The organism is Streptomyces sp. CA-294286 (assembly GCF_050947155.1).
Lineage (GTDB): Bacteria > Actinomycetota > Actinomycetes > Streptomycetales > Streptomycetaceae > Streptomyces.
Genome location: NZ_CP192005.1, coordinates 3596775 through 4519520 on the forward strand (window position 1 = coordinate 3596775; position 922746 = coordinate 4519520).

Genomic DNA, 922746 nt, shown 5'->3' on the forward strand with positions numbered 1-922746 from the left:
CCGCTCGGTCGCAGCACCCGGCCCGCGGCCCCCTCGGTCGCCGTCGGCTACGTGCTGCTGCCCCCTGGGCGGGGGACCTTCGTACCACCGGCCCTGCCCTGCCCGGTTCCCGGGACGGAGGTCGTCCTGCTGCGGGAACCCGGGGCGCAGTGCAAGGGGGTGGAGCACGTGGGGGACGGGGTGGCCAGCGTTCTCGTCCAGGCCGAGACCGCGGAGGCGGTCCGCAAGCTCCTCGCCGAAGCCATGGGGTGGTGGCACGACAACACCGTCTGGCGTTAGCGCCGGCCCGGCTCCCGCATCACGCACACATCAGTCTGCTTCAACCCTGACGACCGGAGAGGACAAGAAGCCTTGTCTGAACACGTCCTGATCGTCGGCCCCGGCCGCGACTTCCCCGCCCGCATCCGCAGCGCTCGGCCGGACACCCGGACGACGGTGATCTGCCAGCTGGACTACATAGGCAAGGTACGCGCGCCCGGCGAGAACGCCCGGGTCATCGGCGTGCGCAGCGATGCACCCGACCAGGAGTGGATCGACCTGGCCGCGGCGGTGCACGCGCTGCACCCCTTCACCCGGATCGGCACCTTCGGTGAACGCGACCAGGACCATTACGCCGTGATCGCCGAGGCCCTGGGCCTGTCCGCCCACAGCACGGACACGGTGTCCCTGGTCCACGACAAGGAAGCCATGCGGGTTCGTCTGCGCGAGGCGGGGGTGGACTCCACCCGCAGCGCCCGAGCCGCCGATGTCGCGGAGCTGCGTGCCTTCGTGGAGCAGTGCGGCCTGCCCTGTGTGGTGAAGCCGATCTCCAGCTCGGGCAGCGCCGGCGTCACCAAGGTGAGGCACGAGAGCGAGCTGGCCGACGCCTTCACGAGGGCCAGTGCCAGCTACCTCGGACTGACGAACGCGGGTGTCCTGGTCGAGGAGTTCCTCGACGGCCCGCAGTTCAGCGTCGAGGCGTTCTCGGAACTGGGCGAGCACCAGGTGGTGGCCGTCACCCGCAAGTTCTCGGATCCGCGGTCCTTCGTCGAACTCGGACACGTGTCTCCCGCAGCGGTCGCCGCCGACGTGTCCGAGCAGATCCACGGGTACGTGAGCGGTGTGCTCGACGCCCTGGGTGTGGAGTTCGGTCCCACCCACACGGAGATCGTCCTCGGCGACAGGGGGCCCCGGCTGATCGAGACGCATGTCCGCATGGGGGGAGACCGGATTCCGGACCTGGTCCTGGAGGCGACCGGCGTCGACGTCGACGACTGCGCGGCTCGCCAGACCCTGGGGGAGAAGGTCCTGCCGGACGTCCGCGCCGCGCTCGCCGAGGACCGCCCGGCCCGTAGCTCGGCCATCTGGTTCGCTTCGCTGGACGCCGCCGGAGTACTCGACGGCGTGTCCGGCCTCGACGAGGCCCGCGCACGCCCTGGCGTGACCGAGGTCGCCGTGCTGGCGCGCGAGGGCGCGGAGGTGGGCAGGCTGGAGACGTCGGAGTCACGCGTGGCCTACGCACGTGCGCTCGGCGAGACCGCCGACGAGGCGGTGACCGCGGCACGGGAGGCGGTGGAATCCCTTGTCTTCCGACTTCAGGTGCCCCATTGGCGTGGCGCGACGGTATGACCCCTCCGGCCCGCGGGCCCCGCATCCCCACCGAATCCGCCCGCGGGTGTACGCCGGCGCGGCGCGCACACCGGGGCGGGCGGGTCCGTCCGGACGGCTCGTGGTGACGGGAGTCACGGCACCGCGGCACCGGGCGGGAGCTACGGCAGGGGCCTGCGCTGCGCGGGTATGGGTGTCGTGGCGTGGTGCGTCGGGGGCTGCGGGGTCAGGGGTTTGGTGAAGCAGCGGCTCTCGTCGGTCGTGCGGTAGAGGCCGAAGCGGTCCGCCTGGGGAACCCGGGTGTAGCCGGAGGAGAGGTAGAGGGCGATGGCCTCGGGCTGTTCGGTACCGGTTTCCAGGACCATGCGGGTACGGCCGGCGGCGCGCGCGTCGGCTTCGAGGAGGGCCAGGATGCGGCGGGCGAGGGCCTTGCCGCGGGCCGCCGGGACGACGTACATGCGCTTGAGCTCGGCGTCGCCGTCGGCGTAGTTCTCCTCGCCCGCCTGCTGGGCGCGCCAGCCGCCGGTGGCCACCGGGAAGCCTTCGTCGTCGTACGCGATCAGGTACCGGCCGCGGGGCGGGGTGAACATCGCGGGGTCGAGCGGGGTCAGGTCGCTCTCTCCGTAGCGTTCGGCGTATTCGAGCTGCACCTGGTCGTTGAGTTCGACCGCGTCGGGATGGTCGTAGGCGATGGGGCGGATGTTCATGGGATGAGCGTACGAGTGGAGCTGGGGCGGTTCGCGAGTGGTGGGTCGGTAGGGTTTTCGGATGCTGACTGTGACTTCTGTGAACGTGAATGGCCTGCGGGCCGCCGCCAAGAAGGGCTTCGTGCCCTGGCTGGCGGGGTCCGACGCCGATGTGGTGTGCCTCCAGGAGGTGCGGGCGGAGGCCGAGCAGCTTCCGGAGGAGGTGCGGGCGCCGGAGGGCTGGCACGTGGTGCTCGCCCCGGCCGCTGCGAAGGGGCGGGCCGGGGTCGCGGTGTACTCGCGGCAGGAGCCGTCGCGGGTGCGCATCGGCTTCGGGAGCGAGGAGTTCGACGCGAGCGGGCGGTACGTGGAGGTCGACCTGCCGGGCGTGACGGTGGCGAGCCTGTACCTGCCCTCGGGTGAGGTCGGGACCGAGAAGCAGGACGAGAAGTACCGCTTCATGGACGAGTTCATGCTGTACCTGGTGGGGCTCAAGGAGCGGGCCGCCGCGGACGGGCGTGAGGTCGTGGTGTGCGGCGACTGGAACATCGCCCACCGGGAGGCCGACCTGAAGAACTGGAAGGCGAACCGGAAGTCGTCCGGGTTCCTCCCCGAGGAGCGGGAGTGGCTCGGGCGGGTGTTCGAGGAGGCGGGGTACGTGGACGTCGTACGGGCGCTGCATCCGGACGTCGAGGGGCCGTACTCGTGGTGGTCGTACCGGGGGCGGGCCTTCGACAACGACAGCGGGTGGCGCCTCGACTACCACGTGGCGACGAGCGGGCTGGCCGGGCGCGCGGTGAAGGGCTGGGTCGAGCGTGCGGCGACGCACGGGGAGCGGTGGAGCGATCACGCGCCGGTGACGGTGGTGTACGAGAGGTAGGCGGGGCACCGTCCGGGAGGCGCTCTGCGCATGGGGGCCCGGCCCGATGCTCTGCGCGTGGGGGCCCGGCGCGGCGCTCTGCGCATGGAGCCCAACCGGTGCTCCGCACCCGGGAGGCTTCGTCCGGGTGGCGTTTGTGCGCGGGGCCGTCGTGGAGGGGGCGCCGTCCGGGCGGGGCCGTCGGGTGCGCGGGGTCCGTCAGGGGGCGAGGTGGCGGTCCAGGGCCAGGGAGAGTTCCGCCGCCACGACGCTCTTGGCGAGCGGGCGCAGGCGCCGCGGGTCCGCGTCGTGCGTGGTGACGAGGTCGATGAAGACCTGGGCGAGGACGTCGGCGTGCTCGCGGACCCGGAGGCCGGCCGCCATCACCTCGGAGAGCGGTACGCCCTCCCGTACCAGCGCGGCCGACACGTCCAGCAGGCGGCGGCTGATGTGGACGACCTCGTCGCCGTCGACGGCGAGGTAGCCGAGGGCCATCGCGGACGCCAGGTTCTCCGGGGTGACCTCGCCCTCGAAGTAGTCGGCGAGCTGCTCGGGGGTCAGGCGGACCGGGACCTCCTCCGTCGGGGCCCCCGGGGTGCCGGGGGCGCCCGTGATGCCCGGGACGCCCGGGGTGCTGGGGGTCCCCGGGGCGGCGCCCAGGGAGAGGAGTTCGCCGACGTCGCGGCCGCTGTCGAAGGTGGCGGCCAGGTCCGCGATGCCGGTGAGCGTGTGGCCGCGTTCCAGCAGGGCGGCGATGGTGCGCAGGCGGGCGAGGTGGTGGTCGTTGTACCAGGCGATGCGGCCTTCGCGCCGTGGCGGGGGGATGAGCTTGCGTTCGCGGTAGAAGCGCACGGTGCGTACGGGTATGCCGGCCTCCTCGGCCAGTTCCTCCATGCGGTACTCGCGCGACGCGCGCTGCTCGGCCTGCCGGGGTCCGGATGCTTCTTCCACGCCCGGAAGCCTATGTCGTACCCCCGGTAACTTTCCCTCGCCGGACCCCTACCGATCAGTACGCCGCTGCTCTACGCTCCCCACCATGCCAGTGATTGCTGGCGCGATGGTGGATGTCGAGTGCGGGAGGCGTCGGGCATGGCCGAGTTCGAGCACGAGCATGTACGGGTGGCGGTGATCGGGTCCGGGTTCGGTGGTCTGGGCGCGGCCGTCCGGCTGCGCCGTGAGGGAATCACCGACTTCGTGGTCCTGGAACGCGCCGACGCGGTCGGCGGGACCTGGCGCGACAACAGCTACCCGGGGTGCGCGTGCGACGTGCCGTCGCATCTCTACTCCTTCTCCTTCGCGCCCAACCCCGAGTGGCCGCGCACCTTTTCGGGCCAGGAGCACATCCGGGCGTACTTGGAGCACGTGACGGACACCTTCGGTCTGCGCCCGCACATCCGGCTGGGCCACGAGGTGACGATGACGACGTGGGACGCCGAGAAGCTGTGGTGGAGGATCGAGACGGCGCACGGCAGGACGCTCGTCGCGGACGTCGTCGTCTCGGCGACCGGGCCGCTGTCCGACCCGAAGACGCCGAACGTCCCCGGCCTCGGCTCCTTCCCCGGCAAAATCTTCCACTCGGCGCGCTGGGACCACGACTACGACCTGACGGGCAAGCGCGTCGCGATGGTCGGAACGGGAGCCTCCGCCATCCAGGTCGTGCCGTCGATCCAGCCCCGCGTCGGCAGGCTGACGCTGTTCCAGCGGACGCCCCCGTGGGTGCTGCCGCGGGCGGACCGCGCGATCAGCGGAGCCGAACGCAGCCTGCACCGGCGGGTCCCGGCCACGGCCAAGGCGCGGCGCGCCCTGCTGTGGGGCATCCGCGAACTCCAGGTGCGGGCCTTCACCAAACGGCCCCGTGAACTCGGGTTCGTCGAGAACTTCGCCAAGGCCAACATGGCCAGGGCGATCAAGGACCCGGTGCTGCGGGCCAAGCTGACGCCCTCGTACCGGATCGGCTGCAAGCGCATCCTGCTGTCCAGCACGTACTACCCGGCACTGGCCGAGGACAACGTCGACGTCGTCGCCTCCGGACTCGGCGAGGTCCGCGGCTCCACCGTGGTCGCCGCCGACGGTACGCAGGCGGAGGTCGACGCGATCATCTTCGGTACGGGGTTCCACGTCACCGACCTGCCGATCGCCGACCGGGTGGTCGGCGCGGACGGCATCACTCTCGCCGAGGCGTGGAAGGACGGCATGCAGTCGCTGCGCGGCGCGAGCGCGGTCGGCTTCCCCAACTGGATGACGATCATCGGCCCGAACACCGGGCTGGGGAACTCCTCGATGATCCTCATGATCGAGGCGCAACTCAACTACATGGCCGACTACCTGCGGCAGTTGGACCTGCTCGGCGGCCGGGTCGCCCTGGCCGTGCGTCCCTCCGCCGTCGGCGCGTGGAACCGGCGTGTGCAGGAACGGATGAAGCGCACCGTGTGGAACACCGGCGGCTGCGACAGCTGGTACCTGGACGCCCACGGCCGCAACACCGTCGTGTGGCCCGGTACGACGTCGGAGTTCCGGCGGGCGACGAGGGCGGTGAACCTGGCGGAGTACGAGGTGGTCCGGGCGTCGGCCGCACCGGATGCCCCGGACGCGTCGGCGGGGACGACGGCTGCCGCCGGGTCCGGGACTGTCGCCGAGGGGGCCGTGGCATGAGCCGCACGGGCAGGCGTACGCACAAGGCCGCGGGCGAGGAGATACCGCGACCCGCGCGCGACGTCCGGGAGCTGACCGTCACCTCCGCCGACGGCGCGCGCCTGCACGTCGAGGTGTACGGGAACGAGGGCGCACCGACAGTGGTGCTGGCGCACGGATGGACGTGCTCCATCCGGTTCTGGGACGCCCAGATACGCGCACTGGTACCGGAGTTCAGGGTCGTCGCGTACGACCAGCGCGGCCACGGCCGTACCCCCGCCTCCGTCACCTGTTCCACGGACGCCCTCGCGGACGACCTCGAAGCGGTGCTCGCCGCGACGCTGGCCCCCGGTGAGCGGGCCGTGCTCGCCGGGCACTCGATGGGCGGCATGACCCTCATGGCGGCGGCCGACCGGCCCGGTGTCGCCGGGCGCACCGCGGCGGTTCTGCTGTGCAGCACGGGAAGTTCGCGGCTCGTCGCCGAGTCGCTGGTGCTGCCGCTGCGGGCCGGTGGCCTGCGGACGCGGCTGACGCGCGCCGTGCTGGGCGCGCGGGCGCCGCTCGGGCCGGTGACACCGGTTTCGAGGGCCGTGCTGAAGTACGCCACGATGGCGCGCGGCACGTCCCCGGACCGGGTCGCGCGCTGCGCGCGCATCGTGCACGCGTGCCCGACGGACGCGCGGGTGGCCTGGTCGCACGTACTCGCCGAACTCGAACTGGCCGCGAGCGTACGGAAGCTGGGCGTCCCCGTCGCCCTCGTCGCGGGCGCCGACGACCGGCTGACGCCGCCGGTGCACGCGCGGGAGATCGAGGCCGCGCTGCCGCACTCGCTCGGGCTGACGCTGCTCACCGGGGTGGGACACATGACGCCCGTGGAGGCGCCGGAGGTCGTCACGGCGAAGCTCCGTGAGCTGGTGCGTACGTATGTGCTCGCGGGTGCGGCAGGCGGCGCGGACGGGAGGGGCGAGGCAGGAGCGGCTACGGGTGCCGCCGCAGGTTCTGAAGGCCGGGTGGGACGAGTGGGAGAGGACATCGCGTGAGTCACAGCTACAGCCTGGAGGGTCGGGTCGCGGTCGTCACGGGCGGTGCGCGGGGAGTGGGCGAGCTCCTCGCCCGCAAGCTGTCGGCGCGGGGCGCCAACGTGGCGCTCGTCGGCCTGGAGCCGCAACTGCTGAAGGACGTCGCGGGCCGCCTGCACACCGAGAGCGACTGGTGGCACGCGGACGTCACCGACCACGAGGCCATGGTGCAGGTCGCCGCCGAGGTGAAGGAGCGCTTCGGGAAGGTCGACATCGTCGTCGCCAACGCGGGCGTGGCGTCCGGGGGCCCGTTCGTGGACTCCGACCCCGAGGCGTGGCGGCGGGTGATCGAGGTGAACCTGATCGGGGGCGCGGTGACGGCCCGGGCCTTTCTGCCGGTGCTGATGGAGAGCCGGGGGTACTTCCTCCAGATCGCGTCGCTGGCGGCCATCACGCCCGCCCCGATGATGAGCGCGTACTGCGCGTCGAAGTCCGGGGTGGAGGCGTTCGCGCACTGCCTGCGCGCGGAGGTCGGCCACCGGGGCGTGCGCGTCGGCGTCGGGTATCTGTCGTGGACCGACACGGACATGGTGCGGGGCGCGGACGAGGACGAGGTGATGCGGGAGCTGCGGCGGCGGCTGCCCTGGCCCGCCAACCGGACGTACCCGCTGGGGCCGGCCGTGGACCGGCTCGTCGCCGGGATCGAGCGGCGGTCGGCGCATGTGTACGCGCAGTGGTGGCTGCGGGGCATGCAGTCGGTGCGCGGGTACCTGCCGGGGGTCGTCGGGACGGTGGGGCAGCGGGAGATGCGCAGGTTCGGGCCGCGATTGGGCGCAGTGCGGAGGGGCTTGGTGGGGGCGGGGGGAGCGGCGGACGAGCGGAGAGGTGGGCGGGGGGTGTAGTCGCGGACGGAGGTATGGGATGGGGTGTGGGCGTACGGGGCTGACCGGGGCGTCAGCGGGGCGGGAGGGGCGGGGGTGCACCTCCGGTGGGGGCCGCCCCCTTGCCCGCCCTCCCCCACGCAGTCGGCTTCGCTCGTGCAGGGAGGTGCCCCGGCGCCCCCGGGGCCGGCGCGGAAGAGCTAGTGGCGGGGCGGGAGGGGCGGGCGGGACTTGGAGGGGACGGAGGTGTAGTCCGGAGGGGTTGCCGCCGGGTGGGAGGCGAGGAGGTCGAGGGCGACCTTCACCGCGTCGTCCAGTACCGCGTACCGTCCCTCCGCCCAGTCCAGCGGGGTGCGCAGCGCCTCGATGTCCGGGCTGACCCCGTGGTTCTCCACGGCCCACCCGTACTCGTCGAACCAGGCCGCGTTCATCGGCACCGTGATGACCGTGCCGTCGCCCAGTGCGTGGCGGCCGGTCATGCCGACGACGCCGCCCCAGGTCCGCTGTCCGACGACCGGCCCCAGCTTCAGCAGCCGGAACGCGGCGGTGATCATGTCGCCGTCGGAGGACGTCGCCTCGTCGGCGAGGGCGACCACCGGCCCCCGGGGCGCGTTCGAGGCGTACGAGACGGGCTCGGCGTTGCGGGTCAGGTCCCAGCCGAGGATCCGCCGCGTCAGCTTCTCGATCACCAGCTCGCTGATGTTCCCGCCGGCGTTGCCGCGTACGTCGACGATCAGCGCCGGGCGGGACATCTCCAGCCGCAGGTCGCGGTTGAACTGCGCCCAGCCGGAGCCGCCCATGTCGGGGATGTGCAGGTAGCCGCACGTGCCGCCGCTGATGGCCCGGACGACTTCCCGCCTCTTGGCCACCCAGTCCTGGTAGCGGAGGGGCCGTTCGTCGACGAGCGGGACGACCGCGACCCGGCGCGGCCGGGCCTCGCGGCCCTCCGCCGCCTCGGGCAGGAAGGTCAGTTCGACGGTCGTGCCGCCGGCCGCCGCGAGGAGCGGGTAGGGGCCCGTGACCGGGTCGACGGCCCGCCCGTCCACATGGGTGAGCACCGCCCCCACCCGGATGCCGGTGCCCGCGAGCGGGGAGCGCGCCTTGGAGTCCGAGGAGTCGCCGGGCAGGATGCGCGAGACGGTCCAGTTGCCGTCCTTGACGTAGAAGTTGGCGCCCAGGAGGCCCATCGCCCGCTGGTAGTGGGGCGGGCCCTCGTTGCGGCGCGCGGCCGACACGTAGGCGTGCGAGGTGCCGAGTTCGCCCAGGACCTCGCGCAGCAGGTCCGCGAACTCGTCCGGGGACGCGACCCGTTCGACCAGCGGCCGGTACTGCTCCAGCACGCCCGCCCAGTCGATGCCGCCCATCTCCGGTTCCCAGAAGTACGCCTGGACGATGCGGCCCGCCTCCGCGTACGCCTGCCGCCACTCCGCGGCGGGGTCCACGTCGTGCAGGATGCGGCGCATGTCGAGGTGGACGGTGGTGTCGCCGTCGCCCCGCTCGGTGGCCGGCACGGCGCGCAGCTCGCCGTCCTCGACGACGATCAGCCGCGTCCCGTCGCCGCTGATCGCGAACCACTCCAGGTCGGCGGCGAGTTCGGTCCTGCGGGCCTTCGCCAGGTCGAAGTGTTCGAGGGTGGGGCGGCCGGAGGTGTCGGCCGGGTTGGCGAAGGTCTCGCCCAGCGCGCCGGAGATCGGCCAGCGAAGCCAGACCAGGCCGCCGCCGCTGACGGCCGCCAGGGAGGAGTACTTGGAGGCCGCGACCGGGAAGGGCGACACCCGCGACGCGAGGCCCTCCACCTCCACGTGGACCGTGCCGTCGCCCTCGGCGGCCTGGTCCGCGTCCAGGCCGCCCGCCGCCGGACGCCCCTCGGGGGAGAGGGCGAACGGGGACGGGGTCGCCGAGGACAGCGGCACCAGATAGGGCCGGCAGCCCAGCGGGAACGACAGGTCGCCGGTGTGCACGTCGTACACGGGGTCGAAGCCCCGCCACGACAGGAACGCCAGATAGCGGCCGTCGCTCGTGAAGACGGGGTTCTCGTCCTCGAAGCGCCCGTTGGTGACGTCGATGACGAGGGAGTCGCTGATGCGGGCCATCCTGATCTGCCGCAGCGATCGGCCGATGCCCGGATGCGACCAGGTCAGCCACGCCCCGTCCGGGGAGAAGGCCAGGTCGCGGACGGGCCCGTTGACGGAGCGGACCAGTTCGCCGAGGGCCTCCTCGCCCTCCGTCACGGTCAGCAGCAGCAGCCGCCCGTCGTGCGAGGCGATGGCCAGCCGTCCGCCGTCCGGGTCGGCCACCATCTCGTGCACGCGGCCCAGTTGGCCGGTGGCGAGCCGGCGCGGCGCGCGGGTTCCGGTGGCGCGCGGCAGGTACGCGATCTCGACGGCGTCCTCGCCCTCGGCGTCCGTCACGAACGCCACCTGTCCGCTCGGTCCCAGCATCTCCGGCAGCCGCACCCGTACCCCCGGGGTGTCCGCGATCGTACGGGCCGGGCCGTCGCGGTGGGTCAGCCAGTACAGGCTGCCGCGCACCGAGACCGCGCTCGCCCGCCCGGTGGTGTCGACGGCGAGTCCGCCGATGTGCCCGGCCGCCTGGATCTGGTAGCCGCGCCGCCCGGTGCGCGGCCCGCCGAGCCGTACCTCCAGCTTGCGCGGCACCGCGTCCGGTGCGAGGTCGTCGACCAGCCACAGGTCGCCCGCGCACTGGTAGACCACCCGGGAGCCGTCCGAGGAGGCGTGCCGGGCGTAGAAGTCGTCGTGGTCGGTGTGCCGGCGCAGGTCGCTGCCGTCGGGCAGGCACGAGTACAGGTTGCCGATGCCCTCGTGGTCGGAGAGGAACGCGATCCGCCCGCCCACGAACATGGGGCTGTCCAGGTGCCCGTTCAGGTCGGGCAGCAGCCGGTCGCCGTGCAGCCACAGACGGCCGGTGGCGCCGCCCCGGTAGCGCTTCCACGCGGCCGGCTCGTGCGGCGGCTTGCCGTTGAGGAGCAGGGTGCGGGTGACGCCGTCGCAGCCGGGCAGCGAGTTGGTCGCGGCGATGTCGGAGACCGGCCCCCAGGGCAGCCGGCCGCCGGGACTGCCGTCGGTGGGCAGCGTGTAAGCCCAGGTGAAGTACGAGAACGGCTGGCCGTGCGAAGACACCGCGAGGATCTGCCCGTCCGGCGTCCAGCCGCACACCCGGGCGTCCGTCGATCCCCAGTACGACAGCCGGCGGGAGGGGCCGCCGTCCACGGGTGCGAGGTGGACCTCCGGGTCGAGGGTGCGCCAGGACGTGTACGCGAGGTGGGTCCCGTCCGGCGAGAAGCGCGGATGCCCGACCCGGGTGCGGTCCACGGTCAGCCGCCACGCCCGCCCGGGTGTCTGCCCGGCGGGGGCCAGGGGCGCGACCCAGACGTCGTCCTCGGCGACGAAGGCGAGGGTGTCGCCGTGCAGGTGCGGGAAGCGCAGATATCCGGAGTAGGCGCTGGTCGGAGTGGCCGCCGTGCCGGTGGCGGTGGGCTCGGCGTCGTCGTTCGTGGGCACGCGCATGCCCCCATGCTTTCCGCGCACCACACGCCCGGCAACTCGTACCACCGGATCTTCACGTGACGCGCCGGATGCGTCAGGTGACCGACGGTGCGTACGTGCGCCGCAGGAAGCGCACCAGCGGCGCGCAGTCCAGCTGTACGAGAGCCACCCCGTATCCCGCGTGCAGTTCCAGTACCGCCTGCACCCGGCCGCATGGCCAGATCCGCACGTCGCCCTGTTCCGCGGGGGAGCGCAGGCCCGCTTCGAGCAGGGCCCGGGGGAACGCCCACGCGTGCCGGCCCGGTTTCTGCCCCGGGCCCGGGTGCTGGAGGACGACCTCGACGGTGCGCGGGTCGGCGTCCGGGTCGTAGCGCAGGGCGACCGGGATGCGTGGGCTGATCGGGGCATCGGTGACCAGACGGCCGCACAGGTGGACTTCGAAGGCGGGTCGGACGGTGCCCGGCACTGAGGGTTCCTCGGCGGTGCGGGACATCGGCCCGCCTCCTTTCACAGCTTTTGCGCCCAATGTTCCTTATGCTCCCCCGTTCCCGGTGCGAATATGTGTGCGTTCCCCCGGTGCTACCCCTGCGGCGTCCCCTTCAGTGCCCCGTAGCACCATGGGGGTGTGCGGGGCGGCGCAGCACGCACGGGGTCGGGCGGCAGAGGGAGAGTGAAGCGGGCGTGGACGTCCAGGGCACGGTGACGGCCGGTTTCGAACCGGTGCGGGATGCCTTCGTACGCAACTTCCGGCACCGCGGCGACCGGGGCGCCGCCGTGGCGGTCTACCGGCACGGACGCAAGGTCGTCGACCTCTGGGGCGGCACCCGCGACGTCGAGAGCGGCGTCCCGTGGGCGCTCGACACCGCACAGGTCGTGCGCTCCGCCGGGAAGGGCGTGGCCGCCGCCGTCCCCCTCCTCCTCCACCAGCGCGGACAGATAGACCTCGACGCGCCCGTCGGCACCTACTGGCCCGAGTTCAAGGCGGCGGGCAAGGAACGCGTCCTGGTGCGCCACCTTCTCTCCCACCGGGCCGGAGTTCCCGTACTGGACCGCCCGTTGACGCCCGCCGAGGCCCGCGACGGCGAGTCGGGCGCACGCGCCGTCGCCGCCCAGGCCCCCGCCTGGAAACCCGGCACCGACCACGGATACCACGCCCAGACGTACAGCTTCCTCGTCGCCGAGCTGGTCCGCCGGGTCACCGGCCGCACCATCGGCCGCTGGGTCGCCGAGGAGATCGCCCGCCCGCTGGGCCTCGACTTCTGGATCGGACTGCCGCAGGAGGAGTCCCACCGGGTCGGCCGCATCGCGCCCGTCGAGGAGCCCGCGGCCGAGGGCGGCCTCAAGCTCCGCCCCAAGCGTGCCGTCAGCGACGCCTACGCCGACCCGGCCTCCCTCACCCGCCGCGCGTTCGGCGCCATCGACCCGCTGCCCGACGAGAACGACCCCGCCTACCGGGCCGCCGAACTCCCCGCATCCGGCGCCATCTCCACCGCCCGCGCACTGGCCCGCTGCTACGCCGCGATGATCGGCCCCGTCGACGACGGCCCCCGCCTCTTCGCCCCCGCCACGCTCACCCTCGCCCGTACCGAGGAGTCCTCGGGCCCCGACCGGGTCCTGGTCGTCAACACCCGCTTCGGCCTGGGCTTCATGCTGCACGGTTCGGCCTCGCCGCTGCTCGGCCCCGGCTCCTTCGGCCACCCCGGACGCGGCGGCTCCCTCGGCTTCGCCGACCCGGAGTCCGGGATCGCGCTCGGCTACGTGACCAACGGGCTGCGCCAGGGCGTCACGGCGGACCCGCGCGCGCTCGCCCTCATCCAGGGGGTCCGGGCGGCGCTGGGCTGAGGCGGGGGTCGGGGAACGGAGGCGGGGAACGGGGGCGGGCGGGGCAAAGGGCACGGAAAAATGTCCCGCTCACGCCTGTGAGCGGGACATTCTCCGGAAGGGGTACCCGGGCCGGGCGGCAGGATCAGAGCTTGAAGCCGTAATCCATGATCTTCTTCGCGTCCGCCGTCCGGTTGACCTCGTTGGTCGAGGCCAGCACCGCGCCGACGACCGTGCGCTTGCCGCGGGTGGCGGCGAACACCAGGCAGTACTTCGCCTGCTTGCCGGAACCGGTCTTCACGCCGATCGCACCCGAGTAGCTGCCGAGCAGCTTGTTGGTGTTGGTCCACGACATGTTGCGGTAGCCACCGTTCTTGGTGGTGACCCGCTGGGTCGTCGACCGCGTCTTCACGATCGCCTTGAAGTGGTTGTTCTTCATCGTCTGCGCGGCGAGCTTCGAGAGGTCGCGCGGGGTCGAGTAGTTGGACCCGTTGCTGATGCCGTCGAAGGAGTCGAAGCGGGTGTTCTTCATGCCCAGGCTCTTCGCGGTGGCGTTCATCTTCCCGATGAACGACTTCACGCGTGCCTCGCGCGTCTTCCCCGTGCCCACCTTGTCGGCGAGCGCGTACGCCGCGTCGCAGCCGGACGGCAGCATCAGCCCGTACAGCAGCTGACGGATGCTGACCTTGTCACCGACGATGAGCCGCGCTGAGGACGCGCCCTTGCTGACGATGTAGTCGCTGTACGCCTTCTGGATCGTGACCTTGGTGTCCAGGTTGAGCCCCTTGGTGGAGAGCACCACCTGAGCGGTCATGATCTTCGTGGTCGAGCCGGTCGAGAGCCGGGTGTCGGCGTATTTGCCGAAGTACGTACGGCCCGACGCCGCGTCCATCAGGAACCCGCCCTTGGCGACGATGGACGGAGCCTTGGGAGGCGCGGCGTGCGCGGCCGGAGCGACGACCGCTCCGGCGGTGACGACCGATCCGGCGGTGACCAGGGTTGCCGATATGCGGCAGACCGCCTGAATTCCAGTTTTCAACGTGGATGCTCCAAATGCCCTTTATATGCGGTCACATAAGGCGGCCGCCTGCACATGTGACGCTTGCGCGGGGCAAATGGATGCGCCATGCGGTGGAGTCTTTACCTATTCGCTACCTGAGGCCCCGCCCGGGGCGGCGGCCGGCCACGCGGGACGCGCGCCCGACCCACCGCGCCGGGGACCTGCCCGAGGGCCTACTTGAGCGAATCGACGAACGCGGTCCAGGCGGTCGCCGGGAAGAGGATCGCCGGACCGGTGGGGTTCTTGCTGTCACGGACGGGGAGGTGGGCGGCGCAGGCGTCGTCGTTCACTTCGAGGCAGTCGCCGCTTTCGCCGCCGCTGTACGTGGACTTGCGCCAGGCGTCGCTGACTTCGAGGCATTCACCGCTGTTGCCGCCGCTGTAGGAGGACTTGCGCCAGGCGGTCAGGAGCGAGGCGTCAGGGATGGTCTGCTTGGAGCGCTTCATGTTCGTAATCCTCTGCCACGGACCGCAGCATGGCCAGGGATTCCCGGTGTGACAGGGCGTCTCCCAGGGCGTGGTCGTAGGCCACTTGACACTGCCGGACCACGGAGGGAAGTTCCCATACGCGTCCCGACCGCAATCCCTCCGTGTAGGCGATGGGAGGAAGTTCGTCGAACCACATGAGCTTGACGTCGCCTTCCAGCAGGGAATGGGCGCCCACCGAGTACGGCAGCACGTGCACCCTGATCCGGCGGCTCTCGCCCAGGTCCGCGATGTGCCGGAGCTGGCGGCACATGATCCCCGGACCGCCGATGGGGCGCCGCAGCACCGACTCGTCCAGCATCGCCCAGAACAGCGGCGAGTCGAAGTCGTCGAAGATGCGGGCGCGGTCGAGCCGGGTGGCGAGGAGCTTGTCACGCTCCTCGTCGTTCTTCGGCGTGGACCCGGAGTTGAGCACCTCACGCGCGTACTCCTCGGTCTGGAGCAGCCCCGGTACCAGCTTCGGCGCGTACTCGCGGATGACCGTGGCCTGGCCCTCGAACTCCAGCGCCTCCTTGAAGTGTTCCGCCACCCGCTTGCCGTCCAGGGTCGGCAGGAACTCCTCGAAGAAGTTCCCCCCGAACACCTTGTCCAGCCGCCGGGCGTCGTCCACCGTCGGCCTGCGCCGCCCGGCTTCCATGTGGGCGATGTGGGTGCGCGAGATGATCGTCAGCTCGCTCAGCTCCTCCTGGGTGAGGCCCAGTTCCTCGCGTTTGAGCTTGAGCTGCTTGCCGTACTTCTCCCGGGAGATCGGGTTGTCCTCGATGGCCACGTAGATCAACTCCCTTACGCTCCGCGTTGTCACACGCAAACCACTACCGAGGGTAGCGAGAGTGACGTCACTGTGTGAGGTGTTCGGCACACACAGCGAGAGGTGAGCGCAATGGAAGTCCCGTTCCCGGAGGGTGAGTTCGTGGCCCACACCGAGACCGACATCTACGGTCCCGGCAAGGTGCTGGGTCTGGAGGGCACGTGGCGGCGGGTGCGGTTCACCCGGTTCGTGGCGAGCATCGACGCCCGCAACCTGCGTCCGGCGACCGACGAGGAGCGGGCCGAGGTCGTCGCCTGGCTGCGGGCGCGGCAGCAGCGGTACGGGGGAACGTGGTGACGGGCGGTACGCGGGCGCCGCGCGGACTCGGGCCCGTCCTCACCCTCCGGGTGTCCCGGGACGGGGGCCGCACGTGGGGGCCGCGCACCACGTACGAGCCCGACCGGAAGGCGGCCCCGCTCGAAGCGGGCGGCCGGTACCCGTTGTGCGCGTGCCCGCGTTGCGGTGGCGAACGAGGCGGGGACGGGTGCGGAGGTGGCGGCCGGGACACGCCCGCCGGGGGCCCGGCGAGCGGCTAGGCGGCAGCCCGGAGTCTCCGGACCTCCGGACCCTCGGAGTCTCCGGGGCCTCCGGGAGCGAGGGCGGAGTCGGGAGCGGCGTACGGGCCGGGGGTTACGGCATGGTCCGGCGGGCGTCGAGGCGGTGCAGGAGCTTGCCGTCGCCGCCGTACATGTCGAGGAGGTAGCCCTTGGGGGTCTTGAGCCCTTCCTTCTCCTCCAGGAAGTCGATGAGGGCGGGCTTGAGCTTCTCGAAGTGCTCGGCGTCGCTCTCGGTGTCCTTCGACCACACGACGACGCGCGGCACGCCCTCCGCCTCGCCCTTGCTGTCCACGCCCTGGATCGCCTCCTCGCCCCCGGCCGTGCGGAACCGTTCGGCGCGCTGCGCCGCTTCGAGGGGGACGGGACCGGCGGAGGTGCTGCCGGAGTAGTACGCGGGCGGTTCGTTCGTGCAGCCGGTCACCAGGAGGGCGGCGGAGAGGAACAGGACGGCGGCGGCGGAACGCAGAGTGCTCGGCATGCCGCTGAGCGTAGGAGGCGAGGCGGGCGAGTGCGGCGTGAATGCGAGGATCGGTGGTTGCGCGTACGCGATCACCACCGCCGACTGTTCTGCCGGCAGGACCAGCCGCTGACATCGAGCCGGATGCGCCGTGGAGCGCAGAACCGCCTGGGCGGGAAAGGCCGGGGCGGCGGTAGGTCGCAATGCGAAGGGTCCTTGGGTCAGCGGGCGTTGAGGACCTGGGCGACAATCGGGCCCGCGGCGTCGCCGCCATGACCGCCGGCGGGGACGGTGGCGGCTGCGGCGAGGTCGTCCGCGTACCCGGTGAACCAGCTGTTGGGGTTCTTCTGGCCGCCCAGTTCGGCGGAGCCGGTCTTGGCGCCCTTGTTCCCGCTCACGGAGAGCATGGACTTCCTGCCCGTACCGCTGGTGGCGGTCAGGTTCATCATCGAGCGGATGCCGGAGACGGTGGCGGGGGAGAGCGAGGCGGAGGGCTTCGCGAACTCCCGGTCGTCGAGTTCCCGCGCGACGATGTACGGCTGGCGGAAGGTGCCGGTGGTGGCGGTCGCGGTGATGGAGGCGACGTTGAGGGGGTTCATCTGGATCTGGCCCTGGCCGATGTACTGGAGGGCTTCCGTGCCGCCGGAGACGTCGGGGACGCTGCCGTCGCGGGTCAAGATGCCGGTCTGCCAGTTCGCGCCGATGCCGAAGACCGTGCGGGAGATCTTCGCGAGCCCACCGGGCTCGATCTTGGTCGAGTCGTCGATGAGCTTGATGAAGGCGGTGTTGCAGGACTGGGCGAAGCTCATGGAGAACGGCACGTTGCCCAGCTCGAAGCCGTTCAGGTTCTCGACGGTGCGGCCCTGCCACATGGCGGTCTTCGGGCAGTCGGTCGGCTTGGACGGGGACGCCAGGCCCTGCTCCATCAGCATGGCAGCGGTCACGATCTTCATCGTGGAGCCCGGAGCCGTACCCCCGCTCACCGCCGGGTTGAACTCGCCTCCCGCGCTGTGCGCGACGGCCCGGATCGCGCCGGACTGCCGGTTGAGCGCGACGACGGACCCGCCCTTGTAGCGGGCCACCGCCTTCTCGGCTGCCGCCTGGACGTTCGCGTCGAGGGTCGTGCGGAGCTTGCCGGGCTCGCCCTTGGAGAGGGTGAGGAGGGTCCGAGGAGCCTTGTCCGTGCTCGACTCGGGCTCGATGTAGAGCTCCACGCCCGGCTTGCCGTCGGTCTTCTCGCCGTACTTCTTGCGGAGCTCGTCCAGGACGGGGCCGAGCGAGGGGAACTTCTCCTTCGTCAGCTCCCGGCCGTTCCGGTCCACGGCCTCGATCGGCGGCGCGGAGGCGGTGCCCGTCTTGAGGGTCTCGCCCTTCTTCAGCTCCGGGTGGACGACCGTCGGCTGCCAGTCGACGAGCGGGTTGCCGGTGGTCTTGCCGCGGACGACCGTGAGGGACGAGGCGTAGGAGATCGGCGTCTGCTCGCCGTTCGCGGAGACCTTGCCGGTCAGGGTGAACGGCACCTTCGCGCCGGTCGGCGTCCCCTGGGTGATCTTCAGGCCCGAGATGTGGGCCTCGCCGAAGTACGAGGCGAGGGTGGAGGACGCGGTCGCCGCGTTGTTGGTGAGTCCGGCGGCGGCGTCGGTGTCGGCCTTGGACCAGGCGGCGAAGAAGGCGTCGGCGGTGCTCTTGACCTCGGCGGAGGTGGGAGGCCCGGTGGGTTTCTGGGGGGCGGCGCCCCCGGCCAGGTGCTTGTTGCCGCCCTTGCCGGGGCTGTCGTTCCCCGTGAGTCCGGTGTAGAGGTTGTACCCCCCGTACCCCACTCCGCCTGCCACGATGACGAACGCGCCGCCGACTATGGCGACCTTGGCTCCACTGCGCATCTCGCAGTCCCCTCCCCAGGAGTCGCCCGACGGTCGGTGCCGGGCAGATGTCGGAGAGTGACTTTACGGGGTGGCGGTGACAGGAGCGACCGACGTTACGGGACTGGTATGGACCTGCCGGGCGGCGGACCGGGCCCCGCGGCCGTCAGATCCAGGTGTCCAGCCACATCCGGTGCCGCCAGTCCGCGATAGGGAGGGTGGTGCCGGTGTAGAGGGGCCAGAAGTAGATGAAGTTCCACACGATCAACAGGACCAGGACGCCCGCGCCGATCGCGCCGACCGTCCGACGGCGCTCGTCGGAGCCCGGTGGGCCGAGCATGGCGCCGATCATCATGACCACCGCCAGGCACAGGAACGGGACGAAGACGACCGCGTAGAAGAAGAAGATCGTGCGCTCCTGGTACAGGAACCAGGGGAGCCAGCCCGCCACGACCCCGGCGAGGATCGCACCCGCCCGCCAGTCCCGGCGGAAGAACCAGCGCCACAGGACGTACAGCAGGGCGAAGGCAGCCGCCCACCACAGCAGCGGCGTCCCGAGCGCGAGCACCTCACGGGCGCACTTCTCGGCCTCCGTGGCGGGGCAGCCGTCGACCCCCGGCTTCGGGGATTCGTAGAAGTACGAGACGGGTCGGCCCAGCACGATCCACGACCACGGGTTGGACTGGTACGTGTGGCCCGAGACCAGCTGGATGTGGAACGAGTAGACCTCGCTCTCGTAGTGCCACAGGCTGCGCAGCCACTCCGGCACCCACGTCATGTCGAACTGGGGGAGGGAGATCGGGCCCAGGTGGTCGGGGGAGAGGCCCGCGCGGCCCTTCGCCCAGTCGCGGAAGTAGCCCTTGGAGGAGAGGATCCAGCCCGTCCACGACGCCAGGTAGGTGAGCAGGGCGACGGGCACGGTGGAGAGGAAGGCGGGCAGCACGTCGCGCTTGAGGACGGCGGCGTACGGGCGCCTGGCGCCGGCCGTGCGGCGGGCGGCGACGTCCCACAGGACGGTCAGCAGGCCGAAGACGACGAGCGTGTAGAGACCGCTCCACTTGGTGGCGAAGGCGAGTCCCAGACATAGACCGGCCGCCAGCCGCCAGGGGCGCAGACCCATCCGGAGGGTCGCGGCGAGGTGCGCGTCCGGGCGCAGGACGCCGTCCTCGTCGACGGGCAGCGCGTCCGCGAGCCTGCGGCGGCACCGGTCGCGGTCGACCAGCAGGCAGCCGAAGGCGGCCAGCACGAAGAACATCAGCACCTGGTCGAGCAGCGCCGTGCGGCTCATCACGAAGTGCAGGCCGTCGAAGGCCAGGAGCAGACCCGCCAGGCAGCCCAGGAACGTCGAGCGGAACAGACGGCGGCCGATCCGGCACAGGAGCAGCACCGACAGCACGCCGAGCAGCGCGACGGCGAACCGCCAGCCGAACGGTGTGAACCCGAAGAGCTGCTCGCCCCAGCCGATCAGCCACTTGCCGACCGGGGGGTGCACGACGTACCCGGGGTCGGTGGGAAGGGATACGGAACCGGGGTCGGCGAGAATCGACTTGTCGACGTCCTTGGGCCAGGCCCCCTCGTACCCCCGGTTGACGAGCGCCCACGCGTCCTTCGCGTAGTACGTCTCGTCGAATATCACCGCCCGGGGACTGCCCAGGTTCCAGAACCGCATGACGCCCGCGAGCAGCGTCACCAGGAGCGGCCCGCCCCACGGGGCGAGCCGGGCGAGCCGGTCCCCCAGGGCCGGGCCGACGCGCAGCAGTGACCAGAAGTACGGGCCCGGAGGGGGCGCGTACGGCGGTACGAGCCGCTCGCGCAGCGCGGTCCGCCGGGGCGGCACGTAGCCGAACCGGCGCAGCCGTCGCTGCCAGGTGGGCGGCTCCTCCTGGGGGGCCCGCCCGTGCGGGGCGTGGGGCGCGGTACTGGTCACCGCGCCATCGTAGGTAACGCGGCTGTGCGCGTCGCCCGTCCACCCTGGGAGGATGGGCCGTGTGACTGGATCGACTGCACCCGCATCTGCCCCCGCCGCCTCCGCCGGCGGTGTCCTCGTGCTCGCCGGGACGCCCATCGGGGACGTCGCGGACGCCCCGCCGAGGCTCGTCAAGGAGCTGGAGGCGGCCGAGGTGATCGCCGCCGAGGACACCCGGCGGCTGCGCCACCTCACCAAGGCGCTCGGCGTGTACACGACCGGGCGCGTCGTGTCGTACTTCGAGGGCAACGAGAGCGCGCGGACCCCGGAGCTGGTCGAGGCGCTGGAGAACGGCGCACGCGTGCTGCTGGTGACCGACGCGGGCATGCCGTCGGTGTCCGACCCGGGCTACCGGCTGGTCGCCGCCGCGGTGGAGAAGGACATCCGGGTGACGGCGGTGCCGGGCCCGTCCGCGGTGCTCACCGCTCTGGCGCTGTCCGGGCTGCCGGTCGACCGGTTCTGCTTCGAGGGGTTCCTGCCGCGCAAGGCGGGGGAGCGGCTGGGCAGACTGCGCGAGGTGGCGGACGAGCGGCGCACGCTCGTCTACTTCGAGGCGCCGCACCGGCTCGACGACACCCTCGCCGCGATGGCCGAGGTGTTCGGGGACGAGCGGCGGGCCGCGGTGTGCCGCGAACTGACCAAGACGTACGAAGAGGTCAGGCGCGGACCACTGAAGGAACTCGCCGAGTGGGCGGCGGAGGGCGTGCGCGGCGAGATCACCGTCGTCGTCGAGGGCGCCGCGGAGACCGGGCCGGCGGACCTGGACGCCGAGGAGCTGGTGCGCAGGGTGCAGGTGCGCGAGGAGGCGGGGGAGCGGCGCAAGGAGGCCATCGCCGCGGTCGCGGCCGAGGCGGGGCTGCCCAAGCGGGAGGTGTTCGACGCGGTCGTGGCGGCAAAGAACGCGGCACGGTCCCAGGCGTCGGGGTCGGGTACGGGCAAAGGGAAGCCGTGAAAGGTAAAGCCAACCCCGTGTGTGGGCCATCTTTCTGAGGGCCGCGTCAAATGCACCCCACGTTTCGACAGGTCTGTCGCGCTTCCGCCCGAAAAGGCGTCCACTGGAAGGTGAGCGGAAAGGAGCTGGCATGAGCGACATCGCACAGAGCGCGGCCGGCAGCATCACGGCGCGGCAGACCCCCTGGAGCAGCGGTACGCAGGCGCCGGTCGAGGAGGCGTACGCCTTCGCCTGCATGAAGTGCGGACACGGCTGGGAACAGGCGTACGCGATCGAGCACCACACGGACGGCTCCGGGCACCCCTTCGTCGTCTACCGGGCCGACGGGGAGCGCGTCCCCTCGCCGCTCTCCCGCCCCTCCTGCCTGAACTGCGGCGGCACGGTCGTGCGGATCATGCGCTCCGGGCAGGTGTCGACGATCCAGCAGGTCCAGGACCGCGACCGGCAGACGGCCGGCCCGGTGGCCGAGGACGCCGACGACCCCAAGCGCGAGCCGCACCACTGGCACCTGTCGGACCTCCTCCACCCCTTCCACCGGAAGTAGGGTGCCGCCGGACGCGGGGCCCCGGGCCGACGTGCGGCTTTCGTAGGATCGACCGCATGAGCCCGAGCCCCCGCCCCGACACCCCCCGATCCGGCAGTCCTCGTGTCGACAAGTCGACCGACAAGAGCAGCGCGCCTCCCCCGCCCGCTCCCCTGCGCGTGCCGGTCGCCGACTCGCACACCCACCTGGACATGCAGGGCGTCACGGTCGAGCAGGCGCTCGCCACGGCCGCCTCGGTCGGCGTGACCACCCTGGTGCAGGTGGGTTGCGACGTGAAGGGCTCCCGGTGGGCGGCCGAGACGGCCGCGGCGCACGAGAACATCCATGCGGCTGTCGCCCTGCACCCCAACGAGGCCCCCCGCATCGTCCACGGCGACCCCGACGGCTGGTCCCGGCAGGGCGCGCGCCCCGGCGGCGGGGACGCGGCCCTCGACGACGCGCTCGCCGAGATCGACCGGCTGGCGGGCCTGCCGTACGTCCGGGGCGTGGGCGAGACCGGCCTCGATCACTTCCGTACCGGCCCCGAGGGGAAGGCCGCGCAGGAGCGGTCGTTCCGCGCGCACATCGAGATCGCCAAGCGGCACGGCAAGGCCCTGGTCATCCACGACCGGGACGCGCACGCGGACGTGCTGCGCGTACTGGACGAGGAGGGCGCGCCCGAGAGGACCGTCTTCCACTGCTACTCGGGCGACGCCGAGATGGCACGGATCTGCGCGGCGAAGGGCTACTACCTGTCCTTCGCGGGGACCGTCACGTTCAAGAACGCCCAGCCGCTCCGCGACGCGCTCGCCGTCGCCCCGGCGGAACTCGTCCTCGTCGAGACGGACGCCCCGTTCCTCACCCCGGCGCCGTACCGCGGACGGCCCAACGCGCCGTATCTCATTCCGATCACGGTGCGGGCGATGGCGGAGGTGCGGGGCGTCGACGAGGACGCGATGGCGTCGGCGATCTCGGCGAACACGGCGCGCGCGTTCGGCTACTGAGCCTTTCGGCGGGCCGCTTCCGGACCGCACTCGCGTTCGTGGAACAACCCTCCGTAGTCGCGTCGCTTTGGAGAGTGACGATTGCTCCGCTAGTGTCCCGGGCCGCAGCAGTGGCAGCCCGGGTCCGTCCGGCTGTCCGTCGGGCGGACCGGGAGCGACGTGAGCAATACGCAGGGTGGTGCGCTGTCGTACGAGGCGCCGTACGGGGCGGCACCGCCGTACGGAGCGGCCTACGAGCCGTACGGCGACGCGCACCCGCGACCGCCGGTGCCCGGCGCGCGCCAGGACCAGGGCGAGGACCGGGGGCCGGACGGGGGGCCGGACGGGGGGCCGGGCCCGGAGCAGGGGCTGTACGAGCAGCCGTACGAGGCGGGGCCGCAGGAGGCGGGACGCCACGGACAGTACGGACAGTACGGACTGTACGGGCCACCCGCGCCGCACGAGACGCCTGTGCCGCACGATGGGGCCGCGCCGTACGAGCCGTCCGCGCCGCACGAGACGCCCGTGCCGTCCGCGCCGCACGGGCGCTACGTGCAGTACGGGAGCGCCGAGCCGTACGGGAGTGCCGAGCCGTACGGGAGTGCCGAGCCGTACGGGAGCGCGGAAGCGTACGGGGGTGCTGAGCGATACGGGAGTGCGGGGCCGTACACGAGTGCCGAGCCGAACGGGTCGGGCGAGCCGTACGGGAGTGACGGGCCGAACGGGAGTGCCGAGCCGTACGGGACGGGCGAGCCGTACGGGTCGGTGGGTGCGGACGCGTACCCGTACCCGTACGCGGGCGGGGCGGCCGACGCGGAGGCCGCCACCCGGGTCGACCCGCACGCGGTGCGCTACGCGGACCCGGAAGCGGGGATGCACCCGGGCCCTGGCGTATCCCGGCCCGGGAACGGGGACGCCCACGACCCGCCCTGGGGTTCCGCCCCCGAGCCCGCCCACGGCTGGGCCTACGACCCCGCCCGCGCCCCGGCCCACGCTTCCCCTCACGCCGCTCCCTACGACCCCGCCTACGATTCCGGCGCTCCCTTCGACGCCCACTCCGCCCTCGACTCCGCCTTCGGGCCGGCCCCCGGCGCCGAGCCGGAGACGGTTTCCTGGAGCGAGGAGGAGGCGGCCGACGGTGGTGGCCGGGCCGCATCGCGGCGTGCGGTCCGTCGCCGCAAGGGCGACACGCCCAGGGCCCCCGCTGGGGGCGAGAAGGGCGAACGGCCCGACACCCTGCGCAAGCTCGTACCGCAGGCCCTCGTCGTGGCGTTCCTCGCGGGCGGCACGTCGGCGTTCGTCGCCAACGACAAGACGATCGAACTCAGCGTCGACGGCACCCCCCGGATGCTGAACACCTTCGCGGACGACGTCACCGAACTCCTGGAGAAGGAGGGCGTCCACGTCGGCGAGCACGACCTGGTCGCCCCCGGCCCCGGCCAGACCCTCGCCAGCGGCGACGAGGTCGTCGTCCGCTACGGCCGCCCCGTCACCCTCACCCTCGACGGTGAACGCCGACGCATCTGGACCACGGCGCAGACCGTCGACGGGGCGCTGCGGCAACTGGGCGTGCGCGCGGAGGGGGCGTACCTGTCGGCGTCCCGGTCCGCGCCGATCTCCCGCAACGGTCTCGCCCTGGACGTCCGTACGGAACGGACGCTGACCCTCATGGCCGACGGGCGCGAACGCACCATCCGTACCAACGCGGCGACCGTCGAGGAAGCGGTCGAGGAGGCCGGCCTCTCCCTCGGCAACCAGGACACCACCTCCGTGCCGCTGGACAGCTTCCCCCGCGACGGCCAGACCGTCACCATCATGCGGATCACCGGGTCCCGGGTGGTCCGGGAGGAGCCGATCGACTTCGAGGTGGTCCGCAGGAAGGACCCGACGATCTTCAAGGGCACGGAGGAGGTCGAACGGTCCGGGGTCAAGGGCGCCCGGCGGGTGACGTACGCCCTGCGCACGGTCAACGGGGTCAAACAGAAGCCGAGGAAGCTCTCCGACGAGGTCGTACGGCGGCCGGTCGATCAGGTGATCAAGGTCGGTACGAAGCCCATGCCCACGGCGGTGGCGGGCGCGGACGACCTGAACTGGGCGGGCCTCGCCCAGTGCGAGTCCGGTGGGCGGCCGAACGCGACGGACCCGTCGGGGACGTACGGGGGGCTCTACCAGTTCGACAGGCAGACGTGGCAGTCGCTGGGCGGTCGAGGGGCGCCGCAGGAGGCGCCGGCTTCGGAGCAGACGTTTCGGGCGAAGAAGCTCTATGTGCAGCGGGGGGCCAGTCCTTGGCCGCACTGCGGGCGGCGGCTTTAGGGGCGGGGCGCGGCTGGGCTGGAACGGGGCTGGCCGGGACCGGGCCGGGGTGGGCCCCGGGTGCGCAGGGCAGGGCATGGCGGGCCGGGGCGTGCAGGGCAGGGCGGTGGCGCGGTGCGGCTGGTGGGGCTGCGCACGGCGGGGTGGGTTGGGCGTACGGCGGGGAGTGCACCCCGGTGGGGGCCGCCCCCTTGCCCGCCCTCCCCCGAGCACTCGGCTCCGCTCGTGCAGGGAGGTGCCCCCGCGCCGGCGGTCCAGGGGCCCACGGGGGCGCACGTCGGGCCGCGCTGCTGCCCGAAGGGGCTGTCGGGGGGTTGGGGGTGGGGGTGCGCTTTAGGGTGGGGTGGTGAGCACCCCTGAACCTGTCACCGCCCCCGAGCACTCCCTTCTCGGCCCCGCCGACATCCGCGAGCTGGCCGCCGCCCTCGGCGTGCGCCCCACCAAGCAGCGCGGGCAGAACTTCGTCATCGACGCCAACACCGTCCGCCGCATCGTGCGGACGGCCGAAGTGCGCCCGGACGACGTGGTCGTGGAGGTCGGCCCCGGCCTCGGCTCGCTGACGCTGGCGCTGCTCGACACCGCGGACCGCCTCGTCGCCGTCGAGATCGACGACGTACTGGCAGGGGCCCTGCCCGCCACGGTGCAGGCCCGGATGCCGCAGAAGGCCGACCGCTTCCACCTCGTGCACTCGGACGCGATGCTGGTCACCGAGCTTCCGGCGGAGCCGACCGCGCTGGTTGCGAACCTCCCGTACAACGTGGCGGTGCCGGTGCTGCTGCACATGCTGGAGCACTTCCCGACCATCGAGCGCACCCTCGTCATGGTCCAGGCCGAGGTCGCCGACCGGCTCGCCGCGAAGCCCGGCAACAAGGTCTACGGGGTGCCCTCCGTGAAGGCCAACTGGTACGCGGAGGTCAAGCGCGCCGGGTCCATCGGCCGCAACGTCTTCTGGCCCGCCCCGAACGTCGACTCCGGCCTCGTCTCCCTCGTACGCCGTGCGGAGCCGGTCGAGACGACCGCCACCCGCAGGGAAGTCTTCGCGGTCGTCGACGCGGCGTTCGCGCAGCGGCGCAAGACGCTGCGCGCGGCGCTCGCGGGCTGGGCGGGTTCGCCCGCCGCCGCCGAGGCCGCCCTCGTCGCCGCCGGGATCTCCCCGCAGGCACGCGGCGAGGCCCTGACGGTGGAGGAGTTCGCGCGGATCGCCGAGGCCAAGGGGGCCGGGGCGTGACGCGGCGGCCCGCGGTGACGGTGCGCGTCCCCGCCAAGGTCAACGTTCAGCTGGCGGTCGGCGCACCCCGGCCCGACGGCTTCCATCCGCTCGCCAACGTGTTCCTCGCCGTCGGCCTGTACGACGAGGTGACGGCGACCGAGGCGCCGGAACTCACCGTCACCTGCGAGGGGCCGGGCTCCGGCCACGTGCCGCTGGACCGCACCAACCTGGCGGCCCGCGCGGCGATCGCACTCGCCGCACTGCACGGCCTCGCGCCCGACGTGCACCTGCACATCGCCAAGGACATCCCCGTCGCGGGCGGCATGGCCGGCGGCAGCGCGGACGCCGCGGGCGCCCTGTTGGCCTGCGACGCGCTGTGGGGCACGAACACCCCCTACGACCAGCTCCTCGCGATCTGCGCCGAGCTGGGCAGCGACGTCCCCTTCAGCCTGGTCGGCGGTGCGGCGCTCGGGGTGGGGCGGGGCGAACAGCTCACCCCGCTGCCCGTCGGCGGCGAGTTCCACTGGGTCTTCGCGGTCGCGGACGGCGGGCTGTCGACACCGGCGGTGTACGGCGAGTTCGACCGTCTGACCGCCGGTGGGGCGGTCCCCGCGCCGGAGGCATCCGACGCGCTCCTGGCAGCGCTGCGTAGCGGAGACGCCACCGCCCTCGCGGCGGCGCTCGGCAACGACCTCCAGCCGGCCGCCCTCTCCCTGCGCCCCTCGCTCGCCGCCACGCTCGCTGCGGGCACCGCGGCCGGAGCGCTGGCGGCCCTGGTCTCCGGCTCGGGCCCCACGACGGCGTACCTGGTCAAGGACGCGGACGCGGCACAGCGGGTCGCGGAGGCACTGCTGGCGTCGGGGACCTGCGCGGCGGCACGGCCCGCCGTGTCACCGGCGGCCGGCGCGACGGTGCTCACCCGCTGAACCGGCCCGGCGACCGCCCTCCGTCGGGCCCCGGCGGCCCCGGACCTCAGTCCGTCAGCTTCGCCAGGAAGGCGAAGAGGTTGCCGCGGGTGCGGTCGATCTGCTCGTCGACGGTCAGGGACTCCTCGAACCGGCCGCCCGGTTCGGGGGTCTTCCTGCCGCGCACGTACAGCGAACAGGCCATGTCCGTGCACATGTAGATGCCGACGGAGTTGCCCTGCCTGCCGGCCAGGCCCGCCTTGGGGGCGGTCATCAAGGACACGCCGTTGCCGGGGTGCGTGGTCAGGCAGACGGCGCACATGCTGCGGTGCAGGAACCCGCGCTGCCGGGACGGGAAACGGAACGTCACGCCGAAGAGGCGCCCGTCGGCGGGGTCTTCGGTGACCAGGTAGCTCCGGTCGGGCGCGGACAGATCGCGCCAGCCCATGAAGTCCAGGTCCTCCCACGGGCGTTCGGCCAGGTCACGCGGCATCGGCAGACGCTGGGCCTCGCCCTTGGAACAGTTGATGAACGACTTCCGGATGTCGTTCTCGGTGGCTTGCTTCATGGGACGACCGTAGACACGGACGGTGAGCGCGGGCAAAGGGATAACCGTGCGTGATAGAGCGAGGACGTGCCGGGGGATCGGGGGACCGTGCGGGGGAGGGACGGCGCGGGCACACGGGGCGTGCGGACGGTGGGGGGCGCAGGGGGGACGTGCGGGGGGCGCGCGGCGGTGGTCGTGGGGATGCCCGCTCCCTATGACCCGCGCCGGGGCCCTCAGCGGCTGTCACCTCGCACGACCCCACCTCGCACGACCCCACCCCGCCCGTCCCCGGTGCCTCAGTGGTTGCCCGCCCTCCTGCGGCGTACGACGAAGGCGGTGCCGGCCGCGGCCACCGCGGCGAGCGCTCCGAGGGCCAGGGCGACCGAGCCGCTCGACGCGCCCTCGCCCTCGGCCTCCTCGGCGCCCGCCTTCACCGCGCCCGACGGGGTCTCGCTCATGCCCGGGTCGGTCGGCGCGACCGGGGGGACGACGCCGGGGGCGGTCGGCGTGGCCGTGCCCGTACCGGCGCTGGCGCTCGCACTAGCGGACGGGGAGCCGGTCGCCGAGGCCGACGCGTCGCCGGAGGGGGACCGACCGGCGTCCGGGCTCGCGGAACCGGCAGGGCTCTCGGAGGCCGAGGGGCTCGCGGAGGCGGCCGGGCTGTCGCCGGTGTCCGGCACGGCGGCTGCGGCGCCCAGGGCCTTGCCGTCCGGGCCGACCAGGCTCCACACCTTGCCGTCGGCGCTCTTGACGCCGTTGCCCTTGGTGTCGCCGGGCTTGGCGTCGTCCTTGAAGTAGTAGAGCGGCTTCTCTTCGAGGACGACCTGCTTCCTGCCGTCGCTGCCGGCGAGGTCGATCTGGTTGGTCTCGCCGGTGACGTCCGAGGACTTGGTCGGGTAGCCGGTGGCGGCGGGCCACGTCCGGGCGCAGTCGCCGGTGCAGTTCGACTTGTCCCTCTCGTCGCCGGCCCAGGTGTACAGGGCGTTGCCGTCCTTGTCGGCGAGGGCCTTGCCCTCGGAGGTGTCGATGACGGTCAGCTCACCGGGGTCGGTGGGGGTGTCGACGGCGAGCGCGGTGCCGCCGCCGAGCGTGACGAGGAGGGCGGCGGCGGTCGCGGCGGCGGATATCCGGGCTCGGGAAACAGCATGCATGGCGTCCTGCCTTCGGTCTGGGTCGGTACCGCGGGTACGGACCCAGCAGAACGCCGTGCCGAGTGCGCGGCCCGTGGGACACGGCCATCCGGGCGACCCCCACGCCCCGGTCGCCGGCCCCGGAACCCCCAAACCCCCGCCCGCGCTCAAGGCCCCCGCCCCAGGCCATACGCTGGTAGGGATTCCACCCCTTACCCCTGGAGCACGCATTCATGGCCGTCAACCTGGTCAATGTCGAGGCAGTCAGCAAGGTGTACGGCACCCGTGCCCTGCTCGACGGCGTCTCCCTCGGCGTCTCGGAGGGCGACCGGATCGGCGTCGTGGGCCGCAACGGCGACGGCAAGACCACCCTCATCCGGATGCTCGCCCAGCTGGAGGACGCCGACTCCGGCCGCGTCACGCACGTCGGCGGTCTGCGCCTGGGCGTCCTCACCCAGCACGACTCCCTCGACCCGTCCGCCACCGTCCGCCACGAGGTCATCGGTGACATGGCCGACCACGAGTGGGCGGGCAGCGCCAAGATCCGCGACGTGCTGACCGGCCTGTTCGGCGGGCTGGACCTGCCCGGCTTCGAGCAGGGCCTGGACACCGTCATCGGCCCGCTGTCGGGCGGTGAGCGCCGCCGCATCGCGCTCGCCAAGCTCCTCATCGCCGACCAGGACCTGATCGTCCTGGACGAGCCCACCAACCACCTGGACGTGGAGGGCATCAGCTGGCTGGCCCGCCACCTTCGGTCCCGCCGCTCCGCCCTCGTCTGCGTGACGCACGACCGGTGGTTCCTGGACCAGGTCTGCACCCGCATGTGGGACGTTCAGCGCGGCGCCGTCCACGAGTACGAGGGCGGCTACTCCGACTACGTCTTCGCGCGCGCCGAGCGGGAGCGGATCGCCGCCACCGAGGAGACCAAGCGGCAGAACCTCATGCGCAAGGAACTGGCCTGGCTGCGCCGGGGCGCCCCGGCCCGTACGTCCAAGCCGCGCTACCGCATCGAGGCCGCCAACGAGCTGATCGCGGACGTGCCCCCGCCGCGCGACACCAGCGAGCTCATGAAGTTCGCCAACGCCCGGCTCGGCAAGACCGTCTTCGACCTGGAGGACGTGACGATCCAGGCCGGTCCCAAGGTCCTCCTCAAGCACCTCACCTGGCAGCTCGGTCCCGGCGACCGCGTCGGCCTCGTCGGCGTCAACGGCGCGGGCAAGACGTCGCTGCTGCGGGCGCTCGCGGAGGCATCCCGTACGCAGGGAGACGTACAGCCCGTCGCCGGGAAGATCGTCGTCGGCAAGACCGTCCGGCTGGCGTACCTCTCGCAGGAGGTCGGCGAGCTGGACCCGAACCTGCGGGTGCTGGAGGCGGTGCAGAAGGTTCGCGACCGGGTCGACCTCGGCAAGGGCCGGGAGATGACCGCGGGCCAGTTGTGCGAACAGTTCGGGTTCACCAAGGAGAAGCAGTGGACGCCGGTCGGCGACCTGTCCGGCGGTGAGCGCCGACGGCTCCAGATCCTGCGGCTGCTGATGGACGAGCCGAACGTCCTGTTCCTCGACGAGCCCACCAACGACCTCGACATCGAGACGCTCACCCAGCTCGAAGACCTCCTCGACGGCTGGCCCGGCACCATGGTCGTCATCTCGCACGACCGGTTCTTCATCGAGCGGACCACCGACAAGGTCTTCGCCCTCCTCGGTGACGCGACCCTGCGCAACCTGCCGCGCGGGCTCGACGAGTACCTGGAGCGGCGGCAGAAGGTCATCGACGCCGCCGTGCCCGCGGCTCCGGCCGCAGCCGCGAAGACCGCCGGCGGGGCCTCCCCGGCCGCACCGGCGAAGTCGTCCGGGGACGCCCGTGCCGCGAAGAAGGAACTCCAGAAGATCGAGCGGCAGCTCACCAAGCTCTCCGACAAGGAGACCAGGCTGCACGCGCAGATCGCGGACAACGCCACCGACTTCGCGAAGGTCGCCGAGCTCGACGCCGAACTGCGCGGACTCGTGGGCGAGCGCGACGAGTTGGAGATGCGCTGGCTGGAACTGGCCGAGGACGCGTGAGCCCGTCCCGTAGGGACGCGGCGACGGCGGGCGTAGAGAACGCGTAGAGGGCTCATAACGAGCGCATCACGGGCCGGTCCTCCCTTGGGAACAGGGGCGGACCGGCCCCTTGTTCGAGGTGACTCCAGTGATAGAAAGAAGCCCCGCTCGACTGACGTAGATCTGCGGGATCCAAGCCCGATTCGCTCCTTTCCGGGGGGATGTGACCGCCCGGAATCGCGGGGGAGACCGACCGGGCAGCGGACCACCCGTGTGAAGAGGTAAGTGCTGATGTCTCAGCCGCCCAACCAGCCGCCGCAGGGGGGCTTCGGCGCCCCTCAGGACCCGCAGTCCCCCCAGGGCGGGGCTCCGCAGGGTCCGCCTCCGGGAGCTCCGCAGCCGCAGCCGACCCCACCGCAGACGCCCCCGGGGCCGCCCGCCGGCCCGCCGCCCGGCCCCCCGGCCGGCCCGCCTCCGGGCCCGCCGCCGGGTCAGCCCGGGTACGGGTATCCGCAGGGTCCGCCATCCGCCGCCGACAACCCGTACGCGCAGCCCACCCCGCCGCCCGGCGGCTACGGCTACCCGGGGCCGCCCGGCCAGCAGCAGCCCGCCTACGGCCAGCAGCAGCCCACGTACGGCCAGCAGCCGGGTTACGGCTACCCGGGCATGCCCCAGCCAGGCATGCCCGGCCAGCCGACGTACCCCGGCGCCCCCGGCCCCGGAGGGCCCGGCGGCAACGGCCCGCAGAAGAAGCAGAAGCTGATGCTGATCATCGGTGCGGCCGTCGCCGCACTGATCGTCGTCGCGGGCGGCATCTACCTCGTCTCGGACGGCGACGACAAGGAACCCGTCGCGCATCCCACCACCGCCGGCAAGCCGAGCGCCGCCCCCACGGTGGACGACGGCGACGGCAAGGGCCCCGGCGGCGACGCCCCGGGACGGGACGCAGGCACGGACTTCAACTCGGCCCGCCAGCCCGGCGACGCCAAGGTCCTGTGGAACCAGGCCAACACCGTCGACCTGCCCAGCGGCGGCGGCAAGGTGATGCCGATGTGGTTCGTCGGCGACACCGTCGTCCAGACGTACTACAAGACCATGACCGCGTACGGCGTCGCCGACGGCAAGAAGCGGTGGGAGATCCCGTTCCCGAACGAGGTCTGTGCCGCGCCGCGCCAGGTCGGCACCGGCGACAAGGTCGTCATCGGCATCAAGGACAACAACACCGAGAAGGGCCGCTGCGACCACCTCCAGATGGTCGACCTCAAGGCCGGCAAGGCCGGGTGGCGCAAGAAGATCGAGAAGCAGAACCTCTTCGACTTCGGCCTCGACGGACTCGTGGTCGCGGGTGACACCGTCGTGGCACAGCGCACCTTCTCCAGCGCCTACCGGATCAGCGACGGTTCGAAACTGTTCGGCGACGTCCGGGACGGCGCGTGCCGGATGGACGGCTTCGCCTCCCAGGGCACCCGGCTGATCGTCGTCGACCAGTGCGGCACCGAGCAGAACGCCCCCGAACAGCTTCGCGAGCTCGACCCCGTGACCGGCAAGGCCAAGTGGACCTGGAAGGTGTCCAAGGGCTGGTCCGTGAAGAAGGTCCTGTCCGTCGAGCCGCTGGCGCTGTACCTGGTGAAGGGCAAGGACGAAGGGGCCAGCATCGCCTTCTTCAAGCCGAACGGCACGTTCGCCGCGCAGCTGCCCAAGGGGGAGGAGATGCCGGAACTGCGGTGCGGCATGTTCTCCCTGAGCGGCGGCCTCCAGAGCTGTGAGGGCGTCACCGCCGACGCCGACACCCTGTACCTGCCGAGCCGGGCGAAGACCGACGCGGCCGCGGCACGCAGCAACGAGATCCGCGCCTACGACGCCACCACCGGCAAGCGCAAGTGGGCTTCGAAGGGCGAGGGCCGGACCCTGGTGCCGGTCAAGGCCGAGGGCGGATTCGTCTACGCGTACTCCGAGCCGTCGTACGACAAGGCCGGCGGTCTGGTGAAGGTTCCCGCCACCGGCGGCAGCCCGGCCCAGGTCCTGAAGCACCCGTCGTCGGTCTCGGCGGTCGAACGCGGCATGTTCTCCAAGCAGCTCGCGTACGAGGGCGGCCGTCTCTTCCTCGCACCCGACCGCATCTCGGGCCGGGACGACGAGAAGCCCCAGGCGCTCCTGGCCTTCGGCAACTGAGCTGCGGGGCGCGGCGGATGAGGGCCGCGCGACGGACGCACGGAAGCACGGGCGCGGGCGGCGGGCCGCGATGCGCTGCCTGCTGCCCGCGCCGTCGCAGCCCGCACCGCCGCGCCGTCGCCGCCCGCGCCTCCGCCGCCCCGCCCCGAGCCCCCGCGGTCCCGCCCCGCGCCCCTGATACTTCGCCCGGTTGATCCACGAAGCTCCCCGATCCAGAGGTAGACCCACGATGACGCAGCCACCGCACGAGCCCCCGAAGGACGAGGGCCAGCAGCCCCCGTCCCCGCTCGACAAGTCCCCGCAGCCTCCGCAGGGCGCTCCCGGGCTCCCCCCGCAGGCACCCCTGCCGCCCGCCCCCGGCTTCGGCGCGCCGCAGCCGCCCGCCGGCAGCTTCGGCGCCCCGACCCCGCCTCCCCCCGGCCAGCAGCCGGGCCAGCCGGGCCAGCCTCCGGCCCAGCCCGGTCAGCCCCCGGCCCAGCCGGGACAGCCCCCGGCCCAGCAGCCCGCGTACGGCTACCCCCAGACCCCCGGCACCCCGCCGCCGGCCCCCGGCCAGTCGCCGCAGACACCCCCGGCCGGTTACGGCTACCCCGGCCAGCAGCCCCCGCCCCCACAGCCCGGCTACGGCTTCCCGGCCCAGCCCGGGCAGCCCGGCCCCGGTCAGCCCGGTCAGCCCGGTCCGTACGGCGGTGGCTACCCGACCCAGCCGCCCGCCCCGCAGACCGTCGTCCAGGGCAGCGGCGTCAATGGCGGCAGCGGCGGCGGACTGACCACCCAGCTGAAGATCATCATCGCGGCGGTCGTCGCCGTCGTCCTGATCGTCGGCGCGGGCGTCGTCTACAAGGCGACCAGCAGCGACGACCCCAAGGACGTCGCGGGCAGCTCCTCCGGAGGCGGAGGCGGAGGCGGCGGCGAGGCCAAGGGCGGCGAAAAGGCCGGCCCCGCCGCACCGGACGGCGCGGGCAAGGAGCAGGCCCCCGGCAATGTCACCGGCAAGGTCAAGTTCCAGGTCCCGATGCCGGTCGTCAAGGAGATCACCGAGGTCAAGGGCTCCTGGGCCACCGAGAAGGTGTACGCCAAGGCCGGCGTCAAGAAGATCACCGGCTACGACCCGGAGAAGGGCACCGAGCTCTGGAACCTCCCGCTGACCGGCGAGGTCTGCGCCAGTTCCCGCCACCTGTCCAAGGACGGCAACAAGGCCGCCTTCCTCTTCGAGGGACCGATCGAGGCCGGCCGGAAGGTCGCCCAGTGCACGCAGGTCGGTCTGTTCGACCTGACCAGCGGCAAGCTGCTGTGGTCGCACGGCTTCAAGGACGGCGACAGGCCCGCCACCCTCACCGGTGTCACCGTGTCCGGTGACACCGTCGCGGTCGGCAGCTACTCCGGCGGCGGTGCACTGGACATCAACGGCAAGGAACTGTGGAGCCCCAAGCCGAGCAGCGACAACTGCAAGGACAAGGGCTACGGAGGCGGCCCCGCGCTGGTGGCGCTCCGTCAGTGCGGCGACTACAACAACCCGCAACTGCTGGTCGAGCGGCTTGAGCCGACCTCGGGCAAGCCGCTCTCCACCTACAAGCTGCCCGCCGGCGCCGAGACGGCCTCGATCCTCTCGACCGAGCCGCTGCTCGTCGGCGCCGAGGTCAACGACTCCGCCTCCGGCACCGCGGGCATCTCCGACCTGTTCTCGATCGACGGCGCGACGGGCAAGCTGATCGCGCAGATGCCGGTCGACGGCGAGAAGTTCGACCTGCACTGCCCGCGCACCGAGGTCGAGGGCTGCACCAAGGTCGCGGTGGGCAACGGCAAGGTCTACGTGCCGACCGTCCAGCGGCGGGGCAGCGCCGAGACGGGCCGTACGAACGAGATCGTGACCTGGGACCTGAAGACCGGCAAACCCACCTCGGAGCGCATCGAGGCGGGCGAGCGGTACTCGATGGTGCCGCTGCGGATGGACGGCGGGAACCTGATCGTCTACAAGTTCCCCCCGTACGACAAGGGCGGCCAGGTCGCCAGCATCGACGGCGGTTCGCTCAAGCAGACGGTGCTGCTGGAGAACCCGGCCGACCGGTCCGTACGCGACGCCGAATCCAGCCTCACCATCAATCTCGCCAACGCCTGGTTCGTCGGCGGACGGCTGTTCCTCTCGAACCACCTGGTGAGTGAGAGCAACACCAGCCAGAAGTACCTGGCAATGGTCTTCGGCCCCTGACCGAAGAGGGCAGACATCGAAGGGGCGCTTCCCGCGTGATCGCTGGAAGCGCCCCTTCGGCGGTGCCGCCGATGGTGGAGAAGTGCACTCCGTTGTCGCTCGGCGGGTGCAGGCGCGGGGAGTTGACGCACTGGCCGAACGTGTGGGTGGCAGTGCGGTGACCGTCGCCGTTTACGCGCGCTGCGAGCGAGTGCGAGGGAAAGCAACTTTGAGTGGCTTCTCACCGGTAAGGGGCGCGCGACGTCGAACGAGCGTGTAGCTTGCCGGGTCAGGAGGCCGGGGGGTCTGCTCACGGGGAATGCGGGGGGATGTTCCGATGGGCGTGCGGCTCATGGTGGTCGACGACCACCGATTGCTGGCCGAGGCACTCGCCTCGGCGCTCAAGCTGCGCGGGCACCGCGTGCTCGCCGCCGCCGCGCCCACCGCGGGCGCGGCCGAACTCGTGGTGAGCCGTGCCCCGGAGGTCTGCCTGTTCGGCACGGCGACGCCCGCGCTGCCGGGCACCTTCGACCCGATCGTACGGATCAAGCGCGAGCGCCCGCAGGTGGCCGTCGTCGTCCTCGGTCCCGTACCCAGCCCCCGCGGCATCGCCGCCGCCTTCGCGGCCGGTGCGGCCGGTTACGTACGGCACGACGAGCGCATAGAGGGCGTCGAGCGCGCCATGGTGAAGGCGCGGACGGGGGAGGCGGCGGTGGCGCCGCAGCTCCTCCAGGGCGCGTTCGCCGAACTCCTCAACCCGGCCGCCCAGCCCGACGACGAGGGCCAGCGGCTGTTGCAGATGCTCACCCCGCGCGAGGTCGAAGTCCTCGTCCGGGTCGCCGACGGCGAGGACACCCGGCTGATCGCCGCCGGCATGGGCATCGCCCCCAGCACCGCGCGCACCCACGTGCAGCGCGTCCTGATGAAGCTCGGCGTCGGCTCCCGGCTCGAAGCCGCCGCCCTCGCCGCGCGGACCGGCCTCCTCGACCGCGCCGCCCCGCCCTCGCACGACCAGTAACCGCGTCCGGCTCCTCACTGGACCAGTGTCCGCATCCGGCCCCTCCCGCGATCATTCACCGCGTCCGGGCCCTCTCCGGACCAGTGTCCGCGTCCGGCCCGGCCCGGCCCGGCCCTCACACGGTCGGCGACGGCGCCGAGCCGCAGCTCCGGAGAGATCCGGAAGCGCACCTGGCGGACGGCCCCTCGCGTCCGGCTCGCGCGCGCCCTGCCCGTTGACTGACGGTGTTGATCCATGGTTTCTTGTGTTTGATTCTGTTGACGCTTGTGCGCGCGAGGTGGCGGTAGTGAAGAAGACATCGACCCGGCTGGCCGACGGTCGTGAACTCCTCTACTACGACGCGGCCGACGACCGCGTCCGCGACGCCGACGACCTCCGCCCGCTCACCCCCGTCGCCACCGCGTCCGAGGTCCGCCACGACGTGCTCCTCGACGAGTACGTGGCCATCGCCTCGCACCGCCAGGACCGCACGTACCTGCCGCCCACCGACGCCTGCCCGCTCTGCCCGTCCCGGGAGGGCCATCGGAGCGAGATCCCGGCGGCGGACTACGACGTGGCGGTGTTCGAGAACCGCTTCCCGTCGCTCGCCGGGGAGTCCGGCCGCTGCGAGGTGGTCTGCTTCACCTCCGACCACCACTCCTCGTTCGCCGACCTCACCGAGGAACAGGCCGCCCTCGTCCTCGAAGCGTGGACGGACCGGACCGCGGAACTGTCCCAGCTTCCCTCCGTGGAACAGGTGTTCTGCTTCGAGAACCGCGGCGCGGAGATCGGCGTCACCCTCGGCCACCCGCACGGCCAGATCTACGGCTACCCCTACATCACCCCGCGCACGGCCCGCGTGCTCGACGCCGTGCGGGCACACGCCGAAGCGCACGGCGAGGGCGATGGCGAAGCGCGCGTCGCGGGACACACCCCCGCGCACGGCGAGGTGCCCGCGGACCCGCCCGCCGAAGCGAGCCCCGGGGCCCCCGCCGGCCGTGCGGCTGCGGCCAACCTCTTCGACCAGGTCGTCGCCCGCGAACGTGCCGACGGCTCCCGCATCGTCCTCGACACCGGCCACTGGGTCGCCTTCGTCCCGTACGCCGCCCACTGGCCGTACGAGGTGCACCTCTACCCGGCCCGTCGCATCCCCGACCTGCGCGAACTCGACGACGCGGCGCGCGCCGAGTTCCCGGCCGTCTACCTCGAACTGCTGCGCCGCTTCGACCGGATCTTCGGCCCAGGCCAGCCGCCCACCCCGTACATCGCGGCCTGGCACCAGGCGCCGGTCCGGCATCCCCTGCGGAGCGAATTCGCGCTGCATCTGGAGCTTTTCACCATTCGTCGGACATCGGGCAAGCTGAAGGTCCTCGCGGGCTCCGAGTCCGGCATGGGCGCGTTCATCAACGACGTGACGCCGGAGGCCGCGGCCACCCGATTGCGAGAGGTTGCGAGCGAGAAGTGAAATACCTGGTCACCGGCGGCGCGGGCTACATCGGCGGCGTCGTCGCGGCACACCTCCTCGAAGCCGGTCACCGGGTGACCGTCCTCGACGACCTCTCCACCGGCTTCCGCGAGGGCGTCCCGGCGGGCGCCGCCTTCGTCGAGGGGCGCATCCAGGACGCGAGCCGTCATCTGGATCCCTCCTACGACGGCGTCCTGCACTTCGCTGCGTTCTCCCAGGTCGGCGAGTCCGTCGCCGACCCGGAGAAGTACTGGCAGAACAACGTCGGCGGCACGATGGCCCTCCTCGCCGCGATGCGCGACGCCGGTGTGCGCCGTCTCGTCTTCTCGTCCACGGCCGCCACGTACGGCGAACCCGCCGCCAGCCTGCTGACCGAGGACGCCCCGACGGCGCCCACCAGTCCGTACGGGGCCTCCAAGCTCGCCGTCGACCACATGATCGGCGGCGAGTGCGCCGCGCACGGCCTGGCGGCGGTCTCGCTGCGCTACTTCAACGTGGCCGGCGCGTACGGCAGCCACGGCGAGCGGCACGACCCGGAGTCGCACCTCGTCCCGCTCGTCCTCCAGGTCGCCCAGGGCCGCCGCGAGGCGATCTCCCTGTACGGCGACGACTACCCGACCCCGGACGGCACCTGCGTCCGCGACTACATCCACGTCGCCGACCTCGCCGAGGCCCACCTGCTGGCCGCCGCCGCTGCGAAGCCCGGCGAGCACCTGATCTGCAACCTCGGCAACGGCAGGGGCTTCTCGGTACGGGAGGTCGTCGACGCCGTCCGCGAGGTCACCGGCCACCCCGTCCCCGAGGTCCTCGCCCCGCGCCGCCCCGGCGATCCGGCGGTCCTCGTCGCGTCCGCCGAGCGGGCCCGCACCGTCCTCGGCTGGAACCCGTCCCGTACGGACCTGGCCGCCATCATCGGCGACGCCTGGCGGTTCGCCCGGAGCATCAGCGGCACGAAGGAGTAGACAGCGATGGACCTGGGCCGACTCACCGCGGAATTCGAGGAGTTGTACGGGGTCGAGCCGGAGGGGATCTGGGCGGCCCCCGGCCGCGTCAACCTCATCGGCGAGTACACCGACTTCAACGACGGCTTCGTCATGCCGTTCGCCCTGCCGCACACGGTGCGGCTCGCGGCGGCCCGCCGCACCGACGGCGTACTGCGGCTGCACTCGGGCGACAACGACGAGGGCGTCACCGAGATCCGGGTGGACGACCTCAGGGCCCGGTCCGCGGACGGAGGCTGGTGGACCTACCTCGCGGGCGTCGTCTGGGCGCTGGGCGAGGCGGGCCACACCGAGGTGCACGGCGGCGCGGACGTGCACCTGCGCTCGGCCGTCCCCACCGGCGCCGGTCTGTCGTCCTCCGCCGCCCTGGAGGTCGCCCTCGGCCTCGCCCTCGTCGACCTCCACCGGCTCCCGCTCGACCGCACCGAGTTGGCGAGGACCTGCCAGTACGCGGAGAACCACTTCGTCGGCGTGCCCGTCGGCATCATGGACCAGACGGCCGCCGCCTGCTGCGAGGAGGGCCACGCCCTGCTCCTGGACACCCGCGACCAGTCCCGCCGCCAGATCCCCTTCGACCTTCCCGCCCGCGGCCTCTGCCTCCTCGTGGTGGACACCCGCGTCCAGCACGCCCTCGGCGACGGCGCGTACGCCGAGCGGCGGGCGGGCTGCGAGGAGGGGGCCCGCCTGCTCGGCGTCAGCCACCTGCGCGACGTACCGTACGAAGAACTGGACGCGTCCCTCGCCCGGCTGCCGGACGAGCGCCTGCGCCGGTACGTCCGCCACGTGGTGTGCGACAACCACCGCGTCCAGCAGGTGAGTGCCCTCCTCGACGGGGGCGACGTACGCGCCGTCGGCCCGCTGCTCCTCGAAGGGCACGCCTCGCTCCGCGACGACCTGCGGATCTCCTGCCCGGAGCTGGACCTGGTCGTCGAGACCGCGGCGCACGCCCCCGGCGCGTACGGCGCACGGATGACCGGCGGCGGTTTCGGCGGCTCGGCGATCGTCCTCGCGGACGTCGACGCGGTGGCGGAACTGACCCGGTCCGTCGAGGCCGCGTTCGAGGCCGCGGGTCACCGTGCCCCGCACGTCTTCCCTGCCGTTCCGTCGGCAGGGGCGCGTCAACTGGCCTGAGCTGCAAGGGATGTGACGGAGGGTCGGTCGTCGGAAGCGAACGGGAACCGCCCCTTCCCGCTCCCCTTCCGCCACAACGCGACACGGAAGGCACACACCGGTCCCCGAGCCCGAACAGTTCTGCAAATACCCTTCCGAAGACCGCCCCCATCCGTACTCTGAGGCGTGAGCACCGGTGGGGGCCGGTGCTGATCAGGGGGCGAGACAGCCGGATACGACGCCCGGGGCGGGGTAGTGATCTGCACACGGCGGCGGCCGTGCGCACGACGGAGCCGCCCGGCCCCGGGGGTCGTGTCCGCAGAGGTCCGCCCTCCGACCCATGGGGGTGTCAGAGACTGTGGTTCGTATCCGGGTCCTGGTGGTCGACGACCATCGAATCTTCGCGGAGTCGCTCGCCGCCGCGCTCGCGGCGGAACCGGACGTGGACGTCGCTGCCGCGGGCAGCGGCCCCGCCGCGCTGCGGTGTCTGGAACGGGCGGCGGCGGAGGGCCGCACCTTCGACGTGATGCTGATCGACGCCGACCTCGGCACGACGCCCGCCCCGGGCGGCGCCTCCGGCGGGATGCCGGGCACCGGCCTGCCGGCCCACGCGCGCATCCCCCAGCAGCCCGGCGCCCACTCCGCCCCCCCTCCGCACGCGGTGGCGGTCGCCGTCCCCGACCACGGGGCCGGGCAGGACGGCCCGGTCGACGGCATCTCGCTGGTCGTCGGCGTGCGCAGCGGGCATCCGACGGTCCGCGCGGTCGTCCTGGCGGAGAAGGACGACCCCCGGCGGGCCGCCCTCGCCCTCCAGGCCGGAGCCTCGGGCTGGGTCGCCAAGGACTGCTCCCTCCAGCGCCTCCTGGCCGTCATCCGGGGCGTACTGCGCGACGAGACCCACCTCCCGCCCGCCCTCCTTACCGGCGTGCTGCGCGAGCTGACGGCCGCCCGCAGACACCGCACGGAGAGCGAGCGCCTCGTGGAGTCCCTGACCCCGCGCGAACGCGAAGTGCTGCGCTGCATGGTCGCGGGCCTGGGTCGCAAGGCCGTCGCCGAACGCCTCTTCCTCTCCCCGCACACGGTCCGCACCCACATGCAGAACGTGCTGGGGAAGCTGGGCGTGCACTCCACGCTCGCGGCGGTCGCCCTCGCCCGCAGGGCGGGCGTCGGTCCCGCGGACCTATCCGCCGGCGCCGGGGATGTTGTCGAACGGGGCGGTCAGCTGGCGTAGCAGGGAGGCCAGCTCGCCCCGCTGCGTCCGCGACAGCTCGCCGAGGATCGCCCGCTCCTGCTCCAGCAGCCCGGCGAGCGCCTGGTCCGCACGGTCGCGCCCCTCGTCCGTCAGCCGCACCAGCACGCCCCGGCGGTCGCTGGGGTCGGGCAGCCGCTCGACGAGGCCCTTCTTCGCGAGCCGGTCGATCCGGTTCGTCATGGTCCCGGACGTGACGAGCGTCTGGGTGAGCAACTGCCCCGGCGAGAGCTGGTACGGCGATCCGGCCCGCCGCAGCGAGGTCAGGACGTCGAATTCCCAGGGCTCCAGGTGGTGTTCCGAGAACGCCAGGCGTCGCGCCCGGTCGAGATGGCGCGCCAGACGAGACACCCGACTGAGCACCTCAAGCGGCTCCACGTCGAGGTCGGGGCGCTCTCGGCGCCATGCTGCGACCAGTCGGTCGACCTCGTCCTCCATGTCGATCAGTGTAAAGGGTCTGTCGACGTGAAGTCTCTTCAAGTCAAGTCTCTTGACGTCGAGATACTTTCCGGGTGATTGTGCTTCCATGACGCACTCGCCCGCACCACGCTGGGACCCCGCCCAGTACCTCCGCCACGAGGACCACCGCACCCGCCCCTTCCGCGACCTCCTCGCCCGCGTCGACCCGCCCGCCGCGCCCGCCCGCATCGCCGACCTGGGCTGCGGCGCGGGCAACGCCACCGCCCTCCGCGCCGCCCGCTGGCCGCACGCCCGCATCACCGGCTACGACAACTCGCCCGAGATGCTCGCGAAGGCACGGAGCCACGCGACGGCCCGCCTCGACTTCGCCCACGCGGACGCCGCCACCTGGGCCCCCGCCCCCGGCACGCACGACCTCATCGTCTCCAGCGCACTCGCCGCGTTCACGGCCGCATACGCCGCCCTGCTCCGCCGCGCCTACTCGCCCACCCCGGACGGGACCGTCTTCCCGTTCCGCCGCGTCTTCGCCGTAGGAGTCCGCCGATGATCACCGCCCTCGACCACGTCCAGCTCGCCGCCCCTCCCGGCAGCGAACCCGTCCTGCGCGCGTACTACGTCACCGTGCTCGGCATGCGCGAGGTCCCCAAACCCCCGGCGCTCGCCGCCCGCGGCGGCTGTTGGTTCGAGGCCGCCGGCGTCCGGCTCCACCTGGGCATCGAGGAGAACTTCCACCCCGCGGCCAAGGCCCACCCGGGGATGCGGGTCACGGACATCGAGCGGTACGGGGCGCGGCTGGAAGGACTCGGCGCGAAAGTCGTCTGGGACGCCGACCTCCCGCACCACAGGAGGTTCTACTCGCAGGACCCGGTGGGCAACAGGCTGGAGTTCCTGGAGTCGGACGGGGAACAGATTGCAGTTCCTGAGCCGGCCGGGGAACAGGCTTGAGTTCGTGGAGCCGGACGGGGATCAGGCTTGAGTTTCTGGGGCTCCAATGCAGCCCGTGAAGCGCCGGGGCCCGTCGCCCCGCCCGACCACCGTCCGGCGGCGCGCCGGACGGCAGCGAGGACTCCTCACCCGTCCGTGTGACCGGCGACCGTTCCTCCCCCTCGTCGGCCCACCGCCCTTAACGTGCGGGTGTCGCTTGTGCCGCAGTGGCGCCCGCGCCCACACTGATGAAGGAGGTGCTGCACGATGACCGCACTCGCACACGAGGTGTCCCCGGCTGTGACCGACCACTCGGCGTCCGATCTGGACGAGGTCCTGTGGGAGGCGTGGAAGGCCATGGACCTTCCGGAGGGCTACCGGGCCGAGATCATCGAGGGGTCCATCGAGGTGTCACCTACTGGCCGCCGTCGTCACGGCATTCTGATCGGACGCGTACGGCGTGCGCTGGAAGCACACCTCACGGTTGCGGACCTCGGCGTGCACCACGACGTCAACGTCATCCACGAGCGCAAGTCCTGGATCCCCGACCTCTTCGTCGCGCCGCTCGACCTGGAGGAAATCCCGGACGAGGACGGCCTCGGGGTGGCGGCGCACGGCGTCCTGATGGTCGTCGAGGTGGTCTCTCCCGGCCGCCAGAACACCCAGCGCGACCGCGTCCGCAAGCGTCGCGAGTACGCCCGTGCCGGAATTCCCGTGTACGTCCTCGTGGACGACTTCGACAAGGACGGCGCGGTCGTCGTGCTGACCTCGCCCGACCCCCGCGAGGCCGCCTACACCGACGCGCACCGCGTCCCGTACGGCAAGGACGCCGTGCTCCCGGAAGGGACCGCGGCCGGCGGTCTCGTCATCGGGGACGCCATCACCGGCCCCTGAACCGGCGCCCCTCAGGGACACACGGGTACGGCGCACGCGACGGGCCGCCCCCGGCGCAGGTGCCGGAGGCGGCCCGTGTCCCTGACCGTGCTCGGGGATCAGTTCCTGCGGTGCCCTATCAGCCTCGGCTTCGCCTCCAGGTTCTCCAGGCCGTGCCAGGAGAGGTTCACCAGGTGGGCGGCCACTTCGGCCTTCTTCGGCTTGCGCACGTCCAGCCACCACTGGCCGGTCAGGGCCACCATGCCGACGAGGGCCTGGGCGTACAGCGGCGCCAGCTTCGGATCGAAGCCGCGGGCCTTGAACTCCAGGCCCAGGATGTCCTCGACCTGGGTGGCGATGTCGGAGATGAGCGAGGCGAAGGTGCCCGTCGACTGCGCGACCGGGGAGTCCCGGACCAGGATGCGGAAGCCGTCCGTGTACGTCTCGATGTAGTCGAGCAGTGCGAACGCGGCCTGCTCCAGCAGCTCACGCGGATGACCGGCGGTCAGCGCACTGGTGACCATGTCCAGCAGGGACCGCATCTCACGGTCGACGACCACCGCGTACAGGCCCTCCTTGCCGCCGAAGTGCTCGTAGACGACCGGCTTGGAGACACCCGCCTTCGCGGCGATCTCCTCGACCGACGTGCCCTCGAAGCCCTTCGCCGCGAAGAGCGTGCGGCCGATGTCCAGCAGCTGCTCACGGCGCTCCGCACCCGTCATCCGGACACGGCGGGCCCGCCGCGGCACGGTGCGTGGTGTGTCGCTGCTGGTGCTGCCGGTGCTGCTGCTGGTTCCGTCGGTGGCCACAGGCTCCATCATGCCGTTTCTGTCGACTCGGTCTTGCTCGGGGCGTCCTGGTCCCTGCGGCGCGACGCCAGACGTGAGGCCGTCGGCCAGCGGACGTCGTACGCCCAGCCTGCCTGCTCGAACCAGCGGATGAGCCGGGCCGACGAATCCACCTGGCCCTTCAGCACACCGTGTCGGGCACTCGTGGGATCCGCGTGGTGCAGGTTGTGCCAGGACTCACCACAGGAGAGGACCGCCAGCCACCACACGTTGCCCGACCGGTCACGCGACTTGAACGGGCGCTTGCCGACCGCGTGACAGATCGAGTTGATCGACCACGTGACGTGGTGCAGGAGCGCGACGCGCACCAGCGACCCCCAGAAGAACGCCGTGAACGCGCCCCACCAGGACATCGTGACCAGCCCGCCGACCAGCGGCGGAATCGCCAGGGACAGGATCGTCCAGTAGATGAAGTCACGGGAGATGCGGCGCAGCGCCGGGTCCCTGACGAGGTCCGGGGCGTACTTCTCCTGCGAGGTCTGCTCCTCGTCGAACATCCACCCGATGTGGGCCCACCACAGGCCCTTCATCAGGGACGGGAGGTCCTCGCCGAAACGCCACGGCGAGTGCGGGTCGCCCTCCGCGTCCGAGAACTTGTGGTGCTTGCGGTGGTCCGCCACCCAGCGGACCAACGGGCCCTCCACCGCCATCGACCCCATGATCGCCAACGCGATACGCAGCGGCCGCTTCGCCTTGAAGGAACCGTGGGTGAAGTACCGGTGGAAACCGATCGTGATGCCGTGGCAGCCCAGGTAGTACATGAAGACCATCAGACCCAGGTCCAGCCAGCTCACCCCCCAGCCCCAGGCCAACGGAATCGCCGCCAGCAGGGCCACGAAGGGGACGGTGATGAAGAGGAGGAGCGCGATCTGCTCGATGGAACGCTTCGACTCGCCGCCGCGCGTGGCCAGCGGCGTCGGACCGTCGCCCGGCGTCCCGGACGCCGGCGTGGTCTCTTTGCGTAGATCGGGGCTTGTGGTCATGAGATCCCCTGGGGGGTGAGGACTGCGAGGTGAGCCGCGGATACGGGTCACCAGGTACGGATTACCTGGCTACGGTTCCGTAACCTACGGCTTCGTAAGTATGACAGCGGTGAGGCCCGCTGTACGAGGCCGCCGAGTACCCGAATATGGGGGCACATATCCTGGGCCGAGTCGGACAGCGCGGTCCGAGTTCCTGCCTGACGCGTTTCCCCACTGCAAGGAGCCGCACCTGTGAGCAGTGCCGACCAGACGACCCCGCACAGCAGCCCCGAGCTGCGTGCCGACATCCGCCGCCTCGGCGACCTCCTCGGCGAGACCCTCGTACGCCAGGAGGGCCCCGAACTCCTGGAGCTCGTCGAACGGGTCCGGGCCCTCACCCGCACCGACGGCGAAGCGGCAGCAGAGCTGCTGGGCGACACGGACCTGGAGACCGCCGCACGCCTCGTGCGGGCCTTCTCCACCTACTTCCACCTGGCCAACGTGACGGAACAGGTGCACCGCGGGCGCGAGATGCGCGAACTGCGCGCAGCCGAGGGCGGGCTGCTGGCCCGCACCGCCGACCTGCTCAAGGACGCCGACCCCGAGCACCTCAAGCAGACCGTCAAGAACCTGAACGTCCGCCCCGTCTTCACGGCCCACCCCACCGAGGCCGCCCGGCGTTCCGTGCTCAACAAGCTGCGCCGCATCGCCGAACTCCTGGAGACCCCGGTCATCGCCTCCGACCGGCGCCGGCACGACCTGCGGCTCGCGGAGTCCATCGACCTCATCTGGCAGACCGACGAACTCCGCGTCGTACGGCCCGAGCCCGCCGACGAGGCCCGCAACGCCATCTACTACCTCGACGAGCTGCACGCGAACGCCGTCGGAGACGTACTGGAGGACCTCGCCGCCGAACTGGGACGGCTCGGCGTCGAGATCCCGCCCGGCACCCGCCCGCTCACCTTCGGCACCTGGATCGGCGGCGACCGGGACGGCAACCCCAACGTCACCCCCGCCGTCACCTGGGACGTCCTCATCCTCCAGCACGAGCACGGCATCACCGACGCCCTGGAGCTCATCGACCAGCTGCGCGGACAGCTCTCCAACTCCATCCGCTACGCCGGGGCCACCGACGAACTGCTGGAGTCCCTGCGGGCCGACCTGGAACGCCTCCCGGAGATCAGCCCCCGCTACAAGCGCCTCAACGCCGAGGAGCCCTACCGGCTCAAGGCCACCTGCATCCGGCAGAAGCTCGTCAACACCCGCGAACGCCTCGCCAGGGGCACCGCCCACAGGCCCGGCTGCGACTACCTGGGCACCAGCCAGCTCATCGAGGACCTGACCCTCATCCAGACCTCGCTGCGCGAGCACCGCGGCGGCCTCTTCGCCGACGGCCGGATGGACCGCACCATCCGCACCCTCGCCGCCTTCGGCCTCCAGCTCGCCACCATGGACGTCCGCGAACACGCCGACGCCCACCATCACGCGCTCGGCCAGCTCTTCGACCGGCTCGGCGAGGAGTCCTGGCGCTACGCGGACATGCCGCGCGAATACCGGCAGAAGCTCCTCGCCAAGGAACTCAGGTCCCGGCGCCCGCTCGCCCCGGTGCCCGCACCGCTGGACGCGGCCGGGGAGAAGACCCTCGGGGTGTTCCTCACCATCAGGGAAGCACTGGAGCGCTTCGGCCCGGAAGTCATCGAGTCGTACATCATCTCCATGTGCCAGGGCGCCGACGACGTCTTCGCCGCCGCCGTCCTCGCCCGCGAAGCGGGACTGCTCGACCTGCACGCCGGCTGGGCCAGGATCGGCATCGTCCCCCTGCTGGAGACGACCGACGAACTGCGGGCCGCCGACGTCATCCTCGACGAGATGCTCGCCGACCCCTCCTACCGCCGACTCGTCTCCCTGCGCGGCGACGTGCAGGAGGTCATGCTCGGCTACTCGGACTCCTCCAAGTTCGGCGGCATCACCACCTCCCAGTGGGAGATCCACCGCGCCCAGCGCCGCCTGCGCGACGTCGCCCACCGCTACGGCGTGCGCCTGCGCCTCTTCCACGGCCGCGGCGGCACCGTCGGCCGCGGCGGCGGCCCCTCGCACGACGCGATCCTCGCGCAGCCGTGGGGCACGCTGGAGGGCGAGATCAAGGTGACCGAACAGGGCGAGGTCATCTCCGACAAGTACCTGGTGCCGTCCCTGGCCAGGGAGAACCTCGAACTGACGGTCGCCGCCACCCTCCAGGCATCCGCCCTGCACACCGCGCCCCGCCAGTCCGACGAAGCGCTCGCCCGCTGGGACGCCGCCATGGACACCGTGTCGGGGGCCGCCCACACCGCGTACCGCAAGCTGGTCGAGGACCCGGACCTGCCGACGTACTTCCTCGCCTCGACCCCCGTCGACCAGCTCGCCGACCTGCACCTGGGCTCGCGACCCTCCCGCCGCCCCGGCTCGGGCGTCTCCCTCGACGGCCTGCGGGCCATCCCGTGGGTGTTCGGCTGGACCCAGTCCCGACAGATCGTGCCGGGCTGGTTCGGCGTCGGCTCCGGCCTCAAGGCGCTCCGCGAGGCGGGCCTGGAGAACGTCCTGGAGGAGATGCACGAGCACTGGCACTTCTTCCGCAACTTCCTCTCCAACGTGGAGATGACACTCGCGAAGACCGACCTGCGCATCGCACGTCACTATGTCGACACACTCGTACCCGACGAGCTGAAGCACGTCTTCGACGCCATCGAGGCCGAGCACGCGCTCACCGTCCAGGAGGTCCTCAGGATCACCGGCGGCACCGAACTGCTGGACACCAGCCCCGTCCTCCAGCAGACCTTCGCCATCCGCGACGCCTACCTGGACCCGATCTCCTACCTCCAGGTCGCCCTCCTCAAGCGCCAGCGCGACGCGGCCGCCGCGGGCGAGAAACCCGACCCGCTGCTGTCGCGGGCACTGCTGCTCACCGTCAACGGCGTGGCGGCCGGACTGCGCAACACCGGCTGACGGTGCAGACGGGACAGTAGACAAGTCGACACACGTCAGCGAGCACCGCGTGCCTGCGCACACGTGGGACGACAGACATGAGGGGCACCACCGGCAACCGCCGGCGGTGCCCCTCACCTGTGACCGGTCACCATCCCCGGTCACCCGTCGCCGGTTCGCCCGTCACCGTCACCGTGCCGGTCACCTTCACCGTCACCGCCGTCACCGTGTCGGTCACCCGTTACCGCCGTCACCCGTCACCCGTCACCGTCACCGTCACCGTGCCGGTCACCCGTCACCGCCGTCACCGTGTCGGTCACCGTCACCGGCTCACTCGTCACCGGTCTCCCGTCACCGCGCACCCGGAACGCTCACGAGTGGTACGTCGACTGCGCGCGCTCCAGGCCCTCGATCACCAGCGCCTCCACGGCGTCCGACGCCCGGTCCACGAAGTAGTCCAGCTCCTTCTTCTCCGCCGACGAGAAGTCCTTCAGCACGAAGTCCGCGACCTGCATCCGGCCCGGTGGACGCCCGATGCCGAAACGCACCCGGTGATAGTCCGGCCCCAGCGACTTCGTCATCGACTTCAACCCGTTGTGACCGTTGTCGCCGCCACCGCACTTCAGCCGCAGCGCGCCGAAGTCGATGTCCAGTTCGTCGTGGATCGCGACCACGTTCGCGGTCGGCACCTTGTAGAAGTCGCGCAACGCCGTCACCGGCCCGCCCGACAGGTTCATGTACGACAACGGCTTCGCCAGCACGACACGCCGGTTGTACGGACCGGGCGGACCGATCCGCCCCTCCAGCACCTGCGCACGCGCCTTGTGCGACTTGAACTTGCCGCCGATCCGCGAGGCCAGGAGGTCGGCGACCATCCACCCCACGTTGTGCCGGTTCGCCGCGTACTCCGGACCGGGATTGCCCAGCCCCACGACCAGCCAGGGGGCCGACGGGTCCGGGACGGCGGGAGGCGTCGTCATCTGCATGGCTCCTTCATACCTGCGTGCACCTACGAGTCCGTACACATGCGTCAGCCGCCGCCCCGTGCCCTGCGGCACGGAACGGCGGCTGACCGCGAAAAGCGTGAGCGACGAGGCACCGGGCCCCGCCCCCGCGAGGCACGAGGCCCCGCCGGCTACGAGGCTCAGGCCTCGGAACCCTCGGAGCCCTCGGCGTCCGTCGGCTCCTCGACCTGCGCGGAGACGACCTGGATGACGATGGCGTCGGGGTCGGTCACCAGCGTCGTGCCCTCGGGCAGCGTGATGTCCTTGGCGTGGATCGCGTCACCGGCGTCCAGACCCTGCACCGAGACGGTGACCGACTCGGGGATGTGGGTCGCCTCGGTCTCGACGGAGATCGTGTTGAGCACGTTCTCCAGCAGGTTGCCGCCCGGCGCCAGGTCGCCCTCGGAGAGCACGGAGACCTCGACGGTGACCTTCTCGCCCTTCTTCACCGCGAGGAGGTCGACGTGCGTGATGGTGCGCTTGATGGCGTCACGCTGGACGGCCTTGGGGATGACCAGCTCGCTGCGACCCTCGATGTCCAGGTTCAGCAGGGCGTTGCTGGTCTTGAGCGCCATCATCAGCTCGTGACCCGGCAGCGTGACGTGCACGGTGTCGGCGCCGTGACCGTAGATGACGGCCGGAACCTTGTTGGCGCGACGGGTCTGACGGGCAGCGCCCTTGCCGAACTCGGTACGGACCTCAGCGGTGAGCTTGACCTCAGCCATGACTGCACTCCTCGTGGGATGACGAAAACGGAAACGGTCACCCGGCCACACGAGCGGCCTGCTACGAAGAGCGCGTCGATAACGGAGAACCACCGACGTACCGGAACACCGGTCCGCGAGTCTCCCTCGCCGAGCAACCCGGGCAGTCTACCCGGCACACCACGAGCCGCCCAATTGGATCACCACAACCCCGGATCAGCGCCCCGAATCCTCAAGCCCCCACCCGCCCCGCACGCCACAGGGCCGCCACCCCACCGGGTGACGGCCCCGCACACGCCACGACCGCCGCCCGCCGGCCCTCGGGCCACGTACTACGGACGACCGTCGACTACTGCTCCTCGAAGAGGCTCGTCACCGAACCGTCCTCGAACACCTCGCGCAGCGCACGCGCGATCGTCGGCGCGATGGACAGCACCGTGATCTTGTCGAGCTCAAGCTCGCCCGGCGTCGGCAGCGTGTCCGTGAACACGAACTCGCTCACCTTGGAGTTCTTCAGGCGGTCGGCCGCCGGACCCGACAGGATGCCGTGCGTGGCCGTCACGATGACCTCCGCCGCACCGTTCTCGAACAGCGCGTCGGCGGCGGCGCAGATCGTGCCGCCCGTGTCGATCATGTCGTCCACCAGGACGCACACGCGGTCCTTCACGACACCGACGACCTCGTGGACGGTCACCTGATTGGCGACGTCCTTGTCACGACGCTTGTGCACGATCGCCAGCGGCGCGTCCAGACGGTCGCACCAGCGGTCGGCCACCCGCACCCGGCCCGCGTCCGGAGAGACGATCGTCAGCTTCGAACGGTCCACCTTCGCGCCCACGTAGTCCGCGAGGACCGGCAGTGCGAACAGGTGGTCGACCGGGCCGTCGAAGAAACCCTGGATCTGGTCGGTGTGCAGATCGACCGTGACGATGCGGTCGGCACCGGCCGTCTTCATCAGGTCGGCGATCAGACGCGCCGAGATCGGCTCGCGACCACGGTGCTTCTTGTCCTGACGGGCGTACCCGTAGGACGGAACGACCACGGTGATGCTGCGCGCGGAAGCCCGCTTCAGGGCGTCCAGCATGATCAGCTGCTCCATGATCCACTTGTTGATCGGAGCCGTGTGGCTCTGGATCAGGAAGCAGTCCGCGCCACGCGCCGACTCCTGGTAGCGGACGTAGATCTCACCATTGGCGAAGTCGAAGGCCTTCGTCGGCACCAGGCCGACACCCAGCTGGTGCGCGACCTCCTCGGCCAGCTCGGGGTGGGCGCGGCCGGAGAAGAGCATCATCTTCTTCTCGCCGGTCGTCTTGATCCCGGTCACAGCACTGTCTCCTCGGACGTGATTCATTGCCGCCGCACTCGCGCGCGTACGCCCCGCGAAGAACCGCGGATGAGTCACGCAGGACGAGCCAGCCGAATATTCGTGCACCTATCACGGTACGCCGAGAACGACGCACCCGTTTCCGGTCAGCTCTCGCCGTCGGACCCCCCTGCCTGCGAAGAGACCTCCGAGGACGCGGCCTGCGCCGCCTGCGCGGCAGCGCTGCCCGGACGCTTGCGAGCCACCCAGCCCTCGATATTCCGCTGCTGTCCACGGGCCACGGCCAGCGAACCGGCGGGCACATCCTTCGTGATGACGGACCCGGCCGCCGTGTAGGCGCCGTCCCCGACCGTGACGGGAGCCACAAACATGTTGTCCGAACCGGTACGGCAGTGGGAGCCGATCGTCGTGTGGTGCTTGGCCTCGCCGTCGTAGTTCACGAAGACGCTCGCCGCACCGATGTTGCTGTGGTCACCGATCGTCGCGTCACCCACGTACGACAGGTGCGGCACCTTCGTGCCCTCACCGATCTGCGCGTTCTTCGTCTCGACGTACGCACCGATCTTGGACTTCACACCGAGCTTCGTACCGGGACGCAGGTACGCGAACGGGCCCACGCTGGCCGCCGCGCCGATCTCCGCGGACACCGCCACCGTATTGTCGACACGCGCGCCGATCCCCACCGTGGTGTCCGTCAGCCGCGTGTTCGGACCGACCTCGGCATCCGCCGCGATGTGCGTCGCACCCAGCAGCTGGGTGCCGGGGTGCACGATCGCGTCCTGCCCGAAGGTCACCGTGCAGTCCACGAACGTCGACTGGGGGTCGATGACGCTGACGCCGCTGAGCATCGCGCGCTCCAGCAGACGGGCGTTGAGCAGCCGACGGGCCTCGGCGAGCTGCACACGGTTGTTGATGCCGAGGATCTCGCGGTGGTCGCCGGCCACCGACGCGCCGACCCGGTGGCCCGCCTCGCGCAGGATGCCGAGGACGTCGGTCAGGTACTCCTCGCCCTGGCTGTTGTCCGTACGCACCTTGCCCAGCGCGTCGGCGAGCAGCTCGCCGTCGAAGGCGAAGACACCGGAGTTGATCTCACGGATCGCCCGCTGGGCGTCGCTCGCGTCCTTGTGCTCGACGATCGCGGTCACCGCCTGCGTCCCGGCGTCCCGCACGATGCGCCCGTAGCCGGTCGAGTCCGGAACCTCGGCGGTCAGCACGGTGCAGGCGTTGCCGTCGGCACAGTGTGTGGCGGCCAGTGCCTTCAGCGTCTCGCCGGTCAGCAGCGGGGTGTCGCCGCAGACCACGACGACCGTCCCCGACGGGCTGCCGCCGAGGGCTTCGAGGCCCATCCGTACGGCATGACCCGTACCGAGCTGCCGCTCCTGCACGGCGGTGTGCGCTTCGGCGTCGATCTCGCCGAGGTGCGCGGAGACCTTCTCGCGGGCGTGACCCACGACGACGACCAGGTCGGCCGGGTCGAGTTCGCGGGCGGCGGTGACCACGTGGCCGACGAGCGAACGCCCGCTGATCTCGTGCAGGACCTTCGGGGTGGCCGACTTCATGCGGGTGCCCTCACCCGCTGCGAGGACGACGACGGCTGCCGGGCTATTGGCGCTCACGGTGGGGCCCTTCGGCTACTACGGGGGTGGACTTCCGCAGGATACCGGGGGGTTACGGGAGGGAAACGAGGGCGGGTCCCGACCGTGGAGGTCGGGACCCGCATAACGTGATAGCTCCCCCGTCAGGACTCGAACCCGAACAGATGGCACCAAAAGCCACAGTGCTGCCAATTACACCACGGGGGATCATTACTGACTAAAACGGACATCGCGTCAGCCTGCTGACGGCGACCCCAACACTATGCCGCATCACTGCCCTCGAATGCGACGATGTATCCGCGTAGGATTGTGGATATACGAAGGGGTGAGGTCTTGGGCAAAACGCTGATCGAAATCGATGAGGACGCACTGGCGGTGGCGCAGGACGCCTTCGGGACGAAGACCAAGAAGGAGACCGTCAACCGCGCTCTGCGCGAGGTCAGCGACCGGGTAAAGCGTCACGAGGCCCGCATGGCCGCGGAACGTGTAGCCGCCGAGGCGCTGAATCTCGCCGCGCTCACGGACAAGGCCGCATACCGTGCGAGCCACGGCGAAGCAGACGGCCAGGAGCACGTTGCGTGAAGTACCTGGTCGACACCTCCGCGGTGGCGCGCTTCCTGCAGCATGGCGCGGATGCCTGGGGGTGGGGGGAAGCACTGGACTCGGGTGTGGTCGGCATGTGCGAGGTCACCGAGATGGAGGTTCTCCGCTCCGCACGGTCAGCCGTTCACCACCGGCAGATGCAGGAGTACCTGAGCGGCTTCTATGCCTGGGCACCGATCCCGGAAAGCACCTTCCGGAGGGCCCGGCAGGTGCAGCAGATCCTCGTGGAACACGGCGAGCACCGCAGTGCCGGACCGGTCGACCTCCTTATCGCGGCGGTGGCCGAACTGTCCGGTCTCTCTCTGTTGCACTGCGACCGTTACTTCGAGGCGATCGCGCGGCACACCGGACAGCCCACGGTGATGCTGAGGGAGGGCTTCCGGCCGGGCGGCCGAGCTACTCCGCCCCCGGCTCCCTGACCGGCAGGACCGCCGAGACGCGGAAGCCGCCCGGGTCGGTGGGGCCGGCGACGAAGACTCCGCCGAGGGTCTGGACGCGTTCGCGCATGCCGACGAGTCCGTTGCCGCCGCTGGGGAGGCCGGCCTGGGCGGCGTCGGTGTCGGAAGGGCCGTTCTCGATCTGCATGGCGATCTCGGTGCCCTCGCGATGGGCGATGCGCACCCAGGTCTTCGCCCCGGGGGCGTGTTTGTGGACGTTGGTGAGGGCTTCCTGAATGACCCGGTAGGCGGTCTGTTCGACGAGGGCGCCGCAGGGGACGGGGTCGCCGTCGACGGAGAGGTCGACGGCCATTCCGGTGGCCCGGGACTGTTCGACGAGGGCGTCCACGTCGGCGAGGCAGGGGCCGTTCTCGGCGGCTTCGGCGGCGGCTGCCGCGGCGGCGCCGACGGCTGCCAGCGGGACGGGAGTGGTGGGGGGTGCGGCCGTGGTGGTTGCCGGGGCGCGCAGGACGCCCAGCATCTCGCGGAGTTCGGTGAGGGCCTGGCGGCCCATGTCGCCGACGAGGGCCGCGTTCCTGACGGCCTTCTGGGGGTCCTTGAGGGCCACGGCCTGGAGGGCTGCTGCGTGGACGACCATGAGGCTGACGCGGTGGGCGACCACGTCGTGCATCTCGCGGGCGATGCGGGTGCGTTCCTCCGTACGGGCCCACTCGGCGCGTTCCTCGGCGCGGTCGGCGAGGAGGGAGAGTTCGCGCTCCAGGGAGTCGGCGCGTTCGCGCAGGCTCTCCATGAGGCGGCGGCGGGCTCCTATGTACAGGCCGAGGAGGAGGGGCGGGGCGGACATGCCGAGGGCGAGTACGAAGGAGATGGTGAGGGTGTAGCCGGTGCCGGGGTCGAACTCGGCCTCGCCCTCCTGGCCGGCGAGGGAGCGCATCCGTACGAGGGAGACGATGAAGGTCCCGGTGAACGACATGGCCGCCAGGACGGCGATGATGCGGCGGGGGACCTCGGAGGCGGCCAGGGTGTAGAGCCCGACCAGGCCGAGCAGGAAGCCCATCTCGGCGGGGGTGACCGCGATGGACACCAGAACGACGGCGATCGGCCAGCGGCGCCGTACGAGCAGTGTGGAGCCCGCGAGCAGGCCCAGGAGGACGCCCAGCGCGAGAGGCGCCCTGGTCTCCTGGGCGAAGTCGATCCCCTCCAGCGCGCACTCGACGGCGGAGGCCGCCGCCAATCCTGCGTCCAGCACGACGCTGCGGCGTCGCTCCCACCACCAGATGCGCGGACTCGGACTGGTCAGGTCCGAGCCGCTCCGGTCTGCCCCCGTAACGGTCATACGGACCAGCCTACGGGCGGGGCGCGCCCTTTTTCCTGCGGGTTCTGCGACTTGCCGGTGGGTGCGGGACGGGTGCCGCCGGGGTGTCCGGTGGCTGCCGGGCGGATCTTCCCGTCGGGGCGGGCGGCGTGTGCGGGCCGGTGGGGGCGTGCGGCGCGGGGTAGTTCAGCCGGTGGTGAGGCGGTGCGGTTGGGCGCCGGTGACGAGGGTCGCGAGGGCCTGGCCGAGGGTGTGGCCGAGGAACCAGTCGCCGGTGTGGTCGAGGCTGTAGACGCGGCCTTCGGCGTCGACGGCGAGGGCGGCCTGCGCCTCGCCGCCGGGGTGGTTCTCCTGGCCGAGCGGGCACACCTCGGTGCCCAGGGCGCGGCCGAGGTCGGCGAACGTGCGGGCGAGGTGCAGGCCGTGCAGGGGGTCGAGGACCAGGGGGCTGGGGGCGAGCTGGCGGCCCGTGGCGGGCGGGTTGATGTGCAGGCCGCCGAATTCGGCCCAGGCTTCGACCGCCGCGGGGAAGACGCTGTGGCGGTGGCCTGCGGGGGAGACGTGGGCGCGGAGGGTGTCGGCCCAGTGCTCGGCCTGCCTTATGTCCCAGCGGCCCGGTTGCCAGCCTGCCTCGCGGAGTGCGGCGTCGACGGCGACGGGGAAGCGGGTGGTGCTGGTGTTGAGGTGGTGGGCCGGGTCGGCGGCGGGGGGTGTGGTGGAGCTGGGGGGCATGAGGTGCGGGTCAGCCCTTCTCGGCGGTGGGGTCGACCGGGCGTACGCCGAAGTGGGCGAGCAGCGGTGCGCAGGAGCGGCAGGGTGGTGCGTAGCTGCCGTGCAGGGGGTCGCCGTCCTCGCGGATGCGGCGGGCGGTGAGCTTGGAGTGCTTGAGGGAGCGGCGTGCTTCGTTCGCGGTGAGCGGCTTGCGCGCCGCGCGTTTGGAGCGTCCGGCCGCGGCGGCGGACAGGTGCCGGGAGAGCAGGATCGCTTCGGGGCAGCGGCCGGTGAAGCGGGTGCGCTGGCTGGTGCTGAGGGTGTCGAGGAAGTCCTGTACGAGGGGGTGCAGGGTGGGCGGCTGGTCGGCCCGGCCGGCCGTGCAGGTGAGGGTGTCCGCGCCGCGTACGGAGAGGGCGGCGGCGACGGCGGGCAGTATGCCGTCGCGGCGGTGGCGCAGGACGGGGGGCGGTGCTTCGGTGGTGGCGCTCCAGGTGAGCCGGGGATCGCCGGGAGCGCTTGAGGTGGCCGACGGGTTCTGCGCGTCGGCGGCGGCGGAGGTGTGGGAGGTGCTCTCCGGGGTGGAGGCGCCGAAAGTGGTGGGTGTGCCGAAGGGGGTGGGTGTGCCCGAGGTCCGGGGTGTGTCGGGTGTGCCGGATGCGTCCGGGGTGCCGGGAGCGTGGGGGCGGCCGGATGTGCCGGGTGCGCGGGATGTGTTCGGGTGGCCGGTGGTGCCGGATGCGCGGGATGCGTTCAAGGGGCCGGTGGTGCCGGAGGGGTCCGAGGCACCGTGTATGCCCGACGCGCTCGGTCGGCCGGGCGTGCCGGAGGTGCGGGCGGCGTCCGGGCGGACGGGTGCCACGGACGGGTCCGGAGTGCCGGAGGTGCCGGAGGTGCTCGACCGGCCCGGCGTGCCGGGTGTTCCGGGCGGCGCCGGTGGGGCGGAGGTGTGGGGCGGGGCCGCGGGGGCCGCCCAGGCGGGTGCCGGGGTACGGGAGGGCGAGGCACCGGCGGTCGGTCCGGTGGTCGTCGGCGTCGGTCCGGCTGTCGTTGCTGCTGGTGCTGTCCCCGTTGCTCCTGTCGTGCTGTTCGGCCCCGTTGTCCGCAACGTGTGCGGATTTCCTGTATGTGCAGCGCGCATGGTGGTGCGTTCCCTCCCTGCAATCCCCCGAGTTGCGGGGGACAGCCTGCCAAATGTGCCCTGTGCTGGGGAAGCTGGGGCACTGGTTCGGGCGCGTCACCCGTGCGGGGGTGGCCGCGAGGTGGTCGGCGGATGGTGTGCGGGCCGGGTCGTGGAGGGGGTGCTGGGCGGTGGGGGGCGGGGTGGGCGAGGGGGTGGGGGGAGAGGGCGGGGACGGGTGTGGGTGACCGCCCGTGGACCGGCGGTGGACCCCCCGTCACGGGCTGCGGCGGGGGTGTCTCGCAGGCTGTCCGGGGGCGGGACCGGCTGTTGCACCACCGCATAGGCTGTGGTGGATCCAGCCAGACGCAGCAGGGGGCAACCGCCATGACTTCAGGTCGGCTCGGGCAGCAAGCCGCGCCACCGAACGCGGCCTACGCCGGGCAGCTCGTGCGCTTTCCGGACCCGGTCCGGGCCGCCCGTCACCCCCAGGGTGTGCGGGTGGACGAGGACGGCTACCCGGACTTCACGCCCTACGCGCGTGCCGCCGCCGAGATCGCCGAACCCCCCGAAGGGTTCGGCGTGGACGAGCTGAGGCTGACCGATTACGTGTCGGCCAACGCCGCTCTGCACGCCGACGGCCACGCGCTGTGGGAGACGCTGGATCCGGTGGCGACCCCGCACGGCTGGACGTGGCACCACGTTCCGTACACCCGCCGCATGCAGCTGGTGCCGGTGGAGGTGAAGGCGCTGCTGCGCCACCACGGCGGGCTCGCGACGACGGCCGTCGACCAGGAGAAGCGCGGTACCCGCCCGCTCCAGGAGACCCGGCCGGTCCACTTCGGTCTGCCGAGGGGGGCGGTGGCGGTGTCGGAGTCCCAGGTGCTGGGCGTGGAGGAGGACCTGGGGTACCGGCTGCCCGGTGCGTACCGCTCCTTCCTGAAGGCGGCGGGCGGCTGCGCGCCGGTGGGCGCGGCGCTCGATCCGGAGCTGGGCCTGCTGGTGGACCAGCCGTTCTTCACGGTGCGCGACGAGGCCGGCCTCAACGACCTGGTCTACGTCAACAAGTGTCTGCGCGATCACCTCACGAAGGACTATCTCGGCGTCACGTTCGTGCAGGGCGGGATCCTTGCCGTGAAGGTGCGTGGGGAGGGCGTCGGGTCGGTGTGGTTCTGCGCGTACGACGACGCCCGCGACCAGGACGGCTGGTCGGTGCAGGAGCGGGTGGAGCGTCTGCTGCTGCCCTGCGGCGACGACTTCGACGAGTTCCTGCAACGGTTGGCGGGCAGTCCGCCGGAGTTGCAGACAGTGGCGGATCTGATGGTGGACGGCGGCTTCGCGCGCGCGGTCGCGGTCTCGGACGAGGGGTGAGAGTCCGATGGTGACTTTCGCGCAGGCGCAGGAACGCGGCGACGAGTGGGTCAACGGTGACGTGCCCGCCTATCAGCACCGGGAGGTGCGGGTACGGGAGTTCGACCTCGGGTTCGTGGTGTGGGCCGAGGACCGGGAGAACGGCCCGGTCTCCGACGGCGGCCGGCAGCGTCTGGTCGTCGCCCGCGACAGCGGTGAGGCCACGCTGTGGCCGGAGATGCCCGTGGGCGAGGTGATCCGCCGGTACGAGGAGGAGTACGGGACGCCCCCCGGCCCGGCCGAGCCGGCTCCGGCGCCGCCGCAGAGCGTCGACCTGCAACAGACGTCGTTCCTGTTGACGCCGCCCGAGTGGTTGCAGGAGGCGGCGGACAAGATCGGCATTCCCGACCGCAGGAGCGGAAGCACGTCGGGGGGTGCGTCGGCGTCCGGTTCCGGTTCGTCCTCCGCTTCGGGTTCCGTTCCGGTTGCCTCCGACGGCGGGGGCGGGAGTTCGGGCGCCGCCGGTTCCGCTTCCGTCGGTGCGCCGTGGCCGGCCGCCGGCGGGGACGCCCCCGACGCGCACGAGCCGACTGCCGCGGACGGCGTGCCGGCGACGGCCTCCGGCGTCGGCAGCGGTACGGACGGGGCCCCGGGCCCGGCCGGTACGCCGCCCGCGGGGGCGACCCCGTGGGCCGGTACCGACACCAACCCCGGTGACGCGGACGGCGTTCCGCTGCCCGCCACCGTGTTCGCGCCGCCGCTGGTGGGTGCGGACGACGACGACACGCCGCCGCCCGGCGTGGGGCCCGAGGCGAAGACCTCGCTCATCCAGGGCGGCAGTCGGCTGCCGCGGACCGCGGTGTCGCCGGCCCTGACGGACCCGTCGGTTCCGTCGGCATCGCAGCAGCCGCCGCAGCCGCTCCCGGGCTCGGGCCCGGTTCCGGGCACGGACGCCGGTACCGGCCCGGGGGCCGACGCGGACAGTGCGCCTGGTTCCGCTTCGGGTTCCGGCACGCCGCCGCCCGGGGCCCCGGGCGCGGCCCCGGGCGCGCCGGGGGCTGCCCGCCGACCCGGCCTGTCCGCGGGGGCGGAGGACATCGCCGACGCCGCGACCAGCAAGGCCACCCTGCCGCCCGGCGCCCGCCGGGGCGGTGGTGCGACGACTCCGCCGCCGCCCGGCGCTCCGGGCACGCCGGGCGCCAGGCCGGGTGCGACTCCGCAGCCATCGGCTCCATCGGCTCCGGGTGGTTACGTGCCGACGGCCATGGTTCCGCACCTCGGGGCCGAGGGCGGCCCGGGTGCGCCCCAGCCGCCGGGCCCGCCGGGTCCGCCGCGCGCGCCGGGCTCGACTCCGCCTCCGGGCGGAGGGGTCCACCACGCGGCGACCATGCTCGCCGACCCGAGCCACGGCGGTCAGAGCCTCCCCGGGGCTCCTCGGCCGCCCGGCCCGCCCGGTGCTCCCGGGGCGCCGGGCTCGACCCCGCCTCCGGGCGGGGGCGTCCACCACGCGGCGACGATGCTCGCAGGCCCGCCGCCGGGCGGACCCGGCGCGCCGCAGCCGCCGGGTCCGCCCGGCGCCGTACCCCCGCACCCGCACCAGGGGCCGCCGCCGCATGCCCAGCAGCCGCCGCGCATGCCGCCCCCGCACGCCCAGCAGCCCCCGCCGCACATGCCGCCGCCGCACGGGCGCCAGCCGCAGCCAGGCCCGCCGCCCGCGTACGGCTATCCGCAGCAGCCGCCGTCCGGGCTGCCCACGGTCGGCCCCGGCTACCAGGCCGTACTGCGCTACCGGGCGCAGGACGGCTCCGAGCAGCAGCTCATCCGACGCTCCGCGCCCGGCACTCCGCACCCCGAGTGGCAGATGCTGCACGAGCTGCGGGCGATGCAGGTGCCGCCGCAGCAGGTGCTGGAACTGCACACGGAGCTGGCGTCCTGCGAGCTGCCGGGCGGCTACTGTGCGCGCATGATCCGGGAGACCTGGCCGCAGGTACGGATCACGAGCGTCGCCCCGTACGGCACGGATCACGCGTCGCGTCAGCAGGGCATGCAGCACCTGCTCACCCACCAGGGCGAGCTGCACCAGGTCGCGGACGGTCCGGCGCGGCCCGCCCCGGTACGGGCGCCGCTGCCGCACCCGAGCCAGTTGCCGCAGCTGCCGCCGATTCCGCCCGACGGGGTCGCGCACGAGTTGGTCTCGGCGTTCGGGCCGCAGGCGGTCTTCCGGTTCGACCAGGGTGCGGTGTCGCGGCAGGGAGTGCCGGAGGCCGTGGCGGTGACGCTGATGTGGGCGGGGCTGCCGGTCGACTTCGGCCCGTTCTTCTGGGCGCAGGCGGTTCCGGGGCAGCCCGTGCCGACGCTGGCCGAGCTGGCGCAGCAGCGCGGGGTGCAGCCCGCGTCGGACGCGGGTTCGTACCTCGTCATGGGCTCGGACTTCGGGCGGGCGATCTGCGTGCAGTACGGGACGGCGAACATCGTGGCTGTGCCGGTCGAGGCGGGGCCCGGCGGGCAGCCCGTACCGCCGCAGTTCGTGAACACGGGTCTGCCGGAGTTCGTGCGGTGTCTGGCCCTGCTGGGGCGGATGTGGCGGCTGCGGTTCGGGCTCAACCCCGAGCAGGCGGGCCGCTGGACCGTCGACTTCCAGGCGCAGTTGGCGGCCCTCGACCCGGCGGCGCTGGCCTCGCCGGAGAGCTGGTGGTCGGTGTTGCTGGAACAGATGTGGGACGGGCTGCTGTAGCGACCTCTCGCCCGTTGCCGCGAGTGGAGGCCGGGGTGCTCGACCCGTCGACGGGACGAGACCCCGGCCTTTCCTCGTGGTTCCCCCGAGGGCTGGGTATGGGGTGGAGTGTCGCTTTGTGGACACTTGGAACCGATCCACCAGGATGTGCCGGAGTTCGGGCCGGACATCGCAGTACCGGATGTAAGGGGACACCACGGATGGATTCATCGACGTCACCCCACGGCTTCACCAAGGTGCGGGGCCGCGGCTACCGCCCGGAACAGGTGGACCACCGCATCGCCGGACTCTCCCGGGACCGCGACGCCGCCCGGGACCGGGCAGCCCGGCTGGCCGTCCTCCTCCAGCAGAGCGAGGCCGAGGCGGAGACGCTGCGCGAGAGGGTGGCGCGGCTGGCTCCGCAGACGTACGAGTCGCTGGGCGAGCGCGCGCGGTCGCTCCTCCTCCTCGCCCAGGAGGAGGCCCAGGAACTGCGGGAGGTCGCCGCGGAGGACGCGTCTTCCGTACGGGAGGAGGCCGAAGCGGCGGCGCGGGCGACGCGGGACGCGGCACGGGCGGCGGCGGACACGGTCCGCGCGGAGGCGGAGGAGGCCGCCGGACGACTGCTGGAGCTGGCCAGGGGCGAGGCCGACGAGCGGCGCACCGCGGCGCGGGCGGACGCCGAGATGTGGCGGGCGGAGGCCGAGGCGGCGCTGAAGGACACTCGTCGGCGCACCCACGGCATCCTCGCGGCACAGGAGAAGGAGCACGCCGAGCGGTGGGAAGCGGCGGAGCGGGAGCTGGCCGGGCACGAGGCGGAGAAGGACGAACGTTTCGCCGCGCTGACAGGGCGGGCGGAGGCACTGCTCGCCTCGGCGGAGCGGGCCCTGGTGAAGACGGCGGAGGAAGCGCGCCACGCCCAGGAGGACGCCGAGGCACGGGGCGCGGAGCTGATCGCGCAGGCCCGGGTCCGGGAGGAGAGGGTCGTCCGGGAGACGGAGCGGTTGCTGCGGGAGCACACGGAGGCGCGCGAGGAGATGCACGCGCACATGGCCCACGTACGGAACAGCCTGGCGACGCTGACCGGGCGGACTGCGGCGGAGGAGAGGGCGGGGGAGGCGGGGAAGGGGTAGGAGGCGCGGGGGAGGAGGAAGAGGAAGAGGGGTAGGGGGGCGCGGGGGCTCGTGCGATCGGTCTCGGATGTTGGGGCCGGGGCGACGGAGCACGGGGAGCGGGCGGTCCGGGGTTGGGGGCTCATGTGCTGGCTGCTGGGGGCGGGGCTGGGAGCGGATTTCGGAGCGCCGGGGCCAGGGGCGGGTCGTCCGGGCCGGGGTGTGGGCTCGGGAGCCGGGGGCGCTACCCGGAGCTGGGGTGCGTGTGCTGGGGGGCGGGGGGCGTCGCCCGGGGCCGGGGCGCGTGTGCTGGGGGCCGGGGGCGTTGCCCGGAGCTGAGGTGCGTGTGCTCAGGGGTGAGGAGCGCGGCCCGGAGGCCAAGGCGCACGTGCTGGGGGCGTCGCCCGGGGGGCCGGGGGCGAGCCGTCCGGGCCGGGATGGGTGTGCTCGGGGGGCCGGGGTACGTGTGTGCCGCGTCCCGCCGCGGTTACTGCTTCCGTGGCCGGGACGTCTCCGGATCCGCTCCCGGCCACGGCTCCTGCTCCGGTTCCGGGAGCAGGCCGGGTTCCGGGTCGAGCAGGACCGGGAACCTGCGGGGGGCCAGTACCACCAGGGCCACCAGCGCGAGCACCCCCGCCCCGGCAGCCCCCATGTAGACGTGGTCCACCGCCACGTCCACCGCCCGTCGCAGGTAGTCCGCCGCCGCCGCGGGCAGTGTCGACGCCGGGTCGGTCAGCGCGTGCGAGACCGAGTCGAGGTCGGCCGGAAGTCCGTCCCGCATCTCTTCCGGTGCCGCTGCCAGCCGCGACGCCAGCGTCGCGTTCGCCACCGCGCCGAACACCGCCGCCCCGACGCTCTGCCCCAACTGCCGGTAGAAGAGGATCGACGCCGTTGCCGTCCCGCGCTCCGACCAGCCCACCGTCGACTGCACCCCGACGATGAGCGGCAGTTGGAAGAGCCCGAGGGCGGCACCCAGCAGCAGCATGATCAGCGCCGGTTGCCACGCCTCCCCCGGGAAGGGGAGCAGCGGGAACGCCGCCAGGACCAGCACCGCGAAGGACATGCCCACGATCGCGGTCTGCCGGAAGCCGATCCGCCGGTAGACGTGCTGGCTCAGTGCCGCCGACAGGGGCCAGCTCAGCGTCATGACGGACAGCACGAACCCGGCGGCCGTCGGGTCCAGGCCCAGCACCGACTGGGCGTACGTCGGCAGGAAGACCATCGGGGCGACCATCAGCAGGCCGAGCGCGCCCAGCGCGACGTTGACCGCGGCGATCGTCCGGCGACGCCACACCCAGCCGGGAAGGATCGGCTCGGCGGCGCGCCGTTCGACCAGTACGACGACCACGACCAGTACGGCGCTCGCCGCGAACAGCGCCAGCGACGGGGCGGAGAGCCACGGCCAGACCACTCCGCCCTGCACCAGCGCCGTCAACAGCAGCCCGCCGCAGGCGAATACGGCGAGTGCACCGGCCCAGTCGACACGAGAACGAACGGAGGGCGCGGTGCGTTCCCGCGCCACCGACTCCCGTCCCGCCGCTTCCCCTGTCGTCGGCTCCCGTTCCGCCGCCCCTCGCAAGGCCGTCTCGTGCCCCGCCGCCCCTCGCGCGGACGCCTTCCGCCCGGCCTCTTTCGGGCCTGCTTCCTCCCGGCCCGGCGGGGGCACCCGTCCCGGCTCCCGCAGGTACTTCGCGATCAGCCACAGCGCCACCGCGCCCACCGGGAGATTGATCAGGAAGATCCACCGCCAGTCCGCGTATCCGGCGAGCACCCCGCCCACGGCCGGTCCCGCGACCGCGGACACCGCCCAGACCGTGGAAAGCCGTGCCTGGATCCTGGGGCGTTCCCTGAGCGGGTACAGGTCGGCGGCGACGGTCTGGACGGTGCCCTGGATGGCGCCGCCGCCCAGGCCCTGCACGATGCGGAAGGCGATGAGCGCGGGCATGCTCCAGGAGAGCGCGCAGAGCACGGAGCCGAGGAGGAAGAGGGCTATGCCGGTGATGAGGACCGGTTTGCGGCCGAAGGTGTCGGAGAGCTTTCCGTACACCGGCAGGGTGACGGTGACGGCCAGCAGATAGCCGGAGAAGAGCCAGGAGAAGACCGTGAACCCGCCGAGGTCGCCGACGATCTGCGGCACCGCGGTGGCGACGATGGTTCCGTCGAGCGCGGCGAGCGCCATGCCGAGCATGAGGGCCGCGACGACGGGTCCGCGGCGTATGTCCGCGCCTCCCGTGTCCGTGCCCCTTGCATCCTTCCCGTCCACCGAACTCCCTTCCCCCTGCACGTATGTGGCGCGCCCCAGCGTCTCATCCGCAGGTCGGGCGGGGGAGGGCGTGGACAGGGAGGAGAAGCCCCCACCCCGCGCTCCACCCAGGGGTTGAGGAACCCCTACCGATCCCCCTACTTAGGTGCAGTCATGGGTTGGTACCTCGGGGCGAGGTGCTGATGCGGCCGTTTCCTTAGCTTGGACTTACACAGCTTGGACTTACAGCCTGGACCGACGACGGGGTGCGTACAGCACCGCGCCGAACGAGGGGAATTGGCATGACTACGGCGATGGACGTGTCCCAGCACGGAGGCACACGTGGGCGAACGGCCGTCGCCGCCCGCGCGCGGCAGGTCGTCAAGGCGTACGGGGCGGGAGAGACGCGGGTCGTCGCGCTCGACCACGTCGACGTCGACATGGCCCGCGGCGAGTACACCGCGATCATGGGCCCCTCCGGGTCCGGCAAGTCGACGCTGATGCACTGCCTGGCCGGGCTGGACACGGTGACGTCGGGGCAGGTCTTCCTCGCCGACACCGAGCTGACCGGGCTCAAGGACAGGAAACTCACCCAACTCCGCCGGGACCGGGTCGGGTTCATCTTCCAGTCCTTCAACCTCCTCCCGACGCTCGACGCGATCGAGAACATCACGCTGCCCATGGACATAGCGGGACGCAAGCCGGACGCGGACTGGCTGCGGCGGATCGTGGAGACCGTCGGGCTCGCCGACCGGCTCCGCCACCGTCCGTCCGAACTGTCCGGCGGACAGCAGCAACGGGTGGCCGTGGCGCGGGCGCTGGCGTCCCAACCGGAGATCATCTTCGGTGACGAGCCGACCGGGAACCTGGACTCCCGTTCCGGCGCGGAGGTGCTGGACTTCCTGCGCCGCTCGGTCGACGAGCTCGGTCAGACGATCGTGATGGTCACGCACGACCCCGTCGCCGCCGCGTACGCGGACCGGGTGCTGTACCTGGCGGACGGGCGGATCGTGGACGAGATGCGCCGGCCCACCGCCGAACTGGTGCTGGACCGCATGAAGGCCTTCGACGGCCGGGGGCGCACGTCATGACCGTGTGGAAGACCTCGATGCGCAACTTCTTCGCGCACAAGGGACGCATGGCGCTCTCCGCCGTCGCCGTCCTCCTCTCGGTGGGCTTCGTCTGCGGGACCCTCGTGTTCACCGACACCATGAACACCACCTTCGACAAGCTCTTCGCCACCTCCTCCGCCGACGTCACGGTCACGCCGAAGAAGGAGAAGAACGACAACTCCGAGACGCACGCCGGACGCCCCGTCACCCTGCCCGCCTCCACGCTGCGCACGATCGCCGGCGCGGAGGGCGTGCAGGCCGCGGAGGGCACGGTCAGCAGCATGTCCGTGACCGTCGTCGACCGCGAGAACAAGAACATGGGCTCCGACACCGGCGCCCCCACCATCGCGAGCAACTGGTCCTCCGCCGACGCCCGGCTGATGGACATCACCTCCGGGCGAGCCCCGCGCGGGCCCACCGACGTCATGATCGACGCGGACACCGCCGACAAGCACGGGCTGAAGCTCGGCGACGAACTGCGGACGATAGCCGTCACCGGCGACTTCACCGCCAGGATCAGCGGCATCGCCACGTTCAAAACGACCAACCCGGGCGCCACCGTCGTCTTCTACGACGAGAAGACCGCACAGCAGAAGCTGCTCGGCGGCCCGGACCGCTACACCGGCGTCAACGTCACCGCCCGCGAGGGCGTCGGCGAGGAAGAGCTGAAGGCCGGCGTCGCGGCAGCGCTGGGCGCCGACTCGTACAAGATCCAGACCAAGGCGGAGGCGAGCGAGGAGAGCAAGAACGACATCGCGTCCATCCTCGACGTGATGAAGTACGCCATGCTCGGCTTCGCCGGGGTCGCCCTCCTCGTCGGCGTCTTCCTGATCATCAACACCTTCTCCATGCTGGTCGCCCAGCGCACCCGCGAGATCGGCCTGATGCGCGCCCTCGGCGCCAGCCGCAGGCAGGTCAACCGGTCCGTGCTGCTGGAAGCGGTCCTGCTCGGCGTCTTCGGTTCACTGCTCGGCATCGGAGCGGGGATCGGCCTCGCCGTCGGACTGATGCAGTTCATGAACGCGATCGGCATGAATCTCTCCACGGACGACCTGACCGTCACCTGGGTCACCCCGGTCGTCGGGTTCGTCCTCGGCGTCGTCGTCACCGTCGTCGCCGCCTACCTCCCGGCCCGCCGGGCCGGCACGGTCTCCCCGATGGCGGCCCTGCGCGACGCGGGTACCCCGGCCGACGGCAGGGCGGGCCGGATACGGGCCGGGATCGGCCTGACGCTCACCGCGCTCGGCGCCGCCGGACTGTTCGCGGCGGCGCAGGCGGAGAAGGCCGCCGAGGGCTCGCTCTTCCTCGCGGCGGGAGTCGTCCTCACCCTCATCGGGTTCGTCGCCGTCGGGCCGCTGCTCGTGTCCTTCGTGGTGAAGGGGCTCAGCGCGGTGGTGCTGCGGCTCTTCGGCCCGGTCGGACGGATGGCCGAACGCAATGCGCTGCGCAACCCCCGGCGTACCGGAGCGACCGGTTCCGCGCTGATGATCGGGCTCGCGCTGGTGGCCTGCCTGTCGGTCGCGGCGTCCTCGATGGTCGCCTCGGCCAACCAGGAACTGGACAAGTCGGTGGGCGCCGACTTCACCGTACGGTCCAACACCGGGATGCCCGTGCTGCCGCAGGCGCAGCAGGCACTCGCCGAGGCCGAGGGCATCGCCCGCCTCACCCACTACAAGCTGGTCACCGCCACGGTGACCGCCCCGGACGGCACCTCGGAACGCACGACCCTGTCCGCCACGGACCCCTCGTACATGCAGGACCTGCGCCGCGAGACGGTGGCCGGAAAGCTCGCCGACGCGTACGCGCCGGGCGCGATGTCCGTCGGCGACGAGTACGCCGAGAAGCGCAAGGTGAAGGTCGGCGACGAGCTGACCGTCGCGTTCCCCGGCGGGAAGAGCGCGAAGCTCAAGGTCGCGGCGATCACCTCGGACGACGTCAATGTCGACAAGGGGGCGATGTACCTCGACATCGCGACGGCCGCCGCGCACACCCCCGCGGAGCGGATGCCGCAGGACATGGCCGTCTTCGCGAAGGCGGCGGAGGGCCAGGCGGACCAGGCGTACGCCTCGCTGAAGGCGGCGGTCGCGAAGTACCCGCAGTACCGGGTGCTCAACTCCACCGACTACAAGAAGGACCTCAAGGCCCAAGTCGACCAACTGCTCAACATCATTTACGGGCTGCTGGGGCTGGCGATCATCGTCGCGGTCCTGGGCGTCGTCAACACCCTCGCCCTGTCCGTCGTCGAACGGACGCGCGAGATCGGGCTCATGCGGGCCATCGGTCTTTCGCGCCGCCAGCTGCGGCGGATGATCCGTCTGGAGTCGGTCGTCATCGCCCTCTTCGGCGCGCTGCTGGGCCTGGGGCTCGGGCTGGCCTGGGGGATGTCCGCCCAGAAGCTGCTCGCCCTGGAGGGCATCAACGTCCTGGAGATCCCGTGGACGACGATCGTCACGGTGTTCCTGGCCTCGGCGCTGGTCGGACTGCTGGCGGCACTGGTTCCGGCATTCCGCGCCGGACGGATGAACGTGCTGAACGCGATCGCGACGGAGTAGGACGGAACGGGCCGGGCGAAGAGGCCCGCACCCGAGAGGACTGCCCCTGGGGCGGCCCTCCGGAGGGCTGCCCCAGGAGGACGGCCTCCGGAAGGACGGTCCGAAGGAGGACGGCCCCCGGCAGGACGGCCCCGAGCAGAACGGCCCCAGGAGGACGGGCGTCCGGACCCAGCTGGGTCCGGACGCCCGTCCGTTCCCGGCTGCGGGCGTTTGGGAGCCGGGGAGGACGGGCGTCCGGCCGCTCGTGCTTAACGGGCATCCGTGCGGGACGGGCACCCGTGCGGGACGGGCGTCCGGTGCGTCGCGCGGAACGGGCGTCCATCCCGTCGCGCGGGGCCGGCGTCCGGCCGTTCCTGCGGTGCCGGGACGCCGGCCGCCCGTGGCGCGGGACCCCGCCGCTTTCGGCCAGGCCCGCCGCCGTTTCCCGCACGCGCGCGCCACCCGTCGTAGGCTGGGAGCCCCCGGCCCGTGCGACGTGTCGGGCGGCTCGCGTTGCCCACCCGCCGCACCGGCAGGTGTCCCCGCGCGGCCGGACCCCAGAGTTCTCAGCGTTCGGATGGATGCCCTTCATGAGTCTGCACGGCCTGCTGGATGCAGTGGTACGAGATTCGGCGCTCGCCGAAGCGGTGAAGGCCGCGGTCGACGGCAACCGCATGCACGTCGACCTCGTCGGCCCCTCCGCCGCCCGCCCCTTCGCCCTCGCCGCCCTGGCCCGCGACGCGGGCCGCCCGGTGCTGGCCGTCACCGCTACCGGCCGTGAGGCGGAGGAACTGGCCGCGACCCTGCGCACCCTCCTGCCGGAGGACTCCGTGGCGGAGTTCCCGGCCTGGGAGACGCTGCCGCACGAGCGGCTCTCGCCGCGTTCCGACACCGTCGGCCGTCGCCTGGCCGTACTGCGGCGTCTCGCGCACCCGCGCGACGACGACCCGTCGGCAGGCCCGGTGAGCGTGGTCGTGGCACCCGTGAGGTCGGTGCTCCAGCCGCAGGTCAAGGGGCTCGGCGACCTGGTTCCGGTGTCGATCAGGTCGGGGCAGAGCGCCGATCTGGGCGAGCTGACGGACGCGCTCGCGGCGGCCGCGTACGCCCGGGTCGAGCTGGTCGAGAAGCGCGGCGAGTTCGCCGTGCGCGGCGGCATCCTGGACGTCTTCCCGCCCACCGAGGAGCACCCGCTGCGCGTGGAGTTCTGGGGCGACGACGTCGAGGAGATCCGCTACTTCAAGGTCGCCGACCAGCGGTCCCTGGAGGTCGCCGAGCACGGTGTGTGGGCACCGCCCTGCCGTGAACTGCTGCTCACCGACGAGGTGCGGCAGAAGGCCGCCGTACTCGCCGAGGCCCACCCCGAGCTCGGGGAACTGCTGCACAAGATCGCCGAGGGGATCGCGGTGGAGGGCATGGAGTCCCTTGCCCCGGTCCTCGTCGACGACATGGAACTGCTGCTCGACGTCCTGCCCGAGGGGTCCATGACGGTGGTCTGCGACCCCGAACGGGTGCGTACCCGGGCCGCCGACCTCGTCGCGACCAGCCAGGAGTTCCTCCAGGCGTCGTGGGCGGCGAGCGCAGGCGGCGGGGTCGCGCCCATCGACGTCGGCGCGGCGTCCCTGTGGGGCATCGCCGACGTCCGTGACCACGCCCGCGACCTCGGCATGATGTGGTGGTCGGTGTCCCCGTTCGCCGCCGACGACGCCACACGCGAGGCGGACACCCTCCAGCTCGGCATGCACGCGCCGGAGCTGTACCGGGGCGACACCGCGAAGGCGCTCGCCGACAGCAAGGGCTGGCTGGCCGACGGCTGGCGCGTCGTGTACATCACCGAGGGCCACGGCCCGGCCGCCCGTACCGTCGAGGTCCTCTCCGGCGAAGGCATCGCGGCCCGCCTGGACGGCGACCTCGCCACCCTGTCGCCGAACGTCGTCCACGTCGCCTGCGGCGTCCTCGACCACGGCTTCGTCGACCCGGCGCTCCAGCTCGCCGTCCTCACCGAGACCGACCTGACCGGCCAGCGCACGGCCACCAAGGAACTCGGCCGGATGCCGGCCCGCCGCCGCAAGTCCGTCGACCCGCTCACCCTCCAGGTCGGCGACTTCATCGTGCACGAGCAGCACGGTGTGGGCCGCTACATCGAGATGGTGCAGCGCACCGTGCAGGGCGCGACCCGCGAGTACCTCCTCGTCGAGTACGCGCCCGCCAAGCGCGGCCAGCCGGGCGACCGCCTCTACATCCCCACCGACCAGCTGGAGCAGGTCACGAAGTACGTCGGCGGGGAGGCGCCGACGCTGCACCGGCTCGGCGGCGCGGACTGGACGAAGACGAAGGCGCGCGCCAAGAAGGCCGTCAAGGAGATCGCCGCCGACCTCATCAAGCTGTACTCGGCGCGGATGGCGGCCCCCGGCCACACCTTCGGCCCCGACACCCCCTGGCAGCGCGAGCTGGAGGACGCCTTCCCGTACGTGGAGACGCCCGACCAGCTGTCCACCATCGCCGAGGTGAAGGAGGACATGGAGAAGTCCGTCCCGATGGACCGGCTGGTGTGCGGCGACGTCGGTTACGGCAAGACGGAGATCGCGGTGCGGGCCGCCTTCAAGGCGGTCCAGGACGGCAAGCAGGTCGCCGTCCTGGTCCCCACCACGCTCCTCGTGCAGCAGCACTTCGGGACCTTCACCGAGCGGTACGCCCAGTTCCCCGTCAACGTACGGGCGCTGTCGCGCTTCCAGACCGAGTCCGAGTCGAAGGCGACCCTGGAGGGGCTGAAGGACGGCTCCGTCGACCTGGTCATCGGCACGCACCGGCTGTTCTCGCAGGAGACCAGGTTCAAGGACCTCGGGCTGGTGATCGTCGACGAGGAGCAGCGCTTCGGCGTCGAGCACAAGGAGCAGCTGAAGAAGCTCCGGGCGAATGTCGACGTACTGACAATGTCGGCGACACCCATCCCCCGTACGCTCGAAATGGCGGTCACCGGCATCCGTGAGATGTCGACCATCACCACCCCGCCGGAGGAGCGCCACCCGGTGCTCACCTTCGTCGGCCCGTACGAGGAGAGGCAGATCGGCGCGGCCATCCGCCGTGAGCTGCTGCGCGAGGGCCAGGTCTTCTACATCCACAACCGCGTCGAGTCCATCGACCGGGCGGCGGCCAAACTCCGCGAGATCGTCCCCGAGGCGCGCATCGCGACCGCGCACGGACAGATGTCGGAGACGGCCCTGGAACAGGTCGTCGTCGACTTCTGGGAGAAGAAGTTCGACGTCCTCGTGTCGACGACGATCGTCGAGTCCGGCATCGACATCTCCAACGCCAACACCCTCATCGTCGAGCGCGGCGACAACTTCGGCCTCTCCCAGCTCCACCAGCTGCGCGGCCGTGTCGGCCGCGGCCGCGACCGCGGTTACGCCTACTTCCTGTACCCGCCGGAGAAGCCCCTCACGGAGACCGCGCACGAGCGCCTGGCGACCATCGCCCAGCACACCGAGATGGGCGCGGGCATGTACGTGGCGATGAAGGACCTCGAAATCCGCGGTGCGGGCAACCTGCTGGGCGGGGAGCAGTCCGGGCACATCGCCGGCGTCGGCTTCGACTTGTACATCCGCATGGTCGGCGAGGCCGTCGCCGACTACCGGGCAGCCGTCGAAGGCGGCGAGGAGCAGCCGGAGGCACCCCTCGAAGTCAAGATCGAACTGCCGGTGGACGCCCACGTCCCGCACGACTACGCCCCCGGCGAGCGCCTGCGCCTCCAGGCGTACCGTGCCATCGCCTCCGCCAACACGGAGGCCGACATCGCGGCCGTACGGGAGGAACTCACCGACCGTTACGGAAAGCTCCCCGAGCCCGTCGAGAACCTGCTGCTGGTCGCCGGTCTGCGCATGCTGGCCCGTGCCTGCGGGGTCGGCGAGATCGTCCTCCAGGGCCCGAACATCCGTTTCGCCCCGGTCGAGCTCCGCGAGTCCCAGGAACTGCGCCTCAAGAGGCTCCACCCGCGCACGGTCATCAAGGGGACGGCCCGCCAGATTCTGGTGCCGCGCCCGAGTTCGGGCCAGATCGGCGGCAAGCCGGTGGTGGGCCGCGAACTGCTGTCGTGGACGGGTGAGTTCCTGACGACGATCCTGAGCTGACGCCGGGGGCCGTCGGCCGACCCCGGCGGCCCCGCGCCGACCCCCACCCCCCCCGCGCCGACCCCCACCGCCCCGCGCCGCTCCGGTGGCCCGGGGCGTGGCCGGAACCGCCGCCCGCACAACTCACCGCCCGCGAGGCCGGAACGATCGGCTTCGCGGGCGGGGGTTCAGGAGGCCCGGTCCCCCCGTACGGGAGTGCCTTACGCGCTCTGCCGGGCCCGGTCCACGAACCGACCCGCGAACCGATCCACAAACCGACCTGCGAACCGGTCCACGAACCGACCTGCGAACCGGTCCACGAACCGACCTGCGAACCGGTCCTCGAACCAGTCCTGGAACCGGTTCTTGCACCTGTCGGGGATCCCCACGGGCGGGCTCCTTCCGCAGAGGAGAACGGGACATCTCAGACCGTACGCCGGAGGGGCGGAATGTGCGCGCCGGATGCCGAGGGGTGGCGAAGGGACGGGTCCGGGCGTCTGCCCGGTATGGAGCGGACCACATTCCGGCGGCTTTTCGCGGGTCGCGATCGCCCGTTCGGGGAAGCCGTTCCTACGGTGGGAATTCCGGTTCTTCATTCAGTACTCAACACATGGCGGGACGGCTCCCCTTGACACCTCGTACAGCAGGACGCAAACGGAGGTCCCTGTGTGCGGCGGGACTCGGGGCCGTGCTGGTGCTCGGAGCCGCGGCATGCGGTACGGGCGGCGGCGGCACGACCGGCGGGCAGGGCGGTCCGGTCGGCAAGGGCGGCTCCGCCCTGGCCGCCGTGGACGAACTGACCGTCAAGGGCCGGGCCCCCAAGACGGGTTACGAGCGCAGCGCGTTCGGCCGCGCCTGGGCCGACACCGACGACAACGGCTGCGGGACCCGCGACGACATACTCAAGCGGGACCTCAAGAGGGTGAAGTTCACCAAGGGGCAGTGCAAGGTGGCCTCCGGGGTGCTGGAACCCGACCCGTACACCGGCGGACGCGTCGAGTACGCGCGTGGACGCAGCAAGGTCGACATCGACCACCTGGTGGCGCTGTCCGACGCCTGGCAGAAGGGCGCCCAGCAGTGGAAGCCCGGCAAACGCCTCGCCTTCGCCAACGACCCGCTGAACCTGCTGGCCGCGGAAGCCTCGGCCAACCGGCAGAAGGGCGACGCGGACACCGCCACCTGGCTGCCCGCGAACAAGTCCTACCGGTGCGCGTACGTGGCCTCGCAGGTGGCCGTGAAGAAGAAGTACGGGGTGTGGGTGACGGCCGCCGAGAAGACCGCCATGAAGGAGGTGCTGGGCGGCTGCCCCGAGCAGCGGCTGCCCACCGGGGGGAACCCCACGGAGGCGAAGACCGGCAGGTGAGCCGAGGCACGAGGGGCGAGGAGTTGGCCGGGTCCGTACAACCCTGAGGCCGTCGTGGGAGTCGCTGTATACGCTCGTCGTACGTCCCCCTCCAGCACGCCGCGTTCTTCGTGCCCTCGCCCCAGGAGCAGCCATGCCCGGCTCCGGCCACGCGCCGCCGCGCAGTCAGCCCAGCCCCGCCGTGCTGGTCACGCTGCGGGTGCTGTTCACCGTGTTCGCCCTGTGCAGCTGCGGGCTGCTGACCTGGGCCGCGCCGCTGCGGATCGCGATCCTGCGCAAGCGTGCCGCGGACTGGGTGGTCTTCTCGACCGTGCTGGTCCTCGGCTACACCCTGCTCGCCGTCATCGGGCTGTACGGGTCGCCGCCCTCGGACGATTCCGGGGCGTCGGCGGACTTCAACACCGTCGACACGGTGGGCGTACTGGCGCTCGGCGTCCTCTCCGTCGGGGTGGCGACGTACTTCCTGATCGCGGACATCACCCACTACCGGAGGCCGCGTCCCCACGGGTGGGGGCCCGTCTCCGCCGTACCGCAGCACCAGCCGTTCCCGCCGGCGCACCCCGAGCAGCCCGGCCCGTACGACCGCCCGACCGTCCCGGACGGCGCGCCGGGACCCGCGTACGGCTACCCGCCCGCCCGGCCGCAGCAGCCCGCACCGCAACCCCGCCCGCAATCGGCACCGCAGCCCGAACGGCCCCCTCGGCAACCGATGCCGTCCGCGCCCCGCATCGACCAGGTGCGTGCCGAGCTGGACGAGCTGAGCGAACTGCTGCGCAAGGAGCCCGGAGACCGGAACGGCCGGAACCGCGACGGCGCAGGCGGCCGCAACGGCGAGAGCGGCCGCAATGGCGAAGACCGCCGGAACGGTGAGGGCGGCCGGGCGTGGTGAACGGCCGTGTCGTCGCGAGCCGCTACGAGCTCTCCACCCTCATCGGCCAGGGCGGCATGGGCCAGGTCTGGACGGCCTACGACCAGCGCCTGGACCGCCGGGTCGCCGTCAAGCTGCTGCGCCCCGACCGGATGGCCGCCGCCTCCGAGGCCGAGGACATGCGCCGCCGCTTCGTGCGCGAGTGCCGCGTCACCGCCCAGGTCGACCACCCGGGACTGGTCACCGTGCACGACGCGGGCAGCGACACCGAGGACCTGTACCTCGTCATGCAGTACGTCGAGGGCGCCGACCTCGCCGACCATCACGCCGAGCAGGTCCCCTACCCGTGGCAGTGGGCCGTCTCCGTCGCCGCCCAGCTGTGCGCGGTGCTCTCCGCGGTGCACGCCGTGCCGATCGTGCACCGCGACCTCAAGCCCCGCAACGTCATGGTGAAACCGGACGGCACCGTCACCGTGCTCGACCTCGGCATCGCCTCCGTACTCGACACCGACACCACCCGCCTCACCCATACCGGCACACCCATCGGCACGCCCGCGTACATGGCGCCGGAACAGGCGATGGGCGGCGCGGTCGGCCCGTACACCGACCTCTACGCGCTGGGCGTCCTGCTGCACGAGCTCCTCACCGGGGACGTCCCGTTCGCCGGGAGCACCGCGCTGGGCATCCTGCACCGCCACCTCTACGAGCCGCCGCTGCCGGTGCGCCGGAACAGGCCGGAGATCCCCGGCGCACTCGAAGCGCTCGTTCTGCACCTGCTCGCCAAGGACCCGCAGTACCGGCCCGGCTCCGCCCAGGAGGTGTACGAGCGACTCGCCCCCCTGCTGCCGGTCCGCGGCCCGCACACCGCCCCGTACGCCGTGACGCCCGCGGGCGCGCTCGACCCGACCCGGCCCTTCCTGCGCCCGCACGCCCCGTGGCCCGACCGGGCGGCGGCCGTGCCCCCGCCCGTCCACGTACCGCCCGTGCCACCGACGCGGACACCGCCGCCGCCACCGTCGCGGCCCGACGTCGCCGGAGCCGTCGACGAGGTCAAACAGCTCCTCGGCGAGGGCCGCATCACCCAGGCCGTCGACATCCTCGGCAACATCCTCCCGGCCGCTGCGGCGGAACACGGCGAGCGCTCCCCGGTGGTGCGCATCCTGCGCAAGCAGTACGCGGCGACCCTCCTCGACGACGGCCAGTACCGGCGCGCCCTGCCCGAACTGCGCCGCCTCGCCGACGAACGCGCCGCCGAGAGCGGCCCGGCGGACCCGCAGGCCCTCCAGTTCCGGTACGACGCCGCCCAGTGCCTGGAACAGCTCGGTGAACCGGCGGCGGCACTCGCCGAGTACCGGGCGCTGTTGCCGTACTACGAGAACAGCTACGTCTCGGGCAACGACCCGGCGCGCTCCTTCGAACTGCGCCTGCGCGTCGCCCAGCTGCTGCTGGCGACGGGCGGCCACGGGGAGGCGGTCCGGCAGTTGCAGGGGCTGCTGTACGACGCGGAGCGCACGTACGGCGCGTACCACCCGCTGGTGGGCGAGGTGCGCAGGGCGCTGGAGCGGCAGCGGCAGCTGGGTGGCGGCCGGGGCTGAGGGCCGGGCGCGGGGGAACGTGCCCCGCCCTGGTCCGTCGCCCCGTGCTGTCGCCACCTCGCCACCTCGTCGCCTCGCAACCTCGCAGCCTGGACGCCTCGTCGTCCGGGCGTCCGGCCGTTCGCATGTCCCGCTGTCCCGCTGTCTCGATGTCCTGATGTCCTGATGTCAGAATGTCCTGGCGTCCGGTTGTCCTGACAAAGTTCCGGGCTGCCCGTCATCCCCGGTTCGCTCCCGCGTCGCCCGGGGGCCACGCCTGCATACGGCGGGCCGCATACCGTCCCGCCCATGCCCCTGCTGACCCGCCCCTTGCTGACCCTTCCCCTCGCCCGTCGTGCCCTGCGCCCGCTCGCGGCCCTCGTCGACCAGCGGGTCGACCAGCGCGTGCGCACGCAGGCCCGCGCGACCCACAGCGAGGTCGCCGCACTCCGTGCCGAACTCGACGTGCTGAAGAAGCAGAGCCATGCCGTCGGGATGCTGCTCGACCGCACCGGCCGGGGTGCTCACCGCATGCCGTCCGCGGGACAGATCACCGCACTGGTCGCGCAGGTGGCGGAGGTCAGCGGCAGCGCGCACGCGCGGCGGGCGGTGACCTCCGCCTTCCGGACCGTCGTCGCGCTCGAAGCGCTGGGCGTCGGACGTCTCGCGGGCGGCACGTCCAACGTCTGCGGAAAGCTCGCCACCATTCCGCTCATGGCCCCGCCGAACCGCGAAGTGCTCGAAATCGGAACCCTGTACGGACTGTTCGCGACCGCCCTGACCCGCATGATGCACCGCGAGGGGATCGAGCCCCGGCTGACCATCGTCGACCCCTTCGCCGGCTCGCAGCTCCAGCCCGACGCGACCCACGACCACGCCGACCCCACCGGCACGCCGGTGCGCGAGGACGTCGTGCGCGCCAACCTCGCCCTGGCCGGAACAGTGCTCGGCTCGGCCGAGTCCCCGACCGCGACCGCCCGTATCCACAAGGGCTTCTCCCAGGACCCGGAGATTCGTGCGTCCGTGTCCGACCGGCGTTACGGGGTGATCGTGGTGGACGGCGACCATTCCAGGGAGGGCGTGCTGGCCGATCTCCGGTGGGCCGAGGAGATCGTCGCGGACGGCGGAATCGTCGTGCTCGACGACTACGGCGACGCAGCCTGGCCCGGTGTCCGACAGGCGCTGGAAACACACCTGGGCGACGGCCGTTCGAAGCTTGTTCTCGAAGGAGTGGTGGCTACGTCCGCCTTTCTTCGTCATATGTGATGTACCTCACAGTGAAGCAACCGACTTCCGGGAATCACTGTCTCGATAGGCGACCAACAGCCTCTCCCGTACAGACCGGAAGTGACACCCATGCGCCTGTCGGTGGTGGTGCCCTGTTACAACGAAGAAATGGTGATCGAGTCCTTCGACGCGAAAACCCGAGCACTGCTCGATTCCCTGCCCGTCGACTATGAAATCTGCTACGTCGACGACGGCAGTTCCGACCGCACGCTCGACCTGCTGCGCGCCCTCGCGAAGAAGCACCCCGCCGGGCTGCGCTACACCTCCTTCAGCCGGAACTTCGGCAAGGAGGCCGCCATGCTGGCCGGCCTGCGCGAGGCCACGGGCGATGCCGTGGTGATCATGGACGCGGACCTCCAGCACCCGCCGGAGCTGATCGGCCGCATGCTGGAGCTGCACGCCGTCGGCCACGACCAGGTCATCGCCAGGCGCGACCGGAGCGGCGAGTCGCGCCTGCGCAAGGCCCTGGGCAAGACCTACTACCGCATGGTCAACCGCTGGGTGGACGTCGAGCTCGTCGACGGCGTCGGCGACTTCCGGCTGCTGTCACGACGGGCCGTCAACGCACTTCTGTCGATGCCCGAGCAGAACCGCTTCTCCAAGGGGCTGTTCTCCTGGATCGGCTTCGACACCATCACCTTCGCCTACACCAATGTGGCGCGGGAGGCCGGCGAGACGAAATGGCGTTTCGGCGCCCTCGTCAACTACGGCGTCGACGGTCTCATCTCGTTCAACAACCGGCCGCTGCGGGTCGCCATTCACCTCGGTCTCCTGCTGGCCGGACTGGCCACTCTCTACGTGGCGTGGACCGTCGTCAGCACCCTCGCTTTCGGCGTGCGCACGCCCGGATACGCGACCCTCCTGGCGGCGATCGTCGGAATGGGAGGCGCACAGATGGTGATGCTGGGGCTGGTGGGCGAATACATCGGCCGGATCTATTACGAGACGAAGCGCCGCCCGCACTTCCTGGTGAAGGAAACGAACGCGCCGGGCAGCGACTCCGCCCCGCCGATACGCACGCGGGCCGGAGCGACGGAAGCGGGCGCGGTGACGAGCACCGGGATGCCGCTGTCGGCGACGTGGAACAGGACTGTCGGTCAGTGAGTTCGCAGATCCATCAGGTGCTCCGGTTCGCGCTGGTGGGCGCGGTCAACACGGGCACGTTCTACGGTTTCTACCTGGCCCTGCACCAGTGGCTGCCGTACTACCCCGCCTACGTGGTGGCGTTCCTGCTCAGCATGGTGGGTTCGTTCTTCCTGAACACCTACTTCACCTACCGCACCCGCCCCACCTGGCGGAAGTTCCTGCTGTTCCCGCTCACCAACCTGACGAACTTCGTCGTCACCTCGGTGGGCGTTTTCGTGCTCGTCGAGTGGTGCGACATGGACGAGCGGATCGCTCCGCTGGTGGCGGCCGCGGCGGCGATCCCCGTGACGTTCCTGCTGTCGCGACGGATCCTGACCCGCGAGGACGCAATCGGGAGCGAGAACGCGACCGGGAGCGAGAACGTCCTCGGAAACGAGAACGGCCCCGTGGACGGGAACGGCCGCGGGACGACCCCCGGCACCCCGCTCTCCGGTGCCACCCGCACCGCTCCGGGCACCCCGGCCACGCCCCCGCGTGCGCGCGCGTGGCAGCAGCGCGCCGGACGCCTGCTCTCCGCGGAACGGCCGGTCGCCGCCCTCGCCGGAATCGTCGCCATGGCCGCGTACAGCCTGGGCCAGGCGCTGAACGGCGTGTATCCCTTCGGGCCGAAGTCGAGGGCGATCAACGACCTCGGCAACCAGTTCGTGCCGTACCACGCCCACCTGCGGGACCTGCTGCACGGCGACGCGCAGGGCGACCTGCTCTTCAACTGGAACAGCGGATACGGCGTCCCGTTCCTCCCCGACTTCTTCACCTACCTCACCAACCCCCTCTCGTTCCTCGTCGCGCTCTTCCCGCGCGACATGGTCGAGCTGCCCGTCTTCCTGGTCACCCTGCTCTGCCTCGGCCTCGCCGCCACCGCCATGACGGTCTTCCTGGCCAGGCTGCGCCCCGGCCCCGCCTGGCAGCGCGGACTGCTGGCCGTCGGGTACGCCCTGTGCGCCTGGGTGATCAGCGACGGCGCCCCCGACCCCATGTGGATGTGGGGCCCCATCGCGCTGCCGCTCGTCGGCATCGCCGCCGACTGGTGCCTGGACGGACGCCGCTGGGTCCTCGGCACCCTGCTCGTCGCACTGTGCTGGGCGGCGAACTTCTACACCGCGGCCATGGCCACTACCGGCGCCGCACTGGTACTGGTCGTACGGCTGCTGCTGCGGGACGACCTGTCCTGGCGCGCGCGCACGCGCGTACTGCTGCGGGCGGCCGGCATGGCCGCGACGTCACTGCTGCTGGTCGCGCCCGCGCTCACCGTCTCGTACCTCTCCAGCAAGGCGGCGCAGCCCGTCACGGCCCGCCCGTACAAGGGCCCGCCGGACCCGGCGCTCTACCTCGCCCAGCTCTTCCCCGGCGGCCGCACCTCCCTGGCGGCTCCGGGCATCTGCTTCGGGCTCCTGGGGCTGGTCCTGGTCGCCACGTACCTCTTCCAGAGGTCGGCGCCGGTGCGTGAGCGCGTGCTGTGGTGGGGGCTCGTCCTGGTGGTCGCGGTGTCCTTCGTGTTCGAGCCGGGCGTGCTGCTGTGGCACGCGTTCGCGCTGCCCAACGGCAGCCCGTACCGGGCGACCTTCGTCCTCAGCGGCATCCTCACGATGGTGGCGTGGCTGGCGCTCTCCCGCGTGCCCGGGCCGCGCGAACTCCTGCGCGGGGCCGCCGTGCTGGCCGCTGCGGTGCTGTTCACCGCCGGACAGAAGACGGTGGGCACTTCCACCCTGGTGCTGTCCCTCGGCGGCATCCCGGTGATGTGGGCGGGGCTGTGGCTGCTGCACCGGTACGGGCGGCCAGGACTTCCCGGTGCGCGCACGGCACGCGCGCTGGTCGCCGCCGGGCTCGGCTGTGCGGTGCTGCTGTCCTGCGCGTACACCGTCTTCTCGGTGACCGCCATCAAGGACCGCATCCCCTGGTACAAGCCCAAGCAGACCTACGACGCCGAGACGCTCAGTACGCGCGACGCACTGCGCGCAGGGGACGGCCTCCCCTGGCAGCGCAGCGATCCGGGGCCGCACGAGTACGCCAACAACGACCCGATGCTGCTCGGCGGACAGGGCGGCTCGTACTACAGCAGTCACCTGCCCGTGGAGACGGCGCGCACCCTCCAGGAGCTGGGCGCGGGCTGGTACATAGAGGGCCGTCACACCAAGAGCTTCGAAGAGCCGGTCGGCCTGGCGCTGATGGGCTCCACGACCTACGTGGCCGCCAATCCCGTGGGCACCCGCAACGCCGAGATCCGCCAGGCGGAAGCCGCGCCGGTGGTGACGGTGCGACCGCGGGGCGTGCGTCTGGACCCTCCAGGCACGGCGGCGGGCGCGGACACCGCCTTCGACCGGCTGAACAGTGCGATCGGCGCACCCGTGTACCAGGTGCCCGGACTGCGGGCGGCGAACGGGGAACGGCCGGATCCCGAGGGCTGGCCGGTCCGAAAGGGCCACCGCAGCGTCTTCGAGGTGCGGTGCACTCCCGGCAGCACGGCGTACGCGCACGCACCGTGGTTCGCGGGGCGGGTGGGCGTCTCGGGCGGTCCCGACCGGGTGTGGTTCGGCCGGGGCAGCACGATGACGGCGGCTCCGGTGCGCGAACTGGCACAGGTGCCGGGCAACGGCCGCCTCACGGTGTCCTTCGTCCCGACCAGGAACGGGCAGCGGATTCCGGTGCGCCCGGTGGGCTGCCTGGACAGCGGCAAGCTGGACAGTGCGATCTCCGCCCTGCGGGTCTCGGCCCCCACGCAGCTCACCATGTCCGGACATGAGATCCGCGCCACGCTGCGGGAGCGCACCGGAGGCACCGCGGTGGTGGCGGTGCCCGCCGTGAAGGGTTGGCAGTGCGCGGTGGACGGCGGGACGCCGCGCCCCGCGGGGGCCTTCCAGGGCCTGATCGCCGTCCCGCTGGGGGAGCGGGCGTCCCGCTTCGCCTGCACGTACACCCAGGCGGGCCTGGCGCCCGGACTGCTGGGCAGCGGAGCGGGACTGGCGGTGCTGGCGGGCGTCGCGGTGTGGTCCCGCACCCGGGGGCGCCGCGGCGGGCGCGGCACGACGCCCACCGGCACGGTGACCACCGACGCGACACCGGGAACGGAGGGCGGCGTACGTGCCGTCGCACGGGTGGGCTAACAACCACCACGCACCTGTTCACCGGGTGTACCGACAGCACTCACTCACGCACCCACGGGTGTACCGACAGCCGCCACGCACCTCTTCACCGGCTGTACCGACAGCACTCACTCACGCACCCACCGGGTGTACCGACAGCCGCCACGCACCTCTTCACCGGGTGTACCGACAGCAGCTACGCACGCACCGGGCGGGCTGACAGCCGCCGCTCACCTCTTCACCGGGTGGGTCGACAGCCGTCACTCGCCCTTCACGGGGGTGGGCTGGCAGCCGTCACTCACCCCTTCACCGGGGCGGGCTGGCAGCTGTCACTCACCCCTTCACCGGGCGGGCCGGACCACTTCGGCCCGCCCGGTGTCCGTGTAAGGCCGCCCGGTGCGCGCCGCGGGCACGGGAGCCGCTGAGCGCACTGAGGACGCGAGGGGCCCGGAGGGTGCCGGCGGGCCGTCCCCCGTCGAGGGCGCCGCCCCGTCCGGATCCGCGCCCTCCCGCCTGCGCCGCAGAGCGCCCATCACCGCGACCGTCGCCACGGCCGCCGACGCCCCGGCGCCCACCACGGCCCCCGCCCGCAGGCCCGGCGGGCGGAACGCGCAGCGGACCTCCCGCACCCCCGCTCCCACCGGCACCGCCACCAGCCCCAGGTACGCGCCCGCCGGCCGCAGCTCCCCGCCGTCCACCGCGCACCGCCACCCCGCGATCCGCGGAACCGCCAGCACCGCGGTCCCATCGGCCGCCCGGCCGCGCGCCCACCGCGCCCGTACCGTCCCGTCCCCCACCTCCACGGTGTCCGCCTCGGCCGCCCTCAGCTCCCGTACCGCCGCGGTCAACCGGTCCTCCCGCAGACACGCGACCTCCGCGCCCCGCGCCCCCGTGCCCCGCAGTTCGACGCGCACCGCGCCGTCCGCCGGGGCCGTCCCCACACCCTGCATCGGCGCGCGCACCCGCCCCTTCTTCGCCTCGAAGCGGACCGCGGGGCCGCCGGCCAGCCGCGCCGTGCCCTTCAGACCGGGCGCCCACACGTACACCGGCGCTCCCGGGGTGCACGCTCCCGAGGTCCCCCTCAGTCGCTCGTACACCTGAGCCCCCAGCAGCAGCTCCTGGTTGGCGAAGGCGGAGTGTCCGTACGCGACCGGGCCGTCGGCCGCCCGTATCCCCACCAGCGGTCCCGCCTGCCCGCGCACCACCTCGAACTCCGTGTCCCGCCCCTGCCGATATGTCGACCGCAGCCGGGCGCCCACCCCGAACACCGCGTCGGTCACCGGGTTGTCCAGGCTGTGCGGTGCGCGTCCGCTGCCGTTCCAGCCGTCGCCGAGCGCGGTCAGGGTCCGGGTCAGGACGTCGGAGGTCATGCTGCTGTAGTACGAGGCGCCTTGACCGCCGACCACCATCGCGTCGTTGTGCACGGTCTGCGTCCGCCCCGGGTCGGTCCGCCACCGCGGCCAGCCGCCGACGTCCGCGATCACCGCGCGTTGCACCGCCTGCCGTTCCCCGTACGGTGCGTGGTCGTCCTGCGTGGCCACCCGGCGCTTCGCCGCCCACGCCGTGGTCAGGGCGGACTGCCCGACCGTGCACCCGACCAGCAGGACAGCCGCCCCGGCCACGCACCAGCGCCGGGCCGCGGGACGCACCGGCCCCCGCGTCCCCAGCAGCACCAGCGCACCCGCCACGGCCACCAGCCCGGCCCCCCAGCCCAGCCACGCCCACCTTCCGAGGGACGCACTTCCCAGCCCGGCCAGCCCCAGCAGCACCACGCACCCCGCAGCGCCCGCCACCGTCCGCCGGCCCGGCGCCCCGCCGCTCACCGCCGCCCACGCCGCCATCACCAGCACCCCGGACAGCACGAACGTCTGCCGGTACGGGCTCCCGTTGGGTTCTGCGAACGCGTGCCACGCCAGGTGCGTCGGCCCCCACTGCATCGACACCAGCACCGCCACCACCAGCACGCACCACCCGGCCCGCACCCGCACCGCCACCCCGCGGTGGAAGGGCAGCGCGAGGGCCAGGACCAGGACCGCCGAACTCACGTACATGGCGGGCGAACTGAAGGCGTACGTCCCCGGGATCAGTCGCGCCAGCACTTCGCCCCACCCGGCCGGCCGGAACGTCAGGCCCATCCCGGGATACGCGTGCCGGGTCCCCGCGAACACCGTGAGCAGCACCGGCGCCGACAGCCCGATCCCGAGCGCCACCACCGCGCACGCCCGTACCGCCGTACGCAGCGGCCGCGGACCCCCCTCCATCAGCAACCGCGCCCCCAGCACCAGCCCGGCCCCGAGGGTCGCCATGTACGCCGTGTAGAAGTTCGCCGTCCACACGAGCGCCACCAGCAGCACCCCGCCGACGAACCACACGCGCAGCCCGCGCCCCGCACGCACCCACTCGCCCACCACGCACAGCAACGGGAACGCGATCAGTCCGTCCAGCCACATCGGGTTGTACGACGCCTCGATGACCGCCCACCCGCACAGCGCGTACGCGGAACCCAGCGTCCCGGCGAGCCACCAGCGCCCCTTCGGGCGCATCGTCATCAGCAGCCACGCCATCACCGCCGCCGCGACCACGATCCGCGCCACCGACACCACGTACACCGCGAGATCGATCCGCTCCCGCGGGAAGAACGCGACCAGCAGCGCGAACGGGCTCGACAGGTAGGTGCCCAGGTCCGGCAGGAAACTGGTTCCGTACCCGGTCTGCCAGTTGATCAGCCAGCCGCCGTCGGCACGGCCGTGCAGCAGGTCCCAGAGGTAGGTGTGGAAGGGGACGAACTGCGTTCCCAGGTCGTTCACGTTCCGGTTCATCGAGCCGAACGGCTGGCTTCCGGCCAGTGCCGATCCCAGACAGTGGGTGAATCCCGCCACGAGGGCGGCGAGCAGGGCAGAGGCCGCGACGGGGCGTTTTCCGGGAAGCCGAAGGAGCATGGGACCGAACCTAAACACGCGGGTGGCACTCCACCACCGTCCCGCGATTCCGTTAACCGGATCGCCCGCCGCCCGTCACTTTCCCCGGGAAAGAACGTCATCTCACCGCGTTGCCATGGCACATGCGCATCTCCCTCGTCGTGCCCTGTTTCCACGAGGCGGACACCGTCCGACGGTTCCACGACCGCGTCACACGGGAAATCGACCCCCTCGCGTCCACCGCCGCATTCGAATTCGTGTACGTCGACGACGGCAGCCGGGACGAAACCCTCACCCACATCCGCGAGCTGGCCGCCACCGACGCCCGCGTCCGCTACGTCTCCTTCAGCCGGAACTTCGGAAAGGAGGCGGCCATGCTGGCGGGCCTGCGGCACGCCACCGGCGACGCGGTGGTGCTCATGGACGCCGACCTCCAGCACCCGCCCGAACTCATCGGCCGCATGCTCTCCCTGCACGCCCAGGGCCACGACCAGGTCGTCGCCCGCCGCAACCGCACCGGCGACCGCCTCACCCGCACCCTCACCGCCCGCGCCTACTACCGGCTGGTCAACCGTCTCGTCGACGTCGAGCTCGTCGACGGGGTGGGCGATTTCCGGCTGCTTTCCCGTCGCGCGGTGGACGCCGTTCTCCGGCTCACCGAATACAACCGCTTCTCCAAGGGCCTCTTCGCCTGGATAGGTTTCTCCACCGCGACCTTCTCCTACGAAAACGAGGTCCGCGCACAGGGCCGCTCGAAATACACCTTCAAAAAACTCCTCAACTACGGCCTCGACGGCATCCTTTCCTTTAACGACAAGCCGCTGCGTGCCGCCCTCTACCTCGGAATCGCGCTGCTCACCGTCGCCGGCCTGTACAGCGCGTGGATCGTCGGCGACGCACTGGTCACCGGCGTGGACACCCCCGGCTACGTCACCCTGCTTGTCGCCGTCACCGCGCTCTCCGGGGTGCAGATGGTGATGCTCGGCGTCGTCGGCGAATACGTCGGCCGCATCTACTACGAGACGAAGCGCCGCCCGCACTTCCTGGTGAGCGAGACCGACGGCGCGCCCCGCACCGGCCCGCACTTCCCGGTGAACGAGACCGACGGCGAACCCCGCACCCGCCCGCGCCCGGACCCCGCCGCATCCCAACTCATGAACGACTCGTTGGTCGAACCAGTGGCCCGGACCACTCCGGCTGCCTAACATCAACAACCGCAAGGCTGTTGTGCAACGCCGCACGATCACCGCCACCCGGGAGGCACCCTTTGCACCGCCGTACGCGCACCCGCACCTCGCTCCTCCTCTCCGCCGGACTGCTCGCCGCAGCCCCTCTCCTCACCGCCTGCGGCGGCGAGGCGCACCCCGGCGCGGCGGCCCTCGTGGACGGCGACCGCATCGAGGTGTCCTCGCTCCAGGGCCAGGTCAGGGACGTACGGAACGCACAGGCGAAGTCGCCGCAGGGCGACCAGGCCATCAGCGGCACCGGACAGATGGGCCGCGCCAAGCTGCACAGCATGATCTTCGGCCGGGTCGTCGAGCGCGCCGCCGCGGACGCCGGGGTCACCGCCTCCCGCAAGGAGATCCAGCAGGCGCGCGACGCAGCCGTCGGACAGGCGCAGGGCGCGGACAAGCTGGAGGCGATGCTGCTCCAGCGCGGCATCGCGCCGGACCAGATCGAGCAGGCCGTCCGTCAGGAGATCCTGCTCAACAAAATCGCCGCCGCGAACGGCGCCAACCTCGCCGACCCGGCGGGTCAGCAGAAGGTCACCCAGATCCTCGCCGAGGCGTCGAAGTCCCTGAAGATCGACGTCAACCCGCGGTACGGCGACTGGGACGACGCGAAGATCGGCCTCGTCGAGCACCGCGCCCCCTGGATCAACCAGAAGACCAAGGACAGCGAGGCACAGGCCGCCGAGGACGCAGGCGCCCAGCCCGCCCCGGAACCGGCCCCGTGACCCGCACCCGGGCCCCTGACCCGGCCCGGTGATCCGACCCTGTAAGCCGGAATCCCACCCGTGGACGCGGAACCGGCCCCGGACCCATGAACGGACCCGGATCCAGCCGCGTGACGCGGAACCGGACCCGTAACCCGGAACCGGCCCGGTCACCCGGGACCGGCCACCGCCCGTACCGACCGTGCGACCGGATCGGACCGGACCGCGTCCCGGCCGCGGGGCCGGGCGGTTCGTGCGGTGCGACCGGGCGGCCCGGCCCGTCGTACCCCACGGGTAACGTCGAAGGGTGACCACAGAAACACCTGACGCACCCGACGCACCTGACGCCACCGACGCCCCTGGCGACGCACCGGACGCACCCGACACGGCGTCCGCCCCCGGCCGCATCGTCCTGCTCACCGCCAGCCACCGGGTCGCCCCCGGCCTGCTGTCCTGGCCCGCCTGGCAGACGCTGCGCGCCGCGGACCGGGTGCTGTGCGCCGACCCGGGGCACCCGCAGCTGCCGTACCTGGCGGAGGCGGGCGTCGACGTCGAGCAGCACGTCCCGGCGGCCGACGAACTGGTGGCGTTCTGCGCGGGCGGACGCACCGCCGTGGTCCTCCCGTCGGGCGAGGGCGACCAGCGCCTCACCGACGGCCTCGCCCGCCTCGCCGGGTCGAACAGGGTCCAGATGCCCGACCTGGAGCTCCTCCCCGGTTCGTACGACCTGCCCGGAGCCCGCCTCCTCGACCTGGTCCACGTCATGGACCGGATCCGCCGCGAGTGCCCGTGGTCCTCCCGGCAGACCCACGAGGGGCTCGCCAAGTACGGCATCGAGGAGGCGTACGAACTCGTCGAGGCCATCGAGGCGGGCGACCGCTCGGAACTGCGCGAGGAACTGGGCGACGTACTCCTCCAGGTCGTCTTCCACTCCCGCATCGCCCAGGAAGCGGCAGGGGAGGACGAGGACGGCTCGGACGCGCCCTTCTCGATCGACGACGTGGCCGCCACGCTCATCGACAAGCTCATCCACCGTCACCCGCACGTCTTCGGCGACGAGTCCGCCGAGACGCCCGAGGACGTCAAGGCCACCTGGCTGCGCACCAAGGCCGTCGAGAAGCAGCGCGCCTCGGTCACGGAGGGCATCCCGCTCGCGCAGCCCGCCCTGGCCCTCGCCGCCAAACTGGCCTCCCGGGCACGCGGTGCGGGCCTGGACGTCGCCCACCCGAGCGGCGACGACGGCGAAGGCGTCAGCGGCGGCGGCGAAACCGCCAGCGGCGCGACCACCGGCAGCGAGACCGCCAGCGGCGCGACCACCAGCGGCGCGACCACCAGCAGCGGGACCGGCAGCAGCGAAACCGGCAGCGCCGGGACCGCCAGCGGCGCGACCACCAGCAGCGGGACCGGCAGCGCCGGGAACCGCATCGGCTACGAGCTCCTCGCCCTCGCCGCCCGCGCCGAAGCCGAAGGCACCGATCCGGAAACCGCCCTCCGCGCCGCCGCCCGTACGTACCGCGACGCGATCCTGGCAGCCGAGAAGGCGCAGGCAGCCCCACGAACAACCCCGCAGACCCGAGCACAACCACAGACCCCGGCCTCGTACCAGCCCCGGACGAACACGCACCAGCCCGGACCGGACGCGCATCAGCCCTCCACCGACGCGCACCAGTCCCACACCGACGCACACCAGCCCTCCACGGACGCCCAGAAGTGACCGACACCGTCCACCAGACCCCGGCCCCCGCCCCCGGCGGATCCGACGTCCCCCGTGGCCCGCAGCCCCCGCTCTTCACCTGGGAGTTCGCCACCGACCCCTACCCCGCCTACGCGTGGCTGCGCGAGCACGCACCCGTGCATCGCACCGAACTGCCCAGCGGCGTCGAGGCATGGCTGGTCACCCGGTACGCGGACGCCCGCCAGGCCCTCGCCGACCAGCGGCTGAGCAAGAACCCGGCGAACCACGCCGGATCCGCGCACGCCAAGGGCAGGACCGGCATCCCCGGCGAGCGCAGCGCGGACCTGATGACGCACCTGCTGAACATCGACCCGCCGGACCACACCCGGCTGCGCCGACTCGTCGCGAAGGCGTTCACTCCGCGTACGGTCGCCGAATTCGAACCCCGTGTGCAGGAGTTGACGGACCGGCTCATCGACGCCTTCGAGGCCAACGGCTCCGCCGACCTCATCCACGAGTTCGCCTTCCCGCTCCCCATCTACGCGATCTGCGACCTGCTCGGCGTGCCGCGCGAGGACCAGGACGACTTCCGGGACTGGGCGGGCATGATGATCCGCCACGGCGGCGGACCGCGCGGTGGCGTCGCACGCTCCGTCAAGAAGATGCGGGCGTACCTCGCCGAGCTGATCCACCGCAAGCGCGAGGACCTCGGCGACGACCTGATCTCGAACCTGATCCGGGCCGGCGACCACGGCGAGCACCTCACCGAGAACGAGGCCGCCGCGATGGCCTTCATCCTTCTCTTCGCGGGTTTCGAGACCACCGTCAACCTCATCGGCAACGGCGTGTACGCCCTGCTGCGCAATCCCGACCAGCGCGCCCGTCTCCAGCAGGCCCTGGCCGACGGCGACCCGGACGGTCTCCTCGCCACCGCAGTGGAGGAACTCCTGCGCTACGACGGCCCGGTGGAGCTCGCCACCTGGCGGTACGCCACCGAGGCGCTCACCCTCGGCGGGCAGGACATCGCGGCGGGCGACCCCGTGCTCGTCGTGCTCGCGGCGGCCGACCGGGACCCCGAGAGGTTCCAGGATGCGGACAGTCTCGATCTCGGCCGTCGGGACAACCCGCACCTGGGCTACGGCCACGGCATCCACTACTGCCTCGGTGCGCCGCTCGCACGGCTCGAAGCCAGGACCGCGCTCGCCGCCCTCCTGACCCGCCTTCCTGACCTGCGACTCGCGGGAGATCCTGCTGATTTGCGGTGGCGCGGCGGTCTCATCATGCGCGGACTGCGCACGCTCCCCGTCGAGTTCGGGGACGCCCACAGGTGAAGGCGAAGTGACGGGACCTCAGCAATGTGACCTTTGCGTGATCTGCACTGCATCGACTTGTGACGGGTGTTCGAGTACGGCTACGTTCACGGGCGACTCGGCAGTTACGGACGGAAGCCGAGTCACCGTCAGCTGAAAGGCAACCGCATGCGTTCCGGGAACGGTAAACACCGCCGCCCGCGTCAGGCCCCCGCACTGTTCGTCGCAGCAGGGGTGACCGGGTCCGCCATCGCGATTCCGCTTCTGGGTGCGACGAGCGCCTCGGCGGCCGACGCGAACACCTGGGACCGGGTCGCCGAGTGCGAGAGCGGCGGCATGTGGAGTGCCGACCTGGGCAACGGGCACTACGGCGGGCTCCAGTTCTCGCAGGAGAAGTGGGCGCGGTACGGGGGCCTGGACTACGCCCCGCGCGCCGACCTCGCCAGCCGCGCGCAGCAGATCAAGGTCGCCGAGAAGGTGTTCGCGGCGGAGGGCCGGCAGGCGTGGCCCAGTTGCGCCGTCATATCCGGACTGGCCCCCGGCGGCGGCTCCGGCTCCGGTTCCGGTTCGGAGGGTTCCGGTGGTGTGGACGCCGCCGACCCCGGTACGGATGCCAGTGCGCCGCCCAAGGCTCCCGCGGGCTCCGTGAAGCGCGACGCGCCCGAGGGCGGCACGCAGAGCCCGGACCGCGAGGACCCGTCGGCCTCCGCGGACGCCGTCACCCCCACCGAGCCCACGCCGGGCACCAGCGTCACCCCCAGTACCGGCCCGAGCGCCGACGCCGGGCAGGGCACCCCGGGTGCCGGGACTCCCGCCCCGTCCGGCTCCGCCGACCCCTCTGCCTCCGCCGACCCGGGCCAGGACCCCGGGCAGGGTGCGAGCCGGGGCAAGCACCGCGGCGAGCCCGCCCCCGAGAACACGTCCCCCGAAACGGGCAGTTCGGTCGAACCGGGCATGGACTCGACGGCGGGCGCGAGCCTCGACCCCGCCGTCACGCCCGGCACCGACCCGACCGCCGCCGACCCGTCCGTCACCGACGGCCGCGAGTCCGGCCAACACGCCTCCCGCGGCGAGAAGGCCGAGCGGCCCGGAGGGGTGCCCGCGTCGGACACGCCGTACACGGTCCGCGCCGGCGACAACCTCTCGCACATCGCGGACGAGGCGAAGGTGCCCGGCGGCTGGCCCGCCCTCTACGAGGCGAACCGCTCGGCGGTCGGTGCCGACCCGGACCTCATCCGTCCTGGCCAGAACCTCGTGCTGGGAGACGCGGCGGGCACGGAGCAGGCGGGAGCCGGTCACTGAACGGCCGCGAAACGGACACAAAGCAGGGGTAGTTCAGTGCCTTATGTCCGGTTCTGCGCAAGTGAGACATGAGTCTCTTCGCTCCAACTGGTGTGTCCCGCCGGGGAGCTCCCGGCGCGTCCGCTCTGACCTGCGTAAACAACCGCGTCGGAAGGGCAAGTAGGGGTGAGATGTCCCCGATGTTCGCCTTTGAACATCGGGGACTCCTGTGTTTACGGTCGTCATCGCTCGCCACCGGTGAGCACCGGAGCCCGTCACGCCGAATCCTGCCGGCGGGCACCGGGAGCAGTCGTCGCGTAAGCGCCGTAGGCAGGAGCGGGGGACCCAAGGTAAGTGCCGGGCCCGGACGTTGAGAGACGTGACGGGAACGGCTCGGGGTGAAGCCGCCGAAACGGAACGCAGTTGCAGCACGCAGCGGCGGACCGGACCGGAGGCCGGGCGAACTCACAGCCCGAACCCGACAGCTCACCTCGAAGGCGTCGGTGAGGAGATATCCATGTCGCTTTTCAGCAAGGGCAAGCACCGCCGCCCGTCCAAGGCCACCCGTGTCGTCACCCTCGCCGGTGTCACCGGTGTCGCGGTCGCAGCCCCGCTGATGGGGGCCTCCACGGCCTCCGCCGCCTCCGTCGACACCTGGGACAAGGTCGCCCAGTGCGAGTCCGGCGGCAACTGGTCCATCAACACCGGCAACGGCTACTACGGCGGTCTGCAGTTCTCGCAGTCCTCCTGGGCGGCCGCGGGCGGCACCAAGTACGCCCCGCGCGCCGACCAGGCCTCCAAGGGCCAGCAGATCGCCACCGCCGAGCGGCTGCTCGACATGCAGGGTCCGGGTGCCTGGGCCTGCGCCGGCGCCGGCAATCTGACCAACGACGGTGTCGACCCGGGCGTCAGCACCGGTTCGGGCTTCTCGCAGAAGTCCGCCCCCAAGGCGCAGAAGCGCCAGGAGGCCCCGGCCGCTTCCCGCAGCGAGGCCCGCAAGGCCCCGAAGGCCGTCGAGCGGGTGGCCCCCAAGGCTGCCCCGAAGGCCGCCAAGCAGGCTGCCCCGAAGTCCGTCGCCCCGGTCAAGAAGGGTGACGGCGAGTACGAGGTGAAGGCCGGCGACACGCTCGGCAAGATCGCCCAGGCGCACCACGTCAAGGGCGGCTGGCAGCACCTCCTCGACCTGAATGAGGACGTCGTCACCGACGCCGACCTCATCTTCCCGGGTCAGCAGCTCCACCTGCGCTGACCCCCGTGCGGGGCGGCGGCCCACCCCCGCCGCCCCCGCACGCCGGGCCCCGGCCGGACGCGACGCCCCCCCCGTTCGCGCCCGGCCGGGGTTCTTCCGTTCCCCCGCCCCGTTCCGTACGCGCAGTGCGGGGCGCGCAGTGCGGGCGTACCGGTTCCCCGGGCGGCCGACGGCGGCGACCTTCGGCGCGGTCTTCGTCCCCTCTTGCAGGCATTCGGGCATTTTTCCGTCCCATCAGACAGTCGTACGGCCGAACGACGCCCCAGGTCCGGTTAGGCTCTTGTCGCAAGGCCGAAAGCGACCCTGCACTCAGCTTCCCCAGCGTCACACCCCATGAAGGAGATGCTCGTGCCGTCCATCGACGTCGTCGTAGCCCGGGAAATCCTGGACTCCCGAGGCAATCCCACGGTCGAGGTCGAGGTCGGCCTCGACGACGGCAGCACCGGCCGTGCTGCTGTTCCGTCCGGCGCCTCCACCGGTGCCTTCGAAGCCGTGGAGCTTCGTGACGGGGACCCCAACCGCTACCTCGGCAAGGGCGTCGAGAAGGCCGTCCTGGCCGTCATCGAGCAGATCGGCCCGGAGCTCGTCGGCTACGACGCGACCGAGCAGCGCCTGATCGACCAGGCGATGTTCGACCTCGACGCCACCGAGAACAAGGGCTCGCTGGGCGCCAACGCCATCCTCGGCGTCTCCCTCGCCGTCGCGCACGCCGCCTCCGAGGCCAGCGACCTGCCGCTGTTCCGCTACCTCGGCGGCCCGAACGCGCACCTGCTGCCCGTCCCGATGATGAACATCCTCAACGGTGGGTCGCACGCCGACTCCAACGTCGACATCCAGGAGTTCATGATCGCGCCGATCGGCGCCGAGTCCTTCTCCGAGGCGCTGCGCTGGGGCGCCGAGGTCTACCACACCCTCAAGAAGGTGCTGAAGACCAAGGGCCTGTCCACCGGTCTCGGCGACGAGGGCGGCTTCGCCCCGAACCTGGAGTCCAACCGCGCCGCGCTCGACCTCATCATCGAGGCCATCACGCAGGCCGGTTACGTTCCCGGCGAGCAGATCGCGCTCGCGCTCGACGTCGCCGCCTCCGAGTTCTACAAGGACGGCAAGTACGAGTTCGAGGGCGCGTCCCGCTCGGCCGCCGAGATGACCGACTACTACGAGGAGCTCGTCTCCGCGTACCCGCTGGTCTCCATCGAGGACCCGCTGTACGAGGACGACTGGGACGGCTGGAAGGTCATCACCGACAAGCTGGGCGCCAAGGTCCAGATCGTCGGCGACGACCTCTTCGTCACCAACCCCGAGCGCCTCGCCCGCGGCATCGAGGAGGGCTCCGCCAACGCCCTGCTCGTCAAGGTCAACCAGATCGGCTCGCTCACCGAGACGCTGGACGCCGTCGAGCTGGCCCAGCGCAACGGCTTCAAGTGCATGATGAGCCACCGCTCCGGCGAGACCGAGGACGTCACCATCGCCGACCTCGCCGTCGCCGTGAACTGCGGTCAGATCAAGACCGGCGCCCCGGCCCGCTCGGACCGCGTCGCCAAGTACAACCAGCTGCTGCGCATCGAGGAGATCCTCGACGACGCCGCGGTCTACGCCGGCCGCTCGGCGTTCCCGCGGTTCCGCGCGAACCAGTAGGTACCTCGCTCCGGCCCGCCGACCCCGGTCGGCACGCCAGTCGTCCCTACGTCCCCGGCCACGGTCCCGTACCGTGTCCGGGGACGTACGCGCGTAACGGGGAGGCGGGACAGGCACATGGCCGCGAAGGGCTCGAAGGGCAACCGCGACCGGTTCTCCACGACGACCAGGCTGCGGCTGCTCGGCGAGCAGACCGCGGCCCGCGTCTACCGCTCGCAGACCCGCCGCCAGGCCCGCCGCTCCCGCCTCACCGGGCGGGCGGCGCTGCTGGTCCTGGTGGTGTGCACGCTGGTGGTCGCCCTCGCGTACCCGATACGGCAGTACGTGTCGCAGCGCACCGAGATCGCCGACCAGGAGCACGCGAAGAACGAGGCCGAGCGCCGGGTGGAGCAACTCCGCGACGCCAAGGCGCGCCTCCAGGACGACGCGCACGTCGTGCGCCTCTCGCGCGAGCACCTGCACTACGTGAAGCCGGGCGAGACCGGCTTCACGATGTACGACCCGGAGGCGTCCGGCTCCTCGCCGCACCCCGACGGCGGCAAGAGCGCCGACCAGCCCTGGTACTCCCACGTCTGGCGCGGCGTCGACGAGGCCGACCGCAGGGAACCGTAGACCCCCCTACAGAGCACCCGTCACGACAGAAGGCACGCATGGACACACCGCCCCCGACCACGCCGCGCTCCGAGCCCACCGGGACGGACATCGAGGCGTTCAAGCTCCAGCTCGGCCGCCCGCCGCGCGGACTGCGCGCCATCGCGCACCGCTGCCCGTGCGGCAACCCGGACGTGGTCGAGACGGCCCCGCGCCTGGAGGACGGCACGCCGTTCCCGACGCTGTACTACATGACCTGCCCCCGGGCCACGGGCGCGATCGGCACCCTGGAGGGCTCCGGTCTGATGAAGGAGATGCAGGCCCGGCTGTCCACGGACGAGGCGCTGGCCGACCAGTACCGGGCGGCGCACGAGGACTACCTGGAGCGGCGCGACGCGATCGAGGAACTGGTGGGCTTCCCCAGCGCGGGCGGGATGCCCGACCGGGTGAAGTGCCTGCACGTGCTGGTGGGGCACTCGCTGGTCGCGGGGCCCGGGGTGAACCCGTTCGGCGACGAGGCGCTGGCGCTGCTGCCGCGGTGGTGGGCCAAGGGCCCCTGCGTCACCCCGTGCGCCGACCCGTCCGCGGAGAGCGCCCAGTGACCAGGGTCGCCGCCATCGACTGCGGTACGAACTCCATCCGCCTCCTCGTCGCGGACGCCGACCCCGCGACCGGCGAACTGGTCGACCTGGACCGGCGGATGACGATCGTCCGGCTCGGCCAGGGCGTGGACAGGACCGGCCGGCTCGCCCCCGAGGCCCTGGAGCGCACGTTCGCCGCGTGCCGCGAGTACGCGACGGTCATCGAGGCGCACGGGGCCGAGAAGGTCCGCTTCGTGGCCACCTCCGCCTCCAGGGACGCGGAGAACCGCGACGAGTTCGTCGCCGGCGTCCTGGACATCCTGGGCGTCGAGCCCGAGGTGGTCACCGGCGACCAGGAGGCTCAGCTCTCCTTCACCGGGGCCACCAACGAGCTCGCGCACGGGGCGGGGGACCACCTCGTCGTCGACATCGGCGGCGGCTCCACCGAACTCGTCGTCGGGGGCGATACGGTCCGCGCCGCCCGCTCCGTCGACATCGGCTGCGTACGCCTCACCGAACGCCACCGGCCGTCCGGTCCGGCCACGCCCGGGCAGGTTGCCGCGATCCGTGCCGACATCGAGGCGGCGCTGGACCTGGCGGAGGAGACCGTCCCGCTCCGCGAGGCGCACACGCTGGTCGGTCTCGCCGGGTCCGTGACGACGATCGCCGCCCTCGCGCTGGGCCTGCCGGAGTACGACTCCGCGGCCATCCACCACTCCCGGATCCCGTACGACGAGGTCCGCCGGGTCACCGAGTGGCTCGTCGCGGCCACCCACGACGAGAAGGCGGCCCTCCCCGCCATGCACCCGGGCCGGGTGGACGTCATCGTCTCCGGCGCGCTCATCCTGCTGGCGCTGATGGAGCGGGCCGAGGCCGCCGAAGTGGTGGTCTCGGAACACGACATCCTGGACGGGATCGCGTGTGCCCTCGCCGACGAGCTGGAGCGCGTGAAGAAGTCCCTCTGACCGGTTGACACCTCCGAACAGGAGCGCCTCGGCCGACTGGTCGGAGCGCCTCTGTTCAGAGGTTGGGGTAGACCCCGCGGCGGTCACCGACCTTGACAACCAGGACGACAAGCTCGCCGTCCAGCACTTGGTAGGCGATCCGGTAGCTGCCGACGCGGAGCCGGCAGAGCCCGGAGGGCCCGGTGAGTTTCGTGATGTCGGCGTCCTCGCGGTACGGATCGTTGCCGAGAGCGGTCAGTGCGGTGAGGATGCGCATCGCGGCGTGCCGGTCGAGCGCCCTGAATTGCCGCTGAGCGGCAGCGGTGAACCTGAACGCGTACTTCACGCCGCGCCTTCACCGTGCTCAGTGAACAGGTCTGCCAATACCTCGGCCATGGTCACCGTCGGGCCGCCTTCGGCCAGGACGGTCTCCGCATCGCGGGCGAGCAGTTCGTCGGCTGCCTCTTCCAGTGCGTGGAAGTCCGCGATGGGTACGAGTGCGGCCACAGGGGCCCCGTTCCGAGTGATTATCGTTGGATTGCCCTGCTCTGCCCGATTGATGTGGTCCGCAAGGTGCGCGCGGGCTTCGCGTACGGTCACAGCGCTCTCGTCCATGGATGAAGCGTACGCGCTTGTGTGTACACGTGGGGAGTTGATTCTGCGCCCCTGGTGGCGTGGTGTGCGGTACGTTCCGGCGGTGATGGCGGGCGGGATCGGCTGGAGCGTGCCTGGGCCGGGCCTGGCGGAACGCCGCGGCGGAGCAAGTTCGTGAAGTTCTTCACAAGGAAAAGGGGCCCGATGGGCCCCTTTTTCGCGCCCCGCTGCCCGACGGGTGCGCCACCACCCCCACGGGCGCTCATAACGGACGGTTCCTGACGGATGTCGGGCGTATGAAATGAGTAAGTGGTCCAGTGTTCGCCAAGGGCCATCGGGCCAGTTGGGAAGGGGTTTCCAACGTGTCCGCAAGCCCTGCGGTTCCCCGCCGGGAGCATGACCTGTGTCACGTGGGCGGCGGAGTGTAGCAGAAGGGTCCACAGACCTTGTGAAGGGGCTCACGAGGTACCCCCCGGGACGGGGTGGATACTCGATTGCATGAGCACCACGGAGCGTCCCAGGATCCTCGTAGTAGGCGGTGGGTACGTAGGCCTGTACGCGGCAAAGCGCATTCTCAAGAAGATGCGCTATGCGGAAGCGACCGTCACGGTCGTCGACCCCCGCTCGTACATGACCTACCAGCCCTTCCTGCCCGAAGCCGCCGCCGGCAACATCTCGCCGAGGCACGTCGTCGTACCACTGCGACGCGTCCTTCCCAAGGCCGAGGTGCTCACCGGTCGGGTCACCACCATCGATCAGGACCGCAAGGTCGCCACGATCTCCCCGCTCGTCGGTGAGGCCTACGAGCTGCCCTTCGACTACCTGATCGTCGCGCTCGGCGCGGTCTCCCGCACCTTCCCGATCCCCGGCCTCGCCGAACAGGGCATCGGCATGAAGGGCGTCGAGGAGGCCATCGGCCTGCGCAACCACGTCATCGAGCAGCTCGACAAGGCAGACTCCACGACCGACGAGGAGGTCCGCCGCAAGGCGCTCACCTTCGTCTTCGTCGGCGGTGGCTTCGCAGGCGCGGAGACCATCGGCGAGGTCGAGGACATGGCCCGCGACGCCGCCAAGCAGTACAGCAACGTCTCGCGCGACGACATGCGCTTCCTGCTCGTCGACGTCGCCGACAAGATCCTCCCCGAGGTGGGCCCCAAGCTCGGCGAGTACGGCCGCAAGCACCTGGAGAGCCGCGGCGTCGAGGTCTACCTCAAGACCGGCATGGACTCCTGCATCGACGGCCACGTCAAGCTGAACAACGGCGTCGAGGTCGACTCGAACACCATCGTGTGGACCGCCGGCGTCAAGCCCAACCCGGTGCTCTCCCGCTACGGCCTGCCGCTGGGCCCGCGCGGTCACGTCGACACCGCCGCCACCCTCCAGGTGCAGGGCACCGACTACATCTGGGCCGCGGGCGACAACGCCCAGGTCCCGGACCTGGTCGGCCGCAAGAACGGCAACCCCAACGCCTGGTGCCCGCCCAACGCCCAGCACGCGCTGCGCCAGGCCAAGGTCCTCGGCGACAACGTGGTCTCCGGCATGCGGGGCTTCCCGCAGAAGGAGTACAGCCACGCCAACAAGGGCGCCGTCGCGGGTCTCGGCCTGCACAAGGGCGTCGCGATGATCGTCATGGGCAAGATGAAGATCAAGCTCAAGGGCCGTCTCGCCTGGTACGCCCACCGCGGCTACCACGGCATGGCGATGCCGACGTTCAACCGCAAGATCCGCGTACTGGCCGACTGGACGCTGGGGATGTTCCTCAAGCGCGAGGTCGTCTCGCTGGGCGCCATCGAGTCCCCCCGCGAGGAGTTCTACGAGGCCGCCCGTCCCGCTCCGGCCCCGGCCGACGCGGTGAAGGTGCCGGCCGCGGCCGAGCCGAAGAAGACCGAGGCCAAGGCTTCCTGACGCCTCACCAGTAACGCGTGACGGCTGTTCCAGCCGGCGTCGTCCGAAGGGGCCGCCCGCCATCCGTGGTGCGGGCGGCCCCTTCGGCGTGCCCGCCGCGCAGCGCCCGCGGGCCGCGCCGTGCACGCTCCCGCCACGCGCTTCGTCGTGCGGAGCGGCGCGTGGGGATGCGGCGGCCCGCCTCCGGTGTTAATCCCAGTACGTAGCTCCACGTCGTACGTCACGGAGGTGTGCACCATGGCCGATGCCGCGCAGCGGCTGACCACTCTTGCCGAGGAACTCCTCTCCACCCCGCTCCCCGTCCGCGTCCGCGCCTGGGACGGCAGCGAAGCGGGACCGCCCGGCGCCCCCGTCCTCGTGATCCGCAGCCGCCGGGCCCTGCGACGGCTGCTCTGGAAGCCCGGTGAGCTGGGGCTCGCCCGCGCCTGGGTGGCCGGTGAGATCGACTTCGAAGGGGACCTGTACGAGGCCCTGGAGCTGCTCGCCGAGCTGATCTGGGAGCGCGAGGACGCCGGCCGGAACACCGTCCACCCGGTCCGTGACCCCAGGAAGCGGGCCGCCGCCCGGGGCCTGCTCAGGCTCGGCGGCCCGCTCCCGCCGCCGCCCCCGCCCCCCGAGGAACTGCGCCGCCACACCGGCCGACCGCACACCCGACGCCGGGACAAGGAGGCCATCAGCCACCACTACGACGTGGGCAACGACTTCTACGCCCTGGTCCTCGGCCCTTCCATGGTCTACTCCTGCGCCTACTTCTCCGACCCCACCGCCCCCCTCGAAGACGCCCAGCACGACAAGCTCGACCTGATCGCCCGCAAGCTCGCGCTCCGGCCCGGTCTGCGGCTGCTCGACGTGGGCTGCGGATGGGGCTCCCTGGCCCTGCACGCGGCCCGCGCGCACGGGGTCCAGGTCACCGGCATCACCCTCTCCACCGAACAGGCCGCCTTCGCCCGCGAGCGCGTCGCCGAGGCGGGCCTCGCCGACCGTGTCGAGATCCGCGTCCAGGACTACCGCGACGTGCTTCCCCAAGCTCTCGGCTCCGCTCGCGCAGGGGATGCCCCGTTCGGACCGTACGACGCGATCTCCTCCGTGGGGATGGCCGAGCACGTCGGGGCCGTCCAGTACGCCGAGTACGCGGCCGACCTGTACGCCCTGCTGAAGCCGGGCGGCCGACTGCTCAACCACCAGATCGCCCGCCGCCCCGTCCCCGACGAGGAGACGTACCGCGTCGACCCGTTCATCGACTCCTACGTCTTCCCCGACGGGGAACTCGCGCCGCTCGGCCGTACGGTCGGGCAGCTGGAGCAGGCGGGCTTCGAGGTGCGCGACGTCGAGTCGATCCGCGAGCACTACGCGCTGACGCTGCGTCACTGGGTGGCCAACCTGGAGAAGAACTGGGACGCGGCACTGCGCACGGTCACCCCGGGCCGGGCCCGTATCTGGCGGCTCTACATGGCGGCCTCGGCGCTCTCGTTCGAGCACAACACCCTCGGCGTCAACCAGGTGCTGGCCGTCAGGCCCGGCCCGTCCGGTGCGTCCGGAATGCCGCTCCGGACCCGTGCGTGGAACGCGAGGGATCAGTGACCGACTGAAGGGGGCGGGCCGACGCCCGGCGGTGTGACGATACGTTGAGGCTTTGCGGAGCTCCGTGCCCCGGCTCCTGCGGACCGGGCGCGGCGCTCCGTTCCGTACGCACACGCGAGAAGAGGGGACGGGCGTGCAGCGCAACACGTACAGGCGGGCCGGACGGATGGGAACGTGGGGAGCGGGGGTCGTCGCGCTCGCCCTCGTGGCACCGGTCACCGCCCACGCCGGGGTGCCGGGCCAGGCACAGGCAGCGGTGACGACGACGGCGACGTTCAACGACCCCTCGGGCGACAGCGCCGCCCAGAGCCGCATCCGCGACCACGTGAAGGGCCTGATCGAGGGCGCGCCGACGGGCTCCGCCATCAGTGCCGGGCTGTACTCGTTCACCGACACCCAGATCTCCGGCGCCCTCGCGGACGCCGAGCGACGAGGCGTCGACGTGCGGATCGTCATCGACAACGCGGCGACCGGCGCAGGCGGTCAGTACGCCGCGCTCAAGGCCGCCCTGGGCACGGATCAGTCCAAGGGCTCCTACGTGACGAACTGCGGCGTCAACCGGGGCTGCATCGGCAACCGCGTGCTGATGCCCTCCAAGCCCGACGACGGCTCGATCAACCACAACAAGTTCTGGCTGTTCTCCGAGACCGGCGGCAGCAAGAACGTCGTCGTGCAGTCCTCGGCCAACATGACCAGCACCCAGCGCACCGACTACTTCAACAACGCCGTCACGATCGTCGACGCCGGGCTCTACGGCGCCTACCGCGGCTACTTCGCCGACCTCGCCAAGCGCCAGGTGAACAACGACTACTACAGGACGCCGACGGCGGGCCCGTACAAGACGTACTTCTTCCCGCGCAAGGAAGCCGCCGGGAAGAAGTGGAACGGCGACGCCTCCACCGATACCGTCTCCCTCATCCTCGGCAACGTCGACTGCCGGGCCGGCACCGAGGTGCGCATGGCCGCCAACCTCTTCTCGCGCCGCGAGGTCGCCGCGAAGCTGGTGGCGATGAAGTCGGCGGGCTGCAAGGTGATCCTCGCCAACGACGGCGGCACGTCGATGAGTGACGACGTGTCCGGCATCGTCTCCGGGAAGATGACCGAGCGCGTCCAGTGCGCGGAGAACGTGGGCGACCGCAAGGTGGGCCTGCACTCCAAGTACGTGCTGGTCAACGGCACGTACGACGGGAAGGCCGGCCGCAAGCTGGTCTTCACGGGCAGCCACAACTACTCGTACTCGGCGCTGCGGGCCAACGACGAGACGCTGCTGAAGATCGACGACGTGGCGCTCTACGACCAGTTCAGGGCCAACCACGCGAAGATCATGACCTTCTGCAAGGGCTCCTGAACCGCGCGGGAGCAGCACCTGACCAGTCGCCGGACGCGGGCACGGGCCGGGGCCCCGCCTCCGCACGGGCCTCCGCCCGCCTCCGCACGGGCTCCCGAGCGGCCGTACGCAAGAGAAGCGGCCCCCACGACGTGTGTGCCACGTCGTGGGGGCCGCTTCCGTGTCCCCTGCTCCCGGGGCGGGCTACTCGGCCTTGATGGCGCTGAGCATGTTCAGCTTCGCCGCGCTGCGGGCCGGCCACATGGCGGCCAGGACTCCGACCACACCCGCCAGCAGCAGGAAGATGCCGATCCGGTCCCACGGGACGACCAGCGAGTAGCCGACGACCTGGTCCTTGACGGTCTGCCCGATGGCCCAGGCCAGGAACGTGCCGAGGACCACGCCGACCACCGCGCCGAAGACCGAGATCACCACGGCCTCCAGCCGGATCATGGTCTTGACCTTGCTGCGCGCCAGGCCGATCGCCCGCAGCATGCCGATCTCCTGCTGCCGCTCGAAGACGGACATCGCGAGGGTGTTCACGACGCCGAGGACCGCGATGATCAGGGCCATGGCCAGCAGGCCGTACATGATGTTGAGCATCTGGTTGACGATGCCGCCGAACTGGTTGCGGATGTCGTTGCTGTCCATCACGACGATCGCCGGGTTCTTGCCCAGGGAGTCGACGAGGGCCTGCTCGTTGGCCGCGGTCGGGCCGCCGTCCATGGCGACGTACGCCGAGTAGAACAGCGGTTCGGGGGTGTGGCGGCTCAGGACCTTGGTGTCGATCATGGCGCCGGAGACGAACTCGTTGCGGCCGTAGACGGCGCCGATGGTGAGCTTGGTCTTCGTACCGTCCTCGAAGGCCATGTCCAGGCTCTGGCCGACCCGGTAGCCCTTGCTCGCGGCGGCCTTCTCGTCGACGGCGATCTCACCGCGCGCCAGACCGCTCAGCGAGCCCTGGAGCACCTTGAGGTTCAGGACGCGCTCGACGTCGCCCGGGGTGACGCCGACGGCGTTCAGGTACGAGTCGTCGGCCCCCTCCAGGGACGCGAACTGCTGCGGGGAGGAGGCGGTGACGCCCTTCGCCCCGGCGAGCGCCTCGATGACGGACTTGTCCATCGAGGACTGGTTCGCCATGGTCACCATGTAGTCGGCCTTGACGACGTCCGTGGTCTGCTTGTCGATCGCCTGGCCCATGGTCACGCCGAGCACGGTCAGCCCGGTGACCAGGGTGAGGCCGATGGCCAGTGCGGAGGCGGTGGCGCCGGTACGACGCGGGTTGCGGACCGAGTTCAGCCCGGCCAGCTTGCCGGAGACCTTGAACACCCCGTCCAGCAGCGGACGGACCAGGGCGATCACCGGCCGCGACAGCAGCGGGATCAGGATGATGATGCCGATCAGGGCCAGGAACGCGCCGCCCCCGATGAGCATGCGGCCGGTCTCCTTGCCGAGGGCCGCGCCGCCGACGACGGTCGCCGCACCCGCGCCCGTGACGAGGGCCCCGATGACGTTCCGTACCACCAGGGACTTCACGGACGGGGTGGCGTGCACGCTGCTCATCGCGGCGACCGGCGGAATCTTGGCGGCCCGGCGGGCGGGCAGCCAGGCGGCGAACATCGTGATCAGCACGCCGACGGCCAGCGAGGCGAGGACCGGCGTCGCGCCGACGATCAGCGGACCGGACGGAAGCTGGGCCTCCATGGCGTCCATCAGCGGGCTCAGCCCCGCGGCCATGCCGAGACCCAGGACGAAGCCGATCACCGAGGCGATCAGGCCGACGATGCCGGCCTCGGCCAGGATCGACCGGGTGATCTGCTTGCGGGACGCACCCACCGCGCGCATCAGCGCGAGTTCCTTGGTGCGCTGGGCGACCAGCATGGTGAAGGTGTTGGAGATCAGGAAGACGCCGACGAAGAGGGCGATCCCGGCGAAGCCCAGCAGGATCTGGGTGAGCGCGCTCGTCGACTGCGCGAGGTTGCGCTCCTCGTCGGCGGTGAGCTGCTTGCCGGTCTGCACGGTGGCGTCCTTGGACACCAGCGGAACGATCGCCTCCTGCATGGCCTCCTGGTCGGCGCCGGGCTTGCCGGTCACGGTGGCCGACTGGAAGTAGCCGGGCTTCAGGAAGAGTTCCTGCGCGGTCCGGGTGTCGAACAGCACCAGGCTGCCGCCCGCGTTGACCTCACCCTGGTCGGAGGTGAAGACACCACTGAGGGTGTACTCCTTCACCGGCCGGTTGGTGGCGATGCGCACCGTGTCGCCGACCTTGTAGCCGCCCTTGTCGGCGGTGCCGCGGTCGAGGGCTATCTCTCCGGGGCCGGTCGGACCGTGGCCGCCGGTGAAGTCGTAGCGCCGGTCCTTCCCGTCCTTGCCGGGGAAGAAGTTGCCGCCCTTGGTGGACCAGCCCTGGCCGATGAGCTTGCCGTCGCGGTCGGCGGCGCCCGCGAAGCCGCCGACGACGCCGGTGGCGGTGTCCGCGCCGGGCACGGACGCGATCCGGTCGAGCTGCGCCTGGCTGAGGCCGGGCCGCTTCTCGGCGGCGTCGGAGGGGCTGCCGTAGTCGGTGACGCCGATGGCCACGTTGTCGAGCCCCTTGCTCGACTGCTGGCGGAAGGCGTTGTGGAGGGTGTCGCTGTAGATGAGGGTGCCGGAGACGAAGGCGACGCCGAGCATGACGGCGAGCACGGTCATCAGCAGCCTGGCCTTGTGCGCGAGCACATTGCGCAGGGCGGTGCGGAACATGGCGGTTACGTCCTGGGGGAGAGTGTGACGAGTACGGAACGGGGCACGGCGTGAGGGCTGCGGATCAGCTCGTACGGCCCTTGGTGTCGAAGTCCTTCATCCGGTCCAGGACGCCGTCCGCGGTGGGGTGCAGCATCTCGTCGACCGCCCGGCCGTCGGCCAGGAAGATCACGCGGTCCGCGTAGGAGGCGGCCGTCGGGTCGTGCGTCACCATCACGACGGTCTGGCCCAGCTCGCGTACGGAGTTGCGCAGGAAGCCCAGTACCTCGGCGCCCGAGCGCGAGTCCAGGTTTCCGGTCGGCTCGTCGCCGAACATGATCTCCGGACGGCTGGCCAGCGCACGGGCCACGGCCACGCGCTGCTGCTGACCGCCGGACAGCTCCGAGGGACGGTGCTTGAGGCGGCCGGACAGGCCGACCATCTCGATGACCTTGTCCAGCCATGCCTGGTCGGGCTTACGGCCGGCGATGTCCATCGGCAGCGTGATGTTCTCCAGCGCGTTCAGCGTCGGCAGCAGGTTGAACGCCTGGAAGATGAAACCGATCTTGTCCCGGCGCAGCTGGGTGAGCTGCTTGTCCTTCAGCGTCCCGAGCTCGGTGTCGCCGATGCGCACCGACCCGGAGGAGAACGAGTCCAGCCCGGCCACACAGTGCATCAGCGTCGACTTGCCGGAGCCCGACGGACCCATGATCGCCGTGAACTCGCCCTGCCGGAACTCCACCGACACCCGGTCCAGCGCGACGACCTGCGTCTCTCCGTGCCCGTAGACCTTGGACAGCTCGGTGGCGCGGGCGGCGACCGCGGTGGTGCGGTGCGTGGCGTGGGGGAACGTGGTCACGGTGGTGCTCCTGTCGAGACGCTTCGGGGGGACGCTTCCCATCCTCACGCCGCTTTTACGTGCGCGAATCAGTCCGCGTGCCCGTTCCGGGGGCCGACTCGGGTCTGACCCGGACCCACCGCGGTCCTCCTCAGGTATGACGGCGACCCTGAGGGCGTTCCCGGACGGCGGACCGCCCGCGACCCGGGCACAAGACGTCGAGTTTCCGTCAATCCCGTGCACGCTCCGACACCGGACGGTACGCCTGCGTACCCGCCCCGGCATGTGCCGATGACCTGGTCCGTGTACTGACGCTCCATCAAGCGCCCATAAAATAAGACAGCGTTGGATCGATCCCACGCTGTCCGGGCGACCTCTGCGGATAGGCTCTGAGCCATTGTCGCGGCCGCGCGGCCTGCCCGGATGGTGGAATGCAGACACGGCGAGCTTAAACCTCGCTGCCCCTCGGGGGCGTACCGGTTCGAGTCCGGTTCCGGGCACACTTCTGTCTAGGCATCCGACCTGCGGGACCCATGCCCTCGTGCGATCACAGTGCGTGAGCTTGGGTGCACCAGGGGTGTGCGAGAGGTCTAGCGTCCCTTCATGGCGTACATCCCAAAGGCGCAAGGACGCCAGGCCGAAACGTGGGCGAGATCGCCACCGACTGATCATCGGGTCCGGAGGCGTGGAGAAGGGTGGCATCCGTACGGCCGCTTCTCTAGGCTCCCCGTTATGACTGACTACGTGCAGGTGGCGACCGCCACGGCGACAAAGGATGAGGCCGTCGCCCTCGCTGGACCCGCAGTACAGAAGAAGCTCGCGGCTGGCGCACAGGTCATTGGCCCAGTGACGAGCGTGTTCTGGCACCTGGGCGAGTTCGGGACGGGTGAAGAGTGGCAGCTCCTCCTCAAGACAACGGCGGACCGGTATCCGGAGCTGGAGACGTACCTCCTCAAACACCATCCGTGGGACAACCCGGAGCTCTGCGCCGTGCCGATCGTGATGGCTGCTGACCGGTGCAAGACCTGGATTCGTGAGTCCGTCTCCTCGGACGACAAGTAATCCAGAAGTTCCTGCTGCTGCCCGGGGGTGCCTCCGTCCTAGGGCCTGTATTGAGTTGTGATCGGTTTGCCGGATCTGCCCTCGCGTCGAGGGCGGATCCGGTAGTCCGGTACGTATGACGCGTGTGCAACTGACGGACGACGAGTGGGGGTTCGTCGAGCCGTATCTGCCGGTCGGTGAGTACGGCCCGTATCCCGAGCGGCTGCGGCAGCAGTTCGAGGGTGTGATCTGGAAGTTCCGTACGGGAGCGCAGTGGCGGGAGGTGCCCGGCCGGTTCGGTGCCTGGTCCACCGTGCACAACAGGTTCAGGCAGTGGCGGGACGCCGGGGTTTTCGAGGCGCTGCTGGAAGGGGTGATAGCCGAGGCCGCCGGGCGGGGGCGGGTGGATATGTCGCTGGTGAGCGTGGACTCCACGACTGTCCGCGCCCATCACGACGCGGCCGGGATGCGCCTGGAGGAGGACGTGTTGGATGCTCTGGAGAAGGCTGCCGTCGAGGCGGAGACGGCCCGGCAAAAGGGGGCGGCGCGGCGGAACAAGACGGACAGGACGGCGTCGTTGACCCCGGCCGGGCCGAACGGCGGCGCGTCCGGCGACGGCGCAGGCTCCGCTTGAAAGCTGCCCTGCTCGGGCGCTCACGAGGCGGACAGACCAGCAAGATCCACCTTGCTGCCGACCGCAGGTGCCGTCCGCTCGCGTTCGTCCTGACCGCAGAGCAGGCCGCGGACAGCCCGCAGTTCATTCCCGTGCTCAAGAAGGTACGGGTCCGCGGGCCCGTCGGCCGTCCCCGGACCCGGCCCGGCGCGGTCGCCGGGGACAAGGCCTACTCGTCCCGCGGCAACCGCGCCTACCTGCGCAGACGCCGCATCAAGGCAGTCCTCCCCGAGAAGAGGGACCAGGCGGCCAACCGGAAGAACAAGGGCAGCGGGGGCGGTCGTCCGGTCACTCACGACGCCGACCTCTACAAAGAGCGGAACACCGTCGAGCGCCTGATCAACAAGCTGAAGGCCTGGCGAGGCATCGCCACCAGATACGACAAAACACCCGAGAGCTACCTCGCCGGCCCTCACCTACGCGCCTCAATGATCTGGATCAAAGACCTCACCCGCACCACTCATTGATCACGACCAAATACGCTGCCTAGTCGCTCCGCAGGTACACCTGCGGGCACGGTGGACGATGGTCATGGACGGACCGACAATCGTCGTGCATCCGCCCCAGGGTGTTCGCCAGGACGCCGGGTCACTGCGGCCGGGGCAATCCTTAGGATGGCCTACTCCAACAGCGATCTTGCGGAGCTGCTTCGTCTCGCCGGTACCGGTACCGGTACTGAGGATGCCGAGGACCTCGTCGCAGCCCGCCGGCCACCACCGACCCTAGCCGCTTCTCAGCTGCTCTGGCGGTCCAGCAGATCCTGCACCTCAGGCACCCGTGCGTAAGGACGGAACCGGTCGAGCAGCGGGTTGATGCGTTGCATGGGACGGATCGAGGCCACGCCGGTGGCGAGGTCGAGCGCGCGGCCGGTCGCCGCGGCGGCCTGCTCGATCTCACCGGCCGTGAGGTAGGCGTCTGCGAGCCACGACAGATAGAGGGACTTGTCCCGGGCGTGATCGTCGGAGTACCGGCTCAGAGCTGCCGTGAGTGCCGGGACGGCGCGCAGCGGGCGCCGGAGTTCGGTCCAGCATCGGCCGGTCATGATGCCCACCTCCGTGCGGTCGACCCAGGACGACCAATCAGGCTGCGGCTCACCATACTGGGCGTCGTCGAGGGATTCGCGGGCCGCGTCGAGTGCCTTCTCCGCCGCTGCTGCCTGCCCTCTCGCATGCACGGGGAGCAGCGAACAGCCCCGGCGAAGCGGGTCGCGAGGTCGGGAACATCCCCGCGTGCGCGGGGAGCAGAACACGCTCCGGTAGGAGGTTTCCCCCCGCATGGGAACATCCCCGCGTGCGCGGGGAGCAGAGCGACAGTCAGCCCGCCATCCGGCCGACGCAGGGAACATCCCCGCGTGCGCGGGGAGCAGGTGGAGTGACAGCTCCGGCCGGGGCCGTTTTGGGGAACATCCCCGCGTGCACGGGGAGCAGCCGCTCACGAACCAGGTGATGCGGGCCTACCCGGAAACATCCCCGCGTGCACGGGGAGCAGACGCCCGGGTGGACAGCCAGCCCCGCCCGGTCGGGAACATCCCCGCGTGCACGGGGAGCAGCGTGCAGGTTGGCGCGCATCTCGGCGGCGACGGGGAACATCCCCGCGTGCACGGGGAGCAGCCTTCCTGAGCTGCGGCTCTACGACTGAGGGCGGTAGTTCTCGACCACTTTCACCGAAACGAGCAAATCGGACATAAGGTCAGGAGTTTCTTCCGGGCACCGACTCCATGGGGCTGTGCGCATCGTACGTCGTGGCCCTCCGGCGTTACGTCGAACCAGTTGAACCGGCAGAGGCGGCGAGGCATCTTTCCGCGTATGTGCACATTGGGGCCATGCCTTCCTGTATTGCTCGACCAATGACTGGTGTTGAGGAGTCCCGCTCAGGGCTTTGGGGGCGGTTGTCGGGGCCGGCGCGGACTGTGTGGGCGAAGCACGATCGGGACAGCGACGGGTGGTTGCCGTTGTGGCGGCACATGGCCGACAGTGCGGCGGTCGGGGGGTTGCTGTGGGACGAGTGGTTGCCGACGAACGTGCGTGCCCTGGTGGCGAGTTCGCTTCCTGGTGGGGAGCCGGAGGCACGACGGTTGGTGGTGTGGCTGGCTGCGGTGCACGACATCGGGAAGGCGACACCGGCCTTCGCCTGTCAGGTGGATTCGCTGGCCGATGCCATGCGCGCACAGGGGCTGGAGATGCGTACGCAGCGCGCGTTCGGGCCGGAGCGCAAACTGGGGCCGCATGCGTTGGCCGGGCAATGGCTGCTGGGGGAGTGGCTGGAGGAACGACACGGGTGGACGGGGCGCCAGACCGGGCAGTTCACCGTGATCGTCGGGGGCCATCACGGGGTGCCGCCGGAGAACTTGCAGATCATGGATCTGGATGCACACCCGCAGTTGCTGAGGCCTCGCGGGGCGAGTCGCGCGGCGTGGCGTCGGGTGCAGGGGGAGCTCCTTGACGCGTGTGCCGAGGAGTACCGGGTCGGTGAACTGCTCGGCGCCTGGCGGGCGGTGAAACTTTCCCAACCGGTGCAGGTACTGCTCAGTGCGGTGGTGATTCTGGCGGACTGGATCGCGAGCAATCCTGACTTGTTTCCGTACTTTCCGCAGGAGAGTCCTCGCAGCAGCGAGGAACGGATCACCGCGGCTTGGCGTGGGTTGAACCTGACACCGCCCTGGCAGCCTGGAGAACCTGCGGGCAGCGCCCAGAAGTTGTTCGCCGCACGGTTTGTGCTGCCGCCGGGGGCGGAGGTCAGGCCGGTGCAAGAAGCAGCGGTGCGGCTGGCGCGGTCGATGCCCGCGCCGGGGTTGATGGTGATCGAGGCGCCGATGGGGGAGGGGAAGACCGAGGCCGCGCTGGCTGCGGCCGAGATCTTCGCCGCACGGGCCGGGGCGGGTGGGGTGTTCTTCGCACTGCCCACCATGGCCACCGGCAATGCGATGTTTCCGCGGTTGCTGGAGTGGCTGAACCGGTTGCCTGCCGAGCAAGGGGCGCGCCATTCGGTCCTGCTGGCGCATTCCAAAGCGGCGTTGAACGAGAAGTTCGCCGGGCTGGTGCGTGAGGGGCGTCAGCAGGTCGCCGCGGTGGAGGTCGACGCGGAGGTGCCGGATGAGCCGTCTGCGGTGCAAAGGCGGATGGCGCCGGCCGAGCTGATCGCACACGCGTGGCTGCATGGTCGGAAGAAGGCGATGCTGGCGTCGTTCGTCGCGGGGACGATCGACCAGTTGCTGTTCGCAGGGCTGAAGAGCCGGCATCTGGTGTTGCGGCACCTCGCGGTGGCCGGGAAGGTCGTGGTCGTCGACGAGGCGCACGCCTACGACACGTACATGAGTGTCTACCTCGACCGGGTGCTGTCGTGGTTGGGGGCGTACGGGGTGCCCGTCGTGGTGTTGTCCGCGACGCTGCCCGCCAGCCGTCGGCGGGAGCTTGCCGAGGCGTATGCGGGGGCAGTCCCGGGGAGTGCGGAATTCGAGGAGGTGGCACAGGCGGAGGGGTATCCACTGCTGACCGCGGTGGCGCCGGGGGCGGTGCCGGGCGTGGAGCGGCCGGAGGTTTCCGGGCGGGACGGCGAGGTGCGCTTGGAGCGGATCGAGGAGGATCTGGAGGCATTGGCGGACCGCTTGGAGCGGGAACTCGAAGGTGGCGGTTGCGTGCTGGTCGTGCGCAACACGGTCGGCCGGGTACGGGAAGCCGCCCAGGCGCTGCGCAAGCGCTTTGGGGACGAGCAGGTGACCGTCGCGCACTCGCGGTTCGTAGACGTGGACCGGATGGCGAAGGACGCGGGGCTGCTGAGCCGGTTCGGGCCGCCGGGCACGTCCGAACGCCCGGGGCGGCACATTGTCGTGGCCAGCCAGGTCGCCGAGCAGTCTCTCGATGTCGACTTCGACCTACTTGTCACCGACCTGTGTCCGGTCGACCTCCTGTTGCAGCGGATGGGGCGCCTGCACCGCCACCAACGCGGCGAGCAGCAGTCGGACCGGCCCCGGCAGCTGCGGACTGCTCGCTGCCTGGTCACCGGCGTGGATTGGCACAGCGGAGTCCCTGCCCCCGCCCGAGGATCGGTGGCGGTGTACGGCAGGTACTCGTTGCTGCGGGCGGCCGCCGTCCTGCTCCCTCATCTGGAGGGGGGACGCCCGGTGCGGCTGCCGCAAGACATCAGCCCCCTCGTGCAGGGCGCCTACGGCGAAGCGGCGGTCGGTCCCGCCGCGTGGGGCGAGGCGATGGCCGCGGCAGGCGAGCAGCACGTGCGTCACCGGGCACGGCAGGCGGAGAGCGCGGACACATTCCGTCTCGGCGAGGTGGGCCGGCCCGGCCGTTCCCTGGTCGGCTGGGTCGCAGCAGGCGCCGGGGACGCGGACGACTCCCGGGCGGGACGGGCGCAGGTGCGTGACAGCACCGAGAGCCTGGAGGTCATCGTCGTGCAGCGGAGGGCGGACGGCACGCTGGCGACCCTGCCGTGGCTGGAGGACGGCCGAGGCGGCCTGGAACTGCCGCAGGACAGAGTCCCTGCCCCGCGGGCGGCGCGAGCGGCAGCCGGGTGCGGGCTGCGGCTGCCGATCCAGTTCTCCGACCCGAAGGTGATGGACCGGGCGATCGCTGAACTGGAGGAACTTTACGTGCATGCCTGGCAGAGCAGGGACAGTCATTGGCTCGCCGGACAGCTGATCCTTGCGCTGGACGCCGATTGTCAGACCCGTCTGGCAGGCTTTCGTCTCCGCTACAGCAAGAGCGACGGGCTAGAGGTGACCAGTGACCGCACCGAGTGAAGTGCGCCCGGACAACGTGGTGTTGTCGTTCGACCTGACCGACCGCCCGTGGTTGCCGGTCCTGCGCCCCGACGGGACTCAGGAAGAACTCTCGTTGCGGGAGGTACTCGCCGAGGCCAACGAACTGCTCAGGTTGGTCGGCGACCTGCCGACCCAGGAGTTCGCGCTGTTACGGCTGCTGCTGGCGGTGTGCCACGACGCCCTCGACGGCCCCGCCGACAGCGAGGCATGGGGCGAGCTGTGGGCGGACCCCGCATGCTTCACGAAGGTCTCCGACTACCTCGACGCCCACCGGGAACGCTTCGACCTGCTGCACCCGCAGACACCGTTCTTCCAGGTAGCGGGGTTGCGTACGGCGAAGGACGAGGTGTCCTCGCTGAACCGGATCGTCGCCGACGTCCCGAACGGCGACCCCTTCTTCAGCTCCCGGACGCCCACCGTGGACCGACTGGATTTCGCGGAAGCCGCCCGCTGGCTCGTCCACGCGCACGCCTACGACACCTCGGGCATCAAGACCGGGGCAGTGGACGACCGGCGGGTCAAGGGCGGGAAGGTCTACCCGCAGGGCGTGGGCTGGGCCGGATCCCTCGGCGGGGTCTACGCCGAGGGGCGCACACTGCGCGAGACGCTGCTGCTGAACCTGGTCGCTGCCGACACTCCCGGGCTGCGCCTCGGCGACGACGACCGCCCGGCGTGGCGGCGCGCGCCCTGCGGGCCTGGAGCGGAGGGCGACCGACGCCCGTGCGGCGTACGGGACTTGTACACCTGGCAGTCGCGGCGCGTGCGACTGCACCACGACACCGACGGCGTGCACGGCGTCGTCCTGGGATACGGCGATCCGCTGCCTGCGCACAACATGCACACCCATGAGCCGATGACGGCTTGGCGGCGCAGCCCGGCCCAGGAGAAGAAGCACAAAGAGGCCGTCGTCTACCTGCCGCGTGAGCACGATCCCGCGCGGGCCGCCTGGCGCGGGCTTGAATCCCTCATCATCGGCCGGTCGGAGGGCACCCAGACGTCCGAGGCCGCCCGACATCTGCGGCCCGGTGTCTTCGAGTGGATCGCCCAGCTCGTCACCGGTGGGGAACTGCGGCGCGGATTCCTGATCCGGGCACATGTGGTCGGCGCGGCGTACGGCACCCAGCAGTCGGTGATCGACGAGGTCGTTGACGACCGGGTCGCCATGGCGGTGGTCCTGCTGCACCGCCAGGACCGTGAGTACGGGCAGCTGGCCGTCGACGCGGTCCACGAGGCCGACGAAGCCGTCAAGACCCTCGGCGATCTCGCCAGCGACCTGGCCCGGACCGTGGGCGCTGATCATGAAGGGCCCCGGGCGGCCGCCCGCGACCGTGGCTTCGTCGCCTTGGACGCCCCGTACCGCACGTGGTTGTCCCGTCTCGCGGAGGCCGAGGACCTGGACGCCGAGCGCCGACGCTGGCAGCGGGACGTGTATCGGATCGTCGCCGAGCTCGGTGATCAACTGCTCGCCGATACCGGTGACGATGCCTGGGAAGGCCGGATCGTGGCGGGCCCGAAGGGCGCGGAATGGCGTAACTCCGCCCATGCCGACAAGTGGTTCCGTCTTCGCCTCGACAAATGCCTCAGTAACCCCTTCCGCCGCACCCCGGCCATCGACGGTTCCGCAGATCCCCAGCCTGTCGCCGAAGGAGCCCGTATGTCCGCCCCGGCCGCTGTTTCCACTTTTGCTCGGCGGAGCGTCGCTGAGGCCGTCGCAGGTCTCATCCGGCCGTTGCAGAAGGGCTATCTGCGTGACGACGCCGTCAGTGTGGGGGCACGCGCACGCCTGAGTCGTGGCGCGGGCAGGACCTTCGGACAGGTCCCCGACCTGCTGGGGCTGGTCGACACCAGCACCTTGTACGAGACCCCGACGGCCGGCGGCCACACCCTGCGAGAGGCGGAACTGCCCGCAGCCGAGGACGCGGTGCACACCGCACTCACCCTGTGGGCGCTGCACCAGCAGTCCCGGGGCGGCGGGATGCATCGCCGGGACAGTTCCGGGGGCAGCCGGACAGGACTCGGCGCCGCCGTCCGCCGATTGATGAAGCCGGGTGAGATCGACGAGACCGTCCTCAAGCGTCTCGTACGCGCGGGCAGTGCGCCCGATCTTGAGTTCCTGTCAGTGCGGTTGCGGGAGATCGTGCTGCTGCTGCGGGAGAACGAGACGCCCCTCGATTACGGGCTTCTGGCCGGACAGCTCTTTCTGTGGCAGCAGCCCGGCGGACGGGGTGTCGTACGGCGGGAATGGGGCCGTTCCTTCCACTCGGCTCCCACGGAGCAGCACGCGAGCACCGAGCACGACACCCAGACTCCCTCCGCCGACAACGCCACCACCCTGACCGACAAGGACACCCCGTGAATCGCTACTTCCTCGACGTGCACGCGCTTCAGACCGTGCCGCCCAGCAACCTGAACCGCGACGACACCGGCGCACCGAAGTCGGCCGTCTACGGGGGAGTGCGCCGGGCCCGGGTTTCCAGCCAGGCGTGGAAACGTGCCATCCGCACCTATTTCGGCGAGGAACACCTCCTCGACCCGGACGAACTCGGCGTCCGCACCAAGAAGGTCGCCGAGATCCTGGCCGCCAGGATCTCCGAGCGCCGACCGTCCCTCCAGGATGCGGCGGTGCTTGAACTGGCGGCTGCGGTGATCGAGGGAGCCACTGGCTCCAAGGTCGAGGCCCCGAGGCGGAACGCTAAGGAGGAGTCAGGTGAGGAAGCAGCGCCTCGGTCGAAGTACCTGATGTTCCTCAGTGCCCGCCAGCTCGACGGCCTCGCCGACCTGGCGGTGGAAGGCGCGGACGACATCAGGGCCTACTTCCAAAACAAGAAGAACAAGGCTCGTGCCAAGGAGATCGCCGACACCCTCCACTCCGTCGACATCGCGCTCTTCGGCCGTATGGTCGCCGACTCCGCCGACATCAACGTGGACGCCGCCGTCCAGGTCGCCCATGCGATCAGCGTGCACCGGGTGGAGAACGAGTCCGACTACTACACCGCGGTGGACGACGAGAACACCGCCGCGGAGCCCGGCGCCGGAATGATCGGCAGTGTCGAGTTCAACTCCGCCACCCTCTACCGGTACGCAGCCGTTGGCATCCACCAGCTCGCTGACAACCTGGGCCAAGGACTGCAGGAGGACGAACCGCTCAGCACACCGGTCCGCCGCGCAGTGGAGGCTTTCGTCCAGAGCTTCGTGGAGTCCCTGCCCACCGGAAAGATCAACACCTTCGGCAATCACACCCTCCCCGACGCCGTCATCGTGAAACTCCGCACCACCCGGCCGATGAGTTACGCGGCGGCCTTCGAGGAGCCCGTCACCGGCGACCACCACGGCGGACACGTACGCGAGGCCGCCGAGCGCCTGTCCGTCTACGTCCCCGACATCGAGAGGACGTACGGCGACGAGGACACCACGCGCACCTGGGTGCTCAGTGTCGGACCCAATACCGCCGCGCTTGCCCCCCTCGGTGAGAAAGCGGACAAGTTGAGTGCACTGGTCGCCTCTGTCGGCCAGGCCGTCGCGGACCGCATGGACGGAGCGCCCACGCTGTCATGAGTGTGCTCACGCTGAGGCTGGCCGGCCCCCTCCAGTCCTGGGGGGCCGCCGCCCGCTTCGTCCGCCGTACGACCGAGTCGGCGCCGACCAAGAGCGGCGTCATCGGCATGCTCGCCGCTGCCCAAGGCATCGCACGCGGAGACGACGACGCCCTGGCACAACTGGCGGCGCTGCGTTTCGGCGTGCGCATCGATCAACCCGGCACACGGGTACGGGACTTCCAAACCGCCCACCACCAGGTCACCGACAAGGCCATGCCGCTGTCCGAACGGTTCTATCTCGCCGACGCCGTCTTCGTCGCCGCCCTCGAAGGCGACGCACACCTTCTCAACGGACTCTGCGAGGCGCTGCACGCCCCCGTCTACCCGCCATTCCTCGGCCGCCGCTCCTGCCCGCCCACAGGACAGCTCGTACTCGGCCTGCACGACGACACAAAGCTGACTCAGACGCTCTCCCACACGCCCTGGCAGGCATCGGACTGGTACCGGAAACGCCATCGCCGCCCCACCGTGCGACTGCCCCTGCTGCGGGAAGCCGAACCCGGAACCGTTGTGGGCGATCTCCTGCGTGACCAGCCCGTCAGCTTCGATGCAGCCCACCGCAAGCACACCCTGCGCACCGTCACCAGCACCACCGTGGAGGTCCCCACCTCTCGGGCTCCATCGGGATCGGACACCGCACCGGAGCGTTCCGCAGTGGCGCACGACCCGTTCGCCGCACTGTCCGACGCCGACGCCGACGCCGACGCCGACGCCGACGCCGACGCCGACGCCGACGCCGACGCCGACGCCGACGCCGAGCAGTCCCCGGCCAGTCCCGAGCCGTCGCACGACCCGTTCACCGCTCTGGAGGAGGGCACCTGATGTACCTGACCCGCTTCCGTATCAACACCGCACGCACCGGATCACGCCGGCTGCTCTCCTCGCCCCAACCCCTGCACGCGGCCGTCATGAGTGCCTTCCCCACCCTGCTTCCGACCGCTTCCGAACAGCCTCCGGGCGTCTCGGGGCCACGGGTCCTGTGGCGCCTGGACCAGAACGCCCGCGCCGAGGTGTTCCTGTACGTCGTCAGCCCCGAGCGGCCCGACCTCACCCACCTCGTGGAACAGGCCGGCTGGCCCTCACTCGCGGGCGACCCGTCCACACCGGGGTGGGAGACCCGTCCCTACACCCCGCTCCTGGAACGGCTCGCCAAAGGAGGGGCCTGGGCGTTCCGGCTCACCGCCAACCCGGTGCATTACGTCCGGAACAAAGACGGGGCACCGACCAAGCGCACCGCACACACCACCGCGGTCCACCAGAAGGGCTGGCTGCTCAAACAACAGGAACGAGCGGGCTTCCGCATCCTCGAAAAGCCCGACACCTCGCGGCTGCTGCCCGCCGGAACCACGTACCAGGGCCACCCCCACCACGGCGACCGGTACGAGTTGACCGTCCGCGATCAGCGCGATCTGTCCTTCGCCAAACCGCGTGAGGAACGCGGCAACAAGCGCACCGCCGTCACCCTGGTCACCGCCACCTTCGACGGTCGCCTCGAAGTCACCGACCCCGAACTCCTGCGTCACACCCTCACTAGCGGCCTCGGCAAGGCCAAGGCATACGGCTGCGGCCTGTTGACCCTCGCCCCGATCGCCCCCGCCCCGGCCCGGTGACGCCGTGACCACCGTCGGCCGGCGTACCGCGCTCACTCCACGCCATCACCGCAGAAGACGCGGACGGCACCACCCACATCCCCTCCGCCACCATCGGCACGCTCCTCCTCGGGCCAGGCACCCGGATCACCCACCAGGCCATGAGCGTGCTGGGCGAAACCGGCGCCGCAGTGATCTGGGTGGGCGAACACGGTGTCCGCTACTACGCGGCGGGCCGCGCGCTGACCCGCTCCTCCGCCCTCGCCGAGGCCCAGGCGACCCAGTGGGCCAACGCGCGCTCGCGCGTCGCGGTCGCACGCGCCATGTACAGGCTTCGCTTTCCCCACGAGGACCCGGCCGGCCTGACCCGCCGCGAACTCCTCGGCAGAGAAGGCCAACGCGTCAAAGACTGCTACCGCGCACAGTCCACCCGCACCGGAATTCCCTGGCGGGGACGCAAGTATGTTCCCGGCGACTTCGCCAGTGGAGACCCGGTCAACCAGGCCATCACCGCGGCCGCGCAGTGCATGTACGGCATCGCCCACGCCGTCGTGCTGTCCCTCGGCTGCAGCCCCTCCCTCGGCTTCGTCCACTCCGGCCACGAGCTGTCCTTCGTCCTGGATATCGCCGACCTTTACAAAACCGAGATCGGCATCCCCTTGGCCTTCGACATCGCCGCGGAAGGCGGAGACGACGTGGGCCCCCGCACGAGACGCGCCCTGCGGGATCGCATCAACGAGTGCTCCCTGCTCGACCGCTGCGTCGACGACATCAAATCCCTCCTCCTGCCCGAGGACGCCACCCCAGCCGGCCCCCACCCCACCCACAACTTCGACTCCGACACGGTCTCCCTCCAGAGCGATGGCGGCTGGGAGGTGGCCGCAGGCCGCAACTACGGTGACGGAGCGGACATCTGGTGACCGTCATCGTCCTGACCAGCTGCCCACCGGGCCTGCGTGGCTTCCTCACCCGCTGGATGCTGGAGATCTCCGCCGGAGTCTTCATCGGCAATCCCTCCGCACGAGTCCGCGACGCCCTGTGGGACGAAGTCCAGCAGTACGCGAACCAGGGGCGAGCTCTGCTCGCCCACACCACGAACAACGAACAGGGCTTCACCTTCCGCACCCACGACCACACCTGGCACCCCACCGACCACGAAGGCCTGACCCTGATCCGCCGCCCGAACCAGAACCGGGCTTCGTCGCCGACTGAACAGAACAGGAAGCCAGGCTGGAGCAAGGCATCGAAGCGTCGGCGGTTCGGAAAATAGCGAGGGGTATATGTCTTTGATGCCGGAGTCGGCAAAGATGGTTCGAAACCAGGCTCGGTCCCCATAAAACTCCAGCTCAGGAAGCCTGCTCCCCGCGCACGCGGGGATGGACCCGAGCAAGTCAAGATCACCGGATCACTGGAGATGCTGCTCCCCGCGCACGCGGGGATGGACCCCCTCGCGCACGCCGCGCGGGATGGCACGGGACCTGCTCCCCGCGCACGCGGGGATGGACCCCGGCCACCCTGAAGCGCATTCCGACCTACGTCCTGCTCCCCGCGCACGCGGGGATGGACCCGCGCCGAGCGGGGAGCCCGCATGATGGGGGCGCTGCTCCCCGCGCACGCGGGGATGGACCCATCCCCCTCCGTGTCCGGAAGGACGGAGCCTGCTGCTCCCCGCGCACGCGGGGATGGACCCGTGGACACGGCCTTGATCGGGTAGTCCTCGTTCTGCTCCCCGCGCACGCGGGGATGGACCCTACCTCGGCGACGTCCTGGAGTGGCTGGACCGCTGCTCCCCGCGCAGCACGCGGGGGCGGACCCGCGTCACCGCAGCGCCGGACCCCAGCACAGCACTGCTCCCCGCGCACGCGGGGATGGACCCCCGCAGCGCTCGACGTGCACCGAGTGCGGCGGCTGCTCCCCGCGCACGCGGGGATGGACCCGACGCAGGTGCCCGGCGGCCGAGAGGTACCGCCTGCTCCCCGCGCACGCGGGGATGGACCCCTCGCAGAGGCAACGGCCAAGTGGACGCGGACCTGCTCCCCGCGCACGCGGGGATGGACCCCGGGCGGCCGGCGGCGAGGCGGCGGCGCCGCGCCTGCTCCCCGCGCACGCGGGGATGGACCCAGGCACCAGATCAGCCGGTTGGGGCCGCGGAGCTGCTCCCCGCGCACGCGGGGATGGACCCTCAACCGGCAGCAGCGCCTCTTGGGCAGCGCGCTGCTCCCCGCGCACGCGGGGATGGACCCTCCCCGGACCCGGTCGAGCACCCCGCCCCCAGCTGCTCCCCGCGCACGCGGGGATGGACCCACCGGAGCTGACCGGGTAGAAACCGAGCCGCCCTGCTCCCTGCCGCACGGGGCTAGTCGCAAGACCGGGGGACGTATCGTCGCGACTAGATACGAGTTGCCCCGTAGTGGAGCGGCCGGGATGCATCCGCCCAGATCGCGGTGTTTCCGTGGGCCAGGCCATGGGGCAGCGCCTGTTCGAGTCGGCCGGCGACACCTCCGTCCGCCAGGGACGCCCCCCGGGAGGGTGGAACACTCCGGGTCCGTCGGGCGTTGTTCATGATCCGGGGGAAAGATCCTCCTCTGGTACAGGGGTGCTTTCTTTGCGACCCCATTACTCTTGACAGCAAGGTCGCACACGGTGGCCATGGAGGAGTGAGATGAGGAGCAGCAACCCGGTCTTCTCGCGACGGGGGTTCAGCCGCGACAACGGCTACGCGGGCTTCAACGCGCAGCAGCCGCAGGCCGGGGGCCCCGCCGTCGGGACCCAGGGCAACCCGTACGCCCAGGACGCGCAGAACCCGTACGCGACGAACCCGTACGCACAGCAGGACCAGTACGGTGCCCCGGTGGCGCCGCCGCGCGGCAGCGTGATGACGATGGACGACGTCGTCACCCGTACGGCCACCACGCTCGGCGTCGTGGTCGCGGGCGCGACCGTCGCCTGGGTGACCAACATGGGTCTGGGTCTGGCCATCGGCGCGGCGCTCGTCGCGATGGTGCTCGGCCTGATCCAGGCGTTCAAGAGCAAGCCGATGCCGCCGGTCATCCTGGCGTACGCCGGCTTCGAGGGCCTCTTCCTCGGCGCGATCAGCAACTACGTCAACCAGTGGGTGCCCGGCGCACCCATGCAGGCGGTGCTGGGCACGATGGCGGTCTTCGCCACCATGCTCGTGCTGTACAAGACCCGCATCGTGCGGGTCACCGCCCGCTTCACCCGCTTCGTGATGATCGCCGCGATCAGCTTCATGGTGCTCACCGCCGTGAACCTGTTGGTCATGGTGTTCGCCGGCGGTGACGGCCTCGGCTTCCGCAGCGGTGGCATGGGCATCCTGTTCGGCGTGGTGGGCGTGCTGCTCGGCTCGTTCTTCCTCGCCATGGACTTCAAGCAGGTCGAGGACGGCGTCGCCTACGGCGCTCCCCGCGAGGAGTCGTGGCTGGCGGCCTTCGGTCTCACCATGACCCTGGTGTGGATCTACCTGGAGATGCTGCGGCTCGTCGCGATCCTGAGCGGCGACGACTAGTCGACCAGCAGGCCCGTCGTACCGGAAGGGCCCGCAGACCGTTTCGACGGTCTGCGGGCCCTTCCGCGTGACGAGGGGCCGGGGGAGTAGGGGCGGGGTCCTTGTCGGAGGGGTGTGCCCGTTACAGCAGCTTGCGGGCGGCGCGCCTGAGGTCGTACTCGTGGATGATCGCCTTGGCGTGGCCGTGTGCGAGGTTGTGTTCGCTGCGGAGCCAGCTCACCTTTTCCTCGAAGCGGAAGAGGGAGGGGCCGTCGTCGACGGCGCGCAGCCAGTCGGACACTTCACGACCGGTGCAGTGAGGGATGCGGGAGAGCAGATTGCGGTGGGTCTCTTCGGAGAAGACTTGGGACATCGGCGCCTCCGGAGGCGTTGCGCGTGCTGGTCCTTCACGCCACCGTGCCTGAGCGTTCGCCCGTTGGCAACAGGCCCGGGGAGGCGCGTAGGGTCGCGACGTGCTTGATACGACACCCCTGTTGACCGCCCTGGAGCGGCTCACCGACCGGCTGCGGACCCTCCCCGAGAGCAGGCTGCGGCGCGGCGCCGCCGCCGAAGCGCTGGCCCTGGCCAGGGAATTCGCGCTGCGGGCGCAGCGGATCGAGTTCCCCGGGCGGCCGCCGGCCGAGCTGCGGGACGCGGGGATCTTCGCCGTCGCCGATCAACTGGCGGTCGCGGGGAGGGATTTGGCGCTGGTGATCGGAACGGCCCCGTCCGGTTCCCTGGACGAGGCCGTGGCGCTGGTGGAGGCGGTGGAGAAGAGGCTGTAGGGGATCCGGGGGCGTCCGGCTATTCCGGGGACGACGCGATGACGCGGTCCGCCAGGATGTAGACGCTCTCGTCGCCGCAGGAGAAGGTCAGCGCGTACGCGCCCGACAGGCTGGAGCCGCCCATCAGCACCGGGGGCCTCCCGTCGCGCAGCGCCTGTCCCAGCAGCTCCGCCGTCTCGCGGTGACCGGGGGTCATGCCCAGCGTCGTACCGTCGGTGAAGACGTACACGTCCAGGGTGCCCAGCGGGCCCGGACGGATGTCGGAGAGGATCACGCGCTCCGCGGCGAGTTCTTCCAGGCGGCGCATCGTGGGGTCGTGGTCGCCGGAGCCGTTCGCCGGACGCGGGACGAAGTCGGGGTGCGAGGGGTGGCGGCGGCGGGCGGCGGCCAGTTCGGCGGAGTCCTCCGGCAGTTCTTCCTCGTCGTCCTCGGCGGCGTCCTCCGCGTCGACCCGTTCCTGGGCGCGCTCCAGCAGCTTGTGGAACTCGCCGTCCTCGAAGGCCGTCGCGAAGTCGGCCGCCAGGAAGTCGTTCGTGCCCGGCAGGTAGTACGAGAGGTCCTCGGTGCCGGTGAGGCCGCCGAGCAGCGACGGGGCGTCCGCGGCGTCACGGGCCTCCTGTGCGGCCCAGAACGCCCGCGCCTCGGCCAGTTCCCGCTCCCGCTCCTCGGCCAGTGCCTCGGTCACCGCGGCCCGTATCTCGGCGGCCGGGGTGAGGGGGGACTCGCTGGTACGGGTCTGGTGGGGGAGTGCGGTGAGCGCGTCCCGGTCCCGCAGTTCGGCCGCACGGGCTTGGTCGGCCGCACGTTCGGCGCGCAGGGCGGCGACCTCCTGGCGGAGTCCGCGAACGGTGTGCAGGACGGCGCCGCCCACGACTGCGGTGGCAGTGGTGGCGAGCAGCAGGGCAACAGACATGGCGCTCACTGACGTACTCCTGAATTCGTTGCGATCCCCCGGGCGCTCCGTGCGGGTGCGCCCTGACGGCATCGGTCCCCCGACCGATCCCCCGGACTTCCTATCTCAGCTTTCCGTGTGCCTGTGCTCGCCGTCAGTGCATAACGTCACGAAACGGACAGGTCTTTGGTCCTGGCCGTTCGCTCCCGTACAGCTTTGACCTGCGGGAATCGGGTTCCCCGAGGAGACAGGTCACATCCTGGGGGAGATTGGGTCACGGCAGGGACGCGAGGCGGTTCACGGGGCGCGTGAGAGCGTGTGGTGCTCCGGTGCGCTCAGTCGATTGTGCGCTTCGCGGAAGCGGTGCGCGCGCTGATTCGGGGGATTCGTGAGCTGTTCCACACGGGGGCGCCCCCGGCTTGCGTACCGGAGGCGCCCCGTGGTCGTGCGGCTGTGGTGCGGGCGTACGGCTGTCGGGCGGCTGTCGTGCGGTTCTGGTGCCGGTGTCGTCCGCCGTACGGCTGTGGTGCGGTGTCGTCAGCTGAGGCGCTCGATGACCATGGCCATGCCCTGGCCGCCGCCGACGCACATGGTCTCCAGGCCGAACTGCTTGTCGTGGAACTGGAGGCTGTTGATGAGCGTGCCGGTGATGCGGGCGCCGGTCATGCCGAAGGGATGGCCGACCGCGATCGCGCCGCCGTTCACGTTGACCTTGTCCAGGTCCAGCCCCAGGTCCTGGTAGGACGGGATGACCTGGGCGGCGAACGCCTCGTTGATCTCGGCGAGGTCGATGTCGCCGACGGTCAGCCCGGCGCGCTTCAGCGCCTGCTTGCTGGCCTCGACCGGGCCGTAGCCCATGATCTCGGGGGACAGGCCCGAGACGCCGGTGGAGACGATGCGGGCGAGCGGGGTCAGGCCCAGCTCGGCGGCCTTCGTGTCGGACATGATCACGAGGGCGGCGGCGCCGTCGTTGAGCGGGCAGCAGTTGGCCGCGGTGACCCGGCCGTCGGGACGGAAGACGGGCTTCAGCCCTTGGACGCCCTCCAGGGTGACGCCGGCGCGCGGGCCGTCGTCCTTGCTGACGACCGTGCCGTCCGGGGTGGTGACCGGCGTGATCTCCCGCTCCCAGAAGCCGTTCTTGAGCGCTTCCTCGGCGAGGTTCTGCGAGCGGACGCCGAACTCGTCCATCTCCTGGCGCGAGACCCCCTTGAGGCGGGCCAGGTTCTCCGCGGTCTGCCCCATGGAGATGTACGCGTCGGGCACCAGGCCGTCCTCGCGGGGGTCGTGCCAGGTGGCGCCCTCCTGCTCGGCTACGGCCGCGGTACGGGCCTCCGCGTCGGCGAACAGCGGGTTGTGCGTGTCCGGGAGGGAGTCGGAGTTGCCCTTGGTGAAGCGGGACACCATTTCGACGCCGGCCGAGAGGAAGACGTCGCCCTCGCCCGCCTTGATGGCGTGCAGGGCCATCCGCGAGGTCTGGAGGGAGGAGGAGCAGTAGCGGGTGACCGTACAGCCGGGGAGGTGGTCCATCCCCATCTGCACGGCGACGACGCGGCCCAGGTTGTTGCCCTGCTCGCCGCCGGGAAGGCCGCAGCCGAGCATCAGGTCGTCGATGTCGCGCGGGTCCAGCTCGGGGACCTTGGCGAGGGCGGCCTGGATGATGGTCGCGGTGAGGTCGTCGGCGCGCAGGTCCTTGAGCGAGCCCTTGAAGGCGCGGCCGATGGGGGAGCGGGCGGTCGAGACGATGACGGCTTCGGGCATCGGGGCTCCTGTGGGTGCGGGGGCGAGTGAACTGGGCGGACGTATTTCGAAGTTACCGGTCCGTACCGGGTGGGGTCACCGGGTCGGCGGTGTGATGCGGGCCGCAATTCTAAGCGGGCGCTCAGGGAGGGGCGGGCCTCGGGCGTTCAGTGTCCTGCGGAGGACGGCTGGGCCGGGTCCGGGGCCGCCGGGATGCGGCGGCGCCTGCGGTGCTTGAGGAGGGCCCACGGGGCGCGTGCGCCCGTGACCTCGGTGCCCGCTTCCGCCGCCGCCTCCGCCGCGGCCCGCGCCACCGGCAGCATGCCCTCGTCGCGGGAGCCGTCCAACCGGTCGGATTCCGGCCACAGTCCCAGCGCCGCGCACAGGGTGGGGAGGACGGCCATGGCCGCCGTCGCGTACCCCTCGGCGGACGGGTGGTAGTTGTCCGGGCCGAACAGCTCCCTCGGGTTGGCCTCGAACTCCGGGCCGAGCAGGTCGCCGAGGGAGACGGTGCGTCCGCCCTGTTCGACCGCGCCGATCGTCTGCGCGGCGGCCAGCTGCCGCGAGACCCGGCGGGCCAGCCAGCGCAGCGGCTGGTAGACCGGCTCGATCGTGCCCAGGTCCGGGCAGGTCCCGACGACGACCTCCGCGCCCGCGGTGCGCAGCCTGCGGACCGCCGTGGCGAGGTGGCGCACCGACTGCGTGGGAGGCATCCGGTGCGTCACGTCGTTCGCGCCGATCATGATCACGCACACGTCCGGAGGGCTGAGCGGGTCCCGTACGAGCAGCGAGACCTGGCGGTCCAGGTCGTCGGACATGGCACCGGGCAGGGCCACGTTGCGCAGTTCCACCGGGCGCTCGGCGACCGCCGCGAGGCCGGAGGCGAGCAGTGCGCCCGGCGTGTGGCCCGCGCGCCGTACGCCCTGGCCCGCCGCCGTGGAGTCGCCGAGCACTCCCAGGCGCAGCGCCGGAAGGTCCGTGCGGCCCGCGAAGGCCGTCCCGTACAGGCCGTCGGCCGGTGGGGCGATCGGGGCGACCCCGCCGCCCACCGACCGTTTCGCCAGCTGCACCTCGGCGATCACCAGGCCCACGGCGGCGGCCCCGACGAGCCCGATGCCGCCGCCGCCGTACGCCGCGCCCGCGGCGATCCGTCGTGCCACCCTCGCCCTCGACACAGTCGCAGCCACCTCCTCGAAGAACCTTGCGCTGGAACATCCGTGCGGATGTCGGTCCGTACTACTGCTAACTGCCCGTTACCGGGTGTCGCTCAATCACGCCGAAAGGTGAATACCAGTGGTGGAAGGGCGGTCCGCACGGGCCTAGGCTGGGCCGCACCATCACGGAGACCCCGGAGAAGACGTGCGATTTCACGACTCGATGATCAGCCTCGTCGGCAACACCCCGCTGGTGAAGCTGAACAGAGTGACCGAAGGCATTCAGGCGACCGTTCTGGCGAAGGTCGAGTACTTCAACCCGGGCGGCTCCGTGAAGGACCGGATCGCCGTCCGCATGATCGAGGCCGCGGAGGAGAGCGGGGCGCTCAAGCCCGGCGGGACGATCGTCGAGCCGACGTCCGGCAACACCGGTGTCGGACTGGCGATCGTGGCCCAGCAGAAGGGCTACAAGTGCATCTTCGTCTGCCCCGACAAGGTGTCCCTCGACAAGATCAACGTGCTGCGGGCGTACGGCGCGGAGGTCGTCGTCTGCCCCACGGCCGTCGACCCCGAGCACCCCGACTCGTACTACAACGTCTCCGACCGGCTGGTCGAGGAGACGCCGGGCGCCTGGAAGCCCGACCAGTACAGCAACCCCAACAACCCGCGTTCGCACTACGAGACGACCGGGCCCGAGCTGTGGGAGCAGACGGACGGGAAGATCACCCACTTCGTCACGGGCGTCGGGACCGGCGGCACGATCTCCGGCACCGGCCGGTACCTCAAGGAGGTCAGCGGCGGGAAGGTCACGGTCGTCGGCGCCGACCCGGAGGGTTCGGTGTACTCCGGCGGCTCGGGGCGTCCGTACCTCGTCGAGGGCGTCGGTGAGGACTTCTGGCCGTCCGCGTACGACAAGAGCGTGACGGACGAGATCGTCGCGGTGTCCGACAAGGACTCGTTCCAGATGACCCGCCGGCTCGCCAAGGAGGAGGGGCTGCTCGTCGGCGGCTCCTGCGGAATGGCGGTCGTGGGCGCACTGCGGGTGGCGGAGCGGCTCGGTCCCGACGACGTCGTGGTCGTCCTGCTGCCGGACAGCGGGCGCGGCTACATGAGCAAGATCTTCAGCGACGAGTGGATGGCCTCGTACGGCTTCCTGGACGACGGTGAGCACCCTGCCCGGGTCGGCGACGTGCTCCAGTTCAAGGAGGGCGGGTCCATGCCGCACCTCGTGCACATGCACCCGGAGGAGACCGTCGGCGAGGCCATCGAGGTGCTGCGCGAGTACGGTGTCTCGCAGATGCCGATCGTGAAGCCGGGCGCGGGCCACCCGGACGTGATGGCCGCCGAGGTCATCGGCTCGGTCGTGGAGCGGGAGCTGCTGGACGCGCTCTTCGCCCAACGGGCTTCCCTGGGCGACGCGTTGGACAAGCACATGTCGGCTCCGCTGCCGCAGGTCGGCTCCGGCGAGCCGGTGGAGGACCTGATGGCGGTACTCGGCGGCAAGGGCGGCGCGGACGCGGCGATCGTGCTGGTCGAGGGCAAGCCGACGGGCGTGGTGAGCAGGCAGGACCTGCTGGCCTACCTGGCGCGTCCGGAGCAGTGAGCGGCCGTCCGTCCTCCGGGCCGAGCGTGATGGGGCCGGGAGGACGGACGAGGCGCGCCGGGACGGGGCCGGGTGGGATCCGCGGAGGGTGCCGTACGGTGCCGGGTCTGCGAGCCGCGGGTGCGTGGCGGGGTGGTGCGGGGTCCGTGATCCGCGGGTGCGTGGCGCGGCGGTGCCGGGTGCGCGTCCGCCGGGTGCGCGGCGGGGCGACGCCGGTTCTGAGATCTGCGCGGTGTGGTGCGGGCGGTGTCGAGTCCGTGGGGGCCGTGGCGGGGTGCGGTGCGGGGGTGCAGCTCGCGCGAGGCTGTGGCGCGGACTTCGCGTGAACGGTACGGGCAGGACATGCGCGCGCAGCACGCGCTTAACACGCCCCCCGCACAGTGGTGGTCATCGGCGTCACGGATCACCGGAGCGGCTCCCGGACCTCTGCGGACGCCATGGACACGCGAGCGCCCGGCCCTGACCCCGGGCGGCCGTGTCCAGCGCGGGGACCGTCGTCGTCCCGCCCCCGGGCAACCGGGGTGCGGCGGTCCCCGCGTCGAGCCTTTCCCGTGCGGTGTCCGCGGTGCGGTGTCCGCGTCCAGCCTTTCCCGTGCGGTGCCCGCGTCCAGCCTTTCCCGTGCGGTCCCCGCGTCCAGCCTTTCCCGTGCGGTCCCCGCGTCCAGCCTTTCCGGTGCGGTGTCCGCGGTACGGGCCGCCGGGGCGTCGACGGGCGGCGGTCAGCCCTCCCAGTCGGAGACCCTCTCCCGGCCGTGACCGCGCGCTTGCCACGGCCACCCGCGTGCCGCGTGCACCGTGTTGACGCCGAGGATGCCCGCCCACGCGACGAGGAGACCCGGCAGCCCGGCGTTCGCCACCCCGATCGCGGACAGCGGTATCGCCAGGATCAGCGAGATGATCGCGAAACCGAACCTCTCGCCGAACCCGCCGTCCCCCGACGAGGCCCGGACGGGACGGGAGGCGTCCCGTGCGACGGCCATCTGCTGTTCGGCCAGTTGCCGGCGCACCCGGCGGTCGACCGTGGAGTCGAGCCGTTGCTCGACCTTCTCCAGGAACGATTCGACCAGCGCCGATTCGTAGTCCGCCCCCAGCTCCCTGCGGGCGTCCACGGTGGCGTCCAGGTCCTTCTTGAGCTCGGGATCGCGAGCCCGGCTGGATGCTTCCATGCTTCGACGGTACGGAGCGCCGGCCGCCCCGGCATTGGGGCTAACCCCCGCTTTCCCCCTGCGGTCCGCCCCCGGGTTGGTCTGTATATGGTCATGCAGGGCTTCGGATGGATGAATAGCTCTGCGTGGTCCGGCCGATCCGCCTGGGGACGCGGCCCGGACCGTGCCCGGAGCGGGCCGTCCCACCGTCCGGATCGACGGCCCGGATGGTGCCCGGAGCGGTCCGTCGCACCGTCCGGATCGAGGGACCAGAAGGTGACCGAACCGGGTCCTCGCACCGACCGGATCGTGGGATGGGCCGGACCGCGCCACGGACCGGATGGTGGAATCGCCCGAGCGTGCAATCACCGAGACAGGAGACGACGGGATGAGCGACAGCAGCCCCGCCGCCAGGCTTCACCAGCTCTTCGAGGGGCGGCGGCTCACCCCCACCCAACGGCGCATCGCGCACAGCATGGTGCGCGGGGCCGCCGACGTGCCGTTCCTCTCCAGCGTGGAGCTGGCGGAACTGGCGGGGGTCAGCCAGCCGTCGGTGACCCGGTTCGCGGTCGCGCTCGGATTCGACGGGTACCCGGCACTGCGCAGGCACCTGCGGGAGGTCGCACCCGCGAGCGCCGCCGACGAGACGGCCGTCTCGTACAACGAGTACCAGCAGGCGGTGCTGGGGGAGATCGAGAACCTGCGGCACCTCGCCGAACTGCTGGCCGACCCGGCCCCCGTCGAGCAGGCGGGCCGGCTCCTCGCCGCGTCGGCGGTCCTGCCGGTGCTCGGGTTGCGCGCCGCGTCCTCGCAGGCGCGCGGCTTCGCGTACTTCGCGGCCAAGGTGCACCCGGACGTTCGGCTGCTGGACGAGGGCGGTTCGATGCTCGCGGACCGCATCGACACGGCCCGGCGGGCGGGTGCGGAGGTGCTCCTGTGCTTCGCCCTGCCGCGTCACCCGAAGGAAGTGGTCGACGCACTGGCCTACGCCCGGGAGCAGGGGCTGACCGTGGTGACGGTCGCGGACTCCGCGTTCGCGCCGGTGGCCGGGCACAGCGACCTGCTGATCCCGGCGGCGGTCGGCACCGGGCTGGCCTTCGACACGGCGTGTGCCCCGATGCTGCTGGGGCGCGTGCTGCTGGAGGCGATGTGCGACGGGCTGCCGCAGGCGCAGGCGCGGCTGGAGGAGTTCGACGCACGGGCGAGCGCGCGCGGCCTGTTCGTGGAGTGAACCGGGGGCGGGAACCGCGGGACGCCCGGGAGAGGGAGACGGAGGCGGGCGGGACGGCTCGGTGACAGGTCCGGCTCGGGGGCTGCTGCGGCGCTCGGGGTTCCGGCCGGTGCTCGGAGGCGCTCGGAGTGCTCGCAGGGTTCGGGCGACGGGTGTGGCATGCGGCGTGGGGCGACGGGTGGGGCGTAGGGCGACGGGTGGGGCGTGGGGCGTGGAGTACCGGGGCGCGCCCCACCCGCTGCCGTCTCAGACCTCCAGCTCGTTCTCGATCTTCCGGAGCTGGTGCCGCGCCATCGCCAGGTTCGCCCGGCCCTTGTCGAGCGCGACGTAGAGGAACAGACCGTTGGTGCCGCGCCCCCTGAGCAGCCGGATCATGTGGTACTGGCTGCCCAGGGTGATGAGGATGTCCTCGATGTCCTCGTTGAGGCCGAGGTGCTCCATCGTCCGGACCTTGGCGCGCACGACGTCGGTGTTGCCCGCGGCGGCGACCGTCAGGTCGAGTTCCTTGCTGCCGCCCGCGGTGCCCAGGGCCATGCCGCTGGTGTAGTCGACGAGGGCGACGCCGATGGTCCCCTCGATGCTGGTCATAACCTCTTTGAGAGCGGCTTCGGTGTTGGCCATGAGGTACGCACTTCCTTCGGTGTGATGTACGGGTGTGCCGTGAACGGTTGTGCCCTGAACGGCTGTGCCGTGAAGGGCTGTGGTGGATCAGTTGCCGGGTTCGGCGGGGTGGGTCGTGGGTCCGGTGGGTCCGGTACCGGGCGGGGGGTGCGTCCGGTTCGTACGGTCGACGAGTTCGCCGATGCGGGCGCCGGTCCGGCGCGCCTCCAGATGCAGCCGCCCCACGTTGACGCGGGGTTCCGCGAGCAGGGTGAGGACGGCCGAACCCCCGGCGGCGTACGTGGCGACGTAGCCCTCGGCGCCCCGTACGAGGAGTTCCCTGAAGGCGCCCTGGCCGGTGGCGTCGGCGAGCCGCACCGAGACGCCGAGTGCGGCGGCGGTGAGGGCCGCGACGCCCTCCGGTTCGACACCGGGCGCGGTGTCCCCGGCCAGGACGAGACCGTCGACGCTGGCGGCGACGGCTCCCGTCAGCGAGGGGAGCCGGGCCCGCAACCGCCGCAGCTCCTCCAGGACCTCCGGGTCGGGAGGTCTGGACTGCTGCATCGGCGGCCTCCTCTCCGTGCGCTTGTCGGCGGCCCGTACGGTCCGGGTGCGAAGGGCGCGTCTCACCGTGGGTGCCTCTCCGTTCTCGCGGTCGTGCGGGGCCTCTCGGCCCCCGCGGTCCTCACAGGGCCTCCAGTGCGTTGCGGAGTCTGCGCAGCAGGGCGACGTCCGGGTCCTGCGACACGTCCGCCACCCAGCGGGGTACGGCGACGGGGGTCGGCCCGGTCTCCTCGCGCGGCGTCGTCACCGCTCCGGCCGCCGCCAGCCGCCGGACGTCGATCAGCGTGTGGAAAGCGGGCCTGCCGAGCGCCCGCGCGATGTCCGGCGGGGTGCGCGTCCCGTCGGCGAGGTCGAGCACGTCCCGCTGGCGCCGGGTGACGGGCGCGGGAGCGTCCAGGCCCTCCCGTACGACGGGGGAGCTGTCGGTGTCCGGGTAGGGCCACAGCGTGTCCAGCAGTTCCCGCCGGCGCAGGCACTCGCGGGCCACCAGGCGGGCGGAGACCGGGCGCACCGGGCCCAGCCAGTGCGCGACGCCGTGCCGGAACCGGGTCGGGCCGCTGCCCGGGGCGAGCGCGAAGTACGCCGCGTCGAACAGGGCCCCCAGGTGCGCGAGTTCGAGCTCGCCGTCCGCGAGACGCCCGCTGTCGACGAGGAAGCGGCCGACCCTGCCGTACGGCCCCGCCCGGTCGAATGCCTCCTGCCAGCCCTCGCGGGGCAGGCGGTCGGCGAGGAGGACGTCGAGGCCGGGGGCGGCGGGGCTCTCGGCGTGCACGACCTGCCCGTCGAGGAGGTAGAGCGTGCCGTGGTCGCGCAGCAGGGCGCCGGTCGCGCGTTCCTCCGCGAGGCGGGCGAGCATCGGGGAGAGGGAGGGCGAGGCGTCCCCCAGGGTCGCTGTGCTCATCCCAGTACCAGCCGTTCGGCGAGGTCGGCGAGGCGCAGCCGGGCGAGGGCGAGGTTGCCCTGCTCGCGGTCGAGCCAGAGGTGGAGGAAGACGCTGCTGTCGAAGGAGGTCTCCACGTACCGCAGGAGGTGGTAGTCGGTGCGGGTGGTGATGATGACGTCCTCGACGGGCGGGCCCTTGTCCTGGCCGCCCGCGGGGGCGAACGTGCCGTGCTCCGCCGCCATCCGGGCCAGTTCGGCGGACTCGGCGGCCGCGGTCTCGCTGTCTGTGCCCGCCGCCTCGCCCGCCGTCCCCAGGGCGAGGCCGCTGGTCCAGTCGACGAGGGCCGCCCCGCGTGCTCCGGGCAACTGCATCGCTTCGACCAGGCACGCGTCGATTCCGGACACGCAGAACTCCCCTCCCCGGGTCCTCTCCGGGCTCGCTCGATGGGGCGAGATTACGCAACTGCCGTGCAGGAACAGTGAGTTCCGGCATATTCCATCGGAGGGACAGGTTCCGCACTAGTGTGTCGGCCCCGCGCGTCACGCCCGCCCGCCGCAGGGGCGTGCGGGGGCCTGTCGATCGTGGGGCTCCGCGCCGAGCGGGCGGCCCGCGGAGCCTCATGGGGGGCGGCGCGAAGTGCCGGTGCATGGCGAGGAAGGGGTGCCCGGGGCCCGCCGGGCCCGGGATTCCGCGCCGAGCGGGGGTCCGCGGAGCCTCATGGGGGGCGGCGCGAAGTGCCGGTGCATGGTGAAGAAGGGGTGCCCGGGGCTTGCCGAGCCCGGGGCTCCGCGCCGAGCGGGGGGCCCACGGAGTCCCACGGGGCGGCGCGAAGTGCCGGTGCCGCGCCGGGGGACTCGTCGGCGCGGGTGTTGACTAGACCTATTCAGGGGGCAAGGATGTGAATATCCACCTCATGCCCGCGATCAGGAGGCACCCATGTCAGGACCCCGACCCGTACGGGCCCCGCGCGGTACGGAGCTCAGCGCCCTGGGATGGCAGCAGGAAGCCGCCCTGCGCATGCTCCAGAACAACCTGGACCCCGAGGTCGCCGAGCACCCCGACAAGCTCGTCGTCTACGGCGGCACCGGCAAGGCGGCCCGGGACTGGCGCTCCTTCGACGCCATGGTGCGTACCCTGAAGACCCTCAAGCAGGACGAGACGATGCTCGTCCAGTCCGGCCGCCCGGTCGGCGTGATGCAGACCCACGAGTGGGCCCCGCGCGTCCTGATCGCCAACTCCAACCTGGTCGGCGACTGGGCGAACTGGGAGGAGTTCCGGCGCCTGGAACAGCTCGGCCTCACCATGTACGGGCAGATGACCGCCGGCTCGTGGATCTACATCGGCACCCAGGGCATCCTCCAGGGCACGTACGAGACCTTCGCCGCCGTCGCCGCCAAGCGCTTCGGCGGCACCCTCGCCGGGACCATCACCCTCACCGCCGGCCTCGGCGGCATGGGCGGCGCCCAGCCGCTCGCCGTGACGATGAACGAGGGCGTCGCGATCTGCGTCGACGTCGACCCGCGCGCCATCGAACGCCGCATCGAGCACAAGTACCTGGACGTACGGGCCGACTCCCTGGAGCACGCCCTCCAGCTCGCCGTCGAGGCCCGCGACGCCCGCCGCCCGCTCTCCATCGGCCTCCTCGGCAACGCCGCCGAGATCCTCCCGCGCATGCTGGCCGAAGGCGCGCCCGTCGACATCGTGACGGACCAGACCTCCGCCCACGACCCGCTCGCCTACCTTCCCGTCGGCGTCGACTTCGACGACATGGCGGCCCTCGCCGCCGAGAAGCCGGCCGACTTCACCCAGCGCGCCCGCGAGTCGATGGCCAGGCACGTCGAGGCGATGGTCGGCTTCATGGACGCCGGCGCCGAGGTCTTCGACTACGGCAACTCGATCCGCGGCGAGGCCCGACTCGCGGGCTACTCGCGCGCGTTCGACTTCCCCGGCTTCGTCCCGGCGTACATCCGCCCGCTGTTCTGCGAGGGCAGGGGCCCGTTCCGCTGGGCGGCGCTGTCCGGCGAGGCGTCCGACATCCACAAGACGGACCGCGAACTGCTGAAGCTCTTCCCGGAGAACGAATCGCTGCACCGCTGGATCAGAATGGCCGGCGAGCGCGTCCACTTCCAGGGGCTCCCGGCGCGCATCTGCTGGCTCGGCCAGGGCGAACGCGACAAGGCGGGCGAACTCTTCAACGACATGGTCGCCGACGGCACCCTCGCCGCGCCGCTCGCCATCGGCCGTGACCACCTCGACTGCGGCTCGGTGGCCTCCCCGTACCGCGAGACCGAAGCCATGCTCGACGGCTCCGACGCCATCGCCGACTGGCCGCTGCTGAACGCCATGGTGAACGTGGCCTCCGGCGCCTCGTGGGTGTCCCTCCACCACGGCGGCGGCGTCGGCATGGGCCGCTCGATCCACGCCGGCCAGGTGTCCGTCGCCGACGGCACGAAGCTCGCGGGCGAGAAGATCCGCCGCGTCCTGACCAACGACCCCGGCATGGGTGTCATCCGGCACGTCGACGCGGGCTACGACATCGCGGAGAAGACCGCCGAAGCCCAGGGCGTCCGCGTCCCGATGCGCGAGGGCGGCGACGCGTGAGCACGAACGCACACGGTACGGGCGGCGCGCCAGGCCCCGGCGGCGCGCGGGCGGCGGAACCCGCAGCCGCGGTCGTCGGCGGCGACGGTTTCCACACCATGTGGGCGGACCTCCTGCCCCTCGGCCGGGACAAGTCCTCGGGCGGCTACCGCCGTTACGCCTGGACCGCGGCCGACGCCGACTGCCGGGCCTGGTTCCGTGCGCAGGCCGAGGCACGCGGGCTCACCTACGAACTGGACCGCAACGGCAACCAGTGGGCCTGGCAGGGCGACCCGCTCGCCGGGGACGCCGTCGTCATCGGCTCCCACTTGGACTCCGTGCCCGACGGCGGGGCCTTCGACGGCCCCCTCGGGGTCGTCTCCTCCTTCGCGGCGCTCGACGAACTCCGCCGCAGGGGAGCGGAGTTCACGAGGCCCGTCGCCGTCACCAACTTCGGTGACGAGGAGGGCGCCCGGTTCGGACTGGCCTGCGTCGGGTCCCGGCTCGCCGCCGGACAGCTCACGCCGCAGAAGGCGTACGAACTGCGTGACGGCGACGGCATCACCCTCCCGCAGGCGATGGAGGCGGCCGGTCACGATCCGTCCACCCTCGGCCCCGACCCCGAACGCCTCGCCCGCATCGGCGCGTTCGTCGAACTGCACGTCGAACAGGGCCGGGCACTGGACCTCACGGGCAACCCGGTCGGCCTCGCCTCCGCGATCTGGCCGCACGGCCGCTGGCGCTACGACTTCCACGGCGAGGCCAACCACGCGGGCACCACTCGCCTCGCCGACCGCCGCGACCCCATGGTGACGTACGCGGAGACCGTCCTCGCCGCCCGCGCGCAGGCCGAGTTCACCGGCGCCCTCGCCACCTTCGGCAAGGTCTCCGTCGAGCCGAACGGCGTCAACGCCATCCCCTCCCTCGTCCGGGGCTGGCTCGACTCCCGCGCCGCCGACCAGGACACCCTCGACGAGGTCGTCGCGGGCATCGAGGCCGCCGCGCAGCAGGCCGCCGCGAGGGCCGGCATCGACCTCCGGATCGTCCGGGAGTCCTTCACCCCCGTCGTGGAGTTCGCCCACGCCCTGCGCGACGAACTCGCCCGCCTCCTGGGACCCGGCATCCCGGTGCTCGGCACCGGCGCCGGACACGACGCCGGAATCCTCTCCGCCTCCGTACCGACCGCCATGCTGTTCGTACGCAACCCCACCGGCGTCTCGCACTCCCCGGCGGAGTACGCAGCCGAGGACGACTGCGTCGCCGGGGTGCTCGCACTCGCCGACGTCACGGAAGGTCTCGCCTGCGCATGACGACCTATTGGCTGGAACACGCCTGGCTCGGCACCCACGTCGAACCGGGCGTGCTGGTCGACGTCCCCGACGACGGCCGCATCTCCTCCGTCCGTACGCAGGTCGCGGTGCCCCCGCCGGCCGCGACCGCCCTGCGCGGCCTCACCCTCCCCGGCCTCGCCAACGCCCACTCGCACGCCTTCCACCGGGCGCTGCGCTCCACCGTCCAGGTCGGCTCCGGCACCTTCTGGACCTGGCGCGAGGTCATGTACGGCGTCGCCTCCCGCCTCACGCCCGACTCGTACCACGCCCTCGCGCGCGCCGTGTACGCGGAGATGGCACTGGCCGGCATCACGTCCGTGGGCGAGTTCCACTACGTCCACCACGCACCGGACGGCACCCCGTACGCCGACCCCAACGCGATGGGCGACGCACTGGTCGCCGCCGCTTCGGACGCCGGAATCCGCCTCACCCTGCTGGACGCGGCGTACCTCTCCGCGGGCTTCGGCGAGCCCCCCACCGCCCACCAGCGCCGCTTCTCCGACGGCACGGCCCAGGCGTGGGCGGAGCGCGTCTCGGGGCTGCGGGACTCCGCGTACGTACGGCACGGAGCCGCCATCCACTCGGTGCGCGCCGTGCCCGCCGCCGAGCTGGCCACGGTCGCCCAGTGGGCGCGGGACCGCGAGGCCCCCCTGCACGTCCACCTCTCCGAGCAGACCGCCGAGAACGACGCCTGCCTGGCCGCCCACGGCTGCACCCCGACCCGGCTGCTCGCCGACCACGGCGTGCTGGGCCCGCGCACCACCGGCGTCCACAACACCCACCTCACGGACGCGGACATCAAGCTCCTCGGCTCGTCCGCCACCGGCACCTGCATGTGCCCCACCACCGAACGCGACCTCGCCGACGGCATCGGACCGGCCGTCCGGCTCCAGCGGGCGGGCTCGCCGCTCTCCCTCGGCAGCGACAGCCACGCCGTCATCGACCTCTTCGAAGAGGCCCGCGCGATGGAGCTGAACGAACGCCTCCGCTCCCGTACCCGGGGCCACTGGACGGCGGCGGCCCTCCTGCGCGCGGCCTCCGCCGACGGCCACGCGGCGCTGGGCTGGCCGGATGCGGGAGTGATCGAACCCGGCGCGCTCGCCGACCTCACGACCATCGCCCTGGACACCGTCCGCACGGCGGGGCCCGTCCCGATACTGGGCGCCGAGACGGCCGTCTTCGCCGCCACGGGCGCGGACGTCCGGCACACGATCGTCGGCGGACGCCAGGTGGTCCGGGACGGAATCCACACCACGGTTCCGGACACGGCCGCGGCACTGGCCTCCTCGATCAGGGCGCTGCACGGCTGATCCGCGGGCTGGCTCGGGGCGGCGAGGACTCCGTCCCACAGGTATCCCGCGGCCGAAGCGCGTCGGCGGTCCCGACTTCCCACTGCCCGTGCGGAGCGGGCGGTGCGGCGCGATCGCCTCGTCCTGCGGTCACCCGACCTCCCGCGGGTCGGGAACCGGTCCGTGGTCCGCGCCGTGATCCGTGGTGAGCGCCGCCGGCAGTTCGGGGTCGGAGTGGACTTGGGCCGTGTGCTGCCAGGCGGTGAGGAGCTTGGGTGCTCGTCATCACCCACACGAGGGGCGTGCAGGGACCGACGTACCCGGACGACTCGGGCGGATCAGGACCGGCGCGGTACGCGGCGGGGCGTGCCGTCGCTGTCGGCCGGGTGGTCGGCGAGGGCCAGGAGCCGGTGCGTCGCGACGCATCCGGGACAGGCGTGGACGTCGCCCCCGCCGCCGGACCCGCCGTGGATGAGTCCGACTTTCACCGGCTGCCCGGTCTCCTCCTTGCACCAGCCGCACTGCTGGCGAGGCATTACTGCGGCGCCCTCCACCTCCTGCCGTCCCAGTTCGATGAGTTCCCGCACGATGCGGGCGGTGGCGAGTACCGACGGTTCGTGCGCGCACGGGGGGATCACCCAGTGCGCGCCCGGCGGCCCGAGCCGGGAGGGGTGCGGGACGCCGAGGTGGGCGCCGCGCCCCAGGCAGGTGCCGAGCGCGCAGGCCCAGGTCTCGGTGCTCTGCGGCGGTACGAGTGCGTAGTACATGCCGTTGCCGGGGTCGAGGAGCATCGGACCGTCGACGGTCCCGTTGGCGCGCAGGGCGGCGCGGACCAGCACTTCCGGGATGCGGACGGCGTCGAAACGGCGGCCGAGAGGAAGGAGGGCGACCCCGCGCGCACCCCACTCGGTGTGTGCCTGGGAGGGGTCGTCGTGGGCGGCGGCGAGCCAGGCCGCGCTGGGTTCTGCGGTCCTCGGCCCGGCGGGGAAAACCGTCCGGTCCATTGCCTCGTGTGCCTCCACGAACCTCAACTCCCTTGTGCGTGCCACGGAGTGAGCGCTGATGTGCGGCGCCCGGCATGCACAGAGACTGGACCGGTGGACCGGTCCAGTCAAGAGAGGTTCAGGAATCCAACCCCATCGAGTAGTGCTCCTCGCGCTGCCAGAGGTCGGCGGGAGTGATGCCCTCCTCGCAGACGAGCGCCCGCCCCTTCGTATCGCGTGCCGTGTGGACCACCACTGCGGCAGCGGCAGGGTTCTCGACGCCCAGGAGTTCCGCCTCGTCGGCCGTGAGTAGGCGCACGGTCGTGACGTCGGTGCCCTGCTCCGGGGTGCGACCCGTCTGGCGTGCCACATAGCGGGTGGTGCCTTCCGCCAATGGCCCCTCCTCCTTCAGGCGTGGAGCCGCGTCCGCCACGTCCGACGGGAACCACGCCGTGACCAGGGTGAACGCGCCCCCGTCCGGAAGCATCACAAGTCGCCTGCGCCGCAACGCGACTTCGGAGTGCGCCAGGCCAAGTGCATCGGCGACCGGGCCGGGCGGAACCTGCCAGTCGGGCTTACCCAGCCGCCGGAAGGGCAGGCCGACCGCGATCCGCGAGGAGGACTGGCGGTTGCCCGCAGGCCGAGCGACAGGGGTTTCCGTCACCGTGAAACCCGAACCTGCGCGGGCAACGACGAGCCCGTCGTTGCGCAGTACGTCCATCGCCTTGACGACGGTCGCGCGCGACACGGACCACTGGTCGGCAAGGTCCCGCCCGGACGGCAGAAGCGCCCCCGGGCCGAACTCCCCGTCCGCGATCCGTGCCCGCAGAGCTTCCGCGATCTGCTCGTACTTCAGGGTTGCCATCTTTGTTCCCTCGCTCCCGCTCGCTGGAACCCCCGGACCGGTCCACCGGTCAATTTATGGCCAAGCCCTCTCGCCACCGCAGGCCGGGGCGGCACAATGCGCCCATGACGAATCCGGCAGTGGCTCCCGGCATCCTCGACTTCTACGCCGAGACCATCGACGAGAGCACCCGCCTGTCCGGCTCCGCCGACGGCAGGCTGGAGATGGTCCGGACGCAGGAGCTGCTCCGACGGCACCTGCCCGCCGCCCCGGCCGGTGTCCTCGACGTCGGCGGAGGCCCCGGCGCGCATGCGGCCTGGCTGGTGGCCGACGGGTATGCCGTGCATCTCGTCGACCCGGTACGCCGACATGTCGAGCAAGCCCGGAAAAGCGGCTGCACAGTGGAGTTGGGCGACGCCCGGAACTTGAGCGCCGGGGACGAGTCGTACGACGTCGTCCTCGTCATGGGCCCGCTGTACCACCTCGTCGACGCCGCCGACCGGCACCGCGCACTCACCGAGGCGTACCGCGTCGTACGCCCCGGCGGCCTGGTCGCGGCGGCGGGCATCAACCAGTACGCCTCCCTCTTCGAGCACACCGCGTACGCCCACCTCGACCGGGAGCCGATCCGCGCGAACATCGAGAAGATCCTCGCCACTCACGTCCACGACGGAAAGCGCGGCTTCACCGAGGCGTACTTCCACAGCCCGCAGCAGCTGGAACAGGAGATGCGCGAGGCCGGGTTGCACACCGTCACCGTGTACGGCGTCGAAGGCCCTGCCTGGTCCCTGCTCAAGGCCACCGAGCAGTACGCCGACGAGTCCGTCGCCGACTCGTCGCTCTTCGCCTCGGCCCTCACCGCCGCTCGCCTTGCCGAGCCGTACCCCGAACTGCTCGCCGCGTCCTCACATCTGTTGGCCGTGGGAACGAAGACCCCGGCCCGCGCTTGAGCTCCGAGCCCCGACCCCCGAGACCTCTTTACTAGGAATGGACGGTGGGACTCCTCCCCGCCACCCACCCCTTCGCGTGCGCGCGACGTGCGCGCAGCCTGCGCCAACTCGACACCGCCCAGCGTCAGATGACTTTTCGTGATCGTGTCGCGACCACGCGTGGCGAGCGTGTACCGTGCGTCACAACAGAACGACCCCCATGCGGTGGTGGAACACCGCACAGGGGTCTGACCACCAGATCATGACTTTCAAGGAGTCGATCCCATGGCTGTTGCGCAGCTTAGTCGCGCCCTCCACGCTCCCGCCCACCCGATGGCCAATCCCGGGTACGGGAAGAAGTCCGCGCCCGACCAACTGCCCCTCGACGGCGGCACCTTCGCACACCTGCCCAGGCGTGAAGCGGCCATCGCCCGGTACATCGACCTCCTTCCCGACGGGTCCGACATCAGCATCAAGACCCTCGCCCGGGAGATCGAGGGGTACGGGCAGGCGGCCGTCGCCTCCGCTCTGCGGTACCTCTCGGCCGCCGGGCACCTGCGTCGGTTCGGGGTGGACGTGCACGTCGAGAGGGAGGGGTACCGGCGGGTCACTCACACCCACTTCTCCCGGACCGCCCGCCCCGAGCACTGGTGGCGCGCCTTCCTCGCCGAGGACGTTCCCGAGAGCGGCAAGGACCAGCCCGAGCAGCCCGAGGAACCCGCGCGGCGCGGGTACCGGGCGCTGGCCCGGATCGCCCGTACCGAGCCGCAACTGCCCCTCTCCGCCGCGTCCTGCGAAGCCCTCGCCCCGCTCGCGGGGGAGTGGTTCGAGCGAGGGATGAGCGAGTCGCAGTTCGTGTGGACGCTGACGTTCGCGCTGCCCCGGCCCGTGCGCCACCCCTTCGGCTTCGTGCAGCAGCGGCTGATCAACGAGATGCCGCCCGAACTGCCGGGTCCCGTACAGGGGTTGGTGCACATGGAGTGCACCGGGTGCGGGGTGCCGGGGGTGCCCGAGGCGCTGCCCGGCGGGCTCTGCGGGCCGTGCCGCAGCGTGCCGTACGAGCCTGCGCACGACGGCCCGCCGGCCGAGGTCGTACGGGGCAGGGCGGCCCGCATCCGGCACGACCTGCGTGGGCGCGGGGACGGGCCTGCTGCGAGGATGCGGGGATGAGTGCCACGACGAACACCACCACCCTCATCAGCAACATCGGTAGCCTCGTCACCAACGATCCGTCCCAGGGGTCCGGCGGCCCCCTCGGCCTCGTCGAGGACGCCGCCGTCGTCATCGAGGGCGACCGCATCGCATGGGTGGGCGCCGCCGCCGACGCTCCGGCCGCCGACACCGTGCACGACGCACGGGGCCGTGCCGCGATCCCCGGCTTCGTCGACTCCCACTCCCACCTCGTCTTCGGCGGCGACCGCACGCAGGAGTTCAACGCCCGCATGTCCGGCCGCCCCTACGAGGCGGGCGGCATCCGTACCACCGTCGCCGCCACCCGCGCGGCGACCGACGAGGAACTCGCGGCCAACCTCGCCAAGTACCTGCGGGAGGCGCTGCACCAGGGCACCACGACCTTCGAGACCAAGTCCGGGTACGGCCTCACCGTCGACGACGAGGCCCGCGCGCTGCGCATCGCGAGCGCCCAGACCTCGGAGGTCACCTACCTCGGCGCGCACATCGTCTCCCCGGACCACGCGGACGACCCGGCCGGATACGTCGCCCTCGTGACCGGCGAGATGCTGGACGCCTGCGCCCCGTACGCGCGCTGGATCGACGTCTTCTGCGAGAAGGGGGCCTTCGACGGGGACCAGGCGCGGGCGATCCTGACGGCCGGGAAGGCGAAGGGGCTGCTGCCGCGCATCCACGCCAACCAGCTCTCGTACGGGCCGGGCGTCCAGCTCGCGGTGGAGCTCGACGCCGCCAGCGCCGACCACTGCACGCACCTCACCGACGCGGACGTGGACGCGCTCGCGCAGGGGAACACCGTCGCGACGCTGCTGCCGGGGGCCGAGTTCTCCACCCGCGCCCAGTGGCCCGACGCGCGGCGGCTGCTCGACGCCGGGGCCACCGTGGCGCTGTCGACGGACTGCAACCCGGGGTCCTCGTTCACGTCCTCGATGCCGTTCTGCATCGCGCTCGCCGTACGCGACATGGGGATGACCCCCGACGAGGCCCTGTGGTCCGCGACGGCGGGCGGCGCGCGGGCGCTGCGGCGTCAGGACGTGGGGCGGCTCGCGGTCGGGGCACGGGCCGACCTCGCGCTGCTGGACGCGCCCAGCCATGTGCACCTGGCCTACCGGCCGGGCGTTCCGCTGGTCTCGGAAGTCTGGCGCGAAGGGGTGCGTGCGGTGTGATCCGCTGGGTAGGCGGACCTCGTACAACGCAGTGAAGGACTGCCCCGGATACGGCCTGGGGCAGCCCTTCGCGTACGTGACTCCCTACGGAGGCGACGAGAATCGCTCCTCGCTCATCCTCCCCGTCACTCCTCGACGGTCAGCCCCTTGCGGAGCTTGACCAGCGTGCGCGAGAGGAGACGCGAGACGTGCATCTGCGAGATGCCGAGTTCGTCGCCGATCTCGGACTGCGTCATGTTCGCGACGAAGCGCAGCGAGAGGATCTGCCGGTCGCGGGTCGGGAGGGAAGCGATCAGGGGCTTGAGGGACTCGATGTACTCGATGCCCTCGATGCCGTTGTCCTCGTAGCCGATCCGGTCGGCCAGCGCGCCCTCGGAGTCGTCCTCCTCGGGCTGGGCGTCCAGCGAACTCGCCGTGTAGGCGTTGCTCGCGGCCATGCCCTCGACGACTTCTTCCTTGCTGATGCCCAGGCGCTCGGCGAGTTCCGCGACGGTCGGGGAGCGGTCCAGCTGCTGGGCCAGCTCGTCACCGGCCTTCGCCAGGTCCAGGCGCAGTTCCTGGAGGCGGCGCGGGACGCGCACCGACCACGACGTGTCGCGGAAGAAGCGCTTGACCTCGCCGATGATCGTCGGCATCGCGAAGGTGGGGAATTCCACACCGCGGCTGAGTTCGAAGCGGTCGATGGCCTTGATCAGGCCGATCGTGCCGACCTGGATGATGTCTTCCATCGGTTCGCTGCGGGTGCGGAAGCGGGAGGCCGCGAACTTCACCAGGGCGAGGTTCAGCTCGACCAGGGTGTTGCGGACGTAGGCGTGCTCGTGGGTTCCCTCTTCGAGGGATTCGAGGCGCTCGAAGAGCGTCTTCGACAGAGCCCTGGCGTCCACCGGTCCCACCTGGTCGTACGGCGGGATCTCGGGGAGGTCGGCGAGGCTCTCGGGGCGCTCGGTCGGCTCCGTCAGTACGACGGTCTCGGTCAGCAGGGCGGGCTCCGCGCCTGCCGTTCCGGTTTCGCTGTCGGTGAGCTCGGGCAGGGATGTCGACGACGCGTCCCGTCGGTGAGCGGTATGCGTTTCGTCGAGCCGGGGTGACATGGTCTCCTCCATCGTTCTCGGCATATGGCTGCCGATGCCGATACGTGTTCCTGCGGTGAAGCGGCGCCTCCAAAGCCGGTGGTGGGCGGGCGGTGGTCGGATCTGTCGTGTCTAGCCCTACCCGCTCGAAGTACGGACTCGCAAGTACCTTATGTCCGAATAAGACCAGTTCAGGGGGTTGTTCGGCTACCCGTGCGTGTGAAGAAGGCGTAGTCTTCTGCTGCTGTCGGGAGCATTACGCGCCGCCTTGATCCGCCCTTAGGGTGCAGACAGGCGGTGCCCGGTCCGACCGGGCGCAGTCAGCGAGCAGTACGAGTACGCAGAAGAACACGACGGCGAAATGGGACGGGCATGGACCGCGGGACGGTCGGCAGCGCGAACCGGGGCCGGCTTCAGGTCGAAGTGCGGACCGAAGGCCGGAACGAGATCGTGACTCCGGCAGGTGAGCTGGATCACCACACGGCCGAACTGTTGAGGGAACCCCTTGAGCAGGCACTCGACGACGGGCGGACACGCCTCGTGGTCGACTGCTCCCTGCTCGAATTCTGTGACTCCACCGGGCTGAACGTACTGCTCGGGGCGCGCCTGAAGGCGGAGGCCGCGGGCGGCGAGGTGCACCTCACGGGCATGCAGCCGGTGGTGGCCAGGGTCTTTGAGATCACCGGGGCGGAGGCGGTCTTCACCGTCCACGACTCGCTCGAATCCGCACTCCGCGACTGACCTCCCGCACCCTCCCCGTGCTCGCCCGTGTGGCGGACGTGGCGTGGTCCCTTCCGAATAGTGGGTGTTCTCACGGTTCGGTCGGGCAGGAGGACTCTCAGACCCTGCGAAAAGTTCCCACCAGAAGTCCTGCCCGTAACCCCACGCCAACGACGACTTGGTGAATCGGTGAGGTGAAGCGCTGATGAGCACCACCCGGCAGCATCCGCCGGGCGACCTCGGCCCCGAGCCGGACGGCATCGCCTCCGTCTCCGAGGCGTCCGCGGACGCGCCCGCGTCCGTCTCCGGCACGTCCGTGCCGGAGGGTTCCGCAGCCCTCTCGGACACGTCCGTGTCGGAGGTCTCCCTGAGCGGCGGCCCCACCTCCCGGAGGGAAGCCGGTGACCCCGGGGCGGAGGGCGCCGGCGCGGGGACGGCCGGGTTCGGCGTCGCCGCCGAGCCCGCCGCCCGCGTCGCCCGCGAGTCCGTCGAGCAGGTGCGCTCCCTCCCGCTGAACGGCGCGAGCGGCATCGTCCCGCTCGCCCGCGACTTCACGCGACAGGCGCTCTACGACTGGGGCTGGCTGCCCGCGTCCACCGCCGACCGCAAGGCCGCCGCCGAGGACGTGCTGCTGGTCGTCTCCGAACTGGTCACCAACGCGTGTCTGCACGCCGAGGGCCCCGACAGCCTGCGCGTCTCCAGCGACGGCAAGGTGCTGCGCCTCGAAGTCACCGACCGCAGCGCCGGCGAACCCTCGCCGCGCAGCCCGCACCAGGCGGGCCGCCCCGGCGGACACGGCATGTTCATCGTCCAGCGTCTCTGCCTGGACTGGGGCGTCGTCCGCACGCCGGAGGGCGTCGGGCCGACCAACGGAAAGACGGTCTGGGCGGAACTCGCCGCTCCGGCCCCCTGATCCGGACCCCGGAGAACCCGGGGACGCCGCCCGTACGGGGCGCACGCAGCCTGTGGGAGAGCACGTCGATACGGCGTGCTCTTTGTCTTCCCCTCGACAGGCCCCGGGCGTACCTTGAGCGCCAATCTGATGCGCCGTCAGCAATTCGGCCGCTCCGTCCGGTCCCGTTGCCCGGCGGTGCTCCGGCGCACGAGGGGATCACAAGGTGACCTACCACAAGCGCACCCGCGGCCGGTCGGCTCTCGCACTGGCCGCGGCGGTCGCGGGCTCGGCGGTGCTGCTCGCCGCCCCCGCCGCCCACGCCGACGTCGTCGACGTCGACTACCAGTGCAAGACCCCGATCGGCGACAAGGGCGCGGTCTCCCCGATCGACATCAGGGCCGTCAGGAACGGCGACGGTCACATCCTCACCATGACCTTCCGGAAGGGCGTGTCCTCCAGCCCCGTCGAACTCGGCAAGGGCGCCATGAAGCCGAGCGCCGTGATCGAGGTCGGCGGCGCGGACGACGGCACGGTCGCCGTCACGGGACCCGCCAACTCCGAGGCACTGCCCGCCAACACCCCCATCCGGATCGGCGACCTGTCCGGGACCTACACCCCGAAGAAGAGCGGCAAGGTCACCTTCACCGCATCGGTCCTCACCATTAAGGCCCTCGGCACCACGACCACCTGCACACCCTCCAACAACCCCAAGCCCTCCCTGGAGCTGACCATACGGGCAGCCGACGGCCCGGCGGCGGGAACCGGACGGACGGGCGACGGCGACGCCTCCGGCGGCACGTCGCAGGGCGGCCCCGCCGATACCGGCGAACTCCCCAGAACAGGCCCCCTCGACTCCGCCACCGCCCTGGCCACCCTCGGCGGCACCGCCCTCCTCACGGGCGCGGCCGGAGTGCTCTGGCTGACCAAGCGCCCCACGACGGCCGGGCGGCCCCGCGGGACCACCGGCTGACCCGGAACGCGACCTGGCGCACCGCGGGCCCCCGCGACCGGCCGCCGGGGCGGGCGCGGCGCTGTGGACCCGTACGACGGAGGAGGGCAGCCCATGAGGGACAGCCGGGTGCGCCGCAGCGCGGCGGCGCTGAGCGCCGTGCTGCTCCTGCTGCCGGCGGGAACACCGGCGGCAGCCGACGGGACGAAACCCGCCATCACCCTCTCCAGGGCCGAGGCGGGCCAGGGCGGGGAGATCACCGTCAGGGGCAGCGGCTGGCGGCCCGGCGCCCTCCTGACGCTGCTGATCTGCGGCGCGCCCGCGCCCGCCGCCCCGGCTCCCGGCGGCGCCGACTCCTGTGCCAACGGCGCGGGCCGCACCGTCACCACCGACGCCCGCGGCGCCTTCCATCGGCGGCTGCCGGTCACCGAGCCGCCGAAACCCTGCCCGTGCGTCGTGCACGTCGCCGCCGTCACCGGCCGCCCGGTCTCCGCGGCGGCCGCGTTCACGGTGGCCGGCCACCCGGCCCCGCCGCTGCCCGGGTCCGCCCCGAGCGCCGCGCGGCTCGCGGCCACCGGCCGTACGGTACGGCTCGACGGATCCAGCACGCTGCTGACCTGGTTCGGGGCACCGCAGACCCGCACGGTGGTCCTACGGGTCGGCAACGCCGGGACCGACCCCGTCACCGACCCCGTCTTCCGGGTCGGCACCTCCCACGGGATCCTCGCCCCCCAATGGGAGGAACGCCCGTGGCGCGGCACCCTCGCACCCGGCGAACAGACCGAGGTCGCCCTCGACGTGGCGCTCGCGGAAGGCGCGCACGGCGACTACCTGGTGTCGGTGAAGCACGGGGAGAAACTGCTGGCCGCCCAGGAGTGGGACGTGGGTCGGCCGTGGGGCGTGGTCCTGTTCTGGCTGCTGACGGCACTCGTCGTCCCCGCGGGGCTGTTCCGGGCCGGGATGGCCCTGGTGGACCGGGCACGGCCGGGCACCGCCGGGCCCCTCCCCGTACGCCGCGGGGGCGAGGCGGCCGGGGAGCGGCCGGGGGCTGCGGGGGAGGAGAACGGGGCTGCGGAGGTGCCGGTCACGGCCGCGGAGGAGGGGTCCGGTGGGGCGGGGGTGCCGGTCAGGACCGCGGAGGAGGGACCCGGGGCGGCGCGGGCGCCGACGAGAGGCGTGGGGGAGGCGTAGGAGGCGTTCGGGCACGACGGAGGGCCGCCGCACCGAAACCGGTGCGACGGCCCTCCGTACGAGCGCGGCGCGCGGTCAGCGCACCTCGCCCATGAGTCCGCGCACCTTGTTGCGCGACAGGTAGATCGCGACACCCGCGAGCGCGGCGGCGGCGGCCTCGAAGACGACGACGCCCGAGCTGTTGAGGTCGACCCCGGCGACGGCCAGCATGCCGGTCACGCTGTCACCCGCGGTGACGGCGAGGAAGAAGACACCCATCATCTGCGACGCGTACTTGGCCGGAGCCATCTTCGTGGTCAGCGACAGACCCACGGGCGACAGGCACAGCTCGGCGACGGTGTGCATCAGGAAGATCAGCACCAGCCACCACATGGTGACCTTCGTACCGCCGGTGGCCAGGCCCATCGGGATGAGGAACACGAAGAACGACGCGCCGGTGACACCGAGGGCGATGGCGAACTTCACGATCGTGCTGGGCTCGCGGTTGCGGCGGGCCAACGCCAGCCACATGGCCGCGAAGACCGGCGCGAGCAGCATCACGAAGCCCGGGTTCAGCGCCTGGAACAGGGTGTTCGGCATGTCCCAGCCGAAGAGGTTGCGCTCGGTCTTGGAGTCACCGAACAGGGACAGCGTCGACGCGCCCTGGTCGAAGATCATCCAGAAGATGGCCGCGGCGGCGAAGAAGTAGATGAACGCCGTCATCTTCGTCTGCTCTTCGTCCGACAGGTCCTTGTCCCGCTTGATCTTGACCAGTACCGCGACCGGGATCAGCAGACCGGCCAGGATGATCGGGACCAGCACCCAGTTCAGGGTCAGCCGGAAGACACCGGTGAAGTTCACCAGCAGGTAGAAGGCCGCGACCACCGCGACGCCCAGCAGCGCCTTGGTGACGACCGCGCGCTTCTCGTCCGACGACAGCGGGTTCGGCACCCGGCTGCTCTCCTGGCTGAGGTGGCGGGAGCCGAACAGGAACTGTGCCGCGCCGAGCGCCATGCCCAGAGCCGCCAGACCGAAGCCCAGGTGCCAGTTGACCTTCTCGCCCAGAATGCCGATGGCGAAGGGCGCGACGACGGCACCGAGGTTGATGCCCATGTAGAAGATCGTGAAGCCGCCGTCGCGACGGACGTCCTTGGGATCGGCGTACAGGTGGCCGACCATCGTGGAGATGTTGGCCTTCAGCAGACCCGAGCCGATCGCGACCAGGCCCAGACCGACGAAGAACATCACCTGTCCCGGCAGCGCCAGCGAGAGGTGGCCGGCGACGATCACGAAGCTCGCGATCATGACCGTCTTGCGGGCGCCCCAGACGCGGTCGCCGAACCAGCCACCCGGCATGGCCATGAGGTAGACCATGGCCACGTAGACGGAGTAGATGGCCGTGGCGGTCGCCGCGGTCATCGCGAGACCACCGCCCTGGCTGCCGGTCGCCGCGTCGGCGCCGCCGGACACCAGGTACATCACCAGCAGTGCGCGCATGCCGTAGTAGGAGAAGCGCTCCCACATCTCGGTCATGAACAGTGTGGCCAGGCCGCGGGGGTGGCCGAAGAAGGCCGTGTCCTCGCCGGCAGCGCCGGGAGAATCCTTCGTCAGGCTGGACGCCATGGTCGATCCTTGCTTGCTCGGGACGCGTCCGCGGGATGGCGGGGTACGCGCCCGGTGGGGGGCAGGCCGGCACCGGAGCGGAAAGGTCCCCGCCCCGGGATCCACGCCACGCTGCGCATCGTCGCGCGCGAGGCCCGGCCGTAGGTCATTCACTGCCGTCAGATCGGTGGACCCGATCAGCACACAAAAGGACCCTTGGCAGTCATTGCCGCCAAAGGCCCCCGATTAGTGCAACAAACGCGCTCGCCACCTTACGACACGACAGTGCGGCATATGGAAGGACTTGAGAGATGGATCACAGGTGACATTGGAACCAACTCAACATATTCAAAGGTCCCAACCGAGATCGAGTCAATGACTCGCAGGCGTCGGTCACTCACCCACGCTTCCTCCCGGCGCACCGGCCACGCCGACTAACATGCCCCCATGACCCGTGTACTGCTCGCCGAGGACGACGCGTCCATTTCGGAGCCATTGGCCCGCGCACTGCGTCGGGAGGGGTACGAGGTCGAGGTCCGCGAGGACGGACCCAGCGCCCTCGACGCCGGACTCCAGGGCGGCGTCGACCTCGTCGTGCTCGACCTCGGGCTGCCCGGCATGGACGGCCTGGAGGTCGCCCGGCGGCTGCGCGCCGACGGGCACACCGTGCCGGTCCTCGTCCTGACCGCCCGCGCCGACGAGGTGGACACCGTCGTCGGCCTCGACGCCGGCGCCGACGACTACGTCACCAAGCCCTTCCGCCTCGCCGAACTCCTCGCCCGGGTCCGGGCCCTGCTGCGGCGCGGCGCCGCGGAGCCCGCCCCGGCCCCCGCCACCCACGGCGTACGGATCGACGTCGAGTCGCACCGCGCGTGGATGGGCGACGAGGAACTCCAGCTCACCGCCAAGGAGTTCGACCTGCTGCGGGTCCTGGTACGGGACGCGGGCCGGGTCGTCACCCGCGACCAGCTGATGCGCGAGGTCTGGGACACCACCTGGTGGTCCTCCACCAAGACCCTCGACATGCACATCTCCTGGCTGCGCAAGAAGCTGGGCGACGACGCGGCGAACCCCCGCTACATCGCGACCGTCCGGGGCGTCGGCTTCCGCTTCGAGAAGAGCTGACGGCAGCGGCCCGCTCCGGTTCGGGGAGGGTCGACGGCAGTGAGCCGCTTCCGGTTCGGGGAGAGCTCACGGCAGCACCCTGCTCCGGTTCGAGGAGGGCTGGAAGCAGCACCCCGCTCCGTCAGGAGAAGGGCCGACGGCAGCGACCCGCTCCGGTTCGAGGAAAGCTGACGACAGCGGCCCACTCCGGTTCGAGGAGAGCTGACAGCAGCGACCCGCTCCGGAGCGGCCGTCCCGCACGGCGACCGTGCATCCTTGTCGCATGCGCCGCCGCCTGATCAACTCCACGCTCGCCGTGGTGCTCGTCGTCATCGCCGTCTTCGGGGTCTCCCTCGTCATCGTCGAGACCCGCACCATCAGCAACAGCGCCCAGGAGTCCGTCGACTCCGAAGCGCTGCGACTGGTCAGCGTCGTCGAAGGACGCCTCGGCGGCGACGGCAACGTCAGCCGTGGGGTGCTCGCCCAACAGATCGCGGGCAACCGGTACGCCCGCATCGACATCCCGGGCCGCGCCCCCATCGAGATCGGCGCCCGCCCCGGCGGCGGCGTCATCGAGGGCCGGTCGACCGGCGAGCACGGCGAGACGGTCACCGTCCAGGAGTCCCGCTCGACCGTCACCCGCGAGATCGGCCGCACCCTGCTGATCATCGGAGCGGTCGCACTGCTCGCCGTCGTCGCCGCCGTACTCCTGGCCGTACGGCAGGCCAACCGGCTCGCGTCCCCGCTCACCGACCTCGCCGAGACCGCCGAACGCCTCGGCTCCGGCGACCCCCGCCCGCGCCACCGCCGTTACGGGGTCCCCGAACTGGACCGGGTCGCCGACGTCCTCGACGCCTCCGCGGAACGCATCGCCCGGATGCTCACCGCGGAACGGCGGCTCGCCGCCGACGCCTCCCACCAGCTCCGCACCCCGCTGACCGCCCTGTCCATGCGGCTGGAGGAGATCACGCTCACCGACGACCTCGACACCGTCAAGGACGAAGCCACGATCGCCCTCACCCAGGTCGAACGGCTCACCGACGTCGTCGAGCGCCTCCTCACCAACTCCCGCGACCCGCGCACCGGCTCCGCCGTCTCCTTCGACCTCGACGAAGTGATCAAGCAGCAGATCGAGGAGTGGCGCCCCGCCTACCGCAGCGCCGGGCGGGCGATCGTACGGTCCGGGAAGAAGGAGCTGCGGGCCGTCGGCACGCCGGGCGCGGTCGCCCAGGTGCTCGCCGCGCTCATCGAGAACTCCCTCATGCACGGCGGCGGGACCGTCGCCCTGCGCTCCCGCGTCACCGGCAACCAGGCCGTCATCGAGGTCACCGACGAGGGACCGGGCGTCCCCGTCGACCTCGGCGCACGCATCTTCGAGCGGACCATCAGCGGTCGCAACTCCACCGGGATCGGCCTCGCCGTCGCCCGCGACCTCGCGGAGGCGGACGGCGGACGCCTCGAACTCCTCCAGCAGAAGCCCGCCGTCTTCGCCCTCTTCCTCAGCACCGTCGCCGCCGACAGCAGGCGGGAGCGGGAGGGCGGGAAGACGATCAGGTGAGCCGGGGCGCGTGAGCCGGGGCGCGTGAGCCGGGGTGCGCGGGTCCCCGCGACCGGACGCACCGTGGAGAGCCGACCGTCAGCCGTCAGCCGTCAGCCGTCAGCCGTCAGCCGTCAGCCGTCAGCCGTCAGCCGTCAGCGGTCGGAGGTCAGCGGTCGGAGGTCAGCGGTCGGAGGTCGGAGGTCGGAGGTCAGCGGTCGGAGGTGAGGTCATCGGTCGGAGGTCAGCCGACGCGCGAGGCGGCCGGGGCGGCCGGTTCCGCTTCCGGCTCGTCCGCCAGGGCCGCAGGCCCGTCCGCCAGGATCGTCTCGGCCTGACCCGCCGCCGTCGCGGGCAGCGTCCGGAACACCCACGTCCGGTACGACCAGAAACGGAACAGCGTCGCCACCCCGATGCCGAAGACCTTGAAGAAGTTGGACTGGAGCGGAGTGTTCCAGCCGAAACCGTACGTCGCCGCGTACAGCAGCCCGTTCTCCACGACCGCCCCGGCCACGCTGAACAGCAGGAACAGCGACAGCTCCCGGGCCCGCCCGCTCTTGTCGCGTTCCCGGTAGGTGAAGTAGCGGAAGCCGACGTAGTTGAAGAGCACCGCGATCACGGTGGCGACCAGACTGGCCCGCACCACCGGGAGGTCCGTGGTGTGCCGCAGCAGGTTGAACGCGGCCATGTTGACCAGCAGGCCGAGCCCGCCCACCGCACCGAACTTGGCCACCTCGCGCGCGAGCTGCTCCACACGGGTCCGCAACGCGGCTGTGCCGCCAGGCTCGCTCATGATGTCCGTCGACCCCGTTCGGTTGATGCCGTCAACCCCGCCATGCTAACCATCACTCCACCGGCGGCGTGCGGACCAGCGAACGGAGCGACCCCCCACGGGCCGCCTTGGTAGTTTCGTACGAAGGGCCGCGCGTCAGGTCTGGTGGGTGCCTACGGATACCCTGGTCGGGTGACGTTCCCGGTAGTCGGCATGGTCGGTGGCGGTCAGCTCGCCCGTATGACCCACGAGGCGGGCATCCCCCTCGGCATCAAGTTCAAGCTCCTCAGTGACACCCCCCAGGACTCGGCGGCCCAGGTGGTCAGCGACGTCGTCATCGGCGACTATCGCGACCTGGACACGCTGCGCGCCTTCGCGCGCGGCTGCGACGTGATCACCTTCGATCACGAACACGTGCCCACCGAACACCTGCGGGCCCTCGAAGCGGACGGCATCCCCGTCCGCCCCGGGCCCGACGCACTGGTGCACGCCCAGGACAAGGGGGTGATGCGCGCGAAACTCAGCGAGATCGGCGCACCCTGCCCCCGCCACCGGATCGTGTCCGATCCGGCGGACGTGACCGCGTTCGCGGACGAGGGCGACGGCTACCCCGTCATCCTCAAGACCGTCCGCGGCGGATACGACGGCAAGGGCGTGTGGTTCGTACGCTCCGAAGCCGACGCGCACGACCCGTTCCGCGCCGGGGTCCCGGTCCTCGCCGAGGAGAAGGTCGACTTCGTACGCGAACTCGCCGCCAACATCGTGCGCTCCCCGCACGGCCAGGCCGTCGCGTACCCCGTCGTCGAATCGCAGCAGGTCGACGGCGTGTGCGACACGGTGATCGCCCCGGCCCCCGGCCTCGCCGCCGACCTCTCCGGCGAGGCCCAGCAGCTCGCCATCCGCATCGCCGTCGAACTCGACGTGACCGGCCACCTCGCCGTCGAGCTCTTCGAGACCCGCGACGGCCGCCTGTTGGTCAACGAACTCGCCATGCGCCCGCACAACAGCGGCCACTGGACCCAGGACGGCGCGATCACCTCCCAGTTCGCCAACCACCTGCGCGCCGTCCTCGACCTTCCGCTGGGCGACCCGCGCCCGAGGTCGACGTGGACGGTCATGTGCAACGTCCTGGGCGGCGACTACCCCGACATGTACAAGCCGTACCTGCACGTCATGGCCCGCGACCCGCAGGCCGGGATCCACATGTACGGCAAGGACGTGAAGCCCGGCCGCAAGGTCGGCCACGTCAACACCTACGGCGACGACCTCGACGAGGTGCTCGACCGGGCCCGTCACGCCGCCGGCTACCTGCGAGGAACGATCACCGAATGACTGCTTCCGCACCCCTCGTCGGCATCGTCATGGGCTCCGACTCGGACTGGCCGGTCATGGAGGCCGCCGCCACCGCTCTCGCCGAGTTCGACGTCCCGTACGAGGTCGACGTCGTCTCCGCACACCGGATGCCGCACGAGATGATCGCGTACGGCGAGGAGGCGGCGGGCCGCGGCCTGAAGGCGATCATCGCGGGCGCGGGTGGCGCCGCCCACCTCCCGGGCATGCTCGCCTCCGTCACCCCGCTGCCCGTCATCGGCGTTCCCGTCCCGCTCAAGTACCTGGACGGCATGGACTCCCTGCTGTCCATCGTGCAGATGCCGGCGGGCGTCCCCGTTGCCACGGTCTCCGTCGCCGGGGCCCGCAACGCGGGCCTCCTCGCGGCCCGCATGCTCGCCGCCCACGACCCCGCACTGCTCACCCGCATGCGGGAGTTCCAGCAGGAGCTGAACGCCCAGGCCACCGAGAAGGGCAAGCGCCTGCGCACCAAGGCCATGAGCGACCCGGACTCCTTCGGCTTCGGCAAGTGACGGGAACCACGACCATGAACCACCTCTCCGCGGCCCGCGCCCACCTCGCCGACTTCCCCGTCGTCGACGGCCACAACGACCTCCCCTGGGCGCTGCGCGAACAGGTGCGCTACGACCTGGACCGCCTCGACATCGCCGCCGACCAGTCCGCCCACCTCCACACGGACCTGGCCCGGCTGAAGTCCGGCTGCGTGGGGGCCCAGTTCTGGTCGGTCTACGTCCGCACCGACCTCACCGGGGACTCCGCGGTCAGCGCGACCCTCGAACAGATCGACGTCGTCGACCAGCTCCTGGCCCGCCACCCCGACGACCTCGTCCGGGCCCTCACGGCGGACGACATGGAGGCGGCCCGCCGCGACGGCCGGATCGCCTCCCTGATGGGCGCCGAGGGCGGCCACTCCATCAACAACTCGCTCGCCACCCTGCGCGCCCTGCACACCCTCGGCGTGCGCTACCTGACGCTCACGCACAACGACAACACCCCCTGGGCGGACAGCGCCACCGACACCCCCGCCGCCGGCGGACTGACCGCCTTCGGCCGGGAAGTCGTACGCGAGATGAACCGCATCGGCATGCTCGTCGACCTCTCGCACGTCGCCGCCACCACCATGCGCGACGCCCTCGACACCTCCGAGGCGCCCGTCCTCTTCTCGCACTCCTCGTCCCGCGCGGTCTGCGACCACCCGCGCAACATCCCGGACGAGATCCTGGCCGCCCTGCCCGCCAACGGCGGCGTCGCGATGGCCACCTTCGTCCCCAAGTTCATCCTCCCGGAGGCGGTCGCCTGGACGGCCCGCGCCGACGAGAACATGCGCGCCCACGGCCTGCACCACCTCGACACCACCGCCGAGGGCATGAAGGTCCAGCGCGCCTTCGAAGCCGCGAACCCCCGCCCCGTGGCCACCGCCGCCACCGTCGCCGACCACCTCGACCACATGCGCGAGGTCGCCGGCGTCGACCACATCGGCATCGGCGGCGACTACGACGGCACGGCGTTCACCCCGTCCGGCCTTGAGGACGTCTCCGGCTACCCCAACCTGATCGCCGAACTCATCGGCCGCGGCTGGTCCTCCCAGGACCTCGCCAAGCTCACCTGGCACAACGCGGTCCGCGTCCTGCGCGACGCCGAATCCGTCGCCCGCGACCTCCAGCCCCGCCGCGCCCCGTCGAACGCGACGCTGGACCAACTGGACGGCTGAGCCGCCACGACGCACAGAACACCGCGCACAAAAGGGGACGCCCAGGCGGGGCGTCCCCTTTTGTGCGCGGTGTTCTGCTGGCGGTGTTCTGCTTGTCCGAGCAGGTTCTCGCTTACTTCGGCAGGTTCCGCGCCATCACGATGCGCTGGACCTGGTTCGTTCCTTCGTAAATTTGTGTGATTTTCGCGTCGCGCATCATCCGCTCCACCGGGTAGTCCCGCGTGTAGCCGTAGCCGCCCAGGAGCTGGATGGCGTCCAGGGTGATCTCCATGGCGGCGTCGGAGGCGTAGCACTTGGCCGCGGCGCCGAAGAAGGTCAGGTCGGCGTCGACGCGCTCGGACTTGGCGGCGGCGGCGTACGTGAGCTGGCGCGCGGCCTCCAGCTTCATGGCCATGTCCGCGAGCATGAACTGCACGCCCTGGAAGTCGCCGATCGGCTTGCCGAACTGCTTGCGCTCCTGGACGTAGCCCTTCGCGTAGTCCAGGGCGCCCTGGGCGATGCCGAGGGCCTGGGCGGCGATGGTGATGCGGGTGTGGTCGAGGGTCTTCATCGCGGTGGCGAAACCGGTGCCCTCGGCGCCGATCATGCGGTCGGCGGGGATGCGCACGTTGTCGAGGTAGACCTCGCGGGTCGGCGAGCCCTTGATGCCGAGCTTCTTCTCCGGAGCGCCGAAGGAGACGCCCTCGTCGGACTTCTCCACGACGAACGCGGAGATGCCCTTGGAGCGCTTCTCGGGGTCGGTGACGGCCATGACCGTGTAGTACTCGGACTCACCGGCGTTGGTGATCCAGCGCTTGACGCCGTTCAGGACCCAGAAGTCGCCGTCGCGGACGGCACGCGTCTTCATGCCGGCGGCGTCCGAACCCGCGTCCGGCTCGGAGAGGCAGTACGAGAACATCGCCTCGCCCTTGGCGAGCGGGGCGAGGTACTTCTTCTTGAGGTCCTCGGAGCCGGAGAGGATCACCGGGAGCGAGCCGAGCTTGTTGACCGCCGGGATGAGGGAGGAGGACGCGCAGACGCGGGCCACCTCCTCGATCACGATGACCGTCGCGAGCGCGTCCGCGCCCGCTCCGCCGAACGCCTCGGGGACGTGGACGGCCTGGAGGTCGGCCGCGACGAGGGCGTCCAGGGCCTCCCGCGGGAAGCGGGCGTTCTCGTCCACCTCGGCGGCGTACGGGGCGATCTTCGCCTCGGCGAGCGCGCGCACCGTGTCGCGGAGCATGTCGTGCTCTTCGGACGTCCGGTACAGATCGAAATCGGGCGAACCTGCCAAGGCTTCTCACTCCCAAGGATGCTGATGCGATGCGGGTGCGGCGATGCTAATTACCGTTAAGTAACCCTGATTTTAGAGGGTGCGGCCCGGCGGGGGATACGTGAGTTTGCCTACAGGGCCGCGTCTTCGCCGGAACATCCCCTTTCGGCCGCCGGATATGCTCGGGCGCGTTGTCCCGCCCGTACCGCTAGGAGCACCGCATGGCCCTGAAGATCACCGTGATCGGCACCGGATACCTCGGCGCCACCCACGCAGCGGCCATGGCGGAGCTGGGGTTCGAGGTGCTCGGTCTCGACGTCGTGCCCGAGAAGATCGAGATGCTGAGCGCCGGGCGCGTGCCGATGTACGAGCCGGGTCTGGAGGAACTGCTCCACAAGCACGTGGAGGGGCTGCCCGGGTCGACCGGGCGGCTGCGTTTCACCATGGACTGGGCGGAGGTCGGGCAGTTCGGCGACGTGCACTTCGTGTGTACGAACACCCCGCAGAAGCACGGCGAGTACGCGTGCGACATGAGCTACGTGAACAGCGCCTTCGCCTCCCTCGCCCCGCACCTGAGGAGCGACGCGCTGGTGGTCGGCAAGTCGACCGTCCCGGTCGGTTCCGCCGCCCGCCTCAAGGAGGTGCTCGCGAAGCAGGCCCCGGAGGGCGTCGAGCTGGCATGGAACCCGGAGTTCCTGCGCGAGGGCTTCGCCGTGCAGGACACCCTGCATCCGGACCGTCTGGTGGTCGGCGTGGAGAGCGAACGCGCGGAGAAGCTGCTGCGGGAGGTGTACGCGACGCCGGTCGCCGAGGGGTCCCCGTTCGTGGTGACCGACTTCCCGACGGCCGAGCTGGTGAAGACCGCCGCGAACTCGTTCCTGGCGACGAAGATCTCCTTCATCAACGCGATGGCCGAGGTGTGCGAGGCCGCCGACGGGGACGTGGCCAAGCTGGCCGAGGCGATCGGCTACGACGAGCGGATCGGCCCGAAGTACCTGCGGGCCGGCATCGGGTTCGGCGGGGGCTGCCTGCCCAAGGACATCCGGGCGTTCATGGCGCGGGCCGGTGAGCTGGGCGCCGACCAGGCGCTCACCTTCCTCCGGGAGGTCGACTCCATCAACATGCGCCGGCGCGGACACATGGTCGAGCTGGCCCGGGAGGCGCTGGGGGAGGGCGGCTTCCTCGGCTGCCGGGTCGCGGTCCTCGGCGCGACCTTCAAGCCGGACTCCGACGACGTCCGGGACTCGCCCGCGCTGAACGTCGCCGGGCAGATCCACCTCCAGGGCGGTCAGGTGACCGTCTACGACCCCAAGGGCATGGCCAACGCCCGCCGCGTCTTCCCGACGCTCGGCTACGCGGACTCCGCGGTGGACGCGGTGCGCGGCGCGGACGTGGTCCTGCACCTCACCGAGTGGCGCGAGTTCCGCGAGCTGGACCCGGCGGAGCTGGGCGAGGTCGCCGCGCGCCGGCTCATCCTGGACGGCCGCAACGCACTCGACTCGGCGAAGTGGCGCGAGGCGGGCTGGACGTACCGGGCGATGGGCAGGCCGAAGGCCTGAGCCGGGCGCGGGCCCGGGGTGCGCGCCCTGCCCGCCGCTTGCGGGACGGGTCCCGAGGGATCAGCCGTCCAAATCCTCGATCCGGGCCGTCGACGCGCGTCGCCGCTGCCGTGCCGTCTTGGAGGTGAGCTCAGCGTCGCGGAGCACCCGCTGGAGGTTGCCCCAGGTGAGGCGCGCCAGGTCGCTCTCCGGCCAGCCGCGTTCCAGGAGTTCGGCGACCAGCAGCGGGTACGCCGCCGTGTCCGGGAGGCCGGCGGGGTGCGGGGCGCCCGTGTCGTACATGCCGGAGAGGCCGACGCACGCGGGGCCCGCGACGGAACGGACGTGGTCCAGGTGGTCGGCCACGTCGTGCAGTTCGGGCCCGGTGCGGTCCGCGGCGAGGGGGACCATGCACAGGCCGCCGTTCTCGTGCAGCGCGCTCAGGACGTCGTCGGGGACGTTGGCGGGGTGGCCGTTCAGGGCGGCGGCACCGGTGTGCGTGAAGATCACCGGGGCCCGGGAGACGCTGAGGGCCGCGTGGGCGGTCGGTGCGGTGCTGCCGCTGAGGTCGGCGAGCATGCCGAGGCGGTTCATCTCCCGTACGACCTCCTCGCCGAACCGGGTCAGCCCGGTCGGCGGCGCCCAGTCCACGCCGGTCAGGGTCAGGCACCGCACGCCCAGTGAGTACAGGGTGCGCAGGGCGCCGAGCGAGTCGCCGATCGCGGTGGCGCGGGCGGGGCCGAGCAGTGAGGCGACGCGGCCGCAGGAGCGGGCGTCGGCGATCTCGCCCGAGTTGAGCGCGAGGCGCAGCCCCTCGGGGTAGGCGTCGGTGAGCGAACGGACGCGGTCGATCTGCTCCAAGGTGGTGCTCACGGGGCAGGAGCGGTGGGCGGGCCCTGAGTGCTCGGCGAGGTGGGTGTGCTCGGTGCGCCCGCCGTCCCCGAGATGATGATCGGAGTGCTCGGAGTGCTCGGAGTGCTCGGAGTGCTGGGTGCGCTCGGACTGCGCGGTGTGCGCCGGGCGCGGGGCTTCGTCGTAGGGGTCGGAGCGCAGGGACCAGAACTGCGCGCCGACGCCGCCCGCCCGCAGCCGGGGGATGTCGGTGTCCAGGCTGCTCTCGCCCAGTTCGACGTCCGACCACGGGACCGAGCGCAACGCCCTGGCCAGCCCGTTGTACCCGTCGGCCACGGGGTGGGCGGCGAGGAGCGCGCGCGCCCTGGCGATCTGGTCGGGGCGGGGCTCGGGTTCCGCCGGGCCGTCGGCCGTCGGCGCGGTCGTGTCGAGCGGTCCGGCCGCGGAGGCGGCGTGCGGGTCGTCCTGTATGAGTGCCATGACGGGGCTCCGGTTCTGCGACGGCAGTACGGTTCACCGTGCCACGGGCGCGGCGGAGGTTCGCGGCGGGTGAGGCGTTCGGGGTACGCGGCGGGGCGCCCGCACGTGCCGGGCGCCCCGGTCGGCGGTGCTCGGGCGAGGAGACGTCGCGGTCAGCGGGCTTTCGTGCACGCCCGGGTGGAGCCGTCGCGGTCGGCGGGCCTTCGTCGCGGTCGGCGGGCCCTGGTTGCTCCGCCGTCCTCGAGTGGCCGTCCCGGATCCGGCCGTTGCTCCGGGTGCCGTCGACGGCCGACGGGCCGGGGTGCGTGCGGTAGCCGGAAGCGTCCGGTCCCGGCCGTTCACCTGCGAGGTTCGTTCCTCGCGGTGGTCCCGTCCGAACGGAGGGCTGGAGTACGGAGGGCTGGAGTACGGGGGACAAAGGGCCTGAGAACCCGCCCCCGCAGGGGCGGGCTGTCTCGTTCGGGCTCAGTGGCTCAGTGGCTCAGTGGCTCAGTGGCTCAGTGGCTCAGTGGCTCAACGCCTCCGCGGCTCCGTGCCTCCGCGGCTCCGCGCCTCAGCGGTCCGCGGTGACAGTGACCGGCTCGTTGTTCTTGATCTGCTTCACCAGCTGCTGCATCTTGGCCTTGTCCCAGACGAGGTTGCTGCCGCGCTTGCCGGAGATCGGCATGTTCATGGACTTGCCCTCGCCGCCCTGTACGCCCTTCATCGCGAAGAACATCTCGCCGAGGTCGAACAGGCCCATGTCCTTGTCGACGATGAGGGTGTCCAGGCCCGCGCCCAGCGTGGGGTAGAGCGAGAACGGGTTGAGGATCGTGCCCGGGGTGGCCGCCTGCGAGGCCAGCGCGGACAGGAACTTCTGCTGGTTCTTGGTGCGGTCCAGGTCGGAGCCCGCGAACGCGTACCGGGTACGGACGAAGGCCAGGGCCTGTTCGCCGTCGAGGGTCTGCTTGCCGGCCTGGAAGTCCGCGCCGGACTTCTTGTCCTTGAACGCCTTGGGGATGTCCAGCTCGACGCCGCCCAGCGCGTCGACGATGTTCGCGAAGCCCGCGAAGCCGATCTCCGCGTAGTGGTCGATGCGCAGGCCGGTGTTGTGCTCGACGGTGCGGACGAGCAGCTCGGGGCCGTCCTGCGCGTACGCGGCGTTCAGCTTCATGCGGCGGTGCCGGTTCTCGAAGCGCTTGCCCGACTCCGATCCGACGAAGGACGGGATCTCCACGTCCGAGTCGCGGGGCAGCGAGATCATCGTGTTCCCGCTGCTGCACGAGGCCAGGATCATCATCGAGTCGGTGCGCTTGCCCTCGGCGGAGCCGGTGTGCAGCTTCTTTTTCTCCTCGGCGGTCATGCCCTCGCGGCTGTCGGAGCCGACGATCAGGTACGTGGTGCAGTCGCCCTCCTCCGGCCGGTCGATGACCTTGGAGAGGTCGACCTCGCGGCGGACCTTGGAGTCGGCCCAGAAGTACGTGGCGACGGAGGTGACGGCGAGGACCGTGACGGCCGCGATCGCGCCGACCTTGATGCGGCGGCCCCAGTTCGGGGCCGGGCGCGGACCCCGGCCGCCGGAACCGCCGGGTCCGCCCGGACCGCCGCCGGAGCGGCCACCGCCGCCGTAGACCTGGCCGGTGTTGTAGCCGTCGTCGCGGCTGCCGCTGCTGTACGGGTCGTGGGCGGCGAACCCGTCGTGACCCTGCGCGTGCTGCGCGGGGACGGCGCCGCGGGGCGGGGCGGTGGGGGCGGCCGGATGCGGGCGCGCGGGACGGGGCGTCTGGCCGCGCTGCACATGCCGCATCACCCGGGGGCCCTCGGGCTGCGCGCTTGCGCTGCCCCGGCCGTACCGGTCGTCGCGGTCGTCGTTTCGTGCACTGGGCCAGTCGCTCATGGCCTCAGTGTGCAGGCACGGAGCTGCGGTCTCACAGGCCGGGTGGGAAATCGGGGCAGGGCTGTTGCAGAGCTGATGCAATGCGCCGGACGCATAAAGTAGAGCGCATGACAGATCAGGCCCAGGGCCCGGAAGATCCCTTTCCGGGCAAGCCCACCTCCGCTTCCCGCACCACGCTCAGCCACATCATGACCGCTGCGGAAACGAATCTGCTCGGCACGGTGCACGGTGGCGTGATCATGAAGTTGGTGGACGACGCGGCGGGTGCCGTCGCGGGCCGGCACTCCGGCGGGCCCGCCGTCACCGCCTCCATGGACGAGATGGTGTTCCTGGAGCCGGTACAGGTCGGCGACCTCGTGCATGTGAAGGCCCAGTGCAACTGGACCGGCCGTTCCTCCATGGAGATCGGTGTACGGGTTCTTGCCGAGCGCTGGAACGAGTCGACGCCCGCCCAGCAGGTCGGCTCCGCCTACCTCGTCTTCGCGGCCGTCGACGCGGACGGCAAGACGCGCCCCGTGCCCCCGGTGATCCCGGAGACGGAGCGCGACCAGCGGCGCTACCAGGAGGCCCAGATCCGCCGTACGCACAGGCTCGCGCGGCGGCGGGCGATCAAGGAGCTGCGGGACCGGCGGGCGGCCGAAGGGCTCAACGACTAGCGCCGGGCACCTGCCCCGCCCCGACCGATGTCCGAATGTCCTGACATATGGCAGGGGGGTCGTCGTGTCCGCACAGGGATCTTTGTCCTGACATATATGTACCGACATGTGTGTCCTGACAAAGCGGCGACGCTACGGGCAGACCACCTGGTCCCCGGTGACCACCCCGAACTCGCCCTGGTGCGGATCGAGCGCCCGCACCGGCGTCACCGCCCGGAAGTCCGTTCCCGCCGTCACCCGCATCGTTCCGCCCTGCCCCGGCACCGCCTTCAGCTCGCAGCCCGGAAGCGCCGCCGCCAGGGTCTGCGCCGAGCGGTCCCAGCGCGGGTCGTACGTCACCAGGGTGCGCGTCAGGTCACGGCGCAGACCGTTGCCGGGAAGGCCCGTCGTGCGGAAGCCGGTGGCGCGCAGGCCCGCGTCGACGCGCTTGCCCAGGCCCGCGGTGGGCGTGCCGTTGTCGACCTGCACCCGGATCTGCTCGGGGGAGACGTCCACGGTCGTCGCCCTGGGCCCCCGGGGGCGGGGCGCGGCCAGCGGCCGGTCCTCGCGCAGCGCCGCGAAGAGCTTCTTCGACTTGGCGTCGTCCCACTTCAGGGTGGTGCCGATGCCCTTGACCCGGTGGCCCATCTCGCCGATCGGCACCGACGTGAACTCCGACGAGGCCGGCGAGAACCCGCGCATGGCCTGCGCCAGCGCGTACATCTCCGTCGTCCCGAACCCGCTGTCCGCGCGCACCGATCCGAGCAGCGTGGCCGCCACCGCGCGGAACCGCACCGGGTTGAGCAGGGCCCCGCTGCTCGTCGCCTTGGCGATGAAGGCAGCCAGGAAGCGCTGCTGGCGCTGCATCCGCCCCAGGTCGGAAGCTCCGTCGATGTGCCGCGAGCGGACGTACTGGAGTGCCTCGCCGCCGCCGAGCCGGTGCGTGCCGGGGGCGAGGTCGAGGCCGGTGTGGCTGTCCTTGAGGGCGCTGGAGGTGCAGATGTCGACGCCGCCGAGGACGTCCACCGTCTTCATGAAGCTGGTGAAGTCGACCTCCAGGTAGTGGTCGATCTTGACGCCGGTCATGTGCTCGACGGTGCGGGTGGTGAGGGACGGGCCGCCCTCCGCGTACGCCGCGTTGAGCTTGACCGGGTGCGCCTTGTGGTGCTCGCCGCTCGTCGCGTCCGTGTGCTCGGGCATCTCGGCGTAGCTGTCGCGGGGGAGGCTGACGATGCTGGCGCGGTCCCGGTCCTCGGAGACGTGCACGACCATGATCGTGTCGGTGCAGTGGCAGGGTGCGCCACCGAGGCGGTACTTCTCCTTCTCCTCCTTGGTGATCTTGTCGCGGCCGTCGGTGCCGACGAGCAGGATGTTCATGCCGTTCCCGGCCTCGGGCCGGTTCTTCATGTCCTTGAACGGGTCGACGCGGGCGATGCCCGTGTTCATGCTCGTGACCACCGCGTGCCCGACGCCGCCCGCCGCGAGGACCAGTACGGACAGGGTGGTCGCCGCGCGCATGCCCCAGTGCGGCCGTTCGTCCTGTCGCCTGCGCTTCTCGCGCCGTCGCCGGGGACGGCCGCGGTCGTGTGGGTGCGGGGCGGCTGGCGGACGGGGTGGCACGGGCACGGGGGACACCTCCGCTGGAGCACAGGACGGGGATCGCGTTGCACCGTATGCCGATACGATCTGCAGCCCGCAGCATCCCGGCGGCCGCCGCGCGAGGCTGTCCCCCGTTCGCTGTAACGTGAGCCGGTGTGAACGCCATTGCCCCCGCCGCCCCCGCGGTCTCCGTGATCATGCCGGTCCTCAACGAGGAGCGGCACCTGCGCAACTCGGTCCGCCACATCCTGGAGCAGGAGTACGAGGGCGAGATGGAGGTGGTGATCGCACTCGGTCCGTCCACGGACCGCACTGACGAGATCGCCGCCGAGCTCGTACGCGAAGACCCCCGCGTGCACACCGTCCCGAACCCCACCGGCCGCACCCCCGCCGCCCTGAACGCCGCGATCAAGGCGTCGCGCCACCCGATCGTCGTCCGCGTCGACGGCCACGGCATGCTCTCCGCCGACTACATCGCCACCGCGGTGCGCCTCCTGGAGGAGACCGGGGCGCAGAACGTCGGCGGCATCATGCACGCCGAGGGCGAGAACGCCTGGGAGGAAGCGGTCGCCGCCGCGATGACCTCGAAGATCGGCGTCGGCAACGCGGCCTTCCACACCGGCGGCGAGGCCCAGCAGGCGGAGACGGTCTACCTGGGCGTCTTCCGCCGTGAGGCCCTTGAGCAGCAGGGCGGCTACAACGAGGAGTTCATCCGTGCCCAGGACTGGGAGCTGAACTTCCGCATCCGCGAGGCGGGCGGTCTGATCTGGTTCTCGCCCGAGCTGAAGGTCCAGTACCGGCCGCGGCCCTCCGTCAAGGCGCTCGCCAAGCAGTACAAGGACTACGGCCGCTGGCGGCACGTCGTCGCCCGCTACCACTCCGGTTCCATCAACCTGCGCTACCTCGCCCCGCCGGCCGCCGTCTGCGCGATCGCGGCGGGCACGGTGGTCGGCGCGCTCGTCACCCCCTGGGGCTTCGTGGTCCCGGCCGGGTACCTGGCGGCCATCACGGCCGGCTCGCTGCCGGCCGGCAAGGGCCTGTCCCTGAAGGCCCGTGTCCGGATCCCGGTCGCCCTCGCGACCATGCACATGTCGTGGGGGTACGGCTTCCTCACTTCGCCGAAATCCCTCGCGAAGAAGGTCATCGCGAGCCGGCGTCCCTCGGTGCAGGGCGCCGCGGTCTAGCCGTACGCGCGGGGCGTACCCGCGCACGAACGACACGGCAAAGGCCGTACGCGCGGGGCCGTACCCGCGCACGAACAACACGACAAGGGCCGTACGCGCGGGGGCCGCGTCCACGCACGCGAAGGGGGGCCGGGACACGATGTCCCGGCCCCCCCTCGCGTACCGTCCCGCCCGTACGACCGGGTGCGCTACCGCCAGACGAAGCCGGGGTGGATCTTCATGCAGGCCTTGGAGTCGTCGCCGTTCAGGATGTCGGCGGTGCTCGGTGCCTTGTCGTCCTTGGGCTTGGGGTACGCGGCGCCGGTGCGCCAGTCCGCGCCGACGATCACGGTGACCCCGCTCGCGTCCGTGGACTTCTGGACCGACCCGGACGGCAGGCCGAGCGCCTTGGCTACCGCGCGGGCGTCGCCCTCCAGTTCGGCGCTGGGGTACTGGACGACGGTGGACGCGGCGGAGACCCGTTCCTGGGAGGCGGCGGCGCGGGTGAATCCCTTGCCTGCGAGCAGTTGCGTGACGTCCGCCGCCCGGCCCTTCACGGCCTGCTGGCTCTGGTCACCGGTGCCGTTGCGCACGGTGACGCCGATCTCGCCCGGTGCCTGGGCCGGCTTGTCGGGCTCGGGAGCCTTCTTCGGGGGCTTCTTCGACGCCTTGCCGTCCAGCGGCAGGTCCTCGCGGATCAGCCGGAACAGTTGCTCGGCGTCGCCCGGCATGGGCTCGACGTCCTGCCGGGGGGTGTAGCGCCAGGGCATGGTCGCCATGGTGATGCGGTTGGTCGGCACGCTCTTGAGCTGGGTGCCCAGGTCGAACAGGCCCTTCACGTCGATGGCGTCGTCCACCTTCAGCGCCTCGATCGCCGCCTCCGCGAGCTTGCGCAGCTTGTGCGGGTCGGTCAGCTTCGCGTTCGCCCGCAGCTCGCGCACCATCGAGTTCATGTACATGTGCTGGGCCTTCGTACGGCCGATGTCGGTGTTGTCCTCGAACCCGTAGCGGGTGCGCAGCCACTGCAGGGCCTGCTCCCCCTGGACCGGGGTGGTGCCCTTGCGGAGTTCCAGGCCGGAGCCCTTGCCGTCGGCGGTGCGGGAGCGCACGTTGTCCTGCACGCACACCGGGACGCCACCGATGGCGTCCGCCATCGACACCACACCGGCGAAGTCGACCATCATGAAGTGATCGATGTGGATGTTGGTCAGGTTCTCCCAGGTGGAGACGGTGCAGCCGGGGCCGCCGCGCCCCAGCGACTCGTTCGCCTTGTACCGGCGGGTGGTCGCCGGGTACACCCTGCCGTTCTTGGGGTCGGTGCACTTGGGCAGTTTGACCAGGGTGTCGCGCGGCATGCTGACGACGGAGATGTTGCTGCGGTCCGCGGACATGTGGAGCAGCATCTGGACGTCCGCGAGCGGCGGGGTGTCGAAGCTCTTCTTCGCGCCGCCCAGCGTCTTGTTCGCGTCGCTGTCCCGGGCGTCGGAGCCGATGAGGAGGATGTTCAGCGGGGTCTGGCCCGCCGCGTTGGGTGCGGCCTTGTCCGGCCTGTCGTCCCCCAGGCTGAGCTTCTCCCGCTGGAGCTTGCTGTCGAGGTACTCGTAGTACAGGAATCCCGCGCCGGCCGTGCCGAGGATCAGCACGGCCAGGGATATCGCGGACCAGCGCAGGGCGCTCCCGCGCCTGCTGTTGCGGGCACGTCTTCGCGCCGGGCCGCCGCGGCGCCGGCCGCCGCCTTTCGAGCCCTGCGCGCCGCCCTCGGCGGTGTTCCCCCTGCTGGTGCCGTCCCCGTCGGCGTCGTCCGTTCCCGGTGCGTCCCCGGGCGTCGCGTTCTCGTAGAGACTCTCGTCCCAGCCGAGTTTGCGGGCCCGGGTCCCCTCCCCGTGCACACTGCTGCTGCCCACCGGGCCCCCACTCCCACTCTGACTCAGATCGTGCTCGACGCGCGGTGACCGGCGGTCACTCGGCGCACACCGACTTGGCGGCGTTGGCCTGCTGTACGCCCTCCGGCGCCCTCGTCGGCCCGCCGAGTGGCTGGCCCGCCCCGCCGAAGTCCTTGCCCAGCGTCAGCGTCATCGGCTCGCGGTCCCCGGCGTTCTTGCCGGACGGCTTCAGCGCTGAAGCGGGCAGGCCCATCATCGCGGCGAGGGCGCGGGCCTGGTCGGCCTGGTTCTCGCCGTACTGGAGGACGGTCGTCGCGATGTCCGGGTTCGGCGAGTTGCCGCCGTTGGTCGCGAGCTTCGCGCCCTTCTCCAACTGGAGCCAGGACAGCGTCTCCTGGGCGGCGCCGCCCTTGCCGCTGCCGTTGTAGATGTTGACGCGTACGTCCTCCGCGGCTGCCTTCTCGCCGTGCAGCAGGGCGTTCTGCTTCTCCTTCGCCGCGGCCTGGCCGGCCTTCTCCTTCTTCTTCACCTCGGTGAGCGAGGTGTCGGCGCGCAGCATCTCGAACAGCGGGAGGGCCTTGGCCTCGTTGAGGACGACGGTGGACCGTTTGTTCGGCGGCTCGGCGGGATTGTCGAGGACCGGCAGCGTGGCGAAGGTGACGTTCTGCGGGTCGACCTGGGCGATCTCCCCGGCGAGGGACTTCAGCTTGCCGAGGCCGTCGATGCCCGAGTCGACGGTCAGCGCCTTGGTCGCGGCGTCGGCCAGCTTGTAGAGCTTGCTCACGTCGGTCAGGGTCTCGCTGGACTTCATCTTGCGGATCATCGCGCCGAGGAACTGCTGCTGCGTCTGGATCCGGCTGAGGTCGGACTTGTCGCCGAACGCGCCCCGGGTGCGGACGAAGGCCAGCGCCTGCTCGCCCTCGATGGTGTGGCGGCCCTTGGTCAGCTTGAGGTGCGACTTCTTGTCGTCGACGTCCTTGGCGACGCAGACCTCGACGCCGCCGATGGCGGAGGTCAGCGACTTCACCGCGTTGAAGTCGACCATCATGAAGTGGTCGACGGTCAGTCCGGTCATCTCGCGGACGGTGCGCATCGTGCAGCCGGGGTCACGGCCGGACTGGCCGAGGCTGGTGTTGAAGCGTTCGAAGGCCGCGCCGGGGACGACCGTCTCCGAGCCGTCCGTCTGCTTGGTGGGGCAGTCCGGGATCTTCGTCTTCAGGTCGCGCGGGATGGACAGCACGGTCGCGTTCGTCCGGTCCTTGGAGACGTGGAAGAGCAGCGTGGTGTCGGCGTGGCCGGGGCTGTCCTTGTCGCCGTAGCCCTCGTTGCCGTCGCCGGTCCGCTTGTCCGTGCCGATGACCAGGATGTTGATCGCCTGGTCCTTCTTGAAGCCGCCCGAACCGCCGGACACCTCTACGGAGTTGAGGTTGCCGTCGAGGCGCTCGTACAGCGCCCACGCGCCGATCGAGCCCGTCACGAGCACGAAGCCGACGACGCCGCCGGTGATCTTCAGGGCTCTCTTGCCGCCCTTCTTCGGCTGCTTCCGCTTGCGGCGGCCCGCCTGCGGGGTGCCGTCCGCGGCGGGCCGGGGGCCCTTGGCGCCGGGGCCGCCCGCGGTCTGGCCACGGCGGCTCCGCTGCGCGGGCACCTCACGGCGGGGCGGGGTTCCGTCGCCGGGTCCCCGAGGGGCCCGGGAACGGCCGCGCGGGCTGCCCTGCGGCTGGCCGGCGCTCCGCACGGACTCTGCGGAATGATCCAGTCGCAGTTCGTAATGGCCGGTGTGCGGGTTGAGTACCCACTGGTCGGCGGGGTCGATCTCGTCCGCCCCACCACGGCTGTGCGCGTCCACGGTTGCCTGAGTCCTCCGTCGGTCCCACGCGAGGCGCCTCCCCCCAGGCGCTCGGTCATTCGGTCCAGTCGTGCGTGCGTGACCCGAGTTGCGGCTCGTTGCACTGGATCGCGTCACACTATCTGTCCCGATCAGTGACGAGCGACGTCAGTGACCAACTCCACGGCCCTTACAACCGGGCAAGTCGACCAAAAAGCAACGGGTAATGGCCCCGCCTTGGCAATCGTTTTACTCGCACATGCCCGTTGCCGCGTTTGTGCCGGTGAAAGTGGGGGACGGCGTGGGGTCTGCGGGCCCCGGGTCGTCCGGCTTCTCGTCGCTCACCGGCATCTCGCCCGGCGTGTGCGTCTTGATCGGAGTCACCGAAACGGGTGTGTCCTCGCGCAACTGCCTGAACAGCACGTCCGCCTGCGACTTGACGAGTTCGTCCCGATTCGTGTCGTACCGGTACGGCCGTCTGGGCACCGTCATGAACTGCACCTTCTCCGACGGCACGTCCCGCATGCTGGTCGCCAGGTCGTACAGGTCGCGCAGCGAGGCCAACCCGGGGTCCGTGGTGAGGGACTTGGTCGCCGCGTCCAGCACCGGGTAGAGCTTCGTCGGGTTCAGCAGGACGCCGGTGCTCTGCATCTTGTTGACCAGCGACGCGAGGAACTGCTGCTGACGGTCCATGCGTTCGGTGTCGCTGCCGCCGCCGATGCTCTTGCGTGCGCGCACGTAGCCCAGCGCCTGCTCCCCGTTGAGCGTCTGCGGGCCCGCATCGAGCTTGAGGTGCGCGTCGTGGTCGTCGATCGGCTCCTTCAGGCAGACGGCGACGCCGTCGACCGCGTCCACCATGTCCTTGAAGCCCTCGAAGTCGACCACCATGTGGTGGTCGAGCCGGATGCCGGTCAGCTTCTCGACGGTACGGATGGTGCAGGCCGTACCGCCCATCTCGAACGCCCAGTTGAACTGCGCGAACATCGCCCGGGTGCGGGACCCGTCCGCCTTCGTGCACGTCGGGATGTCCACCATCAGGTCGCGGGGGAGGGAGACGGCCGTCGCGCTGGAGCGGTCCGCCGCCAGGTGCAGCAGGATCGTGGTGTCGGAGCGCTGGGTGCCCTCGTCCCGGCCGTACTTGCTGTTGTCGCCCGCACGGGTGTCCGAGCCGATCAGCAGGATGTTCTGCGCGTTCGTCGCCGTCCTGGCCTGGGCGGGACGTTCCTTCTCCCAGGTGTGCAGCTCGGCGGCGGCGTCGGTGTCCGTGGTGATGTTGCCGTCGAGCTTCTGGTAGAACCACCAGCCCGTTCCGGCGGCCACGAGCACGACGAGTGCGGCCCCGCCGGCGGCCCGGCGCATCCAGCGCCGCTTGCGGCGGGACGCGGCGGCTTCCGGGCCGGCTTCGGCGGTGGACGCGTCGGTGCTACCGGCCCCGGTCGTGTCCGCCCCGGGCCCACCGGCCCGGGGACCGGTTCCCGCCGCGGCCGCACCGGCTGCGCCGCCCTCGGCGTCGGAGGCGGAATCGGTGCCGGGCGGAGACTCCGCGGCGTCTTGCGCACCGCTGTCCTCCGTCGCCGGCCCTTCCGGTTCGGGGGGCGTGCCAGCGGTGTCGGTCACGTCTGCGTCCATCCTCGGTGCGAAGTCGGCGGCGCGCGGGGCCGCCGATCGCAGGGGTAGACGGCTTAACCCGGCACTTGGTTGTGCGCTTCACCGATCATGTACCGGGCCGCTCCCGGAGCCCGCGAGGCCGCGCCCCGGTCCACCGAATGGGCCGACCCCGTCGACGTACCCGCCCTACGCCTGCGTCGGCGGCACCACCGTGTGCGTCACGCGCTCGCTCTCCACCCGCTGGGCGAGCCCCTCGGCGGACAGCTGCCCGAGGTTCCGGCACAGGACGACCGACGCGCCGGCCGCCAGTGGCGCGTACAGACCGGAGGACAGTCCCTCCCAGGTGTCGTACGGGAGGCCCGACAGGACCCGGGAGCCGGGCGCGAGCCCGAGCGCCTGCGCGTCCGTCCGCGCGCGCCCGACGACGTCGGTCGCGGACAGCGTCGCGCCGCCGACGGACAGGGCGGGCCCGTCCGCGTCGACCGGTGCGTAGGGAGCGAAGCGGTCGCCCTGGGAGGGGACTTCGACGGCGTAGTCGGCGAAGCCCTCCGGCGGCTGCGGGAACCGGCCGCCCAGCGGACGCAGCGCCAGCGCGATCCGCTCGCCCCGGCAGGCGCGCGCCGCGTCGAGCGAGTCCGGTCCGCTGACCACCACGTCCGCGTTCTGCGGCGCGCCCCGTACGTCGGCCTCGACGCCCACCGAGGCGCAGGCGAGCAGCCAGGCGGCGGTCTGCCAGTGCGCGGGCAGGTGCAGCGCGAGCCGGTCGCCGGGGCCCGCGGAGAGGTCGCCCTGGAGGAGGTTGGCGGTCTTGGCCACCCAATTGGCGAAGGTGGCGACGGACAGTTCGACGCGCTCGCCGGTCGCGTCGTCGTAGAAGGTGACGAGGGGGCGGCCCGGGTCCGCGGCGAGTGCGGAACGCAGCAGGTCGGCAGGGGTGCGGTCGGTGGTGTTCATCGGACGAGGGTACGTCGGGCGGCGTGGCGCGGGCGGGCGGAGCGGCGGGCCGCGGCCACCCGTCCGGCAGACGCGGCGTCACTTCACCGATGGACAGATTTATACGACTATGCCCACTATCAGCCGTATGCGTGCACTTGTTGCTTCCTCACTCGGCGTCACCTGTGCGGTCCTCGTCTTCCTTCCGTTCGCCCTGCCCGACGACGACCGGGCGGGCCGGTACGCGGACAAGGCGGGCGACGCGCGAACCGCGGACCTCCCCGGGGCCACCCGCTCGCTCCCGCTGGCACCGCTGGGCGGGCACAGTACGAACAGGGCGGCGCGGCCTGCGCCGACGGCGGACCTCCCGGCCCGGGACGTGGAGCCGTTCTCGCTGGTCGGCGCGGTCTGGGACGATCCGCGCGCCGTACTGGAGGGGCGGGTCCAGGTGCGGACGAGGACCATCGGCGGCCAGTGGTCGCACTGGCAGGACCTGACGACCGGTCACGCGGACCACGGCGCCGACCCCTCGGCACAGGAGGCGCGCACCGGCCGCGCCCACGGCTCCACGGCCCCGCTGTGGGTGGGCGCGTCGGACGGCGTGGAGGTGCGCGTACGGACAAACGGAGCACCCCTGCCGCGGGGTCTTCGTCTGGACCTGGTCGACCCGGGCGCGGAGCCGCCCCGCCCGCGTGCGGTCGACGTGGACGAGGAAGTCCCCGCACTCGACCTGGCTCGGACGAGGGCGGAAGCGGAAGCGCAGACGGGGCGCGCGGGCCCGCACATCGGGCCGCGCCCGAAGATCATCACGCGCAAGAAGTGGGGTGCCGACGAACGTCTCAGGGAGAAGGGCCACGCCTACTCGAAGACGATCAAGGCCGCCTTCGTGCACCACAGCGCGACCGGGAACGGGTACAACTGTTCGCAGTCGGCCTCCGTACTGCGCAGTATCTACCGCTACCACGTCAAGAGCAGCGGATGGCGTGACTTCGGCTACAACTTCGCCGTCGACAAGTGCGGCAACATCTACGAAGGACGTGCGGGGGGTGTGGCCAAGCCGGTCCTCGGGGCGCACACTCTCGGTTTCAACACCAACAGCATGGGCATCGCCGTCCTCGGAACGTACAGCCGCACCACCCCGCCCGCCGCCGCGGTGGACGCCGTCGCCCGGCTCACCGCCTGGAAGCTCGGACTGCACGGCGCCAACCCGAAGGGCGTCGTCCACCTCACCTCGGGAGGCAGCAACCTCTACAAGAAGGGCCGCAACGTCCGGCTCAACGTCATTTCGGGCCACCGGGACGGATTCGCCACCGAATGCCCCGGCGGGCGCCTCTACGAGAAGCTCGGGACCGCGCGCGCGAAGGCGGCCGAGCTCCAGGGGCGCTGACGGGCACGGTTCGCAAATCTGTGCGGGGCGGCGACCGGGACGGATCGAACAGTCTGCATACACTGGCCGCCCACTATCCGGCCGGCCCCAGCAGGAAGCAGAGACGACAAGGTGACTGAAGCGATCCTCCTGGTCGGGGGCAAGGGAACCCGGCTGCGGCCGCTCACGGTGAACACCCCCAAGCCCATGGTCCCCGCGGCGGGCGTGCCCTTCCTGACCCACCAGCTGGCGCGGGCGAAGGCGGCCGGAGTCGAACACATCGTCCTCGCGACCTCCTACCTCGCCGAGGTGTTCGAGCCGCACTTCGGCGACGGATCCTCCCTCGGCCTGCACCTGGAGTACGTCACCGAGGACGAGCCGCTCGGCACCGGCGGCGCCATCCGCAACGTCGCCCCCCGCCTCCGCTCGGGCCCCGACGAGCCCGTCCTCATCTTCAACGGGGACATCCTCACCGGCCTGGACATCGCGGCCCTCGTCGCCACCCACCGGACCTCCGGCGCCGACGTCTCGCTGCACCTCACCCGGGTCGAGGACCCGCGCGCCTTCGGCCTGGTGCCCACCGACGACACGGGCCGCGTCACCGCCTTCCTGGAAAAACCGCAGACCCCCGAGGAAATCGTCACCGACCAGATCAACGCCGGCGCGTACGTCTTCCGCCGCTCGGTCATCGACACCATCCCCACCGGCCGCCCGGTCTCCGTCGAACGCGAGACCTTCCCCGACCTGCTCTCCTCCGGCGCGCACCTCCAGGGGATGGTCGACTCCACGTACTGGCTGGACCTGGGCACCCCGCAGGCCTTCGTACGGGGCTCCGCCGACCTCGTCCAGGGCCGCGCGCCCTCGCCCGCGGTCCCCGGCCGCTGCGGGGACCGCCTCGTCATGCCGGGCGCGGTCGTCGCCCCCGACGCCAAACTCACCGGCGGCACGGTCATCGGCACGGACGCGACGGTCGGCGAGGGGGCCCGGATCGAGGGCAGCACGATCCTCGCGGGCGCGGTCGTCGAGGCCGGCGCGGTGATCACGGACTCCCTGGTCGGCGCGGGAGCCCGGATCGGCGCCCGTACGACGCTGCTGGGCGCGGTCGTCGGCGACGGCGCGAGCGTCGGCCCCGACAACGAACTGAACCCCGGCGTCCGCGTCTGGTGCGACGCGGTGCTCCCGGCGGCCTCGGTCCGCTTCTCCTCGGACCAGTAGCCCGCAAACCGGCCCCCGCCCCACGCCCCCCGCCAGCGGCCCTCCCCGTGCGACGGAGGGGCAGCCCCCGTACGTCACGGCGCGACTCGGGCGGGCGTCGGCGTGGGCGCGCGTCGGCGTGGGCGGGCACAGGGAGGCGGCGCGGGGCAAGCGCATACCGGGCTGCGCGGACGAGAGGGGCACGAGACGGGCGGTGCCGGACTGCGCGGGCGGAGACGGTGAGCCCCGCGCGCGCCCGGGAACGAGCGGCCTGAAACGCCCCGCCCCCGCACACAACCGGGAACCAACGACCCGAAGCAGCCCACCCGCGCCGCCGTTCCCACCACACAGCCGCGCCCGGCTCTCCTCAGAGGTGGGCGATGCGCCGGGGGGCCATGCGCGGGGCCCGGCGGGGCGGGGTGAGGCCGGTGAGCATGATCAGGCGGGCGGCCCGGTGCCGCTGACCCTCGTAGGGCGCCAGCAGCTCCAGCATGTCCGCGTCGGTGGCGTTCCTGTCGCCGGCCAGCGCGTACCCGACGATCCCCGGCAGGTGCAGGTCGCCCACCGTCAGGGCGTCCGGCGCCCCGTTGCTCCGCTGAAGGGTCTCGGCGGAAGTCCACGGCCCGATGCCGGGCACCAGCTCCAGCCGGGCCTTCGCCTTCACGTACGGCATCTCCGCGGCCTCCTCCAGCCGGGCGGCGACCCGTACGGCTCGTACGACGGTGTCGGAACGCTTCGCGTCGACGCCCGCCCGGTGCCACTCCCACGACGGGATCAGCGCCCACTGGCGGGCCGAAGGCATCACGTACAGGTCCTCGGGCGCCCCGGTGTCCGTCCCCGGCGCACGTTCGCCGAACCGGCGCACGAGGGCCCGCCAGGACCGGTACGCCTCGATGACGGTGACCTTCTGCTCCAGCACCGAAGGAATCAGCGACTCCAGCACCAGCCCGGACCGGCACAGCCGCAACGCGGGATTGCGGTGCGCGGCCTGCGCCACCACCCGGTGATGCGCGACGAAGCCGTGCGGCTCGTCCCGTGCGCCCAGCAGGTCCGGAACCCGGTCCAGCAGCCACTGTGCCCCGGGGCCCCAGGCATCCACGGAGCCCGCGCCGAACCGCAGCGTGCCCGGTCCGTCGGGCGTACGGCTCGCCCGCCACACGCTTCCGTCCGGCGTCACCCGGAACGTGGGGTCGGCGGGGCCCCGCCGAAGCGGTCCCAGCACCAGCCCCAGCTCCGCCCGCCCCACCCAGAATCGCCCAGCCACCCCCAAAGCCTACGACCCCCACACCCACCCGACGCGCGCCTCCTGAACGGCGAGGCTCCCCCCCCCGTAGCCCCCTTGGGCGGCGGGGCCGCGACGTCAGCCGCCTTGGGCGGCGGGGCCGCCCCCCGGGGGCGGAACGGGCGGGCAAGGGGGGGCGGCCCCCACCGGAGGTGCACCCTCCGCCGTACGCCCCGCCCCGGACGGCACGCGCACTCTGTGCCGTACGCCCCACGTCGGACGGCACGCGCCCCGCACACGCACCCGCACCGCACACGCACCGCCACCCCACGCACCCCTCCCGCCGCCGACGCCCCCGCGCGACACCCCCGAAGCCCCAGCACCCCCCTCACCGCACCTCGATGAACCCCCCCACCCCCCGCTCAGCCCTCTCCGCCGGCGCACCCGCCGCCCGCCCCACCGCCACCGCGCCCATCGGATCCCACTCCGCCGGAAGCCGCAGCACCTCCCGCACCACGTCCCGGCAGAACATCGTCGACGACACCCATGCCGACCCCAGCCGTTCCCCGGCCAGCGCGACGAGGAAGTTCTGCACCCCGGCTCCCATCGCCACCACGAACATCTCCCGTTCGGCCGCGTCCCGCCTGGCGTCCCCGTACGCGTGGGAGCCGTCCATCACCAGACAGGGCACGACCAGATAAGGAGCCCGCCGCAGCACCTCTCCGCGCCGGACCCGCTTGGCGATCGACTCCTCGGACTTCCCGTCCGCGCGCAGGTCCGCGATCCACGCGTCCCGCATCGCGTCCAGCAGCCGCACCCGCGCCGCCTCGCTCTCCAGCAGCACGAAGCGCCACGGCGTCGTGTGGTGCGGCGCAGGCGCGGTGACCGCGGCGGCGACCGCCCGCCGCACCGCCCCGGGATCGACCGGGTCGTCCGTGAACTCGCGCACCGTGCGCCGCTGCGTCACCGCCTCCCGTACCGCCTCCGAGGTCCCGAGCCGGAACATGTCGTCGGCCGCCCCGCGTACCAGCGCGCGGGCGCCCTCATCGCCATCGTCCGCGCGCGCGTCCACCACGTGCGCCAGGCCCCGCACCACGGCCACCGGCAGCCCGGCCGACTTGCCCTTCACCAGGTCGCCCGCGGCGGCCAGCTCGTCCGCCGTCGCCACGACCGTCGCGCTCAGCGGATTGCCGTACGCGTCGACGCCGCCCCGCAGGTCGTCGAGCACCCGCACTCCGGCGGCCCCGATCGCCACGTCGGTCAGCCCGCTGCGCCACGGTCGCCCGAAGGTGTCGGTGACGACGACCCCGACCTCGACGCCCAGCGCGTCCCGCACCCCGTCGCGAATCGCCCGTGCGGAGGCGTCCGGATCCTCGGGCAGCAGCAACACGGTCCCGGCGGGGGTGTTGGAGGCGTCCACCCCGGCAGCGGCCATCACCAGCCCCTGCCGGTTCTCCACGATCCGCAGCGTCCCGCGCCGCGCCACCACCCGTACCGTCTCCGCGTCGATCGCGTCCTCGCGCGAGTCCGCGGCGAGGATCCGTCCCTCCGCCTTGCTGACGATCTTGGAGGTCACGAGCAGCACGTCCCCGTCGGTCAGCCCCGGCTCCCCGGCCACGATCAGCTTCGCGAGGTCGTCGCCCTCGCGGACCTCGGGCAGCCCGGGGACCGCCCACACCCGGTACCCGGGCGCCCCCTCGCCCGCGGCGTCGCCGTCCGGTCCCGCGACGCCGTCCGCGCCCGCCCGCACGCCGCTCACGTCCGTACCTCCGAGGCCAGCTCCAGTGCGGCCCGTGCCATCGCGGCGGTCGCCGCCAGGTCCGTCATCATCAGCGGTACGGCACGGCAGCGGATCCCCGCGTCCTCGACCTCCCGCACGGAGGCCGCGTCGACCGTGTCGACGAGCCAGCCGTCCAGCAGGCCCGAGCCGTAGTGCTGCGCCACCGCGGCGGCGGTCGACTCCACGCCGACGGCCGCGAGCACCTTGTCGGCCATGCCCCGCACCGGAGCGTCGCCGACGATGGGGGAGAGGCCCACCACCGGCACCCCCGCGTTCGCGATGGCCTCGCGGATGCCCGGGACCGCCAGGATCGTCCCGACGCTCACCACCGGGTTCGACGGCGGGAAGACGATGACGTCGGCCCCGGCGATCGCCTCCAGCACGCCCGGTGCGGGCTTCGCCTGGTCGGCGCCCACCGGCACGATCGCGTGCGCGTCCACGGACGCGCGCAGCTTCACCCAGTACTCCTGGAAGTGCACCGCCCTGCGCTCGCCGTCCACGTCGACCGCCACGTGCGTCTCGACGCGGTCGTCGGACATGGGGATCAGCCGCACGCCCGGCTGCCACCGCTCGCACAGGGCCTCGGTGACGGCGCTCAGCGGGTACCCGGCGCCGAGCATCTGCGTCCGCACGATGTGCGTCGCGAAGTCACGGTCGCCGAGCCCGAACCACTCCGGTCCGACCCCGTAGGCGGCCAGCTCGGCCTTGACGTGGAAGGTCTCCTCCGCACGCCCCCAGCCCTGCTCCTCGTTGATGCCACCGCCGAGGGTGTACATCACCGTGTCGAGGTCGGGACAGACCTTCAGCCCGAACAGATGAATGTCGTCACCGGTGTTGCCGATGACGGTGATGTCCGCCTCCGGTGCCGCCTCCTTGAGGCCGCGAAGAAAACGGGCACCGCCGATACCGCCTGCCAAGACCACAATGCGCATGCCGAGAAGTCTCTCAGGCGGTACTGACATCCTGTCGGGCAGTCGCGGCAGTCGCGGTCCGGGCGCCGGCGCCGTACATCGGCATCTCCGTCAGCCCCGGGAAATAGACGTGCAGGCTGACGGCCGGCTCCAGCGAGTCGTTGACGACCTCGTGGACGTGACCGGGTACGGACACGTACTGCGCGCCCGTCCCGAGGATCCGGGCGCCCCTGTCGTTGCGCTCCGTGAGTTCCCCCTGGAGGACGGTGAGGACCCCCGTCGACGCGCCGTGGTCGTGCGCCCCGCTGCCCTGCCCCGGGACCCAGCTGAGCAGCCAGACCTCGTAGCCGGGTCCGGTGCGCAGCCGGTGGTACCAGCGGGTGGTGGCGTCGTACTCGACGAGCGGGGCCCACTGCGCGCGGTCGGCCGCGACGGCTCGGGCGAGACCGGCGAACTCGGCCACGGTGGAGGGGTGCTCGCGGGCGGGGGCCAGGAGGTGCGGGACCTCAAGGATGTCGCCGGCGATCTGCAGGTCGCTGTCGCTGTTCATGGTGCGGGGGTTCCTCGGCAGTGAGTGCTGGGGTGTCGCAGAACGGGTTCGCAGAGCCTCGCCCCTCGGAGGGGCGACTGCGGGGAGATGCAGCGCACACGGGATGCGGTGTGCGGCCGATCAGAGCTGGAGCGCGGGTGGCTTCAACAGCTGTGACAGCAACAGTGACAGCGGGCCGGGGCAGCACAGAGGACCGCACGGGTGCGGGTCCGGGTGGGTGCTGCGCTCGCTGGCATGAGAACAAAGGTGACGGGCCCCCTCGCGGCTGTCAACTCGGGGACCGCTTTGGCGGCCAGGATTCACCTCTTTCGGTTACCTCGCCCGGAGAAGGGTTTGTGCAGTCACTGACGAGGAGAAATGGCGCTTCGACCGCGCCCGCGCCCGGGTTTTCTCCGCGCACCTGACGCCGTTGCCGCGCCGTGATCCGACTGTGATCCGAGTCGCTTCGTCGGATCGGCCGCAACAAGATCACTCCGAACCGCGTCTTCCCGTGTGTCCGGGGTACCCGCAAGGGGTGAGGTCATGTGTCACGGTTTTTGGCGATTTGAACACTTTCTGCAAAGCTTTGGTTCCGCAGAGTGAATAACGGGCCCAATAGCAGACCTGAGCTTGACCGCCACGGAGCTACACACTTGTAATTTCACTCGTGTCGTTCGGCCGGATTCGGTGACGGCAACATCACGGGGAAGCAAAAGACAGACGAGGGGCGCACATGACCGAGCTGTTCCAGCAACTGCTGGTCGACGACGCGGACGAGGAACTCGGCTGGCAGGAGCGCGCGCTGTGCGCCCAGACCGATCCCGAGTCCTTCTTTCCCGAGAAGGGTGGTTCCACGCGTGAGGCGAAAAAAGTCTGCCTCTCCTGCGAAGTCCGCTCGGAATGCCTCGAATACGCCCTGTCGAAGGACGAACGCTTCGGGATCTGGGGCGGATTGTCGGAACGTGAACGCCGGAGACTGAAGAAGGCCGCTGTCTGAGCACGTCGGCGGGCGGTCCCGCGCCGCGGCCTCGGTGAGGCGCCGACGCCCCGCCCAGCAAAACAGCACAAGGTCGTACACAAGAGACGGTCCGCCGCCTGCCCCTTCCCCGCAGGCGGCGGACCGTCCGTATGCACAGCCGTTAGTGTGGGCCGCTGTCCAGCGATCGCACCCGACGCCCCCGCGAGGGCCCGCGCGTGCGCCGCAGTCAGCAACACCAGCCTTCCGGGGGGCGACCCCCGGACCCCGGCCGGAGGGCCCGTACGTCGATGTCCGTCAGTCAAGCAACGGCCCCGTACGCGGCCGCCGCCACCCCGCCCGAGTTCCCACGGCACGTCGTCACCGCCGTACTCGTCTCCCACGACGGTGCGCGCTGGCTGCCCGACGTACTGCACGGGCTGCTCGGCCAGGAACGCCCCGTGCAGAACGCCGTCGCCGCCGACACCGGAAGCGCCGACGACTCCGCCCATCTCGTCGCCGAGGCCCTGGGCGACGAGCGCGTCCTGCACCTCGCCCGCCGCACCGGCTTCGGCACCGCCGTCGACGAGGCCGTCCGCACGGCGGGCGTCCTGACGCCCGAAGACCTTCCGTACCTGAAGAAGCCCAGCGGCTGGGACCCCGTCAGCAGGCAGTGGCGCGACGACGCCTACGACATGCCGGACCTGCCGCACGGCGAGCCCGTGCAGTGGCTGTGGCTGCTGCACGACGACAGCGCCCCCGCCCCCGACGCCCTCGCCGAACTGCTCCGGGTCGCCGACTCCGACCAGTACGCCGCGATCGTCGGCCCCAAACTCCGCGGCTGGTACGACAGGAAGCAGCTCCTCGAAGTCGGCGTCTCCATCGCCAACAGCGGCCGCCGCTGGACCGGCCTGGACCGCCGGGAGCAGGACCAGGGGCAGCACGACCAGGTCCGCTCCGTACTCTCCGTCTCCACCGCCGGCATGCTGATCCGCCGCGACGTGTGGGAGCAACTGGGCGGCTTCGACCGCAGGCTGCCCCTGATGCGCGACGACGTCGACCTCTGCTGGCGCGCGCACGCGGCCGGCCACCACGTGCTGGTCGCCCCCGACGCGGTCCTGCGGCACGCCGAGGCCGCCGCCCGCGAGCGCCGCACCGTCGACTGCGCGGGCCGCTCCGTCGCCAACCCGCACCGCGTCGACAAGGCGGGCGCCGTCTACACGATGCTCGTCAACGCCCGGGGCGCGATCCTGCCGTACGTCCTGCTGCGCCTCCTCGTCGGCACCCTCCTGAGGACGCTGGCCTACCTCGTCGGCAAGGTGCCGGGCCAGGCCGTCGACGAGGTCACCGGACTGCTCGGCGTCCTGCTGCGCCCCGGACGCGTGCTGGCCGCCCGCAAGGCACGCGGAAAGGGGGCCGTCGAGCCGAGCGAACTGCGGCCGCTGTTCCCGCCGCCGGGCGCCACCCTGCGGGCCACCGTCGAACAGATCGCCGGGTCCTTCGGCGGCAGCACCGAGGCGGACTCCGGGGGCTCCCGGCACGGCGCCGTCGAGACCGGCCCCGGCGGCGACGACGCGGACTTCCTGGAGGTCGAGCAGTTCGCCCGCGTCAAGAAGGTCGCCCGCAAGCCCGGCCCCGTCCTGTTCGCCCTGCTGCTGCTCGTCGCCCTCGTCGCCTGCCGCGGCCTCCTCGGCAGCGGTTCCCTCGCGGGCGGCGCCCTGCTGCCGTCCCCCGACGCGGCGTCCGAACTGTGGGCCCGCTACGCCCACGCCTGGCACCCCACGGGCATCGGCGGCACCCAGACAGCACCGCCGTACCTGGCGCTCCTCGCCGCCTTCGCGACCCTGCTGTTCGGTTCGGCGCACACGGCCCTCACCGTGCTCCTGGTCGGTGCCGTCCCGCTGGCCGGACTGACCGCGTACTTCGTCTCCCGGCCCCTGGTGGAGTCCCGGCTGCTGCGCGCCTGGGCGGCCGTAGCGTACGCCTTCCTGCCCGCCGTCACGGGCGCGCTGGCGGGCGGCCGGATCGGCACCGCGGTCCTGGCCGTGCTGCTGCCGCTCATCGCGCGCTGCGCCGTCTCCGCCGGCGGCGCCCGCAGCACGGACGGCACACGGGCCGCCTGGCGCTCGGTATGGGCGTACGCGCTGCTGCTCACCGTCGCCACCGCGTTCACCCCCGTCGTGTGGCCGCTCGCGGTGCTCCTGGGCCTCGGCGTGCTCGTACTGCGCCGCGACGACCTCGTGGCCTACGCGCTGCGCTGGGCGGCCGCCGTCGGCACACCCGTGCTGGTGCTCGCCCCGTGGTCGCTGACGCTGCTGACCGACCCCGCCGCCCTGCTGCGCGAGGCGGGGCTGCCCTTCGGCGCGGGTTCGGCGACCCCGCTGGACCTCCTCGGCATCAGTCCGGGCGGACCGAAGGCGGCGGGCGGACTGCTGCTCATCGGCATCGTGCTCGGCGCGCTCGCCGCCCTGCTGCGCGGCGAGCGGCAGTTCGCGATCCGCAGCGCCTGGGTGGTCGCCCTCCTCGGCCTCGTCCTCGCGGTACTGACCAACCGGGACGGCTGGGCGGGTCCCGCCACCCTCGTCTACGGCCTCGCGCTGATCGCGGCCACCGTGCTCGGCGCCGACGGCGCCCGCGTACGCGTGGCCTCGCAGAGCTTCGGCTGGCGCCAGCCGGTCGCCGTGCTGATCGCCCTCGCGGCGGCCGCAGGACCCGCACTGGCCGCGGCGGGCTGGCTGATCACCGGCGCCGACGGGCCGCTCGGTAGACGCGACCCGGTCCAGGTGCCCGCGTTCGTCGCCGAGGAGTCCACCACCCGCGACCAGCCCCGCACCCTGGTCCTGGGCGGCACCTCCGCCGACCGGGTGTCGTACTCGCTCGTACGCGGCTCCGGCGGACGCCTGGGCGACGCGGAACTGACCGAGGCGGGCGCCGCCACCCCGCAGCTCGACAAGATCGTCTCGAACCTCGTCGCGGGCTCCGGCGCGGACCAGGCGGACCAGCTCGGGGCCTTCGCCGTGCGCTACGTCCTCGTACGGGACGGCGCCGGCGCCCGCGAGGTGAGCCGCGTGCTCGACTCCACCCCCGGCCTCGGCCGGCTCAGCCAGCTCGACGGCAGCGCCCTGTGGCGCGTCGACCGCCAGGTCGCCCGCCTCATGATCGTGCCGCCCGGCGAGGGCGCGGAAGCCCAACCCGTCGCCTCCGGGGCCGTCGAGGCGCACACCACCGTCCCGCAGGGCGGCCAGGGCCGGGTGCTGCGTCTCGCGGACGCCGCCGCACCCGGCTGGAAGGCCACGCTCGACGGCCGCGAGCTGACGAAGAAGACCGTCGACGGCTGGGCCCAGGGCTTCGACCTGCCCGCCGGAGGCGGAAAGCTTGTCCTGACATATTCCGCGCCGCTCACCCACACCGTCTGGCTCTGGGTTCAGGGCGCGCTCGCCCTCCTCCTGGTGGTGCTCGCACTGCCCGGCCGGCGCCGCGAGATCGACGACGACCTGCCCGAGGAGGCGGCCCCCGACTTCTCGGCCGCCCCCGTCGAGGGCGAGGGCCGCCGGGCGCGCAGGCTGCGCGCGGCAGCCGAGGCGGAGACCGCGCAGGAGGAACCGGCCGCCCAGGTCGTGGACCCCTACGCCTCCCCGTACCCGGCGCCCGAGGGCGACCAGGACCCCTACGCGGCGGTGCCCCAGCAGGCGTCGTACGGCCAATGGGACGCCGAGGTGCCCGCACACTCGCCCTACGCGCCGGACACCTACCGCCAGGACGCCCCCCAGCCCGCCCCGTACGGCACCCAGCAGGGCTACCCGGAGGGACAGCAGTACGACGCGTACGGCTACCCGCAGCAGCCGTACGACCCCTACGCGAGCGGCGGGTACGACCCGCAGCCCCCCGCGCAGCAGCCGCCGTACGACCCCTTCGCTGACGACCAGGACAACGGACGGCAGCGTCCCGACGGGAGCAACCACCGATGAACCGCGCGACCCTCTCCCTGCTGGCCGCCGCCACCGCCCTCGCCGCCGTCACCGGATTCGCCGTCGTCACCGCCCCGGACGGCGCCGGCGGCCCGGACGCCAAGGGCGCCCCCGCGACCGCCGCGGCACGGCAGCCCGTGGAACGCTCCAGCCTGCTCTGCCCGGCGCCGAGCACGTCCGATCTGGCGGAGACGACGTACTCCGCCTTCACCCCCAGGAACGACGCCGCGCCCGGCCGGGGCGGCGACGCGAAGCCGGGCAAGGCGCAACTGTTCCCGGCGGGCGGCAAGGCCGCCGACAAACCGGTCGTCTCGCTGGCGGGGCCGGGAACGCCCGCCACAGTCACCGCGAGCGGTGCGGAGCGCCCCGCCCTCGTCGGCACCGCGGACGGCGCTCTCGCGCCCGGCTGGGCCGCGCAGCAGACGACCAAGGTCGCCGCCGGAACCTCGCGCGGAGTCCTCGGAGTCAGCTGCACGGCACCGGACACCGCGTTCTGGTTCCCCGGCGCGAGCACCGCGGCCACCCGCCAGGACTACGTCCACCTCACCAATCCGGACGACTCCGCGGCCGTCGCCGACGTCGAGCTGTACGGGCCGCAGGGCTCCCTCAAGTCCGAGGCGGGACAGAACATCACCGTGCCGCCGCGCTCCAGCGTCGCGGTGCTGCTGTCCACGCTGTCGTCCACCCGGGTGACGGACGCGACCGTGCACGTCCGCACGCGCGCGGGGCGCGTCGCCGCCGCCGTGCAGGCCGTGGAGGCGAAGGCGGGCAGCGACTGGCTGGCCGCCTCCGCCGACCCGTCCGGCAGCGTGGTGCTCCCCGGCATCCCGGCCGACGCCACCTCGGTGCGCCTGGTGGTGTTCGCCACCGGTGAGGACGACGCCGATCTGAAGGTGCGGCTGGCCGGCGCCAACGGTTCGCTCACCCCGGCCGGGGCGGAGACGCTGCACGTGAAGTCGCGGATGACCAGTTCGCTCGACCTGCGTGACGTCACCAAGGGCGAGGCCGGTTCCCTGGTGCTCACTCCCTCGCAGGGCGGGCGCGGGGCCCCCGTGGTGGCCGCGGTGCGGATCGTGCGCGGCACGAAGGACAAGCAGGAGGTGGCCTTCGTCCCGGCGACCGCCGCGATCGGCGCGCGCTCCACGGTGGCCGACAACAGGGCGCAGGGCGGGGTGCTCTCGCTGGTCGCGCCGGGGGCGGCCGGCGAGGTGAAGGTGACCGCGTCGGCGGGCAGCGGCGGCGGCGCGCCGGTCGTCAAGACGTATAAGGTCAAGGCCGGTACGACGCAGTCGCTGACGGCGCCCGTGCCGACCGGGCTGAAGGGCTCGTACGCGCTGACCGTCGAGACGGTCTCGGGCGGTCCGGTGCACGCGGCGCGGATGCTCCAGTTCCCCGAGGACAACGTCCCGATGTTCACCATCCAGACCCTGCCGGACGACAGGGGAACCGTCGTGGTGCCCCGGGCGCAGAGCGACCTGTCGGTCCTGGACGACTGACGGACGCCCCGGTTCCGTAGCACCGCGGGCGTGTACGGGTCCCGGTTCCCTGTGCACCGCCGGCGTATACGGATTCCGGCCCCGTGCGCACCTCCGATCCGTACGGATCCCGGCACCGTCCGCGCCTTTGACCCGTACGGATCCCGGCCCCGTGCGCACCTCCGACACCTGCGGAGCCCTGGGGCGTACGCACCTCCGGCGCACGCCGATCGCCGGTTCGTGTGAACGGAAGTGATCGCAAAGGCCCTCCCGCGCGAGGGGGGCCTTTGCGGTCAGAAATGGTCGGGAACGGTCGAGTCCGGTCCTGCCGTAGTGGGTGCAGCTCGGCGCGGGAGCGTGTGTGCCCCCAGAGGGCGGGGCTCAGTCCTGGCCGTAGCGCGGATCCACCGACTCGGGAGCCAGCCCCAGCAGCTCGGCCACCTGCTCGACGACGATCTCGTGCACGAGCAGCGCCCGCTCGTCCCGGCTCTTCGTGCGGATCTCCACGGGACGCCGGTAGACCACCACGCGTGCCGGGCTGCCCTCACCCGTGCTGCCCGACGCGATCACCCCACCGAGTGGAACCGGCTCGTCCGTCCAGTCGTCCGACCCCTCCGCGCTCGGCGCGCGGGGCACGTCGAGCACCAGGAAGTCGACCTCGGAGAGCTGCGGCCAGCGTCGCTCCAGCCGCTCGACGGAGTCCCGTACGAGATCGCCGAACACCTCCGCCCGGCTGACCGAGAGCGGCACCTGGGGCGGTGCCACCGGGCCGCGCATGCCGCGGCCGTGCCGGTCGCGCCTGCGCGGCCGGGGGCCGGCGGGGGGCGGTTCGGCGGGCTGGGAGCCGACTGCGTGCGGCCCGGGGGATCGGTGCGGTCCGGAACTGTCCATCACTGACGCAGCGTAGCCCTCCCGCAAGCCTCACGATCCGGCCTCCGGCCGGGCGCCGCGCCTGTCCCCGGTTGATCGTTTCAGCCAAGCAGGGGCTCGAAATCACGCCTGTCCACGACCGCACGCCCTCGTCAATCGGCGCAAACACGGCGCCCGCCGACCGAAATGACCGGACCGATCCCTCCGCTCCGCCCCCTTCCCGCAGGTCAGCGCGGCCACCCCGGGGCCACGCAGGGGAACGCCCCGGGGGCGACACGGTGGGGTGACGTCGGGGGTGAGTCGTCGCGGCCCGTTCAAGAGTGCGGTACCGTCCAACCTCGTGAGCCCTGTACGTCGCTGTTCGCGCACCGCGTGCGGCCGCCCTGCCGTCGCGACACTGACGTACGTCTACGCGGACTCGACCGCAGTTCTCGGTCCGCTCGCCACCTACGCCGAGCCCCACTGCTACGACCTGTGCGCCGAGCACTCGGATCGGCTGACCGCGCCCCGAGGCTGGGAAGTGGTCCGGCTCTCCGACAGCTCGGGCCCCGCCCGTCCCAGCGGTGACGACCTCGAAGCCCTCGCCAACGCCGTCCGCGAGGCCGCCCGGCCGCACGAACGTGCCGCCGAATCCGACGCCAACAGCGCGCGTACGGCCAACCCCGCCGCACCCTCCACCACCCGGCGCGGCCACCTGAGGGTCCTCCGGTCGCCCGAGTAGTTCTCCCCGTAGCGTCTTCCCTCCTGAGAGCTCCGCACGGACCGCACGGCCCGCGGTACCCCCGCACGGGTAGTTTTGGGGCACCGAACAGGAATTTCAGGAGGGGTGGCCGTGGCTGCTGATCTGTCACAGATCGTCAAGGCGTACGACGTCCGGGGAGTCGTCCCCGACCAGTGGGACGAAACCCTGGCGGAACTGTTCGGAGCCGCTTTCGTACGAGTCACCGACGCGGACGCGATCGCCGTCGGCCACGACATGCGGCCCTCCTCGCCCGGTCTCTCGCGGGCCTTCGCCCGCGGCGCGGCGGCCCTGGGAGCGGACGTCACCGAGATCGGCCTCTGCTCGACGGACCAGCTCTACTACGCGTCCGGCGCGCTGAACCTCCCCGGCGCGATGTTCACCGCCTCGCACAACCCGGCGCAGTACAACGGCATCAAGCTGTGCCGCGCCGGAGCCGCCCCGGTCGGTCAGGACACCGGCCTCGCGGAGATCCGCGCCCTGGTGGAGAAGTGGTCGGAAACCGGTGCGCCGACCCCTGCCACCTCCCCGGGAACCCTCAGCTCCCGCGACACGTTGCAGGACTACGCGGCCCACCTGCTGTCCCTCGTCGACCTCTCCGCGCTCCGCCCGCTGAAGGTCGTCGTCGACGCCGGCAACGGCATGGGCGGGCACACGGTGCCCACCGTCTTCGCGTCCCTGCCGCTCACCCTCGTCCCGATGTACTTCGAACTCGACGGAACGTTCCCGAACCACGAGGCGAACCCGCTCGACCCGAAGAACATCGTCGACCTCCAGGCCCGCGTCCTCGCCGAGGGCGCCGACCTCGGTCTCGCGTTCGACGGCGACGCCGACCGCTGCTTCGTCGTGGACGAACGCGGCCGGGGGGTGTCCCCCTCCGCCGTCACCGCCCTCGTCGCCGCCCGAGAACTCGCCCGCAACGGGGGGCAGGGCACGGTCATCCACAACCTGATCACCTCCTGGTCGGTCCCGGAGGTCGTCCGCGAACACGGCGGCACCCCCGTGCGGACCCGCGTCGGCCACTCGTTCATCAAGGCCGAGATGGCCGTCTCCGGTGCGATCTTCGGTGGCGAGCACTCCGCGCACTACTACTTCAAGGACTTCTGGAACGCGGACACGGGCATGCTGGCCGCTCTGCACGTCCTGGCGGCGCTCGGCGGGCAGGAGGGCCCCCTCTCGGCCCTGGTCTCCTCGTACGACCGCTACGCCGGCTCCGGCGAGATCAACTCCACCGTCACCGACCAGGCCGCCAGCACCGCCGCGGTCGCGGCCTTCTACGCCGACCGCGACGACGTCACCCTCGACCACCTCGACGGCCTGACGGTCACCGCCGCGGACTGGTGGTTCAACCTCCGCGCCTCGAACACCGAACCCCTCCTGCGCCTGAACGTCGAAGCCCGCGACGAACCCACCATGCGCCAGATCCGCGACCAGACCCTCTCCCTCCTCCGCCCCTGACCCCACCCACCCCGGCCCCACTCGTACTCCACTCCCTCCCTCCCGGTAGCTCCCTCGGCGGCGGCGCGTCCGACACGAGCCCCCTTGGGCATCGCGATCGCTCGCTACGTCACCACGTCTGGCCACCACCGGACCCGCCCCCACGCCACACCCGTGGGGGCGGGCCTGCCTCTACGTCAGCGCCCGTGGGCGGCGGGCTCGCCTTTGCGGCAGTGCCCCCAACCGCCGGGTCCGCCTCTACGTCAGCACCCTTGGGCGGTGCGGCCGCCCCCCGGGGGCGCGGGGGTACCTCCCTGTGCGAGCGAAGCCGAGTGCTTGGGGGAGGGCGGGCAAGGGGGCGGCCCTCGGCGGACGCCGCCTCCTTGCCCTACGCCCCGCCCCGGTACGCCCTCACCCGCACCCACACGCCCCACCCGCACCTCCCACGCCCTCACCCCTCACCCCGTCCCACCCCGGAACCCGCACCCCCAACCCCCTCCCCCCACCCCACCCCGGCGGTACGCTGACCTCGCCCAACCCGTACACGCACCCGCGCACCTGAACCCCGCGCACCCCGCACCCCCGCACCGCACCCGCACCCCGCACGCTCTGAAGGGACCCACCCCATGCCGCTCGAAGCCGGCCTCCTGGAGATCCTCGCCTGCCCGGCCTGCCACGCCCCGCTCGGCGACGAGACGGCAGCGGACACCCCGGAACTGATCTGCACGAGCAAGGACTGCGGACTGGCCTACCCGGTACGCGACGGCATCCCGGTCCTCCTCGTGGACGAAGCCCGCCGCCCCGCCTGACCCGACCACCGCCAGGCCGGACCGCCGTCAGGCCCGGCCACCGCCAGGCCCGGCCGATGGACGCCGAGGCCGGGCCACCACGCCCGGCCCCCGGCCACCCGGGCAGGCCACGCCCAGGGACCCCGGCCACCTCCCGGAAGTCGACCCCCGTCCCCCGGGAGCCGCCGCCCCGGCCCCGGCCTCGGTCCCGCCCCCTCCTGGCACCCCGCAAGTCCCAAGCCGCGCAAGGCGATCGGAGGCTTCACCCCATGCTCGACGAGTCGCTGCTCGACGCCCCGGAAGCTCTGGCACGAGCCGACCACCGCGGGCTTCTCCGCGGTGCGGCCGAGGCCGGAGCCCGGGTACGCACCGCCGCCCGGCACGCCACCGAGGCCGGCCTCGCCGAACTCAAGCCGGAGGGTCGCCCCCGCGCCGTACTGATCGCGGGCCCCGGCATCGCCGCCGTGGGGGTGAGCGACCTGCTGACCACGCTCGCGGGCGCCGCCTGCCCGGTGACCCGACTGAACCCGACCGGCGTCGCCCCCGCCGCCGGCGCCCTGCGCTGGACGCTCCCCGGCTGGGCCGGCTCCGTCGACCTCCTGCTGCTCGTCACGACGGACGGCGCCGAACCCGGCCTCGCCCTCCTCGCCGAACAGGCGTACCGCCGCGGCTGCACGGTCGTCGCGGTCGCCCCGCAACGCTCCCCGCTGAGCGAGTCCGTCAGCGGCGTGCACGGAGTGGTCGTGCCCATGGCGGCCGCCCCGTACGAGGAGTACGACAACGGCACCTCCGCGGGCCCCGGCGCCCTCTGGGCCCTGCTCACCCCGCTCCTGGTCCTGCTCGACCGCGTCGGTCTCCTCTCCGCGCCCCCCGAAACCCTCCAACTCGTCGCCGACCGCCTCGACCACACGGCCGAGCGCTGTGGCCCGGCCGTCGCCACGTACAGCAACCCGGCCAAGACACTCGCCACCGAGCTGGCCGACTCCCTCCCGCTGGTCTGGACGGAAGGCACCGTCGCGAGCCCGGTCGGCCGCCGGTTCGCCGCCGTCCTGGCCGAGCTGGCGGGCCGCCCCGCCCTCGCCGCCGAGCTGCCCGAGGCGCTGCCCGCCCACGGCATGCTCCTCACCGGCACGTACGCCGCCGGAGCCGACCCGGAGGACTTCTTCCGGGACCGCGTGGAGGACCCCCAGGCCCTGCGCGCCCGGGTGGTACTGCTGCGCGACCGCCCCGCCGGCGGCCTCACCGCGGCCCCGGCCGCCCGCGAACTCGCACTCGGCCACGACACGGCACTCAGCGAACTCGAACCCGCCGAGGGCGGCGAGCTGGAAAGCCTCGCCGAACTCCTCGCCGTCACGGACTTCGCGACCGCTTACCTCTCCCTCGCCGCATCCGCACCTCCGCCCGCCGACTGACGCTTCCCGGCGGACGTCCGCCGGATCGTCTCCGCCCCAGGGCCCCGGACCGGAAAGAGCCACCATGGACCGCCTCGACAACACCGTGCGCCCCTATGCCTGGGGTTCCGTGACCGCCATCCCGGAACTCCTCGGCACCGAGCCCACCGGCGAACCGCAGGCCGAGCTGTGGATGGGCGCCCATCCCGGCGCGCCCTCCCGACTCACCCGCACACGCAGCGCGGGAGCGGCCCAGGACGGGACAGCACAGTCGTACGCCCTGTCCGACGTCATCGCCGCCGCACCCGAGACCGAACTCGGCCCGGCGGCGGTGAGGAAATTCGGCCCGCGACTGCCGTTCCTCCTCAAGGTGCTCGCCGCCGGAGCACCGCTCTCGCTCCAGGTCCACCCGGACCTCGCCCAGGCGCAGGAGGGGTACGCCGACGAGGAACGCCGCCGGGTCCCGATCGACGCCCCGGACCGCAACTACAAGGACGCCAACCACAAACCCGAACTGATCTGTGCACTCACCCGGTTCAACGGACTGTGCGGATTCCGAGTTCCCGCCGAATCGGCCGAGATCCTCGAATCCCTCGGCGTCGACTCGCTCAAGCCGTACGCGGACCTGCTGCACGCCCGCCCCGAGGAGGCCGCCCTGCGTGAAGTCCTCACCGCGGTCCTGGCCGCCGACCGCGCCGAGATCGCCGACACGGTCACGGAGGCGGCCGCCGCGGCCGGACGCCTGGCCGCCGCCCCCGGCACGCCGCCCCGCGAAGCAGCCGCTCACGCGATGACCGCGTCCCTCGCCCACCACTACCCGGGCGACCCGGGCGTCCTCGCCGCGATGCTCCTCAACCACGTGGAACTGCAGCCCGGTGAGGCCCTGTTCCTGGGTGCCGGCGTTCCGCACGCCTACCTGGACGGCCTCGGCGTCGAGATCATGGCGAACTCGGACAACGTCCTGCGCTGCGGCCTCACCCCCAAGCACGTCGACGTCCCCGAACTCCTGCGCGTCGTCCGCTTCGAGGCCACCGATCCCGGCGTTCTGCGCCCCGAAGCCGCCCCGGACGGCGAAGAGCTCTACGTCACCCCGACCGACGAGTTCCGGCTCTCCCGGTACGTCCTGCCCCAGGACGCCGCCCCGGTACGTCTTCCGGCCGGCGCCCCGCAGATCCTGCTCTGCACCGCGGGCACGCCCCGGGCCGGTGAACTCCCGCTCAGCCCAGGCCATTCCGTGTTCGTACCGGCGGGCGAACACACCGAACTGCGCGGGCCCGGCACGGTCTTCCGTGCCACCGTGGTGACCTGACGCACCAGCGCCCCACACTCACCACCCGAAGCTGCAACAATGTGCGGCCGCACCTCCATGTGGCGCTTCGGCCGCAGCATTCAGGACATCCCCGTCCACCAGGAATTCCAGAAAGGAACCCTGTACCCATGAGCGCGTCAGGCGGCACCAAGGCAATCGTGGCGGCACTCGTCGCCAACCTCGCGATCGCCGTCGCGAAGTTCGTGGCGTTCCTCTTCAGCGGCTCGTCCTCGATGCTCGCGGAGAGTGTTCACTCGCTCGCCGACTCCGGCAACCAGGGCCTGCTCCTGCTCGGCGGCAAGAAGGCCAAGCGCGAAGCCACCCCGCAGCACCCCTTCGGCTACGGCCGCGAGCGCTACATCTACGCCTTCCTCGTCTCCATCGTGCTCTTCACCGTCGGCGGCATGTTCGCCATCTACGAGGGCTACGAGAAGATCCACGACCCGCACGAGATCGAGGCCTGGTACTGGCCGGTCGGCGTACTCGTCTTCGCGATCATCGCTGAGTCGTTCTCCTTCCGTACGGCCATCCAGGAATCCAACGCGACCCGCGGCCAGCAGTCCTGGAAGGACTTCATCCGCCGCGCGAAGGCCCCCGAACTGCCCGTCGTCCTCCTCGAAGACCTCGGTGCGCTCGTCGGCCTGGTCCTCGCGCTCGTCGGCGTCAGCCTGGCCCTCATCACCGGCAACGGCGTGTGGGACGGCGTCGGCACCCTCTGCATCGGCATCCTGCTGATCATCATCGCGATCGTCCTCGCAGCCGAAACCAAGTCGCTCCTGCTGGGCGAGTCGGCCGGCACCGACGAGGTCGACAAGATCAAGGCGGCCGTCGTCGACGGTGAGACGGTCACCGGCCTCATCCACATGCGCACGCTCCACCTCGGCCCCGAAGAACTCCTCGTCGCCGCCAAGATCGCCGTACAGCACGACGACACGGCCGCAGAGATCGCCCAGGCGATCAACGCCGCCGAGGACCGCATCCGCGCAGCCGTACCGATCGCACGGGTCATCTACCTGGAGCCCGACATCTACAGCGAGACCGCGGCCGCCACGGGCAAGAACCCCGGGAGCACCCCGGCCGGTCCTGCCCACTGACGCGCTCCGCCCCGAAGGCCCCCGCCCATCCGGACGGGGGCCTTCTCGCGTCCGGCACCCCGTCCACGCGCCGAAAGCAGGTCGCTCCGCGAATGCGGGCGCCACACAGCCCCGAAGGCGCTTCGCCCCACGCCGAACGGACATTTTCCAGCCGCGCCCGAAACTCCCGCAGCAGATCCCCTCCGCCGCGTCCGACCAGCGACACCCTCCCCACCACCTGCACAGAAAGTCCTGAAGGTGCCGGATGTGCCCCGGCTGCCACACGACTTCCGGCCAGGATCAGACCCCGGACGGGCTGGGGGCCGCTGGGCCGATCGGTGTAGGTTCGTAACCTAGCCAGACGTCGCTGCTGATGGCGGTCGGGCGGTCCGCAGGACCGGCCGAGGGAGAGAGGGCCTCCGACGGACTGCGCTGCGAGTGCTCGGGCATTCGTATGCCCGCCGCCGCAGATCAGCCGTAACCGCCTCGCACCACTTCACGAGGAGCAGCACTTCATGACGACTGTCGCCACCGACCAGGACTTCAAGGTCGCCGACCTCTCCCTCGCCGCCTACGGCCGCAAGGAGATCACCCTCGCCGAGCACGAGATGCCCGGCCTGATGTCGATCCGTCGCGAGTACGCCGCCGCGCAGCCGCTGGCCGGCGCGCGCATCACCGGCTCGCTGCACATGACGATCCAGACGGCCGTTCTCATCGAGACCCTCGTCGCGCTCGGCGCCGATGTCCGCTGGGCCTCCTGCAACATCTACTCCACCCAGGACCATGCCGCCGCCGCCATCGCCGTCGGACCGAACGGCACTCCCGAGGACCCGCAGGGCGTCCCGGTCTTCGCCTGGAAGGGCGAGACCCTTGAGGAGTACTGGTGGTGCACGGAGCAGGCGCTGACCTGGCCGAACACCGCCACCGGCGGCCCGAACATGATCCTGGACGACGGTGGCGACGCCACCCTCCTCGTCCACAAGGGCGTCGAGTTCGAGAAGGCGGGTGCCGCTCCGGACCCGTCGACGGCGGACTCCGAGGAGTACGCGCACATCCTCACGCTCCTCAACCGCACCCTCGGCGAGAGCCCGCAGAAGTGGACCCAGCTCGCCTCCGAGATCCGCGGCGTGACCGAGGAGACCACCACCGGTGTCCACCGCCTGTACGAGATGATGCGCGACGGCCACCTGCTCTTCCCGGCGATCAACGTGAACGACGCCGTGACGAAGTCGAAGTTCGACAACAAATACGGCTGCCGGCATTCCCTCATCGACGGCATCAACCGTGCCACCGACGTCCTCATCGGAGGCAAGGTCGCCGTCGTCTTCGGTTACGGCGACGTCGGCAAGGGCTGCGCGGAGTCGCTGCGCGGCCAGGGTGCCCGGGTGATCATCACCGAGATCGACCCGATCTGCGCCCTGCAGGCGGCGATGGACGGCTACCAGGTCTCGACGCTGGACGACGTCGTCTCCATCGCCGACATCTTCGTCACCACGACGGGCAACAAGGACATCATCATGGCCTCCGACATGGCCAAGATGAAGCACCAGGCCATCGTCGGCAACATCGGCCACTTCGACAACGAGATCGACATGGCCGGTCTCGCCAAGGTCGAGGGCATCGTCAAGGACGAGGTCAAGCCGCAGGTCCACACCTGGACGTTCCCCGACGGCAAGGTCCTGATCGTGCTGTCCGAGGGCCGCCTGCTCAACCTGGGCAACGCGACCGGCCACCCGTCCTTCGTGATGTCCAACTCGTTCGCGGACCAGACCCTGGCCCAGATCGAGCTGTGGACCAAGCCGGAGGAGTACCCGACCGACGTCTACGTGCTGCCCAAGCACCTCGACGAGAAGGTCGCCCGCCTCCACCTCGACGCCCTCGGCGTCAAGCTGACGACCCTGCGCCAGGAGCAGGCCGACTACATCGGCGTCCCGGTCGAGGGCCCGTACAAGCCGGACCACTACCGCTACTGAGCCGACCGGCACCACGCCGCTCACCAGCAGTCGACAGCCTCGCCGCAGCACGGCGCCGGCTGTCGGGCAGGCCCCCGGACTCCCGCGCCGGGGGCCTGCCCCGTGCCCGCCCCCGTGCGATCCGCAAGACCCGAAGGACCCCATGCCCCGCGGCCGCTACTCACTTCACGACACCCACGATCACACCCCTCTCGGCGAAGAACACTTCCACTGCGCACCAGGTCCCTCCGGCTGGCGCTACGTCTCTCAGACCACCACCCCTTCCGGCCGCCACGCCGGCTCCGTCGACCTCGCCCTCGACGAACTGGGCCGCCCCATCCGGCTCGAACTCCACGCCTCCAGCTGGCAGGTACGGGGAGCCGCCCTCGACGGCGTCACCTGGGTCCGTACCGACCCGACCGGCGAGCACGCCACCGAAGGCAATGTCCGCGCCCATGCCTTCACCGGCACCTCCCCGGCGTTCCTCGTCGCCACCGCCCGGCTCCTGCGCCTCACCCCCGCTTCCCCCGCCACTCGCGTCCGCCTGGTCGCCTTCACCGACCCCGTCCTGGCACCACGTACGCTCGACCAGTCCTGGGCCTTGGTGAAAAGCGAAGCACACACCACTGACAACGGTTCCCTGACGGTGGACGAGTACCAGGTCAGCGCCCTGGACACCGGTGAACAACACCTGATCCACCTCGCGGGCGATGTCGTGCTCTCCGCACCGGGAATCGAGCTCGAACACCTCGAAACGCCCCCGTCGGTCTTTCCCGCGCATCCCGGCAGCACCGACGCCTGACCCACCGACGCCTGACCCAACGCCCCGACCCTTCGCGGCAAGCACCCCGCACCTAAGCAGGGGGAACGAACCCGGTTCCCCGGGGTTTGCCGCCCGACGACCCGCCTCCCGTCCCGGTCCGCGAGCCACTCTCGGCAGCAGGCACCGGAACCTCAGCCAACGGCACGGCGGCCTCAGCGGCCCCAGCAGTCCCGACGCCCGCATCCGTCGAGTTCGGCACCAGGGACCCCGACGCACTCTCCGCCGCTCCCTGCCTCACGACCCCGTCCGCACCCTCGGTCACAAGACCACCCGGCTGTTGGCTCCACACCTCACCCGCATCCTGCGCCACACCCACACCCACACCCACACCCACACCCACACCCACACCCACACCCACACCCACACCCACACCCACACCATGAGCCTGCGAGTCACCCGCACTCCGGCTGCCACCCGCAGACCGGGGCGCAGCCTCCCCCGGCCCCTGTACCCACGGCCCCTCCGCCTCGTGAGTCACAGCACCAGCATCCGCACCCTTCGGCCCGACCACCCCGCCAGGAACAGCCGCGTCCCGGAACGCCCGCCGGGTGTCGCGTAGCTGCCGCTCGTGCACCACCGCCGCCAAGTAGGCGGCCGCAGGTACGTCCTGAGGTGCCGACACCCCGGTGAACCCGGCCAGGTCCCCTGCCAACCGCTGCGCCATCGCCCCGCCCACCTGAGGGTCCAGCTGTCCCATCCGCGTCAGGTACTGCCGTACGGCCAGCCACAACCCGTCCGGCACGCGCGACAGATCCAGCCCGGTGAAACGCGCCGCCAGCCAAGGCGGCGGAGGCGGCACCGCACCGGCCCGCCCCGCCGACACCCGCTCCCGCACCACGAGCGTTCCCGCGAGAACATCTCCGATCCGGCGTCCTCGCGGAGAAACGAGCGAGGCGACGCAGGCCACGACGCCGAACGTCCCCAGGATCTCGACGACCCCCACCGCGCCCCGTACCAGCGCATGGCGGAACCGGATCGGCCCACCGTCGTCCCGCACCACCCGCAGTCCACAGGCCAGCTTCCCCAGGGAACGCCCATGCGTCAGCGTCTCCACCGCTATCGGAGCCCCCACCAGCACCAACAGGAACGAAGCCACCATGACGGCCGCTGTCGCCGCGTCATCCAGCGAAGCGGTGGCCAGCGCCAGCGCCAGCAGCACCCCGAGGTAGGCCGCCCACACCACCACCATGTCGATCAGCAACGCCAGGGCCCGAGTCGGCAACTGTGCCGGGCGCACCCCCAGGACCACCGCGTCGCCCGTCACGAACCGACTCATCGCTGCCCACCTCTCGCAGACCTTCCCCGCCCCTGAAATCCTCAGTCTGCCAAGCTGACCCGCAGCGCGCGCAGTGCTGTGTTTCCCCGCCGGACCCGGACCCAGTGCCTGGAGCAGCAGCCGACCATGGACCTCGACGTCTTCGTGACCGCCCACCACGCCGAGTGGAACCGCCTCGACCAGCTCCTGACCCGCAGCCGCCGGCTCTCCGGCGCCGAGGTCGACGAACTGGTCGCTCTTTACCAGCGCACCGCGACCCATCTCTCGCTGCTCCAGTCGACCACCCCGGACCCGACGCTCGTCTCCCGCCTCACTCAGCTCGTGGCCCGTGCCCGTGCCGTCGTCACCGGCACCCGACGAGCCTCGTGGCGGGACGCTGCCCGGTTCCTGACCGAGGGCTTTCCGGCCGCCGTCTACCTCTCCCGGCGCTGGTGGATACCCACTGCACTGCTTTCCACAGTGGCGGCAGCTGTGATCGGCTGGTGGATCGCCGGCCACCCCGAAGTCCAGGCGTCCATCGGGGCCCCCGCCGACCTCCGCGAGATGACCCGGCCCGGCGGCCAGTACGAGTCGTACTACTCCAGCCACCCGGCAGCCTCCTTCGCAGCCCAGGTCTGGACGAACAACGCTCAAGCAGCCGCCATGTGCCTCGTCCTCGGCGCGTTCCTCTGCGTGCCGGTGCTCTGGATCCTTTTCCTCAACATGCTCAATCTGGGTGTCGGCCTGGGTCTGATGTCCGCCGCGGGCCGCTTGGACACGTTCCTCGGCCTTGTCCTTCCGCATGGACTTCTGGAGCTGACCGCCGTCTTCGTCGCCGCCGGTACGGGCCTCCGCCTCGGCTGGACGCTCATCGACCCGGGGCCGCGCACCCGTAGGGCTGCCATGGCCCAAGAAGGCCGAGCCGCCCTGGGAATGGCCATCGGTCTTGCACTGGTCCTCTTCGTTTCAGGGCTGATCGAAGGTTTCGTCACCCCCTCCGGCCTCCCCACTTGGGCTCGCATCGCGATCGGGGTTGCAGCGGAGCTCGTCTTCCTCCTGTACGTCTACGTGCTGGGCGGCCGGGCTGCCCGAGCAGGTGAACGAGGAGACGTGGAACCAGCGGACCGGAACCCCGAACTTCCCACCGCTGCATGAGGTGCGTGCAGCCCCTCTGACCTGCTAGTCTTCAGGCCGCCCCGAAAACCGTTGACATGGTCACTAGGGGGAGGTAGATTCGAACGGTTGCCTTGAGTTGGACAAACTTAGTGGTGACCGTTAACGTCTCCCTCGTTCTCCAGGATTTCCATCCAGTGAGAGCCTCTTTCGATTACCTATCCGAATCACCAAGGCCGATTAACTCGGCCGAAAGCTTCTGATAGAGTCGGAACCGCCGGAAAGGGAAAACGCGAAAGCGAACAACCTGGAAAGCACCGAGGAAATTGGCACCGGAAACGGTCTGATAGAGTCGGAAACGCAACAACACAAAAGAAACACCGAACGAAAACGTCCGGAGGAAAGCCCGCAGGGGTGAGTACGAAGGAAGCGTCCGTTCCTTGAGAACTCAACAGCGTGCCAAAAGTCAACGCCAAATATGTTGATACCCCGGCCACTTCGGTGGTTGGTGGTTCCTTTGAAGTCCTACCGGCCCGTGCGGCAGGTAGGCAAAAACACTAGCGAGGACGCAGGAACACACCGTCTTATTCCGATGGTGGCTGTTCCGCTCTTCCGATGTGTTCACCCGCAGTCTTTAATCAGACGCAGACGGGTAAACATTCACGGAGAGTTTGATCCTGGCTCAGGACGAACGCTGGCGGCGTGCTTAACACATGCAAGTCGAACGATGAAGCCCTTCGGGGTGGATTAGTGGCGAACGGGTGAGTAACACGTGGGCAATCTGCCCTTCACTCTGGGACAAGCCCTGGAAACGGGGTCTAATACCGGATAACACTCCTGCCTGCATGGGCAGGGGTTGAAAGCTCCGGCGGTGAAGGATGAGCCCGCGGCCTATCAGCTTGTTGGTGGGGTAATGGCCTACCAAGGCGACGACGGGTAGCCGGCCTGAGAGGGCGACCGGCCACACTGGGACTGAGACACGGCCCAGACTCCTACGGGAGGCAGCAGTGGGGAATATTGCACAATGGGCGAAAGCCTGATGCAGCGACGCCGCGTGAGGGATGACGGCCTTCGGGTTGTAAACCTCTTTCAGCAGGGAAGAAGCGCAAGTGACGGTACCTGCAGAAGAAGCACCGGCTAACTACGTGCCAGCAGCCGCGGTAATACGTAGGGTGCGAGCGTTGTCCGGAATTATTGGGCGTAAAGAGCTCGTAGGCGGCTTGTCACGTCGGATGTGAAAGCCCGGGGCTTAACCCCGGGTCTGCATTCGATACGGGCAGGCTAGAGTGTGGTAGGGGAGATCGGAATTCCTGGTGTAGCGGTGAAATGCGCAGATATCAGGAGGAACACCGGTGGCGAAGGCGGATCTCTGGGCCATTACTGACGCTGAGGAGCGAAAGCGTGGGGAGCGAACAGGATTAGATACCCTGGTAGTCCACGCCGTAAACGTTGGGAACTAGGTGTTGGCGACATTCCACGTCGTCGGTGCCGCAGCTAACGCATTAAGTTCCCCGCCTGGGGAGTACGGCCGCAAGGCTAAAACTCAAAGGAATTGACGGGGGCCCGCACAAGCAGCGGAGCATGTGGCTTAATTCGACGCAACGCGAAGAACCTTACCAAGGCTTGACATATACCGGAAAGCATCAGAGATGGTGCCCCCCTTGTGGTCGGTATACAGGTGGTGCATGGCTGTCGTCAGCTCGTGTCGTGAGATGTTGGGTTAAGTCCCGCAACGAGCGCAACCCTTGTTCTGTGTTGCCAGCATGCCCTTCGGGGTGATGGGGACTCACAGGAGACTGCCGGGGTCAACTCGGAGGAAGGTGGGGACGACGTCAAGTCATCATGCCCCTTATGTCTTGGGCTGCACACGTGCTACAATGGCCGGTACAATGAGCTGCGATGCCGCGAGGCGGAGCGAATCTCAAAAAGCCGGTCTCAGTTCGGATTGGGGTCTGCAACTCGACCCCATGAAGTCGGAGTTGCTAGTAATCGCAGATCAGCATTGCTGCGGTGAATACGTTCCCGGGCCTTGTACACACCGCCCGTCACGTCACGAAAGTCGGTAACACCCGAAGCCGGTGGCCCAACCCCCTTGTGGGGAGGGAGCTGTCGAAGGTGGGACTGGCGATTGGGACGAAGTCGTAACAAGGTAGCCGTACCGGAAGGTGCGGCTGGATCACCTCCTTTCTAAGGAGCATCTAGACACCACTGGTGTCCAGAGACCATTTCGCCGGCAAACGTCCGGCGGTGGTTGCTCATGGGTGGAACGTTGACTATTCGGCGCGATGTCTTGGACTGACGAGTACTGCTTCGGCGTGGAAAGTGAGAGCCAAAGGGATCGGGTCGGGCACGCTGTTGGGTGTCTGAAGGTACGGCCGTGAGGTCGTGGTCTTCAGTGCCGGTCCCAGTGCACTTGCCTTCGGGTGGGGTGATGGGTGGCTGGTCGTTGTTTGAGAACTGCACAGTGGACGCGAGCATCTGTGGCCAAGTTTTTAAGGGCGCACGGTGGATGCCTTGGCACCAGGAACCGATGAAGGACGTGGGAGGCCACGATAGGCCCCGGGGAGCTGTCAACCGAGCTTTGATCCGGGGGTGTCCGAATGGGGAAACCCGGCAGTCGTCATGGGCTGTCACCCATACCTGAACACATAGGGTATGTGGAGGGAACGCGGGGAAGTGAAACATCTCAGTACCCGCAGGAAGAGAAAACAACCGTGATTCCGGGAGTAGTGGCGAGCGAAACCGGATGAGGCCAAACCGTATGCGTGTAATACCCGGCAGGGGTTGCGCATGCGGGGTTGAGGGATCTCTTTTCTGTCGTCTGCCGGCGACAGGACGAGTCAGAAACCGTTGGTGTAGGCGAAGGACATGCGAAAGGTCCGGCGTAGAGGGTAAGACCCCCGTAGCTGAAACATCAACGGCTCGTTTAAGAGACACCCAAGTAGCACGGGGCCCGAGAAATCCCGTGTGAATCTGGCGGGACCACCCGTTAAGCCTAAATATTCCCTGGTGACCGATAGCGGATAGTACCGTGAGGGAATGGTGAAAAGTACCGCGGGAGCGGAGTGAAATAGTACCTGAAACCGTGTGCCTACAAGCCGTGGGAGCGTCGCTGTCATTCTTTCGGGAATGGCAGTCGTGACTGCGTGCCTTTTGAAGAATGAGCCTGCGAGTTAGCGGTGTGTAGCGAGGTTAACCCGTGTGGGGAAGCCGTAGCGAAAGCGAGTCCGAACAGGGCGATTGAGTTGCACGCTCTAGACCCGAAGCGGAGTGATCTAGCCATGGGCAGGTTGAAGCGGCTGTAAGAGGTCGTGGAGGACCGAACCCACCAGGGTTGAAAACCTGGGGGATGACCTGTGGTTAGGGGTGAAAGGCCAATCAAACTCCGTGATAGCTGGTTCTCCCCGAAATGCATTTAGGTGCAGCGTCGTGTGTTTCTTGCCGGAGGTAGAGCACTGGATAGGCGATGGGCCCTACCGGGTTACTGACCTTAGCCAAACTCCGAATGCCGGTAAGTGAGAGCACGGCAGTGAGACTGTGGGGGATAAGCTCCATGGTCGAGAGGGAAACAGCCCAGAGCATCGACTAAGGCCCCTAAGCGTACGCTAAGTGGGAAAGGATGTGGAGTCGCAGAGACAACCAGGAGGTTGGCTTAGAAGCAGCCACCCTTGAAAGAGTGCGTAATAGCTCACTGGTCAAGTGATTCCGCGCCGACAATGTAGCGGGGCTCAAGCGTACCGCCGAAGTCGTGTCATTCATACAACAGGGCCAACGCCTGTATGGATGGGTAGGGGAGCGTCGTGTGCCGGGTGAAGCAGCCGCGGAAGCGAGTTGTGGACGGTTCACGAGTGAGAATGCAGGCATGAGTAGCGATACACACGTGAGAAACGTGTGCGCCGATTGACTAAGGGTTCCTGGGTCAAGCTGATCTGCCCAGGGTAAGTCGGGACCTAAGGCGAGGCCGACAGGCGTAGTCGATGGACAACCGGTTGATATTCCGGTACCCGCTTTGAAACGCCCAATACTGAATCAGACGATGCTATGCCCGTGAAGCCGTTCCGGACCCTTCGGGGAAAGGAAAGTGGTGGAGCCGGCGACCCAGATCTGTACTAGGTAAGCGATGGGGTGACGCAGGAAGGTAGTCCAGCCCGGGCGGTGGTAGTCCCGGGGTAAGGGTGTAGGCCGTGTGATAGGCAAATCCGTCACACATTGAGGCTGAGACCTGATGCCGAGCCGATTGTGGTGAAGTGGATGATCCTATGCTGTCGAGAAAAGCCTCTAGCGAGTTTCATGGCGGCCCGTACCCTAAACCGACTCAGGTGGTCAGGTAGAGAATACCGAGGCGTTCGGGTGAACTATGGTTAAGGAACTCGGCAAAATGCCCCCGTAACTTCGGGAGAAGGGGGGCCATCACTGGTGATCCGTTTTACACGGTGAGCTGGGGGTGGCCGCAGAGACCAGCGAGAAGCGACTGTTTACTAAAAACACAGGTCCGTGCGAAGCCGTAAGGCGATGTATACGGACTGACGCCTGCCCGGTGCTGGAACGTTAAGGGGACCGGTTAGTGCACTTTCGGGTGTGCGAAGCTGAGAACTTAAGCGCCAGTAAACGGCGGTGGTAACTATAACCATCCTAAGGTAGCGAAATTCCTTGTCGGGTAAGTTCCGACCTGCACGAATGGCGTAACGACTTCTCGACTGTCTCAACCATAGGCCCGGTGAAATTGCACTACGAGTAAAGATGCTCGTTTCGCGCAGAAGGACGGAAAGACCCCGGGACCTTTACTACAGTTTGATATTGGTGTTCGGTTCGGCTTGTGTAGGATAGGTGGGAGACTGTGAAGCTGTGACGCCAGTCATGGTGGAGTCGCCGTTGAAATACCACTCTGGTCGTGCTGGATGTCTAACCTCGGTCCGTGATCCGGATCAGGGACAGTGTCTGATGGGTAGTTTAACTGGGGCGGTTGCCTCCTAAAGAGTAACGGAGGCGCCCAAAGGTTCCCTCAGCCTGGTTGGCAATCAGGTGTTGAGTGTAAGTGCACAAGGGAGCTTGACTGTGAGACCGACGGGTCGAGCAGGGACGAAAGTCGGGACTAGTGATCCGGCAGTGGCTTGTGGAAGCGCTGTCGCTCAACGGATAAAAGGTACCCCGGGGATAACAGGCTGATCTTCCCCAAGAGTCCATATCGACGGGATGGTTTGGCACCTCGATGTCGGCTCGTCGCATCCTGGGGCTGGAGTCGGTCCCAAGGGTTGGGCTGTTCGCCCATTAAAGCGGTACGCGAGCTGGGTTTAGAACGTCGTGAGACAGTTCGGTCCCTATCCTCTGTGCGCGTAGGAATATTGAGAAGGGCTGTCCCTAGTACGAGAGGACCGGGACGGACGAACCTCTGGTGTGCCAGTTGTCCTGCCAAGGGCATGGCTGGTTGGCTACGTTCGGAAAGGATAACCGCTGAAAGCATCTAAGCGGGAAGCCTGCTTCGAGATGAGTATTCCCACCCCCTTTGAGGGGTTAAGGCTCCCAGTAGACGACTGGGTTGATAGGCCAGATGTGGAAGCCCGGTAACGGGTGGAGCTGACTGGTACTAATAGGCCGAGGGCTTGTCCTCAGTTGCTCGCGTCCACTGTGTTAGTTCTGAAATAACGAACAGTCCTGTGTTTACAGCCAGGTGTTCAGTGTTTCATAGTGTTTCGGTGGTCATAGCGTTAGGGAAACGCCCGGTTACATTCCGAACCCGGAAGCTAAGCCTTTCCGCGCCGATGGTACTGCAGGGGGGACCCTGTGGGAGAGTAGGACGCCGCCGAACAATTATTGCGAAGAGCCCCGTGCCGGGGATACCGGTACGGGGCTTTTCTGCGTTCACGGGCGGCTTGGCCCCGTAGCGGACGGCGTTGGTTGTCCTTCGTGGGACGGCCTACAGGCGGCCGGATGCCTTCAGGGCCAGGTAGGCGTCGGCGAGAGCCGGAGCGAGGAATTCGGGGGTGGCGTCTACGACGCTGACTCCGTGCCGCCGAAGTTTTTCCGCCGTACCGCGTCGCTGTTCCCGGGCCTGAGTGGCCGCTGCTGCCTCGTAGACGGACTGAGCCGACCCCCTGGCTTCGGCCATCTCTTCGGTCCGGGGGTCTGTCACCGAGGCCACGAGAACTGTGTGCCGCTGGGTGAGTTGTGGAAGCACCGGAAGAAGGCCTTCTTCGACGGGTGCTGCTTCCAGGCTGGTCAGGAGCACGAGCAGGGAACGACGAGGAGCACAGCGCAGGGCGGTGGCGCTGAGTCCCCGGGCATCGGTCTCGACCAGTTCGGGCTCAAGCGGAGCCATGGCATTGACCAGAGCAGGGAGAAGGTCGCCCGCGGATCTGCCTTGCACTTGGGCGCGGATGCGACGGTCGTACGCCAGGAGGTCCACGCGGTCCCCGGCGCGCGAGGCGAGAGCGGCGAGAAGCAGTGCGGCGTCCATGGTGGCGTCGAGCTTGGGGATGTCGCCGACTCGGCCGGCGGAGGTGCGGCCGGTGTCCAGCACCATCACAACGTGCCGGTCGCGCTCCGGACGCCACGTGCGCACGGCGACGGAGTCCTGGCGGGCTGTGGCGCGCCAGTCGATGGAACGGGTGTCGTCACCGGGCACGTAGTCCCGGAGGCTGTCGAATTCAGTGCCCTCGCCGCGGGTCAAGACGCTGGTACGGCCGTCGAGTTCGCGCAGGCGGGCGAGCTTGGAAGGGAGGTGCTTGCGGCTGGTGAACGGAGGAAGGGCGCGGACGGTCCACGGGACGTGGTGACTGCCTTGGCGGGCTGCCAGGCCCATGGGGCCGTACGAGCGGACGGTGAGGCTCTGTGCCTGGCGGTCACCGCGGCGGGTCGGGTGCAGCTCCGTGGAGAGGCGGCGGCGTTCGCCCGGGGGGATCGTCAGCTTGTGCCGAGAGGCAGTGACCTCGGTGCCCGGCTGCCAGCTGCTGGGGGGCCAGGCGTCGCGGAGGCGGGCGCGCAGACGGCGGGGCGTCGGATTGGTGACGGTCAGTTGAACCGTGGCCGATTCGCCGAGTCGAACGGATGTGTCACCAGATCGGGTGAATTGGAGCTTTCGCACTGGCGCGGCGAGAGCGTAGTCGCACAGGATTGCGAGTGTGAGGGGCGCGTTGACGGCGAGAATCCCCGACCAGTTCGGCGCGAGGAGGCCGACGGGAAGGGTTCCGAGGGCCGCGAGGAGGGCGGTTCTTCCGGTGAGGGTGAGGGACATGGCCGCCGTCTCAACGGGGGACGGGGACGTGGGCGAGGACGGAGGTGATGACGGAGTCGGCGGTGACGCCCTCCATCTCTGCTTCCGGGCGGAGTTGGATGCGATGGCGGAGCGTGGGGAGGGCGAGAGCTTTGACGTCGTCGGGGATGACGTAGTCCCTGCCGGTGAGCCAGGCCCAGGCGCGGGCGGTGGAGAGAAGGGCGGTGGCGCCTCGGGGGGAGACGCCGAGAGTCAGGGAGGGGGATTCGCGCGTGGCACGACAGATGTCGACGACATAGCCGGTGATCTCGGGGGACACCGAGGTCTTGGCAACGGCGGACCGGGCAGCTTCCAGGTCCGAGGGGCCGGCGGCGGGGCGTACGCCCGCTGCCTTCAGGTCCCGGGGGTCGAAGCCTTCGGCGTGGCGGGTCAGGACGTCGATCTCGTCCTGTCGGCCGGGGAGGGGGACGGTGAGTTTGAGGAGGAAGCGGTCCAACTGGGCTTCCGGCAAGGGGTAGGTGCCCTCGTACTCGACCGGGTTCTGGGTGGCGGCGACGAGGAAGGGGTCGGGGAGGGGGCGGGCGACGCCGTCGACCGTCACCTGGCGCTCCTCCATCGCTTCGAGGAGGGAGGACTGGGTCTTGGGCGGAGTGCGGTTGATCTCGTCGGCGAGCAGGAGGTTGGTGAAGACGGGGCCTGGCTGGAAGGAGAACTCGGCGCTGCGGGAATCGTAGACCAGGGAACCGGTGACGTCGCTGGGCATCAGGTCGGGGGTGAACTGCACACGCTTGGTGTCGAGTTCGAGGGACGCGGCCAGGGCGCGAACGAGGAGGGTCTTTGCGACGCCGGGGACGCCTTCGAGGAGCACGTGCCCGCGGCAGAGGAGGGCGACGACGAGGCCGGTGACCGCCGGGTCCTGGCCGACCACGGCCTTGGCGATCTCGGAGCGAAGTGCTTCCAGGGAAGCGCGGGCGCTGTCGGGGCTCGTCGCGAGTTTGTCGAGGGGAGTCTCTGCGGGGTGGGCGCTCATGAGGCGCGAACCTCTCTTTCGAGGGCGTCGAGTTCGTCGGCCAGGCGGATGAGGTCTGCGTCGTGGGACGGAGTGGGGCCGAAGAGAAGGGAGTTGAGGTCCGGAGAGGTATCGGCGAGGCGAGTGGAGACGGCCGGTAGGAGCGCGGTGGGGGAGTCGCACTGGGCAGCGGGGACACCGAGGAGGGAGGCGAGGCGGGCGCGGGTGGCCGAGCGGAGTGTGGAGGCGGCGCGGTCGCGGGCGCCGGCCCTCAGATAGAGACGGGCGCGGCCTTCGGTGGTTTCGGAGGCGTGGATGACGACGGGGAGGCGTTCGGTCACCACGGGGCCGAGCCGGCGGGCGCGCCACAGCGCGGCGAGTACGGCGGCCACGGCGAGCTGGAGGGTTCCCCAGATCCAGCCGCTGGGGACATGGGAGAGGAAGCCTGCGGTGGTGTCCTGGCCGTCGCTACCGGTGCCGGTGGCTGACGGGTCGTCGAGAGAAGGGAGGTACCAGACGAGCTGGGGGCGGGAGCCCAGGAGTTGGAGAGCGAGCGAAGCGTTGCCCTGGTGGGCGAGGCGCTCGTTGTGGAGAAGGTCGGCGGCGCCGAGAAGGACCGTGTCGCCGGCGTGGGAGGTGGTGAGGCGGAGCAGGGAGGGACGGTCTTCCGTCGGGTAGCAGGCGTCGTGCGGGGTGCTGGTGGTGTAGCGCAGGCCGCCGAGTTCGACTCTTCCTGCGGTGGCGGCCGCGGGCAGGGGGCAGCCGGGTTCACGGGGGGTGACGGGGACCGAAGGGGGGACGGCGCGGACACCCGGGGCGAGGGCCGGGAGAGAAGGGGGACCTGGTGCGACGAGGACGGTGCGGCCGCGGGACGGAGTGGCGGCGCTGTGCAGGGAGCGCTGTTGGGAGGGGGTGAGGAGGTTCGGGGAGGTGACCAGGAGGGTGGTGTCCGGGCCGGTGGCGGCGGTTGCCTCGGCGAGGGTGGTGACGACGCGGATGGTGACGCCGCGCTCCTTGAGGAGTTCGGCGACGGCGCGGGACCCGTGGGGGTCGGCCGAGCGGGGGTCGAGGCGGCCGTGCCGGCCGCCGGACTGGAGCGCGGCGAGGACGACGCCCGCCAGCAGGAGGACGCCGAGGACGAGCAGTACGCCGCGGGCGCGTTTCCAGACCTGGTGCGGGGTGGGGGATGTCGAAGTGCCGGAGGGGAGAGGGGCGCTGGAGGTGGTGACGGAGTGGTCGGGCGAGCTGGAGGTGCTGGGGTGTTGGGGGGCGGTGGTCATCGCGGGCCTCCGGTGGAGGAGGCGGTGGGAGTGACCGTGTGGGCGGGCTTCGTACGGTCGAGCTCCAGGTCGAGTGCGCGCAGACGCTCGTACGCGGGCTTGTCCGCGGTGCGGCTGCCGTATGTGACGTCGTCGAAGGAGCGGGCGGCGGCGTTCAGGCGGGCGGCGTGGTCCGGCAGGGCTCGGCCGGCTTCTGCGGCGGCCTCGTCGGCGGTGCGGCCGGGGCGGGGGTCCAGGAGGGTCCGTTCTTCGAGGGAGCGGACGAGGGCTCGCATCCGTTCCTGGACGGCCGCGTTCCAGCGGTGCGCCGCGGCGTGGGCCTCGGCGGCGGTGCGGTGTTCGGCGGCGCTGCGGGGGCTGTCGCCGAAGAGTGAGGAGGCGGAGGCGGGGGTGCGTGCCGGGTTGCCCAGGCGCCACCAGAGGCCGAGGACCAGCAGGGCGGCGACCGCGGTGACGACGACCAGGCCGAGCGTGCCGCCGGGAGTGGCGCCGGAGGCGGAGTCCAGGAGGCCGCCCATCCAGTCCCAGAAGCTGTCGAAGGCGCGTTGGAGGAGGTTCGGGTCGTTCGCGTGGTACATCGGGTCGGACAGTTCACGCTCGGCGGCCTCGCGGGCCGGGACGCGGGGGGTGTCCACGGGCACATCGCCGTCGGCGCGCACCCGTGGCCCGGCTGTGGCAGTGGCCCCCGTCACTGTCACCGGCGCATCAGCTCCCCGGGACGTGGTCGGTCGGCTGGTGAGTGCCGTAACCCTGCAGGCCGGCTGCGCGGGCGAGGTCCAGGTCGAGGGCTTCGCGGCGGATGCGCTGGTCGATGTAGAGGAGGACCGTCACGCCTGCGGAGATCGGGTAGGTGATGGCGGTCGCGATGACTGCACCGATGCCGACGATGATCAGGAACGTCCAGCCGAAGTCCGGGGCGGAGCCCTCAAGGAGGTTGCTGAGACCTTCACCGTCGACCAGCAGGGCGATGACGGAGAAGACCATCATGAGCAGGAGCGACACGAGGACGATCAGGAGCTGGGTCAGCAGGGTGATGCCGAAGATCCGCCACCAGGAACCCTTGACCAGCTTCGCGGAGCGGCGCACGGACTGGGCGATGGACTGCCGTTCCAGCATCAGCGCCGGCGAGGCGAGGGAGAACCGGACCCACAGCCAGATCACGACCGTCACCGCCGCGAGTCCGCCCAGTGCGCTCAGCAGCGCTCCGGCGACCGGGGTCGCCACCTCGGCGATCAGGATTCCGGGAAGCACGCCCACTGCGGTGATGGCAGCCGCGCCCAGCACCATGAGCAGCGTGAGGCCGAGCAGCCTGAGCAGCTGGGGTTTCGCCTCGCGCCATGCGTCGGCGAGGTTCACCGGGCGACCGAGCACGGAGCGGCTGACCACCATGGTGAGCAGCGCCGTGGTGAAGAGGGTGCCGATGAGGGCGATCCCCGTGGACGGACCCTGGCTGGTCAGCAGGTTGCGCAGGGAGTCCAAGAGCTGGCGGAGGGCTTCGGAAGGGGTGGGGTTCGGGTCGACGGCGATCGGCGCGGGCAGCAGGTAGCGCTGGACCAGGGTGTCCGCGATCTGCATGAGCACGGCGATGCTGACCGTGATGGCGAGGACCGTGCGCCAGTGGGCGCGCATGGTGGAGACCGCGCCGTCCAGAATGTCGCCGACGCCGAGCGGGCGCAGGGGGATGACTCCGGGCTTGGCTGCGGGCGGTGGGCCGCCCCAGCCGCCGGGGCCGGGTGCTCCCCAGCCGCCGCCCTGCTGCGGCCCGCTCCCCCCTTGCCGGGACGGGGACTGGGCGTGACTGCGCGGTTCTGTGCTCCCAGGGGCGGACCACTGACCTGCGGGGGGCTGCTCCTTCGACCACTTCGAGGCGTTCTCCGGGGAGCCGGTCGCCTGGTCGGTGGGATCGGTGCGGCCGGAGTTCTCCGGCGGCCGGCCGTCGGAGGGGGCGGGTCCGGGCGAGGCCCAGCCCGGAGAGTCGTTCATCGTCGCTCCTTCACGGTGCCCGTCCGCGGGTGCGGCGGCTGGTTGCCAGCCATCGTGCCATGGGGTGTCCGCCGCCGGACCGGCCCCCGGGCAGCCCGGCGGCCGTTGGCACCTTCAAAAGTCGGGGCGGTACGGGGCAGACTGGGCGGATGGCTGATCAGGACGCACACAACACGGTGGGCGCAGAACCGCCCGCGTTGCCCTCTCTGCGATGGGAGGAGCCGCCCGAAGGGCCGGTACTCGTGCTCCTCGACCAGACCAGACTGCCCACTGAGGAGGTCGAGCTGGTCTGTACGGACGTGCCCGCGCTCGTACAGGCGATTCAGACGCTGGCGGTGCGGGGAGCTCCGCTTCTCGGCCTCGCCGGGGCGTACGGGGTGGCGCTCGCCGCCAGGCGGGGGTTCGACGTCGAGGAGGCGGCGGCCCAGTTGTCGAGTGCGCGGCCCACCGCGGTCAACCTCGGGTACGGGGTGCGCCGGGCCGCCGCGGCGCACCGGAGCGCGTGTGAGCAGGGGGCGGGCGACGAAGGCGCTGCCGCCGCCGCGCTGGAGGCTGCCCGGGAACTGCACAGACAGGACGCCGCGGCGAGCGTCGCGATGGCCGGACACGGGCTGGCCCTGCTCGATGAGCTGCTGCCCGGCGGCGGCCACCGGATCCTGACCCACTGCAATACCGGGGCGCTGGTGTCCGGCGGTGAGGGCACGGCGTTCGCGGTGGCGCTGGCGGCGCACCGGGTGGGGCGGCTGCGACGGCTGTGGGTGGACGAGACGCGTCCCCTGCTGCAGGGCTCCCGGCTGACCGCGTACGAGGCGGCGCGCAGGGGAATGGCGTACACGCTGCTCACGGACAACGCGGCGGGCTCGCTGTTCGCGGCGGGCGAGGTGGACGCCGTGCTGATCGGCGCGGACCGGATCGCGGCCGACGGTTCGGTCGCGAACAAGGTGGGGAGCTATCCGCTCGCGGTGCTCGCGAAGTACCACCACGTGCCGTTCCTCGTCGTCGCGCCGCTGACCACGGTGGATCTGGGAACGCCGGACGGGGCGGCCATCGAGGTGGAACAGCGCTCCGGGCTGGAAGTGACGGAACTCACCGGTGCGTTCTCGGCCGCGGGTGTCGAAGGGGGCTCCGGGCTGCCGGTGGCACCCCTCGGGACCCAGGCGTACAACCCGGCGTTCGACGTGACGCCGCCAGAACTGGTGACGGCGATCGTCACCGAGGAGGGGGCTGTTTCTCCGGTGACCGGGACCGGCCTCGCCGAGCTGTGTGCCAGGTCACGACGGGTAACGATGAGCTAATGGGATGATGGCGTTTATGAAGGGTCGCGTTCTCGTCGTTGACGATGACACCGCACTGGCCGAGATGCTCGGCATCGTGTTGCGTGGAGAAGGTTTTGAACCGTCGTTCGTCGCGGACGGCGACAAGGCGCTCGCAGCGTTCAGGGAGGCCAAGCCTGACCTGGTGCTGCTGGACCTCATGCTGCCCGGACGCGACGGCATCGAGGTCTGCCGTCTGATCCGGGCCGAGTCCGGAGTGCCGATCGTGATGCTTACGGCTAAGAGCGACACCGTGGACGTGGTGGTCGGGCTGGAGTCCGGCGCCGACGACTACATCGTCAAGCCGTTCAAGCCCAAGGAGCTCGTCGCCCGGATCCGGGCGAGGCTGAGGAGGTCGGAGGAACCCGCGCCGGAACAGCTGGCCATAGGTGACCTGGTCATCGACGTGGCCGGGCACTCGGTGAAGCGCGAGGGGCAGTCGATCGCTCTGACCCCGCTGGAGTTCGACCTGCTGGTCGCGCTCGCCCGCAAGCCCTGGCAGGTGTTCACCCGAGAGGTGCTGCTGGAGCAGGTCTGGGGCTACCGGCATGCCGCGGACACCCGGCTGGTCAACGTCCACGTGCAGCGGCTGCGCTCCAAGGTCGAGAAGGACCCGGAACGTCCCGAGATCGTCGTGACGGTGCGCGGCGTCGGCTACAAGGCCGGACCGAGCTGACATGAAGCCTGGCAGTGCTGCTCCGAAGCCCGGGGAGCCGGGAGGCCGTACGGAGCGGGCTGCCGGTGCCGGGCGGCCCGCTTCCGCGGGCCGCGCCGGCCCCTCGGGCGCCACGGACCGTTCCGGTGCCTCGGACCGCTCCGGGGCTTCGGGGGAGCCGGGTACGGCGGTGGGCCCGGGTGCGTCCGGGGCTTTCCGCGCATCCGTGCCGCCCGGCCGGTCCGGGCGCGGCGCGTCCCGGGTGGGGCGGCTGCTCCAGGACGGAGCGCCCGGCGGGCCCGTGCTGCGTATGGTCGTACGTCTGGTGCGGCGTCCGCTGCTGCCGGCGGCGCGGCTGTGGCGGCGGAACATCCAGCTTCGAGTGGTCGCCACCACCCTGCTGATGTCGCTCGGAGTGGTGCTGCTGCTGGGCTTCGTCGTGATCAGCGCGGTCAAGAACGGGCTGCTCAACTCGAAGGTGGAGGCCGCCCAGAACCAGGCCCGCGGTGGTTTCGCCGCGGCTCAGGAACGCGCCAGCACCCCCGTGGACCAGGGCGGACAGGAAGGCGACACCGCCGACAGGCGGGCGGCCCGCAACGCCGCCAACTGGCGCTCCGACCTGGTGGAGCAACTTTCCAGTGGCGGGCAGAAGGCATTCAACGTGGTCGCCCTGAGCGCTGTGTCGGACGAGGCGACGAGTCAGCGCGGGCCCCGCGCCTCCGGCGGCGTCGACCCCCTGACGAGCGTCCCCCAGGACCTCCGGGACCGGGTCGACAACGGTGCCGAGGCGTACCAGCGGTATGTGCGGATCGTCTACAGCAACGACGCGCAGCCGTCCGAGCCCGGACTGGTCGTGGGCAAGCGGCTCAATGACGTGAGCGGTCAGCCCTACCAGCTCTACTACCTCTTCCCGCTGACGCAGGAGGAGGCCTCGCTCAAGGTCGTCACGAACACGCTGACGACCGCGGGACTCTTCGTGGTGGTGCTGCTCGGCGCGATCGCCTGGCTGGTGGTGCGGCAGGTGGTCACGCCCGTGCGGATGGCGGCCGGGGTCGCCGAGCGGCTGTCCGCCGGGCGGCTCCAGGAACGGATGAAGGTCACCGGCGAGGACGACATCGCGCGGCTCGGCGAGGCCTTCAACAAGATGGCGCAGAACTTGCAGCTGAAGATCCAGCAGCTGGAGGACCTGTCGCGGATGCAGCGGCGTTTCGTCTCCGACGTGTCGCACGAGCTGCGCACGCCGCTGACGACGGTGCGGATGGCCGCCGATGTCATCCATGACGCGAAGAGCGATTTCGACCCCGTGACGGAACGTTCCGCGGAACTGCTGGTCGGCCAGATCGACCGGTTCGAGTCGCTGCTGGCGGATCTGCTGGAGATCAGCAGGTTCGACGCGGGCGCCGCCGCGCTGGAGGCCGAGCCGATAGACCTGCGCGAGGTCGTACGACGGGTCATCGACGCGGCCGAGCCGCTCGCCGAACGCAAGGGCACGGTGATCCGGGTGGTCGGGGACGAACAGCCCGTGGTGGTCGAGGCGGACGCCCGGCGGGTCGAGCGGGTGCTGCGCAACCTCGTCGTCAACGCGGTGGAGCACGGCGAGGGCCGGGACGTCGTGGTGCGTCTGGGGGCCGCGGGCGGTGCGGTGGCGGTGGCGGTACGCGACTACGGCGTCGGCCTCAAGCCGGGCGAGGCGACCCGGGTGTTCAGCCGGTTCTGGCGGGCCGACCCGGCACGGGCCAGGACCACCGGCGGCACCGGACTGGGTCTGTCGATCGCCGTCGAGGACGCACGGCTGCACGGCGGCTGGCTCCAGGCGTGGGGCGAGCCGGGCGGCGGGTCGCAGTTCCGGCTGACCCTGCCGCGTACGGTCGACGAGCCGTTGCGCGGTTCGCCGATACCGCTGGAGCCCGAGGACTCGCGGCGGGCACGCGCGCGCGTGGCGCAGGGGACGCAGACGGCCGAGGGCGCGGGCGGCGGGAACACCAGGATCGCGTCCGTTCCCGTTCAGCCGACGGGCGAGCGGCGCAACGGGCCGATACCGGGACTCGGTACGGGACCCGTGCCGTCCGCGGATCCGACCGCGCTGCCCGGCAGCGGCGCCAGGGTGGTGTCCCGGCGGGCCGAGGACGAGCCGCGGGGCGACGGCGGTGCCGGTGAGGGCGAGCGCGCCGCAGCAGGCGGCAACGCCGCCGACGGTGGCCGCGCGGCCGACGGTGGCCGCGCGGCCGACGGTGGCGGTGCGCCGGGCGGCAGCGGTGCGACGGACGTTGGCGGTGCGGTCGGCGGCGCCAACGGGCGTACGGCGGACCGTCCGGCGCTGGGCCGGAGCCAGGGCCAGGACAGGGACCGGGAGGACACCCCGCGTGGACGTTGAGGGTCGGGGCCGCGGCAGGGACCGCGGCGTGAGCACGAACCGTACGGGCGGTGCGCGGGCCGGCGCCGCCGCAGAGGGCGCGGATGACGGGCGGGGGAACGGCGTCGTGGGCGGAGTGGACGGCACGTCCGGCGGTGGTACGCGCCGATCCGGCGGACGCGGGAGCGGTCGCGGGCGGGGCCGCAGGGCGACGGTGCTCATGACGGGGGCGGCGGTGCTGCTGACCGCCGTGGGCTGCGGCTCGATGCCCGACGACGGTGACGTGCGCGAGGTCAAGGCGTCCCCCCGGTTCGACTCGCAGGTACGGGTGTACAGCGTGCCGCCGCGTCCGGGTGCCCGGCCGGAGGAGATCGTCGAGGGCTTCGTCGAAGCGATGACCAGTGACGACCCGGGGTTCGACACCGCGCGCAAGTACCTCACCAAGGGTGCCGCCAAGGACTGGGACCCGAGCGAGGTCACCACGGTCCTGGCCGCCGGGCCGACGCAGAAGGTCACCCCCGCGCAGCACAGCAGCGAGACGCCTTCGTACGCGCTCAGCGGGAAGCAGGTCGCCTATCTGGACAAGCAGAACGCCTACCGGTCGGCGCCGGAGCCGTACAGCAAGGCGCTGGGCCTGGTCCGGGAGAAGAACCCGGACAACAAACAGGACCCCGGCGAGTGGCGGATCGACGCTCCGCCGAAGGGGCTGGTGCTCGGTGAGTCCGACTTCCAGCGCATTTTCCGTTCCGTCAACAAGTACTACTTCGCGTCGAACCGCGGGGACGACGACTCCGCGCAGCCGTGGCTCGTCGCCGACCCCGTGTACGTGCGCAAGCGGACCGATCCGCAGACCCGGCTGGACCCCGTGGCGCAGGCCGTCAAGGCCCTCATGGACGGACCGTCGTCCTGGCTGAAGTCCGTGGTCAGCTCGGGTTTCCCAAGCGACGCGACCCTCAAGGGCGGTGTCAAGACGCTGGCCTTCGGGGACAACAACTCGCTCACCGTGCCGCTCGGCGACAAGGCGGCGAACGTCAACCGCAAACGCTGTACGGACATGGCGGCGCAACTCCTGTTCACCCTGCGGGAGCTGACGACGACCTCGCGGATCCAGGAGGTGGAGATCCAGAGCGAGGACGCCACCTCCCTGTGCAGGCTCACCGAAGCCCAGTCGGACAGGTACGCGCCGCACTCCGGGATTGCCGCGGGCCCGGTCCATCAGTACTTCCTGAACAGCAAGCACCGGCTGGTGCAGATGCGCGAACAGGAGGACGGCGAGGAGGCGCAGGTGGTGCCCGGGGCGCTCGGGGCGAACGGGCTGCGTCTGAAGTCCGCGGGCGTCTCGCGCGACGAGCGCGACGCGGCGGGAGTGGCGGAGGACGGGCGTCGCATGCTCGTCGCACCTCTCCTGGCGGGTAGCGAGTACTCGGCCCTCTACCGCAGTGACCACGGGTCGAAGGAGCCGCTCTCCGCGCCCAGTTGGGACGGGCGGGGCGACCTGTGGTTCGCGGACCGCGACCGGGACCGCAAGACATCGAAGCTGCTGCGCTCGGTGGGCGGGACGGAACCGCCGCAAGAAGTGAAGGTCCACGGACTCGGTGACGGGTACGTCGACTCGCTGCGGGTGTCCGCCGACGGCGTGCGGATCGCGCTGCTGGTGGTGGAGAAGGACCGCAAGACGCTGAAGGTGGGTCGGGTGGAGCACCGCGGCACGCGGGAGAAGCCCGAGGTCGAGGTGGGCGGACTGCGGCCCGCCGCCCCTCAGATGGAGGAAGTGACAGCCATGTCCTGGGCCGGGCACAGCCGGCTGGTCGTGGTGGGCCGGGAGGCCGGCGGGGTGCAGCAGATGCGGTACGTGCAGACGGACGGATCCACCTCGGCCGCAGGGCTGTTGCCGGGTGCCAATCAGGTGACGGCCGTCGCCTCCGCCGATTCCGAGCACCTGCCGTTGCTGGCGCAGTCGCAGGAGGACGGGATCGTGCGGCTGCCGCCCGGGGCCAACTGGAAGACGGTGGTGCAGAAGGGCTCGATGCCCTTCTACCCGGGATAGCTGGGGCAGCCCGGGTAGCGGGGACAGCCGGACCGCGCGACGGGCGTGGCGCCAGGACCGGAAAGCTCGCGGACTGCCCCGACAGGGGTGGTTCGCGGGTTGTTTTCCACAGGCGGCCTGGGTGGTCGGCGGGTTTTCCACAGGGGTGGCCCGGGTGCGGCAGCCGTGGGCACAGTGGGGGCATGCGAGAACTGCGGAGATGGCGGCGCGAGTTGGCCGGGCTCGTGCTGCCCGTGGCCTGCGCGGGCTGCGGCACGCCACGGGCGCCGTCCGGGGTCTGCGCGGAGTGCGCCGAGGAACTGTACGGGGCGGGGCCGGGCCGGGTGCGGCCCGTGCCGGAGCCGCCGGGGCTGCCGGCCGTGCACGCGGCGGCACGGTACGAGGACGTCGCGCGGGCGGTGCTGCTGGCGCACAAGGAGCGGGGCGCGCTGGGGTTGGCGGAGCCGCTCGGGGCTGCCCTGGCACGGGCGGTGGCGGGGGCGCTGTCCGCGACGGAGGGGCAGGTGGGAGCGGCGACTCCCGGGACGCGAGGGGCGTATTCGCCGGGCCGTTGGGTAGACGGTCCGGCAGTGGAAGAGACACGGGAAGTCGTGCTGGTGCCCGTGCCCTCCGTACGCCGTTCGGTCGGCGCCCGGGGGCACGACCCGGTGCGGCGGATCGCCTTCGCGGCAGCCGCACAGCTGCGTCGGGGCGGCACGTGCGCGCGGGTCGTACCGGTGCTGCGGCACCGGCGGGCGGTCGGCGACCAGGCGGGACTGTGTGCCCGGGAGCGGTCGGCGAACCTGGCCGGGGCGCTGGGGCTGGTGCCCGGCGGCCGCAGGCTGCTGGCGAGCGGAGAGGTGGTGCTGGTGGACGACCTGATGACCACCGGGGCCTCGCTGGCGGAGGCCGCGCGGGCGATCGGGCCCGGTGCGGGCTCGGCGGCCGGCATCGGGAATACCGCGAACCGCGAGATCGCCGCTGCGGTTGTCGCAGCCCCGCCGTTATCTTTCGAAATAAACTGGAACTGAACGCTTACTTGCATCGTTGCAGGTAGTGAGAGGGGAAAAACACCGGAATGGCGGTACGTGCCGGTAGCGGGTGCCGACACCCGTCCGAGCGAGCTATGTTCGGAAGTGAGGAATCGCGGTCGCTGTGCCTCACTTATTGCACTGCCGTGCTTCAGGTTTTCCCTCGCACCCCGGAAATTCGGGGGTGTGGATCTTCCCTACGGGGGAGGAGGAGGTGAAGTCGCCAAGTCCGAGACTTCGGGACTGACCGGAGTCTGGTGCAAGAGGGAGATGCTCCGCCGACGTGCGGAGTGATCCGGGAACGGAGTTCTGCGTGGACATCGTCGTCAAGGGCCGCAAGACCGAAGTACCCGAGCGGTTCCGCAAGCACGTGGCGGAGAAGCTCAAGCTGGAGAGGATCCAGAAGCTCGACGGCAAGGTGATCAGCCTCGACGTGGAGGTGTCCAAGGAGCCCAACCCGCGGCAGGCCGACCGCTCGGACCGGGTGGAGATCACGGTCCACGGGCGCGGGCCCGTCATCCGGGCGGAGGCATCGGCGGGCGACCCGTATGCGGCGCTCGACCTGGCGACCGGCAAGCTGGAGGCGCGGCTGCGCAAGCAGCACGACAAGCGCCACACCCGCCGCGGCAACGGCAGGCTGTCGGCGGCCGAAGTGGGCAACACCGTGCCCGACGCGGCGGTGCTCGACAGCGACGGTCAACTGGCCGTGGACCACGCCGAGTCGGACGGATCGGTCCCCACGAAGAAGGTCGGCTCGCTGGAGGTGCAGGGCGACGGCCCGCTGGTGGTCCGGGAGAAGACCCATGTGGCCGCACCCATGTCGCTCGACCAGGCGCTCTACGAGATGGAACTGGTCGGACACGACTTCTACCTCTTCGTCGACGCCGAGACGAAGGAACCGAGTGTCGTCTACCGGCGGCACGCGTACGACTACGGAGTCATCCACCTGAACACCGACCCGCTGGCCGACTCCGAGGTCGGCGGCGCGGGCGGCGCACTCGGCGGATGACCGCTGAACGGCGGCGCCCCGCGCGCCGTACCACCTGAGGGTGGTGCCCCCGGAGGGCGTGCGCACCTCCGGGGGCACCGGCGTGTGCGGCCTGAAGCGACCGCTCCCTCTTCCGGGCATGGAATCATGTCACCGCAAGTCAAGGGGTGCTCTGCGGACTGTGGTTGGCGCAGCACATGAACTCCGGGCCATGGCCTCAGGGGGAGGAACGATGGCGGACAGCTTCGGTCCGGTGCACGGCGGTGACTGTGCGCGGGACGTCGGCCGCGCGGCGGACGCGGACGTCGACATGCATGCGGGCGCGTCCCGCAAGGAGCCGATCCGGGTTCTCGTGGTGGACGACCACGCGCTCTTCCGCCGGGGGCTGGAGATCGTCCTGGCGCAGGAGGAGGACATCCAGGTCGTCGGTGAGGCCGCGGACGGGGCGGAGGCCGTGGACAAGGCGGCCGACCTGCTGCCGGACATCGTGCTGATGGACGTACGGATGCCCCGTCGCGGCGGGATCGAGGCGTGCACCTCGATCAAGGAGGTGGCCCCCAGTGCGAAGATCATCATGTTGACGATCAGCGACGAGGAGGCCGACCTCTACGACGCGATCAAGGCCGGCGCGACGGGATACCTGCTGAAGGAGATCTCGACGGACGAGGTGTCCACGGCGATCCGGGCGGTGGCCGACGGGCAGTCGCAGATCAGCCCCTCCATGGCGTCGAAGCTGCTCACCGAGTTCAAGTCGATGATCCAGCGCTCCGACGAACGGCGACTGGTGCCCGCCCCCCGGCTGACCGACCGCGAGCTGGAAGTGCTCAAACTGGTGGCCACCGGGATGAACAACCGGGACATCGCCAAGGAGCTGTTCATCTCGGAGAACACCGTGAAGAACCACGTGCGCAACATCCTGGAGAAACTGCAGCTGCACTCCCGGATGGAGGCCGTGGTCTACGCGATGCGGGAGAAGATCCTCGAAATCCGCTGAGCCGGGCACCGGGCGCGACGAAGACCGGTGGGGCGACGCCCGCTGAGCGGGTCCGGGCGCCGGTCAGCGCGCGGCCCCGAGGGCTGCCAGCAGGGGCTTGTGCGTCTCGGCGGGAAGGGTGCGGTCCACCCGTACGTCCGTACAACCCACCCACGAGGCCGCTTCCCACAGGGCCTCCGCCATGGCGGGCGCCGAACGCGGGGAATCCAGCGAGACCTGACGGGCCACCAGGGTGCTCCCCTCGCGGGCCGGGTCGGCGCGGCCGAGCAGACGGCCGCCGGAGAGCAGCGGCATCGCGAAGTACCCGTGGACACGCTTCGGCTTGGGGACGTACGCCTCCAGCCGGTGGGTGAAGCCGAAGACGCGCTCGGTGCGCGGGCGGTCCCAGATCAGGGAGTCGAACGGCGAGAGCAGGGTGGTGCGGTGCCGGCCGCGGGGGGCGGTGGCCAGGGCCCCGGGGTCCGCCCAGGCCGGCTTCCCCCAGCCCTCCACCTCGACCGGAACCAGGCCGGAGTCCGCGATCACCTCGTCCACCTGGGCGTTTTTCAGCCGGTGATAGTCGGCGATGTCCTCCCGGGTGCCGACGCCCAGGGAGCGGCCCGCGAGGGCGACCAGGCGGCGTACACACTCGGTGTCGGACAGGTCCTCGTGCTGGAAGGCGGTGGGGATCGCGCGCTCGGCCAGGTCGTACACCCGCTTCCAGCCGCGCCGCCGGGTGCAGACCACGTCGCCGTGCATCAGGGCGCGTTCGACGGCGATCTTGGACTCCGACCAGTCCCACCACTCGCCGCCGTTCTTCGCGCCGCCCAGCGCCGTCGCCGTCAGCGGGCCCTCGGCGCGGAGCTGCTTCAGGACGCGCTCGTACGCCCCGTCGGTGAGCTCGTGGTGCCACTGCGGGCGTGCGCGGTAGGCGCGGCGGCGGAAGGCGAAGTGCGGCCACTCCTCCACGGGCAGGATGCACGCCGCGTGCGACCAGTACTCGAAGGCGTGCGCCTCGTCGGCGTCGGAGGACCAGTAGGCCGCCTCGACCGTCCTGCGGTCCACCGCGCCCAGACGCGCGTACGGGACGAGCTCGTGCGAGCGGGCCAGTACGGAGATGGTGTCCAGTTGCACCGCGCCCAGGTGACGCAGCACCCCGCGGACCCCGGCGCGGCGGTCCGGGGCGCCCAGAAGTCCCTGTGCGCGCAAGGCGATTCGGCGTGCCTCGTCGGCGGAGAGGGCGACGGTGGCGGGCGGCTGGAAGGTCATGAGGAAAGACTAGAGGGCGGCACTGACAGGGGACCGGGCGCGGGGCAGGCGCCCCGGTCCGCCCGCGCCGGGAGGTAGGGGTGCAGCGCGGGCAGACCCAGGTCGGAGGGGAGCAGCGAGCCGGTCCAGGTGTCGCGTGCGGTGCCCTGATTGACCAGGCCGGCGCGCTGCACGCCCTCCATGGTGAAGCCGAGCCTCCGGGCGACGGCCCGGGACGGTTCGTTGCCCACCTCGGCACGCCAGATCAGCCGGTCCACGGCGTGCGTGGTGAGCATCCAGCGGATCACCTCCCCCGCCGCTTCGGTCACGTAACCGCGGCCCCGGTGCGGCCGCGCCGTCCAGTAGCCGAGTTCCCAGGTGCCGGGCAGCAGGTACAGGCCCACGCCGACGGCGGCGAGGAGCGGTCCGCCCTCGCGCGGGCGGACCGCGAAGTGGAAACCGGTGCCGGTGCGCAGGCCCTCGCCGGAGATCTGCTCGACGAAGTGCACGGCGTCCTCGTGCGCGTACGGCGAGGGGATCGTCGTCCAGCGCAGGATGTCCTGGTCCTGGACGGTCTGGAACACCTCGTCCGTGTCGGCTGCCGCGAAGGGGCGCAGAGCGAGGCGCTCGGTGTGCAGAGTGAAGGGTTCCATGAACGGATTGTGGCGGCGGTACGGGTCGCGGACGAACACTTTTCGAGTGGCGCCCGGCACCTTCGGCGCGTGCCGGACGTTCACCTTGCGGGTGACGGGGCGCCTTCCCCGCGACGGACCTCCCGAGGTGGCCGGGTCCTCGCTTACGATGGCCGTTGCGGTGGGGCCCGCCTGCCGTGCCCGCGCCAAAGTCACACAGACGTCGCCGAAGCCAGACAGACGTCATAGCCCAACCGACCCAGTGCACAGGCCCGACCGGCAAGGAGACCAGCCTCAGTGTCCGTCTTCAACAAGCTCATGCGTGCAGGCGAAGGCAAGATCCTGCGCAAACTGCACCGCATCGCGGACCAGGTCAACTCCATCGAAGAGGACTTCGTCAACCTCTCCGACGCCGAGTTGCGCGCCCTGACCGATGAGTACAAGCAGCGGTACGCCGACGGCGAGAGCCTCGACGACCTGATGCCCGAGGCCTTCGCGACCGTCCGCGAGGCGGCCAAGCGCGTCCTCGGCCAGCGCCACTACGACGTGCAGATGATGGGCGGAGCCGCCCTGCACCTCGGGTACGTCGCGGAGATGAAGACCGGTGAGGGCAAGACCCTCGTCGGCACGCTTCCCGCGTACCTCAACGCACTGTCCGGCAAGGGCGTGCACCTGATCACCACCAACGACTACCTGGCGGAGCGCGACTCCGAGCTGATGGGCCGGGTGCACAAGTTCCTCGGTCTTGAGGTCGGCTGCATCATCGCCAACATGTCGCCCGCCGAGCGCCGGGCGCAGTACGCCTGCGACATCACGTACGGCACGAACAACGAGTTCGGCTTCGACTACCTCCGCGACAACATGGCGTGGTCGAAGGACGAACTCGTCCAGCGCGGCCACAACTTCGCCATCGTCGACGAGGTCGACTCGATCCTCGTCGACGAGGCCCGTACACCGCTGATCATCTCGGGCCCGGCGGACCAGGCCACCAAGTGGTACGGCGACTTCGCGAAGCTGGTCGTGCGCCTCAAGAAGGGCGAGCCCGGCAACCCGCTCAAGGGCATCGAGGAGACCGGCGACTACGAGGTCGACGAGAAGAAGCGCACCGTCGCCATCCACGAGGCGGGCGTCGCCAAGGTCGAGGACTGGCTCGGTATCGACAACCTCTACGAGTCGGTCAACACGCCGCTGGTGGGATACCTGAACAACGCCATCAAGGCCAAGGAACTGTTCAAGAAGGACAAGGACTACGTCGTCATCGACGGCGAAGTCATGATCGTCGACGAGCACACCGGCCGCGTGCTGGCCGGCCGCCGTTACAACGAGGGCATGCACCAGGCGATCGAGGCGAAGGAGGGGGTGGACATCAAGGACGAGAACCAGACCCTCGCCACGATCACCCTGCAGAACTTCTTCCGCCTGTACGACGGCCTGTCCGGCATGACCGGTACGGCGATGACCGAGGCCGCCGAGTTCCACCAGATCTACAAGCTGGGCGTCGTGCCGATCCCGACCAACCGGGACATGGTGCGCATCGACCAGTCGGACCTGATCTACCGCACGGAGATCGCCAAGTTCGCCGCCGTCGTCGACGACATCGCCGAGAAGCACGCCAAGGGCCAGCCGATCCTGGTGGGCACCACCTCGGTCGAGAAGTCCGAGTACCTCTCGCAGCAGCTGTCCAAGCGCGGCGTCCAGCACGAGGTGCTCAACGCCAAGCAGCACGACCGTGAGGCGCCGATCATCGCCCAGGCCGGCCGCAAGGGCGCCGTCACCGTCGCCACGAACATGGCCGGCCGTGGCACGGACATCAAGCTCGGCGGCAACCCGGACGACCTCGCCGAGGCGGAGCTGCGCCAGAAGGGCCTCGACCCGGAGGAGCACATCGAGGAGTGGGCGGCCGCGCTGCCCGCAGCCCTGGAGCGCGCCGAGGCGGCCGTCAAGGCGGAGCACGACGAGGTCAAGGCGCTCGGCGGGCTGTACGTGCTGGGCACCGAGCGGCACGAGTCGCGTCGTATCGACAACCAGCTGCGCGGCCGTTCCGGCCGTCAGGGCGACCCGGGCGAGTCCCGCTTCTACCTGTCGCTGGGCGACGACCTGATGCGGCTGTTCAAGGCGGCGATGGTCGAGCGCGTCATGGCCATGGCCAACGTTCCCGACGACGTGCCGATCGAGAACAAGATGGTGACCCGGGCCATCGCGTCCGCGCAGTCGCAGGTCGAGCAGCAGAACTTCGAGACCCGCAAGAACGTCCTGAAGTACGACGAGGTGCTCAACCGGCAGCGCGAGGTCATCTACGGCGAGCGCCGCCGCGTCCTGGAGGGCGAGGACCTCCAGGAGCAGATCCGGCACTTCATGGACGACACGATCGACGCCTACATCCAGGCGGAGACCGTCGAGGGCTTCGCCGAGGAGTGGGACCTGGACCGGCTGTGGAACGCCTTCAGGCAGCTCTACCCGGTGAAGATCACCGTCGAGGACCTGGAGGAGGCGGCGGGCGACCGCGCGGGCATCACCGCGGAGTTCATCGCCGAGTCCATCAAGGACGACATCTACGAGCAGTACGCGGACCGCGAGCAGCAGCTCGGCTCGGAGGTCATGCGCGAGTTGGAGCGCCGCGTGGTGCTGTCCGTGCTGGACCGCAAGTGGCGCGAGCACCTCTACGAGATGGACTACCTCCAGGAGGGCATCGGCCTGCGTGCCATGGCGCAGAAGGACCCGCTGGTCGAGTACCAGCGCGAGGGCTTCGACATGTTCAACGCCATGATGGAAGGCATCAAGGAGGAGTCCGTCGGCTACCTGTTCAACCTGGAGGTCCAGGTCGAGCAGCAGGTCGAGGAGGTTCCGGTGTCGGACGCGGGTCCCTCGCTCAGCAAGGAGGACGCGGTGCCCGCGGGTGCCGCACGGCCCGAGATCCGCGCCAAGGGCCTGGAGGCGCCGCAGCGTCCCGACCGGCTGCACTTCTCGGCGCCCACCGTCGACGGTGAGGGCGGCATCGTCGAGGGCGACTTCGACAACGTGCCCGGCGGGCCGACCCGCTCGGCGACGGACGGGATGACCCGGGCCGAACGGCGCAAGGCACAGAAGAGCACGGGCGGGCGTCGCCGCAAGAAGTAGGCGTCAGGAGTAGCCGTACGCCTCGGGCGCGCACCCCTCGTGGGGTGCGCGCTCGCGTGCGTGGGGCGGGCGTGGTCCGGACGCCGCAGGGCGAGGGCCGCGGCCGTGCCGAGGGGGCGGGTGTGCGGTGCGGCGAAGCCGGGCCCAGGTTCGGTGTGGTCCCGGGGCCGGACCTGGTTGGGATGGGGCTCGGCAGGGATCGGGGCGGGAGCAAAGGCGGGCCGCGTTCAGACCCGGGCCGGGACCCGTTCGCCGCCGAGCTCCACGCTTCGATGAGGCTGGGCAGGGACCGGGCGGGGCTCAGGGGGGGGTCAGATCCGCGCCCGGGTCCGGTGCAGCCCCGGGGCCGGACCTGGTTCGGATGGGGCTCGGCAGGGACCGGAGCGGGGCTCAGGGGGGGCGGGTTCAGATCCGGGCCGGGACCCGCTCGCCGCCGAGCTCCACCGCGGTGCAGCGCCAGCGCCGGTCGGCGTTCTGTTCCAGCCGGAAGGCCATGGCCCGCAGCTGTCGGCCCGCGCCGATCATCGCGAACGCCTCGATCACGCCGGGGCAGGGTTCGAAGCCCCCGCACTTGCGGACGACGGGGCGCAGACCGCCCCTGGTCCGGAAGGGCGCCCCGGGAGCGAGCAGTACCAGCTGGTCGTACGCCTCCCCGAGCATCTGGTTGAGCATGCTGTGCGCCGGGCGCTCCCCGCTGAGGACTGCCAGCAGGAGTTCGGCGAACCGGTGCTGGGGCGTCGCGGGGCCGTGGCGCCGGGCCCGGGCGGCGGACGGGTGCGTCCCGCCGGGACCCGTCGTGCCGGCTCGCGTCGTGCTGGGGCCGGTGGTTCCGGGTCGGCTCGTGCCCGGTCGTCCCGCGCCGGGGCCGCGGGAGTCGCGGCGGGTGGTGACGGGCCCGGTCGTCGTCCTGTGCATGCTGTGCGCCCCGCTCTGCCTGGCCGGTGGGATACCGGGCGGTAACTTTTCGTTGGGCTTTCTTGTACGGGGTTGCCGCGCCCCCGACAAGCGGCGCCTACTCCACCGGTGAGGGGGCCGTTGAATCACTCATCAGGGTGGCCGGAGCCCGTGAGCGGAGGGTGGGCGTGGGGGGTGTGCGGCGCCGGGTGGACGGCGACGGAGGGGGACCGCCGCCCCGAAGGGGGACCCGGAACGTATCCTTGAGGCCCTGTCGAGAGGCGTTTTCGACCAGGAAGCCCGACGAGGAAAGCGGCATCCATGCGCGTCTACGTTCCCCTGACCCTCCCCGGTCTCGCAGCGGCGCACGAGGCCGGTGAGCTGGGCCCCGGCCCGCTCGTCGCGTACGCGGTGACGCCCGGACTGCGCGAGTGGTACGTGTCGGACGACATCGAGGAACTGGAGTACGCGGCCCTGGGCCGGGCGGCGTCGGCCTCGCTGCGGCTGATCGCCGAGGACCCCGCGGCCGAACGCCGCCGGGTGGTCCTCGCCGTCGACGTGGCGGACGGCGCGGTCACCTCGGACCCCGACGGGCGGGGCATGGACGCCGGGGCGATCGGCGAGGTGCGCGTCGAGGGCCCCGTACCGCTGAAGCGGGCCGCGGCGGTGCACGCGGACGCGGACGACGCCCTGAAGGACGTGAAGGCCGCAGCCGAGGCGCTGGGCGCGGCGGACCAGGGGGACGACGACGCGCAGTTCACCGTGGACGGCGCGGAGGACCACGAACTGCTCTGGTTCGGCATGCAGGAGGTCCCCGGCCTGATCGGCTGACGCGCCGTCCATGGGTCCGGTGTCGGGCGGGCGGTTGCGCTGTCAGGGGGCTGAACGGCCGGTTGCGGGGGATCTTCGGCATGGTCGGCTGACGCGCCGTCCATGGTCTTGGCGCCGGGCGGTTCCGCTGCCAGGGGGGCTCGACGGCCGGATGCGAGAGGTCCCGTCCGGTCGGCTGACTTGCCGTCCGTGGGACCGGCGTCGGGCGGTTGCCCGGCCAAGGGGCTCGACGGCCGTTGCGGGAGATCCCGCCCGGTCGGCTGACGCACTTCCCCTGATCCAGCGCCGGCCGGTCCCGCCGCCCAGGGACTCGGCAGTCGCAGTGCCCGGCCACTCGGGCGGCCCCGCCGACCTGGGATCTCGTGGCCGGGCGACCGCGTTGTCGGACCCGCTGGGTACCGTTCTGCCATGAGGACGCACCTGGTGTGGGACTGGAACGGCACGCTGCTCGACGACATCCACGCGGTCATCGGGGCTTCCAACGCGGCCTTCGGGGAGATAGGGCTCCCGCCCGTCACCCTGGCGCAGTACCGCGAGCTGTACTGCATACCGATCCCCCGCTTCTACGAGCGCCTCATGGGACGCCTGCCGACGGACGACGAGTGGCTCGTCATGGACGCCGCCTTCCACCGCCACTACGTGGAGCTGCGTGCGGCCTGCGGGCTGACCGAGGGCGTGGAGGAACTGCTCACCGGCTGGGGCGCGGCCGGGCGCACCCAGTCGTTGCTGAGCATGTACGGGCACGACGATCTGGTCCCGGTGGTACGGCAGTACGGCATCGAGCGGCACTTCGTACGGGTCGACGGCCGGACCGGCCCCTCCGGCGGCTCCAAGGCGGCGCACATGGCACGCCACCTGGCCGCCCTGGACGGCATCGACCCCTCGGCGATCATGGTGATCGGCGATGCCGTCGACGACGCGCTGGCGGCCGCGCACGTCGGGGCGGGCGCCGTGCTCTACACGGGCGGCTCGCACAGCCGTAAGGCCCTGGCGGCGGCCGGGGTGCCGGTGGTGGACTCACTGGCGGACGCGGTGCGGCTCGCCGAGGAGCTGTCCGGCTGAGCGCGCGGACAGCAAGGCTCCGGCCGGTCAACGCCTCCCGGGACGCGCGCCGGGTGGCGTGGTGACCGCCGCTCCCACAGCGTCTCCCGGGGTGGAAGTGGACAAGGCGTCGAACTCCTCCGCGCATTGTCCAACCGACGGCGAATAACGCCTGCCCGGCGCGGGGGGATAGCCTGGACCCGTGATCAGCGCGATACGCCTCGGGGGCGGTGCAGCCCCCGGCCTTCGCCCGGCGCACCACGGTGCCCGGGCCCTCGCTGATTCTCCGAACCCGGACGCAACCGACGCCGAGCCGATGAAAATGGCCGATAACGTCAACCACGTCACGGGGATCTCTCATCGCGGCATAACGTCGACCCTGACCGGAAACACCGCGTCGTGGCGTTGTGTCACCTTCTTCACCTACGTCACGCAACGGCGCGCGACAGGAGTCAGAGGACATGCAGACCAAGCTGGACGAAGCCAAGGCCGAGCTGCTCGCAAGGGCCGCCCGGGTTGCTGAGAACAGCCCGGCGGGGGGACTAACTCCGACTGGGTCCGAGAGCGACGGGGCGCCGGACCAGGAGGCCCTACTCGCGTACCTCCAGCGCTACTACCTGCATACCGCCCCGGAGGACATCGCCGACCGGGAGCCGGAGGACGTCTACGGCGCGGCGCTGTCGCACTACCGCCTCGCGACGAACCGTCCGCAGGGCACCGCGAACGTGCGGGTGCACACGCCGACGGTCGAGGAGAACGGCTGGACGTGCAGCCACTCCGTCGTCGAAGTGGTCACCGACGACATGCCCTTCCTCGTCGATTCGGTCACCAACGAACTGTCCCGGCAGGGCCGCGGCATCCACGTCGTGATCCACCCGCAGGTGCTGGTGCGCCGTGACGTGACCGGCAAGCTCATCGAGGTGCTCTCCAAGCAGATCACCGGCGAACTGCCGCACGACGCGATCGTCGAGTCGTGGATCCACGTCGAGATGGACCGCGAGACCGACCGCGCCGACCTCAAGCAGATCACCGCCGACCTGCTGCGCGTCCTGTCCGACGTCCGCGAGGCCGTCGAGGACTGGGGCAAGATGCGCGACAGCGCACTGCGGATCGCCGACGGGCTGTCCGACGAGCCCAAGGCCGGCGACCTGCCCGACCAGGAGGTCGAGGAGGCCCGCGAGCTGCTCCGGTGGCTCGCCGCCGATCACTTCACCTTCCTCGGCTACCGCGAGTACGAGCTGACCGGCGAGGACTCCCTGACGGCAGTCCCCGGCACCGGCCTCGGCGTCCTGCGCTCCGACCCCCAGCACCACGAGGACGACGAGACGCACCCCGTCTCCCCGTCGTTCTCCCGGCTGCCCGCCGACGCCCGCGCAAAGGCGCGCGAGCACAAGCTCCTGGTCCTGACGAAGGCCAACAGCCGCGCCACCGTGCACCGTCCCTCGTACCTCGACTACGTGGGCGTGAAGAAGTTCGACACCGAGGGCAACGTGGTCGGCGAGCGCCGTTTCCTCGGCCTGTTCTCCTCGGCCGCGTACACCGAGTCCGTACGGCGGGTGCCCGTCATCCGGCGCAAGGTCGCCGAGGTCCTCCAGGGCGCCGGCTTCACCGCCAACAGCCACGACGGCCGCGACCTGCTCCAGATCCTGGAGACCTACCCCCGCGACGAGCTGTTCCAGACCCCCGTCGACCAGCTGCGCTCCGTCGTCACCTCCGTGCTGTACCTCCAGGAGCGCCGCCGACTGCGGCTGTACCTGCGCCAGGACGACTACGGCCGCTACTACTCGGCGATCGTCTACCTGCCCCGCGACCGCTACACCACCGCGGTACGGCTGCGGCTCATCGACATCCTCAAGGAGGAGCTCGGCGGCACCAGCGTCGACTTCACCGCGTGGAACACCGAGTCGATCCTCTCCCGGCTGCACTTCGTCGTCCGCGTCGAGCCGGGCACGGAGCTGTCCGCGCTCACCGACACCGACGTCGAGCGCATCGAGTCGCGGCTCGCCGAGGCCGCCCGCTCCTGGGCCGACGGATTCGCCGAGGCCATGAACGCCGAGCTGGGCGAGGAGCGCGCCGCCGAACTGCTGCGCCGGTACGGCAACGCCTTCCCCGAGGGCTACAAGGCCGACCACTCGCCGCGCTCCGCCGTCGCGGACCTCGTGCACCTGGAGCAGCTCGGCAAGGACGGCAAGGACTTCGCCCTCAGCCTGTACGAGCCGGTGGGCGCCGGCCCCGGCGAGCGACGGTTCAAGATCTACCGCACGGGCGACCAGGTCTCCCTGTCCGCCGTGCTGCCGGTGCTCCAGCGGCTCGGCGTCGAGGTCGTCGACGAGCGCCCGTACGAGCTGCGCTGCGCCGACCGCTCGCACGCCTGGATCTACGACTTCGGGCTGCGCATGCCGCAGAACCTCGGCGGCAACAGCGCCGGGGACTACCTCGGCGACGACGCCCGCGAACGGTTCCAGGACGCCTTCGCGGCCGTCTGGACCGGCGCCGCCGAGAACGACGGCTTCAACTCCCTGGTGCTGGGCGCCGGACTGAACTGGCGGCAGGCGGTGGTGCTGCGCGCGTACGCGAAGTACCTGCGCCAGGCCGGCGCCATGTTCAGCCAGGACTACATGGAGGACACCCTCCGCACCAACGTCCACACCACCCGGCTGCTCGTCTCCCTCTTCGAGGCGCGGATGTCGCCGAACCGTCAGAGGGCGGGCACGGAACTCACCGACGGGCTGCTCGAAGAGCTGGACGGGGCGCTCGACCAGGTCGCCTCGCTCGACGAGGACCGGATCCTCAGGTCGTTCCTCACGGTCATCAAGGCGACGCTGCGCACGAACTTCTTCCAGAAGACGCAGAGCGGCGCCCCGCACAGCTACGTCTCCATGAAGTTCGACCCGCAGGCCATCCCCGACCTGCCCGCCCCGCGCCCCGCGTACGAGATCTGGGTGTACTCGCCGCGCGTCGAGGGCGTGCACCTGCGCTTCGGCAAGGTGGCACGCGGCGGTCTGCGCTGGTCGGACCGGCGCGAGGACTTCCGTACCGAGGTCCTCGGCCTCGTCAAGGCGCAGATGGTCAAGAACACCGTCATCGTGCCGGTGGGCGCCAAGGGCGGCTTCGTCGCGAAGAACCTCCCCGACCCCTCGGTGGACCGCGACGCGTGGATGGCCGAGGGCATCGCCGCGTACCGGACGTTCATCTCGGCGCTGCTGGACATCACCGACAACATGGTGGCCGGCGAGGTCGTCCCGCCGCAGGACGTCGTACGGCACGACGAGGACGACACGTACCTCGTGGTCGCCGCCGACAAGGGCACCGCGACGTTCTCCGACATCGCCAACGAGATCGCCGTCGCGTACGACTTCTGGCTCGGCGACGCCTTCGCGTCCGGCGGCTCCGTCGGGTACGACCACAAGGGCATGGGCATCACCGCCCGGGGCGCCTGGGAGTCCGTCAAGCGGCACTTCCGCGAGCTGGGGCACGACACGCAGAGCGAGGACTTCACGGTCGTCGGCGTCGGCGACATGTCCGGTGACGTGTTCGGCAACGGCATGCTGCTGAGCGAGCACATCCGCCTGGTGGCCGCCTTCGACCACCGGCACATCTTCATCGACCCGAACCCGGACGCGGCGCTCTCGTACGCCGAACGCCGCCGCCTGTTCGAGCTGCCGCGCAGCTCCTGGGCCGACTACAACAAGGAACTGCTGTCGTCCGGCGGCGGCATCCACCCGCGCAGCGCCAAGTCCATCCCGGTCAACGCCGCGATGCGCGAGGCGCTGGGCCTGGCGGCGGGCGTCTCCAAGATGACGCCGGCCGACCTGATGCAGGCCATCCTCAAGGCGCCGGTCGACCTGCTGTGGAACGGCGGCATCGGCACGTACGTGAAGTCCTCCGTGGAATCCCACAGCGACGTCGGCGACAAGGCGAACGACGCGATCCGCGTCAACGGCGAGGACCTGCGGGTCAAGGTGGTCGGCGAGGGCGGCAACCTGGGCGCCACCCAGCTCGGCCGCATCGAGTTCGCCCGCACGGGCGGCCGGATCAACACCGACGCCATCGACAACAGCGCCGGTGTGGACACCTCCGACCACGAGGTGAACATCAAGATCCTGCTCAACGGACTCGTCACCGAGGGCGACATGACCGTCAAGCAGCGCAACAAACTGCTCGCACAGATGACCGACGAGGTCGGCGCGCTGGTGCTGCGCAACAACTACGCGCAGAACACCGCGCTGTCGAACGCCGTCGCGCAGTCGTCCTCGCTGCTGCACGCGCACCAGCGCTTCATGCGCAGGCTCTCGCGGGACGGACACCTGGACCGGGCGCTGGAGTTCCTGCCCAACGACCGCCAGATCCGCGAACTGCTGAACAGCGGGAAGGGCCTCACGCAGCCCGAACTGGCCGTCCTCCTGGCGTACACCAAGATCACCGTCGCCGAAGAGCTGATCTCCACCGGGCTGCCGGACGACCCGCACCTGCGGGTGCTGCTGCACGAGTACTTCCCGCGCGCACTGCGCGAGGAGTTCGCCGAGCAGATCGACGGGCACGCGCTGCGCCGCGAGATCATCACGACGGTGCTCGTCAACGACACGGTGAACACCGGCGGCTCCACCTTCCTGCACCGGCTGCGCGAGGAGACCGGCGCGTCCACCGAGGAAGTCGTACGGGCGCAGTTCGCGGCCCGCGCGATCTTCGGCCTGAGCGACGTCTGGAACGCCGTCGAGGACCTCGACAACAAGGTCGCCGCCGACGTCCAGACCCGCATCCGCCTGCACTCGCGCCGCCTGGTGGAGCGCGGCACCCGCTGGCTGCTCGGCAACCGCCCGCAGCCGCTGGAGATCGGCGAGACCATCGCCTTCTTCAGCGAGGGCGTGGCGAAGGTCTGGGACGACCTGCCGGGGCTGCTGCGCGGCGCCGACCTGGAGTGGTACCAGGGCATCCTGGAGGAGCTCACCGGGGCGGGCGTGCCGGAGAAGCTGGCACTGCGCGTGGCGGGCTTCTCCTCGGCCTTCCCGATCCTCGACGTGGTGGCCATCGCCGACCGCATCGACAAGGCGCCGATGGACGTCGCCGAGGTGTACTACGACCTGGGCGACCGGCTCGGCATCACGCAGCTCATGGACCGCATCATCGAGCTGCCGCGCGCCGACCGCTGGCAGTCCATGGCCCGTGCGTCCATCCGCGAGGACCTGTACGCGGCGCACGCCGGCCTGACCCAGGACGTGCTGTCCGCCGGCAACGGCGCCGCCACGCCGGAGCAGCGGTACAAGGCGTGGGAGGAGAGGAACGCGGCCCTGCTCGGGCGTGCGCGCACCACCCTGGAGGAGATCCAGGGCTCGGACGACTTCGACCTGGCGAACCTGTCGGTGGCGATGCGGACGATGCGCACGCTGCTGCGCAACCGGGTCTGAGTCCGCCGAAGCGGCCGAAGGCAGCGCCCCCACCACCTGTACAGGCGGTGGGGGCGCCCCCTTGTCGTCCGCCGCCGCCCCCGAGCGGGCGACGGCGCCCCGAGCGGGCCTGGACGCCCGGGAGGCGCTCACCGGTGTGTTCCCGGGCCCCGGACGGCCACGGCGTTCTCCCGGGCCCGCACGGAAGTCTCCAGGGCCGCGCACGCCCCGTGGCCCGCGAGCGAGGGGGGTTACGGGGCGGCGGGAGCGCCGACCGAGGAACGCCAGAGCCGGCGGCACGAGCACAGCGCGGCGGCCAGCAGGAGCCCGTTGCGTACGACCATGAGCAGGCAGCCGTACGCGGTGCTCGCGCTGACGTGCCCGTACGCCAGCGGGTAGGCCAGGGTGCTGACGGCGGCGGCCGCCAGCAGGAGGACAGCGACGGGGCGTTGCGTGGTCTGCCGCACGGTGAGACAGACCGCGGCCAGGCCGATCAGCCAGATCATGTACTGCGGACTGATCACCCGGCTGGTGACGACGAAGAGCAGCACCGCGCACAGGGCGGCGTCGCAGACGGTCGCCGCGTGCCACCGCCGCGCCCGCACCCGCCAGAGCAGCAGCCAGCAGAAGGCGAGCGCCGTCAGCAGCAGCGAGGCCTGCGCGACGGCCGAGACGTGCGGACCGACGAACTCCATGGCCCCGTACCGGTATTCGACTCGGTGGGCGCCCTCCTGCGGCAGTCCCGTCAGCCGGGCGAGCGCGAGCAGCGTGCCGCCCATGGACTCGATCTGCACCCCCCGGTTGCCCTGCTGGCGCAGGAAGTCGAAGGTGTGCGAGAACGCCAGCGCGAGGACCCCCAGCAGGACGGCGGCGGACGCGACGGCGGACCCCCAGGCGGCCCTGGTGGTACGTCCGCGGGGCGTGCCCAGCAGGGCCAGGGCCGGCCACACCTTCACCAGCGCGCCGACCGCGGCCAGCGCCCCGCCCAGCACCGGACGCCCACGGGAGGCCAGCAGGGCGAGCAGCGAGAGGACCGCCAGCGCGGTGACCTGGACGTCGTAGCGCACCAGCGGCAGGTGCATCAGCAGCGGCAGCCCGGCCACCCACACCCACGCGCCCGCGCGTGTGCGCGTGCCGCTCGCAGGGCGTCCGGCGCGGGCCAGCGCGACGGCGACGACGGCGTCGACCAGAAGGGTCAGGGCGACGAACGCCTGGAAGTAGCTGAGGCCCGGCAGCAGGGCCGGGGAGAGGATGACCAGCGCCGCACCCGGCGGGTACTGCCACATGACGTCGTCGAGGGGGAAGGAACCGGTGACCAACTGCCCGTACCAGTGGAAGTAGATCCGGTGGACCTCCCCGTTGATCTCCTCGCCGACCTGCCCGAACAGACCGGCCACCAGAGCCACTTGGAGGAGCCGGGTGAGGCCCCAGACGGCGCCGAGCCGAACGGCGGAGCGCCCAGGGGCGCGGGCGGGAACGGGCGCCCCGGGGGCCGGGGAGGCGGCCGGGGTGCTGGGAGCGAGGTGCGGGGGCGTCATCGCGGGGATCTTAGAACGTCCGTCCCCGGGGCCGGTGGCCGCGCCCTTCGCACCGCCCGTTTCCCCCGGCCGACGGCCCTCGCCCTCTCGACGTGCTCGGGGCGGCAGGCCCCGCCGCCTGAAAGTGTGGCGGATGTGGCTCAGTGTTGACAACGAGGGTGAATAAGCAGCGCTCTTGAGAGATCCTCTTGGTGCTGACGTCACAGGGAGAGAACATGCACCAGTCCGCTTACGACCAGATGGCCCTCTGCGTGAAGGAGTACATGCCCGTATCGAAGCGACACCGCGTCGTCGACCTCGGTTCGCGCATCTCGCCTGGTCAGAGCCTGACCCACCGCGCACTGCTCGCCAACCACAAGATCGATTACGTGGGTGTCGACGTGCTCGACGGGCCGAACGTGGACCGGGTGATGAGCGATCCGTACCGCATCCCGCTGAAGTCGCGGAGTGCCGACGTCGTCCTCTCCGGCCAGGCATTCGAGCACATCCCGTTCTTCTGGGCCTCGATCATGGAAATCGGCCGGGTGCTGCGGCCCGGCGGGCACGCCTTCATCACCGCGCCCTCGCGCGGCAACCCGCACGATGCGCAGGACTGCTGGCGCTACTACCCGGACGGCTTCCGGGCGATGGCCGCGTACTGCGGGCTCGAACTGCGCGAGGCGTTCACCGACTTCCCGCCCAAGAAGGGCATCAGGCACGACTACGAGGCCATCGACGCCAAGCACGCCTACTGGGGCGACTCCGTCGGGGTCTTCCGCAAGCCGCGCCTCGCCCCCCACCTGCCGTACCGCATCTCCCGGGCGATCGTCCGCGAGGTGACGATCCGCTGGGCGAACCACATCGGCGGGGTCGAGGGCATTCCGGTGCCGGGCGCGATCGCCGGCCGCGAGCTGGCGGGCCGCCCGAAGCAGGTGCCGGCACCGGCGGTGGCCGGAGAGAAGTAGCCGCGACGAAGAGGCAACCGCGGACGGGTGGCCGCAGACGACCCGGCCGCGGGCCGACGGCGGCGGTGAAACGCGGGCAACGGCGAAACGCGGGAAACGGCGAAACGGGAGGCATCGGCGAAACGGCGACGGTGAGCAGCCGGGACGCGGTGCGACGGCCTTCCGGGACATTCGTCTCCGTCACGCCGCCGCTTCTTTTCGCACCGGGACGCCTCACTGGTGAGTCGATTTCAGGCCACCCTTGCGGCAATTCTTTTCAGCCGTGGCCGGAAGTCGGCAGGTAGGGCCCCATCCGCCGTACGGGTGAGGTGTGCGGACCCGGCAGAAGGAGTGCAACGGCTCTGGTGGCGGGCCTGCGGGCCCGGAGGAGCGGTGCCCCGCAGGCATTCACCGCCGGAAACAATTGGCTCGATCCGAGCGACGAACAAGCAACTCCGGCCGCCGTCACGGCCCTTATCGCGACCCCACGTCCGGACAAAGCATCCCCGACGTGCCTGCTCGGCAGGTGTGCCCTGCGATAAACCACGAAACTCGATGTTGTCGAGATATAGGCGAGGAGGCGGTTTAACGCGTACTGTCCGTGCGCATGGTATGGCGTAACGCCGTGAATGGCGTCCTTCAGCAACTGACCGGCTACCAGCTGCGACGCGTCCCGGTTCCCGGCCAACGGCCACGTCAGGCGGCGCGCCCCGCGCCCGTCGTTCCCGCCCCCGCGGCAGCACCCAAGCCCAAGCCCAGCCCCGGGATCAAGTTCCCCGCGGACTACGACGAGGGGGCGAAGGACATCATCCGTGCGGTGAAGCCGTACTCGATGACCTCGCCCGAGCGGCTCAACGCCTTCATCCTGGCCACCCGGCACATCGTGAAGCACAACATTCCCGGCGCGGTCGTGGAGTGCGGTGTGTGGCGTGGCGGCAGCATGCAGGCCTGTGCGAAGACCCTGCTCGCGGAGGGTGTCGACGACCGCGAGCTGTACCTCTTCGACACCTTCGAGGGCATGACGCCGCCCACCGAGGAGGACAAGCGCCTGGACGGCAGGTCCGCGCAGGAACTCCTCGACATCCAGGGCAAGGACCGGCCGATCTGGGCCGTCGCCACCCTGGACGACGTCAAGTCCGGGTTCGAGAAGGTGCCCTATCCCGAGAAGCGCGTCCACTACGTGCAGGGCAAGGTCGAGGACACCGTTCCGGGCGAGGCCCCGGAGCAGATCGCGATCCTCCGTTTGGACACCGACTGGTACGCCTCCACCAAGCACGAGCTGCAACACCTGTACTCGCGCCTGGTGAGCGGCGGTGTGCTCCTGATCGACGACTACGGGTACTGGCAGGGCTCGCGCCAGGCCGTCGACGAGTTCCTTGAGGAGACCGGCGAGCAGTTGCTGCTGCTGCGCATGGACGAGGGGCGCATCGCGGTCAAGCCGTAGTACGTGGTGCGGCGGTCGTGAGGTACGAGGAGGGGTCCCGCGGGCAGCCGCGGGACCCCTCCTTCGTCGTTGGGCCGTCCTCAGCGCAGTTCGGCCGGCAGCAGCTCGGAGACCGCCTGCTGGTGCGGGAAGACGGCACCGTCGTGGGCGTCGTCGTGCGCCGGGCCGGGCGCGGGGGCCGGGGTGCGGTCCTCCAGGGGGACGAAGCGGGGCAGGTCCTCGGTCTGGCCGAGGAAGACGCGGCGCACGACCCGCTCGGCCGCCCGCCCGTCGTCGTAGGGGCAGAACCGGGCGCGGAACGCGGCGCGCAACTGCGCGGAACGCGAACCCCGCCAGTGGCCGGTGCGGAAGATGTCGATCAGTTCGTCGTCGTTGCGGGCGATCGCGCCGGGCGGGAAGCTCCGGATGTCGAAGTAGGTGCCGCGGGCCGCCTCGTAGGCCTCCCAGTCGTCGATGTGCAGGACGATCGGGCGGTCGAGGTTGGCGTAGTCGAACATCAGCGACGAGTAGTCGGTGACCAGGGCGTCGGCGGCGAGACAGAGTGACTCGATCGAGTGATGTTCGCTCACATCGACGATTCGGGCGCTGCTGTGGGAACCCGGCCGGTACAGCGGCCCGTTGGCTGTGTAGTGGGCACGGGTGAGGATCACGTGCCGCGGCCCGAGGGACCGGGCGAGGCGTTCGAGGTCGAGCGTGAGCCGCTGGGTCCGCCGGTAGTCGCGGTGCGTCGGAGCGTAGAGGACGGCGGTGGTGCCCTCGGGGAGGCGAAGCGATTCACGGATGCGGGCGACGTCCTGGGCGGTGGCGTTCTGGAGGACGTCGTTGCGGGGGTAGCCGAGATCGAGGGTGGCGTAGTCGGAGGGGTAGGCCCTTCCCCAGACGAGCGAGGAGTGGCGGTTGGAGGACAGCAGGTAGTCCCACTTGTCGGTGTTCGCGAGCAGTTCCCCGAAGTCCGTGCCCGCGGCGGGGCGGTCCTGGAGGTCGAGGCCCATCCACTTCAGCGGGGTGCCGTGCCGGGTCTGGAGGAAGACCTGGCCGCGGCGCTTGACCAGGCGGTGGTCGAAGTCGCCGTTGTTCACCAGGTACTTGGCGCGTGCCAGCGTGCTCCAGTACGCGGCCGAGCCGGGGCGCAGGCGGCGGGTGCCGAGGGGGACGGTGTGCTGGTGGGCCGGTGCGGCGATCCACGCGGTGCGGACGTGCGGGGCGAGTTCGCGGACCTTCGCCTCGATGGCGGCCGGGTTGCAGGAGTACCCCCGGTCCCCGTACGCGGCGAAGACGGCCTGGTCCTCGCGCACGGGAAGCCGCAGCTGGACGCGGTAGTGCAGCCGCAGGACGGCGGCGCGCAGGGTGCGCAGGACGGCCAGGGCGCGCCGGGTGGCCGCGCGGCGCGCCGCCTGGCCGGCGGTCAGGGCGCGGTACGTGCGGTGGCCGCCGAACCGTACGAGGGCGTGCCGCAGCCGGGTGCGGGGCGAGGGCGCCGCGAAGCGGGGCACGGCGGGTGCGCCGGGCGAACCGAAGGGGGCGGGGGAGGCGGGGTCGCCCAGCAGGCCCTGGGCGCGCAGGGCCGCGTCGGCGGCGGCTCCGGCGCGCAGGGCCGCGGCGTCGCCCGCCGCGGTGCCGGGAACGGTGCGTGCGGCCGCCCGGGAGGTACGGGGGCCCCGGGCGGTGCGGGCGGCCCGGAAAAGTCGGCCGGGGCGTGCGGCGTCGGGGAGGGCGGTGGGGGTGGCGGCGGTCTGGTCGGTGGTGGTGCGGGCCGAGGCGGCAGCGGTGTCGGCGGACGTGCTGGTGGGACCGGCGGACGTGCTCGCGGTGGCGGTGCTCGTGGTGTCGGCGGGTGTGGTGGCGCTGTCGGTGGGCGCGACGGTGGGGGAGTGCTGGTCGGAGGGCGCCGGGAGCGCTCCTGCGGGGACCTGCGGCGTCGTGCGGGAGCCTTCGGCGGGTGAGGTGCCCGCCGCGGGTGAGGTGCCTGCCGCGCCGCGGACGGTGCTGCGCCGACGGTGGGCGGGCAGACGGCCGCGGGCACGGGCGCTCGCCGCGTCCAGGGTGCGGTACTGGCGGCAATGCGCGCGGGCGCGGCGGAAGAACTCGGCACGGCTGCCCCGGGGAAGGCGGCCGGGCCGGGCGAGGACGGTGCCGAAGTGGTCCAGCATCCGGCGGTAGACGACCGGCCGCCACCCCGCGAGCTGCGGACGGGAGTCCAGGAAGGCGAAGACCCGGCCGTACTGGTCGAAGAGGTCGAAGTGCTGGAGCGAGGCGGTGGCGAGGGTGGTGCCCCGGCGACGGTGCCGGTGGCGGACGCACACCTCGTCGAGGGTGGCGAGGGAGGCCGCCGACATCAGGACGGCGTACGTCCAGGGGGTGTCCTCGTAGGAGCCGGACGGGAAGGCGAAGCCGTGCCGCTCGACGAACTCCCTGCTGTACGCCTTGTTCCAGGCGACCATCGGGACGCGCAGCAGACCCGGCCGGTCGGCGAGGGTGAAGGAGGCGGGCCCCTCCTCGTGCAGCTCCCCGGCGAACCGGTTGCTTTCGCTCTCGCCCGTCCAGAACGTACGGACGTGGTCGAAGACCAGGACGTCCGGCGAGTCGGTCTCCTTGAGCCGGTCGGAGACGGACTGGAGCGCTCCGGGGGCCAGGGTGTCGTCGCCGTCAAGGAAGAGCAGGTAGTCGCCGCGGGCATGACCCGTGCCGTGGTTGCGGGCGTGCCCCGGGCCGATGTTCTCCGGCAGGTGCAGGGGGCGCACACGGGGGTCCCGGGACGCGTACTCGTCGATGAGCTCGCCGCACGCGTCCGGCGAACAGTCGTCCACCGCGATCAGTTCGAAGTCGTCGAAGGACTGGGACAGCACCGAGTCCAGGCACTCCTCCAGGTATTCCTGGACCTGGTAAGCGGGCACGATCACGCTGAACCGGGGCACGGCACATCCATGGGGTCGTCGGCGCGGACAGTGACGGCGCTCCGCCGGGCAGGCGGGTGAGCCGTCTGCCCGGCAACGGGCCACGGGCGGAAACGGTTACGCGGATTGCGGCATACGGGGGAAGTTCGCCAAAGAGCCGACACGAAAGGGTGGTTCGGCCGCTCCGGGCCGAACCACCCTCACGCACCCCTGTGTCGCGCGGACACGTCGCGGTTACTTCACCGCACCCGCCATCACGCCGGACACGAACTGCTTCTGGAACGCGAAGAACACGATCAGCGGGATGACCATCGACACGAACGCGCCCGGGGCGAGCACGTCGATGTTGTTGCCGAACTGGCGGACCTGCTGCTGGAGCGCCACCGTGATCGGCGGACTGGTGGCGTCCGCGAAGATCAGCGCGATCAGCATGTCGTTCCACACCCACAGGAACTGGAAGATGCCCAGCGAGGCGATCGCCGGGCCGCCCAGCGGCATGACGACCCGGGTGAACAGCCGTATCTCGCCCGCTCCGTCGAGCCGGGCCGCCTCCAGGAGCTCGCGGGGGATCTCCGCGAAGAAGTTGCGCAGGAGGAAGATCGCGAAGGGCAGGCCGAAGGCGACGTGGAAGAGGACCACGCCCATCGTGGTCTCGAAGATGCCGATGACGCCGAACATCTTCGCCACCGGCACGAGTGCCACCTGCACCGGCACCACCAGCAGCCCCACGACGACCATGAACCACCAGTCGCGGCCCGGGAAGTCCATCCACGCGAAGGCGTACCCGGCGAGCGAGCCGATCACCACGACCAGCACCGTCGCGGGCACGGTGATCAGGGCGGTGCTCAGCAGCGAGTTGATCACGGTGTCGTTCTGGAGGACGGCCTCGTAGTTCTTGACGGTCAGCTCCGCGGGCGCGGTGAAGACCTTCCACCAGCCGGTCGCCGCGATGTCGGACGCGTCGCGCAACGAGGAGATCAGCAGCCCGACGGTCGGCATCAGCCAGAACAGCCCGACGAGGACCAGGACGACCCGCAGCAGGCCGCCGCCCGCCATGGCCGCGACGCGTGCGGGAAGGGACCGTTTGGCCTTCACGGATTCGGCGGCGGATGTCATCGGCCCTGCTCCTTCCGCATGCGCCGGATATTGAAGAGCATCACCGGAATCACCAGGAGCAGCAGGAACACCGCGATGGCGCTGCCGAGGCCGAGATCGGCGTCGCTGCCGAACGACGACTGGTAGAGCTGGAGCGCGAGCACGTTCGCGTCGTCCAGCGAGTCGCCCGGCGCGATGATGAACACCAGGTCGAAGATCTTCAGCACGTTGATCATCAGCGTGACCGTCACCACCGCGAGGACCGGTGCCAGCATGGGCACGGTGATCCGGCGGAACACCTGCCACTCGTTGGCGCCGTCCACCCGTGCCGCCTCCAGGAGTTCACGCGGCAGGCTCGCCAGCCCGGCCGCGATCAGCACCATCGCGAAGCCCGCCCACATCCAGACGTACGAGCCGATGATGGCCGGCGTCACCACGTGGGGCCCCAGCCAGTTGACGCCGTTGTACTGCTCGCGGAAGTTGCTCGCGGGCAGCTTCAGTTCGGCCCCGTCCGCCTTCGAGGAGAGCGAGAAGGTGCCGTCCGCCGCCGCCTTCGTGGACTCGACGACCTGGCCGTCCTTGATCGCCTCGATCTTGAGGCCCTTCAGGCCGGACTCCTTGCTGTCGATGGTGTTCGGCTTGCCGCCGCCGCCCTTGGTGAAGTCCAGCCACGCCGTTCCGGTGATCCGGTCGGCGGCGGGGGCCGGAGCCTTGGCGGGAGCGGCGTCCTTGGGCATCTGCGCGGGCGGGACGCCGATCAGCGGCAGACTGACCGGGGTTCCGGCCCGTACCGGCTCCTTGGTCACGTACGCGCCGCCGCCCGCGGCCTTCAGCGGGTGCACCGGCAGCGGTCGGGCCTTGGGGAAGCCGGACGACTCGACGAACGTGTCGTGCACCGTCACCCAGGCCGCGTTGGCCACCCCCCGGTCCGGGTCCTGCTCGTACACCAGCCGGAAGATGATGCCCGAGGCGAGCATCGAGATCGCCATCGGCATGAACACGATCAGCTTGAACGCGGTTCCCCAGCGCACCCGTTCGGTGAGCACGGCGAAGATCAGTCCGAGCGCGGTGGAGACGGTCGGGGCGACGACCACCCAGATCAGGTTGTTCTTGATCGCGGTGAAGATGGTGGGGTCGCTGAAGAGCGTGAGGTAGTTGTCGAGGCCCACGAAGCCCGCGCCCGACTTGTCGAAGAGGCTGCGGTAGACCGAGTACCCGATCGGGTAGACCACGAGCGCGCCCAGCAGGACCAGCGCGGGCAGCAGGAAGCTGATCGCGACCAGTTTGCGTGTGCCTGTCACGCTCTTGCGTTTGTCCGGTGCGGCGGGGGGCGGCGTCACGCTCGCCGCACCCCCCGCGGTCGCTGAGCTCACGGCGTCAGTTCTTGTACGCCGCGGCCGCTTCGGTCTCCAGCTTCTGCTGCGTGCCCGCGACGTCCTTCGGGTTGCGCAGGAAGTCCTGGAGGATCTTCCACTCGCCCTTGCCGGGCGTCCCGCCGAACGACTGCGGCGCCTGGTCCGACATGTCGAAACGGAAGTCGTCGCCCGCGTCGATCAGGGACTTGGCGATGTCGCGCAACGTGTCGTTCGGGTACGCGGACGGGTCCACGGACTTGTTCGGCGAGAGGAACCCGCCGGCCCCCGCGGAGATCTGCGCCGCGTCGGTGGACGCCAGGAACGTCATCAGGGCCTTGGCCGCCTTGGTGTCCTTCAGCGCCACCGCGACGTCGCCGCCGGTCACCACCGGGGACTCCGCCCCGACCGCGGGGAACGGGAACACCTTGGCATCCGTGCCCAGTTCGGCCTTGGTCTGACCGATGTTCACCGCGACGAAGTCGCCCTCGAACACCATGGCGCCCTTGGGGGTCTCGCCACCGGTGAAGACCTGCTCCACGGACTTCGGGAACGGCGTGCCGACCGCACCCTTCGCACCGCCGACCAGGTAGTTCTCCTTGCCGAAGAGCTGGCCGAGGGTGGTCAGCGCCTCCTTCACGGACGGGTCGGTCCACTTGATCCTGTGCTGGGCGAGCTGGTCGTACTTCTCCGGGCCCGCCTGCGAGAGGTAGACGTTCTCGAACCAGTCGGTGAGCGTCCAGCCGTCCGAACCGCCGACCGAGACCGGGGTGACGCCGGACTGGGAGATCGTCTCCGCGGTCTTCAGGAACTCCGGCCAGGTCTTCGGCTCGGTGGCGCCCGCGTTCTCGAAGACCTTGGTGTTGTACCAGATCAGCGACTTGTTGGCGGCCTTGTAGTACACCCCGTACTGGGTGCCGTCGACGGCCGCGATGTCCTTCCAGCCCTTGGTGTAGTTCTTGTCCAACTGGGCCTGGGTGGCGCTGTCGAGCGGCTTCAGCCACTTCTTCGCCACGGCCTGCTTGAGCGCGCCCGGCTGCTGGAGCAGCGCCACGTCCGGGGGAGTGCCGCCGGAGATCTTCGAGCCGAGGTACGTCAGCATGGCGTCCTGCGTCGGCACGTAGGTGACCTTGGCCCCCGTGCGGTTCTCGAACTCCTTGAGCACCTTCTTGAAGTTCTCGGCCTCCGCGCCGGTCCAGACTGCGATGACCTGGAGGCTCTCGCCGTCCAGCTTGGGGAGGGGGAGGGCGTCGGCGGGAGCCGTGGTCGCGCCCGAGGCGCCGCCCGTCTCCTTGGGGCCGCCCGGCTTCTCCTCGCCGCCGCAGCCGGTGAGCGCGAGCGCGCCCGCCGCGGCGAAGACGACTGCCGTCCGGCGTGCCCGCCTGCCCGCCCAGCCGGTGCCGCTCGCGGCCCCGCTGCTCCCCTTGGACGTCCTCCGGTGGTGAAGAGTTGTGCGCATCCCTGCCCCGTCTCTCCTGTGCGCGTACGGACCGGCCCGGCCGCCGCTTCCTGCTGTCCCGTATACCTGCCGTGGGTCAGTCCTATGCCCGGCGATGGTGGCCCGCAATAGGGCCGTCGGTGTCAACCCGCCTTTCGTGATGGGCTCGTGACGTCGGGTCAAGCCGCCGCAGTCCGTGCGCGCCGCGCTCAGCGGACCTCCTGCGGGGCCAGGAGCGGCGGCAGGGGGGCGGCGTTGACCGTACGGGCCGCGCGGTCCAGGGCGCTGGCCAGCAGGGCGAGGTCGGTCGGCCCGTTGCCCAGCTCGCGCACCGGGCGGCGGGTCGGCGGATCACCCATCCGCTCCCACTCCAGCGGGACGACGGTGGGCCGCTGGGTGGCCGTGCGGGGGATGCGCCCGGTGACCCGGCCGCCCTGGAACGGCGTCACCGTGCCGTCCGGGTGCAGCAGCCGGCCGCGGCCTGGGGCGGGCTCCTCCGGCGCGGGCGCGACCGGCTGCGGGTCGAGGACCACCCGCAGCAGCCGCTCCCCCCGCGCCAGTTCGGTGTCGGCCGTGCGGTCGGGGCGCGCCGAGGCGGCCACCAGGTGCACCCCCAGCCGCTCGCCGTGCCGGGCCACAGCCTCCAGCGCCCGTACGACGGAACCCGCCGATGGCCGGCCGGGGCTGCCCAGGGCCGGGGCCACCAGTGCGTCGAGATCGTCGACGAGGACCACCAGCCGGGGCAGCGGCGACGGCCCGCTGCCGGCCTGCGCCGCTGCCTGCCGCTCCCGCTCGCGGGAGGCGGCGGGGCGCAGCCGCAGTGTGCCGGTGCCCGGGGCCTCGATGTCGGCCCGCGGATCCGTGCGGGGCCGCGGGAGACTTCCGGCGCCACGGTCCGGACCGCTCTCGCGGCCGGCCGCACCCCCTCGCGCCTCCCCGCGCTGCGTGCCGAGGGCGGCGTACGGGTCGCCGGGCTGCCCGTACGGGGCGGGCTCGGGACTGCGGGGAGCGGCGGCGGGGTGCGTCCCGGGACCGGGCCGCCCGGAGGCAGCGGTGCGGGCTCCGTGACCGCCGTTCACCGGACGGCTGTCGCTGCTCGGGCTGTCGAGGAGGTGCGTGCCGGACGCCTGGTCCGCCCGCGAAGCGCCCTGGGGGCCGTGACCCGGGTGCACGGGGGCGCTCCGGGCGGCCGGGACGTCCGCCCGGCGGGCGTCGGAGGAGGGGGTGCGGCGCTGGGTCACCAGCCGTTCCGCGACGTCCTCGGCGCCACCGGCGGCGACCGCGCCCTGCGGACGGCCCGCGTGCCAGTCGGCGAAGTGCAGGCCGCCCAGGAGCTCGTCGCGGCGCTTCAGCTCGGCCCCCAGCGCCTGCGCGAACTCCCGCATGCGAACCGGGTCGGAGGCCACCAGGTGGGTGGCGACGTGCGGCAGTTCCGTGCAGGCGCGCAGCCCGTCGCCGCGTTCGCCGCCCGCACCGTCGACAAGGACCAGGCCGAGCCGGTCCGGGCGCGCCGCCGCGGACAGCGAGGCCGCCGCCGTACGCAGCAGCTCCGTGCGGCCACTGCCCGCGGGGCCCTCGATCAGCAGGTGCGGGCCGTCGGTCGCCAGGTCCGCGCAGACCGGACCGCGCGGTCCCGCGCCGAGCACCGCCCACGCGCGCGTGGCGCCCGGCACCTGCCCGTCGTCGGCCGCGGCGGCCCAACGGGCCATCAGCGAGGCGGGGGTGGCCCTCGCCAGGCCCAGCTCGTCCAGGAGCCGGGCCGTCGGGGGCAGGACCGCGGCCGACAGCCGCCCCGGCCTGGCGCCCGCACGGCTGCCGTCCGACCCGAGGCCGGCGCCGGCGTCCGCCGTGTCCGTGCGCAGCGGGGCCAGCGCCCGCGCGAAGCGCTCCGCCCACGCGGCCGACACCGCGTCCACCGCGGCGAGCGTGCCGTGCCCCGCGCTGTGGCCGCCCGCCGTGCGCAGCACCCGTACCGCAGTGGCCACGTCCCCGCTCAGCAGCGCCGCGGCCCCGCACTCGCGGAACGCGGGAGCCGCCGCGCAGGCCGCTCCGTACGTCGCCTCCACCGGGGAGAGCGGGGACGCGGCGGCCGTCTCGGCGAGACAGAGCAGGTGGATGCCGTGTGCCGCGCCGTGCGCCGCCAGGCGGGCGACCGACTCGCGCAGGCCCGCCGAGCCGGGGTCGCCGTCGACGATCACCACCGTGCGCGGCCCGCCCGGCTCCAGCGGACCTTCCTCCGTACGGCGCAGGAGTTCCGCCACGCGCGCGGACGCCTGCTCCCGGTCGTACGCGAGGAGCAGGCGGCAGTCCTGGCCGTGCGCAGGACGCAGGTGCGGCAGCCAGCCCAGCCAGCCCCACTCCCGGATCCGGTCCTCGGCAGGACGAGCGCGGTCCGCGCTGAGCAGGACGATCTCCAGGTCGGTGGGGGAGTGCAGGGCGGCGAGCTGCGCCACCACGGAACGCGCCAGTCCGGTCAGCCGGGCGCGCGGACCGGCGAGACCCAGCGAACCGGCCTCGCGCAGCCCCACCGTCACCGGCACGGCGGGCAGCAGCCCCGTGCCGTCCGGGGTGGGCCGGTCGGCGGTGCCGAGCCGCAGGACCAGGGACTCCGGGTGGCCGGGGCCGCGCTCCCACAGCCGGGGGCCCGGCAGCAGCGCGGTGAGCAGCAGCGTCGCCGCGTCCGGCCAGGCGTCCGCGGCGACGGCCGACGGTGCGGCCGCCCGGCCGTAGGGCGCCGGGGACGCATCGGGACCGGCGGGCGGGTCGGCGCGTGGAGCGGCGTTCCCGGCATGGGCGGACACCGGCTCCGCGCCCCGGGCGGCGTCGTCGTGCGTCGTCCCGGTCCGGCCGCCCGCCAGCCGGCGCGCCCAACCCCCTATGCCGCCGCGCCGTTTGGGCGCGTCCGGCGCGGTGCCCGCAGCCGCGGCGGGGGAGACGCCGGGGAACCCGGTGTCCGTGCCCCGGCCGCCGGGACCCGCGGGAGCGGCTCCGTCGCCGCCGCGCTCGTCCGTGCCGAGGGACTGCCCCGCTCCGTGCGTGCGGTCGGCCGTCCCGGCGAAGGGCGCGGGGCCGCCCGTGCCGGGTCCTCCCGGGACCAGGCCGTGCACCGCGCCGCCGCTGCCGTACGAAGCCGGGCCCGGCCCGCCGTTCGTCGGGGCCGTCGCCGGCCCCTGCGCGGACCCCGCCGCGGACGCCCGGCCGCTCACCCGGTGGTGCGGGGCGCTGCCGCCGAAGCGCCCGGCGGGTGCGGCGGGCGCGGGCACGGCCGTCGTCCTGCTCACCCGCAGGTGCCCCTCGCCGTCCGGGGCGGTGGCCAGGGCGCTCTCCGGCGCGCCGGGATGCGTCAGGCGCAGGGCGGACTCGCCGACCCGCAGCAGTGCGCCCGGGGCGAGGCGGACCTCGCGGGGGCCGACGTCCTGGCCGTCCAGCGTGGTGCCGTTCGTGGAACCGGGATCGGCGACGGTGACCAGGCCGTCCTCGGAGAGGGTCACCGTGCAGTGCAGCCGCGACACGTCCGGGTCGTCCAGCGGGACCTCCGCCTCGGCGGAGCGCCCGATCCGGATCCGGCCGCCGTGCAGCAGGTGCACACCGCCCGCGTCGGGACCGGCCACCACCTGGAGCTGCGCCCGGTCGGACAGTTCGGGGGCCCCCTCGTCCGCCGGGTGCTGGAGCGAGAGCACCGCCCCGTCCACCAGCGGGGGCTCGCCCAGGGCGCACCGTTGCGCGTCGAGGCGCTCACGCCCGGCGTACACCACCACCGTGCCCGTGATCTCCGGGCCGCCCCTGCCCTGGACCGCGGCGGCCAGGCCCGAGGAGACCGCGGCCAGCGGCGTTCCGGCGGGAGCGGTGACGAGCACGTCGCACACCACGGGAGCGGCCGGGGGCGTACCCGCGGCGGCTCCGGGCACGGGCGCGCCCGTGGCGGCGCCTCTGCTCTGGCCGCTGCGCGGCGCGAGGACGGTCAGCCGGATCTGCATCGCGTCAGCGGTCCCTTCTGCGCGAGGCGCCCGGCGGAGGGGTCCCGAGGAGGAGCCGGCCTGCCCGCCGCCCCCGCGATGTCCCCCCACCCGGCGCGGACGCGTCGTCCGGTACAGGTCGGCACTCGCCGCGGGACGCCGAGGAGTTCAGCCGCCTCGCCCGCCCCATGGTTGTGTGCTGAGGGCATCCTCGCACCTGCCACTGACAATTCACCCGCCGCCCGGCATGTAGTGATCTTGAACGATCGACGGTGGGCGCGGAAAGCGCCTGCTTGGGGCACGGGCGGACAACCGTGACGTACCGCGCACGGGTGTGCGGCAACCATCCGTACGAGGCATGCGTCTTCCCCCGGAAGCGCGTCCGGCCCGTGCCCCGTTCGGCGCACTACAGTTGGGCGACCAGCCGGAAGCGACCGGGGGCAGCGCCCCGGAACGAACCGGAACGAGAACCACCGATCAGGGTCAGTCACCGACCAGCAGGGAGTGCAGACGTGCGGCCGGTAGGCAGCAAGTACCTGCTTGAGCAGCCGCTCGGGCGCGGAGCCACGGGCACCGTCTGGCGCGCCCGCCAGCGGGAGACCGCGGGAGCCGAGGCGGCCGTGGCGGGACAGCCCGGCGAGACCGTCGCGATCAAGGTCCTCAAGGAGGAGCTGGCGAACGACGCGGACGTGGTGATGCGCTTCCTGCGCGAGCGCTCCGTCCTGCTGCGCCTGACGCACCCCAACATCGTGCGCACCCGCGACCTCGTCGTCGAGGGCGACCTCCTCGCCCTCGTCATGGACCTGATCGACGGGCCCGACCTGCACCGCTACCTCCGCGAGAACGGCCCCCTCACCCCGGTCGCCGCCGCCCTGCTCACCGCGCAGATCGCCGACGCCCTCGCCGCGAGCCACGCGGACGGCGTCGTGCACCGCGACCTCAAGCCCGCGAACGTCCTGCTCGACGAGCGCGACGGCGCCATGCACCCGATGCTCACCGACTTCGGCATCGCCCGCCTCGCGGACTCCCCGGGCCTCACCCGCACCCACGAGTTCGTCGGCACGCCGGCCTACGTCGCGCCGGAGTCCGCCGAGGGCCGTCCGCAGACCTCCGCCGTCGACATCTACGGCGCGGGCATCCTGCTGTACGAACTGCTCACCGGCAGGCCCCCGTTCGCGGGCGGCACCGCGCTCGAAGTGCTGCACCGCCATCTCAGCGAGGAGCCGCGCCGGCCCACCACCGTCCCCGAACCGCTGTGGACGGTCATCGAGCGCTGCCTGCGCAAGGAGCCCGACGAGCGGCCCAGCGCCGAGAACCTGGCCCGCGCCCTGCGCACCGTCGCCGCCGGCATCGGTGTGCACTCCACGTCGGCCCAGGTCGAGGCCGCCCTGGGGGTCGGCGCGCTGCTCGCCCCCGACCCGGCACCCGCGCCCGTACCCGACACCGGCGCGTCCGGCGACGCCGACCCGACCCAGGTGCTGCCGAGCAACGCCGGCTCGTACGACCCGGGCGCCGCCACCAGCGTGCTGCCCCAGACCGGCGCGGGCCACGGCCAGGGCGGTCACGGCGGCCCGCACGGCGCGGCCGACCCCACCGCCGTCCTGCCGCCGGTGCCCCCGCGCCCGGCCGGCACGCCCGCGGGCCCGCCCGCCGGGACCGGCCCCGAGGACCCGCACCCCTGGCAGAACCAGCTGCGCCAGGTCCGCGACCGCAACGAGCAGACCCAGGTGCAGTACCTGGACCCGAGCCAGGACCCGCTGCGCCGCCGCCCGCAGCGCCAGCCGCAGCAGCCGTCCCAGCAGCCCCAGCAGCCCCAGCCGCAGCGTCCGCCCCAGCGGCAGCAGCAGCGCCGTCAGCCACCGCCGCCGCAGCAACAGCAGCAGTACGCACCCCAGCACCGCCAACCGCAGCCGCCGCCCCCGCAGCAGCGGTACGCGCCCCCGCCGCCACAGCCCCAGCAGCCCCAGGCCCCCGCCCCGCGCGAGCCCCGGCCGCCGCGCGAACCCCGGCCGCCCCGCGAGCCGCGCCGCCGCAGCGCCAATCCGATGCGGATCCCCGGCCTCGGCTGTCTCAAGGGCTGTCTGTTCACGCTCGTTCTGCTGTTCGTCGCGGGCTGGCTGATCTGGGAGCTGACGCCGCTCCAGGAGTGGATCGGCACCACGAAGGGCTTCTTCGAGCAGATCGGCGACTGGTTCACCGACATCAAGAACTTCGTCGAGGGGCTGGTCGGCTCCACTCCGTAACCGGCCCCGGTCGGCACGCCGTAAGACCGATAAGTCGACTTCCGGGGGCGAAATCCACACCGATTTCGCCCCCGGAAGTACGGAATGACGCCGCGCACGGGCCATCCTGGGCATGCAACGCTCCGTCGGCGGCGTACTTTGAGGGCCGACGCCAGCCGCTGAGGGAGCAGTCTTGGCACGGAAAATCGGCAGCCGGTACACCGCCCACCAGATCCTCGGGCGAGGCAGCGCGGGCACGGTGTGGCTGGGCGAGGGACCCGAGGGCCCCGTCGCCATCAAGATGCTGCGCGAGGACCTCTCGTCCGACCAGGAACTGGTCGGACGGTTCGTCCAGGAGCGCACCGCCCTCCTCAAACTCGACCACCCGCACGTCGTCTCCGTCCGTGACCTCGTCGTCGACGGCAACGACCTCGCCCTCGTCATGGACCTGGTGCGGGGCACCGACCTGCGCACCCGCCTCGACCGCGAGCGCCGGCTGGCCCCCGAGGCCGCCGTCGCCATCGCCGCGGACATCGCCGACGGACTGGCCGCGGCCCACGCGGCCCAGATCGTGCACCGCGACGTCAAGCCCGAGAACGTCCTGCTGGACATGCAGGGCCCGCTCGGTCCCGGCGGCGCCCACCCCGCCCTCCTCACCGACTTCGGCGTCGCCAAGCTGATCGACACCCCGCGCCGCACCAAGGCCACGAAGATCATCGGTACGCCCGACTACCTGGCCCCGGAGATCGTCGAGGGCCTGCCGCCGCGCGCCGCCGTCGACATCTACGCCCTGGCCACCGTGCTGTACGAGCTGCTGGCGGGCTTCACCCCGTTCGGCGGAGGACACCCGGGCGCGGTGCTGCGCAGGCACGTCACGGAGACGGTCGTTCCGCTGCCGGGCATCCCGGAGGAGCTGTGGCAGCTCATCGTGCAGTGCCTGGCCAAGGCGCCGGCGTCGCGGCTGCGCGCCTCCGAGCTGGCCGCCGGGCTGCGCGAACAGCTGCCGTCGCTGGCCGGGATGCCTCCGCTGGACGTGGACGAGCCGGACACCGGGAGCGGATCCGAGAGCTCCGCGCCCCAGGAAGCGCCCGCGTACGACGAGGGCCGGGGCACGCCCGCGCCGCCGCGGCGGGGCGCCGTGCCGCTCGTCCCCGGCTCCACCGCCGACTCCAACCGGGACACCCACACCTCGATGCGGGTACCGGCACCGGACGAACTGGCCGGCGGACCGCTGGGAACGGCACGGGTGCCGCGCAACCCGAACGACCGGCGGCCGGGGTCCGCCCGGCACCGGTCCGAGGTGCGCCGACGACGGCTGATCATGACGACCCTGGGGGTCGGGCTGCTGGCCGCGGTGGGTGTGGGCGGGTGGCTGGTGGCGTCGTCCTCCGGGGAGGACGGCCAGGAGCCGGGGCCGGGGACGAGCCGGACGGCGCCGGTGCGGCCGTAGGGGTGCGGGTGGGTGTACGGAGGCCGGGCGGCCGTAGGGGTGCGGGTGGGTGTACGGAATCCGGGGCGGGCGCAGGGGCGAGGGGGTGCGCCTCCGGTGGGGGCCGCCCCCTCGCCCGCCCTCCCCTCAGCACTCGGTTTCGCTCGTGCAGGGAGACACCCCCGCGTCCCCGGGGCGGCACCGTCGCCCGAGAGGCCCGGGGGCGGGAGTGCTCCGCCGCCCGAGGTGCCGACGTGCGGCCCCGCACCGCAGGAGCCACCGGCCGGGTGGGGTCGGATCCCGTACCGGTTACGCTGGTGCACGTGGCAGTCGTCGATGTATCCGAAGAGCTGAAGTCCCTCTCCTCGACCATGGGGTCGATCGAGGCCGTCCTGGACCTCGACAGGATGAGGGCCGACATCGCCGTGCTCGAAGAGCAGGCCGCGGCGCCGTCCCTGTGGGACGATCCCGACGCCGCCCAGAAGATCACCAGTAAGCTCTCCCACCTCCAGGCCGAGCTCCGCAAGACCGAGACCCTGCGCGGCAGGATCGACGACGTCGCGCTCATGTTCGAGCTCGCCGCCGACGAGGACGACGCGGACGCCCTCGCCGAGGCCGAGGCCGAGCTCGTGTCGGTGCGCAAGGCGCTGGACGAGATGGAGGTCCGTACCCTCCTCTCCGGCGAGTACGACGAGCGCGAGGCCCTCGTCAACATCCGCGCCGAAGCGGGCGGCGTCGACGCCTCCGACTTCGCCGAGCGCCTCCAGCGCATGTACCTCCGCTGGGCGGAGCGGCACAACTACTCCACCGAGGTCTACGAGACGTCGTACGCCGAAGAGGCCGGCATCAAGTCGACCACGTTCGTCGTCAAGGCCCCGTACGCCTACGGCACCCTCTCCGTCGAGCAGGGCACGCACCGTCTGGTGCGCATCTCGCCGTTCGACAACCAGGGTCGCCGTCAGACGTCCTTCGCGGGCGTCGAGGTGCTGCCGGTCGTCGAGAAGACCGACCACATCGACATCGACGAGACGGAGCTGCGCGTCGACGTGTACCGCGCGTCCGGTCCCGGCGGCCAGGGCGTCAACACGACCGACTCGGCGGTGCGCCTGACGCACACCCCGACCGGCATCGTCGTCTCCTGCCAGAACGAGCGCTCCCAGATCCAGAACAAGGCGAGCGCCATGAACGTCCTCCAGGCGAAGCTCCTGGAGCGCCGCCGCCAGGAGGAGCAGGCCGCGATGGACGCCCTCAAGGGCGACGGCGGCAACTCCTGGGGCAACCAGATGCGTTCGTACGTCCTGCACCCGTACCAGATGGTCAAGGACCTGCGTACGGAGTTCGAGGTCGGCAACCCGCAGTCGGTCCTCGACGGAGAGATCGACGGCTTCCTGGAGGCCGGCATCCGCTGGCGCAAGCAGCAGGAGAAGTAGCACCGACCGCACCACGCGGCTGCCGTACGGCGGCCCCCTGACGACGAGCGCGTCGGCGTCCCCCCGAGGGACGTCGGCGCGTTCGCGTGCGCTCGCGTTCCGGGAGCGGCCGTCGGACATGTCACAAGGCTGTGCACATCGGGCGGGCAAGTGATCGTAAATGCGGCATCGCGGTCGGAACGACCTTGACGTCATTCTTATGGCTGAGGGAGTGTGACGGGCAGCATGCGTATGTCTGGGGCGGGTGTGAACGGGGGCGAGCGGGCGGCCTCTTGATGAGGCGGTCCCGTGAACTGACATCCCCGCCAAGACCGTTGCCCCTGCATTGCAGCTCCAATGACGAGTCTTCGAAGAGCTCAGCCAGCTACTGGGGGTAGCAACCAGATGACCAACAAGATGCGGGTCCGCGTCGCGCGCATAGCCGCGGGAGCGGTGATCGCCGCAGGGGCGTCGCTGACCGCAGCGGGCGTCGCCCAGGCCGTCGGCAGCGACGGAAGCGCGCAGGCCGACCTCGGCGCGGTTCAGGTGGAAGCCGGAATCGACGTCGCGGACGGCGACCCGACGGGCGGTGCGAACGCCGGCGGTGCCGCCGCGGCCGGTGGTGCGGCTACCGCCGGGGGCGGCGAGATCGGCGGCGCGGACCCGGGCGGTGTGAACGGTGGCGCTGCTGTCGCCGGTGGTGCTGAAGCGGGTGGTGCCGAAGCGGGCGGCGCGGCTGCCGCTGGTGGTGCCGAAGCGGGCGGCGCTGCTGTCGCCGGTGGCGCTGAGGCAGGTGGCGCTGCTGTTGCCGGTGGCGCTGAGGCCGGCGGTGCGGCGGCCAACGGCGGGGCGACCGCCGCTGGTGGTACGGCGGCTGGTGGCGCTGTGGCCGGTGGCGCGGCTACGGCTGGTGGTGCTGCGACGGGCGGTGCTGCTGTGACCGGTGGCGCGCAGGCCGGCGGCGCCACCGCCGCCGGTGGTGCTGCGACTGGCGGTGCCGTGGCCGGTGGTACGGGCGACACGGGTGGTGCTGTGGGCGGTGGCGCGGCTGCGGCCGGCGGTGCCGCGAACGGCGGCGCGGCGAACGCCGGTGCCGCAACCGGTGGCGACACCGACCCCTCCACGCCGCCCACCATCGACCCGTCGACGCCCGGAACCTCCGGCGGCAGCGGCGACGTGGCCCTGAGCGGCGGTGCCGTCAGCGGAGGCAACAACACCGACGTCGACACCGTCGCCAACCGCCCCGTCGAGCAGGCCAAGCCCAAGGACGAGCTGGCCGCGACCGGCGCGGGCGACACCACGCTCCTCATGGTCGGCGCCGCGACGATGATCGCCGGTGGCGTCGCCTTCCGCTTCCTGCCCCTCCTGGGCGGCCGGGGCGGCAACGCGGCCTGACGGCCCGATCCGCCCGCCGGACGCCCGTACACGGCATCCGGTCCGGCGAGGACCTCCGTACGACAGGTACCACGGCACGACGAGAGGGGCCCGGAGCGCGTTCCAGCGCCCCGGGCCCCTCCTCGTACGGTCCACGCTCCCCGCGCACGCCCGTAACCCTGGGTGATCGCGGCCACGGGCCTGCTAAGCCGCCTGGTGGGCCACCAACGCCATCGCCGCCACCAGTATCACCAGCAGCGAGACCAGCGCCGCCGGGCTGAGCTGGGAGAACGGGTTCTGCTGCTGCTCAAGGCGCTGTCTGCTCGCCCGGCACGTCGGGCAGCGGCCCTCGGCCACCGGCCCCGCGCAGTTCGCGCACACCAACCGGTCATAGGTCATGCGCTCTCCTTCTCCGGTCACCGGCCGCACACTCCGGGCAACGCCCTCGACACTTCGCGTTCTCTCCCCATAACGTCCGGGGAAACGCATCCGTTCCCCTCCACTGTGCCAGCCGGCCGCCCGATCGGCGCGGGCCGGGGCGGACCGTCACCCTCGGCCACCCCGCAAACCGGAGCAAAAACCTCACCGGAGGGCAGCCGCCTGCGGGCGTCGGGCCGGGTCGCGTATGGTCACGCTCACCTACTCCCGGCGACCGTGGTGCACCTGTGATCCGATTCGACAACGTGTCCAAGTCCTACCCGAAGCAGAACCGTCCCGCGCTGCGGGACGTCTCCCTGGAGGTCGAAAAGGGCGAGTTCGTCTTCCTGGTCGGATCCTCCGGCTCCGGTAAGTCCACCTTTCTCCGGCTGCTGCTGCGCGAGGAGCGCGCCAGCCAGGGGCAGGTGCACGTCCTGGGCAAGGACCTCGCGCGCCTGTCCAACTGGAAGGTGCCCCAGATGCGCCGCCAGCTCGGCTGCGTCTTCCAGGACTTCCGGCTGCTGCCCAACAAGACCGTCGCCGAGAACGTCGCCTTCGCGCAGGAGGTCATCGGCAAGCAGCGCGGCGAGATCCGCAAGGCCGTCCCCCAGGTGCTCGACCTGGTCGGCCTCGGCGGCAAGGAGGACCGGATGCCCGGCGAGCTCTCCGGCGGTGAGCAGCAGCGCGTGGCCATCGCGCGGGCCTTCGTCAACCGCCCGATGCTGCTGATCGCGGACGAGCCGACCGGCAACCTCGACCCCCAGACCTCCGTCGGCATCATGAAGCTGCTGGACCGCATCAACCGCACCGGCACCACTGTGGTGATGGCGACCCACGACCAGCAGATCGTCGACCAGATGCGCAAGCGCGTCATCGAACTTGAGAAGGGCCGTCTCGTACGCGACCAGTCTCGCGGCGTCTACGGCTACCAGCACTGAAAGGACGCCGATGCGCGCCCAGTTCGTCCTGTCGGAGATCGGTGTCGGTCTCCGCCGGAATCTCACGATGACCTTTGCCGTCATCGTCTCCGTGGCCCTCTCCCTCGCCCTGTTCGGCGGCGCGCTCCTCATGCGCGACCAGGCCAGCGAGATGAAGAGCTTCTGGTACGACAAGGTCAACATCTCGATCTACTTCTGCAACAAGAACGACGCGGAGACCGGCGTCCCGCAGTGCGGCAAGGGCGCGGTCACCGCCGACCAGAAGAAGCAGGTCGAGACCGACCTGAAGAAGATGGACGTCGTCGAGAGCGTCTTCTACGAGGACGCGGACCAGGCGTTCAAGCACTACAAGGAGCAGTTCGGCGACACCGCGATGGCGAACGTCATCACGCCGGACCAGATGCAGGAGTCCTTCCGCGTCAAGCTCAAGGATCCGCAGAAGTACAAGGTGGTGGCCACCGCCTTCGCGGGCCGTGACGGGGTGCAGTCCGTCGAGGACCAGCGCTCCATCCTCGACCAGCTCTTCGAGCTGATGGACGGCATGAACATCGCCGCGCTCTTCCTGATGGGCCTGATGCTCGTCATTGCGCTGATGCTGATCGTGAACACCGTGCGGGTGTCCGCGTTCAGCCGAAGGCGGGAGACCGGCATCATGCGGCTGGTGGGCGCGTCGAGCTTCTACATCCAGGCGCCCTTCATCATGGAGGCCGCGGTCGCCGGACTCATCGGCGGCGCGTTCGCCTGCGTGCTGCTGGTCGTCGGCCGGTACTTCCTCATCGACCACGGCCTCGCGCTGGCGGACAAGATGGAGCTGGTGCAGTTCATCGGCTGGGACGCGGTCCTCACCAAGCTTCCGCTGGTCCTCGCGATCAGTCTGCTGATGCCCGCGCTGGCCGCGTTCTTCGCCCTGCGCAAGTACTTGAAGGTGTAGCTACGCCCCTGCCGAGCGCCGCTGGCGCATCCGGCGTCCCCCGTGCCCCGTACGGCAGCCTTCCGTGCGGGGCACGGTTTTGTCCTACACTCGTCGCCATGCCAGGTCCGGTATGCGGAATCGGGCCCCGCGGGCTGTGTCGCGGGGCGGCCCTGACATTGGCCTTCGCGGGGGCGCTGGCCACCGTCTCGGTGACAGACCCCTTCTCGTCCACGAAGGAGCCGCCCCCCTCGGCCGCGCGGCCCGTGGCCCGGAGCGTCCCCGCCGACGAGGTGGCCGGAGCCGCCGCCCGGTCGGTCGCCGACGGCAAGTCCGGCAAGGAGGCGGCCCGGGAGGCCGTCAGCCGCAGTGGCGACCGGTGGGGAGCGGTCTACGGCCCGGCCGAGTACCGGGAGTTCGCACAGTCCCTGGACGGCGAGTACACCGGTGTCGGCCTCGGGGTCGAGGGGGCCGCCGACGGGCGCGTGCAGGTCACCGGGGTGCGGCCGGGCTCGCCTGCCGCGAGGGCCGGTCTGCGGCGCGGGGACCGGCTCCGCGACATCGACGGCACACGCGTGGAGGGCCGGCCGGTCACCGAGGTGGTCGCCCTGCTGCGCGGCGAGCGGGAGGGCGACGGCGTGGGTACGCCGGTCGCTCTCGGCCTCCAGCGCGGCACGCGGGTGTGGACCGTGACGCTGCGCCGGGCCACCCTGGCCACCGAGGCCGTCCATGTCGAGCACCTCCCCGGCGGCGCGCTGCTGATCCGGGTGGCGTCCTTCACCAGGGGCTCCGGGGAGCAGGTGCGCCGGGCGGTCCGTGAGGCCCCCGCGGGCAAGGGCGTCCTGCTCGACCTGCGCGGCAACCCGGGAGGGCTGGTCGGCGAGGCGGTCACCGCGACCTCCGCGTTCCTCGACGGCGGCCTCGTGGCGACGTACGACGACCGGGGCAGACAGCGGGCGCTGCACGCCAGGAGGGGCGGCGACACGGCGAGACCCGTGGTGGCGCTCGTCGACGGCGGCACGATGAGCGCCGCCGAGCTGGCGGTGGGCGCGCTCCAGGACCGGGGCCGGGCGCTGACCGTCGGCTCGCGCACCTTCGGCAAGGGCTCGGTGCAGAAGCCGAGCCGGCTGCCGGACGGTTCGGTGGCCGAGCTGACGGTCGGCCACTACCGCACTCCCGCCGGGCGCAGCCTCGACGGCCGGGGCATCACGCCCGACCTCGCCGTCACCCAGCGGGCCCGGGAACGGGCCCAGTCGGTATTGAGTGGCCTCCAGGGGGGCTCGTAGTGCGAAAATGACCGCACTATGGCTAAGGAAAAGGACCCCAAGCGCAAGATCATCGCGCAGAACAAGAAGGCCCGCCACGACTACACCGTGCTCGACACCATCGAGTGCGGCGTGGTGCTGATGGGCACCGAGGTGAAGTCCCTGCGGCTCGGCCGGGCGTCGCTGGTGGACGGCTTCGTGCAGATCGACGGCGGCGAGGCGTGGCTGCACAACATCCACGTCCCGCTGTACTCGCAGGGCACCTGGACCAACCACGCGGCCAGGCGCAAGCGCAAGCTGCTGATGCACCGGGCCGAGATCGACAAGCTGGAGTCCAAGTCCCACGAGAGCGGCCACACCATCGTGCCGCTCGCGCTGTACTTCAAGGACGGCCGGGTCAAGTGCGAGATCGCGCTCGCCAAGGGCAAGAAGGAGTACGACAAGCGTCAGACGCTCCGCGAGAAGCAGGACACCAGGGAGACGAACCGCGCGATCGCGGCGGTGAAGCGCAAGGAGCGCGGGCACCTGTAGGACGGGCGCCGTCACCCGCGGAACGGTTTCAGGGTTCGCGGGGAAATGGGTTGGCATCGTCGGACGTCGGTCACGTACGATGGCTACTGCGCCCCACATGGTGATGGGGTGGCACGGGACAGGGCAGCGCGAGCCGCCCGGTCCGCTTTGAAAAATCAACATGGGGATGATCGGTTTCGACAGCGGATGTCGAAGCAGGGGAAGCGTGTCGAGGAAGCGGCAATGATCTCGTTAACCACATGTCGCAACCAATAATCGCCAACACCAAGCGCGATTCCTTCGCCCTCGCTGCCTAAGTAGCGACTTGCGAAGTGTCAGCCCGGGGGTGATCCCGACCCGGATCCTGGCATCATCAAGGGATCTAAACTCCTAGGCCCGGTCACGGGACCTGGGAGGAAATCAAACAGTGACTGAGCCCGTCGGAGACTTGTCTGCGTGATCTCCGGGGCCGAGAAAATCGCAGCAGACTGCACACGGAGAAGCCCTGGTTCTGCACCGTTGGACGCGGGTTCGATTCCCGCCATCTCCACAATTCCCATGGTTGAGCGAAGGCCCGACCGCCTCCGGCGGTCGGGCCTTCGTCGTGTCCGCGGTACCGTGCCCACGCCCGGGGCAGTGACTGTCGTATGCGTCACGTGATGTCTTATGTGCCCTAAAAATAGGGGGTAAACAGGGCAATTCGGGCGCGGAATGAACAGTTCCAGGGCGCGCTATGTCATTGCTGTGTGACAACCGAGCACTCAAGCGAAGGAGTGCGACCGGCGTGCGCTACATTCGTCGTCCGGGTGCAGTGTGATAGGGACGCTTGGACGGGTGGGGGCCCGGGCCGACGGCAGCGTCCAGCGAGTCGCGCGCGCCCACCGATGCAATTCGTCAGTGGGGGATGTGCGGACAGCTGTGAACAACATGCAAAAGGGCGCCCAGACCGGGCAGACCCGCCAGATACGCCAGATACGTGACACCGACGACCGCACGATGCAGCTCGATTCCGTCGGGCCGCAGTTCGGAAAGGGCGTCGGCATCGCGCCCGTCATGCCGGAGCTGCCCGCCGAGGGCGGCGACGGCCCGGTGTTCGTCGACGAGAGCGGCCGGCGCGGCAAGAAGTTCCGCAGGCTCGGCTGGGTTCTGGGCGCCGTCTGCGCCTGCTACGCGGTGATGCTCGTCGCCTCCCTGATCGGGGGCAGTTCCATCGCCCCCGGACTGTTCCTCCCCGGCGTAACGACGGCCGAGGAGAAGGCGGACAAGGTGAAGTCGGAGCCCACCCCCGACCCGTCCGTGCCGAAGCCCGACAGCATTCCCCCGGTCTCCGGCGACCAGCAGCCCGATCCCGGTGGCGCGGTGGTGCCCGGGACGAACGACAAGGTTCCCGCGGGCGACGCAGACAAGCCCGACCCCAAGGACTCCCCGGCCGACACGAAGCCCCCCGCCGTCCCCGGCAAGGCCGCGGGCGGGGCCGTCGCGGCGGGCGGAGCCGGTGCGGCGGCGGCCGGCGGCGCCGCAGCCGGTGGCGCCGTGGCGGGCGGTACGCCCGGCGGCGGCGCGGGCACGCCGGGCGGCACGCCCGGTGGCGGTGCTCCCGGCGGGGGTACGCCCGGCGGTGCCGGGGCCGGAGACGCCGGTACGCCCGGCGGCGCCGGTGCCGGGGACGCGGGTACGCCCGCCGGTGGTGCAGGTGACGCCGGTACGCCCGCCGGTGGCGCCGGTGACGCAGGTACGCCCGGCGGTGCCGCGGACAGCGGAGCCGCGGACGGCGGCGAGACTCCGATCGACCCTCCCATTCCTCCGGTTCAGTAGAAGGCACGGCACGTAGATGTCCAACCCTCGCAGGCGTTCCTCGAAGGGCGCCCGCCGCGCTGCCGCGCGCACGCGCACGCGGCGGCGCTGGTTCCCCATGCGGTACCTGCTGCCTTCGCTGCTGCTCGTCGCCATGATGGCGATGCTGATGCTGCGCGGCTATGTCCACAGCGAGTTCGACTCGGACCAGCGGGTCCGCCAGGCGATCGACTCCTTCACGGTGCCCAAGGACATCCTCAAGGGCGGTCCCGTCATCGACGCGACGAAGCCCAAGGAGAAGCCGCCCGTCGCCCGGCACGTCCGTGACAAGCACATCGTCATCACCTTCGACGACGGCCCGGACCCGACGTGGACCCCGCGCGTCCTGGACAAGCTGAAGGAGCACAACGCCCGCGGCGTCTTCTTCGTCACCGGCACCATGACCACCCGCTACCCCGATCTGGTCAAGCGGATGGTGGACGAGGGCCACGAGGTGGGGCTGCACACCTTCAACCACCCGGACCTCTCGTACAAGACCAGGAACGGCATCGACTGGCAGTTCTCCCAGAACCAGCTCGCGCTGGCCGGGGCGGCCGGGGTGCACAGCTCGCTGTTCCGGCCGCCGTACTCCTCGACCGCCAGTGCCTTCGACGACGCCAACTGGCCGGTCGCCCAGTACGTCGGCGAACTCGGCTACCTCACCGTGGTCAACGACACCGACTCCGAGGACTGGAAGCGCCCCGGCGTCAAGGAGATCCTCAAGCGCGCCACGCCCAAGGGCACCAAGGGCACCGTCGTGCTGATGCACGACTCCGGCGGCGACCGCTCGCAGACCGTGGCGGCGCTGGACCAGTTCCTGCCGGACATGCAGAAGCGCGGCTTCAAGTTCACCAACCTGACCGAGGCGCTCGGCGCACCGACCGCGCACACCCCGGTCACCGGTCTCGAACTGTGGAAGTCCAAGGCGTTCATCGCCGCGATCTACGTCTCCGACCACATCACCGAGGTCCTGACGGTCGGACTCGCCATCGTCGGCTCGCTGGTCATCGCCCGCTTCGGAATGATGCTGATCCTCTCCTTCGCGCACGCCCGCAAGGTCAGGAAGCGCAACTTCCGCTGGGGCCCGCAGATCACCAGGCCGGTGACGGTGCTGGTGCCCGCGTACAACGAGCGCGAGTGCATCGCCAACACCGTCCGCTCGCTGATGTCCAGCGACCATCCCATCGAGGTCATCGTCATCGACGACGGCTCGACGGACGGCACCGCCGACATCGTGGAGCAGATGCGGATCCCCAACGTCCGGGTGGTCCGCCAGCAGAACTCGGGCAAGCCCGCCGCGCTCAACAACGGCATCCGGCACGCCCGTTACGACATCATCGTGATGATGGACGGTGACACCGTCTTCGAGCCGTCCACCGTGCGCGAGCTGGTCCAGCCCTTCGGCGACCCGCGCGTCGGCGCGGTCGCGGGCAACGCCAAGGTCGGCAACCGCGACTCGCTGATCGGCGCCTGGCAGCACATCGAGTACGTGATGGGCTTCAACCTGGACCGCCGTCTGTACGACATGCTCGGCATCATGCCGACCATCCCCGGCGCGATCGGCGCGTTCCGCGCGGACGCCCTGCACCGGGTCGGCGGCATGAGCGAGGACACCCTCGCCGAGGACACCGACATCACGATGGCCTTCCACCGCGAGGGCTGGAAGGTCGTCTACGCGGAGGACGCGCGCGCCTGGACCGAGGCGCCGGAGTCCGTGCAGCAGCTGTGGTCGCAGCGCTACCGCTGGTCGTACGGCACCATGCAGGCGATCTGGAAGCACCGCCGCGCGTTCATCGAGAAGGGCCCCTCGGGCCGCTTCGGCCGCATCGGCCTGCCGATCGTCTCGCTCTTCATGATCGTCTTCCCGCTGCTCGCCCCGCTGATCGACATCTTCCTGATCTACGGCCTGGTCTTCGGCCCGACCCAGAAGACGATCATCGCGTGGTTCGGCGTGCTGATGCTCCAAGTGGTCTGCGCGGCCTACGCGTTCCGGCTGGACAAGGAGAAGATGACGCACCTGCTGACCTTCCCGCTCCAGCAGATCCTGTACCGGCAGGTCATGTACGTCGTCCTGCTCCAGTCCTGGATCACCGCCCTGACCGGCGGACGCCTGCGCTGGCAGAAGCTGCGCAGGACCGGTGTGGTCGAGGCGCCGGGGGCCCTGCCGGGCCAGCGGAACGACGCCCACGTCCCGCACGAGCAGGAGAGGTGGCCCGTCGGATGAGCCACGGACAGCCCGGTGCGTACGGCGACGGCCGCCCCGAGGACGACGAGTACGACGCGGACGGATTCCCGCGCCACCTGGACGGCCGCCCGGCACCGTCGGCGCCCCAGCAGGGCGGCGGCGGGGGCTGGCCGCAGGTGCGCAACAACCCCGGCCCGTCGATGTACGGCCAGGGCCGGCCGGGCAACGGCTACCCGCAGGCGAGCCAGTACCCGCAGGCGAGCCAGTACCCGCAGGCAAGCCAGTACCCGCAGCCGGGCCAGTACCCGCAGGCGGGCGGCCCCCAGCAGGGCGGCTACGCCCCCCGGACCACCCAGGGCGGCTGGCCCCGCCAGAGTCCCGCGGGACACGCCGAGCAGGGCCACAACGGACAGGGGTACGGCACCCAGGGATACGGCACCCAGGAGTACGGCGCACAGGGCGGCTACGCCGAGCCCGGCTACGCCGCCCCGCAGGCGGACGCGACCGCGGAGTTCCCGCAGAACGCCGGCACCGGCTACCCCGACACGTACCCCGACGGCAGCCCCGTACGGTACGAGCCGCCGTCCGGGCAGCAGGAGGAGACTCCCGCGTTCGCCCGTACCGCGGTCGGCGCGCCGACCCGCCAGCAGCCCGCTTGGGGTCGCGCCGCGGACGACGGGACGCCCTTCGCCGACCCCGCGGGCGGCGTCGGCGTACTGGAGAAGCCGGACGGACCCGAGGGGCCCGACGCGCCCGCCGACGAGGCGGAGTCCGAGGCCCCGCCGAAGAAGCCCGGCCGCGACCGCTACCTGGACCTGCTGCGCTCCGTCGCGCTGGTCCGCGTCGTGCTCTTCCACGTCTACAACCAGGCGTGGATGACCGTCGTCTTCCCCTCCATGGGCGTGATGTTCGCCCTGGCCGGCTCGCTGATGGCGCGTTCGCTCAGTGCCCGGTCCGCGGGCAGCGTCATCAAGAGCCGAATACGGCGCCTGATGGTGCCGGTGTGGGTGTTCTCGATCGTCACCCTCGCACTGATCTTCAACGGCGGCTGGAGGCCCGGCGCCGGCGAGGACGACGACTCGATCATCTGGTGGTGGATCAAGCTCGCCTGGTGGTTCGTGCCGGTGGGCGCCCCCTCCGGGCCGTCCGAGGCCGGCTCGGACGGCGGCCTGCTGGGCCTCGGCTGGGCGGAGCAGACCTCGGGTCCGCTCTGGTACATCCGCGCGTACCTGTGGTTCGTGGTGCTGTCGCCGCTCATGCTCAAGGCGTTCAAGAAGCTGCCGTGGGTGTCGATGCTGGCACCGCTCGGCCTCTCGCTCGTCATCGGCCTGGAACTGGTCCAGATCCCCGGCGAGACCGGCAACGCGATCAAGGACTTCTCGACCTTCGCCTCCTGCTGGATGCTCGGCTTCGCCCACCACGAGGGCACGCTGAAGAAGCTGAAGGCGTACATGATCCCGTCGTTCGCGGCGGTCCTGATGGCCCTGGGCCTGTGGTGGGCCGGCACGCATCCGGGCGAAGTGCCGTGGAACTTCGACGAGATCGCCCCGGCCAACGCCCTGTGGTCGCTCGGCTTCTGCGCGATCCTGCTGCACTACTCGCCGTCCTGGCAGGAGCTTCCCGGCAAGCTCAAGGGCTTCGACACCCCGATCACCCTGGCCAACAACCGGGCCGTGACGATCTACCTCTGGCACGAGATGGCGATCATGCTCGCCATCCCGATCATCGACCGGATGTGGGAACTCGGGACGGTCCCGGTGATCGGCGAGATGATCAACTCGAACCTCGGAAAGCTGTACCAGGTCCTGATGTTCGTCCTCGCGTGGCCGCTGATCGCGGTGGCGATCGCGACGTTCGGCTGGGCGGAGGACGTCGCGGCGAAACGCAAGCCGAGGCTCTGGCCGAACGGCGCGAAGAAGAAGGGCGCGGCGGCCAAGAGCGGCTAACGGGGCACTCGCGGACAGCTGGGACGTAGCGACCCCGGGGCGCCGCGGTTCCTGTCGCCACCGGCAACGCGCAAACGCCCGTTCGCCCCGGATCCGGGGCGAACGGGCTTTTCTCGTACGGTACGGGGATGACTCCCGACGCCGTGCAACTCCGCCCCGCGACGCTGGACGACGCCTCGGCCCTGGCCGAGGCGATCCGGCTCAACCGTGCGCACATGCGGCCCTGGGAGCCGTGGCGCCCCGAGTCCTTCTACACGGAGCAGGGCCAGCGTGCCCGGCTGACGGGGCTGCTCGCCGACCGGGACGCCGGGCGAGCCGTGCCGTGGCTGCTGGTGGACGGGGAGCGGGTGGCCGGCGGCATCACCCTGACCAATGTGGCGTACGGGCCGTTCCTCAGCGCTCACCTGGGCTACTGGATCGACGCCGAGTACGGCGGCCGGGGCCTGGCCACGGCCGCGGTGGCACGGGTGTGCGACCTGGCCAGGACCGAGGTGGGGCTGCACCGCATCGAGGCGGCCACGCTGCTGACCAACGCGGCCTCGCAGCGGGTGCTGGAGAAGTGCGGGTTCGAGGACATCGGGGTGGCGGGGCGGTACCTGCACATCGACGGGGCGTGGCGGGATCACCGGCTGTTCCAGCGAGTGCTTTTCGAGGGGGAGGGGTTGGTGGAGGGCGCGGGGGAGTAGGGCGGGGCGCGGAGGAGTGGGGCGGGGTGCGGGGCCGGTAGGGCGGGGCCCGCCGCCCATGGGAGCTACCGGGGGCGACCCCGCCGCCCAAGGAGGCTGACGTCGACCGCCCGCCGCACAAGGGTCCCGGAGGGGTGGAGGGGTTACGGGGAGGGGCGGGGGCGGGCACTCTGGGGGGAGGGCGATTCCGGAGGGCATCGGCATGGGCGCGGGCGGTGTGGGCGGCACGTACGCATGGTGGTTCGACTCCGGGCGGGTCTGCCTGGACCTCCTCGCGACGCGCGCCTCGGGCGAGGAGCGGCTGACCGGCCCGGCCCGGCTGAGCGCGTGGCTGACCGGGGCGGGGCTGGCCCCGGCCGGCACCCCGTTGCGGGGCGTCGACGGCGAATGGGTCGCGCGCTTCTGCCGACTCCGTGAGTGCATAAGGGAGTTGACGGAGGCGGAGTGCTGCCCCGACGCCGCCCTGGAGCAGGTGAACGCGCTCGCCGCCGCCTCCCCGCCCGCGCCCCGTGCCGTCCGCGCGCCGGACGGTTCGCTGAGGTTCGTCCTGGCCGGTGAGCCCCGCTGCGAGCAACTCCTCGCCGCCGTCGCCCGGGACGCCGTGAGCCTGCTGACCGACCCCGCCGCCCGTGCCGCCCTGCGCCGCTGCGAGGGCGACAACTGCGGTCGCCTGTACATCGATTCGTCACGCGGGCACCGCCGCCGCTGGTGCTCCAGCGAGGTGTGCGGCAACCGTGAACGGGTGGCCAGGCACCGTCGGCGTGCGGCCGTGGCGGCACAGCCCTGACGGGTGCACGGACAGGCGTACGAGAACGAGGGCGGTGGCCCGTTCCCGGCGGGGCGCGAGAGGCGTGCGTACGCCTCGTACGGAAGAAACTCGCGCCCGCGTTGAGTCGCGTGCACCCGCCGCCGCGTATGGGAGGTCGAGGAAGACCGCGAAGGTCTCGACCGGGAGGTTCACCGTGCGCGAGGATGCCGCCGTGGCCGATGACCGTCCGCCCAGGGCCCGGCATCGCAGCACGCGAGGGTCCGCTCAACCCCCTTCGAAGGAGGAGGAGTTGATGCGGGCCCTGTACCGCGAGCATGCGGGCCCGCTGCTCGCCTTCGTGCTGCGTCTCGTCGCCGGCGACCGCCAGCGCGCCGAGGACGTCGTGCAGGAGACGCTCATCCGTGCCTGGAAGAACGCCGGTTCGCTCAACCGGGCCACCGGCTCCGTCCGACCCTGGCTGGTGACGGTCGCCCGTCGCATCGTCATCGACAACCACCGCAGCCGGCAGGCCCGGCCGCAGGAGGTCGAACCGTCGCCGCTGGAGGTCATGCCCGCGGAGGACGAGATCGACAAGGCGTTGTGGCTGATGACCCTCAGCGATGCACTGGACGACCTGACCCCGGCGCACCGCGAAGCGCTCGTCGAGACCTACTTCAGAGGACGTACGGTCGGCGAGGCGGCCGAGGTGCTCGGCGTACCCAGCGGGACGGTGCGGTCCCGGGTCTTCTACGCGCTGCGCTCGATGAAGCTGGCGCTTGAGGAACGAGGAGTGACGGCATGAGCACGAGTGACGGCACGAACGTCCCCGAGGGGGAGTCCGTCCACGACGCCGTCGCCGCCTACTCGCTCGGCCTCCTGGACGAGTACGAGGCCGCCGCCTTCGAGACCCACCTCGCGGGCTGCGGCTACTGCGCGGCCCAGCTCGACGACCTCGGCGGCATGGCATCCGTACTGGCCGCTCTCGCCGAACCCCCGGGTCCGCCGCGGGCGTCGACGAAGCCCGGTCCCGCGCTGCTCGCGGGACTCGTCGACGAGGTCGCCGCCCAGCGCGACCGGGCCGCCCGCCGCAGGCGACGCGGCCTGCGCCTGGCCGCGGCCGCCGCGGCCGTGGTGATCGGCGGCTCCGGCGCGGCCGTCGTCGCGGCGGCCCACGACACCGCCGCCCCGCCCGCCCGCGCCCTCCCCGCCCCGCGCCCCACCAGCCCCGCCGAGGACGCCTTCTTCCACCACATGACCAGGAAGACCGAGGCCACCGACCCGGTGACCGGGGTCGGCGCCGTCGTCGGCACGGAGGCCAAGGGCTGGGGCACCCACGCCGTCCTGGAACTGAGGAACGTCAGGGGCCCGCTGAAGTGCAGCCTGGTCGCCGTCGCCAAGAACGGCGACGAGGAGGTCGTGACCAGCTGGTCCGTCCCGAACTGGGGGTACGGGATCCCCGGCAGCGCCCACAGCGGAGCCAGGAAGCCGCTGTACGTCCACGGCGGCGCCGCGATGGAGCGCGGCGACATCGACAGGTTCGAGGTCCGGACATTCGACGGCAAACCGCTGGTGAAAGTCGACGCCTGACATAACCGCCCCCTTCGCGTACGGTTGACGGCTGCCCAGTGCACGTCAGAAGGGGGCCTCGGTGGCCGCGCAGGATGCCGCTGTCGATTCGGTCCGCGACCGGGAAATCGGCGTGGAACAGGATCATCTGGATCAGGTGTACCGCCGTCTTGAGGAGAAGATCCACGAGGCCGAGTTCCTGATGAACGACGCCGCCAAGCGGGGTCAGGTCGGCACGCCCGGCGCGCTCGCCGAGCGCGACGCGCAGGTCTTCCGGGCGGGGGTGCACCTCAACCGCCTCAACAACGAGTTCGAGGACTTCCTCTTCGGCCGGATCGACCTGCTCCACGGCAAGGACGGCAAGAAGGGCCCGGACGGCGCGTTCACCTCCGTGGAGCCCGCCGACGACGCGGTACGGGAGGACGCGCAGGGCGCTCCGGTCGCCGAGATCGGCGAGACGCTGCACATCGGCCGGATCGGCGTGCTCGACTCCGACTACGCGCCGCTGGTCATCGACTGGCGCGCCCCGGCCGCCGCGCCGTTCTACCGCTCCACACCCAAGGACCCGGGCCGGGTCGTGCGCCGCCGGGTCATCCGGTCCAAGGGAAGACGGGTCCTGGGCGTCGAGGACGACCTGATGCGGCCCGAGCTGACCGCGCACCTCGACGGGGAGAAGCTCGCCGTGATCGGCGACGGGGCGCTGATGGCCGCCCTGGGGCAGGCCCGCAGCCACACCATGCGCGACATCGTCTCCTCCATCCAGGCCGAGCAGGACATGGTGATCCGGGCGCCCGCCGCCTCCGTCACCGAGGTCGCGGGCGGGCCCGGCACCGGCAAGACCGCCGTCGCCCTGCACCGCGCCGCCTACCTGCTCTACCAGGACCGGCGGCGGTACGCGGGCGGCATCCTGATCGTCTCGCCGACGCCGCTGCTCGTCTCGTACACCGAGGGCGTGCTGCCCTCGCTCGGCGAGGAGGGCCAGGTGGCGATCCGCGCACTGGGCTCGCTGGTCGACGGCGCCGAGGCCACGACGTACGACGAACCGAACATCGCCCGTATCAAGGGCTCCTCCCGGATGCTCAAGGTGCTGCGCAAGGCGGCCCGCGGAGCCCTGGAGGCCCCCGCGGCCGCCGCGCCGCGGGAGGAGGAGGGGCAGCTGTCCTTCGGGGACTTCGACGACTTCGACGAGCCCGGTGACGAGCCCGCCGTCCGCACCGACCTGCTGCGCGTCGTCGCCTTCGGCTCCCGCCTGGAACTGGAGGCCGCCGAGCTCCAGCGCATCCGGGAGAACGTCCTCAGCGGCACCGCCCCCGTCAACCTGCTGCGCCCGCGCGCCCGCAAGCTCCTCCTGGACGCGCTCTGGTCGAAGTCCGGCGGCCGGGGGCGGCACACCGACCCGGAACTCGCCGCCGAGCTGCGCTCCTCCTTCGACGACGACGTGTCCTCCGAGGACTCCTTCCTGGCCTTCCTGAACGCCTGGTGGCCCGAGCTGACCCCGCGGGGCGTCCTCGCCTCGATGGCCGACGAGAAGCGCCTGGGACGCTGGGCACGGCGCGTCCTGACCCCGCGCGAGGTGCGCCAGCTGGCCCGCTCACTGGGACGCGCGGAGCTGTCCGTGCACGACGTGGCCCTCCTCGACGAACTCCAGCTCCTGCTGGGCACGCCCGCCCGCCCCAGGAGGAAGCGCGAGTACGACCCGCTGGACGCCCTGACGGGTCTCGAAGAGCTGATGCCGCAGCGCGAGGAGACGCAGTGGGAGCGCGCGGAACGGCTGGCGGCGGAGCGCACCGAGTACGCGCACGTCATCGTGGACGAGGCGCAGGACCTCACGCCCATGCAGTGGCGGATGGTCGGCCGGCGCGGACGCACCGCCACCTGGACCATCGTCGGCGACGCCGCCCAGTCCTCCTGGACGGACCCCGAGGAGGCCACCGAGGCGCGCAACGAGGCGCTGGGCTCCCGTCCCCGCCGAAAGTTCGAGCTGACCGTCAACTACCGCAACCCCGCCGAGATCGCCGAGCTCGCCGCCCGGGTGCTGGCTCTGGCCGCTCCGGGGATGCGGTCGCCGAGGGCGGTCCGGTCGACGGGCGTGGTGCCGCGCTTCGTGAGCGCCGGGGACCTGGCGGCCTCCGTGCGCGAGGAGGCGGGTCGCCTCCTGGAGCGGGTGGACGGCACCGTCGGCGTCGTCGTGGCCATGAACCGCCGTGCCCAGGCCGGGCGCTGGCTCGCGGAGCTGGGCGAACGGGTGGTGGCGCTCGGCAGCCTGGAGGCCAAGGGGCTGGAGTACGACGCGACGGTCGTCGTCTCCCCCGCGGAGATCGCCGAGGAGTCCCCGGCGGGCCTGCGGGTGCTGTACGTGGCGCTGACGCGGGCGACGCAGCAGCTCACGGTGGTGTCCGGCAAGCGGGACGACCCCGACGGGCAGGGGGTCCCGGCGCTGCTGCGGGACTGAGGCCGGGTCAACTGCCCGCACAGATGTCACTTCAAGGGAGTACGGGCACTTCCGTGGAGGGTTTGTTAGGCTCGAACGTGACACCGGCTCGATCCAAGCCCCCGGGCCCAACCTTAGTCGCTTCGAGCGACCACTTGCCGCGAGGCGAGCATGGCGGGCCGGTGTCGCCCCCACGTGAAGACGAACAGGTCCGGAGCGCTCCCGCAGCGCTCCGGACCTGTTCGTTTGGGGCCTTTGGGGGCTACCGCTCCACCACGTGTTTCTCGTATGGTGGAAAAGCTTTTCCAAAAGTGGAACTCTTATTACCTGCTACCCGCCGGTAGGTGCGACGATCGGACTGCCCCGCGGGCCCGTCGGCCACGGCGGGGCAGCAAAGAAGCCAGTGAAAGCAGAGGAAGTCGGCCATGGCAACGGCGCCCAGCGTCTCGTACTCGATGACGGTCCGACTGGAGGTCCCCGCCAGCGGGACCTCGGTCAGCCAGCTCACCTCGGCCGTCGAAGCCTCCGGCGGCTCCGTGACCGGCCTCGACGTCACCGCATCCGGGCACGAGAAGCTGCGGATCGACGTCACGATCGCCGCCTCCTCGACCTCGCACGCCGACGAGATCGTCGAGAAGCTGCGCGGCGTCGAGGGAGTCGTCCTCGGGAAGGTCTCCGACCGCACCTTCCTGATGCACCTCGGCGGCAAGATCGAGATGTCGTCCAAGCATCCCATCCGCAACCGTGACGACCTCTCGATGATCTACACCCCGGGCGTCGCCCGCGTCTGCACGGCCATCGCGGAGAACCCCGAGGACGCGCGCCGCCTCACCATCAAGCGCAACACCGTCGCGGTCGTCACCGACGGCTCGGCGGTGCTCGGGCTCGGCAACATCGGCCCGATGGCGGCCATGCCGGTCATGGAGGGCAAGGCGGCCCTGTTCAAGCGCTTCGCCGACATCGACGCCTGGCCGATCTGCCTGGACACCCAGGACACCGACGCCATCGTCGAGGTCGTCAAGGCCATCGCCCCGGGCTTCGCGGGCATCAACCTGGAGGACATCTCCGCCCCCCGCTGCTTCGAGATCGAGGCCCGGCTGCGCGAGGCCCTGGACATCCCGGTCTTCCACGACGACCAGCACGGCACGGCCATCGTGGTCCTCGCCGCGCTGACGAACGCGCTGCGGGTGGTCGGCAAGTCCGTCGGCGACGTACGGGTGGTCATGTCCGGCGCCGGCGCGGCCGGTACGGCGATCCTCAAGCTGCTGATCGCCGCGGGCGTCAAGCACGCCGTCGTCGCCGACATCCAGGGCGTGGTGCACGCCGGCCGCGAGGACCTGGTCGCCGCCGACCCCGAGTCGCCGCTGCGCTGGATCGCCGACAACACCAACCCCGAAGGGATGACGGGCACCCTCAAGCAGGCCGTCGTCGGCGCGGACGTCTTCATCGGCGTGTCCGCCCCCAACGTCCTGAACGCGGGCGACGTGGCGGCCATGGCGGAGGGCGCGATCGTGTTCGCGCTCGCGAACCCCGACCCCGAGGTCGAACCGTCGATCGCCCGTCAGACGGCGGCGGTCGTGGCCACCGGCCGCTCCGACTTCCCGAACCAGATCAACAACGTGCTGGTCTTCCCCGGCGTCTTCCGCGGCCTGCTCGACGCGCAGTCCCGCACCGTCAACACGGAGATGATGCTGGCCGCCGCGACGGCCCTCGCGAACGTCGTCTCCGAGGACGAGCTGAACCCGAACTACATCGTCCCCTCGGTCTTCAACGACAAGGTCGCCGGAGCCGTCGCGGACGCCGTCCGCACCGCCGCGAAGGCCGCGGGGACGACTGTGACGGGTCCCACGTCCGTCTGACGCGCGGCGCGTCGCGGTTCGCGGCGTATCCGGGGCACATCTAGGGTGGCGGGCAATGAGTCGGCAGCCCCCGGCGCCCCGAGGCGCCGGGGAGCTGCGGCCCGTGAACAGTCCGACACAGCGAGTCGACGGAGCGCCACCACAGGCGAGGCAGTGGCGCTCTCCAGGGGCCTTCCCAGTGGCCTTCGGGTGACTCCGGCGGGTGCCGGATTGGCTTTCCCGCCGCTGGTGGGGGCAGGATGCGTAACCGGGCGCGAGGGTCTGACACCAGACCCGGGTCCGGGGACTGTCCTAGAGCCCTGGCAGCATCGGCTTCGCTGTGCCCCAACATGCGGCTCCGCCGCGTGGCACGCCTCACAGGCAAGAAGAACACGGGAGTAACAACATGAACCGCAGTGAGCTGGTGGCCGCCCTGGCCGACCGCGCCGAGGTGACCCGCAAGGACGCCGACGCCGTGCTGGCCGCGCTCGCCGAGACCGTCGGCGAGATCGTCGCCAAGGGCGACGAGAAGGTCACCATCCCCGGCTTCCTGACCTTCGAGCGCACCCACCGTGCCGCTCGTACCGCTCGTAACCCGCAGACCGGCGACCCGATCCAGATCCCGGCCGGCTACAGCGTGAAGGTCTCCGCGGGCTCCAAGCTCAAGGAAGCCGCCAAGGGCAAGTAACACCCGCCGAGGCGTTCAGGCGCCACGGTGGAACCACAGGGGGCGACCATCCGGAACACGCCGGGCGGCCGCCCCCTGTGGCATGTCCCGGGGCGTTCCCCGCACCCGGGCCCCCGCAGTTCGCCCGTACGGGCCGCCCGCCGCGCGGAACCGGAGTGATCGCCTCCGTACGGCCGCACAAGCCGTGCGCACGGGTCGCGGGCCCCGTCGGCGGCCGAGGGGGCTCCTCGCCCTTCAGAGGGGCCGTCAGAGCCGCGGCGGGGCCCGGCCCGCCCGGGACCCGTGGGGCCCGCGATGCCGCGGGGACGCCGGAGACGGTGCCGCCGTGGTGCACGGGGTCACGGGCGTTGACGGCCCTGACGGGGTGTCGGATCGTAGGTGGGGTCGGGCCGCACCCGGCCGGGCCGTTCCGAACGGGACTGGACGCACCGGCGGGAACGGGCGTGCCGGAGGGGCCGGGGGGCAGCATGGGAACGGACGACCGAAGAGACGCACCGCAGGAGCCTTCCGGCCCCGGGACGGGACGGCAGCAGCCGTCGGACGCCTCCGGACCGCCGCAGCCTCCCAGTACCCCGCAGCCTCCCAGCACCCCGCCGCCTCCCGGCACCTCGCCGCCTCCTGGCGTGCTGCCGCCTCCCGGCACCCCGCCGCCTTCCGCGCCCCCGCAGCCTCCTGGCGCGCTGCCCCCTTCCGGGCCCCCGCCGGGCACCGGGACGACGCCGCCCGGATTCGGGCCGCCGCCTCCCTCCGGACCGCCCGCGGGACACGGCGGCCACCTCCTGCCGACGGCGGGCGTGCCCTACGGGGCGTACGGGACTCCGCCGCCGCCCGGACGGCCGCCCACCGTCGGGCCGCCGCCCGAGGCGGATCCCGGCCGGGCGGTCGCCGCCGGGCTGCTGAACCTGTCCGGGCTGGGGCTCGGGTACGTACTGCTGCGCCGGTGGGCCGGGGCCGCGGTGTGCGTCGCCGCGACCGCCGCGCTGCTCGCCCTCGCCCTCCCCGCCGACGTGCGGGGTGTGCCCGGCTGGGCGGTGGCCGGCTACGCCGCGCTGCTCGTGCTCGCCGCCGCCGACGGGGTGCGCCGAGGACTGCGTACCCGCACGGCCCTTCCGGTACGGCCGGCCGTCGCCGTGGTGGCGGGCGTGGCCCTGCTGGCCGTGCCCGCGAGCGGAGTCGTGCTCCACCGCGGGGCGCAGGACGAGGCCGTCGAGGAGATGCTGCTCGCCCGGCTCGCGGCGGCCGACGCGCTGGTGGTCCCGGCCGACGGCGCGTCCTACGGGAGCCAGGACGAGCAGCGCTACGGCAACGCCCTCGACGCGTACCGCCAACTCGCGGCGGAGCACGGCGGGTCGCGGGCCGCGAAGCTGGTCCCGGACCGGCTCGACGCGTTCTACCGGGCGGTGGCCGCGCCGTACGCGAAACGTGAATACTGCGCGTCGCTAAGGCCGTTGCGGTACCTGCGGACGGTGCCGGACAAGGTCGGCGGGACGCTGCCGGACAGGCTGGCCGCCTGGCCGGACGCGCCGCTGGCGACGTCGCTCTACGAGTGCGGGATGGGCCGGCTCGGTACGGCGCGGGGAGGTTCGGCGGGTGTCGGCGGCGAACTGTCCGAACTGCGCAGGACCTTCCCCGACTCCGCGCAGGCCTCGCAGGTCGTGCCCGCGATCCGTACCGAGGTCGGCGCGCACCGGCAGGCGCTCGGCGGTGACGACCCCTGCCCGGCGGTCGCGGAACTCAAGCGGATCGGCGACACCGTCGGGGCGTGGGACGGCGCGGACGCCGAGGGACTGCGCACCGAGACCGGCGCGGCGGTCGAGAGCGGGACGTACTCCTGCGGTCTCGACCAGTTCCGCGACAAGAAGTTCGGCGAGGCACGGGCGACCCTGTCCGGCTTCGCCGCCAGGTACGGCGGCAGCGGGAACGCCGCCCGCGCCCGCTCCGTCGCCGTCGCCGCGGAGATCGCGACCGCCCAGCCGGGCGCAGGGCGCGCGCTGCCGCCGACCGGAACCCCGGGCGGCGGGCGGATGTCGTACGTCGTGTCCAACGACTCGTCCCGCGAGACCGTCGTGCTGTACACGGGCCCGGTCACCGGGACCTTCACGCTCCCCGCGTGCGCCGGCTGTGCACCGTACCCGCGTGGCACACCGAGCAGGAACACCTGCAAGGACCGCGGCAGGAACTACCCGAAGCGCACCCTGTCGCTGCCCGCGGGGACGTACTACTTCGCGTCCAAGTCGCAGGGGCGCCCGGTGAGCCGCGAGGCGAGCACCGAGTCGCAGGTCAGGCCGGGGTACACGTACACGCTGTGCACCTACGTCACCCCGCGGACCTTCCCGGGGCTGCCGGAGCCTCCCCGGCTGCCGGGGACCGCAGTGGGACACGTGCCCTGACACGCCGACGCCGGGGGCGGCCACCGGAACGCGCGGTGGCCGCCCCCGGCGTCGTACGGGCCGTGGGGGAGGGGCGACGGTCAGACGAGTGCGCCGCCCGGCAGCTCGACCTTCGCGCCGAGCCTCTCCAGCTTCTCCATGAAGTTCTCGTAACCCCGGTTGATCAGGTCGATGCCGTGCACCCGGCTGGTGCCCTGGGCGGCCAGAGCCGCGATCAGGTACGAGAAACCGCCGCGCAGGTCGGGGATGACCAGGTCGGCGCCCTCCAGCTTGGTCGGGCCCGAAACGACGGCCGAGTGCAGGAAGTTGCGCTGGCCGAAGCGGCAGTCGGAGCCGCCCAGGCACTCGCGGTAGAGCTGGATCTGCGCGCCCATCTGGTTGAGCGCGGAGGTGAAGCCGAGACGCGACTCGTACACCGTCTCGTGGACGATGGACAGGCCCGTCGCCTGGGTGAGGGCGACGACCAGCGGCTGCTGCCAGTCGGTCTGGAAGCCGGGGTGGACGTCCGTCTCCAGGGCGATGGACTTCAGTGCGCCGCCCGGGTGCCAGAAGCGGATGCCCTCGTCGTCGATCTCGAAGGCACCGCCGACCTTGCGGTAGGTGTTGAGGAAGGTCATCATCGAGCGCTGCTGGGCACCGCGCACGTAGATGTTGCCCTCGGTGGCGAGCGCGGCCGAGGCCCAGGAGGCCGCTTCGAGACGGTCCGGGAGCGCGCGGTGCGTGTAGCCGTCGAGACGGTCGACGCCGGTGACGCGGATCGTGCGGTCGGTGTCCATGGAAATGATCGCGCCCATTTTCTGCAGGACGCAGATCAGGTCTTCGATCTCCGGCTCGACGGCCGCGTTGGACAGCTCGGTGACGCCCTCGGCGAGGACGGCGGTGAGCAGGACCTGCTCGGTGGAGCCGACCGACGGGTACGGCAGACGGATCTTGCAGCCGCGCAGGCGCTGCGGGGCCTCCAGGTACTGGCCGTCCTCGCGCTTCTCGATGGTCGCGCCGAACTTGCGCAGCACCTCGAAGTGGAAGTCGATGGGCCGGCCGCCGATGTCGCAGCCGCCGAGACCGGGGATGAAGGCGTGGCCGAGCCGGTGCAGCAGCGGGCCGCAGAAGAGGATCGGGATGCGGGAGGACCCCGCGTGCGCGTCGATGTCGGCGACGTTCGCGGACTCGACGTGCGAGGGGTCGAGGATCAGCTCGCCCGGCTCGTCGCCGGGGCGGACGGTCACGCCGTGCAGTTGCAGGAGCCCGCGTACGACGCGTACGTCGCGGATGTCGGGCACATTGCGCAGTCTGCTCGGACCGCTGCCGAGGAGGGCCGCGACCATCGCCTTGGGGACGAGGTTCTTGGCGCCGCGAACGCGGATCTCGCCCTCCAGCGGGGTGCCGCCGTGGACAAGCAGTACATCGTCTGTGCCGGTCATGTATCTCGCGTTCCGGAATCGTCGGACAGGGGGCCAAGGGAAAGGGTAAGGGGCAGGTACCCCCGTTCCGTAAGTGAGAACGCGGTGGACGTACGTCCAGAATTCGCCACAACACGCTCTGGTCGGCGTGCGACAGCGGAGCGTTACCGTCAGTTTCTGTGGTGTTCTGCGCGCTCCCGCTGCTGCCGTGCGCCCTGAGCTGGGGGCCTTTTCCTGCCGTCGCCCACTCCCCGTGGGGTGCGGAACTGCGGGATCATGTCGCGCATGACGGAGGTGTCCTCGCTCACAGGGCGGCTGCTGGTCGCCACGCCGGCACTCGCGGACCCGAACTTCGACCGGGCCGTGGTGCTGGTCATCGACCACGACGAGGCCGGTTCGCTCGGCGTGGTGCTGAACCGGCCCACCGCGGTCGGCGTCGACCGGATCCTCGCCCCGTGGGCGGACCTGGCGGGCGCGCCGGGGGTGGTCTTCCGGGGCGGGCCGGTCGCGCAGGACTCCGCGCTGGGCGTGGCGGTGGTCCCGGGGGCGGGCCGGCCGCCCGGCGCCCGGCCGCATCCGGGCGGGGACGCGCCACTCGGGTGGCGGAGGGTGCACGGGGCGATCGGCCTGGTGGACCTGGACGCGCCGCCCGAACTGCTGGCGGCGGCCCTGGGCTCGCTGCGGATCTTCGCCGGATACGCCGGGTGGGGCCCGGGGCAACTGGAGGAGGAACTGGGCGAGGGGGCCTGGTACGCCGTCGATTCGGAGCCCGGGGACGTGTCCTCGCCCGAGCCGGAGGGGCTGTGGCGGGCGGTGCTGCGCAGGCAGCGGAGCGGGCTGGCGATGATCGCGACTTATCCGGACGATCCTTCGCTGAACTAGGCGAGGTCGTCGGCGGACGTCCCTTGTACCCTTGGCTCGTATGAGCACTCTTGAGCCCGAGCCCGAACGCGGGGCAGGTACGGGGACACTTGTAGAGCCGGTTCCTCAGACGTCGCGAGGCGACGGGGACCACGAGCGGTACGCCCATTACGTCCAGAAGGACAAGATCATGGCGAGTGCCCTGGAGGGCACTCCCGTTGTGGCGCTCTGCGGCAAGGTGTGGGTGCCGGGGCGCGACCCGAAGAAGTACCCGGTCTGCCCGATGTGCAAGGAGATCTTCGAATCCCTTGGCGACAAGGGTGGCAAGGGCGGTAAGGACGGCAAGGGCGACAAGAAGTAGTACTTCGCCTTTGACGGGTGGTCCGGCGACGGCCCCCGCGACGCGCTTCGGCGTGTCGCGGGGGCCGCTTCGCGTGAGCGGTGGCGCGGGGGCGGCCCGGCGACGGTGATCCTGCGGGCGACGGGTCCCGCGGTGCGTTCCCGGCGCGCCGCGGGGCCCTTTTGCGTTTCGGGACCGTCCGGGTCTTGTTCGGGTGCGGGCGCGGCTCTAGTCTCCTGCCTGTTGTGTTGTGCAGTACGAAACGTTCGTTGCACATGTTGCAACGCCATGAACTCGACAGGGGTACCCGTACATGAAGCGCACCGCCCTCGCTCGGACCCGACTGCCCGTGACGGCCCTGGTGTTCGCCTCCCTCGCCGTCGCCTCGTGCGCTCCGCAGACCTCCGGCGGGGGCGGGGGTGCGAAGGGCGACGAGAAGAGCGGCACGCTGCGGGTGTGGCTGTTCCAGGAAGTGGCCAACAAGCCCAAGGAACAGGTCGTCAACCGGGCCGTCGCCGCCTTCGAGAAGGCCCACGCGGGCGCGAAGGTCGAGGTCGAGTACATACCCGTCGACACCAGGGCCCAGCGCATCAAGGCCGCGTTCAACGACCCGTCCAGCGCCCCCGACCTGATCGAGTACGGCAACACCGACACCGCCGGCTACGTCAAGGACGGCGGACTCGCCGACGTCAGCGCGGAGTTCGGGGCGTGGGACGAGGCGAAGGACACCGACCCGACGGCGAAGCAGTCCGTCACCGTCGACGGCAAGGTGTACGGGGCGCCGCTCTTCGTCGGCGTGCGCGCGCTGTACTACCGCACGGACGTACTGAAGGACGCCGGGGTCCCGGTGCCCACGTCGCAGGCGGAACTGATCGCGGCGGCGAAGGCCGTGCGCAAGGCGAAGCCGGACCTGTACGGACTCGCCGTGGGCGGCGCCTACACGTACGGGGCGATGCCCTTCGTGTGGGCGCACGGCGGCGAACTCGCCACCGGCAGCGGCTCCTCGTACCAGGCCGCCATCAACACCGAGGCATCCCGCAAGGGCATCGCCGCGTACACCTCGCTGTTCGGCGACGACAACTGCCCCGCGCAGAAGTGCGCCAAGATGGGCGGCAACGACACCGTCACGGCCTTCGCCTCCGGCAAGGCGGCGATGGCGATCGGCGGTGACTTCAGCCATGCGGCCGTCGAGGCCGGCAAGGTCAAGGGCAAGTACGCGGTGGTGCCGCTGCCCGGCGTGGAGAAGGGCTCGGTGGCGCCGGCCTTCGCGGGCGGCAACAACATCGGCGTACTCAAGAGCACCCCGCGCCGCACGCTCGCCGTGGAACTGATGAAGTCGCTGACGGCCAAGAAGACGCAGGGCGAACTCTTCGACGCCATGGGCTTCCTGCCGACGTACGGCGACGTGCGGGCCGAGGCCGCGAAGAAGGAACCCTTCGTCGAGCCGTTCGTGAAGACGCTCGCCTCGGGCACCAAGTTCGTTCCCGCCTCGCCCGGCTGGGGCAAGATCGACGCCTCGCTGGTGCTGCCGACGATGTTCCAGCAGATCGTCAGCGGCAAGAAGGACGTGGCGGCGGCGTCCGACGAGGCGGCGAAGAAGATGGACGAGGCGTTCGGAAAGTGAGCCGCCCGACCGTGCCCGTCTCTCTGCCGCCGCACCGCCGCGTGCCCGTGCCCGCATCCGTCGGGGAGGCGGTGTGAGTTCCGTGCCCCTGAAGAGCCGTCCGCCCCGGGTGCAGCGGCCCGCCCCGGTGCGGCAGCCGGCGCGCCGCCGGGGTGTCTCCCCGCGCTCCCGTGCCGGGTGGACGCCCTGGCTCTACCTCGCCCCCGCCCTCGTCGTCCTCGCCGCGCTGCTCCTCTACCCGATCTACCAACTCGGCCTCATCTCCTTCCTGGAGTACACCCAGGCCCAGGTCAGCGGTGGCGAACCCACCAGCTTCCAGGGGCTGGGCAACTACGCGACGCTCTTCGGCGACCCGCAGTTCTGGCAGGTGCTGGGCGCCACGGTCTGCTTCGCCGCGGCGTGCGTCGTCACGACGCTGGCGGTGGGCTGTGCCCTGGCCGTACTCCTGACGCGGATACGGGCGCTGCCCCGGCTCGCGCTGATGATGGCGGCGCTCGGTGCGTGGGCGACGCCCGCGATCACCGGGTCGACGGTCTGGGTCTTCCTCTTCGACCCGGACTACGGGCCGGTCAACCGGCTGCTGGGGCTCGGCGACTTCTCCTGGACGTACGGCCGCTACAGCGCGTTCACGCTCGTACTCCTGGAAGTGGTGTGGTGCTCCTTCCCGTTCGTGATGGTCACGGTGTACGCCGGGATCCGGGCCATTCCGGGCGAGGTGCTGGAGGCGGCTTCGCTGGACGGGGCCTCGCAGTGGCGGATCTGGCGGTCCGTCATGGCACCGATGCTGCGGCCCATCCTGATCGTCGTCACCATCCAGTCGATCATCTGGGACTTCAAGGTCTTCACCCAGATCTACGTCATGACGGGCGGCGGCGGGATCGCCGGACAGAACCTCGTGCTGAACGTGTACGCCTACCAACAGGCTTTCGCCTCCTCGCAGTACAGCCTCGGCGCGGCCATCGGCGTGGTGATGCTGCTCATCCTGCTGGCGGTCACGCTCGTGTACCTGCGGTTGATGCGACGTCAGGGAGAAGAACTGTGAGCACACCCGAGACGACGGAACGCGCGCGTTCCCCGCTGCCGCGGGCGGGGCGCCTGCGGGTGCGGCGGCCGTGGCGGCTGGCGGCGGAGGCCTCGGCGCTGCTGGTCGCGGTCGTGGTCGCCTTCCCGCTGTACTGGATGGTGCTGTCCGCCTTCAAGCCCGCCGGGGAGGTGCAGTCGACGGACGCCCGGCCGTGGACGCTGTCCCCCTCGCTCGACTCCTTCCGGCGGGTCTTCGAACAGCAGGACTTCGGCCGCTACTTCCTCAACAGCCTGCTGGTGGCGGGGACCGTGGTCGTGGCGTCCGCGCTGATCGCGTTCCTGGCGGCGACGGCGGTGACCCGCTTCCGCTTCAAGTTCCGCACCACGCTGCTGATCATGTTCCTGGTGGCGCAGATGGTGCCCGTGGAGGCGCTGACGATTCCGCTGTTCTTCCTGATGCGGGACTTCGGGCAGCTCAACACGCTGGGCTCGCTGATCCTCCCGCACCTCGCCTTCTCCCTTCCGTTCGCGGTGTGGATGCTGCGGGGGTTCGTGAAGGCGGTCCCGGAGGCGCTGGAGGAGGCCGCCTACATCGACGGAGCGTCACGTACCCGTTTCCTGTGGCAGATCCTCTTCCCGCTGGTCTTCCCGGGGCTGGTCGCGACGAGCGTCTTCTCGTTCATCTCGACCTGGAACGACTTCCTCTTCGCGAAGACCTTCATCATCAGCGACATCTCCCAGTCGACGCTGCCGATGGCGCTGCTGGTCTTCTTCAAACCGGACGAGAACGACTGGGGCGGGATCATGGCCGCCTCGACGGTGATGACCCTTCCGGTGCTGGTGTTCTTCGTACTCGTACAGCGACGCCTGGTCTCGGGACTGGGCGGAGCGGTCAAGGACTGATCCCATGGACCTGATTCCCGCACCCCGGCAGGTGAGCCGCCACGACGGCGCATTCGTGAAACTGGGGGCCGGCACCGGACTCGTGGTGGGTGACGGCGCCGAGCGTGCCGCGCACTGGCTGCGCGGCACGGTGGGAGCGGCCACCGGCTTCTCGTTCCCGCCCGCCGGAACCCCGGCCGCAGGCGCCGTACGGCTCTGCGTGGACCCCGCGGTGACCGAGGGCCTCGGCGCGGAGGGGTACCGGCTGGACGTCGTGCCCGCGCCGGCCGAGGAGCACGGCGTGCACGTCGTCGGCGGGGGGCCCGCCGGGGTCTTCTGGGGGGTGCAGACGCTGCGGCAACTGCTGGGCCCCGACGCGTACCGCGAAGCACCGTTGCCGGGGAAGACCTGGCGGCTGCCCGCCGTACGGATCCAGGACGCCCCCCGCTTCGGCTGGCGCGGCCTCATGCTCGACGTGGCCCGGCACTTCATGCCCAAGGCCGACGTCCTGCGCTACCTCGACCTGCTCGCCGCCCACAAGCTGAACGTCTTCCACTTCCACCTCACCGACGACCAGGGCTGGCGCATCGAGATCGAGCGCCACCCCCGGCTCACCGGGGTCGGATCCTGGCGGCCCCGCACCAAGTGGGGCCACCGGGCGTCCGACCGGTGGAACGACACCCCGCACGGCGGCTTCTACACGCAGGACGACATCCGCGAGATCGTCGCGTACGCCACCGCCCGGCACATCACCGTCGTCCCCGAGATCGACATCCCCGGCCACTCGCAGGCCGCCATCGCCGCGTACCCGGAACTCGGCAACACCGACGTCGTCGACACCGCCGCCCTCGGCGTGTGGGACACCTGGGGCGTCAACCCCAACATCCTCGCCCCGGCCGAGCACGTCCTGCGCTTCTACGAAGGGGTCTTCGAGGAAGTCCTCGACCTCTTCCCGTCCCGCTTCGTGCACATCGGCGGCGACGAGGCCCCGAAGGAGCAGTGGAAGCGGTCCGCGGCCGCGCAGGCACGTATCGCCGAGCTCGGCCTGTCGGGCGAGGACGAGCTCCAGTCCTGGTTCGTCCGGCACTTCGACACCTGGCTCAGCGACCGGGGCCGTCGCCTGATCGGCTGGGACGAGATCCTGGAGGGCGGACTCGCACCCGGCGCCGCGGTGTCCTCGTGGCGGGGCTACGCGGGAGGCATCGCCGCCGCCCGGGCGGGCCACGACGTCGTCATGTGTCCCGAACAGCAGGTGTACCTGGATCACCGTCAGCACGGCGGCCCCGACGAACCGGTGCCGATCGGCTACGTCCGCACGCTGGAGGACGTCTACCGCTTCGAACCGGTGCCCGCGGAACTGACGGAGGCGGAATCCCGGCACGTCCTGGGCACCCAGGCCAACGTCTGGACCGAGGTCATGGAGAACCGCAGCCGCGTCGACTACCAGGTCTTCCCGCGCCTCGCCGCCTTCGCCGAGGTCGCCTGGTCGACGCTGCCCGCCCCCGCCGAACGGGACTTCGCCTCCTTCACCGCCCGGATGACCGCCCACTACCGCCGACTTGACGCCCTCGGCGTCGACTACCGGCCGCCCGGCGGCCCGTTGCCGCAGCAGCGGCGCCCCGGAGTCATCGGACGCCCGATCGAGGGGTTGCCCCCGAACGTGTGAGCCGGGCGACGAAACGCGTCCGCCTCCCCTGCCCGTGACCGGCCCCGGGGCAGTTCGGGCGGGGGCGCGAGCGTGTTGGGGGCGCGGGGTGTTGGGGCGGGGGGAGGCGGTGGCGGGCGGGGCGAGGCCGGTCGGGGTGGGGTCGGGTGGGGCCTCTTGTGCCGGGCCGGTCGTGGCGGGACGGGTTGTGCCGGTCGTGCCGGGTCGGGTTGGGCGGGATGTGGCGGGACGGGTTGTGCTGGTCGTGCCGGGTCGGGTTGGGCGGGGTGTGTCGGGACGGGTTGTGCTGGTCGTGCCGGGCCGAGTTGGGTGGGATGTGCCGGGCGCGCTGCTCGCTCAGGAGCGGGTGGGGCCGGATGTGCCGGGCTGGTCCGGACGTGGCGGGTCGGCTTGTGCCGGTAGGGCCGGTAGGGCCGGTAGGGCCGGTCGGGCCGGTCCGGATGTGTCGGTTCGGGACGGCTGCCGTTGGCCGACCCGGCGCACCACTCCGCCCCGTCCCGTGCAAAGTTGGCCGACACACGACACCCCCGACCGGCTCGCAGCGCCACGAGCAACCACGGTGCGGCCCGCACCGCCACAAACAGCCACGTGACCGGCCCGCACCGCCACGAGCAGTCACGTGACCGGCCCGCACCGCCACAAACAGCCACGTGACCGGCCCGCACCGCCACGAGCAGCCACCTGACCGGCCCGCACGGCCACGAGCAGCCACCTGACCGGCCCGCACCACCACAAGTAACCAAAGACCCGCAATCCGGTCATTTGCTGCCCATCATGGAGGAAGCCCGAAAGAGGGTTCATGCCTCGGGCCGGAGTGGGAAGTCCCAGTGCGGACCCTCGCGTCGAGCGGATCCGAAGATGTGCCAGAGTTGCCACGTCCGGGCCGGGAGCACGTACCGTACGGCGCAACAGGGCGGGACACCGGGAAGGGGCAGCTGGGTTGACCACGCACGCAACGCAGGCGGCGCAGGCCGTGACGCTGCCTGCCTCGCTGGAGGAGGCCGTGGCGGCACTGACCGCCATGCCCGCCGCCGTGCCCGTCGCGGGCGGCACCGACTTGATGGCCGCCGTGAACTCCGGGCACCTCAGGCCCTCCGGACTCGTCGGCCTCGGCCGGATCAGTGAGATCCGCGGATGGCAGTACCAGGACGGTCACGCCCTGCTCGGCGCCGGCCTCACCCACGCCCGGATGGGCCGCCCCGACTTCGCGGCGCTCATCCCCGCCCTGGCCGCGGCCTCCCGCGCGGCCGGCCCGCCGCAGATCCGCAACGCAGGAACTCTTGGCGGCAACATCGTCACCGCGGCCCCGACGGGCGACTCCCTGCCGGTCCTGGCCGCCCTCGAAGCCACTCTCGTCGTCGCCGGACCCGGCGGGCAGCGCGACATTCCGGTCTCCCACCTCCTCGCGGGCCGCGCGATGCTGGAGCCCGGCGAGCTCATCGCCTTCGTCCGTGCCCCGCTGCTGCACGCCCCGCAGGTCTTCTTCAAGGCCACCGGCCGCACCGGGCCCGGCCGCGCCACGGCCTCCGTAGCCCTCGTCCTGGATCCTGCCCGGCGTGCGGTGCGCTGCGCTGTGGGGGCGATCGCGCAGATGCCGCTGCGACCGCTGGAGGCCGAGGCATGGATCGCGTCGCTGGTCGACTGGGACGGGGAGCGCCGACTCGCCCCGGAAGCCTGCGAGGCCTTCGGCGAGTACGTCGCCGCCGCCTGTATCCCGGACCCGCCACGGCCCGACGACGGGGGCGAGGCCCCGGCGCTGGCCCCCGGCGTACTGCACCTGCGGCGCACGGTCGCCGCGCTGGCCCGACGAGCACTGGGGAGGGCGCTGTCGTGACGGACCGCAACATGGACAACATCGACCACACGGGTGGCCCTGACAAGACGGCCGATACCGGCAATACGGTTGATTCCGGCAGCGCGGTCGGTTTCGACGACGTTGCCGGGCCCGACGACAAGGGCGGCCCCCGCAGCGCGCTAGGCCCCGACCACCCGCGCCACCCGGGTCAGGACGACCCCGTCCCCCCGGCTCGGTCGGCCCACTCGGATCGCCCGGGTCACTTCGGCGACTCGGCGGACCAGATCGGCCACCAGGGCCGCCCCGGCCACGCGGGTCAGGCCGGCCACCCGGACCACCTCGGACACACCGGCCACCTCGACGGCACCGTCTTCGGCACCCCCGCGTCCCGTTACGGTTCCGGCCATGGCGCAGGACCGGCTCATACCCCCGCGTACGGCCCAGCACCCGGACTCGGGCCGTCCGGCTGGCAACCGACGCCGCAGAGCGGAGAATACGACGCTGACGCCACGGCGTTCGTCCAGCTGCCCGAGGGCCTGGACTTCTCCAGCACCGGCGACCCGCTCGCCGCACCGGGCCACGACTACGTTCCCCCGCACATCACGGCTCCGCTGGAGACCGGGACCTGGAACGTCCACCTCCACCAGGCCCCGCAGCCCTACCCGCCCCTGCCCCACGAGCAGCAGCCCCACGAGGCTCCGCACCACGATTCCCAGCAGCACGGCTTCCCTCACCACGCGGTGCAACACCACGCGGCGCAGCCGACGACGCAGCCGCACGAGCAGCAGCCCCACGAGCCCCAGCAGCCGTCGCCGAGCTGGCCGGTCGCAGGGCACGACGCGGGTGCCACGAGCCAGTGGAACTTCACCGACGCCTTCGGCGCCGCCCCCTCCGCGTCCGATGCCGCCGCCACCCCCTCGCGGGATTCCGCTCACGCCCACCAGCCCACCGGGCAGTGGACGATCCCGGTCGCCGAGGACGAGTCCCCGGACGACTCCGGTGAGTTCCCCGTCGCTACGGCCGCGCCCTGGCACGCCCCGGGAACTCCGACAACTCTGCCGGGCGGCGCTTCCGCCCCGTGGGCGCTTCCGCCCGAGCGGCCCACTGCTGCGGCAGAGGCCCCCGATGCCGCGTCCGGCGACGCGACGTCCACCGGTGGCGCGCCCATGGCTACCGTCTTCCCCGACGGCGCAGTGTCCCAGCGGCCTCAGCCCGGCGCACCCGAGTACGGCGGTGCCCATCCGTCCGCCGTTGCGGGGGGCGGCCCCGAACTCCCGGCGGACGAAGGCGGTCCCCGTCCCGGTGGGGCGGAGAACGGCAACCCCCGCCAGGGCGGCGCCGCGTCCGCGGAAGGGGACGGCTCCCACCAGGGCGGCGCCGGAGCTCCGCAGCCCGGGACGGACTCGGACCCTGAGCGGAACCCGGCAGCACCCACGGCCGTAGAGGCCGACGAAGACGTGAGCGCCGCCCCCGCCCCGGAAGGGGACGGCGACGGGGACGAGAGGCCCAGCGCCCCCGCCACCCGCGGCGACGACGAAGCACCGACGGCTGAGGCCCACCCCACCGGTCCCCGCCCCGCAGCACCCCAGGCCACCGGACCGCACCCCGAAGCACCCCGGGCCGCCGACGGCGGTTCCGACGACGCCCCGACGACCGAAGCGTCCGTCTCCGGCGCCCCGACCGCCGGAAACCCGGCACCGGACGCCCCGACCAGCGGCGTCCGGCCCGTCGGCGATGCGTCCGACGAAGCCGGGACCGCAGCGCCGACCGACGGCACGGCCGCTGCCCCGCCCGCCGAGGACCAGGCCGACGTCCGAGTCGACGTACCCGAGCCCGCCACCGTCCAGACCGCGGGGGCCAGCCCGCTCGTCGGCGGTGCGCACGGAGCTGACGGCGCCGACGACGCCGACACACATCCAGACCCGCACGCCGCCTCGCACCCGGCCCCCGGCACCGGCCGGTTCCCTGACACCGACCCGGCGGCTCCCGACGCCGACCCGGGCCTCGGACTCGACCACGGGCACGAACCGGTACCAGGGCACGGAGCCGACCACGGGCAGCGACTCGATCCCGAAGCCGGAGTTGTGGCCGGTGCCGGTGCCGGTGCCGGTGCCGGTGCCGGTGCCGGTGCCGACGTCGAACCGTCCTACGCCGCCCCTCACGAGCTTCCTCCGTACCGCGACGAGCCCAGCGAACACCCGCACGCGTCCTACGTGCTGCGGGTCAACGGCGCGGACCGGCCGGTCACCGAAGCCTGGATCGGGGAGTCGCTCCTCTACGTCCTGCGCGAGCGCCTCGGCCTCGCCGGTGCCAAGGACGGCTGCTCCCAGGGGGAATGCGGGGCCTGTGCCGTCCAGGTCGACGGCCGTCTGGTCGCCTCCTGCCTGGTGCCCGCCGCGACCACCGCAGGGTCCGAGGTCCGTACGGTCGAGGGCCTCGCCACCGACGGGGAGCCTTCGGACGTGCAGCGCGCCCTGGCCGGCTGCGGGGCCGTCCAGTGCGGCTTCTGCATCCCCGGCATGGCGATGACCGTCCACGACCTGCTCGAAGGCAACCACGCGCCGACCGAGCTGGAGACCCGGCAGGCACTCTGCGGCAACCTCTGCCGTTGCTCCGGCTACCACGGCGTACTCGCAGCCGTCCGCGAGGTCGTCGCCGAACGCGAAGCCGCCGCCGACGCCACGACCGCGCAGCACGTTCCGCACGACGAGGCCCGCATTCCGCATCAGGCGCCCCCCGGCGCGGGCGGCGCCCAGCACACCCCCCACCACCCGCACGACGGAGGCATGGCGTGAGCAACGACGCGGCCACCGCTGCCGCAGCGGTCGGCGGCACGCAGCAGGAACAGCCCCCCCACGGCCTCGGTGCCTCGCTCCCCGCAGCCGATACCCGCGCCAAGACCGAGGGCACCTTCCCCTACGCCGCCGACCTCTGGGCCGAGGGCCTGCTGTGGGCCGCCATCCTGCGCTCCCCGCACGCCCACGCCCGCATCGTCTCCATCGACACCAGCGCCGCGGAGGCCATGCCGGGCGTGCGTGCCGTCGTCACCCATGCCGACGTCCCCGGCGACCCGAACTACGGCCGCAAAGTCGTCGACCGTCCGGTGTTCGCCTCCGGCCTGGTGCGCCACCACGGCGAACCGGTCGCCGCAGTCGCCGCCGATCACCCGGACACCGCCCGGCTGGCCACCGCCGCGATCACCGTCGAGTACGAGGTCCTCGAACCGGTCACCGACCCGGAACAGGCCTTCGCCGCGGAACCGCTCCACCCCGACGGCAACTTGATCCGGCACATCCCGCTCAGCTTCGGCGACCCCGACGTCACCGGCGAGGTCGTCGTCGAGGGCCTGTACCGGATCGGCCGCCAGGACCCGGCGCCCATCGGAGCCGAAGCGGGCCTCGCCGTACCCCGCCCGGACGGCGGCGTCGAGATCTACACCGCTTCCACGGACCCGCACACCGACCGCGACCTGGCCGCTGCCAGCCTGGGCCTGGAACAAGAACGCGTGAAGGTCGTCGTCACCGGCGTGCCCGGCGCCATGGGCGACCGCGAGGACGCGGGCTTCCAACTCCCGCTCGGACTCCTGGCCCTGCGCACCGGATGCCCGGTCAAGCTCGCCGCGAACCGGGAGGAGTCCTTCCTCGGGCATGCCCACCGCCACCCGACCCTGCTGCGCTACCGCCACCACGCGGACGCCGAGGGCCGTCTGGTCAAGGTCGAGGCGCAGATCCTCCTCGACGCCGGCGCCTACGCCGACGACTCGTCCGAGTCACTCGCCGCCGCGGTCTCCTTCGCGTGCGGCCCCTACGTCGTCCCGCACGCCTTCGTCGAGGGCTGGGCGGTCCGCACCAACAACCCACCGTCCGGACACGTTCGAGGCGAAGGCGCCCTTCAGGTGTGCGCCGCCTACGAAGGCCAGATGGACAAACTGGCCGCCAAACTCGGCCTGGAACCCGCCGAGTTGCGCATGCGCAACGTGCTGGCCACCGGCGACCTGCTGCCCACCGGCCAGACCGTCACCTGCCCGGCCCCGGTCGCCGAACTCCTGCGCGCGGTGCGGGACTATCCCCTCCCCACCCTTCCGAAGGACTCGCCGGAAGAGGGCTGGCTGCTGCCCGGCGGCCCGGAAGGCGCCGGCGAGCCCAGCGCGGTGCGCCGAGGTGTCGGCTACGCCCTGGGCATGGTGCACATGCTCGGCGCGGAAGGCACCGACGAGGTGTCCACCGCCACGGTGAAGGTGCACGACGGCGTCGCCACGGTCATCTGCGCGGCCGTCGAGACCGGCCAGGGATTCTCGACGCTCGCCCGTCAGATCGTCCAGGAGACCCTCGGTATCGACGAGGTGCACGTCGCCGCGGTCGACACCGACCAGCCGCCCGCAGGCGCGGCCACCCACGGTCGTCACACCTGGGTCTCGGGCGGTGCGGTCGAACGGGCCGCGAAAATGGTCCGCACCCAACTTCTCCAGCCATTGGCCCACAAGTTCGGCATGTCCACCGAACTGCTCTCCATCGCCGACGGCAAGATCACTTCCTACGACGGCGTCCTGAGTACCACCGTCACCGAGGCGCTGGACGGCAAGGAACTGTGGGCCACCGCCCAGTGCCGCCCGCATCCTACCGAGCCCCTGGACGAGACCGGGCAGGGCGACGCCTTCGTGGGACTCGCCTTCTGCGCGGTCCGTGCGGTGGTCGACGTCGACATCGAACTGGGCTCCATCCGGGTCGTGGAGATGGCCGTCGCCCAGGACGTCGGGCGCATCCTCAACCCGGCCCAGCTCGCCGCCCGCATCGAGGCCGGTGTCACCCAGGGCGTCGGGGCGGCGCTGACGGAGAACCTCCGTACCCCGCGCGGTCTGGTCCGCCACCCCAACCTGACGCACTACGCCCTGCCGACGGCCCTGGACGCCCCGGACATCCGCATCGTCAAGCTGGTGGAGGAGCGCGACGTGGTGGCCCCCTTCGGCGCGAAGGCGGCGAGCGCGGTACCGGTCGTCACTTCGCCGGCGGCGGTGGCCTCGGCCGTGCGGGCGGCCACCGGACGCCCGGTCAACCGGCTGCCGATCCGGCCCCAGGCGGCCGTCAGCAACCCCTGACCTACGAGTTCCCCGGGCGGCGGGCCGGCCCCCCGGGGACGGCACGGCCGCGCGGGGCGGGCGCGCACTCGCTGCTGAACTCCCTATGCAGTTCGCAAGGAACAGGTCGTCGTCGCGACGTGCTCGCGGCGGAGAGATCCGCGAGTGGAACAGAGTGTGGCAGGCGGGTCTGACAATCGGGGTCCGCCCAGTTGCCGCAAGGAGTTGAGCCGGCCGGAACAGCATCCTCCGGCAGGCGCGGCCGGAGTCCCCCGGTCGGCCACTCGCGCCCCCTTGCCCCCGCCCGGTGCACAGGGTCACCATGCGGGGCTGCGCACGACTGGCTGGCGGGACTGAAGAGGCGCGAGGGACTCCATGAGCGCGACGCGTGACACGCGAAGGACGGATGAGACGCAAGGGGCTTCCGTGGCCACGGGGAAGGCCGGCGGGCCGGCCCGCCGGAGATTCGCAGCCCTCGCAGGCGCGGGAGTCGCGGCGATGCTCGTCCCCGGATCCGCCGCCGAAGCCGCCCGGCGCCCGGCCCGTCGGCCCCGGGGGCCCGGAGCCCCGTCGGACCCGGCGGCGTCGCGTCCCGCATACCTCGGTACGTACACCTCTCGGCCGGGTGGCGGGGCGGGGATCGGCCTCGCTTCGTATCTCCCCGGCACCGGGGAGATCGCTGCGACCGGAGTGATCGGAGGGATCGCCAATCCCTCGTACCTCGCTCTTTCCCCGAGCCGTCGGATGCTGTACGCGGTCGGCGAACAGGCGGAAGGAACCGTCACCGCTCTCCGTTTGCGTGCGGACGGGCCGCCGGAGCCGCTGGGCAGCCGCAGCACGGGCGGAGCGGATCCGTGCCATCTCTCGGTGCACCCCGGCGGAAGGTTCCTGCTGAGCGCCAACTACACGGGCGGCAGCATCGCGGTGCACCCCATCGGGCGTGACGGCTCGCTGGGCGCGGCCACGGATGTCGTGCGGCACCGGGGATCTGGGCCGGACCCGGAGCGGCAGGGTGCGCCGCACGCGCACATGGTGATCAGTGATCCCGCGGGGCGGTACGTCCTGGCCGTCGACCTCGGCACCGACACCGTGCACACCTACTGTCTGGATGACCGGAAGGGCATCCTCCGGGAGCGGGGCAGGGTCGCGACCCGGCCCGGCGCGGGGCCGCGCCACCTGGCCTTCCACCCCTCCGGAAAGTACGCCTACCTGGTCAACGAATTGGACAGCACGCTGGTGGTGTGCGGCTACGAGCCGCGCACCGGCAGACTGGAACCAGGGGCCCCGCAGGCCACGCTGCCTTCCGCGGTCCGCCTCGGCGAGCGCAACTACCCCGCGGGCGTCGTCGTTTCGGCCGACGGACGCTTCGTGTACGTGTCCAACCGCGGCCACGACAGCATCGCGGCCTTTGCCGTGCGGCTCGGTGGGGCCGGGCTCAGGCTGCTCGGCGTGACGCCGTCGGGTGGTGCCTACCCCCGGCACATCGCATTCGACGGGACCGGCACGCTGCTCTTCGCCGCCAACCAGAAGTCCGGATGCGTATCGACCTTCCGAGTGGACTGCCGTACCGGTCGGCTCGCACGGGTGAACGCGGCGCTGGCGGTTCCGGCCGCGGCGTGCGTATTGCCGCTCTGAGCAGGGGATTTGAGTTGCTCGAAATCGATTGTCAGTGGTCGGGTCTAGTCTTTTTCGTACGTCGATCCGCGAGGCTTTCCGCGCGGAAAGCCGCATGAGCGCCAGGGCCGCACGGGGTTCGGGAAGCCGCGTGGAGAGAGGGAAAGGAGAGAAGCGAAGAGGCCGTGGTCGGAATCGAACCGACGTGACTCGCTTTGCAGGCGAGCCCCTGAACCACTCGGGTACACGGCCGTGTACCTGTCCGTTCTTTGACAACTCCAGAACGGTAGAACGGAAGGGAAGACCCCCTCAAGAATCCCGGGGGTCCTGCCACACGACCGTCATGCCCCGTTGACAGAGCGCCGGTACGGGAAACCTCACAGCGCTCCGAGGAACGAGGTGACCGACGCGCGGAAGAGGTCGGGGTCGTCGACCCATGGATAGTGACCCACTCCGGGAAGACGCCGCCATTCGCCCCGGGGAAAGGAATCGGCGACCGTCTGCCCCACCCGCACACCTGTGATCGTGTCCAGTTCCCCCGTCACCACGAGGACCGGACAAGGCACCTCTCGCAGGTTGGTGAGGAGCGACAGCCGGGCCAGGTCGTCGACGCCCTGCGGGAATCCGGCCCGTGGAACCGGGTTGTTCTGGTCGTGTTCCGTCGCCGCATGGGCGCGCTGCGGGGCGTCCCACCGGGCGTAGGCCATCGGCGCGGCCTGCGCCAGCAAGGTCCGGACCTCCTCCGGCTCCGAGGCCGTGGCGAGGCGTCGCACGGCTGCCGCAGCGTCCGGCCACCACGGTTCGGTGCTGCGCGACTCGAAGACCTCCCGCGCGTCGTCCGGGAGCTCTCCTTGGGCGCGCTGGATGCGGCCCTCCGGACAGACGAGGACGAGGTGGCTCAGGCGCTCGGGGTACGACGCCGCGTACGCCTGCGCGGTGGCCGATGCCGCACCGTGGGCGAGCAGGGCGAACCGGTCCAGGCGGAGATGGGCACGCAGGGTTTCGAGGTCCTGGGCCAGTGCGGGAAACGCGTACCGGTCGGGGTCGTCGGACGGCGGCGAGTTGCCCGTGCCCCGCGCGTCGGGGATCACCAAGCGGTACGAGCGACCGAGGCCCCCCAGTCCGCCGAGGTAGGCGGCGTCCCGGCCGGGGCCGCCGGCCAGGCAGATCAGCGGGCTGCCGGCGGGGCCCAGCAACCGGAAGGAGAGGGCGGCGTCGTCGTACGAACGGTAGTGAGGCATGGCTGTACGTCTGCCCCGAACGGGCCGGGGCACCGGTCGCGCCCGGCGCCGGGCGTACGACCAAGGGCGGAGGCCGGACCCGTCGGGAGACAGGGTTCAACAGGCGAAACGCCCCTTACTCTGAGGGGATGACCGCCCTGGAGCCCCGCGACCCCGATGCTGCCGCGCCCGACATAGCCGTCCCCCCTTCCCCGAAGGGTTCCGGCACCACTGCGGGGTTGGACGTCTCAGGCGGCTCGGTCTCCGCGGCTTCCCACGCTCTTGAGGACGCACCGGAATCCGTGTCCCCCGCGGACCCGGGGAAGTCCCGGCCCGCCCGGGAGGGCGTGCTGGGCAGGACGCACCGCGCCCTGAGCATCGGCATCGTCTCGGTCGTCCTGCTGATCGCCTTCGAGGCCACGGCCGTGGGCACGGCGATGCCGGTCGCCGCACGCGAACTGCACGGCATCCCGCTCTACGCCTTCGCCTTCTCGGCGTACTTCACCACCAGCCTCTTCGCGATGGTGCTGTCCGGTCAGTGGGCCGACCGGAGGGGCCCTCTCGCGCCGCTGACCGCGGGAATCGTGGCCTTCGCCGCCGGTCTGGTGCTCTCGGGCACGGCGAGCACGATGCTGCTGTTCATCCTCGGCAGGGCCGTCCAGGGGCTCGGCGGCGGACTGGTGATCGTCGCGCTGTACGTGGTGATCAGCCGGGCGTACTCGGAACAGAACCGGCCGGCGATCCTCGCCGCGTTCGCCGCGAGCTGGGTGGTCCCGTCGGTGGTGGGGCCGCTGGCCTCCGGAGCCATCACCGAGAACCTCGGCTGGCGTTGGGTGTTCGTCGGCATCCCGGTTCTGGTGGTCTTCCCGCTGGCGCTCGCCCTGCCGGCGATCCGGCGGATGGCGTCCGGCCCGGCCGACCCGGACGCGCCGGTACCCCCCTTCGACCGGAAGCGGATCCGTCTGGCTCTGGCGATCTCCCTCGGAGCCGGACTGCTCCAGTACGCGGGCCAGGACCTGCGCTGGCTGTCGCTGCTGCCCGCAGTGGTGGGCGGGGCTCTGCTGGTGCCTGCGGTGCTCGGGCTGCTGCCCAGGGGGACGTACCGGGCGGCGCGAGGGCTGCCGTCGGTGGTGCTGCTGCGGGGCGTGGCTGCCGGGTCGTTCATCGCGGCTGAGTCCTTCGTACCGCTGATGCTCGTCACCGAGCGGGGGCTGTCGCCGACGATGGCGGGACTCTCTCTCGCGGTCGGCGGTGGAACCTGGGCATTCGGGTCGTTCGTCCAGTCGAGGCCCCGCATGGAGCCCTACCGGGAGCGGCTGGTGTCCTTCGGCATGGTGCTGGTCGCGGCGGCCATCGCGGCGGTGCCGACCGTCCTGCTGCCGTCGGTGCCGGTGTGGGTGGTGGGCGTCGCGTGGGCCTTCGGATGCTTCGGAATGGGCATGGTCATCGCGTCGACCAGCGTCATGCTGCTGAAGCTCTCCGCACCGGAGGAGGCGGGCAACAACTCCGCTGCCCTTCAGATCTCCGACGGCCTCTCCAACGTGATGCTGCTGGCGATCGGTGGCGCGGTCTTCGCGGCCCTCGGGGGCGGTTCGGTCGCCGCGCACTCGACGGTCGCGGGTGCGGGCGGCGGCTCCCACCCGACGGCCTTCGCGGCGGTGTTCCTGCCGATGGCGTGCGTGGCGCTGGCGGGGGCCTGGGTGGCCACGCGGCTGCGCGAGCGCTGAGAAGTAGGCACCGCCGGGCGCACCGTTCGGCACACCGGCTGCCGGGCCGGGTGACAGGACGAGCCTCACCGTCGGGAAGAGCCGGGTCGTCAAGACCAGCCTGGACGGCCACCCGCTCAAGCATGTCCGCGACTGTGAGCTGGGTCCCAACCGGCGCTCGACCGGACGTGCTCGCCACGCGTTACGGGTGGGACGCCGGTAAGGTGGCCCGGTTGTCCTACAGACCTCGGTCGGCGTTCCCGACCGGCCCTGTCGGCGACTGCCACGTACCCGACGCTGCGACCGGAGACCGTGACTACCACCACCTCCCACCACCTCTCACCCGCCTTCCCCGGCCGTGCCCCCTGGGGCACCGCCAACAAGCTGCGAGCCTGGCAGCAGGGGGCGCTGGAGAAGTACATCCAGGACCAGCCGCGCGACTTCCTCGCGGTGGCGACGCCAGGCGCAGGCAAGACGACCTTCGCGCTGACGCTCGCCTCGTGGCTGCTGCACCACCACGTGGTCCAGCAGATCACGGTGGTCGCGCCGACCGAGCACCTGAAGAAACAGTGGGCGGAGGCCGCTGCCCGGATAGGGATCAAGCTCGACCCGGAGTACAGCGCAGGGCCGCTGAGCAAGGAGTACCAGGGCGTCGCGGTGACGTACGCCGGTGTGGGCGTGCGTCCGATGTTGCACCGCAACCGGTGCGAACAGCGCAAGACGCTGGTCATCCTCGACGAGATCCACCACGCCGGTGACTCGAAGTCATGGGGCGAGGCGTGCCAGGAGGCCTTCGATCCGGCGACGCGCCGGCTCGCGCTGACCGGCACCCCCTTCCGGTCCGACACGAACCCGATTCCGTTCGTGCAGTACGAGGAGGGGAACGACGGGATCCGGCGTTCGTCCGCCGACTACACCTACGGGTACGGCAACGCCCTCGCCGACGGGGTCGTCCGGCCGGTGATCTTCCTCAGCTACAGCGGCAACATGCGGTGGCGCACCAAGGCGGGCGACGAGATCGCCGCCCGGCTCGGTGAACCGATGACCAAGGACGCGATCGGGCAGGCGTGGCGGACCGCGCTGGCGCCCACCGGCGAGTGGATCCCCAATGTGCTGGCGGCCGCCGACAAGCGGCTGACCGAAGTACGGAAGGGTATTCCGGACGCCGGCGGGCTGGTGATCGCCACCGATCAGGACTCGGCCCGCGAGTACGCCAAGATCCTCAAGAAGGTCACCGGGCAGAAGGCGACCGTCGTGCTCTCCGACGAGAAGGCGGCGTCGAAGAGGATCGACCAGTTCGCTGCGGACGACTCCCGCTGGATGGTCGCGGTCCGGATGGTGTCGGAGGGCGTCGACGTGCCCCGGCTCGCGGTCGGGGTGTACGCGACGACGATCTCGACGCCGCTGTTCTTCGCGCAGGCCGTCGGGCGCTTCGTACGGTCGCGGCGGCGGGGGGAGACGGCTTCGGTGTTCGTGCCGACGATCCCGATGCTGCTCGACTTCGCGAACGAGATGGAGGTCGAGCGGGACCACGTGCTCGACAAGCCCAAGAAGGGCGGCGAGGACGAGAACCCGTTCTCCGAGGAGGACAAGCTCCTCGCGGACGCGGAGCGGCTGGAGGACGAGGAGACCGAGGACCAGTTGCCGTTCGAGGCGCTGGAGTCCGACGCGGTCTTCGACCGGGTGCTGTACGACGGCGCCGAGTTCGGGATGCAGGCGCACCCGGGAAGCGAGGAGGAGCAGGACTACCTGGGAATTCCCGGACTCCTTGAGCCCGATCAGGTGCAGTTGCTCCTCCAGAAACGGCAGACCCGGCAGATCGCGCACAGCCGCCAGAAGCCCGCCTCCGAGGCGGACCTGCTGGAGAAGGCCGCGGAGGCCCGGCCGGTCGTCACGCACAAGCAGCTGCTGGAGCTGCGCAAGTCGCTGAACACGATGGTCGGCGCGTACGTCCATCAGAGCGGCAAGCCGCACGGCGTCATCCACACCGAGCTGCGGCGCGTCTGCGGTGGACCGCCCAGCGCGGAGGCGACAGCCGGACAGCTCAAGGAGCGGATCAAGAAGGTGCAGGAGTGGGCCACTCGGATGCGGTGAGTGCACGGCGGTGAGCGCACGGCGGTGAGGGGGCGGCCTGGGTCAGCGAGAGGAAAGCAGTCGGGGGCTGCTGGTGGGGGAGCCGGCGGGGTGGCGGCGGATGGTGGGCGGGTCGGGGACGCCCGGGGGCGCGGCGGATGGTGGATGGGTCGGGGCGGGCATATGCCCAGAAGTCCCGTCCCGTCGGGATTTTGGCCCGAAGCACGGGACGGGCGACGACGGGGGGAACCACTTCTCGCCTGCGCCCGGATTCTGGACGAGGTCTTCCGCTGAGCGGAGTGGATCGCTACCTTTCCGGCAACGCATACGCCCCGTGGCAGCGTCGCCTCGGAGCGCAGCCGGTGCCAGGACCTGCCGGCGGCCTCTGCGCGCGTCACCGACGGAACCGGTGATGTGCACGATGCGCAGGAGGACCGCTCGCACTCACCACCAAGGAGTGGGCGTCGTGACCGCGGAGACTTCCCAGACGCTCGACAGAGGACTGCGCGTCCTCAAGCTGCTCGCCGATACCGACCACGGCCTCACCGTCACCGAGCTGTCCAACAAGCTCGGCGTCAACAGGACGGTGGTCTACCGGCTGCTCGCCACGCTCGAACAGCACGCCCTCGTCCGCCGGGACCTGGGCGGTCGTGCCCGGGTCGGGCTCGGGGTGCTGCGCCTGGGACGCCAGGTCCACCCCCTGGTACGGGAGGCCGCGCTGCCCGCCCTCCGCTCCCTTGCCGAGGACATAGGAGCGACGGCACACCTCACGCTGGTCGACGGTGCCGAGGCCCTCGCTGTCGCGGTGGTCGAGCCCACGTGGACGGACTACCACGTGGCGTACCGGGCGGGATTCCGTCACCCGCTCGACCGGGGCGCCGCGGGCCGGGCGATCCTCGCCGCGCGGCAGAGCGTGCTGGCCGAGCCCGGGTACACCCTCACCCACGGTGAGCTGGAGGCCGGGGCGAGCGGGGCCGCCGCGCCGCTGATAGGGGTGACCGGAGTGGAGGGGAGTGTAGGGGTCGTCATGCTGTCCGACTCGGTTCCGGAGCGGGTGGGGCAACGGGTCGTCGACGCGGCCCGCGAGGTCGCCGACGCGTTGCGGTAGCCGGGGCGTCGCGGTGGCCGATGGGTGGCGGCAGCCGGCGCGTTGCTTGCGGTGGCCGGGGCGTTGCGGCAGTTGATGCGTTGCGGTAGCCGGGGCGTCGCGGTGGCCGATGCGTGGCGGCAGCCGTCGCGTTGCTTGCGGTCGCCGGAGCGTTGCGGCAGCCGACGCGTCGCGGCAGCTGCGGTGCTGCGACGGCCGGAGCGTTGCGGCGGCCGACGTGCCGCGGTGGCCGGGGCGCTGTGGAAGAAGGTGGCCGGTGTTCGGGGCGTTCGGCTCGGTGTGGGTGGTTTCGGGACTGTGTGTCGCGGTTTCCGGGGAGGGCGGTGTTCCCGCTCGGCCGGGCGGTCCGAGGGGGTCCGGCTGTGGCAGAAGCCGGGTCCGTGGAGGGGGCCGTTAGATTGGGGGCGTGCTCCCTCTTCTCTCTCGGCTCTCGCGAAACAGCCGCATCGCGGTCTGCGCCCTGCCCGTCGTCGCGCTGTTCGGGGTGGCCGCTGCGGTGCCGTTGCCGTACGCGGTGGCCCAGCCGGGCTCGGCGACCGACGTCCTCGGCAAGGACAAGCAGGGCCGGCCGGTGATCAGCGTGTCCGGGGTGCCGACCAGGGAGACCTCGGGACGGCTGCGGATGACCACGATCGTCGCCACGGGCCCCTCCATCGACCATCGGGTGGGCGACCTGGCCGACGCGTGGTTCCGGGAGGACCGGGCGGTCATGCCGCACGACGTCGTCTATCCGACCGGCGGCGACGACAAGGAGGTCTCCGAGTACAACAAGGGGGAGATGCTCAAGTCGCAGAACGCCGCTGTCTCCGCCGCGCTCGGCTACCTGGGGGACAAGGGCAGAGGCGCCAAGGTGGACCTGCACCTCGCCGACGTCGGCGGCCCCAGTGCCGGCCTGCTTTTCACCCTCGGCATCATCGACAAGATCGACGGCAACGGAGCGGGCGGCGACCTGACCGGCGGTCTCGACGTCGCCGGCACGGGGACGATCGACGCGGACGGAACCGTCGGTCAGGTCGGCGGTGTTCCCCTGAAGATCAAGGGCGCGCGCGCGGACGGGGCCACCGTCTTCCTCGTACCGAAGAACGAGTGCGCGCAGGCCAAGAGCGGGCTGCCGGACGGTATGCGGTTGATTCCGGTCAGCACGCTGACCGATGCGGTCTCGTCACTCGCGGAGCTGGGGAAGAAGGGCGGGGAAGGGAAGGTCCCGCGCTGCTGACCCGGGGAGGGCGGGAGCGACAGGGGGATGTGGACCGCGTGCTGCTGAGGAGTTCAGGGGCACTCACCGGGCGGCGACTGTGCGGAACCGGTGGTCGTGCGGGCCGGGAGCGGCGGTACGGATGAGGCGGAGCCCCAACTCCACGAGGGCCCAGCCCAGTTGCGTGCGTACGAGGTGCTGGGCGGCGGTCCGGGGGGACGAGGAACGGGCCAGGCGGTGGGCTGCGGCTTCGGCACGGAGTTCGGCGGAACGGGTCGCGTGCAGGTGGAGGTGGAGCTCGGAGGGCATGGCAGTGCATCCTCTCGGTCGGTGTGCTTCGTACCTGGGCGGGGAAGGGTCTGTGGGTGGCCGGCGGCAGCGGTGCGTCACTCCCTGGCGAGGGGAAATCCGTGCAGGTGGACGCGGTACTCCTCGGCGGTCTCGGCCGACTTCGCGGCCTCGCCCTTGACCCGGTAACTCTCGATCAGCTCTTCGATGCGCTGGATCATCTCGTGGGCCGCCTCCGGCGTCACGGTGAGGGTGTAGTCGCTGAGCTCGGAGGAGTTGCGCCACTCCTCGGACCAGTCGCGCCGGGTGCCGAGCCAGGTGCTGAGCTCCCGGGTGTGCTCGGTGGCCGCCTCGTGCATCAGGAGGTCCGCTGCCCCGCGGACCGTCGGGTCGGCGTGGTCGGCGAGCCAGTGGCCGAGTCGGGTCCCCTGGTGGACCGACCGCCACCAGCGTTCCCTGCCCTTGCCGTGCTCGGGCGCGTCCTCCACGAACCCGTGGGTCGCGAGCTGCCGCAGGTGGTAGCTGGTCGCCCCGCTGGACTCGCCGAGCCGGTCCGCCAGTTGGGAGGCGGTGGCGGGACCGTGGCGCCGCAGTGCGCGCAGGAGCTGCACGCGCAGCGGGTGGGCGAGTCCGCGCAGGGTGCGGGCGTCGAGCTGTTGGACGGACCGCTCGGGCGTCTCGTCCGGCACGGGGGCCGCATCGGACTTCCCCGTCGGCTGGGAGGGCGGCTGGTGCGGCGCGTCGTGTTCGGGCATGCCTCCACCCTAGAGTTGCAAAGACAGTGTTGCAAGGGGTCGTTTGCAACCACTTCTTTGCATGCGGGTCGGGAGCCTGCCCGCCCCGCGACCCGCCCCGCAACCCTGACCCGTGACTCGCCCCGCAACCCGCCCGGTGGCCCTCACCCGCAACCCGCCGGCCGGCCTCACCTGCAACCCGCCCGCCGACCTCCTCCCCGGGGCCCGCCCGGTCGGCGCCCGGTGGGCCCGCGCTGCCGCCGACCGCCGGACCAGGAGTCGGTCCGCCCCGTCCCTCCGTTACGTCAGCCCGGACGCCTGCTCCACCAGCGGGATGATCCGCAGCGGTACGGGGTTCTCCATGACGATCGCCGTGGAGGCCCGGACGATGCCCTCGAAACCCACCACCCGGTCGATCACCCGCTGAAGATCGGCGTTCGAGCGCGCGACCAGCCGGCACAGCATGTCCCCGTGCCCGGTCGTCGTATGCAACTCCAGCACCTCGGGCACCGTCGCCAGGTGCGCCCGCACGTCCGCCCCCTGCCCCTGCTTGATCTCCAGTGTCGCGAACGCCGTCACCGGATACCCGAGCGCCGCCGGATCCACGTCCGGACCGAAACCCCGGATGACCCCGTTGGACTGCAGCCGGTCCATCCGCGCCTGCACGGTCCCGCGCGCCACGCCGAGGCGCCGCGACGCCTCCAGTACCCCGATCCGGGGCTCCCGGGCCAGCAGCACGATCAGTCGCCCGTCCAGCTCGTCCACTGCCACAGCCGCTCCCGAGGTAGTCATCCTGTACAGATAGCGTGCCCATACTCGCCCTCGACTGGTCGGATTGCCCAGTGAATGCGCGAACTATTGCGCACCTTGCGATGTGGCGGGACGCTCCCCATATGACTGAGACCACGACTGAGACCACTGAGCCCGTCACCCCCGGCACCGCGCGCAAGGCCGATCCCTTCCCGGTCAAGGGCATGGACGCGGTCGTCTTCGCCGTCGGCAACGCCAAGCAGGCCGCCCACTACTACTCGACGGCCTTCGGCATGAACCTCGTCGCCTACTCCGGTCCGGAGAACGGCAGCCGCGAGACCGCCAGTTACGTCCTCACCAGCGGCGGGGCCCGCTTCGTCCTCACCTCCGTCATCAAGCCGACCACCGAGCACGGCCGCTTCCTCGCCGACCACGTCGCCGAGCACGGCGACGGCGTCGTCGACCTCGCCATCGAGGTCCCGGACGCGCGCGCCGCGTACGAGTACGCCACCGCACAGGGCGCCACCGGCCTCACCGAGCCGTACGAGCTCAAGGACGAGCACGGCACCGTGGTACTGGCCGCCATCGCCACGTACGGCAAGACCCGGCACACCCTCGTCGAGCGCAAGGGCTACGACGGCCCGTACCTGCCCGGCTTCGTCGCCGCGTCGCCGATCGTCGCGCCCCCGGCCAAGCGCACCTTCCAGGCCATCGACCACTGCGTCGGCAACGTCGAGCTCGGCAGGATGAACGACTGGGTCGGCTTCTACAACAAGGTCATGGGCTTCACCAACATGAAGGAGTTCGTGGGCGACGACATCGCCACCGAGTACTCCGCCCTCATGTCGAAGGTGGTCGCCGACGGCACCCTCAAGGTCAAGTTCCCGATCAACGAGCCCGCCATCGCGAAGAAGAAGTCGCAGATCGACGAGTACCTGGAGTTCTACGGCGGCGCCGGCGTCCAGCACATCGCGCTCGCCACGAACGACATCGTCTCGACGGTACGCACCATGCGCGCCGCCGGTGTCCAGTTCCTCGACACCCCCGACTCGTACTACGACACCCTCGGCGAGTGGGCGGGCGAGACCCGCGTCCCCGTCGAGACGCTGCGCGAGCTGAAGATCCTGGTCGACCGCGACGAGGACGGCTACCTGCTGCAGATCTTCACCAAGCCGGTCCAGGACCGTCCGACCGTCTTCTTCGAGATGATCGAGCGGCACGGGTCGATGGGCTTCGGCAAGGGCAACTTCAAGGCCCTCTTCGAGGCGATCGAGCGCGAGCAGGAGAAGCGCGGCAACCTGTAGCCCCCAGCGCGGCAAGCGACTTGACGCCTCCCGCTCCGGGGTCGGCTGCCACACCGCTCCCGGTCTCCCCGGGGTCGGCTGCCACGCCGTTCCCGGTCTCCCCGGGGCCGGCCGCCACGCCGCTCCCGGTCTCTCCGGGGTCGGCTGCCACGCCGTTCCCGGTCTCCCCGGGGTCGGCTGTCAGCCGCTCCCGGCCTCTCCGGAACCGGCTGCCACGCCGTCCCGGAATCGGCTGTCACGCTGCTTCGCCGGCCTCCGGGGCAACCGCCGGCCCCGCTTCCGCTCCCTTCGGGACACGCGGCGCACGCCTTCCGCGACCCCCGCCCGGGGCAGGCGACTTCCCCCGCCGACGCCCCCTCCCTCGCTGCGGCCCCACGGACCTGCCCCGTGGGGCCGCAGTGCATCCCGCATCCCCCGCACGCGCGTCCTGCCCCGCCGCTGTGCCCATGCCTGCGCCCGTCGCGTCCTCGCCTCACTCCCGCTTCCGCGGCGCTGTGCCCGCGGGGCTCTGCGTGCGGGGGCGGGGCGCCGACGCGCGCGGTGCGGGCTTCCGGGGCCGGGGCTCCCAGAGCTGGCGCGGGCCACCCTCCGGCGGTTCGCCCAGGCGGGCGAGGGACGCGCGAGCGTGCGGCGCCCACAGGGGCGAGAACACCGGGTTGACCCGCAAGGCCTCCGCCAGGTGTCGGCGGGCCGCCCCGTAGTCGCCGGTGGCCCGTTCGATCTCGCCCCGGTGGTAGAGGAACATCGCGTTCCGCGCGCCCTCCTTCGTTGCCTTCCGCGCGTACTCCCACGCGGCCTCGTCGTCGCCCGTACGGTGCAGTGCCCAGGCGAGCGCGTCTGCGGCCTCCGGGCCCGGGTGACGCGCGAACTCCGCACGCAGCAGCTCCACGGCCGTTTCCGCGTCGCCGTGGTCGCTCTCCAGCCGACCGAGGGCGAGGTCGCCGCGTACGCCCTGCCGGCCGTCGTGCGCGATCCGCGTACGGGCCCACCGGTACTGGGAGTCCCCGTTGCCGCCGCCGGCCTCCGTCAACTCGCCCAACTCCACTGCGTATTCGGGACGTGGAGCCAGGGTGAGGGCCGCCCGGTACGCCTTGGCGGCCTCCGCGGTGCGGCCCGCCCCCGCCAGCACCCGGGCCCGGCCCGCGAGCGCCGTGCCCTGTCTGCGGTCCAGGGACAGCGAGGCGTCGAAGTAGCCCAGGGCGTCCTTCAGGTCGCCCCGCTCCCAGGCGAGTTCACCCGCCCGGTTCAACTGCTCCGCCTTCTCCGCCGAGGTCTCCGCGGTCGCCACGGCCTCCCCGGCCAGCGCGGCCGCGTCCTCGCGCCACCCCTTGTTGCGGTACGTCTGCGCGGTCCACCCCAGCGCCGTCGCCCCGCCACGCCTCCCCAGCAGTTCCTCGGCGGTCCGCCCCGCCGCCTTCGCGTCGCCGAGCCGTCCGTACGCGTCGATCAGGACCGGGTACGCCGTCCACTCCTTCGGCGCCTGCCGTCGTGCGGTCTCGCCCCACCGCCGGGCCGTGGCGAAGTCCCCGCGCGCGTGCGAGAGCCTGGCCATGCCCACCATCGCCGCCACGTTCCCCTTCCCCGCCGCCCGCAGCGTCAGCGAACGGCGCAGTGCCGTCTCCGCCTTCGGGTAGTACGTCGCGTCGGCCGCCCGCGCGCCCCGCTCGACCAGTGCCGCCCCGAGCGCCGTCCACGCACCGTCGTCCCGAGGGCTCGCCCGCACCCGGGCGTTCAGGGCGGCCAGTGAAGTCGCCACCCCCGGAGCCCCTGCCGCCGGCTTCGCCGCGGGCCGTCCACCGTCCGCGTCCCACGCCAGCAGTACGAGCGAACCGGCGGCCAGCACCGCCACCGCGACCGCCGGCACGAGGACCGTCCACCGAACAGCCCGCTTCCCACCCACCCGCGCCTCATCCGCCCGCGTCCCGTCCACCGACGTCCCGCCCACCCGCGTCCCGTCCCCCCGCACCCCGTCCGCACACAGCCTCCCGTCCGCACACAGCCCCCCGTCCCCCCGCGTCCCACCCGCCCCTTCCCTGCCCCCACGCCCCTCGCGCCCGCCACGTCCCCCGGCTGCCCGCTCCCCGTCCGCACGCCGCGTCCCGTCCGCGGGCGGCCTCGGGGGCTGTGGCGGCTCGGCCGGGGGACCCGGCGGCTTGGGGGCGGAGGGGGGCAAGGGCTCCATGGGGTCCATGGCGCTCACTGTGCGCCAGCGCGAGCCGGTACGACGAGCACACCCGCCTGCCGCGATCCGGAACGCAGACGGGTTCACACAGATGGCCCCGGAGTGCCACGCTGAACCCATGGACGATCTTGCGGAACTGCTGCGCGTCGGTCTCCCCGACGAGGCGCTGATCACCGACCCCGACGTCATGGCCGCGTACTCCCGCGACATGGCCGGCTTCTGTGCGGCCGGAGCGCCCGCCGCGGTCGTCCTGCCGCGGACCGTCGAGCAGGTCCAGCACGTCATGCGCACCGCCACCGCGCTGCACGTCCCCGTCGTCCCGCAGGGCGCGCGTACCGGACTGTCGGGCGCCGCCAACGCCACGGACGGCTGCATCGTCCTGTCCCTCGTCGCCATGGACCGCATCCTGGAGATCAACACGGTCGACCGCATCGCCGTCGTCGAACCGGGCGTGATCAACGCCGTTCTCTCCCGCGCCGTCGCCGAGCAGGGCCTCTTCTACCCGCCGGACCCCTCCAGCTGGGAGACGTGCACCATCGGAGGCAACATCGGCACCGCCTCCGGCGGGCTGTGCTGCGTGAAGTACGGGGTGACGGCGGAGTACGTGCTGGGCCTCGACGTCGTCCTCGCCGACGGCCGCCTCCTCACCACCGGCCGCCGCACCGCCAAGGGCGTCGCCGGGTACGACCTGACCCGGCTCTTCGTCGGCTCCGAAGGCAGCCTCGGCGTCGTCGTCCGCGCCGTGCTCGCCCTCCGGCCCGCCCCGCCCCGGCAACTGTCCCTGGCCGCCGAGTTCCCGTCCGCCGACGCCGCCTGCGAGGCGGTCTGCGCGATCATGGAACGCGGACACGCCCCGTCCCTGCTGGAAATCATGGACCGCACCACGCTGCACGCGGTCAACGCCCTGGCCCGGATGGGCCTGCCGGAGTCGACCGAGGCCCTGCTCCTCGCCGCTTTCGACACCCCCGACCCGCTGGCCGACCTGGCCGCCGTCGGCGAGGTGTGCACCGAGTTCGGCGCCACCCGGGTGGTGCCGTCGGAAACCTTCGCGGAGTCCGAACTCCTGCTTCAGGCGCGGCGGTTGTCGCTCACCGCCCTCGAAGCGGTGAAGTCCGCCACGATGATCGACGACGTGTGCGTACCCCGCTCGAAGCTCGGCGCGATGATCGGGGGCACCGCCGCCATCGCCGCCAAGCACGGCCTCACCATCGGGGTCTGTGCCCACGCGGGCGACGGCAACACCCACCCGGTGGTCTGCTTCGACTCCGCCGACGAGGACGAGTCGCGGCGCGCCCGCGAGTCCTTCGACGAGATCATGGCTCTGGGGCTGGAACTGGGCGGCACGATCACCGGCGAACACGGCGTCGGCGTACTGAAGAAGGACTGGCTGGCCCGCGAAATCGGTCCGGTGGGCATGGAGTTGCAGCGCTCGGTCAAAGCGGCCTTCGATCCGCTGGGGATCCTCAATCCCGGCAAGCTGTTCTGAGACCGGGGTCCGCGATGTAGGTCCAGGGTCGGCGGGGGAGTGGGCCGATGGTCCGATGCGCAGGGGCGCGGGGACCGCATAGCGTGCGGACACAGGCCAGTTGCCGACCGTACCGACGAGGAGCACTCGTGCCCGCACGCCTCGACCACACCATCGTTCACAGCCGCGACCGTTTCGCCTCCGCCCGCTTCCTCACGGAACTCATGGGCGCCCCCGACCCCAAGCCCTTCGGCCCGTTCGCGAGCGTCCTGCTGGAGAACGGCGTCACGCTCGACTACGTGGACGCCGACAGCGACCGCATCGTCTCGCAGCACTTCGCGTTCCTGGTCAGCGACGCCGAGTTCGACGAGATCCTCGCCCGCATCCAGGAACGCTCCATCCCCTACTGGGCCGACCCGTACCACTCCACGCCCCAGCAGATCAACCACGAGCACAAGGGCCGCGGCTTCTACTTCAGCGACCCGGACGGCCACAACCTCGAATTCCTCACCCACACCTACGTGACCGACTAGCCCTCCCCGTCCTGCGAGGTCGCCAGCAGCTCGGCCAGCGCGTCGTCCAGGCCGAGCCGCTCGCTCTCCGTCCCCGGCGGCACCATCGCCAGCGTCCGCTCCAGCCACGCCGACACCACCGGCGACGACGCCTCCAGAAGGGCGTCGCCCTCCGGCGAGGTCAGTGCCACACACACGACGGAACTGCCCGCGACCTTCGTCGGCCAGATCCGGACGTCTCCGTGCCCGCACGGACGGAACACCCCGTCGATCAGCAGTTCCCGTGCGAACGTCCAGCAGACCGGGTAGTCCGACCCGATGTGGAAGGTGATGTGCACCGCGAACGGGTCGTCGGTCCGGTACACCAACCGGGCCGGCACCGGGATGGCGCGCTCGGGGGACAGAACCAGGTCGAGCTCCAGCTCGCGCTCCACAACGGTGTGCTCCATGACTGCACTTCCTTTCCGGTACGAGGCCCGACGGCGGGCCGTACCAGGAGAGAGCACGCCGGTCGCCATCCATTACGCGACTTACGAAGAAGTTCTGCGAACGTCACGGCATTGACCGGAAAGTGGTGCATCCGGTCGGACCGGCCCGGTGGCGGGCGGCCGTCTGGTAGATGTGGTCCCCGGAAATCCAGACAACGAGGCCCCCAACAGATACGGGACACGGTGATGAGCGCCCCCACACCGGCCAACGGCGACCACGCGACCAGCCACGGCTTCTATCCCGATCCGTCCATTCCGGGCTATGTCCGGTACTGGAACGGCAGTTCGTGGGTTCCCGGCACCAGCCGTCCCGCGCCCGCGCCCGGTGAGCCCATGCCCACCCCGCCCCCCGGCGCCGTCCCGGCCGTCACCCCCCACGCGGGCCTCCCGAACCTGGCTTCCGTCCCTGCCCGCGCACCCGTCTCGGCCCCCGCGCCCACCCCCGCTCGGGTGGAGGAGACCGGCCCCTTCGCCCCGGTGGAGGAGACCGGTCCGTTCTTCTTCGACGAGGAGGAGCGGGCGCAGGAGGCCGAGCGGGCGCGCCCGCAGCACGCCGGGGGAGAGGTGGAGGTACGCCACAGGGCCGACCCCGCGCCCGCCGCCCCCGCCTGGCAGGCCGACACCTCCCGGCAGGACGGCTTCGGCGGCGAGCGCGACCGCCGCGTCTCCTGGGGCTCCCCGGCGTCCCCCGGCTCCCCGCCCGACGCCGCACCGCCGCACACCCCGTCCGCAGCGTCCCCCTCCGCCGCATCCTCGTCCGCCCTCACCCCCGCCCCGCCGCACGGCCGCACCCCGCCCCAGCCCCGCACCCCGGCCGCCGAGCCCCGCACGGCCGACCCCCGCACGGGTGGTTCCCGCCCGGGGGACCCCGGCACGGGCGACCCCCGTACCGCCGACCCCCGTACGCCGGGCGGCTCCGACGCCCCGCCCCCTCGCGGTGAACGTCCGGCCCTGGAACCACCGGCCGCCCAGCCCACCGGCCGGCCGGGCCGCCCCCGCGGAGCGGCATCCGGAGTTTCCGGTCCGGTCCGCTCGCCCTCTCCGGTGCAGGCACCGGCCGCGTCTCCCGCCCCCACCGCTGCCTCCGCCCCGGCGCCCGCCGACGGCACGATGTCCATCCGTACGATCAAGCCCGCCCCGCGCACCCCCTCCGCGCCCCGGACCCAGCCCCCCTCCCAGGAAGCCCGGTCCGCGCCCGCCCCGGCCCACCACACCGCGTCCGCCAAGCACCCCGCATCAGCCAGGACCTCCGCGTCGGCACAGTCCTCCGCACCGGCCCGCACCCCGGTTCCTTCACCGGGCCGTACCGCACCCCCGCCCCCGGCCTCCGCCTCCGCCTCCGCCTCCGCGGACGGTCCCGTCACCCCGTGGAAGCCGCCCGTCGAGGACCCCTTCACCAGGGCCGCCCGGGAGCAGGCCGCCGCCCGGCCCGCCGGGCTCGGCCGCCGTCTCGCCGCACGGCTGATCGACACCCTCGTCCTCGGCGCGGCGGTCGGCGCCGTCGCGGTGCCGCTCGTCGCGCAGGCCGTCGACCACATCGACGAGAAGATCCGCGCGGCGAAGCTGTCCGGCACGACGGTGACGGTCTACCTCCTGGACAGCACCACGGTCGGGATCCTCGCCGCCGTCCTGGGCGCCTTCCTGGTCCTGGGTGTGCTGTACGAGGCGGTGCCGACCGCCAAGTGGGGCCGCACCCTCGGCAAGAAGCTCCTGAGGCTCCAGGTCCGCGACATCGAGGAGCACGAGCCGCCCGGGTTCGGCGGGGCGATGCGCCGCTGGCTGGTGTACGGGGTGCTGGGCATCCTCGGCATCGGGGTGCTCAACGTCCTGTGGTGCCTGTTCGACCGGCCGTGGCGGCAGTGCTGGCACGACAAGGCGGCACGCACCTTCGTCGCGGGGAAGTGCTGAACACCGCACGCTTCCCGACGTCCGGCGCGTCTCGTGCGCACGGAGTGACGCCGACGTCCGGTGCGACCCCGACGTCCGGTGCGACCCCGTGCGTACGCCCGCCCGCCCGGACGCCCGCCCGGACGCGTCCCGTACGACCGCGTGCCCCACGGCCCGTCACCTGATCGGCCGTCACCGCTCGCGCCGCCTTCACCGACTTGGCCCCCGCCGTCCCCCGAACGGCGCCCGAGCCGTTGCGGGCCCCGGGCGCCGGGAGTCGACTTCCGGGTATGAGCACCGATCAGCCGCCGCCCGGCATGCCGCCCGAGAACGATCCGTTCCGCAAGTACCCGCCGCCCCCGCAGGGCGGCGCCGGCAGCCCCTACGACCCGCCTCCGGGCGGTGCGGGGGACGGCGGCTCGCTGCCTCCGTACGGCGGAGGCCCGTACGACGGCGGCTACGGGAGCGGCGGCACGGGCGGTTTCGGCGGGAACGACCCGCTCGCCGGGATGCCGCCGCTCGCCTCGACCGGCAAGCGGTTCCTCGCCCGGCTCGTCGACCTGCTCGTTGTGGGCATCCCGCTGGCGATCCTGAGCATCCCGTTCGGGACCTACCGCGAGGTCACCGAGACGACCGACGACTTCGGCGACACGATCACCCAGTTCAGCAGCGGCAAGAGCCTGCTCTTCCAGGTGCTGTCGATCGTCGTCTACATCGCCTACGACACCCTGATGACGAAGAAGACCGGCCAGACCCTCGGCAAGCGCCTGATGGGCCTGCGGGTCGCGATGCTCAACGACGGCACCCTGCCGCCGACCAACACCGCCCTGGTGCGCGCCGCGGTGCTGTTGCTGCCCGCCCTGCTCTGCTGCCCCTGCCTGTGGTGGGTCATCACGCTGGTGGTGATCGCCGTGGACAAGCCCTACCACCAGGGCGTGCACGACAAGGCGGCCAAGACCGTCGTCGTCACCGTCGCCTAGCGGCGGTCCGCCGTCTCCGGTGCTAGCCGTGCAGCGAGTGCCGGCCCGCCGAGGCCGCCGAGGGGCGCGCGCGGGGTCCGGGCACCCGGAGTCCGTCGGGCTTCCCGGCGGCGGGCGCGGGAACGGCCGCGGGACTCGCGGCAGTCCCGCGGACCGTGTCCGGGGCCGGGCGCACGCGCGGCGTCGGTACCGTCATGGCCACCAGCAGCCCGAGCGCCAGCCCCGCGCACGCGATGAGCGCGATCCAGACCGGTGAGGCGGTCCGCGAGAGCAGCAGCATGGCGACGGTGGCGAAGACCACGGTCGTCGCCCCGTACGCGCACTGGGCGGCGGTGGGGGCCGGGGTCGGGATCCGGTTCGGAGTCTGGCGCGTCCGCTGCATGGCAGTTCCGTCCTCGGAGCACGGGGGTGGGGTCGCGGGGTCTCGGCTGAACCCTACGACGATGAGCTTCCCGCACGGAACGCCCGGTAAGCGTGACCTAACCCGCGGTACCGATGCACGGGGGGCGCACGGCGTCACCGCGCCGTCCGCGCCTTGAGACGCGAGCGCCCTCAGCGGGCGGCCCGGTGGCCGTCTTCCCATTTTCCACACGGAAGTTGTGGCCTACAAGAAGTCCGGATAGCGGAGTTGATGAACTGCCTAGCGTGCACGACAAGTTCATGTCAAGGTCTGTCTTTTCTGTTGCATCTCCGGTCGAATGTCGTCACTTGTGACGCGTGCCGTACGACGGACCCCCCACCTTTCGGGCCGGCGGCCGCGGGGGAGGACACCACCAAGTGACCAGCAACAGACGTGCCTTGAGAGGTACGGCCGTGCTCGTGGCGCTCGCCGCGACCGCTGCCACCGCCTCGACCTTCGCCACCGCGCAGGCGGCCCCCGGGCCGACCGGCCCGCAGACCCCGGCGGTGGTCGGCCACCAGGACCCGGCGGGCGGCCCCGGGGCCGCGCACGCCGGCCACGTCCACGGTGCGACCGGCCCGAACGGCAAGGCGGACAAGGGACACGTCATCGACGGCCCGCACAGCGCCCAGCAGGCCCAGCAGCGCCAGAGCGCCCTGGAAGAGGTCCTCAAGGGGACTAAGAAGGTCGAGAAGCGCGGCTCCTCGAAGGTCGTCAAGCTGGACGACAAGAAGTACGTGGAGCTCGGCCGCGAACGCACCGACCAGATCTTCACGATCCTGGTCGAGTTCGGCGACAAGGTCGACGACACCACCATGTACGACCCGGACGGCGCGGGCCCCAGGCCGCCCGTCAAGAAGTACGGCGGCACCCCCGGCCCCCTGCACAATCAGATAGCCGAACCGGACCGCACGAAGAACAACTCCACCGCCTGGAAGAAGGACTACGACCGGGCGCACTACCAGCAGCTGTACTTCGGCACCGGAAAGGGACCGGACGGCAAGCCCGTCGAGTCCCTCAAGACCTACTTCGAGAAGACCTCCTCCGGTCGCTACTCGGTGGCCGGCAACGTCTCCGACTGGGTCAAGGTCGAGTACAACGAGGCCCGTTACGGCTCGGACTACTGCGGCAGCAACAACTGCCCCAACGTCGAGGACCTGGTCCGCGACGGCGTCAACGCGTGGGTCGCGCAGCAGAAGGCGGCCGGCAGGTCCGACGCCGACATCAAGGCCGACATGTCGAAGTACGACGTGTGGGACCGCACCGACCACGACAACGACGGCGACTTCGACGAGCCCGACGGCTACATCGACCACTTCCAGGTCGTGCACGCCGGCGAGGACGGCTCGGCGGGCGGCGGCGCGCAGGGCACCGACGCGGTGTGGGCGCACCGGGGCTACGCCTTCTCGCGCGACGACGGCGACACCGGTCCGGCGGGCTTCAAGGCCGGCGGCACCCCGATCGGCAACACCGGCATCTGGGTCGGCGACTACACGGCGCAGCCGGAGAACGGCGGACTGGGCGTCTTCGCCCACGAGTACGGCCACGACCTGGGTCTGCCGGACCTGTACGACACCACGAACGGCGCCGAGAACTCGGTCGGCTTCTGGTCGCTGATGTCGGCGGGCTCCTGGCTGGGCACCGGCAAGAACGAGATCGGCGACCTCCCGGGCGACATGACCGCCTGGGACAAGCTCCAGCTCGGCTGGCTCGACTACGAGAAGGCGAAGGCGGGCACGACCTCCCTGCACAAGCTGGGCGTCTCCGCGTACAACACCCGCAACCCGCAGGCCGTCGTCGTCGAGCTGCCGCCCAAGAAGAACGTCGCCACCTCGGTCGTGAAGCCCGCCGAGGGCGCCAAGCAGTGGTGGAGCGACTACGGCGACGACCTGTCGACCACGCTGGAGCGCGAGGTCGACCTCACCGGCAGGACCAAGGCGTCCCTGGAGCTCACCGGCTGGTGGGACATCGAGGCCGACTACGACTACCTGTACACGCAGGTGTCCACGGACGGCGGCGCGAGCTGGCAGACCGTCGACGGCACCGCCGACGGCGAGACGATCACCCGCGACGGCGGCGACAAGCCCGCCCTGACCGGGGTCTCCGGCACCCACAAGCAGCTCGTCTACCCGCTGGACGCCTACGCGGGGAAGAAGATCGACGTCCGGTTCCGCTACAAGACGGACGGCGGCGCGGGCGGCAAGGGCTTCACGGCCGACGCCCTCACCGTCAAGGCGGACGGCGCCGCACTGTTCACCGACGACGCCGAGGGCGGCGACAACGGGTGGACCGCGCGCGGCTTCTCGCGCGTCGGGGAATCGGTCGTCGGCGACTTCCCGCAGTACTACCTCGCGGAGAACCGCCAGTACGTGTCGTACGACAAGACCCTCAAGGTGGGCCCGTACAACTTCGGGTTCCGGGGCACCGACCGTCCCGACTGGGTCGAGCACTACGCGTACCGGCCCGGCCTGATGATCTGGCAGTGGGACACCTCGCAGCGCAACAACAACGTCAGCGAGCACCCCGGCAAGGGCCTGCTGCTGCCGGTCGACGCCCATCACGAGCCGCTGAAGTGGGCGCACGACGGCAAGCTGATCTCCAACAAGATCCAGCCGTACGACGCCGCCTTCAGCTGGTACCCGAACCCGGGCTTCACGCTGCACAAGGACGGCCGGCCCACCCGCATCCCGGGCCGGCTCGGCGTTCCGTACTTCGACGACCGCAAGAACACCTACTGGTCGAAGGACAACCCCACAGGCAGCGTCCAGACAACTGACACCAACACCCGGATCTCCATCGTGAGCCAGCCGCCGAACGGCCAGACGATGACGATCCTGGTCGGGAAGTCCGGCCGCTAAAGGTCACTTTCGCGCCATAATCGCAGGTCAGAGCATGATCGGCCGTCGTCCCTCTAGCGGGCGGCGGCCGATCGCGTTTAGATGCCTCTTACGTACTCGCTATTGACGCGATGTCTCACGGGGAGATCCGGGACGTCGGACGGGGGAGTGACAGGCATGTCCGCCGGAGGTTTCCACAGGCTCCCGAACGGGAGCGTGGTCGTGGCCCTGAACCTGCCGCGCCCCGGCCCCTCGGGCGACCGGGTCCGCATCCTCGTGCACGCCGCGAACCGCTCCCGCGCCCTGACCAGGCTGCGGAACCTGGGGCTGCGCGCGGTGTACCTGCGTGGGAACGCCGAGCCGCCCACCCCGGACGAGATCACCGCCGTACTGCACCATCCCGACGGCCTGCTGTGGCGCGGCGCGCCGCAGTGCCGCCAAGAACTCTGGCACCCGATACGCGCCCTCCTGCGCCCGGCGGGCTGACCGGACGCCCGCGAGCCCCCCCCCGGTCGCCCGGTCCGCCGGTCCGCCCCGCACACCCGGTGTCCCGGGCGGGCTCACACCACCGGCTTGCCGCTCAGCCGCACGCCCGCCGCCCGCAGCTCCTCCAGCGCCGCCTCCGTGGTGGGCGCGGCGACGCCCGCCGTCAGGTCCAGCAGGACGTGCGTGGTCAGGCCCTCGCGGGCCGCGTCCAGGGCGGTGGCGCGCACGCAGTGGTCGGTGGCGATGCCGACGACGTCGACCTCGGTGACGTCGCGGGCGCGGAGCCAGTCGGCCAGTGTGACGCCGTTCTCGTCGAAGCCCTCGAAACCGCTGTACGCGGCGGAGTGGGCGCCCTTGTCGAAGACGGCGGCGATCGCGCCGGAGGCGACCACCGGGGCGAAGTTCGGGTGGAAGCCGACGCCCTCCGTCCCGGCCACGCAGTGCACCGGCCAGGACCGGACGTAGTCGGGGTTCGGCGAGAAGTGGTCGCCGGGGTCGATGTGGTGGTCGCGGGTGGCGACGACGTGCCGGTAGCCGGCCTGGGAGTCGCCGATCAGTTCGGTGATCGCGGCGGCGACGTCGGCCCCGCCCGCGACCGCGAGGCTGCCGCCTTCGCAGAAGTCGTTCTGCACGTCGACGACGATCAGGGCGCGGTGCATGGCATGGTCCTCAATCACTGGGCCCCGTGGAGGGGCCCGGTCCGGTGGAAGCCGTTCGTCCTCTACGAGGGTAGAGACTCCGGCGGTCTGGGGGGAGTGGGCATGCGGGACCACGGGGGCGGGTGTGCCGCGCGTACCCGGCCGGGGTGACCGTGGGTCACACGTACTCGGTCGGGATGACCGGCTCGCCCCGGGAGAGCTGTACGGCGGACATCGGCAGCGCGCCGCGGGCGCGGACGTGCCGGGCGCGGGCGGCGTCCAGCGGTTCGTGGGCCACGACCTCGCCGCCCTTGACCAGCTCGGTCTGGAGCAGGTGGTCGGCGAGCTCGGCGGGGACCTGGTCGGTGCCGATCACCTCCGCCTCCGCGATCCCGTAGGCGTCGGGCCTGCGGGCCGCCCACTTGCGGCCGCCGCGCGAGGACTTCGCGCCCAGCGACTTCTTGGCCACGGGGACCAGCGGGGCCTTTGGGTCGGCGGACTGCGCGCGGGCCACCAGCTTGTAGACCATCGAGCAGGTGGGGTGGCCGCTGCCGGTCACCAGCTGGGTGCCGACGCCGTACGCGTCCACCGGGGCCGCCGCGAGGGAGGCGATGGCGTACTCGTCGAGGTCGGAGGTGACGACGATCCGGGTGCTGGTGGCGCCCAGCTCGTCGAGCTGCTGGCGGACCCGGTGGGCGACCAGCAGGAGGTCGCCGGAGTCGATCCGTACCGCTCCGAGGTCCGGGCCCGCGACCTCGACGGCGGTGCGGACGGCCTCGGCCACGTCGTAGGTGTCGACGAGCAGGGTGGTGCCGCTGCCCAGCGAGTCCACCTGGGCCCGGAAGGCGTCGCGCTCGCTGTCGTGCAGCAGGGTGAAGGCGTGGGCGGAGGTGCCGACGGTGGGGATGCCGTAGCGGAAGCCCGCCGCCAGGTCGGAGGTGGAGGCGAAGCCGCCGACGTACGCGGCGCGGGCCGAGGCCACCGCGCTCAGCTCGTGGGTGCGGCGGGCGCCCATCTCGATCAGCGGACGGCCGCCCGCCGAGGCCGACATGCGGGAGGCGGCGGCGGCGATCGCCGAGTCGTGGTTGAGGATGGAGAGGATCACCGTCTCCAGCAGCACGCACTCCGCGAAGCTGCCCTCGACGCGCAGGATCGGGGAGCCGGGGAAGTACACCTCCCCCTCCGGGTAGCCCCAGATGTCGCCGCCGAAGCGGTAGGAGGCGAGCCATTCCAGCGTGGGCTCGTCGACGATGCCCTGCTCGCGGAGGAAGGCCAGGACGTCCGCGTCGAAGCGGAAGTTCTCCACGGCGTCCAGGACCCGCCCGGTACCGCCGACGACGCCGTAGCGCCGTCCGGAGGGCAGGCGGCGGGTGAAGACCTCGAAGACGGAGCGGCGGTCGGCGGTGCCGCCGCGCAGCGCCGCCCGCAGCATCGTCAGCTCGTACTGGTCGGTGAAGAGAGCCGTCGAGGGGACGCCCACCCGTCGCCCACCCCCGCCCTGTCCGGGAGCCTCGCGCTCTTCTTCTTCCGGCAGCCCGCGATCCGCTGTGTTCATACGACGGATGCTACCCCCTATCTCGTCAGAGTGACGAAATCTATTCCGCCGTCGGGGTCACGGTCGGCCGGGGGCCGTTTGTGCGACGGCCCTCCTGCGGTGGCAGCATGGGAGACGTGAGTGTCGCCCCCGTAGAGATCGAACGCCCCGAGTCGGCCGAGGAGACGTCCGTCGTCCCCGAGCCGGACACCCCCTGGGTGACCCTGGTCCACAACGACCCGGTCAACCTCATGAGTTACGTGAGCTACGTCTTCCAGACGTACTTCGGATACTCCAAGGAGAAGGCGAACAAGCTGATGCTCGACGTCCACCACAAGGGCCGGGCGGTCGTCTCCGCGGGCAGCCGCGAGGAGATGGAGCGCGACGTGCAGGCGATGCACGGGTACGGGCTGTGGGCGACCCTCTCCCAGGACCGCACCTGATGCCGGGCTACTTCGAGGCCGTCCCCGGCGGCGGTGCGGCCGTTGCCCTGGACCCGGTCGAGACGTCCATCCTGCGCTCCCTGGCCGTGCAGCTGCTGGAGATGATCGGTCCGGGCGACGAGCCGGTCGAGGGCGAGGACCCGCTCGCCGCACTGTTCGCCGAAGGGCCCAGCGAAGCGCCCGCCGACCCGGCGCTCGCCCGGCTCTTCCCCGAGGCGTACGTCGATCCCCGCTCGGAGCCGGACGCGGAGCTGCTCGCCGCCTCCGCCGAGTTCCGTCGCTTCACGGAGAACGACCTGCGGACCAGGAAGCGCGAGGATGCGCTGTCCGTCGTACGCTCACTGGACGCACTCGCGCCGGCTGCCGGGGACGCCGGGCCCGGTCTCGTACTGAAGCTGGACGCGGACGCGTCGCGGCGGTGGCTCGGCACCCTCAACGATCTGCGTCTGACGATCGCCTCCCGGCTGGAGATCACGGACGAGGACGGCAGCGACGAGCTGTACTCGCTGCCCGACGACGATCCGCGCAAGCCGATGGTGATGGCGTACCTGTGGCTGGGCGGCTTGCAGGAGACCCTGGTCGACACCCTGCTGCCGTAGCGGACGCCGACGGGCCTGTCCACCCCTTGGGACGTGACTGTTCGCTCAGCGGACGCTCAAATCCGGATAACGATCCCATTACCGTATGCGCCAAATTACGCTGTTTATGGCCTTCGCCCGACGGGTGAGTGACCTGCGTCACATTACGGGGGGCGTAACGCGTGGTAAGACTGCACAACTCCGCCCCCGGCACCACCCCTCGCCGGGGCGGAACAGGACTGGCAGACCGCCAGCGCGCACGGCCGAGGCAGCACGGATTCCACGCACCCGCAGACGTCCCCTGTCCACGTCCACGGACGTCCACGGACTCCGTACGCCCTGACATCGCCGACCGGACAACGGCGTTCGCTCAAGCCCGTATTTCCGCACGCCGCGCCCTACAGCGTGGCTGTCCTGCGCCACCGAGGTAGCACCCATGTCACTTGACTCCATCACCAGCGACGTCGACAAAGCCGTCAACGGCTTCTTCGAACCGATCTCCACCTGGCTCACCGAAGTCGTCTTCTACTCCGTGCCCGTCGCCGGGACCGAGCTGCCACTCATCGTGGTCTGGCTCGTCGTCGCCGGACTGATCTTCACGTTCTGGTTCGGCTTCGTCCAGCTCCGCAAGTTCAAGCTGGCCTTCGACGTGGTGCGCGGGAAGTACGACGACGCGGACTCGGCCGGCGAGGTCAACCACTTCCAGGCGCTCACCGCCGCCGTCTCCGGCACCGTCGGCCTCGGCAACATCGCCGGCGTCGCCGTCGCCGTCACCATCGGCGGACCCGGCGCGACGTTCTGGATGATCCTCTGCGGCCTGCTCGGCATGGCCACCAAGTTCGTCGAGGTCACCCTCGGTGTGAAGTACCGCGAGGTGCACGAGGACGGCACCGTCTCCGGCGGACCCATGCACTACCTGCCCAAGGGCCTGCGGGAGCGCTTCGGCAACGGCGGACACCGGCTCGGCAAGGTCCTCGCCGTGCTCGCCTCCGTGATGATCCTCTTCTTCGGTCTCTTCGGCGGCAACCTGCTCCAGGTCAACCAGAGCTACGCCCAGCTGGCCTCCGTCACCGGCGGCGACGACGGCTTCGTCGGCTCCTCCAGCGGCGCCCTCTTCTTCGGCCTGCTGATCGCCGCCCTCGTCGGCATCGTGCTCATCGGCGGCATCCGCTCCATCGCCTCCGTCACCAGCCGCCTGGTCCCCGCCATGGCGATCATGTACGTCCTCGCCTGCCTGACCGTCATCCTCGTCAACGTCACCGCCGTGCCCGCCGCCATCGGCACGATCGTCACCGAGGCGTTCAACCCCCAGGGCGTCGCGGGCGGCCTGATCGGCGCACTGATCGTCGGCTTCAAGCGGGCCGCGTTCTCCAACGAGGCCGGTCTCGGCTCCGCGCCGATCGCCCACTCCGCGGTGAAGACCAAGCACCCGGCGAGCGAGGGCCTGGTCGCCCTCCTGGAGCCGTTCATCGACACGGTCGTCATCTGCACCATGACCGCACTGACCATCGTCGTCGCCAACCCGGCGAGCTGGCTGAAGGCCCGCGAGACGAAGGAGGACATCGGCGGCGTCACCATCACCTCCGACGCCTTCGCCACCGTGATGCCCTGGTTCCCCATGCTGCTGACCGTCGCGGTCCTGCTGTTCGCCTTCTCCACCGTGCTCACCTGGGGCTACTACGGCCTCAAGGCATGGTCGTACCTCTTCGGCCGCAGCAAGACCAGCGAGATCACCTTCAAGGTCCTCTACAGCATCGGCGCGGCCTCCGGCGCGATGCTCTCCCTGTCGACCCTGTTCGACATGGCCGACGCGGTGCTCTTCATGCTCGCCGTTTTCAACATCATCGGGCTCTACCTGCTGGCCCCGGTCGTCAAGCGGGAGCTGGCCTCCTTCCTGGAGTACGCGAAGGGCCGCAAGGCCGACGCACTGCGGAAGACCGCCGAACCGGTCGAGTGACCCGGCCGCCGGAACACACCGGCCGTCCAGCATGCGGTCCCGTCCGTACCGTCCCTCGGTACGGGCGGGACCCTTTGCATATCCTGGCCCGCATGCTGACCCTTTCCCGCACCCTGTACGACCAGATCGTCGCCCACGCGCGCGCCGACCACCCCGACGAGGCGTGCGGCATGGTCGCGGGCCCCGAGGGCACCGGCCGCCCCGAGCGGTTCATCCCCATGCTGAACGCCGCCCGCTCGCCCACCTTCTACGAGTTCGACTCCGGCGACCTGCTGAAGCTCTACCGCGAGATGGACGACCGGGACGAGGAGCCGGTGATCGTCTACCACTCGCACACCGCGACCGAGGCGTACCCCTCCCGCACGGACGTCACCTACGCCAACGAACCCGGCGCGCACTACGTCCTGGTCTCCACCGCGGACACCGACGGCCTCGGCGACTTCCAGTTCCGCTCGTACCGGATCGTGGACGGAGTGATCACGGAGGAGGAGGTCCAGGTCGTGGGGTAGCGGCCGGGCGGCGCCGGACCGCGGGACCGGCACGGACACCGCTCCCGCGACCGGCGCGCCTGTCCCCGCCCGCCGCACCTGCACTCGCCGCGCCCGCACCCGCACCCGCACCCGCCGCACCCGCCGCACCTGCTGCGCCCGCCGCAGCCGCACCCGCCGACCGCGGACGGCCATGTGGTGGCCGCCCCCGCGGACGACCGCGCGAACGGCGCGTCGGACCGCACCGCCGCACCGGGCGGAGGCCGCGCCGGATCCCGCCGACGCGGCCGGTGCGGACGGCTTGCGCCCCGGGTGAGACACTGTGGCCGACTTGGGCGGCAGGACCCAGGAAGCCGGTGCGAATCCGGTGCGGTCCCGCCACTGTGACCAGACGCAAACGTCTGCCAGCCAGGAACTGACCTGCCGCCTCCCATCCGCACCAGGGGACGAGGAAATCCCCCAAGGAGGCCCCCGCATGCCCGTTCGCCGTACCCGCCGCGCGCTCGTCCTCGCCGCCGCAGCCGCCACCCTGCTCCCGCTCACCGCCTGCGCGGGCGGCACCCAGGACGCCACCAAGGCCGAGGACGACGCGAAGGCCGCCCCCGGCTTCCCGTACACCGTCGAGAACTGCGGCGTGAAGACCACCTTCACCAAGCCCCCCGCGCGCGCCCTGCCGATGAACCAGCACGCCACCGAGATCCTCCTGGAACTGGGCCTGGCCTCCTCCGTCACCGGCAGCGCCTACCTCGACGACAAGGTCCTGCCGAAGTACGAGAAGGACTACGCGAAGATCCCCGTCGTCGCCGAGGAGTACCCCTCCAAGGAGAAGCTCCTCGCGGCCAACCCCGACTTCGTGTACGGCGGCTACGCCTCCGCCTTCGACGCCAAGCAGGGCCGGAGCCGCGAGGACCTCAAGAAGTCCGGCATCGACTCCCGGCTGAACATCGAGTACTGCACCGACGGCTCCAGCGCCGTCGACGACATCTACCGCGAGGTCTCCGAGGTCGGCCGGACCTTCGGCGTCGGCACCCGCGCCGACAACTGGGTCGCCGCCGCGAAGAAGACCGTCGACGCCACCGCCGCCGCACTCAAGGGCGTCGAGCCGGTCAGCGTCTTCGCCTACGACAGCGGCGACAAGACCGCCTCCACCGCGGGCGGCAAGGGCATCGCCAACGAGATGATCACCCGGGCCGGCGGCACCAACGTCATGGCCGACCTCCCCAAGCCCTTCGCCGACGCCTCCTGGGAACAGGTCGTCACCCGCAAGCCCGACGTCATCATGATCATCGACTACGGGTCGACGACCGTGGAACAGAAGAAGAAGCGCCTCCTCGACGACCCCGCCCTCAAGGACGTCCCGGCGATCAAGAACAAGAAGTTCGCCGTCATGCCCCTGTCCGAACTCGTCGTCGGCGTCCGCGCACCCGCCGCCATCGAACGCCTCGCCCACCAGCTGCACCCCGAACTCGACAAGTAACCGGCCGTGAGCTGCAAGACCCCGCCCGCCCGCGGGCCGCTGCGCTACACCCTCGTCGTCACCGTCCTCGCCGCCGCACTCGCGGCGGCGATGGTCGCCGGACTCGCCCTCGGACAGGTCCGGATACCGGCGGCCCAGGTCCTCGACATCGTCACCGGCGGCGCCGAACCCAGCCCCTTCCGCACGATCGTGCTCGACGTGCGGATGCCACGCGTCCTGCTCGGAGCGGTCGTCGGAGCCGGACTCGCGGTCGTCGGCACGGTCCTCCAGGCCCTCGTGCGCAACCCGCTCGCCGACCCGTACCTGCTCGGCATCTCCTCCGGCGCGTCGGCGGGCGTCGTGCTCGTCATCGTCTTCGGCCTCGGCAGTTCCCTGGGACTCGCCACCACCGTCACGATGCCCGCCGGAGCCTTCGCCGGATCACTGCTCGCCCTCGTCCTCGTCTACACCCTGGCCCGCCGCGGCGGGCAGATGACCGGCACCCGCCTCGTCCTCGCCGGCGTCGCCGTCGCGTACATCCTCTCCGCCCTCACCAGCCTCGTCATGGTCACCTCCGCGAAGCGCGAGCACTTCCAGGAGGCCATGTACTGGACCCTCGGCGGCCTCGGCAGCGCCCGCTGGGACATGCTGCCGCTGCCCGCCGTCGTCCTCGCCGCCGGCACCGCGCTGCTCGTCGCCCTCGCCAGGCCGCTGGACCTGATGCTGGTGGGGGAGGAGGGAGCGACGGTCCTCGGACTCGACACCTCCCGCTTCCGGGCCTGGGTCTTCGTGCTCACCTCCCTCGTCACCGGCGTCCTCGTCGCGGTCTCCGGCGCCATCGGGTTCATCGGCCTGCTCGTCCCGCACGCCGCCCGCATGCTCGTCGGCGCCTCCCACCGCACCCTGCTGCCCGTCGTCGCGCTCGCCGGAGCCGCCTTCCTCGTCCTCGCCGACCTCGGCGCCCGCGTCATCGCCGAACCCCAGGACATCCCCGTCGGCATCCTCACCGCCCTCGTCGGCGGCCCGTTCTTCCTGTGGCTGCTGCGCCGCCGCCCCGAAGGAGCACCGGCATGACCGTCCTGCGCCCCGAAGGAGCACCGGTATGACCGTCCTGCGCACCGAAGGGCTGAGCTACGGAACGGACGGCCGCCACCTCGTCGACACCGTCGACATCGAGGCCCGCGCGGGCGAGACCGTCGGACTCGTCGGCCCCAACGGCAGCGGCAAGACCACCCTCCTGCGCTGCGTCTACGGCACCCTCGCCCCCACCCACGGCCGCGCCCTCCTCGACGGCGAGGACCTGCACGCCATGGGCGCCAAGAAGCGCGCCCGGCGACTGGCGACCGTTCCGCAGGACGGGCAGGCGGTCTTCGAACTGACCGTCCGGGAAGTCGTCGCGATGGGCCGCTCCCCGCACAAGAAGTTCTGGGAGGCCGACACCGCCGCCGACGCGGTCCTCGTCCGGGACGCCCTGGAGCGGGTCGGGATCGGCGGCCTCGCCGACCGCGCCTTCCCCTCCCTCTCCGGCGGCGAACGCCAACGCGCGCTCGTGGCACGGGCATTGGTGCAGCAACCCGCTCTCGTCGTCCTCGACGAGCCGACCAACCACCTCGACATCCGCTACCAGCTCGAAGTCCTCTCCCTGGTACGCGCCCTGGGCACCACCAACCTCCTCGCCCTGCACGACCTCAACCTCGCCGCGTACTACTGCGACCGCCTCTACGTCCTCGACAGCGGCCGGGTCGTCGCCTCCGGCACCCCCAAGGAAGTCCTCACCCCCGACCTCCTCCAGCAGGTCTACGGCGTGGACGCCGAAGTCGGCAGCCACCCGACGACCGGTGCGCCGACCGTCGTCTACCTCCCTCCGTCCGCATAACGGAAGCATCCTGCTCGGCATGTGAGATCACATGCCGGGAAACCGGCCGGGAATCTATACGATGACCGCATGGTTGCCCATGACGTGACAGCGAAGACGACGCCGAGCAGCACCGTGCTGCTTGTTGCGCGCCTGCACGTCGACCTGTGCAGGCTCGACAGCGCCATCTGTACGGCCTGAAGCACCGCACGTCCGCGAACACGCATGCCCCCGCGCGGGGGGACGAGCCGCCGCGCGCCCTTCACGCACGTACAACGCCCTCCCGACAGGAGCCCACGCCATGGCCATCGAGGTCCGCATCCCCACCATCCTCCGCACCCACACCGACGGCGCGAAGGCCGTCGAAGGCAACGGCGACACCCTCGCCGACCTCTTCGCCGACCTGGAGACCCGCCACGCCGGCATCCAGGAGCGCATCGTGGAGAAGGACAAGGGCCAGCTGCGCCGCTTCGTCAACGTCTACCTCAACGACGAGGACGTCCGCTTCCTCGACGGCATCTCCACCAAGCTCGCCGACGGCGACAGCGTGACGATCCTGCCCGCCGTCGCGGGCGGCTCCCGCTGACATGCGCTACGACTCCCCGCTCGCCGCCGTCGGCAACACCCCCCTCGTACGGCTGCCCCGCCTCTCGCCCTCCGACGACGTACGGATCTGGGCGAAGCTGGAGGACCGCAACCCGACCGGCTCCATCAAGGACCGCCCCGCGCTCCACATGGTCGAACAGGCCGAGAAGGACGGCCGGCTGACGCCCGGCTGCACCATCCTGGAGCCGACCAGCGGCAACACCGGCATCTCGCTGGCCATGGCCGCCCGGCTCAAGGGCTACCGCATCGTCTGCGTCATGCCCGAGAACACCTCCCAGGAACGCCGCGACCTGCTCACCATGTGGGGTGCGGAAATCATCCCGTCCCCCGCGGCGGGCGGCTCCAACACCGCCGTACGGGTCGCCAAGGAACTCGGCGCCAAGAACCCCGACTGGGTGATGCTCTACCAGTACGGCAACCCCGACAACGCCGGTGCCCACTACGCCACCACCGGCCCCGAGATCCTCACCGACCTCCCCGCGATCACCCACTTCGTCGCGGGCCTGGGCACCACCGGCACCCTCATGGGCGTCGGCCGCTACCTCCGCGAGCACAAACCCGACGTCAGGATCGTCGCCGCCGAACCGCGCTACGACGACCTCGTCTACGGGCTGCGCAACCTCGACGAGGGCTTCGTCCCCGAGCTGTACGACGCCTCCGTCCTCACCTCCCGCTTCTCCGTGGGCTCCGCCGACGCCGTCACCCGCACCCGCGAACTCCTCCAGCAGGAGGGCATCTTCGCGGGAGTCTCCACAGGAGCCGCCCTGCACGCGGCGATCGGCGTGGGCAAGAAGGCGCTCAAGGCGGGGGAGAGCGCCGACATCGTCTTCGTCGTCGCCGACGGCGGCTGGAAGTACCTCTCCACCGGCGTCTACACCGCCCCCACCACCGAGGCCGCCATCGAAACCCTCCAGGGGCAGCTCTGGGCATAGCCCCCAGCACCTACGCGCAGACGAGGGGCCCGCACACCGTCCTCCGGTGTGCGGGCCCCTCACCTGCGTACGGCAGCACTCAGCGCGACGACCGCTCCCGCGCCCCCGCCACCTCGACCGAGGGCGGCACGTCCGGCGACGCGTTCCACCTGCGGCGCAGCCGCTGCGGCATCCTCCCGTTCAGCCACTTCGCGGCCGGCTCCTCCACGTAGTGGAACAGCGCCCACGACATCGCGACCACGACCAGGCCCACGCCCAGCAGATCGAAGAGCACACTGTTGTCGTCCCCGGCCCGGCCCCACGCGTACGTCGCCAGCCGGGACACCGAGTGGTGCAGCAGGTAGAAGCCGTAGCTCCAGGCGCCCAGCAGGATCAGCGCCGGCTGGTTGAGGACGCCCCGGTGACCGTTGATCTCCCGCTGTACGAACGCCACGACGATCAGCATCGACAGCAGCGCCATCACCGGCCGCACCGAGTAGTCCAGCTGCGCCACCACCGCGTCGGGCAACGTCGCCCGCCCCTGGTAGTACCCGTACACGCACACCCCGAGCAGCAGCACCGGCACGCACGGGCGCATCGGCAGCCGCCAGCCGCGCCGCACCGCCAGCGCGACCGTCATGCCGAGCAGGAACTGCGGCAGGTAGACCAGCGGGTTGCGCATGATCCAGCCCTCGACGGGGCTGGAGAAGGTGGCCGCGGCCCACCAGTTCACCGCCCACATGCCGACCAGACCGGCCGCGGTCGCCAGCGCGAGCGTCCGGGTGCGGTAACGCACCGCGATGCGCGCGGCCAGCGGGAACAGGGCGTAGAAGAGCAGCTCGACGCTGAGCGTCCAGGTGACCTCGTTGCCCGGCAGCGTCGGCGTCACGCCCGGGAACCAGGTCTGCACGAGGAACAGCGAGGCGAGCAGGCTCGGCCAGTCGATGTGCTCGTGCGCGGCGATGTAGTAGGCGTACACACCGAGAACGGCGGCGACCAGCGAAGCCGGCCAGATCCGCGCCACGCGCCGCCAGTAGAACGCGAGCGGGTGCTCCTGCGGCTTGAAGACCCAGGTCAGCAGGAAACCGGAGAGCACGAAGAAGAAGGTGACTCCGTGCCCGCCGATCATCGAGTACGGGAAGATCGCGGGCGCGGTCCCGTAGCCGGTTCCCTTGCCGTGCCCGGAGAAGTGATGGGCGAAGACCGCGAAGGCGGCGAAGAATCTCAGACTGGTGAGTGAGTCGAGCCGGTTCGGCAGCGCCGTGGGGGACGCGGAGGACCGAAAGGGCGGGACGAGGCTAGGACGGGGAGCGGTGAGCGTCGCAGTCACAGGCTTCTCAGTACGTCGGGGACATGGGGGGAGGAGCGAAAATTGTGTGCAAGTCGTGCTCTGTCGTGACCGGAAGGGACCGGTTGTGCCCAAGGGCTGGAAGGGCCCTCTGGTCCGATGGCGCACCAGGCTAACGCCCCCTCAGCCCTTGTCGCGCACCCGCGTTGATCTACGCGGCCACCGGGGGACGCCACCGCTTCGGCATCCGGCTGTTCAGCCACCGCGCCGACGCGTCCCCACGTACCGGCACGGCACCCGGGAGAGTGCGCGGCCGAACACACCTCCGCGCCACACGTCGAACAGCACGCGGTGGCGGTCCCCGGCCCCGCACCCGTCGGCCCCTACCGGGCTACCGGGCCAGATGCCGCACCCTGTCCCACACCGTCGGATCCGCGACCCCCACCCGGCGGCGGAACTCCCCCACGGCCACGTCCCGCAACTCGTCCGTCTCCAGGAAGCTCGGCCGCCCCTCCGCGTCCCCCACCGAACCCGGCGGCAGCGCGATCACCCCCGGCCGGTCGTGAGGGTCCTTGCTCGTGATCTTCGCGACGAGCGCACTGTCCCCACGTACCGACAACACCAGACACGGCCGGTCCTTCGACCCGGGCCCGTCCTCGAACGGAACATCCGCCCACCAGATCTCCCCGGCCTGCGGCATCCCCCCGCGCGGCTTCCCCGGCTTCCCCGCCCTCCCGGGCTTCCGCCGCGGACCGGTCGGCCGCCCCGGCGGACGGGACCGGCCCCCGGGACGGGTCCGCCCGGCCCGGTTCCCGCGCCCCCACCCGTCGGTCAGTGCCGCCACCAGAGCCAGCACCACCACACCGAGCAGCGCCAACCACCACGAGGTATCCATGTGCCCGACGGTACCGGCGCCCCACCCCCACAGCACCACGACCCCACCCACCCACCACGGCCCCGTGGACGGCGGGGCCGTACGCCGTCGCCCCCTTGGGCGTCGCCCCCACCCCCAGCAGCCCCCTTGGGAGGTGCCCCCCGTAGCCCCTTTGGGCGGCGGGGCCGCCCCCGGGGGCGGAACGGGCGGGCAAGGGGGCGGCCCCCCACCGGAGGTGCCCCCCACCGGAGGTGCCCCCCACCGGAGGTGCCCCCCACCGGAGGTGCCCCCGCCGGAGGTGCACCCCCCACCGGAGGTGCCTCCCACCCCACGCCCCGCCACCCCCGTACGTACACCCCCGCCCCACCCACATCCCCTGCGGTCCTCCCAACCCCACTCCCCCCACTCCCAGTTCGCGCCCCACCGCACGCCCCCCGAACCGGTGACACCCCAGGTGAGTTCCCCCACAACCGCACACCACCGAGGAGCGGCGGGCCCTGCCGCGCCTTACGCTCGACCCATCCGCGCCCTCCCCACCCCGTGCCGCGCGCACGCCACCCCTCCCCGCACCCGCACTCGGAGGTCACCGCTCAATGAAGCTCACCGTCGTCGGCTGCTCGGGGTCGTTCCCGTCCGTGGAATCGGCCTGTTCGAGCTACCTCGTCGAGGCCGACGACTTCCGGCTGCTCCTCGACATGGGCAACGGCGCCCTCGGCGAGCTGCAGCGCCACACCGGTCTGTACGACCTGGACGCGATTTTCCTCAGCCACCTGCACGCCGACCACTGCATCGACATGACGGCCTACTTCGTCACCCGCTACTACCGCCACGATGGCGGCATGGCCCCCGCGATCCCCGTCTACGGGCCCGAGGGCACGGAGGAGCGCCTCACCGCGGCGCACGGCTCCACCCCCACCTCCGACTCGATGAGCAAGGTCTTCGACTTCCACACACTGAAGCCCGCCACCTTCGAGATCGGCCCCTTCTCCGTCACGACGGAGCGGATGCGCCACCCCGTCGAGACGTACGGCGTCCGCCTGGAGCACGAGGGCCGCACCCTCGCGTACTCCGCGGACACCGGCCCCTGCGAGGCCCTGCACACGCTCGCCGAGGACGCCGACCTCCTCCTGTGCGAGGCATCGTTCCTGCACGGTAAGGAGGAACTCCCCGACCTCCACCTGAACGGCCGCGAGGCGGGCGAGCACGCGGCCCGTGCGGGCGTCGGCCGCCTCGTCCTCACCCACATCCCGCCGTGGACCGACGCGCAGCGCAACGTGCGCGACGCCCGCGAGGTGTACGACGGGCCGGTGGATGTGGCCGCCCGGGGCGCGGTCTACCAGGTCTGACCCGTACGTCGACCGGATCCGTCCCGTACCCACGGCAGGACCCGCGCCCCGGAACACGGAAAGCTTTGGAACCCAAGGGTCCCGGAACGCGGGAAGGCCCCGGAACCCAAGGGTTCCGGGGCCTTCCCGCAGGCAAGGGCCAGTCGGCGAAGCCTACTTGGCCTCGGCCTTCTGCAGCTCGGCCAGCTCCTCGTCGGACTCGCGGCCCGGCGTGGGGAGGTTGAACTTGGTGATGGCGAACCGGAACACGACGTAGTAGACCGCCGCGAAGCAGAGGCCCACCAGGACCAGCATCCAGGGCTTGGTCGCGATGCCCAGGTTCAGCAGGAAGTCGATCGCACCGGCGGAGAAGCCGAAGCCGTCCTTCATGCCGAGGGCCCAGGTCAGGGCCATGGAGACACCGGTCAGCACCGCGTGGATCGCGTACAGCACCGGTGCGATGAACATGAAGGTGAACTCGATCGGCTCGGTCACACCCGTCACGAAGGCGGTCAGCGCCAGCGAGAACATCATGCCGCCGACGACCTTGCGACGCTCCGGGCGGGCGCAGTGGACGATCGCGAGGCAGGCCGCCGGGAGGGCGAACATCATGATCGGGAAGAAGCCGGTCATGAACTGGCCCGCGTTCGGGTCACCGGCCAGGAAGCGGGCGATGTCGCCGTGCTTGCCTTCGAACTCACCGGCCTGGAACCACGGGAAGGAGTTCAGCAGGTGGTGCATGCCGACCGGGATGAGCGCACGGTTGGCGACACCGAAGATGCCCGCGCCGACCGCGCCGGATCCGACCAGCCACTCGCCGAAGTTGTGCAGCAACGTGCCGAGGACCGGCCAGATGTAACCGAAGACGATGCCGATGAGCAGACCCGCGAAGGCGGAGAGGATCGGGACCAGGCGACGGCCGCCGAAGAAGCCGGCCCAGTCGGGCAGCTTGGTCCGGTAGAACTTCTGGTACAGCAGCGCGACGACGATGCCCATCACGACACCGCCGAGGACACCGGCGTTGACCGGGGCCTCGTTCATGACGATCTTGCCGTCGACGACCGCGGCGACCTTCGGGAGGTTGCTGTCGGTGAAGGTGGCGAGCACCTTCTGGAAGACCAGGTAGCCGGTAACGGCGGCGAGCGCCGTCGAGCCGTCCGACTTCTTCGCGAAGCCGATCGCGATGCCGACGGCGAAGAGGATCGCCATGTTGCCGATGATCGCGTCGCCGCCCGCGGCCATGAAGGACGCGATCTTGTTGACGAAGGCGCCGAAGGACTCGCGGCCGAGCATGTCGTCCTGGCCGAGGCGGATGAGCAGCGCGCCCGCCGGCAGCACGGCGACCGGCAGCATCAAGCTGCGGCCGATGCGCTGCATGACAGCCATCACGCCCGCGCCCTTCTTCTTCTTGTCGGCCGCGGGTGCGGCAGCGCTGGCCTGGGACATCTGATCCTCCATGGGGGCAAGTCGCCGCCAGGGGACATGGAAAAGAGGGGGACGGCGGCGTCTCCGGGGTGCACACGGCCGTACGATCGGGCCCGCGTGGTCTACACCACTCAGTGGTGTAGACCAGTTGTAACACGGTGAGGGCGGGATAAGGAACCCGCGAAATCGGTGGTGCGGGACACAGCGCCCCACAACGGACAAAGGCCCTCGGACCGCATGGGTCCGAGAGCCTCACGGGAGGGGCGGTGACCCCTTCTCCGTTGTCGTACAGCCGGTCGCGAGCGGCGGCTACTTCACGTTCTCCCGCTCGATCTCCTCCTCCAGCTCCTCCGGCTCGCGCCCGGGAGTCGGCAGGTTGAACCGGGTGATCGCGAACCGGAACAGCACGTAGTACACGAGCGCGAAGCACAGGCCGATCGGAATGATCATCCAGGGCTTCGTCGCCAGCCCCCAGTTGATGACGTAGTCGATCAGACCGGCCGAGAAGCTGAAGCCGTCCTTGACGCCCAGCCCCCACGTCACCGCCATCGACACACCCGTCAGCACCGCGTGGATCACGTACAGCACCGGCGCGATGAACAGGAACGAGTACTCCAGCGGCTCCGTGATGCCCGTGACGAACGACGTCAGACCCACCGACAGCATCAGACCGCCCACCGCCTTCCGCCGATGCGGCTTCGCGCAGTGCGTGATCGCCAGCGCCGCAGCGGGCAGCGCGAACATCATGATCGGGAAGAAGCCGGTGGTGAACTGCCCCGCCGTCGGATCACCCGCCAGGAAACGGTTGATGTCACCGTGCACCACCGTGCCGTCCGGCTTGGTGAAGCTGCCGAACTGGAACCAGATCGGCACGTTCAGGAACTGATGCAGGCCGATCACCAGCAGACCGCGGTTGGCGATACCGAAGATGCCCGCCCCCAGCGCGCCCAGACCGATCAGCCAGTCGCTGAAGCTCTCCAGAGCGTTGCCGACCGGCGGCCACACCCACAGGCACAGGGCCGCGAACGCGATCGCCACGAACGACATGATGATCGGCACCAACCGGCGGCCGTTGAAGAAGCCGAGCCAGTCCACCAGCTTCGTGCGGTGGTACTTCTGCCAGAAGTACGCGGCCAGCAACCCCATCACGATGCCGCCGAACACCCCCGGATTCTGGTACGCGAAGGCCGAGACCGTACCGTCCGCCGCCCGGCAGCCGGTCAGCACCGCCGTCGCCCCGCCCTCGCAGTCCTTGGGGAACTGGCGCAGCACGTTGAAGTACACGAGGAAGCCCGCCACCGCCGCCAGCGCCGTCGACCCGTCCGCCTTCTTGGCCATGCCGATCGCGACACCCACGCAGAACAGCAGCGGCAACCCGATGTTCGGATCGAGCAGCGCACCGCCCGCCCCCGACATCACCTTGGCGACGTTCTCCCAGCCGAGCCCGTCCTTGCCGAACACGTCCGGCTGACCCAAGCGGTTGAGAATGCCCGCGGCAGGCAGCACGGCGATCGGCAGCTGAAGACTCCGCCCCATCTTCTGCAGCCCCTGGAACAGGCCGTTCCACCACTTCGGCGACGGCTTCGCCGCACTCTGCACACTCATGGACGTCCTCCCGGAACAAGCCGACCGGCACGGGTGTTGCACACTGGTGTAGACCAGTTGCGATACGGTCCCGGAGTACGAACGACCACGCACCACCGGTGATCGTCATCTTTCGTCACGCCCACCCCACGCGCCCGAGAAGATGGGCCAACCGTGGGTTAACGTGACGAAGCGGCCAACGCTGGGCCGACGCGGCGTGACGCAGCGACCTTTGAGCATTCAGGGAGAAACACATGGCCACCAAGGCTGAAAAGATCGTCGCCGGGCTCGGCGGGCTCGACAACATCGAAGAGGTCGAAGGCTGCATCACGCGCCTGCGCACCGAGGTCGTCAACCCCGACCTCGTCGACGAAGCCGCCCTCAAGGCCGCCGGCGCCCACGGCGTCGTCAAGATGGGCACCGCCATCCAGGTCGTCATCGGCACCGACGCCGACCCCATCGCCGGCGAAATCGAAGACATGATGTAGCCACGGGCACCCACCCGAAGGCACCGAGGGCCCTGTACCCGCCACACCCGTGGCCGGAACAGGGCCCTCACCCCTTCCCCGGCCGACCGCCCACCCCCCACCCACTACGCTCGACCCATGTCTCGTATCGACGGCCGCACCCCCGAACAGCTCCGCCCCGTCACCATCGAACGCGGATGGAGCAAGCACGCCGAAGGCTCCGTCCTCGTCTCCTTCGGCGACACCAAGGTCTTCTGCACCGCCTCCTTCACCGAAGGCGTCCCCCGCTGGCGCAAGGGCAGCGGCCAGGGCTGGGTCACCGGCGAGTACTCCATGCTCCCGCGCGCCACCAACACCCGCGGCGACCGCGAATCCGTCCGCGGCAAGATCGGCGGCCGCACCCACGAAATCAGCCGCCTCATCGGCCGCTCGCTCCGCGCCGTCATCGACTACAAAGCCCTCGGCGAGAACACCATCGTCCTGGACTGCGACGTCCTCCAGGCCGACGGCGGCACCCGCACCGCCGCCATCACCGGCGCCTACGTCGCCCTCGCCGACGCCATCGCCTGGGGCAAGTCCAAGAAGCTCATCAAGGCCAACCGCGAACCCCTCACCGGCACCGTCTCCGCCGTCTCCGTCGGCATCGTCGACGGCACCCCCCTCCTCGACCTCTGCTACGAGGAGGACGTCCGCGCCGACACCGACATGAACGTCGTCTGCACCGGCGACGGCCGCTTCGTCGAAGTCCAGGGCACCGCCGAGGCCCAGCCCTTCGACCGCAAGGAACTCAACGCCCTGCTCGACCTCGCCGCCGGCGGCTGCGCCGACCTCTCCGCACTCCAGGCCCGCGCCCTGGCAACCGTGGACACCCCCGACGCGTCCTGACGGATACGGGCGTACGGAACACCACCCGTACGCCCGGCCACCGTCGCCGCTCCTCGGGGGAGGACCCGCACCATGCCGTCGTACGCACGCCGCACCGCACTCGCCCTCGCGGCCACCGCACTCACCACCACCGCCCTCGCCGGCTGCGGAGCCCTCGACAAGGCCATGGACTGCGGCCGCACCGCCACCACCATCGCCGCGAGCGTCAACCGCCTCCAGACCGCGGCCTCCGACGCCGCGAACGACCCCCTCGCCTCCCAACAGGCCCTGAACGACATCGACCGCGAACTCAAGGCCCTCGGCGACAAGACCGACGACGCCGACCTCTCCAAGGCGGTCAAGGACCTCGGCACCGGCGTCGACAACGTCCGCAAGGCCATCGACTCGGGCGACCCCCACCCCGACCTCACACCGGTCACCGACGCGGCAGGCGAGATCGGCAAGGTCTGCACGCCATAGGCCCGGCGAGTTCGCCGAGGTCCGCACCACCCCGCAATCCGGCGAGGCCCGCACCCCGTAATTTGGACGGCATGACCCGTCTCATCCTCGCCACCCGCAACGCCGGCAAGATCACCGAACTCCGCACGATCCTGGCCGACGCCGACCTCCCCTACGAACTGGTCGGCACCGACGCCTACCCGGAGATCCCCGACGTCAAGGAAACCGGCGTCACCTTCGCCGAGAACGCCCTCCTCAAGGCCCACGCCATGGCACGCGCCACCGGCCTGCCTGCCATCGCCGACGACTCCGGCCTCGCCGTCGAGGTCCTGCACGGCGCCCCCGGCATCTTCTCCGCCCGCTGGTCCGGCACCCACGGCGACGACCGCGCCAACCTGGACCTGCTCCTCGCCCAACTCGCCGACATCGGCCCCGAACACCGCGCCGCCCACTTCGCCTGCGCCGCAGCGCTCGCCCTCCCGGACGGCACGGAACGCGTGGTCGAGGGCACCATGCCGGGCACCCTCCGCCACACCCCGGCCGGCACCAACGGCTTCGGCTACGACCCGATCCTCCAGCCGGACGGGTACGAGGTGACGTGCGCGGAACTGTCCCCGGCCGAGAAGAACGCGATCTCGCACCGGGGCAAGGCGTTCAGGGCGCTGGTGCCGGTGCTGCGGGAGGTGTTGGGCTGAGCCCATGACGAAGGGCCGCCCGTACGAGACGGACGACCCTTCCACGTGTGCGGCCTGTGGGACTCGAACCCACACGGGATTTCTCCCACGGGCTCCTAAGGCCCGCGCGGCTGCCGAAATTACGCCAAGGCCGCTGGCGTCAGTCATGGTACTCGGCCGACGCCAGGCCGGGAGCGGACGGTCAACGGAACGGCTTGCCCTCCTTCCGCCTCTACGGCACCAGGTCTCCGTCAAGGCGTGGCGATTCGGACACGGGCAGCGCAGGTTCTCGGCGCGATTGTCGAGCCAGTTGCCGTCGATGTGGTCGATCTGGAGGGTGATCGGTTTGCCGAGCCAGTGCCTCGGGTTGCCGCAAGAGGCACATGCGTACGGGACAGTCACGTCCGAAATGCGGAATGCCGTGCCCCACTTCAAGTGGGGCACGGCATTCCGGATACGACGCGAAGGAGCCGGGATCAGAAGCGCGGTTCGCGGGCCTGGGCCTCGACCAGTTCGGCGGCCTCCGCCTTCGTCTCGACGGACGGGGGCGAGCCTTCGAGGGGCTGCTGGGCCGTCTCCTTCATGCAGGCGACCGCGATGATGCCGACCAGGGCGGCGGCCATCGAGTAGTAGGCGGGCATGAGGTTGTTGCCGGTCCAGGCGATCAGGCCGGTGACGACCAGCGGGGTCGTGCCGCCGAAGATCGACGCCGAGAGGTTGTAGCCGACGGACAGCGACCCGTACCGGACCGAGGTCGGGAAGAGGGCCGGGAGGGCCGCCGACATCGTGCCCAGGAGGCAGACCAGGGAGAGGCCGAGCATCAGCAGGCCCGCGATGACCGCCGGGATGCTGCCCTGGCCGAGCAGGAGGAAGGCCGGGAGGGAGAGGACGAAGAAGCCGACCATGCCGGTCATCAGCAGGGGCTTGCGGCCGAAGCGGTCGCTCATGCGGCCCACCTGGCTGATGATCACCATCAGGAAGGCCATCACGGCCAGGAGGATCAGGAGGCCGTGGGTCTCCGAGTAGCCGAGTTCCTTGGAGAGGTACGTCGGCATGTAGGAGAGCAGCATGTAGTCGGTGACGTTGTACGCGCCGACCAGGCAGATGCAGAGGATGAGGGCCGGCCAGTAGTCGCGGAAGATGCGGCCGAGGTCGCCCTTGGTGGACTTCTCGACGGCGTCGGCGGCCTCCGAGGCGCGCGCGTTCTCCGACTCCATCTTCTGGAAGGCCGGGGTCTCGTCCAGCTTGAGGCGCAGGTAGAGGCCGATCAGGCCCATCGGGGCGGCGACGAGGAACGGGATGCGCCAGCCCCACTCGCGCATGACATCGTTGCCGAGGAACGCGGTGAGGGCGGTGACCAGGCCGGCCGCGCCGACGTAACCGGCGAGGGTGCCGAATTCGAGGAAGCTGCCGAAGAAGCCGCGGCGCTTGTCGGGGGCGTACTCGGCGATGAAGGTGGACGCGCCGCCGTACTCGCCGCCGGTGGAGAAGCCCTGGAGCATCCGGAAGAGGATCAGCAGGATCGGGGCCCAGATGCCGATGGAGTCCCAGGACGGGATGAGGCCGATGGCGAGGGTGCCTATCGACATCAGGATCATGGTGAGGGCGAGGACCTTCTTGCGGCCGATCTTGTCGCCCATGGGGCCGAAGAACATGCCGCCGAGGGGCCGTACGAGGAAGGCCACGGCGAAGGTCGCGAAGGAGGAGAGGAGCTGGGCGGTTTCGTTCCCGGGCGGGAAGAAGACGTGGCCGATGGTGACGGCGAGGTAGCTGTAGATGCCGAAGTCGAACCACTCCATGGCGTTGCCCAGGGAAGCGGCCTTCACGGCCCGCTTGACCGCGGCCTCGTCGGTGACGGTGATGTCGGAGCGGCGCAGGGGCGGGTTCTTGCGGCGTTGGATGGTGCGGAAGAGGGTGCGATGACGCTTGACCGCCTCGGGATCTTCCAGTCTCTCGGGGCCGGTGGGCGCCATGGTGCAGTTCCTTTCCTCGGACACGTATCCAAGGGTTACGTCTGCACCGTCGTGGCGGTTGCAAACGGAAGTCCCGCGGATTCGGGACTTCCGTCACGTGGCCGGGGGCCGGACGGCCCCTCCTCGGCGGCCGGGCTCAGGACCGGGCCGGGCCGACCCCGGATGGACGAGCCCGCGCCCGAGTGGACGGGCCCGCGCCCGGATGGACGAGCCCGCGCCCGGATGGACGGGCCCGCGCCCGGGTGGACGGGCCCGCGCCCGGTCCGGGCTGTCCTGAACCCGGTCCGAGCTGTCCTGCGTCCGGTCCGAGCCGGGCGGCGTTCCGCGTCCGGGCCGGACCGGTCTCAGATCTTCAGGTCCTTGATGATCTTGGCTACGTGCCCCGTCGCCTTCACGTTGTAGAAGGCGTGCTCGACCTTGCCGTCCTCGCCGACCACGATCGTGGAGCGGATGACGCCGGTGACGGTCTTGCCGTAGAGCTTCTTCTCGCCGAAGGCGCCGTACGCCTCCAGCACGCTCTTGTCGGGGTCGCCGACGAGGGTGACCTTCAGGGACTCCTTGTCGCGGAACTTGGCGAGCTTCTCGGGCTTGTCGGGGGAGACGCCGATGACGTCGTATCCGGCGGCGGCCAGGACGTCGAGGTTGTCGGTGAAGTCGCAGGCCTGCTTGGTGCAGCCGGGGGTGAGGGCGGCCGGGTAGAAGTAGACGATGACCTTGCGGCCCTTGTGGGAAGCGAGGGAGACGTCGTTGCCGTCGGCGTCGGGGAGGGTGAAGTCGGGGGCGGTGTCGCCGGGGGCGAGTCGCTCGCTCATGGGGCTCCTTCGTGCGTACGGTCCGCTGGTCGTGCGGCTGGATGCGCATTGAGCGTAATGGGGGGTGCCGATGGGTGTGGGCGGGCAGGAGCTGACAGACTGCTCACGACGGATTACCGGACCGGACCACGGAGGCGGCGCAGTGTCGGAAGCCAGGACCCCTGCGCAGATCGAGGCGGACATCGTCCGCAGGCGCGACCAGCTCGCGGTGACACTGGACGAGATCGGTGTGCGGCTGCACCCGAAGACGATCGTCGGCGATGCGAAGGCCAAGGCGAAGTCGGCCGTGGACGAGACGGCCGGGCGGGCGTTCGTGGCCGTCAACCGCAAGGTCACGGACGTGCGGGCGCAGTTCGTGGACGCCGACGGGGCGCCGCGGATGGAGCGGTTGGTGCCGGTGGCCGTGGTGGCGGTGGCGGTCGTGGGGCTGCTGGTGCTCTCGACGCGTCGTCACAAGCGCTGAGTCGCGGACGCTGAAGCCGACACGGCTGCGGGCCGTGCGCCTGCGGGCCGAGCCTGCGGACCGACTGCGGGCCGTGTCTCCGCGGGCCGTACGTTTGCGTGCCGTACGTCCGCCGACCGTGCGCCTGCGGGCCGGGACTGCCGACCGTGCGTCTGCGGACCGGGCGCTGAAGCGTGCCGATGCCCTCGTCCGTGACCCCTCTCGTGGGCGGTGCGGGTCCGGGCGGGTAGGTTGCGTGGCGTGAGCGAGAAGACCCATTCCCACGACGACAAGCTGCCCATCCGGATGCTGCACGACCGTGTGCTGGTCAGGTCCGACACTCCGGAGGGCGAGCGCCGTTCCGGCGGCGGCATCCTGATTCCGGCGACGGCTGCCGTCGGCAAGCGTCTGGCCTGGGCCGAGGTGGTCGCGATCGGGCAGAACGTGCGGTCGGTGGTGCCCGGCGACCGGGTGCTGTACGACCCGGAGGACCGGGCGGAGGTCGAGGTGCGGGGTACCGCGTACGTGCTGATGCGTGAGCGGGATCTGCACGCCGTGGCGTCGGAGCGGGTGTCGGAGGACGCGACGGGGCTGTATCTCTGAGCCCGCCCCGCCGTCAACGCGTCTCGTTGAAGCCGCCTCGGTGCACCTGCTCCCGACCCGGCCCGTGGGTGTGCGGCAGTGAGCGTGCGGAAGGGCCCGGTGACCGCTGTCACCGGGCCCTTCCTCGTGCGCTTTGCTACCGTGGAGGGCACCCGACGAGACGCGCCGTACCGGGCTCCGGGTCCCTTGTGGGCCCCTTCGCAAAGACGACGCACCCCGTGAGATTCCGCGTTTCTCGTTTCGGAGGTGCCGTCGTGGCATGGGTTCTGTTGGTCGTCGCCGGTCTGCTTGAGGTCGGCTGGTCGATCGGGATGAAGTTCACCGAGGGGTTCACCCGGCTGTGGCCGAGCGTGTTCACGGGTCTGGGGATCGTGGTGAGCATGCTGCTGTTGTCGCAGGCCGCGAAGACGCTGCCGATCGGTACGGCGTACGGCGTGTGGGTCGGTATCGGTGCTGCGGGTGCGGCGGTGGTCGGCATGCTCGTGCTGAACGAGCCAGTCACCGCCGCCCGCATCTTCTTCGTGTGTCTGCTGCTGGTGGCCGTGGTGGGGCTGAAGGCGACGTCGGGCCACTAGTCGTCGGGCCAGTGGTCGTCGGGCCAGACGTCGGGCCACTGGAGTCCGCCCAGACGTCGGGCCACTGGAGTCCGCCCAGACGTCATGTCACTGAGCGGCAGGGCGGCGGTGGCGGGGCGGCGGGCGGCTAGTTCGGCGGGGCGTTTCCGTTGCCCGCCGGGCGCCGGTTGCCGCCTCCGGTGTTGCCGTCCCCGCCGTCGCCTCCGCCGAGGAGGCCGCCGACCGGGTTGTCGATGCCGCCGGTGGTGTCGTTGCCGCCGGTGTCGGCGCCTCCCGTGGCGTCGGCGCCGCCGTCGGTGGTGGCGCCCGTGGTGGTGTCGCCGGTGCTGGCGTCGTTGCCGCCGGTGGTTCCGCCCGTGGGGTCGCCGCCGGTGGTGTCGTTGCCTCCGGTGTTGGCCTGGCCGCCCTGCTGTTGGCCGCCGTCGGTGGCCGTTCCGCCGTTGTCGCCGCCGGTGTCCCGGTCGCCGCCGGTGGTGCCGTCCTGTGGTGGGGTGGCGGGCTGTTCCCGGCTGGGCGGGGGGTCGACGGGGGCTTCGGCGTCCGCTTCGATCTCCAGGTCGAAGGTGGTGGCCTCGGTGCCCTTGAGGGCGTCGGCCGTGTACTGGGCCCAGGCTTCGGCGGGTGCGCCGCCGCCGTTGACGCGTCGCTGGCCCAGGGCTCCGTACAGCGGTTTCTGTACCGCGGTGTCGGGGTCGGCGCCCATGACGGCGACGACGGTGGCGAGGTCGGGGGTGTAGCCGGCGAACCAGGCGGCCTTGTCCTCCTCGGCGGTGCCGGTCTTGCCTGCGGCGGGTCGGCCGGCCGCCTTGGCGGCGGCTCCGGTGCCGCCGTCGACGACGCTCTGGAGGATGGAGGTGGTGGTGTCGGCCGCGGTGCGGGAGACGACCTGCTGGGTCTCCTGCCGGGGGAGGGGGAGGTCGGTGCCGTTCTTGGAGATCTTGGTGACGAGCGCGTGGGCGCCGCGCTTGCCGTGGTTGGCGAGGGTGGCGTACGCCTCGGTCATGTCGAGGACGCTGGCGGTGGCGACGCCCAGGGAGATCGAGGGGTAGGCGTTCAGTTCGGGGGTGTTCTCGGGGATGCCGAGGGCGACGGCGGTGTCCTTGACCTTCTTGGGGCCCACGTCGACGGCCATCTGCGCGTACACGCTGTTGACGGATCTGTCGGTGGCGGTGCGTACGGTGATCTGTCCGTAGGAGCGGTCGTCCTCGTTCTCCGGGGCGAAGGGGATGGCGGAGCCCTCGACGGGGCGTTTGTTGGTGCCGTCGTACATGGTGTTGGGGGTGATGGGGACGCCGGCCTGGGTGGTGGAGCCGTTCTCGACGGCGGCGGTGAAGACAAACGGCTTGAAGGTGGAGCCGACCTGGAAGTCGCGGCGGGTGGCGTTGGAGACGTACTGCTTGGTGTAGTCGATGCCGCCGTACAGGGCGACGACGTTGCCGGTGGCCGGGTCGATGGAGGCGCCGCCGACGCGGACGTTGCGGTCGGCCTTGTTGTCCTTGTCGGTCTTCTTCATGATCTTGTCGGTGACGGCTTTGACGAAGGCGTCCTGGCGGGGCTTCTCCAGGGTGGTGGTGATGCGGTAGCCGCCGGTGCTGAGGGTCTTCTCGTCGATGACGTTGCGGTCGGTGAGGTAGTCCTCGACGGCCTGGACGATGTAGCCGCGCTGCCCGGAGAGGCCGGAGGCGGGCTTGGCCTGCTGCGGCTGCGGGAACTTGATCTTCGCGCGGTCGGTCTGCTGGAGCCAGCCCTCCTTCACCATGCCGTCCAGGACGTAGTTCCAGCGGGCGAGGGCCTGGCCGCGGTTCTCGGGGTGGGTGGCGACGTCGTAGGCGTTGGGGGAGTTGAGGAGGGAGGCGAGGTAGGCGCCTTCCGGGGCGCCGAGGGCCTCGATGTCCTTGCCGTAGTAGGCCTGGGCGGCGGCCTGGATGCCGTAGGCGTTGCGGCCGAAGTAGCTGGTGTTGAGGTAGCCCTCCAGGATGTCGTCCTTGGACGACTCGCGGTTGAGCTTGATCGCGATGAAGAACTCCTTCACCTTGCGGGTGATGGTCTGTTCCTGGCCCAGGTAGTAGTTCTTCACGTACTGCTGGGTGATGGTGGAGCCGGACTGCTTGCCCTTGCCGGTGAGGGTGTTCCAGGCGGCGCGGACCATGGCCTGGGGGTCCACGGCGGGTTCGCCGTAGAAGCCGCGGTCCTCGGCGGCGAGGGCGGCGCGCTGGACGGGCTTGGGGATCTGGTCGAGTGCGACGTTCTGCCGGTTGACCTCGCCGTCGCGGGCGAGGGGGGTGCCGTCGGCGTACAGGTAGACGTTGGACTGGGCGGTCGCGGCGTCGTTCGCGGCGGGGATCTTGACCATGGTGTAGCCGGCCACGAACGCGCCGCAGAGCAGGAGAGCGACGAGCAGGAAGGCGCCGAGGAGCATCCGCCAGGTGGGGACGAGCCGTCGCCAGCCGGTGCGCCGGGGGCGCTTCTTCCCGTTCTTCCCGCCGGTGCCGGCCGCCTCGTCGGTGGCTCCGGAGTCCGCCGGGGAGTCGTCCGGGTGGGAGGCCGGGACGGAGGGGTCGCGGGGGGACCAGCCCGGCTGCTGCTGTGGCTCGTCGCTCATGCCTGTGGAGACTCCTCGGACGCGGCCAGAGGTTCACACTCCGGCATAACGGTGTCGTATCGGGCGCAATCGCTTGGTACCCCATGAAACACCGTGATCCGCCGCTGTCCTCATCCGGTCTCACGGTCGGCGAGTAATCGCTCGCGGATGGTGACCTGGTTGGACTAGGGTCGGGCGTTTTGGTGCCTGAAGCGTCGCGTGACCGACGTGGGCCGTGGACCGGAGTGGACCGCGGACCAAGCGGCACAACGAACGAGGAGAGGCGGGGGGTGCGGGTGCGCTGGCGGTTGTACGCACTTGTGGCGGCCGGGAGCTTCCGCCGGTACGCCACCTACCGGGTGGCCACGGCCGCCGGGGTCTTCACCAACACCGTCTTCGGCTTCATCCTCGCCTACGCCTACACGGCCCTGTGGGACCAGCGTCCCGGGCTCGGCGGCTACGACCTGGCGCAGGCCCTCGCGTACGTGTGGCTCGGCCAAGCCCTCCTGGCCGCCGCCTCGTTGATGGGCGGCGGCTTCGAGGACGAGTTGATGGAACGCATCCGCACGGGCGCGGTCGTCACCGACCTCTACCGCCCGGCGGACCTGCAACTGTGGTGGCTCGCCGCCGATTTGGGCCGGGGCGCGTATCTCCTCCTGGGGCGCGGCGTGGCGCCGATGGCGGCGGGGATCCTGGCCTTCGACGTGGCGCTGCCGCCCGAGTGGTGGATGTGGGCGGCGTTCCTCGCCTCGGTGCTGCTGGGGCTCGTGGTGAGTTTCGCGCTGCGGTTCATGGTGGGGCTGAGCGCGTTCTGGCTGATGGACGGGACGGGGGTGGCGCAGATCTCGTGGCTGGCCGCGATGTTCTTCTCCGGGATGCTGCTGCCGCTGACGCTCTTCCCGGGGCTGCTGGGGGAGGTGGCGCGGGCGATGCCGTGGTCGTCGCTGCTCCAGGTGCCGGTGGACGTGTACCTGGGCAAGCGGACGGGCTGGGACCTGGTGGCCGCGTACGCCTTTCAGGCGGGCTGGGCGGTCGCGCTGTTGACGCTGGGACGGCTGGTGCAGCGGGCTGCTACGCGGCGGGTGGTGGTCCAGGGTGGCTGAGGCACGCGAGGGGGCGGACGGGGCAAGGGCGGGCGCGCGGGCCGTACCGAAGGGCCTGCCGTCGGCGGAGGGCGATCGGCCGCCCGTACGGCAGGACGCGGACCGTGTGCGGGAGGACCTGCTGTCCGTACGGGACCGGGGGCCGGGCGGGCGGCTGCGGCTCGCCCGGGACGGATTCCGTGCGTACGGGCTGATCGCGGCGATGTGGGTCCGGGCGACGATGGCGTACCGGACCTCTTTCCTGATGACCACGCTCGGCAGCTTCGCGGCGACCGGCCTGGACTTCGTCGCGGTGCTGCTGATGTTCCAGCACGTGGACCGGCTCGGCGGGTTCTCGCTCGGCGAGGTGGCCTTCCTGTACGGGCTGGCCGGGGCCGCCCTGGGGCTCGGCGACCTCGCGATGGGGACCATGGGGCGGCTGGGGCAGAAGGTGCGTGACGGGACGCTGGACACGTTGCTGGTGCGTCCCGCGCCGGTGCTGGCGCAGGTGGCGGCGGACCGGTTCGCGCTGCGCAGGCTGGGCCGGACGACGCAGGGTCTGGCGGTGCTCACGTACGCCCTCGTGCAGCTGGACGGGGTGGCGTGGACGCCGCTGAAGGTGCTGATGGTGCCCATGATGCTGCTGAGCGGCGGGGCGATCTTCGCGGCGGTGTTCACGATGGGCGGGGCGTTCCAGTTCTGGGCGCAGGACGCGGCGGAGGTGCAGTCGGCGTTCACGTTCGGCGGCAACGCGCTGCTCCAGTACCCGCCGACGGTCTTCGCGAAGGAACTGGTGCGGGGCGTGACCTTCCTCGTCCCGCTCGCGTTCGTGAACTGGATTCCGGCGATGTACGTGCTGGGGCGCCCGTATCCGCTCGCCGTGCCCGAGTGGTTCGCGTTCCTGTCGCCGGTGGTGGCGGTGGGGTTCTGGGTGGTGGCAGGTCTGCTGTGGCGGGTCGGTCTGCGGTCGTACCGGAGCACGGGAAGCTGAACGGACAAAGGGAGCGGAGGACTTCATGAGTGCGGCGGACACCGGGGCCGAGGCGTGGGGCGCGGCGGACTTCATCGAGCTGGACGGCGTCGAGAAGGTCTTCGACGTGCGCCGCAAAACGGGTTTCCTGCGCCGGGAGAAACGGCAGGTCAGGGCCGTCGACGGGATCAGTTTCCGGGTGCCGCGCGGCGAGATGGTCGGCTACATCGGGCCCAACGGCGCGGGCAAGTCCACCACCATCAAGATGCTGACCGGCATCCTCACCCCCAGCGGCGGACGGCTGCGGGTGGCCGGCATCGACCCCTCGAAGGAGCGCACCCGGCTCGCCCAGCGGATCGGTGTCGTCTTCGGGCAGCGCACCACCCTGTGGTGGGACCTGCCGCTCAAGGACTCGTACCGTCTGATGCGCCGCATGTACCGCATCCCCGACGACCGGTACGCCGCGAACATGGCCCGCTGCACCGAACTCCTGGACCTGGGCGAGCTGCTGGACGTCCCCGTACGGCAGCTCTCGCTCGGCCAGCGGATGCGGGGCGACATCGCCGCCGCCCTGCTCCACGACCCGGAGGTCCTCTACCTGGACGAGCCGACGATCGGCCTCGACGTCGTGTCGAAGTCCAAGGTCCGCGAGTTCCTCCGCGACCTGAACGCGGAACGCGGCACCACCGTCCTGCTCACCACCCACGACCTCACCGACATCGAGCAGCTCTGCAAACGGGTCATGGTCATCGACCACGGGCGGCTCGTGTACGACGGCGCACTCGCCGGGCTGCACGAGGTGGGCGAGAGCGAACGCACCCTGGTCGTCGACCTGGAACGTGAACTGCCGCCGATCCGGACCCCGTTGGCCCGTAACGTCAAGGTGGAGGGGCCCCGGCAGTGGCTCGCCTTCCCCGCTTCGGTGTCGGCAGCGCCCCTGGTGGCCGAACTCGCCTCCGCCTACCCGTTGTTGGATCTCTCGGTCCGGGAGCCCGACATCGAGGCGGTGATCGCGAAGATGTACGCCGGTGGGGCGGACGCTGGAACGGGTGCGCGGATAGGCTGAGTTGTATGACCAGTGATCAAAACCGGGGAGCCGGCGGCGGGAGTCATCCCGAGCTGCGGGCGTCGGACGCCGACCGCGAGCGCGTCGTCGAAGTGCTGCGCGACGCCGTCGCCGAGGGGCGGCTCGACATGGAGGAGTTCGACGAACGCCTCGGTGCCGCCTACAAGTCCCGCACCCACAGCGAACTCCAGCACCTCGTACGGGACCTGCCCGCGCACGGCACGGCGCCTCCGGTGCTCCCGGTGGCCGGGTCGGGGACCGGGGCGGAGGCGGTCACGTGGGCGGGCCGGGTGGGTGTTCCCGCGACCTCCAGGGGGGCTTTCGCCTTCTGGGGCGGCTTCAAGCGGTGGGGGACGTGGAGCGTGGCGCGGGACTTCACCGCGTTCGCGATGTGGGGCGGCGGCGAGATCGACCTGCGCGAGGCGCGGTTCGAGGAGCACGAGGTGGTGATCCGCTGCTTCACGATCATGGGTGGCATCGTGGTGAAGGTCCCCCCGGAGCTGACGGTCCAGGTCTCCGGCATCGGCGTCATGGGCGATTTCGACGACAGGGCGACCGGCGAGGGCACTCCGGGCTCGCCCCGTGTCAGGGTCACCGGATTCGCCCTGATGGGCGGAGTGAGCGTGGAACGCAAACTCCGCAAAGCCGACAAGAAGCGCCTGAAGAACCAGCGCCCCAAAGAGCTCGACTGACCCCCATCGGTACGCCCCCCCCACCCCTCAGCCGAGCCCCGCCCCCGGCTCCTCAGACAGACGGCCGTTCCACTCCCTCACGCCCCGCTCCTTGGGCAGAGGGCCGCGCCAAGGGGCGGCACGGGTGGGCAAGGGGCGGCCTCCACCGGGGGTGCTGCACCCCCGGTGGAGGCGCGCCCCATGCGGTACGCCCACCCACCCCCGCCAGAGCCCGGACGCCACCGCACCCCCGGCCCCACCCATCGCGCCCCAACCCACCCGCAGCGGCCCGGCAGCAGTCCGCAGGAGGGCCGTGCGCCCAAGCCCCCGCCAGAACCACGCCCCCGGCCCCGCCCGCAGCAGCCCCCGCCACAGGGCCGCACGCCCCGCCCCCGGGGCCACACGCCCCGCCACAGTGCCGCGCGCCCCGCCACACGGCCGCACGCCCCGCCCCCGGGGCCGCACACCTCGCCACAGTGCCGCGCGCCCGACAAGACCTCGCCCGACAGAACCTCGCCCCCGGCAAAACCCCACCCCCTCAGAACCGCGCCGGCGCCGCCACCACTCCCTCTCGCCCCGCGAATCCCGCAGCGCCGGCCGACGCCCCCGGGTTCCCGGCCCGCAGCATTCCCAGGTCCACCCACTGCCCCATCCGCCGGTACCCCTCGTCACTGGGGTGCAGGTGGTCGCCCGAGTCGTACGCCGGCAGCATCCGCACCGGCGCGTACGGGTCCCGTACCGCCCGGTCGAAGTCGATGACCGCGTCGAAGACCCGTCCCGCCCGGATCTCCGCGTTCACCCGTTCCCGTACCGCCTCAAGCTCCGCCGTCCAGGTCGGGTGCCCGCCGAACGGCAGCAGCGTCGACCCGATGACCCGCTTGTGGCGCGCGTGCCCCTGCCGTACGAGTTCGCGCAGCCCGTCCGTGATCCGCTTCGCGTCGCGCTCGTTGGGCGGCGCGATGATGTCGTTGATCCCCAGCAGGACCACGATCGTCCTGGCCCCCGGCTGGTTCACCGCGTCCGTCGTGAACCGGGAGAGTCCGCTGGGCCCCCGGTGGTGGCTGAGCAGCCGGTTGCCGCTGATGCCCTGGTTGAGGACGCCGTAGCGGGGCGCGCCCGGTTCCGCGCGCAGCCGGTCGGAGAGGACGTCGGGCCAGCGCCGGTTGGCGTCCAGGCTGGAGGAGATGCCGTCCGTGATCGAGTCGCCGAACAGGACGACGGCCCCCTCCGCGTCGGGGTTCAGGACGTCCACCCGGGTCAGGTAGCGCCAGCTCTTCGTACGGGCCTCGTACGCACCGCCGGACACGTCCTCGGTGTGGTCGCCGGCCGCGCCGTATCCGGTCTGGCGGGAGAACGGGTGGTGGGTGACGGAGCCGCTCGGCGACGGCGAGAAGACGCTGACCAGGAGGTCCCCGTCGTAGGGCACCCTGATCGCCGCTCCGTCGCTGACGGCCTGACCGCCGGGCGGCACGACCACGGTCGGCCGGCCACGGAAGGTGACGGGACGCATGGTGCCGGGTTCGGCCGCCGGGGCTCCGGAGGCTGCGGCGACGGCGATCGAGGCGCGGGAGATGTGCAGCGGCTTGTCCCCGAAGAGGTTGGAGAGGGTGACGCGGGCACGGGTGCCGCCGATGCTGGTGTGTACGACGTTGCGGATCGACTGCCCCGGCAGCCCCGTCTCGGAGCGCGGCTCGGGGCCGACGGGCGACGCGGACCAGGTGCCGATCCACTGGGGGCTCGCGGCCGGCCGCAGGCCCGTACCGCTGCTGCCCCCGGACCGGCCGCCCTTGTCGGCGGTGTGCGTGCCGCTTCCGTTGCGCGCGGTACCGTCCCGCCCCACGAGTCCTGTGAGGGCGAAGATGCCGCTGGAAATCAGTACGACCACTGCGGCCAGACCGGCCAGCAGGGCATATCCATGACGCCTGGGCATGCGGTGCGGGGCTCCTCGGTGCGCTGGGGAGCGGGAGGCTCCCGTTCGAGATACGAACGTCGAACTGATCACCATGATGAGGCATGACGTTCACTTGGGAGACGCCGGGAACTCCGGGTGCGTTCCGGGAGTAGGCCGGATAGGGCTCAATGGAGGGGCGTCCCCGGGCCGGAACGCGGCCCGGCGGACGATCGCCGGGTGGCGGCGACCGGGTGACGGAGCGGTCAGGTGGAAGCTCCGCGTACGGGTCTTTCCGTACGCGGGCGACCGCACGCACAGCAGGGGAAACGGCTCGGGTACGGGTACCCGAGCCGGAACCGGCACGGGTGACCGACGTGAACGACGGAGTGGGCGGAGCGGATGGAACGTACGAACGACAGGGCAGCGGCGGCAGCCGGGCAAGGAACCCCGGCCCCGGACGGGACCCCGCCGCCGGACGGCACCGCGGGGCCGGACGGGACTGCGGGTCCGGACGGGACCCCGGCCCCGGACGGCACCGCGGGTCCGAACGGGACCCCGGGTCCGAACGGGACCACGGCCCCGGACGGCACCCCGACCCCGGACGCCGCCTCCCGCACGCGCAAGGCGGCCTCCGAACCGGGCGACGGCTCGGGCACGCAGAAGTCGGCCTCCGGCCCCCGCATGCGAAAGCCCGCCCCCGGCACCTCCACCGCACCCCCCGCCCCCGCCTCCGGCGCCTCCACCGCACCCCCCGCCAAGCGCCTCTCCTTCACCTTCAGCGCGGCCGACGAGGAGAAGCAGCGCGGCGTGCGCCGGATGAAGGCGACGGCCACCGGGCTGCTCCTCTTCGTCGCCCTCGTCTACGTACTCGCCAAATGGGCCCAGCACAGCGGCTTCACCGGCTGGCCGGGGTACGTGGCGGCGGCGGCGGAGGCGGGCATGGTGGGCGCGATGGCCGACTGGTTCGCCGTCACCGCCCTCTTCAAGCACCCGCTGGGCATCCCCATCCCGCACACCGCGATCATCCCCACCAAGAAGGACCAGCTGGGTGTCACCCTGGGCGCCTTCGTGGGGGAGAACTTCCTGTCCGAGGACGTCATCAAGGCCCGCCTGGCCCCTCTCGACATGGGCGGCCGACTGGGCGCCTGGCTGGCCGACCCGGCCCACGCCGACCGCGTGACCGAGGAACTCGCCACCGCGCTACGGGGGGCCCTCACCGTCCTGCGCGACTCCGACGTACAGGCGGTCGTCGGCGAAGCCATCACCCGCCGCGCCGACGCCGCCGAGATCGCTCCCGGTCTCGGAAAGGCCCTCGGCAAGGTGGTCTCGGACGGCGCCCACCACCGTGCCGTGGACCTGATCTGCACCCGCGCCCACGACTGGCTCGTCGAACACGGCGACTCCGTCATGGACGCGGTCCAGGGCGGCGCCCCCGGCTGGACCCCGCGCTTCGTGGACCGCAAGATCGGCGACCGCGTCTACAAGGAACTCCTGCGCTTCGTCACCGAGATCCGCGACATGCCCACCCACCCCGCCCGCGGCGCCATCGACCGCTTCCTGGGCGACTTCGCGACCGACTTGCAGTCCGACTCCGAGACCCGGGCCCGCACCGAACGCCTCAAGTCCGACATCCTCAACCGCCCCGAGGTCCAGGACGTCATCGCCTCCGCCTGGTCGGCGGTCCGCTCGATGATCCTGGCCGCCGCGGACGACGACCGTTCCGAACTCCGCCTCCGCGTGCGGGCCTCCCTCATCTCCCTCGGCACCCGCCTGGCCACCGACGGCCGCCTCCAGCGCAAACTCGAAGGCTGGGTCGAAGGCGCGGCCGTCTACGTCATCACCACGTACCGCACCGAGATCACGTCCCTGATCACGGACACGGTCGCCGGCTGGGACGCCGACCACACCTCCAAGAAGATCGAGGCCAACATCGGCCGCGACCTCCAGTTCATCCGCATCAACGGAACGGTGGTGGGTGCGCTGGTCGGCCTGCTGATCTACACGGTGTCGAAGGCGTTCGGGGCGTAGGCGGTACGAGGGACCCGCGAGGAGGCGTCGCCACCCGGGGGGAACCGTCACGGGGACGCGGTGTCCTGGGACGGCGATGAGGTGGCCGCTCGGTCGGGGGTCCGCGCGCACGCGCCGACGCGGCCACCCGGGGAAACCGTCACGGGGGACGCGGGTGTGCGGGCGTCTGCGGGGAAGCTGTTGCGAGTGGCAGTCCTCGCGAGGGGTGAGGGTCACGGTACGACCAGGCCCGACAAATCCGCGACCCCTGCCCTTCGCCGGTCCTCGTCCCGGGCTGGGGAGGGGGCCGTTCCGACGAGCCGAGCGCCCACCGCCCGGCCCGCGAAGGCGGGGCGACACATGCGCCCCGCCCGCCCACCGCCCCGCCCGCGGAGGCGGGCCGACACATGCACCCCGCCCGCCCACCGCCCCAGCGGCTGCTGCTGCGACTGCTGCTCGGACTCCTGCTACTTCGCGCAGCCCCGCCGCCCGCCGCACCCGCTCGCCGCCCAGGAAGCCGCCGCGACCCCGCCCGCCACCGCGAACACCGCGGGCCACGCCCCGACCTTCTTCGCCAGCGGGTGCGAGCCCGCGAACCCCGCGACGTACAGCCCGATCAGCCCGGCCGCGACCTTCCCTCCGGCCTCCTGCTGCCACTGCCGGGCCGCGCAGGCCCCGGCCGCCGCCAACGCCACCCCGCCCAACGGCCGCTTCCCCGTCCACCGAGCCACCCCGTACCCCCCGACAAGTCCTGTTGCGGCGACTACGGACGCGGGCACCTTCGCCATGACAACTGCCTCCTGCTGAGATCCGGCGTACGACTCATCCTGTTTCGGACGTACGCCTGCAATGCGAGGCTAACGGGACCCTCGAACCCACGGGCCCGCACCTCTTTGTCACGTTACGTACCGAATGAGCCTTCAATCGGTCACGGAATGTAGCTGCATCGGCCTCTCGGGGGAGCCGCCACGCGCCCGACCCCAACGCCCCGCCCTCCCCACGCGGACCCCACCCGGTCGACCCACGGCTGCGGGGCGGGGAAACGAACCCGTCCCCGCCCCGCACCCACGCCCGCTTCCTCTCCCGGCACCTGTCATCCCGGCAGAGACAAACACCGCGCCGGGCGGACCGTCGGCCTACTCGCAGGCCACCCCGTCCCCGTCCCGGTCCAGGTGGCGTCCGTACCCGGGCTGGCCGCGGCGAATGGGGGCGGCACCCGCGGCACGTACGGCGGAGCAGTTGGCGTACGACACGCCGCCGCCACCGGAGGTCCCCCCGGACGCACTGCTGCCGCCCCCGCTCGTACCCCCGCTGGAGCCGCCGGACGTCCCGCCCGTAGATCCTCCCGTGGACCCCCCGGTGGACGAACCGCGCGAGGAGGACTCGCACGCGACGCCGTCCCCGTCCCGGTCCAGGTGCCGCCCGTACCCGGGCTGGCCGCGGCGAATGGGGGCGGCCCCGGCGGCACGCACGGCGGAGCAGTTGGCGTAGGTCACCGGAGGCTCGGCGGGTTTGACGGTCTTCGGCGCCTTGGGCACGGCAGGCACGGTGGGCGTGCTCACGGGCACCGGCGCACTGACGGATATCCGCACGACAGCCGTGTCACTGAGGGCTCCGGTGCCCTTCCCCGCCACCTGGTACGTGAACTCGTCCGGACCCGCGTACCCGGTGGTCGGCGTGTACACGAGATTCGTCCCGTTGACGACGGCACGCCCGTGCTGCGGCTGGACGGACACGCTCATGGCGTACGTCCCGGCCCCGACCGCCTGGGTCGCGTTCCCGCCCTCGCCCTCCGCACCGGACACGCTGTCGTTGGCGAGGGCGGCCACGATGATCTGCTTCCCGCCCTGCCCGCTCGCCTCGTCATCCACGAGCTTCAGCCCGGCAGCGGCCGTCGGGGACGGCGACGCCGACCCGGTCGCCCCCGCCCCGACCGGCTTGGCGTCCCCGACCTTCCCGTCCCCGACGGCGCTCCCCCCACACCCGGCAAGCACGACCACCATCACCCCGGCCCCACCCACCACACCGACCCGCCGCCGCGCCGCACTGTTCTTCCGCATGTGTCCCCCAAAGCATCAAAGTGAACTGAGGGGGCTGATGATGGCAGTCCTGTGAAGGTCCAGAACTGAACAAGTAAGCAATTGGCCGAAAGTGACCGTTTTCTTTGCCTAGTCGCAGGATGCGTGAGGTTGCGTGTGAGGGCGACTCCGAGCTTAGGCCCCAAGTCGGGGATGAGGTCCTGCGCCTTGTCCGTGGTCGCGGGAGCCCTCTACTAGACGCGATGAGCAGTCCACGGACCGGTTCAGGCGGACGTGAAGCCCTCCTCCTGAACCGTACGAACGAACTCAACCCAAGAGGTACGGGCGAACGTAAGTACCGGGCCGTCAGGAGACTTCGAGTCGCGGACGGCGGCCTGGGCAGCCAACGGGGCGAACTCGACGCACTCGCCGCCAGTCCCATTGCTGTAGGTGCTTTTGCGCCAGCTCGGGCTTACGTGTGCAGTCATCGGGAGTGCTCCTCCATGCTTTCGCGGATCAGCTTGGCTGACCTGTGTGGGCTCAGCGCGAGCGCCCTGAGGTGGTCGAACGCTCGGGTGTACAGCTTTACGTCTGACGGCTGTTCGAGGTAGACCGAGTCAGTCAGCCCTTCGCGGTAGACGACGTCTGGGTCCTCTTGCTCTGGGAAGCCGAGGATCGTGTACGTGCCTGTCGCCGGGTATGCCCCCGCATCGAAGGGCAGAACCTGAACGGTCACGCTCCTCAAGGACCCGCAATCCAGCATACGTTCGAGCTGCTCGACCATGATGCGCCGATTTCCGACGACCTGCATGAGCGTGCTCTGATGCACGACAGCCCACAGCTCTGGGGCGTTGTCCGTTGCCAGCAACTCTTGTCGACGGCTCCGAACGTCGACCAACCTCTGGATCTCTTCGGGTGTATGCCCCGTCGACGCCCGGCACAACTCCGCAGTGTAGGCCGGAGTTTGCAAGAGTCCCGGTACGAACTCCGCTTGGTAGGTGCGCAGGCTGGAGGCTGCTTGCTCCAACCCGACGTACACGGAGAACCAGGACGGCACCGCATCGCCGTGAGCGTTCCACCACCCTTTGGTCTTCGAGTCTTTCGCGAGAGCCTTGAGGAGCTCGCGTAGCTCATCGGTGGTCCCGTAGAAGCGGCAGAGGGCCTCGATGTCGGAGGGCTGGACCCGCCCTTGCCCGGTCTCCATGCGGTTGACCTTGGAGCCGCTCCAATCGAGAGCCTCGCCTACTTGGTTGCAGGTCGCGCCGCTCTGTTCGCGCAACTTCTTGAGCTCGATAGCCAGCCGACGGCGTCGTGCTGTGGGCGAACCAGCCATGCCAACCCCCTGCTCGTAATGGAAGCCCCCATCACACCGGAAGGGGCCGGCCACGCCAATCACTCGATCGAGCGAATCCCATCGTGCACATTGCAGGCCGGGATGCGCACTGAGACTCTTACACGTGGGGTGACCGACGGTCACTCAGTGCACAACGAGGTGCGCGGGAGGTAGACGGAAGTGATCTACGCGAGCGACTGCGTGAAGCGGCAGCCATGGGACTGGCCCTTCCTTGCGGAACCAAAAGAGTTGGCGGGCCTGCGAAGGGCGCTGCGGTTGCACCTGAGTCTCTGGGGACTACCTGAGATGATCGACGCCGCCCAAGTCTGTGTGACGGAGTTGGCAGCGAACGTCATCGCGCATGTAGGCGCGGGAACGCCTGCCACGCTCGCTGTTGCCATGAAGGGCACGAGCCTTCGCATCGAAATGCACGATCCGGACACAAGGGTGCTCCCCGTGCTCCTGGATGCTTCGGGTGAGGCCGAGTCAGGCCGCGGCATGGTCTTGGTCGACGCGTTGGCGGAGCGATGGGGAGTGGACCTGCGGTGCGACGCTAAGGCGGTTTGGTGCGAACTGGCGACAGAGCTCACCACCCCGCATGGCCACACTGAGACCACACAGGTAGCCCGTGCGAGTGCGCAACTAGCTCTCTACGGTGCGGCAAACAACGTCCGCTCGCAGGGGTGGTCACCGCGGTTGAGGAGCAGGGCAGTCGAGGCAAGTGCGGTCGCGCTCATCAGCGACCTACTCCACTGGCTCCGTGCGCACGGCTGCGATCCGGACGAGGCGCTGGATGCAGCACAGACCTGTTTCGAATCAGAGACTGAGTAAGTCTCTACGTGGGGGCGGCCGCGCGCGGTTACGCGCTCGGCCGCCTGGCCGTTGACCTACCGGGTGCAGTACGTCATAACGTCAGCCGGAATCTCATGCTGTAGTTCCCACATGATGGCGATAGGTTTGCTTCCCGAGTGGGAGACATACCGTGCCGGCCCCAAAAGCATCCAGGGTTGTGATCTTCCCTCGATGTACTTGAACTGTCGGATAAAGAGCAGAATGTGAGAACCATTCCTTACATGGTTCAGGTACCGTTGCCCGGTCTCCGAGGTGTCTGCCGTATTCCCCTGTGATTCCCAATGGAATCTGCTTGGGGTTACGGCATAATCTTTGTAGCGGGTTGACGGCACGAATTCCTTCTCGTCCTTTTCTTGAGTGACAAGAAAGACGTCGGTTTGAAATGGTTCAGACCATGTTACGCCCTGTGCGAAAGTGCGAGGTTTCTGGCCGCTGAGACTTGCAATCTTGAGTGCCGCCAAAATTTCAGATCGGTTGTACGAACTATGGATCTTGAGGGGAAGATCGCCGAAATCCGGTCCTAGGGCGTGGGGAACGTGATCGGATTGCGAAACGGCCACGTCGAGGACTTGTCGAATCTCTTCCCTTATACGTGGCTGTGCAGCTAGGGCGTCAAGTCCATCCTGATAAGAAGCGAAGCCGCCTCCATTATCCCACAAGCAGTAAAAGAGCATGCGGGCATATGATTGATTAGTCGGAGAAAGCTCTTCGTACTTGGGGGGATTCTCTGAAAGGAGGCTCTTGTAGGCATCTGCGCGCTCAGGATCGTCGACGTGTAGAAAACTACGGATTCTCTTGAGGAGGGCCTCTTCTTTTTCTGGAGCCTCATCATCAAGGAGTCGTGCTTTGCGCAGAATGTAAGTCCAAGAATTGTTGTTCCTGTAAATATCTTTGATTTCTCGTCCGCTGTCCACCAGGTAGCGAGAGAGATCGGTGTGCTTGTATTCGGCTACTTCCCGGATCAGTGACCTGATGTCAGTCTGCAACTGGCTTCGTACGTTACCGATCACCAGCTCTTTGGCTTTTCCTTCCAAGATGATTTCGCAACTGGAAGGCATGTGGGGAAAGTCGCGTTCCATTTGGTCAATGAGGCGCCTTCGCGTGAAACCTGTGAGAGCGCGAAATTGAACCTCAAAGCGAAACTCTGCGCGATGCTGGCCAATGAAGTCGAGCACAGTGAGGACAGCCTTGTCGGCAGTACGTCGCAAGCCACGGCCGAGTTGCTGAAGAAATACGGTCGCGCTATTCGTGGGTCGTAGCATCAGGATCGTGTCTACCTCAGGAATGTCGAGGCCCTCATTGAAGAGGTCGACAGAGAAGATCGCTTGCAACCTCCCCTCACGTAGATCCTTGAGGGCTCTTTTCCGCTCCGTAGGCGTCGACTCGCTATCGAGCCCAACCGCAGCGAATCCGTGCGCTCTAAATTGAGCCGCCATAAAATGTGCGTGCGCCTTAGTTACGCAGAATCCCAGTGCACGCATACCCATGGGGTTAGAGAGCTTCTCTCTGACGGACCGCAGGACAACATCGGCACGTTCAAGGTTTCCAGTGTAAAAGTTATCCAGGTCTTCTTGGCTGTATCTTCCTTGTTTCCACCTCAGTTGCGTGAGGTTGGTTTCATCTGGAATTCCGAAGTAGTGGAATGGGCAGAGTAGATCGTTTTCGAGGGCTTCCCAAAGTCTCATCTCTGCGGCGATACGCCCGTCAAAGTACTCATCGTGAACGTTCTTGCCGTCCATACGTTCGGGTGTAGCGGTCAATCCCAAAAGTTGTTTGGGAGCAAAGTGCCGGATAATCCGGCTGTAAGTGTCTGCCGTCGCGTGATGAAACTCGTCGATAACAATGACGTCGAAGTGGTCCCGAGGTAGGTCGTGAAGTTGATCTCCTTGTAGCGAGAAGACGCTAGCAAAAACTTGTTCCCACTTGGTAGCCTCTTCGCCGCCGTAGAATAGTTCACCGAAGGTCGGGTCCTTCAAAACACTTCGATACGTGGAGCGTGACTGATCGAGGATTTCTTTTCGGTGGGCAACGAAAAGTAGTCGTAGCTTGCGGCCGTATGCGCGGACTAGGTTTCGATAGTCCAAGGCGGCCATGACTGTCTTACCTGTGCCAGTTGCGGCAACAAGTAGATTTTCGTGGTGGTTATGAACCTCTCGGGCTACCTGGAGACGTTCCAGCATGTCTCGCTGATGGGCGTAAGGGGTCACCTCGTTCCCGGAGAGGCCAATTGCTTCACTTCCGGGCGCTCTGGAGGCTCCAGCTTTCTCTAGCGCTGCATCCAAGCGGGCAGCGTCGAGATCAGGGTCGTACGACTCAAAGGAGGGGTCGTTCCAGTATTCCTCGAAGGTAGCCTCGAAGCTCTTCAGTACGTCAGGAGTGCTTACTGAGGAAAGCCGTACGTTCCATTCAAGTCCTTCAAGGAGGGCGGGCTTGGAGAGGTTCGAGCTACCAACATACCCGGTGTCGAATCCTGTTTCTCTTTTGAAAAGCCAGGCTTTGGCATGCAAACGAGTAGAACGAATCTCGTAATTGACCTTTACTTCCGCGCCGAAATCGCGCACGAGGCGGTCAAGAGCGTGACGGTCGGTAGCTCCCATGTAGGTCGTCGTGAGAACTCTGATTGGGACCCGTCGGGCCCTCGCCGCCTTCAGTGAGTCTTCGAGTACTCGCAACCCATACCATTTGATAAAGGCGCAGAGGAGATCGATCTGGTCGGTGCTGGCCAACTCGGCGCGCAACTCGTGACCGAGGCTCCGGTCTTTGGAAGAGTTGGTAATCAGCGTCGTATCGGAAAGTGGGGTCAAGGGGAAGGTGTGCACGGCGTGGACACCAGGGGACACTTCCTCGGCGAGCCCCAGCAGCTGTCGCGGCCCCTCGGCAAGATAGACGTCCGGGGAGAACGCGGTCTCATGCACGAGAGATCGAACGATCTGGTTGGCGGCGTCGACCTGCTTGTCCCGCGGGAGATTGTGCAGGGCTCGCTGTATCACACGGCCGAGGTGGCGCGTGAGCGCTTGGGACAAAAGTTCATCGTCGACTTTCTCTTCAATGACTTTCCATCCCTGCTCCTCTAGCTGAGATAACTGGTCCTGCATTCGGTGAGTGATCAGCTCTTCGTACACGCCAGAGATTGGCGGGTCAAAGTCCCTATCTTTTTCCGCGGGCACTGTTCTCCTCGGGTAATGAGAGGTGTTAATCGACTTTGGGTGGAAAATCACCACAGACCGGTAGCCTCCGAACAACTACAGGCGGCGCGCACGGCCAAGCCGTGCCGCGCCGCCGTGTGTTGCTCAGCGCCCGGATCAAATCGAGGCTGAGGCCGCCCCGCCGTGGCAGTCGCGGTACGTGGCTCCCGAGCCGCACCAGCACGCCGCCGAGGCCGAAGGCGGCCAGAAGGTGGCGCGGCCTCGGGCGGCGAGGGTGGTGGCGTATTCGGCGAGGAGGGACGTGGAGTCCGGGGTGGTGTGTTCCGAGGCGGCGAACGCTTCGTAGGAGGGGATGGAGCCGGTGACGACGCCCAGGTTCGGGGTGCCGGCCGAGGCCAGTTCGCGCAAGGAGGTCTCCACCGTGGCCAGGTGCTCCGCGTGGGTGGGCGGGTACTCGGCGGCGAGGGTGGGGTGGGTGGCGCGGAGTTCCTCGTACTCCTCGGCCGGCCAGTGCAGCAGGGCGACCGGGAACGGGCGGGAGAGGGCTGCGCGGTAGGAGCCCAACTCGGCCTGGAGCCGCTCGATCTCGGCGCGGAGTTCCGCGGGGTCCGAGGAGCCGAGGGCCCACAGTCGCTTCGGGTCGTGCAGTTCGTCCAGCGGGACCGGGCCCGGGTTCACCGTGTCCGCGAGGGCGTCCCAGCTGTCGTGCGCCTTGCCCAGCATCCGGCGGACGCGGTGCCGGCCGGTGAGGAGCGGGCGGGTGGCGTACGGGACCTCGGTGTCCGAGGGGTTCACCAGAAGGGTGAGGGAGGTGGTGTACGCCTCGTGGGCCTGCTGGAGTTCGTCGTGGTTCTCCAGGGCCTCGGCGAGGACCGCCCACGGCTGGGCGGTGCGCGGGGCGGCCGCCCGGATGCCGTCGATGATCGCGCGGGCTTCGGCCTCGTGGCCGAACTCCCAGAGGTTCGCGGCCTTGAGGGCCTTGATGAGGTGGGGGTCGTCCGGGCTGGGGTGGTTGAGGAGCTGGTCGTAGAGGGTGGCCGCTCGGGCGCGGTCCCCGGCGAGTTCCAGGTGGGCCGCCGCCTGGAGGAGGAGGGGCTCCCGGTCCTCCGGGTACTGCGCCGCGGTGCGCAGCAGACGCTCGGCTTCGGTCGTGTGGTCGGCGGGCGAAGGCGTGTCGGGGCGCATGGTGGACACCGTACTGCTGGACCGGGCGGGGGCGAGAGGGGGCGGGACGGCCGCGCTGGGAGCGGGGGCGGGGGGCTGCATGGGAGGAGCGTTCCCCGGGGGACGGCGGGCGGAACGTCCACAGGGGGGCGGGCGGGGGAGGGTGGGTGCGGGTGGGAGGGCGCGCGCGGGCAAGGGTGCGGCGGGTTGCGGGTGTGCAAGAGGCAAGGTGCGCGCGGGTGAGGAAGGTTGCGGGTGGGAGGGCACGCGGGACGGGCGCGGGTCAGGGCGCGGAGGGTTGCGGGTGGGAAGGCGCGCGGTGCGGGTGAGGGTGCGAAAAGTCGCAGGGGGCGGGGAGTGCGTGCGGGTGCGGGTGTGGAGGGTTGTGGGGGTGAGGGTGCCGCGGTGCGGACGCGTGCGGGTGCGGGTGCGGGAAATTTTGGTTTGGCGGTCAACCTTTTGGGGCCGTTCACCGTCTCCTTCAGTGGGTCGCGTAAGTACGGGGGACGGCGGCCCGGCAGTGAGAGGTGCGAGGCAGAGGGGCGGGGCAGGTTCTCCGGAGAGGAGTCCTTCCGGCCGGAGTCCCCTGGTCAGGGACAGGGAACTCATGGCAGGCTGCGGTTTGTTCAGCCTCGAACGGGTAAGAGCGGTGAGTCCGACGTGCGCAGCAGAGGAGGAGTGGGAGTGATCGGGAACGTCGTGCGGGCGCGGTGTGCGCTGGCAGTGTTCTTCCTGGTGGCCCATGTCCTCTTCGATCTCGGCGGTTTCGGGTTCGCCGGTGCTGTCGCCCTCGCCGCCACCGCCACCGTCGGCGCCACCCTCATCGCCTGCGCGTTGAGTGCAGGACGCACCGCCCCGGCCGTACCGCGCACGAAGGTGCGGACAGCCATCCGCGACCGGGAACGGCGTACCGCCTTCCTCGCCCAGCGTGATCCCGATGCGGCGGGCAGGCCCCGTCCGCGAGCCCCGGGCCGTCTTTCTCCGACGGCCGCGTAGGGGGCGGTCCGGGGGTTTCTGTCGGTCCCGGATCCTTCTTCTCTGAGCGTTTTCAGCCCTGCGTGGGTCGTCATGCCGATGTCTTCTTCATTCCTTCGGTACGACGAGACCCTCGGAGGGCTCTTTCGTGTACGCGCTTTTCGCTTCCCTGGTGGACCGCCTTTCCGCCGTTCTGGACCCGTTGTTCGCCGCTTCGGCCACTGCCGCGGCCGTGGTCCTCTTCACGATGCTGGTACGAGTCGCCCTCCACCCGCTGGCGCGAGCCGCCGTACGGGGGGAGAAGGCCCGCGCCGGGCTCGCGCCGCAGCTCGCCGCCGTGCGCAGGAAGTACGCGAAGCGGCCGGAGCGGATGAAGGAGGAGATTCTGGCGCTGCACGCGAAGGAGAAGGTCTCTCCTTTCGCCGGAATGCTGCCGATGCTGGTGCAGTTGCCGGTCTTCTTCGTGATGTACCACGTCTTCTCGTCGGCGGAGGTCGGAGGCCGGGCCAATGAACTGCTCGGGCACCGGCTGTTCGCGGCGCCCCTGGGATCGCGGTGGACGGACGCGCTGGCACAGGGGGGATTGCTGGGGGCGCAGGGAGTCGTCTACCTCGGGCTGTTCGCGGTCATCGCGGCGGTGGCCACCTGGTCGTTCCTGCGGGCGCGCAGGAATCCGGCGGTGGCGGAGTCGGCGCAGTGGGCAGGGACCGGCGGGGCCGGGGCAGGTGCGGGGGTTCCCGGGGCCGGGCTGGTGAAGTGGCTGCCGCTGTTGTCGTTCGCGACGCTGATCACCGCGGCCGTGGTGCCGCTGGCCGCCGGTCTCTACGTCGCGACCACCACCGCCTGGACCGTCGCGGAACGGGCCTGGCTGCACCGCGATCGCGAGGTCGGGGACGAGGGAACGGCCGGTGCGGGGCGTGGAGGGCCGGGGCGTCGCACGTCCACGCAGTGAACGCGCACTTGCGAAGCGGGCGCCGAACTTGGAGGATCGGACAATTCTCCGGTGGCCGGGCCGCGAACGATCGGCCGGGTTGGGCGCGACCTTCGACCACGAGGAGATCGATCGCTGTGAAGTTGCTGCGTGTAGGAGATGCCGGTTCGGAACGTCCCGCGCTGCTCGACGACGACGGGGTGACCGTACGGGACCTGTCGGGCGTGGTGGGGGACGTCGACGGCGCGCTGCTGGCCGATGCGGCCGCTCTTGAGCGGATACGGGAGGCCGCGGCGGCCGGAACGCTGCCCGTGCTGGACGCGGGCGGGCTGCGGGTGGGCCCGCCGCTCGGCCGGATCGGCAAGATCGTGTGCATCGGGCTGAACTACCACGACCACGCGGCGGAGGTCGGGGCGTCCCTGCCCGAGGAGCCGATCCTGTTCTTCAAGGCGCCGGACACGGTGGTCGGGCCGCACGACACCGTGCTCGTGCCCCGGGGCAGCGAGAAGACGGACTGGGAGGTCGAGCTGGCCGTGGTCATCGGGCGGACCGCCCGGTACCTGGGGAGCGCGGAGGAGGGGCTCGCCTGCGTGGCGGGCTACGCCACCTCGCACGACGTCTCCGAGCGCGCGTTCCAGATCGAGCGCGGCGGCACCTGGGACAAGGGGAAGAACTGCGAGACCTTCAACCCGCTCGGGCCGTGGCTGGTGACGGCGGACGAGGTGGCCGATCCGCAGGCGCTGGGTCTGCGGCTGTGGGTGAACGGGGAGCTGAAACAGGACGGAACCACCGCGCAGCAGATCTTCGGCGTGGGCGAGGTGGTGCGCTACGTCTCCCAGTTCATGGCGCTCCACCCCGGCGACGTGATCAACACCGGCACGCCGGCGGGGGTGGCCATGGGGCAGCCGGAGCCGAAGCCCTACCTGCGTGTGGGCGACGTGGTGGAGCTGGAGGTGGAGGGCCTGGGGAGGCAGCGACAGGTGCTCAAGGGCGCGTAGGGGGAGCGCTCGTCCCGGGCCGGGCCGCCGCGCGCCCCCCGCCCTCCTCCCTCCCCGCCCCTTCGCCCCGGCCGGGCGGGGGAGCCCGCCGCCCGGTGGTGCGTCCCTCTGCCCGGGGGCGGACGGCGGGGCCCGTCGGGCTCAGAGAGCGATGGTGGTGAACCGGGCGGCGGACTCGCGGGCTGCCTCCAGTACGGCCAGGGCGTCGGCGGCCTGGAGGGCGGTGACGGGGGGTTCCGTGCCGTCGCGCAGGGAACGGGCCACGGCAGCGTAGTACGCGGGGTAGTCGCCGTGGACGGTGGGTACGGGCGTGCCGCCGCCCGAGAGGGGGGACTCGCCGGCTCCGACGCGGCCCCACATCTCCTTCGGCTCCTCGCCCCAGGTGGTGTCCGGGTCCGTCGGGCGCCTGCCTTCGCGCAGGGCCGCCTCCTGCGGGTCGAGGCCGTACTTCACGTAGCCCGCCCGGGAGCCCAGGACGCGGAAGCGGGGGCCGAGCTGTGCCGTGGTCGCGCTGACGTAGAGGTGGGAGCGGACGCCGTTCGCGTGCGTGAGGGCGAGGAACGTGTCGTCGTCGGCCTCGGCTCCCGGGCGGCGGACGTCGGATTCCGCGTACACGTGCGTCACCGGGCCGAAGAGGGTCAGCGCCTGGTCGACGACGTGACTGCCCAGGTCGTACAGGAGTCCGCCGATCTCGGCCGGGTCGCCGGACTCGCGCCAGCCGCCCTTGGGCTGCGGACGCCACCGCTCGAAACGAGACTCGAAGCGCTGTACGTCGCCCAGCTCGCCGTCCGCGAGAAGCGCGCGGAGGGTGAGGAAGTCGTTGTCCCAGCGGCGGTTCTGGAAGACGGACAGCAGCAGGCCCCGGTCCGCGGCGAGGGCCGCGAGGCCGCGGGCCTCGGCCGCGGTGGCCGCGAGGGGCTTGTCCACGACCACGGCCAGGCCCGCTTCGAGGGCGGCGGTCGCGAGGGCCACGTGGGTCTTGTTGGGGGAGGCGATGACGACCAGCTCCAGCTCGGCCGCCCGCGCCCACACCTCGTCCGGCGAGTCCGCGAACCGTACGTCGGGGAACTCGGCCAGGGCCTGCTCCCGGCGCTCCGGGTTCGACGTGACGACCGTGTCGAGGACCAGGCCCTCGGTCACGGCGATCATCGGGGCGTGGAAGACGGAACCCGCCAGTCCGTAGCCGATGAGGGCTACCCGGAGGGGTGCGGCGGGAGGGGGAACGGGTGCGGATGCGGGAGCTGTGGACGTCATGGTTGCCACTTAAACAACGCAGGTGGGGAAGTGCAAAAGCGGCCGGGGGAGGGGCGGCGGGACCGGGCCGATGCCGGTCGGGGGTGGCGGGGAGTGGGCCGTGCGGGTCGGCGTCGGTCGGGGGCGGTGGGGGAGTGAGCGTGCGGGTCGGCGTCGGTCGGGGGCGGTGGGGGAGTGGGCCGACCGGGACGATACCCGTCGGGGGCGGTGGGGGAGTGGGCCGACCGGGGGGACTTCGGGAGCTGTTCTGCCGCACGTCGTCGTGGCGCGCACGGCGGCGGAGAGGTGCGTGGCAGGGTCACGGACCATGGTCGCGGCGGGAGCGCGTGGCCTGGCGTTCCGCCGGTCGCGTCCGCGTCACCGGGTCCCCGTTGCCCCGCGTCCCACCGTGTCCCCCGTCATCGCGTCCGGCTGGTCGGGCTGCCGTCCGTGCGGACCGGAGAGGCCAACCCATGCGTCTTCGCCGTGCACTCGTGCTGGGTGTCACCGTCGCCACGCTCGCTTCCGCACCGGCCGCTGTCGCCACGCTCGTTCCCGCACCGGCCGCCGTGGCCTCCGCCCCCCGCCCGGTCGCCGCCGCCGATCAGCAGCAGCCGACCTGCGGTGACCCGCACAGCGCGGACTTCCCCCTCGGCACCCGTATCCACGGCGGGCCGTACACCTACCAGCCCGGCGGCGACAGCGGCGAGTGGTACGTCGACCTCACCAACACCACCGGCGCGGCCTGCCACGACATCCACCCGGTGCTCGTCCTCGTCGACGAAGGCCGACACCTGCGGCCCGACCACGTGCGCGCCGAGTTCCAGGACGCGGACACCGGTGCCTGGCACGCGCTCCCCTTCCACCACACGGACCGGGACGAACTCGTCGGCGTCTTCGAGGAGACGACGCCAGGGTTCACCGTCGGGCCCGACCGGACGCTGTCCGTGAAGGTGCGGCTCGGATTCACCGGGGACGCCCGCGCCAACGCCGTCGTCGCCAACGCGGCCGTCGTGCAGCGCAAGGGCGACGACGGGGAGTGGGTGGGTGAGTCCCGCGACTACCGGTTCGCCGTCGACCCCGACCAGGTCACCGGGGGGAGCGGTCGATCGGGAGGGGCCGGAGGTCTGGAGCTCGCCCGGACGGGGCAGGGCCCGCTGCTCGGGCTCGGGGCTGCCGCCGTCGCTCTCCTCCTGGGCGGCGGAACGCTCGTGGTGGGCGCGCGCAGGCCGCGTCCGTCGCCGAGGCGCTGACCCCCGTGCGGGCCGGCGACAGCCCCTGCACGGGCCGGGCGGAACATCCCGTACGGCGGGGGCGCCGCCCTTCGGGCCGTTGTCCGACCTGTACCGGGACGGACCGGGGGCACATCCCCGTACGGCGCGGGTGCCGCCCTTCGGGCCGTTGTCCGACCTGTACCGGGACGGACCGGGGGCACATCCCGGTACGGCGGGGGCGCCGCCCTTCGGGCCGTTGCCCGACCCGTATCGGGACGTCTGCGACGATCCCTGTCGTGGACTACCCCGACACGCACCACCAGGACCCCTCGGCGCCCGTCCGGTCCGGCATTCCGGAGCACGGCCGCATCCCGAAGTACTACGCCGTCAAGGCCCGGATCTCCGCGCTCGTCACGGAGTTGGCCGAGGGCGAGGCGCTGCCGACCGAACGGGACCTCGCGCTGCGGTACGAGGTCGCACGGGACACCGTCCGCCAGGCGATCCGCGAACTGCTCCTGGAGGGGCGGGTGCGACGGCAGGGGAGGGCGACCGTCGCGGCCGGGCCCAAGCTCGAACAGCCCCTGGCGTTGGCCAGTTATACAGAAGGCGTTCGACGGCAGGGGCGACGCCCCGGGCGGACCCTGATCGGCCTGGAACGCTTCCCGTGCCCGGAGCGGCTCGCGCCGGAGGTCGGGGTGCGCGCCGGCGACCCGGTGTGGCACCTGGAGCGGGTGCTGCTCGCGGACGACGAGCGGGTGGGGCTGGAGAGCAGTTACGTCGCGGTGGAACGGGTCCCGCGGCTCGACGTGGACTTCGAGCCCGACTCCTCCTTCTACGCGTACCTGCGCGAAGAGGTGGGGATCGGCCTCGGGCGGGCGGGGGAGCGGATCGAGACGGTGCTCGCCACGCCACGCGAGGCGCTGCTCATCGGCACTCCGCCCGCGCTGCCGATGCTGCTGCTGCACCGGTGGTCGCAGGACGTGGCGGGACGGCCGCTGGAGCGGGTGCGGATGCTGTTCCGGGGGGACAGGTTCAGCTTCTCGACGCAGCTCGACAGCTAGGGCGACGGCGGGCAGGACGCGGGAAAGGGCGGCACACGATGGTCACGGAAGCATAACGGGTCTGATCCAAGCTTGGGGGGCTGTTCACCGCGCCGTCGCTGTGCGGATCCGGCTGCGTCACCCGCTCCCGGGAGCGTGGCCGCCGTGAGAGTCATAGTGGTGGGAGCCGGCGTGGTGGGAACCATGCACGCCTGGCAGGCAGTGGAACGCGGCCACGAGGTCGTACAGATCGAGCGCGAGGACGAGGCGCGCGGCGCGAGCCTGCGCAACTTCGGCCAGATATGGGTCAGCGGGCGCGCGGGAGGCGAGGAACTCGACACCGCCCTGCGGGCCCGCGAGCTGTGGGAGGGCATCGCGGGGCGCGTCCCGGACCTGGGCTTCCGGGCCAACGGGTCGCTGACCCCGGTCCGCACCGCACTGGAACTCGGCGTCGCCGAGGCCGCGTTGGAACGCGACGACGCTGCCGCACGCGGGTACAAGCTGCTGACGGCGGACGAGGCGCGCGCCGTCAACCCGGCTCTGCGCGGCGGGTTCCTCGGCGCGCTGTGGTGCGAGCGGGACGCGGCCGTCGAGCCCAGGACCGCACAACTCGCCCTCAAGGACGCCCTGTCGGCGTCCGGCCGGTACACCTTCGTCGGCGGGCGCGAGGTCCGCGAGGTGATCAGCGAGGGAGCCGTGCGCGACGACCACGGGGTCGTGCACCGCGGAGACTTCGTGGTGCTGTGCACCGGGGCCTGGCTGGGCGGACTCGTGCGGGAGCTGGCGCCCCGACTCCCCGTCCGACGGGTCCGGTTGCAGATGATGCAGACCGCGCCCCTCGGCGAGGCCCTGACCACCTCGGTGGCCGACGCCGACAGCTTCCGCTACTACCCGGCCTACACCGGGGAAGCCCTGGACGCACTCAACGCGGGACAGGACCAGACGCCCACCGCCGCCGCCCACAGGATGCAGCTCCTGATGGTGCAGCGGCAGGACGGCGGCCTGACCATCGGCGACACCCACGAGTACGAACACCCCTTCCGCTTCGACGTGGAGGAGGAACCGTACGAGCACGTGGCAGCCGTGGTGGAGAGCCTCCTGGGCCGTCCGCTCCCGAAGATCAGACAGCGCTGGGCCGGGGTGTACGCCCAGTGCACCGACAAGAGCCGCGTGGTGCACCGCGAGCAGGTGCGCAGCGGCGTGTGGCTGGTGACCGGGCCCGGCGGGCGGGGCATGACCTGCTCGCCCGCCATCGCCGAGCAGACCGCGAACGAATTGGGCTGGTGAAACCCGACATGGACGCCTACCGCAGGACCGCAGCCGGCCACGGGATCGCCGTCGGCCACAGGACCGCAGCCGACCGGGGGAGCGCAGCCGACGACGGGACCGCGGCCGAGCACAGGATCGAACTCGTCGTCCTCGACATGGCGGGCACCACCGTCGCCGACGGCGGCCTCGTCGAGCGGGCCTTCGCCGCCGCGGCCGAGCGGCTGGGCGTGCGGGCCGCAAGCGCGCACTACGAGGAGAAACTGACGTACGTCCGGGCCACCATGGGCGAATCGAAGATCTCCGTCTTCCGGCACCTCTTCGGCGAGGAGACCCTCGCGCAGCGCGCCAACGCCGCTTTCGAGGAGTCGTACGGAAAGCTCGTCCACGCGGGTGCGGTCGAGGAGGTCCCGGGGGCCCGCGAGACGATCGAGGAGCTCGTCGCGCAGGAGCGCACCGTGGTACTGACCACCGGCTTCGCCCGGGTCACCCAGGACGCGATCCTCGCCGCGCTCGGGTGGCAGGGACTGGCCGCCTCGACGCTGTGCCCCGCCGACGCGGGGGGCCGGGGGCGGCCGTACCCGGACATGGTGCTGACCGCGTTCCTGCGGACGGGCGCGGTGGCGGGCGTGCAGGACGTCGCGGTCGTCGGCGACACCTCCTACGACATGCTCAGCGGCGTACGGGCCGGGGCGGGCGTCGTGGCGGGCGTCAGGACCGGGGCGCACGGGCCGGACGCCCTGCTCGCCCACGGAGCCACCCACGTACTGGAGTCCGTCACCGAACTGCCCGCCCTGCTCGCGGAGTTGGGGCGATGAGCAGCGGCATACGCTTCGACGCGGTGTCCGTGGCGTACGGCGGGAACGTCGTGCTCGACTCCCTGGACCTGACGGTGGAGCCCGGCGAGGTGATGGCGCTCCTCGGGCCCTCCGGATCGGGCAAGACCACCGCGCTGCGTGCGGTGGCGGGTTTCGTGCGGCCGGTCTCGGGGCGTGTGCTCCTCGGGGGGCGCGACGTGACCGATCTGCCGCCGTACCGGCGGGGCATCGGGATGGTGGTGCAGCAGTACGCGCTGTTCCCGCACCTGAAGGTGGCGGAGAACGTCGCCTTCGGGCTGAAGGCGCAGAAGACCGTGCCCAGGGCGGAGATCCCCGGACGGGTCGCCGAAGCGCTCGACATGACCGGGATGGCGGCCTACGCGGGACGCTACCCCCGGGAGCTGTCCGGTGGGCAGCAGCAACGGGTGGCCATCGCGCGGGCGTTGGCGATACGGCCGAGCGTTCTGCTGCTGGACGAGCCCCTGTCGGCGCTGGACGCCCAGCTGCGGTCCGGGATGCTTGCCGAACTGGCACGGCTGCACCGAGAGCTGCCGCACGTGTCCATGCTCTACGTCACCCACGACCAGGTGGAGGCGCTGACGCTGGCGGACCGGATCGCGGTCATGGACAAGGCGCGGTTGCAGGACTGCGGGACGCCGCAAGAGCTCTACCGGCGGCCCCGGAACGCCTTCACTGCGTCCTTCGTGGGCAACGCGAACCTGCTCCCGGTTCAGGTCGGGACGGGCGGCGGCGTCCGCTTCGGCGGGGTCGAGCTGAAGGTCGACACGGGTGACGCGGCGGCCGGGTCCACGGCCACGCTGTGCGTACGACCGCATCTGGTCGGGATCGGCGAAGGCCCCAACGCGCTGCGCGGAACGCTCCGGGAAGTGCAGTGGAGAGGCTCCACGCACCGCCTGTCCGTGGAGGTGGACGGCCGCCCCGTTACGGCGGACGTCCGCGAACTGCGGGACACGCCGGTGCTCGGCGACCCGGTCACACTGCACTTCGCGTCCGAGGACGCGGTGCTGCTGCGGGCGGGGGTGGGCTCCGATGGCTGAGTTCGCCGCGGCGCGGGGCGCGACGCGCAGCACGGGGCCGGGGACGGACGCGCCGTCGGTGGGCGCTGTCCTGGCAGCCCCACCCGCACAGGACCCGACGCCGGAAGCCGCGGGCACGGGCCGGGCGACCGAGCCCGTCGGCACGCCCACGGCCCCGGGGCGCGGGTCCCCGGGGCCGGGGTCGCGTCGGCGCGGGGTGCCCGGGTGGGTGTGGGCGCTGCCTCCGGTGGCGGTGCTCGCGCTGGTGTTCCTGTATCCGCTCGCACTGGTCGTGCAGCAGTCGTTCACGACCGACAGCGGTGACGTCTCGCTCGCTCCGTACGGGGAGGTCCTCGCCTCGGAGGCGTTCCGCTCGGCGCTGGGCACCACCGTGTGGCTGGCCCTCGGGGCGACCGCCGGATGCCTGGTGCTGGGGTTCGCGCTGGCGCTGGTCATCGCGTTCGTGCCCTTTCCCGGGGGGAGGGCGGTCGCGAAGTTCATCGACGTGTTCCTGTCCTTCCCCTCGTTCCTCATCACGCTCGCGCTGCTGTTCGTCTACGGCAGCGTGGGCATGGCGAACGGGATGTGGACGGGCGTCACCGGGGCCTCCGAGGGGCCGTTCGCCTTCCTGACGACGCTGTGGGGCGTACTGCTCGCGGAGATCACCTACTTCACGCCGTTCGTGATGCGGCCGCTGCTCGCCGCGTTCTCGCAGATCGACACCTCCCAACTGGAGGTGGCCTCCTCGCTGGGGGCGCGGACCGGGCGGATCGTGCGCCAGGTGATCCTCCCGGAGGCGCTGCCCGCGCTGGCCGCCGGTGGGTCGCTGGTACTGGTCATGTGCCTGAACGAGTTCGGGATCGTGCTGTTCACCGGGGCGAAGGGCGTGACGACCCTGCCGATGCTCGTCTACAGCAAGGCGATCCTGGAGTCGGACTATGCGGCGGCCTGCGTGGTGGCTGTCGTCAACGTCGCCCTCTCGGTCGGGCTCTACGGGATCTACCGGGTGGTGAGCCGTCGTGCTGGTGCATAGCCGGGCAGGCAGGTGGGCGACCTGGGCGGGGTTCGGCCTGCTCTTCGTGCCGCTGTTCGCCGTGCCACTGCTGGTGATCGTGGCCGCCTCGTTCTCGACCAACTGGTCCGGGGTCCTCCCGTCCGGGCCGACCGTCGCGCACTACGGGTCGGCGGTGCGCGGCGAGTCGCTCCAGGCGCTCACCACCAGCCTCGTCACCGCCGTCGCGGCCAGTGTGCTCGCGCTCCTCCTCGGGAGCTGGGCCGCGCTCGCCGCCACCGCACTGGGCAAGCGCGGCAAGCGGGTCCTGGACGCGCTGTTCGTGCTGCCGGTGGCCGTGCCGTCGGTGGTGGTCGGGCTGGCCGTGCTCGTCGCGTTCAGCCGGCCGCCGTTCCTCCTCAACGGGACGCCGTGGATCGTCGTGCTGGCGCACACCGTCCTGGTCACGGCCTTCGCCCACCAGTCCGTGTCGGCCGCGCTCGTACGTCTGGACCCGGTGTACGAGCAGGCCGCCGCCTCGCTCGGCGCGCGGCCCGCCCACGTCCTGCGGCGCGTCAGGCTGCCGCTGCTGCTGCCGTCCCTGAACGCCGCCGCCGGGCTCTGCTTCGCCCTGTCCATGGGCGAGTTGAGCGCCACGATGATGCTCTACCCGCCGGACTGGATGCCGCTTCCGGTGCGCATCTTCACCGCCACCGACCGGGGGTCCCTCTTCACCGGGTCCGCCGTCGCGGTCGTCCTCATGGGCACCACCCTGCTCGTCCTGCTCGCGGTCTCCCGCCTGCGCACCGATGCGTCCTTCCGCTGAACGTCCTTCCACAGATGGGGATACGAAACGTCATGCAGCGCACCCTCAAGCCGATCGCCGCCGTCACCGGCTGCCTCGCCCTCACCGCCTCCCTCACCGCCTGCGGGTCCTCGGCCGCCTCCTCCGAGGAGAGGATCGTCACCGTCTACAGCGCCGACGGCCTCAAGGGCGAGAAGGGCGACGGCTGGTACGACAAGGTCTTCAAGGACTTCCAGGCGAAGACCGGCATCGAGGTCAAGTACGTGGAGGGCGGTTCCGGGGAGATGGTGCAGCGCGCCGTCCGCGAGAAGTCCCACACGCAGGCCGACGTCCTCGTCACGCTGCCGCCGTTCATCCAGCAGGCCGACTCCAAGGGCCTGCTCCAGAAGTACGCGCCCGAGGGCTCCGACAAGGTCCGGGGCGGCGACAAGTCCGCCGACGGCACCTGGACGTCGGTCGTCAACAACTACTTCGGGTTCATCAAGAACAAGAAGGAGCTGTCCGGCGACGCGCCCAGCACGTGGGAGGAACTGCTGGACGACACGTACAAGGGAAAGGTGCAGTACTCCACCCCGGGCGTCGCCGGCGACGGCACCGCCGTCGTCATCAAGGCGATGCACGACTTCGGCGGGAAGGAAGCGGCGATGGCGTACCTGAAGAAGCTCCAGGTCAACAACGTCGGACCGTCCTCCTCCACCTCCAAGCTCGCGCCGAAGGTCGACAAGGGCGAGATCCTCGTCGCCAACGGCGACGTGCAGATGAACTTCGCCCAGTCCAAGTCCGCCCCGAACCTCGCCATCTGGTTCCCCGCGAAGGCCGGCGGCCGACCCACCACCTTCGCCCTCCCGTACGCCGCCGGGCTTCTCAGCAAGGCCCCGCACACCGAGAACGGCAAGAAGCTCCTCGACTTCATGCTGGCCGAGGAGGCGCAGCGGGAGGTCAGTTCGGTGGGCGGCGGCTTCCCCGCCCGCACCGACGTCCGGGCGACCGACGCGAACGCGCACGCACTCACGAAGCTGATGGAAGGCGTCGAGGTCTTCGAGCCGGACTGGGCCGACATCGACGAGAACCTCAAGGAGTACGTCGACGCCTGGAAGACCGCCACCGGCAGCTGACCCGCCGCCCCCGGGGCGCGGCGCGGGCGGGCCCCGCCGCTGTCGCCGCCCCGGTCACCACACCCGGCACCGGACGCGCGACGCCGTCGTCCGCACCGCCGGAGACTAGGCTGGGGGCGCGCACAAGGTCGTGCGCGCCCCCTTTGGCTGCATGTGTACGTACGGCGGGAGTCCCACCAGATGGCAGAGCGCAAGCCGATCGAATCCTGGCTCACCGACATGGACGGAGTCCTCATCCACGAGGGCGTTCCGATCCCCGGCGCCGACGCCTTCATCAGGAAGCTCCGCGACACGGAGAAGCCCTTCCTGGTGCTGACCAACAACTCCATCTACACCGCCCGCGACCTGCACGCACGCCTGCGCAGGATGGGCCTGGACGTGCCGGTCGAGAACATCTGGACCTCGGCCCTCGCCACCGCCCGATTCCTGGACGACCAGCGCCCCGGCGGCACCGCGTACGTCATCGGCGAGGCCGGGCTCACCACCGCGCTGCACGACATCGGGTACGTCCTCACCGACCACGAGCCCGACTACGTGGTCCTCGGCGAGACCCGCACGTACAGCTTCGAGTCCCTCACCAAGGCGATCCGCCTGATCAACGGCGGCGCCCGCTTCATCTGCACCAACCCCGACGAGACCGGCCCCTCCGCCGAGGGCCCGCTGCCCGCGACCGGCGCGGTGGCCGCCCTGATCACCAAGGCGACCGGCAAGGACCCGTACTTCGCGGGCAAGCCCAACCCGCTGATGATGCGCACCGGCCTCAACGCGATCGGTGCGCACTCCGAGTCCAGCGCCATGATCGGCGACCGGATGGACACCGACGTGCTGGCCGGTCTTGAGGCGGGCATGGAGACGTTCCTCGTGCTCACCGGACTCACCGGCAAGGACGACATCGACCGGTACCCGTTCCGGCCCTCGTCGGTCGTCGACTCCATCGCGGACCTGGTCGACCGCATCTGAACCGCCCGCAACACCGCCGCGGGGGCCCGTACGGCGCAGTCACGGGCCCCTGCGGATGCGAAAACGGCCGCGCCGGTGAATCTTCGGAAGTACCAGGAGGTTCACAATGCGCTCAGCACAGCTCACTCTGTGTGCGGGAGTGGTGCTCGCGGCGGTAATCGCCCCCGCGCCCACCGCCCTCGCCCTCGCACCGGCCGCACTCGCGCCGGGCGCCGTCACGGACAACGAAGAATCCCACGGCAGCGTCACCGTCACCCCGTCCACCATCGCGGCCGGCGGGGAGGTGGATCTGCGCATCGGCATCTGCGGCGGCAAGAAGGCCATCGGCCACTCGGAGGCGTTCTCCTCGCCGGCGCACTTCCACCCGGCCGCCGACGGCGTCATGTTCGCCGAGGCCCGCATCCGCTCCGACGCCGAGGGCCGCGACTACGGCATCCACGTCAAGTGCGAGGACGGCTCCGGCAGCGCCGACGGCAACGTCACCGTCGTCCACCACCGGGTCGAGCCCACCGCCCCCGTCCGCGCGGGCGGCGGCGGCACCGCGGCGCTGGCCGCGGACACCGAGGGCCCCGGCACCCCGTACACCCTCATCGGCCTCGGCCTCGCGGGCGTCGCGGCGGTCGCCATCGCCGGACGGTCCGTGCGCAAACGCCGGGGCACCACGCACTGACGACCGCCACACGACCGAGGGACCAACGGCAGGAGGAGCGCGGATGAGCGCCGACCACGCGTCCGGCAGGGGCCGGATGCTCACCGGCATCGCCTGGGCGGTGCTGCTCCTCGGACTGTGGCTGTGGGGCCGCGAGATAACCGACGGGCCGGGCGGCAGTGCCGCACCGACCACCGGGGACGTGGCCGCGGTGGGACGCCCACTGCTGCAGGTCGAACTGCCCGACGCGCACGACCCGGTCGCGGGCGCCAGGCCCCGACGGGTCGAAGTGCCCTCGCTCGGCGTCGCGGCGCCCGTCAGCCCGCGCGGCCTCGACAGCTTCGGCGCCGTCGACCCGCCGCCCTACGAACAGCCGAAGACCGTCGGCTGGTACCGCCACGGGGCCCGCCCCGGAGCCGGCGGCGTCGCCCTGCTCGTCGGGCACGTCGACACCCGCAGCAAACCCGCGGTCTTCTACGGACTGAGTTCCGCCCGGCCCGGCGAACGGATCCGGATCACCGGGACGGACGGCTCCGTCACCGAGTTCACCATCGACGACGTGCAGGTCTACAGCCGAGACAAGTTCGACGCGAAGAAGGTGTACGGCCCACGAGAGGCCGGCCGCGCCGAACTGCGACTGATCACCTGCGGCGGCACGTACGACCACGAAGCCCGCGCCTACACGGCCAACGTCGTCGTCTCCGCCTATCTGACGGGCGCCACGGGAAGCCCGCCGACCGCCAGGTCCTGAACCGCGCCCGAGCGGCGCGCGGCCCGCAGCCCGAGCCCGCCGAACACCGCCGCGAAGACGACCCACAGCAGCAGGTGCGAGCCCAGCGACACCACCCGGAAGTCCCACAACAGGGTCGCCGGCACGGGGACCTCGTCCGGGTTGCCCGGCAGCAGGAACAGCACCGCCAGTGTCGCCGTTCCGGTCAGGAACACCGCGCCGTGCCGCACCGGATCAGGCCGCCCGGCCAGCCGTACGTACACCTGCCGGGCCAGCAGCATGCCCAGGACGCCGATGACGACGGCGGCCAGCCACAGCGACTGCCGGTTCGCGACGGTCGCCGCGTCGCCGACACCGGGCGGCGCCGCCGGATACCGCAGCGCGGGCAGCAGCGAGACGGCGACGAACGCCGCCGCACAGAACGCAAGCGCACGCGGCCACGCCCGCACGAGGTAGCCGGTGCGCCGGTGGACCAGGGCGTACGCCACCGCGAACAGGACGCCGAGCGCGAGACCGGCGATCACCGCGGTGACGACGAGCCCGAAGTGCTGGGCGGAGCGGGAGAAGAGTTCCTCGTGGTGGGCCACCGCGTCGGCCGCGGCCCCGTGCTCCTCGGCCGCCGAGCGCGCCTCTTCCAGGACGATCGCCCGGTCCATCAGGGGTTCGGCGAGGAGCAGGGAGAACAGGCCGGTGGCGAGACCGGCCGCACCGCCCGCCGCGACGGCGCGGCCGAGCAGGGGCAGGGGAGAGGTCGCCTCGCTCATGGTGGTGACGGCCCCCATCAGTGGCACGGGGCACCGAAGAGGTGCCGGCCGTCGTGCGAGAACTCGTGCAGGTAGTCGCCGGTCGCGGCGACGATGTGGCCGTTGTCCAGGAACACGGCGTACAGCGCGACGAGGGCGACGAGCGCCGCGGCGGCCAGGATCAGCACGTCACGGCTGTGGTTCGTCGCGGCGGCGGACGGCGACGCCGTCGTGTGCCGGTCGGCATGGGAAGACATGTCGTTGCCTCCTTCTGGGGTTTCCACGCCCCGTCGAAGAGGAGGACGACGGTCAGTTCCTGACTTCCACACCGTGGAGGGTGTGGTCACAGTGGCGGGACCGTCCCGGAATCGCACCGGAGTTCCTGTTCACCGTCGCCTCGCGGTGTGAAGTTGTCACCGGGAGAGTCCCAGCTTGATCACACACTGTCAATGGCCGTCCCGTGCGGCGGACGCGGGACGAGGGGCGCCCGGGGGAACCTGGCCCGGTCGGCCGCTCGCTCCCCCCGGAGCCGCCGACCGGGCTGGTCCTCGACCGCACGCGCTCGGACTGCGGGAGAAGCCCGGCGTCCGTGCGGGAGGTTCTGGAGAGTACTCGGTACCGCGGGCCGGGGGCTGGGGCCGCAAGAACACTGTAAAGGCGACAAGCCCCGTTCTCCAGAGGGCATCTGACGCCAAGTCACCGCGACGTCGCGCCGCGTGCTCCGCCGCGGACCCCTGGGGCCCTCCGCCCCGCCGATGACCGGGAGGCATCCGCCGCCCCGCCTGTCCCCGCTGCCGCTCTTCGCGACAGGACCCGCGACGGGTCCCGGGCCCGTGCCGCACGTCCCGCGGCGGTGACCGGCAGAGCCCGCCCGTCCCGGCTTCCGGCCGACGAATGGGCAGGTTGTACGCGGTGCAACGGCTTCGCGACGAGTGCGGGCGTGCCTGCGGTGGCCGGGGCTGCGTGTGTCAGGATGGATTCGACCGGTTGTGTCCGGGCAGGGGCGCCTGGGGGGCTGCCTCGAATTTCTCATTTCATTCGGGACGGCCACGACGGCTGGTCTTCGGCAAGGCGCCCAAGGGGGAGTCGATGTACGGCAGTGACAGGGGACGTGTGCGTGCGCTGGGAGCGGTCGCGGTGGGGGCCGCGCTGCTGCTGTCGGGCTGCACGTCGGACGGCGGCGGGGACGGCTCCGGCGGAGGCGCGGAGAGCAACCCGCCGATCGCCCAGCAGCCCAAGGAGAACGACCCGTACTGGGTCAACCCGCAGGCCAAGGCCGCCAAGGCACTCGCGGCGGCGGACGGCGCGCAGCAGGAGCTGATCAAGAAGATCGCCCAGCAGCCGGCCGGTGAGTGGATCGTCCCGGAGAACGCCAAGGAGCAGAGCCGGAGCTTCACCGAGGCCGCCGCCAAGGCGGACCGCGAGGCGCTGCTGGTCGTCTACAACATCCCGCACCGCGACTGCGGCCAGTTCTCCTCCGGCGGCGCCGCCGACGGCAACGCCTACCGCGCCTTCATCCAGCAGGTCGCCGAGGGCATCGGCGACCGCCCGGCCACGGTCATCCTGGAGCCGGACGCGGTGCTGCACCTGGTCGACAAGTGCACGCCGACCAAGTTCCACGAGGAGCGCTACGACCTCCTCAAGGGCGCCATCAAGACGCTGAAGCAGCAGCCGGCGACCAAGGTCTACCTGGACGCGGGCAACGCGGGCTGGGGCCGGACGGACCAGATCTTCGAGCCCCTGAAGCGGTCGGGAGTCGACCAGGCGGACGGCTTCTCGGTGAACGTCTCCAACTTCTACTCCACCGAGGACAGCAAGAAGTACGGCAAGGAACTCTCCGCGAAGGTCGGCAACAAGCCCTTCGTCATCGACACCAGCCGCAACGGCAACGGTCCCTGGAAGGAAGGCCCGGCCGACATGCGCTGGTGCAACCCGCCCGGCCGCGCCCTCGGCGAGCCGCCCACCACCAGGACCGACGACCCCCAGGTGCACGCCCTGTTGTGGATCAAGCGCCCCGGTGAGTCCGACGGCGACTGCAACAAGGGCCAGCCCAAGGCCGGCGAGTGGTTCGCGGAGTACGCGCTGGAGCTGGCGAAGAACGCGCAGTAGATCCCGGCACACGTCATGGCATGAGTAAGGGGCGCCCTCCAGGAGGGCGCCCCTTACTCATGCCGTACGCGAGACCCTTACGGAACCTCGACCCAGACCGCCTCGGAAGGCGTCCCCTGGTCGTCCGTCACGAAGAGCATGTAGTAACCGGAGGGGACCAGCGCCTGGTTCTCCGGGACGGTGACCGTGATGCCGTCGGCCGTCTTCTTCAGGTCCAGCGCGATGCTGCGCTGGTCCATGTCCGTCATGTGCGTCACCGCGCTCGGCCGCATCAGCCGCGCCGTCCTGATCGACGAGGCCTGCTGCGACTTGAACGTGCCCGAGTCGCCCCGGGCGATCTTCTTCGGCCCGTCGACGAGCTTGGGCCGGGAGTCGCGGTAGAGGTACGGCGGGGTGTAGATCTCGATCCGCTGCTCGAAGACGCCCGGCCGGGTGTTGGCCTTGTCCGCGTACAGCGAGTCGGAACCGGCGCTCAGCACCCGTCCGTCCGGCAGCAGCACCGTGCCCGAGTGGTAGTTGCGTCCCACGTTCGGGTCGGCGAGCCGCTTGAAGGTGTTCGTCTTCGGGTCGTACTTGCGCGCCTCCAGGATGTTGGAGTCGCTGCGGCCCCGGTAGTCCTCGGAACCGCCGCTGACCAGGACGGAGTCGTCCGGCAGCAGCGAGGCGCTCGGGTAGCGGGTGCCCTTGTCGAGCGAGGGACCGTCCTTGAAGACCGGGTTGGGGAGCTTGGTGTCGACGAGGCGGGTCTTCTCCGTCGCCTTCTCCGACTCGCCGACCCCACCGCCGCCGATGACCAGGAACTTCTGCTCCTGGGCGGGCGGCAGCATGACCGTCGCCGAGGTCTCCAGCTGGTCCGGGTCGCTCATGCCCGGGATCTTCTTGAAGCTGTTGTCCTTCAGGTCCCAGATGCCGGGGTCGCGGCCGACGTCGGCCGGTCCGTAACCGGCGTTGGAGCCGGAGTAGAAGAGCTTGCCGCTGTTCAGCGTGAACAGCGACGGGTACGTCGGCAGCCGCCGCTCGAAGCCCGTGTACTTCCAGGTCTTCTTCTTCGGGTCGTAGATCTCGTCCTTGCCCGGGACGATCTGGCCGATGTCGTCGAGACCGGACGTCGCCAGGACCTTGCCGTCCTTGAGCGTGGTCAGCGACGGGTACCAGCGGGCCTCGTTCATCGGGTCGACGGTGATGTACTTCTCCGCCACCGGGTCGAACTCGTACGCCTCCCGGATGCCCTGGAAGTCCTTCTTGTCCAGGGCGAGCTTCTCGGCGACGCCGTACGTGTTGCGGGCGTCGGCGCCGGTCAACGCCGGGATGGCGTAGTTGTCCTGGGCGCCCGACTCGTACTGCTTGCCGGACTCCTTGGCCTCGACGTAGATGCGGCCCAGGCCCGCCTCGGTGCGCAGGAACCGGCCCTTGTTGGGACCGGTCGTGGCGAAGACCTTCTTGGCCTTCTCCACCAGGACCGGGTCCTTGGAGACGTACGTCTTGCCGTTCTTCTTGCCCTTGAAGACCGTGCCCGCGGGCAGGGTTATCGGCTTGTCCGGGTTCTCGTTGTGCACCACCATCAGGCCGCCGGCCTTGGTGACGTCACCCTCCAGCTTCTCGTACCGCTTGGTGCCGCCCGCGACCAGCAGCTTGCCGTCGGCCAGCTGCGTGTGACCCGAGCAGAACATGTCCTTCGGCGTCGGGATCAGCTTGTAGTCGTTGGTCTTCGGGTCCCAGAGGATCGACTCGAACTTGCCGGCGTCGAAATTCTTCTGGTTGTTGCCGGAGCCCGCGATCATCAGGACCTTGCCGGTGTGCAGCAGGGCCTGGTGAATAGTGTTGATCTTGTATTGGGAGGGGACGTTCAGGAAGTCCCAGTGGCCGTTCTCTGCCTTGTACTCGGGCCGGTTGATCTTGTACTCGTGGTACTGCTCCGTACCGAAGCGGTACAGCCAAGGCCCGTTGAACGCCGCCAGAGCAACCACCACCGCGCCCGTGATCGACAGTCGTCGGGCCCGGCGGCTCAGACGGAAACTCATTTCTTACGTCCCCCAAGGGATGAAATCTGCATGGTCTGGTCGGCCGGGGCCCAGCTCGGCCTCGCCTGCGGGGAGTGGTCCCCGGCGTACTGCCCGGGGTGGCCGGCCTGCTCGTCGTACTCGGGGCCGTCGCCCGCGGAACCGGGCCCCTGCTGCGGGGCCGGCTTGCCGTTCTTCTTCTCGTCGCGCATGCCCAGGCGCCAGGCGATGATCGGCGCCGCCGTGATCAGCAGGGCGAGCGTCGCCCAGACGACCATCGCGGGGTGCGAGTGGCCGAGGAAGAACGAGACCGTGATGGACGCGCCGAAGACCACGATGAAGAACAGGTGGATCCGGAAGGTCCCGAAGAGCGTGTCCGGGCTGGACGAGTCGCCCTTCGGCGTCACGACGAAGCTGGACTTGCGGCGCAGTACGGCGTCCATCAGTGAGCGCGCGTAGATCGGCGCGGACAGTGCGGACATCGCCATGCCGGCCAGACCGCCGGAGCCCTCGGGCTCGTGCGGGGAGACGTTGTGGCGGCGGTTCCAGATGTAGAGGCCGATCTGGAGCGCGGAGGCGTTGCCGTACAGCATCATCCAGATGACCGGGTCGATCTGGACACCCGAGGCGCCCATGCCCAGGAACAGCGCGCAGGAGAGCGCGGCCAGGATCCAGTTCATGGCGGACATCGGGTAGAAGATGATCATCATCGTGTAGTTGAAGAGCTTGCCGGGGGGCAGCGTGCCCCAGCCCTTCCAGTACTGCTTGAGGATCGTCTCGTAGGTGCCGCGCGACCAGCGGAGCTGCTGGGTGAAGAAGTCGGTCCAGGCGGTGGGGCCCTCGCCGACGGCCAGCACGTCCGGCGTGTAGACCGAGCGCCACTTCTTGCCCGTGGCCGGGTTCTTGGCGCGGTGGATCTCGAAGCCCGTCGCCATGTCCTCGGTGATCGAGTCGTACAGGCCGCCGATCTGCTTCAGGGCGCTGATGCGGACCGCGTTGGAGGTGCCGACGAACATCGGGGCGCCGTAGCGGTTGCCCGCGCGCTGGATCAGGGCGTGGAAGAGGAACTGCTGCGACTCGGCGGCCTTCGTGACGAAGGTGTCGTAGTTGCCGTAGACCTGCGGGCCGATGACGAAGCCGACGTCCGGGTCGCGGAAGTAGCCGAGCATCCGCTCCAGGTAGTTCGGGAGCGGGATGTGGTCGGTGTCGACCGAGGCGAAGTAGTCGTAGTCGTCGCCGTGGGCGTCCAGCCACGCGTTGTAGTTGCCGTGCTTGGTCTTCGCGCGGTGCGGGCCCTTGGCCTGGTTCCACTTCGCGATGCCCTTGCGGGAGAAGTGGTGCACGCCCAGGCGCTCGCAGACCGCCTTCACGGCCGGGTCGTCGCCCTCGTCGAGCAGCCAGATGTGCAGCAGGCCCCGGTGGCGGATCTTGACCGCCGCCTCCAGGGTCTTGGTGACCATCTCCAGCGGCTCCTTGCCGGGCACGAAGGAGGTCATGAAGGCGACCCTGGTGCCGGTCTCGGGCACCACCGGGATCGGGTCGCGGGCGACCAGGGTGGCGTGCGCGTTGGAGAGCACGTTCATGGTGCGGAACAGCTCGATCAGACCGATGGAGACGAGCATCACGACGTCGAGCGCGCGCAGGAGGTCGTCCTGGAGGTTCGGGTCGCGGTCGGTCCAGTGGGCCGGCTGCATGAGCCAGATGAACAGCGCCAGCGAGAGCACCGGGGCCGCGCCGAGCAGCAGGGCCGCCCGGATGCGGTGCGGTTCCTGGGAGATCAGCGACCGGTACTGGACCTTGTAGGGCTTCGCGGGGTCCGGCTGGGTCAGCGGGCCGGCCAGCCGGCTGTAGTGCTCGTAGTCGTACCTCGGCAGCGCCTTCTGCTGTCGGCGGCCCGGACCCTCCGACGCCATCTGCGGGGGGACCCGCAGCTGCGTCGTCTGGGTGGGGTCGTGGGTTGGGTCGTGGTACTGCCCGGCGCCGCTCGGCGTCGACGTCATGAGTCATCCCCCCGCACGCAAAGCTGGCTGCGTGAGTTCGTAGGTCTAATCGCTCGCTGGCGGTCCCCCTCGACCGTCTCGAACGCAACTTTGATCGGGCCGCCATCAGCACAGACACAGGACGACAACCTTCCGGTTGCATGATGCCCGTCCCGACATCCGTGCGTGAAAGGGGCCCCCACCCGCATGGGGTGCGGTGCGCACCCTGTCGGCCCGGCCGTCTCCCCGTCGGCTTTCCGAGCCTCAACTCTTCGAACCGCCCGCCCCATTGGAGCCACTGGCTCCAGGATAGGTTCCCCGACTCGCCATATGATCGCAAGGGTCGACGATCGCAGGCTGCCGGGTGCCCCGGGCGGTTCCGGGGAGGGCCCGGACCCGTGGGACGACCTGGGAACGACCGAGACCCTTCCACCGGTGGTGGAAGGGTCTCGGTTGCGCGTGCGCCGCCAGGGACTCGAACCCCGGACCCGCTGATTAAGAGTCAGCTGCTCTAACCAACTGAGCTAGCGGCGCCTGCTGACTCGGAGAACTCTACCGGATGTCCGGGAGTGGTTTGAACCAGCGACCGCCCGTCATGCCCGTTTGGTTATATTTCGTACCGTCAAGATGCGTTATGTCCGGGCAGTTGGGACACTGGGGCGGTGATCCAGTTCGAGGAGATTCAGCCCGGTGCCGACTGTCCCTGCGCCGGATGTGCCGACCGGCGCCGCACCTGCAGGACGAGAGCCCTTCCGGTACGTGACGGGGCTCACCCCGCGGCGCGCGGCGCGCGACGGGCGTGGGTCCTGGTCACCGCCGCCGGGGTGGTGCTGGGCGGCGGCGGAGTCGCCACGGCCGGGGACCACGACGGCCCCGCCGCGCACCACGGGCCGGAGCAGACCGCAAAGGCGCCGGTCGAGGGGCACGGCGGGGCCCGCAACGCCCGCGGCGGGACCGGGCAGGGGCGGGGCGAGGTACGGGAGAGCGGTGTCCGGGTGCGGGGGGACCGAGCCGACGCGGCGGAGGGCGACCGGGCGCGCGGGGCGGGCCGGGCGCGGGAGGCGGGCAGGGGAGGGGAGGCAGGCCGGGTACGGGAGGACCGTGCCGACGGGGACGCGCCCACCCCGCAGGGCCGGGCCGCCCCTCTGTACGGCCGTGCCTCCTCCGCTCCGGGCTCCGGGGCAACCGGGACCGTGGGTCCCCCCGGCGTGGCGGCGGCACCGAAGCTCAAGCCCGCCACCAGGGCGGACATCGTGAAGCGGGCCCAGACCTGGGTCACGGCGAAGGTCCCGTACAGCATGGACAAGTACTGGAGCGACGGCTACCGGCAGGACTGCTCGGGCTACGTCTCGATGGCCTGGGGCCTGGCCGGCAACGAGTGGACGGGGAGCCTCGCCGAGTTCGGCGTGCAGGTGCCGCGCGACCGGCTCCAGCCCGGCGACATCCTCCTCTTCCACAACACCGCCGACCCGCACAACGGCTCGCACGTGACGATCTTCGGGGGCTGGACGGACTACACGCGCGGCCACTACGTCGCGTACGAGCAGACCCGCCCCACCACCCGCAAGCAGGCGACCCCGCTGGGTTACTGGAGCAACGCGGACCGCTACCTGGCCTACCGCTACAAGGGCCTGGTCGAGGGCACCGCACCGCAGGGCGCGACCGGGGCGCCCGCGTTCCCGGGGGCGCAGCACTTCCGGCCGGGGCAGGCGGGGCCGCACGTGGAGAGGCTCGGCAAGCAGCTGGTGAGCCGGGGATTCGGCAAGCACTACAAGGTCGGACCGGGTCCGCGCTGGAGCGAGGCGGACCGGCGCAACGTGGAGGAGTTCCAGCGGGCGCAGGGCTGGCGGGGCGCGGCGGCCGACGGATATCCGGGGCCGGAGACGTGGCGGCGGCTGTTCGCGACGACCGGGGACGGGGTGCGGCGATGAGGGATCCGGTGATCGGCAGCGCGTCGACGACGGAGATCCCCGTGCACCTGCTGTTCCGCGACGAGGCCGGAGCCGGGGCTTCGTCCGTGCCGTCCGGGACGACCGTGGTGGCGCGGCGACGGGGGACGGGCGAGCAGCCGAAGGTGACGGAGCGGGCGGTGCAGGAGCCGCCCGCCGCCGTGCACCGGGAGGCGGCGGGCCCCGTCGAGCGGCCCGGGGCCGTGCGCGCCGGGTGGGCGGCGGTGGCCGTCGGACTCGGCGCGCTCGCCGGGTGCGGGGCGGTGCTGGGGCGGGCGGGGGTGCTGCCGGGACCGCTGCGGGGGCGGCCGTGGCTGCCCTTTCGGACGTACGACGGACTGGGGGTGGCGGACTGGGGCGTGCTCGCGGTGCTGGCTTCGGCCGTGCTGTGCGCGTTCGGCGGGCTGACGCGTGGGCGCGAGGGGTACGCGTCGGTGCTGGTCGGGTTCGGGGCGTACCGGGGGAGCGTACGGCGGACCGGCCTGGTGTGGCTGAGCCCGTGGCAAGGGCGACGCCGGGTGGACGTGCGGCTGAAGCACTGGCGGAGCGAACCGCTGCCCGCCGTGGACCGCAACGGGATCCCCCTGCGGGTGGTGGTCCTCGTGGTGTGGCGGGTCGCGGACACCGCGCGGGCGTCGTTCGCGGTGGCCGACCACGAGGGGCACCTGCGGGGCCAGGTGGAGGCGGAGCTCGCCCGGGTGCTCGCGCAGGTGCCGCCCGACGCGGTACGGGACGCGGCGACCGTCGGCGACATGCTGACCCGCAGGATCGCGGCGCGGACGGCTCGGGCGGGCATCGAGGTGTACTCGGTGCAGCCGGTGCGCACCGAGTACGCGCCCGAGGTCGCCGAGGCGATGCGGCGGCGCCGGATCGCCGCGCTGGACGCCGGCGCGCGGGAGAAGGTGCTGGCCTCCGTGGTGGACGCGGTCGAGGACACGGTGACGCGGCTGGCGGCCCGGGGGCTGACGGGAGAACTGGACGACTACGAGCGCAAGGCCCTGGTGCGGGAGCTGACGGTGGCGTACCTCGGCGGAGCGTGACCCCGGGCGGGGGGCGCGCGGCGGCGGGGCGCCGGACCGGCGGAGGTGGCCGGTGCGGCGGTGCGGGGCGCGGCGGGTGCCCGTGTCCGGATTCCGGGCACTCTCCATTGCGTGGGACATTGGTCTGGACATGTTCAATCGGCGTCCATACATTGGGAGTTGGTCTAGACCGACATCCCCTGTACTTCCCCACGCGCGCGTGCAGCACAGCTCACAGATCGAAAGATCCCCCCCACGTTCTCTGGAGCGAAGCCATGCGAAAAAAGGCAATGAGCGCTGCCGTCCTCGGGCTGGCGGTGGCGGCCACCACCGTGCTCGCCACCGGCAGTGCCAGCAGCCACGGCTACACCGATTCCCCGATCAGCCGGCAGAAGCTGTGCGCCAACGGCACCGTCACCGGCTGCGGAAACATCCAGTGGGAGCCGCAGAGCGTCGAGGGCCCGAAGGGATTCCCCGCCTCCGGGCCCGCCGACGGACGTATCTGTGCCGGCGGCAACGGGCCGTTCGCGCAGCTGGACGACCCGCGCGGCGGCAACTGGCCGGCCACCAAGGTGAGCGCGGGCCAGAGCTACTCGTTCCGCTGGCAGTTCACCGCCCGCCACCGTACGAGCGATTTCCGGTACTACATCACCAAGCAGGGCTGGGACCCGTCCAAGCCGCTCACCCGGGCCGCGCTCGACCCGCAGCCGTTCCTGAACGTGCCGTTCGGCGGCCAGCAGCCGCCGGCGACGCTGACCCACCAGGGAACGATCCCCGGCGGAAAGTCCGGAAAGCACCTCGTGCTGGCGGTGTGGAACGTGCACGACACGGCCAACGCGTTCTACGCGTGCTCGGACGTGCAGTTCTGACCGCACGGGTCTGAGGAATCGATTCTGCGGAAGAGGTTCCGAGAGAGCGTTGCGGCAAGAGCGGCTCCGGGCGTCCGGAGCCGGGTACAAGGTCCTCCGCGTACCCGGTTCCGGGCGCCCGGCCCCCGGCCGGTGCGGGCCGACCCCCGCTCCACCGGTGCTGGAGCCGCGGTCGGCAGCGTGGGCGCCACACCGTGCGCACGCACGCAGCCGAGGGGAGTCAGCGTCATGACAGAGACCGTCGCAGAGGTGGCCGGGGCAGCCGGCAGCCGGGTCACCGGGGATCTCTACGCGGAGGTGCAGACCTTCTACGCCCGGCAGATGCGCCGGGTGGACGCCCTGGACATCGAGGGCTTCGCCGATACCTTCACCGAGGACGGCTGCGTGGTGCACGCGGGCGGTCAGCGCCAGTCGGGGCGCGCCGAGATGGTCGCGGGCATGCGCGCCAACCTGCCGCGTTACCGGGGCGTCGCGGTGCGCCACTGGTTCGACCACCTGATCATCGACGTCGACGCCGACGACCCGGACACGGTGCGGGTGTCGTACTACACGCTGGTCACGCTGACCGACGCCGAGGGCAAGGTGTCCTTCCAGCCGACGTTCACCGTCGAGGACGAACTGGTGCGCAGGGACGGAAGGCTGCTCACCCGGGAGCGGGTCATCCACCGGGACGAGCCGGCGGCCGTCTGACCCGCGCGGTACACAGGGAGGGGCCCCGGACGCGCGTCCGGGGCCCCTCCCTGTGTACCGGTACCTGGCGTGCCGGTACGCGCACTCACGCGCGGCAGGCGGGCAGGCCGCCGTGGTACGCGCACATCTCCGCGAACGGGCCCGCGACGTCCAGACGTTCCCCGGGCCGGCCGCCCCCGGCCTCCGCATAGGCGCGGTGCAGGTTGCCGACCAGTCGCTCGGGGTCCAGCCAGCTCCCGTACGGTCCGAGGTCGGCCTTCCCCGCGGCCTCCAGCGGGGTCAGGCCGTCGCGCACGCCACGCTCGGCGGTCCTCTGGAGGAAGCGCAGATACCCCTCGGTGGCGTCCAGCAGTTCCCTGCCGCCGACCGGGCCGTGGCCGGGGACGACCGTGCGGGGTCCCAGGGCCCGCATCCGGTCCAGGGCCAGCAACGACCCGGAGATCGAGCCCATCAGCACGAACGGGGTGACGCCCGACCACACCACGTCCCCGGTGAACAGCACGGACGCGTCCGGCACCCAGACGATCACGTCGTTCGCGGTGTGCGCGGGGCCCACGTGCAGCAGCTCGACCCGCGGACCGCCGGTGTGCACGGTGAGCCGGTCGCGGAAGGTCAGCGACGCCAGCGCCTCCGGCGGGTCGCCCCACTCCACGTCCGGCCACAGGCGGCGCAGCCCCGGCCCCGCCTCGGCGGTCTCCTCGCGGGTGCCCGCGTGGGAGATCACGGTGGCGTGCGGGGTGAACAGGCCGTTGCCGAAGACGTGGTCGCCGTGGAAGTGGGTGTTGACCACGTAGTCGGGTCCCGCCGGGTCCACCGCCCGGACGGCGGAACGCAGGGCGCGGGCGCGGGTCTCGGTGGCGGCGGTGTCGACGAGGACGGTGCGGTCGGGGCCCACGACGAGGCCCGCGTTGTTCAGGCACCAGCCGCCGTCGGGCTGAAGGTAGGCGTGGACGCCGTCCGCGAGGCGGGTGAGGGAGGAGGGAATGGGGGCCTGCGCCGGGGCGGCGGGTGCTGCGGCGGGGGCGGCGGTCATGCGGAGTCCTTCGCTGGTGGGTCGGAACGGGGCGGGCCCCGACGTGCACAGGGGCGGATTCAGGGGGCCAGGCGGGCGTAGCGGCCCCGGTGGAAGACGAGGGGGGCAGAGGGTTCGGGGGCGGGTTCGCAGGAGAGCGCGGTCACCCGGCCGATCAGCAGGGTGTGGTCGCCCGCCGGGTGTGCGGCGTGCAGCGCGCACTCGATCCGCACGGCGGCCGACGGCACGACCGTCTGGCCGCCGGCGCCCGTCGCCGCGCCCAGGCGCTCCACCGCCGCGAGGCCGCTGCTGCGGTCCGGGCGGCTGAAGTGCGTCGCCCAGGAGTCCTGTTCGGCGGTCAGTACGTTCACCGCGAACCCTCCGTTGGCGTGCACCTGCGGAAGCATGCGTCCGTCGGACTTCACCGAGACCAGCAGCAGGACCGGGTCCAGGGAGACGGCGGTCAGGCTGTTCAGGGTGATGACGGCGGTCGACGCCCCCCGGCCGGTGGTCAGGAGGGTCACCCCGGTCGGGAAGGAGCCCATGGCGGTGCGGAAGGCGGCGGGGTCGGGGCCCGGTGGCACGTGCTGTGCGCCGGGGCGGGGCGCGGTGGTCCTGGTGGCCCGGTCCGGCCGCTCCGCGCGGTCCGAGCGGGAGGTGTGCGCGCGGGCGCGTGCGGTGGCGGCCCGGGAGAGGGGGCCGGGCATCAGTAGTTGCCCAGACCGCCGCAGACGTTCAGCGCCTGCGCGGTGATCGACGCCGCGACGTCGGAGGTCAGGTAGCCGACCAGGCCCGCGACCTCCTCCGCCGTCGAGTAACGGCCCAGCGGGATCTTGGCGTTGAAGCGCTCCTGGATCTCCGACTCGGGTACGCCGTAGTGGCCGGCGTACCCCTGGCGTACCCGTTGCGCCATCGGCGTCTCGACGTAGCCGGGGCACACCGCGTTGACCGTGATGCCGCTCTTGGCGAGCTCCTTGCCGACCGCCTTGGTGAAGCCGATGACGCCGTGCTTGGAGGCCGAGTAGGGGGCGGCCAGCTCCACGCCCTGCTTGCCCCCGGTGGAGGCGATGTTGATGATGCGGCCCCAATCGCCGTCCTGCATGAGCCCGCCGGAGAGGACCTCGCGCGTGACGTAGAAGGTGCCGTTGAGGTTGGTGTTGATCACGTCGAGCCACAGGTCGTCCGCGATCTCGGAGGTGCGGCCGCCACCGCCCCGGCCCGCGTTGTTGACCAGGATCTCGATCCTGCCGTACGTGGCGACGGCCTCCGCGACGGCGGAGCGGACGTCCTCGGTCGAGGAGACGTCGCACACCGCGCCCGAGACCTCCAGGCCCTCCTCGTCGCGCAGCCGCTTGACCAGGGTGCGGACCGCGTCGCCGCTGCGGGCCACGCCGAAGACGGCGATGCCCTGCCGGGCCAGCAGTTCCGTCACCGCGAGGCCGATGCCGCTGGTGGCGCCGGTGACGAAGGCGACCCGGCGCGGGTTCTGCGTGTCTGTTGCTGTCATCGTGCTCTCCCCTTGGTCCCGGCGGTGGCGTCCCCGGGACGCCCTGCGACCGGGAGGTCTCCGGCCGTGTACGAGACCGTGCGGCGGGGTCCTTGCGCACGGCTCGACACCGGCTAGGGCGGACCGGGGCGGATGCCGGCCGGCGCCCCTGGGCAGGCCCTAGCCGCCGTCGAGCGGGCGGCGAGCGGCGGAGGTCAGCGTGGGGCGCCTGTACGAGGAGACCGCGCCGAACGAGGAGACCACGTGCCCCAGTTGACGATTCCCGACGTACGGAAGTCGGTGACCGTGGCGGCCACGCCCGAGCACTGCTTCCAGGTGTTCACCCAGCAGCCGGCCGCCTGGTGGCCGGCCAGCCACGTCCTGGTCCGCAAGGAGCGCGCCGGGCTCGCCTTCGAGGAAGGCGTCGACGGCCGCTACTACGAGTGGGACGTCGAGGGCAACGAGGAGACCTGGGGCCGCATCCTGGAGTGGGAGCCGGGCCGCCGCCTCGCCATGACCTGGCGCATCGACGCCAACTGGCGCCCCGTGCCGGACGACGAGCGGGCCAGCGTCATCGAGGTGGACTTCCGCGACGCGGGCGACGGCCGGACCCTGGTGGAGCTCGCCCACGTACAGCTGCACCGGCACGGCGACGGCGCGGAGCGGATCTTCAAGGCGCTGGACGGGCCGAGCCCGGGGGAGACGCTGGAGCTGTTCGCGAAGGCGGTGCGGGGATGAGCACCGCGACCCGGCCCGAGGCCCCGGACGCGACGCGGGCCGTCGCGCCGGCCGTCTCCCCGTCCGCTCCCGCGCTCGTCCCCGACGACCCGGACGGGCTCGGGCCGCTGGCGGGGGCCCGCAGGCTGCGGGACGTTGCGGCGTCGCACGCCGCGGACGCCGACCGTACCGGCGTGCTCGCCGACGAGGTCGTCGCCCTGATCCGTGACGCCGGTTTCGCCCGCCACCTGGTGCCCGTCGAACACGGCGGTCACGGCGGCGGTTTCGGCGAGCTGAACCGTGCCGTGGCGCTCGTCGGCGAGGGGTGCGCGGCCACCGCCTGGTGCGCCTCGCTGGCCGCCTACTCCGCCCGCTTCGTCGGGCACCTGCCGGCTGCGGGACAGGACCGGGTGCGGGCCGACGGGGCCGACGCCCTGATCGCCACCGCCCTGGTGCCCGGCGGCCGGGCCGTGCCCGAGTCCGGCGGCTGGCGGCTGGCCGGGCAGTGGAACTACGTCAGCGGCATCCGGTCCGCCGACTGGGTGCTGCTGTGCGCCCCGGTCGTGCCCGAAGGCCCCCGCGAACCGGGCGTGCCGCCCGAACTGCGTTTCTTCGCGCTGCCCCGGGGCGCGTACACCGTCCGCGAGACCTGGGACAGCGTCGGCATGCGCGCCACCGGCAGCCACACCGTGGCCGTCGAGGGCGCGGGAGTCCTGGTGGACGCGGAACTGTCCTTCGCCCGGCAGGAGTTGCTCGCCGGGCGCAACGCGCACTCGCCGCTGCCGCTGCACAACCTGCCGTTCCGCTCCGTCGCGGGACTGCCCTTCGTGGTTCCCGCGCTGGGCGCGGCGGCCGGTGCGCTGGCCGCGTGCGCCGCGACCGTCACGGGGCGGCGTCGCACCGAGACCAACGAACTGCGGCTGGTGCGTGCCTCCGCGAAGATCGACGCGGCCCGGCTGCTGGTGGCGGAGCACGCCGCGGTGCTGGACGCCCGCGCCTTCTCCCCGGAGAGCCTGGCCCGCGGCGAGCGCAACGTCACCTTCGCCACGGAACTGCTCCGCGAAGCCGTCGACGAGGTGGTCAGGGCCGCCGGCACCGGCGGGCTCGGCGACTCCTCGGCGGTGCAGCGGCTGTGGCGGGACGTGACGTCGGCGACCAGCCACGTGGCGCTCCAGTACGAGACGTTCGCCCGGTCCAGTTACGCGGCGGTCCTGCTGGGACCGAAGGAGGGCTGACACCCGCGAGCGAAGGGGCGGCGCACCGACCGGTGCGCCGCCCCTTCGCCGTTGCCCGCGTCTTCGTTCAGCCCGCGACCGGCTGCGCGTCCCGTGCCCCGCCGCCCGCCGGAGTGCCGTGGCCGGCACGGCCCTCGCGTCGCGCCAGCCACGCCTTCAGGTCGAAGCCGGGCGCGGCCGTCTCCAGCGGCCCGGGTCCCGGCCCGCCCGCCGAGAGCAGCCGTCTCGTGATCATGTGGTCGGCGGGCCGGTTCACGGACTCGGCGGCCACCAGCCGCTCGCCCCGGAAACAGAACACCGTGTAGCGCCCGGCGGATACGTCGCCCACCGTCACCGCCCGGTCGTGCCCCTGGCCCAGGCCCGCGATCTGGAGCCGGCAGCCGTACTGGTCCGACCAGAACCACGGGAGTTCCGTGTACGGCGTCGGCCGCCCGCAGAGCGTCTCGGCGACCGCCCTGGCGTGCCCGGAGGCGTTCTGCACCGACTCCAGCCGACGGGACGCACCGTCCGCCGCGGTGAACCGGGCGCAGTCTCCGATGGCGTACACCTCCGGGTCCGAGGTGCGCAGCAGGGCGTCCACCAGGATGCCGTCCGTGGCCCCGGAGCCGGTGGCCAGCCCGGCCCGCGCGGCGAGTCCGGTGCGCGGCCGTACGCCGACGGCGACGACCACCGTGCCGGCCGGCAGCCGTGCCCCGTCGGCGAGTTCGACCGCGCCGACGCGCCCGCCCGCGCCCGGCAGCAGAGCCCGTACGGTACGGGCCACCAGCAGCCGCACCCCGCGCCGCAGGTGCTCGGCGGCGAGGAGCCCGGCCAGCGGTGTGCTGACCGCACGGCTCAGCACCCGGCCGGCCGCCTCCACGACGGTGACCTCGTGTCCCGCCTCCCGGGCCGACGCCGCGACTTCCAGCCCGAGGAACCCGCCGCCCACGACGACCAGCGGCCCCGCACCGGGGCGTTCCAAGGACGCCCGCAGCGCACGCGCGTCCGCGAGTGTGCGCACGGTGTGGACGCCGTCGAGGTCCGCGCCCGGCACGTCCGGGCGCACCGGCGCCGCCCCGGTCGCCAGGACCAGCCGCGTGTAGCCGAGCACGCGCCCGGACGCCAGCACCAGCCGTCTGCCCGAGAGGTCCAGCTCCCGCCCCCGGTCGCCGCGGACCAGGTCGACGTCCTGGTCCTGGTACCAGGAGGGCGGCAGCAGCTCCGTCTCCTGTCGCAGGGAGGTCCCCTCGCGCAGGAGGGACTTGGTGAGCGGCGGGCGGCGGTAGGGGGCCTCCCGTTCGTCCCCGACCAGGGTGAGCGGCTCCGTCAGGCCGCCGGCCCGCAGCGCGGCCACCGCGTCGCTGCCCGCCTGTCCGCCGCCGACCACCACGACGCCCGCCGCCCCGGACATCAGAGCTGTGCCTTCGGCAGGTGCACCACCAGGCCGTCCATGTCCTCCGACACCGTCAGCTGGCAGCTGAGCCGGCTGGTCCCGCGGCGCGGGTCGGCCGTGCCGTACAGCACGTCGTCCTCGACTTCGTGCATCGGCGGCAGCGGCAGGGTGTTGGCCTCGTCGACGAAGACGTGGCAGGTGCCGCACTGGGCGGAGCCGCCGCACTGGGCGACGATCCCGGCGATGTTGTTCAGCTTCGCGCCGCGCATCACGGAGTCCGGGGGGCGCACGTCGACGACGGTCTCGGTGCCGTCCTGGCTCCTGTACGTGATCCTGGCCATGAGTCGTGTCCTTTCAACCGGTCGGGGGGGCGGGGGAGTGGGCCGTCCGGCTCACCACCGGACGGGCAGTTCCCACAGGCCGTAGATGACGGCGCCCTCCTTGCGGGGAATCTCCAGGAGGGGCTTGGCCAGGGCCAGGGTGGGGATGCGGTCGAACAGCTTGCTCCACACGATCTCCAGCTCAAGCCGCGCCAGGTCCGCACCGATGCAGTGGTGCACGCCGTGCCCGAACCCCAGGTGCTTGCGGCTGCCCCGCTCGGGGATCACCTCGTCGGGCTCGGGGAAGACCTCCGGGTCCCGGTTCGCGGCCAGGCCCAGGCACAGGATGCCGTCGCCCTTGCGGATGGTCTGCCCGCCGATCTCGATGTCCTCCAGGGCGACCCGGGGCACCGCCGTGTCGCCGATGGTGGCGATGCGCACCAGTTCCTCGACGGTCGGCTTGACCAGCGACGGGTCGGCCTTCATCCGGGCGATCAGCTCGGGGTGCTCCAGCAGGTACGCGGTGCCCAGGGAGATCTGGCTGGCGGTCGTCTCGTGGCCGCCGTTCATCAGCAGCCGCACCATGTTGAACAGGTCGCGGTCGGTGTACGCCTCGCCCGACTCCTCGTACGCGGCCATCGCCCGGCTCAGCAGGTCGTCGCCCGGCTCCCGCTTCTTCAGCTGGATCAGGTCGTCCACGTACGCGTTGACCTCGACGATCGCCGCCTGCCGCTCCTCGGCCGAGCTGTGGCCGCCGAGCAGGGCGGTGCCGTGCTTGATGAAGAAGTCGTGCTTGTCGTCCGGTATGCCGAGCAGCTCGCAGATCACGGTCATCGGCACCGGCAGCGAGAACGCGTGGTGCAGGTCCACCACCGGCGTCATCGCCAGCATCCGGTCCAGGTACTCGTCGACGATCTCCTCGATGCGTGGACGCAGCCGCTGCACCTGCCGGTTGGTGAAGGTCAGCGCCGCCTTGCGGCGGGTGCGGGAGTGCTCCTCGCCGTCGTACCCGATGAAGGAGGTCTCGGTGCGGAACTCCGGCGGGGCGATGAAGTAGAAGGGGAAGTTCGCGTGCTTGCGGGAGGCGCTGACCCGCGGGTCCGTGAGCAGCTGCCGGATGGTGTGGTAGCCCGTCACCGTCCAGATGCGCAGCCCGGAACCGGAGAGCGTGACCTCCGAGACGTCCTTCTCGACCATCTCCGGGTACTCGGCGGGCTGGCTGAACGGGCAGGTCCGCTTGTACGGGAAGGTCGCTGCGTCCGGGGCTTCGGCGGATGTCGCACTCACGTGAGGGGTCCCTTCGGGTGGATACGGCCGGAGCCCGCACTATGGCGAGGCCGCCTCAGTCCCCCCTGGAGCCGTGCTCAAGAGGCCCTGCACCGGTGCTTCGTAGCTTCCGCGCCATGGAGACCATTTCGTTGGACGCGGGTCCCAGGACGGACCCGGCCGAGGCCGCCCCTTCGTACGGGACCCCGCTGCGCGGGCTGCGGGTGCTGGAGCTGGCCGCGATCGGCCCCGTGCCGTACGCCTGCATGCTGCTGGCCGACCTGGGGGCCGAGGTGATCCGCGTCGACCGCCCCGGCGCCCCCCGCGCCTTCGGCGACTGGCACCGGGTGCTGGACCGGGGACGGCGCAGCACCGCCCTGGACCTCAAGGACCCGGCCGGGGTGCGCACCCTGCTCGCCCTGGTCGAGGAGGCCGACGTGCTGATCGAGGGGTACCGGCCCGGCGTCACCGAACGGCTCGGTATCGGGCCCGCCGTGTGCCTGGCCCGCAACCCCCGGCTGGTCTATGGGCGGATGACCGGCTGGGGGCAGGACGGGCCGCTCGCCCACGCCCCCGGCCACGACATCAACTACATCGCCCTGAGCGGTGCGTTGGACGCCCTCGGCCGGGCCGAGGGGCCTCCGGCGGTGCCGCTGAACCTGCTCGGCGACTTCGCGGGCGGCGGGCTGCCGCTGGCGTTCGGGGTGCTGGCCGCCCTGTACGAGCGGCGCAGCACCGGGCGCGGCCAGGTCGTGGACACCGCCATCACGGACGGCACCGCCTCCCTGCTCGGCATGCTGGGCGCGATGGCCGGCGCCGGGCAGTGGGAGGGAGGCCGCGGCGGCAACGTCCTGGACTCCGGCGCCCCGTACTACGACGTCTACCCGTGCGCCGACGGCCGGTACGTCGCGGTGGGCGCCCTGGAGGAGCGCTTCTACCGGGCGCTGCTGGACGGCCTGGGGCTGGCGGCCGACGAGGTGCCGGACCGGGAGGACCCGGCCAACTGGCCTGCTCTGCGCGCCCTGTTGGGGTCCCGGTTCGCCGCCCGCAGCCGGGACGAGTGGGCCGCCGCGCTGGCGGACACCGAAGCGTGCGTGACTCCCGTGCTGACCCTGGCGGAGGCCGCCGACCACCCCCACCACCGGGCGCGCGGCACGTACCGGCGCACGGCGGGGGGGACGGGGGTGGAGCCCGGAGTCGTACCGAGGTTCGGCGCCCCGGGCGGGGACGGCCGCCCGGTCAGCAGGCCGGAAGGTTCGCCGACGACGTCCGGACGGCCGTGATGCGCACCGGCACCGTCTCCGAGCGGGTGCCGTCCGGCAGGTACACGGTCGAGTCGCCGTTGCTGGTGAACGCCGCCGGGGAGCTCTGCCGGGCGCGCTGGTCGATGTCCACCCAGCCCTCGCTGTTGCCGGCCGCGTCGAACCACAGCTCCCGTATCCGGTAGCCGAACGCCGTCGGGGCCGTGCGCTGCCAGGTTCCCCTGCTGCTTCCGGCGGGCGAGGTCAGGCAGGCCACGAAGGTGCGGCTGAAGGAGAGCGTGACGTCGTAGGAGGCGCCCTCCCGGGACACGGTCGCCGTCCACGTCCCCACCGGGGAGGTGGCGTGGGCTGCGGGGGCGGCGGCGGCCGGGGCGGCCGGGAGGGTCAGCGGGAGGGCGGCCACGACCGCCGTGAGGGCGGCGGCCCGCGCCCGCACCCGGGTACGGGCCCGGGGGGCCGTGGCGGGGGCCGTGCCGGTGCGGCGGTCGGTGCGGCGGCCCGTGCGGGGCCCGGTCGGTGCGGTCTGTTCGGCGTGGTCGCCGGTCGTCTTCTGCATGCGCCGGACTGTGGTCCGGTGCCCTCTCGCCCCGATCGAGCACGGGTGTGCGACGGCAGGGCTCCCGCTCGACCGCTGCTGTAGGGCCCGGTCCTAGCGTCTGCGCCCGAACGAGCCACCGGGCCGGGTCCACCACGGCCACCGCCCCTTCGTTCCCGCATCCACCGTCCCGCAGGAGGACCGCAGTGAGCCCACAAGCGAGCCCAGGAGCGAGCCCGGAAGCGGGCCGCGCGGCGAGTGCCCCCGCGGGCCGGCAGGCGACCCCCGCGACCGCGGGGCCGGGCCCCGACGTCGTGCCCTACCGGGTGGCTGTCCCCGAGGCCGCGCTCGACGACCTGCGCGAGCGGCTGCGCGCCACCAGGTGGCCGGACCGGGAGACCGTCGGCGACTGGTCGCAGGGCGCCCCCCTCGACTACGTCCGCGCCCTCGCCGCACACTGGGCCGAGCGGCACGACTGGCGGGCGACCGAGGCCCGCCTCAACGCCTTCCCGCAGTTCCGCACCGAGATCGACGGGCTCGACGTGCACTTCCTGCACGTCCGCTCCCGCCACCCCGACGCCGTGCCGCTGCTGCTCACGCACGGCTGGCCGAGCGCCGTCGTGGAGTTCCTGGACCTGATCCCGCTGCTCACCGACCCCGAGGACCCCGCCGACGCCTTCCACGTGGTGTGCCCCTCGCTGCCCGGACACGGCTTCGGCGGCAGGCCCGCCGACGCCGGGTGGACCGTGCAGCGCACCGCCGAGGCGTGGGACACCCTCATGCACCGCCTCGGCCACGACGGCTACGTGGCACACGGCGGTGACTGGGGCTCCTGGGTGTCCGCGGCCCTCGGTTCCACTCCGGCCGCCGAAAAACGGCTGCGCGGCATCCACCTGACGATGCCGCTGGCCCGCCCGCCGGAGCCGGGCATCCCGTACGAGGAGCTGGACGAGCGGGACCGGGGGGCGATGGCCAAGATGGCCGGCTTCGGCAAGAACCGCTCGGGGTACGCCGCCATCCAGGCCACCCGCCCGCAGGCCCTCGGCTACGGCCTCGCCGACTCCCCGGCCGCCCAGCTCGCCTGGATCGTCGACCGCTTCTGGGAGTGGGCCGACCACGACGGCGACCTCGACAAGGCGATCGGCCACGACCGCCTGCTGGACATCGTGTCGCTGTACTGGCTCACCAACACCGCCACCTCCGCGGCCCGCCTGTTCTGGGAGAGCTTCGACAAGGAGCCGATGCGCCCCACCGACGTCCCCACGGGCTGCTCCGTCTTCCCCAAGGACGCCTGGCTGCCCCGCGCCTGGGCCAGGACCCGCTTCACCGACCTGCGGCACTGGCACGACCTCGACGACGGCGGCCACTTCCCGGCGCTGGAACGTCCCGAGGTGCTGGCCGCCGAGCTCCGCGCCTTCCTGCGGACGCTCCGCTGAACTCCCCCCGCTCGCACACCCCCCCACCACCCGTCCGCAACCAACGAGTTGGAGTCCAGCCATGAGCACCGCACCGCAGCCCCGCCACCGGAAGGGCCTCGTCATGATCTCCGCCCTGGGCATCGCCCTCAGCACCGCGCTCGCCGCCCCCGCCACCGCCGCCGCGCTCGAAGACGGCGCGGACAAGCGCTGGCGGCTGTCCCTCCCGATCGGCTCCTGGACCGGGGTCGTCGAGCACGCCGAGGGCAGCGGCAACCTCACGCTCAACTTCCACCCCAACGGCACCGTCTGCCTGTTCTCGGGCGCCGGCGGCGCGGAGGGCGGCGGAGAGGGCACGGGCACCTGGCGGGTGACCGGGCCGAACACCTTCGCCTTCCAGGTCAAGGAGCGGCTGTTCGAGCAGGACGGCACCACCGCGGGCTGGGTGGGCGTCAACCAGAAGGCCGTCCAGGACCACGACTCCTTCCGCAGCAAGGGCATATCGAAGATCTACGACGCGGCGGGCACCTACCTGCTGTCCGCCGAGGCCAGAATCAACGTCACCCGGCAGAGCAAGGTCCCGGCCGCCTGCTGACCCCTGACGCACCGCACGTCCCACGCGGCTCGACCCGGACGGCCATTCGAGTCCGGGTCAAGCCGCCTGGCGCACCCTCACCGCAATAGTTCTCGTGTCCGAGCGGGCGCCCCGGGGGGCGCCCGAGAGGAGTTGAGGTGCGGTGAATCCCTTCGACGACAGCGACGGCCGGTTCCTGCTGGTGGCCGACGCCGAGGGCCGGCACGCGCTGTGGCCCGAACCGCTCGCCCGCCCGGCCGGCTGGCGCACGGTCCTGGCCGGCGGCCGGCCCGAGTGCCTGGCGCGCGCCGCCGAGGTGTGGCACGACCTGCGCCCGCAGCGGCTGCTGGACGCCGCCGCCACCGGCGCCGCCGACCCCTCCCGGCCGCGCACCGCCGCCGAACTCTTCGCCGAGCGGGCGGCGTCCCACCCCGAGCGCACCGCGCTGGTGTACGAGGACACCGCCGTCGGGTACGGCGAACTCGACCGGCGCGCCAACCGTCTCGCCCACGCCCTGATCCGCCGCGGCATCGGCCCCGGCGACCGGGTGGCCCTGCTGCTGCCCCGCTCGCCCGAACTCGTCGCCTGCCTGCTGGGCGTCCTCAAGACGGGCGCCGCCTACCTGCCCGTCGACACCGAGTACCCCGCCGAGCGCATCGCGCTGATGCGTCGGGTCGGCCGCCCCTCGGCCGTGATCGACCAGGAGTTCCTGGCGGCCCTGGAACAGGGCGCGGACCACCACCCCACGGAGGCGGAACTGACCCGCCCGGTGCACGCGGACGACGCCGCCTACCTGGTGTTCACCTCGGGCTCCACCGGCACCCCCAAGGGCATCGTCATGCACCACGGGGCGCTCACCAACCTGCTGCTGTGGCAGCGCGCCGTCCTGCCCTGCGCCCCGGGCGGCGGCACCCGCACCGCCCAGTTCTCGGCGATCGGCTTCGACGTCTCCGTGCAGGAGATCCTCTCCGCCCTGGTGTCCGGGAAGACCCTGGTGGTCCCGCCGGACGCGGTGCGCCGCGACCCGGAGGCCGTCGTCGACTGGCTGGACCGGCACCGGGTGAACGAGCTGTTCGCGCCGACCGCGGTCCTGGAGGCGATCGCGGCTGCCGCCCAGGAGAGCGGCAGCGCCCTGCCGTTCCTCACCGACGTGATCCAGGCAGGGGAGGCGCTGCGGGTCGACGGCGGGCTGCGCGCGCTGGCCGCCCGCCGGGACGTCCCGTTCCGGCTGCACAACGCGTACGGCCCCGCCGAGACCCACGTGGTCCTCTCGCACACCCTCGACGCGTCCGTCGCCGACTGGCCCGCGCAGGCGCCGGTGGGCACCGAGGTCACCGCGACCCTCTCGTACGTACTGGACGAGGAGCTGCGCCCGGTCCCGGACGGAGCGGCGGGCGAGCTGTACCTGGCCGGGGCGCAGGTCGCGCTCGGCTACTGGGACCGTCCCGACCTGACCGCCCACCGCTTCGTGCCCGACCCGTTCGGCGCCCCCGGCACCCGCATGTACCGCTCGGGCGACCTGGTGCGGCGCCGGGCGGACGGCGTGTTCGAGTTCCTGGGGCGGGCCGACGACCAGGTGAAGATCCGGGGCTTCCGGGTGGAGCCGGGCGAGGTGGAGGCCGTGCTGCTGGCCCACCCCGGGGTCTCCCAGTGCGTGGTGCTGGCGCGCACCGACGGGAAGCTGGGCACACAGCTGGTGGCGTACGTCGTCGGAGCGGCCACGGAGGACGAGCTGCGCGCGCGGCTCGCGGGGCTGCCGGACTACCTGATGCCGTCCGCGTTCGTGCCCATGGAGGTCCTCCCGCTCTCCCCGAACGGCAAGGTGGACCGCAAGAACCTGCCCGCCCCGCAGAGGCGGCCGGCCCACGCGGTCGCCGCCCCGCGCTCCGAGGCGGAGCGGCTGTACTGCGAGGTCTTCGCCGAGGTCCTGAAGCTGGACGCGTTCGGTCCCGACGACGACTTCTTCACGCACGGCGGCCACTCCCTGCTGGCCACCCGGCTCACCGCCCGCATCCGCCAGCGCACCGGGATCCGCATCCCGGCCCGCCGGGTGTACGACGCGCCGACGCCCGCCGCGCTGCTGGCCTGGGCGGCGGCCCGGGAGGCGGACGGGCCGGAGCCCGCGACGGTCGCGGCACAGGCCGCCCCCGTGGCCGTGTGACGGGCCCATGAGGAAGGGGCGGCAGCGGGAATCCGCTGCCGCCCCTTCCTGCTTCCCCGGCGGGACCCGCCGGGGCGAACCACCCCGGACTACGCGGAAGCCCGCGCCCGCACCCCGAAGAACTCCAGCACGTCGGGCGCGAACCGCTTGTCCGTGAAGGTGCCCGTGTGACCGGCCTCCGGGTAGGTGATCAGCCGGGCGTCCGGCATCTCGTCCGCCGTGACGCGGCAGATCTCCGGCGGGCACGCCGGGTCCTTGCCGCCGGACACCACCAGCGTCGGCACCTGGATGCCGGGGAGCCGGTCCCGTACGTCGAATCCGGCCTCCGCGGCGACGAAGGCCGCCATGTCAGCGGCCTCCTTGGGGCGCACGAACGGGTCCACCAGCCACATCAGCGGCTTGAGGACGGCCGCCGTCGCCGGGTTCTTGAAGGAGATGCCCGCGGTGTGGTGGAACGCCCGCTTCCCCGCCACGGCCGCTTCGGCGTACGCCACCTGGGCCTTCCTGGCGGCCTCGCCCATCGTGTACCCGGCCATCGACAGGGCCAGTTTCTTGACGACCTGCGGGTGGTCCGCGGCCAGTTGCAGGGCCAGCGAGCCGCCCGACGACGGGCCGACCACGTGTACCGGGCCGCCGAACTTCTCGGTCAGCGCCTCCGCGTGCTGGGCGGCGATGTCGGCCATGGTGGTGCCCGGTGCCATGCCGGGAGCACGGTTGACCGCGTACACCCGGAAGTGCTCCCCGAACGGGGCGAGCTGGCTCAGCTCGACGCTCTTCTCCCAGCCCTCCGGGTTGGTGTGGTGGTCGGTGAACCAGCGCAGGACCACCAGGGGTTCCTCGCCGGTGCCCAGCGCCCGGTAGGGCAGGCCGTGCTTCAGCACCCCCTCCTCCACGCGGAGGTGCGCGTACTTGTCCTTCTTCGCCATGTGCCTTCCTTCAGCTCTCGGGGTCGATGTCGGCCAGGAACTCCAGGACGGCCACCGACCACACGAAGCCCGCGGTCGCGCCCATCGCGATCAGCAGGTCCCCCTTGCGGGGCGAGCGGGTGCGCACGATGTGGTCGAGGCCGATCAGGTGGTCGCCCGCGCCCATGTGGCCCAGGTCCCGGCCCCACTCGTAGACGGTGCGGGCCGGGTCGACGCCCAGGGCGTCGTGGTAGGCGTACTCGATGGTGGGCAGGTTGATGTTCGGGTGGAGGAAGAACCGGGCGTCGTCCAGGGCGATGTCCGCCTCGGCGAGCGCGTCGTCGAGGACCTTCGCACTCATGGTGCCGATCTTCTCGCCCATCACATCGAGATTGTCCTCGTTGCGCTCCATGTATCCGCGGATCCGGGCCCGCAGGTCCACCGGCTTGCCGTCGGCGAAGGGCGCCGCGGTCCAGCCCTGGGTACCGCGCAGGAACGGCTCCAGGCTCGGATCGCCGTACGAGAGGGTGGCGCGCACCTTCGCGAAGCCACCCCGGCTGGAGAGGACGGCCGCCCCGCCGCCGTCGCCGTGCGCCAGGCTGTCGTCGGAGTTCCACCGGTCGAAGTACGGCAGCTTGTGCGTGTCGCCGGCCGTCACCAGCACCGCACCGGGGACACCCGGGCGGGCGGCGAGGTGCGAGGCGGCGGTCTCCAGGGCGAACAGGCCGCCGTTGGAGTTCTGGAGCAGCTCCACGGCGGGCGCGGTGCCGCCGACCGTCTCGTTCTGCACGTAGCTGGCAGGGGTCCACATCTCCTGCCCCTGGTGGCCGACGTAGGCGTGCACGGTCAGCCCGAACTCCTCGGCGGGCGTGCCCGCCATGGCGACGGCCGCCCGGCCCGCGGCGGCGGCCAGCACGGGGCCGGTCTCGTCGTCCGCCGCCACCCGTACGGCGCGGATGCCGTGCGCGGCGCACTCCGCCGCGTCCGCCAGTCCGTCGGCGACGGCCTGCTCGGCGGTCTGTATCCGCTCCGGCAGACGGGACCCGGTCCCGGCCAGATAGACGTTGTCCCAACGCATGTGTGCTCCAGGGAAGTCGAAGGGGGGTTCAGCCGATGGCCTTGCGGTACTGGCGGATCGACAGGGGTACGAAGACGGCCAGGATCAGCGCGATCCACAGCAGCGAGGCCAGCAGGGCGTTCTGCATCGGCCAGGCGTCGGAGAGCGCGGCCGCCGATGTGGGACTGGTGTTGCCGAACAGTTCGCGGGTGGCCTGGGTGACGGCCGACACGGGGTTCCACTCGGCGAACACCCGCAGCGGCCCCGGCAGGTTCTCACTGGGCACGAACGTGTTGGCGATGAAGGACAGCGGGAAGGCCAGCATGCCGGCCGCGTTGTTCACGACCTCCGGCTGCTGCACGGCGAGCCCGACCGTCGCCATGATCCAGGAGACGGCGTACGCGAAGGCCAGCAGCAGCGCGAACCCGGCCACCGCCTCCTCGAAGCCGGTCCGGATGCGCCAGCCCACGATCAGCCCGGTGACCGCCATGACCATCAGGATCAGGAGGTTGTACGCCAGGTCGCTGGAGGTCCGTCCGATGAGCACCGCCGAACGCGACATCGGCAGCGAGCGGAGCCGGTCGATCAGGCCCTTCTGGATGTCCTCGGCGAGCCCCATCCCGGTGATCACCGAGCTGAACAGGATGGTCTGGGCGAAGATCCCGGCGATCAGGAACTCCCGGTAGTCGATGCCCGGGACCTCGATCGAGCTGCCGAAGACGTAGGCGAAGAGCAGCACGAACATGATCGGGGAGAGACTCGCGAAGATCAGCAGGTCGGGCACCCGCTTGATCTTGATCATGTTGCGCTGGGCGACGACGGACGCGTCCCCGACGGTACGCAGCACGGCGTTCACGCGACGGTCTCCTTCTGCTTCGGGCTCCGCGTCTTCTCCTGCGGGTCCTGTGCCTGTTTCTGCTTCTTCGGTTTCGTGCCGGACTTCTGCGCGTCCTCGTCGGACAGGGCCTCCTCGCGGGGGCGTCCGGTCAGCGCCAGGAACACGTCGTCGAGGGTGGGGCGGCGCACCCCGAAGTCGGTGACCTCCACCGAGGCGGCCTTCAGCAGTCCGAGCGCCGACATCAGCTGGTCGGCCCCGCCGGTCACCGGCATCGTCAGCCGCCGCTCGCCCCGGTCCACGGAGACCTCGCCGCCCGCGGCCAGCGTGCCCAGGGCGCCGCGGGCCACCGTCAGGTCCGCCGGGTCGCCCAGCCCGATCTCCAGGCGCTCGCCGCCGACCCGGGTCTTCAGGTCGTCGGGGGTGCCCTCGGCGATGACGGTGCCGTGGTCGACGACCGCGAGGCGGTCCGCCAGCTGGTCGGCCTCCTCCAGGTACTGGGTGGTCAGCAGCAGCGTGGAGCCGGCCGCCACCAGTTCCCTGATCACCTCCCACATCTCGATCCGGCTGCGCGGGTCGAGCCCCGTGGTCGGTTCGTCCAGGAACAGCACGCTCGGCGAGGACACCAGCGAGCACGCCAGGTCGAGGCGACGGCGCATGCCCCCGGAGAAGCCCTTCACCGGCCGGTCGGCGGCCTTGGTCAGGGAGAACCGCTCCAGCAGCTCGTGCGCGCGGGCACGGGAGCCGCGTACCCCGAGATGGTGCAGCCGGGCCATCATGCGCAGGTTCTCGTACGCGGTCAGGTCGTCGTCGACGCTGGCGTACTGGCCGGACAGGCCGATCACCCGGCGCAGCTTGTCGGCGTCGCGGACCACGTCGTAACCGGCGACGGTGGCGCGCCCGCTGTCCGGGCGCAGCAGGGTGGTCAGCATGCGCACGGTGGTGGTCTTGCCCGCGCCGTTCGGGCCCAGCAGGCACATCACGCTGCCTGCCGCGACGAAGAGGTCCAGCCGGTCGAGCGCGGTCAGTGAGCCGTACCGCTTTCCCAGCCCTTCGGCGATGATCTCGGCTGCCATCGGGCGGCCTCCTGTGAGTAGTCCGGTGAGTGTGGGGTGGTTCAGCCGACGGGGACGGCGGGGCGCGGAACCCCGGGCACGGTCGTCACCGGTTCGGCGGGCCGCACGCCTTCCAGCAGGTAGCGGTTGACGTGCGCGTCGACGGCCGGGTTGGCGCCGAGCGCGTAGATCTCGTGGGCGCCGGAGTCGGCAACCAGGACCAGCCGGTGGCCGAGCCGGTCGGCCATCGCGTAGGCCCCGGGGCAGTGGTCGAACGGGTCGCCGTCCGCCTGCACGACCAGCCCGCCCGGGTATCCCGGGTTGGCGACGCGGGTGGCGGGCTCGGGCGGGGTGAAGGAGCGGAACGTGCCGACCCACGGCTGTGCGCGCATGACGCCCAGGCCGTACGGGCTGTGGGCGCGGAAGGCGCGCATGTCCCGGTGGTAGACGTCGAGCTGGTCGGGCCAGACCGTCTCGCAGGTGACCGCTTCCAGGACGGCGTCGCGCCGCCCGCCGGCCGGTTTGCCGGGCCGCCACTCACGCTGTCCGGCCAGCAGCCCGCCCGCCTTCGCCGGGGCGTCGGCGTCGTTGGCGGAGGCCGCCTCCAGGAGTCCGGCGACCAGGTCGGCGAGGGATTCCCAGCGACCGCGGTCGGCCGCGTGCGTCCCCATGACCAGGTCGAAGGTGGTGCGCAGGGCGATCCCGCCGTCCAGGGCGGCGAGCCGGGACGCGGTGCGCTCGACGGAGGCGATCACCTCGCCGGCGTCGCGGCCGAGGCCGAAGCGGGTGGGGCGCTCGCCCGTCCAGAGGGCCCAGGCGTCCACGTTCTCCCGGTTGGCCAGCGCCTGGGACTTGAACTGTTCGCGCCAGTCCCAGTCCGGGTGCACCGAGGAGTCCAGGACGCTGCGCTCCAGCCGCTCGGGGAACATCGTCCCGTACACCGCGCCGAGCAGCGTGCCGTAGGCCCAGCCGACGAAGCTGATCCGCTCCTCGCCGAGCACCGCCCGGATCAGGTCCATGTCGCGTGCGTTGTTACGGGTGTTGATGTACGGCCGCAGCTCCCCGCCCGCTCGCAGGCACCCCTGGTCGCGCTCGCGCATGTCGGCGGCGAGCGCCGCGAACACCTCGTCCGGGGGCCGCGAGTCGAAGGGTGTGCTGGTGGGGGAGTCCTCGCCCTCCAGCCGGGTGGAGTCGCCGGTGCCGCGGGGGTCGAAGCCGATCAGGTCGTACACGTCGCCGAGCGGGGTGGCGTCCGCCAGCCGCGCGGGCAGCGCCCGGCCCAGGCCCCCGTCCCCGCCGGGCCCGCCGTTCAGGGACAGCAGGACGCCGCGGCGGCGGGCGGGATCGGCCGCGCGGACGCGGCTGAGGGCCAGGGTGATGCGGGGGCCGCCGGGCCGGGAGTAGTCGAGGGGGGCCTCGATGGTGGCGTGTTCGACAGCCGCCGGCCCGTGCCCGTCCCCGGCCGGGGCCCAACGGGGCTGCTGGGAGAGGAATGTCCGCAGATCGTCCATGCCAATCACCATGCCGGTGGGGACTTGAGAGGGGGTGGAGTGGCCGGTTCCTGCCCTCGGGTCCCTTTCCCCCCGGCCCGGCGCGCCCGGCGCGCACGCCTGGGACGCGCTCTCGCGAGGTCCGCTCGTCCGGGCCGCGCGCGGTCATCGGTCCGCCCCGCCGGCGGGCCCGCGCGTCGGCGGGCCCGCCCGGCTCCGGACGATGGGTCCGCGTCCCCGCTGTACCGGTACCTGAGTGCCGCACGAGGAAGCCCGTGCAGCTTGTGGCCTCCGTCCGGCCGGGCTTTCGGCGCCCGTCGGCGCTGTGCCCGAGACAGGAGCCAGCCACATGAAAGCCCTGGTGCTCTGCGGGGGTTCGGGTACGCGCCTGCGTCCCCTGAGCCACTCCATGCCCAAGCAACTCATCCCCGTTGCCAACCGGCCCGTCCTCATCCAGGTCGTGGAGAACCTCCGCGAGCTGGGCGTCGAGGACATCGGGGTGATCGTCGGCGACCACCGCGGCGAGATCGAGGCCGTGCTCGGCGACGGCTCCGCCCACGGTGTGCGGGTGAGCTACATCGTGCAGCACGCCCCGCTCGGCCTCGCGCACTGTGTCCGCCTGGCCCGGGACTTCCTGGCCGACGACGACTTCGTCCTCTACCTCGGCGACACTGTGCTGGTCGGCGGCCTCACCGAGATGGCCGACGGCTTCCGCGTCCGTCGCCCCGCCGCTCAGATCGTCGTCCACAAGGTCGCCGACCCGCGTGCCTTCGGAGTCGTCGAGACCGACGGCGCCGGCCGGGCCGTGCGTCTCGCGGAGAAGCCCGCCGAGCCGCGCAGCGACCTCGCCGTCGTCGGCGTGTACTTCTTCACCGCGGCGATCCACGAGGCCGTCGCCGCCGTCTCCCCCAGCGCGCGCGGCGAACTGGAGATCACCGACGCCGTGCAGTGGCTCGTCGACGCGGGCCGCGAGGTGCGGGTGCACGCCCACACCGGCTTCTGGCGCGACACCGGGCGCGTCGAGGACGTACTCGAATGCAACCGGGAACTGCTGGAGGCGCTGGAGCACCGGATCTCCGGCGACGTGGACGCGGCCAGCGAGCTGATCGGCCCGGTCGTGGTGGAGGCGGGCGCCCGCGTCGTGCGCTCGCGGATCACCGGGCCCGCCGTGATCGGGGCGGGTGCGCTGGTGCGTGACAGCCACGTCGGACCGCACACCTCCGTGGGGGCCGGATGTACGCTCGACGCTGCCGGAATCGCTGATTCCATCCTGCTCGCGGGCTCCAGCGTCCAGCAGGTCCTGGGCGTGCACGGCTCGGTCATCGGCCGGGACGCCGCCGTGGGCCGCGGGCTCAGCGTCGGCGCGGTGCCGCAGCGGCACCGGCTCGTCGTCGGAGACCACACCCGAGTGGAGTTCGCAGCGTGAAGATCCTCGTGACCGGCGGCGCCGGTTTCATCGGCTCGGCCTACGTCCGGATGCTCCTCGACGGCAGCCTCTCCGGGTACGAGGACGCCCGGGTGACCGTAGTGGACCTCCTCACCTACGCCGGCAACACCGACAACCTGCCGATGGCGCACCCCCGGCTGGACTTCGTCCGCGGCGACGTCCGCGACCTGCCGCTGCTCCTTGACGTGCTGCCCGGCCACGACGCGGTCGTGCACTTCGCCGCCGAGTCGCACGTCGACCGCTCCATCGAGGGCGCCGACGCGTTCGTCACCACCAACGTCGTCGGCACCCAGACCCTCCTGGAAGCGTGCCTGCGCACCGGCGTCGCCACCGTCGTCCACGTCTCCACCGACGAGGTCTACGGCTCCATCGACCGGGGCACCTGGACCGAGGACGCCCCCCTCGCCCCCAACTCCCCCTACGCCGCGTCCAAGGCGGGCAGCGACCTGATCGCCCGCTCCTACTGGCGCACCCACGGCCTCGACGTCCGCATCACCCGCTGCTCCAACAACTACGGCCCCCACCAGCACCCCGAGAAGCTGATCCCGCGCTTCACCACCCGCCTCCTGTCGGGCGAGAGCGTCCCGCTGTTCGGCACCGGCGCGAACGTACGCGAGTGGCTGCACGTCGAGGACCACTGCCGGGCCGTGCACCTGGTCCTCACCAAGGGGGCGGCGGGCTCCGTCTACCACGTGGGCGGCGGCGCCGAGCTCAGCAACGCCGCACTCACCTCCCTCCTGCTGGACCTGACCGGCGCCCCGGCCTCCCTGGTGACGCACGTCACCGACCGCAAGGGCCACGACCTGCGATACGCGCTCGACGACACCCGCATCCGCGAGGAACTCGGCTACGCGCCCGCGGTGCCCTTCGACGCGGGCCTGGCCGCCACCGTGGCCTGGTACCGCGACAACCCCCGATGGTGGAAGGGGAATGAGAGTCCATGACCCGCACCCTGGTGCTCGGCGGCACCGGATTCGTCGGCCGCGAGGTCTGCGGGACGTTCGCCGCGCACGGACACGACGTCACCCACGTCTCCCGCACCCCCGCTCCCGGCCTCCCCGGCCGCCCCCTCACCCTGGATCTGGGCGACATCGCACCGGACGCCCTCGCAGGGGAGCTGGACCGCATCGCCCCCGACGTGGTCGTCAACTGCGTCGGCAGCATCTGGGGCCGCACCGACGCCGAGATGGCGCCCTCCGTCGTCGCCCCCACCGAGCGGCTGCTCGCCGCCCTCGCGCTGCACCGCGGCCGGCCCCGCCTCGTCCACCTGGGGTCCGTCCTGGAGTACGGCCCCGTGGCCCCCGGCACCACCGCCACCGGACCCGACCGGCCGGACACCGCGTACGGCCGCGCCAAACTCGCCGCCACCTCCGCCGTACTGGCCGCCGACCCGCGGGCCCTGGTCCTGCGCGTCGCCAACGTGGCGGGCCCCGGCACCCCCGGCATCAGCCTGCTGGGCCAGGTCGCCGGCCGGCTGGCCGCCTGGAACGGCGACCCGGCCGCCCCCGTGCACGTCACGCTCGACCCGCTGCGCGCCCACCGCGACTACGTCGACGTCCGCGACGTCGCCGACGCCGTACTGGCCGGCGCGCTGCGCCCGGACGCCGCGGGGGTGCTCGCGATCGGCCGCGGCGAGGCCGTGCCGGTACGGGCCCTGGTGGACCTGCTGGTCTCGGTCAGCGGCGTGCCCGCGCGGATCACCGAGCGCCCCGATGGGGCCGCGGGCTCCGCCGACTGGATGCGCGTGGACCCCTCTGCGGCACACGCGGCGCTCGGCTGGCGCGCGAGAAGACAACTGGCCGACTCACTGCGGGACTTCTGGCACGAGTGCCGGACCGCGGACGAGGCCGGGCCGGCCGGCGCCCGGGGAAGGGCGGTGCCCGCATGACCGTCGCCCCGTCCGCTCCGGTCCAGCTGCCCGCCCTGTCCGCCCCGCCCGCCCCGTTCGCCCCGGTCCAGCTGCCCGCCCCGCTGCGTGCCTGGCTGGACGACGTCCGCGTACGCTTCGCCACCGAGTCGCAGGAGGTCCCCCTCGACCGGCTCGACGGCTGGCACTTCGACCCCGCCACCGGCGACCTGCGGCACCGCACCGGCCGGTTCTTCACCGTCGAGGGACTGTCCGTGACCGTCCCCGACGGCCCCGTCCGGCACTGGGAGCAGCCCATCCTCGCCCAGCCCGAGGTCGGCATACTCGGTCTGCTGGTCCGCAGGGACCGCGAGGGCCGGCTGCACTGCCTCATGCAGGCCAAGGCCGAACCGGGCAACGCCGACGGGATCCAGCTCTCGCCCACCGTGCAGGCCACCCGCAGCAACTACACGCGGGTGCACGGCGGGAAGGCCGTCCCCTACCTCGACCTGTTCCGCCGGGAGGGCCCCGGGCTGCACCGGCTGGCCGACGTCCGGCAGTCCGAGCAGGGCACCTGGTTCGCCCGCAAACGCAACCGCAACATGATCGTCGAGACGGACCGCGAGGTACCCGCCCAGGACGGCTTCCGCTGGTTCCCGCTGAGCGGACTGCACGCCCTCCTCGCCGCCCGCGACCTGGTCAACATGGACGCCCGCAGCGTCCTGGCCTGCCTGCCGCCCCCCGGGCCCGACCCCGGCAGCCTCCACTCCGACACCGCCCTGCTCGGCTGGATCACCGAGGTGCGCAGCCGCACCGAGGTGCACACCGAGCGGGTGCCGCTGGCCGCACTCGACGGCTGGCACAGGACAGGCGGCCGGATCTCGCACGAGAGCGGCCGGTGGTTCGACGTGCTGGGACTGCGGGTGCGCGCCGTCGGACGGGAGATCGGCGGCTGGTCGCAGCCCATGATCGCGCCCCGCGGCCGGGGCGTCGCCGCCTTCCTGACCCGGCGCTTCGACGGCGTGCGGCACGTCGCCGTACGGGCCAGGGTGGAGCCCGGCTACGTCGACGTCGCCGAACTCGGGCCGACCGTGCAGTGCAACCCGGCCAACCTCGACCCGCGCGCGCCCCGCCCCGCCCACCTCGACGAGGTGCTCGGCGCCCCGGCCGGCCGGGTCCTGCACGACGCGGTGCTGTCCGAGGAGGGGGGCCGCTTCCACCACGCCCGCAACCGGTACCTCATCGTCGAGACCGAGGCGGGCCCGGCCGAGGACGACCCCGACTTCCGCTGGGTCACCGCCCACCAGCTCGGCCGCCTGCTGCGGCACAGCCACTACGTGAACGTGGAGGCACGCACCCTGCTCGCGTGCCTCCACGGCCTCGGTCCTCACTGAAGCCCCCGCCGGACGATCACCGCGCTGCGAGCACCTCCCGCAGCGCGGTGATCGTCCTGTCCTGCTCCTCGCGCGAGAGCGACGGGTACATCGGCAGCGAGAAGATCTCCCCGGCCAGGCGCTCCGTGACCGGCAGGGAGCCCGCTCCGTACCCGAGCCGGGCGAAGCCGCTCATGGTGTGCACCGGCCACGGATAGCTGATGTTCAGCCGGATGTCGTACGCCTTGAGCGCGTCGAGGATCTCGTCGCGGCGCGGGTGGCGCACCACGTACACGTAGTACACGTGGTCGTTGCCCTCGGCGAGCGGGGGCAGCACCAGTTCCGGTACGTCGGCCAGCGCCTCCCGGTACCGGTCGGCGACCGCGCGGCGGCCCGCCACGTAGGCGTCGAGGCGGGTCAGCTTGCGGCGCAGGATCTCCGCCTGGAGCTCGTCGAGGCGGCTGTTGTGACCGGGGGTCTCGACCACGTAGTACTGCTCGGCCATGCCGTAGTAGCGGATGCGGCGCAGGGTCGCGTCCACGGACTCGTCGGCGGTGACGACCGCGCCCGCGTCCCCGTACGCACCCAGCACCTTGGTGGGGTAGAAGGAGAACGCGGCGGCGTCCGACATGGTTCCCGCCAGCCGGCCGTGGTGGCGGGCCCCGTGCGCCTGCGCGCAGTCCTCCAGGACCTTCAGTCCGTGCCGGTCGGCGATCTCCCGGAGCGGGGCCATGTCCACGCACTGTCCGTAGAGGTGCACGGGCAGCAGGACCTTCGTGCGCTCCGTGACGGCGGCCTCCACGAGGGAGACGTCCATCAGGAAGTCCTCGCCGCGCACGTCCACGAAGACCGGGGTGGCGCCGAGGGCGTCGATGGCGATCACGGTGGGCGCCGCGGTGTTGGAGACGGTGATCACCTCGTCCCCCGGCCCCACGCCGAGGGCCTGGAGGCCCAGCTTCACCGCGTTGGTGCCGTTGTCGACGCCCACGCAGTGCGCCAGCGAGTGGTAGGCCGCGAACTCCTCCTCGAAGCCGCGCACGCTCTTGCCGAGCACCAACTGCCCGGAGCCGAGGACGGTCTCGACGGCGTCGAGCAGGTCGGTGCGCTCGGCGGCGTACTCCGTCAGGTAGTCCCATACATGAGTGGTCATGGCCGCCACTGTCGGAGGTCGCCTTGGAACGTTGCTCGACGCGCGGTGGACCGCCGCCCGCGACCCGGCGGATGTGGCGGGCAGGCCCTACAGGTGCTTGCCCGCGGTGACCGCGCCGAAGGTCAGCGTCGGGGGCTTCGTCTCCAGCACCTCGCCGATCCGCTCCGCCCGGCGCGCCAGCTCCTCGCGCCCGCCGGGGGGAAGGTCGCCGAAGACCTCCACCGTGATGTCCAGACGCTTCCCGGACCGTTTCTGGTGCCAGATCCCGGCGACGGTCCCGCCGGCGGTCAGCACCTGGACGGGGCCGGCCTGCCCGCGGGCCAGGGCGCGCCCGGTGGCCTCGGGACCCGGGAAGACCAGCGGCCTGGGGTGGCTGCCGACGACGTACGCGTCGAAGTACGGCAGCAGGTGCAGGCCGCCGCCGGCGCCCCGCGGCTCCGGGGCGTCCGCCAGGTCCCACAGCAGCTCCCCCTCGACGCGTACCTCCCGCAGTTCCTCCCCCAGCGAGGCGAAGAGGTCCGCCGCCCACTTCTTCGGCGCGCTCAGCCACTGCGCGAAGTGCTGCGAGGAGGCGGGCCCGTACCCGCGCAGGTAGTGCCGTACGACCTCGGGGAGGGCTTCCCGGGGGGCGGCCGGGACGAATCCGGGGACCCACCGGCCGGGGCCGGTGTAGGTGGCCTTGCGTCCCCGGTTGGGGCCGAAGCACAGGACGCCCCGGTGGGCGGCGGTGTGCACGGCCTGCCGCCAGCGCGGCCACAGGTCGGTGAAGCCGGGCACCACCTTGTCACCCGCCCAGTCGCCGCACGCACCGATCACGGCCTCGCTCAGCTCCTCGACGGTCAGCTCCGCGTCCCGCAGCGCCTCGCCGACGGCCGCCACCACCGCCTCCGTCTGCTCCGGGTCCAGCCGCGCCGCCTGCGGCAACCCGCCGCCCGCCGCGGGTACGGCATCCAACGCGCCCGTCCACAGCGCGAGTTCGCTCGCCGGGAACAGATGCACCGTTCCGCGCGGCCCGTACGTCTTCACCAGCGTCCGGTCCTCCCACAGTGCCCGGCGCACGTCCTCACGGGTGGTGCCCGTCGTCCGCACCCCCAACGACAGTTCGGCCGCGGACATCACCTGCGCGTGCACCCCGCACATCGCCCCCGCCACCTCGACGAGCGCGTCCGCCCCCGCGGGGACGTCCAGCCGGTGGGCGGCGAGCCGCCGTGCGCACACCTGCTGCCAGCCGGCCGAGGGGGACGCGGAACTGCGGGCACTGCCGGCCATCGGGGCTTCCTTCACGGTCGTACGGGACTCGGGGCCCCACCGTTTCACGCTTCGGCCGAGTGCTCCTCGATCGGGGGTCGACCGCCCGCGCGCACTCTCCCCGCGGCGGCAGGCAGCCGCCGGTACAGGGCAGTTCGATGACTTCGAGGAGTCGCCATGGACGACACGACCAGCACGCAGGCCGCACCGGGGACCGGCGGGATGTACGGGGCCGACGCGGCGGAGATCTACGAGCAGACCCACCGGGCCAGGGGCAAGGACTTCGTCCAGGAGGCCAAGGACGTCCTGCGGCTCGTGGGCGAGGACTGCGGACGCGCCTCGCTCCTGGACGTGGCCTGCGGCACCGGCAACCACCTGGAGGTGTTCGCCGGCCAGTTCGCCGAGGTGGCGGGCGTGGACCTCTCGCAGGCGATGCTGACGACGGCACGCGACAGGCTGCCCGCGGACGTGCCGCTCGGGACGGCCGACATGCGCGACTTCGACCTCGGCCGCACCTACGCGGTGATCACCTGCCTGTTCGCGTCCGTCGGCTACCTGGACACCCGGGACGAACTGGTCGCGGCGCTGCGCTGCTTCCGGCGGCACCTGGCGCCCGGGGGAGTGGTGGCGGTGGAGCCGTGGTGGTTCCCCGCGACGTTCCTGCCGGGGCACGTGGCGGCGGACGTGGTGGAACTGGAGGGCCGCACGGTCTCCCGCGTCTCGCACACCGTCCGGGACGGCGACTTCTCCCGGATGGAGGTGCACTACCTGCTGGCGCAGTCCGGGGTGGGCGTGCGGCACTTCACGGAGACGCACCGGGCGCGGCTCTTCAGCCGCAAGGAGTACGAGGAGGCGTTCCGTGCGGCGGGCCTCGTCCCGGAGTACCACGCGGGCGTCCAGTCCGGCCGCGGCCTCTTCACGGCGACGGCGGCCTGACCCGTACGGCCGCGGCCCGGCCCGCACGCAGGCGCGGGGCGCCGGGCGGTACGGCGGAGCGGGGCGCCGGGCGGACCGCCGCGCCCCCGCCCCGAACGGAGGCGAGGGCGCGGCAGCGCTTGCGGCGAACCCGCCGCGGTTCAGCCCACCCGGGCCGGCAGGCGGTTGAGGAGTGCGTCCGCCGCACGGGAGGCTCCGCCCGCCGCGTGCACGTGCTCGCGCATCCGGGCCACCGACTCGCGCAGGCCCGCGTCCGCGTCCACCGACGCCACCGCCTCCCGCAGCGCCGGCACCGTGGCCTCCTCGCGGGAGAGCACCGTGCCGAGGTTCAACGCGCCGATCTGGTGCGCGAGTTGATCGGTCTCGCCGACCTGCGGGACCACCACCATCGGCGTGCCCGCGTGCAGCGACTGCATCACCGTGCCCCAGCCGCCGTGGCAGACGAACACCCGGGTGTGCGCCAGCACCTCCTGGAGAGGCAGCCACGCGTGCACCTCGACGTCGTCCGGCAGCGGGCCGAGCGACGCCGCGTCCACCCCGGGACCGGTGACCAGCACCGTGTGCCACTTCCCGCCGGAGGCGAGCGCCGCCACGCACCGCCGGAAGAAGTCCGGCTGCGCGTTGAAGCTCGTCCCCAGGGAGATGAGCACCACCGGCAGCCCGGAGGCGGGCGGCTGCCAGCCCGACGACGGGTCCACCACCCGCTCCCGCTCCCGCAGGCACGGACCGACGAAGACGAAGCCGTCCTCGTCGAACTCCTCGCCCCGGTACTGGAACTCGCGCGGCACGGAGACCACGTTCAGCGCCTGCGGGTCGTCCACCAGCAGGTCGAAGGAGACGTCCCGCACCCCGTGCGCGCCCGCGAAGGCGACCAGCTCGGACTCGATACGGTCGTACGCCGCCGCGCCGACGGCCTCCCGCGGGATGCTCCGGTTGGTGGGCGAGACCGAGTAGAACTTCACTCCCGGCCGGTTCCACTTGCGGGTCAGCACGCCGCCCAGGAACTGCACGGAGATGTCGTACGCCAGCAGGTCCGGCAGCTCGCCCCGGGAGCGGAAGTACTCCTCGAAGACCGGCGCGGTCGCCGCGCCCTCCCGGACGTTGCCCTCCAGCACCCGCGCCAGCCAGTCGTCCGCGCCCGCGGGCACGATCTTCTGCGGGTCGATGGAGGAGGTGTACGGCAGAACCGTCGCCCCGGTGGAGGCGATCAGGTCCGCGTACTCCTCGGTGGCCGCGTACGTCACCCGGTGACCCCGGCGCACCAGTTCCTCCACCACGCCCAGCGTGGGGGTGAGGTGGCCGGTGGCCGGGATGTTGAAGAAGGCGATGTGGCGGCTCCCGGAGGGCGCCGGGGCGCCCTCCGCGCGCAACGGGCTCAAGAGAGCTTCACCACCACATTGCCCCGGTACTTGCCCGCGAGCAGGTCGATCAGCGCCTGCGGCGCGGCGTCGATGCCGCCCTCCACGAGGGTGTGCGGCAGCACGAACTTCCCCTCGCCCAGCCACTGGGCGAAGTGGCTGTTCCACGCCTGGATCTGCTCCGGCGTGTGGTACGTCGCGAACGGCCGGATCACGATCTGCCGGACGATCGCGGTCATCACGTCGAGCCGGGGGAAGGCCCCCTGCGAGTCGCCGACCTGCCCCGACAGCGCCCCGCACAACGCGAACCTGGCACCCTGCGCGGAGGCCTGCACGGCCGCCTCGAACTGCTCGCCGCCGACGGTGTCGAAGAAGACGTCGATGCCGTCCGGGGCCAGCTCGCGCAGCCGGTCCAGGACCGGGCCGTCGTGGTAGTCGAAGGCGGCGTCGTACCCCAGCTCGTTCACCAGGTAGTCGACCTTCGCCTTGCTGCCCGCCGCGCCGATCACGCGCTTGGCGCCGCGCGCCTTGGCGATCTGGCCGGCCAGCGAACCGACGCCGCCCGCCGCGCCGGACACGAACACGGTGTCGCCCTCGCCGACCTCGGCGATGTCGACCATGCCGTGGTACGCGGTCGGGCCCTGCGTCAGGTAGTGCACCGGGCTCGGGAAGGCGTCCCTGTCCAGCTTGTGGAACTGGTCGGCGGGGGCCGTCGAGTACTGCCCGAACCCGTCCATGCTCTCGACCAGGTCGCCGGGCGCCAGGTCGGGGCTGTTCGACTCGACGACGGTGCCGACCGCGCCGCCCCACAGCCGCGCGCCCACCTGGTAGGCCGGCATCGGAAGGTCCGGCTCCGGCTTCATCAGGTCCTGCATCACGGCGGTGATCTGGAGGTAGTCGTTGCGGACCAGCACCTCGCCGTCGGCGGGCCGGGCCACCTCGACGGTGGCCAGTTCGAAGTGGGCGGGCGTCAGCGCGCCGTCCGGGTGCGCGGCGAGCCGCACCTCCCGGGACTTCGCGGGGGTCTCGGCGGTGCCGGCGGCGTTGCGGGCGCTCTCGGTGGTCATGGTGCGTGCCCTTCCATGGGGAGTCCTTGCCAGGGCAGCTTTCCGGGTGCCGCTCAATTCCCGCTCGATTGCACCCCAGGCGGGGCGAGCCTGGCCGAAACGCCCCGGAGTCCGTCCGGAATCAGTTCCTCCGCCGGGCTCGGACCCTCGGGTCCACTCCGGCCCGAGGCGTACTCAGGCGGCCCGCCCGACTGTCGCAGCCCGTCACCGCCGGTCCGGCGCAGCACAGAACCGGACGGGCGGACCAGGCCGCACCGAGCGGCCCGAGAGCCATCCGAGCAACGCGAACCACGCAGCGCCACACGAGCGCCACGCAGCGCCACATGAGTACCACGCAGCGCCACACGAGCTGTACGAGTCACACGAGCCATACGAGTCACACGGGGCAAGAGGGAGGAGCGAGCAATGAGCGAGCAGGGCGACTTCGAGCTCTACGACACGACCTTGCGCGACGGCACCCAGCAGGAGGGCCTGGTGCTCAGCGTCGAGGACAAGCTCGCCGTCGCCCGCCTGCTGGACGGCCTCGGCGTCGGCTACATCGAGGGCGGCTGGCCCGGCGCGGTTCCCAAGGACACCGAGTTCTTCCGCCGCGCGCAGAGCGAACTGGTCCTTCAACACGCCGAGTTGGCGGCGTTCGGGGCGACCCGCAGGGCCGGGGTGCCGGTCTCCGTCGACCCCCAGGTGCGCGCGCTGCTCGCCGCCGAGACGCCGGTGGTGACCCTCGTCGCCAAGAGTCACCCCGCACACGTCGACCGGGCCCTGCGCACCACCCTCGCCGAGAACCTCGCCATGATCGGCTCCACGGTGCGGCACCTGGTGCGCGCCGGACGCACCGTCTTCCTGGACGCCGAGCACTACTTCGACGGCCACCACGCCAACCGCGAGTACGCGCTGGCCGTCGTGCGGACCGCCGCCGAGGCGGGCGCCTCCACCGTCGTGCTGTGCGACACCAACGGCGGCATGCTGCCCGACGAGATCGGCACGGTCGTCGCCGACACCCTCGCCCTCACCGGCGTGCCGCTGGGCATCCACTGCCACAACGACTCGGGGTGCGCCGTCGCCAACACCATGGCCGCCGTCGACGCGGGCGCCGTGCACGCCCAGGGCACCGCCCACGGGTACGGCGAACGCTGCGGCAACGCCAACCTGTTCACCGTCATCGCCAACCTCGTCCTGAAGCGGGGCCGCGAGGTGATCCCGCTGGAACGTCTTAAGCACCTCACCGACACCGGCCGCACCCTCAGTGAGATCACCGGCGTGCCCGGCGTCCCCGCCGATCCGTACACCGGCGCCTCCGCCTTCACCCACAAGGCCGGCCTGCACGCCTCCGCCCTGCGCGTGGACCCCGGCCTCTACCAGCACACCAACCCGGCCCTGTTCGGCAACGTGATGCGCACCCTGGTCTCCGACATGGGCGGCCGGTCCTCCGTCGAACTCAAGGCGAGGGAGCTGGGGTACGACGTCGCGGCCGGCGACGAGACGGTCGCCCGAGCCGCCGCCCGCGTCAAGGAACTGGAGAGCCGCGGCTACAGCTTCGAGACCGCCGACGCCTCCTTCGAACTGCTGCTGCGCGACGAGATCGCCGGAGGCCGGGAGCGCCGGCCCTTCGAGGTCGAGGAGTGGAGCGTCGGCGTCGGCCGGCGCCGGAACGGCGATTCCGGTACGGAGGCCCACGTGCGGCTGCGCGTCGACGGGGTTCCGCTGAGCGCCACCGGCACCGGCAACGGGCCGCTCAACGCCCTGGACAACGCCCTGCACGCGGCCCTCGACCCGTTCTTCCCCGCCCTCGCCCGGCTCGTCCTCACCGACTACCAGGTGCGGCTGCTCAGCGGGCAGACCGGCACCGACGCCGCGGCCCGCGTGCTCATCTCGTACCGCGACGGGCGGGAACGGCCCTCGGGGAAGACCGCCTGGTCGACCGTCGGCGTCGACACGAACACGGTGACGGCGGGGTGGCGGGCCCTGCTGGACGCCGTCCACTACGTCCTGCTGGACCAGGTCCGGGAGCAGCCCGCGTCCGCGGCCCCGCTGGCCGCCCCCACCCCCTGAACGCCGCGGCCCCGGCACCCCGCGGCCCCCGGCACCCCCGTACCCCCGACATCCGACTGGAGAGCCATCCGTGCGCGTGGAAGACACCTACCTCCGGGGGACCTCCGTCCGGCTCCCCTCCTCCCTCCTCGTCGCCGACGCCGTCTCGGACGGCTCCTGCCCGCCCCGCGTCGCCCAGGCCACCGGCATGGTCTCCGTCGCGTACTCGCCGCACGAGTCCGCCGCCGAGATGGCCGCCACCGCCGCCCGCACCGCGCTGGACCGGGCCGCCTCGGGCCCCGGCGACGTCGACCTGCTGCTGCACGCCGACACCTACCACCAGGGGCAGGACCTCTGGCCGGTCGCCTCGTACATCCAGCGCGAGGCACTCGGCAACGGCTGCCCGGCCATCGAGATCCGGCAGATGTCCAACGGCGGGATAGCCGCCCTCGACCTCGCCACCGCCTACCTCGCGGCCGGCCACGGCCACGCGGACGCGCTGCTGACCTCCGCCGACCGGTTCTGCGCCCCGGGCATCGACCGCTGGCGCACCGACCCCGGCACCCCGTACGCGGACGGCGCGTCCGCCCTGGTCCTGTCCCGGCGCGGCGGCTTCGCCCGGCTGCGTTCCGTCGCCGTGCTCGCCGACCCGGACCTCGAACCCCTGCACCGCGGCGACGAGCCCTTCTCCCCGGCCCCCTTCACCCACCGCATGCCGGTGGACTTCGAGGAGGCGAAGAAGGCGTTCGTCTCCAAGGTGGGCATGTCGTACGCCATCACCCGCGCCCACCAGGGGCAGCAGACCGTCGTCAAGCAGGCCCTGGCCGACGCCGGGGCCGAACTGGACGACGCCCGCTGGGTGGTCCTCCCGCACTTCGGGCAGCGCCGCCTGAAGTCCATCTACCACCAGCCGTTCGGCATCGACCCGGCCCGCACCACCTGGTCCTGGAGCCGTACCGTCGGACATCTGGGGGCCGGCGACCAGTTCGCGTCGCTGGACCACCTGCTGGCGTCCGGCAAGGCCGCCCCCGGCGACCTGATCGTGCTGATCAGCGTCGGCGCCGGGTACAGCTGGGGATGCGCGGTGATCGAGATGCTGCGCAGGCCCGAGTGGGGGCCCACCGGCTGAGCCCCGGGCCCCACCGGTCGGCGCCCCCCGGGAAATCCGGGCAGGGCCGGCCGGTCGCCCGAGCGCCGTGACGGCACGCCCTCCGTGGGCGGGTCGAGCGGCGCTCCAGCGGGAAACGAGTGCTGTTGTGTCAATCTGCCGTATGGGGCCGCCCTGTGCGGCCGTACCGAAGGGAAGCTCACCGTGGCGCCGATCGCTGCGCACCCCGTCCGTTCCGCCGCCCGCACGACCCTGCACACGGTGACGGTGGCCGCCGCGCCCGATGCCGTGTACCGGCTGGTCGCCGACGTCTCCGAGTGGCCGCAGGTCTTCGGGCCCACCGTGCACGTCGACGTGCTCCAGGAGGCCCCCGAGGAGGGCGGCGAGCAACTCCTCCGCATCTGGGCCACGGCCAACGGGCAGGTGCGGAACTGGACTTCCCGTCGGGTGCTCGACCCGGCCGCCCGTACCGTCACCTTCCGCCAGGTGGTCTCCGCCGCACCCGTCGCCTCCATGGGCGGTGCGTGGCGGATCGCCCCCGAGGGCGACGGCAGCCGGGTGGAACTCCTGCACGACTACCGGGCGGTGGACGACGATCCGGCCGCCGAGGCGCTCATCGAGCAGGCCGTCGACCGCAACAGCACCGCCGAGCTGGACGCCCTGAAGAAGACCGCCGAACTCGGCGCCGACCGCGCCGCGCTCCACTTCTCCTTCCACGACAGCGTCCGCGTCGACGGCGACGCGGCCGACGTCTTCGCCTTCCTCGACCGGGCCGACCTGTGGCCCGAGCGCCTGCCCCACGTGGCCCGGCTCGACCTGCGGGAAGACGTCGTCGACGGGCAGCCGGTCGTCCAGCACATGGACATGGACACCCGCAGCCCGGACGGATCCACGCACAACACCACCTCGATCCGGGTGTCCTTCCCGGACCGCCGCACCCTGGTCTACAAGCAGCTGCGGGTGCCCGCCGCGATGACCGGCCACACCGGCCGGTGGACCGTCGAACCCGCCGCCGGCACGGACGGCGCCTGGGAGGTGACCTCCTGGCACACCGTCACCCTCGACCCCGAGGGGGTGCGTGCCCTCCTCGGCCCGGACGCCACCCTCGCCGACGCCCGCGCGAAGGTCCGCCACGCGCTGGGCGCCAACAGCTCCACCACGCTCCGCCATGCCAAGGAGTTCGCCGAAGCCCGTGCCGCGGGGGCCCCGGACGGCGCCGGTGCGGAGGGCGCTCGTGCCACGACGTGACCCCCGCAGCCCCCTCACCGTGGTCAATCGCTTCACGGTGAAGGGTGACCCGGCGGACTTCGAGGAGGGTTTCCGCGAGCACTGCCAGTTCCTGCGCGCACGGGACGGGTTCGCCTTCCTGGTGACGCTGCGGCTGCTGGAACGCGACCACGTGTACGTGCACCTGGGGCACTGGCACGCCCTCGGCGCGTTCCTGGACACCGTGCGGGAGCCCGACTTCCAGGATCAGGTACGGCGGCTGGGACCGCTGGTGGATACCGAGGCGGACCAGGCGTACAGCGTGGGCCGCACCCTGTACGCCGAGGCGGTCGCCGGGGCGCCGAACGTCGTCCTGGTACGGGCCGTGCTCCGGACGGAGGGCGAACGCCCCTTTTTCGAGCGGAAGTTCGCCGCGCTCGGGGCGCACTGCGCCGAACTGGGCGGCTTCGGCGGCACCGACCTGCTGCGCTCCACGGTGTACCCGCTCGCCTACACCGGCCTCCAGTGGTGGCGCGAGGAGGAGGACTGCGAGCGGGCGCTCGGCGACGTCGGCTACCGGAACGGGCTGCGGTTCCTGTCCGAGCTGGCCGCGGTCTCCACCGAACGCACCCGTCACGTCGCCTACGAGCGCACGACCGGCTGATCCGGGTCCGCCGCCCGCACCCCGGCCGGCCGACTCCACCACCGCAGGAGCCGAGGGCCACACGCCCTCGGCTCCTGCGCGTTCCGGCCGCGAGGTCCATTCGAGCGGGCGCGTTCATCCTGCGGGAATGACGGACCACACAGCGAAAGCGACGGCCTCCGGCATCGCCCTCACCGTGCTCCGGGGCCGCCCCGACGCGGCGGAACTGGCGGCGGTGACCGCCGTCGTGACGGCCCGCCTGCGCGCGATCGAGGCGGCCCGTCTCCACGCGGAACGCACCGCGCGGCCGGCCGTCGCACCGCGTGCCGACTGGGCGGTCGAGGACTTCGGCCACCGGCCCACGACGACCCGGCCCGGCCCCTGAAGGGCCTGCCACCAGGGGGTTCCCCTGGCCACGACGGCGACGAGGAGGGCGCAGGACGATGGGGGAAGAGATGACCGAGCGGACGGACGAGCACCGGACCTTCACGGAGGTCTTCCGTGCGCGAGCGGCCGAGCGGCCGGACGCCGCGGCCCTGATCCTCCTGACGGAACCCGCTCGTACGGACCCACCCGGCGACCGGGCGGCGGCCTGCGACGCCCCGGCCCCCGGGGCCCGGCCCGACCTGCACGCCGAGACCCTCAGCTACCGGCGACTCGACGCGGAGGCGCTGGAGCTGGCGGCGCGGCTGCGCGCCCACGCCGCCCCCGGCGAGCGCGTACTGCTCGTACTCGCCTCACGGCGCCACTTCGCCGTCGGCTTCCTGGCCTGCCTCTACGCGAGCGTCGTCGCCGTGCCGCTCGCCCCGACGGGCGGGCGCGGGCACCACGACGAGCGCATGGCGAACGTCGCCAAGGACGCCGCGGCCGTCTGCGCCCTCACCTCCACCGCCGAGGCCCCCGAGCTCTCCCAGCTCCTGGCCCGCACCGGATACGGCAGCGTGACCTGCGTCCTGGTCGACCGCCCGGCCCCCGCGGCCGCGCCGCACGACGGGTTCGCCCCGGCCGACGTCACTCCCGAAACCGCCGCGTTCCTCCAGTACACCTCCGGCTCCACGCGCGAACCGCGCGGCGTCGTCGTCACCCACCGGGCCCTGCTCGCCAACCAGCGCGCGATCGCCACCGCGTTCGGCACCGAGCCCGGCGACCGGATCGGCGGGTGGCTGCCCTTCCACCACGACATGGGCCTCGTCGGCCAGTTCCTGCACGCCCTGTGGCTGGGCGGCACCGCGGTGCTGCTCTCCCCGGAGAGCTTCGTGAAGCGGCCGGTGCGCTGGCTGGAGATGATCTCCCGGTACGGGCTGACGGCGAGCGGGGCTCCCGACTTCGCGTACGAGCTGTGTGTGCGCCGGGTCAACGACGCCCAGCTGGCCGGCCTCGACCTGTCCCGCTGGCGCATCGCGGTCAGCGGCGGCGAACCCGTCCGCGAACAGACCCTGCGCGGCTTCGCAGCCCGCTTCGCCGCCGCAGGACTGCGACCCGAGGCCCTCGTCCCCGCATACGGCCTCGCCGAAGCGACGCTCCTGGTGTCCGGATCCTCCACCCCCTGGACCGCGCACGCCCTGGGCGAAGGGGAGGCGACCCTGGTCACCGCGGGCCCACCCGCCCCCGGAACCGAGATACGGATCGTGGACCCGGGCACCCTCAAGGCCGTTCCGGACGGCGGCACGGGCGAGATCTGGGTGCGCGGCGACGGCGTGGCGCGCGGCTACTGGGCCCGCCCGGCCGAGACCGCCGAGACCTTCCAGGCGAAGATCACCGGTGGCGGCGGAGGCTTCCTGCGCACCGGCGACCTGGGCCTCCTGCACGGCGGGCAGCTCTACGTCACGGGCCGCATCAAGGACGTCATCGTGGTCGCGGGCCGCAACCACTACCCGCAGGACCTGGAGCGCACCGTCCAACGGGTCAGCGCCCTGTTCGGCTCCGGCACCGCCTTCGGAGTGCCGGGGGAGCGCGAACAGGTCGTGCTCGTCCAGGAGTTGCGGGCCCGCAGCCGGTACGACGTGGACCTGGCCGCTCTCGCGAACGCCGTCCAGGCGGCCCTCGCCGAGGAGCACGAGATCCACGCGGGCGCGGTGCTCCTGGTCAGACCCGGTACGGTCCGCCGCACCACCAGCGGCAAGGTCGAGCGTGCGGCGATGCGCCGACTGTTCCTGCGCGGCGAGCTCACCCCGCTGCACCAACGCGTCGAGCCCCAGGTGACGGACCTGCTGCCCGGCCCCCTCGCCGCCCCGAGCCGTACATGAGCACCACCCCTCCCTGCCCCCGGAGCCGTACATGAGCACCGCCCCGCCCCGCCCCGTCCACAGCACCGACGCCCCGCAGTCCCGGATCGACGCCCTCGAACGGGCCTTCGGCCCGCTGGAGGACCCCGCCAACCCGCTGGGGAGCGCAGCCCTGCTCGCCGCCGACGCGGAGGGCGAGCTGCCCGCGGGGGCGGAGGAGGTCCTGGACGAATTCGGCCTGAACGCCGAGTTCGTGCCCGCAGCCCTCGGCGGACGACTGGACCGGATGGACGTGCTCGGGCGGGTGCTGCGCCCGGTCTTCCGCCGCGACGCGTCCCTCGGCTTCGGGTACGGCCTGAACTGCTTCTTCGCCGCCACCCCGGTATGGAGCGGCGGCACCGACGCCCAGCGCGGCACCGTCGCCGCACTGCTGCTCTCCGGGCAGCGGGTGGCGGTCGCCCGGCACGGCACCGCGCACGGCAACGACTTCGTCCGCGACGAGTTCACCGCACGCCCGCTGCCCGACGGCGACTGGCTGTTGACCGGCAGCAAGTCCGGCATCGCCAACTCCTCCCGCGCGCGCGGCCTGGTCCTGTTCGCCCGCACCGGGGACGGCGGCACGGGCGGGCGCAGCCACACCGTGTTCGTACGGGACCGCCGCGCGCTGCCGCCGGGCAGCGTCGAGGACCTGCGGCGGCGGACGACCACCGGCATGCGCAGCGCCGAGTTCGGCGACCTGCGCATCACCGACGTCCGCCTCCCAGCGTCGGCGGTGGTCTGCGCACCGGGCGACGGATACGCGCTCAGTCTGCGCTCCTCGCTGGTCATCCGGGGCCTCATCCCCTCGATCGTGCTGGCCGGCGCGGACACCGCGCTGCGCACCGTGGCCGCCTTCGCCGTGCGGGTGCGTCCGGACGGCCGCTGCGCACTGGACGTGGCCCATGTGCGCTCCGTGCTGACCGGCGCCTTCCTCGACCTGCTGATCAGCGACGCGATGGCACTGGTGGCGACCCGTGCGCTGCATCTGCTGCCGCGTGAGACCAGCGTGTACGCGGCGGCCGCCGCCTACCTCGCCCCGAAGATCGTCGCGGAGGCGATGGACGAGATGTCCGCCGTGCTGGGAGAGGAGAGCTTCGGCGGAGGCGGCACGTACGGCATGTTCCAGAAGCAACTGCGGGACCTGCCCGTCACGTCGATGGGGCACGCGGGCAGCGCGGGCCGCCAGGTCAGCATCCTGCCGCAGCTGCCGCACTTCGCCCGCGAGTCGTGGTTCCGGGCCGAGCCCGCTCCGGCCGGGCTCTTCCGCCTGTACGAGGAGCTGCCGCCGCTGGAGCTGTCCCGGGCCGCCCTGCTGGGCGACGGGGACCCGGTTGCCGCGACGCTGGTGCAGTGCGCCGCACAGCTCGCCGACGGGCCGCACGGCGACAGCGGGCCCGTGCTCGCCGCGCTCGCCGCCGCCTTCCGCACCGAGCTGGCCGAACTGCAACGCGCGTTCGCCGAGGTCGTGCCGGGCGACCGGAGGGCCCTGGCCAGCCCGCACCACCTCGGCCTCGGCGACCGCTACACCTCCGTCTTCGCGGCGGCCGCCGTGCTCGGCGTGTGGCGCGAACGCACGGAGGCCGCCGAACCCGGGGACTTCCTGGCCGACCCGGCCTGGGTGTGCGCCGCCCTGCGCCGGCTGGGCGGACGCCTCGGACTGCCGTTGCCCGAGGCGTCCGGGAAGGGAACCGCGGCCTCCGGCGGCGAGCAGCGCGTACTGGCCGAGGCGCTGGCCCGGCTGCACGGCGGGCGGAGCTTCGACCTGTACGACTCCCCGCTCGCCTGACCGGCAGCGGGTCCGCGAGCGCCAGAAACGTCCGGAGCGCCACACCTCCGGAGCGCGACACGTCCAGAGCGCCACACGTCCAGAGCCCGAGAGGAAGCCCACCCCATGTCCGCATCCGCGCAAGACCCGTCGCACAGCGCCCCGCCGGCCGACGCCCACCACGAGTGGCTGTCGGAGCGGCTGGCGCACTACCTCGGCCGCCCGGTCCCCGGCGACGCCCCGTTCGCCGACTACGGACTGGACTCCGTGGCCGCGCTCAGCCTCTACGGCGACATAGAGGAGGAGTTCGGCCCGCTGATCGAACCGGGCGAGGTCTGGACGTATCCGACCCTGGACGCGCTGGCCCGCTGCATGGCCGACCGCGACACCCGGCGCGACGGGACCTCGGTGCGGGCCGCGTTCGTCTTCACCGGACAGGGCTCGCAGCACGAGGGCATGACGACCGGCCTGTACCTGCACTCCACCGGCTACCGCTCCCACCTGGACGAGGCCGCCGAGGAACTGCGCCCGTACACCAAGGAGTCGGTCGTCGACCTGATCCTCTCCGGCGACCCCCGCATCCACCTGACCGGCTTCACCCAGCCCGCCCTGTTCGCCGTCGAGTACGCCCTGGCGCGCACCCTCCAGGACGCGGGCGTCCAGCCGGTCGCCGTCCTCGGGCACGGCATCGGCGAGTTCGCCGCCGCCACCGTCGCGGGCGCCCTCACCCTGGCCGACGCCGCCAAGCTGGTCGCGCTGCGCGGGGCGTTCATGCAGTACCTGCCCGTGGGCGGCGGCATGACGGCCACCTGCGCCGCTCCCTTCGAGGCGTCCGAACTCATCGCCGACGAGCCCGAGGTGGGCATCGCCGCGATCAACGCGGCCAGAGCCACCGTGCTCTCCGGCTCCGTCGAGGCGCTGACCCGGGTCGAGGCCCGGCTCGCCCAGCAGGGCCTGCGGTCCCGGCGGCTGACCGTCACGCACGCCTTCCACTCGCCGCTGATGCAACCGATGCTGGCGAAGTTCGCCTCGGTGGTGCGGCGGCTGCCCGGGGGCGCACCCCGGCTGCCGTTCTACTCCACGGTGCACGGGCGGCTGGTCAACGAGCCGCTGTACGGCCCGTACTGGACCGAGCAGATCACCGCGCCGGTGCGGTTCGCCGACGCGGCACGTGCGCTGCTCGGCCAGCAGAGTCCCACCCACGTCGTGGAGATCGGGCCGCGTGTGGTCCTCACCCCCTTCCTCAACCGGATGGGATCGGACGCCGCACTGCGCTGCTTCCCCGTCTGCAGGGGTCCGCAGAGCGACGCGGTGGATCTGGCCGGGGTGATCTCGGCCCTCGACGCGGGCCCGCTGGCCGCCGTCCTGGCCGGGGCGTGAGGCGATGGCACAGCCCGTCGTGCTCGACCCCCCGCTGGACGCACCGGGCCCCGACGCCCGCTGGGACCTGGTGCACGAACGGCTCGCCGACACCGGCACCGTCCTGGTGCACGGCCGGATGCCCGGCTGGCAGCTGCCGCCCGGCACCCCCCGCGCCCGCACGGCCGAGCTGCTCGGCAGGGACTGGCAGCGCTACCAGTCCCTGGAACGGCCACGGATGCGGGAGCGGCTGCTGGCCTCCCGGCTGCTGCTGCGGTACGCCGCCGCCGCGGCCATCGGCTCCTCCCCGGAGCTGGTGGACCTCGCCTACCAGCCGGCCGGGCGGCCGTACGTGCGGGGCTGCGACCAGATCGACGTGAGCCTCAGCCACACCGAGGAGACGATGGTCGTGGGCATCACCCGGCGCGGCCGGATCGGCGTCGACGTGGAACGGGCCGACCGCAGGCTGGCCGGAACGGGCTCCGAGCGCCAGGCGTGCACCCCGTACGAGCTCGGGCTGCTGGACGCGGCGGGCCCGGCCGCCCGCAACGACGTGATGGTGCGGATGTGGACGCTCAAGGAGGCGTACAGCAAGGCGCTCGGGCAGGGACTGCGCTTCCGGTTCACCGAGTTCGGGTTCGAGCCGCTGACCGTCGGGGCCCGGCTGACCCGCCCCGACGGCACCACCGCCGACCACGGTGAGTGGACGTTCGGCACCTTCGGGGTGGGGGAGTACGTGCTCAGCGCCGCCGTCCACGACACCGGGTTCGGAGAGCTGACGGACCTGTCGGTGGACACGGTGCTGGACGAAGGGCTGCTGGACGCGCTGCTCGGTGACCGGTGACCGGCCACCGGCGGGACGCGGCGGAGGCGGACGTGCTGCCGTGACTACGGAATCCAGCCCGCGTCCTCCGCGATCCGGACCGCGTCGATCCGGTTGCGTGCGCCCAGCTTGGACACGATCGACGTCAGGTAGTTCCGTACGGTGCCCTGCGACAGGTAGAGACACCCGGCGATCTCCGCGATGTCCGCGCCCCGCGCCGCCAGCCGCAGCACCTCCAGCTCGCGCGGCAGCAGCGGACTGTTCGGGGACTCCCACGCGGTGAGCGCCAGTTGGGGGTCGACCACCCGGCGGCCGGCCGCCACGTTGCGCACCGCCGTGGCGAGCTGGTCCGGCGGGGAGTCCTTCAGCAGGAAGCCGTCCACCTGCGCCGTCATCGCCCGCCGCAGAATGCCGGGGCGGCCGAGCGCGGTGAGGATCAGCGAACGGCAGGCCGGCACCCGCATCCGCAGTTCCGTGGCGGCGGTCAGCCCGTCGGTGCCCGGCAGGTCGATGTCGATCACCGCGACGTCGGGTTTGTGCTCCAGCGCGGCGGCCACGATGGTGTCGCCCCGGTCGACGGTGGCCACCACCCGCAGATCCGGCTCCAGGTGCAGCAGGGCCACCAGGGCCCCCCGGATCATGTGGACGTCCTCGGCAAGCAGGATCTTCACCGTCAGCATGCGCCCCCCAGCAGTTGTTCCGGCCGGCCGCCGTGCCCCGGCCGTCGGGCCGCGGTCAGACGGCCGTCCGCACCGCAGGCCCCCCGGCCTGCGGCTTCTCCCCGTCGGGTGCGGTCCCCTCGACCGCCCCCGTCGTGTACTCGTCCCCTTCGGTCCCCGTGCCCTCCGGCGGTTTCGCCGGCGCGAGCGCTTCCAGGACGAAGCGGCCGTCCGGGCGGACGCCCGCCGTCAGGGAGCCGCCGACGGCACGCAGCCTGGCGCGCAGGTTGCGCAGACCGCTTCCGCCGTACTCGTCCGGGCCGTTGCCACCGTACTCGGGCCCGGTGCGTAACGGCCACGTCCCCGTGCCGGGAGCCACCCCGTCGTTCACCAGCGTCAGAAGAACCGTTTCATCCTCCCAACTGGTCGTGATCGTACAGAACTCGACCCTGCTGTGACGCAGGATGTTGGTCACCCCTTCGCGCAGCGCGGTCGCGAGCACCGTCTCGATCACCGGATGCAGCCGCCCGCAGTCCATGCGCATGTCCACCTGGACGCCCGCGGTCTCCAGCACCGAGTTCGCCGACTCCAGCTCGTCCCGCAACGACATCTCCCGGTAGCCGCTGGCCACCAGCCGTACGTCCGCGAGCGCCTGCCGGGTGACCTCCAGCAAGGAGCGGGTCGCCTCCTGCGCCTGCTCGGGGTGGTGCTCGATCAGCCGCAGCGACAGCTCTCCCTTGAGGGCGATCGCGGACAGGCTGTACCCCAGCAGGTCGTGCAGGTCCCTGGCGAACCTCATCCGCTCCTGACCCACCGCCATCTGGGCCATCCTGGCCCGGGTGGCGTGCACCTCGTGCACCAGCTCGGTGAGCCGGCTCAGCCCGTAGATGACGATGCCGCACAGCAGCGCCGAGGTGGTGTAGTACCCCGCCGCCGTCGGCGTCGCCCCCGCGGACAGGGCGTACACCGGGACGGCCACCAGAACCAGCGTGAACACCGGCCAGGCGAACCGGGCCGGCAGCAGGAGCAGCACGGAGGCGGCCATCGGCCCCTCCATGCTGCCCCAGTTGAGGCCGAACCAGGTGAACGGCACATAGGTCAGCAGCGCCTGCACCCCGAGGGTGAGCACCTTGGTGCGCATCGACCACAGTTTGGACGAGGGCGCCGAGACCAGACACTGCGTGGTGAACACGCAGACGATGAACACGGCGCAGGCCAGCAGGACGTGGGCGCCGGCCTTCGAGGCCGCGACGTTGAGGACGGTGACGGCGCTGTAGCAGAGGAGAGCGATGATCGTGCAGATCCGGGCCAGCAGGGGGACCGGCAGGTCCCGGCGGGATATCAACCCGTCTTCTCGGTCCTCGGTGGGGGGCATGAGGGCATGCTATGCACGTATGACCCACCTCACCACAATCGGTGAGTTCCCCACGCAACCAGTGTTCTGACGCACCATCAGGCGAAGAGCGGGGTCGGGTTGAGTTCCCCGTACGCCGTCGGCGCGCTCAGCAGACCCTGCCGCACCGGTACGTCGTACAGCCGCCCCGGAGCGAACCTGGACCAGAAGTGCCGCATCCCCGGCACGATCGCCTTCACCACCGGAAGCCCGATGTCCGGTCGCGTCTGGTCCAGCACCAGCAGCTCCATCCCCCGGGCGCGCACGAGACCGGCCGCCGTCGCGACGTCCTCGCACAGGTCGTCCGTCGGCCGGTACGCCCAACTCGACCGCGAGCGCGGCGACTCGGCGGGGTCGGGCGCCAGGTAGGGCTGGTCGGCCACCGTCGCCGTCGCCCACCAGCGGGCGATCTCCGGGTCGCCCGCGTACACCGCCCGGTCCGCCGCCGGATCGGCGGGCGGCAGCAGCTGGCTCAGCTCCGTCACCGCGCGGCGCAGCGCCAGCCTCGGGTCGAAGTGCGCGCCGAAGCCGAACGACACCTCCTCCGCGCCCCCGCCGGTGCGCCGGGACAGCGCCACCACCACCGGTATCCCGAAGTCCGAGGTCACGTCCAGCGCCCACACCTCGCGGCCGGCCCGCCCGTACGCGGCCCTGGTCGCCGCGAGCCACGGCTCGTCGAAGGCGTCCAGGTCGAGGGCGGCCCGCCGGGTGCGGTTGTACCACCACAGGGCGACCGCGTCCCGTTCCACCAGCTCCAGGAAGCCCTGCACCAGGGCGTCCTCCGGACTCGACCCGGCGGCACAGCCGTTGGAGTCCGCCCAGGGACCCCGCGCGAGGTCGGGATCCGGCCCGAAGTACAGCATCGAGGTGGGCAGCAGCCGCCGCTCGCCCGCCGTCAGCGACCACACCGGCGTCCAGTCCACCGGCGCACCCGGATCGAACGGCTCGGGAACCTGCTGGAAGGCCGAGTGGGCGTACCGCTCGTTCCACCGTGCCCGGTCGGCGTACTGGCTGTCGGCGTACAGCTGGCACGCGTTGGGGTGCAGCGCGGACGCGCCCAGCGACCGCAGGCTGTCCCGTACGGTCGGCTCGTCGCCCTGCCGGGTGCCCGAGTACCGTTCCAGCGCCTCGCACAGCGCGCCCACCTCGGCCTCCCGCGCCGTGACGCCCTTGCCGCCGCTGTGACTGCGCAGCCCCGACCGCAGCCCGGCCAGGTCCCGGCCGCCGACGGCCAGGTTGCGCCCGGACACGAAGTGGTGCAGGCCGTCGGGGGTCTCGGCCGCCCGGTGCACGGCAGTCACCACCCCGGTGACGGGCGAGACGAGGTGGCGGTGGCGGTCGTACACCTCGTCGGCGGGCAGCGCCCGGTGGTTGCCGCCCTCCGTGCCGTGCTTGGGCCGCGCCGCGGGCACGAAGGGGGCCTCCACCCGGCGCGCCACCAGCGACGGGTCGCCGCACCCCGGGCACTGGGGCCTGCGCCGGACCGGATGCAGCGCGGTGCGCAGCGTCAGGGTGTCGAACACGGTCACCGACGACTGGCTCTCCGTGCGGTGCCCGGCCGCCCACTTCACGAGTTCGAGGGCGGCGAGGTGGACGCCCAGTGCGGCCGTCGTCGGCAGGCCGACGGCGGGCAGCGGCACCGGGCCGGCCAGGCCGAGGGCCCGGCGCACCGGGTTCTGCGAGGTCCGGTGGGCGCGCAGCCGATGGGCCAGGCACTCCCAGCAGGCGGGCCGTGCGCCGGGGGGCGCGTCGGGCAGGGCGGGCCGGAAGAACGGGCCCGCCCACACCGAGGTGCCGGTGGTGCGGACGGGCAGCCAGGTGCGGCCGGCCGCCCGGTGGGCGGCGTCGATGTCGGCCAGCTCCGGCTGCAGATAGTCCTCGCAGAGGACCAGGGTCAGGTCCGGGGACCCGCCGGGTGCGGCGAGCGCGAGGCCCGCCGCCCGGCATGCCGCCCGCGCCGCACCGGCGTCGGCGCCGCCGACCGCGACGACCTCCACCACGGCGGCGGCGACCGCGTCGGCCGGGGCCCCCGCGAGGCCCGCGGCGTCCCAGTAGGCGTCGGCCGCCGCCGCCGCCGACGCGGGCGGGCCCGCGGCCCGGGAGTGCACCGCAAGCACCCCCGCCCGGCCCAGCTCGGCCAGCCCCCGCCCGGCCTGCGCGGCGGGCAGTACCGTGCAGGCGTCGCGCACCACCTCGGGCAGGGTGCGGGTGCCGTCCAGGAGGGGGGCCAGGGCCTCGGCGGCTGCGCCGTCCAGCACCCGGGTCCCGCTCTCGGCCAGCAGGAAGACGCCCTCGCCCGGCACCGGTTCGACGCGCAGATGCCGCTTGAATCCGACGGGCCGCTCCGGCCCCGCCGGCACCGCGGGGCGCGCCGGCCCCGACGGCGGGCCCGCCGCGGGCCCGCGCCCCGCGGCACCGGTGACGAGCGAGGTACTCACTTCGACTCGACCGGCGTCTGGACCGGCTTGGGGCCGTCCGCCCGGCACCGCCACGTCGGCAGCAGCATCGCGGGGGAGTCGGTGCGGTCCAGTTCTTCGACCGTGAGCACGGCGGCGTCCGGTCTCGCTTCGGTCCCGGCCGCGGGGAGGCCGTGCTCGACGAGTACGGACAGGGGGTCCTCGGCGAACCGACGGCCCAGCTCGGCGTCCAGTCCGGTACGTGCCAGCAGCAGCGCGAAGCGCTCGTCGACGGAATCGCGGTAGGTGGATTCGGCCGCCGCGAAGAGGGCAGAGGAAGCTGTGGGACTCATCAAGATCTCCTGGAGTCGTGGTCGAGTCGAGCTCTCGCAGGACAGGATTCTGTGGCCGACCGGCCACGACGCACAGTGCGATGATCACCGTTTGAGCATGAAAAATTCACATCGATCCTCATGACCCCCTCACTGGGCCGGGCGCCCGGCGGCTGAAAACATCCTTCTACCGACTCGGCACCCATCACCGGGCCAGAGAGGGGCAAACAGCCATGGACATCAAGGTCCTCGGACCGCTCGTAGCCAATGAACAGGGCGTCTCCGTAGTGCCCACGGCAGCCAAGCCGCGCCAGATCCTGGCCCTGCTGGCCCTCCAGGCCGACCGTGTGGTGACGGTGCCGACCCTGATGGAGGAGATCTGGGGCGAGCGCATCCCGCGCAGTGCCGCCACCACCCTCCAGACGTACGTCCTCCAACTGCGCCGCAAGATCGCCGCGGCCCTGGACGGCGACCCGACCCGGCAGGCCAAGGACGTCCTGGTCACCCGGCACGGCGGTTACCTCCTCCAGGTCCAGCCCGGTCAGGTCGACGTCCAGGAGTTCGACCAGCTGACGGCCTCCGGGCGGGCCGCGCACGCCGCGGACGACCACCTCGCCGCCTCGCAGTTGCTGGGCCGCGGGCTCGACCTGTGGGAGGGCTCGGCCCTCGTCGACGTCCGCATCGGCGGCGTACTGGAACTGGAGGTGCTGCGGATGGAGGAGGACCGGATGGCGGCCCTCGAACTGCGCCTCGACGCGGACCTGCGGCTCGGGCGGCACACCGAGATCGTGCCGGAACTGCGGGTGCTGATGGCCCGCCATCCCATGCACGAGAACTTCTGCGCCCTGCTGATGACGGCGCTGCACCGGGCCGGCGGCTCGTGGCGGGCACTGGAGGAGTACCAGCGGCTGCGCGACGCCCTGGTGGAGGAGCTGGGAATGGAGCCGTCGGCCCGCATCCAGCGGCTGCACCGGGCGGTGCTCAACGCGGACCCCGCGCTGGACTTCGGGGACGTCACGCCGGTGGCGGGCTGAGGGCTCCCGGGGCGGACTCCGGTCCGGCAGGCCGCGCACCCCGGGTGCGCGCCGGGGCTGCGGGGCAGCCGACGGCGGGATCCGGCGGACGCGCCGCGGGAGGCCGGCGGCGGGATCCGGCGGGTGCGCCGTGGCGGACCGCGCCGTTCCCCGCCCTCCTTAGCGGCGCTCTAGGCAGTGTTCCTACGGTGCGCCGATGACGATCCTCGACGACCACCGCCCCGCCGCCCAGGCCCCCGCCCCCACCCGGGCCCCCGCCCCCGCGCAGGCACCGGCACCCACCCCCGTGCCGGCCCCCGACCTCGCCGCCGCCACCGCCGAACTGCGGCGGCTCAAGGAGGAGGTCGGCCGGGGCCCCGACCCCGAGGCCACCCGCCGCCAGCACGCCAAGAACAAACTCACCGCCCACGAACGCCTCGACCTCCTCTTCGACGAGGGCACGTTCACCGAGATCGAGCCGCTGCGCAGGCACCGCGCCACCGGCTTCGGCCTGGAGCACCGCAAGCCGCACGGCGACGGCGTCGTCATCGGCTGGGGGCAGGTGCACGGACGCACCGTCTTCGCGTACGCCCACGACTTCCGCGTCTTCGCGGGCGCGCTCGGCGAGGCGCACGCCGCCAAGGTGCACAAGGTGATGGACCTCGCCGAGGCGGCCGGCGCCCCGCTGGTCTCCCTCAACGACGGCGCGGGAGCCCGCATCCAGGAGGGCGTCACCGCGCTCGCCGGATACGGCGGCATCTTCCGCCGCAACGTCGCCGCCTCCGGCGTCCTGCCGCAGATCTCCGTGATGCTCGGCCCCTGCGCGGGCGGCGCCGCCTACAGCCCCGCCCTCACCGACTTCGTCTTCATGGTCCGCGAGAGCGCCCAGATGTTCATCACGGGCCCCGACGTCGTACGGGCCGTCACCGGCGAGGAGATCACCCACAACGGCCTCGGCGGAGCGGACGTCCACGGCACGGTGTCCGGGGTCAGCCACTTCACGTACGACGACGAGCGCGACTGCCTGGACGACGTACGCCACCTGCTGTCGCTGCTGCCCTCCAACAACCGCGAGATGCCCCCCGCCGAACCCGCCGACGACCCCGCGGACCGCCGCACCGACGCCCTCGTCTCCCTGGTGCCGGCCGACCCCACCCGCGCGTACGACATCCGGGACGTGATCGCGGAGATCGTCGACGACGGCGACCACTTCGAGGTGCACGAGAACTGGGCGCGCAACATCGTCTGCTCCCTCGCCCGCCTCGACGGCCACCCCGTCGGCATCGTCGCCAACCAGCCCGCCGCGCTCGCCGGGGTCCTCGACATCCACGCGTCGGAGAAGGCCGCCCGTTTCGTCTCCACCTGCGACGCCTTCAACATCCCCCTGGTCACCCTCGTCGACGTGCCCGGCTTCCTGCCCGGCGTCGACCAGGAGCACAACGGCATCATCCGGCACGGCGCGAAGCTCCTGTACGCCTACTGCAACGCCACCGTGCCGCGCATCTCCCTGGTCCTGCGCAAGGCGTACGGCGGCGCGTACATCGTCATGGACTCCCGTTCCATCGGGGCCGACCTGTCCTTCGCCTGGCCCACCAACGAGATCGCCGTGATGGGCGCCGAGGGCGCCGCCAACGTCATCTTCCGCCGCGAGATCGCCGCCTCCGACGACCCGGAGGCCGTACGGCAGCAACGCATCAAGGAGTACAGGACCGAGCTGATGCATCCCTACTACGCGGCCGAGCGCGGCCTCGTCGACGACGTCATCGACCCCGGCGAGACCCGCTCCGTACTGATCCGCTCGCTGGCCGCCCTGCGCACCAAGAAGGCCCGGGTGCCCGCCCGCAAACACGGCAACACACCCACCTGAAATGCCCCTCGCGCACCCCGCCGCGGGCTGTCCACGCGGACGCGAGCGGCTGTCGAGGGGGCGGACGTTCCATGACGGCACCGGCGCACGGCGGCACGCCACAAGCGGGCGTCCGGCCGGACGGCCGGCCGGGACGGGGAGGCCAAGACCCTGAACCGTCCCGGCCGCCGCACCGTCCGCACCCCGCCCGCAGACCGCAGCGCGGGCGCCGGTTCCGCACCCAACGGAGGAGAAAAGCAGAGTGTCCCGCACCCTTTCAGTCAGGAAGACGAGGTAGCCGCCATGCGCAGAGTCGTCATCACCGGCCTCGGCGTGGTGGCCCCCGGCGGGGTCGGCGTCAAGGAGTACTGGGACCTGCTCACCGCGGGACGCACCGCCAGCCGGCGGATCTCCTTCTACGACCCGTCGCCGTTCCGCTCCCAGGTCGCCGCCGAGTGCGACTTCGACCCCGAGGCCGCAGGGCTCACCCCCCAGGAGATCAGGCGCCTGGACCGGGCCGCCCAGTTCGCCGTCGTCTCCACCCGCGAGGCCGTCGCCGACAGCGGCCTGGACTTCGCCGCCGTCGACCCGGGCCGCATCGGCACCTCGCTCGGCAGCGCGGTCGGCTGCACCACCAGCCTGGAGCGCGAGTACGTCGTCACCAGCGACGGCGGCCGGCTGTGGAACGTCGATCACACGTACGCCGTTCCGGAGCTGTACAACCACTTCGTCCCCAGCTCGATGGCCGCCGAGGTCGGCCGGGCCGCGGGCGCCGAAGGTCCGGCCGCGGTCGTCTCCACCGGCTGCACCTCGGGCCTGGACTCGCTGGGCCACGCCGTGGAACTCATCCGCGAGGGCACCGCCGACATCATGATCGCCGGAGCCACCGAGGCCCCGATCTCCCCGATCACCTCGGCCTGCTTCGACGCCATCCACGCCACCACCCCGCGCAACGACACCCCCGAGAGCGCCTGCCGCCCCTTCGACCGGACCCGCAGCGGCCTGGTCCTCGGGGAGGGCGCGGCGATCCTCGTCCTGGAGGAGTACGAGGCGGCCAAGGCACGCGGCGCGCACATCTACGCCGAGATCGCCGGCTTCGCCTCCCGCGCCAACGCCTTCCACATGACCGGCCTCAAGCCCGACGGCATCGAGATGGCCACCGCCATCGACGCCGCCCTCGACGAGGCCCGCCTCGACCCCACCGCCATCGACTACATCAACGCGCACGGCTCCGGCACCAAGATGAACGACCGCCACGAGACCGGCGCGTTCAAGCGCAGCCTCGGTGCGCACGCCTACGCCACCCCGATCAGCTCCATCAAGTCGATGATCGGGCACTCGCTCGGCGCGATCGGCTCCCTGGAGATCGCCGCCTGCGCCCTCGCGATGGAGCACAGCGTGCTGCCGCCCACCGCGAACCTGCACGAACCCGACCCCGAACTCGACCTGGACTACATCCCGTTGACGGCCCGTGAGCAGAAGGCCGACACCGTCCTCAGCGTGGGCAGCGGCTTCGGCGGCTTCCAGAGCGCGATGCTGCTGGCCCGCCCGGAGAGGAGCGCGGCATGACCGCCACCGTCGTCACAGGACTCGGCATCACCGCCCCCAACGGCCTCGGCACCGAGGACTACTGGAAGGCCGCCCTCACCGGCACGTCCGGCCTGGACACCGTCACCCGCTTCGACGTGTCCTCCTACCCGTCCACCGTCGGCGGCGAGGTCCCCGGCTACGTCGCCGAGGACCACATCCCCTCCCGCCTGCTGCCGCAGACCGACCACATGACCCGCCTCGCGCTCACCGCCACCGACTGGGCCATCGCGGACGCGGGACTGGACCCCGAGGCGCTGCCCGAGTACGGCGTCGGAGTCGTCACCTCCGCCTCCGGCGGAGCCGTCGAGTTCGGCCAGCGCGAGCTCCAGAACCTGTGGAGCCAGGGCAAGGAGTACGTCAGCGCCTACCAGTCCTTCGCCTGGTTCTACGCGGTGAACACCGGCCAGATCTCCATCCGGCACAAGATGCGCGGCCCCAGCGGCGTGCTCCTCACCGAACAGGCCGGCGGCCTCGACGCCCTCGGCCAGGCCCGCAGGCACATCCGCAAGGGCTGCCCCGCGGTCGTCGCGGGCGGCGTCGACGCGATGCTCTGCCCGTGGGGCTGGGTCCCGCAGATCGCCTCCGGCCTGCTCTCCACCGACCCCGACCCGGCCACGGCGTACTCCCCGCTGTCCACGACCGCCCAGGGCTACGTGCCCGGCGAGGGCGGCGCGATCCTCATCACCGAGGACGCCGACTCGGCCCGCGCCAGGGGCGCCGCCCAGATCTACGGCGAGATCGCCGGATACGCGGCCACCCTCGACGCGGCCCCGGGCTCGGGCCGGCCCAAGGGGCTGCGCCGGGCGGCGGAGAACGCCCTCAAGGACGCCGGTCTCACCCCCGCGGACGTGGACGTCGTCTTCGCCGACGCGTCCGGGGTGCCCGCCCTCGACGCGGAGGAGGCCGAGACCCTGATCGCCCTCTTCGGCCCCGGGGGAGTACCGGTCACCGCCCCCAAGTCGCTGACCGGCCGTCTGCTGGCGGGCGGCGCCTCCCTCGACGTGGCGACCGCCCTGCTCTCCCTGCGCGACGGCGTCGTGCCGCCCACCACGGTGACCGGCACCCCGCTCCCGGGCCTCGACCTCGTGGTCGACGCCCCCCGCGAGAGCGCCCCGCGCACCGCACTGGTCCTCGCCCGCGGCCACGGCGGCTTCAACGCCGCCCTGGTCCTGCGCGCCCCTCACTGACCCAGCTCTCTCCCACCCAACCGAAAGGCAGCTCATGTCCACCACCACGTCCACCACCGTGACCCTGGCCGACCTGACCCGCATGCTGCGCGAGAGCGCGGGCGAGGAGGAGGGCATCGACCTGGACGGCGACGTCCTGGACACCCCCTTCATCGACCTCGGCTACGACTCGCTGGCCCTGCTCCAGGTGATCGGCCAGATCCAGCGCGAGTACGGCATCGCCATCCCGGACGACGCGATAGTCGACGCGGAGACCCCCGGCGCCCTGCTCGCGCTGATCAACGCCAACCCCCCGGCCCAGGCCGCCTGACCCACCCCCGCCGGGCCCGCCCAGGGCCCGGCAGCCGGCGCGGGGCCCCGCCCGGGGCCCCGCGCCGGGCCGCACACCGGCCGTCCCCGGGGCCCGGCCCACCAGCGCGCCCGCGGCGGGCCGCCCCTGCCGCGCCCGCCGCCCCGAAGCGCGCGGCCCCGAAGCGCGCGGCCCGGCTGCTCGCGCGGTTCCGCCACGCCCCTGCACGGGCGCCCGGACCCCCGAACCGCAGCCCCCGAACCGCAGCCCTCGAACGCAGCCCCCCGAACCGCAGCCGTCCCGGAGCCCCCCGTCCCGGGGCGGCTGCTCTCCCCGTGCATCCCGCCGGCACCCCGCCGACCCAGCCCCGAGGAGCCCACATGTCCCTCACCCCGCACAGCGCGGTGACCCGGCGGCTGGTCGTCAGCCCCGGTCCCGCCACCCCGCACGAGCAGACGACCGCGGCCGTCACCCCGCTGCCCGCCACCCCCGCCGCCGTCTCCGCCGTCCTGCGCGCCTTCGGCCGCAGCCCCGCCGACCTGCCCACCCGCACCCTCGTCTACCTGGGCGCCTCGGCCGACGCCCCCGCGGTCCCCACCCCGCACGAAGGCTTCGCGGTACGCACCTTCCCGACCCCGGCCGCCGCCCTGCGGCAGGCCCACCACGACCTCCACGACCGCTCGGCGGACCTCGCGCTGGTCGCCGCGTTCGGCGAGCCCGAGCCCGGCGCGATCACCGTGTACGCGGTGTGCCGCGCCGCCGAGGCCGTCGCCGACGCCGCGCCGGTCATCGGCGTACTGGACCTCACCGCCTTGCGGGAACCGGGGGCCGCCGACGCCACCCCGCCGCTGCGTCCGCTGCGGCACGGCGTCCGCCGCACGTCGCCCGACTCGCACCGGCTCCTGCTGTGGTCCGGCCGCGACGCCGCCGACGAGACCCGGGTACGGGGCGAACTGCTGCCGCTGCTCGGCGGGGTGCACGAGGAGGCGTTCCCCTCCCTGCCCACCGTCCTGCCCTGCGGCACCCCGCCCGGCCCGGTGCGCGCCGCGGCGGTCACCGTCGCCGCCCTCGCCCAGGCATCGGTGCACCGCGCGAGCACCGTCACCCACCACAGCCCCCGCCCGGTGGCCCTGCTCCTGCCGGGCCAGGGCTCCCAGCACCTGGCCATGGCGGCCGGCCTCTACGGCCGCGAACCCGTCTTCACCGCCGCCTTCGACGCCGTGCTCGCCCACTTCGGCGACGAGGCGTCCGCGATCCGCGCCGACTGGCTGGCGGAGGGGGAGGCACAGATCCCGGTGGACGACGTCCGCCGCGCCCAGCCCCTGCTGTTCGCCGTCGACTACGCCCTCGCCCGCACCGTCATGAGCTGGGGCGTGCGCCCCGCCGCCCTGCTCGGCCACAGCGCCGGCGAACTGGTGGCCGCCGCCCTCGCCGGAGTGATGGAGCTCCAGGACGCGGTCGCGATGGTCCGCGCCCGGGTCCGTGAGGCAGTCCGCATCCCGGCCGGCGGCATGCTCGCGGTCGCCGCCAACGAGGAGCGGCTGCGCCCCTACCTGGCCGCGGACGTGGCGGTGGCCGCCGTCAACGCCCGCCAGCAGACGATGCTCGCCGGATCCGTCGCCCCGCTCGCAGCCGTCGAGGCCAGGCTCCGCGCGGACGGGTTCACCGTGGTGGCGGTACCGGCGACCAGCCCGTTCCACTCGCCTGCGATGGCTCCGGCGTCGGACGCCCTGGAGAAGACGTACCGCGGCATCGCCCTGCGCGCCCCGCGTCTGCCGCTCTACTCCGGCTACACCGGCGGCCTGATGACCGAGGAGGAGGCGACGAGCCCGCGCTTCTGGGCCCGCCAGATCACCGACACCGTGTACTTCGAGGCCGCGCTCGAATCGCTGCTCGCGGTCGACGACATGCTGCTGGTGGAGGCCGGTCCCCGGCAGACGCTGACCGCGTTCGCCCGCCGCCACCGGGCGGTGCGGCTGGGGGCGAGCGCGGCGGTGCCGCTGCTCCCGGCCAGGCCGGGCACCCGGGAGGCGGACCGGCAGTCGCTGATGGGGGCGGCGGCCCGGCTGTGGACCGAGGGCCACGACCCGCGGCCCGGTGCGCTCTCCGCGCTCTGGTCCTGGAGCGCGGACAGCGCGCAGGACCGCACCCTGGCACCCGCATGAGGAAGTGGCGGCGCGCCCTGGACGCGTTCCTGTGCGACTGGCTGCTCCCGGCGGGCCTGCTGTACGTGTACGTTCCGCCGGGCGAACCGGACGGGGAGCCGGGGACGGAGCCGGCCGGTCCCGCGCCCGGCCACCCGGAGCGGATGTGCCCGCAGTTGCCGCTCAGCGCCACCGAACGCGCCCTGGAGCGGGAGCTGACCGGCGGCTGAGCCCGGCAGCGGACCGGCTTGCCGGGCACACGACGAAGGGCGACACCGGAGAACCGGTGTCGCCCTTTCGCTCTCATCAAGTGCGCCGCCAGGGACTCGAACCCCGGACCCGCTGATTAAGAGTCAGCTGCTCTAACCAACTGAGCTAGCGGCGCTTGACTCGTCAATCGTACCTGGTCCGAAGGGGTGCTCCCGACCGAGTACGGACGGTGGCGGCCCGCTCACGGGCGCCGTGCCCGCGGCGGCCCGGTCACAGGGACAGCGACAGGGCCATCGGCGTCGCCCGCCGGTTCAGCGCGTCCGCCGCCCGGCGCAGGCGGTGCGCCTGCTCGACGGGCAGCGACAGGGCGAGGCAGCCGACGGCCGCGCCCGCGGTGAGCGGTACGGCGGCGCAGACGGTGCCCAGCGCGTACTCCTGGAGGTCCAGGACCGGGACCGTCGGCGGCTGGCTGTCCAGCTTGGTGAACAGGACCCGCTCGTTGGTGATCGTCCGCGAGGTCAGCCGGGCGGTCCTGTGCCGGGAGAGGTGGTCGCGGCGGCCGTCCCGGTCGAGCTGGGTGAGCAGGCACTTGCCGATGGCGCTGGCGTGCGCGGAGGAACGGAAGTCCACCCACTCGTTGACCTTGGGCGTGAGCGGACCCTCGGCGACCTGGGTCACCTTGATCTCGCCGTCGACGTACCGGCTCAGGTAGATCGCGGCGCCGACCGAGTCGCGCAGCTGGTCGAGGGTCCGCTGGAGGCGCAGCTCGACGAGTTCGCGGCGGGTGCTGCCGGGGGCGCCGACCAGGTCGAGCGCCTCACCGGCCACGTACGCGCCGTCGGAGACCTGGGCGACGTACCCCTCGCGGCGCAGCATCAGCAGCAGGGGTCCGAGTTCGTGTGCGGGGAGTCCGGTCTCGCGGGCGAGGGTGACGTCGGTGACGCCGTCCGCGTGCCGGGAAACCGACTCCAGCACGCGCAGCGCGTACCGCACGGACTGCTGCGGCTGCTGCGGTGTGGTCGGTTCGGGCTTCAGCACCACGGGTCCCCCTACCAAGGTTGGAGCCGTCCGGTCTGCCCCGGCCGGCCTGCGTCGTGCGGCTGCGCCGACCGGTCCGGAGCGTGACGGCTTGCATCGTTCGTGCGTCGCTCTGCCACGATAGCCGTCAACCCCCGCCACCGGGACGGGGGTTGACAAAAGGAATCGCCGGGGTGTGCCCGGTGGGGCCCCGCGACCTGGGGCGCACCACCTCTGGCACATGCCAGGGTCAGATCACGCTTCTGTGTGCGGCCTCAGAGCACGGCGCCGAGGAATTCCCGGGTCCGCTCGTGCTCGGGGTCCCCGAAGATCTTCTCCGGCGGGCCCGACTCGATGACCCGGCCCGCGTCGAACATCAGGACGTCGTCCGAGATGTCCCGGGCGAAGTTCATCTCGTGCGTCACGCAGAGCATCGTGATGTCGGTGGTGTGGGCGATGTCGCGCAGCACGTCCAGCACACCGGCCACCAGCTCCGGGTCGAGCGCCGAGGTCACCTCGTCGAGCAGCAGCACCTGGGGCCGCATGGCCAGCGCCCGTGCGATGGCCACGCGCTGCTGCTGCCCGCCGGAGAGCTGGGTCGGCTTGGCGTCGGCGCGCTCGCCCAGACCCACCATGTCCAGCAGTTCGCGGGCCCGCTCGTCGGCCTCGTCGCGGGACAGGCCGAGGACCCGGACCGGTGCCTCGGTGATGTTGCGCAGCACCGTCATGTTGGGGAAGAGGTTGAACTGCTGGAACACCATCCCGATGTTCTTGCGGACCTCGCGCAGCTGCTTCTCGCCCCGCGAGGGGAAGAGCTGCTGCCCGTTGACGTGGATCGTCCCCTCCTCGGGCTTCATCAGCGTCATCAGCAGCCGCAGGATGGTGGTCTTGCCGGACCCGGAGGGCCCGATCAGGGTCACGTGCTTGCCCGGCTTCACCGAGAAGCACAGGTCGTCCAGCACGGTGTTGTCCCCGAACCGCTTGGTGACCTTGTCGAATCTGATCAGGTCGGCGGTGGGGGAGGGGGCTTCGGCGGGCTTGACGGTCTCAGCGGACAAGACGACGCTCCAGGACTCGCAGCAGAAGGGACGCCGGGTAGGCGATGAGGATGAAGGCGACGCCGACGACGGTCAGCGGCTCGGTGTACTGGAAGGTGGCCGCGCTCTCCAGCCGCGCCTGCTGGAGCAGTTCCAGCACGCTGATGCCGGCCAGCAGCGGGGTGTCCTTCAGCATCGAGACGACGTAGTTGCCGAGGGCCGGCACGATGCGCCGGATCGCCTGCGGGAGGATCACCGCGAACCAGGTGCGGTGCCTGGGCAGGCTGAGCGCGGTCGCCGCCTCCCACTGCCCGACCGGTACGGCGTCGATGCCCGCCTTGTAGACCTGTGCGGTGTACGTCGAGTAGTGCAGCCCGATCGCCACCGTGCCGGTGGTGACCGCGGAGAACTGCACGCCGAACTCCGGCAGCACGAAGAACAGGAAGAACAACTGCACCAGCAGCGGGGTGTTGCGGATGAACTCGGTGACCACGTTCACCGGCCACCGCACGAATTTGCTGGCCGACAGCAGACCGAAGGCCCACACCAGACCCAGCGAGAACGACAGCAGCGAGCCGAGCGCCAGAATCTGGAGGGTGAGCTGCACCCCGTCCCAGAAGCGCGGCATGAAGTCCGCGACGGCGGACCAGTCCCAGTTGCTCATCGCGTACCCCCGGCGGCCTGGGCCTTGACGTCGATGCCGATCCCGGCCTTGGTCCTGCGCTCCACGACCTTCATGCCGCGCGTCAGCAGGAACGCGATCACGAAGTAGATGACGAGCGTGATGGAGTAGATCTGCGCGCTCTCCTGGGTGGCGAGCCGCACCAGGTACGCGGCGAACGACACGTCACCGATGCCCAGCAGCGACACCAGCGCGGTGCCCTTCAGCAGCTCGATCAGCAGGTTGTTGAACGGCGGGATCATCTCCGGCACCGCCTGCGGCAGCAGGATCAGCCGCATCCGCTGCCAGGGGGTGAAGTTCAGGGCGATGCCCGCCTCGCGCTGCGCGGGGGTGACCGAGGCGAGCGCGCCGCGCACGACCTCCGCACCGTACGCGCCGTAGGAGAGCCCCAGGGCGAGCACGGCCGCCCACATGGGCACGAACGCCCAGCCGATCAGCCCCGGCACCACGAAGAACAGCCAGAACATCAGCACCAGCGCCGACGTCCCCCGGAACACCTCCGTGTAGACGCCCGCGAGGAAGCGCACGATCCACAGCCGGTGGGTGCGGGCCATGCCGATGCCGAAGGCGACGGCGGTCGCCAGCACGGCGCTGTAGAGGGTGAGCTGGAGCGTCGTCCAGATCCCCGGGAGGATCCAGTGCTGCCACAGACCGGCGGTCATCGGCACAACTCCTCGGCCGTGAGCGTCGTCATCTCCGACTTCGTGAAGCCGAACGGCTCAAGGATCCGGAAGAGTTCACCGCTCTTCTTCATCTTGTGGATCTCCACGTTGAAGGCGTCGCGCAGCCCGGTGTCCAGCTTGCGGAACGCGAAGCCGCCGCCGTCGACCTTCTTCTCGCCGTTGACGAGCGGCGCGAACGGCTCGGTGGCCTCCGCCTTCGTGCTCTTCTTGACGACCTCGCGCCCGGTCAGCGCGGTCCCGGCGAAGACGTCGACGCGCCCCGACTCCACGGCGTTCAGCCCGGCCACCGGGTCCTGGAGGATCACGATCTCCTTCTCCGGGATGCCGTTGCCGATCGCGTAGTCGATCTCCGCGTACCCGGTGCCGGTGGCCATTTTGGCGCCGGTCCTCTTGATGTCCGCGTACGAGGTGAGGTTCTTGGGGTTCCCCTTCTTCACGATGAAGGAGTCCAGCATCTGGTACTCGGGGTCGGCGAAGACGACCTGCGCGCACCGGTCCTTGTTGATGTACATCCCGGCCGACACCACGTCGAACTGCTGGGAGTTGAGCCCCGGGATCAGCGACGAGAAGTCCGTCGCGACCGGCTGCACCTTCCCGACGCCGAGCCGCTTGAAGATCACCTTCGCGAGTTCGACGGCCTCCCCGGTGAACTTCCCCTGGTCGTCGATGTAGCCGTACGGTGCCTCGCCCGCGATCCCCAGCCGGACGGTCCCCTGGGACTTCAGCCGGGCCAGTGTGTCCCCGGTCGGCACCTTGCTGCACCCGGTCGCGGCGACCCCGAGCGCCCCCGCCGCGCCCAGTGCCGCCCCGCCTCTGAGGAGGGAGCGCCTCGCAATGTTCGGACTTCTTGCACTTCTCGTAGGAGCCATGGGCGCGCGGCTACCCAGGTGCCGCACATCTACTCCAGCCAATTCCGGCCGTCGTCGCGACAGATGCCGCCTTGACGCCGACGACTGCCGCCGCACGATGGAAGGATGACCGACCGATTCGTGGACGTATCGCTCGACAAGCGCGGTGTGCGCTGCACCGCCCGGCTCCTCGACGACAAGGCCCCGATCACCTGCCGCGCAGTCTGGGACGCCCTCCCGCTCGGCGGCGACGTCTACCACGCGAAGTACGCCCGCAACGAGATCTACGCCCTCCTCCCGTCCTTCGCCCCCACCGAGCCGCCGCTCGAAAACCCCACCGTCACCCCGATCCCCGGCGACCTCTGCTACTTCTCCTTCGCCGGTACGGAACTGGCCACCGGCTCCCACGGCTACTCCGTCGACCACATCCGCCCCGACCGCCCCACCATCGTCGACCTGGCCCTCTTCTACGAACGCAACAACCTCCTCCTCAACGGTGACCAGGGCTGGGTCCCCGGCATCGTCTGGGGCGCCGTCGTCGACGGCCTGGACCGCATGGCGGACGCCTGCCAGGACCTGTGGCGGGCGGGCGCGGTGGGGGAGACGCTGAGCTTCCGGCGGTCGTCGGGCCGAGCGTCGTAGCTTCCGTACCGCCGCTGCCTGTCCGTGCCCGGCGCATGCGGTACGGGGGGTGGGGGCACCCGGCACACATGACGGACAACTTACGCAGCGAACACGCGAGTTGGGCGACGAGCGACGACCGGGCGGACGGTCGGAAAGCGGCGGAGGGGACGCCGCCCGGGACCGCCGCCCAGCCCTGGACCGACGAGCGGTCCGGGGCCGCAGGGGTGCCCGGGGCCGACGCGTGGACCGACGGCGACGAGGTGGACTGGGCGGGGGAGCGCAAGCCGACCGACGCGCCGTGGCTGGGCCTGGTGTGGGGCGTCGTGGCGCTTCTCCTCGTCGCGGTCGGCGTGTGGATCCTCTTCGGCCGGGAGGCCCTCCTGTGGGCCGGTCCCGCGTACGCGGCGGTCATGGCCGTGTGCCTCTGGTTCGGCATCCGCCTACGGCGCAGGCTCGCCGCCGAGACCGGTATCGCGCCGCACCGGCTCCCCGTGCTGGTCCGCCGCATCCGTGACGAACGGCTGCCGCGGGACCCGCGCCACCGCAGGGCGATGGCCGTCCTGGCCCGTCGGCAGGTCACCTGGACGATGCCGCTGTGGCTCTACTTGGTGGCGCCGGGAGCCATGCTGCTCAACGTCGTCATCCAGGCGGTGGAAGGAAACTGGTGGGCCGCCGCCGTGTACTGCGTGGCCGCCGGGTGTTTCACCGGCAGTGCGTTCCTCGTACGACGCAACCGGGGCCGCGCGGTGCGTGTCCTGGACCGCATCGAAGGGTCGCCGGATGCCGGTCCCGGCCCGCGGGGAGAGGATGCCTGAACCCGCCCGGCCCGCCCGCGCCCGCCGACACCCTCAGGCGAAGTTCAGCGCGCCCGCGCGCCCGGCACCGCCCGCGCCCACGTCCGCCCCTCGTCCAGGTAGCCGTCGAGTTCCAGCCCCGCTTGTGCCAGTGCCCCCTCGAACTCCTCCTCCGTGAGCGGGCACGACAGGTACGTCTGCGTCCACCTCGCGTCGGGGAAGCGGTACTCGCACCGCAGGGACCGCGTCCCGGGGCGGCCCACCGCCGACGGCTCCGACGACACGAGGCGGATCAGTCCGCCGTCGGGCAGTTCGCGTGCGTACGGCAGTTCCAGGTGCAGGCCGGGCGACTCCCGCTGGATCACCACGCACCCGTCGTCCGCGACGTAGCGGCGGCAGGTGCGCAGCAGTCCTTCGCGCACTCCTTCGGTGCCCGCGTGGACGAGGAACGAGGCGAGCAGGACGACCTCGTAGGCCGGCCGGCCGTCCAGCTGCAACGTCTCGATGGCGCTGTGCACCGTACGGACGGCCCCCGGCAGCCGCTCGCGGACCGCCGCCAGCATCTCGGCCGACTCGTCCACGGCGGTGACCGCGAAACCGAGTTGCACCAGGGGCCGGGTGAGCCGGCCCGCACCCGAGCCGAGCTCCAGCAGGCGTGCCCCCGGCAGCCGGTCACCGGCCGCCCGCGCCACGATCTCCGGTTCGCCCCGGGTGTCCATGCGGCGGTACAGCTCCACCGCGCACCCGTCCGGGGTGATCGCACCCGGCCCGCTCCCGCCGTATCCCTCGCGCCCGACGTCCTTCATGTGCTCCAGCCGAACACGCGACGGGCCCGCGGGGAAGGCTGGGCGGCGAAAGGTGGCTCGAAGATGACGGCGCGGTGGGATTTCTGGGCGCAGGCCGTGCCCCTTTGCCCGTCCCGGTCGTCACGAGAGTGGGCGACTCTCCCAGTGGCCACCGGAATATGAGCATTTGGAGCATGTGCCATGAAGAACGGAACGCACGCACCCGCCGGAATCAGGCAGAGCGTCCCTCTGCGCCGCGTCTCGGCGGTCGCCGTCATCGCCGTCAGCGCGGGGTCGGTGCTGGCGGCCGGAGGTCTCGTAGGTCCGGCCCGGGCGCTCGCCCCGTCCCGCCCCGCCACCGCGGCCCCTTCGGTGCCGGCAGCCGCGCCCAAGGGACCGGCCGTGACTGCCAAGGGCGCCTTCCTGATGAACGCGTCCGGCAAGCCGCTCTTCGCCAAGGCGGCCGACACCCGCCTCCCCACCGGCTCCACCACCAAGATCATGGCCGCGAAGGTGGTCCTGGAGAGCAAGGGCCTGAACCTCGACGCCAAGGTCACCGTCCAGAAGGCGTACAGCGACTACATCGTCCGGAACACGGCCTCCTCGGCCCGCCTGATCGTCGGCGACCAGGTCACCGTGCGCACGCTCCTGTACGGGATGATGCTGCCGTCGGGCTGCGACGCGGCGTACGCCCTCGCGGACAAGTTCGGCACGGGCTCGACGCGGGAAGCCCGCGTGAAGTCCTTCATCGCCAGGATGAACGCCACCGCGCGCTCCCTCGGCCTGAAGAACACCCACTTCGACTCCTTCGACGGAATCGGCGGCAACGGCAACTACTCCACCGCACGCGACCTCACCGGGCTCGCCGTCAGCGCGATGAAGAACGACAATTTCCGCAAGGTCGTCGCCACGAAGTCGACCACGCAGCGCACGCTCACCAGAACGGGCGGCCACCGCACCATGAAGTGGACCAACACCAACCCCCTGCTCAGCAGCTACCAGGGCACCCTCGGCATCAAGACCGGCTCGGGCCCGACCGCCAAGTACTGCCTGGTCTTCGCGACCCAACGCGGCAACAAGACCCTGTACGGCACCGTGCTCGCCTCGTCCTCGGACGTGAACCGGGCGAAGGACGCGGGCAGGCTGCTCGACCACGGGTTCAAGCGGTAGGCACCGGCGCGGCGCGGCTCGGCGACCCGGAGGCCCCCGGTCCGCCGACCCGCGCCCCCCGTGTCCCGCCCCCCGCGACCCGGGCCCCGCGCCGACGGTGCCCGCCGGGCCGCTCAGCCGACGGTGCGCGCGGGTCCTTCAGCCGACGGTGCGCGCGTTCGTTCGGGTCGCGGGTGCGCCGGGCCGCTCAGCCCGTGGGGTGCGCCGGGCCCCGGACGCCCGCCCCGTACAACGCCTCCGCAGCCCTCAGCACCAACCCGTCACGGTGCCGCGCGGCGACCAGCTGAACGCCGACCGGCAGCCCCTCCCGGTCCGTCCCGCACGGCACCGTCGCCGCCGGTTGCTGGGTGAGGTTGAAGGGGTACGTGAACGGGGTCCACCCCGTCCACCGGCGCGTGCCTGAGCCGGCGCCCCCGGGCGTCTCGACGCCCGCCGCGAAGGCGGTGACCGGCAGGGTCGGGGTCACCAGGAGGTCGTACACGGTGTGGAAGCGTCCCATCCGCCGCCCCAGAGCCATCCGCGCGTCCACCGCCGCCAGGTAGTCCAGCGCGCTGTACCGGGCGCCGATGCCGCAGATCTCGCGCAGCCCCGGATCGAGCGCCTCCCGCTGCGCCCGCCCGAACCCCTGTACGACCCGGGCCGCCCCGCTGAACCACAGGGTGTGGAAGGACTCCACCGGGTCCGCGAAGTCCGGGTCGGCCTCCTCCACGTAGGCGCCCAGCTCGGCCAGGCACTGCACCGCGCCCCGTACCGCCGCCGCCACGTCCGGAGCCACCTTCACCTGTCCGCCGAGCGTCGGCGAGTACGCGACGCGCAGCCCGCGCACCCCGTCGAAGAGCCCGGCCCGGGTCCCGTCGTCCGGGGCGGACTGCGACCAGTCGCGCCAGTCCGCCTCCCCGGCCATCACGTCCAGCATCAGGGCGGCGTCCGCCGGGTCCCGGGCGATCGGTCCCGCGTGGGCGAGGGTGCCGAAGGGGCTGGAGGGATAGAGCGGTATCCGGCCGTAGGTGGGCTTCATGCCGAAGACGCCGCAGAAGGAGGCGGGGATGCGGACCGAGCCGCCCCCGTCGGTACCGACCGACAGCGGCCCGGCTCCCGCCGCGACGGCCGCCGCGCTGCCGCCGCTGGAGCCGCCCGCGGTGCGCGACGGATCGTAGGGGTTGCGCGTCACCCCGTGGCGGGGCGAGTCGGTCACCCCCTTCCAGCCGAACTCGGGCGTGGTGGTCTTGCCGATCAGGACCGCGCCGTGCTCGCGGAGCCCGGCCACGGACGGCGCGTCCTCCGCCCAACCGGCCGACTCCGCCACCGCCCTGGAGCCCCGCAGGGTCGGCATTCCCGCCGTCAGCAGCAGGTCCTTCACCGTCACCGGCACGCCGTCCAGCAGCCCCCGGGGCTCCTTGCGCCGCCACCGTTCCTCCGAGGCGGCGGCCTGGGCCAGCGCGTCCTCGCGCGCCGTCCGGACGAAACAGTTGAGCGTGCCCTGCACCGCCTCGGCCCGCTCCAGTACGGCCCGGGTCGCTTCCACGGGCGAGACCTCGCCCTTCTCGTACGCGGCGAGCAGCCCGCGGGCCGTGAAGCCGGTGAGGGAGGTGGGTCCGGTCCCGGGTTCAGTCCTGTGTGAGGTCATGGGAGGGGACGTACCCAACATTCTTGTCGACTACATTCGCCAGCGGCTTCCCACTTGCCCAGACGTCGAACAACTCCAGGAACTGGCTGCCGAGTTCGTCGCGCCAGCCGACCACGTCGCCGCTCATGTGCGGCGAGACGGTCAGCCCCGGTACGTCCCACAACGGGCTCTCGGGCGGGAGGGGTTCGTGGGCGAAGACGTCGAGCGCGGCCCCGGCGATCCAGCGCTTCCGCAGCGCCGCCAACAGGTCTTCCTCGACAACGAGTTGCCCGCGGCCGACGTTGACGAAGTACGCGGAAGGGCTCATCGCGTCGAAGGTCCGCGCGTCGAACATGCCCCGCGTCGCGTCGCTCAGCGGCGCCGCGCACACCACCCAGTCGGCCCGCGCCACCAGCGGCAACAGGTCCTGCGGGCCGTGCACCCCCGGACGTGCGGTGCGCCCGGTCACCGCCACCCGGACGCCCAGGGCCCCCAGCGTCCGCGCGATAGCTCGCCCGATCGGCCCCGACCCGGCCACCACGGCCCGCGTGCCAGCCACCCGCCGTGTCTCCCGGTGCCGCCAACGGCGTTGCCGCTGAAGCTCGTTGGTGCCCGCGAAGTCCTTCGCGGAGGCGAGCACCAGCCCGGCGACGTACTCCGCGATCGGTGTCTCGAAGATGCCCCTGGCGTTGGTGACGACCGTGTCCGAAGCGGCCAGCTCCGGACACATCAAGTGATCCACGCCGGCGCTCGCGGTGTGCACCCAGCGAGGCCGCGGGCCCTCCCCCGGCCAGGCCCGCCGTACCGCGTCCGAAAGGAAGTCCCACACCAACAGAACATCTGCCACAGGCAGTTGACGCGCGATCGTCGAGTCGTCACCGTGCAGAATGCGGGCGCGACCGGTCAGGCTGCCGAGCCGGGGCGGCGGATCGGCGTCGAGCACGAGAAGGGTGATTCCGTCGTCGTCGGGGGCCGCGAGTGCTTCGGGTGCGTCGGTCATGGTGAGGAACCGTTTCGAGACGTCGCAGATGTGCGGATTGACCACGCTCGTACCCGCACCCTACGGTCGTCAATACCCGTCCCTGGGGGCCGCATTGGACATCGCATTCCTCGGGGGGCCACAGCCGCAACGCGGTGTAGGGGTCGTGGCCCCCTTCGACTTCGCTCTCGACCGGGAGCTGTGGCGCTGGGTACCGGACGGCGTCTCCCTCCACCTCACCCGCACCCCCTTCGTCCCCGTCGAGGTCAGCCTCGACCTCGCCCGGCTGATCAGCGAACACCAGACGCTGCGCGAGGCGGTCCGGGCACTGATCGCCGTCGGGCCCCAGGTCGTCGCCTACGCCTGCACGTCGGGCAGCTTCGTCGACGGCACCGCCGGGGAACGCGCCATGTGCGAGGCGATGTCCCGGGCGGGAGAGACCGGAGCGGGCGGCCTGCCCGCGGTCACCACCTCGGGAGCCCTCCTCGAAGCGCTCACCGAACTGGGCGCACGGCGCATCGCGCTGGTCACCCCGTACACCGAATCGGTCACCCGGTCCCTGGAGGGCTATCTCGCCGAGGCGGGGATCGCGATCACCGGCCGCGAGTTCCTCGGCCTCACCCGGCACATCTGGAAGGTGCCGTACCGGGACGTGGTGGACCTGGCGCGGCAGGCGGTGGTCGGCGCCGCCGACTGCCTGTTCATCAGCTGCACCAACCTCCCCACCTACGACGTGATCCCCCAACTGGAGGCGGAACTGCGGATGCCCGTCATCTCCGCGAACCAGGTCACCATGTGGGCCGCGCTGCGCCGCCTGGGAGCGCAGGCGGTCGGCCCGTACCAGCAACTGCTGATGGCCTCGCAGCCCCGGCCACCGGCCACCGCGGTGCTGCCGGAGGTGCTGTCGGAAGCGTTCTCGGAGGCGCTCCCGCCCGGCGGCCCGCCGGTCCTCCCGCCGGTGCTCCAGGACCCGCCGCCGTTCCCCGAGCAGGAAGGCCAGACCTGACATGACAGCGATCGGATTCCTCTACCCCGGCCACTCCGCCGAGGACGACTACCCCCGGATGGAAGCGCTGCTCGCGGGCGCCGACGTACGGCTTCCCCTGGCCCACACCGACATCGGCACCGACGCGCACCGGGTCGAAGCCCTCCTGGAGATGGGGGCCGAGACCCGTCTCGCCGCCGGCGTCGAGGAGCTGCGCCTCGCCGGCGCGGAGGCCATCGTCTGGGCCTGTACGAGCGCCAGTTTCGTGTACGGCTGGGAGGGCGCGCACGACCAGGTCCGCCGGCTCGCCCGGAACGCGGGGCTGCCCGCCTCCTCCACGTCCTTCGCCTTCGCCCGCGCGGTACGGGCGCTGGGCGCGAGCCGCGTCGCGGTCGCCGCCACCTATCCGCCGGACGTCGCGGAACTCTTCCGCGACTTCCTCAAGGCGTCCGGTGCGGAGGTCGTCTCGACCCGGGGCAGCGGCATCGTCACGGCCGCCGAGGTCGGCACCTGGGGCCGCGAGGAGGTCCTCGCCCTGGCCCGCGCCGGTGACCACCCGGACGCGGAAGCGCTCCTGCTGCCGGACACCGCACTGCACACGGCGGCGCACCTCCCGGACCTGGAACGGGAGGTGGGCAAACCCGTCCTGACCGCCAACCAGGTCACCGTCTGGGAAGGACTGCGCCTGACGGACAGGCGGGTGCGGGCGAAGGAGCTGGGCGCGCTGTTCGACAGGCCATGACCACGCGACCGGCCCCGCACCGGCCCCGCTCCCGCCCCGCTCCCGCGCCACCTGCCCTGCCCACAGCCTCGCGCCGCCTGCACCGGGCCTGCGCCTCCGCACCGCGTGCCCCGCCCACAGCCCCGGCCCGCCCGAACCGGGCGCGCGCCCACCGACCCGGCCCGCCCCCTGCACCACGCCCCCGCACCACGCCCCCCGGAGCAGGCCGCCCCGACCGGCCCCGCCCCCGGCCCCTCGCGTTCGCGCCGCCCCCGTACCCCGGCGGGAATAACCGGAGTGCCCCTCCTGTTCGTACAGGGACGTACGGATGATCAAACGCCCCACCCCCAGGAGGACCCCCGGTGGAACCCACCCCCCACCCCGTTCGCGCCCGCGCCACCGGCCTCGCCCCCACCCCCCTCTCCGTCCTCGACCTGGCCACCGTCGGTGTCGGTGCGACGCCCACCGACGCCCTGCGCACCAGCGTCGACATCGCCCGGCTCGCCGAGTCCCGCGGCTTCCACCGCTACTGGGTGGCCGAGCACCACTCCATGCCCGGTGTCGCCAGTTCGTCCCCGGCCGTGATCCTGGCCCACCTCGCCGCCCACACCGAGCGCATCCGCCTCGGCTCCGGCGGCGTCATGCTGCCCAACCACGCGCCGCTCGTCATCGCGGAACAGTTCGGCACCCTGGAAGCCATGGCCCCCGGCCGCGTCGACCTCGGCCTGGGCCGCGCCCCCGGCACCGACGGCGCGACCGCCGCGGCCCTGCGGCGCGGCGACAACCCCCACGAGGGCGCGGACGAGTTCCCGCGCCAGCTCGCCGAGCTGACCCGCTTCCTGGAGGACGACTTCCCGGACGGCCACCCGTACGCGCGCATCCACGCCGTCCCCGGCCCGGTCCAGGGCCACCGCAACACCCCCCAGGTCTGGCTGCTCGGCAGCTCGGGCTTCAGCGCCCGGCTCGCCGGAACCCTCGGCCTGCCCTTCGCTTTCGCGCACCACTTCTCCGCGCGGAACACGATCCCGGCGCTCGATTTGTACCGGGAGTCCTTCCGGCCCTCGGGGACCCTCGACGCGCCGTACGCCGTCATCGGCGTCTCCGCGCTGGCCACCGAGGACGAGGCAGAGGCCCGCCGCCAGGTGCTCACCGGCGCGCTCAACATGCTGCGACTGCGCAGCGGGCGCCCCGGCCTCATCCCGACTCCCGAGGAGGCGGAGGCGTACCCGTTCACTTCGCTGGAGCGGGAGTTCGTCGACAGCTGGCTGGCCAACGTCGTCCACGGCACCCCCGACGCCGTCCGCACCGGTCTGGACGACCTGGCCAAGCGCACCGGTGCCGACGAGCTGATGCTCACCGCGAACGCGCACTCCGGCGCGGCCCGGGTCCGCTCGTACGAGCTGATCGCCGACGCGTACGAGCTGCCCGCCGCGCCCACGGACCGCGGCTGACGCTCCCCACGGCCCCACGGCCCCACGGCCGTGGCCGGCCGTTCGGCGGTCCTACGCCCCCTGTCAGCCGTTCGGCGGTCCCGCGCCCCCGGTCAGCCGCTCCGTTCGCCGAGCAGCACCGAGATCCGGTCCGGCGAGACGGGCCGTGAGTACAGCCAGCCCTGGCCCGTGTCGCAGCCGATGCGCCGCAGCCGCGCCGCCTGGCCGGCCGTCTCCACGCACTCCGCGGTGACGGTCAGGCCCAGGCGGTGCGCGAGCTGCACCAGCGCCTCGACGATCGTCTCGTCGGCCGGATTCGCATGCGCCTCGTCCTGGAACCCCCGTACGAACGAACCGTCCAGCTTCAGTACGGACACCGGGAGCCGGCTCAGGTACGCGAGGTTCGAATAGCCGGTCCCGAAGTCGTCGATCGCGATGTGCACCCCCATGTCGCTGAGCGCCTGGAGGGCCTGTAGGGGACGGCCCGCCGAGCCCATCACCGCCGACTCGGTCAGCTCCAGTTGCAGCAACCCGGGGGCAAGTCCGGTCTCTTCGAGGATCGCGGCGACGTCGGCCACCAGGTCGGAGTCCCAGACCTGCCGCACCGCCACGTTCACCGACACGAACAGCGGCTCCGCGTCCGGGTGCTGGAGCTGCCAGCGGCGGGCCTGCTCGCACGCCGTACGCAGCACCCACCGCCCGAGGTGCACGATGGAGCCGTCCTCCTCCGCGATGCCGATGAACCGATTCGGCGCGAGCGTCCCGAACTGCGGATGACGCCACCGCACCAGCGCCTCCACCCCGCGCACCAGGCCGCCCTCCAGATCCACCAGGGGCTGGTACTCCAGCACGAACTCGCCCCGCTCCAGCGCCGGCCGCAGCGTCGACGACAGCGCCTGTCGGGTCATCCGGTGGGCGTTGCGCTCCGGGTCGAAGAGGGTCCAGCGGCCCTTGCCGTCCGCCTTCGCCCAGTACAGCGTGGTGTCGGCGGCCTGCATCAGCCCGGTCGCCGTCGTGCCCGCCGCCGACCGTTCCAGCACGCCGATCGACGCCGAGACCGACAGCCGTTGCCCGGCCAGGTCGAAGGGCTGCTGGAGCGCGGTCAGTACCGTCTGCGCCAGTTCCGTGAGCTGCTCGGTGCCGGTCGAGTCCTCCACCAGCAGTGCGAACTCGTCGCCGCCGAGCCGTGCCACCAGGTGACCGCCGCCCGGCCCGTACCCGCTCTGGTCCGCGCACCGGGTCAGCCGGGTCGCCACCGCCGCCAGCAGCCGGTCGCCGACCCGGTGGCCCAGCGTGTCGTTGACGGCCTTGAAGCCGTCCAGATCCAGGTAGCAGAGCCCGATCCGGCCGGTCCCGCCCCGCTCGTACGTGGAGGTCTCCAGCGCCGCCGACAGCCGCTCGAAGAACAGCGCCCGGTTCGGCAACCTGGTGACCGGGTCGTGCATCTGATGGTGCCGCAGCCTGGCCTGGAGCTCGCGCCAGTCGCTGATGTCGGCGACCGACAGCAGCACGTTCTCGCTGTCCGCCACGGGGGCCACGGTGACCTCGACCCACAGGGCGTGCCCGTCGCGGTGCTTGAGGCGGCGGGTGCAGCGGAAGCGGGTGCGACGCCGGTCCAGGACCTCCCGGTACGCGTTCCAGGTGCGGGCGTCGGTGGCCAGGTCCACCAGCTGCGCGGCCTCCGCGCCGGGCAGTTGCGCCGGGTCGGTGCCGAGCAGCGCGCCGAGCGCGGTGTTCGCGGCCAGCACGGTGCCGCCGGGGGTGACCAGGGCCATCGCGAGGGGGCCCGCGTGGAAGGCGGCCCGGTAGTCGCGGGCGTCCGCGCCGTCGCGGGTCCGCGGTTCCGCCGGGAGGGGCTCCCCGGGATGACGCTGCGTGATGAACGCCGGAAGGTGGGGCGCTGATGGGACGTCGTCGGTGCCTGAACCGGACTCTTCGGGGATTCCGCTCACCGTGTGCTCCCGCGGGGCGATTGAGTCGTACAGGTGTCGTCGGGCGATGTTCGGGTCCTGCTGTCGGGCGGTCCCGGGGTCGGGGCGGGCAAGGGGCGAGGGGGTCGGCCGGTCGGGGCAGAACTCGGGGAATCGGGAGGGAAGCGGGGGAGGATCCGCTGCCCCGGGGCGGACTCCGCGCGAGAAAGTGTGCCGATCATAGAGGCTGCCGCGAGGGCCGATCCAGCTTCGTCACCGCCGAACCCCGCTCCGGCACCGGTCCCGCACATCCCCCGCCCCTCCCGAGCGATCGTTTCTGCACGGGTGTGCCTTGGCCTGTCCTCCTCCTGACCGCTTGTGACTTTCTGTGACCTTACGGAGTGTCGCCCCGGGTACCCGAGTGGCGCACTGGAACAGGGCATATCTATGTAAAACAGAACAATGTGGGTGAGGTGTTCCGCATTCCGCGCCCGGAGGACCGGGAGGACCCGGAGGTCGAAGTGCAGCGTCAGTTGACGCCCGGAGGGATGGCGGCGGGAAACGGCGTGCCGGGGTCCGGCGCGCCCGGCGCCGCCGACCGCTCGCTGCTGCGACTGCGCAGCACGGCCGCCCTGCTCACCGCGCTGTCCGCGCTCGCCGCGGCCGGCCTCGTGGCGGGCCCGGCCGTCGCCGACGAGCCCCCGGCCGGCCGCTGCGCCCTGCCCCGAACCGCCGCCCACCACTCCCTGGGTCTCGACACCTGGAACGGGAACTACCCCCGCCCGCTGAAGACCCTGAACGCCGTCATGGTCTTCCTCTCCTTCCCGGACGCCGAGCCGCTCACCACGCCCCGGGAGCTGACCGCCGACTACTTCCCGGCCACCTCCGACTTCTTCCACCGCGCCAGTTACGGGAAGTTCCGCCTCCGGCCGCACCCCGTGCCCGAGTGGATCGAAATGCCCGCCGACTCCACCGCGTACGCCATACAGCGGGACTGGAGCGCCGAGCGGCGCGGCGCCTACCTGCGCGACGCGGTGGCCGCCGCCGACCGCCGGGTGGACTTCTCCCGGTACGACATCGTCTACCTGGTCGCCGACCCGGACGCGCCCGGCGTCGACTCCGACGCCACCAAGGTCGTCAACTTCGACACCCCGCTGCGCGCCGACAACACCGACATCCGACGCATCGTCACCGTCTTCGAGAAGCACCCGCCGGACCGCAACGTCCTCGCCCACGAGACCGGCCACGTCTTCGACCTGCCCGACCTCTACCGGCGCCCCACCGACGGCAAGGGCGACTGGGACACCCACGTCGGCGACTGGGACGTGATGGGCAGCCAGTTCGGGCTGGCCCCCGAGCCCTTCGGCTGGCACAAGTGGAAGCTGGGCTGGCTGGAGCGCGACCAGGTCGCGTGCGTCCCCTGGGGCGCCACCACCCGCCTCACCCTGGGCCCCCTCGCCGCCCCGCCCCCGCGCGACGGCCGGCGCGGCGGCACCCGGCTGGCCGTCGTCCGCACCGGAGAGCACACGGCCCTCGCCATCGAGGCGCGCGGTGATCACGGCAACGACCGCGACGCCTGCGTGCGCGGGGTCCTCATCTACCGGGTGCAGGCCGGTTCGGCGTCCGGCGGCGGACCCATCGAAGTCGTCGACACCCACCCGCGCACCGGGGCCTGCGCGGACCGCTCCGTCTACCCGCCGCTCGCGGACGCCCCGCTCGGCGTCGGCGAGACGTTCACGGTGGCCGACGAGAAGACCCGGGTCCGGGTCGCCGACCGGACCCGCTCGGGCGGCTGGACCGTGGAGATCACCACGGGCTGACGGACGCGGCGCCCCGGAGCGGAAGGTCGCCGGGGCGTCGGCGCACGAAAAGGCCCCCGAGCCGAAGCTCGGGGGCCTTTTCCGTCTGTGCGCCGCCAGGGACTCGAACCCCGGACCCGCTGATTAAGAGTCAGCTGCTCTAACCAACTGAGCTAGCGGCGCCTGCTGACGTCGTAGACATTAGCACCCTGATCGGCAGGAGGAAAAATCGATAAGCGGGACGCCCGCACGCACGCCCAGAACAGCACCTCGGGCCCCGGCAGCCAGGGATGCCGCACGTCGGGCGCCACCACCCAGCGCGGCCCCTCCCCGGCCCCGGGGACGAGCGCGGGCACGGTCACCGCGTCTCCCGTGCCGTGGCACAGCAGCGGCGGAACCTCTCCGGCGCGGGCGTCCCAGGCCAGCAGCGCGGGCAGCCGCTGGGCGGTGCCGGGGGCGGCGAACAGCAGCGTCCGGCCGCGCTGACCGGCCACCGGCCCCGACCCGGGCCCCTCCGCCCACAGGGCGTCGAGCATCCGGCGGCCGAAGACGGCGGGCACGTTGACCACGTCGAAGGCCGGGCCGCAGGGCAGCACGGCGGGCGCGCCGGGACGCGACTCCCAGGCGGAGAGCGTGCTGCGCGGATGCGTGGACGCAGAGACGAGCCAGGCCGCGCCCGCGGGGGTGACGCGGTCGAGCGAGTGGGTGTGGTGGGGGGCGGGCGCGTGAGTGGTCATGCCCCAGGTGTACGGGGAGTGAAGGTTCCGTTTCTGTGTGTTGCCAAAAACGAGGACAGATCGGGTGGCGGGGGAGTATCGTGCGGCCCTCGCATATGCCAGCAGCGCACCCGGGGTGCACGGGCCGCACGCACGGCGGGCCCGGCAACCTTCCCGCGCCCTACTTAGGGGGCTGGCTGCGCAGCAGGTCCCGCCCGAAGTCGACCATCTTCTTCGCGTAGTCCTCGGTCCACGCCGCCCGCTCCGCGATGTCCGCCGCCGTCAGCCGGTCGAACCGCTTCGGATCGGCGAGCTGGGCCGCCGCGAGGGCCTGGAACTCCACCGCCCGGTCCGTCGCCGCCCGGAAGGCCAGCGTCAGATCGGTGGCCCGGGACAGCAGCTCCCGCGGGTCCTCGATCTTCTCCAGGTCGAAGAAGTGCTCGTCGTCGGCGGCCGCCTCCGCGGGCTCGAAAAGCAGCGGTGCGGGGCGCAGCCGCCGCTCGGGCCGCTCGGTCTCCGCCATGTGTTTCCTCCCTTTCACGGCCCCCGGGGGACAGGCGGCCACCCTCCATTGTCCGGGTGCGCGCAAGTGGGCATCCGGGCCCCGCACGACGCCCGCGCACGGCTTGCGCGGCCGTTCTCGCACGGCTTGTACGGCCGTTCTCGCACTGCTGCGCAGGCTTCGGACGGCGGGGCGGTCGGTGTCCGGCGCGGTCGTGGTGCCGGGTGCGGTCGCGTCATGGCGTCCAGCGCACCCGGTGTTCCGCCAGGTGTGCCAGTACCGAGTGATTGGCCTCCCACCCGTCCGGGAACTTCACTGTCACGCCCAGCTGCACCGGCTCCGTCGAGGGGTGTTCGTCGAGGAGGTCGGTGACGCCTTCCCGGCACACCACGATGCAGGCGTGCCGGTGGCGGGAGGCCAGGACGCAGAGGCGGCCGGTCTCCAGGTGGAAGGCGGTCGCGTCGGGGCGGCCGGAGAGCGGGTGCAGGACGACCGTGACGTCGAACTCGCGTCCCTGGAGCCGGTTCGCGGTGTCCACGGCGACGCCCGTCACCCCGAGCGCGGCCAGTGCGGCCCGTACCGCCGCCGCCTGGTCGCGGTGCGCGGTGCCCACCGCGACGCGGTCGGCGGTCAGCGGCGCGGGGTCGGGGGAACGCTCGCTGAGGGCGGCGCCGCCCCGGTCCAGCAGGCGGCGTACCACCTGGGCGAGCGCGCCCACCGCCTCCGGATCGGTGCGGGGAGTGTGCCGGGCGGGCAGTTCGAGCAGTCCCCAGCCGCTCTCCGCGGCCTCGTCGATGACGCGGTCGGGGGCCGAACCGGAGGAGGGGACGCCGAAGGTCAGCCGCCGGTCCTCCGGTCCCGTCCCGCTGCGGAAGGGCGTGTACGGGTAGAACGCGTCGGAGACCAGCGGCGCCGCCGACGCCGGGAGCCGCCACGACACGGGCAGCCGGTGCTGGGGCAGCTGCGGGTTGTGGGCGAGGAGCGTGGAGACGGCACTCGCCGACGGGTCGTATGACAGCCCCGCCCACTGGTCCGCGCCGACGATCGAGAACGGGTCGAGCTGACCGGGATCGCCCACGAACAGCGCCTGCTCGAAGAGGCTCGCCACGGCCAGCAGTGAGTCCGAGCGCATCTGGTACGCCTCGTCGACGATCGCGTGCCGCCACGGTTCGACGCCCTTGACGTGCGCCCACTTCGCGGCGGTGGACAGGACGACGTCGATCCCCGCGAGGTCGGCGGCCTTCGCGGACTTCCTGACCTGCGGGAGGTCGTCCAGGGCCTTGTCGTACGGATCGGACTCGGAGCTGTGCAGACGGCCGACGGGCAGGTCCGGCTGCTTCTCCGCGAGCCGCAGGACGAGGTCGTCCACCTGGGCGTTGGTCTGTGCGACGACCATCAACGGTCGTCCGGCGGCGGCGAGTTCCAGCGCGGCCCGCACGACGAGGGTGGACTTGCCCGCGCCGGGCGGAGAGTCGACGACGACTCCGCGGTGGGCGCCGTGCAGGGTGTCGTGGAGGATCGCGGCGGTGGCGCGGGCGGCATCGGCGCCGGGATCGAACCCGGGGCGGTCGGCGGGCGGACGGGTCACGTGCGGTCCTCGGGGGAGTACGGGCGCGGACAGCGCGGCGGCGGGGCCACGGCGGGCGGACGACGAGACACGAGTGGTTCCCAGGGGTGTGCGGGCACGGCGGCGTGAGGGGAGGGTGGGTTCGCTCGTGGTGCCGGGTGCGGTGCCGGTCCTGCGGGGGTGCGGTGTGCGGTCGCGGGAGGTCGGGGGCGTGCGGGCACGGCGGCGTGAGGGGAGGGCGGGTTCGTTCGCGGTCCCGGGTGCGGTGCCGGTCCTGCGGGGGCGCGGTGTGCGGTCACAGGAGGTCGTCGGGGGTGATCGGGTCCGGGCGTTCCGGTCCGTCGTCGCCGTCCACGGCCGGGGGGCCGCCGTGCGTCCACGGGGTGTCCTCCGGGTCGGGGAGCCGGGCCCCGCCGCGCTGTTCGTGGGCGAAGAGCGTCCAGCAGATGCGGTCGCCCACCTCGGGGACGGTGCCGGGGGCGGGCTCCTTGGCGCGGCCCATCGCGTTGAGCAGGCGCAGCGTGAGCACGCCCGCCGCCTCCCACCGCACGAACTCGGCGCTCTGCGACCCGCCGTCCAGCGAGCGGTACACCTTGACCTGTTCGTCGCCCCCGCCGAGCTGCGGCAGATCGGTGGTGCGGACGGTCACCAGGGGGCGGGGGCTGGGCCGTTTGGTCTCCGTCCAGGCCGGCTCGACACCGAGCACCTCGCTCGTGAACGCCTCGCCGGTCAGCCTGCGGGCGGCCATCACCAGCGGGTCGTCCAGTGCTTCCTGGGCTTCCAGTCTGGCCTGCTCCGTCTCGCGGGAGGCGAGCTTCTGGGCGGCGCCGACCGCGCTGTCGCGGCGCGGCTGCGGAGGCTCGCCCGCCCGTACACGGTCCCGGTGGCCGGTGTACGACCAGCGGTCCCGGGTCCAGCGCTCGGCGGCCCGCGGCCCCTCGGGCAGGGTGCGCACCAGGTCGAGGGCGCGCCAGGTGGCGTGCCAGGTGGGCAGGAGCTGGGCGGACAGCAGGGCGCGGATGTGCCGCTCGGCGGCGGCGAGTTCGCCGAGCCGGGCGTCGGCGCTCTCGCCGTCCTCGGCGCCGGCGAGGTTCTTGCGGGCCAGGTCGTAGGCGTCGATGGCCGGGGCGAGGAGCGCGTTGTCGAAGGCGGGGTCGGTGGCCGGGCCCGCGGGCGGACACAGCAACTGGCCCCGCCCGTCGCGCCCGGTCTCGGCGCGACGCGCGGCCTCGGCCCCGCTCTCGCCCTCCGGCGGATCGATCCAGGCGAGCAGGGCGCCCAGGTGCAGGTCTTCGAGGCTGCTCTGACCGGTCGCCCAGTGCCGGGAGAGGAGATCGGTGGCGCACAGGAGGAGGGAAGCGCCCGGGGTGCGGGCGCGTTCGCCGTAGTGGGTGAGCCAGCGGCCGAGCAGCGGAATGTGCGGCGGCGCCGGATACGGGGCGTCGGGGTCCTGCTCGGCCGTGCGGCGGAAGCGGGTGGAGCGGCCGAGCAGCCGTACGTAGTCGATGCCGGAGCGGCTGGGGACGATCAGCTGGGGGGCGTCCCGGCACAGTTCGACCTCCACCTTGACGCGCTTGCCGGACTCCGGGTCGGTCTCGTTGCGTTCCGCGGGCTCGGTGTCGTCGGCGTACGAGTCCAGGTACGGCAGGACGGCCTCGGCGAGCTCGGCGAGGAAGGCGAACCGGAGGTCGCGGTCGCGGGGCTGGGGGACGACCAGGAGACGGGGGGCGTCACGGTCCGTTCCGACGAGCGCACCCAGGGGTGCTCCGGCCTCACCGGCGGTGGTGAGCGGCACGAGGATCAGTGGGCGCTCCGAGAGGTGGCGGTGGCGAGCGGTGGCGAGGGGCTGGGCACGTCCGGACCGGGTGGCTTCCAGCCGGGCGAGGGTGTTGATGAGCGACATGGGGGCCGGGGGCCTTTCGGGGCGGGGCGTGCACGGGGCGGGGTACGGGCCGGTGGCCGCCTTCCTACCCGCCGCCCCGCGGGGCCAGCGCCTCGGCCCGCAGCGCCGCCGCCCTGCGCAGTGCCGCGACCGTCGGGTCCGCGGGGTCGCCCGCCCGGCCCTGCGCCGCGTCGAGCACCTCGGCGACCGTGCTCAGGCCGCCCAGCTCCCCCCGGACGCTGCGGCCGAGCGCCTCGACGGCGCCCGACTCCCGCGCCTTCCCCCGGCAGTGGAGGGCCAGTTCGCAGGCGGCCAGGCACTCCGGCGCGTACGCCGCGCCGACCGACTCGACGGCCGCCAGCAGCTCCTCGGGGCCGCCCGACGGGTCGAACGAGGTCCCCTCGGGCAGCGCGGCGGCCAGTTCCTCGACCCGCCGCATCCGGGTCAACTGCCGACGCGTCACCGACAGTTGCTTGCGCACGTCCACCACCGACCCCGTCGGCAGGTTCGAGAAGTCCTTCGGGCACACCAGCAGCACGTGGTGCCCGACCTCCGCGCCCGGTACCCGCGCCGCGACCCGCTCCAGCGCCAGCACGTACACCGCCGCCTGCCGGGCCGCCGCCCCCACCTTCGCGGGGTCGGCCGAACCGTCCAGCATCGGGAAGGACTTGATCTCGACGACCGTCCAGTGGCCGTCCGGGTGCACCACCACCGCGTCCGGCTCCAGGTACGCGGGGGTGCCCGCCACCTCCAGGGCCAGCATCGGATGGTCCAGCAGCGTCCACGCCTTCGCCGTCGTCGCCTCGCGCAGCGCCAGGGCCGTACGCGCCGTGCGCCCCTCGGGTCCGGCCGCCGACACGTCCGGGGTCCGCGCCGCCTCCGGTTCCGCTACGCCCAGCAGGCGCAGCAGTTCCGTACCCCCGTCGGACTTCACCCGGGCCTCGAAGGCGTTGCCGCGCATGAACGCGAACTGGGACTGGCCGTACGGAGCGGGGGAGCCGAGCGCCGCCGCCAGCGCCGCCTTGTCCACCCCCGCCCCGTCCAGCAGGGTCCGCCGCTCGCACCCCGGGTTGGCCGCCAGGGCCGCCAGCGCGCGGGCGTCCAGCGGGTGCGGCGGGCGCGTCGGGCCGCGCAGTTCGGCGAGGCGCTGCCGGACCGGAACACCGGCGTCGGCACGTGCGGTCGGGGGCGTGGGGTCGGGTCCGCTGCCCAGGGATGCGTTCACCCTCGGAAGTCTCGCATCCGCCACTGACAACACCCCCGTCACCGCTCTCCCGGCCGGTGGGTGATGATGGAAAGCGGCCCGGTCCCATTCCGGGCCCCACGTCCCATATGGACCAGAACCAGCCCAGCTTCCAGGGAGAGAACGCCATGGCACCCCGCATCCTGCTGGCGCGGCACGGTCAGACGGAGTGGTCGCTGTCCGGCAGGCACACCGGCCGGACGGACATCCCGCTGCTCGACGAGGGCCGCCACGGCGCGAAGGTGCTGGGCGAGCGACTGCACCGCGCCCCGTGGAACGGCCTGCCCGGCGTCGAGGTCCGCTCCAGCCCGCTGCGCCGCGCCCGTGAGACCTGCGACCTGGCCGGTTTCAGCGACCGCGCGCAGAACTGGGACGCCCTCATGGAGTGGGACTACGGCGCGTACGAGGGGCTGAAGCCGGACGAGATCCACGCGCAGCAGCCCGGCTGGATGGTCTGGCGCAACGGAGCACCCGACGGCGAGACCCTCGCGGACGTCACCGCCCGCGTCGACGGGGTCGTCGAGTGGGTCCGCTCCGAGGACCGCGACGTGCTCGTCTTCGCGCACGGCCACATCCTGCGCTCGCTGGGAGCCCGCTGGCTGGGCCTGGACATCGGCTTCGGCGCGCACCTCCGGCTCGACCCGACCTCGCTGTCGGTCCTGGGCTGGGCGTACGGGGAGCCCGCCGTCGAGCGCTGGAACGACACCGGCCACCTGGACGCCCAGCCGTAACGGCGCTCAGCGCCGCCGCACGGTGTTCGCGTGCCGTGCCAGGAACGCGCCGACCTCCGGTGAACGCCGGTGCGGCAGCAGGGTGCGGATCGTCCCGGCGAGCATCGTGTGGATCCGCGACGACTGGACCTGTTCGAGCAGGTCCAGCACCCGCTGACCGGCTGCCGCCGCTTCGTCCGGCACGCCGGAGCGGGCCAGGTCGTCCGCCAGTTCGGCGTGGTAGAGCGCGAGGTTGCGGGCGAAGTGCGGGTCCTGGAGGGAGGCGGCGCGGTGCGCGTACCGGGCGGCCCGCCGCCAGTCGCCCAGCGCCGACCAGCACTGCGCCTCCAGCCCGGCGATCTCGGCCGGCCCGAAGAAGGACATCCACTCCGGGTCGTCGTCGCACGCCCCGCACTGGAACAGGGACTTGGCCCGTACGAGCGCCTCGTTGCAGCCCGTACGGTCGCCCAGCGCCGCCCAGCCGCCCGCCTCCCGCAGGGTCAGCAGCGACATCAGCCGCATCGAGCCCAGCCCCCGGGCCGCCCGCTGCCCGGCCTGCGCCGCGCGCAGCGCCTCGCGCGGCCGGCCCGCGTCCCTGGCCAGGAACGCCGTGTTGCAGAAGGCGTGCGCCTCCAGCCCCGCGTGACCGGAGACCCGGGCGGTGGCCAGCGCCTCCGCGTAGTGCGAGCGGGCTTCCTCGTAGTGGCCCGAGTCGTGTGCCAGCCAGCCCACCGACAGGGCCAGTTCGCCGGCCCCCGAGTGCAGCCGGTCGGACACCGCGCGGCGCACCGTCCCGGCGTCGAGCAGGGCGTACGCGGCCTGGAGCGGCTTGTCGGCGTGCCGGTGCAGGGCGTCGGCGCCGTACCGGTCGTCGAGCAGCCGGATCCGCCGTACGGCTTCCTCGACGGCGGCGGCCTCGCTCGCCCCGACGCGCCCCACGGGTGCGCCGTCGGGCAGGCCGGGCGTGCTCGCCCAGGCGGCGCCCAGCGGGCCGAGCGCCCCCAGGGTGCCGAGAGTGGCAGCGGTCGCCATGGTGGCGGAGCCGCTCGTCATGAACGCGCGACGCAGCACGTCGCTCTCCTCGTCGATATGGGACAGGGCTCGATCGGACGCACCGGACGCGGGGGGACCGGGCGTACCGAGGTGCGGTGCGGGCGCGTCGGCACCGGTGCGCGCCGACCGTCCCCGTACCGCCTCGCGGGTGGCGAACCCCAGGTCCGGCAGGGTCCGGCCGGGGAACATGTGCAGGAACACCCGTTCGTAGGCGTAGTTGGGGCAGCGGATCTCGCCCGCCTCCACCCGTCCGATGTACCGGGCGTCGCAGGCGACCTGCTCGCCGATCTCGCGTGCCGCCCTGCGCACCGCCGCCGCGAACTCCCCAGGTGAGCGGTGCCCCCGCAGGGCCCGGAAAGTGAGGTTCGGGCCGGACGGCCGGGGTGCAGCTGATGACGAGGCCATGGCCGAGCCCTCTCTGGCGGGTGGTGCTGTGGTGCCCGTGGTGTCCTGCCGGGACGGATGTTCTCATCCCGGACGGGCACGAAACGTACCGGCTGTCACAGGGTCGACACGCGGAGTTTGCCTACAAAACGGAAATCCCACTCACGATCCGCCATGAACTGCCATCCTTTGCGGCGGTGCCGCGCCGTAGCCGTTGACGGCGTCCGCGCGTTGACAGGGAACGGAGGGGGTGCGGCCCCCTCCCGAGCGAGGAGGGTTCCCTTGTTGGAGGCCGGCACGGAGACCGTGGAAGCTGTTCCCGAGACCGCAGTGACCTGCGCAGCCCACGAGTCCCCAGCACGCACGACGCCCATCCCCCCGTCGGCCCCGGCCGCGCGTCCCCTCTGCGCCGCCTCGCACACCACGGCGCAGCACCGGCCGACCCCCGAGTGCAGCCCGGCCCCCCGGTTCAGGCCCGCCCACGAGCCCACCGCCGCGTCGGTGCCCGTCTCCCCGGAGCCCCTTCCCTTCGCGCCCGCGTACGACGGCCTGGCGTACGACGACCTGACGTACGACGATCCCGCGTACGACGGCCTGGCGTACGACGGCCCCCGCGGCCCGGCCGCAGCCGGGTCCGCCGAGCCGCTCGACCTGGTCACCGTCCCCGCCCGCCAGGGCCTGGAGGCGGTCGACATCCTCCGCCGGGCGGCCGGAGCCACCAGGTCCGGGACACCGGGAGCACCGCCGGCCGGCGTCGGCCCGGTCCTGCACGACGGCCCGTGCGACACCCTGGGCTTCCTGGTCCCGCCCGGCACCGCCGACTGCTGGGACCTGCCGGGCAGCGCCTGTACGCAGACCCTGGGACGCGGTACGAGCTTCGCGGACGCCGTCCAGGACCGGCCCGACTACGACCCGGTCACCACCCTGCCCACCCGGGAGACGGCGGCCCGCGTCGTGCCGGAGCCGCCCGTCACCGGCACCGGCTGGCTGCTGCCGCCCACCGACACCGGCCCGGTCACCGACCCGGCGATACTGCGCAGCGCGCTCGATGAGGCCGCCCGCCTGATCGAAGCGGCGGACCGCTGCCGCTAGACAGTCCCCGCCGCCCCGCCGCCCCGCCGCCCCGTCCCCGCCCGCTCCCCGTCGAGCCGACCCGCCTCCCCACCCCGCACCCCTCACCCCGCACCGCACCCCCCACCCCGCGATCCCCGCCCTGACCTCGTACCGCCCCGCACCCGGACCGGCCCCGCGTCCCGGCCGAGGCCCCCACCCCGGCCCCGCTGGGCCGACCCGGTCGCACGCACCGATACTGGCCGGGTGGCGAAGAAATCCCGGGCGGCGACCTCAGAGACAGCGGCCAGAAGCACCAGCGGCCGACGGCGCGAGCGCGGCGCGGCCCCCGAGGCCGTCGTCGAGAAGGTCGACGGCGGCCTCGCCGAGCTGATCCCCGACCGGGACCGCCCGCGCGGCTGGACCCTCCTCCTCGACGGCGCACCCCAGTCGCACGTCGACCTGGACGACCCCGCACACCTCGACTTCGCGTACCAGCGCAGGCTCGGCCACCTCGTCGACCTGATCGCCCCGCCCAAGCAGCCGCTCCAGGTGCTGCACCTGGGCGGCGGCGCGTTCACGATGGCGCGGTACGTCGCCGCCACCCGTCCCCGCTCCACCCAGCAGGTCGTCGAGATCGACGTCGCGCTCGTCCAACTGGTGCGCCGGGAGCTTCCGCTGGACCCCGGCGCGCGGATACGGGTGCGCGGCGTGGACGCCCGCGAGGGGCTCGCGAAGCTGCCCGAGGGGTGGGCGGACCTGGTGATCGCCGACGTGTTCAGCGGCGCCAGGACCCCGGCCCACCTCACCAGCGCCGAGTTCCTCGCCGACGTACGGCGGGTGCTGAAGCCGGCCGGGCACTACGCGGCCAACCTGGCCGACGGGCCGCCGCTGGCGCATCTGCGCGGGCAGATCGCCACGGCCGCGGCCGTCTTCCCGAACCTCGCGCTCGCCGCCGACCCGGCCGTGCTGCGCGGCAAGCGCTTTGGCAACGCAGTACTGCTGGGATCCCAGGCGGCCCTGCCGGTCGCCGAGTGGACCCGGCGGGTGGCGACCGACCCGCACCCGGGCCGGGTCGCGCACGGGCGCGACCTGGCGGACTTCACCGGGGGCGCGGCGGCGGTGACGGACGCGAACGCGCAGCCCTCGCCGGTCCCGCCGGCCGCCGTCTTCAAGTGAGTCCCTCCCGGGAAGGGCCGACCGGCTCCCCGGCCCGGACGCGCCCTCCTCCCGGGGCGTACCTGTTGCGCAGGTCCCCACCCGGCAAGGCCCGTCCGTCGCTCAGGACTTGACGGTCTCGATCAGCGGCGGGTGGTTGTGCCAGGTGCAGAAGACCGTCAGCCTGGCCGCGCCCTGCGAGAACTCGACGCGGATCCACGACGGGTCCTTCCACACCTGCATCGCCCAGCCGGACGCGGGCGTCGCCGACACGAGCTTCGCCGAGTCCTTCCCCAGCGAGAGGACGACCCGGCCCGCGTCCGTGTTGACCACCTTGAGCTCGCCGGGCGGCTGCGGGGGCCGGGAGGGCGTACGGGGGCCGGCGGGGGCGGAGGGTCTGCCGGGGCTGCTCGTGCCGCGTTCCGGTTCCCGGTCCGGGGTGGGGGTGCGGGCGGGCGCCGGGGTCTGCGGGGGACGCTGGGTCGAGGAGGACATCGGGCGGGCCGAGGGTGTGGGGCCGGCGCTCCCGGCGCTCACGTGCGGGATCGGCAGGGCGCGCGGCGGGTCGTACACCGTCCCGGACATCACCGTGTGCACGCCCCACCACGAGAGGGTGACGGCCGCGCCGGTGGCCAGCAGCCAGGCCCCGGCATGTATGAGTCCGCGTCGCATTCATGTCATCCTGCCCCACACGTACCGCCGCCCTCCCGGGGGGATGCCGGGGGAGGGCCCGAGTACGGTCCCGCGGGATGCGGATGCGCCGAATGGCGTACGGTGCCGTTCCATGGCAAGTGTGCTCGTGGTCGAGGACGACCAGTTCGTGCGCTCCGCCCTCATCCGGCACCTGACCGAGGCCTCCCACACCGTGCGGAGCGTCGGTACGGCCCTGGAGGCGCTGCGCGAGGTCGCCCATTTCCGCTTCGACGTGGTCATCCTGGACCTCGGTCTGCCCGACCTGGACGGGGCCGAAGCGCTCAAGATGCTGCGCTCGATCACCGACGTACCGGTGATCATCGCCACCGCCCGGGACGACGAGGCGGAGATCGTACGGCTGTTGAACGACGGCGCCGACGACTACCTGACGAAACCCTTCTCGGTGGAGCACCTGTCGGCCCGGATGGCCGCCGTCCTGCGCCGCTCGCGCGCCGCGGGAGCGGAGCCGCCCCCGCGCGTCCTGAGGGTCGGCGCCCTGGCCATCGACCCGCTGCGACGGCAGGCCGAGCTGGACGGGAAGCGACTGGACCTGACCCGGCGGGAGTTCGACCTGCTGGCCTTCCTCGCGGGACGGCCCGGCGTGGTGGTCCCGCGCAGGGAACTCCTCGCCGAGGTCTGGCAGCAGAGCTACGGCGACGACCAGACCATCGACGTCCATCTGTCCTGGCTGCGCCGCAAACTGGGCGAGACCGCCGCCAGCCCCCGCTACCTGCACACCCTGCGGGGTGTCGGGGTGAAGCTCGAACCTCCGGGCCCGCAGCAATGAGATGGGCCCTGGTCAAGGTCTGTCTGGCCGTCACGGCGATGGTCGTGGTGGCCTTCGCGGTGCCGCTGGGGCTGGTCGTACGCGAGATGGCCGGCGACCGCGCCTTCTCGGGCGCGGAACGGCAGGCGGCGTCCATCGGACCCACGCTGTCCATCACCACCGACCGCGAACAGCTCCTGCGCGCGATGGCGATCACCGAGCCGGGCAGCAAGGGGTGGATGGCCATCCACATCCCGGCCACCGGCGGGCAGGACGCCCAGGAGGTCGGCACCCGGCGCGCCTCCCGCGCGGACGTGGAGGCCACCCGGCGGATCGGCCGCGCCTACACGGCGCAGGCGGCCGGCGGGTCCGTGATCCTCCAGCCGACCGCCCTGGCCAGCGGCGACATCGCGATCGTCGAGGTCTTCGTCCCGGAGGAGGACGTCAGCCACGGCGTCGCGACGGCCTGGCTGGTGCTGGCGGGGGTCGGCCTGGCGCTGATCGTCGGATCCGTCGCCGTGGCGGACCGGCTGGGCGTACGGATGGTGCGGCCCGCCCAGCGGCTGGCGGGCGCGGCCCAGGACCTGGGGGACGGCAAGCTCGGGGTACGGGTCCCCGAGGAGGGCCCGCCGGAGCTGAAGTCCGCGGCCGTCGCCTTCAACTCGATGGCCGACCAGGTCGTGCAACTGCTCGCCAACGAGCGGGAACTGGCCGCCGACCTCTCCCACCGGCTGCGCACCCCGCTGACCGTGCTGCGGCTCAACGCCGCCTCGCTGGGGGAGGGGCCCGCAGCCGACCAGACCCGGGCGGCGGTCGAACAGCTGGAGCGCGAGGTCGACACCATCATCCGGACGGCGCGGGAGCAGCGCCCGCAGACCCAGCCGGCCACCGGGGCCGGCTGCGACGCGTCGGAGGTCATCCGGGAACGGATGGGGTTCTGGTCGGCGCTCGCCGAGGACGAGGGGCGGGAGGTGCGGCTCGCCGGTGTGGACCGGCCTGTCCGCATCCCGGTCGCGCGGCCCGAGCTGGCCGCGGCGCTGGACGCGTTGCTGGGCAACGTGTTCCGGCACACGCCGGAGGGCACCCCCTTCTCCGTGGACGTGCACAACGGCGAGGACGCGGTGATCGTCCTGGTCTCCGACGCGGGTCCTGGCATCGCGGACCCGGAGGCGGCGCTGGCACGCGGCAACAGCGGTGAGCGGACCGGCTCGACGGGGCTCGGCCTGGACATCGTGCGGCGGGTCGCGGAGTCGACGGGCGGCGACGTGCGGATCGGCTACTCGGTGCTCGGCGGCACGGAGGTCCGGATCTGGCTGGCGCTGCACGGCGCGGGACGCCGGGAACGCCGCGGCCACCGGGTCGTACGCCGCCGCAAGGGCCGACGGGACGCGGTCGCCCCCGACGGCCCCCCGCGGCACCGGACCACCCCGGGGGGCCCGGCCTGACGCCGCGCCGTGCCCGGACGCCTGGGCCGTACCGTACGGATTCGGTCTGGGAAACGGTCTGTTGAGCGGCCGGAAAGCCGCTTGACGGGTGGCCACGAGTGAGCTGCTTCACTGCACCCGTAGGCCGACGAAGTAGGGTCCCCGCATGACCTCCACCGGCCACTGGCACCTCACCCGCACCTTCCCCAGCTCCGTCGGCGAAGTCCGCTGGGACCGCCTGGGGAACCCCGAGGGGCCGCCGGTCGTCCTGCTGCACGGCACGCCGTTCTCCTCGTACGTGTGGCGGGCCGTCGCCCGCACCCTCGCCGCCCGCGGCCACCAGGTGTACGTGTGGGACATGCCCGGCTACGGGCAGTCGGAGAAGAGCGAGGGGCAGGACGTCTCGCTCGGCGCGCAGGGGAGGGTGTTCGCGGAACTCCTCGCGCACTGGGCGCCCGCGACCCCGCCCGCCGTCGTCGCCCACGACTTCGGCGGCGCGACCGCACTGCGCGCACACCTGCTGCACGGCGCCCGCTACCGTCGGCTCGCCCTCGTGGACCCGGTCGCCCTCGCCCCGTGGGGGACGTCCTTCTTCCGGCTGGTCGGTCAGCACGCCGAGGTCTTCGAGCAGCTTCCCCCGCATCTGCACGCCGCCCTGGTGCGCGAGTACATCGGCACGGCGTCCGCGCGCGGCCTGCACCCGGCCGTCGCGGAGGAACTCGCCGCGCCCTGGCTCGGTCCCGCCGGGCAGGGAGCCTTCTACCGGCAGATCGCCCAGTCCGACCAGAGGTGGACCGACGAGGTGGAAGGACGGTACGGGGAACTCGACCTGCCCGTGCTCGTGTGCTGGGGCGAGGACGACACCTGGATTCCGCCGGAGCGGGGACGCGCGCTCACCGCCCGCATTCCGGGCGCCGACTTCGTTCCGATTCCGGGCGCGGGCCATCTCGTACAGGAGGACGCCCCGGCCGAACTGACCGGGGCGCTGCTGGAATTCCTCGCGGCGTGAGGGACGACGCCAGGGCTCACCGCGCGAGACGGTTCGCGGCGTTCTCCTCCACCAGGCGCTGGAACTGGCCCAGGTCGTAATTGGTCAGCGTCCTGTCGAGATTCGTGAGCGCCCCGAGGTGTTCCACGAACCCCTGCGGTTCGTACTCGATCTGGAGCGCGACCCGGCTGGTGGTGTCGCTCAGCCGGTGGAAGGTCACGACCCCGGCGTGCCGCACGCCGGCCGTCGTCCTCCACGCGATGCGCTCCTCGGCCAGGACCTCGGTGAGCTCGGCGGTGAAGGCCTTGTCCGCACCCGGCAGCGACAGCCACCAGGTGAAGGTGCGCTCGTCGACCACATCCACCCGCTGGACGTGCGAGAGGAAGGTCGGCCACTTCGTGACGTCGCTCCACAGCGCCCAGCTGTCCGCCACCGGGGCATTGACGTCAATGGTCTCGACGATCGAAGACGACATGGTGCGGATCCTCCTTGTACGGCCTCCTGCGGCCTTGCGCGACGGGTGACGTGTTCCGCGTGTTGCTGTCGTCGGCCGCCTACCCGCATACCCCTCGGCAATTACCTGCGCGTAATCCGGACGGCCCGGGGCAGACGTGACTGTGTCGTACACCGGAAGTCCATGAACATCCATGTATGCGGAGGGTTTTCCCATGTTGCGTTTAAAGAGTGGTCTTCGTGTTGCTGCCATCGGTGTTGCCGGAGTGCTCGCCTGTACGACGCTGACCGCCTGTGGGGGCGACAGCGGAAACAAAGGCGGCTCGGCGGGCGAGACCCCGGCGGCGGGGGCGGCGAGCACGCCGGCGCCCGAGGGTGACGACGGCGCGGCGGCCGTGCGCAACGTCAACCAGAAGACCACCGAGGCGAAGACCGCCCGGATGGTGCTCCGCACCCAGTCCACCGCCGACGGCAAGTCCGCCGCGGTGGACGGCGAGGGAGTCATCGACCTCGTCGGCGGCAACAGCGTCATGAACCTGTCCTCCGAGGGCGAGAAGATGGAACAGCGCATCGTCGACCAGGTGCTGTACCAGAAGCTCCCGCCCAAGCAGCGCTCCGGCGTCCCCGGCAACAAGCCCTGGGTCAAGATCGACCTCAAGAAGGCCGCGCAGCAGCAGGGCGGCAACGCCCAGGCGGCCAACCCCGCCGACAACACGGCCTACCTCAAGGGCATCAACGACAAGGACGTCAAGAAGCTCGGCGAGGAGCAGGTCGGCGGGGACGACACCACCCGCTACCGGGTGACCGTCGACGTGGCCAAGCTCGCCAACGGTGAGCAGCTCAAGAAGCAGATCGGCCCGACGATGCCCATGGACATCTGGCTCGACGAGGACGGCCGGCTGCGCCGCCAGCAGGTCGACATGACGGTCTCCGCCCCGCAGGGCACCGGCGCGGATTCCAGCACCCCGAAGAAGGTCAAGGTCCGTACGGTCTTCGAGCTGTCCGACTTCGGCACGGAGGTCGACGCGAAGGCCCCGCCGGCCGCCGAGACCGCCGACATGACGGGCAAGGTGGGCCAGGGGGCCAACCCGAAGGCGTGACGCGGGGTTCGGGGAGGACGGAGGTTCAGGCCGGCAGGCCGGGCAGCACGCCCGTGCCTGCCACCTCCGCGTACCACCGGGCACTCGACTTGGGCGTGCGCGTCTGCGTCTCGAAGTCGACGTACACCGCGCCGAACCGCTTGCCGTACCCGTACGCCCACTCGAAGTTGTCCAGCAGCGACCACAGGAAGTAGCCGCGCACGTCGGCCCCCACCTGGGCCGCCCGCTGCACGGCGTCGAGGTGAGCGTGCAGGTAGGCGATCCGCTCCGGGTCGTGGACCGTGCCGTCGGCGCCCGGCTTGTCGTCGTACGCGGCGCCGTTCTCGGTGACGTACAGGGCCACGCCGGGGGCCTCCTGCCCGTACCGGACGAGGAGTTCGTACAGCCCGGACGGGTCGACGGACCAGCCCATCTCGGTGCGCTCGCCCGGGGGCTGGTGGAAGGCCACCGCGTCCGCCCCCGGCCAGGGGGAGTGGGCGCTGGCCCCGTGCCCGTCCGTGCGCGGGGCGTCCGGCTCCGTGGCGTGCGAGACGACGGCCGGGGTGTAGTAGTTGATGCCCAGGAAGTCGAGCCGCTGGTGGGCCAGCGCCTCGTCGCCGCTCTCGACGAACGACCAGTCGGTGAGCGACGCGGTGTCGGCGAGCAGATCGGCCGGGTACCCGCCCTTGAGCAGTGGCCCGGAGAAGACCCGGTTGGCGAGCGCGTCGATGCGCCGCGCGGCGTCCACGTCCTCGGCGGACGGGGTCAGCGGGCGCACCACGCTCGGGTTGAGGCTGATGCCGATCCGGGCCCTGGCGGGCAGCGCCGACCGCAACGCCTGCGCGCCCAGGCCGTGCGCCAGGTTGAGGTGGTGGGCGGCGCGCAGGGCGGCCACGGGTTCCGTGCGGCCCGGGGCGTGCACCCCCGACCCGTACCCCAGGAAGGCGCTGCACCAGGGCTCGTTGAAGGTCGTCCACATCTCGACGCGGTCGCCGAGCGCCTCGGCGACGATGCCCGCGTACTCGGCGAACCGGTACGCGGTGTCCCGCGCCGGCCAGCCGCCCGCGTCCTCCAGCTCCTGCGGGAGGTCCCAGTGGTACAGGGTCAGCGACGGGGTGATGCCCTTCGCCAGCAGGTCGTCGACGAGACCCCGGTAGAAGTCCAGGCCGCGCTGCACGGCCGGACCCCGGCCGGTCGGCTGCACCCGCGACCAGGAGACCGAGAAGCGGTACGCGCTCAGGTTCAGCTCCGCCATCAACCGCACGTCGTCGGCGCGGCGGTGGTAGTGGTCGCAGGCCACGTCGCCGGTGTCGCCGTTCTCGACGCGGCCCGGCGTGTGGCTGAAGGTGTCCCAGATGGACGGCGTGCGGCCGTCCTCGGCGGCCGCGCCCTCGATCTGGTAGGCGGCGGTCGCGGCGCCCCAGAGGAATCCGGGCGGAAAGCTGCCGAGGGGCGAACTGGCGGAAGGCATGGATCAACTCCGTAGGAAGGATCGGTTGTTGAGCGGGGAGGAGGCAGGGCGGGGCCGGTGGAAGGGCCAGGCCGGTGGAAGGGCCGGGCCCCGCACCGCGGAGGGCTCAGCCCTTGACCGCGCCCTGCATGATGCCGCCGACGATCTGCTTGCCGAAGAGCACGAAGGCGATCAGCAGCGGCAGCGTGCCCAGCAGCGCGCCCGCCATGATCACGGACTGGTCGGGGATGAATCCCCGGCCGAGCCCGGTCAGCGCCACCTGCACGGTCGGACTGCCGTTCTGGGTGAGGGCGATGATCGGCCAGAAGAAGTCGTTCCAGGCCATCACGAACGTCAGCATCCCGAGAACCGCCATCGCAGGCCGGGCCGCCGGGAAGACGATGTGCCACATCACCCGGATACTGCTCGCCCCGTCCATCCGCGCCGCCTCGATCAGCTCGATCGGCAGCGCCTCCATCAGGTACTGCCGCATGAAGAACACGCCGAAGGCGCTCACCAGCGTCGGCAGGATCACGGACTGGAGCTGATCGGTCCACTGGAGCTTCGCCACCATCATGTACAGCGGCACCACGCTCAGCTGCGGCGGCACCATCATGGTGCCGATCACCAGCAGCAGCAGCAGGTTCTTGAACCGGAACCGCAGCTTGGCGAACGCGAACCCGGCGAAGGTCGAGAAGAGCACCGTGCCCGCCGCGACCGAGCCCGCCACCACCGCGGTGTTGAGCAGCGCCGCCCCCATGTTGGCGTCGGTCCACGCGATTTCGAGGTTCTTGAACAGGTTCCCGCCGAACCAGAACGGCGGCGGGGTCTGCGCGAGCCGGGTGTTGTTGCGGGACGCGGCGATCGCCGTCCACACCAGGGGGAAGAGCGAACCGACCGTGAAGACGATCAGGATCGCGTACGTCAGCTTCCCGGCGTGCCGCTGCCGGCCCGCCTTGCGCACCCCCCGCGTCCGTTGCGGCTTGAGTTCCCGCGGTGCCCGTACCTCGTCTCGTACGGCCGTCGTGCTCATGACCGGGGTCCCTTCTCGCTCTTGGTCAGCCGCCGCGAGATCAGCCAGTTGACCAGCCCGATCAGCACCAGGATCAGGAACATCGTCCAGGCGATGGCCGAGGCCCGCCCCAGGTGCAGGTTCACCCACCCCTGCTCGTACAGGTACAGCCCCAGCGTCTGGAACTGGTGGTCGGAGCCGCCGGTGGCGCCCGCGCTGCCGCTGAACAGCAGCGGTTCACCGAAGAGCTGCGTGGCGCCGATCGTCGAGACGACCACCGTGAACAGGATCGTCGGCCGCAGCGACGGGATCGTCACGTGCCGGAACTGCTGCCAGCGCGACGCCCCGTCCAGCTCCGCCGACTCGTACAGGTCGGGGGAGATGGCCTGCATGGCCGCCAGGTAGATCAGCGCGTTGTAGCCCGTCCACCGCCAGATGACGATCGAGGAGACGGCGAGCTGCGAGGTCCAGGTGCCGTTCTGCCAGTCGACCGCGTCGACGCCGAGCAGTCCCAGCGCCCAGTTGAACATGCCGTAGTCGCGTCCGAAGAGGAGCACGAAGACCAGGGTGGCCGCCGCGACGGACGTGGCGTACGGGGTGAGGACGGCGACCCGGAAGAACGACGAGCCGCGCAGCTTGTAGTGCAGCAGATGGGCGATGCCCAGGGCGATCACCAACTGCGGAACGGTGGACAGGATGCCGATGGTGACGGTGTTGCGCAACGCGTTCCAGAAGAACTCGTCGCTCATCAGCCGGCTGAAGTTGCGCAACCCCACCCAGTTCATGTCGGTCGGCGCGGTCAGCTCCACCTGGTGGAGGGACGCCCAGCCGGTGTACAGGAGCGGGAAGAGACCGAAGGCGACGAAGAACACGAAGAACGGCGCGACATAGGCGTACGGGCTGAACTTCATGTCCCAGCGGTAACGGCGGCTGCGCCACGTGCTGGGCCTGCGGGCCGGCGGCGTGGCACCGGCCCCGGCGGTCCCGCCCTCCGCCCCCTCGGCGGAGGGGGAGGGCGGGACCTTGACGGACTGACTGCTCGGGCTGCTCATCAGAGGTGTCCGCTCACTGGTCGAGTGCGTTGTCGATCGCCTTCACCGCCGCGTTCCAGCCCTCCTCGGAGGAGCGGCCCTTCTGGTCGACCTGGAGCATCCCGATGTCCGCGAGGTTCTGCGCGATGACGAGGTCCTTCGGGCCGATGATCTGGACCGGGACCCCCTTCGCGGCCTCCGAGAAGATCGTCCCGATGGGCGCGTCGTTGAAGTACTCGTGCTTGGCCCCGGACACCTCGGGCAGCGAGTACGCGGCCTGGGCGCTCGGGAAGCTGCCGCGCTCGGCGAAGAACTTCGCCTGCTGCGCCGGAGCGGTCAGCCAGGCGGCCAGCTTCGCCGCGGCCTCCTTGTTCTTACCGGCCTCGGGCACGGTCAGGAACGCCCCGCCCCAGTTGCTGGGCTTCGGCGCGGCGGCCACGTCCCACTTGCCCTTGCCCGCGTCACCGGCCTTGTCCTGGATGTAGCCGAGCATCCACGGCGGGCACGACACGGTCGCGAACTGACCGTTGGCGAAGCCCTGGTCCCAGCCCTTTTGGAACTGCTGGTGCTTGGCCGTCAGCCCGGCCGCCGCCGACTCCGCGGCGATGTCCCAGGCCTCCTTCACCGCTGGGTTCGACTTGTAGATGACCTTGCCGTCGGTGTCGTAGTACCGCTTCTCGTCACCGCCGGTCACCGCGGCCATCAGCCCGGACGCCGAATCGAGGAACTTGGTGTCCCCGGGAGCCTTCGCCTTGTACTGCTTGCCGACCTCCAGGTACTTGCGCCAGTCGCCCGCCCACAGCTTGCCGACCGCCTCGCGGTCCGTGGGCAGCCCGGCCTTCTGGAAGAGGTCCTTGCGGTAGCAGATGCCCATCGGCCCGACGTCCGTGCCGAGACCGACCGTCTTGCCGTCCTTGCTCGTGCCCTGCGCCCACTTCCACGGCAGGAACGCGTCCTTCTGCACCCCCTCGGCCTTCCCCAGGTCCATCAGCCGCGCCGACTGGGTGGCCGTGATCTCGGCGATGTTGTTCACCTCGACGGCCTGGATGTCGGACAGGCCGCTACCGCTGGTCAGGTGATTCAGCAGCTGCGGGTAGTAGTTCTCGTTGCGTTCGATCGAGTTCTGCTCGATGACGACGTCCGGGTTGGCCTTCATGTACTCGTCGTACAGCCCGGCCTCCTTCAGGCCGAAGGCGCCGAAGACGCCGATCCGGAGAACGGTCTTCCCCTTCTTGTCCGCGTCCGTCCCGTCCGTCCCCGGACTGCTGCTGCCGGCCGGTGCGTCGTCCGAGGCACAGCCCGAGAGAACGGCGCCGCCCAGCAGTGCGGCAGCGGTGGACAGGGCGATAGCGGTCTTGCGTACAGCGAAGATCTGCATAGCGGCTCTCCTGAAGCCCGATGGGTCAGGTACGGTGGGAGCGCTCCCACGAGTGATGTGTTGAAGGTTCGCGGCTCGCCGCTGGGGTGTCAAGGCACTGGACGGCGAGACTTGGCGGCACAAGCGTGATGACGTACGCGCGGACGCGCTGGGAGGAGTCGATTCAATTGGCGATACGGGAGACAGGCGGCCGGGGCGGAATCCGCGGCGGACGCGGTGCGGGCCGCCCCACCCTCGAAGAGGTGGCCGCCCGAGCGGGCGTCGGCCGGGGCACGGTGTCCCGCGTCGTCAACGGCTCGCCCAGAGTCAGCGAGAGCACCAGGGCCGCCGTGGAGGCGGCGGTGGCCGAACTCGGCTACGTGCCCAACCGGGCGGCCCGCGCGCTGGCCGCCAACCGCACGGACGCGATAGCCCTCGTCGTTCCCGAGGTCGAGCACCGCTTCTTCGTCGAGCCGTACTTCTCCGACATCCTCAGGGGCGTGGGCGCCGCCCTCGACGACACCGACATGCAGCTCCTGCTCACCATCGTCGGCAACGACCGCGAACGCGGCCGTCTCGCCCACTACCTGGCCGGCCACCGCGTCGACGGCGTCCTCGTCGTCTCCCTGCGCGCCGACGACCCGCTCCCCGACCTGCTCTCCGAACTGGGCATCCCCGCCGTCATCTCCGGCCGCCGCTCCGCCGACGAACCCCTTCCCTGGGTCGACGCCGACAACGTGGCCGGCGCACGCGAGGCCGTCGCCCACCTGGTGGCGCGGGGCCGCAGCCGGATAGCCACCATCACCGGCGCCCTCGACGTCTACGGCGCCCAGTGCCGCCTCGCCGGCTACCGTGACGGCCTCGCCGAGGCCGGCCTGCCCGTCGACGAGAGCCTCGTCGTGCCCGGTGACTTCACCGAGGCGAGCGGCCGGGCCGCCATGGAGTCCCTGCTCGGCAGGGACCCGCTGCCCGACGCCGTGTTCGTCGCCTCCGACGTGATGGCCGCCGGCGCCCGCCAGGTGCTGCGCGAACGCGGCATCCGGGTCCCCGAGGACATCGCCATGGTCGGATTCGACGACTCGGCCATCGCCCGCCACATGGAGCCGCCGCTCACCAGCGTCCGCCAGCCCATCGAGGAGATGGGCCGGGTGATGGCCCAGACCCTGCTCACGGAGATCGCCCGCCCCACCCTCCCGGTGGGCGTCCCGCGCCCGCCGCAGCCCCGGCTGATGCTGCCGACGCAACTGGTGGCGAGGTCGTCCTCGTGACAGCACAAGGTCCGGACGGTCCCGGCGGGCGGGCTCCGGTGGACCCGCCGGACGCCGGGCCTTCCCGGGGGGCGCGAAGGAAGCGCTACTCCTTGCTCTCGGCCGGGGGGCGAAGGAAGCGCTACTCCTCGCTCTCGGCCGGGGGGCGAACGGCGGGAACGAGGTCGTCCGGGGTGATCGGCGGCCCGTGCCACAGCAGCGTCACGCCCCGCTCGGCGCAGTGCGCCGGGCCCTCGTCGGGGAGTTCGTGCTCGGTTTCGCCGTGGACGCACCTCATCGGCCGGCCTCCCGCAGCGCCCGGCGCAGGCCCCTGCCCGTCTCGCACTCCCGGTCCCCCATGCAGTCGCCACAGGGCCAGAGGTGGCCCAGGTACGCGCTGTACGCCGCGGCGTGCGCGGCCTCCTGACCGGGGGTCGGCCGTACGGTCGGCCCTCGCGTCCCGGGACCGGTGGCGGGCGCGGGCGACGCCAGTCCGGTGAACATCACGACCTCCCCGCCAGTCGGGCGGTGCCGACCGCGACCAGCTCGTCCACCCGGGCCGGGTCGCAGAGGCGGCCCGGCGCCCGCACGGGGACGGCCCAGTACGCACCGGGCGGCGCGATCCGGTCGACCTGGGGGACGCCGAGCCAGGCGCCCCGGCCGAGGTACCTGGCTGCCCCGGGCTGCCGGCGGTCCGCCCGGCCGACCGGGACCAGCGGGTAGAACCAGCGGTCCGCGTCCTGGACCACGGGCCCGCCGAGCAACTGCTCCAGGAGCCGGCTCATCCCGGCCGGGCGGACGTGGAGGATCGCCGCGTGCAGGACCTCGGCCGGGATGCGGACGGTGTCGAAAAGGACGCCGAGCGGGAGCACGGTGAGGTTGCGGGCTTGCCAGTCGTGGTGGGCGGTCGGTGGGTCGGCGTGGGCACCGGCCAGCCACTCGGCGACTGGTGTCCGGCTGTCGGAACGGGTGTGCACGGTTACCCCCGGCATCGTCGGTGAACTGCGTGTACCGACGGTATGAGCGGCCGGGGAGGGGGAGGGGCACAGTTTGTGCCCCCTCCTCAGGCTGCCAGCAGGCCCAGCTTGACGGCCAGTTGGGAGGCGCGGTGGCGGCGCGCGGGGGCCTTCGACTCCGCCTCTTCGAGGATGATCCGTTTCGCGTACCCGTTGTACTTGATCGTCTCCGGGGCGGCCTCGTGGGCCTGTGCCAGAGTGGCCAGCGCTACGTCTGGCTGCCCGTCGAGCTGGTACCCGCGGGCCGCTTCGATCCGGTGCCGGGCCCTGCGCGGCCGGGACGGGATCGTGGTGGCGTCGGAGGCAGCCGCCTGCCGTACCGACTCCCCGCCGGCATGCAGTTCGACCGCGATGGTGACCGCGTGGGCGCCCATGACGGCCTGGGAGAACGACGTGACGCGGTGGTAGTAGTCCCTCGGCAGCCGCTCGGCCGTCTCGCGGGCGACGTCCCAGTACCGCCAAGCAGTCCCGGACTCCGCCCGCCGGGCCGCCGTGTAGCCGGCCTCGAACCGGAGCGCGCCAATGATGGCGACGACGTCGTCCGACGCATCGGGGAGCAGCGGCTCCAGGAACTCCAGCGTCTCCCGGGTGACCGTGTCGGCCGCGTCGAAGTGCGCGGGCCCTGAATCGCGATGCGCCTGCGCGGTCAGCCACGCGGCGACGCCGATGGTGTGCGGGTCCTCGGACTCCTGCGCGGCGACCATGCCACGCTCGGCGATCCGCCACAGGAGCGCGGCATCCGGCTGGTAGGCGGCGAAGAACTGCGCCAGCGAGTAAACCTCGCTGAGAACGGCCTGAGCGGCGCGACGGTCGGCCGCGCGGTCCGCGTGCCGTACGGCGAACTGCGCGTCCCGGATGAGATCGGGCAACAATGCGCCCACCACGTCCCGGTGGTGGGGGGCCGAGTGCCGCGCGGCCCAGGCTCTCGCGAGCCGGGCCCGGAGGTGCGCCGTCGGCGGAGCCTCACCGCGCGGCACCGGGAACTGGTTGATCGCGGCCTGGACGGCACCGAGCCGGGGATGGCCCGGGCCGGCGAAAAGGGAGACCTGCACGGACTGGTCCCCCGTGAGGTCGGAGAGGTCCCGGACGCGCAGCAACTCGGCCAGGCGCAGCACCACTTCGAGGCGCGGCACCTTGAGCCGACCGGCCTCGACGGCCTTGACCCATGACCCGGACCGGCCCATGAGGCCGCCGAGTTGGTCGCGAGTCATGCCCTTGCGGGTACGGAGGATCTGCAATCTCTGCCCGAATACCAACGGGTCGGAATATGAGTCCGGGGTAGCGTCAGACGGCACGGCCTTGCCCCTCTCTGAACAGCTCGACACTGTGAGGGTAGGGCGCAAGGCCCATCCGCGTGATCGGCTTCGCTCATGACGGAGGCCCCCTGCCCCTCCCGAAGGCCGGACAAGGGTCGGAGGCCGTGGTGCTCGGGGCCCGCCCCGCCGGGGTCACGAACCGGGCGTGGATCGCCCGATCCGTTCCCGGGTCCCGCTCGCCGACCTCGTCCGATAGGCCGGCGGCCCGCAGGATGTCGCTCTGCGGACCGCCGGGGATCTGCGCCCGATCTACTCGGACGGCTGCTGCCCAGGAACGAGGAACCCGCGCACCGGACGTGGAGACTCAGGCGCGCGTGAATCAGGCTCCTGCGCGCGCTGCCACTCCTCGACCATCTCCGCGTACCTCGGATCAACCCACTCGGCCATGACGGGGACTCCTTCCGTTCTCCGCCGAGGCTACGGCCACTCAGGCTTCGGCATCGGCCGGATCGTGCACGACGGGGCGTGCTGACACTTCGCGGCCACCGACACCAGCAGGTCGTCCGTGGGCGGTGCCCACAGCTCGGCGTCGAGGTCGAACCCGAGGGCGTCGATCGTCTCCTTGGTGCGGTCGAGAATCGTCGGGTCGTAGTGCGTCGGGTCCGGGCCCGGGAAGTGGTGCACGAACTCGCCAAAGGTCGCGCAGAGTTCGGCGTAGGCGCCCGTGTGCAGGATCAGCGCATGCCACCCCTCGTCCACGATTCGCGACGGCGCCAACCCCGTGCCCGGGTTCTGCGCGCACGCGATGACGAACTTGACGCCCTCCTCCGCGATGCGGCCGGCCATCTCAGGGGCCATCCCCTCGTTGTTGTCGAGGATGGTCTGGACGATGCTCGGCCAGTGGTCGCCCATGAGCGCTCGGGCGTCCCTGGTCGCAGGGGTCTCGATGGTGGTACTCATGTGGGTGCCTCCCCTTTCGGTGGGTGGTGCATGAGGCCCGCCCCGGCCGCCGACCTGTGCAGGGCGTGGTGGCGGGGGCGGGTGCATGAGGGGTTACTCCTCCGGCTCGGCCAGGGTGGGAGTAGCAGGGCTGAGGTCGTCCGGGGTGATCGGGGGCCCGTTCCAGAGCAGCGTCACGCCCCGCTCCGCGCAGTACGCCTCACCCTCGTCGGGGAGTTCGTGCTCGGTGTCACCGTGGACGCACCACATCACCGGCCCGCCTTCCGAAGGGCCCCGTACAGGGCGCTGCATGTGTCGCAGTGCTCCTCTGCCCAACAGGCCGGGCACGCGCCCGCGTGGTCCATGTACGCGCTGTACGCCGCGGTGTACGCGGCCTCCTGCTCCGGGGTCGGCTGCACGGGCGGCCGACGCGTCCAACGGCCGACCGTGGGCGCGGGGATTCCGGTGAGCATCACGACCTCCCCGACAGCCGGGCGGTGCCGACCGCGACCAGCTCGTCCACCCGGGCGAGGTCGCAGAGACGGCCCGGTTCCCGTACCGGGACCACCCAGTACGCGCCGGGCGGTGCGAGCTGGTCGGCCTGCGGGACGCCGAGCCACGCGCCCTGTCCGAGGTACTCGGCTGCCCGGGAGTGCCAGCGGGCTGCCGGGCCGACCGGGACGAGCGGGTAGAACCAGCGGTCCGCGTCCTGGACCACGGGCCCGCCGAGCAACTGCTCCAGGAGCCGGCTCACTGCGGCCGGGCGGATGTTCAGGATCGCCGCGTAGAGGGTCTCGACCGGGATGCGAACCGCGTCGAAGCGCACGCCGAGCGGCAACACGGTGAGTCGCTGATCCTGCCACTCCTGGTGTGCGGTGGGCGGGTCGGCGTGTGTGCGGGCAAGCCACTCCGCGGTGGCCGCCTGAGAAATTGTGCTGGCTCGGCTCATGACGACAGGGTTCCGTTGCTGGTCGAGACGCGTAAGTGTGTGCTGGGGGCAGGCTCCATTGGACGATTCACACACTGTGTGGAAGGGAGGTCGCTACGCTCCTCACACTGAGTGAAGTGGGGCACACCATGGAGCCGAACACCCTCCTCGACGCGCTGCTCGACGAGGCCGGAATCTCACGCGTCGGGCTGGCCGCCCACATCAACCTGGCAGCCAGGGCCAGAGGCAAGTCGACCTCCTACGACCACAGTTCAGTGATCCGGTGGCTCAAGGGCCAACGCCCGCGCGACATCATCCCGGACCTGATCTGCGACATCCTCGCCGTACGCGTCGAACGCACGCTGACACACGAGGACATCGGCATGGGCGCCGAACCCACCACACAACCCGCCACCGCACTCGGCGGGTTCATCGACCGCAGCACCGCCCTCTGGCGGGGCGACGAACAGCAACGACGTGACCTCCGCGAAGCCCCCGTCATCACCGGACTGCCTGCGGTCGGGCCCGTCTGGGAATGGGAGAACCCTCCCGAGGACAGCGACGTCTCCCGCCGCGGCACCCTCCGTGTCGGCCTCACCGAAGTCTCCGTCCTTCGCGCCGCCCGCAGCCACTACGAGCAGATGTACCGCAAGGCCGGAGGCGTGGCCACGAGAGCAAGAGTCGTACGGTTCCTCGCCGCAGACACCGCCCCCCTCCTGCGCGGCTCGTACAACGACACCACCGGCCGCGAACTCCACCGTGCCGCCGGCGGGCTGGTGGCCGTTGCAGGGATATGCGCCTACGACTCCGACGCGCAAGGTCTCGCGCAGCGGTACTTCCACCAGGCCCTCCGCCTTGCGAAGGCCAGTGGTGACCGGGCGTTCGGCGGGTACGTGATCGCGCTCCTCGTCAACCAGTCACTGTTCATGCGGGAGCATCGGCAAGCCGTCGCGTTCGCCGAGGCCGGACTCCGCACCGCCGGACGCGTCATCTCCCACGCGCTCGCATGCGACCTGTACGCCATGCAGGCCAAGGCATACTCGCGCATGGGCGACCAGGCAGGTGCCCACCGGTGCATGACCCTGGCGGAGACCGAGGCAGGCCAGATCCGCCGCGACGAGGAACCGGCCGAGACCGGCTACGTCCAGGCCGGCCTCCTGGAGGCCAACATGGCGGACACCCTCATGCGACTCGGCGACACCGCGCCCGCCGAGCACTACGCCGCCGAGGCCGTTGCCACCCAGACCCACGAGCGAGGCCGCGTCCACCGGTTGGCCACCCTCGCGGACTGCCAAGTTCGCGGTGGTGACGCCGAGCGTGCAGCTGCCACGGCAACCGGCGTCTTGGACGTCATGCAGGGCATGGAGTCCCAGCGCCTGAACGACCGGCTCGTCAAGCTCCGCCGCACCCTTTCCGGGGTCCGGTCCGCCGCCACCGCCGCGGTGGTGGAACAGATCGACGACACCCTCCGCATCCCTCTGTAACCGATGTGCTGGGATGGAAGACCCCCTGCGAGAGGCAACACCGTGTCGGAGTGGAAGAACCTCGGCGAGCGCACCGTCTACGAGAACCGGTGGGTGAACGTCGCGATGGCCGACGTCGAACTCCCCGACGGCCGGCACCTCGACCACACGGTCATCCGACTCCGGCCCGTTGCCGTGGCCACGGTCGTCAACGAGGCCAATGAGGTGCTCCTCCTGTGGCGCCACCGATTCATCACCGGCGCCTGGGGGTGGGAGCTGCCCTCCGGTGGGACCGGCACAGGAGAGGACCCGGCTGCGGCAGCCGCGCGGGAGCTGGAGGAAGAGACCGGGTGGCGACCGGGGCCCATGCGGTTGCTGCTCGCGGTGGACCCGATGCCCGGCATCTCGACCTCACACCACCGGGTGTACTGGTCTGACCGTGCCGAGCGGGTGCGCGAGATCCCGCAGGACGACTTCGAGTCTGCCCGCCGGGAATGGGTGCCGCTGGAGGACGTGCCGGGGCTCGTTGCTCGCGGTGAGGTGCGTTCGGCGAACGCGGTGGCTGCGCTGCTGATGTTGCATCATCTGCGGCTCGGCTGAGTCCGGGCATGACGAAAGGCCCCCTGCCCAGCCCGGTGGCGGTGGAGGGTCGATGCCGTTCTGCCTCATCAGCCCGGTCAGCTCGGACACGTACCAGGAGAAGGAACGCACCAGCCCGCTGAGGCTGGCGATGCGGTGCTCCGTGCGGTCAACTTTCCTCTCCAGACCCTCTCGGATCTCTCGGAAGGAGGCGAGGTCGGCCTGTCGCTGGGCCGGCTCCGCCGCCGGCTCCGCCGCCGGCTCCGCCGACGCCCGCTGAGCTTCCGTCGTCATCCGTGCCGCCGCCCGCGTCGCCCTCGCCGCAAAGAGCCCGGATCGCAACAGCGCGGCTGCCCCGAGCAGCGACGCAACGATCCCCCACACTCCGGTCATCTACGCTCCCTCCGTGCTGCGTGGGGAACGGAGAATTCCGGTACCGTCGCCGCCCACAAGATGAGGCCCACGTGCCCGATCGCGTACCAAGCGGCCAGGGCCAGGCCGCGCGCGTATGCGCCCGTGAGGGCGCCCCACAGGAACGCGCTGCCCCAGACGAACGGCGGGACCAGGGCCGCGAAGAACCCGGCCCCGTCCCGGCCGACGCGCAGCCAGGCGCATGCGAAGGTGACCGCCCCGCAGATGATCCAGACGGAGGACCAGCAGCGGATGTCCGCGAACCTGGTGAGCAGCCCCAGCCCGATCGGATCGGGGTTCGGCTGGAGGGCGTAGCCGAGCCTGAAGCAGATTGGGGCGCTCAACGGGCCCCCGTTAGGCCACGGTTTGGCCAAACCGTGGAAACAGATCAAGGCCCGACCCGCTTCCGCAGGTCAGACCTTGATCTTTCAGGGTGAGTGACGGGACTTGAACCCGCGGCCACCTGGACCACAACCAGGTGCTCTACCAACTGAGCTACACCCACCGTGACCGGTCTTTTTCGTGACCGGCTGAGAAAAAGTGTACAGGGTTCGCGAGGGTGCTCGCGCCAGGGTTTCCGTCGGCCTCTCCAGGGCCTGCGACGGACCGCTAAACAGCCCCCTCAGCTGCGCTGACGTGCTTCGCCGCGATCTTCTTCGCGGTCTCCGAATCCGGCCCCGGCTGCGGTACGAACACGGCCTCGCGGTAGTAGCGCAGCTCGGTGATCGAGTCGCGGATGTCGGCGAGGGCGCGGTGGTTGCCGTTCTTGTCCGGGCTGTTGAAGTACGCCCGCGGGAACCAGCGCCTGGCCAGCTCCTTCACGGACGACACGTCCACGATCCGGTAGTGCAGGTAGGTCTCCAGCTCCCGCATGTCGCGGGCGAGGAAACCGCGGTCGGTGCCGACGGAGTTCCCGCAGAGCGGGGCCTTCCTCGGCTCCTTGACGTGCTCCTTGATGTACGCCATGACCTGCGCCTCGGCGTCGGCGAGGGTCGTGCCGAGCGCGAGTTCGTCGAGGAGGCCGGAGGAGGTGTGCATCTGGCGCACGATCTCCGGCATGGTCTCCAGGGCGGCGTCGGGCGGGCGGATCACGATGTCCACGCCTTCGCCGAGCACGTTGAGCTCCGAGTCGGTGACCAGTGCGGCCACCTCGATAAGTGCGTCGTCCGTCAGCGAGAGCCCGGTCATCTCGCAGTCGATCCACACCATGCGATCGTTCATGCGGTCACCCTATGGGGTGCGGGGCGCTTGCAGTCCCGGGCGCGGGTGGCCGGCCGGGTGCGGTCGCTGCGGGTGCGGGTGCGGGGCCGCTGGGTGGTCGGTTCGCGCGGGTGCGAGGTGGTCTGGTCGCGCAGCTCCCGCGCGTCCCCGACGGGGCGGGCTGTGGTCGTTCGCGTACGTCGCCCTGGCGGCAGTTCCCGCGCGCCCCCGGCGGGGCACGTCCGCAGCCCCCGGCGGCGGGACGCCCCGGGGGCTGACGGGCGGACACGGGGGACACGGGCGGACACGGTACCGGGGGGCGGCCCCCGGTGGACGCAGCCTCCCTGCTCCGGCTCGCCGCCCCCGTGCGCCGCCCCCCGTACCGCCTACCTGATCCGGCCCGGCACGTAGTCCGACCCCAGCCGCCCGTTCTCCGGCTGGACCGCCGCCGACGCGCCCCCTGCCCCGGGCACACTCGCCGCGGCGGCCCTGCGCATCTGCTGCGGCACCGCCTCCGTCAGGGAGGACGTGGACGACGTCCCCACGGTGACCGGGTCGCCGGACGGCCGCCGGGCGCGGTACGCCGCCCGGTAGGCGGCGGGCGAGGATCCGAGCTGCCGTCGGAAGTGCCCGCGCAGCGCGACGGGGGAGCGGAAGCCGCACCGGCCCGCCACCTCGTCCACCGAGTAGTCCGACGTCTCCAGCAGCCGCTGTGCCTGTAGCACCCGCTGGGTGATCAGCCACTGGAGTGGAGCGCTCCCAGTCAGCGTTCTGAAACGGCGGTCGAACGTGCGGCGGCTCATGTAGGCCCTCGCCGCCAGCGTCTCCACGTCGAACTGCTCGTGGAGGTGCTCCAGGGCCCACGCGACGACCTCCGCGAGCGGATCGGCGCCGATCTCCTCAGGTAAAGACCTGTCGAGGTAGCGCTCCTGCCCGCCGCTGCGGCGCGGCGGCACGACGAGCCGCCGGGCCAGTGCCCCGGCCGCCTCCGTACCGTGGTCGGTGCGCACGATGTGCAGGCACAGATCGATCCCGGCGGCCGTTCCCGCCGACGTGAGCACGTCGACGTCGTCGACGAAGAGCTCCCGCGGATCGACGTGCACCGACGGATAACGCTTGGCGAGCGTCGGCGCGTACATCCAGTGGGTGGTGGCCGGCCGTCCGTCGAGCAGACCGGCGGCGGCGAGCACGAAGGCTCCCGTGCACAGTCCGACGATCCTCGCCCCCTCCTCGTGCGCGCGACGCAGCGCGTCCAACGCCTCGGCGGGCGGCGGGGAGGTGATGGACCGCCAGGCCGGTACTACTACCGTCCCGGCGTGGCTCATCGCCTCCAGGCCGTACGGTGCGGTCAGTTCGAGGCCTCCGGTGGTACGGAGTGGTCCTTCCTCGCCTGCGCACACCAGCAGTCGGTAGCGCGGAACCCCGGCGTCCTGGCGGTCGATACCGAAGACGGAGAGCGGGATGGAGCTCTCGAAAATGGGTCCCCCACTGAAAAGCAGCACCGCTACGATTTCCCGGCGGCGTCGCCCGGACAGCTTCCGGGCAGCCTCCGGCGGTGCGGCCAAGTCCTGGCTCATGGCGCTAAGCCCCCCTCGGTGGTCGCGGCTCCCTGTTCGTGACGGGCCTGTCGCTCCTGCACACTGCTCCTCGAAGTCGCAGTCCCTAGGTCCTGCACGGTTCCCCCGCCGTCGAATAACCCCATGATCGAATCTACTGTGTCGCGTGGCGCCGCCGTGACAAGTTCCGGAACCGGCGCTATGTCGACATGGCAACTTGGCGCGAAGCATTCGATCAGGAAGCGTTCCACTCCGGGGCCGTGCAGGGAAGTGCGCGTCTCGCTCATGGCCCGTCCCCGTAGGGTGCGCGGGCGGCGAGCGGTCCTTTCTTCGCAGGTGGCAGGGGGGTTGGCGGGGGAACCCCCCAAGGGTCGGGGTCAAGCCGGAAGTTGGCTGAAAAGCAACGGGCACGCATGTGCGAAACCGTCACTCACCCGGCGCGCGACCCTGCGTTCTGTAATCGGACCCAGGAAATGTTCGTGCGATGTTCAAGCGCCGCGCGAGCGAAATGGACGGAATTGCGTGCGCGCGGGGCCGCCCGGGAGCCGCGTCCGTTCTACGGGTCCGCCCTGCGTCCGCCGCGGTGCGTCCCGGATCCGGTCCGGCTGTGCCGACCGCGGTGGACGCCGCCCTGGAGTTCCTCGGGAAGGTCGCGGGCCGCCGCGCGCTCGGACCGGCGCAGCAACAGGCGGCAGACGACGGTGACGGCGGCGAGTCCGGCAGCCGCCACCGCCGCGCTGCCCGGTGAGCCTCCGTACCCGATGAGGACTCCGGGGACGAGAAGGCAGCTGAAGGCCGCCCAGCGGACCACGTCCCCGGCCGATCCGGACCCCGGCCCGGAGGTCGACGGCGGCTCGGCGGGCCCACGGTGGCCCTGGGGTGCGTGGGTCTCCTGGTGCATGTGGGACGCATGGGATCCCTGGCGCGAGGGGGAGCCGTGGAGCTCCTGGGAGGGCTCGTGGGTGCGGGGCGACGAGGGGTGCGAGGGGTCGGGCACGGCACTCTCCCTTCCTTCTGGACGCAGGACCGGGCGGGCCCGGGAGACGGAGGGGATGGGGGCGGACGGAGAACGGAACCTGATCAACGAACGGGTGGGCCCGTCGGTCACGAGGGACGGCCCGCCCCGTCCGGAAGCGTCCGCGAAGGAGCCCCCGGGGCGACCGTTTGCAGCCACCGGAGGCAGCCCCCGGAGGGCGGCCGCGTCAGCCCGCGCACACGAGGCGCACCCCGGTGCGCGCCCACGGGGTGACGGGGGAGTGAAAACCGCTGTACAGGCCAGCGGGCATTGCGATACGGGCCGGTGTCGTGCATGCTCCCTGGAACCCGCACGCCACGACCCGCATGTTCGCGGGGACCGGTTCGCGGGGGCTGGGCAGGGGAGGAGTGCCGCCGTACCCTTGGGGGTATGGCCTTGGGAAGATGATTCCCGGACAGCTCCACTGCCGCCGGGTTGTCGTCGGGCAAGCCAAGCAGATGTTCGTACGTCCACTGTTGTAGCCCTCTGAGGATCCAGACGCCGAGACACCGATGGCCGGTCACGAAATTCCCGAACCCGCGGACCGCAAGCAGGTCGCCGATCCGCGCGCCGATCGCGGCGCCGAGTCGAGCGGCGACCTCTACGCGCTGCCGGAGCCGCGGCACGCCTGCGATCCCGCCTTCCGGCACGGTGTCGTCGTCGGCTTCGACGGCTCCACCTCCAGCGAGCGGGCCCTCGCGTACGCGATCGGCATGGCCAGGCGGCTCGGCCAGGGCCTGATCATCGTCCACGTCGCCAACCGGCTGCCGACGACCGTGTGGGCGGGCTGCGAGCCGCCGGTCTTCGTCGACGTGCCGGACCACCGCACCGAGGTGCTCGGGCTCGAACTCGCCTGCGCGGACTACCTCGCCGAGGTGCCGTGGATCCTGGTCGAGCGCGGCGGCGACATCTGCCACGAGCTGGAGGAGGTCGGCCGGGAGTACGAGGCCGACGCGATCGTGGTGGGCTCCACGCACGGCCTCGTGGGGCGGCTCTTCGGCTCGGTGGCGGGCCGACTGGCCAAGCGGGCCCAGCGCCCGGTCGTGGTCATCCCGTAAGGCCCGCGCGATTCCGTGAGGGCCCCCGGCGCCCCCGGCCCCGTCATGCGCCGGATTTCCATGACGGTCCCTGACGCGTCGCGCGCCCCCGCCCCAGTCTCCTGACGCCCGCAAGGCTTCGTCGCACGGCCCCGATGGGCCTGACCCCCCAGGGGCTTCGTCACGCGGCCCCGACGTGCCCGGAGCGCCCCAAGGCTTCGTCACGCGGTCCCGATGGGTCGTGACGTCCGCGAGGCTTCGTCACGCGGCCCCGGCATGCCCGTAGCGCCTCCAGGGAGTTTCCGAACACCCGCAGGGCCTCGCACGCCGTGGTGGGACGCTATTGGTTGATTACCAACAGCATCCGTGGTGGCGGTGCGGGGCCCTGCGGGTGTTCGTGGGCGTGGGAGCCGGGGCTATTCGACCGTGACGGACTTCGCCAGGTTGCGCGGCTTGTCGATGTCGCGGCCCATCGCCAGTGCGGTGTGGTACGCGAGGAGCTGGAGCGGGATGCCCATCAGGATCGGGTCCAGTTCCGGCTCGTTCTTCGGCACCACGAGGGTGTGGTCGGCCTTCTCCTGCTCGCGGTGGGCGACCGCCAGGATCCGGCCGCTGCGGGCCTTGATCTCTTCGAGGGCGGCGCGGTTCTTCTCCAGCAGGTCGTCGTCCGGGACGATCGCCACGGTCGGCAGCGCGGGCTCGATGAGGGCCAGCGGGCCGTGCTTGAGCTCGGAGGCCGGGTATGCCTCCGCGTGGATGTAGGAGATCTCCTTGAGCTTCAGGGAGGCTTCCAGGGCGACCGGGTAGCCGCGCACGCGCCCGATGAACATCATCGACTGGGCGCCCGCGTAGGCCTCCGCGACCTCCTTGATCCTGTCCTCGGTCCGCAGGATCTCGGCGATCTGCTCGGGCAGCTTGCGCAGGCCCTCGATGATCCGCTTGCCGTCGGAGACGGACAGGTCGCGGATGCGGCCCAGGTGCAGCGCGAGCAGCGCGAAGGCGACGACGGTGTTGGTGAAGCACTTGGTGGAGACGACGCAGACCTCCGGGCCCGCGTGCACGTACACGCCGCCGTCGGCCTCGCGGGCGATGGCCGAGCCGACCACGTTGACGACGCCCAGCACCCGGGCGCCCTTGCGCTTCAGCTCCTGCACGGCGGCGAGGACGTCGTAGGTCTCACCGGACTGGGAGACGGCGATGTACAGGGTGTCGGGGTCCACGACCGGGTTGCGGTAGCGGAACTCCGACGCGGGCTCGGCGTCGGCGGGGATGCGGGCCAGGGACTCGATGAGCCCGGCGCCGATCAGACCCGCGTGGTAGGAGGTGCCGCAGCCGAGGATCTTGATCCGGCGCACGCCGCGGGCCTCGCGGGCGTCCAGGTTGAGGCCGCCCAGGTGCACGGTGGAGAAGCGGTCGTCGATCCGGCCGCGCAGCACGCGGTCCACGGCGTCGGCCTGCTCGCTGATCTCCTTGTGCATGTACGTGTCGTGGCCGCCCATGTCGTACGACTCGGCCTCCCACTCCACGGTGGTCGGCGTCGCCGAGGTGGTCGAGCCCTCGGTGGTGTACGTACGGAAGTCGTCGGCCTTCAGCGTGGCCATCTCGCCGTCGTCCAGGGTGACGATCTGGCGGGTGTGCGAGACCAGGGCGGCGACGTCGGAGGCGACGAACATCTCCTTCTCGCCGATGCCCAGGACGACCGGGGAGCCGTTGCGGGCGACCACGATGCGGTCGGGGAAGTCCGCGTGCATGACGGCCAGGCCGTACGTGCCCTCGACGTGGCGGAGGGCCTCGCGGACCTTCTCCTCCAGCGTTTCGGCCTGGGCGCGGGCGATCAGGTGGACGACCGTCTCGGTGTCGGTCTCGGAGGCGAAGACGACGCCGTCGGCGGTCAGCTTGGCGCGCAGGTCGTCGGCGTTGTCGATGATGCCGTTGTGGACGACGGCGACCTTGCCCTCGGTGTCCAGGTGCGGGTGCGAGTTGTCGTCGGAGGGGGCGCCGTGGGTGGCCCAGCGGGTGTGCGCGATGCCGGTGGTGCCCGCGAAGCGCTTGGGGACCTTGGCCTCCAGGTCACGGACCCGGCCCTTGGCCTTGACCATGCGCAGACCGGCGGCCTTGGGGCTGGTGATGACGATGCCCGCCGAGTCGTATCCCCGGTACTCCAGGCGCTGGAGACCTTCCAGGAGCAGGGGGGCGACGTCCCGCTTGCCGATGTAACCGACGATTCCGCACATAAAGACTGTCCTCCGAGTGGTGTGGGGTGCTGCCTGCTGCCTGACCGCGGCAGGTTCAGCCGTAGACGATGCGGCGCAGCTGGCGGAGCGAGAGCTCCGGCGGTGCGACCGCGCGGTGCGGCAGTTCGGCCGCGATCCGCTCGAAGATCTCCGTGTTCACGGCGCCGCCGGCCTGTAGTTCGCGGTGGCGGCGACGGACGAACTCCTCGGTCGTCTCGTCGAAGTAAGCCAGTACGTCGAGCACGACCCGGGCCGCCTCGCCGCGCGGCAGCGCGGTGGAGCGGACCAGATGGTCGACGAGGTCGTCGTGGGACGACGTGGGAGACGTACGGCGTTCGAGCACCCGTTGATACTGGGGTAGACGGCGACTCTGTGCAAGAATCCTGCCCGATATCGGGCAGGATTCCTCTTGATCGCCCCACGGATGGCCGTTGGTCTGGACTAAAGCCGCTTCAGCACTGCCTGCTTGGCGCGCGTGAACTCCTCATCGGTCAGGACCCCCGCCTGGTGCAGCTCGCCCAGTTCGCGCAGCCGTCTCAGCAGCGCGTCGTGGTCGTCGGCGACCGCGGGCGCGGCGGGAAGGGCGGCGGCCGGGGCCAAGGACTTCTCCAGTGCCGGCAGGGATCCTGCGGACGCCGCCGGATGGGGGAGGCGGACGAGAACGGCGGCGGCCACCAGTGCGGCCGTGTACTCCTTCTTCGACAGCCCCCACAGGTCCACCGCGCACGGGTCGTACTTGGGGGCCGGGACCTTGCCGGTGGGCCGGCCGGTGTGGAAACGGAGGTAGCCGTTCTCCAGCCCCCTCGACGGCAGCCACTCCACACCGGTGATGTCCGACAGCGGCAGGGTGGACGGCCCGCCCGAGGACTTGGACTCCTCGGCCTTCCAGTTCCACGTCAGCCGCACCGTCTCCCCGTCGAAGGAGGCCGTCCCGTCCCCGCCGCCGCCCGAGACCGGCACCGAGGGACCGGGCAGCAGGAAGCGGTCCACCGGGTCGGCGGACACCTGGTCCAGGAGCAGGGCGTTGCGGACCTCGTCCACGAAGTACTCGGCGACGCCCGTACGGTCCGGCTCGACCGCGAGCCGGTAGGGGTCCGCGCTGTCGCCGAGCCGGCCGTTGGCGGCCAGCAGCAGGGGGCACGCCCCTTCCCGCAGGCGCAGCCGCAGTCCGCCGCCCTTGCGGCCGGGCTCGTAGGCCACGCCCGTCAACGCGCTCAGGGGCACTTCGAGTTCGCCCAGCGCCTGCCGCAGGGGATGCACCTTGCTGCCGCGGCCGGGGACGATGCGCACCGTCCCGCCGTCGAAGGTCCACGTGCCGTCCTTCTGAAGAATTTCCGCCATACGGGGGATTCTCCCACCGGGATGGGTGCGGGAAAGGGGGGCGTCGGGGACGCTGCGGGGTGTGCGGGGGATTGGTCTACACCCTTGACCCCGTTGCGACTTGGGCGGTACGCATGTGTCTGCCACGTACGTACCGAGTACACGCCACAGTTGCGCCGCCCCTTCGAAGGGACCCGCTTGTGAGACACCGTCGTACGATTCCGCGCCTGCTCGCCCCGCTGCTCCTCGTCGCCGCCGTGGGCGTGTCCGGCGTCGGCGCGGCCCCCGCGCCCGACGCCGCGCCCGCCCCCCGGCCGCTGGGGCAGGTCGTCCCCGCCCCGGCGTCCGTCGCCGCCGGAGGCCCCGGCTACACGATCACGCCCCGCACCGCGATCCGGGTCGGCCACCAGGCCGACGCGAGGAAGGTCGGCGACGCCCTCGCGAAGGTGCTGCGGCCCTCCACCGGATACGAGTTGCCCGTCACCGCGTCCGAGGGCCGCGACGGCATCCGGCTGAAGCTCAAGCACCGGGACGCCTCCCTCGGCGACGAGGGCTACAGGCTGGAGTCCGACCGGCACGGCGTCACCGTCACCGCCCGCAGGCCCGCCGGCCTCTTCCACGGCATCCAGACCCTGCGCCAGCAGCTCCCCGCCTCCGTCGAGCGGACGACCCGGCAGCCCGGCCCCTGGCGGATCGCGGGCGGCACGATCAAGGACGTCCCGCGATTCGGCTACCGCGGCGCGATGGTCGACGTCTCCCGCCACTTCTTCACCGTCGGCCAGCTCAAGCGCTACATGGACCAGCTGGCGCTCTACAAGATCAACAAGCTGCATCTGCACCTGTCCGACGACCAGGGCTGGCGCATCGCCGTCGACTCCTGGCCCCGACTGGCCACGTACGGCGGCTCCACCCAGGTCGGCGGCGGTCCGGGCGGCTACTACACCAAGGCGCAGTACAAGGAGATCCTCCGGTACGCGGCCGACCGCCACATGGAGGTGATCCCCGAGATCGACGTCCCGGGCCACACCAACGCCGCCCTCGCCTCGTACGCCGAACTGAACTGCGACGGCGTCGCCCCGCCCCTCTACACCGGCATCGAGGTCGGCTTCAGCTCGCTGTGCGTCGACAAGCCCCTCACGTACAGGTTCCTGGACGACGTGATCGGCGAGATCGCCCGGATGACACCCGGTCAGGTCATCCACATCGGCGGCGACGAGGCCCACGCCACGCCCCACGCGGACTACGTGAAGTTCATGGCGAGGGCGCAGGCCATCGTCGGCAAGTACGGCAAGACGGTGATGGGCTGGCACCAGCTCGCCACCGCCGACCCGGTCCCGGGCTCGGTCCTGCAGTACTGGGGCACCGACAAGGAGGCCGGCGAGCGCAAGAAGGTCGCCGACGCCACGCACCGCAACGGCGCGAAGGTCGTCATCTCCCCGGCCGACCGCAGCTACCTCGACATGAAGTACACCAAGGACACCCCGCTCGGCCTGAAGTGGGCCGGTTTCGTCGAGGTGCAGAAGTCGTACGACTGGAACCCGGGCGCCTACCTGGAGAACGCCGCCCCCGGCTCCGTCATCGGCGTCGAGGCCCCGGTCTGGTCCGAGACGCTCAAGACGTCCGCCGACATCGAGTACATGGCCTTCCCGCGCCTTCCCGGCATCGCGGAACTGGGCTGGTCCCCGGAGTCCGCGCACCACTGGGACGGGTACCGGACCCGGCTCGCGCAGCAGGGGCCGCGGCTCACCGCGCTGGGCATCGACTTCTACCGGTCGCCGCAGGTGCCCTGGGCGAAGGAGTAGCCGCACCCGGCAGGGGGAGGGGGCGCGCCGGGACCGTCCGGCGCGCCCCCTCCTGCTCGTGGGGTCCCGCGCGGGGCTACGAGACCTCGTGCTCCGAGGCGGCCTCGCGCAGACCGTCCTCCGTCAGACCCTGCCGCCAGTAGCCGGTGAAGGTGATGCGGCGGCGGTCGTAGCCGCGGTCGTTCACGAAGTGGCGGCGCAGCGCACGGACGCAGGACGCCTCGCCCGCGATCCAGACGTACGGGGCGACCGCGTCCGGGAGTTCGGCCGCGGCGAGCGCCTCGGCGGGGCCGGGCGCCTGCTCGTCCCGTACGAGATACGTGATCCGGGCGCCCGCCGGGGCCTTCAGCCCGATCGCGTCCCGCGGGTGCTGGACGGTGATCCACGCCGTGACGGGCATGTCGGCGGGGAGCTGCTCCAGGGCGGCGGACGCGGCGGGCAGGGCCGTCTCGTCGGCCCACAGGACGACGTGGTCGGTGTCGGGGGCGGGCCGGAAGCGGACACCGGTGTTGTCGGGGACGGCCGGGCCGAGAACGGCGACGCGGTGGCCGGGGGCGGCCTGTTCGGCCCAGCGGCAGGCGGGGCCGCCGTCGGGGTGCAGGGCGAAGTCGATGTCGATCTCGGGCGTCGGCTGCGTGCGCTGGGCGCGGACGGTGTACGAGCGCATGACCGCACGCACGCCGGCGTCCATCGTCCGGTACGAGGTGAACCAGTCGGGGTCCGTCTCCGGCGGAAGCACCGGCTCCGGCTGGCCGGGGTGCGGCAGGAAGAGGGAGAGCGACTGGTCCCGGCCGCCGGAGCGGAAGGCGTCCAGGCTGTCGCCGCCGCGGCCGTCCCGGCCCTCCCCGCCGAAGGTGACCCGCAGCAGCGAGGGGCTGAGCCGCTCGGTGCGTAGCACGGTCAGGCGGAACAGGCGGTACGGGAGCGTCTGGTCGGACTGCGCGTTCTGCGCCGGCTGGTCGGACACGGGCGGCCTCCTGGCAGGGGAGCGGGGCGGTGGGCTGTGGCGACGGGCGGGTCCGGACGCGGAGAGGGGTGTGGCGGGGGCGATGGGGCGGGCCCGGACGCGGAGAGGACTGCGAGGGGCGGGTCAGGACGCGGAGGAGGCGCGACCGGATGTGCCTGACGCGGAGAGGGCGGCGACGGCGCGGGACCGGAGGCGGGTGGGAGGCGGCGGCGCGGGCCGGGCGCCGCGGCGGGCCGGGCCCGGGGCTCGCGCGCCGGTCCCGGCCCGCCGCAGCGGGGTGACCTGGAGTCAGGAGACCTTCTTGGCCGTCTCGATGGCCTTGGCCAGGTCGTCCAGGACCGGCGCGCACTTGGCGTACGAGAAGATCGGCTCGGTGACGCGCGGAATGACCTGCCCGGCCTTGACCGCGGGGAGCTGCGCCCAGGTCGGCTTGGCGCTGAGGTCCTTCGGCTGGAGCACGGCCGAGCGGTTGTCCATCATGATCACGTCCGCCGCGTACTTGCCGACCTGCTCCCAGCTCAGACCCTCGAAGAAGCCCTGGGCGTCCACCTTCGGCTCGACGAACTTCACGCCCAGCTCCTGGAAGTACAGGGTGTCGGCGCTCATCTTCGCGAGCGAGACGTAGAACAGCTCGGCGGACGCCGAACCGATCAGGACCTTGATCTCGGGCCGGGCCTTGGCGGCGGCGCGCAGCCGGGCGGCGGCCTTCTCGAAACGGGCCTTCGCGTCGACGGTCGGCTGCGCCTTGAGGTCGGCGCCGAGGGAGGCGGCCAGCCCGGCGTGGCGGGCCAGGGCCTTCTCCATGTTGGTGTTCGACGCCCACAGGGCGACGGAGGGCGCGAGCGAGTCGATCTTCTTCGCGGACTGTTCGGGGACGTACCAGAGGACGTCCTTCTCCCACATCGGCGCGATGAGCAGCTCCGGTACGAGCTTGGCGTACTTCTCGACGTTGAACTCGCCGTAGACGTTGCCGAGGATCTCCAGCTTGGAGACGTCCATGTCGCCGGCCTGGACGTCGGCCTTGCCGTCCTTGGTCTTCGTCGGGCCGAAGACGCCCTTGACCTCGATGCCGTAGTCGTACAGGGCGGCGGCCGTGCCGGTGAAGGCGACGATGTTCTTCGGGACGGCCTTCGTCTCGACCTTCCGGCCGCGGTCGTCGGTGAAGGTCCACGGGCCGGACTTCTCGGCGGCCTTCTCGCCCTTGTCGCCGGAGGACTTCTCGCCGCCGCACGCGGCCAGTGCGGCGCCGGCGCCGAGCGCACCGCCGACGGCGAGCAGGCCGCGACGGGTGGGACGGGAGAGGCGGGACTGCGAGGGCATGGCGACTCGGCTTTCGTACGGGCGGAACAGCGGAGCCTCCGGACGCTTTCCGAAAGCTTTGCGGGAAGGTTAGCCTAACCTTCCCGATGGCTGGAAAGCGCCGTCCCCGTTCCGCCCGTACGCGGGCTCCGCACCGGCTACGCGTGCATCCCCAGCTCCCGCGCGATCAGCATCCGCTGCACCTCGCTCGTGCCCTCGCCGATCTCCAGAATCTTCGAGTCGCGCCACATGCGGGCCACCGGGTACTCGTTCATGAAGCCGTACCCGCCGTGGATCTGGGTGGCCTCGCGGGCGTTGTCGACGGCGACCGTCGAGGAGTACAGCTTCGCGATGGCCGCCTCCTTCTTGAACGGCTCGCCGTTGACCAGGCGCGACGCGGCGTCGTGCCAGCCGACGCGTGCCATGTGGGCGCGCATCTCCATGTCGGCGATCTTGAACTGGACTGCCTGGTTGTCGCCGATCGGCCTGCCGAACGCGTGGCGCTCGGCGGCGTACTTCAGCGACTCGTCCACACAGCCCTGCGCGAGCCCGGTGGCCAGCGCGGAGATGGCGACGCGTCCCTCGTCGAGGATGCGCAGGAACTGGGCGTAGCCGCGGCCCTCCTCGCCGAGCAGGTTGGCGGCCGGGACCCGTACGTCGGAGAAGGACAGCTCACGGGTGTCCGACGCGTTCCAGCCGACCTTCGAGTAGGGGGCGGCGACGGTGAAGCCGGGGGTGCCGGAGGGGACGATGATCGAGGAGATCAGCGGCTTCCCGTCGGGCTTGCGGCCGGTGACCGCGGTGACCGTGACCAGGGCGGTGATGTCGGTGCCTGAGTTGGTGATGAAGCACTTGGAGCCGTTGATCACCCACTCGTCGCCGTCGCGGACGGCCGTCGTCCGGGTGCCGCCCGCGTCCGAGCCCGCGCCCGGCTCCGTCAGCCCGAACGCGCCCAGCGCCTCTCCGGAGCACAGTCGGGGCAGCCACTGCCGCTTCTGCTCCTCGGTGCCGAACCGGAAGACCGGCATCGCGCCGAGCGAGACGCCCGCCTCCAGGGTGATGGCCACCGAGGAGTCCACCCGGGCCAGTTCTTCGAGGGCGATGCCGAGGGCCAGGTAGTCGCCGCCCATCCCGCCGTACTCCTCCGGGAACGGCAGCCCGAACAGCCCCATGCGGCCCATCTCGCGCACGATCTCGTAGGGGAACTCGTGCCGCTCGTACAGGTCGCCGATCTTCGGGGCGACGACGTCGTGCGCGAACTCCTCGACCGTGCGGCGGAGTTCCTGGTGCTCGGAGCTGAGGCGGTGGTCCATCTGGCTGCTCATTCCTGGTGAGAGAGGGCGCGGACGGTGCGGGACGGGCTGGGTCGGCCCAGGTGCTCCGCCATCCACACGCTCGTGGCGGTGAGGCGGGAGAGGTCGACCCCGGTGTCGATGCCGAGGCCGTGCAGCATCCAGACGAGGTCTTCGGTGGCGAGGTTGCCGGTGGCGGACTTGGCGTACGGGCAGCCGCCGAGCCCTCCGGCGGAGGCGTCGACGGTGGTGACGCCGTGCCGGAGGGCGGCCAGGGTGTTGGACAGGGCCTGGCCGTAGGTGTCGTGGAAGTGGACGCCGATCCGGTCGGTGGCGATGCCCGCGGCGTTCAAATCGGCGAGAAGAGCGGCGACCTGGCCCGGGGTGGCGACGCCGATCGTGTCGCCGAGGGACAGCTCGTCGCAGCCCATGTCGGTCAGGCGACGGGACACGGCCACCACCTGGGCGGCCGGAACCGGCCCCTCCCACGGGTCGCCGAAGCACATGGAGAGGTAGCCGCGCACCCGCGCACCCGCCGCCTTCGCGCGGGTGACGACCGGCTCGAACATGGCGAGGGCCTCGTCGACCGTCCGGTTGAGGTTGGCCTCGGCGAACGACTCGGTGGCGCTGGCGAACACGGCGACGTCGCGCGCGCCCAGGGCGAGCGCGCGGTCCAGGCCCCGCTCGTTGGGAACGAGGACCGGCAGCCTCGTACTGCCCGCGAGGTCGTCGAGCTGCGGGAACAGGGCTTCGGCGTCCGCGAGTTGGGGCACCCACTTGGGGTGGACGAAGCTGGTGGCCTCGACGGTGGCGAGACCGGCGGCGGCCAGCCGGTGGATGAACTCCGCCTTCACCCCGGTGGGGACGGCCGTCTTCTCGTTCTGCAGCCCGTCACGGGCGCCGACCTCGTGAATGCGCACGCGGGCGGGCAGTTGGGGATCCCGAACGGTCATGGGCAGGCCGGGTGTCACGACTCCTCCTCGGGGGCGACGACCGCCAGGACCTGGTCCATGGCGACGGTGGCACCGGCCCGCACGTCGAGTTCGGTGACGGTGCCTGCGTGCGGGGCGGAGACGACGTGCTCCATCTTCATCGCCTCCACCACCAAAAGACTCTGCCCGGCGGCGACCCGGTCGCCGACGGCCACCTTGACGACGGTGACCGTGCCGGGCATCGGCGCGGTCAGGGCGTCGAGGCCGGAGTGCGCCGCGCCCGAGAGAGTGGCGGCGACGGGGTCGTGCGTCTGGACGTGCCAGGCGTCGCCGTCCCGTCCCAGCCAGACGCCGTCGGACGACACGGCGGTGCGGAAGGTGTGGGTGAGTCCGTCCAGTTCCACGGTCGCCCGGCCGGGCTCCACGCGGTGCACGCCCCGGGCCACGTGAGCGACGGGTTCGCCCCCCGGCACGCGCAGCCAGTGGGTCACCGGTGCGGGCACGCCGCCCATCCGCCACCCGTCGGTGACGGAGAACGGGTCGACCCACCCCCCGGCGTCCGGGCGCGGCGTCCGGGCGGCCTCGGCGACGGCGACGGCCGCCTCGTACACCTCCTGCGGCACGCCGTCGCCGATCAGCGACTCCGCGTCCCGTTCCACCAGGCCGGTGTCGAGATCGCCCGCGATCACGTCCGGGTGCGCGAGCAGCCTGCGCAGGAAGCCCGCGTTGGTCGGCACGCCGAGCGTCACCGTGTCCGCGAGGGCCGCGCGCAGCTTGCGCAGGGCGGTCGTCCGGTCGGGCCCGTACGCGATGACCTTCGACAGCATCGGGTCGTACAGGCTGCCGATCTCGGTGCCGACGGAGAGCCCCGAGTCGGTGCGGACGCCGTCGCCCTGCGGTTCGTGCAGGGCGAGGACCGTGCCGCCGGACGGGAGGAAGCCTCGCGCGCCCGCTTTCACGGACACGGTCTCGGCGCAGACGCGGGCCTCGATCGCGTGCCCGGTGAGGGTGATGTCGGCCTGAGTGAAGGGGAGCGGGGCCCCCGAGGCCACCCGGAGCTGCCACTCCACCAGGTCGATGCCCGTGATCAGTTCGGTGACCGGGTGCTCGACCTGGAGGCGGGTGTTCATCTCCATGAAGAAGTACGAGGCGGGGTCGTCGCCCGGGACGATGAACTCGACCGTGCCGGCCCCCGAGTACCCGCAGGACCGCGCCGCCTGGACCGCCGCCTCGCCCATCGCGGCCCGCGTCGCCTCGTCGAGCAGCACCGACGGCGCCTCCTCGATGATCTTCTGGTGGCGGCGCTGGAGCGAGCACTCGCGCTCACCGAGGTGGACGACGTTGCCGTGGCCGTCGGCCAGTACCTGGATCTCGATGTGGCGGGGCCGGTCGATCCACCGTTCCACCAGCAGCGTGTCGTCGCCGAAGGAGGAGCGGGCTTCGCGGCGGGCGGCGGCGATCTCGTCGGCGAGCAGGGCTTCGTCCCGTACCAGCCGCATGCCCTTGCCGCCGCCGCCGGCCGACGGCTTGAGGAGCACCGGCATCCCGATCTCCCGTGCCGCGTCGCACAGTTGGGCGTCCGTCAGCCCGGAGCCCGACGAACCCGGCACCACCGGGACGCCCGCCTCCCGCACCGTCGCCTTCGCGTGGATCTTGTCGCCCATGAGGGAGATCGCGGACGCGGGCGGGCCGATGAACACGAGCCCGGCCGACGCGCACGTGGCCGCGAACTCGGCGTTCTCCGCGAGGAAGCCGTACCCCGGGTGGATCGCCTGCGCGCCCGTGCGCACCGCCGCCTCGATCAGCTTGTCGGCGCGCAGGTAGCTCTCGGCGGCGGCGGGCGGGCCGAGGCGTACCGCCGTGTCCGCCGCGCGTACGTGCCGGGCGTCCGCGTCGGCGTCGCTGAAGACGGCCACCGAGCGGATGCCCAGCTCACGGAGGGTGCGGATGACGCGTACCGCGATTTCGCCCCGGTTGGCGACCAGGACCGTGTCAAACAAGGAAGTCATCACTTCTCACATCCGGAAGACGCCGAAGGCGGGGTCGGCGAGCGGGGCGTTGGCGCAGGCGGTGAGGGCGAGGCCGAGGACCTGACGGGTTTCGAGGGGGTCGATGACGCCGTCGTCCCAGAGGCGGGCGGACGCGTAGTAGGCGTTGCCCTGCGTCTCGTACTGGGCGCGGATCGGGTCCTTGAACTCCTCCTCGGCGTCCGCCGGCCACTGCTCGCCCCGGCCCTCGATCTGGTCCCGCTTGACCGTGGCCAGTACGGAGGCGGCCTGCTCGCCGCCCATGACGGAGATCTTCGCGTTGGGCCACATCCACAGGAAGCGGGGGGAGTACGCCCGCCCGCACATCGAGTAGTTGCCCGCGCCGTACGAGCCGCCGACGACGACGGTCAGCTTCGGCACCCGCGTGCACGCGACGGCGGTGACCATCTTCGCGCCGTGCTTGGCGATGCCGCCCGCCTCGTAGTCGCGTCCCACCATGAAACCGGAGATGTTCTGGAGGAAGAGCAGCGGAATGCCGCGCTGGTCGCACAGCTCGACGAAGTGCGCGCCCTTCTGGGCCGACTCGGAGAACAGGATGCCGTTGTTGGCGACGATGCCGACCGGGTGTCCGTGGATGCGGGCGAAACCGGTGACCAGCGTCTGCCCGTACTCCGACTTGAACTCCTGGAAGCGGGAGCCGTCGACGACGCGGGCGATGACCTCGCGGACGTCGTAGGGGGTGCGGGAGTCGACGGGAACGGCCCCGTACAACCCGGCAGGGTCGACCTCCGGCTCCTCGACCTCCCGCACGGACCAGGGCAGTTGTCCGCGAGCGGGCAGCGTCGCGACGATGTTCCTGACGATCCTCAGTGCGTGCGCGTCGTCCTCGGCGAGATGGTCGGTGACGCCGGACGTACGGGAGTGGACCTCGCCGCCGCCCAATTCCTCGGCGGTGACGACCTCGCCGGTCGCGGCCTTCACCAGCGGCGGGCCGCCCAGGAAGATCGTGCCCTGGTTCCGGACGATCACGGCTTCGTCGCTCATCGCGGGCACGTACGCCCCGCCCGCCGTGCACGACCCGAGCACGGCCGCGATCTGCGGGATCCCGGCTCCCGACATCCGGGCCTGGTTGTAGAAGATCCGCCCGAAGTGCTCACGGTCGGGGAACACCTCGTCCTGCAGGGGCAGGAAGGCACCGCCCGAGTCCACCAGGTACAGGCAGGGGAGGCGGTTCTCCAGCGCCACCTCCTGCGCCCGCAGGTGCTTCTTGACGGTCATCGGGTAGTACGTGCCGCCCTTGACGGTGGCGTCGTTGGCGACGATCACGCACTCGCGCCCGCTCACCCGGCCGATCCCGGCGATCACCCCGGCGGCCGGCGCCTGGTCCTCGTACATCCCGTTCGCGGCGAGCGGGGCCAGCTCCAGGAAGGGCGAACCCGGGTCCAGGAGGGTGTCCACGCGGTCGCGCGGCAGGAGCTTGCCGCGTGCGACGTGCCGCGCCCGGGACTTCTCGCCACCCCCGAGCCGGGCGGCTGCGAGCCGGGCGCGGAGGTCGTCCGCCAGCTTGCGATGGGCGGCCTCGTTGGCCTGCCAGACCGCCGACGAGGGGTCGGCGGTGCTGGTCAGCACCGGTGCCTGGGGTGGCTGCTGCTGCATTCTGTCGAGCTCCCTTGCCCGCCGGATGTGCGTGCCGCGCGGGCGGGCACGGGTACCCGCCGCGCGCGGTTAGTGACCGTTAACGCCTCTCCGAGGTTAACGAGCGCTAACGGCCCTGTCCAGGGGTGACGGGGCCGCGCGGAGGGGGAGTTGGCGCGGGGTCCGGGCCGGGTGCCGGGGCGGGAGACGGCCACGTCATGATCGTCGGATGACCACGAACGAACGGCCCCCGGGGGACACGGGTACCTCCGAACGGGCGATACGGGGGACGCGGGACGGTCGGGGCGTGCAGGACGCGGCGGGGGACCCGCCCCGGCACCCGGACCCGCCTCGGCACCCGGAGCCGGAGCGCCCGTTCCAGCCCCGGCGCCCGGTCCCGCCCCAGCACCCGGAGTCGGACCACCACCCGCACCCGCCCCACCACCCGGACCATCACCCGGACCCGGGCCCGGACGCGGTCCCGCCCCAGCATCCGCACGCGCTCCAGCCCCTTCACGCACCCCCGCCCCCGGCTCCGCACTCGCACGCGCACCCGGCCCCGCATCCGCATTCCCCCCAGCACCCGTACCCGCCCCACCACCCGCACCCGGCGGCCTTCCGGACCTCTCCGGTCCCCGTCGTCCCGCCAGGTCACCTCCGTCGGATCACCGAGATCGACGCCCTGCGCGGGTTCGCGCTCGCCGGGATCCTGGTCGTGAACGTGCTGATGATGTCCGGTGCCGCCGAAATGAGCAGCCTGACCGGCGGTGCGGGAGGCGCGGGCGCCAGCGGGAGCGCGGTTGCGGGGTCGGTGGCCCCCGGGGCGCTGGACGAGGCTTTCGCCCACTTGGTGACCTTCCTCGCGGCGGGCAAGTTCTACCTCCTGTTCGCCTTCCTCTTCGGTTACGGCTTCACCCTGCAGATGGCCTCCGCCGCACGCGACGGCGCCCGGTTCGCTCCCCGTACGGTCCGCCGTCTGCTCGGCCTGCTCGCCCTCGGCCTCCTGCACGCCGTGTTCCTCTTCGTCGGCGACATCCTCGTGACGTACGCGCTCCTGGGGCTCATCCTGCTCGCCGCCCGCAACGCCTCCCCCGGCGGCGCGTACCGGGCCGCGACCTGGACCTGGGGGGTGTTCGCCGTCCTCCTCATGCTCTTCTCCGCACTGACCGTGCTCGTCGGGCCGGAACCGGGCGACGCGGCCGAGGCGCGTGCGGAAGCCGCCGCACTGGCCGCCGCCTACCGGGGCTCGGCCGCCGACGTGATCGGTGCGAACGTGGGCCAGTACCCGTTGATGCTGATCGGCGCGGTGTTCATGGCGGGGATGGTGGTGCCGGCGTTCCTGATGGGGCTGGCGGCGGCCCGTACCGGCTGGTTCGACCGCGCGGAACCGGCACGCCTGCGCCGTACCGTACGGATCGGTCTGGCGGTCGGCGCGCCGCTGTCCGCGCTCTCGGCGTGCGCGACGGGCGGCGTGCTGTCCGAGCGGTGGCAGTTCCTGGGCATGGCGGTCGGCATGCTGTCCGCCCCGGCGCTGACGGCCGCGTACGTGGCCGGACTGCTTCTCTTCTTCCGCACCCGTCCGGGCCGCCGCGCGGTCTCCCTCCTCGCCCCGGCCGGGCGCATGTCCCTGACCCTCTACCTCACCCAGTCCCTGGTCATGGCCCTGGTCTTCACCGGCTACGGGCTCGGGCTGTACGCGAAGCTGGGCGTCGCCGTCCCGGTACTCCTCGCCCTCCTCCTGTACGCGGCCCAGCTCGCCGTCGCCGGACCGCTGATGCGGCGCTTCCGGCACGGGCCCGTGGAGTGGCTGCTGCGCACGTTCACCCTGTGGCGCAGGCCGGTCGCCGCCTCCCCGCGACCGGATGCCGGACGAGTTAACGAGCGCTAACCACACGGTCTAGAATGCCCTCATGAACACCCCAGCCGCCCCCGGCGGAACGTCCCGGGTCGCGGCCCCGACCCGCCGCGAGCAGATCCTCAGGGAAGCCGCGCGCCTCTTCGCCGAGCGCGGCTTCCACGGGGTGGGCGTCGACGAGATAGGCGCGGCGGTCGGCATCAGCGGACCCGGCCTCTACCGCCACTTCGCCGGCAAGGACGCGATGCTCGCGGAACTCCTGGTCGGCATCAGTGAGCGCCTCCTGGAAGGCGGCCGGGTCCGGGTGGAGGCGTCGGCGGGAGACCCCGCCACCCTCCTCGCCGCCCTCGTCGACGGCCACATCGACTTCGCCCTCGACGACCGCCCCCTCATCACCCTGCACGACCGCGAACTCGACCGACTGCGCCACGACGACCGGCACCGGGTGCGTCAACTCCAGCGCCAGTACGTGGAGTTGTGGGTCGCCACGGTCCGTGACCTGCACCCCGCGACCCCCGAGTCCGAAGCCCGCGCCGCCGTCCACGCCGTCTTCGGGCTACTCAACTCCACCCCCCACCTGGGCTCGGGCCTCCCGGACCGGGGCGCGACGGAGGCACTGCTGCGCCGGCTGGCCCACGGGGCGTTCGGGGCGCTGGGAGACTGAGGGGCGCGGGCGGACCGTCGTTCGCTTCGTCATCGACGACAACGACGTCACGCATGGCGTCATCGTCAGCGAGGACCCCGCAGACGTCGCCGTCGCATGCCACGCGCGTGATGCCGCTTGGCATCACGCGCGCCGTACCGCCCAGGCCGACCAGCAGGTACGTTCGACCATGTGAGCACGGACTTTCAGTCGGCCAGGGTTGCCCTCGGCGCGCGGTTGCGCGAACTGCGCGTCGAGGCGGGCCTCGACGGAAAGGGCGCTGCCGCCCGGCTGGGGTGGCAGCGTTCGAAAGTGTCCCGGCTGGAGAACGGGAAGCAGACCCCGTCGGCGGCGGACCTCGCTTCTTGGGCCGTAGCCGTGGGAAGACCGGATTGTGTCTCCGAGTTGCAGGGGCGTTTGACGGGCCTCGAATCGCAGTACCGGTCGTGGCGCAGGCAGTTGGCGCGCGGCCATCGTGCGCGTCAGGAACAGGGAATCGCGGAGACCGGTGGCAGCCGGACCATCCGGGGGGTGGAGGTCGCGCTCGTTCCTGGGCTGTTCCAGACGGCTGAGTATGCGAGGTGGGTGTTCCGCGCGAATGTGGAGTTCCATCGGATCGAGAAGGACACCGATGAGGCAGTGCGTGCACGTATCAGGGGCCAAGAAGTTCTGTACGAGCCCGGCCGCCGCTTCCGCTTCCTGATCTGGGAAGGTGCGCTCCATCTGCGTATCTGCCCTGCGGACGTGCATGCGGCTCAACTTGAGCGGCTGATCGGTCTGGTTGGTCTGGACACCGTGGAACTCGGCGTGATCCCGCTCCGTGCGGAGGTGCGCCGCACCCCCGCACACGGCTTCTGGATCTACGACCGCCGCCTGGTCATCGTCGAGACCATCAGCAACGAGATGTGGCTCGAAGACGAAGACACCATCTCCTTGTACGAACGGGCCTGGGACTGGCTCGCGGAATCTGCCGTCCACGGCACGGACGCGCAACGCCTCATCGGACGGGTTCGGGCGTCGTTGGACCGGCCGACCTAGGCAATCGGGCTCAACTGCTGCGCAACCACGCGCAATCCCGCGCAACCGACGCGCAGTCGGGCAATCGGCCGCTCTACCTTCCGGGTGACGGGTACTTCCGCCCGCGTTCCTCGCCACCGCGGCGAGGTGGCCCCGAGAGGAGAATCCCGGTGGACTTCTGCAACTCCGCCCACGTCGATACGTACGAGAAGCGCGTCCCGGACGGCGAAGGGTGGCGCGGCGTTCCCTTCCGACACCCGGCAGACCTGCCCGTCGTCGCCGACGGCGGCAAGCACGATGGCGGTCCCATGCCGCCCGAGGCCCCGCGCGACCCGCAACCGCAGGGAGGGGGCGGCAAGTGAGGGTGCCGGTTCCCCGGTCCCGGTAGCGCTGTCGCCCCACGCCGCCAGTGGACGGCGCGTGACCTCCGTCCCGCTGGCCGTGTCGGGCCAGGGGGACGGAGGGGCCGGGCCCGGTTGTCGGCCCGAGCGGCTAGGCGGAGTGCTTCAGGTCGGCCACGAAGGCGGCCCATGCGTGAGGGGTGAAGAGGAGGGCAGGGCCGGTGGGGCGTTTGCTGTCCCGCACCGGCACAGCGGTCGGGAGCCCTCCCGAAATCTCGACGCAGTTCCCCTGGTTGCCGCTGTAGCTGCTCCTGCGCCAGGACAGGCTGCCGAGGTCGGCAAGGGGCTTGTCTGTGTGCTTCACGTCAGTTCCCTTACTCGCCGCGCGATCATGTCACGCGAAGGATCTACGCCTCGCGCGGCTGCGCGCAGTAGGTCGAAGGTCCGGCCGTACACTGCCCGGTCGGAGTCCCGTTCGAGGTAGACACTACTGGCCAGTCCTTCCGAGTAGACCACGTCCAGGTCGGCCTGCACCGGGAACTGCATGATGACGAAAGGTCCGAGCATGCCCGCGTGCGAGCCGGCGTCGAACGGCAACACCTGCAGGGTGATGTTCGGTTCTTCTTGCATGTCCAGCAAGTGCGCGAGCTGCTTGCGCAGTTGTGCGGGGCCGCCCACCTCGCGGTGAAGGATCGACTCGTCGAGGATTGCCCACAACTTGAGCGGATCCTCACGTTTGAGAGCAGCGTTCTGGCGGGCCATGCGGACCTCCACCAGTGCGTTCACCTCGTCGGCCGACGATTCGGGCGGCAAGGCACGAATGACGGAGCGGGCGTAGTCCGGGGTCTGCAACAGGCCAGGGATCAACGTCGTTTCGAAGCAGCGCACTGATGAGGAATCTGCCTCAAAGCTGATGTAGTCAAGGTAGCGCGGGGTCAGTACATCGTTGTACGGCTGCCACCAGACCCGGCGCTTGCCCTCGCGGGCCAGAGTCTCCAGACCGCTTCGCCGCTCCTCGTCGTGTACGCCGTACAGGTCCAGCAGAGTGGTGACTTCGTGTGCCCGCAAACCGCTCCGGCCGCTTTCCAGTCGGCTGACTTTGGAAGCGTGCCATTTCATCGCTTCGGCCACTCCGTCTGCGGTGAGCCGGAGTTCCTCACGGATCTTGCGAAGCTCGGCGCCGAGCATGCGTCGCCGCATGGTGGGAATTGCCGACAACTCAACTACCTCCCCCGTGCCATTCAGTTGTGCTCAGTATGTCCGGCGGCTCGATCGAACGGCACTCGAACTTCTACAAGTGCACGTGCACTTCACTGGATGGCATTGCAACAAGGGCCGGTTGCGGGCACGCTGTTCCCGTGGTCGCACAGTGCTTTCAAGTGCTCACACTCCGGTGATCGTGGTGGCACGCGGGCGACCACACCCAAGAACCCCCGCGACCGCTGGAACCGGTCCGGGGGCATGGTCAACGCTTGCTAAGGAGCGTCAACGTGCAGAACCCTATCTCCCGCCTCCTCCGGCCGCTGCTGCGGTTTCCGGCCACGAGGGCCCGGTACGTCGTGAGCGCCGCACGCGGCGAGGTCCGCGTCCCGCGCCCCCATCGGCGGATCGTCGTGTGCCGGACGGCGGCCGCCCTCTTCGGGCCCGGGTCCTTTCCCGACCTGCGCGACTCGGCCGGCCGTTCCCTCCGGTCCGCCGAGCGCATCGCGTACGACAGGGCGGAGCGCGTCGAGGCCGGGCTGCGTCGGCAGCGGCGGCGGGCGCTCTGGCTGGCCTCGTACGGCATCGACTCCGGGCCCCGCGTCATTCACGGTGTGGTGGTCGCCCGATGACCGCCGAGGGGGACAGCGCCCCCGTCGTGCTGCGCTGGAACTACGACCCGCGTGCGGTCGGGAAGGCCCGTGCCGAACTGGGCAAGGTGCTGGCGGGCTGGGGAACGGCGGGGGAGGTGACGGACGCGGCGACGCTCGTCCTGTCCGAACTGCTCACGAACTCCCTGCGCCACGGGCGGGTGCCCGGCCGACTGGTGGAGACGCGGTTCCAGCAGGCCGGTTGCGGTGGCAGAGGCGTACGGCTGGAAGTGCACGACGCGTCCGCGAGGTGGCCCCTGGCGGTGGACGGGACGTCGGCGGAGCCGGATGCGTCCGGGGGACGCGGGCTGCTGCTGGTCGGGGCGGTCGCCGACCGGTGGGGCGTCGCGGCGCGGAACGGACCCGGGAAGTACGTGTGGGCCGAGTGCGGGGTGGCGGACGAAGTGGGGGAGCGGAAGGTCTGCGTCGTCGACGGGCGGATCGCCCGGGACGGCTGAGGACGCCCCGGCGCGGCGCCGCTCCGGTGGCGGTGCCGTCCGCGCCCGGACACGCCCGCCGACCCGGCGGGTGTGACCGCCCGGTCCGCGGGTGGGGCCGGACCGGCACCCGAGGCCCGTGCCGCCGCCACCTCGCCGATGAGCGGGAGGCGGTACCAGGGGCAGGGGCCCGAGAGACGTCCCGGGGGCACGAGGCAGCGCGGCATTGCCCCGGGGCCCCTGCGGGGAGCTTGGCCCGGACGGGCGCGCAACCGGACCGGGCTGGGCGGGCGAGGAGGAGGTGGCGAGGGGCAAGGTGGTCGTGCCCGCGCGGTGGCCGTCCGTGCAGCCGTTCCGTCCACCCGGCGGAACTCCCGGCCTGTCCCCGCGTGCGCCCGGCAGAATGGAACGCATGCCGATACTGAGCCGTGCCGCCCTCGTCGACCATCTCGTCCGTACGCGTATCGCCGGGGACGTGGCCACCCCGCGCGACAACAACCTCTCGCACTACCGCAAGCTCGCGAACGGTGACCGCCACTACTGGCTCGGGATCGAGCTGGGGGACCGGTGGGCGGACGAGCAGGACGTGCTCGCCGTGATGGCCGAGCGGTGCGGGGTGAGCGACGACCCGGAGCACCGGCACGGGCAGGACACCATCGACCCGGAGCTGACCGTCGACGCGCTGGACCGGGCGGCGGCGCGGCTGCGCAAGGCGGTCGACGACCGGCAGCGGGTGCTGTTCGCGACCGGGCACCCCGGTTCGCTGCTGAACGTGCACGGGGCGACCGCCAGGGCGCTGCGGGCGGCCGGGTGCGACGTGGTGCGGATCCCCGGCGGGCTGACCGCCGACGAGGGGTTCGTGGTGCAGTTCGCGGACGTGGCGGTCTTTGAACGGGGGGCGACCCTGTGGCACACGCACTCGCCGGCGCCGATGACCGCGATCCTGGACGGGCTGGAGCGCAACGGGGAGGCCCTGCCCGACCTGGTGTTCGCCGACCACGGGTGGGCGGGGTGCGCCGCGCAGCGCGGGCTCGATTCGATCGGGTACGCGGACTGCAACGACCCCGCGCTGTTCCTCGGGGAGGCGGAGGGGGTCATGGCGGTGACCGTTCCGCTGGACGACCACGTCGTCGACCCGTACTTCTACGAGCCGATGACGGACTACCTGCTGGACGCGGCCGGCCTGCTCTGACCCCGGCGGGGCGTCGGGTCGAGGTAGACGCGGGTGATGGCCGGGTAGCGCTCGCGGAGCTGCTGTTCGGCCTCCTCGCAGGCCCACTCGACCTCGGCGGCGGAGGAGACGTCCCGGAAGTCGATCTTCGCGGCGACGAGGACCTCCGACGGACCCTGGATGAGGGTGGTGAGGTCGAGGACGCCCTCGATGTGCGGGACGGAGAGGAGTTCCTCCCGCACCCCCGCGCGCATCTCGGCCGGCAGGGCGCGGCCGATGAGGAGTTGGGCGTTGCTGCGGCCCAGCACCCACGCCACGTACACCAGCAGCAGTCCGATGAGGACGGAGGCGAGGCCGTCCCACACGCCGGAACCGGTGAGCTGTCCCATTCCCAGGCCCGCCGCCGCCAGCAGCAGACCGGCCAGGGCAGCCGAGTCCTCCATGACGACCGCCTTGACGGCCGTGTCCGGGGTGAGCCGGAAGTAGCGGCCGACGGGTGTGCCCAGCCGGGCGGCCTCGGCGCGGACCTGCTTGACGCCGGTGCGCAGCGAGTAGCCCTCCAGGAGGAAGGCGACGGCCAGGACGACGTAGGAGACCAGCGGGTTCCCGAGTTCCTCGCCGTGGGTGAGGGTGTGGATGCCGTCGTAGACCGAGAAGACCGCGCCGCCGACGAAGGTGGCGACGGAGGCGAGCATCGCCCAGATGTACCGCTCCGGGCCGTGGCCCAGCGGGTGCTGGGCGTCGGCGGGTTTGCCGCTGCGTTTGAGCGCGGTGAGCAGAAGGAGTTCGGTGACGGTGTCGGCCACCGAGTGGGCCGCCTCCGACAGCATCGCGCTCGAACCGCTGATCGCGCCCGCGACCGCCTTCGCGACGGCGATGCCGAGGTTGGCGACCGCCGCGACGACGACCGTGAAGGTGCTCTCGCCGCCCTTTTCGCCCCTTGGGGGTTTTTCGCCCTTTTCGCTCATGTGCAGACCGTAAGGGGGCGGGCGGGACGTTCAGCGCGGGACCCGCACCACGCCCTCCTGGATGACGGAGATCGCGAGCCGGCCGTCCTGGGTGTGGATGCGCGCCTGGCCCAGGCCGCGACCGCCCGAGGCGGAGGGCGACTCCTGGTCGTAGAGGAGCCATTCGTCCGCGCGGAACGGGCGGTGGAACCACATCGCGTGGTCCAGCGACGCCCCGACCACGTCGCCCGTCGCCCAGCCGCCCCGGCCGTGCGCCAGCAGGACGGAGTCCAGGAGGGTCATGTCGGAGACGTACGTGGCGAGGCAGACGTGCAGCAGGGGGTCGTCGTCGAGCTTGCCGTTGGTGCGGAACCACACCTGGGAGCGCGGCTCGCGGGGCTCACCGGCCGTGACGTACGGCGGCGGGTCCACGTACCGCAGGTCGATCGCCGCGCGGGCCTCCAGGATGCGGTCGGCGGTGTCCGGGTCGAGGAAGCGGTCCGCGTACCGGGGCAGGGTCTCGGCGGAGGTGGGCAGCGACTCCGGGTCCGGGGCGGCGGGCATCGCCGCCTGGTGCTCCAGACCCTCCTCGTGCGTCTGGAAGGACGCCGAGAGGTGGAAGACCGGGTGCCCGTGCTGCACGGCGACGACCCGGCGGGTGGTGAAGGAGCGGCCGTCGCGGATCCGGTCGACGGTGTAGACGATCGGGGCGGCCGGGTCGCCGGCGCGCAGGAAGTACGCGTGCAGCGAGTGCGGGAGCCGGTCGGCGGGGACCGTGCGGCCTGCGGCGACCAGGGCCTGCGCGGCGACCTGGCCGCCGAAGACGCGGGGGACGACCGCCGAGCGGCTCACGCCCCGGAAGATGTCCTGCTCGATCTGCTCCAGGTCGAGCAGATCGAGCAGGGCGTCGAGCGCCTCTCGGGGGTGCGGGGGGCGTCCCCCGGGAGATGTGTGCGACATGGTCGAGTTGTAGCAGGTGGGTGCTACAGGCCCATGTCCTTGGCGATGATCATCTTCATGACCTCGCTGGTGCCGCCGTAGATCCGGTTCACGCGGTTGTCGGCGTACAGACGGGCGATGGGGTACTCGTTCATGAAGCCGTAACCGCCGTGCAGCTGGAGGCACTTGTCGATCACGCGGTGCGCGACCTCGGTGGTGAACAGCTTCGCCGACGCGGCCTCCGCGGCCGTCAGCTCACCGGCGTCCAGCGCTTCCAGGGCGCGGTCGGCGACCGCCTGCGCGGCGTCCACCTCGGCCTGGCAGGCGGCCAGTTCGAACTTGGTGTTCTGGAACGCGGCGACCGGCTTGCCGAAGACGGTGCGCTCCTGCACGTACTGCTTGGCGAAACGGACCGCCGCCTTCGCCTGGGCGTACGCGCCGAACGCGATGCCCCAGCGCTCGGAGGCCAGGTTGTGGCCCAGGTAGCCGAAGCCCTTGTTCTCCTCGCCGAGCAGGTCCTCGACGGGCACCTTCACGTCGACGAACGCCAGCTCGGCGGTGTCGGAGGTGCGCAGGCCCAGCTTGTCCAGCTTGCGGCCGACGGAGTAGCCCGCGGACTTGGTGTCCACGGCGAACAGGGAGATGCCGAAGCGGCGGTCGTCCTCGCGCGGGGCGGAGGTGCGGGCGCAGACGATCATGCGGTCCGCGTGCACGCCGCCCGTGATGAAGGTCTTCGCGCCGTTGAGGACGTAGTGCGTGCCGTCCTCGGAGAGCTTCGCGGTGGTCTTCATGCCCGCGACGTCCGAGCCGGTGCCCGGCTCCGTCATGGCGAGCGCCCACATCTCCTCGCCGGAGACGAACTTCTCCAGGTAGCGCTTCTTCTGTTCGTCGTTGGCGAGCATCTTGAGGTACGGGAGGGCGAGGAGCACGTGCACCCCGGAGCCGCCGAACGTGACGCCGGCGCGCGAGGTCTCCTCGTACAGCACCGCCTCGAACTTGTGCGTGTCCAGGCCCGCGCCGCCGAACTCCTCGGGAACGTTGATGCCGAAGACGCCCAGCTCGCCGAGCTTGTAGTAGAACTCGCGCGGCGCCTGACCCGCGGCGAACCACTCGTCGTACACGGGGACGACCTCGGCCTCGATGAAGGCCCGGATGGTGTCCCGGAACGCCTCGTGGTCCTCGTTGAATACGGTACGGCGCACGGGAACGCCTCCTTCGGAGCTCGGGGAGCCGCGGCTAAGCGCTTGCTCAGTTGTCTGGCAAAAGTTACCGGTCGGTTATGGGGGTGTCCAGGGGAACGCGGTGTTGGGGGGACCACACGGGGGGCGCACCGCTCACGCCAGGCGTCACCCCCGTGGGCGGCGGTAACGTCGGACGGGGCCGTGAGCGCCACGGACTCCGACACCGTCCCCTCCCTGGGAGCAGCGATGGCCGCAGAAGCAGCACGGAAAGCGCAGTGCGAACGGGCCAACACCGAGAACTGGATGCTCACGCCGCCGGACGGCTGGGCGTACGGCCAGGTCAGGGACCTCCGGCTGCCGTTCGACTGGGACCTGGTCGACGGGGCGATCATGCCGCGGGGGATGACGGACCAGTGGCACGACATGGTGCGGGACGGACTGGCCTTCGCGCTGCGGCAGGCGCGGACCCCGCCGTACTCCGCCGGAGTGCGGCGCTGCGTCCTGCTCGACGAGAGCAACGTGCCCAAGCCCGACGTCGTCGTCTTCGACCACCGGGGACTCGACCCGCTGGTCCTGGAGTGCGTCCCCATCGGGAGGCTCGCTCTCGCGGTCGAGGTCGTCTCGCACGGTTCGCGCTCCGACGACCGGTTCCGCAAGCCGGGCACGTACGCGGCCGTCGGGGTCCCGTACTACTGGCGGGTCGAACGGGGCGAGGGCGGCAGGCCCGCGGTGTACGAGTTCTGGCTGCACCACGGGGCGGGCGTGTACGCACCGAGCCCCGAGACGCCCGTGCACCAGGGGACGCTGCGGACGTCCGTGCCGTTCCCGGTGGAGATCGACCTCGACGCGCTGGTGCGGTTCTGAGACGCGGGTCCGGGCGCGGGCCGGGGCGTGGGGCGCCGGGGCGGGGCCGGGGTGCGGGTGCGGGCCAGGGGCGTGAGGCACTGGGGCAGGGCTGCGGCGCGGGTCCGGGGTGTGAGGCACTGGGGAGGGGCTGCGGTGCGGGTCCGGGGCGTCGATCTCCGGGGCGCGGGCCTGGGGCTGGGGTGCGGCGGGGGGCGTGCCTCTCCCGGGCGCGGCTGGGGCGCGGGTCCGGGGTCCGGGGCGGGGCCGGGGCGCGGGTCGGGGGAGTGGTTCCGACGTGCCCGTCCGGTGTCGATCTGTCCGGTGCGGCCAAAACCGCGCCCCGCTTCATCGCATCCGTACATGTGCGGAATCCGCAGCCCTGCCTACGCTCGACCTCATGAACACTCCCTCCTCCGAGCCCCGCGGCCCCGTCGACTCGTCCCGCATCCCCCGGTACGCCGGCCCGGCGACGTTCGCCCGGCTGCCGCGTCTGGACGAGGTCGGCGGACGTACGGATGTCGCGGTCGTCGGCGTGCCCTTCGACACCGGGGTCTCCTACCGGCCCGGCGCGCGCTTCGGCGGCAACGCGATCCGCGAGGCCTCCCGGCTGCTGCGGCCGTACAACCCGGCACAGGACGCCTCCCCCTTCGCGCTCGCCCAGGTCGCCGACGCCGGTGACATCGCGGCGAACCCGTTCAACATCAACGAGGCCGTCGACACGATCGAGGCCGCCGCCGACGACCTGCTGGGGTCGGGCGCGCGCATGATGACGCTCGGCGGCGACCACACCATCGCGCTGCCGCTGCTGCGGTCGGTGGCGAAGAAGCACGGGCCGGTGGCGCTGCTGCACTTCGACGCGCACCTCGACACGTGGGACACGTACTTCGGTGCGGAGTACACGCACGGCACGCCGTTCCGGCGCGCGGTCGAGGAGGGCATCCTCGACACCGAGGCGCTGTCGCACGTCGGCACGCGCGGTCCGCTGTACGGCAAGCAGGACCTGCGGGACGACGAGAAGATGGGCTTCGGCATCGTGACGTCCGCCGACGTCATGCGACGCGGGGTCGACGAGGTCGCCGACCAGCTGCGGCAGCGGATCGGGGACCGGCCGCTGTACATCTCGATCGACATCGACGTACTGGACCCCGCGCACGCGCCGGGCACCGGTACGCCCGAGGCCGGCGGGCTCACCTCCCGCGAACTGCTGGAGATCATCCGCGGCCTGTCCTCCTGCAACCTCGTCTCGGCCGACGTGGTCGAGGTCGCCCCGGCGTACGACCACGCCGAGATCACGTCGGTCGCCGCGTCCCACACGGCGTACGAGCTGACTACGATCATGTCGCGGCAGATCGCGGCTGCGCGCGGCTGAGCGGTTCCCGTGCGGGGCGGTGGGCGGGTGCGGTTCCTGCGCGGGGCTCTGCGACTGTGGACGGGGCCTGTGCGGGTGTGCCGTGGTCCCGTGCGGGTGCGTCGTGGTTGGTCGCGCAGTTCCCCGCGCCCCTGACGGCATGCCCTCCGGGCAGCCGTCCCCGCCCCCGGCCCCGCCGGACGGCACCTCTCCGCCCGTACCCCGCCCCCACCGGACGGCATGCCCCGCCCGCCCGTACGTCCCACGCACCGCCACCCACCGGGGAGGCATGCGCGAACGCCCATCCCCCATGCGCCAAGCTGGACCGCATGACCCACGATCACGACCTCGTCCTGCGTCCCACCCCCGCGCAGACCGCCGCCGCCCTCGCCCCGCCCTCCGGCCGTACCGGCGGTGACCTGGTCGTGGAGACCTTGCGGGGGCTCGGGGCGACCACCGTCTTCGGGCTGCCGGGACAGCACGCGCTCGCACTGTTCGACGCGCTGCGCCGGTCGAAGCTCTCGTACGTGGGGCTGCGCGTCGAGAACAACGCCGGGTTCGCCGCGGACGGGTACGGGCGGATCACGGGCGAGGCCGCCCCGCTGTTCCTGTCGACCGGCCCGGGGGCGCTCACCGCGCTGCCCGCGCTCCAGGAGGCCGCCGCCGCGTCCGCCCCGGTGATCGCCGTCGCCAGTCAGGTCCCGGCGGCCGGCCTCGGCGGCGGGCGGCACGGGTACCTGCACGAACTGCGGGACCAGCAGGCCTCGTTCCGGGACGTCGTGAAGTCGGTGCACAGCGCCCGCAGCGCCTCGCAGATCCCGTCCGCGATCGCGGCGGCCTGGGAATCCGCGCTGAGCGCCCCGCACGGGCCGGTGTGGGTGGAGATCCCGCAGGACGTGTTGGAGGCGCCGACGCGGATCCCGGTGGTGCTGGCCCCGGACGCCCTCCCGCACGACCTCATCCCACGGGTCGAACTCACCGCCGTCGCCGCGCACCTGCTGTCCACGGCCGCCCGCCCGGTGATCGTCGCCGGCGGCGGAGTCGTGCGTTCCGACGCCGCAGGGAAGCTCAGGCAGCTCGCCGAGCGGCTGAACGCCCCCGTCGTCACCACCTTCGGCGGCAAGGGCGCCTTCCCCTGGAACCACCCGCTCTCCCTCCAGTCCTGGCTGGAGGACCGGCACACGACCGACTTCCTGGAGAGCGCCGACGTCCTGCTGGTCGTCGGGTCCGGGCTGGGCGAGCTGAGCAGCAACTACCGCACCTTCGCCCCGCGCGGCCGGATCGTCCAGATCGACGCCGACGCGGGCAAGCTGGAGGCCAACTACCCGGCGCTCGGCATGCACGCCGACGCCCGCCTGGCGCTGACCGCCCTGCTGGAGAGCGTCGAGGAGGTCCGCCCCGACGACGGCGCGGCGGCTGCGGTACGGGACGTCCTCGACCGGGTGCGGGAGCGCATCGGCACGCAGGGGCTGGAGGCCGAGCAGCAGATCCTCGCCGCGGTCCGCGCCGCCCTGCCCGACACCGCCCCCAGCTTCTGGGACATGACGATCCTCACGTACTGGGCCTGGTCCGCCTTCGACGCCCGGCGGTCGAACACCATGCACTCCGCGCAGGGCGCGGGCGGGCTGGGATACGCCTTCCCCGCCGCCCTCGGCGCTGCCGCCGCAGATCCGGACGGTCCCGTCCTCGCCGTCTCCGGCGACGGCGGCGCCATGTACTCGATCGCCGAACTCGCCACCGCGCGCCAGCACGACCTCCCGGTGACCTGGCTGATCGTCGACGACGGCGGCTACGGAATCCTGCGCGAGTACGCGGACGGCGCGTACGGGGAGCCGACGGGCACCGAGCTGACCCGGCCCGACTTCGTGGCGCTCGGGGAGTCCTTCGGGGTGCCCGCGACCCGTACGACGCCGGAGACCCTCTCCGCGGATCTGGCGGCGGCGCTCAAGGCGCCGGGACCCTCGGTCGTCGTGCTCCCGGCACGGCTGCGGATGTTCGCGCCGACGCACGAGTGAGACGTTCCCCTGCGGCGTACAACCTTTTCCGCCTTGCCGGGTCATGAGTTGCGGGGGCGCCCGTCGGCGCCCCCGCGACGCCGATTCCACGAGACGGGGACACGGGGACCATGACCGCACCCACCAGCACCACGCGCAGACGAATAGCCGGCAGACGAATAACCAGGGGCTTCACCGCCGCCGCACTCGCCACCGGAGTCCTCCTTCCGCTGGCCGCCGCCACCCCCGCCACGGCCGCCGCACCCCAGGTGTCGTGCAGCTCGAACAAGGCCGGGCTGGCCACCAAGCTCAAGAACGACATCACCGCCGCCCTGCGGGGCCGCCCCGGCACCGTCTCGGTCGCCGTGTACGAGCACTCCAGCCGCACCTACTGCTCGCTGCGCGCCTGGAACTCCTACGACTCCGCCAGCATCGTCAAGGTCACCGTCCTCGCCGCCCTGCTGTGGGACGCGCAGAAGACCAACCGGGCGCTGACGGCCCGCGAACGCGACCTCGCCACCGCCATGATCACCAAGTCCGACAACAACGCCACCACCACCCTGTGGAAGCAGCTCGGCGTCGGCAAGATCAACGGCTTCCTGAAGGCCGCCGGGATGACGGGGACCAAGCCGGGAGCGAACGGCTACTGGGGGCTCACCCAGATCAACGCCTCCGAGCAGTCCAAGCTCCTCAGCACGATCACCCTGCGCAACGACGTCCTGAAGGACGGCTCGCGCGCCTACCTCCTCGACCGGATGGCCGCCGTCGTGGCCGGCCAGCGCTGGGGCACCCCGGCGGGCGCCCCGGCGCGGAGCAAGTTGCACGTCAAGAACGGGTGGCTGTCGCGCGCCACGAACGGCTGGCGGGTGCACTCCCTGGGCGCCTTCACCGGCCTCGGCCACGACTACACGATCACCGTCCTCACGCACGGCAACCAGAACATGCAGCAGGGCGTGGACACCGTGCAGGCCGTGTCCAGGGCCGTGCACCGCGACCTCAACCCGGCCGTCACGAGCAGCACGCTCCGGGAATCCGCGCCGAAGGTCGTCGTCCCGCCCGCCGTACCGCAGGAAGTGATACCTCCGCTTCCGGAGAACGGGCCGGCCGACGGCCCGCAGCGCGCGCCGGGGACCGCCGCGCGCTGAGCCCCCGCTCCCGCGCGCCCCGTCGCGGCGGGATGAAATCCGCAGTTCGCGACGTTGTCGCCTTCCGGTGGGACATGGAACGACCGGGAGGCAGCACGTGGCAGAGCACGACCCAAGGACCGTACGAGAACCGGGCTGGGCCCGCCGGCTGACCGGCTACGCCTGGCGCTACCGCACCAACGTCCTGCTCGCCCTCGGCTCCTCCCTCGGCGGCATGGCCGTCATGGCCCTCGTCCCGCTCATCACGAAGATCGTCATCGACGACGTGATCGGCAAGGGCACCCGGTCGCTCGCGGTGTGGACCGGCCTGCTCATCGCCGCCGCCGTCGTCGTCTACGTCCTCACGTACGTCCGCCGCTACTACGGGGGCAAGCTCGCCCTGGACGTGCAGCACGACCTCCGTACCGAGATGTACGGAACGATCACCCGCCTCGACGGCCGCCGCCAGGACGAGCTGTCCACCGGACAGGTCGTGGGGCGCGCCACCAGCGACCTCCAGCTCATCCAGGGCCTGCTGTTCATGCTCCCGATGACCATCGGGAACATCCTGCTGTTCGTCATCTCCCTGGGCATCATGGCGTGGCTGTCCCCGCTGCTCACCCTGGTCGCGCTCGCCGTCGCCCCCGCCCTGTGGTTCATCGCCCGGCTGAGCAAGAAGCGCCTGTTCCCCGCCACCTGGTACGCCCAGGGCCAGGCCGCCGCCGTCGCCGGAGTCGTCGACGGGGCGGTGTCCGGCGTCCGCGTCGTCAAGGGCTTCGGGCAGGAGGAGCAGGAGATGGGGAAGCTGCGCGACGTCTCGCGCCGCCTCTTCGCCGGCCGGCTGCGCACCGTCAGGCTGAACTCCCGCTACACCCCCGCCCTCCAGGCCGTCCCCGCCCTCGGCCAGGTCGCCATGCTGGCGCTCGGCGGCTGGCTCGCCACCCGGGGACAGATCACCCTGGGCACCTTCGTCGCGTTCTCCACCTACCTCGCCCAGCTCGTCGGCCCGGTGCGCATGCTCGCCATGGTGCTGACCGTGGGCCAGCAGGCGCGGGCCGGCGTGGAACGCGTCCTGGAACTCATCGACACCGAGCCGGCCATCGCGGACGGCACCAAGGAACTCCCGGCGGACGCCCCCGCCACCGTGGAGTTCGACGACGTCAGCTTCGGGTACGAGGCGGACCGCCCCGTCCTCGACGGGTTCTCGCTGGAGATCCGGGAGGGCGAGACCGTCGCCCTCGTCGGGTCCTCCGGAAGCGGCAAGTCGACCGTCTCGCTGCTGCTGCCGCGGTTCTACGACGTGTCGCGCGGGGCCGTGCTGGTCGGCGGCCACGACGTCCGCGAGCTGACCCTCTCCTCGCTGCGGGCCGCCATCGGCCTCGTACCGGAGGACAGCTTCCTCTTCTCCGACACCGTCCGCGCCAACCTCTCCTACGGCTTCCCCGACGCCACCGACGAGCAGATACGCGCCGCCGCGCGCGCCGCCCAGGCCGACCGCTTCATCGAAGAACTCCCCGAGGGGTACGACACCAAGGTCGGCGAACAGGGCCTCACCCTCTCCGGCGGCCAGCGGCAACGGCTCTCCCTGGCGCGCGCCATCCTCACCGACCCCCGGCTGCTCCTCCTCGACGACGCCACCTCCGCCGTGGACGCCCGCGTCGAGCATGAGATCCACGAGGCGCTCAGGAGCGTGATGGCGGGCCGCACGACGCTCCTCATCGCCCACCGCCGCTCCACCCTGAACCTCGCCGACCGCATCGCCGTCCTCGACGGCGGGCGGCTCGCCGACATCGGCACCCACGCGGAGCTGGAGCGCCGCTCCGCCCTCTACCGCCGGCTGCTCACCGACCCCGACGAACTGGGCGGCGTCTCGCCCGGCCACACGCTCCCCGCCGCCCCCGTCGAGGACGACCGGTCCGTGCAGGCCGAACTTGACGCGGAGTTCGACGCCGAGCGCGGCATCACCCCCGACCTGTGGATACGCGACGAGTCCGACCCCGCCAGGACGGGCCCGGCCCAGTCCGCCACCGACCACGCGCCCGGCATGCCCGCCACCCCCGAACTGCTCGCCCAGGTCGCCGCGCTGCCCCCGGCCGACGGCGTGCCGGACGTCGACGAGGCACGGGCCGCCGCCCCCGAGGACTCCTACGGGCTGCGCAGGCTGCTGCGCGGCTTCGGCCTCCCGCTGCTGGTCAGCCTGGGTCTGGTCGCCGTCGACGCCGGCATGGGACTGCTCCTGCCGGTGCTGATCCGGCACGGCATCGACGAGGGCGTCACCCAGCTCTCGCTCGGTGCGGTGTGGACGGCCGCGGGCCTCGCCCTGCTCGCCGTCCTCGTGCAGTGGGGTGCGCAGATCAGCGAGGCCCGGATGACCGGGCGGACCGGCGAACGGGTCCTCTACTCGCTCAGGATGAAGATCTTCGCCCAGCTCCAGCGGCTCGGACTCGACTACTACGAACGCGAGCTGACCGGGCGCATCATGACCCGGATGACGACCGACGTGGACGCGCTGTCCACGTTCCTCCAGACGGGTCTGGTCACCGCGTTCGTCTCCGTCGTCACCTTCTTCGGCGTGATGGCGGCGCTCGTCGTCATCGACGGGGAACTCGCCCTGGTCGTCTTCGCGACGCTGCCGCTGCTGGTCATCGGCACGTACTTCTTCCGCAGGAAGAGCGTCCAGGCGTACGAGCTGGCCCGCGACCGGGTCGGCGTCGTCAACGCCGACCTCCAGGAGTCGGTGGCCGGACTGCGCATCGTGCAGGCGTTCGGGCGGGAGAAGGCGGGCCGCGAGCGGTTCACCGCCAACAGCCGCAGCTACCGGCAGGCGCGGGTGCGCGGCCAGTGGCTGATCTCGGTCTACTTCCCCTTCGTGCAGTTCCTCTCCTCGGTGGCCGCCGCCGCCGTGATGATCGTCGGCGCGGGGCGGATCGAGGCGGGGACGCTGACCGCCGGTGCGCTCGTCGCCTACCTCCTCTACATCGACCTGTTCTTCGCCCCCGTCCAGCAGCTCTCCCAGGTCTTCGACGGCTACCAGCAGGCGACCGTCTCCCTGAGGCGGATCCAGGAACTGCTGCGGGAACCGACGTCCACCGCGCGCGCGGACTCGCCGAAGGACGTGCCGTCGCTGCGCGGCGAGATCGCCTTCGAGGACGTGTCGTTCGCGTACGGCTCCGCCGACGAGCCGGAGGAGGCCCTCACCGGCATCTCCCTGCGCATACCCGCCGGCCAGACCGTCGCCTTCGTCGGCGAGACCGGCGCGGGCAAGTCCACCCTCGTCAAGCTGGTGGCCCGCTTCTACGACCCGACGAGCGGCCGGGTCACCGTCGACGGCACCGACCTGCGCGACCTCGACATGACCGCCTACCGCCACCGCCTGGGCGTCGTCCCGCAGGAGGCCTACCTCTTCGCGGGCACGGTACGGGACGCCATCGCCTACGGGCGGGCGGACGCCACGGACGCCGAGGTCGAGGCGGCGGCCCGTGCGGTCGGCGCGCACGACATGATCGCGACCCTGGACGGCGGCTACCTGCACGCCGTCACCGAACGCGGACGCAACCTCTCCGCCGGTCAGCGGCAGCTCATCGCGCTCGCCCGCGCCGAACTGGTCGACCCGGACGTACTGCTGCTCGACGAGGCGACCGCGGCGCTCGACCTGGCCTCCGAGGCCCAGGTCAACCAGGCCACCGACCGGATCGCGGGCCGCCGTACCACCCTCGTCGTCGCCCACCGGCTGACCACGGCCGCCCGCGCCGACCGCGTCGTGGTCATGGACCGGGGGCGGGTCGCCGAGGACGGCACGCACGACGAGCTGCTCGCGCTGGACGGGAAGTACGCCCGGCTGTGGCGGACCTTCGTGGGGGAGGACGAACCGGCGGCGGTCTGACCCCCGGATGCGGCCTCCCGCCGCGCGAGCTGTGTGCACTCTGCAACCGATGCGTGGCCATATCGCGTCGTACGCACATACGATCCCGGCGGGGGAACGGGCGAGTGTGTTCGATGGGGTGGGCGGGGCAGGGATGAAGCCGATGGGACTGATGAAACGCGGAGTGCTCCACGTGCTCGCGACGGCGACGGCGGCCGGACTGCTGGTCCTCGGCGGCCCGGCGGTCGGGCACGCCGAGGCGGCGGCCGGAGCCTGCGCGGGGGCGCGGGTCAAGACGTACGGCTTCGCCACGGGGGAGATCCGCGTCTACAAGGCCCGCCAGTACGTGTGCGCCCAGACGGTCGCCAAGCGGGCGGGCGTACGGCAGAAGATGCGCGTCACCATCCAGGCGCGCGGAAGCAGGGCCGCCGTCGACTCCGGGGTGTACACCCGCCACGCGGGGCCGGTGAAGGTGTTCGCGGTCAACCGGTGCGTACGGGTGACGGGTTCGGTGGGGGCCAAGGGGACCACTTCCGGATGGATCCTGTGCTGAACCAGTCGTCCTCTTGCGAAGATGCCCAAATCCTCTGCTGACAAAGGGGATTGGGGAGCGCTAGGTTCACCCCTGTTGTCCGTGTGCTGACAGGCAGGGGAGTGGCGAATGCGCAAGACCTTCAGAGGGGTGCTCGCGGGAGCGGTGCTGATGGGCACCCTCGGTGCGGTGAGCCCGGCCCTCGCCGCGGAACCGGACGCGACGGCGGCCCAGGCCCCCGTCACGACCGACATCAAGGACCGCATACTCGCGATCAAGGGCATGTCCCTCATCGAGGAGAAGCCCTACGCCGGCTACCGCTACTTCGTCCTCGACTACACCCAGCCGATCGACCACCGCCACCCCTGGCGCGGCACCTTCCAGCAACGGCTGAGCATCCTGCACAAGGACGTGTCCCGCCCCACCGTCTTCTTCACCAGCGGCTACCACCTCTCGACCAGACCCGGCCGGTCCGAACCCACCGCGCTCGTCGACGGCAACCAGGTCTCCCTGGAGTACCGGTACTTCACCCCTTCGCGCCCCACGCCCGCCGACTGGTCCAAGCTGGACATCAAGCAGGCCGCCGACGACCAGCACCGCGTCTTCACCGCACTGAAGTCGATCTACTCCAAGAAGTGGCTGTCCACCGGCGGCTCCAAGGGCGGCATGACCGCCACGTACTACGAGCGCTTCCACCCGCGCGACATGGACGGCGTCGTCGCGTACGTCGCCCCCAACGATGTCCGCAACAAGGAGGACCGCGCGTACGACCGCTTCTTCCGCACCGTCTCGACCCGTGAGTGCCGCGACCGCCTCAACAACCTCCAGCGCGAGGCCCTGGTGCGCCGCAAGCCGCTGCTGGCCAAGGCGGAGGCTCTCGCCAAGGAGAACGGCTCCACCTTCCAGACGATCGGCAGCGTCGAGAAGGGCTTCGAGAACACCGTCCTCGACTTCGTCTGGGGCTTCTGGCAGTACAGCTCGGAGCAGGAGTGCGCCGACGTCCCCGTGGCGAAGACCGCCACCGACGACCAGATCTTCGACTACATCGACGCGAAGTCCGGCTTCAGCTCCTCCAGCGACCAGGACCTCGCCGCGTACACGCCGTACTACTACCAGGCGGGCACCCAGCTCGGCGCACCGCAGTACGAGTACCCGCACCTCAAGGGCCTGTTGAAGTGGGGCCCGGACTACTTCCAGCCCCGCGTGTACGTGCCGCGCGACATCCCGATGAAGTGGCAGGACGGCGCGATGCGCGACATCGACCGCTGGGTGCGGCGCGACGCACGGCAGATGATGTTCGTGTACGGGCAGAACGACCCGTGGGGCAGCGAACGCTTCGCCCCCGCGCGCGGCGCCCGCAACGACAACCACGTCTACACCGTGCCGGGCGCCAACCACGGCGCACGCGTCGCCGGACTCCCCGCGGACCAGCAGGCGGCGGCCGTCGCCCAGATCCAGAAGTGGGCGGGCGTCGCCCCGGCCGCCGTCCAGGCGGACCCGGCGAAGGCGAAGCGGCTGACGGCGTACGACGCGAAGCTGGACCGGGTCGAGGTGAACAGGGAGCACGGCCTGCGACCGTAACGTGCGTGCCACGCACGCCTGTTGACACGCGCGCGCGGCGCGCCGGACCTCCCACCGGGCCTCACACCGGCCGGGCGCACCCCACCGGCCGCCCGCCGCCCAGCTGCACGTACAGCCGGGTGGCGGGCGGGCACTGGGCACGCGTGCCGACCGCGCGCTCCACCCGGAACCCGGGGGAGCGGTCGCCCGAACCGTCGCACGCCGTCTCCCTCACCCGGCCGCCGCCCGCCTCGTACACGCAGTCCCCGACGACCGTGTGCGGACCGCCGCCGCCACCGGGGTCGCCGGGGTGCGGGGCCTGGAGGTTGCGCATGCAGGCGTAGCCGCGCGGGACGAGCCCGTCGCCGTTCTCGTCGCCGCTGGGCCGCGACTCGGAGAGGTGCAGGACGAAGTCGGTGGCGGCCGGACACGCCCGCCCGTCTTCGCTCCCGCCGTGGTGGCGGGCGGTCACCCGTGCGGCGGCCCGTTCGCTGCGGCACGGCACCTCGCGCGGGGCGGCCCCGTACGAAGCGCACTCGCGGACGTCGAGGAAGACGTCCCCGTACCCGGGGGGCGCTGCGGGCGACAGGCTGCCCGCCTGCCCGGGATCCCGGCCACCCCCGCCCCTGCCCCCTTCCCCGCCCCCGTCACCTCCCTGACAACCGGCCGCCAGCAGTCCGGCCGCCCACAGGCCGACCCCCAGCACCCGCAACCCCCGCCACCCCCGACGCCTGCCCGCGAAAGGCCCGCCCGCGCCCCGGCCGGCGCTCCCGGGCGAGCCCGCGCTCCTGCTTCCGGGCGTGCTCCGGTTCCTGGGCGGGCCCTCGTCCCTGCTTCCGGCCGCGCTCCGGTTTCGGGGCGGGTCCTCGTCCGTGGTTCCGGCCATTCCGCTCCGGGCGCGGGGCGGGCTTGCGTCCCTGCTTCCGGCCCCGCTCCGTCTCCAGGGCGAGCCCCCGCCCCGGCCCCCGCCGTCGCTCCCGCTTCCGGCCCTGTTCCCGCTCGCGTGCAGCATGCGGCACCCCCCGGACGCTCTGCCCAGACTGACCCGTCCCCGGGGGCGTACGCCAGGTGCGCGGGGGCGGTTGCGCCGTAAGGGGGAACGCGCCACCCCTCTTGTGGGGCGCACGACCGCCCCACCCGCCCCACCGGGCCCAGCCCTCGCACTCGCACCAATGTGCGAGGAGCGGTGATTTCCCAGGAGGACCCGGGAACCCGCTCGCGCCCCGCTCCGTCCAACGGCCGTACCGCCGGAGAGTCTCCGCAGGGCGGTGTCGGCCTCGCTGCTGGCTGCGTTCGCTGACTCCCCTCTCCAACCGTCCGCGGCCGGCCGTACGCCGCCACCGGCGCGCCCCCTCCACATGCGCCGGTGGCGGCCCCCTCCCCCCGGCCCCCGGTCCCGGAAAGTCCCCGCACCACGCTCCGCACGGTTATTGACGGGTACTTACTTTCGAGCCAGTGTGACCCCGCTGGAAGTTTCCTTCAAGGGCTTCACGAAGGGGTACCCGTGCCGGACCGCACCTCCGCTCCCTCCCGCCGCACCCTCCTCACCGCGAGCGCCGCCGCGGCGGCCGTCGCCGTCACCGGGGGCGCCGGCGGTCCCGCCGCGGCGGCCGACCGGCCCACCGCCGACCGCCTCCGCCGCCTGATCGCCTCCATGACCCTGGAGGAGAAGGTCGGCCAGCTCTTCGTGATGCGGGTGTACGGACACTCCGCGACCGCCCCCGACCAGGCGGACATCGACGCCAACCTCAAGGAGATCGGCGTCCGTACCGCCGCCGAGCTGATCGCGAAGTACCACGTCGGCGGCATCATCTACTTCGCGTGGGCACACAACACCCGCGACCCGCACCAGATCGCCGACCTCTCCAACGGCATCCAGCAGGCCGCCCTCGCCCAGCGCACCCGCATCCCGCTCCTGACCTCCACCGACCAGGAGCACGGCATCGTCGCGCGCGTCGGCCGGCCCGCCACCCTGCTGCCCGGCGCGATGGCGCTCGGCGCGGGCGCGTTCCGGCGCGGCACCCGTGACGCCCGCGAGGCCGCCCGCATCGCCGGCGCCGAACTCGCCGCCCTCGGCATCCGGCAGAACTACGCCCCCGACGCGGACGTCAACGTCGACCCCGCCAACCCGGTCATCGGCGTCCGCTCCTTCGGCTCCGAGCCGTCGTCGGTGGCCGCCCTCGTCGCCGCCCAGGTGCGGGGCTACCAGTCGGCCGGCGTCGCCGCGACGGCCAAGCACTTCCCGGGGCACGGCGACACCAAGGACGACAGCCACCACAAACTCCCGTACATCGACCACACGCGGGAGGAGTGGCAGGCGCTCGACGCGCCGCCCTTCCGCGCCGCCGTCGCCGCCGGCATCGACTCGATCATGACGGCCCACATCGTCGTCCCCGCACTCGACCCGGCGGAGGACCCGGCGACGCTGTCCCGCCCCATCCTCACCGGCATCCTCCGGGAGGAACTGGGTTACCAGGGCGTCGTCGTGACGGACTCGCTCAGCATGGAGGGCGTCCGCACGAAGTACGGCGACGACCGGGTGCCGGTGCTGGCGCTGAAGGCGGGATGCGACCAGCTCCTCAACCCGCCGAAGCTCGACGTGGCCTGGAAGGCGGTCCTCGCGGCGGTCAGGGACGGGGAACTCACCGAGACACGGATCGACGAGTCCCTGCTGCGCATCCTCCGGCTCAAGGCGAAGCGCGGGCTCTTCGACCAGCCGTACGTGACCCGCCGCGTCGTCGACCGCACCGTGGGCACCCGCCCCCACCTGGCCGCCGCCGACCGGATCGCCGACGCGACGACGACCCTCCTCGTGAACGAGGGCGGACTGCTGCCCCTCTCGCCCCGCCGCCACCAGCGGGTACTCGTCGTCGGCGTCGACCCCGCCTCCCCGACCGGCACGACGGGCCCGCCCACCGCCGTCCTCACCGCCGAACTGACCCGTCTCGGCTTCACCGCGACGGCGCTGCCCACCGGCCCCGCCCCCACCCGCGCGAAGATCGACGAAGCGGTCGCCGCGGCACGTGCGGGCGCGGACGCGGTCGTCGTCACCACCCGCAACGTGTCGGCCACGAGCACCCAGCGGACCCTGGTGGACGAACTGGCGGCGACGGGCGTCCCGGTGATCACGATCGCGATCCAGAACCCCTACGACGTCGCCCGCACCACGGGCCTCGGCGCACGCGCCCACCTCGCCGCGTACTCCTGGACGGACGTCGAGACACGGGCCGCGGCACGCGTACTGGCAGGCAGGACCCGCCCGACGGGACGACTGCCGGTCCCGGTGCACAGGGCGGACGACCCGGGGACGGTGCTGTTCCCTGTGGGGTACGGACTGGGGTACTGAGGACGGGGGCTGCGGGCGGGACCGTGCGGGCCGAGCGGCCGACGGGCTCGACGCCCCCAGCCCCCAGCCCCACCCGCCCACGTCGACCGGAATCCCGCCCTCGCCCCCGCGCCCCCTTCCCCTTATCCCCTCGCCCCTCGCCCCTGCGCCCGTTTCACCAGCCCGGCGCCGTCTCCCAGTGCTCGCGCAGCACCCGTACCGTCTCCCGGATCGCCGGGCGGCGGGACGCGCCCGTTCGCCACAGTGCGTACACCCGGCGGGCGGGTACCGGGTCCAGGCTCACCGCTTCCACCCCGGCCGGCAGAGTGCCGCGCCCCAGCCGGGGAATCATGGCAACTCCCAACCCGGCCCGGATCAAGGCCAGTTGAGTGTGGACCTCCTCCGCCTGGTGGGCGATGTCCGGTTCGTAGCCGGCCGAGCGCAGGGTGCGCATCAGCCAGTCGTGGCACACCGTTCCGGGGGGCTGGCAGATCCAGCGTTCGGTGGCCAGTTCCTCGCGCCGCACGTCCGTGCGTCCGGCCAGCCGGTGGCTCGCCGGGACCAGCAGGTCGCACAGGTCCTGGCCGATCACCACCTGTTCGACCCCCTCGGGTGCGGGCAGCGGGGCGATGTCCCAGTCGTGGGCGACGGCCAGGTCCAGCACGCCCTTGGCGACCAGGTCGACGGAGAGGTGCGGGTCGACCTCCGTCATCCGTGCGTCGAGGGCCGGATGGGCGCGGGCCAGTTCCGCCAGCGCGCCGGGCAGCAGGCCCCGTGCGGCGGTCGCGAACGCGCCCACGGTCAGCCGGCCGCTCGGCAGGCCCCGGCGTTCCTCCAGGGAGGTTTCCGCGCGCTCCACGATGGACAGCAACTGCTGCGCCGTCGCCGCGAGTTGCAGGGCGTCCTCGGTGAGGGCGATCCCTCGGCCGCGCCGCTCGACCAGCTTCGTGCGGGTCTCCCGCTCCAGCTTCGCGAGCTGCTGCGAGACGGCCGAGGGGGTGTAGCCGAGCGCGGCGGCGGCACCCGCCACCGACCCGTGGACGGAGACCGCGTGCAGGGCGCGCAGCCGGGAGAGGTCGAGCACGTCGGGACCGCCATTCGTAAGCGTTGCTGCATCCCATGATGAAGGAACCCGCGCTGGTGCTAAAGGGTTCGGGGACGTGATCCTCGATCCCATGCCCACCTCCGCGCCTTCGCCCGCGAGCCTGATCCCGCACCTGCCCATGCGTCCCGCGCACATCGCCCTCGCGGTCCTCGTCACCGCCCTGTGGGGAATCAACTTCGTCGTCATCGAAGTCGGTCTCGACCACTTCCCGCCGCTCCTCTTCTCCGCCCTCCGCTTTCTGGTCGCGGCACTTCCCGCGGTCTTCTTCGTGGGGCGTCCGAAGGTGGCGTTGAAGTGGATCATCGGGGTCGGACTGGCACTGGGGGCCGGGAAGTTCGGGCTGCTGTTCGTCGCGATGGACCAGGGGATGCCCGCCGGCCTCTCGTCCCTCGTCCTCCAGGTGCAGGCCGTGTTCACGGCGGTGATCGCCACGTCCGTACTGGGCGAACGCCTCACCCGTACGCGGAAGGCCGGCATGCTGGTGGCCCTCGCCGGGATCGGTGTGGCTGCGTACGACGAGGGCACGGGCGGACCCGTGCTCGCGTTCACGCTCGTCGTCGCGGCCGCCGCCTGCTGGGGGGTCTCCAACGTCCTCACCCGGCAGGCCGCCGCACCCGACCCGCTCAACTTCATGGTCTGGGTCTCGGCCGTCCCCGTGCTTCCGCTTCTCGCGCTCTCGCTCGTCTTCGAAGGCTGGGACCGGGACGTCGCCGCGCTCGCCGCCCTCGACTGGACGGGCGTCGCCGTCCTCCTCTACGTGGCCTGGGTGGTCACCGTCTTCGGCTTCGGGGCGTGGGGGTTCCTGCTCAGCCGCCATCCCGCCTCCTCGGTGGCCCCCTTCACGCTCCTGGTACCGGTCTTCGGTATGAGCAGCGCCGCGCTCCTGCTCGACGAGCGGGCCACCGGGCTGCGGTGGTGTGCGGCGGCGCTGCTGGTGGGCGGGGTGGCGCTGGCCCAGTTCCGGTTCAGCGGGCCGCGGAGCCTGCGCCGCCCCGGCCGGCGGAAGCCAGCAGGGCCAGGTGCTCCCGTCCCGCCGCCAGCAGCCCCGGCAGCTCCGCCGCCCCCGGATACCAGCGCTTCTCGTACTCCCAGCACACCCAGTCGTTCGGGGTGAGGAGCGAGAGGCACTCGGCGAGCGGCAGCACTCCGGCGCCGAGGGCGAGCGGGGTCGTGTCGTCGGCCGACGCGATGTCCTTGACCTGCACGTAGCCGAGGTACGGGGCGAGGACGCCGTGGGAGGTGGCGGGGTCCTCACCGCCGAGCCAGGTGTGCATGACGTCCCACAGGACGCCGACGTTCTTGTGGCCGACGGCGGCCACGACCCGGGCGGCGTCCACGCCGGTGCGGTGCGAGTCGTGGGTCTCCAGGAGGATGCGCACGCCGTACTCCTCGGCCATCTCCGCCGCCGCGCCCAGCCGCCGCGCGGCCCGGTCGTCGCCGCTCTCGCAGCCGCCGGCGGAGGCGTTCTCCGCGACGTCCCGCGCGTCCCCCGCGCCGGGGAAGACCCGTACGTACGGAGCGCCCAGGTCCCGCGCCAGCTCCAGCAGGCCCCGGACCTCCGCCAGCACCGGCTCGTCCTCGCCCGGGGCGGCCACCTTCGCGTACCCGGCCACCGCGAGGATCTCGATCCCCGCCTCGGCGAACGTCGCGGCGGTCGAAGCGCGCGCCTGCGGCCCGATCCCGGGATGCACCGGCTCCTCGGGGTGGGCGCGCAGCTCGACGCCCTGGAAACCGGCGCCCACGGCGAGCGCGGCGACGTCGGACATCGGCATGCCGGGGACGCCGAGGGTGGAAAAGGCCAGCTTCACTGGGCGACAACTCCTTCTGTTCCTGCCGTGGTGGGTACGGCTGTTCCTGCGGTGGTCCGTTCGGCTCTTCCCGCCGCGGTGGGTACGGCTCTCTTCCCGCCGCGCTGCGAACGGTTCTTCCTGCGGTGGTGCGTACGGCCTCGGGTGCGGCGGGGCCGACCGGGGCCGGGCCACCGCCGGTTCCGGGGCGCCCCCTTCCGGTACCCGGTTCCGCCCGAAAACCACCACGGGCGGCTCCGCCGTCCGCCGGGTCCCGTCCCACCCCCGGCCGCCCCGCCGGCGGACGCGCGGGGGCAGAGTAGGGGACCGCCGGACGGGGCAGGACACGCCCATGACTTCCGAAACCTCCGACGCCTGGCAATTCACCGACGCCCGTGGCCAGTTGGCGTCCGCCGCCGAACGCCCCACCCGTATCGCCGCGTACCTGCAGGCAGGCGCGACCCTCTGGGACCACGGCCTGCGCCCGCACGGAATCTTCGGCTCCCAGCACGACGGCCCCGCCCCCGACCCGGCGAAGTGCGGCTCCCTCCCGCTCGACGGCCTGACCTACTACGGCGCGGGCGCCTCCCTCGACCCGGACGGGATCCTCGCCTCCGGCGCCGACCTCCTCGTCGCCGTCACCTACGGCGGCGGGGCGGTGTACGGCATGGAACCCGACGCGGCCAAGCACCTGGAGGAACAGATCCCGGTCGTCGTGCTCGACGTCGGACAGGGCCGCTCCCTGGCCGACGTACGGGAAGCCTTCGGCGCCCTCGCGCACAGCCTCGGCGGTGCGGAACCCCCGGAGGCCGCCTACCAGCTCGCCGACGCGCAGGCCAAGCTGAAGTCGCTCGCCGGTCCCGCCGCCCCGCCGCTGCTCGCCCTGTCCCCGGCGAGCGGCACCGAGGTCCACCTCGCCCGCCCGCACGCCTGGCCGGACCTGCGCGCCCTCACCGCCCTCGGCGTACCCCTGCTGGCCCCGCCGCCGGAGGGCGGTGCGAACTGGGCGACCGTGGACTGGCCGACGGCTGCCGCGCTCGGCCCCGGGCTCGTCCTCGCCGACGTCCGGGCGAACGCGGCGCTCCTCGATCCGGCCCTGCTGGGTGACGACGTCCGCGTCCTGCCCTGGAATCCCGAGCTCCCTGCGAGCGCCACCTCCCACACCCTCTTCTACACCGGCATCACGCGGGCACTCCAGAGCTGAAACCCCTCCCGGCAACCCCGGTCGCCTCCTGTTGGATCATGTCCGGAGCGCGCCGCACGCCGACGCGGCCCGCCCCGCGTCGCACGCGTAGCGCACACCGCACACGCACCCCCGTGCGCCGCACACCGCACACGCACCCCCGTGCGTCGCACACCGCACACGCACCCCCGTGCGTCGCACACCGCATGCGTCACCCCGTGCGGCGCACCGGCATCCGCTCCACCAGGAGGCAACACGTGGACCGTCCGATCACCCTCGTCACCGGTGGCAGCCGAGGCATCGGCGCCGCCACCTGCCTGCGGCTCGCCGCCGACGGCCACGACGTCGCCCTCGCCTACGTACGGGACGAGGCCGCCGCCGAGCAGAGTGCGGCGGCGGTCCGGGCAACCGGCGCCCGCTGCCTCACCGTCCGCGCGGACACCTCCGTGGAGGCGGACGTCGACCGGCTCTTCGACACCGTGGCCGCCGGACTCGGCCCGCTCACCGGCCTCGTCAACAACGCGGGCGTCACCGGCAGGCTCAGCCGTCTCGCCGACGCCACCACCGAGGACCTCCGCCGCGTCCTCGACGTCAACGTCTTCGGCACCCTGCTGTGCTGCCGCCGTGCCGCCCGGGACCTGACGGCGTCCGGCGGCGGCGCGATCGTCAACGTCTCGTCCGGTGCGGCCACGCTCGGCAGCCCCGGCGAGTACGTCCACTACGCCGCCTCCAAGGCCGCCGTCGACGCCCTCACCGTCGGCCTGTCCAAGGAACTCGGCCCCGACGGCATCCGCGTCAACGCCGTCGCCCCCGGCCTCGTCGACACCGACATGCACGCCGCCATGGGCGACCCCGGCCGCCCCGCCCGCATGGCCCCCGAGCTCCCCCTGCGCCGCGCCGGCGAAGCCTCCGAGATCGCCGCCGCCGTCGCCTGGCTGCTCTCCCCGGATGCCTCGTACACGTCCGGGACGGTGCTTCGGGTGGCGGGGGGACGGTAGGCCCGCCGGAGCGGTCAGTCGGCCACGTCGACACCGTAGCCGCGCGCCAGGGCTTCGAGGCCGTGGTCGTATCCCTGGCCCACGGCCCGGAACCGCCACAGCCCCGCCCGGCGGTAGAACTCCGCGAGCAGCAGGGTCCGCTCGGTGGTCGCGGCGTCCAGAGTGCCACGTGCGAGAGGTGCGTCCACGTTGCCCCACGACGCGGCGACCTGGAGCGGACCCACGTCGCCGAAGGTCCCCTCCCCGTCCACAGCGGCTGCCACAACCACCCGAAGTGCGGCCGGAGGCAAAGCTGCCAGATCGATGGTGACGGTCTGTTCGGCGGGACCGTCGGTCAGCAGGCGCACCGTCCCTGCTGGGTTCTCCGGGGCGCCGTAGAAGACGAAGTCCTCGTCGAAGGACACCTGTTCGTCGTTGTCCAGGACGAAGGCGACGACGTCGATCGCGCACGCCGTGCGTGATCCCCAGGTGGCGGTGACTGAGAGCGGAGTCCCCGCCCTGAGCGCGGGCAGGTCCACCACTCCGCCCCGTGGCACGGTCCGCGGTGCGTGCGGCCGGCGGAAGGCTCCGGGTTCGTAGGGGGCGACCGTTCCGTCCAGCCAGTCCGGTTCGTGCGTGGGAACGGCGAGTTGGGCGATCCGGCCCATCCGGCGGTCCTGATGGCCACCGGGAAGCACGACGACGTCAGTGACGCTCGCGGAGAGATTCACGGCGGCCGAGCCACCAAGTTCGACCACTCGGGTGCGGTACGAGGCCGCCTCCGGGTGCGAGCCGCCGAGGACCAGGACGCGCCGGCCGGAGAGAGGCCCGGTGGGCCTCGGGAGCCTGCCTGCTTTCGCGGGCCGGCCGGCCCCGCCGGGTCGCAAGGAGCCCGCGGCAGAAGCGGACGCCTGGGCGGGCACAGGGGCGGATGCGGAGCCGCCCTGCGCGGGGACGCTCTCCCACTCCGGCTCGGGCGCGGAGGAGGGGGTCGTCCCCGAAGCGGGGGCGAGGACGGCGGTCTCCGGCGCGGGACCCGGCACCGCTGCCGGTGCGTCGTGCGGTGTGCCCGGCCGTACGTCGCCCAGCATTCGCAGGAAGGAGCGCTCGTCGATGACCGGAACGCCCTCGGCGAGCGCGCGGCGAGCCTTCGCGGAACCGGTGGCACTGTCGTTCGTGACGAGGGCGCTGGTGTGCTTGCTGACCGAGCCCATGACGTTCAGTCCTGCGGTCACCGCCCGGGCCAGGAGCTCCGCGCGTCCGGTGTCGGTGTCGCCGGTGACGGCGATCTTCATGCCCTGCACCAGTGGCCCGCCCTGTGAGACCCGGCCGGGATTGCGGAAGGCGCACGACGCCTTGGGCGGCTTCGGGATGAACTGCGCGTCCTGTCGGGGAGGACACGGCACCAGCGGCAGCGGGACGTCCAAGTGCGCCGCCTCCGCCAGCGACGCCCGCAGGATTCCGGCCAGCGTCCGGGTGTCGTCGAGCGCGTCGTGGGCCCGCAGCGGGGGAAGGCCGTAGTGGGTGGAGAGCGTCCCGAGTTTGAGGTCGGTGGTAGGCGGGTCCAGCTGCCGGTTGAGGGACAGTGTGCACAGCCGCCGGGCGACCGGCAGCGACAACCCGGCCCTGGCGAACTCGTGCGCCAGGAACCCGTAGTCGAACTGGGCGTTGTGCGCGACCATCACGCGGTTCTGGAGCATCGCCGCGATCCGCCCCGCGACTTGGTCGAACGTCGGCGCTCCGGACAATCGCTCCGGAGTCAGCCCGTGAATGTCGATCCTCCCCGGGGCGCAGCCGGGGTTGAGCAGGGTGGAGAACTCGTCGGTCTGTTCCCCGTCGGGGCTCAACGTGATGACCGCGACCGACAGCACCCGGTCGCGGCGGGCCGTCAGCCCCGAGGTCTCGACGTCCACCAGTGCCCAGTCGTGCAGGTAGTCCGGCAGATCCGGCAGACGGACTGCACCGAGAGACAGGGGAGGGGTGAAGGTCATGGGTAGAAGGATGGAGTGGAGAAGGAGCGGCCTCAAGCGGAATGCCGGTTTGTCCGCCTTTTTCCGCCTGGGTCTCGTCCATCGGACTTCTCAGGCCGGTCGGTCGGGTCGACCCCTGCCCGGCCCCGCGCTCAGGCCCGGCGCACCGGACCCGTGGACCCCCGTACCACCAGCTCCGCCAGGACCGTCTCCACGCCGTCCGGATCGCGGGGCGTCTCCCGGGTGACCGCCAGCAGGCCCGCCCGTGCGCCCGCCTCGATCAGGGGCAGTCGTACGGTCGTGAGGGCCGGCACCGTGTCCGTCGCCGACGGGAGGTCGTCGAAGCCCGCGACCGAGAGGTCCTCGGGGACGCGCAGGCCACGGGCGCGGGCGGCGGTGCAGACGCCCAGGGCGATGGTGTCGTTGGCGGCGACGACGGCCGTCGGGCCGGGCTCCGCGTCCAGCAGCCGCGTGGCGGCGGCGATGCCCGACGCGCGGTCGAAGGCGCCGTGGAGGGTGCGGGCGGGATCGTCGGCCACGCCCGCGGCCGCGAGGGCCGCGCGGTGGCCCTCCAGACGGTGGCGGGTCGTGGTGCGCTCGGCCGGGCCCGCGACGTAACCGATGCGCCTGTGGCCGAGGGCGAGCAGGTGCTCGGTGAGGCGGCGGGCTCCGGCGCGGTTGTCGAAGGAGAGCGTGGCGGTGACGGGGGATCCCGCCGAAGGCGGCAGCGGCGGTCGTCCGCACAGCACAATCCGGGTGCCCGCCTCCGCGAGCCTGGCGAGCTTCGCCGCGACCGCGGCCGAGTGGCCGGGGTCCTCGATCGCGCCGCCGGTGAGGATCACCGCCGCCGCGCGCTGGCGCTGGAGGAGGGTGAGGTAGGTCAGTTCGCGCTCCGGGGAGCCGCCGGTGTTGCAGACCACGGCGAGCTTCTCGCCGCCGATCGCGCCCGGGGTGCCCTCCGCGCCGCTGATCTGTGCCTGGGCGGCGCTCGCCATGATGCCGAAGAAGGGGTCGGCGATGTCGTTGACCAGGATGCCGACCAGGGAGGACGTCGACGCGGCCAGCGCGCTCGCCGGGCCGTTCACGACGTAGTCCAGGTCGTTCACCGCGCGCAGCACGCGCTCCCGAGTCGCCGCCGCCACCGGGTAGTTGCCGTTGAGCACCCGGGAGACCGTGGCCGGCGACACCTGGGCCCGGTGTGCCACGTCCGCCAACGTCACTGTCATTCAGCTGTCCTCATTCGGGGGGCTCCAGGTCTTGTTCGTCCTGCGGTGCTCAGGCTAGCTTCTTGCTTCATAGCGCATAGAAAGCGCTTTCTAAGAGTGCTTCGCCAGTACGGGTCGCCCAGCGGCGCCCGGCGAGCCACGCCGAGTACGGCCTGTACGGAGGAACTGACGTGACACGCAAGACAGTGCGGATCGCCATGAACGGCGTCACCGGACGGATGGGCTACCGCCAGCACCTGCTGCGCTCCATCCTGGCCCTGCGCGAGCAGGGCGGCCTCGACCTCGGCGACGGCACCGTCCTGTGGCCCGAGCCGGTCCTCGTCGGCCGCCGTGAGCACGCGCTGCGTGCGATTGCCGAGCGGCACGGCATCGCGGAGTGGTCCACCGACCTCGCCGCCGTCCTCGCCGACGAGACGGTCGACATCTACTTCGACGCCCAGGTGACCTCCGCCCGCGAGGACGCCCTCAAGCAGGCCATCGCCGCCGGCAAGCACCTCTACACCGAGAAGCCGACCGCCACCGGCGTCGAGGGCGCGCTGGAACTGGCCCGCCTCGCCCGCGCGGCCGGCGTCAAGAACGGCGTCGTCCAGGACAAGCTCTTCCTCCCCGGCCTGGTGAAGCTGAAGCGCCTCATCGACGGCGGCTTCTTCGGAGAAATCCTGTCCGTGCGCGGCGAGTTCGGCTACTGGGTCTTCGAGGGCGACTGGCAGGAGGCGCAGCGCCCGTCCTGGAACTACCGGGCCGAGGACGGCGGCGGCATCGTCGTCGACATGTTCCCGCACTGGGAGTACGTCCTGCACGAGCTGTTCGGCCGCGTCACCACCGTCAGCGCACACGTCACCACGCACGTTCCGCAGCGCTGGGACGAGGAGGGCAAGCCCTACCCGGCCACCGCCGACGACTCCGCGTACGGCGTCTTCCAACTGGAGGGCGGCACGGTCGCGCAGATCAACTCCTCCTGGGCGGTACGGGTCAACCGGGACGAACTGGTCGAGTTCCAGGTCGACGGCACGCACGGCTCCGCAGTCGCCGGACTGCGCAACTGCCGCGTCCAGCACCGCTCGGCCACCCCCAAGCCGGTCTGGAACCCCGACCTGCCGGTCACCGAGTCCTTCCGCGACCAGTGGCAGGAGGTCCCCGACAACGCGGTCTTCGACAACGGCTTCAAGGCCCAGTGGGAGCTGTTCCTGCGCCACGTCGTCCTGGACGAGCCGTACACCTGGGACCTCCTCGCGGGCGCGCGGGGCGTCCAGCTCGCCGAGCTGGGCCTCAAGTCCTCGGCCGAGGGCCGTCGTTACAACGTTCCGGAGCTGACCCTGTGAGCGCGCTGATCCTGCCGGTCGCGGGCGGCGGAACGTACTCCTACACCCCGCGCACCGAGCCCTCCTCGTTCGTCGCAGGCGGCGCCCCCCTCGTCTCCCGTACGGTCTTCTCCGCCGCGCACGTGGTCGCCGACCCGTACGCCGACACCTCCCCGGACTCCCCGGCCGCCGTCGACTGGGACTCCACCCTGGCTTTCCGCCGCCACCTGTGGTCGCACGGGCTGGGGGTGGCCGAGGCCATGGACACCGCGCAGCGAGGCATGGGCCTGGACTGGGCGGGCGCGGCCGAACTCATCCGCCGCTCGGCCGCCGAGGCGAAGGCGGTCGGCGGAACGATCGCGTGCGGTGCGGGTACGGACCAACTCACGCCCGGAGCGCACGACGTGGCGACGGTCACCGCCGCGTACGAGGAGCAGCTCGCCCTCGTCGGGGAGGCCGGCGCGCAGGTCGTTCTGATGGCCTCGCGCGCCCTGGCGGCAGCGGCTTCGGGCCCCGAGGACTACCTCGCCGTCTACGGCCACCTGCTCCGCCAGGCCACCGAGCCGGTCGTCCTGCACTGGCTCGGCCCGATGTTCGACCCCGCGCTGGAGGGCTACTGGGGAACGTCCGACCTGGACGCGGCGACCGACACCTTCCTGGACGTCATCGCCGCCCACTCCGACAAGATCGACGGCATCAAGGTCTCCCTCCTCGACGCCCAGCGCGAGATCGACCTGCGCCGCCGCCTCCCCGAGGGCGTCCGCTGCTACACCGGCGACGACTTCCACTACCCGGAACTGATCGCGGGCGACGCACAGGGCTTCTCGCACGCCCTGCTGGGCATCTTCGACCCGCTGGGCCCGCTGGCGGCGGAGGCGGTACGGGTTCTGGACACGGGGGACCGCGAAGGGTTCCGCACGCTCCTCGACCCGACCGTCGAACTCTCCCGCCACCTCTTCCGGACCCCGACCCGCTACTACAAGACGGGCGTGGTCCTGCTCGCCTGGCTGGCCGGCCACCAGTCCCACTTCACCATGGTCGGCGGCCTCCAGTCGGCCCGCTCGCTGCCCCATCTGGCGCGCGCGTACGAACTCGCCGACGGCCTCGGCCTGTTCCCCGACCCCGGCCTCGCGGCGACCCGGATGCGGGCACTGCTGCACGTGAACGGAGTGGCCCAGTGACGACCGGTGCCCTCTCCCGCCTGAGCATCAATCAGGAGACCCTCAAGCAGTGGTCGCTCCCGGAACTCGCCGAGGGCTGCACGGCGGCCGGGATCGGCGCGGTGGGCCTCTGGCGGGCCCCCGTCCAGGAGTACGGGGCCGAACGGGCGGCCAGGCTGATGCGTGACCACGGCCTCACCGTCACCAGCCTCTGCCGGGGCGGCTTCCTCACTGCGCCCGACCGGGCCGGACGCGAGCGCGCGCTCGCCGACAACCGCACGGCGATCGACGAGGCGGCCACCCTCGGCACGGACACCCTCGTCCTGGTCTCGGGCGGACTCCCGCCCGGGGACAAGAACCTGGTGGGAGCCAGGGAACGGATCGCCGACGCGCTGGCCGTCCTGGGACCGTACGCGCGGGAGCGAGGGGTGCGGCTCGCCGTCGAACCGCTGCACCCGATGTTCGCGGCCGACCGCTGCGTGGTCTCCACCCTCGGCCAGGCCCTCGACCTCGCCGAACGCTTCCCGGCCGCCGAGGTGGGCGTGGTCGTCGACACCTACCACCTCTGGTGGGACGACCTGGCGCCCGCACAGATCGTGCGCGCGGGGGTCGCGGGCCGCATCCATTCCTTCCAGGTGGCGGACTGGATCACCCCGCTCCCGGCCGGAGTGCTACTGGGCCGGGGCCAGTTGGGGGACGGCTCGATCGACCTGCGCGGCTTCCGCGAAATGGTCGAGGCGACGGGTTTCACGGGCCCGATCGAGGTCGAGATCTTCAACGAGGCACTGTGGGCGCGGGACGGGGCGGAGGCCCTGGCGGAGGTGGTGGAGCGATACCGGCGGCACGTCCTGTGAACCGTCGGCCCGTACGGGGAGGGGCAGGACGGGGGAGCCGGTCCGTACGGGGGCAGGGCGAGCGGCGCTCGGCCCGCCCGTTCGGGTCGCGGTCGCGCTAGCCGCACTGTTCCCCGTACGTCAGACACCGGGAGCCCCCCTCGGAGGACAGCCAGAGGAGACCGCCCGCCATGACCGCCAGCAGGAGGACGAAGGCCGCCAGGAGGCCCCACAGCCACGTGTGACCAGGGGTGGCGGCGGGCGTGGACGGAGTCCCGGAAGTGCGGCCGGGCTCGGATTCGGGACGGGGAGCGGGCCTGGAGGCGGAACCGGGAGCGTTCATGACCCCATCCCACGCGAAAGGCCGACGTCGCACAGCCGCCCGGGTACTCAGATCCCGGACGGCACGTACTCAGACGCGGTCGGCTCCCGTCGCCACCGGTCGCGTCCTACTTCTTGCCGCCGCCCAGCACCTGCCCCAGCAGGTCTCCCAGACCGCCACCGGGCCGCCCCGCTCCGCCCGGAGCCGCACCGGCCGTCGGGGTGCCGGGATTCCCGCGCTGCGTGGCCCGCTTGGTCAGTACGGCGACCACCACCGGCAGCGCGATCTCGATCGCGCGGGTGACGCCCGCCACCGGAAGGCCGGTCTTCTTCGCCACCGCGTTGGCGACCGGCCTGGCGAGCTTGCCGAGCACACCGGCCATCATGCCGCCGCCGAGCAGCCCGCCCATGCCGCCGCCGAGCGTGGCGACGCCCTGGAGCGGCGGTTCGGCCGCCTCGGCGAACGCGGCCTTCACCTCTTCGGCCTCCTCCGGAGTGGCGCTCTCCGCCTTCTGGGCGAGACCGCCCGCGAAGGCGTCGGCCGTCGAGGCGACGACGTTCTGCGCACCCGCCGCGTCCGTGCCGAGCACGCCGGCGATCTCGGCGAGCTTGTCGTCGCCCAGCTCGTTGAGCACTTCCTGCTGGAAGGAGTCGTTGTTCATGCCGGAAACGCTACGTCCGTGCCCACATGTCGGCACCTTCTGAGCGCTTCCCGCGCGGCCAGAACTTTCTCGTTCCGCCGTACAACCCTTCCGCCCCTTGGCGGGTCATACGTGGCATCAGGGCTTCCGGGGGAGGGGATCCGGGGGGATACGCGGAAGCCCGTGTAGGGGGAGGGGACGCTGGGGGGCCCGGTCGACGGACCGGGTCCTTTGGCTTTTCCGGTGCGGCGGTGGTTACGGAGCGAAACCTGACGCGGGCCCCGTCAAGTCCGACGGGGCCCGGGTGCTGCTGCGGTTCAGGCGGCGAACCGTCCTTCGTTCAGTGCGCGGACGAACGAGGCCCAGCCGGCCGGAGGGAAGACGAGAGCGGGCCCGTGCGGGGCCTTGCTGTCGCGGACGGGTACGTCGCCGTAGCCCCGGGCCACTTCCAGGCACTCGCCCTGGACTCCGCTGCTGTAGCTGGACTTGTACCAGCCGGTGAGGGCGGTGGTGTCGGAGACGGTGCGTTTGCTGCTGACCATGCTCATGCCCATCAGGTGGTGGGGTGGTCGTCCTTCACGGCGGTGACGAAGGATGCCCAGGAGGCGGCGGTGAAGCGGAGGGCGGGGCCGTTCGCGGACTTGCTGTCCCGTACGGGTACGTTGCCGTAACCGCGAGCGACTTCCAGGCATTCACCCTGTTCGCCACTGCTGTAGCTGGACTTGTACCAGCCCGTGAGGACAGATGAGTCGGGGAAGGCGGTGTGCTCACTGCTGTTCATTTTCGAATTCCTCTGCTGCCGTCCGAATGAGGGTCAGTGATTCCTTCTGGGGCAATGCCTCGCTGAGTACAAGATCGTAGGCCGTACGGCACGCCGTAACCAGGGTCGGGTCGTCCAACAGACGACCGGTCTTGACGGCCTCCACGTATCCCACCGGTGCGCAGTCCTCGAACTCCATGAGGGTGAGCAGGCCCTCTAGCAATGCGTGAGCACCCACCCCGTACGGCAGTACGTGCAACCGCAGTCGGCCCTCCTCTGCCATGTCCGCGACCTTGTGCAGTTGCTCGGCCATGACGAGTGCCCCCCCGATCTTGCGCCGGATGACGGCCTCGTCGAGGAGGGCCCATACAACCGGCTTCGAGGGGGCGTTCAGAATCTGGGCGCGGCTTGTTCGGATGACGACTGCTTGGTCAAGTTCTTCAGGAGTGTGGTTGGGCCGGTACGCACGGAACAGGGCTCGTGCGTAGCTCGGTGTCTGGAGGATGCCGGGCACCAAGGTCAGCGCGAAGAGCTTGATGAGGGTGGCCAGTTTCTCCAGATCCGCCACCGGGTCGAAGTGCTGGACGTACTTCGTCTCAAGGTCCTCCCGCCACCGTTCGAAGAACCCGTCCGTACCCAGCGCCCGGTCGACCCGCCGGGCATCGTCGGAGCTGGGCAACCGACGCCCCGACTCGTAATGACTGATCAGCGTCGGGGAACACACGACCATTTCGCCCAGGGCCTCCTGGGTCAACCCGGCCGCCACCCGACGGAGTTTGAGCTCCTCGCCGTACTTCTCCCGTGGTGACTTCGGCTTGTCCTTCTTGTCCACTGCCTCAACTCCCGGACCTGACGCCGACCTTGTCAAGCTCTGACCCCTAGCAGCGTAGAAGAGGCCGCCGCACGCTGTGAGTGATTCGCCACAGAACGTGTTCCCCGCACGTCGGGGACGTAGGGAAAGGCCGCCATGAAGCACCTCCTCGCCCGCCTCCTCGGGCGACTGCGCCGCCCGCAACCGCAGCGGCACCCCAAGGGGCAAACCCAGCCCCAGCCGCAGACCCGGCCGGAGCGCCAGCCGTACCAGCACCCGTACCAGCACCCGCAGCCGCTCCCGCCGCCGTCCGTCCCGGAGTGCTGCTGCCCCGAGCCGCCGCTCCCGCAGCCGCCCGTGTACGCGTACGCCTTCCCGTACTCCTGCCCGTACGTCGGCGGGCCGAGCGGCGCGGCGGGCAACGGCGTCGACGACTCCCGCGAGCCGGGGCCCGTCCGGTGAGCGGCTCCTGGCGGCTGCTGCCGTGGACCGGTGACGGGGGCAAGCCCTGTTACGTGCACACCGACGACGCCCTGGGCCCCGTCTCCCGCGTCGCGGACACCATCGAAAGCATCCAGCTCGGCATGGCGGGCGACCTCCTCCGGCACGCCGAAGACATGCTCGTCGAGCGACGCGTCACCCAGGCCGAGCTGCGCTTCCTGGCGGGCCGGCTGTCCGAGTCGCTCCGTGACGTCGTGCGGGTCGCCGAGAGCAGAGGGGCGCGCACGGCGCCGCCTCCTCGCGGCGACGGTCACTCGTAGGGCGCGTCACGGAAGTAAGCGGAGGCGCCTTGTAGGGGTTTTCGCTTCCATGGCCGCACACGGAAGCTCGTACGACCTGGAGGTGGGCGCCATGTCCATGAGCGCAAGCGAAGCAAGGACAGCCCTGTTCCGTCTGATCGAGCGGGTCAACACGGACCACGGTCCCGTCCGGATCACCTCCCGGGCGGGCGACGCCGTACTCATGTCCGCCGCCGACTACGACTCCTGGCAGGAGACCGTCCACCTGCTCCGCTCCCCGGCGAACGCCCAGCGCCTCATGGAGGCTGTGGCGCGGGACCGTGAAGGATCCCCTGCGGCCACCGCAAGCGGGTGAGACCGTTGTCCACAGCCCGCCCCCGCTGTCACACCTCGGCGGTACGGTCGGATCATGACCAGTACAGGGGGTGGGGCAGCGCCCGGCGCAGCGGCGGGTGGGGCGGTGCTCGAAGGGGTCCTGGAGCGGATCACCTACGCCAACGAGGAGACCGGGTACACGGTCGGCCGGGTGGACACCGGGCGCGGGTCCGGGACGGGTGACCTGCTGACCGTCGTCGGCGCGCTGCTCGGCGCGCAGCCGGGGGAGTCGCTGCGGATGGAGGGCCGTTGGGGCTCCCACGCGCAGTACGGCAAGCAGTTCCACGTGGACAACTACACGACCGTGCTGCCCGCCACCATCCAGGGCATCAGGCGCTACCTCGGTTCCGGGCTGATCAAGGGGATCGGCCCGGTGATGGCCGACCGGATCACCACCCACTTCGGCGTCGACACCCTCGACGTCATCGAGCAGGAGCCGAAGCGTCTCGTCGAGGTGCCGGGGCTCGGGCCCAAGCGGACGAAGATGATCGCCGCCGCCTGGGAGGAGCAGAAGGCGATCAAGGAGGTGATGGTGTTCCTCCAGGGGGTGGGGGTCTCCACCTCCATCGCCGTGCGGATCTACAAGAAGTACGGGGACGCCTCGATCTCCGTCGTGAAGAACGAGCCGTACCGCCTCGCGGCCGACGTCTGGGGCATCGGCTTCCTCACCGCCGACCGCATCGCGCAGGCCGTCGGCATCCCGCACGACAGCCCGGACCGGGTGAAGGCGGGGCTCCAGTACGCGCTGTCGCAGTCCACCGACCAGGGCCACTGCTTCCTCCCCGAGGAGCAGCTGATCAGCGACGCGGTGAAGCTCCTCCAGGTGGACACCGGGCTGGTCATCGACTGCCTGGCCGAGCTGGCGGAGGACCCGGAGGGCGTCGTACGGGAGAAGGTGCCCGGTCCCGAGGGGCCGAACGGCGAGCCCGTCACCGCCGTGTACCTCGTTCCGTTCCACCGGGCCGAACTCTCGCTGGCCGGTCAGGTGTTGCGGCTGCTGCGCACCGACGAGGACCGGATGCCCGCCTTCCGGGACGTGGAGTGGGGGAAGGCGCTCGGCTGGCTCGCGCAGCGGACCGGGGCGTCCCTCGCCCCCGAGCAGGAGGCCGCGGTCAAGCTGGCGCTGACGGAGAAGGTGGCGGTGCTGACGGGCGGGCCCGGCTGCGGAAAGTCGTTCACCGTGCGGTCCGTGGTCGAGCTGGCGCGGGCGAAGAAGGCGAAGGTGGTGCTGGCCGCGCCGACCGGGCGGGCGGCCAAGCGGCTGTCCGAGCTGACCGGGGCGGACGCGTCCACCGTCCACCGGCTGCTGGAGCTGAGGCCCGGTGGAGACGCGGCGTACGACAGGGACCGGCCGCTGGACGCCGACCTCGTGGTGGTCGACGAGGCGTCGATGCTGGACCTGCTGCTCGCCAACAAGCTGGTGAAGGCGGTGGCGCCCGGCGCCCACCTCCTCCTGGTGGGGGACGTGGACCAGCTGCCCTCCGTCGGGGCGGGGGAGGTGCTGCGGGACCTGCTCGCCGACGGCGGGCCCGTACCGCACGTGCGGCTGACGCAGATCTTCCGGCAGGCGCAGAAGTCCGGGGTGGTGACCAACGCCCACCGGATCAACTCCGGCACCCACCCGATCACCCAGGGGCTGAGCGACTTCTTCCTCTTCGTGGAGGACGAAACCGAGGAGGCGGGACGGCTGACGGTCGACGTGGCGGCCCGCCGCATCCCGCAGAAGTTCGGCCTGAACCCGCGGACGGACGTGCAGGTGCTGGCCCCCATGCACCGTGGCCCGGCCGGCGCGGGGAACCTCAACGGACTGCTGCAACAGGCCATCACCCCGGCCCGCCCCGATCTGCCGGAGAAGCGGTTCGGCGGGCGGACCTTCCGGGTCGGCGACAAGGTCACCCAGATCCGCAACAACTACGACAAGGGCGAGAACGGCGTCTTCAACGGCACCGTGGGGGTGGTCACCGCCCTCGACCCCGTCGAGCAGACGCTCACCGTGCGGACCGACGAGGACGAGGAGGTCCCGTACGACTTCGACGAGCTCGACGAGCTGGCGCACGCGTACGCCGTCACCATCCACCGCTCCCAGGGGAGTGAATATCTGGCCGTGGTGATCCCGGTCACCACGGGCGCCTGGATGATGCTCCAGCGGAACCTGCTCTACACGGCCGTCACCCGGGCGAAGAAGCTCGTCGTGCTCGTGGGGTCGCGCAAGGCCATCGGACAGGCGGTACGCACCGTTTCGGCAGGCCGGCGGTGCACCGCGCTCGCGCACCGGCTCGCGGGCACAACCCACGTCCCGCAGCCCCGGCAACCGGGCGGCGGCCATCGGTGGGAAACATCACCTGGGGGTTCCGGAACCGGGGCGAAGGGGGCAGGATGAGCAGGTTGGCGGCACTCAGTGCCGCGAATGGGCCTGATGGCCGACCCCGAGTGCACTCTGCTGAGCCAAGTGGGGGATGGTAGAGACAGTCAGGGCACCTCGAAGAAGAGGCACTACGTCGGTGAGGGATGACGTGAGCGAGAGCGACAACTCTGTAGTACTGCGGTACGGCGATGGCGAGTACACCTACCCGGTGATCGACAGCACCGTCGGCGACACGGGCTTCGACATCGGGAAGCTCCGGGCCCAGACCGGTCTGGTGACCCTCGATAGCGGATACGGCAACACAGCCGCCTACAAGTCCGCCATCACCTACCTCGACGGCGAGCAGGGCATCCTGCGCTACCGCGGGTACCCCATTGAGCAGCTGGCCGAGCAGAGCAGTTTCCTGGAGACCGCCTACCTGCTGATCAACGGCGAGCTGCCGAAGGACGACGAACTGTCGGACTTCCGGAACGAGATCACCCAGCACACGCTGCTGCACGAAGACGTCAAGCGGTTCTTCGACGGCTTCCCGCGCGACGCGCACCCGATGGCGATGCTGTCCTCGGTCGTCTCGGCGCTGTCCACGTTCTACCAGGACAGCCACAACCCGTTCGACGAGCAGCAGCGCCACCTGTCGACGATCCGTCTGCTGGCGAAGCTGCCGACGATCGCGGCGTACGCGTACAAGAAGTCCATCGGGCACCCCTTCGTCTACCCCCGCAACGACCTGGGGTACGTCGAGAACTTCCTGCGCATGACCTTCTCGGTCCCCGCGCAGGAGTACGTGCCGGACCCGGTCGTCGTCTCCGCGCTGGAGAAGCTGCTCATCCTGCACGCGGACCACGAGCAGAACTGCTCCACCTCCACCGTGCGCCTGGTCGGTTCCTCGCAGGCGAACATGTTCGCCTCGATCTCCGCCGGCATCAGCGCCCTGTGGGGCCCGCTGCACGGCGGCGCCAACGCGTCCGTCCTGGAGATGCTCGAAGCGATCCAGGCCGACGGCGGCGACGTCGACGCCTTCATCCAGAAGGTGAAGAACAAGGAGGACGGCGTCCGCCTGATGGGCTTCGGCCACCGGGTGTACAAGTCCTTCGACCCCCGCGCGAAGATCATCAAGGCGGCGGCGCACGACGTCCTCTCGGCGCTCGGCAAGTCCGACGAGCTGCTGGACATCGCGCTGAAGCTGGAGGAGCACGCGCTCTCCGACGACTACTTCGTCTCGCGCAACCTCTACCCGAACGTCGACTTCTACACGGGTCTGATCTACCGGGCGATGGGCTTCCCCACCGACATGTTCACCGTGCTCTTCGCGATCGGCCGGCTTCCCGGCTGGATCGCCCAGTGGCACGAGATGATCAAGGAGCCGGGTTCGCGCATCGGCCGCCCGCGCCAGATCTACACGGGCGAGGTCCTTCGCGACTTCGTGCCGGTCGAGGGCCGCTGACCTTTCGTCACGGTTCCTGAGCGCAGCGAAAAGCGCCCCGCCGTCGATCCCCCCACGGGTCGACGATACGGGGCGCTTCTCTGTTTCCCCGGTTCGGATTCCCCCCACGGGATCCCTACCGGGCGTCTGCCGGCTTTCGCCGCCAGAGGTCTGTGTGCCTACTCGCGCAACGCTCGAACTGCTCCTGCGGTTCCCGTTCCGCGCGGTCCGCCGGGACGCGTACCGAACGGGAGGGCCGCTCAAAGCTCCCCGCCGTACGTGTCCCGGCCCACGCCTGCCCGGGACGTCCCCCAAGACGCCCCGCACGCGAACGTCCCCCAAGACGTTCTTGGCATCGCTTCCTAGACTCACGACCCCCGCCGATGGTTACCCCCCGAGTGAAGTGATCTGCATCACTCGATACGGGTTCCCGGCGGCGGTGTCCGTGCGCTTGTTCAGATGTTCTCGCGGTTGCTCGTGTACATCATGTGAAGGTACGTAGCCTCAGGCTGTTTGTCACTACGAAGACGGACGAAAAAGCCATCGCGAATCCGGCGATCATCGGGTTGAGCAGCCCGGCGGCGGCCAGCGGCAGCGCGGCGACGTTGTAGCCGAAGGCCCAGAAGAGGTTGCCCTTGATGGTGGCCAGGGTGCGCCGGGCGAGCCGGATCGCGTCCGCCGCCGCCCGCAGGTCCCCGCGCACCAGTGTCAGGTCCCCGGCCTCGATCGCCGCGTCCGTGCCGGTGCCCATCGCGAGGCCCAGGTCGGCGGTGGCGAGGGCCGCCGCGTCGTTCACCCCGTCGCCGACCATCGCGACCGTACGGCCCGCTCCCTGGAGCCGGGCGATCGTGGCCGCCTTGTCCTCGGGCCGCACCTCCGCGTGCACCTCGGCCGCGTCGATGCCGACCTCGGCGGCGACGGCGCGGGCGACCGCGTGGTTGTCGCCGGTCAGCAGTACGGGGGTGAGGCCGAGCGCACGCAGCCGGCGCACCGCCTCCGCGCTGGTGGCCTTCACGGTGTCCGCGACGGCGAGCACCCCGCGCGCCTCGCCGTCCCAGGCGACCGCGACGGCCGTGCGGCCGGACGCCTCGGCGGCGGCCTTGGCGTCCGCGAGGTCGCGGGGCAGCTCCACGGCCCGGTCGGTCAGGAACTTCTCCTGCCCCACCAGCACCCGGCGTCCCTCCACGGTCCCCTGCACGCCCAGTCCCGGGACGTTCGCGAAGTCGGTCACGGCCGGAAGCCCCGCGTCGCCCTCCGCCTTTGCCGCTGCCGCCGCCACCGCCCGCGCGATCGGGTGCTCCGACGCGTCCTCCAGTGCCCCGGCCAGCCGCAGCAGCAGGGCCCGGTCCGTTCCCGGGGCGGTGACCACGTCCGTCAGCGCCATGCGGCCCGTCGTCACCGTGCCCGTCTTGTCGAGCACGACGGTGTCCACGCGGCGCGTCGACTCCAGCACCTCGGGCCCCCTGATCAGGATGCCGAGCTGGGCGCCCCGCCCGGTGCCGACCATCAGCGCGGTCGGCGTCGCCAGCCCCAGGGCGCACGGGCAGGCGATGATCAGCACGGCGACGGCGGCCGTGAAGGCGGCGGTCACGTCGTCCGTGGCCAGCAGCCACCCCACCAGCGTCCCGAGCGCGATGAGCAGCACCGCGGGCACGAACACGGCCGAGATCCGGTCGGCGAGGCGCTGCACCTGGGCCTTGCCGTTCTGGGCGTCCTCCACCAGCCGTGCCATCCGCGCGAGCTGGGTGTCCGCGCCGACGCGGGTCGCCTCGACGACGATCCGGCCGCCCGCGTTCACGGTCGCCCCGGTGACCGGGTCGCCCGGCCCGACGTCCACCGGCACCGACTCGCCGGTCAGCATGGACGCGTCCACGGCGGACGCGCCCTCCACGACGGTGCCGTCCGTGGCGACCTTCTCCCCTGGCCGTACGACGAACCGGTCGCCCACCCCCAGCTCCCGCACCGCGATGCGGGCTTCCCGGCCGCCGCGCAGCACCGTCACGTCCTTGGCGCCCAGGACCATCAGCGCCCGCAGCGCGGCCCCCGCCTGCCGCTTGGAGCGGGCCTCCAGCCAGCGGCCGAGCAGGAGGAAGACCGTGACCCCGGCGGCGACTTCGAGGTAGACCGCGGCGGCGTCGTCGGCCCGGCCCGCCGTCAGGGAGAAGCCGTGCCGCATGCCGGGCATCCCCGCCCCGCCGAGGAACAGCGCCCACAGCGACCAGCCGAAGGCGGCGAGGGTGCCCACCGAGACGAGGGTGTCCATGGTGGCCGCGCCGTGCCGCAGGTTGGTCCAGGCGGCCCGATGGAAGGGCAGCGCACCCCACACGACGACCGGCGCGGCCAGAGTCAGGGACAGCCACTGCCAGTTGTCGAACTGGAGGGCGGGGACCATCGACAGGAGGATCACGGGGGCGGCGAGCACGGCGCAGACGGTCAGCCGCTGCCGCAGCGTGTCCGGCTCCGCGGCGGCGGGCTCCCCGGCGGGCGTCTCGTCCGGCGCGGGGGCGGCGGGTCCGGCGGCCGTGTACCCCGTCCTCTCGACGGTCGCGACGAGGTCCGCGACGGCGACCTTCCCCGAGTCGTAGGCCACCCGCGCCTTCTCGGTCGCGTAGTTGACGGTGGCGGCGACGCCCTCCATCCGGTTCAGCTTCTTCTCGACGCGGGCGGCGCAGGAGGCGCAGGTCATCCCGCCGATGGCCAGCTCCACGTGCCCCTCCAGGACGGGCGGTGCCGAGGGGGCGGGCACTTGCTCAGGGGTCGCGCTGTTCATCGTGGGCTCCAGGGAAACGGGCCGGGCCGTACCCGCACCAGTATGGGCAACCGGCGGATACGGCCCGGGAACTGCGGGTCGGGGCGGATCAGGCGATGCCGACCAACTCGTATCCCGCCTCGTCGACGGCGGCCCGTACCGCCTCCTCGTCCAGCGGGGCGGCGGAGACGACGGTCACCCGCCCGGTCGCGGCGACGGCCTCGACCGAGCCGACCCCGGCGATCTCGGAGATCTCGGCGGAGACGGCGCCCTCGCAGTGCCCGCACGTCATGCCCTTCACCTCGTAGACGGTGGTGAAGGAGCCCACCTGCACCTCGGCCGCGCCGTCCGTCCCGCAGGAGCCGGAGGGCGAGCAGCAGGAGCCGGCGGGCCGGGCGGGCTCGCCGGCGGGGTTCTTGGTCTCGGCGGTCATGTCGTGTGCTCCTCTTCGACGGCGTACACAGGTGTCGTGGCGCCCGGGGAGGGGTGCGGTCGGGCCGCGGGGCCCCCGGGACGCTCAAGACTATACCCCTAGGGGGTACCAGTGGGGATGTCGGCCCCCGACATGCCGCCCCGGTGCACCGCCCACTCCCTGGCCAGGACCGACATCAGCGTCGAGTCCACCCAGCGGCCGTCGGCCCACAGCGCCTCGCGCTCCGTGCCCTCCGCGACGAAACCGGCCTTCTCGTACGCGCGCCGGGCCCGCGGGTTGAAGTCGTAGACGCCGAGGGAGACCCGGTTTAGGCCGAGCTGCTCGAAGGCGTACGCGACGATCAGACGGCATGCCTCGGTGCCCAGGCCCCGGTTGCGTCCGGCGGGGCCGAGCAGCGTCCGGAAGTTGCAGCTCCGGTTGGCCGGGTCCCAGTCGTTGAGGACCACCTCGCCCACGCACGCACCGGTTTCGCGGTCGACGACGGCCAGGTCGACCCGGTCGGCCTGCGCGTTGCGGGACAGGTACCAGGCGCGGGTGGCGGCCTCGTCGAACTCCTCGGACGCGGAGCCGGTGAGCCGCAGCACCTCCGGGTCCCGGAGTGCGTCCAGCATCGCGGGAACGTCGCCCTCGGCGAAAGGACGCAGCAGGACACGGGAGCCGGTGAGCACGGGCTTGACGGACAGATCGGCGGGAGAGGGCGGGGATGCGGGCGTTCCGGTGGTCGGGATCATCCGGTGATCCTCGGCGGCGGGGGTCGCGTACCGCAAACGGGTTGCCGGGGTGGACGGCGAGGGGCCCCGCGCCGCGGCCGGAGTGCGGCCGGGTGCGGGGCCCGAGGGGCGGGGGGAGTCAGCCGTTGCGGCCTCTGTTGCCGGGCCGGGACGCCACCCAGGTGCGGACGGTGTCCGCGTACCAGTACGGCTTGCCGCCCTCCACGTGGTCCGGTGGCGGGAGCAGCCCGTGCTTGCGGTACGAGCGCACGGTGTCCGGCTGCACCTGGATGTGCGCGGCGATCTCCTTGTACGACCAGAGCTTGTGGTCCGTCATGTGTGCACCTCCCCGCGAAGACCGCAGCCACGGCCGGGGGGCCGTCGGGGGAGCTGCGGCGTTCGCTGGCGATCACTGAGCCTCTGCCCCGTGAACGACGCCCGGTGACCGGGGGGCCGGGGCTGTCGTGTGCCTGTGACGGAAGGGCCGCGTAATGGCGACAAGCGTGACGGGAGGGATACGACCGTGACGGAAGTGGTGCGGGAGTAGGGCGGGACACGCAGCCCGTACCGGGTCGATGTGTTCGGTCCGGACCGCTTTTGGGTGTAATGCACCCGGTGATCGCTTTGCCTGCTCTTTACCTGCGAGACGTGGCGCGCGTAGTGGCTCGGAGGCGCGTCGCGCACCCGGTCGCCGACCCGGCTGTGCGCCCCGCCGGCCCGGCTGTGTGTCCCGCTGTGCCGCGGTGCTGCGCCTCGCTGTGCCGCGGTGCTGCGTCCCGCCGTCCCACCGTGCCGCTGTGCCGCTGTGCCGCTGTCCCGCTGTCCCGCTGTCCCGCTGTGCTGTCGTCCTACGCCCCGCAGGACCGCAGGAACTGCCGGGTCCGCCGGGCGATCGGCAGCGGCTGTTCCGGCGGGCACGGGTACATGTCCTGCTCCACGATCGCGAAGAGGTCCACCCCGAGGGACTGCGCCGCCTCCAGCACGGGCCCCAGCGCCGGCACCCCGCGCGGCGGCTCGCACATCACGCCCATGCCCACGGCGGGCCCGAACGGCAGCCCCCGCTCGTGCACCTGGGCCAGTACCGCCGGGTCGACCTGCTTGAGGTGCAGGTATCCGATCCGCTCCCCGTACGTCTCGACGAGCCGGACGCTGTCGCCGCCGCAGTAGGCGTAGTGCCCGGTGTCCAGGCAGAGCGACACCAGGTCGGGGTCGGTCGAGTCGAGGAGGCGTACGACGTTCTCCTCGCCGTCGACGTGGGTGTCGGCGTGGGGATGGAGGACGACCCGCAGCCCGTACTCCTCGCGGACCCGGCGCGACAGCCGCTCCGTGCGGTCGGCGAGGGTGCGCCACTGTGCCGGGGAGAGGGTGCTGTCCTCCAGCACCCGGCCCGTCCGGTCGTCCCGCCAGAACGCCGGGATCATGACCAGGTGCCCGGCCCCCACGGCCTGCGCGTGCCCGGCCACCTCCGCGACGTGCGCCCAGGCGGCCTCCCAGGTGCCGGGCTCGTCCCGGTGCAGTGCGGTGAAGACCGTCCCGGCCGACACCCGCAGGCCCCGGTCGGAGAGTTCGGCGCGCAGACGGTGCGGGTCGGAGGGCAGATAGCCGTACGGTCCCAGCTCGATCCACTCGTATCCGGCGGCGGCGACCTCGTCGAGGAAGACCTGCCAGGGCACCTGTTTCGGGTCGTCGGCGAACCACACCCCCCACGAGTCGGGGGCGGAACCGATCCTGATGCGCGTCAGCTGTCCGTCGGCGGCCATGGGGGCAGCCTTTCCGCGGGCGGCGAAGGGTGTCAAGGCAGCCGCGGCGGCAACGAGTCAGTATGTCCGGACAAACCATTGACAGCTTTCCGGGTCCGCGGATAGAGGTAGGGAACCGCCGCGGTCCGCCGACGAGGGGGCTCCATGCAGGACGCGTACGACGCGCACGGGCACGACGCGTACGACCTGATCGTGATGGGGCGCCTCGGGGTGGACCTCTACCCGCTGCGGGCGGGCGTGCCGCTGGACCGGGTGGAGACCTTCGGGAGGTTCCTCGGCGGGTCGGCGGCGAACGTGGCGGTCGCGGCGGCCCGGCTCGGCGGGCGGACCGCGCTCGTCTCCCGTACCGGCGCGGACCCCTTCGGGGCGTACCTGCGCAGGGAACTGCGGGACTTCGGTGTGGACGCGCGATGGGTGACGCAGGTCGCGGAGTACGCCACCCCGCTCACCTTCTGCGAGATCTTCCCGCCGGACGACTTTCCCCTCCACTTCTACCGGCGGCCGAAGGCGCCCGACCTGGAGATCCGCCCCGGCGAACAGGACCTCGACGCGATCGCCGCCGCCCGGATCTTCTGGGCGACGGGCACCGGCCTGTGCGCCCTGCCCAGCAGGGACGCGACGCTGGAGGCGCTGACGGCCCGCCGGGGCGGGCGGCACACGGTCTTCGACCTGGACTGGCGGCCGGCCTTCTGGGAGGGCTCCGGGACGGACCTGCCCCGCCGCCTCTACGTGGAGGCGCTGCGCCGCGCCACCGTCGCCGTCGGCAACGTCGAGGAGTGCGAGATCGCCACGGGTGAACGGGAACCCCACGCCGCGGCACGCGCGTTGCTCGGGTACGGGGTCGAGCTCGCGGTGGTCAAGCAGGGAGCGGAGGGAGTGCTGGCCGTCCACAGGGACGGGACCACGGCCGAGGTGCCGCCGTTGCCCGTGGCGGTCCTCAACGGGCTCGGAGCGGGCGACGCGTTCGGCGGCGCGCTCTGCCACGGGCTGCTGGCCGGCTGGGACCTGCCGCGGACGATCCGCTGGGCGAACGCGGCGGGAGCCATCGTCGCGAGCCGACTGGCGTGCTCCTCGGCGATGCCGTACGCAGAGGAGATCGAGCGGGTTCTGACGGGTGACCTGCGAACGGGTGAATCGCGGGCGGGTGCCTTGCGGGCGGGCGGCTCGCAGACGGGCGACTCGCGGACGGGCGGCTCGCGGACGGGCGGCTCGCGGACGGACGGCGGCTGCTGACGGCGGCTTCGGACGGGCGGGATCGGGAAGGCATTCGACGCCGGGGCGGTTCCGGGCGGGCGACACCCGAACGGGCGGTTCCGGACGCACGGTTTCCGACGGAAGGGCGGGCCAGACCTCATGACGCACCTCCACGAGACGGCGGGGAGCACGGCGCACGGTCCGTACGCCGTGGATCTCGGGCCGCGGCGGGCCGACCGCCTGCGGCACACGGCACTGCGCGTGCTGGAACTGCCACCCGGCGGCTCGCACCACCTGTCCGCCGGCGAGTACGAGTGGATCGTGCTCCCCCTCGCCGGGGGGTGCAGCGTCCTGGTGGACGGCCTGGTCCTCGAACTCCGTGGCCGGCCCGGCGTGTTCGACGCGGTCACCGACTTCGGTTACGTCCCGCGGGACGCCCACGCGCAGATCGCCTCCGCCGCGGGGGGCCGCTTCGCCCTGGCAGGAGCGAAGTGCGAGCGGCGGCTCCCCGCCCGCTACGGCCCCGCGCCGGAGGTTCCCGTCGAGCGCCGGGGGAGTGGGCAGACGGAGCGCGAGGTGCGCAACTTCGCCGCCGCGGACGTCTTCGAGTGCGACCGGCTGATCGCCGTCGAGGTGATCACACCCGGCGGGAACTGGTCCTCGTACCCGCCGCACAAGCACGACCAGTACGTACCGGGCGAGGAGTCGGAGCTGGAGGAGATCTACCACTACGAGATCGCCGGGGGGCCGGGCGGTGTCGGGTACCAGCGGGTCGCCCCCTCACGGGAGGGCGGGGCGGACCTGCTCGCCGAGGTCCGTTCCGGCGACACGGTGCTGGTGCCGGACGGGTGGCACGGGCCGTCGATCGCGGCTCCGGGACACACCATGTACTACCTGAACGTCATGGCGGGCCCCGACCCCCACCGCGAATGGAACATCCGCTTCCACCCCCACCACCAAGCACCCCCCACCTGACCCCCCACCCCTCCCGAGGAGGACCCGTGCCCCCCTCACCTCCCACCCGCCGCCTCACCACCGCCCAAGCCCTCCTCACCTTCCTCGCCCATCAGCACACCGAGCACCACGGCATCCGCCACCGCCTGATCACCGCCACCTGGGGCATCTTCGGCCACGGCAACGTGGCGGGCCTCGGCCAGGCCCTCACCGAGTGCCGCACCAGCCCCGCCCCCGGCCGCCTCCCCGGCCCCGGCATCCCGGGCCACACGCCCGACTCCCGCACGAGCACCTCCACCCCACCCGGGACCCCCGCCGCAGCCACGCCCGCCCCGGCCGCGGCCCCGACCCCCGCCCCCGGCACCATGCCCTTCCTCCAGGGCCGCAACGAGCAGGCCATGGTGCACGCCGCCACCGCCTACGCCCGCCAGTCACGCCGCCTCTCCGCCCACGCCGTCACCACCTCCATCGGCCCCGGCGCCACCAACCTCGTCACCGGCGCGGCGCTCGCCACCGTCAACCGCCTGCCGGTCCTCCTCCTGCCGGGCGACGGCTTCGCCGCGCGCCCCGCCGACCCCGTCCTCCAGCAGCTCGAAGTCCCGTACGCGGGCGACGTCTCCGTCAACGACTGCCTGCGGCCCGTGTCCAGGTACTTCGACCGCATCACCCGTCCCGAGGCCCTCGTACCGGCCGCCCTCGCCGCGATGCGCGTCCTCGCCGACCCCGCGGAGACCGGTGCCGTGACCCTCGCACTGCCGCAGGACGTACAGGTGCAGGCGTACGACTGGCCGGAGGAGTTCTTCGCGGACCGGGTGTGGCGGGTGCGCTCCCAGGAGCCGGACCAACGCGAGCTGTTCGACGCGGTGCGGGCGATCAGGAGCGCCCGCCGCCCCCTCCTCGTCGCGGGGGGCGGCGTCCACCACAGCGGCGCCGAGAGTGCCCTCGCGCACTTCGCCGACCGCACCGGCATCCCCGTCGCCTCCACCCAGTCGGGCAAGGGCTCCCTCCCGTACGACCACCCCGCCGACCTCGGCGGCATCGGCCACACCGGCACCGCCGCGGCGAACCGGGTGGCCCGCACCGCGGACCTGGTGATCGGCGTCGGCACCCGGTGGACCGACTTCACCACCGCCTCCCGCACCCTCTTCCAGAACCCCGGAGTCCGCTTCCTCAACCTCAACGTCACCGGCGCCGACGCCCACAAGATGGGCGGCCTCGCCCTGGTGGGGGACGCCGGCCGCAGCCTCCTGGCGCTGACCACCGCCCTCCGGGACCGTACGGACGACCACGAGGACGGCCCCGGCGCGTACCGCGTCGACCCCGCCCACGAGGCCGAGTACCGCGCCGCGAAGGAGGGTTGGGAGCGGCGGGTCACCGCCGCGTACGCCGCGCCCGACGAGAAGGCCCGCCCCACCCAGGCCCAGGTCCTCGGCGTACTCGACACCCTGGTCACCGACGAGGACATCCTGATCAACGCCGCCGGGTCCCTGCCCGGCGACCTCCACAAGCTGTGGCGCACCCGCGCCGCCGACCAATACCACGTCGAGTACGGCTATTCCTGCATGGGTTACGAGATCCCGGCCGCCGTCGGCGTCCAGCTCGCCGCGCCGGGACGGCCCGTCTGGGCGCTCGTCGGCGACGGGACGTACCTCATGAACCCGACCGAGATCGTGACCGCCGTGCAGGAGCGGCTGCCGATCAAGGTGGTGATCCTGGACAACCACGGGTATGCCTCCATCGGCGGGCTCTCCGAGGCCGTCGGCGGCGAGCGGTTCGGTACGGACTACCGCTTCCGCGCCCCGGACGGTTCGTACACGGGAGAGCCCCTGCCGCTCGACCTGGCAGCCAACGCCGCCTCGCTCGGCATGCGCACCCTGCGCGCCCGTACCGTCGCTGACCTGCGGGAAGCCCTCAAGGAGGCACGGGAGAGCACCGTGCCCACATGTGTCTACGTCGAGACCGAAACGCCCGACACAGTGTCGGGCCCCCCGCCGGCGGACGCGTGGTGGGATGTTCCCGTGGCCGAGACCGCGACCCGCCCGTCGGCGGCTTGGGCACGCGAGGAGTACGACCGGCAGGTCGCAGCCCGACGCCACCACCTTTGAAGGAGTGCAGTTCATGAAGACCGTCAACCACTGGATCGGTGGCAGGACCGTCGAGGGTGCGTCGGGCGACTGGGGCCCCGTCACCGACCCGGCCACCGGCGCCGCCGACACCCGTGTCGCCCTCGCCTCCGTGGCCGAGGTCGACGCGGCCGTCGCCGCCGCGAAGGACGCCTTCGCGACGTGGGGCACGTCCTCCCTCTCCACTCGCACCTCGATCCTCTTCCGCTACCGCGCGCTCCTCGACGCGCACCGCGACGAGATCGCCGCCCTGATCACCTCCGAGCACGGCAAGGTGCACTCGGACGCGCTGGGCGAGGTGGCGCGTGGCCTGGAGATCGTCGAGCTGGCGTGCGGCATCACCACGCAGCTCAAGGGCGAGCTGTCCACCCAGGTATCCCACCGGGTGGACGTCTCCTCGATCCGTCAGGCGCTCGGCGTCGTCGCGGGCATCACGCCGTTCAACTTCCCGGCGATGGTGCCGATGTGGATGTTCCCGATCGCCATCGCGTGCGGCAACACCTTCGTGCTGAAGCCCTCCGAGAAGGACCCCTCCACCTCGCTGCGGCTCGCCGAGCTCGCCACCGAGGCCGGTCTCCCCGACGGCGTGCTGAACGTCGTCAACGGTGACAAGGTCGCCGTCGACCGCCTGCTGGAGCACCCGGACGTCGCCGCCGTCTCCTTCGTGGGCTCGACCCCGATCGCCCGCCACATCTACGTGACCGCCACGGCCAACGGCAAGCGCGTCCAGGCCCTCGGCGGCGCCAAGAACCACATGCTGGTCCTCCCGGACGCCGACCTCGACGCCGCCGCCGACGCCGCCGTGTCCGCCGCGTACGGTTCGGCCGGCGAGCGCTGCATGGCGATCTCGGCGGTCGTGGCCGTCGGGTCCGTCGGCGACGCACTCGTCTCGAAGATCGTCGAGCGCGCGCAGAAGATCAAGATCGGTCCGGGCAACGACCCGGCGTCCGAGATGGGCCCGCTGATCACCGCCGCCCACCGCGACAAGGTCGCCTCCTACGTCACGGGCGCCGCCGCCCAGGGCTCCAAGGTCGTCCTCGACGGCACCGGCTACACCGTCGAGGGCCACGAGAACGGCCACTGGATCGGCCTGTCCCTCCTGGACCACGTCCCGACGGACTCCGACGCCTACCGTGACGAGATCTTCGGCCCGGTCCTGTGCGTGCTGCGCGTCGACACGTACGAGGAGGGCGTTGCCCTCATGAACGCGTCCCCGTTCGGCAACGGCACCGCGATCTTCACCCGCGACGGCGGCGCGGCCCGCCGCTTCCAGCTGGAGATCGAGGCCGGCATGGTCGGCGTCAACGTCCCCATCCCGGTCCCGGTCGGCTACCACTCGTTCGGCGGGTGGAAGGACAGCCTCTTCGGCGACCACCACATCTACGGCACCGACGGCATCCACTTCTACACCCGCGGCAAGGTCACCACCACCCGCTGGCCGGACCCGGCCGACACCCCCACGGGCGTGGACCTCGGTTTCCCGACGTCTCGTTAATGCCCGACGCCTGACCCGCAGCTCGATCACTTACCCCCTGGGCGACCTGACCAGGGGGTTTCTGCTGTCACCCCAGGTGTGGGGCCGACCGTTCCTCGGTCGCGTGCTGCAATCTGAGCCGCTGCGTGTGGTGCATGTCCAACCCCGCAAGGTCATCGGGAGAGACCCAGCGAAGCTCTGTCGACTCGTCCGAAATGCTGAGGGTCCCGCCGACGATTCGGGCCCGGAAGCACACGTTGAACTGTCGGCGTACCTCCCCGTCCGTGTACGCGATGACGTGCCGGGGGTCCGTGTACGTCCCGACCAGTCCCGTGATCTCCACATCGAGGCCGGTCTCTTCCCTCACCTCGCGCACCGCAGCGCCGGGCAAGCTGTCGGTCATCTCCATGCCGCCACCGGGAAGAGCCCACTTCCCCGAGTCGGACCGCCGCTGTAGCAGGATGTGCCCCTGGTCATCGGTCACCACCGCCGATGCAGCCACCACCAGACTGTTCGGCTCGGGCGCTTGAGGGTCGTCGTAGAACTCAGTCCGTGCCATCCGCCGTGACCTCCCTACCGGTGTCCCACACTGCTTGGAAACTGTCCGCGTACCCGTCGAACATCCGGCCACCCTTCGCGCGGCGTAGGTGCCACACCGGGGCCGCGTAGGCGTTCAGGCCCCATACGTGGGCGTTGACCAACACCTGATCATCAACCCGGTACAAGCTGTTGTAGAGGGTCGTCCCGTGTGTCCGCAGCTCCACCCCGGGTACGCCGACAAGCGGCCGGTAGTGCATGAGCGCCAACCGGCAGCGGGATTCGATCCCGTGCCCGTACCGCTCCTCAAGACCGCGGGCCTTGACGTTCTCGCGGTCCGGGTCCCCGATGCAGATACGCACCCTGCACCCCGTCCCCGCTTTCTCCCGCAGCGAGTCGCTCAACCGGGGATACGCCTCATGCAGGAAGATGGCCGCGTACACCAACACGTCGATACGCTCGCGCGCCGAACCAAGCAGGTCCACAAACACCGACACCGGTAGGTCGGCCCGCTGCTCGTACAACGCCACCAGTTCCGGCGAGACGGCCCGCGCGGTTCGTGCCTGACGCAGGGCAGGCCAGAGGGCGTGTACGTCCTCCTGGAGCACCTCAGCGGCTCGCACCGCTGTTCGCTGCCTGGGGACTCTGCCCAGGTTCACCCAGCGCTCAACCGACTTGGGATCGATGCCGACTTCCAAGGCCAAGGTGGCGTGAGTCCACCCGCCCGCCGTCATGGTCGCGCGTAGCCGTTCGTTGCCTGGCACAGGGACGTTGTAGCACCCGCGGGACGTCCCCAAATGGGAAACGTGCGAGGTTCCTCCGTCCCAGCGATCCAGGAAGCATGGATGTCACCAGGAAGACGACACCATGACGGCGGGGCGAGCGATGCACTGGAACAGCCGGACGGGGAGAGAGCCGACTACCTACACGCTGCACATACCGTTGCTTGAGCTGACCCCTGTTCCAGGGTGCAAGGAGTGCCTACGCATGTGCGTCTCCCGGGACAATCGCCGATCGGTCGGGGATTACAGCGGCGTGACTGACGCGAACGTATCGCTACGGGACCATCAGCGTGCAAAGCACCGACCGTGAGCGCCCCACTCCGCAGCTCCCTCCGTCCAGCCCCGATGGGCAAGGGCTTCTGCGGCTTCTGCACCGGCTTTGGCCGGGTGTGGTGCGACACCTGTTACGGCTTCACCGGGTGCGAACGGTGCAAGTTCACGTACAGGCTGCCCTGCCCCTGTTGTGTGGGCGGGGACGCCGAACGCATCAACTGGTCATGACGACGACCTGAGCGCCGGACGTGCGGGACGGTTTTCGACATGGGCCCCGTGATGCGGTGAAGGAAGCACCGTCACGCTTCCTGTTCACCCCACCAGTCCCGGCGGCTGGTGGGGTTTTTCCATGCTGCGGGATCGGGCCTCCGGTAGCCGTCCGCCACATCCGACCCACGTCCCTGACTACGTTCGGAGTGACGCCCGCCCTCAGGCTCAGTCACCGGCTCAAGGGGAGGAGGCCCTGAAACAAGCGCAGACCGCACGCAGGGCAGAGTCCGACAAGGGTGCGTGGACTTCACCGGCCGGACGCTCCGAAAAGGTCACGCCGAACCCGCCCCTCCCCGTCGCGTCCCGCCCCGGAGACCTCACCCTCCGGCGCGGGCCGCGGCGCGTTCCCGTCGGGGCAGGCCGTGTCACGCGTGCCGGTACACGGCCCCCGGTTGCAGTTTCCGCGGGGCGAACAGCCGCTCCAGCGACACCAGTCGGAAGCCCCGTTCCCGCAGGCCGTCCACGATCGCCGGGAGGGCGGTGGCCGTCCCTTCGTGGAGGTCGTTCAGCTGGATGATCCCGCCCGGTTTCGCGGTCCCGAGGACGCGGTCCGCGATCAGCCGCGGGTCGTGCTCCCGCCGGTCCGCGGTCGTCGAGTTCCACAGGATCTGGGCGAGCCCGAGTTCCTCGCTGAGTGCTGCCACGTTCCCGTCGGTCCGGCCCTGCGGCGGGCGCACCAGGGTCGGCGACCTGCCCGTCAGTTGGGCGAGGACGTCCTGCGTCTGCGCCAGTTGCCGCCGTGCCTCCTCGGGCGGCACCTCGTTCAGCCGCGGACCGGTCCACGAGTGGTTGCCGACCTCGTGGCCCTCCGCCGCCATCCGCCGCACCAGGTCCGGGTGCTCGTGCACCGGTCCCTTGCCGAGCAGGAAGAACGCCGCCGGTACGTGCCTGTCCTCCAGGACGTCCAGCAGCGCGCCGGTGGACGGGCCGGGGCCGCCGTCGAAGGTAAGCGCCACGCAGCTGGCCGTCCGGCAGTCGACGGGGCCGCCGTCCGGGCCGTTCGCGATGCCGGTCAGCAGGGCGGCGGCGATCAGTGCGCAGAGGGCGATGAGGGAACGGCGGCGTTTCGTCACCGCACACCGGTTCCAGCGGCGGGCGTCCGCGCAAACGACGCGCCGCCGCAGGTCACCCGGTCAGCCCGTCAATGCGACGCTGACGCTCCGTCACCTCGTCAGGGCGTGCCGTACGTGCCGACGACGACCGTCGCCCCCAGCTCCTCGTCCGTCGCCACCCGGGCGGCCAGGCCGCCCCGTACCATCACCGCGGCCGTACGGTCCGCCTGCCGCTCGCTCGTCTCCACGAGCAGGCTCCCGCCGGGCGCCAGCCAGCGCGCGGCCCCGGCCGTCACCCGACGCTGCACGTCGAGCCCGTCGGCCCCGCCGTCCAGGGCGACCAGCGGCTCGTACTCCCGCGCCTCGGACGGCAGCAGGGCGATGTCGTCCGTCGGCACGTAGGGGGCGTTGGCCACCAGGACGTCGACGCGCCCCCGCAGGCCGGCCGGCAACGGGGCGTACAGGTCCCCCTCGTACACACAACCGCCCACCGCCGCCACGTTCCGCCGGGCGCAGCGCACCGCCGCCGACTCCACGTCGGCGGCGTGCACCTCGGCGTCCGCGACCTCCGCGCCCAGCACCGCGGCCACCGCTCCCGACCCGCAGCACAGATCGAGCACCACCGGCCCGTCGAGGGCGGCGGCGAGGTTCACGGCGGTACGGGCGAGGAACGCGGTGCGCGGCCGGGGAACGAAAACCCCCGCGTCGACGGCGATCCGCCGGCCGCAGAACTCCGCCCAGCCCAGCACGTGTTCCAGCGGCAGCCCGGCCACACGGCGCCGCACCATGGCGGCCAGCTCGCGGTCCGTACGGGCGGTGGCGAACAGCAACCGCGCCTCGTCCTCCGCGAACACACACCCGGCGCCGCGGAGCCGGCCGACGACGAGGTCGGGGGAGAGGGCGGAGGGGAAAGCGGGGGAAACAGCCAAGGACAGCGACATCAGAGAGCCTTTCGGTACGACCGAGGGCGCTCTCCGGATCCGTGACGACTACGGAAGAGCCGTACGACCGTGAGGCGAGAGCACCCGACCTGCGACAGCGGTAATGGGTCCCACCTCCTTGGTCCGGGCCCGCACGCACTGCGGGCACCCGTCGCCCGCACGCGCGGCGGACGATCCGGAAAGACCATACCCGAGCAGGTCAGACCCGTACAGGGGCCCGAACAGCCGTCAGGCCGCGCGCCGGAGACGGACGATTGCCGAGGTGTGCGGGAGCTTCCGGCACGTCGGCGTACAGCGGCTGCGGTACGGCGGGCAGTGCGCCTACTCCCCTGGGAGGGCACCGGTTCCCCCGGGCGGCAGCCCGGACGCGCGGGCGGCACGCATAGGGTCGGAGCATGGAGAATCCCCTTCGCCGACGGCCGCGCCCGCACCTGCGCGGGCGACGGCTCGCCGCCGTGATCGCGGCGCTCGCCGTGCTGGTGGGCGGGGGTGTCTGGGCCGGTGTCGCCGCCGCCTCGGACGGCCCGGCCCCCGTGCACAGGTCCGACCGGATGCTGTCGATGCCCGGTGCGCGCATCGACACCTCGTACTTCGTCGGCGACGACGGCAGTGGCGGGAACACGCGCAGGCCCGCCGTCCTCATCGGGCACGGCTTCGGCGGCAGCAAGAAGGACGTCCAGGGCCAGGCGGAGGAACTGGCCAGGAACGGATACGCCGTCCTGACCTGGTCCGCGCGCGGCTTCGGCAGGTCGGGCGGTCGCATCGGCCTCAACGACCCCGAGGGCGAGGTCAAGGACGTCTCCCGGCTGATCGACTGGCTCGCCGCGCGCGACGAGGTGGCACTCGACAAGGACGGCGACCCCCGCGTCGGCGTCACCGGCGTCAGCTACGGCGGCGCGATCTCCCTGCTGGCCGCGGGCCACGACCCGCGCGTGGACGCCATCGCCCCGCAGCTCACGTACTGGAACCTCGCCCAGGCTCTCTTCCCCGACGGGGTGTTCAAGAAGCTCTGGGCGGGGATCTTCGTCACCACCGGCGGCGGCTGCGCCCGCTTCGAGCCGGAACTGTGCGAGCTGTACGAACGGGTGGCGGTCTCGGGCAAGCCCGACGACGCCGCCCGCACCACCCTCGAAGAGCGCAGCCCGTCCGCCGTGGCGGACCGGATCAAGGTGCCCGCGCTCATCGTGCAGGGCCAGAGCGACTCCCTCTTCCCGCTCGACCAGGCCGACCGGATGGCGCGCGCGATCAGCGGCAACGGCGCGCCCGTGGCCGTCGACTGGGTGAGCGGCGGCCACGACGGCGGCGACCAGGAGGCCGCCCGCGTCCACACCCGTATCACCTCCTGGTTCGACCGCCACCTCAAGAAGGACGAGGCGGCCGACACCGGCCCCGGCTTCCGGGTCACCCGTACCGGAGGAGTCGACTCCACCAACGGCGCCGCCAGCCTGCGCGGCGCCGCCGCCGACCGCTACCCGGGCCTGCGCGGCGACGTGCGCGCCGTCCCCCTCACCGGCCGCCGAGGACCCACGCAGACCTTCGCCAATCCCGCCGGCGCCAACCCGCCCGCCATCTCCTCCGTACCCGGCGTGGGGGCCCTCTCGCAGTTCTCCGGGCTCGGCCTGGGTGTCTCCCTCGACTTCCCCGGCCAGTACGCGCAGTACGACTCCGCGCCCCTCGACACCGGAGTGCAGGTCACCGGATCCCCGACCGTCAAGGTGACGGTCAAGGCCGACCGCGACGACATGGTGCTCTTCGCCAAGGTCTACGACGCGAGCGCCAACGGCCGCCAGATCCTGCCGCACCAACTCGTCACCCCCGTACGGATCACCGGCGCCAAGGCGGGCCGCACCGTCGAACTGACGCTGCCCGCCATCGACCACAAGTTCCAGGCCGGGCACCGGATGCGGCTGCTGCTCACCGCCACCGATCTCGGCTACGCGTCCCCGGCCGAACCCGCGAAGTACTCCGTCACCCTGGACGGCGGCGGCCTCGGCGTGCCCACCGCCCCGCAGCTGACCACCGCCTCGGCCGGGCTCGCCTGGTGGGTGTGGGGACTGCCCCTGGCCTCCGCCCTGGTCGCCGCGGCACTGCTCCTCAGCGCCCGCCGCCGCACCTCCGCGCCCGCCCCCGACCCCGCACTGGCCGAGGTCCCCCTCCAGATCACCTCGCTGAGCAAGCGGTACGGAAAGTCCGGCGACCGGTTCGCCGTCCGCGACCTCTCCTTCCGCGTCGAGAAGGGCCAGGTCCTCGGCCTGCTCGGCCCCAACGGCGCGGGCAAGACCACCACCCTGCGCATGCTGATGGGACTCATCTCGCCCGACGGCGGCGAGATCCGCGTGTTCGGCCACGCCATCCGCCCCGGCGCGCCCGTCCTCTCCCGGGTCGGTGCCTTCGTCGAGGGCGCGGGCTTCCTCCCGCACCTCTCCGGCCGCGCCAACCTCGACCTGTACTGGCAGGCCACCGGGCGCCCCGCGGCGGACGCGCACATCGACGAGGCCCTGGAGATCGCCGGACTCGGCGACGCCCTCCAGCGCGCCGTACGGACGTACTCCCAGGGCATGCGCCAGCGCCTGGCCATCGCGCAGGCCATGCTCGGCATGCCGGACCTGCTGATCCTCGACGAGCCGACCAACGGCCTCGACCCGCCCCAGATCCGCGAGATGCGCGACGTGATGATCCGGTACGCGGCCGGCGGACGCACCGTCATCGTCTCCAGTCACCTCCTGTCCGAGGTCGAACAGTCCTGCACCGACCTGGTCGTCATGGACCGCGGCAAGCTCGTCCAGGCCGGTCCCGTCGCCGAGATCATCGGCTCCGGCGACACCCTGCTCGTCACCGTCGAAGGCGAGGTCTCCGAAGCCCTCGTCGACAAGGTGACCGCACTGCCCGGCATCGGGACGGCGGTACGCGCCGAGGGCGGCCTCCTGGTACGGCTCGACGGGGCGCGACCCGCCGAACTCGTCGCCGAACTGGTGCGCATGGACGTGCCGTTGACCGGTGTGGGACCGCACCGCCGCCTGGAGGACGCGTTCCTCACCCTGATCGGAGGCCCGGCATGAGCAGCACCGTCGACACGGACACGGCCCGCGCGCACCGCGCGGGCACGGACACCGCACCGGGCTACCGTCCCGGCCGGACCCTGCCGCTGCTCGTCGAGGCCAGGCGGCAGTGGAAACGCCGCCGCACCATGGTCATGGCGATCATCCTGGGCGCACTGCCCTTCGTGCTGATCGCCGCCTTCGCCATCGGCGGCACCCCCTCCGAACGCGGCAGCGGCAGCAACAACCGCATCAACCTGATGGACACGGCAACCGCCTCCGGCGCGAACTTCGCCGCGACCTGCCTCTTCGTCTCGGCCGGGTTCCTGCTGATCATCCCGGTGGCCCTGTTCTGCGGCGACACCGTCGCCTCCGAGGCCAACTGGGCGTCCCTGCGCTACCTGCTCGCCGCCCCCGTGCCCCGCGCACGGCTGCTGTGGAGCAAACTGGCGGTGGCCCTCGCCTTCAGCCTGGCGGCGATGGTGCTGCTGCCGCTCGTGGCGCTGGCGGCGGGCACGGCGGCGTACGGCTGGGGGCCGCTGGAACTGCCGACCGGCGGCGCGCTCGCGGCCTCGGCGGCCGTCCCGCGCATCGCGCTGGTCGTCGCGTACCTCTTCGTCTCCCAACTGGTCACCGCGGCCCTCGCGTTCTGGCTCTCCACGAAGACGGACGCGCCGCTGGGCGCGGTCGGCGGAGCGGTCGGGCTCACCATCGTCGGGAACGTGCTGGACGCCGTCACGGCCCTCGGCTCGTGGCGCGACTTCCTTCCCGCGCACTGGCAGTTCGCCTGGGTCGACGCCCTCCAGCCGCAACTGGAATGGGGCGGGATGGTCAAGGGCGCGGCGATCTCGGTGACCTACGCCCTGATCCTCTTCGCGCTCGCCTTCCGGGGCTTCTCCCGCAAGGACATCGTCTCCTGACACAGAAACACCGGTGCGGCCGGGACCGACTCCGTACATCATGAGCCCCATGTCAACTCTACTGCTCACGCTCGCAGTTGTGTCCACGGGTCTCTACGCGGGCATGATGCTGATCTTCCGGACCGGCATCATGCCCGCGCTCGCGAGAGTGCCCGACGCTCAGTTCGTGAACGTGATGAGACGCATCAACGAGGACGTTCCGCGCGGCCTCTTCGTCCTGACGATGCTCGCGTCGGTCGGCTTCCCGCTGGCGGCCCTCTTCGTGGCGCCCGACGGGGGCAGGACCGCCATCCAGCTGTGGCTGCTGGCGGGCGGCCTCGCCCTCTCCGTCGTCAACCACGGCATCACGGCAGGCGGCAACGTCCCGCTCAACAACGCCCTCGCCTCCTCCGAGTCCGCGGGCACCCCGGACGGCGAGGCCCGCGCCGCCTTCGAACCCCGCTGGAACCGGCTGCACACGATCCGCACCCTGTGCGCGGTCGCGGCCTTCGCGCTGGTGACGGCGAGCGGGGCGGGGTGGTCGTAGCGGGTCGTCCGGTGGGGGCGGTGGGGGCGGTCGCAGCGGGTCGTCCGGTCGGGGTGGTGGGGTGGTCGCAGCCGTTCGCTGACATGGGTGCGGCAGTGGGTGGGGCATTGGTGCGGCGGGGCGGTCGTGGCCGTTGACCGGAACTCACCGGATCGGGTTCGTCCGTGTGGTCGCCATGTGTCGACCGAAAGGGGCCCGTCTCCTCCAACCGCTCACGCCGCCTCCAACCGCTCACGCCGCCTCCGTCCGCCCGCGCCGCCCGCCTCTGCCCGGTTGCTCCCGTCCGCCCGGCCGTCACCAGCCGCCCGGTCCGACGTCACCCGCCCGCCCGACGCCTTCCCGGTCCGCCGCCCGCCTGCCCGGTCCGCCGCCCGACGCCTGCCCGCTCCGCCCGTCGCCTGCCCGGTCCGTCGCCTGCCCGGTCCGTCGCCTGCCCGGTTCGCCCGCCCGGTTCGCCCGCCCGGTTCGCCCCTCCCGACCCCGCCCGCCCCTACCGCCGCAGCAGCGCGAACAACTCCTCCCAGCGCCGCGCCACCACCTCCGGCGCGTACCGCCGCACGCTCTCGCGGGCCGCGTCGCCGAGCCACTCCCGCGCCTCCCGGTCCTCCATCAGCAGCTCCAGCCGGTCGGCGAACTCGTCCAGGTGGCCCGGCTGGGCGAGCAGCCCGTCGACCTCGTCCGTGACGATCTCCCGTACCCCGGGCGACACGTCGAAGGCGACGCACGGCAGCCCCGCAGCCATCGCTTCGAGCGGCGCGAGCGGGAAGCCCTCCTGCCGCGAGGGCAGCACGAACACCGACCCCCCGCGCAGCGCCCCCGGCACGTCCTCGGTGTACCCCATCCACCGGACGGACGCGGCGATGCCCAGCTCCGCGCACCGCTTCTGGAGCGCCTCCACCCGGGTGGGCTCCCCGTCCCCGTACAGCCGCAGCACCCACCCCGGGTGCGACGGGGCTATTCGCGCCCACGCGTCGAGGAGGATGTCCGTCCCCTTGTCGTGCGTGAAGCGCCCGATGCCGAGGACGCACCTGGAGTCGCGCGGCGAGGGCTCCGGCGCGGGGTCGGGCAGCGGGGCGGGCATCACGCCGACGTTGTTCAGCCAGCTGCGGATCCACCAGTCGGCGTCCTGCCGGGTGGGCGCGAGGACCCGGTCCGCGTGCCGACGGCAGAGCCAGCGCAGCCGCGCGTACCGCGCGGACCGCTTCGTCACCGCGTACGGCTCATGGCTGAGGACCACGACCTTGAAGCCCGTGGTGTCCGCCAGCGCCACCCACTCCAGCGCCCACGCCCCCATCACCACGACCACGCCCTCGCACCCCCGCAGGAGCGCCGACAGGGCGGCTGCACCCGCCCGCATCTGCCGCTCGTGCGCCCGCCGCCGCCGACGCGCGGCGAGGTCCAGGCACCCCCGGGGCCGCTTGGGCGCCCGGGGCGGCGGCCCGACGTCGTACAGGGTGCTGCTCCGGTACGGACCGCCCTCGGCGCCCACTGCATTCCGCCGACGCTCGCCGGGCGGTGCGGGGGCGATGCCGACGAGGTGCACCCGGTGCCCCATCCCGGCGAAGAGCCCGGCCAACTGACGAGCACGCCCGGCCTCACCGCCCCGCGCGTCGACGCTGCCGGAGACAAGGAAGACGTCCATGGGCATTCCCGGGGTGGAGAGGGGTTGGTGCATTGGGGAAGAATTTACCCATAGAAGTACTTATCGGGCTCGGGGAGGAGGCGAGGACGAAGCGGCGTGAATCACGCTCCACGGAGTACGGAAAGCCCGCCGCAAGTGACCTTGCGACGGGCTGGAAGTGGTGCGTGGCATGCGTGGAGCTGCGCCCCCGGCAGGACTCGAACCTGCGGCCAAGCGCTTAGAAGGCGCCTGCTCTATCCACTGAGCTACGGGGGCCGGATGGTGGGCCTGGGGCCCGGGGTGGCCGTGGGGCTGTTTGTTGCCGTTGCCGGGCACAAGGATAGGGGTCCCGTCCCCCTGGCCCTGCTGCTTCACCTGCGTGGCTCGATGTGGAGGTTCGGTGAAACGCCCTCGATAATCGCAGGCGAGTGCGAATCCCGCATCGCTTTTGACGCCTCGCGCCCCGGGTGTTGTGCACTCGTTATGCCTCCGCCCCACTCGCCCCAAGTGTTCCAGAGGGTGCATTGTCACCGATTGGGGGGATATCGGCGCGCAGAGACGGTCTATACGCTTCAAAAAAGGGTCATAGTTGGGCATTCTTCGTATGTGGTGACCTTGGACGTACGGCCTCAGCTGCTTGACGCACTTTCCGCCCTGCGCGACCGTGTCGCCGCCGTGCGCCTTCCCTTCCCGCTGCCGGGGGCGCCCCGGGCCCGGCAGACCCGGGAGGAACTCCTCGCGCAGCTCGACGACTACCTGGTGCCCCGGCTGCGCGATCCGGAGGCACCCCTGCTCGCCGTGATCGGCGGCTCGACCGGGGCGGGAAAGTCGACCCTGGTCAACTCGCTGGTCGGGCGCAGGGTCAGCGAGGCGGGCGTACTGCGGCCGACGACGCGCACGCCGGTGCTCGTGTGCCACCCGGACGACCACCACTGGTTCGCCGGGCAGCGCGTGCTGCCGCAGCTCACCCGGGTGTGGGTGCCGGAGAGATGCGGCGACGAGGGCGGCGAGGACGAGGAGAGCGGGGTGCTGCGGGTGGAGACCAGCGAGTCGCTGCCCGTGGGGCTCGCCCTGCTCGACGCGCCCGACGTCGACTCGCTCGTGGCCTCCAACCGGGTACTGGCCGCCGAACTGATCTGCGCCGCCGACGTGTGGGTGATGGTGACGACGGCCTCGCGGTACGCGGACGCCGTGCCGTGGCACCTGCTGCGCACCGCGAAGGAGTACGACGCGATGCTCGTCACCGTCCTGGACCGGGTGCCGCACCAGGTCATCGGCGAGGTCTCGCGGCAGTATGCCGCGCTCCTCACCCGCGCGGGCCTGGGCGAGGTGCCCCGCTTCACCATCCCGGAACTGCCCGAATCGGCGGGCGGAGGCAGCGGCCTGCTGCCCTCGACGGCCGTGGCGCCGCTGCTGGAGTGGCTGACCCACCGGGTCCGTGACCCCGCCGCGCGCCAGCAGGCCGTCGCACGCACCGCGCGGGGGGCCATGGACTCGCTGAACGCCCGGCTGCCGGAACTCGCCGGAGCCGTCTCCGCGCAGTACGCCGCCGCGGTCCGGCTCACGACGGCGGTCGAGGACGCCTACGAGAGGGAGGCCGAACGGGTGCGGCAGCGGCTCCAGCGCGGGGCCGTGCTCTCCGGGGACGCGCTCACCCGCTGGCGCGCGTACCCGACGGACGCCACCGACGGGGAGTTGCTCGATTCCCTCGTGGACAGCCTGACGGCGCTGCTCCAGTGCGCGGTGGCCGCGGCCGACGAACGGGTACGGACCGCCTGGGGAGACGAGCCGGCCGCGCGCGCCGTCGTGAGCGGCGGGGCGGACCCGGAGACCGGGGAACGCATCGGGCTCGCCGTACGGCGCTGGCGGCGCGTCCTGGAGGAACTCGCGGAGGAGGAGGTACGGGAGACGGAGCGGCCCGCCGCGCCGAACTCCGAGACCGTCGCCGCCCTGCTCGCGGCGGCGCTGCTGGGCGGACGCAGGGCGCGCGCGGCGGGCGAACGGCTGGCCGAACGCACCGGCGCACAGAGCGCGCTGCGGCTGCGCGACCGGGGCGGCGAGCTGCTGACGACGTACCTCGAAGGAGTGCTGCACGCCGAGCGGGACCGGCGTCTGGCACCCCTGGACGCGCTCGACGTGACGCCCGAACCCCAGGCCGCGCTGATCGCGGCGCTGTCCGTGACGAAGAAGGAGAGGTGAAGGCGGTGACGGTGCAGGCCGACGCGACGGAGGAGGGCGCGGTGAACCAGGTGGCCGCTGCGGGCGGACCGGCCGGCAAGGAGTCCGGCGGGGGGAACGGAGCGAGGGCCGCCGCGCCCGGGGCGGAGACCGGGACACCGCCCGCTGCCGGGGCCGACGGGTGGGACGACGGGCTGATCGCACGGCGGGCCGGACGGCGCTCGGGGCCGTCCGAGGCTGCCGGGACGGGGCGCGGCGCGTCGCTCGGGGAGCCGGCCGAGGACTTCGGGGACGTGCCGCCCGGCGGCGGGGAGTACGGGGACGACCTGAGCGTGCGCCTGGACGCCCTGCGGGAGCTGCTGGGGCTCTCGCGCGCCCGGCTCGGCGCGGACGCGCTGCACGAGGCGGGGCGGGTCCTCGACGAGGCGGTGGCACGGCGGCGGCTGTCCGCGCAGCACACCGTCGTCGCGATCGCCGGAGCGACCGGAAGCGGCAAGTCCACGCTCTTCAATTCCCTCGCGGGGGTGAGGATCTCGGAAACCGGGCTGAAACGCCCCACCACCTCCGCGCCGATCGCGTGCAGCTGGACGGACGGGGCGGCGGGGCTGCTCGACCGGCTCGGCGTCCCCGGACGGCTGCGCAGGCGGCCCTTCCAGGCGGGCACGGGCGCGGGGGCCGGAGGCGACGAGGGGCTGCGCGGGCTGGTCCTCGTCGACCTGCCCGACCACGACTCGGCGGTCACCGCGCACCGCGACCAGGTCGACCGGGTGCTGGCCCTGGTGGACGCCGTGATCTGGGTCGTCGACCCGGAGAAGTACGCCGACGCCGCCCTGCACGAGCGGTACCTGCGGCCGCTGGCCGGGCACGCCGAGGTCACCTTCGTGGTGCTCAACCAGATCGACCGGCTGCCGGGGGAGGCCGCCGACCTCGTGCTGGACGACCTGCGCCGGCTCCTGGACGAGGACGGCATGGCGCTCGGCGAGCACGGCGAACCCGGGGCGACCGTGCTCTCCCTGTCCGCCCTCACGGGTGACGGCGTGGAGGAACTCCGGGAGCTGTTGCGGACGTTCGTACAGGAGAGGGGCGCCGCCGGGCGTCGGCTGGCCGCCGACGTGGACGCGGCGGCCGCCGGACTGCGCCCGGTGTACGTGGCGGAAGGGAGGGCGGGGCTGGGGGAACGGGCCCGGGAGGAGTTCACCGACCGGCTGGCGGAGGCGGTCGGAGCCGCCGCGGCCGGAGAGGCCGCCGAGCGCGAGTGGCGGCGCAACGCCGGCACCGCGTGCGGGACGCCCTGGCTGCGGCTGTGGCGCTGGTACGGGACGAAGCGCACCCTCGGTGGCGGCGGTACGGGCCTGTCCGAGCCCGCGTACGAACCGTGTGCGGACGCCGAGGTCACCGCGCGGCAGCGGGTCGAGCAGGCGGTGCGCACCGTCGCGGACGCGGCGACCGCCGGGCTGCCCGCACCCTGGGCGCAGGCGGTGCGGGAGTCGGCGGCGCGCGGCGCGCAGGGCCTGCCGGAGGAACTGGACGGCCTGGCGGCGACCGTCGCGGTGCCCCGCGGGAAGCCGCCGCGGCCCGCGTGGTGGCCGGTGGCGGTCCTGACGCAGGCCGCGATGACACTGGTTCAGGCCCTGGGCGGGCTCTGGCTGCTGGGGCAGGTCCTGGGCGTCCAGGAACCGGCCCTCCTCCCGGCGTTCCTGCTGATGCTGGCGGGGGTCGTCGGCGGGCCGGTCGTCGAGTGGGCCTGCTGGGCGGCCGCGCGCGGGCCTGCCAGGCGGTACGGCCAGGACGCCGAACGGCGGCTCCGGCAGGCGGCGGCCGGCTGCGGACGCGCCAAGGTCCTGGACCCGGTGGCGGCGGAACTGCTGCGCTACCGGGAGGTGCGGGAGCGGTACGCGACGGTGACGGGGGCGAACGCGGGCTGAGGCGCCGGGTGCCTCGGGCCCCGGGCGGGGCCGGGGGCCCGCGCGTGCGGGGACCGCGCGTGTTCGGGGGTGGCGGGGCGCGAGGTTGGCGGGGTGTGAGTGACGGGGGCACTCGGGTGCGGACACCGCGCGTGTTCGGGGCGCGAGAGTGCCGGGGCACGAGGCCAGCGGGGCGTGAGTAGCAGGGGGCGCGAGGCTGGCGGGACAAGAAGGTGGCGGGGCGTGAGTGACGGGGCACTCGGTGCGGGCGAGGCACCCGTGAAGGCGAGGCACCGGGAGAAGAAGACCCCGGTCAAGGGAAGGCACGAGGGAGGCGAAGGTGCCGGGGGGGGCGGGGATGCGGGAAGTACGTGTGACGGGTGAGGGTGACGCGGTTGTGCACAACCGGCCGTCCGTCCACAGGCCCCGGCGGCGGATCCGAGAACCCGCCAGCATGGGAAGCACCAGCCGAGAAGACGGCGGGTGCGGTGCTCGGGAGGCATCGCGCGGACGGACAAGGGCGGGGATCGCGATGAACGAGACGATGGTGACCCTGGTGGGCAACGCCGCCAGCGGGCCGATCGAGATGGAGACGCCGAGGGGCGGGTCGGTCAAGTTCCGGCTGGCGGTGCAGCCCCGGTACTTCCACCGCGAGAAGGAGACCTGGGCGGACGGCCCGACCAGCTTCTACACCGTGTGGACCCGGCGGACGCTGGCCGCCAACCTCACCTCCTCGCTGAGCATCGGCGAACCGCTGATCGTGCACGGCAGGCTGCGCATCAAGGAGGAGAGCAAGGGCGAGCGGCGGTGGCTCTCCGCGGAGGTGGAGGCCGTCGCGGTCGGCCACGACCTGAACCGGGGCACCGCCGCGTTCCGCAAGGTGGCCAGAGCGGACCCCCGGCTGGTGGAACCCGCGGCGGTCCGCGCGGCGGAGGCGGCGCTGTGGGCGGTGGAGTCACCGGTGAGCTGGGCGGCCCGCAACGCGCCGACCGGGGTGGCGAACGACCCGTCCGACGGCCCGTCACGGAGCCCGTCGGAGGGCGTGCCGGACGCAGGGGCGAACGAGCCGCAGGAGACGGTGAGCGCTGTGTCCTGAACATCCCTTATGGGATGGGGACTTGTCGACAATGCCGGAACGGTTGGCTCTCCGCGATAACGATTCCGATTCGGAATCGGACCTCTGGACGCCTGGCGTGCGGCTGTTCGGTGATGCGTACCTAGGATTCCGGGATACCCATGGGGCATTTGAGGTTGTCGGCGAGGCGCTCCCCCCACACGCATCATGCGAATGAACCTCGCCCGGAGGGGACTTGCATGACTGACGAAGCGTCGGCTTCGGACCGGGAGCGGCACACCGTGCCCTCCTCGCGCACCACCCGGACGGCCCGGCTGGCCGCAGCCGCAGTGGCGCCCTGTCTGCTCGCGGCGGGCGTGCTGGCCGGAGCGGTGGCGGGCACCGGCACCGCGGTGGCCGGCGAGCGGCCGCGGGACACCGGTGGAGCCGCCGCCACGCTCGGCAGGCTCGCCGTCCACGACGCGGTGACCATCCGCGACGCGGGCGCGGAGTGGAAGGCCGAGGCCGGGCTCTTCGAGATGTCCGTCACCGGCGGCGGCGCCCTCCAGAGCTACAGCATCGATCTGCGCACCCCGGCCCGTGAGGGGACCACGTACAAGGAAGTCGGCTGGGAGCAGTCCTCGCTGCACAGCAACCAGAACGCCGGGAAGCTCCGCTGGATCCTGGAGAACTCCTACCCGCAGGTCAACGACCTCGCGGCGCTCGCCGAGAAGGCCGGGGCGAAGACGCTCGACGACACGACCGCGGCCGCCGGCACCCAGGCCGCGATCTGGCGCCTGTCCGACGACGTGGACGCCCGTCCGGACGACCCCGACGCGCAGAAGCTCGCCGCGTACCTGCTGCGCACGGCGAAGAGCACTCCGCAGCCCCCCGCCTCCCTCACGCTCGACCCGCCCGCCCTCGCGGGCCGGGCCGGTGAGCGGATCGGGCCGGTCACCGTCCGCACCCGGGCCGACCGGGCCACCGTCAACCTGGCGGTCGGCGCTCCGCCCGGGGCCGCCGTCGTCGACAAGCACGGCAAGGCCGTCGAGGGCGTCGTCGGCGGGACCGAGCTGTACTTCGAGATACCGGCCGACGCCCCGGGCGGTACGACCAGGCTGACCGTCCAGGCCGACGCCCCGGTGCCGATCGGCCGCACCTTCGTCAGCGACTCGCACAGCCAGACCCAGATCCTGGCCGGCGCGAGCACCTCCACGGTCACCGCCGACGCCACCGTCACGTGGGCCGGGCAGAAGGCGAAGGGCGCCGCCCCCGCCCTCTCCGCGAAGAAGAACTGCGCCAAGAGCGGCATCGGCATCACCGCCGACAACGCCGGCGACGCCCCGTTCACCTTCGAACTGCTCGGCTTCCGGCACACCATCCCCGCGAGGACCTCGCGGACGGTGACCATCCCGCTGCAGGAGGACCAGGCGTACGACCTCACGGTCTCGGGACCCGACGGCCTGAGCAAGAACTTCAAGGGCGTACTGGACTGCGAGACCGCGGGCACCGCCGCGATCGGCACCGCGGACGCCCCCGCCAACCGCCCCACCCCGGCCACCGGCGGCAACCCGAACCCGATCGCCGAGGGCGGGAACCTCGCCGCGACCGGTGCCTCCCCGGCGACCCCGAAGATCGCCTACGTCGCGTTCGGAATGATCGTGCTCGGCGCGGGCGCGGTGGTCCTGCTCCGCAAGAAGAAGCCCGTCCCGCACCACGGCTGACCGGGCGGGGCAAGGGGCGCGCGGGCGCGCACCCCTTGCCCCGGCGGGTATCCGGTTTCCGCCAGGGGAGTGCAGTCAGGCAAGATGGGGTGTATCTGCCCACCACTCGATCTGCCGGACGGTTTCTCTTGGCTGAGTTCATCTACACCATGCGCAAGGCGCGTAAAGCGCACGGCGACAAGGTGATTCTCGACGACGTCTTCCTGAACTTCCTGCCCGGCGCGAAGATCGGTGTGGTCGGGCCGAACGGCGCGGGCAAGTCCACCGTTCTCAAGATCATGGCCGGGATCGAGCAGCCGTCCAACGGTGACGCGTTCCTGTCGCCGGGTTACAGCGTCGGCATCCTCATGCAGGAGCCGAAGCTCGACGAGTCGAAGACCGTCCTGGAGAACGTGCAGGACGGCGCCGCCGAACAAATGGGCAAGCTCAAGCGCTTCAACGAGGTCGCCGAGCTCATGGCGACCGACTACAGCGACGCGCTCATGGAGGAGATGGGCAAGCTCCAGGAGGACCTGGACCACTCCAACGCCTGGGACCTCGACGCCCAGCTGGAGCAGGCCATGGACGCCCTGGGCTGCCCGCCCGGCGACTGGCCGGTCACCAACCTCTCCGGTGGCGAGAAGCGCCGCGTGGCGCTGTGCAAGCTGCTCATCGAGGCCCCGGACCTGCTCCTCCTCGACGAGCCCACCAACCACCTGGACGCCGAGTCGGTGAACTGGCTGGAGCAGCACCTCGCGAAGTACCCGGGCGCCGTCGTGGCCGTGACCCACGACCGGTACTTCCTGAACAACGTCGCCGAGTGGATCCTGGAGCTCGACCGCGGCCGGGCCATCCCCTACGAGGGCAACTACTCCACGTACCTGGACAAGAAGGCGACCCGCCTGAAGGTCGAGGGCAAGAAGGACGAGAAGCGCGCCAAGCGCCTCAAGGAAGAGCTGGAGTGGGTGCGGTCCAACGCCAAGGGGCGTCAGACCAAGTCCAAGGCCCGTCTCGCCCGGTACGAGGAGATGGCGGCCGAGGCCGACAAGATGCGGAAGCTGGACTTCGAGGAGATCCAGATCCCGCCGGGCCCGCGTCTGGGCTCCATCGTGGTCGAGGTCGAGAACCTGTCGAAGGCGTTCGGCGACAAGGTCCTCATCGACGACCTGTCGTTCACGCTGCCGCGCAACGGCATCGTGGGCGTCATCGGCCCGAACGGTGCCGGCAAGACCACCCTGTTCAAGATGATCCAGGGCCTGGAGACGCCGGACAGCGGTTCGATCAAGGTCGGCGACACGGTCAAGATCTCCTACGTCGACCAGAGCCGCGCCAACATCGACCCGAAGAAGACCCTCTGGGCCGTCGTCTCGGACGAGCTGGACTACATCAACGTCGGCCAGGTCGAGATGCCCTCGCGCGCGTACGTCAGCGCGTTCGGCTTCAAGGGGCCGGACCAGCAGAAGCCGGCCGGGGTCCTCTCCGGTGGTGAGCGCAACCGCCTCAACCTGGCGCTGACCCTCAAGGAGGGCGGCAACCTGCTCCTCCTCGACGAACCGACCAACGACCTCGACGTCGAGACCCTGTCGTCGCTGGAGAACGCGCTGCTGGAGTTCCCGGGCGCGGCCGTGGTCATCTCCCACGACCGCTGGTTCCTGGACCGGGTGGCGACGCACATCCTCGCGTACGAGGGCGAGTCCCGCTGGTACTGGTTCGAAGGCAACTTCGAGTCGTACGAGAAGAACAAGATCGAGCGGCTCGGAGCGGACGCGGCCCGTCCGCACCGCGCCACCTACAAGAAGCTCACGCGAGGCTGACAGCTGTGGCTCGGCACATCTACTCATGCCCCCTCCGCTGGTCGGACATGGACGCCTTCGGGCACGTCAACAACGTCGTCTTCCTGCGGTACCTGGAAGAGGCGCGGATCGACTTCATGTTCCGGCTGGCGCCGGGGGAGGGCAGCGAGTCCTTCACGGGCGGGTCCGTGGTGGCCCGGCACGAGATCGACTACGTACGGCCCCTCGTCCACCGGCACGAGCCGGTCAGGATCGAGTCGTGGGTGACGAAGATAGGCGCGGCGTCCCTGACGATCGCCTACGAGATCAAGGATCCTGAGCAGGTCTACGTACGGGCGTCCACGGTCGTGGTCCCGTTCAACCTGGCGGAGGGACGGCCCCGGCGGATCACCGCCGAGGAGAAGTCCTTCCTGCGGGAGTACCTGGACGACGACGCGCCGCAGGGCGACACGCCGCGCGGCGGCAAGACGGAGGCTGTCGCGGCATGACGGTGCAGGCGGGGGCCCGGACCCTGGAACTCGACGGCGCGGGGGAGGCGGCGGACCTCGTCGGCTTCCTCGGCCGGCTGCTCCACTACGACCGGGCCGCCGCCGTCCGCCTCCAGGCGCAGGGCGGGGCGCTCGCCGTCTTCGGGCGGCCCCCGTCCTTCGACGTGCTCGCCGTGCGCACCGCACGCCTCGCGCGGCCCGCCGAACTCGACGCGACCGTCTCCGCAGGTGAACTCCTCGAAGCGGTCGACGGGGCGACGGGCGCCGTACCGGTGCCACAGGCCGTCACCGGGCCGCCGTGGGCCGGGCTGCTGCCGCCGCGCGGCGGCTGGCGCCAGTTGACCGACGGGGTGCCCGACGCGGCGGCCATGCGCGGCGTCGTGACGGCCGCCGTCGCCGAATTCCGGGCGCGCGACGAGGAGTTGGCCCCAGAGGTGCGGACCCGGGAGGCCCGGGACCGGATCGGCCGCGACATCTGGTCGCGGACACTGGGCACCACCGAACTCCCGCTGCGCGCCGTGCACGCCGCGCAGTCGCTGGGCTTCCTGCGGCCGGACGTACCGGTGGCGCTGCTCTCCGCGGGGGGATGGCTGCGGCTCCGTACCCCCTACGGGTCGGTGTCGGTGCGCAGGACGACGGGCGGACTGGGCGCGCTGTCCGTCGCGCCAGCGTGACACCGGGTCCCGCGTGCGCCACGCCCCGCGGGCCGGAGCCGGTCACTGCCGGTCGTCCGGCCACACCCCGATGTGGTCCTGTTCCAGTTCCAGCATGACGCGGTGCCGCATCCCCAGGGACTCGGCGTAGTCGGCGGGCAGTTGCAGGCGGCCCGCCCGGTCCAGCATCGCGTACTCGCGGGCGACCACCGACTCCTGACCGGTCTCCGCGTCGACCTCGGTGCGCCGCAGGACCTCCGTGGAGGTGCGGCCGTCCCGGATGGCGACCGTGCGGCGGACCTCGGAGGCGACCGACTGGTCGTGCGTGACGATGACGATCGTGGTGCCCAGCTCCTCGTTCGCACGCCGGAAAGCACCGAAGACCTGGTCGGCGGTGGCGGAGTCCAGCTCGCCCGTCGGCTCGTCCGCGAGGAGTACGGAGGGCTGGTTGGCGAGGGCCACCGCGATCGCCACCCGCTGCTGCTGCCCACCCGACATCTGCGCGGGACGCCGGTCCCGGCAGTCGGCGACGCCCATCATGGCGAGCAGCTCCTCGGCCCGCGCCGCGCGCGCGGCCTTCTTGCCCCGTCCCGTCAACTGCATCGGCAGCGCCACGTTCTGAGCGGCCGTCAGGTACGGGAGGAGGTTGCGGGCGGTCTGCTGCCAGATGAAGCCGACGACGCTGCGCCGGTAGTGCAGCCGCTCCTTGGCACCCATCGTCAGCAGGTCGCAGCCCGCCACCCGCGCCGCACCGGCGGTCGGGGTGTCCAGTCCTGCCAGGATGTTCATCAGCGTCGACTTGCCGCTGCCCGACGCGCCCACCAGGGCCATCAGGTCGCCGTCCTGGACGAGCAGGTCGAGGCCCTGGAGGGCCTGCACCTCCACCCCGTCGGTGCTGAAGACGCGGACCAGCCGGTCGCAGGTGATCAGCGCGTCGTGGCCGTAGCCCGGCCGCTCGCGCCGCGACGTGGCCCGGCGCTCCAGCTCCGCGAGGGTCGTGGTGGTGTCGGTCATCGCGCGTCTCCTGCTCTGAGTTCGGTCGTCGTCGTACGGCGCGTGGTCCACCACGCCTGGCCCGCCGCCACACCCACCGCGATGCCCACCACTGCGAGCGCGGGCAGGAACAGCGACCACGCGTCCGGGCGCAGCGCGTCGGGCACGGTGACCCCGGCCTGCGCCCGCGCGGCCAGCGCCAGGGTGCTCAGGTCGATGTCGGGAGAGAGCAACCGGATCGCCGCCCAGCCCACCAGTACCCCGCCGCACGCCGCCAGCAGCGCCTGCGGCAGCGACTCGAAGATCAGCAGTCTGCGACCGCTGCGGCGGCTCAGCCCCATCGTGCGCAGCCTGGCCAGCAGCGCGCGGCGCTCCGGCGCGGCCTGGAGCAGCGACAGCAGCACCGCCAGGACGGCGTAGCCCGCCCCGGCCGCGACCGCCGACGCGTACACCCCTCCGGCGCCCTTCTGGAGCGGTCCGTCGGCGTACGCGGCGATCTTCTCCGCCCGCACGTGAACCGTCGCGGCCGGGCCGGCCGCGGCGCGCAGCGCCGTCGCGTCCGGCCCGTCCCCGGTGACCATCAGGGCCGTCGGGCGGTGCCCCGGCAGCGCCGCACTGCTGACCATGACGAACTCCGTGTCGCGCACCGCCGGGGTGGACCGCACGACCTGGACGGCCCGCGCCGTGAAGCTCCCCCCGAGGAGATGGCTGCGCAACTCCACGTCCTTGTCCCGGCCCAGCCGTTGCGCGGCCTTCGGCGAGGCGAGGACGGGGAACGCCCGCTCCTTGCCGCCCCCGTCCAGCGCGGCGGCGTCGAACGCGCCGATGCCGGTACGGGCCGCCAACCGCGCGTACGACGCCGGGTCGACCGCCAGCAGGGTCACGTCGTCCCCTCCGTCGGGCAACGACACCCAGGGGTCGATGCCGACCGGGCTGACCTCGCGCACCCCGGTGGCCGCGCGCACCGCCGCGAGGGACCGGGCGTCGAAGCTCTTCCCGGGGCCCTTCTGCAGCCGGGCGTCCGCGCCCACCTCGCCGGTGGCCGCCCGCTCCCGGGAATCGGCCACACCGGCCAGTACGGAACCGCCGAACGCGGCCGTGGTCAGAGCGATCAGCAGGGCCAGCAGCGGCAGCAGCGCCGTCGCCGGGGCCCGGCCCGCACGGGCCGCCGACAGGAAGCCGACCGCGCCCCGGCGCAGTGCCAGCGGGCGCGCCACCAGCCGCAACGGCAGCGGATACAGCCGTACGAGCAGCAGCGAGGCGACCACGCCGACCAGTACCGGCGCGGCACTGACCAACTGGTCCGTCCCGCCGTCGGTGCCGCGCCTGCGCAGCGCGACCACCGCGCCCACCGTCAGCACGACGACGGTCAGTTCGGCGACCGTGCGCCTGCGGGACGGCCTCGCGCGCACGGTGTCGGCGCGGTCGCTGTGCGCGCTCGGCCGCAGATGGGCGACGGCCGCCCGCACCGGCAGACCCGCGCAGGCCACCAGCGCGACGGCCGCGGCGGCCAGCACAGACGCCGCGGTCCGGGCGCCGGGCAGCAGCAGGTACGCGGCCAGCCAGCCGACCGCGGCGGCCGGGACCGCGACCACGGCCAGCTCGGCGCACAGCCGGCCCGCCATGCCCCGCAGGGACCCTCCCCGAGCCCGCAGCAGAGCCAGCTCGGCGGCCCGGCGGGCCCCGGCCAGCGCCCCGGCCATCAGGATCACCACCCCCGCGACCGCCCCCACGCCGAACGCGGCGACGGCGACGACCGGGTCGACGGCGGCACGGGCGTTCCGGTAGGCGTCGACGAGGCCCTCGAAGTCGGAGGCGACCGTCAGCGTCTCCCCGATCTCCTCGCGCAGCGCCACCAGGCTGTGCCCGCTCTCCAGGGCAGCCACCGCGGACGTCAGCCGCGGCACGTCGGGCGCGGTGAGGCCGTCGGTGTCGGGAGCGAGGTCCCAGAACTGCTCGGGGGACGGGGTCAGCCCGGCGAGCGCGGGGCCCGCCTCGGGAGGCAGCATCAGGGCGCCCACCCAGTGCGACAACTCTCCGATCCTGTCGGCGACCAGTTCGGGGGTGTGCAGCGTCGTGTCGATGCTCCAGTACGGGGACTTCGGGGCCAGGGGTTCGACGATCCCCGTCACCCGCACCTCCGCCTTGCCGCCCAGCGGCAGCGCGTCCAGATGCACCACCGAGCCGACCTCGATCCGCATCGTCCTCGCGGTCGCAGAGGTGACCGTGCCCTCCAGCGCGACGACTTCGGGGGGCCCGGCCGGGCCCTCCGGGGGAGCGTCCGGAGCGGGGGTGTGAACCGGTGCGCGGCCGGCGACGAGCCGGGAGTGCCGGGGCAGCTCCGAGCGGGTGGTGAGCAGGAACTGCGGACCCCTCGGACTGACCCGGGACAGCCACTTGTCCGTCGCGTCCGACCGCTTGGGCAGGCGCACCCCGTACGCGGAGGACGCGCCGTCCACCCGCAGCGGGCGCTCCGGGACCCGCAGCGCCGCCTCGAAGCGGTCCTTCATCGTCTCGGGCGCGAGGGCGGCTTCGCGTGCCTGCGGCGAGGAGTCCAGGCCCGCCTCGGCCGCCATGAGGCGCAGGTTGCACTGCGCGGCGGACGAGGAGTCGATCCGGTGGCGGAGACCGGCGTCCTGGTAGCGGTCCAGCGCCCGGGGGAACGCGGCGGCGAGGAAGGCGGTGACGAGAACCAGCACGGCCAGAGCCACGGCGGCACCGGGAGCGGCACGCAGCCGGGTGCGGACCCAGGGGGCGACAGCGCGGGTGCTCATCAGTTGCCGCCTCCGTGGACGCGCAGGGTGGTGGCCGGATCGCCGCGGCGCAGTGCGAGCACCAGGACGACCAGCAGGGGTACGGCGACGACACCGGCCAGCAGCAGCGCGACCTGACCGGCGGGCAGCTGCACCAGCACGCCCGGCAGCGGCTGGGCGGCCTGCCCGGTCAGCACGATCAGCGGGACGACCGCCCGGGTCAGCACCGCGCCGAGGGCGAGCCCCACCACCAGCGCGATGCCGATCAGCAGGGACTGCTCCGCGGCGATCAGCCGGGCCAGCTGCCGCGGCGGCGCGCCGAGCGCCTTGAGCACCGCGAACTCCGCGGTCCGCTCCCGCAGGGACCCCGCCGCGCCCACCGCGAAGCCGACGGCCGCGAGCAGCGCGGCCACGACGGCCACCGCCAGGAGGGCCGACTGCGGGCCGGCGCCGAGCGGGTCGTCGTACAGCTCCCGCACGGTCTCGTCCCGCACGACGACCTGTTCGGGATCGACGTCGGGCCGGCCGCGCAGCGCGGAGGCCACGTCCGCCGTCCTGCCCGGGGCGGTGGCCAGCCACCACTCGTCGGGCGGCAGCGCCGGCGCGCCGAGCCGGGTCAGTTCCTGGTTGACGGCGCGCAGGTCGAGCAGGAGGCCGCCGCCGTCCGGCGTGACGTCGTCGCCGGTCGCGGCAGAGGTGGCGGGGCCGGTGGTGGGCAGGTGCCGCAGGCCGCCGACGATGCGGAAGGACAGCGGGACGCCGTTGAGGTCGAGGTCGAGTGCGGTGCCGACCTCCGCGGACGAGGACGCGAGGAAGGCGTCGGTCGCGTAGGCGGCCAGGGCGTGCGGCTCGGCGCCGACTGAGGTGAGGCGCACGGAGGTGGTCGCTTCCGCGCCGTACCTGTACTCGTGGTCCGCCGGGTAGGGGCTCGCTCCGGTCGCGTACCGGACCTTCAGCAGGGCACCGGCCCCCGAACCCGGCGTGAGGTCGGTGCGGGCTCCGTCCTGGCCCACCTGTTCCTTCAGCAGGTCCACCGCGTGGCCCTGCCAGCGCAGCGCCTTCGGCGCCGGTCCCGGCCCGCCGTCCGCGCCGCGCACCGCGTGCAGCGTCAGCTCGTGGAACTCCTGCCGGGCGTACGGCTGCGGGACGGTCGCCTCGACGCCGGTGAGGTACAGCGGGCGGGCCGGGCGGCCCACCGCCCGGGTGACGTCGACGGTGAGGCGGGCGGTCCGTCCGTCGGCGGTGAGGCTCCCGGTGGGCAGCCGGTGGGTCAGGCCGTACCGGTCCTCCACGGACACCACCAGCGTCGGCCGCACCCGCGAGGCCGCGCCGTCGTCCGTGCGCAGGGAGGCATCCAGCAAGAAGGCGTCGCCGTCGGGCAGGGGGATCCCGGGGCGGTTCCGGTCGGGGACGCGCAGGCCGGCGGTGCGCCGCACGAGGTCCGGGTCGCCGTCGATCAGGTCGCCGCGCAGCATCAGGTTCTCGGACGCGTGCGCGGTGTCCAGGGCCAGCATCGTCGCCGTCCGGTTGCCCGACAGCGGCACCGGGCGGCGCGCGGCCGGCGCGGCCGACGTCACCCCGGGCAGCGAGGCGTACGGGACCTCCGCACCGGAACCGGCGGACGAGGCGGCGCCGGAGACACGGATCGACGCGCCCGAGCGGAAGTCGGCCTGGTCCTCCTGGGAACGGTCCCACGAGGCGCCCTGGCCGATCGCCAGCATGCCCATGGCGACGGCCAGCACCAGCAGCAGCACCGGTCCCGCCCCGCGCATCGGCCGGCGGCTCAGCTGCCAGCCCGCGAGCGCGGCGGGCAGACCGCGCCCCCTGGCGGCACGTTTCTCCGCGAGCCTCGCCAGCGGCGGCAGCAGCCGCAGCGTCAGCACGGTGCCCGCGAGCAGCGCGAGCGCCGGAGCGGCGACGAGCAGCGGGTCCACCCCGAGATCGCCGCCGCGGTCGCCGCTCAGCGGGCCGCTGCCCGAGGTCTGCCGGTCCAGCTGCCAGTACGCGACGGCCGCGACCAGCAGCAGCGCCAGGTCCGCGCCCGCCTTCAGCGGCGCGGGCACCGAACGGCCCCGGGAACCGCGCCCCGAGGTGATCGCCGGGACGACGACTGCCGCGGCACAGGCCAGCCCCACGCCCAGTCCGACCAGCCGGACCGGCACCGAACCCAGCACCCCGCCGGCGTCCAGCGTCAGCCCGATGCGGCCGAGCGCGCCCTGCCCGGACAGCAGCCGGGCCAGCGGGCCGGCGAGCAGTGGGGCGACGAGGACGGCGGGCAGTGCCAGCAGCGCGGCCTCGACGGCGGCCAGCCCCACGACGCGCCGCCGGGAGCCGCCGCGGGCCATCAGCAGCTCGGTCTCGCCCGCCCGTTCGGTGCTCAGCAGCCGGGCCACCAGCAACAGGGCGTAACCGGCGAGGAGGATCAGCTGGAGCGAGACGATCAACAGCGTGGACCGGGACACCAGCAGGGACCGCTCGGCCTGGTCGAGCACCTGGGGGAGCCCGTGGGCGACGGAGGCCGAGTTCTGCAACGGAGGGGCCTTGGTGAGACGCTCGGCCCCCGCGACGGCCGCCGCTCGCAGCGCGTCGATGCGTCCGGTGTCCACGCCCGAGAAGTCGGCGGTGACCAGCCAGGAGACGCTGCCCGCCGAGACCGCCGGGGAACGCAGCAGACCCGGGTCGACGAGCAGCGGACCGTACGTGGTGAAGCTGCCGACGCGGACGCCGCGGCCGTTCAGGTCCTCCAGCTTCCAGTACGGGTCGGCGAGGCTCCTGGGCTCGTACAGGCCGGTGATCCGGACCTTTCGGGCGGGGCCGGAGAGACGGTCGGTGAGGGTGAGGACCGTGGGGCCCGGGGTGAGCTTGAGCTGTTGGGCAGCGTTGTCGGGAAGCGCGACCTCGATGACCTCGCCGGGGTCCTTCGGCGCGGGCTTCGGCCAGGCGCCGTCGGTCAGCCGCACCTGGGCACGCTCCAGCCCGGCGAACAGGGTCAGGTCGGGCTCGCCCCCGGGGGACGCGCCGGGCCGCAGCGACCGGGGCAGGGCGTAGCTCCCGGACTGGTCAAGCCGGGAGACGCGGGTCGGCAACCCGTCGAAGGTCCGGGGAGCCGCTTCCCGTACGACCTCGTCCGCCTCGGCGCGCTGCGCTTCGGGGACGCCGCTGCTGGAGACGGTGAGCGCGACGGCCGACGCGTCGCGGGAGCCCAGTGAGCGCTGGAGGCCCGCGTCCCCGACCGAGTTGGAGAACGCGGCGAGAGCCGCCAGGACGGATGTCGTCAGCAGCACCGCGAGGAGGGCGGCCGCGAGCAGCAGCCGGTGCGCCCGTACCCGCAGCAAGACAAATCCGGTCACCCGTCCCCCAACAGCAAGAAAGTTCTTGCCAGATGCTGTCAGACGCGCAGGTGGGGGGACATCGATTCCGTACCGGAATTGGCTCAGTCGTGACCGAATTCCGTGAGTGGATCACCGAATTCCGGTTGTCGGTGCTCCGGGACGTCCCAACTTGCGGGGGAAGGAGGCGAATTGGTCGTCCCGGTGCCCGGACTCATCCCTCGGCGTTGACCATCGACGCGGCGGCGTACGTCATGTAGTTCCACAACTGCCGCTCGTGCTCGTCGTCCAGGCCCAGTTCGTCGACCGCGACCCGCATGTGTGTCAGCCACGCGTCGTGCGCCGCCCGGTCGACCTTGAAGGGCGCGTGCCGCATCCGCAGCCGCGGGTGGCCGCGCTCGTCGCTGTAGGTGCGCGGGCCGCCCCAGTACTGCATCAGGAACAGCGTGAAGCGCTCCTCGGCCGGGCCGAGGTCCTCCTCCGGATACATCGGCCGCAGCAGCGGGTCCTCGGCGACACCCTGGTAGAAGCGGTGCACCAGGCGCCGGAAGGTCGCCTCCCCGCCCACCTGCTCGTAGAAGGTCTGCTCCTGAAGCGTTCCCCGCGGAATCTCTTTCACCTTTCCATCGTCTCAGACGGCACGGACCAGGACCCGGGGCCTAGGGCCGGGACGCCGGTACCCGCCGGGGGCCCTCGCCAAGGGGCCGGTGCGCGCGTCACAGTGGCCCTATGGGTGCACACGCGGAGTACGTCGGACCGGCGGAGCCGGTGGAGCAGTACGCCGGTGAGCGGGCGGAACTGGTGCGCGAGATCGCCGCGGCGGGGGCACTCAAGGACCCGGCCTGGCGCGCGGCGTTCGGCGAGGTGCCGCGCCACCTGTTCGTGCCGTACTGGTTCAGGCACGGGCCCGGCGGCTACGAGCGGCTCTGGGGCGAGGACCCCGACCCGCGACGCCGGGAGCGCTGGCTGAAGGGCGTGTACGCCGACACGGCCCTCGCCACGCGCGTACGGGACGGCCTGCTGCTGTCCTCCAGCAGCCAGCCCTCGCTGATGGCCAGGATGCTCGACGAACTGGAGGTACGGGACGGTCACCGGGTCCTGGAGATCGGCGCGGGAACGGGCTGGAACGCGGCCCTGCTCTCGCATCGGGTGGGGGAGGAACGGGTCACCACGGTGGACCTCGACCCCGAGATCGCCGAGACGGCACGCACCCACCTGGCGCGGGCCGGCTTCCGTCCGACGGTCGCGGTCGGGGACGGGGCGCGCGGCTGCCCCGGACGCGGCCCGTACGACCGGATCATCGCGACCTGCACGGTGCCGTCGATGCCGCGGGAGTGGCTGCGGCAGAGCAGCCCCGGGGCGCGGATCCTGGCCCCGCTGTCGACCGGTCTGATCGCCCTGCGGGTACGCGACGCGGGGTACGCGGAGGGGCGCTTCCTGTCCACGCCGGCGTACTTCGTGCCGTTGCGGGGCGGGACGGCCGCGCCGGTGCCGCGCTACACGGGAGGGCTGCCCCGGTCCGCCCTGGAGAACGACCTCTTCCGGTTCCTGCTGACGCTGAGCGCGAGCAGCCTCGATCCGCATGAGGCGCTGGCGCTGTGGCATTTGGAGGGGCAGCCGAGGCGGGAGAGGTTCGGGGTGACGGTGAGTGCGGAGGGGCAGTGGGCTTGGCTGGACGAGGCGGCGGGGCCCTATGCGTGGCCCTTGGACGGGCGGTAGGGCGGAGTGTGGGCGGGGCGGGCGGGTGTGGTGCGGGGGAGGGGTGTGGTCGGGGACGGGGACGGGGGCTTCGCGGGGTGGGGGTACGGGGGCGTGCGGGGCGTGCGGGGGTGGCGGGGCGTGGGGCGGGGGTGCACCTCCGGTGGGGGCCGCCCCCTTGCCCGCCCGTTCCGCCCCCGGGGGCGGCCCCGCCGCCCGAGGGGGCTGGCGTGGGGACCCGCCGCCCGAGGGGGCTGGCGTGGGGACCCGCCGCCCGAGGGGGCTGGCGTGGGGCCCGCTGCCCAAGGGGGGCTGGCGTAGGGGTCCTGTCGTCCAAGGGGGCTGGTGGGGGCGACGGGAAGGGGGTGCGGGGTGCGGCCCCCGCTGCCGTGGGGGGCTGCGGGGGCCGGGGGTGCTGGTGGGTGGGTCAGGGGCGGTGGAGGGTGATGGTGGTCCAGGCGCCCACGTGGACCCGGTCGCCGTCCTGGAGCGGCACCGGCACGTACGGCTGGATCGGGTCCTCGCCGCCGTTGATCGTCGTGCCGTTCGTCGAGTTCTGGTCGACGACCGCCCACGTCCCGTCCGGCTGCTGCACCAGCACCGCGTGCTGGTGCGAGACGCCCGGGTCCTCCGGCGGAACGGCCAGGTCCACGTCCGGGGACTCCCCGGTCGAGTGCCGTCGCCGCCCGATGGTGATCTGGTTGCCGGTGAGCTGGAGCTGCTGCTCGGGCGAGTACGCGGGCAGGTTCAGCCCGCCCGCCTCCGGGCCGCTGCGCTGCATCATCGCCATGAAGTACTCGCGGTCGGGCGCGACCGTCGCGGTCCACTGCCCGCCACCGCCCTGCTGCTGGCCGTAGTCCGGCTGGTAGCCGCCCTGCTGCGGGTTCCCCTGCTGCTGGTAACCGCCCTGCCCGCCCTGCTGCTGCGCCTGCTGCGAGGGCGGCGGCAGCATCCAGTCGTCGTCACCGCCGCCGTGGCCCTGCCCCTGCTGCTGGTAGTCCTGCTGGAACTGGCCTCCGCCCTGCTGCTGCGAGAAGGGTTCGGCCGGCCGGTTCATCTGCGACGGACGCGACGCCTGGTACTCGTAGGGGTCGTGCGACGGGCCCTGGCCCTGCTGCGGGTAGCCCTGCGGCGGCGCGTACGTCGCCTGGTGGGTGAGGAAGTTCCACCGGCACTCCTCGCAGAAGGGCGCCAGTGCCTCGCGCGGGGTGCGGCACTGCGGGCAGAGCTCCGCCTGGGCGGTGGCGTCCGGGTTGTATCCGCCGTGGCCGCCCCGGTCGGGCTGGGGCGGATAGCCGTAGGCGGGCGGCGGAGGCGGCGGCACGGCGCCGGCCATGCGATGGCCGCAGACCTCGCACCAGTCGTCGGAACCCGACTGGTGTCCGTTCGGGCAGGTCGGCATGTCGGCGCTTCCCCCTCTCCTCGTCCGGCCCGCAGGCCGTACACAGTTCTTGCTCGTACGTGATCGTCAACGGTTGCGTGAACGACTACTTCTTTACGCGGACGGTCTTCGTGGAGCGCGTTTCGAGAGTCATCTCGTCCGCCTCCGCGACCTTCGCCTTCAGCCGCACAGTACCGGTCGCCTCGTCGACGACGTCCACCACCTTCGCAAGCAGTTTCGCAGTATCCGCGTTCCCGGAGGCCGCCGCGAGCTGTACGGCCCGTCCCAGTTTGGACGTCGCGCCGTCGAAATCGCCCGACTTCCGCGCATCCAGGCCCTGTTGGATTGCTTGTGCAAGTTCCGCCTGGCCCGTGTAGTGGGCGACCTGCGGATTGATCGAGGTGGAGGCGGCCATGTCGTCGGTCCAGACCGCCCGCACCAGCCCCTGGGACAGCGTCTGCGGAGTGCCGCCCGCCGCGTCGGGGAGGATCAGCGAAACCCGGGCGGCCAGCATCTCCTGGCCCACGCCCGCCTCCGGCACGGTGACGCACACGTGGTAGTCGCGGGACTCGTCGCCCCAGGACCCGGTCGGGTAGTCGCCCGCACGGGGGCCCGCCCCGGTGCGCCGGGAGGTCAGTTCCTCGACCGTGGGGGCGACCTGCTTGACGAATTTGATCTCGACGCCGACGGGCGTCCACAGTCGCAGATTCACATCCGCGACCTCCTTGCCCATCGCGTTCTCCATCATCTGCGTGAAGTCCGCGGCGAGCGAGGCCGGGTCCGCGACGATGTCGGCGGTGCCGAGCAGGGCGGAGGCGATGCCCGTGACCTCCTTCACCTCCCAGTCCGTGCCGACGCCGCGGGCGTCGCACGTGAAGCGGCCCGCGCACGCTTCGAGGGCCGCGGCCAGGTCCTGCGGCGACTCGTGCTCGTTGCGGCCGTCGGTCAGCAGGATGCCGTGCCGGATGGGGGCCTCGGATCCGGCGAGGAGGCGGTCGGCCAGTTTCAGCCAGGTCCCGATGGCGGTGCCGCCGCCCGCGGTGAGCGCACGCAGCGCGTTCCTGGCCTGGGCGCGGGTCCCGTCGTCCGCCGTGGCGAGCCTGCCCTGGCCCGGGTAGATTTCCTTGGCGAGGTGCGTGCCCGCGACGACCGCGAAGGCCACCCCGTCGCGCAGCGCGTCGATGGCGGCGGCGGTCGCCTCCCGGGCGCCACGCATCTTGGTCGGCGGGTAGTCCATCGAGCCCGAGCAGTCGACCATGATCACCACAGCGGCCGTCGGTACCTCCGCGGCGGCGCCGGGTATGTACGACGGCGAGGCGGACGCCCCCGCCAGGGGTATCCCGCCGGTGGTCCCGCCGCCGGTCGACGTGACCGTGACGATCGCGTTGACCTCCCGGCCGCCCTCCGGCAGGAACTCGTTCTGGTACACGTCCACGGAGAACTGGGGCACGTTCGACTTGGAGAAATTGGCCATCGGATCGGCTCCTAGCGAGTCCTGCGATTCTGGCGAAGCATGTCCTGACACGGCGGTGCGGGGTACGAGCGCGAACTAGGCGGGTGCGTAGGCGGATCCTGCCCCTTGCGGAAGCATCGGGAACGGCAGCACCGCCACTGTTACGTTGTCGTGGCCCCCGCCGTCGAGCGCGTGCCCCACCAGCACCTGAGCACTGTGCAGCGGGCGCTGTGCCGCGTCGGGCGGAACGACGTGCGCCATCTCCTGCGCGGCTTCCGCGTAGTTCCACAGCCCGTCCGTGCAGACCACCACCACACCCGGCCGGTCCGGCTTGAAGGACGCCGTGTGCGGGTCGATCTCGTACGCGTCCGCGCCCAGCCACCCGGTGATCGCGTGCGCCCGGTCGTCGGCGTACGCCTCGGCCTCGCCCATCAGCCCCGCGGCGACCATCTGCGCCGCCCACGAGTCGTCCTCGGTGAGGCGGGCGGGCGGCGCGGAGCGGTCGTCGGGCACCCAGTAGACGCGGCTGTCGCCGATCCACCCGACGACCAGCAGACCGCCCGCGACGATCGAGGAGACCAGCGTGCAGGCCGGGGCGTTCTGGTGGCGGTGCGGATCGTGCTCCACGGCCTGCGCGGTCGCGTCGGCGGCGAGCGCGTTGACCGCCTCGGCGGCGGCCAGGATCGCCTCGTGCAGGGCCTGCTGCGGGTGCGTGCCGCGCGGCAGCGACTCCTGGAGCAGGCTGTCCGCGGCGCTCGCGGCGGCGGCGGACGCCTCGTCGGGACGGGTCGCGGACGACACCCCGTCACAGACCACGGCGATCGTCGCGGTCGTGCCGTCGGGAAGCCGGGCCTCGGAGATGGCGAACGAGTCCTCGTTGCGGTGGTGCCGCAGACCCCGGTCGCTGACCGCCGCGACGGTCGCCAACTCGCTCTCCTGGTGGTCGCGTTCGCGGGGCTGGGCGTGCCCGCAGTTCTCGCAGTACCCGTCGGTGTCGATGCGGCCCGCCCGGCAGGCCACGCAGACCTTGGACGCGACGGCGTCCGCGGCGGGCGCCGGGACGGGCGCGGGGGCCCCGGGGGCGGCGAGCGGGTAGTCGGCGGCGGGCCGCCGGACGACCGGCATGTCGGCGGTGTCCTCGCCGCCGTCGTCCTCGCCGTCGCCCCGAAGCCGGTGGTCACCGCCGTCGGCGAAGCCGGGCGCGGACACGTCGGAGACCGGCTCGCCCCCGGCCGGGGCGCCGGACCCGCCGTGCGGCCCGTCGTGCGGGGACCGGCCCTGCGAAGGATCGTGCGACGGACTCTGCGACGCGTCGCGGGAGTGCCCGTTCAGCGGCGGGGCCGCGGGCCGTTCGGCGGGCGGGCGGGTCCCGACGGCGACCGTCGGACGGTCGAGCGGCGGCTGCGGCACGGCCGTCAGGTCGTACCCGCACACCTCACAGAACGAGTCGCCCGATTCCAGCGGCTCCTCGCAGCCGGGGCAGGCCGACAGCTGGTGCGTCTGCGACATCATCACACCCAAGTCCGGGGGCGGAGGCGGTTGGCCCGCTCCACCAGTTCGATCCTCTCGTCGCCGCGCTGCGCGAGCCGTGCCAGCACCCGGTACGAGCGTTCCAGGCCGAGGCGCAGGCCCCGCTCGTCGAGTGGGCAGCCGAGCAGCGCGGTCTGCACGGGGCGGGCCCCGTGCCCACCGGAGAGTACCCAGTCCAGGGCGGTGCCCAGCACCTCGGTGGCCAGCTGCTCCCGGCGCACGGCGTCCAGGCCGAAGCCCGCGAGGGCCTCCACCTGCGCCGCGGACGCCAGTAGATCGTCCAGCAGCGGCTCCTGGGCGGCGCGCCGCCGCAGCCTCGCCCGTACGGCGGCGACCCGTGCCGCCGTGTAGTGGATCGACGCCTCCGGGACCGACTCCAGGGTCCCGACGGCGCCCGCCCTGTCCCCGGCCGCCAACTGCACGCGCGCGAGGCCGAAGGCGGCGCTCACGTAGCTCGGGTCGGTCGTCCACACCAAGCGGTAGTACTCGGCCGCGTTGTCGAGCTGACCGAGCACCTCCGCGCACACCGCGAGCGCCAGCTTGGGCGCGGCCTCCCCCGGGAACGCGTCGTAGATCGCGTCGAAGGACAGCGCGGCCGTCTCGTTGTCGCCGGCCGCCAGCGAGGCGACGCCCCGGTACCAGACCACCCGCCAGTCGTCCGGGTACCCGGCCTCCAGTTCCGCCAACGACGCCGCGGCGGTGGGCATCTCACCCATCTCCAGGCGGGCCCGCAGCTCACGGAGCCGGCGCTCGACGGAATCGGAGGGCGCGGAGCGCAGCGCGGAGATCAGTTCGGTGGGGGCGGAGGCCATCAGGCCCGCGAGGAACCCGGCGTTCGGGTCGTTGGGGTCGACGCGCGGCACGGGCAGCGCGAGGGAGGTCGTCCTGGCCTCCAGCGGTCTGAGGTACGTGGTGGCGTTCTCCGGGACCACCGACGGCGGCGTACCGGTGCTGCCCACCACCCCGGCGGGACCCGCGGCCCCGTGCGCCCCGGGAGCGAGGGGCGGCATGCCCGCGGGTGCCGGCGGCGCGCCCGGAACCGGGGGCGTGTGGAGGGCCCCCTGCGTCGGGGCGTGGGCGACGGCCGTCGCGCCCTGGCCCGCGCCGGGCGGAGGTGCGCCCTGGAGCGGGTGCGCGGGCATGCCGGCGGCGGGTGCGTGCGCGGGCTGTCCGGGGGCGAGCGCGGGGGACTGGGCCTGCGCGGGAATCCGGGGGCCGGCCCCGCCCCGACGCCGCTCCCTGCGGGACGCGGGCAGCGAGCGTATCCCCAGCTGCGAGACGGACCCGGTCAGCTCGGCGAACAGACCCGTGTCCGTGACCCGCAGCTCCGGCCCGAACAGAGTCGACAGCGACGGCCTCGGCCGCCCCGTCTGGAGCGCCACGACCTCCCGCAGCACCCCCGTCAGCTGGTCCGCCATCTCCGACGCGGAGGCGAACCGGCGAGCCGGGTCGGGATCGGTGGCCCGGACCAGAAGGCGGTAGAAGGACTCGTACGTCCGGAAGACCGGAATGTTGTCCGGGTCCGGCAGCGAGTCCACGAAGACGTTCGTGTACCCCTGGAAGTCGAAGGTGAGGACGGCCAGCGTGCGCGCCACCGTGTACAGGTCGGAGGCGACCGAAGGGCCGAGCTCCGCCACCTCGGGGGCCTGGTAGCCGACCGTGCCGTAGATCGCCGACTCGTCGTCGTCCATGCGCCGGACCGCACCCATGTCGATGAGCTTCAGCTGGTCCTGCTGCTGGATCGCGTTGTCGACCTTGAAGTCGCAGTACAGCAGGTTCCTGCTGTGCAGGTGGCCGAGGGCCTCCAGGGCCTCGATGCCGTACGCGCAGGCCTGCTCCACCGGCAGCGGGTCCCGCTTGCCGCCGGTGTCCCGGCGCTCGTTGGCGATCTCCTTGAGCGACTTTCCGCCCACGTACTCCATGACGATGTAGCCGTCCATGGAGCCGGTGCGGGTGTCCAGGTGCTCGACGAAGTTGTAGATCCGGACAATGTTGGAGTGTTCGATCTCGGCGAGGAAGCGCCGCTCGGATATCGCGGCGGCCATCGCGTCCTGGTCGCCGGTGTCCAGGAGGCCCTTGAGGACCACCCAGCGGTCGGAGACCGCCTTGTCGACGGCGAGGTAGACCCAGCCCAGACCGCCGTGCGCCAGACAGCCCACGACCTCGTACTGGCCGTGCACCACGTCGCCCCGGTTCAGCTTCGGCACGAAGGAGTACGGGTTGCCGCACTTCGTGCAGAAGCCCTCCGTACGCCCCGTCTTGGTCCCGCGGGAGCGGCCCACCGGCGCCCCGCACTCGGAACGCGAACAGAACCGCTTGCGCTCCGGCACCTCCGGGTGCGCCATGACCGCCGTGCGCGGATCGGGGCGCGGCACCTCGGGAACGGTGACCAGCCCCGCACCGAGCCGGTTGCGCCCGGAAGCGGCCGACGTCTTGCCGGAGGAGCGCACCGACACCGAACGCGACGCCGTCGACCCGGACAGCGCACGCGACAGCCGCCCCGACACCGAACGCCGGGAGGTCGCCGAGCGCGAGGAACGCGACGCCTGCGACGACGCGCGCGAACTGCTCCGCGCGGAACTGCTGCCGGAGCCCCTCGCGGAGGCCCCCCCGCCGCCCGTGACACCGGTCGCGGGCGCGACGATCAGACCGTTCGGCGACACCACGGGCGCGAGCCCGCACGTGTCGCAGTACATCTCCCCGCCGCCCATGTCCTCGTAGGAGCCCTCGCAACCGGGGCGCTGACAGGCCGTGCTCATGGATTACCCCCGTAGGTGCGGTCGTTGGGCGGGGTGCCGGACGGACGTGCGTTCAGGGCCTCCCGCGCGGACTCCTGGTAGCGCAGCACCGCCTGCTCGGCGACGCGCAGGTCGCACGGGGCGCTCCACAGCATCCGGCGGGCCGCGTCGTACCGCTCGACGAGCTGCGGGTCCTCGGCCAGGCCGTGCCGGGCGACCTTCGCCTTGTACGCGTCCAGCCTGCCCCGCAGCTCGGCGCGGACCGCCAGCGGCGCGGTGACGGCGGTCAACGACTCCCGGGCCCGCATCAGTTCGTCCTCGGCGTCCCGCTCCAGCGACTCCAGCAACGGGGACAGCCGGTGCCAGCGGGCGTGCCTGCGGTGCTCGGCCGCCGCCGCCAGCAGCTCCTGCAGGGCGGTCGGCGGCCCGCTCACCGCGGGCACCTCCGACGCGGCGATCTTCGCGAGGACCTCGCCGCGCGCCAACCGCGCCTCGGTCAGCGTGCGGTCCGCCCGCGAGAGGACGTCACGCAGTCTCACCAGGCGCTGCTCGGCGTCCTGGCGCACCGTGAGCACCGCGTCGATCTCACGCCGTACGTCCTCCAGCGCGCGCGCCGCCCGGTCGTAGCGGTCGGTGTCGGGACGGCCGCCGCCGGGAGCCGAACTGCCCTGCGCGGCACGCCAGAAGGCCAACGGGTCCGACACCACCTGCTCGCGCAGCGTCGCCAGCTCCTGCGTGATCGCCTCCAGGTCGTCGCCGGCCGGGTGCGCGCCCGGACGCACCCCGACGGAGTGCGCGAGGGAACGGGTGCGGTGCAGCTCCGCGGCCAGGAGGTCTATCCGGGCGGGCAGCGCCGACCACACCGCGTCCGCGGTGACGACCACGTCGAGCGAGGACGCGTACAACTCGTTCATCCGGGCCACCAGTTCGGCGAGCGAGAAGTGCTCGGAGAGCTTCGCCGGCCCGGTGATCGACGGCGGGGCCCCGTGCGCGTGCGCCCCGCCGGACACGGTGACGCCCCTGCCCCGGAGGATGTCGGTCAGCTCGACCAGATCCTCCCGGCTGGGCCACCGGCGCCGCGCCCGCACCTCCCGGGCCGTGTGCAGCGCCGCGGTGTACGCGTCGAAGTACGTCCACAGCAGGGCGATGGACTGCTCGGCGGACGCCCACCGGTCCTTGGTGACACCGGTCAGCGCCGCCCCCTCCAGGAGCCGCCGTCCCGCGTGGTCCTGGAGGGCGAGCAGCGACGACTCGACCGCCTCGTGCTCGGCGTCGAGCCGCGCCAGCGCGCGGTCCGCCTCGTCCCGGTCGAGAACCGCACCGGGGGGGCTCCCCGCCGAGCCGGGGGAGGATCCCGCGCCGCCCATCGATCACCTCTCCGCTTCTGCCGTCGACTGCTGTCGTCCTGTGGGTGGGTGCTGTCCGTGTGGTGCGCCGCTCCGGTCGCGCGGTGCGTGGCGACCCGCGCGGGGTCCGGCGGGGGTCAGTCGCGGAACTTCGGGGCCGGCGGGCCCGTGAGGTCCGGAAGGTCCTCCTCCAGCCAGCGGTTGTACGAGGTCATCCACGGGCTCCGGGGGCCGCCCTGGCTGTACGCGGCGAGGACCTTGTTGATCCTGCGCACCAGGTCGTCGTTGCCCAGCTTGGTCGCCACCCCGTAGTACTCCGTGGTGAACGGCTTGCCCTTCACCTGGATCGCCGGGTCCTGCGCGGCCTGACCCGCCGCGAGCGCGTTGTCCGTGACGATCGCGTCCACCTGGCCGAGCTGCAGCCGCACCAGGCAGTCCAGCTGATTGGGCACCGTGAACTCCGGCTTGTCGAAGACCGCGCCGAACGACTCCTCCTTCAGGGCCTCGTTGGCGGTGGAGCCCTTCGCGGTACAGACCCGCCGGCCCCTGAGGGTGTCGTCGTACCCCTTGATCGGCGAGTCCACCGGGGCCAGCACCTGCTGCCCCGCCTGGAAGTACGCGTGGGAGAAAGCGACGTCCTTGATGCGGGAGCAGTTCACCGTCATGGTCCGCGCCACGATGTCGACCAGGCCGCTCTTCAGCGCGGGGATGCGCTGACTGGTCGGTATCGCTCGGTAGACGACCTTGTTCTCGTCGCCGAGTATCTCCTTGGCGACGGCCTTCACCAGGTCGATGTCGAAGCCTTCGAGGGTGCCGGTGGCGGGATTGCGGTAACCCCAGCGGAAGCTGTTCTGGTCCACGCCCGCGACGAGCTTGCCCCGCTTCTTGATCTCCGCGACCGACGGACCGTCCGCACCGGACGGCCGCAGGCTCGCCTCCGGGTTCTCGCACTCCTCCGCCTTGCCCGGCAGCCCGGCCGCGGTGCCGCTGCCCGGCGCGGACACGGTGTCCGCCCGGTAGCCGTCGGTGTCGGGCAACGGCAGTACCGCCACGCCCGCCGTCAGCGCACAGGCGGCGGCCAGCGCCACCACCCCCGACCGCCAGCCGCCCCGCAGCGTGCGGGCCGATCCGGTCGCGGGAGCCCCACGGGTCCGCCCCGTACCGGACGTGCCCCTCCAGGTCTTCCTCATCGCGCTCCCTCCGGACGATCGGTCCTGCGCCTCGTGTGCGCCGCGCTCCCTCATCACCTGTACTCCGAAAGCCGGCGCCCGATGCCCAGTACGGCGGCCCCGGCGGCGAGCACCGCCAGCACGCCCGCCCCGACGGCCAGGCCGGACAGCGCGCTCCTGCCGCCCTCGGCCGCCTCCGTGAACTCCCGCTGCTCCCAGCTCACCGCCCTCTCCAGCGCGTCGTCGACGTGCCCGAACGCCTCACCGGAGGAGTCCTTCGCACCGGTGATCCGGGTCAGCGCCTCGTCGTAGTCGCCGCCGTCGTCGGCCGTGCGCGCCTTCGCGTGCCAGCCCTTCCACGAGGTGACGCCCTCCAGCGCCCGGCTCACGGGGGCGCTGCCGCCGTCGTCGTCGGCGAGCCGCCTGGCGTCCGACAACTGCCCTTCCAGGGCGGCCATCCCGCTCCGGTAGTCGCTCTCGTACTTGTCCTTGCCGTCCGCGGTGGTCACCGCGCCCCGCGACACCAGGGTCAGGTTCTCGTTGGCGCGGGCCTGGAGGGAACTGATCCGGGCGTCGTTGAGGACCTTCAGGGACTCCTGCCCGTGCGCCCGGGAGTCGTCCAGGCCGGACGCGGCGACCGCGTGCCCCACCGTCAGCCACAGCAGGACGGCCAGGGAGGCGACCGAAGCGGCCAGCATGCCCTGGTTGAACACCCGGTTCGTACGGCGGTAGTTGCGGTGCTGCGCCCAGCCGAGACCGCCGAGCGCGAGCACGCCCAGACCCAGCGCGACGTACGGCCAGGAGCTCGCCTCGTCGTAGTCGCGGTAGAGGCGGGCCGTCTCCTCGTCGTACAGCTTCTTCGCCGAGGGCAGCAACTGGGTGGTCATCTGCTCGTTGGCGTACCGCAGGTAGGCGCCACCGAGCGGGAGGCCCTGCCGGTTGTTGGCGCGGGCCCGCTCGATCAGTCCCGTGTACCGGGGGAGCTGCTGGTTGAGCTTGGCTATCTCCTGGCCCGACGCGCTCGTGCCCGACGTGTGCGCGGCGGCCTTGACCAGCAGGCGAGACGCCTCCGCGATGTCCTTCTCGTAGCGTTCGGTGACCGCGCGGGGCTCCTGGGCGCCGGCGAGGAAACCGCTCGCGGCGGAGGTGTCGGCGTCGGCCAGGGAACGGTAGATGTTCGCGGCGTCGGCCGACAGCGGCTGGCTGCGCGTCACCACGTCGTCGGCGGCCGCGGCCCGGTCGGACACCTGCCAGGCGGTCACCGCGCCGAACGCGAGCACCAGCAGCGCCAGCGCGGCCCCGATGATCCGCAGCCGGCCGGGCTCGGTCGTGGCACCGGCGCGCAACCGGTCCCTGCCCTCGGCCCAGGCGGTGGTGCGGGCGGGCGGCGGCTGCTGCGGCCCGGACGCCACGGCTGCGGAGCCCGTGGGCGCGGGCACGGCGGGCGTCGGCGCGGGCGCCACGGCCGTGCCCCCTGGGCCGCTCGTCGGCGGGTGTGCCACGTGACCTCCCCCTCGGTCGTGGACGGCTGGCCCGTCTCCCGGCGGGCTCCCCTCCCCATGAATACGTCGGAGAGATCCGCTTGGTTCCCGCATCGGGCCAGGCGGCGAGTGGTGCACCGCTCGGCCGGGCGCCGGTACGTTGCCCAATTCGCGCCAGGGACATGCCACTTCGTGGCCGAATCCTATGCGGCGGACGACCCCCGGACCACCAGAACCCAACGATCACCCACACAGCCCCCGGCAGCCCCGCCACACAGCCCCCGGTAGCCCCGCGGCCGGCGAGTCCGCACACCCTCCCCGCGGGCCCCTCCCTCCCGGCGCGCCCCGCCCCACACCAGCCCCCTCGGGCGACGTGCCCGCCCTACGTCAGCCCCCTTGGGTGGCGTGCCCGCCCCACACCAGCCCCCTCGGGCGACGTGCCCGCCCTACGTCAGCCCTCTTGGGCGGCGGGGCCGCCCCCGGGGGCGGAACGGGCGGGCAAGGGGGCGGCCCCCCGCCGGAGGTGCACCCCCCGCCGTACGCCCACCCCACCCCGCCGTACGCCCAGCCCACCCCGCCGTACGCAGCCCCACCACCCGCCCCGCGCCACCGCCCGGACGCCCCGTACGCCCCTACGCCCCGCCGCCCCTACCGCTCCCGCACGCCGCCACCCCTACCCGTACTGCCCCCGCAGCCTCCGTCCCGCCTCCTCCCGCGCCCCCACCCGGTCCAGCCCCAGCAGCGCCGCCCCCAGCACCGGCGCCGCCGTCACCACCCGTACGACCGCCTTCGGCGCCCGCTCGGCGAGCAGAGCACGGATGCGGTCGTCCAACTCCGGGTGACGGGCCGCGAGCACGCTCCCGCCGAGCAGCACCGGCGCCTCCTCCGTCAGGAGGTCCAGGCGGCCCAGCGCCACCGAGGCCATCGCGACCACCTCGTCCGCCAGCCGGTGCACCAGCGACCGGGCGACCGGATCGCCCTCCGCGCTCACTGCGAACACCAGCGGCGCGACCTCGTGCTGCCGCACCGCCGGAATGCGCCCCAGGTGCAGCGCCTCGATGAGGGCGTACATCGAGTCGAGCCCGAAGTGCGCGGGCAGCACGCGCGCGAGCGCGGTCGGAGCCCCGCGCCCGTCCTCCGCCCGTGCCGCGAACCACAGCGCCTCGTCCGCGAGGCCACCGCCACCGCCCCAGTCGCCGGAGAGCTTGCCGACGGCGGGGAAGCGGGCGGTGCGTCCGTCGGGCAGCATGCCGACGCAGTTGATGCCCGCCCCGCACACGACCGCGACCCCGCGCGGCTCGTCCACCCCGGCACGCAGGACGGCGAAGGTGTCGTTGCGGACCTCGGTGGTGCGGCCCCAGCCGCGCGCCTGCACCGCCTGGGACAGCTCCCGCTCCTCGACCGGGAGGTCGGCGTTGGCCAGGCACGCCGAGACGTGGTCGACCCGGGAGACACCGGCCGCCGTCATGGCCCGCCCGACCGCGTCGGCGAGGACGTCGACGGCCGCCCGCACGCCCACCAGCGGTGGCTGGAAACCGCCTCCCCGGCCCGTGCCCAGAACCGTCCCGTCCGCGCCCACGACGGCGACGTCCGTCTTGCTGTTGCCCGCGTCGACGGCGAGGACCGAGCCCCGCTCGCCGGCCGGGCCGTCGGCGGCAGTGCTCATGCCCACGCCAGGTGCTCCCGGTTGTGCGCCACCAGTCTGTCCGTGAGCGCCTCGGCGTGCTCGAACTGGCCGACCAGCGGGTGCGCGAGGAGCGCCTTGAAGACGCGTTCGCGTCCGCCGTGCAGGGCGGCTTCGAGCGCGAGGTCCTCGTACGCGGTGACGTGGGAGACGAGCCCCGCGTACATCGGGTCGAGCGCCGGTACCGCGAGAGGCGTCGCGCCCTTCGTGTCGACGCGTGCCTGCGTCTCGATGACGGCGTCGTCCGGGAGGAAGGGGAGCGTGCCGTTGTTGAACGTGTTGACGACCTGCACCGGCGAACCGCCGCCGGCCAGCAGCGAGGACGCCAGATCGACGGCCGCCTCCGAGTAGAACGCGCCGCCGCGTTTGGCGAGCAGCGCGGGCTTCTCGTCCAGCGCGGGGTCGCCGTACAGCGCCAGCAGCTCCTTCTCCATCGCGGCGACTTCGGCGGCCCGGGAGGGCTTGCTGCCGAGTTCCCGCACGACCTCGTCGTGCTGGTAGAAGTACCGCAGGTAGTACGAGGGGACCACGCCGAGACGGTCCACGACGGCGCGCGGCATGTGCAGGTCGGCGGCGATGGCGTCGCCGTGCTCGGCGATCAGCCGGGGCAGCAGGTTCTCGCCGGCCGGACCGCCGAGACGTACGCCCAGCTCCCAGGTGAGGTGGTTGAGGCCGACGTGGTCGAGGTGGATCTCGGCCGGGGCGACGTCGAGCAGTTTCGCGAATTTCCGTTGGAAGCCGATCGCCACGTTGCACAGTCCCACCGCCTTGTGACCGGCCTTCAGCAGGGCGCGGGTGACGATGCCGACGGGGTTGGTGAAGTCGATGATCCAGGCGTCGGGGCTGGCGCGCCGGACGCGTTCGGCGATGTCCAGGACGACGGGGACCGTGCGCAGCGCCTTGGCGAGACCGCCCGCGCCCGTCGTCTCCTGGCCGACGCAGCCGCACTCCAGCGGCCACGTCTCGTCCTGCCGGCGGGCCGCCTGGCCGCCGACGCGGAGCTGCAGCAGCACCGCGTCGGCGCCCGCGACGCCCGCGTCCAGGTCGCAGGTGGTGGTGATCGTGCCCGGGTGGCCCTGCCTGGCGAAGATGCGCCGGGCGAGACCGCCGACCAGTTCCAGGCGGTCGGCCGCCGGGTCGATCAGGACGAGTTCGGTGACCGGCAGGGTGTCCCGCAGCCGGGCGAAGCCGTCGATCAACTCGGGGGTGTAGGTGGAACCTCCACCGACTACTGCGAGCTTCATGGATTGATGACCTAGCCCTTCACTCCGGTCAGCGTGACACCCTCGACGAACGCCTTCTGGGCGAAGAAGAAGACGAGGATCACAGGGGCCATGACCAGTACGGTCGCGGCCATGGTCAGATTCCAGTTGGTCTGGTGCGCGCCCTTGAACGATTCCAGGCCGTAACTCAGCGTCCAGGCGGCCGGGTTCTCCGACGCGTAGATCTGCGGACCGAAGTAGTCGTTCCACAGGGCGAAGAACTGGAACAGGGCGATCGCCGCGATGCCGGGCTTGGCCATCGGCAGCACGATGCGGAGCAGCGTACGGAACTCGCCGCAGCCGTCCACCTTCGCCGCGTCCAGGTATTCGTCGGGGATCGTCAGCAGGAACTGCCGCAGCAGGAAGATGGAGAACGCGTCGCCGAACGCGAGCGGGATGATCAGCGGCCACAGGGTGCCCGTGAGGTCCAGCTGCTTCGACCAGAACAGGTACATCGGGATGATGACGACCTGCGGCGGCAGCATCATCATCGAGATGACCAGCAGCAGCGACAGGCTCCGGCCCCGGAAGCGGAACTTGGCGAGCGCGTACGCCACCGGTACCGACGACAGCACGGTCAGTACGGTGCCCAGACCCGCGTACATCAGGCTGTTGCGCCACCAGCCGAGGAAGCCGGGCGTCCGGAAGACCGTGACGTAGTTGCCCCACTCCCAGGTGCGCGGCACCAGGTCGCTGGTGAGCGCCTGCCGGTCGCTCATCAAGGAGGTGAGCAGCAGGAAGACGAACGGCAGCACGAAGAAGAGGGCTGCCGCCACCCCCAGGGAGTGCACGCCGATCCAGTGCAGCGTGGCCCTGCGGCGTGCGGTGCGGCGGGCCGGAGGGGGCGTTTCGGTGCGGAGCGGACGCTCAAGTGTCGTGGTGGACATGGGTATCAGTCACCTGCCTGGAGGAGGCCGCCGCGACGTCGCATCAGCAGGGCCGTGCAGGCCATCGCCAGGACGAACAGGACGAGTGCGGTGACCGCGGCGGAGCCGTAGTCGAACCGCTGGAAGCCGAGGTTGTAGACGAGCTGGGGCAGGGTCAGGGTCGACTTCTCCGGGAAGCCGGGCTCGAACGGCTGGCCCGAGTTGCCGATGACGCCGGAAGCGACCTTTCCCGCCACCAGGGGCTGGGTGTAGTACTGCATCGCCTGGATGACACCGGTGACCACCGCGAACAGCACGATGGGCGAGATGTTGGGCAGCGTCACGAAGCGGAACCGCTGCCAGGACGACGCCCCGTCCAGTTCCGCCGCCTCGTACTGCTCCTTCGGTACGTCCAGCAGCGCGGCCATGAAGATGACCATGAGGTCGCCGATGCCCCACACCGCGAGGATCGTCAGCGCCGGCTTCGAGGACGCCGGGTCGGTGAACCAGTCCGGGGTGGGCAGCCCCAGGGAGCCCAGGATCTCGTTGACCGGGCCCGTACCCGGGTTCAGCAGGAAGACGAAGCCGAGGGTGGCCGCCACCGGAGGGGCGAGGTAGGGCAGGTAGAAGAGGGTGCGGAACACACCCGTCCCCGTTTTGATCTTCGTGATCAGCAGGCCGATGCCGAGGCCGAAGGCGACGCGGCAGATCACCATGACGACGACCAGCCAGAGGGTGTTCCTCATCGCGGGCCAGAAGTTCGGGTAGTCCGTGAAGACGTACGTCCAGTTCTCCAGGCCGTTGAAGACCGGGGCGCCGAAGCCGTCGTACTTCATGAACGAGAAGTACACGGTGGAGATCAGCGGGTACACGAAGAAGACCGCGAAACCGATCAGCCAGGGCGACATGAAGGCCGCCGTGCGAAGCGCACCGCGGGTGCGCTTCGCACGGAGAGTGTGAGTGGTCATCGCGGAGCTACTTCGCCTTCGCGATGTCGGTGTCGATCTGCTGGGCCAGCTTCTCCAGACCCGCCTTCAGGTCCTTCACGGCACCCTTCTCGTACTGGTAGCCGAACTCCTGGAGGGAGTTGAGGTGCGCGTCGCCGTTGACCGCGCCGGCGGGGCTGTTGGACCGGGAGTGCTGGGCGATCTCGTGGAACGTCCGGAAACCCTCGGGGCCCTTCAGGTCGGGCGACTTCAGCGCCTCGAACGTCGACGGCACGTTGTTGATCGCGTTGGAGAACGCGACGACCGCCTCGGTGCCGGTCGTCATGAACTCGATGAGTTCCCACGCGGCGTTCTGCTTCTTGCTCTGCGGGGCGATGCCCATCACCGTGCCCGACAGGAAGCCCCTGCCGTAGGTGTCCTTGCGGCTGTCGGGCACCGGCATCGGGGCGACACCGATCTCGAACGGCACCTTCGCGTCCGTCGCCATCCCCAGCCGCCACTCGCCGTCGAGCTGCATGGCGACCTGGCCGGTGTGGAAGGGGTGCTGTGCGCCGAACTCGTCACCGAAGGTGTTGCGGAACCTGTCCAGTTTCTTGATTCCGCCGAGGTCGTCGACGAGTTTCTTCTGCGTGGTCAGCATTTCCGCGAAAGCCGGGTCCTTGGCGACGTTGGACTTGCCGTCCTTGTCGAAGTACTCCGGCCCCCACGAGCCCAGGTAGTGCTCGGTCGTCGTCTCGTAGCCGTGGTAGGCGGGCATGAAGCCCAGCTGCTCGAAACCGTCGCCCTTGGGTTTCGTCAGCTTCTTCGCGACGGCCGACAACTCGCTGTAGGTCTGCGGCGGCTCGGTGATGCCCGCCTTCTCGAAGGCGTCCTTGTTGTAGTAGAGCCCGTACGCGTCGGCCAGCAGCGGCAGCGCGCACCGCTTCCCCTCGAACTGCGTGTAGTCGAGCATGACCTTCGGGAAGGTCTTCTCCAGGTCCAGCTTCGACTTCTCGATGAACGGCTTCAGGTCCGCGAAGGCCCCCGAGGAGCAGAACTTGCCGATGTTGGACGTGGTGAACGACGACACGACGTCCGGGCCCTTGGAACCGCCGCTGCGCAGCGCCTGGTTGAGTTTGTCGTCGTTGATGTTGCCGATGACGTTGACCTTGATGTTCGGGTGGGCCTTCTCGAACCGGGCGACGTTCTCCTCGATTCCCTTGACCTCCTTCGGGGCGTTCCACCCGTGCCAGAAGTTGATCGTGGTCTTCGCGTTCGGGTCGTCCTTGGCCGTGTTCTCGGCGGAGCCGGTGCAGGCGGTGGCGGTGACCGATATCGCGGCGACGAGAGCGGCGGCGGACAGGAAACGGTTTCTGCGCATGACGGGACTCCCGGGGGCAGGGCAAGGGGGACGGTGGGGGAAGGCGGAGGGGGGAGGGGGAAGCAGGTCGTACGGGCCGCTGCCGGGCGGTGGAGGAGGGGCGGGGCTCTAGCCGGTCGACGTGGTGTCGAACACTTCGTCGCGGGTGGCTTCCAGCGCGCTCTGCAACGCACCCCTCAGCACCGGGGACTGCTGGATCTCGCCGATCACGAGACGGGGACGGGGCGCGGCGAGTTCGGCCAGTTCGGCCTGGACGAGCGCCCGCAGCGGTTCGCCGCCCGCGGCGGTCACCCCTCCGGACAGCACGATCAGTTCCGGGTCGAGCACGGCGACCACCGAGGCCAGTCCGGTCGCCAGCCGCTGCGCGTACTCCGGCAGGAGCCCCTCCAGCGCGGGCTCTCCCTCCGCGGCCCGCGCCAGCAGGCCGGTGGCCACCTGCACGGCCGGCTGTTCGGGAGTCTCGTAGCCGAGCCGGCGGGCGATCCGCGGCACGGCGACCGCGCCCGCCAGTTCCTGGAAACCGCCCCCGTTGGCCTGCGCCACCCGCCGGATCAGCGGCGCGCCCGGCACCGGCAGGAAGCCCACCTCGCCCGCGCCGCCGGTCCAGCCGCGGTGCAGCCGCCCGCCGAGGACGACGGCCGCGCCGAGGCCGCCCTCCGCCCACAGCAGCACGAAGTCCTCGTGGCCGCGTGCCGCGCCGAGCCGCTGTTCGGCGACCGCCGCCAGGTTCACGTCGTTCTCGTACTCCACCGGCATCGGCAGGGCCGCGGCCAGTTCGTCCAGCAGGGTGGGGGAGTGCCAGCCGGGCAGGTGCGAGGCGTACCGCAGCCGGCCCGTGCTCGGGTCGAAGGCGCCGGGCGTGCCGATCACGACCCGGTGCAGATCGCCCCGTAGGAGACCGGCGTCCTTCGCCGCGCCGTCGATCGCCTGCGTCACCTGACGTACGACACCCGTGGACGAGCGGCCGGGCGTGGGCAGCTCGAAGCTCCCGGCGGTGCCGCCCGCGAGGTCGGCGACGGCGGCGCGGATCCGGTCCGGGGCGACGTCCAGCGCGGCGACGTGCGCGGCGCCCGCGTTCACCGCGTACAGCTGCGCGTTGGGGCCGGGCCGGCCCTCGGTGGTGCCGGTGGCGACGACGAGTCCGGCCGCTTCGAGGCGGGCCAGGAGCTGGGAGGCGGTCGGCTTGGAGAGCCCGGTGAGCTTCCCGATCCGGGTCCTGGAGAGCGGCCCGTGTGCCAGCAGCAGGTCCAGCGCCGCACGGTCGTTCATCGCGCGCAGTACGCGTGGAGTACCCGGTGTGCCCGGCGTGACGGCCACGACGGTGTTCACCTGCCCTTCGACGGTCCGCTCTCCCGGCCACGTGGCCAGAGGCTGTTAGGAAAGTTTCCTGTTCGGATGGGAGGAACGTAAGGGCAGGCGAAGGGAGCGTCAATGGGAAGCGCCCCCGAGGCAACCAAAGCGTTACCTGCGGGGGCGCGGAAGGAGGTGTTCCCGGGACGGGGCGGGCGGGCGCTGCCGCCGGTCCGTTACGGCTTGTTGAGCGGCGGAGCACCCGCAGGGTGAGCCGCGGGAGCGGAGCCGGGCGTGGGGCCGGCGGGCGGGATCGGCGCCGATGCCAGCGCCTGCGGGGACGTGGGACTGGCCAGCGCGGACGGCGCGGCGACGCCCGCCGACGGGTCCGCCGCCTCCTCCTCGACCGCCGGGGCGGGTCCGCCGACGATCCGGATGCCCGCCCGGTCGAAGGCCTGCTTGATCCGCCAGCGCAGTTCGCGCTCCACCCCGAGCGCCTTGCCCGGCATGGTCTTCGCGGACACCCGCACGATCATCGAGTCCAGCAGTACGGAGTCCAGGCCGAGGACCTCGATCGGACCCCAGAGCCGCTCGTTCCACGGCTCGGCCTTCGCCATGTCCTCCGCGACCTCGGACAGCACGGCCCGGATGTTCTCCAGGTCCTCGGTCGGCAGGACCTGGACGTCGACGCCCGCGGTGGCCCAGCCCTGGCTGAGGTTGCCGATCCGCTTCACCTCGCCGTTGCGGACGTACCAGATCGCGCCGTTGTCGCCGCGCAGCTTGGTGACCCGCAGGCCGACCTCTATGACCTCGCCGGAGGCGACGCCCGCGTCGATGGTGTCGCCGACGCCGTACTGGTCCTCCAGGATCATGAAGACGCCCGAGAGGAAGTCGGTGACCAGGTTGCGGGCGCCGAAACCGAGCGCCACCCCCGCCACACCGGCGCTCGCGAGCAGCGGCGCCAGGTTGATGTTCAGTGCGCCCAGCACCATCAGCGCGGCCGTGCCGAGGATCAGGAACGACGCCACGGAGCGCAGCACCGACCCGATCGCCTCCGACCGCTGGCGGCGGCGCTCGGCGTTCACCAGCAGGCCGCCCAGGGCGGTGCCCTCCACCGCCTGGGCGCTGTTGTTCATGTGCGCTATGAGCTTGGTGATCGTGCGCCGGATCACCGTCCGCAGCACGGTGGCGATCACGACGATCAGCAGGATGCGCAGGCCGACGCTCAGCCAGGTGGACCAGTTCTGCTCCACCCAGCTCGCGGCGTTGCCGGCCCGCTCTGCGGCCTCGTCGAGGGTGACGGGGCCGGGGGTGGGAGACGGGTCTGCGAGCGGTAGAACGGACCAGGACACCGGGGGCACCTCCATGCGATTCCTGCGGTGTGGCGGACCCACCACACTATCGGGGCAACGGCCGGGGCCCCGCTGACTCGGGGTCCGCACCCCTGTGGTCCGCGACACCACGCGCGGCGGTTCCCCCGTGTGGTGGACAACACTTTTGGCCCGTTACCCGGACGTGGTGGCGCCACGACCAGGCATGAGGGGAGACTGGTGCTGCATCGTCCCGGCGCGAGCCACGCGCCGCCGGCGTCCAAGGAGGCATCCGTGCCGCATGTCCTGGTCCTCAACGCGTCGTACGAGCCGCTCGGCGTCGTACCGCTGCGCCGCGCGCTCGTTCTCGTCCTGGAGAACAAGGCCCTCTGCCTGGAGGAGTCCGGCGCTTTCCTGCACAGTGCGACCCGTGTCGTCCCCGCTCCCAGCGTCGTACGGCTCAAACGGTTCGTGCGGGTCCCCTACCGGGGGCCCGTTCCACTCACCCGCCGTGCGCTCTTCGCCAGGGACGGCGGGCGCTGTATGTACTGCGGTGGCGTCGCAACCAGCGTCGACCACGTCGTTCCGCGCAGTCGCGGCGGACAGCACGCCTGGGAGAACGTGGTGGCGGCCTGTCGCCGCTGCAACCACACCAAGGCCGACCGGCACCTGAGGGAACTGGGCTGGCGGCTGCGCCACCAGCCCGCCCCGCCGACCGGTCTGGCCTGGCGCATCATCGGGACCGGGCACCGGGATCCACGCTGGCTCCCGTATCTGCAGCCCTTCGGCGCGGACGACGCCCTGGCCCGGATCGACGGCACCTCCGCGGTCAGCACAGTCGCCTGAGTCCGGGCCCTCGTCCGTACGGCCGCGGCGTCGAGCGCTCGCTCGACGCCGCGGCCGTGCCCGCCTACTCGGCGACCGCGTACGCCTCCACCGACCACAGGGAGTACCCGAACCGGGTAGCCCGCTCGTCGCCCTGCACCCGTACGAACTTCGCGTCCCGCGCATCGAAGCGGATCGCCTCCCGGCCGCCCCTGCCGTCCCGGACGGTGGCCGCGGTCCGCCAGCTGCGGCCGTCCGCCGACACCTGCACGCGATAGGTCTTCGCGTAGGCGTCCTGCCAGGTCAGGACCACCTGACCCACCCGGGTCGGCTCCGGCAGCTCCGCCTGCCACCACGCGGACGGGCCCGCGGGCGACGACCAGCGCGTCCCCGCGTCGCCGTCCGCCGCGTGCGCCGCCGGGAAGTCGGCCGTCTCGTCGCCCGAGGACGACACCCGCGCCGTACGCAGCAGATCCGGGCCCCCGGTGCGCGGGGCGGCCCGTACGGTCAGCACCTGTTCCGCACCGCCGGCGAAGGACACCGGGACGCGGTACTCGCCCGCCGGCGTGCCCTTCGCGACCTTGATCTCCAGCGGTACGGACGCGTCCGTGCCGCGCGGCACCACGGTCGCCTTCGGGGCCACCACCTCGATGCCCTTGGGCGCCTTCGCCACCAGTCCGCCGCGCACCTCGCCGGGCCGCTGACCGGTCAGCGCCGCCACCACGCGCGCGGCGGGCCCGCCGATCTCCGCGTCGGTCTCGCCGCGGGACAGGGTGAGCGTCGCCTCCGGCTCGTCCGCGAACCAGGGCACCAGCCGCTCCACCGCCGGGACGCGGCCCGTCCACGCGAGCCGCACCGCGTCCACGCGCGTGCCGCCCACCGGCGTCTGCGTCCAGCCGTCGGCGGTCAGCGTGCCGACCCGCCGCCAGCCCTCGCCGGGTACGTGCACCTCCACCGCCGTGTCCGTCTGCCCCGGGGCGGCCATCGCCGTCACCGCCGTCACCGGGCGCGGGTGCTTCAGGCGCACCGTGTACGTGCTCTCGCCGCGCGTCACCGTGCCCGGCTCGCGGTCCGCGCCCGTCCACGCCGCGCCCTGCCGCTGCGCCTTCGACAGGAACGGGTCGAGCACACCCTTGCCGACGGTCACCCGGGGCGCCTTCAGCTCCTCGCGGGACGTGCTCAGGGCGCGCGCGGAACTCCAGGCGGCCGCACCGTCCCCGGCGGACTGCGCCTGGAGCATGTCGACGGCCTGCTCGCCCGCCGCCCCGTACCGCGCGAACCGCTCCAGCCAGGGCCGCACCTCGTCGTCGAAGGACCCGTCGGCCGCCGGCCCCAGACGCTGCGGGGCCTCCTTCATCACCGTGAACGCCGCCCGCAGACGCTGCGCGGCCGCGTCGCGCAGCGCGCGGTCCCCGCTCGGCCGGGACTTCCAGAACGCGTCGATCAGCGGCCGCAGGTACGCCGACTCGTGCGCCGGGTCGAGGATCGACGACGCGTGGTTGCCGGCGAACGCCCGCATCGCCTCGCGGGCCTTCGCGTCGCCGCCCGCCAGGTCGTCGACGGCCGCCCGCCACGACTCCTGCGGCTGATAACCGCGCGGGTTCCAGGCGAAGTCGGCGGCCGTGAACAGCGGAATGCGGGACGCGGACGGCTGCTGCATCGCGTTGGACAGCAGGGCGGCGCTGTGGCCCGCCACGGCCGGCTCCCGGCCGGTGTAGGGGCCGAGGAAGAGCCGGTCCTGCGCGTAGTCGTTGACGGGGTAGTTGTCCATGGTGACCAGCGGACGCCCGAACGCGGACCGCGCGGTCACCAGTTCGCGTCCGCTGATGGTCCTGGGCACCACGCCCACGCCCGTCCACGCGACCTGCACGCGCTGGTCCAGCTCGGCGGCCAGCGCCCGCCGGTATGCGGTCTCGCCGTCCTGGTAGAACTCCGTCGGCATCATCGACAACGGCTCGGCGCCCGGGTGCCGTTCGGCGAGGTGACGGGCGAGGGCGCTCGCCACGCGCGCGTGCGCCTTCGCCGCCGCCTCGGGACCCGAGCCGAACACGTCGGCGTCCTGCCCGCAGTGCCACTCGCTGTAACTGACGTCCTGGAACTGGAGCTGGAAGACCCGCACCCCCAGCGCCCACATCGACTCGACCTTGCGGACCAGGGCCTTGACGTCCCGGTCGTCCGACATGCACATCGCCTGCCCCGGGGCGACCGCCCAGCCCAGCGTCACGTGGTTGCGGCGGGCGTGCTCGGCCAGCACCCGGAACGAGGACCGCTCGGCCGCCGGGTAGGGCTGGCGCCACAGTGCCTGACGGTAGGGGTCGTCGCCCGGCGCGTAGAGGTACCGGTTCTGCTTCGTGCGCCCCATGAAGTCGACCTGCGCGAGCCGCTGCTCCGTCGTCCACGGACGGCCGTAGAACCCCTCCGTCATGCCGCGCACCGCGGTCCCCGGCCAGTCCCGTACGACCACGCCCGCGACGGCGTCGCCCCGCACCAACTGCCGCAGCGTCTGCGCCGCGTGGAACATGCCGTCCGCGCCGACCCCGTCCAGGGCGACGGTGTCCCGCCCGGCGACCTGCCCGACCGCGAGCCGGTAACCGCCCGCCGGGAGATCACCGCGCGCGGGCGCCTTCAGCGCCTTCAGCGCGTCCTCGGCGTCCCCGGCCCGTACGACCAGACCGCGCGGCGGCAGCGCCTCGCCCGGCGCCACCTCGTACAGGGTGTGCGCACCCGCGCCCCGCAGCACGCTCCGCAGCGCGTCCACGGCGAACGGGTCGGTGCCCGGCGCCACCACCAGCACCGCCTGGTCGCCCACCGCGACACCCCGCCCGGCCGCCCGCATCGACTGAGGGCGCGGCCACACCGGCACCGGCGCCGCGACGCTCTCCAGGTCCCGGGCGGCGGGAGCGGGGACGTCCGGGGCGGGCGGTGCGGCCAGCGCTCCCGGCGCGCCGCCGAGCAGGCCGCCCATCACGGCGAACGCGACGGCGGTCGCTCCCCTTCTGCGCCCCAGCTGCACGCCGTACTCCTCGGTGTTCATCGCTCTGCTGTATACGGGCGCCGAGCCCATCACCCGTCGGCCAGGGGTGTCAATGCGCGAAGGACGATGTCGCGTGCGCCGCGGGGTACGTGCCGGACAGTCTGCGGTCGTACGTCCCGTTCCTTCAACTTCTTGCGGCAACTCCCGCCCACCGGAACTCATGTGACCCGGGACACGTTGTACGGCCGTACATGTCTGCGGCTGCGCCCTCTGGGTATGGCTGCTCTTGTCCACGCCCCGCCACCAAAGGAGGCCCCCAGTGGCCGCTACCGCCCAGCTCCTTCTCCCGGCCCTCTCCAAACAGGTCTCGGGCCCCGACTCGGGGCTCGACGGCCACTGTGCCTGCGGCTGCGCCGAACCGCCCCTCACCAGCGAGCCCCCGCTCGCCGACGCCGCGCCGCTGACGAGCGAACCGCCGCTCACCGACGCGACCCCACTGACCAGCGAGCCGTCGTCCTACGGGACGGCGTCCGGCACGGAGTACCCGGGAGTCTGATGACCGCAGGAGGGAGGGGGGCGGAGGCCACGGGCCTCGCCCGGCTCGCCGCGCTGCACGGCGTCGCCACGTCCTACGCACCGTCCGAGGACCGCACCGTCCAGGTCCCGGACACGACCGTCGTCGCGGTCCTCGCGGCCCTGGACGTCGACGCGGGCACACCGCACGCGATCGACGCCGCTCTCGCCGCCCACGACGACTCCGCCCGCACCGGCAGCGGCCCGATCCTGCCGCCCACCCTCGCCCTGTGGCGGGACGCCCGCATCCTCCCGGACGCACTGGCCGCCCTGCCCCCGGGCACGCGGCTGCGCGTCGCGACGGAACAGGGCGAGGCGAGGCAGTGGCAACTCCCGCCCGACCCCGGCTCCTCCGCCCACCCCGGCTCCGCCGCCCACCCCGGCACCCCGGCACCGGATTCCGCGCGGGCCGCGGGGCAGCCGGACCACGCGCACCGTGACACCGCGCTGCGCGATTCCATGCAGGCGGACTCGCCGCCCGAAGGCGTGCCGGGAGAGGGCTCTGCGCCGACGGACGCACCGCGCACGGACCCGACGCCGATGGACCCGGTCCCCCCGGGCCCGTCCCACCAGGGCCCGTCCCACCCGGACCCGGCTCAGGCGGTCACCGCGCGGCCGAGCCCCCCGCCCGCGCCCCCCGCCGCCCCGGCACCGGGCTCCGCGCGGCCCGCCGGGCAGCCGGACGACGCCGCGCACCGGGCCGATCACTGGGCGCAGCTCCCGCTCGGCGTGCACCGCCTGGAAGCCGCACTGCCCGACGGGCGGGCGGCCGCCTGCCATCTCGTCGTCGCCCCCGCGCGCGTGCCCGAACCGCAGGGACCCCGGCACGGCTTCCTCGTACAGCTCTACTCGCTGCTGTCCGCCCGCTCCTGGGGCATGGGCGACCTCGGCGACCTCGCGGAGCTGGCCGGCTGGGCGGGCCGCTCGCTCGGGGCCGGATTCGTCCAGGTCAACCCGCTGCACGCCGCCGTGCCCGGGACGCCCACCGACCCGTCGCCCTACCGTCCCTCCTCGCGCCGCTTCCCCGACCCGGTGCACCTGCGGATCGAGGACGTCCCCGAGTTCGGATACGTCACCGACCCGGCCGACCGGGAACGGTTGGACGCCCTGCTCGCCCGCGCCGCCGAACTGCGCGCGAACGTGCTGCACAAGGGCGCCCACCTCGACCGGGACGCCGTCTGGCACCTGAAGAAGCGGGCCCTGGAGATCGTCGCCGCGGTGCCGCTGGGCCCCGGCCGCCGGGCCGCCTACTGCGACTTCCTCGCCCAGCAGGGCCAGGCCCTGGAGGACCACGCCACCTGGTGCGCCCTCGCGGAGGAGTACGGCGGCGACTGGCACCAGTGGCCCGAAGCGCTCCGCGACAGCAGCTCTGACGACACCCGCCGCGCCCGCGCCGCGCTGCACGAGCGGATCGACTTCCACTGCCGCCTCGCCTGGCTCACCGACTGTCAGCTCGCCGCCGCCCAGCGGGCCGCCCGGGACGCCGGCATGTCCGTGGGCCTGGTCCACGACCTGGCCGTGGGCGTGCACCCCGGCGGCTCCGACACCTGGTCGCCGTCGCAGGGCGCCTACTTCGCCCGGGGCATGTCCGTCGGCGCGCCCCCCGACGCGTTCAACGCACTCGGACAGGACTGGGGACTGCCGCCCTGGCGGCCCGACGCACTCGCCGCGACCGGCTACGCCCCCTACCGCGGCCTGCTGCGCAATCTCCTGCGGCACGGCGGAGCGGTCCGCATCGACCACGTCATGGGTCTGTTCCGGCTGTGGTGGGTGCCCGAGGGCCGCCCGCCCACCGACGGAACGTACGTCCGGTACGACGCGGAGGCCATGCTCGCGGTCCTCGTCCTGGAGGCCCACCTGGCCGGCGCCGCCGTCATCGGCGAGGACCTCGGCACCGTCGAACCGGGCGTGCGCGACGCACTGGCCGCCCGCGGCGTCCTCGGCACCTCCGTGCTGTGGTTCGAGCGCGACTGGGCCGCTACGGGCCGCCCACTGGCCCCCGGGGACTGGCGCGAGGGCTGCGTCGCCACCGCCACCACCCACGACCTCCCGTCCACCGCCGCCCGCCTCACCGGCGACCACGTCGCGCTGCGCCACCGGCTCGGGCTGCTCACCCGCCCGCTGGCCCAGGAACGCGCCGAGGACGCGGCCGAGGTCACCGACTGGCTGACGTACCTCACCCGCCTCGGACTGCTGCCCGAGGGAGCCGGAGCGGGCGAGGAGGCGCAGATCCACGCCGTGTACCGATTCCTGCTGCGCACCCCGGCCAGGATGGTCGGCGTCTGGCTGCCGGACGCGGTGGGCGACCGCCGCCCGCAGAACCTCCCCGGCACGTGGGACCAGTACCCCAACTGGCGGCTGCCCGTCGCCGACGCCGAAGGACGCCCGGTCACCCTGGAGGAACTGGCTGCCTCACCCAGGCTGCACCGCCTCATGGGGGTGCTCGCGGCGGACGCCCGGCAGGCGGCCGGACCCCTTACGGCACCCCCGGGCGCGCGGCCGGCTTAGCCGTTCGCTACTTTTGCACCGTGGACAAGAAGAACGCTCTGCGCGCCGGCGCTGTCGCGACCGGTACGACGCTGATGATGCTGCTCCTGTCGTCTCCCGCGCTCGCGGTCGTACGGGACGACGGTGACGATCCGGGCCCCGGCCTGAGCGTCGCCGAGACCCTCGGCCTGTTCGTCGTGCTGCCGATCGCGCTGTTCGTGGTCATCGCCGGTCTGGTGATGGTGCTCGACAAGTCGCGCAAGCAGGTCTGACGGCGGCTCCCGCTCCTGCGAGGGCGTCGGCGGCCCGCACTCCGGTGCGGGCCGCCGACGCCCTCGTCGCGTTGTCCGGACACCCCTTCGTTCGTATTTCCTGAAGGGTCTCGTCGAAAAGTTTCGATGGACCTGAACGACCCTCCGGGGCGACGGTGGAACCCGTACCGGGAACACCGATCACCTTGGGGGAGCAGCGATGGCAGTTCTGGACCGTGTCCGCACACCGGGGACCACCGCGGCAGCAGCGACCAGGGGGGTGGGTCTGGGCCTGCTCCTCGCCGCCGTCGCCACCGTCGTGTGGTCCGGCAGCTTCGTCACCTCACGCGGACTGCACGACTCCGTCCCGCCCGTCCAGGCCGCCTTCTGGCGATGGCTCGTCGCCCTGCTCGTCGTCGCCCCCCTCGCCCTCCGCGAGACCTGGCGTCAACGCGCCCTGATCCGCCGTCACCTGGGCTTCCTCACCCTCGCCTCGCTGCTCGGTGTCACCGCCTACAACACCCTCGTCAATCAGGCAGGACTCGACACCCCCGCCGGCACCATGGGGATGATCATGGCCGCCTCGCCGGTCGTCATGGCGGCGTACGAGCGGCTCGGCGGCAGGCGCCTGGGCGCCCGCCGTGTCGTCGGGATGGCGGTCGCCTGCGCCGGGGTGCTGCTCCTGGTCAGCAAGGGCTCGCTCTCCCTCGGTCTGTCCGCCGGCGCGTTCTGGATGATCGCCGCCGCCCTGTGCTTCGGCTCGTACAGCGCCCTGTTGCGCCGCAAGCCTGCGGAACTCGGCGGACTCACCCTCCTCTTCACCACCTTCGTCCTCGGGGCGCTGATGCTCGCCCCCGTGTACGGCGTGAGCCTCGCCGTCCAGGGCGGCTTCGAGGCCCGCCCGGGGACCGTCGGCCCGCTGCTGTACGTCGGCGTCTTCTCCTCCGCCCTCGCTTTCTTCGCCTGGAACAAGGCCATCTCCCTCATCGGCGCGGCCCGCGCGGGAATCGTCTACTACCTCCAGCCGCTGTGCGTGGCGCTGCTCTCGTACGCCGTCCTGGGCGAGCGGACGGGCCCGTTCCAGATCCTGTGCATGGTGCTGATCCTCGGCGGAGTGGTGCTGGGGGCAGGCGGAGGCGCCGGCCGACGTAGGTTGCGGTCATGACCGAGTGGGACATCAAGAAGCTGCGGATCCTGCGCACCCTGCGCGACCGGGGCACCGTGACCGCCACGGCGCAGGCGCTGCTGATGACGCCGTCCGCCGTCTCCCAGCAACTCTCCAACCTGGCGAAACAGCTGAACGTGACACTGCTGGAGGCGCACGGGCGGCGGGTGCGCCTGACGGACGCGGCCCACCTCGTGCTCCGGCACGCGGAGGTCGTCTTCGCCCAGCTGGAACGGGCCGAGGCCGAACTGGAGGGGTACGGGCGGGGCGAGAGCGGGGAGGTGCGGATCGGGGCGTTCTCGACCGCGGTCCCCGCCCTCGTCGTCCCGGCGGTACGGCGGCTGCGGCAGACGCACCCGGGCCTCGACGTGCGGGTGCGGGAGGCGGAGGCGGCCGAGGCGTACGAACTCCTCTCGGACGGCGCGGTGGACCTGGCCCTGTCCCTGGCCGCGCACGCCCCCACCGTCCGCGATCCCCAGTTCGCCCGCATCCCGCTGCTGGCGGACCCCCTCGACGTGGCGCTCCCGGCGGGGCACGCGCTGGCCGCCACGCCCGGCCTGCGGCTGGCGGACCTCTCCGGGGAGGCGTGGATCTTCGGCGGCAGCGGCCCGTGGTCGGAGATCACGCGCGCCGCGTGCGAGGCGGCGGGCTTCGTACCGGAACAGGCGCACAGCGCGGCGGGGTGGACGGCGATCCTCGCCATGGTCGAGGCCGGCATGGGCGTCGCGCTGGTGCCGCGGATGGCGGTGGCGGAGCGGGGGACGGGGGCGGGCGTCGTGATGCGGGTGCTGGAGGCGGACCAGCCCCGCAGGCACGTGATCGCCGCGGTGCGGCGGGGGGCGGAGGAAGGGGCGGGGGTGGGTCGGGTACTGGGGGCGCTGCGGGGGATCGCGGGCGAGCGGGGATGAGGGGACGGGGGCGTACGGGGCGGGGGGTACGGAGGGGCGAGGGGGTGCACCTCCGGTGGGGGGCCGCCCCCTTGCCCGCCCGTTCCGCCCCCGGGGGCGGCCCCGCCGCCCGAGAGGTCTGCGGGTGGGTGGAGGCGGGCTCGGCCGCACAAGCGTTGCCCGGGGGCACCCGACCTTTCGGATTTTCTTAAGAGGCTTTGCGGAAACTTTCGATGGACCTGCGAGGTCGGCGGGCCGCACAGTCGAGGGCATGACGACGACCGACGTGAACGCCGCCGATCCGCACGCCAACGACGCCTCCCCCTACGCCGGAGGCGACCCGTACGCCGACTACCGGGACTTCACCGCCGGTCTGCCCTTCACCGAGCTCGTGGACCTCGCCGACCGTCGCCTCGGCGCCGGTGTGCTCGCCGCCAACGACGAGTTCTTCGCCGAGCGGGAGAACCTCCTCATCCGTGAGCGCGCCGTCTTCGACCCCGAGCACTTCGGGCACAAGGGCAAGATCATGGACGGCTGGGAGACCCGCCGCCGCCGCGGCACGGACGCCGCGAACCCCTTCCCCGAGCCCGAGGACCACGACTGGGCGCTCGTCCGCCTCGGCGCTCCCGGCGTCATCCGCGGCATCGTCGTCGACACCGCCCACTTCCGCGGCAACTACCCGCAGCGCGTCAGCGTGCAGGCCACCGCCGTCGAGGGCTCGCCGAGCGCCGAGGAACTCCTCGCCGCCGACGTGAAGTGGGAGGAGATCGTCCCGGTCACCCCGGTGAAGGGGCACGCCGCCAACGCGTTCACCGTCACCGCCGAACGCCGCTTCACCCACGTACGCGTCTGCCAGCACCCCGACGGGGGCATAGCCCGCCTCCGCGTGCACGGCGAGGTCGTCCCGGACCCCGAGTGGCTGCAGCTTCTCGGCACCGTCGACCTGGTCGCCGTACAGAACGGCGGCACCTACGAGGACGCGTCCGACAAGTTCTACTCCTCGCCCACCCAGATCATCCTCCCCGGCACGTCCCGCAAGATGGACGACGGCTGGGAGAACCGCCGCCGCCGGGTCCGCGACACCAACGACTGGGTGCGCTTCAAGCTCCTCGCGCAGGGAGCGATCCGCGCCGTCGAGATCGACACCGCGTACCTCAAGGGCAACTCGGCCGGCTGGATCGCGCTCAGCGGACGCAACGGCGACACCGGCGACTGGTTCGAGATCCTGCCTCGCACCAAGCTCCAGCCCGACACCCTGCACCGCTTCAAGCTCGCCGCGCAGGCCGTCGCCACCCACGTGCGCCTCGACGCCTTCCCGGACGGCGGCGTCGCCCGCATGCGCCTGCACGGCACGGTCACCGAGCAGGGCACCGCAGCACTCCGCGCCCGCTACGAGGACCTGAGCCAGTAGCCGACGGCGCGAGAAGAACGACAGAGGGCCCCGGTGCACACTCCCCGGGGCCCTCCGTCATCCCACTTCACCGCACCGCACCGGCACCGCACCGCTCAGGCACCGCACCGCGTGGCGCCCGAGGCGGTGCCACCGGTGACGAGGCGCCGCTCGCGCGAGGGGCGCCGCCGCCCACACGGCACCCCTCATCAGCACCGACGTGCGCCCGCCGCCGCTCGCGCGGGAAGCGCCACCGCTCAGGAGGCCGCCGTCGCGTCCGCCGCCTGGGCCTTCAGCGCCCGCTCCACACCGGACCGCGACTCCGACATCAGCCGGCGCAGCGCCGCGTTCGGCTCCGCCGACGCCAGCCAGGCGTCCGTCGCGTCCAGGGTCTCCTGCGAGACCTGGAGCGCGGGGTAGAGGCCCACGGCGATCTGCTGCGCCATCTCGTACGAGCGCGACTCCCACACGCCCTTGACCGCCGCGAAGTACTTCTCCGTGTACGGAGCGAGCAGTTCGCGCTGATCGGTCTGGACGAAGCCGCCGATGACCGCCTCCTGGAGGGAGTTGGCCAGCGCGTCGGAATCGACGACCGAGGCCCACGCCTCCGCCTTGGCCTCCGCGGTGGGCCGTGCCGCCCGCGCCGAAGCCGCGTGCTGCTTGCCCGCCGAGGTGTTGTCGCGCTCCAGTTCCGCCGCGATCTCCTCCTCGTCGAAGACCCCGCAGGCGGCCAGCCGGCCGACGAACGCCCACCGCAGGTCGGTGTCCACCGCCAGGCCCTCGACCGACTCGCTGCCCTCCAGCAGCCCCCGCAGCAGATCCAGCTGCTGCGGCGTGCGCGCCGTCGCCGCGAACGCCCGCGCCCACGCCAGCTGGTGGTCGCTGCCCGGCTCGGCCGCCCGCAGGTGGGCGAGCGTCGCGTCCGTCCACTGCGTCAGCCCGGCCTCGCGCCAGGACGGCGCCGAGTACAGGTCGATCGCCAGCTTCACCTGACGGTGCAGCGACTGCACGACGCCGATGTCCGACTCCTTGGCGATGCCCGACAGCACCAACGACAGGTAGTCGCGGGCGGCCAGTTCGCCGTCGCGCGTCATGTCCCAGGCGGACGCCCAGCACAGGGCCCGCGGCAGCGACTCGGTGAAGTCACCGAGGTGCTGGGTGACGGTGGCGAGCGACTCGTCGTCCATCCGGACCTTGGCGTAGGACAGGTCGTCGTCGTTGAGCAGGACGACCGCCGGACGTGCCCGGCCCACCATGGCGTCCACCGCGGTCAGTTCGCCGTCGACGTCCAGTTCGACACGGTCGCTGCGCACCAGCTTCCCGGCCGCGTCCAGGTCGTACAGGCCGATCGCGATGCGGTGCGGGCGCAGCGTGGAGACGCCCTTCGCGCCGGCGGGCAGCGCGGGCGCCTCCTGCCGGACGGCGAAGGAGGTGATGACACCGTCCTCGTCCGTCTCGATCTCCGGCCGCAGCACGTTGATGCCGGCCGTCTGGAGCCACTTCTGCGACCAGTTCGCCAGGTCGCGCCCGCTGGTCTCCTCCAGCGCACCGAGCAGGTCGCTCAGCTGCGTGTTCCCGAACGCGTGCGCCTTGAAGTACGCCTGCACACCGCGGAAGAACTCGTCCATGCCGACGTACGCCACGAGCTGCTTGAGCACGGACGCGCCCTTGGCGTACGTGATGCCGTCGAAGTTGACCAGCACGTCGTCCAGGTCGCGGATCTCGGCCATGATCGGGTGCGTGGAGGGCAGCTGGTCCTGCCGGTACGCCCACGTCTTCATGGAGTTGGCGAACGTCGTCCAGGAGTGCGGCCACTTCGAGCCCTCGGCGTACGCCTGGCAGGCGATCGAGGTGTACGTGGCGAACGACTCGTTCAGCCACAGGTCGTTCCACCACTCCATCGTGACGAGGTCGCCGAACCACATGTGGGCGAGCTCGTGCAGGATCGTCTCCGCCCGCACCTCGTACGCGGCGTCCGTGACCTTCGAGCGGAACACGTACTGGTCGCGGATGGTGACCGCGCCCGCGTTCTCCATGGCGCCCGCGTTGAACTCCGGCACGAAGAGCTGGTCGTACTTGGCGAACGGGTAGGCGTAGTCGAACTTCTCCTGGAACCAGTCGAAGCCCTGCCGGGTGACCGCGAAGATGTCGTCCGCGTCCAGGAACTCCGCCAGCGAGGGACGGCAGTAGATGCCCAGCGGCACCGACTGCCCGTCGGGGCCCTCGTACGTGGAGTGCACCGCGTGGTACGGGCCGGCGATCAGCGCCGTGATGTACGTGGAGATCCGCGGCGTGGGCGCGAAGACCCACACGTCGTCCGCGGGCGCCTCGGGCGTCGGCGAGTTGGAGATCACGGTCCAGCCCGCCGGAGCCTTCACGGTGAACTGGAAGGTCGCCTTCAGGTCCGGCTGCTCGAACGAGGCGAACACCCGGCGTGCGTCCGGCACCTCGAACTGCGTGTACAGGTACGCCTGCTCGTCGACCGGGTCCACGAAGCGGTGCAGGCCCTCACCGGTGTTCGTGTACGCGCAGTCCGCGACGACCTTCAGCTCGTTGGCGCCGCCGCGCAGACCGGCCAGCGCGATCCGCGAGTCGGCGAACACGCTCTTCGCGTCCAGCGGCTCACCGTTCAGCACGACCTCGTGCACGGCCGGCGCGACCAGGTCGATGAAGCTCTCCGCCCCGTCCTCGGCCGCCTCGAAACGCACCGTGGTCACCGAGCGGTACGTACCGCCCTCCTGCGCACCACTGAGGTCCAGCTCGACCTCGTACGCCTCCACCGTGAGCAGCCGCGCGCGCTCCTGCGCCTCTTCGCGGGTCAGATTGGTACCGGGCACCCTGTCATCTCCTCGGATCGTGACGTTCGGGGCCATCCTTCCACGAGACCCGCCGGGAGCCGGTGGCCATGGAGGTGCTGCCCGAGGAGTACGCGGGGTGCCGGCCGAAGTGCCCCTGCCGCGCCCGCACGGCGCACCCGCGGGCCCGTCCGCGTCCGCGGCCGCCGGACGGGCCCGCGGGTGCGCGCCACCGCGCAGAGCGGGGCGGAACCCGCGAGGGGTTCCGCCCCGCCCTCCGCCGGCGCGTCCGCGTCAGCCCTTCAGCTCCGCCGCCACCAGCTCCGCGATCTGCACCGCGTTCAGCGCCGCGCCCTTGCGCAGGTTGTCGCCGGACAGGAAGAGGGCGAGTCCGTTCTCGACGGTCTCGTCGACGCGGATGCGGCCGACGTAGCTCACGTCCTGGCCCGCCGCCTCAAGCGGCGTCGGGACCTCGGACAGGGCGACACCCGGGGCTCCGCCGAGCAGCTCGTAGGCGCGCTCCACGCCGATCGGCCGCTCGAAGCGCAGGTTCACCTGGAGCGAGTGGCCGGAGAACACGGGGACGCGCACGCACGTGCCGGACACCTTCAGGTCCGGGATCTCCAGGATCTTGCGGGACTCGTTGCGGAGCTTCTGCTCCTCGTCGGTCTCGAACGAACCGTCGTCGACGATGCTGCCCGCGAGCGGCAGCACATTGAAGGCGATCGGCTTCTTGTAGACGTTCGGCTCCGGCAGCTCGACCTTGTCGCCGCCGTGGGTGAGCTCGGCCGCCTGGTCGACGACCTTCTTCACCTGGCCGTCCAGCTCGGCGACGCCCGCCAGACCGGAACCGGAGACGGCCTGGTAGGTGGTCGCGATCAGCGCGGTCAGGCCGGCCTCGTCGTGCAGCGGGCGCAGCACCGGCATCGCGGCCATCGTGGTGCAGTTCGGGTTGGCGATGATGCCCTTGGGCCGGTCCGTCACGGCGTGCGGGTTCACCTCGGACACCACGAGGGGGACCTCGGGGTCGCGCCGCCAGGCCGACGAGTTGTCGATGACGACGGCGCCCTGCGAGGCGACCTTCTCCGCGAGCGCCCTGGACGTCGCACCGCCGGCCGAGAAGATCACGATGTCGAGCCCGGTGTAGTCGGCCGTGGAGGCGTCCTCGATGGTGACCGGCTTGCCGTCCCACTCCAGCGTGTTCCCGGCGGACCGCGCGGAGGCGAACAGCCGCAGCTCCCGCACCGGGAACTTCCGCTCCGCGAGGATGCGCAGCACTACTCCGCCGACCTGACCGGTGGCTCCGACGATTCCGACCCTCACGGTGACTCCTCAGTCTGTGTACGCAGGCTCTGTCGCAGGCGCGACGACCTGCGGCGTTGGCACCCATGATGCGGGAGGTGCGCTCCGCCTTGTCCAATCGATTGTCCGAAGTACGGGACAGGGGGCCCCTGCCCCGGCCATGCTCTGGCCATGTCTGTGACAAAGAACAAGTGGACACCGACCCACGGCGACCCCTACCGGCCGGTCCCCTACACCCCCGCCCGGATGGACGCCGCCGCATCCCTGGCCCGCGCCGCCGAACTCAGGGCCCGCACGGACGAGCGCCGCACCGTCCGGCAGTTCTCCACCGACCCCGTCCCCGAGCAGGTCGTGCGCGACGCCGTCGCGTGCGGCGCCACCGCCCCCTCCGGCGCCCACCAGCAGCCCTGGACCTTCGTCCTCGTCAAGGACCCGGACGTGCGCCGCCGGATACGCGAGGCGGCGGAGGCCGAGGAACAGGTCTCCTACGAGGGCCGCCTCGGCGAGGAGTGGCTCGAAGCCCTGCGCCCGCTCGGCACCGACGAGGTGAAACCCCACCTCACCGACGCGCCCGCCCTGATCGTCGTCTTCCAGCAGCGCTACTGGCTCGCCGAGGACGGCACCAAGCGCAAGCACTACTACGTGGACGAGTCCGTCGGCATCGCGGTCGGCATGCTGCTCTCCGCCCTGCACCTCTCCGGCCTCGCCGCTCTCGTCCACACCCCCAGCCCGATGCGCTTCCTCGGCGAGGTGCTGGGGCGCCCGGTCAACGAGAAGGCGTTCGCGGTGATCCCGGTCGGCTACCCGGCGGACGACTGCGTGGTGCCGGACCTGGTGCGCAAGTCCCTGGACCAGGTGCTCGTCGAGGTGTGAGCGCGGGCACGCGAAAGGGGCGGACCGGAAGTCTCCCGGCCCGCCCCCCTCACCTCACGTGGTGCTGAGGATCACCCGTTACTGCGTGACCTTCTCGATCTGCACGCTGCCCTTGCCCGCGACCGTGCCGCGCGCGGTCACCAGCTGGGCCTCGCCGAAGAACTGACGTCCCTCGGGCGCCGCGCCCGCGACGTTCACCGAGGCGCTGAGCTGCGCCGTGGCTCCGTTGGCGAGCTTCACCGGCTTCGTCTCGTCCACGGTGACCGAGCCGAGCGCCGGGGAGAAGAACACGTCGCGGTAGTCGTAGGTGGTCGTACCGGCCGGGACGGAGTACCCGGACACGACGACCGTGTACGTACCGGCGGCGGGCTTCACCAGGCTGACGGACTCCTCGGAGTCGCCGTCGGCGGAGCTGCCGACCTGCTTGCCGTCCTTGAGGACCGTCAGGTCCAGGTCGGCCTGGGCGTCGGAGACCTTGCCGATGGCGACGTCCAGACGCTCCACGCCCTCGCCGAGGACGACGGTGCTCTCCTGGTCCTCACCGTGCTTGATCGTCGGCTTGGCGATCTTCGCCGAGCCCAGCGGGCCGCCCTTCAGCTTGCCGTCCAGCGCGGCGAAGTTGTTGGTGACCTTCCACTCGGCGGGGGTCGGCGTGCCGACCTTCGCCTCGGGGACGACCGTGACCGCCGGGTCGAAGTCCGCGCCCAGCACCGTCACGTCCAGCGTGTACGGGTTGTCGAGCAGCGGCGACGTACGGCGGGACTCGACCTCGATCTCCCACACGCCCGGCTGCGGCTCCGGGTAGGAGCGCACGTCGGGGCGGCAGGTGTTGGCCGGGTTCGCGTAGTTCGGGTAGCAGTTGACCGTCGACGTCGGGTCGGACGGGACGCCGTACGGGTGGATCGCGATGAAGCGCGTCTGGCTGCCCGCGGCGAGCCCGCCGAGCGCGACCTCCAGGTTCTTCGCGCCCTTGGGGACCGTCACGAAGTACGAGGTGTGGCTGTTGCGCTGTGCCACACCGGACTTCTTCACCGAGTACGAGGGCTTCGCCAGTTCGTCGGCGGCCACGACCGTGGTGAGGATCTGCTTGTCGATGCCCTCGGTGGCCTTGTCGGACACCTCCAGGATCGCGCTGTGGATGCCGGCGGTGCGCGCCTGGGCGGACACCTTCACCGTCACCGGCTGGTTCAGCGGGAGCCGCACGACGTCGTTGCCGACGACCTTGAAGGTGCCGTCGTTGTTCTCGAAGTGCAGTTCGTGGCGGACCGGAGTGGCCGGACCCGTGGTGCGGGTGATCGTGATGTCGTAGACCTTCTTCTGGCCGGTCTTCAGACCGCCTTCGCGGTCGTACAGGCCGGTGCCGAAGCCGGGGGTCTTCAGCGCCTCGTCGATCGCGGTGTCGACCGGGGCCTTCACCGTGTACTCGTGCGCCGTCGCGTTCTTGCGGATCGACTTCCAGGCGTCGACGACGTTGATCACGCCGGCGCCCTCTTCGTGGGCCTGCGTGTCCTTGATGTGGTCGGCCTGGCTGACCAGTGCCGTCCGCAGCTTCGCGGGCGGCAGGTCGATCTTTGCCTGCTTGGCGGCCGACAGCAGCAGCGCCGAGGCGCCCGCGGCCTGCGGGGACGCCATCGAGGTGCCCTGGAGCATGGAGTAGCCGGGCGGCAGCTGGTAACCGGCCTCGGCGACCGGGCCGCCGGGCGACCAGGTCTGGGTGGTGTTGATGCCGGCGCCGGGCGCGGTGATCGTCGGCGCGAAACCGCCGTCCTCACGCGGACCGCGCGAGGAGAACGGCATCATCGCGTACTTCTTCTTCACGATCGAGCCGTAGTTGGCCGCCCAGGTCTCCTTGGAGATGGACGCTCCGACCGAGATCACCTTGTCCGCGAGGGACGGGTCGCCGATGGTGTTCGTACCCGGGCCGCTGTTGCCGGCCGAGATGACCAGCTGCACGCCGTAGGTGTCGATCAGGCGCGTGTAGAGCTCGGCGCGCGCGTTGTTGCCGTCGTTGAGCGCGGGCAGGCCGCCGATCGACATGTTGACGATGTCGACGCCGCGCTTGGTGACGAGGTCGATCATGCCCTCGGTCAGCGCGACGTTGGTGCAGCCGCCGGACCACGTGCAGGCGCGGGAGGACACCAGCTTCGCGCCGGGGGCCGCGCCGTTCATCCTGCCGCCGAAGAGGCTGTTGGCGGCGGCGAGACCGGCGACGTGGGTGCCGTGCGAGCCCTCGATGACGCCGATGTTGACGAAGTCGGCCTTGGCGCCGGCCGCGTTGTACACGACGTCCTTGCGGGTCTCCACGACGAACGGGATCCGCTCGGCGATCTCCGTCTTCGGGTCGTCCTTGCCGAAGTACGCGACCTGGAACTTGTCCTTGTACGGCGACATCGCGACCTCGTCGCCGAAGTCGCCGTCGTCGTCCAGGTCCACGCGGACGGTCCCGGTGGCCGGGTCGTACAGCACGCCCCACACGTCGGTGGTGTCGCCGTCGCGGTTCAGGTCGCCGTCCATGTCGCCGCCGACGGTGGCGGCCTCACGGAAGACGTTGAACTTGTACGTGCCCGCGGGCGCGGACCAGGTCCGGCCCGACGCCGTGAAGGTGGGCCCGCTGACCTCGGTGACCATCGGGCGCCAGGTCGCGTCGCCGTCCTTGACCGGGTCGGTGGCCGTCACCCAGTCGACGATCTTGCGCTCGCCGGTGGTGGTCTTCTGCAGTGCCGGGTGCCCGAGGTCGATGCCCGAGTCCAGGATGCCGATGGTGATACCGCGGCCGTCCGCCTTCGGGTTCTTCTTCACGAAGTCGACGGCGCCCGTCTCGTGGGACGGGTTGTACGGGTTCACGGCGGGGGTGTTCTTGCCCGGCGCCGGGTACTTCTGCCCCGCGGCGGCCTTCGTCGCGCCCTCGGCGCGGTCACCGGCCGGCGTCGGGTCGTCCAGCATGATCTCGTGCTGGAGGTCGATGCCGTGCACGGAGGAGAGCTTGGCGGCGGCCTTCAGCGCCGCGTCCGCCTTCGCCGTGGGCAGCGTCGCCCGTACGTAGCCGAGCTTGTCGTCGGTGTGACCGACGATCGAGCCCTGCACCGCGTCGAGCTGCGCGGCGACCTGCTCGGTGGCGCCCGGGGCGGTCGCCACCATCACGGTGACGTCCTTCGTCCCGGCGGCCTCGGCCTCGGCGAGGAGTGCCTCGTCCGCGCTGCCGATCTTGGCGGTGGCGGACTTCGGGGTGACGGGCGCGGGGTCGGGGGTGTCCGCCGCGAAGGCGGGCAGCGGGGCGGTCGCGCACAGCGCGGCCACGAGGGAGGCGGCGAAGGTTATTCGCGCGGTACGTCTCGCGCCGGAGCGGCGAGGCGAACCCTGGGGGGTTTCGAGGGTCATCTGCATCCCAAAATGTGAAGGATCTGGAAGAAGTCCGGACAGAGAGAGTCCGGATTTCGGTGCCCAATGACCGGTCAGCATGTCGTAAGTGACAGATGTTTGGGGAGAGTTGACAGACATGTAATGCAACCGTGGCGTAATTCCGCCACTGGCCGCCTCCCGCCACCGGGCCGGCGCCACCCGTCCGGGCGGCGGACGCGACCGCTCACCGGGGGGCCGGTTGACCCGTCCGAAGAGCAATCCACAGCCGATCCGCCTAGCCTCGGCAGATGAACGCAGAGCTGAGAGTGGCCGCCTACGCCGTGTGCGTACGGGAAGAGAAGGTGTTGTTGGCCCGCTGGGTGGCGCGGGACGGGGCCAAGCGGTGGACGCTGCCGGGCGGCGGCCTCGAACACGGCGAGGACCCGCTCGACGCGGTCGTCCGCGAGGTGGACGAGGAGACGGGCTACGCGGTCGAACCGGTCCAGCTGCTCGGGCTCGACTCGATCCGCCGCAGGTACCCGCGCCGCCTCGGCTCCTTCGCCGACTTCCAGGGGCTGCGGATCGTGTACGAGGCGAAGGTGACCGGCGGTGAGCTGCGGAGCGAGACCGGGGGCTCCACGGATCTCGCGGCGTGGCACCGGCTGGACGCGGTGGCGGACCTGGAACGGGTCGAACTGGTCGATACCGGAATGGAGTTGTGGCGCACACGGCCCTCCACGGGACGGGTGGAGCAGCGGGGCTGAGACAAGGACGGGCGGGGCGTGCGCCGCAGCGGCTCGTACGGCCGCGCGCCCCGGCCGCAGCCGTGTGCCGGGCGGCGCGTGCGTGCCCGCGGTGCCAGAGTCCCGGGACGCGTCTCCGCGCCGGGCACCCGCAGGAGCGCGTGCGAATGGCCGGAACCGGGTCAACCGTCCGCCGCCTGTCAACCCCCGCCGCCGGCTTACGGTCCTGCCTCGCGACGTGCCGTCGCATCCGTCGCCCGGCACGCTTTCCGAACCGGCAGGGGAACCAGATGTCCGTACGCACCACCCGCACGCTCCGCCTCGCCGCCCTCGCGGCAGCCGTCCTCGCCACCACCGGCGCCCTGGCCGCGCCGGCCGCCGCGCAGAGCCCCGCACGGACCGCCACCGATCCGCACGCCGCGACCCGCGCCGCCGTCGACGCCCTGGTGCACGGCGGGACGGTCGGGGTCGTCGCGCGCACCGAGGGCCCCGGCGGGTCCCGCGCCTGGACGGACACCGCCGGCGTCGCCGACCTCAGGACCGGGCGCGAGCGCAGCGCACAGGACCGGTTCCGGATCGCCTCGCTCACCAAGACGTTCACCGCGACGGTGCTGCTCCAACTGGAGGCCGAGGGCAGGCTCCGCCTCGACGACCACGTGGACGACTGGCTGCCCGGCGTCGTCCGCGGCCACGGCCACGACGGCGGGAGAATCACTTTGCGCCAACTCCTCCAGCACACCAGCGGCGTCCAGGACTACACGCGCGACCCGGAGTTCCACCGGCAGCAATTCACCACGGAGTTCCTGGAGCGCCGCTTCGACTCCCTCCCCGCCCGGCGCCTCGTGAAGATCGCCATGGGCCACGCCCCCGCCTTCGCCCCCGGCGCCAAGTGGGGGTACTCCAACACCAACTACGTCCTCGCCGGCATGGTCGTCGAGAAGGTGACCGGCCGCTCGTACGAGAGCGAGATCGAGCGGCGCATCCTGCGCCCCCTCGGGTTGCGCGCCACCTCCGTCCCGCGCGACGAGGCCCGCATGCCGCACCCCAGCAGCCGCGCGTACTCCAAGCTCACCGACGACCCGGCCGCCACGAAGAAGTACGACGTCACCGAGCTCAATCCGACCTTCGCGGGCGCCGCCGGCGGCATGATCTCCTCCACCGCCGACCTGAACCGCTTCTACCGCGCCCTGCTCACCGGCAAGCTCCTGCCGAAGCAGCAGCTCAAGGAGATGAAGACCACCGTCGCGATCGACCAGGTCCCCGGCGTGCGCTACGGGCTCGGCGTCTTCGAGCAGAAACTGTCCTGCGGAAAGACGGTCTGGGGCCACACCGGCGGCATCCACGGTTCGGTCACCCACGCCGTCACCACGGCCGACGGCCGCAGGTCCGTCGCCCTCCACCTGAACTCCGACTGGAGCGGCGACACCGGCTCGGTGGTCGAGGCCGAGCTCTGCCCCCGGCAGCCCTGACCCGGCCCCCGCAGGCCCCCCGGATCCGCCGCGCGGTTCACCGGGGGAGGACGACCACGTAGGCGGCCGGGTCGCGGTCCGCGGACGCCATCAGGGCGGTCCGCACCACGGCCGCCTGCTGGTCCATCGCCTCGCGCAGCTTCCTCGGCGTGAGGTGCACGACGGTGATGCCGAGCCGCTCCAGGTGCTCGCGCTTGCGTGCGTTCTCCGTCCACTCGCCGCGCTCCGGGCTCCGGCCCGGCGGTGCGGCGCCCGCGGCGTCCTCGTCCCGGTGCGGCGCCCGGGTGTCCAGCTCGACCGCCACCGACTGGTCGGGCCAGAACGCGTCCACCCCGCCCAGATGCGGCCCGCCCGGCAGCCGGAGGTCCACGTTCCACACCGGGTCCGGCAGCCCGAAACAGCGCACCATCTCGTACAGCCGCTGCTCGGTGACCGACCGTCCCTCGGCCAGCAGCGCGTCCACGGCGTCCTTGACCTGGGGCCGGCCCAGCAGCCGCGCCATGCTCAACTCCCGCACGAGGTCAGCGGGTTCGCAGTGTTCCTCGCGTACCGCCTCGGCCAGGATCCGGCGTACCGCCTGCGCGTTCGTCAGGTGCGCCACCGCGTCGGCGACCGCCCGCGCCACGGGGACCACGGGCAGCCCGGTGACCCTCTGCGCGCCGGGCAGCGCGTGCGCCCGTACGATCCGCACGCCTCCGGTGGAGCGCAGCCGGCGTGTCCGGGGCACCAGCACGTCGATGTGCTCCAGCGCGCGCAGCGGCGGCGCGGACGAGAACCGGTGCAGCGCCAGCGCCGCGAGCCCGGTGACGGCCGCCTCGTCGGCCGCCCCGTCGCCGTCGCGGGACGGCCGCGTCGCGTACGCCAGTGCCGCGTGCAGCCGTTCCTCACTGGTGGGCGGCCCCTGGTGCAGGAGGAACACGCCCGGCAGCGGCTGCTGCCACGGGCCCCCGGCCCGGCACTGCGCGGCGGCCTTCGCCGCCGACACCCCGTGCTCCCGCAGCTGAGCGGTCGTCAGCACCCGACGCCGCACGTCGGAGAGGTGACCGAGGGGGAGGAGGTGGGCGGACGAAGGGGCCGGGACGGAACCGGAAGGAGAAGCGGCGGCAGAGGGGGTCGAGGGGACGCCGCAGGACGGGACGGCGGGCGCGGGGCGGCCGTCGGCCGTGGCGGGGGAGGAGTGTGCCGGGGGGTGCGTGTCGTTGTTCATGCCGGTGACTTGCCCCTGCGGCCCCGGGCCTCTAACCGCTGTTACAGTCCCGTCGACAATCCGGGACAACCCCGCCCTAAAGTACGGCTGTTCGACTGCCGAGCACTGCCCCGGCGCCGGACGCGCAAAACTGCGGAAAACCGCAGCTTTCCGTGACGAAAGGGCCCGGCCCCCGACTCCGCCGCAGCGAAACCGGGAGCCGGGCCCTGCCCACTCACCCCGCTCAGGCCCGCGCGTCGCACTCCTGTGCACGCTGCGCCCGCGCCAGATCGTCCCGCGCCTCCCGCACCAGCCGCCGCAGCGCCGGAGCGGCGTCCGGGCGGGCGGCGAGCCACTCGTCGGTCGCGGCCAGGGTCGGCCGCGGGTCCTGGAGCGCCGGATACAGGCCGCTCACCACGAGCACTCCGATCTGGATGGACCGCTCGGCCCAGACCCGCTCGATCACCTCGAAGTACTTACCGGCGTACGGGGCGAGCAGCACGCGCTGACTGCCCTGCTCGAAGCCCGCGATGGTCGCCTCGACGAGCGCGTTGGACAGGGCGTCGGACTCCACCACCGACGCCCACGCCTGCGCCTTGACCGCCTCGGACGGCCTGGACGCCAGGCAGCGCACCTGGTGCCGCTTGCCGGAGGCCGTGTCGTCCCGGGCCAGTTCGACGTCGATCACCCGCTCGTCGCAGCGGCCGTGCGAGGCGAGCGGCGACAGGAACGCCCAGCGCAGTTCCTGGTCCACGTCCAGCCCGTCGATCTTCGCCGTTCCGGCCAGCAGCCCCTCCAGCAGCTGGAAGTCCGCGTCCGTGGAGGCGACGGTGGCGAAGAAGCGCGCCCAGGTGAGCTGGTGCTCGCTGCCGGGCTCGGCGTTGCGCAGCTCGCGCAGGGCGCCCTCGGCGAGCAGCCGGCCGCCCTCCGCGCGCCAGTCGCCGCTCGCGTAGTGCGTGAGCGCGGTCCGCGTCCAGGTGTGCAGCATCTGCAGGACGCCGATGTCGGACTCGCGGCCCGCGAACCGCAGCACCAGACCGACGAAGTCGCGGGCGGGCATCAGCGCGTCACGGGTGAGGTTCCACAGCGCGGACCAGCACAGCGCGCGCGCCAACGGGTCGGTGACGTCCCCGAGGTGGCTGCGCAGCGTCTCCAGCGAGCCCTCGTCGAAACGGATCTTGCAGTAGGTGAGGTCGTCGTCGTTGACCAGGATCAGCGCGGGCCGCTCCGCGCCGGCCAGCTCGGTGACCACGGTGCGCGGGCCGGCCACGTCCGTCTCCGTACGGGCGTAGCGGACCAGCTCGCCGCCCTCCAGGCGGTACAGGCCGACGGCGACGCGGTGCGGGCGCAGCTCCGGATGGGACGCCGCCGCCTCCTGCACGACGGCCAGCTCGGTGATCCTGCCCCCGGCGTCGTAGGTGACCACCGGCGTCAGGGAGTTGACCCCCGCGGTCTGGAGCCAGGCGCGCGACCACTCGCCGAGGTCGCGCCCGCTGGTGGCCTCCAGCGCCGACAGCAGGTCGCCGAGGCGCGTGTTGCCGTACGCGTGCGCCTTGAAGTACCGGCGCGCACCCTCCAGGAACGCGTCCCTGCCCACGTACGCCACGAGCTGCTTGAGCACGGACGCGCCCTTGGCGTAGGTGATGCCGTCGAAGTTCAGCTTCGCGTCCTGCAGGTCACGGATGTCGGCCGTGATCGGGTGCGTGGAGGGAAGCTGGTCCGCGCGGTACGCCCAGGCCTTGCGGCGGTTGGTGAAGGTGATCCAGCCGTCGGTGAAGCGGGTCGCCTCCACCATCGAGAAGGACCCCATGAAGTCCGCGAAGGACTCCTTCAGCCACAGGTCGTCCCACCACTGCATGGTGACCAGGTCGCCGAACCACATGTGCGCCATCTCGTGCAGGATGACGTTCGCCCGGCCCTCGTACGCCACGTTCGTCGTCCTTCCGCGGAAGATGAACTCCTCGCGGAAGGTCACGAGCCCCGGGTTCTCCATCGCGCCCAGGTTGTACTCGGGGACGAACGCCTGGTCGTACTTCCCGAAGGGGTACGGGTAGTCGAAGTGGTCGTGGAAGAAGTCCAGGCCCTGCTTGGTGATCAGGAAGACGTCGTCGGCGTCGAAGTGCTTCGCGAGTCCCTTGCGGCACATCGCCCCCAGCGGGATCTCCAGGGTGCTGCCGTCCTCGAAGGTACGGGTGTACGTGTCGCGGACGTGGTGGTACGGGCCGGCCAGGACGGTGGTGATGTACGTGGAGATCGGCTTCGTCTCGGCGAACCGCCACACGCCGTCCACCAGGGTGCCCGCACCGTTGCTCCACGCCGTCCAGCCCTCGGGGGCCCGCACCGAGAAGCGGTAGGGGGCCTTCAGGTCGGGCTGCTCGAAGTTGGTGTACACCCGTCGTGCGTCGGCGGGCTCGTACTGCGTGTAGAGGTACACCTCGCCGTCCTCGGGGTCGACGAAGCGGTGCATGCCCTCGCCGGTACGGCTGTACGCGCAGTTGGCGTCCACCGTCAGGACGTTCTCCGCCGCGAGCCCGTCGAGAGTGACGCGCACCCCGTCGAAGACGGCCGCCGGGTCGAGCGCCTTCCCGTTGAACGTCACCGCGTTGACCGAAGGGGCGATCAGGTCGGCGAACGTGGACGCGCCGGGCGTCGCGGCCCTGAACCGGATCGTGGTCACCGAACGGAACGTGCGCGGACCGTCCCCCTCGTGCCCCGCGACGGCCGACCGCAGGTCGAGGGCGACCTCGTAACCGTCGACGGACAGCAGCTCGGCCCGGATCTGGGCTTCGTCGCGGGACAGGTTCTCACCGGGCACGGGCACTCCTTCGTGGCGTGTTCGACTGGGGTGTGTTCGACACTCTCGAAACAGGACCGATCCTCCCATGTGCCCCTGTTGCGCCGCGCACGGGAATGGTGCGGGCGGCAGGGTGGTTGTCAGCACACAGCGCGCCACCCTTGAAACATCAATGACCTCGACGAGGAGCAGCATGTCCGAGAACGCGAAGACCCCCGCCGACTTCTGGTTCGACCCGATGTGCCCGTGGGCCTGGATGACCTCGCGCTGGATGCTCGAAGTGGAGAAGCAGCGGCCGGTGGAGGTCCGCTGGCACGTGATGAGCCTGGCGGTCCTCAACGACGGCAAGGACGTTCCCGAGGAGTACCGGGAGTTCCTGGGCCAGGCGTGGGGCCCGGTCCGCGTGGTCGTCGCGGCGCAGCAGCTGCACGGCGACGAGAAGATCGGCGCTCTCTACACGGCCCTCGGCACGCGCATCCACAACGAGGGCCGCGGCGTCACCGACGAGGTCGTGGCGGAGGCCCTGGCGGAGGTGGGCCTGCCCGCGTCCCTCGCCTCGTACGCGACCTGCGACACCTACGACAAGGAGCTGCGCGCCTCCCACCAGGCGGGGATCTCCCTCGTCGGCGAGGACGTCGGCACGCCGGTCATCGCGGTGCCGGGCGCGAACGGCGAACAGGTCGCCTTCTTCGGACCGGTCGTCACCCCCGCCCCCAAGGGCGAGGCCGCGGCGAAGCTCTGGGACGGCACCCTGCTGGTGGCCGCCACCCCCGGCTTCTTCGAACTCAAGCGCACCCGCACCCAGGACCCCCTCTTCGACTGACCCCCACCCCAAACCCCGAGGGCGACCCCCACCCATCTTCTCCGGGCGACGGGGCCGCCCACCCCCACCAGCCCTCGTAGCCCTCTCGGACGGCGGGGCTGCCCCCTGCCCACCGCTTCGTAGCCCCCTGGGGCGGGCGGGCGGGCCGTCCCCTGCCCACCGGCTTCGCAACCCCCTTGGGCGGCGGGGCCGCCCCCGGGGGCGGAACGGGCGGGCAAGGGGGCGGCCCCGCGCCGGACGCGCACCCCGCCCCCACGCCCCGCCCCACCTACGTACTCCCACCCACCAAGCCGTCCCCGCCGCGCCCCCGGCAAGCCCCACACCCCACACCCCCTCAAGCCCCACCCACCGCAGGCCCCGCACTCCTCAAGCCCCACCCCGCCGCAGAACAACCCACCCGGCCCCGCCCCAAGTGCACCCCCGCCCCGCCCGGCATACCGTCCCCTCATGGAGACAGGCGAGATACGCGACGGCACCATAGGCAAGGCCACGGACGCCCCCCGGCGCGGCACCCCCGCCCCGGCCCCGTGGCCGGCCCCCCTCCCCGGCGGCTGTTCGCTGTCGAACAGCAACGCCCCCCACGCCACCCTGCCCGTCCGCCCGACCGACCGAGCGGTGCGGGCAGGGTGCCGCGCCCTCGCGGGCCTCTGGTGGCTCCTCGGCCTGCGCCGCGCGTCCGGAGTCCTGCGCCACTACCTCTCCGGCACCGGCGCCCCGTACGTCCTGGACGTGACCACTCTCGCCGCCCTCCCGCCCGTACGGGCCGCCGTGAACGCCCGTCTGATGGCGGCGGAGACCGGCGTCTGGTCGGGCACCGACGACTGGCGCGACATCCACATCGCCCCCTCCACCAGCCTCGACTGGTGGCTGGCCGTAGACGCCATCCAGTACCGCGTCGTCCGTCCCAACCCGCGCTACTACCGCGTCGAGTTCCGCAAGACCTGGAACCCCGACCGGGGCGAGCCCGGATACGGCATCCCGTTCGCGCGGCTCGCCCGCCTGCACGAGACCGGTGCGGCACGGGAGTTCACGGCCACCGGCCGCACCGGCTACCTCCCGCGCTGACCCGTCGCCCGTTCCCCGGCCCGCCCCGGCCCGCACCCGGCCTGTTCCCTCCGCACCCCGCACCCCGCACCCCGCACCCCGCACCCCGCAGCCGTGTGCCGGAGGCGCGGAGACACCGAAGAGCCCCCGTGAGTCACGTCCTCACAGGGGCTCTTCGTCATTCCACCCGCCCGGTGAAAGTTGAGAAGACGATCACGAGCAGGGCGTCATCGGGTCACTCCGGGCTCGCGGCTCACGGAGTGATCAGCGGCGTACGGTCCTTCGCCTCGGCGTAACGCTTCGCCACGTCCTGCCAGTTGACGACGGCCCACATCGCGTCGATGAAGTCGACCTTCTGGTTCTTGTACTGGAGGTAGAAGGCGTGCTCCCACGCGTCGAAGACCAGGACCGGGACCGAACCCTGGCCGACGTTGCCCTGGTGGTCGTAGACCTGCTCGACGATGAGGCGGCCGGACACCGGCTCGTACGCGAGGACGCCCCAGCCGGAGCCCTGCGTCGTCGCGGCGGCCTTCGTCAGCTGCGCCTTGAACTTCGCGAAGGAGCCGAAGGACTCGGTGATCGCGTCCGCGAGGTCGCCCACGCCGTCGGCGGCCGTCGGCTCGCCGCCGCCGCTGCCGTCCTTCGGGCTGGCCATGTTGTGCCAGTAGATGCTGTGCAGGATGTGGCCGGAGAGGTGGAACGCGAGGTTCTTCTCCAGGCCGTTGATCGAGCCCCACGCGTCCTTCTCACGGGCCTCTTCGAGCTGCTCAAGGGTGTCGTTGGCGCCCTTGACGTAGGCCGCGTGGTGCTTGTCGTGGTGCAGCTCGACGATCTGCGGGTTGATCACCGGCTCAAGTGCCGCGTAGTCGTACGGGAGTTCCGGCAGCGTGTAGATGGCCATGTTCGTCCGACCCCTCCGATTGCTTATTGCAAGTCGTATGCATCTGCACGCTACCAGCAGATAAATGCGCAGGCAGCTTAGGTTGCCCTCAGTAAAAAGTCCTCGGTAAAAAGCCCTGGGTCCGCATGCCGGAGCATGCGGACCCAGGGCAGGGGGCGGGGCAGGGGACGCTACCCGCGAGGCTTCGCCAGCTTCTGGCGGGCCACGCCGACCACGATCAGGAAGAGCGTCAGGGCGCTCGTTCCGGCGAGCTGCATCCGGGTGTCCGGCTGGAGCAGCATCAGGACGAAGATGGCCGCCATGCCGGCCAGCGCCACCCACGTCAGTACGGGGAACAGCCACATCCGTACCACCAGCTTCTCCGGCGTCTCCAGCTCGGTGCGGCGGCGCAGGATCAGCTGGGAGACCGCGATGAAGATCCACACGACCAGGATCAGTGCGCCGATCATGTTGAGCAGCCAGGGGAAGACCTTGTCGGGGCTGATCCAGCTCAGCGCCACGCACACGAAGCCGAACGCCGACGAGCACAGCACCGCGATCCGCGGCACCCCGCCGGACAGCCTGCCCAGCAGGGCCGGGCCCTGGCCGCGCTGGACCAGGGAGAACGCCATGCGGGACGAGCCGTAGATGTTGGCGTTCATCGCGGAGAGCAGGGCGGCGAGCACGATCACGTTCATGATCTGCCCGGCGGCCGGGACGCCCAGGTGGTCCAGGGTGGCGACGTACGGGCCGATCTTCTCGACCTTCGGGTCGTTCCACGGCACCAGGGTGACGATGACGGCCATCGAGCCGATGTAGAAGACCGCGATGCGCCACATCGCCGTACGGACCGCCTTGGCGACGCCCTGCACCGGGTGCTCGGACTCGGCGGCGGCGATGGTGACGGTCTCCAGGCCCCCGTACGCGAAGACCGAGGCCAGCAGGCCGATGATCAGGCCCTCGCTGCCGTTGGGGAGGAAGCCGCCGTCGCCGGTCAGGTTGGTGAGGCCGGGGGCCGGGGTGTCGCTGCCGGGCAGCACGCCGAAGATGGCGAGCGCGCCGATGACCAGGAAGAGCGAGATCGCGCCGACCTTCAGTGCCGCGAACCAGAACTCGAACTCGCCGAAGTTCTTCACCGCGGCCAGGTTGGTGCCCAGGAAGATCACCATGAACAGCGCCACCCAGGCCCACTGCGGCGTCCCCGGCAGCCAGCCCTGCATGATCTTCGCGGCGCCGATGCCCTCCAGGCCGACGGCCACGCACAGCAGGAACCAGAACGCCCAGCCGGAGGTGAAGCCCGCCCACGGCCCGATCGCCCGCTCGGCGTGCGCCGAGAACGAGCCCGAGCTGGGGTTCGCCGCCGACATCTCGCCCAGCATCCGCATCACCAGCATGACGAGCAGGCCGGACGCCGTGTACGCGAGCACGATCGAGGGGCCCGCGGCGGCGATGCCCGCGCCCGAGCCCACGAAGAGGCCGGCGCCGATCACCCCACCCAGAGCGATCATGGAGAGGTGGCGCTGCTTGAGACCGTGCCCGAGGGAGGCGTCCGGAGCGGATTTCTCCGTCGTCTCCGGGGGCGGCGGCGGGGGCGCGGTGGTCCGAGACATGGGCGTGCCTTTGTTCACTGGCTGAGACGGGGGGTGAGAAGGGCCCAGTCTCCGTGTCCGCACCGCTCAGAGGGAACCGGGGACCGCTATACGGACACCACGCTCACACACCGTGAGAATTCCGGCACGCCACGCGCCAGAACTAGGCACGCCTCGCGCGCATCTCCCGTACCAGCGACACCAGCAGCACCAGCGCGGTCGCCCCCGCCGACCACAGCAACTGCGGCCGGGCCGTGTCGTCGAGCAGCATCAGGACGAGCACGACGCCCATGACGGCCAGTGCCGCCCAGGTCAGGTACGGGAACGCCCACATGCGCAGCGTCAGCCGCTCGGGCGTCTCCCGCTCGATGTGGCGGCGCAGCCGCAGTTGCGAGACGGCGATCAGACCCCACACGAAGAGCAGGACCGCGCCCACCGCGTTCAGCATGTAGAGGAAGACCGTGTCGGGCCACAGGAGATTGAGGACGACCGAGACGAAGCCGAAGGCGACCGAGGCGAGGACCGCACGGCGCGGCACCCCGCCGTGGCTGGTCGCCAGTAGCCCCCGTGGGGCCTCGCCGCGCTCGGCCAGCGAGAAGACCATCCGGGACGAGCCGTAGAGGTTGGCGTTCAGCGCGGACAGCAGGGCGACGAAGACGACGATGTTCATGACGGTGCCGGCCGAGGGCACGCCGATGCGGTCGAGGACGGCCACGTACGGACTCAGACCCGGCGTCATCGAGTTCCACGGCAGCAGGGTCACGATGACCAGCATCGAACCGACGTAGAAGAAGAGGATGCGGAAGACCGCGCTGCGCACGGCACGCCCGACCGCGCGGGCCGGGTCGTCCGTCTCGGCCGCGGCGATCGTGACGACCTCCAGGCCGCCGAACGCGAAGACGACGGCGAGGACGCCGGAGACCACCCCGGCCCAGCCGTTGGGCAGGAAGCCGCCCTCACCGGTCAGGTTCGCCATGCCCACCGGGTCGGTGTCGGGAAGCACCCCGAAGACCGCGAGCAGCCCCAGCGCCAGGAACAGGACGATCGCGCCGACCTTCAGCGCCGCGAACCAGAACTCGAACTCGCCGAAGTTCTTCACCGCGGCCAGGTTGGCGACCGTGAAGACCACCATGAAGACCAGCACCCACGCCCACTGCGGGACCTCCGGCACCCACCCGTGGGCGATCGTCGCCGCCCCCGTCGCCTCGACGGCCAGCACGACCACCAGCAGGAACCAGTACAGCCACCCCACGCTGAACCCGGCCCACCGTCCCAGCGCCCGCTCCGCGTGCACCGAGAACGACCCCGACGCGGGCATCGCCGACGACATCTCCCCGAGCATCCGCATCACCAGCATCGCGAGGGCGCCCGCGATCAGGTACGACAGGACGATGCCCGGCCCCGCGACGGCGATTCCGGCCCCCGAACCCACGAACAGACCGGCGCCGATCACCCCACCCAGGCCCAGCATGGTGAGGTGCCGCTGCTTGAGCCCCCCGGACAGGGGCTCCTCGCGACCGGGCGTGCGGAGCTGCTGGTCTTGCATGGCGCTCGTACTCTCGAAGGACCGGCGGACGGACCGCACGGTCGCGGGTGTTTGGCGGGACCCCACAGTGTCGCCTTCCGTGCCCCCGGCGCGCAAAAGGGATCTAAGTCGTCGCGTGGCCAGTGACGCGCATCACGCCGCACAGCCGCACTCCCGGCCTCTTTGTGCGAACCCCACCAACCCCCTGTTCTCCGCTTTGTCGGCCCTCTAGGGTGATCGAGCGTTAACCGCTGGGCTAACGTCGCCCTGTTCCCCACCGCCCCTCTCTTCCGCGGAGTACCGATGAGCACTGCTGCCGTAACCACCCGCCCCGGCGCGGTCCTCGCCGACCTGCTGCCGGCGACCCGTGTACGAGACATCGCGCTCGTCGTCGGCGGCGCGGCGCTCACCGGCGTCGCCGCCCAGCTGGCCGTGCCCGTACCTGGCTCCCCGGTGCCGGTGACCGGCCAGACCTTCGCCGCGCTGCTCGTCGGCACGGCCTTCGGCGCGCGCCGCGGCTTCCTGTCCCTCGCCCTGTACGCGCTGGTGGGCATGGCGGGCGTGCCGTGGTTCCAGTCCGGTACGTCGGGTGCGGGCGGCGCGTCCTTCGGCTACATCATCGGCATGCTGCTCGCCGCCACCGCCGTGGGCGCCCTGGCCCGCCGCGGCGGCGACCGTTCGGTGCTGCGGACCGCGGGCACCATGGCCGTCGGGTCGGCCATCATCTACGCCGTCGGCGTCCCGTACCTGATGGCCGCCACCGGCATGGGCCTCGGTGCGGCGCTCGCGGCGGGCGTCGTCCCCTTCCTCATCGGCGACGCCCTGAAGGCCGCCCTGGCCATGGGCGCCCTGCCCGCGGCGTGGAAGCTCGCCGGCCGCAAGGGCTGAGCGGCCACGACGCCGTCACCGCTCCGAGGGGCCCCTGGAATTCGCCGTGCGCCAGGGGCCCTTTTCGTAGTCACAGGCGCCGGCCCCCGCCCCCGCGACCCGCTCCGACAGCGCCCCGTTGAGCGTCCGCACGACGTCGCGCACCAGCGAGAAGGCCACGACCAGCGCCGGGTCCCGGTGCGCGTCCAGTGAGCGGGGGCCCCAGTCTTCACCCCGGTCCCGTTCACCCGGCCCGCCCCGTGCCACACTTCGACCATGCGCGTGTACCTCGGTTCCGACCATGCCGGATACGAACTCAAGAACCACCTCGTGGAATGGCTCAAGGCCCACGGCCACGAGCCCGTCGACTGTGGTCCCCACCTCTACGACGCCCAGGACGACTACCCGCCGTTCTGCCTGCGTGCCGCCGAGCGGACGGCCGCCGACCCCGACTCGCTCGGCATCGTGATCGGCGGCTCCGGCAACGGGGAGCAGATCGCCGCCAACAAGGTCAAGGGCGTACGGGCCGCCCTCGCCTGGAGCGAGCAGACGGCCGCCCTCGGCCGCGAGCACAACAACGCGAACGTGATCTCCATCGGCGGGCGGATGCACACCGAGGCGGAGGCGGTGAAGTTCGTCGAGATCTTCCTCTCCACCCCCTACTCGAACGAGGCGCGCCACACGCGCCGCATCGAGATGCTGTCGGAGTACGAGACCACCGGCGCCCTCCCGCCCATCCCGGCCCACCACCCGCAGCAGGACTGACCCGGCGCGGGCGGGTGCGGGGGTCCGCTCCCGGCCCGCCTCCGCGGCTGCGGGCGCAGGGCCCCCGCGCCCTGCGCCCGCGCACCGGGCCCCGTGCCGCGAACGGGCCGGGAGACGGCAGAAACGCCCCGCGAAACGGCAGGAACGGCAGGAACGGCCCGGCAAACGGCAGAATCGCCTCGGGAAAAGGCACGAAGATCCCGGGCATCGGCACGAACGCCGCGGGAAACGGCGGGAGCAGCCGACGGCCACCGCCGTCACCGCCGCTCCTCGCAGCCGCCACCGGCACCGCCGCCGCAAGCGCCCCGCGTCGCACCCTGCCCCCGTGCCGCGCCGCACCCCGTCGCCGCGTCCGCACCGCGTCGCTGCCACGCCCCCGCCGCCCCTGTGCCGCACCCGGTCGCCCCGCCCCCTCGGCGCGACCACCCCTACGACCCGCCCCGCCTCCCGCAGGAGTTCCCGTGCCCGAAGGCCACACCATCCACCGCCTCGCGCACGAGTACTCCGCCCGCTTCGCTCCCGGCGCCCCCCTCCGGGTGACCAGCCCCCAGGGCAAGTTCGCCGAGTCGGCCGCCCTCCTCGACGGTCACCCCCTCACCGCCACCGAGGCCCACGGGAAGCACCTGTTCCTCGGCTTCGGCCCGCTCGGCTGGATCCACATCCACCTGGGCCTGTTCGGGAAGGTCACCTTCGACGACGAGCGTCCGGCGGCCGCCCGGCCCGCGAAGGCCGACACGATCCGCCTCCGCCTGGCCACCGCCACCCACTCCGCGGACCTCCGGGGCCCCACCGCCTGCGCCCTCCTCACCGCACCCGAGAAGCAGGCGATCCACGACCGCCTCGGCCCGGACCCGCTGCGCGCGGACGCCGACCCCGACCGGGCGTGGCGACGCGTCAGCGCGTCCCGCACGACGATCGCCGGGCTCCTCATGGACCAGGCCGTCGTCGCGGGCGTCGGCAACGTCTACCGTGCCGAAGTCCTCTTCCGGCACGGCATCGACCCGTACACCCCGGGCCGCGTCCTCCCCCGCGACCAGTGGGACGCGATCTGGCAGGACCTGCGGAACCTCATGCGCGACGGCGTGCGCGACAACCGCATCGACACCGTCCGCCCCGAGCACCTCCCCGAGGCGATGGGGCGCCCGCCGCGCAAGGACGACCACGGGGGCGAGGTGTACGTCTACCGCCGCGCCGCCCTGCCCTGCCACCTGTGCGCCACCCCGGTCCGTACCGCCAACCTCGCCGCCCGCAACCTCTTCTGGTGCCCGGTCTGCCAGCCGCCGTCCCCCGGGCCCTCCCTCACGGACACCCTCCGCCCGCCGAGCCGCTCTCAGAACCCGTGCGGCAGCCACGGCGCCACGTCCGACCCGAACGCCACCGTCGCCTCCGCCAGCGCCCCCTCGCGCAGCTCCCGCACCCGCCCGGCCGCCGCCAGCGAGGCGAGCGGCACCCCGCCCAAGTAGGCCGCGCCCAGCTCCCGTACCGACAGGGCCACGTCCGCCGGGTCCGCCGACCGTGCGCACACCGCGCCCTTCGCGTCGCCGGTCAGCCGCCAACGCCCCTCGTTCCACGGGCAGAACGCGTCCTGGACCTCGAACACCACGTCCACCGGTGTCCGGTACGTCCGGGCCTCCAGCGCCGCGCCGACGTCCACCAGCCGCACGTGCAGCCAGTCCCGCTGCCGCGGCGCGCACCGCCGTACGTCGGACACCAGGTGCTGCCACGCGTCGTCCACCGGCCGCGAGCGCAACCGCAGCGTCGACGTCAGATCGATGCCGAAGAGGAACCGCAGCAGCGCCGCGTACGCCTGCGGGTCCATCGACGCGCCGGAGCCCCGCGGCGCCCGCGGATCCGCCACCTCCAGGTCCTCCAGCACCACCACGCCCTCCGCCCCGGCCGGCCCCCACTGCGGCTGCACCCTCAACCGTACGAACCCCAGTACCGTCCCGTCCGCGTCCTCGGCCAGCACGCACTGGAGCGCCGACGCCCCGCCCCGGTCCTTCTCCGGGTCCAGCACCGGCACCCGCTCCCAACCCGGTTGCCGCGCCAGCATCCCCGGACGGCCCGGCACGGCACGCGCGTAAATCTCCTCGCACGTCTGCCGTACGGCCTCGTCGGCGAGCGGCGCGTACCGCAGCCGCACCCCGTCCGTGCCCTCCGGCACCGCGAGCCGCACCCGCGCCGTGTCGATCTCGGCGCGCGTCTCGAACGCCCCCACGCCGTAACCGAACCGCCCGTAGATCGCCGGCTCCGAGGCGGTGAGGACCGCGAGGGCCTCGCCCCGCTCCCGCACGTCGTCCAACTGCCGCCGCATCATCCGCGTCAGCACCCCGCGCCGCCGGTGCGTCGCCGCCACGCTGACCATGGTCACCCCGGCCGCGGGAACCAGCGCGCCCCCGGGAACGGACATCCGGAAGCTGCACGCACCCGCGGTGCCCACGCACGCCTCACCGTCCCACACGCCCAACGACCGGTCGAACTCCGCCAGGTCGCGCCACAGCGCCCGTTCCTCGTCGCTCTCCGCCACCCCGCCGAACGCCCGCTCCAGGGTCGCGTACCACCCGTCCCACTCGACCGGAGAGAGTGTCCGCAGTTCCGTAGTCATATGCCATGCCTACCAGCGGCCCACCATGACGAGCCACTCATTTCGAACGCGATGTCACAGGGGTCCCCCTGCGAGGCAACCGCGCGGGTGGATAAGGTCCACGGCAATGGGCCAAGCGAGAGTCGATTCGTACGCGGCCCGGTTGCGCAAGTCCGCGCACCGGGTCCGCGGCGGGCTGCGCAGATCCGGAGTCGACTACTTCCGTGGCGACGGCTCCGACTGGATCGCGCTCGCCTTCCTGCTCCTGACCGTCCCCGCGATCGCCCTGGGCACGATCGCGATGCCGGTGTGGTGCGCGCCGGCCGCCCTGGTCCTGCCCATCGTCGCGGGCGGCCTGCTGCTCCGCCCGGCCAGCCTGCTGGGGCTGTACGCGGCGGCGGCGACCGCGCTGATCGTCGAATCCGTGGTCCTCGGCCCGTACACGCAGGGGCCCGCGCGGGTCACCCCCGGCGTCGTCCTCACCGTCGCCGCCTGCGGGTTCTTCGGCCTGGTCCTCGCCCAGTTCAGGGCGAGGGTCGGCGTGCCGTGGCGACGCGGCGGCACCATGCTCTTCGACCTGCGCGAACGCATCCGCGTGCAGAGCGCGCTGCCCGCCCTGCCGAAGGGCTGGCACAGCGAGATGGCGCTGCGCCCGGCCGGCGGCCAGTCCTTCTCCGGCGACTTCGTCGTCGCCGCCCGTACCGGCCACGGCGGCCGCACCCTCGAAGTGGTCCTCACCGACGTCTCCGGCAAGGGCATGGACGCGGGCTCCCGCGCCCTGCTGCTCTCCGGCGCGTTCGGGGGCCTCCTCGGCTCCCTGCCGTCCCACGACTTCCTGCCCGCCGCCAACGGCTACCTGCTGCGCCAGGACTGGGACGAGGGCTTCGCCACCTCCATCCACCTCGTCCTCGACCTGGAGACCGGCGAGTACGAACTGCTCTCCGCCGGCCACCTCCCCGCCCTCCAGTTGCACGCCGGCAGCGGACGCTGGGAGGAGAAGTCGGGCGAGGGCCCCCTCCTCGGCGTGTACGACGGAGCGGAGTTCGACCCCACGAAGGGCGTCCTGGCCCCCGGCGACGTCCTGATGCTCTTCACCGACGGCCTGGTGGAAGCCCCCGGCCGCGACATCAGCGAAGGCGTCGACCGGCTCACCGGCGAAGCCGACCGCTACGTCGCGGCGGGCTTCGAGGGCGCCGCCTGGCACCTCATCGAAGCCGTCGCCAAGGACGTCAACGACGACCGCGCCCTGCTGCTCCTGTGCCGCAACTGACGGCGCCCGCCACCACCCCGTAACGCCCCGGCCCCGGCCCCGGGGGTGGTGCCAGGTACACCCCGGGAAGGGTGGCGGAACGGCTCAAGCAGACCCCGGCGGCGCGCATACGCTCCTGGCCGAGCGGCCACCGAGTGGTCGACGGGCGCAACGGGCGGGGGAGTCGGCATGACGGTACGGGGAGTCCTGCGAAGAGCGGCGGCGGGCACACTGGCGGCGGCGACGCTCCTGCTCGGCACGGCGCACACCGCGCACGCGGCACCGCAAGCACCGGAGGAACGGGCGCCGCGAGCCGCCCCGCGGACCACCCCGCCCGCACCCCCGGCGCCCGCCGCCCTCCGCGCCTTCCTCGACGAGGAGGTGCCCGCCCGGCTCGCCGCCCGCAACATCCCCGGCGCCGCCGTCACCGTCGTGTCCGGCACCGACGTGATCAGCGCCGGGTACGGCATCGCCGACACCGCGCGAGGCAACCCCGTCGACCCCGCCCGCACCCGCTTCTTCACCGGCTCGGTCGGCAAGGTCTTCACCGGCATCGCCGTCATGCAACAGGTCGAGCGGGGCCGCCTCGACCTGTCCGCCGACGTCAACCGCTACCTCGCCGACGCCCCCTTCACCATCGCCGACACCTTCCCCGGCCGCCCCGTCACCGTCGGCGACCTCCTCACCCACACGTCCGGCTTCGACACCGGCGTCTACGGCGTCGGCCACAGCGAACCCGAGGTCCCGGTCGGCATGGCCGCCCACCTGCGCACCCACCAGCCCGCCCGGGTACGCCCGCCGGGCACCGCGGCAAGCTACGACAACTACGGCCTGACGCTGGCCGGACACCTCGTCGAAAGGGTCTCGGGCCGCCCCTTCGCCTCGTACGTCGAGGAGCACATCCTGCGCCCGCTCGCCATGACGCAGACCACCTTCGACCAGCACGACCCCCGCGTCCCGCACCCGGACACCGCCACCGGCCACCGGCCCGCCGGCGGCGGACAGCAGCGCGCCCGCGGCCAGTTCGGCCCCATGACCGCCGCCGGCGCGGGCTCCGTCACCACCGCCGCCGACATGGCCCGCCTCATCCAGGCCCTGCTCGACGACGGGCGGGCCCCCACGGCCACACACCGCCCCACCCGCACCACCTCCGGCACCGCCACCCCAGCCCCCGGCACCGCGACCCCAGCCTCCGGCACCCCAGCCCCCGGCACCGCCACCCCCGCCCCAGGTACCGCCACCCTCGCCCCCGACCCCCGCATCCTGCGCCCGGCCACCAACACCGCCCTGCTGTCCCGCCACTTCGGCCCCGACCCACGCATCCCCGGCATGGCGTACGTCTTCACCCAGAACCGCCGCGAGGGCCGCACCCTGCTCCTCAAGGACGGCGACCTCCCCGGCTTCCACACCCTCCTGGCACTGCTGCCGGACCGCGACACCGGCCTGTACGTCAGCTTCAACGGCGACGGCGACGACGCCACCGCCGCGCACGCGGCCCGCGACCTCGTGAACGAGTTCGTCGCCCGCTTCCACCCGGCCGACCGGGAGCCCGCGAACGGCGCCACCGGACACGCCCTCCCCGCCGGCGCCGACAGCGAATCCGGGAACGGCGCCCCCGGGGAAGCCCTTACCGCCGACGCCGACCGGGAATCCGAGAACGGCGCCACCGAGGGCGCCCTCCCCGCCGACCACGCGGGGAGCTACCGCTCCACCCGCACCTCGCAGAACGACCTCTCCGCCGCCTCCGCCCTCCTCGGCGACGTCACCGTCACCGTCGCCGCGGACGGCGTCCTCACCACCGAGGGGCCCCTCTCCCCGGACCCCGCCAGGACCACCCAGCACTGGATCCCGGCGGGGCCCCACCTCTACCGCGAACGCGGCGGCCAGGACGTCCTCGCGTTCAAGGACGGCATGCTGCTCTCCGGCCAGGACCCGACCGTCGCCTACACCCGCATCCCCTGGTACGCGTCCGCCGCGCTCCACCGGACGGCCCTCCTCACCGCCGTGGCCGTCCTGTCGACCGCCCTGCTCGGCTGGCCGGCGACCGCGCTCGTACGACGCCTGCGCCGCGCCGCCGCCCCCACGGGACCCGCCGCCGCGCGGGCCGTCGGCTGGACGACGGCGGCGCTGCCCGTGCTCTTCTGCGGGCTTTTCCTGGCCCTGGCCGCCGACCCCAACGCCATGAACGAGGCGGTCTTCCTCGGCGGCTCGCCCCTGCTGACCGGCTCCCTGCTCACCCTCGCCGCGGCCGTTCCGCTCACGGCGACGACCCTGGTCCTGACGGTGCTCGCCGTGCGGCGCGGCTGGTGGGGGAGGGCCGGACGTCTCCACTTCGCCCTCGTCGGGCTGTCCGCGGCCGTCTTCCTCGCCGCCCTGACCCCCTACCACCTGGTCGTACGGCCGCTCCTCGGCTGACCGGCCCGCCGGGAGCGCAAGCAGAAGCCGGCGCCGGAGCCGGGGAACACCCGCAGCGGAAGCAGAAGCAGGCGAACGCCCTCAGCGGAGGCCGGGGCCGGGGAACGCCCTCAGCGGAAGCAGAAGCCGGGGCCGGAGGACACGCGCAGCGGAAGCAAGAGCCGCGGAACGCCCTCAGCGGGGCGCCCCGGCCCCCGCCGGCACCCTGCCGTCGCCCTCGGTCGCCGCCGGCTGCGCGGTCTTCCCCGGCTCCGTCCCGCCCCCGCCCGCGGCACCGCCTGCGCTCCGGTCCGCGCCGCGGCGGAACGCCCACGACAGGTCCGGTTCCGCCACCAGCCGCATCGCACGCCGCACCGGCGGCGTGCACAGCACCGTCACCAGGGCCACCGCGGCCAGCGTCACCGCGATTCGCCCCAGCGGCGTGTCCAGGTGGTACGTCTCGGCCCACTTCGCGTGACTCGCGTACTTCACCACGAAGCCGTGCAGCAGATAGCCGCCGATGGTGCCCGCGCCCAGCACCGTGAACCACATGCGCCGCCTCGGTACCCACGCCAGGAACCCCGCGGTCAGCACCAGCGCCGCCACGAACATCGCGTACGTCGTCAACACCCCCAGCCACCACGGCTGGTCCATGTACTGGGCGCTCTGGTTGCGGTACACCCAGCCCAACTGGGTGCGCGGCGCCGCCCAGTACAGGAATCCCGCGGACAGCGCGAAGACCGGGAGCGCGGCCCACCGCACCGACCACCGCTGCACCAGCCGGAAGTGCTCCGGCCGCAGCCGCAGGCCCAGCACGAAGAACGGCAGGAACTGCAGCACCCGTTGGGCCGACAACTGCCCCGAGATGTCCGGCGTCGCCGCGGCCGCTCCCGCGATCAGCAACGAAATCTGGACCGGCCACCTGATCGCCATGAACAGCGGAGTGAGCAGCCGCCACAGGAACAGCGCCATCAGGAACCACATCAGGAAATACGGCGACAACAGCCGTACCGCGACGTCCCCGTCCCCCATCGCCGCGAAGAACACCGCGTACGCCGTCTGGAAGACCACGTAGGGAACGGCAACGCTCGAAATCAGCCGCATCATCTTTTTCGGCCGCATGTCGAAGGACCGCGAGAAATAACCGGAGATGAGGATGAAGGCCGGCATGTGGAAGACGTACACCAGCATGTAGAGCGCCTCGGTCGCCCGGCTCCCCGCCAGTACCAGCGGCCACGAATGCCCCACCGCGACGAGTACGATGGCCAGGTACTTCGCGTTGTCGAAGAACGCGTCCCGTCCCCCACCGCCCTTCTCCGCCAAGGGATCCGCGGTCTGTGGCCGGGCGGGCCGCAGAGCCGGGACCGCTTCCTTCAGCGGAGGGAGAGGGGCTCTCTGGTGCTCAAGGGGAGACTGAAGCATTTGAGGCACCCTAGTGGCGCGGCGTCCTCCCGTCACGCCTCACACCCGGTCCACCCGCCCCCTCGGCCCCACGCGTTCACCGGCCGACGGATGTGATCCAGCCATCAACTGTCCGTCACCCAGCAGCGAGGCCCGGGGTGTTGGTGGCACGATGGCCTGGCGGGGGAAGCACTGGGTCGTGTATCCCCGGGCCGGCAAGGCGGACCGACCAAGGGTGTGATCAGTTGTGGCCATTTCACTGTCAGTGGTGCTGCTGTTGGCAGTCGTCCTCGTGGTGTTGATACGCGGCAAGTCGCTCAAGGCGGGACCGGCGGTGGTCGCCGTCCTGTTCGGCTTCTTCCTCGCCTCCACCGGCATGGCCGACGACATACAGCGGTTCCTCAACTCGCTGGCGAGCACACTCAACAACATCCAGTTCTGAGGCCCGGCGCACCGCTGGGACGACCGGGAGCACCCTCGGCGACCCGCAGCCCCACGCGAAAAGACCTCCGGCCCGGCGAGAGAACTCGCCGGGCCGGAGGCCATCGGAGCGGGCGACGGGAATCGAACCCGCGTAGCTAGTTTGGAAGACTAGGGCTCTACCATTGAGCTACGCCCGCACACGCACCCCCGAGGCCGCCGCAGCGACCGGGGTACGGAGAGCATCGTAGCGGGTGATGGCACGTGCACGCACACCCCGTTCCCGTCGGGGCCCTCCGGCGGGTCGTAAAGCGGCCGACGCGGCGCCCGCGGGCATGTACCCTACGTCTCGCACCGACGGGGTGTGGCGCAGCTTGGTAGCGCGTCCGCTTTGGGAGCGGAAGGTCGTCGGTTCGAATCCGGCCACCCCGACCAGCAGGATCTTTGTACCGGGACCCCGCAGTACCCCTCCGGGGCCCTCCCGGGTCCACCCGCAAGATCGCATTGTGGGAGCACGTCGGCTTGCCGTTACTATGCAGGTTGCGTGCCCGTGTGTCTGATACCGGGCCGATGAGCAGGACCGCCCTAACTGAAGCGGTTCGGCAGAACCCCAGAAGTCAGCCACCAAGGAGACCGAACCGTGAAGAGCGCCGTGGAGACCCTGAACCCGACCCGGGTTCGGCTCAGCATTGAGGTGCCCTTCGAGGAGCTCAAGGACAGCCTCGACGCGGCGTACAAGAAGATCAACCAGCAGGTCACGGTGAAGGGCTTCCGCAAGGGAAAGATCCCGAACCGAGTCATCGACCAGCGGTTCGGCCGTGGCGCGGTGCTGGAGGAGGCCGTCAACGACGCCCTCCCGAAGTTCTACACCGAGGCCGTCAACGAGGGTGAGCTGAACCCGCTGGGTCAGCCCGAGGTCGACATCACGGAGCTGAAGGACGGCGAACTGCTGGCCTTCACCGCCGAGGTCGACATCCGCCCGTCGATCGAGATCCCGGACTACTCCGGCATCGAGGTCGAGGTCGACGCCGTCACCGTCTCCGACGAGGACGTCGAGAAGGCTGTCGAAGACCTGCGTGGTCGCTTCGCCTCCACCAACCCGGTGGAGCGCGCCGCCGAAGACGGCGACGTCGTCACGATCGACCTGGAGGCCAAGGTCGACGGCGAGGTCCTGGAGGACGGCGTGGCCGAGGGTGTCTCGTACACCATCGGCTCCGGCGAGCTCCTCGAAGGCATCGACGACGCCGTGAAGGGCCTGGAGGCCGGTGGCGAGGCCACCTTCACCTCCCAGCTCAAGGGCGGCTCCGCCGAGGGCAAGGACGCGGAGGTCACCGTCAAGGTCACCGCCGTCGCCGCCCGTGAACTCCCCGAGCTGGACGACGACTTCGCGCAGATGGCGTCGGAGTTCGACACGCTGGAGGAGCTGAGGGCGGACAGCCGCAAGCGCCTGGAGAACATGAAGCAGTACGACCAGGCCACCCAGGCCCAGGAGCGCGTGCTCGACAAGCTCATCGAGCTCGTCGAGGTCCCGATCCCGGAGAACCTGCTCGCGGACGAGGTCAAGACCCGCAAGCACAACCTGGAGCACCACCAGCTCGGTCAGATGGGCATCGACCTCGCGAAGTACCTGGAGATCCAGGGCAAGACCGAGGAAGAGTTCGACAAGGAGACCTCCGAGCAGGCGGTCAAGGGCATCAAGACCCAGTTCATCCTCGACGAGCTGGTCAACAAGGAGAAGCTGAACGTGAACCAGGAGGAGCTCACCGAGCACCTCATGCGTCGCGCGCAGTCCTCCGGCATGTCCCCCGACCAGTTCGCCCAGGCCGTCGTCGAAGGCGGCCAGGTCCCGATGCTCGTCGGCGAGGTCGCCCGCGGCAAGGCCCTCGCGGTCGTCGTGGAGGCCGCCACGGTCAAGGACACCAACGGTGAGCTCGTCGAGCTCGACGACGACGAGGACGAGACCGCCGAGACGGTCGAGGCCGACGCCGCCGCCGAGGGCGAGTCCGCAGAGGACGAGGCTCCCAAGGACGCCGCAGAGGCCAAGTAGGTCTCGTTGACTCCGTAGTTGCACCGGCTCCGGAGCACGACAGCGGGCCCGGACGCGCACGTCGCGTCCGGGCCCGCCGTCGTACCGCCGCACACCCGCCGCGCCGCGACGGCGGGACCCCCCGCCCCACGAAGCGGCGACCGCCCCGCACCGCCCGCCCCGTACGTACACCTGAGCCCACCACCTTGCGCTCCCAGCGAACAGTTGCTGAAGCGGGATGGCGTTGTCCTACCTGCGCGTTAGGGTCCATGAGTAGGCGGGTTGGGTGGGATACCCGACTCCCCGTACGAAGACGCTGAGACGGCCGGAGCCGTCAGAGACGAGCAGGTGGAACACGTGACGAATCTGATGCCCTACGCCGCCGGCGAGCCGTCCCTCGGTGGAGGCCTCGGCGACCAGGTCTACAGCCGACTTCTTGGCGAGCGCATCATCTTCCTCGGCCAGCAGGTCGACGACGACATCGCGAACAAGATCACGGCGCAGCTGCTCCTCCTGGCCGCCGAGCCGGAGAAGGACATCTACCTCTACATCAACAGCCCCGGTGGCTCGGTGACGGCCGGCATGGCGGTGTACGACACCATGCAGTACATCCCCAACGACGTCGTCACCATCGGCATGGGAATGGCGGCCTCCATGGGCCAGTTCCTGCTGACCGGCGGCGCCGCGGGCAAGCGCTTCGCGCTCCCGAACACCGACATCCTGATGCACCAGGGCTCGGCCGGTATCGGCGGTACCGCCTCGGACATCAAGATCCAGGCCCAGTACCTCCTGCGCACCAAGACGCGCATGGCGGAGATCACCGCCCGGCACTCCGGCCAGACCGTCGAGACGATCATCCGCGACGGCGACCGCGACCGCTGGTACACCGCCGAAGAGGCCAAGGACTACGGCCTCATCGACGAGATCATCACCGCTGCGTCGGGCGTTCCCGGCGGCGGCGGCACCGGCGCCTGAGCCAGGCCCCGGCAGTCCCGCCCCCGCAACCGAGCAGTCCCACGACGAGACGCCCGAAAGCCACCAGGATGGTGAACACCCACATGAACAATCTCTCCGCCCAGAGCGCCTCCGGCCTCTACACCGGCCCGCAGGTGGACAACCGCTACATCGTGCCGCGCTTCGTGGAGCGCACCTCGCAGGGCGTGCGCGAGTACGACCCGTACGCCAAGCTCTTCGAGGAGCGCGTGATCTTCCTCGGCGTGCAGATCGACGACGCGTCCGCCAACGACGTCATGGCGCAGCTGCTGTGCCTGGAGTCGATGGACCCCGACCGCGACATCTCGATCTACATCAACTCGCCCGGCGGCTCCTTCACGGCGCTCACCGCGATCTACGACACGATGCAGTTCGTGAAGCCGGACATCCAGACGGTCTGCATGGGCCAGGCGGCCTCCGCCGCCGCCGTCCTGCTCGCCGCGGGCACGCCCGGCAAGCGCATGGCGCTCCCCAACGCCCGCGTGCTGATCCACCAGCCGTCCTCGCAGACCGGCCGCGAGCAGCTCTCCGACCTGGAGATCGCGGCCAACGAGATCCTGCGCATGCGCACCCAGCTGGAGGACCTGCTCGCGAAGCACTCCACCACGCCGATCGAGAAGATCCGCGACGACATCGAGCGCGACAAGATCCTCACGGCCGACGACGCACTGGCGTACGGCCTGGTCGACCAGATCGTCTCGACCCGCAAGACCACGGCCGCGGCCGCGGCCTGAACCGCCTCGGCGAAATGAAGTAACGGGTCCTGCCCACCCCTTGGCACCGGCGCACGAAGCGGTCCGCGTACGCGTGAACCGTGCCAAGGGGGGCCCGAACGGGGGGCAAGGCAAGGTACCGTCGAAGTTTGAGGCACCAGGAGTCGCTGCACCCGGCGGCTCCCAGGCGAAGGGGATTCACCTCGTGGCACGCATCGGTGACGGCGGAGACCTGCTCAAGTGCTCGTTCTGCGGAAAGAGCCAGAAGCAGGTGAAGAAGCTCATCGCAGGTCCCGGTGTGTACATCTGCGACGAGTGCATCGACCTCTGCAACGAGATCATCGAGGAGGAGCTCGCCGAGACCAGCGAGGTCCGCTGGGAGGAACTCCCCAAGCCTCGTGAGATCTACGAGTTCCTGGAGGGGTACGTCGTCGGGCAGGAGCCCGCGAAGAAGGCCCTCTCGGTGGCGGTCTACAACCACTACAAGCGGGTCCAGGCCGGCGAGAACGGCGGAGCCAACCGCGACGACGCGATCGAGCTCGCCAAGTCGAACATCCTCCTGCTCGGCCCGACCGGCTCCGGCAAGACGCTCCTCGCGCAGACCCTGGCCCGCATGCTGAACGTCCCGTTCGCCATCGCGGACGCCACGGCGCTCACCGAGGCCGGGTACGTCGGCGAGGACGTCGAGAACATCCTGCTGAAGCTGATCCAGGCGGCGGACTACGACGTCAAGAAGGCCGAGACCGGGATCATCTACATCGACGAGATCGACAAGGTCGCCCGCAAGAGCGAGAACCCGTCGATCACGCGCGACGTGAGCGGCGAGGGCGTGCAGCAGGCCCTGCTGAAGATCCTGGAGGGCACCACCGCCTCCGTACCTCCGCAGGGCGGGCGCAAGCACCCGCACCAGGAGTTCATCCAGATCGACACGACGAACGTGCTGTTCATCGTGGGCGGCGCGTTCTCCGGACTGGAGAAGATCATCGAGTCGCGGGCCGGCGCCAAGGGCATCGGCTTCGGCGCGACGATCCGCTCCAAGCGGGAGATCCAGGCCAGCGACCAGTTCTCGGAGATCATGCCCGAGGACCTGGTGAAGTTCGGGATGATCCCGGAGTTCATCGGCCGTCTCCCCGTCATCACCTCGGTCCACAACCTGGACCGCGAAGCGCTCCTGAAGATCCTCGTCGAGCCGCGCAACGCCCTGGTCAAGCAGTACCAGAAGCTCTTCGAACTCGACGGCGTCGAGCTGGACTTCGACCTCCCGGCACTGGAGGCCATCGCCGACCAGGCGATCCTGCGCGGCACCGGGGCGCGCGGCCTGCGCGCCATCATGGAGGAGGTCCTCCAGTCGGTGATGTACGAGGTGCCGTCCCGCAAGGACGTGGCCCGGGTCGTCATCACGGAGGAAGTCGTCCACTCCAACGTCAACCCGACCCTGGTACCGCGCGAGCCTCGGATCATCGGCAAGGGCGACGGCGGGCGGCACGAGAAGTCCGCGTAGCGCTCCCCGCGTCACGCACGGTGTACGAGGAGGGCCCGTCCGGTGGAATACCACCGGACGGGCCCTCCTCGTCGCGTACCGGTCTTGCCGTGACGTCGGCGTCAGTTCTTGACGCGGACGTCGTTGCGGAGCTTGGCGACCTGCTCGGCGGTCTCGTCCATGCTCAGCGGCTGCTGTCCGTGGGCCGCGTAGCCCGCGGCGAGCGTGCTGTAGTCGGCCCAGGCGCAGATGGTGGACGTGACCATCGCGTTGGTCTGCTTGTTCTTGCCCTGCATCGACTGGCACTTCATGAGGGCGTTGTCGAGGGAGCCGGGGCTGACGGACTCGGGGCTGCCCAGCAGCTTGGCCGCGTCCTTGTTCTTCGCGGCCCCCTCGTCGGAGTCGGCCCTCAGCTTGGCGAAGAAGTTGTCCAGCGCCTTCTCGGGATCGGCGATCCGGCCGTAGGCGCCGTTGAAGCTCACCACCTTGGCGGTCTTCACCTTTTCGAGGGAGGAGGGGTCCGTCGGGGTCAGCTTGGACCGATCGACGTCCGAGTAGCTCATGCCCACCAGCTGCGCGTCGGCGACCCCCGCCGCGGTGAACCCCTGCACGGACTTGTCGTCCTTCGACGTTCCGTCGCCCGGCTGGAGCTTCTTGTAGGCCCCGCCGAACACCGTCTCGGACGCGGTCAGCTTGTGCGGGCCATCGTCGGAGATGCCCGTGAAGAAGGCGAAGTACGCGCCCGTGCCCGCCGCCGCGAGGACGACCACCGCAAGGCCCACGATCAGGCCGGTCTTCTTCTTCGGCTCCGGGCCGCCCGGGTACGGCTGCTGGCCGTACGGGCCCTGCGGGGGCTGCTGGCCGTAGGGCGGCTGCTGCCCCTGCTGCTGCGGGTAGCCGTACCCCTGCTGCGGGGGCGGCGCCTGCTGCGGGTAGCCGTAGCCCTGCGGCGGCGGGGCCTGCGGGGGGTAGCCGTAGCCGGGCCGGCCCTGCGGCGGCTGGCCGTAGGGGCCGGGCTGCTGGCCGCCGTACGGGTTCGGCTGCTGCGGTGGCTGGCCGCCGTACGGGCCCGGCTGGTGGTAGCTCATGTACTGGGTTCCCCTCCAGATGCTTATGCGTCCCGAACATCCTGACGGAAGGGTGCGACAGGAGGGCTCGCGGGGGCCCGACTGTTACCGAACAATCGCGTTTCGAAGCGGTACCCCCGGGCCCTTAAACTGGCCGCGTGACCGAGAACTCTCAGACTCCGCAGCCCGCACCCACTTCCGACTTGCCGACCACCTACGCGCCGGCCGACGTAGAGGGGCCGCTGTACGAGCGCTGGGTGGAACGCGGTTACTTCGAGGCCGACGCGAAGAGCGACAAGCCCGCCTACACCATCGTCATCCCGCCGCCGAACGTCACCGGCTCCCTGCACCTGGGCCACGCCTTCGAGCACTCGCTGATCGACGCCCTCACCCGCCGCAAGCGCATGCAGGGCTTCGAGACGCTGTGGCAGCCCGGCATGGACCACGCCGGCATCGCCACCCAGAACGTCGTCGAACGCGAACTCGCCAAGGAGGGCAAGTCCCGCCACGACCTGGGCCGCGAGGCGTTCGTCGAACGGGTCTGGCAGTGGAAGGCGGAGTCCGGCGGGCAGATCGCCGGCCAGATGCGCCGCCTCGGCGAGGGCCTGGCGTGGAGCCGGGACCGCTTCACCATGGACGAGGGCCTGTCCAAAGCCGTCCAGACGGTCTTCAAGAAGATGTACGACGACGGCCTGATCTACCGCGCCGAACGCATCATCAACTGGTGCCCGCGCTGCCTGACGGCCATCTCCGACATCGAGGTCGACTACCAGGACGACGACGGCGAACTCGTCTCCATGAAGTACGGCGAGGGCGACCACACCATCGTCGTCGCCACCACCCGCGCCGAGACGATGCTCGGTGACACCGCCGTCGCCGTCCACCCCGACGACGAGCGGTACGCCCACCTCATCGGCACCCGCATCAAGCTGCCGCTCACCGACCGCACCATCCCGGTCGTCGCCGACACCCACGTCGACCCCGAGTTCGGCACCGGCGCCGTCAAGGTGACGCCCGCCCACGACCCGAACGACTTCGCCATCGGCCAGCGCCACGACCTGGACACCATCCAGGTCCTCGACGAGCGCGGCGTCATCGTCACCGCAGGACCCTTCCAGGGCCTGGACCGCTTCGAGGCCCGCTCCGCGATCGTCGCCGCCCTGCGCGCCGAGGGCCGGATCGTCGCCGAGAAGCGCCCGTACGTCCACTCCGTCGGCCACTGCTCCCGCTGCAAGACGACGCTGGAACCGCGCCTGTCGATGCAGTGGTGGGTCAAGGTCGAAACGCTCGCCAAGGCCGCCGGCGACGCGGTCCGCGACGGACGGGTCGACATCCACCCCGCCGACATGACGCAGCGCTACTTCGACTGGGTCGACAACCTCAACGACTGGTGCATCTCCCGCCAGCTGTGGTGGGGCCACCGCATCCCCGTCTGGCACGGCCCCAGCGGCGAAATGGTCTGCGTCGGCCCCGGCGAGGAAGCACCGACCGGCGAAGGCTGGCACCAGGACACCGACGTCCTCGACACCTGGTTCTCCTCGGGCCTGTGGCCCTTCTCCACGCTGGGCTGGCCGGAGAAGACGGAGTCGCTGGAGAAGTTCTATCCCAACTCCGTCCTGGTCACCGGCTACGACCTGATGTTCTTCTGGGTCGCCCGGATGATGATGTTCGGCCTGTACGCCATGGACGACGTCCCGTTCCGCACCATCGCCTTCCACGGCATGGTCCGCGACGAGAACGGCAAGAAGATGTCGAAGTCCTTCGGCAACGTCGTCAACCCGCTCGACTGGATGGACAAGTACGGCGCCGACGCCGTCCGCTTCACCCTGGCGCGCGGTGCCAACCCCGGCGTCGACGTGCCCGTCGGCGAGGACTGGGTCCAGGCGTCCCGCAACTTCGCCAACAAGATCTGGAACGCCACCCGGTTCGCCCTGATGAACGGCGCGACCGTCGAGGGCGAACTGCCGCCCGTCGAGCAGCTCTCGGCCGTCGACCGGTGGATCCTCTCCCGCCTCAACAAGACCGTCGCCGACGTCGACGCCTTCTACGACGACTACCAGTTCGCCAAGCTCAGCGACTCCCTCTACCACTTCGCGTGGGACGAGGTCTTCGACTGGTACGTCGAGCTGTCCAAGACGACGTTCTTCGCGGGCGGCGAGCAGGCCAAGGTGTCCGCGCGGGTCCTCGGCGAGGTCCTGGACGTCATGCTGCGCCTGCTGCACCCGGTCGTCCCGTTCGTCACCGAGACGCTCTGGACCAACCTCACCGGCGGCGAGTCCCTGGTGATCGCCGACTGGCCCGCCGACTCCGGCTTCCGCGACGCCGCCGCCGAGCAGGAGATCGAACTGATCCAGCAGGTCGTCACCGAGGTCCGCCGCTTCCGCTCCGACCAGGGACTGCAGCCCGGCCAGAAGGTCCCCGCCGAGCTGACCCTGGACGGCACGGCGCTGGCCCCGCACGAGGCGGCCATCCGCCAGCTGCTGCGCCTGCAACCGGCCGGAGACGGCTTCCACGCCACCGCGTCGCTGCCGGTCGCCGGAGCCACCGTCGCCCTCGACCTGTCCGGCACCATCGACGTGGCCGCCGAGCGCAAGCGCCTCACCAAGGACCTGGAGGCCGCCAAGAAGGAGGTCGTCCAGGCCAACGCCAAGCTCGGCAACGAGGCGTTCCTCGCCAAGGCGCCCGACAACGTCGTGGACAAGATCCGCGGCCGACTCGCCAAGGCGGAGGCCGACATCGCGCGCATCACCGCGCAGATCGAGGCGCTGCCGCAGCAGTAGGCACCCCGCCCGGTCGTACGCAGCGGCCCCGCACCACGAGATCCACGGTGCGGGGCCCCCGCGTGCCGAGGGCGACGAGTGCCGCTTATCACGCGTAAAGGGACAGTGGCCCGCCGTATCGGGGCGGACGGCCCGGCATCATGGAGCGTATGCACGACAAGCCCACCGCCTCGCCGGTACACCGGGCCTGGGCGGCGGGCCGACGCTGGCTGGACAGCCGCACGGTCCACCGGCACACCGTCGACCTGTTCGTCCCGCTGATCTGCTTCGGGCTGATGCTGCTGGACGTGCCCGGCCTGGCCGAGGGCGACAACCCGCTCAACGGCTACTCCGCCACCGTCGTCCTCGCCCTCGGCGCGAGCTCGCTGCTGCTGCGCCGCCGCTTCCCCTGGATCCCGTACGTCGTCGCCCTGGGCCTGCTCGGCTGGCTGCACGAACTGACCCTCGTACAGTTCGCCCTCTACAAGATCGGCCGCTACCGGGGACGGGCCGCCGCGATCGTCGCGACGGCGGGGTACGTGGTCTGCGCGTACCTGCTGTTCCTCTTCCAGCGGTGGCCCGAGAAGCAGGCGGACACGCTCCCGGAGTTCCTGAGCCTCGTCGTGCCCATCGGAGTCCTCGCCGCAGGCGTCGGCGTCGCCGCCAACCGGCAGGACCTCGTCCGGGAACTGGAGGTGCAGAAGGCGCACACCGCCGCCCTGCGAGCCGTCCAGCAGGAACGGGCCTCCGTCGCACGCGACGTGCACGACTTCGTCGGACGGGAACTGACGCTGCTCGCCGTGCGGGCCGAGGTGCTGGCCGTACGGGCCCGCGGACAGGCCCACCAGAAGGACTTCGACGAACTCTCCGAGACCGCCCGCACGGCACACCGCATCCTCAACGAGCTGATCGTGCAGCGCGCCCGGGAACGGGACCCCACCCCCGGCATCGAAGCCCTGTCCGTCCTGGCCGCCGAGGGCGAACGGGCCGGCAGCCGCGTCGAGCTCGACATCGACGCGCAGGCCGCCGCCCTGTCGCCGCTGCGGCAGGCGGCCGTCTACCGGGTCGTCCAGGAATGCCTGACGAACGCCGTCAAGCACGCCCCCGGCGAGGCCGTGAGGGTGCGGATCGCGCTCGACGGCGCCCACCTGCGCGTGGAGGTCGTCAACGGACTGCCCCGCGCACGGCCCGCCAAGCAGCCCGTGTCGGCGGGCACCGGCACCTTCTCGATGGACGAACGGATGCGCGCCATGGGCGGCACGCTGGAGTCGGGGCACCACGGCGGGGAGTACCGGGTGGTGGCGGTGCTCCCCGCCGGGGTCCAGTAGCACGGTCACGCCACCGCCACCGGCCCGGGGGCGGGCGCGGGTTGTCGGGACGCGGGCGTCGGGCGGGGCGGGACGGAGCGCTCGCGGGGCGGCGGCGGGAGAATCGGCTCGACGGCTCGACGGCTCTCCTCAGCTCGCCTCAGCTCGCCGCGAGGAGCCTCTGGAGGCCGTCGAAGTCGTCCACGCACTTGCCGGACCCCAGCGCCACACAGTCCAGCGGAGCGTCCGCCACCCGTACCGGAATGCCGGTCGACGCCGAGATCCGCAGGTCCAGTCCCGGCAGCAGCGCACCTCCGCCGGTCAGCACGATGCCGTGCTCCATGACGTCACCGGACAGCTCCGGCGGGCACTCCTCCAGGGTCGTCCGCACCGCCGCGATGATCGCTTCCACGGGCTCCTCCAACGCCGCCCGCACCTCGGCCACCGACAGGTCGAGGGTCATCGGCAGACCGTTCACCCGCTGTCGGCCGCGGATCGTGAACGCCCGCATCTCCAGCGCCGGATCGTCGGGCACCGGCCACGCCGTGCCGATGGCCACCTTGATGTCCTCGGCGGTGCGCTCCCCGATGAGGAGCTTGTGTTCCTTGCGCACGTACTCGGTGATCGCGGAATCCATCCGGTCGCCGCCGACCCGCAGCGACTGGGCCGTCACGATGCCGCCCAGCGAGATCACGGCGACCTCCGTCGTGCCGCCGCCGATGTCGACGACCATCGAACCGCGTGCCGACGACACCGGCAGACCCGCGCCGATCGCCGCCGCCCTCGGCTCCTCGATCAGGTGCACGGCCCGTGCGCCCGCACGCTGGGCCGCGTGCACGATGGCGCGACGCTCCACCGGCGTCACCCCGCTCGGTACGCACACCACCATGCGGGTGCGCGGACGGCGGCCCGGCACCGCCTTGCGGACGAAGTGCCGGATCATCTCCTCGGCCGCCTCGTAGTCGCTGATGACCCCGTCCCGCAGCGGGCGGATCGCCGTGATGGAACCGGGCGTGCGGCCGATCGTCTCCTTGGCCTCGGTGCCCACGGCGAGCGCCGTCGAGGAACCCGCCTTCACCGCCACCACCGACGGCTCGTTGAGGACGATGCCGTGCCCCCGCATGTACACCAGGGTGTTCGCCGTACCCAGGTCGATGCCTATGTCCCGGCTGACACGGCCGCTCCGGCCGCGCGGGGCGGCCGACGTCGTCTCGTCGCTCACTCGAAAACCTCCCGAATCGTGATCTACCAGGGTCACACACTCCATTCGTACAGCTGTGCCCAAAGGTCCTGGTCGCGGAGGGGAGAAGGTCCCGGCCGCTCACCGCCGGGGGCTGTCGGGGACTGCCGGTGGGGCTCCGTAGACTGACGGGGTGAGCGACCTCCCCCCGAACGACGACCACGCCGACGAGCCCGCCCCCGATGCCTCCGCCTTCGAGGAGATCGTCGCGGCCGAGACCCAGCGCGATCCCGACCTCGCCGTCATCGAGGCCGGCAGCCGCACCCTGCGCGCCCAGGGCACCGTCCCGGCCGGCGACGCCGCGCCCGGCCGCCCCCAGGACCCCGAGGTGGACAAGGCGCTGCGCGCGGTGGAGACCGAACTCGCGGGCCGCTGGGGCGAGACCAAACTCGAACCCTCGGTGACCCGGATCGCCGCCCTCATGGACGTCCTGGGCGAGCCGCAGAGGGCGTACCCGTCCGTCCACATCACCGGCACGAATGGCAAGACCAGCACGGCCCGCATGATCGAGGCCCTGTTCGGCGCCTTCGAGCTGCGCACCGGCCGCTACACCAGCCCGCACGTGCAGTCGATCACCGAGCGCATCAGCCTGGACGGCCTGCCAATCAGCGCCGAGCGCTTCGTCGAGACCTACGAGGACATCAAGCCGTACGTCGAGATGGTCGACGCCGCCGAGGACTACCGGCTCTCCTTCTTCGAGGTGCTCACCGGCATGGCGTACGCGGCCTTCGCCGACGCGCCCGTGGACGTGGCCGTCGTCGAGGTCGGCATGGGCGGCACCTGGGACGCCACCAACGTCATCGACGCGGCCGTCGCCGTGGTCACCCCCATCTCCCTCGACCACACCGACCGCCTCGGTTCGACGACCGGCGAGATCGCGGGCGAGAAGTCCGGCATCGTCAAGCAGGGCGCGACCGTCGTCCTGGCGCAGCAGCCGGTCGACGCGGCGCAGGTCATGCTGAAGAAGGCCGTCGGCGTGGACGCGACGGTGGCCCGCGAGGGCATGGAGTTCGGCGTCGTCGCCCGGGAGGTCGCCGTCGGCGGCCAGTTGGTCACCCTGCGCGGCCTCGGCGGCGAGTACGAGGAGATCTTCCTCCCGCTGCACGGCGCCCACCAGGCACACAACGCGGCCGTCGCACTCGCCGCCGTCGAGGCGTTCTTCGGCATCGGCGCGGAGCACGCCCGCACCCTGGACATCGACACCATCCGCAAGGCGTTCGCGGCCGTCACCTCCCCCGGCCGCATGGAGGTCGTACGGCGCAGCCCCACCGTCGTCCTGGACGCCGCGCACAACCCGGCGGGCGCGCGGGCGGCGGCGGAGGCGGTCAGCGAGGCGTTCAGCTTCAGCAGGCTGATCGGTGTCGTGGGCGCGAGCGGCGACAAGGACGTACGAGGGCTCCTCGAAGCCTTCGAGCCGATCTTCGCCGAGATCGTCGTGACGAGGAACTCCACCCCGCGCTCCATGGACGTGGACGAACTCGCGCAGATCGCCGTCGAGGTCTTCGGCGAGGACCGCGTCCAGGTCGAGCCGCGGCTCGACGACGCCATCGAGGAAGCGATCACCCTCGCCGAGGAGGACGGGGAGTTCTCCGGCGGCGGAGTCCTCGTCACCGGATCGGTGATCACTGTCGGAGAGGCCCGGCTGCTGCTGGGAAGGGGCTGAGACCGACGTGCGTACGCTCTGTGCTTCCACGCTGATCGGCGAGTTCTTCGTCATCGGCTTCGCCGGTCTGGTGGCGATGAAGTCCGACGACCTGTCGATGACCACGGTCTGGACGGTGTGCGGCGTCGCGATGCTGTTCTCCGTCCTGCTCTGCGGGATGATCACGCGGCCCGGGGGACTCCAGCTGGGCTGGGCGCTCCAGGTCGGCCTGGTCGTCAGCGGCTTCTGGGTGCCGGTCATGTTCTTCCTCGGCGCGGTCTTCGGCGGACTGTGGTGGGCGTCCGTCCACTACGGCCGCAAGATCGACGAAGCGAAGGCCCGGTGGGCGGCGCAGGCGGAGACGTGACAAGGACCCGGTCGGCGACGCGGGCGTAGCCGTAACGGCGGCCCGGTGGGCGGGGCAGGCGGAGACGCCACGAGGGCACGGTGGCCGCCGCACGCGCTGGCGCAGTGACGCGGGCGGCGCGGGCGAAGGCGTAACGGCGGCCCGGTGGGCGGCGCAGGCGGAGACGTGACGAGGACCCGGTCGGCGGCGCGGCCGAAGTCGTAACGGCGGCCCGGTGGGCGGCGTGGGCGGAGACGCCACGAGGGCACGGTGGCCGCCGCACGCGCTGGCGCCGTGACGGCACAGCGGGCGGCGCGGGCGAAGGCGCAAGGAACCGAGGCAGCCGGGGCCCGGTGCGTCACCGAAGCACGGCACCCGGGCACGGTTCGCCGAAACGGGGAAGAAATCCCCGCTTTCCCGCCGCTCCCGTGCCGGGTGCCCGGAACGCGCCCGAGCCGCGCGCGCCGCAGCGAACGGGTCCGGGTGCCACTCCCATGGACGCTCCCTGTAGCCTCTGGCCACACGCATACGCATGCCTGCAAGGAGCCGTACATGACCCAGCGCACCCTCGTCCTGCTCAAGCCCGACGCCGTCCGCCGCGGACTCGTGGGCGAGGTCATCGGCCGCGTCGAGCGCAAGGCCGGATGGGCGATCACCGCGCTGGAGATGCGCAACCTGGACAGGGCCCTTCTGGAACAGCACTACGGCGAGCACGTGGGACGCCCCTTCTACGAGCCCCTCGTCGAGTTCATGTCGTCCGGCCCGGTCGTCGCTCTCGTCGTCGAGGGCGAGCGGGTCATCGAGGGTGTACGCCAGCTGGCGGGACCCACCGACCCGATTGCCGCAGCGCCCGGGTCCATTCGGGGTGACTTCGGCACCATCGTCCGCGAGAACCTGATTCACGCCTCGGACTCCGAGGAGTCCGCAGAACGCGAGCTCAAGCTGTTCTTTCCGGGGCGCGTCTGACCCGGACACCGGACGCTTTTCCTGACGTGAAGTCAGCCGAACAGCTCCCACGGCCTGGGGCGACCGAAGTAATTCGGTCGCCCTTCGGCATATGCACCGTGCGGAAGGGAACGCATCCCCCCGACACGGCGTCACCATTACTGAGGCGGGTGCTCGTTCCGCCCACAATGGCGAAGGACCCTCGCGCGGTGACCGCACATGCGGCACTACGATGGACCCACCGCGCCAGCAGCTTCAGCGCACCACCCACTTCGCCTACCGAATCAAGCCATCACACGCTCCACTCGGGAAGGCCCGACGCATCCTCATGGGGAAGAAGAGGGAACCAATGTCGTTCATCGGCCGTGATATGGCTGTCGACCTCGGGACCGCCAACACGCTGGTGTACGTCAGGGGCAAGGGCATCGTCCTCAACGAGCCCTCCGTCGTCGCCATCAACACCAACACCGGCGGCATCCTCGCCGTCGGCTCCGAGGCGAAGAAGATGATCGGCCGTACACCGGGCAACATCGTTGCCGTACGGCCCCTGAAGGACGGCGTGATCGCCGACTTCGAGATCACCGAGCGGATGCTCCGCTACTTCATCCTGAAGATCCACAAGCGTCGCTACCTGGCGCGCCCGCGCGTCGTCGTCTGTGTGCCCTCCGGCATCACAGGGGTCGAGCGTCGCGCCGTCATCGAGGCGTCCACGCAGGCCGGCGCCCGCCAGGTGCACATCATCGAAGAGCCCATGGCCGCGGCCATCGGTTCGGGCCTGCCCGTCCACGAGGCCACCGGCAACATGGTCGTGGACATCGGCGGCGGCACCACCGAGGTCGCCGTCATCTCCCTCGGAGGAATCGTCACGGCACAGTCGATCCGCGTCGCCGGCGACGAGCTGGACAACGCGATCATCCAGCACATCAAGAAGGAGTACTCCCTCCTCCTCGGTGAGCGCACCGCCGAACAGATCAAGATCACCATCGGTTCGGCGTACGACCTCGACAAGGACGAGCACACCGAGATCCGGGGCCGCGACCTCGTCTCCGGCCTGCCGAAGACCGTCGTCATCTCCGCCGCCGAGGTCCGCAAGGCCATCGAGGAACCGGTCAACGCGATCGTCGACGCCGTGAAGACGACGCTCGACAAGTGCCCGCCGGAGCTGTCCGGCGACGTCATGGACCGCGGCATCGTCCTCACCGGCGGCGGCGCCCTGCTCCGCGGCCTGGACGAGCGGCTGCGCCGGGAGACCGGCATGCCGATCCACATCGCCGAGGACCCGCTGGACTCCGTCGCGCTGGGCTCCGGCAAGTGCGTCGAGGAGTTCGAGGCACTCCAGCAGGTCCTGGACGCCCAGCCGCGCAGATAGCAGTACCGGAAAACCGTCCAGGGCCACCTGCCGGCCCCGGACAGCCGACCGGGTCGAGAATCCGCCGTACGGGGCCTGTCGTCCCGTGCGGCGGATCGTTGATATAGACGCATACGAAACTTCTCCGAAAAGGAAGGCACGGCCGCCGCACGTGAGGGACACACGAGAGAGCCGGCTGCTCCTGGTGCTGCTGATCGCCGTAGCGTTCGCGCTGATCACGGTCGACATCCGCGGCGGGGAGGACTCCCCGGTCGACGGTGCCCGCCGGGCCGCCGCCACGGCCTTGGGGCCCGTCGAGAAGGGCGTCGCCACCGCCGTCGACCCGATCGGCAACGCGATCGGCGCCGTACGGAAGTCGGGGGAGACCCACGACCAGGTCAAGGCACTGGAGCGGGACAACCAGGAACTGCGGCTGCGGCTCGGCAGCGACGACCGCAACCAGAGCCGGGTGCGCGAGCTCGACGGCATGCTGAAGAAGGCGGGCGCCGGGCAGTACGGAATCAAGGGCGCCGAGGTCATCGCGATAGGAGCGGCCCAGGGCTTCTCCTGGACCGTCACCATCGACGTCGGCAGCAACGACGGCATCCAGCGCGACATGACCGTCCTCAACACCGACGGACTCGTCGGCCGCGTCACCACCGTCGGCCCCGACACGGCGACCGTGCTGCTGGCCAACGACCCCAAGTTCACCGTCGGCACCCGCATGGAGAAGACCAACGAACTGGGCTTCGCGAACGGACAGGGCGACCGACCGCTCAGCGTCCAGTTCCTCAACGGCAAGGCGAAGGTCAAGCCCGGCGACCGCCTGGTGACCTTCGGCTCGCGCGCCGCGAAGCCGTTCGTCCCGGGTGTCCCGGTCGGCGAAGTGATCCGGGTGGACCCCTCCGGCGGCGACCTCACCCGTACCGTCTACGTCCGCCCGTACGTCGGCTTCACCAGGCTCGACCTCGTCGGCGTCGTCGTCCAGGCCCCGCGTACCGACCCCCGTGACACCGTTCTGCCCAGCAAGCCCAAGCCCGCCCCGACCGTCACCGTCACGGTCACCCCGTCGCCCCCGGCCGGCGGAGACCCGGACGGAAACGCCGCGAACAACGAAAACGCTGCCGACAACGGAAACGCGGCCAACAACGGAAACGGCGCGAACAACGGCAACGGCGACGGCAACGCCGCCGACCAGTAGGAGCTGAACCTGATGCGCATCAACCGGATTCTGCTCTCCGCCGCCCTGGTGGTCGTCGCCCTGGTCATCCAGGTCACCGTCCTCGCCAGACTGCAACTCCCCGGCGCGGTACCCGACCTGACCCTCCTCGTCGTACTGGGCCTCGCCTTCGTGTACGGACACGTCGGCGGCGCCCTGATCGGCTTCGGCGCCGGTCTCCTCGCCGACCTCGCACCGCCCGCCGACCACGCCGCCGGCCGCTACGCCCTCGTGCTCTGCCTCATCGGCTACCTCGCCGGACTCGCCAAGCCCGAGAACGGACGCCTGCGCTCCGCCACCGCGCCCATGCTCGTCGTGGTCGCCGCCGCGATCGGCTCCACACTGCTCTACGCGGGCGTCGGCTCCCTCGTCGGCGACACCGCCGCCCGCCACGTGGGCCTGGGCGGACTGCTGTTCACGGCGGCGCTCTACGACCTGCTCCTCGCCCCGTTCGTCGTCCCCGGCATCATGGCGCTCGCCAGGCGCGCCGAGAACGACCCCCTCTCCGAGTCGTCGTCCTCCGGCGCCGACGTCTCCGCCGGCTGGCTCTCCTCCGGCACGGGACTGCGCATCGGCCAGCAGAAGGGCGGCCTGCGCCTGCGCGCCGCCCGAAACCGCGCCCAGCGCGCCGGACGCATCAAGGGAGTGAAGCGCCTGTGACGCCGCACCGACCCGGGCACGCCCCCCGGCCCGCCGGCCCCGCCCCCGCGGGAGGCCCGCGGTGACCAACATCCCCGAGACCGGCCGCACCCCCCGCGTCACGATCCGGCTCGTCGTCCTCCAGGTCCTCGTCTTCTCCCTGCTGCTCACCCTCGGCGGGCGCCTGTGGTACCTCCAGATCCGCAACGGCCAGGAATACACCGACGAGGCGAAGAACAACCACGTCCAACAGGTCGTCCAGCCCGCCGTCCGCGGCTCCATCCTCGACGCCCGCGGCGTCCCCCTCGCCGACAACGAGACCAGACTCGTCGTCTCCGCGTCCCGCACCGAACTCATGAAGATGAAGGACGACGGCAAGGCGGTCCTCGCCCGGCTCGCCGACGTCCTCGACATGTCGCCCAAGGACGTCGCCGACAAGGTGCGCCTGTGCGACGCGAAAACCCCCCAGCCCTGCTGGAACGGCTCCCCGTACCAGCCGATCCCCGTCACCAACAAGGCCACCACCCAGCAGGCCCTCCAGATCCGCGAACGCGCCGAGGACTTCCCCGGCATCACCGCCGAGCCCACCGCGGTACGCCGCTACGTGGCCCCCGGCAAGGCCAACACCGCACAGGTCCTCGGCTACCTCTCGCCCGTCACCGACGCCGAGATCGAGAAGGCCAAGGACTCCGACTCCCCGTACCTGCGCTCCGACCAGGTGGGCCGCTCGGGGCTGGAGCGCACGTACGACAAGGACCTGCGCGGCAAGGCCGGCGTCACCCGGTACGAGGTCGACAACCTGGGCCGCGTCATCGGCCTCGCCAAGGCCGACAAGGCCAAGCCCGGCGCGAACGTCGTCACCAGCATCGACGCCCGCGTGCAGGCCGTCGCCGAGTACGAACTGCTCGACGCGATGAAGGAGGCCCGCAAGGCCTTCGACAAGAACACCAACACCAACTACAAGGCCGACGCGGGCGCCGTCGTGGTGATGGAGAACAAGACCGGCCGCGTGGTCGCGATGGCCTCCAACCCCACCTACGACCCCAACGCCTGGGTCGGCGGCATCTCCGGCAAGGACTACGCCGCCCTCACCGGCAAGAACTCCAACTTCCCCCTCCTCAACCGGGCCATCCAGGGCCAGGCAGCCCCCGGCTCGATCTTCAAGGTCATCCCGACGGCCGCCGCCGTCAACGCCGGATACGACTTCAACGCCAGCTACCCCTGCCCCAGCTCGTACTCCATCGGCGGCCAGACCTTCACCAACTACGAATCCAAGGGCCACGGCAACATCAGCCTCGGCGGCGCCCTCGAAGTCTCCTGCGACACCGTCTACTACGCCCTCGCCCACCAGCAGTGGCAGCGCGACGGCGGCACCAAGCCGAAGAAGGACGCCAAGGACTGGTTCTACAAGACCGCCCACCAGTTCGGCCTCGGCAAGGAAACCGGCATCGACCTCCCCAACGAGGTCCCCGGCCGCGTCCCCGACCGCCAGTGGAAGCAGCGCTTCTGGGAGGCCAACAAGGACGCCTGGTGCAAGCAGGGCAAGAAGGACGGCGACTTCGTCCAGAAGATCGCCTTCGAGAACTGCATCGACGGCAACCGCATGCGCGCCGGTGACTCCGTCAACTACTCCATCGGACAGGGCGACACCCTCGTGACGCCCATACAGATGGCGTCGATCTACGCGGCCATCGGCAACGGCGGCACCCTGCACACCCCGTCCGTCGGCAAGGCCGTCATCAGCGCCGACGGCAAGCAGGTCCGCGAGATCAAGCCCGAGGTACGCGGAAAGCTGCCCATCACCCCGGCCACGCACAAGCTGATAGACGGTGCCCTCGAAGGAGTCGCCACCCGGGGCACCGCCGCCTGGAGGTTCCAGGGCTGGCCCCAGGACAAGATCCCGATGCACGCCAAGACGGGCACCGCCGAGGTCTACGGCAAGCAGACCACCTCGTGGTTCGCCACGTACACCAAGGACTACTCGATCGTCATGACGATCTCCCAGGGCGGCACCGGCTCCGGCGCGTCCGGGCCCGCCGTGCGAAAGATCTACAACGCCCTGTACGGACTCGACCAGACAGGGAAGTTCGACCCCAAGAAGGCCCTCCTGCCCGAGCCGCAGAAAACCCTCCCCACCATCCAGCCGGACGGTTCCATCGAGGCACCCGAGATCAAGCCGTACGTGCCCGAGCCCAAGGAGCAGCCCGCGGGCGCCGAAGCGCTCGCGGGACCCGGCGCGAACGGCGCCCAGCGCCCCGCGGGCCCCGGAGGCCGCGGCACCGGCACGGCCGCCCGCGACACCATGCAGGGGAGCGACTGATGGCAGGCACCACCCACGGATTCTCCGTCCGCCGCTACGCCCCCGAGCGCGGCACCCTCGCCAGACTCACCGCCCGCGACTCCCTCCTCCGCAGACTCGACTGGCCGCTGCTGCTGTCCGCGATCGCCCTGTCGGGCATCGGCTCGCTGCTGGTGTGGTCGGCGACCCGCAACCGCGACACCCTCAACCACGGCGACCCGTACTACTTCTTCTTCCGCCACCTGCTCAACACCGGCATAGGCTTCGCCCTCATGGTCGGCACGATCTGGCTGGGCCACCGCACCCTGCGCGGCGCGGTCCCCGTCCTGTACGGGCTGTCCGTCATCCTGGTCCTCGCCGTGCTCACCCCGCTCGGCGCGACCGTCAACGGCGCGCACGCCTGGATCGTCATCGGCGGCGGGTTCTCCCTCCAGCCGTCCGAATTCACCAAGATCACGATCATCCTCGGCATGGCGATGCTCCTCGCCGCGCGCGTGGACGCGGGCGATCAGCAACACCCCGACCACCTCACGGTCCTCAAGGCGCTGTGCGTCGCGGTCCCCCCGATCGCGATCATCATGCTGATGCCCGACCTCGGCTCGGTCATGGTCATCGCCATGATCATCCTGGGGGTGCTGCTGGCATCCGGAGCCTCCAACCGGTGGATCTTCGGCCTGGTCGGCGCGGGCGTCCTCGGCGCGGTCCTGGTCGCCGTGCTCGGACTGCTCGACGAATACCAGATCAACCGCTTCGCCGCCTTCGCCAACCCCGACCTCGACCCGGCGGGCGTCGGCTACAACACCAACCAGGCCCGCATCGCGATCGGCTCCGGCGGCCTCCTGGGCACCGGACTGTTCAAGGGCTCGCAGACCACCGGCCAGTTCGTCCCCGAGCAGCAGACCGACTTCGTCTTCACGGTCGCGGGGGAGGAACTGGGCTTCCTCGGCGCGGGAGCCATCCTCCTGCTGCTCGGCGTCGTCCTGTGGCGGGCCTGCCGCATCGCCCGCGAGACGACCGAGCTGTACGGCACGATCGTCGCCGCCGGCATCATCGCCTGGTTCGCCTTCCAGTCCTTCGAGAACATCGGCATGACGCTCGGCATCATGCCCGTCGCCGGCCTGCCGCTGCCCTTCGTCTCGTACGGAGGTTCCTCGATGTTCGCCGTGTGGGTGGCGGTCGGACTGCTCCAGTCGATCCGGCTGCAGCGCCCGATGACCGCGTAACACCGGCTGCCCGCAACCCGTTTGCGGAACCCCTCACGCGTCTAGGTTCACCGCATGGCGGAAACGAAGCGCGAGATCGAGCGAAAGTACGAAGCCACCGACGAGACCCGGCTGCCCGACCTGACGAAGGCGGCCGGCGTCTCGTCGGTCGCCGAGAAGGGCGTCGTCGCACTCGACGCCGTCTACTACGACACGGCCGGGCTGGACCTGGCCGCCCACGCGATCACCCTGCGCCGTCGCACCGGCGGCGACGACGCGGGCTGGCACCTCAAACTCCCCGTCGCCCCAGGCGTACGGGACGAGCTCCACGCCCCCCTGAGCACCACCGAACCCGACGCGGACGCCGACGCCGTCCCGCGCGCCCTCACCTCCCTGGTACGGGCACGCACACTCGGCGCCCCGCTCCTGCCCGTCGTACGGCTGCGCTCCTCCCGCGCCCTGCGCCACCTCCACGACGCGGACGGCACGTTGCTGGCCGAGGTCAGCACGGACGCGGTCGACGCCCAGCGGATCGGCGGCCCCGGCGTCGCCTGGACCGAGATCGAGGTGGAACTCGCCGACGACGGCGACCCGGCGATCCTGGACGCCGTCGAGAAACGACTCCGCAAAGCGGGCATCCACCCGGCGTCCTCCCCGTCGAAACTGGCCAGGGCACTCCAGGAGACCGGCCCGCCGGTACCGGAACCCCCACGGACCGAACCCTCGGGGGACAGCGCGGGCGCACACGTCCTCGCCTACCTCCGCACCCAGGTCGAGTCCCTCGTCGCCCACGACCCGGCCGTACGCCGTGACCTGCCCGACTCCGTGCACCAGATGCGGGTCGCCACGCGGCGGCTGCGCAGCGCCTTCAAGACGTACTCGAAGGTCCTCGACCGCACCGTCACCGACCCGGTGGGCGACGAACTGAAATGGCTGGCGGCCGAACTGGGCGTCGACCGCGACCAGGAGGTACTCGCCGACCGCCTCCGGGCCCGCCTGGACGCCCTGCCGCGCACCCTGCTGCTCGGACCGGTACGGGGACGGATGCGGATCTGGTCGGTGACACGGCGCAGCGGATCCAGGCGCAGGACCCTCGCCGTGCTGGACTCCCGCCGCTACCTCGACCTGCTCACCGCCCTCCACGCCCTCCTCGCCGACCCGCCGCTGCACAAGAAGGCCGGCAAGGGCGCGGCCGGGGTCATGACGCAGGCGCTCGCGAAGGACCACGCGAGGCTCGCCGACCGCGTCGAACACGCCCTGTCCCTGACACCCGGCGAAGAACGCGACATCGCCCTGCACGAAGCCCGCAAGGCGGCCAAACGGCTGCGGTACGCGGCGGAGTCGGCCCGCCCCGTACTCGGCAGGCCCGCGAACCGGCTGCGCAAACGGGTCAAGGCGGTCCAGACGCTGCTCGGCGACCATCAGGACAGCGTCGTCGCCCGCGCCGAACTGCGAAACCTCGCGATCCAGGCACACGGCGCGGGGGAAACAGCCTTCGTGTGGGGTCTGTTGTACGGCCAGGAGGAAGCGGTGGGAGCGGAGAGGGAACGGGAACTGGAGGAGGCATGGGGGCGCGTACCGGCGCTGTGACACGGGAATGAGGTGACGCGGGAACCACGTGGCCCGGGGCCGCTGGGCGCGTTCGCCGTCCCGGCCCCGGGGAGGCTGCCGCGGACCCACGTGCCCGGGGGCTGGGGCGTACTTGCCGTCCCGGCCCGGGGAGGCTGCTGCGCGAATCACGTGGCCCGGGGCCACTGGGCGCATTCGCCGTCCCGGCCCCGGGGAGGCTGACGCGGACCGACGTGGCCTGGCCTGCTGGGCGCACTCGCCGTCCCGTTCCCCGGCAGGCTGCTGCGGGCGGGGGAGCGGCGGCAGTTTCCGGACGTCCGGGGCTGCTGCCCGGCGTTCGGATGCGCGTCGTCCTGGGCAGCGCGCGTCCGCTGCGCCCACCGGTGCGCGCAGCCCTACCTCCGCCCGAGCGCCACCTCGCCCCGCCCCAGTACCACCCCGTCCCGCGCCGCCTCGCCTCGTCCCCATCCCACCCCGCGCCGCCCCGCACCCGAAGCCCCGCGCCGTTCTGCCGACGCGTCCCCGGGCCCAGGCACCCTCTCGCGAACGCCCCGCGTGAAGCCCTCCCCGAGCCGCGTTACTCTTGAGGGTCCCCCTGCCCGCTCATGAGAGACACCGCGATGCCTGTTGAGTCGGTCTTCCCCCGCCTGGAAGCCCTCCTGCCGCACGTGCAGAAGCCCATCCAGTACGTCGGCGGTGAACTGAACTCCACTGTCAAGCCCTGGGAGAGCGCCGACGTCCGGTGGGCGCTCATGTACCCGGACGCCTACGAGGTCGGACTGCCCAACCAGGGCGTCATGATCCTCTACGAAGTGCTCAACGAACAGGAAGGCGTCCTCGCCGAGCGCACGTACAGCGTCTGGCCGGACCTCGAAGCGCTCATGCGCGAGCACGACGTGCCGCAGTTCACGGTGGACGCCCACCGTCCGGTGAAGGCCTTCGACGTCTTCGGGCTCTCCTTCTCCACCGAACTCGGCTACACCAACATGCTCACCGCGCTCGACCTCGCGGGCATCCCGCTGAACGCCGCCGACCGCACCCTGGACGACCCGATCGTCCTCGCGGGCGGCCACGCCGCGTTCAACCCGGAGCCCATCGCCGAGTTCATCGACTGCGCGGTCATCGGCGACGGCGAGCAGGCCGTACTCGACATGACGGAGATCATCCGTAAGTGGAAGGCGGAGGGCCGTCCCGGCGGTCGCGAGGAGGTCCTCTTCCGCCTCGCCAAGACCGGCAACGTGTACGTCCCCGCGTTCTACGACGTCGAGTACCTTCCGGACGGCCGCATCGCCCGTGTCGTACCGAACAAGTCGGGTGTGCCGTGGCGGGTGTCCAAGCACACCGTCATGGACCTGGACGAGTGGCCCTACCCGAAGCAGCCGCTCGTCCCCCTCGCGGAGACCGTCCACGAGCGCATGTCGGTGGAGATCTTCCGCGGCTGCACCCGCGGCTGCCGTTTCTGCCAGGCCGGCATGATCACGCGCCCCGTGCGGGAGCGAAGCATCACCGGCATCGGCGAAATGGTCGAGAAGGGCCTGAAGGCGACCGGCTTCGAGGAGGTCGGCCTGCTCTCGCTGTCCTCCGCGGACCACACCGAGATCGCGGAGGTCGCCAAGGGCCTCGCCGACCGGTACGAGGAGGACAAGATCGGCCTGTCCCTCCCCTCGACCCGCGTCGACGCCTTCAACGTGGACCTGGCCAACGAGCTGACCCGCAACGGCCGCCGCTCCGGCCTCACCTTCGCCCCCGAGGGCGGCAGTGAGCGCATGCGCAAGGTCATCAACAAGATGGTCTCGGAGGAGGACCTCATCCGTACCGTCTCCACGGCGTACGGAAACGGCTGGCGCCAGGTCAAGCTGTACTTCATGTGCGGTCTGCCCACCGAGACCGACGAGGACGTCCTGCAGATCGGCGACATGGCGGTCAACGTCATCGCCGAGGGACGCAAGGTCTCCGGTCAGAACGACATCCGCTGCACCGTCTCCATCGGCGGGTTCGTGCCCAAGCCGCACACACCCTTCCAGTGGGCCCCGCAGCTGAGCGCCGAGGAGACCGACGCCCGTCTCGCGAAGCTCCGCGACAAGATCCGCGGCGACAAGAAGTACGGCCGTTCGATCGGCTTCCGCTACCACGACGGCAAGCCCGGCATCGTCGAGGGCCTGCTCTCCCGCGGCGACCGCCGCATCGGTTCGGTCATCCGCGCCGTCTACGAGGGCGGCGGCCGCTTCGACGGCTGGCGCGAGTACTTCAGCTACGACCGGTGGATGCAGGCCGCGGCGAAGACCCTCCCCGAACACGGCGTCGACGTCGACTGGTACACCACCCGCGAACGCACCTACGAGGAAGTCCTGCCCTGGGACCACCTCGACTCCGGTCTCGACAAGGACTGGCTGTGGGAGGACTGGCAGGACTCGCTCGACGAGACCGAGGTCGAGGACTGCCGCTGGACCCCGTGCTTCGACTGCGGTGTCTGTCCTCAGATGGATACGTCCATTCAGATCGGTCCCACGGGCAAGAAACTGCTCCCGCTGTCGGTCGTGAAGTAACCCTCGACCGCACCCTCTGCACGCGGCGGGGCACGTCCCTCCGGGCGTGAACTGCGCACGTCACCGACGAAGAGGCCCCGCCGGGCGCGACACCCCCGGCGGGGCCTCTTCGCGCACGCCCCCGCGCACCCCCACCGGCCCCCGGCACTTCCTGGCAGGGAAACGGCGGGAACCCCGCTCGCGGTTCCCGCCGTCGCACTGACCACCACGCACTGTCGCCGCTCGCGCAGTAACGACCGTCCGCCCGGCGGCCGGACAGCGACCCCGGGTCCGGGAACCATCGCGGCCCGGGTCCGGGAACCATCGCGGCCCGGGTGCGGGAACCATCCCGGCCCCCGGCGCGTACTCTGGGTAGTACAACGACTGCCCCCGGCGCAGCACCCGGACCCGAAACCGCCCTGCCTCGCGCAGCGGCCGGCCGGACGGGAATCGCCGCGCGGGGACACCCACAGGCTTCCGGGCGCACGTAATGACGTGCCGCCCCGCACCGAGGAGAAGAACCACTGGGCAAGCGACAGCCCGAAGGCCCGCCGCCCGCACCGGCGGTGCAGCGCATCCGACTGCGCTACACCAAGCGCGGCCGCCTCCGGTTCACCAGTCACCGCGACTTCCAACGCGCCTTCGAGCGCGCCCTGCGCCGCGCCGAGGTGCCCATGGCGTACTCGGCGGGTTTCACCCCGCACCCGAAGGTGAGCTACGCCAACGCCGCCCCCACCGGCACCGGCTCCGAGGCCGAGTACCTGGAGATCGCCCTCACCGCGCCACGCGACCCCGCCACCCTGCGCGGGCTGCTGGACGAGTCGATGCCCGAAGGTCTCGACATCGTCGACGCGGTCGAGGCGAAGACCTCCGGACTCGCCGACCGCCTCACCGCCTCCATCTGGGAGCTGCGCCTGAACGGCGTCACCCACGACGAGGCGGCCAAGGCGGTCGACGCGTTCCTCGCCGCGCAGACCGTCGAGGTGCAGCGCCGCACGAAGAACGGCATGCGCAGCTTCGACGCCCGGGAGGCCGTCGTCGAGATGGCCGCCGTACCCCTCTCGGAGAGCGTCGCCCGTCCGCAGGGCGAGGCGGCCGATAGGCCCGCGGCGGAGCCCTGTGCGATACTGCGGCTGGTAGTGCGGCACATGACACCCGCCGTACGACCCGACGACGTCCTTTCCGGCCTCCGCGTTGCGGCCGACCTGGCGCCGCCGGTCCCCGCAGCGGTGACCAGGCTGGCGCAGGGGCTTCTCGACGAGGAGTCCGGAACGGTGACCGACCCGCTCGCGCCCGACCGCGAGGCGGTGACGGCAGGCTCTACCACAGCCCCCGCACCCGCCGCCGCGAAGGCGCCGGAAGGTTCCGGTTCCGCGTAAGGGCGCACGTCGCCGCGCAGCCCTGGCACTCGGGAGCCACCTGGGTCGGGCCGCGTACATGACCAGGACTTTCGCCAGGCCGCAGGCCCCGGGGCAGTGCTTCCGGGGATCTGCGGAACCGGCGAGCTAGAGATCAGCTCCCGTGCGGCGCCCGCGCCCCGGACGGTGGCCCCGCGCATCGCGCGGGGGCCGCGGCCGGACCGGACTCAGGCGCGGCGCCCGGGAGCGCGACGGGAGAACCCCGCATGCTTGAGCCGATCGACCCCGCTGAGGCCGACAACACATCGCCCAGCGACACACTGCCGCCGCGCCGCAGGCGCCGCGCGGCCTCACGTCCCGCCGGGCCCCCCGGGGCCGCGACGGCGACCCAGCCGGACCAGTCGGATGCCGCAACGACCGTAGAGGCCGCGGCTCCGGCCCTGTCGGCCGGAAAGGGTGCCGTGAGCGACACCACCGAGAACACCAGCGACGACACGACCACCGGCGACAGCGCGGCCCCGGCCCGCCCGCGCCGCCGCGCCGTGCGCAAGGCCACCGCCCCTGCGGGCGCGCCCGCACCGGCCGCCGAGGCGACCACGGCCTCCACGGAGGCCCCGGCCGCCGCCGCGCAGACCTCGGCCGCCGCACCGGCCGCCGAGGACGCCCCGGCCCCCCGTACGCGCCGCCGCGCCGTACGCAAGGCCACGGCCCCCGCGGGCGCGCCGGACACGGCCGCCGCGGCGCCGCAGGACGGCCAGGACGCCCAGACGCCCGCCGCGGAGCCCGAGAGCGCCGCTCCGGTGCGCCGCCGGGCCACCCGGAAGGCGACCGCCCCGGCGGCGACCGCCACCGAACCCGCGGTCGAGCCCGCAGCCGAGGAGGCTCCGGCTGCCGAGCCGACCCCGGCCGCCGAGCCGACCCCGGCCGCCGAGGAGGCCCCGGCCCCGCGCCTGCGCCGCCGAGCCACCCGCAGGACCACCGCCCCCGCTGCCGAGACCGCCGTCGAGCCCACCCCGCAGGCCGAGCCCGTCTCCGTACCGCAGGACACGCAGGACACGCAGGACGAGGCGGTGGAAGCGAGCGCCCCGGCGCCGCGTGCGCGCCGTCGGGCGACCCGGAAGGCGACCGCCCCGGCCGGTTCGCCCGTGGCTCCCGCCGAGCCCGTCGAGGAGACTCCGGCCGCCGCCGTCGCGGAGGCCGCCCCCGCCGCCGCCGTGCAGGACGAGGAGGAGGCCGCTGCTCCGGCGCCGCGTGCGCGCCGTCGTGCCGTGCGCAAGGCGTCCGCGCCCGCCGGTTCGCCCGCGCAGACCGAGCAGAAGGCCGAGGAGCCCGTCGAGGAGGCCCCCGCCCGGGAACAGGCCCCGACCGAGTCCGCCGCCCCGCAGGAGGCCGTACCGCACGAAGCGGCGGAGACGACCGCTGAGGAAGAGGCGCCGCGCGGACGGTCGCGTCGTCGGGCGAGCCGCCCGGCCGCCAGCCCGAAGTTCACCGCGGAGCCCGCCGCCGAGCCCGTCGCCGCCGAGGAGAAACCCGCCGAGAAGGCGGACAGGAAGGCCGACGAGCCCGCGCCCCGTTCGCGTCGCCGTGCGCAGCGGCCCGCCGTCGCCGTGTTCCAGGCTCCGGTCTTCTCCGAGCCGATGTTCCAGACGCCCGAGACCGCGGCCATGATCGCCGCCGCCGCTCCCGTCGAGGAGCCGGAGGAGGACGAGGAGACCGAGGCCGAGGTCGTCGTCGAGGCGCCCGTGCGGGAGGCGGAGGAGCCCGCGCAGTCCGGTGGCCGTCGCCGCCGTCGCCGCCGCGGCGAGGCCCCCGCCGAGCCGCAGCAGCCCCGTACCGAGGTCCACGAGGCGCCGCAGGACGAGCCCGAGGACGAGGACGCGCAGAGCCACGACGCCGAGGGCCACGACGACTCCGACGACGCCGACGACCGCAGGGCCCGCCGCCGTCGCCGCGGAGGCCGCCGCCGTCGCCGGGGCGAGGCCCTGGACGCGGAGGAGACCGACACCCAGGGCAGGCACGACCGTCACGACGACACCGACGGGCAGACCGCGCAGCAGGACGCCCCCGCCGACGAGGACGACGTCGACGACCACGACGACGAGCACCAGGGCGGCCCGGGTTCCTCCAGCAGCCGCCGTCGCCGCCGCCGTCGCCGTCGCAGCGGTGACTCGGGCCACGACGAGGCCGTGAACGGCGCCGACGACCCCGAGCGCACCGTCGTCAAGGTCCGCGAGCCCCGCAAGAAGGAGTCCGCCGCGGAGCGCGAGCCGGGCACCGGCTTCGACGAGGTCCAGTCCATCAAGGGCTCCACCCGCATGGAGGCCAAGAAGCAGCGCCGCCGCGAAGGCCGCGAGCAGGGCCGCCGCCGCGTCCCGATCATCACCGAGGCGGAGTTCCTGGCGCGCCGCGAGGCCGTCGAACGCGTGATGGTCGTGCGCCAGAACGGCGAGCGCACCCAGATCGGCGTCCTTGAGGACGACATCCTCGTCGAGCACTACGTCAACAAGGAGCAGTCGACGTCGTACGTCGGCAACGTCTACCTCGGAAAGGTGCAGAACGTCCTCCCCTCCATGGAGGCCGCGTTCATCGACATCGGCAAGGGCCGCAACGCCGTCCTGTACGCCGGCGAGGTCAACTTCGAGGCACTCGGCATGGCCCACGGGCCGCGCCGCATCGAGACCGCCCTGAAGTCCGGCCAGTCCGTCCTCGTACAGGTCACCAAGGACCCGATCGGGCACAAGGGCGCACGTCTGACCAGCCAGGTCTCCCTGCCGGGCCGCTACCTCGTGTACGTGCCCGAGGGCTCGATGACCGGCATCAGCCGCAAGCTCCCCGACACCGAGCGGGCCCGGCTGAAGACCATCCTCAAGAAGATCGTCCCCGAGGACGCGGGCGTCATCGTGCGCACCGCCGCCGAGGGCGCGAGCGAGGACGAGCTGCGCCGCGACGTCGAGCGCCTCCAGGCACAGTGGGAGGACATCCAGCGCAAGGCGAAGAGCAACGGCGCGTCCAACGCGCCGACCCTGCTCTACGGTGAGCCCGACATGACCGTCCGCGTCGTCCGCGACATCTTCAACGAGGACTTCTCCAAGGTCATCGTCAGCGGAGACGAGGCATGGCAGACGATCCACGGATACGTCGCCCACGTCGCACCGGACCTCACCGACCGGCTGTCGCGCTGGACGTCGGAGGTCGACGTCTTCGCGACGTACCGGATCGACGAGCAGCTCATGAAGGCACTGGACCGCAAGGTCTACCTGCCGTCCGGCGGTTCCCTGGTCATCGACAAGACCGAGGCGATGATCGTCGTCGACGTCAACACCGGGAAGTTCACCGGCCAGGGCGGCAACCTCGAAGAGACCGTCACCAGGAACAACCTGGAGGCGGCCGAGGAGATCGTGCGCCAGCTGCGGCTGCGCGACCTGGGCGGCATTGTCGTCATCGACTTCATCGACATGGTCCTGGAGTCGAACAGGGACCTGGTGCTGCGGCGTCTGCTGGAGTGCCTGGGCCGCGACCGCACCAAGCACCAGGTGGCCGAGGTCACCTCGCTGGGCCTCGTGCAGATGACCCGCAAGCGCGTCGGACAGGGCCTCCTGGAGTCCTTCTCCGAGACCTGCGTCCACTGCAACGGGCGCGGCGTCATCGTGCACATGGAGCAGCCGACCGCCGTGGGCGGCGGCGGTGGTTCCAAGCGTGCGAAGAAGCGCGGCAAGGGCGGCAACGGCGGCACGGACCACGAGCACGGTCACGAGCCGCAGGAAACGCACGAGCACGGCCAGGACCACTCGCACGGTCCCGAGGACGCGCCCGTGCCCCTTCAGGAGGAGACGGAGGCGGAACTCGCCGCCGAGGTCGCCGCACCGATCGCTCTGCCGTCGCCGGACTTCGTACCGGACGAGGACCTGTACAGCAGTGCCGCCGAGGCGGAGGAGGCGGCCACCCGCGGCCGTGGCCGCCGCAGGGCGTCGCGCAAGGCGTCGTCCCCGGCAGGTGCGCCGCGCGGCAGGACGTCGCCGGCGGACTACATCGAGCACGCGTCGCCGCTCAAGGGGAAGGGCACCGCGGTGGCCGCCCCGGAGACGGAGCGGGCCGCGGAGCCGGTCGCCGAAGCGACGCCCGAGCCGGTCGCCGAGGCCGAGCCGGTGACCGCTGCCGTCGAGGCGCCGGCCGAGGCCGCCGTCGAGGCACCCGCGGAGACGGAGGCCGCTCCGGCGCCGCGTGGCCGCCGTCGGGCGACCCGCAAGGCGTCCGCCCCGGCGGGCTCGCCCCAGGGTGCGCAGGCGCCCGCCGCCGACGCCGACGCCGACGAGGCGAAGGCGGCCCCGGCCGCCGAAGCCGTCGCCGAGCCGCAGCCCGCCGCCCAGGCTCCGGCCCAGGAGGCCGCCGCGGCACCCGTCGCGGCGCCCGCTGCCGACGCCGCCCCGCCGCGGGCCCGTCGCCGGGCCACCCGTAAGGCCACCGCCCCCGCGGGTTCGCCCGCAGGGTCGGCCGAGGCCGCCGTACTCGTGGTCGAGACCACCCCGTCGGCGACCGTCAAGCAGGCCGAGGAGCCCGCGGCCGACAGCGCCGAGCCCACGAAGGCGCAGGCGTCCGAGGGCGACGAGGCACCCGCTCCGGCCAAGAAGACGGCACGCAAGACCGCCGCCAAGAAGGCCACCACCGCCAAGAAGGCCGCACCGGCCAAGAAGGCGGCGGCGAAGAAGACCACCGCGAAGAAGGCCGCCACCAAGACGGCGGCCACGAAGACGGCGGCCAAGAAGACTGCGAAGAAGACGGCCGCGGCGGACCAGCAGACGCTGCCGTCCGTGTCCGCCCCCGCGCAGGACTGACCTGGTGCGGGCGGGCGGTACCGGTGACACCGGTACCGCCCGCCCGCACCATCGGACACACCCGCAGTACCCGGCGGAACCGGCCCCGGCCGGGCCCGGGGTGGCCGGGGCCCGATCGGGCCCCGGCCACCCCGGCATCCGGGAGCAGCACCCCGGAGCAACCGGGACCTACGGCCCACGGCCGCGACAAGCCCCTGAACCACGGAGAGTTCGAACCCTCATGAGCAACAGCGCCACCCCTCGCCCCATACGCAAGGCCGTCATCCCCGCCGCCGGCCTGGGCACCCGCTTCCTTCCGGCGACGAAGGCCACTCCCAAGGAGATGCTGCCCGTCGTCGACAAGCCCGCGATCCAGTACGTGGTCGAGGAAGCCGCCGGGGCCGGACTCTCCGACGTCCTCATGGTGACCGGCCGCAACAAGCGCCCGCTTGAGGACCACTTCGACCGCAACTACGAGCTGGAGTCCGCCCTCACCAAGAAGGGCGACGCGGACCGTCTGGCCCGTGTGCAGGAGTCCAGTGACCTGGCGACCATGCACTACGTCCGCCAGGGCGACCCCCGGGGCCTGGGGCACGCCGTCCTGTGCGCCGCCCCGCACGTCGGCGACGAGGCCTTCGCCGTCCTCCTCGGCGACGACCTGATCGACCCCCGCGACCCCCTCCTCGCCCGCATGGTCGAGGTCCAGCAGACGTACGGCGGCAGCGTCGTCGCCCTCATGGAGGTCGACCCCCAGCAGATCCACCTGTACGGCTGCGCGGCCGTCGAGACCACCGCCGACGGCGACGTCGTGAAGATCAGCGGCCTCGTCGAGAAGCCCAGCACCGAGGACGCCCCCAGCAACCTCGCCATCATCGGCCGCTACGTCCTGGACCCGGCCGTCTTCGACGTCCTGCGCGACACCGCGCCCGGCCGCGGCGGCGAGATCCAGCTCACCGACGCCCTCCAGACGCTGGCCGAGGACGAGAAGGTCGGCGGCCCCGTCCACGGCGTCGTCTTCAAGGGCCGCCGCTACGACACCGGCGACCGCGGCGACTACCTGAAGGCCATCGTGCGTCTCGCCGCCGAGCGCGCCGACCTCGGCCCGGACTTCAAGACGTGGCTGCGCGGCTACGTCACGGAAGAGATGTAGACCCTCCGCCCCACCCCGTACACCCCCTGCTCGACCCGCACGAAGGAGAACCCCATGATCGGCCTGGTACTGGCGGCGGGCGCCGGACGGCGTCTGCGCCCCTACACCGACACGCTGCCCAAGGCGCTCGTCCCCGTCGACGGCGACACCACCGTCCTGGACCTCACCCTGGGGAACTTCGCGAAGGTCGGGCTGACGGACGTCGCGATCGTCGTCGGCTACCGCAAGGAAGCCGTCTACGCACGCCAGGCCGAGCTGGAGTCGAAGTACGGCGTGAAGCTCACGCTCATCGACAACGACAAGGCCGAGGAGTGGAACAACGCCTACTCCCTGTGGTGCGCCCGCGACGTCCTCAAGGAGGGCGTCATCCTCGCCAACGGCGACACCGTCCACCCCGTGTCCGTCGAGCAGACCCTCCTCGCCGCCCGCGGCGACGGGCAGCAGATCATCCTCGCCCTCGACACGGTGAAGAACCTCGCCGACGAGGAGATGAAGGTCGTCACCGACGGGTCCGGCGCCGTCCAGAGGATCACCAAGCTGATGGACCCGGCGTCCGCCACCGGCGAGTACATCGGCGTCACCCTCATCGAGCCCGACGCGGCAGAGGCCCTCGCCGACGCCCTGAAGGCCACCTTCGAGCGCGACCCCGACCTGTACTACGAGGACGGCTACCAGGAACTCGTGAACCGCGGCATGCGCATCGACGTCGCACCCATCGGCGACCTCAAGTGGGTCGAGATCGACAACCACGACGACCTCACCAGGGGCCGGGAGATCGCGTGCCAGTACTGACCCGGCTGATCCCCTCGCCGGTCGTCGTCGACATCTCCAGGGGCGCCCTGGACGATCTCGCCGGCGTACTGGCGGACCAGCGGATCTCCGGCTCGGGCTCGCTCGCCGTGGCCATCAGCGGCGGCTCGGGACGGGTGCTGAAGGAACGCCTGGCACCCGTCCTGCCCGGCGCCGACTGGTACCCCGTCACCGAGGGCACCATCGACGCCGCGGTCAAGCTCGCCGACGACATCAAGGGCCGCAAACGGTACGACGCGGTCGTCGGGCTCGGCGGCGGAAAGATCATCGACGTCGCCAAGTACGCCGCGGCCCGCATCGGCCTGCCCATGGTCGCCGTCGCGACGAACCTCTCGCACGACGGCCTGTGCTCCCCGGTGTCCATCCTGGACAACGACAACGGACGCGGCTCCTACGGCGTGCCCACGCCCATCGCGATGCTCATCGACCTCGACGTCATCCGCGACGCCCCGCCCCGCTTCGTACGCTCCGGAATCGGCGACGCCCTGTCCAACATCTCCGCGGTCGCCGACTGGGAACTGTCCCACCAGGTCAACGGGGAGAAGATCGACGGCCTGGCCGCCGCCATGGCCAGGCAGGCCGGCGAAGCCGTACTGCGCCACCCCGGCGACGTCACCCAGGACGCGTTCCTGACCGTCCTCTCCGAAGCGCTCGTCCTGTCCGGCATCTCCATGTCGATCAGCGGCGACACCCGCCCCTCCTCCGGCGCCTGCCACGAGATCAGCCACGCCTTCGACCTGCTCTTCCCGCAGCGCGCCGCGCTCCACGGCGAACAGGTCGGCATCGGCGCCGTCTTCGCGATGCACCTGCGCGGAGCGCGCGAGGAGGCCGGACTGTTCGCCGACGTACTGCGCAGACACGCCCTGCCGGTCCTCCCCGGCGACATCGGATTCACCGTCGAGGAGTTCGTCACCGCGGTGCGGTACGCCCCGCAGACGCGCCCCGGGCGCTTCACCGTCCTCGAACACCTCGACCTGTCCGAGGACGGCATCAGGGACGCCTACCACACCCTGGTGAAGGCCGTCGGACGGAGCCCGGACCACCACAGCGGCGGGCGCTAGCCCGGTTTGACCCACCGGTCGAGGTCCCGTAACTTTGACCGTCGGCGTCTTTTTGTGCGCCAAACCCCTGAGCAACCCCCTCCCGGGCCACTTCGGTGCGCACGGGAGAGGCCGCTCGTCCTGTTCGCGCCGGAAGCGGCTGGCATCAGGGGTCCCGTCTTCGAGTGAGAGTGAGATCCGCGTGTACGCCATCGTGCGCAGCGGTGGTCGCCAGCACAAGGTTGCTGTCGACGACATCGTTGAGGTTGACAAGATTTCCACTGCCAAGGTTGGCGACACGGTCGAGCTTTCGACTCTGCTCGTTGTCGACGGCGACTCCGTCACCAGCGACCCGTGGGTCCTGGCCGGGATCAAGGTCACGGCCGAGGTCGTGGACCACCACAAGGGCGAGAAGATCGACATTCTCCGCTACAAGAACAAGACCGGTTACCGCCGTCGCCAGGGTCACCGCCAGCAGTACACGGCGATCAAGGTCACCGGTATCCCCACGGCTGCGAAGTAAAGGGACTGAGACATGGCACACAAGAAGGGCGCATCGTCCACTCGGAACGGTCGCGACTCCAACGCTCAGCGGCTCGGCGTCAAGCGCTTCGGCGGCCAGGCCGTCAACGCCGGTGAGATCCTGGTCCGCCAGCGCGGCACCCACTTCCACCCGGGCACGGGCGTCGGCCGTGGCGGCGACGACACGCTGTTCGCCCTCGCCGCCGGTGCGGTCGAGTTCGGCACGCACCGTGGCCGCAAGGTCGTGAACATCGTTCCGATCGCCGGCTGAACAAGCCTGCCTTCCTTCGGGACCACCTCACCGCGAGGGCGGTCCTGAGCGATACACAGCACGTTCCGAGGGCGGACGCTCTTTCCCGGGCTACGGGGAAGCGTGTCCGCCCTCGGCGTGTTACGTATGTAGACATTCCGCATGACCTGTACTGGAGGACACCCATGACCACCTTCGTGGACCGCGTCGAACTGCATGTCGCCGCGGGTAACGGAGGCCACGGCTGCGCCTCCGTACACCGTGAGAAGTTCAAGCCGCTCGGCGGCCCGGACGGCGGCAACGGCGGACGCGGCGGCGACATCATCCTCGTCGTCGACCAAGCAGTGACCACCCTGCTCGACTACCACCACAGCCCCCACCGCAAGGCCACCAACGGCCAGCCCGGCGCAGGCGACAACCGCTCCGGCAAGGACGGCCAGGACCTGGTCCTACCCGTCCCGGACGGCACCGTCGTCCTCGACAAGGACGGCAACGTACTGGCCGACATGGTCGGCCAGGGCACCACGTTCATCGCGGGCGAAGGCGGCCGCGGCGGCCTCGGCAACCTCGCACTCTCCTCGGCCCGACGCAAGGCCCCCGGCTTCGCGCTGCTCGGCGAGCCCGGCAAGTCCCGCGACATCGTCCTGGAACTCAAGACCGTCGCCGACGTGGCCCTGGTCGGCTACCCGAGCGCGGGCAAGTCCTCCCTGATCTCCGTGCTGTCCGCGGCCAAGCCCAAGATCGCGGACTACCCGTTCACCACGCTCGTCCCCAACCTGGGCGTGGTGACGGCCGGCTCCACCGTCTACACCATCGCCGACGTCCCCGGCCTGATCCCCGGCGCCAGCGAAGGACGCGGCCTCGGCCTCGAATTCCTGCGGCACGTCGAACGCTGCTCGGTCCTCGTCCACGTACTGGACACCGCGACCCTGGAATCCGACCGCGACCCGGTCTCCGACCTCGACGTCATCGAGGAAGAGCTCAAGCTGTACGGCGGCCTGGACGACCGTCCGCGCCTCGTCGTCCTCAACAAGGTCGACATCCCCGACGGCAAGGAACTCGCGGACATGATCCGCCCGGAGCTCGAAGCCCGCGGCTACAAGGTCTTCGAAGTGTCCGCCGTCTCCCGCACAGGGCTGAAGGAACTCTCCTTCGCCCTCGCCCAGGGCATCTCCAAGATGCGCGCCCGCAAGCCCCAGGAAGAGGCGACCCGCATCGTCATCCGGCCCAAGGCCGTCGACGACAGCGGCTTCACCGTCCTCAAGGACGAGGAAGAGAACGTCTTCCGGGTGCGCGGCGAAAAGCCCGAGCGCTGGGTGCAGCAGACCGACTTCAGCAACGACGAAGCGGTGGGCTACCTCGCCGACCGCCTCAGCCGCCTCGGCGTCGAAACCCAACTGATGAAGGCGGGCGCCCGCGCCGGCGACGCCGTCGCCATCGGCTCCGACGAGAACTCCGTCGTCTTCGACTGGGAGCCCACCGTCATGGCCGGTGCCGAGATGCTCGGCCGTCGCGGCGAGGACCACCGCCTGGACGAACCCCGCCCGGCGGCCACGCGCCGCAAGGACCGCGACGCGGAGCGGGACAACTCGCAGCAGGAGTACGACGAGTTCAAACCCTTCTAGGACGTGCTGCGCGCGACCTCGTAGCCCGTACGGGGCGCACCCGTCCCGGTGCACCAGGCACGTCACGCGGTGCGCGACGCACGCGCCCGTGGTGCGCCCGTGGTGCGTCCGTTGTGCGACGGAGTACGGGCCGGGACGAGACGCGGACGACGCGGCAACCGCTCGCGCACACGCCGCCGACCCACCGCGGGGCCCGGCCGCCGGAGACCTTTCCGGCGGCCGGGCCCCGCAGCCCTTCCCGGCACAGCCCGACCGACCGCAGACCTCCCTCGCGCACCGGTCGGCACACGTGCCCACCGCCCTCCACCGGGCCCGCACAGGGACATACCCTTGGAGGCCCGTGGCCGTCGCAGAGCTGTGCGCAGGACCACGTCGCGCCCGGAACCGGGCCGTGAGGAACGGTGCAACAGCAAGAGGAGCCACAGGGTGCAACCCGCACGCAACGGGGCGGCAGTCAGCGTCGTCGTCATCGTCCACAACGACGCCGACCACATCACCACCGCCGTCGAGTCCGCCCTCGCGCAGGGCACCGCCGTCGGCGAAGTGCTCGTCGTCAACGACGCCTCCACGGACGGCACCCGCCGACAAGTCGACGCCCTCGCCGCCCGCCACCCCCGGGTGCGTCCCCTGCACCGCACGGTCAACAGCGGCGGTTGCGGCACCCCCCGCAACGACGGCATCGCCGCCGCCGCACACCCCTACGTGATGTTCCTGGACAGTGACGACGTGTACCCGACGGGCGCCGTCGACGCCCTGCTGGCCGCCGCCACCGAGGACACCGACGTCGTCGCCGGGCAGTGCGTACGCCGCGAACTGCCCGAGGGCCGCGACACGATGTGGGCCCCCGCCCTCTACGACCCCGCCGCGGGCGCCACCCTGCCCGGCACCGTCCTCGACGGCATCGGCGCACACCCCGCATTCCTGCTCGACACCCTGTCCGTCAACAAGCTCTACCGGCGCGACTTCCTCACCGAGCACGCCGTCGCCTTCCCCGACGGCGCCTTCCACTACGAGGACTTCGTCTACACCGCGAAGGTGTACGCGGCCGCCCCCCGCCTCGCCGTCGTCGCCGCCCCCGTCTACATCTGGCACGTACGGCGCGACGCCGCAGAACTGTCCATCTCGCTGCGCCGCGCCACCATCGCCAACTGGGAACACCGCGTGGAAGCACACCGCCAAGTCGTCCAGGAGTTCCGCGAAGCGGGACAGGACGCACTCGCCGTCGCCGCACAGACCAAGTTCCTCGACTACGACCTGCCCATGTACGTACGGGAACTGCCGCAACGCAACGCCGGCTACCGGACCGACTGGTGGCAGGCCACGCGCGCCCACCTCGCCACCTTCGACGCCCAGGCATACGAACAAGCCGAGGCCCCCTCCCGCTGGCTGGCCCGCGCCCTGCTCGCCTGGCAGACCCCGGCCGAGCTCACACGCGTGGTGGCACTGGCCGCCCAGCCGCCCCGGCTGCTGCCCCCGACGCCCACGAACAGCGACGGCACGCCCGTCCTCGCGACCGAGCAGCCCGAAGTGATCCTCGACGGGCTGCGCGAACTGCCCGCCGAGAAACTCCCGGTGACCGTCAACGGCACCCTCGGCGTGGGGTCCACGCTCACCTTCACCGTGACGGTGCCCGAACTCCACGGGCTGCTCGCCCCCCTGAAGCCGCAACGCCTCCTGCTGCGCCTAGCTGAACAGCGGGACGCCCGCCCCGCCCTGGAACTCGAACAGCCCCTGCGGCGCAGTGGCGACGACGCCTGGCAGACCCGGTTCTCCGTCCGCGCCGGCGACCTGGCCGACCGCACACGGCTCACGGCCTGGCGGGTACGCGCCGAAGTGGTGTGCGCCGACGGCGCCCGCATCCCCGCCGAGGTGCGGGCCGCCACCCCGGGCACCGCACGCCGCAGTGTCGTCCTCGCCGCAGGACGGCCCCTGCTCGTCCAGGCACACGTGACGCCCCGCCAGGCACTCATGGTGCGGGTCGTCGGCGGCGTACAGGGCGGACTGGACGTGGTGGGCCGCCGCCTCAAGCGACTGGCGCGCAAGGCGAAGTAACCGGACAGGGAATAGCCGGACAGAGAAAGGGCCCCTTCCGCGCATCGCGGAAGGGGCCCACCTCCATGGGGTGCGAGGGACTGTCGCTACTACCGCTCCAGGAACGTGAAGAGTTCTTCCCACCGCTGAGTGATCGACTCGGGGGAGTAGCGCTGGACGTTCTCCCGGGCGGCTTCGCCCATCCGGTCACGCAACTCCTGGTCCTGCATCAGGCGCACCAACTGCCGCGCCAGCTCGGGGGTGTTGCCGGGACGGGCCAGCAGCCCGTCGACGCCGTCCTGGATGATCTCGTGCACACCCGGCGCACAGTCGAACGCCGCACACGGTACCCCGCACGCCATCGCTTCCAGCAGCGCCAGCGGGAAGCCCTCGCCGCGCGAGGACTGCGCGAAAACCGAAGCGCCGTGCAGGGCGCCGACCACGTCACGGGTCTGCCCGGCCCACTCGACCGAGTCGTCCAGCCCCAGACCCGACGCCTGCTTCTTGAGCGAGTGCTCAAGCTCGCCCGCGCCGTACAGCTTCAGCTTCCAGCCCGGCACCTGCGGCGCCGCGTCCGCCCAGGCGTCGAGCATCATGTCGAGGCCCTTCTGGTGGCTGAGCCGTCCGATGCTCACGACCGTCTTCTCCGAACGCGGTGAAACCGTTTCCGGCATCATCGGCAACGGATTCGGCATGAAACCGACGTTGTTGAGACCACGCACCGCCCACATGTCGGCGTCCTCCTGCGTGAGCAGCAGCAGCCGGTCGACGTTCTTGTAGTGCTTGAGCACCCGGTTGAAGCGTGAGGACTGACGCGAGTACTCGTAGCTCTCGTGGCTCATCCCGATGACCGGGTGACCGGCCGTGTCGGCCAGCTCCACCCACTCCATCGCCCACACCTGGGTCACGACGATCATCGCGCCCGGCGCGGCCGTACGGAACATCCGGGACAGCTTCGCCGAAGCCTCCCGCATGCCCGCCTCGCGCCGCTTGTTGTGCAGCCGGGCGGCGACGTCCACCTTGCCGCGCACACCCGTGACCGGCTTGTGCCCCGGCGGCCGCCGACCGTACAGCGTGACCGTCTTGAACGGAGGGTTCTCCCCGAGGTCCATAGGGACCTCGGAGGGCGCGATGCCGACAATGGTCACCCGGTGGCCGCGCTCCGCCAGCAGCGCCGCCATCTGGGCCTGCCAACGGGCCACACCGCCCAGTTCGTCGACCTCGTTGGCCACGAAGAAGATGTCGCGTCGCTTCACCGGGCGTCGCCCTTTCCTCCGAAGAAGCGGTCCGCGATCTGCGCGGCCGCGTCACCGTGGTCGTACTCGCCGTACCGGTCCACGAATTCCTTCACCTGCGGCCCGTACCGATCACGAACACCGTCCAGGTCCTCCAGCACCGCGTACAGCGCCTCCTCATCACGCGGCACCGGGCCCGGAGCCGTCTCGATCAGGTCGAAGTACGTGCCGCGGATGTCCTGCGCGTACTCCTCCCAGTCGTACGCGAAGAAAATCATCGGACGCTGCAACAGCGCGTAGTCGAACATCACCGACGAGTAGTCCGTGATCAGCGCGTCCGACGCCAGGAGCAGCGGCGTGATGTCCGGCTCCTCCGACACGTTGATGACGCGCCCGGCCATCGCCGGCGGCAGCGCCACCTGATTGAGGTAGTGCGTGCGCACCAACAGCGTGAACTTGTCGCCGAACCTCTCTGCCAGCGTCTCCACGTCGAAGGGGAACTCGAACTTGCGGACCTTGCCGCCGGCGTTGGCCCGGAACGTCGGCGCGTACAGCACGACCGGCAGCCCCGGACGGATGCCCAGGCGCTTCTTCAGCTCCGTGACCTCCCGGCTCTCCCCGGTCGCGTCCCGGTCCTTCACCAAGGCGTCGTTGCGCGGGTACCCCGTACGCAGCAGCTTGCTCTCCGGCACCCGATAGGCACGCGCCAGCGTCCGCACGTCGTGCTCCGAACGGACCACGAAGTGGTCGAAGCGGTCCAGCGACGCCTGGTACGCCGCCTGCTCGCCCTCCGACATCAGACGGTAGCCGGGCTCGTCGAAGCCCATGCGCTTGAGCGCGGAGCCGTGCCAGGTCTGGATGTACGTCGTCTCGGGGCGCTTGCGCAGCTTCAGCGGGAAGCCCTGGTTGTCGACCCAGAACTCCGCCTGTGCGAGCGCCCGCAGGTACTTCCACGACCAGCGCTGCACCAGCTCGACGTCGGCCGGGAAACCGACCGGCTTGGCGCCCGCGTACGACCAGATCGCGTGGATCGGGGCACCACGCCGCTTCAGCTCCTCGTACAGGGCACGAGGGCTGTCGCTGTACTGCTTGCCCAGATGGCTCTCGAAGACGACGGTGCCCTTGCGGACGGGCAGCGCCTTGATCATGCGGTGGTAGCCGTCGATCTTGCGCGGCCCGGAGTTGAGGTCCTTGCGCACGTCCCGTGCCTTGCGGTACGTCGTCTTGGCGATCCGCGCGGGCAAACTGTCCATGTTGTTCCGGATCAGCGCACGGGCCTTCTGCGAGGCCGCGCTGTGCTGCACGACGTGGAAGGCCAGGTGGCCGCGCCCGGACACCTCCGCCTCGATGCGGTCGCCCGCCAGCCGCGTCAACCGGGGACGGACGGTCAGCAGACCGGTGCGCTCTATGTCGGTGCTGCCGACGGTGATCGCGCTGATCGTCGTCCTGCCGTCGACCTTCAGGTGCATCCGCACGTTCCACACGTCGTCCACGATGCCCAGCGGACGCAGCTCCTTGGCCAGCGGCAGGGTGGCCTCCCAGAATACCCTCTCGCCCTCCACCCGCACACTGCGGACGGGGAAGCGGAAGGACTGGAAACCGGCGCGGCGCGCCTTGAGGACGATCTCCGCGGACAGCTTCGCGTCCGGCCCGATCTTGCCCAGGGGATTGACGACCGCACCGCTGACGACGACGTCCGAGGGGCGCTCGGAGTAGCTGACCAGGCGGTTGCGCAGGTCCAGCTTCTCGACCGGCTTGGTGTGGTAGCCAAGGTCCGTGACGTCCAGCAGGGCGCGCGCGTGCGGGTCCTCCAGGTGCTCCTCGCACCAGTAGATCCGGCCGTCCTTCTCCACCAGCGGCACCGCGAGCTTGCTCCGGTTCAGGAGCATGTCGATCGCCGGCATCAGCTTGTCCCAGTCCTCCTGAAGGAGCAGGTACGCGCAGATGGCGTGGGCCGGGTGCAGTTCGCTGTACGCCTCCGGGGCGAAGGACTGGACGTACTCCCTGGCCATCCCGGCGAAGGCGTGCCGGTAGTCGTCGTCCAGGAACGGCAGTTCGCGCAGGTAGAGGACCAGGTCGTGCTTCAGGAACTTGACGTCCTTGTGCAGCTTCAGATCGTCCATGCCGCGGGACTTGAGGATGGCGTCGATCCGCCGGTGGATCTCCACCCGGTCCGCGAAGTTGTTGATTTCGTTCCGGCGGTTACTGATCGACTTCTTCTCGGTCTTCTCGACCACATTCCAGTAATAAACGGTATTCGGAATGAGAGTGATGCGGGAGGCCGCGAGATATGCCTGCGCCGAGAAAAGGAGGTCCTCGTAATGGATCCGCTTCGGGAAGGAGAGGTTGCTCTCGATCAGGAATTCGCGCCGGTAACACTTATTGGTCGACAGGGTGTCGAAAACCAGCAGATCGGGCAGTTCGGCGACGGAGTCGAGCGTGCGCGTGGAGTTGTACAGCCAGCGGTACCACTCGGTCGTCTTGCCGTGACGGTTGTCGACGTGGACGCGCAGACACAGGCCGGACACCAGGTCCGCCCCGGTGGTCTCGGCGGCTTCCAGCATGTTCCGGCACGCGTTGAGCTCAAGAGTGTCGTCGCTGTCCAGGAACATCACATAGCGGCCGCGGGCCACCGCGATTCCCTGGTTGCGCGGCTCGCCGCAACCGCCGCTGTTCTCCTCCAGTTGGATCGCGCGGACCCGGTCGGGGCATTGTGCCGCGAGTTTCCTGGCCACGGCGTACGAACCGTCCGTGGAACAGTCGTCCGCGATGATCACCTCGACGTTGTGCAGCGTCTGGTCCAGGACCGACTGCACGGCCGTCGGCAACCGCTCGGCATCGTTGTAGACGATGACCACAACGCTGATGTCCGGCACGGTCGTCACGGTCGTCGGCAGGCCGTCCGGCGAGGGAGACGGGCTTGACAAGGCCACCTCTGTGTTCACGTCCTCGATACGTTTCGATTACTGATCCCCCGCGACGGCGGGTCCGTGGGGGAGGGCCGACCGGGGGAGAACCCTGAAGGATCCTGGGGATTTCGGCAGTCCCGGCCAGGCTAGCCTACGGACGAAGCCCTCCCGCCCCGCCCGCAGAGGCACCGATCGGCGGTCATTGCCGCTCTGTATAGTGCCTCCATGACTTGGCTGGTAACGGGCGGTGCGGGATACATCGGCTCACACGTGGTAAAGGCTCTCGCCGACGGCGGTGAAAGCGTCGTGGTGGTCGACGACCTGAGCACCGGAGACGAAACGCGGATTCCCGCGGGCGTCGCCCTGGAACGAGGGTCCGTACTCGACCGCGCACTGCTCGACGCCGTCCTGGAGCGGCACGCCGTCACCGGCGTGGTGCACATCGCCGCGAAGAAGCAGGTCGGCGAATCCGTGGCAGAGCCGCTGTTCTACTACCGCGAGAACGTGGGCGGCCTGCAAACCGTTCTCGAAGCCTCGGCCGCCGCCGGAGTCAAGCGATTCCTCTTCTCCTCCTCCGCGGCCGTCTACGGAATGCCCGACGTGGAACTGGTCACCGAGGACACTCCCTGCCTGCCCCTGAGCCCGTACGGCGAGACCAAACTGGCCGGCGAATGGATGGTCGAAGCGGTCGGCCGGGCACACGGCATGGCCACCGCCTGCATGCGCTACTTCAACGTGGCCGGCGCCGCCTCCCCCGAACTGGGCGACCCAGGCGTCTTCAACCTCGTGCCCATGGTCTTCGAACGACTGAAGGCCGGCCGGTCGCCGCTGATCTTCGGCGACGACTACCCGACGGCGGACGGCACCTGCGTCCGCGACTACATCCACGTCGCCGACATCGCCTCCGCACACGTCGCCGCGGCCCGCAAGCTCACCGCCGACCCCGACGCCCGCCTCGTCCTCAACATCGGCAAGGGGGAAGGCGTCTCGGTCGCGGAGATGATCGACGTCATCCGCGAGGTCTCCGGCCACGAGGACATCAAGGCCGAGATCGCCCCGCGTCGGGCCGGCGACCCCGCCCGGGTCGTCGCCTCCGCCGAGCGCATCCGCACCGAACTGGACTGGGAAGCCCGCCACGGCGTCCGCGACATGGTCGAGTCGGCGTGGGCAGGCTGGCGCCACCGCCACCCGCAGAACTGACTGCCGCACCCACGACACGTCGGCGGCGGGCCCCCGGAACATCCGGAGCCCCGCCGCCTCGGCGTTCGCGCCCCCAGGGCCCCGCGACTGCCCCGCGCGTCCCGAGCCCCCGCGACATTCTCCGCCGTGACCTCCCCGCAGCCACCTCCCGGCCCGCCACCGGTAGCGGCCGTCACGCCGGTCCGGCCACCGGAACTGCGGAGCGCTGCGCCCCCGCCCTCACGTACATTGCGGGCAGGCAGCAACAGGGCGACCCGAGGGGATGTACGGACGTGTCAGGGGCAAGCGGCGACCGGACGGCGGCACACAGCGCGAGGAAGGCCGTCACCGACGCCCGCAGGGTCGTCGTCAAGGTCGGCTCCTCCTCACTGACCACCGCCGCCGGAGGACTCGACGCCGACCGGGTCGACGCCCTCGTCGACGTACTCGCCAAAGTCAGGGCCGGCGGCACCCGCGAAGTCGTCCTCGTCTCCTCCGGCGCCATCGCCGCCGGCCTCGCCCCCCTCGGCCTCCTCAAGCGGCCCAAGGACCTCGCCCGGCAGCAGGCCGCAGCCAGCGTCGGACAAGGCCTCCTCGTCGCCCGCTACACCGCCTCCTTCGCCCGCTACGGAGTGCGCGTCGGCCAGGTCCTGCTCACCGGCACCGACACCAGCCGCCGTGCCCACTACCGCAACGCCTACCGCACCCTCGACCAGCTCCTGGCCATGGGCGCCCTGCCGATCGTCAACGAGAACGACACCGTCGCCACCGACGAGATCCGCTTCGGCGACAACGACCGGCTCGCCGCGCTCGTCGCCCATCTCGTACGCGCCGACCTGCTGGTCCTCCTTTCGGACGTCGACGGCCTGTACGACGGAGATCCGGCCAAGCCCGGCACCTCCCGCATCGCCGAGGTCGCCGCCCCCGAGGACATCGCCCACGTCCAGATCGGCAGCGCAGGCAAGGCCGGAGTGGGCACCGGCGGCATGGTCACCAAGGTCGAGGCCGCCCGCATCGCCGCCGCCGCAGGCATCCCCGTCGTCCTGACCTCCGCGACGTACGCCGCCGACGCACTCGCCGGCCGCGACACCGGCACGTACTTCCACCGCACCGGCCGCCGCAGCGCCGACCGCCTGCTGTGGCTCGCGCACGCCTCCACCCCGCAGGGCGCACTCACCCTGGACGACGGCGCCGTACAGGCCGTCGTCGAGCGGCGCACCTCGCTGCTGCCCGCCGGAATCGCCGCCGTCGAAGGCGAGTTCGGCGCGGGCGACCCCGTCGAACTGCGCGACAGCACCGGCCGGGCGGTCGCCCGCGGACTCGTCAACTTCGACGCGAAAGAACTCCCCCAACTCCTCGGCCGGTCCACCCGCGACCTCGCCAGAGAACTCGGACCCGCCTACGAACGCGAAGTCGTGCACCGCGACGACCTGGTGCTGTTGCGCACCTGAGACCCAGCGGCGAAACGGACGAAGAGTCCCCGAATACGCCCAAGGTGTCCACGAAACGGCTGAAAGTCCAGCCTCCTGGTGGAGACCTTCGGGAAAACGCCCCGCATCGGCCCCAGGACTGGTCAACTTTGTTGCGGGGATACAGCACACAAACGCATCAGGAGGCCGCCGGTGAGACGAGCGCGTCCGGGGGCGCCGCCCCGAGGGACAGCTGAGCGAGCCTTGACGAGTGTCGGGGCCGGAGCGGACTTCGACGACGGCAGCCGCGACAGCGGCCAGGACAGCCCGAGCGCCGACGACGCGGCAAGCCGCGAAGTGAACGCCGACCGGCAACCCCGGACCGGACGGCAACGGCAGAACACCGAGGAGTCCCGCCTCTGGTACATCACACTCAGCGTCTCCGGCACCGAGACACCCCTCACAGAAGTCAGGCGGGGCCTCGAACAGCTCGCCCACGACCACCCCTTCCTGCTGACCAGCCGCTACGCGGCCGACCACGCGGAGATCCGCTACTGGGAAGAAGCCCGCGACCTGCACGACGCGGCAGCGGTCGCCCTGCGGCTGTGGGGCGAACACAGGTCGACGGCCCGACTTCCACCCTGGGAGATCGTCGGCCTCGAAGTCATCGACCGCGACACCTACCACCAGCGGGTGGCCGAGGGATACGGCCCGCCCCCGGCGGCCCCCGTCGGCGTACACCCGTACTGAGCCGAGCCGACCAGGACACCGAGCAGCCCCGGCCCGCCGGGACTGAGCATCCCGGGCCGCCGACACCGGACAACGCCGCACCCGGACCCGCCGCACCGCCCCGGCCGCCGACCCCGTCGGACGGGGCGGGCGGCGCGGGGTGCAGCGCGAGGCGTCGTCTCGGAGTCCGGGACGACGGACGAACGGCCCCGCGCGCAGGATTACGCTGCGGACATGACCTCGCACACCGCTCCCGCCGACGCCACGGCCGCCACCGCCGACGGCCGCTCCCCGGTCCTCGCCGCCGCCACCCGGGCCCGTGAGGCCGCAGCCGCCCTCGCGCCGCTGCCGCGTGCCGCGAAGGACGCGGCGCTGATCGCTGTCGCCGACGCGCTCCTCGCCCGTACGGAAGAGATCATCGACGCCAACGCCGAGGACGTCGCGCGCGCCCGCGAGGCGGGCACCGCCGAGTCCGTCGTCGACCGGCTCACCCTCACCCCCGAACGAGTACGGGCCATCGCCTCCGACGTGCGCGACGTGGCCGCGCTGCCCGACCCGGTCGGCGAGGTGGTACGCGGATCGACCCTGCCCAACGGCATCGACCTGCGCCAGGTCCGCGTCCCGCTCGGCGTCGTCGGCATCATCTACGAAGCACGGCCCAACGTCACCGTCGACGCAGCCGCCCTGTGCCTCAAGTCGGGCAACGCCGTACTGCTGCGCGGCTCCTCCTCCGCGTACGCCTCCAACACGGCCCTGGTGGGCGTGGTGCGCGACGCAGTCGAGCAGGCGGGGCTGCCCGCCGACGCCGTCCAGCTCGTCCCCGGCGAATCCCGCGACGCGGTACGCGAGCTGATGCGCGCCCGCGGCCTGGTCGACGTCCTCATCCCGCGTGGCGGCGCCTCCCTGATCCGCACGGTCGTCGAAGAGTCCACCGTCCCCGTCATCGAGACCGGCACCGGAAACTGCCACGTCTACGTCGACAGCCGCGCCGACCTCGACATGGCCGTCGACATCCTGATCAACTCCAAAGCGCATCGCGTCAGCGTCTGCAACGCCGCCGAGACCCTCCTCGTCCACAAAGACATCGCGGACGCGTTCCTGCCGCGCGCCCTGGACGCCCTCGCGGAAGCAGGCGTGACCGTCCACGCAGACGCACATGTCCTGACATTCGCGGGCAGCTCGAAGGCCACCGTCCTGCCGGCCGTCGAGGCGGACTGGGAGACCGAGTACCTGTCGTACGACATCGCCGCAGCCGTCGTGGACTCCCTCGACGACGCCGTCGGCCACATCCGCCGCTGGTCCTCCGGACACACCGAAGCCATCGTCACCACCTCGCAGGCCGCCGCCCGCCGCTTCACCCAGCTCGTCGACTCCACAACTGTCACGGTCAACGCCTCGACCCGCTTCACCGACGGCGGACAGTTCGGCTTCGGCGCCGAGATCGGCATCTCCACGCAGAAACTGCACGCGCGCGGCCCGATGGGACTGCCCGAGCTGACCTCGACGAAATACATCGTCACGGGAGACGGCCACACCCGCTGACACGGGAGACGGCCACACCCGCTGAACCGTCCCGACGCCCCCGATAGACGCTGCACTCCGCCCGTTCTCTGCCCAAAACGACCTTCTGCGTCTACGCTGAACGGGTGCCGGACGACGTGGAGGGCAAGCCGTTCCCGGATGGCTGGGAGCCCGACGACGACCGCGGGGGCGCGGACGAGGACTTCGCCTCCGTGGTCTTCGACGAGGCATTCGTCAAAGCCGCCGCATTCCACGAACCCAGCGCGGTGGAGAGGCTGCTGGCCGCCGCCCAGGCGCGCGCCGACGCGGAGGCCGCCCGCCCCCGGCCCGGCAAGCACCCGCCCGGCCACGCACCGCACGGCAGAAGCTCCTTGCGCCCGCCGCACGGTCACGACTTCGACGGCGGGTACGACGGCGCCTTCCCCGCGCCGTACGGGCGGCACGGCGGCGCCCTGCGCCCCTACCGCAACTCCTCACGCTGGCACCGTCCCGTCGCCTGGCTCCTCGCCCTGCTGATGGGCATCGGCCTGGTGGTGTTCGCGTTCGCCGCCGTGTACCGGGGCGCCTCCGGCAACAGGGACGGCCAGGTGCCCTCACCCGCGGCCACGGGGGTCGACACACCGGCCTCCGGCCCGCGACGGGGAGCGGAGAGCGATGCCGGCGGCAGCGGCCCCTCCGCATCGGCGCAATACACCGCGCCGACGTCCTCCGCCCGGCCGTCCATCCCCTGAACGTCTCACCTCAAACCTTTAACGTCACTGCAAGTGGCGGGAGTTGTCCCGAAGTTCGGCCGTGCCAGAACGTTTACCTTCGCCTCCCGCGACCTACTCTGAAAGGGAGACTCTCCCCACCGCAGGGCCCAGCGCTCAGGGAGAAGCGATGGCAGGTCGATCGGACCCGCCCGAGGGCATCCCGCCCGAGGGCATCCCCAACAGTGGTGACGACGACTACCCGTCCGTCGTCTTCGACGAATCGTTCGTACGGGCTGCCCGGCTCCAGGAATCCTCCGCGTCGGAACGCGTGGCGGACCACGCCCCGGCCGTCCGTCCGCTGCCCCCCGAGCCCGTCGCCCCGACCGCCACCGCCGTCGTCGGCAACGGCCGCGCACACGTGCTCCTGCTGGTGCTGCTCGTGGCGCTCGCCTTCGGCACCGCCATCTACCTCGGGGCACGCACCCCCGTGCCGTCCGCCGCCTCCGACCGGCGTCCCGAACCGCTGCGCGCGACGGTGATACCCCTGGCCCCCGCAGAAGGGGTGCCCGGCGGAACGCCCGCACAACTCCTCCGGCACAGCCCCGCCGCACAGTTCCGCACCGGAGCCGAGGGCATCCAGCTCCCCGTCGCCCGGAGAACGGCGCACTTCTCGGAGAGCCAGGTGCTGGCGGCACTCACCACGGCCAAGGACTACCTCGTCCAGTCCTCCGTCGATCCCGGCGTCCTGGTCGGCAAGGCACTCCGCCCGGTGCGCATCCTGCTGGACCCCGACCAACTCGACGAATTCGACGCGAGCTTCGCGGCCCCGCAGTCGGCACGGCGCGGCGGAGCACCCGCGGCAGCCGGCTGGCTGGTCCGCTTCGATCCCGCCGAGGTCGCCCTGACGGGCACAGCCCGGGTCAACGGCACCCTGCGGGCCACCGAGATTGCACCCGACGTGCTCGACGTGACCGCCGACCATACCTTCGTCTACCCGCTGCGCCCCGCGACCGGCCCCGGCCGAGAACGGGCCGACGGTGCGTCGCTGTTCACCGTACGGCGCGAACTGCGCTTCCGTTACGACGCGGAGGACCTGCGTCGGCACAGGACGGAACTGGTGAGTTCGTACACCGTGGCAGGACCCCACGCGTGTGCGGCAGCAACGGGCGCGCAACAGTTCTGGCAACCGTTGCTCGCAGGCCCGAGGGCAGCGTCACCGGGCGTTCCTGCGGCGAAGACACCGGCCCCTTCGACGGCTCCGCCCCCTTCGACGGTTCCGGCCCCTTCGGCGGCGTGGCCCGGCACCGACCCGTACACCGCCTCCCGGGCCGTCTGCGGCACCCTGTCACCGCACACGCTGCCCACGCCCCGCCGCTGACCACGAATGGCCGAGCGGCGGGACGCCCGGGAGGGGCAGGAAGAGAGCAGGGTGAGGCGGCGACGGCCCGCTGCGCGGCCTGCCGCACCCCGCGCCGGCCCCACCCTCGCCGGGCACGACCGGCGGAGGAGCGAAGTGAGGACACGACGAAGTCTCGTCCGCACCTGTAGACGTTCCTGCGTCACGCCCCCGGGCCGGACCCGGTGCCGGCCGAGCCGGCCCCGTTGCCCCCGCCGAACTTCCCGCGCAATTTCCCGCCCAGGTCCCCGGCGCCGCCCGCGATGTCCCCGACCAGCTTCATCAGCGGGTCCTTGCTGGTGCGGACCGTGTCCGCGTAGTGCGAGGCGGACTCCTTGAAGGAATCCGTCACGGAGGTGTCCTTGTCCTCGTCCCGCCGCGGGTAGTGACCGTCCATGACCCGCTGGTAGTCGCGGCTTTCGGCCCACTTCTTCAGCTCTGCCGCCCGTACCGTCGTGAACGGGTGCGAACGCGGCAGCACGTTCATGATCTTCAGTACCGAGTCGCGCAGATCGCCGCCCGCCTCGTACTCCTCCGCCTGCTTGAGGAACGCGTCCACGTTCATCTCGTGCAGGTGATTGCCGCCCGCGATCTTCATCAGGCCGCGCATCGACGCCTGCAGGTCCTGACCCACCAGCAGCCCGGCGCGGTCCGCGGAGAGTTCCGATTTGCGGAACCACTCCCGCAGGCCCGTGATGATCGCCATGATCGCGATGTTGCCCAGCGGAATCCAGGCGACCTTCAGCGCCAGACTCGTCAGGAACAGGAGGATCGTCCGGTAGACCGAATGTCCGGACAAAGCATGTCCGACCTCGTGCCCGACGACCGCCCGCATCTCCTCCTCGTCGAGGAGCTCCACCAGACCTGTCGTCACCACGATGATCGGCTCGTCGAGACCGATGCACATCGCGTTGGGCTTCGGGTCCTGCGTGACGTACATCGCCGGAACCTTCTCCAGGTCCAGGATGTAACAGGCGTCCCGCAGCATCGAGTTCAGGTGCGAGAACTGCTCGTCGCTCACCCGCACCGAGTCGGACAGGAACAGCAGCCGCAGACTCCGCTCCGGCAGCAGACCGCTCAGGGCCTTGAAAACCGTGTCGAAACCGCTCAGCTTGCGCAGCGCCACCAAGGCCGACCGGTCCGCCGGGTGCTCGTACGCACGGGAGGAGATACCGGGAAACCGCCTGCGCTGCCGACCGGGGAGCCTCTCCCGGTCACCGCCCGTGAACCCGCCGCCCCCCTGCTCGCTGCCCTGCCCCTGCTCGTGATTGCCGTCTGTCATGACTGACCTCTGCTCTCGTACGAGACATGTCCCGTCCCCCGGACGGCCCTCAGCCTAAGGGGCCCTCCCAGGGCTTCCCCCTTGCTGACGCCGACCCGCCCCGGACCGGTTGCCCGGGGCCCGATATCGCCTCAACGACTGAGTCGGCGTGAGCGTGCCCGGCCGCGCCGCATACGATGTTGCCGAAGTCTCCCCTCCGTCTCCCGATAGGTCCGCGAAGATGAGTTTCCACAGCACCGCAGCCCACCTCGTGACTCTCGCCTCCGGTGAGGGCTCCACGCACGTCGACGAGCACGCCTCCATCAGCCCCCTGGTCACCGGCGGCGGCGCCTTCATCGCGCTCATGCTGCTGCTCTGGATCACCACCCGCTTCAACCGGGACCGCTGAACGGACCGGGGGTCCGGGCCGGGCACACGGGCCAGTAGGGTCTGCACGCATGGGAGAGCAGGAAATGCCCACCGGCCCGGCCGGTAGGGACAGCGCGAGCCGCATGCACGGCGCGCACGGTACGGGCAAGCGACGGATCGGCGTCATGGGCGGCACGTTCGACCCGATCCACCACGGCCACCTGGTGGCCGCCAGCGAGGTGGCCGCACTGTTCCACCTCGACGAGGTGGTGTTCGTACCGACCGGAGAACCGTGGCAGAAGAGCCACAAGCTGGTCACACCCGCCGAGGACCGCTACCTGATGACGGTCATCGCGACCGCGTCCAACCCGCAGTTCTCGGTCAGCCGCATCGACATCGACCGCGGTGGGCCGACATACACCATCGACACCCTGCGGGACCTGCGCGCGCTCAACGCCGACGCGGACCTGTTCTTCATCACCGGCGCCGACGCGCTCTCGCAGATCCTCACCTGGCGCGACGCCGAGGAACTCTTCGCCCTCGCCCACTTCATCGGCGTCACCCGCCCCGGACACGACCTGTCGTCCGACGGGCTGCCCGAGGGCGGTGTCTCCCTCGTGGAAGTGCCCGCTCTCGCGATCTCCTCGACGGACTGCCGCGCGCGAGTACGCGGTGGCGACCCCGTCTGGTACCTGGTGCCCGACGGCGTGGTCCGCTACATCGACAAGCGCGAGCTGTACCGGGACTGACGGCGAGCGGCACGGAGCAGCAGGAGCAGGACGGAAAGGGGGCACCGGTGAACGATCGCCAGAACCCGTACGACCCGTACGCGCATGATCCCTACGCGCAGCCGCAGCCGGAGATCATCGGCTACGACGCGTACGGACAACCGGTGTACCAGCAAACCGCACCACCGCAGCAGTACGACCCGTACGGCCGCCCCCCACCGCAGTCTCCGCAGCCCCAGGGGTACGAGTACGACCCGTACCCCCAGCGGCCGCAGCAGCCCGCACAGTACGACCCGTACGCGCAGCAGCAGTCGCCACCGCAGCAGGCCGCGCCACCTCACGAGGGGTACGGCTACGACACCGGCGGACAGCAGCCGTGGGTTCCGCAGCAATCTCCCGTTCCGCAGTCCCAGCAGCCCCGCTCGGCACCCGCGGACTCCGAGGAGATCCCTGCCGAACCGCCCCGCGAGGAAGTTTCCGCACAACGCCGCACGGAAGCCCCCCAGTACGCCACCGAACAGTTCTCCTTCGTGGAGGAACCGGACGACAACTCCGAAGACGTCATCGACTGGCTGAAGTTCACCGAGAGCCGCACCGAACGCAGGGAGGAAGCCAAACGACGGGGCCGCTCCCGAGTGGTGGCCCTCGCCGTCGTTCTCGCTCTCGTCGTCGTGGGCGCAATGGGCTACCTCTGGTACGCCGACAAACTGCCCGGCCTCTCCTCCGGGAAGAACGACAAGCCCAGCGTGGCCGGCGCGCAGAAGCGCGACGTGATCGCCCTGCACCTGCACAACACCAAGAAGCCCGGCATGACGTCGACGGTACTGCTCGTCGACAACGCCAGCACCGGACAGGGCACCACCGTCCTGTTGCCGAACTCGCTCTCTCTCGCCGGCGACAACGGCGTCACCACCACCCTCGCCAAATCCGTCGAGGACGACGGTTCGGCAGGCACCCGCGAGTCCCTCGGCACAGCCCTCGGCACCCCCATCGGCGGCACCTGGCGCCTCGACACCCCCTACCTGGAGGTCCTCGTCGACCTCGTCAGCACCATCGACGTCGACACCGACACCGCCGTGCCGGATGCCAAGAAGGGAGCGACACCCCTCGTGGGCAAGGGCGCCCAGCAGACCCTCTCGGGCCGGATGGCCGTCGCGTACGCCACCTACCGCGCGCCCGGCGAGCCCGAGACCAAACAGCTCGCCCGCTTCGGCGCGGTCATGCACGCCGTGCTGAAGAAGATCTCGGACGATCCTCAGGCCGCGACCGTCACCGTGCAGAGCCTCGCCCAGATCCTCGACCCGTCGCTCCCGGAGAAATCCCTCGCCGTCTCCCTGGCGAAGCTCGCCGAGCACGCCAAGAAGGGCGCGTACCAGACAGTCCTGCTGCCGGTACGTCCCGACGGCCGCGTCAGCGAGTCCGACACCGTCGTCAAAAACGTCCTCGGCGGCACCGCCACAGCCCCCGAGCAGGGCGCTGCCGTACGGGTGGGAGTGCGTAACGCCACCGGCAAGCCGAGCGCGACCGAGAACGCGCGGATCACCCTGGTCAACAGCGGCTACGCCTTCGCCGACACCGGGAACGCGTCCACCGCTGCCGCCTCCGGCGTCACCTACGCCGACGACGCCCACAAGCCGAAGGCCGACGAGGTCGCCAAGACCCTGGGACTGCCGGCGACCTCCGTCGCCAAGGGGCAGGGCGCACAGAACGTCGAGGTCTCGGTCGTCCTCGGCAGCGACTACAAGGTCCCGCCACCGCAGTAACCGCCGCCCCGCGCATTCGCCCACGTGCCCCGCCGGAAACTCCGGCGGGGCACGGCGGCGTCACGTGAGACCCTTGTGGTAATCACCTGACCGCCGACGAAAGCCTGCTTGTGACCGCCACTGACCGTTCCATCGAGCTCATCAACGCCGCCGCCCAGGCCGCCGCCGACCGGCTCGCGCACGACATCATCGCGTACGACGTCAGCGATGTGCTGTCCATCACGGACGCCTTCCTGGTCGCCTCCGCACCCAACGACCGACAGGTCAAGTCGATCGTCGACGAGATCGAGGAGAAGCTCAACAAGGAGCTCGGCGCCAAGCCGGTACGCCGCGAGGGCGACCGCGAGGCCCGCTGGATCCTCCTCGACTACGTCGACATCGTCGTCCACGTCCAGCACAGCGAGGAGCGCGTCTACTACGCGCTGGAACGCCTGTGGAAGGACTGCCCCGAGATCGCGCTGCCCGAGGACGCGGTACGGACCCGCGGCAAGGCCGAGGAGCACGCCAAGCTGAACCCCGCGGGTGAGCTGGACGGAGAAGGAGACCTGTTCTGAACGGCACGCCTGCGATCAGCACAGGGAGCGGTGACGCGGTGAGCGAGAACCGGGGCCGCCGCATCGTTCTGTGGCGCCACGGGCAGACCTCCTGGAACCTGGAGCGCCGCTTCCAGGGCACCACGGACATCGGGCTGACCGAGACCGGCGTGGCCCAGGCCCGCCGGGCCGCCCGGCTGCTCACCTCGCTCAAGCCCGACGCGATCATCGCCTCCGACCTCAAGAGGGCCGCGAACACGGCAGCCGAACTGGCTGTGCTCACGGGCCTCGACGTCACGCACGACACCGGTCTGCGCGAGACGTACGCGGGTGCCTGGCAGGGCCTCACCCACGTGGAGATCATCGAGCGGTACGGCGAGCAGTATGCGGCGTGGAAACGCGGAGAACCGATTCGCCGAGGTGGCGGCGAGCTGGAGACCGAGGTCGCCGACCGGGCGGCTCCGGTGGTTCTGGCGCACGCCGACAAGCTCGCCGACAACGGCACGCTCGTCGTCGTCAGCCACGGCGGCACCATCCGCACCACCATCGGCCGTCTGCTCGGCCTGGAATCGCACCACTGGGAAGGACTCGGCGGCCTGACCAACTGCTGCTGGTCCGTCCTCGGCGAGGGGGCCCGCGGTTGGCGGCTCCTGGAGCACAACGCCGGGACGCTCCCGGAACCCGTGCTCGGCGACGACGACTGAACCCCTCCCGGGCCGTCCCGGAGCCGCCTTGCGGCAGCCCTTTGGACGGCGACCACCCCGGATTTCACTTTCCGGCAGGTCGCAGGCTAGAGTTCTTCTTGTTCGCAGCGCAGAGCGGGAAACACCCCGCACAGCACCGGGAACACGCGGGGCTATAGCTCAGTTGGTAGAGCGCCTGCATGGCATGCAGGAGGTCAGGAGTTCAATTCTCCTTAGCTCCACAGTCAAGATCCCGTCCCCAGCAGGGGGCGGGATCTTTTGCTGTCCTTCTTGCGCAACCGTGACAGAATCGACCGCCGGAAGGGGCGGCCTCAGCAGGGGAGGGGACGATGGGCGCGCACAGGCGCAAATGTGACTGGTGTGGCAGCGGTACGCCGATCGTCCGCGACATGGAACCGGTCAACTCCGAGTTCCAGTACTGGTGCGAGGAGTGCGCGCGGGCGCTGATCATAAAGGGCGACCCGATCGAGACCTACCGTGAGCTGGAGGGCGAGCCGATCTACGGCCGGCTGCTCGACGAGCACTGCACCCTCAAGAGGTTCTACTCCTTTGCGAGAGCCTGAGTCCGGAGCACGTTCGCCAGCAGGAAGACCAGTCCGACTGCGGGATAGAGCGCCGACAGGGCGAACTCCCCGACGTTCTGATGCAGTTCCGGCCGTCCCTGCTTTCCGTGCGGCACCGCCCACAGCGCGTACGAGAAGAAGACCGAACCCGCCATCCAGGCTCCGGCCCGCCCGCGTCCCTCGTTCCGTACCGTCTCCGCGGCGAGAAGCACCAACAGGGGCACGCACCACACCCAGTGGTGCGACCAGGAGATCGGACTGATCAGAAGAGCGGTGGTCGCACAGATCAGCACGGCCTGGGCTCGCTCGCCGCGCAGTGCGACGTCCGCCGCTGTGTACAGCCCGACGACTGCGGCCACGGCGGCGGTGACCGCCCACCACGCGCCCGGCTCGCCGGTGTGCAGGAGACGGGCGAGAACACCGCTGAGGGACTGGTTCGCGGTGTCCTCGACGTTGCCGACCCGGCCCGACGCGATCACCATCCGCGTCCAGAACGTCCAGGAGTCGGCGGGAAGAGCCACTGCCGAGGCGCAAGTGGCGGCAAGGAAAGCCGCGCAGGAGACCGCTGCCCGCCGCAGCCAGACGTTGTCGAGCCACGTGCCGACGCGGTGCACTTGGATCAGCCCCGTGAGCAGCAGGAAAGCCACGAAAAGACCCGGGGTGAGTTTGACCGCCGCCGCCAGGCCGATGCCCACGCCCGCCCAGCGGTGCCGGTCGTCGCGGGTCAGATCCCACAGCACGGCGACAACGAGGAGCAGGTTGATCTGCCCGTACCTCAGCGTCGTCCATACCGGCTCGCACCAGACGGCGACGGAGGCCACCCACAGAGTCACGACAGTGCCGCCGCGGCCCACGAGCCTGAGGGAGAGATGCACCAGGGCCATCAGGAGAGCGAGATTGCCCGCCGTGACGAGGGTGCGCAGGAGACCCTCGTCCAGCAGGGCCAACGGAGTGAACAACAAGCCGGCGAAGGGCGGATACGTCATCGGGAGATTCGCTGCGGTGACCCGTAGGTCGTACAGGTCGCCTCCGGCGAGGACCGCGGCGCCCTCCGCTCGGTAGACGGTCAGGTCGATCATCGAGACGTGTGCCAGCCGCTGGGCGAAGCAGAACGCGGTGAAGGACAGCAGACAGACCGCACTGGCCGCGAACAGGGGACGGGACGCCCGGACGCCGCGGTCGGCGGTGAGGCGTGCAGCGAAAGAAGTGGTCACAGGGGGTGACGTTAGCGTCACGGAGGGGGGGTGCGGGGCTGTCGATCGCCTCGGCCGCAGGTAGGGAAAAGGGATTTGGTGAAGCGGCGATCCACCGTCTAAAGTTGGCGATGTCGCCGGGGGAAACCACGGAGAACAACACGAAGTGCACAGCACGGGGCTATAGCTCAGTTGGTAGAGCGCCTGCATGGCATGCAGGAGGTCAGGAGTTCAATTCTCCTTAGCTCCACAGAAGATGAAAGAAGCGGACCGCCCGATGGGCGGTCCGCTTCTCTGTGTGCGTACGTTCCGCCCCTGTCGCTCCGTGGTGGCAGTGGCGGGCGCTGCTCTCAGCCGCGTCGGCGGTCCAGGGCCCGCACGGGCGGCGCGGTGGTGCGTCGGGCCGAGGTCTGTTCGATGCGCAGAGCGAGGGCCGGACAACGGCGAACGGCGCGCTGGGCGCGCGGCCCGAGGTGCGCAGGCACGGAAACGTCGGCAAGGGTCGGGAAGCCGTCGTGGCCGAGCCGGACCAACTCGGGGACGACGTCGGCGCACAGCCCGTGGCCTTGGCACAGGGTCCAGTCGACGGCCAGCTTTGCGTCACCGGGTACGCCGGATTCCCGGGGAGAGACGCCGGGAAGGGGCAGCAGACCGGTCGTGGGACGCCCGCAGCCGCCGCCCAGGACATGGGCCGCCAGATCGTCCGTGAAGGCGTTCAGCGCGGACAGCAGGAAGCGGACCGAGCCGTCGGGATGCTTGCAGGCGCCCCGGCCGTATGCGCCCTGCGCTGCTTCGCGCAAGGACGCCAACGCCGCCTGGCCGCCTCCGCCCAACACGTCCGAAAGGCCGCCCGCTGCTGCGGGCAGACCCAGCTTGCAGGGCCCGCACTGCCCGGCGGTTTCGGCGGCCAGCCAGTGTGCGACACGCAGCGCCTCGCCCAGGGGACAGGTGTCCGGACCGACCGGCAGGAGTGCCCCCGCACCCAGCGCCCCGCCGAAGGAGGCCAGGGAAGCGCGGGAGACCGCCGCGTCGTGGGCGGCGTGGGCGTCGATCCAACTGCCGTGGTAGCCGCCGGTCAGGACGCCCTGCAGGAGCGGTGGCGCGCCCGCCAGCTGAAGTACGTAGCCGAGAGGTACGCCGGAGGGAGCTTCGACGACCAGGGGCCGAGCGACTGCGCCGGAGACGGTGAGCAGAACGGTTCCGGGCTCGTCGGCGACACCCGTGCGCGCGTAGCGCTGGGGGCCCAAACGTGCGCCGACGGCGAGTTGGGCGTATGTCTCGGCATTGGAGAGCAGCGTCGGCGCGCCGTCCACGCCGGACTCCGCGGCTCGCTCGCGACGGCCCGGAGGCAGGGCAGGCCCACCGTTTGCCGCGCGGATCACGGCGGACGCCTCGCCGGAGACCATGCGCTCGGGGGTGCGGACGATCCGGGCACGGATCCCCCGGTTTCGGATGCGGCGGTCGGTGAGGCCGCGCTCGGCGAAGGCGTCCCGCACCGACACCTCCGTGGAGTCACGGGTCACGGCGACAACAAGGGTGCGTGCACCGAGCGCCTCGGCAGCGAGCAGCGCCCCGTCCAGTACGAGATGAGGGGCACGGTTGAGCAGCACGGTGTCCTTGCGGCATGCGGGCTCGCCCTCGCTGGCGTTGACGACGACCACCGGGCGGGTTCCGCGGCGGGTCGCAGCGTCGGCCACGGCGCGTAATTTCCGGGCGAAAGCGAAGCCGGCACCTCCGCGGCCGAGGAGGGAGATGTCCGCGGCGAGCGAGGTGAGCTGTTCGTCGGTCATCGGAGCGAGGGGGCCGTGCACATGAAGATGGGTGCCGAGATCGAGTCGGGCGGCGAGGTCGAAACCGCTGGTGAGGTGGGGCAGGCCCACGGTCACCACGGAGGGGACGTCCGGCAGGGGGAAATTGCGGGGGCCGGGGGAGGCGGGGACGTTCAACGGCGGTCTCCTGTGGGGACGTGCGGGGGCGCTTGTGCGTGCCGGGGCTCGGGCGCGGCGCCCCGTGACCGGGACGTGAGCGAAGGGCGTCGTCGTGGCGTGGGCGTGGGGTGCAGGGCGCTGTCGACGATGCGCTCCTTGAGGCGGGAGGGCAGCAGACGCAGAGAAAGCGCGGTTGTCATCCCGGCCAGGCACAGGGCGTACATCGCGACCACCCAGGCGGGGGCCGGGCGGCCGGCGAACAGCCCGTGCAGCAGCGCCGAGCACCAGGCGGGATAGGCCAGCATGTGGAGCGCACGCCAACGGCCGGGAACGCGGCCCGGGGTCGCGAACGCGCTCCGCAGTGCACCCGTCGTGGCCGCTACCACCATCAGCAGCCCGGCCAGCGATCCGAATCCGACGAGCACGCCGGTGCCCGAAAGGCCGCCTGCGAACGGCACCAGTGCCGCGAGCAACGAGACATGCCCGAGTGCCGTCTTGACGGTGAGATGCAGCACGAGGAACCCGAGCGAGGCGGCCGCGGTGACCCGGTGAACCGCCTGGGCGATCAACCGGTGCCGGGGCCGCAGCAGTAGCCGGTCGGTGGCGAGGAGGCCCCAGACGACGGCCGCGGTAAGCGTGACCAGAGTGAGCACTCCGGTGGTGAAGTCAAGGACCGTACGCAGGTCGTCGCCACCCAGGAGAGCGATCAGTGGCAGCAGGGGCAGCGGAGCCGCCCACAGTGCCCTGGGTGTCGGGCGCCGCGACGAGGGTTGTCGGGGAGCGGGGGGAGCGGCCGCTCTGCGGTGCGGGCGGCGGTGGGGAGAAGCGCGAGGGCGAGCGCGAGGTTGCTGAGGATTCGCAGGTGACGGGTTCGTGGGGTCGGGGTTCATGGGAGAGCACTCCGGGGGGTCGGGAATGTGGTCCCGCGACAGGAGGCTAGACGGGGCGGTGGGGGACCGCGGGCGGTTTCGCGGTTTGCGTGGCATGCCGCGGTTGAGCCAGATACGGACCGCTCTGCGCGGCCCGGGTGCTGGGTGAGCCTTCCGGAGTTCGCGTGGGCCGACTCATGGGCTGCGGGCCGGGGACACGTACGGGAGCTGGGGTCTCCCGTCCATTGGAGGAACGCTCGCTGCGGTGCCTGTGACCCCTGCGGTACCCTGACGCCATGCGTGCCGTACGCCTTCTGCTTAGTGAGCCGCGCTGATCAGTCCTGACCGGTGAAGAACCTGGTCGGCATCGGCGCGGCGTCCCCTCCTGTGCGAGGGGATTTTTCATTTCCGCAGGCAGAGATCCGTAGGCAGAGACGAAATCGATGGAGCTTCGAAAATCATGAGCGAGACGAATGCCGCTGCCGCTGCCGAGACGGCAGCCGCGCACCGCTATACGGCAGCCATGGCCGCCGACATCGAGGCACGCTGGCAGGACTTCTGGGACGCCGAGGGCACCTACCGGGCGCCGAACCCGGGCGACGGCGACCTCTCGGGCGACGCGGAGCTGGTCGCGAAGCCCAAGAAGTTCATCATGGACATGTTCCCGTACCCCTCCGGTGCGGGTCTGCACGTCGGCCATCCGCTGGGCTACATCGCCACTGACGTCTACGCCCGCCACCAGCGCATGACGGGCCACAACGTTCTGCACACCCTGGGCTTCGACGCGTTCGGCCTGCCCGCGGAGCAGCACGCGGTGCAGACCGGCACGCATCCCCGGGTGTCCACCGAGGCCGCCATGGAGAACATGAAGTCCCAGCTGCGCCGGCTGGGCCTGGGCCACGACAAGCGGCGCTCGTTCGCGACGATCGACGCCGAGTACTACAAGTGGACGCAGTGGATCTTCGTCCAGATCTTCAACTCCTGGTACGACACCGAGGCGCAGAAGGCACGCCCGATCGCCGACCTGGTCGCCCAGTTCGAGAGTGGCGAGCGGGCGCTGCCCGACGGCCGCACCTGGGATGCCCTGGACGCCGCCGAACGGGCCGACGCACTGAGCGAGTACCGGCTGGCCTATGCTTCCGACGCGCCCGTGAACTGGGCGCCGGGACTGGGCACCGTCCTGGCCAACGAAGAAGTGACCTCCGACGGTCGTTCCGAGCGCGGAAACTTCCCCGTCTTCAAGGCGAAGCTGCGCCAGTGGAACATGCGCATCACCGCTTACTCGGACCGTCTGATCGACGACCTGGAGGGCCTGGACTGGCCCGAGGCGATCAAGCTGCAGCAGCGCAACTGGATCGGCCGCAGCGAGGGTGCGCGCATCGACTTCTCCGTCGGCGCGCAGAACGACAAGAACAACGACGACAAGAACAACGACGACAAAAACAACAGCGACAAGAAGATCACTGTTTTCACGACGCGCCAGGACACCCTGTTCGGCGCGACCTACATGGTGCTGGCGCCGGAGCACGACCTGGTCGCGGACATCGTCCCGGCTGCGTGGCCCGAGGGCACCCGTGACGTGTGGACAGGTGGGTACGCCACGCCTCCCGAGGCCGTCGCCGCGTACCGCAAGCAGGCCGCCGCCAAGTCCGACGTCGAGCGGCAGGCAGACGCCAAGGAGAAGACAGGCGTCTTCACCGGGGCATACGCGACGAACCCCGTAAGCGGGGACAAGGTCCCTGTTTTCATCGCCGATTATGTGCTGATGGGCTACGGAACCGGCGCGATCATGGCCGTGCCCGCACACGACACCCGTGACTTCGCTTTCGCGCGCGCCTTCGAGCTGCCGATGCGTTGCGTCGTCGAGCCGACGGACGGCCGTGGGCAGGACCCGGCTGCCTGGGACGACGCGTTTTCCTCGTACGACGGCAAGATCGTCAACTCGGCGGGCGAGGACGTCTCACTGGACGGTCTGAGCGTGGACGACGCGAAGATCCGCATGACCGAGTGGCTGTCCGCGAACGATGTGGGCGAGGGCACGGTCAACTACCGGCTGCGCGACTGGCTGTTCAGCCGGCAGCGCTACTGGGGCGAGCCCTTCCCGATCGTGTACGACGAGGACGGCATCGCCCACGCGCTGCCCGAGTCGATGCTGCCGCTGGAACTGCCCGAGGTCGAGGACTACTCGCCGCGCACCTTCGACCCCGAAGACGCGACCGCGCAGCCCGAGACGCCGCTGTCGCGCAATCAGGACTGGGTGAACGTCACCCTGGACCTGGGCGACGGACCCAAGAAGTACCGCCGCGAGACCAACACCATGCCCAACTGGGCCGGTTCCTGCTGGTACGAACTGCGTTACCTGGACCCGCACAACAACGACAAGCTGGTCGATCCGGCGGTCGAGCAGTACTGGATGGGCCCGCGCGAGGGCATGCCGCACGGCGGCGTCGACCTGTACGTCGGAGGTGCGGAGCACGCGGTACTGCACCTGCTGTACGCGCGTTTCTGGTCGAAGGTGCTGTTCGATCTGGGATACGTCTCCTCGTCCGAGCCGTTCCACAAGCTGTACAACCAGGGGATGATCCAGGCGTTCGTCTACCGGGATTCGCGTGGCATCGCCGTCCCCGCGGCCGAGGTGGAGGAGCGCGACGGCGGCTTCTACCACCAGGGCGAAAAGGTCAGCCGCGTCCTGGGCAAGATGGGTAAGTCCCTGAAGAACGCGGTCACTCCGGACGAGATCTCCGCTGAGTACGGTGCGGACACCCTGCGGCTGTACGAGATGGCGATGGGTCCGCTGGACGTGTCGCGACCGTGGGACACACGTGCCGTCGTCGGCCAGTACCGGCTGCTGCAGCGGCTGTGGCGCAACGTCGTCGACGAGACGACGGGCGAGGCCACCGTCGTCGACGGCGAGCCGGACGAGGGCACACTGCGCGCCCTGCACAAGGCGATCGACGGTGTGAGCCAGGACATGGCCGGAATGCGCTTCAACACCGCCATCGCCAAGATCACAGAGCTGAACAACCACCTGACGAAGACGGGCGGCCCCGTCACGCGTTCCGTCGCCGAGGCGCTGGTGCTGCTGGTCGCCCCGCTGGCTCCGCACATCGCCGAGGAACTGTGGCGCAAGCTGGGGCACACCGACTCGGTCGTGCATCAGGACTTCCCGGTAGCGGACCCGGCGTACGTCGTCGATGAGACCGTGACCTGCGTCGTTCAGGTCAAGGGCAAGGTGAAGGCACGCCTGGAGATCTCCCCGTCGATCAGCGACGAGGAGTTGGAGAAGCTGGCGCTGGAGGATCCCGCGGTGGTCGCCGCCCTGAACGGTGCGGGCATCCGCAAGGTGATCGTGCGGGCGCCGAAGCTGGTCAACATCGTTCCGGCACAGTCCTGAAGCGCATGATCAGGACCGCTGTGCGCACTGGCTGAGGGCTTTCCCCTACGGGCAGGTTGGGGGTTCTGCGGGAACCTCCGACCTGCCCGTTCCGTTTACGGTGGAGGGGCCGGTCAACAGTCCAGTTGGTGGAACTTCCCATCAGACCTACCGCGGAGGGCGTCATGGAAGCCGTCGTTTGGATCATGGCGCTGCTGTTCCTTGCCTTCGTGGGACTGGGGGTGTACGTCACCGTCAAGGCGGTCGGCGCCGCCAAGCGCGGGGTGGATCGCACGATCACGCAGGCCAGGCGCACCGTGGAGGACACCACGCTGCGAGCGAAGAGCTACGGTCAGCCGGGCATCGGCGGTGAGCTGGCGCAGCTCCGTCTCGCGCTGCGTACCTCCATGCGAGCCACCCAGGAGGCGCTGACGGCAGGAGTCGCCTCCGACGCCTCGCTGTCGGAGTCACTGGCCCTTTTCGAGCGTCTTAGCGACTACGGTCATCAGCTGGACGACGAGCTGCGACGGCTGGAGCGGGACCCGGACAAGGCACGGGCTGCGGAACAGGTCCCGGAGTTGCGGGAACGCACGGAGCAGGTCGTGGAGTCCGCGGACTCACTGCGCTGGGCTGCGCGGGACAGGGCACGGAAGTTCGCGGACGATGACCTGGCGTCGTTGAGCGAGCAGATCCGGATGGAGTCCGGCGCGCTGCGGCACTGGGCGGCGGTGGAACCGGACGCGGACCAGCCGCAGGGCACCGGGCAGACACCCGGAGAGCCTGCGCGCACGTGGGGTGAAGCGGTGGACGAGACCGGGCCGCGACAGCATGCCGACGGAGGCCCGCAGGCGATCACCGGGCGCGATCCGAACCGGCAGGCCGGTTACCCGTGGCAGAAGACGGCCCGCCCGGAGAGCACCACCTGAGAAGAAACCGGGTGAACCGGAGCGGAATCGGCAGGATCCAGTGAGTGGGGGCCTGTTGAGAGGGGCCGGACTGCCGCCGGACCGCGCCTGCGGGTAACCTCCAGGCTCATGTCCCGCCATGTCGCGATCGTCACCGATTCAACGGCCTATCTGCCGCCCCCGATGATGGAGCGGCACGGCATCACCGCAGTGCCGCTGACCGTCGTCCTCGGTGATCAGGCGTACGAAGAGGGCACGGAGATCTCCGCTCGTTCGCTCGCCCAAGCGCTCCAGAAGCGCCGTTCGGTGACCACCTCCCGGCCCAGCCCCGAGGTGTTCGCCGCGGCCTATCGGGCGGTGGCCGAGGCCGGCGCCACCGGCATCATTTCGCTGCACCTGCCGGCCGAACTGTCCGGCACGTACGACGCGGCGGTGCTCGCGGCACGTGAGGCACCCGTGCCGGTGCGGGTGGTGGACACCGGGATGATCGCCATGGCGCTGGGCTTCTGCGCCCTGTCCGCAGCCGAAGTCGCCCAGGCGGGCGGCAACGTCGACGAGGCCGTCGCGGCCGCGGAGAAGCGAGCGGGGGAAACGGCCGCGTACTTCTACGTCGACACGCTGGATTACCTGCGGCGCGGCGGCCGGATCGGCGCCGCGCAGGCGTTGCTGGGCTCGGCGCTCGCCGTGAAGCCTCTCCTGGCACTCAATGACGGGCGCATCGAGATGCTGGAGAAGGTGCGCACGGCGTCCCGGGCGATCGCCAGGCTGGAGGAGATCGCGGTGGAACGGGCGGGCGAGCGGCGGGTGGACATCGCGGTGCACCACCTGGCGGCTCCCGATCGCGCCGACCTCCTCGCCGACCGGCTCCGGGAAAGAGTTCCCGGGCTCGCGGACCTGCACGTCAGCGAGGTCGGCGCAGTGATCGGAGCGCACACGGGGCCCGGGCTGCTCGGGGTCGTGGTCTCGCCACGCTGAGGGTCTTCGTCCCCCGGAAGGGTGGCCGGGTTATCCACAACTCGCGGCTTATCCACCGAAATTGACCATGATCAGCAAGGTGGGGGCAAGGTGCCTACCGTCAGGCGCATGGCTCTTCGCTCACACACCGAAACGACAGGACCGGGCCGCGCGCCCCGTCGTACCTCCTACTCCGCCTCCCGGGCCGGCTCCGCCCCCGGTACGAGGGTCCGCGCCTCGCCGGGGCTACGGCACGGCCGCCGCGCGGCCGCCTCGGCTGCGGCAGCCGTGTACCGGCGCCGGGCCGACGCGCTGTTCGCGCTGCCCGAAGTGATGGCTCGCGCCGTGACACCGTCGGCACCTGTGCCGTCGGCGTCCGCGCCACGCGCGTCAGCTCCTCGGGTGGCACTGCCGCGGGCGGCCCCACCGCCCGCGCGCTCTTCCGCGCGCACTGCCGCCGGCGGTCTGGTCGCCGCGGCCGTGGTGCGCAAAGCGTCCGGCGGCCTGCGCAGGGCATGGGCCGCCGCACGAGACCGAGTACCGGTATGGGTGCAGGTCAGGTGCGCGATGGAGCCCAGGACCGTGGGTGCGCTCGCTGCCGTCCTGGTCGTGTCCACGGGTTTCGCCGCCCACCACTTCTGGGCCGGGCGTCCCCATACCGTGCGGGCCCCCGAGACGGTCGGAGCGGCCGGATCGGCGGCGGTCGCAGTGACCCCACCGGCCGTGCCGCCCGGACAGCCCACGCCGGTACTCGCGACACCGAGCGCGATCCCCGGGGTGTTGCCGGGACCGTCCACGGTCTCTCAGGGCGCGGGCGGGGCGATCGTCGTCGTCGACGTGAGCGGTGAGGTGAAGCGGCCGGGGGTACTTCACCTGCCGGCTGGTTCACGGGTCGCCGACGCGCTGCGCGAAGCGGGCGGGATCACCAGCGGAACGGACACCACGGGACTCAACCGGGCACGGGTCCTGACCGACGGCGAACAAGTGGTGGTGGGCGGCCCCGCTCCGCCGGCGTCCGCCGTCGGAGGTGTACCGGGGGCGGCCGGATACGTACCAGGCTCGACCGGTGCGCAGCCGGATGCCCCGCTGAGCCTCAACACCGCCACCGTGGAACAGCTGGACACCCTTCCCGGCGTCGGCCCCGTCCTGGCGCGGCACATCGTCGACTACCGCACGCAGCACGGCGGATTCCGCTCGGTCGAGGAACTTCGCGAGGTACGGGGGATCGGCGATCGCCGCTTCGCGGATCTCCAGAGCCGCGTCCGCCCGTGAACAGCCGGCCCGAAGCTGCCGCCGACTCCGCTTCCGGGACCCGCCGCGCATCTGCGACCCGCTCCGCCCGCAAGGCGGTTCATGCGACGGCCGACCACCGGCTGGGCAGCTCCCATCCCGTGCAGGAGGGCCCGCCCGACCTTCGGTTGGTCCCACCGGCGCTGGCCGCCTGGGCGGCGGCCGCGCTCACGGTGGGAGCGACGGCGGGACGGGCCGTCGTCCTTCTGGCCGTCCTCCTGGCAGGAGCCCTGGCCGTGGGGCTCGCCACGGCCCGCGGATCCGCGACAGGACAACCCCGAAGCCGGGACACGGGTCGGCAGGCCGGAGGCGGAACAGCGGCCGACCCCGGCCGTGGTGCCGACCCCGGCCGTGGTGCCGAGTCCGGTCGCGTCATCGAACCGGACGCCGAACAGGGCAACGGGCCTGCTGTCGGTCATGCCACCGAACCTGACGTCGACCTGCGCACCGGGCCCGCCGCCGGCCGCGGCGCCGAACCCGGCATCCGGCAGGCCGCCGATCCCCTGCCCGGCCAGGTTCCCGGCCCTGGCGTCGTCGCCCGACCCCGTCGCGCCGTCGCCGTCCTCACCGTGTTGCTGTGCGCCGCGGCCGCCACCGCGTCGGCAGCCCTGCACTCCGCAGACCTCTACCGTGGCCCGGTCCCCGAACTGGCCCGTCGGTATGCCGTCGTGGAAGCCGACCTGACGGTCACCGGCGACCCGCGGCAGATCCGGCCCCAGGTGCGGGGGGACCGGGCCGCCCCACGGTCGGTGGTCCTGGACGCCGAACTCACCCAGGTCGTCACCGCCGGTGGCACGGTCACCGCCGTACGCACCCCTGTCCTCGTCCTGGCCCCCGTGCGCGGTCCCACCGCGCCGTGGCTGCGGCTGCTGCCCTCCACCCGGCTGCGGGTAACCGGGGCCCGGCTGGCGCCACCGAGGCTCGACGGCGACCGGATCGCTGCCGTACTGCGGGTTTCCGGCCGTGGCGGTCCCCCCGTCGTCGGGCCGCCGACCGCCGTGCAACGCATGGCGGGGAAACTCCGAGCGGGGCTGCGGGAGGCATCCGAGGGGCTGCCGCCCGACGCGCGGGCGCTGCTCCCGGGGCTCGTCGTCGGCGACACCTCCCGGATGGAACCGGACCTGTACGACGCCTTCGCAGCGACCGACCTCGTGCACCTGACAGCCGTGTCCGGCAGCAATCTCACGATCGTGCTGGCACTCCTCATCGGACCGCCCGGCCTCGCCCTGCGTGCGGAACGGCGGGGTCTCGCCGCCGGTCTGGGGGTCTCGCTGCGCACCACCGCACTGCTCGGCGGGGCGCTGACCCTCGCCTTCGTGATCGTGTGCCGCCCGGAGCCCAGCGTGCTGCGGGCCGCCGCATGCGGGCTGATCACCCTCCTCGCCATCGGGACGGGACGGCGCCGGTCGTTGATCCCGGCGCTGGCCGCCGCCGTGCTGCTCCTGGTGCTGTACGACCCGTGGCTGGCCCGGAGTTACGGGTTCCTGCTCTCCGTGCTCGCCACCGGGGCCCTGCTCACCCTCGGCCCCGTGTGGAGCGCCGGGATGCAGCGACGAGGGGTGCCGCCCCGGCTCGCCGAGGTGCTGGCGGCGGCATGCGCGGCCCAGGCGGTGTGCGCGCCGGTGGTGGCGATGATGGCGGCCCGGGTCAGTCTGGTGGCGATTCCCTGCAACCTCTTCGCCGAGCTGGCGGTGGCCCCGGCCACCGTCCTCGGCTTCGCCGCCCTCGCGGCGGCACCGGCGGCCATGCCGGCGGCCATGCCGGTGGCCGAACTGTTGGCCAGGATCGCAGGCTGGCCGACCGGGTGGATCGCCCGGGTCGCCCGGGCCGGGGCGGCCCTGCCCGGGGCGGAGATCGACTGGCCGGGCGGCTGGCGGGGCGGGTTGCTGCTGGCCGCCGTCACCGTCGCGGTCGTGCTCCTCGCCCGCAGAGCCCCGCACCATCCCTGGCTGAGTGCGGTCTGCGCCGTTCTTCTGCTGCTCGCACTGGTACGGCCCGCTCCGCTCACCGGGGCACTCACCGGGTGGCCGCCTGGCGGCTGGAAGTTCGTCATGTGCGACGTGGGGCAGGGGGACGCGACGGTTCTCGCGGCGGGGGAGAAGGGTACGGCCGTCGTGGTGGATGCCGGGCCTGATCCTGTGCTGGTCGACCGGTGTCTGCGCGATCTGGGCGTCACGCGCGTACCGGTGGTGCTGCTCAGCCACTTCCACGCGGATCACGTCTCCGGGCTGCCCGGCGTGCTGCGCGGCCGGTCGGTCGGGGCGATTCAGACCACGACACTTTTGGAGCCCAGGGGGCAGGCGGCGTTCGTCCACCGGGTGGCGGCAGGGGCGGGGGTGCCGGTGACCGTCGTCCAGCCGGGGGAGCGGCGGCGCATCGGCCCGCTCGACTGGCAAGTGCTGTGGCCCCCTCCGCCCCCGCACCCGACACCCCGGGAGGCGAATGACGCGAGTGTCGCCCTGCTCGTACGGCACACCGGCCCCGGGGGCGGAGCAGCCGCCAATTCGCTGACCCTCCTCCTGCCCGGCGACCTCGAACCGTCCGGCCAGCAAGGGCTTCTCAGGGCGCATCCCGGCCTGGCGGCAGTCGACGTCCTGAAGGTCGCTCACCACGGCTCCGCGCACCAGGACCCCGGACTGCTCCGTCGGGCGGCGCCTCGGCTGGCTCTCGTGCCGGTGGGCCGGGACAACCCGTACGGCCACCCCGCGCCGGCCGCCCTCGCCGCGTTCGCCTCGCTCGGAACGGCGGTGCTGCGTACGGACCGCGACGGGGCGATCGCGGTCGTCGGGGCGGGGGCGGACCTGGCGGCGGTACCCGGCGGGGGCTGAGCCGGGCCGCGCCGGACACGGTCGTGGGCACGGGGCAAACGTCCCGAACGCCCCCGGGAGGGATCGTGCTCCGTCTCCCCGAGGCGTCGGCACCCCCGGCCTGTACCAGCAGTACAAGGAGCATCCGTTTGGGTGCGCGTACGGGTTGCTCAATTCGGGCCTCTGGGGCATGCGGGCGCATCTCCTTACCGAGCCCCTCGTTTGCCTCGAACGCCCCAATAGTGATCGAATGTTTTTTCGTCAAAGGGTCGCTGCTCCGGCGGTTCGACGTGCCCCGGCGCGCCCCTGTTGCAGCAACCATTCGCACGGGGGTGCGCACCTCATGATCTCCCGATGGCTCGGCCGACGTTCGACCACCGCAGGCCACGCCAATCCACTCGCCGGGTTCTCCGTCCCGTCCTCGGCCGGCGTTCTCAGCTGCCGGGTCCTCGACCCGGTCAGCGAGCCCGTCCGACAGGCCGGGTTCGTCGTCACCGACAGCACGGGCCGCAGGATCGTCGGCGGCGAGACCGACCCGTACGGCACGCTCGTCGCCGCCGTTCCCGCGGGCGACTACCGGCTCGCCGTCACCGCGGAGGGCTTCACCCCGTACCGCGGCAGCGCCACCGTCGCCGAGAGCGGGCACTCCGGCCTCGGCGACATCTCCCTCCAGATCGCTGTCCCGCCGCAACTCCCCGAACCCGGGGAGTGGGAGATCGACCTGATGCACTCACAGATCAGCTTCTCCGCGCGGCACATCGGGCTCGCCAGGATCCGCGGCCGGTTCAACAGCTTCGCGGGCGCGATCCGCATCGGCGAGCGCATGGAACAATCCGCCATGCACGTCGTCATCGACGCCTCGTCCATCGACACCAACGTCAAGATGCGCGACGACCACCTGCGGGGCAAGGACTTCTTCGACGTCGCCAATTACCCGACGATGGAGTTCTACAGCGACCGATTCGTGCATCGCGGCGGCAGCCGCTGGGCCATCACCGGCGCACTCACCCTGCACGGCGTCAGCCGCACCGTCACCCTCGACAGCCAGTACCTCGGCATGGGCAACGGCATTCAGGGCGAAACCCGTGCTGCCGTCCACTCCACCGCCGAACTGCACCGCGAGGACTTCACGCTCACCTGGCAGACGATGCTCGGCCACGGCATCGCCGCCGTCGGCTCCTCCATCGCCGTCGAGCTGGACATCCAGATCACCCCCAAGGCGGGGCCCCCGGCTGCCTGAACGGCGCCTGTACTGCTCCGGGCCCCGATGCGGCGTCGGCGTACCGCCTGGCGTACCGGACAATGTGCAGGTGAGCGACGTACGACATGTATTGGTGCTGCCGGACCGGGATGCGGCCGAAGAGGTGGCGCAGGAGCTGGCGGACCGTTTCGGGACGGCGGAAGAGCCCCAGCTCGTCAGAGACGCGCTGGCGGGTGAGGACGATGCCGAGGACGCCCAGTGGCTGGTGGTGGTCGAGGACCCCGAGAGGCGTTTCGACGCCGCCGCGCTGGACGCGTTGGCAGCGGAGCACGAGGGATGGCTGGAAGCTCCGTAGGCACCCGCCGGGCGGAGCGGGCGCTGTCAGTGCCCCGTGGGATGCTTGACCGCGATGGCCACCAGGAAGAATTCGACCGACGATCCGCTCGCCCCCGTCACCCTCGCCGTGGGGCAGGAGGACCTGCTGCTCGACCGCGCGGTGCAGCAGGTCGTGGCGGCGGCCCGTACCGCCGACAGCGACACCGACGTGCGCGACCTCACGCCCGACAAGCTGGAGCCCGGCACGCTCGCGGAGCTGACCAGCCCCTCGCTCTTCTCCGAGCGCAAGGTCGTCGTCGTGCGCAACGCACAGGACCTGACCGCCGACACCGTCAAGGACGTCAAGGCGTACCTCACCGCCCCTGCCGAGGAGATCACTCTCGTCCTGCTGCACGCCGGTGGAGCCAAGGGCAAGGGCCTGCTCGACGCGGCCCGGAAGGCGGGGGCCCGCGAGGTCGCCTGCCCCAAGACCACCAAGCCCGCGGAGCGGCTCACGTTCGTACGGTCGGAGTTCCGTGCGCTGGGCCGCTCGGCCACGCCCGAGGCGGGCCAGGCTCTCGTCGACTCCATCGGCAGTGACCTGCGCGAGCTCGCCAGCGCGGTCTCGCAGCTCGTCGCGGACGTCGAAGGCACCATCGACGAGGAGGTCGTCGGCCGGTACTACACGGGGCGCGCCGAGGCATCCAGCTTCACCGTCGCCGACCGCGCCGTCGAGGGCCGGGCGGCGGAAGCTCTTGAGGCACTGCGCTGGTCCCTGTCCACCGGAGTGGCGGCCGTCCTGATCACCAGCGCCCTCGCCCAGTCCGTACGGGCCATCGGCAAGCTGGCCTCCGCTCCGCGCGGCGCCCGACCGGGCGACCTGGCCAGGGATCTCGGCATGCCACCGTGGAAGATCGACCGGGTGCGGCAGCAGATGCGCGGCTGGACCGCGGACGGCGTCGCGGACGCGCTGCGTGCGATCGCCGAGGCCGACGCGGGCGTCAAGGGGGGCGGCGACGACCCGGAGTACGCCCTGGAGAAGGCCGTCGTCGCCGTCGCACGGGCTGCCAGGTCACGCGGCAACCGCTGACGGGACCCTCGAACCGCAAGCAGCAAGCAGCCTCAAGCCGCTCGCGGTAGACGGTAGGCGGCGAGCGGCAACACCGAAGCCCCGGTCGCCGTCCTGGGGAAGGACGGGGCCGGGGCTTCGGTTCGAGCTGTTTCCACCACGCCCGCGTGGCGAACGCGTTCGGTGCGCGGCGGGGGTGCCGGGTCAGGAGCGGTAGAGAGGGTCCGCTGAGTCCTGGCGCCGACGATGCACTACAGGTACCTCAGAGTGATGCTCAGGCCTGCAGGGTGGCGACCTTGGCAGCCAGCGCCGACTTCTTGTTGGCGGCGGCGTTCTTGTGGATGACACCCTTGCTGGCGGCCTTGTCGAGCGCACGGGAGGCGTCGCGGACGGCCAGCGTGGCCTTCTCGACGTCACCGGCGACGACGGCCTCGCGGGCCTTGCGCACGGCGGTCTTGACCGAGGACTTGACGGCCTTGTTGCGCAGGCGCGCCTTCTCGTTGGTCTTGTTCCGCTTGATCTGGGACTTGATGTTCGCCACGAAAGAGCCTTTACAGGTTCGGTTGGATCTCGATGTGCGTCCCGTGACCGGTGAAGGCCACAAGACACAGCTGCCCAGGCTACCAGCCGTCCCCCGACCGGCCCAAACCGGCCGCAGTCCCACGACCGTGGGACCATGGGAAGACTTCACAACTTCCGGACCGAGACGAGAACGACGCACGCGCGCCCGGGGACTCCGTTCCGCCGCACCGCGTGCACGTGTTCTCAAGAATCAGGACCCTGCGTGCCCGCGACTCCTCTCCACGTGCCCGAGCCGAGCCGTACCGACCCGGCACTGCTCCGCAACTTCTGCATCATCGCGCACATCGACCACGGCAAGTCGACCCTTGCCGACCGGATGCTCCAGCTGACCGGTGTGGTCGACCAGCGGCAGATGCGTGCCCAGTACCTCGACCGCATGGACATCGAGCGCGAGCGCGGCATCACGATCAAGTCCCAGGCGGTACGGCTGCCCTGGGCGCCCACCGCGGGCGAGGGCATGGGCACGACCCACGTCCTCAACATGATCGACACCCCGGGCCACGTGGACTTCACCTATGAGGTCTCCCGCTCGCTGGCGGCCTGCGAGGGCACGGTCCTGCTCGTCGACGCGGCACAGGGCATCGAGGCGCAGACCCTTGCCAACCTCTACCTGGCGATGGAGAACGACCTCGCGATCGTTCCCGTACTGAACAAGATCGACCTTCCGGCCGCTCAGCCGGAGAAGTTCTCCGAGGAGCTCGCCAACCTCATCGGCTGCCAGCCGGAGGACGTTCTGAAGGTCTCCGCGAAGACCGGTGTCGGTGTGGACGCGCTGCTCGACCGCGTCGTGCGCGACGTGCCGGCCCCGGTCGGCGTCAAGGACGCCCCGGCCCGCGCGATGATCTTCGACTCGGTCTACGACTCGTACCGCGGCGTCGTCACGTACGTCCGGGTGGTCGACGGTCAGCTCAACAAGCGCGAGCGCATCAAGATGATGTCGACCGGCGCCACCCACGAGCTGCTGGAGATCGGCGTCTCGTCGCCCGAGATGACGTCGTCCGACGGTCTCGGCGTCGGCGAGGTCGGCTACATCATCACCGGTGTGAAGGACGTACGGCAGTCCAAGGTCGGTGACACCATCACCTCCCTGCACAAGGGGGCGACGGAGGCGCTGGGCGGCTACAAGGACCCGAAGCCGATGGTCTTCTCGGGCCTGTACCCGGTGGACGGCTCGGAGTACCCCGACCTGCGCGAGGCACTCGACAAGCTCCAGCTCAACGATGCCGCGCTGGTGTACGAGCCGGAGACCTCGGCGGCACTGGGCTTCGGCTTCCGCGTCGGCTTCCTCGGCCTCCTCCACCTCGACGTGATCCGTGAGCGCCTGGAGCGCGAGTTCGGCCTGGATCTCATCGCGACCGCACCCAACGTGGTCTACCGGGTGCGCATGGAGGACGGCTCCGAGCACATCGTCACCAACCCCAGCGAATTCCCCGAGGGCAAGATCTCGGACGTCTTCGAGCCGGTGGTGCGGGCCACGATCCTCGCGCCCAGCGAGTTCATCGGCGCGATCATGGAGCTGTGCCAGACCCGCCGCGGCACGCTCCTGGGCATGGACTACCTCTCCGAGGACCGCGTCGAGATCCGCTACACGCTGCCCCTCGCCGAAATCGTCTTCGACTTCTTCGACCAGCTGAAGTCCAAGACCCGTGGTTACGCCTCGCTCGACTACGAGCCCACCGGCGAGCAGTCCGCCGCCCTGGTCAAGGTCGACATCCTGCTGCACGGCGACCGGGTCGACGCCTTCTCCGCCGTCACGCACAAGGACGCGGCGTACGCGTACGGCGTGCGCCTCGTCGCCAAGCTGCGCGAGCTCATTCCGCGGCAGGCGTTCGAGATCCCCATCCAGGCGGCCATCGGCTCCCGGGTCATCTCCCGCGAGACGATCCGCGCCATCCGCAAGGACGTCCTCGCCAAGTGCTACGGCGGCGACATCTCCCGCAAGCGGAAGCTCCTGGAGAAGCAGAAGGAAGGCAAGAAGCGCATGAAGATGGTCGGCAGCGTGGAGGTGCCGCAGGAGGCCTTCATCGCCGTGCTCTCTAGCGACGACTCCGCTTCGAAGAAGAAGTAGACGAAAAAGAAGCAAACGAAAAAAGAAACAGCGGCCGCCTTCCGCGAGGGCAGCGTCCGCAACACCTGCGACCGACAGAGCGGGCCCGGAGCATGACGCGTCCGGGCCCGCTCGTCGTCTGTCCACCTTTGCAGTCTTCCGAAAACCGCTGGCGCCCCCCAACCCGGTGGGGGCGTGTGCGGCCCGGCACTGTCCCGGCCGCCCGGGGCCGGTGGAGGCGTGCGCGGCCCGGCACCGTCCCGCCGGACGGCGCACACTGAAAAGTGCGCCCCGCGGACCCTTACGTACGGGCCCCGTGCGCTCTAGTCTGATCACAGATCGTTTGTTACTCGCCAGTTAAATACCAGCCAGTCGCGCAGCAATGCCGTGGGCCCGGAGGACGTCGTGAGCGACACACAGACCATGATCGAGAACCGGCCGCCGTCCGTGGCGACCCTCTTCATCGACCGCGTGGCCGCCACGCCGAACGGGGAGGCCTACCGGTACCCGGTTCCGCCGGCCGACGGGCAGGGCCCGGACGAGTGGCGGTCGTTGAGCTGGGAGCAGGCCGCGAAGCGCGTGTACGCGATCGCCGCGGGCCTGATCGAACTCGGCGTACGGAGCGAGGAGCGGATCGCCCTGGCTTCCGGTACGCGGATCGACTGGATCCTCGCCGACCTCGGCGTGATGTGCGGAGGGGCAGCCACCACCACGATCTACCCGTCGACGAACGCCGAGGAGTCCGCGTACATCCTCGCCGACTCCGAGAGCCGGGTACTGATCGCCGAGGACGCCGAGCAGCTCGCCAAGGCCCGCGAGAAGCGCGCGGAGCTGCCCCACCTGGCCCACGTCGTCGTCATGAACGCCGAGGACGCCCAGGCGGCCGACGGCGACCCCGAAGGCTGGGTGCTCTCGCTCGCCGACCTGGAGGCGCGCGGCAACGCGTACCTGGAGAAGAATCCGGAGGCGGTGAAGGAGCGCGTCGCGACAATCACCTCGGACCAGCTCGCCACCCTCATCTACACCTCCGGCACCACCGGCCGCCCCAAGGGCGTGCGGCTGCCGCACGACTGCTGGTCGTACATGGCGAAGGCGACCGTGGCGACGGGGCTGATCACCAAGGACGACGTCCAGTACCTGTGGCTGCCGCTGGCGCACGTCTTCGGCAAGGTGCTCACCTCGGGGCAGATCGAGGTCGGACACGTCACCGCCGTCGACGGCCGCATCGACAAGATCATCGAGAATCTGCCGGTGGTGCAGCCGACGTACATGGCCGCCGTGCCGCGCATCTTCGAGAAGGTCTACAACGGCGTCGCCGCGAAGGCGCGGGCGGGCGGCGGAGCCAAGTACAAGATCTTCCAGTGGGCGGCGGGCGTCGCCCGCGAGTACGCGAAGGTCACCCAGGACAACTTCCGGCGCACCGGGCAGGCGACAGCTCCCTTCGGCTTGAACACCAAGCACAAGGTGGCGGACGCTCTGGTCTTCTCGAAGATCCGCGAGGCGTTCGGCGGGCGGATGCGGGCCTGCGTGTCGGGTTCGGCGGCCCTGGCTCCGGACATCGGGTTCTTCTTCGCGGGCGCCGGTATCCACATCCTGGAGGGCTACGGACTGACCGAGTCCAGCGCCGCGAGCTTCGTGAACCCCGGTGAGGCGTACCGCACCGGCACCGTCGGCAAGCCGCTCCCCGGCACCGAGGTCCGGATCGCCGAGGACGGTGAGATCCTGCTGCGCGGCCCCGGCATCATGCAGGGCTACCACGGGCTTCCGGAGAAGACCGCCGAGGTCCTGGAGTCGGACGGCTGGTTCCACACCGGCGACATCGGCGAGCTGTCCGCGGACGGATACCTGCGGATCACCGACCGCAAGAAGGACCTCATCAAGACCTCCGGCGGCAAGTACATCTCCCCCGCCGAGGTGGAGGGGCAGTTCAAGGCGGTCTGCCCGTACGTCTCGAACATTCTGGTGCACGGCGCGGACCGCAACTTCTGCACGGCACTGATCTCGCTCGACGAGCCGACCATCCTCGCATGGGCGCAGGAACAGGGACTCGGCGCGAAGTCGTACGCGGAGGTGGTCGCCGCTCCGCAGACGCAGGCCCTCGTAGAGGGTTACGTGAACGAGCTCAACGAAGGGTTGCAGCGTTGGCAGTCCATCAAGAAGTTCCGGCTGCTGCCGCGCGACCTGGACGTCGAGAACGGTGAACTCACGCCCAGCCTGAAGCTGAAGCGGCCGGTCGTCGAGCGCGAGTACAAGCACCTGATCGACGAGATGTACGCGGGAACACGGGAGGCGTAGCAGCGGGGGCCCGGGGCCGCCCCCAGGGGTGCCGCCTCCAGAGGTGGAGGGCGCACGGCTGACGGCTGCTCCCGGTCAGGCCGGCACGAGAGCCGACGCCGGGCACCGCGCGCCACCGGGGAGTACCGGGTGCCGGATCCGCAACCGGCGCCCCGTACCCCCGGAAGGGCGCGCCCGGCGCTCCGGCGTGCGCGGTGACGCGTGCGCCCGTCGCGGCCCCCACCCTTGTGACGCGCACGCCGTGCGTGGCCTCCGCCCGGCCGGTGTCCGGCACGGCGTGGGTACGGAGAGCGGCCCGATTGCCGCTTCCTGCGGGCTCGTCCATCGCTCCTCGGGGCCTTCTCTCCTCACGTCGTCGCTCCTCACGGTGCAATTCGGTGACACGGTGCTTGCGGACGGATTCGATCTGTCACCCTGTGGTTGTCGTAAGCGGCTCCGCGACAACCGAGCAGGCGCCGCACCGTGACATCCGTTTCTGCACAGCTGCGGGCCGACGACACCTGCAACGGATCGCGTCGGCCGGAGGTGCGAGATCCAGTCCGAGGCCCGCACCAGCCTGCCGGGCAACCCGCTCGCGCCCTCCGCCGCACGGAAGTTCGTCCGGGCCGCCGTGGCCGGGTGGTCCGGCACCCGTCTCGTGCCGGACGGCGAGGGCTTCGCCGCCCGGCTCGCGGACGACGCCGCTCTCGTCGTCAACGAACTCGTCACCAATGCGGTGCTGCACGCGGGCACCACCGTCGAACTCCTCTGCCGTATCGACTCCACCGGTCGACACGGCGCCGCCGCCTTCGTCGTCGAGGTCTCCGACCACGATCCCTCACGGGTGGTGCGCAACGCACCTCAGCCCCAGGACAGGAACGCCGCCCGGGAGTACGGGCACGGCCTCCACCTCGTGGCCGAGCTCGCGGAAAGCTGGGGCGTCACCTACCGCACCGGCCTCAAGACCGTCTGGGCCGCCCTGCCGCTGGAGGATCACGCGCAGCACGGCCCGAGCGGCGGACAGGTCGCCGGCCCGGTGCCCGACGCCTCCCACGGCGCGCTCCGGCGCGGTCTGCGCGCCGCCGAGATCCTCGCTCCGCTGCCCCGTCGACCGCTGCACGACGACGACCCCGAGTGGATCGACCGGGGCGCACTGTCCTTTCTCGCGGAGGCGTCGGACCTGCTGGCCGGACAGTTCGACCAGGACATGGTGGTCGCGCTGGCCGCACAGCTGCTGGTGCCCCGGCTCGCCGACTGGTGTGCCGTATGGCTCGACGCGGAGGGCGGCGGTCCGACGACGCAGCCGAGGCTCGCCCGCGTCTGGCACGCGCGTGCCGCGTGCAGGGAGGAACTGCGCGCGCTCCTGGAGAAGGAACCGCCGCAGTTGCCGGAGTCCGCGGGCGGCGGCCCCGTGCCGCTGCCGTGGTGGGGAGCGGCGGCGCGCGGTGCCCCGGGGAACGGTCTCGGCGGGACGGGTGCGGTGCTCGCGTGCCGGATGGTGGTGGGCGGGCGGCGGGTCGGGGTCCTGATGCTGGGGAGAGCCGGCCTGCACCGCGTTCCCGACGAGGTGACGGGGCTGATCGAGGACTTCGTGCGGAGGGTGGCGCTCGCTGTCGGGGCGGCCCGCCGGTACACCCAGCAGGCCACCATCTCCCGCGTCCTGCAGCGGGCGCTGCTGCCCAGCAGGGTCGCCGAGATTCCCGGTCTGACGACTGCCCTCGTCTACGAGCCGCGGGGCGAGGGGCTGGCCGGCGGGGACTTCTACGACATCTTTCCCGCGGGGGAGGGCCGCTGGTGCTTCGCGCTCGGCGACGTGCAGGGCAACGGGCCGGAGGCGGCGGTGGTCACCGGTCTGGTGCGACCGTGGCTGCGGTTGCTGGCTCGCGAGGGGTACCAGGTGTCGGAGGTGCTGGACAGACTCAACCGGCTGCTCCTCGACGACGCCACGGAGTCCGCCGACGCCGCGGCCCGGCTGGTCGCGTCGGCGGGCGGGCAGGACCTGCCCGACGGCCCGCAGGCACGCTTCCTGTCGATGCTCTTCGGTGAGCTGGAACCGTTGTCCGGGGCCGACGGCGGCGGGGTGCGCTGCACGGTCTCCAGCGCCGGCCACCCACTGCCGCTGGTACTGGGGCCCGACGGCGCCGTACGGGCCGCGGGGCAGCCGGGGGTACTGCTCGGGGTGCTGGACGACGCCTCGTACGGGAGCGAGACGTTCGTGCTGCGACCGGGGGAGGCACTGCTGAGCGTGACGGACGGGGTGACCGAGCGGCGGCGCGGGCGGGTGATGTTCGACGACGGGGAGGGGCTGGCGGCCGCGCTGGCGGAGTGTACGGGGCTGTCCGCGCAGGGGGTGGCGGACAGGATCAGGCAGCTGGTGCACGCGTTCGCGGCGGAGCCGCCGGACGACGATCTGGCGCTGCTGGTGCTGCGGGCGGAGTAGGGCGGGCGGAAGAGCCGTCCGCAGGGCGGACAATGGGGGCATGCCTTCTGTACTGCCTGACGGTGAGCCCATGCCCGAGGACGGGGCGCTGCCTCCTGACGCGCTGCGGGGGGCGGGGGAGCGGCCGCTCGGTTTCTATCTGCACGTGCCGTACTGCGCCACCCGGTGCGGGTACTGCGATTTCAACACGTACACGGCGACCGAGTTGCGCGGCTCGGGCGGTGCTCTCGCGTCCCGCGACAACTACGCGGCGACGTTGGTGGAGGAGGTGCGCCTGGCACGCAAGGTGCTGGGGGACGACCCCCGGCCGGTGCGGACGGTGTTCGTGGGCGGGGGCACGCCCACGCTGCTGCCCGCGGCCGATCTGGTACGGATGCTGGGGGCCGTCCGGGAGGAGTTCGGCCTCGCGGACGACTGCGAGGTCACCACGGAGGCCAATCCGGAGTCGGTGGATCCGGAGTACTTGTCGGAGCTGCGCGAGGGCGGCTTCAACCGGGTCTCCTTCGGCATGCAGAGCGCCCGCCGGCACGTGCTGCAGATCCTGGACCGCACCCACACCCCGGGGCGGCCCGAGGCGTGCGTGGCGGAGGCGCGGGCCGCCGGGTTCGACCACGTGAACCTGGACCTGATCTACGGCACGCCGGGGGAGTCCGACGCCGACTGGCAGGCGTCGCTGGACGCGGCGATCGGCGCGGGCCCCGACCATGTGAGTGCGTACGCGCTGATCGTCGAGGAGGGCACCCAGCTCGCCCGGCGGATCCGCCGCGGCGAGGTCCCGATGACCGACGACGACGTGCACGCGGACCGGTACCTGATGACGGAGACGGCACTGTCCGAGGCCGGGTTCTCCTGGTACGAAGTGTCCAACTGGGCCACGTCGGACGCCGGGCGCTGCCTGCACAACGAGCTGTACTGGCGGGGCGCCGACTGGTGGGGCGCCGGGCCGGGCGCGCACAGTCACGTCGGCGGCGTGCGGTGGTGGAACGTCAAGCACCCGGGCGCCTACGCGCAGGCGCTGGGCGACGGCCGCTCGCCGGGAGCCGGCCGCGAGGTGCTGTCCGCGGAGGACCGGCGCGTCGAGCGGATCCTGCTGGAGTTGCGCCTGGTGGAGGGCTGTGAGCTGTCGCTGCTCAAGCCCGCGGGACGGGCCGCCGCCGAGCAGGCGGTAAGGGACGGTCTCCTGGAGGACGGTCCTTACACACAGGGGCGCGCGGTGCTCACCCTGCGCGGGCGGCTGCTGGCGGACGCGGTGGTGCGGGACCTGGTCGACTGACGGGGAGGGACGGGACCCGCGCGGATTCTGGCGACGACCACGGCGGGACCCGCGCGGATTCTGGCGACGACCACGGCGGGACCCGCGCGGCCGACGGTGCGCGGCCGGGCGACAGCGCACCCGGGCACGTGAGAGGTCCTCAGGTGCGGTGAGGAATTTCAGTCCTCCGGAGCCGTGACGAAGTCGATCAGTTCCTCGACCCGGCCGAGCAGTTCCGGCTGGAGGTCCTTGTACGAGCGGACCCTTCCCAGGATGTGCTGCCAGGCGGCGCCCGTGTTCTCGGGCCAGCCCAGCGCCCGGCACACGCCCGTCTTCCAGTCCTGGCCGCGTGGGACGGACGGCCAGGCGGGGATGCCGACGGAGGACGGTTTCACCGCCTCCCACACGTCGATGTACGGGTGTCCGACGACCAGTACGTTCGCGTCCGTCACCTGGGCGGCGATGCGGGATTCCTTGGAGCCCGGCACCAGGTGGTCGACCAGGACGCCCAGCCGCGCGTCCGGTCCGGGGCCGAACCCGGCGACCACGGACGGCAGGTCGTCGATGCCTTCGAGGTACTCCACGACGACGCCCTCGACGCGCAGGTCGTCGCCCCACACCCGCTCCACCAGCTCCGCGTCGTGCCGGCCCTCCACGTAGATGCGGCCCGCTCGCGCCACGCGCGCGCGTGCCCGTGCGACGGCCACCGATCCCGAGGCGGTACGGGTGGGCCGCGGCGCGGCCGCGCCCGCGGACGGCCGCACCAACGTCACCGGCTCGCCCTCGTGGAGGAAGCCCGCGGGGACCATCGGGAACACCCGGTGCTTGCCGAAGCGGTCCTCCAGGGTGACCGTCGGTCCCTCCGCGGTCTTCTCGGTGCGGATCACGGCGCCGCAGAACCCCGTCGATACCTCCTCGACCACCATGTCGTGGTCGGCGGGAACTTCGGGGACGGGCTTCGACTTCTTCCACGGCGGGGTGAAGTCCGGGCTGTAGCTGCGCATGCGTCAGACGCTACGACACGCGCGCCGTGTGCGGCTCAGGAGGCCCGGAACCGGCGTGCCAGCGCGTCGCGTTGGGCCCGTACGAACGCGGCGTCCACGACCGCCCCGTGCCCCGGCACGTACAGGGCGCTCTCGCCGCCCAGGGCGAGCAGCCGGTCCAGGGCCTGCGGCCACCGCCCGGCGACCGCGTCGGGGCCCGCCTGCGGCTCCCCGGACTCCTCCACCAGGTCGCCGCAGAAGACGATCTGCGGGCCGCCCGCGGGGTCCGGCACGAGGGCCACCAGGTCGTGACCGCTGTGTGCCGGGCCCAGGTTGGCGAGCAGGACGGTGCGTCCGCCGCCCAGGTCCACGGTGCGTTCGCCGGAGACCAGGTGGTGCGGGGCGGCCAGCAGCTCCGCCGAAGCGGCGGCGGCGCCCGGCTCGACCCCCTGGTGCACCGCGTCCCGGGTGAGCGACTCGCGCTGCGAGGTGAGCAGGGCGTCCATGCCGGCCGCGGCGTGGACCTCCGCGCCGGCGAAGGCTCCCGTGCCCAGGACGTGGTCGAAATGGGGGTGGCTGAGAGCGATGTGCGTCACTCTGCGGCCGAGCAGCGTCTGGGCCTGTGCGCGGATCTCGGCGCCTTCGCGCAGGGTCGACCCCGTGTCGTACAGGAGCGCCCCCTGGGCGCCCGCCACCAGCCCGACAGTGGCGTCCCAGCCCGGCAGCCGGCGCCTGCCGACCCCCGGTGCGAGACGTTCCCAGCCTGCCTTCCCGTCGAGCTCTTCCCAGCGCAAGTCCATACCGTGACGCTAGCGTGAGCTGCCGCCCTTGCCCCGGGCGCACCCCGCCGCCGTACACTTACCCGGGGAATCTGGCACTCACCCGAGGGGAGTGCCAGGCAGGTCCCCAGGGAAGAAGCCCCACATTCACCTGGGAACATCACGGCTTGGAGGTGTGCGCGATGCTCAGTGAACGCAGACTCGAAGTCCTGCGCGCCATCGTCCAGGACTATGTCGGCACGGAGGAACCCGTCGGTTCCAAGGCCCTCACCGAGCGGCACCAGCTCGGCGTCTCCCCGGCCACCGTCCGCAACGACATGGCAGCCCTGGAGGACGAGGGTTTCATCGCGCAGCCGCACACCAGCGCGGGGCGCATCCCCACCGACAAGGGCTACCGGCTGTTCGTCGACCGGCTGGCCGGGGTCAAGCCCCTGTCGACGCCGGAGCGGCGTGCCATCCAGAACTTCCTGGACGCGTCCGTCGACCTGGACGACGTCGTCGCCCGTACGGTGCGGCTGCTCGCGCAGCTGACCCGGCAGGTCGCGGTCGTCCAGTACCCGTCGCTGACGCGTTCCACGGTGCGGCACGTGGAGCTGCTGTCGCTGGCGCCCGCCCGGCTGATGCTGGTGCTGATCACCGACACCGGCCGGGTCGAACAGCGCATGATCGACTGCCCGGCGCCGTTCGGCGAGATGTCGTTGGCCGATCTGCGGGCCCGGCTCAACAGTCGCATCGTGGGCCGTCGCTTCGCCGACGTGCCGCAGCTGGTGCAGGAACTTCCCGAGTCGTTCGAGCCGGAGGACAGGGGAACCGTTTCGACGGTTCTGGCGACTCTGTTGGAAACACTCGTCGAGGAGACCGAGGAACGGCTGATGATCGGCGGTACCGCCAATCTCACCCGTGTCGGCCACGACTTCCCGCTCACCATCCGCCCCGTACTGGAGGCGCTGGAGGAGCAGGTCGTTCTGCTGAAGCTGCTCGGCGAGGCGACGGAGTCCGGCATGACCGTACGTATCGGTCATGAGAACGCTCACGAAGGACTCAGTTCTACGTCCGTGGTCGCAGTCGGCTACGGTTCGGGCGACGAGGCAGTCGCCAAACTAGGCGTGGTCGGACCGACCCGCATGGACTACCCCGGAACGATGGGAGCGGTACGCGCAGTGGCACGTTACGTCGGACAGATCCTGGCGGAGTCGTAAGTGGCCACCGACTACTACGCCGTACTCGGCGTGCGCCGCGACGCGTCCCAGGACGAAATCAAGAAGGCGTTTCGGCGTCTTGCGCGTGAGCTTCACCCGGATGTGAACCCGGACCCGAAGACTCAGGAGCGCTTCAAGGAGATCAACGCCGCCTACGAGGTGTTGTCGGACCCGCAGAAGAAGCAGGTCTACGACCTCGGAGGCGACCCGCTGTCCCAGGCGGGCGGCGGAGCCGGCGGCTTCGGTCAGGGCGGCTTCGGGAACTTCTCCGACATCATGGACGCCTTCTTCGGCACGGCTTCCCAGCGCGGCCCGCGCTCGCGGACCCGCCGCGGCCAGGACGCCATGATCCGGCTGGAGATCGACCTCAACGAGGCGGCCTTCGGCACCACCAAGGAGATCCAGGTCGACACCGCCGTCGTCTGCACGACGTGCAGCGGCGAGGGTGCGGCTCCGGGCACGTCCGCGCAGACCTGCGACATGTGCCGCGGGCGCGGTGAGGTCTCGCAGGTCACCCGGTCCTTCCTGGGCCAGGTCATGACCTCGCGGCCCTGCCCGCAGTGCCAGGGCTTCGGCACGGTGGTGCCGACGCCGTGTCCGGAGTGCGCCGGTGACGGCCGCGTACGGTCGCGTCGCACGCTCACGGTGAAGATCCCGGCAGGCGTCGACAACGGCACCCGGATCCAGCTCGCGGGCGAGGGCGAGGTCGGTCCGGGCGGCGGTCCCGCGGGCGACCTGTACGTGGAGATCCACGAGCAGCCGCACGAGACGTTCCAGCGGCGCGGCGACGACCTGCACTGCACCGTGACCATCCCCATGACGGCGGGCGCGCTCGGCACCAAGGTGCCGCTGGAGACGCTCGACGGGGTGGTGGACATCGACATCCGTCCGGGCACGCAGTCGGGCCAGTCGGTGCCGCTGCACGGGCGCGGCGTCACGCACCTGCGGGGCGGCGGCCGGGGTGACCTGATCGTGCACGTCGAGGTGCTGACGCCCTCCAAGCTGGACCCGCAGCAGGAGGACCTGCTGCGCCAGCTCGCGAAACTGCGCGGCGAGGAACGGCCCACGGGGCAGTTCCAGCCCGGGCAGCAGGGGTTGTTCTCGCGGTTGAAGGATGCGTTCAACGGGCGGTGAGGTGGGGGTCTCGGCTGGGGGTTCGGGGGTCGTCCCCCGGGGGCTGGGCAACCCGGGCAGCAGGGGTTGTTCTCGCGGTTGAAGGACGCCTGCAATGGGCCGCGAGAGGCTGACTTCTCGACGCCGACGGTCGTCCTTCGACGGCCGCCGAAGTCTGTTCGAACGTGGCGGGGCCGGACCAGCAGGTCCGGCCCCGTTCCGGTTCGATTCGGCGACCCGGCCCGGCCGTGAAACGATGCGGGCATGTCTGTTGAGTCCAGGGTGGTCCCCGCGCTGGGTGAGCTGTGCCGGCGCGGCATCGTGCAGGCGCCGATGGCCGGCGGGGTCTCCCGTCCCGAGCTGGCCGGCGCGGTGTCCGATGCGGGCGGGCTCGGCTTCCTCGCCGCCGGGTACAAGACCGCCGACGGGATGTACGAGGAGATCAAGCAGCTGCGCGCGCTGACCTCCAAGCCCTTCGGGGTCAACCTCTTCCTGCCGCAGCCCGCCGCCGATCCGGCTGCCCTGGACCTGTACCGGCAGCAGCTCGCCAGCGAGAGCGCCTGGTACGAGACGCCGATCGACGAGCGGCAGGACTTGCACGGCACCGACGACGGGTACGAGGCCAAACTCGCGCTCCTCGTCGACGACCCGGTCCCCGTGGTGTCGTTCACCTTCGGCTGCCCCTCGCGGGACGAACTCGACGCCCTCGCGCACGTCCGGACGTACACCGTCGTCACCGTCACCACGCCGGAGGAGGCACAGGCCGCCGAGTGGGCCGGTGCGGACGCGGTCTGTGTGCAGGGGATCGAGGCGGGCGGGCACCAGGGCACGCACAAGGACGACCCGCAGACCGACGGCAGCGGCGGAATCGGCCTGCTGGCGCTGGTGACGCAGGTCCGCGAGACCGTGCAGCTGCCGGTCATCGCCGCCGGGGGGCTGATGCGCGGGGCGCAGATCGCCGCCGTACGGGCCGCCGGGGCGGACGCGGCACAGCTGGGGACGGCGTTCTTGGCCTGCCCGGAGTCCGGCGCGCACGCGATGCACAAGCAGGCGCTGAAGAACCCGCTGTTCGTACGGACGGAACTCACCCGCGCGTTCTCCGGGCGGCCCGCGCGCGGCCTGGTCAACCGGTTCATGCGCGAGCACGGCCCGTACGCCCCCTCCGCCTATCCGGAGGTGCACTACATGACCGCCGGACTGCGCAGGGCCGCGGCCCGCGTCGGGGACGCGCAGGGCATGGCGCTGTGGGCGGGGCAGGGGCACCGGCTGGCGCGGGACCTGCCCGCGGGGCGGCTCGTGCAGGTGCTGGGCGCGGAGGCCGACTCGGCGTGGACGGAGATGGCGTTGAGGAGGTCGACGTCGTGACGGCGCCGGTGTTCGTGGTGGAGAGCGTGCCGCAGGGCGGCGAGTACGTCCTGGACGGCCCGGAGGGACGCCACGCGGTGTCCGTACGGCGTCTGACGGCGGGCGAGGACGTCGTGCTGACCGATGGGGCCGGAAGTGGCGCAGAGGGTGTCGTCGTCGCCGCCGAGGGCAAGGACCGGTTGGTGGTGAAGGTCACCGGGACGGTCGTCGAGGACGAGCCCCGGCCGCGGATCACCGTGGTGCAGGCGCTCCCCAAGGGGGATCGGGGCGAGCTGGCCGTCGAGACGATGACCGAGACCGGTGTCGACGCCGTCGTGCCGTGGCAGGCGGCACGCTGCATCACGCAGTGGAAGGGCGACCGGGGGGCCAAGTCGCTCGCCAAGTGGCGGGCCACCGCACGCGAGGCGGGGAAGCAGTCGCGTCGGCTCCGTTTTCCGCGGGTCGCGGACGTGATGAGCACCAAGCAGGTGGGCGCGCTGCTGGCCGCCGCCGACTTCGCGGCCGTACTGCACGAGGACCGGGACGCGGACAGCGGCGCGCTGGCGCTGGCGCCGTTGCCGGCCGAGGGTGACATCGTGCTGGTCGTCGGACCCGAAGGGGGCGTGTCGCCGCAGGAGCTCGCGGTCTTCGCCGAGGCGGGTGCGAAACCGTACCGGCTGGGCCGCAGTGTGCTGCGTACGTCCACGGCGGGCACGGCGGCGACCGCGCTGCTGCTGGGGCGCACCGGGCGGTGGTCCTGAACCACCGGGCCCCGGGCCGGGGCTGAGGACCCGGGCACGACGGCATGGAACCACGAGCGTCCTCGTCGAAGGAGAGCGTCATGGAACTCGCACAGGTCCGGCTGCTGGTCTCGGACTTCGCCGCTTGTTATCGCTTCTACGGGGAGGTGCTGGGACTGAAGCCGCAGTCGGGCTTCGCCGACGGGCCGTACGAGAGGTTCTCGCCGTCCACCGGGTCGGCGGGGATCGCTCTGCAGGACCGGGCCGCGATGGCCGAACTCCTCGGGGAGCTGTCCCGGGAGCCCGTCGGACACAGGTCGTTCGTCGTGCTGCGCGTCGATGACCTGGACGGGTACTGCGAAGAGATCACGGGACGGGGCGCGGAGCTGGTGCACGGGCCGGGCCTGCTGACGGAGCGCATGCGTGTCGCCCACCTCAAGGACCCCGAGGGCAACCTGGTGGAGCTCCAGGAGTGGCTGCTGCTGGGCGGCTGAAATGCGCCTGTTGGTTCCCGGCGGCCGGTGGGAGGCTGCCCCCCATGGGGGCAACCGGACGCATACGGCAGCGGCGCACCCTCGCGGCGATCGGCGTGGCCGGTGCGGTGGTCGCGGGGGTGACGGCGTGCGAGCCGGGCGACGGGGGCGGTCCGGGCTCCTTCGCCGTCGCGCTCACCACCGACCGGACCGGCACCGCGGCCCTGGAGCGGGCCGGTGTCGACGTCGCCTGGCTGTCCTGTACGTCCACGGTCGGTGAGCGGGGCGGCGTCTCCACCGGACCGGACCCCGATCCCCGCCCCTCGGTGGTCACTTCCACCCCCGGCGCGCGCGAAGTCGCCACCGTCGCCTGCGAGGGGCAGACCGGGAACGGCCGCGAGATACGCATCAACGGCAAGGTCACCGACGAACGCGACGGGCGCTGCGTACGGGGCGATCTGACGGCGAAGGTGGCGAACCGCACCGTGTTCCGGGTCAGTGTGCTCGGCGACTGCGACGCCCGCACCGACGGGCCCACGACACGGCCCACCCAACGGCCCCCGCAGCCCACCCGTGAACCCCCGCCGCAGCCCACCCGGAGCCCGCAGCCGCCCCGTGACCCGGCGCCCACCCGCGACCCCGCCCCTGCCCCCACCGTCACGGTCACCGTGACCGCTGCCCCGCGCCCGGACCCGCCGCCCGACCCCGCGCCGACCCGCGACCCGGAGCCCACGTGCAGCTGCTTCCCGCAGAAGTGAACATTTGACGCCCCGGCGCGAACAGAACCCCCTGCCCGCACGGTCCCGCACGGACCCCAGAACCACCCACTCCGCACGGATCCCCGGGACCACCGCCCCGCGCGGATCCCCGAGACCACCACCCCGCACCGTTCCCGGAACCACCACCCCGCACCGTTCCCGGAACCACCACCCCGCACGGTCCCCCGAGCCACCACCCCGGCGCGCATACCTACGTGCTCCCCGCCGACGGAATTAGGTGTACGGATCTCCGGCCCCCACAGGCGCGCGACGCCCCGGGCCCGGCCAGAGTGGTCGCATGCCCCCCGCCTACCGTTTCCCCACGCCCCGCACCCCCCACGGCCCGGGCCTCGGCACGCTCCTCGAACTGCTCGCCGAGACCCGTCTGGTGACCCTCACGGGCCCCGCCGGAGTCGGCAAGTCGCATCTCGCCGCCCGCCTCGCGGAGACCGTCACGGACCTCCCCGTCCACCACTGCGACCTCTCCGACTGCGCGGACGCCGCTCTCGTCCCGCAGACCGTCGCCGCCGCCCTGCACGCCGGGACCGCCCCCGGCAGCGGCACCGACCCCACGGAGGCCGTGGTGCGACTGCTCGCGGGCCGGCGCGGACTGCTCGTCCTGGACACCTGCGAACGCGTACGGGCCGGCTGCGCCTACCTGGTCGGCAGACTGCACGACTCCTGCCCCGGCCTGCAGATCGTGCTCACCAGCCGCACCCCGATCGGCGTGCCCGACGAGCAGCGGGTCCCGCTGCACCCCCTGTCGCGGGAACACACCGTCGAACTCCTCCGCGAGAAGGCCGCGACGCAGGGCGTCGACCTGCCGGTCTTCTGGACCCGGCTGCTGGCCGAACGCCTGGACGGCGACCCGCTGAGCGTGCTCCTCGCCGCCCGCACCCTCGGCAGGTCGACGACGCCGCAGCAGCTGTACGGCAGCCTGTGCGAACCGGGGGCGCGGTTCGGGGTGCTGATACACGGCCCGCAGCGGCCCGCCCGGCACCGCACCCTCCTGAGGTCGATCGCGTGGAGCCACGACCTGTGCGGGCGGGCGGAACGCCTGTTGTGGGCGAGGCTGTCCGCGTTCACCGGAAGCTTCACCGCCGAGCAGGTGCGCACTGTCTTCGCGAGCGACGAGGAACTGGCCGCGCTGGTCGACGCGTCGGTTGTGCTGGCGGACGACGACGGCAGCTACCGGCTGCCGTTGGCGCACCGCGAGTACGGGCAACTCCTGCTCGCGGAACTGGGACAGCTCTAGCGGGCACGGGCGACGGGGCGGTCCCTTCACAGAGGACGAGGCCGCGGCGTGCTGTGCAGCCCCGCCCCGCCCCGGGCCGGCGCGCCCGCTCCCGCCGGGCCCGCGGCGTACCGTACAGCCCCGCCCCGCCCCGGGCCGGCGCGCTCGCTTTCGACGGGCCCGACCTCGCCCCGTGCCGCCCGCGGTCTCTCGGCAGCGGCCGGGCGCGGGCGCCGACGGATAGCATGCGCCCGTACGCGATCACTTCCGTCCGGTGCGCGAGCACGGCTGTCGGGAGCACGTCCACCGGTGCGCGAGGCACCATCACGAGGAGGCCCTCCATGGCAGGGGAACCGCAGGCGGACTGCCTGTTCTGCAAGATCGTCGCGGGGGAGATCCCGGCCACGATCGTCCGTGAGACCGACACGACCGTGGCGTTCCGCGACATCAACCCGCACGCCCCCACGCACGTCCTGGTCATCCCCAAGGCCCACTTCCCGGACGCCGCCTCGCTGGCCGCCGCGGAGCCCGGGGTCGCCGCCGACGTGCTGCGCGAAGCGGGCCAGGTCGCCATCGACGAGAAGATCGTGGACAGCGGCTACCGCCTCGTCTTCAACACGGGGTCGGGCGCGGGCCAGACCGTCTTCCACGCGCACGCCCACGTCCTGGGCGGCCGTGGCCTCAACTGGCCGCCCGGCTAGCCGGCCGGCACTCCCGTCCCGGCCGTCCCGGGGCCCGTGCAGACCCCCGACCGGCCCCGACGGGCCCCGCCCGACCGGCCCCGACGGGCCCCGCTTCCCAGGACGACAGGAACGCCGCCATGTCCCCCCGTGAACTGGTGGTCCTCGGCACCGCCAGCCAGGTCCCCACCCGCCACCGCAACCACAACGGCTACTTCCTGCGCTGGGGCGCGGAGGGGTTCCTGTTCGACCCGGGCGAGGGGACCCAGCGCCAGATGCTCCGGGCCGGGATCGCCGCGCACGACATCCACCGCCTGTGTGTCACCCACTTCCACGGCGACCACTCGCTGGGCCTGGCGGGGGTGATCCAGCGGATCAACCTCGACCGGGTCCCGCACCCGGTCACCGCGCACTATCCGGCGAGCGGGCAGCACTTCTTCGAGCGGTTGCGGTACGCCACCGCCTACCGCGAGACGGTACGGCTCACCGAGGCCCCGGTGGCCGCGGACGGCACCCTGGCGACGACCGCCACGTACACCCTCGAAACGCGCAGACTGTCGCACCCCGTCGAGTCGTACGGCTACCGGATCGTCGAACCGGACAGCCGTCGGATGCTCCCCGAGCGGCTCGCCGCACACGGGATCGAGGGGCCCGACGTCGGACGGCTCCAGCGCGACGGCGCCCTGGACGGCGTCACCCTCGCCCAGGTCAGCGAGCACCGTCCGGGACAGCGCTTCGCGTTCGTCATGGACACCCGTCTGTGCGAGGGAGTGCACGCCCTGGCACAGGACTGCGACCTGCTCGTCATCGAGTCGACCTTCCTCGACGAGGACGTCCGGCTCGCCACCGACCACGGTCACCTGACGGCGGGACAGGCCGCGGCCGTGGCACGCGACGCGGGCGTACGCCACCTCGTGCTCACGCACTTCTCGCAGCGCTACAGCGATCCCGCACAGTTCGAGCGGCAGGCCCGCGCCGCGGGGTACGAGGGGGAGCTGACCGTGGCGTCCGACCTGGCCCGGGTGCCCCTGCCCGCACGGCGGGCCTGAACGCGGTCGCCTCCGGCCCCGTACGGCGTCACCCGTGACCGCCGCGGCCACCTCGCGCGGACCGCGTCGGCCGGGAGCACCGGCGGGGTCCGAGGCGCGCCGCTGCCGCGCCCTTCATACGGGACCGGCCTCCGGCGACGGATCGTGCACACTGGCCTGCATCCGCACCACACCACGGGAGCGCACGGTGAGCACGCACACAGTGACCGCTGGCCACGACGGAGCCGGTGGCCGACACGGAGGACCGGACAGCGGCGGACAGCGCGACGCCACCGGCCCGCACCACAGCCACGGACGGCACAGCCACCGCAGGGACGACAGCGGTCCCGCCGCACAGCTCGACCCGCTGGACGGCCTGCGCACCCCCGACGGGCCCTGCTGCGACGTGTTCCTCACCGGCACGGTCTTCCTCGACATCATCTTCACGGGCCTCGACAGCGCGCCGGTGCGCGGCACCGAGTCCTGGGCCCGCGGCATGGGCTCCAGCCCCGGCGGCGTCGCCAACATGGCCACCGCGCTCGCCCGACTCGGCCTGCGTACCTCCCTCGCCGCGGCGTTCGGCGACGACCACTACGGCGAGTACTGCTGGGACGCCCTGGCCCACGGCGAGGGCATCGACCTCGGCATGTCCCACACCGTTCCCGGCTGGCACTCCCCGGTCACCGTCTCCATGGCCTACGAGGGCGAGCGCACCATGGTGTCGCACGGCCACGAGGCCCCGCCGCCCGGCGGCCCCGATCCCTTCCCGTACTGCCCGCCACGCGCGCGTGCCGCCATCGCCTCCCTGGCTCCCGGCCGGCACCAGCAGTGGGTGGAGTCCGCCGCCCGCAACGGGGCCCGGGTCTTCGCGGACGTCGGCTGGGACGACACCGGGCGCTGGGACCTGGCGTCGCTCGCCGATCTGGAGCACTGCGAGGCATTCCTCCCCAACGCGGAGGAGGCCATGCGCTACACCCGCACCGACTGCCCGCGCCGGGCCGCCCGCAAGCTCGCCGACAAGGTTCCCCTCTCCGTCGTCACGCTGGGGGCGGAGGGCGCGTACGCCGTGGACGGCGGCAGTGGGGAGACCGCCGAGGTCCCCGCCATCGCCGTCGAGGCGCTCGACCCGACGGGTGCCGGGGACGTGTTCGTCGCCGGGTTCGTCACCGGGACCCTCGCGGACTGGCCGCTCGCCGACCGGCTCGCCTTCGCCGGGCTGACCGCCGCGCTCTCCGTACAGGAGTTCGGCGGGTCGCTGTCCGCGCCCGGCTGGGCGGAGGTCGGCGCGTGGTGGCAGCAGGTCCAGGGGTTCGACGCCCAGGACCAGGAGGCGCTGCGGCGGTACGCCTTCCTGGACGCACTGCTGCCTGCCGACGCCCGCCCCTGGCCGTTGCGCAGGGCGGTTCCAACGATCGGATTCAAGGCGTGAACGGCCCCCTGCGACGCGGCGACGCGGCGTGCCGGCTCCCCGCACACGAAGGCCCGCACACGAAGGCCCGCACGCGAAGGCCCGGACGCGAAGGCCCGGACGCGAAAAGGCCCCGCACGCGAAAACCCCGCCCGGAAGGAGCCCGCGAGCACGACGTCCGCCCGCGAAAGTCCCGCCCGGAGAGGCCCGCGCCCGAAGGCCCGTGGGCAAAACCCCTCGGTGTTGTCAGCGGCGGGTCGTACGCTTGGTGTCAGAGGTTGTCGAGCAGCGAGAACCCTGCAACGGGAGGTATGTGCAGGCCCCAGTGCCGGCCCATGACTCAGTCACCCACACAGCAGCCGCAGGCCCGCGCCGAGTTCAAGATCCCCGCCACGCACCCCATGGTGATGGTGCTCGGATCCGGCGACTCCCTGCTGCGCGTGATCGAAAAGGCTTTCCCGGCGGCCGACATCCACGTCCGGGGCAATGAGATCGTCGCTACCGGCGAGAGCGCGGAAGTCGCCCTCATCCAGCGGCTGTTCGACCAGATGATGCTGGTGCTCCGCACCGGGCAGCCGATGACGGAGGACGCAGTGGAACGCTCGATCGCCATGCTCAGGGCGAACGGCAACGGCAGCGGCGGGAGCCACGGCGGGGCGGTCGCCGAGACCCCCGCCGAGGTGCTCACCCAGAACATCCTCTCCAACCGCGGCCGCACCATCCGCCCCAAGACCCTCAACCAGAAGCGCTACGTCGACGCCATCGACAAGAACACCGTCGTCTTCGGCATCGGCCCCGCCGGCACCGGCAAGACGTACCTCGCCATGGCGAAGGCGGTACAGGCACTCCAGTCCAAGCAGGTCGACCGGATCATCCTGACCCGCCCCGCCGTCGAGGCCGGTGAGCGCCTCGGCTTCCTGCCGGGCACCCTCTTCGACAAGATCGACCCGTATCTGCGCCCGCTCTACGACGCGCTGCACGACATGATGGACCCCGAGACGATCCCGCGGCTGATGGCCGCCGGGACGATCGAGGTGGCGCCCCTGGCGTACATGCGCGGCCGCACCCTCAACAGTGCGTTCGTCGTCCTCGACGAGGCGCAGAACACCAGCACCGAGCAGATGAAGATGTTCCTCACCCGCCTCGGCTTCGACTCGAAGATCGTCATCACCGGTGACGTCACCCAGGTCGACCTGCCGAACGGCACGAAGAGCGGTCTGCGGCAGGTGCAGGAGATCCTGGGCGACGTCCCCGACATCCACTTCTCCCGGCTCACGTCGGAGGATGTCGTACGGCACAAGCTCGTCGGCCGTATCGTCGACGCGTACGAGCAGTACGACAGCCGCACCGGGGCCCAGCAGGGGCAGGGCGGCCGGACCGGGAAGTAGAGCCACAGCGCACCATGTCGATCGACGTCAACAACGAGTCCGGAACCGAGGTCGACGAGCAGGCGATCCTCGACATCGCCCGCTACGCCCTGGCGCGGATGCGCATCCACCCGCTCTCCGAACTGTCGGTGATCGTCGTGGACGCCGACGCCATGGAGCAGCTGCACATCCAGTGGATGGACCTCCCCGGCCCCACCGATGTCATGTCCTTCCCGATGGACGAGCTGCGTCCGCCGACGAAGGACGCCGAGGAGCCCCCGCAGGGGCTCCTCGGTGACATCGTGCTCTGTCCGGAGGTGGCCGAACAGCAGGGCAAGGACGCCCCCACGGAGCACTCCATGGACGAGGAGCTCCAGCTGCTCACCGTGCACGGGGTGCTGCACCTCCTCGGCTACGACCACGAGGTGCCCGAGGAGAAGACCGAGATGTTCGGCCTCCAGGCCGCCATCGTCGACGGCTGGCGGGCGGAGAAGGGCCTCACCGGTCCGTCCCCGGCGCCGACCGTCTCATGAGCGCCCAACTCGTCCTGGGCGCCGTCGCCCTGGTGGTCGTGGCGTGGCTGGCCGCATGCGCGGAGGCCGGTCTGGCCCGGGTCTCCACCTTCCGTGCGGAGGAGGCGGTACGGGCCGGCAAACGCGGCAGCGCGAAGCTGGCGCAGGTCGCCGCCGACCCCACCCGCTACCTGAACGTGGCGCTGCTGGTGCGCGTCGCCTGCGAGATGGCGGCGGGCGCCCTCGTCACGTACGGCTTCCTGGAACTCTTCGACAAGACCTGGCAGGCGCTGCTCGTCGCCATCGCCGTGATGGTCCTCGTCAGTTATGTCGCGGTGGGGGTGTCGCCGCGGACCATCGGCCGTCAGCACCCGCTGAACACGGCGACGGCTTCGGCGTACGTGCTGCTGCCGCTGGCGCGGATCATGGGCCCCGTTCCGCAGCTGCTGATTCTGATCGGTAACGCGCTGACGCCCGGAAAGGGTTTCCGCAAGGGGCCCTTCGCGAGCGAGGCGGAACTGCGCGCGATGGTCGACCTCGCCGAGCAGGAGTCGCTCATCGAGGACGACGAGCGCCGCATGGTCCACTCCGTCTTCGAGTTGGGCGACACCCTGGTGCGCGAGGTGATGGTGCCCCGTACGGACCTCGTCTCCATCGAACGGTTCAAGACGGTCCGTCAGGCGCTGACGCTGGCCCTGCGGTCCGGGTTCTCGCGGATTCCGGTGACCGGCGAGAACGAGGACGACGTCGTCGGCGTCGTCTACCTGAAGGACCTGGTGCGCAAGACGCACGTCAACAGGGACTCCGAGTCCGATCCGGTGTCGACGGCGATGCGGTCGGCGGTCTTCGTTCCGGACACCAAGAACGCCGGTGACCTGCTGCGCGAGATGCAGCAGGAGCGCAATCACGTCGCGGTGGTGATCGACGAGTACGGCGGCACGGCCGGAATCGTGACGATCGAGGACATCCTGGAGGAGATCGTCGGCGAGATCACCGACGAGTACGACCGGGAGGTCCCCCAGGTCGAGGAGCTGGGTCAGGGCCGCTTCCGGGTCACCGCACGACTGGACATCGACGACCTCGGGGAGCTCTACGGGCTCGACGAGTTCGACGACGAGGACGTCGAGACGGTGGGCGGACTGCTGGCGAAGGCGCTGGGCCGAGTGCCCATCGCGGGCGCCTCGGCGAGGGTGGACCTGCCCGACGGGCGGCGGGTGCGGCTCACCGCGGAGTCGCCCGCGGGGCGCCGGAACAAGATCGTGACCGTGCTGGCGGAGGAGGAGACCGCGCCGCAGGACACGCCGGGCTGAGAGCCCGGCCGGGTCACGGGAACACGCGCCCCGGGGGCGGTGGCGGGTCGATAATGCGGGAATGACTCCCGAACGGCTTCGTGCGCTGTGCCTCGACTTCAACGGAGCCGTCGAGGAGTTCCCTTTCACTCCGCAGACGTCCGTTTTCAAAGTGGCGGGCAAGATGTTCGCGCTGAGCGCGCTCGATTCCGTGCCGCTCGGCGTGAACCTCAAGTGCGACCCGGAGCAGGCGTTGCGGTTGCGGGCCCAGTACGCGGCGATCGCTCCCGGCTGGCACATGAACAAGCGGCACTGGAACACCGTCACCCTCGACGGCACGGTCCCCGACCGGCTGGTGCGCGAGTTGATCGAGGACTCGTACGACCTGGTGGTGGCGGGCCTGCCGCGGGCGGTCCGGCTGACGCTGGACCGCCCCTGACACCCCTGACGCCCCTGACCGCCCCGGCCGGTACCGCCTCGGGCCCCGCCCCTCCGCCGAAGGGCGCCCGGCGCAGCAGGATCCGCGTGCGAGAAGGCGAAGGCGTCGGCGTCGTGCCGGGGCGGTGGCCGGCCGGACAGCACGCCGACAGAACACCCGTGCGGATTTGGCGTTTTCTTTACTCGCCGTTTAAATTCGCGCAAACAATGCGAACACCTGCATCAGGAGCACCCGTGCGTACTCGTACCCTCCGCGTGGCCGGCCTCGGCCTGGCCGCCTCGTCCCTCTTCCTCGCCACCGCGTGCGGGGGTGCCGCGGACGCGGAGAAGGAGTCGGCGGCCACGAAGGCGCCGGTGAAGACGGCCACGCCGACGCCGACGCCGACGGCTGCCGCGCCGCTCACCCAGCGCCAGGCGGAGTCCGCCCTGCTGGAGGTCAAGGACATGCCCAACGGGTGGAGCAAGGACACCGAGATGTCCTCCAGCGACGCGGGCAATGCCGAGTTCGGAGCCGGCGAGGCCGACAAGAAGCAGTGCCAGTTCCTGCTCGACGGCGTGGTGGGGGACAAGCAGGGCCCGAAGCCGCAGAGCACCGGCATCATCGCCTTCACCAAGTCGCAGGAGGGCCCGTTCGTCGTGCACGGCGTCACCGGCTACACCGAGGCGGAGGCCACGAAGCTGATCAAGGACCAGCCGGTCCCCGAGGCGTGCCGCACCTTCACCGCCGAACTCGAAGGCGACAAGGCCACCGTGAACTACGAGGACCTCTCCGTGCCGAAGGCCGGCCAGGGCTCCCAGGGTGTCCGTCTCAAGATCGTTACCGAGGACCCGGAGATGCCCGCCCTCCAGTACGACATGGCGCACGCGCGCGTGGGCGGGGCCATCGTGTCGGTGATGCAGATCAGCTTCACGAAGGCGGACGTCCAGACCTTCACGGAGTCCTTCACGAAGGCCGTCGCCAAGGCCGAGAAGGCTGGAGCCGAGGGTCAGGACGGCAAGAAGGCCTGACCCGGACGAGCGGCCGGGCCACGGGGCTTCCTATGCTCGGGGGCATGACCACTTCCCCGTCCTCCGAGGACCCCCAGGCCGCCCCCCTCGACCCCGAGGACCAGAAGCTCCTCACTCTCGCGCGCAGCACCCGGGCCCGCAACGGGGTGCCGGAGGGAGCCGCCGTCCGCGACGAGACCGGGCGGACGTACGTCGCCGGGACCGTCGCCCTCGACTCGCTGCGGCTGAGTGCCCTGCAGACGGCTGTCGCGATGGCCGTCGCGAGCGGCGCCGCCTCGCTGGAGGCGGCGGCCGTCGTCACCGCGGCCCCGGCGCCCGCCGAGGCCGATCTCGCGGCGGTACGCGACCTGGGCGGCCCCGGCACTCCCGTTCTGGTGGCGGGGCCGGACGCGGTGGTCAGGACGCGCGTCGAGGTGTGAGCCGGGAACCGGGAGCCCACAGGGTCCCGGGATCCCGTGCTCGCCCCGGGGCGAGGGCGTGGACCCGCGCGCCGGAGGGGCGGCGGCACGGCCGGAGGGGCATGCCGCGTCGCCCCGCGTGTGAGGCAGCGCACAGAGGGCCGCGGCGGGGGCCGGGCGACCCCCGGCCGGTTCTCGCGGCCGGGCTCTTCTCGGCCGCATGACACCCGCGGCGGGTCCTTCGGCCCGGGTCCTTCGGCCCGGGGAGGGGAGCCCCGGGGGCGGGACCGAGGTCCCGCCGCCACCCCTCGAAGGTCCGTGGATCGGGCCCGGTCGCGCTGGGAGTGTGGAAGCACGCCGGACGGGGCAGCGAGCGAAGCCCCGGCCCGGCGGACCACGTCCCCCAGAGTTAGGCCACCGCGTGTTCTCCTCCCTGATCCGCACCACCGCCGCCCGCCGCATCACCGGTTCCGTCGTGACGGCCGGCGCCGCCGCGGCCATGATCCTCACCGGTACGGGCAGCGCCTCCGCGGCCTCCAGCGCCAACTGGTCGGCGGTCGCGGCGTGCGAGTCGGGCGGCAACTGGGCCATCAACACCGGCAACGGCTACTTCGGCGGCCTCCAGTTCACCCAGCAGACCTGGTCCGCCTTCGGCGGCACCGCCCACGCGCCGAGCGCCCACAAGGCGAGCAAGGCCGCGCAGATCGCCGTCGCCGAGAAGGTCCTCGCGGCCCAGGGCCCCGGCGCCTGGGGTTCCTGCGGCGCGAAGGCCGGCCTGTCCTGACCCCCGTGGCGGCCCGGCCTCCCCGGCCGCCGCCCCGCACCACCCGCGAAGGGCCGACCACTGGTCGGCCCTTCGGCGTACATCGGGGAGAATGGGCCGCATGAGCGCTCGTACTCCCGAAAACCCCGCAGCCGGCCCCGCCCCCCACCGGGCCGGCTTCGCCTGCTTCGTGGGCCGCCCCAACGCGGGCAAGTCCACCCTCACGAACGCTCTGGTCGGCACGAAGGTGGCCATCACCTCCAGCCGCCCCCAGACCACCCGGCACACCGTGCGCGGCATCGTGCACCGGCAGGACGCCCAGCTGATCCTGGTCGACACCCCGGGCCTCCACAAGCCGCGCACCCTGCTCGGCGAGCGGCTGAACGACGTCGTGCGGACCACCTGGGCCGAGGTCGACGTGATCGGCTTCTGCGTTCCCGCCGACCAGAAGCTCGGGCCCGGCGACAAGTTCATCGCGAAGGAACTCGCCGGGATCAAGAAGACCCCGAAGATCGCCATCGTGACGAAGACGGACCTCGTCGGACCGAAGCAGTTGCGCGAGCAGCTCCTAGCGATCGACGAGCTCGGCCGCGAGCTGGGCATCGCCTGGGCGGAGATCGTGCCGGTGTCGGCCGTCGGCGACGAGCAGGTGTCCCTGCTGGCCGACCTGATCGCGCCGATGCTCCCCGAGAGCCCGCCGCTGTACCCGGAGGGCGACCTCACGGACGAGCCGGAGATGGTGATGGTCGCGGAGCTGATCCGCGAGGCCGCACTGGAAGGGGTACGGGACGAGCTGCCGCACTCGATCGCGGTCGTCGTCGAGGAGATGATCCCCCGGGAGGACCGGCCCGCCGACCGGCCGCTGCTCGACATCCACGCGAACGTCTACATCGAGCGGCCGAGCCAGAAGGGCATCATCATCGGGCCGAAGGGGCAGCGGCTCAAGGACGTCGGGACGAAGTCCCGCAAGCAGATCGAGGCGCTGCTCGGGACGCCGGTGTATCTGGACCTGCATGTGAAGGTCGCCAAGGACTGGCAGCGGGATCCGAAGCAGTTGCGGAAGCTGGGGTTCTGAACGGGGGTTCGAGGCTACGGGTGGCGGGGCGCAGGGAGAGGGGATGCACCTCCGGCGGGGCCGCCCCCTTGCCCGCCCGTTCCGCCCCCGGTGGCGGCCCCGCCGCCCAGGGGGCTGACGCGAAGGGTGGCCCCGCCGCCCGAGGGGGGGCTGACCCAGGGGTCAGTGCTGGGCCTGGAGCGTGCGGCGGAACCAGTGGTACGAGGCTTTCGGCGTGCGGTCCAGGGTGCCGCCGTCGAAGTCCACGTGCACCAGGCCGAACCGCTGTGCGTACCCCTCCGCCCACTCCCAGTTGTCCAGCAGGGACCACACGAAGTAGCCGCGTACGTCGACTCCCGCTTCCATCGCGTCGTGCAGTGCCCGCAGGTGGCCGTCGAGGAAGCCGATCCGTTCCCGGTCGTCCAGGCCCGGGTAACTGCACCCGTTCTCCGTGATGACGACCGGCGGCAGCCGGTCGCCGTAGCGGTCGCGGAACGACACGAGGAGTTCGGTGAGGGCCTCGGGGACGACGGCCCAGTCGAAGGCCGTGCGCGGGTGACCCTCGACGGGGCGGAGGGAGAACGGCATCTCGGGCGGGACGGTGATGCCCGCGAACTCGGTGGGGGCCTTCGGGTCCGGCGCGCCGACCCCGGTCGGCTGGTAGTAGTTGATCCCGTACCAGTCCAGCGGCTCGGAGATCAGCTTCAGGTCGTCGGCGACGGGGCCCGGCAGCATGTCGGCGATGCCGTCGGGGTAGGCGCCGAGCAGCACGGGCTCCGCGAAGAGGCGGTTGAGCAGCAGGTCGTAGAAGTCGGCGGCGGCGCGGTCCTCCTCGGAGTCCGAGGCCGGCCAGGTCGGGCCGTGCGAGTTGGCGATGCCGATGCTGCCGGAGCCGCGGGTGCGCAGCACGTCGACCGCGAGGCCGTGCGCGAGGAGCTGGTGGTGGGCGACGGGCAGCGCGTCGAACAACAGCCGCTTGCCGGGCGCGTGCGCCCCCAACGCGTGACCCAGCATGGTGAGTTCGGCGGGCTCGTTCAGGGTGATCCAGCGGCCCACGCGGTCGCCGAGGCGGGCGGCGACCACGTCCACGTAGGCGGCGAAGCGGTACGCGGTGTCCCGCTGAAGCCAGCCGCCCGCCTCCTCCAGTGCCAGCGGCGTGTCCCAGTGGAAGAGGGTCGGCACGGGGCGCACCCCCGCCTCGCACAGGGCGTCGACGAGACGGTCGTAGAAGTCGAGGCCCGCCGTGTTGACCGCCCCGGCCCCCTGGGGCAGTACCCGTGACCAGGAGACGGAGAAGCGGTAGCCGCCCACCCCGAGGTTCTTGAGCAGCTCCACGTCCTGCGGATAGCGGTGGTAGTGGTCGACGGCCACGGACGCGTCGGAGGCGTCCTTGATGCGTCCGGGCTCGGCGGCGAAGGCGTCCCAGGACGAGGGACCGCGCCCGTCCTCGCGTGCCGCCCCCTCGATCTGGTGGGCCGAAGTGGACACGCCCCACAGGAAGTTGGCGGGGAAGCGAGGAAGCGGCGAGTGCGCCGGGAGTGCCGGATCGGGCGGCAGCGAAGTCATGGGGGAGATGGTGGGTACGCCCCGAGGGCCCTGTCAACGACCGGGCGGCAGGACTTCCCGGCCGCTGTCCGGCAGGCCGGCCCGTGCGCCGTCGCCCCGGTGGGCCGGCACGTCAGGACCGGCTCACTAGGCGCCCTCCTTCAACACCCGCGTAATCAACTCCCTTTGCTGCTCGCCGAGTTGTGGCTCGGAGAAGTGGACCGTCCGCCCGTCCACGGTGATCTCGTAGCAGAATCCGTCGGCGATCCCCGTCTCCTCGGGCCGCGCGTCCCGGCCGGAGGCGAGGGCCTCGGCGGCCAGGGCGTGCCACGCCTCGGCGTCGGGCAGGCACGAGGTGTCGACCTCGGCCCGGCGCTCGATCCCGGCGAATCCTCCGCTGCGGACTACCTCAATACGCATGCGGTCCGTTGTAGTACGCGCGGGACTCGGCCGGTAGGGGGCCGTACCGGCCGCTGTCCCGATGCCGGCGCGCGAGGCGGGCCGGCATCCCCCGCCCGACTCAGTGCGCGGGCACCCCCACCCGCTCCCACGCCTTGAGGAGCGACTCCAGTTCCTCGCCCTCCCCGAAGCGGCCGCGCGCCGCCGCTGCCGTCGCCCGCGCGAAGTCCGCGAACGTGGGGGTGACGGTGAGCGTGCCGGCCGTGAGGGTGTCGTACCAGATCTGTCCGGCCCGCTCCCACGCCTTGCCGCCCAGCGCGGTGGCGAGCAGGTAGAACGCGTGGTTGGGAATGCCCGAGTTGATGTGCACCCCGCCGTTGTCGCGTCCGGTGGTGACGTAGTCGTCCATCGTCGCGGGCTGCGGGTCCTTGCCCAGCACGTCGTCGTCGTACGCCGTCCCGGGGGCCTTCATCGAGCGCAGCGCGACACCCGTGACGCGTTCGGCGAGCAGTCCGGCGCCGATCAGCCAGTCGGCCTCGCCGGCGGTCTGGTCGTTCACGTACTGCTTGACGAGGGAGCCGATGACGTCCGACACCGACTCGTTCAGGGCGCCCGGCTGGCCGAAGTACGTGAAGTTCGCCGTGTACTGGGTCAGGCCGTGCGCCAGCTCGTGGCCGATGACGTCGACGGGGAGGGTGAAGTCGAGGAAGATCTCGCCGTCGCCGTCGCCGAAGACCATCTGCTCGCCGTCCCAGAACGCGTTCCCGTAGTCCCGGTCGAAGTGGACGGTCGCGTTCAGGGGCAGCCCGTTGCCGTCGACGGAGTCGCGCCCGAAGGCCCGCAGCAACAGGTCGAAGGTCGCGCCGAGCCCGTTGTACGCGCGGTTGACGGTGGCGTCCTGGTGCGGCGGGTCGCCCTCCCGGCGTACGACACGGCCCGGCAGCTCGCGCCGGTTGCCCGCGTCGAAGACCGTGCGCAGGGCCCTGCCCCGGGCGGCCGCCGGGTCGGGCTGGACCGGCGGTGCGCCGAGGACCGTGGTCAGCCGGCGGTGGGTGCGCTGCGCGGCGTCCGCCTCCAGGGTGCGGCGGGCGGATCCGGCCAGGGCGGGGTCCTCGGAGCGGGCGAGCCTGTCGAGGACATGGGGCGGCACGATGGTGCAGAAAACGGGACGAGCGGTGGCTTCCATGGCGAGCAATGTGGCACTGGGTCATGGTTCTGTCACTACCTGCGACGAAGATTTACGCGCTATTTCAACGTTTCGAGGGATCGGTCACTCTTCGGCTGACAGTGATGCCCGGTCTTGCATACTGATACGGGACCGGCGCCCTGGCCGTCCCTCGGTTAGGCTGCGGCACATCATGCGTTTCGGGCTGCTTCTCCTTAGCTGCCGCGGCGAGGGCCTGTAGTCGTAGGCCGACCCCCTCCCCGCGGGATCTGGTGCTGCGCAGACACGTCGGCCGTCCCCTTGCAGGAGACCCGAGGAGCCCCACGCCATGACTCAGCAGTCCGTCGGCAACCCGACGCCCGTCACCAACGCCTCCCACTTCCAGAAGCCGTCCGGGATGCCCGTGCACAAGTACGGCGGCTACGAGGCCGTCGAGATCCCGGACCGCACCTGGCCGGACCGCCGCATCACCAAGGCCCCCCGCTGGCTGTCCACCGACCTGCGTGACGGCAACCAGGCGCTGATCGACCCGATGAGCCCGGCCCGCAAGCGCGAGATGTTCGACCTGCTGGTACGGATGGGCTACAAGGAGATCGAGGTCGGTTTCCCGTCGTCCGGCGAGACCGACTTCCACTTCGTACGCTCCATCATCGAAGAGGGCGCGATCCCCGAGGACGTGACGATCTCCGTCCTGACCCAGGCGCGCGAAGAGCTGATCGAGCGCACCGTGGAGTCCCTGCGCGGCGCCCGCCGGGCCACCGTGCACCTGTACAACGCGACCGCCCCCACCTTCCGCCGCGTCGTCTTCCGCGGCACGAAGGAACAGGTCAAGCAGATCGCCGTGGACGGCACCCGGCTGGTGATGGAGTACGCGGAGAAGATCCTCGGCCCCGAGACGGTCTTCGGTTACCAGTACTCGCCGGAGATCTTCACCGACACCGAGCTGGACTTCGCCCTGGAGGTCTGCGAGGCGGTGTGCGACGTGTGGGGTCCCGAGGAGGGCCGCGAGATCATCCTCAACCTGCCCGCCACCGTGGAGCGCTCCACGCCCTCCACGCACGCGGACCGCTTCGAGTGGATGTCGCGGAACCTGAGCCGCCGCGAGCACGTCTGCCTGTCCGTCCACCCGCACAACGACCGCGGCACCGCCGTCGCCGCCGCCGAGCTGGCGATCATGGCCGGCGCGGACCGCATCGAGGGCTGCCTGTTCGGGCAGGGCGAGCGCACCGGCAACGTCGACCTGGTCACCCTGGGCATGAACCTCTTCTCGCAGGGCGTCGACCCGCAGATCGACTTCTCGCAGATCGACGAGATCCGCCGCACCTCCGAGTACTGCAACCAGATGGAGATCCACCCCCGCCACCCCTACGCGGGCGACCTCGTCTACACCGCCTTCTCCGGCTCCCACCAGGACGCCATCAAGAAGGGCTTCGACGCCATGGAGGCCGACGCGGCCGCCGTCGGCAAGACCGTCGACGACATCGAGTGGGCCGTCCCCTACCTGCCGATCGACCCCAAGGACGTCGGCCGGTCGTACGAGGCCGTGATCCGGGTCAACTCGCAGTCCGGCAAGGGCGGCATCGCGTACGTCCTGAAGAACGACCACAAGCTGGACCTGCCGCGCCGCATGCAGATCGAGTTCTCGAAGATCATCCAGCAGAAGACGGACTCCGAGGGCGGCGAGGTCACCCCGAAGGACATCTGGTCGGCGTTCCGGGACGAGTACCTGCCGAACGCGGAGAACCCGTGGGGCCGCATCCAGGTGCGCTCCGGCCAGACCACCACCGACACCGACGGCATCGACACCCTGACCGTCGAAGCGGTCGTGGACGGCGCCGAGACCGTACTGACCGGCACCGGCAACGGCCCGATCTCCGCGTTCTTCGACGCGCTGGCCGCCGTCGGCGTCGACGCCCGGCTGCTGGACTACCAGGAGCACACGATGAGCGAGGGCGCCTCCGCCCAGGCCGCCTCGTACATCGAGTGCGCCATCGACGGCAAGGTCCTGTGGGGCATCGGCATCGACCCGAACACCACGCGGGCCTCCCTGAAGGCGGTCGCCTCCGCGGTGAACCGGGCAGCTCGCTGACCGACCGGTTCTCGCGCGTTTCCCGAGGTCCCGCCCGCTTGGGCCCAGGGGCGGGACCTCCGTCTTTCCCCGGGGTGCTGACGGCGCCTCACGGATGTGGCTAACATCACGTCCAACCCCGGCAAGGATGCCGAAGCGTTACGGAGGTGCGCCGTGCTGCCAGTGCGAGGCCGATCGTCCAGCCCGTGGGGCAGTGTGTGGCGCGGCGCGTGGGGCGTGCGCACCACGTGGACCGTCGTCGGCGACGGCGAGTTCTTCTGCCCCGGCTGCGGCGGCGACCGCAACTACGCCCGGCGCACCGGCCGCCGGCGCCTCACCGTGCTCGGCGTGCCGCTGGTGGCGCGCGGCCTCGTCGGCCCGAGCGTCCGGTGCGCCTCCTGCGAGCGCGAGTTCGGGACCGAGACGCTCGACCACCCCACCACGGTCCGCTTCTCCGCGATGCTCCGCGACGCCGTCCACACGGTCGCCCTCGCCGTCCTGGCCGCCGGAGGCACCTCGTGCCGCACGGTCACCGGCACCGCCGCCGCGACGGTCCGCTCCGCCGGATTCGAGGACTGCACGGAGGACCAGCTCATCCTCCTGATGCAGGCCCTCACCGCGGACCGGGGACGCCCCCGGGCAGACGCGGCCGAGCCCGGGGCGGCACACGCGCGGGGGGCGGACGAGCCGGACTTCCCGTGCAGCGCCTCCCTGGCCGTCGAACTGCACGAGGCCCTCGAACCCCTCGCACCCCATCTGGCGACAGCGGGACGGGAGTCGCTCCTGCTCCAGGGCGCCCGCATCGCCCTCGCCGACGGCCCCTACAGCCCGGCCGAGCGGGAGGTCCTGACGAGGGTCGGCACGGCCCTCCAGCTCTGCCCGCAGGACACGGCCCGGCTGCTGGCCGCGGCCCGCACACCGTCCTGAGCGAGGTCGGCCCCGCCCGCCAGGAGGTGACGCGGCCCGCACACCGTCCTGAGCGGGCCTGTCGCGCCAGCCAGGAGGTGCCCGGCGGGCGCGACAGGCCCGCCCGCCGGGCAGGGGAGCCCCGCCCGCCAGGAGGTGCCCCTCGGCCGCCCCTGTGCCAGGTTTGTTCGCATGGCGCACGAGAACAGCGGGGCAGCGGCTGGTGAGCACGACCGCGGGCGCGGGTGGAGCGGGCTGACGCTCACCACGGGCGCGTTCCTGTTCCTGCTGCTGCGGCTGTTCGCCGTGTCGGACTACCAGTGGCACACGGCCTTCGCCGTACTGCACACCCTCGACCTTGAGGACAGCATCGGAATCGTCCTCGGCACGGTGATGGCCGACTCGGTCGCCGCCGCCGTCCTGCTGTCGGTCCTGCTGCCCGCGTTCCTGTTCCGGGTGCTGGGCGGTCTCGTCCTCGCGGCACGGCTCCGGCGCGGACAGAGATCCGGCGGGGCGCGGGGGCCCGCGGGGGACCCGGGCGGGCCGTACGCGTCCGCGCAGGACCCGGCCGGCGGGCGGCGTCCCGACAGGCAGCGGGCGGACCTCTCCGGGCTGGTGATGCTGGCCCTCGTGGTGGCCGGGGTGGTGGCGTACGCCACCAGCTTCCACGCCTGGTGGCTGCTGCTGGTGTCCGCGGCGGTGACGGCCGCGGCGGTCGGCGTCGGCCTGCTCGCCCGGCGCGGACGCGGGCAGGTGGGCGAGGCCTCCCGCTGGGCGGGACGCCACCTCGCGGGCCTGGTCGTCGCCCTGGCGATCATCGGGCTGCTGGTGAGCGCGGCGGTCGTCCGCACACCGTGGATGCCGCTGGAGCGGGTCGCCGTCGAGGGAGCGGCGGAGCCCCTGGTGGGCTATGTGCTGGAGGCGGAACCGGGGTTCTTGAAGTTCCTGACGGCGGACGACCGGGAGTTCCTGATCCTGAACGACCAGGACGTCGCCTCCCGTACGGAACTCGTCGCGCACTAGCCGCGCCGTCGGCGGCCGGGAACGCGGCGGTGCGGGGCCCGGAGCGGGTCCCGAGCGGGGCTCGGAGGGCCGCGGCGGGGATCACGGGCGGCGGGGCGCCTCCGGGGCGTCCGCCGGGCCCGGGACATGTGTGGGACTCGGGGCGCCGGGGGACCCGGGAGCGTCCGGGGCCGGGGCGGGCGAGGGGCTGTCCGTGGCGGGCCCCGGGGACTCGGAGGTGCGCGGGGCCGGGGAGTGCGCGGGCGGTACCGGGGCCGGGTCGAGAGGGCTTCCGGGCAGCAGTACGAGCAGGCACACGGCCACCACGGCGGCCGCCGCGCCGAGCACGGCGTACGCGACCCGGCGCACCCGGCGCACCCCCCAGGTCCGGCCCTGCGGGGGCGCGTCGCGGCGCAGGTCCTGAGGGGTGACCAGGGCGGCGCGGGCGGCGAACGCGGCGCGCAGGCGCTCTTCCGCGCCCGCGCCGGGCCCCGTACCCGGGCCGGTCGTGCGGGGAGTGCTCATCGGGTGGTCCCCAGCTTCTTCTCAAGGGTGTCCAGGGCGCGGCTCGCGGTGGACTTGACGGTCCCGCGCGACAGGCCGAGGGTCTGGGCGATCTGCGCCTCGGTCAGCTCCGACCAGTACCGCAGGACGAGGACCTCGCGCTGCCGGTGGGTCAGCCGGGCGAGCGCGTCGAGGACCTGGCGGTGCTCCTCGGCGAGCAGCAGACCTTCGTCGACGGGCGGCCCGGCCGTCTCGTGCGGCGGCGCGTACGCGCGCGCGGTACGCCTCCTGCGCAGGACGGAGCGGGCCGCGTTGACGACGGCGGTGTGCAGGTACGCCCCCGGGTCCTGGAGCCCGGCCAGCCCGGTCCCGTGCGTGCGGCACACCGCGGCGAACGCGTCCTGGACGACGTCCTCGGCGGTGTGCAGATCGTCCACCAGGAAGAGGGCGAGGCGGACCATGTCGAGGCGGCGGGCCCGGTAGAGGTCGGTGAGCGTGGGCGGGCGCGGGTCCTCGCCGGCCTCGTGCCCGTACGGGCCGCCGACGGCCCGCAGCGGGCGGGCCTCGTTCCGGGCGGCCCCGGTCTCCCTGGTCCCGGTCGTGCGGGCCAGCAGGCGGGACCACCACGGGGCGATGCGGGGGGCGGCGTACGCGACGTACTGCATGGGCCTCGATCCGGTGGTGCGGGCGGTGCGGGCGGTGTCGGTGGTACGCGCGGTGCCGGTGCGCGAGCCGTGTGGCGGTGCGAATGGTGCGCGCGGTGCCGGTGGGCGAGCCGTGTGGCGGTGCGAATGGTGCGGGAGGTGCGACATGGTGCTGGCGGTGCCGGTGGGCGAGCCGTGTGGCGGTGCGAACGGTGCGGGTGGGGCGGTTTGGTGCCGGTGGGGCGGTGCGGAGTGGTGCTGTTGAAGCAGTGCGGGTGGGGCGGGCGGGCCTGCGCGTGGGCCTGCCCGCCCCGGTGTGCCGGGGTGTTCCGGCGGCTACTTCGCGGGCACGGGCGCGGGGACGCCCGTGCCGGGCGAGACGACGCGCGGGACGTCGGCGGGGGCAGGGGCAGGGGCCGGGCCGCCGTGGCCCGGGGCCGGCGCGGGCGCCGGGTTCCCCTCGGCCGGGGCCGGGGCCGGGGCGGGGGCCGGAGCGGGGTTGCCGTCGGCGGGAGCGGGGGCCGGAGCCGGGTTGCCCTTGGCGGGGGCCGGGGCGGGTGCCGGGTCGACGTCGGCCGGGGCGGGCGCCGGGGCGGGGACGGCGGTGTCCGGGGCGGTGACCGCGGGCGCGGCAGCGGGCCCGGGGCCCGAGTCGGCGACGGCGACGGCGGTGAAGGCACCGCCCAGGAGGACGGTGAGACCGGTGACGGCGGTGACGAGGCGGGGTCGTTTCAAGGACATGGGTGTCTGTCTCCCGAGGAAGTCTGGAACTGGAACACGAACTGAAGGGCGCCTTCACCCCACCAGACGTGCGTGACCGCGGGAGGTTGCGGCCGGATCTCGGAAACTTTCCGACAGGACGGGAGCGGGGACCGGCCCGGGGCCGCCGGAGGTGCTACGGCCGCGGCCGTCGGAACAGCCGACGCCCGGTGGAGCCCCCGTCCGTACGGAACATCCACGCCCTGCACGCCCGCCCTCATCCGTACGGATCATCCGCGCCCTGCACGCCCGCCCCCGCCGGTACGGGACATCCGCGCCCTGCACGCCCTTCGCGCCCGCCCCCCGTCCGTACCGGACCCCCGCACCCTGCACGCCCGCCCCCGTCCGTACGGGACAATGGCGTCCATGAGCCTGTTCCGTGACGACGGCATCGTCCTGCGCACCCAGAAGCTGGGCGAGGCGGACCGCATCATCACGCTGCTCACCCGTCATCACGGCCGCGTCCGCGCCGTGGCCCGCGGCGTCCGCCGCACGAAGTCCAAGTTCGGCGCCCGCCTGGAGCCCTTCTCACACGTGGACGTGCAGTTCTTCGCGCGCGGCAGCGAGCTGATCGGCCGCGGCCTGCCGCTCTGTACCCAGGGCGAGATCATCGCCCCGTACGGCAGCGGCATCGTGACCGACTACGGCCGGTACACCGCCGGCACGGCCATGCTGGAGACCGCGGAACGGTTCACCGACCACGAGGGGGAGCCCGCCGTACAGCAGTACCTCCTGCTGGTCGGCGGCCTGCGGACGCTGTCGCGTGCCGAGCACGCCCCGAACCTCATCCTCGACGCGTTCCTCCTGCGCTCCCTCGCCGTCAACGGCTACGCCCCCAGCTTCGACGACTGCGCCAAGTGCGGCATCGACGGACCCAACCGGCTGTTCTCCGTCTCGGCGGGCGGGGTCATATGCGGTGACTGCCGGGTGCCCGGCAGCGTCGTACCCTCTGCGGAGGCCGTCGCGCTGCTGAGCGCCCTGCTCACCGGGGACTGGACGGCCGCCGACGCGTGCGAGCCGCGGCACGCGCGTGAGGGCAGCGGACTGGTGTCGGCGTATCTGCACTGGCATCTGGAGCGCGGGCTGCGCTCGCTCAGGTACGTAGAGAAGACGTAAGGCAACAAGGGAGAGCACAGCCATGGCACGACGCGGGATTCTGGGACGCACCAGGCGCGAGTACAAGATCCCCGAGCCGCACCCGTCCGGCGCCCGCCCCCCGAGGATCCCCGACGAGCTGATCCCCGAGCACGTGGCCATCGTCATGGACGGCAACGGCCGCTGGGCCAAGGAACGCGGGCTGCCGCGCACCGAGGGCCACAAGGTGGGCGAGGGGGTGGTGCTCGACGTGCTGAAGGGGTGCCTGGAGATGGGGGTCAAGAACCTGTCCCTGTACGCCTTCTCCACCGAGAACTGGAAGCGCACGCCCGACGAGGTCCGCTTCCTGATGAACTTCAACCGGGACGTCATCCGCCGCCGCCGTGACGAGATGAACGAGCTCGGCATCCGGATCCGCTGGGTCGGGCGGATGCCCAAGATGTGGAAGTCCGTCGTCCAGGAACTCCAGGTCGCCCAGGAGCAGACCGTCGACAACGACGCGATGACCCTGTACTTCTGCGTCAACTACGGCGGCCGGGCGGAGATCGCCGACGCCGCGCAGGCCATCGCGCGGGACGTGGCGGCCGGGAAGCTCGACCCGTCGAAGGTCAACGAGAAGACCTTCGCCAAGTACCTGTACTACCCGGACATGCCGGACGTGGACCTCTTCCTGCGGCCCAGCGGCGAGCAGCGCACCTCCAACTACCTCCTGTGGCAGAGCGCCTACGCCGAGATGGTCTTCCAGGACGTGCTGTGGCCCGACTTCGACCGGCGCAACCTGTGGGACGCGTGCTACGCGTACGCCCAGCGTGACCGGAGGTTCGGCGGCGCGATCCCCAACGAGCAGCAGACGCCGTCCGCTTCGCCCCTGCCGCAGGTACCCGAACAGGGCTGATGGCCGCGCCCCCGGCAGTATCATTTCGCCGAAGGAGGCACGGGCGCACCGGCCGGGCACACAGGCTTCCTGGGGCGGGGGTACGGGGTGGCCGAACGACTCGTGGTGTCGGGCGCGGTGACGGGGCGAAGACGCCTCGACGCGGCACTGCTTCTGGTCGAGGACGACGCGGCCGACGCCCTGCTGTTCACGGACGTGCTGGAGGAGAGCGACCTCGCGGCCGACGTCCACTGGTGCACCTCTCTGGATGAGGCGCGCAAGTTCCTCGGCGGGCACATCGGGCCGGTGTGCGTACTGCTCGACCTGCACCTGCCCGACGTACGGGGGCTGGACGCCGTGCGCCAGGTGCTCGCCGCGCACCCGGACGCGGCCATCGTCGTTCTGACCGGTCTCGTCGAGAGCGAGGCCGGTCACACCGCCGTGGCGGAGGGCGCCCAGGACTACCTGGTCAAGGGGCGCCTCGACGCGGAGACCCTCAGCAGGGCCGTGCGGTACGCCGTGCAGCGCAAGCTGGTCGAGCAGGCGTCGGTGGCCCTGCACGCGGGACGCCTGCGCGCCGAGGAGAACGCCCGGCTCGAACTCGGCCTGCTGCCCGTGCCGTTGATGCGCGGCACCGGCTTCGAGGTGGACGCCCGCTACGACCCGGGGCGCGAACAGGGACTGCTCAGCGGGGACTTCTACGACGTCGTGCAGACCGCCGACGGAACCGTGCACGCCGTCATCGGCGACGTGTCCGGTCACGGGGCGGCGGAGGCGGCGCTCGGGGTGTGTCTGCGGGTGGCGTGGCGGGCGGCGGTCCTCAGCGGCTGCACGGGGCCCGCCCAGATCCGGCTCCTCGAAGAGATCATGGCGGCCGAGCGGTCCGCCCAGCAGGTCTTCGCCACCCTGACGAGCCTGGTCTTCCCGCCCGACCGGCGCTCGGTGCGCGTGGTGCGGGCGGGCCACCCGGGGCTGCTCGTACGGAGCCCCTCGGGCACCACCTGGTACGACCCGCCCGGCGGCATGGCGCTCGGCATCGCCCCAGGCACCGGCGTCTGGCCCGAGACCGACCTCCCCCTGGAACCCGGCACCGGCATCGTCGTCTTCACCGACGGCCTCTTCGAGGGCCTCACCGGGCCGAGCACCCGGCTCGGTGAGCACGGGCTGCTGTCCCTGGCACGCGAGTACGAGGCGCTGCCCGCCCACCAGTTCGTGCAGACGCTCGTCCAGGCGGCGACCGACGCCGCCGCCCCGCACGGCGGACTGGCCGACGACATAGCCGTACTCCACCTGGCGTGGGGAAACGGCTGAGATGGAAGGGAAAGCCTCCGGAACCGGACGCGACGGCCCCACGGCCGACGGGACCATCGCCGACGGGACCATCCCCGAGGGACCCACCGGCGACGGCCTCACCACCGGCGGCACCGGCGGCCGGGAGCCCGCGGGCAACGGGCCCGCCGGCCCCCGGCAGCACGTCGGCGACCGTCCCGCCGGCCCCCGCGGGTCCGTCGGGCCCGTCGGGTTCGGGCGGCTCTCGGTACGCGGCTGGATCCGGCTCGTCCTTTGCACCATGGCCGCCCTGCTGCTGCTCTGCGCGTCCGTCGGCGCCGTCCTCCTGGGACGGACCAGCAGCCGCAACACCGAACTCGTCGACCACATCCAGCCGGGCCGGTCCGCCACCCTCCAGCTCCAGAAGGCCCTCCTCGACCAGGAGTCCGGCGTCCGCGGCTTCGCCCTCAGCGGCGACGAGGCGTTCCTCGCACCGTACGAGGAAGGGGTCCGCGACGAACGCCTCCACCGGGCCGAAGTGGCCCGGCTCCTGGGCGCCGGGGGCCGGCTGGGCGGCGACCTCGCGGCGGTCACGCGCAAGGCCGCGCAGTGGCGCCAGGAGCAGGCCGACCCGCTGATCGCCGCGATCCGCTCCGGTGCGAGCGTCGACTCCGTGCAGCCGCGGGTCGACGCCGGCAAGCGGCGCTTCGACGAACTGCGCGACCTGCTGCGTGCCCAGGAGCAGCACCTGGTGCAGGCCCGCGACGAGGCCCGCGACGACATGATGACGCTGCGCGTCCTGCGGGACTGGGTGTTCCTCGGGATGCTCGCGGTCATCGTCGCGACCGGCGGCCTGCTGGCGCTGCTGCTCAACCGCATGGTCGTGTCCCCGCTGAACGCGCTGCGCGCCGCCGCCGACCAGGTCGCCGGCGGCGAGTTCGACCGGCGGATCGAGGTGCCGGGCCCGGCGGACGTACGGGCCGTCGGCCGCTCGGTGGACTCGATGCGGCGGCGCATCGCGGGGGAGCTGACGCAGGCCAGGGCGCGGGAGCGCGAACTCGCCGGGCAGGCCGCCGACCTGGACGCCCAGGCCACCGAACTGCGGCGCTCCAACGCCGAGCTGGAGCAGTTCGCCTACGTCGCCTCGCACGACCTGCAGGAGCCGCTGCGCAAGGTCGCCTCGTTCTGCCAACTGCTGGAGAAGCGGTACGGGGACGTCGTCGACGCGCGCGGCAAGCAGTACATCGACTTCGCGGTGGACGGGGCGAAGCGCATGCAGATCCTCATCAGCGACCTGCTGACCTTCTCGCGGGTGGGGCGGCTGGACGACGCCCCGGTGCGGGTCGCCATGGACGACGTGCTCGCCGAGGCGCGTCGCAACCTGGCGGTGGCGGTGGCGGAGGCCCAGGCACGGATCGAGGTGCGGGGCCGCCCGCTGCCGGTCGTCGTCGGCGATCCGGCCAGCCTGGTCATGCTGTGGCAGAACCTCCTCGGCAACGCGGTGAAGTTCCGCCACCCCGAACGTCCCGTGCACGTCGTCGTGGACTGCGAACGGGAGGGCGGGCACTGGCACTTCAGCGTCCGGGACAACGGAATCGGCGTGCCCGCGGAGTTCGCCGAGAAGGTCTTCGTCATCTTCCAGCGGCTGCACTCCCGCGACGAGTACCCGGGAACCGGCATCGGGCTGGCGCTGTGCCGGAAGATCGTCGAGTACTACGGCGGGACGATCCGCCTGGACACCGGAGTGCCGGAGGGGGCCGGAGTGTGTTTCAGCCTGCCGGTGGCGGAACAAGCCGTACCTTCCGGCGACACGGCCGGGACGACAGGAGCGAACGCATGAACACCACGCCCGCCCACTCCATCGAAGTGCTTCTCGTCGAGGACGATCCGGGGGACGAGCTGATCACCCGTGAGGCGTTCGCCGACAACAAGATCCGCAACCGGCTGCACGTGGTGCGGGACGGGCAGGAGGCGTTCGACTTCCTGTACCGGCAGGGTGCGCACACCGACGCGGTACGGCCGGATCTGATCCTGCTGGATCTGAACCTGCCGAAGTACGACGGGCGGCAGGTGCTGGAGCGGATCAAGAAGGACGAGGATCTGGCGCACATCCCGGTGGTGGTGCTGACCACGTCCTCGGCGGAGGAGGACGTGCTGCGCAGTTACAAGCTGCACGCCAACGCGTACGTCACCAAGCCGGTGGACCTGGAACAGTTCATCGCCGCGGTGCGGCAGATCGACGACTTCTTCCTGACCGTCGTCCGTCTGCCGCCCCGATAGCACCCGGCGGCCGGGCCCGCACGTCCCCCTCCTCCCGTCCTCCCGCCGGCGGCACCCCTGGGCGGCGGGGCCGCGCCCGGGGGCGGGACGGGCCGGCGGGGCGGGACGGGCCGGCAGGGGGCGGACCCTCCGCGGAGCGCCCACCGCCCCACGCCCACCCCCCGCCCGGCACCCCGCCGCCCGAGAGGACTCAGGCCGGGCGCCCCCGCGGGCGGACCGCCCCGCCGCACCCTCCCTAGCTCACCTGCGCCTTGTCGTACGCCGCCTTGACCTCCGCCCCGAAGTACGGCCCGAACATCCGCCCCGGCAGGAAGGTGTAGCCGAAGCTGTTCACCGACGCCTGGAGCCCCGTCCCCGTCGCCTCGTCGAACGAGTTGAACCAGGGGCCGCCGCTGGACCCGCCGGTCATGTCGCAGGCCATGCTGTGGTCCTTGGAGAACAGGAAGTCCCTCGTCGTGTTCCCCGAGCAGTAGATGAGCCGCTTGCCGTCGTACGGCGCCGCCGCCGGGAAGCCGAACGCGTACATCGGCTTGTTGTAGCCGCCGTTGAACTGGAGGCCCTGTGCCCCGACCACGTCCGCGAGCCGCTGTCCGTTCAGCGGGTTCACCACCGCCAGGCCGACGTCGTAGTTGATGTCCTCGCTCGCCGCCCACTGGTCGGTGGCGGAGGTCTTCGACGCGGTCCACGTACCGTACGGCGTCGCGCCGTCGTGGTACGCGGGGACGAACACCCAGTTCGTGTGCCAGGCGCCGCCCATCTTGACGCAGTGTCCGGCCGTCACGACGGTCGACTTGTTCTGGCTGGTGACGGAGTTGCCCGAGCAGGAGGCCGTGCGGCCCTGGTACGTGAAGAACACCCGGCCGGAGGTCTTCACGACCGCCCCGCCGCCGGTCCACGCCCCGCCCTTCTGCGGGAACGCCTTCGTGGACGGGACGGAGGAGACGGGCCCGCCGGCCTTCGCCGGGTTCACCTTCGAGGGGGACACCTTCAGCAGGTCCAGCGGTTTCGCGGAGCGCATCCGCTCCGGCGTCCAGAAGTCCCGGACCTGCTGTTCGGCGGCGAGAGCGGGGGAGGAAGTGGGGGAGGGGGTGCCGGCCGCCGCGGAGGCGGGGACCGCTCCGGTGGCGAGCAGGCCGCCTACGGCAGCGGCCAGGCCGAGCATCGCACTGTGGGGACGACGTCTCACGCTAACTCCTTCTGCGAAGAGGGGAGCGGTGCGGAAATCGGTGTGCGACAGGCAGGGTGACATGGAACTGACGAGCTGTCAGGCGTGCGGGCGAGGGTTGGCCGAAAAGTGGCCGTCAATGCCGAACACCCCAACTCCTCGGGGGAGTTGGGGTGTTCGCGTGCCCTTCACCGGGCGGGCCGGTCACTTCTCGGGCCGCGCGTCACCGGTCGAGGCGCCGCAGCCCGGTGGCCGCCGCGCTCAGGCGGCCGCGCACTCGGCACATGTGCCGAAGATCTCCACCGTGTGCGCCACGTTCACGTACCCGTGCTGGGCCGCGATCGACTCCGCCCACGTCTCGACCGCCGGACCCTCGACCTCGACCGCCTTGCCGCACTTGCGGCACACCAGGTGGTGGTGGTGGTCGCCGGTCGAGCAGCGCCGGTAGACCGACTCGCCGTCGCTCGTCCGCAGCACGTCGACCTCGCCCGCGTCCGCCAGGGACTGAAGGGTGCGGTAGACCGTGGTCAGGCCGACCGAGGCGCCCTTGTGCTTGAGCATGTCGTGCAGCTCCTGGGCACTGCGGAACTCGTCCACCTCGTCCAGCGCCGCCGCCACGGCGGTCCGCTGCCGGGTGGATCGCCCACGTACCGGCGCGGCGTTCGCCGCCGCACCGCTCGGCGCCGTCGTCACAGGTGCCTCCTCTGGTCGCCCATTACGCGAATAGATACGTCGGGCCATTGTGCCAGGGCTGTCGAGAGGTGCGCTCACACCTTCGCCACGTCGGGTGCGCCCACCGTCTCCGACGGGAGCCCCGGCGTGGCGTTCGCGCGGGAGCGCCGCCGTGCCAGCGGCGTGGCGAGGAGCGTCAGCACGATGAACACACCGATGGCCAGCAGCACGATCGTCGCGCCGGGCGGCACGTCGTACTGGTACGAGGTGACCGTTCCGCCCAGGGTCACCGCGGTGCCGATGGCGACGGCCAGGACGAAGGTGACGGTGAAGCTGCGCGAGATCTGCTGCGCGGCGGCCACCGGCACCACCATCAGCGCGCTGACCAGCAGCAGCCCCACCACCCGCATGGCGACGGTGACGGTCACCGCGGCCGTGACGGCGACGAGCAGGTTCAGCAGGCGCACCGGCAGTCCGGTCACCCGCGCGAACTCCTCGTCCTGGCTGACCGCGAACAGCTGCCTGCGCAGGCCCATCGTGACGAGGACGACGAAGGCCGCCAGGACGACGATCGCGGTGACGTCCTGACTCGACACCGTGGAGAGCGAGCCGAAGAGGTACGAGGAGAGGTTGGCGTTGGAGCCGGTCGGGGCGAGGTTGATCAGCAGCACACCGCCGGCCATGCCCCCGTAGAAGAGCATCGCGAGGGCGATGTCGCCGCGCGTCTTGCCGTACCAGCGGATCAGCTCCATGGCGACCGAGCCGACGATCGCGACGGCGGTCGCCGTCCAGATGGGGCTGGCGGAGAGCAGGAAGCCGAGGCCGACGCCGGTCATGGCGACATGGCCGATGCCGTCGCCCATCAGCGACTGGCGGCGCTGCACGAGGTAGATGCCGATCGCGGGGGCGGTGATGCCGACCAGGACGGCGGCGATCAGGGCCCGCTGCATGAACGGGGTGCTGAAGATGTCCAGGAGTTCGCTCATGATCAGCCCAGCAGTCCCGTCGGTACCCCGGCCGCGGCGGCGTGCACGGCGTCCGGGTGGCAGTCTTCCTTGGTCAGGTGGTGCGCGTCGTGGCCGGGCAGCAGGCCCCCGGCAGGCGGCGGCCCGTCGTGCACGACGAGTCCGTCGCGCAGGACGACGGTGCGGTCGATCAGGGGCTCCAGCGGGCCAAGTTCGTGCAGTACCAGCAGTACGGACACCCCGGCCGCGACCTGCTCGCGCAGCGTCGCCGCCAGGATCTCCTGGCTGGCCAGGTCCACTCCGGCGAGCGGCTCGTCCATGATGAGGAGTTCCGGTTCGCAGGCCAGGGCGCGGGCGATCAGCACCCGCTGGTGCTGGCCGCCGGACAGGGCGCTCACCGAGTCCTTGGCCCGGTCGGTGAGCCCGACCAGGTCGATCGCCCGGCTCACGGCCGCCCGGTCGGCCCGGGAGAGCAGTCCGAGGCGGGCCCGGGACAGCCGCCCGGACGACACCACCTCGCGGATCGTGGCGGGCACCCCGCCCGCGGCGGTGATCCGCTGCGGTACGTAGCCCACCCGCGCCCACTGCTTGAAGCGCCGCAGCGGGGTGCCGAACAGTTCGACCGAGCCGCCGGTGAGCGGCACCTGCCCGATGACGGAGCGGACGGCGGTGGACTTGCCGGAACCGTTGGCTCCGAGCAGGGCGACGACCTTGCCGCGCTGCACGGCGAGGTCGACTCCGCGCAGCACGGGGCGCGAGCCGAGCGTGGCGGTGGCCGCGCTCAGGGATATGACGGCGTCGCTCTGGCTCACTGAACGCTGCACTGCTCGCGCCTCCGATGCGGGGTGGGGGTGGGACGGGATCACTTGGCGCCGAGGGCCTTCTTCAGCGCGTCGAGGTTGGACTGCATGACCTCGATGTAGTCCGAGCCCTTGGACTTGTCGGTGATGCCTTCGAGCGGGTCCAGGACGTCCGTCTTCAGGCCGGTGTCCGCGGCGAGGGTTCTGGCGGTCCTGTCGCTGGCCAGGGTCTCGAAGAAGACGGTGCTGACCTTGTCTTCCTTCGCGATCTTCTGGAGCTGCTTGATGCGGGCGGGGCTGGGCTCCGACTCGGGGTCGACGCCGCTGATGCCCTCCTGCTCCAGACCGTACCGCTCGGCGAGGTAGCCGAAGGCGGAGTGGGTGGTGATGAAGGTCTTGGTGGTGGTGTTCTTCAGACCGTTCTTGAACGCCGTGTCCAGGCCGTCGAGCTTGCCGACCAGGGTGTCGGTGTTCTTCTGGTACGTCGCGGCGTTGTCCGGGTCGGCCTTCTCCAGGGCCTTGCCGACGCCCTTGGCGATCTCGGCGTACTTCACCGGGTCCAGCCAGACGTGCGGGTCGGAGCCGGCCTCGTCGTGGCCGTGGCCGTGGCCCTCGTGCCCGGCCTCCTCCTTCTCCGCGTGACCGTGCTCGTCGCCGTGCTCCTCGCCCTCGCCGTGCTCGTGGCCGCCCGCCCCGGTGCCGTGCGACTCCAGCTTCGTCAGGGACGTGGCGTCGACGGTGGCCTTCGCCCCGGACTGCTTCACGGCCTCGTCGACGGCCGGCTGGAGGCCCTTGAGGTAGACGATCAGGTCGGCGTCGGAGAGCTCCGCGGTCTGCTTGGGCTTCAGCTCCAGGTCGTGCGGCTCGACGCCCGGCTTGGTGAGCGGAGTGACGGCGACCTTGTCGCCGCCTATCTCCTCCGCCAGGTACTGCATGGGGTAGAACGACGCGATCACGTTCAGCTTGTCGGCGCCGTCCCCGTTCTTGTTGTCCGCGGCGGTCGAGGAGCCCCCGCAGGCCGAGAGGGTGACCAGGCCCAGGGAGACCGCGACTGCGGTGGCGGTGACAGGTATGAGGCGTCGTACGTTCATGACACTCATTTTCAACAAAAGTGGAAACGATTGTCAATAGTGCTGTTGTCCGCTCTGTCCCCCATACCGATTTGATCCGGGGCCCCTGCACGCCGGTAACCTGAGGCATTCGCCGGGCCGCGCCGGGTCGTGGTCGTGCAGGGGGACCGCGCGCCGGGGGCAGTCAGTGGGACCGGCGGACCTCACAGACCTTCGTCGTCGTAATGAAGAGAGCACCGTGGCCGCCGACAAGATCGAGACCATCGTCAGCCTGAGCAAGCGCCGTGGCTTCGTTTACCCGTGCAGTGAGATCTACGGCGGCTCCAGGGCTGCCTGGGACTACGGTCCGCTGGGTGTCGAACTCAAGGAGAACATCAAGCGTCAGTGGTGGCGCGCGATGGTCGTCGGGCGCGAGGACGTGGTCGGCATCGACTCGTCGGTCATCCTTGCCCCCGAGGTGTGGGAGGCGTCCGGTCACGTCCAGACCTTCTCGGACCCGCTCACCGAGTGCACCGCCTGCCACAAGCGGCACCGCGCGGACCACCTGATCGAGGCGTACGAGGCCAAGCACCACGGTCGCGCCCCGGAGAACGGCCTGGCCGACGTCAACTGCCCGAACTGCGGCACCAAGGGCCAGTTCACCGAGCCCAAGCAGTTCTCCGGCATGCTCCAGACGCACCTCGGCCCCACCCAGGACACCGGCTCCGCCGCGTACCTGCGCCCCGAGACCGCACAGGGCATCTTCACCAACTTCGCCCAGGTGCAGCAGACTTCCCGCAAGAAGCCGCCGTTCGGCATCGCGCAGATGGGCAAGTCCTTCCGGAACGAGATCACTCCGGGCAACTTCATCTTCCGCACGCGCGAGTTCGAGCAGATGGAGATGGAGTTCTTCGTCAAGCCGGGCGAGGACGAGCAGTGGCAGGAATACTGGATGGAGCAGCGCTGGAACTGGTACCTGGACCTCGGCATCAACCCCGAGAACATCCGCTGGTACGAGCACCCGGCCGAGAAGCTCTCGCACTACTCCAAGCGCACCGCCGACATCGAGTACCGCTTCAACTTCGGCGGCAGTGAGTTCTCCGAGCTCGAAGGCGTCGCCAACCGCACCGACTTCGACCTGAAGGCGCACTCCAAGGCATCCGGCCACGACCTGGTCTACTTCGACCAGGAGGCCAACGAGCGCTGGACGCCGTACGTCATCGAGCCGGCCGCCGGTGTCAACCGCGCGATGCTCGCGTTCATGCTCGACGCGTACCGCGAGGACGAGGCGCCCAACGCCAAGGGCGTCATGGAGAAGCGCGTCGTCATGGGACTCGACCCGCGACTGGCCCCCGTCAAGGTGGCCGTCCTTCCGCTGTCCCGCAACCCGCAGCTCTCCCCGAAGGCCAAGGGCCTCGCCGCGGACCTGCGCAAGAACTGGAACATCGAGTTCGACGACGCGGGCGCCATCGGCCGCCGCTACCGCCGTCAGGACGAGATCGGCACCCCGTTCTGCGTCACCGTCGACTTCGACACCCTCGACGACAACGCGGTGACCGTGCGCGAGCGCGACACCATGAAGCAGGAGCGCGTCTCCCTGGACATGATCCAGGAGTACCTGGCGGTCCGGCTGCTCGGCTGCTGACCCGTTCGTACTCCTCGGGGCCCCCGGTGCGCCTCCGCGCGGCCGGGGGCTCCGGCGTGACCTGGCCTCCGGCCGGGAAAGCTGGTGCGACCGAGTACGGGGAGCGGGTACCGTCAGACGCATGTTCTTCCAGACGCCGATTTACGAGTGAGAGCGCGACGGGCCCCCGCCGACGTCCTGTGACGTCGCCGCGCCCGTCCCCCACCGGCGAAATCCGTAGATCACTTCACTTCATCCGGGAGAACCCGTGACCACGAGCAAGAACATCAACAACCCCATCGGCCAGGGCGGCGGCCAGCGCAAGAGGCAGTCCCGCGACGAGCGCGCCAACAACGGCCCGCACCGCAACGCCGACCGGCAGAGCGCCGCCGACCAGAAGGCGGAGCTGGTGCGCAAGATGCGGGAGAAGGCCGCGGCCGAAGGCACCCCCGCGGACGGCGACAGCGCCCAGGGCTGACGCCCGCGCAGCCGTCCGCCCCGCGGACGACTGAACACGCCGTCCGCCCCGCAGCGGACGACTGCACGCCGGGCAGGGCCCGGACACCGCGGCACGCGGGGTCCGGGCCCTGCTGCGTCAAGGCGGGGGTCCGGCGCGCTCGGCCCGGGTCCAGGAGCCCGGACCGGCAGGCAGGCCGCGGGGCGGGGCCCGGGTGCCGCGTGGGGGACAATGAGGTAATGACCTCGCTCCACATCGGCCCCCATGTCGTGCAGCCGCCCGTGGTGCTGGCTCCCATGGCCGGCATCACGAACGCGCCGTTCCGCACCCTCTGCCGCGAGTTCAGCGGCGGGAAGGGCCTGTTCGTGAGCGAGATGATCACGACGCGGGCGCTGGTCGAGCGCAACGAGAAGACCATGCAGCTGATCTACTTCGACGCGAGTGAGACGCCGCGCTCGATCCAGCTGTACGGGGTCGACCCGGTCACCGTCGGCAAGGCGGTCCGCATGATCGTGGACGAGGACCTGGCCGACCACATCGACCTGAACTTCGGCTGCCCGGTGCCGAAGGTGACCCGCAAGGGCGGCGGTTCCGCCCTCCCGTACAAGCGGCCCCTGCTGCGCGCGATCCTGCACGAGGCCGTCGGGAACGCGGGCGACCTGCCCGTCACGATGAAGATGCGCAAGGGCATCGACGACGACCACCTCACGTACCTCGACGCGGGCCGGATCGCCGTCGACGAGGGCGTCACGGCCATCGCGCTGCACGGCCGCACCACCGCCCAGCACTACGGCGGCACCGCCGACTGGGACGCCATCGCCCGGCTCAAGGAGCACGTCCCGGAGCTCCCGGTGCTCGGCAACGGCGACATCTGGTCGGCGGACGACGCGCTGCGGATGGTGCGCGAGACCGGCTGCGACGGGGTCGTCGTGGGGCGCGGCTGCCTCGGGCGGCCGTGGCTGTTCAGCGATCTGGTGGCGGCCTTCGAGGGGCGCGAGGAGCGGGTGACGCCGACGCTGCGGGAGGTCGCGGTCGTCATGCGGCGGCACGCGGAACTCCTCGGCGAGTGGATCGGCGACGAGGCACGCGGTGTCATCGACTTCCGCAAGCACGTCGCCTGGTACTTGAAGGGCTTCTCGACCGGAGGCGAGATGCGCAAGAGGCTCGCCACGGCCTCGTCCCTGGCGGAGATGGATGCTCATCTGAGCGAGCTGGACCTGGACCAGCCGTGGCCGGAGGGCGCGGACGGCCCTCGTGGCCGTACGTCCGGAAATGGGCGGGTCGTCCTGCCGGATGGCTGGCTGAAGGACCCGTACGACTGTGCGGGCATCAGTGACGAAGCGGAGTTGGACACGTCCGGAGGGTGAGATCCGGGTCCCGATACAGGGGAGCGGGCGGCGTGATTCTCGCCACGCCTGATGGTGTAGTCGCTCAGATGAGCACTTGGCGGCGGAATGCAATTCCCAAAGGGTGGCACCCAGTGCCACCCTTTCTCTTTTCACTTTCCCGGGTCTTGCCTCACGGAGCGTCGACCCTGCGGGTGCTCGTGCTGGCTGTGCGTGGTGATGTGTTCGACTCTTGAACAAAGTGGCGACGGAGGTGGCGGGCGCGGACCGCTTTCGATCTGCTGGCGGACAGGCGGTTAAAGCCGTATGACGGTTAAGTGGACGTACCCAGACACCTTCGATCTGGGTATGTTCCTCGCCGTCAGGGCAGCCACCGCGTCTTTGAGGAGCCGAGACCCGTGTCGGAAAACAAAGAACCCCACGTAGTTGCGCACTCCACCGCGCAGAAGTTCGTCTACGACTTCACCGAGGGGAACAGGGACCTCAAGGACCTCCTCGGGGGCAAGGGTGCGAACCTCGCCGAGATGACCAATCTCGGTCTGCCGGTGCCTCCGGGGTTCACCATCACCACCGAGGCCTGCAAGGTCTACCTCGACAGCGGCGACGCCCCCAAGGAACTGCGCGACGAGGTCAGCGCGCACCTGGACGCCCTTGAGGCGAAGATGGGCAAGAAGCTCGGCCAGGCGGACGACCCGCTCCTGGTCTCGGTCCGTTCCGGCGCCAAGTTCTCGATGCCCGGCATGATGGACACGGTCCTCAACATCGGCCTTTCCGACAAGTCCGTCACCGGACTCGCGAAGCAGGCCGGCGGGGACGAGCGCTTCGCCTGGGACTCCTACCGGCGGCTGATCCAGATGTTCGGCAAGACCGTCCTCGGCGTGGAGGGCGAGCTCTTCGAGGACGCGCTCGAAGAGGCCAAGACGGCCAAGAAGGTGAAGGTCGACACCGACCTGGAGGCCGCCGACCTCAAGAAGGTCGTCAAGAAGTTCAAGAAGATCGTCTCCGACGAGTGCGGCCGCGACTTCCCGCAGGACCCGCGCGAGCAGATGGACCTCGCGATCAACGCGGTCTTCGACTCGTGGAACACCGACCGCGCCAAGCTCTACCGCCGCCAGGAGCGCATCCCCGGCGACCTGGGCACCGCGGTCAACGTCTGCTCCATGGTCTTCGGCAACCTCGGCCCCGACTCCGGCACCGGCGTCGCCTTCACCCGCGACCCGGCCTCCGGCCACCAGGGCGTCTACGGCGACTACCTGCAGAACGCGCAGGGCGAGGACGTGGTGGCGGGCATCCGCAACACCGTCCCGCTCGCCGATCTGGAGTCGCTCGACAAGAAGTCGTACGACCAGCTCATGCAGATCATGGAGACGCTGGAGACCCACTACAAGGATCTCTGCGACATCGAGTTCACCATTGAGCGCGGTCAGCTCTGGATGCTCCAGACCCGCGTCGGCAAGCGCACCGCCGGCGCCGCGTTCCGCATCGCCACGCAGCTCGTCGACCAGGGCCTGATCGACGAGGCGGAGGCCCTCCAGCGGGTCAACGGCGCCCAGCTCGCCCAGCTGATGTTCCCGCGCTTCGACGACCAGGCGAAGACGCAGCTGCTCGGCCGCGGCATCGCCGCCTCGCCCGGCGCCGCCGTCGGCAAGGCCGTCTTCGACTCGTACACGGCCGTCAAGTGGTCGCGTTCGGGCGAGAAGGTCATCCTGATCCGCCGCGAGACCAACCCCGACGACCTTGACGGCATGATCGCCGCCGAGGGCATCCTGACCTCGCGCGGCGGCAAGACCTCGCACGCCGCCGTCGTCGCCCGAGGCATGGGCAAGACCTGTGTCTGCGGCGCCGAGGAGATCGAGGTCGACACCAAGCGCCGCCGCCTGACCGTCGGCAGCACCGTGGTCGAGGAGGGCGACGTCGTCTCCATCGACGGCTCCTCCGGCAAGGTCTACCTCGGTGAGGTCCCCGTCGTCCCCTCGCCGGTCGTGGAGTACTTCGAGGGCCGGATGCACGCCGGCGCCGACGACGCCGACGAGCTGGTCGAGGCCGTGCACCGGATCATGGCGTACGCGGACCGCCGCCGCCGGCTGCGCGTACGGGCCAACGCCGACAACGCCGAGGACGCGCTGCGCGCCCGCCGCTTCGGCGCCCAGGGCATCGGCCTGTGCCGCACCGAGCACATGTTCCTCGGCGAGCGCCGCGAGATGGTCGAGAAGCTGATCCTCGCGGACACCGACGACGAGCGCGAGGAGGCCCTCAAGAGCCTGCTGCCCTTGCAGAAGAAGGACTTCATAGAGCTCTTCGAGGCGATGGACGGCCTGCCGGTCACCGTCCGCCTGCTGGACCCGCCGCTGCACGAGTTCCTGCCCGACATCACCGAGCTGTCGGTACGCGTCGCCCTCGCCGAGTCCCGCAAGGACGCCAACGAGAACGACCTGCGCCTGCTCCAGGCGGTCCACCGCCTGCACGAGCAGAACCCGATGCTCGGCCTGCGCGGCGTCCGCCTGGGCCTGGTCATCCCCGGCCTGTTCACCATGCAGGTCCGTGCCATCGCCGAGGCCGCCGCGGCCCGCAAGAACGCCAAGGGCGACCCGCGCGCGGAGATCATGATTCCGCTCGTCGGCACCGTGCAGGAGCTGGAGATCGTCCGTGAGGAGGCCGAGACGGTCATCGCCGAGGTCGAGGCGGCCCACGGCATCGACCTCAAGCTGGCGCTCGGCACGATGATCGAGCTGCCGCGCGCCGCCATCACCGCCGGTCAGATCGCGGAGGCCGCCGAGTTCTTCTCCTTCGGCACCAACGACCTGACCCAGACGGTGTGGGGCTTCTCCCGCGACGACGTCGAGGCGTCCTTCTTCACCGCGTACCTCGAAAAGGGGATCTTCGGCGTCTCCCCGTTCGAGACGATCGACCGCGACGGCGTCGGCGCGCTGGTCAAGCAGGCCGTCGAGGCCGGCCGCAGGACCCGCCCCGACCTCAAGCTCGGCGTCTGCGGCGAGCACGGCGGCGACCCGGAGTCCGTGCACTTCTTCCATGAGGTGGGCCTGGACTACGTCTCCTGCTCGCCGTTCCGCATTCCGGTCGCCCGGCTGGAAGCGGGCCGCGCGGCAGCCCAGTCGGCGGGCAGCGACAGCCGCTGACGTCCTTCCCGCGAGACCACCGGATCCGCCGCCGGAAACCTTCCCCACCCTCACCCCGGCGAACGATCCGGCTCCTGCGGAGCGGCGGCACCCTGTGCGGGGGTGCCGCCGCTCCGGCGCGTCCGGCCCCTGCGGCCACGGGCGCCGCGCCGGACGGAGCACGGCCGGGGAGAGCCGCGGGACGCGGGCCGCTCGCGCAGGGCCCTTGCGAAGAGTGGAGTTCAACTCCAGGCTGCAAAGTGGCAGTTGAAAAGTTGACCTTCGTTCATGGGTGCTGGTCGCACGGTGCGGGGCGCGGTGTACGGATCCCCACCCGTTCACCGCGCCCCGGCACCTGAGCCGGACGACCGATTCCGCTGCCGTGCGCACCGCCGTCAAGCAGGACGAAGCCCCCCACGGCCTTCGCCCCGCCCATTCGGTGTCGCACCGCAACCGTCCGTCCGACACCGCCCAGCTTCCCGTCCGGCCACCCGGCGCCGCGAGCCGTTTCAAGTGTGGCCGAAAGGCCGTGGTGACCGGGTGTGAGTGCGTGCATACTCGACAGGGGCAATGGTTGCGGATGCAATCGACGGGCTAGGGTGGGGAGTTGGGTCGGTGGTGCTGCGTATCCACTTCACGGGGGAGGACCTCGCACGGGTGCGGATCGCCGCCCGTCCGGACGCCCTGTGGGAGACGGTCCTGAGCTTCCACCGGCTGCGCGACCGGCGCGGCGGACGGGTGTACGGCCAGTGGCGCAGCGAGGCCCGGACCCGGCTGGCGAGCGGCGGCAGGAGCGGCGGGCGCCGCATGCTCGCGTCCGTGGTGCCGCCGCGCGGCTACTTCCCCGACTTCCTCACCCCCGCGGAGGGCGTGCAGGGCTGGGAGGAAGGGGTGGCCGCGGTGCGGGCCACGCCGGAGGAGCGGGTGGCCGAGGAGGTCGGCCTGGTGAAGGGTGAGACGAAGGAACCTCCGGCGCTCGGAGCCCTCGTGGATGCCCTGGGCGACCATCACCGGGCCGCGGTCGCCCCGTACTGGCCGCATCTGCGCGCCCGCATCGAGGCCGACCGGGCGGCCAGGGGCCGGGCCCTCCTCGACGGCGGCACGGACGCGCTGCTCGCCTCGCTGCCGCCGGGACTGCGCTGGCGCCCGCCCGTGCTGGAAGCGGACTACCCCGCGGAGCGCGAGGTGCACCTGGGCGGACGGGGGCTGCGGCTCCAGCCGTCGTTCTTCTGCCAGGGGGCGCCGGTGATGCTGTACGACCAGAAGCTGCCACCGGTGCTGGTGTACCCGGTGGAGCACGCCGCGCCCCGCACCCCCGCCGCCTCGTCCGCGCCGTACCTCGGCCGCCTCGTCGGGCACACCCGGTCCGCGGTGCTGCGGGCCATCGAGCACGGCTGCACGACGAGCGAGCTGGCCCGCCGGGCCGGGGTGTCGCTCGCCTCCGCCAGCCAGCACGCGTGCGTGCTGCGGGAGGCGGGCCTGGTGGACACCCTGCGGCACGGCAGCGCCGTACTCCACTCGCTGACGCCGCTGGGGGCCGCCCTGCTGCGGGGCGGCGGCGGGACGGCCCCCGTGGCGCAGCAGCCGCTCTACGCCCGGAACGGGCCCGTCACCTCGTAGGTGATGCCGCCGGACGAGCTGCCGGACGTGCCGCGCTGGCTGGAGAAGTACAGCCGCTTGCCGTCGGGGGAGAAGGCCGGGCCGGTGATCTCCGAGCCGGACTGCCCGCTGACGCGCAGGAACGGCGCGACGACGTCGGCGGGGGTGATCATGCAGATCTCCATGTTGCCGCCGTCCTCGGCCACGTAGAGGTCGCCGGATGCGGTGCCGGTGACGTTGTCGACGCCGGTGAGGGGGGCGCTGCCGCCGGTGACCAGGGAGTCGTCGTAGGCGAGGTCCAGCCGCTGGGCCGCGGCGTCGTACTTCCAGACCCGGTTGTCGCCCTTGGTGGTGAAGAAGCAGACGTCGTTCGCGTAGTAGCAGCCCTCGCCGCCGGTGAAGCGCTTGGCGCCGGACACCTGGTTGCGGGTGGCGGTGGACGCGCCGGACGGGTCGGGGACGGTGGCCCAGGTGACCGGGCCGCTGGTGCCCGAGCCCATCCGCAGGACCTCCAGCTTGCCTGCGGAAAGGTTTCCCCAGGTGGTGGGGGTGAAGCGGTAGAAGCAGCCGTCCGAGACGTCCTCGGTGAGGTAGACGACCTTGCGGACCGGGTCGGCCGCCGCCGCCTCGTGCTTGAAGCGGCCCATGGCGTCACGGCGGACGGCCGCCTTCACGCCCCACGGGTCGGTCTCGTACACGTAGCCCCGGTCGACCTCCTCGCAGGACAGCCAGGTGTTCCACGGGGTCGTGCCGCCGGCGCAGTTCTGCCGGGTGGAGGACAGGATGCGGTACGCGGAGGTGATCGCGCCGGTGGCGGAGAAGCGGATCGCGCCCGCGCCGCCGGAGGGGTTGATCTCCGAGTTGGAGACGTAGATCCAGCCGCTGCCGTCGGCGTAGCAGGCGCCGCCGTCGGGAGCCTTGTGCCAGGTGTACGAGGTACCGGCGACCTTCTGCCCGGATCTGGCGACGACCCGGCTGGTGAATCCGGCCGGGAGCTGGATGCCGTTGGCGTCGGCGGACCGCAGCGCCCCGTACGGTCCGGCTCCCGGCTGCGCGGGATCGGCGTGCGCCGCGCCGCGCCACAGCGTGCCGCCGAACGCGGCGGCGGAGGTGCCTATGACGGCGGTGCGCAGGAAGGTACGGCGTTCCATGTCTCACTCCTGGGGTGGGGACGGTGTGACAACGGAACATAGGAGTAGGGAATTGACAGGGCGTCAACTCTCGGTGAATGCCGGGCGATCACCTGTCGCTTCGGCGCTGCTCGTCCCGCCGAGGGGGCGCGGGAAGGCCGACCGCCGTGCCGGCCGGGGGCGCGTCGGCCGCCGCGCACCCGGCCCGGGGTCACCGTTCCAGCAACGCCTTCAGTGCGCCGAGCCGTTCCCTCCAGAACTCCTTGGCGTCCGCCGCCGCCCCGGGGCCCGACAGCTTGGTGTGGGCGAGGGCGACGACGGTGCGGCCCGCTCCCTTGTCCGTGACCCGGACGGAGAGGCGGCCGGACAGCACGGCACTTCCCTGCGTGTCGTCGTAATCGGCGGTGAGCGCGGCGGCGGGGCGGTGGGTACGGAGCGCGAACCCGCTGTCCGGGAGCCACCGCCGGCGCACCTCCGGGTCGGTGAAGGCCGCCAGACAACGGTCCGCGGACGCCGTGACGGTCCGGCTCGCACTGCACTGCCAGTCGCCCGTGGAGGACTGGCCGGGCTGCCGCAGGCCCCGCTCCTGCTCGAACGCGACGGTGATCGACTGGGCGTACCAGCCGGACACGCCGTGCGCCTCGACGAGGTGACGGGCGATCTCGGCATGCGTGCGGGCGGTGGCGTCCCAGGCGTCGAGCACGGCGAACCAGTCGGACCAGGTCCCGCCGGTCCCGGAGCGCAGGGCGTCGTCGGAGAGCTTCTCGGTGATCCTGCGGCCGGTGGACGGGGTGGACGGGGTGGACGGGGTGGACGGGGTGGACGGGGTGGACGGGGTGGACGGGGCGGACGGGGAGGTCGGGGTGGACGGCGGCGTGGGGGGCGTGGATGTGCTGGGAGCGCCGGGCTTGCTGCGGGCGGCGCGGGCGGTGTCCTCGGCCTTCCGGCGGCGCGCGTTCGAATCCTGTGTCATTTTTCTTCCCAGGGGGCGATGAATTCTCGGCTCGCCCCCGGTCTATATCCGTGAAGGGCGACGGCAGAGGGGCCGCGCCGGACCGACAGAGACGAGAGAGCGCATCATGTCGCAGCAGACCCCGCAGATGATCTTCCTGAACCTCCCCGTCAAGGACCTGGAGGTCTCGAAGAACTTCTTCGTCGCACTGGGCTTCACGATCAACAAGCAGTTCTCGGACGACAAGACCGCGTCGGTCGTCATCAGCGACACCATCGTGGTGATGCTGCTGACCGAACCGCGCTTCAAGGAGTTCACCAAGAAGGACATCGCGGACACGGCGACCACCACCGAGGCCCTCATCGGCATCAGCGCCGAGAGCCGCGCCAAGGTCGACGAACTCTGCGACGCGGCCCTCGCGGCGGGAGCCACCCCCGCGAACGAGCCGATGGACTACGGCACCATGTACGGCCGCTCCTTCCAGGACCCGGACGGGCACAACTGGGAGGTCATCTGGATGGACCCGGCGGTCGTCGAGAACTGAGCGACGTCCCCGGCGGCGCCCGCGCGCGGCGCGGTGGGTCGGTGTGCCCCGCCCCCGGTGGGCCGGAGCGGCACGGCCCTGTCCGGGGGCGGGCGGGCCGGGGCGGTCGCGGGGCGGGAGGAAGGGGCGCCGGCCGTCTGCTCACGGAGCGGGTCCGCGCCATCGGCGAGTTCGTGCACGTACTCGGGGGGCGGACGGGAGGTTCGTGCACGCGCTCGGGGGGCGGGTGGGAGGTTCGTGCACGTACTCGGGAGGCGGGTGGGGGCCCTGGTCCCGAGCCGCAGCTCTGCGGCTCTGCGGCTCAAGGGGGTCGGCGGGCCGCCTTCCGCCACGCGCCTCCGCCGCTTCTCCCGCCTCGGGTCAGATCTGGAGCTCGCCCATGTCGCTCCAGTCCGTCGCGCCCTCGATCGTCGTGCTGACGATCCGGGGCGTGCGGCGCAGCAGCGGGCGCATCGCGTCCAGGCCCGCGCGGAAGTGGTCCGAGGTCACGTGCGCCTCGGCCGCGTCGTCCTGGAAGGCCTCCACCAGCACGTACTCGTTCGGGTCCTCGACACTGCGGGACCACTCGAACCAGAGGTTGCCGGGCTCGGCGCGCGTCGCCGTGGTGAAGGCGTCCACGTGCTCCCTCCAGGAGTCGACGTACTCGGGCTTGACGGGAAACTTCACGACAATAAAGATCATTGGCCCATTCTAGGGCGGCCGGTACGCCGCCGCCGGGCCGGACCCGGTGTCGGTCCGGCCCCGGGTCCGGGCCGCCCTTAATCCCCCTTCAGGGCTGTCTCAAGGCTGCCTTAAGGAACCGTCGTACCGCCTCTGACCAGCTCGTTCGCACTCCAGGTGGGCCTAGATTCGGCGGCGTGACGATCGAGGCCACCTCAGTGCAGGCAGACGCCTACCCCGCCCTGGCGGCGTACCTGTCCCGTGCGGACGCCCCTGCCGCCGCCCCTGCCGCCGCCCCCGTGGCGGGGGCCCCGTGGGGCCCGGGGGCCGAGGCGGCGACGGCGGGCCCCGGGGTGCCGCCCCCGCCCCGCACGCCTCCGGCGGCCGTGTCCGTGCGAACGCCGCCGCGGCTCCCGCCCCGCACCGTGCGGGCCGGGATCGTCGGCGGGGTCGGTGTGGTGTGCGTGACGTGGGGCGTGCAGGCGGTTCCGTCGTTCCGGCTGGACGTGGTGTTCGCGTCCGCCGCGCACCTCAGCGGGCTGCTCGCCGGGTACGGGGTGCTCGTCATGCTGTTCCTGATGGCGCGGGTGCCGGCCGTCGAGCACGGGGTGGGGGCCGACCGGCTCGCACGGTGGCATGCCCAGGGCGGACGGTACGTGCTGTCGCTGTGCGCGGGGCACGGGCTGCTCGCGCTGTGCGGGTACGCCGTGCACGCGGACGTGGACCTGTTCACGGCCGCCGTCGACCTGCTCGGATACGGCGGGATCCTCGCCGCTACGGCGGGGACCGCACTGCTGGCGGCGGCCGGGGTGAGCTCCGTGCGCACCGTACGGCGGAAGGTAGGGCACGAGGCGTGGCGGGCCGTCCACCTGCTGACGTACGCGGGGGCCGCCCTGGCCTTCGCGCACCAGCTGGTCGGACCCGACGTGGCCGGGAGCCCGGTGACGCTGTGGGGGTGGGCGCTGCTGCACGCGGGAGTGGCGGTGCTGCTGCTCTGGTACCGGGCCGTGGTGCCGGTACGGCAGACCCTGCGGCACAGTCTGCGGGTGCGCGAGGTACGGGACGAGGGGCCGGGCGTCGTGTCCGTACTGGTGCAGGGGATCGGGGTGGCGGAGCTGCGGGCCGAGCCCGGACAGTTCTTCCGGTGGCGGTTCCTGCAACGGCGCGTCTGGCACACGGCGCTGCCGTTCTCGCTGTCGGCGCCGGTGAAGGACGACACGCTCCGGATCACGGTCAAGGCCGCCGGGGACCACACGCGGCGGCTGCGGCGGCTGCGCCCGGGGACGCGGGTGGTGGCGACGGGGCCCTTCGGGGCGATGACCGCGCACCGGCGGACCCGGCGGAAGGTGCTGCTGATCGCCGGCGGAGTGGGAATCACCCCGATGCGGGCGCTCTTCGAGACGCTGCCGGGCGGCCCGGGGGAGGTGACGCTGCTCTACCGGGCACGGCACGCGGGGCAGTTGGTGCTGCGCGCCGAACTGGAGGAGATCGCCCGGCGTCGAGCGGCCGGACTGCACTTCCTGCTGGGCGCGTCGGACTCCGGGTACGACCCGCTCGCCCCCCGTGCCCTGTGCGCCCTGCTGCCCGACATCGCGGAGCACGACGTGTACCTGTGCGGGCCGCCCGGGATGGCGGACGCGGCGGTCGCGTCGCTGCGACGGGCCGGGGTGCCGGACGCCCGCATCCACACCGAGAACTTCACTCACTGAGGACACCTCTGACATGGCACGACACCGCAGACCCGTCCCCGTCCGGCCCGCCGCCGTCGCCGAGCGCGCCCGCCGGCACGTCGCCGGCGGCCTGCTCGGAGCGAGCGCCCTGGCCGCCGCCTGCCTGGTCGTCCTCGTCGAACCGGCCGCGCCGCCCGCACCCGACCGGCTGCCGGACCGGCCCGCCGCGGGCAGCTCAGATGTTGCTCAAATTTCAACTGAGTAAGTGACGCAGTGCGGGTGCGCTCCGTACTGTCGTGATCATGCCCGATATATCGCTGACCACGATCCTGCTGCTGTGCCTGGCTGCCGCCGCCGCCGGATGGATCGACGCGGTGGTCGGCGGAGGCGGGCTGCTGCTCCTTCCGGCGCTGGTCATGGGGTTGCCGGGCACCATGGCGAGCACGTTCGCACTCGGGACGAACAAGGCGGTCGCCATCGTGGGCACGACGGGGGCCGCGCTCACGTACGTCCGCAAGGCGCCCGTCGACGTGAAGATCGCGGTACGAGTCGGACTGGCCGCGCTCGCCGGGTCCATGTCCGGCGCGTTCTTCGCCGCCGGGATCAGCAACGAGGTCATGCGCCCCATGATCATGGTGGTGTTGGTCGGGGTCGGCACCTTCGTCATCTTCCGGCCCGGCTTCGGCACCGCCCCCGCCACCGGGCCCGCCACGCGGCAGCGCATCCTCGCCGCGATCGCCCTCGCGGGACTCGGCATCGGCTTCTACGACGGGCTGTTCGGACCCGGCACCGGAACCTTCCTGGTGCTCGCGCTGACCGCGATCCTGCACTTCGACATGGTGACCGCCTCCGCCACCGCGAAGATCGTCAACGTCTGCACGAACGCGGGCGCGCTGGCGATGTTCGCCCACCAGGGGTACGTGCTCTGGCAGTTGGGGCTGCTGCTGGCGGCCTTCAACCTCGCGGGGGCGATGTGCGGGGCGCGCACCGCGCTCAAGAAGGGCAGCGGATTCGTGCGGGTGGTGCTGCTGGTGGTCGTCTTCACGCTGGTCGCGAAGCTGGCGTACGACCAGTGGGTGGCGGCGTGAGCGCCGGGGCGGAGCCGGGCACCGCGACGGCCGCCCGCCCCGCTTGCCGTACCGGCTCGCGAGCCGCTTGCCGAGCAGGTTCCCGAGCCGCTTCCCGAGTCGCTTTCCGTACCGCGTCCCGTGCCGGCTCCCGTACTGCCTGCCGAGCAGGTTCCCGTACCGCTTGCCGTGCCGGCTCCCGCGCGGCTTCCCGTACCGGTTTCACGTCCGTGAGGTGGGCGTACACCACCACATTGCCCCGGTAGCCCTTGCCCTCGACGAAGCCGCCGCCGCACGTGATCACGCGCAGTTCCGGGCGCGCGGCCCTGCCGTAGACCTTGCTGTCGGGGAAGTCGGCCGCGTCGTACACCTCGATCGCGTCGATGGTGAAGACGGCGGTGCGGCCGTCCTCGCGCACCACCTCCACCGTGTCTCCCTTGCGCAGCGCGCCGAGGCGGTAGAAGGCGGCCGGTCCCGTGGCCGTGTCGACGTGGCCGGCCACGACGGCCGTCCCGGTGGAGCCCGGCGGGGTGCCGTCCCGGTACCAGCCCGCGAGGTTCGGTTCGTCCCTCGGCGGTACGTCGAGGCCGCCGGAGGCGTCGAGTCCCAGGCCGGCCAGCGGGGTGTCCACCCGGATCTGCGGGATGCGCAGGCGCACCGGGGCGGACGGGGGGAGAGGAGCCGGGGCGTCGGTCGCGGGCCCGGCGTCGGGGTACTCGCCCGACTGCCCCGAACCCCGCCGGCCCGCGGGCGGGTCCGGGCTCCCGGACCGTGCCCCCGACCGGTCGGCGCGGTCCGGCGCGAACGCCTCGGCGGCGCCCGGCTGCGGCGGCGCGACGCCGTCCGCCGCGCCGTCCTGGATCAGCCACAGTCCGGCGAGAGCGGCGATCACCACGGCGGCGCACTGGGTGCGCAGCCGGGCGCAGTCCGCGCCCACCGGCTCTCGGGGCACATGCATAGGCGGCGCTCCCACTCGTGCGTACGGCCCTTCGTCCTGCGTGCGTGTGGCCCGTCCCGGTGAGGTGCGGCCCGGTCGCGTGCGGCCGGTACGGGCGGGTCGGTACGGTGTGCGCCCCGGTCGGCGGGGCGGGCGGGGTAGGTACGGTGTGCGCCCCGGTCGGCGGGGCGGCGGGGTCCTCACGGTGTGCCGCCCGGCCGGGTGCGGTACGGGGTGGGGCCCGCGTCCCCGCCCGGGACTCATGGTGAAGGGCGGGGGCGCGGGCGGTGACGGCTCAGCCGCCGCGCGTGCCGCTCGCCCGGCGGCGCAGCAGCCAGGTGCCGCCCACGGCGGCTGCGGCCAGAAGGGCCACCCCCGCCGCGATCTGGGAGGTGCCCGGGGCGGACGTGCCGCCACCGACGCCGGTACGGACGTGACCGGTGGGAGCGGTGGGGTGCGTGGTGTGGGACGGGCCGGTACTCGGTCCCGCGCCCCCCGTCACCCACACGTCGCCCGTCGCCGCCCCGATGCCGTCCGCGCAGTTCACCGTGATCCCGTAGTCGCCCTGTGCGGTGCCCGAGGGGACCGTGAACTGCCCGACCAGCACCTCCTTGTGGGTGCTCGGCTCCATCACGAAGTCGCCGAGGCCGAGCGAGGAGGCGTCGCCGGTGCCCTTCGTCCCGGGCCCGCACGCGGTGGTGTTGACGGTGACGACAGTGCCGGGCGAGACCGTCGGCGGGTTGAACTCCAGCATCGCGGGTTCCGTGTCCTCCGCGTACGCAGCCCCGCCCACGGCGGCGCCCAGCGCGAGCGCGGCCACGGCCGTGACGAGAGCCGCTCGGGCCGGTCGGACGAGGGCGGGCTTGCGCATGGGGGCCTCCGGGACATACCGCTCGTTCTCGTGCTGGTCACTGCCTTCGAGATAAGCGGTGGGTGGCCCTGAGCGCCTGCCGAGAGGGCGGGGACGGGGCGGTACGGGGGACCCCGTCACCCGTACGCGGGACAGTAACCGCAGGTCGCCGGGGGTAGCAGGGCCTCGGAAGGGCGACCGGCCCAAATGGGTGAGGGGCGGCTGTCCTGGAGGCAGGCGGAGCCGGGACGCCCGCCCGGACCCGTACGGGGCGGAATGCGGGTGAGGCGTCATCCGGTCACGGTAATCGCCCCGTAACGGCCGCGGCGGGCGGCCCGTGCGCACCCTGTACCGGCCCCGGAAAACAGTTCCTTCCGAGCCGCTTGACCTCAACCCCGCTTGACGTAAGAGCGTTCTCGGCATGGACATCAACAGCACCGCACTCCACGCCCCCGCAGCCGCCGACTCCCGTACCAAAAAGCCCCTCCGGCTCGCCGTGATCGTCGCGAGCAACCGCGAGGGCCGGTTCGCGCCCGTCATCCGTGACTGGTTCCTCGCCCGCGCCGAGCAGTTCGGCGGGCTGGAGATCGAGGTCGTCGACGTGGCGCAGGTCGAGCTGCCCACCGCGCTCTCTTCCCGGCCCTCCGGCCAGGTGGCGGAGGAACTCGCCCGGACCTCCGCCCGGTTGGCGACGGCCGATGCCTTCGTCGTCGTCACCCCCGAGTACAACCACTCCTACCCCGCAGGTCTCAAGAACCTGATCGACTGGCACGGCGTCGAATGGCACGCCAAGCCGGTGGGCTTCGTCTCCTACGGAGGACTCTCCGGCGGTCTGCGGGCCGTCGAGCACCTGCGCCAGGTCTTCGCCGAACTGCACGCCGTCACCCTCCGCGACACCGTCTCCTTCCACGGGCCGTGGGGCCAGTTCGACGAGAGCGGCCGGCACACCGACCCCGAAGCGCCCGAGGCGGCAGCCAAGTCCCTCCTGACCCAGCTCGCCTGGTGGGCCCACGCCCTGCGGGACGCCAAGGCCGTCCGCCCGTTCGCCGCCTAGCGGCCCCCGACGGGGGGCGGCGGCCGGATCAGTCCTCCGGCGGCTGGTCCTGCGGCTGCGCCCGGGGCAGCGTCACCACCGCCACCGCGCCTCCGTCGTCCGGGTCGTTGAAGAGTTCCACCTCGGCGCCGATCGCCCGCGCCTGGCCGAACGCGATCGTCAGCCCGAGCCCGGTGCCCCGCCCGCGCTCCGCGGCCCCCGTGCGGAACCGCTGCGGCCCGTCCACCAGCAGTGCCGGCGGAAATCCGGGCCCGTGGTCGCGGACCACCAGGCGCGGTCCCTCGACGCGCACCTCCACCGGATCCGCCCCGTGCCGGCGGGCGTTGGCGACGAGGTGCGTGACGATCCGCTCCAGTCTGCGCACATCCGTCGTCACGTACGTGTCGGGGCCCCCGGGCCCCGCGAACGGGCACCCCAGCCGCGCCGTGGCCGAGGCCACCAGCGTGCCCAGCGGGCGCACCACGAGGTCCGGCACCTCGGTGTCCGAGTCCAGCCGGGCGACTTCCAGGAGGTCCTCGGTCAGCGTGCGCAGAACAGCCACCCGGCCCCGCACCAGCTCGGTGGGCCGCCCCGGCGGCAGCAGCTCGGCGGCCGTCTGCAACCCGGTGAGCGGGGTGCGCAGTTCGTGCGCCACGTCGGCGGTGAACCGCTGCTCGGCCTCGATGCGGCGCTGCAGGGAGGCAGCCATGGTGTTGACGGCTGCCGACAGTTCGGCGACCTCGTCCTTGCCCGACGTCCCGGGCGGCCCGTCCGGGCGGCCCGAGATGCGGGCGTCCAGCTCGCCGTCGCTGATCCTGCGGGCGGTGGCCGCGGCGGTGCGCAACTGCCGGCTCAGCCGGGAGGCGACGGCCGTCCCGCCGAGCGCGGCGAGCGCGACGACGAGCGCGCCCCACACCACCAGGTTCCGGTCCAGTTCACGGATCTCCGCGCGCTGCGCGCCCAGCGGCAGCCGCACCGACAGCACGTGGTCGCCGACCGGCCGGGCCGCCCACACGGCGGGGTCGGGACCGGACAGGTCGAGATAGGTGTTGCGGTTTCCCCCGCGCGCGTCGGCCGCCAGGGCGGGCGGCAGGTCGGCGGCGTCCAGGGCGGCGCCCGTGTCGCGCGGGTCGACGCGCCCGGTCAGCTCGTACAGCTGCCGCACCCGGTACAGCTCGGCCACCGCCGCCTCGCGGGCGGTGCCGGCGACCTGCGCGCTGCGGGCCTGGTGGATCAGGACGCCGATGGCGAGGGCCACCAGCGCGGCTCCGGCGGCCGGCAGCGCGGCGATCTTCCAACGGAGGCTGAGCCCGGCGACGAAGGTCCGCAGGCGGCGGACGGACCGGCGGATCACCGGGCGGACCCGGGAGCCGCGGGAGTGCGGCCGGGGGCCGCGGGAGTGCGGCCGGGGGCCGCGGGGACCGGCTCGTCGTCCCGGCCGGGGTCCTGGCGCGGGGGAGCGGGGGTGGGCACCGAGGTCGGCGGCGCGCCGGGTTGTGTGCCCGGTGCCGGGACCGGGGTGCCCGGCTGCGGGCCGCCGTCCGGGTCCGTGGCTCCGCTGTCCGTGCTGAAGCTCCGTACCTCGCTGACGGTGATCATCCGGTTGCCGTCCCAGCGGTAGCGGACGGTCTGTTCGCCGCCGTCGGCAGCGGACCCCCGGACCACCAGGTCCACACCGACGGCCTCGATCACCGGCCGCACTCCACTGGTGTGGAGGATCGGCACGATCTGCGACCCGCGCACCGTGTACACCGCCACCACCACCCGTCCGCTCTCCAGGTCCACCGCGCTGATCAGTTCGTCGCGTCCGTCGCCGGTCAGGTCGCGCAGTTCCGCGGGGCGGACGCCGGGCGCGCCCGGCGCGCGCCGGACGCCGCCTTGCGTGAGCGCCTTCATCCGCGGGTCGGCGCGCAGCACCGTCACCTGGTCCAGCGCGGCGAACCCGCCCGCGGGCACGGCGGGGGCGTCGGGCAGCGGCTCGGGGGCGGGCCGCAGTTCCGGGTCGGTGACGGCGTCCGAGGGCGAGGGCGACTCCGGCGACCAGTCGGACCACAGCTTCTCGGGGACCGGCTGGGCGCTGGCGGCCGGGGCGGGCTCGCTCCTGCCGAGCCCCGAGGGGGCGCCGCAGGCGGCGAGCACGACGCACAGGGACGCCGCAGCGGCGGCCGGTGCGGCGACGCGCGCGCGGCCCCCGCGCGGGTGCGTACGGAGAGACATGCGGAGAGGCATGGGTGGGGGATGCCGCCTGTGGGGTCTGGGGGGGCGCCGGGGGCCCCGGCCGCCACCGTGGGTTCCCCGACCTTAGGCACTGTGCATCACGGCGGTCCGGACATTCTGTAACAGCCATGCGTACGGCCCCGCTCAACTGTCCCACCCTCTCATCCCCGCTCGTCGCAGGACCGGCCCTCCGACGCCGCTCCAGCTCCTCCGTTCCGCCCCCCGCTCGGCCCCGGGTGACTCCGCATCCTCATGCCTTCGGGGCTGGACATACGCGTGATTGACGAACGCTCGGGCGAGCGACGCACTCGAACGGGTGTAAGCGGTTTGGTAGTTGGGCGCGCCGAGTAGCAACCTGCCGTGCATGCACAGCACCCACCTCAAGACCCTGTTCACGGCGGCGGCCATGGCCGCGACGTTCCTCGCGCCCGCGGCCGAGTCCCACGCGGCCGAATCCGGCCTGCCGACGGTGGCCGCCGCACCCGACTACCAGCAGTGGGTGGGCCGGACGCTCGTACGCAACGGGAAGCAGCCGCCCGCCTCCATGCCCGTCGACCGCCTCGTGCACGAGCGCGACCTCCCCGAGCCGCACCGCGTCATCACGCCCGGCTCCTTCACGACGATGGACTACGTCGAGGACCGGGTGAACGTCCACGTCGACGAGCACGACACCATCACCCACGTCGACTTCGGCTGACCCGCCCAGCCCCACTTCCCGGTGCCCGCCGCGCCGCCCGTCCCGCGGCGGGTCCGCACGCCCCCGCCGCGCCGCCCTCCCCTTCGCCGCCCCACCCGTCTCCCGCCGCGCCGCCCTCCCCGTCCCCGCCCCGCGGCGCGCGGGCGCCGGTCTCTCCGTCCCCGGTCCGCGTCGCCCTCGCCGCCCCCGCCCCCTCGGCGCGCGGGTGCCGACCGGGGCGGCGGCCGGTGGGTCAGCGTCCCGCGCTCCCCGCCAACGCCTCGGCCACCCCCTTCTCCCGCTCGCCGAGGAAGTGCGGGTCGGGCTTGAACACGGCGTCCAGTGCGGCCTTGCCCGCCGCGAACATCTCCCGCGCGCCGCCGTAGTACCAGGTCGCGTCGTGCACGTCGGCCACGCCGACCCCGAAACCCTCGACGCCCGCCGCGTCGCAGAGGGCGACGGCCCGCCGGATGTGGAAGCCCTGGCTGACCAGCACGGCCCGGTCCACCCCGAAGATCTTCTTGGCGCGCACGCACGAGTCCCAGGTGTCGAACCCGGCAAAATCGCTCACGACGTGCCCGTCCGGCACCCCGTGCCGCACCAGATAGGCGCGCATCGCATCGGGCTCGTCGTACTCCGCGCGCCCGTTGTCCCCGGTCACCAGCACCACGCGCACCTTCCCCGCCCGGTACAGCTCGGCCGCCGCGTCCAGCCGCCGCGCCAGGTACGGGGTGGGCTCGCCGTGCCACAGGCCCGCCCCGAAGACGATCGCCACGTCCCGCGCGGGCGCCTGTGCCACCGCGCCGACGCGCCCGTCGGCGGTCGCGTACGTCCACGTGGACGGCAGCAGCGCCAGTACGCATCCGGCCATCACCGCCTGTGCGACGTGCCGTTTCCGGGGCCGCTCTCCCGCGCCCCGTCCGAAGACCCGCATGCTGTTTCCCCGCTGCCCCGCACCGCCCCGGCGGCCGTGCCTCCGTGTTCTTCCGACGCGTGACAGGTCCCGGCAGTTCCGTCGTTCCCCTGGGGACTTCCGAGAACTTGTGCTATTGCGCAGCGCATGGTGCGCTTATCGGAGGGCACACGAGTGGCGGAGGTTGATAACGATGGTTCCCCTGATTCTCGTCCTGATCCTGATCCTGATCCTTTTCGGTGCCGGATTCGCAGTAAAGGCCCTCATGTGGGTGGCGCTCGCGCTCCTGGTGCTGTGGCTTCTCGGATTCGTCGCGCGTTCCAACGGCCCGGGTGGCCGACGTGGCCGCTGGTACCGCTGGTAGAGCGGGTGTGACAGAGGAGTCGTAGGACATCGGTCCCTTGCGGGCGGCCCGAGCGTATTTCCGCTCGGGCCGCCCGCATTTCCGCCGTGCCCCGTTTCCTGCGGCCCGCGCCCCGGTGGATTCCGGCCGAATCGTGGGACCCCGTGTAGAAGCCGGAACTCCGGGCACTCGGCCGGTGCGGGGAATTCCGCAGGTTGCACATTACGGCGGATCATTTTCCCTGGTTCGACCGGTACAACTGCCGACGATGAAGGAGCTGTTCATGAGCGAGAACATCTGGGGCTACCAGCCGACGTCCGGCCACCAGCCGGGCACCACCCTCACCGACTACAAGGTCGAGGCGACGGACGGCAGCATCGGCAAGGTCGACAAGCACTCCGACGAGGTCGGCTCCGCCTACCTCGTCGTCGACACCGGCGTCTGGATCTTCGGCAAGCACGTGCTGCTGCCCGCGGGCACCGTCAAGCGGGTCGACGCTGCCGAGAAGAAGATCTACGTGGACCTCACCAAGGACCAGATCAAGGACGCGCCCGAGTTCGACAAGGACAAGCACGTCGGCGACCCGGGCTACCACGATCAGGTCGGTGGCTACTACGGCAAGCACCGGCGCGTCTGAGCGGACCGCGCAGCGCACGAACGGCCGGGGACCTCGTCCCCGGCCGTTCCGGTGTGCGGAGTGGGCGTGGAGCCGTGGCCTGGTGTGCGGAGTGGGGGTGGGGCCGTGGTCCGGTGTGCGGGCGGGCCAAAAACCCCGGCGGCCGGACCGGAACGCACCGCATACTCGCCGCATGACGACCGACGACAGGGCGACCGTGCGGATCGGTGCCCAGGACGAGGACCTCCAGAACCGTCTCGACAAGGAACTCACCGACTTCAACAACCGGGCGACCGGCGCGTACGACGAACAGGAGCTGTCCGTCCGCGTCACCGACGACCGGGGCGAACTGATCGGCGGGCTCACCGGCGTCACCTGGGGAGGTCTCTGCTCCGTCAACATGCTCTGGGTACGGGAGGACGCCCGGCACGCCGGCTGGGGGCGCACACTGATGCGGGCCGCCGAGGAGGAAGCGCTGCGGCGCGGCTGCGACCGGGCGGCCGTCTCCTCCTTCACCTTCCAAGCACCGGACTTCTACCGGGCATTGGGGTACGCGGAGACGGGGCGCATGCCCGGGATCCCCGGCGGGAACGAGGACGTGTACTTCTTCAAGAGGCTCACCTAGCGCTCCCGGCGGCCACCACGGCACCCGCGCGCCATCCGCGCGCCGCTCCCGGCACGGAGGATCGGCCGCATGCCGACGGGGTCGTCGGCCACACCGCGAACCGCGCACGGGGCGCCACGCAGGACCCGCGAGGCACAGCGGTCGCCCCGCCCGCCTGAGACCGCCGACGCAACCGCCGACGCGACCCCGATGCGACCGCCGAAGCAACCGGCGCCGCGGCACCGCTTCCCGTACCGCTTCCTGACCTGCGCATCGAAGCACGCATGACTGTCGGCGCCTGCGGTTACGGTCGTCCCTATGGAAAGCACCGCATACGACTCGGCCGCGACACAGCGCTGGGACGCCGAGCCCGACAAACGGCCCGGCAGGACCGCGTTCCAGCGCGACCGCGCCCGCGTGCTGCACTCCGCCGCACTGCGCCGCCTCGCAGGGAAGACGCAGGTCGTGACCCCCGGCTCCCGGAGCCAGGTCTGGGACTCCAGCCCCCGCACCCGGCTCACGCACTCGCTGGAGTGCGCCCAGGTCGGCCGGGAGCTGGGCGCCGCCCTCGGCTGCGACCCGGACCTCGTGGAAGCGGCCTGTCTCTCGCACGACATGGGCCACCCGCCCTTCGGCCACAACGGCGAACTGGCCCTGAACGACTTCGCCAAGGACTGCGGCGGCTTCGAGGGCAACGCGCAGTCGCTGCGCCTCCTCACCCGCCTCGAACCCAAGCGCTTCGTGCACGACCCGCGGAGCGGCGAACTCCTCAGCGTCGGCCTCAACCTCACCCGGGCCGCCCTGGACGCCGCGACCAAGTACCCGTGGACGCGCGGCGGTCATCCCGCCGACCCGGACTCCGTGAAGTTCGGCGTGTACGAGGACGACCTCCCCGTCTTCCTGTGGGTCCGCGAGGGAACCCCCGAGTTCCGCAAGTGCTTCGAGGCGCAGGTCATGGACTGGTCCGACGACGTCGCGTACTCGGTCCACGACTTCGAGGACGGCCTGCACGCCGGGCACCTGGACCCCAACCTCCTGCTGGCCGAACCGGAGCGCCGCGAGATCTACCGGGTGGCCAGGGGCCGCTACGTCCCCGAGGACACCGACCCCGCCGAACTGGCAGAGGCACTGGACCGGCTGATGGACCAGGAGTGGTGGCCGCACGGCTACGACGGCTCGGCGCTCGCCCAGGCCCGCCTGAAGGACGCGACGAGCCAGCTCATCGGCCGCTTCTGCCTCGCGGCGGAGAGCGCGACCCGGGCCGCCCACGGGGACGGCCGGCTCACCCGGTACGCCGCCGAACTGGTCGTCCCGCGCGAGACGCGCAACGAGTGCGCCGTGCTGAAGGCGGTCGCCGACCGGTACGTCATGCAGCGCGAGGAACAGGAACGCCTGCGCGCCGACCAGCGCATCGTCATCGCGGAGCTGGCGGAGGCATTGACGGCCCGCCCGACCGACGGGCTGGACCCTCAGTTCCGCGCCCTGTACGACACGGCGGAGGACGACCGGGCCCGCAAGCGGGTCCTGGTCGACCAGATCGCCGCCCTGACGGACGCATCGGCCCGCTCCCTGCACGGGCGACTGACGCGGCGGTAGGCGGCCACCGGTACCGCGTCGCGGCACCGGCGGGGGTGGAGCGCCCCGGGCGGGGGCCGGGGGAGGCGAGCCGCGGGAAAGCGGGAACCCTCGGGAGCGGGGAACTCCGGTACCGCGTCGCGGCACCGGCGGGGGCGGAGCGCCCCGGGCGGGGGCCGGGGGACGCGAGCCGCGGGGGAGCGGGTACCCATCGAAGCGGGGGGACTCCCGAACCCCACGGTCCCGTCCGCCCGTGGCCCCGCAGGGACGTCCTACCTCCCCGAGCCGCCCTCCAGCAGCGCCTGACCCAGAGGCGTCCTCCGGTGCACCACCGACGACCCCCTCCGCTCCGACCTCACCAGCCCCGCCTCCCGCAACACCGTCGCGTGCCTGCTGGCCGTCGACAGGGTGAGCCGGAGCGCCGACCCGAGCTGTGTGGTCGTCATGGGCCGTCCCAGTGCGTCCAGGACCGCTGCCCTGGTGTGCCCGATCAGCTGGGCCACCGGCAGCCCGCCCGCTGGTGCGGACCCGTCCCGGACGGCCCGCGACCGCAGCAGCCACCCCGGTTCCGGCGTCAGCGGATGCACCAGTACGGGAGGAAGCGCGGGGTCGGCCAGCGCCACCGGTTGCCGCACGCAGAAGAACGACGGGATCATCGTCAACGCCCGTCCTTCGAGGGCGAGTTCCCTGGTCACGGGATACTCGGCCTCCAGTACCCGTCCGCCCTCCCGCCAGGTCAGTTCCGGCTGGTAGCTGGCCAGCAGGCCGTCCGCGCCGTCCTCCAGCGCCGCCTCCGCCCGCAGCGGCCGGTCCGCCGCCACGGCCGCCCGTACGTCCCCCAGGTACGGGGCGACCGCGACCGCGTAGAACCGCCGCAGCGCCTCCCCGAGCCGGACGAGCGCCTCCACGTCCCCCTCCGCGAGCCGCCGCGCCATCTCCGGCACCGGCTCGCCGGGGTCGTCCTCGCCCGCGAAGACCCGCCCCAGCTCGTCGCTCAGCCGTCGGCGCGGCGTCGACAGCACCTGGTCGATGCCGGTCTCCAGGTCGGCGATCCCCTGCCCCGGCGTCAGGAAGTCCGGGAAGTACGCGGCCCACGGGCAGAGCCGGGCCAGGGCGGCAGTGGTGGCCGTCAGCCCCTCGCGGGCGAGCGCCTCCCGCACCTCCCGGCGCCAGGGATCGAAGACGAGCGCGGCCTGCCTGTTCTGCAGGAGGTGCAGGGCGTGCACGAGGTCCCAGAGCGGGTCCGGCAGGGCGGCGACCCGCAGCCGGTTCAGGTCCTCCGCGGTGAAGTGGATGCGCAGCACGGGTGCACCTGGCCCTTCGTCTTCCGCAGCACGTGCACGGGAGCATCCACGAGCGTAGTGACCCGCCGCCGGAATGAGACGTTCCCTTTGCGTTGTGCACGAAAGCCCCGCCGACCGTACACATCGCGCCGACCCTGGGGGTGCGGTGGCCGCGGAGGGCCCGCGGGGGAGACGTCCGCGGCTGCCGCCCCCGGCCCCGGAGAGGAGCCCGCGGCGGCCGGCGAGCACCTCCGAGCACTCGCGCCCCGTACCTCGCCGTCGTCATCCTTCACCCCACCCCCCTCTTCCCCCTTCACGCTCCGTGCGGGACGCTCGCTGGGGGCGGTGTGCGCGCGAACACGCGCGGACGCCGTCCGGCGACAGCGCACCGAAGCGGCGTGCGGCCCGCGCGACAGCGGCCCGCGTACGGTTCGAGGCACACAGGGCACAGCGGTGGAGGCAACGAAGTGGTCGACGCAGATCAGACGTATCTCATCGTCGGCGGAGGACTGGCCGGGGCGAAAGCGGCCGAAACCCTCCGTCACGAGGGGTTCACCGGCCGGGTGATCCTCATCGGCGACGAACGCGACCACCCCTACGAGCGGCCGCCGCTGTCGAAGAAATTCGTCACCGGCGACGACGACCGCGACAGCGTCCTCGTCCAGGAACCCGGCTGGTACGCCGCCCACGACGTCGAACTGCACCTCGGCCAGCCCGTCCTGCGCCTCGACCGGGACGCGAAAACCGTCACGCTCGGCGACAACACCCGCATCGGCTACGACAAACTCCTCCTGGCCACCGGTTCCGAACCGCGCCGGCTCGACATCCCCGGCACGGGTCTCGCCGGCGTCCACCACCTGCGCCGCCTCTCGCACGCCGAGCGGCTGCGCGGCGTCCTCGCCACCCTCGGCCGGGACAACGGCCACCTGGTGATCGCCGGGGCCGGCTGGATCGGCCTGGAGATCGCCGCCGCGGCGCGCGGCTACGGGGCGGAGGTCACCGTCGTGGAGGCCGAGCCCACCCCGCTGCACTCCGTGCTGGGCCCCGAGCTCGGCCAGCTCTTCACCGACCTGCACGCCGAGCACGGCGTCCGCTTCCACTTCGGGGCCCGCCTCACCGAGATCGTCGGCCAGGACGGCCTGGTCCTGGCCGTCCGCACCGACGACGGGGAGGAACACCCCGCCCACGACGTCCTCGCCGCCATCGGCGCAGCCCCGCGCACCGCCCTCGCCGAGGCCGCCGGTCTTGCCCTGGTCGACCGGGAACACGGCGGCGGCATCGCCGTCGACGGCCGGCTCCGCACCTCCGACCCCGACATCTACGCCGCCGGCGACGTGGCCGCCGTGCCCCTGCACCTGCCGGGCTCCCCGCTGGACGGCCACCGGCTGCGCGTCGAGCACTGGGCGAACGCGCTGAACGGCGGGCCTGCCGCCGCGAAGTCCATGCTCGGCCGCGGAGCGCCGTACGACCGCATCCCGTACTTCTTCTCCGACCAGTACGACCTGGGGCTGGAGTACGTGGGGTGGGCGCCGCCGGGGACGTACGACCAGGTGGTGGTGCGCGGCGACGCGGGAAAGCGGCAGTTCATCGCGTTCTGGCTGAAGGACGGCCGGGTGCTCGCCGGGATGAACGTCAACGTGTGGGACGTCACCGACCACGTCAAGCAGCTCGTCCGCAGCGGAAACCCGGTGGACCAGCACGACCTCGCCGACCCCTCCGTGCCGCTGGAGCGGCTGACCGTCCCCGGCTGACGGGCGGGAGCGACGGGCGGAGCCCGCGGACGGAGCTGGGGGAAGGAGTGTCCGACCCTCCCCGTACACTTCACGCGTGGCAGGCAGGATCAACGACGACGACGTGAAGGCGGTCCGGGAGGCGCTCCCGATCGACGCCGTCGTGTCCGAATACCTTCAGCTCCGCAACGCGGGCGGCGGCAACCTCAAGGGCCTCTGCCCCTTCCACGACGAGAAGTCGCCGTCCTTCCAGGTCAGTCCGAGCAAGGGTCTCTTCCACTGCTTCGGCTGCCAGGAGGGCGGCGACACGATCGCCTTCGTGATGAAGATCGACCACCTCACCTTCGCGGAGACGGTCGAGCGTCTCGCCGCGCAGGCGGGCATCACCCTGCGGTACGAGGAGGGCGGCTACAACCCCTCCACGCAGCGCGGCGAGCGCACCCGCCTGGTGGAGGCGCACAAGGCCGCCGCCGAGTTCTACGTCCAGCAGCTGGAGAGCGCCGAGGCGGAGATCGGCCGCACCTTCCTCGCCGAACGCGGCTTCGACCAGGCCGCAGCCGCCCACTTCGGCGTCGGCTACAGTCCGGCCGGCTGGGACCACCTCACCCGCTTCCTGCGCGGCAAGGGCTTCAGCGACAGGGAACTCATCACCTCCGGCCTCTCCCAGGACGGCCGCCGCGGCCCCATCGACCGCTTCCGGGGCCGCCTGATGTGGCCGATCCGCGACATCGGCGGCGAGGTCGTCGGCTTCGGCGCGCGCAAGCTCCGCGAGGACGGCACCGACAACGGGCCCAAGTACCTCAACACCCCCGAGACCCCCATCTACAAGAAGTCCCAGGTCCTGTACGGCATCGACCTGGCCAAGAAGGAGATCGCCAAGACCAGCCGCGCGGTCGTCGTCGAGGGCTACACCGACGTCATGGCCTGCCACCTGGCCGGTGTCACCACCGCCGTCGCGACCTGCGGCACCGCCTTCGGCGGCGACCACATCAAGATCCTCCGCCGCCTGCTGATGGACAACGGCGCGGCCCGCGTGATCTTCACCTTCGACGGGGACGCGGCGGGCCAGAAGGCCGCCCTGCGCGCCTTCGAGGACGACCAGAAGTTCGCCGCCGAGACGTACATCGCCATCGCCCCCGACAACATGGACCCGTGCGACCTGCGCCTCATCAAGGGCGACCAGGCGGTCGTCGACCTGACGCAGCCCCGTACCCCGCTCTTCGAGTTCGCGCTGCGGCAGATCATCTCCCGGTACGACCTGGAGACCCCGGGCGGCCGGGCCGCCGCCCTCGACGAGGCCGGCCCGGTCGTGGCCCGGATCAAGAACAGCGCCTCCCAGCACGAGGTCGCCGTCCAGCTCGCGGGCATGCTCGGCATCCTCGACACCCAGTTCGTCGTCAAGCGGATCGGACAGCTCGCGCGCTGGGCCAAGGACCGCGGCGGACGCGGCCCCGCGCCCTCCGCGCCGCAGTCCCGGCAGCAGGGGTACGACGCCGGGCCCGTCGCCCCGGCCCCGGCGGGCCCCGCGCTCAACCTGCGCAGCCCCGTCCACCGCACCGAGCGCGAACTGCTCAAGCTCGCGCTCCAGCGCCCCGACCTGGTCTCGCCCGCCTTCGACGCGTACGGCGCCGACGAGTTCACCGCACCCCCGTACGCGGCCGTACGGCAGACCATCGAGGAGGCGGGCGGCGCCGAACTGGGCGCCCACAACCCCGCCGACTACCTCGCCCGGGTGCGCGAGACCGCCCTCAACGACCAGGTCAGAGCCATGGTCACGGAACTCGCCGTCGAAGCGATCCACGCCAAGTCGGTCGACGAGATCTACGCGGGCGTCCAGCTCGTCCAGGTCCGGCTGCGCGCCGTCGACCGCCGCATCCTCGAAGTGCAGGGCTCCCTCGCCCGCGTCGGCAGCCACGGCGATCCGCAGCACCTCGCCGCCGTGCAGAACGAGCTGTGGGTCCTCCAGCAGTACGCCCAGTCCCTGCGCAACCACGGGGTGGCGGCGCTCTAGCCCGTCGGGCGGGCGTGGGAGCGGGTCGGGGCCCGGGACGGTACGGGCTGCGCGGGACGCCCGGGACGCGGGCCGAGGCGGCTCGGGCCGACCGGGCTCCGTTCGGTCACGCGGGGTCCGGCCGGGGGCGGCGGGACGGCTCGCCCCCGCGTCCCGTTCGCCGCATATGCCGGGGGTTCTTCCGGGTAACCGTCCGGTTACGGACCGGACTCAGAAAGTCCCCGCACGCCCCTCGCGGCGGCCGTGTGTCGCACCCCACACTGGTTGCGGTGCCTGTGGGCCCGTCCGGCCCCGAACCGGCAGCGTTCACCCTGGAGGTCGCCCCCGTGCAGACCCAGACCCTGGCCGATCTGGTTGCGGCCGTACCCGTGCAGAGCCGCGCCGAGCACCACCCGGATACCGCGTCGGTCGTCGAACAGGCCGTCGCCGCCGAGGACGCGCCGGCCGCACGGGACGGCGCACTCCTCGACCCGGAGCAGGCGCCGGAGTCCGCGGACCGGACCGAGCGCCCCGACCAGCCCGAGCGCCCGGCCAGGGCCGCGGACTCCGCCGGTCCGTCCTCCGACCTCTTCCGTCAGTACCTGCGCGAGATAGGCCGCATCCCCCTCCTCACCGCCGCCGAGGAGGTCGAACTCGCCCGCAGCGTGGAAGCCGGCCTCTTCGCCGAGGAGAAACTGGCGGGCGCCCACGACCTCGACTCCCAACTCGCCCTGGACCTCGACACCTTGGTCGTACGGGGGCGGATGGCCAAACGCCGGCTGATCGAGGCCAACCTGCGCCTCGTCGTCTCCGTGGCGAAACGGTACATCGGTCGCGGCCTGACCATGCTCGACCTCGTCCAGGAGGGCAACCTCGGCCTGATCCGCGCCGTCGAGAAGTTCGACTACGCCCGCGGTTTCAAGTTCTCCACGTACGCCACCTGGTGGATCCGCCAGGCCATGTCCCGCGCCCTCGCCGACCAGGCCCGCACGATCCGGGTCCCGGTCCACGTCGTGGAGCTCATCAACCGGGTCGTCCGGGTCCAGCGCCGCCTGCTCCAGGAGCGGGGGTACGAGCCGAGCGCGGCCGAGGTCGCCGCGCAGCTCGACCTCACCCCGGAACGGGTGGGGGAAGTGCTGCGGCTCGCCCAGGAGCCGGTCTCGCTGCACGCTCCCGTCGGCGAGGAGGACGACGTGGCGCTCGGCGACCTCATCGAGGACGGCGATGCGGCGTCCCCCGTGGAATCCGCCGCCTTCCTGCTGCTGCGCGAGCACCTGGAAGTGGTCCTCTCCACGCTCGGCGAACGCGAACGCAAGGTGGTCCAGCTCCGCTACGGACTCGTGGACGGGCGCCCGCGCACGCTGGAGGAGATAGGCCGCATCTTCGGCGTGACGCGCGAACGCATCCGCCAGATCGAGTCCAAGACGCTCAACAAGCTCCGCGACCACGCCTTCGCCGACCAACTCCGCGGCTACCTGGACTGACCCCAGCCCCGCCCCACCCCCTCGTATCCTCCTTGGGCGGTGGGGCCGCCCCCGCTCCCCACCGGACGGCGCACCCCCACCCCCACCCCCACCCCCGTCACCGCACCTCTGCCCCGCCTGTCCCGCCTGTCCCGCCCTCCGCGCGCCCCCTACTCCACCTCCACCACCGCCTCCGCGAACTGCGCCGCGTAGAGCGCCGCATAAGCCCCCGCCGCCCCCGACAGCTCCTCGTGCGTGCCCTGTTCCACGATCGCCCCGTCCTCCATCACCAAGATCACATCCGCGTCCCGGATCGTCGAAAGCCGGTGCGCGATCACGAAGCTCGTCCGGCCGTGCGCCAGCCGCGCCATCGCCTTCTGGATGAGCACCTCGGTGCGGGTGTCCACCGAACTCGTCGCCTCGTCCAGCACCAGGATCATCGGGTCCGACAGGAACGCGCGGGCGATCGTGATCAGCTGCTTCTCGCCCGCGCTGACCCCCGCCCCCTCCTCGTCGATCACCGTGTCGTACCCGTCCGGCAGGGTCCGTACGAAACGGTCCGCATGGGCCGCCCGTGCGGCCTCCTCGACCTGTTCCCGGGTGACCGGCCCGCCCGCCCCGTACGCGATGTTCTCCGCGATCGTCCCGCCGAACAGCCACGTGTCCTGGAGCACCATCCCGATCCCGGACCTGAGCTCCTCCCGCGACATCTTCGCGATGTCGGCGCCGTCCACGGTGATGCGTCCGCCGGTCACCTCGTAGAACCGCATGAGCAGGTTGACCAGGGTCGTCTTGCCCGCCCCCGTCGGTCCGACGATCGCCACCGTCTGCCCGGGGGCGACCCGCAGCGACAGGTCCTCGATCAGCGGCTTGTCCGCCTCGTAGCGGAAGGACACGTGCTCCAGCTCCACCGCCCCGCGCAGCTCGTCCGGCCCCGTCACCGGCAGCCCCGGCGCGCCGACCGCGTCCGGCTCCTGCTCCGGGGCGTCCAGCAGCTCGAAGACGCGCTCGGCCGAAGCCACCGCCGACTGCACCAAATTGGCCATCGAGGCGATCTGCGTCAACGGCATCGAGAACTGCCGCGAGTACTGGATGAAGGCCTGCACGTCACCGATGGACAGTGCGCCCGACGCGACCCGCAGTCCGCCCACCACCGCCACCAGCACGTAGTTCAGGTTCGACACGAACATCATCAGCGGCTGCATGATCCCGCTGTTGAACTGGGCCCGGAACCCCGCCTCGTAGAGCTTGTCGTTCTGCTCCCGGAACGCCTCGGCCGACTCGTCCTGCCGTCCGAAGACCTTCACCAGCGCGTGCCCGGTGTACATCTCCTCGATGTGCGCGTTGAGCGCGCCCGTCGACTTCCACTGCGCCACGAACTGCGGCTGCGACCGCTTGCCGACCTTCGTCGCCACGACCACCGACAACGGCACCGTGAGCAGCGCGACCATCGCCAGCAGGGGCGAGATCCAGAACATGACGACCAGGACGCCCACGACCGTCAGCACCGAGTTGATGAGCTGGCCCATGGTCTGGCTGAGGGTCTGGCCGATGTTGTCGATGTCGTTGGTGGTGCGGGAGAGCACCTCGCCGCGCTTGGCCCGGTCGAAGTACGCCAGCGGCAGCCGCGACAGCTTCGCCTGCACGTCGCGGCGCATCCGGTACACGGTCCGGTTGACCACCCGGTTCACCAGCCGCGTGGAGACCAGCATCAGCAGCCCGGCCCCGACGTACACGCCGAGCACCAGCAGCAGTACGTTGCCGATCGCGGTGAAGTCGATGCCGGTGCCGGGGGTGAAGTCGACCCCGGACAGCATGTCCGCGAGCCCGCCGTCACCGTCCGCGCGCAGCCTCTCGATGACCTCCGCCTTGGTCGCGCCGGGCTCCATCTGCCGGCCGACCATTCCGCCGAAGAGCAGGTCCGTCGCCGAGCCGAGGATCTTCGGGCCCGTCACCGACAGGCCGACGCTGCCGACGATCGCCACGAACAGCACCCACAACGTGGCCTTCTCCGGCGCGAGTCGGCGCACCAGTCGTTTCGCCGACCCCTTGAAGTCCGTGGACTTCTCCACCGGCGGTCCTGCCATGCGTCCACCTGGCCCGCTCATGCCGCCTCGGCCTCCGTCAGCTGGGAGAGCACGATCTCCCGGTAGGTCCCGTTGGTCTCCATCAGCTCGTGATGGCGTCCGGTGCCGACCACCCGGCCCTCGTCGAGGACCACGATCCGGTCGGCGTCGCGGATCGTGGAGACCCGCTGGGCGACGATCAGCACGGTCGCCTCCGCCGTCTCCCGGGCGAGCGCCGCCCGCAGCGCCGCGTCCGTCGCGTAGTCGAGCGCCGAGAACGAGTCGTCGAAGAGGTAGATCTCCGGCCGCTGCACCAGCGTCCGCGCGATCGACAGCCGTTGCCGCTGCCCGCCGGAGACGTTGGTGCCGCCCTGCGAGACGGGGGCGTCCAGGCCGCCCTCCAGCCGCTCCACGAAGTCCTTCGCCTGCGCCGTCTCCAGCGCCCGCCACAGTTCCTCGTCGGTCGCGTCCGGTTTGCCGTACCGCAGGTTGCTCGCGACCGTTCCCGAGAACAGGTACGGCTTCTGCGGAACCAGCGACACCGTCTTCGCGAGCAGTACCGGATCCAGTGTCCGTACGTCCACCCCGTCGACCAGCACCTGTCCGCCGGTCGCGTCCACCAGCCGGGGGACGAGCCCCAGCAGCGTCGATTTTCCGCTGCCCGTGGACCCGATGATCGCGGTCGTCTCGCCCGGCCGCGCCTCGATCCGGATGCCCTTCAGTACCGCCTCCTCGGCGCCCGGGTAGCTGAACTCCACGTCCCGCAGCTCCAGTCGGCCGTGCTGGCGCAGTTCGGTGACCGGCGCGGACGGAGGCACCACGCTCGACTGCGTCCCGAGCACCTCCTCGATCCGCTCGGCGCACACCTCCGCGCGCGGCACCATCATGAACATGAAGGTGGCCATCATCACGGACATCACGATCTGCATCAGGTACGCGAGGAACGCGGTCAGCGCTCCGATCTCCATCCCTCCGCTGTCGATCCGGTGCGCACCGAACCACACCACCGCGACGCTCGACACGTTCACCACGGTCATCACGATCGGGAACATCAGCGCCATCAGCCGGCCGGTGGCCAGGGACACGTCCGTCAGGTCCGCGTTGGCCCCGCGGAACCGTTCCCTCTCGTACGCGTCCTTCACGAACGCGCGGATGACCCGGTTGCCGGTGATCTGCTCGCGCAGCACCCGGTTCACCGCGTCGAGGCGTTCCTGCATGGTCCTGAACAGCGGGCGCATCCGCCGCACGATCAGGGCGACGCTGATGCCCAGCACCGGCACCACCGCCAGCAGCACCCCGGACAGCTGCACGTCCTGCCCGAGCGCCATCACCACGCCGCCGACGCACATGATCGGCGCGGACACCACGAGCGTGAAGCACATCAGCAGCAGCATCTGGACCTGCTGGACGTCGTTGGTCGTACGGGTGATCAGCGACGGCGCCCCGAACTGCCCGACCTCCCGCGCCGAGAAGCTCTGCACCCGCGCGAAGACGGCGGCCCGGACGTCACGCCCGAGCGCGGCGGCGGTCCTCGCCCCGTAGAACACGGCTCCGATGTTGCAGACGACCTGGACGACGCTCACCGCGATCATGAACGCGCCGAATTCCAGGATGTAGCCCGTGTCCCCCTTCACCACACCGTTGTCGATGATGTCGGCGTTGAGGGTGGGCAGGTAGAGGGCGGCGCTGGTCTGCAACAGTTGCAGCACCAGCAGCAGGGCTATCGGTTTCTTGTACGGGCCCAGGTGCGCCCGCAGCAGCTTGAGAAGCACGCGCGGTCTTTCGTCGGAGGGCGGGGGACGGGGGTGAGGCCCCCATCCTCCGCCAACCACCCCCACGCCCACCCAAAATTTCCCCCAAACCGCGAACGACCTCCTGGGGCGGCGGGGTCGCACCCAGGGGCGGAACGGCCTGCCCGCCCCCAGGTACCTGCGTGCCTGCCCCGGTACGGGCCTGCCCCCGCCCCCGTACCAACGGCCCCCGCCCCTACCCGAACGCCCCCGGATGGGCCGACTCCCGCGCCGCCGCGTACTGCTGCCGGACCGCCCCGCCCGCCGCCAGTTCCTCACCCGGCTCCAGCACCTGGGCCACCGCCCCCTGCCAGGCCGGCGGCGCCTGCGGCGACAGCGTCCCCTGCGCCACCCCCAGCGCCCACGCCGCCTGGCGAGCCGCCCCGATCGCCGCGTACTGCGCCGGCTGCGGCACCACGACCTGCGTCCCGAAGACCATCGGCGCCATCGCCTGCACGGCGGGCAGCTCGGCCGCCGCCCCCAGCAGGAACACCCGCCGCACCTGCACTCCGCGCGAACGCAGTACGTCCATGGCGTCCGCCAGCGAGCACAGCATCCCCTCGAAGGCCGCCCGCGCCAGGTGCTCCGGCTTCATCGACTCGCGCCGCAGTCCGAACAGCGAACCCGCCGTGTGCGGCAGCCAAGGCGTCCGCTCGCCCTCCAGGTACGGCAGCAGCACCAGCCCCGAAGCCCCGGGCGTCGACTTCGTCGCCAGCTCCGACAGCTCCTCCAGCCCACCCTGCAGGCCCAGGAGTTCGGCCGTGCCCCGCAGGGCCCGGACCGCGTTCGAGGTGTGCACCACCGGCAGGTGCATCCCCGTCGCGTCGGCGAACGACGTGATCATCCCGCTGGAATCGGCCAGCGCCTCGTGGTGCACCGTCATCACGGACCCGGAAGCACCCAGCGACACCACCGCGTCGCCGACCCCGACCCCCAGCCCGAACGCCGCGGCCATGGTCTCCCCGGTGCCCGCCGAGATCAGCAGCCCCTCCGGCGTCGTGCCCGCCGTGTCCGAGGGGCCGAGCACGTCGGGCAGTGCGACCTGGTGCCCGAGTGCCATCTCCACCAGGTCCGGCCGGTACGTCTCCGTCGCCGCCGACCAGTACCCGGTGCCCGAGGCGGCGCCCCGGTCGGTGGTCCAGCGCCCCGGGCGGCCCAGCAACTGCCACACCAGCCAGTCGTGCGGCTGCACGACGGCCGCGATCTTCGCCGCATGGTGCGGTTCGTGGCGCGCCATCCACGCCAGTTTGGCCAGCGGCTGCGGCGAGGACGGCACGGTGCCGACGGCCTGTGCCCACGCCTGCTTGCCGCCCAGTGCCTCCACCAGGCCGGCCGCCGCCACCTGCGCCCGCTTGTCGTTGCCGAGCAGGGCCGGGCGCACCGGCGATCCGCTCGCGTCCAGCGGCACCAGTCCGTGCTGCTGCGCGGACACCCCGATGGCCTGCACGTCGTCCAGCAGGCCGTCCGCCGCGGCCTCGCCCAGCGACAGCAGCCAGGCCTGCGGATCCGTCTCGGTTGCCCTGTCCTCGACGGGATGCGGCGCGTAACCCTCGCGCAGTACCGCACCCGTGTCCGTGTCACAGACGACGACATGTGTGAAAGCGGCCGAACTGTCCAACCCCGCGACTATGCCCATGGATACGATTCTGCCGCACCCCGCCGAAGCGGAATGCGGCAGCGGTGCACCCCTGGGGGCGCGACGATCAGGTGTTGCTCGTACCCCAGTCGTCCTGGCCGTTCTGCCCGCGTTCCCGCAGGGCCCGCACCCGTTGGGCGACGGACTCCGGGACGCGGTCGCCCATCTTGTCGGAGACGGTGTGCAGTGCCTTGCCCGCGAACTCGCGGCCGCTCTGCGCGGCCGATTCCGCGCTGTTGCGCACGGCCGGGTTCTGGGCGAACCGCTGTGCGGACTTCCTGATCTGCTCGTAGCGCTCGCGCCCGGCCCGGGTGCCGAACACGTATCCAAGGGCCAGTCCGGCGACGAACGTGAGCCGGTAGCGCATGGCTGCCACCCTTCTTCCTGCAACGGTGTCGGTCGGTGCGTGCTGGGTCCTGCTCTGCACCGCGGTGCTGTGCTGGCCGCCTACCCGTCCTGCCCGCAGATCATCCCGGGCATACCGATTGGCGGAGCACCCCCCTGCTTGCGCTAATGTATGTCTCGCAGCGAGCGCACGCCCCCGGGGAGACCGGGTGGGGGTGCATTCGAGGCACCGCAGCAATCCCCTGTAGCTCAATTGGCAGAGCAGCCGGCTGTTAACCGGCAGGTTACTGGTTCGAGTCCAGTCGGGGGAGCGCGGTCCCCTGTAGCTCAATTGGCAGAGCATTCGGCTGTTAACCGGAGGGTTACTGGTTCGAGTCCAGTCGGGGGAGCAGGTGGGAAGGAGGGCCTCTTCGGGGGCCCTCCTTTTCTGTGCGTCCGCGTGCCGTCCGGGCGGCCCGCCGCAGCTGTCCCGGCCTCGTCCGTGTGGCGTGCGGCACGCGGGGGAACCGTCCGGGCAGCAGGGAAGTCCTCATGGTCACGCGTTGCCGACCATCCGAGGCAGGAGATCGTATGACCGGCTATGCTGCGGCAGACGGCGCGCACATTTGTACGCGCCACGCCGAGTGGGGGCGGTAGCTCAGCCGGTTAGAGCAGCGGACTCATAATCCGTCGGCCGTGGGTTCGAGTCCCACCCGCCCCACTTCGGAGCACGACCCCCTCGCCCCGTGCCCGCCGGATACAGGCCGGGTGCGCAGCCCCGTACCCCCGGCACGCGTGACCGTTCCGCGCCGTGGAATGCTGCGCATCGTCCGCGCACCCGAGAGGCCGTTCGATCTTCCGTGGGTCCGGCCCTCTCCGTCGAAAGGTTGTATCCCATGGTCCTCGACCTCCTCCGGCGTGCCCGCGCGAAGGCCGGTTCGGCCGCAGGCGGGGGCGGCGGGCTGGTGCTGCCCGTGCCGCGCGGCGCCGGGACGGTGGGCTGCGAGGTGGTGGACCCGGTCGGGCAGAAGCTCGGCGGGGCCGAGATCACCATCACGGCTAAGTCCGACGGGAGGGTGGCCGCGAAGGGCACCACGGACCTCTTCGGACTGTTCGCGGCGGCCCTGCCGGCCGGGGAGTACGGGCTGCTGATGACCGCCGAGGCGATGAAGCCCGCCAGCTGGTCCTTCTACATCGAGCCGGGCGAGACGCTGTCCATGGGGCGCGTCGAGATGGAGGTGGCGCAGCAACTGGAGCCGCCGACGCCGGGCATGTGGACCATCGACCCGCCGCACACCGCGATCCGGTTCATCGCCAAGCACGTGGGCATGGCGAACGTGCACGGCCGGTTCCAGAAGTTCGAGGGCGGGGTACGGGTGGCCGCCGACCCCGAGGCGTCGGAGGTGCGGGTGCGCATCGAGGCGGCGAGCCTGACGACCGGCAACAGGACCCGGGACGGGCACCTGCGGTCGGCGGACTTCCTGGACGTCGAGAACTACCCGTACATCGACTTCGTGAGCGACCGGTTCGTCTACAAGGGCGGCAACGCGTGGACCGTGCACGGCGCGCTGACGCTGCACGGAGTGAGCCGTTCCGTGGCGCTCGACACCTCCTACCTGGGTGCGGTCAACGGCGGTTACGGCGAGGAACTGAGGTGCGCGGCGCGCGCCACGGCCGAACTGCACCGCGAGGACTACACGCTGAACTGGCGGAACATGCTCGCGCGCGGCATCGCGATCGTGGGGCCGACCGTCAGGCTGGAGCTGGACGTCCAGACGATGTTCCAGGGTCCGGGCACCCCGACCCCGCCGGAGTAGCCCGGCCGCCCCTCGGGGCGGTCGGTCTTCGGGGCGGGTGTGCGGGGCGGGTCGGAACCGCGGTCACAAGGGCGACTGCCACGTCACGGTCGTCGTCCGCGCCCCGTCGCTGTCGCCGTCCCCGCCCTCCCGTTCCCCGTCGTCCGTCACCGTCATCCGTACGCCCTGCCGTCCGTCCGGCAGCGTCGCCGTCGCGTCGATCCGTACCTCCACCGAGGTGACGGAGGACCGGCGGTGCGCGGCCGCAAGGGCTCCGCGCAGGGCGGCGACGAGCTGTTTGTCCACCGGCGGCACGACCAGCGAGTCCACCGCGCCCTCGAAGTGGACGGAGGGCGCGAAGCCGAGCAGTGCCGCGGCGCCCGCCGTCTCGCGAAGCACCTTGCCCCGCGCGGTGGTCGGGGCGTCGGCGGGCGGCTGCTGGAGGGCGAAGATGGCGGTGCGGACCTCCTGGATGGTGGAGTCGAGTTCGTCGACGGCCCGTCCCAGCAGTTCGTCCATGTCGGCCGCCACGGTCCGCCGGCGCGTCGATTCGAGCATCATCTCCGTCGCGAAGAGGCGCTGTACGACGAGGTCGTGCAGGTCACGGGCGATGCGGTCGCGGTCCTCGAAGACGGCGAGGCGTTCGCGCGCGTCCCGGCTGTCCGCCATGACCATGGCGAGGGCGGCCTGCGAGGCGAACTGGGACGCGAGGAGGCGTTCCACCGCGGTGTACGGGGCGGCGCCGGGCCGCCGGGGGAGGGCGAGCGTGCCGATAAGCCTGCCGCCGCTCTGCAACGGCAGCAGCATGCTCGGGCCGAAGCGGGAGCGCACGTGGGTCGTCATCCGGGGGTCGGACGCGGAGTCCTCGACGAACACCGGCTCCCCGCCCAGAAGCTGGTCGAGCACCGCGCTGCCCGGTGCGATCTCGGTACCGAGGAAGTCGGCCGCGTCGTCGCCCGGTCCGGTGGCCGCGGCGACGATCTCCATGCCGCCCCGTGCGGTGGGCTGGAGGACGATCCCGGCCGCCGCCCCGGCCAGGAACCTCGCCTTGTCGGCGACCGTCATCAGTGCGTCGGAGCCCGCCGTACCGTCCAGGAGCGCGGTGGTGACGGCGGCGGCGCCCTCGATCCAGCGCTCCCGCTGGACGGCGGACTCGTACAGCCGGGCGTTGCCGATCGCGATGCCCGCCTGCGCGGCGAGCACCCGCAGCAGTGCCAGGTCGTCGGTGGTGAAGGGCGAGCCGTCCTGCTTGTCCGTCACGTACAGGTTGCCGAAGACGGCCGCGTCCACCCGTACCGGCACCCCGACGAAGGACTTCATCGGCGGGTGGCCGGGCGGGAAGCCCGTGGAGCGCACGTCGGCGCCGATGTCCGCGACGAGGAGCGGGCGCGGCTCCTGGACCAGTGCGCCGAGCAGTCCGGTGTGACCGTCCGGCAGCCTGCCGATGCGCTCCCGGGCCTCGTCGTCCAGCCCCGCGGTGCAGAGCTCGACGATCCGGGTGCGGTCGGCGTCCAGCACGCCGAGCGCCCCGTAGCGTGCCCCCGTCACCTCGGTCGCCGAGTCGACGATGTGCTGGAGGGAGCCGCGCAGCTCCAGGTCCATGCCGACGCCCAGCACCGCGTCGAGGAGCCGGGTCAGTCCGGGAGCGGTGCGTCCCTCGTCGTGCATCGTGCTCCTTCGGTGCGGGGGCGGCACCGCGTGTCCGTACGGAGCACGGCACGGCGCCGTGTCGGTACGGCGAGGCCCGGGTGCGAGCGGGCCGGCCGCCCTCAGCTCGTGATCGGATCCAGGTTCAGCGGCTTGATCCGGCCCTCCAGCATGGCGCCGAGCCCCAGCACCGCACACACGTCGGGCCGCTCGGCGATCTGCACCGGCATCCCCGTCGCGTCGCGCAGCATCTGGTCCAGGCCGGGCAGCAGCGCACTGCCGCCGACCATCATGATCCCGCAGTCCCCGAGGTCGGCGACCAGGTCGGGCGGGCAGGAGCGCAGGATCTTGCCGATGCCGTCCACGACGGCGGTCAGCGGGGTGTGGATGGCGTGCCGTACCGCTGCGGTGTCCACGAGCACCGAGCGGGCCAGGCCGGTGGCGACGTCCCGGCCGTGGATCTCGGTGGAGGCCGGGCCGCCCGCCGCGATCCCGCCGTCGCTCAGGGCGAGCTGGAGGGGGCGTACGGACTGCGAAGGCAGCATCAGCTCGTGCGCCTGCCGCAGGTGCGTGATGACGGCGTGGTCGATGGCGTTGCCGCCGACCGGGATGCGCTCCGCCGTGACGATCGCCCCGAGGGAGAGCACCGCGATCTGGGTGGTGGCCGCCCCGCACACCATGATCATGGTGGCGGAGGGCTGTTCGACGGGCAGCCCGCAGCCGACCGCCGCGGCGATCAGCGTGTCCACCAGCTCGACCCGCCGCGCCCCGATGCCCACCAGCGTCTCGACGGCGGCCCGCTGGGCGAGCGGGTCCGCGTCGTGCGGGGTGCAGGCCGCGGCCCGCAGCCGGGGCTTGCGGCGCAGCTGGCGACGGAGCTTGTCGCCGAGCAGCTGGCGGAGCATGCGCTGGGCCATCTCGATGTCGACGACGGTGCCGCCGGAGACGGGCCGCACGACGCGGATGTAGTCGGGGGTGCGTCCGGTCATCTGCTCGGCGAACGCGCCGACGGCGATGAGCGCCCCGGTCCGGGTGTTGACGGCGGCACAGCTCGGCTCGTCCACCACGAGGCCGAGTCCCTTCACGAACACGCGCGTTCTGGCGGCCCCCAGGTCGACGGCGACATGGCAACGGTGCAACTGCTCAAGGCTGACGGTCATAGTCGCATCGTGCGTGGCACGTACCGCGGGCGCGCGCTGGGATGAGCCGCACGGGGTACCGGAGCTGACGCAGCGCCAGAACGTCAGCCCGCGCCGTCGCAGGAGGCGCTGACGCCGTCCTCGTCCGCGACCCCCTGCAGCAGTCCCCACGTGAACTCCGCCACGCACCGCCGCCCGCCCGGCAGCGTCACGACCAGCCGCGAGCGGGTGGGCGCGGACCCCTCCAGCATCCGCACCGGCCCGTGCGCGGCGAAGGCCCGCGCCACCTCGTCCACGGTCGCCGACCAGGGCCGCAGGTCGTCCGCCGTCTCCAGTACGGGTCCGGCCGCGCCGGGGGCCCGCACCAGCCACTCGTTCCACACCCGCCCGTCCGGGCCGCACATCGCCTCGAACCGCAGGTCCGGCCAGAGCGGCACCCGCCACAGCAGCGCCTCGCACTCCAGGTCCCCGATCCGGCGCGGGAGGGCGGACTCCGGCGGTCCGAGGACCGACCGGTAGCGCCGCACCGCGTCCCGGGCGCGGGGCGAGCGCACCATGGCCTGCCAGCGCCGATTGGCCTCGCGCATTTCGGTCAGGCTCACTCCGAGGGAGATCCGCGCGTCCTCGACCAGCTCCGGCCGGTGGTCGGCCATCCGCCGCAGCAGGACGAGCTGGAATTCCGCAGGTCCGAATGGTTTGTCCGGCAACACGCACCCCTTTTACTTGACAATCTCAAACATTGAGGAGCAAGGTTCATTCAGATCGTAAAGTTGTTTTACCCCCGACGCCGTGGAGGCCGCACCTCATGAGCACCACACTCCCCACCACCGGCCGCGCCTGGAACCTCGTACGCCGCCCCGACGGCTGGCCGGTTCCCGAGGACTTCGCCCTCGTCGAGTTCCCGGTGTCGGAGCCGGCGGCGGGCCGCATCCTGGTCCGCAACCTGCACCTGTCCGTCGACCCCTACATGCGCGGCCGCATGAACGACGTGAAGTCCTACGTCCCGCCCTTCGCGCTGAACGAGCCGATGACCGGCGGTGCGGTCGGCGAGGTCATCGCCACCCAGGACGAGCGCTTCTCCGTCGGCGACCACGTCCTGCACGACCTCGGCTGGCGCGACTACGCCGACGTGCGGGCCGACTACGCCACCAAGGTCGACGCCTCCCTCGCCCCGCTCTCCACCTACCTCGGTGTCCTCGGCATGCCGGGCCTCACCGCCTACGCCGGCCTCTTCGAGGTGGCCTCCTTCAAGGAGGGCGACACCGTCTTCGTGTCCGGTGCGGCCGGCGCGGTCGGCAGTCAGGTCGGTCAGATGGCCAAGCTGCGCGGCGCCGAGCGGGTCGTCGGCTCGGCCGGCTCCGCCGACAAGATCAAGCTCCTCACCGAGTCGTACGGCTTCGACGCGGCCTTCAACTACAAGGACGAGGCGCCCGTCGTCAAGCAGCTGCGCGAGGTCGCCCCCGAGGGCATCGACGTCTACTTCGACAACGTCGGCGGCGAGCACCTGGAAGCGGCGATCGCCACCCTCAACGTGCACGGCCGCGCCACCCTGTGCGGTGCGATCTCCGGCTACAACGAGACCGAGCCGGTCCCGGGCCCCCGCAACATGATGTCGATCATCGGCAAGCGGCTGCGCCTGACCGGCATCCTGGTCGCCGACCACGCCCACCTCAAGACGCAGTTCGTCGAGGAGGTCTCCGCCTGGATCCGCTCCGGCGAGCTCAAGTACGACGAGACCGTCGTCGAGGGCCTGGAGAACAACGTCGACGCCTTCCTCGGCATGCTGCGCGGCCAGAACACCGGCAAGATGATCGTCTCCGTCGGCAAGTAGACCACCTGCTTCCGGGTACGGGCCCTCCATCGGGCCCGTACCCGGCCGAGTAAGCTCACCCCAGACCGTCACGGCGCGTGGGCGCGAGCCGTGACGAACCAAGCAGGAGGTTCTACTCGTATGACCATCCAGAAGATCGACGTCAAGTACACCGCCGTCGCCACCGCCGAGAACGGCCGGGACGGCCGCGTCTCCTCCGACGACGGCAAGCTCGACGTGGTCGTCAACCCTCCGAAGGAGATGGGCGGCAGCGGCGCCGGCACCAACCCGGAGCAGCTCTTCGCCGCCGGTTACAGCGCCTGCTTCCAGGGCGCCCTCGGCGTCGTCGCCCGCCAGGAGAAGGCCGACATATCCGGCTCCACGGTGACCGCGAAGGTCGGCATCGGCTCCGCAGAGTCCGGCGGCTTCGGCCTGGAGGTCGAGATCACCGCGTCCATCCCCAACGTGGACAAGGACACGGCGAAGGCCCTGGTGGAGAAGGCGCACCAGGTGTGCCCGTACTCCAGCGCCACCCGCGGCAACATCAAGGTCGAGCTGAACGTCGTCTGACGTCCCGGCAGCACGTGACAGGGGCCGCCCCCGGATCCGTTCCGGGGGCGGCCCCTCGCCGTTCGTCCCTACGGGCACCCGTCCTGTCCGTACGGGACGGCCGACGGCGTGCGGGTACTACGCCGAAGCCGCCCGCACCACTGCGCGCACCAGCCGGACGTTCTCCTGCGCGGCGCCGCCCGGGTAGGCGAACCGGCGGCGGTTGTACCCGTACGCGATGCTGTTGCGGGGGTCGGCGAACGCGACGGAGCCCGCGGCCCCGCTGTGCCCGATCGAACCGTGCCCGAGCACCGGGTACTTCTCGGCCGACATCGCCTGGAAGCCCAGCCCGAACACCGAACGGGTCCCGCCGACCAGGTCGATACCGTCCGAGTGGACCTGCCCGAACTCGGCCAGCACGTCCGCGCCCAGCAGCGGAGGAACCCCGTCGGGGCCGCCGCCGAGGATCGCCCGGTACATCCCGGCGAGACCGCGCGCCGAACCGACACCGCCGAACGACGACGGACCGGCGGTGCGCACCGCGGCCGAGTTGGCCGTCGCCACGAGGTCCGTGGGCACCTTCGCGTTCAGGTTGAACGCGATGCCACCGAGGCTGTGCGCCCCGGTCGGATTCGCGTCCATCTCCGCCTGCTGGGCGGGCGTCGGCGCCATCGGCAGCGTGTCCAGGACGCGGGGCAGGACGTCCGCCGGCGCCCCCATGTAGAAGTCCAGCCCGAACGGCGCCCGCACCCGCTCCTCGTACCACTCCTGGATCGTCCTGCCCGTGACCCGGCGCACGACCTCGCCGGTCAGCGCGCCGATCACGTAGGCGTGGTACCCGACGGCGGTCCCGGCCCGCCAGTACGGCCGCTGCCCGGCCAGCCGCGCCGCGATCGCCCGGTCGTCGGCCAGCTCCTCCGGGCTGAACCCGGTGTCCGCGCCGACCACCCCGCAACGGTGCGCCAACAGCTCGCGCAGCGTCAGCCGGTCCTTGCCGTGGACTCCGAACTCCGGCCAGTAGTACGCCACTTCCCGGTCGAGGTCCAGCACCCCGTCCTGCACCAGCAGTGCCACGACCAGGTGCGCCGCACCCTTCGTGGAGGAGTAGACGGGTGTCAGCGAGTCCGCCTCGATGTGCGGGCCGCCCCACAGGTCCACCACCCGCTCGCCGCGCACGTACGCGACGAGCTGGGCGGCGTGGTCCGGCCCCTCGTCCGGGTCGGCGAGGACGGCCGCGAACTCCTCGCGCACCCGCTCGTAACCGGCGGCGACGGTGCCCCTGACTTCGGTCCCGGTGCTCACGTTCCGGATCAGCTCCCCTGTGTACGAACCGTCCGGCGCACGAACGGCATGGATCATGTACAGAGGACAAGTCACCGTCGCCGCCGACTATTCCGCGTCCAGCAGCGGTGCTACCCGGCCGTGGCGAACAGCGCCCTGGCCACCTGCGCGAACTCGCCCTTCGGGTGCGCCCGGAACAACGGCTGCGTGCCGATCAGCACGACCTGTGCACCGCGCGCCGAGGTGCCGCTGACGGTCGCCGCCTTCCCGGCCGCGTCCCGCGGACCGCCGGTGCCCGCCTCGTCGGCCCGCCAGTGCCCGGACACGAGCGGGTTCCCGCCGGCCCTCCCGTACGACTGGTCGGCCCTGACGCCCTTGCCCAGCTCGCTGAACCACATCGGCGAGAACACGAAGGAGTGCGCCGGAGCACCCGCGGCCACCGCGCTGGACGGCGAACTGTCCACCCGGACCACCCCGTTGGCGTCCGCGTTGCCCGGTACGGCCTTGGCGGCGAGGAGCCCGGCGTCGGCGTTCAGCCTCGCCCCGCCCGCGCCGAGCCCAACGTAACCGTGGCCCCTGAGGAACGCGTCGAGCCCGGCCTTCGCCGCCGCGTTCAGCTTTCCGTACGAGAGATCCGCGGACACGTACAGCGTGTCGACGTTCCGCCAGTCGAAGCCCGCGTTGAGCACGGCGGTCGACACGGGGACGACCTCGAAGCCCATCTCCCGCAGCGCGAACAGCTCGCCGGACGACACCGCTGCCGCGACCCGCGTCCGCTTGATGTCCGTGACCCCGGCGGCCCGCGTCGCGGAGAATGCGACCCCCAGCCGGTCCGCGAGCCGCACCGCCTTCCCGCGCGCCGAACCCGGCACGACCGCCGTGCCGTCGGCGGCCCGCCGCACCTTCACGCCGTCCTTCAGCAGGGAGTTGAGGGCCTCGACCTCCTTGGGGTCGTCGAGGCGCAGCCGCAGATCGCCCCGGGGTGCGACGTATCCGGTCGGCGACGCGGCGTGCACCGTACGCCCGAGCACCTGCACACGCCCGGCCGTCACCTTGTCGACGCTCGCGCCCCAGAGACGGCCGAGACTCCACCCGGAGATGTCGTACATCACCGAGACGTCGCCGCTGATGTCGCGCCCCTCCGCCAGGACGACGTTCGCCATCCCGCGCTTGGGCTGCGACATGTCGACGACGTACGAGCCGGCCGGGTACCACGTGCCGCCCGCCCGGAAGGCGTGCAGCGCCCGTTCGACCTTCACGTCGTTGGCCACCAGGTGGTCGACCAGCCGCGCCGCGGCCACGGCGGACCGCTGGCCCCTGCCCGCCGGGATGACGTACGCACGCGGGAACTCGGTCGTGTACACGTCCTCCGGCCCGATGCCCGGAACGCCCGGCACGGTCTCCTCGGACACCGGCACCTGCTTCGCCCCCGCGGCCCCCCGCCGGAACGTCTCGATCTGATCGGCGATCAACGCACCGCGGTGGTCGGCCGTGTAGGCGAGCGCCGCCTTGACGGTGGCGCTCGCGATGTCCGTGTTGATCGCGGACCGCCGCCGCAGCTCCGCCACCGGCAGGCTCTCGTAGGCCGCGTTGTTGACCTGGAGCGGGACCTCGATGGTGTGCGCGGCGACCGCGCCCTGGAACGGCATGTACTGCGGGGTGAAGATGGGCGGCCAGTCGTCCCAGCCCTCCTGCTGGTCGCGGAAGGGGATCACGACCGGAGCGACACCGTCCTTGGCGGGCGTGTACCCCAGCGCGTTGACGGCCGCCTCCATCCCCAGCGCGTTCGCGTACGAGTTCTTGAGGAAGAGGTCGTACTCGTAGTTCTCGCCGTGCGGGGGAGTGGTGGGCTCGATCAGCGTCCCGTTGACGTATCCGTGCAGGTCGAGCATGACGGCGGGCTGCTTGTCGATCGCGATCTGCCGTATCGCACGGGTCTCGGGCTGGGTCGCGGTGATGAAGTCCCGGTTGATGTCGAAACCGTTGGAGTTCGCCCGCGTCCCGGCTATGCGCCCGTCCGGATTCGCCGTCACGTTGAAGTGGATCCGGTTCTGCGCCAACAGCTTCCCGGTCCTGGCGTCGTTCGCCCGCGCCAGCTCCTCGATCAGCTTCAGGGACGCGTCCGTCCCCTCCCACTCGTTGCCGTGGATGTTGCTGTTGATGAAGACGGGCGTCTTGTACGCCTCCCGTATGCGCCGGTCCTTCGCGGCGGCAGCGGGTTCGTTCTCGATCCGCTCGCGCATCCGCTCCTGCTCCCGCGCCGTCCGCGCGCTCTCCGGCGCGGTCACGGTCACCAGGTACAGGTCGTGCCCACCGGCCGACTTCCCGGCCAGCTCGACGCTGATCCGGTCGCTCTGCTGCTGGAGCCGGTTCAGCTTCGGGGCTATCGCGTGGTACGGCGTCAGGCCGAGCTTGATGGACTTGTCCGCGGAGTCGTGCGCGGGCTCCTTCAGCCTGGTGTGCCGGGGAAAGCCGTCCGTCCGGCTGCCCTGCCGTACTCCGGCGTCCCCGAGCGCACGCGCCGCGGCCCCCTCGCCGCTCCTGGCCGCCGGAGCCCTGAACTCCGCGGAGGCATCCGCGCGTTCATGCGGAGGGGGACTGTCGCGCCCCGTGGGCTCGGGGGCCGCCTGGGCGGAGGTCGCGGGAAGGATCAGTGCGGCCCCCGCGAGGGCGGCGGTGGCGACGAGAACAGGTCTCGGTATGCGTGCCGGCATGGATGTGCGTACCTCCGGATGCGGGTGTGGCAGATCGGTACGCAGGGGTCTACCGTCCCGGGGGCCGCTCCACAAGAGGTACGGGAGGGGCCCGGGGGAGAGGGGCCAGGAAACGTCCCGGTGTCGCGCACGGGCGAGACCTTCTCCGCAGACGCCCCGGACACCGCCCTCCGCCTTCGCCCTCCCCCGGGCCTGCGTCCCGGCGGCGCGGCACGTGGTGCCGGAGCCGCCCTCTAGGGTGTGCCCATGAGTGATCTCGGTGTGGGGTTCAAGTACTTGGCCAGGGGCCAGCGGTGGATGACGCAGCACGGGCGCAGCTACGGCCTCGGCCTGCTTCCCGGGCTGGTCACGCTGGTCCTGTACGTGGCCGCCCTGGCCGGTCTCGTCGCCTGGTCGGACGACTTCGTCGCCTGGGCGACCCCTTTCGCGGACGCGTGGGGGGAGACGTGGCTGAAGCTGTTCCGCGGGCTGCTGCGCGCCCTGCTCTTCGCGCTCGCGCTGTTCCTCGCCGTCGTCACCTTCACGGCGGTGACGCTGCTGGTCGGTCAGCCCTTCTACGACGCGCTGTCGGAGCGCGTCGACAGGTCCCGCTCGCCGGACGGCACCGCCCCCGAGTCCGGGCTCCCGCTGCTGCGCGACCTGTGGATCTCCGCGCGGGACAGCGTCCGGGTGCTGCTGCGCGTCCTGCTGTTCGGGGTCGTCCTCTTCGCCTGCGGGTTCATTCCGGTCGTCGGGCAGACCGTCGTTCCGGTCCTCGGCTTCTGCGTGTCGGGGTTCTTCCTCACGGAGGAGCTGACGGCCGTGGCCCTCCAGCGCCGTGGCATCGAATTCAAGGAGCGACTCGTCCTGCTCAAGCGCCACCGCGCGAAGGTCCTCGGCTTCGGCGTCCCGCTCACCCTCGCGTACCTGGTGCCGTTCGCGGCGGTCTTCCTGATGCCGGGCGCGGTCGCGGGGGCCACCCTGATGGCCCGCGACCTCCTCGACGAGCCGTCCGTGGACGACGTGGACGACGTGGACCGGCCCCTGCCGGCCTGAGGCGATGCCTGACCGCGCGTCCTCCGTCGGACGGGCGGTCCTCAACGGAGCGGTGGTTCTCCACTGCGCGCCACGTCGCCGCACGCGATTCCGGGCGTCCCGGGCGGCGCCTCGCCCAGCAGTACGCCGTCCGGACCCCACACCGCACTGCGTCCGCAGCCGTCGTACGGGCCGGCCCGGCCCACGTGGTTGGCCACCGCGACGTACAGGCCGTGGTCCTGTGCGAGGGCCGGGTACACGGTGGACAGCTCGCGCTCACCGCCTCCGGTGCCGTACAGCGAACTCGCGAGGTACGCGCGGCAGTTGTCGGCGGCGGCGCGGGCGGCGAGGTCCGGGAAGTGGTTGTCGAAACAGGTGGCGAGCGCGAAGCGGACGCCGTCCAGTTCGAAGCGGCCGTCCTCGCCGCCCGCCGCGAAGACCTCGTCCTCCCCCGCGTGCAGGTGCTGCTTCGCGTACACGGTCAGGAGGTCGCCGTCCGGGCCGTACACGTAGGTCATCAGCCGGCCTTGCGCCGCGCAGTTGACCACGGCGGCCGCCCCGGCGTCGCGGCAGGCATCGCGTACGGGGCGCAGGCGCGCATCCTGCGGGCCCGTCATCCACAGGCCGGGGTCGGCGGCCAGTGCCTCCAGTTCGTAGCCGCTCACCGCGAGTTCGGCGAAGACGACGACCCGGGCCCCCGCTGCGCCCGCGTCCCTCAGGCACTGCGACATCGTGGCGAGGTTCCCCGCGGTGTCCAAGGGGCGGGACGTGAACTGGCAGACGGCGAGGCGCATGGCAGGAAAGTGTTCCAGCACTCGGAAATCCACGAACGCGGGGGTGTCCGAACGGGGATCGTCGCCATGACGGCGGCCCCCGCGACATCAGCTCTGCGGACCGTCTCCCGCACCCCGCAGCAACCCCAGGAAATCGCGGAACGCACCGGGCATGTCCACGGACTCCGGGTCCAGCAGCCATTGGTACTGCAACCCGTCCATCACCGCCACCAGCAGCGGAGCCGCCTGTTCCGGGGTGAGGCCGCCGGGCAGCCGGTCCCCGAACTCCGCGCGCAGGGCCTCGCGCATGCCGCCGCGTACGGTCGCGTACCGCTCGGTGAAGAAGTCCTTCGCCGGGTGTCCGTCCGAGACGCTCTCGCCGAGCAGGGCGGAGAAGGTCTGCACGATGCCGGGGCGCATCGCGTTGTACTCGACGAGCGGCTCCAGCAGATCCAGACGCCAGGCATCCCGGCTCAGGCCCGCCCCGCCGGTGTCCCACTGGTCCCGCTCCTCCAGTACGGCGATCAGCAGTGCCTCCTTGGTGGGGAAGTGGTGCAGCAGACCCTGCTGGGTGAGGCCCACCCGTTCGGCGACCGACGCGAGCGACGCGCCCCGGTAGCCGCGCTCGGCGATCACCTCCAGTGCGGCGCGCAGGATCTCCGCCCGCCGCTCCTCGCTCCTGGCTCTGGCCATCCGCCGTACCCCTTCCTGTGATCGTGCTGGTCAGGACGGTACGCCATCCGTAAATATCACAAAAAGATAACGAAGCCTACCGGTCTACAGGTAATCGGAGTATCCATGAGGGCACCAGCAGCTCTCACCGAGGAGGTACGGCCGTGGCAGGCGAGCGCACCACCCAGCACCCCACCGCGAACGACGCCGAGAAGATCCGGGAGGACGTCGTCGCCGCCGCACTCGGCGCACTCGACCTCGACGCCAAGGCCCGACTCCTGGCGGGCAGGGACATGTGGACGCTGCCCGCGCTCCCGGAGATCGGCCTGAGGTCGCTCGTGTTCTCCGACGGCCCGATCGGCGTGCGCGGCACCCGCTGGACCGCCGACGACCCGTCGATCGCGCTTCCCTCACCGACCGCGCTGGCCGCCACCTGGGACCCGGAACTGGCCCGCCGGGCCGGCCGTCTCCTCGCGCAGGAGGCCCGCCGCAAGGCCGTGCACGTCCTCCTCGCCCCGACCGTCAACCTGCACCGCTCGCCGCTCGGCGGCCGGCACTTCGAGGCGTACTCCGAGGACCCGTACCTCACCGGAGCGATCGGGGCCGGTTATGTCGGCGGCGTCCAGGAGGGCGGAGTGGGCACCACCGTCAAGCACTTCGTCGCCAACGACGCCGAGACCGACCGCTTCACCGTCAACAACGTCATCGCCCCGCGTCCCCTGCGCGAGCTCTACCTCGCCCCCTTCGAGGCGATCGTGGAGAACGCCCACCCCTGGGGCATCATGTGCGCCTACAACTCGGTCAACGGCACCACCATGTCCGAGCACCGCTACCTCCAGAACCAGGTGCTGCGCGGCGAGTGGGGCTTCGACGGCGCGATCGTCTCCGACTGGATGGCCGCCCGCTCCACCAAGGGCGCCGTCGAGGGCGGCCTGGACGTCGCCATGCCGGGACCGCGGACCGTGTACGGCGAGGCGCTCGCCGGAGCGGTGCGTTCCGGCGAGGTCGACGAGGCGGTCGTCGACGAGGCAGTACGCCACGTACTGCGCCTCGCGGCCCGGGGCGGCGTTCTCGACGGCGCCCCCGCCGCGGTGTCCGAGGCGCACCTGCCCGCCGCGATCGACGGCCGGGACCTCGCCCGCGAGATCGCCCGCCGCGCCTTCGTGCTCGTACGCAACGAGGGCGGCGCACTGCCCATCGACGCCTCCCGCACCCGCAAGGTCGCCCTCCTCGGAGCGGCCGCCCGCGACGCCCGCGTCCTCGGCGGCGGCTCCGCGACCGTCTTCCCCGCGCACGTCGTCGCCCCCCTCGACGGCCTGACCGCGGCACTCCCCGCCGACGTGCTCAGCTATTCCGTCGGCGCCGACCCGAGCGACGAACCCGGCGTCGCCGACAAGGGATTCGCGCTGCGCGCGGTCTGCCGCGACGCGGACGGCAACGTCATCGGCGAGGGCTCGCTGCCCAACGGCCAGGTGCAGTGGATCGGCGACGACCTCCCCGCCGGCGTCACCCACGACACCCTGCACAGCGTCGAAGTCGTCGGTACCTGCACCCCGCGCGACAGCGGCGAGCACGCCTTCGGCACGCGCGGGCTCGGCGAGTTCACCCTCACCGTCGGCGGCGAGACCCTCTTCGACGGCCACCACGGGCCCACCGAAGGCGCCGACCCCTTCGAGTCCTTCTTCGGCGCACCCACCGAGCGCGGCCGGGTGCACCTCACCGCGGGGGAGAGCGTGCCCGTCTCGCTGCGGCACGTCGTCACGAAGAGCACCGGCGCGCCCATGTCGGCCGTCATGTTCTCCCTCACCCACCTCGCCCCGCAGCTCGACGAGGACGAACTGATCGCGCGAGCCGTCGAGGCGGCACGCGACGCCGACACCGCGATCGTCGTGGTCGCCACCACCGACCGCGTCGAGTCCGAGGGCTTCGACCGCACGGACCTCGCCCTGCCGGGCCGCCAGGACGACCTCGTCCGGGCGGTCGCCGCGGTCAACCCGCGCACGGTCGTCGTCGTCAACTCCGGTTCGCCGGTGGAGATGCCCTGGCGCGAGGAGGTCGCCGCGGTCCTCCTGTCCTGGTTCCCCGGCCAGGAGGGCGGTGCGGCACTCGCCGACGTGCTCCTCGGCGCGCAGGAGCCGGGCGGTCGCCTCCCCACCACCTGGCCGGCCTCCCTCGCGGACGTCCCCGTCGCCCGGGTCACCCCGACCGACGGTGAACTCCTGTACGGCGAGGGCGTGTTCATCGGATACCGGGCCTGGGACAGGAGCGGGGCCGTCCCCGCCTACCCCTTCGGCCACGGCCTCGGCTACACCACGTGGGAGTACGGGCCGGCCGTCCTCGACGGTACGACCGTGACCGTCCGCGTCCGCAACACCGGCACCCGTGCGGGCCGGGAGGTCGTCCAGGCGTACGTCGCACCGACGGCCGACACGGTGGAGCGCCCGGCGCGGTGGCTGGCGGCGTTCGCGAGCGTCGCGGCCGAGCCGGGTGAGGAGGTGGAGGCGACGCTGGTCCTGCCGCGCCGCGCCTTCGAGGTCTGGGACGAGGGGGCGGGGGCGTGGGTGTTCGTGGAGGGGCCGTACGAGGTGCGGGTGGGTCGTTCGCTGACGGATGTGCGGGGTGTGGTGGGGTGGGAGGGGCGCCGGTGGCCCGGTGGTCCGGTAGCACGCGAGCGCGGCGGCCCGGTGGCACGCGAGCGCGGCGGCTCGGTGGTCCAGTAGCACGCGAGCTCGGCGGCTCGGTGGCCCGGTGGCCTGAGCCTGGGCGGCGGCGGGGCGTACGTGTGGGGTGGCGGGCGTAGGGCGGGGGCTGCACCTCCGGTGGGGGCCGCCCCCTTGCCCGCCCGTCCCGCCCCCGGGGGGCGGCCCCGCCGCCCAAGGGGGCTGACGTGGGGACGGGGCCGCCGTCCAAGGGGGCTGAGGTGGGGACGGGGTCGCCGCCCAAGAGGGCTGACGCAAGGGTCAAGGGTGGGGCCGTCGGCCGGGGGGGGTGGGCAGGGGTGCTAGTCGGTGATGATGCGCCGGTGGGCCAGGTCGGCCAACCTCGCCTGGCCGTCCTTGCTCGGGTGGAACCAGTCCCACTCGCTCAACTGCGTTCCCGTGAAGGCGTAGTCGAAGACCGCACCTCCGTCGTACCGGCACTTCGCGTCCTTCGCGCACACCTCCCGCAGCACCCCGTTGTACGCGATCACCCGCTCCCGCACCGCGTCCCTCCGGGCCGCCGCCCGCTCGTCCGTCGCGTCGGCGTCGCCCAGCATGGAGGGGCAGACGCCCAGTGCCCAGACCTGCTTGGCGGAAGGGGAGCCACGGCCCTGCGACCACAGCCGCTTCAGGTCCGGCACGCTCGCCACGTACACCTGCGTCTTCGGCAGGTCGGTCCGCAGGGTGCGCAGGGCCTTCTCGAAGGAGGCACGGAAATCGGCGACCGGCGTCATCCCGGAGACGGTGCTGCGGCACGCGTCGTTCGCGCCGGTCATGACGGTGACCAGCTCCGGCCGGTGCCCGACGGCGCGGCCCATCTGCCGCGGCAGGTCCGCGACGCGGGAGCCGGTGACCGCGAGGTTCCAGCTCCGCTCGGCGGCTCCTTCCGCGCCCAGCAGACGCCGCGCGAGGCTGTTCACGGCGGGGTCCGTGCCGGTCGCCCACGAGGACTCGGGGCAGTCCGCGAGGACCGCACAGGCGTCGAACGCCCGTGTTATCGAATCGCCGACGGCAACGAGCGAGGACGGGCTGCGGTCCCACGTGGGGGTGGGTTTCGGCGCGGCAGGTGCCGTGCCGCCCGCCCTCGTACCGGACGGGGTCCCGGCGGACGGGCCGTCGGCCCCGCCGCCACCATCGCCGCACCCGCCCAGCAGCAGTGCGCCGGCGGCCGTCGCCGCCAGGACGGCGGTCGCGGCCTTCGTACGGCGGCGCGGACGTCGGCCGGCCCCGCTGCTGTCCCGCATGCTGTGCTTCCCTCCGCGCGGTGGCTGCTGTGCCCCGCTTCCGCTCCCGGAAGCGGGCGGGGGCGGAAAGCCCGGAAACCCCGGCATTTCCCCGCCCCCGGACCGACAGTACGTCACACCCCCGCGCACCCCGCACGGTAGCTTTTCCCACGGCGTCGGCGTGGCCGCCGCACGGCACCCCGCACCGCTCCGCCCGGCCCGTACCGGTAAATTACCTGACGTCACATACTGTCCCTTTTCAGGAGTTTCACTCCCGATGCTGTTTACTGTTGACAACCTCGGGAGCCGGCCAGGAGCGTCACGTCGACCGAACGGCCGGGGGAACGACGAGGCCGCAGGTGTTGGTGAACCTCGACCCACACAGCAGGAGGTCCCGGTGACGACACGTGGAGTTCTCTACGTCCACTCCGCACCGCGTGCGATGTGCCCCCACGTCGAATGGGCGGTGGGATCCGTGCTCGGCGTGCGCGTCGGTCTCGACTGGGTCAGACAGCCGGCCGCGGCCGGCGCCTGGAGAGCCGAGTTCTCCTGGCAGGGCAGAACCGGTACGGCGTCCACACTCGCCTCGGCCCTGCGCGGCTGGGACATGCTGCGCTTCGAGGTGACCGCCGAGCCGTGCCCCGGTGCGGAGGGCGAGCGCTACAGCTCCACCCCGACGCTCGGCATCTTCCACGCCGTCACCGGGATGCACGGCGACATCCTCGTCCCGGAGGACCGGCTGCGCGCCGCCCTGGCCCGCTCCGGGCGCGGCGAGAGCGTGCTGGAGGAAGAGGTCTCCCGGCTGCTCGGCAAACCGTGGGACGACGAGCTCGAACCCTTCCGGTACGCGGGCGAGGGCGCCCCCGTGCGCTGGCTCCACCAGGTCGTCTGAGCCTCTCGCACGGGTACTCCACGGCCCCGGCCGCGCGACGCCGCGTGCCTCGCCGGGCCGGGCCCCTGACCGTACGCGGGAGGCCCGCCCCACAGGGGGCGGGCCTCGTTCAGCCGGTGCGGACCGGCTGTCCGTGCGTACGGACGCGGAGGACGCGGAGGGTGCGACTCACACCGTCCGGAACGCCAGCACCACGTTGTGGCCGCCGAACCCGAACGAGTTGTTGATCGCCGCGATCGTGCCCTCGCCGGGCAGGGAGCGCGGCTTGTCGCGGACGATGTCCGCGTCCGCCGCCTCCGGGTCGAGGTCGTCGACGTTGATGGTCGGCGGGGCCGTGCGGTGGTGCAGGGCGAGGACGGTGGCGACCGTCTCGATGCCGCCCGCGCCGCCCAGCAGGTGGCCGGTCATCGACTTGGTGGCGGAGACCGCGACGTGGTCGAGGTCGTCGCCCAGCACCTTGCGGAGCGCCTTGATCTCGGCGACGTCGCCCTGCGGGGTGGACGTGGCGTGCGCGTTGAGGTGCATGACCTGGGACGCCTCCAGGTCGGTGGAGTCGAGCAGCTGCTGGAGCGCGGCGGCGATGCCGCGGCCGGACGGCTCGGGCTGCGCGATGTGGTGGGCGTCGGAGGACAGGCCCTGGCCGACGGCCTCGCAGTACACCTTCGCGCCGCGCGCGGCGGCGTGCTCGGCGGACTCCAGGACCACGATGCCCGCGCCCTCGCCGAGGACGAAGCCGTCGCGGGCGGTGTCGTAGGGGCGCGACGCCTTCTCGGGCTCGTCGTTGTTCTTGGACATCGCCATCATGTTGGCGAACGCGGCGATCGGCAGCGGGTGGATCGTCGCCTCCGTGCCGCCGGCGACGACGACGTCGGCACGGCCGGAGCGGATCATCTCGATCGCGTAGCCGACCGCCTCGGCGCCCGAAGCGCACGCGCTGACCATGGAGTGCACGCCCGCTCGGGCGTTCATCTCCAGGCCGACGTTGGCGGAGGGGCCGTTGGGCATGAGCATGGGGACGGTGTGCGGGGAGACGCGGCGGACGCCCTTCTCCTTCAGCACGTCGTACTGGTCGAGCAGGGTGGTGATGCCGCCGATGCCGGAGGCGATGACGGTGCCGAGGCGCTCGGGGGCGATGTGCTCGTCCTCACCGGCCTTCGCGGTGAAGCCCGCGTCGGCCCACGCCTCGCGGGCCGCGATCACCGCGAACTGCGCGGAACGGTCCAGCTTGCGGGCCAGCGGACGCGGCAGCACCTCGGACGGGTCGACCGCCGCCTGTGCCGCCATGCGTACGGGAAGCTCGGCGAAGCGCTCGCCCTCCAGGGGGCTGACGCCCGAGCGGCCGGCCAGCATGCCTTCCCAGGTCGATGCGGCGTCGCCACCCAGCGGTGTTGTAGCGCCGATACCGGTGACGACCACGGTGCGATTGGTCGGGCTCACAGGAATTCTTTCTCCACGTGTAGAGGGGGAATTGTCTACGGCGCCACCGCCGGGTGGCGTGTGCAGCGCTGGCTACGGACCGATCAGCCCTGGTGCTTGAGGATGTAGTCCGCGGCGTCGCCGACCGTCTTGAGGTTCTTGACGTCCTCGTCGGGGATCTTCACGTCGAAACGCTCTTCGGCGGCGACGACGACCTCGACCATGGACAGCGAGTCGACGTCCAGGTCGTCGGTGAAGGACTTGTCCAGCTGGACGTCCTCGGTCGGGATGCCGGCGATCTCGTTGACGATCTCGGCGAGACCTTCGACGATCTGCTCCTGAGTGGCGGCCATGGTGGCGCTCCTTCGGTGTTCTGATTCAGAGGGTGTGCAGAGGGTGGGGCGGTGCCGGATTCTCCCGGACCGCCCTAGGGGAGGGTAACGACCGTCGCGGCGTACACGAGACCCGCCCCGAAGCCGATGACGAGGGCGGTGTCACCGCTCTTCGCCTGCCCGGATGCCAGGAGCCGCTCCATCGCGAGCGGGATCGAGGCGGCCGAGGTGTTGCCGGTGGTCTCGATGTCCCGGGCGACCGTGACGTGCTCCGGCAGCTTGAGAGTCTTCACCATCGAGTCGATGATCCGCATGTTGGCCTGGTGCGGGATGAAGACGTCCAGGTCCTGTGCGGCGATGCCGGCCGCGTCCAGCGCCTGCTGGGCGACCTTCGCCATCTCGAAGACGGCCCAGCGGAACACCGCCTGGCCCTCCTGCGTGATGGCGGGGAACTTGACCTCGCCCCTGCCGTCCAGCGGCAGCTGTGAGACGTCCCCGACCCGCCACTGGTCCCAGGCGACCGTCTGCTTGATCGTCTCGGACTTGTCGCCCTCGGAACCCCACACGGTCGGGCCGATGTGCGGCTCGTCCGAGGGGCCGACGACGACCGCGCCCGCACCGTCGCCGAACAGGAAGGCCGTCGCGCGGTCCTCCAGGTCGGTGAGGTCGCTGAGCCGCTCCACGCCGATGACGAGGACGTACTCGGCGGAACCTTCGACGATCATGCCCTTGGCCAGGGTCAGCCCGTAGCCGAAGCCGGCGCAGCCGGCGGAGATGTCGAAGGCGGCGGGCTTGACCGCGCCGATCCTGTGCGCGATCTCGGTCGCGACGGCCGGGGTCTGCTTGAAGTGCGAGACGGTCGAGACGATGACGCCGCCGATCTGCTCCGGGGAGATCCCGGAGGCGGCGAGGGCCTTGCCTGCCGCCTCGATCGACATCATCGCCACGGACTCCTCGTCGCCCGCCCAGTGGCGGGTGGCGATGCCGGAGCGCGAGCGGATCCACTCGTCGGACGAGTCGATCCTTTCGAGGATCACCTCGTTGGGCACGACCCGGGTGGGGCGGTAGCCGCCGACACCGAGGATGCGCGCGTACGGGGCGCCCTTGCTGGGCTTGATCTTCGACATGCTCGCTCCTTTACGCGCTCGGGTGCGCGTGCTCGGCGAGGAGCGCGCGGGCCGCGTCGAGGTCGTCGGGGGTCTTCAGCGCGAGGGTCCTCACGCCCGGCAGGGCGCGCTTGGCCAGCCCGGTCAGCGTGCCGCCGGGACACACCTCGATCATCGCGGTCGCGCCGAGCGCGCCGAAGGTCTCCATGCACAGGTCCCAGCGGACCGGGTTGGAGACCTGGCTGACCAGGCGCGAGACGATCTCGGAACCCGCGGCGACGACCTGGCCGTCGGCGTTGGAGACGTAGGTGAGCCTCGGGTCGGACACCGTCAGGTCCTGGGCGGCCTTGCCGAGTTCGGTGACCGCCGGGGCCATGTGCTCGGTGTGGAACGCACCGGCCACCTTCAGCGGTACGACACGACGCACGCCCTCCGGCTTGTCGGCCGCCAGCGCGGCGAGCTGCTCGGCCGTGCCTGCGGCGACGATCTGACCGGCGCCGTTCACGTTCGCCGGGGTCAGCCCGAGCTTCTTCAGGTGTTCGACGGTCACCTCGGGGTCGCCGCCGAGCAGGGCGGACATACCCGTCTCGGTGACCGCGGCGGCCTCGGCCATGCCGAGTCCACGCATGCGCACGAACCGCAGCGCGGCCTCTTCGGACAGGACGCCCGCGAGGGCGGCGGCGGTGATCTCGCCGACGCTGTGCCCGGCTACGGCGCCGGCGTCGGCGAAGCCGCCGAGTTCGGCCGCGGACAGCAGTCCGGCGGCCACCAGCAGCGGCTGGGCGACGGCGGTGTCACGGATTTCGTCGGCGTCGCCCGTCGTGCCGTAGCGGGCGAGGTCGAGCTCAATGGCGTCCGACCAGGCCGCGACGCGGTCGGCGGCGCCGGGCAGGTCGAGCCAGGGACTGAGGAAGCCGGGCGTCTGAGCGCCTTGGCCGGGAGCGACGAGTACGAGCACCCTCACACTCTCTCTTGTGGGCGGCGTCTTCTGCCCGTGGGGACTGGGACGAAGAACCGACAGGGGAATTGTTTGTATCCGACAAAAGTCTAGGACGGAGACTCGCCGTCGGCCAGACGCCCCAGGATGAGGGCGATACGGAGCGTAAACGCCGAGCGGACGTCCGACGGGGACCAGCCGGTGACGTCAGTCACACGTCGAAGCCGGTAGCGCACGGTATTCGGGTGCACGAAGAGCATCCGCGCCGCCCCCTCCAGGCTGCTGGCCTGCTCCAGGTACACGCTCAGCGTCTCCAGAAGCGCCGACCCGGCCTCCTCCAGCGGTCTGTAGATCTCCTCCACCAACTGCTCTCGCGCAGCAGGGTCGGAAGCGATCGCCCGCTCCGGGAGCAAATCGTCCGCCAGAACGGGCCTGGGGGCGTCCTGCCAGGCGGTGCACGCCTTCAGCCCCGCAGCCGCCGCCTGCGCGGACTTCGTCGCCGCGAGCAGGTCGGGCACGACGGGTCCCGCGACGACGGGCCCGGCGGCGTACGGCCCGATCAGTGACTTCGCGACGTGCAGCGGGTTGTCGCTGCCGCCCGCGATGACGACGAGCCGCGCCCCGAGCACCCCGGTCAGCACTTGCAGCTTCGCGTGCCGCGCGGCCCGCCGGATCGCCTCCACGGTCAGCTCGGAGTCCCCGTCGGGAGCCGTGCCCAGCACCACGCACACGTGCTCGGGGGAGTTCCACCCGAGGGCGGCGGCCCGGGACACGGCCCCCTCGTCGGCCTCCCCGGACAGCACGGCGTTGACCACGAGGGACTCCAGCCGGGCGTCCCACGCGCCGCGCGCCTCGGCGGCCTGCGCGTACACCTGGGCGGTCGCGAAGGCGATCTCCCGTGCGTACACGAGCAGCGCCTCGCGCAGCACCGACTCGTCGCCGGGCGCGGCGACCTCCTCGATCGCCGACTCCATGACCTCGATGGTCGTACGCACCATCTCCACGGTCTGGCGCAGCGTGATCGCCCGCGTCAGCTCGCGCGGCGCGGTCCCGAACACGTCGGTGGAGATCGCCTGCGGGGTCTCCGGATGCCGGAACCACTCCGTGAAGGCGGCGATACCGGCCTGCGCGACCAGCCCGATCCACGACCTGTTCTCGGGCGGCATCGCCCGGTACCAGGGCAGCGTCTCGTCCATCCGCGCGATGGCGCTCGCCGCGAGGGAGCCGGCGGACTGCTCCAGCCGCTTGAGCGTCGCGGCATGCGAATGACGCGTCCGGCCGCCGTTCGCGGACGCGTTCTCCTCCGCGGAGGTCTCGGTCACGGACTCGGTGGGCTGCTCTGGATCGGATCGGGGCACGGGGACAAGACTGCCTTATCCGGCGACCGGCCCGGTGTTCCGGGCCTACGCTGGTCACCGTGATATCCGTACGCCGCGCTGCCGACCGCTACCGGGGTGGCGAGCCCGCCGCCGGCATCGAGTCCCTGCACGCCTTCTCCTTCGGCCGGTTCTACGACCCGGACAACCTGCGCTTCGGTCCCGTCCTCGCCTGCAACGAGGAACGCCTGGCCGCCGGCGCGGGCTTCGACGAGCACCCGCACAGCCACACCGAGATCGTCACCTGGGTCGTCGAGGGCGAACTCACCCACCTCGACTCCACGGGCCGCGCCACCGTCGTACGCCCCGGCGACGTGCAGCACCTGGGCGCCGCCGACGGAGTGCGGCACGAGGAGCGCAACACGGGCGACGTGCCGCTGGTCTTCGTTCAGATGTGGCTGGCCCCGCTGGTGCCGGGCGGCGACCCGGCGTACGCGCTGGTGCGCGGGATCTCCGACCACACCCCGTACGAGGTGGCGGCGGCCGGCGCGGCACTGCACGTGCGCCGGCCCACGGCGGGCGCGCGGATACCGGTCCCGCCGACCGCCTACCTCCACGTCGTACGCGGTGAAGTGACGTGTGCGGACGCGGATTTGGGGCCGGGGGACTCGATGCGCGTCAGTGACGCGCCCGGCCTCGAACTGACGGCCTCGACCGCCACCGAAGTACTTCTGTGGGAGCTGACGGAAAGTCAGTAACCGGAGCTCGCGGGCTCCTCAGCGTTGCGCCACAGCGTGAGGTCGAGAGTGACGTAGTCGCTGGGGTCGGACGCCGACGACCTGCCGCGGTAGGTGACCAGGGCGATGTGGCCCGCCTTCGTGTGCACGCAGATCTGCGACCCCGGTGACACCTGGCTGAGGGTGAGGCGCTCGGTGAAGCGGGTCTCGTCGCGGCAGGTCCGCAGCGAACCCTGCTGCGAGTTGTTCAGCAGCGAGATCTTCTTGCTCCTGCTGCCGAGATAGCGCTCGTCGCTCCAGTAGTAGAAGTCCGAGTCCGCTTCGTAGGCGGCGTCGCCCGAGTGGATCGGCCTGGGCGGCGAGTCGGAGAACCGGACGTAGTAGTCGTTCGTCAGGTTGACGCCCTTGTACGTGACGGGCTTCGGGTCGGGCCGCGGCTTGCCGCTGGCGCCTCCGGTGCTCCCGGCCGACGAACTGCTCCGGTCCCGCTTCGAGTCGTCCGTCAGGTTGTCCGTCAGGCTCACGAGGTACGCCGCACACCCGCCGACCGGCAGCAGGACGGCCGCGACGACGATGAGCGCGACGACACCTCCGCTCATCTTCTTCTTGGGCGGCGGCGGCGCCCAGCTGGCCTGCGGCTGCATGGGATACGGGGCGGCGTGCAGGCTGTGCTGAGGGGTGTGGGTGGGGTGCGTGGGGTGACCGGGGCCGCCGGGGCCTGGGTACGGGACCGCGGTGGGCTGCGAGGGCTGCCCGGGGTACGAACCGGGATACGGCGGCGGCGTCGCCGGGCCGCCGGGCGGGGCGGGAGGCATGCCGGGGGCAGCGGGCGGGGGCGAGGTGGCGGGGCCGACGGGAGAGGCGGCGGAGGCCGTCGGCGCGTGGGAGTCGCCGGGGGCGGTCAGGGGATAGGGGACGGGCCCGGCGGGAGTGCCGGGGGTGCCGGGGCCACTGGGCGTGCCGTAACCGCCGTGTCCGCCGGGGCCACTGGGTGTGCCGTTACCGCCGGGCGAAACCGGATCCGCCGGGGCACTGCCAGCCGAAGCCGACTCGTCCCGCCCGCCGGAGGCGTCCGGGCCACCGGGTACGTTCTGGGGCGACGCCTTGCCCGTTTCGCTTCCCGCCGCGCCCTCCGCCGTCGCCGACATGGACGTACGCATCGCCGCCCACGCCCGGGTCCTGCGGTCGATGTCCTCCTCCATCACCTCCGGCAGCCAGCTCCCGCGCTGGCTCAGCGGTTCGGCGGATGCGGCGCGGCAGCACTCGATGATCTCGGCGGGCGTCGGCCGCTGCGCCGGGTCCTTCGCCAGGCAGCGCGCCAGGAAGCCCAGTTCCTCCGGCAGCCCGGTGAGATCCGGCTCCTCGTGCACGATGCGGTACAGCACGGCGTGCGAATTGCCCTGCCCGTACGCCTGGTTGCCGACCGCCGCGTACACGCCGACCTGCCCCAGCGCGAAGATGTCGGACGGCGGGCCGAGTTCCCGGCCCGCCGCCTGTTCGGGCGACATGAACGCGGGCGTCCCGACCGTGACGCCGGTTCCGGTCAGCGCCGTCGCGTCCGCCGCCCGCGCGATCCCGAAGTCGATGACCTTCGGCCCGTCCGCCCCGAGCAGGACGTTCGCGGGCTTGAGGTCCCGGTGTACGATGCCCGCGTCGTGGATGACCTTCAGCGCCTCCGCCATCCCGGCGAGCAGCCGCAGCACGGCCGCGACCGGCAGCTTGCCGTGCTCGGCCACCGCCACCGCGAGCGAGGGCCCGGCAACGTACGCCGTCGCCAGCCACGGCCGGCCGCCCTCGGTGTCGAAGTCGATGACGGGCGCGGTGTACAGGCCCTGCACCCGCTGCGCCGCCTGCACCTCCAGCCGGAACCGCTGCCGGAACCCGGGATCCTCGCCCAGCTCGGGCCGGATGATCTTGATCGCGATCGGATGGCCGCCGGGCGTGTACGACAGGTAGACCTGCCCCATCCCACCGGCCCCGAGCCGCGCCGCAATGCGGTAACTGGCCACCGTCTGGGGATCGTTGTCCTCCAGCGGATGGAACTGCCCGCCCGCTGCCGCGCCCTGGTGCATCCGATTCTCCCCGTATTCAGCCCTGTCGCGTCACGTCTCTGCGCGTCGCGTGAGGGAGGGTATACGGTTCCGGCCGCTGTCGGAGCTTCTACCGCAGCCCGTCCACGAACGCCCGCCACGCGTCGGCGCGGAAGGTGAGAACGGGGCCGGTGGGGTTCTTGCTGTCGCGGACGGGGACGCTGGGGCAGTCAGCGGTGGCGACCTCGACGCAATCGCCGCCGCTGGAGCCGCTGTAGCTGGACTTGTGCCAGGTGGCGCCGCCGGTGACGGTGCACTCGACGCATTCGCCGCCGCTGGAGCCGCTGTACGACGACTTACGCCACCGCGCTGCGGACGGGTCGTGGTTTGTCTCCATAACGTTCCTCCATCACGCGAGCGATCAGTACCGCCGACTCCTCGGTCGAGAGGGCCGTGGCTTGCAGCCGAGCGTAGCCGACCGAACGCTCTTTGATCACTGCCGGATTGGCCGTCATGTGCCCTTGGTCGTAGCTCTCGGAATAATGGACATCCGGATCGTTCTCGAAGCGGATCAGGGTGAACGACCCCATCATTGCGCTGTGCTGGCCCGTCTCATAGGGCAATACCTGGACATTGACCCACGGATGGTCGCGGAAGCTCAACAACCGAGCGAGTTGAGCGCGCATCACGCGTCGGCCGCCGATCTCGCGATGCAGGGTCGCCTCGTCGAGGACCGCCCATACGACAGGGGCGTTCTCGTGGGCAAGGATGCGCTGCCGGTCCATGCGAGCTTCCAACCGGGCGTCGAGTTTGTCCGGAGACTCCACGCTCAGCACGGCCCGCGCGTACTCCTCCGTCTGCAACAGCCCGTACACCAACTGCGCCTGGTAGGTGGAGATGTACGCGGCCTTCGCCTCCATGTCGGCGTATGCCTGGAACCACGTCGGCAACTGGCTCCGCAGCACCAGCCCGACCAGCCGCGAGAACACCCCGTCCGTGCCGAGTGCCGCATCGACCCGTTCCGAGAAGTCACGGGTGGGGATCTTCTTGGTGGTCTCGATCTGGCCGATCAGGGACCCCGTGCAGAAGATGATGTCGCCGAGCTGGCCCTGCTTGAGCTTGGCGGCTTCGCGGTGGCGGCGGAGTTCGCCGCCGTAGTAGTCGAGGGGGGACGCGCTGGGGTCGAGTGACTGGATGTTGGCCACGACGGGCACCCCCGGGCTCCAACGCCGTACGGCGTTCGCTTCGGTTCGTAGCCGAGCGTAACCAACCCCTTGCACGCTGGTGGCATGAATCACACAACTGACGCCGCGCAGGAACTCCTCGACCCCGCTGAGCGGACCTCGGAACCCGGTTATCGCACGGGCTTTGCCGTAGGGGAGCACTCCGCGCGCCACATGCGCCGCATCCTGCGCATGTATCTCGCGGGCTGGGGCCTGCTCGACCTGGCGGACGCGGCGGAGCTGGCGTTCACCGAGCTGATCGCCAATGTCGTACGGCACGTCCCCGGCCGCCACTGCCGGATGTGCATCCTGCTGTGCGAGGGCGAGGTGCTGCGGGTGGAGGTCGCCGACGACTGCCCCGCGCTGCCCCGCCCGTCCCGGACCGTGCGGGCGCTGGCCGAGGGCGGGCGGGGGCTGCTGCTGGTGGACGCGGTCACCGACGACTGGGGGGTGGAACCCCTGCCGGGCGGCGGCAAGACGGTCTGGTTCGAGTGCCGGGCGGTCAGGACCGGCGACGGCGCGGATCGGTAGTGCGGGCCTTGCGGGCGCAGTGCAGGGCCGGGTAGACGAACACGACCGCCTGGAGGGCCAGATAGAGGGTGAGGTGTGGCCTGAACGCGATCGTGACCAGTGGAAAGACGATCAGGGCCACACAGACCCAGAACATGGCGCGGTACATGCGTCCCCCGGACGTAGAAGTTGATCAGAGGGTACGTGCCTCCGCGAGCACCGCGTCGACGAAGGGGGGCCATGCCTCCGCCGCCCACGGGCCGAAGGCGCGGTCGGTGAGGGCGACGATCGCGAGACCGGCGTCCGGGTCGACGAGCAGGAACGTACCGGACTGGCCGAAGTGGCCGAAGGTGCGCGGAGAGGACGAACTGCCGGTCCAGTGGGGGGTCTTGGCGTCACGGATCTCGAAGCCGAGGCCCCAGTCGTTGGGGTTCTGATGGCCGAAGCCGGGGAGGACGCCCTTGGTGCCGGGGTACTGGACGGTCAGGGTGGCCTCGGCGACCGTGCGGGGGTCGAGGAGGCGGGGGGCCTGGAGTTCGGCGGCGAAACGGACGAGGTCGTCGACCGTGGAGACGCCGTCGCGGGCGGGGGAGCCGTCCATGGTGGTGGCCGTCATGCCGAGGGGTTCGAGGACCGCCTGGCGGAGGTAGTCCGGGAACGGGATCTCGGAGGCCTTGGCGATGTGGTCGCCGAGGGTGTCGAAGCCTGCGTTGGAGTAGAGACGGCGGGTGCCGGGCTCGGAGGTGACGCGCGGCTCGTCGTAGGCCAGCCCGCTGGTGTGGGCGAGGAGGTGGCGGACGGTGGAGCCGGGCGGACCTGCGGGTTCGTCCAGCTCGATGGCGCCCTCCTCGTACGCGACCAGGGCCGCGTACGCGCCGAGCGGCTTGGAGACCGAGGCGAGCGGGAAGCGGTGGGAGGTCGGGCCGTGCGACCCGAGGACGGTGCCGTCCGCCCGTACGACGGCTGCGGCGGCAGTGGGTACGGGCCAGGACTCGATCTTCGTCACGCTCTGCATGGGGGCGAGTTTAGGGGCTGGGGTGGCGGAGCCGGAGCCCGGCCAGTGGCGGGCAGCCTCCGGCCGAGGCCCGAACCACCGCACCGCGCTTCGCGGCCTCCCGCGGAGTCCTGAAGCCCCGGAGGTTGTGCCACGGCCGTAAGCGGCTGTGGACGGTCGGCCAGGCGCCGTACCCGCCGACAAGCGGGTACGGCGCGATGAGCACTCGCCCAGGAACGGACAGTTGCGTGAGCGTCATGCTTGGCGACCCAGCGGATCACCGGTCACGAAGGACCAAGCCGTGTTCTGCATGGCTTGTCAGATGCGCGACCTCAGGTGAGGGAGACCAGGGTGTTCCAAGAAGTGGGGCCCACCTGGACGGGTGTGCCACTGACCGGAAGGTTCTGGGCGTTCTTCTGAGTGGGATGCAGGAAGAGGGATCCTGTGCCGTCAGGGGAAGTCGCCCACATGTCAACGGTGCCGTCTCCATTGATGTCGCCAGGCGATGTCAACAGTTTGCGCTGGGTGGGAAGTATTCCGGTTGAGGCCCATTCGGTGGGCGTACCGTTGATCAGCCGATCGATATCGATTCCGCCATTGTATTCGTCCTCCATTCCGTGGTGCAGCTGGACTTTGCCTGTAGTGGTATTGCGCACAAGCAGGTCCGGATGACTGTCACCGGTCATGTCGCCAGGGGCTGAAAGAGTGAGATGCTGCCAGCCCGTGTCCGCGATCGGGTATGCGTTAGCGATATAGTTGGCGTGGTTTCCTGCCAAGAACCAGAGCTGGTCGCCCACCTTCGCAAGCAGGTCAGGGCAGGAGTCCCCGGTCGCGTCTCCGATGGAGACCAACTGTGTGATCTTCGATGTGTCCAGGAACGGTTCCGTTTGCGACAGTTCGAGGCGCCTGGCGTCATCGACGGTGCCGTACAAAGTCCCCGGGTACAGCCAGAGCTTGCCATCTGGATGGCGTGCTACCAGGTCTTCGTTGTTGTCACGGTTGAAGTCTCCGCGACGGGTGACCAGGGAGTTGGTGAAGTCACTCTTGGAGGCATCCAGCCGTATTCCGAGGCTGCCGTCGCCCGTCCCCGGATACTGCACCAGCTTGCCGGCGGTGGTGACACCCCACAGGTCGGTGTGTCCGTCGCCGTTGAGGTCACCGACCTTGCCTGCTTCTTTGCCCCTGACGTAGAAGGCGTATCGATGTCCGTCCGAGACATTGCCTGCCCCGTCGCGGCTCACCACGTACAGGACATGAGGGCCCGCCCGCTCCGGGCGGAAAGTGATCTTGACGCTGCCCCCGGGGGAAGCGGGCTTGACGATGTTCGTCGGAGGATCGGTCAGGCCGTAGGAGTACTGCACGATGTCGCCCACGCCGCCGCTGCCGAGGGTGAAGGTGCCCAGGGTGCCCACCACGGCGCCATAGGTGCCGTCGTCCCCGTTGGGGTACTCGACGGAGGTGACCGTCGGCTGGTTGCTGGGGCGCGTCTTGTCGACGATGAAGCGGCACGGCGGATCGCCGGGAGCCCAGGAGGAGAGGATTCTCCCGTCACTGGCCTGGACTTGCCAGGAGTGCTGGGCGTGGCCAATCAGACTGTCCCTGGGCACGGTGACGCGGGCGACGCTGTTGTTGGTGACGGAAACGGTCCGGTCGAAGATGTTTCCGGTAACACCCGTGCGCCAGACGATGAAGCGTGCCTTGAGCGTGCCGCCGTCCGGGTCGCTGATCTTCGCGTACAGCTGGACGTCGGTATTGCCGATGGTGGTGCTGGGGTTTGCGGTGCAGGCGGTGCTCGGGTTGGTTCCCAGGCCCGACGGGCTCCGCGGAGCGTGGTTGTACTCGACGACCAGAGTGGGGTCGGTACGGAACTTCTTCCAGGAGTAGGTGTCCGACTCGTTGGCGCGCAGCCCGAGAGCCAGGACCGGCCACGAGGACGCGGCAGCGCGTTCGGCGGCGGCGGTCACGTTGAAGGTGACGCCCTTGTCCGCGCAGCCGAAGCTCTCGTTGCCGTGGGCGAAGTTCAGCGTCTGCAGCTTGGTGCCCCAGTTGGGCTGGTTGTTCCAGGTCGTCGTCGAACTGATGGCACTGGTGAGCCAGACCTCTACCGGACGCGCGGCACACGACCAGGAGTGGGTGTTGGCGACGTTGAGCTGGGCGGAGATGATCTGCGCCTTGCCGAACGGGCGCGGGTCGAACTGGAAGATGCTGCGGGCCTTGCCGCCCGTCTGCTGCTCATAACCCACCCGGGCTTCGGAGGTGGTGCCTCCGCTCCAGCCGGTGCCGTTGAGGAAGGAGGAGTTGGGGGCCTTGCTGTAGGCGATGGTCCAGGATTTACGGGCGCCTGTGAACTTCGGGTCGATGTAGACCGGGTAGATCGTATCGGCGCTGTTGAGGATCTTCTGGTCGGGAATAAGAGTCATGCTGTTCGGGGTGAACTCCACCCCGACATCGCCGTTTTTGTTCCCCGGCTCAAGGTCTCCGGGGGTGTTCGCGGCGTCGGATGACGCGGCGCGGCTGGACATCTTGGCAGGGGTGGGAGGTGTACCGGACGAGTCCCACATGCGGGGTGTGGCCGAGGAGAAGACCTCCTGGCCGGCCGGGTTGAGGGCACGCAGCGTGCCGCTGGCAGTGTCTTCCTTCAGGGTCAGCCCCGAGGATTTCATACCGAGTTCGAGCTGCTTCAGCGCGGGGTTCTGGGCGGCCTGGGCGTTCTTGACCACCAGTACTTGGGAGACGGTCTCGGCACCCGCGCGAACCTTGAGGTCGACGCCGGGAAGAACCTCGGGATAGGTGGCCTCTTCTCCGTTCAGTTCCGGAGCGGGCAGGGGTGCGGGCCACTCGATGGAGAGGTCCCGTCCCTGGGCGTGCAGAGTGGCCAGGCGGGCGTCCCCACCGGCCGAGAAAGTGACATCCAGGGCAGTGGCCCGAGGCGCGATGCGTTCGCCCCGACGCGCCAACGTGGTGTCCACCGGGACGAGTTCGCGTCCCTTGCGTACGCGTACGACCTGATTGTGCTGAGTGAGGGTCAGAGAGCCGGAGGGGTTGGCCACCACCTCTTCGGTCTCGGTCCGGAACTCCTTGACCTCAACGGGCTCGCCGGAACGTTGGGCTTGGGCAAGAGCTCTGGTCTGTGGATCGGACTGGTCGACTGGTGCCACGGGAGCATCGCGGCTGGGTCTTTCCATGGCGGTCGCGACCGGCGCGAGGCCGGTCGCGCTGAGGCCGACTGCCAGCGCGATGTACAACGCCCGGCCTGGCGTGACTATGTGTGGCCTGCGATGGCCACGTACTGCTCTCACTGCTCTGCCTCCAGCCGACCGCCAGGTGCTTTCCAGCCACTTAGCGGTCGAGATTGATGTCAAAAGTCCACTACTGGGCGGCTTTTGACGAGGTCACATGTCAACCCATGCTTGGTCGCTACTTTCTCATGAGGTAAATATTCCGTGTCCATTGCTGAATTTTGACGAAAGTTGAGAGCTTCGTGCACGTCTCGTACGACTGGTTGGTGCTGCGGCGAAGATGGCTCATCGCCACCGCAGTCGCCTTCCTGTCCATGCTGGTGACCTTGATAGGCACCTCCTCGCCGGCTGCGGCGAAACCGGGCAAACCCGATTTGGTTGCCTTGCAGGAGGAAAAACCGGTCAAAACAGAGGAGTTCAGGGCCGGGGAAGAGAAGCTGAAGAACGGGGCCGCAGGTAACTGGCAGCCCGAGCCCGCCTCCGTACCTACGGGTGAGGCCCACGTCGACCTGGCGGCCGACGCCCCTTCCTCCGGGCAGCGCTCAGCGGCATCGAGCCCCCTGAAAGCATCCGGCTTGCCTGTCTATGTGAAGGACGGACGGCAGGGAAGCGCCAATTCGCCCCGCGGGCCCACCGCCGGCGCAAGCACCGTCGAGCCAAACGGCGTCGACGTCGAAATGCTGCCGAGCGCGCTCCCCGAGAAGCTCAACGCCGACGGCCCTGTCGTCAAGCTCACCGGTACCGGCGCCGCGGCCAGTGGTGGGACGTCGAAGTCCGGGACGGCCGCACTGCGGAGCGCACCGGCCCGCCCCACCGAAGTACAACTGGACTACTCGGACTTCGAGCACCTCTACGGCGGCGACTGGGGATCCCGCCTGAACCTCGTGCAGCTCCCGGCGTGCGCCGAGACGGCTCCCGAGCGGCCCGAGTGCCAGACGAGCGTGCCTGTTCCCACCAAGAACGACTCCGCCGCGCGCCGGCTCACTGCGACGGTCCCGCTGGCTGCCGGGCAGCCGGTTCTGCTTGCGGCGCGCGCCGCGGCAGGCGGCGGGGGAGGCAGCTTCGGGGCCACTTCCCTCGCTCCGTCCGGCTCGTGGAGCGCCGGCGGTTCTGCGGGCGGCTTCTCCTGGTCGTATCCGCTGGAAGCCCCCGAGGTCCCCGGAGGCCCGGAGCCCGAGATCGCCCTCAGCTACTCCTCCCAGTCCGTCGATGGACGCACCGCGCTGACGAACAATCAGTCGTCGTGGATCGGTGAGGGCTGGGACTACCACCCCGGCTTCGTCGAGCGCCGCTACAAGTCGTGCTCCGACGACATGGGTACCGGAGCGAACAACAAGACCAAGACCGGGGACCTTTGCTGGTTCGCCGACAGCGTGACCCTGTCCCTGGACGGCGTGACCAACGAACTCGTCCGCGACGACAAGACGGGTGCCTGGAAGCTCGCTGATGACGACGGTTCCCGCATCGAGCTGAAGAAGGGCGGTGTCAACGGAGACAACGACGGCGAGCACTGGGTTCTCACCAGTACCGACGGCACCCAGTACTGGTTCGGCCTCAACCGGCTGCCCGGCTGGGCCGACGGCAGCCCGCAGACCAACTCGACCCTCGCTGTCCCGGTCTTCGGAAACCACGCCGGCGAACAGTGCCACACCGCCACCTTCGACACCTCTGAGTGCAACCAGGGCTGGCGGTGGAACCTCGACTACGTCGTCGACCCGCACGGCAACGCCATGAGTTTGTGGTGGGAGAAGGAAACCAACCACTACGGCAAACAGGGCAAAGCCGACAAGCCCGTCAAGTACGACCGTGGCAGCTACCTGAGCCGCATCGACTACGGTCAGCGCAGCAACACCCTGTTCACCGCGAAGGCCCCGGCACGGATGCTCTTCTCGGTGGCCGAGCGCTGCATCCCGACGAGCAGCTTCGACTGCGCTCCGTCCAAGCTCGACAAGACAAACGCCAAGAACTGGCCCGATGTCCCGTTCGACCTCAAATGTGACGCCGGGGCCAAGTGCACCGACAAGTACACGCCCAGCTTCTGGACCACCAAGCGCCTCACGACGATCACCAGCGAGGCCCTGTCCGGCACGGCTCACACCAAGGCCGACACCTGGGAGCTGAAGAACCACTACCCGCCCAGCACCGTCAGCCCCGCCCTGTGGCTGGATTCCATCAAGCGCACCGGGCACACGGGCGGGACCACTACCGCCATGCCGCCAGTGACGTTCGCCGGCGAGCAGTTGGACAACCGCGTGTACGGCGCGAACGGCATCGAGCCCTTCAGCCGCTACCGCATCCATGCGATACGCACCGAGCACGGCTCCACGACCGGGATCACCTACTCAGCACGCGAGTGCGCTGTCGGGTCGACTCCGGCCCCGGAGAACAACTCCAAGCGCTGCTACCCGACGTACTGGTCCCCCGAGTGGGCGGACAAGCCCATTCTCGACTGGTTCCACAAGTACGTCGTCACAGAAGTCCGCGAAGAGGACAACGTCGCCGACTCCCTGCCCAAGGTCACCAGCTACCAGTACCTCGGCGGTGCGGGCTGGGCCTGGGACGACAGCGAGATGAACGAGGACAAGAACCGCACGTGGTCGCAGTACCGGGGTTACGGCAAGGTCCGTACTCTGGTGGGCCGCGGCGACGACGGCGTCCGTTCCATGACCGAGGAGCTCTACTACCGCGGGCTGCACGGCGACCGCCTCCCCGGCGGGGCCACCCGTGTGGCAGAGGTCGTGGACTCCGAGGGCGGCAAGGTTCTCGACCTGCCCCAGTTCGCCGGCCAGGCACGTGAAGAGGTGGACTACTCCAAGGAAGGCGGTGTCATCGAGTCCGCGGCGCGGGTCACCCCCGAGTCCGCAGTCACCGCCACACGCGCCCGCAAGGGCACCACCGCCCTGAACGCCCGGATCGGCAATCCGCAGACCAGCGAAGACCGCACGCTGAAGGCGGACGGCAGCTGGGAGCGAACCAAGGAAACCAGCGAGTACGACGCGCACGGACTGCCCTCCCGGGTGCACGACTTCGGGAACGTCGCGGATCCGAACGACGACGCGTGCACCACGCTGAGCTACGTACGCAACACCGCCAAGTGGATCCTCGACCTGGAGTCCCAGGAGAAGACCGTCACTGGCGCCTGCGGGGCAACGGGCGGCAGCACCGTCTCCGACACCCGCACCAGTTATGACGGCCAGCCCTTCGGTTCCGCGCCCGCCAAGGGCGACGTCACCACCGTCGAGGAGATGACCGCAGACGGCACCGGCTTCCAGGTCGCCGAACGGACCGAGTACGACCTCTACGGACGTCCTACGGTCAGCTACGACACCAACGGCGCCGCGACCAGGACCGCGTACACCCCGGCGACCGGCGCGAACCCCACGCAGACGGTCGTCACCAACCCACTCGGCCACACCGAGACCGTCCATTCGGACCAGGTGCGCGGCTCCACCACCGCAATCGTCGACACCAACGGCCGCCGCTCCGACATGGCGCACGACGGCCTCGGGCGACTGACCAAGGTGTGGGACATCAACCGCAACAAGGCCGCCGGGCAGTCGCCGACCGCTGAATACGCCTACAGCATCAGCCCCACCGCTCCGGCCACCGAAACCACCCGCACCCTGCGGGAGGACGGCAGCTACGAAACAGCCGTCGAGATCATGGACGGCCTGCTGCGGCCCCGGCAGAGCCAGGACCCCGGCATCGGCGGCGGCCGGATCATCACCGACACCATCCACGACACCCACGGCCGGGTCGTCAAGGCCAACAACAACTACTTCACCACCGGCGCGCCGGGCAGCCAGCTGTTGTCCGTCGCGGACAACCTGGTGCCGCACCAGACCGTGACGACGCTCGACGGCCGGGGCCGTCCCATTGCCGAAACGGTTCGCCGCTACGGAGAGGACCAGAACACCACCAAGACCGAGTACAAGGGTCAGGAAACCACCGTCGTACCCCCGCAGGGGGAGACGGTCACCCAGACCACGACCGACAGCGAAAACCGCACGACCCGGCTGCGCGAGTACCTCGATGCCGGCCGTACCAAGTACAACGACACCACCTACACCTACGACCGCAAGGGGCAGCTGACCAAGGTCACCGACCCCGCGGGCAACAACTGGACGTTCGAGTACGACGCTCGGGGCCGCCAGACCAAGGCCGTGGACCCCGACGCGGGCACCACACTCACCACGTACGACAAGGACGACCGGCCGGTCACGGTCACCGACGCCCTGGGCAAGAAGACGTCGACCACGTACGACGTCCTCGACCGGCCGACCTCCCTGCGTGAAGGCGGCCCTGACGGTCCGAAGCTGTCCGAGTGGACCTACGACACCCTGCTCAAGGGGTTGCCCACCGCGTCCATCCGCCACCACGGCGGCAAGGAGTACCGCACCGAGGCCACGGGATACAACCAGGCCTACCAGCCCACCGGCACCAAGCTGGTGATCCCGGACTCCGAGGGCAAGCTCGCCGGCACCTACACCTACGGCATGGGCTATACCCCCAACACCGGGCTTCCGATGTGGACTCAGCGGCCCAAGGTCGGCCCGCTCAACGCCGAACGAGTGGCCACCCGGTACACGGCGGAAGACATGCCGCAGGTCATCGGCGGACACACCGTGTACGCGGACAATCTCCAGTACTCCGCCAGCGGCGAACTCCTGCGCAGTGACACCGGCCTCAACGGAAAGAAGATCTACTCCACCTCCTTCTACGACGAGCACACCCGCCGCCTGTCCCGCGTGCTCCACGACCGCGACGGCCTCCCGGGCCAGCCCGGCAACCGGATCGACGAGACGACCTACGGCTACGACCCCGCCGGCAACGTCAAGAAGATCGCCCGCACCCCGGGCAAGGGCATGCCGGACGGCGTCGGCACCGACACCCAGTGCTTCGCCTACGACGCACTGCGCCGGATGACGCATGCCTGGACAGCGACCGACGGCTGCGCCGCCACCACACCGAACAAGGCCGTCGTGGGTGGCCTCAACGCCTACTGGCAGTCGTACAGCTACGACGCGGTGGGTAACCGGACCAAGCTCGTCGAGCACGACACCACCGGTAATACGGCCAAGGACATCACCCGCACCTACACCTATCCAGGAGCAGGCAAGAGCGGCCCCCGGAGCCTGACGAAGGTCGAGTCCTCCGGCCCCAGCGGCACCACCGTGGACAGCTACGGCTACGACGCCGCAGGCAACACCACGACCCGTCAGGTGGGCGGCACGACCCAGACCCTCAGTTACAACAGCGAGGGCAGCCTCTCCCGCATCTCGGCGAACGGGAAGAACACCGACTACCTCTACGACGCCGACGGTTCCCGCCTCATCCACCGTGCCCCCGACGGCTCCACCACCCTCTACCTGGGCGAATCGGAACTGACCGTCGACGCCAAGGGCACCCTGTCCACCGACCGCTTCTACGAACTGCCCGACGGCTCGACCTTCGTGCGCTCCGCCACCGAAGGCGACCTCACCAAGGGCATGGGCACGCAGAACGTGCTGCTCAACGACCACCACGGCAGCGGTCAGAGCGTCGTTTCGCTGGACCAGCCCGGTCTGCCCGTGGAACGCCGCTTGCTCAAGCCCTTCGGTGAAGAGCGCGCCAAAGCACCCACTTCGTGGCCCGGAGACCGTGGCTTCGTCGGCGGTCGGCAGAACAAGGACACCGGGCTCACCCAGCTCGGAGCACGCGACTACGATCCGGCCACCGGACGGTTCACCACCGTTGACCCGATCATCGCCTTCGGTATACCGCAGCAGATGAACCCCTACGCGTATGCCAACAACGCGCCCGCGACCGAAGAAGACGCCAGCGGCCTCTTCTTCCCTGCCGTCATCGGCGCGGCGATCTGGGCGCACCGCGCGTACAAGGCCTACCAGGCGTACAAGAAGTGGAAAAAAGCCCAGCAGGCCATCCAGCGGCTCATCAAATTGAAGAAGCAGAGGGAGAGAGCTGAGCAGATAAGGAAGGCAAAGGAGGCCCAGGAAAAGGCCCGAAGGGCGCAGAAGGCCAAGGATGCGGCAAAGGCCAAGGCAAAAGCCAAGGCCGACGCAGCTCGTAAGCTGCGCGCTGCCGCGAGCAAGAAGGCCAAGCCGCGCGTAGCGAAGAAGGCTGCGCCCAAGCGCGCGGCGAAGTTCCGCAGCGCTCCCAAGCAGAGGCCCAAGCCGTCGTCGAAGCCCGGCGCGCGGCCCAAGCCGAACCCGAAGCCCAAGAGCGCCAAGCCGCAGGGCTCCCGCCAGGTCAAGAAGGAAATCAAGCAGGAGGCCAGGGAGCAGGCCAAGGAGCAGGTGCAGGAGGCGGTCCAGCCTCAGCAGTCCAGCTGCAACACCTCCAACAGCTTCGTCCCGCAGACCCCCGTCCTGATGGCCGACGGTAGTTACAAGGCCATCGAGGACATCAAGACCGGCGACAAGGTCCTGGCCACCGACCCGGAAACCGGCATCACGAAGGCCGAACCGGTTGTCGCCACCATCATCGGCGAAGGCTCCAAGGATCTCGTCAAGATCACCATCCGCACGGACGGTGAACGCCCAGCCTCTGGTTCAGGGGAAACTCGGGGCGTACCCATCGATCAGCCGGAACTCACCACCCAGCCCGACGGTGAATCAACCGGCACGTTGATCGCCACTGACGGCCATCCCTTCTGGGTTCCGGAACTCGGCAAGTGGATCGATGCCGGAGAGCTGCAGCCGAACCAGTGGCTCCAGACAAGTGCGGGCTCCTGGGTTCAGATCACGGCGGTCCAGGCCTTCACGCAGAACGCCAGTGTCCGGAACCTCACCGTTGCTGACACGCACACGTACCATGTGCTGGCGGGGGCTGCGCCGGTACTCGTTCACAACTGCAATGGCGTCTCTATTTATAGGACGCCGAAGGTTGATGACATGGCGCATGAGTTGGAGCGTGGCCCCAACCCGGCATCGCATCAAGATGGCGATGCTTCGGTCTATCTCGGGGAGAAGAGCGTGGCGAAGGAATACCAGAATCGCGGCTCCTATGCGAATGGGTCAATTCGTTACGACATGCACGATGACTTCCTCAAGGAATTCTCGGACACCGCATTCCGATATGACCGTAAGGGGCCTGGGGGTTCCGCGAGAATCGAGTTCGTGATCCCAGTTGGGCGACTTGATCGATTCAACGAGCTCACGCTACGTAGACTGTGGGAGCCTGGGAATAGGTGACGGCATGGTGCGTGTTGACGAAGAGCTGGAAGTGCTCGTGTCTGCGACTACGGCATGGGGGGTCAAGGTGACCACTCGGGATGGAGTGGAGGGGTTTATCGACAACCTTAAAATTCCGTCATGGCTAGCTCGGGAGGAGCTGCCAGTGAGCGGCACATCTCTGCTCGTTGTGGTTCTTGACGATGTCCGCAGCCCGTTTAGAGGCAGCTTGCTCGATGAGGACATTGAACTCGCTCGCAACGCGCGCAGGCGAATATAAGTGACTTCGGTTGCAAGTTCCTAGCGCAAACCAGAACCCCCGTCGGGTGGGTCCCGACGGGGGTTCTGGTCGCTGTGACGGCAGTAGTTGACGGCAACGTCAGAGGGCGAGGGCCGGGCAGGGTGGTGGTTCGTTGCCGCCGGAGTCCGGCGTTGAGGTCGAGGTCGTCCCAGTGGAGGCCAAGGAGTTAGCCCTTCCGAAGTCCGGTGCGCAGGGCGAGTTCGTACAGCGCCGGATTCACCGCGACCAGCGGCGGGTAATACAGATCGTTCCGACTGGATACCGATTCTCGAATCGGCCCGCACATCAATGTGATGACGGGTAAGGGTGCGTCGGTTCGAAAGTGGGCGATAAGGTTCCCTGGCGGGAGCATTTCGACGTGGTTGAGGCGGAACGTATGGCCGACGGTAGTTCTTATGGGAGTCACCCGGAATACCTTCCGGACTTCATGAATGACCCCCGTGACGATGATGGTCGGCAGGTGATGAAGCTGGATCCCGCCGAGAACCGCGCGCTGGCGGCAAAGACGCTGAGCAGATTTCCGGCTGCCACCGGCGACGTGATCAACTTCGAGTCCACTCCGTTCGAAGACCGCCTCTGGTGGGACGATGAGGAGCACTGGGCGAGGATGGCGGCGGAGCTGCTCTCCTCGTACGCACAGCGGGGCGAGTGGATCGCCGTCATCTGGGGCAACTATCTGATGCCGGCCGTGACCATGCCTGCAGATGTTGCGGTGCGACATGCGCGGGAGATCCTGGACGCCGGGCCGCACTTCTGGATCCACCCGCTTGAAAATTCGGTGCTCATCGAATGCCTCATGGATGGACAAGTGACGGTCGTGACGATTCCGTCAAGCTAGGTACAGAACCGGCGAGACCGCTGTTCGCCGCCAGGCGGCACAGCCCACTTCTGCTGACGACCTCTCACAGCCGGAGGCGCAGGACGGGGTCGGGCCTGCGGCGGAAGCCCAGCGAGACGTAGAGCGGCTCGGCCTCCGGGGACGCGCCCAGGTCGATCGTCGTCGCGCCGTGCTCCCGGAACCATTGCAGCAGCGCCTCCATGGTGGCCCTGGCCAGGCCCCGGCGCCGTTGGTCGGGGTCGGTGGCGACGCTGAACACGTACCCGTGGCGGCCCTCCGGGTTGGCCGGGCCGCCGATCCGGTACTCCAGGCTTCCGCAGGCGAGGGAGCACAGGCGGTCGGGGGACTCCGGGTGGTCCGCGACGAATGCCGCGAAAGACGGCTCGGGGTGCGCGAGTTGCTTGCGCAGGACCGGCAAGGACGCGGCGTGCCAGTCGGTGGTCCTGTCGGCCTGCTCCATGGAGTCGATCATCACTTGGCGGAGGCGCAGCACTTCCGGGGCGTCGGCAGCGGTCGCGCGCCGGATGGTTCCGTCGTTCATGCGGCGCACGATAGTTCCGTACGCAGGAAAACTCTTCCCGTTTCCGCTTGCTTCGAGCGCACTCCAGGGTTCTAGCGTGGGGGCATGACGGTGATCGACAGCAGTCCCGTACCCGACCGACCGAAGGTCGCCCCGCGACCCGGCTGGCTCAGCGGCGGCCACCCGCTCCCCGAGGGGCGCGACCACTACACGATCAGCGAGGTGGCCGAGGTCACCGGTCTCTCCGCGCACACCCTGCGCTGGTACGAGCGGATCGGCCTGATGCCGCATGTGGACCGCTCGCACACCGGCCAGCGCCGGTTCCGCAACGGGGACCTGGACTGGCTCGCGCTCGTCGGGAAGCTGCGGCTGACCGGGATGCCGGTCGCCGACATGGTGCGGTACGCGGAGCTGGTCCGCGAGGGCGAGCACACCTTCGAGGCTCGGCGGGAACTTCTGGAGGCGACCCGCCGGGACGTACGTGCCCGGATCGAGGAGCTGCGCGACACCCTTGCCGTACTCGACTACAAGATCGACCTGTACGCGGACGCCCGTCGGGCGTCGGAGAGGTACTGACACTTCCATGAGCACCGACCACCGCATCCCCACCACCCGCCTCGGCGGTCCCACCGGCCCCGAGGTCGGCGTCCAGGGCCTCGGCTGCATGGGCATGAGCTTCGCGTACGGGCCCACCGACGCCGCCGAGGCGCGGGCCACCCTGGAACGGGCGCTGGAACTGGGCGTCACGATGTACGACACGGCGGACGCCTACGGGGCCGGGGAGAACGAGACGTTCCTCGCGCCGTTCGTCGCCGCGCACCGGGACGAGATCACGATCGCCACCAAGTTCGGCCTGGCCGTCGACCCTGAGGACAACACGAAGCGGATCATCGACAACGACCCCGCCTACATCCGGCAGTGCGTCGACGACAGCCTCCGCCGGCTCGGCGTCGACGTCATCGACCTGTACTACATGCACCGGCGGGCCCTGCACGTGCCCGTCGAGGAGACGGTGGGGGTGATGGCCGAGCTGGTCGCGGCGGGCAAGGTCAAGCAGCTCGGGCTGAGCGAGGTCACCGGCGGTGAACTGCGGGCCGCGCAGGCCGTGCACCCGATCGCGGCCGTGCAGTCGGAGTGGTCGCTGTTCAGCAGGGACATCGAGGCGGGTGTCGTTCCGGCGGTCGCCGAGAGCGGCGCGACGCTCGTCGCGTACTCGCCGCTCGGGCGCGGCTTCCTCACCGGCGCGTTCGCCAGTGCCGAGAAGGACCTGGACGCCACCGACTTCCGCCGCCACCAGCCCCGCTTCAACGGCGCCAACGCGGAGGCCAACGGCGCGCTCCTCGACCCGGTGCGCGAGGTCGCCCGGACCCGGGGCGTCACGCTGGGCCAGGTCGCGTTGGCCTGGGTGCAGCAGCAGGCGCAGGTGCACGGGGTGGGCGTGGTGCCGATCCCGGGCACCCGCAGGCGCACCCGCGTCGAGGAGAACACCGCCGCCACGCAACTCGTGCTGAGCGCGAGCGAGCTGGCGCTCCTGGAACCGATCGCGGAACGGGTGGCGGGACCTCGGTACGCGGACATGACGTTCACGTCGGCGGGGCGTGAATAGGCACCGAGGGTAGGGGAGTTCGTACCCTTACCCGCCCTCACGTCAGCCCCAGGGCGAAGGCCGTGAAGCCCGCCGCGAGCAGTCCCGCGACTGCCCGGCGGGCCTTCGTCGTGCGCCCGGTCGTCTGCCCGGGGTGCTCGAAGACCCGCGCGTACTTCCCGATCACCACCAGCAGCACCGCGAACACCGGCAGCCACGCGAGCCGCGCCGCGATCCAGCCCAGCGTGACCGGGGCCTCCGTCAGGCCCGGGATCGTTCCGAGGTACGAGCCGGGGACGGCGGCAGCGAGCATCGCCGTCTGGTGCCAGCACAGGATGGTCATCGCGGAGAGGTTGATGACGACGACCGGGGCCCAGACGGCGGGGCGGCGCAGGAGCCGGGCGATCCGGTCGCGCAGGAGGACGGCCGCGCCGCTCTGGGCCGCGCCGAGCGCGAGGACGAGCAAGGACGGCGGGTGGGAGTTGGTGCGGGCCTGACCGGGGACGCCGACCATCGACGTCGGGTAGTGGAACGCGAGCAGGAGCGCGGCGAACAGCACGGTGCCCCCGGCGAGCAGGACGTAGGCGGCCTTGCGGCTCAGCTTCTTCTCGCCCCAGGCGACGCCCAGTTGGTAGGCGAAGAGCCAGCCGGGCAACAGGTTCAGCAGACTCAGCCAGGACGGCACGGAGTCCGCGTACGGGCCGTAGCGGAAAAAGTCGACGACCGCGACGGAGGCGATCAGCGGGAGCGCCGACCAGACGCCCGCGCGGCGGGCGGCGCGGACGCACAGCGGGGTGAGCGCGGTGATCGCCGCGTACACGCCGACGAACCACAGTGGCTGCACGACCAGTTTCGCTCCGGTGCGCAGGGTTGCTTCGGGCACGCCGAGCCCGTACAGCAGCGGCACCATGACCGCCCAGACGGCCGTCACCCCGAGCACGGGCCGTCCGAGCCGCACCAGTCGGCCCTTCAGCCATTCGCCGCTGCTGCCACTGCGCTTGTGGTACGAGAGGACGGACGCGTAGCCGCCGACGAGGAAGAAGATGCCGAGCATCTGGAGGAACCAGCTGGCGGGGGCGAGGCCGGAGAACGTGGCGAGGGGACTGGCGTTGTGCAGGGAGCCGGTGTCCGGGTTGACGGTGAAGCCGCCGAGCAGCCAGTGGCCGGTGGGGACGGCGAGGAGGGCGAGGGCGCGGAGCCCGTCGACGGCGCGGTCGCGGTGGGAGGGGGTCCGGGAGTCGATCCTCGCGGCGAGGGCGGAGAGGCTCATCGGGGGTCCTTGGGGGTGGGGTGGGACGGTGTGGGTGCGTGGCGGGTGGGGCGGGGTGCCGTGGCGGGTGTACGTGGGGCGGGCCGGGCGTGGGGCGGGGGTGCACGTCCGCTGAGGGGCCGCCCCCTTGCCCGCCCGTTCCGCCCTCGGGGGCGGCCCCGCCGCCCAAGGGGGCTATCGGGGCGCGGGGGTGTGGTGCTCTGCTATCGCCGCGAACGCACGCAGTGATTCGGTGCCCGGGGCGAAGTACCCGGTGTGTCCGTGTGCGGCGCCCGTCGGGACGGTGCGCGCGCCGAACTCGGGGGCCGCGGGGTCGGCCCCGTGCCCGAGCCCGAGCACCCGCACGTTCGGTACGTTGCCGATCCAGTCCGAGGGGTCCTTGGCCGCCCACACCCGGGCCCCGGTGCGCAGTCGGTCCGCGCTGTCGGCGTGCATGCCGGGTGAGGCGAGCGCCACGATGTCGGACGCGTCGAGCCGAGGGGCGGCGAGCCCGCACAGCACCGAGCCGTAGCTGTGGCAGAACACCGCCGGGTCGTTCACGCCCACCGCGTCCAGGCCGGCCGCGAACCGCACGAGGCGTTCGGCGCCCGCCGCCGCGAGCGAGCCCGAGGCCGCGTCGATCCCGACGCCGACGGGGGTGGTGTATCCGGTCCAGGCGACCACGGCGGTACGGTCGTTCGTCGCCGCGCGCAGGCTCTTGGCCATCCCCGCCGGCGTACCGTACGGGTCCTTCTTCCGGTCGTACGTCGCCGCGTCCATGTCCGAGCCGGGGACGACGACCGCCACGTGCGGCGCGCGCTTCAGGTCCCCGTACACCTCGGCGGCCTGGCCGCGGCCCCGGGGGTCGAAGGCGAGGATCTGCCGGCCGGAGGCGAGCAGCCTGCCGAAGCGGCCGTCGGCGGCGAGGGACCGCCGGTTGGCGTCGTACCGCAGCTCGACCGGCGCGCCGTCCAGGTTCCCGACCACGAGGGGGTGCCGACGGGCGAGTTCCCGCTGTCTCTCCGGGCGCAACCCGCGGAAGAAGTCGGCCACTTGGTGCGGCGTGCTGGCGGCCGGGTCGATCAGCCCCTCCTGCTGCCAGGCGGCCGTCCCGGGCGGCGGCCCCACCACGGCCGTCTGCGCATCGGCGGAGACCCACCCCGCGCTGCCCCCGACCACGGTCAGCGCGACCGCGACGGCGGCCAGCGTCCTCCTGAACCGGCGCATGCCCCATCCCCTCTCTCGTCCACTTCGCCGCCCGTGCCGGGCTCGATGGAGAGGAAGGTAGGAACAGGGCATGCGCCGGGGCGTCACACCACGGAGCCAACTCCTGTGTGATACCGCAGTACTGGAGGTTTTCCGCAGGTCAGAGGGTGGGGGTGGCCCCCGGGTGGGAGCGGGTGGCGGCCCCCCGAAGGGGTGGGGCGAGGGCCCCCGTCACCCCGCGTCGCCGGGTGCCACGAGGCCCGATTCGTACGCGAAGATGACGGCCTGCGCGCGGTCGCGCAGATCCAGTTTGGCCAGTACCCGCCCGATGTGCGTCTTCACGGTCTGCTCGGCGAGGATCAGCTGGTCCGCGATCTCCTGGTTGGACAGGCCGCGTGCGATCAGCTCCAGCACCTCCGTCTCGCGGGGCGTCAGCCCGTTCAGGCGCAGGGCCGGGTCGCGGCGCCGGCCGGGACGCTGCGCCGCGAAGTCCGCGATCAGGCGGCGGGTCACGGACGGAGCGAGCAGGGCGTCCCCGGCCGCCACCACCCGTACCGCCGCGATCAGATCGGCGGGCGGCGCGTCCTTCAGCAGGAAGCCGGAGGCCCCCGCGCGCAGCGCCTCGTAGACGTAGTCGTCGACGTCGAAGGTGGTCAGCATCAGCACCTTCGGCCGGTGCACCACCCCTGCCGGGGGGTTCAGGAGTTCCCGCGCGGCGGCCAGCCCGTCCATCTCCGGCATCCGTACGTCCATCAGCACGACGTCGGGATGCGTGCTGCGGCTGACGTCCACGCCCTGCCGGCCGTCGGGCGCCTCGCCCACCACGTCGATGTCGGCCTGCGCCGAGAGCAGGGCGGCGAATCCGGCCCGCACCATGGCCTGGTCGTCGACGATGATCACGCGGATGGTCATGGGTCGGGGGAGTCCTTCACTGTCGGGTTCGGCGGGGGAGCGGGGGTGGGGCGGGTGTCGTGAGGGCCGCGCGGAGCGTCGGCGTGGCCTTCGTCCAGGTCGGGTACGGGCGCCGATGCGGCGGCGGAGTCCGGCACCGGAGGCGTGGCCGCCCCCGCCGTCAGCGGCAGGCGTGCCGCGACCCGGAAACCGCCGTCCGGCAGCGGCCCGGTGTCCAGCGTGCCGCCGGTCAACCGTACGCGCTCGCGCATCCCGACCAGCCCGTGCCCACCGGCCCCCTTCGCCTCCACCCGCGCCCGCGAGGCCGGCGAACCCGGCTCCGGGGCGGGCCCGTTGACGACCAGCACCAGCAGGTCCGCCTCCTCCGCCCGTACCGACACCCGGGTCACCGCGCCCGGCGCGTGCCGCACCACGTTGGCGAGCGCCTCCTGCACGATCCGGTACGCCGACAGGTCCACCGCCTGCGGGACCGCCGTCCTGCCCGGCCCCGGGGCCAGTTCCGCCGCCATCGACAACTCGGCCGGCACCCCCGCCCGTACCGTCGCCTCCACCAACTGCTGCACCTTGCCCAGTCCCGGCTGCGGCGCCCGCTCCCCTGCGGTGCCCTCGCTGCGCAGCACCGCGAGCAGCCGGCGCATCTCCGTCAGCGACTCGCGGGCGCTGGAGGCGATCGACGCGAACTCCTCCGTCGCCTCGGCGGGCAGCCCGCTGATCCGGTACGGGGCGGAGTCGGCCTGCACCGTGATCATCGACATGTGGTGGGCGACCACGTCGTGCAACTCCCGTGCGATGCGAGTCCGTTCCTCCAGCAGGGTGCGCCGGGCCCGTTCCGCCTCGCTGATGGTCTCCTGCTCCACCAGCCGGCGCTGTGCCTCTCCGCGCTCGCGCAGTGCCCCGCCGATGACCAGTACCACCCCGCTCAGCACGATCGTGAGCACGTTGGTGCCGTCGCTGGCCTCGGGGAGGAACTGTCCCAGGGTGATGCCCGCGACCACCGTGCACAGCCACGCCCCGATCAAAGCCTTCCTGCGTTCCCGCAGGGCGAGGGCGAAGAGCAGGAAGAGCATGCCGACGATGGTCGGCGCGGGCCACGGCCAGATCGCCTTTCCCGCCTCGACGGGCGCGCGGAGCAGGAAGAGGCTGCCGACCACACCGGACGGGAAGACGATCCACCACGCCTGGAGCGGCCGGTGCGTCATCATCAGCAGCGGCAGCACCTGCAACGCCGCCAGCGCCGACGCGACGCCGCCCGGCACGTCGTAGTCCTGGGTCAGCACGGTGATCGAGGTGGGGAGGAGCACGGCGGTGACCGCGAGGACCACGCCGTACGGCAGCAACCGCTGCCAGCGCCTGGGCGCGCCCGCCAGCAGGGGGGTCGGCGGGTGCGAGGGGTGGGTGAGGGCGTGGCGGAGTTCGCGCAGATTGCGTGCGGCCGCGCCGAACAACCCCTCCACGGGAAGGCCGGCGGTGGGCGGGCCGTCCGGCTTCGGCGGGGCCGCGGGCGGCGGGGGACGGCGAGGAGGTGACGGAATCGGTTCTCTCATGGCTTCCCCAGCGTAGGCAGCGCACCCGTTTCCCCACGTCATACCGTGGTTCGGTCCCTGCCCTCATACCCTGGTACCAGGCCCCCCGCAGGCCCCGGCTACAACTCCGACAGCAGCTCGGCCTTCTTCGCGCCGAACTCCTCGTCGGTCACCAGCCCCGCCTCGTGCAGCTCCCCGAGGTGCCTGATCCGCTCCGCGATGTCGGCCGGGTCCCGTCGTGCCGCGCCGAGCGCGCCCATCCGGCGGGGCACGACCGCGGTGTCCGACGGCGCCGGGCCCCGTTCGGAGACGCCCGCGGGCACCGTGCTGCGTACCGCGGCCAGCACCGCCGCCGCGAAGGGCAGCGACTCGTGCACCGGGCCGTAGCCCAGCCCGAACACCACCGCGGCCGGGTCCTGGTCGGCCGGACCGGCGCCGCTGCCGTCCACGTCGTCCCGCAACAGCATCCGCAGGTGCCCGTTGAAGACGTCGGGCGAGCGCCACTCGACCCCGCTCAGCGACGCGACCGGAAAGCTCTGGTCGCCGACCTTCCACTTCGCCGACGACGCGCCCGTCCAGAACCAACGGAAGGTCACCTGCGCACCGTCGAAGCCGGCCTTGCCGTCGTAGGCCTTGAACTGGAGCGGCCCCTCGGGCGCCGCCACCAGGAACCGGTCCGGGGGCCCCGCGTCGCCGACGCGCGCGGCGGCTGCCCGTACCCGCTCCCGCAGTTCGTCCGCGTAGTACTCGGCGAGCACCTCGCGTTCCGCGGGAAGCACCAGCCGGTAGGGGTCGCAGCCCTCCTTGAGCTGTCCGGCCGCCGCGTCCATCAGCGGGTCGGCGCCCGGTCTCGGTACCGCGTGCAGCACGACCGTGCCGCGCTTGCCCTGCGTCAGCGTCACGTCGGCCAGCGCCTCGTGCGGGATGCGCCGCTCGCCGAGCGCGGACAGAAGTTTCGGCGTACGTATCCCCCGTTCGAAGCGGATGAGCACGGAGTCGCCGTCGAACTCCCAGGTGGCATGAATACCGGCCAGCACATCACCCATGCGGCTCATCGTATGCGGCACCCGCCCGGACGTCGCCCCTCGGCGGCCACCCCGATTTCCCGTTCGCCACGCGCGTCGGACACCTCACACATCGCCGTCCCCGCCCTGTTCGTCGATTCCGTCGCGGCAGGAGTCCCCGCCGCCCGCGCAGCTCAGCCCGTCGTACGCGCCGACGCCGATCCGCGCGAAGTTGCCGATGCTCTCGGTGCCCGGCACGAAGTAGCCGGTGTGGCCGACGGCGTCCGCCGCCGACAGCACCCGGGCCCCGAACTCCGCCGACACCGGGTCCGTGCCGTGCCCCACCCCGCCGACCTCCAGGTAGGGCACGCCCTGGATCCAGTCGTCCGCATCGCGCATCGCCCACACCCGCGCCGTCGTGCCCAGTTCCGCCGCGGAGTCCGCCCGCATCCCCGGGCTGCCCGAGACGGCTATGTCGGTGACCCGCTCCGGCAGCTGCCGTGCCGCGACCCCGCACACCACCGACCCGTAGCTGTGGCAGAACAACGACACCGGCACGTCCGGCCCCCGCCCGGAGCCCGGCAGCGCCCGGGTCAGGGCGGCCAGCCGCCGCGCCCCCGCCTGCGCCGCGGCGCCGACCATGGCGTCCATGCCGAGGCCGGTGGGCGCGGTGTAGTCGGCCCACGCGATGACCGCGACCGGTTTGCCGGGGGCCGCCTCGCGTTCCGCGGCGTACAGCGACTTCGCCATCCCCACCGGGGAGGAGTAACGCAGGTAGGTCCGCTCGAAGTTGACGACGTTGGTGTCGACGCCGGGTACGACGACCGAGATCCGCGACGCCCGGTCCAGGTCGCCGAAGACCTCCGCGACCCGGCCGCCGCCCGCCGGGTCGAACGCGAGCACCTGGCGGTGCGGGCGCAGCAGCGCGGCGAACCGGTGCATGCGCCGGTCGGCGTCCTGACGTCCGGCCCGGGAGACCTTCGGGTTCGCCATCCGGCGCAGTTCGGTCGCCTTCGACTGGGCCAGCGCCAGCCGGTTCGCCGCGAAACGCAGCCCCACGGGGGCGCCGTTGAGGTTGCCGACGACCAGCGGGTACGCCTCCACGAGGCGCTTTCGCTGCGGTGCGGACAACGCGTCGAAGAAGTGGGCCACCCGCTGCGGCGGGCCCTGCGGGTCGGGGAGCCGACGGCCGTCGACGCGGTCGTGCTGCCAGGCCGCGAACGCCTCCTTGAGGGAGACGTCGGGGTCGTGCCGCTCACGGACGGCGGTCCAGCCGGTGGTCGCGAGCATCACGAACACCACGGCCAGGGCCAGCAGTGTCCGCCACGTGGTCGCAGAGGGGGAGGGGTCGAAGGAAGTCACTGCGGGCCAACTTAAACGACCTGTCGCGGCCCGTGCATATTCCGTGACGCGGATCACGTTTCGATAAAGGTGTGAAGGTCAGGGCAGATGTGGGGGACTCTGCGGGCCACCCGGCGCGCTGTGGCCGCTCCCCGCGGCCCCCCCGCCGTCAGCGGTGCCGGACCGCCGCCAGTTTCCGGCCAGCGCGGGGCCCAGCTGGTCCAGGCAGTGGACGGTCAGCTCGCGGATGGCGGGCAGGCTCGCGTCCTCGCGCTGTCCCCACATCCGTCCGGTGAGCCGCATCACCCCGCCGAAGGCGGCCACCACGATCCGCGGACGCGGGTCCTCGTCGACGTCGAGCCCCTCCCGCTCCGCGACGACGGCCGCCAGCGCGTCCTCCACCTCCGTGGAGCGGCGCAGATGGACCGCGAGCAGCGCCGGGGTGGACTCGATCATCTGGTAGGCCCGCATGTGCAGCTCGATCGGCACCACGGCCTCGATCGCCTCGCCCACCGAGTCCCAGGCCAGGGTGACGGCGTTGCGCAGAGCCGTCAGCGGATCCTCCTCGGCGGGCCGGGCGCGCACCGCGTCCAGGAACCGGGCCTCCACCATCGACACGACGGTGAAGGCGACCTCCTCCTTGGAGGAGAAGTAGCGGAAGAAGGTGCGCTGCGAGACGTCGACGGCGTCCGCGATCTCGTCGACGGTCGTGTGCTCGTAGCCCTGCGTGGTGAACAGTTCGAGCGCGACCCGCAGCAGCGCGTTGCGGGTGCGCTGCTTCTTGCGCTCGCGCAGGCCGTGCGCCCGGGGCGTTCCCGGGGCCGCCGCATCCCGTTGGTCCGCCATCCGTCTGGGCCCTGTTCCTTTGGGTTTTCCTGGGCTCGGCCAGGGGATTTGTCCCGCTCAGCCTACCTGTGAGCTACGTGACAGTTACCGGCTTGTGAATTGGTTCGTCAAGTGTCAGTGACTGACACTAATCTGGAAAGATGACTGCACAGACCACGCTCGACAAGGTGCCGCCGGGCCCGGACCCCGTACCGCAGAAGGCCGGAGGGCTTCGCGGCCACCCGTGGCTGACGCTCTTCGCCGTGGCGATCGGCGTGATGATGGTCGCCCTCGACGGCACGATCGTCGCCATCGCCAACCCCGCCATCCAGCACGACCTCCAGGCGACCCTCGCCGACGTCCAGTGGATCACCAACGGCTATCTGCTCGCGCTCGCCGTCGCGCTCATCACCGCGGGCAAGCTCGGCGACCGCTTCGGCCACCGGCAGACCTTCCTCATAGGCATCGCGGGCTTCGCCGTGTCCTCCGCCGCGATCGGCTTCTCCAAGGAGATCGGCCTGGTCATCGCCTTCCGCGTGCTCCAGGGCCTGTTCGGCGCACTGCTCATGCCCGCCGCGCTCGGCCTGCTGCGCGCCACCTTCCCGGCCGAGAAGCTGAACATGGCGATCGGCATCTGGGGCATGGTCATCGGTGCCTCCACCGCCGGTGGCCCGATCGTCGGCGGCCTGCTCGTCGAGCACGTCTCCTGGCAGTCCGTCTTCTTCATCAACGTCCCCGTCGGCATCCTCGCCCTCATCTTCGGCCTGGTGGTGCTGCGCGACCACCGCGCCGAGAACGCCCCGCGCTCCTTCGACATCCCCGGCATCCTGCTGCTCTCCGGCGCGATGGGCGCACTCGTCTACGGACTCATCAAGGCGGGCGAGTCCTGGGGCTGGGGCGGTGTGAACACCTGGCTGTGCGTCGGCGGTTCGGTCGTCCTCTTCGTCCTCTTCGCCCTCTGGGAGACCAAGGCGAGGGAGCCGCTGATCCCGCTGGCCATGTTCCGTTCCGTGCCGCTGTCGGCCGGTGTGGTCCTCATGGTGCTGATGGCGTTCGCGTTCATGGGCGGCCTGTTCTTCGTGACGTTCTACCTCCAGGGCGTGCACGGCCTGAGCCCGGTCGACAGCGGACTGCACCTGCTGCCGCTCACCGGCATGATGATCGTCTCCTCGCCCCTCGCGGGCCTGGCGATCACCAAGTTCGGGCCGCGGGTACCGCTGGTCGGCGGCATGGTGTGCACCGCCACCGCCATGTTCGGGATGTCCCAGCTGGACGCGGGCTCCGGCACCCTGACCATGTCGCTGTGGTTCGGGCTGCTCGGACTCGGCCTGGCACCGGTCATGGTCGGCGCGACCGAGGTCATCGTCGGCAACGCGCCGCTGGAGCTGTCCGGCGTGGCCGGTGGCCTCCAGCAGGCGGGCATGCAGGTCGGCGGCGCACTCGGCACGGCCGTCCTCGGCGCGGTGATGTCCTCGCGCGTCAACGCCGAGTTCGCGGGCAACTGGAAGGACGCCGGCATTCCGGCCCCGCCGTCGCCGCAGCTGGAACAGGCCGCCGAGTTCGGCATGGTCCCCCAGGCACTGGCCAAGGCGCCGGGCATGACGCCCGAGGGCTTCAAGGCGATCTCCGACGTCATCCATGACACGTTCGTGTCGGGCATGGGCTTCGCCTTCACCGTCGCCGGAAGTGTCGCCGTGGTCGCGGCCGTCGTCGCCCTCTTCACCAAGCGCGGCGCGAACGCCGACGCGGCGGGCGGCGGAGTCCACATCTGAGGCACCGCATTCCGCCGTGCGCACGCTCACGGAGGCGTCAACTCCGCGCCCGTACAGCCCCGCCGGACCGGTTCCGGCGGGGCTGTCGCCTATCCGGGTGATCCGTCGCAGGGCCTCTTCCGCGCCCCCGTTCGCGCAGGTCACCGTGGACGCATTCGATCCACGCGACTCCGGGGGGACCTCATGAACACGATCCGCACGACCGCGCTCACCGCCGCTCTGACGGCCACCGCCCTGCTGCCCCTGGCTGCCGCACCCGCCAGTGCCGCCGCACCCGTACCCACCAGCGCCACAGCACCCGCGACAGCCGTCGCACCCGCGACCGCCGCACCCGTCGCAGCTCCGGCTCCCGCCGGCGTCCAGCTCGGGGCCTGCGCCGTCGGCGAGTTCTGCCTCTGGCACAAGCCCGACTTCAAGGGCAAGCGGTACGCCCACGAGCTGGCCGGCACGGACATCGAGTCCTGTGTGCCGCTGCCGCCCGGCGCCGACGCCCAGGCCCTCGCCAACCGCACCGGCCGCCCCGTCACCACCTATCAGTCGGCCGAGTGCGCGGAGAGCGGCGAGTTCGACACATATCCCGGCAGCGGCAGCTGGGTGCCCCGCTCCCCGTACAAGGTGCGGGCGTTCAAGGTGTGGGAGAACTGACGTCCGGCCCGGAAGACCGCTGGGCGACCGGCGGCTCCGCGGCGCTCAGCCGGCCGATCTCCGCCCGCAGCTCGCCGACCTCGCGGGTCAGTGCTTCGAGGAGAGCCGTCTGACGGCGCTCGTGGGCGTCGTCCCGCTCGAACCGGGAGATGAACCAGGCGGCGATGTTCGCGGTCACCACGCCGAGCAGGGCGATCCCCGACAGCATCAGCCCGACGGCGAGGACCCGCCCCAGGCCGGTGGTGGGGGAGTGGTCCCCGTACCCGACCGTGGTCATCGTGGTGAACGACCACCAGACCGCGTCACCCAGCGTCTCGATGTTCCCCTCCGGCGCGTCCCGCTCGACCTCCAGGACCGCCAGGGAACCAAACATCAGCAGCCCGACCACGGCGCCGCCCACATGGGCGGTCAGGCCGATCTGCGAGGCCATCCGCGCCCTGTGCCCGGCCAGCAGCAGCGTCGACACCAGCCGCAGCAGTCGCAGCGGCCGAAGCATCGGCAGCAGTACGGCGAGCAGGTCCAGCGGATGGCTGCGGACGAAGAGCCACTTCGCGGGGGCCAGCACGAGCCGTACGAGGTAGTCCGCGGCGAAGGCCGCCCACACCACCCACTCCGTCACGGAACAGGCCAGGTGCAACCCGGCGGGGGCGTCCGGCGCGACGATCGGCACGGCGTACGCGACGGCGAAGGCGACAGCGAGGGCCAGCAGCGGGTTCTGGGTGTGCCGCTCCCACCTGACCTGAGCGGTTTGCTGCTTCATGCCCGGCATCGTAGAGAACGCGCGAGGGCGGCGGGACCCTCGGGTCCCGCCGCCCTCGCTCACCGTGTCATGCGTTTACGCGTCGCCGCCGGCCGCACCCGGGTCGGCCGCCGTCACGTCGAGCAGCCGGTAGCGGTCCACCGCCTGCTTCAGCGCGGAACGGTCGATCTTCCCCTGCTTGGCCAGCTCGGAGAGCGTCGCCAGGACGATCGACTGGGCGTCGATGTGGAAGTAGCGACGGGCCGCGCCCCGCGTGTCGGCGAAACCGAAGCCGTCCGCACCGAGCGAGGTGTACGCACCCGGCACCCAGCGCGAGATCTGGTCCGGAACCGCACGCATCCAGTCGGAGACCGCCACGAACGGCCCCTCGGCGCCGTCGAGCTTCCGCGTCACGTACGGCACGCGGATCTCTTCCTCGGGGTGCAGGAGGTTGTGCTCCTCGCACTCCACGGCGTCGCGGCGCAGCTCGTTCCAGGACGTCGCGGACCAGATGTCGGCCTTGACGTTCCACTCGTCGGCGAGGATCTGCTGCGCCTCGACCGCCCACGGCACCGCGACACCGGACGCCATGAGCTGCGCCGGGATCTCGCCCTTCGTACCGGTGCTGTAGCGGTAGATGCCCTTGAGGATGCCCTCGGCGTCCACGTTCTCCGGCTCGGCCGGGTGCTGGATCGGCTCGTTGTAGACGGTCAGGTAGTAGAAGACGTCCTCGGCGTTCTCGCCGTACATCCGCTTCAGGCCGTCCTGGACGATGTGCGCGATCTCGTACCCGAAGGCCGGGTCGTACGACACGCAGCCCGGGTTGGTGGACGCGAGCAGCTGCGAGTGGCCGTCGGCGTGCTGGAGACCCTCACCGGTCAGCGTCGTACGGCCGGCGGTCGCACCCAGTACGAAACCGCGCGAGAGCTGGTCGGCCATCTGCCAGAACTGGTCGCCGGTGCGCTGGAAACCGAACATCGAGTAGAAGACGTACACCGGGATCAGCGGCTCGCCGTGCGTCGCGTACGCCGAACCCGCGGCGATCAGCGAGGCCGTGCAGCCCGCTTCGGAGATGCCGTCGTGCAGCATCTGGCCGGTCGGCGACTCCTTGTAGGCGAGCAGCAGTTCGCGGTCCACGGACTCGTACTGCTGACCGAGCGGGTTGTAGATCTTCGCGCTCGGGAAGAACGCGTCCATGCCGAAGGTGCGGTACTCGTCGGGCGCGATCAGCACGAAACGCTTGCCGATCTCCTTGTCCCGCATGAGGTCCTTGAGGACGCGGACGAATGCCATGGTCGTGGCGATCGACTGCGTGCCGGAGCCCTTCTTCGCGGCCGCGTACGTCTTCTCCCCGGGCAGCGGCAGGGGCTTGGCGCGCACCACCCGGCTCGGCACGTAACCGCCCAGGCTCTTGCGGCGGTCGTGCATGTACTGGATCTCCTCCGAGTCGCGGCCCGGGTGGTAGTACGGCGGCGCGCCGCTCTCCAGCTCCTTGTCGGCGATCGGGATGTGCAGCCGGTCACGGAAGCGCTTGAGGTCGTCCGCGGTCAGCTTCTTCATCTGGTGCGTGGCGTTGCGGCCCTCGAAGTTCGGCCCCAGCGTCCAGCCCTTGACCGTCTGCGCGAGGATCACGGTCGGCTGGCCCTTGTGCGCCTTGGCCGCCGCGTACGCCGCGTACACCTTCTTGTGGTCGTGGCCGCCGCGTCCCAGGTGCAGGATCTGCTCGTCCGACATGTCCTTGACCATGTCGCGCAGCCGCTGGTCGTCACCGAAGAAGTGCTCGCGGATGTACGCGCCGGTCTCGGTGGCGTACGTCTGGAACTGGCCGTCCGGGGTCGTGTTGAGCTTGTTGACCAGGATGCCGGTGCGGTCCTGCGCGAGCAGCGGGTCCCAGGAACGGTCCCAGACCAGCTTGATGACGTTCCAGCCGGCCCCGCGGAACTGCGACTCCAGCTCCTGGATGACCTTGCCGTTGCCGCGCACCGGGCCGTCGAGGCGCTGGAGGTTGCAGTTGACGACGAAGGTCAGGTTGTCCAGGCCCTCGCGGGCGGCGATGGACAGCTGGCCGAGCGACTCGGGCTCGTCCATCTCGCCGTCGCCCAGGTACGCCCACACGTGCGACTTGGAGGTGTCGGCGATGCCGCGCGCCTCCATGTACCGGTTCATCCGGGCCTGGTAGATGGCGCCGAGGGGGCCGAGGCCCATCGAGACGGTCGGGAACTCCCAGAAGTCCGGCATCAGCCGCGGGTGGGGGTACGAGGACAGACCGTCGGGGAACTTCGACTTCTCCTGGCGGAACGCGTCGAGCTGCGCCTCGGTCAGCCGGTCCAGCAGGAACGCGCGGGCGTAGATGCCCGGCGAGGCGTGCCCCTGGAAGAAGATCTGGTCGCCGCCGTCGCCGTCGTCCTTGCCGCGGAAGAAGTGGTTGAAGCCCACGTCGTACAGCGAGGCGGAGGAGGCGAAGGTGGCGATGTGGCCGCCGACGCCGATGCCGGGCCGCTGGGCCCGGGAGACCATCACGGCCGCGTTCCAGCGGGTCGCGTTGAGGACCTTGCGCTCGATCTCCTCGTCGCCCGGGAAGAACGGCTCGTCCTTGGTCGCGATCGTGTTGACGTAGTCCGTGCTGCGCATCTCGGGCACGGCCACGCGCTTCTCGCGGGCGCGCTCGATCAGGCGGAGCATCAGATAGCGGGCGCGTTCGCGGCCCCGCTCGTCGACGGCCGCATCAAGCGAGTCGAGCCATTCCTGGGTCTCCTCGGGATCGAAATCCGGGACCTGGCTCGGCAGGCCGCCAATGATGATCGGGTTGCGATCGGATCCGGAAGCCACGCTGTTCCTTCACTCGTAGGGAAATGACCACACATGCGGGTGCCAGTGAGGAGGCGCCAGTGGGGGTCACTGAGCTGTCACTGTCTGGGTGTCGCGCCGCTGTCCATCGTGTACCCAGGGGACGTAAACGTCATCTCTACCGCGGGGTAACCCTCGTCGAGCGCCGACCCCCGGCCGGTGCCCGTGCAGGCGACATCGACCAAATCGCAACCTTACGCCCAACCCGTTCATGCGTTTCGTAAGACCGTTCGCCCCCGATTGGCGCACTGAAGCCGCAAAACATCAGGAAGCGTACGTAAGGGTGTGGGATGAATCACTGCGGCCCCCCGAGGGGCCGTCAGGAGTTGCGGTGCGGGTGCCCCATCCGTCACCGTTTCGGCGGTCCGGGCGGCCGGGTACTTGCGCGATCGGTCCCGCCCGTGTGGACTACGGCCAATGCCGCGCACGCGCGCGGCTCAGGCACATTGCTGAAAAAGCACTTCCCGAAAAAAGATCAGGAGGCAATCCGTGAGCGCGACCGCGGACCACGCGGAGGAGCGGACCAACCCTGCCGCGAGGCTGGGTTTCCAGCCCGAGCAGGTGGTCCAGGAGATCGGCTTCGACGACGATGTCGATCAGGAGCTCCGCGAAGCCATCGAGGAGATCATCGGCGGCGAACTCGTCGACGAGGACTACGACGACGTGGCCGACGCCGTCGTCCTGTGGTTCAGGGACGAGGACGGCGACCTGACGGACGCGTTGGTGGATGCCACGCAGCTCGTCGACGACGGTGGCACCGTCTGGCTGATGACCCCCAAGACCGGCCGTGACGGCTATGTCGAACCGAGCGACATCAACGAAGCCGCACAGACCGCCGGTCTCTCGCAGACCAAGAGCATCAACGCGGGCAAGGACTGGACGGGCAGCCGCCTGGTCACCCCGAAGGCGGCGAAGTCCGGCAAGCGCTAGCAGCCGGAACGACCTCATGAGCGGTACGAAGGGCCCCCTCCGGCGCAGGCCGGCGGGGGCCCTTTGCGTAGGCTCGTCCCGAACGGTCCCCACGGCGAGGAAGCGGCGGCACGCATGACGATCGAGGCGGAAACGGGCACGGCTGCGGGGGTGGGCCGGGTCGCCCCGGACTTCGCGCTGAAGGACAACCACGGCCGCACCGTGCGCCTGTCCGACCTACGGGGCGAGCGGCACGTGGTGCTGGTCTTCTACCCCTTCGCCTTCACCGGGGTCTGCACCGAGGAGCTGCGGGCGCTGCGCGAGGCGTCGGAGACCTTCGTCAACGAGGACGTCCAGCTCCTCGCCGTCTCCTGCGACTCCCCGCACACCCTGCGCGTCTTCGCCGAGCAGGAGGACCTGGAGTACCCGCTGCTGTCCGACTTCTGGCCGCACGGCGACGTCGCACGGGCCTACGGCGTCTTCGACTCCGACAAGGGCTGCGCGGTGCGCGGCACGTTCGTCATCGACAAGGAGGGCGTCGTCCGCTGGGCGGTCGTCAACGCCCTGCCCGACGCCCGTGACCCCGACGCGTACGCCGGAGCCCTGGCCGCCCTGTGACCGGGCGGCGGCCCGCCGGCCGATCCGCCCGGAACCGGTAAGTCGGGACCTAAGTCCTGCCGGATCAGGGAACCGGTCACTAGGATCGAGACGTTGATCCGATACCAGCTGTAGTACGGGGCAGGGCCTCCCTGAGCCCCTCGACACCTTTGGAGGACTCGTGGGAGTCAGCCTCAGCAAGGGCGGGAACGTCTCGCTGTCCAAGGCCGCACCGAACCTGACGGCCGTCATCGTCGGCCTGGGCTGGGACGCGCGCACCACCACCGGCGGCGACTTCGACCTCGACGCCAGCGCGCTGCTCACCAACGACGCGGGCAAGGTCGCCAACGACTCGAACTTCGTCTTCTTCAACAACCTCAAGAGCCCCGACGGCTCCGTCGAGCACACCGGTGACAACCTCACCGGTGAGGGCGAGGGCGACGACGAGGTCATCAAGGTGAACCTGGCGGGCGTGCCCGCCGACGTCGCCAAGATCGTCTTCCCGGTCTCGATCTACGAGGCCGAGTCCCGCCAGCAGAGCTTCGGCCAGGTCCGCAACGCGTACATCCGCGTCGTGAACCAGGCGGACGGCAACGAGCTGGCCCGCTACGACCTCAGCGAGGACGCCTCGACCGAGACCGCCATGGTCTTCGGCGAGCTCTACCGCAACGGCGCGGAGTGGAAGTTCCGCGCCATCGGCCAGGGCTACGCCTCGGGCCTGCGGGGCATCGCCCAGGACTTCGGCGTCAACGTCTGAGCCAGGCGCTGCGCCTCCGCGTCAGCCACGCACCACCCGTCCGGCGCCGCACGTTCGTGCGGCGCCGGACGCGCCTATCCACAGCTTCACCGCGGGGAGGAAGAAAGAACATGGGCGTCACGCTCGCCAAGGGAGGCAACGTCTCCCTCTCGAAGGCCGCTCCGAACCTGACCCAGATCCTGGTCGGACTCGGCTGGGACGCACGTTCCACCACCGGGGCCGATTTCGACCTGGACGCCAGCGCACTGCTGTGCAAGGACGGCCGGGTGCTCGGCGACGAGTACTTCATCTTCTACAACAACCTCACCAGCCCGGAGGGCTCCGTCGAGCACACGGGCGACAACCTCACCGGCGAGGGCGACGGCGACGACGAGTCGCTGCTCATCGACCTCTCCAAGGTCCCGATGACCGTCGACAGGATCATCTTTCCGGTCTCGATTCATGACGCGGACAACCGCGGGCAGACGTTCGGCCAGGTCAGCAACGCCTTCATCCGTGTGGTGAATCAGGCGGACGGCAACGAGCTGGCCCGCTACGACCTCAGTGAGGACGCCTCCAGCGAGACCGCGATGATCTTCGGCGAGGTCTACCGGTACGGCGGGGAATGGAAGTTCCGTGCCGTGGGGCAGGGGTATGCGTCGGGCCTGCGGGGCATCGCTCTAGACTTCGGGGTCAACGTTTCGTAAAGCCCGCTACAAGACGATGGGGTAGTAAGTGGTCCTGAAAACCTTCGGCTGGTCGTTCGCAGTCACTGCGCTCGGCCTCGCCTTCGCCGCCTGGCAGTGGGGGTGGGAGGCGTTCGGGATCGTATTGATCCTGTCCATCCTCGAAATCTCCCTGTCGTTCGACAACGCGGTCGTCAACGCCGGAATCCTCAAGAAGATGAACGCCTTCTGGCAGAAGATCTTCCTGACCATCGGCATCCTGATCGCCGTGTTCGGCATGCGGCTGGTGTTCCCCGTCGTCATCGTGGCCATCAGCGCCTCGGTCGGACCGATCGAAGCCGTCGAGCTGGCCATGGACCAGCCGGAGCGGTACGAGGCCCTGGTCACCGACGCGCACGCGTCGATCGCCGCCTTCGGTGGCATGTTCCTCCTGATGATCTTCCTCGACTTCATCTTCGAGGACCGTGACATCAAGTGGCTCGCCTGGCTGGAGCGTCCCCTCGCCAAGCTCGGCAAGGTCGACATGCTGTCGGTGTGCGTCGCGCTCATCGTGCTGCTCGGCACCTCCCTCACGTTCGCCACCCAGGCGCACACCAGCACCGGGCACGCGGACAAGACGTCCACCGTGCTGCTCGCCGGAGTGGCGGGTCTGATCACGTACCTGATCGTCGGCGGCCTCTCGGGCCACTTCGAGAACAAGCTGGAGGAGGACGAGGAGCGCGAGCACGAGCTGGAGGAGAAGGCCAAGAAGCAGGGCAAGCCGGTCTCCGCGGTCGGCCTGGCCGGCAAGGCGGCGTTCTTCCTGTTCCTGTACCTCGAAGTCCTCGACGCCTCGTTCTCGTTCGACGGAGTCATCGGCGCCTTCGCCATCACGAACCACATCTTCTGGATGGCGCTCGGCCTCGGCATCGGCGCGATGTACGTGCGTTCGCTGACGATCTACCTGGTCCGCGAGGGCACCCTCGACGACTACGTGTACCTGGAGCACGGTGCGCACTACGCGATCGGCGCCCTGGCGGCGATCCTGCTCATCACCATCCAGCACGAGATCCACGAGATCATCACCGGCTCCGTCGGCATCCTCCTGATCGCCGCGTCCTTCCTGACCTCGGTCCGCCGCAACAAGCGGATCGCGGCCGAGGAGGCCGCGGGCGGATCGAGTCTTGAGAAGCGGGACGAAGTCCCCTCGGGGGTGTGACGGACGGGAGTTTGAGGAACGCTCTTCCACGGGGCGGTCGCACGGGCCCGAGGGCCCGTGCGACCGCCCCGTCGGGGTGTCGAGGGGCATGGGGACACAGGGGTGGGGGTGGGTCGGATGACCTTCTGGGACAGGCTCAGGCAGGGTGTGCTGGGCGGCTTGCAGCCGAGGTCCGCGCAGTTCGACTCGGGCAGCGCCGCGACCAACTCCATCGAGCTGACCAAACGCCATCCGGCGGTCTCGCTCAGCAAGCAGGGCGCCGACACCGGCAGCCTGCGGGTCAACCTCTCCTGGCGGATGCGCACCTCCGACATAGGCGGCCGGCAGAAGCACTCCGGCAGCCTGCTGGGCCGCCCCTTCAAGTTCTTCCAGCCCGAAACCGTCCAGGCGCACACCCAGGGCGTCGTCAACGTCGACCTGGACCTCGGCTGCCTCTACGAGCTGCGGGACGGCACCAAGGGCGTCGTACAGCCCCTCGGCGGCTTCTTCGGCGACATGAACGGGCCGCCGTACGTCAAGCTCAGCGGCGACGACCGGTTCGGCGCCCCCTCCGGCGAGACCGTCTTCATCAACCTCGACCACCGCGAACAGATCAAGCGGCTCCTGGTCTTCGTGTACATCTACGACCAGACCCCGGCCTTCGACCGGACCCAGGCCGTCGTCACGCTCTATCCCAGCAACGGGCCGCGCATCGAGATCCCGCTCGACGAACGCGCCCCGCAGGCCCGCTCCTGCGCGGTCTTCACCATCGAGAACGGCAAGGACGGGCTGACCGTGCGGCGCGAGGTCAAATTCGTCTACGGGTTCCAGGCCGAGCTGGACCGTCTGTACGGCTGGGGCCTCCAGTGGGGCCGCGGCTACAAGACGAAGGCCTGACCCGCGCCGACCTGACCCGCACCGGCCCGAACCGCGCCCGACCCGGGCGCAGGCCGTCCCGGCGGCACGCGACCCGGCCCCCGGGCGGTCCGGCCGGAGGCCCCAGCGCCACCGGGCGTCAGCCGCAGCGACGTCGCGGGAGCCGGGTCAGCCGCGGATGAACTGGGGGCCCATCGGGGGCAGCCGGAAGTTCGGGTCCGGGGCGTGGGCCGCCGCGGCGGCGGGCTGCGGGTAGCCGTACGCGGGCTGGGTCGACGCGGACTGCGGGTACCCGTAGGCGGGCGGGGACTGCGGCTGGGGCGGCGCCGGGTGCGGATAGCCGTAGGCCGGCCGGGCGGGGGAGGAGGTCGGGGGCGCGGCCTGGGTGACGGGCTCCCCGGCGGGGCTCGGGGCGGACGGGGAACCCGCCCCCTCGGCGGGCTCGGGACGGGCGGCGTCGGCGCCCTCCGCCGCCTCGCTCTCGTCCACCGAGACGCCGAACTGGGTGGCCAGGCCGATCAGCCCGGTCGGATACCCCTGCCCCACCGCCCGGAACTTCCAGCCCTCGCCGCGCCGGTAGACCTCGCCGCAGATCACGGCCGTCTCCTCGCCCGTCTCCGGCTTCACGTCGAAAACGGCGAGCGGCTCGGCCCCGGCGACGGTCGCGTCGTACAGCAGGATCCGCAGGTCCCGCACGTGCTCGAAGGTGGCGCCCTCGAAGGACTCCACGTCGAGCGAGGCCGCCACCACCACCCGGTCGACGGAGGCGTCGAGCGCCAGCGACGACAGATCGGCCACGACGGTGTCGGTGTTGCCCTCGGGAATGCGCTTCTTGGACAGCTTGCGCACCAGGCCGGAGGGGTGGCGGACGTGGTTGTAGAAGACGAAGTCCTCGTCGGCGCGCACCCGCCCGTCCGACCCGACCAGCAGGGCGGAGGCGTCCACGTCGGGGATGCCGGGGCCGGGGGTCCACCGGAGCACGGCCCGTACGGCCGAGGCGTCGAGGGGTACGTTCGCGCCCTTCAGCATCGCGTGCGTCATGCCGGTCATCCTGCCTCCCCGAGGCGTGCGGGGACAACGTGGGGGGCGTGTCCCGTACCGTCGGGGGCAGGGGTGGATGCGGGGCCGGACGCCGCGGATCACCTGGAGTTCACGCGTCAGGGGAACTACGGACACGTGGCCCTACGTACTATTACCGGCCACATGTTCACAGTCCACGCGCCAGCACAGGGGTACTCACATGCGTCATTTCGGGCATATTCCTGCCTCGGTGCGGAAGGATCTCTTCCATGTGGAGCCGCTCGTCTTTGACGCGGACTCCCCGGCACGCACCCTCGCGGTCGCACTCGGCGCCACTCTGTACAGCCCCGCGACCCGGCCCTCACTCGCCGCCGACGTGCTCAAGCAGGTTGGGCGCGGCGTGGTCTCCATGGTGCTCTGCCTGGAGGATTCGATCGACGACACGGAGGTCGAGGGCGCCGAGGAGAACCTGGTGCGCCAGCTCACCGAGCTGGCGGCGTGCGGTCGCGAGACGCCGCTGCTGTTCGTCCGCGTGCGCGAACCGGAACAGATGCCGGACCTGGTGCACCGGCTCGGCGACGCCGCCCGCCTGTTGTCCGGATTCGTACTTCCGAAGTTCACCGAGGAACGCGGCACCGCGTTCCTGGAGGCGCTGACGGCGGCCGAGGAGGCGGATGGCAGACGGCTGTTCGCGATGCCCGTCCTGGAGTCCCCGGAACTCCTGCACCTGGAGACCCGGGCGGAGACCCTGCGCGGCATCGCCCGCACCGTCGACAAGTACCGCGACCGGGTGCTCGCCCTGCGCCTGGGCGTCACCGACTTCTGCTCGGCGTACGGACTGCGCCGGGCGCCCGACATGACGGCGTACGACGTCCAGATCGTCGCCTCGGTCATCGGGGACGTGGTGAACGTGCTCGGCCGCTCCGACGGCACCGGCTTCACCATCACCGGACCGGTGTGGGAGTACTTCCGCGCCCAGGAGCGCATGTTCAAACCGCAGCTGCGCCGCAGCCCCTTCATGGAGGGGCAGGCCGAGGAACTGCGCACCGCGCTCATCGCGCACGACATGGACGGACTGCTGCGCGAGATCGCCCTCGACCGGGCCAACGGACTGCTCGGCAAGACCTGCATCCACCCCTCGCACGTACTGCCCGTGCACGCGCTGTCCGTGGTGAGCCACGAGGAGTACAGCGACGCCCGCGACATCCTGCGGCCGGACCGGGGCGGGGGCGGGGTGCTGCGGTCGGCGTACACCAACAAGATGAACGAGGTGAAGCCGCACCGGACGTGGGCGGAGCGCACCCTGCTGCGCGCCGAGACGTTCGGTGTGGCGCGCGAGGACGTCGGCTTCGTGGAACTCCTGACCGCGGGTCTCTCCGGACTCGCGGACTGACGCGGCACCCCGCCGACGTGATGACGGACCGGCCGATGAAACAGAGAAGAGAGAACAACGACGTGGTGTGGTCCGGTAGTTGGGTAGCGGAACGACTCGGTGTGGAGCTGGTGGAGGGTGACGCCGACGGTGCCACCGGCGGAGTCCTGGGCGGCGGCGAGTCCCTGACCGACCTGCTGGGCCTGGCGCTGCGGCGCAACCCCAGGCGGGCGCACCTCCTCGTCTCGAACGTGCTCGGCAAGCACGTCCCGCAGAAGCCCTCGCTGGTGTACGGGGCCGGGTTCGCGCTCGGGCGCAGGGTGCGCGAGCTGCTGGGGGAGCGGGACGCCGCACGGGCGGTCGTCCTCGGGTACGCCGAGACCGCGACGGGGCTGGGTCACTGCGTGGCCGACGGCCTCGCGGCGGCGCCCTACCTCCACTCCACCCGACGGCCGGTCCGGGACGTCCCGGCCGCGGGCGGGTTCGAGGAGTCCCACTCGCACGCCACCTCGCACCTGCTCCTGCCGGAGGACCCGGCACTGCTCGCCTCGGACGGGCCGCTGGTTCTCGTCGACGACGAGTTCTCCACGGGGAACACCGTCCTCAACACCATCCGCGACCTGCACGCCCGCCATCCGCGCGAACGGTACGTCGTCGTCGCCCTCGTCGACATGCGCTCCCCGCAGGACCACGACCGGCTCGCCGCCTTCGCCGACGCGATCGGCGCCCGCGTCGACCTCGTCGCCAGGGCGTCCGGCACGGTGCGACTGCCGCGGGACGTCCTGGAGAAGGGCCGGCAGCTGGTCGAGGACGAGGAGAGGCGACAGCGCGGCGCCGCCCCGGCCGCCGGGTCCGGGGCCGGGGCCGGGGACGACGTGACCGGGCCCGGGGCCGGGGACGACGGGGCCGGGGCCGCCGAGGTCGTCCGTCTGGACCTCGGCTGGCCCGCCGGGCTCCCCGACGGCGGCCGGCACGGCTTCACCCCCGCGCACCGGACCGTGCTGGAGGACGCGCTGCCCGCCATGACCGACCGGATCGTCGCCGAGCTGGGCGAGCTGCCCGAGAACGCGCGCGTACTGGTCCTCGGCTGCGAGGAGTTGATGTACGCACCGCTGCGCCTCGCCCAGGAGCTGGAGAACCGCACCGGGGCCGACGTCCGGTACTCCACCACGACCCGCTCGCCGGTGCTCCCCGTCGACGATCCGGGATACGCGATCCGCACCCGACTGGTCTTTCCCGCGCACGACGACCCCGCCGACGGGCCCGGCGAGCGGTACGCCTACAACGTCGCCCGCGGCACGTCCGGAGAGGGCTTCGACGCCGTGCTGGTCGTCGTCGACTCCGTGGCCGACACGCCTTCGCTGCACGCCCCCGACGGCCTGCCGGCCCGCCTCGCCGCGCACACCGGCCGTGTCCTGCTCGCCGTCCTGCCCAGCTACACCCCCGCGCCCGCTCCCTCCTCCCCGCCCGCTCCCTCGTCCCCGCTCTCCTCGTCGGCCCTGGAGCCCTCCGTGCCCGAACACCTCCCCGCGCCGCTCCCCGAGCCGCTCCGGGGCCCCGGCTTCTCCTCCTACGCGCCCGACGACGTCGGCTGGCTCCTCCAGGACCTCTCGGACGTGACCCTGGAAGCGCCTACGGAGGAGCGGGAGGAGGCGATCCAGGCGGGCGGCGCCCACTACGCGGAGTCGCTGCCGGTCGAGTACCAGCCGACGCCCGCGTACCAGGAGCTGTTCCGCACGGCGCTGGACGAGTCGGCGGCCCGGATCGCGCAGGCGGTCGGCGTCGTCACCGAGACCGTCCTCGCCGAGCGGTCCCCGCGCCCGGTCCTGGTCTCCCTCGCCCGCGCGGGCACCCCCGTCGGCGTCCTGATGCGTCGCTGGGCGCAGTACCGGCACGGCCTGGGCCTGCCGCACTACGCGGTGTCCATCGTCCGGGGCCGCGGCATCGACGCCAACGCGCTGCGCTGGCTGGCGGCCCACCACGATCCGGCCGACGTCGTCTTCGTCGACGGCTGGACCGGCAAGGGCGCCATCACCCGCGAACTCGCCGACGCCGTCGCCGCGTTCCACCGGGCCGAAGGCATGGACCCGCTCCGCGGCTTCGACCCGGAGATCGCCGTCCTCGCCGACCCGGGGTCGTGCGTGCGCACCTACGGCACCCGGGAGGACTTCCTCATCCCCTCCGCCTGCCTCAACTCCACCGTCTCCGGCCTGATCTCGCGCACCGTGCTGCGCGCCGACCTGGTCGGCCCGCACGACTTCCACGGCGGGAAGTTCTACCGCGACCTCGCAGGCGACGACGTCTCCGCCCTCTTCCTCGACGCGGTCGCCGCCCGCTTCGACGAGGTGTCCGAAGCCGTCGACACCGAAGCCAAGGCACTGCAGGACCAGGACCGCACCCCCACCTGGGACGGCTGGGCCGCCGTGGAACGCATCAGCGAGGAGTACGGCATCCATGACGTCAACCTCGTCAAGCCCGGGGTGGGCGAGACGACCCGCGTCCTGCTGCGCCGCGTCCCCTGGAAGATCCTCGCCCGCCGCGGCGCCGACGCCGACCTCCGCCACGTACAGCTCCTCGCCGAACAGCGCGGCGTCCCCGTCGAGGAGGTCGACGACCTGCCGTACACCTGTGTCGGCCTGATCCACCCCCGCTTCACCAGGGGCGCCACCGGCGCCGACGGCAAGGCGGTCGGCACCAAGTGACCCACACGAACCGAGTGGACCAAGTGAACAGCTCCGCATCCCCCTTCGCCGAGCCGACCGGCCCCCTGGCCACTCCCCGCGACCGCACGCCCCCGGCCCCCGCGACCGCTCGGCGGCCCGCCGACGCCCCCCGGACCGTGCCGGTGCCCGTCCCCGTCGGCCCCGTTCTCGTCGCCAGCGACCTCGACCGCACCCTGATCTATTCCTCCGCCGCGCTCGGCCTGCGCATGCCCGACGCCGAGGCCCCGCGCCTGCTGTGCGTGGAGGTGTACGACTCGAAGCCGCTCTCGTACGTCACCGAGAGCGCCGCCGAGCTGCTCGTCCAACTCGCTTCGGCAACCCCCGGCACCCTCTTCGTCCCCACCACGACCCGCACCCGCGAGCAGTACCACCGCATCCACCTGCCCGGCCCGGCGCCGGAGTTCGCGATCTGCGCCAACGGCGGGCACCTCCTCGTCGACGGGGTCTCCGATCCGGACTGGCGGCGACAGGTGGCCCGTCGGCTCGCCGACGAGTGCGTTCCCCTGGCCGAGATCCGCGCCCACCTGGCCCGCAGTGCCGACCCCGCCTGGCTGCTTAAGGACAGGGTCGCCGAGGACCTCTTCGCCTATCTCGTCGTCGAACGGGCCCTGCTCCCGGACGGCTGGGTGAAGGAACTCGCCGCCTGGGCCGCGCCACGCGGCTGGAACGTCTCCCTCCAGGGCCGCAAGATCTACGTCGTGCCCGACCCGCTCACCAAGAGCGCGGCCGTCCGCGAGGTCGCCCGCCGCACCGGGGCCGCGTTCACTCTCGCCGCCGGTGACTCCCTCCTCGACGCGGACCTCCTGCTCGCCGCCGACCGGGGCTGGCGCCCCGGCCACGGCGAACTCGCCGACTCCGGCTGGAGCGCCCCGCAGGTCACCGCCCTCGCCGAGAACGGGATCGCGGCGGGGGAGGAGATCCTGCGGCAGTTCATCCGTGCGTCCGCCCGGACCCGGGACACGACTGCCGTCGCTTCCTCTTCGTCTTGACGACGCGGGCGGCCACGAAGCCCGCCACGGCGAGCACCGCCACGGCCAGCACCACCTTGGAGTACACCGAGACGTAGCCCGAGACCTCCGCCCAGTTGTCCCCCAGCAGATATCCGGCCATCACGAACACGGTGTTCCACACCGCGCTGCCCAGCGTGGTGAGCCCCAGGAACACCGGCAGCGGCATGCGCTCGATGCCCGCCGGCACGGAGATGAAGCTGCGGAAGAGCGGAATCATCCGCCCGAAGAGCACCGCCTTCGTGCCGTGCTTGGCGAACCACGCCTCGGTCCGTTCGATGTCGGAGACCTTCACCAGCGGGATCCTCCCCGCTATCGCCACCGTCCTGTCGCGCCCCAGCAGGGCACCCACTCCGTACAGCGCGAGCGCCCCGATCACCGAACCCGCCGTCGTCCACAACAGGGCGGCCCACAGGCTCATTTGTCCCGTTCCCGCCGAGAAGCCGGCCAGCGGCAGGATCACTTCGCTCGGCAGCGGCGGGAAGAGGTTCTCCAGGGCGATGGCAAGACCGGCGCCGGGAGCACCCATGGTGTCCATGAGGCTGTTGATCCACTGGGGTGCGCTGCTCGCGCTGGTTTCGATCATGCGTTCCACGCTAGAGGCCCGTCCCTGAACGCACACTGAAGAAGGCCGCCGCGCGGGGGTGCTCGTCCGCTCCCGGACGAGCAACACGCCCACGCCGTCCGCAACAAGCCCGTTCCCGGGCGAAGTCAGTGGATACAGTCGCCGGGTTCAGGCCGTACTCAGGTACGAGGCCGTACTCAGGCAGGTGGGGAGCAGCGCATGAGCAAGGGCAACACCACGAAGATGACCGACGAGCTGTACGCCTACGTCCTCGCGCACAATCCGCCGGTGGACGCGGTGCAGCGGGAGCTGATCAGGACGACCTGGGAGCGCTTCCCGGACTCCGCGATGATGCAGTCCGCCGAGGAACAGGGGCCGTTGCTCGCCTTCCTGGTGCGGCTGACCGGTGCGCGTCACGTCGTCGAGGTCGGGACCTTCACCGGTTTCTCGGCCCTGGCGATGGCGCAGGCGCTGCCGCAGGACGGCAGGCTGATCGCCTGCGACGTGTCCCAGGAGTGGACGGCGTACGGCCGCGAGGCGTGGGCCGCGGCGGGGGTCGCGGACCGGATCGAGCTGCGCATCGCACCCGCCCTGGACACCCTGCGGGCGATGCCGGAGGAGCCGCACATCGACCTCGCCTACCTCGACGCCGACAAGGGCAACTACCTCGCGTACTGGGAGGAGTTGGTGCCCCGGTTGCGGCAGGGCGGGATGATCGTCAGCGACAACGTGCTGTACGGCGGTGCGGTCGTCGACCCGGCCGCGACCGGGGACGGGGCGGCCATCAAGGAGTTCAACGCGCACGTGGCGGCGGACAGGCGGACGGAGAGCGTGATGCTGCCGGTGTCGGACGGCATCACGCTCTCGCGCAAACGGTGAACGGACGGCCTCACGCTTCCGCCGCGATCCGCCTCACGCCCTCACGCTCTCGCGCGCACAGGGAGACGGATCCGCAGCGGGCGCAGGAGGGGGGTCAGCCGCAGCCACCGCCGCCGCAGCAACCGCCCCCGCCCGAGGGCGCCGGGCCCGCGGCGGCGGCGGTCCCGCCGACGGCCACGGCGGACAGCAGCTTGACCGTGTCCTCGTGCCCCTCCGGGCAGGCGGCCGGGGCGGACGACTCGGCCATGGGACGGGACACTTCGAAGGTGGTGCCGCAGGAGCGGCAGCGGTACTCGTATCGGGGCATGGGAACAGGCTAAGGGCAGCGGCGGCCCGCCGGGAGCGGTCCCTCGGTCAGGCCCCCGCGCCCCGCTCCTCGCGGATCTCCGACACGACACGGGACACCGTGCGACGCACCGCCTCCGTCTCGGTGAGGAAGTGCCAGTAGTCGGGGTGGCGTCCCTCCAGGGCGGCGGTGGCGCGCTCCAGGCGGGCCACCGCGTCGTCCAGCGGCCGGGCGTGCCGGGGGTCGGGGGTGTTGCGTCCCGCCATCGCGAGGCGCTGGGCGTCGCGGATCGCGAAACGGGTGCGCTGTATCTCCTGCTGCGGGTCCTTGGCGACCGCGTCGAGGCGCTGGAGACGGTCGCCCGCCGCGGAGACGGCCTCGTCCGTGCCGTTGAGGAGGGCCCGGACGGTACTGAGGAGCGACGTGGCGTCCGGCCAGCGCTGTTCGGCGCGGGCCTGTGCGGCTTCCTTGAGGCGTTCCTCCGCCAGGCGCACATTGTCCGCGGCCTGGTCCGGGACCTGCTGGAGGTCCTGCCAGCAGGCGGCGGTGAACCGCCGCCGCAGTTCGCTCAGCACCGGATCGACCTTGCCGGCCCGGGTGGTCAGGGCCTGCGCCCGGGTACGGAGCGACACCAGACGCTTGTCGATCTCCGCCGCCCGCTCGGGCAGCCGTACCGCCTCGGCCCGTACCGCCTCCGCGTCCCGCTGTACGTGCTCGGCGCGCGCCAGGGTCTCCGGCACGCCGTGCTGGCCCGCGCCCTGGTTCAGCTTGGTCAGCTCGGGGGCGAGCGCCGCGAGCCGGGCGGCGAGGTCGTCCGCGCGCAGGCCGGCCGCCCGTACGGCGTCCAGCGCGTTGCTCGCGGCGAGCAGGCCCTGCCGGGCCCGCTCCACCGCCGGGGCGAGCCGCGCGAGCTGCGTCTCCGCCTTGTCGAGCAGCGGCCCGAGCCCCTGCTGGAAGCGGTCGAGCTCGCCCTTGACCCGTACCAGCTCGTCCTTGGCCTTGCCCAGCTCGGTTCTGGCGTGCGACGCCTCGCCCGCGTCGAGGTCGTCGCGCTCCAGGTCGTGGGTGTCGACGGCGGTGATGTAGGCGTGGCTGGCCTCGTCGATGCGCTGCCCGAGTGCGGCGAACTGCTGCGCCGTGCGCTGCGCGCCGGCGGAGCTGTCGACCGCGGAGATCGTCTCGATGGAGATCCGCAGGTCGCGCTGTGCCGTGTCCAGCTCGTAGAAGGCCGCCGCCGCGGCGTCCTTCGCCGCCTGCGCGTCGGCCCGCGCGCTCTCGTTGCGCCCGCCGAACCACCGCCGGGTGCCTCCGCCCGTGAAGGCGAGCGGTGCGGCGGAGACGGTGAGCGCGAGGAGCGGAAGCGGCAGGAGCGCGAGCGTCAGCGCGTCGCGGAGGGCCCCTCTGCTCCGAAGGGCGCGTGTCTCCCGGCGGGAGCCCGGCTCCCGTCGCCCCGGACGGGATTCAGGTTCCGGGCGACGCTCGGCCCGACGGCGTACTCGCTGCGTGTGCGGCTGCGCGTGGATCGCCGTCACATCCCTCTCCCGTGCTGTGTTCGCCTGTCCGACCCGGCTGATTCATTCTCCCACCAGGTAATGACGAACACACGGGCCGGTTAGTTCGCGCTTTGCACAGTGACTTCGCCGTTGTCGCTGCGGGCCTTGACCACGTGGGTGCTGCTGTCGGCCTTCGGGACGTCCACCCGCACGTCGCCGTTGTCGCTCGACGCGTCGACCTTGTACGGCGACTTCGGCAGGGTGAGGTGGACGGCCCCGTTGTCGCTGACACCCTCCACCAGGTCCGGGACGGCGGTGAAGCCCAGTTCGATCCGCCCGTTGTCGGACTTGGCGGTCACCGACTTCCCGGAGAGTCCCTCGCCCTCGATCTTGCCGTTGTCGCTCTCCAGACGCAGGTCGCCGCTCATGTCCTTCAGGATCACGGCCCCGTTGTCGGACCTGATCCGCATGTCGGTGTCGAACCCGCTGGCGTGCACGCTGCCGTTGTCGTCGTTCACGGTCACCGCGACGCCGCGCGGCACCTTCAGGCTGTGCCGGGCGGTGCAGTCCTGCGAGAGGCCCTCGCAGTTGACCGTCAGGGTGAGCTTGTCGCCCTTCATCTCCCAGACCGGGTCGGGTCCGCTGCCCAGGAACACCCACCCGTCGACCTGTCGCTCGACCTGTACGTCCTTGACGTCGGCGGGTACGAGTTCCAGGCGGGAGTCGTCCGTGACGACGGTCAGGGTTTTGCCGCTCAGCGGGAACGACTTCCTGTCCACCGGGGCCTGGGAGGCATCCGCGCTGCTGCAGCCGGTGGCGACGACGGCGAGGAGGGCGGCGCCGCCGACGGCGAGGAAGGCGCGGGTCTTCTTGACGGCCATGGTGATCGTTCCCCCTGTTGGTGTGCGTCCTGTAGGCCTCCACGATAGGAACGGGGACGGTGTGCGTACGATCCGGCGGCCCACCGCATCGGAGGTGGGGGTAACCCCCCGGTACCCCGCCGCGGGCTTCCGGCCGGCCGCTCGCAGCGGCTCCGGCCTCCCGCCCGAGCTCATCGCACCCTCCCCGGACCGCCCCGGGATCGGATTGCGAAGCAGCCCACCTGGCCATGTACGCTGTTGCCTCATGCCGGGCGCGTAGCTCAGGGGTAGAGCGCCGCCCTTACAAGGCGGATGTCGGCGGTTCGAAACCGTCCGCGCCCACCGGAAGAACCCTTGAAGGCCCTGGCCGAGCGTCTACTCGCTCGGCCAGGGCCTTCGGCGTGCGCGCCGACTCCTGCGGCGCTCCGGGCGGAGGGGCGGGCGCTCGCGGAACGCGGTTCCGGCTGTGCGGGGGCCGTTGTCAGTGCGGCTGGCTACCGTTGTCCGTATGTGCCGCAGCATCAGGACGCTCAGACCGCCCGCCATTCCCGAAGAGGCCACGGAGGAGGAGATCGCCGCCGCAGCGCTCCAGTACGTACGGAAGATCTCCGGGTTCCGCGCGCCCGCCGCGCACAACCAGGAGGTGTTCGATCAGGCCGTGAGGGAGGTGGCCGAGGCGTCGGCGAGGCTGCTGGCGGGCCTGGAGGTGCGGGGGCGGCGGACCACGTAGGCCGCGACGGCTCCCGCGACGAACAGGGCCAGCACGGACAGGCCGGTGCTCAGCCAGCTCGATCCCAGCCACTGGCCGCCGAAGTAGCCGAGCCCCACGCTGTAGACAGCCCAGGCGACTCCCGCCAGCGCCGACCACGGGACGAACTCCTTCGCCCGGCGGTGCGCCGCGCCCGCGCCCAGTGAGACCACGGAGCGGCCGGCCGGTGCGAAGCGGGCGATGACGACCAGGATGCCGCCGCCTCTGCTGAGCGCGGTGCCCAGTCGTTCCTGCGCGCTGGTCAGCCGACGGGAGCGCGCGATGGCCCGGTCCAGACGTGCCCCGCCGCGCCAGGCCAGCCGGTAGGCCGCCACGTCACCGAGCAGGGAGGCGGTCGCCGCGCACAGGGCGAGCAGGAGCAGGTCGGGCAGGTCCTGCGCGAAGGAGTCCGGGACGGCCGCGTTGGTCGCGCCCGCCGCCGCGGCGGTGGACGCGGTGATCACCAGTACGCCGCTCGGCAGGATCGGCAGGAACACGTCCAGCACGATCGAGACGCCGATGACCGCGTATATCCATGGTCCTGCGGTCAGCGCCCCAAGGCTCTCCAGCACTGCGAACTCCCCGGTGGGTCAGGATCAACGCCGCGACGTCGCGAGGGGAGCGGCAGGGGCGGCTTAACAGCGGTCCAGCCTACGCCTGACGTGACGTCCGGTTGCCCGTGGGGCGGCTGATGTCGGGGAGATCACGTCGTGGGGTGTGGCCGCCTTCGCCCGGGGGCGGGCCCCGCCGGGTGGGCGTTCACCCGACTGCCGCATCGGAGGCGACGGCGGTACGGGGTGCGCGGAGTGTGATCCGGGGGAGGGACGCGCGACGCCGCGCAGGCACAGGGCGCGGGGACGGCCCGCATCCGGCAGGCGGGGACGGCCCGGAAATCAGGGGGTTCACCCCGGAGGAGTCACCATGGCAGGTCGGAATCCGTGGCAGAAGCGGGTGCGGACGGGGCCGTTGCGTCCGGTGGCGCTGGCGACCGCCGCGCTGCTCGCCGGGACCTTGGTCACGGCCGGACCCGCATCCGCGGGGGACCTCGTGGGCGGTCGTGGCGGCGACGGCACGGGGCTCACGGTCGGGGGACGTTTCGCCCCCGCTTCGGCCGGCCGCACGCCCGCGGCCGTGACGTACGAGCCGCGGCTGGTTCCGGTCGGAGGCTGGATACGGATCCAGCAGAAGGTCGACCGCAGGGGGACGACAGTCGCCGTGCGGGTGAAGGGCCTCGCGCCGGGGCACGCGTTCGGGATGCACGTGCACGAGAAGCCGTGCGGCGCCGACCCGGAGGCCGCGGGCAAGCACTACCAGCACGTGAAGGACCCCCGGCAGGTGAACGCCCACAACGAGGTCTGGCTCGACTTCACCACCGACCGGTCCGGCAGCGCCGAGGCGAGCGCCCATCACGCCTGGGGCCTGCCGGCGGGCGCCGCGGGCTCGGTGGTCCTGCACCGCGAGCAGGGCGGCGCGGGCGAGCGCGTCGGCTGCTTCACGGTGCCGTTCGGCCGGTTCCGGACGGGCGTCGGGTGAGCCGTCGGCACCGCGCGTGAGGCAGCGGCGTGAGGTGCCGTGGGAGGGGCGTGCGGGAGGTGCCGCGCGTGAGGTACCAGGCGTGAGGCAGTGCGCGGGAGGGGCGTGCGGACCGTCGAGCGGGATCGGTCCGCACGCGTGCCACCGCGGCCCGTGGCGAGGCCGTACGGGCTCAGGCGGCCGCCGCCGGGGTGCGCGGCTCCTCCTGGGATGCGGCCGGCCGCGTACGGCGGGACGTCAGGAGGCGGTCCACCGCGACCGCGCCGGGTCCGGTGAAGATCAGCAGCAGGAACGACCAGCAGAACATCGCGGACGCTTCGCCGCCGTTCTCCAGCGGCCACAGTGCCTCCGGCTGGTGCATCACGAAGTACGCGTACGCCATGGAGCCGGAGGAGATCAAGGCCGCCGTCCTGGTGAACAGGCCGAGGGCCACCAGCGTGCCGCCGACCAGTTGGATCACCGCTGCGTACCATCCCGGCCAGGATCCGGCGGGCACCGTGCCGCCGGTGCCGCCCGCACCGCCCAGCACCCCGAAGAGCGAGGCGGCGCCGTGGCAGGCGAAGAGCAGACCGGTGACGAAGCGGAAGAGGGCCAGCGCGTACGGCCCGGCCTCCGTCAGCCGTGCGGAGAGGCCGGACGACGCTGGGGGGCCGGAGGGGGAGGCGGGCGTGGAGGGGGCAGTCATGGGTGTGGGGACTCCTCGGTGGAGGCCTGGGGAGGGCCTGGTGGGTACGCAGCTCGAAGGGACGTGCGTTGCCAGGAGGTTAGGTAAGCCTCACTGTGCTTGCAAGTTCAACTTTCTGGTCATGGCCGAATTTCACTCCCAAGTGGCGCTTCTCTTACGGTAGTTGCCCTCTTTGTGTCATTCCTGTGTCAGATCTGTGGTCATGACGGTGGTGAGGCGGGCCTTGCCGCTGCCCTGCTGTCCGCCGCGCAGCCGCTGTGCCTGGTCCAGTCGCAGCCGTGCCGCGCGTCCGCGCATCGTCAGGGTCATCAGCTGGTTCCCGAACCACGGCCCGCCCGTCCGTCGCCACCGCAGCAGCGGCTCGCCCAGCCGGCCGTGCCGGGCCAGCCGTCGCCCCAGCCGCCTGCCGGTCGCGCTCCAGCCGAAGCGGAATCCGAGTTTGATCGAGGACGGGATGCCGTTGTGCACCGGTGAGCAGGTCAGCTGGAGGACCCTCGCGGTGGCCGGTGTCGCGTCGGCCGGCCACTCGGTGGGCTCGGCGACGTACGCGTGGTGGACGTCGCCCGACAGCACGCACACCGTGGCCGGGGCGTTCGGACCGCTGCCCACCTCCGCGATCAGCCGGGCCATGCGCGCGAACGACTCGGGGAAGGCCGCCCAGTGCTCCAGGTCCGAGCGCCTGCGCAGGTCCTCGGCGAACCTGGCCCAGCGCGGGCCCCGCAGCCCTGCCGCGAGCGCGGCGTTCCACGCCTCCGCGTCGTGGATCAGCGGCGGCAGCAGCCAGGGCAGCGAAGTGCCGATCAGCAGGTGGTCGCAGCGCCGCGAGTCGTCCAGCACCTGGTCGGCGAGCCAGCGCGCCTCGTCCTCGTCGAGCATCGCCCGCGACCCCTCCTCCAGCACGCGTGCGGCCCGGGTGTCCACCATGAGTAGCCGTACGGATCCGAAGTCGCGCCGGTAGCTCCAGCGCACGGAGACGGGGTCCTGGTCGGCCCGGTCAGCGAACTCGCGCAGGATCTCCGTCCCGTCCGCGGCGGCGCGCACCTGCGCGTACAGCTCGTCCGCGGCCAGGTCCTCGGGAGAGAGGTTGCCCAGGTGCTGGTAGACCCAGTACGACATCAGGCCGCTGAGAATGCGCTCGCGCCACCACGGGGTGGCCCGCATGTCGGCGACCCAGGCGGCGCTGGTGTTCCAGTCGTCGATGACGTCGTGGTCGTCGAAGATCATGCAGGTGGGAACGGTGGACAGCAGCCAGCGGACGCCCGGGTCGAGCCAGGACTCGTAGTAGAGGCGGGTGTACTCCTCGTAGTCCGCGACCTCCACGCCCGGCGGCTCGCGCAGGTCGCGTCGGGCGGCCAGCCAGCGGCGGGTGGCCTTGGAGATCTCGTCCGCGTACACCTGGTCGCCCAGCAGGAGCAGGGCGTCCGGCCGCTCGCCGTCGGGGTCGCGGGCGATGCGCGCCGAGAGCGTGTCCAGCGCGTCCGGGCCCGCCGGGTCCTTCGAGTCCTCGGCGGGGGCCGCCCACCGGCACGAACCGAACGTGAGCACCGCCGAGTCCGCACCGGGGAGCGGCGTGTCGATGGTGCTCGGCGGGAAACCGGAATCCGGCGGCGGCCACACCGTGTCGGCACCGAGCCGCACCTCGTACGGCGTCGACGTGCCAGGTCGCAGCCCGGTGACCACGATCAGCGCGTAGTGGTGCCCGGCCACCTGGAACGTCTCCGCGCTGCCCCCGCCGCCGCCCTCGCAGACGACCTCGGCGGTGCAGGGCCGTTCCGTCTCTACCCAGACGGTCGCGGTGTCACCGTTCTCCCAGTCGACGTACCGCAGTACTGGTCCCAGCCGCAGCCCGGTCATGTGCCCTCCTCCGTCGTCCCCCGTGCGGGGCCACGGCCCCGTAGGGTACGGAACGACAGGGGTGGGCGGGGGAGTTCCGCGCGTCAACTTCCCATTGACTTCGATCCCGCGGCCGCGCCGGCCGCGCGTGCCCCACCGGCTCCCGGCGGGGCCGCTCCGTGGGGTCGTGCGGGGTGTCGTGCGGCTCAGCAGTTCTTGAGGGCGCCTTGCAGGGCGGTCTTCTCGGCCTGGTCGACCGACAGCTTCCAGTGGTGCTTCACGTGCACCCACATCCGGACGTACGTGCAGGTGTACGCGGTCCGCGGCGGCAGCCACCTGGCCGGGTCCTTGTCGCCCTTCGCCTGGTTCACGTTGTCGGTGACGGCGATGAGCTGCGGGCGGGCCAGGTCGTTGGCGAAGGCCTGGCGGTCGGCGGTCGTCCAGTTCCTCGCGCCCGAGCGCCACGCCTCGGCGAGCGGGACCATGTGGTCGATGTCCACGTCGGAGGCCGCGGTCCAGGTGGCGCCGTCGAACTCGGAGTACCAACTGCCGCTCACCGCAGCGCACTTGGAGTCCTGCTGGACGTTCCTGCCGTCACGCTTGAGGACGACCTCGCGGGTGTTGCAGGCGCCGGACTGGGTGCTCCAGTGCGGGAACTTCTCCCGGCTGTATCCGTCCGATGTGCCTTCCGCCTGCACGGTCAGGGCGGCGAGGTAGGTGCGCGCGGCGCTCGCGTCGACGGGCGGGGGCGGCGCGGCCACCGCGCTGGAAGACGTGGCGAGCAGGCCGACGGCGGCGAGGGTGGTGGCTCCGGCGGCGACGGCGGCGCGACGCGCGTAGAAACTCGCGGTGCGGGCGAAGGCGTGGCGTGACATACGAACTCCCGTGTTGTGGGGGGAAGTTGAGCCGCGCGTCCCATCAACTCCCGCACGGCACGGCCATCGTGGCGGCGCCGGGTTTCCGGGAGGCGTGCGCCAGGTAACAGAGTGACGTCATGGGCACGTCATATCAAGGTGTTCACGGGGTTCCGACGATTCATCACGGGACGCCCACAAAGGAGAGTTGAGCCCCGGGGGAGGGTAAGGAGATGGGAGCGAGGCAAGGGGGTGGGCTGCTCGGGGTGGCGCGGTGATCGCCCCGGCGGTTTCCCGCCTGCTGCCGTCGAGAACCCCCCTGCTCGCCCCGGTCGCTGTGCTCGCCCCGGCCGCCGTGCTCGCCGTGCTGCTCGCTCTGGCTGCTCTGCTCACCGTGGTGGCCGTGGTGGCCGTACTCGTCGTGGTGGCCGTGGTCGCCGTGGTCGCCGTGGTGGCCGTGGTCGCCGCGATGGCCCTGTCGGCGCGGACGTCCCGTACCCTGGGACGCGCAGAAGGGGAGTAGCTCTTCGCCGGACCGTCGACATACTGCTGAGTTCGCTCAGCCGGCGCCCGGAGGCCCGCGCCGACACCACCGTGTCAGCGCGTCGGCCAGCGAGACCTTCGGCCGCAGTGTTTGTTGTATTCGACGACGCTGCCGTGCCGAAGCGACCCCGGAAACAGGCGGTTCTCTCGGTGCGGACAGCCCGACCGATTGAGGAAGCCGCCGCCCGTGTTCAGCTTCACCGTCATGGCCATCACCTTCGGGACCGTGTTCCTGGCCGAACTCCCCGACAAGACCGCCCTCGCCGGGCTGATGCTCGGCACCCGCTACCGCGCGAGCTACGTCTTCGCGGGCGTCGCCGCCGCCTTCCTCGTGCACGTCTGCATCGCCATCGCGGCGGGCAGCGTCCTGACCCTGCTGCCCCAGTGGATCGTGCAGACCGTGGTGGGCCTCCTGTTCCTGGCGGGAGCCATGGTGCTCCTGTTCAAGAAGGACGACGGCGAGGAAGAGATCAAGCCGCCGCAGGACCAGTCCTTCTGGAAGGTCTCCGGCGCGGGATTCATGCTCATCCTGGTCGCGGAGTTCGGCGACCTCACGCAGATCATGACGGCCACGCTGGCCGCACGCTACGAGAACCCGGTCTCCGTCGGCATCGGCGCGGTCCTCGCGCTGTGGGCGGTGGCGGGGCTCGGCATCGTGGGCGGGCAGGCGCTGATGAAGCGGGTGCCGCTGCGGCTGATCACCAAGGTGGCCGCCTGCCTGATGCTGGCACTGGCGGCCTTCAGTCTGTACGAGGCGGTCTCGGGCTGAGGCCGGGCCGCGTCACGGACACGCGGAGGGGGCGGCCCGCGGCGAGAACCGCGGGCCGCCCCCTCCGCGTACGTACGGAAAAACGCCAGGCGCACGGAGAAGCGCCGGGCGGGCGGCGGAGCACCGGGTGCGCGGAATGCGCCGGGCGAGGGCTCAGGCCGTGACGTGCAGGGCCGTGGTGCCGTCCTCGGCGGTGACGACGCGAACCTGCGTCAGGTCCCGCACGAGCACCGTCGGGTCGTGGGCGCCCGCGCGCGGGCCGACGCCCAGCACCCGCATCCCCGCCGCCCGGCCCGCCGCGATGCCCGCCCCGGAGTCCTCGAAGACGATGCAGTCCGACGCGTCGAAGCCCAGCTCGGCCGCGCCCTTGAGGAAGCCCTCCGGGTCCGGCTTGCTCGCGGAGACCAACTCGGCGGTGATCCGGGTGCGGGGCATCGGCAGCGCGGCGGCGCTCATCCGGGCCTGCGCCAGCTTCTCGTCGGCCGAGGTGACCAGGGCGTGCGGCAGGCGGGCCAGCGCCGCCATGAACTCGGGCGCGCCGGGGACCGGGACGACGCCCTCGGTGTCGGCGGTCTCCTTGGCCAGCATGGCCTTGTTGTCGGCGTGGTTCTGCTCCATGGGCCGGTCCGGGAGGAGAACCGCCATCGTCGCGTACCCCTGCCGTCCGTGGACGACCTTGAGCGCCTCGTCCGGGTCCAGGCCGTGGTCGAGCGCCCACTCGCGCCAGCAGCGCTCGACCACCGCGTCGGAGTTGACGAGCGTGCCGTCCATGTCCAGGAGGAGTGCCTTGAAGGGCAGAACGGTGGGCTGGGCGGGGGTGGCCGTCATGTACGGACTCCAGAGCGCTGGGGGCGGGCGCGCGGTGCCTGCGCGGGGCGCGGGCGCGCGGCGCGGAAAAAGAAAACAAGCGGTTCCGTCCACCGGTCAGGGTACGCGGACGGAACCACTTTGTTCTTACACGATACAAAAGAGGGCGGGCTCGCGCCACCCCGGCCCCCGTCGGCACGGCTACGGCGCGTCGGTCCTGGCCTCCAGGGCGGCGCGGGTGGCGGGGCCGTAGACGCCCTCGGGGTCGCCGTCGATGTCCTGGTAGCGCTGGAAGTTCGTCACGGCGTCCTCCACGCCGGAGTCGTAGCGGCCGTTCCGCGGGCCGAAGTAGAGCCACAGCTGGGACAGCCGGCCCTGGAGCTCCCGTACCTCGGGGCCCCGGGCACCTCTCGCGAGGGAAGCGGGCGGCGCCGCGTCCTCCGGCGGCTTCGCAGATGTCGACGCGGCAGGCGGCGGAGGGCTGGGGGCGTGCGACGGAGGTGCCGTGGGGGAGGCGGACAGCGGCGGTGTCGGCGTCGGCGTCGGAGTCGCGGAGCGGGACGCACTGGTCGGCGTGGGCAGGGCGCTGCGGGTCCGGACGACGGTCGCGGTCGTGGAGGGGGACACGGGCCCCGTCGGGGACGGGCCGGCGGCGGACTCGACGAGCAGCGTCGCCGCGGAACTGGGCGAGGCCGCGGGCAGGGCCCGGGTGGCGTCCGGGCCGCTGTCGAAGACACCCGCGGCGTAGGCGGCCCCGGCCGTCACGACCACGGCCGCGGCGGCCGCGAGGAGGACGGTACGGGTGCCGCGCCCGGAGCGGGCCCCGGACCTGCCGCCGGCGGCGTACGCGCCGGAGGCGGCGGGGGCCGCGGGGGCGTACGTGCCGGGACCGTCAGGGGGTCCGGCGTAGTACGTGCCGGGACCGTCTGGGGGTCCGGAGCCGTACGTGCTGGGACCGTCGGAGGCAGCGGGGGCGTACGCGCCGGGATCGTCGGAGGCGGCGGAGGGTGGCGGGGGGAACGGGCCGGGCCCCGGGGCGTACGGAGGGCGGGCCGCGCCGGTGCCCGCTTCGTCGAGGGGGACGTTCGGGTTTCCGGCGTGGTCCGTGCCCGCTTCGTGGCCGGGGGCGTACGGGCCTCCACCGGCGGCAACCGCGCGCAACGGCATCGTGTCCGCGGCGTCGGAAGCCCCGGAAGCCCCGGAAGCCCCGGACTCGTCGGGTGCCGGGGCGCGGGCCGCGGAGTCGTACGGGGTCGCCCGCCCGTGCGAGGTCGCCCGCCCGTGCGGGTCGCCCCGGCCCGCGTCGCCCAGCGGTATCGCCGGGCCCGCGGCATCCCGCGGTGGCGGCTCGTCCTGCGGGTGGGCCAGGTTGACGTAGGGGCGGATGCGGAGCGGGTTGAAGTCCTCCGCGTCGGCCAGGTCCGCCGTGCGCCCGGCGTGGTGTGCGTCGGCGGCGCGGCGGGCGCAGTCGCAGACGGGTCCGCCGGGGCCCGGTCTGTTTCCGTCCGGTGCCGCCCGCTCCGTACCGCATTCCGGACATGGGTGTCCGTTTTCCATGGCGTCCCCTCCCTCGAAACTGCCAGCGATTATGCAGACCCGGGAGCGGGGGCCCGACGGGCAGGGGCGGGGAGCGGGGCGTCAGTGTCCGGCAGGGGTCTCGACAGGGGCGAGGTCCTTGACGTACCAGTGCTCGGCGTACTGCGCCGCATTGTGCGCGGGGGCCTCGCGGTAGCCGTGCTTGACGTACAGGCCCCGCGCCTCCACCAGGTCGTTGCGGGTGTCGAGTTGGATACGCCGTACGCCGTACGCCCGTGCCGCCGCCTCGACGGCCTCCAGCAGCAGGCCGCCGCCGCCCGTACCGCGTGCCTCCGGACGGACGAACACCCTTGTCAGTTCGGCGAGTTCCTCGTCCACCAGGACCAGCCCCGCGCAGCCGGACGGCTTGCCCGCGTACCACCCCACGAAGAACGCGCCGGTCGGCGGGGCGAGCAGCTCGGTGCCGTCGTCGGTCAGCCCCTCGTCGATCTCCTGCTCGGTGGCCGCCCGGTTCCAGTAGCGGCTGGCGACCTCGTCGTAGTAGTCGCGGCGCAGGGCGGTCGCGTCGGGGGTGTCGGGCCGTTCGGCGGTGATGATCCAGGTCATGTCGCCTCTGTACAGGGTGCGGTGACCGTTTGGCCATCGCTTTACGGGCTACCCGATGGGCGAGAGGCCCTTGTCGGGCATGACGTACCGGGCCTCGCGCACCGGACCAAGTACCGGAAAGGCAGAACATGTCCACAGTCCTGATCATTGTGTTGATCGTGGTGGTCGTGATCGCCGTCGCAGCGGCCGTCGTCTTCCTCGGTCCCGGACGGGGCCGCGTGGGCGGCACGAGCCTGAAGCGGCGGTTCGGCCCCGAATACGAACGGGTGCTGGAGCGGCACGGCGGCGACAGCAAGGCCGCCGAGCACGAGCTGGCGGAACGGGTGAAGCGGCACGGCGACTTCCGGCCGCGCGAGCTGTCGCGCGAGCGCCACGAGACGTACGTCGCCCAATGGGCGGGCGTGCAGGAGCAGTTCGTCGACTCGCCGCAGAAGGCGGTCGCGGACGCCGACCGGCTGCTGTCCCGCGTCGCCGTCGACCGGGGCTACCCGGAGAGCGAGGGCGAGCAGCTGGACGCCCTGTCCGTGCACCACGCCGGCCACGTCGAAGGCTTCCGCAGGGTCCGGCGCGCGGCGCGCGGCGAGGGCGGCACGGAGGAGATGCGGGAGGCCGTCGTCGAGGCCCGTGCGCTCTTCGAGGAACTGGTCACCGAGCACGGCACCGGTCACGGAACGGGCCACGGAAAGCACGCCCACGACGGCGAGCGACACGCGGACGGACAGCACGGCGAGAAGCACGGCTCGAACCGGCCGCGCCTGATGGGGCGGCACGCCAAGGGGAGTGGAGTCTGACATGGCACGCCAAGGTGACGAAAGCAACGACGGCCGTCTCGGGGACGCGGGCGCGCAGCGCGCCGCAGCGCCCTCCGAGCGCGGAACCCAGGCGGACCCGGGCGCCCTGCACGACCCCGTGCAGGCCGAACGCACGCGCAGCGCACAGGAATACGGGGTGAGTGGCGCGGGCGCCTCGGACGAGGTGGGCCCACTGCGCCGACCGTCGGGCGGGCACGCCGGGACCACCGGAGGCGGCCTGGACGGCAGCGGCCAGGACCCGCGCGACCCCGCGACCGCCCGGAGCCTCGACACCGAGTCCGGCGTCGGCCGGGGCGCTGACACCGGCACCCTTCCGGGCGGCGGCCGGGACGCGGGCGCCGGTACCGCCGGGCCCGGGGGCGGAGCCCAGCTCCTCCCGCACGGTGAGCGCGACAAGCTGGGACTGCGCCTGCAACAGGCCGTCAACCAGTTCGTCGACGAGCCGCGGCGTGCGGTCGAGGAGGCCGACCACGTGCTGGAGGAGGCCACCCGCCACATCGCGGAAACCCTCGCCGAGCACCGCCGTTCGCTCCGCGGCGCCTGGGAGTCCAAGGACCGGGGAACGGAGACGGAGGAACTGCGGGTGGCCCTGCGCAAGTACCGCGAGGTGACGGAGCGCCTGTTGCAGATGTAGGAGTGCTCAGGCCGTCTTCGGGGCGGCCTGCTGGACCACCTCGAACGACCACACGGTGGAGCCGGAGGCGGCGGGTGCGGGACGCCCGCCGCCTTCCGCGCTGCCCGCACCCTGCTGGTGGGCGGCCTTCATCGGGCCCTCCATCCACGCCTGGAAGGACGCCTCGTCGCGCCAGCGCGTGTACACCAGGTACTGGTCGGTGCCCTCGACGGGCCGCAGCAGCTCGAACCACTCGAACCCGTCGGAACTCTCCACGGCCCCGGCCCGGGACGCGAACCGCTTCTCCAGGACCTCCCGCTGCTCGTCCGGCACGGTCAGGGCGTTGATCTTTACCACGCTAGGCACATGACACCTCTCAGAAAGTACAGGCCGGGCGCTGCACCTAGCTTTGATCACGTGCGAGCAGTCTCCTACATACGTCAGTCAAAGCGTCGTGAAGACGACTCCCAGGGTTCCCATCCTGCGTTCTGTTCGAGTGCGTTCGTGATCACTCGGGCACCCGTCGCGTGCGACTAGGAAAGTGGCTCTTGTGCCGTACCCCTGCCGGGGGCGGTCCTAGCCCGCTCACTGCTGTGCCCACCATGGGGCTCCGATGCTGCCCGCTGCGGTGACGAGCGAGACGAGCCATACGAGGACGCGTGGGAACAGCGAAGCGGCTAGCACTCCTGTTCCTTTGTGTCCTTCGGAGTGGGGTCCTGCCCGTGAGGCAGTGCGCTGCGAGCGATTGCCGCGAGGACGCACGCCGTCGCCCCATACACGACGGCGAGCTGCACGCGCACATCAACGTTCTCCATCCGCAAGTGCCATTTACCGAGGCGGAGTTCTACCTTGCTGCTGCTGGTGTGTTCCGCGTCAGCGAGGGAGGCGAGATCAGACATGGGGGCAGGACACATCATCCCGTGCGGTGCGTCAACTTCCCTCCCCCAGTACACCGAGAGGTACCCCCTGCCCCGCAAGCCCCGCCCCTCGTGCTCTGTCCCGGGGTGACGACCGACTTGGGCGAAGCCGACGACAAGCCTGTCCTCCGCACGCGCATTGACTTCTACTGCGGTATTGCCCTGTTCAGCGGCAAGGCAGCCGCACGCCTGACCAACGTTCTCAACGGCTGACACCCACACCACAGGGCCCCGTGCTCGTCACCCTCCGGGGCGAGCCGACTTCGCAGTTCACGGCCTATTGGATCGCCGTACTCAGGCACCCCGCTCAAATGCCTCAAGGCGTTGGTATGCCTCTCGCAGATCGGAGGCTTCCGGCAACTGCCGTGCCTCAGCTGCTGTCACTACTTCCAGTGCACGCCAGTGATTCGAGGGCACCACTCGACCGGAGAGAATTGCCCGCTGGGCTGCATTGCACGCTTCATCCAATCGGTTACCGGCGACCAGCGCCAGGGCCAGATCGATGTTCGCGGACGCGACACGACGCGGCCATTTTCCGACGTCTTCGGCCGGGGACAGTTTGGCGATCACTTCCCGTGCGTGCATTTCGGCGGAAGGATCCCCAATCCATGCCAGTGTCGTTGCTGTGTATGAGAGGGTCTTCCCAGTGTCGTACTCGTAGTGGTGTTCCCGACCCTTTCGGGGAACGAGTGAATTCGACATGAGTTGGACCTTTTCAATAGCTGCGTACGTCCCTTTCTGATCTCCTAGGCGTGCTCGTGCTCGTCCTTCCTGTGCCGTCGACTGGATAGCCGCAGAGCTACCGCCAGGTGCGAGCTGTTGCGCGACTAGAGACAGCTCCAACGCGCGACCGTAATCACCCTCCGTGAGAACGCGCCATGCGTCCGTTTCATAACACCACGCTTGGATCTCCGTGTGGTCGGCGTGCTGAGCAAGCGTTGCGGCCGTCTGCAATCGAGCGGTTGCGGCATCGTCCTGGTGCAGATCAATATGTAGTGTCGCGCCGAGAAGTTGGAACCATCCGCCGACGACAAACAGACGGCGTTGTTCGCCGAGCGTCATGCGCGCATTCATGAGATGTGCGACGTAGGAGGAATGCTTTCGAACGCGTTCCAAGAGATCTTGAGGTGGAGACACCGGGTATTTCATGGCCAGATCATCAAAGGCGTGTTCAAGCCTTTCGAGGGTGCCCTTTCCGACGTCGCTCGCCCCTACGCGGCGGGCGAGTTCCAGCGCTTCGAATTCATCGTCAGTGTTCGGTGTGGGAACAGTCATCCATGGATTGGACGGCAGTGCGGGCACGAGAGCGTCGGGGGTCAGCAGTAGGTCGAGTTCGGACGCCGTGACTCGCAACGCCTTAGCGATCTTGGGGCGCTGCCATGGTTGGGGGCCGGTTTCCCCGCTCTCCCAGCGCTGGACAGTCGAGCGGTCCACTCCGGCCGCTTCCGCGAACCGTTCTTGATTGAACCCGCACGCCTTGCGCCGTTCCGCGAACTTGCGCCGCCTGGTCGTCATGGTTGGCCCCTCTCCCTCCGGGTTCCGTTCGCCCAAGTCAGCCTAGCCAGTGCGGCCGATCTGAGGCCCGGATGAGGCGTAAGTGCGGCCTTTCTGCGGTGGTGTTGATCAAGCTTCGGCTCTTCGCTTGGGACATGTACGGAGGTACCCGATACCGGACGGCGAGAGGCGTCACATGCGTAGGTACGTGGTTGACCGCGAAGGCTTGATCGGCGAAATGGTGGACGAGGACGGCGCGGGCAACGTACGGCTTCGTCCACCCGGTGGGGGTGCTGAACGCGCTTGCTCCGCTGAGGAGCTGAGACCGCCGACGCCCGAGGAACTGGAGCGCGCGCGTACCTACGCCACTCCTGTACGGGAGGCGGTTCGGCCGTGACTCGTTCCGTGTTCCGGTATGTGCGGTACCGACTCGTCTCCCACCCGACGGGGGGTGTCACCATGACGGCCCGCTGTCTGGACCCTGAGTGTCTTTGGGACTTGACCCCGACGAGCGACCTTTCCGCCGGCGGAGAAGCGGTGATGCGGCACACGGCGGCTTCCCGTCACGCGATGTTCGCCCGGACGTACGAGGACGTGGCGTGCGTGGTGCTTGTCGACCGCGAGGAGCAAGAGCGGCGGGCGGAGACCAACCAGCGTGAGGGTGCTGCGGCTCGGGCACGCGAAATGTCCGAGGAGCGGCACGAACGGGCGGGCCAGTGAGGTTCGTGGCCGTGACGCTGTGGGTGCTGCTGTGGGCCGCTCTCGGTGTTGCTGCGGTCATAGCACGCACCCCCTAGATTCCCGGCCCCCGTCCGAGGGCCCCTCTCAGCGGGGACGGTCCGGGCGGGGGCTGGGGCAAGGTGTCCGCCCCGGTGATCGCTTTTGGTCGAGTGCGCCGGGGCGGACTGCACAACGCACGACGGCGCGGGGACCGACTCCCCGCACCTACGGCGAAAGGATGTGCAAGATGACTGCACTGCCTGAGTTCGCGTTCGTCAAGGCGCAGATGTGTCGGGACGCGCGGGTGGACAACTGCCCGGAGGTGGCGACCAACGTTCCCGGCGTCGTGGCGTTGCGGGACAGTGAGCGGCCGGACACCGTGGTCACGATGACTCCGGACCAGTGGGTCACGCTCGCGGACGCCATCAAGGCCGGAGAGTACGACCTGAGCGGCTGAAAGGCAGACCGATGGAGAAGTGCCCGCGCTGCAACGCTGAGTGCCTCACGGACCCGGACAGCGGGTTGCCGTGGTGCGCCGAGTGCGGGACCCACTTCGGGCTGACGCTGGCTGCCTGCCGGGGCTTGTGGTCGTTGCGCAACTCGGCGACCCGCGCCCCCGTCCGGCCACGGAAGCACTAGCCCATCAAACCGCCCCGGCCACCTGTCCATCCCGGCTCCCCGGACAGGTGGGCGGGGCTTCGCTACGACTCCGCTGTCTGCAACCAGAGTTGAGCCCCGCGAGCGGAGATCTATGTGAGTGACTTGACGCACTCCTTGATCTTCACGATGCTCATGCGTTCCATCCTGCCGTACGGGTCCCGCACCGCTCCCCGGCGGGCTCCCGCACGCGGGGCAGCGACGGTGCGTGCTCGGGGCCGGTACGCCCCGGGTGCGCTTAATGGGTGGCAGTCGGGGCGTACCGGCGGCTAGAACAGAGGCTCGTGATCGCAGCGGTACGGAGCAGGGTGGAGCAGGTCGTGACGGGTCGGGGCGTAGAGGCGTTCTTCAGGGACGGGCGGCTCACCTCCGTACCGCGCAAGCCGGGGCGGCGGGAGGAGTTGCTCGCGCACCTGACGCGGACGCTCTTCGCGGAGGGCCGTCCCTACACCGAGCGCGAGGTCAACGACACCCTCAGGACCGTGCACGAGGACTGTTCGGCGCTGCGCCGCTATCTCGTCGAGGGCGGCTTCCTGGCCCGTACGAGGGACGGCAGCAGCTACCACAGGGTGCACTGAGCCGAGGGCTGAGTCAGGGCGCGCGGGCCCCCGGGGCCGTGGCGGTGCGTGCGTCGCATCGTCTCGCCTCAGCGGCCTCAGCGGCCTCAGCGGCCTCGCCTCGGTCGCGGGCGCGGGCCGTCGCTCACCCCCTGGTGACCCGCAGTTCCTTGATTCCGTTGAGCCAGGCCGAGCGCAGCCGCCTCGGGTCGGCCGACAGCCGCAGGTCGGGCAGCGCGTCCGCGAGCGCTTCGAAGATCAGGTCGATCTCCAGCACGGCGAGGGACTTGCCCAGGCAGAAGTGCGGGCCGCCGCCGCCGAAACCCAGGTGCGGGTTGGGATCGCGGGTGATGTCGAACTTCTCCGGATCGGTGAAGACCTCCGGGTCGTGATTGGCGGAGGAGTAGAACAGCCCGACCCGCTGGCCCTCCTTGATGCGCTGTCCGCCCAGTTCCACGTCCCGGGTGGCGGTCCGCTGGAAGGACACCACCGGGGTCGCCCAGCGGACGATCTCCTCGGCGGCGGTCCGCGGGCGTTCCCTCTTGTACAGCTCCCACTGCGCGGGATGGGTGAGGAAGGCGTGCATGCCGTGGCTGATGGCGTTGCGGGTGGTCTCGTTGCCGGCCACGGCGAGGAGGATCACGAAGAAGCCGAACTCGTCGGAGCGCAGGTTTCCCTCGCCCTCCGCGGCGACCAGCTGCGACACGATGTCCCTGGCCGGGCACTCGGTGCGTGCCGCCGCCAGGTTCATCGCGTACGAGACGATCTCCATGGCCGCCTCCGTGCCGACCTCCTGGGTGACCGCGTACTCGGGGTCGTCGTACGCCGCCATCTTGTTGGACCAGTCGAAGAGCTTCGTGCGGTCCTCCTGCGGTACGCCGATCAGCTCGGCGATCGCCTGGAGCGGCAGCTCGACGGCGATGCGGGTGACGAAGTCGAAGCTGCCGTCGCCCTTCGCGTCCTTGTCGGCCTCGGCTACAGCCGCTTCGACGATGCGGTGCGCCCGCTCCCGCAGCGCGCCCTCCAGCGAGCGGACGGCGCGCGGGGTGAAGCCGCGCTGGACGATCTGGCGGACCCGGGTGTGTTCCGGGGGGTCCATGTTGAGCATGATCAGCCGCTGGGCCTCGATCTGGTCGCGGCCGATCGACTCGTTGAAACGGATGATCGCGGTGTGGGTGCGGGAGGAGAAGAGTTCGGGGTGCGTGGAGACGTACCGGACGTCCTCGTGCCGCGTCACCGCCCAGTAGCCCGCGTCGTCGAACCCCGCGACGCCGGGTGTCTGTGCGCACCACCACACGGGGGCGGTCCGCCGCATCGTCGCGAACTCCGGAAGGGGGACGCCCGCGTGGAGGACGTCCGGGTCGGTGAAGTCGAAGCCTTCGGGGAGCACGGGGCAGGGCATCGGCAAACTCCCTCTTCCGGTGCGTCTGACGAGCCATCAGAAGTCCTCCGCAAGGTAGTGACGAGTTCTACAAGTGGCAAGCCCCTTGCGCAGTAAGGCAGTTGTTCACGAAACTTGCGGGAGAACTAGAACGCGTACTAATTCCGGCGAGAAGAGGACGAGCTCATGGCCGCGGAACCCGTCATCGTCGAAGCCGTACGGACCCCCATCGGCAAGCGGGGTGGCTCGCTCGCCAACCTGCACCCCGCCTATCTGCTCGGCGAGACCTACCGCGAACTCCTGGGCCGCACCGGCATCCCCGCCGACTGCGTCGAGCAGGTCGTCGGCGGCACGGTCACGCACGCGGGCGAGCAGTCCATGAACCCGGTACGCAACGCCTGGCTCGCGATGGGGCTGCCGTACGAGACCGCCGCGACCACCGTGGACTGCCAGTGCGGATCCTCCCAGCAGGCCAACCACATGGTCGCGAACATGATCGCCGCCGGGGTCATCGACGTAGGGGTCGGCTGCGGCGTCGAGACGATGAGCCGGGTGCCACTGGGCAGCGGCTCCAAACACGGGCCGGGAAAGCCCTTCCCGGACGAGTGGAACGTGGATCTGCCCAACCAGTTCGAAGCGGCGGAGCGGATCGCCCGGCACCGCGGCCTGACCCGCGAACGGGTCGACGCGCTGGGCCTGTCGTCGCAGGAACGGGCGGCGGCGGCCTGGGCGGAGGAGCGCTTCAAGCGGGAGACGTTCGCGGTGCAGGTGCCGACGAACGAGGAGGAGCAGGCCGCGGGGCAGGGCATGTGGCGGCTCGTCGACCGCGACGAGGGGCTGCGCGACACGTCGATGGACGCGCTCGGCCGGCTGAAGCCCGTCATGCCGACCGCGGTGCACACGGCTGGCAACTCCTCGCAGATATCGGACGGCGCCGCCGCCCTGATGTGGGCGTCCAAGCGGATGGCGCGGGCGCTCAAGCTGAAGGCGCGGGCCCGGATCGTCGCCCAGGCCCTGGTCGGCTCGGACCCGCACTACCACCTGGACGGACCGATCGACGCGACGCGGGCGGTGCTCGGCAAGGCCGGCATGTCCCTCAAGGACATCGACCTGGTCGAGATCAACGAGGCCTTCGCCTCGGTGGTGCTGAGCTGGGCGCAGGTCTTCGAGCAGGACCTGGAGAAGGTGAACGTCAACGGCGGGGCCATCGCCCTGGGCCACCCGGTGGGTGCGACCGGTGCCCGGCTGATCACCACGGCACTGCACGAACTGGAGCGCAGGGACAAGGAGTTCGCCCTGATCACCATGTGCGCGGGCGGAGCCCTCGCCACCGCAACGATCATTCAGCGGCTCTGACCGCGCGGGTCGGGAACCCCGGTCACCGGGCCCGCCCCGCCCCGCGGCACGGCTCCGCGATGTCGACGGCACGGCTCACCGCGCGACGGCGGGAGCCGGTGCCGGGGCGGCGGAGACCGGGCCGTGCATCGGAATCGGTGCCGGGGCGGCGGAGACCGGGCCGTGCGTCGGAACCGATCCGGCCGGGCTCAGTACCAGCGGTGGGTCTGCCAGAAGTCCCACGCGTCGCACGGGCTGCCGTAGCGCGAGTTCATGTAGTCCAGACCCCACTCGATCTGGGTCTGCGGGTTGTCCTTCCAGTCCGAGCCGGCCGAGGACATCTTCGACGCGGGGAGCGCCTGGACCAGGCCGTACGCGCCGGAGGAGGCGTTGGTGGCGCGGTGGTTCCAGCCGGACTCGTGCGACACGATCTTGCTGAAGCACTGGTACTGGGCCGCGGGCATCATCCCCTTGGCCGTGTCCTGCGCCGAGGCGGCTGCCGCGGGGGTGGACGTACCGAGGACCGCGCCCGCCGCGCCCAGCAGGGCGGTGGCGCCGACCACGGCGGACTTCTGACGAGCGGAGAAACGGTTCAGGACAGCGAAGGACACGAAGGAAACCCAACGTCGGAGATCAGGACTGCCGCATCGGACCCGGAGAACCCGGGGAAGGAGCGCCACGGCGGAAAGCGGAGGCCGTCCGGCGCCTTGCGACTCACTCAGTGGAGCAGGCACGCCGCAGCCCCGCAAACACCCCTGGTACTAGTGGAGGCAGCGAGACGGGCAGAAGGCACCGCCTCGGGCGTTCGGGGAATGCGCAGGTCGCAGCGGGCGCGAGGGGGGTGGGCGACGAGCGCCCGCGGCTACGGCCCCGCTTAGTGGAGGACCAAGGTCCTATGACCCGACTCACCGCCACGGGGCCCCGCCGGGCACGGAACGGAACCGCCCGGTGACGGCCGGCGGCCCTGGGGCTACCGCGCGTCGGGTGTCCCGGGGGCTTGCGGCGCGTCCGTCCGTACGTCCTCGAAGGCGACCGGCGCCGCGAACGCCGCCCGGCGGGTGGCCCGGCGCAGCGCCTTCAGCAGGGCCGGGCCGACGGTCAGCGTCAGCACGACGGTCAGCACCGCGCGGCCCAGGTCCCAGCCGACCGAGGTGGCCAGGCAGTACGCGAGGAAGCGCACCAGGTTCTCGTGCACCGGGTCGCCCGGGACGAAGGACACGCCCGTGGAGAGCCCGCCGAGGTACGTCCAGCCCTGGAGGTTCATGACCGTGCCGTAGAAGAACGACGCACCGGCCCCGTACACCGCCAGCAGCACCAGCTCGCCCCGGCCGCGCAGCCGCTGCCAGCCCGGCAGCAGTCCCGCCCCCATCGTGAACCAGCCCATGGCCAGCATCTGGAACGGCATCCACGGCCCGACCCCGCCGGTGAGCAGGGCCGAGGCGAAGATCGTGACCGACCCGAGGACGAAGCCGAAGCCGGGCCCCAGCACCCGGCCGCTCAGCACCATCAGGAAGAACATCGGCTCCAGGCCGGCCGTCCCCGCCCCCAGCGGACGCAGCGCCGCGCCGACGGCGGCCAGCACCCCCAGCATGGCGACGGCCTTCGCGTCGAGCCCCGCGTCGGCGATCGTCGCCACCACCACCGCGACGAGCAGCGGCAGCAGCGCGGCGAACAGCCACGGCGCGTCCCGGGAGTGGGCGAGCCCGGCGGCGGAGTCGGCGAGCAGCGGCCAACCGAAGGCCATCACCCCGACAGCGCCGACCAGGACGAGCGCGGCCACCGACCGCGGTCCGAGCCGGACGGGGCGCGGCGCACGGGGCGCACGAGGAGCGCGGGCGGGGGAGCGCCGGGGCGATGCGGGAGCGGGGGCGGTCAGGGGCCGGTCCTGGTTCACGGGCGTACCTCCTCCAGCGCGTCCCGCACCTGGGCCACGGTCAGCCACTGCTGCGGGGCGAGCACCTTGGACACCTGCGGCGCGAAGGACGGCGAGGAGACGACCACCTCGGCGGTGGGGCCGTCCGCGACGACCTCGCCGTCCGCGAGGATCACCACCCGGTGCGCCAGCTCGGCGGCCAGCTCCACGTCGTGGGTGGCCAGGACGAGGGCGGTTCCGTCGGCCGCGAGCTCGCGCAGAATGCCGATCAGGCGGGACTTCGCCGCGTAGTCCAGGCCGCGCGTCGGCTCGTCGAGCAGCAGCAGCGGGGGCCGCCCGGTCAGGACGAGGGCGAGCGCGAGGGCCAGGCGCTGCCCCTCGGACAGGTCGCGGGGGTGCGTCGCGTCCGGCACGTCCGGGAGCAGGGCGCTCACCAGGGCACGGCAGGTGCCCGGTGCGGCGCCCGCGTCGTGGTCGGCGGCGGCGCACTCGGCGGCGACGGTGTCCGCGTACAGCAGGTCGCGCGGCTCCTGCGGGACGAGGCCCACGCGGCGCACCATCTCGCGCGGCGGCGTTCTGGCGGGAGCCCTCCCGCCGACCAGGACCCGTCCCGAGGAGGGGGCGTGCAGGCCGACGAGGGTGTTCAGCAGAGTGGACTTGCCTGCCCCGTTGCGGCCCATCAGGGCCACGGTCTCGCCGGGGCGCACGGTCAGGGAGACCCGGCGCAGGGCTTCGATCCGGCCCCGGCGCAGTGACAGCGCGTCCGTCTCGGCGACGGCGGGCGCGGCGGGCGGCGGGGTGACGGCCGCGGGGGTACGGCCGGTCAGCTCGGCGCGCAGTGCGGACGCCCGGCGGCGGGCGTCCCGTACCGACAGGGGCAGCGGCGACCACCCGGCCAGCCTGCCGAGCCCCACCACGGGCGGATGCACGGGCGAGAGGGCCATCACCTCGGCGGGCTCGCCCAGGACCGGGGCGAGGCCGGGACCGGGCAGCAGGAGGACCTGGTCGGCGTACTGCACGACCCGCTCCAGGCGGTGTTCGGCCATCAGCACGGTCGTGCCCAGGTCGTGCACCAGGCGTTGCAGCACCGCCAGGACCTCCTCGGCGGCGGCCGGGTCCAGGGCGGACGTCGGTTCGTCCAGGACCAGGACCCTGGGGTGCGGGGTGAGTACGGACCCGATGGCGACGCGCTGCTGCTGGCCGCCCGACAGGGTGGCGATCGGGCGGTCGCGGAGGTCGGCGAGGCCCAGCAGGTCGAGGGTCTCCTCGACGCGCCGCCGCATCACGTCCGGGGCCACGCCCAGCGACTCCATGCCGTAGGCCAGCTCGTCCTCGACGGTGTCGGTGACGAAGTGGGACAGCGGGTCCTGGCCGACGGTGCCGACCACGTCCGCCAGCTCGCGCGGCTTGTGGGTGCGGGTGTCGCGGCCGTCGACGGTGACCCGGCCGCTCAGTACGCCCCCGGTGAAGTGCGGGACGAGCCCGGACACCGCCCCCAGGAGCGTGGACTTGCCCACGCCCGACGGGCCGACGAGCAGCACCAGCTCCCCCTCGGGGACGGTCAGGTCGACGTCCTGGAGGGCGGGCGCACCGGCGCCCTCGTACCGGACGGACACGTTCTCGAACCGGATCACTTCACGTTCCCTGGGGGGAGGAGCTGGGAGGAGCGGAGGGCGTAGCGGGTACGGGGGCGACGAACGCGGGCAGCAGCCCGACCAGCACGGACAGCGCGGGCCACACCGGGAACTCCGGCACCACCAGCGGCAGCACCCCCGGATGCAGAGCGGCGGGGTCGTGGGAACCCGCCCGGATCATCAGCCCCGCCACGGCCGCCCCGGACCCGGCGACCAGCCAGGCCCGCGCGCCCCACCGGTCCGGCCGGTAGCGGGTGCGCACACTGCGCAGCCCGCCGAGCCGCAGCCCGCCCATCGCGGCGACCAGCCCGATCAGCAGCACCCACAGCCCGTACCCGGCGCCCTCGGCCGCGAGCAGACCGTACGTGCCGGCGCAGACGCCCAGCAGACCGCCCAGCGTCAGGGCCGTGGTGACATGCCGTACGGCGGGCGGGACCCGGGCGGTCCGCCCGTACCCCCGCGCGTCCATCGACGCGGCCAGCGCCACCGACCGCTCCAGCGCGCCTTCCAGAACCGGCAGCCCGATCTGGAGCAGCGCCCGCACCCCGCCCGTCGGCCGCCCGCGCAACCGCCGCGCGGTCCGCAGCCGTACGACGTCGGACACCATGTTCGGCGCGAAGGTCATCGCCACGACCACCGCCACCCCCGCCTCGTACAGGGCGCCGGGCAGCGACTTCAGGAGGCGTGCCGGGTTGGCGAGCGCGTTGGCCGCGCCCACGCAGATCAGCAGGGTGGCCAGCTTCAGCCCGTCGTACAGGGCGAAGACCAGCTGCTCGGCGGTCACCTTCCCGCCGACGCGCACCCCCTTCGCCCAGTCCGGAAGCGGCACCTCCGGCAGGGTGAACAGCACGTGCTGCCCCGGGATGGGTGAACCCAGGAACACCGAGAACACCAGCCGGATCACCAGCACCATCAGGCCGAGCTTGACGAACGCCCCGTACGACCGGGCCCAGGGGGCGTCGGTGCGGCGGGCGGCCACCACGTAACCCGCCACCCCCACCAGCAGCCCGAGCAGCAGCGGGTTGGTGGTCCGGGACGCGGCGGTGGCCAGCCCCAGGGCCCACAGCCACCACGCTCCGGCGTGCAGCGCGTTGCTGCGCCCGGCGGCGGGGGCGCGCAGCGTGAAGGCACCCGGACGCCTCGGGCCGCGCTCCCTCATCCCCGGCGGCGGCGCGACTGCCACACGGCGGCCGCGCCGAGGGCTAGGACGGCGGCGAGACCGACGAGCACACCGGCGGACGGGCCCCCGCTCTCGTCGTCGGAGGCGGAAACGGAAGGAGTGGCGGCGGACGTCGGGGCCGAGGCACCGGGAGAGGCGCCGGCGGAGTCGCCGCTCCCCGACACCTGGTCCGCGCAACCCGTCCGCGGGTATCCGGTGATCGCGCACAGCAGTGCCGAGCTGTCGTACCGCAGCGGCCCGGCGACCTGCGCCAGCAACTCCGCGGTCGTCGCGTCCGTCCCGGCCTGCGCACATACGGAACGGGCCGGAGGCGGGGTCTCACCTTCCGGAGCGTCCTGGGGCGTGCCGAAGTCGAGTACGAGAGCGACGCGCTTGGTCCTGTCCTTCGTCGGCGTCTTCGCGCACACGGCTTCGAAGTCGGCGTTCCCGCGAGGCTTGGCGGCGTCCTGGGAATTCTGGCTCACCGCGAAGCGGAACCCCTGGACGGCGCCGTCGGCCGGGGTCGTGGTCGCCGCGCCCTGAGTCGCGTACGTCCACGCCCGGCCGGCCGCGTCGCGCTCCCAGAAAGACCAGTACCGGTAACCGCCGTCCGCGTGCGCCGCCGGGGCGGCCGGGCCGAGGAGGCAGAGCAGCACGCCCACCACCGTTGCCGGCAGCGCCGCGGAGCCCGTCCGGCGGGTCGTTGTCACAGCTGCTTGTTCTTCTTGTTGCGCATGCTGATCAGCAGGCCCGCGCCCACGCTGGCCACGAACGCCGCACCGATGACCCACCAGGCCGTGGACGAACCGCCGTCCGCCTTCTTCTCCGCGTCGTCCTTGTTCTCCGCGCCGTCCGCGGCCTTCTCCCCGCGGGGGGCGGGCCCGGTCGCGTTCAGCTCCCTGACCAGGTCCGTGCCGCCGAAGGCCGAGGGGTCCATGCCGGTGGCGTGCGCGGCGAAGATCAGCTGCGCGTACGCGGCGGGGCCGCTCGCCTTCGCCCACGGGGCGGAGTTCTTGGCCAGCCAGTCGGCGGACTTCTGCGCGGCGTCCTTGTGCCCGTCGGCGGCGAGGGCGACCACGGCGTCGGCGGTGTTGCCGACGTCGGGCTTGTCGGTGGCCTCGGAGCCCGGCATCGGGGGCGCCTTGAGGAAGCCGCCGTTCTCGTCCATCGTCCGGGCGAGGTAGGCGGAGCCGGCCGACGCGGCGGTCCGCGGGTCGGCGATGCCCTCCTTGCAGCCCGGCGCGGCCTCGATCGGCCGGTTCTTCTCCTTGGGCACGTCGATGACGAACCCGCCGCGCCCGGCCGCCGCGGTCACCACGGCGGCGGTCGCGTCCGCGTTCGGCGCGAGCTTGCCGTCCTTGTCGGGCTGGAAGCCGAACGCACCCTGGTTCCCGGGCTTGCCGTCGCAGTTCACCTGGAACCCCAGCAGTGCCTGGAGCGGCGACTTCCCGTCCTTGCCCTTCACGTCCGCGGGCTTCTCACCGACCGCCTGCAGGGCTCCGATCACGATCGACGTGGAGTTGGCGTCGCTCGGGGACCCCGGCCAGGACGGCCATCCGCCGTCCGCGTTCTGTACGGACTTCAGCCAGCCGACGGCCTTCGTCACCGTGGCGTCCTGCCCGCCCAGCGCCTTCAGCGCCTGCACGGCGGCGGCCGTCATGTTGGTGTCGAGTTGCGTCTTGGCGTCGCACGGAGTGCCCGGCTCGGGCCGGAAGGCGGGGAAACCGCCGTTGTCGCACTGCTGGCCCGTCAACCAGTCCACGGCCTTCGCTGCGGGCTCGACCCCGACCCGGTCCTGCGCGAGCAGCGCCAGCGACTGCCGGAAGACTCCGTCGAACGTGGGGTCGCCCTTCCCGTACAGCCCGGAGGGGATGGCGACGGGCGTGGGGGTCGGTGCGGCGGAGGCGCCCGGGGCGGCCACCGCGCCGAGCACGACGGTGACGGCGAGCGCTGCGGCGCTGCGACGGAGGGTGATCATGCCCGCATTCTACCGACCGGTACCGGGGTGGGCCCGCCCGCCGCCGGGCCGCCCACCGGCCCGGACGCGCGCCACGGAGCACTCCTTGCCGCTCACACGGCGGTGTACGTGACGGGGTCGCTGCCCGGCACCGCCTCCGCGTGGCCGAGTCTCACCATGCGCCGCAGATGGGCCTCCGCCTCCGAGACGGCGATGTTCCGCGAGGCGTACGGGATCTGCTCCCAGGGCCGGTTCCACTCCATGCGGGTGGCGAGCTGCCACGGGGTGAGGGGGACGGCGAGGAGGGCGCGCAGGCCGGCGAGGCGGGTTTCGTGGTGGGCGAGGAGTGCGGCGACGCGTGCGCGGGCACCGGTGAAGGCGTGCTGATGCGCGGGAAGGACCTCCGCGACGCCGAGGCGGGCGACACGCTCCAGAGAAACGAGGTAGTCGCCGAGGGGGTCCCCCCTGCTCGAACGAAGTTGAGAGCTTGGGGGAGGGTCCCCCCTGCTCGAACGCAGCTGAAAGCTTGGGGGAGGGTCCCCCCTGCTCGAACGGAGTTGAGAGCTTGGGGGAGCGGTCCCAGCGGTCCCTCTGCTCGAACGGACAGGGGGGTCCGCAGGAGCGGTGGGGGACGCGCTGTTTCCGGGATCCTCGGGGTCCTCGTACAGGCCGATGTGCGGGGAGATGTCGGGGAGGAGGTGGTCGCCGGAGAAGAGGCGGCCGTTGCCGGGAAGGCTGCCGGGGTGCTCCTCCTCCAGGTGCAGGCAGACGTGGCCGGGAGTGTGGCCGGGCGTCCACACGGCCCGCAGCCTGCGGCCGGCGAGGGGCAGCAGTTCGCCGGGGGCGATGTCCCGGTCGGGCAGGGCCGCGTGCAGACCGGGCAGGGTGAGCGTCCGGCCGGACGCGCGGGCCGCGTGGAGCGGGGCGAGGTGGTCCTCGGGAGCCCCGGCGGCGGTGAGCTTGGCGACGAGGTAATCGAGCCAGGCACCCGGTTCGGTGCTGCGGGTTCGGCGCACCACCTGGGCGTCGGCGGCGTGCATCGCGATCCACGCCCCGGAGGCGTCCCTGACCTGCCCGGAAAGGCCGTGATGGTCGGGATGGTGGTGGGTCACGAGGACGCCGTGCACGTCCTCGACGCGTACGCCGAGGGCGGCCAGGCCCGCGGTCAGCGTGTTCCAGGCGGTGGGGTCGTCCCAGCCGGTGTCGATCAGGACCGGGCCCCGGTCGGTGTCCAGGAGGTGGACGAGGGTGTGCCCGAGAGGGTTGTCGGGGATCGGAACCTCGATGCTCCAGACGCCGCCGCCGTGGTCGATCACCCCGGGCGAGCCGTCCGGGGCCAATCCCGTACCGGGCGTCTGTGTCATGGCTCCCCCAACTGTGCCGCGTCGTACGGGACTTGCCTTGCGGCCACTATAACTAGAACGGGTTCCAGTGGGCGTCGGGGCCGGATGGGCCTCCGACCCCGAGGGAACTCAGGGGCGTGATGAGGGTCGGGCCGTGGCTTTCCCCGATGAGCCGGACGTAGGCACGAAGACAGGGTCGGGACATGACAAACACAGCAAGCACGGGAAGCACGACGGCCGCAGCGGGCGGCGTCCGCATGGGGAGCGGGAAGTCGGAAGCGGGGGGTGACCTTACGGTGAGCACCACGGCCGCGACGGGCGGCGGCCACACGGCAAGCGCGAAGTCCGCAACGGGCAGCGTCCGCACGGCAAGCGCAACCGACGGGGACGAGACGCGTGCGGTCCCCGCCTCGCCGCTCCCGCCCACTGCCCCCGCCGCTCCCGGCCGCCTCACCCGTACCGCTCTCGTCGCGGGCCCTCTCGCGCTCGTCGCGTACGGCGCCATCCGGCTCCTCAGTGAGCGCGGCGTGCCGAGCGCGGGCTGGACCGCCGGTCACCTCGCCATGCTGGCCGGCGTGCTGCTCTTCGTGCCGGTGATGCTGCACCTGTACCGGGCCGCCCCCGCCGGCAGGCGTGTTCCGGCCGTCGTCGCCCTCGTCGTCGGGCTCCTGGGCCTGCTCGCCACCGCGGCGCAGGCCGTGATCGACCTGGTGGCCGGGTTCACGGCCGACGACCGGCCCGCCATGGTGGAGATCTTCCAGCAGGTCAAGTCGGTGCCCGGGGTCGAGCCCGTCGTCTACGGCATCGTTCCCCCGCTGTTCTTCCTCGGCCTGACCGCCCTGACCGGCCTGGCCGCCACCTCCGTACGCACCCGTGTGCTCACGGTCGGTGCGATGGTCCTCGGTGCGGTACTGATGGCCGTGAACCTCGACTTCCTCTCCCTCGGCGGTCTCTGCCTGCTCCTCGGCCTGGTGCCGTTCCTGCTCCGCGGTCGCGCCGGGACCCTTCCCCGTACCCACTGAAACTGGTATCAGTTCGGGGTACGGGTCAACTGACGCAACGTCAGCACACGTGTGCCGAAACGAACTTGCGGGAGGCGGCGGCCATGACCGAGCTTGTGGAGCACCGACAGCTGTACGTGGGCGGCACCTTGACCGAGCCCTTCGGGACCGCGTCCATCGAGGTCGTCTCGCCGCACACCGAGCAGGTCATCGGCCGGGTCCCGCACGCGAACGAGGCGGACGTCGACCGTGCGGTGGCCGCCGCCCGTCGCGCCTTCGACGACGGGCCCTGGCCCCGGACCTCGCTGGACGAGCGGATCGCGGTCGTCACCCGCATCAAGGACGCTATCGCCACCCGGCACGAGGAACTCGCCCGCGTGATCACCTCCGAGAACGGCACCCCGTACACCGCGAGCGTGATGATGCAGGCGCTCGCCGCGATGATGGTCTGGGACGCGGCGATCAAGGTCGCGCGGGAGGTCCCGTTCGAGACGAGCCGTACGGGGGTCCTCGGCGATCTGCTGATCCGGCGCGAACCGGTCGGGGTCGTCGCGGCCGTGGTCCCGTGGAACGTCCCGCAGTTCACCGCCGCCGCCAAGCTGGCTCCCGCCCTGCTCGCCGGCTGCACGGCCGTCCTGAAGGTGTCTCCGGAAACTCCCCTCGACTCCTACGTCCTCGGCGAGATCTGCGCCGAGGCGGGTCTCCCGGAAGGGGTCCTCTCGATTCTCCCCGCCGACCGGGAGGTCAGCGAGTACCTGGTCGGCCACCCGGACGTCGACAAGGTCTCCTTCACCGGCTCCGTCGCGGCCGGCAGGCGCGTCATGGAGGTCGCCTCCCGCAACCTCACCCGCGTCACCCTCGAACTCGGCGGCAAGTCGGCCGCGGTCATCCTCGCGGACGCCGACCTGGAGAGCACCGTCGCGGGCATCACGCCCTTCGCCTGGATGCTCAACGGCCAGGCTTGCGTCGCCCAGTCCCGCATCCTCGCCCCGCGTGCCCGCTACGACGAGTTCGCCGAGGCCTTCGCCGCGGCCGCGGGCGCGCTCAGGGTCGGCGACCCGATGGACCCGGCGACCGAGGTCGGTCCGCTGGTCGCCCGCCGCCAGCAGCAGCGCTCCCTCGACTACATCCGGATCGGCCAGGAGGAGGGCGCCAAGATCCTCGCGGGCGGTGGCCGCCCGGCCGCCCAGGAGACCGGCTGGTACGTCGAGCCGACCCTGTTCGGCAACGTCGACAACGGCATGCGCATCGCCCGCGAGGAGATCTTCGGCCCGGTGATCTGCCTGCTCCCGTACGAGGACGAGCAGGACGCGATCCGCATAGCCAACGACTCCGAGTACGGCCTGAGCGGCAGCGTCTGGACGGCGGACACGGAACACGGCGTCGACCTCGCCCGGCAGGTCCGCACCGGCACGTACTCCGTCAACACCTTCAGCATGGACATGATGGGGCCGTTCGGCGGCTACAAGAACTCCGGACTGGGCCGCGAGTTCGGCCCCGAGGGCTACGGCGAGTTCCTGGAGCACAAGATGATCCACCTCCCGGCCGGCTACCAGGCCGGGCCCGAGGGGGCGTGAGCGGGATGGGCGAGCGCTGGCACGTCGAGGTCGACCGGTCCGTGTGCATCGGGTCCGGGATGTGCGCCGGCACGGCCCCGGACGCGTTCCGGCTGGACACCGCCCGCCAGTCCCGTCCCACACCGGCGGACCGCGACGCCGCCGCCGACGTGCTGGCCGCGGCCGAGAACTGCCCGGTCGAGGCGATCGCGATCACGCTGCGGGAGACGGGCGGGACGGTCTTCCCGCCGGAGGAAGAGAGCGGCGAGGCGCGCCCGTAGCGCGCAGAGGGAGGCCCCCGGACGAGCAGGGCGAAGGAGGCGGGGACCCCGCAGACGAGTAGTGCGGACGGGCGGTGCGGACGGATACCCGCACACGGACGGGCGGACGGGGACGCGCATTCGAACGGGCGGCGCGGACGGAGACGCGCCCGCGGACGGGCGGAGCCCTTCGGTCCCGGGCCTTCCTCAGTCTCGTCCGCCCGGCTCCGCCGTCAGGTCGATCAGCCTGCACACCGTCTCGATGTCGATCTTCACCTGGGCGATCGAGGCCCGTCCCGACAGCCACGTGATCAGCGCCGAGTGCCACGTGTGCTCGATCACCCGCACGGCGGAGAGCTGCTCGGGGGTCGGCCGGTCGTCGGGTGCGTTCAGGCCCATCGCGTCCAGGATGATCGCCGTGGTCTGCCGGGAGACCGTGTCCACCTCGGGGCTGACGGAACGGTCGGCGAAGGTGAGGGCACGGACCATGGCGTCGGCGAGGTGGGGTTCGCGCTGGAGGGCGCGGAAGGCGCGCATGAGGGTTTCCGCGACGCGCTCGGCGGAGGTCGTGGCGGCCGGGGGGCGCTTGCGCAGGGTCGTGTGCAGGTGGCTGAGCTGGTCCTGCATGGTGGCGACCAGCAGGTGCACCTTGGACGGGAAGTAGCGGTACAGGGTGCCCAGGGCGACCCCCGCCTCCTCGGCGACCTCCCGCATCTGCACCGCGTCGAATCCGCCCCGGCTCGCGAGCTGTGCGCTGGCGTGCAGGATGCGGCGCCGCCGTGCTTCCTGGCGCTCCGTCAGGGGAGGGCCGGCGGAGCCGCCGCCCACCGTTCTGGCTTCTGCTTTCATCTGACCCCGTGCCCCCGTGTTCCGTGCCGTGTCCGTGGCGGGCCGTGCCCGCGCCGTGTTCGTCCAGCGACCGTGCGAAAGTGGCCGCGCCGTGCCCGATCGGTGCGGTCTGTGCAGCCGTGGCGCGAATCACCTGATCCGGACCTTACGCCGCCGCTCACTGCCGGTAGATTCAAGGCTCTGTGTTCGATCAACTCTGTAACTTGTTCTAGATTAGCGCCAGCGGCTACGCTCCGGCGGAAGTGCGTCAAGAAGGGGGCCGAGAGTGACCGCTGAGGCCGTACAGGCGGGCCCCCGCGCGGGGGACGCCGCCGCGAGTGCCGGCGACCGTCCGCTGCGCATCGCGCTCCTGACGTACAAGGGGAACCCGTTCTGCGGCGGCCAGGGCGTCTACGTCCGGCACCTCTCCCGGGAGCTGGCCCGGCTCGGGCACCGCGTGGAGGTGCTGGGGGCCCAGCCGTACCCGGTGCTCGACGAGGGCGTCCCGCTCACCGAGCTGCCCAGCCTCGACCTGTACCGCAGCCCTGACCCCTTCCGTACGCCGCGGCTCTCCGAGTACCGCGACTGGATCGACGCCGTCGAGTTCGCCACCATGCGCACCGGCGGCTTCCCCGAGCCGCTCACCTTCTCGCTCCGGGCCAAGCGCCACCTGGCCGCCAGGCGCGGCGAGTTCGACGTCGTGCACGACAACCAGACGCTCGGCTACGGCCTCCTCGGCGACCTCGGTGCACCGCTCGTGACGACCATCCACCACCCGATCACCGTCGACCGGCAGCTCGACCTCGACGCCGCCGGGACCCGGCTGCGGCGGGCCTCCGTGCGCCGCTGGTACGGCTTCACCCGCATGCAGAAGCGCGTCGCCCGCCGCCTGCCGTCGGTTCTGACCGTGTCCGGGTCCTCGCAGGCGGAGATCGTCGAGCACCTGGGGGTACGGGCCGACCGGGTCCACGTCGTGCACATCGGCGCGGACACCGGCCTGTGGTCGCCCGACGCCTCCGTCCCCGAGGTCCCGGGCCGCATCGTCACCACCTCCAGTGCCGACGTGCCGCTGAAGGGCCTGGTCCACCTCGTCGAAGCGCTCGCCAAGCTCCGCTCCGAGCGGCCCGACGCGCACCTGGTCGTCGTCGGCAAGCGCGCCGAGGACGGGCCCGTCGCGCAGGCCATCGCGCGGTACGGGCTCGCGCACGCCGTCGAGTTCGTCAAGGGCATCTCCGACGCCGAACTCGTGGACCTCGTGCGCGGCGCGGAGATCGCCTGTGTGCCGTCGCTGTACGAGGGCTTCTCGCTGCCCGCGGCCGAGGCCATGGCCACCGGCACGCCGCTCGTCGCCACCACCGGCGGAGCCATCCCCGAGGTCGCGGGACCGGACGGGGAGACCTGCCTGGCCGTACCGCCGGGAGACGCGGACGCCCTCGCCGGGCAGCTCGCGCGCCTCTTGGGCGACCGCGACCTGCGCAGACGGCTGGGTGCGGCCGGGCGGGCCCGCGTGCTGGAGAAGTTCACCTGGCGGCAGGCCGCGATCGGCACCGCCGAGCGCTACCGCGAGGCCCTCGCCGCGCAGGCTCAACCAGCGACCGCGGCCCTCAAGTCCTAGCCGTCCAGCCTCACTTGAGTCACCGAATCACCTGTTCGACCCACCGCCGGATGAAAGCTGAGCCCCCGTGCTGACCGTGGACTTCTCCCGCTTCCCGCTCGCCCCGGGCGACCGCGTCCTCGACCTGGGCTGCGGCGCAGGACGGCACGCCTTCGAGTGCTTCCGGCGCGGCGCCCAGGTGGTGGCCCTGGACCGGAACGCCGAGGAGATCCGCGAGGTCGCCAAGTGGTTCGCGGCGATGAAGGAGGCCGGCGAGGCGCCCGAGGGGGCCACCGCGACCGCCATGGAGGGCGACGCGCTCCACCTGCCCTTCCCGGACGCGTCGTTCGACGTCGTGATCATCTCCGAGGTCATGGAGCACATCCCCGACGACAAGGGCGTGCTCGCCGAGATGGTGCGCGTGCTGCGGCCCGGCGGCCGGATCGCGGTGACCGTGCCCCGCTACGGTCCCGAGAAGGTGTGCTGGGCGCTGTCCGACGCCTACCACGAGGTCGAGGGCGGCCACATCCGCATCTACAGGGCGGACGAGCTTCTCGCCAGGATGCGCGAGGCGGGCCTGAAGCCGTACGGCACGCACCACGCGCACGCCCTGCACTCCCCGTACTGGTGGCTCAAGTGCGCGTTCGGCGTCGACAACGACAAGGCGCTGCCGGTGAAGGCGTACCACAAGCTCCTCGTCTGGGACATCATGAAGAAGCCGCTGCTCACCCGGCTCGCCGAGCAGGCGCTGAACCCGGTCGTCGGCAAGAGCTTCGTCGCGTACGCCACCAAGCCGCACCTGCCCGCCGAAGCCGCTGGTGCCGCCTCGCCCGCCGCGGACTCGGCCGCCGCCGGCGCGACTGCGACGGAGACCAAGTGACGAGCCTCGGCGCAGGCCCGGGATCCGGTCCCGGCTACCTCGAACACCTCGTCCTGCCCGGCGTGCTGACGGGGGGTCAGGCGGCCGAGACCGTCGCAGGCATCCTCGCCGGACAGCGCGAGGACGGCGCGATCCCGTGGTTCCGCGGCCACCACCTCGACCCGTGGGACCACACCGAGGCCGCCATGGCGCTGGACGCCGCCGGTGAGCACGAGGCGGCGGCCCGCGCGTACGAGTGGCTGGTCAGGCACCAGAACCCGGACGGCTCCTGGTACGCGGCCTACGACGACGGCGACCACGCCCGCCCCACCGATCTCGCGCGCGAGAGCAACTTCTGCGCGTACATCGCGGTCGGCGTCTGGCACCACTACCTGGCCACCGGCGACGACGCGTTCATCGACCGGATGTGGCCCGCCGTGTACGCGGCCGTGGAGTTCGTGCTCGCACTCCAGCAGCCGGGCGGGCAGATCGGCTGGAAGCGCGAGAAGGACGGCACGCCCGTCAACGACGCGCTGCTGACCGGCAGTTCATCCATCCACCAGGCGCTGCGCTGCGCCCTTGCCATCGCCGAGCGACGCGAGGAGCCCCAGCCCGACTGGGAGTTGGCGGTCGGCGCCCTGCGGCACGCCATCCAGCGGCACCCCGAACGCTTCCTCGACAAGTCCCGCTACTCGATGGACTGGTACTACCCCGTCCTCGCCGGAGCGGTCACCGGAGCCGCGGCGAAGGAGCGCATCGAGGCGCACTGGGACGCCTTCGTGGTGCCCGGCCTCGGTGTGCGCTGTGTCCTGCCCAATCCCTGGGTGACCGGCGGCGAGAGCTGCGAACTCGCCCTCGCGCTCTGGATGACGGGGGAGTCCGACCGGGCCCTGGAGATCCTCCAGTCCGTCCAGCACCTGCGCGCGGACGACGGCAGCGGCATGTACTGGACGGGCTACGTCTTCGACGACGAGGCCATATGGCCGCGCGAACTCACCACCTGGACGGCCGGCTCGCTGCTCCTGGCGGTGGCCGCGCTCGGCGGCGAGGAAGCCACCTGCGCGGTCTTCAGCGGCGAGCGGCTGCCGTCGGGCCTGGATCCGGACTGCTGCTGACGGTTGCGCGCGAGGACGCGTCAGTGGCGGCGGGCGGCGCCGGCGAGGGCGTGCCCCACCATCAGGTAGACCACGGCGGGCAGCCCGTAGCCGAAGACCACGTTCATCCACTGCTTGTCGAAGCTGAACAGGTCGTGGGACCAGCCGGCCAGGAAGCGGGCGGCTTCCTTGACGAAGTCGACCAGGGCGTTGCCCTGGTTGGCGTCCAGCAGGTAGAAGAGGATCCACAGGCCCAGAATCAGGGCGGCGATGTCCGCGACGACGGCGATCAGGGTGGCCGCGGGATTTCCGGTGCGGGTTCGGGTGGACATGCCGAACGTGTTGCCGATTTGACGGGCGTCAAACCCGGATGGCCCTGTCCTGGTGGTGCTGGCGGAGGCTGCGGGCGACGCTGCGGGAAACGCCGTCGCCGCCCGCGTCACGCACGCCGCGGACGTCGGTGCCGCCGCCGTCGCCAGGCCCCGGGAGGCCCGCCGTGCCCCGTACCTCCACCCCTGCCCGCCGCGCGCTCCTCGCGGTGCCGCTGACGTGCGCGCTGCTGCTGCCCCTCGTGGCGTGCGACGACAAGGACACGGGCCGGGCGGCGAACGCGACCGGCGCCCCGACGTCCGCCACCGCCCCGACGTCCGCCACCACGCCGTCGCCCACCGATGAGGTCGAGACGCAGCGGCTCGCCAAGACCCGGTTCGTCGCCAACGCGTCGCTGGCCGCCGGTGCCGCGTACCAGTGGATCGTGAAGCCCTACCGGGCGGGCAAGTTCCAGAAGGGCGCGGACGGGCGGAAGTTCGCCCTCGTCAAGGCGGGCCTCGCCGGGGGCTTCACCTACAACCGGCTGAAGGCGGCGCTCAACAACGCCAAGGGCGACCCGCTGCTCTCCAAGGCGGTCGCCCCGCTGTCCGAGGGCATCGAGTCGCTGAAGGGACTCGGCACCAAACTGGCGGCGGGCACGGCGGGCGTCGCCGACATCGGCATGTTCGAGAACGTGATCGGCGGGGTCAAGGAGGCGGGCAAGGACGCCGGCGCGGAGGTCACGGAGAAGGTCCCCTCGGCGGGCGAGATGGCGAAGGGGGGCTCACCGGCCGAGGTCTTCGCGCCGGCGCAGCCGTCGCCCCGGCAGCCGCACGCCCCGTCCAACGGCAGCGCGATGCCGGAGAATTGAGCTGGTCGGAGGGGCGACGGCCCGCTTAGGGTGCGGCCATGACTCTGCTTGGCTTCGCACATTACTGCGACCGGATCGTCGAGGAGACCGCCCTCATGCGGGCGGCGATATCGGGCGCCGACCTGACCGTCCGGGTCCCCTCCTGTCCCGACTGGACCCTTCGGCAGCTCGTCCTGCACACCGGCGGTGCGCACCGCTGGGTGTACGACACCGTGCGGACCCGTTCCGCCGAGGAGTTCCCGCCGGACGACGTCACGGACGGCGACGGCCCCGACTCCGACGACCCGGCCGCCCTGGACGCCTGGTTCGCCGAGGGCGCCGAACTGTGCGCCGCCGCGCTGCGCGAGGCCGGGCCGGACGCGCGGGTGTGGGCGTGGGCCCCCGGGAACCCCGTCGAGTTCTGGGCGCGCCGCATGACCCACGAGACCGTGGTGCACCGCGCGGACGCCGCGCTCGCCGCGAAGGTCCCCTACGAGGTGGCCCCCGAGGTCGCGGCCGACGCGATCGACGAGTGGATGTGGCTCAGTACGCTGCCGCAGACCTTCGAGGAGGGGCCGGGCCCGGCCGGGCTGCTCGGCGAGGGCCGCACCCTCCACCTGCACGCCACCGACGCCCCGCCCGGAGTGGACGCCGAGTGGGTCGTCGACCTCACCGGCGACTCGGTCCGGTGGCGGCGCGGCCACGAGAAGGCGGCCGTCGCCCTGCGCGGCCCGCTGACCGACCTCCTCCAGGTGACCTACCGCCGCCGGTCGCCGGACGCCGCAGGGACCGAAGTGCGGGGAGACCGCGCGCTGCTCGACGAGTGGCTCGATCACCTCGCCTGGGACTGACCGGCGCGCGGCGGCCTAGGAGTTGAGTTCGGCCAGCACCCTGAGGGTGTGCGGATCCGGTGAGGTGACCAGCAGGTCGGTCACCGGGCCCGCGCGCCACAGCTCCAGCCGCTCCGCGATCCGGGCGCGCGGTCCGACGAGCGAGATCTCGTCGGCGAAGGCGTCCGGCACCGCCGCCACCGCCTCCTCCCGCCGCCCGGCCAGGAACAGTTCGTGGACGCGGCGGGCCTGGGCCGCGTACCCCATGCGCGCCATCAGGTCCGCGTGGAAGTTCCGCGCCGCGTGCCCCATGCCGCCGATGTAGAAGCCGAGCATCGCCTTCACCGGCAGCAGCCCCTCGGCGACGTCGTCGCAGACGTGGGCACGGACCATCGGGGCCACCGTGAAGCCGGCGGGCAGTGTGCCGAGCCGGTGGACCTCCGGGCGCAGCGGCGACCAGTACAGCGGCAGCCAGCCGTCCGCGATCCGCAGGGTCTGCGCGATGTTCTTGGGCCCCTCCGCGCCGAGGAGGACCGGCAGGTCCGCGCGGAGCGGGTGCACGATCGGCTTGAGCGGCCTGCCGAAACCGGTGGCGTCCGGGCCGCGGTACGGGTGCTGGTGGAAGCGTCCGTCCAGTGCCACGGGGGCCTCGCGCCGCAGCACCTGACGCAGCACGTCCACGTACTCCCGCGTCGCGGTCAGCGGACTGCGCGGGAACGGCCGCCCGTACCAGCCCTCGACCACCTGCGGCCCGGAGAGGCCCAGCCCGAGCATCAGCCGGCCGCCCGAAAGGTGGTCCAGGGTCAGCGCGTGCATGGCCGTCGCGGTCGGCGAACGGGCCGCCATCTGCGCGATCGCCGTACCGAGCCGGATCCGGGTGGTGTGCGCGGCGTACCAGGTCAGCGGGGTGAACGCGTCCGACCCCCACGCCTCGGACGTCCACACCGACGCGTACCCGAGCCGCTCGGCCTCCTGCACGAGGGCGAGGTGGGAGGGGTCGGGGCCGCGCCCCCAGTACCCGAGCGCCAGTCCGAGCCGCATGGCGGGGCCTCCCCTCGCAACCGAGCTGACGCAGCGTCAGTTCGGTCGACTGTACGAGCCGGGCCGCACCCGGACAAGACGACGGCCCCCGCCCCCCTTCGTCGAGGGGCGGAGGCCGTCGTCGTGCGAGGCGTCAGCCGCGCTGGATGCCCGTCGTGTCCTGGAGCAGGCCGCGACGGCCGTCCTGGGTCTGGGCGACCAGGCCGGGACCGCGCTGGTCCACCGCCAGGTACCAGGTGCCGGGCGCCAGTTCCGCGATCGGCGTCGGCGAGCCGTCCTCCGCGTACAGCGGACGGGCCACCGGGACCGCGAACCAGAACGGCGCGAACCCGGACGCGTCGGCGGCGGCCGGAGCCTGCCCGCCCTGCGAGGGCTGACCGGCGGCAGGCGCCTGCGCGGCAGCCGCCTGCGGATCCTGGGTCGCGCCGCCCGGGTAGCCGTAGCCGCCGGGAGCGGGCTGGCCGCCGTACGAGGGCTGCTGGGCGCCCGGGTAGCCGTAACCGGCACCCGGCTGACCCTGCTGGGCGCCGTAGGGGCCCGCGACGGCCGGCTTCGGGGCGCCCATCAGCGGGGCCTTGAGCGCCGGGACCAGCGGACCCGCGACCGCGCCGGCGGCGAGCACCAGGGCGGCGATCAGGCCGAGGATGAGACCCGCACCCGCACTGCCGGCGTCGAGGATCGTCCAGAACGCGGTCCAGGCGGCGAAGACGGCCAGGGCGACGCCGAACTGGCCGAGTTCGATACCGGCGACCTTGCGCGGCCCCGGCAGCCCGCGCGCGACCACGATCAGCGCGGCGGCGATGACGCCCGCGAGGAACATGCTCATCAGCAGCCCGAGGGAGTCCCAGGCGTTGAAGGTCGGGCAGAACCCGCCGGTGCAGCCACCGGTGCTGTTCAGGCTGAGGAACGAGGCGATGAACAGCACCACCGCTGCTCCGATCACCACGCCATCACCTCGTGTGAGGGAGCGGATGTTCACGTAAAGTCCTTTGTCAGTCGTCTTCTTGGTGGCTTCTTCGGGCTTCTTCGTGGCGATTGACGCTGTGCCGGTGTGCGCGGTTCTCGCGAAGACTCGGAGCGAAGCTCGGGGCGGTTGCCCATCGTACGGATGAATGTATCGTCCGATCGCTGGGGCCGCCCTCTTCGTTGCCGGGCGGTGACCAGGCGCGGCCCGACCCCCTCAGGACTTCCTCACGTCCTTCTCAGAAAGCTGCTGATGCCGTCCGCCATGCCCCGGGCCGCCTTCTGCCGCCATTCCGCACGGGACAACAGGGCGATGTCCTGGGCATCGCGCATGTTCCCGCATTCGATGAACACCTTCGGAACGGTCGACAGGTTGAGCCCGCCGAGGTCGCTGCGCACCACCAGTCCCGTCTTGTCGCCCACGTAGTTCGAGGGCGCGTCACCGGTCGCCCGTACGAAGTGGCCCACGATGCGCTCGCCCAGGTCGCGCGAGGGAGCGACGATCGAAGAGGTGTCCGCGGCCCCGGAGTTCACCCGTGCGGGCAGGATCACGTGGAAGCCCCGGTGACCGGCGGTCGAACCGTCCGCGTGGACGGAGATCACCGCGTCGGCCTTCGCCTCGTTGCCGATCCGGGCCCGCTCGTCGATGCACGGGCCGAAGGGGCGGTCGTCATTCTGCGTGAAGGTGACGGTGGCCCCCTGTTTTTCGAGGAGGGCCTTCAGCCGGCGCGAGACGTCGAGGGTGAATTCCGCCTCGGTGTATCCGGCGTTGCTCGCCGTGCCCGTGGTGTCGCACTCCTTGCGATGGGTGCCGACGTCGACCTGGCGGTTGATCTCGCGGGTGTGCCGGAAATTGCCGGGATTGTGCCCGGGGTCCACGACGACGACACGACCGGCGAGCGGACCGCGGCCCGCCGGGGGGTCCGGGGCGGTGGACTTCGCCGGAGGAGTGCCCGGCGCACCGCTCGGATCCGGCACGGCGTCCGGGCCGGAGGGCACCGGAGCGGCGCCCGTGCTCGCGCTGCCGGTCGCGCTCGCCCCCGGCAGGGGCTGTGCGTGCGGCGGCCCGTCCTCGTCCGGCCCGCTCACCGCCTGCCAGATCAGCCACCCGGCGAGGCAGGCCGGCAGCAGCGCGGCGGCCACGACGAGGGCGTTGCCCCGCCGGCGCCGCGGAGGCGGATCGAATGCGGGCTCGGGCGCGGGCGGGTTCGCGTGGGGGGACTGTCCGTCGTACGACACAGGGCGATGCTATGCGCGGCGCTCAGATCCCCGGGCCGGTACGCCGCAGGACGCGCAGCGAGTCGGTCACCGAGACCTCGGTGAACGCACCCGAGGCGAGCGCCCTGAGATACACGCGGTACGGGGCCTGCCCACCGTCCGCCGGGTCGGGGAACACGTCGTGGACGACCAGCAGGCCGCCCTGCGCGACGTGCGGGGCCCATCCCTCGTAGTCCCCGTTCGCGTGCTCGTCGGTGTGCCCGCCGTCGATGAAGACGAGGCCGAGCGGAGCGCCCCAGAGCCGTGCGGCCTGCGGGGACCGGCCGACGAGAGCGAGCACGTGCTCCTCAAGCCCCGCCCGGTGGAGGGTGCGGCGGAACGCGGGAAGCGTGTCCATGACGCCCAGCTCGGGGTCCACGGTCGTCTCGTCGTGGTACTCCCATCCGGGCTGCTGCTCCTCGCTGCCCCGGTGGTGGTCCACGGTCACCGCGGTCACCCCGGCCGCACGGGCCGCGTCGGCGAGGAGAAGGGTGGAGCGGCCGCAGTACGTGCCGACTTCGAGGAGGGGAAGACGCAAATCGCCCGCCGCTTCGGCTGCCGCCGCGTACAGGGCGAGGCCCTCGGCCGTCGGCATGAAGCCCTTGGCGGACTCGAACGCGGCAAGGGTGGCGGCCCGGGGAGCGGCGGCCGGCGCGGTGGCAGCCGGCCCGGTGGCGGGCTGCGGGGTGGTGGGCTCGGAGAGGGCGGGCTGCGGGGAGGCGGGCTCGGGGACGGCGGGCATGGCGGGATCTCTCCTGTGCGGCGGCGGCGTGAACGGGGGCCATCGTGCCGTACGCGGGTGGGGCTCGACGGGGGCGGGGTCGCCGGACGGGGGTCCTGTGCCCGTCGGCGTGCGCCCGTCTGCGTGTGCCCGGCGGCCTGTGCCTTCCGTCCGGCGCTTTCCCTCCCGCGCCTCCCCACCCGTGGCTCCCGTCTTGTGCCTCCCGCCTTGTGCCTCCCGTCCTGTGCCTCCCGCCCTGTGTCTCCCGTCCTGTGCCTTCCGTCGGTGGGAACGTGTTCTGTTCGTGTTCTGTTCTGCCGGGCGCGGAATGCCGGGAACGCCCTGCGGACACCGAGAGCACCTCCCCACCCCGGGGCCGTCGGGTCGCGCCCGCACACGGACGTACGGGGCGTCGCGCACCTGCGACCATGACAGGCATGGTCCACCACACCCCCGCCGGCTCCGACAGCCTCATATCCGCGCCCCCTGTCCGTCCCGTCCGCACCTGGCTGGTGGTGCTCGCCGCCTGCGCCGGACAGTTCCTCGTCGTCCTCGACGTGTCCGTCGTGAACGTCGCCCTGCCGTCCATGCGTGCGGACCTCGGCATGTCCGCCGCAGGGCTCCAGTGGGTCGTGAACCTCTACTCCATCGCCTTCGCCGGGTTCATGCTGCTGGGCGGCCGGGCCTCGGACATCTTCGGGCGGAAGCTGACGTTCCTGGTGGGCCTCGCCCTGTTCACCGCGGCCTCGCTGGCGGGCGGGCTGGCGCAGGAGGGGTGGCAACTGCTGGCCGCGCGCGCCGCGCAGGGGCTGGGGGCGGCGGTGCTCGCGCCGGCGACACTCACCATCCTCACGTCCGCAGTCCCCGAGGGCGCGGCACGCACCCGGGCGATCGGCACCTGGTCGGCCGTCGGTGCCGGCGGCGGCGCGGCGGGCGGATTCGTGGGCGGACTGCTCACGGAGACGCTGTCCTGGCGGTGGGTGCTGCTGATCAACGTGCCGATCGGTGCACTCGTGCTGGTGGGAGCGTACTTCTGGCTGACCGAGAGCCATGCGCGCGAGGGGCGGCGGCTGGACCTGCCGGGCGCCGTGCTGGTGACGGCGGGGCTCGCCACGCTCGCGTACGGGATCGTGCAGACCGAGGCGGAGGGCTGGACGGCGGCGGAGACCCTGGTGCCGCTGGCGGCCGGGCTGCTGCTGGTCGGGGCGTTCCTGGCGGTCGAGGCGCGGGCGAAGGCGCCGTTGATGCCGCTGAAGCTGTTCCGGGTGCGGGCGGTGTCGGTGGCCAACGCGGCGATGTTCGTCAACGGGTCGGCGATGTTCTGCATGTGGTTCTTCATGACGCTGTACGCGCAGAACGTGCTCGGGTACACCCCGCTCGGGGCCGGACTGGCGCTCGTGCCCAGCTCGCTCGCCATCGTCACCGGGTCCAAGCTGGCCCCTCGGCTGATGCCGCGCGTCGGCGCGCGGAACCTGGCGGCGATCGGGACGCTCGTCGCGGCGGCCGGGTTCGGGTGGCAGTCGACGATGGGGGCGCACGACTCGTACGCGACGGCGATCCTCGGGCCGGGGATCCTCATGATGCTCGGGGCGGGGCTGGCGTCCACGCCGCTCGCCTCGCTCGCCACGTCCGGCGCAGCGCCGGGGGACGCGGGGCTGGTCTCCGGGCTGATCAACACGTCGCGGACGATGGGCGGGGCGCTGGGCCTGGCCGTCCTGTCGACGGTCGCGGCGTCGCGGACGGGCCGGGGGACGAGTGCGGAGGCGCTGACGGCGGGGTACGCGCTGGCGTTTCGGACGGGTGCGGGGGTGCTGGTGATCGGCGTGGTGTTGATCTTGGTGGGACTGGCGGGAGTGGGGCGGGAGCGGGACGGGGAGGGGTAGGAGTAGGGGGTTGGTCAACGGGTGGCGGGGCCGGGGGTGAGGGCCCGGGTGGTGTCCTCGTCCACCAGCGAGTGGTTCAGCGCGGCAGCCGCTGCGGACCCGGCGCCGGCCGCCGAGACGACCTGGGCCCGCGGGTCGGCCGCGTTGCCGATCACCCACACCCCCGGCACGCTCGTCAGCCCGGTCGGGTCGGTGACCACCCACCCCGCCTCGTCCTTCGCGCAGGCGAGTCCCGCCAGCGGCCCGTCGCGCGGCACGAACCGCGGGGCGACGAACACCGCCTCCCGCGCCACGAGACGCCCGTCCGCCAGCCGGACCCCGCGCAGCGCGTCCTGCTCCACCACGACCTCCGCGACCGCGCCCTCCACGATCCGGATGCCCCGCGCGTCGAGCCCGGCTCGGTCGTCGTCGCTGACGGGGACCGTGTGCGGGAAGTACACGACGTCGGCGGACCATTGGCGGACGAGCAGTGCGTGCCGCGCCGAGTGCGGCTGCGTCCCGAGCACCCCGAGAGGCCGGTCGCGCACCTCGTAGCCGTGGCAGTACGGGCAGTGCAGTACGTCCTGCCCCCACCGCTCCCGTACCCCCGGGAACGAGGGCAGTTCGTCCCGCAGGCCGGTGGCGACCACGACCCGGCGGGCCCGCAGGACGGAGCCCTCGGCGAGCCGGACGTCGAAGAGGGGGGTGCCGGACGGCGTGGCGACGGCGACCACGCCCTCCACGCGTCCGTCCAGCAACTCGACGCCGTACCCGCTCACTTCCTTGCGTCCGATGCGAAGAAGCTCGGCGGGCGGCATCCCGTCCCGGGAGAGGAAGCCGTGCATCCGGGCGGCCGGGGCGTTGCGGGGGCTTCCGCAGTCCACCACGGCCACCCGGCGCCGCGCCCGCCCCAGCACCAGGGCCGCGCTGAGCCCGCCGGCGCCGCCGCCGACCACCACCGCGTCGTAGATGTCCCGAAAATCGTCCTGTGTGTGGGTGTGCGTGTCGTGAGTCATGGCGACACCGTGCGCCCCGCTCCCGGAAACGGCAATCTTTGTTGCCGTTTCCGGGAAAGGGCGGTGCACTGTGGTCCATGGACCACTCACCGGAGATCAGCCGCACCCTCGCCGACGTCGGCCCCCGTCTCCAGCGGCTGCGGGCCGCGCGCGGGGTCACCCTCGCCGCGCTCGCGGAGGCCACCGGCATCTCCACCAGCACCCTCTCCCGGCTGGAGTCCGGGCAGCGCCGTCCCAGCCTGGAACTGCTGCTGCCCATCTCGCAGGCCCATCAGGTGCCGCTCGACGACCTGGTCGGCGCGCCCGAGGTCGGGGATCCGCGCGTACGGATCAAGCCCCGCCAGGTGCACGGCGCGACCGTGCTGCCGCTGACCAACAGACCCGGTCCGCTCCAGACGTACAAGATGATCCTCCCGGTGAGCCGCAGCACCCCCGAACCCCGCACCCATGAGGGATACGAGTGGCTGTACGTCCTGTCCGGTCGGCTGCGGCTGGTCCTCGGGGACCGGGACATGGTCCTCGGGCCGGGCGAGGCGGCCGAGTTCGACACCCGGCTGCCGCACTGGTTCGGCAGCACGGGCGAGGGGCCCGTCGAGGTGCTCAGCCTCTTCGGCAGGCAGGGCGAACGGATGCACGTACGGGCGCAGCCACGCGCCACGGGGGCCCGGCAGGATCCGGAGGACGAGGGCTGAACGGGCGGGACGGCGGAGGGGCTCCGTCGCGTAGCGGGCAACAAGGCGGGTGGGGGCGTCAGTTGGGCGCGGGGCGAGGATCCCGCACCCGTCCTCGCACGCCTTCCCAACCCACCGCCCGTGCGCTATACATGAGGGCCATCGGCCTAGAACGCGTTCTAGAAGTGGGGCGCGCGGGACGGCCGGTCCCGTACGGCCCCGGCGTGTCCGACGGTGCGGACGGCCGCGTCGGGGTCTTCGACGACGCGCACCGAGGAGCACTGGTTGCATGCCGATCGACCCCGACAAGGCCCTCGCCGCCGATCCCCGGACCACGTCCCTCGCATGGGGGCACAAGGACGTCCAGCTGTACCACCTGGGGCTGGGGGCCGGGGTCCCGGCCACCGATCCGGTCGAGCTGCGGTACACCCTGGAGAGCCGGCTGCACGTCCTGCCCAGCTTCGCGACCGTCGCCGGTGCGGGCATGGCCGTGGTCGGCGGGCTCTCCGCGCCCGGCATCGAGGTGGACCTCGCGTCCGTACTGCACGGCGGCCAGGCGGTGACCGTGCACCGGCCGATTCCGGTCGAGGGAACCGCCACCCAGACGTCGGCCGTGCGGGCCGTGTACGACAAGGGCAAGGCGGCCGTCCTCGTGCTGCGGTCGGAGGCATCGGACGCCGACGGACCGCTGTGGACGAGCGACGCGTCGATCTTCGTACGGGGTGAGGGCGGCTTCGGAGGGGAGCGGGGGCCCTCCCTGCGACTCGCACTTCCGCCCCGGGACCCGGAGTTCACCGTGGAGCGGCCGGTGCGGGAGGACCAGGCGCTGCTGTACCGGCTCTCGGGGGACTGGAACCCGCTGCACGCCGACCCGGAGTTCGCCGGGCTCGCGGGCTTCCCGCGGCCGATCCTGCACGGGCTGTGCTCGTACGGGATGACGCTCAAGGCCGTCGTGGACACGGTGCTCGGCGCGGACGTGGCGAGGGTCCTCTCGTACCGCACGCGCTTCGCGGGGGTGGTCTTTCCGGGGGAGACGCTGCGGATCCGGATGTGGCAGGACCCGGGGCGGATCCAGGTCGAGGTGACGGCCGTCGAGCGGGACGACGCACCCGTGCTCGCCGACACCGTCGTCGCGCACACGTAAGCACTCGTCAGCAGGTCAGTGAGCACGCCCGTGAGGGGAGTAGTCGGACCATGCGCGCAGCGGTGTTGCACGAAACGGGTCAGGACAAGCTCGAAGTGCACGACGACGTCGAGGCCGTGGGCTTCGGGCCCGGAAAGGTCAGGATCCGGGTGCGGGCCACCGGGCTGTGCCACTCGGACGTCTCCGCGATGAGCGGCGTGCTCCCACAGCCCGCGCCGTTCGTTCCCGGGCACGAGGGCGCCGGAGAGGTCGTCGACGTGGGGGAGGGAGTGGACGGGGTCGCGGCCGGCGACCGGGTCCTGGTGTGCTGGCTGCCGGCCTGCGGCACCTGTGCGGCGTGCAGGCGCGGGCAGACGCAGCTGTGCCTGGCCGGGTTCATGAACGCAGGGACGCCCAACTTCCGCCGGGCGGGCGGCGACCTCTTCGGGTTCGCCGGGACCGGGACCTTCACCGAGGAGGTCGTCGTGGCGGCCGGGTGCGCGGTGCCGATCCCGGACGACGTGCCGTTCGAGATCGCCGCGCTGATCGGGTGCGGAGTGACGACCGGGCTCGGCGCGGCCATCAACACGGCGCAGGTGGAGGCCGGTTCGTCGGTGGCGGTCCTGGGCTGCGGCGGGGTGGGCATCTCCGCGATCCAGGGGGCACGGGTGCGCGGTGCGGCGCAGATCGTCGCCGTGGACCCCGTCGCCTCGCGCCGACAGGCGGCGCTGGGCTTCGGGGCGACGGAGGCCCTGGCCCCGGAGGAGCTGGCTGACGCCAAGCAGCGGATCACGGCGGGGGAGGGCTTCGACTACGTCTTCGAGGTGGTCGGGAAGTCGGCCACGGCGCGGGCCGCGTACGACGCGACCCGGCGCGGTGGCACCCTCTGCGTCGTCGGCGCGGGGGCTCTCGACGACCACTTCCCGCTCAACATGTTCGAGCTGTTCTTCGACGAGAAGCGGATCCTGCCGTCGCTCTACGGAGGCGGCGACGCGCTCCGTTCGTACGAGCGGGCCGTCGCGCTCTGGCGGGCAGGTCGCATCGACCTGGAGGGCATGATCACGCACCGCGTGCAACTGGCCGGGATCAACGAGGCGTTGGAGCACATGCGGACGGGCGCGGCACTGCGTACGTCCATCTCGCTGTGAGCTGTGAGCTGTGAGCTGTGAGCTGTGGGCTGTGGGCTGTGGGCTGTGGGCCGGTCGGCCGGTGAGCCGGAGGGCCGGAGGGCCGGACGGCCGCGGCTGTACGGGCCGGGGCCTGCGCCCGGGTGCAGGCCCCGTGCCGCTGAAGTCGTTGCCGGAACCCGTGGCACCGGAACCGTCCCGCCGGGGTCGCATCGTCGCGCTGAAGGAGTTGTTGGCGGATGTCGCTGCCGCTCGAAGGACTGTCCGCGATCGTCACCGGAGCCGGCCGCGGGCTCGGCCGGGCCGAGGCGCTCGAACTCGCCCGGCTCGGCGCGAGCGTCGTCGTCAACGACTTCGGCCGCCCGGGACGCGACGGCTCCGGGGACGCCTCGGCCGGACCCGCCGAGGAGGTCGCCGCGGAGATACGGGCGCGGGGCGGAACGGCGGTCGCGCACCCGGGGGACGTCGCCGACTTCGGGCAGGCCCGTGAACTCGTCGAGGCGGCCGTCACCGAGTTCGGGAAACTCGACGTGCTGATCAACAACGCGGGCATCCTGCGCGACCGGATGATCTTCTCGATGAGCGAGGAGGAGTGGGACTCCGTCGTCCGGGTGCATCTGAAAGGACACTTCAACACGACGCGTTTCGCCGCCGCGCACTGGCGGGCGCGGTCGAAGGCGGCCGGGGCGCCCGTGTACGGGCGGGTCGTGAACACGTCGTCGGAGGCATTCCTCGCCGGGTCGGCGGGACAGCCGAACTACGCGGCGGCGAAGGGCGGCGTCGTCGGGCTGACGACCTCGACCGCGCTCGCGCTGCGGAAGTACGGGGTGACGGCGAACGCGATCTGCCCCCGGGCGAGGACACGGATGACGGAGGACGTGTTCACGGGCTTCGCGGTGCCGGGCGAGGGGGAGAAGGACCCGCTGGCCCCCGAGCACGTGGCACCCCTGGCCGGTTACCTGGCCTCTCCGGCAGCGGGGCACGTGAACGGCCAGTTGCTGGTGGTGCACGGGGGAATGGTGGCGGTGATGGAGCGGCCACGGGTGGCGGCGACGTTCGACACGTCGCAGGGGATGTTCTCCTACGAGGAGCTGGACGGGCTGCTGACCCGGTACTTCGCCGGGCGGCCGGAGGGGGAGACCTTCGGGGCGGCGGAAGTGCTGGGGCTGCGGTGGGGACAGGGGTCGGCCCCCCGCTGACGGGTGCCTCCGCCTCCGCCTCCGCCGTTCCTTCGCGCGATGCGTCGCCGTCGTGGGTGCGTGCCGTCTGCTGCCGTTGCTGGTGCGTGCCGTTCGTGGCTACCGCTGCTGCGCGAGGCACTCCGCCACCGTTCCCGCACGCCGTCCGCCGTCACCGTTCTCCCATGCCGTCCTCCGCCACCGTCCTCCGCCCATTCCGCCGCTACTGCCCTTCCTGCCGCCCTCGCCCTTCTGCCCGCCCTCGCCCTTCCGCGCCGCCCCTCCGCAGCCTCCGCCCCTACGTCCCGCCCGCCGGTCCCGCCCCGGGGACGGGGACCACCACCGGCATCGTCATCCGCACCATCGCGGGTGCCGCCGCGTGTGCGGAGACGGGAGCGGACAGCAGCGGGACGCCCGACGGCACCGAGGGTGTCGCGGCCGGGCCGGTGGGCGGCGCGGGTGGCGTGGTCTTCGTCGGGGGACGCGCGGGGGAGACCGTCGGCGTCGCCGCGTCCGGACGGGGCCGTGTCGCGCGGGGCCCGATGCGGTGCAGCCGCCCGGTCAGCGACGTCCGGTGCAGCGGTGCCTGTTGCAGGGGAACCGGCTTCCGGGGGAAGGAGGCGTCCGGGGCGTTGGGGTCCGAGGCGGCGGGGACCGAAGTGTCGGGGGCCGGGGCGACGGCAGCGGGTGCGGCCGGCCCGGTGGGGGGTGTGGTGCCGGTGGGTGCGGTGTCGTCGGTCCGGGTGTCCGGGGCCGGTCTGTCGGCGTCCGCGGCGGGTGCCTCGGCGTCCTGGCTCGCGCCGTCGCGAACTCCCGCGTCAGCGGCGGTTCTCGGCGCGGTGCCGTCCCCCGCAGCGGGGTCGTCGTCCGCCGGTACGCACACCGCCGCGACCCCGCACGGCACCTCTCGCGTCGCGAAGGGCAGCCGCAGCACGCCCTCCCGGGTCCACAGGCCGCTGCCGGTCAACCACCCGTCGGGTGCGGCGAGTTGGTGCAGGCGGCGGTCCGAGGGGCGCCACACGCCGACCCAACTGCCGTACGCGGGACCTCCGGCTCCGGGCGCCCGGTCGATCCGTACCGCCACCGCGCACGACTCCGGCGTCAGCACCTGGCCGGGCTGGGCCGCGAACGGGGTGACTGTGCAGTCGCCCACGCGCAGCGAGTCCGGGAAGCGGACCGGGCGGGTGCTGCCGAGCACGCCCCAACCGAGCCGGTCCTCGCCCGGCGCGTCCGAGCGGATGAGGAGCAGACCGCTGTCGGGGTCGGCGAGGAGCAGACGGTCGTCGCTCCGTTCGGCGATCTGCAGAAGAGGGGTGACCTCACCGCCGCGTTCCAGGTCGACGGCCACCGACTTGACCACCTCGCCGTCCCGCGAGGCACGGTCCAGGGCGAGCATCCGCCCCGTGCGGTCCAGCCACACCCCGCCCGCGCAGCGCCCCGGCACTTGCGCCACGTGCTCGGGGCCGAAGGCGCCGCCCGCCACCAGCCACAGCGCCGTCGTGTGCGGGCCGACGGCGAGCGCGTAGGCGCGACTGCCGCCCGGGGCCGGGGGGAGGAGGGTCAGAGTGCCCTGATCCGGACCGAACTCAATGGCACCGAGCGGGAGTTCGCCCGTGGCCGGACCCGTCGGGTAGAGCAGGGAGAAGAGGTGCCGGCCCGCCGCCTCCCGGTGGATCAGCACCCGCCCGTCGGCCAGCGGCAGCACCTCCGTGCCGGGCTCCTCGGGCTGGTCGGCCGGGAGCGGCACCGCGTACGGCTCCGGGCCGCCGAGCGTCCACCGCTCCGGGAACCGGGCCTCTCCCTCCCCGGCGAGCCTCGCCGCGTACGAACCGTCCGCGGCGATCGTGAACCCGGGGCGCCGCACCGCACCGCCCTCCGGGGCGGTCTCGATGGCACAGGCTGTCATGTGAACCGTCACCTCCGCCCGCGACGCTAGTTTTCCGCTTTCCCACCGGACAACGCGAGTCACGCCACTTCACACATAAGGGTGGCCGTCCGGCCGTTCCAGCGAAAAGGGGGAGAAGGTTGTGCTGGGACGAGGGGGCGGTGGAGGGACGTAAGGTAAGGATTACCTGAATTCGTCGGCTCCCGGGTGTACGTGTCACCTCTCCCGCGCGCAGTCCCGCTCCCCGTGCGGGACAGCCGACGAACGACCCCTGCACGCAGTCCGGAAGCGAGTCCCCCCATGTCCTCCATACGCCGTCGCGGTACCGCCGCGGTCTCCCTGGCCCTCACCGCCGCGCTCGTCCTGTCCGCCTGCGGAGGCGGCGAAGGGGACGGCGACGCCGCGGGCGAGAAGAAGGCCGACGGCGGAAAGTCCGTCGCGCAGGGCGGCAAGGACTTCGGGGACGCCCGGAAGAAGACCGCCGCCTTCGGGACCGACGCCGCGGCCGGCCAATTCCCGCGCACCCTCACCCACGCCATGGGCACCACCGAGCTCAAGGCAGCCCCCCGGCGCGTGGTCGTCCTGGACGTCGGCGAGCTGGACAACGTGGTGTCGCTCGGCATGCAGCCCGTCGGCTACGCCCCGGCGGAGGGTTCGCAGGCGCTGCCGGAGTACCTGAAGAAGAAGGGCTCCGGGAGCCCGAAGAGCGTCGGCACCATCAACAGCCTCAACCTCGAAGCGATCGACGCCCTCAAGCCGGACCTCATCCTGGGCAGCCAATTGCGCGCCGAGAAGCAGTACGAGCTGCTGTCCCAGATCGCCCCGACCGTCTTCTCCGTCCGCCCCGGCTTCACCTGGAAGGAGAACTTCCGGCTGAACGCCGCCGCCCTCGACAAGACCGCCGAGGCCGACGCCCAGCTCGCCTCGTACGAGAAGAAGGCCAAGAAGCTCGGTGAGGACGTCGCCGCCGCACACGACGGCAAGAAGCCGACCGTCACCATGCTGCGATACCTGCCGGGGAAGATCCGGCTGTACGCGAAGGCCTCGTTCATCGGCACCGTCCTCGACGACGCCGGTGTCCCCCGTCCCAAGAACCAGCAGGCCGACGACCTCGCAGTCGAGCTCAGCCCGGAGAAGATCGACGAGGCCGCGGCCGACTGGATCTTCACCGGCGTCTACGGCGACGCCAAGGCCACCAAGCGCGACAAGGCCGAGGCCAATCCGCTGTGGAACAAGCTGGACGCCGTGAAGTCCGGCCGTGCCAAGGACGTTCCGGACGAGACCTGGTACCTCGGTCTGGGCACCGCCGCCGCCGACGAGGTCCTCGGCGACCTCCGCGGCTTCCTCGTCAAGTAGTCGCCGGCCTGCCCCGCCCGTACGGCCGGGCGGGAGCGGCAGGCCGCGGGGGCACGGACGGCAGGTAGCCTTGCCCCCGTGCCCCGTCTGTCTGAAGTCATCGCCGCCCTCGACGCCCTCTGGCCCCCCGAGCGGGCCGAGAGCTGGGACGCGGTCGGTACGGTCTGTGGCGATCCGGACACCGCGGTCAACCGGGTCCTGTTCGCCGTCGACCCCGTCCAGGAGATCGCCGACGAGGCGGTGAAGCTGGGCGCCGACCTCGTCGTCACCCACCACCCGCTCTACCTGCGCGGGACGACCACCGTCGCCGCCGGCCACTTCAAGGGCCGCGTCGTGCACACGCTGATCAAGAACGACGTCGCCCTGCACGTCGCGCACACCAACGCCGACACCGCCGACCCCGGCGTCTCCGACGCCCTCGCCCTCGCGCTCGACCTCCGCGTCACCGGCCCCCTCGTACCGGATCCCGGCGATCCGCACGGGCGGCGCGGCCTCGGCCGGATCTGCGAGCTGGACGTGCCGGAGACGGTGCGCGAGTTCGCCGCGCGGGCCGCGAAGCGGCTGCCCGCCACCGCGCAGGGCATCCGTTTCGCCGGTGACCCGGACGCCCTCGTGCGCACCGTCGCCGTCAGCGGCGGGTCGGGCGACGGCCTCTTCGAGCAGGTCAGGGCGGCCGGAGTCGACGCCTTCCTGACCGCCGACCTGCGACACCACCCGGTCTCCGAGGCCCGCGAGCACGCGCCGCTGCCCGCGCTGGTCGACGCCGCGCACTGGGCCACCGAGTGGCCTTGGTGCGAGCAGGCCGCCGCCCAGCTCGACCGGATCTCCGACCGCGAGGGGTGGAACCTTCGGGTCCACGTCTCGAAGACGGTCACCGACCCCTGGACATCACACCTCTCCGCCCCCTTCTCTTCTCCTGGAGCCCCCAACTGAACGCCGCGCCCGCCGACCAGATCCGACTTCTCGACGTCCAGGCCCTCGACGTACGGCTGTCCCAGCTCGCCCACAAGCACCGGTCGCTGCCGGAGCACGCCGAGATCGAGTCGCTCACCAAGGACCTCAGCCAGCTGCGGGATCTCCTCGTCGCCGCACAGACCGAGGAGAGCGACACCGCCCGCGAGCAGACGAAGGCCGAGCAGGACGTCGACCAGGTCCGCCAGCGCGCCGCCCGCGACCAGCAACGGCTGGACTCGGGGGCCGTTTCCTCCCCGAAGGACCTGGAGCACATCCAGAAGGAGATCGTCTCGCTGGCCAGGCGCCAGGGGGACCTGGAGGACGTCGTCCTGGAGGTCATGGAGCGCCGCGAGTCCGCGCAGGAGCGCGCCGCCGAGCTGACGGCACGGGTGACCGCCGTACAGGCCAAGGTCGACGACGCCACCGCGCGCCGTGACGCCGCCACCGGTGAACTGGACGCGGAGATCGAGAAGGTCACCAAGGAGCGCGAGCTCGTCGTGGCCTCCGTACCCGCGGACCTGGTCAAGCTGTACGAGAAGCTGCGCACCCAGTCGGGCGGGGTGGGCGCGGCCCGCCTCTACCAGCGCCGCTGCGAGGGCTGCCAGCTGGAGCTCAACATCACCGAGGTCATGGAGGTCCGCGCGGCCGCCCCCGACGCGGTGCTGCGCTGCGAGAACTGCCGCCGGATCCTGGTCCGCACCTCGGATTCGGGGCTGTAGAACCGATGGCTCGCTCCGTGGTGGTGGAGGCGGACGGCGGGTCCCGGGGCAACCCGGGGCCCGCCGGTTACGGCGCGGTCGTACTCGACCCGCAGACGGGCGAGACGCTCGCCGAGGCGGCCGAGTACATCGGCGTCGCCACGAACAACGTCGCCGAGTACAAGGGGCTGATCGCCGGGCTGAAGGCCGCCCGCGACCTCTTCCCCGACGTGCTCGTCCACGTGCGGATGGACTCCAAGCTCGTCGTCGAGCAGATGTCGGGGCGCTGGAAGATCAAGCACCCCGACATGAAGCCGCTGGCCGCCGAGGCCGCGGCCGTGCTGCCGCGCTCGCAGGTCCGCTACGAGTGGATCCCGCGCGAGAAGAACAAGCACGCGGACCGGCTCGCGAACGAGGCGATGGACGCGGGCAAGAAGGGGAAGCAGTGGGAGCCCTCGGGTTCGGCCGCGGCCCTGGACAGGCGGGTCGCACCCGTCTCCTCGGGCGCCCCGGTGGTCGAGCCGCCCCGGGTGGTCGGTGACGCCACCGCCGGAGCGGCCAGGGCGCGGGCGGCGATGGCCGGGGCCCGGGGCGGGTCCGCACGCGCCTCCTCCGTCCCCGACGAGGGGCTGTTCGCGCTCGACGAGGAGCCGGAGGAGCTCGCGGCCTCCGACGCCCCGGCCGTCGGCTGGGGGCCGTCCGCCGACCTCGGGCAGCCCGCCGCCCTCGTGCTCCTGCGGCACGGCGAGACCCTCCTCACCCCCGAGAAGCGCTTCTCGGGGAGCGGCGGCTCCGACCCGGAGCTGTCCGCGGTCGGCCGCAAGCAGGCCGAGGCGGTGGCCGCCTCGCTCGCCGCGCGCGGCACGATCCAGGCCGTCGTCAGCTCCCCCTTGACTCGCTGCCGCCAGACGGCGGACGCCGTGGCGTCCCGGCTGGGTCTTCCCGTACGGGTCGAAGAGGGCCTGCGGGAAACGGACTTCGGAGCCTGGGAGGGGCTGACGTTCGCCGAGGTGCGCGCCCGGTACGCCGAGGACCTCGACGACTGGCTCGCCTCCCCGGACGCGGCCCCCACCGGCGGCGGTGAGAGCTTCGCGGAGGTCGCGAAGCGGGTCGAGGCGACGAGGGACCGGCTGACCGGTGCGTACGCGGGCAGGACCGTCCTGGTCGTCACCCACGTCACCCCGGTGAAGACGCTGGTGCGGCTGGCGCTCGGGGCCCCGCCGCAGTCCCTGTTCCGGATGGAGCTGTCGGCGGCGTCGCTGTCGGAGGTGGCGTACTACGCCGACGGCAACGCGTCGGTGCGGCTGCTGAACGACACCTCGCACCTGCGCTGAGCGGCATCTGCCGTACGTACGACCCCCCAGGCCCGGCACGCACTCCCCGAGTGCGCGCCGGGCCTCGTGCGTACCGTTACCGCAGTGCCGCCGCCTCGCGGGCGAGGGACTCCACGCGTGCCCAGTCCCCGGCCTCGATCGCTTCCTGCGGGAGCATCCACGTGCCGCCCACGCACCCGACGTTGGGGAGCGCGAGGTAGGCGGGGGCGGAGGCGGGGGTGATGCCGCCCGTCGGGCAGAAACGGGCCCGGGGGAGCGGGCCGGAGAGCGACCTGAGGTACGCGGTGCCGCCGGCGGCCTCGGCCGGGAAGAACTTCATGTCGGTGACGCCGCGTTCCAGAAGGGCGACGGCTTCGGAGGCGGTGGAGACGCCCGGGAGGAAGGGCAGGCCGGAGCCCTGCAGGGCGCGCAGCAGGGTGTCCGTCCAGCCGGGGCTGACGAGGAACCGCGCCCCGGCCTCGGCGGCGGCCTCGACGTCGGCGGGGGACGTGACGGTCCCCGCGCCGACGATGGCTTCCGGTACGCGGGCGGCGATCGCGCCGATCGCGTCCAGGGCGGCCGGGGTGCGCAGGGTGATCTCGATCCCGGGCAGCCCGCCCGCCACGAGCGCTCGGGCGAGGGGCACCGCGTCGGCGGGGTCGTGCAGGACGACTACGGGCAGGACGGGAGCCAGATCGAGGGGGGAGGGGGATGCCATGGGGGCATCCTGCCGGGGGAACGTGAGGTGTGCAACGGGTGTTGCACGCTGCGCAACGAGAAGAGGTGTCCTCTCTCGGGGCGGTGCCGCCGCGCCTCGGGACGGTGTCGCCGCGCGAGGGCGAAGCCTGCTCCCGGGAGCGAAGCCGCCGGGCGGAAGGCGAGCAGCCGCGCGAGCCGCCGCGCGCGGGAGCGAAACCGCCGGACGGGAATGAAGCGGCCTCGCGGGAGTGGAGCCGTCGAGCGGGAGTGAGGCCGTCCGGCGGGAACGAAGCCGCCGGGAGTGAGTAAAGCCATGGCCCGGTGGCAGCTCCGGCCCCCGCAGCCGGCTACGCCGCGATGAGCAGCGCCTCCGCGCCGACGGCCCGGTACCCCGCCGCCTGGAAGGCGCGCACGCTCCGGGCGTTCCCGGGGGCCTGTTGCGACCAGACGACCTCCCCGGCGGGGATCAGATGCCGCGCCGACTCCGCCAGGGCGCGCCCCAGCCCCCGGTGCCTGGACTCCTCGTCCACCTCGATGGCCGTCTCCCAGCGGCCCGCCAGCCCCCGGCCGATGACCAGCACCCCGCCCCCCTCGGACTTCCAGACCCGCACGTCGTCCCGGTACTTGCGCGCCCGCGCGACCCTCGGGTGGTCCGGGTCCACGAGGGGGGTCAGTTCCAGCGGCGGCGGGCCGTCCAGTGCGGGGGCCAGGGTGAGCGAGCCGACCGTGTCCATGCGGCGGCCCGTGCGCGCCATCAACGAGGCCAGGAACACCGGGTGCAGCGAGGCGGAGAAGGGATCCGGGCAGGCCTTCTCCAGGGTCTCCCGTATCCACTCCGGGTCCTGGTCGGAGAAGATCACCGAGTGCGCCGTGAAGGCGAGCACCCCCGCGTCGCGGGGGCTCGGCTGGGGCACGACGACGGTTCGGCCGTCGGGCGCCGGGTACTGCCCCTGCGCCACGGAGGTCAAAATGTCGCGCAATGAGCTGGGCACGCGGTTCCTTTACGAGTGGTCGGAGAGGGATGGTCCGGAAAAGCAACCTTTCTACTCTACGCGCATCGACCCGGTGCCCGCACCGGGGACGCCCTCCCCCGCAGGGACCCGCGGACCCGCCGCTCGACGGTTCAGTGGATCTCCCGCACGACCACGTCCAGCGCCCACGGCTTCCCGGCCGCCGAGGGCTCCGTCGCCTCCACCACGTGCCCCAGGTCCCGCAGCGCCTCCACCAGTTCGGCGGGGGCCGCAGGCGCCGCGCCCGCAGCCAGCAGGTCCCGTACGATCCGGCCCTTCGTCGCCTTGTTGAAGTGGCTGACCACCGAGCGCTTCTCGACGCCGTCCACGACCTGGGCGTGCAGCACCCGCACCGTCGCCGTCCGCCCCGCGACCTCGCCCTTGGGCTTCCACGCCGACGCGTAGGCGGCGGACCGCAGGTCCAGCACCAGGCCGTCCCCGGCCGCTTCCGGCATGACGCGGGCCATCACGGGCCGCCAGTACGCCCCGAGCGCGCCGAGCGCGGGCAGCTTCACGCCCATCGAACAGCGGTAGGAGGGGATGCGGTCGGCGACCCCGACCGCTCCCCAGAGACCGGAGAACACCAGCAGCCACTGCCGCGCGCGCCTGCGGGCCGCCGCGTCGAGGGAAGCCAGGTCCAGGGCGTCGTACAGGACGCCGGTGTAGACCTCCCCGGCCGGACGGGTCCCGGCGGTCAGCAGGTCCGCGTTCTTGGCGACCTCACCGCGCAGCCCCTCGCTCAGGCCGAGGACGGCACGGGCCTTCTCCTCGTCCGCCCGGCACAGCTCCACCAACTCCTCCAGCACGGCCGCCCGCGCCGGTGCCAGGCCCGGGAGCGAGAGCGACTCCGGCCTCAGCGGGGCGCCGCGCCCCGCGGCGGACTTGCCTTCGGACGGCGGCAACAGCACGAGCACCGGAAAACTCCTTCGTACGTACGGGACGCATCCGAGATGCGGCGGAACCAGGCAACGGTAGTCCGTCGCGCGGCCGTACCGGACCGGAGCCTTCCGCCCGACGCGCGCCCACCCGGCCGTTTCCGCCCGACGCGCGCCCACCCGCCCGTTTCCGCCCGCACGCCGTGCCGCCGCGCCCGTACCGTCCTACGCTCGACCCATGCCCCGCCGCCATATCCATGTGACCGGCGCCGCCGAGGCCGCCCCCCTGCGGGCGGCCCTGCGCGAGCTGCGGACGACGCTGGACCTGCCCGCCGACCCGGCCGGGCCCGACGCCTTCCCGCCCGAGGTGCTGGCCGAGGCCGAGCGGGCGGCGAAGAACCCCCGGCCGCCGTCCGACCCGTACCACCTGGCCGAGCCGTACGACGCCAGGGACCTCCCCCTGTTCACCGTCGATCCGCCCTCCTCCACCGACCTCGACCAGGCCATGCACCTGGCGCGGCGGAAGGGCGGCGGGTTCCGGGTGCACTACGCCATCGCGGACGTGGCGGCCTTCGTCGTGCCCGGCGGGGCGCTGGACGCCGAGGCGCACCGCCGCGTGACCACCCTCTACTTCCCGGACGAGAAGGTTCCGCTGCATCCGCGGTCGCTCTCGGAGGGTGCCGCGAGCCTCCTGCCCGACCGGACCCGCCCCGCCCTGCTGTGGCGGATCGACCTCGACGAGGAGGGGACCGCCGTCGCCACGGACGTACGCCGGGCCCTCGTCCGAAGCCGCGCCAAACTGCACTACGCGGGCGTGCAGAGGGACATCGACGCGGGCACGGCGGAGGAGCCCCTGGCGCTGCTCAAGGACATCGGACTGCTGCGGGAGGAACGGGAGAGGGCCCGAGGCGGCATCTCCCTCAACGTCCCCGAGCAGGAGATCGAGGCGCACGACGGCGCGTACCGCCTCGCGTACCGCACCCCGCTGCCCGCCGAGGGCTGGAACGCCCAGATCTCCCTGCTCACCGGCATGGCCGCCGCCGACCTCATGACCGCCTCCGGCACCGGCGTCCTGCGCACCCTCCCCGTCGCGCCGGACGGCGCGGTCGCCCGGCTGCGGCGCACCGCGCAGGCCCTGCGCATCGACTGGCCGCACCACACCTCGTACGCGGAGATCGTCCGCGGCCTCCACCCGGCCGATCCCGCCCACGCGGCCTTCCTCCAGGAGTGCACGACCCTGCTGCGGGGCGCCGGCTACACGGTGTTCACCGACGGCGAGATCCCCGACCCCGCCGTGCACGCCGCGGTGGCCGCCCCGTACACGCACTGCACCGCGCCGCTGCGCCGTCTCGTCGACAGGTACGCGGGCGAGCTGTGCGTGGCGGCGGTCGCGGAGGCCGAGCCCCCGGACTGGGTCGTGGAAGCGCTCCCGGAACTCCCCAAGGAGATGGCCGAGGGCACCCGCCGCCAGAACACCGTCGAGCGCGAGTGCGTCGACATCGTCGAAGCGGCCCTTCTCAAGGACCGCGTCGGCGAACTCTTCGACGCCCACGTCGTCGACGTCAAGGACCGCGAACCGACGGTCGGCACCGTCCAGCTGGACAGTGCCGGCCTCGCCGTCATCGCCCGCGTCGAGGGCGGCGGGAACCTGCCCCTCGGCGAACGCATCCGGGTCAGGCTGACGCAGGCGGACCCGGGGACGGCGAAGGTCCTGTTCGCGCCCGCGTGAGGGCAGGACCGGACGCGGCGCGCCTCCGCCCCACGGCGGCCACCAGCGCCCGCGCGTCGTCCGCGTGGAAGCGCACGGTCGTCACCGGCCGCCGCGCGCCCAGCAGCGCCACGTGCTCGACCGGCTCGTGCAGCTCCACCGTCACGGAGGTCTGCGAGGCCGCCGCCAGCTCCAGCACGCCGTCCTCCTTCGCCCCGGGGTTCAGCCGCAGTTCGTACCGTACGGAGGCGATGCGCGCCGCCGGAAGCAACAGGTCCGCGTGGGCCCCCGACCGCACCCGCAGGCTCCCGTCGGCCCGTACGACATGCGGCCGGGTCACGGCGGCGGCGTGCAGCCCCACGATCAGCACCACCGTGTACACGTCCAGCACCAGGAAGACCGTCTGCACCACCGGCGCCCCGGCCAACAGGACGTGCAGCACCGCCGTCTCCACCACGCACACGAACGCGAAGGCGCCCAGCAGCGCCGCCTGCGCCTTCGCGTGCCCGAACGCGAGGACCCCGGCCCCGACCCCGTGCGGTCGCCGCGCCACCCACCGCCCGATCGACGCCATCACCCGAAGCTCGTGCCCCACCAGCCGCCGGGGCTTCTCCGGCACCAGCGCGGCCACGGCCTCCCGCGTCGTCAGGCCCCGCCTGCGCAGCGACACGAAGACGGTCAGCTCGGCCAGCACGACCGCCACCACCAGCGCCTCGACCCCGGCGAGAACGGCCCCCGGCACCCGGACGCCGCTCAACAGGCAGACCAGCACCACGAGTTCACCGGGCAACGCCACATACGCCACACCTCTGAGGATCTTCGTCACGTCGGCCCGCCCTTCCCTTCCGTCGCCGTCCCCGACGTCGGCCCGCCCTGCTCTTCCGTCGCCGTCCCCGACGTCGGCCCGCCCTGCTCTTCCGTCGCCGTCCCCGACGTCGGCCCGCCCTGCTCTTCCGTCGCCGTTCCTGACGTCGGCGCGTCCCCTTCCACCGTCGCCGTTTCCCGCGTCGGCCCGTCCCCCTCTTCCGTCGCCGTTCCCCGCCCGGCCGCGAGGCGCATCGCCTGCCGCAGAACCTCCGCCTGGGCCGGCGGGAAGTGTGCGTAAAACTCCCGTGCGAAGGTCGCGTCCTCGTCCGGCACCCCCACCCCCTCGCCCCAGATCCCGTCCGGGATGCACGAGGCCAGCACCCGCGCCGCCTCCGCCACCCGGGGATCGTCCGCCGCCGCGTCCGCCAGCGCGTCGAGGCGCGCGTACACCTCCCGG

At 71.8% G+C, this 922746-nt stretch carries 753 protein-coding genes, 17 tRNA genes, 3 rRNA genes, 1 other RNA gene, 10 pseudogenes, 3 CRISPR repeat arrays and 4 riboswitches (2 of these 791 running past the window's edge); of the genes and pseudogenes, 459 read left to right on the forward strand and 325 right to left on the reverse strand.

Features of this window, described 5'->3' with window-relative positions; all coding sequences use genetic code 11:
* On the forward strand, positions 1–279 hold the 3' end of the coding sequence (locus tag ACQPZG_RS20805) for an ATP-grasp domain-containing protein (RefSeq protein WP_433547250.1). Its footprint begins 954 nt before the window's first position; only the last 279 of its 1233 coding nucleotides appear in the window; its start codon lies beyond the left edge, outside the window; its stop codon occupies positions 277–279.
* A 72-nt stretch (positions 280–351) separates the two neighbouring features.
* Complete coding sequence (locus ACQPZG_RS20810) at positions 352–1608, forward strand: ATP-grasp domain-containing protein (protein ID WP_433547251.1); 1257 nt, start codon at positions 352–354, stop codon at positions 1606–1608.
* A gap of 140 nt (positions 1609–1748) precedes the next feature.
* On the opposite strand, the gene ACQPZG_RS20815 is transcribed toward ACQPZG_RS20810, so the two are convergent.
* On the reverse strand, positions 1749–2294 hold the full coding sequence (locus ACQPZG_RS20815) for a GNAT family N-acetyltransferase (protein ID WP_433547252.1): 546 nt from the start codon (positions 2292–2294) through the stop codon (positions 1749–1751).
* A gap of 61 nt (positions 2295–2355) precedes the next feature.
* On the opposite strand from ACQPZG_RS20815, the gene ACQPZG_RS20820 reads away from it, so the two are divergent.
* A complete protein-coding gene (locus ACQPZG_RS20820) occupies positions 2356–3153 on the forward strand; it encodes an exodeoxyribonuclease III (protein WP_433547253.1) in 798 nt (265 codons plus the stop codon).
* A 198-nt stretch (positions 3154–3351) separates the two neighbouring features.
* Here the strand turns inward: ACQPZG_RS20820 and ACQPZG_RS20825 are convergent, their stop codons facing one another.
* The gene (locus ACQPZG_RS20825) at positions 3352–4026 is read right to left on the reverse strand and encodes a MerR family transcriptional regulator (RefSeq protein ID WP_433549482.1); all 675 of its coding nucleotides are present in this window, start codon (positions 4024–4026) and stop codon (positions 3352–3354) included.
* Positions 4027–4221: 195 nt separating this feature from the next.
* Here ACQPZG_RS20825 and ACQPZG_RS20830 point away from each other — a divergent pair, with 195 nt between their 5' ends.
* From ACQPZG_RS20830 to ACQPZG_RS20840, 3 genes are read left to right on the forward strand one after another with little or no spacing between them, the layout of a single operon-like run.
* Positions 4222–5784, forward strand: a complete 1563-nt coding sequence (locus ACQPZG_RS20830) for a flavin-containing monooxygenase (protein WP_433547254.1) — start codon at positions 4222–4224, stop codon at positions 5782–5784.
* Positions 5781–6803, forward strand: a complete 1023-nt coding sequence (locus tag ACQPZG_RS20835) for an alpha/beta fold hydrolase (protein ID WP_433547255.1) — start codon at positions 5781–5783, stop codon at positions 6801–6803. The genes ACQPZG_RS20830 and ACQPZG_RS20835 overlap by 4 nt, the downstream gene beginning before the upstream one ends.
* Positions 6800–7684, forward strand: a complete 885-nt coding sequence (locus tag ACQPZG_RS20840; RefSeq protein ID WP_433547256.1) for an SDR family oxidoreductase — start codon at positions 6800–6802, stop codon at positions 7682–7684. The genes ACQPZG_RS20835 and ACQPZG_RS20840 overlap by 4 nt, the downstream gene beginning before the upstream one ends.
* A gap of 179 nt (positions 7685–7863) precedes the next feature.
* On the opposite strand, the gene ACQPZG_RS20845 is transcribed toward ACQPZG_RS20840, so the two are convergent.
* A complete protein-coding gene (locus tag ACQPZG_RS20845; RefSeq protein WP_433547257.1) occupies positions 7864–11190 on the reverse strand; it encodes a S41 family peptidase in 3327 nt (1108 codons plus the stop codon).
* Between the two features lie 73 nt (positions 11191–11263).
* Positions 11264–11662 carry an SsgA family sporulation/cell division regulator gene (locus tag ACQPZG_RS20850; RefSeq protein ID WP_433547258.1) on the reverse strand — a complete coding sequence of 133 codons (399 nt, stop codon included), beginning with the start codon at positions 11660–11662 and terminating at the stop codon, positions 11264–11266.
* A gap of 188 nt (positions 11663–11850) precedes the next feature.
* Between ACQPZG_RS20850 and ACQPZG_RS20855 the strand changes: the two genes are divergently transcribed.
* Positions 11851–13011 carry a serine hydrolase domain-containing protein gene (locus tag ACQPZG_RS20855; protein WP_433547259.1) on the forward strand — a complete coding sequence of 387 codons (1161 nt, stop codon included), beginning with the start codon at positions 11851–11853 and terminating at the stop codon, positions 13009–13011.
* 124 nt (positions 13012–13135) lie between these two features.
* On the opposite strand, the gene ACQPZG_RS20860 is transcribed toward ACQPZG_RS20855, so the two are convergent.
* The 3 genes from ACQPZG_RS20860 to ACQPZG_RS20870 form a co-directional block, all read right to left on the reverse strand.
* A complete protein-coding gene (locus ACQPZG_RS20860; protein WP_433547260.1) occupies positions 13136–14029 on the reverse strand; it encodes a D-alanyl-D-alanine carboxypeptidase family protein in 894 nt (297 codons plus the stop codon).
* A 194-nt stretch (positions 14030–14223) separates the two neighbouring features.
* A complete protein-coding gene (locus ACQPZG_RS20865) occupies positions 14224–14496 on the reverse strand; it encodes a DUF397 domain-containing protein (RefSeq protein ID WP_433547261.1) in 273 nt (90 codons plus the stop codon).
* Positions 14468–15304, reverse strand: coding sequence for a helix-turn-helix domain-containing protein (locus tag ACQPZG_RS20870; protein ID WP_433547262.1), 837 nt, complete (start codon positions 15302–15304; stop codon positions 14468–14470). Before ACQPZG_RS20870 ends, ACQPZG_RS20865 begins: the two co-directional genes overlap by 29 nt.
* A 111-nt stretch (positions 15305–15415) precedes the next feature.
* On the opposite strand from ACQPZG_RS20870, the gene ACQPZG_RS20875 reads away from it, so the two are divergent.
* Complete coding sequence (locus tag ACQPZG_RS20875; RefSeq protein ID WP_433549483.1) at positions 15416–15640, forward strand: hypothetical protein; 225 nt, start codon at positions 15416–15418, stop codon at positions 15638–15640.
* Between the two features lie 333 nt (positions 15641–15973).
* Here ACQPZG_RS20875 and ACQPZG_RS20880 read toward each other — a convergent pair whose 3' ends face one another.
* The 3 genes from ACQPZG_RS20880 to ACQPZG_RS20890 all read right to left on the reverse strand — a co-directional run bounded on the left by ACQPZG_RS20880 (position 15974) and on the right by ACQPZG_RS20890 (position 20143).
* Complete coding sequence (locus ACQPZG_RS20880; protein ID WP_433547263.1) at positions 15974–16378, reverse strand: hypothetical protein; 405 nt, start codon at positions 16376–16378, stop codon at positions 15974–15976.
* Positions 16379–16578: 200 nt separating this feature from the next.
* On the reverse strand, positions 16579–18237 hold the full coding sequence (locus ACQPZG_RS20885) for a penicillin-binding transpeptidase domain-containing protein (RefSeq protein ID WP_433547264.1): 1659 nt from the start codon (positions 18235–18237) through the stop codon (positions 16579–16581).
* Positions 18238–18382: 145 nt separating this feature from the next.
* Positions 18383–20143, reverse strand: a complete 1761-nt coding sequence (locus ACQPZG_RS20890; RefSeq protein WP_433547265.1) for a dolichyl-phosphate-mannose--protein mannosyltransferase — start codon at positions 20141–20143, stop codon at positions 18383–18385.
* A 61-nt stretch (positions 20144–20204) separates the two neighbouring features.
* On the opposite strand from ACQPZG_RS20890, the gene rsmI reads away from it, so the two are divergent.
* The 6 genes from rsmI to ACQPZG_RS20920 all read left to right on the forward strand — a co-directional run bounded on the left by rsmI (position 20205) and on the right by ACQPZG_RS20920 (position 27089).
* Positions 20205–21134 (forward strand): 16S rRNA (cytidine(1402)-2'-O)-methyltransferase, encoded by a 930-nt coding sequence (gene rsmI, locus ACQPZG_RS20895; protein WP_433547266.1) that lies wholly within the window; start codon positions 20205–20207, stop codon positions 21132–21134.
* Positions 21135–21264: 130 nt separating this feature from the next.
* On the forward strand, positions 21265–21678 hold the full coding sequence (locus ACQPZG_RS20900) for a hypothetical protein (protein WP_433547267.1): 414 nt from the start codon (positions 21265–21267) through the stop codon (positions 21676–21678).
* Between the two features lie 56 nt (positions 21679–21734).
* Positions 21735–22661, forward strand: a complete 927-nt coding sequence (locus ACQPZG_RS20905) for a TatD family hydrolase (protein WP_433547268.1) — start codon at positions 21735–21737, stop codon at positions 22659–22661.
* Between the two features lie 852 nt (positions 22662–23513).
* Positions 23514–24953 (forward strand): ubiquitin-like domain-containing protein, encoded by a 1440-nt coding sequence (locus ACQPZG_RS20910; RefSeq protein WP_433549484.1) that lies wholly within the window; start codon positions 23514–23516, stop codon positions 24951–24953.
* A gap of 346 nt (positions 24954–25299) precedes the next feature.
* On the forward strand, positions 25300–26181 hold the full coding sequence (gene rsmA, locus ACQPZG_RS20915) for a 16S rRNA (adenine(1518)-N(6)/adenine(1519)-N(6))-dimethyltransferase RsmA (RefSeq protein WP_433547269.1): 882 nt from the start codon (positions 25300–25302) through the stop codon (positions 26179–26181).
* Positions 26178–27089 (forward strand): 4-(cytidine 5'-diphospho)-2-C-methyl-D-erythritol kinase, encoded by a 912-nt coding sequence (locus ACQPZG_RS20920; protein WP_433547270.1) that lies wholly within the window; start codon positions 26178–26180, stop codon positions 27087–27089. Before rsmA ends, ACQPZG_RS20920 begins: the two co-directional genes overlap by 4 nt.
* A 46-nt stretch (positions 27090–27135) precedes the next feature.
* On the opposite strand, the gene ACQPZG_RS20925 is transcribed toward ACQPZG_RS20920, so the two are convergent.
* Both ACQPZG_RS20925 and ACQPZG_RS20930 read right to left on the reverse strand, forming a co-directional pair.
* Entirely contained in the window at positions 27136–27636 is a 501-nt protein-coding gene (locus ACQPZG_RS20925; protein WP_433547271.1) for an FBP domain-containing protein, read from the reverse strand.
* Positions 27637–27911: 275 nt separating this feature from the next.
* Positions 27912–28766, reverse strand: coding sequence for a COG4315 family predicted lipoprotein (locus ACQPZG_RS20930; RefSeq protein WP_433547272.1), 855 nt, complete (start codon positions 28764–28766; stop codon positions 27912–27914).
* A 212-nt stretch (positions 28767–28978) separates the two neighbouring features.
* Between ACQPZG_RS20930 and ACQPZG_RS20935 the strand changes: the two genes are divergently transcribed.
* The 8 genes from ACQPZG_RS20935 (at position 28979) to ACQPZG_RS20970 (ending at position 40948) form a co-directional block, all read left to right on the forward strand.
* Positions 28979–30805: an ABC-F family ATP-binding cassette domain-containing protein gene (locus tag ACQPZG_RS20935; RefSeq protein ID WP_433547273.1), complete on the forward strand. Its 1827-nt coding sequence runs from the start codon at positions 28979–28981 to the stop codon at positions 30803–30805.
* A gap of 270 nt (positions 30806–31075) precedes the next feature.
* Positions 31076–32956: a PQQ-binding-like beta-propeller repeat protein gene (locus ACQPZG_RS20940; RefSeq protein WP_433547274.1), complete on the forward strand. Its 1881-nt coding sequence runs from the start codon at positions 31076–31078 to the stop codon at positions 32954–32956.
* 229 nt (positions 32957–33185) lie between these two features.
* Positions 33186–35165 (forward strand): PQQ-binding-like beta-propeller repeat protein, encoded by a 1980-nt coding sequence (locus ACQPZG_RS20945; RefSeq protein WP_433547275.1) that lies wholly within the window; start codon positions 33186–33188, stop codon positions 35163–35165.
* A 316-nt stretch (positions 35166–35481) separates the two neighbouring features.
* Positions 35482–36162 (forward strand): helix-turn-helix transcriptional regulator, encoded by a 681-nt coding sequence (locus tag ACQPZG_RS20950; RefSeq protein ID WP_433547276.1) that lies wholly within the window; start codon positions 35482–35484, stop codon positions 36160–36162.
* Between the two features lie 286 nt (positions 36163–36448).
* Complete coding sequence (locus ACQPZG_RS20955; protein ID WP_433547277.1) at positions 36449–37606, forward strand: galactose-1-phosphate uridylyltransferase; 1158 nt, start codon at positions 36449–36451, stop codon at positions 37604–37606.
* Positions 37603–38568: a UDP-glucose 4-epimerase GalE gene (galE, locus tag ACQPZG_RS20960; RefSeq protein WP_433547278.1), complete on the forward strand. Its 966-nt coding sequence runs from the start codon at positions 37603–37605 to the stop codon at positions 38566–38568. The genes ACQPZG_RS20955 and galE (ACQPZG_RS20960) overlap by 4 nt, the downstream gene beginning before the upstream one ends.
* 6 nt (positions 38569–38574) lie before the next feature.
* The gene (gene galK, locus ACQPZG_RS20965) at positions 38575–39738 is read left to right on the forward strand and encodes a galactokinase (RefSeq protein ID WP_433547279.1); all 1164 of its coding nucleotides are present in this window, start codon (positions 38575–38577) and stop codon (positions 39736–39738) included.
* 337 nt (positions 39739–40075) lie between these two features.
* Positions 40076–40948, forward strand: coding sequence for a LuxR C-terminal-related transcriptional regulator (locus tag ACQPZG_RS20970; RefSeq protein ID WP_433547280.1), 873 nt, complete (start codon positions 40076–40078; stop codon positions 40946–40948).
* Here ACQPZG_RS20970 and tamR read toward each other — a convergent pair.
* On the reverse strand, positions 40898–41404 hold the full coding sequence (gene tamR / locus ACQPZG_RS20975) for a MarR family transcriptional regulator TamR (RefSeq protein WP_185029000.1): 507 nt from the start codon (positions 41402–41404) through the stop codon (positions 40898–40900). The two genes, ACQPZG_RS20970 and tamR, sit on opposite strands and share 51 nt — an antisense overlap.
* Before the next feature lie 88 nt (positions 41405–41492).
* Between tamR and ACQPZG_RS20980 the strand changes: the two are divergent.
* The 3 genes and pseudogenes from ACQPZG_RS20980 to ACQPZG_RS20990 all read left to right on the forward strand — a co-directional run.
* Positions 41493–41846, forward strand: a pseudogene (locus ACQPZG_RS20980) (methyltransferase domain-containing protein); the annotation flags it as partial.
* Between the two features lie 83 nt (positions 41847–41929).
* Entirely contained in the window at positions 41930–42331 is a 402-nt protein-coding gene (locus ACQPZG_RS20985; RefSeq protein ID WP_433547281.1) for a VOC family protein, read from the forward strand.
* A gap of 246 nt (positions 42332–42577) precedes the next feature.
* Positions 42578–43204, forward strand: coding sequence for a Uma2 family endonuclease (locus tag ACQPZG_RS20990; RefSeq protein WP_433547282.1), 627 nt, complete (start codon positions 42578–42580; stop codon positions 43202–43204).
* A gap of 98 nt (positions 43205–43302) precedes the next feature.
* Here the strand turns inward: ACQPZG_RS20990 and ACQPZG_RS20995 are convergent, their stop codons facing one another.
* Together ACQPZG_RS20995 and ACQPZG_RS21000 are read right to left on the reverse strand one after the other, a co-directional pair.
* On the reverse strand, positions 43303–44004 hold the full coding sequence (locus ACQPZG_RS20995) for a TetR family transcriptional regulator (RefSeq protein WP_433547283.1): 702 nt from the start codon (positions 44002–44004) through the stop codon (positions 43303–43305).
* Complete coding sequence (locus ACQPZG_RS21000; RefSeq protein ID WP_433547284.1) at positions 44001–45014, reverse strand: acyl-CoA desaturase; 1014 nt, start codon at positions 45012–45014, stop codon at positions 44001–44003. The genes ACQPZG_RS20995 and ACQPZG_RS21000 overlap by 4 nt, the downstream gene beginning before the upstream one ends.
* Before the next feature lie 231 nt (positions 45015–45245).
* On the opposite strand from ACQPZG_RS21000, the gene ppc reads away from it, so the two are divergent.
* Positions 45246–47978 (forward strand): phosphoenolpyruvate carboxylase, encoded by a 2733-nt coding sequence (gene ppc, locus ACQPZG_RS21005; RefSeq protein WP_433547285.1) that lies wholly within the window; start codon positions 45246–45248, stop codon positions 47976–47978.
* A gap of 350 nt (positions 47979–48328) precedes the next feature.
* On the opposite strand, the gene pth is transcribed toward ppc, so the two are convergent.
* The 5 genes from pth to ACQPZG_RS21030 form a co-directional block, all read right to left on the reverse strand.
* Positions 48329–48937 carry an aminoacyl-tRNA hydrolase gene (gene pth / locus ACQPZG_RS21010; protein ID WP_433547286.1) on the reverse strand — a complete coding sequence of 203 codons (609 nt, stop codon included), beginning with the start codon at positions 48935–48937 and terminating at the stop codon, positions 48329–48331.
* A gap of 164 nt (positions 48938–49101) precedes the next feature.
* Positions 49102–49686: a 50S ribosomal protein L25/general stress protein Ctc gene (locus ACQPZG_RS21015; protein WP_433547287.1), complete on the reverse strand. Its 585-nt coding sequence runs from the start codon at positions 49684–49686 to the stop codon at positions 49102–49104.
* Between the two features lie 328 nt (positions 49687–50014).
* Positions 50015–50989, reverse strand: a complete 975-nt coding sequence (locus ACQPZG_RS21020; RefSeq protein WP_185028982.1) for a ribose-phosphate diphosphokinase — start codon at positions 50987–50989, stop codon at positions 50015–50017.
* Positions 50990–51135: 146 nt separating this feature from the next.
* Positions 51136–52605, reverse strand: coding sequence for a bifunctional UDP-N-acetylglucosamine diphosphorylase/glucosamine-1-phosphate N-acetyltransferase GlmU (gene glmU, locus ACQPZG_RS21025; protein ID WP_433547288.1), 1470 nt, complete (start codon positions 52603–52605; stop codon positions 51136–51138).
* A 114-nt stretch (positions 52606–52719) separates the two neighbouring features.
* A tRNA-Gln gene (locus ACQPZG_RS21030) sits at positions 52720–52791 on the reverse strand.
* A gap of 126 nt (positions 52792–52917) precedes the next feature.
* Here ACQPZG_RS21030 and ACQPZG_RS21035 point away from each other — a divergent pair.
* Together ACQPZG_RS21035 and ACQPZG_RS21040 are read left to right on the forward strand one after the other, a co-directional pair.
* The gene (locus ACQPZG_RS21035) at positions 52918–53166 is read left to right on the forward strand and encodes a type II toxin-antitoxin system VapB family antitoxin (protein ID WP_433547289.1); all 249 of its coding nucleotides are present in this window, start codon (positions 52918–52920) and stop codon (positions 53164–53166) included.
* A complete protein-coding gene (locus ACQPZG_RS21040) occupies positions 53163–53606 on the forward strand; it encodes a PIN domain nuclease (RefSeq protein ID WP_433547290.1) in 444 nt (147 codons plus the stop codon). Before ACQPZG_RS21035 ends, ACQPZG_RS21040 begins: the two co-directional genes overlap by 4 nt.
* Here the strand turns inward: ACQPZG_RS21040 and ACQPZG_RS21045 are convergent.
* The 3 genes and pseudogenes from ACQPZG_RS21045 to ACQPZG_RS21055 form a co-directional block, all read right to left on the reverse strand.
* Complete coding sequence (locus ACQPZG_RS21045) at positions 53584–54921, reverse strand: sensor histidine kinase (RefSeq protein WP_433547291.1); 1338 nt, start codon at positions 54919–54921, stop codon at positions 53584–53586. The genes ACQPZG_RS21040 and ACQPZG_RS21045 overlap by 23 nt on opposite strands.
* Before the next feature lie 165 nt (positions 54922–55086).
* Positions 55087–55632 (reverse strand): SUKH-3 domain-containing protein, encoded by a 546-nt coding sequence (locus ACQPZG_RS21050; protein ID WP_433547292.1) that lies wholly within the window; start codon positions 55630–55632, stop codon positions 55087–55089.
* Between the two features lie 10 nt (positions 55633–55642).
* Positions 55643–56131, reverse strand: a pseudogene (locus tag ACQPZG_RS21055) (YwqJ-related putative deaminase); the annotation flags it as partial.
* 987 nt (positions 56132–57118) lie between these two features.
* On the opposite strand from ACQPZG_RS21055, the gene ACQPZG_RS21060 reads away from it, so the two are divergent.
* From ACQPZG_RS21060 to ACQPZG_RS21070, 3 genes are all read left to right on the forward strand, one after another.
* A complete protein-coding gene (locus tag ACQPZG_RS21060; protein WP_433547293.1) occupies positions 57119–58102 on the forward strand; it encodes an SMI1/KNR4 family protein in 984 nt (327 codons plus the stop codon).
* A 7-nt stretch (positions 58103–58109) separates the two neighbouring features.
* Positions 58110–60815 (forward strand): SUKH-4 family immunity protein, encoded by a 2706-nt coding sequence (locus tag ACQPZG_RS21065; RefSeq protein WP_433547294.1) that lies wholly within the window; start codon positions 58110–58112, stop codon positions 60813–60815.
* Positions 60816–61015: 200 nt separating this feature from the next.
* A complete protein-coding gene (locus ACQPZG_RS21070) occupies positions 61016–61927 on the forward strand; it encodes a cellulose-binding protein (protein WP_433547295.1) in 912 nt (303 codons plus the stop codon).
* 466 nt (positions 61928–62393) lie between these two features.
* On the opposite strand, the gene ACQPZG_RS21075 is transcribed toward ACQPZG_RS21070, so the two are convergent.
* Positions 62394–64094, reverse strand: a complete 1701-nt coding sequence (locus ACQPZG_RS21075; RefSeq protein ID WP_433549485.1) for an MDR family MFS transporter — start codon at positions 64092–64094, stop codon at positions 62394–62396.
* A 356-nt stretch (positions 64095–64450) separates the two neighbouring features.
* On the opposite strand from ACQPZG_RS21075, the gene ACQPZG_RS21080 reads away from it, so the two are divergent.
* From ACQPZG_RS21080 to ACQPZG_RS21120, 9 genes are all read left to right on the forward strand, one after another.
* Positions 64451–65239, forward strand: a complete 789-nt coding sequence (locus ACQPZG_RS21080; protein WP_433547296.1) for an ABC transporter ATP-binding protein — start codon at positions 64451–64453, stop codon at positions 65237–65239.
* The gene (locus ACQPZG_RS21085) at positions 65236–67812 is read left to right on the forward strand and encodes an ABC transporter permease (protein WP_433547297.1); all 2577 of its coding nucleotides are present in this window, start codon (positions 65236–65238) and stop codon (positions 67810–67812) included. The genes ACQPZG_RS21080 and ACQPZG_RS21085 overlap by 4 nt, the downstream gene beginning before the upstream one ends.
* 569 nt (positions 67813–68381) lie before the next feature.
* Positions 68382–71915 carry a transcription-repair coupling factor gene (gene mfd / locus ACQPZG_RS21090; RefSeq protein ID WP_433547298.1) on the forward strand — a complete coding sequence of 1178 codons (3534 nt, stop codon included), beginning with the start codon at positions 68382–68384 and terminating at the stop codon, positions 71913–71915.
* Between the two features lie 667 nt (positions 71916–72582).
* The gene (locus ACQPZG_RS21095; protein ID WP_433547299.1) at positions 72583–73257 is read left to right on the forward strand and encodes an HNH endonuclease family protein; all 675 of its coding nucleotides are present in this window, start codon (positions 72583–72585) and stop codon (positions 73255–73257) included.
* A gap of 133 nt (positions 73258–73390) precedes the next feature.
* A complete protein-coding gene (locus ACQPZG_RS21100; RefSeq protein WP_433547300.1) occupies positions 73391–74146 on the forward strand; it encodes a hypothetical protein in 756 nt (251 codons plus the stop codon).
* Positions 74143–75720: a protein kinase domain-containing protein gene (locus tag ACQPZG_RS21105; protein WP_433549486.1), complete on the forward strand. Its 1578-nt coding sequence runs from the start codon at positions 74143–74145 to the stop codon at positions 75718–75720. Before ACQPZG_RS21100 ends, ACQPZG_RS21105 begins: the two co-directional genes overlap by 4 nt.
* A gap of 288 nt (positions 75721–76008) precedes the next feature.
* Complete coding sequence (locus ACQPZG_RS21110) at positions 76009–76965, forward strand: class I SAM-dependent methyltransferase (RefSeq protein WP_433547301.1); 957 nt, start codon at positions 76009–76011, stop codon at positions 76963–76965.
* A 90-nt stretch (positions 76966–77055) separates the two neighbouring features.
* Positions 77056–78090: a glycosyltransferase family 2 protein gene (locus ACQPZG_RS21115; RefSeq protein ID WP_433549487.1), complete on the forward strand. Its 1035-nt coding sequence runs from the start codon at positions 77056–77058 to the stop codon at positions 78088–78090.
* Positions 78087–81233, forward strand: a complete 3147-nt coding sequence (locus ACQPZG_RS21120; protein ID WP_433547302.1) for a YfhO family protein — start codon at positions 78087–78089, stop codon at positions 81231–81233. Before ACQPZG_RS21115 ends, ACQPZG_RS21120 begins: the two co-directional genes overlap by 4 nt.
* Before the next feature lie 320 nt (positions 81234–81553).
* On the opposite strand, the gene ACQPZG_RS21125 is transcribed toward ACQPZG_RS21120, so the two are convergent.
* Positions 81554–84151, reverse strand: a complete 2598-nt coding sequence (locus tag ACQPZG_RS21125; RefSeq protein WP_433547303.1) for a YfhO family protein — start codon at positions 84149–84151, stop codon at positions 81554–81556.
* 122 nt (positions 84152–84273) lie between these two features.
* Between ACQPZG_RS21125 and ACQPZG_RS21130 the strand changes: the two genes are divergently transcribed.
* The 10 genes from ACQPZG_RS21130 (at position 84274) to ACQPZG_RS21175 (ending at position 95353) form a co-directional block, all read left to right on the forward strand.
* On the forward strand, positions 84274–85335 hold the full coding sequence (locus tag ACQPZG_RS21130; RefSeq protein ID WP_433547304.1) for a glycosyltransferase family 2 protein: 1062 nt from the start codon (positions 84274–84276) through the stop codon (positions 85333–85335).
* 62 nt (positions 85336–85397) lie between these two features.
* Complete coding sequence (locus tag ACQPZG_RS21135) at positions 85398–86087, forward strand: SurA N-terminal domain-containing protein (protein ID WP_433547305.1); 690 nt, start codon at positions 85398–85400, stop codon at positions 86085–86087.
* A 286-nt stretch (positions 86088–86373) separates the two neighbouring features.
* Positions 86374–87780: a nucleoside triphosphate pyrophosphohydrolase gene (locus ACQPZG_RS21140; protein WP_433547306.1), complete on the forward strand. Its 1407-nt coding sequence runs from the start codon at positions 86374–86376 to the stop codon at positions 87778–87780.
* Positions 87777–89072, forward strand: coding sequence for a cytochrome P450 family protein (locus ACQPZG_RS21145; RefSeq protein ID WP_433547307.1), 1296 nt, complete (start codon positions 87777–87779; stop codon positions 89070–89072). Before ACQPZG_RS21140 ends, ACQPZG_RS21145 begins: the two co-directional genes overlap by 4 nt.
* A gap of 147 nt (positions 89073–89219) precedes the next feature.
* Positions 89220–90353, forward strand: a complete 1134-nt coding sequence (locus ACQPZG_RS21150; protein WP_433547308.1) for a transglycosylase family protein — start codon at positions 89220–89222, stop codon at positions 90351–90353.
* Between the two features lie 291 nt (positions 90354–90644).
* Positions 90645–90847: riboswitch (cyclic di-AMP (ydaO/yuaA leader) on the forward strand.
* A gap of 2 nt (positions 90848–90849) precedes the next feature.
* Positions 90850–91581 carry a transglycosylase family protein gene (locus ACQPZG_RS21155; RefSeq protein ID WP_433547309.1) on the forward strand — a complete coding sequence of 244 codons (732 nt, stop codon included), beginning with the start codon at positions 90850–90852 and terminating at the stop codon, positions 91579–91581.
* A 342-nt stretch (positions 91582–91923) separates the two neighbouring features.
* Positions 91924–93216 carry a phosphopyruvate hydratase gene (gene eno / locus ACQPZG_RS21160; RefSeq protein WP_433549488.1) on the forward strand — a complete coding sequence of 431 codons (1293 nt, stop codon included), beginning with the start codon at positions 91924–91926 and terminating at the stop codon, positions 93214–93216.
* Positions 93217–93333: 117 nt separating this feature from the next.
* The gene (locus ACQPZG_RS21165; RefSeq protein ID WP_433547310.1) at positions 93334–93828 is read left to right on the forward strand and encodes an FtsB family cell division protein; all 495 of its coding nucleotides are present in this window, start codon (positions 93334–93336) and stop codon (positions 93826–93828) included.
* A gap of 38 nt (positions 93829–93866) precedes the next feature.
* Complete coding sequence (locus ACQPZG_RS21170; RefSeq protein ID WP_433547311.1) at positions 93867–94409, forward strand: DUF501 domain-containing protein; 543 nt, start codon at positions 93867–93869, stop codon at positions 94407–94409.
* Entirely contained in the window at positions 94406–95353 is a 948-nt protein-coding gene (locus ACQPZG_RS21175; protein ID WP_433547312.1) for an exopolyphosphatase, read from the forward strand. The genes ACQPZG_RS21170 and ACQPZG_RS21175 overlap by 4 nt, the downstream gene beginning before the upstream one ends.
* Before the next feature lie 55 nt (positions 95354–95408).
* Here the strand turns inward: ACQPZG_RS21175 and ACQPZG_RS21180 are convergent, their stop codons facing one another.
* On the reverse strand, positions 95409–95678 hold the full coding sequence (locus ACQPZG_RS21180) for a type II toxin-antitoxin system RelE family toxin (protein WP_433547313.1): 270 nt from the start codon (positions 95676–95678) through the stop codon (positions 95409–95411).
* Entirely contained in the window at positions 95675–95947 is a 273-nt protein-coding gene (locus ACQPZG_RS21185; RefSeq protein ID WP_433547314.1) for a type II toxin-antitoxin system Phd/YefM family antitoxin, read from the reverse strand. Before ACQPZG_RS21185 ends, ACQPZG_RS21180 begins: the two co-directional genes overlap by 4 nt.
* A gap of 477 nt (positions 95948–96424) precedes the next feature.
* Between ACQPZG_RS21185 and ACQPZG_RS21190 the strand changes: the two genes are divergently transcribed.
* The 3 genes from ACQPZG_RS21190 to ACQPZG_RS21200 all read left to right on the forward strand — a co-directional run bounded on the left by ACQPZG_RS21190 (position 96425) and on the right by ACQPZG_RS21200 (position 100760).
* Positions 96425–97831 carry an NAD(P)/FAD-dependent oxidoreductase gene (locus tag ACQPZG_RS21190; RefSeq protein WP_433547315.1) on the forward strand — a complete coding sequence of 469 codons (1407 nt, stop codon included), beginning with the start codon at positions 96425–96427 and terminating at the stop codon, positions 97829–97831.
* 237 nt (positions 97832–98068) lie between these two features.
* Positions 98069–99412: a class I SAM-dependent methyltransferase gene (locus tag ACQPZG_RS21195; protein WP_433547316.1), complete on the forward strand. Its 1344-nt coding sequence runs from the start codon at positions 98069–98071 to the stop codon at positions 99410–99412.
* 133 nt (positions 99413–99545) lie between these two features.
* The gene (locus tag ACQPZG_RS21200) at positions 99546–100760 is read left to right on the forward strand and encodes a phospholipase D-like domain-containing protein (RefSeq protein ID WP_433547317.1); all 1215 of its coding nucleotides are present in this window, start codon (positions 99546–99548) and stop codon (positions 100758–100760) included.
* Positions 100761–100943: 183 nt separating this feature from the next.
* On the opposite strand, the gene ACQPZG_RS21205 is transcribed toward ACQPZG_RS21200, so the two are convergent.
* Complete coding sequence (locus ACQPZG_RS21205; protein ID WP_433547318.1) at positions 100944–103481, reverse strand: ABC transporter permease; 2538 nt, start codon at positions 103479–103481, stop codon at positions 100944–100946.
* A 64-nt stretch (positions 103482–103545) separates the two neighbouring features.
* Complete coding sequence (locus tag ACQPZG_RS21210) at positions 103546–104319, reverse strand: ABC transporter ATP-binding protein (RefSeq protein ID WP_433547319.1); 774 nt, start codon at positions 104317–104319, stop codon at positions 103546–103548.
* Between the two features lie 396 nt (positions 104320–104715).
* Here ACQPZG_RS21210 and ACQPZG_RS21215 point away from each other — a divergent pair.
* The 3 genes and pseudogenes from ACQPZG_RS21215 to ACQPZG_RS21225 all read left to right on the forward strand — a co-directional run bounded on the left by ACQPZG_RS21215 (position 104716) and on the right by ACQPZG_RS21225 (position 106479).
* A tRNA-Leu gene (locus tag ACQPZG_RS21215) sits at positions 104716–104798 on the forward strand.
* 232 nt (positions 104799–105030) lie between these two features.
* A complete protein-coding gene (gene cutA / locus ACQPZG_RS21220) occupies positions 105031–105360 on the forward strand; it encodes a divalent-cation tolerance protein CutA (RefSeq protein WP_433547320.1) in 330 nt (109 codons plus the stop codon).
* Positions 105361–105475: 115 nt separating this feature from the next.
* Positions 105476–106479: pseudogene (locus ACQPZG_RS21225) on the forward strand (IS5 family transposase).
* A 266-nt stretch (positions 106480–106745) separates the two neighbouring features.
* On the opposite strand, the gene ACQPZG_RS21230 reads toward ACQPZG_RS21225, so the two are convergent.
* Positions 106746–107186 carry a hypothetical protein gene (locus ACQPZG_RS21230; RefSeq protein WP_433547321.1) on the reverse strand — a complete coding sequence of 147 codons (441 nt, stop codon included), beginning with the start codon at positions 107184–107186 and terminating at the stop codon, positions 106746–106748.
* Positions 107187–107230: 44 nt separating this feature from the next.
* Positions 107231–107622: a CRISPR direct-repeat array (repeat unit 26 nt; unit sequence AACATCCCCGCGTGCACGGGGAGCAG).
* Positions 107623–107975: 353 nt separating this feature from the next.
* Here ACQPZG_RS21230 and cas3 point away from each other — a divergent pair.
* The 9 genes and pseudogenes from cas3 to ACQPZG_RS21275 all read left to right on the forward strand — a co-directional run bounded on the left by cas3 (position 107976) and on the right by ACQPZG_RS21275 (position 119494).
* Positions 107976–110762, forward strand: a complete 2787-nt coding sequence (cas3, locus tag ACQPZG_RS21235; RefSeq protein WP_433547322.1) for a CRISPR-associated helicase Cas3' — start codon at positions 107976–107978, stop codon at positions 110760–110762.
* Between the two features lie 22 nt (positions 110763–110784).
* A pseudogene (gene casA / locus ACQPZG_RS21240) lies at positions 110785–112416 on the forward strand (type I-E CRISPR-associated protein Cse1/CasA); the annotation flags it as partial.
* A 21-nt stretch (positions 112417–112437) separates the two neighbouring features.
* On the forward strand, positions 112438–113139 hold the full coding sequence (gene casB / locus ACQPZG_RS21245; protein WP_433549489.1) for a type I-E CRISPR-associated protein Cse2/CasB: 702 nt from the start codon (positions 112438–112440) through the stop codon (positions 113137–113139).
* Positions 113136–114338, forward strand: coding sequence for a type I-E CRISPR-associated protein Cas7/Cse4/CasC (gene cas7e, locus ACQPZG_RS21250; protein WP_433547323.1), 1203 nt, complete (start codon positions 113136–113138; stop codon positions 114336–114338). Before casB ends, cas7e begins: the two co-directional genes overlap by 4 nt.
* A complete protein-coding gene (cas5e, locus tag ACQPZG_RS21255; protein WP_433547324.1) occupies positions 114335–115201 on the forward strand; it encodes a type I-E CRISPR-associated protein Cas5/CasD in 867 nt (288 codons plus the stop codon). Before cas7e ends, cas5e begins: the two co-directional genes overlap by 4 nt.
* Positions 115201–115989, forward strand: coding sequence for a type I-E CRISPR-associated protein Cas6/Cse3/CasE (gene cas6e / locus ACQPZG_RS21260; protein ID WP_433547325.1), 789 nt, complete (start codon positions 115201–115203; stop codon positions 115987–115989). Before cas5e ends, cas6e begins: the two co-directional genes overlap by 1 nt.
* Before the next feature lie 23 nt (positions 115990–116012).
* Positions 116013–116888 (forward strand): annotated as a pseudogene (cas1e, locus tag ACQPZG_RS21265) (type I-E CRISPR-associated endonuclease Cas1e); the annotation flags it as partial.
* Complete coding sequence (gene cas2e, locus ACQPZG_RS21270) at positions 116885–117238, forward strand: type I-E CRISPR-associated endoribonuclease Cas2e (RefSeq protein ID WP_433547326.1); 354 nt, start codon at positions 116885–116887, stop codon at positions 117236–117238. The pseudogene cas1e and the gene cas2e, both read left to right, overlap by 4 nt.
* 85 nt (positions 117239–117323) lie before the next feature.
* Positions 117324–117720: a CRISPR direct-repeat array (repeat unit 29 nt; unit sequence CTGCTCCCCGCGCACGCGGGGATGGACCC).
* A gap of 95 nt (positions 117721–117815) precedes the next feature.
* A CRISPR array of direct repeats spans positions 117816–118272; the repeat unit is 29 nt; unit sequence CTGCTCCCCGCGCACGCGGGGATGGACCC.
* A 358-nt stretch (positions 118273–118630) separates the two neighbouring features.
* On the forward strand, positions 118631–119494 hold the full coding sequence (locus ACQPZG_RS21275) for a Bax inhibitor-1/YccA family protein (RefSeq protein ID WP_433547327.1): 864 nt from the start codon (positions 118631–118633) through the stop codon (positions 119492–119494).
* 121 nt (positions 119495–119615) lie between these two features.
* Here the strand turns inward: ACQPZG_RS21275 and ACQPZG_RS21280 are convergent, their stop codons facing one another.
* Positions 119616–119846 carry a DUF4287 domain-containing protein gene (locus tag ACQPZG_RS21280; protein ID WP_433547328.1) on the reverse strand — a complete coding sequence of 77 codons (231 nt, stop codon included), beginning with the start codon at positions 119844–119846 and terminating at the stop codon, positions 119616–119618.
* A gap of 100 nt (positions 119847–119946) precedes the next feature.
* Between ACQPZG_RS21280 and ACQPZG_RS21285 the strand changes: the two genes are divergently transcribed.
* Positions 119947–120258 (forward strand): hypothetical protein, encoded by a 312-nt coding sequence (locus ACQPZG_RS21285; RefSeq protein WP_433547329.1) that lies wholly within the window; start codon positions 119947–119949, stop codon positions 120256–120258.
* Positions 120259–120277: 19 nt separating this feature from the next.
* Here ACQPZG_RS21285 and ACQPZG_RS21290 read toward each other — a convergent pair whose 3' ends face one another.
* The 3 genes from ACQPZG_RS21290 to ACQPZG_RS21300 form a co-directional block, all read right to left on the reverse strand.
* Positions 120278–121171 carry a hypothetical protein gene (locus tag ACQPZG_RS21290; RefSeq protein ID WP_433549490.1) on the reverse strand — a complete coding sequence of 298 codons (894 nt, stop codon included), beginning with the start codon at positions 121169–121171 and terminating at the stop codon, positions 120278–120280.
* A gap of 516 nt (positions 121172–121687) precedes the next feature.
* Entirely contained in the window at positions 121688–122908 is a 1221-nt protein-coding gene (locus tag ACQPZG_RS21295; RefSeq protein WP_185028917.1) for an acetyl-CoA C-acetyltransferase, read from the reverse strand.
* 146 nt (positions 122909–123054) lie between these two features.
* Positions 123055–124047 carry an SGNH/GDSL hydrolase family protein gene (locus ACQPZG_RS21300; protein WP_433549491.1) on the reverse strand — a complete coding sequence of 331 codons (993 nt, stop codon included), beginning with the start codon at positions 124045–124047 and terminating at the stop codon, positions 123055–123057.
* Between the two features lie 199 nt (positions 124048–124246).
* On the opposite strand from ACQPZG_RS21300, the gene ACQPZG_RS21305 reads away from it, so the two are divergent.
* The gene (locus ACQPZG_RS21305; RefSeq protein ID WP_433547330.1) at positions 124247–125644 is read left to right on the forward strand and encodes a cystathionine beta-synthase; all 1398 of its coding nucleotides are present in this window, start codon (positions 124247–124249) and stop codon (positions 125642–125644) included.
* Between the two features lie 719 nt (positions 125645–126363).
* On the opposite strand, the gene ACQPZG_RS21310 is transcribed toward ACQPZG_RS21305, so the two are convergent.
* On the reverse strand, positions 126364–126810 hold the full coding sequence (locus ACQPZG_RS21310; RefSeq protein ID WP_433547331.1) for a hypothetical protein: 447 nt from the start codon (positions 126808–126810) through the stop codon (positions 126364–126366).
* 367 nt (positions 126811–127177) lie between these two features.
* On the opposite strand from ACQPZG_RS21310, the gene ACQPZG_RS21315 reads away from it, so the two are divergent.
* On the forward strand, positions 127178–128020 hold the full coding sequence (locus ACQPZG_RS21315) for a MurR/RpiR family transcriptional regulator (RefSeq protein ID WP_433547332.1): 843 nt from the start codon (positions 127178–127180) through the stop codon (positions 128018–128020).
* Positions 128021–128266: 246 nt separating this feature from the next.
* Here the strand turns inward: ACQPZG_RS21315 and ACQPZG_RS21320 are convergent, their stop codons facing one another.
* From ACQPZG_RS21320 to ACQPZG_RS21335, 4 genes are all read right to left on the reverse strand, one after another.
* Complete coding sequence (locus tag ACQPZG_RS21320; RefSeq protein ID WP_433547333.1) at positions 128267–128641, reverse strand: hypothetical protein; 375 nt, start codon at positions 128639–128641, stop codon at positions 128267–128269.
* Between the two features lie 87 nt (positions 128642–128728).
* Positions 128729–129184, reverse strand: coding sequence for a roadblock/LC7 domain-containing protein (locus ACQPZG_RS21325; RefSeq protein WP_433547334.1), 456 nt, complete (start codon positions 129182–129184; stop codon positions 128729–128731).
* 121 nt (positions 129185–129305) lie between these two features.
* Positions 129306–130085, reverse strand: a complete 780-nt coding sequence (locus tag ACQPZG_RS21330; RefSeq protein WP_433547335.1) for a transcriptional regulator — start codon at positions 130083–130085, stop codon at positions 129306–129308.
* Positions 130082–130471, reverse strand: coding sequence for a hypothetical protein (locus ACQPZG_RS21335; RefSeq protein ID WP_433547336.1), 390 nt, complete (start codon positions 130469–130471; stop codon positions 130082–130084). Before ACQPZG_RS21335 ends, ACQPZG_RS21330 begins: the two co-directional genes overlap by 4 nt.
* A 532-nt stretch (positions 130472–131003) precedes the next feature.
* Between ACQPZG_RS21335 and hutU the strand changes: the two genes are divergently transcribed.
* From hutU to ACQPZG_RS21350, 3 genes are all read left to right on the forward strand, one after another.
* Positions 131004–132668, forward strand: coding sequence for a urocanate hydratase (gene hutU, locus ACQPZG_RS21340; protein ID WP_433547337.1), 1665 nt, complete (start codon positions 131004–131006; stop codon positions 132666–132668).
* 98 nt (positions 132669–132766) lie between these two features.
* Positions 132767–133957: an allantoate amidohydrolase gene (locus ACQPZG_RS21345; protein WP_433549492.1), complete on the forward strand. Its 1191-nt coding sequence runs from the start codon at positions 132767–132769 to the stop codon at positions 133955–133957.
* Complete coding sequence (locus ACQPZG_RS21350; RefSeq protein WP_433547338.1) at positions 133954–135288, forward strand: formimidoylglutamate deiminase; 1335 nt, start codon at positions 133954–133956, stop codon at positions 135286–135288. The genes ACQPZG_RS21345 and ACQPZG_RS21350 overlap by 4 nt, the downstream gene beginning before the upstream one ends.
* 317 nt (positions 135289–135605) lie before the next feature.
* Here ACQPZG_RS21350 and ACQPZG_RS21355 read toward each other — a convergent pair whose 3' ends face one another.
* Positions 135606–136271: a hypothetical protein gene (locus ACQPZG_RS21355; RefSeq protein WP_433547339.1), complete on the reverse strand. Its 666-nt coding sequence runs from the start codon at positions 136269–136271 to the stop codon at positions 135606–135608.
* Between the two features lie 118 nt (positions 136272–136389).
* Positions 136390–137115, reverse strand: coding sequence for a GntR family transcriptional regulator (locus ACQPZG_RS21360; RefSeq protein WP_433547340.1), 726 nt, complete (start codon positions 137113–137115; stop codon positions 136390–136392).
* 104 nt (positions 137116–137219) lie between these two features.
* Between ACQPZG_RS21360 and ACQPZG_RS21365 the strand changes: the two genes are divergently transcribed.
* The 3 genes from ACQPZG_RS21365 (at position 137220) to hutI (ending at position 140377) form a co-directional block, all read left to right on the forward strand.
* Entirely contained in the window at positions 137220–138044 is an 825-nt protein-coding gene (locus tag ACQPZG_RS21365) for a class I SAM-dependent methyltransferase (RefSeq protein ID WP_433547341.1), read from the forward strand.
* 264 nt (positions 138045–138308) lie between these two features.
* Entirely contained in the window at positions 138309–139193 is an 885-nt protein-coding gene (locus tag ACQPZG_RS21370) for a hypothetical protein (protein ID WP_433547342.1), read from the forward strand.
* The gene (gene hutI / locus ACQPZG_RS21375; protein WP_433547343.1) at positions 139190–140377 is read left to right on the forward strand and encodes an imidazolonepropionase; all 1188 of its coding nucleotides are present in this window, start codon (positions 139190–139192) and stop codon (positions 140375–140377) included. Before ACQPZG_RS21370 ends, hutI begins: the two co-directional genes overlap by 4 nt.
* Before the next feature lie 125 nt (positions 140378–140502).
* Here the strand turns inward: hutI and ACQPZG_RS21380 are convergent, their stop codons facing one another.
* Complete coding sequence (locus tag ACQPZG_RS21380; RefSeq protein WP_433547344.1) at positions 140503–141468, reverse strand: RNA polymerase sigma factor SigF; 966 nt, start codon at positions 141466–141468, stop codon at positions 140503–140505.
* Between the two features lie 351 nt (positions 141469–141819).
* Here ACQPZG_RS21380 and ACQPZG_RS21385 point away from each other — a divergent pair, with 351 nt between their 5' ends.
* The 4 genes from ACQPZG_RS21385 (at position 141820) to ACQPZG_RS21400 (ending at position 145202) form a co-directional block, all read left to right on the forward strand.
* On the forward strand, positions 141820–142188 hold the full coding sequence (locus tag ACQPZG_RS21385; RefSeq protein WP_185028884.1) for an STAS domain-containing protein: 369 nt from the start codon (positions 141820–141822) through the stop codon (positions 142186–142188).
* A gap of 184 nt (positions 142189–142372) precedes the next feature.
* Complete coding sequence (locus tag ACQPZG_RS21390; protein ID WP_433547345.1) at positions 142373–143080, forward strand: ATP-binding protein; 708 nt, start codon at positions 142373–142375, stop codon at positions 143078–143080.
* 205 nt (positions 143081–143285) lie between these two features.
* Positions 143286–144032: a peptidase gene (locus ACQPZG_RS21395; RefSeq protein ID WP_433547346.1), complete on the forward strand. Its 747-nt coding sequence runs from the start codon at positions 143286–143288 to the stop codon at positions 144030–144032.
* Between the two features lie 93 nt (positions 144033–144125).
* Positions 144126–145202, forward strand: coding sequence for a hypothetical protein (locus tag ACQPZG_RS21400; protein ID WP_433547347.1), 1077 nt, complete (start codon positions 144126–144128; stop codon positions 145200–145202).
* A gap of 75 nt (positions 145203–145277) precedes the next feature.
* Here the strand turns inward: ACQPZG_RS21400 and ACQPZG_RS21405 are convergent, their stop codons facing one another.
* The gene (locus ACQPZG_RS21405) at positions 145278–146804 is read right to left on the reverse strand and encodes a peptide MFS transporter (protein ID WP_433547348.1); all 1527 of its coding nucleotides are present in this window, start codon (positions 146802–146804) and stop codon (positions 145278–145280) included.
* A 426-nt stretch (positions 146805–147230) separates the two neighbouring features.
* Between ACQPZG_RS21405 and ACQPZG_RS21410 the strand changes: the two genes are divergently transcribed.
* Positions 147231–147908, forward strand: a complete 678-nt coding sequence (locus ACQPZG_RS21410; protein ID WP_185028880.1) for a response regulator transcription factor — start codon at positions 147231–147233, stop codon at positions 147906–147908.
* A 262-nt stretch (positions 147909–148170) separates the two neighbouring features.
* Positions 148171–149445 carry an ATP-binding protein gene (locus ACQPZG_RS21415; RefSeq protein WP_433547349.1) on the forward strand — a complete coding sequence of 425 codons (1275 nt, stop codon included), beginning with the start codon at positions 148171–148173 and terminating at the stop codon, positions 149443–149445.
* 223 nt (positions 149446–149668) lie between these two features.
* Here ACQPZG_RS21415 and ACQPZG_RS21420 read toward each other — a convergent pair whose 3' ends face one another.
* Positions 149669–150217, reverse strand: coding sequence for a GtrA family protein (locus ACQPZG_RS21420; RefSeq protein WP_433547350.1), 549 nt, complete (start codon positions 150215–150217; stop codon positions 149669–149671).
* A gap of 171 nt (positions 150218–150388) precedes the next feature.
* On the opposite strand from ACQPZG_RS21420, the gene ACQPZG_RS21425 reads away from it, so the two are divergent.
* Genes ACQPZG_RS21425 through ACQPZG_RS21435 form a run of 3 tightly spaced genes read left to right on the forward strand, consistent with a single transcriptional unit; the run spans position 150389 to position 153257 of the window.
* Positions 150389–151528, forward strand: coding sequence for a 5-(carboxyamino)imidazole ribonucleotide synthase (locus tag ACQPZG_RS21425; RefSeq protein WP_433547351.1), 1140 nt, complete (start codon positions 150389–150391; stop codon positions 151526–151528).
* On the forward strand, positions 151525–152058 hold the full coding sequence (gene purE / locus ACQPZG_RS21430) for a 5-(carboxyamino)imidazole ribonucleotide mutase (RefSeq protein WP_433547352.1): 534 nt from the start codon (positions 151525–151527) through the stop codon (positions 152056–152058). Before ACQPZG_RS21425 ends, purE begins: the two co-directional genes overlap by 4 nt.
* Positions 152059–152072: 14 nt before the next feature.
* The gene (locus ACQPZG_RS21435) at positions 152073–153257 is read left to right on the forward strand and encodes a dipeptidase (RefSeq protein WP_433547353.1); all 1185 of its coding nucleotides are present in this window, start codon (positions 152073–152075) and stop codon (positions 153255–153257) included.
* Between the two features lie 112 nt (positions 153258–153369).
* Here ACQPZG_RS21435 and ACQPZG_RS21440 read toward each other — a convergent pair whose 3' ends face one another.
* Entirely contained in the window at positions 153370–154530 is a 1161-nt protein-coding gene (locus ACQPZG_RS21440) for an acyl-CoA dehydrogenase family protein (RefSeq protein ID WP_433547354.1), read from the reverse strand.
* Between the two features lie 200 nt (positions 154531–154730).
* On the opposite strand from ACQPZG_RS21440, the gene ACQPZG_RS21445 reads away from it, so the two are divergent.
* On the forward strand, positions 154731–156068 hold the full coding sequence (locus tag ACQPZG_RS21445; protein ID WP_433547355.1) for a UDP-glucose dehydrogenase family protein: 1338 nt from the start codon (positions 154731–154733) through the stop codon (positions 156066–156068).
* A gap of 60 nt (positions 156069–156128) precedes the next feature.
* On the opposite strand, the gene ACQPZG_RS21450 is transcribed toward ACQPZG_RS21445, so the two are convergent.
* Together ACQPZG_RS21450 and ACQPZG_RS21455 are read right to left on the reverse strand one after the other, a co-directional pair.
* Positions 156129–157379, reverse strand: coding sequence for a dipeptidase (locus tag ACQPZG_RS21450; RefSeq protein ID WP_433547356.1), 1251 nt, complete (start codon positions 157377–157379; stop codon positions 156129–156131).
* A 553-nt stretch (positions 157380–157932) separates the two neighbouring features.
* On the reverse strand, positions 157933–159255 hold the full coding sequence (locus ACQPZG_RS21455; RefSeq protein WP_433547357.1) for an LCP family protein: 1323 nt from the start codon (positions 159253–159255) through the stop codon (positions 157933–157935).
* 107 nt (positions 159256–159362) lie between these two features.
* Between ACQPZG_RS21455 and ACQPZG_RS21460 the strand changes: the two genes are divergently transcribed.
* Positions 159363–159911, forward strand: coding sequence for an acyl-CoA thioesterase (locus tag ACQPZG_RS21460; RefSeq protein WP_433547358.1), 549 nt, complete (start codon positions 159363–159365; stop codon positions 159909–159911).
* 132 nt (positions 159912–160043) lie between these two features.
* Here ACQPZG_RS21460 and ACQPZG_RS21465 read toward each other — a convergent pair whose 3' ends face one another.
* Positions 160044–161408, reverse strand: a complete 1365-nt coding sequence (locus tag ACQPZG_RS21465; protein ID WP_433547359.1) for an LCP family protein — start codon at positions 161406–161408, stop codon at positions 160044–160046.
* Between the two features lie 245 nt (positions 161409–161653).
* On the opposite strand from ACQPZG_RS21465, the gene ACQPZG_RS21470 reads away from it, so the two are divergent.
* A complete protein-coding gene (locus tag ACQPZG_RS21470; protein WP_433549493.1) occupies positions 161654–162673 on the forward strand; it encodes a glycosyltransferase family 2 protein in 1020 nt (339 codons plus the stop codon).
* A gap of 188 nt (positions 162674–162861) precedes the next feature.
* Here ACQPZG_RS21470 and ACQPZG_RS21475 read toward each other — a convergent pair whose 3' ends face one another.
* The 4 genes from ACQPZG_RS21475 to ACQPZG_RS21490 all read right to left on the reverse strand — a co-directional run bounded on the left by ACQPZG_RS21475 (position 162862) and on the right by ACQPZG_RS21490 (position 168925).
* Positions 162862–164556, reverse strand: coding sequence for an LCP family protein (locus ACQPZG_RS21475; protein ID WP_433547360.1), 1695 nt, complete (start codon positions 164554–164556; stop codon positions 162862–162864).
* A 55-nt stretch (positions 164557–164611) separates the two neighbouring features.
* Positions 164612–166384 carry an LCP family protein gene (locus ACQPZG_RS21480; RefSeq protein ID WP_433547361.1) on the reverse strand — a complete coding sequence of 591 codons (1773 nt, stop codon included), beginning with the start codon at positions 166382–166384 and terminating at the stop codon, positions 164612–164614.
* 228 nt (positions 166385–166612) lie between these two features.
* Positions 166613–167980 carry an LCP family protein gene (locus tag ACQPZG_RS21485; protein WP_433547362.1) on the reverse strand — a complete coding sequence of 456 codons (1368 nt, stop codon included), beginning with the start codon at positions 167978–167980 and terminating at the stop codon, positions 166613–166615.
* A 177-nt stretch (positions 167981–168157) separates the two neighbouring features.
* Positions 168158–168925, reverse strand: coding sequence for a TIGR03089 family protein (locus tag ACQPZG_RS21490; RefSeq protein ID WP_433547363.1), 768 nt, complete (start codon positions 168923–168925; stop codon positions 168158–168160).
* Positions 168926–169052: 127 nt separating this feature from the next.
* On the opposite strand from ACQPZG_RS21490, the gene ACQPZG_RS21495 reads away from it, so the two are divergent.
* Both ACQPZG_RS21495 and ACQPZG_RS21500 read left to right on the forward strand, forming a co-directional pair.
* Positions 169053–170291, forward strand: coding sequence for a peptidoglycan recognition protein family protein (locus tag ACQPZG_RS21495; protein WP_433547364.1), 1239 nt, complete (start codon positions 169053–169055; stop codon positions 170289–170291).
* 111 nt (positions 170292–170402) lie between these two features.
* A complete protein-coding gene (locus ACQPZG_RS21500) occupies positions 170403–171485 on the forward strand; it encodes a sugar phosphate nucleotidyltransferase (RefSeq protein WP_433547365.1) in 1083 nt (360 codons plus the stop codon).
* 346 nt (positions 171486–171831) lie between these two features.
* Here the strand turns inward: ACQPZG_RS21500 and ACQPZG_RS21505 are convergent, their stop codons facing one another.
* From ACQPZG_RS21505 to ACQPZG_RS21520, 4 genes are all read right to left on the reverse strand, one after another.
* Positions 171832–172728, reverse strand: coding sequence for a DNA-3-methyladenine glycosylase family protein (locus ACQPZG_RS21505; RefSeq protein WP_433547366.1), 897 nt, complete (start codon positions 172726–172728; stop codon positions 171832–171834).
* Positions 172729–173074: 346 nt separating this feature from the next.
* Positions 173075–174364 carry a coenzyme F420-0:L-glutamate ligase gene (locus ACQPZG_RS21510; RefSeq protein WP_433549494.1) on the reverse strand — a complete coding sequence of 430 codons (1290 nt, stop codon included), beginning with the start codon at positions 174362–174364 and terminating at the stop codon, positions 173075–173077.
* A gap of 77 nt (positions 174365–174441) precedes the next feature.
* Positions 174442–175398, reverse strand: coding sequence for a 2-phospho-L-lactate transferase (gene cofD / locus ACQPZG_RS21515; RefSeq protein WP_433547367.1), 957 nt, complete (start codon positions 175396–175398; stop codon positions 174442–174444).
* 13 nt (positions 175399–175411) lie between these two features.
* Positions 175412–175927 (reverse strand): cysteine dioxygenase, encoded by a 516-nt coding sequence (locus ACQPZG_RS21520; RefSeq protein ID WP_433547368.1) that lies wholly within the window; start codon positions 175925–175927, stop codon positions 175412–175414.
* A 712-nt stretch (positions 175928–176639) separates the two neighbouring features.
* Here ACQPZG_RS21520 and ACQPZG_RS21525 point away from each other — a divergent pair.
* The 3 genes from ACQPZG_RS21525 to ACQPZG_RS21535 all read left to right on the forward strand — a co-directional run bounded on the left by ACQPZG_RS21525 (position 176640) and on the right by ACQPZG_RS21535 (position 182325).
* Entirely contained in the window at positions 176640–176903 is a 264-nt protein-coding gene (locus ACQPZG_RS21525) for a WhiB family transcriptional regulator (protein WP_185028840.1), read from the forward strand.
* Between the two features lie 269 nt (positions 176904–177172).
* On the forward strand, positions 177173–180829 hold the full coding sequence (locus tag ACQPZG_RS21530; RefSeq protein WP_433547369.1) for a glycosyltransferase: 3657 nt from the start codon (positions 177173–177175) through the stop codon (positions 180827–180829).
* On the forward strand, positions 180826–182325 hold the full coding sequence (locus tag ACQPZG_RS21535; RefSeq protein WP_433547370.1) for a DUF5719 family protein: 1500 nt from the start codon (positions 180826–180828) through the stop codon (positions 182323–182325). Before ACQPZG_RS21530 ends, ACQPZG_RS21535 begins: the two co-directional genes overlap by 4 nt.
* A 360-nt stretch (positions 182326–182685) precedes the next feature.
* Here the strand turns inward: ACQPZG_RS21535 and ACQPZG_RS21540 are convergent, their stop codons facing one another.
* A complete protein-coding gene (locus ACQPZG_RS21540) occupies positions 182686–183195 on the reverse strand; it encodes a metallopeptidase family protein (protein ID WP_433549495.1) in 510 nt (169 codons plus the stop codon).
* 274 nt (positions 183196–183469) lie between these two features.
* Between ACQPZG_RS21540 and ACQPZG_RS21545 the strand changes: the two genes are divergently transcribed.
* The 8 genes from ACQPZG_RS21545 (at position 183470) to ACQPZG_RS21580 (ending at position 192665) form a co-directional block, all read left to right on the forward strand.
* Entirely contained in the window at positions 183470–183895 is a 426-nt protein-coding gene (locus ACQPZG_RS21545; protein ID WP_433547371.1) for a DUF3499 domain-containing protein, read from the forward strand.
* 111 nt (positions 183896–184006) lie between these two features.
* On the forward strand, positions 184007–185371 hold the full coding sequence (locus tag ACQPZG_RS21550) for a phosphomannomutase/phosphoglucomutase (RefSeq protein ID WP_433547372.1): 1365 nt from the start codon (positions 184007–184009) through the stop codon (positions 185369–185371).
* 605 nt (positions 185372–185976) lie between these two features.
* Positions 185977–186159, forward strand: a complete 183-nt coding sequence (locus ACQPZG_RS21555; RefSeq protein WP_362418180.1) for a Trm112 family protein — start codon at positions 185977–185979, stop codon at positions 186157–186159.
* A 248-nt stretch (positions 186160–186407) separates the two neighbouring features.
* Entirely contained in the window at positions 186408–187550 is a 1143-nt protein-coding gene (locus ACQPZG_RS21560) for an SIS domain-containing protein (RefSeq protein WP_433547373.1), read from the forward strand.
* A 64-nt stretch (positions 187551–187614) separates the two neighbouring features.
* A complete protein-coding gene (gene manA, locus ACQPZG_RS21565) occupies positions 187615–188838 on the forward strand; it encodes a mannose-6-phosphate isomerase, class I (protein WP_433547374.1) in 1224 nt (407 codons plus the stop codon).
* Positions 188839–188966: 128 nt separating this feature from the next.
* Positions 188967–189932 (forward strand): cation diffusion facilitator family transporter, encoded by a 966-nt coding sequence (locus ACQPZG_RS21570; protein ID WP_433547375.1) that lies wholly within the window; start codon positions 188967–188969, stop codon positions 189930–189932.
* A 494-nt stretch (positions 189933–190426) separates the two neighbouring features.
* On the forward strand, positions 190427–191884 hold the full coding sequence (ahcY, locus tag ACQPZG_RS21575; RefSeq protein WP_433547376.1) for an adenosylhomocysteinase: 1458 nt from the start codon (positions 190427–190429) through the stop codon (positions 191882–191884).
* A 142-nt stretch (positions 191885–192026) separates the two neighbouring features.
* On the forward strand, positions 192027–192665 hold the full coding sequence (locus ACQPZG_RS21580) for a hypothetical protein (protein WP_433547377.1): 639 nt from the start codon (positions 192027–192029) through the stop codon (positions 192663–192665).
* A 409-nt stretch (positions 192666–193074) separates the two neighbouring features.
* Here ACQPZG_RS21580 and ACQPZG_RS21585 read toward each other — a convergent pair.
* Positions 193075–193962: pseudogene (locus ACQPZG_RS21585) on the reverse strand (RDD family protein); the annotation flags it as partial.
* Positions 193963–194088: 126 nt separating this feature from the next.
* Here ACQPZG_RS21585 and ACQPZG_RS21590 point away from each other — a divergent pair.
* The 4 genes from ACQPZG_RS21590 to rrf all read left to right on the forward strand — a co-directional run bounded on the left by ACQPZG_RS21590 (position 194089) and on the right by rrf (position 200860).
* Complete coding sequence (locus tag ACQPZG_RS21590; RefSeq protein WP_433547378.1) at positions 194089–195096, forward strand: stage II sporulation protein M; 1008 nt, start codon at positions 194089–194091, stop codon at positions 195094–195096.
* Positions 195097–195713: 617 nt separating this feature from the next.
* Positions 195714–197241, forward strand: a 16S ribosomal RNA gene (locus ACQPZG_RS21595).
* Positions 197242–197536: 295 nt separating this feature from the next.
* Positions 197537–200662, forward strand: a 23S ribosomal RNA gene (locus ACQPZG_RS21600).
* A gap of 81 nt (positions 200663–200743) precedes the next feature.
* Positions 200744–200860, forward strand: a 5S ribosomal RNA gene (gene rrf, locus ACQPZG_RS21605).
* Together the 16S, 23S and 5S rRNA genes form the textbook arrangement of a ribosomal RNA operon.
* A gap of 108 nt (positions 200861–200968) precedes the next feature.
* Here the strand turns inward: rrf and ACQPZG_RS21610 are convergent.
* From ACQPZG_RS21610 to ACQPZG_RS21630, 5 genes are read right to left on the reverse strand one after another with little or no spacing between them, the layout of a single operon-like run.
* A complete protein-coding gene (locus ACQPZG_RS21610) occupies positions 200969–202285 on the reverse strand; it encodes a DUF58 domain-containing protein (RefSeq protein ID WP_433547379.1) in 1317 nt (438 codons plus the stop codon).
* A gap of 10 nt (positions 202286–202295) precedes the next feature.
* Positions 202296–203294 carry an AAA family ATPase gene (locus ACQPZG_RS21615; protein ID WP_433547380.1) on the reverse strand — a complete coding sequence of 333 codons (999 nt, stop codon included), beginning with the start codon at positions 203292–203294 and terminating at the stop codon, positions 202296–202298.
* Positions 203291–204553 carry a DUF4350 domain-containing protein gene (locus ACQPZG_RS21620; RefSeq protein WP_433547381.1) on the reverse strand — a complete coding sequence of 421 codons (1263 nt, stop codon included), beginning with the start codon at positions 204551–204553 and terminating at the stop codon, positions 203291–203293. Before ACQPZG_RS21620 ends, ACQPZG_RS21615 begins: the two co-directional genes overlap by 4 nt.
* On the reverse strand, positions 204550–205251 hold the full coding sequence (locus ACQPZG_RS21625; protein WP_433547382.1) for a DUF4129 domain-containing protein: 702 nt from the start codon (positions 205249–205251) through the stop codon (positions 204550–204552). The genes ACQPZG_RS21620 and ACQPZG_RS21625 overlap by 4 nt, the downstream gene beginning before the upstream one ends.
* A 7-nt stretch (positions 205252–205258) precedes the next feature.
* Positions 205259–206536 carry a hypothetical protein gene (locus ACQPZG_RS21630; RefSeq protein ID WP_433547383.1) on the reverse strand — a complete coding sequence of 426 codons (1278 nt, stop codon included), beginning with the start codon at positions 206534–206536 and terminating at the stop codon, positions 205259–205261.
* A gap of 149 nt (positions 206537–206685) precedes the next feature.
* Here ACQPZG_RS21630 and mtnA point away from each other — a divergent pair, with 149 nt between their 5' ends.
* The 7 genes from mtnA (at position 206686) to ACQPZG_RS21665 (ending at position 215896) form a co-directional block, all read left to right on the forward strand.
* A complete protein-coding gene (gene mtnA, locus ACQPZG_RS21635; protein WP_433547384.1) occupies positions 206686–207831 on the forward strand; it encodes an S-methyl-5-thioribose-1-phosphate isomerase in 1146 nt (381 codons plus the stop codon).
* Between the two features lie 4 nt (positions 207832–207835).
* Positions 207836–208525: a two-component system response regulator MtrA gene (gene mtrA, locus ACQPZG_RS21640; RefSeq protein WP_189823911.1), complete on the forward strand. Its 690-nt coding sequence runs from the start codon at positions 207836–207838 to the stop codon at positions 208523–208525.
* Position 208526: 1 nt separating this feature from the next.
* The gene (mtrB, locus tag ACQPZG_RS21645; RefSeq protein ID WP_433547385.1) at positions 208527–210878 is read left to right on the forward strand and encodes an MtrAB system histidine kinase MtrB; all 2352 of its coding nucleotides are present in this window, start codon (positions 208527–208529) and stop codon (positions 210876–210878) included.
* 28 nt (positions 210879–210906) lie between these two features.
* Complete coding sequence (locus ACQPZG_RS21650) at positions 210907–212904, forward strand: LpqB family beta-propeller domain-containing protein (protein ID WP_433547386.1); 1998 nt, start codon at positions 210907–210909, stop codon at positions 212902–212904.
* Between the two features lie 191 nt (positions 212905–213095).
* Complete coding sequence (locus tag ACQPZG_RS21655) at positions 213096–213914, forward strand: ComF family protein (protein ID WP_433549496.1); 819 nt, start codon at positions 213096–213098, stop codon at positions 213912–213914.
* A gap of 313 nt (positions 213915–214227) precedes the next feature.
* Positions 214228–214923: a ribosome hibernation-promoting factor, HPF/YfiA family gene (gene hpf / locus ACQPZG_RS21660; protein ID WP_433547387.1), complete on the forward strand. Its 696-nt coding sequence runs from the start codon at positions 214228–214230 to the stop codon at positions 214921–214923.
* A gap of 211 nt (positions 214924–215134) precedes the next feature.
* Entirely contained in the window at positions 215135–215896 is a 762-nt protein-coding gene (locus ACQPZG_RS21665; RefSeq protein ID WP_433547388.1) for a response regulator, read from the forward strand.
* Between the two features lie 63 nt (positions 215897–215959).
* On the opposite strand, the gene ACQPZG_RS21670 is transcribed toward ACQPZG_RS21665, so the two are convergent.
* Both ACQPZG_RS21670 and ACQPZG_RS21675 read right to left on the reverse strand, forming a co-directional pair.
* Positions 215960–217144 (reverse strand): winged helix-turn-helix domain-containing protein, encoded by a 1185-nt coding sequence (locus tag ACQPZG_RS21670; protein ID WP_433547389.1) that lies wholly within the window; start codon positions 217142–217144, stop codon positions 215960–215962.
* The gene (locus ACQPZG_RS21675) at positions 217141–217776 is read right to left on the reverse strand and encodes a GNAT family N-acetyltransferase (protein ID WP_433547390.1); all 636 of its coding nucleotides are present in this window, start codon (positions 217774–217776) and stop codon (positions 217141–217143) included. Before ACQPZG_RS21675 ends, ACQPZG_RS21670 begins: the two co-directional genes overlap by 4 nt.
* A 276-nt stretch (positions 217777–218052) precedes the next feature.
* On the opposite strand from ACQPZG_RS21675, the gene secA reads away from it, so the two are divergent.
* Complete coding sequence (gene secA, locus ACQPZG_RS21680) at positions 218053–220872, forward strand: preprotein translocase subunit SecA (RefSeq protein WP_433547391.1); 2820 nt, start codon at positions 218053–218055, stop codon at positions 220870–220872.
* Positions 220873–221277: 405 nt separating this feature from the next.
* On the opposite strand, the gene ACQPZG_RS21685 is transcribed toward secA, so the two are convergent.
* A complete protein-coding gene (locus tag ACQPZG_RS21685) occupies positions 221278–221787 on the reverse strand; it encodes an Rv3235 family protein (protein WP_433547392.1) in 510 nt (169 codons plus the stop codon).
* Positions 221788–222087: 300 nt separating this feature from the next.
* Between ACQPZG_RS21685 and ACQPZG_RS21690 the strand changes: the two genes are divergently transcribed.
* The 3 genes from ACQPZG_RS21690 (at position 222088) to ACQPZG_RS21700 (ending at position 229043) form a co-directional block, all read left to right on the forward strand.
* Positions 222088–222597: a DUF6912 family protein gene (locus tag ACQPZG_RS21690; protein WP_433547393.1), complete on the forward strand. Its 510-nt coding sequence runs from the start codon at positions 222088–222090 to the stop codon at positions 222595–222597.
* 408 nt (positions 222598–223005) lie between these two features.
* Entirely contained in the window at positions 223006–223659 is a 654-nt protein-coding gene (locus ACQPZG_RS21695) for an HAD family hydrolase (protein ID WP_433547394.1), read from the forward strand.
* 440 nt (positions 223660–224099) lie between these two features.
* Positions 224100–229043, forward strand: a complete 4944-nt coding sequence (locus ACQPZG_RS21700) for an NAD-glutamate dehydrogenase (RefSeq protein ID WP_433547395.1) — start codon at positions 224100–224102, stop codon at positions 229041–229043.
* A 230-nt stretch (positions 229044–229273) separates the two neighbouring features.
* Here ACQPZG_RS21700 and ACQPZG_RS21705 read toward each other — a convergent pair whose 3' ends face one another.
* Entirely contained in the window at positions 229274–230560 is a 1287-nt protein-coding gene (locus ACQPZG_RS21705) for a glycosyltransferase 87 family protein (RefSeq protein WP_433547396.1), read from the reverse strand.
* Between the two features lie 215 nt (positions 230561–230775).
* Between ACQPZG_RS21705 and ACQPZG_RS21710 the strand changes: the two genes are divergently transcribed.
* Entirely contained in the window at positions 230776–231504 is a 729-nt protein-coding gene (locus tag ACQPZG_RS21710; protein WP_185031685.1) for a methyltransferase domain-containing protein, read from the forward strand.
* Between the two features lie 586 nt (positions 231505–232090).
* Positions 232091–232927, forward strand: coding sequence for a TylF/MycF/NovP-related O-methyltransferase (locus ACQPZG_RS21715; RefSeq protein WP_433547397.1), 837 nt, complete (start codon positions 232091–232093; stop codon positions 232925–232927).
* An 80-nt stretch (positions 232928–233007) separates the two neighbouring features.
* On the opposite strand, the gene ACQPZG_RS21720 is transcribed toward ACQPZG_RS21715, so the two are convergent.
* The 5 genes from ACQPZG_RS21720 to ACQPZG_RS21740 all read right to left on the reverse strand — a co-directional run bounded on the left by ACQPZG_RS21720 (position 233008) and on the right by ACQPZG_RS21740 (position 243683).
* Positions 233008–235842: a CDP-glycerol glycerophosphotransferase family protein gene (locus ACQPZG_RS21720; RefSeq protein ID WP_433547398.1), complete on the reverse strand. Its 2835-nt coding sequence runs from the start codon at positions 235840–235842 to the stop codon at positions 233008–233010.
* A 213-nt stretch (positions 235843–236055) separates the two neighbouring features.
* Complete coding sequence (locus ACQPZG_RS21725; RefSeq protein WP_433547399.1) at positions 236056–236937, reverse strand: carbohydrate ABC transporter permease; 882 nt, start codon at positions 236935–236937, stop codon at positions 236056–236058.
* Positions 236934–238289 (reverse strand): carbohydrate ABC transporter permease, encoded by a 1356-nt coding sequence (locus tag ACQPZG_RS21730; protein ID WP_433547400.1) that lies wholly within the window; start codon positions 238287–238289, stop codon positions 236934–236936. Before ACQPZG_RS21730 ends, ACQPZG_RS21725 begins: the two co-directional genes overlap by 4 nt.
* Before the next feature lie 4 nt (positions 238290–238293).
* Entirely contained in the window at positions 238294–239727 is a 1434-nt protein-coding gene (locus ACQPZG_RS21735) for an ABC transporter substrate-binding protein (protein ID WP_433547401.1), read from the reverse strand.
* 188 nt (positions 239728–239915) lie between these two features.
* Positions 239916–243683, reverse strand: coding sequence for an FtsK/SpoIIIE domain-containing protein (locus ACQPZG_RS21740; protein WP_433547402.1), 3768 nt, complete (start codon positions 243681–243683; stop codon positions 239916–239918).
* 491 nt (positions 243684–244174) lie between these two features.
* On the opposite strand from ACQPZG_RS21740, the gene ACQPZG_RS21745 reads away from it, so the two are divergent.
* The 5 genes from ACQPZG_RS21745 to ACQPZG_RS21765 all read left to right on the forward strand — a co-directional run bounded on the left by ACQPZG_RS21745 (position 244175) and on the right by ACQPZG_RS21765 (position 250117).
* The gene (locus ACQPZG_RS21745) at positions 244175–245905 is read left to right on the forward strand and encodes a serine/threonine-protein kinase (protein ID WP_433547403.1); all 1731 of its coding nucleotides are present in this window, start codon (positions 244175–244177) and stop codon (positions 245903–245905) included.
* A 172-nt stretch (positions 245906–246077) separates the two neighbouring features.
* Positions 246078–247334: a serine/threonine-protein kinase gene (locus ACQPZG_RS21750; protein WP_433547404.1), complete on the forward strand. Its 1257-nt coding sequence runs from the start codon at positions 246078–246080 to the stop codon at positions 247332–247334.
* A gap of 302 nt (positions 247335–247636) precedes the next feature.
* A complete protein-coding gene (prfB, locus tag ACQPZG_RS21755; RefSeq protein WP_433547405.1) occupies positions 247637–248743 on the forward strand; it encodes a peptide chain release factor 2 in 1107 nt (368 codons plus the stop codon).
* A 658-nt stretch (positions 248744–249401) separates the two neighbouring features.
* Positions 249402–249662 carry a hypothetical protein gene (locus ACQPZG_RS21760; protein ID WP_433547406.1) on the forward strand — a complete coding sequence of 87 codons (261 nt, stop codon included), beginning with the start codon at positions 249402–249404 and terminating at the stop codon, positions 249660–249662.
* Positions 249659–250117, forward strand: coding sequence for a hypothetical protein (locus ACQPZG_RS21765; RefSeq protein WP_433547407.1), 459 nt, complete (start codon positions 249659–249661; stop codon positions 250115–250117). The genes ACQPZG_RS21760 and ACQPZG_RS21765 overlap by 4 nt, the downstream gene beginning before the upstream one ends.
* 183 nt (positions 250118–250300) lie before the next feature.
* Here ACQPZG_RS21765 and ACQPZG_RS21770 read toward each other — a convergent pair whose 3' ends face one another.
* A complete protein-coding gene (locus tag ACQPZG_RS21770; RefSeq protein ID WP_433547408.1) occupies positions 250301–250495 on the reverse strand; it encodes a hypothetical protein in 195 nt (64 codons plus the stop codon).
* Positions 250496–250761: 266 nt separating this feature from the next.
* Here ACQPZG_RS21770 and ftsE point away from each other — a divergent pair, with 266 nt between their 5' ends.
* The 16 genes from ftsE (at position 250762) to ACQPZG_RS21850 (ending at position 270447) form a co-directional block, all read left to right on the forward strand.
* Positions 250762–251451 (forward strand): cell division ATP-binding protein FtsE, encoded by a 690-nt coding sequence (gene ftsE / locus ACQPZG_RS21775; protein WP_433547409.1) that lies wholly within the window; start codon positions 250762–250764, stop codon positions 251449–251451.
* A gap of 10 nt (positions 251452–251461) precedes the next feature.
* Positions 251462–252382, forward strand: a complete 921-nt coding sequence (gene ftsX, locus ACQPZG_RS21780; RefSeq protein WP_185031710.1) for a permease-like cell division protein FtsX — start codon at positions 251462–251464, stop codon at positions 252380–252382.
* Positions 252383–252480: 98 nt separating this feature from the next.
* Positions 252481–253647 carry a S41 family peptidase gene (locus ACQPZG_RS21785; protein ID WP_433547410.1) on the forward strand — a complete coding sequence of 389 codons (1167 nt, stop codon included), beginning with the start codon at positions 252481–252483 and terminating at the stop codon, positions 253645–253647.
* Between the two features lie 18 nt (positions 253648–253665).
* Positions 253666–254157: an SsrA-binding protein SmpB gene (smpB, locus tag ACQPZG_RS21790; protein WP_433547411.1), complete on the forward strand. Its 492-nt coding sequence runs from the start codon at positions 253666–253668 to the stop codon at positions 254155–254157.
* A 162-nt stretch (positions 254158–254319) separates the two neighbouring features.
* Positions 254320–254689: a transfer-messenger RNA gene (gene ssrA, locus ACQPZG_RS21795) on the forward strand.
* A 365-nt stretch (positions 254690–255054) separates the two neighbouring features.
* Positions 255055–255951 carry a hypothetical protein gene (locus ACQPZG_RS21800; RefSeq protein ID WP_433547412.1) on the forward strand — a complete coding sequence of 299 codons (897 nt, stop codon included), beginning with the start codon at positions 255055–255057 and terminating at the stop codon, positions 255949–255951.
* A gap of 16 nt (positions 255952–255967) precedes the next feature.
* Complete coding sequence (locus tag ACQPZG_RS21805) at positions 255968–258193, forward strand: bifunctional polysaccharide deacetylase/glycosyltransferase family 2 protein (RefSeq protein ID WP_433547413.1); 2226 nt, start codon at positions 255968–255970, stop codon at positions 258191–258193.
* Positions 258190–260100 (forward strand): acyltransferase family protein, encoded by a 1911-nt coding sequence (locus ACQPZG_RS21810; RefSeq protein ID WP_433547414.1) that lies wholly within the window; start codon positions 258190–258192, stop codon positions 260098–260100. Before ACQPZG_RS21805 ends, ACQPZG_RS21810 begins: the two co-directional genes overlap by 4 nt.
* A gap of 128 nt (positions 260101–260228) precedes the next feature.
* A complete protein-coding gene (locus tag ACQPZG_RS21815) occupies positions 260229–260786 on the forward strand; it encodes a GNAT family N-acetyltransferase (RefSeq protein WP_433547415.1) in 558 nt (185 codons plus the stop codon).
* Positions 260787–260988: 202 nt separating this feature from the next.
* Positions 260989–261573, forward strand: coding sequence for a CGNR zinc finger domain-containing protein (locus ACQPZG_RS21820; protein WP_433547416.1), 585 nt, complete (start codon positions 260989–260991; stop codon positions 261571–261573).
* A gap of 175 nt (positions 261574–261748) precedes the next feature.
* Positions 261749–262336 (forward strand): sigma-70 family RNA polymerase sigma factor, encoded by a 588-nt coding sequence (locus tag ACQPZG_RS21825; protein ID WP_433547417.1) that lies wholly within the window; start codon positions 261749–261751, stop codon positions 262334–262336.
* Positions 262333–263121, forward strand: a complete 789-nt coding sequence (locus tag ACQPZG_RS21830; RefSeq protein WP_433547418.1) for an anti-sigma factor family protein — start codon at positions 262333–262335, stop codon at positions 263119–263121. Before ACQPZG_RS21825 ends, ACQPZG_RS21830 begins: the two co-directional genes overlap by 4 nt.
* A gap of 61 nt (positions 263122–263182) precedes the next feature.
* A complete protein-coding gene (locus ACQPZG_RS21835; protein WP_433547419.1) occupies positions 263183–265552 on the forward strand; it encodes a HelD family protein in 2370 nt (789 codons plus the stop codon).
* A 404-nt stretch (positions 265553–265956) separates the two neighbouring features.
* Entirely contained in the window at positions 265957–267390 is a 1434-nt protein-coding gene (locus ACQPZG_RS21840; RefSeq protein WP_433547420.1) for an NAD-dependent malic enzyme, read from the forward strand.
* A gap of 385 nt (positions 267391–267775) precedes the next feature.
* Positions 267776–268057: an HU family DNA-binding protein gene (locus tag ACQPZG_RS21845; protein ID WP_003954777.1), complete on the forward strand. Its 282-nt coding sequence runs from the start codon at positions 267776–267778 to the stop codon at positions 268055–268057.
* Between the two features lie 794 nt (positions 268058–268851).
* A complete protein-coding gene (locus ACQPZG_RS21850) occupies positions 268852–270447 on the forward strand; it encodes a hypothetical protein (RefSeq protein WP_433547421.1) in 1596 nt (531 codons plus the stop codon).
* An 80-nt stretch (positions 270448–270527) separates the two neighbouring features.
* On the opposite strand, the gene murA is transcribed toward ACQPZG_RS21850, so the two are convergent.
* On the reverse strand, positions 270528–271868 hold the full coding sequence (gene murA, locus ACQPZG_RS21855) for a UDP-N-acetylglucosamine 1-carboxyvinyltransferase (protein ID WP_433547422.1): 1341 nt from the start codon (positions 271866–271868) through the stop codon (positions 270528–270530).
* A 264-nt stretch (positions 271869–272132) separates the two neighbouring features.
* On the opposite strand from murA, the gene ACQPZG_RS21860 reads away from it, so the two are divergent.
* The 10 genes from ACQPZG_RS21860 (at position 272133) to ACQPZG_RS21905 (ending at position 286747) form a co-directional block, all read left to right on the forward strand.
* Positions 272133–272729 (forward strand): YqgE/AlgH family protein, encoded by a 597-nt coding sequence (locus ACQPZG_RS21860; protein ID WP_433547423.1) that lies wholly within the window; start codon positions 272133–272135, stop codon positions 272727–272729.
* Between the two features lie 40 nt (positions 272730–272769).
* Complete coding sequence (locus ACQPZG_RS21865) at positions 272770–273069, forward strand: DUF3039 domain-containing protein (RefSeq protein ID WP_185031735.1); 300 nt, start codon at positions 272770–272772, stop codon at positions 273067–273069.
* A 292-nt stretch (positions 273070–273361) separates the two neighbouring features.
* Positions 273362–274672 carry an extracellular solute-binding protein gene (locus tag ACQPZG_RS21870; RefSeq protein ID WP_433547424.1) on the forward strand — a complete coding sequence of 437 codons (1311 nt, stop codon included), beginning with the start codon at positions 273362–273364 and terminating at the stop codon, positions 274670–274672.
* A gap of 82 nt (positions 274673–274754) precedes the next feature.
* Positions 274755–275714 (forward strand): carbohydrate ABC transporter permease, encoded by a 960-nt coding sequence (locus ACQPZG_RS21875; RefSeq protein ID WP_433549497.1) that lies wholly within the window; start codon positions 274755–274757, stop codon positions 275712–275714.
* Positions 275711–276598 (forward strand): carbohydrate ABC transporter permease, encoded by an 888-nt coding sequence (locus ACQPZG_RS21880; protein WP_433547425.1) that lies wholly within the window; start codon positions 275711–275713, stop codon positions 276596–276598. The genes ACQPZG_RS21875 and ACQPZG_RS21880 overlap by 4 nt, the downstream gene beginning before the upstream one ends.
* Positions 276599–276602: 4 nt before the next feature.
* Positions 276603–278243: a beta-N-acetylhexosaminidase gene (locus ACQPZG_RS21885; protein ID WP_433547426.1), complete on the forward strand. Its 1641-nt coding sequence runs from the start codon at positions 276603–276605 to the stop codon at positions 278241–278243.
* A 940-nt stretch (positions 278244–279183) separates the two neighbouring features.
* A complete protein-coding gene (locus ACQPZG_RS21890; protein ID WP_433547427.1) occupies positions 279184–280077 on the forward strand; it encodes an FAD binding domain-containing protein in 894 nt (297 codons plus the stop codon).
* Entirely contained in the window at positions 280074–282833 is a 2760-nt protein-coding gene (locus ACQPZG_RS21895) for a 2Fe-2S iron-sulfur cluster-binding protein (RefSeq protein WP_433547428.1), read from the forward strand. Before ACQPZG_RS21890 ends, ACQPZG_RS21895 begins: the two co-directional genes overlap by 4 nt.
* On the forward strand, positions 282830–285133 hold the full coding sequence (locus tag ACQPZG_RS21900) for a xanthine dehydrogenase family protein molybdopterin-binding subunit (RefSeq protein WP_433547429.1): 2304 nt from the start codon (positions 282830–282832) through the stop codon (positions 285131–285133). The genes ACQPZG_RS21895 and ACQPZG_RS21900 overlap by 4 nt, the downstream gene beginning before the upstream one ends.
* 477 nt (positions 285134–285610) lie before the next feature.
* Positions 285611–286747 (forward strand): lactonase family protein, encoded by a 1137-nt coding sequence (locus ACQPZG_RS21905; RefSeq protein WP_433547430.1) that lies wholly within the window; start codon positions 285611–285613, stop codon positions 286745–286747.
* Positions 286748–286906: 159 nt separating this feature from the next.
* On the opposite strand, the gene ACQPZG_RS21910 is transcribed toward ACQPZG_RS21905, so the two are convergent.
* A tRNA-Cys gene (locus ACQPZG_RS21910) sits at positions 286907–286978 on the reverse strand.
* A 125-nt stretch (positions 286979–287103) separates the two neighbouring features.
* On the reverse strand, positions 287104–287967 hold the full coding sequence (locus tag ACQPZG_RS21915) for an alpha/beta fold hydrolase (protein WP_433547431.1): 864 nt from the start codon (positions 287965–287967) through the stop codon (positions 287104–287106).
* A gap of 128 nt (positions 287968–288095) precedes the next feature.
* On the opposite strand from ACQPZG_RS21915, the gene ACQPZG_RS21920 reads away from it, so the two are divergent.
* The 4 genes from ACQPZG_RS21920 (at position 288096) to ACQPZG_RS21935 (ending at position 294049) form a co-directional block, all read left to right on the forward strand.
* Complete coding sequence (locus tag ACQPZG_RS21920; protein WP_433547432.1) at positions 288096–289673, forward strand: MFS transporter; 1578 nt, start codon at positions 288096–288098, stop codon at positions 289671–289673.
* A 291-nt stretch (positions 289674–289964) separates the two neighbouring features.
* Positions 289965–291746 (forward strand): DEAD/DEAH box helicase, encoded by a 1782-nt coding sequence (locus ACQPZG_RS21925; protein ID WP_433547433.1) that lies wholly within the window; start codon positions 289965–289967, stop codon positions 291744–291746.
* A 445-nt stretch (positions 291747–292191) separates the two neighbouring features.
* On the forward strand, positions 292192–292833 hold the full coding sequence (locus ACQPZG_RS21930; protein ID WP_185031750.1) for an IclR family transcriptional regulator: 642 nt from the start codon (positions 292192–292194) through the stop codon (positions 292831–292833).
* Positions 292834–293239: 406 nt separating this feature from the next.
* Positions 293240–294049 carry a hypothetical protein gene (locus ACQPZG_RS21935; RefSeq protein ID WP_433547434.1) on the forward strand — a complete coding sequence of 270 codons (810 nt, stop codon included), beginning with the start codon at positions 293240–293242 and terminating at the stop codon, positions 294047–294049.
* 63 nt (positions 294050–294112) lie between these two features.
* Here ACQPZG_RS21935 and ACQPZG_RS21940 read toward each other — a convergent pair whose 3' ends face one another.
* From ACQPZG_RS21940 to ACQPZG_RS21950, 3 genes are all read right to left on the reverse strand, one after another.
* The gene (locus ACQPZG_RS21940) at positions 294113–294337 is read right to left on the reverse strand and encodes a hypothetical protein (protein WP_433547435.1); all 225 of its coding nucleotides are present in this window, start codon (positions 294335–294337) and stop codon (positions 294113–294115) included.
* A gap of 77 nt (positions 294338–294414) precedes the next feature.
* Positions 294415–295071 carry an ArsR/SmtB family transcription factor gene (locus ACQPZG_RS21945; protein ID WP_433547436.1) on the reverse strand — a complete coding sequence of 219 codons (657 nt, stop codon included), beginning with the start codon at positions 295069–295071 and terminating at the stop codon, positions 294415–294417.
* Positions 295072–295350: 279 nt separating this feature from the next.
* Entirely contained in the window at positions 295351–295842 is a 492-nt protein-coding gene (locus tag ACQPZG_RS21950) for an Lrp/AsnC family transcriptional regulator (protein WP_433547437.1), read from the reverse strand.
* 101 nt (positions 295843–295943) lie between these two features.
* Between ACQPZG_RS21950 and hppD the strand changes: the two genes are divergently transcribed.
* On the forward strand, positions 295944–297104 hold the full coding sequence (gene hppD / locus ACQPZG_RS21955) for a 4-hydroxyphenylpyruvate dioxygenase (protein WP_433547438.1): 1161 nt from the start codon (positions 295944–295946) through the stop codon (positions 297102–297104).
* A 472-nt stretch (positions 297105–297576) separates the two neighbouring features.
* Here the strand turns inward: hppD and ACQPZG_RS21960 are convergent, their stop codons facing one another.
* Positions 297577–298968, reverse strand: coding sequence for a tetratricopeptide repeat protein (locus ACQPZG_RS21960; protein WP_433547439.1), 1392 nt, complete (start codon positions 298966–298968; stop codon positions 297577–297579).
* Between the two features lie 436 nt (positions 298969–299404).
* Here ACQPZG_RS21960 and ACQPZG_RS21965 point away from each other — a divergent pair, with 436 nt between their 5' ends.
* Both ACQPZG_RS21965 and ACQPZG_RS21970 read left to right on the forward strand, forming a co-directional pair.
* Positions 299405–300772, forward strand: a complete 1368-nt coding sequence (locus tag ACQPZG_RS21965; protein WP_433547440.1) for an FAD-binding oxidoreductase — start codon at positions 299405–299407, stop codon at positions 300770–300772.
* 128 nt (positions 300773–300900) lie between these two features.
* Positions 300901–301284 (forward strand): VOC family protein, encoded by a 384-nt coding sequence (locus ACQPZG_RS21970; RefSeq protein ID WP_433547441.1) that lies wholly within the window; start codon positions 300901–300903, stop codon positions 301282–301284.
* On the opposite strand, the gene ACQPZG_RS21975 is transcribed toward ACQPZG_RS21970, so the two are convergent.
* Positions 301281–301712, reverse strand: a complete 432-nt coding sequence (locus ACQPZG_RS21975; RefSeq protein ID WP_433547442.1) for an SsgA family sporulation/cell division regulator — start codon at positions 301710–301712, stop codon at positions 301281–301283. The two genes, ACQPZG_RS21970 and ACQPZG_RS21975, sit on opposite strands and share 4 nt — an antisense overlap.
* A 225-nt stretch (positions 301713–301937) precedes the next feature.
* Here ACQPZG_RS21975 and ACQPZG_RS21980 point away from each other — a divergent pair, with 225 nt between their 5' ends.
* Together ACQPZG_RS21980 and ACQPZG_RS21985 are read left to right on the forward strand one after the other, a co-directional pair.
* On the forward strand, positions 301938–303659 hold the full coding sequence (locus ACQPZG_RS21980) for an RDD family protein (RefSeq protein WP_433547443.1): 1722 nt from the start codon (positions 301938–301940) through the stop codon (positions 303657–303659).
* A 269-nt stretch (positions 303660–303928) separates the two neighbouring features.
* Positions 303929–304618 (forward strand): RDD family protein, encoded by a 690-nt coding sequence (locus ACQPZG_RS21985; RefSeq protein WP_433547444.1) that lies wholly within the window; start codon positions 303929–303931, stop codon positions 304616–304618.
* Positions 304619–304640: 22 nt separating this feature from the next.
* On the opposite strand, the gene ACQPZG_RS21990 is transcribed toward ACQPZG_RS21985, so the two are convergent.
* The gene (locus ACQPZG_RS21990; protein ID WP_433547445.1) at positions 304641–305000 is read right to left on the reverse strand and encodes a hypothetical protein; all 360 of its coding nucleotides are present in this window, start codon (positions 304998–305000) and stop codon (positions 304641–304643) included.
* A 395-nt stretch (positions 305001–305395) separates the two neighbouring features.
* Between ACQPZG_RS21990 and ACQPZG_RS21995 the strand changes: the two genes are divergently transcribed.
* Complete coding sequence (locus tag ACQPZG_RS21995) at positions 305396–307876, forward strand: immune inhibitor A domain-containing protein (protein ID WP_433547446.1); 2481 nt, start codon at positions 305396–305398, stop codon at positions 307874–307876.
* A 156-nt stretch (positions 307877–308032) separates the two neighbouring features.
* Complete coding sequence (locus tag ACQPZG_RS22000) at positions 308033–308341, forward strand: hypothetical protein (protein ID WP_433547447.1); 309 nt, start codon at positions 308033–308035, stop codon at positions 308339–308341.
* A 74-nt stretch (positions 308342–308415) separates the two neighbouring features.
* On the opposite strand, the gene ACQPZG_RS22005 is transcribed toward ACQPZG_RS22000, so the two are convergent.
* A complete protein-coding gene (locus ACQPZG_RS22005) occupies positions 308416–309000 on the reverse strand; it encodes an isochorismatase family protein (RefSeq protein ID WP_185031779.1) in 585 nt (194 codons plus the stop codon).
* Between the two features lie 157 nt (positions 309001–309157).
* Positions 309158–310534 carry a nicotinate phosphoribosyltransferase gene (locus tag ACQPZG_RS22010; protein ID WP_433547448.1) on the reverse strand — a complete coding sequence of 459 codons (1377 nt, stop codon included), beginning with the start codon at positions 310532–310534 and terminating at the stop codon, positions 309158–309160.
* Between the two features lie 107 nt (positions 310535–310641).
* On the opposite strand from ACQPZG_RS22010, the gene clpS reads away from it, so the two are divergent.
* The 10 genes from clpS to ACQPZG_RS22060 all read left to right on the forward strand — a co-directional run bounded on the left by clpS (position 310642) and on the right by ACQPZG_RS22060 (position 318828).
* Entirely contained in the window at positions 310642–310956 is a 315-nt protein-coding gene (clpS, locus tag ACQPZG_RS22015) for an ATP-dependent Clp protease adapter ClpS (protein ID WP_433547449.1), read from the forward strand.
* Positions 310956–311555: a DUF2017 domain-containing protein gene (locus ACQPZG_RS22020; protein ID WP_433547450.1), complete on the forward strand. Its 600-nt coding sequence runs from the start codon at positions 310956–310958 to the stop codon at positions 311553–311555. The genes clpS and ACQPZG_RS22020 overlap by 1 nt, the downstream gene beginning before the upstream one ends.
* A 415-nt stretch (positions 311556–311970) precedes the next feature.
* Positions 311971–313491: an alanine/glycine:cation symporter family protein gene (locus tag ACQPZG_RS22025; protein ID WP_433547451.1), complete on the forward strand. Its 1521-nt coding sequence runs from the start codon at positions 311971–311973 to the stop codon at positions 313489–313491.
* A gap of 92 nt (positions 313492–313583) precedes the next feature.
* Entirely contained in the window at positions 313584–314000 is a 417-nt protein-coding gene (locus ACQPZG_RS22030) for a Mov34/MPN/PAD-1 family protein (protein WP_185031789.1), read from the forward strand.
* A gap of 302 nt (positions 314001–314302) precedes the next feature.
* A riboswitch (cobalamin riboswitch) is annotated at positions 314303–314417 on the forward strand.
* A 37-nt stretch (positions 314418–314454) separates the two neighbouring features.
* On the forward strand, positions 314455–315456 hold the full coding sequence (locus tag ACQPZG_RS22035) for an ABC transporter substrate-binding protein (RefSeq protein WP_433547452.1): 1002 nt from the start codon (positions 314455–314457) through the stop codon (positions 315454–315456).
* Between the two features lie 6 nt (positions 315457–315462).
* A complete protein-coding gene (locus ACQPZG_RS22040) occupies positions 315463–316509 on the forward strand; it encodes a FecCD family ABC transporter permease (protein ID WP_433547453.1) in 1047 nt (348 codons plus the stop codon).
* Positions 316510–316537: 28 nt separating this feature from the next.
* Positions 316538–317311, forward strand: a complete 774-nt coding sequence (locus ACQPZG_RS22045; RefSeq protein WP_433547454.1) for an ABC transporter ATP-binding protein — start codon at positions 316538–316540, stop codon at positions 317309–317311.
* Positions 317312–317380: 69 nt separating this feature from the next.
* Positions 317381–317491 carry a putative leader peptide gene (locus tag ACQPZG_RS22050; RefSeq protein WP_311772298.1) on the forward strand — a complete coding sequence of 37 codons (111 nt, stop codon included), beginning with the start codon at positions 317381–317383 and terminating at the stop codon, positions 317489–317491.
* A 100-nt stretch (positions 317492–317591) separates the two neighbouring features.
* A complete protein-coding gene (locus ACQPZG_RS22055; RefSeq protein WP_433547455.1) occupies positions 317592–317876 on the forward strand; it encodes a MoaD/ThiS family protein in 285 nt (94 codons plus the stop codon).
* Position 317877: 1 nt separating this feature from the next.
* Positions 317878–318828, forward strand: coding sequence for a PLP-dependent cysteine synthase family protein (locus ACQPZG_RS22060; RefSeq protein WP_433547456.1), 951 nt, complete (start codon positions 317878–317880; stop codon positions 318826–318828).
* Positions 318829–318907: 79 nt separating this feature from the next.
* On the opposite strand, the gene ACQPZG_RS22065 is transcribed toward ACQPZG_RS22060, so the two are convergent.
* Both ACQPZG_RS22065 and ACQPZG_RS22070 read right to left on the reverse strand, forming a co-directional pair.
* Positions 318908–320137, reverse strand: coding sequence for an acyltransferase family protein (locus ACQPZG_RS22065; protein ID WP_433547457.1), 1230 nt, complete (start codon positions 320135–320137; stop codon positions 318908–318910).
* Positions 320138–320486: 349 nt separating this feature from the next.
* The gene (locus ACQPZG_RS22070) at positions 320487–320990 is read right to left on the reverse strand and encodes a type II toxin-antitoxin system PemK/MazF family toxin (RefSeq protein WP_433547458.1); all 504 of its coding nucleotides are present in this window, start codon (positions 320988–320990) and stop codon (positions 320487–320489) included.
* 572 nt (positions 320991–321562) lie between these two features.
* Between ACQPZG_RS22070 and ACQPZG_RS22075 the strand changes: the two genes are divergently transcribed.
* Positions 321563–322315, forward strand: coding sequence for an MBL fold metallo-hydrolase (locus ACQPZG_RS22075; protein ID WP_433547459.1), 753 nt, complete (start codon positions 321563–321565; stop codon positions 322313–322315).
* Between the two features lie 153 nt (positions 322316–322468).
* Here ACQPZG_RS22075 and ACQPZG_RS22080 read toward each other — a convergent pair whose 3' ends face one another.
* Together ACQPZG_RS22080 and ACQPZG_RS22085 are read right to left on the reverse strand one after the other, a co-directional pair.
* Positions 322469–323740 (reverse strand): PTS transporter subunit EIIC, encoded by a 1272-nt coding sequence (locus ACQPZG_RS22080; RefSeq protein WP_433547460.1) that lies wholly within the window; start codon positions 323738–323740, stop codon positions 322469–322471.
* A gap of 288 nt (positions 323741–324028) precedes the next feature.
* A complete protein-coding gene (locus ACQPZG_RS22085; protein WP_433547461.1) occupies positions 324029–325324 on the reverse strand; it encodes a PTS transporter subunit EIIC in 1296 nt (431 codons plus the stop codon).
* Positions 325325–325557: 233 nt separating this feature from the next.
* Between ACQPZG_RS22085 and ACQPZG_RS22090 the strand changes: the two genes are divergently transcribed.
* The 4 genes from ACQPZG_RS22090 to rdgB all read left to right on the forward strand — a co-directional run bounded on the left by ACQPZG_RS22090 (position 325558) and on the right by rdgB (position 327788).
* Positions 325558–325791 (forward strand): glucose PTS transporter subunit EIIB, encoded by a 234-nt coding sequence (locus tag ACQPZG_RS22090; RefSeq protein ID WP_185031809.1) that lies wholly within the window; start codon positions 325558–325560, stop codon positions 325789–325791.
* A gap of 117 nt (positions 325792–325908) precedes the next feature.
* The gene (gene rph / locus ACQPZG_RS22095; RefSeq protein WP_185031811.1) at positions 325909–326655 is read left to right on the forward strand and encodes a ribonuclease PH; all 747 of its coding nucleotides are present in this window, start codon (positions 325909–325911) and stop codon (positions 326653–326655) included.
* A gap of 72 nt (positions 326656–326727) precedes the next feature.
* Positions 326728–327114, forward strand: coding sequence for a hypothetical protein (locus ACQPZG_RS22100; protein ID WP_433547462.1), 387 nt, complete (start codon positions 326728–326730; stop codon positions 327112–327114).
* Between the two features lie 71 nt (positions 327115–327185).
* Complete coding sequence (gene rdgB, locus ACQPZG_RS22105; protein ID WP_433547463.1) at positions 327186–327788, forward strand: RdgB/HAM1 family non-canonical purine NTP pyrophosphatase; 603 nt, start codon at positions 327186–327188, stop codon at positions 327786–327788.
* A gap of 48 nt (positions 327789–327836) precedes the next feature.
* Here rdgB and ACQPZG_RS22110 read toward each other — a convergent pair.
* The 3 genes from ACQPZG_RS22110 to bcp form a co-directional block, all read right to left on the reverse strand.
* Positions 327837–327922, reverse strand: a tRNA-Leu gene (locus ACQPZG_RS22110).
* A gap of 321 nt (positions 327923–328243) precedes the next feature.
* Complete coding sequence (gene proP, locus ACQPZG_RS22115; protein WP_433549498.1) at positions 328244–329740, reverse strand: glycine betaine/L-proline transporter ProP; 1497 nt, start codon at positions 329738–329740, stop codon at positions 328244–328246.
* 344 nt (positions 329741–330084) lie between these two features.
* Positions 330085–330552, reverse strand: a complete 468-nt coding sequence (gene bcp / locus ACQPZG_RS22120) for a thioredoxin-dependent thiol peroxidase (protein ID WP_433547464.1) — start codon at positions 330550–330552, stop codon at positions 330085–330087.
* A 142-nt stretch (positions 330553–330694) separates the two neighbouring features.
* On the opposite strand from bcp, the gene ACQPZG_RS22125 reads away from it, so the two are divergent.
* From ACQPZG_RS22125 to ACQPZG_RS22135, 3 genes are all read left to right on the forward strand, one after another.
* Positions 330695–331015, forward strand: coding sequence for a DUF3618 domain-containing protein (locus ACQPZG_RS22125; protein WP_433547465.1), 321 nt, complete (start codon positions 330695–330697; stop codon positions 331013–331015).
* Between the two features lie 240 nt (positions 331016–331255).
* The gene (locus ACQPZG_RS22130) at positions 331256–331597 is read left to right on the forward strand and encodes a GroES family chaperonin (protein WP_433547466.1); all 342 of its coding nucleotides are present in this window, start codon (positions 331256–331258) and stop codon (positions 331595–331597) included.
* Positions 331598–331727: 130 nt separating this feature from the next.
* A riboswitch (guanidine-III (ykkC-III) riboswitch) is annotated at positions 331728–331813 on the forward strand.
* A gap of 38 nt (positions 331814–331851) precedes the next feature.
* A complete protein-coding gene (locus ACQPZG_RS22135; protein ID WP_433547467.1) occupies positions 331852–332172 on the forward strand; it encodes a DMT family transporter in 321 nt (106 codons plus the stop codon).
* Positions 332173–332299: 127 nt separating this feature from the next.
* On the opposite strand, the gene ACQPZG_RS22140 is transcribed toward ACQPZG_RS22135, so the two are convergent.
* Positions 332300–334774 (reverse strand): transglycosylase domain-containing protein, encoded by a 2475-nt coding sequence (locus tag ACQPZG_RS22140; protein WP_433547468.1) that lies wholly within the window; start codon positions 334772–334774, stop codon positions 332300–332302.
* A gap of 275 nt (positions 334775–335049) precedes the next feature.
* On the opposite strand from ACQPZG_RS22140, the gene ACQPZG_RS22145 reads away from it, so the two are divergent.
* From ACQPZG_RS22145 to ACQPZG_RS22160, 4 genes are all read left to right on the forward strand, one after another.
* Entirely contained in the window at positions 335050–335856 is an 807-nt protein-coding gene (locus ACQPZG_RS22145) for an ABC transporter permease (protein WP_433549499.1), read from the forward strand.
* A 118-nt stretch (positions 335857–335974) separates the two neighbouring features.
* Entirely contained in the window at positions 335975–336826 is an 852-nt protein-coding gene (locus ACQPZG_RS22150; RefSeq protein WP_433549500.1) for an ABC transporter permease, read from the forward strand.
* A gap of 25 nt (positions 336827–336851) precedes the next feature.
* Entirely contained in the window at positions 336852–337871 is a 1020-nt protein-coding gene (locus ACQPZG_RS22155; protein WP_433547469.1) for an ABC transporter ATP-binding protein, read from the forward strand.
* A gap of 5 nt (positions 337872–337876) precedes the next feature.
* Positions 337877–338563: a DUF1707 SHOCT-like domain-containing protein gene (locus tag ACQPZG_RS22160; RefSeq protein ID WP_433547470.1), complete on the forward strand. Its 687-nt coding sequence runs from the start codon at positions 337877–337879 to the stop codon at positions 338561–338563.
* A gap of 517 nt (positions 338564–339080) precedes the next feature.
* On the opposite strand, the gene ACQPZG_RS22165 is transcribed toward ACQPZG_RS22160, so the two are convergent.
* A complete protein-coding gene (locus ACQPZG_RS22165; RefSeq protein ID WP_433547471.1) occupies positions 339081–340472 on the reverse strand; it encodes an SGNH/GDSL hydrolase family protein in 1392 nt (463 codons plus the stop codon).
* A 360-nt stretch (positions 340473–340832) separates the two neighbouring features.
* Here ACQPZG_RS22165 and ACQPZG_RS22170 point away from each other — a divergent pair, with 360 nt between their 5' ends.
* Positions 340833–342461 (forward strand): DUF445 family protein, encoded by a 1629-nt coding sequence (locus tag ACQPZG_RS22170; protein ID WP_433547472.1) that lies wholly within the window; start codon positions 340833–340835, stop codon positions 342459–342461.
* A gap of 446 nt (positions 342462–342907) precedes the next feature.
* Here ACQPZG_RS22170 and ACQPZG_RS22175 read toward each other — a convergent pair whose 3' ends face one another.
* The 4 genes from ACQPZG_RS22175 to ACQPZG_RS22190 form a co-directional block, all read right to left on the reverse strand.
* Positions 342908–343228 carry a hypothetical protein gene (locus ACQPZG_RS22175; RefSeq protein WP_433547473.1) on the reverse strand — a complete coding sequence of 107 codons (321 nt, stop codon included), beginning with the start codon at positions 343226–343228 and terminating at the stop codon, positions 342908–342910.
* A gap of 348 nt (positions 343229–343576) precedes the next feature.
* A complete protein-coding gene (locus ACQPZG_RS22180) occupies positions 343577–344500 on the reverse strand; it encodes an excalibur calcium-binding domain-containing protein (protein ID WP_433547474.1) in 924 nt (307 codons plus the stop codon).
* Positions 344501–344742: 242 nt separating this feature from the next.
* A complete protein-coding gene (locus ACQPZG_RS22185) occupies positions 344743–344946 on the reverse strand; it encodes a DUF397 domain-containing protein (protein WP_433547475.1) in 204 nt (67 codons plus the stop codon).
* Positions 344943–345791, reverse strand: a complete 849-nt coding sequence (locus ACQPZG_RS22190; RefSeq protein ID WP_433549501.1) for a helix-turn-helix domain-containing protein — start codon at positions 345789–345791, stop codon at positions 344943–344945. Before ACQPZG_RS22190 ends, ACQPZG_RS22185 begins: the two co-directional genes overlap by 4 nt.
* A gap of 201 nt (positions 345792–345992) precedes the next feature.
* Between ACQPZG_RS22190 and ACQPZG_RS22195 the strand changes: the two genes are divergently transcribed.
* Positions 345993–346622 (forward strand): ATP-binding protein, encoded by a 630-nt coding sequence (locus ACQPZG_RS22195; RefSeq protein WP_433549502.1) that lies wholly within the window; start codon positions 345993–345995, stop codon positions 346620–346622.
* Between the two features lie 56 nt (positions 346623–346678).
* Here ACQPZG_RS22195 and ACQPZG_RS22200 read toward each other — a convergent pair whose 3' ends face one another.
* Together ACQPZG_RS22200 and ACQPZG_RS22205 are read right to left on the reverse strand one after the other, a co-directional pair.
* Positions 346679–349738, reverse strand: coding sequence for a DUF3427 domain-containing protein (locus ACQPZG_RS22200; protein ID WP_433549503.1), 3060 nt, complete (start codon positions 349736–349738; stop codon positions 346679–346681).
* Between the two features lie 207 nt (positions 349739–349945).
* A complete protein-coding gene (locus tag ACQPZG_RS22205; RefSeq protein ID WP_433547476.1) occupies positions 349946–350974 on the reverse strand; it encodes an SEC-C metal-binding domain-containing protein in 1029 nt (342 codons plus the stop codon).
* A gap of 663 nt (positions 350975–351637) precedes the next feature.
* Here ACQPZG_RS22205 and ACQPZG_RS22210 point away from each other — a divergent pair.
* The 3 genes from ACQPZG_RS22210 to ACQPZG_RS22220 all read left to right on the forward strand — a co-directional run bounded on the left by ACQPZG_RS22210 (position 351638) and on the right by ACQPZG_RS22220 (position 353857).
* Positions 351638–351949, forward strand: coding sequence for a DUF6412 domain-containing protein (locus ACQPZG_RS22210; RefSeq protein ID WP_433547477.1), 312 nt, complete (start codon positions 351638–351640; stop codon positions 351947–351949).
* A 151-nt stretch (positions 351950–352100) separates the two neighbouring features.
* Positions 352101–352880, forward strand: a complete 780-nt coding sequence (locus ACQPZG_RS22215) for a YidC/Oxa1 family membrane protein insertase (protein ID WP_433547478.1) — start codon at positions 352101–352103, stop codon at positions 352878–352880.
* 116 nt (positions 352881–352996) lie between these two features.
* Positions 352997–353857: a fumarylacetoacetate hydrolase family protein gene (locus tag ACQPZG_RS22220; RefSeq protein WP_433547479.1), complete on the forward strand. Its 861-nt coding sequence runs from the start codon at positions 352997–352999 to the stop codon at positions 353855–353857.
* A 141-nt stretch (positions 353858–353998) separates the two neighbouring features.
* Here ACQPZG_RS22220 and ACQPZG_RS22225 read toward each other — a convergent pair whose 3' ends face one another.
* A complete protein-coding gene (locus tag ACQPZG_RS22225; RefSeq protein ID WP_433547480.1) occupies positions 353999–355111 on the reverse strand; it encodes a Gfo/Idh/MocA family protein in 1113 nt (370 codons plus the stop codon).
* Between the two features lie 452 nt (positions 355112–355563).
* Here ACQPZG_RS22225 and ACQPZG_RS22230 point away from each other — a divergent pair, with 452 nt between their 5' ends.
* The 11 genes from ACQPZG_RS22230 to ACQPZG_RS22280 all read left to right on the forward strand — a co-directional run bounded on the left by ACQPZG_RS22230 (position 355564) and on the right by ACQPZG_RS22280 (position 365736).
* On the forward strand, positions 355564–356343 hold the full coding sequence (locus tag ACQPZG_RS22230) for a hypothetical protein (RefSeq protein WP_433547481.1): 780 nt from the start codon (positions 355564–355566) through the stop codon (positions 356341–356343).
* A 257-nt stretch (positions 356344–356600) separates the two neighbouring features.
* Positions 356601–357365 (forward strand): GntR family transcriptional regulator, encoded by a 765-nt coding sequence (locus tag ACQPZG_RS22235; protein ID WP_433547482.1) that lies wholly within the window; start codon positions 356601–356603, stop codon positions 357363–357365.
* Positions 357366–357509: 144 nt separating this feature from the next.
* Positions 357510–358631, forward strand: coding sequence for a TIGR03364 family FAD-dependent oxidoreductase (locus ACQPZG_RS22240; RefSeq protein ID WP_433547483.1), 1122 nt, complete (start codon positions 357510–357512; stop codon positions 358629–358631).
* Positions 358628–359428 (forward strand): HAD family hydrolase, encoded by an 801-nt coding sequence (locus tag ACQPZG_RS22245; protein WP_433547484.1) that lies wholly within the window; start codon positions 358628–358630, stop codon positions 359426–359428. The genes ACQPZG_RS22240 and ACQPZG_RS22245 overlap by 4 nt, the downstream gene beginning before the upstream one ends.
* Entirely contained in the window at positions 359425–360486 is a 1062-nt protein-coding gene (locus ACQPZG_RS22250; protein ID WP_433547485.1) for an ABC transporter ATP-binding protein, read from the forward strand. The genes ACQPZG_RS22245 and ACQPZG_RS22250 overlap by 4 nt, the downstream gene beginning before the upstream one ends.
* Positions 360479–361498: a 2-aminoethylphosphonate ABC transporter permease subunit gene (locus tag ACQPZG_RS22255; RefSeq protein WP_433547486.1), complete on the forward strand. Its 1020-nt coding sequence runs from the start codon at positions 360479–360481 to the stop codon at positions 361496–361498. Before ACQPZG_RS22250 ends, ACQPZG_RS22255 begins: the two co-directional genes overlap by 8 nt.
* Positions 361485–362282 carry an ABC transporter permease gene (locus ACQPZG_RS22260; protein ID WP_433547487.1) on the forward strand — a complete coding sequence of 266 codons (798 nt, stop codon included), beginning with the start codon at positions 361485–361487 and terminating at the stop codon, positions 362280–362282. The genes ACQPZG_RS22255 and ACQPZG_RS22260 overlap by 14 nt, the downstream gene beginning before the upstream one ends.
* Before the next feature lie 32 nt (positions 362283–362314).
* Positions 362315–363376 (forward strand): 2-aminoethylphosphonate ABC transporter substrate-binding protein, encoded by a 1062-nt coding sequence (locus ACQPZG_RS22265; protein WP_433547488.1) that lies wholly within the window; start codon positions 362315–362317, stop codon positions 363374–363376.
* Positions 363377–363556: 180 nt separating this feature from the next.
* Positions 363557–364336, forward strand: coding sequence for an HAD-IIA family hydrolase (locus tag ACQPZG_RS22270; protein WP_185031859.1), 780 nt, complete (start codon positions 363557–363559; stop codon positions 364334–364336).
* Positions 364337–364442: 106 nt separating this feature from the next.
* Entirely contained in the window at positions 364443–365006 is a 564-nt protein-coding gene (locus ACQPZG_RS22275; RefSeq protein WP_433547489.1) for a hypothetical protein, read from the forward strand.
* 43 nt (positions 365007–365049) lie between these two features.
* Entirely contained in the window at positions 365050–365736 is a 687-nt protein-coding gene (locus ACQPZG_RS22280) for a class F sortase (protein ID WP_433547490.1), read from the forward strand.
* Here the strand turns inward: ACQPZG_RS22280 and ACQPZG_RS22285 are convergent.
* Complete coding sequence (locus tag ACQPZG_RS22285; protein ID WP_433547491.1) at positions 365691–366497, reverse strand: CbtA family protein; 807 nt, start codon at positions 366495–366497, stop codon at positions 365691–365693. The two genes, ACQPZG_RS22280 and ACQPZG_RS22285, sit on opposite strands and share 46 nt — an antisense overlap.
* The gene (locus ACQPZG_RS22290; RefSeq protein WP_433547492.1) at positions 366497–366715 is read right to left on the reverse strand and encodes a CbtB domain-containing protein; all 219 of its coding nucleotides are present in this window, start codon (positions 366713–366715) and stop codon (positions 366497–366499) included. The genes ACQPZG_RS22285 and ACQPZG_RS22290 overlap by 1 nt, the downstream gene beginning before the upstream one ends.
* Positions 366716–366748: 33 nt before the next feature.
* A riboswitch (cobalamin riboswitch) is annotated at positions 366749–366867 on the reverse strand.
* A gap of 680 nt (positions 366868–367547) precedes the next feature.
* Between ACQPZG_RS22290 and ACQPZG_RS22295 the strand changes: the two genes are divergently transcribed.
* Positions 367548–368567 (forward strand): glycoside hydrolase family 6 protein, encoded by a 1020-nt coding sequence (locus tag ACQPZG_RS22295; RefSeq protein WP_433547493.1) that lies wholly within the window; start codon positions 367548–367550, stop codon positions 368565–368567.
* A 77-nt stretch (positions 368568–368644) separates the two neighbouring features.
* Here ACQPZG_RS22295 and ACQPZG_RS22300 read toward each other — a convergent pair whose 3' ends face one another.
* The 3 genes from ACQPZG_RS22300 to ACQPZG_RS22310 all read right to left on the reverse strand — a co-directional run bounded on the left by ACQPZG_RS22300 (position 368645) and on the right by ACQPZG_RS22310 (position 373080).
* The gene (locus tag ACQPZG_RS22300; protein WP_433547494.1) at positions 368645–370588 is read right to left on the reverse strand and encodes a galactose oxidase-like domain-containing protein; all 1944 of its coding nucleotides are present in this window, start codon (positions 370586–370588) and stop codon (positions 368645–368647) included.
* Positions 370585–372567 carry a glycosyltransferase family 2 protein gene (locus ACQPZG_RS22305; RefSeq protein ID WP_433547495.1) on the reverse strand — a complete coding sequence of 661 codons (1983 nt, stop codon included), beginning with the start codon at positions 372565–372567 and terminating at the stop codon, positions 370585–370587. The genes ACQPZG_RS22300 and ACQPZG_RS22305 overlap by 4 nt, the downstream gene beginning before the upstream one ends.
* Before the next feature lie 439 nt (positions 372568–373006).
* Positions 373007–373080: transfer RNA gene (locus ACQPZG_RS22310), tRNA-Lys, on the reverse strand.
* A gap of 128 nt (positions 373081–373208) precedes the next feature.
* Between ACQPZG_RS22310 and ACQPZG_RS22315 the strand changes: the two genes are divergently transcribed.
* The 4 genes from ACQPZG_RS22315 (at position 373209) to ACQPZG_RS22330 (ending at position 377073) form a co-directional block, all read left to right on the forward strand.
* Positions 373209–374477: a peptidoglycan-binding protein gene (locus ACQPZG_RS22315; RefSeq protein ID WP_433547496.1), complete on the forward strand. Its 1269-nt coding sequence runs from the start codon at positions 373209–373211 to the stop codon at positions 374475–374477.
* Positions 374474–375535, forward strand: a complete 1062-nt coding sequence (locus ACQPZG_RS22320; protein ID WP_433547497.1) for an SPFH domain-containing protein — start codon at positions 374474–374476, stop codon at positions 375533–375535. Before ACQPZG_RS22315 ends, ACQPZG_RS22320 begins: the two co-directional genes overlap by 4 nt.
* Positions 375536–375789: 254 nt before the next feature.
* Entirely contained in the window at positions 375790–376383 is a 594-nt protein-coding gene (locus ACQPZG_RS22325; protein WP_433547498.1) for a lytic polysaccharide monooxygenase auxiliary activity family 9 protein, read from the forward strand.
* A gap of 228 nt (positions 376384–376611) precedes the next feature.
* Positions 376612–377073 carry a nuclear transport factor 2 family protein gene (locus ACQPZG_RS22330; RefSeq protein ID WP_433547499.1) on the forward strand — a complete coding sequence of 154 codons (462 nt, stop codon included), beginning with the start codon at positions 376612–376614 and terminating at the stop codon, positions 377071–377073.
* 85 nt (positions 377074–377158) lie between these two features.
* On the opposite strand, the gene ACQPZG_RS22335 is transcribed toward ACQPZG_RS22330, so the two are convergent.
* From ACQPZG_RS22335 to ACQPZG_RS22345, 3 genes are read right to left on the reverse strand one after another with little or no spacing between them, the layout of a single operon-like run.
* A complete protein-coding gene (locus ACQPZG_RS22335; protein WP_433547500.1) occupies positions 377159–378106 on the reverse strand; it encodes an MBL fold metallo-hydrolase in 948 nt (315 codons plus the stop codon).
* Positions 378107–378165: 59 nt separating this feature from the next.
* Entirely contained in the window at positions 378166–378792 is a 627-nt protein-coding gene (locus ACQPZG_RS22340; protein ID WP_433547501.1) for a flavin reductase family protein, read from the reverse strand.
* Positions 378792–379592, reverse strand: a complete 801-nt coding sequence (locus tag ACQPZG_RS22345; RefSeq protein ID WP_433547502.1) for an SDR family NAD(P)-dependent oxidoreductase — start codon at positions 379590–379592, stop codon at positions 378792–378794. The genes ACQPZG_RS22340 and ACQPZG_RS22345 overlap by 1 nt, the downstream gene beginning before the upstream one ends.
* A gap of 243 nt (positions 379593–379835) precedes the next feature.
* On the opposite strand from ACQPZG_RS22345, the gene ACQPZG_RS22350 reads away from it, so the two are divergent.
* Positions 379836–380309 carry an SRPBCC domain-containing protein gene (locus tag ACQPZG_RS22350; RefSeq protein ID WP_433547503.1) on the forward strand — a complete coding sequence of 158 codons (474 nt, stop codon included), beginning with the start codon at positions 379836–379838 and terminating at the stop codon, positions 380307–380309.
* A complete protein-coding gene (locus tag ACQPZG_RS22355; protein WP_433547504.1) occupies positions 380306–381523 on the forward strand; it encodes an acyl-CoA dehydrogenase family protein in 1218 nt (405 codons plus the stop codon). The genes ACQPZG_RS22350 and ACQPZG_RS22355 overlap by 4 nt, the downstream gene beginning before the upstream one ends.
* Before the next feature lie 67 nt (positions 381524–381590).
* Here the strand turns inward: ACQPZG_RS22355 and ACQPZG_RS22360 are convergent, their stop codons facing one another.
* From ACQPZG_RS22360 to ACQPZG_RS22370, 3 genes are read right to left on the reverse strand one after another with little or no spacing between them, the layout of a single operon-like run.
* A complete protein-coding gene (locus ACQPZG_RS22360; protein ID WP_433547505.1) occupies positions 381591–382913 on the reverse strand; it encodes an NAD(P)/FAD-dependent oxidoreductase in 1323 nt (440 codons plus the stop codon).
* On the reverse strand, positions 382913–383236 hold the full coding sequence (locus ACQPZG_RS22365) for a 2Fe-2S iron-sulfur cluster-binding protein (protein WP_433547506.1): 324 nt from the start codon (positions 383234–383236) through the stop codon (positions 382913–382915). Before ACQPZG_RS22365 ends, ACQPZG_RS22360 begins: the two co-directional genes overlap by 1 nt.
* 51 nt (positions 383237–383287) lie before the next feature.
* Entirely contained in the window at positions 383288–384502 is a 1215-nt protein-coding gene (locus ACQPZG_RS22370) for a cytochrome P450 (protein ID WP_433547507.1), read from the reverse strand.
* A 116-nt stretch (positions 384503–384618) separates the two neighbouring features.
* Here ACQPZG_RS22370 and ACQPZG_RS22375 point away from each other — a divergent pair, with 116 nt between their 5' ends.
* Positions 384619–385764: a CaiB/BaiF CoA transferase family protein gene (locus ACQPZG_RS22375; RefSeq protein ID WP_433547508.1), complete on the forward strand. Its 1146-nt coding sequence runs from the start codon at positions 384619–384621 to the stop codon at positions 385762–385764.
* Here ACQPZG_RS22375 and ACQPZG_RS22380 read toward each other — a convergent pair.
* Positions 385721–386299 carry a hypothetical protein gene (locus ACQPZG_RS22380; RefSeq protein WP_433547509.1) on the reverse strand — a complete coding sequence of 193 codons (579 nt, stop codon included), beginning with the start codon at positions 386297–386299 and terminating at the stop codon, positions 385721–385723. The genes ACQPZG_RS22375 and ACQPZG_RS22380 overlap by 44 nt on opposite strands.
* A 185-nt stretch (positions 386300–386484) precedes the next feature.
* Here ACQPZG_RS22380 and ACQPZG_RS22385 point away from each other — a divergent pair, with 185 nt between their 5' ends.
* The 3 genes from ACQPZG_RS22385 (at position 386485) to ACQPZG_RS22395 (ending at position 390428) form a co-directional block, all read left to right on the forward strand.
* Positions 386485–387714, forward strand: coding sequence for an epoxide hydrolase family protein (locus ACQPZG_RS22385; protein ID WP_433547510.1), 1230 nt, complete (start codon positions 386485–386487; stop codon positions 387712–387714).
* A 61-nt stretch (positions 387715–387775) separates the two neighbouring features.
* Positions 387776–388288 (forward strand): hypothetical protein, encoded by a 513-nt coding sequence (locus ACQPZG_RS22390; RefSeq protein WP_433547511.1) that lies wholly within the window; start codon positions 387776–387778, stop codon positions 388286–388288.
* Positions 388289–388430: 142 nt separating this feature from the next.
* Positions 388431–390428: an amino acid adenylation domain-containing protein gene (locus tag ACQPZG_RS22395; RefSeq protein WP_433547512.1), complete on the forward strand. Its 1998-nt coding sequence runs from the start codon at positions 388431–388433 to the stop codon at positions 390426–390428.
* A gap of 89 nt (positions 390429–390517) precedes the next feature.
* Here the strand turns inward: ACQPZG_RS22395 and ACQPZG_RS22400 are convergent, their stop codons facing one another.
* From ACQPZG_RS22400 to ACQPZG_RS22420, 5 genes are read right to left on the reverse strand one after another with little or no spacing between them, the layout of a single operon-like run.
* Positions 390518–391354, reverse strand: coding sequence for an alpha/beta fold hydrolase (locus ACQPZG_RS22400; RefSeq protein ID WP_433547513.1), 837 nt, complete (start codon positions 391352–391354; stop codon positions 390518–390520).
* Between the two features lie 10 nt (positions 391355–391364).
* Positions 391365–392411 carry a ketoacyl-ACP synthase III family protein gene (locus ACQPZG_RS22405; protein ID WP_433547514.1) on the reverse strand — a complete coding sequence of 349 codons (1047 nt, stop codon included), beginning with the start codon at positions 392409–392411 and terminating at the stop codon, positions 391365–391367.
* A 28-nt stretch (positions 392412–392439) separates the two neighbouring features.
* Positions 392440–393246, reverse strand: coding sequence for an ABC transporter permease (locus ACQPZG_RS22410; RefSeq protein ID WP_433547515.1), 807 nt, complete (start codon positions 393244–393246; stop codon positions 392440–392442).
* Positions 393243–394301 (reverse strand): ATP-binding cassette domain-containing protein, encoded by a 1059-nt coding sequence (locus ACQPZG_RS22415; RefSeq protein WP_433547516.1) that lies wholly within the window; start codon positions 394299–394301, stop codon positions 393243–393245. The genes ACQPZG_RS22410 and ACQPZG_RS22415 overlap by 4 nt, the downstream gene beginning before the upstream one ends.
* Positions 394302–394342: 41 nt before the next feature.
* Complete coding sequence (locus ACQPZG_RS22420; RefSeq protein ID WP_433547517.1) at positions 394343–395791, reverse strand: alpha/beta fold hydrolase; 1449 nt, start codon at positions 395789–395791, stop codon at positions 394343–394345.
* A 328-nt stretch (positions 395792–396119) separates the two neighbouring features.
* Between ACQPZG_RS22420 and ACQPZG_RS22425 the strand changes: the two genes are divergently transcribed.
* The 4 genes from ACQPZG_RS22425 to ACQPZG_RS22440 are packed head-to-tail and all read left to right on the forward strand — an operon-like array spanning position 396120 to position 400457.
* The gene (locus ACQPZG_RS22425) at positions 396120–397196 is read left to right on the forward strand and encodes a glucose-1-phosphate thymidylyltransferase (RefSeq protein WP_433547518.1); all 1077 of its coding nucleotides are present in this window, start codon (positions 396120–396122) and stop codon (positions 397194–397196) included.
* Complete coding sequence (gene rfbB, locus ACQPZG_RS22430) at positions 397193–398161, forward strand: dTDP-glucose 4,6-dehydratase (RefSeq protein WP_433547519.1); 969 nt, start codon at positions 397193–397195, stop codon at positions 398159–398161. The genes ACQPZG_RS22425 and rfbB overlap by 4 nt, the downstream gene beginning before the upstream one ends.
* Positions 398158–399105: an NAD-dependent epimerase/dehydratase family protein gene (locus ACQPZG_RS22435; RefSeq protein ID WP_433547520.1), complete on the forward strand. Its 948-nt coding sequence runs from the start codon at positions 398158–398160 to the stop codon at positions 399103–399105. Before rfbB ends, ACQPZG_RS22435 begins: the two co-directional genes overlap by 4 nt.
* Positions 399102–400457, forward strand: a complete 1356-nt coding sequence (locus ACQPZG_RS22440; protein WP_433547521.1) for an NDP-hexose 2,3-dehydratase family protein — start codon at positions 399102–399104, stop codon at positions 400455–400457. The genes ACQPZG_RS22435 and ACQPZG_RS22440 overlap by 4 nt, the downstream gene beginning before the upstream one ends.
* Before the next feature lie 16 nt (positions 400458–400473).
* Here ACQPZG_RS22440 and ACQPZG_RS22445 read toward each other — a convergent pair whose 3' ends face one another.
* Both ACQPZG_RS22445 and ACQPZG_RS22450 read right to left on the reverse strand, forming a co-directional pair.
* Positions 400474–401586 carry a DegT/DnrJ/EryC1/StrS family aminotransferase gene (locus ACQPZG_RS22445; protein ID WP_433547522.1) on the reverse strand — a complete coding sequence of 371 codons (1113 nt, stop codon included), beginning with the start codon at positions 401584–401586 and terminating at the stop codon, positions 400474–400476.
* 87 nt (positions 401587–401673) lie between these two features.
* The gene (locus tag ACQPZG_RS22450) at positions 401674–402855 is read right to left on the reverse strand and encodes a winged helix DNA-binding domain-containing protein (RefSeq protein ID WP_433547523.1); all 1182 of its coding nucleotides are present in this window, start codon (positions 402853–402855) and stop codon (positions 401674–401676) included.
* Positions 402856–403011: 156 nt separating this feature from the next.
* On the opposite strand from ACQPZG_RS22450, the gene ACQPZG_RS22455 reads away from it, so the two are divergent.
* Positions 403012–403770 carry a class I SAM-dependent methyltransferase gene (locus tag ACQPZG_RS22455; RefSeq protein ID WP_433547524.1) on the forward strand — a complete coding sequence of 253 codons (759 nt, stop codon included), beginning with the start codon at positions 403012–403014 and terminating at the stop codon, positions 403768–403770.
* Between the two features lie 140 nt (positions 403771–403910).
* Here the strand turns inward: ACQPZG_RS22455 and ACQPZG_RS22460 are convergent, their stop codons facing one another.
* Positions 403911–405149 carry a macrolide family glycosyltransferase gene (locus tag ACQPZG_RS22460; RefSeq protein WP_433547525.1) on the reverse strand — a complete coding sequence of 413 codons (1239 nt, stop codon included), beginning with the start codon at positions 405147–405149 and terminating at the stop codon, positions 403911–403913.
* On the reverse strand, positions 405146–406195 hold the full coding sequence (locus ACQPZG_RS22465) for a zinc-binding dehydrogenase (protein ID WP_433547526.1): 1050 nt from the start codon (positions 406193–406195) through the stop codon (positions 405146–405148). The genes ACQPZG_RS22460 and ACQPZG_RS22465 overlap by 4 nt, the downstream gene beginning before the upstream one ends.
* Positions 406196–406600: 405 nt before the next feature.
* Here ACQPZG_RS22465 and cimA point away from each other — a divergent pair, with 405 nt between their 5' ends.
* The 9 genes from cimA to ACQPZG_RS22510 all read left to right on the forward strand — a co-directional run bounded on the left by cimA (position 406601) and on the right by ACQPZG_RS22510 (position 417412).
* Positions 406601–408244 carry a citramalate synthase gene (cimA, locus tag ACQPZG_RS22470; protein ID WP_433547527.1) on the forward strand — a complete coding sequence of 548 codons (1644 nt, stop codon included), beginning with the start codon at positions 406601–406603 and terminating at the stop codon, positions 408242–408244.
* 70 nt (positions 408245–408314) lie between these two features.
* Entirely contained in the window at positions 408315–409352 is a 1038-nt protein-coding gene (locus ACQPZG_RS22475; protein ID WP_433547528.1) for a ketoacyl-ACP synthase III family protein, read from the forward strand.
* A 183-nt stretch (positions 409353–409535) separates the two neighbouring features.
* On the forward strand, positions 409536–410579 hold the full coding sequence (locus ACQPZG_RS22480; RefSeq protein ID WP_433547529.1) for an aromatase/cyclase: 1044 nt from the start codon (positions 409536–409538) through the stop codon (positions 410577–410579).
* Positions 410566–411201, forward strand: a complete 636-nt coding sequence (locus tag ACQPZG_RS22485) for an antibiotic biosynthesis monooxygenase family protein (RefSeq protein WP_433547530.1) — start codon at positions 410566–410568, stop codon at positions 411199–411201. Before ACQPZG_RS22480 ends, ACQPZG_RS22485 begins: the two co-directional genes overlap by 14 nt.
* A 127-nt stretch (positions 411202–411328) precedes the next feature.
* On the forward strand, positions 411329–411565 hold the full coding sequence (locus ACQPZG_RS22490; RefSeq protein WP_433547531.1) for an acyl-CoA carboxylase epsilon subunit: 237 nt from the start codon (positions 411329–411331) through the stop codon (positions 411563–411565).
* Positions 411566–411623: 58 nt separating this feature from the next.
* Entirely contained in the window at positions 411624–413426 is a 1803-nt protein-coding gene (locus ACQPZG_RS22495) for a fatty acyl-AMP ligase (protein WP_433547532.1), read from the forward strand.
* A 31-nt stretch (positions 413427–413457) separates the two neighbouring features.
* The gene (locus tag ACQPZG_RS22500) at positions 413458–415230 is read left to right on the forward strand and encodes an acyl-CoA dehydrogenase (RefSeq protein ID WP_433547533.1); all 1773 of its coding nucleotides are present in this window, start codon (positions 413458–413460) and stop codon (positions 415228–415230) included.
* Between the two features lie 105 nt (positions 415231–415335).
* Positions 415336–416589, forward strand: coding sequence for an acyltransferase domain-containing protein (locus ACQPZG_RS22505; protein WP_433547534.1), 1254 nt, complete (start codon positions 415336–415338; stop codon positions 416587–416589).
* 4 nt (positions 416590–416593) lie between these two features.
* A complete protein-coding gene (locus tag ACQPZG_RS22510; RefSeq protein ID WP_433547535.1) occupies positions 416594–417412 on the forward strand; it encodes a 4'-phosphopantetheinyl transferase family protein in 819 nt (272 codons plus the stop codon).
* A 44-nt stretch (positions 417413–417456) separates the two neighbouring features.
* On the opposite strand, the gene ACQPZG_RS22515 is transcribed toward ACQPZG_RS22510, so the two are convergent.
* The 4 genes from ACQPZG_RS22515 to ACQPZG_RS22530 form a co-directional block, all read right to left on the reverse strand.
* The gene (locus tag ACQPZG_RS22515) at positions 417457–418071 is read right to left on the reverse strand and encodes a response regulator transcription factor (RefSeq protein WP_433547536.1); all 615 of its coding nucleotides are present in this window, start codon (positions 418069–418071) and stop codon (positions 417457–417459) included.
* Between the two features lie 55 nt (positions 418072–418126).
* The gene (locus ACQPZG_RS22520; protein ID WP_433547537.1) at positions 418127–419425 is read right to left on the reverse strand and encodes a sensor histidine kinase; all 1299 of its coding nucleotides are present in this window, start codon (positions 419423–419425) and stop codon (positions 418127–418129) included.
* Between the two features lie 77 nt (positions 419426–419502).
* A complete protein-coding gene (locus tag ACQPZG_RS22525; RefSeq protein ID WP_433549504.1) occupies positions 419503–421803 on the reverse strand; it encodes a TOMM precursor leader peptide-binding protein in 2301 nt (766 codons plus the stop codon).
* A 74-nt stretch (positions 421804–421877) separates the two neighbouring features.
* Positions 421878–422192, reverse strand: coding sequence for a hypothetical protein (locus ACQPZG_RS22530; protein WP_433547538.1), 315 nt, complete (start codon positions 422190–422192; stop codon positions 421878–421880).
* Positions 422193–422404: 212 nt separating this feature from the next.
* On the opposite strand from ACQPZG_RS22530, the gene ACQPZG_RS22535 reads away from it, so the two are divergent.
* The 7 genes from ACQPZG_RS22535 to ACQPZG_RS22565 all read left to right on the forward strand — a co-directional run bounded on the left by ACQPZG_RS22535 (position 422405) and on the right by ACQPZG_RS22565 (position 430470).
* Positions 422405–423205, forward strand: coding sequence for an AfsR/SARP family transcriptional regulator (locus tag ACQPZG_RS22535; RefSeq protein ID WP_433547539.1), 801 nt, complete (start codon positions 422405–422407; stop codon positions 423203–423205).
* Between the two features lie 196 nt (positions 423206–423401).
* Positions 423402–425051 (forward strand): acyl-CoA carboxylase subunit beta, encoded by a 1650-nt coding sequence (locus tag ACQPZG_RS22540; protein WP_433547540.1) that lies wholly within the window; start codon positions 423402–423404, stop codon positions 425049–425051.
* Between the two features lie 282 nt (positions 425052–425333).
* Positions 425334–426599, forward strand: a complete 1266-nt coding sequence (locus ACQPZG_RS22545; RefSeq protein ID WP_433547541.1) for a beta-ketoacyl-[acyl-carrier-protein] synthase family protein — start codon at positions 425334–425336, stop codon at positions 426597–426599.
* Positions 426596–427807, forward strand: coding sequence for a ketosynthase chain-length factor (locus tag ACQPZG_RS22550; protein WP_433547542.1), 1212 nt, complete (start codon positions 426596–426598; stop codon positions 427805–427807). Before ACQPZG_RS22545 ends, ACQPZG_RS22550 begins: the two co-directional genes overlap by 4 nt.
* A gap of 34 nt (positions 427808–427841) precedes the next feature.
* Positions 427842–428117: an acyl carrier protein gene (locus ACQPZG_RS22555; protein ID WP_433547543.1), complete on the forward strand. Its 276-nt coding sequence runs from the start codon at positions 427842–427844 to the stop codon at positions 428115–428117.
* Between the two features lie 359 nt (positions 428118–428476).
* Positions 428477–430261 carry an acyltransferase domain-containing protein gene (locus tag ACQPZG_RS22560; RefSeq protein ID WP_433547544.1) on the forward strand — a complete coding sequence of 595 codons (1785 nt, stop codon included), beginning with the start codon at positions 428477–428479 and terminating at the stop codon, positions 430259–430261.
* On the forward strand, positions 430258–430470 hold the full coding sequence (locus ACQPZG_RS22565; RefSeq protein ID WP_433547545.1) for a DUF6059 family protein: 213 nt from the start codon (positions 430258–430260) through the stop codon (positions 430468–430470). Before ACQPZG_RS22560 ends, ACQPZG_RS22565 begins: the two co-directional genes overlap by 4 nt.
* An 81-nt stretch (positions 430471–430551) precedes the next feature.
* Here ACQPZG_RS22565 and ACQPZG_RS22570 read toward each other — a convergent pair.
* From ACQPZG_RS22570 to ehuB, 6 genes are all read right to left on the reverse strand, one after another.
* Positions 430552–430625 (reverse strand) — tRNA-Lys (locus ACQPZG_RS22570).
* Between the two features lie 95 nt (positions 430626–430720).
* Entirely contained in the window at positions 430721–431491 is a 771-nt protein-coding gene (locus tag ACQPZG_RS22575) for an IclR family transcriptional regulator (RefSeq protein WP_433547546.1), read from the reverse strand.
* Positions 431492–431742: 251 nt separating this feature from the next.
* A complete protein-coding gene (ehuA, locus tag ACQPZG_RS22580; protein ID WP_433547547.1) occupies positions 431743–432525 on the reverse strand; it encodes an ectoine/hydroxyectoine ABC transporter ATP-binding protein EhuA in 783 nt (260 codons plus the stop codon).
* Positions 432515–433168, reverse strand: coding sequence for an ectoine/hydroxyectoine ABC transporter permease subunit EhuD (gene ehuD / locus ACQPZG_RS22585; RefSeq protein WP_433547548.1), 654 nt, complete (start codon positions 433166–433168; stop codon positions 432515–432517). The genes ehuA and ehuD overlap by 11 nt, the downstream gene beginning before the upstream one ends.
* Positions 433165–433848: an ectoine/hydroxyectoine ABC transporter permease subunit EhuC gene (gene ehuC, locus ACQPZG_RS22590; protein ID WP_433547549.1), complete on the reverse strand. Its 684-nt coding sequence runs from the start codon at positions 433846–433848 to the stop codon at positions 433165–433167. The genes ehuD and ehuC overlap by 4 nt, the downstream gene beginning before the upstream one ends.
* Positions 433845–434738 (reverse strand): ectoine/hydroxyectoine ABC transporter substrate-binding protein EhuB, encoded by an 894-nt coding sequence (gene ehuB, locus ACQPZG_RS22595; protein WP_433547550.1) that lies wholly within the window; start codon positions 434736–434738, stop codon positions 433845–433847. Before ehuB ends, ehuC begins: the two co-directional genes overlap by 4 nt.
* A 105-nt stretch (positions 434739–434843) precedes the next feature.
* Between ehuB and ACQPZG_RS22600 the strand changes: the two genes are divergently transcribed.
* Positions 434844–435359 (forward strand): DUF3830 family protein, encoded by a 516-nt coding sequence (locus tag ACQPZG_RS22600; protein ID WP_433547551.1) that lies wholly within the window; start codon positions 434844–434846, stop codon positions 435357–435359.
* 68 nt (positions 435360–435427) lie between these two features.
* Positions 435428–436156 carry a hypothetical protein gene (locus tag ACQPZG_RS22605; RefSeq protein ID WP_433547552.1) on the forward strand — a complete coding sequence of 243 codons (729 nt, stop codon included), beginning with the start codon at positions 435428–435430 and terminating at the stop codon, positions 436154–436156.
* Positions 436157–436200: 44 nt separating this feature from the next.
* Here the strand turns inward: ACQPZG_RS22605 and ACQPZG_RS22610 are convergent, their stop codons facing one another.
* Positions 436201–436941 (reverse strand): class I SAM-dependent methyltransferase, encoded by a 741-nt coding sequence (locus ACQPZG_RS22610; protein ID WP_433547553.1) that lies wholly within the window; start codon positions 436939–436941, stop codon positions 436201–436203.
* A gap of 180 nt (positions 436942–437121) precedes the next feature.
* Between ACQPZG_RS22610 and ACQPZG_RS22615 the strand changes: the two genes are divergently transcribed.
* Complete coding sequence (locus ACQPZG_RS22615) at positions 437122–438090, forward strand: D-alanyl-D-alanine carboxypeptidase family protein (protein WP_433547554.1); 969 nt, start codon at positions 437122–437124, stop codon at positions 438088–438090.
* Positions 438091–438277: 187 nt separating this feature from the next.
* Here the strand turns inward: ACQPZG_RS22615 and ACQPZG_RS22620 are convergent, their stop codons facing one another.
* Both ACQPZG_RS22620 and ACQPZG_RS22625 read right to left on the reverse strand, forming a co-directional pair.
* On the reverse strand, positions 438278–439717 hold the full coding sequence (locus ACQPZG_RS22620) for an amidase (protein ID WP_433547555.1): 1440 nt from the start codon (positions 439715–439717) through the stop codon (positions 438278–438280).
* Positions 439698–440696, reverse strand: a complete 999-nt coding sequence (locus ACQPZG_RS22625) for a D-2-hydroxyacid dehydrogenase (RefSeq protein WP_433547556.1) — start codon at positions 440694–440696, stop codon at positions 439698–439700. The genes ACQPZG_RS22620 and ACQPZG_RS22625 overlap by 20 nt, the downstream gene beginning before the upstream one ends.
* Before the next feature lie 94 nt (positions 440697–440790).
* Between ACQPZG_RS22625 and ACQPZG_RS22630 the strand changes: the two genes are divergently transcribed.
* The 3 genes from ACQPZG_RS22630 (at position 440791) to ACQPZG_RS22640 (ending at position 443832) form a co-directional block, all read left to right on the forward strand.
* Positions 440791–441681: a maleate cis-trans isomerase family protein gene (locus ACQPZG_RS22630; RefSeq protein ID WP_433547557.1), complete on the forward strand. Its 891-nt coding sequence runs from the start codon at positions 440791–440793 to the stop codon at positions 441679–441681.
* Between the two features lies 1 nt (position 441682).
* A complete protein-coding gene (locus tag ACQPZG_RS22635; protein ID WP_433547558.1) occupies positions 441683–442402 on the forward strand; it encodes a maleate cis-trans isomerase family protein in 720 nt (239 codons plus the stop codon).
* A 341-nt stretch (positions 442403–442743) separates the two neighbouring features.
* Positions 442744–443832: an LLM class flavin-dependent oxidoreductase gene (locus ACQPZG_RS22640; RefSeq protein ID WP_433547559.1), complete on the forward strand. Its 1089-nt coding sequence runs from the start codon at positions 442744–442746 to the stop codon at positions 443830–443832.
* Between the two features lie 92 nt (positions 443833–443924).
* On the opposite strand, the gene ACQPZG_RS22645 is transcribed toward ACQPZG_RS22640, so the two are convergent.
* Positions 443925–445763 carry a putative bifunctional diguanylate cyclase/phosphodiesterase gene (locus ACQPZG_RS22645; RefSeq protein WP_433547560.1) on the reverse strand — a complete coding sequence of 613 codons (1839 nt, stop codon included), beginning with the start codon at positions 445761–445763 and terminating at the stop codon, positions 443925–443927.
* 524 nt (positions 445764–446287) lie between these two features.
* Between ACQPZG_RS22645 and ACQPZG_RS22650 the strand changes: the two genes are divergently transcribed.
* Complete coding sequence (locus ACQPZG_RS22650) at positions 446288–447541, forward strand: M6 family metalloprotease domain-containing protein (protein WP_433549505.1); 1254 nt, start codon at positions 446288–446290, stop codon at positions 447539–447541.
* An 88-nt stretch (positions 447542–447629) separates the two neighbouring features.
* Here ACQPZG_RS22650 and ACQPZG_RS22655 read toward each other — a convergent pair.
* From ACQPZG_RS22655 to ACQPZG_RS22680, 6 genes are all read right to left on the reverse strand, one after another.
* Positions 447630–447703 (reverse strand) — tRNA-Lys (locus tag ACQPZG_RS22655).
* Positions 447694–448257: a bifunctional DNA primase/polymerase gene (locus tag ACQPZG_RS22660; protein WP_433547561.1), complete on the reverse strand. Its 564-nt coding sequence runs from the start codon at positions 448255–448257 to the stop codon at positions 447694–447696. Before ACQPZG_RS22660 ends, ACQPZG_RS22655 begins: the two co-directional genes overlap by 10 nt.
* A gap of 160 nt (positions 448258–448417) precedes the next feature.
* Positions 448418–448759 carry a hypothetical protein gene (locus ACQPZG_RS22665; protein ID WP_185031911.1) on the reverse strand — a complete coding sequence of 114 codons (342 nt, stop codon included), beginning with the start codon at positions 448757–448759 and terminating at the stop codon, positions 448418–448420.
* A 214-nt stretch (positions 448760–448973) separates the two neighbouring features.
* Positions 448974–450326, reverse strand: a complete 1353-nt coding sequence (locus tag ACQPZG_RS22670; RefSeq protein WP_433547562.1) for an AAA domain-containing protein — start codon at positions 450324–450326, stop codon at positions 448974–448976.
* Between the two features lie 274 nt (positions 450327–450600).
* Positions 450601–452208 carry a hypothetical protein gene (locus ACQPZG_RS22675; RefSeq protein WP_433547563.1) on the reverse strand — a complete coding sequence of 536 codons (1608 nt, stop codon included), beginning with the start codon at positions 452206–452208 and terminating at the stop codon, positions 450601–450603.
* Between the two features lie 64 nt (positions 452209–452272).
* On the reverse strand, positions 452273–453412 hold the full coding sequence (locus ACQPZG_RS22680) for a hypothetical protein (RefSeq protein ID WP_433547564.1): 1140 nt from the start codon (positions 453410–453412) through the stop codon (positions 452273–452275).
* A 146-nt stretch (positions 453413–453558) separates the two neighbouring features.
* Here ACQPZG_RS22680 and ACQPZG_RS22685 point away from each other — a divergent pair, with 146 nt between their 5' ends.
* Positions 453559–454161 (forward strand): histidine phosphatase family protein, encoded by a 603-nt coding sequence (locus ACQPZG_RS22685; RefSeq protein WP_433547565.1) that lies wholly within the window; start codon positions 453559–453561, stop codon positions 454159–454161.
* Positions 454162–454167: 6 nt separating this feature from the next.
* Here ACQPZG_RS22685 and ACQPZG_RS22690 read toward each other — a convergent pair whose 3' ends face one another.
* On the reverse strand, positions 454168–455598 hold the full coding sequence (locus ACQPZG_RS22690) for a hypothetical protein (protein WP_433547566.1): 1431 nt from the start codon (positions 455596–455598) through the stop codon (positions 454168–454170).
* A 573-nt stretch (positions 455599–456171) separates the two neighbouring features.
* Between ACQPZG_RS22690 and ACQPZG_RS22695 the strand changes: the two genes are divergently transcribed.
* Both ACQPZG_RS22695 and ACQPZG_RS22700 read left to right on the forward strand, forming a co-directional pair.
* Positions 456172–456669, forward strand: coding sequence for a hypothetical protein (locus ACQPZG_RS22695; RefSeq protein ID WP_433549506.1), 498 nt, complete (start codon positions 456172–456174; stop codon positions 456667–456669).
* A 225-nt stretch (positions 456670–456894) separates the two neighbouring features.
* Entirely contained in the window at positions 456895–457806 is a 912-nt protein-coding gene (locus ACQPZG_RS22700; protein WP_433547567.1) for a spermidine synthase, read from the forward strand.
* 102 nt (positions 457807–457908) lie between these two features.
* Here the strand turns inward: ACQPZG_RS22700 and ACQPZG_RS22705 are convergent, their stop codons facing one another.
* Positions 457909–458457 carry a hypothetical protein gene (locus ACQPZG_RS22705; RefSeq protein WP_433547568.1) on the reverse strand — a complete coding sequence of 183 codons (549 nt, stop codon included), beginning with the start codon at positions 458455–458457 and terminating at the stop codon, positions 457909–457911.
* Between the two features lie 112 nt (positions 458458–458569).
* Here ACQPZG_RS22705 and ACQPZG_RS22710 point away from each other — a divergent pair, with 112 nt between their 5' ends.
* The 3 genes from ACQPZG_RS22710 (at position 458570) to ACQPZG_RS22720 (ending at position 461677) form a co-directional block, all read left to right on the forward strand.
* Positions 458570–459265 (forward strand): response regulator transcription factor, encoded by a 696-nt coding sequence (locus ACQPZG_RS22710; RefSeq protein WP_433547569.1) that lies wholly within the window; start codon positions 458570–458572, stop codon positions 459263–459265.
* On the forward strand, positions 459262–460689 hold the full coding sequence (locus tag ACQPZG_RS22715; protein ID WP_433547570.1) for a HAMP domain-containing sensor histidine kinase: 1428 nt from the start codon (positions 459262–459264) through the stop codon (positions 460687–460689). The genes ACQPZG_RS22710 and ACQPZG_RS22715 overlap by 4 nt, the downstream gene beginning before the upstream one ends.
* A gap of 145 nt (positions 460690–460834) precedes the next feature.
* Positions 460835–461677 (forward strand): alpha/beta fold hydrolase, encoded by an 843-nt coding sequence (locus tag ACQPZG_RS22720; RefSeq protein WP_433547571.1) that lies wholly within the window; start codon positions 460835–460837, stop codon positions 461675–461677.
* A gap of 16 nt (positions 461678–461693) precedes the next feature.
* On the opposite strand, the gene ACQPZG_RS22725 is transcribed toward ACQPZG_RS22720, so the two are convergent.
* Positions 461694–462131, reverse strand: a complete 438-nt coding sequence (locus tag ACQPZG_RS22725; protein WP_433547572.1) for an SRPBCC family protein — start codon at positions 462129–462131, stop codon at positions 461694–461696.
* 244 nt (positions 462132–462375) lie between these two features.
* Between ACQPZG_RS22725 and ACQPZG_RS22730 the strand changes: the two genes are divergently transcribed.
* A complete protein-coding gene (locus ACQPZG_RS22730) occupies positions 462376–463209 on the forward strand; it encodes a hypothetical protein (protein ID WP_433547573.1) in 834 nt (277 codons plus the stop codon).
* Positions 463210–463234: 25 nt separating this feature from the next.
* On the opposite strand, the gene ACQPZG_RS22735 is transcribed toward ACQPZG_RS22730, so the two are convergent.
* From ACQPZG_RS22735 to ACQPZG_RS22750, 4 genes are all read right to left on the reverse strand, one after another.
* On the reverse strand, positions 463235–464659 hold the full coding sequence (locus ACQPZG_RS22735; protein ID WP_433547574.1) for a GH1 family beta-glucosidase: 1425 nt from the start codon (positions 464657–464659) through the stop codon (positions 463235–463237).
* 106 nt (positions 464660–464765) lie between these two features.
* The gene (locus tag ACQPZG_RS22740) at positions 464766–465671 is read right to left on the reverse strand and encodes a carbohydrate ABC transporter permease (protein WP_433547575.1); all 906 of its coding nucleotides are present in this window, start codon (positions 465669–465671) and stop codon (positions 464766–464768) included.
* Positions 465668–466702, reverse strand: coding sequence for a carbohydrate ABC transporter permease (locus tag ACQPZG_RS22745; RefSeq protein WP_433547576.1), 1035 nt, complete (start codon positions 466700–466702; stop codon positions 465668–465670). The genes ACQPZG_RS22740 and ACQPZG_RS22745 overlap by 4 nt, the downstream gene beginning before the upstream one ends.
* A gap of 13 nt (positions 466703–466715) precedes the next feature.
* A complete protein-coding gene (locus tag ACQPZG_RS22750) occupies positions 466716–468059 on the reverse strand; it encodes an ABC transporter substrate-binding protein (RefSeq protein WP_433547577.1) in 1344 nt (447 codons plus the stop codon).
* 167 nt (positions 468060–468226) lie between these two features.
* On the opposite strand from ACQPZG_RS22750, the gene ACQPZG_RS22755 reads away from it, so the two are divergent.
* The gene (locus ACQPZG_RS22755) at positions 468227–469306 is read left to right on the forward strand and encodes a LacI family DNA-binding transcriptional regulator (RefSeq protein WP_433547578.1); all 1080 of its coding nucleotides are present in this window, start codon (positions 468227–468229) and stop codon (positions 469304–469306) included.
* A gap of 121 nt (positions 469307–469427) precedes the next feature.
* Here ACQPZG_RS22755 and ACQPZG_RS22760 read toward each other — a convergent pair whose 3' ends face one another.
* From ACQPZG_RS22760 to ACQPZG_RS22790, 7 genes are all read right to left on the reverse strand, one after another.
* Positions 469428–469583 carry a hypothetical protein gene (locus ACQPZG_RS22760; protein ID WP_433547579.1) on the reverse strand — a complete coding sequence of 52 codons (156 nt, stop codon included), beginning with the start codon at positions 469581–469583 and terminating at the stop codon, positions 469428–469430.
* A complete protein-coding gene (locus ACQPZG_RS22765; RefSeq protein WP_433547580.1) occupies positions 469580–469789 on the reverse strand; it encodes a hypothetical protein in 210 nt (69 codons plus the stop codon). Before ACQPZG_RS22765 ends, ACQPZG_RS22760 begins: the two co-directional genes overlap by 4 nt.
* On the reverse strand, positions 469789–470262 hold the full coding sequence (locus tag ACQPZG_RS22770) for a hypothetical protein (protein WP_433547581.1): 474 nt from the start codon (positions 470260–470262) through the stop codon (positions 469789–469791). Before ACQPZG_RS22770 ends, ACQPZG_RS22765 begins: the two co-directional genes overlap by 1 nt.
* 86 nt (positions 470263–470348) lie before the next feature.
* Positions 470349–471596 (reverse strand): helix-turn-helix domain-containing protein, encoded by a 1248-nt coding sequence (locus ACQPZG_RS22775; RefSeq protein ID WP_433547582.1) that lies wholly within the window; start codon positions 471594–471596, stop codon positions 470349–470351.
* Between the two features lie 438 nt (positions 471597–472034).
* Positions 472035–472517: a glycine-rich domain-containing protein gene (locus ACQPZG_RS22780; protein WP_433547583.1), complete on the reverse strand. Its 483-nt coding sequence runs from the start codon at positions 472515–472517 to the stop codon at positions 472035–472037.
* 93 nt (positions 472518–472610) lie between these two features.
* Positions 472611–472808 (reverse strand): hypothetical protein, encoded by a 198-nt coding sequence (locus ACQPZG_RS22785; protein WP_433547584.1) that lies wholly within the window; start codon positions 472806–472808, stop codon positions 472611–472613.
* Between the two features lie 160 nt (positions 472809–472968).
* On the reverse strand, positions 472969–473445 hold the full coding sequence (locus tag ACQPZG_RS22790; protein ID WP_433547585.1) for a hypothetical protein: 477 nt from the start codon (positions 473443–473445) through the stop codon (positions 472969–472971).
* Between the two features lie 128 nt (positions 473446–473573).
* Here ACQPZG_RS22790 and ACQPZG_RS22795 point away from each other — a divergent pair, with 128 nt between their 5' ends.
* Both ACQPZG_RS22795 and ACQPZG_RS22800 read left to right on the forward strand, forming a co-directional pair.
* Positions 473574–474908 (forward strand): transcriptional regulator, encoded by a 1335-nt coding sequence (locus ACQPZG_RS22795; protein ID WP_433549507.1) that lies wholly within the window; start codon positions 473574–473576, stop codon positions 474906–474908.
* Between the two features lie 42 nt (positions 474909–474950).
* Complete coding sequence (locus ACQPZG_RS22800; protein WP_433547586.1) at positions 474951–475487, forward strand: NUDIX domain-containing protein; 537 nt, start codon at positions 474951–474953, stop codon at positions 475485–475487.
* Positions 475488–475855: 368 nt separating this feature from the next.
* On the opposite strand, the gene ACQPZG_RS22805 is transcribed toward ACQPZG_RS22800, so the two are convergent.
* The 5 genes from ACQPZG_RS22805 to ACQPZG_RS22825 all read right to left on the reverse strand — a co-directional run bounded on the left by ACQPZG_RS22805 (position 475856) and on the right by ACQPZG_RS22825 (position 479630).
* Complete coding sequence (locus tag ACQPZG_RS22805) at positions 475856–476221, reverse strand: hypothetical protein (protein WP_433547587.1); 366 nt, start codon at positions 476219–476221, stop codon at positions 475856–475858.
* Positions 476222–476309: 88 nt separating this feature from the next.
* A tRNA-His gene (locus ACQPZG_RS22810) sits at positions 476310–476382 on the reverse strand.
* A 104-nt stretch (positions 476383–476486) separates the two neighbouring features.
* Positions 476487–477098, reverse strand: a complete 612-nt coding sequence (gene orn, locus ACQPZG_RS22815; protein WP_433547588.1) for an oligoribonuclease — start codon at positions 477096–477098, stop codon at positions 476487–476489.
* 365 nt (positions 477099–477463) lie between these two features.
* A complete protein-coding gene (locus ACQPZG_RS22820) occupies positions 477464–478654 on the reverse strand; it encodes a helix-turn-helix domain-containing protein (RefSeq protein ID WP_433547589.1) in 1191 nt (396 codons plus the stop codon).
* Positions 478655–479189: 535 nt separating this feature from the next.
* Entirely contained in the window at positions 479190–479630 is a 441-nt protein-coding gene (locus ACQPZG_RS22825) for a hypothetical protein (RefSeq protein ID WP_433547590.1), read from the reverse strand.
* 530 nt (positions 479631–480160) lie between these two features.
* Here ACQPZG_RS22825 and ACQPZG_RS22830 point away from each other — a divergent pair.
* Positions 480161–480706 (forward strand): universal stress protein, encoded by a 546-nt coding sequence (locus ACQPZG_RS22830; protein ID WP_433547591.1) that lies wholly within the window; start codon positions 480161–480163, stop codon positions 480704–480706.
* Positions 480707–481101: 395 nt separating this feature from the next.
* Here the strand turns inward: ACQPZG_RS22830 and glmS are convergent, their stop codons facing one another.
* The 3 genes from glmS to ACQPZG_RS22845 form a co-directional block, all read right to left on the reverse strand.
* Complete coding sequence (gene glmS, locus ACQPZG_RS22835; protein WP_433547592.1) at positions 481102–482919, reverse strand: glutamine--fructose-6-phosphate transaminase (isomerizing); 1818 nt, start codon at positions 482917–482919, stop codon at positions 481102–481104.
* Between the two features lie 55 nt (positions 482920–482974).
* Positions 482975–483262, reverse strand: a complete 288-nt coding sequence (locus ACQPZG_RS22840; RefSeq protein WP_433547593.1) for a hypothetical protein — start codon at positions 483260–483262, stop codon at positions 482975–482977.
* Positions 483263–483360: 98 nt separating this feature from the next.
* Positions 483361–484260, reverse strand: a complete 900-nt coding sequence (locus ACQPZG_RS22845) for a DUF4429 domain-containing protein (RefSeq protein WP_433547594.1) — start codon at positions 484258–484260, stop codon at positions 483361–483363.
* A gap of 179 nt (positions 484261–484439) precedes the next feature.
* On the opposite strand from ACQPZG_RS22845, the gene ACQPZG_RS22850 reads away from it, so the two are divergent.
* Entirely contained in the window at positions 484440–486041 is a 1602-nt protein-coding gene (locus ACQPZG_RS22850) for a beta-N-acetylhexosaminidase (protein ID WP_433547595.1), read from the forward strand.
* 76 nt (positions 486042–486117) lie between these two features.
* Here the strand turns inward: ACQPZG_RS22850 and ACQPZG_RS22855 are convergent, their stop codons facing one another.
* The 6 genes from ACQPZG_RS22855 to ACQPZG_RS22880 form a co-directional block, all read right to left on the reverse strand.
* Entirely contained in the window at positions 486118–487008 is an 891-nt protein-coding gene (locus ACQPZG_RS22855) for a siderophore-interacting protein (RefSeq protein ID WP_433547596.1), read from the reverse strand.
* Positions 487009–487296: 288 nt separating this feature from the next.
* A complete protein-coding gene (locus tag ACQPZG_RS22860) occupies positions 487297–488328 on the reverse strand; it encodes an ABC transporter substrate-binding protein (protein WP_433547597.1) in 1032 nt (343 codons plus the stop codon).
* A 137-nt stretch (positions 488329–488465) separates the two neighbouring features.
* Positions 488466–489632 (reverse strand): acyl-CoA dehydrogenase family protein, encoded by a 1167-nt coding sequence (locus tag ACQPZG_RS22865; protein ID WP_433547598.1) that lies wholly within the window; start codon positions 489630–489632, stop codon positions 488466–488468.
* On the reverse strand, positions 489629–490552 hold the full coding sequence (locus ACQPZG_RS22870) for a hydroxymethylglutaryl-CoA lyase (RefSeq protein ID WP_433549508.1): 924 nt from the start codon (positions 490550–490552) through the stop codon (positions 489629–489631). The genes ACQPZG_RS22865 and ACQPZG_RS22870 overlap by 4 nt, the downstream gene beginning before the upstream one ends.
* A 14-nt stretch (positions 490553–490566) precedes the next feature.
* A complete protein-coding gene (locus tag ACQPZG_RS22875) occupies positions 490567–492540 on the reverse strand; it encodes a biotin carboxylase N-terminal domain-containing protein (protein WP_433547599.1) in 1974 nt (657 codons plus the stop codon).
* Between the two features lie 6 nt (positions 492541–492546).
* The gene (locus ACQPZG_RS22880; RefSeq protein ID WP_433547600.1) at positions 492547–494175 is read right to left on the reverse strand and encodes a carboxyl transferase domain-containing protein; all 1629 of its coding nucleotides are present in this window, start codon (positions 494173–494175) and stop codon (positions 492547–492549) included.
* A 208-nt stretch (positions 494176–494383) separates the two neighbouring features.
* On the opposite strand from ACQPZG_RS22880, the gene ACQPZG_RS22885 reads away from it, so the two are divergent.
* The 4 genes from ACQPZG_RS22885 to ACQPZG_RS22900 all read left to right on the forward strand — a co-directional run bounded on the left by ACQPZG_RS22885 (position 494384) and on the right by ACQPZG_RS22900 (position 498031).
* Positions 494384–496042: a DUF418 domain-containing protein gene (locus ACQPZG_RS22885; protein ID WP_433547601.1), complete on the forward strand. Its 1659-nt coding sequence runs from the start codon at positions 494384–494386 to the stop codon at positions 496040–496042.
* 22 nt (positions 496043–496064) lie between these two features.
* Positions 496065–496673, forward strand: a complete 609-nt coding sequence (locus tag ACQPZG_RS22890) for an SACE_7040 family transcriptional regulator (protein ID WP_433547602.1) — start codon at positions 496065–496067, stop codon at positions 496671–496673.
* A 171-nt stretch (positions 496674–496844) separates the two neighbouring features.
* A complete protein-coding gene (locus tag ACQPZG_RS22895; RefSeq protein ID WP_433547603.1) occupies positions 496845–497690 on the forward strand; it encodes a helix-turn-helix domain-containing protein in 846 nt (281 codons plus the stop codon).
* 149 nt (positions 497691–497839) lie between these two features.
* Positions 497840–498031, forward strand: a complete 192-nt coding sequence (locus tag ACQPZG_RS22900; RefSeq protein ID WP_433547604.1) for a hypothetical protein — start codon at positions 497840–497842, stop codon at positions 498029–498031.
* 130 nt (positions 498032–498161) lie between these two features.
* On the opposite strand, the gene ACQPZG_RS22905 is transcribed toward ACQPZG_RS22900, so the two are convergent.
* Positions 498162–498374: a DUF397 domain-containing protein gene (locus ACQPZG_RS22905; RefSeq protein ID WP_433547605.1), complete on the reverse strand. Its 213-nt coding sequence runs from the start codon at positions 498372–498374 to the stop codon at positions 498162–498164.
* On the reverse strand, positions 498371–499198 hold the full coding sequence (locus tag ACQPZG_RS22910) for a helix-turn-helix domain-containing protein (protein ID WP_433547606.1): 828 nt from the start codon (positions 499196–499198) through the stop codon (positions 498371–498373). Before ACQPZG_RS22910 ends, ACQPZG_RS22905 begins: the two co-directional genes overlap by 4 nt.
* 302 nt (positions 499199–499500) lie before the next feature.
* On the opposite strand from ACQPZG_RS22910, the gene ACQPZG_RS22915 reads away from it, so the two are divergent.
* The 3 genes from ACQPZG_RS22915 (at position 499501) to ACQPZG_RS22925 (ending at position 501489) form a co-directional block, all read left to right on the forward strand.
* The gene (locus ACQPZG_RS22915) at positions 499501–499842 is read left to right on the forward strand and encodes a hypothetical protein (protein ID WP_433547607.1); all 342 of its coding nucleotides are present in this window, start codon (positions 499501–499503) and stop codon (positions 499840–499842) included.
* A complete protein-coding gene (locus ACQPZG_RS22920; protein WP_433547608.1) occupies positions 499839–500318 on the forward strand; it encodes an ATP-binding protein in 480 nt (159 codons plus the stop codon). The genes ACQPZG_RS22915 and ACQPZG_RS22920 overlap by 4 nt, the downstream gene beginning before the upstream one ends.
* A gap of 391 nt (positions 500319–500709) precedes the next feature.
* Positions 500710–501489: a phosphatase gene (locus ACQPZG_RS22925; protein ID WP_433547609.1), complete on the forward strand. Its 780-nt coding sequence runs from the start codon at positions 500710–500712 to the stop codon at positions 501487–501489.
* Here the strand turns inward: ACQPZG_RS22925 and ACQPZG_RS22930 are convergent.
* Genes ACQPZG_RS22930 through ACQPZG_RS22940 form a run of 3 tightly spaced genes read right to left on the reverse strand, consistent with a single transcriptional unit; the run spans position 501459 to position 504556 of the window.
* On the reverse strand, positions 501459–502436 hold the full coding sequence (locus ACQPZG_RS22930; RefSeq protein WP_433547610.1) for a cation diffusion facilitator family transporter: 978 nt from the start codon (positions 502434–502436) through the stop codon (positions 501459–501461). The genes ACQPZG_RS22925 and ACQPZG_RS22930 overlap by 31 nt on opposite strands.
* Positions 502437–502466: 30 nt before the next feature.
* Positions 502467–503375 (reverse strand): acyl-CoA thioesterase II, encoded by a 909-nt coding sequence (tesB, locus tag ACQPZG_RS22935; RefSeq protein WP_433547611.1) that lies wholly within the window; start codon positions 503373–503375, stop codon positions 502467–502469.
* Between the two features lie 23 nt (positions 503376–503398).
* Positions 503399–504556, reverse strand: a complete 1158-nt coding sequence (locus ACQPZG_RS22940) for an acyl-CoA dehydrogenase family protein (RefSeq protein ID WP_433547612.1) — start codon at positions 504554–504556, stop codon at positions 503399–503401.
* A 180-nt stretch (positions 504557–504736) separates the two neighbouring features.
* Between ACQPZG_RS22940 and ACQPZG_RS22945 the strand changes: the two genes are divergently transcribed.
* The 7 genes from ACQPZG_RS22945 to ACQPZG_RS22975 all read left to right on the forward strand — a co-directional run bounded on the left by ACQPZG_RS22945 (position 504737) and on the right by ACQPZG_RS22975 (position 515822).
* On the forward strand, positions 504737–505399 hold the full coding sequence (locus ACQPZG_RS22945; protein ID WP_433547613.1) for a Uma2 family endonuclease: 663 nt from the start codon (positions 504737–504739) through the stop codon (positions 505397–505399).
* Positions 505400–505778: 379 nt separating this feature from the next.
* Entirely contained in the window at positions 505779–506750 is a 972-nt protein-coding gene (speB, locus tag ACQPZG_RS22950; RefSeq protein WP_433547614.1) for an agmatinase, read from the forward strand.
* Between the two features lie 308 nt (positions 506751–507058).
* Positions 507059–508744 (forward strand): thiamine pyrophosphate-binding protein, encoded by a 1686-nt coding sequence (locus ACQPZG_RS22955; protein ID WP_433547615.1) that lies wholly within the window; start codon positions 507059–507061, stop codon positions 508742–508744.
* A gap of 110 nt (positions 508745–508854) precedes the next feature.
* Positions 508855–509868 (forward strand): serine hydrolase, encoded by a 1014-nt coding sequence (locus tag ACQPZG_RS22960; RefSeq protein ID WP_433547616.1) that lies wholly within the window; start codon positions 508855–508857, stop codon positions 509866–509868.
* Positions 509869–509965: 97 nt separating this feature from the next.
* The gene (locus ACQPZG_RS22965; RefSeq protein ID WP_433547617.1) at positions 509966–513730 is read left to right on the forward strand and encodes an ABC transporter ATP-binding protein; all 3765 of its coding nucleotides are present in this window, start codon (positions 509966–509968) and stop codon (positions 513728–513730) included.
* 142 nt (positions 513731–513872) lie between these two features.
* On the forward strand, positions 513873–514262 hold the full coding sequence (locus ACQPZG_RS22970; protein ID WP_433547618.1) for a hypothetical protein: 390 nt from the start codon (positions 513873–513875) through the stop codon (positions 514260–514262).
* 108 nt (positions 514263–514370) lie between these two features.
* Positions 514371–515822, forward strand: a complete 1452-nt coding sequence (locus ACQPZG_RS22975) for a S28 family serine protease (RefSeq protein ID WP_433547619.1) — start codon at positions 514371–514373, stop codon at positions 515820–515822.
* A 61-nt stretch (positions 515823–515883) separates the two neighbouring features.
* On the opposite strand, the gene ACQPZG_RS22980 is transcribed toward ACQPZG_RS22975, so the two are convergent.
* Entirely contained in the window at positions 515884–516504 is a 621-nt protein-coding gene (locus ACQPZG_RS22980) for a hypothetical protein (RefSeq protein ID WP_433549509.1), read from the reverse strand.
* A gap of 801 nt (positions 516505–517305) precedes the next feature.
* Between ACQPZG_RS22980 and ACQPZG_RS22985 the strand changes: the two genes are divergently transcribed.
* Complete coding sequence (locus ACQPZG_RS22985; protein ID WP_433547620.1) at positions 517306–519147, forward strand: glycoside hydrolase family 3 protein; 1842 nt, start codon at positions 517306–517308, stop codon at positions 519145–519147.
* 154 nt (positions 519148–519301) lie between these two features.
* Here ACQPZG_RS22985 and ACQPZG_RS22990 read toward each other — a convergent pair whose 3' ends face one another.
* Positions 519302–520210, reverse strand: a complete 909-nt coding sequence (locus ACQPZG_RS22990; protein WP_433547621.1) for a LysR substrate-binding domain-containing protein — start codon at positions 520208–520210, stop codon at positions 519302–519304.
* A 139-nt stretch (positions 520211–520349) separates the two neighbouring features.
* On the opposite strand from ACQPZG_RS22990, the gene ACQPZG_RS22995 reads away from it, so the two are divergent.
* A complete protein-coding gene (locus ACQPZG_RS22995) occupies positions 520350–521345 on the forward strand; it encodes an EamA family transporter (RefSeq protein WP_433549510.1) in 996 nt (331 codons plus the stop codon).
* On the opposite strand, the pseudogene ACQPZG_RS23000 reads toward ACQPZG_RS22995, so the two are convergent.
* A pseudogene (locus tag ACQPZG_RS23000) lies at positions 521227–522039 on the reverse strand (sugar phosphate isomerase/epimerase family protein); the annotation flags it as partial. The gene ACQPZG_RS22995 and the pseudogene ACQPZG_RS23000 sit on opposite strands and share 119 nt — an antisense overlap.
* 331 nt (positions 522040–522370) lie before the next feature.
* Between ACQPZG_RS23000 and ACQPZG_RS23005 the strand changes: the two are divergent.
* Complete coding sequence (locus tag ACQPZG_RS23005) at positions 522371–523222, forward strand: ABC transporter substrate-binding protein (protein WP_433547622.1); 852 nt, start codon at positions 522371–522373, stop codon at positions 523220–523222.
* Positions 523223–523458: 236 nt separating this feature from the next.
* The gene (locus ACQPZG_RS23010; RefSeq protein WP_433547623.1) at positions 523459–524199 is read left to right on the forward strand and encodes an SDR family NAD(P)-dependent oxidoreductase; all 741 of its coding nucleotides are present in this window, start codon (positions 523459–523461) and stop codon (positions 524197–524199) included.
* 14 nt (positions 524200–524213) lie between these two features.
* Here the strand turns inward: ACQPZG_RS23010 and ACQPZG_RS23015 are convergent, their stop codons facing one another.
* A complete protein-coding gene (locus tag ACQPZG_RS23015; RefSeq protein WP_433547624.1) occupies positions 524214–526169 on the reverse strand; it encodes a TerD family protein in 1956 nt (651 codons plus the stop codon).
* A gap of 131 nt (positions 526170–526300) precedes the next feature.
* Entirely contained in the window at positions 526301–527374 is a 1074-nt protein-coding gene (locus tag ACQPZG_RS23020; RefSeq protein WP_433547625.1) for a LacI family DNA-binding transcriptional regulator, read from the reverse strand.
* Between the two features lie 170 nt (positions 527375–527544).
* Between ACQPZG_RS23020 and ACQPZG_RS23025 the strand changes: the two genes are divergently transcribed.
* Genes ACQPZG_RS23025 through ACQPZG_RS23035 form a run of 3 tightly spaced genes read left to right on the forward strand, consistent with a single transcriptional unit; the run spans position 527545 to position 530689 of the window.
* Entirely contained in the window at positions 527545–528696 is a 1152-nt protein-coding gene (locus ACQPZG_RS23025) for a Gfo/Idh/MocA family protein (protein ID WP_433547626.1), read from the forward strand.
* Between the two features lie 5 nt (positions 528697–528701).
* A complete protein-coding gene (locus tag ACQPZG_RS23030; RefSeq protein WP_433549511.1) occupies positions 528702–529856 on the forward strand; it encodes a dihydrodipicolinate synthase family protein in 1155 nt (384 codons plus the stop codon).
* Positions 529853–530689 (forward strand): sugar phosphate isomerase/epimerase family protein, encoded by an 837-nt coding sequence (locus ACQPZG_RS23035; protein WP_433547627.1) that lies wholly within the window; start codon positions 529853–529855, stop codon positions 530687–530689. The genes ACQPZG_RS23030 and ACQPZG_RS23035 overlap by 4 nt, the downstream gene beginning before the upstream one ends.
* A 97-nt stretch (positions 530690–530786) precedes the next feature.
* On the opposite strand, the gene ACQPZG_RS23040 is transcribed toward ACQPZG_RS23035, so the two are convergent.
* The 5 genes from ACQPZG_RS23040 to ACQPZG_RS23060 form a co-directional block, all read right to left on the reverse strand.
* Positions 530787–531011 (reverse strand): hypothetical protein, encoded by a 225-nt coding sequence (locus ACQPZG_RS23040; protein ID WP_433547628.1) that lies wholly within the window; start codon positions 531009–531011, stop codon positions 530787–530789.
* 106 nt (positions 531012–531117) lie between these two features.
* The gene (locus tag ACQPZG_RS23045) at positions 531118–531651 is read right to left on the reverse strand and encodes a DUF937 domain-containing protein (protein ID WP_433547629.1); all 534 of its coding nucleotides are present in this window, start codon (positions 531649–531651) and stop codon (positions 531118–531120) included.
* Between the two features lie 296 nt (positions 531652–531947).
* Entirely contained in the window at positions 531948–532178 is a 231-nt protein-coding gene (locus tag ACQPZG_RS23050) for a DUF397 domain-containing protein (protein WP_433547630.1), read from the reverse strand.
* Between the two features lie 5 nt (positions 532179–532183).
* A complete protein-coding gene (locus tag ACQPZG_RS23055) occupies positions 532184–532411 on the reverse strand; it encodes a DUF397 domain-containing protein (RefSeq protein ID WP_433547631.1) in 228 nt (75 codons plus the stop codon).
* Complete coding sequence (locus tag ACQPZG_RS23060; protein ID WP_433547632.1) at positions 532398–533222, reverse strand: helix-turn-helix domain-containing protein; 825 nt, start codon at positions 533220–533222, stop codon at positions 532398–532400. The genes ACQPZG_RS23055 and ACQPZG_RS23060 overlap by 14 nt, the downstream gene beginning before the upstream one ends.
* Positions 533223–533357: 135 nt before the next feature.
* Between ACQPZG_RS23060 and ACQPZG_RS23065 the strand changes: the two genes are divergently transcribed.
* The 5 genes from ACQPZG_RS23065 (at position 533358) to ACQPZG_RS23085 (ending at position 538125) form a co-directional block, all read left to right on the forward strand.
* Complete coding sequence (locus tag ACQPZG_RS23065; protein ID WP_433547633.1) at positions 533358–533663, forward strand: hypothetical protein; 306 nt, start codon at positions 533358–533360, stop codon at positions 533661–533663.
* Positions 533660–533962: a hypothetical protein gene (locus tag ACQPZG_RS23070; RefSeq protein WP_433547634.1), complete on the forward strand. Its 303-nt coding sequence runs from the start codon at positions 533660–533662 to the stop codon at positions 533960–533962. Before ACQPZG_RS23065 ends, ACQPZG_RS23070 begins: the two co-directional genes overlap by 4 nt.
* A gap of 91 nt (positions 533963–534053) precedes the next feature.
* Positions 534054–534296, forward strand: coding sequence for a type II toxin-antitoxin system Phd/YefM family antitoxin (locus ACQPZG_RS23075; protein ID WP_433549512.1), 243 nt, complete (start codon positions 534054–534056; stop codon positions 534294–534296).
* A 54-nt stretch (positions 534297–534350) separates the two neighbouring features.
* Complete coding sequence (gene recD2, locus ACQPZG_RS23080) at positions 534351–536696, forward strand: SF1B family DNA helicase RecD2 (RefSeq protein ID WP_433547635.1); 2346 nt, start codon at positions 534351–534353, stop codon at positions 536694–536696.
* Positions 536697–536829: 133 nt separating this feature from the next.
* Positions 536830–538125, forward strand: coding sequence for a citrate synthase (locus ACQPZG_RS23085; protein WP_185032036.1), 1296 nt, complete (start codon positions 536830–536832; stop codon positions 538123–538125).
* Between the two features lie 463 nt (positions 538126–538588).
* On the opposite strand, the gene ACQPZG_RS23090 is transcribed toward ACQPZG_RS23085, so the two are convergent.
* The 5 genes from ACQPZG_RS23090 to ACQPZG_RS23110 form a co-directional block, all read right to left on the reverse strand.
* Positions 538589–540874, reverse strand: coding sequence for a heavy metal translocating P-type ATPase (locus tag ACQPZG_RS23090; RefSeq protein WP_433547636.1), 2286 nt, complete (start codon positions 540872–540874; stop codon positions 538589–538591).
* Positions 540875–540962: 88 nt separating this feature from the next.
* The gene (locus tag ACQPZG_RS23095; protein WP_433547637.1) at positions 540963–541286 is read right to left on the reverse strand and encodes a heavy-metal-associated domain-containing protein; all 324 of its coding nucleotides are present in this window, start codon (positions 541284–541286) and stop codon (positions 540963–540965) included.
* 98 nt (positions 541287–541384) lie between these two features.
* Positions 541385–542017, reverse strand: a complete 633-nt coding sequence (locus ACQPZG_RS23100; protein WP_433547638.1) for a GNAT family N-acetyltransferase — start codon at positions 542015–542017, stop codon at positions 541385–541387.
* 118 nt (positions 542018–542135) lie between these two features.
* Complete coding sequence (locus tag ACQPZG_RS23105; RefSeq protein ID WP_433547639.1) at positions 542136–542333, reverse strand: helix-turn-helix transcriptional regulator; 198 nt, start codon at positions 542331–542333, stop codon at positions 542136–542138.
* A 511-nt stretch (positions 542334–542844) separates the two neighbouring features.
* The gene (locus ACQPZG_RS23110; RefSeq protein WP_433547640.1) at positions 542845–543756 is read right to left on the reverse strand and encodes a sugar phosphate isomerase/epimerase family protein; all 912 of its coding nucleotides are present in this window, start codon (positions 543754–543756) and stop codon (positions 542845–542847) included.
* 144 nt (positions 543757–543900) lie between these two features.
* Between ACQPZG_RS23110 and iolC the strand changes: the two genes are divergently transcribed.
* The 4 genes from iolC to ACQPZG_RS23130 all read left to right on the forward strand — a co-directional run bounded on the left by iolC (position 543901) and on the right by ACQPZG_RS23130 (position 549522).
* Positions 543901–544989 carry a 5-dehydro-2-deoxygluconokinase gene (iolC, locus tag ACQPZG_RS23115; protein WP_433547641.1) on the forward strand — a complete coding sequence of 363 codons (1089 nt, stop codon included), beginning with the start codon at positions 543901–543903 and terminating at the stop codon, positions 544987–544989.
* Between the two features lie 120 nt (positions 544990–545109).
* Positions 545110–545925, forward strand: coding sequence for a 5-deoxy-glucuronate isomerase (gene iolB, locus ACQPZG_RS23120; RefSeq protein ID WP_433547642.1), 816 nt, complete (start codon positions 545110–545112; stop codon positions 545923–545925).
* Positions 545880–548009 carry a 3D-(3,5/4)-trihydroxycyclohexane-1,2-dione acylhydrolase (decyclizing) gene (gene iolD / locus ACQPZG_RS23125; protein ID WP_433547643.1) on the forward strand — a complete coding sequence of 710 codons (2130 nt, stop codon included), beginning with the start codon at positions 545880–545882 and terminating at the stop codon, positions 548007–548009. The genes iolB and iolD overlap by 46 nt, the downstream gene beginning before the upstream one ends.
* Positions 548010–548022: 13 nt before the next feature.
* On the forward strand, positions 548023–549522 hold the full coding sequence (locus ACQPZG_RS23130; RefSeq protein WP_433547644.1) for a CoA-acylating methylmalonate-semialdehyde dehydrogenase: 1500 nt from the start codon (positions 548023–548025) through the stop codon (positions 549520–549522).
* Positions 549523–549589: 67 nt separating this feature from the next.
* Here ACQPZG_RS23130 and ACQPZG_RS23135 read toward each other — a convergent pair whose 3' ends face one another.
* The 4 genes from ACQPZG_RS23135 to ACQPZG_RS23150 form a co-directional block, all read right to left on the reverse strand.
* A complete protein-coding gene (locus tag ACQPZG_RS23135; protein ID WP_433547645.1) occupies positions 549590–550060 on the reverse strand; it encodes an NUDIX hydrolase in 471 nt (156 codons plus the stop codon).
* Positions 550047–550772: a helix-turn-helix domain-containing protein gene (locus ACQPZG_RS23140; protein ID WP_433549513.1), complete on the reverse strand. Its 726-nt coding sequence runs from the start codon at positions 550770–550772 to the stop codon at positions 550047–550049. Before ACQPZG_RS23140 ends, ACQPZG_RS23135 begins: the two co-directional genes overlap by 14 nt.
* A gap of 956 nt (positions 550773–551728) precedes the next feature.
* Positions 551729–552436, reverse strand: coding sequence for a polysaccharide deacetylase family protein (locus ACQPZG_RS23145; RefSeq protein ID WP_433547646.1), 708 nt, complete (start codon positions 552434–552436; stop codon positions 551729–551731).
* 98 nt (positions 552437–552534) lie between these two features.
* Complete coding sequence (locus tag ACQPZG_RS23150; protein ID WP_433547647.1) at positions 552535–553356, reverse strand: putative protein N(5)-glutamine methyltransferase; 822 nt, start codon at positions 553354–553356, stop codon at positions 552535–552537.
* Positions 553357–553751: 395 nt separating this feature from the next.
* Between ACQPZG_RS23150 and ACQPZG_RS23155 the strand changes: the two genes are divergently transcribed.
* From ACQPZG_RS23155 to ACQPZG_RS23165, 3 genes are read left to right on the forward strand one after another with little or no spacing between them, the layout of a single operon-like run.
* Positions 553752–556415: an alpha/beta fold hydrolase gene (locus tag ACQPZG_RS23155; RefSeq protein WP_433547648.1), complete on the forward strand. Its 2664-nt coding sequence runs from the start codon at positions 553752–553754 to the stop codon at positions 556413–556415.
* A complete protein-coding gene (locus tag ACQPZG_RS23160) occupies positions 556412–557314 on the forward strand; it encodes an ABC transporter permease (RefSeq protein ID WP_433547649.1) in 903 nt (300 codons plus the stop codon). The genes ACQPZG_RS23155 and ACQPZG_RS23160 overlap by 4 nt, the downstream gene beginning before the upstream one ends.
* 49 nt (positions 557315–557363) lie before the next feature.
* Positions 557364–557840 carry a DUF1772 domain-containing protein gene (locus ACQPZG_RS23165; protein ID WP_433547650.1) on the forward strand — a complete coding sequence of 159 codons (477 nt, stop codon included), beginning with the start codon at positions 557364–557366 and terminating at the stop codon, positions 557838–557840.
* A gap of 490 nt (positions 557841–558330) precedes the next feature.
* Here the strand turns inward: ACQPZG_RS23165 and ACQPZG_RS23170 are convergent, their stop codons facing one another.
* The gene (locus ACQPZG_RS23170) at positions 558331–559515 is read right to left on the reverse strand and encodes a glycosyltransferase (RefSeq protein ID WP_433547651.1); all 1185 of its coding nucleotides are present in this window, start codon (positions 559513–559515) and stop codon (positions 558331–558333) included.
* 149 nt (positions 559516–559664) lie between these two features.
* A tRNA-Arg gene (locus ACQPZG_RS23175) sits at positions 559665–559737 on the reverse strand.
* A 339-nt stretch (positions 559738–560076) separates the two neighbouring features.
* Between ACQPZG_RS23175 and ACQPZG_RS23180 the strand changes: the two genes are divergently transcribed.
* The 7 genes from ACQPZG_RS23180 (at position 560077) to ACQPZG_RS23210 (ending at position 569255) form a co-directional block, all read left to right on the forward strand.
* The gene (locus ACQPZG_RS23180; RefSeq protein ID WP_433549514.1) at positions 560077–561660 is read left to right on the forward strand and encodes a dynamin family protein; all 1584 of its coding nucleotides are present in this window, start codon (positions 560077–560079) and stop codon (positions 561658–561660) included.
* An 11-nt stretch (positions 561661–561671) separates the two neighbouring features.
* Complete coding sequence (locus tag ACQPZG_RS23185) at positions 561672–563564, forward strand: GTPase (protein WP_433549515.1); 1893 nt, start codon at positions 561672–561674, stop codon at positions 563562–563564.
* 511 nt (positions 563565–564075) lie between these two features.
* The gene (locus ACQPZG_RS23190; protein WP_433547652.1) at positions 564076–564639 is read left to right on the forward strand and encodes a single-stranded DNA-binding protein; all 564 of its coding nucleotides are present in this window, start codon (positions 564076–564078) and stop codon (positions 564637–564639) included.
* Positions 564640–564857: 218 nt separating this feature from the next.
* Positions 564858–566321: a Cys-Gln thioester bond-forming surface protein gene (locus ACQPZG_RS23195; protein WP_433547653.1), complete on the forward strand. Its 1464-nt coding sequence runs from the start codon at positions 564858–564860 to the stop codon at positions 566319–566321.
* 128 nt (positions 566322–566449) lie between these two features.
* Entirely contained in the window at positions 566450–568114 is a 1665-nt protein-coding gene (gene ettA / locus ACQPZG_RS23200; RefSeq protein ID WP_433547654.1) for an energy-dependent translational throttle protein EttA, read from the forward strand.
* Between the two features lie 5 nt (positions 568115–568119).
* Positions 568120–568581: an acyl-CoA thioesterase gene (locus tag ACQPZG_RS23205; protein WP_433547655.1), complete on the forward strand. Its 462-nt coding sequence runs from the start codon at positions 568120–568122 to the stop codon at positions 568579–568581.
* Positions 568578–569255 (forward strand): hypothetical protein, encoded by a 678-nt coding sequence (locus ACQPZG_RS23210; protein ID WP_433547656.1) that lies wholly within the window; start codon positions 568578–568580, stop codon positions 569253–569255. The genes ACQPZG_RS23205 and ACQPZG_RS23210 overlap by 4 nt, the downstream gene beginning before the upstream one ends.
* Positions 569256–569297: 42 nt before the next feature.
* Here the strand turns inward: ACQPZG_RS23210 and ACQPZG_RS23215 are convergent, their stop codons facing one another.
* The 4 genes from ACQPZG_RS23215 to ACQPZG_RS23230 all read right to left on the reverse strand — a co-directional run bounded on the left by ACQPZG_RS23215 (position 569298) and on the right by ACQPZG_RS23230 (position 576928).
* Positions 569298–570248 carry an ABC transporter ATP-binding protein gene (locus tag ACQPZG_RS23215; RefSeq protein WP_433547657.1) on the reverse strand — a complete coding sequence of 317 codons (951 nt, stop codon included), beginning with the start codon at positions 570246–570248 and terminating at the stop codon, positions 569298–569300.
* Positions 570245–573001, reverse strand: a complete 2757-nt coding sequence (locus ACQPZG_RS23220; protein ID WP_433547658.1) for an FtsX-like permease family protein — start codon at positions 572999–573001, stop codon at positions 570245–570247. The genes ACQPZG_RS23215 and ACQPZG_RS23220 overlap by 4 nt, the downstream gene beginning before the upstream one ends.
* Positions 573001–576330, reverse strand: a complete 3330-nt coding sequence (locus ACQPZG_RS23225; RefSeq protein WP_433547659.1) for an FtsX-like permease family protein — start codon at positions 576328–576330, stop codon at positions 573001–573003. The genes ACQPZG_RS23220 and ACQPZG_RS23225 overlap by 1 nt, the downstream gene beginning before the upstream one ends.
* Before the next feature lie 193 nt (positions 576331–576523).
* Positions 576524–576928, reverse strand: a complete 405-nt coding sequence (locus ACQPZG_RS23230; protein WP_433547660.1) for a globin — start codon at positions 576926–576928, stop codon at positions 576524–576526.
* Between the two features lie 110 nt (positions 576929–577038).
* On the opposite strand from ACQPZG_RS23230, the gene ACQPZG_RS23235 reads away from it, so the two are divergent.
* Positions 577039–578028 (forward strand): methyltransferase domain-containing protein, encoded by a 990-nt coding sequence (locus ACQPZG_RS23235; protein ID WP_433547661.1) that lies wholly within the window; start codon positions 577039–577041, stop codon positions 578026–578028.
* Positions 578029–578434: 406 nt separating this feature from the next.
* On the opposite strand, the gene ACQPZG_RS23240 is transcribed toward ACQPZG_RS23235, so the two are convergent.
* The 4 genes from ACQPZG_RS23240 to ACQPZG_RS23255 form a co-directional block, all read right to left on the reverse strand.
* A complete protein-coding gene (locus ACQPZG_RS23240) occupies positions 578435–579409 on the reverse strand; it encodes an FHA domain-containing protein (RefSeq protein ID WP_433547662.1) in 975 nt (324 codons plus the stop codon).
* Between the two features lie 85 nt (positions 579410–579494).
* Positions 579495–580862 (reverse strand): vWA domain-containing protein, encoded by a 1368-nt coding sequence (locus ACQPZG_RS23245; RefSeq protein ID WP_433547663.1) that lies wholly within the window; start codon positions 580860–580862, stop codon positions 579495–579497.
* 75 nt (positions 580863–580937) lie between these two features.
* On the reverse strand, positions 580938–582350 hold the full coding sequence (locus tag ACQPZG_RS23250; protein WP_433549516.1) for a PP2C family protein-serine/threonine phosphatase: 1413 nt from the start codon (positions 582348–582350) through the stop codon (positions 580938–580940).
* Positions 582351–582352: 2 nt separating this feature from the next.
* Positions 582353–584746 carry a tetratricopeptide repeat protein gene (locus ACQPZG_RS23255; RefSeq protein ID WP_433547664.1) on the reverse strand — a complete coding sequence of 798 codons (2394 nt, stop codon included), beginning with the start codon at positions 584744–584746 and terminating at the stop codon, positions 582353–582355.
* 10 nt (positions 584747–584756) lie between these two features.
* Here ACQPZG_RS23255 and ACQPZG_RS23260 point away from each other — a divergent pair, with 10 nt between their 5' ends.
* On the forward strand, positions 584757–585092 hold the full coding sequence (locus tag ACQPZG_RS23260) for a hypothetical protein (protein WP_433547665.1): 336 nt from the start codon (positions 584757–584759) through the stop codon (positions 585090–585092).
* A gap of 34 nt (positions 585093–585126) precedes the next feature.
* Here the strand turns inward: ACQPZG_RS23260 and ACQPZG_RS23265 are convergent, their stop codons facing one another.
* The 10 genes from ACQPZG_RS23265 to ACQPZG_RS23310 all read right to left on the reverse strand — a co-directional run bounded on the left by ACQPZG_RS23265 (position 585127) and on the right by ACQPZG_RS23310 (position 597881).
* Positions 585127–586476, reverse strand: coding sequence for a hypothetical protein (locus ACQPZG_RS23265; protein WP_433547666.1), 1350 nt, complete (start codon positions 586474–586476; stop codon positions 585127–585129).
* 116 nt (positions 586477–586592) lie between these two features.
* Complete coding sequence (locus ACQPZG_RS23270; protein WP_433547667.1) at positions 586593–587645, reverse strand: glutamate ABC transporter substrate-binding protein; 1053 nt, start codon at positions 587643–587645, stop codon at positions 586593–586595.
* 53 nt (positions 587646–587698) lie between these two features.
* Positions 587699–589126 (reverse strand): hypothetical protein, encoded by a 1428-nt coding sequence (locus ACQPZG_RS23275; protein ID WP_433547668.1) that lies wholly within the window; start codon positions 589124–589126, stop codon positions 587699–587701.
* 652 nt (positions 589127–589778) lie between these two features.
* On the reverse strand, positions 589779–590771 hold the full coding sequence (locus tag ACQPZG_RS23280) for an N-acetylglucosamine kinase (RefSeq protein ID WP_433547669.1): 993 nt from the start codon (positions 590769–590771) through the stop codon (positions 589779–589781).
* Positions 590768–592033, reverse strand: coding sequence for a 6-phospho-beta-glucosidase (locus ACQPZG_RS23285; RefSeq protein ID WP_433547670.1), 1266 nt, complete (start codon positions 592031–592033; stop codon positions 590768–590770). The genes ACQPZG_RS23280 and ACQPZG_RS23285 overlap by 4 nt, the downstream gene beginning before the upstream one ends.
* A gap of 11 nt (positions 592034–592044) precedes the next feature.
* On the reverse strand, positions 592045–592938 hold the full coding sequence (locus tag ACQPZG_RS23290; protein WP_433547671.1) for a carbohydrate ABC transporter permease: 894 nt from the start codon (positions 592936–592938) through the stop codon (positions 592045–592047).
* Positions 592939–592943: 5 nt separating this feature from the next.
* Positions 592944–593885 carry a carbohydrate ABC transporter permease gene (locus ACQPZG_RS23295; protein ID WP_433547672.1) on the reverse strand — a complete coding sequence of 314 codons (942 nt, stop codon included), beginning with the start codon at positions 593883–593885 and terminating at the stop codon, positions 592944–592946.
* Between the two features lie 7 nt (positions 593886–593892).
* Entirely contained in the window at positions 593893–595224 is a 1332-nt protein-coding gene (locus tag ACQPZG_RS23300) for an ABC transporter substrate-binding protein (RefSeq protein ID WP_433547673.1), read from the reverse strand.
* A 108-nt stretch (positions 595225–595332) separates the two neighbouring features.
* Positions 595333–596493, reverse strand: coding sequence for an ROK family transcriptional regulator (locus ACQPZG_RS23305; protein WP_433547674.1), 1161 nt, complete (start codon positions 596491–596493; stop codon positions 595333–595335).
* A gap of 257 nt (positions 596494–596750) precedes the next feature.
* A complete protein-coding gene (locus ACQPZG_RS23310; RefSeq protein ID WP_433547675.1) occupies positions 596751–597881 on the reverse strand; it encodes a mechanosensitive ion channel family protein in 1131 nt (376 codons plus the stop codon).
* Positions 597882–598118: 237 nt separating this feature from the next.
* On the opposite strand from ACQPZG_RS23310, the gene ACQPZG_RS23315 reads away from it, so the two are divergent.
* Positions 598119–598670 (forward strand): HNH endonuclease, encoded by a 552-nt coding sequence (locus tag ACQPZG_RS23315; RefSeq protein ID WP_433547676.1) that lies wholly within the window; start codon positions 598119–598121, stop codon positions 598668–598670.
* A 64-nt stretch (positions 598671–598734) separates the two neighbouring features.
* On the opposite strand, the gene ACQPZG_RS23320 is transcribed toward ACQPZG_RS23315, so the two are convergent.
* Complete coding sequence (locus ACQPZG_RS23320) at positions 598735–601662, reverse strand: beta-N-acetylglucosaminidase domain-containing protein (RefSeq protein WP_433549517.1); 2928 nt, start codon at positions 601660–601662, stop codon at positions 598735–598737.
* 280 nt (positions 601663–601942) lie between these two features.
* On the opposite strand from ACQPZG_RS23320, the gene ACQPZG_RS23325 reads away from it, so the two are divergent.
* The 6 genes from ACQPZG_RS23325 (at position 601943) to alc (ending at position 608397) form a co-directional block, all read left to right on the forward strand.
* A complete protein-coding gene (locus tag ACQPZG_RS23325; protein ID WP_433547677.1) occupies positions 601943–602179 on the forward strand; it encodes a hypothetical protein in 237 nt (78 codons plus the stop codon).
* Positions 602179–604704, forward strand: coding sequence for a 4-alpha-glucanotransferase (malQ, locus tag ACQPZG_RS23330; RefSeq protein ID WP_433547678.1), 2526 nt, complete (start codon positions 602179–602181; stop codon positions 604702–604704). Before ACQPZG_RS23325 ends, malQ begins: the two co-directional genes overlap by 1 nt.
* Positions 604705–604724: 20 nt before the next feature.
* Positions 604725–604955, forward strand: coding sequence for a hypothetical protein (locus tag ACQPZG_RS23335; protein WP_185026486.1), 231 nt, complete (start codon positions 604725–604727; stop codon positions 604953–604955).
* Between the two features lie 199 nt (positions 604956–605154).
* Positions 605155–606099 (forward strand): DMT family transporter, encoded by a 945-nt coding sequence (locus ACQPZG_RS23340; protein ID WP_433547679.1) that lies wholly within the window; start codon positions 605155–605157, stop codon positions 606097–606099.
* Positions 606096–607007, forward strand: coding sequence for a LysR substrate-binding domain-containing protein (locus ACQPZG_RS23345; RefSeq protein WP_433547680.1), 912 nt, complete (start codon positions 606096–606098; stop codon positions 607005–607007). The genes ACQPZG_RS23340 and ACQPZG_RS23345 overlap by 4 nt, the downstream gene beginning before the upstream one ends.
* A gap of 250 nt (positions 607008–607257) precedes the next feature.
* The gene (gene alc / locus ACQPZG_RS23350; protein ID WP_433547681.1) at positions 607258–608397 is read left to right on the forward strand and encodes an allantoicase; all 1140 of its coding nucleotides are present in this window, start codon (positions 607258–607260) and stop codon (positions 608395–608397) included.
* Positions 608398–608633: 236 nt separating this feature from the next.
* Here alc and pepN (ACQPZG_RS23355) read toward each other — a convergent pair whose 3' ends face one another.
* Together pepN (ACQPZG_RS23355) and ACQPZG_RS23360 are read right to left on the reverse strand one after the other, a co-directional pair.
* Entirely contained in the window at positions 608634–611213 is a 2580-nt protein-coding gene (pepN, locus tag ACQPZG_RS23355) for an aminopeptidase N (protein WP_433547682.1), read from the reverse strand.
* A gap of 252 nt (positions 611214–611465) precedes the next feature.
* A complete protein-coding gene (locus ACQPZG_RS23360; RefSeq protein WP_433547683.1) occupies positions 611466–612494 on the reverse strand; it encodes an aspartate-semialdehyde dehydrogenase in 1029 nt (342 codons plus the stop codon).
* A gap of 150 nt (positions 612495–612644) precedes the next feature.
* Here ACQPZG_RS23360 and ACQPZG_RS23365 point away from each other — a divergent pair, with 150 nt between their 5' ends.
* On the forward strand, positions 612645–613346 hold the full coding sequence (locus ACQPZG_RS23365; protein ID WP_433547684.1) for a nitroreductase family protein: 702 nt from the start codon (positions 612645–612647) through the stop codon (positions 613344–613346).
* A 78-nt stretch (positions 613347–613424) separates the two neighbouring features.
* Here the strand turns inward: ACQPZG_RS23365 and ACQPZG_RS23370 are convergent, their stop codons facing one another.
* Positions 613425–616724: a S8 family serine peptidase gene (locus ACQPZG_RS23370; protein ID WP_433547685.1), complete on the reverse strand. Its 3300-nt coding sequence runs from the start codon at positions 616722–616724 to the stop codon at positions 613425–613427.
* A gap of 269 nt (positions 616725–616993) precedes the next feature.
* On the opposite strand from ACQPZG_RS23370, the gene ACQPZG_RS23375 reads away from it, so the two are divergent.
* Positions 616994–617449: an NUDIX hydrolase gene (locus ACQPZG_RS23375; protein WP_433547686.1), complete on the forward strand. Its 456-nt coding sequence runs from the start codon at positions 616994–616996 to the stop codon at positions 617447–617449.
* Positions 617450–617718: 269 nt separating this feature from the next.
* Positions 617719–618897 (forward strand): serine hydrolase domain-containing protein, encoded by a 1179-nt coding sequence (locus ACQPZG_RS23380; protein WP_433547687.1) that lies wholly within the window; start codon positions 617719–617721, stop codon positions 618895–618897.
* A 37-nt stretch (positions 618898–618934) separates the two neighbouring features.
* Here ACQPZG_RS23380 and ACQPZG_RS23385 read toward each other — a convergent pair whose 3' ends face one another.
* Positions 618935–620104 (reverse strand): hypothetical protein, encoded by a 1170-nt coding sequence (locus ACQPZG_RS23385; RefSeq protein WP_433547688.1) that lies wholly within the window; start codon positions 620102–620104, stop codon positions 618935–618937.
* A gap of 223 nt (positions 620105–620327) precedes the next feature.
* Entirely contained in the window at positions 620328–622898 is a 2571-nt protein-coding gene (gene pepN, locus ACQPZG_RS23390) for an aminopeptidase N (RefSeq protein WP_433547689.1), read from the reverse strand.
* A 172-nt stretch (positions 622899–623070) separates the two neighbouring features.
* Between pepN (ACQPZG_RS23390) and ACQPZG_RS23395 the strand changes: the two genes are divergently transcribed.
* Together ACQPZG_RS23395 and ACQPZG_RS23400 are read left to right on the forward strand one after the other, a co-directional pair.
* Positions 623071–623700, forward strand: coding sequence for a mycothiol-dependent nitroreductase Rv2466c family protein (locus ACQPZG_RS23395; protein ID WP_433547690.1), 630 nt, complete (start codon positions 623071–623073; stop codon positions 623698–623700).
* Positions 623701–624147: 447 nt separating this feature from the next.
* Positions 624148–624765: a hypothetical protein gene (locus tag ACQPZG_RS23400; RefSeq protein WP_433547691.1), complete on the forward strand. Its 618-nt coding sequence runs from the start codon at positions 624148–624150 to the stop codon at positions 624763–624765.
* A gap of 232 nt (positions 624766–624997) precedes the next feature.
* Here the strand turns inward: ACQPZG_RS23400 and ACQPZG_RS23405 are convergent, their stop codons facing one another.
* The 3 genes from ACQPZG_RS23405 to ACQPZG_RS23415 all read right to left on the reverse strand — a co-directional run bounded on the left by ACQPZG_RS23405 (position 624998) and on the right by ACQPZG_RS23415 (position 628759).
* Complete coding sequence (locus ACQPZG_RS23405; RefSeq protein WP_185026461.1) at positions 624998–625645, reverse strand: superoxide dismutase; 648 nt, start codon at positions 625643–625645, stop codon at positions 624998–625000.
* A 170-nt stretch (positions 625646–625815) separates the two neighbouring features.
* Entirely contained in the window at positions 625816–627234 is a 1419-nt protein-coding gene (locus tag ACQPZG_RS23410; RefSeq protein WP_433547692.1) for an amino acid permease, read from the reverse strand.
* A 142-nt stretch (positions 627235–627376) separates the two neighbouring features.
* Positions 627377–628759, reverse strand: coding sequence for an amino acid permease (locus ACQPZG_RS23415; RefSeq protein WP_433547693.1), 1383 nt, complete (start codon positions 628757–628759; stop codon positions 627377–627379).
* A gap of 282 nt (positions 628760–629041) precedes the next feature.
* Here ACQPZG_RS23415 and ACQPZG_RS23420 point away from each other — a divergent pair, with 282 nt between their 5' ends.
* A complete protein-coding gene (locus tag ACQPZG_RS23420) occupies positions 629042–629626 on the forward strand; it encodes a biotin transporter BioY (protein WP_433547694.1) in 585 nt (194 codons plus the stop codon).
* Between the two features lie 15 nt (positions 629627–629641).
* On the opposite strand, the gene ACQPZG_RS23425 is transcribed toward ACQPZG_RS23420, so the two are convergent.
* Positions 629642–629872: a hypothetical protein gene (locus ACQPZG_RS23425; RefSeq protein ID WP_433547695.1), complete on the reverse strand. Its 231-nt coding sequence runs from the start codon at positions 629870–629872 to the stop codon at positions 629642–629644.
* Between the two features lie 9 nt (positions 629873–629881).
* Between ACQPZG_RS23425 and ACQPZG_RS23430 the strand changes: the two genes are divergently transcribed.
* A complete protein-coding gene (locus ACQPZG_RS23430; protein WP_433547696.1) occupies positions 629882–630370 on the forward strand; it encodes a ribose-5-phosphate isomerase in 489 nt (162 codons plus the stop codon).
* A 461-nt stretch (positions 630371–630831) separates the two neighbouring features.
* Positions 630832–631659 (forward strand): annotated as a pseudogene (locus ACQPZG_RS23435) (Fpg/Nei family DNA glycosylase); the annotation flags it as partial.
* A gap of 41 nt (positions 631660–631700) precedes the next feature.
* Here ACQPZG_RS23435 and ACQPZG_RS23440 read toward each other — a convergent pair.
* Complete coding sequence (locus tag ACQPZG_RS23440; protein ID WP_433547697.1) at positions 631701–632975, reverse strand: GNAT family N-acetyltransferase; 1275 nt, start codon at positions 632973–632975, stop codon at positions 631701–631703.
* A gap of 106 nt (positions 632976–633081) precedes the next feature.
* On the opposite strand from ACQPZG_RS23440, the gene ACQPZG_RS23445 reads away from it, so the two are divergent.
* Both ACQPZG_RS23445 and ACQPZG_RS23450 read left to right on the forward strand, forming a co-directional pair.
* The gene (locus ACQPZG_RS23445) at positions 633082–634224 is read left to right on the forward strand and encodes a PP2C family protein-serine/threonine phosphatase (protein WP_433547698.1); all 1143 of its coding nucleotides are present in this window, start codon (positions 633082–633084) and stop codon (positions 634222–634224) included.
* A 168-nt stretch (positions 634225–634392) separates the two neighbouring features.
* Positions 634393–636618, forward strand: a complete 2226-nt coding sequence (locus tag ACQPZG_RS23450; protein ID WP_433547699.1) for a serine hydrolase domain-containing protein — start codon at positions 634393–634395, stop codon at positions 636616–636618.
* A gap of 174 nt (positions 636619–636792) precedes the next feature.
* On the opposite strand, the gene ACQPZG_RS23455 is transcribed toward ACQPZG_RS23450, so the two are convergent.
* A complete protein-coding gene (locus ACQPZG_RS23455) occupies positions 636793–638019 on the reverse strand; it encodes an acyltransferase family protein (protein ID WP_433547700.1) in 1227 nt (408 codons plus the stop codon).
* Between the two features lie 226 nt (positions 638020–638245).
* On the opposite strand from ACQPZG_RS23455, the gene ACQPZG_RS23460 reads away from it, so the two are divergent.
* Positions 638246–638440 carry a hypothetical protein gene (locus ACQPZG_RS23460; RefSeq protein WP_185026444.1) on the forward strand — a complete coding sequence of 65 codons (195 nt, stop codon included), beginning with the start codon at positions 638246–638248 and terminating at the stop codon, positions 638438–638440.
* A gap of 107 nt (positions 638441–638547) precedes the next feature.
* Here the strand turns inward: ACQPZG_RS23460 and ACQPZG_RS23465 are convergent.
* Positions 638548–638618, reverse strand: a tRNA-Gly gene (locus tag ACQPZG_RS23465).
* A gap of 158 nt (positions 638619–638776) precedes the next feature.
* On the opposite strand from ACQPZG_RS23465, the gene ACQPZG_RS23470 reads away from it, so the two are divergent.
* The 5 genes from ACQPZG_RS23470 (at position 638777) to clpX (ending at position 643651) form a co-directional block, all read left to right on the forward strand.
* A tRNA-Pro gene (locus ACQPZG_RS23470) sits at positions 638777–638853 on the forward strand.
* A gap of 205 nt (positions 638854–639058) precedes the next feature.
* Positions 639059–640465 carry a trigger factor gene (gene tig, locus ACQPZG_RS23475; RefSeq protein ID WP_433547701.1) on the forward strand — a complete coding sequence of 469 codons (1407 nt, stop codon included), beginning with the start codon at positions 639059–639061 and terminating at the stop codon, positions 640463–640465.
* A 336-nt stretch (positions 640466–640801) separates the two neighbouring features.
* Positions 640802–641419 carry an ATP-dependent Clp protease proteolytic subunit gene (locus ACQPZG_RS23480; protein ID WP_373312408.1) on the forward strand — a complete coding sequence of 206 codons (618 nt, stop codon included), beginning with the start codon at positions 640802–640804 and terminating at the stop codon, positions 641417–641419.
* 68 nt (positions 641420–641487) lie between these two features.
* A complete protein-coding gene (locus ACQPZG_RS23485; RefSeq protein WP_308437312.1) occupies positions 641488–642171 on the forward strand; it encodes an ATP-dependent Clp protease proteolytic subunit in 684 nt (227 codons plus the stop codon).
* A gap of 184 nt (positions 642172–642355) precedes the next feature.
* A complete protein-coding gene (gene clpX / locus ACQPZG_RS23490; protein WP_433547702.1) occupies positions 642356–643651 on the forward strand; it encodes an ATP-dependent Clp protease ATP-binding subunit ClpX in 1296 nt (431 codons plus the stop codon).
* Between the two features lie 101 nt (positions 643652–643752).
* Here the strand turns inward: clpX and ACQPZG_RS23495 are convergent, their stop codons facing one another.
* A complete protein-coding gene (locus ACQPZG_RS23495) occupies positions 643753–644718 on the reverse strand; it encodes a hypothetical protein (protein ID WP_433547703.1) in 966 nt (321 codons plus the stop codon).
* Positions 644719–644855: 137 nt separating this feature from the next.
* On the opposite strand from ACQPZG_RS23495, the gene ACQPZG_RS23500 reads away from it, so the two are divergent.
* Both ACQPZG_RS23500 and ACQPZG_RS23505 read left to right on the forward strand, forming a co-directional pair.
* Positions 644856–647477, forward strand: a complete 2622-nt coding sequence (locus tag ACQPZG_RS23500) for a valine--tRNA ligase (protein ID WP_433547704.1) — start codon at positions 644856–644858, stop codon at positions 647475–647477.
* A 149-nt stretch (positions 647478–647626) separates the two neighbouring features.
* Complete coding sequence (locus tag ACQPZG_RS23505) at positions 647627–648784, forward strand: sensor histidine kinase (protein WP_433547705.1); 1158 nt, start codon at positions 647627–647629, stop codon at positions 648782–648784.
* Positions 648785–648923: 139 nt separating this feature from the next.
* Here ACQPZG_RS23505 and ACQPZG_RS23510 read toward each other — a convergent pair whose 3' ends face one another.
* The gene (locus tag ACQPZG_RS23510; RefSeq protein WP_433547706.1) at positions 648924–649985 is read right to left on the reverse strand and encodes a rod shape-determining protein; all 1062 of its coding nucleotides are present in this window, start codon (positions 649983–649985) and stop codon (positions 648924–648926) included.
* 151 nt (positions 649986–650136) lie between these two features.
* Here ACQPZG_RS23510 and folC point away from each other — a divergent pair, with 151 nt between their 5' ends.
* The 19 genes from folC to ACQPZG_RS23605 all read left to right on the forward strand — a co-directional run bounded on the left by folC (position 650137) and on the right by ACQPZG_RS23605 (position 677355).
* On the forward strand, positions 650137–651666 hold the full coding sequence (gene folC, locus ACQPZG_RS23515; protein WP_433547707.1) for a bifunctional tetrahydrofolate synthase/dihydrofolate synthase: 1530 nt from the start codon (positions 650137–650139) through the stop codon (positions 651664–651666).
* Between the two features lie 7 nt (positions 651667–651673).
* Positions 651674–652012: a DUF4233 domain-containing protein gene (locus ACQPZG_RS23520; protein ID WP_433547708.1), complete on the forward strand. Its 339-nt coding sequence runs from the start codon at positions 651674–651676 to the stop codon at positions 652010–652012.
* A 531-nt stretch (positions 652013–652543) separates the two neighbouring features.
* Complete coding sequence (gene ndk / locus ACQPZG_RS23525) at positions 652544–652957, forward strand: nucleoside-diphosphate kinase (protein WP_433547709.1); 414 nt, start codon at positions 652544–652546, stop codon at positions 652955–652957.
* Between the two features lie 328 nt (positions 652958–653285).
* Positions 653286–654305 (forward strand): rod shape-determining protein, encoded by a 1020-nt coding sequence (locus tag ACQPZG_RS23530; RefSeq protein WP_185026424.1) that lies wholly within the window; start codon positions 653286–653288, stop codon positions 654303–654305.
* Positions 654306–654456: 151 nt separating this feature from the next.
* Entirely contained in the window at positions 654457–655485 is a 1029-nt protein-coding gene (gene mreC, locus ACQPZG_RS23535; protein ID WP_433547710.1) for a rod shape-determining protein MreC, read from the forward strand.
* Positions 655486–655497: 12 nt separating this feature from the next.
* A complete protein-coding gene (mreD, locus tag ACQPZG_RS23540) occupies positions 655498–656163 on the forward strand; it encodes a rod shape-determining protein MreD (protein WP_185026420.1) in 666 nt (221 codons plus the stop codon).
* A 61-nt stretch (positions 656164–656224) separates the two neighbouring features.
* On the forward strand, positions 656225–658462 hold the full coding sequence (gene mrdA, locus ACQPZG_RS23545; protein ID WP_433547711.1) for a penicillin-binding protein 2: 2238 nt from the start codon (positions 656225–656227) through the stop codon (positions 658460–658462).
* On the forward strand, positions 658462–659664 hold the full coding sequence (gene rodA, locus ACQPZG_RS23550; protein ID WP_433547712.1) for a rod shape-determining protein RodA: 1203 nt from the start codon (positions 658462–658464) through the stop codon (positions 659662–659664). The genes mrdA and rodA overlap by 1 nt, the downstream gene beginning before the upstream one ends.
* Before the next feature lie 54 nt (positions 659665–659718).
* Positions 659719–661233, forward strand: a complete 1515-nt coding sequence (locus ACQPZG_RS23555) for a CHAD domain-containing protein (RefSeq protein ID WP_433547713.1) — start codon at positions 659719–659721, stop codon at positions 661231–661233.
* Positions 661234–661832: 599 nt separating this feature from the next.
* A complete protein-coding gene (locus ACQPZG_RS23560) occupies positions 661833–663758 on the forward strand; it encodes a TIGR03960 family B12-binding radical SAM protein (RefSeq protein ID WP_433549518.1) in 1926 nt (641 codons plus the stop codon).
* 545 nt (positions 663759–664303) lie between these two features.
* Positions 664304–665116: a TIGR03936 family radical SAM-associated protein gene (locus ACQPZG_RS23565; RefSeq protein WP_433547714.1), complete on the forward strand. Its 813-nt coding sequence runs from the start codon at positions 664304–664306 to the stop codon at positions 665114–665116.
* A 245-nt stretch (positions 665117–665361) separates the two neighbouring features.
* Positions 665362–669927 carry an Rne/Rng family ribonuclease gene (locus ACQPZG_RS23570; RefSeq protein ID WP_433547715.1) on the forward strand — a complete coding sequence of 1522 codons (4566 nt, stop codon included), beginning with the start codon at positions 665362–665364 and terminating at the stop codon, positions 669925–669927.
* Positions 669928–670147: 220 nt separating this feature from the next.
* The gene (gene galU, locus ACQPZG_RS23575) at positions 670148–671056 is read left to right on the forward strand and encodes a UTP--glucose-1-phosphate uridylyltransferase GalU (RefSeq protein WP_433547716.1); all 909 of its coding nucleotides are present in this window, start codon (positions 670148–670150) and stop codon (positions 671054–671056) included.
* 54 nt (positions 671057–671110) lie between these two features.
* Entirely contained in the window at positions 671111–671848 is a 738-nt protein-coding gene (locus ACQPZG_RS23580) for a sugar phosphate nucleotidyltransferase (protein ID WP_433547717.1), read from the forward strand.
* Positions 671836–672927, forward strand: a complete 1092-nt coding sequence (locus tag ACQPZG_RS23585; protein ID WP_433547718.1) for an iron-containing alcohol dehydrogenase family protein — start codon at positions 671836–671838, stop codon at positions 672925–672927. Before ACQPZG_RS23580 ends, ACQPZG_RS23585 begins: the two co-directional genes overlap by 13 nt.
* A 181-nt stretch (positions 672928–673108) precedes the next feature.
* Positions 673109–673429 carry a 50S ribosomal protein L21 gene (gene rplU / locus ACQPZG_RS23590; protein WP_185026398.1) on the forward strand — a complete coding sequence of 107 codons (321 nt, stop codon included), beginning with the start codon at positions 673109–673111 and terminating at the stop codon, positions 673427–673429.
* Positions 673430–673441: 12 nt separating this feature from the next.
* Positions 673442–673699 carry a 50S ribosomal protein L27 gene (gene rpmA, locus ACQPZG_RS23595; protein ID WP_018103204.1) on the forward strand — a complete coding sequence of 86 codons (258 nt, stop codon included), beginning with the start codon at positions 673442–673444 and terminating at the stop codon, positions 673697–673699.
* 164 nt (positions 673700–673863) lie between these two features.
* Positions 673864–675303 (forward strand): GTPase ObgE, encoded by a 1440-nt coding sequence (obgE, locus tag ACQPZG_RS23600; RefSeq protein ID WP_433547719.1) that lies wholly within the window; start codon positions 673864–673866, stop codon positions 675301–675303.
* A gap of 426 nt (positions 675304–675729) precedes the next feature.
* Positions 675730–677355, forward strand: coding sequence for a glycosyltransferase family 2 protein (locus tag ACQPZG_RS23605; RefSeq protein ID WP_433547720.1), 1626 nt, complete (start codon positions 675730–675732; stop codon positions 677353–677355).
* Positions 677356–677444: 89 nt separating this feature from the next.
* On the opposite strand, the gene ACQPZG_RS23610 is transcribed toward ACQPZG_RS23605, so the two are convergent.
* Together ACQPZG_RS23610 and ACQPZG_RS23615 are read right to left on the reverse strand one after the other, a co-directional pair.
* A complete protein-coding gene (locus ACQPZG_RS23610; protein WP_433547721.1) occupies positions 677445–678590 on the reverse strand; it encodes a glycosyltransferase in 1146 nt (381 codons plus the stop codon).
* On the reverse strand, positions 678587–681496 hold the full coding sequence (locus ACQPZG_RS23615) for a bifunctional glycosyltransferase/CDP-glycerol:glycerophosphate glycerophosphotransferase (protein ID WP_433547722.1): 2910 nt from the start codon (positions 681494–681496) through the stop codon (positions 678587–678589). Before ACQPZG_RS23615 ends, ACQPZG_RS23610 begins: the two co-directional genes overlap by 4 nt.
* 207 nt (positions 681497–681703) lie before the next feature.
* On the opposite strand from ACQPZG_RS23615, the gene galE (ACQPZG_RS23620) reads away from it, so the two are divergent.
* From galE (ACQPZG_RS23620) to ACQPZG_RS23645, 6 genes are all read left to right on the forward strand, one after another.
* On the forward strand, positions 681704–682678 hold the full coding sequence (galE, locus tag ACQPZG_RS23620) for a UDP-glucose 4-epimerase GalE (RefSeq protein WP_433547723.1): 975 nt from the start codon (positions 681704–681706) through the stop codon (positions 682676–682678).
* Positions 682679–682950: 272 nt separating this feature from the next.
* Positions 682951–684108, forward strand: coding sequence for a glutamate 5-kinase (gene proB / locus ACQPZG_RS23625; protein WP_433547724.1), 1158 nt, complete (start codon positions 682951–682953; stop codon positions 684106–684108).
* A gap of 171 nt (positions 684109–684279) precedes the next feature.
* Entirely contained in the window at positions 684280–684816 is a 537-nt protein-coding gene (locus tag ACQPZG_RS23630; protein WP_433547725.1) for a hypothetical protein, read from the forward strand.
* 213 nt (positions 684817–685029) lie between these two features.
* Entirely contained in the window at positions 685030–686337 is a 1308-nt protein-coding gene (locus tag ACQPZG_RS23635) for a glutamate-5-semialdehyde dehydrogenase (protein WP_433547726.1), read from the forward strand.
* A gap of 104 nt (positions 686338–686441) precedes the next feature.
* Positions 686442–687047 carry a hypothetical protein gene (locus tag ACQPZG_RS23640; RefSeq protein ID WP_433547727.1) on the forward strand — a complete coding sequence of 202 codons (606 nt, stop codon included), beginning with the start codon at positions 686442–686444 and terminating at the stop codon, positions 687045–687047.
* Between the two features lie 148 nt (positions 687048–687195).
* Positions 687196–688386, forward strand: coding sequence for a hypothetical protein (locus ACQPZG_RS23645; RefSeq protein WP_433547728.1), 1191 nt, complete (start codon positions 687196–687198; stop codon positions 688384–688386).
* 181 nt (positions 688387–688567) lie between these two features.
* On the opposite strand, the gene ACQPZG_RS23650 is transcribed toward ACQPZG_RS23645, so the two are convergent.
* On the reverse strand, positions 688568–689686 hold the full coding sequence (locus ACQPZG_RS23650; protein ID WP_433547729.1) for a M48 family metallopeptidase: 1119 nt from the start codon (positions 689684–689686) through the stop codon (positions 688568–688570).
* Between the two features lie 220 nt (positions 689687–689906).
* On the opposite strand from ACQPZG_RS23650, the gene ACQPZG_RS23655 reads away from it, so the two are divergent.
* The 7 genes from ACQPZG_RS23655 to ACQPZG_RS23685 all read left to right on the forward strand — a co-directional run bounded on the left by ACQPZG_RS23655 (position 689907) and on the right by ACQPZG_RS23685 (position 694325).
* Positions 689907–690074, forward strand: coding sequence for a hypothetical protein (locus tag ACQPZG_RS23655; protein WP_433547730.1), 168 nt, complete (start codon positions 689907–689909; stop codon positions 690072–690074).
* 49 nt (positions 690075–690123) lie between these two features.
* The gene (gene nadD, locus ACQPZG_RS23660; protein ID WP_433547731.1) at positions 690124–690783 is read left to right on the forward strand and encodes a nicotinate-nucleotide adenylyltransferase; all 660 of its coding nucleotides are present in this window, start codon (positions 690124–690126) and stop codon (positions 690781–690783) included.
* Between the two features lie 47 nt (positions 690784–690830).
* Positions 690831–692525, forward strand: a complete 1695-nt coding sequence (locus tag ACQPZG_RS23665) for a LytR C-terminal domain-containing protein (protein ID WP_433547732.1) — start codon at positions 690831–690833, stop codon at positions 692523–692525.
* A gap of 110 nt (positions 692526–692635) precedes the next feature.
* Positions 692636–693079, forward strand: coding sequence for a ribosome silencing factor (gene rsfS / locus ACQPZG_RS23670; protein ID WP_185026369.1), 444 nt, complete (start codon positions 692636–692638; stop codon positions 693077–693079).
* A gap of 38 nt (positions 693080–693117) precedes the next feature.
* On the forward strand, positions 693118–693762 hold the full coding sequence (locus tag ACQPZG_RS23675; protein ID WP_433547733.1) for a histidine phosphatase family protein: 645 nt from the start codon (positions 693118–693120) through the stop codon (positions 693760–693762).
* 148 nt (positions 693763–693910) lie between these two features.
* A tRNA-Ala gene (locus tag ACQPZG_RS23680) sits at positions 693911–693983 on the forward strand.
* A gap of 108 nt (positions 693984–694091) precedes the next feature.
* A complete protein-coding gene (locus tag ACQPZG_RS23685) occupies positions 694092–694325 on the forward strand; it encodes a hypothetical protein (protein ID WP_433547734.1) in 234 nt (77 codons plus the stop codon).
* Here the strand turns inward: ACQPZG_RS23685 and ACQPZG_RS23690 are convergent.
* Positions 694304–695539, reverse strand: coding sequence for a glycosyltransferase 87 family protein (locus ACQPZG_RS23690; protein WP_433547735.1), 1236 nt, complete (start codon positions 695537–695539; stop codon positions 694304–694306). The genes ACQPZG_RS23685 and ACQPZG_RS23690 overlap by 22 nt on opposite strands.
* 156 nt (positions 695540–695695) lie before the next feature.
* Between ACQPZG_RS23690 and ACQPZG_RS23695 the strand changes: the two genes are divergently transcribed.
* Positions 695696–695768, forward strand: a tRNA-Ala gene (locus tag ACQPZG_RS23695).
* Between the two features lie 100 nt (positions 695769–695868).
* On the opposite strand, the gene ACQPZG_RS23700 is transcribed toward ACQPZG_RS23695, so the two are convergent.
* Both ACQPZG_RS23700 and ACQPZG_RS23705 read right to left on the reverse strand, forming a co-directional pair.
* The gene (locus tag ACQPZG_RS23700) at positions 695869–697464 is read right to left on the reverse strand and encodes a ferredoxin (protein WP_433547736.1); all 1596 of its coding nucleotides are present in this window, start codon (positions 697462–697464) and stop codon (positions 695869–695871) included.
* On the reverse strand, positions 697461–698099 hold the full coding sequence (locus ACQPZG_RS23705; RefSeq protein ID WP_433547737.1) for a hypothetical protein: 639 nt from the start codon (positions 698097–698099) through the stop codon (positions 697461–697463). The genes ACQPZG_RS23700 and ACQPZG_RS23705 overlap by 4 nt, the downstream gene beginning before the upstream one ends.
* A 676-nt stretch (positions 698100–698775) precedes the next feature.
* Here ACQPZG_RS23705 and leuS point away from each other — a divergent pair.
* From leuS to holA, 8 genes are all read left to right on the forward strand, one after another.
* Positions 698776–701709 (forward strand): leucine--tRNA ligase, encoded by a 2934-nt coding sequence (leuS, locus tag ACQPZG_RS23710; protein ID WP_433547738.1) that lies wholly within the window; start codon positions 698776–698778, stop codon positions 701707–701709.
* 164 nt (positions 701710–701873) lie between these two features.
* Positions 701874–702614 carry a hypothetical protein gene (locus ACQPZG_RS23715; protein ID WP_433547739.1) on the forward strand — a complete coding sequence of 247 codons (741 nt, stop codon included), beginning with the start codon at positions 701874–701876 and terminating at the stop codon, positions 702612–702614.
* Between the two features lie 108 nt (positions 702615–702722).
* The gene (locus tag ACQPZG_RS23720) at positions 702723–703568 is read left to right on the forward strand and encodes a DegV family protein (RefSeq protein WP_433547740.1); all 846 of its coding nucleotides are present in this window, start codon (positions 702723–702725) and stop codon (positions 703566–703568) included.
* Positions 703569–704114: 546 nt separating this feature from the next.
* The gene (locus ACQPZG_RS23725; RefSeq protein ID WP_433547741.1) at positions 704115–704819 is read left to right on the forward strand and encodes a helix-hairpin-helix domain-containing protein; all 705 of its coding nucleotides are present in this window, start codon (positions 704115–704117) and stop codon (positions 704817–704819) included.
* Between the two features lie 119 nt (positions 704820–704938).
* Complete coding sequence (locus tag ACQPZG_RS23730) at positions 704939–707665, forward strand: ComEC/Rec2 family competence protein (protein ID WP_433549519.1); 2727 nt, start codon at positions 704939–704941, stop codon at positions 707663–707665.
* Positions 707666–707987: 322 nt separating this feature from the next.
* Positions 707988–708884 (forward strand): YceI family protein, encoded by an 897-nt coding sequence (locus ACQPZG_RS23735; RefSeq protein WP_433547742.1) that lies wholly within the window; start codon positions 707988–707990, stop codon positions 708882–708884.
* A gap of 70 nt (positions 708885–708954) precedes the next feature.
* Entirely contained in the window at positions 708955–709200 is a 246-nt protein-coding gene (locus tag ACQPZG_RS23740; protein ID WP_433547743.1) for a hypothetical protein, read from the forward strand.
* 54 nt (positions 709201–709254) lie between these two features.
* Positions 709255–710250: a DNA polymerase III subunit delta gene (holA, locus tag ACQPZG_RS23745; protein ID WP_433547744.1), complete on the forward strand. Its 996-nt coding sequence runs from the start codon at positions 709255–709257 to the stop codon at positions 710248–710250.
* 253 nt (positions 710251–710503) lie between these two features.
* On the opposite strand, the gene rpsT is transcribed toward holA, so the two are convergent.
* Positions 710504–710770 (reverse strand): 30S ribosomal protein S20, encoded by a 267-nt coding sequence (gene rpsT, locus ACQPZG_RS23750; RefSeq protein WP_185026347.1) that lies wholly within the window; start codon positions 710768–710770, stop codon positions 710504–710506.
* A gap of 243 nt (positions 710771–711013) precedes the next feature.
* Here rpsT and lepA point away from each other — a divergent pair, with 243 nt between their 5' ends.
* From lepA to hemW, 4 genes are all read left to right on the forward strand, one after another.
* The gene (gene lepA, locus ACQPZG_RS23755; RefSeq protein WP_433547745.1) at positions 711014–712879 is read left to right on the forward strand and encodes a translation elongation factor 4; all 1866 of its coding nucleotides are present in this window, start codon (positions 711014–711016) and stop codon (positions 712877–712879) included.
* Positions 712880–713263: 384 nt separating this feature from the next.
* Positions 713264–715153, forward strand: a complete 1890-nt coding sequence (locus ACQPZG_RS23760) for an AMP-dependent synthetase/ligase (protein ID WP_433547746.1) — start codon at positions 713264–713266, stop codon at positions 715151–715153.
* A 532-nt stretch (positions 715154–715685) separates the two neighbouring features.
* Positions 715686–717572: a SpoIIE family protein phosphatase gene (locus ACQPZG_RS23765; protein ID WP_433549520.1), complete on the forward strand. Its 1887-nt coding sequence runs from the start codon at positions 715686–715688 to the stop codon at positions 717570–717572.
* A gap of 40 nt (positions 717573–717612) precedes the next feature.
* Positions 717613–718845, forward strand: a complete 1233-nt coding sequence (gene hemW / locus ACQPZG_RS23770; protein WP_433547747.1) for a radical SAM family heme chaperone HemW — start codon at positions 717613–717615, stop codon at positions 718843–718845.
* A 158-nt stretch (positions 718846–719003) separates the two neighbouring features.
* Here the strand turns inward: hemW and ACQPZG_RS23775 are convergent, their stop codons facing one another.
* On the reverse strand, positions 719004–719828 hold the full coding sequence (locus ACQPZG_RS23775) for a DUF3097 domain-containing protein (protein ID WP_433547748.1): 825 nt from the start codon (positions 719826–719828) through the stop codon (positions 719004–719006).
* A gap of 35 nt (positions 719829–719863) precedes the next feature.
* A complete protein-coding gene (locus ACQPZG_RS23780) occupies positions 719864–720607 on the reverse strand; it encodes an MBL fold metallo-hydrolase (protein ID WP_433547749.1) in 744 nt (247 codons plus the stop codon).
* A gap of 161 nt (positions 720608–720768) precedes the next feature.
* On the opposite strand from ACQPZG_RS23780, the gene hrcA reads away from it, so the two are divergent.
* The 18 genes and pseudogenes from hrcA (at position 720769) to era (ending at position 737413) form a co-directional block, all read left to right on the forward strand.
* Positions 720769–721785, forward strand: a complete 1017-nt coding sequence (gene hrcA, locus ACQPZG_RS23785) for a heat-inducible transcriptional repressor HrcA (RefSeq protein ID WP_433547750.1) — start codon at positions 720769–720771, stop codon at positions 721783–721785.
* Positions 721786–722919 carry a molecular chaperone DnaJ gene (dnaJ, locus tag ACQPZG_RS23790; protein ID WP_433547751.1) on the forward strand — a complete coding sequence of 378 codons (1134 nt, stop codon included), beginning with the start codon at positions 721786–721788 and terminating at the stop codon, positions 722917–722919.
* Between the two features lie 243 nt (positions 722920–723162).
* Positions 723163–724263: a nitronate monooxygenase gene (locus ACQPZG_RS23795; RefSeq protein WP_433547752.1), complete on the forward strand. Its 1101-nt coding sequence runs from the start codon at positions 723163–723165 to the stop codon at positions 724261–724263.
* Positions 724260–725003: a 16S rRNA (uracil(1498)-N(3))-methyltransferase gene (locus ACQPZG_RS23800; protein ID WP_433547753.1), complete on the forward strand. Its 744-nt coding sequence runs from the start codon at positions 724260–724262 to the stop codon at positions 725001–725003. Before ACQPZG_RS23795 ends, ACQPZG_RS23800 begins: the two co-directional genes overlap by 4 nt.
* An 80-nt stretch (positions 725004–725083) precedes the next feature.
* Positions 725084–725476, forward strand: a complete 393-nt coding sequence (locus ACQPZG_RS23805) for a VOC family protein (protein ID WP_433547754.1) — start codon at positions 725084–725086, stop codon at positions 725474–725476.
* Positions 725477–725520: 44 nt separating this feature from the next.
* Positions 725521–726213: a hypothetical protein gene (locus ACQPZG_RS23810; RefSeq protein ID WP_433547755.1), complete on the forward strand. Its 693-nt coding sequence runs from the start codon at positions 725521–725523 to the stop codon at positions 726211–726213.
* 298 nt (positions 726214–726511) lie between these two features.
* Entirely contained in the window at positions 726512–727468 is a 957-nt protein-coding gene (locus tag ACQPZG_RS23815; protein WP_433547756.1) for an ATP-binding protein, read from the forward strand.
* 320 nt (positions 727469–727788) lie between these two features.
* On the forward strand, positions 727789–728148 hold the full coding sequence (locus ACQPZG_RS23820; protein ID WP_433547757.1) for a histidine triad nucleotide-binding protein: 360 nt from the start codon (positions 727789–727791) through the stop codon (positions 728146–728148).
* A 119-nt stretch (positions 728149–728267) separates the two neighbouring features.
* Complete coding sequence (locus ACQPZG_RS23825) at positions 728268–729176, forward strand: ribonuclease Z (RefSeq protein ID WP_433547758.1); 909 nt, start codon at positions 728268–728270, stop codon at positions 729174–729176.
* Positions 729177–729522: 346 nt separating this feature from the next.
* Positions 729523–730584, forward strand: coding sequence for a carbohydrate kinase family protein (locus ACQPZG_RS23830; protein ID WP_433549521.1), 1062 nt, complete (start codon positions 729523–729525; stop codon positions 730582–730584).
* Positions 730585–730898: 314 nt separating this feature from the next.
* Positions 730899–731951, forward strand: a complete 1053-nt coding sequence (locus tag ACQPZG_RS23835) for a PhoH family protein (protein WP_433547759.1) — start codon at positions 730899–730901, stop codon at positions 731949–731951.
* Positions 731952–731965: 14 nt separating this feature from the next.
* Complete coding sequence (gene ybeY, locus ACQPZG_RS23840) at positions 731966–732463, forward strand: rRNA maturation RNase YbeY (RefSeq protein WP_185026313.1); 498 nt, start codon at positions 731966–731968, stop codon at positions 732461–732463.
* Positions 732460–733752: a hemolysin family protein gene (locus ACQPZG_RS23845; protein WP_433547760.1), complete on the forward strand. Its 1293-nt coding sequence runs from the start codon at positions 732460–732462 to the stop codon at positions 733750–733752. The genes ybeY and ACQPZG_RS23845 overlap by 4 nt, the downstream gene beginning before the upstream one ends.
* Positions 733753–733813: 61 nt before the next feature.
* Positions 733814–734170: an MmcQ/YjbR family DNA-binding protein gene (locus ACQPZG_RS23850; RefSeq protein ID WP_433547761.1), complete on the forward strand. Its 357-nt coding sequence runs from the start codon at positions 733814–733816 to the stop codon at positions 734168–734170.
* 233 nt (positions 734171–734403) lie between these two features.
* Positions 734404–735177 carry a hypothetical protein gene (locus ACQPZG_RS23855; protein ID WP_433547762.1) on the forward strand — a complete coding sequence of 258 codons (774 nt, stop codon included), beginning with the start codon at positions 734404–734406 and terminating at the stop codon, positions 735175–735177.
* Positions 735178–735209: 32 nt separating this feature from the next.
* Positions 735210–735596, forward strand: coding sequence for a cytidine deaminase (locus ACQPZG_RS23860; protein ID WP_433547763.1), 387 nt, complete (start codon positions 735210–735212; stop codon positions 735594–735596).
* A 400-nt stretch (positions 735597–735996) separates the two neighbouring features.
* Positions 735997–736356: pseudogene (locus ACQPZG_RS23865) on the forward strand (transglycosylase family protein); the annotation flags it as partial.
* 103 nt (positions 736357–736459) lie between these two features.
* Positions 736460–737413 carry a GTPase Era gene (gene era / locus ACQPZG_RS23870; RefSeq protein ID WP_433547764.1) on the forward strand — a complete coding sequence of 318 codons (954 nt, stop codon included), beginning with the start codon at positions 736460–736462 and terminating at the stop codon, positions 737411–737413.
* A gap of 162 nt (positions 737414–737575) precedes the next feature.
* Here era and ACQPZG_RS23875 read toward each other — a convergent pair whose 3' ends face one another.
* The 3 genes from ACQPZG_RS23875 to ACQPZG_RS23885 form a co-directional block, all read right to left on the reverse strand.
* A complete protein-coding gene (locus ACQPZG_RS23875) occupies positions 737576–738958 on the reverse strand; it encodes a GH1 family beta-glucosidase (RefSeq protein WP_433547765.1) in 1383 nt (460 codons plus the stop codon).
* Between the two features lie 126 nt (positions 738959–739084).
* A complete protein-coding gene (locus ACQPZG_RS23880) occupies positions 739085–739357 on the reverse strand; it encodes a protealysin inhibitor emfourin (RefSeq protein ID WP_433547766.1) in 273 nt (90 codons plus the stop codon).
* 100 nt (positions 739358–739457) lie between these two features.
* Positions 739458–740522 (reverse strand): M4 family metallopeptidase, encoded by a 1065-nt coding sequence (locus tag ACQPZG_RS23885; protein WP_433547767.1) that lies wholly within the window; start codon positions 740520–740522, stop codon positions 739458–739460.
* 307 nt (positions 740523–740829) lie between these two features.
* On the opposite strand from ACQPZG_RS23885, the gene leuA reads away from it, so the two are divergent.
* From leuA to ACQPZG_RS23900, 3 genes are all read left to right on the forward strand, one after another.
* Positions 740830–742590 (forward strand): 2-isopropylmalate synthase, encoded by a 1761-nt coding sequence (gene leuA / locus ACQPZG_RS23890; RefSeq protein WP_433547768.1) that lies wholly within the window; start codon positions 740830–740832, stop codon positions 742588–742590.
* A 153-nt stretch (positions 742591–742743) separates the two neighbouring features.
* Positions 742744–743496 carry a TerB family tellurite resistance protein gene (locus ACQPZG_RS23895; RefSeq protein WP_433547769.1) on the forward strand — a complete coding sequence of 251 codons (753 nt, stop codon included), beginning with the start codon at positions 742744–742746 and terminating at the stop codon, positions 743494–743496.
* Between the two features lie 171 nt (positions 743497–743667).
* Positions 743668–744498, forward strand: coding sequence for a hypothetical protein (locus tag ACQPZG_RS23900; RefSeq protein WP_433547770.1), 831 nt, complete (start codon positions 743668–743670; stop codon positions 744496–744498).
* An 81-nt stretch (positions 744499–744579) separates the two neighbouring features.
* Here ACQPZG_RS23900 and ACQPZG_RS23905 read toward each other — a convergent pair whose 3' ends face one another.
* The 3 genes from ACQPZG_RS23905 to ACQPZG_RS23915 all read right to left on the reverse strand — a co-directional run bounded on the left by ACQPZG_RS23905 (position 744580) and on the right by ACQPZG_RS23915 (position 746366).
* The gene (locus ACQPZG_RS23905) at positions 744580–745002 is read right to left on the reverse strand and encodes a hypothetical protein (protein WP_433547771.1); all 423 of its coding nucleotides are present in this window, start codon (positions 745000–745002) and stop codon (positions 744580–744582) included.
* Entirely contained in the window at positions 744999–745646 is a 648-nt protein-coding gene (locus ACQPZG_RS23910; RefSeq protein WP_433547772.1) for an RNA polymerase sigma factor, read from the reverse strand. The genes ACQPZG_RS23905 and ACQPZG_RS23910 overlap by 4 nt, the downstream gene beginning before the upstream one ends.
* A 315-nt stretch (positions 745647–745961) precedes the next feature.
* Complete coding sequence (locus tag ACQPZG_RS23915) at positions 745962–746366, reverse strand: hypothetical protein (protein ID WP_433547773.1); 405 nt, start codon at positions 746364–746366, stop codon at positions 745962–745964.
* A 384-nt stretch (positions 746367–746750) separates the two neighbouring features.
* Between ACQPZG_RS23915 and recO the strand changes: the two genes are divergently transcribed.
* From recO to ACQPZG_RS23940, 5 genes are all read left to right on the forward strand, one after another.
* Positions 746751–747500, forward strand: coding sequence for a DNA repair protein RecO (gene recO / locus ACQPZG_RS23920; RefSeq protein ID WP_433547774.1), 750 nt, complete (start codon positions 746751–746753; stop codon positions 747498–747500).
* A 22-nt stretch (positions 747501–747522) separates the two neighbouring features.
* A complete protein-coding gene (locus ACQPZG_RS23925) occupies positions 747523–748374 on the forward strand; it encodes an isoprenyl transferase (protein ID WP_433547775.1) in 852 nt (283 codons plus the stop codon).
* Positions 748375–748461: 87 nt separating this feature from the next.
* Positions 748462–749664, forward strand: a complete 1203-nt coding sequence (locus ACQPZG_RS23930; protein WP_433547776.1) for a PP2C family protein-serine/threonine phosphatase — start codon at positions 748462–748464, stop codon at positions 749662–749664.
* A 1-nt stretch (position 749665) separates the two neighbouring features.
* The gene (locus ACQPZG_RS23935; protein WP_433547777.1) at positions 749666–751462 is read left to right on the forward strand and encodes a sensor histidine kinase; all 1797 of its coding nucleotides are present in this window, start codon (positions 749666–749668) and stop codon (positions 751460–751462) included.
* Positions 751459–751902 (forward strand): response regulator, encoded by a 444-nt coding sequence (locus ACQPZG_RS23940; protein WP_433547778.1) that lies wholly within the window; start codon positions 751459–751461, stop codon positions 751900–751902. Before ACQPZG_RS23935 ends, ACQPZG_RS23940 begins: the two co-directional genes overlap by 4 nt.
* A 235-nt stretch (positions 751903–752137) precedes the next feature.
* On the opposite strand, the gene ACQPZG_RS23945 is transcribed toward ACQPZG_RS23940, so the two are convergent.
* The 5 genes from ACQPZG_RS23945 to ACQPZG_RS23965 form a co-directional block, all read right to left on the reverse strand.
* Complete coding sequence (locus tag ACQPZG_RS23945) at positions 752138–753064, reverse strand: trypsin-like serine peptidase (RefSeq protein ID WP_433549522.1); 927 nt, start codon at positions 753062–753064, stop codon at positions 752138–752140.
* Between the two features lie 264 nt (positions 753065–753328).
* Positions 753329–753760 carry a Fur family transcriptional regulator gene (locus ACQPZG_RS23950; protein WP_185026285.1) on the reverse strand — a complete coding sequence of 144 codons (432 nt, stop codon included), beginning with the start codon at positions 753758–753760 and terminating at the stop codon, positions 753329–753331.
* 74 nt (positions 753761–753834) lie between these two features.
* Positions 753835–754725, reverse strand: coding sequence for a metal ABC transporter permease (locus ACQPZG_RS23955; protein ID WP_433547779.1), 891 nt, complete (start codon positions 754723–754725; stop codon positions 753835–753837).
* Between the two features lie 2 nt (positions 754726–754727).
* The gene (locus ACQPZG_RS23960) at positions 754728–755516 is read right to left on the reverse strand and encodes a metal ABC transporter ATP-binding protein (RefSeq protein WP_433547780.1); all 789 of its coding nucleotides are present in this window, start codon (positions 755514–755516) and stop codon (positions 754728–754730) included.
* A 50-nt stretch (positions 755517–755566) separates the two neighbouring features.
* A complete protein-coding gene (locus ACQPZG_RS23965; RefSeq protein WP_433547781.1) occupies positions 755567–756595 on the reverse strand; it encodes a metal ABC transporter substrate-binding protein in 1029 nt (342 codons plus the stop codon).
* A gap of 217 nt (positions 756596–756812) precedes the next feature.
* On the opposite strand from ACQPZG_RS23965, the gene ACQPZG_RS23970 reads away from it, so the two are divergent.
* From ACQPZG_RS23970 to ACQPZG_RS23990, 5 genes are all read left to right on the forward strand, one after another.
* Positions 756813–758198 carry a glycine--tRNA ligase gene (locus ACQPZG_RS23970; protein WP_185026277.1) on the forward strand — a complete coding sequence of 462 codons (1386 nt, stop codon included), beginning with the start codon at positions 756813–756815 and terminating at the stop codon, positions 758196–758198.
* A gap of 247 nt (positions 758199–758445) precedes the next feature.
* Positions 758446–758655 carry a DUF6243 family protein gene (locus tag ACQPZG_RS23975; RefSeq protein WP_433547782.1) on the forward strand — a complete coding sequence of 70 codons (210 nt, stop codon included), beginning with the start codon at positions 758446–758448 and terminating at the stop codon, positions 758653–758655.
* A gap of 218 nt (positions 758656–758873) precedes the next feature.
* Positions 758874–760001, forward strand: a complete 1128-nt coding sequence (gene dusB / locus ACQPZG_RS23980) for a tRNA dihydrouridine synthase DusB (protein WP_433547783.1) — start codon at positions 758874–758876, stop codon at positions 759999–760001.
* A 377-nt stretch (positions 760002–760378) separates the two neighbouring features.
* A complete protein-coding gene (ppdK, locus tag ACQPZG_RS23985) occupies positions 760379–763117 on the forward strand; it encodes a pyruvate, phosphate dikinase (protein WP_433547784.1) in 2739 nt (912 codons plus the stop codon).
* A 597-nt stretch (positions 763118–763714) separates the two neighbouring features.
* A complete protein-coding gene (locus ACQPZG_RS23990) occupies positions 763715–764716 on the forward strand; it encodes an ArsR/SmtB family transcription factor (protein WP_433549523.1) in 1002 nt (333 codons plus the stop codon).
* Here the strand turns inward: ACQPZG_RS23990 and ACQPZG_RS23995 are convergent.
* Positions 764686–765846, reverse strand: a complete 1161-nt coding sequence (locus ACQPZG_RS23995) for an alkaline phosphatase PhoX (RefSeq protein WP_433547785.1) — start codon at positions 765844–765846, stop codon at positions 764686–764688. The genes ACQPZG_RS23990 and ACQPZG_RS23995 overlap by 31 nt on opposite strands.
* Before the next feature lie 190 nt (positions 765847–766036).
* Entirely contained in the window at positions 766037–766798 is a 762-nt protein-coding gene (locus ACQPZG_RS24000) for an EthD domain-containing protein (protein WP_433547786.1), read from the reverse strand.
* Between the two features lie 106 nt (positions 766799–766904).
* Here ACQPZG_RS24000 and ACQPZG_RS24005 point away from each other — a divergent pair, with 106 nt between their 5' ends.
* A complete protein-coding gene (locus tag ACQPZG_RS24005; protein ID WP_433547787.1) occupies positions 766905–767321 on the forward strand; it encodes a VOC family protein in 417 nt (138 codons plus the stop codon).
* A gap of 360 nt (positions 767322–767681) precedes the next feature.
* Here the strand turns inward: ACQPZG_RS24005 and ACQPZG_RS24010 are convergent, their stop codons facing one another.
* Positions 767682–768002, reverse strand: a complete 321-nt coding sequence (locus ACQPZG_RS24010; RefSeq protein WP_433547788.1) for a putative quinol monooxygenase — start codon at positions 768000–768002, stop codon at positions 767682–767684.
* A gap of 176 nt (positions 768003–768178) precedes the next feature.
* On the opposite strand from ACQPZG_RS24010, the gene ACQPZG_RS24015 reads away from it, so the two are divergent.
* Together ACQPZG_RS24015 and ACQPZG_RS24020 are read left to right on the forward strand one after the other, a co-directional pair.
* Positions 768179–769690: a ferredoxin reductase family protein gene (locus ACQPZG_RS24015; protein ID WP_433547789.1), complete on the forward strand. Its 1512-nt coding sequence runs from the start codon at positions 768179–768181 to the stop codon at positions 769688–769690.
* A gap of 263 nt (positions 769691–769953) precedes the next feature.
* Complete coding sequence (locus ACQPZG_RS24020) at positions 769954–770739, forward strand: sulfite exporter TauE/SafE family protein (RefSeq protein WP_433547790.1); 786 nt, start codon at positions 769954–769956, stop codon at positions 770737–770739.
* A gap of 199 nt (positions 770740–770938) precedes the next feature.
* Here the strand turns inward: ACQPZG_RS24020 and ACQPZG_RS24025 are convergent.
* Positions 770939–771676 (reverse strand): annotated as a pseudogene (locus ACQPZG_RS24025) (class F sortase); the annotation flags it as partial.
* A gap of 274 nt (positions 771677–771950) precedes the next feature.
* A complete protein-coding gene (locus ACQPZG_RS24030; RefSeq protein WP_433547791.1) occupies positions 771951–772526 on the reverse strand; it encodes a hypothetical protein in 576 nt (191 codons plus the stop codon).
* A 400-nt stretch (positions 772527–772926) separates the two neighbouring features.
* Here ACQPZG_RS24030 and ACQPZG_RS24035 point away from each other — a divergent pair, with 400 nt between their 5' ends.
* The gene (locus tag ACQPZG_RS24035; protein WP_433547792.1) at positions 772927–773559 is read left to right on the forward strand and encodes an NADPH-dependent FMN reductase; all 633 of its coding nucleotides are present in this window, start codon (positions 772927–772929) and stop codon (positions 773557–773559) included.
* A gap of 28 nt (positions 773560–773587) precedes the next feature.
* On the opposite strand, the gene ACQPZG_RS24040 is transcribed toward ACQPZG_RS24035, so the two are convergent.
* Both ACQPZG_RS24040 and ACQPZG_RS24045 read right to left on the reverse strand, forming a co-directional pair.
* Positions 773588–774892 carry an ATP-binding protein gene (locus ACQPZG_RS24040; protein WP_433547793.1) on the reverse strand — a complete coding sequence of 435 codons (1305 nt, stop codon included), beginning with the start codon at positions 774890–774892 and terminating at the stop codon, positions 773588–773590.
* A complete protein-coding gene (locus ACQPZG_RS24045; protein WP_433547794.1) occupies positions 774889–775755 on the reverse strand; it encodes a hypothetical protein in 867 nt (288 codons plus the stop codon). Before ACQPZG_RS24045 ends, ACQPZG_RS24040 begins: the two co-directional genes overlap by 4 nt.
* 364 nt (positions 775756–776119) lie before the next feature.
* On the opposite strand from ACQPZG_RS24045, the gene ACQPZG_RS24050 reads away from it, so the two are divergent.
* The gene (locus tag ACQPZG_RS24050) at positions 776120–776452 is read left to right on the forward strand and encodes an I78 family peptidase inhibitor (protein WP_433547795.1); all 333 of its coding nucleotides are present in this window, start codon (positions 776120–776122) and stop codon (positions 776450–776452) included.
* A 232-nt stretch (positions 776453–776684) separates the two neighbouring features.
* Here ACQPZG_RS24050 and ACQPZG_RS24055 read toward each other — a convergent pair whose 3' ends face one another.
* Positions 776685–777365, reverse strand: a complete 681-nt coding sequence (locus ACQPZG_RS24055) for a SanA/YdcF family protein (RefSeq protein ID WP_433547796.1) — start codon at positions 777363–777365, stop codon at positions 776685–776687.
* A 172-nt stretch (positions 777366–777537) separates the two neighbouring features.
* On the opposite strand from ACQPZG_RS24055, the gene ACQPZG_RS24060 reads away from it, so the two are divergent.
* The 4 genes from ACQPZG_RS24060 to ACQPZG_RS24075 all read left to right on the forward strand — a co-directional run bounded on the left by ACQPZG_RS24060 (position 777538) and on the right by ACQPZG_RS24075 (position 780503).
* Positions 777538–777708 (forward strand): hydrophobic protein, encoded by a 171-nt coding sequence (locus ACQPZG_RS24060; protein ID WP_185026243.1) that lies wholly within the window; start codon positions 777538–777540, stop codon positions 777706–777708.
* A gap of 262 nt (positions 777709–777970) precedes the next feature.
* Complete coding sequence (locus ACQPZG_RS24065; RefSeq protein ID WP_433547797.1) at positions 777971–778324, forward strand: PRC-barrel domain-containing protein; 354 nt, start codon at positions 777971–777973, stop codon at positions 778322–778324.
* Between the two features lie 172 nt (positions 778325–778496).
* Complete coding sequence (locus tag ACQPZG_RS24070) at positions 778497–778928, forward strand: GNAT family N-acetyltransferase (protein ID WP_433547798.1); 432 nt, start codon at positions 778497–778499, stop codon at positions 778926–778928.
* A 297-nt stretch (positions 778929–779225) separates the two neighbouring features.
* Entirely contained in the window at positions 779226–780503 is a 1278-nt protein-coding gene (locus ACQPZG_RS24075; protein WP_433547799.1) for a deoxyguanosinetriphosphate triphosphohydrolase, read from the forward strand.
* A gap of 251 nt (positions 780504–780754) precedes the next feature.
* On the opposite strand, the gene ACQPZG_RS24080 is transcribed toward ACQPZG_RS24075, so the two are convergent.
* A complete protein-coding gene (locus tag ACQPZG_RS24080) occupies positions 780755–781786 on the reverse strand; it encodes an ArsR/SmtB family transcription factor (protein ID WP_433547800.1) in 1032 nt (343 codons plus the stop codon).
* 446 nt (positions 781787–782232) lie between these two features.
* Between ACQPZG_RS24080 and ACQPZG_RS24085 the strand changes: the two genes are divergently transcribed.
* The 3 genes from ACQPZG_RS24085 to ACQPZG_RS24095 all read left to right on the forward strand — a co-directional run bounded on the left by ACQPZG_RS24085 (position 782233) and on the right by ACQPZG_RS24095 (position 786969).
* Positions 782233–783516 (forward strand): NAD(P)/FAD-dependent oxidoreductase, encoded by a 1284-nt coding sequence (locus tag ACQPZG_RS24085; RefSeq protein ID WP_433547801.1) that lies wholly within the window; start codon positions 782233–782235, stop codon positions 783514–783516.
* A 76-nt stretch (positions 783517–783592) separates the two neighbouring features.
* Entirely contained in the window at positions 783593–785506 is a 1914-nt protein-coding gene (gene dnaG, locus ACQPZG_RS24090) for a DNA primase (protein WP_433547802.1), read from the forward strand.
* A gap of 245 nt (positions 785507–785751) precedes the next feature.
* On the forward strand, positions 785752–786969 hold the full coding sequence (locus tag ACQPZG_RS24095) for an RNA polymerase sigma factor (RefSeq protein ID WP_433547803.1): 1218 nt from the start codon (positions 785752–785754) through the stop codon (positions 786967–786969).
* Between the two features lie 149 nt (positions 786970–787118).
* On the opposite strand, the gene ACQPZG_RS24100 is transcribed toward ACQPZG_RS24095, so the two are convergent.
* The 4 genes from ACQPZG_RS24100 to ACQPZG_RS24115 form a co-directional block, all read right to left on the reverse strand.
* Entirely contained in the window at positions 787119–789056 is a 1938-nt protein-coding gene (locus ACQPZG_RS24100) for an ABC transporter ATP-binding protein (RefSeq protein WP_433547804.1), read from the reverse strand.
* On the reverse strand, positions 789053–790786 hold the full coding sequence (locus tag ACQPZG_RS24105; RefSeq protein ID WP_433547805.1) for an ABC transporter ATP-binding protein: 1734 nt from the start codon (positions 790784–790786) through the stop codon (positions 789053–789055). Before ACQPZG_RS24105 ends, ACQPZG_RS24100 begins: the two co-directional genes overlap by 4 nt.
* Positions 790787–791000: 214 nt before the next feature.
* Complete coding sequence (locus ACQPZG_RS24110; RefSeq protein ID WP_433547806.1) at positions 791001–792440, reverse strand: FGGY family carbohydrate kinase; 1440 nt, start codon at positions 792438–792440, stop codon at positions 791001–791003.
* Between the two features lie 67 nt (positions 792441–792507).
* Positions 792508–792816, reverse strand: coding sequence for a YtxH domain-containing protein (locus tag ACQPZG_RS24115; RefSeq protein ID WP_433547807.1), 309 nt, complete (start codon positions 792814–792816; stop codon positions 792508–792510).
* 207 nt (positions 792817–793023) lie between these two features.
* Between ACQPZG_RS24115 and ACQPZG_RS24120 the strand changes: the two genes are divergently transcribed.
* The 4 genes from ACQPZG_RS24120 to ACQPZG_RS24135 all read left to right on the forward strand — a co-directional run bounded on the left by ACQPZG_RS24120 (position 793024) and on the right by ACQPZG_RS24135 (position 794581).
* Positions 793024–793096 (forward strand) — tRNA-Asn (locus ACQPZG_RS24120).
* A gap of 5 nt (positions 793097–793101) precedes the next feature.
* Positions 793102–793174: transfer RNA gene (locus ACQPZG_RS24125), tRNA-Asn, on the forward strand.
* A 237-nt stretch (positions 793175–793411) separates the two neighbouring features.
* Positions 793412–793485 (forward strand) — tRNA-Ile (locus ACQPZG_RS24130).
* Between the two features lie 175 nt (positions 793486–793660).
* Complete coding sequence (locus tag ACQPZG_RS24135; protein ID WP_433547808.1) at positions 793661–794581, forward strand: YceI family protein; 921 nt, start codon at positions 793661–793663, stop codon at positions 794579–794581.
* 63 nt (positions 794582–794644) lie between these two features.
* On the opposite strand, the gene ACQPZG_RS24140 is transcribed toward ACQPZG_RS24135, so the two are convergent.
* From ACQPZG_RS24140 to ACQPZG_RS24150, 3 genes are all read right to left on the reverse strand, one after another.
* Entirely contained in the window at positions 794645–796228 is a 1584-nt protein-coding gene (locus ACQPZG_RS24140; protein ID WP_433547809.1) for a GAF domain-containing protein, read from the reverse strand.
* Positions 796229–796329: 101 nt separating this feature from the next.
* A complete protein-coding gene (locus tag ACQPZG_RS24145; protein WP_433547810.1) occupies positions 796330–797367 on the reverse strand; it encodes a rod shape-determining protein in 1038 nt (345 codons plus the stop codon).
* Between the two features lie 83 nt (positions 797368–797450).
* The gene (locus tag ACQPZG_RS24150) at positions 797451–797999 is read right to left on the reverse strand and encodes a hypothetical protein (RefSeq protein WP_433549524.1); all 549 of its coding nucleotides are present in this window, start codon (positions 797997–797999) and stop codon (positions 797451–797453) included.
* Positions 798000–798151: 152 nt separating this feature from the next.
* Between ACQPZG_RS24150 and ACQPZG_RS24155 the strand changes: the two genes are divergently transcribed.
* Together ACQPZG_RS24155 and ACQPZG_RS24160 are read left to right on the forward strand one after the other, a co-directional pair.
* On the forward strand, positions 798152–799177 hold the full coding sequence (locus ACQPZG_RS24155; protein WP_433547811.1) for an NADP-dependent oxidoreductase: 1026 nt from the start codon (positions 798152–798154) through the stop codon (positions 799175–799177).
* Positions 799178–799297: 120 nt separating this feature from the next.
* Positions 799298–799726: an organic hydroperoxide resistance protein gene (locus ACQPZG_RS24160; protein ID WP_433547812.1), complete on the forward strand. Its 429-nt coding sequence runs from the start codon at positions 799298–799300 to the stop codon at positions 799724–799726.
* A 117-nt stretch (positions 799727–799843) separates the two neighbouring features.
* On the opposite strand, the gene ACQPZG_RS24165 is transcribed toward ACQPZG_RS24160, so the two are convergent.
* The gene (locus ACQPZG_RS24165) at positions 799844–801007 is read right to left on the reverse strand and encodes a serine hydrolase domain-containing protein (RefSeq protein ID WP_433547813.1); all 1164 of its coding nucleotides are present in this window, start codon (positions 801005–801007) and stop codon (positions 799844–799846) included.
* Positions 801008–801117: 110 nt separating this feature from the next.
* Positions 801118–803700 (reverse strand): M14 family zinc carboxypeptidase, encoded by a 2583-nt coding sequence (locus tag ACQPZG_RS24170; protein WP_433547814.1) that lies wholly within the window; start codon positions 803698–803700, stop codon positions 801118–801120.
* 246 nt (positions 803701–803946) lie between these two features.
* On the opposite strand from ACQPZG_RS24170, the gene ACQPZG_RS24175 reads away from it, so the two are divergent.
* Positions 803947–804735, forward strand: a complete 789-nt coding sequence (locus tag ACQPZG_RS24175; RefSeq protein WP_433547815.1) for an EI24 domain-containing protein — start codon at positions 803947–803949, stop codon at positions 804733–804735.
* Between the two features lie 41 nt (positions 804736–804776).
* Here the strand turns inward: ACQPZG_RS24175 and ACQPZG_RS24180 are convergent, their stop codons facing one another.
* The gene (locus tag ACQPZG_RS24180; RefSeq protein WP_433547816.1) at positions 804777–805508 is read right to left on the reverse strand and encodes a carbon-nitrogen hydrolase family protein; all 732 of its coding nucleotides are present in this window, start codon (positions 805506–805508) and stop codon (positions 804777–804779) included.
* Between the two features lie 87 nt (positions 805509–805595).
* Complete coding sequence (locus tag ACQPZG_RS24185) at positions 805596–806180, reverse strand: TetR/AcrR family transcriptional regulator (RefSeq protein WP_433547817.1); 585 nt, start codon at positions 806178–806180, stop codon at positions 805596–805598.
* 143 nt (positions 806181–806323) lie between these two features.
* Here ACQPZG_RS24185 and ACQPZG_RS24190 point away from each other — a divergent pair, with 143 nt between their 5' ends.
* Complete coding sequence (locus ACQPZG_RS24190) at positions 806324–808879, forward strand: beta-glucosidase family protein (protein WP_433547818.1); 2556 nt, start codon at positions 806324–806326, stop codon at positions 808877–808879.
* A gap of 281 nt (positions 808880–809160) precedes the next feature.
* On the opposite strand, the gene ACQPZG_RS24195 is transcribed toward ACQPZG_RS24190, so the two are convergent.
* A complete protein-coding gene (locus tag ACQPZG_RS24195) occupies positions 809161–810102 on the reverse strand; it encodes an SGNH/GDSL hydrolase family protein (RefSeq protein ID WP_433547819.1) in 942 nt (313 codons plus the stop codon).
* Positions 810103–810478: 376 nt separating this feature from the next.
* Here ACQPZG_RS24195 and ACQPZG_RS24200 point away from each other — a divergent pair, with 376 nt between their 5' ends.
* The gene (locus ACQPZG_RS24200; protein WP_433547820.1) at positions 810479–810973 is read left to right on the forward strand and encodes a DUF3145 domain-containing protein; all 495 of its coding nucleotides are present in this window, start codon (positions 810479–810481) and stop codon (positions 810971–810973) included.
* A gap of 168 nt (positions 810974–811141) precedes the next feature.
* Here the strand turns inward: ACQPZG_RS24200 and ACQPZG_RS24205 are convergent, their stop codons facing one another.
* From ACQPZG_RS24205 to fasR, 5 genes are all read right to left on the reverse strand, one after another.
* Entirely contained in the window at positions 811142–812410 is a 1269-nt protein-coding gene (locus ACQPZG_RS24205; RefSeq protein ID WP_433547821.1) for a beta-ketoacyl-[acyl-carrier-protein] synthase family protein, read from the reverse strand.
* Between the two features lie 83 nt (positions 812411–812493).
* The gene (locus ACQPZG_RS24210; RefSeq protein ID WP_433547822.1) at positions 812494–812742 is read right to left on the reverse strand and encodes an acyl carrier protein; all 249 of its coding nucleotides are present in this window, start codon (positions 812740–812742) and stop codon (positions 812494–812496) included.
* Positions 812743–812816: 74 nt separating this feature from the next.
* Positions 812817–813848, reverse strand: a complete 1032-nt coding sequence (locus tag ACQPZG_RS24215) for a ketoacyl-ACP synthase III (protein WP_433547823.1) — start codon at positions 813846–813848, stop codon at positions 812817–812819.
* A 10-nt stretch (positions 813849–813858) separates the two neighbouring features.
* The gene (locus tag ACQPZG_RS24220) at positions 813859–814785 is read right to left on the reverse strand and encodes an ACP S-malonyltransferase (protein ID WP_433549525.1); all 927 of its coding nucleotides are present in this window, start codon (positions 814783–814785) and stop codon (positions 813859–813861) included.
* A gap of 89 nt (positions 814786–814874) precedes the next feature.
* Entirely contained in the window at positions 814875–816086 is a 1212-nt protein-coding gene (fasR, locus tag ACQPZG_RS24225) for a fatty acid biosynthesis transcriptional regulator FasR (protein ID WP_433547824.1), read from the reverse strand.
* Positions 816087–816181: 95 nt separating this feature from the next.
* Here fasR and ACQPZG_RS24230 point away from each other — a divergent pair, with 95 nt between their 5' ends.
* Positions 816182–816838 (forward strand): pirin family protein, encoded by a 657-nt coding sequence (locus tag ACQPZG_RS24230; protein ID WP_433547825.1) that lies wholly within the window; start codon positions 816182–816184, stop codon positions 816836–816838.
* Here the strand turns inward: ACQPZG_RS24230 and ACQPZG_RS24235 are convergent.
* The 3 genes from ACQPZG_RS24235 to ACQPZG_RS24245 form a co-directional block, all read right to left on the reverse strand.
* Positions 816832–818889 carry a serine/threonine-protein kinase gene (locus ACQPZG_RS24235; protein WP_433547826.1) on the reverse strand — a complete coding sequence of 686 codons (2058 nt, stop codon included), beginning with the start codon at positions 818887–818889 and terminating at the stop codon, positions 816832–816834. The two genes, ACQPZG_RS24230 and ACQPZG_RS24235, sit on opposite strands and share 7 nt — an antisense overlap.
* Positions 818890–818977: 88 nt before the next feature.
* Complete coding sequence (locus ACQPZG_RS24240; RefSeq protein ID WP_433547827.1) at positions 818978–819244, reverse strand: DUF397 domain-containing protein; 267 nt, start codon at positions 819242–819244, stop codon at positions 818978–818980.
* A complete protein-coding gene (locus tag ACQPZG_RS24245) occupies positions 819204–820052 on the reverse strand; it encodes a helix-turn-helix domain-containing protein (RefSeq protein ID WP_433547828.1) in 849 nt (282 codons plus the stop codon). The genes ACQPZG_RS24240 and ACQPZG_RS24245 overlap by 41 nt, the downstream gene beginning before the upstream one ends.
* Positions 820053–820136: 84 nt before the next feature.
* Between ACQPZG_RS24245 and ACQPZG_RS24250 the strand changes: the two genes are divergently transcribed.
* The gene (locus tag ACQPZG_RS24250) at positions 820137–820601 is read left to right on the forward strand and encodes an ATP-binding protein (RefSeq protein WP_433547829.1); all 465 of its coding nucleotides are present in this window, start codon (positions 820137–820139) and stop codon (positions 820599–820601) included.
* Here ACQPZG_RS24250 and ACQPZG_RS24255 read toward each other — a convergent pair.
* The 3 genes from ACQPZG_RS24255 to ACQPZG_RS24265 form a co-directional block, all read right to left on the reverse strand.
* The gene (locus ACQPZG_RS24255) at positions 820573–820749 is read right to left on the reverse strand and encodes a hypothetical protein (RefSeq protein WP_433547830.1); all 177 of its coding nucleotides are present in this window, start codon (positions 820747–820749) and stop codon (positions 820573–820575) included. The genes ACQPZG_RS24250 and ACQPZG_RS24255 overlap by 29 nt on opposite strands.
* Positions 820750–820773: 24 nt before the next feature.
* Positions 820774–821595 (reverse strand): serine hydrolase domain-containing protein, encoded by an 822-nt coding sequence (locus ACQPZG_RS24260; protein WP_433547831.1) that lies wholly within the window; start codon positions 821593–821595, stop codon positions 820774–820776.
* A gap of 311 nt (positions 821596–821906) precedes the next feature.
* Entirely contained in the window at positions 821907–824819 is a 2913-nt protein-coding gene (locus tag ACQPZG_RS24265) for a DNRLRE domain-containing protein (RefSeq protein WP_433547832.1), read from the reverse strand.
* A 215-nt stretch (positions 824820–825034) separates the two neighbouring features.
* Here ACQPZG_RS24265 and ACQPZG_RS24270 point away from each other — a divergent pair, with 215 nt between their 5' ends.
* Positions 825035–832006 carry a polymorphic toxin-type HINT domain-containing protein gene (locus ACQPZG_RS24270; protein WP_433547833.1) on the forward strand — a complete coding sequence of 2324 codons (6972 nt, stop codon included), beginning with the start codon at positions 825035–825037 and terminating at the stop codon, positions 832004–832006.
* A gap of 602 nt (positions 832007–832608) precedes the next feature.
* Positions 832609–833124, forward strand: coding sequence for a hypothetical protein (locus ACQPZG_RS24275; protein ID WP_433547834.1), 516 nt, complete (start codon positions 832609–832611; stop codon positions 833122–833124).
* Positions 833125–833188: 64 nt separating this feature from the next.
* Here the strand turns inward: ACQPZG_RS24275 and ACQPZG_RS24280 are convergent, their stop codons facing one another.
* The gene (locus ACQPZG_RS24280; protein WP_433547835.1) at positions 833189–833665 is read right to left on the reverse strand and encodes a GNAT family N-acetyltransferase; all 477 of its coding nucleotides are present in this window, start codon (positions 833663–833665) and stop codon (positions 833189–833191) included.
* Positions 833666–833749: 84 nt separating this feature from the next.
* Here ACQPZG_RS24280 and ACQPZG_RS24285 point away from each other — a divergent pair, with 84 nt between their 5' ends.
* Entirely contained in the window at positions 833750–834220 is a 471-nt protein-coding gene (locus ACQPZG_RS24285) for a MerR family transcriptional regulator (protein WP_433547836.1), read from the forward strand.
* A 7-nt stretch (positions 834221–834227) separates the two neighbouring features.
* The gene (locus ACQPZG_RS24290; protein WP_433547837.1) at positions 834228–835250 is read left to right on the forward strand and encodes an aldo/keto reductase; all 1023 of its coding nucleotides are present in this window, start codon (positions 834228–834230) and stop codon (positions 835248–835250) included.
* 37 nt (positions 835251–835287) lie between these two features.
* Here ACQPZG_RS24290 and ACQPZG_RS24295 read toward each other — a convergent pair whose 3' ends face one another.
* The 7 genes from ACQPZG_RS24295 to ACQPZG_RS24325 all read right to left on the reverse strand — a co-directional run bounded on the left by ACQPZG_RS24295 (position 835288) and on the right by ACQPZG_RS24325 (position 843310).
* Entirely contained in the window at positions 835288–836499 is a 1212-nt protein-coding gene (locus ACQPZG_RS24295; RefSeq protein ID WP_433547838.1) for an acyltransferase family protein, read from the reverse strand.
* A 174-nt stretch (positions 836500–836673) separates the two neighbouring features.
* On the reverse strand, positions 836674–837705 hold the full coding sequence (locus ACQPZG_RS24300) for an alpha/beta hydrolase (protein ID WP_433547839.1): 1032 nt from the start codon (positions 837703–837705) through the stop codon (positions 836674–836676).
* A 210-nt stretch (positions 837706–837915) separates the two neighbouring features.
* On the reverse strand, positions 837916–838596 hold the full coding sequence (locus tag ACQPZG_RS24305; protein WP_433547840.1) for a response regulator: 681 nt from the start codon (positions 838594–838596) through the stop codon (positions 837916–837918).
* On the reverse strand, positions 838593–840140 hold the full coding sequence (locus tag ACQPZG_RS24310) for a sensor histidine kinase (RefSeq protein WP_433547841.1): 1548 nt from the start codon (positions 840138–840140) through the stop codon (positions 838593–838595). Before ACQPZG_RS24310 ends, ACQPZG_RS24305 begins: the two co-directional genes overlap by 4 nt.
* 98 nt (positions 840141–840238) lie before the next feature.
* Positions 840239–841165: a DUF4429 domain-containing protein gene (locus tag ACQPZG_RS24315; RefSeq protein WP_433547842.1), complete on the reverse strand. Its 927-nt coding sequence runs from the start codon at positions 841163–841165 to the stop codon at positions 840239–840241.
* Positions 841166–841249: 84 nt separating this feature from the next.
* Entirely contained in the window at positions 841250–842485 is a 1236-nt protein-coding gene (locus ACQPZG_RS24320) for an alpha/beta hydrolase (protein WP_433547843.1), read from the reverse strand.
* Between the two features lie 78 nt (positions 842486–842563).
* On the reverse strand, positions 842564–843310 hold the full coding sequence (locus ACQPZG_RS24325) for a TetR family transcriptional regulator (RefSeq protein WP_433547844.1): 747 nt from the start codon (positions 843308–843310) through the stop codon (positions 842564–842566).
* 140 nt (positions 843311–843450) lie between these two features.
* On the opposite strand from ACQPZG_RS24325, the gene ACQPZG_RS24330 reads away from it, so the two are divergent.
* A complete protein-coding gene (locus ACQPZG_RS24330) occupies positions 843451–845061 on the forward strand; it encodes an MFS transporter (protein WP_433547845.1) in 1611 nt (536 codons plus the stop codon).
* A 192-nt stretch (positions 845062–845253) separates the two neighbouring features.
* Positions 845254–845706 carry a peptidase inhibitor family I36 protein gene (locus ACQPZG_RS24335; protein ID WP_433549526.1) on the forward strand — a complete coding sequence of 151 codons (453 nt, stop codon included), beginning with the start codon at positions 845254–845256 and terminating at the stop codon, positions 845704–845706.
* Here the strand turns inward: ACQPZG_RS24335 and ACQPZG_RS24340 are convergent.
* Positions 845687–846466, reverse strand: a complete 780-nt coding sequence (locus ACQPZG_RS24340; RefSeq protein ID WP_433547846.1) for a potassium channel family protein — start codon at positions 846464–846466, stop codon at positions 845687–845689. The two genes, ACQPZG_RS24335 and ACQPZG_RS24340, sit on opposite strands and share 20 nt — an antisense overlap.
* Positions 846467–846541: 75 nt before the next feature.
* The gene (aceE, locus tag ACQPZG_RS24345) at positions 846542–849274 is read right to left on the reverse strand and encodes a pyruvate dehydrogenase (acetyl-transferring), homodimeric type (protein ID WP_433547847.1); all 2733 of its coding nucleotides are present in this window, start codon (positions 849272–849274) and stop codon (positions 846542–846544) included.
* A gap of 507 nt (positions 849275–849781) precedes the next feature.
* Here aceE and ACQPZG_RS24350 point away from each other — a divergent pair.
* From ACQPZG_RS24350 to ACQPZG_RS24375, 6 genes are all read left to right on the forward strand, one after another.
* A complete protein-coding gene (locus ACQPZG_RS24350) occupies positions 849782–850222 on the forward strand; it encodes a DUF3052 domain-containing protein (protein ID WP_433547848.1) in 441 nt (146 codons plus the stop codon).
* A 114-nt stretch (positions 850223–850336) separates the two neighbouring features.
* Positions 850337–850819: a peroxiredoxin gene (locus ACQPZG_RS24355; protein ID WP_433547849.1), complete on the forward strand. Its 483-nt coding sequence runs from the start codon at positions 850337–850339 to the stop codon at positions 850817–850819.
* 160 nt (positions 850820–850979) lie between these two features.
* Complete coding sequence (locus ACQPZG_RS24360; protein ID WP_185026139.1) at positions 850980–851555, forward strand: TerD family protein; 576 nt, start codon at positions 850980–850982, stop codon at positions 851553–851555.
* Between the two features lie 110 nt (positions 851556–851665).
* Entirely contained in the window at positions 851666–852241 is a 576-nt protein-coding gene (locus ACQPZG_RS24365; protein WP_433547850.1) for a TerD family protein, read from the forward strand.
* A 28-nt stretch (positions 852242–852269) separates the two neighbouring features.
* Positions 852270–853418, forward strand: a complete 1149-nt coding sequence (locus ACQPZG_RS24370) for a DUF475 domain-containing protein (RefSeq protein WP_433547851.1) — start codon at positions 852270–852272, stop codon at positions 853416–853418.
* Between the two features lie 117 nt (positions 853419–853535).
* On the forward strand, positions 853536–854294 hold the full coding sequence (locus ACQPZG_RS24375; RefSeq protein ID WP_433547852.1) for a TerD family protein: 759 nt from the start codon (positions 853536–853538) through the stop codon (positions 854292–854294).
* 147 nt (positions 854295–854441) lie between these two features.
* Here ACQPZG_RS24375 and ACQPZG_RS24380 read toward each other — a convergent pair whose 3' ends face one another.
* Positions 854442–855314: a TerD family protein gene (locus ACQPZG_RS24380; protein ID WP_433549527.1), complete on the reverse strand. Its 873-nt coding sequence runs from the start codon at positions 855312–855314 to the stop codon at positions 854442–854444.
* Between the two features lie 199 nt (positions 855315–855513).
* Between ACQPZG_RS24380 and ACQPZG_RS24385 the strand changes: the two genes are divergently transcribed.
* The 3 genes from ACQPZG_RS24385 to ACQPZG_RS24395 all read left to right on the forward strand — a co-directional run bounded on the left by ACQPZG_RS24385 (position 855514) and on the right by ACQPZG_RS24395 (position 860377).
* A complete protein-coding gene (locus ACQPZG_RS24385; protein ID WP_433547853.1) occupies positions 855514–856686 on the forward strand; it encodes an HpcH/HpaI aldolase/citrate lyase family protein in 1173 nt (390 codons plus the stop codon).
* 35 nt (positions 856687–856721) lie between these two features.
* The gene (locus ACQPZG_RS24390; protein ID WP_433547854.1) at positions 856722–859367 is read left to right on the forward strand and encodes a phosphoribosyltransferase; all 2646 of its coding nucleotides are present in this window, start codon (positions 856722–856724) and stop codon (positions 859365–859367) included.
* 143 nt (positions 859368–859510) lie between these two features.
* Positions 859511–860377: an HAD family hydrolase gene (locus ACQPZG_RS24395; RefSeq protein WP_433549528.1), complete on the forward strand. Its 867-nt coding sequence runs from the start codon at positions 859511–859513 to the stop codon at positions 860375–860377.
* Here ACQPZG_RS24395 and ACQPZG_RS24400 read toward each other — a convergent pair.
* Positions 860319–860981: a DedA family protein gene (locus ACQPZG_RS24400; RefSeq protein WP_433547855.1), complete on the reverse strand. Its 663-nt coding sequence runs from the start codon at positions 860979–860981 to the stop codon at positions 860319–860321. The genes ACQPZG_RS24395 and ACQPZG_RS24400 overlap by 59 nt on opposite strands.
* Before the next feature lie 198 nt (positions 860982–861179).
* Here ACQPZG_RS24400 and ACQPZG_RS24405 point away from each other — a divergent pair, with 198 nt between their 5' ends.
* Positions 861180–861839, forward strand: coding sequence for an O-methyltransferase (locus ACQPZG_RS24405; RefSeq protein WP_433547856.1), 660 nt, complete (start codon positions 861180–861182; stop codon positions 861837–861839).
* A gap of 94 nt (positions 861840–861933) precedes the next feature.
* Here ACQPZG_RS24405 and ACQPZG_RS24410 read toward each other — a convergent pair whose 3' ends face one another.
* From ACQPZG_RS24410 to ACQPZG_RS24420, 3 genes are all read right to left on the reverse strand, one after another.
* A complete protein-coding gene (locus ACQPZG_RS24410; RefSeq protein ID WP_433547857.1) occupies positions 861934–862146 on the reverse strand; it encodes an FmdB family zinc ribbon protein in 213 nt (70 codons plus the stop codon).
* 47 nt (positions 862147–862193) lie between these two features.
* Positions 862194–863657: a hypothetical protein gene (locus ACQPZG_RS24415; protein ID WP_433547858.1), complete on the reverse strand. Its 1464-nt coding sequence runs from the start codon at positions 863655–863657 to the stop codon at positions 862194–862196.
* Positions 863658–863737: 80 nt separating this feature from the next.
* Positions 863738–864499 (reverse strand): DUF4097 family beta strand repeat-containing protein, encoded by a 762-nt coding sequence (locus ACQPZG_RS24420; protein WP_433547859.1) that lies wholly within the window; start codon positions 864497–864499, stop codon positions 863738–863740.
* Between the two features lie 249 nt (positions 864500–864748).
* Between ACQPZG_RS24420 and ACQPZG_RS24425 the strand changes: the two genes are divergently transcribed.
* Positions 864749–864820: transfer RNA gene (locus tag ACQPZG_RS24425), tRNA-Val, on the forward strand.
* A 166-nt stretch (positions 864821–864986) separates the two neighbouring features.
* Positions 864987–865208: a DUF2277 family protein gene (locus ACQPZG_RS24430; protein ID WP_433547860.1), complete on the forward strand. Its 222-nt coding sequence runs from the start codon at positions 864987–864989 to the stop codon at positions 865206–865208.
* On the opposite strand, the gene ACQPZG_RS24435 is transcribed toward ACQPZG_RS24430, so the two are convergent.
* Positions 865130–865798: a DedA family protein gene (locus tag ACQPZG_RS24435; protein ID WP_433547861.1), complete on the reverse strand. Its 669-nt coding sequence runs from the start codon at positions 865796–865798 to the stop codon at positions 865130–865132. The genes ACQPZG_RS24430 and ACQPZG_RS24435 overlap by 79 nt on opposite strands.
* 349 nt (positions 865799–866147) lie before the next feature.
* Here ACQPZG_RS24435 and ACQPZG_RS24440 point away from each other — a divergent pair, with 349 nt between their 5' ends.
* The gene (locus ACQPZG_RS24440; RefSeq protein WP_433547862.1) at positions 866148–866759 is read left to right on the forward strand and encodes a superoxide dismutase family protein; all 612 of its coding nucleotides are present in this window, start codon (positions 866148–866150) and stop codon (positions 866757–866759) included.
* A 172-nt stretch (positions 866760–866931) separates the two neighbouring features.
* On the opposite strand, the gene ACQPZG_RS24445 is transcribed toward ACQPZG_RS24440, so the two are convergent.
* The 3 genes from ACQPZG_RS24445 to ACQPZG_RS24455 form a co-directional block, all read right to left on the reverse strand.
* Positions 866932–867444 carry a DoxX family protein gene (locus ACQPZG_RS24445; protein ID WP_433547863.1) on the reverse strand — a complete coding sequence of 171 codons (513 nt, stop codon included), beginning with the start codon at positions 867442–867444 and terminating at the stop codon, positions 866932–866934.
* A 177-nt stretch (positions 867445–867621) separates the two neighbouring features.
* A complete protein-coding gene (locus ACQPZG_RS24450) occupies positions 867622–869298 on the reverse strand; it encodes an alkaline phosphatase D family protein (protein ID WP_433547864.1) in 1677 nt (558 codons plus the stop codon).
* 185 nt (positions 869299–869483) lie between these two features.
* Positions 869484–870152 (reverse strand): HNH endonuclease family protein, encoded by a 669-nt coding sequence (locus ACQPZG_RS24455; RefSeq protein ID WP_433547865.1) that lies wholly within the window; start codon positions 870150–870152, stop codon positions 869484–869486.
* Positions 870153–870405: 253 nt separating this feature from the next.
* Between ACQPZG_RS24455 and ACQPZG_RS24460 the strand changes: the two genes are divergently transcribed.
* Both ACQPZG_RS24460 and ACQPZG_RS24465 read left to right on the forward strand, forming a co-directional pair.
* Positions 870406–870654 (forward strand): hypothetical protein, encoded by a 249-nt coding sequence (locus tag ACQPZG_RS24460; RefSeq protein WP_433547866.1) that lies wholly within the window; start codon positions 870406–870408, stop codon positions 870652–870654.
* Positions 870655–870861: 207 nt separating this feature from the next.
* Complete coding sequence (locus tag ACQPZG_RS24465) at positions 870862–871443, forward strand: TMEM165/GDT1 family protein (RefSeq protein ID WP_433547867.1); 582 nt, start codon at positions 870862–870864, stop codon at positions 871441–871443.
* A gap of 153 nt (positions 871444–871596) precedes the next feature.
* On the opposite strand, the gene ACQPZG_RS24470 is transcribed toward ACQPZG_RS24465, so the two are convergent.
* The 3 genes from ACQPZG_RS24470 to ACQPZG_RS24480 form a co-directional block, all read right to left on the reverse strand.
* Positions 871597–872271, reverse strand: a complete 675-nt coding sequence (locus ACQPZG_RS24470) for an HAD-IA family hydrolase (RefSeq protein WP_433547868.1) — start codon at positions 872269–872271, stop codon at positions 871597–871599.
* Positions 872272–872451: 180 nt separating this feature from the next.
* Positions 872452–873807, reverse strand: a complete 1356-nt coding sequence (locus ACQPZG_RS24475; RefSeq protein ID WP_433547869.1) for a peptidoglycan-binding protein — start codon at positions 873805–873807, stop codon at positions 872452–872454.
* 81 nt (positions 873808–873888) lie between these two features.
* Positions 873889–874392 carry a GNAT family N-acetyltransferase gene (locus ACQPZG_RS24480; protein ID WP_433547870.1) on the reverse strand — a complete coding sequence of 168 codons (504 nt, stop codon included), beginning with the start codon at positions 874390–874392 and terminating at the stop codon, positions 873889–873891.
* Between the two features lie 128 nt (positions 874393–874520).
* Between ACQPZG_RS24480 and ACQPZG_RS24485 the strand changes: the two genes are divergently transcribed.
* Both ACQPZG_RS24485 and ACQPZG_RS24490 read left to right on the forward strand, forming a co-directional pair.
* The gene (locus tag ACQPZG_RS24485) at positions 874521–875183 is read left to right on the forward strand and encodes a hypothetical protein (protein WP_433547871.1); all 663 of its coding nucleotides are present in this window, start codon (positions 874521–874523) and stop codon (positions 875181–875183) included.
* Position 875184: 1 nt separating this feature from the next.
* On the forward strand, positions 875185–875838 hold the full coding sequence (locus tag ACQPZG_RS24490) for a hypothetical protein (RefSeq protein WP_433547872.1): 654 nt from the start codon (positions 875185–875187) through the stop codon (positions 875836–875838).
* Positions 875839–875844: 6 nt separating this feature from the next.
* On the opposite strand, the gene ACQPZG_RS24495 is transcribed toward ACQPZG_RS24490, so the two are convergent.
* Entirely contained in the window at positions 875845–876183 is a 339-nt protein-coding gene (locus ACQPZG_RS24495) for an antibiotic biosynthesis monooxygenase family protein (protein ID WP_433547873.1), read from the reverse strand.
* A gap of 638 nt (positions 876184–876821) precedes the next feature.
* Here ACQPZG_RS24495 and ACQPZG_RS24500 point away from each other — a divergent pair.
* A complete protein-coding gene (locus tag ACQPZG_RS24500; protein WP_433547874.1) occupies positions 876822–876947 on the forward strand; it encodes a hypothetical protein in 126 nt (41 codons plus the stop codon).
* Between the two features lie 81 nt (positions 876948–877028).
* Here the strand turns inward: ACQPZG_RS24500 and ACQPZG_RS24505 are convergent, their stop codons facing one another.
* Positions 877029–878249 carry a helix-turn-helix domain-containing protein gene (locus ACQPZG_RS24505; RefSeq protein ID WP_433547875.1) on the reverse strand — a complete coding sequence of 407 codons (1221 nt, stop codon included), beginning with the start codon at positions 878247–878249 and terminating at the stop codon, positions 877029–877031.
* Between the two features lie 477 nt (positions 878250–878726).
* Between ACQPZG_RS24505 and ACQPZG_RS24510 the strand changes: the two genes are divergently transcribed.
* The 3 genes from ACQPZG_RS24510 (at position 878727) to ACQPZG_RS24520 (ending at position 880183) form a co-directional block, all read left to right on the forward strand.
* On the forward strand, positions 878727–878948 hold the full coding sequence (locus ACQPZG_RS24510; RefSeq protein WP_433547876.1) for a hypothetical protein: 222 nt from the start codon (positions 878727–878729) through the stop codon (positions 878946–878948).
* 247 nt (positions 878949–879195) lie between these two features.
* On the forward strand, positions 879196–879405 hold the full coding sequence (locus tag ACQPZG_RS24515) for a DUF397 domain-containing protein (RefSeq protein WP_433547877.1): 210 nt from the start codon (positions 879196–879198) through the stop codon (positions 879403–879405).
* Positions 879406–879892: 487 nt separating this feature from the next.
* Entirely contained in the window at positions 879893–880183 is a 291-nt protein-coding gene (locus tag ACQPZG_RS24520) for a DUF2087 domain-containing protein (protein ID WP_433549529.1), read from the forward strand.
* A 124-nt stretch (positions 880184–880307) separates the two neighbouring features.
* Here ACQPZG_RS24520 and ACQPZG_RS24525 read toward each other — a convergent pair whose 3' ends face one another.
* A complete protein-coding gene (locus ACQPZG_RS24525) occupies positions 880308–881564 on the reverse strand; it encodes a cytochrome P450 (protein WP_433547878.1) in 1257 nt (418 codons plus the stop codon).
* Between the two features lie 165 nt (positions 881565–881729).
* Between ACQPZG_RS24525 and ACQPZG_RS24530 the strand changes: the two genes are divergently transcribed.
* Positions 881730–882899 carry a steroid 3-ketoacyl-CoA thiolase gene (locus ACQPZG_RS24530; RefSeq protein WP_433547879.1) on the forward strand — a complete coding sequence of 390 codons (1170 nt, stop codon included), beginning with the start codon at positions 881730–881732 and terminating at the stop codon, positions 882897–882899.
* A gap of 188 nt (positions 882900–883087) precedes the next feature.
* On the opposite strand, the gene ACQPZG_RS24535 is transcribed toward ACQPZG_RS24530, so the two are convergent.
* From ACQPZG_RS24535 to ACQPZG_RS24565, 7 genes are all read right to left on the reverse strand, one after another.
* The gene (locus ACQPZG_RS24535) at positions 883088–883489 is read right to left on the reverse strand and encodes a transglycosylase SLT domain-containing protein (RefSeq protein WP_433547880.1); all 402 of its coding nucleotides are present in this window, start codon (positions 883487–883489) and stop codon (positions 883088–883090) included.
* A gap of 359 nt (positions 883490–883848) precedes the next feature.
* Positions 883849–884754 (reverse strand): ECF transporter S component, encoded by a 906-nt coding sequence (locus ACQPZG_RS24540; protein WP_433549530.1) that lies wholly within the window; start codon positions 884752–884754, stop codon positions 883849–883851.
* A gap of 14 nt (positions 884755–884768) precedes the next feature.
* Positions 884769–886385: an ABC transporter ATP-binding protein gene (locus ACQPZG_RS24545; RefSeq protein ID WP_433547881.1), complete on the reverse strand. Its 1617-nt coding sequence runs from the start codon at positions 886383–886385 to the stop codon at positions 884769–884771.
* A 1-nt stretch (position 886386) separates the two neighbouring features.
* A complete protein-coding gene (locus tag ACQPZG_RS24550; protein WP_433547882.1) occupies positions 886387–887544 on the reverse strand; it encodes an energy-coupling factor transporter transmembrane component T in 1158 nt (385 codons plus the stop codon).
* The gene (locus ACQPZG_RS24555; protein WP_433547883.1) at positions 887541–888254 is read right to left on the reverse strand and encodes an SCO2322 family protein; all 714 of its coding nucleotides are present in this window, start codon (positions 888252–888254) and stop codon (positions 887541–887543) included. The genes ACQPZG_RS24550 and ACQPZG_RS24555 overlap by 4 nt, the downstream gene beginning before the upstream one ends.
* Positions 888251–889522 carry a prenyltransferase/squalene oxidase repeat-containing protein gene (locus ACQPZG_RS24560; RefSeq protein ID WP_433547884.1) on the reverse strand — a complete coding sequence of 424 codons (1272 nt, stop codon included), beginning with the start codon at positions 889520–889522 and terminating at the stop codon, positions 888251–888253. The genes ACQPZG_RS24555 and ACQPZG_RS24560 overlap by 4 nt, the downstream gene beginning before the upstream one ends.
* A gap of 92 nt (positions 889523–889614) precedes the next feature.
* On the reverse strand, positions 889615–890865 hold the full coding sequence (locus tag ACQPZG_RS24565) for an MBL fold metallo-hydrolase (RefSeq protein ID WP_433547885.1): 1251 nt from the start codon (positions 890863–890865) through the stop codon (positions 889615–889617).
* A gap of 275 nt (positions 890866–891140) precedes the next feature.
* Between ACQPZG_RS24565 and ACQPZG_RS24570 the strand changes: the two genes are divergently transcribed.
* From ACQPZG_RS24570 to ACQPZG_RS24580, 3 genes are all read left to right on the forward strand, one after another.
* On the forward strand, positions 891141–891866 hold the full coding sequence (locus tag ACQPZG_RS24570; RefSeq protein ID WP_433547886.1) for a hypothetical protein: 726 nt from the start codon (positions 891141–891143) through the stop codon (positions 891864–891866).
* 83 nt (positions 891867–891949) lie between these two features.
* Complete coding sequence (locus ACQPZG_RS24575; RefSeq protein ID WP_433547887.1) at positions 891950–893422, forward strand: aldehyde dehydrogenase; 1473 nt, start codon at positions 891950–891952, stop codon at positions 893420–893422.
* A gap of 5 nt (positions 893423–893427) precedes the next feature.
* On the forward strand, positions 893428–893682 hold the full coding sequence (locus tag ACQPZG_RS24580; protein ID WP_433549531.1) for a ferredoxin: 255 nt from the start codon (positions 893428–893430) through the stop codon (positions 893680–893682).
* A gap of 186 nt (positions 893683–893868) precedes the next feature.
* Here the strand turns inward: ACQPZG_RS24580 and ACQPZG_RS24585 are convergent, their stop codons facing one another.
* Positions 893869–894510: a TetR family transcriptional regulator gene (locus tag ACQPZG_RS24585; RefSeq protein ID WP_433547888.1), complete on the reverse strand. Its 642-nt coding sequence runs from the start codon at positions 894508–894510 to the stop codon at positions 893869–893871.
* A 265-nt stretch (positions 894511–894775) separates the two neighbouring features.
* Between ACQPZG_RS24585 and ACQPZG_RS24590 the strand changes: the two genes are divergently transcribed.
* The 3 genes from ACQPZG_RS24590 to ACQPZG_RS24600 all read left to right on the forward strand — a co-directional run bounded on the left by ACQPZG_RS24590 (position 894776) and on the right by ACQPZG_RS24600 (position 898057).
* A complete protein-coding gene (locus ACQPZG_RS24590; protein ID WP_433547889.1) occupies positions 894776–896104 on the forward strand; it encodes a glycosyltransferase family 4 protein in 1329 nt (442 codons plus the stop codon).
* Between the two features lie 67 nt (positions 896105–896171).
* Complete coding sequence (locus tag ACQPZG_RS24595) at positions 896172–896963, forward strand: methyltransferase domain-containing protein (RefSeq protein WP_433547890.1); 792 nt, start codon at positions 896172–896174, stop codon at positions 896961–896963.
* Entirely contained in the window at positions 896960–898057 is a 1098-nt protein-coding gene (locus ACQPZG_RS24600) for a prenyltransferase (RefSeq protein ID WP_433547891.1), read from the forward strand. Before ACQPZG_RS24595 ends, ACQPZG_RS24600 begins: the two co-directional genes overlap by 4 nt.
* A 20-nt stretch (positions 898058–898077) precedes the next feature.
* Here ACQPZG_RS24600 and ACQPZG_RS24605 read toward each other — a convergent pair whose 3' ends face one another.
* Positions 898078–898368 carry a hypothetical protein gene (locus ACQPZG_RS24605; RefSeq protein WP_433547892.1) on the reverse strand — a complete coding sequence of 97 codons (291 nt, stop codon included), beginning with the start codon at positions 898366–898368 and terminating at the stop codon, positions 898078–898080.
* 164 nt (positions 898369–898532) lie between these two features.
* Here ACQPZG_RS24605 and ACQPZG_RS24610 point away from each other — a divergent pair, with 164 nt between their 5' ends.
* On the forward strand, positions 898533–899216 hold the full coding sequence (locus ACQPZG_RS24610; RefSeq protein WP_433547893.1) for a hypothetical protein: 684 nt from the start codon (positions 898533–898535) through the stop codon (positions 899214–899216).
* Positions 899217–899254: 38 nt separating this feature from the next.
* Positions 899255–900046 carry a maleylpyruvate isomerase family mycothiol-dependent enzyme gene (locus ACQPZG_RS24615; RefSeq protein ID WP_433547894.1) on the forward strand — a complete coding sequence of 264 codons (792 nt, stop codon included), beginning with the start codon at positions 899255–899257 and terminating at the stop codon, positions 900044–900046.
* A 15-nt stretch (positions 900047–900061) separates the two neighbouring features.
* Here ACQPZG_RS24615 and ACQPZG_RS24620 read toward each other — a convergent pair whose 3' ends face one another.
* From ACQPZG_RS24620 to ACQPZG_RS24635, 4 genes are all read right to left on the reverse strand, one after another.
* Positions 900062–901066, reverse strand: a complete 1005-nt coding sequence (locus ACQPZG_RS24620) for an LLM class F420-dependent oxidoreductase (RefSeq protein WP_433547895.1) — start codon at positions 901064–901066, stop codon at positions 900062–900064.
* A gap of 133 nt (positions 901067–901199) precedes the next feature.
* Entirely contained in the window at positions 901200–902012 is an 813-nt protein-coding gene (locus ACQPZG_RS24625; RefSeq protein WP_433547896.1) for a hypothetical protein, read from the reverse strand.
* A gap of 245 nt (positions 902013–902257) precedes the next feature.
* Positions 902258–903268, reverse strand: a complete 1011-nt coding sequence (locus ACQPZG_RS24630; RefSeq protein WP_433547897.1) for an N-acetylmuramoyl-L-alanine amidase — start codon at positions 903266–903268, stop codon at positions 902258–902260.
* 22 nt (positions 903269–903290) lie between these two features.
* Complete coding sequence (locus ACQPZG_RS24635) at positions 903291–903881, reverse strand: class I SAM-dependent methyltransferase (RefSeq protein WP_433549532.1); 591 nt, start codon at positions 903879–903881, stop codon at positions 903291–903293.
* A gap of 554 nt (positions 903882–904435) precedes the next feature.
* Here ACQPZG_RS24635 and ACQPZG_RS24640 point away from each other — a divergent pair.
* Positions 904436–905890 carry an MFS transporter gene (locus tag ACQPZG_RS24640; RefSeq protein WP_433547898.1) on the forward strand — a complete coding sequence of 485 codons (1455 nt, stop codon included), beginning with the start codon at positions 904436–904438 and terminating at the stop codon, positions 905888–905890.
* 14 nt (positions 905891–905904) lie between these two features.
* On the opposite strand, the gene ACQPZG_RS24645 is transcribed toward ACQPZG_RS24640, so the two are convergent.
* Positions 905905–906885: an NAD(P)/FAD-dependent oxidoreductase gene (locus tag ACQPZG_RS24645; RefSeq protein ID WP_433547899.1), complete on the reverse strand. Its 981-nt coding sequence runs from the start codon at positions 906883–906885 to the stop codon at positions 905905–905907.
* Between the two features lie 77 nt (positions 906886–906962).
* On the opposite strand from ACQPZG_RS24645, the gene ACQPZG_RS24650 reads away from it, so the two are divergent.
* From ACQPZG_RS24650 to ACQPZG_RS24665, 4 genes are all read left to right on the forward strand, one after another.
* Positions 906963–907577 (forward strand): helix-turn-helix domain-containing protein, encoded by a 615-nt coding sequence (locus ACQPZG_RS24650; RefSeq protein WP_433547900.1) that lies wholly within the window; start codon positions 906963–906965, stop codon positions 907575–907577.
* Positions 907578–907845: 268 nt separating this feature from the next.
* On the forward strand, positions 907846–908700 hold the full coding sequence (locus tag ACQPZG_RS24655; protein ID WP_433547901.1) for a MaoC/PaaZ C-terminal domain-containing protein: 855 nt from the start codon (positions 907846–907848) through the stop codon (positions 908698–908700).
* Between the two features lie 50 nt (positions 908701–908750).
* Positions 908751–909827 (forward strand): Zn-dependent alcohol dehydrogenase, encoded by a 1077-nt coding sequence (locus ACQPZG_RS24660; RefSeq protein WP_433547902.1) that lies wholly within the window; start codon positions 908751–908753, stop codon positions 909825–909827.
* 218 nt (positions 909828–910045) lie between these two features.
* Complete coding sequence (locus ACQPZG_RS24665) at positions 910046–911005, forward strand: 3-oxoacyl-ACP reductase (protein ID WP_433547903.1); 960 nt, start codon at positions 910046–910048, stop codon at positions 911003–911005.
* Between the two features lie 277 nt (positions 911006–911282).
* Here the strand turns inward: ACQPZG_RS24665 and ACQPZG_RS24670 are convergent, their stop codons facing one another.
* A complete protein-coding gene (locus ACQPZG_RS24670; RefSeq protein ID WP_433547904.1) occupies positions 911283–912890 on the reverse strand; it encodes a hypothetical protein in 1608 nt (535 codons plus the stop codon).
* Positions 912891–913169: 279 nt separating this feature from the next.
* Between ACQPZG_RS24670 and ACQPZG_RS24675 the strand changes: the two genes are divergently transcribed.
* From ACQPZG_RS24675 to ACQPZG_RS24690, 4 genes are all read left to right on the forward strand, one after another.
* Entirely contained in the window at positions 913170–914225 is a 1056-nt protein-coding gene (locus ACQPZG_RS24675) for an ABC transporter substrate-binding protein (RefSeq protein WP_433547905.1), read from the forward strand.
* A gap of 78 nt (positions 914226–914303) precedes the next feature.
* On the forward strand, positions 914304–915158 hold the full coding sequence (locus tag ACQPZG_RS24680) for a Nif3-like dinuclear metal center hexameric protein (protein ID WP_433547906.1): 855 nt from the start codon (positions 914304–914306) through the stop codon (positions 915156–915158).
* Positions 915155–915898, forward strand: coding sequence for a zinc ribbon domain-containing protein (locus ACQPZG_RS24685; RefSeq protein WP_433549533.1), 744 nt, complete (start codon positions 915155–915157; stop codon positions 915896–915898). Before ACQPZG_RS24680 ends, ACQPZG_RS24685 begins: the two co-directional genes overlap by 4 nt.
* 5 nt (positions 915899–915903) lie before the next feature.
* The gene (locus tag ACQPZG_RS24690) at positions 915904–917211 is read left to right on the forward strand and encodes a bifunctional RNase H/acid phosphatase (protein ID WP_433547907.1); all 1308 of its coding nucleotides are present in this window, start codon (positions 915904–915906) and stop codon (positions 917209–917211) included.
* A gap of 76 nt (positions 917212–917287) precedes the next feature.
* On the opposite strand, the gene eda is transcribed toward ACQPZG_RS24690, so the two are convergent.
* The 3 genes from eda to yaaA all read right to left on the reverse strand — a co-directional run bounded on the left by eda (position 917288) and on the right by yaaA (position 919813).
* Positions 917288–917908 carry a bifunctional 4-hydroxy-2-oxoglutarate aldolase/2-dehydro-3-deoxy-phosphogluconate aldolase gene (gene eda / locus ACQPZG_RS24695; RefSeq protein ID WP_433547908.1) on the reverse strand — a complete coding sequence of 207 codons (621 nt, stop codon included), beginning with the start codon at positions 917906–917908 and terminating at the stop codon, positions 917288–917290.
* Positions 917909–918236: 328 nt separating this feature from the next.
* Positions 918237–918881, reverse strand: a complete 645-nt coding sequence (locus ACQPZG_RS24700) for a GNAT family N-acetyltransferase (protein ID WP_433547909.1) — start codon at positions 918879–918881, stop codon at positions 918237–918239.
* 131 nt (positions 918882–919012) lie between these two features.
* A complete protein-coding gene (yaaA, locus tag ACQPZG_RS24705) occupies positions 919013–919813 on the reverse strand; it encodes a peroxide stress protein YaaA (protein WP_433547910.1) in 801 nt (266 codons plus the stop codon).
* A 199-nt stretch (positions 919814–920012) separates the two neighbouring features.
* Here yaaA and ACQPZG_RS24710 point away from each other — a divergent pair, with 199 nt between their 5' ends.
* Positions 920013–921503 (forward strand): RNB domain-containing ribonuclease, encoded by a 1491-nt coding sequence (locus ACQPZG_RS24710; protein WP_433547911.1) that lies wholly within the window; start codon positions 920013–920015, stop codon positions 921501–921503.
* On the opposite strand, the gene ACQPZG_RS24715 is transcribed toward ACQPZG_RS24710, so the two are convergent.
* Both ACQPZG_RS24715 and ACQPZG_RS24720 read right to left on the reverse strand, forming a co-directional pair.
* Positions 921448–922308: a hypothetical protein gene (locus ACQPZG_RS24715; RefSeq protein ID WP_433547912.1), complete on the reverse strand. Its 861-nt coding sequence runs from the start codon at positions 922306–922308 to the stop codon at positions 921448–921450. The genes ACQPZG_RS24710 and ACQPZG_RS24715 overlap by 56 nt on opposite strands.
* A protein-coding gene (locus ACQPZG_RS24720; RefSeq protein ID WP_433547913.1) for a MerR family transcriptional regulator crosses the window boundary here: on the reverse strand, positions 922305–922746 show its end. Its footprint extends 524 nt past the window's final position; 442 of the gene's 966 nt are visible here — the last part of the coding sequence; the start codon falls outside the window, past its right edge — the gene reads right to left on this strand; its stop codon occupies positions 922305–922307. Before ACQPZG_RS24720 ends, ACQPZG_RS24715 begins: the two co-directional genes overlap by 4 nt.

Excerpts from the sequence above, each read along its gene's own strand:
- ftsX (WP_185031710.1), top strand. The coding sequence starts at position 251,462 with ATGCGCGCCCAGTTCGTCCTGTCGGAGATCGGTGTCGGTCTCCGCCGG.
- mtrB (WP_433547385.1), top strand. The coding sequence starts at position 208,527 with ATGAAGCCTGGCAGTGCTGCTCCGAAGCCCGGGGAGCCGGGAGGCCGT.
- ACQPZG_RS24660 (WP_433547902.1), top strand. The coding sequence starts at position 908,751 with ATGCGCGCAGCGGTGTTGCACGAAACGGGTCAGGACAAGCTCGAAGTG.
- ACQPZG_RS21815 (WP_433547415.1), top strand. The coding sequence starts at position 260,229 with ATGACTCCCGACGCCGTGCAACTCCGCCCCGCGACGCTGGACGACGCC.
- ACQPZG_RS24710 (WP_433547911.1), top strand. The coding sequence starts at position 920,013 with ATGCCCCGCCGCCATATCCATGTGACCGGCGCCGCCGAGGCCGCCCCC.
- ACQPZG_RS22255 (WP_433547486.1), top strand. The coding sequence starts at position 360,479 with ATGGCTGAGTTCGCCGCGGCGCGGGGCGCGACGCGCAGCACGGGGCCG.
- ACQPZG_RS23280 (WP_433547669.1), bottom strand. The coding sequence starts at position 590,771 with ATGAGCACTGCCGCCGACGGCCCGGCCGGCGAGCGGGGCTCGGTCCTC.
- ACQPZG_RS24585 (WP_433547888.1), bottom strand. The coding sequence starts at position 894,510 with ATGAAAGCAGAAGCCAGAACGGTGGGCGGCGGCTCCGCCGGCCCTCCC.
- ACQPZG_RS24110 (WP_433547806.1), bottom strand. The coding sequence starts at position 792,440 with ATGGGCATAGTCGCGGGGTTGGACAGTTCGGCCGCTTTCACACATGTC.
- ACQPZG_RS21520 (WP_433547368.1), bottom strand. The coding sequence starts at position 175,927 with ATGAACAGCGACAGCGACCTGCAGATCGCCGGCGACATCCTTGAGGTC.
- ACQPZG_RS21885 (WP_433547426.1), top strand. The coding sequence starts at position 276,603 with ATGGACCTGATTCCCGCACCCCGGCAGGTGAGCCGCCACGACGGCGCA.
- speB (WP_433547614.1), top strand. The coding sequence starts at position 505,779 with ATGAACACTCCCTCCTCCGAGCCCCGCGGCCCCGTCGACTCGTCCCGC.
- ACQPZG_RS23935 (WP_433547777.1), top strand. The coding sequence starts at position 749,666 with ATGGAAGGGAAAGCCTCCGGAACCGGACGCGACGGCCCCACGGCCGAC.
- ACQPZG_RS23685 (WP_433547734.1), top strand. The coding sequence starts at position 694,092 with ATGGGCGCGCACAGGCGCAAATGTGACTGGTGTGGCAGCGGTACGCCG.
- ACQPZG_RS21100 (WP_433547300.1), top strand. The coding sequence starts at position 73,391 with ATGCCCGGCTCCGGCCACGCGCCGCCGCGCAGTCAGCCCAGCCCCGCC.
- ACQPZG_RS22020 (WP_433547450.1), top strand. The coding sequence starts at position 310,956 with ATGCCGGGCTACTTCGAGGCCGTCCCCGGCGGCGGTGCGGCCGTTGCC.
- ACQPZG_RS24195 (WP_433547819.1), bottom strand. The coding sequence starts at position 810,102 with ATGCGGGACAGCAGCGGGGCCGGCCGACGTCCGCGCCGCCGTACGAAG.
- ACQPZG_RS24075 (WP_433547799.1), top strand. The coding sequence starts at position 779,226 with ATGGAAAGCACCGCATACGACTCGGCCGCGACACAGCGCTGGGACGCC.
- ACQPZG_RS21350 (WP_433547338.1), top strand. The coding sequence starts at position 133,954 with ATGACGACCTATTGGCTGGAACACGCCTGGCTCGGCACCCACGTCGAA.
- ACQPZG_RS21950 (WP_433547437.1), bottom strand. The coding sequence starts at position 295,842 with ATGACTACCTCGGGAGCGGCTGTGGCAGTGGACGAGCTGGACGGGCGA.
- ACQPZG_RS23220 (WP_433547658.1), bottom strand. The coding sequence starts at position 573,001 with ATGAGCACCCGCGCTGTCGCCCCCTGGGTCCGCACCCGGCTGCGTGCC.
- ACQPZG_RS22555 (WP_433547543.1), top strand. The coding sequence starts at position 427,842 with ATGTCCACCACCACGTCCACCACCGTGACCCTGGCCGACCTGACCCGC.
- ACQPZG_RS22830 (WP_433547591.1), top strand. The coding sequence starts at position 480,161 with ATGGCCGGTCACGAAATTCCCGAACCCGCGGACCGCAAGCAGGTCGCC.
- ACQPZG_RS22380 (WP_433547509.1), bottom strand. The coding sequence starts at position 386,299 with ATGCAGAAGACGACCGGCGACCACGCCGAACAGACCGCACCGACCGGG.
- ACQPZG_RS21665 (WP_433547388.1), top strand. The coding sequence starts at position 215,135 with ATGGCGGACAGCTTCGGTCCGGTGCACGGCGGTGACTGTGCGCGGGAC.
- ACQPZG_RS23915 (WP_433547773.1), bottom strand. The coding sequence starts at position 746,366 with ATGTCCTTGAAACGACCCCGCCTCGTCACCGCCGTCACCGGTCTCACC.
- ACQPZG_RS23135 (WP_433547645.1), bottom strand. The coding sequence starts at position 550,060 with ATGGCACGGACTGAGTTCTACGACGACCCTCAAGCGCCCGAGCCGAAC.
- ACQPZG_RS23305 (WP_433547674.1), bottom strand. The coding sequence starts at position 596,493 with ATGAACGACCGTGCGGCGCTGGACCTGCTGCTGGCACACGGGCCGCTC.
- ACQPZG_RS23775 (WP_433547748.1), bottom strand. The coding sequence starts at position 719,828 with ATGCGCAGCTACAGCCCGGACTTCACCCCGCCGTGGAAGAAGTCGAAG.
- ACQPZG_RS24575 (WP_433547887.1), top strand. The coding sequence starts at position 891,950 with ATGACCGAGCTTGTGGAGCACCGACAGCTGTACGTGGGCGGCACCTTG.
- ACQPZG_RS23715 (WP_433547739.1), top strand. The coding sequence starts at position 701,874 with ATGGAAGCCGTCGTTTGGATCATGGCGCTGCTGTTCCTTGCCTTCGTG.
- iolB (WP_433547642.1), top strand. The coding sequence starts at position 545,110 with ATGACGCACCTCCACGAGACGGCGGGGAGCACGGCGCACGGTCCGTAC.
- ACQPZG_RS23285 (WP_433547670.1), bottom strand. The coding sequence starts at position 592,033 with ATGAAGCTCGCAGTAGTCGGTGGAGGTTCCACCTACACCCCCGAGTTG.
- ACQPZG_RS23580 (WP_433547717.1), top strand. The coding sequence starts at position 671,111 with ATGATCGGCCTGGTACTGGCGGCGGGCGCCGGACGGCGTCTGCGCCCC.
- ACQPZG_RS24155 (WP_433547811.1), top strand. The coding sequence starts at position 798,152 with ATGAGCACCACACTCCCCACCACCGGCCGCGCCTGGAACCTCGTACGC.
- ACQPZG_RS22275 (WP_433547489.1), top strand. The coding sequence starts at position 364,443 with ATGCGCTCAGCACAGCTCACTCTGTGTGCGGGAGTGGTGCTCGCGGCG.
- ACQPZG_RS22565 (WP_433547545.1), top strand. The coding sequence starts at position 430,258 with ATGAGGAAGTGGCGGCGCGCCCTGGACGCGTTCCTGTGCGACTGGCTG.
- ACQPZG_RS22860 (WP_433547597.1), bottom strand. The coding sequence starts at position 488,328 with ATGCCCTCGCAGTCCCGCCTCTCCCGTCCCACCCGTCGCGGCCTGCTC.
- ACQPZG_RS24045 (WP_433547794.1), bottom strand. The coding sequence starts at position 775,755 with ATGTCTCTCCGTACGCACCCGCGCGGGGGCCGCGCGCGCGTCGCCGCA.
- ACQPZG_RS23165 (WP_433547650.1), top strand. The coding sequence starts at position 557,364 with ATGTCAACTCTACTGCTCACGCTCGCAGTTGTGTCCACGGGTCTCTAC.
- ACQPZG_RS24480 (WP_433547870.1), bottom strand. The coding sequence starts at position 874,392 with ATGACCTGGATCATCACCGCCGAACGGCCCGACACCCCCGACGCGACC.
- ACQPZG_RS22740 (WP_433547575.1), bottom strand. The coding sequence starts at position 465,671 with ATGAGCACGACGGCCGTACGAGACGAGGTACGGGCACCGCGGGAACTC.
- ACQPZG_RS23400 (WP_433547691.1), top strand. The coding sequence starts at position 624,148 with ATGGAGACAGGCGAGATACGCGACGGCACCATAGGCAAGGCCACGGAC.
- ACQPZG_RS22085 (WP_433547461.1), bottom strand. The coding sequence starts at position 325,324 with ATGAGTGTGCAGAGTGCGGCGAAGCCGTCGCCGAAGTGGTGGAACGGC.
- ACQPZG_RS22030 (WP_185031789.1), top strand. The coding sequence starts at position 313,584 with ATGCTGACCCTTTCCCGCACCCTGTACGACCAGATCGTCGCCCACGCG.
- casB (WP_433549489.1), top strand. The coding sequence starts at position 112,438 with ATGTCCGCCCCGGCCGCTGTTTCCACTTTTGCTCGGCGGAGCGTCGCT.
- ACQPZG_RS24550 (WP_433547882.1), bottom strand. The coding sequence starts at position 887,544 with ATGAGGGAGCGCGGCCCGAGGCGTCCGGGTGCCTTCACGCTGCGCGCC.
- ACQPZG_RS23015 (WP_433547624.1), bottom strand. The coding sequence starts at position 526,169 with ATGACCTTCACCCCTCCCCTGTCTCTCGGTGCAGTCCGTCTGCCGGAT.
- ACQPZG_RS23650 (WP_433547729.1), bottom strand. The coding sequence starts at position 689,686 with ATGACAGACGGCAATCACGAGCAGGGGCAGGGCAGCGAGCAGGGGGGC.
- eda (WP_433547908.1), bottom strand. The coding sequence starts at position 917,908 with ATGGCATCCCCCTCCCCCCTCGATCTGGCTCCCGTCCTGCCCGTAGTC.
- ACQPZG_RS23850 (WP_433547761.1), top strand. The coding sequence starts at position 733,814 with ATGACTCCCGAACGGCTTCGTGCGCTGTGCCTCGACTTCAACGGAGCC.
- ACQPZG_RS21115 (WP_433549487.1), top strand. The coding sequence starts at position 77,056 with ATGCGCCTGTCGGTGGTGGTGCCCTGTTACAACGAAGAAATGGTGATC.
- ACQPZG_RS21380 (WP_433547344.1), bottom strand. The coding sequence starts at position 141,468 with ATGTCACCCCGGCTCGACGAAACGCATACCGCTCACCGACGGGACGCG.
- ACQPZG_RS20910 (WP_433549484.1), top strand. The coding sequence starts at position 23,514 with ATGCACCCGGGCCCTGGCGTATCCCGGCCCGGGAACGGGGACGCCCAC.
- ACQPZG_RS22765 (WP_433547580.1), bottom strand. The coding sequence starts at position 469,789 with ATGTTCACCGGACTGGCGTCGCCCGCGCCCGCCACCGGTCCCGGGACG.
- ACQPZG_RS24310 (WP_433547841.1), bottom strand. The coding sequence starts at position 840,140 with ATGAGAGAACCGATTCCGTCACCTCCTCGCCGTCCCCCGCCGCCCGCG.
- ACQPZG_RS22435 (WP_433547520.1), top strand. The coding sequence starts at position 398,158 with ATGACCCGCACCCTGGTGCTCGGCGGCACCGGATTCGTCGGCCGCGAG.
- ACQPZG_RS21530 (WP_433547369.1), top strand. The coding sequence starts at position 177,173 with ATGTCCGTCAGTCAAGCAACGGCCCCGTACGCGGCCGCCGCCACCCCG.
- ACQPZG_RS22290 (WP_433547492.1), bottom strand. The coding sequence starts at position 366,715 with ATGTCTTCCCATGCCGACCGGCACACGACGGCGTCGCCGTCCGCCGCC.
- ACQPZG_RS24010 (WP_433547788.1), bottom strand. The coding sequence starts at position 768,002 with ATGATCTTTATTGTCGTGAAGTTTCCCGTCAAGCCCGAGTACGTCGAC.
- ACQPZG_RS22625 (WP_433547556.1), bottom strand. The coding sequence starts at position 440,696 with ATGACCGACGCACCCGAAGCACTCGCGGCCCCCGACGACGACGGAATC.
- era (WP_433547764.1), top strand. The coding sequence starts at position 736,460 with ATGAGCGCTCGTACTCCCGAAAACCCCGCAGCCGGCCCCGCCCCCCAC.
- ACQPZG_RS21170 (WP_433547311.1), top strand. The coding sequence starts at position 93,867 with ATGGACACACCGCCCCCGACCACGCCGCGCTCCGAGCCCACCGGGACG.
- ACQPZG_RS22300 (WP_433547494.1), bottom strand. The coding sequence starts at position 370,588 with ATGAGTTTCCGTCTGAGCCGCCGGGCCCGACGACTGTCGATCACGGGC.
- ACQPZG_RS22675 (WP_433547563.1), bottom strand. The coding sequence starts at position 452,208 with ATGTCGCTCATCAACACCCTCGCCCGGCTGGAAGCCACCCGGTCCGGA.
- ACQPZG_RS21075 (WP_433549485.1), bottom strand. The coding sequence starts at position 64,094 with ATGCTCGGCATGGCGCTCGCCGCGCTCGACGGAACCATCGTCGCCACC.
- holA (WP_433547744.1), top strand. The coding sequence starts at position 709,255 with ATGGCCACCAGGAAGAATTCGACCGACGATCCGCTCGCCCCCGTCACC.
- ehuB (WP_433547550.1), bottom strand. The coding sequence starts at position 434,738 with ATGGCTCCTACGAGAAGTGCAAGAAGTCCGAACATTGCGAGGCGCTCC.
- ACQPZG_RS23720 (WP_433547740.1), top strand. The coding sequence starts at position 702,723 with ATGTCCCGCCATGTCGCGATCGTCACCGATTCAACGGCCTATCTGCCG.
- ACQPZG_RS21070 (WP_433547295.1), top strand. The coding sequence starts at position 61,016 with ATGGATTCATCGACGTCACCCCACGGCTTCACCAAGGTGCGGGGCCGC.
- ACQPZG_RS23045 (WP_433547629.1), bottom strand. The coding sequence starts at position 531,651 with ATGAACAACGACTCCTTCCAGCAGGAAGTGCTCAACGAGCTGGGCGAC.
- ACQPZG_RS22970 (WP_433547618.1), top strand. The coding sequence starts at position 513,873 with ATGGGACTGATGAAACGCGGAGTGCTCCACGTGCTCGCGACGGCGACG.
- ACQPZG_RS22160 (WP_433547470.1), top strand. The coding sequence starts at position 337,877 with ATGACCAGTGATCAAAACCGGGGAGCCGGCGGCGGGAGTCATCCCGAG.
- ACQPZG_RS21830 (WP_433547418.1), top strand. The coding sequence starts at position 262,333 with ATGAGCACGAGTGACGGCACGAACGTCCCCGAGGGGGAGTCCGTCCAC.
- ACQPZG_RS22690 (WP_433547566.1), bottom strand. The coding sequence starts at position 455,598 with ATGGCCTCGTCATCAGCTGCACCCCGGCCGTCCGGCCCGAACCTCACT.
- ACQPZG_RS24020 (WP_433547790.1), top strand. The coding sequence starts at position 769,954 with ATGCCCGATATATCGCTGACCACGATCCTGCTGCTGTGCCTGGCTGCC.
- ACQPZG_RS22190 (WP_433549501.1), bottom strand. The coding sequence starts at position 345,791 with ATGGCTGGTTCGCCCACAGCACGACGCCGTCGGCTGGCTATCGAGCTC.
- murA (WP_433547422.1), bottom strand. The coding sequence starts at position 271,868 with ATGACCGGCACAGACGATGTACTGCTTGTCCACGGCGGCACCCCGCTG.
- ACQPZG_RS23835 (WP_433547759.1), top strand. The coding sequence starts at position 730,899 with ATGACTCAGTCACCCACACAGCAGCCGCAGGCCCGCGCCGAGTTCAAG.
- ACQPZG_RS23005 (WP_433547622.1), top strand. The coding sequence starts at position 522,371 with ATGACTTCCGAAACCTCCGACGCCTGGCAATTCACCGACGCCCGTGGC.
- ACQPZG_RS22140 (WP_433547468.1), bottom strand. The coding sequence starts at position 334,774 with ATGAGCGACGAGCCACAGCAGCAGCCGGGCTGGTCCCCCCGCGACCCC.
- ACQPZG_RS24445 (WP_433547863.1), bottom strand. The coding sequence starts at position 867,444 with ATGACTGCCCCCTCCACGCCCGCCTCCCCCTCCGGCCCCCCAGCGTCG.
- ACQPZG_RS24675 (WP_433547905.1), top strand. The coding sequence starts at position 913,170 with ATGTCCTCCATACGCCGTCGCGGTACCGCCGCGGTCTCCCTGGCCCTC.
- ACQPZG_RS24000 (WP_433547786.1), bottom strand. The coding sequence starts at position 766,798 with ATGACACAGGATTCGAACGCGCGCCGCCGGAAGGCCGAGGACACCGCC.
- eno (WP_433549488.1), top strand. The coding sequence starts at position 91,924 with ATGCTCGTGCCGTCCATCGACGTCGTCGTAGCCCGGGAAATCCTGGAC.
- ACQPZG_RS22760 (WP_433547579.1), bottom strand. The coding sequence starts at position 469,583 with ATGAGGTGCGTCCACGGCGAAACCGAGCACGAACTCCCCGACGAGGGC.
- malQ (WP_433547678.1), top strand. The coding sequence starts at position 602,179 with ATGACCGCAGGAGGGAGGGGGGCGGAGGCCACGGGCCTCGCCCGGCTC.
- ACQPZG_RS21845 (WP_003954777.1), top strand. The coding sequence starts at position 267,776 with ATGAACCGCAGTGAGCTGGTGGCCGCCCTGGCCGACCGCGCCGAGGTG.
- ACQPZG_RS22005 (WP_185031779.1), bottom strand. The coding sequence starts at position 309,000 with ATGCACCGCGCCCTGATCGTCGTCGACGTGCAGAACGACTTCTGCGAA.
- ACQPZG_RS22325 (WP_433547498.1), top strand. The coding sequence starts at position 375,790 with ATGCGAAAAAAGGCAATGAGCGCTGCCGTCCTCGGGCTGGCGGTGGCG.
- ACQPZG_RS20865 (WP_433547261.1), bottom strand. The coding sequence starts at position 14,496 with ATGAAGCGCTCCAAGCAGACCATCCCTGACGCCTCGCTCCTGACCGCC.
- ACQPZG_RS24050 (WP_433547795.1), top strand. The coding sequence starts at position 776,120 with ATGCACAGCACCCACCTCAAGACCCTGTTCACGGCGGCGGCCATGGCC.
- ACQPZG_RS22750 (WP_433547577.1), bottom strand. The coding sequence starts at position 468,059 with ATGCAGATCTTCGCTGTACGCAAGACCGCTATCGCCCTGTCCACCGCT.
- ACQPZG_RS23290 (WP_433547671.1), bottom strand. The coding sequence starts at position 592,938 with ATGTCCACCACGACACTTGAGCGTCCGCTCCGCACCGAAACGCCCCCT.
- ACQPZG_RS20940 (WP_433547274.1), top strand. The coding sequence starts at position 31,076 with ATGTCTCAGCCGCCCAACCAGCCGCCGCAGGGGGGCTTCGGCGCCCCT.
- ACQPZG_RS24405 (WP_433547856.1), top strand. The coding sequence starts at position 861,180 with ATGAGCAAGGGCAACACCACGAAGATGACCGACGAGCTGTACGCCTAC.
- ACQPZG_RS22340 (WP_433547501.1), bottom strand. The coding sequence starts at position 378,792 with ATGCCCGGCCCCCTCTCCCGGGCCGCCACCGCACGCGCCCGCGCGCAC.
- ACQPZG_RS22270 (WP_185031859.1), top strand. The coding sequence starts at position 363,557 with ATGGCAGAGCGCAAGCCGATCGAATCCTGGCTCACCGACATGGACGGA.
- ACQPZG_RS22535 (WP_433547539.1), top strand. The coding sequence starts at position 422,405 with ATGGACATCAAGGTCCTCGGACCGCTCGTAGCCAATGAACAGGGCGTC.
- ACQPZG_RS24475 (WP_433547869.1), bottom strand. The coding sequence starts at position 873,807 with ATGGAAAACGGACACCCATGTCCGGAATGCGGTACGGAGCGGGCGGCA.
- ACQPZG_RS23160 (WP_433547649.1), top strand. The coding sequence starts at position 556,412 with ATGAGCAGCACCGTCGACACGGACACGGCCCGCGCGCACCGCGCGGGC.
- ACQPZG_RS22295 (WP_433547493.1), top strand. The coding sequence starts at position 367,548 with ATGTACGGCAGTGACAGGGGACGTGTGCGTGCGCTGGGAGCGGTCGCG.
- ACQPZG_RS21695 (WP_433547394.1), top strand. The coding sequence starts at position 223,006 with ATGAGGACGCACCTGGTGTGGGACTGGAACGGCACGCTGCTCGACGAC.
- ACQPZG_RS21455 (WP_433547357.1), bottom strand. The coding sequence starts at position 159,255 with ATGAGCGACTGGCCCAGTGCACGAAACGACGACCGCGACGACCGGTAC.
- ACQPZG_RS21675 (WP_433547390.1), bottom strand. The coding sequence starts at position 217,776 with ATGGAACCCTTCACTCTGCACACCGAGCGCCTCGCTCTGCGCCCCTTC.
- ACQPZG_RS21610 (WP_433547379.1), bottom strand. The coding sequence starts at position 202,285 with ATGTCCCTCACCCTCACCGGAAGAACCGCCCTCCTCGCGGCCCTCGGA.
- cutA (WP_433547320.1), top strand. The coding sequence starts at position 105,031 with ATGACTGACTACGTGCAGGTGGCGACCGCCACGGCGACAAAGGATGAG.
- ACQPZG_RS20950 (WP_433547276.1), top strand. The coding sequence starts at position 35,482 with ATGGGCGTGCGGCTCATGGTGGTCGACGACCACCGATTGCTGGCCGAG.
- ACQPZG_RS21685 (WP_433547392.1), bottom strand. The coding sequence starts at position 221,787 with ATGCACAGGACGACGACCGGGCCCGTCACCACCCGCCGCGACTCCCGC.
- ACQPZG_RS23065 (WP_433547633.1), top strand. The coding sequence starts at position 533,358 with ATGAAGCACCTCCTCGCCCGCCTCCTCGGGCGACTGCGCCGCCCGCAA.
- ACQPZG_RS22180 (WP_433547474.1), bottom strand. The coding sequence starts at position 344,500 with ATGCGGAAGAACAGTGCGGCGCGGCGGCGGGTCGGTGTGGTGGGTGGG.
- ACQPZG_RS23380 (WP_433547687.1), top strand. The coding sequence starts at position 617,719 with ATGTCCGTACGCACCACCCGCACGCTCCGCCTCGCCGCCCTCGCGGCA.
- ACQPZG_RS20995 (WP_433547283.1), bottom strand. The coding sequence starts at position 44,004 with ATGATGGAGCCTGTGGCCACCGACGGAACCAGCAGCAGCACCGGCAGC.
- ACQPZG_RS22545 (WP_433547541.1), top strand. The coding sequence starts at position 425,334 with ATGCGCAGAGTCGTCATCACCGGCCTCGGCGTGGTGGCCCCCGGCGGG.
- ACQPZG_RS24295 (WP_433547838.1), bottom strand. The coding sequence starts at position 836,499 with ATGAGCCTCTCCGCCCTCGCCGCGAGGATCGACTCCCGGACCCCCTCC.
- ACQPZG_RS24175 (WP_433547815.1), top strand. The coding sequence starts at position 803,947 with ATGAGTGATCTCGGTGTGGGGTTCAAGTACTTGGCCAGGGGCCAGCGG.
- ACQPZG_RS23100 (WP_433547638.1), bottom strand. The coding sequence starts at position 542,017 with ATGATCCCGACCACCGGAACGCCCGCATCCCCGCCCTCTCCCGCCGAT.
- ACQPZG_RS21865 (WP_185031735.1), top strand. The coding sequence starts at position 272,770 with ATGAGCACTCTTGAGCCCGAGCCCGAACGCGGGGCAGGTACGGGGACA.
- ACQPZG_RS21435 (WP_433547353.1), top strand. The coding sequence starts at position 152,073 with ATGAACCACCTCTCCGCGGCCCGCGCCCACCTCGCCGACTTCCCCGTC.
- ACQPZG_RS20815 (WP_433547252.1), bottom strand. The coding sequence starts at position 2,294 with ATGAACATCCGCCCCATCGCCTACGACCATCCCGACGCGGTCGAACTC.
- ACQPZG_RS23995 (WP_433547785.1), bottom strand. The coding sequence starts at position 765,846 with ATGGAACGCCGTACCTTCCTGCGCACCGCCGTCATAGGCACCTCCGCC.
- ACQPZG_RS22780 (WP_433547583.1), bottom strand. The coding sequence starts at position 472,517 with ATGAGTACCACCATCGAGACCCCTGCGACCAGGGACGCCCGAGCGCTC.
- ACQPZG_RS20945 (WP_433547275.1), top strand. The coding sequence starts at position 33,186 with ATGACGCAGCCACCGCACGAGCCCCCGAAGGACGAGGGCCAGCAGCCC.
- ACQPZG_RS22010 (WP_433547448.1), bottom strand. The coding sequence starts at position 310,534 with ATGAACACAGCGGATCGCGGGCTGCCGGAAGAAGAAGAGCGCGAGGCT.
- ACQPZG_RS21400 (WP_433547347.1), top strand. The coding sequence starts at position 144,126 with ATGAGGGACAGCCGGGTGCGCCGCAGCGCGGCGGCGCTGAGCGCCGTG.
- ACQPZG_RS24665 (WP_433547903.1), top strand. The coding sequence starts at position 910,046 with ATGTCGCTGCCGCTCGAAGGACTGTCCGCGATCGTCACCGGAGCCGGC.
- ACQPZG_RS23370 (WP_433547685.1), bottom strand. The coding sequence starts at position 616,724 with ATGACCCTCGAAACCCCCCAGGGTTCGCCTCGCCGCTCCGGCGCGAGA.
- ACQPZG_RS21410 (WP_185028880.1), top strand. The coding sequence starts at position 147,231 with ATGACCCGTGTACTGCTCGCCGAGGACGACGCGTCCATTTCGGAGCCA.
- ACQPZG_RS24215 (WP_433547823.1), bottom strand. The coding sequence starts at position 813,848 with ATGTCGAAGATCAAGCCCAGCAAGGGCGCCCCGTACGCGCGCATCCTC.
- ACQPZG_RS24300 (WP_433547839.1), bottom strand. The coding sequence starts at position 837,705 with ATGCGCCGGTTCAGGAGGACGCTGGCCGCCGTCGCGGTCGCGCTGACC.
- ACQPZG_RS23635 (WP_433547726.1), top strand. The coding sequence starts at position 685,030 with ATGACCTCGCACACCGCTCCCGCCGACGCCACGGCCGCCACCGCCGAC.
- ACQPZG_RS21205 (WP_433547318.1), bottom strand. The coding sequence starts at position 103,481 with ATGTTCCGCACCGCCCTGCGCAATGTGCTCGCGCACAAGGCCAGGCTG.
- ACQPZG_RS23860 (WP_433547763.1), top strand. The coding sequence starts at position 735,210 with ATGCTCGGGGGCATGACCACTTCCCCGTCCTCCGAGGACCCCCAGGCC.
- ACQPZG_RS22710 (WP_433547569.1), top strand. The coding sequence starts at position 458,570 with ATGGCAAGTGTGCTCGTGGTCGAGGACGACCAGTTCGTGCGCTCCGCC.
- ACQPZG_RS22615 (WP_433547554.1), top strand. The coding sequence starts at position 437,122 with ATGAAGAACGGAACGCACGCACCCGCCGGAATCAGGCAGAGCGTCCCT.
- ACQPZG_RS24235 (WP_433547826.1), bottom strand. The coding sequence starts at position 818,889 with ATGCACCAGGGCGCGGCAGCGGGCGGGCAGTTCCATCCGCTGGAGGAC.
- ACQPZG_RS22070 (WP_433547458.1), bottom strand. The coding sequence starts at position 320,990 with ATGGATACCTCGTGGTGGTTGGCGCTGCTCGGTGTGGTGGTGCTGGCT.
- ACQPZG_RS23900 (WP_433547770.1), top strand. The coding sequence starts at position 743,668 with ATGGCGCACGAGAACAGCGGGGCAGCGGCTGGTGAGCACGACCGCGGG.
- ACQPZG_RS21690 (WP_433547393.1), top strand. The coding sequence starts at position 222,088 with ATGCGCGTCTACGTTCCCCTGACCCTCCCCGGTCTCGCAGCGGCGCAC.
- nadD (WP_433547731.1), top strand. The coding sequence starts at position 690,124 with ATGGGAGAGCAGGAAATGCCCACCGGCCCGGCCGGTAGGGACAGCGCG.
- ACQPZG_RS24330 (WP_433547845.1), top strand. The coding sequence starts at position 843,451 with ATGACTGCACAGACCACGCTCGACAAGGTGCCGCCGGGCCCGGACCCC.
- ACQPZG_RS21525 (WP_185028840.1), top strand. The coding sequence starts at position 176,640 with ATGACCGAGCTGTTCCAGCAACTGCTGGTCGACGACGCGGACGAGGAA.
- ACQPZG_RS22490 (WP_433547531.1), top strand. The coding sequence starts at position 411,329 with ATGACGGACCACACAGCGAAAGCGACGGCCTCCGGCATCGCCCTCACC.
- ACQPZG_RS23825 (WP_433547758.1), top strand. The coding sequence starts at position 728,268 with ATGTCCCCCCGTGAACTGGTGGTCCTCGGCACCGCCAGCCAGGTCCCC.
- ACQPZG_RS22910 (WP_433547606.1), bottom strand. The coding sequence starts at position 499,198 with ATGCTCGGCGCCGAGCTTCGCAAGATCCGTGAGGAACTCCGGCTCACC.
- ACQPZG_RS22455 (WP_433547524.1), top strand. The coding sequence starts at position 403,012 with ATGGACGACACGACCAGCACGCAGGCCGCACCGGGGACCGGCGGGATG.
- ACQPZG_RS21700 (WP_433547395.1), top strand. The coding sequence starts at position 224,100 with ATGCAGACCAAGCTGGACGAAGCCAAGGCCGAGCTGCTCGCAAGGGCC.
- ACQPZG_RS22345 (WP_433547502.1), bottom strand. The coding sequence starts at position 379,592 with ATGACAGCAACAGACACGCAGAACCCGCGCCGGGTCGCCTTCGTCACC.
- ACQPZG_RS22250 (WP_433547485.1), top strand. The coding sequence starts at position 359,425 with ATGAGCAGCGGCATACGCTTCGACGCGGTGTCCGTGGCGTACGGCGGG.
- ACQPZG_RS22865 (WP_433547598.1), bottom strand. The coding sequence starts at position 489,632 with ATGAGCAGCCAGATGGACCACCGCCTCAGCTCCGAGCACCAGGAACTC.
- ACQPZG_RS21045 (WP_433547291.1), bottom strand. The coding sequence starts at position 54,921 with ATGACCGTTACGGGGGCAGACCGGAGCGGCTCGGACCTGACCAGTCCG.
- ACQPZG_RS24375 (WP_433547852.1), top strand. The coding sequence starts at position 853,536 with ATGACCTTCTGGGACAGGCTCAGGCAGGGTGTGCTGGGCGGCTTGCAG.
- ACQPZG_RS22685 (WP_433547565.1), top strand. The coding sequence starts at position 453,559 with ATGGCACCCCGCATCCTGCTGGCGCGGCACGGTCAGACGGAGTGGTCG.
- ACQPZG_RS21920 (WP_433547432.1), top strand. The coding sequence starts at position 288,096 with ATGACCGCCCTGGAGCCCCGCGACCCCGATGCTGCCGCGCCCGACATA.
- ACQPZG_RS22495 (WP_433547532.1), top strand. The coding sequence starts at position 411,624 with ATGGGGGAAGAGATGACCGAGCGGACGGACGAGCACCGGACCTTCACG.
- iolC (WP_433547641.1), top strand. The coding sequence starts at position 543,901 with ATGCAGGACGCGTACGACGCGCACGGGCACGACGCGTACGACCTGATC.
- ACQPZG_RS21390 (WP_433547345.1), top strand. The coding sequence starts at position 142,373 with ATGAGCACCACCCGGCAGCATCCGCCGGGCGACCTCGGCCCCGAGCCG.
- ACQPZG_RS21420 (WP_433547350.1), bottom strand. The coding sequence starts at position 150,217 with ATGAGCGAGCCTGGCGGCACAGCCGCGTTGCGGACCCGTGTGGAGCAG.
- ACQPZG_RS23300 (WP_433547673.1), bottom strand. The coding sequence starts at position 595,224 with ATGCGCAGAAACCGTTTCCTGTCCGCCGCCGCTCTCGTCGCCGCGATA.
- ahcY (WP_433547376.1), top strand. The coding sequence starts at position 190,427 with ATGACGACTGTCGCCACCGACCAGGACTTCAAGGTCGCCGACCTCTCC.
- hppD (WP_433547438.1), top strand. The coding sequence starts at position 295,944 with ATGACTGAGACCACGACTGAGACCACTGAGCCCGTCACCCCCGGCACC.
- ACQPZG_RS23845 (WP_433547760.1), top strand. The coding sequence starts at position 732,460 with ATGAGCGCCCAACTCGTCCTGGGCGCCGTCGCCCTGGTGGTCGTGGCG.
- tamR (WP_185029000.1), bottom strand. The coding sequence starts at position 41,404 with ATGGAGGACGAGGTCGACCGACTGGTCGCAGCATGGCGCCGAGAGCGC.
- ACQPZG_RS21915 (WP_433547431.1), bottom strand. The coding sequence starts at position 287,967 with ATGCCTCACTACCGTTCGTACGACGACGCCGCCCTCTCCTTCCGGTTG.
- ACQPZG_RS21290 (WP_433549490.1), bottom strand. The coding sequence starts at position 121,171 with ATGTCTGTTGCCCTGCTGCTCGCCACCACTGCCACCGCAGTCGTGGGC.
- ACQPZG_RS21870 (WP_433547424.1), top strand. The coding sequence starts at position 273,362 with ATGAAGCGCACCGCCCTCGCTCGGACCCGACTGCCCGTGACGGCCCTG.
- ACQPZG_RS23570 (WP_433547715.1), top strand. The coding sequence starts at position 665,362 with ATGCTTGAGCCGATCGACCCCGCTGAGGCCGACAACACATCGCCCAGC.
- ACQPZG_RS24140 (WP_433547809.1), bottom strand. The coding sequence starts at position 796,228 with ATGCACGACGAGGGACGCACCGCTCCCGGACTGACCCGGCTCCTCGAC.
- ACQPZG_RS21945 (WP_433547436.1), bottom strand. The coding sequence starts at position 295,071 with ATGCCCGAACACGACGCGCCGCACCAGCCGCCCTCCCAGCCGACGGGG.
- ybeY (WP_185026313.1), top strand. The coding sequence starts at position 731,966 with ATGTCGATCGACGTCAACAACGAGTCCGGAACCGAGGTCGACGAGCAG.
- ACQPZG_RS24505 (WP_433547875.1), bottom strand. The coding sequence starts at position 878,249 with ATGACGACCAGGCGGCGCAAGTTCGCGGAACGGCGCAAGGCGTGCGGG.
- ACQPZG_RS23410 (WP_433547692.1), bottom strand. The coding sequence starts at position 627,234 with ATGTCTCGGACCACCGCGCCCCCGCCGCCGCCCCCGGAGACGACGGAG.
- ACQPZG_RS24400 (WP_433547855.1), bottom strand. The coding sequence starts at position 860,981 with ATGATCGAAACCAGCGCGAGCAGCGCACCCCAGTGGATCAACAGCCTC.
- ACQPZG_RS23055 (WP_433547631.1), bottom strand. The coding sequence starts at position 532,411 with ATGAACAGCAGTGAGCACACCGCCTTCCCCGACTCATCTGTCCTCACG.
- ACQPZG_RS22845 (WP_433547594.1), bottom strand. The coding sequence starts at position 484,260 with ATGGCGGAAATTCTTCAGAAGGACGGCACGTGGACCTTCGACGGCGGG.
- ACQPZG_RS22400 (WP_433547513.1), bottom strand. The coding sequence starts at position 391,354 with ATGGCGAAGAAGGACAAGTACGCGCACCTCCGCGTGGAGGAGGGGGTG.
- ACQPZG_RS24145 (WP_433547810.1), bottom strand. The coding sequence starts at position 797,367 with ATGACCGTCAGCCTTGAGCAGTTGCACCGTTGCCATGTCGCCGTCGAC.
- pth (WP_433547286.1), bottom strand. The coding sequence starts at position 48,937 with ATGACGACGCCTCCCGCCGTCCCGGACCCGTCGGCCCCCTGGCTGGTC.
- ACQPZG_RS22330 (WP_433547499.1), top strand. The coding sequence starts at position 376,612 with ATGACAGAGACCGTCGCAGAGGTGGCCGGGGCAGCCGGCAGCCGGGTC.
- ACQPZG_RS21725 (WP_433547399.1), bottom strand. The coding sequence starts at position 236,937 with ATGACATCCGCCGCCGAATCCGTGAAGGCCAAACGGTCCCTTCCCGCA.
- ACQPZG_RS22060 (WP_433547456.1), top strand. The coding sequence starts at position 317,878 with ATGCGCTACGACTCCCCGCTCGCCGCCGTCGGCAACACCCCCCTCGTA.
- ACQPZG_RS21560 (WP_433547373.1), top strand. The coding sequence starts at position 186,408 with ATGCTCGACGAGTCGCTGCTCGACGCCCCGGAAGCTCTGGCACGAGCC.
- ACQPZG_RS21715 (WP_433547397.1), top strand. The coding sequence starts at position 232,091 with ATGGTATGGCGTAACGCCGTGAATGGCGTCCTTCAGCAACTGACCGGC.
- ACQPZG_RS21345 (WP_433549492.1), top strand. The coding sequence starts at position 132,767 with ATGTGGGCGGACCTCCTGCCCCTCGGCCGGGACAAGTCCTCGGGCGGC.
- ACQPZG_RS23430 (WP_433547696.1), top strand. The coding sequence starts at position 629,882 with ATGCGCGTGTACCTCGGTTCCGACCATGCCGGATACGAACTCAAGAAC.
- ACQPZG_RS21325 (WP_433547334.1), bottom strand. The coding sequence starts at position 129,184 with ATGCAGCAGTCCAGACCTCCCGACCCGGAGGTCCTGGAGGAGCTGCGG.
- ACQPZG_RS23880 (WP_433547766.1), bottom strand. The coding sequence starts at position 739,357 with ATGCGTATTGAGGTAGTCCGCAGCGGAGGATTCGCCGGGATCGAGCGC.
- ACQPZG_RS21320 (WP_433547333.1), bottom strand. The coding sequence starts at position 128,641 with ATGGCCAACACCGAAGCCGCTCTCAAAGAGGTTATGACCAGCATCGAG.
- ACQPZG_RS22795 (WP_433549507.1), top strand. The coding sequence starts at position 473,574 with ATGGAGCCGAACACCCTCCTCGACGCGCTGCTCGACGAGGCCGGAATC.
- ACQPZG_RS21805 (WP_433547413.1), top strand. The coding sequence starts at position 255,968 with ATGTCCAACCCTCGCAGGCGTTCCTCGAAGGGCGCCCGCCGCGCTGCC.
- ACQPZG_RS22925 (WP_433547609.1), top strand. The coding sequence starts at position 500,710 with ATGCCGATACTGAGCCGTGCCGCCCTCGTCGACCATCTCGTCCGTACG.
- ACQPZG_RS21445 (WP_433547355.1), top strand. The coding sequence starts at position 154,731 with ATGGCCCTGAAGATCACCGTGATCGGCACCGGATACCTCGGCGCCACC.
- ACQPZG_RS24650 (WP_433547900.1), top strand. The coding sequence starts at position 906,963 with ATGGACCACTCACCGGAGATCAGCCGCACCCTCGCCGACGTCGGCCCC.
- ACQPZG_RS23105 (WP_433547639.1), bottom strand. The coding sequence starts at position 542,333 with ATGACGGACCACAAGCTCTGGTCGTACAAGGAGATCGCCGCGCACATC.
- ACQPZG_RS24580 (WP_433549531.1), top strand. The coding sequence starts at position 893,428 with ATGGGCGAGCGCTGGCACGTCGAGGTCGACCGGTCCGTGTGCATCGGG.
- ACQPZG_RS23050 (WP_433547630.1), bottom strand. The coding sequence starts at position 532,178 with ATGAGCATGGTCAGCAGCAAACGCACCGTCTCCGACACCACCGCCCTC.
- ACQPZG_RS21940 (WP_433547435.1), bottom strand. The coding sequence starts at position 294,337 with ATGCCCTCCGAGCTCCACCTCCACCTGCACGCGACCCGTTCCGCCGAA.
- ACQPZG_RS21130 (WP_433547304.1), top strand. The coding sequence starts at position 84,274 with ATGCGCATCTCCCTCGTCGTGCCCTGTTTCCACGAGGCGGACACCGTC.
- ACQPZG_RS24485 (WP_433547871.1), top strand. The coding sequence starts at position 874,521 with ATGTCCACAGTCCTGATCATTGTGTTGATCGTGGTGGTCGTGATCGCC.
- ACQPZG_RS23445 (WP_433547698.1), top strand. The coding sequence starts at position 633,082 with ATGGGCCAAGCGAGAGTCGATTCGTACGCGGCCCGGTTGCGCAAGTCC.
- ACQPZG_RS24690 (WP_433547907.1), top strand. The coding sequence starts at position 915,904 with ATGGCTCGCTCCGTGGTGGTGGAGGCGGACGGCGGGTCCCGGGGCAAC.
- ACQPZG_RS22880 (WP_433547600.1), bottom strand. The coding sequence starts at position 494,175 with ATGCAGCAGCAGCCACCCCAGGCACCGGTGCTGACCAGCACCGCCGAC.
- ACQPZG_RS22415 (WP_433547516.1), bottom strand. The coding sequence starts at position 394,301 with ATGGCAGCCGAGATCATCGCCGAAGGGCTGGGAAAGCGGTACGGCTCA.
- ACQPZG_RS24410 (WP_433547857.1), bottom strand. The coding sequence starts at position 862,146 with ATGCCCCGATACGAGTACCGCTGCCGCTCCTGCGGCACCACCTTCGAA.
- ACQPZG_RS21370 (WP_433547342.1), top strand. The coding sequence starts at position 138,309 with ATGGCTGTTGCGCAGCTTAGTCGCGCCCTCCACGCTCCCGCCCACCCG.
- ACQPZG_RS21415 (WP_433547349.1), top strand. The coding sequence starts at position 148,171 with ATGCGCCGCCGCCTGATCAACTCCACGCTCGCCGTGGTGCTCGTCGTC.
- ACQPZG_RS24385 (WP_433547853.1), top strand. The coding sequence starts at position 855,514 with ATGCGTCATTTCGGGCATATTCCTGCCTCGGTGCGGAAGGATCTCTTC.
- ACQPZG_RS22540 (WP_433547540.1), top strand. The coding sequence starts at position 423,402 with ATGACGATCCTCGACGACCACCGCCCCGCCGCCCAGGCCCCCGCCCCC.
- ACQPZG_RS23195 (WP_433547653.1), top strand. The coding sequence starts at position 564,858 with ATGACTGACGAAGCGTCGGCTTCGGACCGGGAGCGGCACACCGTGCCC.
- proP (WP_433549498.1), bottom strand. The coding sequence starts at position 329,740 with ATGGCGCCCACCGGCCCCGAGAGACTGGAAGATCCCGAGGCGGTCAAG.
- ACQPZG_RS24305 (WP_433547840.1), bottom strand. The coding sequence starts at position 838,596 with ATGACCATCCGCGTGATCATCGTCGACGACCAGGCCATGGTGCGGGCC.
- ACQPZG_RS21275 (WP_433547327.1), top strand. The coding sequence starts at position 118,631 with ATGAGGAGCAGCAACCCGGTCTTCTCGCGACGGGGGTTCAGCCGCGAC.
- ACQPZG_RS23965 (WP_433547781.1), bottom strand. The coding sequence starts at position 756,595 with ATGAACGTACGACGCCTCATACCTGTCACCGCCACCGCAGTCGCGGTC.
- ACQPZG_RS24240 (WP_433547827.1), bottom strand. The coding sequence starts at position 819,244 with ATGGAGACAAACCACGACCCGTCCGCAGCGCGGTGGCGTAAGTCGTCG.
- glmS (WP_433547592.1), bottom strand. The coding sequence starts at position 482,919 with ATGTGCGGAATCGTCGGTTACATCGGCAAGCGGGACGTCGCCCCCCTG.
- ACQPZG_RS23240 (WP_433547662.1), bottom strand. The coding sequence starts at position 579,409 with ATGCCGACCTGCCCGAACGGACACCAGTCGGGTTCCGACGACTGGTGC.
- ACQPZG_RS24065 (WP_433547797.1), top strand. The coding sequence starts at position 777,971 with ATGAGCGAGAACATCTGGGGCTACCAGCCGACGTCCGGCCACCAGCCG.
- rdgB (WP_433547463.1), top strand. The coding sequence starts at position 327,186 with ATGACCCGTCTCATCCTCGCCACCCGCAACGCCGGCAAGATCACCGAA.
- ACQPZG_RS23075 (WP_433549512.1), top strand. The coding sequence starts at position 534,054 with ATGTCCATGAGCGCAAGCGAAGCAAGGACAGCCCTGTTCCGTCTGATC.
- ACQPZG_RS23340 (WP_433547679.1), top strand. The coding sequence starts at position 605,155 with ATGGCAGTTCTGGACCGTGTCCGCACACCGGGGACCACCGCGGCAGCA.
- rodA (WP_433547712.1), top strand. The coding sequence starts at position 658,462 with ATGGCAGGCACCACCCACGGATTCTCCGTCCGCCGCTACGCCCCCGAG.
- ACQPZG_RS22790 (WP_433547585.1), bottom strand. The coding sequence starts at position 473,445 with ATGAGCCGAGCCAGCACAATTTCTCAGGCGGCCACCGCGGAGTGGCTT.
- ACQPZG_RS24160 (WP_433547812.1), top strand. The coding sequence starts at position 799,298 with ATGACCATCCAGAAGATCGACGTCAAGTACACCGCCGTCGCCACCGCC.
- ACQPZG_RS22045 (WP_433547454.1), top strand. The coding sequence starts at position 316,538 with ATGACCGTCCTGCGCACCGAAGGGCTGAGCTACGGAACGGACGGCCGC.
- bcp (WP_433547464.1), bottom strand. The coding sequence starts at position 330,552 with ATGAGCGAGCGACTCGCCCCCGGCGACACCGCCCCCGACTTCACCCTC.
- ACQPZG_RS22090 (WP_185031809.1), top strand. The coding sequence starts at position 325,558 with ATGGCCACCAAGGCTGAAAAGATCGTCGCCGGGCTCGGCGGGCTCGAC.
- ACQPZG_RS23505 (WP_433547705.1), top strand. The coding sequence starts at position 647,627 with ATGCACGACAAGCCCACCGCCTCGCCGGTACACCGGGCCTGGGCGGCG.
- ACQPZG_RS21555 (WP_362418180.1), top strand. The coding sequence starts at position 185,977 with ATGCCGCTCGAAGCCGGCCTCCTGGAGATCCTCGCCTGCCCGGCCTGC.
- ACQPZG_RS23095 (WP_433547637.1), bottom strand. The coding sequence starts at position 541,286 with ATGACCGCCGAGACCAAGAACCCCGCCGGCGAGCCCGCCCGGCCCGCC.
- ACQPZG_RS24285 (WP_433547836.1), top strand. The coding sequence starts at position 833,750 with ATGACGGTGATCGACAGCAGTCCCGTACCCGACCGACCGAAGGTCGCC.
- ACQPZG_RS21310 (WP_433547331.1), bottom strand. The coding sequence starts at position 126,810 with ATGGAAGCATCCAGCCGGGCTCGCGATCCCGAGCTCAAGAAGGACCTG.
- ACQPZG_RS21975 (WP_433547442.1), bottom strand. The coding sequence starts at position 301,712 with ATGGAGCACACCGTTGTGGAGCGCGAGCTGGAGCTCGACCTGGTTCTG.
- ACQPZG_RS21580 (WP_433547377.1), top strand. The coding sequence starts at position 192,027 with ATGCCCCGCGGCCGCTACTCACTTCACGACACCCACGATCACACCCCT.
- ACQPZG_RS22320 (WP_433547497.1), top strand. The coding sequence starts at position 374,474 with ATGAGGGATCCGGTGATCGGCAGCGCGTCGACGACGGAGATCCCCGTG.
- ACQPZG_RS23555 (WP_433547713.1), top strand. The coding sequence starts at position 659,719 with ATGGCGGAAACGAAGCGCGAGATCGAGCGAAAGTACGAAGCCACCGAC.
- ACQPZG_RS21365 (WP_433547341.1), top strand. The coding sequence starts at position 137,220 with ATGACGAATCCGGCAGTGGCTCCCGGCATCCTCGACTTCTACGCCGAG.
- mtrA (WP_189823911.1), top strand. The coding sequence starts at position 207,836 with ATGATGGCGTTTATGAAGGGTCGCGTTCTCGTCGTTGACGATGACACC.
- ACQPZG_RS24255 (WP_433547830.1), bottom strand. The coding sequence starts at position 820,749 with ATGTACCGCGCCATGTTCTGGGTCTGTGTGGCCCTGATCGTCTTTCCA.
- ACQPZG_RS21630 (WP_433547383.1), bottom strand. The coding sequence starts at position 206,536 with ATGAACGACTCTCCGGGCTGGGCCTCGCCCGGACCCGCCCCCTCCGAC.
- ACQPZG_RS23645 (WP_433547728.1), top strand. The coding sequence starts at position 687,196 with ATGGCAGGTCGATCGGACCCGCCCGAGGGCATCCCGCCCGAGGGCATC.
- ACQPZG_RS22355 (WP_433547504.1), top strand. The coding sequence starts at position 380,306 with ATGAGCACCGCGACCCGGCCCGAGGCCCCGGACGCGACGCGGGCCGTC.
- mtnA (WP_433547384.1), top strand. The coding sequence starts at position 206,686 with ATGGCTGATCAGGACGCACACAACACGGTGGGCGCAGAACCGCCCGCG.
- ACQPZG_RS23170 (WP_433547651.1), bottom strand. The coding sequence starts at position 559,515 with ATGCACCAACCCCTCTCCACCCCGGGAATGCCCATGGACGTCTTCCTT.
- ACQPZG_RS24530 (WP_433547879.1), top strand. The coding sequence starts at position 881,730 with ATGGCCGCGGAACCCGTCATCGTCGAAGCCGTACGGACCCCCATCGGC.
- ACQPZG_RS22445 (WP_433547522.1), bottom strand. The coding sequence starts at position 401,586 with ATGACCACTCATGTATGGGACTACCTGACGGAGTACGCCGCCGAGCGC.
- ACQPZG_RS23270 (WP_433547667.1), bottom strand. The coding sequence starts at position 587,645 with ATGAGGAAGACCTGGAGGGGCACGTCCGGTACGGGGCGGACCCGTGGG.
- ACQPZG_RS22000 (WP_433547447.1), top strand. The coding sequence starts at position 308,033 with ATGTCCGCCGGAGGTTTCCACAGGCTCCCGAACGGGAGCGTGGTCGTG.
- ACQPZG_RS22975 (WP_433547619.1), top strand. The coding sequence starts at position 514,371 with ATGCGCAAGACCTTCAGAGGGGTGCTCGCGGGAGCGGTGCTGATGGGC.
- ACQPZG_RS21810 (WP_433547414.1), top strand. The coding sequence starts at position 258,190 with ATGAGCCACGGACAGCCCGGTGCGTACGGCGACGGCCGCCCCGAGGAC.
- ACQPZG_RS21060 (WP_433547293.1), top strand. The coding sequence starts at position 57,119 with ATGACTTCAGGTCGGCTCGGGCAGCAAGCCGCGCCACCGAACGCGGCC.
- ACQPZG_RS23040 (WP_433547628.1), bottom strand. The coding sequence starts at position 531,011 with ATGAACGCTCCCGGTTCCGCCTCCAGGCCCGCTCCCCGTCCCGAATCC.
- ACQPZG_RS21540 (WP_433549495.1), bottom strand. The coding sequence starts at position 183,195 with ATGGACAGTTCCGGACCGCACCGATCCCCCGGGCCGCACGCAGTCGGC.
- ACQPZG_RS22200 (WP_433549503.1), bottom strand. The coding sequence starts at position 349,738 with ATGCAGGACCAGTTATCTCAGCTAGAGGAGCAGGGATGGAAAGTCATT.
- ACQPZG_RS23310 (WP_433547675.1), bottom strand. The coding sequence starts at position 597,881 with ATGGAGGTGCCCCCGGTGTCCTGGTCCGTTCTACCGCTCGCAGACCCG.
- ACQPZG_RS23395 (WP_433547690.1), top strand. The coding sequence starts at position 623,071 with ATGTCCGAGAACGCGAAGACCCCCGCCGACTTCTGGTTCGACCCGATG.
- ACQPZG_RS23245 (WP_433547663.1), bottom strand. The coding sequence starts at position 580,862 with ATGGCCAATTTCTCCAAGTCGAACGTGCCCCAGTTCTCCGTGGACGTG.
- ACQPZG_RS23140 (WP_433549513.1), bottom strand. The coding sequence starts at position 550,772 with ATGACGGCGGGCGGGTGGACTCACGCCACCTTGGCCTTGGAAGTCGGC.
- ACQPZG_RS23725 (WP_433547741.1), top strand. The coding sequence starts at position 704,115 with ATGGAGCCCAGGACCGTGGGTGCGCTCGCTGCCGTCCTGGTCGTGTCC.
- ACQPZG_RS23795 (WP_433547752.1), top strand. The coding sequence starts at position 723,163 with ATGTCTGTTGAGTCCAGGGTGGTCCCCGCGCTGGGTGAGCTGTGCCGG.
- ACQPZG_RS24440 (WP_433547862.1), top strand. The coding sequence starts at position 866,148 with ATGGCAGGTCGGAATCCGTGGCAGAAGCGGGTGCGGACGGGGCCGTTG.
- ACQPZG_RS21295 (WP_185028917.1), bottom strand. The coding sequence starts at position 122,908 with ATGCCCGAAGCCGTCATCGTCTCGACCGCCCGCTCCCCCATCGGCCGC.
- ACQPZG_RS21195 (WP_433547316.1), top strand. The coding sequence starts at position 98,069 with ATGGCCGATGCCGCGCAGCGGCTGACCACTCTTGCCGAGGAACTCCTC.
- ACQPZG_RS21155 (WP_433547309.1), top strand. The coding sequence starts at position 90,850 with ATGTCGCTTTTCAGCAAGGGCAAGCACCGCCGCCCGTCCAAGGCCACC.
- hutI (WP_433547343.1), top strand. The coding sequence starts at position 139,190 with ATGAGTGCCACGACGAACACCACCACCCTCATCAGCAACATCGGTAGC.
- ACQPZG_RS22885 (WP_433547601.1), top strand. The coding sequence starts at position 494,384 with ATGACCACGAACGAACGGCCCCCGGGGGACACGGGTACCTCCGAACGG.
- ACQPZG_RS21185 (WP_433547314.1), bottom strand. The coding sequence starts at position 95,947 with ATGGACGAGAGCGCTGTGACCGTACGCGAAGCCCGCGCGCACCTTGCG.
- iolD (WP_433547643.1), top strand. The coding sequence starts at position 545,880 with ATGGAACATCCGCTTCCACCCCCACCACCAAGCACCCCCCACCTGACC.
- ACQPZG_RS21860 (WP_433547423.1), top strand. The coding sequence starts at position 272,133 with ATGACGGAGGTGTCCTCGCTCACAGGGCGGCTGCTGGTCGCCACGCCG.
- rpmA (WP_018103204.1), top strand. The coding sequence starts at position 673,442 with ATGGCACACAAGAAGGGCGCATCGTCCACTCGGAACGGTCGCGACTCC.
- ehuC (WP_433547549.1), bottom strand. The coding sequence starts at position 433,848 with ATGACCGCCGGTCTGTGGCAGCACTGGATCCTCCCGGGGATCTGGACG.
- ACQPZG_RS22155 (WP_433547469.1), top strand. The coding sequence starts at position 336,852 with ATGAGTGCGGCGGACACCGGGGCCGAGGCGTGGGGCGCGGCGGACTTC.
- ACQPZG_RS22405 (WP_433547514.1), bottom strand. The coding sequence starts at position 392,411 with ATGCGTTGGGACAACGTCTATCTGGCCGGGACCGGGTCCCGTCTGCCG.
- smpB (WP_433547411.1), top strand. The coding sequence starts at position 253,666 with ATGGCTAAGGAAAAGGACCCCAAGCGCAAGATCATCGCGCAGAACAAG.
- ACQPZG_RS22100 (WP_433547462.1), top strand. The coding sequence starts at position 326,728 with ATGCCGTCGTACGCACGCCGCACCGCACTCGCCCTCGCGGCCACCGCA.
- ACQPZG_RS23440 (WP_433547697.1), bottom strand. The coding sequence starts at position 632,975 with ATGACTACGGAACTGCGGACACTCTCTCCGGTCGAGTGGGACGGGTGG.
- ACQPZG_RS23235 (WP_433547661.1), top strand. The coding sequence starts at position 577,039 with ATGGGTGCACACGCGGAGTACGTCGGACCGGCGGAGCCGGTGGAGCAG.
- ACQPZG_RS22165 (WP_433547471.1), bottom strand. The coding sequence starts at position 340,472 with ATGCCCAGGCGTCATGGATATGCCCTGCTGGCCGGTCTGGCCGCAGTG.
- ACQPZG_RS22785 (WP_433547584.1), bottom strand. The coding sequence starts at position 472,808 with ATGCAGCGCCCTGTACGGGGCCCTTCGGAAGGCGGGCCGGTGATGTGG.
- ACQPZG_RS23215 (WP_433547657.1), bottom strand. The coding sequence starts at position 570,248 with ATGACCGACACCACCACGACCCTCGCGGAGCTGGAGCGCCGGGCCACG.
- ACQPZG_RS20875 (WP_433549483.1), top strand. The coding sequence starts at position 15,416 with ATGGAAGTCCCGTTCCCGGAGGGTGAGTTCGTGGCCCACACCGAGACC.
- ACQPZG_RS20835 (WP_433547255.1), top strand. The coding sequence starts at position 5,781 with ATGAGCCGCACGGGCAGGCGTACGCACAAGGCCGCGGGCGAGGAGATA.
- ACQPZG_RS20985 (WP_433547281.1), top strand. The coding sequence starts at position 41,930 with ATGATCACCGCCCTCGACCACGTCCAGCTCGCCGCCCCTCCCGGCAGC.
- manA (WP_433547374.1), top strand. The coding sequence starts at position 187,615 with ATGGACCGCCTCGACAACACCGTGCGCCCCTATGCCTGGGGTTCCGTG.
- ACQPZG_RS24325 (WP_433547844.1), bottom strand. The coding sequence starts at position 843,310 with ATGGCGGACCAACGGGATGCGGCGGCCCCGGGAACGCCCCGGGCGCAC.
- clpS (WP_433547449.1), top strand. The coding sequence starts at position 310,642 with ATGGGAGACGTGAGTGTCGCCCCCGTAGAGATCGAACGCCCCGAGTCG.
- orn (WP_433547588.1), bottom strand. The coding sequence starts at position 477,098 with ATGAACGATCGCATGGTGTGGATCGACTGCGAGATGACCGGGCTCTCG.
- ACQPZG_RS22420 (WP_433547517.1), bottom strand. The coding sequence starts at position 395,791 with ATGGACGATCTGCGGACATTCCTCTCCCAGCAGCCCCGTTGGGCCCCG.
- ACQPZG_RS22390 (WP_433547511.1), top strand. The coding sequence starts at position 387,776 with ATGAGCACCGCACCGCAGCCCCGCCACCGGAAGGGCCTCGTCATGATC.
- ACQPZG_RS22305 (WP_433547495.1), bottom strand. The coding sequence starts at position 372,567 with ATGACGTCGACGCCGAGCGGCGCCGGGCAGTACCACGACCCAACCCAC.
- ACQPZG_RS23365 (WP_433547684.1), top strand. The coding sequence starts at position 612,645 with ATGTCTGTGACAAAGAACAAGTGGACACCGACCCACGGCGACCCCTAC.
- ACQPZG_RS23020 (WP_433547625.1), bottom strand. The coding sequence starts at position 527,374 with ATGACAGTGACGTTGGCGGACGTGGCACACCGGGCCCAGGTGTCGCCG.
- ACQPZG_RS20925 (WP_433547271.1), bottom strand. The coding sequence starts at position 27,636 with ATGAAGCAAGCCACCGAGAACGACATCCGGAAGTCGTTCATCAACTGT.
- ACQPZG_RS21190 (WP_433547315.1), top strand. The coding sequence starts at position 96,425 with ATGAGCACCACGGAGCGTCCCAGGATCCTCGTAGTAGGCGGTGGGTAC.
- ACQPZG_RS21710 (WP_185031685.1), top strand. The coding sequence starts at position 230,776 with ATGCACCAGTCCGCTTACGACCAGATGGCCCTCTGCGTGAAGGAGTAC.
- ACQPZG_RS22745 (WP_433547576.1), bottom strand. The coding sequence starts at position 466,702 with ATGAGCAGCCCGAGCAGTCAGTCCGTCAAGGTCCCGCCCTCCCCCTCC.
- ACQPZG_RS22230 (WP_433547481.1), top strand. The coding sequence starts at position 355,564 with ATGCGTCTTCGCCGTGCACTCGTGCTGGGTGTCACCGTCGCCACGCTC.
- ACQPZG_RS22930 (WP_433547610.1), bottom strand. The coding sequence starts at position 502,436 with ATGAGCGAAAAGGGCGAAAAACCCCCAAGGGGCGAAAAGGGCGGCGAG.
- ACQPZG_RS24135 (WP_433547808.1), top strand. The coding sequence starts at position 793,661 with ATGGTCCTCGACCTCCTCCGGCGTGCCCGCGCGAAGGCCGGTTCGGCC.
- ACQPZG_RS23405 (WP_185026461.1), bottom strand. The coding sequence starts at position 625,645 with ATGGCCATCTACACGCTGCCGGAACTCCCGTACGACTACGCGGCACTT.
- ACQPZG_RS22820 (WP_433547589.1), bottom strand. The coding sequence starts at position 478,654 with ATGAGCCAGGACTTGGCCGCACCGCCGGAGGCTGCCCGGAAGCTGTCC.
- cas3 (WP_433547322.1), top strand. The coding sequence starts at position 107,976 with ATGGCCGACAGTGCGGCGGTCGGGGGGTTGCTGTGGGACGAGTGGTTG.
- ACQPZG_RS24640 (WP_433547898.1), top strand. The coding sequence starts at position 904,436 with ATGACAGGCATGGTCCACCACACCCCCGCCGGCTCCGACAGCCTCATA.
- ACQPZG_RS21085 (WP_433547297.1), top strand. The coding sequence starts at position 65,236 with ATGACCGTGTGGAAGACCTCGATGCGCAACTTCTTCGCGCACAAGGGA.
- ACQPZG_RS22075 (WP_433547459.1), top strand. The coding sequence starts at position 321,563 with ATGAAGCTCACCGTCGTCGGCTGCTCGGGGTCGTTCCCGTCCGTGGAA.
- ACQPZG_RS21620 (WP_433547381.1), bottom strand. The coding sequence starts at position 204,553 with ATGACCACCGCCCCCCAACACCCCAGCACCTCCAGCTCGCCCGACCAC.
- ACQPZG_RS23090 (WP_433547636.1), bottom strand. The coding sequence starts at position 540,874 with ATGAACAGCGCGACCCCTGAGCAAGTGCCCGCCCCCTCGGCACCGCCC.
- ACQPZG_RS21490 (WP_433547363.1), bottom strand. The coding sequence starts at position 168,925 with ATGAACACCACCGACCGCACCCCTGCCGACCTGCTGCGTTCCGCACTC.
- ACQPZG_RS22735 (WP_433547574.1), bottom strand. The coding sequence starts at position 464,659 with ATGCCTTCCGCCAGTTCGCCCCTCGGCAGCTTTCCGCCCGGATTCCTC.
- ACQPZG_RS24455 (WP_433547865.1), bottom strand. The coding sequence starts at position 870,152 with ATGTCACGCCACGCCTTCGCCCGCACCGCGAGTTTCTACGCGCGTCGC.
- ACQPZG_RS22170 (WP_433547472.1), top strand. The coding sequence starts at position 340,833 with ATGGAACGTACGAACGACAGGGCAGCGGCGGCAGCCGGGCAAGGAACC.
- ACQPZG_RS21015 (WP_433547287.1), bottom strand. The coding sequence starts at position 49,686 with ATGGCTGAGGTCAAGCTCACCGCTGAGGTCCGTACCGAGTTCGGCAAG.
- ACQPZG_RS24340 (WP_433547846.1), bottom strand. The coding sequence starts at position 846,466 with ATGAAGCAGCAAACCGCTCAGGTCAGGTGGGAGCGGCACACCCAGAAC.
- ACQPZG_RS23210 (WP_433547656.1), top strand. The coding sequence starts at position 568,578 with ATGACGGTGCAGGCGGGGGCCCGGACCCTGGAACTCGACGGCGCGGGG.
- ACQPZG_RS22465 (WP_433547526.1), bottom strand. The coding sequence starts at position 406,195 with ATGACCACCGAGAGCGCCCGCAACGCCGCCGGCACCGCCGAGACCCCC.
- ACQPZG_RS20990 (WP_433547282.1), top strand. The coding sequence starts at position 42,578 with ATGACCGCACTCGCACACGAGGTGTCCCCGGCTGTGACCGACCACTCG.
- ACQPZG_RS22610 (WP_433547553.1), bottom strand. The coding sequence starts at position 436,941 with ATGAAGGACGTCGGGCGCGAGGGATACGGCGGGAGCGGGCCGGGTGCG.
- ACQPZG_RS24470 (WP_433547868.1), bottom strand. The coding sequence starts at position 872,271 with ATGACGGCCACCCCCGCCCAGCCCACCGTTCTGCCCTTCAAGGCACTC.
- ACQPZG_RS24430 (WP_433547860.1), top strand. The coding sequence starts at position 864,987 with ATGTGCCGCAGCATCAGGACGCTCAGACCGCCCGCCATTCCCGAAGAG.
- ACQPZG_RS22035 (WP_433547452.1), top strand. The coding sequence starts at position 314,455 with ATGCCCGTTCGCCGTACCCGCCGCGCGCTCGTCCTCGCCGCCGCAGCC.
- obgE (WP_433547719.1), top strand. The coding sequence starts at position 673,864 with ATGACCACCTTCGTGGACCGCGTCGAACTGCATGTCGCCGCGGGTAAC.
- ACQPZG_RS23375 (WP_433547686.1), top strand. The coding sequence starts at position 616,994 with ATGAACGCAGAGCTGAGAGTGGCCGCCTACGCCGTGTGCGTACGGGAA.
- ACQPZG_RS22425 (WP_433547518.1), top strand. The coding sequence starts at position 396,120 with ATGAAAGCCCTGGTGCTCTGCGGGGGTTCGGGTACGCGCCTGCGTCCC.
- ACQPZG_RS24390 (WP_433547854.1), top strand. The coding sequence starts at position 856,722 with ATGAAACAGAGAAGAGAGAACAACGACGTGGTGTGGTCCGGTAGTTGG.
- ACQPZG_RS23450 (WP_433547699.1), top strand. The coding sequence starts at position 634,393 with ATGACGGTACGGGGAGTCCTGCGAAGAGCGGCGGCGGGCACACTGGCG.
- ACQPZG_RS23875 (WP_433547765.1), bottom strand. The coding sequence starts at position 738,958 with ATGACTTCGCTGCCGCCCGATCCGGCACTCCCGGCGCACTCGCCGCTT.
- ACQPZG_RS24380 (WP_433549527.1), bottom strand. The coding sequence starts at position 855,314 with ATGACGCACGCGATGCTGAAGGGCGCGAACGTACCCCTCGACGCCTCG.
- ACQPZG_RS23940 (WP_433547778.1), top strand. The coding sequence starts at position 751,459 with ATGAACACCACGCCCGCCCACTCCATCGAAGTGCTTCTCGTCGAGGAC.
- ACQPZG_RS20880 (WP_433547263.1), bottom strand. The coding sequence starts at position 16,378 with ATGCCGAGCACTCTGCGTTCCGCCGCCGCCGTCCTGTTCCTCTCCGCC.
- ACQPZG_RS21280 (WP_433547328.1), bottom strand. The coding sequence starts at position 119,846 with ATGTCCCAAGTCTTCTCCGAAGAGACCCACCGCAATCTGCTCTCCCGC.
- purE (WP_433547352.1), top strand. The coding sequence starts at position 151,525 with ATGACTGCTTCCGCACCCCTCGTCGGCATCGTCATGGGCTCCGACTCG.
- ACQPZG_RS24515 (WP_433547877.1), top strand. The coding sequence starts at position 879,196 with ATGACTGCACTGCCTGAGTTCGCGTTCGTCAAGGCGCAGATGTGTCGG.
- ACQPZG_RS21990 (WP_433547445.1), bottom strand. The coding sequence starts at position 305,000 with ATGCAGCGGACGCGCCAGACTCCGAACCGGATCCCGACCCCGGCCCCC.
- ACQPZG_RS22920 (WP_433547608.1), top strand. The coding sequence starts at position 499,839 with ATGACCGCCGAGGGGGACAGCGCCCCCGTCGTGCTGCGCTGGAACTAC.
- cas5e (WP_433547324.1), top strand. The coding sequence starts at position 114,335 with ATGAGTGTGCTCACGCTGAGGCTGGCCGGCCCCCTCCAGTCCTGGGGG.
- ACQPZG_RS20830 (WP_433547254.1), top strand. The coding sequence starts at position 4,222 with ATGGCCGAGTTCGAGCACGAGCATGTACGGGTGGCGGTGATCGGGTCC.
- ACQPZG_RS24605 (WP_433547892.1), bottom strand. The coding sequence starts at position 898,368 with ATGTCCACCCGAACCCGCACCGGAAATCCCGCGGCCACCCTGATCGCC.
- ACQPZG_RS21360 (WP_433547340.1), bottom strand. The coding sequence starts at position 137,115 with ATGGCAACCCTGAAGTACGAGCAGATCGCGGAAGCTCTGCGGGCACGG.
- ACQPZG_RS23805 (WP_433547754.1), top strand. The coding sequence starts at position 725,084 with ATGGAACTCGCACAGGTCCGGCTGCTGGTCTCGGACTTCGCCGCTTGT.
- leuS (WP_433547738.1), top strand. The coding sequence starts at position 698,776 with ATGAGCGAGACGAATGCCGCTGCCGCTGCCGAGACGGCAGCCGCGCAC.
- ACQPZG_RS23420 (WP_433547694.1), top strand. The coding sequence starts at position 629,042 with ATGAGCACTGCTGCCGTAACCACCCGCCCCGGCGCGGTCCTCGCCGAC.
- ACQPZG_RS23655 (WP_433547730.1), top strand. The coding sequence starts at position 689,907 with ATGAGTTTCCACAGCACCGCAGCCCACCTCGTGACTCTCGCCTCCGGT.
- ACQPZG_RS22025 (WP_433547451.1), top strand. The coding sequence starts at position 311,971 with ATGTCACTTGACTCCATCACCAGCGACGTCGACAAAGCCGTCAACGGC.
- ACQPZG_RS24645 (WP_433547899.1), bottom strand. The coding sequence starts at position 906,885 with ATGACTCACGACACGCACACCCACACACAGGACGATTTTCGGGACATC.
- ACQPZG_RS24490 (WP_433547872.1), top strand. The coding sequence starts at position 875,185 with ATGGCACGCCAAGGTGACGAAAGCAACGACGGCCGTCTCGGGGACGCG.
- ACQPZG_RS24450 (WP_433547864.1), bottom strand. The coding sequence starts at position 869,298 with ATGACCGGGCTGCGGCTGGGACCAGTACTGCGGTACGTCGACTGGGAG.
- alc (WP_433547681.1), top strand. The coding sequence starts at position 607,258 with ATGACGACGACCGACGTGAACGCCGCCGATCCGCACGCCAACGACGCC.
- ACQPZG_RS24620 (WP_433547895.1), bottom strand. The coding sequence starts at position 901,066 with ATGCGGCTCGGACTGGCGCTCGGGTACTGGGGGCGCGGCCCCGACCCC.
- ACQPZG_RS22225 (WP_433547480.1), bottom strand. The coding sequence starts at position 355,111 with ATGACGTCCACAGCTCCCGCATCCGCACCCGTTCCCCCTCCCGCCGCA.
- recD2 (WP_433547635.1), top strand. The coding sequence starts at position 534,351 with ATGACCAGTACAGGGGGTGGGGCAGCGCCCGGCGCAGCGGCGGGTGGG.
- cofD (WP_433547367.1), bottom strand. The coding sequence starts at position 175,398 with ATGCGCATTGTGGTCTTGGCAGGCGGTATCGGCGGTGCCCGTTTTCTT.
- ACQPZG_RS24070 (WP_433547798.1), top strand. The coding sequence starts at position 778,497 with ATGACGACCGACGACAGGGCGACCGTGCGGATCGGTGCCCAGGACGAG.
- ACQPZG_RS20885 (WP_433547264.1), bottom strand. The coding sequence starts at position 18,237 with ATGCGCAGTGGAGCCAAGGTCGCCATAGTCGGCGGCGCGTTCGTCATC.
- ACQPZG_RS22560 (WP_433547544.1), top strand. The coding sequence starts at position 428,477 with ATGTCCCTCACCCCGCACAGCGCGGTGACCCGGCGGCTGGTCGTCAGC.
- ACQPZG_RS24055 (WP_433547796.1), bottom strand. The coding sequence starts at position 777,365 with ATGCGGGTCTTCGGACGGGGCGCGGGAGAGCGGCCCCGGAAACGGCAC.
- ACQPZG_RS21330 (WP_433547335.1), bottom strand. The coding sequence starts at position 130,085 with ATGAGCACAGCGACCCTGGGGGACGCCTCGCCCTCCCTCTCCCCGATG.
- ACQPZG_RS21590 (WP_433547378.1), top strand. The coding sequence starts at position 194,089 with ATGGACCTCGACGTCTTCGTGACCGCCCACCACGCCGAGTGGAACCGC.
- hrcA (WP_433547750.1), top strand. The coding sequence starts at position 720,769 with ATGCTCAGTGAACGCAGACTCGAAGTCCTGCGCGCCATCGTCCAGGAC.
- cas6e (WP_433547325.1), top strand. The coding sequence starts at position 115,201 with ATGTACCTGACCCGCTTCCGTATCAACACCGCACGCACCGGATCACGC.
- ACQPZG_RS23150 (WP_433547647.1), bottom strand. The coding sequence starts at position 553,356 with ATGTCGCTGTCCTTGGCTGTTTCCCCCGCTTTCCCCTCCGCCCTCTCC.
- ACQPZG_RS21355 (WP_433547339.1), bottom strand. The coding sequence starts at position 136,271 with ATGGACCGGACGGTTTTCCCCGCCGGGCCGAGGACCGCAGAACCCAGC.
- ACQPZG_RS22620 (WP_433547555.1), bottom strand. The coding sequence starts at position 439,717 with ATGACCTCACACAGGACTGAACCCGGGACCGGACCCACCTCCCTCACC.
- ACQPZG_RS24635 (WP_433549532.1), bottom strand. The coding sequence starts at position 903,881 with ATGCCGACGGCCGAGGGCCTCGCCCTGTACGCGGCGGCAGCCGAAGCG.
- ACQPZG_RS21965 (WP_433547440.1), top strand. The coding sequence starts at position 299,405 with ATGGACGATCTTGCGGAACTGCTGCGCGTCGGTCTCCCCGACGAGGCG.
- ACQPZG_RS20930 (WP_433547272.1), bottom strand. The coding sequence starts at position 28,766 with ATGCATGCTGTTTCCCGAGCCCGGATATCCGCCGCCGCGACCGCCGCC.
- ACQPZG_RS22285 (WP_433547491.1), bottom strand. The coding sequence starts at position 366,497 with ATGGGGGCCGTCACCACCATGAGCGAGGCGACCTCTCCCCTGCCCCTG.
- ACQPZG_RS22665 (WP_185031911.1), bottom strand. The coding sequence starts at position 448,759 with ATGGCGGAGACCGAGCGGCCCGAGCGGCGGCTGCGCCCCGCACCGCTG.
- ACQPZG_RS23485 (WP_308437312.1), top strand. The coding sequence starts at position 641,488 with ATGGTGAACACCCACATGAACAATCTCTCCGCCCAGAGCGCCTCCGGC.
- ACQPZG_RS21050 (WP_433547292.1), bottom strand. The coding sequence starts at position 55,632 with ATGCCCCCCAGCTCCACCACACCCCCCGCCGCCGACCCGGCCCACCAC.
- ACQPZG_RS22175 (WP_433547473.1), bottom strand. The coding sequence starts at position 343,228 with ATGGCGAAGGTGCCCGCGTCCGTAGTCGCCGCAACAGGACTTGTCGGG.
- ACQPZG_RS22440 (WP_433547521.1), top strand. The coding sequence starts at position 399,102 with ATGACCGTCGCCCCGTCCGCTCCGGTCCAGCTGCCCGCCCTGTCCGCC.
- galK (WP_433547279.1), top strand. The coding sequence starts at position 38,575 with ATGGACCTGGGCCGACTCACCGCGGAATTCGAGGAGTTGTACGGGGTC.
- ACQPZG_RS22515 (WP_433547536.1), bottom strand. The coding sequence starts at position 418,071 with ATGCTGACGGTGAAGATCCTGCTTGCCGAGGACGTCCACATGATCCGG.
- ACQPZG_RS21785 (WP_433547410.1), top strand. The coding sequence starts at position 252,481 with ATGCCAGGTCCGGTATGCGGAATCGGGCCCCGCGGGCTGTGTCGCGGG.
- dusB (WP_433547783.1), top strand. The coding sequence starts at position 758,874 with ATGACCTCGCTCCACATCGGCCCCCATGTCGTGCAGCCGCCCGTGGTG.
- ACQPZG_RS21465 (WP_433547359.1), bottom strand. The coding sequence starts at position 161,408 with ATGCGCGCGGCGACCACCCTGTCCGTACTGGTCCTCGCGGCGGGCGGC.
- ACQPZG_RS24250 (WP_433547829.1), top strand. The coding sequence starts at position 820,137 with ATGAATCACACAACTGACGCCGCGCAGGAACTCCTCGACCCCGCTGAG.
- ACQPZG_RS24060 (WP_185026243.1), top strand. The coding sequence starts at position 777,538 with ATGGTTCCCCTGATTCTCGTCCTGATCCTGATCCTGATCCTTTTCGGT.
- ACQPZG_RS21905 (WP_433547430.1), top strand. The coding sequence starts at position 285,611 with ATGCTCGTCCCCGGATCCGCCGCCGAAGCCGCCCGGCGCCCGGCCCGT.
- ACQPZG_RS22600 (WP_433547551.1), top strand. The coding sequence starts at position 434,844 with ATGACCGACCGATTCGTGGACGTATCGCTCGACAAGCGCGGTGTGCGC.
- ACQPZG_RS23815 (WP_433547756.1), top strand. The coding sequence starts at position 726,512 with ATGCCCCCCGCCTACCGTTTCCCCACGCCCCGCACCCCCCACGGCCCG.
- ACQPZG_RS23110 (WP_433547640.1), bottom strand. The coding sequence starts at position 543,756 with ATGGCCGCCGACGGACAGCTGACGCGCATCAGGATCGGTTCCGCCCCC.
- ACQPZG_RS23735 (WP_433547742.1), top strand. The coding sequence starts at position 707,988 with ATGATCTCCCGATGGCTCGGCCGACGTTCGACCACCGCAGGCCACGCC.
- ACQPZG_RS22375 (WP_433547508.1), top strand. The coding sequence starts at position 384,619 with ATGGAGACCATTTCGTTGGACGCGGGTCCCAGGACGGACCCGGCCGAG.
- ACQPZG_RS23345 (WP_433547680.1), top strand. The coding sequence starts at position 606,096 with ATGACCGAGTGGGACATCAAGAAGCTGCGGATCCTGCGCACCCTGCGC.
- ACQPZG_RS20935 (WP_433547273.1), top strand. The coding sequence starts at position 28,979 with ATGGCCGTCAACCTGGTCAATGTCGAGGCAGTCAGCAAGGTGTACGGC.
- ACQPZG_RS23560 (WP_433549518.1), top strand. The coding sequence starts at position 661,833 with ATGCCTGTTGAGTCGGTCTTCCCCCGCCTGGAAGCCCTCCTGCCGCAC.
- ACQPZG_RS21495 (WP_433547364.1), top strand. The coding sequence starts at position 169,053 with ATGCGTGCACTTGTTGCTTCCTCACTCGGCGTCACCTGTGCGGTCCTC.
- galU (WP_433547716.1), top strand. The coding sequence starts at position 670,148 with ATGAGCAACAGCGCCACCCCTCGCCCCATACGCAAGGCCGTCATCCCC.
- ACQPZG_RS23955 (WP_433547779.1), bottom strand. The coding sequence starts at position 754,725 with ATGAGCGAACTCCTGGACATCTTCAGCACCCCGTTCATGCAGCGGGCC.
- ACQPZG_RS21770 (WP_433547408.1), bottom strand. The coding sequence starts at position 250,495 with ATGACCTATGACCGGTTGGTGTGCGCGAACTGCGCGGGGCCGGTGGCC.
- ACQPZG_RS23885 (WP_433547767.1), bottom strand. The coding sequence starts at position 740,522 with ATGGAAGCCACCGCTCGTCCCGTTTTCTGCACCATCGTGCCGCCCCAT.
- ACQPZG_RS22185 (WP_433547475.1), bottom strand. The coding sequence starts at position 344,946 with ATGACTGCACACGTAAGCCCGAGCTGGCGCAAAAGCACCTACAGCAAT.
- ACQPZG_RS23130 (WP_433547644.1), top strand. The coding sequence starts at position 548,023 with ATGAAGACCGTCAACCACTGGATCGGTGGCAGGACCGTCGAGGGTGCG.
- ACQPZG_RS22360 (WP_433547505.1), bottom strand. The coding sequence starts at position 382,913 with ATGTCCGGGGCGGCGGGCGTCGTGGTGGTCGGCGGCGGACAGGCGGGC.
- ACQPZG_RS21150 (WP_433547308.1), top strand. The coding sequence starts at position 89,220 with ATGCGTTCCGGGAACGGTAAACACCGCCGCCCGCGTCAGGCCCCCGCA.
- ACQPZG_RS22605 (WP_433547552.1), top strand. The coding sequence starts at position 435,428 with ATGACGGACAACTTACGCAGCGAACACGCGAGTTGGGCGACGAGCGAC.
- ACQPZG_RS21125 (WP_433547303.1), bottom strand. The coding sequence starts at position 84,151 with ATGCTCCTTCGGCTTCCCGGAAAACGCCCCGTCGCGGCCTCTGCCCTG.
- ACQPZG_RS23945 (WP_433549522.1), bottom strand. The coding sequence starts at position 753,064 with ATGCTCGGCCTGGCCGCTGCCGTAGGCGGCCTGCTCGCCACCGGAGCG.
- ACQPZG_RS21670 (WP_433547389.1), bottom strand. The coding sequence starts at position 217,144 with ATGACCTTCCAGCCGCCCGCCACCGTCGCCCTCTCCGCCGACGAGGCA.
- ACQPZG_RS22055 (WP_433547455.1), top strand. The coding sequence starts at position 317,592 with ATGGCCATCGAGGTCCGCATCCCCACCATCCTCCGCACCCACACCGAC.
- ACQPZG_RS22875 (WP_433547599.1), bottom strand. The coding sequence starts at position 492,540 with ATGACTTCCTTGTTTGACACGGTCCTGGTCGCCAACCGGGGCGAAATC.
- ACQPZG_RS23265 (WP_433547666.1), bottom strand. The coding sequence starts at position 586,476 with ATGGGCGGCGCGGGATCCTCCCCCGGCTCGGCGGGGAGCCCCCCCGGT.
- ehuD (WP_433547548.1), bottom strand. The coding sequence starts at position 433,168 with ATGAGCAACTGGGACTGGTCCGCCGTCGCGGACTTCATGCCGCGCTTC.
- ACQPZG_RS22995 (WP_433549510.1), top strand. The coding sequence starts at position 520,350 with ATGCGTCCCGCGCACATCGCCCTCGCGGTCCTCGTCACCGCCCTGTGG.
- ACQPZG_RS22955 (WP_433547615.1), top strand. The coding sequence starts at position 507,059 with ATGACCCACGATCACGACCTCGTCCTGCGTCCCACCCCCGCGCAGACC.
- ACQPZG_RS24290 (WP_433547837.1), top strand. The coding sequence starts at position 834,228 with ATGAGCACCGACCACCGCATCCCCACCACCCGCCTCGGCGGTCCCACC.
- ACQPZG_RS22715 (WP_433547570.1), top strand. The coding sequence starts at position 459,262 with ATGAGATGGGCCCTGGTCAAGGTCTGTCTGGCCGTCACGGCGATGGTC.
- ACQPZG_RS24315 (WP_433547842.1), bottom strand. The coding sequence starts at position 841,165 with ATGGGTGATGTGCTGGCCGGTATTCATGCCACCTGGGAGTTCGACGGC.
- hutU (WP_433547337.1), top strand. The coding sequence starts at position 131,004 with ATGTCAGGACCCCGACCCGTACGGGCCCCGCGCGGTACGGAGCTCAGC.
- ACQPZG_RS24560 (WP_433547884.1), bottom strand. The coding sequence starts at position 889,522 with ATGATCACCCTCCGTCGCAGCGCCGCAGCGCTCGCCGTCACCGTCGTG.
- ACQPZG_RS20845 (WP_433547257.1), bottom strand. The coding sequence starts at position 11,190 with ATGCGCGTGCCCACGAACGACGACGCCGAGCCCACCGCCACCGGCACG.
- ACQPZG_RS21165 (WP_433547310.1), top strand. The coding sequence starts at position 93,334 with ATGGCCGCGAAGGGCTCGAAGGGCAACCGCGACCGGTTCTCCACGACG.
- ACQPZG_RS23495 (WP_433547703.1), bottom strand. The coding sequence starts at position 644,718 with ATGAGCTACCACCAGCCGGGCCCGTACGGCGGCCAGCCACCGCAGCAG.
- ACQPZG_RS24525 (WP_433547878.1), bottom strand. The coding sequence starts at position 881,564 with ATGCCCTGCCCCGTGCTCCCCGAAGGCTTCGACTTCACCGACCCGGAC.
- ACQPZG_RS21535 (WP_433547370.1), top strand. The coding sequence starts at position 180,826 with ATGAACCGCGCGACCCTCTCCCTGCTGGCCGCCGCCACCGCCCTCGCC.
- ndk (WP_433547709.1), top strand. The coding sequence starts at position 652,544 with ATGACCCAGCGCACCCTCGTCCTGCTCAAGCCCGACGCCGTCCGCCGC.
- ACQPZG_RS24170 (WP_433547814.1), bottom strand. The coding sequence starts at position 803,700 with ATGCCGGCACGCATACCGAGACCTGTTCTCGTCGCCACCGCCGCCCTC.
- ACQPZG_RS24615 (WP_433547894.1), top strand. The coding sequence starts at position 899,255 with ATGACTCTGCTTGGCTTCGCACATTACTGCGACCGGATCGTCGAGGAG.
- galE (WP_433547723.1), top strand. The coding sequence starts at position 681,704 with ATGACTTGGCTGGTAACGGGCGGTGCGGGATACATCGGCTCACACGTG.
- ACQPZG_RS21840 (WP_433547420.1), top strand. The coding sequence starts at position 265,957 with ATGGCAACGGCGCCCAGCGTCTCGTACTCGATGACGGTCCGACTGGAG.
- ACQPZG_RS24005 (WP_433547787.1), top strand. The coding sequence starts at position 766,905 with ATGTCGCAGCAGACCCCGCAGATGATCTTCCTGAACCTCCCCGTCAAG.
- recO (WP_433547774.1), top strand. The coding sequence starts at position 746,751 with ATGAGCCTGTTCCGTGACGACGGCATCGTCCTGCGCACCCAGAAGCTG.
- ACQPZG_RS23925 (WP_433547775.1), top strand. The coding sequence starts at position 747,523 with ATGGCACGACGCGGGATTCTGGGACGCACCAGGCGCGAGTACAAGATC.
- ACQPZG_RS23905 (WP_433547771.1), bottom strand. The coding sequence starts at position 745,002 with ATGAGCACTCCCCGCACGACCGGCCCGGGTACGGGGCCCGGCGCGGGC.
- ACQPZG_RS23190 (WP_433547652.1), top strand. The coding sequence starts at position 564,076 with ATGAACGAGACGATGGTGACCCTGGTGGGCAACGCCGCCAGCGGGCCG.
- ACQPZG_RS22725 (WP_433547572.1), bottom strand. The coding sequence starts at position 462,131 with ATGTCGTCTTCGATCGTCGAGACCATTGACGTCAATGCCCCGGTGGCG.
- hemW (WP_433547747.1), top strand. The coding sequence starts at position 717,613 with ATGCCTTCTGTACTGCCTGACGGTGAGCCCATGCCCGAGGACGGGGCG.
- ACQPZG_RS24185 (WP_433547817.1), bottom strand. The coding sequence starts at position 806,180 with ATGGCCAGAGCCAGGAGCGAGGAGCGGCGGGCGGAGATCCTGCGCGCC.
- ACQPZG_RS22080 (WP_433547460.1), bottom strand. The coding sequence starts at position 323,740 with ATGTCCCAGGCCAGCGCTGCCGCACCCGCGGCCGACAAGAAGAAGAAG.
- ACQPZG_RS20905 (WP_433547268.1), top strand. The coding sequence starts at position 21,735 with ATGAGCCCGAGCCCCCGCCCCGACACCCCCCGATCCGGCAGTCCTCGT.
- ACQPZG_RS21820 (WP_433547416.1), top strand. The coding sequence starts at position 260,989 with ATGGGCGCGGGCGGTGTGGGCGGCACGTACGCATGGTGGTTCGACTCC.
- ACQPZG_RS24565 (WP_433547885.1), bottom strand. The coding sequence starts at position 890,865 with ATGACACAGACGCCCGGTACGGGATTGGCCCCGGACGGCTCGCCCGGG.
- ACQPZG_RS20820 (WP_433547253.1), top strand. The coding sequence starts at position 2,356 with ATGCTGACTGTGACTTCTGTGAACGTGAATGGCCTGCGGGCCGCCGCC.
- ACQPZG_RS23295 (WP_433547672.1), bottom strand. The coding sequence starts at position 593,885 with ATGACCACTCACACTCTCCGTGCGAAGCGCACCCGCGGTGCGCTTCGC.
- ACQPZG_RS23780 (WP_433547749.1), bottom strand. The coding sequence starts at position 720,607 with ATGGACTTGCGCTGGGAAGAGCTCGACGGGAAGGCAGGCTGGGAACGT.
- cimA (WP_433547527.1), top strand. The coding sequence starts at position 406,601 with ATGAGCGAGCAGGGCGACTTCGAGCTCTACGACACGACCTTGCGCGAC.
- ACQPZG_RS21065 (WP_433547294.1), top strand. The coding sequence starts at position 58,110 with ATGGTGACTTTCGCGCAGGCGCAGGAACGCGGCGACGAGTGGGTCAAC.
- ACQPZG_RS22660 (WP_433547561.1), bottom strand. The coding sequence starts at position 448,257 with ATGACCACTCACGCGCCCGCCCCCCACCACACCCACTCGCTCGACCGC.
- ACQPZG_RS24670 (WP_433547904.1), bottom strand. The coding sequence starts at position 912,890 with ATGACAGCCTGTGCCATCGAGACCGCCCCGGAGGGCGGTGCGGTGCGG.
- ACQPZG_RS24030 (WP_433547791.1), bottom strand. The coding sequence starts at position 772,526 with ATGCGCAAGCCCGCCCTCGTCCGACCGGCCCGAGCGGCTCTCGTCACG.
- ACQPZG_RS21450 (WP_433547356.1), bottom strand. The coding sequence starts at position 157,379 with ATGGCACTCATACAGGACGACCCGCACGCCGCCTCCGCGGCCGGACCG.
- ACQPZG_RS22365 (WP_433547506.1), bottom strand. The coding sequence starts at position 383,236 with ATGGCCAGGATCACGTACAGGAGCCAGGACGGCACCGAGACCGTCGTC.
- mfd (WP_433547298.1), top strand. The coding sequence starts at position 68,382 with ATGAGTCTGCACGGCCTGCTGGATGCAGTGGTACGAGATTCGGCGCTC.
- ACQPZG_RS20825 (WP_433549482.1), bottom strand. The coding sequence starts at position 4,026 with ATGGAGGAACTGGCCGAGGAGGCCGGCATACCCGTACGCACCGTGCGC.
- ACQPZG_RS21000 (WP_433547284.1), bottom strand. The coding sequence starts at position 45,014 with ATGACCACAAGCCCCGATCTACGCAAAGAGACCACGCCGGCGTCCGGG.
- ACQPZG_RS24100 (WP_433547804.1), bottom strand. The coding sequence starts at position 789,056 with ATGAGCGGGCCAGGTGGACGCATGGCAGGACCGCCGGTGGAGAAGTCC.
- ACQPZG_RS24210 (WP_433547822.1), bottom strand. The coding sequence starts at position 812,742 with ATGGCCGCCACTCAGGAGCAGATCGTCGAAGGTCTCGCCGAGATCGTC.
- ACQPZG_RS20850 (WP_433547258.1), bottom strand. The coding sequence starts at position 11,662 with ATGTCCCGCACCGCCGAGGAACCCTCAGTGCCGGGCACCGTCCGACCC.
- ACQPZG_RS23250 (WP_433549516.1), bottom strand. The coding sequence starts at position 582,350 with ATGTCGCAGACGCACCAGCTGTCGGCCTGCCCCGGCTGCGAGGAGCCG.
- ACQPZG_RS23820 (WP_433547757.1), top strand. The coding sequence starts at position 727,789 with ATGGCAGGGGAACCGCAGGCGGACTGCCTGTTCTGCAAGATCGTCGCG.
- ACQPZG_RS22960 (WP_433547616.1), top strand. The coding sequence starts at position 508,855 with ATGACCGCACCCACCAGCACCACGCGCAGACGAATAGCCGGCAGACGA.
- ACQPZG_RS21980 (WP_433547443.1), top strand. The coding sequence starts at position 301,938 with ATGAGCGCCCCCACACCGGCCAACGGCGACCACGCGACCAGCCACGGC.
- ACQPZG_RS22050 (WP_311772298.1), top strand. The coding sequence starts at position 317,381 with ATGGTTGCCCATGACGTGACAGCGAAGACGACGCCGAGCAGCACCGTG.
- ACQPZG_RS24150 (WP_433549524.1), bottom strand. The coding sequence starts at position 797,999 with ATGGCCGACCACCGGCCGGAGCTGGTCGAGGACGCGCGGATCTCCCTC.
- ACQPZG_RS24655 (WP_433547901.1), top strand. The coding sequence starts at position 907,846 with ATGCCGATCGACCCCGACAAGGCCCTCGCCGCCGATCCCCGGACCACG.
- ACQPZG_RS24260 (WP_433547831.1), bottom strand. The coding sequence starts at position 821,595 with ATGCAGAGCGTGACGAAGATCGAGTCCTGGCCCGTACCCACTGCCGCC.
- ACQPZG_RS23810 (WP_433547755.1), top strand. The coding sequence starts at position 725,521 with ATGGGGGCAACCGGACGCATACGGCAGCGGCGCACCCTCGCGGCGATC.
- ACQPZG_RS22520 (WP_433547537.1), bottom strand. The coding sequence starts at position 419,425 with ATGCCCCCCACCGAGGACCGAGAAGACGGGTTGATATCCCGCCGGGAC.
- ACQPZG_RS22205 (WP_433547476.1), bottom strand. The coding sequence starts at position 350,974 with ATGCGCCCCGACACGCCTTCGCCCGCCGACCACACGACCGAAGCCGAG.
- ACQPZG_RS22450 (WP_433547523.1), bottom strand. The coding sequence starts at position 402,855 with ATGGCCGGCAGTGCCCGCAGTTCCGCGTCCCCCTCGGCCGGCTGGCAG.
- ACQPZG_RS22265 (WP_433547488.1), top strand. The coding sequence starts at position 362,315 with ATGCAGCGCACCCTCAAGCCGATCGCCGCCGTCACCGGCTGCCTCGCC.
- ACQPZG_RS24420 (WP_433547859.1), bottom strand. The coding sequence starts at position 864,499 with ATGGCCGTCAAGAAGACCCGCGCCTTCCTCGCCGTCGGCGGCGCCGCC.
- ACQPZG_RS23530 (WP_185026424.1), top strand. The coding sequence starts at position 653,286 with ATGTCGTTCATCGGCCGTGATATGGCTGTCGACCTCGGGACCGCCAAC.
- ACQPZG_RS21615 (WP_433547380.1), bottom strand. The coding sequence starts at position 203,294 with ATGAGCGCCCACCCCGCAGAGACTCCCCTCGACAAACTCGCGACGAGC.
- ACQPZG_RS22705 (WP_433547568.1), bottom strand. The coding sequence starts at position 458,457 with ATGCGACGCGGACTCATACATGCCGGGGCCTGGCTGCTGGCCACCGGC.
- rph (WP_185031811.1), top strand. The coding sequence starts at position 325,909 with ATGTCTCGTATCGACGGCCGCACCCCCGAACAGCTCCGCCCCGTCACC.
- ACQPZG_RS21315 (WP_433547332.1), top strand. The coding sequence starts at position 127,178 with ATGAGCGACAGCAGCCCCGCCGCCAGGCTTCACCAGCTCTTCGAGGGG.
- ACQPZG_RS21735 (WP_433547401.1), bottom strand. The coding sequence starts at position 239,727 with ATGCGCACAACTCTTCACCACCGGAGGACGTCCAAGGGGAGCAGCGGG.
- ACQPZG_RS21570 (WP_433547375.1), top strand. The coding sequence starts at position 188,967 with ATGAGCGCGTCAGGCGGCACCAAGGCAATCGTGGCGGCACTCGTCGCC.
- ACQPZG_RS21460 (WP_433547358.1), top strand. The coding sequence starts at position 159,363 with ATGACAGATCAGGCCCAGGGCCCGGAAGATCCCTTTCCGGGCAAGCCC.
- ACQPZG_RS23455 (WP_433547700.1), bottom strand. The coding sequence starts at position 638,019 with ATGCTTCAGTCTCCCCTTGAGCACCAGAGAGCCCCTCTCCCTCCGCTG.
- ACQPZG_RS22280 (WP_433547490.1), top strand. The coding sequence starts at position 365,050 with ATGAGCGCCGACCACGCGTCCGGCAGGGGCCGGATGCTCACCGGCATC.
- ACQPZG_RS22510 (WP_433547535.1), top strand. The coding sequence starts at position 416,594 with ATGGCACAGCCCGTCGTGCTCGACCCCCCGCTGGACGCACCGGGCCCC.
- leuA (WP_433547768.1), top strand. The coding sequence starts at position 740,830 with ATGACTCAGCAGTCCGTCGGCAACCCGACGCCCGTCACCAACGCCTCC.
- ACQPZG_RS24180 (WP_433547816.1), bottom strand. The coding sequence starts at position 805,508 with ATGCGCCTCGCCGTCTGCCAGTTCACGTCCCGCCCCTTGGACACCGCG.
- ACQPZG_RS23910 (WP_433547772.1), bottom strand. The coding sequence starts at position 745,646 with ATGCAGTACGTCGCGTACGCCGCCCCCCGCATCGCCCCGTGGTGGTCC.
- ACQPZG_RS22635 (WP_433547558.1), top strand. The coding sequence starts at position 441,683 with ATGACAGCGATCGGATTCCTCTACCCCGGCCACTCCGCCGAGGACGAC.
- ACQPZG_RS22550 (WP_433547542.1), top strand. The coding sequence starts at position 426,596 with ATGACCGCCACCGTCGTCACAGGACTCGGCATCACCGCCCCCAACGGC.
- ACQPZG_RS22890 (WP_433547602.1), top strand. The coding sequence starts at position 496,065 with ATGAACACCCCAGCCGCCCCCGGCGGAACGTCCCGGGTCGCGGCCCCG.
- ACQPZG_RS21985 (WP_433547444.1), top strand. The coding sequence starts at position 303,929 with ATGAGCACCGATCAGCCGCCGCCCGGCATGCCGCCCGAGAACGATCCG.
- ACQPZG_RS21405 (WP_433547348.1), bottom strand. The coding sequence starts at position 146,804 with ATGGCGTCCAGCCTGACGAAGGATTCTCCCGGCGCTGCCGGCGAGGAC.
- ACQPZG_RS21705 (WP_433547396.1), bottom strand. The coding sequence starts at position 230,560 with ATGACGCCCCCGCACCTCGCTCCCAGCACCCCGGCCGCCTCCCCGGCC.
- ACQPZG_RS22530 (WP_433547538.1), bottom strand. The coding sequence starts at position 422,192 with ATGAGTCCCACAGCTTCCTCTGCCCTCTTCGCGGCGGCCGAATCCACC.
- ACQPZG_RS22720 (WP_433547571.1), top strand. The coding sequence starts at position 460,835 with ATGACCTCCACCGGCCACTGGCACCTCACCCGCACCTTCCCCAGCTCC.
- ACQPZG_RS24365 (WP_433547850.1), top strand. The coding sequence starts at position 851,666 with ATGGGCGTCACGCTCGCCAAGGGAGGCAACGTCTCCCTCTCGAAGGCC.
- ACQPZG_RS22500 (WP_433547533.1), top strand. The coding sequence starts at position 413,458 with ATGAGCACCGCCCCGCCCCGCCCCGTCCACAGCACCGACGCCCCGCAG.
- ACQPZG_RS21385 (WP_185028884.1), top strand. The coding sequence starts at position 141,820 with ATGGACCGCGGGACGGTCGGCAGCGCGAACCGGGGCCGGCTTCAGGTC.
- ACQPZG_RS23415 (WP_433547693.1), bottom strand. The coding sequence starts at position 628,759 with ATGCAAGACCAGCAGCTCCGCACGCCCGGTCGCGAGGAGCCCCTGTCC.
- ACQPZG_RS24355 (WP_433547849.1), top strand. The coding sequence starts at position 850,337 with ATGACGATCGAGGCGGAAACGGGCACGGCTGCGGGGGTGGGCCGGGTC.
- ACQPZG_RS23385 (WP_433547688.1), bottom strand. The coding sequence starts at position 620,104 with ATGAACAACGACACGCACCCCCCGGCACACTCCTCCCCCGCCACGGCC.
- ACQPZG_RS20900 (WP_433547267.1), top strand. The coding sequence starts at position 21,265 with ATGAGCGACATCGCACAGAGCGCGGCCGGCAGCATCACGGCGCGGCAG.
- ACQPZG_RS24280 (WP_433547835.1), bottom strand. The coding sequence starts at position 833,665 with ATGAACGACGGAACCATCCGGCGCGCGACCGCTGCCGACGCCCCGGAA.
- ACQPZG_RS24035 (WP_433547792.1), top strand. The coding sequence starts at position 772,927 with ATGGACATCAACAGCACCGCACTCCACGCCCCCGCAGCCGCCGACTCC.
- ACQPZG_RS21080 (WP_433547296.1), top strand. The coding sequence starts at position 64,451 with ATGACTACGGCGATGGACGTGTCCCAGCACGGAGGCACACGTGGGCGA.
- ACQPZG_RS22870 (WP_433549508.1), bottom strand. The coding sequence starts at position 490,552 with ATGACCGTTCGGGATCCCCAACTGCCCGCCCGCGTGCGCATTCACGAG.
- mreD (WP_185026420.1), top strand. The coding sequence starts at position 655,498 with ATGCGCATCAACCGGATTCTGCTCTCCGCCGCCCTGGTGGTCGTCGCC.
- ACQPZG_RS23155 (WP_433547648.1), top strand. The coding sequence starts at position 553,752 with ATGGAGAATCCCCTTCGCCGACGGCCGCGCCCGCACCTGCGCGGGCGA.
- ACQPZG_RS21740 (WP_433547402.1), bottom strand. The coding sequence starts at position 243,683 with ATGCAGATCCGGCTGACCGTCCTCGCGCCGCGCAGCGGCCAGAGCAGA.
- ACQPZG_RS22505 (WP_433547534.1), top strand. The coding sequence starts at position 415,336 with ATGTCCGCATCCGCGCAAGACCCGTCGCACAGCGCCCCGCCGGCCGAC.
- ACQPZG_RS21110 (WP_433547301.1), top strand. The coding sequence starts at position 76,009 with ATGCCCCTGCTGACCCGCCCCTTGCTGACCCTTCCCCTCGCCCGTCGT.
- ACQPZG_RS22335 (WP_433547500.1), bottom strand. The coding sequence starts at position 378,106 with ATGACCGCCGCCCCCGCCGCAGCACCCGCCGCCCCGGCGCAGGCCCCC.
- tesB (WP_433547611.1), bottom strand. The coding sequence starts at position 503,375 with ATGTCGCACACATCTCCCGGGGGACGCCCCCCGCACCCCCGAGAGGCG.